This is a genomic window from Nocardia sp. NBC_00416 (genome assembly GCF_036032445.1).
GTDB lineage: Bacteria > Actinomycetota > Actinomycetes > Mycobacteriales > Mycobacteriaceae > Nocardia.
This window is the reverse complement of record NZ_CP107932.1, coordinates 2,305,660-3,228,405: the sequence shown is the minus strand read 5'-3', so window position 1 is coordinate 3,228,405 and position 922,746 is coordinate 2,305,660. Positions and strand designations below refer to the sequence as shown.

Annotated in this window: 832 protein-coding genes, 6 tRNA genes, 12 pseudogenes and 1 riboswitch (2 of these 851 cut by a window edge); of the genes and pseudogenes, 477 read left to right on the top strand and 373 right to left on the bottom strand. The window is 68.5% G+C overall.

The window, feature by feature from the left end; all coding sequences use genetic code 11:
- The 4 genes from OG804_RS13475 to recX all read left to right on the top strand — a co-directional run.
- Nucleotides 1-897, top strand: partial view of a glycosyltransferase gene (locus OG804_RS13475; RefSeq protein WP_328397417.1) — the 3' portion only. It extends 267 nt beyond the left edge of the window; the window shows 897 of its 1,164 coding nt (coding positions 268-1,164); its start codon lies off the left edge, out of view; it ends in the stop codon at nt 895-897.
- Between the two features lie 43 nt (nt 898-940).
- Nucleotides 941-1,135, top strand: a complete 195-nt coding sequence (locus OG804_RS13470; protein WP_328397416.1) for a DUF3046 domain-containing protein — start codon at nt 941-943, stop codon at nt 1,133-1,135.
- A gap of 344 nt (nt 1,136-1,479) precedes the next feature.
- Entirely contained in the window at nt 1,480-2,523 is a 1,044-nt protein-coding gene (gene recA, locus OG804_RS13465; RefSeq protein WP_328397414.1) for a recombinase RecA, read from the top strand.
- A 4-nt stretch (nt 2,524-2,527) separates the two neighbouring features.
- Nucleotides 2,528-3,271 carry a recombination regulator RecX gene (recX, locus tag OG804_RS13460; protein WP_328397412.1) on the top strand — a complete coding sequence of 248 codons (744 nt, stop codon included), beginning with the start codon at nt 2,528-2,530 and terminating at the stop codon, nt 3,269-3,271.
- A gap of 147 nt (nt 3,272-3,418) precedes the next feature.
- Here recX and OG804_RS13455 read toward each other — a convergent pair whose 3' ends face one another.
- The 4 genes from OG804_RS13455 to OG804_RS13440 form a co-directional block, all read right to left on the bottom strand.
- Entirely contained in the window at nt 3,419-4,312 is an 894-nt protein-coding gene (locus OG804_RS13455) for an amino acid ABC transporter permease (protein WP_328397411.1), read from the bottom strand.
- On the bottom strand, nt 4,309-4,989 hold the full coding sequence (locus tag OG804_RS13450; RefSeq protein WP_328397409.1) for an amino acid ABC transporter permease: 681 nt from the start codon (nt 4,987-4,989) through the stop codon (nt 4,309-4,311). Before OG804_RS13450 ends, OG804_RS13455 begins: the two co-directional genes overlap by 4 nt.
- Nucleotides 4,990-5,073: 84 nt before the next feature.
- Nucleotides 5,074-5,913, bottom strand: a complete 840-nt coding sequence (locus OG804_RS13445) for a glutamate ABC transporter substrate-binding protein (protein WP_328397407.1) — start codon at nt 5,911-5,913, stop codon at nt 5,074-5,076.
- A 71-nt stretch (nt 5,914-5,984) separates the two neighbouring features.
- A complete protein-coding gene (locus OG804_RS13440; RefSeq protein WP_328398374.1) occupies nt 5,985-6,713 on the bottom strand; it encodes an amino acid ABC transporter ATP-binding protein in 729 nt (242 codons plus the stop codon).
- Between the two features lie 458 nt (nt 6,714-7,171).
- Between OG804_RS13440 and miaB the strand changes: the two genes are divergently transcribed.
- Together miaB and OG804_RS13430 are read left to right on the top strand one after the other, a co-directional pair.
- Nucleotides 7,172-8,725 (top strand): tRNA (N6-isopentenyl adenosine(37)-C2)-methylthiotransferase MiaB, encoded by a 1,554-nt coding sequence (miaB, locus tag OG804_RS13435; protein ID WP_328397405.1) that lies wholly within the window; start codon nt 7,172-7,174, stop codon nt 8,723-8,725.
- Entirely contained in the window at nt 8,713-9,474 is a 762-nt protein-coding gene (locus OG804_RS13430; RefSeq protein ID WP_442941819.1) for an Rv2732c family membrane protein, read from the top strand. The genes miaB and OG804_RS13430 overlap by 13 nt, the downstream gene beginning before the upstream one ends.
- Nucleotides 9,475-9,534: 60 nt before the next feature.
- Here OG804_RS13430 and OG804_RS13425 read toward each other — a convergent pair whose 3' ends face one another.
- The gene (locus tag OG804_RS13425; RefSeq protein ID WP_328397401.1) at nt 9,535-10,923 is read right to left on the bottom strand and encodes a DUF349 domain-containing protein; all 1,389 of its coding nucleotides are present in this window, start codon (nt 10,921-10,923) and stop codon (nt 9,535-9,537) included.
- 454 nt (nt 10,924-11,377) lie between these two features.
- Here OG804_RS13425 and OG804_RS13420 point away from each other — a divergent pair, with 454 nt between their 5' ends.
- From OG804_RS13420 to OG804_RS13380, 9 genes are all read left to right on the top strand, one after another.
- The gene (locus OG804_RS13420) at nt 11,378-12,106 is read left to right on the top strand and encodes a hypothetical protein (protein ID WP_442941818.1); all 729 of its coding nucleotides are present in this window, start codon (nt 11,378-11,380) and stop codon (nt 12,104-12,106) included.
- Nucleotides 12,103-13,086 (top strand): tRNA (adenosine(37)-N6)-dimethylallyltransferase MiaA, encoded by a 984-nt coding sequence (gene miaA, locus OG804_RS13415; protein WP_328397397.1) that lies wholly within the window; start codon nt 12,103-12,105, stop codon nt 13,084-13,086. The genes OG804_RS13420 and miaA overlap by 4 nt, the downstream gene beginning before the upstream one ends.
- Complete coding sequence (locus OG804_RS13410) at nt 13,083-13,916, top strand: TrmH family RNA methyltransferase (RefSeq protein WP_328397395.1); 834 nt, start codon at nt 13,083-13,085, stop codon at nt 13,914-13,916. The genes miaA and OG804_RS13410 overlap by 4 nt, the downstream gene beginning before the upstream one ends.
- A 74-nt stretch (nt 13,917-13,990) precedes the next feature.
- Nucleotides 13,991-14,872 carry a diaminopimelate epimerase gene (gene dapF, locus OG804_RS13405; protein ID WP_328398372.1) on the top strand — a complete coding sequence of 294 codons (882 nt, stop codon included), beginning with the start codon at nt 13,991-13,993 and terminating at the stop codon, nt 14,870-14,872.
- A 60-nt stretch (nt 14,873-14,932) separates the two neighbouring features.
- The gene (gene hflX / locus OG804_RS13400) at nt 14,933-16,513 is read left to right on the top strand and encodes a GTPase HflX (protein WP_328397393.1); all 1,581 of its coding nucleotides are present in this window, start codon (nt 14,933-14,935) and stop codon (nt 16,511-16,513) included.
- A gap of 123 nt (nt 16,514-16,636) precedes the next feature.
- Nucleotides 16,637-17,539: a lysophospholipid acyltransferase family protein gene (locus OG804_RS13395; protein ID WP_328397391.1), complete on the top strand. Its 903-nt coding sequence runs from the start codon at nt 16,637-16,639 to the stop codon at nt 17,537-17,539.
- A 190-nt stretch (nt 17,540-17,729) separates the two neighbouring features.
- Nucleotides 17,730-18,875, top strand: a complete 1,146-nt coding sequence (locus tag OG804_RS13390; protein ID WP_328397389.1) for an acyl-CoA dehydrogenase family protein — start codon at nt 17,730-17,732, stop codon at nt 18,873-18,875.
- Between the two features lie 530 nt (nt 18,876-19,405).
- Nucleotides 19,406-20,401 carry a lipase family alpha/beta hydrolase gene (locus tag OG804_RS13385; RefSeq protein ID WP_328397387.1) on the top strand — a complete coding sequence of 332 codons (996 nt, stop codon included), beginning with the start codon at nt 19,406-19,408 and terminating at the stop codon, nt 20,399-20,401.
- A 62-nt stretch (nt 20,402-20,463) separates the two neighbouring features.
- The gene (locus OG804_RS13380; RefSeq protein ID WP_328397385.1) at nt 20,464-21,099 is read left to right on the top strand and encodes a hypothetical protein; all 636 of its coding nucleotides are present in this window, start codon (nt 20,464-20,466) and stop codon (nt 21,097-21,099) included.
- 50 nt (nt 21,100-21,149) lie between these two features.
- Here OG804_RS13380 and OG804_RS13375 read toward each other — a convergent pair whose 3' ends face one another.
- The gene (locus OG804_RS13375) at nt 21,150-22,229 is read right to left on the bottom strand and encodes an NAD(P)H-dependent amine dehydrogenase family protein (RefSeq protein WP_328397383.1); all 1,080 of its coding nucleotides are present in this window, start codon (nt 22,227-22,229) and stop codon (nt 21,150-21,152) included.
- Between the two features lie 10 nt (nt 22,230-22,239).
- On the bottom strand, nt 22,240-23,031 hold the full coding sequence (locus OG804_RS13370; RefSeq protein ID WP_328397381.1) for an SDR family oxidoreductase: 792 nt from the start codon (nt 23,029-23,031) through the stop codon (nt 22,240-22,242).
- A 104-nt stretch (nt 23,032-23,135) separates the two neighbouring features.
- Between OG804_RS13370 and OG804_RS13365 the strand changes: the two genes are divergently transcribed.
- Nucleotides 23,136-24,002, top strand: coding sequence for a helix-turn-helix domain-containing protein (locus OG804_RS13365; RefSeq protein ID WP_328397379.1), 867 nt, complete (start codon nt 23,136-23,138; stop codon nt 24,000-24,002).
- On the opposite strand, the gene OG804_RS13360 is transcribed toward OG804_RS13365, so the two are convergent.
- Together OG804_RS13360 and lexA are read right to left on the bottom strand one after the other, a co-directional pair.
- Nucleotides 23,950-24,699, bottom strand: coding sequence for a histone deacetylase (locus tag OG804_RS13360; RefSeq protein ID WP_328397377.1), 750 nt, complete (start codon nt 24,697-24,699; stop codon nt 23,950-23,952). The two genes, OG804_RS13365 and OG804_RS13360, sit on opposite strands and share 53 nt — an antisense overlap.
- A gap of 83 nt (nt 24,700-24,782) precedes the next feature.
- On the bottom strand, nt 24,783-25,514 hold the full coding sequence (gene lexA / locus OG804_RS13355; RefSeq protein ID WP_442941817.1) for a transcriptional repressor LexA: 732 nt from the start codon (nt 25,512-25,514) through the stop codon (nt 24,783-24,785).
- A 213-nt stretch (nt 25,515-25,727) separates the two neighbouring features.
- On the opposite strand from lexA, the gene OG804_RS13350 reads away from it, so the two are divergent.
- Both OG804_RS13350 and nrdR read left to right on the top strand, forming a co-directional pair.
- Nucleotides 25,728-26,246, top strand: a complete 519-nt coding sequence (locus OG804_RS13350; protein ID WP_328397375.1) for a hypothetical protein — start codon at nt 25,728-25,730, stop codon at nt 26,244-26,246.
- A gap of 203 nt (nt 26,247-26,449) precedes the next feature.
- A complete protein-coding gene (gene nrdR, locus OG804_RS13345; RefSeq protein ID WP_328398368.1) occupies nt 26,450-26,917 on the top strand; it encodes a transcriptional regulator NrdR in 468 nt (155 codons plus the stop codon).
- A gap of 76 nt (nt 26,918-26,993) precedes the next feature.
- Here nrdR and hrpA read toward each other — a convergent pair whose 3' ends face one another.
- Nucleotides 26,994-31,220: an ATP-dependent RNA helicase HrpA gene (gene hrpA, locus OG804_RS13340; protein ID WP_328397373.1), complete on the bottom strand. Its 4,227-nt coding sequence runs from the start codon at nt 31,218-31,220 to the stop codon at nt 26,994-26,996.
- A 189-nt stretch (nt 31,221-31,409) separates the two neighbouring features.
- On the opposite strand from hrpA, the gene OG804_RS13335 reads away from it, so the two are divergent.
- Nucleotides 31,410-32,051 (top strand): DUF5134 domain-containing protein, encoded by a 642-nt coding sequence (locus OG804_RS13335; RefSeq protein WP_328397371.1) that lies wholly within the window; start codon nt 31,410-31,412, stop codon nt 32,049-32,051.
- Between the two features lie 28 nt (nt 32,052-32,079).
- Here the strand turns inward: OG804_RS13335 and speD are convergent, their stop codons facing one another.
- The 3 genes from speD to OG804_RS13320 all read right to left on the bottom strand — a co-directional run bounded on the left by speD (nt 32,080) and on the right by OG804_RS13320 (nt 35,998).
- Nucleotides 32,080-32,469, bottom strand: a complete 390-nt coding sequence (gene speD, locus OG804_RS13330; RefSeq protein WP_328397369.1) for an adenosylmethionine decarboxylase — start codon at nt 32,467-32,469, stop codon at nt 32,080-32,082.
- Nucleotides 32,470-32,481: 12 nt separating this feature from the next.
- Nucleotides 32,482-34,980 carry a DEAD/DEAH box helicase gene (locus tag OG804_RS13325; protein WP_328397367.1) on the bottom strand — a complete coding sequence of 833 codons (2,499 nt, stop codon included), beginning with the start codon at nt 34,978-34,980 and terminating at the stop codon, nt 32,482-32,484.
- 76 nt (nt 34,981-35,056) lie between these two features.
- Nucleotides 35,057-35,998, bottom strand: coding sequence for a PAC2 family protein (locus OG804_RS13320; RefSeq protein ID WP_328397365.1), 942 nt, complete (start codon nt 35,996-35,998; stop codon nt 35,057-35,059).
- 421 nt (nt 35,999-36,419) lie between these two features.
- On the opposite strand from OG804_RS13320, the gene OG804_RS13315 reads away from it, so the two are divergent.
- Entirely contained in the window at nt 36,420-37,802 is a 1,383-nt protein-coding gene (locus OG804_RS13315; protein WP_328397363.1) for a DUF4192 domain-containing protein, read from the top strand.
- Between the two features lie 17 nt (nt 37,803-37,819).
- Here the strand turns inward: OG804_RS13315 and galE are convergent, their stop codons facing one another.
- Together galE and OG804_RS13305 are read right to left on the bottom strand one after the other, a co-directional pair.
- Nucleotides 37,820-38,800 carry a UDP-glucose 4-epimerase GalE gene (galE, locus tag OG804_RS13310; RefSeq protein ID WP_328397361.1) on the bottom strand — a complete coding sequence of 327 codons (981 nt, stop codon included), beginning with the start codon at nt 38,798-38,800 and terminating at the stop codon, nt 37,820-37,822.
- Nucleotides 38,801-38,803: 3 nt separating this feature from the next.
- Nucleotides 38,804-39,493 (bottom strand): metal-dependent transcriptional regulator, encoded by a 690-nt coding sequence (locus OG804_RS13305; protein ID WP_328397359.1) that lies wholly within the window; start codon nt 39,491-39,493, stop codon nt 38,804-38,806.
- A 183-nt stretch (nt 39,494-39,676) separates the two neighbouring features.
- On the opposite strand from OG804_RS13305, the gene OG804_RS13300 reads away from it, so the two are divergent.
- Nucleotides 39,677-40,942: an acetoin utilization protein AcuC gene (locus OG804_RS13300; protein ID WP_328397357.1), complete on the top strand. Its 1,266-nt coding sequence runs from the start codon at nt 39,677-39,679 to the stop codon at nt 40,940-40,942.
- Nucleotides 40,935-43,622, top strand: coding sequence for a bifunctional acetate--CoA ligase family protein/GNAT family N-acetyltransferase (locus OG804_RS13295; protein ID WP_328397354.1), 2,688 nt, complete (start codon nt 40,935-40,937; stop codon nt 43,620-43,622). The genes OG804_RS13300 and OG804_RS13295 overlap by 8 nt, the downstream gene beginning before the upstream one ends.
- A gap of 273 nt (nt 43,623-43,895) precedes the next feature.
- On the opposite strand, the gene OG804_RS13290 is transcribed toward OG804_RS13295, so the two are convergent.
- From OG804_RS13290 to OG804_RS13280, 3 genes are all read right to left on the bottom strand, one after another.
- Nucleotides 43,896-44,864: a sigma-70 family RNA polymerase sigma factor gene (locus OG804_RS13290; RefSeq protein WP_328397352.1), complete on the bottom strand. Its 969-nt coding sequence runs from the start codon at nt 44,862-44,864 to the stop codon at nt 43,896-43,898.
- 180 nt (nt 44,865-45,044) lie between these two features.
- Nucleotides 45,045-46,562: a DUF7782 domain-containing protein gene (locus OG804_RS13285; RefSeq protein WP_328397350.1), complete on the bottom strand. Its 1,518-nt coding sequence runs from the start codon at nt 46,560-46,562 to the stop codon at nt 45,045-45,047.
- Nucleotides 46,563-46,635: 73 nt separating this feature from the next.
- Nucleotides 46,636-46,926, bottom strand: a complete 291-nt coding sequence (locus tag OG804_RS13280; protein ID WP_442941877.1) for a DUF3099 domain-containing protein — start codon at nt 46,924-46,926, stop codon at nt 46,636-46,638.
- Between the two features lie 350 nt (nt 46,927-47,276).
- Here OG804_RS13280 and OG804_RS13275 point away from each other — a divergent pair, with 350 nt between their 5' ends.
- Nucleotides 47,277-47,513: a DUF3039 domain-containing protein gene (locus OG804_RS13275; RefSeq protein WP_328397346.1), complete on the top strand. Its 237-nt coding sequence runs from the start codon at nt 47,277-47,279 to the stop codon at nt 47,511-47,513.
- A gap of 35 nt (nt 47,514-47,548) precedes the next feature.
- Here the strand turns inward: OG804_RS13275 and OG804_RS13270 are convergent, their stop codons facing one another.
- Nucleotides 47,549-48,556: a YihY/virulence factor BrkB family protein gene (locus OG804_RS13270; RefSeq protein WP_442941876.1), complete on the bottom strand. Its 1,008-nt coding sequence runs from the start codon at nt 48,554-48,556 to the stop codon at nt 47,549-47,551.
- 269 nt (nt 48,557-48,825) lie between these two features.
- Between OG804_RS13270 and OG804_RS13265 the strand changes: the two genes are divergently transcribed.
- A complete protein-coding gene (locus OG804_RS13265) occupies nt 48,826-50,571 on the top strand; it encodes a DEAD/DEAH box helicase (RefSeq protein WP_328397342.1) in 1,746 nt (581 codons plus the stop codon).
- 43 nt (nt 50,572-50,614) lie between these two features.
- On the opposite strand, the gene OG804_RS13260 is transcribed toward OG804_RS13265, so the two are convergent.
- The gene (locus OG804_RS13260) at nt 50,615-51,082 is read right to left on the bottom strand and encodes a DUF6194 family protein (RefSeq protein ID WP_328397340.1); all 468 of its coding nucleotides are present in this window, start codon (nt 51,080-51,082) and stop codon (nt 50,615-50,617) included.
- A gap of 63 nt (nt 51,083-51,145) precedes the next feature.
- On the opposite strand from OG804_RS13260, the gene OG804_RS13255 reads away from it, so the two are divergent.
- On the top strand, nt 51,146-51,868 hold the full coding sequence (locus OG804_RS13255) for a MerR family transcriptional regulator (protein WP_328397338.1): 723 nt from the start codon (nt 51,146-51,148) through the stop codon (nt 51,866-51,868).
- 49 nt (nt 51,869-51,917) lie between these two features.
- On the opposite strand, the gene OG804_RS13250 is transcribed toward OG804_RS13255, so the two are convergent.
- Both OG804_RS13250 and OG804_RS13245 read right to left on the bottom strand, forming a co-directional pair.
- The gene (locus tag OG804_RS13250) at nt 51,918-52,463 is read right to left on the bottom strand and encodes a hypothetical protein (protein ID WP_328397336.1); all 546 of its coding nucleotides are present in this window, start codon (nt 52,461-52,463) and stop codon (nt 51,918-51,920) included.
- Nucleotides 52,463-54,214: a DEAD/DEAH box helicase gene (locus OG804_RS13245; RefSeq protein ID WP_328397334.1), complete on the bottom strand. Its 1,752-nt coding sequence runs from the start codon at nt 54,212-54,214 to the stop codon at nt 52,463-52,465. Before OG804_RS13245 ends, OG804_RS13250 begins: the two co-directional genes overlap by 1 nt.
- 294 nt (nt 54,215-54,508) lie before the next feature.
- Here OG804_RS13245 and OG804_RS13240 point away from each other — a divergent pair, with 294 nt between their 5' ends.
- Nucleotides 54,509-55,246, top strand: a complete 738-nt coding sequence (locus tag OG804_RS13240; RefSeq protein WP_328397333.1) for a TetR/AcrR family transcriptional regulator — start codon at nt 54,509-54,511, stop codon at nt 55,244-55,246.
- 87 nt (nt 55,247-55,333) lie between these two features.
- Here OG804_RS13240 and OG804_RS13235 read toward each other — a convergent pair whose 3' ends face one another.
- Nucleotides 55,334-55,528, bottom strand: coding sequence for a DUF7455 domain-containing protein (locus OG804_RS13235; protein ID WP_328397331.1), 195 nt, complete (start codon nt 55,526-55,528; stop codon nt 55,334-55,336).
- A 269-nt stretch (nt 55,529-55,797) separates the two neighbouring features.
- Here OG804_RS13235 and OG804_RS13230 point away from each other — a divergent pair, with 269 nt between their 5' ends.
- Nucleotides 55,798-56,157, top strand: a complete 360-nt coding sequence (locus tag OG804_RS13230) for a DUF952 domain-containing protein (protein WP_328397329.1) — start codon at nt 55,798-55,800, stop codon at nt 56,155-56,157.
- A 17-nt stretch (nt 56,158-56,174) separates the two neighbouring features.
- On the opposite strand, the gene OG804_RS13225 is transcribed toward OG804_RS13230, so the two are convergent.
- Nucleotides 56,175-56,834, bottom strand: coding sequence for a response regulator transcription factor (locus OG804_RS13225; protein ID WP_328397327.1), 660 nt, complete (start codon nt 56,832-56,834; stop codon nt 56,175-56,177).
- Nucleotides 56,831-58,045, bottom strand: coding sequence for a sensor histidine kinase (locus tag OG804_RS13220; protein ID WP_328397325.1), 1,215 nt, complete (start codon nt 58,043-58,045; stop codon nt 56,831-56,833). The genes OG804_RS13225 and OG804_RS13220 overlap by 4 nt, the downstream gene beginning before the upstream one ends.
- 262 nt (nt 58,046-58,307) lie before the next feature.
- Between OG804_RS13220 and OG804_RS13215 the strand changes: the two genes are divergently transcribed.
- Both OG804_RS13215 and OG804_RS13210 read left to right on the top strand, forming a co-directional pair.
- Nucleotides 58,308-59,729: an ethanolamine ammonia-lyase subunit EutB gene (locus OG804_RS13215; RefSeq protein ID WP_328397323.1), complete on the top strand. Its 1,422-nt coding sequence runs from the start codon at nt 58,308-58,310 to the stop codon at nt 59,727-59,729.
- On the top strand, nt 59,726-60,640 hold the full coding sequence (locus OG804_RS13210; protein ID WP_328397321.1) for an ethanolamine ammonia-lyase subunit EutC: 915 nt from the start codon (nt 59,726-59,728) through the stop codon (nt 60,638-60,640). Before OG804_RS13215 ends, OG804_RS13210 begins: the two co-directional genes overlap by 4 nt.
- A gap of 88 nt (nt 60,641-60,728) precedes the next feature.
- Here the strand turns inward: OG804_RS13210 and OG804_RS13205 are convergent, their stop codons facing one another.
- Together OG804_RS13205 and ppgK are read right to left on the bottom strand one after the other, a co-directional pair.
- Entirely contained in the window at nt 60,729-62,114 is a 1,386-nt protein-coding gene (locus tag OG804_RS13205; protein WP_328397319.1) for an RNA polymerase sigma factor, read from the bottom strand.
- A gap of 167 nt (nt 62,115-62,281) precedes the next feature.
- On the bottom strand, nt 62,282-63,040 hold the full coding sequence (gene ppgK, locus OG804_RS13200; RefSeq protein ID WP_328397317.1) for a polyphosphate--glucose phosphotransferase: 759 nt from the start codon (nt 63,038-63,040) through the stop codon (nt 62,282-62,284).
- Nucleotides 63,041-63,251: 211 nt separating this feature from the next.
- Here ppgK and OG804_RS13195 point away from each other — a divergent pair, with 211 nt between their 5' ends.
- The gene (locus OG804_RS13195) at nt 63,252-64,163 is read left to right on the top strand and encodes an inositol monophosphatase family protein (RefSeq protein ID WP_328397315.1); all 912 of its coding nucleotides are present in this window, start codon (nt 63,252-63,254) and stop codon (nt 64,161-64,163) included.
- Nucleotides 64,164-64,187: 24 nt separating this feature from the next.
- Here the strand turns inward: OG804_RS13195 and cei are convergent, their stop codons facing one another.
- Entirely contained in the window at nt 64,188-64,868 is a 681-nt protein-coding gene (gene cei / locus OG804_RS13190) for an envelope integrity protein Cei (protein ID WP_328397313.1), read from the bottom strand.
- Nucleotides 64,869-65,259: 391 nt separating this feature from the next.
- Here cei and OG804_RS13185 point away from each other — a divergent pair, with 391 nt between their 5' ends.
- Nucleotides 65,260-65,562 carry a DUF4193 domain-containing protein gene (locus OG804_RS13185; protein ID WP_328397311.1) on the top strand — a complete coding sequence of 101 codons (303 nt, stop codon included), beginning with the start codon at nt 65,260-65,262 and terminating at the stop codon, nt 65,560-65,562.
- 13 nt (nt 65,563-65,575) lie between these two features.
- Here OG804_RS13185 and OG804_RS13180 read toward each other — a convergent pair whose 3' ends face one another.
- On the bottom strand, nt 65,576-66,091 hold the full coding sequence (locus OG804_RS13180) for a DUF3093 domain-containing protein (RefSeq protein ID WP_328397309.1): 516 nt from the start codon (nt 66,089-66,091) through the stop codon (nt 65,576-65,578).
- Nucleotides 66,092-66,143: 52 nt separating this feature from the next.
- Between OG804_RS13180 and dut the strand changes: the two genes are divergently transcribed.
- Nucleotides 66,144-66,638, top strand: coding sequence for a dUTP diphosphatase (gene dut, locus OG804_RS13175; protein WP_328397307.1), 495 nt, complete (start codon nt 66,144-66,146; stop codon nt 66,636-66,638).
- A 1-nt stretch (nt 66,639) separates the two neighbouring features.
- Nucleotides 66,640-67,581 (top strand): DUF3710 domain-containing protein, encoded by a 942-nt coding sequence (locus OG804_RS13170; protein WP_328397305.1) that lies wholly within the window; start codon nt 66,640-66,642, stop codon nt 67,579-67,581.
- A 51-nt stretch (nt 67,582-67,632) separates the two neighbouring features.
- Here the strand turns inward: OG804_RS13170 and OG804_RS13165 are convergent, their stop codons facing one another.
- Complete coding sequence (locus OG804_RS13165) at nt 67,633-68,295, bottom strand: alpha/beta fold hydrolase (protein ID WP_328398366.1); 663 nt, start codon at nt 68,293-68,295, stop codon at nt 67,633-67,635.
- A gap of 158 nt (nt 68,296-68,453) precedes the next feature.
- On the opposite strand from OG804_RS13165, the gene OG804_RS13160 reads away from it, so the two are divergent.
- From OG804_RS13160 to shbA, 3 genes are all read left to right on the top strand, one after another.
- Nucleotides 68,454-68,858 carry an OB-fold nucleic acid binding domain-containing protein gene (locus tag OG804_RS13160; RefSeq protein WP_328397303.1) on the top strand — a complete coding sequence of 135 codons (405 nt, stop codon included), beginning with the start codon at nt 68,454-68,456 and terminating at the stop codon, nt 68,856-68,858.
- A 3-nt stretch (nt 68,859-68,861) separates the two neighbouring features.
- Nucleotides 68,862-69,587 carry a DUF3159 domain-containing protein gene (locus OG804_RS13155; RefSeq protein ID WP_328397301.1) on the top strand — a complete coding sequence of 242 codons (726 nt, stop codon included), beginning with the start codon at nt 68,862-68,864 and terminating at the stop codon, nt 69,585-69,587.
- Nucleotides 69,588-69,707: 120 nt separating this feature from the next.
- Nucleotides 69,708-70,346, top strand: coding sequence for an RNA polymerase sigma factor ShbA (gene shbA / locus OG804_RS13150; protein WP_328397299.1), 639 nt, complete (start codon nt 69,708-69,710; stop codon nt 70,344-70,346).
- A gap of 39 nt (nt 70,347-70,385) precedes the next feature.
- Here the strand turns inward: shbA and OG804_RS13145 are convergent, their stop codons facing one another.
- Nucleotides 70,386-71,105 (bottom strand): potassium channel family protein, encoded by a 720-nt coding sequence (locus tag OG804_RS13145; protein WP_328397297.1) that lies wholly within the window; start codon nt 71,103-71,105, stop codon nt 70,386-70,388.
- A 2-nt stretch (nt 71,106-71,107) separates the two neighbouring features.
- A complete protein-coding gene (locus tag OG804_RS13140; RefSeq protein ID WP_328397295.1) occupies nt 71,108-71,773 on the bottom strand; it encodes a potassium channel family protein in 666 nt (221 codons plus the stop codon).
- 186 nt (nt 71,774-71,959) lie between these two features.
- Between OG804_RS13140 and OG804_RS13135 the strand changes: the two genes are divergently transcribed.
- Nucleotides 71,960-73,951, top strand: coding sequence for an APC family permease (locus OG804_RS13135; RefSeq protein ID WP_328397293.1), 1,992 nt, complete (start codon nt 71,960-71,962; stop codon nt 73,949-73,951).
- A gap of 7 nt (nt 73,952-73,958) precedes the next feature.
- Nucleotides 73,959-75,353, top strand: a complete 1,395-nt coding sequence (locus OG804_RS13130) for a class I SAM-dependent RNA methyltransferase (protein WP_328397291.1) — start codon at nt 73,959-73,961, stop codon at nt 75,351-75,353.
- A gap of 25 nt (nt 75,354-75,378) precedes the next feature.
- Here the strand turns inward: OG804_RS13130 and OG804_RS13125 are convergent, their stop codons facing one another.
- A complete protein-coding gene (locus OG804_RS13125) occupies nt 75,379-76,056 on the bottom strand; it encodes an SIMPL domain-containing protein (protein WP_328397289.1) in 678 nt (225 codons plus the stop codon).
- A 231-nt stretch (nt 76,057-76,287) separates the two neighbouring features.
- On the opposite strand from OG804_RS13125, the gene dxs reads away from it, so the two are divergent.
- The gene (gene dxs, locus OG804_RS13120; protein WP_328397287.1) at nt 76,288-78,186 is read left to right on the top strand and encodes a 1-deoxy-D-xylulose-5-phosphate synthase; all 1,899 of its coding nucleotides are present in this window, start codon (nt 76,288-76,290) and stop codon (nt 78,184-78,186) included.
- 109 nt (nt 78,187-78,295) lie between these two features.
- Here dxs and OG804_RS13115 read toward each other — a convergent pair whose 3' ends face one another.
- Together OG804_RS13115 and OG804_RS13110 are read right to left on the bottom strand one after the other, a co-directional pair.
- Nucleotides 78,296-79,657 (bottom strand): ribonuclease D, encoded by a 1,362-nt coding sequence (locus OG804_RS13115; protein WP_328397285.1) that lies wholly within the window; start codon nt 79,655-79,657, stop codon nt 78,296-78,298.
- Between the two features lie 38 nt (nt 79,658-79,695).
- A complete protein-coding gene (locus tag OG804_RS13110) occupies nt 79,696-80,247 on the bottom strand; it encodes a DUF3000 domain-containing protein (protein WP_442941875.1) in 552 nt (183 codons plus the stop codon).
- Between the two features lie 294 nt (nt 80,248-80,541).
- On the opposite strand from OG804_RS13110, the gene hemE reads away from it, so the two are divergent.
- The 3 genes from hemE (at nt 80,542) to hemQ (ending at nt 83,880) form a co-directional block, all read left to right on the top strand.
- A complete protein-coding gene (gene hemE, locus OG804_RS13105) occupies nt 80,542-81,597 on the top strand; it encodes a uroporphyrinogen decarboxylase (protein ID WP_328397281.1) in 1,056 nt (351 codons plus the stop codon).
- Between the two features lie 127 nt (nt 81,598-81,724).
- Nucleotides 81,725-83,083 (top strand): protoporphyrinogen oxidase, encoded by a 1,359-nt coding sequence (locus OG804_RS13100; RefSeq protein ID WP_328397279.1) that lies wholly within the window; start codon nt 81,725-81,727, stop codon nt 83,081-83,083.
- Between the two features lie 101 nt (nt 83,084-83,184).
- A complete protein-coding gene (hemQ, locus tag OG804_RS13095; RefSeq protein WP_328397277.1) occupies nt 83,185-83,880 on the top strand; it encodes a hydrogen peroxide-dependent heme synthase in 696 nt (231 codons plus the stop codon).
- Between the two features lie 95 nt (nt 83,881-83,975).
- On the opposite strand, the gene msrB is transcribed toward hemQ, so the two are convergent.
- From msrB to OG804_RS13075, 4 genes are all read right to left on the bottom strand, one after another.
- Entirely contained in the window at nt 83,976-84,428 is a 453-nt protein-coding gene (gene msrB, locus OG804_RS13090) for a peptide-methionine (R)-S-oxide reductase MsrB (protein WP_328397275.1), read from the bottom strand.
- A 38-nt stretch (nt 84,429-84,466) separates the two neighbouring features.
- Nucleotides 84,467-85,813, bottom strand: a complete 1,347-nt coding sequence (locus OG804_RS13085) for a glycosyltransferase family 87 protein (RefSeq protein WP_328397273.1) — start codon at nt 85,811-85,813, stop codon at nt 84,467-84,469.
- Nucleotides 85,814-85,920: 107 nt separating this feature from the next.
- Nucleotides 85,921-87,471 carry an alpha/beta hydrolase gene (locus OG804_RS13080; protein ID WP_328397271.1) on the bottom strand — a complete coding sequence of 517 codons (1,551 nt, stop codon included), beginning with the start codon at nt 87,469-87,471 and terminating at the stop codon, nt 85,921-85,923.
- 108 nt (nt 87,472-87,579) lie between these two features.
- Complete coding sequence (locus tag OG804_RS13075; protein WP_328397269.1) at nt 87,580-88,344, bottom strand: pyrimidine reductase family protein; 765 nt, start codon at nt 88,342-88,344, stop codon at nt 87,580-87,582.
- A gap of 35 nt (nt 88,345-88,379) precedes the next feature.
- Here OG804_RS13075 and zapE point away from each other — a divergent pair, with 35 nt between their 5' ends.
- Entirely contained in the window at nt 88,380-89,396 is a 1,017-nt protein-coding gene (gene zapE, locus OG804_RS13070; protein ID WP_328397267.1) for a cell division protein ZapE, read from the top strand.
- A 159-nt stretch (nt 89,397-89,555) separates the two neighbouring features.
- On the top strand, nt 89,556-90,356 hold the full coding sequence (locus OG804_RS13065) for a tyrosine-protein phosphatase (protein ID WP_328397265.1): 801 nt from the start codon (nt 89,556-89,558) through the stop codon (nt 90,354-90,356).
- 27 nt (nt 90,357-90,383) lie between these two features.
- Here the strand turns inward: OG804_RS13065 and OG804_RS13060 are convergent, their stop codons facing one another.
- Nucleotides 90,384-90,917: a GNAT family N-acetyltransferase gene (locus OG804_RS13060; RefSeq protein ID WP_328397263.1), complete on the bottom strand. Its 534-nt coding sequence runs from the start codon at nt 90,915-90,917 to the stop codon at nt 90,384-90,386.
- A gap of 176 nt (nt 90,918-91,093) precedes the next feature.
- Between OG804_RS13060 and OG804_RS13055 the strand changes: the two genes are divergently transcribed.
- The 3 genes from OG804_RS13055 to OG804_RS13045 all read left to right on the top strand — a co-directional run bounded on the left by OG804_RS13055 (nt 91,094) and on the right by OG804_RS13045 (nt 95,658).
- Nucleotides 91,094-93,634, top strand: coding sequence for a flavin-containing monooxygenase (locus tag OG804_RS13055; protein ID WP_328397261.1), 2,541 nt, complete (start codon nt 91,094-91,096; stop codon nt 93,632-93,634).
- 6 nt (nt 93,635-93,640) lie between these two features.
- On the top strand, nt 93,641-94,594 hold the full coding sequence (locus OG804_RS13050; RefSeq protein ID WP_328397259.1) for a LysR family transcriptional regulator: 954 nt from the start codon (nt 93,641-93,643) through the stop codon (nt 94,592-94,594).
- Between the two features lie 242 nt (nt 94,595-94,836).
- Nucleotides 94,837-95,658, top strand: coding sequence for a hypothetical protein (locus tag OG804_RS13045; protein WP_328397257.1), 822 nt, complete (start codon nt 94,837-94,839; stop codon nt 95,656-95,658).
- A gap of 49 nt (nt 95,659-95,707) precedes the next feature.
- Here OG804_RS13045 and OG804_RS13040 read toward each other — a convergent pair whose 3' ends face one another.
- The 3 genes from OG804_RS13040 to OG804_RS13030 form a co-directional block, all read right to left on the bottom strand.
- A complete protein-coding gene (locus OG804_RS13040; RefSeq protein ID WP_328397255.1) occupies nt 95,708-96,931 on the bottom strand; it encodes a hypothetical protein in 1,224 nt (407 codons plus the stop codon).
- Between the two features lie 184 nt (nt 96,932-97,115).
- Entirely contained in the window at nt 97,116-97,535 is a 420-nt protein-coding gene (locus OG804_RS13035) for a carboxymuconolactone decarboxylase family protein (protein ID WP_328397253.1), read from the bottom strand.
- A gap of 160 nt (nt 97,536-97,695) precedes the next feature.
- Nucleotides 97,696-98,022, bottom strand: coding sequence for a hypothetical protein (locus tag OG804_RS13030; protein ID WP_328397251.1), 327 nt, complete (start codon nt 98,020-98,022; stop codon nt 97,696-97,698).
- A gap of 430 nt (nt 98,023-98,452) precedes the next feature.
- Here OG804_RS13030 and OG804_RS13025 point away from each other — a divergent pair, with 430 nt between their 5' ends.
- A complete protein-coding gene (locus tag OG804_RS13025; RefSeq protein WP_328397249.1) occupies nt 98,453-99,559 on the top strand; it encodes a baeRF11 domain-containing protein in 1,107 nt (368 codons plus the stop codon).
- Nucleotides 99,560-99,640: 81 nt separating this feature from the next.
- Here the strand turns inward: OG804_RS13025 and OG804_RS13020 are convergent.
- The 3 genes from OG804_RS13020 to OG804_RS13010 form a co-directional block, all read right to left on the bottom strand.
- Nucleotides 99,641-99,715 (bottom strand) — tRNA-Val (locus OG804_RS13020).
- Between the two features lies 1 nt (nt 99,716).
- Nucleotides 99,717-99,787 (bottom strand) — tRNA-Cys (locus tag OG804_RS13015).
- Nucleotides 99,788-99,831: 44 nt separating this feature from the next.
- Nucleotides 99,832-99,904, bottom strand: a tRNA-Gly gene (locus OG804_RS13010).
- A gap of 298 nt (nt 99,905-100,202) precedes the next feature.
- Here OG804_RS13010 and OG804_RS13005 point away from each other — a divergent pair.
- Nucleotides 100,203-100,274, top strand: a tRNA-Val gene (locus OG804_RS13005).
- A 279-nt stretch (nt 100,275-100,553) separates the two neighbouring features.
- On the opposite strand, the gene OG804_RS13000 is transcribed toward OG804_RS13005, so the two are convergent.
- Complete coding sequence (locus OG804_RS13000) at nt 100,554-102,884, bottom strand: molybdopterin-dependent oxidoreductase (RefSeq protein ID WP_328397247.1); 2,331 nt, start codon at nt 102,882-102,884, stop codon at nt 100,554-100,556.
- A 216-nt stretch (nt 102,885-103,100) separates the two neighbouring features.
- Between OG804_RS13000 and OG804_RS12995 the strand changes: the two genes are divergently transcribed.
- The 19 genes and pseudogenes from OG804_RS12995 to pdxS all read left to right on the top strand — a co-directional run bounded on the left by OG804_RS12995 (nt 103,101) and on the right by pdxS (nt 125,310).
- Nucleotides 103,101-103,691 (top strand): biotin transporter BioY, encoded by a 591-nt coding sequence (locus OG804_RS12995; RefSeq protein WP_328397245.1) that lies wholly within the window; start codon nt 103,101-103,103, stop codon nt 103,689-103,691.
- On the top strand, nt 103,678-104,787 hold the full coding sequence (locus OG804_RS12990; protein ID WP_328397243.1) for an AMP-binding enzyme: 1,110 nt from the start codon (nt 103,678-103,680) through the stop codon (nt 104,785-104,787). Before OG804_RS12995 ends, OG804_RS12990 begins: the two co-directional genes overlap by 14 nt.
- Complete coding sequence (locus OG804_RS12985) at nt 104,784-105,911, top strand: thiolase family protein (protein ID WP_328397241.1); 1,128 nt, start codon at nt 104,784-104,786, stop codon at nt 105,909-105,911. Before OG804_RS12990 ends, OG804_RS12985 begins: the two co-directional genes overlap by 4 nt.
- Entirely contained in the window at nt 105,908-106,588 is a 681-nt protein-coding gene (locus tag OG804_RS12980) for an energy-coupling factor ABC transporter ATP-binding protein (RefSeq protein WP_328397239.1), read from the top strand. Before OG804_RS12985 ends, OG804_RS12980 begins: the two co-directional genes overlap by 4 nt.
- Nucleotides 106,585-107,187, top strand: coding sequence for an energy-coupling factor transporter transmembrane component T family protein (locus tag OG804_RS12975; protein ID WP_328397237.1), 603 nt, complete (start codon nt 106,585-106,587; stop codon nt 107,185-107,187). The genes OG804_RS12980 and OG804_RS12975 overlap by 4 nt, the downstream gene beginning before the upstream one ends.
- Entirely contained in the window at nt 107,180-108,547 is a 1,368-nt protein-coding gene (locus OG804_RS12970; protein ID WP_328397235.1) for an AMP-binding protein, read from the top strand. Before OG804_RS12975 ends, OG804_RS12970 begins: the two co-directional genes overlap by 8 nt.
- Nucleotides 108,548-108,711: 164 nt before the next feature.
- Nucleotides 108,712-109,029, top strand: a pseudogene (locus OG804_RS12965) (cytochrome P450); the annotation flags it as partial.
- A 218-nt stretch (nt 109,030-109,247) separates the two neighbouring features.
- Entirely contained in the window at nt 109,248-110,438 is a 1,191-nt protein-coding gene (locus tag OG804_RS12960) for an aminoglycoside phosphotransferase family protein (protein ID WP_328397233.1), read from the top strand.
- Nucleotides 110,439-111,175: 737 nt separating this feature from the next.
- Nucleotides 111,176-113,425, top strand: a complete 2,250-nt coding sequence (locus tag OG804_RS12955; protein ID WP_328397231.1) for a SulP family inorganic anion transporter — start codon at nt 111,176-111,178, stop codon at nt 113,423-113,425.
- A gap of 251 nt (nt 113,426-113,676) precedes the next feature.
- A complete protein-coding gene (locus OG804_RS12950; protein ID WP_442941816.1) occupies nt 113,677-115,986 on the top strand; it encodes a SulP family inorganic anion transporter in 2,310 nt (769 codons plus the stop codon).
- Nucleotides 115,987-116,068: 82 nt separating this feature from the next.
- Nucleotides 116,069-116,569 carry a TIGR02611 family protein gene (locus OG804_RS12945; RefSeq protein ID WP_328397229.1) on the top strand — a complete coding sequence of 167 codons (501 nt, stop codon included), beginning with the start codon at nt 116,069-116,071 and terminating at the stop codon, nt 116,567-116,569.
- Nucleotides 116,536-117,237, top strand: a complete 702-nt coding sequence (locus OG804_RS12940) for a (2Fe-2S)-binding protein (RefSeq protein ID WP_328397227.1) — start codon at nt 116,536-116,538, stop codon at nt 117,235-117,237. The genes OG804_RS12945 and OG804_RS12940 overlap by 34 nt, the downstream gene beginning before the upstream one ends.
- A 244-nt stretch (nt 117,238-117,481) precedes the next feature.
- Nucleotides 117,482-119,554: a threonine--tRNA ligase gene (gene thrS / locus OG804_RS12935; protein ID WP_328397225.1), complete on the top strand. Its 2,073-nt coding sequence runs from the start codon at nt 117,482-117,484 to the stop codon at nt 119,552-119,554.
- A gap of 36 nt (nt 119,555-119,590) precedes the next feature.
- Nucleotides 119,591-120,196 carry an HIT family protein gene (locus tag OG804_RS12930; RefSeq protein WP_328397223.1) on the top strand — a complete coding sequence of 202 codons (606 nt, stop codon included), beginning with the start codon at nt 119,591-119,593 and terminating at the stop codon, nt 120,194-120,196.
- On the top strand, nt 120,197-120,865 hold the full coding sequence (pgsA, locus tag OG804_RS12925; RefSeq protein WP_328397221.1) for a phosphatidylinositol phosphate synthase: 669 nt from the start codon (nt 120,197-120,199) through the stop codon (nt 120,863-120,865).
- Nucleotides 120,862-121,833, top strand: a complete 972-nt coding sequence (locus OG804_RS12920) for a phosphatidylinositol mannoside acyltransferase (protein WP_328397219.1) — start codon at nt 120,862-120,864, stop codon at nt 121,831-121,833. The genes pgsA and OG804_RS12920 overlap by 4 nt, the downstream gene beginning before the upstream one ends.
- The gene (locus OG804_RS12915) at nt 121,830-122,954 is read left to right on the top strand and encodes a glycosyltransferase family 4 protein (protein ID WP_328397217.1); all 1,125 of its coding nucleotides are present in this window, start codon (nt 121,830-121,832) and stop codon (nt 122,952-122,954) included. The genes OG804_RS12920 and OG804_RS12915 overlap by 4 nt, the downstream gene beginning before the upstream one ends.
- The gene (locus OG804_RS12910; protein ID WP_328398362.1) at nt 122,954-124,009 is read left to right on the top strand and encodes an NUDIX hydrolase; all 1,056 of its coding nucleotides are present in this window, start codon (nt 122,954-122,956) and stop codon (nt 124,007-124,009) included. Before OG804_RS12915 ends, OG804_RS12910 begins: the two co-directional genes overlap by 1 nt.
- Before the next feature lie 380 nt (nt 124,010-124,389).
- Nucleotides 124,390-125,310 carry a pyridoxal 5'-phosphate synthase lyase subunit PdxS gene (pdxS, locus tag OG804_RS12905; protein ID WP_328397215.1) on the top strand — a complete coding sequence of 307 codons (921 nt, stop codon included), beginning with the start codon at nt 124,390-124,392 and terminating at the stop codon, nt 125,308-125,310.
- Nucleotides 125,311-125,356: 46 nt separating this feature from the next.
- Here the strand turns inward: pdxS and OG804_RS12900 are convergent, their stop codons facing one another.
- On the bottom strand, nt 125,357-125,971 hold the full coding sequence (locus tag OG804_RS12900) for a hypothetical protein (protein WP_328397213.1): 615 nt from the start codon (nt 125,969-125,971) through the stop codon (nt 125,357-125,359).
- A gap of 94 nt (nt 125,972-126,065) precedes the next feature.
- Between OG804_RS12900 and OG804_RS12895 the strand changes: the two genes are divergently transcribed.
- From OG804_RS12895 to OG804_RS12885, 3 genes are all read left to right on the top strand, one after another.
- Nucleotides 126,066-126,884, top strand: coding sequence for an acyl-CoA thioesterase (locus OG804_RS12895; RefSeq protein ID WP_328397211.1), 819 nt, complete (start codon nt 126,066-126,068; stop codon nt 126,882-126,884).
- A 105-nt stretch (nt 126,885-126,989) separates the two neighbouring features.
- Nucleotides 126,990-127,643, top strand: coding sequence for a pyridoxal 5'-phosphate synthase glutaminase subunit PdxT (pdxT, locus tag OG804_RS12890; RefSeq protein WP_328397209.1), 654 nt, complete (start codon nt 126,990-126,992; stop codon nt 127,641-127,643).
- A gap of 103 nt (nt 127,644-127,746) precedes the next feature.
- Entirely contained in the window at nt 127,747-128,502 is a 756-nt protein-coding gene (locus OG804_RS12885; RefSeq protein ID WP_328397207.1) for a YebC/PmpR family DNA-binding transcriptional regulator, read from the top strand.
- Here OG804_RS12885 and OG804_RS12880 read toward each other — a convergent pair.
- Together OG804_RS12880 and OG804_RS12875 are read right to left on the bottom strand one after the other, a co-directional pair.
- The gene (locus OG804_RS12880) at nt 128,499-128,993 is read right to left on the bottom strand and encodes an SRPBCC family protein (RefSeq protein WP_328397205.1); all 495 of its coding nucleotides are present in this window, start codon (nt 128,991-128,993) and stop codon (nt 128,499-128,501) included. The two genes, OG804_RS12885 and OG804_RS12880, sit on opposite strands and share 4 nt — an antisense overlap.
- Nucleotides 128,990-129,379, bottom strand: a complete 390-nt coding sequence (locus OG804_RS12875) for a metalloregulator ArsR/SmtB family transcription factor (RefSeq protein WP_328397203.1) — start codon at nt 129,377-129,379, stop codon at nt 128,990-128,992. The genes OG804_RS12880 and OG804_RS12875 overlap by 4 nt, the downstream gene beginning before the upstream one ends.
- 127 nt (nt 129,380-129,506) lie before the next feature.
- Between OG804_RS12875 and OG804_RS12870 the strand changes: the two genes are divergently transcribed.
- The 4 genes from OG804_RS12870 (at nt 129,507) to ruvB (ending at nt 132,392) form a co-directional block, all read left to right on the top strand.
- The gene (locus OG804_RS12870) at nt 129,507-130,031 is read left to right on the top strand and encodes an O-acetyl-ADP-ribose deacetylase (protein ID WP_328397201.1); all 525 of its coding nucleotides are present in this window, start codon (nt 129,507-129,509) and stop codon (nt 130,029-130,031) included.
- A 94-nt stretch (nt 130,032-130,125) separates the two neighbouring features.
- On the top strand, nt 130,126-130,695 hold the full coding sequence (gene ruvC / locus OG804_RS12865; protein ID WP_328397199.1) for a crossover junction endodeoxyribonuclease RuvC: 570 nt from the start codon (nt 130,126-130,128) through the stop codon (nt 130,693-130,695).
- On the top strand, nt 130,692-131,297 hold the full coding sequence (gene ruvA / locus OG804_RS12860; protein ID WP_328397197.1) for a Holliday junction branch migration protein RuvA: 606 nt from the start codon (nt 130,692-130,694) through the stop codon (nt 131,295-131,297). Before ruvC ends, ruvA begins: the two co-directional genes overlap by 4 nt.
- 6 nt (nt 131,298-131,303) lie before the next feature.
- A complete protein-coding gene (gene ruvB, locus OG804_RS12855) occupies nt 131,304-132,392 on the top strand; it encodes a Holliday junction branch migration DNA helicase RuvB (protein ID WP_328397195.1) in 1,089 nt (362 codons plus the stop codon).
- A 49-nt stretch (nt 132,393-132,441) separates the two neighbouring features.
- Here ruvB and OG804_RS12850 read toward each other — a convergent pair whose 3' ends face one another.
- Complete coding sequence (locus OG804_RS12850) at nt 132,442-132,687, bottom strand: DivIVA domain-containing protein (protein WP_328397193.1); 246 nt, start codon at nt 132,685-132,687, stop codon at nt 132,442-132,444.
- 190 nt (nt 132,688-132,877) lie between these two features.
- Between OG804_RS12850 and yajC the strand changes: the two genes are divergently transcribed.
- The 25 genes from yajC to OG804_RS12725 all read left to right on the top strand — a co-directional run bounded on the left by yajC (nt 132,878) and on the right by OG804_RS12725 (nt 161,808).
- Entirely contained in the window at nt 132,878-133,252 is a 375-nt protein-coding gene (yajC, locus tag OG804_RS12845) for a preprotein translocase subunit YajC (RefSeq protein ID WP_328397191.1), read from the top strand.
- A gap of 103 nt (nt 133,253-133,355) precedes the next feature.
- On the top strand, nt 133,356-135,230 hold the full coding sequence (secD, locus tag OG804_RS12840; protein ID WP_328397190.1) for a protein translocase subunit SecD: 1,875 nt from the start codon (nt 133,356-133,358) through the stop codon (nt 135,228-135,230).
- A gap of 2 nt (nt 135,231-135,232) precedes the next feature.
- On the top strand, nt 135,233-136,429 hold the full coding sequence (secF, locus tag OG804_RS12835) for a protein translocase subunit SecF (RefSeq protein ID WP_328397189.1): 1,197 nt from the start codon (nt 135,233-135,235) through the stop codon (nt 136,427-136,429).
- A gap of 20 nt (nt 136,430-136,449) precedes the next feature.
- Nucleotides 136,450-138,135 carry an ABC transporter substrate-binding protein gene (locus tag OG804_RS12830; protein WP_328397188.1) on the top strand — a complete coding sequence of 562 codons (1,686 nt, stop codon included), beginning with the start codon at nt 136,450-136,452 and terminating at the stop codon, nt 138,133-138,135.
- A 35-nt stretch (nt 138,136-138,170) separates the two neighbouring features.
- Entirely contained in the window at nt 138,171-138,743 is a 573-nt protein-coding gene (locus OG804_RS12825; protein ID WP_328397186.1) for an adenine phosphoribosyltransferase, read from the top strand.
- A gap of 763 nt (nt 138,744-139,506) precedes the next feature.
- Nucleotides 139,507-139,905 (top strand): hypothetical protein, encoded by a 399-nt coding sequence (locus tag OG804_RS12820; protein WP_328397183.1) that lies wholly within the window; start codon nt 139,507-139,509, stop codon nt 139,903-139,905.
- A gap of 88 nt (nt 139,906-139,993) precedes the next feature.
- Nucleotides 139,994-140,335, top strand: a complete 342-nt coding sequence (locus tag OG804_RS12815; RefSeq protein WP_328397181.1) for a hypothetical protein — start codon at nt 139,994-139,996, stop codon at nt 140,333-140,335.
- A gap of 505 nt (nt 140,336-140,840) precedes the next feature.
- Nucleotides 140,841-142,352 (top strand): ATP-binding cassette domain-containing protein, encoded by a 1,512-nt coding sequence (locus OG804_RS12810; RefSeq protein WP_442941874.1) that lies wholly within the window; start codon nt 140,841-140,843, stop codon nt 142,350-142,352.
- Between the two features lie 175 nt (nt 142,353-142,527).
- Nucleotides 142,528-144,924 (top strand): RelA/SpoT family protein, encoded by a 2,397-nt coding sequence (locus OG804_RS12805; protein WP_328397178.1) that lies wholly within the window; start codon nt 142,528-142,530, stop codon nt 144,922-144,924.
- 293 nt (nt 144,925-145,217) lie between these two features.
- Nucleotides 145,218-146,867, top strand: coding sequence for a cutinase family protein (locus OG804_RS12800; RefSeq protein WP_328397176.1), 1,650 nt, complete (start codon nt 145,218-145,220; stop codon nt 146,865-146,867).
- Nucleotides 146,868-146,924: 57 nt separating this feature from the next.
- Nucleotides 146,925-147,842, top strand: a complete 918-nt coding sequence (locus tag OG804_RS12795) for a hypothetical protein (protein ID WP_328397173.1) — start codon at nt 146,925-146,927, stop codon at nt 147,840-147,842.
- A 14-nt stretch (nt 147,843-147,856) separates the two neighbouring features.
- The gene (locus OG804_RS12790) at nt 147,857-148,726 is read left to right on the top strand and encodes a MinD/ParA family ATP-binding protein (protein ID WP_328397171.1); all 870 of its coding nucleotides are present in this window, start codon (nt 147,857-147,859) and stop codon (nt 148,724-148,726) included.
- A gap of 127 nt (nt 148,727-148,853) precedes the next feature.
- Nucleotides 148,854-149,519 (top strand): hypothetical protein, encoded by a 666-nt coding sequence (locus OG804_RS12785; protein WP_328397169.1) that lies wholly within the window; start codon nt 148,854-148,856, stop codon nt 149,517-149,519.
- A gap of 93 nt (nt 149,520-149,612) precedes the next feature.
- On the top strand, nt 149,613-149,912 hold the full coding sequence (locus OG804_RS12780) for a hypothetical protein (RefSeq protein WP_030521532.1): 300 nt from the start codon (nt 149,613-149,615) through the stop codon (nt 149,910-149,912).
- A 7-nt stretch (nt 149,913-149,919) separates the two neighbouring features.
- Entirely contained in the window at nt 149,920-150,189 is a 270-nt protein-coding gene (locus OG804_RS12775; protein ID WP_030521531.1) for a hypothetical protein, read from the top strand.
- A gap of 31 nt (nt 150,190-150,220) precedes the next feature.
- The gene (locus OG804_RS12770) at nt 150,221-150,871 is read left to right on the top strand and encodes a hypothetical protein (protein WP_328397167.1); all 651 of its coding nucleotides are present in this window, start codon (nt 150,221-150,223) and stop codon (nt 150,869-150,871) included.
- Nucleotides 150,868-151,674 carry a hypothetical protein gene (locus tag OG804_RS12765; protein ID WP_328397165.1) on the top strand — a complete coding sequence of 269 codons (807 nt, stop codon included), beginning with the start codon at nt 150,868-150,870 and terminating at the stop codon, nt 151,672-151,674. Before OG804_RS12770 ends, OG804_RS12765 begins: the two co-directional genes overlap by 4 nt.
- Before the next feature lie 5 nt (nt 151,675-151,679).
- The gene (locus OG804_RS12760; RefSeq protein WP_328397163.1) at nt 151,680-153,236 is read left to right on the top strand and encodes a hypothetical protein; all 1,557 of its coding nucleotides are present in this window, start codon (nt 151,680-151,682) and stop codon (nt 153,234-153,236) included.
- Nucleotides 153,233-154,723 carry an SCO6880 family protein gene (locus tag OG804_RS12755; RefSeq protein ID WP_328397161.1) on the top strand — a complete coding sequence of 497 codons (1,491 nt, stop codon included), beginning with the start codon at nt 153,233-153,235 and terminating at the stop codon, nt 154,721-154,723. Before OG804_RS12760 ends, OG804_RS12755 begins: the two co-directional genes overlap by 4 nt.
- Before the next feature lie 7 nt (nt 154,724-154,730).
- Entirely contained in the window at nt 154,731-156,779 is a 2,049-nt protein-coding gene (locus OG804_RS12750) for a hypothetical protein (protein ID WP_328397159.1), read from the top strand.
- Nucleotides 156,776-157,084 (top strand): transposase, encoded by a 309-nt coding sequence (locus OG804_RS12745; RefSeq protein WP_328397157.1) that lies wholly within the window; start codon nt 156,776-156,778, stop codon nt 157,082-157,084. The genes OG804_RS12750 and OG804_RS12745 overlap by 4 nt, the downstream gene beginning before the upstream one ends.
- Nucleotides 157,085-157,100: 16 nt before the next feature.
- The gene (locus OG804_RS12740) at nt 157,101-158,780 is read left to right on the top strand and encodes a peptidoglycan DD-metalloendopeptidase family protein (RefSeq protein WP_328397155.1); all 1,680 of its coding nucleotides are present in this window, start codon (nt 157,101-157,103) and stop codon (nt 158,778-158,780) included.
- Complete coding sequence (locus tag OG804_RS12735) at nt 158,777-159,382, top strand: hypothetical protein (RefSeq protein WP_328397153.1); 606 nt, start codon at nt 158,777-158,779, stop codon at nt 159,380-159,382. Before OG804_RS12740 ends, OG804_RS12735 begins: the two co-directional genes overlap by 4 nt.
- 30 nt (nt 159,383-159,412) lie before the next feature.
- Nucleotides 159,413-161,359 (top strand): type IV secretory system conjugative DNA transfer family protein, encoded by a 1,947-nt coding sequence (locus OG804_RS12730; RefSeq protein ID WP_328397151.1) that lies wholly within the window; start codon nt 159,413-159,415, stop codon nt 161,357-161,359.
- A complete protein-coding gene (locus tag OG804_RS12725) occupies nt 161,356-161,808 on the top strand; it encodes a DUF4913 domain-containing protein (protein ID WP_328397149.1) in 453 nt (150 codons plus the stop codon). The genes OG804_RS12730 and OG804_RS12725 overlap by 4 nt, the downstream gene beginning before the upstream one ends.
- A gap of 87 nt (nt 161,809-161,895) precedes the next feature.
- Here OG804_RS12725 and OG804_RS12720 read toward each other — a convergent pair whose 3' ends face one another.
- Nucleotides 161,896-162,489 (bottom strand): hypothetical protein, encoded by a 594-nt coding sequence (locus OG804_RS12720; RefSeq protein WP_328397147.1) that lies wholly within the window; start codon nt 162,487-162,489, stop codon nt 161,896-161,898.
- Nucleotides 162,490-162,803: 314 nt separating this feature from the next.
- Nucleotides 162,804-163,691 (bottom strand): peptidylprolyl isomerase, encoded by an 888-nt coding sequence (locus tag OG804_RS12715; protein ID WP_328397145.1) that lies wholly within the window; start codon nt 163,689-163,691, stop codon nt 162,804-162,806.
- A 192-nt stretch (nt 163,692-163,883) separates the two neighbouring features.
- Here OG804_RS12715 and hisS point away from each other — a divergent pair, with 192 nt between their 5' ends.
- Both hisS and OG804_RS12705 read left to right on the top strand, forming a co-directional pair.
- Nucleotides 163,884-165,146: a histidine--tRNA ligase gene (gene hisS / locus OG804_RS12710; protein ID WP_328397143.1), complete on the top strand. Its 1,263-nt coding sequence runs from the start codon at nt 163,884-163,886 to the stop codon at nt 165,144-165,146.
- A gap of 154 nt (nt 165,147-165,300) precedes the next feature.
- Nucleotides 165,301-165,945: a hypothetical protein gene (locus OG804_RS12705; RefSeq protein WP_328397141.1), complete on the top strand. Its 645-nt coding sequence runs from the start codon at nt 165,301-165,303 to the stop codon at nt 165,943-165,945.
- 222 nt (nt 165,946-166,167) lie between these two features.
- Here OG804_RS12705 and OG804_RS12700 read toward each other — a convergent pair whose 3' ends face one another.
- The 4 genes from OG804_RS12700 to OG804_RS12685 form a co-directional block, all read right to left on the bottom strand.
- On the bottom strand, nt 166,168-167,256 hold the full coding sequence (locus tag OG804_RS12700; protein WP_328397139.1) for a 2-oxoacid:ferredoxin oxidoreductase subunit beta: 1,089 nt from the start codon (nt 167,254-167,256) through the stop codon (nt 166,168-166,170).
- Nucleotides 167,253-169,217, bottom strand: coding sequence for a 2-oxoacid:acceptor oxidoreductase subunit alpha (locus tag OG804_RS12695; RefSeq protein ID WP_328397137.1), 1,965 nt, complete (start codon nt 169,215-169,217; stop codon nt 167,253-167,255). The genes OG804_RS12700 and OG804_RS12695 overlap by 4 nt, the downstream gene beginning before the upstream one ends.
- Nucleotides 169,218-169,502: 285 nt before the next feature.
- On the bottom strand, nt 169,503-170,519 hold the full coding sequence (locus OG804_RS12690; RefSeq protein ID WP_328397135.1) for an Rv2578c family radical SAM protein: 1,017 nt from the start codon (nt 170,517-170,519) through the stop codon (nt 169,503-169,505).
- A gap of 31 nt (nt 170,520-170,550) precedes the next feature.
- Nucleotides 170,551-171,552, bottom strand: coding sequence for an NAD-dependent epimerase/dehydratase family protein (locus OG804_RS12685; protein ID WP_328397133.1), 1,002 nt, complete (start codon nt 171,550-171,552; stop codon nt 170,551-170,553).
- Nucleotides 171,553-171,753: 201 nt separating this feature from the next.
- Between OG804_RS12685 and OG804_RS12680 the strand changes: the two genes are divergently transcribed.
- Nucleotides 171,754-172,071, top strand: coding sequence for a type VII secretion target (locus tag OG804_RS12680; protein ID WP_328397131.1), 318 nt, complete (start codon nt 171,754-171,756; stop codon nt 172,069-172,071).
- The gene (locus tag OG804_RS12675; RefSeq protein WP_328397129.1) at nt 172,068-173,690 is read left to right on the top strand and encodes a hypothetical protein; all 1,623 of its coding nucleotides are present in this window, start codon (nt 172,068-172,070) and stop codon (nt 173,688-173,690) included. The genes OG804_RS12680 and OG804_RS12675 overlap by 4 nt, the downstream gene beginning before the upstream one ends.
- 35 nt (nt 173,691-173,725) lie before the next feature.
- On the opposite strand, the gene ypfJ is transcribed toward OG804_RS12675, so the two are convergent.
- Complete coding sequence (ypfJ, locus tag OG804_RS12670) at nt 173,726-174,652, bottom strand: KPN_02809 family neutral zinc metallopeptidase (protein WP_328397127.1); 927 nt, start codon at nt 174,650-174,652, stop codon at nt 173,726-173,728.
- A 145-nt stretch (nt 174,653-174,797) separates the two neighbouring features.
- Between ypfJ and aspS the strand changes: the two genes are divergently transcribed.
- A complete protein-coding gene (gene aspS / locus OG804_RS12665) occupies nt 174,798-176,630 on the top strand; it encodes an aspartate--tRNA ligase (protein WP_328397125.1) in 1,833 nt (610 codons plus the stop codon).
- Between the two features lie 6 nt (nt 176,631-176,636).
- Here aspS and OG804_RS12660 read toward each other — a convergent pair whose 3' ends face one another.
- Nucleotides 176,637-177,683 carry a hypothetical protein gene (locus OG804_RS12660; protein ID WP_328397123.1) on the bottom strand — a complete coding sequence of 349 codons (1,047 nt, stop codon included), beginning with the start codon at nt 177,681-177,683 and terminating at the stop codon, nt 176,637-176,639.
- Nucleotides 177,684-177,874: 191 nt separating this feature from the next.
- Between OG804_RS12660 and OG804_RS12655 the strand changes: the two genes are divergently transcribed.
- From OG804_RS12655 to OG804_RS12625, 7 genes are all read left to right on the top strand, one after another.
- Nucleotides 177,875-179,041 carry a phosphotransferase family protein gene (locus OG804_RS12655; RefSeq protein WP_328397121.1) on the top strand — a complete coding sequence of 389 codons (1,167 nt, stop codon included), beginning with the start codon at nt 177,875-177,877 and terminating at the stop codon, nt 179,039-179,041.
- An 89-nt stretch (nt 179,042-179,130) separates the two neighbouring features.
- A complete protein-coding gene (locus tag OG804_RS12650; RefSeq protein WP_328397119.1) occupies nt 179,131-180,495 on the top strand; it encodes a replication-associated recombination protein A in 1,365 nt (454 codons plus the stop codon).
- Nucleotides 180,496-180,544: 49 nt separating this feature from the next.
- Entirely contained in the window at nt 180,545-183,223 is a 2,679-nt protein-coding gene (alaS, locus tag OG804_RS12645; protein ID WP_328397117.1) for an alanine--tRNA ligase, read from the top strand.
- Entirely contained in the window at nt 183,223-183,837 is a 615-nt protein-coding gene (gene ruvX / locus OG804_RS12640) for a Holliday junction resolvase RuvX (protein WP_328397115.1), read from the top strand. Before alaS ends, ruvX begins: the two co-directional genes overlap by 1 nt.
- Nucleotides 183,834-185,315, top strand: a complete 1,482-nt coding sequence (locus OG804_RS12635; RefSeq protein WP_328397113.1) for an endolytic transglycosylase MltG — start codon at nt 183,834-183,836, stop codon at nt 185,313-185,315. Before ruvX ends, OG804_RS12635 begins: the two co-directional genes overlap by 4 nt.
- Nucleotides 185,305-186,132, top strand: a complete 828-nt coding sequence (locus OG804_RS12630) for a shikimate dehydrogenase (RefSeq protein WP_328397111.1) — start codon at nt 185,305-185,307, stop codon at nt 186,130-186,132. Before OG804_RS12635 ends, OG804_RS12630 begins: the two co-directional genes overlap by 11 nt.
- 81 nt (nt 186,133-186,213) lie before the next feature.
- A complete protein-coding gene (locus OG804_RS12625) occupies nt 186,214-186,681 on the top strand; it encodes a B-4DMT family transporter (protein ID WP_328397109.1) in 468 nt (155 codons plus the stop codon).
- Nucleotides 186,682-186,850: 169 nt separating this feature from the next.
- On the opposite strand, the gene aroB is transcribed toward OG804_RS12625, so the two are convergent.
- The 4 genes and pseudogenes from aroB to OG804_RS12605 form a co-directional block, all read right to left on the bottom strand.
- Nucleotides 186,851-187,969 (bottom strand): 3-dehydroquinate synthase, encoded by a 1,119-nt coding sequence (gene aroB / locus OG804_RS12620; RefSeq protein WP_328397107.1) that lies wholly within the window; start codon nt 187,967-187,969, stop codon nt 186,851-186,853.
- Between the two features lie 407 nt (nt 187,970-188,376).
- Nucleotides 188,377-188,895: pseudogene (locus OG804_RS12615) on the bottom strand (shikimate kinase); the annotation flags it as partial.
- Nucleotides 188,895-190,115 (bottom strand): chorismate synthase, encoded by a 1,221-nt coding sequence (gene aroC / locus OG804_RS12610; protein WP_328398360.1) that lies wholly within the window; start codon nt 190,113-190,115, stop codon nt 188,895-188,897. The gene aroC and the pseudogene OG804_RS12615, both read right to left, overlap by 1 nt.
- A gap of 96 nt (nt 190,116-190,211) precedes the next feature.
- Nucleotides 190,212-190,715, bottom strand: coding sequence for an A24 family peptidase (locus tag OG804_RS12605; RefSeq protein WP_328397106.1), 504 nt, complete (start codon nt 190,713-190,715; stop codon nt 190,212-190,214).
- 178 nt (nt 190,716-190,893) lie between these two features.
- On the opposite strand from OG804_RS12605, the gene OG804_RS12600 reads away from it, so the two are divergent.
- The 5 genes from OG804_RS12600 to OG804_RS12580 all read left to right on the top strand — a co-directional run bounded on the left by OG804_RS12600 (nt 190,894) and on the right by OG804_RS12580 (nt 194,039).
- Nucleotides 190,894-192,030: a M24 family metallopeptidase gene (locus OG804_RS12600; protein ID WP_328397104.1), complete on the top strand. Its 1,137-nt coding sequence runs from the start codon at nt 190,894-190,896 to the stop codon at nt 192,028-192,030.
- Between the two features lie 36 nt (nt 192,031-192,066).
- Nucleotides 192,067-192,630 carry an elongation factor P gene (efp, locus tag OG804_RS12595; protein WP_328397102.1) on the top strand — a complete coding sequence of 188 codons (564 nt, stop codon included), beginning with the start codon at nt 192,067-192,069 and terminating at the stop codon, nt 192,628-192,630.
- Between the two features lies 1 nt (nt 192,631).
- On the top strand, nt 192,632-193,144 hold the full coding sequence (gene nusB, locus OG804_RS12590) for a transcription antitermination factor NusB (protein ID WP_328397100.1): 513 nt from the start codon (nt 192,632-192,634) through the stop codon (nt 193,142-193,144).
- Nucleotide 193,145: 1 nt separating this feature from the next.
- Nucleotides 193,146-193,403 carry a YciI family protein gene (locus tag OG804_RS12585; RefSeq protein ID WP_328397098.1) on the top strand — a complete coding sequence of 86 codons (258 nt, stop codon included), beginning with the start codon at nt 193,146-193,148 and terminating at the stop codon, nt 193,401-193,403.
- A 102-nt stretch (nt 193,404-193,505) separates the two neighbouring features.
- Nucleotides 193,506-194,039 carry a DUF4334 domain-containing protein gene (locus OG804_RS12580; RefSeq protein WP_328397096.1) on the top strand — a complete coding sequence of 178 codons (534 nt, stop codon included), beginning with the start codon at nt 193,506-193,508 and terminating at the stop codon, nt 194,037-194,039.
- Between the two features lie 12 nt (nt 194,040-194,051).
- Here the strand turns inward: OG804_RS12580 and OG804_RS12575 are convergent, their stop codons facing one another.
- The gene (locus OG804_RS12575) at nt 194,052-195,026 is read right to left on the bottom strand and encodes a quinone oxidoreductase family protein (RefSeq protein WP_328397094.1); all 975 of its coding nucleotides are present in this window, start codon (nt 195,024-195,026) and stop codon (nt 194,052-194,054) included.
- Between the two features lie 84 nt (nt 195,027-195,110).
- Between OG804_RS12575 and OG804_RS12570 the strand changes: the two genes are divergently transcribed.
- A complete protein-coding gene (locus OG804_RS12570) occupies nt 195,111-195,680 on the top strand; it encodes a TetR/AcrR family transcriptional regulator (protein WP_328397092.1) in 570 nt (189 codons plus the stop codon).
- Nucleotides 195,681-196,014: 334 nt separating this feature from the next.
- On the opposite strand, the gene OG804_RS12565 is transcribed toward OG804_RS12570, so the two are convergent.
- Nucleotides 196,015-196,635, bottom strand: a complete 621-nt coding sequence (locus OG804_RS12565) for an alpha-ketoglutarate-dependent dioxygenase AlkB (RefSeq protein ID WP_328397090.1) — start codon at nt 196,633-196,635, stop codon at nt 196,015-196,017.
- Between the two features lie 170 nt (nt 196,636-196,805).
- Here OG804_RS12565 and OG804_RS12560 point away from each other — a divergent pair, with 170 nt between their 5' ends.
- On the top strand, nt 196,806-197,843 hold the full coding sequence (locus tag OG804_RS12560; RefSeq protein ID WP_328397088.1) for a cupin domain-containing protein: 1,038 nt from the start codon (nt 196,806-196,808) through the stop codon (nt 197,841-197,843).
- Between the two features lie 110 nt (nt 197,844-197,953).
- Here the strand turns inward: OG804_RS12560 and OG804_RS12555 are convergent, their stop codons facing one another.
- Nucleotides 197,954-198,526 (bottom strand): TetR/AcrR family transcriptional regulator, encoded by a 573-nt coding sequence (locus OG804_RS12555; RefSeq protein WP_328397086.1) that lies wholly within the window; start codon nt 198,524-198,526, stop codon nt 197,954-197,956.
- Between the two features lie 98 nt (nt 198,527-198,624).
- Between OG804_RS12555 and OG804_RS12550 the strand changes: the two genes are divergently transcribed.
- Together OG804_RS12550 and OG804_RS12545 are read left to right on the top strand one after the other, a co-directional pair.
- Nucleotides 198,625-199,467: an SAM-dependent methyltransferase gene (locus tag OG804_RS12550; RefSeq protein ID WP_328397084.1), complete on the top strand. Its 843-nt coding sequence runs from the start codon at nt 198,625-198,627 to the stop codon at nt 199,465-199,467.
- Nucleotides 199,468-199,620: 153 nt separating this feature from the next.
- The gene (locus tag OG804_RS12545) at nt 199,621-200,496 is read left to right on the top strand and encodes an enoyl-CoA hydratase/isomerase family protein (protein WP_328397082.1); all 876 of its coding nucleotides are present in this window, start codon (nt 199,621-199,623) and stop codon (nt 200,494-200,496) included.
- A 27-nt stretch (nt 200,497-200,523) separates the two neighbouring features.
- On the opposite strand, the gene OG804_RS12540 is transcribed toward OG804_RS12545, so the two are convergent.
- Nucleotides 200,524-203,349: a helix-turn-helix transcriptional regulator gene (locus OG804_RS12540; RefSeq protein WP_328397080.1), complete on the bottom strand. Its 2,826-nt coding sequence runs from the start codon at nt 203,347-203,349 to the stop codon at nt 200,524-200,526.
- Between the two features lie 204 nt (nt 203,350-203,553).
- Between OG804_RS12540 and OG804_RS12535 the strand changes: the two genes are divergently transcribed.
- From OG804_RS12535 to OG804_RS12430, 22 genes and pseudogenes are all read left to right on the top strand, one after another.
- Entirely contained in the window at nt 203,554-205,128 is a 1,575-nt protein-coding gene (locus OG804_RS12535) for a carboxylesterase/lipase family protein (RefSeq protein ID WP_328397078.1), read from the top strand.
- Entirely contained in the window at nt 205,125-206,594 is a 1,470-nt protein-coding gene (locus tag OG804_RS12530) for an AMP-binding protein (RefSeq protein ID WP_328397076.1), read from the top strand. Before OG804_RS12535 ends, OG804_RS12530 begins: the two co-directional genes overlap by 4 nt.
- 25 nt (nt 206,595-206,619) lie before the next feature.
- Nucleotides 206,620-207,525, top strand: coding sequence for an enoyl-CoA hydratase (locus OG804_RS12525; protein ID WP_328397074.1), 906 nt, complete (start codon nt 206,620-206,622; stop codon nt 207,523-207,525).
- Nucleotides 207,526-207,722: 197 nt separating this feature from the next.
- Nucleotides 207,723-208,361: a bifunctional pyr operon transcriptional regulator/uracil phosphoribosyltransferase PyrR gene (gene pyrR / locus OG804_RS12520; RefSeq protein ID WP_328397072.1), complete on the top strand. Its 639-nt coding sequence runs from the start codon at nt 207,723-207,725 to the stop codon at nt 208,359-208,361.
- Nucleotides 208,358-209,314, top strand: coding sequence for an aspartate carbamoyltransferase catalytic subunit (locus OG804_RS12515; protein ID WP_328397070.1), 957 nt, complete (start codon nt 208,358-208,360; stop codon nt 209,312-209,314). Before pyrR ends, OG804_RS12515 begins: the two co-directional genes overlap by 4 nt.
- Entirely contained in the window at nt 209,311-210,633 is a 1,323-nt protein-coding gene (locus OG804_RS12510; RefSeq protein ID WP_328397068.1) for a dihydroorotase, read from the top strand. The genes OG804_RS12515 and OG804_RS12510 overlap by 4 nt, the downstream gene beginning before the upstream one ends.
- The gene (locus tag OG804_RS12505) at nt 210,633-211,130 is read left to right on the top strand and encodes a PH-like domain-containing protein (RefSeq protein ID WP_328397066.1); all 498 of its coding nucleotides are present in this window, start codon (nt 210,633-210,635) and stop codon (nt 211,128-211,130) included. Before OG804_RS12510 ends, OG804_RS12505 begins: the two co-directional genes overlap by 1 nt.
- Nucleotides 211,127-212,245: a glutamine-hydrolyzing carbamoyl-phosphate synthase small subunit gene (gene carA / locus OG804_RS12500; protein ID WP_328397064.1), complete on the top strand. Its 1,119-nt coding sequence runs from the start codon at nt 211,127-211,129 to the stop codon at nt 212,243-212,245. Before OG804_RS12505 ends, carA begins: the two co-directional genes overlap by 4 nt.
- On the top strand, nt 212,245-215,604 hold the full coding sequence (gene carB, locus OG804_RS12495; protein WP_328397062.1) for a carbamoyl-phosphate synthase large subunit: 3,360 nt from the start codon (nt 212,245-212,247) through the stop codon (nt 215,602-215,604). Before carA ends, carB begins: the two co-directional genes overlap by 1 nt.
- Before the next feature lie 10 nt (nt 215,605-215,614).
- Nucleotides 215,615-216,436 carry an orotidine-5'-phosphate decarboxylase gene (gene pyrF, locus OG804_RS12490; protein ID WP_328397060.1) on the top strand — a complete coding sequence of 274 codons (822 nt, stop codon included), beginning with the start codon at nt 215,615-215,617 and terminating at the stop codon, nt 216,434-216,436.
- Between the two features lie 1,305 nt (nt 216,437-217,741).
- Nucleotides 217,742-218,062 carry an integration host factor, actinobacterial type gene (gene mihF / locus OG804_RS12485; RefSeq protein WP_033241619.1) on the top strand — a complete coding sequence of 107 codons (321 nt, stop codon included), beginning with the start codon at nt 217,742-217,744 and terminating at the stop codon, nt 218,060-218,062.
- Nucleotides 218,063-218,082: 20 nt separating this feature from the next.
- Nucleotides 218,083-218,655 carry a guanylate kinase gene (gene gmk / locus OG804_RS12480; RefSeq protein WP_328397052.1) on the top strand — a complete coding sequence of 191 codons (573 nt, stop codon included), beginning with the start codon at nt 218,083-218,085 and terminating at the stop codon, nt 218,653-218,655.
- 61 nt (nt 218,656-218,716) lie between these two features.
- On the top strand, nt 218,717-218,995 hold the full coding sequence (gene rpoZ, locus OG804_RS12475; protein WP_328397050.1) for a DNA-directed RNA polymerase subunit omega: 279 nt from the start codon (nt 218,717-218,719) through the stop codon (nt 218,993-218,995).
- A gap of 40 nt (nt 218,996-219,035) precedes the next feature.
- On the top strand, nt 219,036-220,256 hold the full coding sequence (coaBC, locus tag OG804_RS12470) for a bifunctional phosphopantothenoylcysteine decarboxylase/phosphopantothenate--cysteine ligase CoaBC (protein WP_328397048.1): 1,221 nt from the start codon (nt 219,036-219,038) through the stop codon (nt 220,254-220,256).
- Nucleotides 220,257-220,562: 306 nt separating this feature from the next.
- Nucleotides 220,563-221,774, top strand: coding sequence for a methionine adenosyltransferase (gene metK / locus OG804_RS12465; RefSeq protein WP_328397046.1), 1,212 nt, complete (start codon nt 220,563-220,565; stop codon nt 221,772-221,774).
- 128 nt (nt 221,775-221,902) lie between these two features.
- Nucleotides 221,903-224,419: a primosomal protein N' gene (locus tag OG804_RS12460; RefSeq protein ID WP_328398358.1), complete on the top strand. Its 2,517-nt coding sequence runs from the start codon at nt 221,903-221,905 to the stop codon at nt 224,417-224,419.
- Between the two features lie 327 nt (nt 224,420-224,746).
- Entirely contained in the window at nt 224,747-225,412 is a 666-nt protein-coding gene (locus tag OG804_RS12455; protein WP_328397044.1) for a PadR family transcriptional regulator, read from the top strand.
- Between the two features lie 134 nt (nt 225,413-225,546).
- Nucleotides 225,547-226,500 (top strand): esterase/lipase family protein, encoded by a 954-nt coding sequence (locus OG804_RS12450; protein ID WP_442941813.1) that lies wholly within the window; start codon nt 225,547-225,549, stop codon nt 226,498-226,500.
- A gap of 958 nt (nt 226,501-227,458) precedes the next feature.
- Nucleotides 227,459-228,001, top strand: coding sequence for a peptide deformylase (gene def / locus OG804_RS12445; RefSeq protein WP_328397042.1), 543 nt, complete (start codon nt 227,459-227,461; stop codon nt 227,999-228,001).
- Entirely contained in the window at nt 228,001-228,921 is a 921-nt protein-coding gene (fmt, locus tag OG804_RS12440; protein WP_328397040.1) for a methionyl-tRNA formyltransferase, read from the top strand. Before def ends, fmt begins: the two co-directional genes overlap by 1 nt.
- Nucleotides 228,922-229,715: 794 nt before the next feature.
- A pseudogene (locus OG804_RS12435) lies at nt 229,716-231,062 on the top strand (RsmB/NOP family class I SAM-dependent RNA methyltransferase); the annotation flags it as partial.
- Between the two features lie 73 nt (nt 231,063-231,135).
- On the top strand, nt 231,136-231,489 hold the full coding sequence (locus tag OG804_RS12430; RefSeq protein WP_328397038.1) for an MmcQ/YjbR family DNA-binding protein: 354 nt from the start codon (nt 231,136-231,138) through the stop codon (nt 231,487-231,489).
- Nucleotides 231,490-231,540: 51 nt separating this feature from the next.
- Here OG804_RS12430 and OG804_RS12425 read toward each other — a convergent pair whose 3' ends face one another.
- From OG804_RS12425 to OG804_RS12415, 3 genes are all read right to left on the bottom strand, one after another.
- Nucleotides 231,541-233,691, bottom strand: a complete 2,151-nt coding sequence (locus OG804_RS12425) for a molybdopterin oxidoreductase family protein (protein ID WP_328397036.1) — start codon at nt 233,689-233,691, stop codon at nt 231,541-231,543.
- Nucleotides 233,692-233,921: 230 nt separating this feature from the next.
- Nucleotides 233,922-234,695 (bottom strand): SigB/SigF/SigG family RNA polymerase sigma factor, encoded by a 774-nt coding sequence (locus OG804_RS12420; RefSeq protein ID WP_328398354.1) that lies wholly within the window; start codon nt 234,693-234,695, stop codon nt 233,922-233,924.
- A gap of 104 nt (nt 234,696-234,799) precedes the next feature.
- Entirely contained in the window at nt 234,800-235,222 is a 423-nt protein-coding gene (locus tag OG804_RS12415) for an ATP-binding protein (protein ID WP_328397034.1), read from the bottom strand.
- Between the two features lie 137 nt (nt 235,223-235,359).
- Between OG804_RS12415 and rpe the strand changes: the two genes are divergently transcribed.
- On the top strand, nt 235,360-236,031 hold the full coding sequence (rpe, locus tag OG804_RS12410; RefSeq protein WP_328398352.1) for a ribulose-phosphate 3-epimerase: 672 nt from the start codon (nt 235,360-235,362) through the stop codon (nt 236,029-236,031).
- A gap of 198 nt (nt 236,032-236,229) precedes the next feature.
- Here the strand turns inward: rpe and OG804_RS12405 are convergent, their stop codons facing one another.
- Nucleotides 236,230-236,691, bottom strand: a complete 462-nt coding sequence (locus OG804_RS12405; RefSeq protein ID WP_328397032.1) for a hypothetical protein — start codon at nt 236,689-236,691, stop codon at nt 236,230-236,232.
- Between the two features lie 663 nt (nt 236,692-237,354).
- Here OG804_RS12405 and OG804_RS12400 point away from each other — a divergent pair.
- The 4 genes from OG804_RS12400 (at nt 237,355) to OG804_RS12385 (ending at nt 240,306) form a co-directional block, all read left to right on the top strand.
- The gene (locus OG804_RS12400; protein WP_328397030.1) at nt 237,355-237,975 is read left to right on the top strand and encodes a riboflavin synthase; all 621 of its coding nucleotides are present in this window, start codon (nt 237,355-237,357) and stop codon (nt 237,973-237,975) included.
- 77 nt (nt 237,976-238,052) lie between these two features.
- The gene (locus tag OG804_RS12395; RefSeq protein ID WP_328397028.1) at nt 238,053-239,297 is read left to right on the top strand and encodes a bifunctional 3,4-dihydroxy-2-butanone-4-phosphate synthase/GTP cyclohydrolase II; all 1,245 of its coding nucleotides are present in this window, start codon (nt 238,053-238,055) and stop codon (nt 239,295-239,297) included.
- A gap of 28 nt (nt 239,298-239,325) precedes the next feature.
- Nucleotides 239,326-239,805 (top strand): 6,7-dimethyl-8-ribityllumazine synthase, encoded by a 480-nt coding sequence (gene ribH / locus OG804_RS12390; RefSeq protein WP_328397026.1) that lies wholly within the window; start codon nt 239,326-239,328, stop codon nt 239,803-239,805.
- A 9-nt stretch (nt 239,806-239,814) separates the two neighbouring features.
- Nucleotides 239,815-240,306 (top strand): PH domain-containing protein, encoded by a 492-nt coding sequence (locus OG804_RS12385; RefSeq protein WP_442941812.1) that lies wholly within the window; start codon nt 239,815-239,817, stop codon nt 240,304-240,306.
- Between the two features lie 93 nt (nt 240,307-240,399).
- Here the strand turns inward: OG804_RS12385 and OG804_RS12380 are convergent, their stop codons facing one another.
- Nucleotides 240,400-240,975: a TetR/AcrR family transcriptional regulator gene (locus tag OG804_RS12380; protein ID WP_328397022.1), complete on the bottom strand. Its 576-nt coding sequence runs from the start codon at nt 240,973-240,975 to the stop codon at nt 240,400-240,402.
- A gap of 96 nt (nt 240,976-241,071) precedes the next feature.
- Between OG804_RS12380 and OG804_RS12375 the strand changes: the two genes are divergently transcribed.
- On the top strand, nt 241,072-241,254 hold the full coding sequence (locus OG804_RS12375) for a hypothetical protein (protein WP_328397020.1): 183 nt from the start codon (nt 241,072-241,074) through the stop codon (nt 241,252-241,254).
- Nucleotides 241,251-242,069 (top strand): SGNH/GDSL hydrolase family protein, encoded by an 819-nt coding sequence (locus OG804_RS12370; protein WP_328397018.1) that lies wholly within the window; start codon nt 241,251-241,253, stop codon nt 242,067-242,069. The genes OG804_RS12375 and OG804_RS12370 overlap by 4 nt, the downstream gene beginning before the upstream one ends.
- A 7-nt stretch (nt 242,070-242,076) precedes the next feature.
- Here OG804_RS12370 and OG804_RS12365 read toward each other — a convergent pair whose 3' ends face one another.
- Nucleotides 242,077-244,029, bottom strand: coding sequence for a gamma-glutamyltransferase family protein (locus OG804_RS12365; protein ID WP_328397016.1), 1,953 nt, complete (start codon nt 244,027-244,029; stop codon nt 242,077-242,079).
- 107 nt (nt 244,030-244,136) lie between these two features.
- Between OG804_RS12365 and uvrC the strand changes: the two genes are divergently transcribed.
- The 7 genes from uvrC (at nt 244,137) to tpiA (ending at nt 253,293) form a co-directional block, all read left to right on the top strand.
- Nucleotides 244,137-246,194, top strand: coding sequence for an excinuclease ABC subunit UvrC (gene uvrC / locus OG804_RS12360; protein ID WP_328397014.1), 2,058 nt, complete (start codon nt 244,137-244,139; stop codon nt 246,192-246,194).
- Between the two features lie 159 nt (nt 246,195-246,353).
- Entirely contained in the window at nt 246,354-247,298 is a 945-nt protein-coding gene (gene rapZ / locus OG804_RS12355; RefSeq protein ID WP_328397012.1) for an RNase adapter RapZ, read from the top strand.
- Nucleotides 247,295-248,371 carry a gluconeogenesis factor YvcK family protein gene (locus OG804_RS12350; protein WP_328397010.1) on the top strand — a complete coding sequence of 359 codons (1,077 nt, stop codon included), beginning with the start codon at nt 247,295-247,297 and terminating at the stop codon, nt 248,369-248,371. Before rapZ ends, OG804_RS12350 begins: the two co-directional genes overlap by 4 nt.
- The gene (whiA, locus tag OG804_RS12345) at nt 248,368-249,345 is read left to right on the top strand and encodes a DNA-binding protein WhiA (protein WP_328398350.1); all 978 of its coding nucleotides are present in this window, start codon (nt 248,368-248,370) and stop codon (nt 249,343-249,345) included. The genes OG804_RS12350 and whiA overlap by 4 nt, the downstream gene beginning before the upstream one ends.
- A 911-nt stretch (nt 249,346-250,256) precedes the next feature.
- Complete coding sequence (gene gap / locus OG804_RS12340) at nt 250,257-251,276, top strand: type I glyceraldehyde-3-phosphate dehydrogenase (protein WP_328397009.1); 1,020 nt, start codon at nt 250,257-250,259, stop codon at nt 251,274-251,276.
- A 7-nt stretch (nt 251,277-251,283) separates the two neighbouring features.
- The gene (locus OG804_RS12335) at nt 251,284-252,507 is read left to right on the top strand and encodes a phosphoglycerate kinase (protein ID WP_328397007.1); all 1,224 of its coding nucleotides are present in this window, start codon (nt 251,284-251,286) and stop codon (nt 252,505-252,507) included.
- Nucleotides 252,508-253,293 carry a triose-phosphate isomerase gene (gene tpiA / locus OG804_RS12330; RefSeq protein ID WP_328397005.1) on the top strand — a complete coding sequence of 262 codons (786 nt, stop codon included), beginning with the start codon at nt 252,508-252,510 and terminating at the stop codon, nt 253,291-253,293.
- Between the two features lie 81 nt (nt 253,294-253,374).
- Here tpiA and OG804_RS12325 read toward each other — a convergent pair whose 3' ends face one another.
- Nucleotides 253,375-254,166 carry an META domain-containing protein gene (locus OG804_RS12325; RefSeq protein WP_328397003.1) on the bottom strand — a complete coding sequence of 264 codons (792 nt, stop codon included), beginning with the start codon at nt 254,164-254,166 and terminating at the stop codon, nt 253,375-253,377.
- A 77-nt stretch (nt 254,167-254,243) separates the two neighbouring features.
- Between OG804_RS12325 and OG804_RS32340 the strand changes: the two are divergent.
- The 3 genes and pseudogenes from OG804_RS32340 (at nt 254,244) to secG (ending at nt 256,619) form a co-directional block, all read left to right on the top strand.
- Nucleotides 254,244-254,697 (top strand): annotated as a pseudogene (locus tag OG804_RS32340) (DUF1214 domain-containing protein).
- 66 nt (nt 254,698-254,763) lie between these two features.
- Complete coding sequence (locus OG804_RS12310) at nt 254,764-256,371, top strand: MFS transporter (protein WP_328396999.1); 1,608 nt, start codon at nt 254,764-254,766, stop codon at nt 256,369-256,371.
- Between the two features lie 14 nt (nt 256,372-256,385).
- Entirely contained in the window at nt 256,386-256,619 is a 234-nt protein-coding gene (gene secG, locus OG804_RS12305) for a preprotein translocase subunit SecG (RefSeq protein WP_062995774.1), read from the top strand.
- 9 nt (nt 256,620-256,628) lie between these two features.
- Here secG and OG804_RS12300 read toward each other — a convergent pair whose 3' ends face one another.
- Complete coding sequence (locus tag OG804_RS12300; protein WP_328396994.1) at nt 256,629-257,477, bottom strand: SDR family NAD(P)-dependent oxidoreductase; 849 nt, start codon at nt 257,475-257,477, stop codon at nt 256,629-256,631.
- 54 nt (nt 257,478-257,531) lie between these two features.
- Here OG804_RS12300 and OG804_RS12295 point away from each other — a divergent pair, with 54 nt between their 5' ends.
- From OG804_RS12295 to OG804_RS12280, 4 genes are all read left to right on the top strand, one after another.
- Entirely contained in the window at nt 257,532-258,497 is a 966-nt protein-coding gene (locus OG804_RS12295; RefSeq protein WP_328396992.1) for an alpha/beta hydrolase, read from the top strand.
- Between the two features lie 90 nt (nt 258,498-258,587).
- Complete coding sequence (locus OG804_RS12290) at nt 258,588-259,076, top strand: MarR family winged helix-turn-helix transcriptional regulator (protein ID WP_328396990.1); 489 nt, start codon at nt 258,588-258,590, stop codon at nt 259,074-259,076.
- 218 nt (nt 259,077-259,294) lie between these two features.
- Nucleotides 259,295-259,576 carry a DUF2511 domain-containing protein gene (locus OG804_RS12285; protein WP_328396988.1) on the top strand — a complete coding sequence of 94 codons (282 nt, stop codon included), beginning with the start codon at nt 259,295-259,297 and terminating at the stop codon, nt 259,574-259,576.
- A gap of 39 nt (nt 259,577-259,615) precedes the next feature.
- Nucleotides 259,616-260,284, top strand: coding sequence for an HAD family hydrolase (locus tag OG804_RS12280; protein ID WP_328396986.1), 669 nt, complete (start codon nt 259,616-259,618; stop codon nt 260,282-260,284).
- 259 nt (nt 260,285-260,543) lie between these two features.
- Here OG804_RS12280 and OG804_RS12275 read toward each other — a convergent pair whose 3' ends face one another.
- Nucleotides 260,544-261,371, bottom strand: a complete 828-nt coding sequence (locus tag OG804_RS12275) for a class I SAM-dependent methyltransferase (RefSeq protein WP_328396984.1) — start codon at nt 261,369-261,371, stop codon at nt 260,544-260,546.
- 72 nt (nt 261,372-261,443) lie between these two features.
- Here OG804_RS12275 and OG804_RS12270 point away from each other — a divergent pair, with 72 nt between their 5' ends.
- Nucleotides 261,444-262,043, top strand: a complete 600-nt coding sequence (locus tag OG804_RS12270; RefSeq protein ID WP_328396982.1) for a TetR/AcrR family transcriptional regulator — start codon at nt 261,444-261,446, stop codon at nt 262,041-262,043.
- An 18-nt stretch (nt 262,044-262,061) separates the two neighbouring features.
- On the opposite strand, the gene OG804_RS12265 is transcribed toward OG804_RS12270, so the two are convergent.
- Nucleotides 262,062-262,784: an SDR family NAD(P)-dependent oxidoreductase gene (locus OG804_RS12265; protein ID WP_328396980.1), complete on the bottom strand. Its 723-nt coding sequence runs from the start codon at nt 262,782-262,784 to the stop codon at nt 262,062-262,064.
- A gap of 71 nt (nt 262,785-262,855) precedes the next feature.
- On the opposite strand from OG804_RS12265, the gene OG804_RS12260 reads away from it, so the two are divergent.
- Nucleotides 262,856-263,413 (top strand): MarR family winged helix-turn-helix transcriptional regulator, encoded by a 558-nt coding sequence (locus tag OG804_RS12260; protein ID WP_328396978.1) that lies wholly within the window; start codon nt 262,856-262,858, stop codon nt 263,411-263,413.
- Nucleotides 263,414-263,640: 227 nt separating this feature from the next.
- Nucleotides 263,641-264,936, top strand: a complete 1,296-nt coding sequence (locus tag OG804_RS12255) for a DUF1214 domain-containing protein (RefSeq protein WP_328396975.1) — start codon at nt 263,641-263,643, stop codon at nt 264,934-264,936.
- Nucleotides 264,937-264,970: 34 nt separating this feature from the next.
- On the opposite strand, the gene OG804_RS12250 is transcribed toward OG804_RS12255, so the two are convergent.
- The 4 genes from OG804_RS12250 to OG804_RS12235 are packed head-to-tail and all read right to left on the bottom strand — an operon-like array spanning nt 264,971 to nt 267,656.
- Complete coding sequence (locus OG804_RS12250; RefSeq protein ID WP_328396973.1) at nt 264,971-265,945, bottom strand: quinone oxidoreductase family protein; 975 nt, start codon at nt 265,943-265,945, stop codon at nt 264,971-264,973.
- A gap of 39 nt (nt 265,946-265,984) precedes the next feature.
- The gene (locus tag OG804_RS12245) at nt 265,985-266,845 is read right to left on the bottom strand and encodes a helix-turn-helix transcriptional regulator (protein WP_328396971.1); all 861 of its coding nucleotides are present in this window, start codon (nt 266,843-266,845) and stop codon (nt 265,985-265,987) included.
- A 15-nt stretch (nt 266,846-266,860) separates the two neighbouring features.
- Nucleotides 266,861-267,304, bottom strand: coding sequence for an SRPBCC family protein (locus OG804_RS12240; protein ID WP_328396969.1), 444 nt, complete (start codon nt 267,302-267,304; stop codon nt 266,861-266,863).
- Nucleotides 267,294-267,656: an ArsR/SmtB family transcription factor gene (locus OG804_RS12235; RefSeq protein WP_328396967.1), complete on the bottom strand. Its 363-nt coding sequence runs from the start codon at nt 267,654-267,656 to the stop codon at nt 267,294-267,296. The genes OG804_RS12240 and OG804_RS12235 overlap by 11 nt, the downstream gene beginning before the upstream one ends.
- Nucleotides 267,657-267,986: 330 nt before the next feature.
- Between OG804_RS12235 and OG804_RS12230 the strand changes: the two genes are divergently transcribed.
- Both OG804_RS12230 and OG804_RS12225 read left to right on the top strand, forming a co-directional pair.
- Nucleotides 267,987-268,823, top strand: coding sequence for an SMP-30/gluconolactonase/LRE family protein (locus OG804_RS12230; RefSeq protein WP_328396965.1), 837 nt, complete (start codon nt 267,987-267,989; stop codon nt 268,821-268,823).
- A gap of 60 nt (nt 268,824-268,883) precedes the next feature.
- Nucleotides 268,884-269,201 carry a hypothetical protein gene (locus OG804_RS12225; protein ID WP_328396963.1) on the top strand — a complete coding sequence of 106 codons (318 nt, stop codon included), beginning with the start codon at nt 268,884-268,886 and terminating at the stop codon, nt 269,199-269,201.
- Between the two features lie 120 nt (nt 269,202-269,321).
- On the opposite strand, the gene OG804_RS12220 is transcribed toward OG804_RS12225, so the two are convergent.
- Entirely contained in the window at nt 269,322-269,519 is a 198-nt protein-coding gene (locus OG804_RS12220; protein WP_328396961.1) for a hypothetical protein, read from the bottom strand.
- A gap of 178 nt (nt 269,520-269,697) precedes the next feature.
- Nucleotides 269,698-269,892 (bottom strand): hypothetical protein, encoded by a 195-nt coding sequence (locus OG804_RS12215; protein WP_442941809.1) that lies wholly within the window; start codon nt 269,890-269,892, stop codon nt 269,698-269,700.
- Nucleotides 269,893-270,163: 271 nt separating this feature from the next.
- Here OG804_RS12215 and OG804_RS12210 point away from each other — a divergent pair, with 271 nt between their 5' ends.
- From OG804_RS12210 to OG804_RS12200, 3 genes are all read left to right on the top strand, one after another.
- Complete coding sequence (locus OG804_RS12210) at nt 270,164-271,045, top strand: helix-turn-helix domain-containing protein (RefSeq protein WP_328396959.1); 882 nt, start codon at nt 270,164-270,166, stop codon at nt 271,043-271,045.
- Entirely contained in the window at nt 271,042-271,251 is a 210-nt protein-coding gene (locus tag OG804_RS12205) for a DUF397 domain-containing protein (RefSeq protein ID WP_328396957.1), read from the top strand. The genes OG804_RS12210 and OG804_RS12205 overlap by 4 nt, the downstream gene beginning before the upstream one ends.
- Nucleotides 271,252-271,391: 140 nt before the next feature.
- Nucleotides 271,392-272,351 carry a dipeptidase gene (locus tag OG804_RS12200; RefSeq protein ID WP_328396955.1) on the top strand — a complete coding sequence of 320 codons (960 nt, stop codon included), beginning with the start codon at nt 271,392-271,394 and terminating at the stop codon, nt 272,349-272,351.
- 188 nt (nt 272,352-272,539) lie between these two features.
- Here the strand turns inward: OG804_RS12200 and OG804_RS12195 are convergent, their stop codons facing one another.
- Nucleotides 272,540-272,935: a hypothetical protein gene (locus tag OG804_RS12195; RefSeq protein ID WP_328396953.1), complete on the bottom strand. Its 396-nt coding sequence runs from the start codon at nt 272,933-272,935 to the stop codon at nt 272,540-272,542.
- A 247-nt stretch (nt 272,936-273,182) separates the two neighbouring features.
- On the opposite strand from OG804_RS12195, the gene OG804_RS12190 reads away from it, so the two are divergent.
- From OG804_RS12190 to OG804_RS12175, 4 genes are all read left to right on the top strand, one after another.
- Complete coding sequence (locus OG804_RS12190; RefSeq protein ID WP_328396951.1) at nt 273,183-273,425, top strand: hypothetical protein; 243 nt, start codon at nt 273,183-273,185, stop codon at nt 273,423-273,425.
- Between the two features lie 240 nt (nt 273,426-273,665).
- Nucleotides 273,666-275,684 (top strand): glycosyltransferase family 39 protein, encoded by a 2,019-nt coding sequence (locus OG804_RS12185; RefSeq protein ID WP_328396949.1) that lies wholly within the window; start codon nt 273,666-273,668, stop codon nt 275,682-275,684.
- 122 nt (nt 275,685-275,806) lie between these two features.
- Nucleotides 275,807-276,538, top strand: coding sequence for a hypothetical protein (locus OG804_RS12180; protein ID WP_328396947.1), 732 nt, complete (start codon nt 275,807-275,809; stop codon nt 276,536-276,538).
- On the top strand, nt 276,519-277,184 hold the full coding sequence (locus tag OG804_RS12175) for a Fic family protein (protein WP_328396945.1): 666 nt from the start codon (nt 276,519-276,521) through the stop codon (nt 277,182-277,184). The genes OG804_RS12180 and OG804_RS12175 overlap by 20 nt, the downstream gene beginning before the upstream one ends.
- Nucleotides 277,185-277,326: 142 nt before the next feature.
- On the opposite strand, the gene OG804_RS12170 is transcribed toward OG804_RS12175, so the two are convergent.
- Both OG804_RS12170 and OG804_RS12165 read right to left on the bottom strand, forming a co-directional pair.
- Nucleotides 277,327-279,576, bottom strand: a complete 2,250-nt coding sequence (locus OG804_RS12170) for a thiamine pyrophosphate-dependent enzyme (protein WP_442941808.1) — start codon at nt 279,574-279,576, stop codon at nt 277,327-277,329.
- Between the two features lie 218 nt (nt 279,577-279,794).
- Nucleotides 279,795-280,109 (bottom strand): DUF1330 domain-containing protein, encoded by a 315-nt coding sequence (locus OG804_RS12165; RefSeq protein WP_328396943.1) that lies wholly within the window; start codon nt 280,107-280,109, stop codon nt 279,795-279,797.
- Nucleotides 280,110-280,181: 72 nt separating this feature from the next.
- On the opposite strand from OG804_RS12165, the gene OG804_RS12160 reads away from it, so the two are divergent.
- The gene (locus OG804_RS12160; RefSeq protein WP_328396941.1) at nt 280,182-280,928 is read left to right on the top strand and encodes a TetR/AcrR family transcriptional regulator; all 747 of its coding nucleotides are present in this window, start codon (nt 280,182-280,184) and stop codon (nt 280,926-280,928) included.
- Nucleotides 280,929-280,977: 49 nt separating this feature from the next.
- Here OG804_RS12160 and pgl read toward each other — a convergent pair whose 3' ends face one another.
- The 5 genes from pgl to tkt are packed head-to-tail and all read right to left on the bottom strand — an operon-like array spanning nt 280,978 to nt 287,477.
- Complete coding sequence (gene pgl, locus OG804_RS12155; RefSeq protein ID WP_328396939.1) at nt 280,978-281,718, bottom strand: 6-phosphogluconolactonase; 741 nt, start codon at nt 281,716-281,718, stop codon at nt 280,978-280,980.
- Nucleotides 281,708-282,619: a glucose-6-phosphate dehydrogenase assembly protein OpcA gene (gene opcA, locus OG804_RS12150; RefSeq protein ID WP_328396938.1), complete on the bottom strand. Its 912-nt coding sequence runs from the start codon at nt 282,617-282,619 to the stop codon at nt 281,708-281,710. Before opcA ends, pgl begins: the two co-directional genes overlap by 11 nt.
- On the bottom strand, nt 282,616-284,190 hold the full coding sequence (zwf, locus tag OG804_RS12145) for a glucose-6-phosphate dehydrogenase (protein ID WP_442941807.1): 1,575 nt from the start codon (nt 284,188-284,190) through the stop codon (nt 282,616-282,618). The genes opcA and zwf overlap by 4 nt, the downstream gene beginning before the upstream one ends.
- Nucleotides 284,191-284,195: 5 nt before the next feature.
- Complete coding sequence (gene tal, locus OG804_RS12140) at nt 284,196-285,329, bottom strand: transaldolase (RefSeq protein ID WP_328396936.1); 1,134 nt, start codon at nt 285,327-285,329, stop codon at nt 284,196-284,198.
- Nucleotides 285,330-285,335: 6 nt separating this feature from the next.
- Nucleotides 285,336-287,477 carry a transketolase gene (gene tkt, locus OG804_RS12135; protein ID WP_328396934.1) on the bottom strand — a complete coding sequence of 714 codons (2,142 nt, stop codon included), beginning with the start codon at nt 287,475-287,477 and terminating at the stop codon, nt 285,336-285,338.
- A gap of 427 nt (nt 287,478-287,904) precedes the next feature.
- On the opposite strand from tkt, the gene OG804_RS12130 reads away from it, so the two are divergent.
- On the top strand, nt 287,905-288,801 hold the full coding sequence (locus OG804_RS12130) for a heme o synthase (RefSeq protein ID WP_328398343.1): 897 nt from the start codon (nt 287,905-287,907) through the stop codon (nt 288,799-288,801).
- Between the two features lie 229 nt (nt 288,802-289,030).
- Here OG804_RS12130 and OG804_RS12125 read toward each other — a convergent pair whose 3' ends face one another.
- Nucleotides 289,031-289,996, bottom strand: a complete 966-nt coding sequence (locus OG804_RS12125; RefSeq protein WP_328396932.1) for a quinone oxidoreductase family protein — start codon at nt 289,994-289,996, stop codon at nt 289,031-289,033.
- Between the two features lie 136 nt (nt 289,997-290,132).
- On the opposite strand from OG804_RS12125, the gene OG804_RS12120 reads away from it, so the two are divergent.
- Entirely contained in the window at nt 290,133-290,483 is a 351-nt protein-coding gene (locus tag OG804_RS12120) for a hypothetical protein (RefSeq protein ID WP_328396930.1), read from the top strand.
- 151 nt (nt 290,484-290,634) lie between these two features.
- Nucleotides 290,635-291,867 carry a PucR family transcriptional regulator gene (locus OG804_RS12115; RefSeq protein WP_328396928.1) on the top strand — a complete coding sequence of 411 codons (1,233 nt, stop codon included), beginning with the start codon at nt 290,635-290,637 and terminating at the stop codon, nt 291,865-291,867.
- A gap of 177 nt (nt 291,868-292,044) precedes the next feature.
- Here the strand turns inward: OG804_RS12115 and OG804_RS12110 are convergent, their stop codons facing one another.
- The 4 genes from OG804_RS12110 to mptB all read right to left on the bottom strand — a co-directional run bounded on the left by OG804_RS12110 (nt 292,045) and on the right by mptB (nt 296,575).
- The gene (locus OG804_RS12110) at nt 292,045-293,019 is read right to left on the bottom strand and encodes a COX15/CtaA family protein (protein ID WP_328396925.1); all 975 of its coding nucleotides are present in this window, start codon (nt 293,017-293,019) and stop codon (nt 292,045-292,047) included.
- A gap of 62 nt (nt 293,020-293,081) precedes the next feature.
- Nucleotides 293,082-293,873, bottom strand: coding sequence for an ABC transporter permease (locus OG804_RS12105; RefSeq protein WP_328396923.1), 792 nt, complete (start codon nt 293,871-293,873; stop codon nt 293,082-293,084).
- A gap of 51 nt (nt 293,874-293,924) precedes the next feature.
- The gene (locus OG804_RS12100) at nt 293,925-294,857 is read right to left on the bottom strand and encodes an ABC transporter ATP-binding protein (protein WP_328396921.1); all 933 of its coding nucleotides are present in this window, start codon (nt 294,855-294,857) and stop codon (nt 293,925-293,927) included.
- Complete coding sequence (gene mptB / locus OG804_RS12095) at nt 294,854-296,575, bottom strand: polyprenol phosphomannose-dependent alpha 1,6 mannosyltransferase MptB (RefSeq protein WP_442941804.1); 1,722 nt, start codon at nt 296,573-296,575, stop codon at nt 294,854-294,856. The genes OG804_RS12100 and mptB overlap by 4 nt, the downstream gene beginning before the upstream one ends.
- A 492-nt stretch (nt 296,576-297,067) precedes the next feature.
- On the opposite strand from mptB, the gene OG804_RS12090 reads away from it, so the two are divergent.
- The 15 genes from OG804_RS12090 (at nt 297,068) to OG804_RS12020 (ending at nt 312,829) form a co-directional block, all read left to right on the top strand.
- Nucleotides 297,068-297,919 carry a helix-turn-helix transcriptional regulator gene (locus OG804_RS12090; protein ID WP_328398339.1) on the top strand — a complete coding sequence of 284 codons (852 nt, stop codon included), beginning with the start codon at nt 297,068-297,070 and terminating at the stop codon, nt 297,917-297,919.
- A complete protein-coding gene (gene sufB, locus OG804_RS12085) occupies nt 297,916-299,352 on the top strand; it encodes a Fe-S cluster assembly protein SufB (protein WP_328396919.1) in 1,437 nt (478 codons plus the stop codon). The genes OG804_RS12090 and sufB overlap by 4 nt, the downstream gene beginning before the upstream one ends.
- Nucleotides 299,352-300,530 carry a Fe-S cluster assembly protein SufD gene (sufD, locus tag OG804_RS12080; RefSeq protein WP_328396917.1) on the top strand — a complete coding sequence of 393 codons (1,179 nt, stop codon included), beginning with the start codon at nt 299,352-299,354 and terminating at the stop codon, nt 300,528-300,530. The genes sufB and sufD overlap by 1 nt, the downstream gene beginning before the upstream one ends.
- Nucleotides 300,531-300,573: 43 nt before the next feature.
- A complete protein-coding gene (gene sufC / locus OG804_RS12075) occupies nt 300,574-301,344 on the top strand; it encodes a Fe-S cluster assembly ATPase SufC (protein WP_328396915.1) in 771 nt (256 codons plus the stop codon).
- A gap of 1 nt (nt 301,345) precedes the next feature.
- Nucleotides 301,346-302,599: a cysteine desulfurase gene (locus OG804_RS12070; protein WP_328396913.1), complete on the top strand. Its 1,254-nt coding sequence runs from the start codon at nt 301,346-301,348 to the stop codon at nt 302,597-302,599.
- 3 nt (nt 302,600-302,602) lie between these two features.
- Entirely contained in the window at nt 302,603-303,106 is a 504-nt protein-coding gene (gene sufU, locus OG804_RS12065; protein WP_328396911.1) for a Fe-S cluster assembly sulfur transfer protein SufU, read from the top strand.
- On the top strand, nt 303,103-303,564 hold the full coding sequence (locus tag OG804_RS12060) for a metal-sulfur cluster assembly factor (RefSeq protein WP_328396909.1): 462 nt from the start codon (nt 303,103-303,105) through the stop codon (nt 303,562-303,564). The genes sufU and OG804_RS12060 overlap by 4 nt, the downstream gene beginning before the upstream one ends.
- 822 nt (nt 303,565-304,386) lie before the next feature.
- Nucleotides 304,387-305,964: an ATP-binding protein gene (locus OG804_RS12055; protein WP_328396907.1), complete on the top strand. Its 1,578-nt coding sequence runs from the start codon at nt 304,387-304,389 to the stop codon at nt 305,962-305,964.
- Nucleotides 305,964-306,398 carry a roadblock/LC7 domain-containing protein gene (locus OG804_RS12050; RefSeq protein WP_058855539.1) on the top strand — a complete coding sequence of 145 codons (435 nt, stop codon included), beginning with the start codon at nt 305,964-305,966 and terminating at the stop codon, nt 306,396-306,398. The genes OG804_RS12055 and OG804_RS12050 overlap by 1 nt, the downstream gene beginning before the upstream one ends.
- Nucleotides 306,395-306,742, top strand: coding sequence for a DUF742 domain-containing protein (locus OG804_RS12045; protein ID WP_327150742.1), 348 nt, complete (start codon nt 306,395-306,397; stop codon nt 306,740-306,742). Before OG804_RS12050 ends, OG804_RS12045 begins: the two co-directional genes overlap by 4 nt.
- The gene (locus tag OG804_RS12040; protein WP_328396905.1) at nt 306,717-307,340 is read left to right on the top strand and encodes a GTP-binding protein; all 624 of its coding nucleotides are present in this window, start codon (nt 306,717-306,719) and stop codon (nt 307,338-307,340) included. Before OG804_RS12045 ends, OG804_RS12040 begins: the two co-directional genes overlap by 26 nt.
- Complete coding sequence (locus OG804_RS12035) at nt 307,337-308,608, top strand: cytochrome P450 (protein WP_328396903.1); 1,272 nt, start codon at nt 307,337-307,339, stop codon at nt 308,606-308,608. Before OG804_RS12040 ends, OG804_RS12035 begins: the two co-directional genes overlap by 4 nt.
- A gap of 11 nt (nt 308,609-308,619) precedes the next feature.
- Complete coding sequence (locus OG804_RS12030) at nt 308,620-309,837, top strand: cytochrome P450 family protein (protein WP_328396901.1); 1,218 nt, start codon at nt 308,620-308,622, stop codon at nt 309,835-309,837.
- Between the two features lie 211 nt (nt 309,838-310,048).
- On the top strand, nt 310,049-311,251 hold the full coding sequence (locus OG804_RS12025; RefSeq protein WP_328396899.1) for a cytochrome P450: 1,203 nt from the start codon (nt 310,049-310,051) through the stop codon (nt 311,249-311,251).
- Between the two features lie 450 nt (nt 311,252-311,701).
- Nucleotides 311,702-312,829 (top strand): cytochrome P450, encoded by a 1,128-nt coding sequence (locus tag OG804_RS12020; RefSeq protein WP_442941803.1) that lies wholly within the window; start codon nt 311,702-311,704, stop codon nt 312,827-312,829.
- Nucleotides 312,830-313,142: 313 nt separating this feature from the next.
- Here the strand turns inward: OG804_RS12020 and OG804_RS12015 are convergent, their stop codons facing one another.
- The 9 genes from OG804_RS12015 to OG804_RS11975 all read right to left on the bottom strand — a co-directional run bounded on the left by OG804_RS12015 (nt 313,143) and on the right by OG804_RS11975 (nt 323,507).
- Nucleotides 313,143-314,753 (bottom strand): ABC transporter permease, encoded by a 1,611-nt coding sequence (locus OG804_RS12015; RefSeq protein WP_328396897.1) that lies wholly within the window; start codon nt 314,751-314,753, stop codon nt 313,143-313,145.
- Nucleotides 314,750-315,661 carry an ABC transporter ATP-binding protein gene (locus OG804_RS12010; RefSeq protein WP_328396895.1) on the bottom strand — a complete coding sequence of 304 codons (912 nt, stop codon included), beginning with the start codon at nt 315,659-315,661 and terminating at the stop codon, nt 314,750-314,752. Before OG804_RS12010 ends, OG804_RS12015 begins: the two co-directional genes overlap by 4 nt.
- A gap of 67 nt (nt 315,662-315,728) precedes the next feature.
- Nucleotides 315,729-316,721 carry an Acg family FMN-binding oxidoreductase gene (locus OG804_RS12005; protein ID WP_328396893.1) on the bottom strand — a complete coding sequence of 331 codons (993 nt, stop codon included), beginning with the start codon at nt 316,719-316,721 and terminating at the stop codon, nt 315,729-315,731.
- A gap of 68 nt (nt 316,722-316,789) precedes the next feature.
- A complete protein-coding gene (locus OG804_RS12000; RefSeq protein WP_328396891.1) occupies nt 316,790-317,815 on the bottom strand; it encodes a hypothetical protein in 1,026 nt (341 codons plus the stop codon).
- 124 nt (nt 317,816-317,939) lie between these two features.
- Nucleotides 317,940-318,692, bottom strand: coding sequence for a L,D-transpeptidase (locus OG804_RS11995; RefSeq protein WP_328396889.1), 753 nt, complete (start codon nt 318,690-318,692; stop codon nt 317,940-317,942).
- Nucleotides 318,693-318,811: 119 nt separating this feature from the next.
- Nucleotides 318,812-320,923, bottom strand: coding sequence for an amylo-alpha-1,6-glucosidase (locus OG804_RS11990; protein WP_328396887.1), 2,112 nt, complete (start codon nt 320,921-320,923; stop codon nt 318,812-318,814).
- A complete protein-coding gene (locus OG804_RS11985) occupies nt 320,920-322,071 on the bottom strand; it encodes a glycosyltransferase family 4 protein (RefSeq protein WP_328398335.1) in 1,152 nt (383 codons plus the stop codon). The genes OG804_RS11990 and OG804_RS11985 overlap by 4 nt, the downstream gene beginning before the upstream one ends.
- Before the next feature lie 270 nt (nt 322,072-322,341).
- The gene (locus tag OG804_RS11980) at nt 322,342-322,626 is read right to left on the bottom strand and encodes a hypothetical protein (RefSeq protein WP_328396885.1); all 285 of its coding nucleotides are present in this window, start codon (nt 322,624-322,626) and stop codon (nt 322,342-322,344) included.
- Between the two features lie 218 nt (nt 322,627-322,844).
- Nucleotides 322,845-323,507, bottom strand: a complete 663-nt coding sequence (locus tag OG804_RS11975; protein WP_328396884.1) for a cyclodeaminase/cyclohydrolase family protein — start codon at nt 323,505-323,507, stop codon at nt 322,845-322,847.
- A gap of 129 nt (nt 323,508-323,636) precedes the next feature.
- On the opposite strand from OG804_RS11975, the gene OG804_RS11970 reads away from it, so the two are divergent.
- On the top strand, nt 323,637-324,677 hold the full coding sequence (locus OG804_RS11970) for an LLM class F420-dependent oxidoreductase (RefSeq protein WP_328396882.1): 1,041 nt from the start codon (nt 323,637-323,639) through the stop codon (nt 324,675-324,677).
- 86 nt (nt 324,678-324,763) lie between these two features.
- Here the strand turns inward: OG804_RS11970 and OG804_RS11965 are convergent, their stop codons facing one another.
- The 7 genes from OG804_RS11965 to mftR form a co-directional block, all read right to left on the bottom strand.
- Entirely contained in the window at nt 324,764-325,102 is a 339-nt protein-coding gene (locus OG804_RS11965) for an STAS domain-containing protein (RefSeq protein WP_328396880.1), read from the bottom strand.
- 46 nt (nt 325,103-325,148) lie between these two features.
- Entirely contained in the window at nt 325,149-327,488 is a 2,340-nt protein-coding gene (locus OG804_RS11960; RefSeq protein ID WP_328396878.1) for a SpoIIE family protein phosphatase, read from the bottom strand.
- Nucleotides 327,489-327,504: 16 nt separating this feature from the next.
- On the bottom strand, nt 327,505-328,149 hold the full coding sequence (locus OG804_RS11955) for a SpoIIE family protein phosphatase (RefSeq protein ID WP_328396876.1): 645 nt from the start codon (nt 328,147-328,149) through the stop codon (nt 327,505-327,507).
- Nucleotides 328,142-328,567, bottom strand: a complete 426-nt coding sequence (locus OG804_RS11950) for an anti-sigma regulatory factor (protein WP_327150759.1) — start codon at nt 328,565-328,567, stop codon at nt 328,142-328,144. The genes OG804_RS11955 and OG804_RS11950 overlap by 8 nt, the downstream gene beginning before the upstream one ends.
- Nucleotides 328,545-328,934, bottom strand: coding sequence for an STAS domain-containing protein (locus OG804_RS11945; protein ID WP_328396873.1), 390 nt, complete (start codon nt 328,932-328,934; stop codon nt 328,545-328,547). The genes OG804_RS11950 and OG804_RS11945 overlap by 23 nt, the downstream gene beginning before the upstream one ends.
- Before the next feature lie 13 nt (nt 328,935-328,947).
- Nucleotides 328,948-329,850, bottom strand: coding sequence for an STAS domain-containing protein (locus tag OG804_RS11940; RefSeq protein ID WP_328396871.1), 903 nt, complete (start codon nt 329,848-329,850; stop codon nt 328,948-328,950).
- Nucleotides 329,851-329,967: 117 nt separating this feature from the next.
- A complete protein-coding gene (mftR, locus tag OG804_RS11935; RefSeq protein ID WP_328396869.1) occupies nt 329,968-330,585 on the bottom strand; it encodes a mycofactocin system transcriptional regulator in 618 nt (205 codons plus the stop codon).
- 286 nt (nt 330,586-330,871) lie between these two features.
- Here mftR and mftE point away from each other — a divergent pair, with 286 nt between their 5' ends.
- Entirely contained in the window at nt 330,872-331,570 is a 699-nt protein-coding gene (gene mftE, locus OG804_RS11930; RefSeq protein ID WP_328398333.1) for a mycofactocin biosynthesis peptidyl-dipeptidase MftE, read from the top strand.
- On the top strand, nt 331,567-332,784 hold the full coding sequence (mftD, locus tag OG804_RS11925) for a pre-mycofactocin synthase MftD (protein WP_328396867.1): 1,218 nt from the start codon (nt 331,567-331,569) through the stop codon (nt 332,782-332,784). The genes mftE and mftD overlap by 4 nt, the downstream gene beginning before the upstream one ends.
- A 60-nt stretch (nt 332,785-332,844) precedes the next feature.
- Here mftD and OG804_RS11920 read toward each other — a convergent pair whose 3' ends face one another.
- The gene (locus OG804_RS11920) at nt 332,845-333,033 is read right to left on the bottom strand and encodes an alpha/beta hydrolase (protein WP_328396865.1); all 189 of its coding nucleotides are present in this window, start codon (nt 333,031-333,033) and stop codon (nt 332,845-332,847) included.
- A gap of 185 nt (nt 333,034-333,218) precedes the next feature.
- On the opposite strand from OG804_RS11920, the gene OG804_RS11915 reads away from it, so the two are divergent.
- The gene (locus tag OG804_RS11915; protein ID WP_328396863.1) at nt 333,219-334,895 is read left to right on the top strand and encodes a fumarate hydratase; all 1,677 of its coding nucleotides are present in this window, start codon (nt 333,219-333,221) and stop codon (nt 334,893-334,895) included.
- 50 nt (nt 334,896-334,945) lie between these two features.
- The gene (locus tag OG804_RS11910) at nt 334,946-335,743 is read left to right on the top strand and encodes a DUF4253 domain-containing protein (RefSeq protein WP_328396861.1); all 798 of its coding nucleotides are present in this window, start codon (nt 334,946-334,948) and stop codon (nt 335,741-335,743) included.
- Between the two features lie 221 nt (nt 335,744-335,964).
- Here the strand turns inward: OG804_RS11910 and rph are convergent, their stop codons facing one another.
- Nucleotides 335,965-338,583, bottom strand: coding sequence for a rifamycin-inactivating phosphotransferase (gene rph, locus OG804_RS11905; RefSeq protein ID WP_328396859.1), 2,619 nt, complete (start codon nt 338,581-338,583; stop codon nt 335,965-335,967).
- A 479-nt stretch (nt 338,584-339,062) separates the two neighbouring features.
- On the opposite strand from rph, the gene OG804_RS11900 reads away from it, so the two are divergent.
- Nucleotides 339,063-339,716, top strand: a complete 654-nt coding sequence (locus OG804_RS11900) for a hypothetical protein (RefSeq protein ID WP_328396857.1) — start codon at nt 339,063-339,065, stop codon at nt 339,714-339,716.
- Complete coding sequence (locus OG804_RS11895; RefSeq protein WP_328396855.1) at nt 339,713-340,786, top strand: nucleotidyl transferase AbiEii/AbiGii toxin family protein; 1,074 nt, start codon at nt 339,713-339,715, stop codon at nt 340,784-340,786. Before OG804_RS11900 ends, OG804_RS11895 begins: the two co-directional genes overlap by 4 nt.
- 43 nt (nt 340,787-340,829) lie before the next feature.
- Here OG804_RS11895 and OG804_RS11890 read toward each other — a convergent pair whose 3' ends face one another.
- Nucleotides 340,830-341,501 (bottom strand): TetR/AcrR family transcriptional regulator, encoded by a 672-nt coding sequence (locus OG804_RS11890; protein ID WP_328396853.1) that lies wholly within the window; start codon nt 341,499-341,501, stop codon nt 340,830-340,832.
- An 83-nt stretch (nt 341,502-341,584) separates the two neighbouring features.
- Between OG804_RS11890 and OG804_RS11885 the strand changes: the two genes are divergently transcribed.
- Complete coding sequence (locus OG804_RS11885; protein ID WP_328396851.1) at nt 341,585-342,715, top strand: FAD-dependent oxidoreductase; 1,131 nt, start codon at nt 341,585-341,587, stop codon at nt 342,713-342,715.
- 448 nt (nt 342,716-343,163) lie between these two features.
- On the opposite strand, the gene OG804_RS11880 is transcribed toward OG804_RS11885, so the two are convergent.
- Nucleotides 343,164-344,093 (bottom strand): aldo/keto reductase, encoded by a 930-nt coding sequence (locus OG804_RS11880; RefSeq protein WP_328396849.1) that lies wholly within the window; start codon nt 344,091-344,093, stop codon nt 343,164-343,166.
- A gap of 83 nt (nt 344,094-344,176) precedes the next feature.
- Here OG804_RS11880 and OG804_RS11875 point away from each other — a divergent pair, with 83 nt between their 5' ends.
- Nucleotides 344,177-344,788 (top strand): TetR/AcrR family transcriptional regulator, encoded by a 612-nt coding sequence (locus OG804_RS11875; RefSeq protein WP_328396847.1) that lies wholly within the window; start codon nt 344,177-344,179, stop codon nt 344,786-344,788.
- A 56-nt stretch (nt 344,789-344,844) separates the two neighbouring features.
- On the opposite strand, the gene OG804_RS11870 is transcribed toward OG804_RS11875, so the two are convergent.
- Nucleotides 344,845-345,246 (bottom strand): aldo/keto reductase, encoded by a 402-nt coding sequence (locus OG804_RS11870; RefSeq protein ID WP_328396845.1) that lies wholly within the window; start codon nt 345,244-345,246, stop codon nt 344,845-344,847.
- A 51-nt stretch (nt 345,247-345,297) separates the two neighbouring features.
- Here OG804_RS11870 and OG804_RS11865 point away from each other — a divergent pair.
- A pseudogene (locus tag OG804_RS11865) lies at nt 345,298-345,567 on the top strand (winged helix-turn-helix transcriptional regulator); the annotation flags it as partial.
- Between the two features lie 121 nt (nt 345,568-345,688).
- On the opposite strand, the gene OG804_RS11860 reads toward OG804_RS11865, so the two are convergent.
- Nucleotides 345,689-346,198: a putative immunity protein gene (locus tag OG804_RS11860; RefSeq protein ID WP_328396843.1), complete on the bottom strand. Its 510-nt coding sequence runs from the start codon at nt 346,196-346,198 to the stop codon at nt 345,689-345,691.
- Nucleotides 346,195-346,806 carry a putative immunity protein gene (locus OG804_RS11855; protein WP_328396841.1) on the bottom strand — a complete coding sequence of 204 codons (612 nt, stop codon included), beginning with the start codon at nt 346,804-346,806 and terminating at the stop codon, nt 346,195-346,197. The genes OG804_RS11860 and OG804_RS11855 overlap by 4 nt, the downstream gene beginning before the upstream one ends.
- A gap of 143 nt (nt 346,807-346,949) precedes the next feature.
- Here OG804_RS11855 and OG804_RS11850 point away from each other — a divergent pair, with 143 nt between their 5' ends.
- A complete protein-coding gene (locus tag OG804_RS11850) occupies nt 346,950-347,426 on the top strand; it encodes a hypothetical protein (protein WP_328396839.1) in 477 nt (158 codons plus the stop codon).
- A gap of 768 nt (nt 347,427-348,194) precedes the next feature.
- Here the strand turns inward: OG804_RS11850 and OG804_RS11845 are convergent.
- On the bottom strand, nt 348,195-348,398 hold the full coding sequence (locus OG804_RS11845; RefSeq protein WP_328396837.1) for a DUF397 domain-containing protein: 204 nt from the start codon (nt 348,396-348,398) through the stop codon (nt 348,195-348,197).
- On the bottom strand, nt 348,395-349,276 hold the full coding sequence (locus OG804_RS11840) for a helix-turn-helix domain-containing protein (protein ID WP_328396835.1): 882 nt from the start codon (nt 349,274-349,276) through the stop codon (nt 348,395-348,397). Before OG804_RS11840 ends, OG804_RS11845 begins: the two co-directional genes overlap by 4 nt.
- A gap of 468 nt (nt 349,277-349,744) precedes the next feature.
- Here OG804_RS11840 and OG804_RS11835 point away from each other — a divergent pair, with 468 nt between their 5' ends.
- The 4 genes from OG804_RS11835 to OG804_RS11820 all read left to right on the top strand — a co-directional run bounded on the left by OG804_RS11835 (nt 349,745) and on the right by OG804_RS11820 (nt 352,145).
- Complete coding sequence (locus OG804_RS11835; protein WP_328396833.1) at nt 349,745-350,080, top strand: hypothetical protein; 336 nt, start codon at nt 349,745-349,747, stop codon at nt 350,078-350,080.
- Between the two features lie 215 nt (nt 350,081-350,295).
- Nucleotides 350,296-350,910 carry a TetR/AcrR family transcriptional regulator gene (locus OG804_RS11830; RefSeq protein WP_328396831.1) on the top strand — a complete coding sequence of 205 codons (615 nt, stop codon included), beginning with the start codon at nt 350,296-350,298 and terminating at the stop codon, nt 350,908-350,910.
- A 61-nt stretch (nt 350,911-350,971) separates the two neighbouring features.
- Entirely contained in the window at nt 350,972-351,361 is a 390-nt protein-coding gene (locus tag OG804_RS11825) for a nitroreductase family deazaflavin-dependent oxidoreductase (protein WP_328396829.1), read from the top strand.
- 250 nt (nt 351,362-351,611) lie between these two features.
- Complete coding sequence (locus OG804_RS11820) at nt 351,612-352,145, top strand: M15 family metallopeptidase (protein ID WP_328396827.1); 534 nt, start codon at nt 351,612-351,614, stop codon at nt 352,143-352,145.
- A gap of 163 nt (nt 352,146-352,308) precedes the next feature.
- Here OG804_RS11820 and OG804_RS11815 read toward each other — a convergent pair whose 3' ends face one another.
- Nucleotides 352,309-353,541 carry an XRE family transcriptional regulator gene (locus tag OG804_RS11815; protein ID WP_328396825.1) on the bottom strand — a complete coding sequence of 411 codons (1,233 nt, stop codon included), beginning with the start codon at nt 353,539-353,541 and terminating at the stop codon, nt 352,309-352,311.
- Nucleotides 353,542-353,753: 212 nt separating this feature from the next.
- Here OG804_RS11815 and OG804_RS11810 point away from each other — a divergent pair, with 212 nt between their 5' ends.
- Nucleotides 353,754-354,059, top strand: a complete 306-nt coding sequence (locus tag OG804_RS11810) for a hypothetical protein (RefSeq protein WP_328396823.1) — start codon at nt 353,754-353,756, stop codon at nt 354,057-354,059.
- Between the two features lie 31 nt (nt 354,060-354,090).
- Here OG804_RS11810 and OG804_RS11805 read toward each other — a convergent pair whose 3' ends face one another.
- A complete protein-coding gene (locus OG804_RS11805) occupies nt 354,091-354,978 on the bottom strand; it encodes a PAC2 family protein (protein ID WP_328396821.1) in 888 nt (295 codons plus the stop codon).
- 354 nt (nt 354,979-355,332) lie between these two features.
- Between OG804_RS11805 and metH the strand changes: the two genes are divergently transcribed.
- From metH to hisG, 8 genes are all read left to right on the top strand, one after another.
- Nucleotides 355,333-358,929 carry a methionine synthase gene (gene metH / locus OG804_RS11800; protein WP_328396819.1) on the top strand — a complete coding sequence of 1,199 codons (3,597 nt, stop codon included), beginning with the start codon at nt 355,333-355,335 and terminating at the stop codon, nt 358,927-358,929.
- Between the two features lie 315 nt (nt 358,930-359,244).
- On the top strand, nt 359,245-360,843 hold the full coding sequence (locus OG804_RS11795; RefSeq protein ID WP_328396817.1) for a serine/threonine-protein kinase: 1,599 nt from the start codon (nt 359,245-359,247) through the stop codon (nt 360,841-360,843).
- A gap of 115 nt (nt 360,844-360,958) precedes the next feature.
- Nucleotides 360,959-361,657: an HAD family hydrolase gene (locus OG804_RS11790; RefSeq protein WP_328396815.1), complete on the top strand. Its 699-nt coding sequence runs from the start codon at nt 360,959-360,961 to the stop codon at nt 361,655-361,657.
- Nucleotides 361,658-361,865: 208 nt separating this feature from the next.
- Nucleotides 361,866-362,726 carry a HalD/BesD family halogenase gene (locus tag OG804_RS11785; RefSeq protein WP_328396813.1) on the top strand — a complete coding sequence of 287 codons (861 nt, stop codon included), beginning with the start codon at nt 361,866-361,868 and terminating at the stop codon, nt 362,724-362,726.
- A 46-nt stretch (nt 362,727-362,772) separates the two neighbouring features.
- The gene (locus tag OG804_RS11780) at nt 362,773-363,594 is read left to right on the top strand and encodes a class I SAM-dependent methyltransferase (RefSeq protein ID WP_328396811.1); all 822 of its coding nucleotides are present in this window, start codon (nt 362,773-362,775) and stop codon (nt 363,592-363,594) included.
- A 56-nt stretch (nt 363,595-363,650) separates the two neighbouring features.
- Nucleotides 363,651-365,465 (top strand): choline/carnitine O-acyltransferase, encoded by a 1,815-nt coding sequence (locus tag OG804_RS11775; protein ID WP_328396809.1) that lies wholly within the window; start codon nt 363,651-363,653, stop codon nt 365,463-365,465.
- A 95-nt stretch (nt 365,466-365,560) separates the two neighbouring features.
- Nucleotides 365,561-365,824 carry a phosphoribosyl-ATP diphosphatase gene (locus tag OG804_RS11770; protein ID WP_030521337.1) on the top strand — a complete coding sequence of 88 codons (264 nt, stop codon included), beginning with the start codon at nt 365,561-365,563 and terminating at the stop codon, nt 365,822-365,824.
- A 41-nt stretch (nt 365,825-365,865) separates the two neighbouring features.
- Nucleotides 365,866-366,717 carry an ATP phosphoribosyltransferase gene (gene hisG / locus OG804_RS11765; RefSeq protein ID WP_328396806.1) on the top strand — a complete coding sequence of 284 codons (852 nt, stop codon included), beginning with the start codon at nt 365,866-365,868 and terminating at the stop codon, nt 366,715-366,717.
- A gap of 58 nt (nt 366,718-366,775) precedes the next feature.
- Here the strand turns inward: hisG and OG804_RS11760 are convergent, their stop codons facing one another.
- A complete protein-coding gene (locus tag OG804_RS11760; protein ID WP_328396804.1) occupies nt 366,776-367,672 on the bottom strand; it encodes a RecB family exonuclease in 897 nt (298 codons plus the stop codon).
- Between the two features lie 85 nt (nt 367,673-367,757).
- Here OG804_RS11760 and OG804_RS11755 point away from each other — a divergent pair, with 85 nt between their 5' ends.
- Entirely contained in the window at nt 367,758-368,591 is an 834-nt protein-coding gene (locus tag OG804_RS11755; protein ID WP_328396802.1) for a tRNA (adenine-N1)-methyltransferase, read from the top strand.
- 81 nt (nt 368,592-368,672) lie between these two features.
- Here OG804_RS11755 and OG804_RS11750 read toward each other — a convergent pair whose 3' ends face one another.
- A complete protein-coding gene (locus tag OG804_RS11750; protein ID WP_328396800.1) occupies nt 368,673-369,218 on the bottom strand; it encodes a hypothetical protein in 546 nt (181 codons plus the stop codon).
- Between the two features lie 179 nt (nt 369,219-369,397).
- Here OG804_RS11750 and arc point away from each other — a divergent pair, with 179 nt between their 5' ends.
- From arc to OG804_RS11730, 4 genes are all read left to right on the top strand, one after another.
- On the top strand, nt 369,398-371,158 hold the full coding sequence (arc, locus tag OG804_RS11745; protein WP_328396798.1) for a proteasome ATPase: 1,761 nt from the start codon (nt 369,398-369,400) through the stop codon (nt 371,156-371,158).
- Nucleotides 371,159-371,371: 213 nt separating this feature from the next.
- A complete protein-coding gene (locus tag OG804_RS11740; protein ID WP_328396796.1) occupies nt 371,372-372,910 on the top strand; it encodes a glycosyltransferase family 39 protein in 1,539 nt (512 codons plus the stop codon).
- Nucleotides 372,911-372,985: 75 nt separating this feature from the next.
- A complete protein-coding gene (locus OG804_RS11735; protein WP_328396794.1) occupies nt 372,986-373,351 on the top strand; it encodes an arsenate reductase family protein in 366 nt (121 codons plus the stop codon).
- Nucleotides 373,352-373,673: 322 nt separating this feature from the next.
- A complete protein-coding gene (locus OG804_RS11730; RefSeq protein ID WP_328396792.1) occupies nt 373,674-374,351 on the top strand; it encodes a TIGR00266 family protein in 678 nt (225 codons plus the stop codon).
- Between the two features lie 173 nt (nt 374,352-374,524).
- On the opposite strand, the gene OG804_RS11725 is transcribed toward OG804_RS11730, so the two are convergent.
- The 3 genes from OG804_RS11725 to OG804_RS11715 all read right to left on the bottom strand — a co-directional run bounded on the left by OG804_RS11725 (nt 374,525) and on the right by OG804_RS11715 (nt 378,264).
- Nucleotides 374,525-375,448: a helix-turn-helix domain-containing protein gene (locus OG804_RS11725; RefSeq protein WP_328396790.1), complete on the bottom strand. Its 924-nt coding sequence runs from the start codon at nt 375,446-375,448 to the stop codon at nt 374,525-374,527.
- A 124-nt stretch (nt 375,449-375,572) separates the two neighbouring features.
- Nucleotides 375,573-376,910 (bottom strand): YhgE/Pip domain-containing protein, encoded by a 1,338-nt coding sequence (locus OG804_RS11720; RefSeq protein ID WP_328396788.1) that lies wholly within the window; start codon nt 376,908-376,910, stop codon nt 375,573-375,575.
- 166 nt (nt 376,911-377,076) lie between these two features.
- Complete coding sequence (locus OG804_RS11715; protein ID WP_328396786.1) at nt 377,077-378,264, bottom strand: DUF418 domain-containing protein; 1,188 nt, start codon at nt 378,262-378,264, stop codon at nt 377,077-377,079.
- A 92-nt stretch (nt 378,265-378,356) separates the two neighbouring features.
- Between OG804_RS11715 and dop the strand changes: the two genes are divergently transcribed.
- The 11 genes from dop to OG804_RS11660 all read left to right on the top strand — a co-directional run bounded on the left by dop (nt 378,357) and on the right by OG804_RS11660 (nt 391,819).
- The gene (dop, locus tag OG804_RS11710; protein WP_328396784.1) at nt 378,357-379,856 is read left to right on the top strand and encodes a depupylase/deamidase Dop; all 1,500 of its coding nucleotides are present in this window, start codon (nt 378,357-378,359) and stop codon (nt 379,854-379,856) included.
- A gap of 165 nt (nt 379,857-380,021) precedes the next feature.
- Nucleotides 380,022-380,216, top strand: a complete 195-nt coding sequence (locus OG804_RS11705; protein WP_030521323.1) for a ubiquitin-like protein Pup — start codon at nt 380,022-380,024, stop codon at nt 380,214-380,216.
- The gene (gene prcB / locus OG804_RS11700) at nt 380,213-381,082 is read left to right on the top strand and encodes a proteasome subunit beta (RefSeq protein ID WP_328396781.1); all 870 of its coding nucleotides are present in this window, start codon (nt 380,213-380,215) and stop codon (nt 381,080-381,082) included. Before OG804_RS11705 ends, prcB begins: the two co-directional genes overlap by 4 nt.
- Nucleotides 381,079-381,849 carry a proteasome subunit alpha gene (gene prcA, locus OG804_RS11695; RefSeq protein ID WP_328396779.1) on the top strand — a complete coding sequence of 257 codons (771 nt, stop codon included), beginning with the start codon at nt 381,079-381,081 and terminating at the stop codon, nt 381,847-381,849. Before prcB ends, prcA begins: the two co-directional genes overlap by 4 nt.
- An 842-nt stretch (nt 381,850-382,691) precedes the next feature.
- Complete coding sequence (gene pafA / locus OG804_RS11690) at nt 382,692-384,050, top strand: Pup--protein ligase (RefSeq protein WP_328396777.1); 1,359 nt, start codon at nt 382,692-382,694, stop codon at nt 384,048-384,050.
- A gap of 601 nt (nt 384,051-384,651) precedes the next feature.
- Complete coding sequence (locus OG804_RS11685) at nt 384,652-385,647, top strand: helix-turn-helix transcriptional regulator (RefSeq protein ID WP_328396774.1); 996 nt, start codon at nt 384,652-384,654, stop codon at nt 385,645-385,647.
- The gene (locus OG804_RS11680; RefSeq protein WP_328396772.1) at nt 385,644-386,618 is read left to right on the top strand and encodes a helix-turn-helix transcriptional regulator; all 975 of its coding nucleotides are present in this window, start codon (nt 385,644-385,646) and stop codon (nt 386,616-386,618) included. Before OG804_RS11685 ends, OG804_RS11680 begins: the two co-directional genes overlap by 4 nt.
- 184 nt (nt 386,619-386,802) lie before the next feature.
- Nucleotides 386,803-387,057: a Sec-independent protein translocase subunit TatA gene (tatA, locus tag OG804_RS11675; protein WP_328396770.1), complete on the top strand. Its 255-nt coding sequence runs from the start codon at nt 386,803-386,805 to the stop codon at nt 387,055-387,057.
- A 167-nt stretch (nt 387,058-387,224) separates the two neighbouring features.
- Nucleotides 387,225-388,187 carry a twin-arginine translocase subunit TatC gene (tatC, locus tag OG804_RS11670; RefSeq protein ID WP_328396768.1) on the top strand — a complete coding sequence of 321 codons (963 nt, stop codon included), beginning with the start codon at nt 387,225-387,227 and terminating at the stop codon, nt 388,185-388,187.
- Between the two features lie 69 nt (nt 388,188-388,256).
- On the top strand, nt 388,257-390,956 hold the full coding sequence (locus OG804_RS11665; protein ID WP_328396766.1) for a DEAD/DEAH box helicase: 2,700 nt from the start codon (nt 388,257-388,259) through the stop codon (nt 390,954-390,956).
- Nucleotides 390,957-391,033: 77 nt separating this feature from the next.
- Nucleotides 391,034-391,819 carry a DUF4333 domain-containing protein gene (locus OG804_RS11660; RefSeq protein WP_328396764.1) on the top strand — a complete coding sequence of 262 codons (786 nt, stop codon included), beginning with the start codon at nt 391,034-391,036 and terminating at the stop codon, nt 391,817-391,819.
- Nucleotides 391,820-391,926: 107 nt separating this feature from the next.
- Here OG804_RS11660 and OG804_RS11655 read toward each other — a convergent pair whose 3' ends face one another.
- Nucleotides 391,927-392,895 (bottom strand): 5'-3' exonuclease, encoded by a 969-nt coding sequence (locus tag OG804_RS11655; RefSeq protein ID WP_328396762.1) that lies wholly within the window; start codon nt 392,893-392,895, stop codon nt 391,927-391,929.
- A 70-nt stretch (nt 392,896-392,965) separates the two neighbouring features.
- On the opposite strand from OG804_RS11655, the gene OG804_RS11650 reads away from it, so the two are divergent.
- On the top strand, nt 392,966-394,105 hold the full coding sequence (locus OG804_RS11650; RefSeq protein ID WP_328396760.1) for a M24 family metallopeptidase: 1,140 nt from the start codon (nt 392,966-392,968) through the stop codon (nt 394,103-394,105).
- Between the two features lie 4 nt (nt 394,106-394,109).
- Here the strand turns inward: OG804_RS11650 and OG804_RS11645 are convergent, their stop codons facing one another.
- Nucleotides 394,110-394,514, bottom strand: coding sequence for a PPOX class F420-dependent oxidoreductase (locus OG804_RS11645; RefSeq protein WP_328396758.1), 405 nt, complete (start codon nt 394,512-394,514; stop codon nt 394,110-394,112).
- An 84-nt stretch (nt 394,515-394,598) separates the two neighbouring features.
- On the opposite strand from OG804_RS11645, the gene OG804_RS11640 reads away from it, so the two are divergent.
- From OG804_RS11640 to OG804_RS11625, 4 genes are all read left to right on the top strand, one after another.
- A complete protein-coding gene (locus OG804_RS11640; protein ID WP_328396756.1) occupies nt 394,599-395,363 on the top strand; it encodes an SDR family NAD(P)-dependent oxidoreductase in 765 nt (254 codons plus the stop codon).
- Entirely contained in the window at nt 395,360-396,622 is a 1,263-nt protein-coding gene (cbiE, locus tag OG804_RS11635; protein ID WP_328396754.1) for a precorrin-6y C5,15-methyltransferase (decarboxylating) subunit CbiE, read from the top strand. The genes OG804_RS11640 and cbiE overlap by 4 nt, the downstream gene beginning before the upstream one ends.
- A 91-nt stretch (nt 396,623-396,713) precedes the next feature.
- Complete coding sequence (locus tag OG804_RS11630) at nt 396,714-397,337, top strand: hypothetical protein (protein WP_328396752.1); 624 nt, start codon at nt 396,714-396,716, stop codon at nt 397,335-397,337.
- A complete protein-coding gene (locus OG804_RS11625; RefSeq protein WP_328398331.1) occupies nt 397,334-398,083 on the top strand; it encodes a cobalt-precorrin-6A reductase in 750 nt (249 codons plus the stop codon). Before OG804_RS11630 ends, OG804_RS11625 begins: the two co-directional genes overlap by 4 nt.
- A gap of 221 nt (nt 398,084-398,304) precedes the next feature.
- Here OG804_RS11625 and OG804_RS11620 read toward each other — a convergent pair whose 3' ends face one another.
- The 11 genes and pseudogenes from OG804_RS11620 to OG804_RS11570 all read right to left on the bottom strand — a co-directional run bounded on the left by OG804_RS11620 (nt 398,305) and on the right by OG804_RS11570 (nt 409,546).
- Complete coding sequence (locus OG804_RS11620) at nt 398,305-398,847, bottom strand: PadR family transcriptional regulator (protein ID WP_328396750.1); 543 nt, start codon at nt 398,845-398,847, stop codon at nt 398,305-398,307.
- A gap of 41 nt (nt 398,848-398,888) precedes the next feature.
- Nucleotides 398,889-400,454 (bottom strand): precorrin-2 C(20)-methyltransferase, encoded by a 1,566-nt coding sequence (locus tag OG804_RS11615; protein WP_328396748.1) that lies wholly within the window; start codon nt 400,452-400,454, stop codon nt 398,889-398,891.
- Nucleotides 400,451-401,086: a precorrin-8X methylmutase gene (locus tag OG804_RS11610; protein ID WP_328396746.1), complete on the bottom strand. Its 636-nt coding sequence runs from the start codon at nt 401,084-401,086 to the stop codon at nt 400,451-400,453. Before OG804_RS11610 ends, OG804_RS11615 begins: the two co-directional genes overlap by 4 nt.
- A 297-nt stretch (nt 401,087-401,383) precedes the next feature.
- Nucleotides 401,384-402,499, bottom strand: a complete 1,116-nt coding sequence (locus OG804_RS11605; protein ID WP_328396744.1) for an epoxyqueuosine reductase — start codon at nt 402,497-402,499, stop codon at nt 401,384-401,386.
- A gap of 209 nt (nt 402,500-402,708) precedes the next feature.
- Nucleotides 402,709-403,637 (bottom strand): annotated as a pseudogene (locus OG804_RS11600) (RNA polymerase sigma-70 factor).
- A gap of 152 nt (nt 403,638-403,789) precedes the next feature.
- Entirely contained in the window at nt 403,790-404,749 is a 960-nt protein-coding gene (locus OG804_RS11595; protein ID WP_328396742.1) for an SDR family NAD(P)-dependent oxidoreductase, read from the bottom strand.
- Nucleotides 404,746-406,029, bottom strand: coding sequence for a cyclopropane-fatty-acyl-phospholipid synthase family protein (locus OG804_RS11590; RefSeq protein WP_328396740.1), 1,284 nt, complete (start codon nt 406,027-406,029; stop codon nt 404,746-404,748). Before OG804_RS11590 ends, OG804_RS11595 begins: the two co-directional genes overlap by 4 nt.
- Nucleotides 406,026-406,748: a DUF1365 domain-containing protein gene (locus tag OG804_RS11585; RefSeq protein WP_328396738.1), complete on the bottom strand. Its 723-nt coding sequence runs from the start codon at nt 406,746-406,748 to the stop codon at nt 406,026-406,028. Before OG804_RS11585 ends, OG804_RS11590 begins: the two co-directional genes overlap by 4 nt.
- Nucleotides 406,745-408,070 carry an NAD(P)/FAD-dependent oxidoreductase gene (locus OG804_RS11580; protein WP_328396736.1) on the bottom strand — a complete coding sequence of 442 codons (1,326 nt, stop codon included), beginning with the start codon at nt 408,068-408,070 and terminating at the stop codon, nt 406,745-406,747. The genes OG804_RS11585 and OG804_RS11580 overlap by 4 nt, the downstream gene beginning before the upstream one ends.
- Nucleotides 408,071-408,250: 180 nt before the next feature.
- Complete coding sequence (locus tag OG804_RS11575; protein ID WP_328396734.1) at nt 408,251-409,093, bottom strand: MerR family transcriptional regulator; 843 nt, start codon at nt 409,091-409,093, stop codon at nt 408,251-408,253.
- 87 nt (nt 409,094-409,180) lie between these two features.
- Nucleotides 409,181-409,546, bottom strand: coding sequence for a hypothetical protein (locus OG804_RS11570; protein WP_328396732.1), 366 nt, complete (start codon nt 409,544-409,546; stop codon nt 409,181-409,183).
- A gap of 137 nt (nt 409,547-409,683) precedes the next feature.
- Here OG804_RS11570 and OG804_RS11565 point away from each other — a divergent pair, with 137 nt between their 5' ends.
- Nucleotides 409,684-410,250, top strand: coding sequence for a lipocalin family protein (locus OG804_RS11565; protein WP_442941873.1), 567 nt, complete (start codon nt 409,684-409,686; stop codon nt 410,248-410,250).
- A 99-nt stretch (nt 410,251-410,349) separates the two neighbouring features.
- Nucleotides 410,350-410,775 carry a nitroreductase family deazaflavin-dependent oxidoreductase gene (locus tag OG804_RS11560; protein WP_328396728.1) on the top strand — a complete coding sequence of 142 codons (426 nt, stop codon included), beginning with the start codon at nt 410,350-410,352 and terminating at the stop codon, nt 410,773-410,775.
- A gap of 45 nt (nt 410,776-410,820) precedes the next feature.
- On the opposite strand, the gene OG804_RS11555 is transcribed toward OG804_RS11560, so the two are convergent.
- The gene (locus tag OG804_RS11555; protein ID WP_328396726.1) at nt 410,821-411,888 is read right to left on the bottom strand and encodes an NAD(P)H-dependent amine dehydrogenase family protein; all 1,068 of its coding nucleotides are present in this window, start codon (nt 411,886-411,888) and stop codon (nt 410,821-410,823) included.
- 36 nt (nt 411,889-411,924) lie between these two features.
- Complete coding sequence (locus OG804_RS11550; RefSeq protein WP_328396724.1) at nt 411,925-413,052, bottom strand: NDMA-dependent alcohol dehydrogenase; 1,128 nt, start codon at nt 413,050-413,052, stop codon at nt 411,925-411,927.
- Between the two features lie 232 nt (nt 413,053-413,284).
- Here OG804_RS11550 and OG804_RS11545 point away from each other — a divergent pair, with 232 nt between their 5' ends.
- Nucleotides 413,285-414,136: an oxygenase MpaB family protein gene (locus tag OG804_RS11545; protein ID WP_328396721.1), complete on the top strand. Its 852-nt coding sequence runs from the start codon at nt 413,285-413,287 to the stop codon at nt 414,134-414,136.
- A gap of 57 nt (nt 414,137-414,193) precedes the next feature.
- Here OG804_RS11545 and cobG read toward each other — a convergent pair whose 3' ends face one another.
- On the bottom strand, nt 414,194-415,375 hold the full coding sequence (gene cobG, locus OG804_RS11540; protein WP_328396720.1) for a precorrin-3B synthase: 1,182 nt from the start codon (nt 415,373-415,375) through the stop codon (nt 414,194-414,196).
- Between the two features lie 316 nt (nt 415,376-415,691).
- Between cobG and OG804_RS11535 the strand changes: the two genes are divergently transcribed.
- The 3 genes from OG804_RS11535 to cobN all read left to right on the top strand — a co-directional run bounded on the left by OG804_RS11535 (nt 415,692) and on the right by cobN (nt 420,662).
- Nucleotides 415,692-415,976: a hypothetical protein gene (locus OG804_RS11535; protein ID WP_328396718.1), complete on the top strand. Its 285-nt coding sequence runs from the start codon at nt 415,692-415,694 to the stop codon at nt 415,974-415,976.
- A 99-nt stretch (nt 415,977-416,075) separates the two neighbouring features.
- Nucleotides 416,076-416,654, top strand: a complete 579-nt coding sequence (locus OG804_RS11530) for a pyridoxamine 5'-phosphate oxidase family protein (protein WP_328396716.1) — start codon at nt 416,076-416,078, stop codon at nt 416,652-416,654.
- Nucleotides 416,655-417,029: 375 nt separating this feature from the next.
- Nucleotides 417,030-420,662: a cobaltochelatase subunit CobN gene (gene cobN, locus OG804_RS11525; RefSeq protein WP_328396714.1), complete on the top strand. Its 3,633-nt coding sequence runs from the start codon at nt 417,030-417,032 to the stop codon at nt 420,660-420,662.
- 63 nt (nt 420,663-420,725) lie between these two features.
- Here the strand turns inward: cobN and OG804_RS11520 are convergent, their stop codons facing one another.
- The 3 genes from OG804_RS11520 to OG804_RS11510 form a co-directional block, all read right to left on the bottom strand.
- Nucleotides 420,726-421,217 (bottom strand): hypothetical protein, encoded by a 492-nt coding sequence (locus OG804_RS11520; RefSeq protein WP_328396712.1) that lies wholly within the window; start codon nt 421,215-421,217, stop codon nt 420,726-420,728.
- Between the two features lie 251 nt (nt 421,218-421,468).
- Nucleotides 421,469-422,245, bottom strand: a complete 777-nt coding sequence (locus OG804_RS11515; RefSeq protein ID WP_328396710.1) for a nucleotidyltransferase domain-containing protein — start codon at nt 422,243-422,245, stop codon at nt 421,469-421,471.
- A gap of 37 nt (nt 422,246-422,282) precedes the next feature.
- On the bottom strand, nt 422,283-423,044 hold the full coding sequence (locus OG804_RS11510) for a TetR/AcrR family transcriptional regulator (RefSeq protein ID WP_328396708.1): 762 nt from the start codon (nt 423,042-423,044) through the stop codon (nt 422,283-422,285).
- A gap of 54 nt (nt 423,045-423,098) precedes the next feature.
- Here OG804_RS11510 and OG804_RS11505 point away from each other — a divergent pair, with 54 nt between their 5' ends.
- Together OG804_RS11505 and OG804_RS11500 are read left to right on the top strand one after the other, a co-directional pair.
- A complete protein-coding gene (locus tag OG804_RS11505) occupies nt 423,099-424,571 on the top strand; it encodes an MFS transporter (protein ID WP_328396705.1) in 1,473 nt (490 codons plus the stop codon).
- 31 nt (nt 424,572-424,602) lie between these two features.
- Entirely contained in the window at nt 424,603-424,995 is a 393-nt protein-coding gene (locus OG804_RS11500) for a PPOX class F420-dependent oxidoreductase (RefSeq protein ID WP_328396703.1), read from the top strand.
- Nucleotides 424,996-425,418: 423 nt separating this feature from the next.
- On the opposite strand, the gene OG804_RS11495 is transcribed toward OG804_RS11500, so the two are convergent.
- Complete coding sequence (locus tag OG804_RS11495; RefSeq protein ID WP_328396701.1) at nt 425,419-426,003, bottom strand: TetR/AcrR family transcriptional regulator; 585 nt, start codon at nt 426,001-426,003, stop codon at nt 425,419-425,421.
- A gap of 382 nt (nt 426,004-426,385) precedes the next feature.
- On the opposite strand from OG804_RS11495, the gene OG804_RS11490 reads away from it, so the two are divergent.
- The gene (locus OG804_RS11490) at nt 426,386-427,264 is read left to right on the top strand and encodes an alpha/beta fold hydrolase (RefSeq protein WP_328396699.1); all 879 of its coding nucleotides are present in this window, start codon (nt 426,386-426,388) and stop codon (nt 427,262-427,264) included.
- 88 nt (nt 427,265-427,352) lie between these two features.
- Entirely contained in the window at nt 427,353-427,754 is a 402-nt protein-coding gene (locus tag OG804_RS11485) for a nuclear transport factor 2 family protein (RefSeq protein ID WP_328396697.1), read from the top strand.
- 48 nt (nt 427,755-427,802) lie between these two features.
- On the opposite strand, the gene OG804_RS11480 is transcribed toward OG804_RS11485, so the two are convergent.
- The gene (locus OG804_RS11480) at nt 427,803-428,156 is read right to left on the bottom strand and encodes a ferredoxin family protein (RefSeq protein ID WP_328396695.1); all 354 of its coding nucleotides are present in this window, start codon (nt 428,154-428,156) and stop codon (nt 427,803-427,805) included.
- The gene (locus tag OG804_RS11475; protein ID WP_328396693.1) at nt 428,153-429,742 is read right to left on the bottom strand and encodes an FAD-binding protein; all 1,590 of its coding nucleotides are present in this window, start codon (nt 429,740-429,742) and stop codon (nt 428,153-428,155) included. The genes OG804_RS11480 and OG804_RS11475 overlap by 4 nt, the downstream gene beginning before the upstream one ends.
- A 160-nt stretch (nt 429,743-429,902) precedes the next feature.
- On the opposite strand from OG804_RS11475, the gene OG804_RS11470 reads away from it, so the two are divergent.
- A complete protein-coding gene (locus OG804_RS11470; RefSeq protein ID WP_328396691.1) occupies nt 429,903-430,961 on the top strand; it encodes an ABC transporter substrate-binding protein in 1,059 nt (352 codons plus the stop codon).
- Between the two features lie 26 nt (nt 430,962-430,987).
- Nucleotides 430,988-432,193: an MFS transporter gene (locus OG804_RS11465; RefSeq protein WP_328396689.1), complete on the top strand. Its 1,206-nt coding sequence runs from the start codon at nt 430,988-430,990 to the stop codon at nt 432,191-432,193.
- 64 nt (nt 432,194-432,257) lie between these two features.
- On the opposite strand, the gene OG804_RS11460 is transcribed toward OG804_RS11465, so the two are convergent.
- Complete coding sequence (locus tag OG804_RS11460; protein ID WP_328396687.1) at nt 432,258-433,496, bottom strand: cytochrome P450; 1,239 nt, start codon at nt 433,494-433,496, stop codon at nt 432,258-432,260.
- 238 nt (nt 433,497-433,734) lie between these two features.
- Between OG804_RS11460 and OG804_RS11455 the strand changes: the two genes are divergently transcribed.
- The 3 genes from OG804_RS11455 (at nt 433,735) to OG804_RS11445 (ending at nt 436,090) form a co-directional block, all read left to right on the top strand.
- A complete protein-coding gene (locus OG804_RS11455) occupies nt 433,735-434,562 on the top strand; it encodes a mycofactocin-coupled SDR family oxidoreductase (protein WP_328396685.1) in 828 nt (275 codons plus the stop codon).
- A 293-nt stretch (nt 434,563-434,855) separates the two neighbouring features.
- Nucleotides 434,856-435,803: an endonuclease/exonuclease/phosphatase family protein gene (locus OG804_RS11450; protein WP_328396683.1), complete on the top strand. Its 948-nt coding sequence runs from the start codon at nt 434,856-434,858 to the stop codon at nt 435,801-435,803.
- A gap of 47 nt (nt 435,804-435,850) precedes the next feature.
- Nucleotides 435,851-436,090 carry a hypothetical protein gene (locus OG804_RS11445; RefSeq protein ID WP_328396681.1) on the top strand — a complete coding sequence of 80 codons (240 nt, stop codon included), beginning with the start codon at nt 435,851-435,853 and terminating at the stop codon, nt 436,088-436,090.
- A 100-nt stretch (nt 436,091-436,190) separates the two neighbouring features.
- Here OG804_RS11445 and OG804_RS11440 read toward each other — a convergent pair whose 3' ends face one another.
- Complete coding sequence (locus OG804_RS11440; protein WP_328396679.1) at nt 436,191-436,892, bottom strand: alpha/beta fold hydrolase; 702 nt, start codon at nt 436,890-436,892, stop codon at nt 436,191-436,193.
- A gap of 378 nt (nt 436,893-437,270) precedes the next feature.
- On the opposite strand from OG804_RS11440, the gene OG804_RS11435 reads away from it, so the two are divergent.
- The gene (locus tag OG804_RS11435) at nt 437,271-437,945 is read left to right on the top strand and encodes a hypothetical protein (RefSeq protein WP_328396677.1); all 675 of its coding nucleotides are present in this window, start codon (nt 437,271-437,273) and stop codon (nt 437,943-437,945) included.
- Between the two features lie 114 nt (nt 437,946-438,059).
- On the opposite strand, the gene OG804_RS11430 is transcribed toward OG804_RS11435, so the two are convergent.
- Entirely contained in the window at nt 438,060-439,241 is a 1,182-nt protein-coding gene (locus OG804_RS11430; protein ID WP_328396675.1) for an MFS transporter, read from the bottom strand.
- Between the two features lie 59 nt (nt 439,242-439,300).
- Between OG804_RS11430 and OG804_RS11425 the strand changes: the two genes are divergently transcribed.
- Nucleotides 439,301-439,738, top strand: coding sequence for a MerR family transcriptional regulator (locus OG804_RS11425; protein ID WP_328396673.1), 438 nt, complete (start codon nt 439,301-439,303; stop codon nt 439,736-439,738).
- Here OG804_RS11425 and OG804_RS11420 read toward each other — a convergent pair.
- Nucleotides 439,717-440,340: a TetR/AcrR family transcriptional regulator gene (locus tag OG804_RS11420; RefSeq protein WP_328396671.1), complete on the bottom strand. Its 624-nt coding sequence runs from the start codon at nt 440,338-440,340 to the stop codon at nt 439,717-439,719. The two genes, OG804_RS11425 and OG804_RS11420, sit on opposite strands and share 22 nt — an antisense overlap.
- A gap of 68 nt (nt 440,341-440,408) precedes the next feature.
- Between OG804_RS11420 and OG804_RS11415 the strand changes: the two genes are divergently transcribed.
- A complete protein-coding gene (locus tag OG804_RS11415) occupies nt 440,409-441,404 on the top strand; it encodes an NADP-dependent oxidoreductase (RefSeq protein ID WP_328396669.1) in 996 nt (331 codons plus the stop codon).
- A gap of 123 nt (nt 441,405-441,527) precedes the next feature.
- Here the strand turns inward: OG804_RS11415 and OG804_RS32335 are convergent, their stop codons facing one another.
- Entirely contained in the window at nt 441,528-442,109 is a 582-nt protein-coding gene (locus OG804_RS32335) for a VWA domain-containing protein (protein WP_442941797.1), read from the bottom strand.
- Between OG804_RS32335 and OG804_RS11405 the strand changes: the two genes are divergently transcribed.
- Together OG804_RS11405 and OG804_RS11400 are read left to right on the top strand one after the other, a co-directional pair.
- A complete protein-coding gene (locus tag OG804_RS11405) occupies nt 442,108-442,467 on the top strand; it encodes an MmcQ/YjbR family DNA-binding protein (protein ID WP_328396667.1) in 360 nt (119 codons plus the stop codon). The two genes, OG804_RS32335 and OG804_RS11405, sit on opposite strands and share 2 nt — an antisense overlap.
- Nucleotides 442,468-442,670: 203 nt before the next feature.
- Nucleotides 442,671-443,468: a polysaccharide deacetylase family protein gene (locus tag OG804_RS11400; protein ID WP_328398329.1), complete on the top strand. Its 798-nt coding sequence runs from the start codon at nt 442,671-442,673 to the stop codon at nt 443,466-443,468.
- 720 nt (nt 443,469-444,188) lie between these two features.
- Here OG804_RS11400 and OG804_RS11395 read toward each other — a convergent pair.
- Nucleotides 444,189-444,452 (bottom strand): helix-turn-helix transcriptional regulator, encoded by a 264-nt coding sequence (locus OG804_RS11395; protein ID WP_328396665.1) that lies wholly within the window; start codon nt 444,450-444,452, stop codon nt 444,189-444,191.
- 74 nt (nt 444,453-444,526) lie between these two features.
- Here OG804_RS11395 and map point away from each other — a divergent pair, with 74 nt between their 5' ends.
- The gene (gene map, locus OG804_RS11390) at nt 444,527-445,291 is read left to right on the top strand and encodes a type I methionyl aminopeptidase (protein WP_328398327.1); all 765 of its coding nucleotides are present in this window, start codon (nt 444,527-444,529) and stop codon (nt 445,289-445,291) included.
- A 67-nt stretch (nt 445,292-445,358) separates the two neighbouring features.
- On the opposite strand, the gene OG804_RS11385 is transcribed toward map, so the two are convergent.
- The 3 genes from OG804_RS11385 to OG804_RS11375 all read right to left on the bottom strand — a co-directional run bounded on the left by OG804_RS11385 (nt 445,359) and on the right by OG804_RS11375 (nt 449,139).
- On the bottom strand, nt 445,359-446,741 hold the full coding sequence (locus OG804_RS11385; protein ID WP_442941872.1) for a metallopeptidase TldD-related protein: 1,383 nt from the start codon (nt 446,739-446,741) through the stop codon (nt 445,359-445,361).
- A gap of 17 nt (nt 446,742-446,758) precedes the next feature.
- The gene (locus OG804_RS11380) at nt 446,759-448,264 is read right to left on the bottom strand and encodes a TldD/PmbA family protein (RefSeq protein WP_442941871.1); all 1,506 of its coding nucleotides are present in this window, start codon (nt 448,262-448,264) and stop codon (nt 446,759-446,761) included.
- A 107-nt stretch (nt 448,265-448,371) separates the two neighbouring features.
- Nucleotides 448,372-449,139, bottom strand: a complete 768-nt coding sequence (locus tag OG804_RS11375; protein WP_328396659.1) for a TSUP family transporter — start codon at nt 449,137-449,139, stop codon at nt 448,372-448,374.
- 81 nt (nt 449,140-449,220) lie between these two features.
- Here OG804_RS11375 and OG804_RS11370 point away from each other — a divergent pair, with 81 nt between their 5' ends.
- From OG804_RS11370 to OG804_RS11360, 3 genes are all read left to right on the top strand, one after another.
- Nucleotides 449,221-450,390, top strand: coding sequence for a sensor histidine kinase (locus tag OG804_RS11370; protein WP_328396657.1), 1,170 nt, complete (start codon nt 449,221-449,223; stop codon nt 450,388-450,390).
- Nucleotides 450,391-450,416: 26 nt separating this feature from the next.
- Entirely contained in the window at nt 450,417-451,076 is a 660-nt protein-coding gene (locus tag OG804_RS11365) for a response regulator transcription factor (RefSeq protein WP_328396655.1), read from the top strand.
- A gap of 65 nt (nt 451,077-451,141) precedes the next feature.
- On the top strand, nt 451,142-451,663 hold the full coding sequence (locus tag OG804_RS11360) for an FxsA family protein (RefSeq protein WP_328396653.1): 522 nt from the start codon (nt 451,142-451,144) through the stop codon (nt 451,661-451,663).
- A 19-nt stretch (nt 451,664-451,682) separates the two neighbouring features.
- On the opposite strand, the gene OG804_RS11355 is transcribed toward OG804_RS11360, so the two are convergent.
- Complete coding sequence (locus tag OG804_RS11355) at nt 451,683-452,261, bottom strand: PadR family transcriptional regulator (RefSeq protein ID WP_328396651.1); 579 nt, start codon at nt 452,259-452,261, stop codon at nt 451,683-451,685.
- An 86-nt stretch (nt 452,262-452,347) separates the two neighbouring features.
- Here OG804_RS11355 and OG804_RS11350 point away from each other — a divergent pair, with 86 nt between their 5' ends.
- Complete coding sequence (locus tag OG804_RS11350; RefSeq protein ID WP_328396649.1) at nt 452,348-453,067, top strand: glyoxalase; 720 nt, start codon at nt 452,348-452,350, stop codon at nt 453,065-453,067.
- A gap of 144 nt (nt 453,068-453,211) precedes the next feature.
- Here the strand turns inward: OG804_RS11350 and OG804_RS11345 are convergent, their stop codons facing one another.
- Complete coding sequence (locus tag OG804_RS11345; RefSeq protein WP_328396647.1) at nt 453,212-453,613, bottom strand: PPOX class F420-dependent oxidoreductase; 402 nt, start codon at nt 453,611-453,613, stop codon at nt 453,212-453,214.
- Nucleotides 453,614-453,736: 123 nt separating this feature from the next.
- Here OG804_RS11345 and OG804_RS11340 point away from each other — a divergent pair, with 123 nt between their 5' ends.
- The 5 genes from OG804_RS11340 to OG804_RS11320 all read left to right on the top strand — a co-directional run bounded on the left by OG804_RS11340 (nt 453,737) and on the right by OG804_RS11320 (nt 472,932).
- Entirely contained in the window at nt 453,737-455,335 is a 1,599-nt protein-coding gene (locus tag OG804_RS11340) for an amidohydrolase (RefSeq protein WP_328396645.1), read from the top strand.
- Between the two features lie 134 nt (nt 455,336-455,469).
- Complete coding sequence (gene lnt / locus OG804_RS11335) at nt 455,470-457,113, top strand: apolipoprotein N-acyltransferase (protein WP_328396643.1); 1,644 nt, start codon at nt 455,470-455,472, stop codon at nt 457,111-457,113.
- 377 nt (nt 457,114-457,490) lie between these two features.
- On the top strand, nt 457,491-471,041 hold the full coding sequence (locus OG804_RS11330; protein WP_328396641.1) for a non-ribosomal peptide synthetase: 13,551 nt from the start codon (nt 457,491-457,493) through the stop codon (nt 471,039-471,041).
- Complete coding sequence (locus tag OG804_RS11325; protein ID WP_328396639.1) at nt 471,038-472,027, top strand: ATP-binding cassette domain-containing protein; 990 nt, start codon at nt 471,038-471,040, stop codon at nt 472,025-472,027. Before OG804_RS11330 ends, OG804_RS11325 begins: the two co-directional genes overlap by 4 nt.
- A gap of 92 nt (nt 472,028-472,119) precedes the next feature.
- Nucleotides 472,120-472,932 carry an ABC transporter permease gene (locus OG804_RS11320; RefSeq protein WP_328398325.1) on the top strand — a complete coding sequence of 271 codons (813 nt, stop codon included), beginning with the start codon at nt 472,120-472,122 and terminating at the stop codon, nt 472,930-472,932.
- An 81-nt stretch (nt 472,933-473,013) separates the two neighbouring features.
- On the opposite strand, the gene OG804_RS11315 is transcribed toward OG804_RS11320, so the two are convergent.
- The gene (locus OG804_RS11315; protein WP_328396637.1) at nt 473,014-473,349 is read right to left on the bottom strand and encodes an RNA polymerase-binding protein RbpA; all 336 of its coding nucleotides are present in this window, start codon (nt 473,347-473,349) and stop codon (nt 473,014-473,016) included.
- Nucleotides 473,350-473,775: 426 nt separating this feature from the next.
- Here OG804_RS11315 and OG804_RS11310 point away from each other — a divergent pair, with 426 nt between their 5' ends.
- The gene (locus OG804_RS11310; RefSeq protein WP_328396635.1) at nt 473,776-474,099 is read left to right on the top strand and encodes a hypothetical protein; all 324 of its coding nucleotides are present in this window, start codon (nt 473,776-473,778) and stop codon (nt 474,097-474,099) included.
- Here the strand turns inward: OG804_RS11310 and OG804_RS11305 are convergent.
- Together OG804_RS11305 and OG804_RS11300 are read right to left on the bottom strand one after the other, a co-directional pair.
- Nucleotides 474,050-475,165, bottom strand: a complete 1,116-nt coding sequence (locus tag OG804_RS11305; RefSeq protein WP_328396633.1) for a hypothetical protein — start codon at nt 475,163-475,165, stop codon at nt 474,050-474,052. The genes OG804_RS11310 and OG804_RS11305 overlap by 50 nt on opposite strands.
- Nucleotides 475,166-475,271: 106 nt before the next feature.
- Entirely contained in the window at nt 475,272-475,988 is a 717-nt protein-coding gene (locus tag OG804_RS11300; protein WP_328396631.1) for a M23 family metallopeptidase, read from the bottom strand.
- 184 nt (nt 475,989-476,172) lie between these two features.
- Here OG804_RS11300 and OG804_RS11295 point away from each other — a divergent pair, with 184 nt between their 5' ends.
- Nucleotides 476,173-476,490, top strand: a complete 318-nt coding sequence (locus tag OG804_RS11295) for an ArsR/SmtB family transcription factor (RefSeq protein ID WP_328396629.1) — start codon at nt 476,173-476,175, stop codon at nt 476,488-476,490.
- Nucleotides 476,491-476,506: 16 nt separating this feature from the next.
- Here the strand turns inward: OG804_RS11295 and OG804_RS11290 are convergent, their stop codons facing one another.
- Complete coding sequence (locus OG804_RS11290; RefSeq protein ID WP_328396627.1) at nt 476,507-477,484, bottom strand: glycosyltransferase family 9 protein; 978 nt, start codon at nt 477,482-477,484, stop codon at nt 476,507-476,509.
- A 237-nt stretch (nt 477,485-477,721) separates the two neighbouring features.
- Nucleotides 477,722-477,834, top strand: a riboswitch (cobalamin riboswitch).
- Nucleotides 477,835-477,937: 103 nt separating this feature from the next.
- Here OG804_RS11290 and OG804_RS11285 point away from each other — a divergent pair.
- Genes OG804_RS11285 through OG804_RS11255 form a run of 7 tightly spaced genes read left to right on the top strand, consistent with a single transcriptional unit; the run spans nt 477,938 to nt 485,047 of the window.
- Nucleotides 477,938-479,464: an ABC transporter substrate-binding protein gene (locus tag OG804_RS11285; RefSeq protein ID WP_328396625.1), complete on the top strand. Its 1,527-nt coding sequence runs from the start codon at nt 477,938-477,940 to the stop codon at nt 479,462-479,464.
- Nucleotides 479,461-480,228, top strand: a complete 768-nt coding sequence (locus OG804_RS11280) for a class I SAM-dependent methyltransferase (protein WP_328396623.1) — start codon at nt 479,461-479,463, stop codon at nt 480,226-480,228. Before OG804_RS11285 ends, OG804_RS11280 begins: the two co-directional genes overlap by 4 nt.
- Nucleotides 480,229-480,235: 7 nt before the next feature.
- Nucleotides 480,236-481,210 (top strand): ABC transporter permease, encoded by a 975-nt coding sequence (locus OG804_RS11275; protein ID WP_328396621.1) that lies wholly within the window; start codon nt 480,236-480,238, stop codon nt 481,208-481,210.
- The gene (locus OG804_RS11270) at nt 481,207-482,031 is read left to right on the top strand and encodes an ABC transporter permease (RefSeq protein ID WP_328396619.1); all 825 of its coding nucleotides are present in this window, start codon (nt 481,207-481,209) and stop codon (nt 482,029-482,031) included. The genes OG804_RS11275 and OG804_RS11270 overlap by 4 nt, the downstream gene beginning before the upstream one ends.
- Complete coding sequence (locus OG804_RS11265) at nt 482,024-483,580, top strand: ABC transporter ATP-binding protein (RefSeq protein WP_328396617.1); 1,557 nt, start codon at nt 482,024-482,026, stop codon at nt 483,578-483,580. Before OG804_RS11270 ends, OG804_RS11265 begins: the two co-directional genes overlap by 8 nt.
- Complete coding sequence (locus OG804_RS11260) at nt 483,577-483,699, top strand: hypothetical protein (protein ID WP_328396615.1); 123 nt, start codon at nt 483,577-483,579, stop codon at nt 483,697-483,699. The genes OG804_RS11265 and OG804_RS11260 overlap by 4 nt, the downstream gene beginning before the upstream one ends.
- Entirely contained in the window at nt 483,689-485,047 is a 1,359-nt protein-coding gene (locus OG804_RS11255; RefSeq protein WP_328396613.1) for an LLM class flavin-dependent oxidoreductase, read from the top strand. Before OG804_RS11260 ends, OG804_RS11255 begins: the two co-directional genes overlap by 11 nt.
- Nucleotides 485,048-485,075: 28 nt before the next feature.
- Here the strand turns inward: OG804_RS11255 and OG804_RS11250 are convergent, their stop codons facing one another.
- From OG804_RS11250 to OG804_RS11240, 3 genes are read right to left on the bottom strand one after another with little or no spacing between them, the layout of a single operon-like run.
- Nucleotides 485,076-485,555, bottom strand: a complete 480-nt coding sequence (locus OG804_RS11250; protein ID WP_328396611.1) for a nuclear transport factor 2 family protein — start codon at nt 485,553-485,555, stop codon at nt 485,076-485,078.
- A 21-nt stretch (nt 485,556-485,576) separates the two neighbouring features.
- Complete coding sequence (locus OG804_RS11245) at nt 485,577-486,404, bottom strand: TIGR03619 family F420-dependent LLM class oxidoreductase (protein WP_328396609.1); 828 nt, start codon at nt 486,402-486,404, stop codon at nt 485,577-485,579.
- Nucleotides 486,401-487,210 (bottom strand): SDR family NAD(P)-dependent oxidoreductase, encoded by an 810-nt coding sequence (locus OG804_RS11240; RefSeq protein ID WP_328396607.1) that lies wholly within the window; start codon nt 487,208-487,210, stop codon nt 486,401-486,403. The genes OG804_RS11245 and OG804_RS11240 overlap by 4 nt, the downstream gene beginning before the upstream one ends.
- A gap of 102 nt (nt 487,211-487,312) precedes the next feature.
- On the opposite strand from OG804_RS11240, the gene OG804_RS11235 reads away from it, so the two are divergent.
- Entirely contained in the window at nt 487,313-487,921 is a 609-nt protein-coding gene (locus OG804_RS11235; RefSeq protein WP_328396605.1) for a TetR family transcriptional regulator, read from the top strand.
- Between the two features lie 57 nt (nt 487,922-487,978).
- On the opposite strand, the gene OG804_RS11230 is transcribed toward OG804_RS11235, so the two are convergent.
- Together OG804_RS11230 and OG804_RS11225 are read right to left on the bottom strand one after the other, a co-directional pair.
- Nucleotides 487,979-488,920 carry a phosphatase PAP2 family protein gene (locus OG804_RS11230; RefSeq protein WP_442941795.1) on the bottom strand — a complete coding sequence of 314 codons (942 nt, stop codon included), beginning with the start codon at nt 488,918-488,920 and terminating at the stop codon, nt 487,979-487,981.
- 86 nt (nt 488,921-489,006) lie between these two features.
- Nucleotides 489,007-490,379, bottom strand: a pseudogene (locus tag OG804_RS11225) (LLM class flavin-dependent oxidoreductase).
- Between the two features lie 270 nt (nt 490,380-490,649).
- Here OG804_RS11225 and OG804_RS11220 point away from each other — a divergent pair.
- Entirely contained in the window at nt 490,650-491,489 is an 840-nt protein-coding gene (locus OG804_RS11220) for a hypothetical protein (RefSeq protein ID WP_328396603.1), read from the top strand.
- Between the two features lie 25 nt (nt 491,490-491,514).
- Here the strand turns inward: OG804_RS11220 and OG804_RS11215 are convergent, their stop codons facing one another.
- Together OG804_RS11215 and OG804_RS11210 are read right to left on the bottom strand one after the other, a co-directional pair.
- Complete coding sequence (locus tag OG804_RS11215) at nt 491,515-491,865, bottom strand: ArsR/SmtB family transcription factor (RefSeq protein ID WP_328396601.1); 351 nt, start codon at nt 491,863-491,865, stop codon at nt 491,515-491,517.
- Entirely contained in the window at nt 491,862-492,314 is a 453-nt protein-coding gene (locus tag OG804_RS11210) for an SRPBCC domain-containing protein (protein ID WP_328396599.1), read from the bottom strand. The genes OG804_RS11215 and OG804_RS11210 overlap by 4 nt, the downstream gene beginning before the upstream one ends.
- Nucleotides 492,315-492,516: 202 nt before the next feature.
- Here OG804_RS11210 and OG804_RS11205 point away from each other — a divergent pair, with 202 nt between their 5' ends.
- Nucleotides 492,517-492,864 (top strand): hypothetical protein, encoded by a 348-nt coding sequence (locus tag OG804_RS11205; protein ID WP_328396597.1) that lies wholly within the window; start codon nt 492,517-492,519, stop codon nt 492,862-492,864.
- 158 nt (nt 492,865-493,022) lie between these two features.
- A complete protein-coding gene (locus OG804_RS11200) occupies nt 493,023-493,901 on the top strand; it encodes a SigB/SigF/SigG family RNA polymerase sigma factor (RefSeq protein WP_442941793.1) in 879 nt (292 codons plus the stop codon).
- Nucleotides 493,902-493,968: 67 nt separating this feature from the next.
- On the opposite strand, the pseudogene OG804_RS11195 reads toward OG804_RS11200, so the two are convergent.
- Nucleotides 493,969-494,256, bottom strand: a pseudogene (locus OG804_RS11195) (heme-dependent oxidative N-demethylase subunit alpha family protein); the annotation flags it as partial.
- Between the two features lie 89 nt (nt 494,257-494,345).
- Between OG804_RS11195 and OG804_RS11190 the strand changes: the two are divergent.
- The 4 genes from OG804_RS11190 to OG804_RS11175 all read left to right on the top strand — a co-directional run bounded on the left by OG804_RS11190 (nt 494,346) and on the right by OG804_RS11175 (nt 497,514).
- Entirely contained in the window at nt 494,346-494,765 is a 420-nt protein-coding gene (locus OG804_RS11190; RefSeq protein ID WP_328396595.1) for a DUF2165 family protein, read from the top strand.
- Between the two features lie 174 nt (nt 494,766-494,939).
- Nucleotides 494,940-495,614 (top strand): helix-turn-helix domain-containing protein, encoded by a 675-nt coding sequence (locus OG804_RS11185; RefSeq protein ID WP_328396593.1) that lies wholly within the window; start codon nt 494,940-494,942, stop codon nt 495,612-495,614.
- A gap of 545 nt (nt 495,615-496,159) precedes the next feature.
- On the top strand, nt 496,160-496,957 hold the full coding sequence (locus tag OG804_RS11180; protein ID WP_328396591.1) for an SDR family NAD(P)-dependent oxidoreductase: 798 nt from the start codon (nt 496,160-496,162) through the stop codon (nt 496,955-496,957).
- 56 nt (nt 496,958-497,013) lie between these two features.
- On the top strand, nt 497,014-497,514 hold the full coding sequence (locus OG804_RS11175) for a flavin reductase family protein (protein WP_328396589.1): 501 nt from the start codon (nt 497,014-497,016) through the stop codon (nt 497,512-497,514).
- 49 nt (nt 497,515-497,563) lie between these two features.
- On the opposite strand, the gene OG804_RS11170 is transcribed toward OG804_RS11175, so the two are convergent.
- Nucleotides 497,564-498,652, bottom strand: coding sequence for an alpha/beta fold hydrolase (locus OG804_RS11170; RefSeq protein WP_328396587.1), 1,089 nt, complete (start codon nt 498,650-498,652; stop codon nt 497,564-497,566).
- Between the two features lie 132 nt (nt 498,653-498,784).
- Here OG804_RS11170 and OG804_RS11165 point away from each other — a divergent pair, with 132 nt between their 5' ends.
- Complete coding sequence (locus OG804_RS11165) at nt 498,785-499,000, top strand: hypothetical protein (protein ID WP_328396585.1); 216 nt, start codon at nt 498,785-498,787, stop codon at nt 498,998-499,000.
- Between the two features lie 52 nt (nt 499,001-499,052).
- Here the strand turns inward: OG804_RS11165 and OG804_RS11160 are convergent, their stop codons facing one another.
- Complete coding sequence (locus tag OG804_RS11160) at nt 499,053-499,337, bottom strand: hypothetical protein (protein WP_328396584.1); 285 nt, start codon at nt 499,335-499,337, stop codon at nt 499,053-499,055.
- Nucleotides 499,338-499,444: 107 nt separating this feature from the next.
- On the opposite strand from OG804_RS11160, the gene OG804_RS11155 reads away from it, so the two are divergent.
- A complete protein-coding gene (locus OG804_RS11155) occupies nt 499,445-501,712 on the top strand; it encodes a haloacid dehalogenase (RefSeq protein ID WP_328396582.1) in 2,268 nt (755 codons plus the stop codon).
- 10 nt (nt 501,713-501,722) lie between these two features.
- On the opposite strand, the gene OG804_RS11150 is transcribed toward OG804_RS11155, so the two are convergent.
- Nucleotides 501,723-502,172 (bottom strand): SRPBCC family protein, encoded by a 450-nt coding sequence (locus OG804_RS11150; RefSeq protein WP_328396579.1) that lies wholly within the window; start codon nt 502,170-502,172, stop codon nt 501,723-501,725.
- 471 nt (nt 502,173-502,643) lie between these two features.
- Here OG804_RS11150 and efeU point away from each other — a divergent pair, with 471 nt between their 5' ends.
- The 7 genes from efeU (at nt 502,644) to OG804_RS11115 (ending at nt 521,584) form a co-directional block, all read left to right on the top strand.
- A complete protein-coding gene (gene efeU, locus OG804_RS11145; protein ID WP_328396577.1) occupies nt 502,644-503,543 on the top strand; it encodes an iron uptake transporter permease EfeU in 900 nt (299 codons plus the stop codon).
- A gap of 33 nt (nt 503,544-503,576) precedes the next feature.
- Complete coding sequence (gene efeO, locus OG804_RS11140; protein WP_442941870.1) at nt 503,577-504,695, top strand: iron uptake system protein EfeO; 1,119 nt, start codon at nt 503,577-503,579, stop codon at nt 504,693-504,695.
- Nucleotides 504,679-505,959 (top strand): iron uptake transporter deferrochelatase/peroxidase subunit, encoded by a 1,281-nt coding sequence (efeB, locus tag OG804_RS11135; RefSeq protein ID WP_328396573.1) that lies wholly within the window; start codon nt 504,679-504,681, stop codon nt 505,957-505,959. The genes efeO and efeB overlap by 17 nt, the downstream gene beginning before the upstream one ends.
- A gap of 298 nt (nt 505,960-506,257) precedes the next feature.
- Nucleotides 506,258-506,608, top strand: a complete 351-nt coding sequence (locus OG804_RS11130) for a hypothetical protein (protein WP_328396571.1) — start codon at nt 506,258-506,260, stop codon at nt 506,606-506,608.
- A gap of 53 nt (nt 506,609-506,661) precedes the next feature.
- A complete protein-coding gene (locus tag OG804_RS11125) occupies nt 506,662-507,171 on the top strand; it encodes a YbaB/EbfC family nucleoid-associated protein (RefSeq protein ID WP_328396569.1) in 510 nt (169 codons plus the stop codon).
- 27 nt (nt 507,172-507,198) lie between these two features.
- Nucleotides 507,199-521,052, top strand: a complete 13,854-nt coding sequence (locus OG804_RS11120; RefSeq protein ID WP_328396567.1) for a helix-turn-helix domain-containing protein — start codon at nt 507,199-507,201, stop codon at nt 521,050-521,052.
- A 226-nt stretch (nt 521,053-521,278) separates the two neighbouring features.
- Entirely contained in the window at nt 521,279-521,584 is a 306-nt protein-coding gene (locus tag OG804_RS11115) for a hypothetical protein (RefSeq protein WP_328398318.1), read from the top strand.
- A 56-nt stretch (nt 521,585-521,640) separates the two neighbouring features.
- Here OG804_RS11115 and OG804_RS11110 read toward each other — a convergent pair whose 3' ends face one another.
- The 16 genes from OG804_RS11110 to OG804_RS11030 form a co-directional block, all read right to left on the bottom strand.
- The gene (locus OG804_RS11110) at nt 521,641-523,278 is read right to left on the bottom strand and encodes an MDR family MFS transporter (protein ID WP_328398316.1); all 1,638 of its coding nucleotides are present in this window, start codon (nt 523,276-523,278) and stop codon (nt 521,641-521,643) included.
- A gap of 34 nt (nt 523,279-523,312) precedes the next feature.
- Entirely contained in the window at nt 523,313-523,807 is a 495-nt protein-coding gene (locus OG804_RS11105) for a MarR family winged helix-turn-helix transcriptional regulator (protein ID WP_328396565.1), read from the bottom strand.
- A gap of 414 nt (nt 523,808-524,221) precedes the next feature.
- Nucleotides 524,222-525,844, bottom strand: a complete 1,623-nt coding sequence (nuoN, locus tag OG804_RS11100) for an NADH-quinone oxidoreductase subunit NuoN (RefSeq protein WP_328396564.1) — start codon at nt 525,842-525,844, stop codon at nt 524,222-524,224.
- On the bottom strand, nt 525,834-527,456 hold the full coding sequence (locus tag OG804_RS11095; protein WP_328396563.1) for an NADH-quinone oxidoreductase subunit M: 1,623 nt from the start codon (nt 527,454-527,456) through the stop codon (nt 525,834-525,836). The genes nuoN and OG804_RS11095 overlap by 11 nt, the downstream gene beginning before the upstream one ends.
- Nucleotides 527,453-529,339 (bottom strand): NADH-quinone oxidoreductase subunit L, encoded by a 1,887-nt coding sequence (nuoL, locus tag OG804_RS11090; RefSeq protein WP_328396562.1) that lies wholly within the window; start codon nt 529,337-529,339, stop codon nt 527,453-527,455. Before nuoL ends, OG804_RS11095 begins: the two co-directional genes overlap by 4 nt.
- A 1-nt stretch (nt 529,340) precedes the next feature.
- Nucleotides 529,341-529,640: an NADH-quinone oxidoreductase subunit NuoK gene (gene nuoK / locus OG804_RS11085; RefSeq protein WP_328396561.1), complete on the bottom strand. Its 300-nt coding sequence runs from the start codon at nt 529,638-529,640 to the stop codon at nt 529,341-529,343.
- A complete protein-coding gene (locus OG804_RS11080; protein WP_328396559.1) occupies nt 529,637-530,485 on the bottom strand; it encodes an NADH-quinone oxidoreductase subunit J in 849 nt (282 codons plus the stop codon). Before OG804_RS11080 ends, nuoK begins: the two co-directional genes overlap by 4 nt.
- On the bottom strand, nt 530,482-532,299 hold the full coding sequence (gene nuoH / locus OG804_RS11070; RefSeq protein WP_442941792.1) for an NADH-quinone oxidoreductase subunit NuoH: 1,818 nt from the start codon (nt 532,297-532,299) through the stop codon (nt 530,482-530,484). Before nuoH ends, OG804_RS11080 begins: the two co-directional genes overlap by 4 nt.
- Nucleotides 532,292-534,751 (bottom strand): NADH-quinone oxidoreductase subunit G, encoded by a 2,460-nt coding sequence (locus OG804_RS11065; protein WP_328396557.1) that lies wholly within the window; start codon nt 534,749-534,751, stop codon nt 532,292-532,294. The genes nuoH and OG804_RS11065 overlap by 8 nt, the downstream gene beginning before the upstream one ends.
- Complete coding sequence (gene nuoF / locus OG804_RS11060; RefSeq protein WP_328396555.1) at nt 534,748-536,076, bottom strand: NADH-quinone oxidoreductase subunit NuoF; 1,329 nt, start codon at nt 536,074-536,076, stop codon at nt 534,748-534,750. Before nuoF ends, OG804_RS11065 begins: the two co-directional genes overlap by 4 nt.
- The gene (gene nuoE / locus OG804_RS11055; protein WP_328396553.1) at nt 536,073-536,792 is read right to left on the bottom strand and encodes an NADH-quinone oxidoreductase subunit NuoE; all 720 of its coding nucleotides are present in this window, start codon (nt 536,790-536,792) and stop codon (nt 536,073-536,075) included. Before nuoE ends, nuoF begins: the two co-directional genes overlap by 4 nt.
- Nucleotides 536,793-536,981: 189 nt before the next feature.
- On the bottom strand, nt 536,982-538,364 hold the full coding sequence (locus tag OG804_RS11050; protein ID WP_328396551.1) for an NADH-quinone oxidoreductase subunit D: 1,383 nt from the start codon (nt 538,362-538,364) through the stop codon (nt 536,982-536,984).
- Nucleotides 538,364-539,089, bottom strand: coding sequence for an NADH-quinone oxidoreductase subunit C (locus OG804_RS11045; RefSeq protein WP_328396549.1), 726 nt, complete (start codon nt 539,087-539,089; stop codon nt 538,364-538,366). The genes OG804_RS11050 and OG804_RS11045 overlap by 1 nt, the downstream gene beginning before the upstream one ends.
- Nucleotides 539,086-539,640 (bottom strand): NuoB/complex I 20 kDa subunit family protein, encoded by a 555-nt coding sequence (locus OG804_RS11040; protein WP_328396547.1) that lies wholly within the window; start codon nt 539,638-539,640, stop codon nt 539,086-539,088. The genes OG804_RS11045 and OG804_RS11040 overlap by 4 nt, the downstream gene beginning before the upstream one ends.
- A gap of 66 nt (nt 539,641-539,706) precedes the next feature.
- Nucleotides 539,707-540,087: an NADH-quinone oxidoreductase subunit A gene (locus tag OG804_RS11035; protein WP_328396545.1), complete on the bottom strand. Its 381-nt coding sequence runs from the start codon at nt 540,085-540,087 to the stop codon at nt 539,707-539,709.
- 282 nt (nt 540,088-540,369) lie between these two features.
- Nucleotides 540,370-540,780 (bottom strand): Rv3143 family two-component system response regulator, encoded by a 411-nt coding sequence (locus OG804_RS11030; RefSeq protein ID WP_442941791.1) that lies wholly within the window; start codon nt 540,778-540,780, stop codon nt 540,370-540,372.
- Between the two features lie 93 nt (nt 540,781-540,873).
- Here OG804_RS11030 and OG804_RS11025 point away from each other — a divergent pair, with 93 nt between their 5' ends.
- Nucleotides 540,874-541,281, top strand: coding sequence for an NUDIX hydrolase (locus OG804_RS11025; protein ID WP_328396543.1), 408 nt, complete (start codon nt 540,874-540,876; stop codon nt 541,279-541,281).
- Between the two features lie 50 nt (nt 541,282-541,331).
- Here the strand turns inward: OG804_RS11025 and OG804_RS11020 are convergent, their stop codons facing one another.
- The 4 genes from OG804_RS11020 to OG804_RS11005 are packed head-to-tail and all read right to left on the bottom strand — an operon-like array spanning nt 541,332 to nt 545,130.
- Complete coding sequence (locus OG804_RS11020; protein ID WP_328396541.1) at nt 541,332-541,916, bottom strand: GTP-binding protein; 585 nt, start codon at nt 541,914-541,916, stop codon at nt 541,332-541,334.
- A 10-nt stretch (nt 541,917-541,926) separates the two neighbouring features.
- Nucleotides 541,927-542,301 carry a DUF742 domain-containing protein gene (locus OG804_RS11015; protein ID WP_328396539.1) on the bottom strand — a complete coding sequence of 125 codons (375 nt, stop codon included), beginning with the start codon at nt 542,299-542,301 and terminating at the stop codon, nt 541,927-541,929.
- A gap of 39 nt (nt 542,302-542,340) precedes the next feature.
- Nucleotides 542,341-542,748 (bottom strand): roadblock/LC7 domain-containing protein, encoded by a 408-nt coding sequence (locus OG804_RS11010; protein WP_328396537.1) that lies wholly within the window; start codon nt 542,746-542,748, stop codon nt 542,341-542,343.
- Nucleotides 542,749-545,130 carry a sensor histidine kinase gene (locus OG804_RS11005; protein ID WP_328396534.1) on the bottom strand — a complete coding sequence of 794 codons (2,382 nt, stop codon included), beginning with the start codon at nt 545,128-545,130 and terminating at the stop codon, nt 542,749-542,751.
- Between the two features lie 166 nt (nt 545,131-545,296).
- On the opposite strand from OG804_RS11005, the gene OG804_RS11000 reads away from it, so the two are divergent.
- Complete coding sequence (locus OG804_RS11000; RefSeq protein WP_328396532.1) at nt 545,297-546,850, top strand: succinic semialdehyde dehydrogenase; 1,554 nt, start codon at nt 545,297-545,299, stop codon at nt 546,848-546,850.
- A gap of 15 nt (nt 546,851-546,865) precedes the next feature.
- Here the strand turns inward: OG804_RS11000 and OG804_RS10995 are convergent, their stop codons facing one another.
- Nucleotides 546,866-547,282 (bottom strand): DUF779 domain-containing protein, encoded by a 417-nt coding sequence (locus OG804_RS10995; RefSeq protein WP_328396530.1) that lies wholly within the window; start codon nt 547,280-547,282, stop codon nt 546,866-546,868.
- 326 nt (nt 547,283-547,608) lie between these two features.
- Complete coding sequence (locus OG804_RS10990) at nt 547,609-547,917, bottom strand: hypothetical protein (protein WP_328396528.1); 309 nt, start codon at nt 547,915-547,917, stop codon at nt 547,609-547,611.
- Nucleotides 547,918-548,048: 131 nt separating this feature from the next.
- On the opposite strand from OG804_RS10990, the gene OG804_RS10985 reads away from it, so the two are divergent.
- Entirely contained in the window at nt 548,049-548,930 is an 882-nt protein-coding gene (locus OG804_RS10985) for a TIGR03621 family F420-dependent LLM class oxidoreductase (RefSeq protein ID WP_328396526.1), read from the top strand.
- A 60-nt stretch (nt 548,931-548,990) separates the two neighbouring features.
- Here the strand turns inward: OG804_RS10985 and OG804_RS10980 are convergent, their stop codons facing one another.
- The gene (locus OG804_RS10980) at nt 548,991-549,632 is read right to left on the bottom strand and encodes a TetR/AcrR family transcriptional regulator (protein WP_328396525.1); all 642 of its coding nucleotides are present in this window, start codon (nt 549,630-549,632) and stop codon (nt 548,991-548,993) included.
- Between the two features lie 122 nt (nt 549,633-549,754).
- Here OG804_RS10980 and OG804_RS10975 point away from each other — a divergent pair, with 122 nt between their 5' ends.
- The 12 genes from OG804_RS10975 to thpD all read left to right on the top strand — a co-directional run bounded on the left by OG804_RS10975 (nt 549,755) and on the right by thpD (nt 561,515).
- Nucleotides 549,755-550,831: an SDR family oxidoreductase gene (locus OG804_RS10975; RefSeq protein WP_328396523.1), complete on the top strand. Its 1,077-nt coding sequence runs from the start codon at nt 549,755-549,757 to the stop codon at nt 550,829-550,831.
- A 9-nt stretch (nt 550,832-550,840) separates the two neighbouring features.
- A complete protein-coding gene (locus OG804_RS10970; protein WP_328396521.1) occupies nt 550,841-551,041 on the top strand; it encodes a hypothetical protein in 201 nt (66 codons plus the stop codon).
- 419 nt (nt 551,042-551,460) lie between these two features.
- A complete protein-coding gene (locus tag OG804_RS10965; RefSeq protein WP_328396519.1) occupies nt 551,461-552,996 on the top strand; it encodes a flavin-containing monooxygenase in 1,536 nt (511 codons plus the stop codon).
- A 165-nt stretch (nt 552,997-553,161) separates the two neighbouring features.
- Nucleotides 553,162-554,535, top strand: coding sequence for an FAD-dependent oxidoreductase (locus OG804_RS10960; RefSeq protein WP_328396517.1), 1,374 nt, complete (start codon nt 553,162-553,164; stop codon nt 554,533-554,535).
- A 187-nt stretch (nt 554,536-554,722) separates the two neighbouring features.
- Nucleotides 554,723-555,778 carry a PP2C family protein-serine/threonine phosphatase gene (locus tag OG804_RS10955; RefSeq protein ID WP_328396515.1) on the top strand — a complete coding sequence of 352 codons (1,056 nt, stop codon included), beginning with the start codon at nt 554,723-554,725 and terminating at the stop codon, nt 555,776-555,778.
- A 215-nt stretch (nt 555,779-555,993) separates the two neighbouring features.
- Nucleotides 555,994-556,299, top strand: coding sequence for a hypothetical protein (locus tag OG804_RS10950; protein WP_328396513.1), 306 nt, complete (start codon nt 555,994-555,996; stop codon nt 556,297-556,299).
- Between the two features lie 160 nt (nt 556,300-556,459).
- A complete protein-coding gene (locus OG804_RS10945) occupies nt 556,460-557,170 on the top strand; it encodes a response regulator transcription factor (protein ID WP_328396511.1) in 711 nt (236 codons plus the stop codon).
- A 15-nt stretch (nt 557,171-557,185) separates the two neighbouring features.
- A complete protein-coding gene (locus OG804_RS10940; protein ID WP_328396509.1) occupies nt 557,186-558,274 on the top strand; it encodes a HAMP domain-containing sensor histidine kinase in 1,089 nt (362 codons plus the stop codon).
- 72 nt (nt 558,275-558,346) lie between these two features.
- The gene (gene ectA, locus OG804_RS10935) at nt 558,347-558,958 is read left to right on the top strand and encodes a diaminobutyrate acetyltransferase (protein WP_328396507.1); all 612 of its coding nucleotides are present in this window, start codon (nt 558,347-558,349) and stop codon (nt 558,956-558,958) included.
- Nucleotides 558,958-560,217, top strand: a complete 1,260-nt coding sequence (gene ectB / locus OG804_RS10930; RefSeq protein ID WP_328396505.1) for a diaminobutyrate--2-oxoglutarate transaminase — start codon at nt 558,958-558,960, stop codon at nt 560,215-560,217. Before ectA ends, ectB begins: the two co-directional genes overlap by 1 nt.
- A gap of 14 nt (nt 560,218-560,231) precedes the next feature.
- Complete coding sequence (locus tag OG804_RS10925) at nt 560,232-560,627, top strand: ectoine synthase (protein ID WP_328396503.1); 396 nt, start codon at nt 560,232-560,234, stop codon at nt 560,625-560,627.
- Between the two features lie 18 nt (nt 560,628-560,645).
- Entirely contained in the window at nt 560,646-561,515 is an 870-nt protein-coding gene (thpD, locus tag OG804_RS10920; RefSeq protein ID WP_442941790.1) for an ectoine hydroxylase, read from the top strand.
- 246 nt (nt 561,516-561,761) lie between these two features.
- Here thpD and OG804_RS10915 read toward each other — a convergent pair whose 3' ends face one another.
- Complete coding sequence (locus tag OG804_RS10915; RefSeq protein ID WP_328396501.1) at nt 561,762-562,370, bottom strand: TetR/AcrR family transcriptional regulator; 609 nt, start codon at nt 562,368-562,370, stop codon at nt 561,762-561,764.
- 187 nt (nt 562,371-562,557) lie between these two features.
- Between OG804_RS10915 and OG804_RS10910 the strand changes: the two genes are divergently transcribed.
- On the top strand, nt 562,558-563,271 hold the full coding sequence (locus OG804_RS10910; protein WP_328396499.1) for an SDR family oxidoreductase: 714 nt from the start codon (nt 562,558-562,560) through the stop codon (nt 563,269-563,271).
- 35 nt (nt 563,272-563,306) lie between these two features.
- Here the strand turns inward: OG804_RS10910 and erm are convergent, their stop codons facing one another.
- The 3 genes from erm to OG804_RS10895 all read right to left on the bottom strand — a co-directional run bounded on the left by erm (nt 563,307) and on the right by OG804_RS10895 (nt 567,625).
- Nucleotides 563,307-564,170 carry a 23S ribosomal RNA methyltransferase Erm gene (gene erm / locus OG804_RS10905; protein ID WP_328396497.1) on the bottom strand — a complete coding sequence of 288 codons (864 nt, stop codon included), beginning with the start codon at nt 564,168-564,170 and terminating at the stop codon, nt 563,307-563,309.
- Between the two features lie 344 nt (nt 564,171-564,514).
- The gene (locus OG804_RS10900; protein ID WP_328396495.1) at nt 564,515-565,939 is read right to left on the bottom strand and encodes an MFS transporter; all 1,425 of its coding nucleotides are present in this window, start codon (nt 565,937-565,939) and stop codon (nt 564,515-564,517) included.
- Between the two features lie 120 nt (nt 565,940-566,059).
- Nucleotides 566,060-567,625 carry a tetratricopeptide repeat protein gene (locus OG804_RS10895; RefSeq protein ID WP_328396493.1) on the bottom strand — a complete coding sequence of 522 codons (1,566 nt, stop codon included), beginning with the start codon at nt 567,623-567,625 and terminating at the stop codon, nt 566,060-566,062.
- A 736-nt stretch (nt 567,626-568,361) separates the two neighbouring features.
- Between OG804_RS10895 and OG804_RS10890 the strand changes: the two are divergent.
- Nucleotides 568,362-568,511: pseudogene (locus OG804_RS10890) on the top strand (PhoD-like phosphatase N-terminal domain-containing protein); the annotation flags it as partial.
- Between the two features lie 113 nt (nt 568,512-568,624).
- On the opposite strand, the gene OG804_RS10885 reads toward OG804_RS10890, so the two are convergent.
- The gene (locus tag OG804_RS10885) at nt 568,625-569,884 is read right to left on the bottom strand and encodes a cytochrome P450 (protein ID WP_328396491.1); all 1,260 of its coding nucleotides are present in this window, start codon (nt 569,882-569,884) and stop codon (nt 568,625-568,627) included.
- Between the two features lie 319 nt (nt 569,885-570,203).
- Complete coding sequence (locus OG804_RS10880) at nt 570,204-571,490, bottom strand: PucR family transcriptional regulator (RefSeq protein ID WP_328396489.1); 1,287 nt, start codon at nt 571,488-571,490, stop codon at nt 570,204-570,206.
- A 233-nt stretch (nt 571,491-571,723) separates the two neighbouring features.
- Between OG804_RS10880 and OG804_RS10875 the strand changes: the two genes are divergently transcribed.
- The 8 genes from OG804_RS10875 (at nt 571,724) to OG804_RS10840 (ending at nt 578,723) form a co-directional block, all read left to right on the top strand.
- The gene (locus OG804_RS10875; protein WP_328396487.1) at nt 571,724-572,506 is read left to right on the top strand and encodes an ABC transporter ATP-binding protein; all 783 of its coding nucleotides are present in this window, start codon (nt 571,724-571,726) and stop codon (nt 572,504-572,506) included.
- 55 nt (nt 572,507-572,561) lie between these two features.
- The gene (locus OG804_RS10870) at nt 572,562-573,287 is read left to right on the top strand and encodes an ABC transporter ATP-binding protein (RefSeq protein WP_328396485.1); all 726 of its coding nucleotides are present in this window, start codon (nt 572,562-572,564) and stop codon (nt 573,285-573,287) included.
- Nucleotides 573,284-574,171: a branched-chain amino acid ABC transporter permease gene (locus tag OG804_RS10865; protein WP_328396483.1), complete on the top strand. Its 888-nt coding sequence runs from the start codon at nt 573,284-573,286 to the stop codon at nt 574,169-574,171. The genes OG804_RS10870 and OG804_RS10865 overlap by 4 nt, the downstream gene beginning before the upstream one ends.
- Nucleotides 574,168-575,235, top strand: coding sequence for a branched-chain amino acid ABC transporter permease (locus OG804_RS10860; RefSeq protein ID WP_328396481.1), 1,068 nt, complete (start codon nt 574,168-574,170; stop codon nt 575,233-575,235). Before OG804_RS10865 ends, OG804_RS10860 begins: the two co-directional genes overlap by 4 nt.
- Complete coding sequence (locus OG804_RS10855; protein WP_328396479.1) at nt 575,225-576,478, top strand: ABC transporter substrate-binding protein; 1,254 nt, start codon at nt 575,225-575,227, stop codon at nt 576,476-576,478. Before OG804_RS10860 ends, OG804_RS10855 begins: the two co-directional genes overlap by 11 nt.
- Before the next feature lie 77 nt (nt 576,479-576,555).
- Nucleotides 576,556-577,290, top strand: a complete 735-nt coding sequence (locus tag OG804_RS10850) for a hypothetical protein (protein WP_328396477.1) — start codon at nt 576,556-576,558, stop codon at nt 577,288-577,290.
- A 207-nt stretch (nt 577,291-577,497) separates the two neighbouring features.
- Nucleotides 577,498-578,217 carry an alpha/beta hydrolase gene (locus OG804_RS10845; RefSeq protein ID WP_328396475.1) on the top strand — a complete coding sequence of 240 codons (720 nt, stop codon included), beginning with the start codon at nt 577,498-577,500 and terminating at the stop codon, nt 578,215-578,217.
- On the top strand, nt 578,133-578,723 hold the full coding sequence (locus OG804_RS10840) for a LysR substrate-binding domain-containing protein (protein ID WP_328396473.1): 591 nt from the start codon (nt 578,133-578,135) through the stop codon (nt 578,721-578,723). The genes OG804_RS10845 and OG804_RS10840 overlap by 85 nt, the downstream gene beginning before the upstream one ends.
- Here the strand turns inward: OG804_RS10840 and OG804_RS10835 are convergent.
- Nucleotides 578,691-578,921 (bottom strand): hypothetical protein, encoded by a 231-nt coding sequence (locus OG804_RS10835; protein WP_328396471.1) that lies wholly within the window; start codon nt 578,919-578,921, stop codon nt 578,691-578,693. The two genes, OG804_RS10840 and OG804_RS10835, sit on opposite strands and share 33 nt — an antisense overlap.
- A gap of 212 nt (nt 578,922-579,133) precedes the next feature.
- Here OG804_RS10835 and OG804_RS10830 point away from each other — a divergent pair, with 212 nt between their 5' ends.
- Together OG804_RS10830 and OG804_RS10825 are read left to right on the top strand one after the other, a co-directional pair.
- Nucleotides 579,134-579,985, top strand: a complete 852-nt coding sequence (locus OG804_RS10830; RefSeq protein WP_328396469.1) for a crotonase/enoyl-CoA hydratase family protein — start codon at nt 579,134-579,136, stop codon at nt 579,983-579,985.
- Between the two features lie 127 nt (nt 579,986-580,112).
- Nucleotides 580,113-581,165 carry a homogentisate 1,2-dioxygenase gene (locus OG804_RS10825; protein WP_328396467.1) on the top strand — a complete coding sequence of 351 codons (1,053 nt, stop codon included), beginning with the start codon at nt 580,113-580,115 and terminating at the stop codon, nt 581,163-581,165.
- A 103-nt stretch (nt 581,166-581,268) separates the two neighbouring features.
- Here OG804_RS10825 and OG804_RS10820 read toward each other — a convergent pair whose 3' ends face one another.
- Both OG804_RS10820 and OG804_RS10815 read right to left on the bottom strand, forming a co-directional pair.
- A complete protein-coding gene (locus OG804_RS10820) occupies nt 581,269-581,964 on the bottom strand; it encodes an NAD(P)-dependent oxidoreductase (protein WP_328396465.1) in 696 nt (231 codons plus the stop codon).
- 40 nt (nt 581,965-582,004) lie between these two features.
- Nucleotides 582,005-582,529 (bottom strand): DUF1772 domain-containing protein, encoded by a 525-nt coding sequence (locus tag OG804_RS10815; protein WP_328396463.1) that lies wholly within the window; start codon nt 582,527-582,529, stop codon nt 582,005-582,007.
- A gap of 158 nt (nt 582,530-582,687) precedes the next feature.
- On the opposite strand from OG804_RS10815, the gene OG804_RS10810 reads away from it, so the two are divergent.
- From OG804_RS10810 to OG804_RS10795, 4 genes are all read left to right on the top strand, one after another.
- Nucleotides 582,688-583,170 (top strand): MarR family transcriptional regulator, encoded by a 483-nt coding sequence (locus tag OG804_RS10810; protein ID WP_328396461.1) that lies wholly within the window; start codon nt 582,688-582,690, stop codon nt 583,168-583,170.
- 102 nt (nt 583,171-583,272) lie between these two features.
- Complete coding sequence (locus OG804_RS10805; protein WP_442941789.1) at nt 583,273-584,496, top strand: MFS transporter; 1,224 nt, start codon at nt 583,273-583,275, stop codon at nt 584,494-584,496.
- Between the two features lie 168 nt (nt 584,497-584,664).
- On the top strand, nt 584,665-586,101 hold the full coding sequence (locus OG804_RS10800; RefSeq protein WP_328396459.1) for a basic amino acid/polyamine antiporter: 1,437 nt from the start codon (nt 584,665-584,667) through the stop codon (nt 586,099-586,101).
- A gap of 65 nt (nt 586,102-586,166) precedes the next feature.
- Nucleotides 586,167-587,420, top strand: a complete 1,254-nt coding sequence (locus OG804_RS10795) for an arginine deiminase (RefSeq protein ID WP_328396457.1) — start codon at nt 586,167-586,169, stop codon at nt 587,418-587,420.
- 15 nt (nt 587,421-587,435) lie between these two features.
- Here OG804_RS10795 and OG804_RS10790 read toward each other — a convergent pair whose 3' ends face one another.
- The 3 genes from OG804_RS10790 to OG804_RS10780 all read right to left on the bottom strand — a co-directional run bounded on the left by OG804_RS10790 (nt 587,436) and on the right by OG804_RS10780 (nt 590,440).
- Complete coding sequence (locus OG804_RS10790) at nt 587,436-588,854, bottom strand: hypothetical protein (protein WP_328396455.1); 1,419 nt, start codon at nt 588,852-588,854, stop codon at nt 587,436-587,438.
- A 107-nt stretch (nt 588,855-588,961) separates the two neighbouring features.
- On the bottom strand, nt 588,962-589,411 hold the full coding sequence (locus OG804_RS10785; protein ID WP_328396453.1) for a hypothetical protein: 450 nt from the start codon (nt 589,409-589,411) through the stop codon (nt 588,962-588,964).
- Nucleotides 589,412-589,462: 51 nt separating this feature from the next.
- Nucleotides 589,463-590,440, bottom strand: coding sequence for an oxidoreductase (locus OG804_RS10780; protein WP_328396451.1), 978 nt, complete (start codon nt 590,438-590,440; stop codon nt 589,463-589,465).
- A 57-nt stretch (nt 590,441-590,497) separates the two neighbouring features.
- On the opposite strand from OG804_RS10780, the gene OG804_RS10775 reads away from it, so the two are divergent.
- A complete protein-coding gene (locus tag OG804_RS10775) occupies nt 590,498-590,905 on the top strand; it encodes a MerR family transcriptional regulator (protein WP_328396449.1) in 408 nt (135 codons plus the stop codon).
- Between the two features lie 8 nt (nt 590,906-590,913).
- Here OG804_RS10775 and OG804_RS10770 read toward each other — a convergent pair whose 3' ends face one another.
- From OG804_RS10770 to OG804_RS10750, 5 genes are all read right to left on the bottom strand, one after another.
- Nucleotides 590,914-591,375 carry a MarR family winged helix-turn-helix transcriptional regulator gene (locus OG804_RS10770; RefSeq protein ID WP_328396447.1) on the bottom strand — a complete coding sequence of 154 codons (462 nt, stop codon included), beginning with the start codon at nt 591,373-591,375 and terminating at the stop codon, nt 590,914-590,916.
- Between the two features lie 96 nt (nt 591,376-591,471).
- Nucleotides 591,472-592,245 (bottom strand): MerR family transcriptional regulator, encoded by a 774-nt coding sequence (locus OG804_RS10765; protein ID WP_328396445.1) that lies wholly within the window; start codon nt 592,243-592,245, stop codon nt 591,472-591,474.
- A gap of 68 nt (nt 592,246-592,313) precedes the next feature.
- A complete protein-coding gene (locus OG804_RS10760; protein WP_328396443.1) occupies nt 592,314-593,822 on the bottom strand; it encodes a flavin-containing monooxygenase in 1,509 nt (502 codons plus the stop codon).
- A gap of 10 nt (nt 593,823-593,832) precedes the next feature.
- The gene (locus OG804_RS10755; RefSeq protein ID WP_328396441.1) at nt 593,833-594,756 is read right to left on the bottom strand and encodes a ferritin-like domain-containing protein; all 924 of its coding nucleotides are present in this window, start codon (nt 594,754-594,756) and stop codon (nt 593,833-593,835) included.
- A gap of 1 nt (nt 594,757) precedes the next feature.
- Nucleotides 594,758-595,681 (bottom strand): SDR family NAD(P)-dependent oxidoreductase, encoded by a 924-nt coding sequence (locus OG804_RS10750; RefSeq protein WP_328396439.1) that lies wholly within the window; start codon nt 595,679-595,681, stop codon nt 594,758-594,760.
- A gap of 246 nt (nt 595,682-595,927) precedes the next feature.
- On the opposite strand from OG804_RS10750, the gene OG804_RS10745 reads away from it, so the two are divergent.
- The gene (locus tag OG804_RS10745) at nt 595,928-596,722 is read left to right on the top strand and encodes an SDR family NAD(P)-dependent oxidoreductase (protein ID WP_328396437.1); all 795 of its coding nucleotides are present in this window, start codon (nt 595,928-595,930) and stop codon (nt 596,720-596,722) included.
- Between the two features lie 80 nt (nt 596,723-596,802).
- Here OG804_RS10745 and OG804_RS10740 read toward each other — a convergent pair whose 3' ends face one another.
- The 6 genes from OG804_RS10740 to OG804_RS10715 form a co-directional block, all read right to left on the bottom strand.
- Nucleotides 596,803-598,908: a neutral/alkaline ceramidase gene (locus OG804_RS10740; protein WP_328396435.1), complete on the bottom strand. Its 2,106-nt coding sequence runs from the start codon at nt 598,906-598,908 to the stop codon at nt 596,803-596,805.
- Nucleotides 598,909-599,061: 153 nt separating this feature from the next.
- Nucleotides 599,062-600,324, bottom strand: a complete 1,263-nt coding sequence (dinB, locus tag OG804_RS10735; RefSeq protein ID WP_328396433.1) for a DNA polymerase IV — start codon at nt 600,322-600,324, stop codon at nt 599,062-599,064.
- 118 nt (nt 600,325-600,442) lie between these two features.
- Nucleotides 600,443-601,246: an LLM class flavin-dependent oxidoreductase gene (locus OG804_RS10730; RefSeq protein ID WP_328396431.1), complete on the bottom strand. Its 804-nt coding sequence runs from the start codon at nt 601,244-601,246 to the stop codon at nt 600,443-600,445.
- A 64-nt stretch (nt 601,247-601,310) separates the two neighbouring features.
- Nucleotides 601,311-601,466 (bottom strand): hypothetical protein, encoded by a 156-nt coding sequence (locus tag OG804_RS10725; protein WP_328396429.1) that lies wholly within the window; start codon nt 601,464-601,466, stop codon nt 601,311-601,313.
- A 70-nt stretch (nt 601,467-601,536) separates the two neighbouring features.
- On the bottom strand, nt 601,537-601,854 hold the full coding sequence (locus tag OG804_RS10720) for a transcriptional regulator (protein ID WP_328396428.1): 318 nt from the start codon (nt 601,852-601,854) through the stop codon (nt 601,537-601,539).
- The gene (locus OG804_RS10715) at nt 601,851-602,315 is read right to left on the bottom strand and encodes a hypothetical protein (RefSeq protein WP_328398307.1); all 465 of its coding nucleotides are present in this window, start codon (nt 602,313-602,315) and stop codon (nt 601,851-601,853) included. Before OG804_RS10715 ends, OG804_RS10720 begins: the two co-directional genes overlap by 4 nt.
- Nucleotides 602,316-602,506: 191 nt before the next feature.
- On the opposite strand from OG804_RS10715, the gene OG804_RS10710 reads away from it, so the two are divergent.
- On the top strand, nt 602,507-602,677 hold the full coding sequence (locus OG804_RS10710; RefSeq protein ID WP_328396426.1) for a hypothetical protein: 171 nt from the start codon (nt 602,507-602,509) through the stop codon (nt 602,675-602,677).
- Between the two features lie 121 nt (nt 602,678-602,798).
- Here OG804_RS10710 and OG804_RS10705 read toward each other — a convergent pair whose 3' ends face one another.
- Complete coding sequence (locus tag OG804_RS10705; RefSeq protein WP_328396425.1) at nt 602,799-603,743, bottom strand: NADP-dependent oxidoreductase; 945 nt, start codon at nt 603,741-603,743, stop codon at nt 602,799-602,801.
- Nucleotides 603,744-603,821: 78 nt separating this feature from the next.
- Here OG804_RS10705 and OG804_RS10700 point away from each other — a divergent pair, with 78 nt between their 5' ends.
- Complete coding sequence (locus OG804_RS10700) at nt 603,822-604,229, top strand: winged helix-turn-helix transcriptional regulator (RefSeq protein WP_328396424.1); 408 nt, start codon at nt 603,822-603,824, stop codon at nt 604,227-604,229.
- 40 nt (nt 604,230-604,269) lie between these two features.
- Here the strand turns inward: OG804_RS10700 and OG804_RS10695 are convergent, their stop codons facing one another.
- Nucleotides 604,270-605,475 (bottom strand): acyl-CoA dehydrogenase family protein, encoded by a 1,206-nt coding sequence (locus OG804_RS10695; RefSeq protein ID WP_328396423.1) that lies wholly within the window; start codon nt 605,473-605,475, stop codon nt 604,270-604,272.
- 155 nt (nt 605,476-605,630) lie between these two features.
- Between OG804_RS10695 and OG804_RS10690 the strand changes: the two genes are divergently transcribed.
- From OG804_RS10690 to OG804_RS10680, 3 genes are all read left to right on the top strand, one after another.
- Nucleotides 605,631-606,488, top strand: a complete 858-nt coding sequence (locus OG804_RS10690) for a TetR family transcriptional regulator (RefSeq protein ID WP_328396422.1) — start codon at nt 605,631-605,633, stop codon at nt 606,486-606,488.
- 85 nt (nt 606,489-606,573) lie between these two features.
- A complete protein-coding gene (locus OG804_RS10685) occupies nt 606,574-606,876 on the top strand; it encodes a hypothetical protein (protein ID WP_328396421.1) in 303 nt (100 codons plus the stop codon).
- Nucleotides 606,877-607,006: 130 nt separating this feature from the next.
- Entirely contained in the window at nt 607,007-607,912 is a 906-nt protein-coding gene (locus tag OG804_RS10680; protein ID WP_328396420.1) for a LysR substrate-binding domain-containing protein, read from the top strand.
- Between the two features lie 26 nt (nt 607,913-607,938).
- Here OG804_RS10680 and OG804_RS10675 read toward each other — a convergent pair whose 3' ends face one another.
- Genes OG804_RS10675 through OG804_RS10660 form a run of 4 tightly spaced genes read right to left on the bottom strand, consistent with a single transcriptional unit; the run spans nt 607,939 to nt 611,918 of the window.
- A complete protein-coding gene (locus tag OG804_RS10675; RefSeq protein WP_328396419.1) occupies nt 607,939-609,240 on the bottom strand; it encodes an NtaA/DmoA family FMN-dependent monooxygenase in 1,302 nt (433 codons plus the stop codon).
- A gap of 11 nt (nt 609,241-609,251) precedes the next feature.
- Nucleotides 609,252-610,220, bottom strand: coding sequence for an LLM class flavin-dependent oxidoreductase (locus OG804_RS10670; RefSeq protein WP_328396418.1), 969 nt, complete (start codon nt 610,218-610,220; stop codon nt 609,252-609,254).
- 1 nt (nt 610,221) lies between these two features.
- The gene (locus tag OG804_RS10665) at nt 610,222-610,941 is read right to left on the bottom strand and encodes an ABC transporter substrate-binding protein (RefSeq protein ID WP_328396417.1); all 720 of its coding nucleotides are present in this window, start codon (nt 610,939-610,941) and stop codon (nt 610,222-610,224) included.
- Nucleotides 610,938-611,918 (bottom strand): ABC transporter permease, encoded by a 981-nt coding sequence (locus tag OG804_RS10660; protein WP_328396416.1) that lies wholly within the window; start codon nt 611,916-611,918, stop codon nt 610,938-610,940. The genes OG804_RS10665 and OG804_RS10660 overlap by 4 nt, the downstream gene beginning before the upstream one ends.
- 430 nt (nt 611,919-612,348) lie before the next feature.
- Between OG804_RS10660 and OG804_RS10655 the strand changes: the two genes are divergently transcribed.
- The 10 genes from OG804_RS10655 to OG804_RS10610 all read left to right on the top strand — a co-directional run bounded on the left by OG804_RS10655 (nt 612,349) and on the right by OG804_RS10610 (nt 623,714).
- Nucleotides 612,349-613,566, top strand: coding sequence for an acyl-CoA dehydrogenase family protein (locus OG804_RS10655; protein ID WP_328396415.1), 1,218 nt, complete (start codon nt 612,349-612,351; stop codon nt 613,564-613,566).
- A 372-nt stretch (nt 613,567-613,938) separates the two neighbouring features.
- Nucleotides 613,939-614,646: a hypothetical protein gene (locus OG804_RS10650; protein ID WP_328396414.1), complete on the top strand. Its 708-nt coding sequence runs from the start codon at nt 613,939-613,941 to the stop codon at nt 614,644-614,646.
- A gap of 239 nt (nt 614,647-614,885) precedes the next feature.
- Complete coding sequence (locus OG804_RS10645; RefSeq protein WP_328396413.1) at nt 614,886-616,493, top strand: ABC transporter substrate-binding protein; 1,608 nt, start codon at nt 614,886-614,888, stop codon at nt 616,491-616,493.
- Between the two features lie 5 nt (nt 616,494-616,498).
- Nucleotides 616,499-617,458, top strand: a complete 960-nt coding sequence (locus OG804_RS10640; protein ID WP_328398305.1) for an ABC transporter permease — start codon at nt 616,499-616,501, stop codon at nt 617,456-617,458.
- Nucleotides 617,459-617,510: 52 nt separating this feature from the next.
- Nucleotides 617,511-618,308 carry an ABC transporter permease gene (locus OG804_RS10635; RefSeq protein ID WP_328398303.1) on the top strand — a complete coding sequence of 266 codons (798 nt, stop codon included), beginning with the start codon at nt 617,511-617,513 and terminating at the stop codon, nt 618,306-618,308.
- On the top strand, nt 618,305-618,496 hold the full coding sequence (locus OG804_RS10630; protein WP_328396412.1) for a hypothetical protein: 192 nt from the start codon (nt 618,305-618,307) through the stop codon (nt 618,494-618,496). Before OG804_RS10635 ends, OG804_RS10630 begins: the two co-directional genes overlap by 4 nt.
- The gene (locus tag OG804_RS10625) at nt 618,484-620,130 is read left to right on the top strand and encodes an ABC transporter ATP-binding protein (protein WP_328396411.1); all 1,647 of its coding nucleotides are present in this window, start codon (nt 618,484-618,486) and stop codon (nt 620,128-620,130) included. Before OG804_RS10630 ends, OG804_RS10625 begins: the two co-directional genes overlap by 13 nt.
- On the top strand, nt 620,130-621,218 hold the full coding sequence (locus tag OG804_RS10620) for an LLM class flavin-dependent oxidoreductase (RefSeq protein WP_328396410.1): 1,089 nt from the start codon (nt 620,130-620,132) through the stop codon (nt 621,216-621,218). The genes OG804_RS10625 and OG804_RS10620 overlap by 1 nt, the downstream gene beginning before the upstream one ends.
- Before the next feature lies 1 nt (nt 621,219).
- Nucleotides 621,220-622,584, top strand: a complete 1,365-nt coding sequence (locus OG804_RS10615; RefSeq protein WP_328396409.1) for an NtaA/DmoA family FMN-dependent monooxygenase — start codon at nt 621,220-621,222, stop codon at nt 622,582-622,584.
- Nucleotides 622,581-623,714, top strand: coding sequence for an LLM class flavin-dependent oxidoreductase (locus OG804_RS10610; RefSeq protein WP_328396408.1), 1,134 nt, complete (start codon nt 622,581-622,583; stop codon nt 623,712-623,714). Before OG804_RS10615 ends, OG804_RS10610 begins: the two co-directional genes overlap by 4 nt.
- Before the next feature lie 31 nt (nt 623,715-623,745).
- On the opposite strand, the gene OG804_RS10605 is transcribed toward OG804_RS10610, so the two are convergent.
- Nucleotides 623,746-624,468, bottom strand: a complete 723-nt coding sequence (locus OG804_RS10605) for an SDR family oxidoreductase (protein WP_328396407.1) — start codon at nt 624,466-624,468, stop codon at nt 623,746-623,748.
- A 90-nt stretch (nt 624,469-624,558) separates the two neighbouring features.
- Between OG804_RS10605 and OG804_RS10600 the strand changes: the two genes are divergently transcribed.
- Nucleotides 624,559-624,987 carry a MarR family winged helix-turn-helix transcriptional regulator gene (locus tag OG804_RS10600; RefSeq protein WP_328396406.1) on the top strand — a complete coding sequence of 143 codons (429 nt, stop codon included), beginning with the start codon at nt 624,559-624,561 and terminating at the stop codon, nt 624,985-624,987.
- Between the two features lie 8 nt (nt 624,988-624,995).
- Here the strand turns inward: OG804_RS10600 and OG804_RS10595 are convergent, their stop codons facing one another.
- From OG804_RS10595 to OG804_RS10580, 4 genes are read right to left on the bottom strand one after another with little or no spacing between them, the layout of a single operon-like run.
- Nucleotides 624,996-626,342: an LLM class flavin-dependent oxidoreductase gene (locus OG804_RS10595; protein ID WP_328396405.1), complete on the bottom strand. Its 1,347-nt coding sequence runs from the start codon at nt 626,340-626,342 to the stop codon at nt 624,996-624,998.
- 2 nt (nt 626,343-626,344) lie between these two features.
- A complete protein-coding gene (locus OG804_RS10590; RefSeq protein ID WP_328396404.1) occupies nt 626,345-627,085 on the bottom strand; it encodes an ABC transporter ATP-binding protein in 741 nt (246 codons plus the stop codon).
- Nucleotides 627,061-627,921: an ABC transporter permease gene (locus OG804_RS10585; RefSeq protein WP_328396403.1), complete on the bottom strand. Its 861-nt coding sequence runs from the start codon at nt 627,919-627,921 to the stop codon at nt 627,061-627,063. The genes OG804_RS10590 and OG804_RS10585 overlap by 25 nt, the downstream gene beginning before the upstream one ends.
- Nucleotides 627,921-629,009: an ABC transporter substrate-binding protein gene (locus OG804_RS10580; RefSeq protein ID WP_442941787.1), complete on the bottom strand. Its 1,089-nt coding sequence runs from the start codon at nt 629,007-629,009 to the stop codon at nt 627,921-627,923. Before OG804_RS10580 ends, OG804_RS10585 begins: the two co-directional genes overlap by 1 nt.
- A gap of 869 nt (nt 629,010-629,878) precedes the next feature.
- On the opposite strand from OG804_RS10580, the gene OG804_RS10575 reads away from it, so the two are divergent.
- Nucleotides 629,879-630,421 (top strand): hypothetical protein, encoded by a 543-nt coding sequence (locus tag OG804_RS10575; protein WP_328396400.1) that lies wholly within the window; start codon nt 629,879-629,881, stop codon nt 630,419-630,421.
- A gap of 15 nt (nt 630,422-630,436) precedes the next feature.
- On the opposite strand, the gene OG804_RS10570 is transcribed toward OG804_RS10575, so the two are convergent.
- Nucleotides 630,437-632,008, bottom strand: a complete 1,572-nt coding sequence (locus OG804_RS10570) for an alkaline phosphatase D family protein (RefSeq protein WP_328398302.1) — start codon at nt 632,006-632,008, stop codon at nt 630,437-630,439.
- Nucleotides 632,009-632,270: 262 nt separating this feature from the next.
- On the opposite strand from OG804_RS10570, the gene OG804_RS10565 reads away from it, so the two are divergent.
- On the top strand, nt 632,271-633,212 hold the full coding sequence (locus tag OG804_RS10565) for an SMP-30/gluconolactonase/LRE family protein (RefSeq protein WP_328396398.1): 942 nt from the start codon (nt 632,271-632,273) through the stop codon (nt 633,210-633,212).
- A gap of 334 nt (nt 633,213-633,546) precedes the next feature.
- On the opposite strand, the gene OG804_RS10560 is transcribed toward OG804_RS10565, so the two are convergent.
- Nucleotides 633,547-633,620, bottom strand: a tRNA-Pro gene (locus tag OG804_RS10560).
- Between the two features lie 455 nt (nt 633,621-634,075).
- Nucleotides 634,076-634,474: a RidA family protein gene (locus OG804_RS10555; RefSeq protein ID WP_328396396.1), complete on the bottom strand. Its 399-nt coding sequence runs from the start codon at nt 634,472-634,474 to the stop codon at nt 634,076-634,078.
- A gap of 101 nt (nt 634,475-634,575) precedes the next feature.
- Here OG804_RS10555 and OG804_RS10550 point away from each other — a divergent pair, with 101 nt between their 5' ends.
- Complete coding sequence (locus tag OG804_RS10550; protein WP_328396394.1) at nt 634,576-634,983, top strand: MarR family winged helix-turn-helix transcriptional regulator; 408 nt, start codon at nt 634,576-634,578, stop codon at nt 634,981-634,983.
- A 127-nt stretch (nt 634,984-635,110) separates the two neighbouring features.
- On the opposite strand, the gene OG804_RS10545 is transcribed toward OG804_RS10550, so the two are convergent.
- Nucleotides 635,111-636,646 (bottom strand): ATP-dependent DNA ligase, encoded by a 1,536-nt coding sequence (locus OG804_RS10545; RefSeq protein ID WP_328396392.1) that lies wholly within the window; start codon nt 636,644-636,646, stop codon nt 635,111-635,113.
- A 1-nt stretch (nt 636,647) separates the two neighbouring features.
- Nucleotides 636,648-637,322: a GNAT family N-acetyltransferase gene (locus tag OG804_RS10540; RefSeq protein ID WP_328396390.1), complete on the bottom strand. Its 675-nt coding sequence runs from the start codon at nt 637,320-637,322 to the stop codon at nt 636,648-636,650.
- Nucleotides 637,323-637,739: 417 nt separating this feature from the next.
- Here OG804_RS10540 and OG804_RS10535 point away from each other — a divergent pair, with 417 nt between their 5' ends.
- From OG804_RS10535 to OG804_RS10505, 7 genes are read left to right on the top strand one after another with little or no spacing between them, the layout of a single operon-like run.
- Nucleotides 637,740-638,465 carry a tyrosine-protein phosphatase gene (locus tag OG804_RS10535; RefSeq protein ID WP_328396388.1) on the top strand — a complete coding sequence of 242 codons (726 nt, stop codon included), beginning with the start codon at nt 637,740-637,742 and terminating at the stop codon, nt 638,463-638,465.
- Between the two features lie 17 nt (nt 638,466-638,482).
- Nucleotides 638,483-639,322, top strand: coding sequence for a metallophosphoesterase family protein (locus tag OG804_RS10530; RefSeq protein WP_328396386.1), 840 nt, complete (start codon nt 638,483-638,485; stop codon nt 639,320-639,322).
- On the top strand, nt 639,322-640,440 hold the full coding sequence (locus OG804_RS10525) for an ABC transporter ATP-binding protein (protein ID WP_328396384.1): 1,119 nt from the start codon (nt 639,322-639,324) through the stop codon (nt 640,438-640,440). The genes OG804_RS10530 and OG804_RS10525 overlap by 1 nt, the downstream gene beginning before the upstream one ends.
- Before the next feature lie 11 nt (nt 640,441-640,451).
- On the top strand, nt 640,452-641,828 hold the full coding sequence (locus OG804_RS10520) for an ABC transporter substrate-binding protein (protein ID WP_328396382.1): 1,377 nt from the start codon (nt 640,452-640,454) through the stop codon (nt 641,826-641,828).
- Complete coding sequence (locus tag OG804_RS10515; RefSeq protein WP_328396380.1) at nt 641,825-642,817, top strand: carbohydrate ABC transporter permease; 993 nt, start codon at nt 641,825-641,827, stop codon at nt 642,815-642,817. The genes OG804_RS10520 and OG804_RS10515 overlap by 4 nt, the downstream gene beginning before the upstream one ends.
- Nucleotides 642,807-643,664, top strand: coding sequence for a carbohydrate ABC transporter permease (locus tag OG804_RS10510; RefSeq protein ID WP_328396378.1), 858 nt, complete (start codon nt 642,807-642,809; stop codon nt 643,662-643,664). The genes OG804_RS10515 and OG804_RS10510 overlap by 11 nt, the downstream gene beginning before the upstream one ends.
- Nucleotides 643,661-644,443 (top strand): GntR family transcriptional regulator, encoded by a 783-nt coding sequence (locus OG804_RS10505; RefSeq protein ID WP_328396376.1) that lies wholly within the window; start codon nt 643,661-643,663, stop codon nt 644,441-644,443. Before OG804_RS10510 ends, OG804_RS10505 begins: the two co-directional genes overlap by 4 nt.
- A 182-nt stretch (nt 644,444-644,625) precedes the next feature.
- On the opposite strand, the gene OG804_RS10500 is transcribed toward OG804_RS10505, so the two are convergent.
- Entirely contained in the window at nt 644,626-645,006 is a 381-nt protein-coding gene (locus OG804_RS10500) for a protein kinase domain-containing protein (protein WP_328398301.1), read from the bottom strand.
- A 750-nt stretch (nt 645,007-645,756) separates the two neighbouring features.
- Between OG804_RS10500 and OG804_RS10495 the strand changes: the two genes are divergently transcribed.
- The 7 genes from OG804_RS10495 (at nt 645,757) to OG804_RS10465 (ending at nt 680,205) form a co-directional block, all read left to right on the top strand.
- Complete coding sequence (locus OG804_RS10495) at nt 645,757-647,286, top strand: hypothetical protein (protein ID WP_328396374.1); 1,530 nt, start codon at nt 645,757-645,759, stop codon at nt 647,284-647,286.
- A 124-nt stretch (nt 647,287-647,410) separates the two neighbouring features.
- Nucleotides 647,411-647,743, top strand: coding sequence for a hypothetical protein (locus OG804_RS10490; RefSeq protein WP_328396372.1), 333 nt, complete (start codon nt 647,411-647,413; stop codon nt 647,741-647,743).
- A 14-nt stretch (nt 647,744-647,757) separates the two neighbouring features.
- Nucleotides 647,758-648,270 (top strand): YbaB/EbfC family nucleoid-associated protein, encoded by a 513-nt coding sequence (locus tag OG804_RS10485; protein WP_328396370.1) that lies wholly within the window; start codon nt 647,758-647,760, stop codon nt 648,268-648,270.
- Between the two features lie 29 nt (nt 648,271-648,299).
- Entirely contained in the window at nt 648,300-677,003 is a 28,704-nt protein-coding gene (locus OG804_RS10480; RefSeq protein WP_328396368.1) for a DUF6782 family putative metallopeptidase, read from the top strand.
- A 49-nt stretch (nt 677,004-677,052) separates the two neighbouring features.
- Nucleotides 677,053-677,337 (top strand): hypothetical protein, encoded by a 285-nt coding sequence (locus OG804_RS10475; protein WP_328396366.1) that lies wholly within the window; start codon nt 677,053-677,055, stop codon nt 677,335-677,337.
- Nucleotides 677,338-677,404: 67 nt separating this feature from the next.
- The gene (locus tag OG804_RS10470) at nt 677,405-678,208 is read left to right on the top strand and encodes an ESX secretion-associated protein EspG (RefSeq protein WP_328396364.1); all 804 of its coding nucleotides are present in this window, start codon (nt 677,405-677,407) and stop codon (nt 678,206-678,208) included.
- 44 nt (nt 678,209-678,252) lie between these two features.
- Nucleotides 678,253-680,205, top strand: a complete 1,953-nt coding sequence (locus OG804_RS10465) for a hypothetical protein (protein WP_328396362.1) — start codon at nt 678,253-678,255, stop codon at nt 680,203-680,205.
- 114 nt (nt 680,206-680,319) lie between these two features.
- Here the strand turns inward: OG804_RS10465 and OG804_RS10460 are convergent, their stop codons facing one another.
- The 7 genes from OG804_RS10460 to OG804_RS10430 form a co-directional block, all read right to left on the bottom strand.
- Complete coding sequence (locus OG804_RS10460) at nt 680,320-680,523, bottom strand: hypothetical protein (RefSeq protein ID WP_328396360.1); 204 nt, start codon at nt 680,521-680,523, stop codon at nt 680,320-680,322.
- A gap of 392 nt (nt 680,524-680,915) precedes the next feature.
- Nucleotides 680,916-682,130 (bottom strand): MFS transporter, encoded by a 1,215-nt coding sequence (locus OG804_RS10455; protein ID WP_328396358.1) that lies wholly within the window; start codon nt 682,128-682,130, stop codon nt 680,916-680,918.
- A gap of 13 nt (nt 682,131-682,143) precedes the next feature.
- Nucleotides 682,144-682,722: a histidine phosphatase family protein gene (locus OG804_RS10450; RefSeq protein ID WP_328396356.1), complete on the bottom strand. Its 579-nt coding sequence runs from the start codon at nt 682,720-682,722 to the stop codon at nt 682,144-682,146.
- Nucleotides 682,709-683,497, bottom strand: coding sequence for an SDR family oxidoreductase (locus OG804_RS10445; protein ID WP_328396354.1), 789 nt, complete (start codon nt 683,495-683,497; stop codon nt 682,709-682,711). The genes OG804_RS10450 and OG804_RS10445 overlap by 14 nt, the downstream gene beginning before the upstream one ends.
- Nucleotides 683,498-683,503: 6 nt before the next feature.
- On the bottom strand, nt 683,504-684,796 hold the full coding sequence (locus OG804_RS10440; RefSeq protein WP_328396352.1) for an ATP-grasp domain-containing protein: 1,293 nt from the start codon (nt 684,794-684,796) through the stop codon (nt 683,504-683,506).
- Nucleotides 684,784-686,022 (bottom strand): ATP-grasp domain-containing protein, encoded by a 1,239-nt coding sequence (locus OG804_RS10435; RefSeq protein WP_328396350.1) that lies wholly within the window; start codon nt 686,020-686,022, stop codon nt 684,784-684,786. The genes OG804_RS10440 and OG804_RS10435 overlap by 13 nt, the downstream gene beginning before the upstream one ends.
- A 4-nt stretch (nt 686,023-686,026) precedes the next feature.
- Nucleotides 686,027-687,127, bottom strand: coding sequence for a radical SAM protein (locus tag OG804_RS10430; protein WP_328396348.1), 1,101 nt, complete (start codon nt 687,125-687,127; stop codon nt 686,027-686,029).
- Nucleotides 687,128-687,878: 751 nt separating this feature from the next.
- Between OG804_RS10430 and OG804_RS10425 the strand changes: the two genes are divergently transcribed.
- The 3 genes from OG804_RS10425 to OG804_RS10415 are packed head-to-tail and all read left to right on the top strand — an operon-like array spanning nt 687,879 to nt 690,311.
- A complete protein-coding gene (locus OG804_RS10425) occupies nt 687,879-688,019 on the top strand; it encodes a hypothetical protein (RefSeq protein ID WP_328396346.1) in 141 nt (46 codons plus the stop codon).
- Between the two features lie 10 nt (nt 688,020-688,029).
- Nucleotides 688,030-689,337, top strand: a complete 1,308-nt coding sequence (locus OG804_RS10420; protein ID WP_328396344.1) for a fatty acid desaturase family protein — start codon at nt 688,030-688,032, stop codon at nt 689,335-689,337.
- Between the two features lie 23 nt (nt 689,338-689,360).
- A complete protein-coding gene (locus OG804_RS10415; protein WP_328396342.1) occupies nt 689,361-690,311 on the top strand; it encodes a patatin-like phospholipase family protein in 951 nt (316 codons plus the stop codon).
- Between the two features lie 198 nt (nt 690,312-690,509).
- Here OG804_RS10415 and OG804_RS10410 read toward each other — a convergent pair whose 3' ends face one another.
- From OG804_RS10410 to OG804_RS10395, 4 genes are all read right to left on the bottom strand, one after another.
- Nucleotides 690,510-691,823 (bottom strand): PucR family transcriptional regulator, encoded by a 1,314-nt coding sequence (locus OG804_RS10410; protein WP_328396340.1) that lies wholly within the window; start codon nt 691,821-691,823, stop codon nt 690,510-690,512.
- Entirely contained in the window at nt 691,820-692,020 is a 201-nt protein-coding gene (locus OG804_RS10405; RefSeq protein WP_328396338.1) for a hypothetical protein, read from the bottom strand. The genes OG804_RS10410 and OG804_RS10405 overlap by 4 nt, the downstream gene beginning before the upstream one ends.
- 69 nt (nt 692,021-692,089) lie before the next feature.
- Nucleotides 692,090-693,583 (bottom strand): PucR family transcriptional regulator, encoded by a 1,494-nt coding sequence (locus OG804_RS10400; protein WP_328396336.1) that lies wholly within the window; start codon nt 693,581-693,583, stop codon nt 692,090-692,092.
- A 95-nt stretch (nt 693,584-693,678) separates the two neighbouring features.
- Complete coding sequence (locus tag OG804_RS10395) at nt 693,679-693,864, bottom strand: hypothetical protein (protein ID WP_328396334.1); 186 nt, start codon at nt 693,862-693,864, stop codon at nt 693,679-693,681.
- 288 nt (nt 693,865-694,152) lie between these two features.
- On the opposite strand from OG804_RS10395, the gene OG804_RS10390 reads away from it, so the two are divergent.
- Entirely contained in the window at nt 694,153-694,497 is a 345-nt protein-coding gene (locus tag OG804_RS10390; RefSeq protein ID WP_328396332.1) for a DUF1801 domain-containing protein, read from the top strand.
- 132 nt (nt 694,498-694,629) lie between these two features.
- Here OG804_RS10390 and OG804_RS10385 read toward each other — a convergent pair whose 3' ends face one another.
- The 7 genes from OG804_RS10385 to OG804_RS10355 are packed head-to-tail and all read right to left on the bottom strand — an operon-like array spanning nt 694,630 to nt 702,519.
- Nucleotides 694,630-695,757 (bottom strand): CapA family protein, encoded by a 1,128-nt coding sequence (locus OG804_RS10385; RefSeq protein ID WP_328396330.1) that lies wholly within the window; start codon nt 695,755-695,757, stop codon nt 694,630-694,632.
- Entirely contained in the window at nt 695,754-697,148 is a 1,395-nt protein-coding gene (locus OG804_RS10380; protein ID WP_328396329.1) for an MmgE/PrpD family protein, read from the bottom strand. Before OG804_RS10380 ends, OG804_RS10385 begins: the two co-directional genes overlap by 4 nt.
- Nucleotides 697,145-698,095 carry an ABC transporter ATP-binding protein gene (locus OG804_RS10375; RefSeq protein WP_328396328.1) on the bottom strand — a complete coding sequence of 317 codons (951 nt, stop codon included), beginning with the start codon at nt 698,093-698,095 and terminating at the stop codon, nt 697,145-697,147. The genes OG804_RS10380 and OG804_RS10375 overlap by 4 nt, the downstream gene beginning before the upstream one ends.
- A complete protein-coding gene (locus OG804_RS10370; protein WP_328396327.1) occupies nt 698,092-699,075 on the bottom strand; it encodes an ABC transporter ATP-binding protein in 984 nt (327 codons plus the stop codon). Before OG804_RS10370 ends, OG804_RS10375 begins: the two co-directional genes overlap by 4 nt.
- A gap of 8 nt (nt 699,076-699,083) precedes the next feature.
- Nucleotides 699,084-699,923 (bottom strand): ABC transporter permease, encoded by an 840-nt coding sequence (locus OG804_RS10365; protein WP_328396325.1) that lies wholly within the window; start codon nt 699,921-699,923, stop codon nt 699,084-699,086.
- Nucleotides 699,920-700,942, bottom strand: coding sequence for an ABC transporter permease (locus tag OG804_RS10360; protein ID WP_328396323.1), 1,023 nt, complete (start codon nt 700,940-700,942; stop codon nt 699,920-699,922). Before OG804_RS10360 ends, OG804_RS10365 begins: the two co-directional genes overlap by 4 nt.
- On the bottom strand, nt 700,939-702,519 hold the full coding sequence (locus OG804_RS10355; RefSeq protein ID WP_328396321.1) for an ABC transporter substrate-binding protein: 1,581 nt from the start codon (nt 702,517-702,519) through the stop codon (nt 700,939-700,941). Before OG804_RS10355 ends, OG804_RS10360 begins: the two co-directional genes overlap by 4 nt.
- Before the next feature lie 167 nt (nt 702,520-702,686).
- Between OG804_RS10355 and OG804_RS10350 the strand changes: the two genes are divergently transcribed.
- The 12 genes from OG804_RS10350 to OG804_RS10295 all read left to right on the top strand — a co-directional run bounded on the left by OG804_RS10350 (nt 702,687) and on the right by OG804_RS10295 (nt 716,047).
- Nucleotides 702,687-703,592, top strand: coding sequence for a PaaX family transcriptional regulator (locus tag OG804_RS10350; protein ID WP_328396319.1), 906 nt, complete (start codon nt 702,687-702,689; stop codon nt 703,590-703,592).
- 101 nt (nt 703,593-703,693) lie between these two features.
- The gene (locus OG804_RS10345) at nt 703,694-704,536 is read left to right on the top strand and encodes a PaaX family transcriptional regulator (RefSeq protein WP_328396317.1); all 843 of its coding nucleotides are present in this window, start codon (nt 703,694-703,696) and stop codon (nt 704,534-704,536) included.
- 129 nt (nt 704,537-704,665) lie between these two features.
- A complete protein-coding gene (locus tag OG804_RS10340) occupies nt 704,666-705,583 on the top strand; it encodes a transporter substrate-binding domain-containing protein (RefSeq protein ID WP_328396315.1) in 918 nt (305 codons plus the stop codon).
- Between the two features lie 43 nt (nt 705,584-705,626).
- Nucleotides 705,627-706,562, top strand: a complete 936-nt coding sequence (locus OG804_RS10335) for an amino acid ABC transporter permease (protein ID WP_328396312.1) — start codon at nt 705,627-705,629, stop codon at nt 706,560-706,562.
- Nucleotides 706,559-707,380: an amino acid ABC transporter ATP-binding protein gene (locus OG804_RS10330; RefSeq protein ID WP_328396310.1), complete on the top strand. Its 822-nt coding sequence runs from the start codon at nt 706,559-706,561 to the stop codon at nt 707,378-707,380. The genes OG804_RS10335 and OG804_RS10330 overlap by 4 nt, the downstream gene beginning before the upstream one ends.
- Nucleotides 707,377-708,531, top strand: a complete 1,155-nt coding sequence (locus tag OG804_RS10325) for a CapA family protein (RefSeq protein WP_328396308.1) — start codon at nt 707,377-707,379, stop codon at nt 708,529-708,531. The genes OG804_RS10330 and OG804_RS10325 overlap by 4 nt, the downstream gene beginning before the upstream one ends.
- Entirely contained in the window at nt 708,528-709,769 is a 1,242-nt protein-coding gene (locus tag OG804_RS10320; RefSeq protein ID WP_328396306.1) for a CaiB/BaiF CoA transferase family protein, read from the top strand. Before OG804_RS10325 ends, OG804_RS10320 begins: the two co-directional genes overlap by 4 nt.
- Nucleotides 709,769-710,908 carry a 2-hydroxyacyl-CoA dehydratase family protein gene (locus tag OG804_RS10315; protein WP_328398300.1) on the top strand — a complete coding sequence of 380 codons (1,140 nt, stop codon included), beginning with the start codon at nt 709,769-709,771 and terminating at the stop codon, nt 710,906-710,908. The genes OG804_RS10320 and OG804_RS10315 overlap by 1 nt, the downstream gene beginning before the upstream one ends.
- Nucleotides 710,905-712,164 carry a 2-hydroxyacyl-CoA dehydratase family protein gene (locus tag OG804_RS10310; protein ID WP_328396304.1) on the top strand — a complete coding sequence of 420 codons (1,260 nt, stop codon included), beginning with the start codon at nt 710,905-710,907 and terminating at the stop codon, nt 712,162-712,164. The genes OG804_RS10315 and OG804_RS10310 overlap by 4 nt, the downstream gene beginning before the upstream one ends.
- Before the next feature lie 6 nt (nt 712,165-712,170).
- On the top strand, nt 712,171-713,406 hold the full coding sequence (locus OG804_RS10305) for an MFS transporter (protein ID WP_328396302.1): 1,236 nt from the start codon (nt 712,171-712,173) through the stop codon (nt 713,404-713,406).
- 55 nt (nt 713,407-713,461) lie between these two features.
- Nucleotides 713,462-714,457, top strand: a complete 996-nt coding sequence (locus OG804_RS10300) for a PaaX family transcriptional regulator (protein ID WP_328396300.1) — start codon at nt 713,462-713,464, stop codon at nt 714,455-714,457.
- Nucleotides 714,458-714,817: 360 nt separating this feature from the next.
- A complete protein-coding gene (locus OG804_RS10295) occupies nt 714,818-716,047 on the top strand; it encodes a cytochrome P450 (RefSeq protein ID WP_328396298.1) in 1,230 nt (409 codons plus the stop codon).
- Between the two features lie 105 nt (nt 716,048-716,152).
- Here the strand turns inward: OG804_RS10295 and OG804_RS10290 are convergent, their stop codons facing one another.
- Together OG804_RS10290 and OG804_RS10285 are read right to left on the bottom strand one after the other, a co-directional pair.
- Entirely contained in the window at nt 716,153-717,394 is a 1,242-nt protein-coding gene (locus OG804_RS10290) for a cytochrome P450 (RefSeq protein WP_328396296.1), read from the bottom strand.
- Nucleotides 717,391-718,746: an MFS transporter gene (locus OG804_RS10285; protein ID WP_328396294.1), complete on the bottom strand. Its 1,356-nt coding sequence runs from the start codon at nt 718,744-718,746 to the stop codon at nt 717,391-717,393. The genes OG804_RS10290 and OG804_RS10285 overlap by 4 nt, the downstream gene beginning before the upstream one ends.
- A 336-nt stretch (nt 718,747-719,082) precedes the next feature.
- On the opposite strand from OG804_RS10285, the gene OG804_RS10280 reads away from it, so the two are divergent.
- Nucleotides 719,083-720,606 (top strand): acyl-CoA synthetase, encoded by a 1,524-nt coding sequence (locus tag OG804_RS10280; protein WP_328396292.1) that lies wholly within the window; start codon nt 719,083-719,085, stop codon nt 720,604-720,606.
- Between the two features lie 50 nt (nt 720,607-720,656).
- Here OG804_RS10280 and couR read toward each other — a convergent pair whose 3' ends face one another.
- On the bottom strand, nt 720,657-721,097 hold the full coding sequence (gene couR / locus OG804_RS10275; RefSeq protein ID WP_328396290.1) for a MarR family transcriptional repressor CouR: 441 nt from the start codon (nt 721,095-721,097) through the stop codon (nt 720,657-720,659).
- Between the two features lie 109 nt (nt 721,098-721,206).
- Here couR and couN point away from each other — a divergent pair, with 109 nt between their 5' ends.
- From couN to OG804_RS10250, 5 genes are all read left to right on the top strand, one after another.
- Complete coding sequence (couN, locus tag OG804_RS10270; protein ID WP_328396288.1) at nt 721,207-722,118, top strand: 4-hydroxyphenyl-beta-hydroxyacyl-CoA dehydrogenase; 912 nt, start codon at nt 721,207-721,209, stop codon at nt 722,116-722,118.
- The gene (gene couO / locus OG804_RS10265) at nt 722,115-723,005 is read left to right on the top strand and encodes a 4-hydroxyphenyl-beta-ketoacyl-CoA hydrolase (RefSeq protein ID WP_328396286.1); all 891 of its coding nucleotides are present in this window, start codon (nt 722,115-722,117) and stop codon (nt 723,003-723,005) included. The genes couN and couO overlap by 4 nt, the downstream gene beginning before the upstream one ends.
- Before the next feature lie 33 nt (nt 723,006-723,038).
- On the top strand, nt 723,039-723,515 hold the full coding sequence (couM, locus tag OG804_RS10260) for a p-hydroxycinnamoyl-CoA hydratase (protein ID WP_328396284.1): 477 nt from the start codon (nt 723,039-723,041) through the stop codon (nt 723,513-723,515).
- A 320-nt stretch (nt 723,516-723,835) separates the two neighbouring features.
- Nucleotides 723,836-724,852, top strand: a complete 1,017-nt coding sequence (locus OG804_RS10255) for an alpha/beta hydrolase (RefSeq protein WP_328396282.1) — start codon at nt 723,836-723,838, stop codon at nt 724,850-724,852.
- A 160-nt stretch (nt 724,853-725,012) separates the two neighbouring features.
- Nucleotides 725,013-725,813: an inositol monophosphatase family protein gene (locus OG804_RS10250; protein WP_328396280.1), complete on the top strand. Its 801-nt coding sequence runs from the start codon at nt 725,013-725,015 to the stop codon at nt 725,811-725,813.
- Between the two features lie 745 nt (nt 725,814-726,558).
- On the opposite strand, the gene OG804_RS10245 is transcribed toward OG804_RS10250, so the two are convergent.
- Nucleotides 726,559-727,434 carry an SAM-dependent methyltransferase gene (locus OG804_RS10245; RefSeq protein WP_328396278.1) on the bottom strand — a complete coding sequence of 292 codons (876 nt, stop codon included), beginning with the start codon at nt 727,432-727,434 and terminating at the stop codon, nt 726,559-726,561.
- 346 nt (nt 727,435-727,780) lie between these two features.
- Between OG804_RS10245 and OG804_RS10240 the strand changes: the two genes are divergently transcribed.
- Together OG804_RS10240 and OG804_RS10235 are read left to right on the top strand one after the other, a co-directional pair.
- Nucleotides 727,781-728,827 (top strand): YdcF family protein, encoded by a 1,047-nt coding sequence (locus OG804_RS10240; RefSeq protein WP_328396276.1) that lies wholly within the window; start codon nt 727,781-727,783, stop codon nt 728,825-728,827.
- A gap of 114 nt (nt 728,828-728,941) precedes the next feature.
- On the top strand, nt 728,942-729,604 hold the full coding sequence (locus tag OG804_RS10235; RefSeq protein ID WP_328396274.1) for a DUF3159 domain-containing protein: 663 nt from the start codon (nt 728,942-728,944) through the stop codon (nt 729,602-729,604).
- A 34-nt stretch (nt 729,605-729,638) separates the two neighbouring features.
- On the opposite strand, the gene crtI is transcribed toward OG804_RS10235, so the two are convergent.
- From crtI to OG804_RS10220, 3 genes are all read right to left on the bottom strand, one after another.
- Nucleotides 729,639-731,165 carry a phytoene desaturase family protein gene (gene crtI / locus OG804_RS10230; protein WP_328398299.1) on the bottom strand — a complete coding sequence of 509 codons (1,527 nt, stop codon included), beginning with the start codon at nt 731,163-731,165 and terminating at the stop codon, nt 729,639-729,641.
- Between the two features lie 269 nt (nt 731,166-731,434).
- Complete coding sequence (locus OG804_RS10225; protein WP_328396272.1) at nt 731,435-732,310, bottom strand: MerR family transcriptional regulator; 876 nt, start codon at nt 732,308-732,310, stop codon at nt 731,435-731,437.
- Nucleotides 732,311-732,403: 93 nt separating this feature from the next.
- Nucleotides 732,404-732,901 (bottom strand): DUF6764 family protein, encoded by a 498-nt coding sequence (locus tag OG804_RS10220; RefSeq protein ID WP_328396270.1) that lies wholly within the window; start codon nt 732,899-732,901, stop codon nt 732,404-732,406.
- Between the two features lie 474 nt (nt 732,902-733,375).
- Between OG804_RS10220 and OG804_RS10215 the strand changes: the two genes are divergently transcribed.
- Nucleotides 733,376-734,620 carry a histidinol-phosphate transaminase gene (locus OG804_RS10215; protein WP_442941869.1) on the top strand — a complete coding sequence of 415 codons (1,245 nt, stop codon included), beginning with the start codon at nt 733,376-733,378 and terminating at the stop codon, nt 734,618-734,620.
- Nucleotides 734,621-734,677: 57 nt separating this feature from the next.
- Here the strand turns inward: OG804_RS10215 and OG804_RS10210 are convergent, their stop codons facing one another.
- Together OG804_RS10210 and OG804_RS10205 are read right to left on the bottom strand one after the other, a co-directional pair.
- A complete protein-coding gene (locus OG804_RS10210; RefSeq protein ID WP_328396266.1) occupies nt 734,678-735,004 on the bottom strand; it encodes an amphi-Trp domain-containing protein in 327 nt (108 codons plus the stop codon).
- A gap of 45 nt (nt 735,005-735,049) precedes the next feature.
- Complete coding sequence (locus tag OG804_RS10205; RefSeq protein ID WP_328396264.1) at nt 735,050-735,430, bottom strand: SHOCT domain-containing protein; 381 nt, start codon at nt 735,428-735,430, stop codon at nt 735,050-735,052.
- 305 nt (nt 735,431-735,735) lie between these two features.
- Here OG804_RS10205 and OG804_RS10200 point away from each other — a divergent pair, with 305 nt between their 5' ends.
- The gene (locus OG804_RS10200; RefSeq protein WP_328396262.1) at nt 735,736-736,242 is read left to right on the top strand and encodes a DUF1269 domain-containing protein; all 507 of its coding nucleotides are present in this window, start codon (nt 735,736-735,738) and stop codon (nt 736,240-736,242) included.
- Nucleotides 736,243-736,320: 78 nt separating this feature from the next.
- On the opposite strand, the gene OG804_RS10195 is transcribed toward OG804_RS10200, so the two are convergent.
- Both OG804_RS10195 and OG804_RS10190 read right to left on the bottom strand, forming a co-directional pair.
- Complete coding sequence (locus tag OG804_RS10195) at nt 736,321-737,688, bottom strand: NtaA/DmoA family FMN-dependent monooxygenase (RefSeq protein ID WP_328396259.1); 1,368 nt, start codon at nt 737,686-737,688, stop codon at nt 736,321-736,323.
- 11 nt (nt 737,689-737,699) lie between these two features.
- Entirely contained in the window at nt 737,700-738,911 is a 1,212-nt protein-coding gene (locus tag OG804_RS10190) for an LLM class flavin-dependent oxidoreductase (protein WP_328396257.1), read from the bottom strand.
- 318 nt (nt 738,912-739,229) lie between these two features.
- Between OG804_RS10190 and OG804_RS10185 the strand changes: the two genes are divergently transcribed.
- A complete protein-coding gene (locus OG804_RS10185; protein ID WP_328396255.1) occupies nt 739,230-740,186 on the top strand; it encodes an NAD(P)H-dependent flavin oxidoreductase in 957 nt (318 codons plus the stop codon).
- Between the two features lie 230 nt (nt 740,187-740,416).
- Nucleotides 740,417-740,950, top strand: coding sequence for a GNAT family N-acetyltransferase (locus OG804_RS10180; RefSeq protein ID WP_328396253.1), 534 nt, complete (start codon nt 740,417-740,419; stop codon nt 740,948-740,950).
- Nucleotides 740,951-741,031: 81 nt separating this feature from the next.
- Here the strand turns inward: OG804_RS10180 and OG804_RS10175 are convergent, their stop codons facing one another.
- Nucleotides 741,032-741,718 carry a TerD family protein gene (locus OG804_RS10175; RefSeq protein ID WP_328396251.1) on the bottom strand — a complete coding sequence of 229 codons (687 nt, stop codon included), beginning with the start codon at nt 741,716-741,718 and terminating at the stop codon, nt 741,032-741,034.
- A 28-nt stretch (nt 741,719-741,746) separates the two neighbouring features.
- On the bottom strand, nt 741,747-742,322 hold the full coding sequence (locus OG804_RS10170; protein ID WP_328396249.1) for a TerD family protein: 576 nt from the start codon (nt 742,320-742,322) through the stop codon (nt 741,747-741,749).
- Between the two features lie 297 nt (nt 742,323-742,619).
- Between OG804_RS10170 and OG804_RS10165 the strand changes: the two genes are divergently transcribed.
- On the top strand, nt 742,620-743,552 hold the full coding sequence (locus OG804_RS10165) for a sterol desaturase family protein (RefSeq protein ID WP_328396247.1): 933 nt from the start codon (nt 742,620-742,622) through the stop codon (nt 743,550-743,552).
- Here the strand turns inward: OG804_RS10165 and OG804_RS10160 are convergent.
- Nucleotides 743,500-744,777 carry an MFS transporter gene (locus OG804_RS10160; protein WP_328396245.1) on the bottom strand — a complete coding sequence of 426 codons (1,278 nt, stop codon included), beginning with the start codon at nt 744,775-744,777 and terminating at the stop codon, nt 743,500-743,502. The two genes, OG804_RS10165 and OG804_RS10160, sit on opposite strands and share 53 nt — an antisense overlap.
- 71 nt (nt 744,778-744,848) lie before the next feature.
- On the opposite strand from OG804_RS10160, the gene OG804_RS10155 reads away from it, so the two are divergent.
- Entirely contained in the window at nt 744,849-745,841 is a 993-nt protein-coding gene (locus OG804_RS10155; RefSeq protein ID WP_328396243.1) for a LysR substrate-binding domain-containing protein, read from the top strand.
- A 45-nt stretch (nt 745,842-745,886) separates the two neighbouring features.
- Here the strand turns inward: OG804_RS10155 and OG804_RS10150 are convergent, their stop codons facing one another.
- Nucleotides 745,887-746,498 (bottom strand): TetR/AcrR family transcriptional regulator, encoded by a 612-nt coding sequence (locus OG804_RS10150; protein WP_328396241.1) that lies wholly within the window; start codon nt 746,496-746,498, stop codon nt 745,887-745,889.
- Nucleotides 746,499-746,599: 101 nt separating this feature from the next.
- Here OG804_RS10150 and OG804_RS10145 point away from each other — a divergent pair, with 101 nt between their 5' ends.
- Entirely contained in the window at nt 746,600-747,976 is a 1,377-nt protein-coding gene (locus OG804_RS10145) for a cytochrome P450 (protein ID WP_328396239.1), read from the top strand.
- 52 nt (nt 747,977-748,028) lie between these two features.
- Here OG804_RS10145 and OG804_RS10140 read toward each other — a convergent pair whose 3' ends face one another.
- Nucleotides 748,029-749,081 (bottom strand): alpha/beta hydrolase, encoded by a 1,053-nt coding sequence (locus OG804_RS10140; protein ID WP_328396237.1) that lies wholly within the window; start codon nt 749,079-749,081, stop codon nt 748,029-748,031.
- 138 nt (nt 749,082-749,219) lie between these two features.
- Here OG804_RS10140 and OG804_RS10135 point away from each other — a divergent pair, with 138 nt between their 5' ends.
- Both OG804_RS10135 and OG804_RS10130 read left to right on the top strand, forming a co-directional pair.
- The gene (locus OG804_RS10135; RefSeq protein ID WP_328396235.1) at nt 749,220-750,272 is read left to right on the top strand and encodes a hypothetical protein; all 1,053 of its coding nucleotides are present in this window, start codon (nt 749,220-749,222) and stop codon (nt 750,270-750,272) included.
- Between the two features lie 58 nt (nt 750,273-750,330).
- A complete protein-coding gene (locus OG804_RS10130) occupies nt 750,331-751,113 on the top strand; it encodes an SAM-dependent methyltransferase (protein ID WP_328396233.1) in 783 nt (260 codons plus the stop codon).
- Between the two features lie 2 nt (nt 751,114-751,115).
- Here the strand turns inward: OG804_RS10130 and OG804_RS10125 are convergent, their stop codons facing one another.
- Entirely contained in the window at nt 751,116-751,673 is a 558-nt protein-coding gene (locus OG804_RS10125) for a hypothetical protein (RefSeq protein WP_442941868.1), read from the bottom strand.
- A 453-nt stretch (nt 751,674-752,126) separates the two neighbouring features.
- On the opposite strand from OG804_RS10125, the gene OG804_RS10120 reads away from it, so the two are divergent.
- From OG804_RS10120 to OG804_RS10110, 3 genes are all read left to right on the top strand, one after another.
- Nucleotides 752,127-753,680, top strand: a complete 1,554-nt coding sequence (locus OG804_RS10120; RefSeq protein WP_328396229.1) for an AMP-binding protein — start codon at nt 752,127-752,129, stop codon at nt 753,678-753,680.
- A gap of 333 nt (nt 753,681-754,013) precedes the next feature.
- The gene (locus OG804_RS10115; RefSeq protein ID WP_328396227.1) at nt 754,014-754,304 is read left to right on the top strand and encodes a hypothetical protein; all 291 of its coding nucleotides are present in this window, start codon (nt 754,014-754,016) and stop codon (nt 754,302-754,304) included.
- Between the two features lie 156 nt (nt 754,305-754,460).
- On the top strand, nt 754,461-754,922 hold the full coding sequence (locus OG804_RS10110; protein WP_328396225.1) for a Dabb family protein: 462 nt from the start codon (nt 754,461-754,463) through the stop codon (nt 754,920-754,922).
- A gap of 297 nt (nt 754,923-755,219) precedes the next feature.
- Here the strand turns inward: OG804_RS10110 and OG804_RS10105 are convergent, their stop codons facing one another.
- From OG804_RS10105 to OG804_RS10090, 4 genes are read right to left on the bottom strand one after another with little or no spacing between them, the layout of a single operon-like run.
- Entirely contained in the window at nt 755,220-756,488 is a 1,269-nt protein-coding gene (locus OG804_RS10105; RefSeq protein ID WP_328396223.1) for an FAD-dependent oxidoreductase, read from the bottom strand.
- 12 nt (nt 756,489-756,500) lie between these two features.
- Nucleotides 756,501-757,127: a maleylpyruvate isomerase family mycothiol-dependent enzyme gene (locus tag OG804_RS10100; protein WP_328396221.1), complete on the bottom strand. Its 627-nt coding sequence runs from the start codon at nt 757,125-757,127 to the stop codon at nt 756,501-756,503.
- The gene (locus tag OG804_RS10095) at nt 757,124-757,954 is read right to left on the bottom strand and encodes a fumarylacetoacetate hydrolase family protein (RefSeq protein ID WP_328396219.1); all 831 of its coding nucleotides are present in this window, start codon (nt 757,952-757,954) and stop codon (nt 757,124-757,126) included. Before OG804_RS10095 ends, OG804_RS10100 begins: the two co-directional genes overlap by 4 nt.
- Nucleotides 757,951-759,108 (bottom strand): cupin domain-containing protein, encoded by a 1,158-nt coding sequence (locus tag OG804_RS10090; RefSeq protein WP_328396217.1) that lies wholly within the window; start codon nt 759,106-759,108, stop codon nt 757,951-757,953. Before OG804_RS10090 ends, OG804_RS10095 begins: the two co-directional genes overlap by 4 nt.
- Nucleotides 759,109-759,128: 20 nt before the next feature.
- On the opposite strand from OG804_RS10090, the gene OG804_RS10085 reads away from it, so the two are divergent.
- Nucleotides 759,129-759,935 carry an IclR family transcriptional regulator gene (locus OG804_RS10085; protein ID WP_328396215.1) on the top strand — a complete coding sequence of 269 codons (807 nt, stop codon included), beginning with the start codon at nt 759,129-759,131 and terminating at the stop codon, nt 759,933-759,935.
- 49 nt (nt 759,936-759,984) lie between these two features.
- Here OG804_RS10085 and OG804_RS10080 read toward each other — a convergent pair whose 3' ends face one another.
- The 5 genes from OG804_RS10080 to OG804_RS10060 form a co-directional block, all read right to left on the bottom strand.
- A complete protein-coding gene (locus OG804_RS10080; RefSeq protein ID WP_328398298.1) occupies nt 759,985-761,331 on the bottom strand; it encodes a DUF2252 domain-containing protein in 1,347 nt (448 codons plus the stop codon).
- 198 nt (nt 761,332-761,529) lie between these two features.
- Entirely contained in the window at nt 761,530-762,954 is a 1,425-nt protein-coding gene (gene eat, locus OG804_RS10075) for an ethanolamine permease (protein WP_328396213.1), read from the bottom strand.
- Between the two features lie 164 nt (nt 762,955-763,118).
- Complete coding sequence (locus OG804_RS10070) at nt 763,119-763,328, bottom strand: hypothetical protein (RefSeq protein WP_328396211.1); 210 nt, start codon at nt 763,326-763,328, stop codon at nt 763,119-763,121.
- Nucleotides 763,325-763,843, bottom strand: coding sequence for a DNA-directed RNA polymerase subunit beta (locus OG804_RS10065; RefSeq protein ID WP_328396209.1), 519 nt, complete (start codon nt 763,841-763,843; stop codon nt 763,325-763,327). Before OG804_RS10065 ends, OG804_RS10070 begins: the two co-directional genes overlap by 4 nt.
- The gene (locus tag OG804_RS10060; protein WP_328396207.1) at nt 763,840-764,112 is read right to left on the bottom strand and encodes a hypothetical protein; all 273 of its coding nucleotides are present in this window, start codon (nt 764,110-764,112) and stop codon (nt 763,840-763,842) included. Before OG804_RS10060 ends, OG804_RS10065 begins: the two co-directional genes overlap by 4 nt.
- 196 nt (nt 764,113-764,308) lie before the next feature.
- Between OG804_RS10060 and OG804_RS10055 the strand changes: the two genes are divergently transcribed.
- The 4 genes from OG804_RS10055 to OG804_RS10040 all read left to right on the top strand — a co-directional run bounded on the left by OG804_RS10055 (nt 764,309) and on the right by OG804_RS10040 (nt 767,204).
- Complete coding sequence (locus OG804_RS10055; RefSeq protein WP_328396205.1) at nt 764,309-765,277, top strand: helix-turn-helix domain-containing protein; 969 nt, start codon at nt 764,309-764,311, stop codon at nt 765,275-765,277.
- Nucleotides 765,274-765,471 (top strand): DUF397 domain-containing protein, encoded by a 198-nt coding sequence (locus OG804_RS10050; RefSeq protein WP_328396203.1) that lies wholly within the window; start codon nt 765,274-765,276, stop codon nt 765,469-765,471. Before OG804_RS10055 ends, OG804_RS10050 begins: the two co-directional genes overlap by 4 nt.
- Nucleotides 765,472-765,762: 291 nt before the next feature.
- Nucleotides 765,763-766,371 carry an ABC transporter ATP-binding protein gene (locus OG804_RS10045; protein ID WP_328396201.1) on the top strand — a complete coding sequence of 203 codons (609 nt, stop codon included), beginning with the start codon at nt 765,763-765,765 and terminating at the stop codon, nt 766,369-766,371.
- Entirely contained in the window at nt 766,368-767,204 is an 837-nt protein-coding gene (locus tag OG804_RS10040; protein WP_328396199.1) for a hypothetical protein, read from the top strand. Before OG804_RS10045 ends, OG804_RS10040 begins: the two co-directional genes overlap by 4 nt.
- Before the next feature lie 70 nt (nt 767,205-767,274).
- Here OG804_RS10040 and OG804_RS10035 read toward each other — a convergent pair whose 3' ends face one another.
- Entirely contained in the window at nt 767,275-769,284 is a 2,010-nt protein-coding gene (locus OG804_RS10035; RefSeq protein ID WP_328396197.1) for a polyprenyl synthetase family protein, read from the bottom strand.
- A gap of 343 nt (nt 769,285-769,627) precedes the next feature.
- On the opposite strand from OG804_RS10035, the gene OG804_RS10030 reads away from it, so the two are divergent.
- A complete protein-coding gene (locus tag OG804_RS10030; protein WP_328396195.1) occupies nt 769,628-769,945 on the top strand; it encodes a DUF222 domain-containing protein in 318 nt (105 codons plus the stop codon).
- Nucleotides 769,946-769,991: 46 nt separating this feature from the next.
- On the opposite strand, the gene OG804_RS10025 is transcribed toward OG804_RS10030, so the two are convergent.
- Both OG804_RS10025 and OG804_RS10020 read right to left on the bottom strand, forming a co-directional pair.
- The gene (locus OG804_RS10025; protein ID WP_328396193.1) at nt 769,992-771,347 is read right to left on the bottom strand and encodes an LLM class flavin-dependent oxidoreductase; all 1,356 of its coding nucleotides are present in this window, start codon (nt 771,345-771,347) and stop codon (nt 769,992-769,994) included.
- A complete protein-coding gene (locus OG804_RS10020) occupies nt 771,347-772,591 on the bottom strand; it encodes an MFS transporter (protein WP_328398297.1) in 1,245 nt (414 codons plus the stop codon). Before OG804_RS10020 ends, OG804_RS10025 begins: the two co-directional genes overlap by 1 nt.
- A gap of 273 nt (nt 772,592-772,864) precedes the next feature.
- Between OG804_RS10020 and OG804_RS10015 the strand changes: the two genes are divergently transcribed.
- Complete coding sequence (locus OG804_RS10015) at nt 772,865-774,031, top strand: damage-control phosphatase ARMT1 family protein (RefSeq protein ID WP_328396191.1); 1,167 nt, start codon at nt 772,865-772,867, stop codon at nt 774,029-774,031.
- A gap of 14 nt (nt 774,032-774,045) precedes the next feature.
- Here OG804_RS10015 and OG804_RS10010 read toward each other — a convergent pair whose 3' ends face one another.
- Nucleotides 774,046-774,639: a TetR/AcrR family transcriptional regulator gene (locus tag OG804_RS10010; RefSeq protein WP_328396189.1), complete on the bottom strand. Its 594-nt coding sequence runs from the start codon at nt 774,637-774,639 to the stop codon at nt 774,046-774,048.
- On the opposite strand from OG804_RS10010, the gene OG804_RS10005 reads away from it, so the two are divergent.
- On the top strand, nt 774,640-775,062 hold the full coding sequence (locus tag OG804_RS10005; RefSeq protein ID WP_328396187.1) for an SDR family oxidoreductase: 423 nt from the start codon (nt 774,640-774,642) through the stop codon (nt 775,060-775,062).
- Between the two features lie 39 nt (nt 775,063-775,101).
- Here the strand turns inward: OG804_RS10005 and OG804_RS10000 are convergent.
- Nucleotides 775,102-775,178 (bottom strand) — tRNA-Leu (locus OG804_RS10000).
- Between the two features lie 635 nt (nt 775,179-775,813).
- On the opposite strand from OG804_RS10000, the gene OG804_RS09995 reads away from it, so the two are divergent.
- A complete protein-coding gene (locus OG804_RS09995; RefSeq protein WP_328396185.1) occupies nt 775,814-776,002 on the top strand; it encodes a hypothetical protein in 189 nt (62 codons plus the stop codon).
- Here the strand turns inward: OG804_RS09995 and OG804_RS09990 are convergent.
- A complete protein-coding gene (locus OG804_RS09990; protein WP_328396183.1) occupies nt 775,964-776,239 on the bottom strand; it encodes a helix-turn-helix domain-containing protein in 276 nt (91 codons plus the stop codon). The two genes, OG804_RS09995 and OG804_RS09990, sit on opposite strands and share 39 nt — an antisense overlap.
- A gap of 263 nt (nt 776,240-776,502) precedes the next feature.
- Between OG804_RS09990 and OG804_RS09985 the strand changes: the two genes are divergently transcribed.
- From OG804_RS09985 to OG804_RS09975, 3 genes are all read left to right on the top strand, one after another.
- Nucleotides 776,503-777,306, top strand: a complete 804-nt coding sequence (locus OG804_RS09985; RefSeq protein ID WP_328396181.1) for a peptidoglycan recognition protein family protein — start codon at nt 776,503-776,505, stop codon at nt 777,304-777,306.
- A gap of 41 nt (nt 777,307-777,347) precedes the next feature.
- On the top strand, nt 777,348-777,683 hold the full coding sequence (locus OG804_RS09980; RefSeq protein ID WP_328396179.1) for a hypothetical protein: 336 nt from the start codon (nt 777,348-777,350) through the stop codon (nt 777,681-777,683).
- A gap of 115 nt (nt 777,684-777,798) precedes the next feature.
- Entirely contained in the window at nt 777,799-778,263 is a 465-nt protein-coding gene (locus OG804_RS09975; RefSeq protein WP_328396178.1) for a hypothetical protein, read from the top strand.
- A gap of 302 nt (nt 778,264-778,565) precedes the next feature.
- Here OG804_RS09975 and OG804_RS09970 read toward each other — a convergent pair whose 3' ends face one another.
- The 4 genes from OG804_RS09970 to OG804_RS09955 all read right to left on the bottom strand — a co-directional run bounded on the left by OG804_RS09970 (nt 778,566) and on the right by OG804_RS09955 (nt 782,556).
- A complete protein-coding gene (locus tag OG804_RS09970; protein WP_328396177.1) occupies nt 778,566-778,976 on the bottom strand; it encodes a (R)-mandelonitrile lyase in 411 nt (136 codons plus the stop codon).
- Between the two features lie 31 nt (nt 778,977-779,007).
- A complete protein-coding gene (locus tag OG804_RS09965) occupies nt 779,008-780,030 on the bottom strand; it encodes a zinc-dependent alcohol dehydrogenase family protein (protein ID WP_328396176.1) in 1,023 nt (340 codons plus the stop codon).
- A 258-nt stretch (nt 780,031-780,288) separates the two neighbouring features.
- Complete coding sequence (locus tag OG804_RS09960) at nt 780,289-780,654, bottom strand: DUF2255 family protein (protein ID WP_328396174.1); 366 nt, start codon at nt 780,652-780,654, stop codon at nt 780,289-780,291.
- 153 nt (nt 780,655-780,807) lie between these two features.
- A complete protein-coding gene (locus OG804_RS09955) occupies nt 780,808-782,556 on the bottom strand; it encodes an MFS transporter (protein ID WP_328396172.1) in 1,749 nt (582 codons plus the stop codon).
- Between the two features lie 102 nt (nt 782,557-782,658).
- Between OG804_RS09955 and OG804_RS09950 the strand changes: the two genes are divergently transcribed.
- Nucleotides 782,659-783,573, top strand: a complete 915-nt coding sequence (locus tag OG804_RS09950) for a helix-turn-helix transcriptional regulator (RefSeq protein ID WP_328396170.1) — start codon at nt 782,659-782,661, stop codon at nt 783,571-783,573.
- Between the two features lie 41 nt (nt 783,574-783,614).
- Here the strand turns inward: OG804_RS09950 and OG804_RS09945 are convergent, their stop codons facing one another.
- Nucleotides 783,615-785,258 carry an AMP-binding protein gene (locus tag OG804_RS09945; RefSeq protein ID WP_328396168.1) on the bottom strand — a complete coding sequence of 548 codons (1,644 nt, stop codon included), beginning with the start codon at nt 785,256-785,258 and terminating at the stop codon, nt 783,615-783,617.
- Between the two features lie 519 nt (nt 785,259-785,777).
- On the opposite strand from OG804_RS09945, the gene OG804_RS09940 reads away from it, so the two are divergent.
- A complete protein-coding gene (locus OG804_RS09940) occupies nt 785,778-787,043 on the top strand; it encodes a hypothetical protein (protein WP_328396166.1) in 1,266 nt (421 codons plus the stop codon).
- Nucleotides 787,044-787,096: 53 nt separating this feature from the next.
- Here OG804_RS09940 and OG804_RS09935 read toward each other — a convergent pair whose 3' ends face one another.
- Nucleotides 787,097-788,281, bottom strand: a complete 1,185-nt coding sequence (locus OG804_RS09935) for an MFS transporter (RefSeq protein WP_328396164.1) — start codon at nt 788,279-788,281, stop codon at nt 787,097-787,099.
- Nucleotides 788,282-788,417: 136 nt separating this feature from the next.
- Here OG804_RS09935 and OG804_RS09930 point away from each other — a divergent pair, with 136 nt between their 5' ends.
- The gene (locus OG804_RS09930) at nt 788,418-788,909 is read left to right on the top strand and encodes a MarR family winged helix-turn-helix transcriptional regulator (protein ID WP_328396162.1); all 492 of its coding nucleotides are present in this window, start codon (nt 788,418-788,420) and stop codon (nt 788,907-788,909) included.
- Between the two features lie 74 nt (nt 788,910-788,983).
- Entirely contained in the window at nt 788,984-789,538 is a 555-nt protein-coding gene (locus OG804_RS09925; RefSeq protein ID WP_328396160.1) for an OsmC family protein, read from the top strand.
- 25 nt (nt 789,539-789,563) lie between these two features.
- On the opposite strand, the gene OG804_RS09920 is transcribed toward OG804_RS09925, so the two are convergent.
- From OG804_RS09920 to OG804_RS09870, 11 genes are all read right to left on the bottom strand, one after another.
- Nucleotides 789,564-790,763 carry an ABC transporter substrate-binding protein gene (locus tag OG804_RS09920; protein WP_328396158.1) on the bottom strand — a complete coding sequence of 400 codons (1,200 nt, stop codon included), beginning with the start codon at nt 790,761-790,763 and terminating at the stop codon, nt 789,564-789,566.
- Nucleotides 790,764-790,802: 39 nt separating this feature from the next.
- Nucleotides 790,803-791,501 carry an ABC transporter ATP-binding protein gene (locus tag OG804_RS09915; protein ID WP_328396156.1) on the bottom strand — a complete coding sequence of 233 codons (699 nt, stop codon included), beginning with the start codon at nt 791,499-791,501 and terminating at the stop codon, nt 790,803-790,805.
- Entirely contained in the window at nt 791,498-792,292 is a 795-nt protein-coding gene (locus OG804_RS09910; protein ID WP_328396154.1) for an ABC transporter ATP-binding protein, read from the bottom strand. The genes OG804_RS09915 and OG804_RS09910 overlap by 4 nt, the downstream gene beginning before the upstream one ends.
- The gene (locus tag OG804_RS09905) at nt 792,270-794,237 is read right to left on the bottom strand and encodes a branched-chain amino acid ABC transporter permease (RefSeq protein WP_328396152.1); all 1,968 of its coding nucleotides are present in this window, start codon (nt 794,235-794,237) and stop codon (nt 792,270-792,272) included. Before OG804_RS09905 ends, OG804_RS09910 begins: the two co-directional genes overlap by 23 nt.
- Nucleotides 794,234-795,454, bottom strand: a complete 1,221-nt coding sequence (locus tag OG804_RS09900) for an acyl-CoA dehydrogenase family protein (RefSeq protein WP_328396150.1) — start codon at nt 795,452-795,454, stop codon at nt 794,234-794,236. The genes OG804_RS09905 and OG804_RS09900 overlap by 4 nt, the downstream gene beginning before the upstream one ends.
- Nucleotides 795,455-795,463: 9 nt before the next feature.
- Nucleotides 795,464-796,855 (bottom strand): NtaA/DmoA family FMN-dependent monooxygenase, encoded by a 1,392-nt coding sequence (locus tag OG804_RS09895; protein ID WP_328396148.1) that lies wholly within the window; start codon nt 796,853-796,855, stop codon nt 795,464-795,466.
- A 225-nt stretch (nt 796,856-797,080) separates the two neighbouring features.
- A complete protein-coding gene (locus tag OG804_RS09890; protein WP_328396146.1) occupies nt 797,081-798,115 on the bottom strand; it encodes a helix-turn-helix domain-containing protein in 1,035 nt (344 codons plus the stop codon).
- Nucleotides 798,116-798,304: 189 nt separating this feature from the next.
- Complete coding sequence (locus tag OG804_RS09885; protein ID WP_328396144.1) at nt 798,305-799,015, bottom strand: GntR family transcriptional regulator; 711 nt, start codon at nt 799,013-799,015, stop codon at nt 798,305-798,307.
- A gap of 85 nt (nt 799,016-799,100) precedes the next feature.
- Nucleotides 799,101-800,837, bottom strand: coding sequence for a dihydroxy-acid dehydratase (locus OG804_RS09880; RefSeq protein ID WP_328396142.1), 1,737 nt, complete (start codon nt 800,835-800,837; stop codon nt 799,101-799,103).
- 77 nt (nt 800,838-800,914) lie between these two features.
- On the bottom strand, nt 800,915-801,889 hold the full coding sequence (locus OG804_RS09875) for a cyclase family protein (protein WP_328396140.1): 975 nt from the start codon (nt 801,887-801,889) through the stop codon (nt 800,915-800,917).
- Nucleotides 801,890-801,900: 11 nt separating this feature from the next.
- Complete coding sequence (locus tag OG804_RS09870; RefSeq protein ID WP_328396138.1) at nt 801,901-802,758, bottom strand: carbon-nitrogen hydrolase family protein; 858 nt, start codon at nt 802,756-802,758, stop codon at nt 801,901-801,903.
- Nucleotides 802,759-802,872: 114 nt separating this feature from the next.
- Here OG804_RS09870 and OG804_RS09865 point away from each other — a divergent pair, with 114 nt between their 5' ends.
- Genes OG804_RS09865 through OG804_RS09850 form a run of 4 tightly spaced genes read left to right on the top strand, consistent with a single transcriptional unit; the run spans nt 802,873 to nt 808,428 of the window.
- Nucleotides 802,873-803,631: an SDR family NAD(P)-dependent oxidoreductase gene (locus tag OG804_RS09865; RefSeq protein WP_328396136.1), complete on the top strand. Its 759-nt coding sequence runs from the start codon at nt 802,873-802,875 to the stop codon at nt 803,629-803,631.
- Nucleotides 803,632-803,662: 31 nt separating this feature from the next.
- Nucleotides 803,663-804,667, top strand: coding sequence for an ABC transporter permease (locus tag OG804_RS09860; RefSeq protein ID WP_328396134.1), 1,005 nt, complete (start codon nt 803,663-803,665; stop codon nt 804,665-804,667).
- Nucleotides 804,668-804,704: 37 nt separating this feature from the next.
- Nucleotides 804,705-805,868, top strand: a complete 1,164-nt coding sequence (locus OG804_RS09855) for a substrate-binding domain-containing protein (RefSeq protein WP_328396132.1) — start codon at nt 804,705-804,707, stop codon at nt 805,866-805,868.
- A gap of 55 nt (nt 805,869-805,923) precedes the next feature.
- Complete coding sequence (locus tag OG804_RS09850; RefSeq protein ID WP_328396130.1) at nt 805,924-808,428, top strand: ATP-binding cassette domain-containing protein; 2,505 nt, start codon at nt 805,924-805,926, stop codon at nt 808,426-808,428.
- A 6-nt stretch (nt 808,429-808,434) separates the two neighbouring features.
- Here OG804_RS09850 and OG804_RS09845 read toward each other — a convergent pair whose 3' ends face one another.
- Complete coding sequence (locus OG804_RS09845) at nt 808,435-809,118, bottom strand: ABC transporter ATP-binding protein (protein WP_328396128.1); 684 nt, start codon at nt 809,116-809,118, stop codon at nt 808,435-808,437.
- Nucleotides 809,115-810,182, bottom strand: coding sequence for an ABC transporter permease (locus OG804_RS09840; protein WP_328396126.1), 1,068 nt, complete (start codon nt 810,180-810,182; stop codon nt 809,115-809,117). Before OG804_RS09840 ends, OG804_RS09845 begins: the two co-directional genes overlap by 4 nt.
- Before the next feature lie 189 nt (nt 810,183-810,371).
- On the opposite strand from OG804_RS09840, the gene OG804_RS09835 reads away from it, so the two are divergent.
- Together OG804_RS09835 and OG804_RS09830 are read left to right on the top strand one after the other, a co-directional pair.
- Nucleotides 810,372-811,586: a sensor histidine kinase gene (locus OG804_RS09835; RefSeq protein ID WP_328396124.1), complete on the top strand. Its 1,215-nt coding sequence runs from the start codon at nt 810,372-810,374 to the stop codon at nt 811,584-811,586.
- Nucleotides 811,583-812,218 (top strand): response regulator transcription factor, encoded by a 636-nt coding sequence (locus OG804_RS09830; RefSeq protein ID WP_328396122.1) that lies wholly within the window; start codon nt 811,583-811,585, stop codon nt 812,216-812,218. Before OG804_RS09835 ends, OG804_RS09830 begins: the two co-directional genes overlap by 4 nt.
- A gap of 42 nt (nt 812,219-812,260) precedes the next feature.
- Here the strand turns inward: OG804_RS09830 and OG804_RS09825 are convergent, their stop codons facing one another.
- Together OG804_RS09825 and OG804_RS09820 are read right to left on the bottom strand one after the other, a co-directional pair.
- Nucleotides 812,261-813,007 (bottom strand): sterol desaturase family protein, encoded by a 747-nt coding sequence (locus tag OG804_RS09825; RefSeq protein ID WP_328396120.1) that lies wholly within the window; start codon nt 813,005-813,007, stop codon nt 812,261-812,263.
- Nucleotides 813,004-813,729 carry a FadR/GntR family transcriptional regulator gene (locus OG804_RS09820; RefSeq protein WP_328396118.1) on the bottom strand — a complete coding sequence of 242 codons (726 nt, stop codon included), beginning with the start codon at nt 813,727-813,729 and terminating at the stop codon, nt 813,004-813,006. The genes OG804_RS09825 and OG804_RS09820 overlap by 4 nt, the downstream gene beginning before the upstream one ends.
- Before the next feature lie 260 nt (nt 813,730-813,989).
- Here OG804_RS09820 and OG804_RS09815 point away from each other — a divergent pair, with 260 nt between their 5' ends.
- Nucleotides 813,990-814,844: a phytanoyl-CoA dioxygenase family protein gene (locus tag OG804_RS09815; protein ID WP_328398296.1), complete on the top strand. Its 855-nt coding sequence runs from the start codon at nt 813,990-813,992 to the stop codon at nt 814,842-814,844.
- 34 nt (nt 814,845-814,878) lie between these two features.
- On the opposite strand, the gene OG804_RS09810 is transcribed toward OG804_RS09815, so the two are convergent.
- The 6 genes from OG804_RS09810 to OG804_RS09785 all read right to left on the bottom strand — a co-directional run bounded on the left by OG804_RS09810 (nt 814,879) and on the right by OG804_RS09785 (nt 820,643).
- Nucleotides 814,879-815,766 (bottom strand): class I SAM-dependent methyltransferase, encoded by an 888-nt coding sequence (locus OG804_RS09810; RefSeq protein ID WP_328396116.1) that lies wholly within the window; start codon nt 815,764-815,766, stop codon nt 814,879-814,881.
- 231 nt (nt 815,767-815,997) lie between these two features.
- Nucleotides 815,998-816,618: a response regulator transcription factor gene (locus OG804_RS09805; RefSeq protein WP_328396114.1), complete on the bottom strand. Its 621-nt coding sequence runs from the start codon at nt 816,616-816,618 to the stop codon at nt 815,998-816,000.
- Nucleotides 816,615-817,757, bottom strand: a complete 1,143-nt coding sequence (locus OG804_RS09800) for a sensor histidine kinase (RefSeq protein ID WP_328396112.1) — start codon at nt 817,755-817,757, stop codon at nt 816,615-816,617. Before OG804_RS09800 ends, OG804_RS09805 begins: the two co-directional genes overlap by 4 nt.
- Entirely contained in the window at nt 817,754-818,569 is an 816-nt protein-coding gene (locus OG804_RS09795; RefSeq protein WP_328396110.1) for an ABC transporter permease, read from the bottom strand. Before OG804_RS09795 ends, OG804_RS09800 begins: the two co-directional genes overlap by 4 nt.
- Nucleotides 818,566-819,516, bottom strand: a complete 951-nt coding sequence (locus tag OG804_RS09790) for an ABC transporter ATP-binding protein (protein ID WP_328396108.1) — start codon at nt 819,514-819,516, stop codon at nt 818,566-818,568. The genes OG804_RS09795 and OG804_RS09790 overlap by 4 nt, the downstream gene beginning before the upstream one ends.
- A gap of 140 nt (nt 819,517-819,656) precedes the next feature.
- Nucleotides 819,657-820,643, bottom strand: coding sequence for a GlxA family transcriptional regulator (locus OG804_RS09785; RefSeq protein WP_328396106.1), 987 nt, complete (start codon nt 820,641-820,643; stop codon nt 819,657-819,659).
- 54 nt (nt 820,644-820,697) lie between these two features.
- On the opposite strand from OG804_RS09785, the gene OG804_RS09780 reads away from it, so the two are divergent.
- Nucleotides 820,698-821,999, top strand: a complete 1,302-nt coding sequence (locus OG804_RS09780) for an MFS transporter (protein ID WP_328396104.1) — start codon at nt 820,698-820,700, stop codon at nt 821,997-821,999.
- A gap of 55 nt (nt 822,000-822,054) precedes the next feature.
- On the opposite strand, the gene OG804_RS09775 is transcribed toward OG804_RS09780, so the two are convergent.
- From OG804_RS09775 to OG804_RS09725, 11 genes are all read right to left on the bottom strand, one after another.
- Nucleotides 822,055-822,354 carry a gas vesicle protein K gene (locus tag OG804_RS09775; protein ID WP_328396102.1) on the bottom strand — a complete coding sequence of 100 codons (300 nt, stop codon included), beginning with the start codon at nt 822,352-822,354 and terminating at the stop codon, nt 822,055-822,057.
- Entirely contained in the window at nt 822,347-822,559 is a 213-nt protein-coding gene (locus OG804_RS09770; protein WP_328396100.1) for a gas vesicle protein, read from the bottom strand. The genes OG804_RS09775 and OG804_RS09770 overlap by 8 nt, the downstream gene beginning before the upstream one ends.
- Nucleotides 822,556-823,344, bottom strand: coding sequence for a GvpL/GvpF family gas vesicle protein (locus tag OG804_RS09765; RefSeq protein ID WP_328396098.1), 789 nt, complete (start codon nt 823,342-823,344; stop codon nt 822,556-822,558). Before OG804_RS09765 ends, OG804_RS09770 begins: the two co-directional genes overlap by 4 nt.
- The gene (gvpJ, locus tag OG804_RS09760) at nt 823,337-823,729 is read right to left on the bottom strand and encodes a gas vesicle protein GvpJ (RefSeq protein ID WP_328396096.1); all 393 of its coding nucleotides are present in this window, start codon (nt 823,727-823,729) and stop codon (nt 823,337-823,339) included. Before gvpJ (OG804_RS09760) ends, OG804_RS09765 begins: the two co-directional genes overlap by 8 nt.
- Complete coding sequence (gene gvpO / locus OG804_RS09755; protein ID WP_328396094.1) at nt 823,726-824,025, bottom strand: gas vesicle protein GvpO; 300 nt, start codon at nt 824,023-824,025, stop codon at nt 823,726-823,728. Before gvpO ends, gvpJ (OG804_RS09760) begins: the two co-directional genes overlap by 4 nt.
- On the bottom strand, nt 824,022-824,288 hold the full coding sequence (locus OG804_RS09750; RefSeq protein ID WP_328396092.1) for a gas vesicle protein GvpG: 267 nt from the start codon (nt 824,286-824,288) through the stop codon (nt 824,022-824,024). Before OG804_RS09750 ends, gvpO begins: the two co-directional genes overlap by 4 nt.
- Before the next feature lie 3 nt (nt 824,289-824,291).
- The gene (locus OG804_RS09745; RefSeq protein ID WP_328396090.1) at nt 824,292-825,083 is read right to left on the bottom strand and encodes a GvpL/GvpF family gas vesicle protein; all 792 of its coding nucleotides are present in this window, start codon (nt 825,081-825,083) and stop codon (nt 824,292-824,294) included.
- On the bottom strand, nt 825,083-825,490 hold the full coding sequence (gene gvpJ / locus OG804_RS09740) for a gas vesicle protein GvpJ (protein ID WP_328396088.1): 408 nt from the start codon (nt 825,488-825,490) through the stop codon (nt 825,083-825,085). Before gvpJ (OG804_RS09740) ends, OG804_RS09745 begins: the two co-directional genes overlap by 1 nt.
- Nucleotides 825,487-826,671 carry an SRPBCC family protein gene (locus OG804_RS09735; protein WP_328396086.1) on the bottom strand — a complete coding sequence of 395 codons (1,185 nt, stop codon included), beginning with the start codon at nt 826,669-826,671 and terminating at the stop codon, nt 825,487-825,489. The genes gvpJ (OG804_RS09740) and OG804_RS09735 overlap by 4 nt, the downstream gene beginning before the upstream one ends.
- A 5-nt stretch (nt 826,672-826,676) precedes the next feature.
- Nucleotides 826,677-827,273, bottom strand: a complete 597-nt coding sequence (locus OG804_RS09730) for a hypothetical protein (RefSeq protein ID WP_328396084.1) — start codon at nt 827,271-827,273, stop codon at nt 826,677-826,679.
- Nucleotides 827,274-827,581: 308 nt separating this feature from the next.
- Nucleotides 827,582-828,361: a TetR/AcrR family transcriptional regulator gene (locus OG804_RS09725; RefSeq protein ID WP_328396082.1), complete on the bottom strand. Its 780-nt coding sequence runs from the start codon at nt 828,359-828,361 to the stop codon at nt 827,582-827,584.
- A gap of 50 nt (nt 828,362-828,411) precedes the next feature.
- On the opposite strand from OG804_RS09725, the gene OG804_RS09720 reads away from it, so the two are divergent.
- On the top strand, nt 828,412-829,371 hold the full coding sequence (locus OG804_RS09720; RefSeq protein WP_328396080.1) for an NmrA family NAD(P)-binding protein: 960 nt from the start codon (nt 828,412-828,414) through the stop codon (nt 829,369-829,371).
- Between the two features lie 67 nt (nt 829,372-829,438).
- Here OG804_RS09720 and OG804_RS09715 read toward each other — a convergent pair whose 3' ends face one another.
- Complete coding sequence (locus OG804_RS09715) at nt 829,439-830,413, bottom strand: LysR family transcriptional regulator (protein WP_328396078.1); 975 nt, start codon at nt 830,411-830,413, stop codon at nt 829,439-829,441.
- A 98-nt stretch (nt 830,414-830,511) separates the two neighbouring features.
- Here OG804_RS09715 and OG804_RS09710 point away from each other — a divergent pair, with 98 nt between their 5' ends.
- Nucleotides 830,512-830,877 carry a YybH family protein gene (locus OG804_RS09710; protein WP_328396076.1) on the top strand — a complete coding sequence of 122 codons (366 nt, stop codon included), beginning with the start codon at nt 830,512-830,514 and terminating at the stop codon, nt 830,875-830,877.
- A gap of 112 nt (nt 830,878-830,989) precedes the next feature.
- Here the strand turns inward: OG804_RS09710 and OG804_RS09705 are convergent, their stop codons facing one another.
- Nucleotides 830,990-831,625, bottom strand: a complete 636-nt coding sequence (locus OG804_RS09705; protein ID WP_328396074.1) for a GntR family transcriptional regulator — start codon at nt 831,623-831,625, stop codon at nt 830,990-830,992.
- A 176-nt stretch (nt 831,626-831,801) separates the two neighbouring features.
- On the opposite strand from OG804_RS09705, the gene OG804_RS09700 reads away from it, so the two are divergent.
- The 6 genes from OG804_RS09700 to OG804_RS09675 all read left to right on the top strand — a co-directional run bounded on the left by OG804_RS09700 (nt 831,802) and on the right by OG804_RS09675 (nt 837,600).
- Nucleotides 831,802-832,638 (top strand): ABC transporter permease subunit, encoded by an 837-nt coding sequence (locus OG804_RS09700; RefSeq protein ID WP_328396072.1) that lies wholly within the window; start codon nt 831,802-831,804, stop codon nt 832,636-832,638.
- Nucleotides 832,635-833,390 (top strand): ABC transporter ATP-binding protein, encoded by a 756-nt coding sequence (locus OG804_RS09695; protein WP_442941783.1) that lies wholly within the window; start codon nt 832,635-832,637, stop codon nt 833,388-833,390. Before OG804_RS09700 ends, OG804_RS09695 begins: the two co-directional genes overlap by 4 nt.
- A complete protein-coding gene (locus OG804_RS09690) occupies nt 833,387-834,457 on the top strand; it encodes an NrtA/SsuA/CpmA family ABC transporter substrate-binding protein (RefSeq protein ID WP_328396070.1) in 1,071 nt (356 codons plus the stop codon). The genes OG804_RS09695 and OG804_RS09690 overlap by 4 nt, the downstream gene beginning before the upstream one ends.
- Nucleotides 834,458-834,481: 24 nt before the next feature.
- Nucleotides 834,482-835,831 (top strand): LLM class flavin-dependent oxidoreductase, encoded by a 1,350-nt coding sequence (locus OG804_RS09685; RefSeq protein WP_328396068.1) that lies wholly within the window; start codon nt 834,482-834,484, stop codon nt 835,829-835,831.
- Complete coding sequence (locus tag OG804_RS09680) at nt 835,828-836,292, top strand: OsmC family protein (RefSeq protein WP_328396066.1); 465 nt, start codon at nt 835,828-835,830, stop codon at nt 836,290-836,292. The genes OG804_RS09685 and OG804_RS09680 overlap by 4 nt, the downstream gene beginning before the upstream one ends.
- Before the next feature lie 231 nt (nt 836,293-836,523).
- On the top strand, nt 836,524-837,600 hold the full coding sequence (locus OG804_RS09675; RefSeq protein WP_328396064.1) for an enoyl-CoA hydratase/isomerase family protein: 1,077 nt from the start codon (nt 836,524-836,526) through the stop codon (nt 837,598-837,600).
- Nucleotides 837,601-837,609: 9 nt separating this feature from the next.
- Here the strand turns inward: OG804_RS09675 and OG804_RS09670 are convergent, their stop codons facing one another.
- From OG804_RS09670 to OG804_RS09655, 4 genes are all read right to left on the bottom strand, one after another.
- Complete coding sequence (locus OG804_RS09670; protein WP_328396062.1) at nt 837,610-839,001, bottom strand: amidohydrolase family protein; 1,392 nt, start codon at nt 838,999-839,001, stop codon at nt 837,610-837,612.
- The gene (locus OG804_RS09665) at nt 838,998-840,197 is read right to left on the bottom strand and encodes a CoA transferase (protein ID WP_328396060.1); all 1,200 of its coding nucleotides are present in this window, start codon (nt 840,195-840,197) and stop codon (nt 838,998-839,000) included. The genes OG804_RS09670 and OG804_RS09665 overlap by 4 nt, the downstream gene beginning before the upstream one ends.
- A gap of 122 nt (nt 840,198-840,319) precedes the next feature.
- The gene (locus tag OG804_RS09660; protein WP_328396058.1) at nt 840,320-840,640 is read right to left on the bottom strand and encodes a hypothetical protein; all 321 of its coding nucleotides are present in this window, start codon (nt 840,638-840,640) and stop codon (nt 840,320-840,322) included.
- A 199-nt stretch (nt 840,641-840,839) separates the two neighbouring features.
- Nucleotides 840,840-841,592: an isocitrate lyase/PEP mutase family protein gene (locus tag OG804_RS09655; RefSeq protein ID WP_328396056.1), complete on the bottom strand. Its 753-nt coding sequence runs from the start codon at nt 841,590-841,592 to the stop codon at nt 840,840-840,842.
- A 157-nt stretch (nt 841,593-841,749) separates the two neighbouring features.
- Between OG804_RS09655 and OG804_RS09650 the strand changes: the two genes are divergently transcribed.
- The 5 genes from OG804_RS09650 (at nt 841,750) to OG804_RS09630 (ending at nt 846,583) form a co-directional block, all read left to right on the top strand.
- Nucleotides 841,750-841,923, top strand: coding sequence for a CsbD family protein (locus OG804_RS09650; protein WP_328396054.1), 174 nt, complete (start codon nt 841,750-841,752; stop codon nt 841,921-841,923).
- Nucleotides 841,924-842,185: 262 nt separating this feature from the next.
- Nucleotides 842,186-843,361, top strand: a complete 1,176-nt coding sequence (locus OG804_RS09645) for a Rieske 2Fe-2S domain-containing protein (RefSeq protein ID WP_328396052.1) — start codon at nt 842,186-842,188, stop codon at nt 843,359-843,361.
- 73 nt (nt 843,362-843,434) lie between these two features.
- Nucleotides 843,435-844,613, top strand: a complete 1,179-nt coding sequence (locus OG804_RS09640; RefSeq protein WP_328396050.1) for an acyl-CoA dehydrogenase family protein — start codon at nt 843,435-843,437, stop codon at nt 844,611-844,613.
- A 47-nt stretch (nt 844,614-844,660) separates the two neighbouring features.
- Entirely contained in the window at nt 844,661-845,566 is a 906-nt protein-coding gene (bphC, locus tag OG804_RS09635; protein WP_328396048.1) for a biphenyl-2,3-diol 1,2-dioxygenase, read from the top strand.
- Between the two features lie 180 nt (nt 845,567-845,746).
- Nucleotides 845,747-846,583, top strand: coding sequence for an IclR family transcriptional regulator (locus tag OG804_RS09630; RefSeq protein WP_328396046.1), 837 nt, complete (start codon nt 845,747-845,749; stop codon nt 846,581-846,583).
- A 206-nt stretch (nt 846,584-846,789) separates the two neighbouring features.
- On the opposite strand, the gene OG804_RS09625 is transcribed toward OG804_RS09630, so the two are convergent.
- Nucleotides 846,790-847,752, bottom strand: coding sequence for an alpha/beta hydrolase (locus OG804_RS09625; RefSeq protein ID WP_328396044.1), 963 nt, complete (start codon nt 847,750-847,752; stop codon nt 846,790-846,792).
- 247 nt (nt 847,753-847,999) lie between these two features.
- Here OG804_RS09625 and OG804_RS32330 point away from each other — a divergent pair, with 247 nt between their 5' ends.
- Nucleotides 848,000-848,215: a hypothetical protein gene (locus OG804_RS32330; protein WP_442941782.1), complete on the top strand. Its 216-nt coding sequence runs from the start codon at nt 848,000-848,002 to the stop codon at nt 848,213-848,215.
- Between the two features lie 126 nt (nt 848,216-848,341).
- Here OG804_RS32330 and OG804_RS09615 read toward each other — a convergent pair whose 3' ends face one another.
- Nucleotides 848,342-848,959: a PadR family transcriptional regulator gene (locus tag OG804_RS09615; RefSeq protein ID WP_328398294.1), complete on the bottom strand. Its 618-nt coding sequence runs from the start codon at nt 848,957-848,959 to the stop codon at nt 848,342-848,344.
- A 158-nt stretch (nt 848,960-849,117) separates the two neighbouring features.
- Complete coding sequence (locus OG804_RS09610; protein ID WP_328396042.1) at nt 849,118-850,749, bottom strand: flavin-containing monooxygenase; 1,632 nt, start codon at nt 850,747-850,749, stop codon at nt 849,118-849,120.
- 198 nt (nt 850,750-850,947) lie between these two features.
- Between OG804_RS09610 and OG804_RS09605 the strand changes: the two genes are divergently transcribed.
- From OG804_RS09605 to OG804_RS09580, 6 genes are all read left to right on the top strand, one after another.
- The gene (locus OG804_RS09605) at nt 850,948-852,483 is read left to right on the top strand and encodes an FAD-binding protein (RefSeq protein WP_328396040.1); all 1,536 of its coding nucleotides are present in this window, start codon (nt 850,948-850,950) and stop codon (nt 852,481-852,483) included.
- Nucleotides 852,484-852,592: 109 nt separating this feature from the next.
- Entirely contained in the window at nt 852,593-852,964 is a 372-nt protein-coding gene (locus OG804_RS09600; RefSeq protein WP_328396038.1) for a nuclear transport factor 2 family protein, read from the top strand.
- Between the two features lie 34 nt (nt 852,965-852,998).
- On the top strand, nt 852,999-854,663 hold the full coding sequence (locus tag OG804_RS09595) for an FAD-binding protein (RefSeq protein WP_328396036.1): 1,665 nt from the start codon (nt 852,999-853,001) through the stop codon (nt 854,661-854,663).
- A gap of 14 nt (nt 854,664-854,677) precedes the next feature.
- Nucleotides 854,678-854,935 (top strand): hypothetical protein, encoded by a 258-nt coding sequence (locus OG804_RS09590; protein ID WP_328396034.1) that lies wholly within the window; start codon nt 854,678-854,680, stop codon nt 854,933-854,935.
- Between the two features lie 21 nt (nt 854,936-854,956).
- Nucleotides 854,957-855,748: an SDR family NAD(P)-dependent oxidoreductase gene (locus tag OG804_RS09585; protein WP_328396032.1), complete on the top strand. Its 792-nt coding sequence runs from the start codon at nt 854,957-854,959 to the stop codon at nt 855,746-855,748.
- A 121-nt stretch (nt 855,749-855,869) separates the two neighbouring features.
- Nucleotides 855,870-856,733, top strand: coding sequence for an alpha/beta fold hydrolase (locus OG804_RS09580; protein WP_328396030.1), 864 nt, complete (start codon nt 855,870-855,872; stop codon nt 856,731-856,733).
- Nucleotides 856,734-857,313: 580 nt separating this feature from the next.
- Here OG804_RS09580 and OG804_RS09575 read toward each other — a convergent pair.
- The 3 genes from OG804_RS09575 to OG804_RS09565 form a co-directional block, all read right to left on the bottom strand.
- Nucleotides 857,314-858,141, bottom strand: a complete 828-nt coding sequence (locus tag OG804_RS09575) for a mycofactocin-coupled SDR family oxidoreductase (protein ID WP_328396028.1) — start codon at nt 858,139-858,141, stop codon at nt 857,314-857,316.
- A gap of 1 nt (nt 858,142) precedes the next feature.
- Nucleotides 858,143-858,934, bottom strand: a complete 792-nt coding sequence (locus OG804_RS09570) for a mycofactocin-coupled SDR family oxidoreductase (RefSeq protein WP_328396026.1) — start codon at nt 858,932-858,934, stop codon at nt 858,143-858,145.
- 258 nt (nt 858,935-859,192) lie between these two features.
- Nucleotides 859,193-860,635 (bottom strand): MFS transporter, encoded by a 1,443-nt coding sequence (locus OG804_RS09565; RefSeq protein ID WP_328396024.1) that lies wholly within the window; start codon nt 860,633-860,635, stop codon nt 859,193-859,195.
- Nucleotides 860,636-860,735: 100 nt separating this feature from the next.
- Here OG804_RS09565 and OG804_RS09560 point away from each other — a divergent pair, with 100 nt between their 5' ends.
- Entirely contained in the window at nt 860,736-861,125 is a 390-nt protein-coding gene (locus OG804_RS09560; protein ID WP_328396022.1) for a MarR family winged helix-turn-helix transcriptional regulator, read from the top strand.
- A 19-nt stretch (nt 861,126-861,144) separates the two neighbouring features.
- On the opposite strand, the gene OG804_RS09555 is transcribed toward OG804_RS09560, so the two are convergent.
- Genes OG804_RS09555 through OG804_RS09540 form a run of 4 tightly spaced genes read right to left on the bottom strand, consistent with a single transcriptional unit; the run spans nt 861,145 to nt 865,129 of the window.
- On the bottom strand, nt 861,145-862,107 hold the full coding sequence (locus OG804_RS09555; RefSeq protein ID WP_328396020.1) for an ABC transporter substrate-binding protein: 963 nt from the start codon (nt 862,105-862,107) through the stop codon (nt 861,145-861,147).
- Entirely contained in the window at nt 862,104-862,895 is a 792-nt protein-coding gene (locus OG804_RS09550) for an ABC transporter ATP-binding protein (RefSeq protein WP_328396018.1), read from the bottom strand. The genes OG804_RS09555 and OG804_RS09550 overlap by 4 nt, the downstream gene beginning before the upstream one ends.
- Before the next feature lies 1 nt (nt 862,896).
- Entirely contained in the window at nt 862,897-863,754 is an 858-nt protein-coding gene (locus OG804_RS09545) for an ABC transporter permease (protein WP_328396016.1), read from the bottom strand.
- 55 nt (nt 863,755-863,809) lie between these two features.
- Nucleotides 863,810-865,129 carry an aryl-sulfate sulfotransferase gene (locus OG804_RS09540; RefSeq protein WP_328396014.1) on the bottom strand — a complete coding sequence of 440 codons (1,320 nt, stop codon included), beginning with the start codon at nt 865,127-865,129 and terminating at the stop codon, nt 863,810-863,812.
- A 158-nt stretch (nt 865,130-865,287) separates the two neighbouring features.
- Between OG804_RS09540 and OG804_RS09535 the strand changes: the two genes are divergently transcribed.
- Nucleotides 865,288-866,358 carry a LacI family DNA-binding transcriptional regulator gene (locus OG804_RS09535; protein ID WP_328396013.1) on the top strand — a complete coding sequence of 357 codons (1,071 nt, stop codon included), beginning with the start codon at nt 865,288-865,290 and terminating at the stop codon, nt 866,356-866,358.
- A gap of 133 nt (nt 866,359-866,491) precedes the next feature.
- A complete protein-coding gene (locus OG804_RS09530) occupies nt 866,492-866,962 on the top strand; it encodes an RDD family protein (RefSeq protein ID WP_328396011.1) in 471 nt (156 codons plus the stop codon).
- A 99-nt stretch (nt 866,963-867,061) separates the two neighbouring features.
- Here the strand turns inward: OG804_RS09530 and OG804_RS09525 are convergent, their stop codons facing one another.
- Nucleotides 867,062-867,535 carry a GbsR/MarR family transcriptional regulator gene (locus OG804_RS09525; protein WP_442941781.1) on the bottom strand — a complete coding sequence of 158 codons (474 nt, stop codon included), beginning with the start codon at nt 867,533-867,535 and terminating at the stop codon, nt 867,062-867,064.
- A gap of 71 nt (nt 867,536-867,606) precedes the next feature.
- On the opposite strand from OG804_RS09525, the gene OG804_RS09520 reads away from it, so the two are divergent.
- Both OG804_RS09520 and OG804_RS09515 read left to right on the top strand, forming a co-directional pair.
- Complete coding sequence (locus OG804_RS09520) at nt 867,607-868,506, top strand: ABC transporter ATP-binding protein (protein ID WP_328396009.1); 900 nt, start codon at nt 867,607-867,609, stop codon at nt 868,504-868,506.
- Nucleotides 868,496-869,287 (top strand): ABC transporter permease subunit, encoded by a 792-nt coding sequence (locus OG804_RS09515; RefSeq protein WP_328396007.1) that lies wholly within the window; start codon nt 868,496-868,498, stop codon nt 869,285-869,287. Before OG804_RS09520 ends, OG804_RS09515 begins: the two co-directional genes overlap by 11 nt.
- 205 nt (nt 869,288-869,492) lie before the next feature.
- Here OG804_RS09515 and OG804_RS09510 read toward each other — a convergent pair whose 3' ends face one another.
- The gene (locus OG804_RS09510; protein WP_328396005.1) at nt 869,493-870,194 is read right to left on the bottom strand and encodes a hypothetical protein; all 702 of its coding nucleotides are present in this window, start codon (nt 870,192-870,194) and stop codon (nt 869,493-869,495) included.
- A gap of 547 nt (nt 870,195-870,741) precedes the next feature.
- Nucleotides 870,742-873,285: a sensor histidine kinase KdpD gene (locus tag OG804_RS09505; RefSeq protein ID WP_328396004.1), complete on the bottom strand. Its 2,544-nt coding sequence runs from the start codon at nt 873,283-873,285 to the stop codon at nt 870,742-870,744.
- 290 nt (nt 873,286-873,575) lie between these two features.
- On the opposite strand from OG804_RS09505, the gene OG804_RS09500 reads away from it, so the two are divergent.
- From OG804_RS09500 to OG804_RS09465, 9 genes are all read left to right on the top strand, one after another.
- Nucleotides 873,576-873,698 carry a hypothetical protein gene (locus tag OG804_RS09500; protein WP_328396002.1) on the top strand — a complete coding sequence of 41 codons (123 nt, stop codon included), beginning with the start codon at nt 873,576-873,578 and terminating at the stop codon, nt 873,696-873,698.
- Entirely contained in the window at nt 873,695-873,781 is an 87-nt protein-coding gene (gene kdpF, locus OG804_RS32325; protein ID WP_442941867.1) for a K(+)-transporting ATPase subunit F, read from the top strand. The genes OG804_RS09500 and kdpF overlap by 4 nt, the downstream gene beginning before the upstream one ends.
- Complete coding sequence (gene kdpA / locus OG804_RS09495) at nt 873,782-875,452, top strand: potassium-transporting ATPase subunit KdpA (RefSeq protein WP_328396000.1); 1,671 nt, start codon at nt 873,782-873,784, stop codon at nt 875,450-875,452.
- A gap of 1 nt (nt 875,453) precedes the next feature.
- Complete coding sequence (gene kdpB / locus OG804_RS09490; RefSeq protein WP_442941779.1) at nt 875,454-877,628, top strand: potassium-transporting ATPase subunit KdpB; 2,175 nt, start codon at nt 875,454-875,456, stop codon at nt 877,626-877,628.
- A 1-nt stretch (nt 877,629) separates the two neighbouring features.
- Nucleotides 877,630-878,499 (top strand): potassium-transporting ATPase subunit C, encoded by an 870-nt coding sequence (locus tag OG804_RS09485; protein WP_328395998.1) that lies wholly within the window; start codon nt 877,630-877,632, stop codon nt 878,497-878,499.
- Nucleotides 878,500-878,646: 147 nt separating this feature from the next.
- The gene (locus tag OG804_RS09480; RefSeq protein WP_328395996.1) at nt 878,647-879,009 is read left to right on the top strand and encodes an ArsR/SmtB family transcription factor; all 363 of its coding nucleotides are present in this window, start codon (nt 878,647-878,649) and stop codon (nt 879,007-879,009) included.
- Nucleotides 878,987-879,493: an SRPBCC family protein gene (locus tag OG804_RS09475; RefSeq protein WP_328395994.1), complete on the top strand. Its 507-nt coding sequence runs from the start codon at nt 878,987-878,989 to the stop codon at nt 879,491-879,493. Before OG804_RS09480 ends, OG804_RS09475 begins: the two co-directional genes overlap by 23 nt.
- An 8-nt stretch (nt 879,494-879,501) precedes the next feature.
- The gene (locus tag OG804_RS32320) at nt 879,502-880,242 is read left to right on the top strand and encodes a hypothetical protein (RefSeq protein WP_442941778.1); all 741 of its coding nucleotides are present in this window, start codon (nt 879,502-879,504) and stop codon (nt 880,240-880,242) included.
- Nucleotides 880,243-880,289: 47 nt separating this feature from the next.
- Nucleotides 880,290-881,588 carry an SGNH/GDSL hydrolase family protein gene (locus OG804_RS09465; RefSeq protein ID WP_328395993.1) on the top strand — a complete coding sequence of 433 codons (1,299 nt, stop codon included), beginning with the start codon at nt 880,290-880,292 and terminating at the stop codon, nt 881,586-881,588.
- A gap of 7 nt (nt 881,589-881,595) precedes the next feature.
- On the opposite strand, the gene OG804_RS09460 is transcribed toward OG804_RS09465, so the two are convergent.
- From OG804_RS09460 to OG804_RS09450, 3 genes are all read right to left on the bottom strand, one after another.
- Nucleotides 881,596-882,249, bottom strand: a complete 654-nt coding sequence (locus OG804_RS09460) for a hypothetical protein (protein ID WP_328395992.1) — start codon at nt 882,247-882,249, stop codon at nt 881,596-881,598.
- A 129-nt stretch (nt 882,250-882,378) separates the two neighbouring features.
- Nucleotides 882,379-883,629 (bottom strand): hypothetical protein, encoded by a 1,251-nt coding sequence (locus tag OG804_RS09455; protein ID WP_328395990.1) that lies wholly within the window; start codon nt 883,627-883,629, stop codon nt 882,379-882,381.
- A complete protein-coding gene (locus OG804_RS09450; protein WP_328395988.1) occupies nt 883,613-884,971 on the bottom strand; it encodes an L-serine ammonia-lyase in 1,359 nt (452 codons plus the stop codon). The genes OG804_RS09455 and OG804_RS09450 overlap by 17 nt, the downstream gene beginning before the upstream one ends.
- Nucleotides 884,972-885,060: 89 nt before the next feature.
- Between OG804_RS09450 and OG804_RS09445 the strand changes: the two genes are divergently transcribed.
- The 4 genes from OG804_RS09445 to OG804_RS09430 are packed head-to-tail and all read left to right on the top strand — an operon-like array spanning nt 885,061 to nt 889,388.
- On the top strand, nt 885,061-886,086 hold the full coding sequence (locus OG804_RS09445; protein WP_328395986.1) for an NAD-dependent epimerase/dehydratase family protein: 1,026 nt from the start codon (nt 885,061-885,063) through the stop codon (nt 886,084-886,086).
- Nucleotides 886,086-887,153, top strand: coding sequence for a dihydrodipicolinate synthase family protein (locus OG804_RS09440; RefSeq protein WP_328395984.1), 1,068 nt, complete (start codon nt 886,086-886,088; stop codon nt 887,151-887,153). Before OG804_RS09445 ends, OG804_RS09440 begins: the two co-directional genes overlap by 1 nt.
- A complete protein-coding gene (locus OG804_RS09435) occupies nt 887,150-888,478 on the top strand; it encodes an MFS transporter (RefSeq protein ID WP_328395982.1) in 1,329 nt (442 codons plus the stop codon). The genes OG804_RS09440 and OG804_RS09435 overlap by 4 nt, the downstream gene beginning before the upstream one ends.
- Nucleotides 888,479-888,488: 10 nt before the next feature.
- Nucleotides 888,489-889,388 (top strand): hypothetical protein, encoded by a 900-nt coding sequence (locus OG804_RS09430; RefSeq protein WP_328395981.1) that lies wholly within the window; start codon nt 888,489-888,491, stop codon nt 889,386-889,388.
- On the opposite strand, the gene OG804_RS09425 is transcribed toward OG804_RS09430, so the two are convergent.
- Nucleotides 889,367-890,275 carry a dihydrodipicolinate synthase family protein gene (locus OG804_RS09425; RefSeq protein WP_328395979.1) on the bottom strand — a complete coding sequence of 303 codons (909 nt, stop codon included), beginning with the start codon at nt 890,273-890,275 and terminating at the stop codon, nt 889,367-889,369. The genes OG804_RS09430 and OG804_RS09425 overlap by 22 nt on opposite strands.
- 49 nt (nt 890,276-890,324) lie before the next feature.
- Between OG804_RS09425 and OG804_RS09420 the strand changes: the two genes are divergently transcribed.
- A complete protein-coding gene (locus OG804_RS09420; RefSeq protein ID WP_328395977.1) occupies nt 890,325-891,542 on the top strand; it encodes a M20 metallopeptidase family protein in 1,218 nt (405 codons plus the stop codon).
- Here the strand turns inward: OG804_RS09420 and OG804_RS09415 are convergent.
- Nucleotides 891,539-891,670 carry a hypothetical protein gene (locus OG804_RS09415; protein WP_328395975.1) on the bottom strand — a complete coding sequence of 44 codons (132 nt, stop codon included), beginning with the start codon at nt 891,668-891,670 and terminating at the stop codon, nt 891,539-891,541. The two genes, OG804_RS09420 and OG804_RS09415, sit on opposite strands and share 4 nt — an antisense overlap.
- A 233-nt stretch (nt 891,671-891,903) precedes the next feature.
- On the opposite strand from OG804_RS09415, the gene OG804_RS09410 reads away from it, so the two are divergent.
- Nucleotides 891,904-893,067 (top strand): hypothetical protein, encoded by a 1,164-nt coding sequence (locus tag OG804_RS09410; RefSeq protein ID WP_328395973.1) that lies wholly within the window; start codon nt 891,904-891,906, stop codon nt 893,065-893,067.
- Nucleotides 893,068-893,207: 140 nt separating this feature from the next.
- Here the strand turns inward: OG804_RS09410 and OG804_RS09405 are convergent, their stop codons facing one another.
- From OG804_RS09405 to OG804_RS09375, 7 genes and pseudogenes are all read right to left on the bottom strand, one after another.
- Nucleotides 893,208-893,672 (bottom strand): DUF3237 domain-containing protein, encoded by a 465-nt coding sequence (locus tag OG804_RS09405; RefSeq protein ID WP_328395971.1) that lies wholly within the window; start codon nt 893,670-893,672, stop codon nt 893,208-893,210.
- A 55-nt stretch (nt 893,673-893,727) separates the two neighbouring features.
- A complete protein-coding gene (locus tag OG804_RS09400) occupies nt 893,728-895,413 on the bottom strand; it encodes a CocE/NonD family hydrolase (protein WP_328395969.1) in 1,686 nt (561 codons plus the stop codon).
- Nucleotides 895,410-895,871, bottom strand: a complete 462-nt coding sequence (locus OG804_RS09395; protein ID WP_328395967.1) for a MarR family transcriptional regulator — start codon at nt 895,869-895,871, stop codon at nt 895,410-895,412. The genes OG804_RS09400 and OG804_RS09395 overlap by 4 nt, the downstream gene beginning before the upstream one ends.
- The gene (locus OG804_RS09390) at nt 895,868-897,124 is read right to left on the bottom strand and encodes a flavin-dependent oxidoreductase (protein WP_328395965.1); all 1,257 of its coding nucleotides are present in this window, start codon (nt 897,122-897,124) and stop codon (nt 895,868-895,870) included. Before OG804_RS09390 ends, OG804_RS09395 begins: the two co-directional genes overlap by 4 nt.
- Nucleotides 897,125-897,185: 61 nt before the next feature.
- On the bottom strand, nt 897,186-897,692 hold the full coding sequence (locus OG804_RS09385) for a nitroreductase family deazaflavin-dependent oxidoreductase (protein WP_328395963.1): 507 nt from the start codon (nt 897,690-897,692) through the stop codon (nt 897,186-897,188).
- Between the two features lie 379 nt (nt 897,693-898,071).
- Nucleotides 898,072-898,275: a cold-shock protein gene (locus OG804_RS09380; RefSeq protein ID WP_328395961.1), complete on the bottom strand. Its 204-nt coding sequence runs from the start codon at nt 898,273-898,275 to the stop codon at nt 898,072-898,074.
- A gap of 211 nt (nt 898,276-898,486) precedes the next feature.
- Nucleotides 898,487-898,708 (bottom strand): annotated as a pseudogene (locus OG804_RS09375) (helix-turn-helix domain-containing protein); the annotation flags it as partial.
- Between OG804_RS09375 and OG804_RS09370 the strand changes: the two are divergent.
- Nucleotides 898,693-898,797 (top strand): annotated as a pseudogene (locus tag OG804_RS09370) (succinyl-CoA--3-ketoacid-CoA transferase); the annotation flags it as partial. The pseudogenes OG804_RS09375 and OG804_RS09370 overlap by 16 nt on opposite strands.
- A gap of 37 nt (nt 898,798-898,834) precedes the next feature.
- Here the strand turns inward: OG804_RS09370 and OG804_RS09365 are convergent.
- From OG804_RS09365 to prpD, 3 genes are read right to left on the bottom strand one after another with little or no spacing between them, the layout of a single operon-like run.
- Nucleotides 898,835-899,959, bottom strand: a complete 1,125-nt coding sequence (locus OG804_RS09365; RefSeq protein WP_328395959.1) for a bifunctional 2-methylcitrate synthase/citrate synthase — start codon at nt 899,957-899,959, stop codon at nt 898,835-898,837.
- Nucleotides 899,959-900,873 carry a methylisocitrate lyase gene (gene prpB, locus OG804_RS09360; RefSeq protein ID WP_328395957.1) on the bottom strand — a complete coding sequence of 305 codons (915 nt, stop codon included), beginning with the start codon at nt 900,871-900,873 and terminating at the stop codon, nt 899,959-899,961. Before prpB ends, OG804_RS09365 begins: the two co-directional genes overlap by 1 nt.
- A complete protein-coding gene (gene prpD, locus OG804_RS09355; RefSeq protein WP_328395955.1) occupies nt 900,873-902,375 on the bottom strand; it encodes a 2-methylcitrate dehydratase PrpD in 1,503 nt (500 codons plus the stop codon). Before prpD ends, prpB begins: the two co-directional genes overlap by 1 nt.
- Nucleotides 902,376-902,528: 153 nt before the next feature.
- Between prpD and OG804_RS09350 the strand changes: the two genes are divergently transcribed.
- Nucleotides 902,529-903,980, top strand: a complete 1,452-nt coding sequence (locus OG804_RS09350; protein WP_328395953.1) for a short-chain fatty acyl-CoA regulator family protein — start codon at nt 902,529-902,531, stop codon at nt 903,978-903,980.
- Between the two features lie 261 nt (nt 903,981-904,241).
- Here OG804_RS09350 and OG804_RS09345 read toward each other — a convergent pair whose 3' ends face one another.
- Nucleotides 904,242-904,535: a hypothetical protein gene (locus OG804_RS09345; RefSeq protein WP_328395951.1), complete on the bottom strand. Its 294-nt coding sequence runs from the start codon at nt 904,533-904,535 to the stop codon at nt 904,242-904,244.
- Between the two features lie 210 nt (nt 904,536-904,745).
- On the opposite strand from OG804_RS09345, the gene OG804_RS09340 reads away from it, so the two are divergent.
- From OG804_RS09340 to OG804_RS09330, 3 genes and pseudogenes are all read left to right on the top strand, one after another.
- The gene (locus OG804_RS09340) at nt 904,746-904,877 is read left to right on the top strand and encodes a hypothetical protein (RefSeq protein WP_328395949.1); all 132 of its coding nucleotides are present in this window, start codon (nt 904,746-904,748) and stop codon (nt 904,875-904,877) included.
- Nucleotides 904,878-904,882: 5 nt separating this feature from the next.
- Nucleotides 904,883-905,005 carry a hypothetical protein gene (locus tag OG804_RS09335; protein ID WP_328395947.1) on the top strand — a complete coding sequence of 41 codons (123 nt, stop codon included), beginning with the start codon at nt 904,883-904,885 and terminating at the stop codon, nt 905,003-905,005.
- A 289-nt stretch (nt 905,006-905,294) separates the two neighbouring features.
- A pseudogene (locus OG804_RS09330) lies at nt 905,295-905,609 on the top strand (MerR family transcriptional regulator); the annotation flags it as partial.
- Between the two features lie 121 nt (nt 905,610-905,730).
- Here the strand turns inward: OG804_RS09330 and OG804_RS09325 are convergent.
- Nucleotides 905,731-906,387 carry a hypothetical protein gene (locus OG804_RS09325; RefSeq protein WP_328395945.1) on the bottom strand — a complete coding sequence of 219 codons (657 nt, stop codon included), beginning with the start codon at nt 906,385-906,387 and terminating at the stop codon, nt 905,731-905,733.
- A 17-nt stretch (nt 906,388-906,404) separates the two neighbouring features.
- On the opposite strand from OG804_RS09325, the gene OG804_RS09320 reads away from it, so the two are divergent.
- Nucleotides 906,405-906,638: a hypothetical protein gene (locus OG804_RS09320; RefSeq protein ID WP_442941776.1), complete on the top strand. Its 234-nt coding sequence runs from the start codon at nt 906,405-906,407 to the stop codon at nt 906,636-906,638.
- Between the two features lie 63 nt (nt 906,639-906,701).
- Here OG804_RS09320 and OG804_RS09315 read toward each other — a convergent pair whose 3' ends face one another.
- Genes OG804_RS09315 through OG804_RS09290 form a run of 6 tightly spaced genes read right to left on the bottom strand, consistent with a single transcriptional unit; the run spans nt 906,702 to nt 912,845 of the window.
- Nucleotides 906,702-908,135 carry an aldehyde dehydrogenase family protein gene (locus OG804_RS09315; protein ID WP_328395941.1) on the bottom strand — a complete coding sequence of 478 codons (1,434 nt, stop codon included), beginning with the start codon at nt 908,133-908,135 and terminating at the stop codon, nt 906,702-906,704.
- A complete protein-coding gene (locus tag OG804_RS09310; RefSeq protein ID WP_328395939.1) occupies nt 908,125-909,279 on the bottom strand; it encodes a mandelate racemase/muconate lactonizing enzyme family protein in 1,155 nt (384 codons plus the stop codon). Before OG804_RS09310 ends, OG804_RS09315 begins: the two co-directional genes overlap by 11 nt.
- Nucleotides 909,276-910,154 (bottom strand): NAD(P)-dependent oxidoreductase, encoded by an 879-nt coding sequence (locus OG804_RS09305; RefSeq protein ID WP_328395938.1) that lies wholly within the window; start codon nt 910,152-910,154, stop codon nt 909,276-909,278. Before OG804_RS09305 ends, OG804_RS09310 begins: the two co-directional genes overlap by 4 nt.
- Entirely contained in the window at nt 910,151-911,200 is a 1,050-nt protein-coding gene (locus tag OG804_RS09300; protein WP_328395936.1) for an ABC transporter substrate-binding protein, read from the bottom strand. Before OG804_RS09300 ends, OG804_RS09305 begins: the two co-directional genes overlap by 4 nt.
- Entirely contained in the window at nt 911,197-912,018 is an 822-nt protein-coding gene (locus OG804_RS09295; protein ID WP_328395934.1) for an ABC transporter ATP-binding protein, read from the bottom strand. Before OG804_RS09295 ends, OG804_RS09300 begins: the two co-directional genes overlap by 4 nt.
- The gene (locus tag OG804_RS09290) at nt 912,015-912,845 is read right to left on the bottom strand and encodes an ABC transporter permease (protein ID WP_328395932.1); all 831 of its coding nucleotides are present in this window, start codon (nt 912,843-912,845) and stop codon (nt 912,015-912,017) included. Before OG804_RS09290 ends, OG804_RS09295 begins: the two co-directional genes overlap by 4 nt.
- A 298-nt stretch (nt 912,846-913,143) precedes the next feature.
- Between OG804_RS09290 and OG804_RS09285 the strand changes: the two genes are divergently transcribed.
- The 6 genes from OG804_RS09285 to OG804_RS09260 all read left to right on the top strand — a co-directional run bounded on the left by OG804_RS09285 (nt 913,144) and on the right by OG804_RS09260 (nt 918,266).
- Entirely contained in the window at nt 913,144-913,836 is a 693-nt protein-coding gene (locus OG804_RS09285; RefSeq protein WP_328395930.1) for a GntR family transcriptional regulator, read from the top strand.
- A complete protein-coding gene (locus OG804_RS09280) occupies nt 913,833-914,222 on the top strand; it encodes a YidH family protein (RefSeq protein WP_328395928.1) in 390 nt (129 codons plus the stop codon). Before OG804_RS09285 ends, OG804_RS09280 begins: the two co-directional genes overlap by 4 nt.
- Complete coding sequence (locus tag OG804_RS09275; RefSeq protein ID WP_328395927.1) at nt 914,219-914,536, top strand: DUF202 domain-containing protein; 318 nt, start codon at nt 914,219-914,221, stop codon at nt 914,534-914,536. Before OG804_RS09280 ends, OG804_RS09275 begins: the two co-directional genes overlap by 4 nt.
- A 65-nt stretch (nt 914,537-914,601) precedes the next feature.
- Nucleotides 914,602-914,805: a cold-shock protein gene (locus OG804_RS09270; RefSeq protein ID WP_328395925.1), complete on the top strand. Its 204-nt coding sequence runs from the start codon at nt 914,602-914,604 to the stop codon at nt 914,803-914,805.
- Nucleotides 914,806-914,933: 128 nt separating this feature from the next.
- Nucleotides 914,934-915,818 (top strand): aldo/keto reductase, encoded by an 885-nt coding sequence (locus tag OG804_RS09265; protein WP_328395923.1) that lies wholly within the window; start codon nt 914,934-914,936, stop codon nt 915,816-915,818.
- Nucleotides 915,819-916,667: 849 nt separating this feature from the next.
- The gene (locus tag OG804_RS09260; RefSeq protein WP_328395921.1) at nt 916,668-918,266 is read left to right on the top strand and encodes a GMC oxidoreductase; all 1,599 of its coding nucleotides are present in this window, start codon (nt 916,668-916,670) and stop codon (nt 918,264-918,266) included.
- 33 nt (nt 918,267-918,299) lie between these two features.
- Here OG804_RS09260 and OG804_RS09255 read toward each other — a convergent pair whose 3' ends face one another.
- Nucleotides 918,300-918,848 (bottom strand): GNAT family N-acetyltransferase, encoded by a 549-nt coding sequence (locus OG804_RS09255; RefSeq protein ID WP_328395919.1) that lies wholly within the window; start codon nt 918,846-918,848, stop codon nt 918,300-918,302.
- A 67-nt stretch (nt 918,849-918,915) separates the two neighbouring features.
- Here OG804_RS09255 and OG804_RS09250 point away from each other — a divergent pair, with 67 nt between their 5' ends.
- Nucleotides 918,916-919,536, top strand: a complete 621-nt coding sequence (locus OG804_RS09250) for a TetR/AcrR family transcriptional regulator (protein ID WP_328395917.1) — start codon at nt 918,916-918,918, stop codon at nt 919,534-919,536.
- 75 nt (nt 919,537-919,611) lie between these two features.
- On the opposite strand, the gene OG804_RS09245 is transcribed toward OG804_RS09250, so the two are convergent.
- A complete protein-coding gene (locus OG804_RS09245) occupies nt 919,612-920,709 on the bottom strand; it encodes a methyltransferase (RefSeq protein ID WP_328395915.1) in 1,098 nt (365 codons plus the stop codon).
- Nucleotides 920,710-920,880: 171 nt separating this feature from the next.
- Nucleotides 920,881-921,438, bottom strand: a complete 558-nt coding sequence (locus OG804_RS09240; protein WP_328395913.1) for a CGNR zinc finger domain-containing protein — start codon at nt 921,436-921,438, stop codon at nt 920,881-920,883.
- 25 nt (nt 921,439-921,463) lie between these two features.
- Here OG804_RS09240 and OG804_RS09235 point away from each other — a divergent pair, with 25 nt between their 5' ends.
- Nucleotides 921,464-921,691 carry a hypothetical protein gene (locus tag OG804_RS09235; RefSeq protein WP_328395911.1) on the top strand — a complete coding sequence of 76 codons (228 nt, stop codon included), beginning with the start codon at nt 921,464-921,466 and terminating at the stop codon, nt 921,689-921,691.
- A 50-nt stretch (nt 921,692-921,741) separates the two neighbouring features.
- On the opposite strand, the gene OG804_RS09230 is transcribed toward OG804_RS09235, so the two are convergent.
- Nucleotides 921,742-922,335, bottom strand: coding sequence for a TetR/AcrR family transcriptional regulator (locus OG804_RS09230; protein WP_328395909.1), 594 nt, complete (start codon nt 922,333-922,335; stop codon nt 921,742-921,744).
- A gap of 87 nt (nt 922,336-922,422) precedes the next feature.
- On the opposite strand from OG804_RS09230, the gene OG804_RS09225 reads away from it, so the two are divergent.
- Nucleotides 922,423-922,746 carry the start of an aromatic ring-hydroxylating oxygenase subunit alpha gene (locus OG804_RS09225; RefSeq protein ID WP_328395907.1) on the top strand. 861 nt of this gene lie beyond the right edge of the window, so only the first 324 of its 1,185 coding nucleotides appear in the window; it begins with the start codon at nt 922,423-922,425; the stop codon falls past the right edge of the window.

Genomic DNA, 922,746 nt, shown 5'->3' with positions numbered 1-922,746 from the left:
CTGCCCGAACTCGTCGTCTCCGACGTACTCACCGCCGGCGGCGGGATGGCCGCCGAACGGTTGCGGGTGCCGTGGGTGGAACTCTCGCCGCATCCGCTGTACCTCCCGTCGAAAGGTCTGCCGCCCATCGGAAGTGGACTCGCGCCGGGGACCGGTATCCGCGGGCGTGCGCGGGACACGGTGCTGCGGGCGTTCACCGACCGTGCCGTGCGGACCGGGACGCGGCAGCGTGAGATGGCCAGGGTCGGTGTGGGATTGCCCGCTGCCGATCCGGGTCCGGCCGCGCGGCTCGTCGCCACCTTGCCCGCGCTGGAGGTGCCGCGCCCGGATTGGCCGGCGGAAGCCGAAGTGGTCGGCCCGCTGCTGTGGGAACCCACCGACCGGCGGCTGGAACGGCCGCCGGGCGACGGCCCGCTGGTGGTGGTGGCGCCGTCCACCGCGCATACCGGGGTGACCGGAATGGCGGAGACGGTGCTGGAGGCGCTGGCGGGAACCGGTGTCCGGGTGGCGATCTCCATGCTCGACGAACCGCCGCATCCGCTGCCGGAGTGGGCGACCGCCGGGCTGGGCCGGCAGGACGAACTACTCGCCGACGCGTCGGTGGTGGTCGGCGGTGGTGGGCACGGACTGCTGGCCAAGTCGCTGTCCGCGGGTGTGCCGGTGGTGACCGTCCCCGGCGGTGGTGACCAATGGGAACTGGCCAATCGCGCGCAACGGCGAGGAGTGTCGCTGTTGGTCCGGCCGCTCACCGCGGAGGCTGTGCGGGACGCCGTGCTCCGCGTGCTGGGGGAGCCGCGGTTCACCGAAGCGGCGCGGGAGGCGGCCGCCGGCGCGGATGCGGTGGCCGATCCGGTCCGGATCTGTCAGCGGGTACTGGATTCGGTGCGGGCGCACTGACCGGGCCGTGCCCACCGCTATCGGTGCGAGTATGTTGTGCCCGGTGCGGTTGACGGAATTCCAGGAACTCATGCACACCGAATTCGGCGAGGCGCGCGGCGACGCTCTGCTCAATGATCACGCCATCCTCGCGCTCGGCAGCCGGACCGGTGCTGCCGCCATCGAAGCCGGTGTCGATCCTCGCGAAGTATGGCGCGCGCTCTGCGCCGAATTCGACGTACCGCGCTCCCGGTGGTGATATCGCCGGGCGATCACGTCCTTCGGGAGTGATGCCGCGCCGCCTTCGCGCGGTTGCCGCAGGTAGCCATGGATGCCGACGGCGGATGCCGTTCCTGGACGTGTCGTAGCAGAACAGCATCATCGACGCGCAGCGCGCATCCACGGCACCCGGCCGGAAGGGGATGAGACCGCGCTCCCGCAGCGGTGACCGCGCGGCGAGCACCTGCCCGACGACGCGCGGAGGCGTAGCTTGACTCGAACACCTGTTCGTCTAGGCTGAGGCGCGAACTTGTCGGTGCCGCCCTCTACTGTGGGCGCCAACCACACCACCTATCGATCCACCCGGTGAAAAGGGGAGACACAATGGCGCCACAGCCCTACGACCGCGACAAGGCCCTCGAACTCGCGCTCGCGCAGGTCGAGAAGAGTTTCGGCAAGGGGGCGGTGATGCGTCTCGGGGAAGAAGCCCGCCAGCCGATCTCGGTGATTCCGACCGGATCCATCGCCCTCGACGTCGCACTGGGGATCGGCGGTCTGCCCCGCGGCCGGGTCGTGGAGATCTACGGTCCGGAAGCCTCCGGTAAAACCACCGTCGCCCTGCACGCGGTCGCCAATGCTCAGGCGGCGGGGGGCGTGGCCGCGTTCATCGACGCGGAACACGCCCTCGATCCCGACTACGCCGCCAAGCTCGGCGTCGATACCGACGCGCTGCTGGTCTCCCAGCCGGATACCGGTGAACAAGCCCTCGAAATCGCCGATATGCTGGTCCGCTCCGGCGCCATCGATATCATCGTCATCGACTCGGTGGCCGCGCTGGTGCCCCGCGCCGAGATCGAAGGTGAAATGGGTGACAGTCACGTCGGCCTGCAGGCCCGCCTGATGAGCCAGGCATTGCGCAAGATGACCAGCGCCCTGAACAATTCCGGCACCACCGCCATCTTCATCAACCAGTTGCGGGAAAAGATCGGCGTCATGTTCGGTTCCCCCGAAACGACAACGGGCGGAAAGGCTTTGAAGTTCTACGCTTCCGTGCGGCTCGATGTACGTCGTATCGAAACGTTGAAGGACGGTAGTGACGCGGTAGGAAACCGTACTCGCGTGAAGGTCGTGAAGAACAAAGTCTCACCGCCTTTCAAACAGGCTGAATTCGATATTCTGTACGGCCACGGAATTTCGAAGGAAGGCTCGCTGATCGATATGGGGGTGGAACACGGGTTCATTCGTAAGTCCGGATCCTGGTACACCTACGAAGGGGATCAGCTCGGGCAGGGCAAGGAAAACGCCCGGAAATTCCTCCTGGAGAACATCGATATCCGGGACGAAGTCGAGAAGAAGATCAAGGAAAAGCTGGGGATCGGCGCGGATGTCACCGCGCTGGAGGCGGAAGAGACCCCGGCCGATTTCTGACCAGATGGACCAGTGGGGCGCGTCGCGCTCCGACGCCGCCGATCCGGTGGCACAGGTGCGGCGGCGACTCGACGAACTCCTGGCGGCCGGTGGGAGCACCACCGGGCCGGCCCGGAGTTCCCGGCCGGGCGAGCCCGATCCGCAGCGGGCTCGCCCGGCCGGCTCCGGACCGGGCGGGGGTGAACGATCCGCTGCTCGAAGTGACGCCGAAGGCGATCCGGGTGGCGATGCGCCCGCAGCGGATGTCGAACAGGCCCGGGAGGCTTGTCTACGGCTGCTGGCCGTCCGCGCTCGCAGCCGGGCCGAACTGGCGCAGCGTCTGTCTGCCAAGGGAATCCCGGTCGAGGTGGCCGACCGGGCGCTGGACCGGCTGGCCGACGTCGGACTGATCGACGACGCCGACTTCGCCCGGCAGTGGGTGCGCGAGCGGCACGGTTTCTCCGGAAAAGGGCGGCGAGTCCTCGCCCAGGAGCTGCGGCGCAAAGGGGTGTCTCCGGAGGATTCCGTGGCAGCGCTGGAAAGCGTCACCGCCGACGACGAGTACGACCGCGCGACCGAACTCGTGCGCCGCAAACTGCGGAGCCTGCCCGCGGGACTGGACCGGGATAAGGCCATCCGGCGGCTGGTGGGGATGCTCGCCCGCCGCGGGTACGGGCATTCCGTGGCGTATTCGGTGGTCAAGGCCGAATGGGAGGCACTCGGCACGGATTCCGGGGAGTTCGGCGACGGGGACGCGCCGTTCGAGTGAGTCGCCCGGAGCAATAGCACAGTGGTGGCCCGGATCCCTCGTCGAGGGATCCGGGCCACGGAACTATCGGCTGTGTTACCCGTGCGCAACCCGGCAGCCGAGCGGGCGCCCATCCGGTAGCGACGCCCAAGGGCCGGCCTGTCCGGCCTACTTGGTGATATCCACCCCGGGTACTGCGTCGCCGATCACCGAATCGGCGGCGACCACCGCGGCACCGCGTTTGCGGCGGCCCGAACGCAACCGCTTCTCCAGCTGGGTGGCGACCGTGGACAAGAGCACGTTCAGCACGATCATGATGATCGCGACGACGATGAGTGCCGGGATCGTATTCGATTCGGCGGCGCCGAGCTGCTGCGCGCTACGAACGACCTCCTCGTAGGTGATCACATAGCCGAGCGCCGAATCCTTCAGGGCGACCACCATCTGTGAGATCAGGGCCGGGAGCATCGCGGTGACCGCCTGCGGGAGCAGGATGAGCCGCATCAGCTGGCCCTTGCGCAGGCCGAGCGCGACACCGGCCTCGGACTGCCCTTTGGGGAGCGACAGAATTCCGGCGCGCACGATCTCCGCGATCACCGAGCCGTTGTAGATGGTCAGCGCGGTCACCACGGCCGACAGCGCCAGGTATTCGGAGGCGAAGAGGTCGTATTCGGAGTACAGCGCGAACAGGAAGATCATCAGGATCAGCACCGGGATGGCGCGAGCGATCTCGACGATCGTGCCCGCCGTCCAGCGCACCCAGCGGTGCTCGGAGAGCCGGGCGACACCGAAGACCATGCCGAGAACCAGCGCGAACACGATCGACAGCACTGCCGCGACGATGGTGCCGCGCAGGCCGGGCAGGATATAGGTCGTCCACACCGCGCCGTCGAGGAACGGCTCCCATTTCTCGGCTGTGAACTGCCCTTTGTCGGCGAAGCCGCGGTAGACGAACCACGCCGCGGCGAGGACCACCACCAGCACCACGATCGAATAGACGATATTGCGGATCCGGGCGGCCGGACCCGGCGCGTCGTAGAGAACGGAGGGCGTGCGGCTCATCGGGCCACCTCGAATCGTTTGGCCAGATACCCGAACAGCAGGCCGGCCGGCAGGGTCAGGATGACGAAACCGACGGTGAAGATGAGGCCGATGGTCAGCAGCGCCGCCTCGGTTTCGATCATGTTCTTCATCAGGAACGAGGCTTCGGCGACACTGATCGCGGAGGCCACTGTCGTGTTCTTGGTGAGTGCGATGAACACGCTGCCCAGCGGGGCGATCACCGAGCGGAACGCCTGCGGCAGCACGATGATCCGCAGGTTCTGCAGAAAACTCAGGCCCAGCGAGCGCCCGGCCTCGGACTGCCCCATCGGCACTGTATTGATGCCGGCGCGCAGCGATTCACAGACGAACGCCGCCGTGTACACACTCAGGCCGATGACCGCCCAGCGGAAGTTGTTGTCGGCCAGCGAGGTGGGCCCCTCGGAGGCCAGATTCATACCGAGCGTGGAGTACAGGCCCAGCGAACAGAACACCAGGATGAGGGTGAGTGGGGTGTTGCGGAACACGGTCACGTAGGCGGTGCCGACCCAGCGGGCCACGGGCACCGGCGATACCCGCATTCCGGCGACGACGGTGCCCAGCACCAGTGAACCGACAACCGAGAACAGGGTCAGTTTGATGGTCATCCAGAATGCTTCGAGCAGCTGGGTGTCGTATTCCGAGATCAAATCGAACACGGTGGTTGCGCGCCTCCGATCGGCGGGATGGGCCGGGATCGGAAGGCCGGGCCGCACACGCGGCCCGGCCCTCCGATGCGGCGGTCAGTACCGGTCCACCTGCGGGGCCTGCGGGGTCTCGTAGCTCGCAGCCTTGCCGACCGACTCCTGGAACGCGGTGTCCCAGGCGCCCGAGCTGATCATTTCCTCGATCGCGTCGTTGATCTTGTCGCGGGTTTCCTGATCGCCCTTCTTCAGGCCGATTCCGTAGTTCTCCGTGGTGAACTTGTCGCCGACGACCTTGTACTTGCCGGGCGACTGGGAGGCGTAACCGGCCAGGATGATGTCATCGGTGGTGACCGCCGCGACGGCGCCACTGTTCAGACCCTCCAGGCACAGCGAGTAGGTGTCGTAGGTCTGCAGCTGGGTGTCGGGGTACTTCTTCTGGATGTTCTGCGCGGGCGTGGAGCCGGTCACCGAGCACACCGTCTTGCCGGCCAGGCTGTCCGGACCGGTGATCTCGTTGTTGTCGGCCCGGACCAGCAGGCTCTGCCCGGCCACGTAATAGGGACCGGCGAAATCGACCTTCTCCTTGCGGGCGTCGGTGATCGAGTAGGTGGCGACGACGAAATCGACCTGCCCGTTCTCGATCAGGGTCTCGCGCTGCGCGGAGGGAGCTTCCTTGAAGGTGATGCCGTCGGGCTGGACGCCGAGTTTGGCGGCCACGTACTTGGCCACCTCGACATCGAAGCCGCTGTACGAACCGTCGGTATTACGCAGTCCCAGACCGGGCTGATCGTATTTGATGCCGATGGTGAGCTGGCCCTCCTGGGCATTCTCCAGCGCGGTCTTATCGCTACCGCCGCCGCAGGCCGCGGTGGTGGCGGCCGTGACGGCCACCGCCACCGCGCCGACCGCGATGCGGAGTGCTCGGTTGATCCTCATCGGTTTCCTTCCCTCATCTTCTCGACGGCGCTATGCCCTCGAGCTGTGCCTTGTCGTACAGCCGGGCCGATTCAGTGGCTGAGAATCTTGCCCAGGAAGTCCTTGGCACGGTCGGACTTCGGCGCGCTGAAGAATGTCTCGGGGTCGGTGTCCTCCACGACCTGGCCGTCGGCCATGAAGAGCACCCGATCGCCGGCACGGCGGGCGAACCCCATCTCGTGGGTGACGACCAGCATCGTCATCCCCTCTTTGGCCAGCGAGACCATCACGTCGAGGACCTCGTTGACCATCTCCGGGTCGAGGGCCGAGGTCGGCTCGTCGAAGAGCATCACCTTGGGATTCATCGCCAGCGCCCGGGCAATGGCGACGCGCTGTTGCTGTCCACCGGAGAGCTGGGCGGGATACTTGTCCGCTTGGTCGGCGATACCGACGCGTTCCAGCAGTTCCATGGCCCGCTTGCGCGCCTCATCCTTCTTGGACTTACGAACCTTCAGCGGCGCGAGCATGACGTTTTCCACGATCGACTTGTGCGCGAAGAGATTGAACGACTGGAAGACCATGCCGACGTCGGCGCGCAGCGCCGCGAGGGCGCGACCCTCGGCAGGCAACGGGACCCCGTCGACGCTGATCTCACCGGAATCGATCGGCTCCAGACGGTTGATGGTGCGGCACAGTGTCGATTTCCCGGAGCCGGAGGGCCCGAGCACGATCACGACTTGCCCGCGGGGCACCTCGAGATCGATATTGCGCAGAACGTGCAGGGCACCGAAGTGCTTGTCGACGGCGCGTAGGGTGATCATCGGCGGCGCGGGGGTGTCGCCGGACGCCCCACGTGCGTCGGCGTCGGTGTCGGTCATGGAAATGACCTTAAGCCGAATCTCGGGATTTGCGCGCCTTTCCGTGACACACCTTTACGCCACGCCGGGCCGAAATTCGGGTTTAACCCGGTGGTAATACGCCGTAATCCATTCGCTCGTCGAGGATTTGCTTGCCATGGGACCGAAGGAAAGATGGGGCGAAATCGGTCCGTCTCCGGTAGCCGTGCGAGACCCTCCAGGGCAACCGTCCGGTCCGGGCACACGGGAACGGAGGCTCGCGAGGTATCCGGACGGCTCGGGGCACGGACCCGATCCGCACCGCGGAGATCGACGCGACCGCGCCCGGTACCCGCCCGGCCGTCCGGGTACCGGCCCGCCGCCGCGGCGCGGGTGGTGGATCTGCTGGAAAACGCCGGGATGGGGGCCCGTACCCTGGACGGGTGGATTCGATCGGACAGGTAGCGCTCCCCGCCCGGCTCGAGTCGGCCGACGCGCGTAGTTACGAGGTCCGCACCTTCGGTTGCCAGATGAACGTGCACGATTCCGAACGCTTGTCCGGCCTGCTCGAGGATGCGGGCTATACGAGGGCCGCGCCCGGCGCGACGGCCGACCTGGTGGTCTTCAACACCTGCGCGGTGCGGGAGAACGCCGATAACAAGCTGTACGGCACCCTCGGCCATCTCGCGCCGATCAAGGCGTCGCGGCCGGGTATGCAGATCGCGGTCGGCGGCTGCCTGGCGCAGAAGGACCGCGACACGGTGGTGCGCAAGGCCCCCTGGGTGGACGTGGTGTTCGGCACCCACAACATCGGCGCGCTGCCGGTGCTGCTGGAACGTGCCCGCCACAATGAGGAAGCCCAGGTGGAGATCCTGGAATCACTCGAGGCGTTCCCCTCGACCCTCCCGGCGCGGCGCGAGTCGGCCTACGCGGGATGGGTGTCGATCTCGGTCGGCTGTAACAACACCTGCACGTTCTGCATCGTGCCCGCGCTGCGCGGCAAAGAAGTGGACCGGCGGCCCGGCGACATCCTCGCCGAGGTCCGGGCATTGGTGGACCAGGGCGTGGTGGAGGTGACGCTGCTCGGGCAGAACGTGAATGCCTACGGCGCCTCGTTCGTCGACCCGGACCAGCCGCGTGACCGGGGCGCTTTCGCGAAACTGCTGCGCGCCTGCGGTCAGATCGAGGGGCTGGAGCGTGTCCGCTTCACCTCACCGCATCCCGCCGAATTCACCGACGATGTCATCGAGGCGATGGCCGAGACCCCCAACGTCTGCCCGCAACTGCACATGCCGCTGCAGTCGGGTTCGGACCGGGTGTTGAAATCCATGCGCCGGTCCTACCGGCAGGCCCGGTACCTGGGGATAATCGAGAAGGTACGGGCGGTGATGCCGCATGCCGCGATCACCACCGATATCATCGTCGGCTTTCCCGGCGAGACCGAGGACGATTTCCAGCAGACCCTCGAGGTGGTACGGCAGGCGCGCTTCACCAGTGCGTATACCTTCCAATACTCACCCCGGCCGGGTACCCCGGCCGCGGAGATGGCCGATCAGGTGCCCAAACAGGTGGTGCAGGAACGCTATGACCGATTGATCGCCCTGCAGGAGCAGATCTGTCTCGAGGCCAATCAGGCCCTGGTGGGCGTCGAGGTCGAATTGCTGGTGGCCGACGGCGCGGGGAAGAAGAACGCCGCCACGGCCCGGATGAGCGGCCGGGCCCGTGACGGCCGGCTCGTGCACTTCCGGCCCGAAGGCGCGACTGAGCGGATCCGGCCGGGCGACCTGGTGACTGTCGAGGTGACCGGCGCCGCACCGCACCATGTGGTCGCGGACTCGGGGATCCGCGACCATCGCCGTACCCGGGCCGGCGACGCCCACGAGGCCGGCGCCACGCCGAAGACCGCGCCCATCGGGGTGGGGCTGGGATTGCCGCGGATCGGCGCGCCCGCACCGGAGCCGGTCACCGCGGGGTGCGCCTCCGGATGCGGGACATGAGCGCGCCCGGCGACGACGATCAGGGCGAGCAGGGTCGCCCACCCGACGACACCTCGCAACCGGCATCCCCGGCGGCGGGCGAATCGCGCGCGGATCCGGCGAGCGGCGGCGCAGCGAGCGACGAATCAGCTGGAGCGGGCGACCGATCAGGCGATGGAAACGAGGACGCAGTGAAACCGGCCGAGACCGAACAGTTCGAGGAGTTCCGCGAAGACCTGGACGCGGTGGAACGCCGGATCGCCGGTGAGATCGATCCCGGGGTGCGTGCCATGGTGGTCGCGTGTTCGGTGTTCGTCCTGCTGCTGTCGCTGGTGCTGCCGCATGCCGGCGGCGCGCGCGGGTTCGATGTGCTGCTCGGATCGGAAGCGGCCACGGCTGAGCACATCGGGTTGCCGTCGCGGATCTTCGTCTGGTTCGTGCTCGTGTTCGGGATCGGTTTCTCGCTGCTGGCTCTGATGACGCGGCGCTGGGTGCTGGCCTGGATCGCGGTCGCCGGGTCGGCGATCGCCAGCGCGTTCGGAGTGTTCTCCATCTGGCACCGGCAGACGCCGGGAATCAACAATTATGTGGGCGCCGGGCCGGGCATCGGTCTGGTGCTCGGTACTCTCGCGATCATGGTGCTGACCTTCCACTGGGTGAAGGTCGTCTGGAGTCGCACCACACTGCAACTCGCGGCCGAGGAGCAGCGGCGCATCGCCGCGGCCCGCGAGGAGGAACGGCAGCGGCGCCGGCGTCTCGGCGAGGACTGACCTCGCACCACCGGGTCACCGCGGCAGCTGAGCGCGGGGACCCGGCTACGCCGGAGCAGTTCAGAGGTTGCTGACCGCGCCCTCTGCCGCGTCGGCCCATTCCCGCCACTGCTGGGCCTGCGCGAGGGCTTTCTCGGCGTCGCGGGTCTTGCCCGCGGCATCGGCCTTGGCGGCCTGTTCCTCGAACTGGGCGACCCGCTCCCGGAATTGCGCCGCCCGGGCCAGCGCCTCCGGATCGGTGCGCCGCCATTGGGCGTCGGCCGCCTGTCGCACCCGCTTCTCGAGCGCGCGCAGTTTGCTCTCCAGATCGTGCATGCGCTCGCGCGGGACCTTGCCGATGGCATCCCAGCGTTCCTGCAGGTCACGCAACGCCGCTCGAGCGCCCTCCAGATCCGCGTCCGGGTCGATACCCGGTTCGTAGCTGCTGAGCAGTTCTTCTTTGGCGACCGCGTTATCGGCGAATTCGGCATCCCGTTCGGAGGCCGCCGAGTTGCGTGCGGCGAAGAACACATCCTGGGCGCTCTTGAATCGCCGCCACAGGGCCTCGTCGGCTTCCCGGGGCGCCCGGCCGGCGTTCTTCCACTCGACCAGCAGCTCCCGGAAGACCGCGGCGGTGGCCGGCCAGTCGGTGGAAGCGGACAGTTCCTCGGCCTGGACGCACAATTCTTCCTTGCGGACCTTGGCGGCCGCCCGTTCCCGGTCGAGTTCGGCGAAATGAGCGCCGCGACGGCGGTTGAACGCCTCGCGCGCCTTCGAGTAACGGCGCCACAGGGCGTCGTCGACCTTGCGATCGACCCCGCGGATGGTTTTCCACTCGTCGAGAATTTCGCGCAATCGGTCGCCGGCGGCCTTCCACTGGGTGGATTCGCCGGCGATCTGCTCGGCCTCGGCGGCGAGCGCTTCCTTGCGTTCGGTGTGCTCGTGCCGGGTGCGTTCCTTCTCCTCTTTGGCGTGCGCGGCCGCCTCGTCGGAGTGTTCGGCGATGGCGTCGAGCCGGGCCGACAAACCCTCGATATCGCCGATCACCGCCGCCGTGGGCAGCGTTTCGGCCAGGGCGAGTGCGGCGGCCTTCGTCTTGCGGGCGTCGGTTCCGGCGGCGAGCCGGGCCTCGAGCAGCGCGACCTCGGTGGCCAGGTCGTCGAACCGGCGGCCGAAATGCTCCAGCCCCTCGGCGGCGTTACCGGCCTGCCAGGAGCCGACGACGCGTTCGCCCTCGGAGGTTTTGACCCAGGCGGTGCCGTCCTCGTCGACGCGGCCCCAGCGGCTGGGGTCGGTGGCGGTCGGCACGACCACCGGGTGCGGATGTTCGGTGGCCGCCCCGGCGGATTTCATCGCGGCCGGAGTGGGGTGGGACTCGCCGGGTTTGGGACGGCTACGGGGCTTGGGAGCGGTGGACGGTCGACCGGGGTTGCCCGGGCCGGGTTTGGCGGTTCCGTTGCTGTGGGTCATTGCTCCTCGTCCCTGCCGCGCGTCACGGCTGCCTGGTTTACGCGCTGCGCATTCTGGCTATGCTCTGCTCATTCTGGCTACGCCCGCTCATTCTGGCTACGTCTGCCCGTGTCGGCTGTACCGAGGTCGACGTATCGTGCGTTTCGTTCGTGTCGCCGAACGCTCTTCCCATTCAACCCGGAAGCACTCCGGGCAACCACACCGGCATCTCGCCGGACCTGCGGATCCGGACCTGTAATACCTGGTCCGGATACTTCGCACCCTAGCAATTGGCACCGGGTTTCCGGGAGAGACACTCGTACCGCGCTCGGTGCGCGCGGGCCCCGGGCGCACCGACCGTGTCCCTGGTCGGTGGGCACGGGCTACGGTTGACTGCGTGTTCTGTCTTGCGGCTCTGATCCCCTCGCCGCCCGTCCTGGTCCCCGATTTGTGCGGCGGGGCGGCGGGTGCCGGTATGGGTCCCGTCCCCGATCCGGCGGAGGTCCCGGGCGCGGTGGCGACACCGGAGGCGGCGCTGAACCGGCTACGGGCGGCCGTGCTCGGTGTGGGGGCGGCGCTGGCGGAGGCGACGCCGCACTGGACCGTGCTGGGTGTGGGGCCCGCCGAGGCGACCTACGACGCCGACACGGTCGGCACTTTCCGCGGCTTCGGCGTCGATGTGCGCGTGGCGCTGGGCGGGCCGAGTGCGGACGTATCGGCCGCGCCCGACGCGGACCTGCCGCTGGCGGTGCTCATCGCGGCCTGGCTGCGCGGGGCGGTGGCGCCGCACGCGGCCGCGACGGCGCGGATGGTCGCGGCCGACGCGTCGATGCCGCGTTGCGCCGAGATCGGCGCGAAACTCCGGGCCGAACTCGACGCCGCGGACGAACCACAGGGTGTACTGGTCGTCGCCGACGGCGCGGCGACCCTGTCGACCGCGTCGCCCGGCTATTTCGACCCGCGAGCGGCCCAGGTGCAGACCGAGCTCGACCGGGCGGCGAGCGCTGGTGATCGGTCCGCGCTGCTGGCCCTGGATCCTGCCCTGTGCGCTGATCTCATGGTGTCGGGCCGGGCGGCGTACCAGGCGTTGGCGGGGCTGTTCGCGGCAGATTCCGAACCACCGGCGGCGTCCGAGCGCTATCGGGACGCGCCGTTCGGTGTCGGCTGTTTCGCCGGGTTGTGGCGGCCCGGCGGGCACCGGTGACGGGGCTCGTGCGGCCGGTCGCGGTGGTCGGGCCGACCGCCACCGGTAAATCGGACCTGGCCCTCGAACTGGCCGGCCGGCTCGATGGTGAGATCGTGAACATCGACGCGATGCAGCTGTATCGGGGTATGGACATAGGCACCGCAAAACTGCCACCGGAGCAGCGGCGCGGGATCCCGCACCATCAGCTCGACGTCCTCGATGTCACCGAAACGGCGACAGTCGCGGCATATCAGTCGGCCGCGTCCACCGATATCGAGGCGATCTCGTCGCGCGGGCGTACTCCGGTCGTGGTCGGGGGATCGATGATGTACGTCCAGGCACTGCTCGACCAGTGGGAATTCCCGGCCACCGACCCGGTCGTCCGGGCGAAATGGGAACTATTGCTGGCCGAGCGGGGGACGTCCGCCGTACACGAGGCCCTGCAGCGAGCCGATTCTGCCGCCGCCGCGACCATCCTGCCCACCGACGGCCGGCGGATGGTGCGCGCGCTCGAGGTCGTCGAACTCACCGGACGGCCGTTCGCCGCGTCCGCGCCGGTTATCGGGGAACCCCGGTGGGGAACGCGGATCCTCGGGGTCGACCGCGATACCGCGGAACTGGACGAGCGGATCGCGCGGCGTACCGCGGCGATGTTCGAGCAGGGTCTCGTCGACGAGGTGCGCGGATTGGCCGACCAGGGACTGCGAGCGGGGCAGACCGCGCGCCGGGCCATCGGCTACGCGCAGGTGCTGGCGTTTCTGGACGGTGAGTACGACCTGGACGAGGCGCGCGAGCGCACCTTCATCGGGACCCGTCGCTATGTCCGGCGGCAGCGCTCGTGGTTCCGGCGCGATCCCCGCGTCCGGTGGGTCGACGGCGCCGACCCGGCCGCTGCCGAGACCGCTCTGTCGCTGCTGGCAGACTGGGCCGGGCGAGAATCGACCGGGCCCGCATCCAGCGGGCCCGATCCACTGACCAAGGAGCGAACCCGGTCGTGACCCGGCAGATCCACCGGCGAAACGCCGCCGTCCAGGTGTGGACGGCCTATCTGGACAACCGTGCCAAGCGCAACCGCGACGCCCGCTTTCTCGTGCACGGAGTCCGGCCGATCACACAGGCCCTCGCGCAGGACTGGCCGTTGGAGACGCTGCTGTACCGGCTGGGTGATCCGGGGCTGTCCGCTTGGGCGCGGGAAGTCCTGGATACTGCTGCGGTTCCGGCTGTCGGGCTGGCGCCCGAGCTGATGGCGGAGCTGGGGGAGAAAACCGGTGCGCCGCCTGAACTGGTGGCCGTCGCGGAATACGCGGGCGGTGAGCTGGCGGACGGTGAACTCGGCGATCCCGGGGAGTCGCCGGTGGTCGTCGTCTTCGACCGGCCCAATTCGCCGGGCAACCTCGGGACGCTGATCCGTTCCGCGGACGCCTTCGGGGCGTCGGCCGTGGTGGTCTCGGGGCACGGTGCCGACCAGTACGACCCGCGCTGCGTCCGTGCCTCCACCGGGTCGCTGTTCTCCGTGCCGGTCTTTCGGGTGTCGGGTCCGGCGGAAGTATTGGAATTCCGGGACCGGCAGGTTCGCCGAGGTGTGCCCACCCGGATCGTCGGCACCGACGAACACGGCGATCGGGCGATCTTCGACGATGATCTGGTCGACGCCACGATCCTGGTGGTCGGTAACGAGACCAGTGGAATGAGCGCGGCCTGGCTCGCGGCCTGCGACCATACGGTCACCATCCCGATGGGCGGCAGTGCCAGCTCGCTCGGGGCGCCCTCGGCCGCGGCGGTGGCGCTGTACGAAATTTCCCGGCAGCGCCGGACGTTTGCCCGATGAGAACTCCGGACGAGGAGAACCGACCCGACGTGGAGAAGAGCCCCGACGTGCCCAGCACCAGGACCGAGACCGCAATCGAGTTCACCAAGGGCCACGGCACCCAGAACGATTTCGTGGTGCTGCCCGACCCCGAGGTGCGGCTCGAGTTGACCGTGGACCGGGTCACGGCGTTGTGCGACCGGCACCGCGGTTTGGGCGCCGACGGCGTGCTGCGGGTGGCGCGGGCCGGGCAGTTGCTCGCGGCCGGTGTGCTCGCCGACTACCCCGAGGGTGTCGGCCCGGACGACTGGTTCATGGACTATCGCAACGCCGACGGGTCGATCGCGGAGATGTGCGGGAACGGTGTGCGGGTTTTCGCCCACTATCTGGTTTCTCGGGGGCTGGTCGGTGAACAGCGGTTCGTAGTGGGCAGCCGGGCGGGCGCCCGCCCGGTCGTCGTACACGCCGCGGGTGCTGTCACCGGGGAGGTGACTGTCGATATGGGCCGGGTGCGGGTGCTCGGTGAGTCGACGGCCACGATCGCCGGCTGGGGATACAAGGGTTTGGGCGTCGATGTCGGCAACCCGCATCTGGCCTGCGTCGACCCAGGTCTCTCGGCTGCCGCGCTGGCCGAACTCGATCTCACGGCGCCGCCCGGATACGACCCGGACATGTTCCCGCGCGGGGTGAACGTCGAGATCCTGACGGGGTTGGACACCGACGGTGCGGTGGATATGCGCGTGTACGAACGCGGTGTCGGCGAGACTCGCTCGTGTGGCACCGGAACCGTCGCCGCGGCGGCCGCGGCGCTGGTCGCGGATGGTTTCGATCTCGCGAACGGGACCGGCGAGGTCGGTGTCCGGGTGCCGGGCGGACAGGTCCGTGTCGGGGTGGACGGCGGCGCGGCCTGGTTGCGCGGGCCCTCCGAACTGGTCGCGACCGGTCGTCTGGCCGCGGACTGGTGGGACGCCCGCTAACGGTCTCGCCGGGAAATTCACATGCGCCGACCAGCGCATCGGTGGCAGCATGGATGGTGTATGAGAAATTCTGACATTTCCGGGACCACGGATCGGTCCCCTGAATCGTTCGACGCAGAATCGATGGACGCGGAGCAGATGGACGCGGAACATGTCGAGACCGTCGACGATATCGACGCGGGTGCCGAGAGCCGGGGTGCGTACGGATTCGCATCGGGCGCCCGCAGGTCCGGTTGGTCGGCCGATCCGACCACCGGCGAACTCCAACTGGACGAACGCACCGCGCTACGCCGTATCGCGGGCCTTTCCACCGAGCTCACCGATATCACCGAGGTCGAATACCGCCAGCTGCGTCTCGAACGGGTCGTACTGGTCGGTGTGTGGACCGAGGGCAGTGTGGCGCGTGCCGAGGCGAGTATGGCCGAACTGGCCCGCCTCGCCGAAACCGCCGGTTCCGAGGTGCTAGAGGCGCTCATCCAACGCCGCGAGCGACCCGATCCGGCGACCTATATCGGTTCGGGCAAAGCCGAGGAACTGCGCGCGGTGGTGCTGTCCACCGGCGCGGATACGGTGATCTGCGACGGTGAGCTCACGCCGGCCCAGCTGACCGCGCTGGAGAAGGTCGTCAAGGTCAAGGTCGTCGACCGGACGGCGCTGATCCTGGATATCTTCGCCCAGCACGCCACCTCGCGTGAGGGCAAGGCGCAGGTCGCGCTCGCCCAGATGGAGTACATGCTGCCGCGGCTGCGTGGCTGGGGTGAGTCGATGTCGCGGCAGGCGGGTGGTCGTGCCGGTAGCAACGGTGGCGTGGGCCTGCGCGGTCCGGGTGAGACCAAGATCGAAACCGACCGGCGCCGGATCCGTGAGCGGATGGCCAAACTGCGTCGCGAGATCCGTGAGATGAAAACCGCCCGCGATACGAAACGCGCGCGCCGCACTTCCAGCGGTGTGCCGTCGGTGGCGATCGTCGGCTACACCAACGCCGGTAAATCGAGTCTGATGAATGCGCTCACCGGCTCCGGAGTCCTCGTTCAGGATGCGTTGTTCGCCACCCTGGATCCGACTACCCGGCGTACGCAGCTCGAGGACGGCCGCGAAGTGGTGTTCACCGATACCGTCGGTTTCGTCCGGCATCTGCCGACCCAGCTCGTCGAGGCATTCCGTTCTACGCTCGAGGAGGTCACCGGCGCCGATCTACTGCTGCACGTGGTGGACGGTTCCGATGCGTTGCCCACCGAGCAGATCAAGGCGGTCCGTGAGGTGATCACCGATGTGGTGCGGGAGTCCGGCCGGGCCGCGCCACCGGAACTGCTGGTGGTCAACAAGATCGACGAGATCGATCCGGTGGGGCTGACCCGGTTGCGCGCACTGCTGCCGGGCGCCGAATTCGTCTCCGCCCACAAGGATCTCGGTATCGAGCGCTTGCGTAGCCGGCTCGACGAGGTGCTGGGCGGGCTGGATGTGGAAGTGAGCGTGCTACTTCCGTACACTCGTGGCGATCTGCTGGCCAGAATCCACGCCGACGGTCGGATTTCGCGTTCCGAGCACACCGAGAACGGGACCCGGGTCCAGGCGCGAGTGCCGAGTTCGCTGGCAGCGGCGCTTTCCGCCTACGCCCATGCGGGGGCGGTCGAGGCGTAGCCGTTACGAGCGGAAGTCGCCCCGGCTAAGACTGGTCGCAAAAGTGTGGGACTTCGCATAAAGGTCTGTGATATCCGCCCGTGTCGATTCACAATCGGAATGAATCGACTTCAGGAGGGTTGTATGTCACAAAATGGCCGCCGCCCTATCGGCGGTGACGAACGACAGCGCAGCGCGCTGCTGGACCGGGCCGGGCTGAGCGACGGGGCGCCGGTATCGGTCGATCTCGGCGCGATCGACCTGCGTGTCCTCGAGGCGGCTCTGGCGCCGCTGCGGGCCTGGAGCAGTCCCCGGTTCCTCGGGCTGGAGAACATTCCCGCCGACGGGCCGGTGCTGCTGGTCGCCAACCACAATTTGCTGGGCTTGATCGACGCGCCGCTGCTGCTGCCCGAGGTGCTGCGCACTCGTGGCCGGCTGATCCGCGGTCTCGCCGAGAACCTGCTGATCGCTGTTCCAGGGGTGCGGCATCTCCTGCACTACTACGGTTCGGTGCGCGGGACCCGGGACAACTGCCGGACTTTGCTCGAACGCGGGGAAGCGGTCCTCGTCTTTCCCGGCGGGGGCCGTGAGGCGATCCGCCGGAAGGGGGAGAAGTACGCGCTGCGCTGGGAGGGTCGCACCGGCTTCGCGCGGATGGCGATCGAATGCGGTGCGCCGATCGTGCCCGTGGCGATGATCGGTATCGACGACGCATACGACATCGTCGCCGACAAGGACGACCTGATGCTGCGCCCGCTGCGCGCACTCGTGGAGGCGCTCGGTATCCACACCGAACTCACCCCGCCGCTGGTGCGCGGCGTGGGGCTCACGCCGTTGCCGCGCCCCGAGCGGTTCTATTTCGCGGCCGGTGCGCCGATCGATCCGGGCCCGTGGCGTGACGCCGCCGATCTCGATGAGGCCGCCGATCAGCTCTCGCGGATGGTGCGCAAGGCCCTGCGCGAAGAGATCCTCTACTTGCTGCATCACCGGACCGGGGATCGTGGCCGGACGCTCGGCGGCCGGCTTCGTGAACTGCTGCCCGTCTGAGCGCTCCGGTTCTCAGCGCTCCGGTTCCCGTGGCCTCCGGTGAATGGCACGGTGGCGCAGATGTGGGACCTCGCACCTGAACACCAGCTGATTTCGACAGCGAAGTGAACAACGATTCGCGCTCCGGGTACGGTGGATCACAGCGACGGGCCGGTGCGGTCCCGTCGGGAGTGTTCACTAGGAGGTTGGTGTGGAGCGCACACTGTTCGAGCCCGAGCACGAGCTGTTCCGGGAGTCGTACCGCAAGTTTCTCGAGATACATGTGGCGCCGTTCCACGACCAGTGGGCGGAACAGGGCGTAGTGGACCGTGCCGTCTGGCTGGAGGCCGGTAAACAGGGCTTCCTGGGGATGGCGATGCCGGAGGAATACGGCGGCGGCGGTGTGCGGGATTTCCGCTACAACGCGATCCTCACCGAGGAATCGGTCCGCGGTCAGTACTCCGGGCTCGGGTTCGGGCTGCACAACGATGTCATCGCGCCGTACCTGCTGGAGCTGGCCAACGATGAGCAGAAGCAGCGGTGGCTGCCCAAGTTCTGTTCCGGCGAGCTCATCACCGCCATCGCGATGACCGAACCGGGTACCGGTTCGGATCTGCAGGGCATCAAGACCCGTGCGGTGCGCGACGGTGACGACTGGGTGCTCAACGGCGCCAAGACCTTCATCACCAACGGCATCAACTCCGATATCGTCATCGTGGTCGCCCAGACCGACCCCGAGGCGGGCGCGCTCGGCTTCAGCCTGCTGGTGGTCGAACGCGGTATGGCGGGCTTCGAACGCGGCCGGAACCTGGACAAGCTGGGCCTGAAGGCGCAGGACACCGCCGAGCTCAGTTTCACCGATGTCCGGGTGCCCGCCGCCAACCTGCTCGGCGAAGAGGGCAAGGGCTTCATCCACCTGATGCAGAACCTGCCGCAGGAGCGCTTGTCGATCGCTGTCATGGCGGCCGCGGCCATGGACACCTGCCTGGATTACACCTGTCAGTACGTCCGGGATCGCAAGGCATTCGGCAAACCGATCGGCGCCCTGCAGAACACCCGGTTCGTCCTCGCCGAACTCGCCACCAAGGCCACTGCGGTGCGGGTGCTGGTAGACCGCTGTATCACCGAGCTCAATGCGGGCACCCTGTCCGCCGAGGACGCGGCGATGGCCAAGTGGTGGAGTACCGAAGAGCAGGTCGAGTTGATCGATCGCTGCCTGCAGTTGCACGGTGGCTACGGCTACATGCGTGAATACCCGATCGCCCAGGCGTATCTGGACGCGCGGGTGCAGACGATCTACGGCGGCACCACCGAGATCATGAAAGAGATCATCGGGCGCAGCCTGAAACTGTCCTGATCGCACGGTCGGGTTCGCGGCACCGACACCATGCATGGGGCGGGTCTCCCGGTTGTCCGGGGGTCCGCCCCTTTTCGCGTCTTCGGGCCGCTCTCCCAATAGGGGGTTCCGGTAGTAACCGCCGAAAATCGGGCGGATATGGCGTAGCTGCCGGCGAGGCATCCCGCGTCCACGACCAGGGGAGCAGGTCCGCGTCGCGTCCGACGTCTATGCCTACGGGTCGCCACTATGATCGGCCCATGCCGCTCGCGTTCTGGGCCTGCGCCGCCACGCACCTGACCTCCGACACATCAACCAATAACGATGGCAGCCAAGCCAACCAGCATCCGGCCATCACCGCAGGCCGAACCCGCGATTGAGCCGCGGCCCGCTATCGCTACGGCATATCCGTTGGTTTTTCGGCGGTTGCTACCGGAATCCCAATAGGTACATGTCAATTATTTTGTACCAAATTTGGGCAAGTCGATCCGACCGGACCCGGCGCCGTGTTACGACAAGGTGGTTCTGTTCGCCCTGTCAGGAGACATCCCGTGATCGTCGGATCTCGCTTCTTTCCTCCGTCCGGCTTCGCACGCATTCGCCGGGCGGCAGCCCTGTTCGCAGCGGTGTGCGGGGTGGTGTGCGGGGTGGCGGCGCCGGGCCTCGCGCAGGCCGCGCCGCAACTGCCGGTGCCGCTCGGCGCCGCAGCCACCCGCTCCGCCCTCGCCTCCTACGGCGATGTGGTCTCGTCGCCGCCCGGCGCCAACGACTGGGAGTGCCGGCCCGCCGCGGCGCATCCCGAACCCGTGGTTCTGCTACACGGTTACACCGCAGGTCAGGCCGGTAATTGGCAGACCCTTGCTCCGCTGCTGGCCAATAACGGGTACTGCGTGTTCTCGCTGACCTACGGTCTGGGCGCGGCGCCCGGCCCGGCGACACCGGGCGGCGCCGAGATCCGGGTCTCGGCGCAGCGTGATGTCGCGCCGTTCGTGGACCGCGTACTCGAGGCCACCGGCGCGCGGCAGGTGAACCTGGTCGGGCATTCGATGGGAACGGTGGTCGCGCGCTACTACACCAAGTTCCTCGGCGGCGCGGGCAAAGTCGCCGAATCGGTCAACATCACACCCCTCAACAACGGCACCGATGTCCTGGGCACAGCGACCATGACCGATCTCGCCGCCGAACTCGGTGTCGCCGAACTGGTGGACCGTGTTTCGCTGGAGCTGGGTTCGACGCCGGGGGGAAATGATCTGGTGCGGGGATCGGACCTCATGAACGAACTCAACTCCGGCGTCGCCTACGAACCGACTGTCGACTACACCTTCATCACGACCCGCTACGACGAACTCGTGGTCCCCTTCACCAGCGGCCTGGGTCCGGTCGCACCGAATGTCACCAATATCGTCGTGCAGGACCGGTGCCCGGACGCGTTGTTCGAGCATTTCACCGCGGCCTCCGATCCGGTGGTCGCGCAATACGTGCTCGCCGCGCTGGATCCGGCAGCGGGTACATCGATCGACTGCGCCGGTCGGCCGCGTAACAGCTGAGCTCCCGCCGATCTCGATTCCTGTCACCCGTGCGCATTACTCTCGGGCGCATGGGATTGGCTGTGGCAACACATATTTACGCGGAAGCACTGCAGGACAACGACCCCGAGGAACTCGACGAGGTTCGCAACGATCTCCGCGCGCTCAACGAACTGCTGGCCGGCGAAGGGCTGCCGATCCATGACGAACCGACAGCCGTCGGGTCGGCGACCTCGCGGTCCCTGCTCGGCAGTGTCCCCTACAGCTTCGTGCACTACCTGCGGCGTGCCTACGCGCGGGCTCACGAATATCCCGATCAACCGTTGGCGCCCGTGGCCGAAGGCGAGGATCCGGCCGACGACTCAGCTGTCGACGCCCTGACCTACATGTTCGAGTCCCATCTGCTCTGCCATTCGGACTGTGAGGGCTACTACGTGCCGGTCGAGTTCGACGAAGTTCTCTATCCGGACGACGAACTCGGTCTTCCCGGAACCATGGTCGGATCGAGCACGGGCTTGCTGCGCGAACTCGTTTATGTGGCAACGTATCTCGGCATCACGCTGGTCGACGGCGAGCTACCCGATTCCGAAATCGAGCGACTGCACCGGGAGCACGCCGCCGCCGAGCATCCGCTGTACCGCGAACGGGAGACGTGGTTGCTCTTCTACGAGGCGGCCCGGGTCTCGGTGGCCAACAGCACCGTCATCACCTTCTGCTGAGGGCCCGTGCTGCGCGGGCCGACCCCGCGGCGATCCGCCGCTGCCCGGAATCAGGATCCGGTCGCCCGGGGCCCGGGGCCGGTGATCAGCGGGAGATCCAGAGTCGTGCGAATACCCGGCGCGGCCGCCACCACCGCGGGAACCGCGTTCACGACCCGCATGGCCGTGGCCACCAACCCCGCATGGTTGTGGTCGCCGTTATCGCTGGACAGGCAGAGATCCATGGCGTAGTTCGGTTCACCGGTGACCTCGACCCGATAGGAGCCGCCCTCCTGCGCAGGTTGCGGCCAGCCGGGAGCCAGATCGGCCCGCAGCCGGGTGATGTGTTCCAGCACCGTCACCACCCGGTCGCCGACCATTCCGCGGACCTCGAAGCGCATGGCCGCCGTGGTCCCGGCCGCGACCGGACCCGCGGCGATCTCGAAATCCTCCGCTGCGGGGAGCCGCTCATGGGTCTCGGTGACCGCGTCCAGTTCGACGCCCAGTCCGGCCGCCAACTGGCGCACCACACTGCCCCAGGCCAGGGACAGCACCCCGGGTTGCAGCAGCATGGGTGTCTCGTCCAGTGACTTGCCGAAGCCCATGATGTCGAACATCACCGCGGCATTGTCGTAGGTCGCGTAGTCGAGTATCTCCATACAGCGGATCTGATCGACGCGCCGGCAGGTACCGGCGAGGGCGAGCGGCAGCAGATCGTTGGCGAATCCGGGATCGATACCGTTGACGAACAGTGAGGCCCCGCCCGCCGCGGCGGCCTCCTCGATCGGAGCGAGCATGGATTCGGGCAGCACCTGCCACGGGTACTGCAGGAAAACGGGGGCGCTGGCGGCGATATTGATTCCGGCGGCCAGTATGGTCCGTAGCTCCTCGAGCGCCTCGACCAGGCGGTTGTCGGTCATCGCGGTGTACACCACGCAGTCCGGTGCCAGGGCGAGCAGGGCAGCCGAATCGGTGGTGGCCACCACGCCGGTGCGCAGCTCGAGTCCGGCCAGTTCACCGGCGTCGCGGCCCTCCTTCGCGCTGCTGGACACCTTCACGCCGACCAGTTCGAGCCGAGGGTCGTCGATGATTCCGGCCAGGGCGTGGGTGCCGACATTTCCGGTGCCCCAGTGCACTACGCGACAGGTCACGGGATTCTCCTCACAGATCGGGGATCGGGATATCGAGATTCGGGGCGATCAGACCACCGTCGGTCTCGATCACCTTCCCGGTCAGGTAGCCGCCGGCCGGGGAGGCCAGGAACAGAGCGGTGGCCGCGATATCGGCCGGATCGCCGATCCGGCGCAGCGGTGTCGCCCGTTCCAGGGCACCGCGCAGGTTCTCGTCGGTCGCGACGATCTCGAGAGCGGAGGTCGCGATGGACCCCGGCGCGATGGCGTTCACCCGGATCCGTGGGCACAGGTCCATGGCGGCCAGTCGGGTGTAGTGCGCGAGCGCCGCCTTGGCGGTGCCGTAAGCGGCGAATGCCCGGCCCGGCAACCGGCCCATGGTCGAGGTGACATTGATGATCGAACCGCCGGCGGCGGTCTCCAGCATGATCGGGACGGCCGCCCTGACCAAGGCGTGGGCGTTGGCGACATTGAAGTCGAACGCCCTGGTCAGCGCATCGGGAGTGGTGTCCAGCAATGGTGTGGGCATCGCCCCGCCGACATTGTTCACGACGATGTCGAGCCGGCCGAATTCCGCCGCCGCGGTCTGCGCGAGTGCGGCGCAGGACTGTGGGTCGGCGAGATCGGCGGTGACGATATGGGCCCGGCGGCCTGCCGCGCGCACCTGTTCGGCGACGGTGGTCAGATCGGATTCGGTGCGGGCGGCGATCACGACGTCGGCCCCCGCCTCGGCGAAACCGAGGGCGATCGCCGCACCGAGCCCGCGTCCCGCGCCGGTCACGATGGCGACCCGGTCGTCGAGACGGAACCGGTCCAGAATCATGGATTCTCCTGACGTACGCTGGTGACGAATAGTCGACGTTCAGTTAACGAATAGTCGATGCAGTGTAGATCCCGGGTCACCGGGCGACAAGGGAGCAGCGGGAGATGGCGACTGCCGGGTCCCCGCCGACACGCCGCGTGGTGTCGGTGGTCGAACTACTCGCGGAATCCGATCGGGCGCTCACCGTTTCGGAGATCGTCGAACACCTGTCGCTGGCCCGGGCGACGGTGACCGCGGTTCTCAACGAATTGTGCGCGGCCCAGTGGGTGATCCGTGACGCGAGCCTGGCCTACCGGCGCGGGCCGGCCCTGGCCCGGTTGTCGGCCGCCGAACCCGCGTCGGCTGTCGCGGTCGGCGCCGAATTGGCGGCCCTGGCCGACGCCGCCGGGTGCGGGGCCACCCTGAGCCGGATCGCCGACGATCGCCTCACGATCGTCGCCAAACAGTACGCGGGCGACCGGATCGTTCCAGGCTTGTCGGTGGGGCAATCGATCCCGGTCGTCTATCCGGCCGGTGCGTCGGTGATGCCGTGGCGGGCACCCGCGGAACGGGAACGCTGGCTGGGTACGGCCGGTGCGCGCTCGGGACCGAGGGAACTGCTCGACTTCGTCACGGCGCACGGTTTCGCGATGTTCCGCCCGGAGGCCGATGACGCGGGACTCGTCGATGTACTCGCCGAACTGCTCGGCGCTCTCGGAGCCGAACTACTGCAACCCGCGCTCCGGGCCAAGGTATTACGCCAGCTGGGGCGGTTGACTGCCCGGGCGTATACCGAGACCGATGTAGGAACCCGGACCCCCTTGCCGCTCAGCTATGTGTCCGCGCCGGTGTTCTGCGGTGACCAGGTGCCCTTCGAGGTCCAATTGGGGCCGCTGCGTGCGGCGGCGGGCCCGGAGGACAGGTGGCGCTATATCGAGGTCATTCGCGCGGGAGCCCAGGCGATCTCGGTGGCGTTGCAGGCGGGGCCGTGAGCAGCGCCGCCACGGTGTCGGCGGTCCACCGGCCGTCGGCGCCCGGACGACTGGCGAGATAGACGGCTGTCTCACCGATCGACCACTGATGGGCCGCGCGCAGACCCGTCGCGATATGGCGGAGATAGGCCGTGGCCGGGGAGTTACCGCCGATATCGCGCCAGCGCCACGCGGCGGTGCAGGTCACGATCGGCAGGCCCGCGTATGTGCCGGGGCAGACAAGGGTTTCGTAGCGGCCCGGACCGAGCCGGGAGCGGCCGGTGCGCACGGCTTCGGTGAGGTCGAGATCGATTCCCGCCGGGCGGTACATCTCCTGGGCGGCGATATCGCTGAACTGCCCCCGGGTGAGCAGATAGGCGTGGACCGGCGTCTCGGCGGGAGCGGCCGGATCATAGAAGGCGCGGCCGCCGGTCCAGATCGCCGATTCCGTGGCGAAGTACAGCAACCCGGGAAGCACGAGACCTATCGAGTACGCCGGTGGTGTGCGATCGCGGCAGCCGCGTCGGCCGGATGCGGCTGCCCGCGGCGAGGTGGGCGCCGCGCGCGCGGCGCCGGACGGGCCGGTCCCGGTGAGATAGCAGGTCAGGCGGGCCGGGTTCGCATTGGATCCGTAGGCCGCGTACCAGACCAGATCCGGCGTCGCCGGCCTGTCGAGCGCGGCCCGCGGACGTGCGGTCGCGAAGTCGTGGAATCCCATCCGATCACCTCGATTCCGCCGCCGGGAAGCCGCGCGGCCGGACCGCACGGCTACTCGCGCATTCCTGTGCGCGGGCGCGCGGTTCAGATCTTGCGGATTACGGTGACGACTTTGCCGAGGATGCGCGCGTCATTGCCCGGGATCGGCTCGAAGTGCGGATTGTGCGGCATCAGCCAGACATCCTTACCGCTGCGTTTGAACGTTTTGACGGTCGCCTCGCCGTCGAGCATGGCCGCGACGATATCGCCGTTGTCGGCGACGTTCTGCTGCCGGACGACCACCCAGTCGCCATCGCAGATGGCCGCGTCGACCATGGATTCACCGACCACCTTCAGCAGGAACAGCGAACCCTCACCGACCAGTTCGCGGGGCAGCGGGAAAACATCCTCCACCGCCTGTTCGGCCAGGATCGGGCCACCGGCCGCGATACGCCCGAGCACCGGCACATAGGTAGGAATCGGCTGATCGGTGCCGTCGGCGGCCACCGCGGGCTGCCGGGCGTCGGCGGGAGTCAGGGTGGTCACCGACCGGACGGCCTCGTCCATGCCGCGCACATCCACGGCGCGTGGGCGATTGGGGTCGCGGCGCAGATACCCCTTGCGTTCCAGGGTGCGCAACTGGTGCGCGACGGAGGAGGTCGAGTTCAGGCCCACCGCGTCCCCGATCTCGCGAATGCTGGGCGGATAGCCGCGCAGGCTCACCGAGGAGCGGATGACCTCGAGCACCTTGCGCTGACGCGCGGTGAGATCCACCCCGGTTGTCGCCGGTACGGTGCCGGGGCCGGGCCCGGCACCCGTGTCATCTGTCTGGCTCACCACAACCGCCCTTTCTCGTCGGTCTCCGGCCCGGTGTCCGCCGTTCCGGCAGACGGCCCGGACCGGCTGTGCCCGAAGTTTGATGTCGCAGTGAATCTAGTCCGCGCTATCCGATCTATCAAACATCTGTTCGAGGTATGTCCGGTGTCGCTACTGACATTATCCCTCTCGCGTGGTAAAAATCGAACATCAGTTCGTCGAACATTTGATCGAATGCCGCACTTGGTTCCGCGAGCGACCAGCATGGAGGTCTATCCGATGAACACCACCATCACCAGCGTGTCCGGCCCCGGCATGTGGGAAGACGCCGCCGCCCGGGCTCTTCCTGTTCCGATCCCGCCGGGGGAGACCGGAACAGAAGTCCCGGCCGACGGCGGGTTGCCGGCGCCGGACACCCGGCGCGATCACCCGCCCCGCCCCTGTTCCGCGCTGCCGCGGCGGGGCAGGGCGGACGGTCACCGCTTGGTCGGCCGGGCGCCCGCTTCCGTTCCGCGGCGCGGTCCCGCCGTCCGTCCATTGCCCCGGCCACCGGTCCCCGGCGATCTGGTCGAGCGAGCTCGCGCCGGTTATGCCGCGACCGCGCTGACCGCCGTGATCACCGCGATGGTGGTGGTCGCCTTCCTCGCGCTGGCACATCTGCGGGCTCCGGACCCGGCGCCCCAGCCGATTCCGTCGCCGCTGCCCGCCGCGGCGGTGCCCGATCCGGCTGCCGATACGCCCGGATCCCGATAGCGTGGCGGCGGCGCGCGCATCCGGATCCGGGGTGAGGGGAACCATCGCACACCCCGTGCCGGTATCCTCGATGTGTTATGCATACGGTCCGGTGCCCGCCACCGGCCCACCCGCTACCGGGAACCCACCCGGTACCCGCGCTCGCCGGATCTGCGACCGGCGCCGGTTCGGCCGCGAGCGTCCGCAGCGACGAAGGACCCCGGATGCACTGCCCGTACTGCCGACACCCCGACTCCCGGGTCGTCGACTCGCGACTGGCCGACGAGGGCGCCGCCATTCGCCGCAGACGGGCGTGCCCGGAATGCAGCCGCCGGTTCACCACGGTGGAGACGGCGATCCTGTCAGTGGTCAAACGCAGCGGTGTCACCGAGCCGTTCAGCCGGGAGAAGGTCATCCGCGGGGTGCGTCGTGCCTGCCAGGGGCGCGAGGTCGACGACGACGCGCTGAACCTGCTCGCGCAGCAGGTGGAGGACGCGGTACGGGCCAAGGGGGCGCCGGAAGTGCCGAGTCATGAGGTCGGGCTGGCGATTCTCGGGCCGCTACGCGAACTGGACGAGGTGGCGTATCTGCGTTTCGCCTCGGTCTATCGATCCTTCACTTCCGCCGAGGATTTCGAACGCGAGATCCGGGATATGCGGGCGGCCCGCGAGGCGGTCGTCGCGGGAGACTGATACCGCACGGATCCGCGCGGCGGCCGCGACCGCGAGATGCGGACGCGCGTTACCGGGGAGACCGGTGCGCCGCGGGTCAGCGGCGGACGGCCGCGATCGCCTTCTGGATCCGTTTCGCCGACACCGGATACGGAGTGCCCAGCTTCTGGGCGAACAGACTCACCCGCAATTCCTGGATCATCCACCAGATCTCGCTGACCTCGGGCGCACGCCGCCGAGCTTCCGGCAGCCGCGCGAGCAGCTGATCGTAGGCGGCCAGTGCGGTATCGACCTCCGCCATGGCCTGCCTGTCCCGGACCGCCGAACCGGGCAATGCGGCGAGCCGGACACCGGCCGCACGTAGATACCGGGGCAGTTCGCGGAGCCGGACCGGTCCCCATTCGGAGACGAAGCCGTCGAACAGCAGATCCGCCAGTTGTTCCCGCACATCCTCGGCGATATCGGTCTCCCGGACCCCGTCCAGCGCCGTCGAGACCTGATGCGCTGTGGTGAGCACCGGGACGACCAACCTGATGATCCGGGTGACCACATCGTTGAGTTTCGGGCGCAGCGCGGAGAGCAGGCGGTCGAACTGCGCCGGGTCGCGTACCGGTCCGCCCGCGGCCCCGATGAGCTGGTCGGCCGCAGCGGCCCGGCAGTCCTCGACCAGCGCGTCCACCGAACCATAGGGATTCTGGCTGAGCACCAGCCGGTCGGCCGGCGACAGGCCGGCGGTCACGCCGCGCACCGAGGTGGGGATCGCGTTCAACACCAGTGCGCGGGTTCCGGCGCGCATCGCTCGTGCCTGCTCGGTGGGTGTCTTGAGCACTCGGACGGCGACCCCCTCGGCCTCCGGGACGAGAGCGGGGTATCCCGTGATGGTCTGGCCGCCGACCTCCCGGCGCACGGTCGAGTCCAGGGTGCCGAGGGATTCCGAGGTCCACACGGTGGCAGGCGCTCGTTCGGCGCCTGCCGTCGCGGCGGCCACCGAGGCCGACACCTGGTCGGCCAGCCGGGTGCGCAACTGTGCCAGGCTCTTGCTGGTGGCCAGCATCCGCCCGTCGGAGTCGGTGGCGGCGAAGGTCATCCGGAGATGTTCGGGAAGGGCGGCCGGATCCAGATCGCCGGGCGTGATCGGCGTGGCGGCGAGCCGGGTGAGTTCGCGGGCCAGCCCGGTGCGCAGCGGTTCGGCGCGCGGGGTGAGGGCGGCCAGCGCGGCGGTGGCGAAATCCGGTGCGGGGACGACGCTGCGGCGCAACTGTTTGGGCAGGGTTTTGATCAGTGCGGCGCCCAGTTCCGCACGCATACCGGGGACCAGCCAGTCGAACCCGACCGCCCGGACATGGGCCAGCTGGGCCACCGGGATGCGCACCGTGACCCCGTCGTCGGCCTGCCCCGGTTCGAACTGGTAGGTCAGCGGAAACGACAGCTCGCCCTGGCGCCAGACGTCCGGGAAGGCCGTGGGGTCCAGTCGATCCGCGCCTTCGTTGACCACGGTATCGGTGGTGAAATCGAGCTGATGGGGATCCTGGCGGGCGGCCGTTTTCCACCAGCTGTCGAAATGCCGGACCGAGACGATATCGGCCGGCACCCGGCGATCGTAGAACTCGAACAGAACCTCGTCGTCGACGAGGATATCGCGGCGCCGGGCCCGGTGCTCGAGGTCGGCGATATCGTCGAGCAGTGCGCGATTACGGTGGAAGAACTCGTGCCGGGTCTGCCATTCGCCCTGGACCAGGGCATGGCGCAAGAACAACTCCCGGGAGACCTCCGGGTCGATCCGGCCGTAGTCGACGGGTCTTCCGGTCACCAGTGGGACGCCGTAGAGGGTGACGCGCTCATAGGCGCGCGCGGCGCCGCGTTTCGACGACCAATGAGGTTCGGAGTAGATACGTTTCGCCAGATCGCCGGCGAGGTGCTCGGCCCATTCCGGTTCCACTCGGGCGGCGATCCGGCCCCACAGGCGTGAAGTCTCCACCAGTTCGGCCGCCATCACCCAGCGCGGCGGCTTCTTGGCCAGCGCCGACCCCGGAAAGACCATGAACTTCGCGTTGCGTGCGCCCAGGAACTCACGGGATTCGGCCTCGCGTACCCCGATATGCGACAGCATGCCCGACAGCAGCGCCTGATGGATGGCATTCGCGTCCCACGGATCGGTGTCCGGCGTCATCTCCTCGACCGGCCGTGGCCCGGGCGCCGCGGCGGCGCTCACGGCCCGTTCGGTGCCGGGCCGGTCCTGTTCCGGTTTCGCGCCGCCGCGCCGCCGACGGGACTCCGCGGGTCTCGCGGGCTGTGCGGCCGGCCCGGATTCGTCCCGCGCCGCCGAACCGGTCGTGACGCCGTGCAGCGACCAGCCCATTCCCTTGGTGATGGTGCGCAGCTGGCCGTAGAGATCCTGCCATTCCCGGATCCGCAGATAGTGCAGGAACTCCTCCCGGCACATCCGGCGGAACCGGTTGGCCGACAGCGTCCGGCGCTGCCCGGTGAGGTACTCCCACAACCGCAGGTAGGCCAGGAAATCGGAGTTCGGCACGAGGAAACGGGCGTGCTGCGCGTCGGCGGCCTGCTGGTGGTCGGCGGGCCGCTCCCGGACATCCTGGATGGACAACGCGGCCACGATCACCAGCACATCGGCCAGGCAGCCGGTGCGATGGGCCTCGACCAGCATTCGACCCATCCGTGGATCCACCGGAAGCCGCGCCATCTCCCGGCCCGTCGGCGTGAGTACAGGGCCGGAGGTGGACGGCCGGCCGGACCCACTGGAACGGACCGCCCCCGAAGCTCCCTGCTCCGCGGAATCCGCGCCGGAGTCGGCGGTTCCCGAATCCTGGTCCGCCGGCGTCGCACTCTCGGAGACGCGCTGCTCCGGCGCGCGGCGGGCCAGTGCGCCCAGTTCTTCGAGCAGGGCGACACCGTCGCGGACCGCGCGGTTGTCGGGGGCCTCGACGAAAGGGAATCGTTCGATCTCGCCGAGCCCGAGCGCGGTCATCTGCAGGATGACCGCGGCGAGATTGGTGCGCAATATCTCCGGATCGGTGAACACCGGCCGGGACTCGAAATCGTCCTCGGAGTACAGGCGGATACAGATACCGTCCGCGACGCGGCCGCAGCGGCCCGCCCGCTGCCGGGCCGAGGCCTGCGAGATCGATTCGATCGGCAGGCGCTGCACCTTCGTGCGCATCGAATAGCGTGAGATCCGAGCGGTCCCGGGGTCGACGACATACCGGATCCCGGGCACCGTCAGCGAGGTCTCGGCGACATTGGTGGCCAGCACGACCCGACGGCCGGTGTGCGCGGCGAACACCCGGTGCTGTTCGGCCGCCGACAGTCGCGCGTACAGCGGCAGGATCTCGGTACGCGACAGCTTCAGATCGTTGAGGGCATCGGCGGTATCGCGGATCTCCCGCTCACCGGACAGGAACACCAGGACATCCCCGTCGCCCTCGGCGAACAGTTCGGTCACCGCCGCGCAGATCGCATCGACCGGATCCCGGTCCACCGGCCGGTGTTCTTCCTCCTCGTCCTCCGCCGCCGGGGCGGGCAGGGCCAGCGGCCGGTACCGGACCTCCACCGGATACGACCGGCCCGAGACTTCCACGATCGGCGCCGGCGTGCCCGACGCGTCGGCGAAATGCCGCGCGAACAGCTCCGGATCGATGGTCGCCGAGGTGATGATGATCTTCAGATCCGGCCGTCGGGGCAGCAGCTGCTTCAGATAGCCGAGCAGGAAGTCGATATTGAGACTGCGCTCGTGGGCCTCGTCGATGATGATCGTGTCGTAGGCGCGCAGCAACCGGTCCCGCTGGATCTCCGCGAGGAGGATGCCATCGGTCATCAGCTTGACCAGGGTGTGTTCGGCGGCATGATCGGTGAACCGGACCGTGTAACCGATCGTGTCGCCCAGTTCGGTGTCCAACTCCGCGGCGATTCGTTCGGCGACGGTGCGCGCCGCGAGCCGCCGCGGCTGGGTGTGGCCGATCGCACCCCGGATGCCCCGGCCCAGCTCCAGACAGATCTTCGGAATCTGGGTGGTCTTGCCGGACCCGGTCTCGCCGGCCACGACCACCACCTGATGGGCGGCGATGGCTGCGGCGATATCGTCGCGGCGAGCGGTCACCGGCAGCTGTTCCGGATAGGTGATCACCGGTAGCGCGGCGTGACGGGCCGCGATCCGTGCTTCGGCGGCCGTGATCTCGGACTCGACTCGGGTGAGGTCGCCGCCGCGTACTCGATCCAGCTGCCGGTGCAGCCGGTGTTCGTCGCGGAGGGTGAGGGATGCCAACCGGTCGCGGAGCTCCCGGTGCGTGACTGCGGTCCTGGTCATTGCGTCGACCAGCCTATCCAAACCCGCCGCACAACCCGGTCGCGGCCCGGACCGGCCAGGCGGGGCGTGCGACGAGTGAGGCCGATTCGCCGCGGTCGGCACGGTATCCCGCCGATCGAACGGGCACGGGGCCCGGGGTGTCGTGCGAATATGGTTGCGTTGCGTGTTATCCGCGAAAGGCGGTGCGGCATGGCCGGATTCGTATTGGACCAGGCGGGCGTCCGGGCCCTGGTGGCGGCGGTGTTCGTGGTCTCGGCCCTGGTGGTGCTGGCACGAGTGACGGCCGCGGAGCCGATCCCGGCGGGCGATCACGGTGGCGCCGGGGGATGCACTCCCGCCGGCGCCGACCACGAATCCGACGCGGCACACCTGCTGATGTGCGGGGTGATGCTGGTGATGGTGCTGTTCCCGGACCAGGTGAGCGCCCACGCACTCCACGGGGTGCTACTCGCGATGACCCTGGTGTTCACGCTCCTGCTGGTCGATCGGCTGGCGCGGCGGTATCGCGGCCCCCAGGGGCGGCCGGGGCACCGGGTGGCGGCGATCGGATATCACCTCGCTGCGGCCGGGGTAATGCTCGTCACCATGTCGGGGCATTCCGGCGCCGGGCACACGGGCGGGCCCGGTGCGGCCGTGGTGCTCGCTTTCGCGGCACTGTTCGTGGTGGACGCGGCCGTGGTCATCGCCACCGCCCGCGGCCACCGGGGGCACTGGTGGTCGGCGCATCCGGCCCCACCGATCTCCGGCCGCGCCGTACCGATCGCGATACTGCCGCACTTGATCATGGACCTCGGGATGGCGTACATGCTGATCGCGGCCGCCCTCGCATGATCCGCACCGCTGTCGTCGGAGTATCGGCTCAGGCGCCCGCCGCGGCCCGGCCGCGCACCACCGTCGAGATCCGGACATGCTCCGGCACGAGCGCGGCGCACAGCAGCTCGGCCACCACCCCGGCGCGGTCGGCCGCGGTTCCGCAGGTGAACACATCGACGAAGATATCCCCGGTCTCCGGGTAGGTGTGCAGGGAGGCGTGCGATTCGGCCAGCAGCGCCAGCACCGTCACCCCGTGCGGAACGAACTGTTTGCCGACCACCTCGCACACCGTGACACCCGCGGTCGTCAGCGCATGGCGCAACGCGGCTTCCAACCGGCCGATATCGTCGCAGAGCGCGCGGTCGACCCCGCCGAACTCGGCCAGCACATGCCGGCCGGTGAATTCCGCCGCCACTATCCCCGCCTCACTCGTCACCGGTGGCGCCGATCAACCCGCCACCACCGAGACTTCGTCGAACACCACTTCACCGGCCGCATCCGATTCGGCCAGATCCACGGTCGCGATCATCGCCCATCCATGGTCGCCGGCCGGATCGTCGAGCACCTGGCGCACCTGCCAGAACCCGGGCCGGGTCTCCACCCTGAACAGCTGTGGTCCGCGAGCATCGGGGCCGGTGCCGATACTCGCGTATTCGGCGAAGTACGGGGCGAGGTCGTTCTCCCAGTCCGGGCCCGGAGACAGTTCGGTCAGCTCGTACCAGCGGTGCCGCGAGGCGAGTTCGACGCGGCGGAACACCGCGTTGCGGACCATTACCCGGAACGCGCGCTCGTTGGCCGAGATGGGCCGCACGCTCTCACCTCCGAACGCGATCTGTTCGGCATCGCTCTCCGCGCCGGCTCCGGTGAGTTGCTCCCATTCGTCGAGCAGACTGGAATCCACCTGCCGGACGAGTTCCCCGAGCCATTCGGTGAGATCGTCGAGCTCCTCGGTGCGGGCCGCGTCGGGGACGGTGCGGCGCAGCGCGCGATAGGCGTCGGCCAGGTAGCGCAACACCACGCCCTCCGAGCGCGCCAGCTCGTAGTAGGCGATCAGTTCGGTGAAGGTCATGGCCCGTTCGACCATGTCGCGGACCACCGATTTCGGTGAGGGCGCGAATTCCGACAGCCACGGATGCCCCGACCGGTACGTCTCGTAGGCGCCCTCGATCAGTTCGGCCAGCGGTTTGGGCCAGGTGATGTCCTCGAGCAGTTCCATCCGCTGGTCGTACTCGATACCTTCGGCCTTCATCTCGGCCACGGCCTCGCCGCGCGCCTTGTGCTGCTGGGCCATCAGCAGCTGCCGGGGATCCTCCAGCGTTGCCTCGATCAGCGACACCATATCGAGCGCGTATCCGGGCGAATCGCTGTCGAGCAACTCGAACGCGGCGAGCGCGAACGGCGACAGCGGCTGATCCAGGGCGAAATCACGCTGTAGATCCACGGTGAGCCGGGCGTACCGGCCCTGCTCATCGGGTTCGGCCAGTTGCTGTACGACACCGGCGTCCCGCAGTGCTCGATAGAGTCGGACGGCGCGCAGAATATGACGACGCTGCGCCGGGCGCGGCTCGTGATTGTCCTCCAGTAGATGCCGCATCGCCTGGAAACAGTTGCCGGGGCGCGCGATCACGTTCAGCAGCATCGCGTTGGTCACCGCGAATCGTGACACCATCGGCTCGGGTGCGGCCGCCACCAGCCGGTCGAAGGTCTCCTCGCTCCACGAGACGAACCCCTCGGGTGGTTTGCGCCGCTGCACCTTCCGCATCTTCTTGGGATCGTTGCCGGCCTTGGCCAGCAGCCGGGTGTTCTCCACCTCGTGTTCGGGCGCCTGCACCACCACTGTGCCCATGGTGTCGTACCCGGCCCGACCGGCGCGTCCGGCGATCTGGTGGAACTCACGGGCCTTCAGCCGGCGGGTGCGGACGCCGTCGAACTTGGTGAGCCCGGTCAACAGCACCGTGCGGATCGGGACATTGATACCGACGCCCAGAGTGTCGGTACCGCACACCACCTTCAGTAGTCCGTCCTGGGCCAGACGTTCCACGAGCCGGCGGTATTTGGGCAGCATCCCCGCGTGGTGCACCCCGATTCCGTGCCGGATCAGCCGGGACAGGGTCTTGCCGAATCCCGACGAGAACCGGAACCCGCCCAATGCCTCGGCAATGGCGTCCTTTTCGGCGCGGCTGGCGAAGTTCGCGCTGGTCAGCGCCTGCGCCCGCTCCAGCGCGGCGGCCTGGGTGAAATGGACGACGTAGACCGGTGCCTGGTGGGTGGTAACCAGCTCCGTCAGGGTTTCGGTGATCGGGGTCCGCGCATAGGAGAAGTTCAGCGGCACCGGGCGTTCGGTGCCCGCCACCACCGCGGCCCCGCGGCCGGTGCGCCGCTCGAGGTCGGCCGCGAAGAAATCGACCTCACCGAGGGTGGCCGACATCAACAAGAACTGCGCGCGCGGCAGCTCGAGCAGCGGAACCTGCCAGGCCCAGCCGCGTTCGGGGTCTGAGTAGAAGTGGAACTCGTCCATCACCACCTGCCCGACCTCGGCGTCCGGGCCCTCGCGGAGCGCGAGGTTGGCGAGGATCTCGGCGGTGGCGCAGATGATCGGCGCGGTCGGGTTCACCGCGGCATCCCCGGTCACCATGCCGACCCGCTCGGCCCCGAAGACATCGCACAGCGCGAAGAACTTCTCGCTCACCAGCGCCTTGATGGGCGCGGTGTAGTAGGTGCGCAGGCCGCGGGTCAGCGCGAACAGGTGCGCGCCGACAGCGACCAGCGATTTTCCCGATCCGGTCGGGGTGGCGAGAATGACGTGCGATCCGGCCGCCAGCTCCAATAACGCCTCGTCCTGGGCGGGATAGAGCGGAGTGCCCTGCTCGGCGGCCCACACCGCGAACGACTCGTACAGTGCGTCGGCGTCGGTCCCCGGTATGTCGAGCAGTTCGGTCAGATCCACTCGGGACACCCTACGGGCCGACGCTCACCGAACGGCGCACGGTGCTGCGTGCCGGTCGGTGATCCGGTGGCGCCGCTCAGCCCCGTTCGTCGTCTTCGCCGGAGTAACCGCCCTGTTCGGCCAGGAACCGCTCGAACTCGGCGCCGAGTTCGTCGCCGCTGGGCAGTTCGCCCTCACCGACCAGCAGGCTGGACTGCCGTTCCTGGGCGGTGACGAAGGTGTCGTATTGGCGCTCCAGCGCGTGCACGACCGTCTCCACCTCGGAATTTCCGGCGATGTGCTCGTTGACCTGCTCTCGCACGCGGGCCGCCGCCTCGCCGAGCGCCGCGAGCGGGAACTTCAGCCCGGAGTTCTCACCGACGTGCTCGAGCAGCGTCTGCGCGGCCTCGGGGTAGGAGGTCTGGGCCAGATAGTGCGGAACGTGGACGGAGAAGCCCAGCGATTCGTGGCCGTGCTGGGCCATCCGGTACTCCAGCAGGGTGGCCGCGCTCGCCGGCACCTGCAGTTCGCCCGGCCAGCGCTGATTGTCCGGGATCAGATCGCGGTTGGAGGAATGGGCGGTCAGGCCCAGCGGCCGAGTGTGCGGGATGGCCATCGGAATGGCGCTCAAGCCGATACTGCGGCGCACTCCGAGCTGTTCGGCCAGCAGCCGGACCGCGGTGGTGAACTTCTCCCAGCGTAGATCGGGTTCCATGCCCGCGAGCAGCAGAAACGGTGTGCCCGCGGTATCACGCAGGGCCCAGAGATTCAGCTCCGGTTCGGCGTAGTCGGAGAAGTGGTCGGATTTGAAGGTCATCAGGGGTCGCCGGGACCGATAGTCCAGCAGTTCGTCGACGTCGAACGAGGCGACGAGTTCGCTTTCCAGGCTCTCCCGCAGATGCGTCGTGGCCAGCCGCACCGCGTGGCCCGCGTCGGAGTAGCCCTCCAGGCCGTGCACCAGGACCGGTCCCGAGCCGTCGTCGGAAGACAACTGCGGAGCGGGGAACTCCAGTTCGTACATTCGCGACTCGTAGTCCATCGCGTACTCCTTCCTGCGCGATCCGTCGGGGGGCGGGTCCAGCGACCTCGCTGGTATCCGCTGCCGCACCGCGAGCCGCGAATCGCCCTCCATTGTCCCCCATGACGATGAACGGTCTCATTCGGCCGGACATCGGGTCTCTGTGCTGACAACAGCGGTAGCCGCCGCTGAATTCCCCGGTCCCGACCGCGATCGGTCCGGGGGCGGCTGTGGTGGTGTAGCCGTGAACGCATCGGGATTTTGGCACAGTCCACGGCCGGATGTGTCGCATTTACCTCACCGAGCCATCGAGACCGGTGCCGCGGTCCGCGGCGGACCGGGGGTTGTGCACAACCCCCGGTTATCCACAGACTTCTTTCGTCCTGCTATTTCCCCAGCTCACCGTCGATTCGCGCGATGTTCGATCCCGCATGATCGGGCCATGACTTCCGCCACGCCGTCCTCCCGCTCCAGCGCTACCACCGCGCAGCCGTCGCGCTGTGATTCCGGTGGATTACGTCGACCCGGTCAATTCCCACCGGGTGGCGAAGGGGCCAGGGGGCGGTGCCCGACGGCACGGGCGCTCGTCTCCGGCGGTCTACCGCGCCCCGTGGGCTCCGGCCACCGTGACACGGCAGCCGGCCCGGGCTCGTGCTACCCCGTCACGAATAGCCGCAGACCCGGCGCTGCGGGGCGAGTCCGTTGCTCGGACCGGGCGGAGGGCGACTACGACCCCGCGCGCCGCGCCGGGCCGGCCCGTCTCGACGATCCGGGCGATCTCCTCGCCGCGATCCCCGCCATGCTCGGATTCCGCCCGGAACGTTCGCTGGTGCTGGCCGTACTCTGCGCGGTGCCGGCGGCGGCCGAGAGCGCGATCATCGATCTCGTGGTCCGGTTCGATCTGCGGCATCCGGAGACCGGGGCTCCCTCCGACACCGCCACCGTCGCAGCGGCGGCCTCCCGGGTCTGCGCACGTCCCGGCGTAGTGGGAGTGCTCGCCGTGCTAGTGGACGACGGTTTGGCGGAACGAGAACCCGCTGTGCGCCAACGGGTGCCGGTCCTCGAAGAACTGGAGCGGCAGCTGGCCGGCCGCGCCGTACCCGTGCGCGGAGCCTGGGGGGCGCGATCGATCGCGGCCGGCCAGCGCTGGTGGAGCCTCAGCGGTCCGGCGCGGCACGGCCGGATCTCCGATCCGGCGGCCTCGACGGTGACTCTCGACCGGGTACTCGACGGTCGCCCGATCCGTCACGACCGTGCCGAACTCACCTCACTGATCGCCTCGGACACGGCGCTACAGGAACAGGTCTCGTCGGAATTGGCGGGCGCCCGGGGGCGGGCCAAGGATCGTTACGCGGCGGCTGCCCGACGCGACGATCCGGCCGGCTATCTGCGCGGTGAACTGGTCACCGTGCTCTGGTTGATCGCGAACGCGGAATCCGGGGCGGCACCGGAAGCCCGGGAACTCGCGGATATCGCGGTCGCCCTGCGTGACCGGGAGATTCGCGACTCGATGTTCGCTCTGGCCGATACCGTGCACGCCGACGCGGCCGAGGGGCTGTGGGGGCGATTGACGCGTGCGCTGAACGGAGCGGATCGGGCCGAAGCAGCCACTCTGCTGGGCTATTTCGCCTACGTCCGGGGTGACGGTCCGTTCGCCGGGATCGCCTTGGACGTCGCCCTCGACGCGGATGCGCACCACCCGATGGCCGCCCTTCTGCACACCGCTCTGGAAGCCGGTATGCGTCCCGAACGCCTACGCGATCTGGCGCAATGCGGGCGGGACGCGGCGGCTGCTCTCGGCGTCGACCTGACCACCGCGTGGTGAGTCCGGTACTGCGCGGATCAGCGGGCGCTGTGTGCGCGGGAACCCAGCCCCTGGAGGTAGGTCCAAGCAGTGGTGACGATCTCGTCGAGATCGTTGTGCTCGGGCTTCCAGCCGAGTTCGTCGATCGCGCGCCGGCTGGAGGCGATCAGCACGGCCGGATCGCCGGCGCGGCGGGGCGCGTCCACCGCGGCGATCGGTCCGCCGGTCACCCGCTCACAGGCCGAGATCACCTCGCGCACCGAGAACCCGGTACCGCTGCCGAGATTGAACACCCGGTGAGTGCCTGCCGCGGCCGTTTCCAGCGCCAGCAGGTGCGCCTGCGCCAGGTCGAGAATATGGATGTAGTCGCGGACCGCTGTTCCATCGGGGGTGGGCCAGTCGGTGCCGAAAACCGCAATGGAATCTCGTTGTCCCGCGGCGACCTGCAGCACCAGTGGAATCAGATGGGTTTCCACCACTCGGTTCTCGCCGAGCCCGCCGTAAGCGCCCGCCACGTTGAAATAGCGCAAGCTGGTCGCCGCCAGGCCGTGGGCGACGGAGTACGAGGTGATGGCGTGATCGATCGCCAGCTTCGAGGCGCCGTACGGGTTGGTGGGACGGGCCGGTGCCTCTTCGGTGATCGGAACCTGTTCGGGCTCGCCGTACACCGCCGCGGTAGAGGAGAAGACGAGCCGCGGGGTGCCGGTCTCCCGGATGGCTTCGAGCAGGGTGAGCGTTTTCACCACATTGCCGTGCCAGTACTTCTCGGGCCGCTGCACCGATTCACCGACGAGGGACTGCGCCGCGAAATGCAGAACACCGTCGAATTGCCGCGCGCGCAGGAGTTCCGGGGCGATCTCGGCGATATCACCCTCGACGAATTCGACGCCCGCGGGAACACCGTCGGCATTGCCCGTCGACAGATCGTCGACGACCACCACCTCGTGTCCCTGCTCCCGCAGGACGAGTGCGCACACCCCACCGACATAACCGGCGCCGCCGGTGACCAGGAGTTTCACGGATCAGACCAGCTTTACCTGGACGGCGTGGGCCAGCTCGTCGGGCAGCTCGAAACCCGAGGAGTGGCCCGGCACCGTGATGACCACGGCGCCCGGTTTGCTCTCGACGGTCACCCGGGCGTCGGGCACCACCCCCGCTTCCCGCAGCCGGCCGATCACCTCCGGGTCGGTCTGGATGTGTTCGGCCAGCCGGCGCACCACCACCGCGTGGGTGCCGCCCTGCGGCAGCTCCGACAAACGCTTCAGCGGTTCTTCCAGCAGCTGAGACGCGGAGATACCCAGCTCGTCCAGTCCCGGGATCGGGTTGCCGTAGGGAGAGGTGGTGGGGTGATTGAGCACCTCGACCAGCCGGCGCTCGACATCCTCGCTCATGACGTGTTCCCAGCGACAGGCTTCGGCATGGACGTTCTGCCAGTCCAGGCCGATGATATCGACCAGCAGCCGCTCGGCCAGCCGATGCTTGCGCATGACCGCGACCGCCATTCCGCGGCCCTTCTCGGTCAGTTCGAGATGCCGGTCACCCGCGACGAGCAACAAGCCGTCGCGCTCCATCCGTGCCACGGTCTGACTCACCGTCGGCCCGCTCTGCTCGAGGCGCTCGGCGATCCGGGCGCGCAGAGGTACTACGCCCTCCTCTTCGAGGTCGTAGATGGTACGGAGATACATCTCCGTGGTGTCGACCAGATCCTTCACTGTTGCCCCTTCGTCGGCACGAATTCTACCTGCGCACCAGCGACCCCGGTCGGATGGAGCGGGTCGCGTGATGCGATGGGAATACTGTCGGCGCGCGGCCCGACGCCGCAGTCGCGCATACATGTATTTCTACTGCATGACAACGTGCAATGGGGTTTCACCCTTCCCGATACGGTTGCGATCATGGCCACTGCACCGCCGGATGCGAATCCTGCCCCCGGGGAGCCGGGTACCGTCGTCTGGACGGACCGCTTCCTGGACTACTCGTGGACCCCCGAGCATCCGATGAAACCGGTGCGGTTGCGCTACACCATGGCACTGGCGCGAGCTCTCGGAGTGCTCGACGGTATCGAACTTCTCGAACCCGGCGCGGCCGATACCGCGGATCTGCTGCGGGTGCACTCCGCGGACTACATCGATGCGGTGCGGCACGCGGTGCCGGGGCAGCCGGAAGGTGAGCCGCTCGTGGATCCGCCGTACGGGCTGGGCTCCGCCGACAACCCGGTCTTTCCCCGGATGCACGAGGCGTCGTCGGTGATCGTCGGCGGAACCCTGGCCGCCGCCCGGGCCATCGCGGCCGGCACCACTCGCCGGGCGGTGAGCATCGGCGGCGGTATGCACCACGCGATGCCGGGCCGGGCCGCCGGTTTCTGTGTGTACAACGACGCGGCGGTGGCCATCTCCTGGCTGCTCGACCACGGATTCGACCGGATCGCCTATCTCGATGTCGATGTCCACCACGGCGACGGTGTGCAGAACGCGTTCTATCGCGATCCGCGCGTACTGACGGTATCGATCCATCAGCATCCCGCAACACTGTGGCCGAACACCGGCTGGCCGGACGAAACCGGTAGCGGCGCCGGCGACGGCACCGCTGTCAACATCCCGGTGCCGCCGGGCACCCGGGACCCGCAATGGCTACGGGCGTTCCACGCGGTGGTTCCCGGCGCGGTGGCGGCGTTCCGGCCCCAGCTGGTGGTCAGCCAGTGCGGGGTGGACACCCATCGCGAGGATCCGCTCGCGGAACTGGAACTCGGTATCGAAGGCCAGCGGGCGGCGTTCGCCGCCATGCGGGAGCTGGCCGACCGCTACGCCGAGGGTAGGTGGCTCGCGGTCGGTGGCGGCGGCTACGGGCTGGTCCGGGTGGTACCCCGGGCCTGGACCCACCTGCTGGGCATTGCGCTCGACCGCCCGGTGGACCCGGCGACCGCGATACCGCAGGATTGGATAGATCTCGTGCACACCGACAGGCCGCGGATATCGCCGCCCCGCACCATGGGCGACGGTGTGGACATCACGTTCCACCGCTGGGACGGACCGGGAGGAACCGCGGAAACCGGGGATGCCCGCGTCGATCGCGCCCAGCGCGCCATCGATACGGCTGTTCTCGCCACCCGCCGAGCATGCTTCGGCCCGCTCGGCCTGGACCCGGAGGATCCGCGTGACTGAACCGGCCGACCTCGTTCCCGACGAGCCGCCGCCGGCGCCGCTGCACTGGCAGGCCGACGTATTGGCCTCCGACGGCGGTGTGGTGCGGTTGCGTCCGATCACGCCGGCGGACGCCGAAGAACTACAGCGGTTCCACGCCGCGCTGTCCGAGCGCAGCCGTTATCTGCGCTACTTCGGGCCCTATCCGCGGATCTCACCGAAGGACCTGTACCGCACCACGCACCTCGACTATCACGACCGCGTCGGACTGGTCATCGTGCTGGGCGAGGCCATCATCGCCGTCGGCCGCTACGAGATCCTCGATCGCACCGGGCCGCGCGCCGCCGAGGTCGCCTTCGTGGTGGCCGACGAGCATCAGGGACGCGGTCTCGGATCCATTCTGCTCGAACATCTCGCCGGGGCGGCCGCGGAGAACCTGATCGACACCTTCGTCGCCGAGGTTCTGGCCGAGAACACCGTGATGGTCACCGTGTTCCGGGAGGCGGGCTATCAGGTGGAGCGCAGCCGGGACGGGTCGGTGCTGCACCTGGAGTTCGCCATCGACCCCACCGAGGCATTGCGGTCGGTACGCGACGCGCGCGAACGCGCCTCCGAGGCGCGGAGCGTGGGCAATCTGCTCGCCCCGCGGTCGGTGGCGGTGATCGGCGCGACCCCCAGCACCGGACGGGTCGGTGGCGTGGTGCTGGCCAATCTCCTGGACGGGACCTTCCAGGGCGCGGTGTACCCGGTGAACCCGCAGCGGCGTTCGGTACGCGGCGTGCACGCCTATCCGACCGTCCGCGATATCCCCGACGAGGTGGATCTGGCCGTGGTCGCGGTACCCGCGGCCTCGATCGGCTCGGTTCTCGACGACTGCATGGCCAAGGGCGTCAAGGGCCTGCTGGTGTTGTCGGCCGGCTTCGGGGAGACCGGGGAGCAGGGGCGTCTGGCCGAGGCGGAGCTCGTCGCGGCGGCCCGCGGGCACGGAATGCGGGTGGTCGGGCCGAGCGCGCTCGGTATCGCGAACACCGATCCGGCGGTCGGCCTCAACGCGACGCTGGCCACGCTGCTGCCGGGTCGCGGGCGAATCGGATTCTTCTGTCAGTCGGGACCGCTCGGCGTTGCGATCCTCGCCGAGGCCGCCACCCGCAACCTCGGACTGTCCACGTTCGTATCCGCCGGAAACCGCGCCGACGTCTCCGGTAACGATCTTCTGCAGTACTGGGACACCGACGCCGATACCGATGTGATCCTGCTGTACCTGGAGAGTTTCGGTAATCCGCGCAAGTTCTCCCGGATCGCCCGGCGGGTGGCCCGCAACAAGCCGATCGTGGCCGTGAGTCCCAGCCGGCTGGCCGCGCGCGGAATGTCCGACGGCGAACTGGATCGATCCATCGTGCGCGATTTGTTCGCGCAATCCGGTGTGGTCCAAGCAGATTCGATATCGGAGATGTTCGATTGCGCGGCGCTGCTGGGCTATCAACCGTTACCACGCGGGCCCCGCCCGGCGGTGGTGGGGAACAGCACGGCGCTCAATTGGCTGACCTCGGATGCCGCGCGCAGCGAAGGCCTCACGGCGGTGGAACCGGTCGACCTCGGCCCGCAGGCCACACCGGAGGACTACTTCACCGCGGTCACCGCCGCGCTCCGGGCCGCGGATACCGATGCGGTGATCGTGATCTTCGCGCCCCCGATCCCGTTGCCGCAGACCGGGTATGCGGAAGCCATCCGGGCCGCCGTCGCGTCGGTGGACGAAACCAAACCGGTCCTCACAACCTTCGCCAGCGGCGACGGAATCCCCAATCTTCTGGCGGTGCGCGGTCCGGGAGCCGCCGCCGTCCGCGGCTCCATCCCGTCCTACCCGGACCCGGCACGCGCGGTGCGCGCGCTGGCCCGGGTGCAGCGCTATGCCCGCTGGCGCGACCAGCCGGCCTTCCAGCCGGGGGCGGTCGGCGAAGGCGGGCGACCGGCAGGTATCGACGGCGAGCGAGCCGTGGCGCTGATGACTCAGTGGCTGACCGATTCCGCCGGGCGATGGTTGACCGACGATGAGACCGTGGCACTGCTCGACTGCTACGGCATCTCCGTGGTGGAGTTCCGCGCCGTGACAGACGCCGAGGCCGCCGTGGCGGCGGCCGCGGAACTGGGTTATCCGGTGGCGGCGAAGGCCACGAACGAGAGCTGGCGGCGCCGCCCGGATCTGAGCTGGGTGCGCTTGGACCTCTGGCGGCCCGACGCGGTGCGCCAGGCATACCGCGATCTGGTCGATCTGTGCGGAGATCCGCTGCTGCACATCCAGCGGATGGCGCCCAAGGGCGTCGGATGTGTGCTGAAGGTGCAGGATGACCCGGCCTTCGGATCGGTGATCGAGTTCGGTCTGTCCGGGCCCATCATCGAACTGCTCGGCGACCGCGCCTACCGGACGCTGCCGTTGTCCGCGTCGGAAGCAGCCGCGCTGATCGATGCGCCCCGCGCCGCCCCGCTACTGAGCGGGACCCCGGCCAGTCCGCGGGTCGACAAAGCGGCGCTGATCGATCTGACCCTGCGCATCTCGGCGATATTCGACGATTTGCCGGAGATGCGGGAGCTTTCGTGCGAGCCCGTGCTGGCCGCCCCGGAGTCCGCCGCGATCCTGTATGCCCGGGTTCGGATCGGTGCGCAGCCCAGCCGTTTCGATACCGGGCCGCGGCGTCTCGGGTGAGATCCTGGTCGGCCGGCGGTAAGTGTGCTCCGCGGTCCGTCCGAAATCTGGCTCGGCCCGGGCGCCGCCGGGCGGCGCCCGGATGGGTACAGGCGCGCAAACCCGGTCGGCGTTGGGGGTGGCCTGGACGGCCACCGGTTTCGGGGGATTTCTGGGGGGCTCTGTGCGGGGCGCCAGGACGGGATCACCGGCGCACGCTGGCCAGCTCTTCGGGCGGACCGGATACGGCGTGACCGGCCGGGTGGCCGGTCACCGCTGTCGCGCGGGCACGGATCAGCTGGCGTATGCGCGCAGCCGGTCGGCCCGCTCGCCCTTGCGGAGTTTGGACATGACCTCGCGCTCGATCTGGCGTACCCGCTCACGGGACAGTCCGAAGAGTTTCCCGATCTGGTCCAGGGTGCGCGGCTGGCCGTCGTCCAGCCCGAAGCGCAACCGGATGACCTGTTGTTCGCGCTCATCCAGCGTGTTCAGCACGCTGCGTACATCGTGGTGCAGCAGACCTGCGATGACCGCGCTCTCGGCCGAGGTCGCCTCGGAATCCTCGATGAAGTCTCCGAGGGGGGCCTCTTCGTCGTTACCCACCGGCATATCGAGACTCACCGGGTCCCGGCTGTGGTCCAGTAGATCGGCGATCTTCTCCACCGCGATACCCGACTCCCTGGCCAGTTCCTCGTCGGTCGCTTCCCGGCCGAGCTGCTGATGCAGTTCACGCTTGATCCGGGCCAGCTTGTTGACCTGCTCGACGAGGTGGACGGGGAGCCGGATGGTGCGGCTCTGGTCGGCCATACCCCGGGTGATCGCCTGGCGGATCCACCACGTGGCGTAAGTGGAGAACTTGAAGCCCTTCGCGTAGTCGAACTTCTCCATCGCGCGGATCAGACCCAGATTTCCTTCCTGGATCAGATCCAGGAGTGGCATTCCCCGGCCCGTATACCGCTTGGCGAGCGAGACGACCAGACGCAGGTTGGCTTCCAGCAGGTGCGATCGTGCGGATTGGCCCTCACGCACGACGATCGCCAGATCACGCTTGCGAGTTGCCGACAGTCGCTTGCCGGTCTCCAGCAGGTTCTGGGCGTAGAGACCCGCCTCGATGCGCTTGGCCAGTTCCACTTCGTCGGCAGCGGTGAGCAGCGCGGTCCGGCCGATCCCGTTCAGGTACACGCGTACCAGGTCGGCGGCGGGGCTCTGGGCGTCGAGGTCCGTATCACTGGGGCGCACACGAGTGGTGGCGGGGCTTGTCATGACTTGCCTCCTGTCGGTGGTGTCTCACTCCGAACAACGGACCCGACATAGGGAAAGTTCCCTCGCCGGGCGCGGATAAACCGCTCTGAACTGCGGTTTTCACAGTGATGTTCTGAGAAGTTCCTGAGAACGAGAACCCATCCACGGACGGGAAACACGGTGTCGCAGCGCGCGCCTTTCCTATACCGGATGAATCAGCCCGTGCCGTACGAGCCCGGTGACCACTCCGAGGGCGGCGTCGGCGAACTCGGGAGAGACCTCCTCCGATCCCTGTGACAGTGCCAGCAGTTCGATCAGTTCGTACAACGGCAGCCCGTCGGGGCGCATTCCCGCCAGCAACGAGACAGTGGTCTCGTCCACCTCGTGCTGCCAGCGTGGCCCGTCGCCGCGGTGGACGCGTGCCACACGCTGCTCCCAGCCCTCGTCTCCCGGCAGGAGAACCCGCTCGAGCGCGGTCGCGCCATCTATCCGGTATCGGGACCGCCAGGCCCGCGACGGTTCGGCGGCGATCTGGCGCAACCAGGCGGACCGTTCGAAATACGCGTGCGCCTCCGCCCCGAGCGGGTCGTCGAAACCGTGGGTGAGGTCCTCGGCCAATATCTCGGTCGCGGCGTCCACGGACCGCAGGTAGACGAATCCGAACCCGACACCTGTCACCCCGGCCTGTTCCAGCGCGGTCAGCCAGTCCTCGGCCCGCTGTTGCGCCGCGGGGCTGCGCGGGTCCAGCCCCGCGTCCCGCAACCAGGTGCCCACGTACAGCGCCGGGTCGGCGACATCACGCTGGACCACCCAGGCGTCGATGCCGTGCGCGGGCAGCCATCGGGAGACCCGTTGCCGCCAGTCCTCGTCGTCGGTATGGATCCAGGCCGCCAGCACCGCCGCGGTGCCGCCCGGCGCCAGCAGTTCGGGAACGCGCGAGATCACCAATTCGCTGGCGCCGTCGAGTGCGAGACCGGAATCACGGTAGGTGTGCTCGATCCGCGCGGGGCCGACCACGAACGGTGGATTGGCCACTACCCGATCGAAACGGCGCCCGGCCACCGGCTCGAACCAGGATCCGGCGATCAGGTCGATATCCAGCTCGTTCAGCGCGGCGGTGGCCTCCGCCAGCCACAGCGCGCGCGGGTTCACGTCCGTGGCGGTGACGGTGCGGGCATAGGACGCGGCGTGCACGGCCTGGATACCGCAACCGGTACCGAGATCGAGCGCCGATCCGACGGGCGTGGTCGGGGTGGCACGCAGTAACGACAGGGAGGCGTGCCCCACACCGAGCACATGATCCTCGGTCAGGGTCCGCCGTTGCATGGAGTCGTCCAGGTCGGACAGGATCCAGCGATTACCCGCTCCGGTGTCCATCGGACGCAGATCCAGCGCCGCGCGCACCGCACCGCCCTCCCGCGTCAGTAGCCCGGCCGCGACCGCGTCGCCGATCCGGACCGGCGCCAGGGCGGCGGCGGCCTCGTGCTCGTCGAGCGCGTCACCGAGAAGCAACAGGCGGACCAGAAGGCCCAGCTCACCGGCTTCGCGCGCGGCCCGGCGCACCGGTACCGGCTCCCCGCGGCCCAGCGCGCTGTGGGCGTCGGCGCCCAGCGCCTCGAGCAGAGTGTCGGCGTCGTACCCCACCCGGGTCAGTGCGGTCCGCAACTGCGGGCACAGCGCGGTCAGGGGCGAGGTGACGGTCGATCCGGAAGTGGGCACAGCGGTACTCTGCCACCCCCGTGCGGGGGTCCCGACGGCCGCGTCGCAGGTTGCGGTAGCGCGCCGCGGACGGCTATCCGTCGATCTCGTCGTGCCGGCGGTCCTCCAGCGCGGTGCGCGGGCGGTCCCAGCGGCTGGGTTCGTTCTTGTCCCGGGGCGGCCGGTCGTTGGCGATGAGCACCGCGATCCACGGGAGGGGCACCGAGGCCGCCATGATCAGAATGGAGATCAGCGCGTTCTCGAAGACGCTGTAGGACACGCCGGCGAGTACCAGCGCGGGGATCCGGAACGCCATGATCATCGTGTACCGGCGGACCCGGGCACGATGCTGGTCTTCGAACGAAGGCGCGGCCTCGGTGATCAACGCCGCGTGTTTGGCGTCGTCACCGGGGAAGAAACCGCGCGAACGAGAGGGACGGGCCGGCCGCGATGTGCCGACTCGGTCATCGAGGCCGCTCGCACCGGCGTCGAGGTGCTCCGAGCCGCGCTCGGAGTCTTCGCCGTGCTGCTGCATACCTTCGAGTCTTGCACTACCGCCCGCACGGCGCACAACGCGTCCGGCCGAAACCCGGCGACCGTGCCAGGACTTCCGGTCGTCGCTGGTCTCATCCCGGGTTCGGACACCGCCGGGCGACCTCATCGGCTACCGCGTATACAGGCCGCGGTGTGCGGGGACGTACGGCCGCCCGGCGGTGATGCGGCATCATGGAGGGCGTGAGTACCGATACTCTGGTCCGCCCCGATACGACCACCGACGAGACCACCAGCGATGACACCCCCAAGTTCTTCCACTATGTGAAGAAGGACCGGATCGCCGAGAGTGCCGTGATGGGCACCATGGTGGTCGCGCTGTGCGGTGAGGTCTTCCCGGTCACGCGTTCGCCGAAGCCCGGTTCGCCGGTCTGCCCCGAATGCAAGAAGGTCTACGAGACCCTGCGCAAGGGCGACTGAGCGCGACCGGCCTGCCCGGGCCGATCGGCGCAGGATCACCGGCGTGGATGTCCCGCCGGTGCTATCGCTGTCCGGCCGGGGTCCTCGTCGTGCCCGGATCCGCGTCGTCGCGGGATCCGGTGGGAGCCGTGTTCCGGTCCGTCCGCGCTCTGCTCCGGGGCCGAGGTGTCGCGGCGTTTGGCCAGCCAGGCCTTGAACTGCTCCATGCGGGTGGCGCGCGCGGGCCAGAACTCCTGGACCGCCGCGTTGAACTCGGCGCCGAGGATCACCGCGAAGCCGAGGAAGAACGTGAACAGCAGGAAAGCGATCGGCGTGGCCAGCGCGCCGTAGCTGACTCCGGTACGGGTGACCAGCGCCAGATAGCGGCGCAGTATCTCGCTCGCCGCCATGAAGAACACCGCCGCGAGCAGGGCCCCCCAGAACAGTCGGTGGTAGGGCAGCGAACTGTGCAGGGCGAGTTTGTACAGCGTGGCCAGGCCCAGCACTACCAGCAGCCCCACTGCGGGGTAGTAGAACATATCGATCAGGCGCAGCCCCGTTTCGCGTACGGAATCCGGCAGCGTCCGTCCGATCAGCACCGGGCCGAGCGCGACCAGCGGTAGGACGAACACCGCCGCGACGAGGAACTGGATGTACAGCAACAGCGCGAAGATGCGCTGCCAGATCGGATTCCGGGCGTCCTGCTGGTCGTGTGCGTCCACGATCGCGTCGACGAAGGTCGACATGGCCGAGGAACCGGCCCACAACGACAGCACGAAACCGACCGAGACGATCGCCGCCCGGCCCTGTCCGAGGACATCCCCGACCGTCGGCTCGATCAGATCGGTGACCACACTCGAGCTGAACAGATTCCGGCTGAAGGTGAGGGTTTTCGACTCGACGATCTCGACGGTATCGGGACCGAACAGGCCGCTGACGTAGCCGAGGCCGCCGAGCAGGCCGAACAGCAGCGGTACCAGCGACATGGTCTGCCAGAATGCCGCGGCCGCGGATTTGGAGAATATCGAGTCGTTCCAGGATTTCACGGCCACCCGCAGGAGCAACCGGCCGATCTGGGCGAGGACGCGGCGTATCCACGCGGTACCCGACGGGCCCGCGCCGGGTTCGCGTCCGTAACTGTGCATGATGTGTCCAGCATCGCGCACCCGGGCGCCCAGCGGTACGGCAGCGGTCGACGTGTCGGCGGGCAGCGGGTGAATCGCGGGTTACCGGAGGCGGCGCGCGTGCCGGCTCCGGTGCGGTGTGTGACACCTATCGCGCACCCCGCGCCGGTTTGGCGCCATCGCCGCCGCGGCCGCTAGTGTTTGTCTCCGTGACCGATGCGAGCGGTGCTATTGCGACGGAGGTTCCGGGCGCATCCCTGCGCGCGTGGCAGCGGCGCGCGCTCACCCGGTACCTGGCGACCAAACCCCGCGATTTCCTCGCGGTCGCCACCCCGGGCGCCGGTAAGACGACCTTCGCGCTGCGGGTCGCCGCGGAATTGCTGGCCGATCGCACGGTCGATCAGGTCACCGTGGTCGCCCCGACCGAGCACCTGAAACATCAGTGGGCCGCCTCGGCGACCCGCGCGGGGATGGCGCTGGATTCGAACTTCTCCAACACCACCGGCGGAACCTCCGATGACTACCACGGAGTGGTCGTCACCTACGCTCAGGTCGCCGCGCACCCGTTCAAGCATCGGGTGCGGACCGAGAACCGGCGCACGCTGGTGATCCTGGACGAGATCCACCACGCGGGCGACGCGAAGACCTGGGGCGACGCGGTGGCCGAGGCGTTCGGGGACGCCACCCGCCGGCTGGCGCTGACCGGAACTCCCTTCCGCAGCGACGACAGCCAGATCCCGTTCATCACCTACGAGCCCGACGAGGCCGGGCTCCCGCGTTCCCGTGCCGACCACAGCTACGGGTACACCGAGGCGCTCGCCGACGGCGTCGTACGCCCGGTGGTCTTCCTCGCCTACTCCGGTGAGGCGCACTGGCGTGACAGTGCGGGCGAGGAGTACACGGCCCGCCTGGGTGAGCCACTGAACGCCGAACAGACCGCCCGCGCCTGGCGTACCGCACTCGATCCGGCGGGGGACTGGATCTACGCCGTGCTGCGTGCCGCGGATATGCGGTTGGCGCAGCTCCGGGAAGCCGGCATGACCGATGCCGGGGGCTTGGTGATCGCCTCGGATCAGGAACGCGCTCGGCTGTACGCCGAACTGCTGGAGCATCTCACCGGGAACCGGCCGGTGCTCGTCCTGTCCGATGATCCGGCTTCTTCGGCGCGCATCAGTGAGTTCAGCACCGGGACCCAGCCGTGGATGGTCGCCGTGCGCATGGTCTCCGAAGGGGTCGACGTCCCACGTCTGGCGGTGGGCGTCTACGCCACCAGCGCCTCCACCCCGCTTTATTTCGCCCAGGCCATCGGCCGTTTCGTCCGCGCGCGGCGGCCCGGGGAGACCGCCAGTGTGTTCCTCCCGTCCGTCCCGGTCCTGCTGGACCTGGCCGCGCAGCTCGAGGTCCAGCGCGACCATGTCATCGGCAAACCGCATCGTGAGAAGGACGGCCTCGACGACGAGCTGCTCACGGAGGCGAACAAGCAGCGCGACGAACCGGGTGAGGACGAGAAAGCGTTCGTCCCGTTGGCCGCGGACGCCGAACTGGATCAAGTGATCTACGACGGCTCCTCGTTCGGCACCGCGACTTTCGCGGGAAGCGCGGAGGAAGCGGACTATCTGGGCATCCCCGGTCTGCTGGACGCCGAGCAGATGCGTGCGCTGCTGCGGGAACGTCAGGCCCGGCAGATCGCCGACCGGTCCAAGCCCGAAGCGGAGCCATCCGTGCCCGCGCCCGCGGGGCAGGCGGGCAATGCCGCCGAGCGGGTCGCCACCGCCGATAAATTGGGTGAGTTGCGGCGCGAGCTGAACAGCCTGGTCGCGATGCACCACCACCGCACCGGTAAACCACACGGGGTGATCCACGGTGAACTCCGGCGCCAGTGTGGCGGTCCGCCGACGGCTCTGGCGACCGTTGACCAGCTGGGCGATCGAATCGCGGCGCTGCGCCGGATGTAGAGCGCCGCGGTCCGTCGTGTGGTGGGTGCCGGGCTCGGGACGGTCAGTGTGATCCGCTGTGCCGCCGCGCGCGTCCCCGGGCACGCTCATGGGCGATACGGAGTAGGTCGCGGATCGGCTGCGCGGTACGCGGGCCGGGATCGATGACTGCCAGCCACCCGAGGGGGGCGTACACCGGATGCGCGATCACCGTATCGGCCGCGCTCGAGGTGAGGTCGACGTTCGCTTCTCTGGGTGTGCGGCCGGTCCATTCGGTGAAGGCTTCCGTGCCGGCACTGATGTTCAGGCGGAACGCTCCCGGCCGGTCGAGGCCCGACGGTTCGTCGCCGGGGTAGTCCTTGGTGACGATGGTGGCGAAGGGCTGGGTCTTGGCCGGGACCTGCCCGTCGGGTGCGTAGTAGAAGAACACGTCGCCCCAGGCGATTTCGGGCGACCCGTCGCCGGGGCCGGGGCGCAGCGCCAGCACGCCGTCGAGGGAGTCGAGGAATCCGATGATCTCGTCGATGGTCATGGTCTCCAGCGTGACATTGAAGTGCTTGTGGAGACTTGGATCGCCATGACGTAGGAATTAGAGGTGGAAAGTCGCAACTCCGCAGTTCTGCGGACCGCGGATGTGGCGCGGCGCACCGGCTACTCGGTCCAGCAGGTGCGCAATCTCGAGCGCGACGGTGTGCTGCCGCCGGCGCCGCGGACCGCTGCCGGGTACCGGCGCTACGACGACACCCACCTCCGGGCCGCACGGGCCTATCGTGCGCTCGCGGCCGGAACCGATCCGGTCTCCGCGAAACAGATGATGCGGGCGGTGCAGGGGCACGACCTGCGCCGCCTGTACGCACTGCTCGACGCCGCGCACGCCGCGCTCGACCGGGAGCGTCGCGATCTCGAGTTCGCGCGGGCGGCCGCGCGCGAGATCGCCGACGAACCGCTGGGCGATGTTCGAGCGGCGGACGCGATGAGCATTTCCGAGTTGTCGCGGGCGCTCGGGGTCCGGCCCTCCACGTTGAGGTACTGGGACTCGGTCGGGCTGGTCGTGCCCCGCCGCACCACCGGCCGGGAGGCGCGCCGCTACACCCCCGATGATGTGCGGGCCGCCCGGCTGGTCCACCAACTGCGCTTGGCCGGTTACGGAATCGAGCCCCTGCGGGCACTGTTGCCGCAGCTCCGCGGGTTACGCCGCTGGGACGAGGTCGCGGCCGCCCTGACCGCGCGGGATATCCGCATCGATACCCGCTCCCGGGCGCTGCTCGCAGGGGCGGCGGCTCTGCACGCTCTGCTCGACCCGTCGGCGGACCGGTGAGCGGCGGACCGCAACCCGTGCCCCGCCGCAGGGCCCGGGGTAGGGAAACTCATACTTCGAAGAACGCCGCGGGATCCAGGGTGTGCAACGGTATCCAGCGTGGCGCTTCGGCGGGGGAATCGTCGAGCGCGATATCGGTGCCGTAGCCCTGCAGGTCCAGACTCAGCCGCGGATTCTCATCGACGCGGCGAGCGAGGTCGTAGAACGTCGCCAGCACATGGACGCACCGCTCGGTGCGCGCCGCGCAGGAACAGTCGATCGCGGCGGGTTCCGGAGCCACCGGGATGTCCGCCGCGCGGGCGGCCGCGTACATCTCATCGGTCAGCACCGTGGGGCCGGCGCCGACTATCGCGCTGAGCGCCGTGAGCGCGGGCCGTGTGAGCGGTGCCAATTCGATATGCGTGATCGAGGCCTGACCGCCGCGGTGGATGTGCGCGCGGACGATCCGGCCCTCCGTTTCGGTCCGGACCCCGTCGTTGCGGGCGATGCTGCGTGCCCGGGGGAGCAGTGGGTCGGGGCGGGTCTGCCGCAGCGGTTCGGCCAGCCTGACCCAATCCATCCCCCAACGGGTGTATCCGAATTCGTTGTCCGCCATCAGTTCCCCCTCTTCCGGCGCAGCACTTCCAGTAGCCGGTCGTCGTCGAGCCGGGCGAGTTCGGCGATACCGCTACCGTCGCCGAGGTCGGTGAGTGCCGATTTGCGTCGCTGCATGCTCGCGATATGTTCCTCCACCGTGGTCGCCGAGGTGAGGGTGGTGACGGTGACCGTGCGCGTCTGCCCGATCCGGTGCACCCGATCGGAGGCCTGCGATTCGACCGCCGGATTCCACCAGCGGTCGAAATGGATCACATCGGCGGCGCGGGTGAGGGTGAGGCCGGTGCCGGCCGCGCGCAGGCTCAGCACCAGGACCGGTGGACCGTCGGGGGACTGGAACTCGGTGACGATCGCTGCTCGCTCGGCCTGCGCGAGTCCGCCGTGGAAGAAAGGCGCGGTGATCGCGAACTGCTCCGCGAGATGCCGTACCAGCAGGTCACCGGTGGCGCGGTATTGGGTGAAGATCAGTGTCGGCGAATCGTTCTCGAGATTGGCGGCCACGATATCGGTGCACAGTTCGAGTTTGCCCGAGCGCCCGGTGAGTTCGCCGGTATCGCCGCTCACCAGTCCGGGGTGGTTGCACACCTGTTTCAGCGCGGTGAGCGCCGCCAGTACCCGGGTCTGGCGTTGTGTTCCGGCGCCGAAACCGTCGGCGGCCGTGCGGTCGAGCACCTGGTCGTAGAGCTTCTCCTGCTCCGGGGTGAGATCGCACAGCAGGTCGTTGTGGATCTTGGCCGGAAGCGAGGCGGCGACGTGGGCTTTGCGGCGTGACAGCAGAACTGGTTCGATCGCGTCCTGGAGTCGCGCGGCGGCTGTGACCGAACCCTGTTCGATGGGTTTGACGAAGCGGCGGCGGAATTGGGCGCGATGCCCGAACAGGTTCGGCGCCACCAGATGCAGGAGCGCCCAGAGCTCTTCCAGATGGTTCTCCACCGGTGTTCCGGTCAGCGCCACGACCGCGGCGGCGTCGAGTGCCCGCGCCGCTTTCGATACCTGCGTGCGGGGGTTCTTCAGCGCCTGCGCCTCGTCGTAGACCACGGTCGCCCAGTCGTGTCCGGTGAGCCGGTGCCCGTGTAACCGCAGCACCGGGTATCCGGTGACGACGACGGTTCCGGAATCGGCGGCCGACTCGCCGCCGCGCCAGGCGACCGGCCGCAGATCCGGTGCGAAGCGGGCGATCTCGTGGACCCAGTTGCCCACCAGCGAGGTCGGGCACACGACGAGTTGCGCGCCGTCCCCGCGCCTGGAGAGGAGCAGTCCGATGGTCTGTACGGTCTTGCCGAGACCCATCTCATCGGCGAGGATCGCCCCGCCGTGGCGGGCGACGGTCTCGCGGAGCCAGCCGATGCCGCGTGCCTGGTAGGGGCGGAGTTCGGCATGGAGCCCGGTGCGCAATTCCGCGGCGACGGCGGTGGTGTCCCGGAGGGCGGACAGCGCGTGGTCCCGGGCCACGATCGCTGTTCCCTGTGCGTTGGGGACCGCGTGACCGGCGAGCGGGACGGATACTTCTGCACCGGCCAGGACGGCCCGCCAGGCCCGGGTGGAAGCGCCGGCCTGGGCGGGATCCAGCCCGGCGAAGGCGGTGGGGTCCACGAGAGCGCAGTCGACGGGGACGACCCGCAGGGGCACGCTTCCGGCGCGGGCCTGAGCGGCGGTGCCGCCGGGCATCGCCAGCGGGAGTGTCGCGGGGTCGCCGATTCCGTGTGGTGCGGGTCCGGGTTCCCGGCCGGTCCAGGTCCAGAGTGCGAACATGTGGCGGTCGGGCAGATAGGTGGTCTCGATGGTCGGCAGCGTGCACCCCTAGGATCAACGTATGGCGTACGGAGTAATAGGCCAACGCGCACGGCACCGGATTTGTTCCGCCCGGCTCCAGCCGGCTTCCGCGGCCCGCCGGCGAACCGGAATGCGTGGTGACCGACGACACTGCCCGCGCAGGCGACCGGCGTACCCGTCGGGCCCGCGGGCGCGAATGCGGGAGACGACTGCCGAATCGCCGGTAACGGCACGCGGAATGCGCCGCGGAGCGGCCCGATACCGTGTCCGGCTATGACCCGCGACACCGGCCCGGCACACACCCTGCTCGAATTGCTGTGGCGGCACGAACTGCCGCCTCGGCGGGGCGGCCGCGGCCCCCGGCAGACCGTGAGCGTCGACGAGGTGGTGACCGCTGCGATCGGCCTCGCCGACCGCACGGGCTACGCGACGGTGTCGGTTCGCGCCGTCGCGGCCGAACTGGGCTTGCGTCCGATGAGCCTGTACACCTACGTGCCCAGCAAAGAAGCCCTCACGATCCTGATGGTCGACGCCGTCGCGTTCGAGGACACCCCGATCTCGCCGGACCTGCCGATACGCGACCGCCTGACCGCCGTGGCCCGGCAGATCCGGGACGAATTCCTGGCCCACCCGTGGCTGTTGGAGGTCCCGGCCTGGCGGATGGTGCTGGGTCCCGGCCGGATGCGCCGCTACGAGCGGCAGCTGGCGGCCGTGGACGGATCGGGTCTCGACGATGTCGCGATGGATCGGGTGATCGCCGTGCTGTCGCAATTCGCGACCGGTAACGCGCGGACCGCGCTCGCCGCGGCACACAGCGCCCGGGAACAGTCCGACGCCGACTGGTGGGACGCGTACGGCCCGGCACTGGCCCAGATGATGCCCGCCGCGGACTTTCCACTGTCGACCCGGGTGGGTGCGGTAGTCGGCGAGCTCTATCGGGCGCCGGGCGATCCGGCCGGGGATTTCGAGTTCGGGCTCCAGCGCCTGATCGACGGCATCCTGCCCGGCTGACACTCCCGTGGCGGGTGACCATTCGGTCACCCGCCACGGGAGCGGTGTTCAGTTGTTCGATGCTGTTGTGTCGGACGCGAGGACGGGTCAGGGAGCGGGAGCGGATTCCGTATCGATCACGGCTTCGAGCTCGCGCAGACGTTCCATATGTTCGTTCGCGTGATGCTGGCAGAAGAGCAACTCTCCACCTGCGGGCAGAACGGCACGCACACGCGCCGCCGCCCCGCAGCGATCGCAACGATCGACCGCGGTCAGTGGGGTGCTTGTCAGGGTTCCTGGCATGACTCCTCCGTCCTGGCTTCCGGCACAATACCGTTCACCTGGTGTGAGGCCCGTGGTCACTCCGCGGGCTCGCTTCCGCTACTTCCCAGCAGTGGTGTAACTACTCTGTCAGACGTTCGGAGCATTGGCTTTGTTCCCACTGGGGAACCACTGTGTTTTCCCTAACACGACCAGCGGTTTCCGCCTGTGGCGAACACCGCGGGGCGGGCGTGGAAAACCAACCGCCACTGCTCCGTACCGACTGTCGAGTTGTGTATCGGAGGTTACCCGTGCCCTGTGACGCTCACACCCTTGTTCACCTCTGTACTCCCGGTGAGTGGGCACATGCCCGCGAAAAAGGTGCGCATCGGCCACCCTCGCTGCGGTCGGAGGGGTTCGTCCATCTGTCCGCACCCGAGCAGGTGCATCTGCCGGCCAACCGTATATTCGCAGGTCGCCGCGATCTGCTGCTGCTCCGGCTGGACCCGGCACTGCTCGGTTCACCCGTGCGCTGGGAACCGGGGGTGCCCACCGACGATCCGGCCATGCGTTTTCCGCATCTCTACGGCCCGCTGCCGGTCGCGGCCGTGACCGGTGTCGACGCGTACCTGCCGGGTCCCGACGGAGTGTTCGCTCAGCTGTCCAGCTGAGCGTCGCTGCCCGCCTACTACGTCCCGGGCGCGTCGGTCCCCAACTCGCGGGCGAGGATCGCGGCCTGTACCCGCGACCGCATGCCCAGTTTGGTGAGCACACGCGAGACATGCGTTTTCACCGTGGTCTCGCTGATGAACAGCCGGGCCGCGATCTGGGCATTGGACAAGCCGCCGCCCAGACAGCCGAACACCTCGCGTTCCCGGCCGGTGAGTTCGGCCATACCGGCGGGCAGGTCGGGCGGTCGCTCCGGCGGTGTCCCGGCGAAGGCGTCGATCACCGCGCGGGTGACCTCCGGCGCGAGCACCCCCTCGCCCGCGGCGACCGCGCGGACCGCGTCGACGAGCGCCGGTCCGGACGCTGATTTCAGGACGAAACCGGCGGCGCCCGCGCGCAGGCTGCCGAACACGTACTCGTCCAGATCGAAGGTGGTCAGGACGAGGACCCGGGCCAGACCGGCCTCGGTCACCCGGGTGGTCGCGGTGATGCCGTCGACGCCGGGCATCCGCACGTCCATCAGCACCACGTCCGGCCGCAGCGCCCGGGCCTGGGCGAGCGCCACGTCACCGTCGGCGGCCTCACCGACGACTTCGATATCGCCGGCTCCCTCGAGGATCATCCGCAATCCGGCGCGGATGGCGGCGTGGTCGTCGGCGAGCAGGACCCGGATCGTCACCGCGGATCACCTGCGGGCTGGGGGACTGCGGTCAGCGGGAGCCGGGCGCGTACCCACCAGGCGCCCGATTCCGGTCCGGCCCGGAACGTGCCGCCCAGCGCGGCCGCGCGCTCGCGCATATTCGTCAGTCCGCGCTGTGCGGGATCGTCACCGGGAAAGGTCGCGGGACGGGCGGGCAGGGTGTTGCGAACGGTCAGCACGAGTGCCGTGGATTCGGCGTGCACGTCGATATCCACCTCCTGTCCGGGTGCGTGTTTCATCACATTCGTCACGGCCTCCTGGATGATCCGGTAGGCCGCCTGGTCGACCGCTCCGGCCGGGGCCGTCTCGCCGAGGTCCACCCGGAACCGGACGCGCATTCCCGCCTGCCGGGCCGCCGTTTCCAGCCTCGGCAGCTGGGCCAGGCGTCCCGGCGCGGCGGTCTGATCGGGATCGTCGTCGCGGCGCAGCAGGCCGATCATGGTGCGCATTTCCTGGAGTGCTCCGACACTGTTGCTCCGGATGGCGCCGAGCACTTCCGCCAGCCGCGGATCGACGCCCGCCCCGTCGAGGGTGCCCAGTGCCGCCTCGGACTGCAGGGCGATCGCCGACAGATGTCCGGCGATCACATCGTGCAGATCGCGGGCCATGGCCTTGCGTTCATCGGCCACCGCCGCCCGCCGGTCCAGTTCCGCCACCAGCGACAGCGCCCGGACCCGGGCCCGTTCGGACTCGGCGGACTCCTTGTGCGCGCGAACGGTCAGGCCCCACCACAGCGAGGTGCCGACGAAGGCGGCCGCCAGCACCAGGGCCAGCGCCATCAGATGCCAGTCGCCGGAGACCGCCAGCACCACACCCGCGGCGATGGCGGACAGCGTCAACCAGGCGACCACGGCGCCCTGCATCTGGCGGCGCGTGCCGTAGACCACCGCCGCGTAGATGAGATCGGTGTAGACGAGCCAGACCGGCAGGGTCGGACCGAGGGACAGGTCCATCGCCAGCGGCGCCAGGCCCACCACCATCGCCGTGATGGGCGCCCGCCGCCGCACCAGCAGCACCGAACACGCCAGCGCGAGTACCGCGAACCGCGGGCCCAGCGAGTCGGCCGGTGTGTCGTTGGAGGTGAACATCATGTGGAAGCCCGCCAGATACAGCAGGGCGCCGAATACGAACCACGCACCCGCGACGATGACGTCACGTGTCGTCGCCGGTAAGGCCGACCACCGTCCCATTGCTTGATCTCAGCACACGGTCGTCCGGCCCGAGTCCTCCGAAGTGATGAGCGGGCCGGCCCGGAATGCGCAGAACACGTGGTTCCGGCTGGTCGAGGAGACCAGCCGCCGGTCGCGTTGTCGTCCTCGCTCCGGGCGCGAGGTGACGGCGGCGGCGGTACGCTGCGGGTTCACGGTGTCTTTCGGCCGCCCCGCGCGACCGTGCCGGGCGGAGAGTTCCCCGGCCACGACCGCAACGACGGCCCGGACGGACGGGATCCGGATGAGCGTCTACACCCAGCGACTCGGTGGTACGAGTTACCGATTCGACGGACTCGTGGAGGTCCTTGCCAAAGCCACGCCCGGTCGCAGCGGTGACGAATTGGCCGGATGCGCCGCGCACACCGATGCCGAGCGGGCGGCCGCGCAGTGGGCGCTGGCCGATATCGCGCTGACCGAGTTCCTCGAACAACCGGTGGTGCCCTACGAAACCGATGAGATCACCCGGCTCGTCCTGGACACCCATGATCGGGCGGCCTTCGCGCCGATCGCCTCGCTCACCGTCGGCGAGCTGCGCGACCGGTTGCTCGCCGTCGCTGCCGGGGACGGCACACCCGATCCGGCCGCCACCCTGAGCGACCTCGCCCCGGGGCTGACACCGGAGATGGTCGCGGCCGTCAGCAAGATCATGCGCAACCAGGATCTGATCGCCGTAGCCCGGGCCGCCCGGGTGCGTTCGGCATTCCGGACGACCATAGGCGAACCCGGCACCCTGGCCACCCGCCTGCAGCCCAACCATCCGACCGACGATCCCGACGGTATCGCCGCCGCCGTGCTCGACGGCTTGCTGCTCGGCTGCGGTGACGCCGTGATCGGCGTCAACCCCGCCACGGATTCCCCGCGGGCCGCGGCGGATCTGCTGACACTGCTCGACGATATCCGCACCCGCTTCGATATCCCGGCGCAATCGTGTGTGCTCGCCCATGTCACCACCACGATCGAGTTGATCTCGGCGGGGGCGCCGGTGGACCTGGTGTTCCAGTCCGTCGGCGGTACCGAGGCCGCCAACAGGGCGTTCGGCGTCGATCTGGCGCTGCTGCGCGAGGCGAACGAGGCCGGGCGGTCGCTGCGCCGCGGCACCGTCGGGGACAACGTCATGTACCTGGAAACGGGCCAGGGGTCGGCGCTGTCGGCCGGCGCGCACCGTGGGACGGGCGGAAAGCCGGTGGACCAGCAGACCCTGGAAGCCCGCGCCTACGCAGTGGCCCGCGAACTCCGCCCGCTGCTGGTGAACACCGTGGTCGGTTTCATCGGCCCGGAGTATCTGTACGACGGGAAACAGATCGTGCGCGCGGGGCTGGAGGACCATTTCTGCGGCAAACTGCTCGGCCTGCCGATGGGCGTGGACGTCTGCTACACCAACCATGCCGAAGCCGACCAGGACGATATGGACACGCTGCTCACGCTGCTCGCGGCGGCCGGGTGCGCCTTCGTCATCGCGGTTCCCGGCGCCGATGATGTGATGCTCGGCTACCAGAGCCTCAGCTTCCACGACGCGCTCTACGCCCGGCGGGTGCTGGGCCTGCGTCCCGCCCCCGAATTCGCGGACTGGCTCGACCGGCTCGGCATGCTCGACGAGACGGGCCGGATCCTGCCGGTGTCCCCGGTCTCCTCACCGCTGCGCGCTCTGAAAGGGGGCCGATGAACGGCGAATCCGCCCAGGCGTTCTGGACCGAACTGCGGTCGCTCACCCAGGCGCGTATCGGTCTGGGCCGCGCGGGCGATGCATTGCCCACCCGCCGCGTCCTCGAGTTCGCCGCCGCCCATGCCGCGGCCCGCGACGCGGTGCACACTCCGCTGGACGTGCCGGCGTTGTGCGCCCGGCTCACCGATCTCGGCCTCGGGGAGCCGGTTCATGTGCGGAGCCGGGCGCGCGACCGCGCCGAGTACCTGCGCCGCCCCGATCTGGGCCGTCTGCCCGCCGACTCCGACGCCGCGTCGGCGGGGCCGGAGCCCACTGCGCCGCCCGCGCCGGAACCTGTCCCGCATGTGGCTTCCGGAACCACACCGCCCGTGGCGTCCGGGATCGCACCGCCTGTGGCGTCCGGGATCGCAGTGCCCGAGCTGTCCCGGCTCGGCGCCGATATCGGTGTGGTCCTCGCCGACGGTCTGTCCGCCCGGGCGCTCGATGCACACGGTCCGCCCACACTCGCGGCCCTGCTGGACCTGCTGCGCCCCCGCTATTCGATCGCGCCGCCGGTGGTCGCGACCCAGGCGCGCGTGGCGCTGGGTGACCATATCGGGGCCGCGCTGGGCGTCTCTACGGTGCTGGTGCTGATCGGCGAGCGCCCCGGGCTCTCGGTGGCCGACAGTCTCGGCGTCTACCTGACCCATCTGCCGCGTCCCGGTCGCACCGACGCGGACCGCAACTGCGTGTCCAATATCCACCCGCCGGAAGGCCTGGGTTACCGCCGGGCCGCGGAAGTGGTCGCGGCACTGGTGGCGGGGGCCCGCGAACTCGGCCGTTCCGGGGTCGCGCTGAAGGACACCTCCCGCGACGCGGTGCTGCCGGGACAGCCACCCGGCACGCACCTCGAGCCCGGTACGGCCGAATAGGCACGGCCGTCGCGCGACGGCCCCTGAACACATCCGGAACCTCGGGTTCCCGCGGTGTTCAGGGGCCGTCGCGCGTGGCGCCGCCGAACTAGTCCAGGTAGTCGCGCAGGACCTGCGAACGGCTCGGATGGCGGAGTTTGCTCATCGTCTTGGACTCGATCTGCCGGATCCGCTCCCGGGTGACCCCGTAGACCTGGCCGATCTCGTCCAAAGTGCGCGGTTGGCCGTCGGTGAGGCCGAATCGCAGCCGCACCACACCCGCCTCGCGTTCGGACAGGGTCTCCAGCACGGACTGCAGTTGATCCTGCAGCAGCGTGAAACTGACCGCGTCCACCGCGACCACGGCCTCGGAATCCTCGATGAAATCACCGAGCTGGCTGTCGCCCTCGTCGCCGATGGTCTGATCCAGCGAAATGGGTTCCCGGGCGTACTGCTGGATCTCCAGCACCTTCTCCGGGGTGATGTCCATTTCCTTGGCCAGTTCCTCCGGGGTGGGCTCGCGGCCCAGATCCTGGAGCAGCTCGCGCTGGATACGGCCGAGCTTGTTGATGACCTCCACCATGTGCACCGGGATACGGATGGTGCGGGCCTGGTCGGCCATGGCCCGGGTGATGGCCTGCCGGATCCACCAGGTGGCATAGGTGGAGAACTTGTAGCCCTTGGTGTAGTCGAACTTCTCCACCGCGCGGATCAGGCCCAGGTTGCCTTCCTGGATGAGATCCAGGAACGCCATCCCGCGGCCGGTGTAGCGCTTGGCCAAGGAGACCACCAGGCGAAGGTTCGCCTCGAGCAGATGATTCTTGGCGCGGTTGCCGTCGCGGATGATCCAGTTGAAATCGCGGCGGGTGGCCACGGGGAGCTTCTCGCCGGCCTCGGTGAACTCGCGCATCTTCTCCGCCGCGTAGAGGCCGGCCTCGATCCGTTTGGCGAGTTCGACCTCCTCCTCGGCATTGAGCAGCGCGACTTTGCCGATCTGCTTGAGGTAGGCGCGCACCGAATCCGCGGAGGCGGTGAGCTCGGCGTCCTTGCGGGCCTGGCGCAGCGCCTCGGACTCTTCCTCGTCCCAGACGAAATCGCCGGAGGCCTTATCCGCGGCGGTGGGTTCGGAGGTGCCGTCCGCGGGCGCTTCACCCTCGGGTTCTTCGGCGACTTCGGCTACCAGATCCTCGCCTTCCTCGGTGAGATCGTCCTCGGAGACTTCCAGGTCTCCGAGATCGGCCACATCCAGCGCATCGTCGTCGAGCTGCTCCTCGCCCGCGCCGGGGGCGCCCGCGCTTCCCGCCTTTTTGGCGGGGGCCTTCTTGGCGGCTCCCTTCTTGGCGGCAGCGGCCTTTTTGGCCGGAGCCTTTTTGGCGGCGGCCTTTTTCGCCGGGGCCTTCTTGGCCACGGCTTTACGCGCCGGGCGTGCCGCGGGAACTTCCGTGGCCTCGGCGTCGGCCGGTTCGGCTGTCTGACGGGTATTCGTGGCTACCACGTACGCCCTTTCGTGACGGTCTCGTGCGGCGTCACGCCAGAGTAGTATTCCGGCGGAGCGGTCTGTCGGGTTTACCGGCTAAAACGCCGGTCGGGGGTCCGGCTCACCGCCGGGTGCTTCCATTGTAACGATCCGACCAGTGTGCCCTGGCCTTGCCGTGCAGAACTTCAGGGGGTGATCCCCGCGTCGACGGCCATGGCCGCGCCGACGATACCCGCTGTGTTCTTCAAGTTCGCGGGGACCACGCGAGTGCGGTTGGTGAGCAGCGGAATCCACTGGTCGGCATCGCGGCTGATACCGCCGCCGGCCACGAACACCGTCGGCCAGAAGAGATCCTCCAGGCCGCTGAGCACCGTGCTGACCCGGGCCGCCCATTCGGGATAGGTGAGATCCTCCCTTTCCTTGACCGACGCGGCCGCCCGGTGCTCGGTCTCCATCCCGCCGATCTCCAGATGACCGAGTTCGGTGTTCGGGACCAGCGTGCCGTTGTTGAGCAGCGCCGACCCGATCCCGGTGCCGAAGGTCAGCAGGAGCACCAGGCCGTGGATATCGCGGGCCGCGCCGAACCGGTCCTCGGCCAGGCCCGCGGCATCGGCGTCGTTCAGCACGGTCACCTCGCGACCGCCGAGCGCCGTGGCGAACAGTCCCCGCGCGTCGGTGCCGATCCATGACTTGTCGACATTGGCGGCGGTATGCGCGACGCCGTCGAGGACCACGCACGGCAGGGTGACCCCGACCGGACCGCTCCAGCCGGCGGTCTCGATCAACTCCGCCGCCGCGGCGGCGACCGCGCCGGGAGTGGACGGCTGCGGGGTCGCGATCTTGATGCGTTCGTGCACGAGCTCTCCGGTGTCCAGATCGACCGCGGCGCCCTTGACGCCGCTACCGCCGATATCGATACCGAACGCGTGCCGTCGACCGGACATGCGGGCTTCCCTCGTTCCCTGTGCTGGCTGATGTCGTCTTGCCCCGCACCGGTTTTCGTGTAGAGCCGGTCCGCGTGCGAAGTATCCGGACGACGCCGTACCGGCCACACGCGTCGCGCCGTCTCCTCCGGGTCGGCGCTCCACCGATGTGGTGTGCACGACAAGAGTAATGCGCGGACCCGGACGCCCGAGCCGCAGGATCTGTGCTGCGATGGAGGACGTGCCGGAATCGATTTGGTCTCTCACCGCTGCCACCGAACCCACCCCCGCCGACGCGACCGTGCTGCGCCGCATCGCGACCCATCTGGCCGGTGTCGCCGCCGCGCATGTGCGGGCCAGGCGTCCGGAGGTATTCGGTCCCGCCGGTCCCGTCGAGGCCGCGGTCCGCACCAAGAGCACCCCGACCGACCCGGTGACCGTCGTCGATACCGAGTCCGAGCAGTTGATCCGCGACGAACTCGCCCGGCTGCGTCCCGGCGACCGCATTCTGGGCGAAGAAGGCGGCGGCGATCTCGCCGGGGCCGGCGCGGACGATGTGGTGTGGGTCGTGGACCCGATCGACGGAACCGTGAACTTCCTCTACGGCATACCGGCCTACGCGGTGTCGGTGGCCGCGGTCCGCGGCGGCCGACCGGTCGCGGGTGCGGTGGCCGATGTCGCCGCGTCGACGGTGTACACGGCAGCCACCGGCCTGGGGGCGTTGCGGATCGGGCCGGACGGCTCGGATACACCGCTGCGCTGCAACCCGGTGCGGTCGGCCCGGCTGGCGCTGGTCGCCACGGGGTTCGCCTACGGCGTGCCGCGCCGGACCCGGCAGGCGGCCTGTGTGGCCGACCTGCTGCCCCACGTCCGCGATATCCGCCGGATAGGCGCGGCGGCGCTGGATCTGTGCATGGTCGCGGAGGGTCGGGTGGACGCGCACTACGAACACGGCCTGAACCCGTGGGACTGGGCGGCCGGGGCACTGATCGCGGCCGAGGCCGGCGCGGTGCTGCGGCTGCCGCCGTTGCCGACCACCGGCGCGGAGGGTGCGCTGGTGGTGGCCGCGGCCCCCGGGATCGGGGACGAGCTCTTGGCGCTACTCGACCGGCTCGGGATCTCGGAGTCCATTCCGGAATCCTGACCGCCCGGCGCCGGGGGCCGGCGGTCAGCAGCGGGCGGTGCGGGCGGCTTCGAGCATATCGGGATCGATCGCCGGGCTCTCGCCGCTCACCGGGTTCTTCAGCGAGCGCAGCACTTCCTCGGCATCGTTGTTCGGCTGCAGGTCGCCGCCGAACAGTGCGCCCAGCACGAGGTCGACCGAGGCATCATCGCGTTTGTCCTCGACGAGCTCGGCGCACGGTACGGCGAGTTGCACCGCCGCCGCGACCGGACGGCCGCTTTCGCCGAACCGGATCTGCCCGGTGCATTCGAGATCACCGTTGGCATATATCGGATCGTTACCGAAAGGATCGCCGGGTGCGCTGCCGAAACCCAGATCGCCGAGCTGGGCCGCCACATGGGCGGCCTGTCCGCGCTGCCCGTTGGCGTTCAGGACTCGGACTTTCGTGCCGGCCATCGGGGCCGGCTCCACATCCTCGAACAGGCTCGCGCCGACCCGCTGACCCGGCAGCGGCTGGGGCCCGGCCTTCGGGTCGGTGGCCGGGCTCGGCGAATTGCACGCCATCGGGGTGTAGTCGTGGTCGTTGGTGGTCAGCGCCTTGATCCACAAGCCTGCGCAGACGACAACGAGCACGACGACAAGGATCAGCCAGGGCCGCATCCGTCGGCGCGGGTAGGGACGGCCTCGGGCATCCGTGGGACTGCCTTCGGTGATCAGTGAAACCACGTCGATACTGTACGTACCCGTACCGGCGCGCCGCGCATTACCCAGGCCGCTCCGAGCGCGTCACCGGGCCGCTCGCGGCACGTCGGGCGGCGCGTATCGATTGGCCAGCGGTTTCGACACGGCTGGGTTTCGATTGCGACATTTTCCGAACCGTCCGCTATTGTCTGGCCGCCCAGACCGAAATATCCATGAGTAAATCGGCGATCGGTCACGGGAACAAGCAGGGCAACTCATGCGTTGTCCGGACGCTATCGGAGTTGGGTCCATCGGATTCGCGCTGATAGAGGACCGGTGCGGGTGTGAAGTGCACCACCGGCGGGGCGGCGGGCGCGGTCGAGCAGACGGCGTGCGCCGATCCGGATATACGGAGTAAGGACGAGGGGAAGACGACATGGCAACCGACTATGACGCACCGAGGCGTACCGAGTCCGACGATGTGTCGGAGGATTCGCTCGAGGAGCTGAAGGCTCGTCGCAACGAGGCCCAGTCCGCCGTCGTGGATGTCGACGAATCCGATACCGCGGAGTCGTTCGAACTCCCCGGCGCGGACCTGTCCGAGGAAGTGCTGACGGTTCGGGTGATCCCGAAACAGGCCGACGAGTTCACCTGCTCGAGCTGTTTCCTGGTACATCACCGCAGCCGGCTCGCGAGCGACAGCGGCGGTCAGCTCATCTGCAGGGATTGCGCGGCCTGAGCGGCCCGTGAGGTCATTCCGCGCTCGGGATCCCGAGCGCGGCCAGGACCTCCGCGGGCCGGCGCGTACTGACCAACCAGTAGGGCGTCGGGTCATCGGGATCGTCGAGCACCAGCAGGACCATGGTGCCGATCCACGGGCGGTGCTGGACATAGGCCGCCGGATCCAGCTGGCGGCCCAGCGCCGCGCTCTTGGCGCTCTTGGGCACCACGGTGGCACGAGCGACGAACGACACCGGCAGATGAGCCCGGCCCACCCGCAGTTCGGGTGTGCCGGTGGTGTCGGCCGTGACCTCGAGCCGGTGCCGGCTCATCCACAGCAGTACCCATACGGGGATCGGGAACAGCAGCACATAGGGCAGCCAGGCGCGCAGGCCGGGGGCTCCCATGTGGATCTCCGCGGCGAGCAGACCGGCGAGCGCGAAGCCCACCGGCCACCACCACAGCGGCACCCAGAGGCGTTCGTGATGGGCACCGGATTCCGGTCGCGCGCGGTGCTCGGTTTCGGTGGGTCGGGGCTGGTCGGACACGACTCAACACTAAGCGACACTCGCGCCGTGCCTGCGCGTAGGCTGGTCGGACGTGAACGCACTCTCACCGATACCTCTGCTCCGGTTGGACCCGGGGATCCCGATGCCGACGCGCGCCCACGACGGCGATGCGGGCGTGGATCTGTGCACTGCCGAGGACATCGTCCTGGAGCCGGGGGAACGGGTACTGGTCGGCACCGGTATCGCCATCGCCCTACCGGTGGGCACCGTGGGCCTGATCCATCCGCGCTCCGGTCTGGCGGCCAAAGCCGGTCTATCCGTGGTGAACACCCCGGGGACGATCGATGCCGGGTATCGGGGCGAGATCAAGGTGTGCCTGATCAACCATGATCCGCGCACGCCCATCGAACTGCGCCGCGGCGACCGGATCGCCCAATTGCTGGTGCAACGTGTGGAACTGGTCGATTTCGTGGCGGTGGACCGGCTCGACGAGTCCGCGCGCGGCGCGGGCGGTCACGGATCCAGCGGGGGACACGCGAGTTTGACGCGGGGCAGCGCGGACACCGCACCCGGCAAGGAGGCCTGACATGTTCGGACGACGGAAATCGGGCGGACGCAGATCCGATGACGGGCAGGACACCGGCGAGTACGGCACGGGTGAGTACGAAACCGGCGAATACGAGGACTACGAGGACGGCGGCTATCACCGCGCCGACTACGAGGAGTCCTATCAGGACGACTACGACGACAGCTACGACGACGGGTACGGCGGCGCCGCCTACAGCGACGCCTATGACGCGGCGATCGATGATCCCGACACAGAACCGCAGCGGCGCGGCCCCTACGACTACGACGATGTCGCCGAGGTGCTGGAGAACTTCACCGACACCCGGCTCGATCTCGGCTCGGTGATCCTGCCGGTGCCGCCGGGCGGCCAACTGCAGGTGGAGATGACCCCACAGGGCGCCCCCCAAGCGGTCCATCTGGCGACCGAACACGGCCGGATCACCGTCGCCGCCTACGCGGCGCCGAAATCCACCGGACAGTGGCGTACGGTCGCCGCCGATCTCGCCGAATCCCTGCGCAAGGACGGGGCCCGGGTCTCGGTGGAGAAGGGACCGTGGGGCCGGGAACTGGTGGCCCTCACCGACAGCGCCGATCTGCGTTTCATCGGTGTGGACGGTTATCGCTGGATGATCCGGCTGGTGGCGGCGGGTCCGTCGGGGTCGGCCGCGGCCGGTGGTCCCCTGGTCGTGGCGGCGCGCACAGTGCTGAGCGAGACGATCATCCGGCGCGGCACCGATGCGCTGCCGGTCCGCGAACCCCTGCCGGTGGTCCTGCCCCAGCAACTCGCCGAACAGCTCACCGCGGCGCATCAGCAGCAGCAACAGCAGACCCAGCAGCAGGTCGCGACCCCGCCGCCCGCCGCCCGGCCGTCGCCGACGCCCGCGGTGCTGCCGCCTCAGCAGCCGCAGCAGCCGCGTCGCGGCGCGGAAGGGTCGGCGATGCAACAGCTCGGTCGGGGCTGACGAGACCCGAGTGGTCCTGTTCCCACCGCGGTGGGAACAGGACCACCGTCGTCAGTCGAGGTATCGCAATGCGAGCCGTCCCACGATGGCCGGGTCGGCGCCCAGTTCGTCCAGCGTGATCTCGGTGAGCGCCGACCGCGGCGCGCGGCGTGCCCATTCACGGCCGACGGCGACCGGATGCACCGGATCGTCGGCGGCCGCGATCACGGCGAGCGGAACGCTCAGATCGTCCAGCAGGGCCGCCTCCGGCCACTTGTACTGCGCGGCTTCCTCCAGCGCGCCCGGCAGCCCGGGCCACTGCCCCCGCCACGAGCGGGTCAGCGCGTCGGCGAGCCAGCCGGGGCTGCCGGCCCGCATCCGGGAGATCACCGGTTCGAGGCCCTCGGCCCGCAGCTGGGCCGCGGTGACCGCAGCGCTGAGGGTGGCCGGGCAGTGCGCGGTATCGGGGCCCGTCCAGGCGGGCAGCGCCGCGACGACCCCGCTGACCTCCGCGGTGTCCCGGGTGGCCGCCCACTCGACCGCGACCGCCGCCCCGAGCGAGATCCCGGCCGCCAGCACCGGCCCGCGATCCGCGGCGCTGTTCAGGGCGGCCCGGTAGCTGTCGATGACCGCGCTCGGATCGGGATCCACGGCGACGAAATCGAGTCCGGCGGCGGCGCATGCGGGGCCGAACGCGCGGCGGGCGAAGTGTGCGTCGGAACCCGTTCCGGGCAGGGCGACGACGACAGCCGGACGTGGGGAGTCGAACACCGGACCGAGCGTAGCGGTGCTGCCCGGACCCATCTACAGTGGCGGGTACGGCCACAGCCGGGCCGTAGCAGGAAATTCGGATGACGTGCGACCCATGTCATTCGCGCACAGGAGAGCAGGCGATGTCTTCCGCGGCAGGAAGAAAAGCGGGCGCCAAGTCCGCTACCGGATATTTTCGCAGGCTCGGCCGCAGATTGACCGAGGATCTCGATCAGGTCGACGCCGAGGAGCTGGCGGAGACGGCGGACGCTTCGGGCGCCTGCCGGGTCTCGGAGTGCCGGCGCGGTGAGGAGGCGACGATGCTGGGCCGTTTGCGCAGCGTCGATTCGTGTCCCCAGTCCTCGGGTGCGAGCATGCAGGCGGAGTTCTTCGACGGCACCGACGCCATTACGCTGGTGTGGATCGGGCGGCGCCGCATTCCCGGTATCGAATCGGGGCGGCGCATCATGGTGCGCGGCCGGATCGGTGAACGCGAAGGCCGCAAGGTGATCTACAACCCCTACTACGAATTGCGCGGAAACAGCTGACGTATGTCATCGAGCGACGAGTACGCCACCACCAAGCTGCCGCGGGCAGTGACCGCGCAGGAACCGGTGCCCACGGAGATCCCCCCGGACGACGCGCCCGACGAACCGGCCCAGCAGACGCTGCTGGAACAGCTGGGCGGCTTCGGCGGCCTGATCTACTCGACCCTGCCGGTGCTGGTCTTCGTGCCGGTGAACACCCTGCTGGGGCTCACCGCGGCGATCTGGTCCGCGCTCGGGGTGGCGGCCGCGATCCTGGTCTGGCGGCTGGTGCGGCGTGAGCCGATCCAGCCCGCGGTCTCCGGTTTCATCGGTGTGGGGATCTGCGCCCTGATCGCCTGGCGGGTGGGCGAGGCCAAAGGGTTCTTCCTGTTCGGGATCTACACCAGCCTGATCTACGGCGCTGCGTTCCTCATTTCGATCCTGGTGCGCCGGCCGTTGGTCGGTGTGGTGTGGGGTGTCCTGAACGGTCACGGCGGCGACTGGCGCGGCGATCCCCGGGTGGTGCGGCTCTACGATGTCGCGACCGTCGCCTGGGTGCTCGTCTTCGGCGCCCGATACCTGGTGCAACACCATCTCTACGCGGCGGACAGCACCGGCTGGCTCGCCACCGCGCGAATCGGGATGGGCTGGCCGCTCACCGCTGTCGCACTGGTGGTGACGGTTTGGGCGGTGCGGCGGGCCGGGCATCTGCCGGCGTCTTCCGCGCGGCATTCCGCCGGCCCCGCCTGAGTCTTCGCGGGCCCGCGTCATCCGAAGGGTGGAGGACAACCCACCCTTTGGTGTCTATCTCACAGCCGCGGTTCATCGGACGATCGTCTACAGAAGACGATCTGCCGAGAGGACTGGCGAATGCTTACCGAGCAACATCCGATCACGCGTCCCGAACGGGGTCGCGACAATCCTGTGCGTTCCCAGAGCCGCCTGGTCTCCGCCGAACTGGACACCCTGGTCGGCCCCGCCGCGGCGGGTGACCGTGCCGCCGTGGCCGATATCCTGCGCCTGGTGCAGCCCCTGGTTCAGCGCTACTGCCGGATCCGGCTCGGGAACGCCGCCCATCTGCATGTCACCGCCGACGATGTGGCGCAGGAAGTGCTGATGGCCACGGTGCACGCGATACCGCGCTACCGGGATCAAGGGAAGTCCTTCCTCGCCTTCGTGTACGGAATCGCGGCCAACAAGGTGTCCGACGCGTTCCGCGGCGCCCAGGTCCATCCCGCCTATCCGATGGCCGAGATGCCCGACCTGGCGTCCACGGCGGCGGGTCCGGAGGAGTGGGCGCTGGCCGCCGAACGCGGCGCACTGGCCCGAGAGCTGATACAGCAGCTCAACCCGGTGCACCGGGACGTCCTGGTGATGCGGATCGTGCTCGGGTGGAGCGCCGCCGAGACGGCCGCGGCGATCGGCACCAGTCCCGGAGTCGTCCGGGTCATGCAGTACCGGGCGTTGAACAAGCTGCGGGCGCGGGCCGCGCAGCCGATCGCCGCCTGAAGGCGCCTGCCGAGGACACAGCCGAATGCTGTCGGTGGGTCAGTATTCGGCGTCCTGCGCGGGCGTCAGGCCGGTGCCGTGGCCGCTGGGCGGGTCGATGCCGTGCGGCGCCAGCACCGACCGGAGTTCCTCCTCGGCATCGGCCGAGACCACGAACAACAGTTCGTCGTCTCCCTCGAACGGGTCGTCGGGCTGCGGCACGATGACCCGTCCACCACGCAGAATGGTGACCAGGGCGGAGTCGCGCGGCAGGGTCAGATTGCGGACCGGTTTTCCGGCCAGCGTCGTATCCGGTGGCAGGGTGAGTTCGACCAGGTTCGCCTGCCCCTGGCGCAGCGTCATCAGCCGGACCAGATCGCCCACCGAGACCGCCTCCTCGACGAGGGAGGCCAGCAGCCGCGGTGTCGAGACCGCGACGTCGACTCCCCACGAATCGTCGAAGAGCCATTCGTTGCGCGGATCGTTGACCCGCGCGACCACCCGGCGCACCCCGAATTCGGTTTTCGCCAGCAGGCTGTGCACCAGATTGGCTTTGTCGTCGCCGGTCGCGGCGATGACCACCTCGTAGCCCTCCAGCCCGGCGTCCTCCAGCAGCTGCAGTTCGCAGGCGTCGGCGTGCACCCAGACGGCCTCGGGCACCGAATCCCGGTCGATATGGTCGAGCTGTCGTTCCAGCAGCATGACGCTGTGTCCCGCGCGTAGCAGTTCCCGGGCGATGGAGCGACCGACGGCCCCGGCTCCGGCAATGGCCACTTTCATGATCAGTCCTTGTTCGCTGGAGGTTTCGCGGCCATCGCGACGGCCTCGCCGGCGGAGCCGGAGGTGGCGGCCACGTACACGATGTCGTCGGCCTGCACGACGGTTTTGGCGTCCGGCAGGATGCCCTGGCCGAACCGGATGATGAAGGCGACCCGTGCGCCGGTGGCGTCCTCCAGTTCGCTGACCGTGCGCCCGTACCAGTCCTCGTGCAGGATCAGCTGGGCGACGGCCACGGTCCCGGTGGGGTCACGCCAGGTCGTGGTGCCCGCGTCGCCGATCAGGGTGTGCAGGAACCGATCCGTCGTCCAGGGCACGGTCGCGATGGTCGGGATGCCGAGCCGCTCGTAGACGGCGGCGCGTTTGGCGTCGTAGATCCGCGCGACCACCCGTTCGATACCGAACATCTCCCGCGCCACCCGGGCGGAGATGATGTTGGAGTTGTCGCCGGAGGAGACCGCCGCGAAAGCTCCGGCCCGTTCGATTCCCGCCCGGCGCAGGACGTCGCGGTCGAATCCGACACCCACCACTTGCTCGCCGGGGAACTCGGCGCCCAACCGCCGGAACGCGTCCCGGTTGCGGTCGATCACGGCGACTTCGTGACCTATCCGGACCAGGGCGCGGGCCAGCGATGCCCCCACCCGGCCGCATCCCATGATCACCACGTACACCGTGAACCTCGCTCCTGACTCGGTTGTGCCTTCCAGCAAGTGGAACGGCCGTGTAGCTGCCGCGAAATCGAACCGTACCCGCTGGTATCCGCCCTCAGCCACGTTCCCCCCGGCAGAGCCGATCAAACCCCGGGTTCCGGTGACGCCTCGCAGCGCCCCGGGCCCCGGGGGCTTATGCTCCGTCCGGTGTCGAAGTTGACGACCGCCACCAAGCGCTTGGTATTGGGGCGGCCATTCCGTAGTGACTCCCTGGGCCACACCTTGCTGCCGAAAAGAATCGCGCTGCCGGTGTTCGCCTCGGACGCGATGTCCTCGGTCGCCTACGCGCCCGAGGAGATCTTCCTTGTGCTGTCGGTATCGGGGCTGGCCGGTTACTCCTATGCCCCATGGCTCGGCCTGGCCGTGGCGGTCGTGCTGATCATCGTGGTCACCAGCTATCGCCAGAATGTGCACGCCTATCCGTCCGGCGGCGGCGACTTCGAGGTGGTCACCACCAACCTCGGCGCCACGGCCGGTTTGACGGTGGGCAGCGCGTTGCTCGTCGACTATGTGCTGACCGTCGCGGTCTCGATCTCCTCGGCCGCCTCCACGATCGGTTCGGCGATTCCGTTCATCGCCACGCACAAAGTGCTGTTCGCGGTGGCCGCGATCGCGCTGATCACCGCGATGAACCTGCGCGGGGTGCGGGAGTCCGGGCGGCTGTTCGCGCTGCTGTCGTATGCCTTCCTGTTCGGGATGTTCGCGATGCTCGCGTGGGGTCTGATCCGGATCTTCGTGCTGGACGACGAGGTGCGCGCCGAATCGGCCTCCTTCGAACTGCGCGCCGAGGAGCAGCATCTGGCGGGGCTGGCACTGATCTTCCTGCTGGCCCGCGCCTTCTCCTCGGGCTGTGCGGCGCTCACCGGTGTCGAGGCGATCAGCAACGGGGTTCCGGCCTTCCGCAAACCCAAATCGCGCAACGCCGCGACCACGCTGCTGATGCTCGGGGCCATCGCCATCACCTTGCTGCTCGGCATGATCGTGCTCGCCCGGCAGGCGCATGTGGTGTTCGCCGAACATCCGGAACAGCTCGTCGGCGCCCCCGAGGGATACCACCAGAAAACGCTGATCGCACAGATCGCCCATGCCGTGTTCAGTGGATTCACCCCCGGCTTCTACTTCGTGGCGGTCGTCACCTCGGTGATCCTGGTGCTCGCCGCCAACACCGCGTTCAACGGGTTCCCGGTGCTCGGCTCGGTCCTTGCGCAGGCCCGGTTTCTGCCGCGACAGTTGCACACCCGCGGTGACCGGCTCGCCTTCAGCAACGGCATCCTGTTCCTGGCCGTGGGCGCGATCGCGTTCGTCGTGGCGTTCGACGCGGAAGTGACGCGACTCATCCAGCTCTACATCATCGGCGTGTTCGTCTCGTTCACGCTCAGCCAGACCGGCATGCTGCGGCACTGGACCCGGCTGTTGCGCCGGGAAACCGATCCCGCCGAACGACGGCGCATGGTGCGCTCGCGGGCGATCAACGCGCTCGGTCTGGTGGCCACCGGCGCGGTGCTGGTGATCGTGCTGGTCACGAAGTTCTTCGCCGGAGCCTGGATCGCCATTGTGACCATGGCGGTGATCTTCGTGATCATGAAGATGATCCACCACCACTACAACTCGGTGGCCAGGGAGCTGGACGAATACGAATGGGACGGCGTCCTGCCGAGCCGCTCCCATTCCATCGTCCTGGTATCGCGCCTGCACCTGCCGACCCGCCGGGCGCTGTCCTACGCGCGGGCCGGGCGGCCCGACACCTTGGAGGCGATCACCGTCAATGTCGACGAGGACGACACCCGCGCGCTGGTGCGGGACTGGGAGAACAGTGATATCCCCGTTCCGCTGAAGGTCGTGGAATCGCCGTACCGGGAGATCACCAAGCCGGTGCTCGACTATGTCAAGCGGGTGCGCAAGGACGCCCCCCGCGACGTGGTGACGGTCTTCATCCCGGAATACGTGGTCGGGCACTGGTGGGAGCAGCTCCTGCACAACCAGAGCGCGCTGCGATTGAAGGGCCGGTTGCTGTTCGAACCCGGTGTGATGGTGACCAGCGTGCCGTGGCAGCTGAGTTCCTCGGCCCGGGCCCGGTCCGAGGGCGAACATACGGCGGCGCCCGGGGCGGTCCGTCGCGGGTACGGCGACAATGGGTGAGGTTTGCATGAGCTCCTGGCGTGATCGGCTGCTGTCCCTCCGGCTGGGACAGCCGGGGCACGGCGGGTTCTGTGTGGCCCGCTACGAGGGCCGGGTGGTGTTCGTCCGGCACGGTCTGCCCGGCGAACTGGTACAGGCGCGGGTCACCGAGGATCGCGGCGGCGCGTTCTGCCGGGCCGACGCGGTGGAGATCGTCGAGGCCTCGCCGGACCGGGTACCGGCGACCTGTCCGGTATCGGGTCCCGGCGGCGCGGGTTGCTGTGATTTCTCCTTCGCCACCCCGGCCGCCCAGCGGCGGTTGAAAGCCGCCGTGGTGGCCGAGCAGCTGCAGCGGATCACCGGCATCGACCGCGCGGTCGAGGTCGAACCCGTGACGGGCTACGGCGATCGGACCGGCGGCTGGCGCACCCGGATCCGGTTGGCCGTCGACAGCGAAGGTCGCGCCGGTGTGCACCGCTATCGCAGTACCGGCGTACTGACCGATCTCCGCTGCCCACAGCCGGTCTCCGGCGCCCTGGAGGGCATCCGAGGACACCGCTGGACTCCCGGCGCGGAACTGGTGGTCGCGGTGGACGACGCCGGGGCCCGGCACATCGTGGAAGTCGCCCCACCGGCCGAGACCGAACAACGCCGGGACACCGGTCGCGGCGGCCGGCGCGGCCCCGGTGGAAAACCGGTCCGGCGGAGCGCCGGTCCGCGCGGCCGCCGGGAACCGGACGAACCCGGCGCGAATTTCGTCGGCGCGGAGCCCGATACGGCGGGAGCGCAGCGCCGCCGTGCACTGGCCCGGCGGGCCGCCGCGCACTCCGATCGCGACGAATGGGTGGTCGAGGGAACCGGGCGGGCCCTGCAAGAGGTCGCGGGGCGTCGCTGGGAGGTTTCCGCGGCCGGATTCTGGCAGGCACACCGCGGTGCCGCACAGTGCTACTCCGATCTGGTGGCCGAATGGGCCGCTGTGGAGACCGGCGCGACGGCATGGGATCTGTACAGCGGCACCGGCGTGTTCGCCGCCCGGCTGGCCGAACAGACCGGGTCCACCGGACGTGTCCTGGCGCTCGAATCCTCGCGCACCGCCGTCGCCGAGGGGCGCGCCGCGCTGAGCGACCTGCCCTGGCTGGATCTGCGCGGTGGCCGGGTCGAGCAGTGGGTGACCGGTCCGCGGGAAACCCGGCCGCAGGTCGTGGTGCTGGATCCGCCGCGCGCGGGAGCCGGTAAACCCGTCGTCGGCGCGGTGACCGCGGCCGCGCCGGACCGCATCGTGCACATCGGCTGCGATCCGGCGTCCTTCGCCCGCGATCTGCGCCTGTACCTCGACGGCGGCTACGGCCTTACCGCGCTGCGCGCCTTCGACGCCTTTCCGGCCACCCATCACGTGGAATGTGTTGCGCTACTGGAGCGCTGAGGAGGAATCGACCCGGCGGGCCGGGTTATCCCAACTGCCAGGTGGCGCGCACTGTCGCGGCGAGTTCGGTCTCGCCCGGTTCCACCGGGATCGGCGCCGGTCCGGCCGCGGCAACCAGCCGGACCCCGCCGGGCGCCGCGGGTCCAGCCGGTGGCGGCGCGGCGGTGTGCTCGGTGATCTCGAGCACCGGACCCAGTTCCCGAGCGGCCCGGCGCGCGTACTGTCGCGCCTTGTCCAGGGCGTTGTCCCACGCGGCGTCCCGGGCACGGGTCAGCAGCCTTTCCCGGTCGGCGAAAGTGTGGTGCAGACCACCCAGCCGCGCATCATCGCCGCCCGCGGCGACGGCGTGCGCGACGATCTCCGACGGTGTCACGCGCGCCTCGCCCGAGCCCCCGGGCCCGCGGTGGACGAGGGTGACACCGAGGGTGCTGGTGGCGATATATCCGGTGACCCGCGAGCTGCCGTCCTGCCAGGTCGTATCCGAGCGCACCGAGAGTATGCCGGTGGTGATGTCGGAATCGGGTACGCCGTCGGCCCGCAGCGCCGCGGTCACCGCGGTCACTCCTCGGCCGGCTCGGTCGTAGGCGAGACCCACCGTGCTCGCGCGGCTCTCGATTCCGATCGACAGCACCAGCAGATCGGGAGTGGCGCGCACCGTGCCGTACCCGAATACGGTCACCGTGCCGGCCTGCGGCTGGCTCATCCGGTCTCCTCTCAATTGGGGTCCGGCGTTGGTCGGTTCGCCGCTTTTCCGGGGCCCGGCACGGAACGCGGTTCGCGCGGCACCCGCCGTTCACCTTAGGCTGGACCGATACGCCGGACCGCGGATCCGGCCCGGTGCGGCGGTGTGCACGGCTCGCCGCCCGGGTGGTGCAGTCGGCCGCGGCTCCTAGACTGGTCGGATCAACTGCGCTATCCGGAGGGAGCGAGTCAGGTGGGAGTGCTTTCCCGGGTCGATACGCCCGAAGACGTGCGACGGCTGTCGGCACCGCAACTGCGCGAGCTGGCGGACGAGATCCGTGAGTTCCTCGTGCACAAGGTCGCCGTGACCGGCGGGCACCTCGGCCCCAATCTCGGGGTGGTGGAACTCACCCTCGCCCTGCACCGGGTATTCGATTCGCCGGCCGACCCCTTGATCTTCGACACCGGGCACCAGGCCTATGTGCACAAGATCGTGACCGGTCGCAAGGACCGCTTCGATACGCTGCGCCGCAAGGACGGGCTCTCGGGTTATCCGAGTCGTGCCGAGAGCGAACACGACTGGGTCGAGTCCTCGCACGCCTCGGCGTCACTGTCCTATGCCGACGGCCTGGCCAAAGCGTTCGCGCTCACCGGCCAGGACCGCCGTGTCGTGGCGGTGGTCGGCGATGGGGCCCTCACCGGCGGCATGTGCTGGGAAGCGCTGAACAATATCGCCGGGGCTCAGGACCGGCCGGTGGTCATCGTGGTCAACGACAACGGCCGCTCCTACGCCCCGACCATCGGCGGCCTGGCGGAGCGGCTCACCGCGCTGCGCACACAGCCGGTGTACGAGCATATGCTCGACACCGGCCGCCGGTTCCTGAAAAGCATTCCGGGAGTGGGTGATTCCGCGTACTCGATGGTGCACGCAGTCAAAGCCGGCATCAAGGACGCGGTGAGCCCGCAGGAACTGTTCAGCGATCTCGGACTCAAATACGTGGGCCCGGTGGACGGGCACGATCTCGTCGCGCTCGAATCGGCGCTGCGCCACGCCAAGGATTTCGGTGGTCCGGTGCTGGTGCACGCGGTCACCCAGAAAGGCCACGGGTACGAACCGGCCGAGAACCATGTGGCCGATCAGATGCACGCGTGCGGTCCCATCGATCCGCGCACCGGCGAATCGGTGAGCACCGGCACCTCGGTCAGTTGGACGTCGGTGTTCTCCCAGGAGCTCATCGCCGCCGCCGAGCGCCGCGACGACATCGTCGCGATCACCGCCGCCATGCCGGGCCCCACCGGGCTGTCCGCGTTCGGTGAGCGTTTCCCGGACCGGCTCTTCGATGTCGGGATCGCCGAACAGCACGCGCTGGCATCGGCATCCGGGCTCGCGCTGGGCGGACTGCATCCGGTGGTGGCGATCTACTCGACCTTTCTCAACCGCGCCTTCGACCAGCTGCTGATGGATATCGCGCTGCTGAAGCAGCCGGTCACTCTCGTGCTGGACCGGGCCGGTATCACCGGTGCGGACGGCGCCAGCCACAACGGTATGTGGGATCTGTCGCTGCTCGGCATCGTGCCCGGGATGCGGGTGGCCGCGCCCCGCGACGCCGCCACTCTCGCCGAGGAACTGGCCGAGGCGCTGGCGGTGAGCGACGGCCCGACGGCGTTGCGGTTCCCGAAGGACAGTGTGGGCGCCGATATCCGGGCGATGGAACGGGTCGACGGGGTGGATGTGCTGTGGCTGCCGGACCGGGAGGGTCCCTCGGCGCAGTCCCAGCACGGCGATGTGCTGTTCGTCGCGGTCGGCGCACTGGTACCGGCCGCGTTGCAGGCCGCGGAACTGCTGGAGGCGGAAGGGGTCACCGCCACGGTCATCGATCCGCGCTGGGTGTTGCCGGTTTCGGATACCGTCGTCAAATTGGCCGAAAGCTATCGGCTGGTCGTGACGCTGGAGGACAGCGGACTGCACGGCGGGATCGGCTCGTCGGTATCGGCCCGGTTGCGCAGCGCCGGTCTGGATGTACCCGCCCGCGATATCGGCATTCCGCAGGAATTCCTGGACCACGGGAGTATCGCTCAGGTGCGTCAGGAACTGGGTCTGACCGCCCCCGATATCGCTCGCCGGGTCACCGGCTGGTTGGCCGCGCCCTGACCGGGCACCCGGTGCGGTGCCGGGCGCAGGCTCGCCCCGCCGTACGCGGAGTCCGGACGCGATATCGCGCCTGCCGGCGAACTAGGCCGGCGGCGGTGACCTACCGCTGTCAGGGCGACGGCTGGTCGATCAGCGCGGCGGCGAGCGGCTCCACGGCGAGCTCGCGCTGCCAGGGCCGGGCGCCGTGGGATTTCAGGAAGCCCTCGACGGCCGCGGCGACCTCTCCGGCGGCTTCCGGGCCGCGCCGGTAGTCGGGCAACCCGTCCCAGCACAACCGGCGCACCAGATCAGGGGCGACGAGATTCTCCACCGGCACGGCCACGCGCTCGGAGATCTGACCCATCACCGCCCGGGCCCGGGTCAGCCGGGCCGCCGCCGCGGGGTCCCGGCGCTCCCAGCGGTTCACCGGCGGCGGGCCGTCATAGGGCTGGCTCATCCGGGGCAGATCCTCCTCGGACAACGCGCGTGCCCGTTCCACCGCGCCCAGCCATTCGCGGGAGTAGCGCCGCTGGCGGGGGCCGCCGAAGACGGGTAGCTCGCGCAGCTGCCCGATCGAGCTGGGGTCGGCTTTCGCGGCCGCGATGATCGCGGAATCCGGAAGGATGCGGGACGGGGCGATATCGCGACCGCGGGCCAGCGCGTCGCGCGTGGTCCACAGCTCGCGCACGATCGCCAGCTGCCGGGTCCGGCGCAGCGTGTGGATGCCGGAGGTGCGCCGCCAGCGGTCCGGTTTCGGCGCGGCCGGCTCGGCGAGCCGGATATGTTCGAACTCCTGGGAAGCCCAATCGGTTTTGCCCTGTTCGGCCAGGGACGCGGCCACGGCTTCGCGGAGTTCGGGCAGTAGTTCCACATCGAGGGCGGCGTAGTTGAGCCAGGCCTCGGGGAGGGGCCGGGTGGACCAGTCCGCCGCGCCGTGCCCTTTGCGCAGCGCCCGGCCGAGCAGTTGTTCCACCATCGCGGCCAGACCGACCCGAGGGAAACCGGCGAGCCGGCCACCCAGTTCGGTGTCGAACAGTTCCGTGGGTCGCAGGCCCAGTTCGGCCAGGCCCGGCAGGTCCTGGTCGGCGGAATGCAGAATCCATTCCAGCGGGTTGATCGCGGCGGCCAGCGGCGCCAGTGCGTCCGCCACCGGAATCGGATCGATCAGCACGGTGCCCGCCCCGGCACGGCGCAACTGGATCAGATACGCCCGTGAGGAGTAGCGGAACCCCGAGGCCCGTTCGGCGTCCACCGCGAGCGGGCCTGTACCGGCGGCAAGGCGTTCGGCGGCCGCCGCCACCGCGTCGGCGGTCCGGCACACCGGGGGGATACCGTCGGCAGGGGCGAGCAGCGGCAGGGCCGCGGGGGAATCTGAATCTGGCGTCGGGGCGGCCACCTCGCCCTGCGGGCCGGATTCGGACGCCGGAGGCAGGGCGGTGCCACCATCCGGGTGGTCACCGGACAGGTGTTCGGGCTCCTCTACTACCGGCATAAAGGGCCACTCTACGTGGCCCGGGCTACGTCCGATATTCAACCACGGTCGGTATCAGTGGACGCGGAAGGGCGTAGATCGGTGATACCGGCAGGTGGCAGGCCCGCCGCATACGCCAGCACTTCACCGAATGCTTCGACATGGGTGCGCATCTGCGTGGTACGAGCCGTCCAGGACGCCCGCAACTCCAGCTGGTGTGCCCGCGGCGGGCCCGCGATATCCCCGTACCGCACCGAACTCGTGGAGGTCACGGTCCCGCCGAGCGCGGTGAACGGTTCGTCCCGGGATTCCAGCGCGTCGACCAGCCAGCTCCACGCGACCTCCGGCAGCAGCGGGTCGGCGGCGAGCGCGCCGTCTATATCGGCCTGGATGTAGGCGACCAACCGGAACACGCCGTGCCAGGCTTCGTCGCCGTTCGGGTCGTGTAGCAGGATCAGCCGCCCGAAGGCGTCCCCCTCGGAATCGATGGGGACGACGGGCGAGTCCTCGTGGATCACCTCGGCGCCGAGTGCGTAGGAGTACGGGGCGAGACGCTGCGGCGGGCGGATCGGGGACAGCTCGATCCGCGGATGTACGGACGCGGCGCCCATCGCCGAGACGGCGGCACGAAACGAGGCGGGTTCGTCGCCGGGCCCGTCGTCCGGCGCGCCGTCGCGGATATCGAGCGGTGTCACGGGGAATGACGGTAGACCCGTAGCACCCGGTGCGTGCGGAGGCGCGCCGGGAGACCGTTGTTGCTGCGTGCGCAGGCCCGGTCGTGGTAAACACCGCGCAACTCGGCGGACGGTCCGCGCACCGGCCGCCCAGGACGGCGGATCCACGGCCCCCGGTGGTGGTCCGGGCTTGCGCGCCGGGCCGGGCGCGGCCGCATACGATGGCGGGTGATGAGCACATATACGCGCCGCCGGTTGTCCGATGCCCCGTTCCTGGCCGCTGCCTCCGGCGCCGCACCGGCCCGGCGGCCGGTGTGGTTCATGCGGCAGGCGGGCCGGTCGCTGCCGGAATATCGCGAGGTCCGAGCCGGTGTCGGGATGCTGCAGTCGTGCTTCGACCCCGAACTGGTCTGTGAGATCACGCTGCAGCCCGTCCGGCGCCACGGTGTCGACGCGGCGATCCTGTTCTCCGATATCGTCGTCCCGCTCAAGGCGGCCGGGATCGATCTCGATATCGTCCCGGGCGTGGGTCCGGTGGTGGCCGCGCCGGTGCGCTCCGCCGCGGATGTGCAGGCACTGCCCCGGTTACGGCCCGAGGAGGTCGGCGCGGTCACCGACGGGGTGCGTTTGCTGGTCGGTGAGCTCGGGCAGACGCCGCTGATCGGTTTCGCGGGCGCGCCGTTCACGCTGGCGTCTTATCTGGTGGAGGGCGGCCCCAGCAAGAACCATGAGCGCACCAAGGCGATGATGCACGGCGATCCGACCGCCTGGCACGCGCTGCTCGGGGTGCTCACCGATATCACCATCGTGTTCCTGCGGGAACAGCTCGAGGCCGGGGTGGACGCCGTGCAGCTGTTCGACTCGTGGGCCGGGGCGCTGTCGCTGGCCGACTACCGCCGCTATGTGCTGCCCCATTCCGAACGAGTGTTCGCCGAGATCGCCGACGCGGGGGTCCCGCGGATCCATTTCGGTGTCGGCACCGGGGAACTGCTCGGCGCGATGGGCGAGGCGGGCGCCGACGTGGTCGGTGTCGATTGGCGGCTGCCACTCACCGAAGCCGTGCGCCGGGTAGGGCCCGGGAAGGCGTTGCAGGGCAACCTCGATCCCGCTGTGCTCTTCGCGGGCTGGCCGGTGGTGGAGGCCGAGGCGCGCCGGATCGCCGGCGAGGCGGATTCGGCCCTGGCGATGGGGGCCGCGGGTCATATCTTCAACCTGGGTCACGGCGTGCTTCCCGAGACCGATCCCGGGGTGCTGACCGCGCTGGTCGAGTTGGTTCACGAATTGTGAGGGCTCGCGCCCGGTAGGTCGGAGGATATGAGGCCCTCGGTGACGAGGTCGCCGATCCGCCACCGGACGCCGGCGAGGCGCGGAGGGCGCGAGTGTCCGGCGCGGGTCCGGCGGATACGGTCGGGGTATGAGAATCGCGGTGATCGGTGGCGGGATAAGCGGGCTCGTCGCGGCCTACCGGTTGGGCCGTTCGCTGGGTGAATCGGCCGATATCACCGTGATCGACTCCCGCGACCGGCTCGGCGGAGTCCTGCGGACCAGCGAGATCGGCGGCGAACCGGTCGATCTGGGGGCAGAGGCGTTTGTCGGCCGCCGGCCGGAGGTACCGGACCTGCTGCGCGAACTGGGTATCGCCGACCAGTTGGTGCATCCGGCCGGTCTGCGGCCGCTGATCTGGTCCGGTGGGCGGACCCATCCACTGCCCGAGCGGACACTCATGGGTATCCCGTCGGATGCGCGCGGGGTCGAGGGACTGGTCGACGCGGAAACCCTGGTGCGGATAGCCACCGAGCCCGACCGCCCGCTGGACTGGCGTCCCGGCGCGGACACCGATGTGTTCTCCCTGGTGGCCGAGCGGTTCGGAGCGCAGACCGTTGCGCGCAGTGTCGATCCGCTGCTCGGCGGTGTGTACGCGGGCAGCGCCCGCTCCATCGGCGTCCGCGCGGCACTGCCCACGCTGGCGGCCGCCCTCGACCGGGGCGCGACCAGCCTCACCGCCGCGGTTTCCGCGGCGCTGCCTCCGCCGTCGGACGCCCCCGTCTTCGGAGCGCTGCGCGACGGCTACGGCACCCTGATCCGCGCGCTGACCGACCGTACGGCGGCGACCACGGTCCGCGATACCGCCGTGACCGGCCTGCGCCGAGTACCCGGCGGGTGGGCGGTCGACCCGATCGGGACGTTCCACGCGGTGGTCCTCGCGACGCCCGCGCCGGTGACCGCACGCTTGCTGATCGATATCGCCCCCGCGGCGGCGGCCGCGGCCGGAGCCGTAGAACTGTCCTCCTCGGCGCTCGTCGCCCTGGAGCTGCCCAAGGACACCGCTTTGCCGCCCAATTCGGGAGTTCTCGTCGCCACGGGAGAACCGTTGCGCGCCAAAGCGTTCACCCTGTCCAGCCGTAAGTGGCCGCATCTGTCCGCCCGTGATACGGCGCTGGTGCGCGTCTCGTTCGGCCGGTTCGGCGACGACTCCGTACTGGGGCTCTCCGACGCGGAGCTGATCGATGCGGCGACCGCGGACCTCGCCACCGTGACGGGTCTCCCCATCGCCCGGCGCTCCGCGATCGTGCAGCGCTGGCCCGGCGGCCTGGCCCAGTACGCGCCCGGCCACACCGAGCGGGTCGCCGAAATCGAGGCCGCGCTGGCCGGTTTCGACGATCTCGCGGTGGCCGGCGCCTATCTCCACGGTGTCGGTGTACCCGCCTGCGTCGCCGCCGCGTCCAGCGCCGCGGCGCACATCGCCACCGCGGAAACCGCCGCGCCGGCCTGAGACCGCCGGTCCGGTATCGGGGCTGTGGAACACGGCGGGGCGGCGGCGCGTGATCGCTGGCCCGGGCCCGTTCCCGAACCGGCGGGTGGCACGATGGGTCCATGGCGCGACTCGATTACCAGTCTCTCAACTCCACCATCCGCTATCTCATGTTCTCGGTGTACCAGGTGCGACCCGGAGTGCTGGGTGAGGACCGCACGGCGGCTATCGAAGAAGCCGGGGTGTTCTTCGATAGCCTCGCCGACCGGGATGTGGTGGTCCGTGGCTTCTACGATGTGGCGGGGATGCGCGCCGACGCCGAATTCATGGTGTGGACCCACGCCGAACGGGTCGAGGATCTGCAGGCCGCCTACGCCGATTTCCGGCGGACCACCGCCCTGGGCCGGGCCAGTACCCCGGTCTGGAGCAATGTGGCGCTGCACCGGCCCGCGGAGTTCAACAAGAGCCATGTCCCGGCCTTCCTGGCCGGTGAGGAAGCCGGGAACTACATCTGCGTCTACCCGTTCGTCCGGTCCTACGAGTGGTATCTGCTGCCCGACGACGAACGCCGCAAAATGCTGGCCGACCACGGCAAAGAAGCTCGCGGGTATCCCGATGTGCGGGCCAACACCGTCGCCTCCTTCGCCCTCGGCGACTACGAGTGGATCCTGGCGTTCGAGGCGCCGGAACTGCACCGGATCGTGGATCTGATGCGTGATCTGCGGGCCACCGAGGCCCGGTTGCACGTCCGGGAGGAGACCCCGTTCTACACCGGGCCGCGCGTCGAAATCGACCGGCTCATCGCCGCCCTGCCCTGAACCGCTCCCGACCGGCCACCCGGTCACGCCCCTGGAAATGGGGGCGTGTGGACCGGGTGGTCGTTACGTGACGTACCGCTCGGCGAACAGCGAGTTCACTCCGCTGAGCTGGTCGAGGGGTGCAGCCGCAGCGAGATCGAGTTGATGCAGTACCGCTGGTCCGTGGGCGTCGGATACCCCTCGCCTTCGAAGACGTGTCCGAGGTGGCTGTGGCAGTTCGCGCACAGCACTTCGACACGGCGCATTCCCAGCGAAACGTCCTCGCGCAGCAGCACTGCGTCCGAAGCCGCCGGATCGAAGAAGGACGGCCACCCGCAATGCGACTCGAACTTCTCCGTACTGCGGAACAGTTCGGCGCCGCACGCGCGGCAGCTGTAGATCCCGTCGGTGGTGGTGTCGGTGTACTCGCCGGTGAACGGTCGCTCGGTGCCGGCCTCACGGAGTACCGCGTATTCCGCCGGGTCCAGTTTCACCCGCCACTCCTGTGGCGTGAGCTGGATCTTCGGGGTGGGCAGCGAGGTATCGGTCGCATCCGTTTCGGAGCTCATACCTCCAAACTAATACGCTGCGCGCGGCGCGTCTCGTATCAGCTGCGCACGGTCTGCGCCTCGGCGACGCGGACGCCGGCGGGTTCGAGGTCGGCGGGTGCCGCCGGAACAGGCGGTTCGCCCGCCCGGCCGAGTGCGGCGATACCTGCCACGCCCGTATCCCGGGAGTCCGGCGCCGTGGCCAGCCAATCCGGGTCCAGCTGCGGCAGCCGGCCTGCCCGGCGCGCGGCCAGATACCGGTCACCGAGCACACAGAACACTACGAGGAGCAACAGGCCCCAGCCGAAGGTGATCCGCAGGTACTCCAGGTTGCGGCCGATATCGGGCCAGCGGTCCGACAGCCATTTGTCGTAGGACATGAATCCGAACACGGCCAGCCAGGCCGGCCAGTTGCGCAGCACCGAATTGCGCAGCACCACCGACATGAGGAACGGGAACAGCATCATCGAGTAGTACATCTGGCCCAGCGAGGCCAGCAGCCACGACGCGGTCAGCAGCACACCGGAGGCGGTGGTGACGAAGAACAGCTCGTCCTCGCGGTAGTAGCGGTACAGGAGCCACAGTGAGACCAGAACCACTGCCGCCATCGTCAGACGGATGGTCCAGGTGAGCCAGGGGGGCAGTCCGTAGTACTCGGCGTTGCCGGGGATCGCACTGTTGAAGTAGTCGCGGGTCTCGAACAGATACGGCGCGGTGAGGGTGAAGAACCGCTCGGGATCCCGGGACAGCGGCCAGGCGACGGCGGTCAGCGCGACGGGCACGGCCACCGCGGTGGCCACCAGCGTCCACTGTTTGCGCACCAGCGCGATAACCAGCAACGGCGCCAAGGTGGGTTTGACCGCCATGCTCAGGCCGAGTACCACGCCCGCCCAGACATCTCGTCGTCGCAACAACAGGATCAGGAACAAGATCTCGGCCAGCAGCAGGCATCCGTTGACATTGGTGAACACCAGCGTGTTGATGACCGTCTCGGACAAGAACATCGCCAGCAGCAGAGCCGGGGCGGCGATGGACCGCAGCGTGTAATTGAACAACCGCAGCAGCAGGTACCAGGCGATGAGGATCGCCACCGCATTGAGCAGGATGAACAGCCAGCGCGACTTCTCGTAATCGATCACCGCGATGGGTGCGATCAGCAGAGTGCCGCTGGGCGGATACAGGTAGTGCGGGTCGACCGAATCGAAATTCGCCGTGTACACCTCGCGCCCGTTGAGGAAATCCAGTGAGGCCTGATAGACCGGCTTGTAGTCGTCGGTGACGAAACCGTTGACAGCCTTGATGAAAACCCGGTTCAGCACGGTCATGACCGCCAGCGGCCAGAGCGCGAACCGGATCACGTCGGCGGTGGTTCGAGCGGTGCGGGGCTCGAGCTGTCGAAGGAACACCACGGCACGGTACACCGGATGGTGCCGTGGTGTTGCCGGGACCCACCCTCGACGCGCCGGTCAGGAGCGCCTCGAGCGCCGGGCGAGTCCGCTCCGCTCGGTCCCGGTCAGGCCGGGCAGGCGGTGCCGTCCCCGGGCAGCCGGCCGTCCTTCAAGTAGTCCACCAGCGCCGTCTGTGCGCACCCGGAGTGACTGCTCACCGGATGGCCCCATCCCTGCCAGGTCATGGTCGAGGTGCGGGCGCCCGCGGCGCCGAGCGCGCCGGTGACCGAAGCCTGGGCCATCCCGGTGACCGGGTCGCCGATACCGGTGAGCACCAGCACCGGGAGTTCGAGTTTCTCCAGCGCGGGCGGCGCCTCGGTCACCGGCCATGCCGAGCAGACCATCATCGACAGGGCGGTCGAGCGTCCGAACGCCGGGTACTTCTGGGCCCAGATACCGGTCAGATCGGTGACCTGGGGCCCGGGCGGGGTCTGTGGCAGATCGGTGCAACCGTTGACGAACTGGCCGTCGCTCGCGGTGGCGGACTTCTGCCGGTCGGCGATGGCCTTCAGCGCGGCTGTATCGCCGCGGCCCGCCGCCGACAGCGCGTCGGACAGCTCGCCGATCCGGCTGGTCTGGTCGGCGCGGGGGCTGCCGAGGAAACCGGTCACCGCCGTGCGCACAGCGTTTGCCGAAATGTCGCCCAGCTGTCCGTCGGCCGCTTTCTGCACGAGCGCGGTCACCGCGGCGCGCGGGTCCGGTCCGAGCGAACACGAGATCCCGGCGCACTGTTGGGCGAACGCCGTGAGCGCGGCCTCCGCGCCCTGCACCGCGGTCTCGGTCCGGGTGACCGTGTCGACCCCCACCGGTGCGGGGGAGTCGAGGACGAGCCGCGCCAGCCGGTCCCCGTACTTGCGCGCGTACTCCATGCCGACCAGCGCACCGTTGCCGGTGGCCAGTACGGCGAGATGGTCGACATTCCATTCCCGGCGCAACTGCTCGATATCGTCGGCGGCGTGCGCGGCGTCGAAGGTGCCGTCATAGGGCTGGAGGAAATCCCGGCAGGCGATGGTTCCGTTCCGGGACAGATCCGACATGGCTGTCACTGGGTCGCCGCCGGCGCCGAATTGCGCGTTGTCCTGCAGTCCGGCCCGGATATCGGTGGGCAGGCAATCGATGGGCTGTGAGCCGCCGATGCCCCGGCGGTCCACCGCCACCACGGGGTGCGCGGTGAGCAGTGCGCTCGCCGGGCCGGTGGCCAGCCCCGCCAGGGTGGCGCTGGAGGAGCGGTCCACCCCGGAGGTGAGGACCACCGGGGCGGCGTCGGGCGGGGTCTGCGGTGTCCGGGCGCGCACGGCGGCCGCACGGAAGTTGCCCAGCACCGAACCCGCGCTGTCGATCGGGGTGGAGAAATCCGCGCATTCCAGCACCAGGCCGGCCGGTCCCGGACCCAGGCCGGCCTGGTCGAACGTCTCCTTGGTGCAATCGCGCCAGCTGAGCTCCTTTTTCGGGACCTCGGCGGCGGGTGGCGGCGGAACCTGCGCCGAGGTCGTGGAATCGCCTGGTACAGGCGGACGTTCGACGGCGATATGCGGGCGGTCCGACGGACCGGCGCCGCATCCGGCGATCATGATCAAGAGTGCCGAGGCCGGCACCACTGCCCGAGTCCAGCGCATGCGCTACACCCTGCCAGGTCTCGATCGGATTCGCCTGAGCGGGACACCCTCGGTCGCCGCGGGCCGCTGCCCGCGCGGCAGCGGCGTCGCTCTTCCGCGGGCCGCGGGTCAGGCGCGCACCCATCGGGTGAGGATCGTCCCCTCCGAATCGAACAGCACATGCGCGGGCGTCATCCGGACGCCGAATTCCTCGTGCGATACCGAAATCCGCCGGGCCGCACCGCCGATGAGCAGCGGTGCGGTGGTCAGGCACAGTTCGTCGACGACACCCGCGCCCGCCAGCGAACCGAACAGTTGCGGCCCGCCCTCGCAGAGCACTCGCCGCAACCCGCGCGCCGCCAGCGCGTCCGGGACCGCCCGCGGGTCGATGACCTCGTCCCCGATCACGATCACCTCCGCGCCCGCGTCGGTGAGGGCGCGTACGCGCTCGGCGGGTGCGGCCGCGGTGGTCAGGATCAGCGTCGGGGTCCGGGCGGTGGCGATCACCCGGTGGTCCGGGTCCAGCGCGGCGGAGGCGGTGACGATCGCGATCGGGGGCGGGGCGCCGTCCGGATGGCCGCCGATGCCCCGGGCGTGGAGGTCGCGGCGCAACCGCGGGTCGGTCTGGGCGCCGCCGTAGTTCTCCGCGCGGACCGTACCCGCGCCGACCAGCACGACTTCGGCGAGTTCCCGGAGCAGATGGAACACCTGTTTGTCCGCCGGCGTGCCCAGCGCGGCCGACACCCCGCCGGACCCGGTGACCGCGCCGTCGATACTGGAGACGAAATTGACCCGCACCCAACCCCGTTCCTGTTCGCCCGGGTAGGCGTACAAGTCGGCGAGCGCGCCGGTGTCGAGGTCTGTGAGCTGGATCGCATCGGGGATACGCTGCATAACAACAGCTCATATCACGTCATTAGGCTACGTCCATGCAAGAACGCCTCGTCGACCGCCGCCCGGAGGTCCCCGCCGACCAGTTGGTCGCCCAGATGGTGCCCCCGCCCATGTTCGACGAGGTCGGTTTCGACACCTACATCCCCGATCCGAACGAACCCAGCCAATCCGCGGCCGTCGCCTCCGCCCGCGTTTTCGCGGAGAAGGTCGCCGCCATCCACAAGGCCGCGCACAAGAAATCATTCTTCGGGAAGAAGAAGCCGACCCAGGGTGCGGGCCTGTACCTGGACGGTGGGTTCGGCGTCGGCAAGACCCACCTGCTGGCTTCGATCTTCCACAGCGCCCCGGCGCCGAAATCCTTCGGAACCTTCGGTGAGCTCACCAACCTGGTCGGCGCCCTGGGATTCACCAACGCGGTCGAGCGGTTGTCGGCCAACAGTGTGCTGTGCATCGACGAGTTCGAATTGGACGACCCGGGCGACACCATGCTGGTCTCCCGGCTGCTGACCGAACTCTCCGCGACCGGCGTGTCGATCGCGGCCACCTCGAACACCCTGCCCGGTCAACTGGGCGAGGGGCGGTTCGCCGCCCAGGATTTCCTGCGCGAGATCAAGAAGCTGGGGTCGATCTTCGATGCGGTGCGGGTGGACGGCCCCGACTACCGGCACCGGGATCTGCCGCCCGCTCCCGAGCCCAGCGGCCTCGCGCAACTGAACGAACGGGCGGCCGCCACCCCCGGCGCCACCCTCGACGATTTCGACGCCCTGCTGAGCCACCTGAGCACCCTGCATCCGTCGAAGTACGGCGCGCTGATCGACGGCGTGCCCGCCGTGTTCGTCTCCGGCGTGCACCCGGTGAACGACCAGGCCGTGGCACTGCGACTGGTGGTGCTGGCCGACCGGCTCTACGACGCCGGCACACCGGTGATGGTTTCGGGAGCCAAACTCGACGAGATCTTCTCCCAGGAGATGCTCGACGGCGGCTACCGCAAGAAGTACCTGCGGGCGATCTCGCGGCTGCTGGCGCTGTCGCGTTTCGAGGTCCCGGCCTGAGGACCGCTCGGTGGTAGCCGGGCCCGCGTCCCGGCGGCCTCGAGCCGTGCGCGGCACGCGGCGACGCGCCGTTTTCGGGTTGACCAGGGGCTCGGGCCTTGGTTTGCTGAGTCGGGCACGCCGCGTGGGGGTGCCGTCGAACACGAGGGGAGTTCCGCCATGATTCATCGTTCGGCGCGCGTACCGGCAGCTGTGCTCACCGGGGCGCTGGTCGCCTTCGGCCCGGCGGTAGCCGTGAGCATCGCCGCACCTCCCGCCGCCTCGGATGTGCTCGCCGATCGGTCACTGCATCTCGCCGGCGCCCCCAACGCCCGTGATCTCGGGGGGTACCGCACGGTGGACGGCCGTACCGTCCGCACCGGGGTCGCCTTCCGTACCGATCAGCTCAACAATCTCACCCCGGCGGATCTGGCCGAATTGACCAGGCTCGGCGTCCGTGACGTCGACGATCTGCGCACGGTCTACGAGCGCGCGCTGGGTCCGGACCGCATTCCCGCCGGCGCGCACGCCAATTGGTACGACGTGATCGGCGCGGCCCCGCTGCCGGAACTGATGTCCACCCTCGCCGGGGGCGACGATCTGTACAGGGCGTTCATCACCGCTCCCGGCGCGAGCCAGGCGGTGGCGGGTGTGCTGCGCGATATCGCCGAATCCGGGCATGACGGCGGGGCCGTGCTGTTCCACTGCACCGCGGGCAAGGACCGGACGGGGTGGGTGGCGGCGGTGCTGCTCACGGTGCTCGGTGTGGACCGCGCTACGGTCACCGAGGATTACCTGCTGTCCAACCAGTACCGCGCCGCCGCCGCCGGCGATCCCCTGAGCGGTGTGAAAAAGGAATGGCTGGACTCCGCGTTCGACCAGGTAGCGGCCACCTACGGTAGTTTCGACCGCTATGTGAGCGAGGGACTGCGGCTGAGCCCCGCCGAGGTCGACGCGCTGAAGCAGCGCATGTTGAGCTGATACCGGGGCGCCGATACGCCACCTCGATCAGAGGGCCAGGCGCAGCACGAAATCGTGGTGCACCTGGCGGCCGACCGTGAAGGTCTTGGTGCCCACCTGCTCGAACCCGTACTTGGCGTAGAAGCGTTGCGCCCGCAGGTTCTGCTGGTTCACACCCAGCCAGATACCGGCATAGCTTCCGCCGCGGGCCTGTTCCAGCGCCGCGTGCATGAGCGCGCTCGACACACCTGTCCCGTGGTGGCCCGGCAGCACGTACATCTTGCTGACCTCGAGGACCGGGTCCAGTGCCACCGCGGCCGCGATCGCGGGATCGGCGGGGGTTCCGCCGTGCAGGATGGTATAGCCGACGATCTCGTCGTCGGCGACCGCTTTGAGGACCGTGCGCGTCGGATCGGACAGGTATTCGCCGAACCGTTCACCGGAGAGCACCTCGGCCAGGAAGACCTCGATATCGTCCATATCGGCATCCGGGGGGCAGGCCAGCGGAAAAGTCGCGGCGGCGACATCGCTCAGCGCCTCGGCGTCCCACAGTCCGGCCCGGTCCACGGTGACAGTGGTCATAGTTCAATGAGACCACAGTGCGTCGGCGGCCCGGCATGTGCGCAGGTCCGGCGGGCGCGAGCAGCCCAGCCGGGCAGGGCTTCCCGGTATCTGCCGACCCTCTCCCCACCTGCGGCGATGGGCGTAAAAGAGTCTCCAGCTTTGCTGCCGGACACATCCGACGTAATCTCTCGCCCATGAGGAGCGGGAACCGCATCGCAATCGTCGGTGCGGGTATCGCGGGTCTGGTCTGCGCGAAGGTCCTGAGTGAGGATGGGTTCGCGGTCGAGGTTTTCGACCGAGCCCCCGATATCGGCGGCGTGTGGAGCGAGACTCGCCGTTACCCGGGCTTACGTGCGCAGAGCAGCAAGAACACCTACCACTTCTCCGACCATCCGATGCCCGCCGACTACCCACGGGTGCTCGACGGAGCACGGATGCAGGAGTATCTGGCGAGCTATGTGCGCGCCTTCGGCCTCACCGATCGGTTGCGGTTGCGCACCGAGGTGGTGGCGGCCGATCCGGTCGACGGCGGCTGGTTGCTGGAGATCCGCGATGCCGACGGAGTGCACCGCACCTCCTGCGATCATCTGGTGATCGCCAACGGCGTCTTCAGCGAGCCCGAGATCCCGGATTTCGCCGGTGCGACCGAATTCGGCCGCGCCGGTGGCCAACTGGGCCACAGCACCCAGTTCCTGGACGTGGACGCGGTGCGCGATCGGGCTGTCGTGGTGGTCGGGTACGGCGCCGCGGCCTGCGACCTGGCCACGGAGATCAGCCGGGTCGCCGCCGACACCACCGTGGTGGCACGCAGGCTGCTGTGGAAGATGCCGCGCCGTCTCGCGCCGGGCCTCGACGTCGAGCGGGTGCTGCTCACCCGCACCGGGGCCGCTCATCTCCGGCATCCCGAACCCGGCCGGTTCGAACGGCTGCTGCACGGCCCGGGCCGCTCGTTCCGGGAGAGCAATCTCGATCTGGTGGAAGCGCTGGCGGCTCAGCGATCCGGGGCCGCGGAACTGGGTCTGGTGCCGCCGGTGCGGTTCGAGCAGGCGCACGAGGCGGCGTTCGGCCTCGCCGCGGATGGTTTCGCCGAACAGGTGGCCGCCGGTCGTATCACCGTGCGAGGGCAGACCAGGGTGGCCGCGCTGGGCGGTGGCCAGGCCGGTCCGTTCGCCGAACTGTCCGACGGACAGCGGGTCCGCGCCGATATCGTCGTCTGCGCCACCGGGTTCCAGCAACGGGTTCCGTTCCTGACCCCCTACGTACAGCGGCAGCTCACCGACGATCACGGCAATTTCCGGCTGTACCGGCAGATCCTGCCGTTGGATGTACCGCATCTGACCTTCGCCGGTTACAACTCGTCGCTGCTCAGCGCGGTGGGCGCGGAAGTCGGCGCGCACTGGACCTCGGCGCTGCTGACCAGGAACCTGACCTTGCCGCCCGGTGAGGCGATGAGCGAGCGGGTCGACGCCCGGCTGCGCTGGATGGAGGAGTACACCGGCGGTCACCACGCGCACGGCGCCGCCGTCACCCCGTACGCCATCCGGGATATCGATGAACTTCTGGCCGATCTCGGTGTCAAGCTGCCGATCGCGGCGCGGGCCGCGCAGTGGGTGCGGCCGGCCAGGCCGGGCGACTACCGCGTGGTCTCGCGCCGCAAGCGCAATCCCATCGGCGCGGGTCTCGGCCCCCTCGGCTACGGCACGACGCCGTCGGCGCGGCCACAGTCGCCGGACGCGCAGCCCGGCGCGACCGAGCCGATCCACACGGGTGCGGCACGACGCGAGCTCTCCGACGAACAGCCGGTGGCGTCCGAATCTCCGACGGTGCAGCTGCCGGAGTCGGCGCTGCCCGGTGCGAACGACCGGACCAAGATCATCGAGATGCCCGGTTCGCGGCCCGCCGGTCCTGGTGACAACTCCGTCGCCCCGCCCACGTCGGCACCGCGGCCGGTGCACACGCAACAGCCCGCGAGTACGCCGCAGCCCGCGAGTACGCCGCAGTCCGGGAGTGCGCCTCAGCCGGTGACTGCCCGGCCGTCCGTGCGCGGGCCGCACCCGGGAGATCCGGTGCCGCCCGCGCAGCCCGTGGACGCGCCCCATGCGGCGGACGCTGCGCAGCCCGCGGATGCGGCGCGACCAGTGGACGCGCCACAGTCGCCGGTGGACGCTGCGCGCGCCGCGGACGAGGCGCGGCGTGCCGCAGCCGAGAGGCGCGCCGCGGGTATCGCCGCACGGTCCAACAGTCCGACGATCCGGCTCGATATGCGTGCGGCCCAGGCCGCCGCGGCGGCGGATCCATCCGCGGTGCCCGAGACATCGGGCGCGAGCCCGGTGGCGCCCAACGGCACGTCGCCCGCCGCTGAGCCGGTGTCGCCCGCCGAACCGAAGAGCGCCGGGTCGGCTCCGGTCGGCGTACCCGAGATCTCCGCACCGGCTTCGGCAGCCGATTCCCAGATCTCGGAATCGGTCCCGCCCACCGAACCGGCGACCACCGAATCGCCGTTCGACGCGGAATCCGACGACACCGAACCGGCGACCGCCGAACCGGCATCGAACGGCACCGCGCCGGAATCTCCCGCCCACCCCACCGAGCCGGGTCCGGCGCCGGACACCGCCGGTGCGTCGGCAGCTACCGCCGATGCGGCGACCACGACCGACCCGTCGGGGACCACGACCGACCCGTCGGCGGCCACCGAGCCCGAAACCCAGGCCACCAGTGCTTCCTCACGAACCTGATCCGGCGTGCCGGACCTGGACCTGAACCTGCTGGTGGCCCTGCACGCCCTGCTCGAGACCAATAGCGTCACGCAGGCCGCCGAACGGCTCAACACCTCGCCGGCGGCGACCAGCCGCACCCTCGCGCGGCTGCGCCGCGTCTACGGTGATCCACTCCTGGTGCGTGCGGGGCGTCAGCTCGTACCGACCCCGCGGGCGCTCGAGTTGCGGTTCGAGGTGAGCGCGCTGGTCGAACAGGGGCGGGCGCTGCTGGCGAAACCGGACACCGTCGATCCGACGGCGCTGGTCCGCGGGTTCGCATTGCGCGTGGACGACGCGGTACTCCCCGAACTCGCCGGTCGGTTGCTCACCGAAGTGCGGGCGCAGGCCCCCGGCGTGACGCTGCGGTTCGTACCGGGCGATCCGGCCGGATCCGCGAGCGCGCTGCGCGACGGCCGCGTCGATGTCGAGGTCGGCGTGATCGCGCAGGCCGACCCGCAGACCCGGGTGGAACGGGTGCGCGGCGACCGGCTGATCGGTGTCGCGGCGCCGGGGCATCCGCTGGCCACCGAGCGGGTCACGGTGGCGGCGTATGCCGCCGCCGCGCACATCAGCATCTCCGCGCGGGGGATCGCCCGCGGCCCTATCGACGATCGGCTCGCCTTGCACGGCCGCACCCGCCGCGTGGTGGCGACTGTCCCCGATCTGACAACGGCGCTACTGGCGGTGCGTGCCGGTGCCGCCGTGTGCCCGGCTCCCGCGGTCGTCGCGGATACGACCCTGCCCGCGCTGGGACTGCGTTCCTTCGAGATTCCGCTGCCGCTTCCCGAAGTGACGATTTCGCTGGCCTGGCATCCGCGGAACACTCCGGACCCCGCGCACGCGTGGCTGCGGACCCTTGTCCGCACCGTGCTCGCGGCGGCCGATCCGGTGACCGGGACAGCGCGCGGCGCGATGGTTCGGCGGGTCCCATCTGGGTAACTGCTGGGCAGAAACCTGGCGGTGACCGGCATCTGTAGAGCACCCTGGAATGTGTCGGCGTGGTGTCGGGCCGACATGGTGGGACGGGTTAGATGGGTGGTCGCATGCAGACGAAGCGGCGAACTGAAATACGGTGTGGGCGCCGGACGATGTTGTCCGATCTGGGAATATCCGACGGTCCGGTCGGTACGGATTCCGCGGAGAAATCCACATCCGGTTACGGTTGCGGCTGTGCTCGCTGTGTGGAGGCGCAGTGGGATGCGCAGCGACTGAAGTTCTGGCTGGCGAGCCGGTTGCTCGCGTTCGGCGCGGACGAGGCGGTGGTGGATCGGCGCTGCGGTTCGGTGACCGTCGACGTGTGGTGGCGGCGCGGTACCGAGCAGTTCGCGATCGAGGTGCGCACCGGTCCACTGACTCAGGAACTCGCGCAGGAGCATACGGACCGGCTGCGGGCCCTCGGGTACGCGGGAGTGCTGTGGTTGTGCGCGCCCGGCTACTGGGTCTCGCAGCTGCCCGCGCTCGGTATCGCCGATCTCGCCCCGGTCTCGTGTGAGTACCGCGCAGTGACCGGCATGATGGAAGTGGGCCGCGCCGGACTGGTCGCGCCGGGTGCGCGACCGTACGAGTTGCGGGAGTTCCTCCGGCAATGGGTGGCGGGTGAGGTCGCGTGGGGTTATCGCGACCATGTGCGGAAAGGATGGGCGGCAGTGACCGACTGGGAGCAGCACACCAGGACACAGGCGCTGCTGCTCGAGCAGCAGCGGCGGGAGCTGATGTCGCAGCGGACCGCGCTGGCGATGGCCCGGCAGGCGGCGCGGGAGAAGAAGCGTCAGCTCGCCAAAACCGTCGCGCGGATGGATCGTACGGCGCAGCGTGCCCGTGATCAGGCCGAGGCGGTGGCCGCCGTGGATCGCCGGATCGCCGATCAGCAGCGGGTACATCATGCGCTGGAGGACACTATCCGGCGCCTGCACAAGACCATCGACAACTGGCAGGTGATCACGGTCTTCGTGATGCTGTTGCTGGCGACCTTCATCGCGGCGACGATGTTCGTCAAACCCTGACCCGCCGTTCCGTATCGGCCACCGGCTGATACGGGACGCGCCCGCCGCGCTAAGGGGCCGCGCTCAATCGGAATGGCGCACGATCCCAACGCCATTCGTTGCGGACCGTCAGCGCGATCAGATCGAGCAGGTCGACTCCGGTGTCGGTTCGCAGCTGTCGCAGTGCGGGCAGCCGGACCGGGCCCGCGCCGAGAAGTTCGGTCAGACGCTCCTCGACCCCGTCGGGAACCCGGTGGGTCGTGAGTTCCGGTTCGCCCAGTGCGCTGCCGGTCCACAGCAGCCAGCCCCATCCGTTCTCGTGGGCCCAGGCGCGGGCGGCCGCCGATTTCGCCCGGTTGACGTGAAAACCGATATGTCCGAGTGGTTGTTCGTCGATCAACACACGGCGTCCGTCGGTGAGTTCGGCGACCACCGAGGGGAAGTGCAGACGTTCCTCGCCGTCGATCCGGTAGCCGAGGGCATCGGGATATTCCTGGAAGGTATGGATCCGGTCGTCGGTGTCGAGCAACCGCAGCAACCGGGCCTCGAGCCCGGAGTCGAATCCGGTGTCGCGCCCGACCTTGTGCAGATAGAACCAGCCGCGACCGTCATCGTCCAGATCGAACGAGCGGGCCGCGGCCGTGGGCAGCGGTGCGGGCGAACCGGCGCCGCCGGGCCAGTCGATCCGATTCGGCCACGGCGCGGGTGGTCCGGCGGGAGCGCCGTCCTCCCGCAGCCGGGACAGCAGGTGGTTGGTCTTCTTGCGCCAGCCCACGATGCGCTGGGTGACGAACCCCGCCACCCGCTTCGCATCCGCCGCGCTGTGCCCGGCCAAGCGCAATTTCAGGTACGACAGATCGTTCACGGCGATATCGGTATCGGTGGCGTAGGTTTCGGCCAGCAGCGCTCGGGTGAGCGCGGAATCCCGGGTGCCCACGGGATAGCGCCGGGCGTACGCCCGGACCGGCAGCTGTCCGGCCTGCGCGGTGTGCCGGAGCAGTTCCCCGACCGCCTTGGTGTGCAGCTGGCGGGCCCGGTCGCGCGCGAAATCGAGCCGCGCGCCGATCCGGGTGAGCGTTTCGGGCCGGTCGCCGGTGATACCGAGTCGCAGCCGCAGGATGGTGCCGGCGCGTTCCCGATCGACCGCGTAATCGTCGATGAGGCCGGCCAATTCGTGGGCGCATTCCTCGAGCTCGAACGACAGATGGTCACGGAGATCGTCGGGGAAGCCGTCCCCGGTATCGGTGGTGACCGGATCGTCGAGCACCACATCGCGGGCTGGTTCCGCCTGCACACACACCCCCTGTCGGCCCCCGGGGACCGGTCGGCACGAGTTCGTGCGGGTCAGCTTAACCGCGCCGACCGACAATTCCGGCGGCCACCACCGCTGCGCGCCCGGCCCGCGCGTGATCGGCCGATGCGCGGTGGGTCGCCGTGCCCGATCGTGGTCGGCGGCGTGGCGACGGTAGCGCCGTCGCCTAGCGATAGCCTCGTTTCAGCAGGTGATCGGCTCCCGCTTCGAAGCCCCCGGGCCCGGGAGATTCGAAACCGAAGGCATCGGCGAGCCGGTTGGTCGTATCGAACGCGGCGCAGACCGCCAGCGCGTCCCCGATCTGGTCGCGGGTGACACCCGCGGACAGCACTTCCCGCATATCGTCCGCGCTCACCGTCCCCGCCCCGGTCAGCGTGCCGAGCATCCGCAGCGTTGCCCGCAGTCCCTCCGCGACCGGAGCGGAGTCCAGATCGGTCAGCACCGCGCGCACCTTCGCGCCGTCCTGGTATGCCCGCTCCGCGGTAGCGCTGTGCGCCCCGATGCAGAACGCGGAGCCGTTGACCTTCGATACGAAGGCCGCCATCAGTTCCCGATCGGCCACCGACCACGCGGACGGCCCGCGCATCGCCTCGTGGGTGAACTTCTTCGCCGCGGCGCCGTAGAAGTCGGACGGTAGAACGTCAGCTTGGCGGCGTCCGGCAGCGGCCGCCCGGAGAACAGCCGGATGATCAGGAACAGCAAGGTGATTGCGGGACGGTAACCGTGGTCGAGGATGTCGAGTCGCACTATTCGGTCTCCTCGCTGCCGGCCGCTTCGGCCAACGCCGCCAGTCCCGCGTCGTACAGCCGGGCCGACCGGCCTACCGCGGCGGATATCACCAGTTCGAAGAGCTGGTCCTCGCTGTATCCCGATGCCTCGGCCGCCGCGAAGTCGGCGTCGGTCACCTGAGTCGGCGCCGTGACGACCTTGTGGATGAGCGCGTGCAACGGCGGCGGAATATCGGTGTTGTGGAAGGCGTGGGCGCGCTGGTCCGGCGTGGACCTGCCCTTGCCGTGCAGGACCCGGTCCACCAGAGCGCGGTGCGCGGCTTGCTTCCCGTCCTGCAATGACACAGCGGCCGCCTCTCCTCTGGTTCGGCTGTTCGCCTGCACGTGCACAACGATAGGCGGCTCGGTCCCTCGACCGGCATGCTCGGCGAACGCGCGTTCCGCAGCGTCCCGGCGCGTCGTGGTCCCGATCGCCCGAATCGGCCGCGGCGCCGGTCCGCTCCCGGATCTCGGCCAGGGATCCCGTTCACGCCCGCGTGGCTTCCCGTGGAAGCGCCCCGATGGTCCGGATGGCGGGCGGCCCGAACGTGGCGACGCGGGCCGCCGGCCCGCGGTTCGGTGATCCATTATCGTTTGCCGACAGTATGCTGGGGCGGTACAAAGCCACGATCCGAGCGTCCCGAAGTACTCGTTCAGGCGAGCCTGCCGCCGAAATCCCGGCCCGGTTCCACCGGATATCGGCGCACCGATCCGACCGACAGATGTGGAGGATTTCGTGCTGCACACCGATATCCCGACCCGCGGCGAGATCGAAGCACTCGCCGCTGCGACCGACGACTGGTGCGTCTCGATCTACACCCCCACCGAGTCGGATTCCGCCAACCCCGACCAGAACCGCATCGCGTTCTGGGACCAGGTCCGGCGCGCACTCGACTCCGTCACCGATCCCGAAGCGCGCGCGGCGCTGGAGGAGGAGTTCGACCTCCACATCGACGACGCCGAGTTCTGGCGATACCAATCTCGCACCCTGGTCACCCTCGCGACCCCGACGCGTATCCGCACCTACCGCGTGCCCAACCAGCTGAACGCCTCCGCTACGGTGGGCGAGCGCTTCTATCTGAAACGCCTCCTCCGTGTGGTGACCTTCCCCCAGTCGGCGTTCGTCCTCGCCCTCGCCGAGGGCGGCGTGCGGTTGGTGGAGGTCACCGCCGACAAACCGGCGTACACGGTGCGAGTACCCGGTCTGCCGGCGAGTGCGGCCGACCACGCGGGCAAGGCGGGCCTCGGCGACCGTGCGCCGAAACGTCGCGTACAAGGCGAGGAGGGCCGCAAGATGCGCGTCCGTCAGTACGCCCGCGCCATCGACACCGAACTACGCGACTTCCTGGCCGGGCGCCACGTCCCCTTGATCCTCGCGGCGACCGAGCCGATCGACGCCCTGTTCCGGTCGGTGAACAGCTACGACAATCTGCTCGAGGAGAGCATCCCCGGCAACCCGGAACGTGCTTCCGATCAGGAGCTCGCCGATCGCTCCCGGGAGATCCTGGACCGCCACTACGCCTTGCACCTGGCCCAGCTCGTCGAACTGCTGAACGAACGTCGCGGCGAGGGCCGGGGCGCCACCGATATCTCCGATCTCGCCAGGGCGGCGTCGGCCGGCGCCGTCGACACACTGCTGGTCGATATGGACGCCTCGGTGCCCGGTTCGATCTCCGCCGACGGCGCGGTCACGTTCGGCGAGCCGACGGCGACGGACGCTCCCGGAATCCTGGACGAGATCAGCCGTCGTGTCCTGCTCACGGGTGGTCGGGTGCTGGCCGTACGCGCCGCCGACCTGCCCGACGGTGCGCAGGCCGCGGGCATCCTCCGCTACGCCCTGTAGGGCCACGGCTGCCGTTCTCGGTCTCGACAGCAGAAGAGGCACTTTCCGATTTCTCGGAAAGTGCCTCTGAACTGTCTACTCTGGTGCGCGATACTGGGATTGAACCAGTGACCTCTTCCGTGTCAGGGAAGCGCTCTCCCGCTGAGCTAATCGCGCGAGGTGGAGACGGGAATCGAACCCGTGTGCACGGCTTTGCAGGCCGTTGCCTCACCACTCGGCCACTCCACCGCGCAAAGGGGGAAGGCATTCTATGCGCCTGGCCCTACCTCTCGAGCGGATGACGGGATTCGAACCCGCGACCCTCACCTTGGCAAGGTGATGCGCTACCAGCTGCGCTACATCCGCATTGCATCCCGGGGGCCATTTGGTCCTCCGTGGTGCGAGACAGAACATTAGCCGACGTTCGGCGAAACCTACAAATCGCCTGGTAGTGGCACCGAAACTACATGCGTGTCATTCGTACCGTGAAGTAGGCGGACGATAGGCGGAGTACGGCGGCGGATGCGGCTCCCGACGCCGAGTTCTGCCGAAGATCGGTCCGGGCGCGAACGACAACCGGGCGATTTGGTGGCGCCCGGGTGGTGCGTGTTAAGGTTCGTACTCGTTCGGAGGGCTTCGAAAATCTCCCCGAACAATTCGCCTCGGTCCCATAGCTCAGCGGGAGAGCGTCCGCCTCACACGCGGAAGGTCGCTGGTTCGAAACCAGCTGGGACCACACCGAGAAATCGCCCCTCACCTGCTGAAAGCGGATGAGGGGCGATTGTCGTTTCTGGCCGATTCCGCGAGTGCGGCCAAAAGTGTGGCCGACGACACCAGGTTCGGACGATCCTGTCGGCCTCAGTGCTGAACACCTTCGGAACCGGTCTGTACGGCACGACTTTCGTGTTGTGGGTGCTGCGCGGCGGTGTCACGGCGCTGATTCTGGGCACGGGCGCGTTCCTTGCGCCCTTTCTCGCGCCGGGCGGTGCCACTCGCCCGGGTTCGGTGCCGCCGTCTACTCGAACGGGCAGGTTGTCATGGGCGGGAGAGTGTGTACACGCAACGGGGGGAGTTCGCCCTCGTAGCGCTCGACCTCGACCAGGCAGCTGTTTGCGGACGGCCCCTGGGTCAGGGAACTCGTACCGATGTCGTTGGTCACCGAATTCGGGTTGCCGTGCACGTCCAGGGTCGTGCCGTCGGGCAGGTCGAGCGGGTCGTACCAGGCGCCGGTGGCCATGTGCAGTACGCCGGGATGCACTGCGTCGGAGAGCCTTACGCCGGCCAGGAGCGCGCCGCGGTCGTTGAACACGCGCGCGATATCCCCGTCCCGCAGGCCCCGCGCCGCGGCGTCGTCGGGGTGTACGCGCAGCGGTTCGCGGTCGCGGATCTTGGATTCCCGGCTGGTGACCCCGTAGTCGAGTTGGCTGTGCAACCGGGTCGCGGGCTGATGCGAGAGCAGGTGCAAGGGGTAGCGGCGGGCGCGCGGGCTGCCCAGCCATTCGGCAGGCGGATACCAGGCGGGGTGGCCCGCGCAGTCGGCGTAACCGAATCCGGCGACGGTGGGGGAGAAGATCTCGATGCGTCCCGACGGAGTGTTCAGCCGATGGCGGTCCGGGTCGGCGCGGAACAGTTCCAGGAAGTGTTCGCCCTCGGGGAGTGATCGACGCAGGTCCAGCGGTGGGCCGGAGCGGAACTCGTCGTAGCCGGGCAGCTGGATTCCGGCGCCGGCCGCGTTGTCGACGGTTCGGCGCCACAGCTGTTCCACCCATTGCCGGGCGGTGCGCCCTTCGGTGAATCGCCCGCCGAAGCCGAGGCGGTCGGCGAGGGCGCTGAAGATCGCGTAGTCGTCGCGAGCCTGCTCGTAGGGCGGCAGGACCTGGTGCATGGGAGTGAACCAGTGGTCGGATCGTCCTCCGGCGAAATCCTCGCGCTCCTGGGCCGCGGTGGTGGGCAGGACGATATCGGCCAGCCGGGCCGTGGCGGTCCAGCTGATCTCGTTGACGATCACGGTCCGCGGGCGGGCCCATGCGCGCCGCAGCCGATTCAGGTCCTGATGATGGTGGAACGGATTGCCCCCGGCCCAATAGATGAGCTCGATCTCCGGATAGGTGAGGGTCCGGCCGTTGTAATCGACTGTCCCGCCGGGGTGTTCGAGCATCTCGGCGAGGCGTGCCACCGGAACGACGTCGGTCACCGGATTGCCCGGCTGCGGGAAGGAACCGACCCCGAAGGGCACATACCGGCGCTGCATATCGTGGTTCATTCCCACCGCGGCGCCCATCAGGACACCGCCGCCGGGCAGTCCGATATGGCCGAGCGCGGCGGCCAGCGCCCATGCGGCCCAATAGGTCTGCTCACCGTGCTCGGCCCGCTGGAGGGAGTAGGTGAGCCCGATCAGGCAGCGCTCGCGTGCCATGAGCCGGGCCAGATCGCGAATCTCGTGCGCCGGTACCAGCGACAGCGCGGCTGCCCACTCCGGTGTCTTCGGTTCGCCGTCCGTGCGGCCGGTGACATAGTCGGCGAACCGGTCGAAACCCGTGCAGTAACGGTCGAGGAACGCGCGATCGTGCAGTTCCTCGGTGAGCAGGGTGTGCACCATGGCGAGCATGACCGGTACATCGCTGTGCGGGCGGCACGGGATCCAGCGGGCGGCGGGAGCCGGATCGGCATCGTCGCGGACGGGTCCGATATGGACGATATCGACGCCGCCCGCGCGTAACGCCGCGAGCCCGTCGAGGGACGGATGCGCCCCTACGCCGCCGGGATTGACCTGGGTGTTGCGCCGCGGCGCCCCGCCGAAGAACACGATGCGGGCGCAGTGTCGCGTGATCTCGCGTGTCGTGGGCGCCTGCCCGGCCGCGAAGTAGGCGTTCGTCCCGAGCACATGCGGGATGAGGACCTCCGCCGCGGCGAACGAATACGAGTCGACCGATGCGGTGTAGCCGCCCGACATCTGCAGGAAGCGATGGATCTGGCCCTGTGCGTGGTGGAACCGCCCGGCACTGGACCATCCGTAGGAGCCGCCGTAGATAGACCGGTCGCCCCCGGCCTCGCGTGCCGAGCGCAGGGCGTCGGCGGCGATATCGAGGGCCTCGTCCCAGCCGACCTCGACGAACGGCTCCTGGCCGCGCCGGGAGGTGTCGCTGCCCGTGCGATCCCGGTAGTAGCCGAGCCGGACAGCCGGCCGGGCGATCCGGTGGTCCGGGTCCTGCACCGAGGTCAGCGACCGGCCGATGGGCGAGGGGTGTGGATCCCCGTCCGCCGGTGTGACGGACAGCGTCCCGTCGGAACCGGGGCCGAGGAGGAAGTTTCCCCAGTGGGTGGCGGTCGAGCGCGCCTGCGTCATCCTGGTCCTTTCCGGCACCTCAGAGGCTGTTCCGCCGGTCGGGTGCCGGCGCGTCGGGCGGGATCGCGCCGCGGTGACCGCCCTCTGCTGTGCTCGTCCCTTCTATGACAGGCACGATAGGCGCTCCGGCGATCGTGGCGACCTGGGTGGCGGGTGCGCCCGGGGGCATTGCTATCTTGAACGACGTTCAAGCTGGGTATCGCGAAGGATGGCGTCATGAACGGTGTCGAGGACGCGCGGGCGCCGCGGAACCGCGTGACGGCGCGGGAGATGGCGCAGATCGCGGTCTTCGCCGCGCTGATCGCGGCGCTCGGACTGCCGGGTGCGATCACCGTGGGTTTCAGCGGTGTACCGATCACCGTGCAGACGCTCGGGGTCATCCTGGCCGGGGCGGTACTGGGCCCGCGCAAGGGCACCGCCGCCGTCGCGGTGTTCATCGCGCTCACACTCATCGGCCTGCCGTTGCTGTCCGGGGGGCGGACCGGGCTGACCGCACTGGCGGGTCCGAGCGCGGGGTACCTGATCGGCTGGATCCCCGCGACGCTGTTCATCGGGTTGCTCACCGCCCGGATCGTGCCGAAATATCCGCTGGTGCCCGCATTGCTGATCAATGCCGTCGGCGGGATCGTCGTGATCTATTTCTTCGGCACCCTCGGACTGCTCCTGCGCACCGATATCGGCCTCTGGCCCGCCCTCACCTCCAACGGGGTGTTCCTGCCCGGTGACCTGCTCAAAGTGGTGGTCGCGACGGTGGTGGCGAAGGGTGTGCACCGCGCCTATCCGGGACTCATCAGTGCCCGGTCGTGAACTCGGGGGCGCCGGTGCGGCGCCCGCGCTCGCGATCGGCGGGCGCGTCCACAGCTACGCCGAGCTCGATCGCTGGATCGACCGCTACGAACCCGGCGCGGGCGGTTACGACGCGTCCGCGCTGCCGCTCGCCGACGCCCTGGTCTGCGTGTGCGCGGCCGCGCGCCGCGGGATGCCCGTCACCGTCGAGGACCCGGCTGCCCGGCCGGCCCGGTCCGAGCCGCCGCACGCGGCGTTCCTGCTGGTCGCCACCTCCGGGTCGACCGGGCGGCCGCGGCCCCTCGCGCGTACGGCCGCGTCCTGGTACGACAGCTTTCCCGCGTTCACCGCGATCACCGGCGTGACACCCGCCGACCGGGTACTGCTCACGGGTCCGTTGCACGCCACCATGCACTTGTTCGGCGCCCTGCACGCGCTGTGGTGCGGTGCGTGCGTCACCGACGATCCGGCGTCGGCGACCGTCGTGCACGCCGTGCCCGCGAAACTGCGGGAGATCGTACGCACCGCGCCATTGCTGCGTACCGCCGTCATCGCGGGGATCGGACCGGACCCGGGCGCGCTGGCGGCCGCCGGGCATCTTCGTGTGGTCGAGTACTACGGATCCTCCGAGGTCTCGCTGGTCGCCGCCCGTGCGGTCCCGGCGCCGTTGCGGTTGCTGGACGACGTGGACGCCGAGATCCGCGGCGGGCTGCTCTACGTGCGCTCGCCGTACACGGTGCTCGGCGCGCCGGACTGGTGCTGCGTGGGTGATCTGGCCGAGCTGGGGGACAACCGCGAGTTGACGGTTCACGGCCGGGGTGAGGCGGTGATCAATGTCGGCGGCACCAGTGTCGTCGCCGAGGACGTGGAGCGCGTGCTGAGCGATATCGACGGTGTCGTGGCTGCCGCCGTGGTCGGGTCCGCTCATGAGGTATTCGGTGAAACTGTCACGGCAGCAGTGCAATTGGATGGTGTCGAGGTCGACGACGTCCGGCGGCGGGCGCGGGGGATCCTGGCGAAGGAAGCGATGCCGCGCCGCTGGGTGACCTTCGCGGAACTGCCCACCACCTCCGCCGGGAAGATCGCTCGCGGCAGGTTGAAAGACTTGCTGGCATGAATCCGGTTCCGGTACTCGTCGCGGCACGGCGCACCCCGATCGGCACCGCGGGGCACGGGTTCGCCGCGCTCACCGTGGCGGATCTGGCCGCGCCCGTACTGGAATCCGCGGTGTCGGCGCTGCGGGAGGCGGGTATCTACGAGGGGATCGACGACGTCGTCCTCGGCAACTGTCTCGGCCCGGGCGGCGATCTGGCGCGGGTGGCGGCGCTCCGGGCCGGCCTGGGGGTGGAGGTTCCCGGCGTCACCGTGGACCGTCAATGCGGTTCCGGCCTGGACGCGGTGATGCAGGCCGCACTGCGCGTCCGCAGCGGCGTCGACGAGCTGATCCTGGCGGGTGGAGCCGAATCGGCCAGTACCGCGCCGTGGCGGTACTGGCCGCCGACCCCCGGCGCCGACCCCGTGCGGTACACCCGCGCGCCGTTCGCGCCCGCCGGATTTCCCGACCCCGATATGGGTGTCGCCGCCGACGACCTCGCACGAGTGCGCGGTATCGGCCGGGAGCGACAGGACGAGTACGCGGCCCGCTCCCACACTCTCGCCGCGGCCGCGGATTTCACGGCGGAGATCGTGCCGGTGGGCGCGGTCGCGCGCGACGCCCGTGTCCGTCCGGGGATGACCGCGGCGCGCCTGGCCCGGTTGCGTCCGAGTTTCGGGGCGGCGGGCACGGCCACAGCAGGCAATTCCTGCGGTATCTCCGACGGTGCGGCGGTGGTGGCGGTGACCACCGAGGACCGCGCCGCCGGACTGCCCGCGCTGCGTATCGTGGGCTCGGCCGTCGCCGGATCGGATCCGGCCCTGCCCGGCCTCGGGCCGGTGCCCGCGATCCGCTCGGTACTGCGCCGGGCCGGGCGCCGCGTCGCCGACCTCGAGGTCGTGGAGATCACCGAGGCGTTCGCGTCCGTGGTGCTCGCCGTCGCGGACGAACTGGAGTTGGACGAATCCCTGATCTGCCCGGAAGGCGGCGCGATAGCGATGGGTCATCCGTGGGGCGCCTCGGGCGCGGTACTGCTCGTCCGGCTGGCGAGCCAGATGCTGCGCCCGGGCGGTCCGTCGCTCGGTCTCGCGGCCTGCGCGATCGGCGGCGGTCAGGGCATCGCGGTACTCGTGGAGCGGGTGGCGTGAGCGAGATCGTCTTCGAGGCAGTGAGCCATTCGTTCGGCGAACGGCGAGTGCTGCGTGAGATCGACCTCCGGATCAGTGAACGCCGGGTCGGCGTCATCGGCGCCAACGGCTCGGGGAAGTCCACGCTGGCCCGCATGATCAACGGTCTGCTCACCCCGACCTCCGGCACCGTCACCGTCGACGGTCTGGACGCCTCCCGCAAGGGCGGCCGGGTCCGGCGCAAGGTCGGTTTCGTGTTCACCGACCCCGATACGCAGATCGTCATGCCGACGGTGGCCGAGGATCTCGCCTTCTCACTGCGTCGGACCGGACTGAGCAAACCGGAGGTCGCCGATCGCGTGCGCGAGACGCTGGAGCGTTTCGGCCTCGCCGGACACGCTGAACATCCGTCGCACTTGTTGTCGGGTGGGCAGAAGCAACTGCTCGCCCTTGGCGCGGTACTGATCCGCCGGCCCGAGGTGATCGTGGCCGACGAGCCGACCACCCTGCTGGACCTGCGCAACGCCCGGATGGTCGCCCGTGCGCTGGACTCCGTCGATCAGCAGGTGATCGTGGTGACCCATCAGCTGTCGCTGCTGGACAGCTTCGAGCGCGTGATCGTCATCGACGGCGGGGCGGTGGCCTTCGACGGCGACCCGGCCGCGGCGGTCCCCGCCTACCGGGAGCTGGTCGGGTGATCGGTCTCTACCGTCCCGGGGACTCGATCGTGCACCGGACTCCGGCCGCCGTGAAGCTGGTGCTGCTGCTGGTGACCATCACGGCGGCGACGGTTTTCGTGCGGACCCCGCCGCAGCTTCTGGTGCTCGCCGTCGTCGCGGCCGGACTGTTCGCGCTGGCCCGGATCCCGTGGCGTACGGCGCTCGCGCAGCTGCGACCGGTGGTGTGGATGCTGGCGATCATCGGTGTCGTACAGGTGTTCACGACCTCGCCCGCCCGCGCGGTGGTGGTGTGCGGGCTGCTCCTGCTCTCCGTCGCGCTCGCCGCGCTGGTCACCTTGACCACCCGGGTCACCGAGATGCTGGACGCCGTCACCCGGGCGCTCGGCCCGCTGCGCCGGGTCGGCGTCGACCCGGACCGTATCGGGCTGCTGCTCGCGCTGGCCATTCGCTGTGTGCCGGTGCTCGCGGAAATCGTGCGGGAGGTCGCCGACGCGCGCCGCGCGCGTGGACTGCAGTGGTCGGTCACCGCGCTGGTCACCCCGGTGCTGGTGCGGTCACTGCGCACCGCGGACGCCATGGGCGACGCGCTCGCCGCGCGCGGGGTCGACGATGACTGAGCTGCTCACGCAGCGAATCGCCCGGCAGGCGGCCGGTTCGCCCGAGGCGCCGGCGATCGTCGTGACCGGTGCGCAGATCGACTACCGGGAGTTCTGGAGGCGGGTCACCCGGACCGCAGCGGGCCTGGCCGGTATGCGCCGGGTCGCGGTGCTGCCCACCTCCGATATCGGCTCACTGGTCACGGTGGTCGCGGCGATGCGAGCGGGAGTGAGTGTCGTACTGCTGCACCGGCATCTGGTACCGGACCAGCTGCGCAGGGTGCTGGCGGTCGCGGATCCCGGCGCGGTGGTGGCGGCCCCGGCTCAGCACCGCCGGTTACGGCGGCTCGGGTTCGACGGGGAGATCCGGACGGCGGCCGTGCTGGAGTCGGCCGGGGCGAGCGGGGCGGCCCGGCCCGAATCCGAACTGCTCGTCGGCATCACCTCCGGGACCACCGGTGAACCGAAACTGTTCGTCCGCGACCAGGCGTCCTGGGCGGCGACCCTGGACCGGTCCGACCGCACCTTCGACATCACCCCCGGAGACCGGGTCGCGATCCCCGGCGTCCTCGACCACACGCATTTCCTCTACGGTGCGCTGCACGCGCTCACCCGCGGCGCGACGGTCGACCTGCGTCCGGTCACGGATGCGCTGCCCGGTGCGACCCACCTGTACTCGGTGCCCACGATCGCCTGGGACGTGGTGCGGTCCGGTATCGCGCCGGTCACAGGCGTCCGGGAGGTGCTCTCGTCCGCCGCGCGATGGCCCCGCAACGCGCGGGCGGCGCTGCGGGAGGTGCTGCCCGCGGCCGCACTCACCCATTTCTACGGGGCATCGGAGCTGAGCTTCGTCTCCTACGACCGCGGTCTCGGCGACGCGGACGAGACCGCGGCGGGGGAGTTGTTCGACGGGGTCGGGGTGGAGATCCGCGACGGCCGGGTCTTCGTGCGCAGCGATATGGTGTTCCGCGGGTACCTCACCGAACACGGGGTGGTGGACGGACCGGTCGGCGGATGGGTGTCGGTCGGTGACCGCGGTGCACTCGACGGCACCCGGCTGCGGCTGTTCGGCCGGGACAGCGAGACTCTGATCCGCGGCGGCCTGAATGTGGAGCCCGCGGCCGTGGAAGCCGTGCTGACCGCCGTCACCGGTATCACCGAGGCCGCGTGTGTCGGGATCGCCGACGAGCGGTGGGGTCAGGTTCCGGTGGCCGTCATCGTGGTGGACGAGCGGGCTCCCGGCCTCGCGGAGATCCGGCGGCGACTGCGGGCGAGCCTGCCGAGCCCGAGTGTGCCGTCCAGAATCCTGGTGGTGGACAGTCTTGCGCGCACTCCCCGGGGCAAAGTGGATCGCGCGGCGCTGACCGCCTTGTTCGCCTGATCCCGCGGCGGGACGGGGCGCACCCGGGTGCGGTCGCGCGGAGCCCGGTCCCAGCGGTGTGAAAATCGTCTATTACCAGGTAATCTCGCCTTTCCGACGCTTCCGGGTCCAGCGGTCGGCGGACATCGGGCGTCGGGTACGAGCTGCCGCGACTGGAGGACCCACTGATCTCACCGAGCCCCACGCCGCCCTCCGCGCCGGTCGCTTTCGGGTCCCCCGAGAAGGCCGATGGGCCGCGTGTTCCGCTGTACTCCGACGAGATCGCCACCACGCCGCATCGGGCCTATCAGGACATGCGCCGCCGGTACGGTGCGCTGGTGCCGGTCGAATTGGCGCCGGGGATTCCGGCGACGCTGGTCATCGGCTACCACACCGCGGTACGGATTCTGAACGATCCCGAGCACTTTCCCGCGGATTCCCGGATGTGGCAGCGCGATATCCCGCGCGACTGCCCGGTCCTTTCGATGCTGGAATGGCGTCCCGGCCCCTTCCACCGTTCGCTCACCGCACTGCCGGTCGGCTTCCCCGAGTCCGCGCCGCTGCGACCGCAGACCGCGTAGCGCGTGCCCGGGCCCGCCGGCGGTCGTGCGCCGTGGTGACGGCTGCCGGTTTCCACGGATGGGAGCGCAGCGTTGGCTGCACCAATTATTGTGCTGATCGCAGAGTTTCGTTTGATGGGTGAAGGGTTCGGGTGGTCGAGGTGTCGATTCGAGAAAAGGGCAGGGCGGTTGCGCTCACCACGCGTATCGCGGGGTTCTACCTGCGGGATGTGATCAGCAGAACGGCTGCCACCGAGATCGGCGAGGTGCCCGCGGCGCCCGAACTGCTGACCGAACAGTGGCTCACCGCCGCGTTGTGCGCGCAGCATCCCGATGCCCGGGTGGAGTCGTTCTCGCTGACCGAGGGCAGCAACGGCACCTCATCACGGCGCGGGCTGACCGTCCGGTACAACGAGGCGGGGACGGCGGCCGAGTTGCCGACCGAGCTGTTCACGAAATCCACGGCGGCGCTGACGATGCGAGTGGTCTGCGGGCTGTGCGCGCTGCTGGGGAACGAGTCCGGGTTCTATCGCCGCATCCGGCCGGAACTGGATATGGAGGCGCCGTGGGCTTATCACGCGGCCTTCGATCCACGGTCCTACCGGTCGCTGTTCGTCCTCGAGGACGTCGTGGCCACCAAGGGTGCGACTTTCGGCAATCCGCTCACCCGCGTGCTGGATCGGGCGATGGCCGAGGACATGGTCGGCCAGCTGGCGATCTACCACGGCGCGTACTGGGACAGTCCGCGGCTGCGGACCGATTTCGACTGGTTGCTCACCGGCGAGCAGTGGCACACCACCATGAACAACATGATCAACACCGGCCGCATGTTCCGTAACGGCCTCGCGCGCGGCGCGGAGGTGATGCCTGCGGAGTTGCGCAGCCGGCAGGACGAATTGTGGCCCGGCCTGTTCCGTGCGATGGCACTGCACGCGGACACGCCGCAGACGCTGCTGCACGCGGATGTCCACGCGGGAAACTGGTATGTCACCGGTGACGGCCGGATGGGTCTCTACGACTGGCAGTGCACCCTGCGCGGGAACTGGGCGCTCGATTTCGCGTACGCGATCATGTCCGCGTTGACGATCGAACAGCGCCGGGAATGGGAGCGCGACCTGCTGGAGTTCTACCTCGACCGGTTGCGGGCCGCCGGTGGCGCGGCACCCGGATTCAACGAGGCGTGGCTGCAATACCGGCAGCAGACCTTCCAGGGCGTTTTCGCCTGGGTCGGCACGCTGGGCCAGGGCCGGATGCAGCCCGATATGCAGCCGCGCGATATCAGCATCGCGAACGTCGAGCGGATCCTGCAGGCCGTGGTGGACCTGGAATCACTGGACAGCCTGGCGCAGTAGCGCGTCCACCGGAAACATCGGTGTCCCTCACCGCCACGAGCCGCGTCTCCGCACGGTAAGCGGTTAACTCTGTGTTTCTACTGGTCAACGTCCCAGTGGAGGCGCGATTCGCCCGATCGGGCGCGAGGGCGTCGCGGGCGGCGCCGACGGCCTGGTCATGCGGGGGCCGTCGCACGCCGACGCTCATCGGCCGCATGCAGTGACACGTTTCGATTATGTAGCGATTGTCATTTTCGACTCACTACCTCTATTGCTAAGTTTGGGTAGTTCTTTACTATATGAGGAGCCGGACTGTGGCATCTCGCATCTGCGGGATGTTTCGGATCCGGTTGCGGCGGTGGGTTGTCCCGGTTCGTCCGGTCACCGTCTCTCAGGCTCGATCAGCTGTCCTGCAAGGGTTTTCAACAGTATTCTGTAGTCGAACTGGCTCGATCCAGATGGTTCCGATGGTGAGATCGTCGCCGTGCCCTCACCGCGGAGGTGGTATCGCCACTTCTGGTGGCTCCTTCTCAGGTTTTGCTTAGGCTTTACCAATACTGTAGCGATGGTTTAAATCTCGGCCCGTTGCCGTGCCGAGGACCTGCTTCACCGCGAGATGCCGGTTCGCGGTCTGTGCCCGATTGGACATGTTGATCGTCAACCGACCTCGGTTCACGCCGAGTCGGCGAAGGAGAGCAATGGCAACCAAGAGCCCGAATTCCGTTGTGTCACCAGCTGGATCGGGTTCGGCTGCGTCGATGGCCGGACCCGGATCCCGCTTTCGGACCTTCGATCTGTCCTCGATCCTGTGCCACGATCTACCGGCCTCGATCGTGGTCTTCCTCGTCGCCCTACCCCTGTCCATCGGCATAGCGATCGCCTCCGGCGCACCGGTGGCCGCCGGGCTCATCGCTGCTGTCATCGGCGGGATCGTCGGCGGCGCACTCGGCGGCTCCGCTCTGCAGGTGAGCGGTCCGGCTGCCGGACTCACCGTGGTGGTTGCCGAATCGATACATCAATTCGGCTGGCGCACAACATGTTTCATCGTCGCTGCGGCCGGCGTGCTGCAGATCCTGTTCGGCTTGAGCCGGATCGCCCGCGCGGCTCTGGCGGTCGCTCCGGTGGTGGTGCACGCGATGCTCGCCGGTATCGGGATCACCATCGCGCTGCAGCAGCTTCATGTGCTGCTCGGCGGTGAATCCAGCAGTGCCGCCTGGGCGAACATCACCGAACTCGCGGGCCGGCTCGGCTCCGTGAACGGTCCTGCGACGTTTCTCGGGGTGACCGTTATCGTCATCATGCTGGGCTGGAATCAGCTGCCCGAACGCGTCAAAGTCGTGCCCGGGGCGTTGGTGGCCATCGTGGTGACGACAGGACTGTCGCTGCTGTTGTCGCTGGATGTGCAGCGCGTCGCTCTGTCCGGATCGCTGTTCGACGCGATCGGGCTGCCCGAACTGCCGCACGGCGACTGGGCCGCCGTCGTCATGATGATCCTCACCGTCGCACTCATCACCAGCGTGCAGACCCTGCTGTCGGCCGTCGCAGTCGACAAGATGCACACCGGGCCGCGGACGGACTTCGATCGCGAGATGATCGGCCTGGGGTCGGCGAACGTGCTGTCGGGTCTGCTCGGCGGCCTGCCGGTAGCCGGCGTCATCGTGCGCAGCTCCACCAATGTCGCGGCGGGCGCCCGCAGCCGGGCCTCGGCGATCCTGCACGGTGTGTGGGTGCTGGTGTTCTCGGTGGCCCTGGTGTCGCTGGTGGAACAGATCCCGCTGGCCGCACTGGCCGGCCTGTTGATCGTCATCGGAATGCAGCTGGTGAAACTGGCGCATATCCGGCTCGCGCACCGCACCGGCAATCTGCTCGTCTACGTCGTCACCCTGGTGACGGTGGTGTTCCTGAACCTGCTCGAAGGCGTCCTGATCGGTTTGGCGCTGGCCTTCGCGCTACTGGTCTGGCGGATCGTGCGGGTCGCGGTGACGGCGGAACAGATCGGCGGAACCGACCGCTGGCTCGTCCGGATCGACGGTTCCTGCACTTTCCTTTCCCTGCCGAAACTGTCCACCACTTTCGCTGAGGTCCCGCAGGGCGCGGCGGCGACGGTGGAGCTCACCGTGGACTTCCTCGACCACGCTGCCTACGATGCCATCACCGACTGGGCGCGACAGCACGAGAGCAACGGTGGCACTGTCGATTTCGTGGAGATCGGTGAGGCGCGGATGGCCCGGGCGGAGGCGGCGCCGCCGTCCCGCAGTCTGGGCCGGGTGGTGCTCGACGATGTCCTCGGACCGTGGCGGGTGGACCGCGACGGTGCGTCGAACAAGCCGGGTCACAAAGGTGGCCCGCTGGTCAGCGGGATCGCCGCCTACCACCGCGGCCACGCCCATCTGATGCGGCCGCATCTGGACGAGCTGCGTGACGGACAGGACCCTGATTCCTTCTTCCTCACCTGCGCCGACTCGCGGATCGTGCCCAATGTGATCACCAACAGCGGGCCGGGCGATCTGTTCACGGTCCGCAATGTGGGCAATCTGGTCCCCGAGCACGGGGACGCATCGGTCGATGCTGCGCTGATCTTCGCGCTCGAGAAACTCAACGTCCGCACGGTGGTGGTCTGCGGTCACTCGTCCTGCGGGGCGATGGGCGCCCTGCACTCGGGTGAGTCGGCGGGACCGGGCATCGACCGGTGGCTCGAATACGGGCAGCCGAGTCTCGCCCGCTACCGGGCCGGACATGTGGTGGGCGCCGCCGCGGAGTCGGCCGGCTTCGGTCCGGTGGAACAGTTGAGCATGGTGAACATCGCGGTCCAGCTGGAGAACCTGCGGCGGCATCCGTCGGTCCGCCGCGCGGTCGAGGAACGTGGGGTGACCGTCTCGGGTCTGTTCTTCGATATCGCCAGCGCTCGGTTCATCGAGGTGGGTGTGGAGGGGATCGCTCCCATCGAGGATTCGGACGGGTTGCTGGCGCAACTCCAGCGCGAACCGGCGTCGGCGGGGACTGTGTGAGGAGGTGGCCGGGTGTGACGTGACGCAGGGGCGGGGCGGCGGTCCGCGAAGGCCGGGTTGTCACCAGCGGTGGGGGTGCCTTCTCAGATTTTGATAAGTCATTACCGTTACTATGGATACGGTTTAAAACTCGGCCCGTTGCTGTGCCGAGTACCTACTTCACCGCGAGATGCCGGTTCGCGGTCTGTGTCCCAGCGGGCACGTTGATCGTCAGCCGACCTCGGCTCCAGCCGAGTTCGCGAAGGAGAACGATGGCAACCCAAAGTACGAATTCCCCCGTGCCGGCTACTGGTTCGGGCCCGGACGGGCGCGAGCCCGCTGGGTCCGGACCCAGAACCACCCCAGCCTGGCTTACCTCGATCCTGCGCCACGACGTACCGGCTTCCATCGTGGTTTTCCTTGTCGCGCTACCGCTTTCACTGGGTATCGCAATCGCGTCCGGTGCGCCGGTCGCCGCCGGACTCATCGCCGCCGTCATCGGCGGTGTGGTCGCCGGCGCGCTCGGCGGCTCCGCTCTTCAAGTGAGCGGACCGGCCGCGGGTCTCACCGTGATCGTCGCCGAGTCGATCCATCAATTCGGTTGGCGAGTAACCGGATTCATTGTCGTAGCGGCCGGAATCCTGCAGATTCTGTTCGGCTTGAGCCGGATCGCCCGGGCGGCACTGGCGGTGGCACCGGTGGTGGTGCACGCCATGCTCGCCGGAATCGGCATCACCATCGCACTCCAGCAGTTGCACGTACTGCTGGGTGGCGAATCCAACAGCACCGCTTGGATCAACATCACCGAACTGCCCGCCCAGCTGGCCTCGTTGCACGGGCCGGCCGCCTTCCTCGGCGTGGTCGTCATCGCGATCATGCTCGGCTGGAAGTACCTCCCCGAGCGGGTCAAGATCGTCCCCGGCGCCCTGGCCGCGATCGTGGTGGCCACCGGGCTGTCGCTGGGGTTCTCCCTCGATGTCAAGCGGGTCGCCCTGGACGGTTCGCTGTTCGATGCGATCGGTCTGCCCGAACTGCCCCGCAGCGACTGGGCCGGGGTCGCGCTGATGATCCTGACCTTCGCCCTCATCGCCAGTGTGGAGAGCCTGCTGTCGGCCGTCGCGATCGACAAGATGCACACCGGTCCGCGCGCCGACTTCGACCGCGAAATGATCGGTCAGGGGTCGGCGAACGTGCTGTCGGGTCTGCTCGGCGGCCTGCCCGTCACCGGCGTCATCGTGCGCAGCTCCACCAACGTCGCGGCCGGTGCGCGCAGCCGCGCCTCGGCCGTACTGCACGGTGTCTGGCTGCTGGTCTTCTCGGTGGCCCTGGTCTCGTTGGTGGAACAGATCCCGCTGGCCGCACTGGCCGGCCTGCTGATCTTCATCGGCGTGCAACTGGTCAAAATGGCGCATATCCGGCTCGCGCACCGGACCGGCGACCTGCTCGTCTACGCCGTCACCCTGGCCGCCGTGGTGTTCCTGAACCTGCTGGAGGGTGTGCTGATCGGTTTGGCGCTGGCCTTCGCGCTGCTGATCTGGCGGGTCGTGCGGGTCGCGGTCACCGCCGAACCGCTCGGCGGTACCGATCGCTGGCTGGTCCGGATCGACGGCTCCTGCACCTTCCTGTCGCTGCCGAAACTGTCGTCGACATTCGCCACAGTGCCGCAGGGTGTGCCGGTGACCGTGCAACTGACCGTCGATTTCCTCGATCACGCCTCCTACGACGCGATCACCGACTGGGCGCGTCAGCACGAGAGCAACGGCGGCAGTGTCGACTTCGTGGAGATCGGGGCCGCCCGGATGGCGAACGCGGAAGCCTCGCCCCCGTCGCGCAGCATGGGCCGGGTCGAACTCGACGACGTCCTCGGACCGTGGCAGGTCGAGCGCGGCGGTGCGTCGAACGGATCGGGCGGCAGCCACGACCCGCTGGTCACCGGTATCGCCGCCTACCACCGCAGCCACGCGCATCTGGTCCGTCCGCATCTCGACGAACTGCGTCATCGGCAGGACCCCGATTCGTTCTTCCTGACCTGCTCGGATTCGCGGATCGTGCCCAATGTCATCACCAACAGCGGCCCGGGCGACCTGTTCACCGTCCGCAATGTGGGCAATCTGGTGCCCGAACACGGCGATGCCTCGGTGGAGGCCGCGCTGGTCTTCGCGCTGGAGAAGCTCAACGTCCGGTCGGTGGTGGTCTGCGGCCACTCCTCCTGCGGGGCGATGGGCGCGCTGCACTCCGGCGAATCCGCGGGACCGGGCATCGACCGGTGGCTCGAATACGGGAAACCCAGCCTGGAGCGGTTCCGGGCCGGTCATCCGGTCGGTCGGGCGGCTGCCGCGGCCGGTTTCGGTCCGGTGGAGCAGTTGAGCATGGTGAATATCGCGGTGCAGCTCGAGAATCTGCGTAGCCATCCCGCGGTCCGGCGGGCCGTCGAGGACCGCGGGCTCACCACCTCCGGGCTGTTCTTCGATATCGCCAGCGCCCGGGTGATCGAGGTGCGGACCGACGGGGTCGCGCCCATCGAGGAGAACGAGCGTCTCACGGCCCGGTTGCAGCGGGAAACGGCATCGACGAGCGGATGACCGGGCGCCGTGCGACCCGCCCGGCCGTGGCCGGCGGGTCACGGTACGCCGGCGCGGGTGCGGCACTCGTAGGCTGGTCGTTGTGAAAAAGCGTTCCGATACCGTCGACGACCGGCCCGGCCCGGAGGGCGCCGGCGCCGAGACCGGCGCGGCGGATATCGAATCCGACCCGCCGCGGCGGCCGGGTCCCGCCGCCTGGCGCGCCTACCGGGACCGGATCGCGCGGCGTCCTACTCTCGAGCTCGGCTACCGGGTCGGGGTGGCGGTGGTCGGCACCGCGGTGTTCGTCGTCGGAGTGGTCACCATTCCGTTCCCCGGCCCCGGCTGGGCGCTCGTGTTCGCCGGTATCGGCATTCTCGCCACGGAATTCGCGGTGGCGCGGCGCGCACTGGTGTGGTTGCGGGACAAATACCGCCGTGGGATGGCCTGGTACATCTCGCGCGGTCCGCTCATACAGGTGCTGGCCTTCCTGGCGACCTGCGCGGTGGTCGTGGCCACCCTGTGGGTGCTCGGGACGTTCGGATTGGTCGGCGACTGGATCGGAGTCGAATGGCAGTGGTTGCGCAGCCCGTTGATGTCGTGAACCCGGTGCACGGGCCGATGCTCGCCGACGACGCGTGGCTGGCCGCCCGGATCGCGGATCTCAATACCTCCTGGGGGACCGATTCGCCGCGAGTGGGCGGCACCCTGTGGTGGTGTACGACGGCCTCGGCGCTGGTGGAGCAGGTCGTGCGCGCGGTTGCACAGGACCTGCCGCTACCGGCGCCCACGCTGGACCGGCTCGTACTGACGCTGCGCGCCGACGGGACGGTCGAGCGGGTCGGTATTCACGACGGCGTGCCGGACGTGGCACGGCCCGCCGCTGTCGGCGCGCACCCGGCCGCGGCCGAGACGACAGCTACGGTCACCGATATCGGCGTCGCACTGCGGGAGACTCTCACCACGGTGATCGACCGCCTCACCGCGGTCTCCGGAGTCCGGGAACCGGCACTGTGGGCGGTGGTCACCGATGCGCTGGCCAGTTGGGCGGTCGACGCCGGGCAGCCGCCGGTCGGCCGGCGGCTGGCCGAGGCCATCGGTGCGGCACTGCCCGCGCCCCGCTTCGTGGAGGTCGCCGGGCGCACGTTCGTCCGGCGGGTGTCCTGCTGTCTGGTGTACGAGGCGCCCGGGTGTGAAAAATGCGTGAGCTGCCCCAAACGCCGCCCCGAGGAGCGGGAAGCACTGCTCGCGGACTACGCGCGGCGGGGCTGACTCGCCTGTCCGGCTCCCGCGGCGACGACCCGCCGGGCGGTCGTACACCTGTCTCGGCCGACCTCGCCCGGTCCATCGACACGCGTTACCGGCTGTGCCGATAGCATGGTCGCGGCCGGGCTGCGCCCGGCCACCGTAGACGGATCGAGCCGTCACTGGGCCGGAGTGAGCCGCAGTGACGACGCGATCCGAAGCCGAGCGAGCCGGAGCATCCGGCCGCGGAGACCCAGAGGAGAGCGCCACCGTGACCACCACAGCCCCCCGTAGCCCAGCCACCCCGGTCCGGGTGCCTGCCGGGACGACGGCCGGTGCCGCGGTGCGCGAGGCGGGCCTGCCGACCAAGGGCCCGGACAGCGTTGTCGTCGTCCGGGACGCCGCCGGCGACCTCAAGGACCTCTCCTGGACCCCCGATCTCGATACCGAGGTCGTGCCGGTTGCCGCGAACACCGAGGACGGGCGCAGCGTGATCCGTCATTCGGCCGCGCATGTGCTCGCCCAGGCAGTGCAGCAGGAGTTCCCCGAGGCGGTCCTCGGCATCGGCCCGCCCATCAAGGACGGCTTCTACTACGACTTCCGGGTCGACCGCCCGTTCACCCCCGAGGATCTGGCCAAGCTGGAAACCCGGATGAAGAAGATCGTCAAGGGCGCGCAGCGGTTCTCGCGCCGAGTGGTCGAGGTGGACCAGGCGCGCGTAGAACTGGCGAAGGAACCGTTCAAGCTCGAGCTGATCGGCGACAAATCCGGGATCGACGATCCGGAGGTCATGGAGGTCGGCGGCAACGAGCTGACCATCTACGACAACCTCGATCCGCGTACCGGCGAAAAGGTGTGGGGCGACCTGTGCCGGGGTCCGCACATTCCCACCACCAAGTTCATCCCCGCCTTCACACTGACCCGCAGCTCGGCCGCCTACTGGCGCGGCGACCAGAATCGCGAGGGTCTGCAGCGGATCTACGGCACCGCCTGGGAATCGGCCGAGGCGCAGGAGGAATACCTGCACATGCTCGCGGAGGCGGAGAAGCGCGACCACCGCAAACTGGGCCTGGAACTCGATCTGTTCTCCTTCCCGGACGAACTGGGCTCGGGCCTGCCGGTGTTCCACCCCAAGGGCGGCATCATCCGCAAGGAGATGGAGGACTATTCGCGCCAGCAGCATGTGGAGGCGGGCTACGAGTTCGTCAACACCCCGCACATCACCAAGGCGCATCTGTTCGAGACCTCCAAGCACCTGGAGTGGTACGCCGACGGTATGTACCCGCCCATGCATCTGGACGCCGAACTCAACGAGGACGGCACCGTGCGCAAGCCGGGGCAGGACTACTACCTCAAACCGATGAACTGTCCGATGCACAATCTGATCTACCGGTCCCGCGGCCGGTCGTATCGGGAACTGCCGCTGCGGTTGTTCGAATTCGGTTCGGTGTACCGCTACGAGAAGTCCGGCGTGGTGCACGGGCTGACCCGCGCCCGCGGTTTCACCCAGGACGACGCGCATCTCTACTGCTCTCAGGAGCAGGTGGTCGAGGAACTGACCGGCACCTTGCGGTTCGTGCTGGACCTGCTGAAGGCCTACGGTCTCGACGACTTCTATCTGGAACTGTCCACCAAGGACCCGGACAAGTACGTCGGCTCCGACGATCTGTGGGACGAGGCCACCGAGACCCTGCGCCAGGTGGGCGAGGCGTCCGGTCTCGAACTGGTGCCGGACCCGGGGGGCGCCGCCTTCTACGGCCCGAAGATCTCGGTGCAGACCAGGGACGCCCTCGGCCGGAACTGGCAGATGTCGACCATTCAGCTCGACTTCTTCGAACCGGACCTGTTCGAACTGGAATACACCGCCTCGGACGGCACGAAGAAACGGCCGGTGATGATCCACCGCGCCCTGTTCGGGTCGATCGAACGTTTCTTCGGCGTTCTCACCGAGCATTACGCGGGCGCTTTCCCGGCCTGGCTGGCGCCGGTACAGGTGGTCGGCATCCCGGTAGCCGATACCTTCGTCCCGCATCTGGACGAAGTGGTGGGGCAGCTGCGTGCCGCCGGGGTCCGGGCCGAGCTCGATCGCAGCGACGACCGGATGCAGAAGAAGATCTTCAATCACACCGCGCAGAAAGTGCCGTTCATGCTGCTGGCCGGCGCGCGGGACGTGGAGGCCGGCGCGGTGAGCTTCCGGTTCCGCGACGGTACCCAGGTCAACGGAGTGCCGGTGGGCGACGCGGTGCGGGTGGTCGTGGAGTGGGTCCGCCGCCGTGACAATTCCTCGCCCACCGCGGAAACGGTTCGTCCCCTGGTGGACGGCGAAGGCGGTGCGCCCGAGTGATATCGGGTCCGCCCGGGCGGGGAAAGGGTATGGAGCATGAGTGAGCGCACGGTACCGGACGGCCTGACCGGATCGGAGGAGTCCGATGCGGCCGACCGGCCCTCCGGTGAGATCGTGGATCGCGGTGCGGGCGAACCGGATCGGCTGCAGCGATTGTGGACCCCGTACCGGATGTCCTATATCGCGGAAGCCGCCACCGCCCCGCCCAAAGGCGCGACCGGTCACCCGTTCACCGATATCCCCACCATGTCCGACGAGGACGGTCTGGTCGTCGCCCGTGGCGAACAGGTGTACGCGGTGCTGAACCTGTACCCCTACAACCCGGGTCACATGATGGTGGTGCCCTATCGCCGGGTCGCGAACCTGGAGGATCTCACCGCCGCCGAATCCGCCGAACTGATGGAGTTCACGCAGCGCGCCATCCGGACGATGAAGAAGGTGTCGCGGCCGCACGGATTCAATGTGGGGCTCAACCTCGGCGGTGTGGCGGGGGGATCGCTGGCCGACCACCTGCACCAGCACATCGTTCCGCGTTGGGGTGGGGACGCGAATTTCATCACGGTGATCGGCGGGGCGAAGGTGATGCCACAGCTGCTACGCGAAACGCGATCCCTGCTCGCGTCGGCCTGGGAGGAGGGGTAGGTGCTGAGCATCTTCGGCCGGGCGACCTTCGCCAAGGCCACCGCGCCGCTGGGCCGGGCACTGATCGGGACCGGCCTCACCCCCGACGCGGTCACCCTGATCGGCACCGCCGCCTCGATCGCCGCCGCGGTCACCCTGTTCCCCACCGGGCATCTGTTCTGGGGAACCATGCTCATCTGGCTGTTCGTCATGTTCGACATGCTCGACGGCGCGATGGCCCGGGCCCGGGGCGGCGGCACGCGGTACGGGGCGGTTCTCGACGCGACCTGTGACCGGGTCGCCGACGGCGCGATCTTCGGATCGCTGGCCTGGTGGGCGGTCTACCACGACCAGGGCCGGCCCTTGTTCGTGGCGACCCTGGTGGTGCTGGTGACCTCGCAGGTCATCTCGTATGCCAAGGCTCGTGCCGAGGCCAGCGGGTTGTCCGCCGACGGCGGGTTGATCGAGCGACCGGACCGGCTGGTGATCGTGCTGGTCGGCGCGGGCCTGACCGGTATCGGCGGGTACTGGGGAATCGACTGGCTGACCTGGGCCGTGCACGTGGCGATGTGGATCCTGGCCGTGCTGAGCATCGTGACCGTGGTGCAGCGCGTACTGGCGGTCCGCAATTCGCCCGGCGCCCGAGAGGTCCTGCGGACACCGGACACGGGATCGGAGCAGCCGTCGTGACCGGAGTGCGTGCCGTGCTCAGTGATCGCGGCTACGCCGCCGGCTGGCGGCTGGTGCGCGCTCTGCCGGATCGGGCGGCGCGCCGGATCTTCGACCGCGGCGCCGATCTCGCGGCCCGTAGCGGTGGGCCGGTCCAGTTGCGGCGCAATCTGGCCCGAGTGGTCGGGGTGGCCCCGGAGGATGTTCCCGACGAGCTGATCCGGGCGAGTCTGCGTTCCTATGCCCGGTACTGGCGGGAGGCGTTCCGGTTGCCGAGCATGGATCACGCCGGCCTGGTGAAGTCCGGCCGGATCACTTTGCTCGGACTCGAGCATGTCGACGCCGCCCTGGCCCGCGGTCGCGGCGTGGTGTTCGTGCTGCCGCACTCCGGCAACTGGGATATGGCGGGAACGTGGCTCGTGCAGAACTACGGGCCCTTCACGACCGTCGCCGAACGGCTGAAACCGGAGTCCCTGTTCGAACGGTTCGTCGCCTACCGGGAGAGCCTCGGTTTCGAAGTCTTCCCCCTCACCGGAGGCGAGCAGCCGCCGTTCGCCGCGCTGGCGCGGCGGCTCCGGGAGAACAGGATCGTATGCCTGATGGGGGAGCGGGACCTCACCGGTCGCGGCGTACCGGTGACCTTCTTCGGTGAACGCACCTGGATGCCGGCCGGAGCGGCCAAACTCGCCGTGGAGACCGGGGCCGCGCTCATACCGGTGCACGTCTGGTTCACCGTCGACGACGAAGATCGGGAAAACTGGATGGTGCGCGTGCACGGGCCGCTGGACGTCTCGGGCGGCATCGCGACAGCGACTCAGGCGCTGGCCGACCGTTTCGCGGCCGGTATCGCCGAGCATCCGGCCGACTGGCATATGTTGCAGCCATTATGGGAAACGGACCTGTCCGAAGCTCGTTTGGACCGGATCCACGCCGAACAGGCACGGCGCGACGAAGAGTCGATCGACGCCGGTGGAGACCTCGCCCTATGAGAATCGGGATGGTCTGTCCCTACTCGTTCGACGTACCGGGCGGCGTACAGGCCCATGTGGTGGAGCTCGCGCAGGTGTTCCGCGAACGCGGACACAAAGTGAGTGTCCTGGCGCCCGCTTCGGAGAGTACCGAGCTGCCGGATTTCGTGGTCTCGGCCGGGCGGGCCGTGGCGATCCCCTACAACGGGTCGGTGGCCAGACTCTCCTTCGGGCCGACCGCCTACACGCGGATCCGCCGATGGATCGAGAGCAATGAGTTCGATGTCCTGCACATCCACGAACCCAACGCGCCCAGCCTGTCCATGCTGGCCCTGAAGATCGCCGAGGGGCCGATTGTGGCCACCTTCCACACTTCCACCACGAAATCGCTGGTGCTGTCCACATTCCAGGGCGTGTTGCGGCCGTATCACGAGAAGATCAGCGGCCGGATCGCGGTGTCGGAACTGGCGCGGCGCTGGCAGGTGGAGGCTCTGGGCTCCGACGCGGTGGAGATCCCCAACGGCGTCGATGTGCAGGCGTTCAGCCGGGCTCCGCTGTTGCCCGGCTACCCGCGCCGCGGCGGCACCGTGCTGTTCCTCGGTCGATACGACGAGCCCCGCAAGGGCATGCAGGTGCTGCTGAACGCGCTCCCGGCTCTGGTCGCCCGCCACCCCGAGGTGGAGGTCCTGGTGGTCGGTCGCGGCGACGAGGAACGGTTGCGCCGCGAAGCCGGCCCGCTCGCGCGGCACCTGCGCTTCCTCGGCCAGGTCTCGGATATGGAGAAGGCCTCGGCCATGCGCAGCGCCGATGTGTACGTGGCGCCGAATCTGGGCGGGGAGAGCTTCGGGATCATCCTCATCGAAGCCATGGCCGCCGGTACCGCCGTGGTGGCCAGCGAACTCGACGCCTTCCGGCGGGTCCTGCGCGACGGCGCCGCGGGCCTGCTGATCCCGATCGGTGATTCGACGGCGCTGGCCGAAGCTCTGGACAGTGTGCTGACCGACGACGCGCGCCGCACCGGCCTGGTGCGAACCGCGACCCAGGTGGTGGGGAGCTATGACTGGCCGGTCGTGGCCGAGCAGATCCTGCGGGTCTACGAAACCGTCGTGGTGGCCGATCTGCCGGTCCGGGTGGCCGGATGATCACGTTCTCCGCGACCACCGTTCTCGTCCTCGCGCTGGTGGCCGCGCTGGTGGTGGCTCTCGGCGTCTGGGCCTTCTCCACCGCCAATCGGCTGGACCGGTTGCATGTGCGCACCGACCTCGCGTGGCACGCCCTCGAGGCGGCGCTGGCCCGGCGTGCCGTGGTGGCCCGCGGGGTCGCCGTCTCACTGCTCGGCTCGGCGTCGGGTTCGGACACCGACCCGCCCCCGGCCGAACTGGCCCGCCGGCTCACTGTGCTCGCCGATCGCGCCGAGCGGACGGGTCGAGACGACCGGGAACCGGTGGAGAACCAGCTGGCGGCCACCCTGTCGGCGGTCGATATCGCGCGGCTGCCCCCGCAGCAGGTGGCCGAACTCGCCGACGCCGAAGCACGCGTGCTGATCGCGCGCCGCTTCCACAACGACGCGGTCCGCGACACGTTGGGGCTGCGCACCCGCCGGCCGGTGCGCTGGCTGCATCTCGGCGGTACCGCGCCGATGCCCACCTATTTCGAGATCGCCGAGCGCGCCACGCCCGCCGCCGCCACCGGACTGGAGGTGGACACCACGCGCGTCTCGGCCCGGGTCGCGCTCCTGGACGAACAGGATCGGATCCTGCTCATGCGCGGCCACGACCCGCTGGTTCCGGAGGTGTCGTTCTGGTTCACCGTCGGCGGCGGAGTGGAGCCGGGGGAGACACTGCGCGCGGCCGCGGTGCGCGAACTGTACGAGGAAACGGGCCATACCGCCGATCCGTCGGCGTTGCGCGGGCCGATCTGGCGGCGGGTCGCGGTATTCCCGTTCAACGGCGATCTGATCCGCTCCGAGGAACTCTTCTTCGCGCTGCGCGTGCCGCGCTTCGATCCCGAGGCCACGGATCTGACCTTTGTGGAGCAACGCTCCATCACCGGAAACCGCTGGTGCGGCCCCGCCGAAATCCGGGCCCTGGTCGCCGCGGGCGAGACGGTTTATCCCTACCACCTGGACGAACTGCTCGCGGAGGCGGCGCGGGCGGCGGACGCCGAGGGAGATCCGGAAGTCCGTTCCATCCGTTGAGTGTGACCGGGCTCACTGTCGTGATAGTGTCGCGAACGGTTTGATACACCGGAGATATGTCGATTCGGTGTGTGGAGGTGAATACGTGTCCTACATCTTGTTCGATTACCTGCTGCCGATTCTCGGTCCCGGCGCCGCTGAGTACTGGGCGAAGCTGCTGGTGGTGAATCCGATCTGAATCGGTTCGTCAACGCCCCGCCGGGCCGGTGTCCCACCGGTCCGGCGGTGTTGTTTTCCGGTCCAGTATCCGAGTTCCGGCCGATCAGCCCTGGTCGCCAACAGTCCAGTGTCCGCCAACTGGCTATGAAGAAGGTTTTTCGGCCCACCTAGAATCGTGGTGTTCATCGAGGATCCACCTGGCAACAGACACAGGAGCTGCCGTGACCACGCCCGAGACCACCCAGACCAGCGAAGCGACTCGCGAGGCCGGAACCGCCCGCGTGAAGCGCGGTATGGCCGAGATGCTCAAGGGCGGGGTGATCATGGATGTCGTCACCCCGGACCAGGCCAAGATCGCCGAGGACGCCGGGGCGGTCGCGGTGATGGCACTCGAGCGGGTGCCCGCCGATATCCGCGCCCAGGGCGGCGTATCCCGGATGAGCGATCCGGACATGATCGACGGGATCATCGAGGCCGTCTCCATTCCGGTGATGGCCAAGGCCCGGATCGGGCACTTCGTCGAGGCGCAGATCCTGCAGAGCCTCGGTGTCGACTACGTCGACGAGTCGGAGGTGCTCACCCCCGCCGACTACGCCAACCACATCGACAAATGGAACTTCACGGTGCCGTTCGTCTGCGGCGCCACCAATCTCGGTGAGGCGCTACGCCGGATCACCGAGGGCGCGGCCATGATCCGCTCCAAGGGCGAGGCGGGTACCGGCGACGTGTCCAACGCCACCACCCATATGCGCAAGATCCGCCAGGAGATCACCCGGCTGGCCTCGCTGCCCGCCGATGAGCTGTTCGTCGCCGCCAAGGAACTCCAGGCGCCCTACGAACTGGTCCGCGAGATCGCCGAGACCGGGAAACTGCCCGTCGTGCTGTTCACCGCCGGCGGTATCGCGACCCCCGCCGACGCCGCCATGATGATGCAGCTCGGCGCGGAAGGCGTATTCGTCGGTTCGGGCATCTTCAAATCCGGTAACCCGGCCGAGCGCGCCGCCGCGATCGTCAAGGCCACCACCTTCTACGACGACCCCGATGTGCTCGCCAAGGTCTCGCGCGGACTGGGCGAGGCGATGGTCGGTATCAACGTCGACGAGATCCCCCAGCCGCACCGGCTCGCCGAACGCGGCTGGTGAGGATGCGGGGCGGGGGCCCGCTCGCGAGCGGACCCACCCCACCTGATCAGCCGGTTCCGTCGCGCAGCGCGGGGCGGTCCGGATGGTCCCAGCGTACGAAATAGGTGGGTGTCCCGGTGCTGTCCCGTTCGTGTGCGAGCAGCCCCGGGATCGTCCACGCCGCCTCGTCGGGGGTGCGGCGGCCGAGCGCGGCCGCGCCGAGATCGAGCCGGAGGGTGAGGTCGAACGGCAGTCCGCGGCCGAGCAGCATCGGCCCCGCGACGAACAGCACCGTCCCGGGCAGCGCGACCCGGCTGTGCGCTCGCGCCGAGCGGTCGGCGGTTTCGTCCCAGAGCGCGGGTAGCCAGCGGCCGTGTGCCCGGAGGGAATCGAGGATTTCGCGCCGCAGCGCCGCGTAATCGAACCAGCCGGTGCGGTAGGCGGTCTCGTCGCGGCCGAACTCCATGCGCAACGACGCGGGCCGGACGTAGTCGTGCAGCGAGACCGGCTCCGCCGGGCGGCCGTCGGCGCGGACCCGGTCGGCGGCGCGGCGGGCGAACTCCAGCGGGTCTGCCGCGTCGGCTCCGTCGACGGCGACCACCCGGTATCCGCTCAGCTCGCGCAGCCGCCGGGTCAGCAGTTCGGCGAGGGCGTCCTGGGTGATCGGAGTGAATCGCGGCATCCGACCATCACAGCAGTTCCGGCCCGCTGACCGGTGACGGGGATTACCCGTGACCGGATCGTGGGAATCGGACGGCTCGGGATAATGTCAGCGGATGGCGACTATCGAAGAGGCACTGGAGATCGAACGCCTCGAGCGGGATATCTTCCGCGGCGCGTCCACCAAGACCCAGCTGCAGCGCACCTTCGGTGGACAGGTGGCGGGTCAGGCGCTGGTCGCGGCGGTGCGCACGGTGGAGCCACGTTTTCAGGTGCATTCCCTGCACGGCTATTTCCTGCGGCCCGGTAATCCGTCCGCGCCGACCGTCTACATGGTGGACCGTATCCGCGACGGTCGCTCCTTCTGCACGCGCCGGGTCACCGGGGTGCAGGACGGCGACGCGATATTCACCATGTCGGCCTCGTTCCACATCGGTGACGACGGCCCGTCGCATCAGGACGAGATGGCCGATGTGGAGCCGCCGAACGATCTCCCCGACGCCAAGAGCACCATGGACCCGGAGCGGCTGTGGGCCATGCGGGAATGGGAGCACTGGGATATCCGCCCGGTACCGCAGGACCAGGTGACCCAGCGGCCCGGCGTGGTGTCCCCCCAGCAGGTGTGGTTCCGCTACCGGCATCCGCTGCCCGACGATCCGCTGTTCCATGTCTGCACATTGGCGTATATGAGCGATATGACGCTGCTCGGCTCGTCCAAGGTCACCCATCCCGACGAGCACACGCAGAACGCCTCGCTCGACCACGCGATGTGGTTCCTGCGTCCGTTCCGCACCGATGACTGGCTGCTCTACGACCAGTCCTCGCCGTCTGCCGGTTTCGGTCGCGCGCTGACGGGCGGGAAGATCTTCGACAGGGGCGGCCGACTGGTCGCGGCGGTGGTCCAGGAGGGGCTGATCCGCAACCTGCGTGAGTGAGCGCGGGCCGGGTACCGGTCTTCTTGCGCGCGCCGATCGTTCGCCCGGCTCATGGCGGTCCGGGGTGACCTCGCCCACAACGGCCGGGCTCGTAAGCTCGCACGAGTGAACGAATCCGCGGTTTTCCAGGACTCGAGGGTGGCGGCGCCGGACTCCGGCGACCCGCCCACTATCGGTGTGCTCGCCCTACAGGGCGATGTGCGCGAGCATGTCGCGGCGCTGGACCTGTGCGGAGCCGAACCGGTGCTGGTGCGCCGCCCGGCCGAACTCGCCGCCGTCGACGCCTTGGTGCTGCCCGGTGGTGAATCGACCGCCATCAGCAAACTGCTCGAGATCTTCGAACTTCTCGAGCCGCTGCGGGCGCGACTGCGCGATGGTATGCCCGCATTCGGTTCCTGTGCCGGAATGATCCTGCTGGCCGACGAGGTGCTCGATACCCGGCCCGATGCCCGGCATCTGTCCGGGATCGATATGACCGTGCGGCGCAACGCCTTCGGGCGACAGGTCGATTCGTTCGAAACGGATCTGGATTTCGCCGGCCTCGAAGGCGGGCCGATGCGCGCGGTGTTCATCCGCGCTCCGTGGGTGGAGCGGGCCGGCGACGGGGTCGAAGTGCTGGCCAGGGTGCCCGGCGGTCCCGCCGCGGGCCGGATCGTGGCGGTGCGTCAGGGCAGTGTGCTGGCGACCGCGTTCCATCCCGAGGTCACCGGTGATCACCGGGTGCACCGGATGTTCGTCGACCTCGTTCGCGCTCGCTGAGCGCGCCCCGGCGCGTCGCCCCGAGTAGGGTGGCGGAATTGTCCGCTCGACCAGCCGGTAGCGTGGACCAGCACACCTGCCATCGACCTGAAGGAAGTAGGGAATGAGCGGCCACTCCAAATGGGCCACCACCAAGCACAAGAAGGCGGCGATCGATGCTAAGCGTGGCAAGCTGTTCGCCAAGCTGATCAAGAACATCGAGGTGGCGGCCCGGACCGGTGGTGGCGATCCGGAAGGCAATCCGACACTGTTCGACGCCATCCAGAAGGCGAAGAAATCGTCGGTTCCCAACGACAACATCGAGCGGGCCCGCAAACGCGGTGGTGGCGAGGAAGCCGGCGGCGCCGACTGGCAGACCATCATGTACGAGGGCTACGGCCCCAACGGTGTCGCGGTCCTGATCGAATGTCTCACCGACAACCGCAACCGGGCCGCCGGTGAGGTGCGCGTCGCCATGACCCGCAACGGTGGGAACATGGCCGATCCCGGTTCGGTCGCCTACCTGTTCCATCGCAAGGGCATCGTCACCCTGGAGAAGAACGGTCTGTCCGAGGACGATGTGCTGATGGCGGTGCTCGACGCCGGCGCGGAAGAGGTCAGTGACCTCGGTGAATCGTTCGAGGTCATCAGCGAGCCCGGCGATCTGATCGCGGTGCGTTCGGCGCTGCAGTCGGCCGATATCGACTACGACTCCGCCGAATCCGGGTTCCAGCCGTCGGTGAGCGTCGCCGTCGACGTCGAAGGGGCGCGCAAGGTGTTCAAACTGGTCGATGCGCTGGAGGACAGCGACGACGTCCAGAACGTGTACACCAATGTCGACATCTCCGATGAGGTGCTCGCCGAACTGGACGCCGACTAGCCGTCGAGGTTCGTGTAGTACTCCCGCATGGCGGGGTAATAGTCGTCGAAATCGGGGCGTCGCGCATCAGTGCGCGACGCCCCGAGCGCGTCGAGGTAGTACTCCCAGCCGGGGCCGATTTCGGGGACCTGCTCCGCCGACTCCAGGTGGTGGACGAAGACCAGTTCGGTCTGCCCGCCTTGTTCGGTGAGCGTCACTTCCAGGTGCCAGCTGCCGGATTCGTCGGTCGCCCGCAACGCGAGATGGCGCGGTGGGACGCAGGTGTCGATCGTGTACTCGCTCCACGGCTGTCCGTCCTCGTAGGACAGTTGCACCCGAACGGTCCGGCCGGGTCCCGCCGCACCCTGCCAGGGGCCGAACCAGCGGGCGGTGCGTTCGGATTCGGTGATGCTGGCCCAGACGTCCTCGATGGGGGCGCGGTAGGTCCGGGTGAGGATCAGATCGCGCCCGTGCGGGGTGGGCTCCAGACTGCCGGTGGGTCGGAGGGTCATGCCGAGTTCTCCTCGTCGTCGGATGGTGCCGATCGGATGTGGCGCCGGGGGTCGGATCCGGTGTCTGCGCGGTGTTCCCGGCGGGTCCGGTAGATCTCGGTGCCCAGCGCGTCGAGCCGGTGCGACCAGTCCGGACCGTTCAACGTGGCGATCCACGAGCTCAGCTCCCGTAGCGGTCCGGTGTCCAGTGCGTAGTACCGCTGCCGCCCCACGAGTTCGTCGTGGACCAGTCCGCCGTCCCGGAGTACCCGCAGATGCCGGCTGACGGCGGGCCGGCTGATCGGGAAGCGGGCGGCGATCGCGCCCGCGGTGAGCCGGGTGCCGCGCAGCATCTCCAGGATCTCGCGCCGTACCGGGTCGGCGATCGCCGCGGCCACCTCGTCCACCGATGAAGCGTAACTGATTGGTTACGCGTCTGTCCGGGTTGATGCCCGGCGATGTGGGCAGGTCTCGATTGGATGAGCGTGCGTGTGCCGCGCGGGACGGTCCGGCCGGTCGCGTGACAATGGCGGCATGGTCGCCGTGACGCTGGTTCGTGGGGATATCACCGAGGAGCAGGTCGACGCGGTGGTGAACGCCGCGAACTCGGAGCTGCTCGGCGGCGGGGGCGTGGACGGCGCCATCCACCGGCGCGGCGGACCCGAGATTCTCGCCGAATGCCGGCGCCTCCGGGAGACCGAATACCCCCGGGGCCTGCCCACCGGCCGGGCCGTGGCGACCACGGCCGGCGAACTGCCGGCGCGCTGGGTCATCCACACCGTCGGCCCGGTGTGGTCGGCGCGCGGCGAACGCGCCGCGCAGCTCGCGCCGCTACTGGCCGCGTGCTACAGCGAATCGCTGCGGATCGCCGACGAACTGGGCGCGCGCACGGTGGCCTTCCCGGCGATCTCCACCGGCGCCTACGGTTGGCCAATGGACGACGGAGCGCGGATCGCGGTAGCGGCCGTTCGCGAATCGCGTACCGGGGTCGAGGAAGTGCGGTTCGTCCTGCGCGACGCGGCTGCTTACGACATCTTCGCAGCCCAGCTGGCCCGTTGAGTGCCCCCGAGCGCGGGGCCGTGTCACTGACGCCGAGACATCAGGGCCTGCACTAGACTTCGAACAACTGTTCGTTCTGGGAAAGGTGTTCGGCGTGCGGGTGATGGGCGTCGACCCGGGGCTCACCCGGTGTGGAGTGAGCATGGTCGAAGGGGGTGCGGGGCGCACGGTGAAGGCGATCGCGGTGGATGTGATCCGCACTCCGCCCGAACTGGATCTGGCGCAGCGCCTGCTGCGGATCTCCGATGCCGCCGAAGAGTGGATACGCACCTATCGTCCCGAGGTGGTGGCGATCGAGCGGGTGTTCGCCCAGCACAATGTGCGCACGGCCATGGGTACCGCCCAGGCCGGCGGAGTCATCGCACTGGCGGCCGCGCGCCGCGAGATCCCGGTGATGTTCCATACTCCCAGTGAGGTGAAGGCCGCGGTGACCGGAAACGGCGGCGCGGACAAGAAACAGGTGACCGCCATGGTCACTCGGATCCTCGGGCTCGCGACGCCGCCCAAACCGGCGGATGCCGCCGACGCGCTGGCCCTGGCCATCTGCCACTGTTGGCGGGCACCGCTGCTGGAGCGGATGGCGCGCGCCGAGAAGCTGGCCGAACGGGCCCGGCAGCAGTACACGCAACGACTGGAACAGCAGCGGAAGGCGGTGCGCGGGTGATCGCGTCCATACGCGGCGAAGTTGTCGAACTCGCACTCGACCACGTGGTGCTGGAGGCGTCCGGAGTCGGCTACCAGCTCAATGCCACTCCCGCGACTCTGGCCGGGCTCACTCGTGGTGAACAGGCCCGGCTGTACACCGCGCTGATCGTGCGCGAAGACTCGATGACCCTCTACGGGTTCGCCGACACCGAGGCCCGCGACCTGTTCGGGCTGCTGCAGACGGTATCGGGAGTGGGGCCGCGGCTGGCGATGGCGGTGCTGGCGGTCCTGGAGCCCGAAGCGCTGCGCAAAGCGCTGGCCGCCGGGGATATCGCGGCGCTCACCCGGGTCCCGGGAATCGGAAAGCGCGGGGCCGAACGGATGGTCGTGGAATTACGGGACAAGGTGAACCTCGTCCCGGTGCCGCCGGACCGGGCCGCCGCCGTCGCCGCAGCGGTGCAGACCCCGGTCCGCGACCAGGTCGTGGAAGCGCTCACCAGTCTGGGGTTCCCGCTCAAGCAGGCCGAACCTGCCGTGGATGCCGTCCTGGCCGAACACCCCGACGCCGGTAACTCCGCGGCACTGCGCGCCGCGCTCGGGATCCTCGGCAAGAACCGTTAGGCGGTCATGGAATACGACGACCCCCCGAATTCCGCGGAATCCCCGGTCAGCGCCGACTACCTGCCGTCGGACGGTGAGGTCGATTCCGGGCTGCGCCCCACCTCGCTCGACGGTTTCATCGGGCAGCCGCGGGTGCGCGAACAGCTCGCCCTGGTTTTGCGCGGCGCCCGAGCGCGCGGCGGCACCCCCGATCACGTCCTGCTGTCCGGGCCGCCCGGTCTGGGTAAGACGAGCCTGGCGATGATCATCGCCACTGAACTCGGCACCGCATTGCGCATCACCTCCGGACCGGCCCTGGAGCGCGCCGGTGATCTGGCCGCCATGCTGAGCAATCTGGTCGCCGGTGATGTGCTGTTCATCGACGAGATCCACCGGATGGCCCGGCCCGCCGAGGAAATGCTGTACCTGGCGATGGAAGATTTCCGCGTCGACGTGGTAGTCGGCAAGGGGCCGGGCGCGACGTCGATTCCCCTCGATATCGCTCCGTTCACCCTGGTCGGCGCCACCACCCGGTCCGGTGCGCTCACCGGACCGCTGCGCGACCGGTTCGGTTTCACCGGGCATATGGACTTCTACGAACCCGCCGAATTACTGCTCATCCTGCAACGCTCCGCACAGATCCTCGGGGTGGGCGTCGAGACCGACGCCGCCGCCGAGATCGCGGATCGCTCCCGCGGGACGCCCCGGATCGCCAACCGGCTGCTGCGGCGGGTGCGCGACTACGCCGAGGTCCGCGCGGACGGTCTGATCACGCTGCCGGTCGCCCGGGCCGCGCTGGAGGTCTACGACGTCGACCCGATGGGCCTGGACCGGCTGGACCGGGCGGTGCTGGGAGCGCTGGTCCGCGGATTCGGCGGTGGACCGGTCGGTGTGTCGACGCTCGCCGTCGCGGTCGGTGAGGAGCCCGCCACCGTGGAAGAGGTGTGCGAACCTTTCCTGGTCCGGGCCGGGATGGTCGCCCGCACGCCGCGCGGCCGGGTCGCCACCGCCGCCGCCTGGCTGCATTTGGGGCTGACACCGCCGCCGGACCTGGCCTTCGGCGCCCTCGAGGTACGCGGTCGCGAACCCCATCCCACCCTCGACCTGTTCGAATGAGGATCCGGGTCGCCGGTCGTATCCGTACCGGGGCGGCGGCCGGGCACGGTCAGAGGCCGAACTCGTGGCGCACCCCGTCCACGAATGCGTCCACCTCGTCCGGGTGATAGCCGCGCTGGAACACACTCGCCGGCACGCGGGAACCGCGATGCAGATGCTCGGAAGTCAGTGTGGCGCGCCCGGCGAGCGCCGCGGCGATCAGGTCGAGCAATTCATCGATCTCCTGCACCCGATAGCCGCGGCTCCCGAACGGGGCTCGCGCGAAAGTGATCTCGTGGACTTCCTCGGGAGTCATGAGGCGATTATCGCGAGGGTGGGCGCGTTGCGCGGCGGGTCCGGCGGAGAGTGACAGGTGCCACCGGTCCGGGTCCGTCGGCACCGAACATGGCGTGTTCGGGCGTGCGGGTGTGGCGCGGATCCGAAGAACTGGCAGACTGTGTGCGTACCTGTCCCTCTCCTCACCCAGATCAGGACTGACTTCGACCATGGACTTGCTGTTTCCGCTCATACTGGTCGCGCTGCTGGTGCCGATGTTCCTCGGTATGCGCCGCCAGAAGAAAGAGGGCGAAAAAGTCGCCCAGATGCAGGACAGTCTGAAGGTCGGTGACCGGGTCGTCACCACCTCGGGTCTGTACGGCACCGTGATCGAGGCCGATGACACCTCCGTCGATCTGGAAATCGCCGAGGACGTCGTGACCACTTGGCTGCGTCAGGCGATCCGGGAGGTGCGCGCCGACGACAGCGTCGACGACGAAACCCCTGGCGACGACACTGCGAGCGCCGAGTCCACCGACTCTCCGGCCGCCCCCGTCGCCGAGGAGAGCCCCGAGCAGACCGAAACCCGGCTGACCAAGGACTGATCACCGCGGCCCGGCCACCGGACCGGATATCCCGGGCGACCGGTGGCATCGGCATGTGCCGTGGCCGTTTCACCCAGAACTTCCGCCTAGGAGATGACGACCTGTGCCACCGTCCCAGGGATCGGCGCACCAACTCCGCTGGCTCGCCTTGTTCGGCGTGCTGGTGGCCGCGATCTACGCGCTGGTGTTCTTCACCGGTGACAAATCACCGACGCCCAAACTCGGCATCGACCTGCAGGGTGGTACCCGGGTCACCTTGACCGCGCGAACGCCCGACGGGAACCGGCCCAGCAAGGACAGTCTCACCAAGGCCCAGGAGATCATCGAGAACCGGGTGAACGGTCTCGGCGTCTCCGGTTCCGAGGTCGTGATCGACGGGGACAACCTGGTCATCACCGTGCCCGGTGAGGACAGTCAGCAGGCCCGCACCCTCGCCACTACGGCCAAGCTGTACATTCGGCCGGTCCTGAAGTACAACCCGGCACCGGGTGCGCAACAGGCCCCGGCACCGGGACAGCCCGCGCCGGGCGGCACGGCCCCGGTCCCGGGTGACACGGCCCCCGCGCCTGGTGGCACGGCCCCCGCGCCCGGTGAGACCGCCCCCGCGCCGGCCGCCGAGGAAGCCCCGGCTCCCGACCAGGGTGTGGGCGAAGCCCCGGCTCCCGAGGTGGAGGAGGGCACCGCGCCGGCCGAGCAGACTCCCGCCGCCGCACCGCTGTCGGAGAGCGAAACCGAGGTCCACCCGGCGCAGGCGCCCGGGACGCCGCTGCCCACCGAACCTTCGGCTCCCGCCGAGCCGGCCCCCGCCCCGGCGCCGGCCGATCCAGGTGCCGCGCCGGCGCCCCCCGAGGGATCGCTGACCCCGCAGGAGCAGGCGCAGCGGGAGATCGAGATGGCCAAGGCCATCCGGCAGAGCGAAGATCCGACCACGCAGCAGCTCGCCATGGCCGCCATGGACTGCTCGGCGGCCGATCCGCTCGCCGGTAACGACGATCCGAACCTGCCCCTGGTCACCTGCTCCACCGACGGGACCGAGGTCTTCCTGCTCGACAAGAGCCGGATCGACGGGCAGGAGATCGCGGACGCGACCTCCGGCTTCAACCAGCAGCAGTCGCGGCACGAGGTCTCGCTCAACTTCAAATCCGGTGGTAGCGACGCTTGGGCTACGCTGACCGGCGAGTACGTCCAGCAGCGGGTGGCCTTCGTCCTCGACTCCGAGGTCGTGAGCGCCCCGAATGTCGACGAGGGCCCGCAGTTGGGCGGCAGTACCCGGATCTCCGGCAATTTCACCGCGAGCAGCGCGAAAGAGCTCGCCAACACCCTCAAGTACGGTTCATTGCCGCTGTCCTTCCAGACGTCGGAAGCGGAGACGGTCTCGGCCACGCTCGGCCTGTCCTCGCTGCAGGCGGGACTGCTCGCCGGAGCAGTCGGTCTCGTGGTGGTGCTGCTGTACTGCTTGGTCTACTACCGCATGCTCGGTCTCCTGACGGCGCTGTCGCTGATCGGCTCCGGTATCGCGGTGTACGGGATCATGGTGCTGCTCGGGCGCTGGATCGGCTTCACGCTGGACCTGGCGGGGATCGCCGGTCTGATCATCGGTATCGGGATGACCGCCGACTCGTTCGTCGTGTTCTTCGAACGCATCAAGGACGAGATGAGAGAGGGGCGCACGTTCCGCTCGGCGGTTCCTCGGGGTTGGCAGCGAGCCCGTAAGACGATCCTGTCCGGTAACGCAGTCAGTTTCATCGCGGCCGCGGTGCTGTACTGGCTGGCGGTGGGGCAGGTGCGCGGATTCGCGTTCACGCTGGGCCTGACCACGATCCTCGACGTCGTGGTCGTATTCCTGGTGACGGCGCCGCTGGTGCAACTGTGCGCCCGCTCCGCCTTCTGGGCCAAACCGTCGGTGAACGGGCTCGGCGCTATCCAAGAGGTCGCCCGTGAACGCAAGGCGGCCGAAGCCGCGACCGGGAAGGCGTGACGATGAACAGTCCCGTAACCATGGACAAGCCTTCGGGATCGCGCCCTCCAGCGGTCCGGCACAGCTGGCTGAATCGCCTGTACACCGGTACCGGGGCGATCGACGTGATCGGCAACCGCCGCCGGTGGTACCTGGTGACCGCCGCAATCGTGCTGATCTGCCTGGTCAGTATGGCGGTGCGCGGTTTCACCTTCGGCATCGATTTCGTCGGCGGATCACGGATCCAGCTGCCGGCCGGTGACGCGACCACCGAGCAGGTGGAGCAGGTGTACAACGAGGCGATCGGTTCGGATCCGGAATCGGTGCAGACGGTGGGCACCGGCGACGGCAAAACCATTCTGATCCGCTCGGAGACATTGGACGCTCAGCAGGTGGGCGCCCTGCAGAACGCATTGTTCCAGCAGTTCCAGCCGCGTGACGACAGCGGCAACCCGAGCCGTAACGCCATCAGCGCGTCCGATGTCAGTGAAACGTGGGGCGGCCAGATCACGCGGCAGGCGCTGATCGCGCTCGCGGTGTTCCTGGTACTGGTCAGCATCTACATCGGGTTCCGCTACGAACGCGATATGGCGTTGGCGGCGCTGGCCGCTCTCGTCTTCGACCTCTTGGTCACCGCGGGTGTGTACTCGCTGGTCGGATTCGAGGTGACCCCCGCGATGGTGATCGGCATGCTCACCATCCTCGGGTTCTCCCTCTACGATTCGGTCGTCGTCTTCGACAAAGTCGAGGAGAACACCCGTGGTGTGCTGCACACCAGCCGGCGCACCTACGGGGAGCAGGCGAACCTGGCGATCAATCAGACACTGATGCGGTCGATCAACACCACTGTGATCGGTGCGCTGCCCATCATCGGGCTCATGGTGATCGCGGTGTGGATGCTCGGTGTCGGCACACTCCAGGATCTGGCGCTGGTGCAGTTGGTCGGTACGCTGGTCGGCGCTTACTCGTCGATCTTCTTCGCGACCCCGCTGCTGGTCTCCATCAAGGAGCGCTGGGGTCCGGTGGCTGCGCACACCAAGAAGGTGCACGCGCGGCGTGCGGCGCAGGCGGACGGACGTCCGGTCCGCCCGGAGCGCGTCGCGCCCGGCCGACGGCCAGCGAGCCCGGAAGATATCGATCAGCGGAGTGCAGGTAGGAACGGGGTAGCCGGGCCTCCACCCGGCGCTCGCCCCACCGGTAAACGACAGAGGCGGCACTGACAGACGAGGGGTACGGATCGATGCGACAGTCATCTCTGCGCCGGACGATCGCGCTGCTCGCGGCCACTGCCGCGGCCGCCGGACTAGCGGCTGGATGTTCCGGTAAGGACCAGGTCCCGTCGATCGGATACGCCGTCGACACCACCGTCTCCAGTTACAACGGCGGTACGACCGCGGGCGCGGCCGCCGGCCAGACGGTGTTCGGCCGCGTGCTCACCGGGTTCTTCTACACCGGACCCGACGGCCAGCCGGTCGCCGATTCCGATACGGGAACCGCCAAGGAAGTCCCCGGTGAGGCGCAGACGGTCCAGTACCGGCTGAACCCCGCCGGGGTCTATTCCGACGGTGTGCCCACCTCGTGCGACGACCTGGTGTTCACGTGGGCGGCGCGTAGCGGGCGGTTCCCCGGATTCGATTCGGCGAGTACCGCGGGATACGAAGATATCGAACGGGTGGAATGCCAGCCCGGGTCCAAGGACGGCACGGTGGTGTTCCGCCCGGGCCGCCGATACCTGCCGTGGCGCACGCTGTTCGCCGCCGGTGAGCTGATGCCCGCCCATGTGGCCGGGCAGACCGCGAACGTGCCCGATATCGTCGCCGCCGTCCAGAACGACGACCGTGCCGCGCTGGGCCGGCTCGCCGAATTCTGGAACAGCGGCTGGAATCTGGCGCCCGGTGATCTCGACGTCACCAAGTTCCCGTCGTCGGGCCCGTACCGGCTCGAATCGTTCGATCTCGACGACGGCCTGGTCCTGGTGGCCAACGAACGCTGGTGGGGCGACCCACCGGCCACCGGGCGGATCGTGGTGTATCCGAAACCGGCCGATCTCGCCGCCCGCATCGGTGACGGATCGGTGGCCGTGGTCGATATCGGCTCCGGCTCGCTACCCGATCTGAACCTGGACTCCTTCGCAGTCGACCAGCGGCCCAGCCGCGGTATCGAACAACTGGTGCTCAGCACCGGCGGAGTCTTCGGGTCCGACGCCGCGCGGCGCGCATTCGCGCTGTGCGTGCCCCGCCAGGCGCTGTTCGACGAGCTCGGCCGGACCACCGACGCGCCGCAGGTCGGGCTGGGTTCAGGGGTATCGGATTCGCGGACACTGCAGCAGGATTCGCTGTTCTATCCGGTCGTGACGAACGCGGCGGACCCGTTCGCGGGCGGCGATATAGCCGGGGCCGAGGCGGCGCTCGCCGACGCCGGAAAGAAACAGCTGACCGTCCGGGTCGGCTATCTCGCCCCGGATGCCCGCCGGGCACGCACCGTATCGATGATCGCCGACGCCTGTGCGCCGGCGGGTATCACCGTGCAGGACAGCAGCACACCGGATTTCGGCCCGGGGCAACTGGCCGGCGGCGCGGTGGACGCGGTGCTCGGCGGCCCCGGGGGCCTGCCCGGTCCGGCCGGGTCGCTCGACGGGATCGCCGCCGTCAGCGGCCTGCGCAGCGGCAGCGGACTCAATGTCGGGCAGTTCCGCAACGGCCGCTACGATGCGATCGCGGATCAGCTTGCGGCCGACGACAACTCGACGAATCAGCTGAATCTGCTCACCGAGGCCGAGAACCTGTTGTGGGCGCAGTTGCCGAGCGTCCCGTTGTTCGCGACTCCGCGCACCATCGGCTTCGCCGGTGGTCTGCAGAACGCCATCGCGGGGCCCACCCGGGCCGGGTCCGGCTGGAATATGGATCAGTGGGTCCTGCAGCGCTGATCGCTGTGCGGGTTGCGGATGATGGAGGTGTGTCGATGAGCAAACATGCGGCGGTCGAACCCGCTGACGAGGTCGCCGGACGCGGCGGCCGAGCCGCCACACTGGTCCGCAAACACACCCGCTGGGCCGACGATTTCCCGGAGCCAGGAGTCCGGTTCGCCGACCTCACTCCGGTTTTCGCCGACCCCGAAGGGTTCCGCGCCGTGGTCGATTGTCTGGCCGCTCTCGTTCCTGATGCCGACCTGGTGGCCGGCGTCGATGCCCGGGGATTCCTGCTGGGCGCCGGTGTCGCCGCCACTCTCGGTACCGGCGTGATCGCCGTCCGCAAACGCGGCAAACTTCCGCCGCCGGTGGTGACCCGGGAATACGAACTCGAATATGGGGCGGCGGCGCTGGAAGTGCCCGCGACCGGGGTGGCGTTGCGGGGTCGGCGCGTGCTCCTGCTCGACGATGTGCTGGCGACCGGCGGCACCCTGGCCGCGGCGGCGGACCTGTTCGCGAGCGTCGGCGCCGAGGTGGTGGCCGCGGCCGTGGTCGTGGAGATCGAGGCGCTGGGCGGTCGCGGCCGGCAGGGCGACTATCCGGTGACCTCGATCATCACTGTGTAGGCGGGTCCTGTATTCGACGATTCGGGGCGCGGCACGTCCCGAGGATCTCCCTCTTCATAGGTCGTGCCGGGGCGCGGACCTGCTGGTGCGCTACGGACCGGTGGGCAATCCACCTGGGGCGGTGGACCGGTGCCGGTGCGGCGAGGTCAGAGGCGCGGGCCGGACACGGTCGGGCCCCGAGCGTGCTCGGCGATATCTGTATTCCGTGAGTCCGGTGATTGCCGATGGCCCGGCGCCGGGCGGATCGCCCGACGACACTCTCGGCCACAGAGCGGCTGTCGGACAGCACGCGTGTTCGAATCCTCGTACTCCCGAGGGAATCCGCGGTCCCGGCCTCGGCGCGGCCGTGCAGTGACGCCGGGTTCTCCGCGCGTGAAAAAAAGTTCTGATTCCATGGAACCGCGCTGCGGGTGTCTCCGTCCAATCTCAGTGACAGACAAATTTCGGATCCTCAGCTCTCATGGTGACCGTGCGATGTCCGGCGGCGGTGATGCGGGATCCGCTACTGCGGTAGGGGAGGGCCATGGTGGCGGGATATTCCGGCGGCCGGGTGAACGGCGCGGCGCCCAGGGGTATCGGGGACGGACTGTGCGGATCGGAAAATCAGCCCGAATAGTTCTGTTGCCGTCGAAAAATCGGATTTCGATTTCGACGATCGGTCGATGACAGCGGCATAGCCGACGGCCGGTATTTCCAGTGGTATCCCGTGGTTCACGCATGTCCACGGACGATTGTTTAAGGAATGGCAATGAAAAATATCGCGATGAATATTGTCCGAGTCCTGGGGGCGGTGGGATTCGCCTCGATGCTCGTATCGGCTCCGCTGATGCTGGACAACGACGTGGTCTCCCCGGCGGCGGCCCAGGCGGCCGGATGCGGCGGGCGGGCGTGGGCCGCGCCCTTGAACCAGTTCGGTCCGGTGGCCGACTCCAGCTGCAGCGTCGCCGGTCATCCCGGGTACGAGATGTGCTACAACATCAAGATCGAGGGAAATGGGCTGGCCGTGGTCCATGCCCGGGGATACGACATCAACGGTAACGAGCAGTGGTATTCCATCCCCACCTCCTACGGGTGCGTTCCGTGGGGTAATTCGCTCGCAATGCCCGCGATCAAGGCGACCAGCCCCAATGTCACCGGCGTCTTCGTCTCGTTTTCGCACTGATATTTCGAGTAGAGGCGCCGTGCCGATTTCTGCGGTGTGGTCCGCGGGCGCGGCGCACTGTGCGCGGTAATTCTAGGAATGGATCGACATGAACAATCTTCTGTACAGAATCGTCGGTGTCGCCGCGGTGGCGATCGGAATGGGAACACTGGCGGTGGCCGGTGCGGGAGCGGCTCAGGCCGAGCCCTACCTGATCTATCACAAGGTCACGCCGAAACAGGGATCCGTCACCAATGAGGTGTGGGGGTACTCGACCTTGGACGCGTGCAAGATTCGGGAGCAGCAGATCTCGCAGGAGATCATCAACAGTATCGGCTCCGGTTGGGGAGGCAGTGCGGGAGCGTGCCTGGAGGTCGGTGAGAACAAGACAGGTGATCCTGCGGGCAATTTGCCCGGCTACTACGTGACCAAGATCGTCTGGCCGGTCTGAGGCCGGCGAACTAGGCGGCGGCCGCGTATTCGGCGAATTCGCGCCGAGTGGGCGGCCGCTCCGGCCGAGAACGGACCAGCGCGACCCTGGTCCGCGGCGGCATCCGCACTCCGGTGGCATGGGACTGCGAAGCGTCGAGCACCGCCCCCCGCTGCGCCCAGGTCCGTACCCGGGCAGTAGCGGAGGGCGTTCTCTTGTGTTGCGGGGGGAACGGAGGTCGGCGGGTTCGCGAGCGGGTGGAGTGTGATCGGTGGTCGGCCGGTCGCGAGCGGGTGGGGTGATAGGTAGGGAAAAGTTCCTGGCCTCAGCCCCGGCTCCGATGTATTCTCTTTCGCGTCTTGTTTCCGAGGATCGGAGTTGCCGTTGCTCTCATGAGGTAGTCGCTCGTGCGTCCCGCATTCTGCGCGTCGCTTCCGTACCGATACCTCCAGGGGCAACCGTGGCCACTATTTCTCTTTCCGATCTCTCGTTCATCTGGCCGGACGGCACTCCGGTGTTCGACGCCATGCACACGCTGCTCGGACCCGGCCATATCGGTCTCGTCGGCGCCAACGGCGCCGGGAAGTCCACCCTGCTACGGCTGATCGCAGGGGATCTGACACCCGCACGGGGTTCGATCACGGTGACCGGGGAGCTGGGATACCTGCGACAGGACCTCGGGCTCGCGGTCGGTCGGCGAGTGGACGATGTGCTGGGTATCGCCGAGGTGCGCGCGGCCGTGCACCGCATCGAAACCGGTACCGCCGCCGCGAGCGATTTCGAGGTCGTCGGCGTCCAGTGGGACGTCGAGGAACGCGCGGTGGCTCTGCTCGGCCGGCTAGGTCTCGGTTATCTCACCCGTTCCGTCGAGCAGTTGGACCGCCGGCTGGACACCCTGTCCGGTGGCGAGACCGTACTGCTCGGCTTGATCGCGCAACTGCTGGCCGAACCCGATGTTCTGCTGCTCGACGAGCCCACCAACAACCTCGACCGGGCGGCCCGCACCCGGCTCTACGAAGTGGTCGCGCAGTTCGCCGGGACGGTCGTGGTGGTCAGCCACGACCGGGAACTGCTGGACCGGGTCGGGGGCGTCGCGGAACTCCGGGGCGGGGCGGTGCGGATGTTCGGCGGCAACTACGGCGATTACCAGCAGATCATCGAACAGGAACAGGAAGCGGCGCGCGCGGCGATCCGCGATGCCCGCAGTGATGTGCGCAAGCAGTCGCGGGAGCTGGTGCAGGCGCGGATCAAACTCGACCGGCGGCAGCGCTACGGGCAGAAGATGTTCGAGAACAAGCGCGAACCGAAGATCATCATGGGGCAGCGCAAACGGGCGGCCGAAGTCTCGGCCGGAAAACTGCGCAACAATCACCTCGACAAGGTGGACGATGCGAAAGAGCGCCTCGAACAGGCCGAGGAGATGTTGCGCGACGACCGTGAGATCCGTGTAGACCTGCCGGGCACCCGGATCTACGCGGGCCAAGGCGTGATCGCGCTGCACGATGCGGAGCTGGCGAACGGGCCGGTGGTCTCCCTCGCGATACACGGTCCGGAGCGGCTGGCGATCACCGGTTGCAACGGTGCGGGTAAGACGACGCTGCTCCGGCGGATCATCAGCGAACCGCCGCGGGTGCCGTGGCGGCTGCTCCCGCAGCGTCTCGACATCTTCGACGAGAGCCGGACCGTCTACGAGAATGTCGCGGCCGGCGCCCCGCACGCGGCCCCGGAGCGGATCCGGGCCCAGCTCGCCCGGTTCCTGTTCCGCGGCGCGGCCGCCGATATTCCCGCCGCGGCGCTCTCGGGCGGGGAGCGGCTGCGGGCGGCGCTGGCGATGCTGCTGCTGGCCGAACCCGCGCCCGGACTGCTGATCTTGGACGAGCCCACCAACAACCTCGATCTGGTGAGCCTCGGTCATCTCACGCAGGCGCTGGCCGCGTTCCGGGGGGCGCTGGTGGTGGTCAGTCACGATCAGCGGTTCCTCGGCGATATCGGGGTGACCCGGCAGCTCGAACTGACGCCGGCGGGACTTATGGAATGAGCCCGGACCGGTGCCCGCGGGAACGTCGGGGTGTGATCGGGCGTTACACCGGGTAACCGGGTGTATCCGTACCTGTCGATGGGGTTGCGGCGGGGGTTTCACCTGTTGCTGCGGGGGTTAAAGTTGGTGGTCTGGAACGTTGCGGTGACCGGCCGCGGCACGGAGAGGTGGTGGCATGACTCAGCATCTGGGCGAGGCGAATGTCGAGCAGACATCCGGCTCGCGGTCGAACGGTGCCGCTGCCCCTGCCCCCGCCGCCGGTCCGCGCCCGGAGAACGCCGCGGAGTCCGAGCCGGCCCGGCCCTCCGGTGCCGTCCCGAGTTCGGCCTCGCGTCGGGTGCGTGCCCGGCTGGCCCGGCGGATGACCGGTCAGCGCGGTATCCCGGCGGTGAAACCGGTGCTCGAGCCGTTGGCCGCGGTACACCGGGAGCTGTATCCGAAGGCGAACCTCGCCCAGTTGCAGCGTGCCTTCGACGTCGCCGACGAGCGGCACGCGACCCAGTTCCGCAAATCCGGTGATCCCTACATCACTCATCCGCTGGCGGTAGCGAACATCCTGGCCGAACTGGGGATGGATACCACCACCCTGGTCGCGGCCCTGCTGCACGACACCGTCGAGGACACCGGCTACTCCCTGGAGCAGTTGACCGCCGATTTCGGTCCGGAGGTCGCCCACCTCGTCGACGGCGTCACCAAGCTCGACAAGGTGAATCTGGGCGCGGCCGCGGAGGCCGAGACCATCCGTAAGATGATCATCGCGATGGCCCGCGATCCGCGTGTCCTGGTGATCAAGGTGGCCGACCGGCTGCACAATATGCGGACGATGCGGTTCCTGCCGCCGGAGAAGCAGGCCAAGAAGGCGCGCGAAACCCTCGAGGTGATCGCGCCACTGGCGCACCGGCTGGGTATGGCCACCGTGAAATGGGAGTTGGAGGACCTCGCGTTCGCGATCCTGCATCCCAAGAAATACGACGAGATCGTCCGTCTGGTGGCCGACCGGGCCCCGTCACGTGACACCTACCTGGCCAAGGTGCGCGCGGAAATCGTCAACACCCTGGCAGCGTCCCGGATCCCCGCCACCGTCGAGGGCCGACCCAAGCATTACTGGTCGATCTATCAAAAGATGATCGTGAAGGGGAAGGATTTCGACGATATCCACGATCTGGTGGGTATCCGGATCCTCTGCGACGAGGTCCGCGACTGCTATGCCGCCGTCGGCGTCGTGCATTCGCTGTGGCAGCCGATGGCCGGCCGGTTCAAGGACTACATCGCCCAGCCCAGGTACGGCGTGTACCAGTCGCTGCACACCACCGTGGTGGGTCCGGACGGCAAACCCCTCGAGGTGCAGATCCGCACCCACGATATGCACCGGACCGCCGAGTTCGGCATTGCCGCGCACTGGCGCTACAAGGAGACCAAGGGCCGCCACTCCGGTGACACCGGCGAGGTCGACGATATGGCCTGGATGCGGCAACTGCTCGATTGGCAGCGAGAGGCCGCGGACCCCGCCGAGTTCCTGGAATCGCTGCGGTTCGACCTCAAAGCACCGGAGATCTTCGTCTTCACCCCCAAGGGTGACGTGATCACCCTGCCGCAGAAGTCCACTCCCGTGGATTTCGCCTACGCGGTGCACACCGAGGTCGGGCACAAATGCATCGGCGCCCGGGTGAACGGGCGGCTGGTCGCGCTGGAACGGCAGTTGGAAAACGGCGAGGTCGTCGAGGTCTTCACCTCCAAGGCGCCCAACGCCGGGCCCAGCCGGGACTGGCAGACCTTCGTCGTCTCCCCGCGCGCCAAGGCCAAGATCCGGCAGTGGTTCGCCAAGGAACGCCGCGAAGAGGCGCTGGAAAGCGGCAAAGAACAGATCAACAAGGAAGTCCGGCGGGTCGGGTTGCCGCTGCAGCGGTTGATGAGCGTCGACGCGATGACGGCCGTCGCGCACGAACTCCACTACAGCGATATCTCCATGCTGTACACCGCGGTCGGCGAGCATCAGGTTTCCGCGCACCATGTGGTGCAGCGGCTCATGGCGCAGCTGGGCGGGATCGGCGATGTCGAGAACGAACTCGCCGAACGGTCCACACCGTCGACCACGCCGTCCCGGCAGCGGCTCACCGGTGATGCCGGCGTCCTGATCCCCGGGGCCGAGGGCACCGTCGCGAAGCTCGCCAAATGCTGCACCCCGGTACCCGGGGACGAGATCCTGGGTTTCGTGACACGCGGCGGTTCGGTGAGCGTGCACCGGGTGGACTGCACCAACGCCGATTCGCTGCAGTCGCAGTCGGAGCGCATCATCGAGGTGCAATGGGCGCCGTCGCCGCATTCGGTATTCCTGGTGGCCATCCAGATCGAGGCGCTGGACCGCACCCGCCTGCTCTCCGACGTCACCAAGGTTCTCGCTGACGAGAAGGTCAACATATTGTCCGCATCGGTGGCGACGCACGGTGACCGGGTGGCGATCAGCAAGTTCACCTTCGAGATGGGTGATCCGAAGCATCTGGGGCATTTGCTGAATGTTGTCCGCAACGTCGAGGGCGTCTATGACGTCTACCGGGTGACCTCCGCCGCCTGAGCGTAGGGCGGCCTTCGCTCCGGACGTGCGCGCACTGCGGATGGGTGACGCACGACTGCGCCCATCGAGTGTTTCGGGGCCTTGGCGCCCGATTCCGGGCTGCCGGAAAATGTAACGTTCGGGCTTCGGCGCGCCGCGGTGCGTACGGGTCCACCAGGCGGGTCACGTAAACTCTTCGCCGCTTCAGCGGTCATAGCCGGAATCTGTTACCGTTTACTGCGTTTCGTCGCGCTCGGTAACTGCGGTTGGACTGATGGCGGGTCGCTATGGCTGGATGCACAAGAATCTCGGGGATGCTGTTCGCACTCACCGTCGCTGTGGCGACCGCGACAGCGGGCACGCTCGCCACCCCGGCGTACGCTCAACCGCCGAATCCGGCGGGACCGTCGACCGAACTCGCGGTCTCCTCCTGTCCGGCGCTGTACGCGTTGGGGATTCAGGGCACCGGCGAATCGTCGCCGGACGCGGCCCCGACCACCGATACCGGGATGCTGTCCACCGTGTTCCGGCCGCTGCTGGCCGCCGCTCCCGAACAAGGACTGGTAGACCGCGCGTATGTGCCCTACGAGTCCAGTTTCGGCGGGGTCGACGGCGGTAGCGCCACACCGTATTCGGAATCGGTGACCGGCGGCCTGACCCGGTTGCGCACCATGGCCAACTCGGTGGCGAAACGCTGCCCCGAAACCCGTTTCGCCATCGTCGGGTATTCCCAGGGTGCGCACGTGGCGTCGGTGTTCGCCCAGGAGATCGGACAGGGACAGGGCCCGCTGCCCGCCGAGAAGATCGCGGCCGTCGCGCTGATCGGCGACCCCACCCGGACCCCGGGTGCGCCACTGTTCCCCGGTGCGCCGGGGAAGGCCAACCCCGACCCGGCTCCCGGTACCGAGGGGGCGCAGATCGCCCAGATCGCCGCGCTGCCGCAGGCGCCGGCCGCCGGCGGCGGTATCGCGCCGAACCGCGATACCGCGAAGAATTTCGGGGCGCTCACCGGTCGGGTGGCCAGCTTCTGCGCCGCGGGGGATCTCGCCTGTGACGCGCCTGAGGGCGCGCCGATCCTCAAGGCGGTCGCCGGGGTGGTCGGACAGATGAAACTCAGCGGCGGCGACCCGATCGCCTCGCTCACCTCGATCGCTCAGGCGCTGGCGTTCACCTCGATCAAAACGGCCACCAAGGTGGTCAACGAGGATATTCAGGGCACCTCGCTGGCGACGCTGAACATCTCGCCCAAGAAATCGATTTCCGAACGGCTGGCCGACGCCGCCGATCCACGGACACCGCTGGATATTCCGGGTGCCATGCGGGCGCTGCTGAAGGTCGGCATGATCGGGCTCAATGCCGTGGTCACGGTGGTCCGGACGGTGCTGAGCCCGACGGCGATCGCCGAACTCGCGACCGCCGGCCTGGCCAATCCACCGGCGGCGCTGCTGCTCCTGGGAACCAAACTGCTCGGGGCGATTCCGCAGCTGATCCCGCCCACCACCGGTATCCGGCTGGTGAGTCAGTCTTTCGACGCCGTGATCGAGAACATCACCGACAACAGCGAACTGCTCAACACGACCACGTGGGTACGCTACTGGGACACCATCCAGCGGCATCAGGCCTATGGCAACGCGGCTATTTCGGCCACCGGTGAGGCGCCCACCAGCTTTATCGCCGACTGGTTCGCCGCCGCCGCGCGGGATCTCGCCGCCGTGCACGGCAGCGGGACCGAACCTGTCGCCGAGCAGGTGACGCCGCCGGTCGGAAGTGCTCCCGACGTCGGGGTTCCCGCGCCTAACGGATTCTCAGGAACCGAACCCGGCGCGTCGCCCGCGCCCGTTCCCTCCGGTACGGGACAATTCCCATTTGGGACAGGAGCCGCCGGTGCCTCCCAGGACGGGCCGACGGCCGCCACGCCTGCTGCACCCCCGACAACCGAAACCGACTCGTTCTCCGTGAACTGATCGCCGAGAGGGATCGATGATGCCAGATCACGTGCCCGGCGCCACGGGAATGGGGGAATGTTGAAGTCCTACAAAAAGCTCGATCGATGGTACGGTCCGCTGGAGCCGGAGGGTACGGCGGACACGCCGGGCCGCGCACCCGAATCCGGTGGTGAGGCCGTGCCGGGCGTCGACGACGACGGCCCCGCCAGGTACCCCGACTACATCGCGAAGGCCGGCAGTGCCTCCGCGAGACCTCACCCGGCGCCCGCCGAGCTCTCCGGTCGCCGCACCGAATTCACCGGTGGCTGGTCGGATTGGGTGGACGAACCCGGTCGTGATCAGGACGGCGATCTGGTGCGTTTCCCGTGGCCGGATTCCGAGGAAGAACTCGCCGAGCCCGCCCGTATCGGCCGGACCCCGTCCCGCCTGCGTGACGTGGGCGACGACGGTGGTGGTGCTCGTCGGCGTCGAACCGCCGGTGTCCTGCTCGCCGCCGTGGTGCTGCTCGGAATCGCCGCGGCCGTGGTCCTGTATCTGCTGGCACCCGGGACGCCCGGGGCGGCGCCCGACCAGACCGCCGGCCTACGTTTCACCGCGGGCAGCGCGAGCGCCGATACGGGCGCGGCGCCGTGCCCGGCGGAACGGACCGCTCAGCTGGTGCGCGGAGCGGGCGCGGGCGGAACGAATTCGGGACCCGAGGCAATTTTGCGTTTCCAATACGCCTACTACGTGCAGCGATCCGGCGCCGCGGCGCGGGAAGTTGTCGCGCCGCAGGCCCCGGTGTCCTCCGCGGAGCTGATCCAGTCGGGTATCGACAGCGTCGCGCCCGGAACCGGGCACTGCGTACGGATCGTGACCGTGGCCGACGGCCGGTACACGGTCGAGGTCACCGAGTACCGGCCCGGTGGCGAGCCCGCCACCTACAGCAGGCAAACGGTCACCACCGCGGTGATCGACGGCCGCACCCTCATCACGGGTATTTCGGCCGGATAGAGGAGAGTGCAGCGATGGGAGAGGATTGGAGCCGCTGGCTCGATACCGCACCGGATTCCGAGGCCGCGGGCGAGACCGACGGGACCCGGAAGGCGCGGGTGGTGCGGTTGCCGGGCGGCGCCCGCGACCGCGGCGCTGGAACCGCCCGGCCGATCCTGGTGGTGGGTGGCTGCGGTGGCGCCGGAACCACGACCACCGCGCTCGGTCTGGCCGGTGAACTCGGTCTCTCGGGCATCGATACCATCGCGGTGGACGCCACCCCGGCCGGCGGTGACCTCGCCCTGCGCGGCGCCGACGAACATCTGCATCCGATAAGCCTGCAGCAGTGGTTGTACGGTCGCGGGGACGACGAACCGGCCCCGCTGAAGGAATGCATGTCCCGAGCGACCTCCGGAATCGGTCTGCTGTGGCGGGATGCGGCCCCGCTGCGTCGCCGGGCGAGTTATCTCACCGTGGCGCGCGCGGTGGACCAGGACGGTTATATCGCCGTCTACGACGGTGGGAACCCCATCGCGAGCCGGCAGTTGCGCCCGTTGCTCGATGACGCGGATGTGGCGCTCGTGCTGACCATCCCGGCGCGGGTCGACGCCGCCAACAGGCTGCGAGTGACCCTCGAGTGGCTGGACGACGAGTACGGTGACTCGTCGGAGCCCATGGGCGGCGGGATCGTCGGCGACACCACGATCGTCGTCTCGCATCAGCAGCGAGGCGCCGATTCGCGGGTAGCCGATCATTTGCGCGAGCATCTGGCGGGCTGGGTCCGCGATATCGTCGAGGTGCCCTATGATCCGCATCTGGCGCGCGGCGAACTGGTCCGCCATATCGCACTCGCCGACGAGACCCGGCAGACCTACGAGCGACTACTCGCCGGGATGGCATCATGATGCGATACTGCGATCCTCCGCCTTCGCTCCGGCCTCCGCGGACCGCATGCACTCCTGCCGACGGAGGCATCATGATGCGATCCCTCCGGGTTCGGGGAGTACATGTAAGCCTTCCGAGGGAGGCATCATGTCTCTTGCTATGAATCTTCCTCGCCGACCCGACCGTAACGCCGTCGCCGGAGTGGTGCCGCCACCCGAATCGCGCCGCGCCGACGTCTGGGACCGTCCTGTTCCCGGCGCGGGACGTGCGCCGCTGGTATGGCTGCTGGGTGTGCACGGCGGCGCCGGCGCCAGCAGTCTCGCGCATGTGCTGGCGCCCGCGGCGGATTCGGGCCGCCGCTGGCCCGGGGTGTTCGACCGGGAATCGCCGTTCGTCGTCCTGGTCGCGCGGGAAACCATCGCGGGGCTGACCCATGCGCACGATCTGCTGCGTCAGCACCATTCGGGATTCGCCGGGCCCAGCCAGGTGCTCGGCCTGATCACGGTGGCGGCGCGGCCGGGCCGGATGGCGCCGGAGATCCGGCGCTATCGCGAGGTGGTCGCCTCCTTGGCCGGTCAGGTGTGGCAGGTGCCGTGGTACGAGGAATGGACTCTGGTCGAACCGGAAAAGTTGCCGGTCTGGACGCCGGGGGTCGCGACCTCCGCGCAGCGACGCCGCCGGATCGACCCGCTGGACGAGGTTCCGCTGGATATCAGGGAACTCGGTTCGGAGATCGTCGCGGCCGCCCGGGCCGCGCTGGAAGAATCGGAGGCCGCCCCCCACCGGGGCCGATCGAGATTCGTAGAGGAGTGATGCCGTGATCGCCGTCGAGCACACAAACCGTTCAGTGCTCCCCGCGCTCGCGCGGACCGAATGTTGCACCTCAGCTATCGAGAAAGGCACCCGATGAGCACCGTACTTCTCGCGGTTCACCAGGTCTACGACACCGTTGTTGTGGCGCAGGTGGGCAACCCCACTCCCGAGGCCCCGCCCGGGTCGGAGAAGATCCTGCAGCTGGTCAGGTATCTCACCTGGTTCGTGCTGCTGTCCGGTATCTGCGGCATCATCTACGCGGGCGGTAAGTTCGCGTGGGAGAAGTGGACCGGCGGTGGCCTGGAATCCCCGAAGATGGTGGCCGGGGCGATGATCGGCGGCGTGGTCGCGACCAGCGCGGGCACCATCATGAACGCCGTCATCGGAACGTGAGGTCGTAATGGATCTGGTCGGGGCGGCCGGCGTACTGGCTTATAAGCAGATGCCGGCCGAGGTTCTGGAACCGTTGATGCAGTTGCTGAACTGGCTGCTGTGGTTCGTCCTCATGGGCTGTCTGGCGTGGATGATCGTTTCGGCCGGGAAGCTGTGGCTGACCTTCAAGGGCGATCTGGCGATGAACGACGCCTCGCACGGAGTGCTCATGAGTCTGCTCGGCGCGATCGTGGCCAGCGGTGCCTCCGGCATCGCCCTGGCGTTCCTGCCCGGATGAGCCGCGGCGAAACGAGGAGAACGACCTGCGCATGAATTCGACCGTGTTTCCGGCTGTGCGCCGGACCGGCCGGCTGTATGCCCGCTGGGCTGCCTCACTGGTGTCCGCGGCGCTGCTGACCGGCGTCGTGGGCTGTGGCGGCGGTGACGCCGCGGCGCCGCCCGATCTGTCCGCGCCACCGACGAATGTGCGCTGGGTGCCTTTCCAAGGCGTATCGTTGCCGCAGACAGATCAAGGGCCTTCCTCGCAAACCGACGGTGCGGCAACGGGTTTCGATCATTCGCCGACCGGTGCGGGGGTCGCCGCCGTGGTGCACGCCGTGCGCCTGGCGATCGCCGACGACGGTCAGTGGTCGAATATCGTTGCCCGGGAAGTGGTTCCGGGTGCGGCGAAGGACGAATGGGCGGTGAACCGGGTGCAACTGTCCATCAGCGGTCCTGCGGATCCGGTGTACGCGCCGCGACTGCTCGGGTACCGGATCACCGAGTACGGCGACCAGCGTGCCGCGGTGGATGTGTACACCGAGTATTCGGACAACTCGAGGGCGGTGAACCACACGACAGTGGAGTGGTTCGCACAGGATTGGAGGTTACGGCTGCCGGATCCGCAATCGACCACGCGACCCATCGACCCCGTGAACGAATTACCGAGTGGCACAGTGAAAGTGGAGGCGCCGAAGTGAGCGGGAAGGAGACCTACCAGCGTGACCGCGTCTCCTTCGGCGTCGTGGCATCCGCGGCGGTACTGGCGCTGATCGTGGTGATCGGCGTGGTCATGTGGACCGGACGCGACGAGGAGCCCGAATCCGGTCCGGCGCCCGCGGCGGCAGTCGGCGAGGGATTCGCCGATCCGGAGGTGGATGTGTTCAACCGGCGTATCGATATCCCGAACAATCCGGCGGGGCAGGTCCTTGTGCAGGACCCGTCACCGCAGCGCAAATCGACCGACCCGGACTGGCTGACCGCCGCTCCGATGGGGACTACCGAACCCCGCGGCTGGCAGCGGGTGTTCGGCGCGTCGGTGCCGTTCTCGAGCTCCGACGGTCCGCACCGGATCGAGGACGGTTTGGCGGTGGGGTATTCGCATACCCCACAGGGCGCGGCGCTGGCCGCGGCTCAGATCACCTACCGGCTCAATGCCCGGCCGGCGGACCGGGATCTCTATGTACGGCAGGTGCGGGTTTCGGCGCAGCAGATCGCGGCCTACGACCAGGCGCTGGAAGCCGATCGGCTGCCCGAACAGCAGCCCGAATCGGTGACCAAGTACCTGGTCGCGTCCGATGCGTTCAAGATCGACGATTACGCCGACGACATGGCGATCGTGCGGTTCGCGCTGCGTGCTCCGGCGCTCGACGGGAAGCCGGTGTGGGTGACATTGCGGCTGATCATGGTGTGGGACGCGGGTGATTGGCGGCTCAAGCCGACCACCTCGCCGAACTCACAGACCGAGTATGTCGAATCGCTCGAGGGGTGGACTCGATGGTGATTCCGATGTTGGGACGAAATGTGGAAGCTCAGGTAGTGCGCGAAGACAGCCGGCCCGAGAGCGGGGACCGAGTGCCCGCGATATCGCACCGGGTATCGCTGGCCAGACGTCTCGTCACCATCCTCGCGGTGATCTTCACCGTGATGATGGCGACGCCCACGGTGGCCTACGGCCAGACCTACGGCTGGGACGAGACCTGCAACGAAATACACGACAACCTGGACGATCTGGGCATCCCCGGGATTTCGCTCGGTGATGCCGCCTCCGCGGTGTGCAAGGCGGGCAACGCGGGCGCGCATCCGGGCGAGGCGGCCGACGCGGTCAAGGACAAGGCCTGGGATTCGACCTTCGGCAAGGTTGTCGATTCGCTGATGAACGGTCTGGGCGAAGCCATCATCTTGGCGCTGACGTTCTGGATGAAGGTGCCCAACGAGGTGGCCAGTGATTCCGGCGCCCTGTTCACCAAGATCAACGACTACACCTATCAGGTGCAGATACTGCTGCTCATGGCCTCGATCATCATCACCGGGCTCCGGCTGGCCGAGGCCAGACGCGGGGGCGCGATGAACGAAGCGGCGGAATCGTTCCGCATGTTCTCGCGGGTGGTGTTCAGTTCGTGGATGCTGGGTGCGGTCATCGTCGCCGGGACCGTCGCGTCCGACCGGTTCGCCGAATGGATAATCCAGGACTCCACCGACGGCAACGCGCGGAACATGGCCGAGCTGATGGTGAAGACCAGTAAGTTGCAAGCGTTCTCGCCGGGCCTGGTGCTCATCATCGCGATCGTCGGATTGCTCGGCGCGCTCGCCCAGATCGTGCTCGCCATCGTCCGGCAGGGATTGCTGGTGATCGCGGCCGGTGTGCTGCCGCTGGCGGCCGCGGCGTCCGGGATGAACACCGGCAAGCAGTCGTATCAGAAACTGGTCGGCTGGATCATTGCGTTCATGCTGTGGAAACCGGTGGCGGCCATCGTGTACATGATCGCGTTCACCACCGCCGGGCACGTCGACGAGATGACCCCGGCCGGTGGGCTGCCCGAGGCCGAGGAAGCCCAGCGCATGCTGGTCGCGATCGTGCTGCTGTGCAGCGTCGCCTTCGTACTGCCGGCGTTGATGCGCCTGGTCACCCCGGCGGTCGCCATCGTCGGCAGCGGCGGGTCGGGTCTGACCGCGGCCGGTGGAACGCTCATCGCGGCAGCGGGTCTGGGCGCGATGGGAACCAAGGCGGTAGGCGCGAAGGGCGCGGCAGCTCCCGGCCGGGCCGGTTATGTCGGCGGGGCCGCGGGCCCGCCGCCGCCCGGTGGCGGCCGCGGTGGCGGCGCCCCACGTCCGATGCCCCCGCCGCGCGGTGGTGGCGGGGGGTCCCCGGCAGGACAGGGACCGCGCTCGAGTGGATCCGCGGGCGGTGTACCGTCCGGTGCGTCCCGTGTGGCCAACAGGATCGGCGCCGCCCGCTCCGCGTCCAGCGGGATGACCCGCGCGGACCAGGCCATGGGTGATGTCGCGGGCGACCGCTGGACCAACCGTTCCCCCGACCTCGGTAGGAGCACCATCCCGCGATGACGAGCACCGAAACCTACGAACGCCGTTCCTACGGGCTGTGGCAGAAACCGCGCAGTGCCGGTCTGTTCGGTTTGCGCTGGGAAGAAACAGTGCTCGGGTTCGTCGTGGTGATCACCGCGCTGTTCACCGCCATGGTCGGCGGTTTCCAGTGGGGCGCGATCGTGGGCGGGTTCGGTGTGGTGATCATGGCGCCCCTCGTCATGCGGCGTGGGGGACGCTCCGGCTACGAGACGGGATTGATGATGTTCCACTGGATGCGTTCACGGAACCGCGGTGAGCACGTGTACCGCGGTGGCCGGTTCTCCCGGGTACCGGGTGGCTTCACCCGGCTGCCGGGATTGCTGGCGCCCTCCAAGTTGTACGAGGGCATCGACGCCGGCGGTTACAGCTTCGGGATGATCCACCTGCCGCAATTCGCGCAGTACACGGTTGTGCTGCGGGCCTGGCCGCAGGGTCACGAGGCGGTGGACCAGCCGGTGATCGATCGCTGGGTGTCGGCATGGGGCACCTTCCTGGCCTCGGTCGGTCAGACCAGCGATATCGTCGCCGTGGTCCCCGTGATCGACACCGTCCCGGAAACCGGGAACCGGTTGCTCACCGAGGTGTCCACGATCACCCGGCCCGAGGCGCCGGATCTGGCGCAACAGGTGATGTACGAGCTGGCCACCGAATTGCCGCAGGAGCGGGTGCAATTGCTGCCCCGTGTCTCGATCACCTTCAAGGCCACCACCGCCGAACGTCGGAAGAACCCGGCCGAGGAGGCGGTCGAGATCGGCCGCCGGCTGCCCGGGATCTGCGCCGCCCTCGCCGAAGCCGGGGTGCGGGCCCAGCCGATGTCGGCGGAGGAGGTGATCTCGTTCATCCGCCGCAGCTACGATCCGGCGTCGCAGGCCGATCTCGAGGTCGCCGCGGGCGAACCGGAAGGGCACGGACTGGATTGGGCCGACGCCGGCCCGGTCTCGCACGACGAGAAATGGGACCATCTGATCCACGACGGCGGCCGGTCGGTCACCTGGGAGATGGACACCGCCCCCGAGGGCGCGGTGGACGAGCGGGTGCTGCAGCGACTGCTGGCGCCGAATCCCGAAGTTCCGCGTAAACGGATCGCCATCGTGTACCGGCCGCATTCGGCGGCCGACGCGGCCGAGATCGTCGACGACGATTTCAAGAACGCGCTGGTCGCGCAGCAGAGCGAGCGAGGTGTGGTGTCGGCGTCGGCGACACTGCGGGTCGGCGCGACCCAGCAGGCCCGCGAAGAGCAGGCGCGCGGTCACGGTGTCACCCGGTTCGGCGCGCTGGTCACCATCACCGAACCGAGCCGCGGCGACCTGCCGCGTATCGAGGCCATTACCCGCGACCTGTCCACACAGGCCCGGCTCAAGATCCGCCGCTGCTATCGCTACCAGGCGGCGGCCTTCGCGGCATCGCTCGGCTGCGGGGTGATCCTGCCCGAGCACGCGACCATTCCTAAAGCATTGGCGGGGTGAACGACTGATGGCACGCGAGCACGAGCCACCCGTACGGGAACGCGACCGATCCAGAGCCGTCACCGGCGATCGGGTGCGTTCCCCCAGGGACGACGATCGGCGCGCCCGGAGCGACCGGGACGGGCACCGCGCATCCGGTGCCGCCGACCGGCGCGATCCCGACCGCTCGCGGGCCGACCGCCGGACCCGTACCGCGCGCGACGGTGATCCCGGGAACCGGGAGCGGGCCCGCCGGGCCCGGGTCGATACGACCGCCGACCGGGCCATGGGGACACCCGAATTCGATAAAGCGGCCCGCCGGGCGCGGGTGCGGGCCGAAAAGCGCCGCCAGCAGGGTCCGGCGCTGCTGGACGCGGCCACCCGCTCCCGCCTGGAGGAGACCAGCCGCGAGGGCGCCGGGCTGCGGGCCGCGTGGGCGACCTTCCGGATCCGCACCGACGATATCCGCCGCCGAAACTACGCCGCGCGCGCCGAACTGGACTATCAGGACGGATTCGACCGGCAGACCGCCCAGCTGACCGACCGCGGCTTCGCCGGCGCGGGCGGCGGCCGGATGAACGTGGTCGGCCGGCCGGTCGAGTACCGGGCCACCACCGCCCAGGTCGCGGGCCTGTGGCCGTGGTCGGTGGGTGCGGGCGCCCCGCTGATCGGGACCCCGCTGGGCTCGCATCTGCACACCGGAGCTCCGGTGTGCTTCGACCCGATGAACTGGTTCATGCGCGGTAGTTTCATCACCGCGCCCAGCTTGTTCGTACTGGGCCTCAACGGTTTCGGTAAATCGTCGCTGGTGCGGCGGATCGTGCTCGGCGGGGTCGCGCAGAACATCACCCCGCTGATCCTTGCCGATGTGAAACCCGATTACCGCCGCCTGGTGGAACTCGTCGGCGGCCAGGTGATCGATCTCGGCTACGGCCACGGCAAACTCAACCCGTTGGCCGGTGGTGTCCTCGGCGATATCGTGCCGCGCCTGGACGATCAGCCCGACCTGCAGCGACAGGTGCTGCAGGATCTGCGGGCCCGGCAGGTCACGCTGATCGCGGGTCTGGTGGAGCTGGTGCGCGGGGCTCGGGTACGCGATTACGAGGAGACGCTGATCTCCACGGCCCTGCGGATCCTGTACCGGCCGGGTAGCGGCTACACACCGGACCGGCCGCCGATCATGGAGAACCTGCTGGAGGTCATCGTCGCCGGGGGCGAGGAGATGGCACTCGACGCCGGCGCCGACAACCAGATCGAATACCAGGAGGCGATCCGCGGTCTGCGGCGTTCGCTGCGGGCCCTCACCCAAGGTCCGTTCGGCGCGGTGTTCAACGGTCATACCTCGGTGCCGATCGATACCGACGCGGTCGCCGTATGCATCGATGTCTCCCATATTCCCCAGGGCGACAAGAAGCTCAAGGCCGCCGTCATGCTGGCCTGCTGGGCCGACGGTTTCGCGGCTGTGGAGGCGGCGCACACCCTGACCGACGCGGGAATGGCTCCGCAGCGGTACTTCCAGGTCGTGATGGACGAGTTGTGGCAGGTGCTCGGGCTCGGCGATTTCATGGTCGACCGGGTCGACGAGCTGACCCGGTTGCAGCGCGGTATCGCCACTGCGTTGATCATGATCAGCCATACGATCAAGGACCTGCAATCGCTGGGTTCGGAAGCGGCGATCGCCAAGGCGCTCGGTTTCCTGGAGCGGGCCCGCGCCAAGATCTTCGGCGCGTTGCCCGCGGAGGAGATCAAGAGACTGGACAGCACCATACCGTTCACCGCGGCCGAAGAAGAGATGGTGACCAGCTGGTCCGCTCCGCAGGCATTGACGGGCGAGGCGCTCAAGCCGGGGCAGGTGCGGCCTTCCCCGCCGGGCACCGGCAAGTTCCTGCTGAAGATCGGTGAGGACCGGCGGCCCGGTATCCCGTTCCATATGGAGTTCACGCCCGCCGAGAAGATCAGCGGTATCCACGACACCAATCAGCGTTTCGAGGATTTCACCTCCTATCCGGGCCGGTTCGGCGGTGAATCGGCCGCGGCGCCGGACAGCTCACACCCGGCGGGCGGGAGCAATTCATGATGCCGCATCGGTCCTATCGCCGGGTCTCACCGGAGGTCCGGGCCGCCGCGGTGCAGCAGGTCATCGCGCTCACCGGCAAACTGCGCAGCGAATCGGAGGCATGCCGGCTGGTCGCCGAACAAATCGGTGTGCACACCAATTCGGTGCGCAACTGGGTGCGGGCCGCCGAGGGACCGAGCCTGGAGCGAATGGACGCGATCGCGCTGCGGCGCAAGGTCGCACTGCTGCAGCAGCAACTGGCGGCCGCCGCGGAGGTGAACCGCGCCCTGGCCGACACCCTCAACGAAACGCGGCGCGACACGTGAACCCCGCAGGAGCGCGGTGAACGCGAAATCTGTGCTGTGGACGGCCCTCGGCCTGGTACTCGGCCTGATGACGGTGGTGCTGGTCATCGTGATGCCGGCGGTGGACGACCCCTGTGAGGGTGGTTCGGTACTCGATCCGGGTCAGTCGACGCTACCGCCGTTGGGCGGCTATCCGCCGGGCGATCCGCGTGCCGCCGACGATCCGGCCGGTCTCTCCGAAACCGCCACCGCCAACCCCACCGCGACCGCGACACCCTCCCTCGCCGCCGGAGCCGGACCGCTGGGCCGGATCTGGCCGATGGCCGCCGGAACCTATTCGGTCTCCGATGTCTTCGGTTCGCGCGACGGCGGCCACAAGGGTGTCGACCTGGCCGCTCCCGACGGCACCCCGATCTTCGCGGTGGCCGACGGCGTGGTGGTGGCCGCCGGTCCGGCATCCGGGTTCGGCAACTGGATCGTCGTCGATTCGGTCGACCCGGGCAACGGCCGGGCGTTCTCCGCGGTGTACGGGCATATGTGGGATCGGGGCGTGCTGGTGCGAGTCGGTGAGAACGTGCGGGCCGGACAGCACATCGGCGCGGTCGGTTCGGCCGGGGAATCCAGCGGGCCGCACCTGCATTTCGAGATCGTGCCGGGCGGCCGGTTCACCGGCGGCCGCCAGATCGACCCGATGCCGTGGCTCGACGGTGCGCCCACACCCGACCTGGGCGGTGCCCGCGCCTATTCGACCGACCCGCAGTGCGTACGCGGTTTCGGTACCGCCGGCGGGGCGCTGGCGAACGGGAAAGTGCCGCCGGAACTGGAGATCTGGTACCGCCGCGCGGGGTCGCTGTGCCCGGAGGTCACGCCGTCGCTGTTGGCCGCCCAGGGCCGCCAGGAGTCCGGTTTCCGGCGCGGGCTCACCTCGCCCGCGGGCGCGCAGGGTCTCGCGCAGTTCCTGCCCGGGACAGCCGCGAGTACCAACCCCGATGACGGTCAGCCCTACGTCATCGATGCCGACGGCAACGGGACGGCCAGCGTCTGGGACGACGGTGACGCCATCGTGGGGCAGGGCCGGTACATGTGCGCGATCGCGCACAAGATCAATGGGTGGATCGCCGAGGGCCGGGTGAGCGGCGATGTGGCGGCACTGACCCTGGCGGCCTACAACGCGGGTGAAGGCGCGGTGCTGGCGTCCGGCGGGATGCCCAACCAGGTTGCCGCGCACTACTCCGAAACCCAGCCCTACGTCACGAACATCCTGGCCATGGAAGCTGAATACCGTGACCCCGGCGCGGCCGGGCGGTTCACCCCGGGCGAGGACGGTTCGGCAGGTGACCAGGTCGTACAGGCCGCGCACGAATGGCTCGGCACCCCGTATGTCTGGGGCGGCGGCGGTCCGCAGGGGCCCAGCGGCGGTGGGCTCGACGGTCCGGGCCTGACCTCCGCGGCGATCTTCGCCGCCTCCTCCGGCACGGTCTCGCTGCCGCGCACGGCCGAACAGCAGTGGGAGGCCGGCACCGAAGTGCCGATCGCCCGAATACGGCCCGGGGACCTGGTGTTCAGCGATTTCGGGCCGCGGGGTCCGGCGCAGGTCGGTGTCTATGCCGGGAACGGGCAGATGATCCACGCGGCGCCGGCATCGACCGCCGACGCCCCGGGCGGGGTCGCCGAAACTGCCGTACCCGGTGACGCCCGGGCGAGGAGGGTGCTGTGAACACGCGCGGATCGGCGGCGTTTACGAGGTCCGGGCGGTTAGCCTGGAACGAGAAGACGAGTGCTGGTGCGGGACTGGTGGTGATGCTGATGCTGGGCATCACGATGCTGAGCGGATGCGGCAGCAGTGGCGAGGATCTGGGATCGGGTGGCGGCGCGGCCACCTCGACCACCCGGCGGCTGGAGGCCGTGCCCGCCCCGGACCCGGTGACCCCCGACGGGGTCGCGGTGGCGGCGCTGCGCGAGATCTATCAGTGGCAGCCGGCTACCGAGGTCCCGGGCGCGTCGCTGGAAAGGGCGCGGAGGTGGCTGGGCCCCAGCCTGGTCCGGGTGCTCGACGCGCCGTCGGACAGCGCCGGCGCCCCGGCCGTATCGCTGCAGTGGGGTGACTGGGCGTCCGCCGGCGCGCGGGTGGAGGCCTTCACTTTCGCCTCCGGGGACCGTCCGCCCGCCGGTCCGGACCCCGCGGTGCAACAGTTCAAGATCGGAATCGAGCAGACCGTCGTCTATCCGGACGGCCGCGAGGAGCCCCTGGCGCCGTCCACCGTCATCGCGACCGTGGTGCGCACGCCCGAGGGCTGGCGGCTCGACGGATACCGGTGACCACCGGAAGGGACCCCTCAGGAGGCAGGTATGGCGAAGAATAAACCGTTGAAGGATCCGGCCGCAGTCGGGCCCGACCTGAGCCTCATCGCGATCTATGTAGGCGGTGCCGTCCTGGGAACAGTCTGGCTGGCACTGCACATCGGCAATATGCTCTCGCTGCAGAAGCAGGACATCCCGGTCAACCCGATCGCCATCGTGGCCGGATTGGCCAAAGGCGAGTTGCACTGGCCCACCGGCGCGACCGTGATAATCCTGCTGGTCCTCCTGGCGCTGGCGAGTTTCGTGCTGTTCCGGCGGCGGGCCGCGGCCAAACGGATGATCGGTCGGCTGGCCGTGGACGACAAGGCCGGCGTGATGGGCAACGGTGGCGCGATCGCCGCGCTCACCGAGGCCGGTGTCCGGGAAAAGGCCCAGAACATGGGTGTGAAGCTGGGCTACAGCGACGCGCCCGGGGTGCCGATCGGGGTCGCCGTCGCGGACGGCACGATGCTGTACGGCTCCTATGAGGATCTGCATCTGGACATCTGGGGGCCGCGACAGGGTAAATCCAGCTCCCGGGTGATCCCGGCGATCCTGTCCGCCATCGGCCCGGTGCTGGCCACGTCGAACAAGCGTGATGTGGTCGACGCGACCCGCGACGTGCGCGAGGCCAAGGGCAGTCGCACCTTCGTATTCGACCCGCAGGGCGTAGCGGCCGAGGATCCCACCTGGTATTGGAACCCGCTTGCCTGGGTGGACGCGAACAGCGACGGCTGCGAGATGCGGGCTGCGCGCCTCGCCGGGCATTTCGCGGACAGCGACAGTGGTTCCGATTCCCGCAACGACGCCTTCTTCGATCCGGAGGCCGAAGATCTCCTGGCGGGCCTGTTCCTCGCCGCCGCGATCGGGTACAAGCCGATCACGCAGATCTGGGAGTGGGTGACCGATCCGCAGAACACCGAACCCATCCAGTTCCTGCGCGACGCCGGCCACGATTTCTCCGCCTCCGGCTTGGCTGCGCAGTACAACGCCGACCCGCGCACCCGCAGCGGTATCTTCGGCACCGCCAAGAAGATGGTGCGCTGCCTGAAACTGCGCAATGTGCACAAGTGGGTCACCCCGCACAAGGAAGGTGTGGAGCTGCCGCGGATCCAGTTCGACGAACTGGAGTTCATCGAGAAGAACGGCACTCTCTACAGCCTGTCGCTGGAAGGGCGCGGCTCGGCGGCGCCGCTGGTGAGCGCACTCACCGAGGCCGTGATCGATGTGGCCATGAGCAAGGCGTCGCGTTCGGCCTTCGGGCGGTTGCCGATTCCGCTGCTGGCAGTGCTGGACGAGGCCGCCAATGTGGTCCGCTGGAAGGATCTGCCCAAGCAGTACAGCCACTTCGGGTCGCGCGGCATCGTGGTGATGACCGTTCTGCAGTCGTGGGCCCAGGGCTCCCGGTGCTGGGGCGAGGACGGTATGAACGCGCTGTGGTCGGCGGCCAACATCAAAGTGCTCGGCAGCGGTGTCGACGATGCGAACTTCCTGCGGGAGCGTTCCGAGGCGATCGGTGAGCATTCCGCCATCTCGGCCTCGGTCTCCGAATCCAAGGGCGGTAAGAGCTATTCGCGGTCGCTCGGGTCCTCCAAGACCTTCACCGTGCAGGCGCTGGCGACGCTGCCGCGGGGACGGGCCATCGTGTTCTCCTCCGGTGCCCCACCGGTTCTGGTGCGCACGGTGCCCTGGTGGGAAGGCGAATACGCGTCCGCGGTGAAGAAGTCCATCGAAGACCACGACCCGCAGAGCAAAAAGCTGATCACCTATCCCCTCGGGTCGCCGTCGATGATCAAAGGGACACCTACGGAGCCGGATCACGGTCCGGCGGGCGCACCCACGGAACCGGCCGACAGTCCGGCGGGCGCACCTACGGAACCGGACAACGGTCCGGGAGGCACACCCCCGAGCTCGGAGAGCGGGCCGGGCGAGAGGCAGGAGGTTGGACCGCGGTGACCGAGACTCCCGAACAGCAGGACCCGACGGTTTACAAGGATGTGGTGGAGTTCGTCGAGAAATACCTCAGCGTCGTCTACCGCAGGCAGGTCAGCGATCTCAGCGATACCGTCTGGTGCCGCGAATGGTGGAAGCACACCGAGGCGATCGTGCGGCTGGACGCGGTATGGCGGGCTTGGGAACATCTGCGGCAGGACGGCGCCACCGGGATGAGCGTGTGGTTTCTCGACCACGCCGACAAACATATGGCCGTCCTGCTCGACCCGAAAGGTCCGTTCAAATATTGCAGCGTCCGCAACGGGCACAAGGATATGCTCGCCGACCTGCCCTTCACGCCGGTGCCGGACGGGATGTTCAGCAACCCGTCCGACAGTGCTCCTTCCGCGGACGGCGCCGACCCCGCCGAAGAACTCGATCGGGGCGCCCGGGCCGATTCGGTCAGGCAGTGACCGGCGTCCCGCGGTGCTGACGCGCAGAACGGAGATACGCCCGTCGCGTGGACGGGCGTATCTCCGTTCTGCGGCCGGATCCGATGTCTACCGGCTCCGTTCGAGACCCCGGGCGAGCTGTTCCTGTTCCCGGGCCCGCTGTACCGATGGCGCCAGTTCGGGCTTGGTGCGCACCGCCTCGCTCGGCGGCGTCGCCTGGCCCACCTCGACCAGCATCCTGGCCGCGGCGAGTTCCGGTGCGACACCGATCTTGGCCAGATGCGCGGCCAGCGCCGCACGCCGTTCCACCGAGTCGTAACGCACCGCGTCGGCCGCGCCGCCCACCTGATCGGACTTCTCCGCGAACTGGCTGATGGAGAAACGGTCCTTCTCCAGCTGGACTCCGCGATAACCGGAGTTCTCCCGCTGCGGTACCGCGGTACCCGGTCTCACCTCTCCCATCGACCGCGAAATGGTCTGGGACAGGGCGAGGTTGCGCGGATCCTTGGCCTTGGCGTCGCGCGCCTCGCGGATCTGCAGCTCCCGAGCCTCTTTCGCCCGGGCCTCGGTGAGTTTGACCCGCATCTCGGCCTCACGCTGCCCACGTTCCCGGGCTTTGAGGGCGACAAGTGTCGCGATCTGCAACATCGTCTTCATCATGGCCGCGGTTTCCCGGCTGATGTCGTCCAGTTCCTCGGACATGGCTGCTCCCCGATACTGCGGTGTGCACTATTGGATGTTGTGGTGCCCGGCGTAGCGGGCCGAACGGGCGGATCGGGATCCGCCGAACGACCCGCGCACCGCCCGGCGAGGATTCGCCCGGCGCGACGCGAACACCGGGAGAACCCGCGAGCAGCGCCGCCGACCCGGAATCACGGTCGGCGAGCACGACTTGGTCACGCGCACTCCCTTTTTCGAGATTACCCGGAAATAGGGGCACAGTCTTCGCAACGTATCGCCGACCAGCATATATCGCTGGAAACCGGTCCGGGCCCGAACTCGCCGGGCGGCCGGGCTCAGTCGATCCGGACCGAGTTCAGCGTCACCGGCTGGGTGGGTTTGCCGTCGCCGGGGCCGTTGGATTCGTCCTGGCCCTGTCCGGCGATCGTGTCCAGGGTCGCCAGCCCGGCCTCGTCCACCGTGCCGAAGATCGTGTAATTGGGCGGCAGCATCGAATCCCCGTACACGATGAAGAACTGACTGCCGTTGGTGCCGGGCCCGGCATTGGCCATGGCCAGCACCCCGCGTTTGTAACTGATCGGCTGCTGCAGCGCCGGGTCCTGAGGCGCGTACTGATCGGTGGGGTACTCGTTGTCGAACTCGTAGCCCGGCCCGCCGGTGCCGCTGGCCGTCGGATCACCGCACTGCAGCACTTTGAGGCCCTCACCCTGAGTGAGGCGATGGCAGGTGGTGCCGTCGAAGTAACCCTGACCCGCCAGGCTGGCGAAGCTGTTCACGGTGCAGGGCGACTCGGCGTTGTTCAACGTCAGACCGAGTGGGCCCTGGCTGGTGTCCACGCTGAGGCTGAGCGCCGAGTTGGCGTCGCCGGTCTGGATGCCTTCGGCGCGCGGCTTCTGCACGGGCTTGGCGGCGGGTTCGGCGCTGTCGCGATAGGTGCAGTTCACGCTGGCCGGTTTGGCCGCCGCGGGCGGGGGCGGCGCCGCGCCCGGCGTGCTGGACAGCGAAGCGTCCGGCGTCTGCGAGGCGCTGGCGGTCGAATCGGCGTTGTCGTCGCCGCGGGTCAGGAAATAGACGCCGGTGACGGCGGCGATCACCACCACCACGCCGAGCGCCGATCCGGCGATGGTGAGTTGCTTACGTTTGCGTGCGCGTTCGGCCCGGTTGGCGAGCTGTCGTTCCAGCTTGCGTTTCGCCGCCGTCCGGCGTTGTTCGTTGCTGGGCACTACCACGTTCCTCCCGTGCGGCGGCCGGGCGGCAGGCCCGGCCGGTCGCTGCTGGTCTGTTACTTCCGGTTCTAGAGTCTGCCATCTCCGGCGCGGTACGCCCGGATATCGCCCGGACCGGCCGCCCCGGGCAGGTGGCCGGGGCGGAACCGGTTGGACTCGACCGGGCCGGGTGGGGGAAACTGGTTCACCGTGACCAAGACCAGCAGCTTCTCCGCCCCGAAGGGGGTGCCGGATTACGTCCCGCCCGGTTCGGCCGAGTTCGTCGCGGTACGCGACGGCCTGCTCCGTGCCGCCCGACTCGCTGGGTACGGACATATCGAGCTGCCGGTCTTCGAGGACACGGAACTGTTCGCCCGGGGGGTGGGTGAATCCACCGATGTGGTGAGCAAGGAGATGTTCACCTTCTCCGACCGCAGCGACCGCAGCGTCACGCTCCGCCCAGAGGGCACCGCCGGCGTGATGCGCGCGGTGATCGAGCACGGATTGGATCGCGGTCAGCTCCCGGTGAAGCTGAGCTATTCGGGTCCGTTCTTCCGGTACGAGCGGCCGCAGAAGGGCCGCTACCGGCAGTTGCAGCAGGTCGGAGTGGAAGCCATCGGCATCGACGACCCCGCGCTGGACGCCGAGGTCATCGCGATCGCCGACGCCGGTTTCCGGAGCCTGGGCCTGACCGGCTTCCGATTGGAGATCACCTCCCTCGGGGACGAGACCTGCCGCCCGCAGTACCGCGAGCGGCTACAGGAATTCCTGTTCGGACTCGACCTGGACGCCGAGACGCGGCGCCGTGCCGAGATCAATCCGCTGCGGGTGCTCGACGACAAGCGGCCCGAGGTGCGGGAGATGACGGCGGGGGCGCCGCTGATGGTCGATCACCTGTCGGAGAGCGCGAAGACCCACTTCGAGCAGGTGCTCGCGTACCTGGACGGGCTCGGCGTGCCGTACGTCCTGAACCCCCGCATGGTGCGCGGCCTGGACTACTACACGAAGACGACGTTCGAATTCGTGCACGACGGGCTCGGGGCGCAATCCGGGATCGGCGGCGGCGGCCGCTACGACGGCCTCATGGCCGAGCTGGGCGGGCAGGCGCTGTCCGGTATCGGGTTCGGGCTCGGCGTCGACCGCACCGTCCTGGCACTGGCCGCCGAGGGCGTCACCGCGGGCGATCCGGCCCGTTGCGAGGTGTTCGGGGTGCCGCTCGGCGAGGCCGCCAAGCAGCGCATGGTGGTGCTGGCCGGGGCGTTGCGCGCGGCCGGGGTCCGGGTGGATCTGGCCTACGGCGATCGCGGTGTCAAGGGCGCCATGAAGGCCGCGGACCGGTCGGGCGCGCGATACACGCTGATCCTCGGGGATCGCGATCTGGGCGAGGGCACTGTCGGAGTGAAGGATATGCGGACCGGCGACCAGCGGCAGATCCCGCTGGACGAGGTGGTCACCGCCCTGACCGCGGAATAGGCTTGCCGGGCCCCGCCGCGTACGGCCCGTCGCGCTGGACAGGGGGTCGGCGCCTCCGGCACGAGCGCGCGGCGCTGATCATGGAGCGCGCGTTGTCCGACGGCGCGTAGTACTCTCCGGTGCGACCCCTGTCCCCGGACCGAAATGCGCTGCCGTGACCGATGCACACCTGCCCGACGCCGACCAGCGGATCGGGCTGGACCTGGTTGCTCCCGAGGCGTTCGCGCCGGTGCTGCGGCGGCTGGCGTTCGTGGCGATCGGCCTCGCTCTGGTGGTCGGGCTGATCACCGGCATCCTGTTCGGTCCGATCGCCGGGCTGGTGGCGGCGCTCGTAGTGGCCGTACCCGCAGTCGGGTACGCGGGGGCGGTTCGGCGGCGCCGGCTGTGGTTGCGGGGCTCCGCTGTCCAGGCCCGGACGCTGCTGCGGACCCGGACACTCGAGGTTCCGGCCGTGACCGGGGTCGAACTGCTGGTGTACCCCGGGCGGCTGAGCCGTCTCGCCCTGCGGCTCACCGCCGGCCCGGATCGGCAGGTCGTACCCCTGGCCATGTACACCGATGCCGGGAGTGGCCGGGAACTGCATCTGCTCGGCCTGCGGCGGCTCGCGGACGCCCTGGCAGGCAGCGAACTGCCCGCGGCGCTCGCGGTGGCGGATCTGCTGGTGCGCCAGTTGCGTGCCGAAGCCCGCGACGCGGCCCTGCCGGAGCGGCCGCTGTACCGGGCGGTGGGCCTGGCCCGGTCCAAGGATTATGTCGCCCCGATCGTCCTCACCGATCAGGAGATCGCGACTCTGCTCTGAACCGGTGGACCGGAGATTCCCGATCCGGCCGCCCCGCACACCGCTGCCGGGCCGCCGCTGCCGAAGTGCGCGGAGCTCGGGCGAGATGCGGGATCTCGGACCGGGCGGTGCGTTCTTCGGGGCATGAACGAGACGGGCTTCGCCGGTTCACGCTCGAGCTCGGCGCGAACGCCGTCGCGGACCGGCGGCAGATCGCGGCGTCCGCTGCCGCGGCCGGACGGATCAGCCGACGGTCCAGGTCTCCGGGCCGGTGAGCAGTTTCTGCAGTGATTCGGCCGCCACCGGGAACCGCTCCCGTGCCGCGGCGGTCTGGGCACGGACGCCGTCGTCGTAGGTCGGGCGGTCCACCGCCCGGAAGACACCCGTCACCACGTGATCGAGATCCTGGTCCGACAGCCGCGACAGCGCATAGGCGTACTCGGGGTCGTCGGTATGGGCGTCGTGGACCACGATCTCGTCCTCGGGCACATTCGCCGACGGCACCACGGCCATCCCGAACCCTCGCCGGACCACCGCGTATTCGTTATCGGCCCCGAAACGCAGCGGTTGGTCGTGGCGCAGGCGGATGAGCCGGGATTCGCTGTCGCCGCGGCGCAGCACGTCGAACGATCCGTCGTTGAAGATCGGGCAGTCCTGCAGGATCTCCACGAACGAGGTGCCACGGTGTTCGGCGGCCGCGCGCAGCACCTCGTTCAGGCCGGCGCGGTCGGAGTCCAGCGCCCGCCCGGCGAACGTCGCCTCGGCGCCCAGCGCCACCGACAGGGTGTTGAACGGGTGGTCCACCGAACCCATAGGCGTCGATTTGGTCACCTTGCCCGGTTCGGACGTGGGGGAGTACTGCCCCTTGGTGAGGCCGTAGATCCGATTGTTGAACAGCAGGATCGTCATGTTCACATTGCGGCGCAGCGCATGGATCAGGTGATTTCCGCCGATCGAGAGTGCGTCACCGTCGCCGGTGACCACCCATACCGAAAGATCCGGCCGGGTCACCGCCAGCCCGGTGGCGATCGCCGGGGCGCGGCCGTGGATGGAATGGATGCCGTAGGCGTCGAGATAGTACGGGAAACGACTCGAGCAGCCGATTCCGGAGACGAACATGAGGTTTTCCCGGCGCAGGCCGAGATCGGCCAGGAAGCCGCGCACCGTGGCCAGGATGACGTAGTCGCCGCACCCGGGGCACCAGCGCACCTCCTGATCAGAGGTGTAGTCCTTGGCCTTCTGCGGGCCGTCCGCAGTCGGCACGCCGGAGAGGCCCGAGACGGGTGTGATCCCGAGTTCGGTTCCGGCCAGCGAGGTTTCGACGATCGTCATGATGCGCCCCCGTTCGTGCGATACGTGGCCCGCGCCCGCGCGGCGAAGACCTTGTCGTGCTCCAGTTCGGCCAGCGATCCGTCCAGCGCCGCGTCGACCACGCCGACCAGCTCCTGCGCGGAGAAGGCCGTACCGGCGACCTTGGTCCAGGGTTGGACATCCACCAGGTACTTCGCGCGCAACAGCAGCGCCAGCTGACCACTGTTCATCTCCGGCGCGACGATTTTGGGATACCGGCGCAGCACCTCGCCCAGGCCGGGCGGCAACGGGTTCAGATGCCGCAGATGCAGTTGGGCCACGGCCCGGCCCTGCCGCCGCACTCGCCGGCATGCCTCGCCGATCGGTCCGTAGGAGCTACCCCAGCCGATCAGCAGGACCTCGGCCGTGCCGTCCGGATCGTCGACCTCGGCGGCCGGCACCGGGATTCCGTCGATCTTGGCCTGCCGCAGCCGCACCATGAGGTCGTGGTTCGCGGGATCGTAGGAGATGTCACCGCTGCCGTCGGCCTTCTCCAGGCCGCCGATGCGGTGCGCCCGCCCCGCCGTGCCCGGAACCGCGAGCGGCCGCGCCAGGGTCTCCGGATCGCGCGCATAGGGCTGGAAATCGCCGTCACCGCCGGGTTCGAAACCCGGATCGATCGGTGCGAGGTCGCGCACCGCGGGGATCGCCCACGGTTCGGACCCGTTGGCGATCGAGCCGTCGGAGAGCAGCAGCACCGGTGTCCGGTAGGTGAGGGCGATCCGGGCCGCTTCCACCGCGGTTGCGAAACAGTCGGCGGGCGACCGCGGCGCCAGCACCGGTACCGGTGATTCGCCGTTGCGCCCGAACAGGGCCTGCAGTAGATCGGCCTGTTCGGTTTTCGTCGGCAGCCCGGTGGACGGGCCGCCGCGCTGTACATCGACTATCACCAGTGGTAGTTCGGTCATCACCGCCAGCCCGATGGTTTCGCTCTTCAGCGCCAGACCCGGCCCCGAGGTACTGGTGACCCCCAGCGCCCCGCCGAGCGCCGCTCCGAGCGCCGCCCCGATCCCGGCGATCTCGTCCTCGGCCTGGAAGGTGGTGACACCGAAGTTCTTGTGTTTGCTCAGCTCGTGCAGGATGTCGGAGGCCGGGGTGATCGGATAGCTGCCCAGGAACAGCGGCAGCCCCGCGAGGGAGCCGGCGGTGACCAGGCCGTAGGCCAGCGCGGTGTTGCCGGTGATCTGCCGGTAGGTGCCGGCGGGCAGGGCGGCGGGGGCGACACGGTAGGTGGTGGCGAAGGCCTCCGTGGTCTCGCCGTAGTTCCAGCCCGCCCGGAATGCGAGGAGATTGGCCTCGGCGATATCCGGTTTCGCGGCGAACTTCTCCCGCAGGAACTTCTCGGTCCCGCCGAGGGGCCGCCCGTACATCCAGGACAGCAGCCCCAGCGCGAACATGTTCTTGGCGCGCTGCCCGTCCTTCTTGCCGACCCCGGTCGATTCGGTGGCGGCGAGGGTCAACGAGGTCATCGGGACCTGGTGGACCACGAAATCGGCGAGGCTGGTGTCGGCGAGCGGGTCGGCGGCGTAGCCGACCTTGGCGAGATTGCGTTTGCTGAACTCGTCGGTGTTGACGATGACAGTGCCACCGCGCGGCAATTCGCCCAGGTTGGCCTTCAAGGCCGCCGGGTTCATCGCGACGAGGACGTCCGGCTGGTCGCCGGCGGTGAGGATATCGTGGTCGGCGATCTGGATCTGGAACGACGACACACCCGGCAGCGTGCCCTGCGGCGCTCGGATCTCGGCGGGGAAATTGGGCTGGGTCGCCAGATCGTTCCCGAACGCCGCCGCCTCATGGGTGAACCGGTCTCCGGTGAGCTGCATACCGTCACCGGAATCGCCCGCGAAGCGGATGACGACGCGGTCCAATACCGCTGCGCCGGAGCCATTTCCGGCGGCGGCTTCGGTCTCGGGGCGGCCGATGCTGTCGTGGTGCGAAACCATACGCGTGCTTCACTTCCTCGTCGAAATGAGCTGCCGGTCGCCAAACTACCCCGGTGCGGGGGTGCCTCGCCGGGAAAAGCACGTGCCGGATGGGCGGCCGTTCGGGCGCGAGCGACCGAGGATGGGTACCTCAGGCCTACTACCAGCGTAGATGGTGTGGCCGACCGGGTCGAGTGGGCCGGCGGCGCGCCGTCCGCGTCCGTGATGTTCACCGATCGCCGATCAGTCTCGTCCACGCGAGGAGCGTGATCGGGTCATGGCGGCGAAGGCCGGCCGGCTCGGCGGTCAGGCGAAGAGTTCGAGCTGGGGCGCCGGCCGTGGTCGGGGGGCGGGGTCGGCCCGGGGGAGTTCGCGTCCCGCCGGGAGCAGACCGTGCTGATCGAGTAGTGGATCGATCCGTTCACGCAGCCAGGACGCGTATTCGGGAGCGACCACCGCACCGCGCCGGTACAGCTGGCGGTAGCGGCGCAGCAGCGCCGGATGGTTCTCGGCCAGCCAGCCCAGGAACCAGCCGCGGGTGCTGCCGCGTAGGTGCAACGGCAGCACCACCGCCGATACCGCGCCGGCCGCCGCGAGTTCGCCGAACAGTTCGTCGAGTTGGGCCCGGCCGTCGGTGAGGTACGGGATCACCGGCGCCACCATGACGTTCACCGCGAAACCGGCGTCGCTGCAGGCGCGCACCAGGTCCAGCCGTGCGCGCGGCGACGGGGTGCCGGGTTCGAGTCCGCGGTGGAGTTCGGGTTCCAGCAGCGCCAGCGATATTCCGATGTGCACCTCGACCTCGCGCGCGGCCAGCGTGAGCAGCGGTAGATCCCGGTGTAGCAGGCTGCCCTTGGTGAGAATCGAGAACGGTGTCCCGGAGTCGGTGAGTGCGCGGATTATTCCGGGCATCAGCCGATATCTGCCCTCCGCCCGCTGGTAGGGGTCGGTATTGGTCCCCAGCGCCACCTTCTCCCGGTGCCACGACCGCCGGGTGAGTTCGCGCCGCAGGATCGCGGCGATATTGGTCTTCACCACTATCTGGGTGTCGAAATCGGTTCCGGCGTCGAGTTCCAGATACTCGTGCGAACCACGCGCGAAGCAGTAGCGACAGGCGTGCGAACATCCCCGCATCGGGTTGACCGTCCATTGGAACGGTAGCTTCGACTCGTCGGGAACCTTGTTCAGCGCACTCTTACACAGCACTTCGTGGAAGGTGATGCCGTCGAATTCGGGAGTTCGTACGGTGCGGGCGAACCCGGCCCGGTCGAGGCCGGGCAGCGCGCCGTCGTCGGCATCCAGGGATTGGTTCTGCCACCGCACCGGACCAGTCGAACACGCGTTCTAAGTGCTGTCAAGCAGTCGGCGTGAAGTCGGGCAGCGGCGCGTGTGGATCGGCGAAGAACGCCACCAGATCGCGCACCGTGTCGTCGGTGGGCCGTGGCTGGTAGCCGAGTTCCCGGGTGGCCTTGTCGTGGTCGACCAGCGGCGCCGAAACCAGCGCGCCGAGTGCGGCTTTGGACACGATATCGGTGCCGAGCCGTTTGCCGATCGGCTCCAGCACCGGGATCAGTCCCGAGACCAGCTTCGGGGAGATGGAGAATCGGGGACCTTTCTTGCCGCCGTGCCGGGCGGCCATTCGGCACAGCTCGAGCATGGAGATCATCTCGCCGCCGATCAGGTAGTTCTCCCCGGTACGGCCGTGTTCACCGGCCAGGACGAGGCCGCGCGCGACATCGCGCACGTCGACCAGGTCGAAACCGCCGTCGATCATGGCGGGGATCCGGCCGCGGGCCGCGTCGCGCAGCGAGCGGTTGATCCGGGACAGCGGTGTGCCGTGGTCGGCGGGTCCGAAAACGCCGGTGGGATTGCAGATCACCGCGTCCAGGCCGGCTTCGACGACCTTGCGCAGCTCGAGTTCACCGGCCCATTTGGAGCGGTCGTAGACGGGCAGGCCTGGCTCGGTGGAACGCAGGGTGGTCTCGTCGATATTGCCGCCGCAGCTGTACTGGTCGAAGGCGTGGATCGAACTCGCGTGGACGAAACGGCGCGCCCCGACGGCGTGGGCGGCCGCGGCGACCACCCGCACGCCTTCGGTGTTCACCCGCCAGGCCAGATCGTGTTTATCGGCGAGGGTGATCACGGCGACCAGGTGATACACCAGTTCGGCGCCGTCCAGGGCGGTTCGCATGGATTCGGGATCCAGGACGTCGGCGCTCACCCAGGTGATGTTCGCGGCGCCGGGCTGCCGGGGCGGGACCCGATCGATGGCGACGATATCGTCGCCGCGCTCGGCGAGCAGCGGGAGCAGATTCGTACCCAGGTAGCCGGCTGCGCCGGTCACTGCGACCTTCATGGTGAAGAGAATATAGAACTTGTTCTAATTTGCAACAGGTTCTAGTTTTGTGGCCCGGGATCGTCTCGTGTGGGAATGGTTCGGTGGGCTATATTCGGGCGGCAACCATTTGGTGCCGCAGGGGTGTGTGTCGTTGCGGCGTACGGAGATGTCCCGAACGGTGGCCACGATGATGTTCAGCACGAATCAGGGGGGAGTTCGATGAGTAACGTCTCGGTAGTAACCGAAGCGCTGCGAGCGTTCGGAATCACGAATGCCGGGATCGGCACCGAGATCGCGGCGGCCGGCGATATCGACGCCGTGGCCAATGTCGCCGCGCTGACGCCGGTTTTCGGTTTGATCGGGGCCGACTATCTGGCCATGTTCGCCGCCGCCCAGGTATTGCAGGCGCGCGATGTCAATGATCTGTCGGCGAAATACCAGAAACTGTCGGCGGCCGCCTTCACCTCCGCCTTCAACTACGACGGCACCGACGATGCCACCGCCGGGGTGCTCGGCGCGGCCGGAGGTGGGTTGTGAGGCCGCTCGACACCACCGCCGCCACCGGCGTCATCGCACCCGAACTCCAGCAGGCGGTGCCGTCGGCGTCCACGAGCGCCCCCGCCGTCGCGCCGGCCGTCCAGCCGGATCCGGGCGCGGCCGTCCAGGATGTACCGCTGGCCCAGCTCCCGGACGGTGAGATGCCGCTCGAAGCGCCGGAATTCGTGCTGTCCCAGCGGATCTCGGAAGAGACCCACGCGGCGACGGGTATGCCCACGGCGGGTTTCCCCGGTGCGCCGGGTCTCACCGGGGACGCGCCCGCCGCGCAGGACATCTTGTCGGGCGCGGTCGACGATGCCTCCGGTCAGGCGAATCAGCTGCTCGGCGCGGTGAACCAGGCTGCCGCGCCCGTGGTCGAGGCAGCCGACGGCGTGCTCGGCCAGGCGCTGTCCGCCGTCGGCGCCGGAGCATCTTCCGGACCCGGGACGCCGTCCGGTGCGGCGGCTACGCCCGCGGCGGCCGCCCCCGCGCTGCCCGCCGATCCGGTCGGCGATCTGCTCGGCGGCGCCGCACTGCCCGCGCTGCCGGGTATCGACGTGCTCTTCCAGCCGATCCACGACCTGCTGAGCAGTTTCGGCACCGGCGTCATCGGCGCGCTGGATCCGACCGCGATCCTGAGCCAGTCGTCGAAGATCATCGAAACAGCCATGGGAGTGGGGAAGAGCAGTCTGACCGCGATGGGTCAGGTCTGGGAGAGCGACGCCGCCCAGACCGCGCAGACCGCCGGGCAGGAGGCCAACAACTCCGGTCTGGAGACCAGCCAGCGCGGTATCGACATCTCCGCCCTGACGCAGCTCGCGGCCGGTGTGGTGCAGCAGGGCAACGCCCAACTCAGCACCATCGCCACCTCGTTTCTCGGCCAGGCGGTCGCCTTGGCCCCCGTGGTGATGACCCCGCCCGCGCAGACCGCGCTGATCGCCTCGGCCACCGAACACCTGGGCCAGGCCGTGATCGTGGCCAACGCCACCCGCGGTGATCTCGCGGGCAAGACCGCGGAGCTCGGCGGCATGGTGCAGAACCTGGTCGGCGTCGACGGACAGCAGGCCGCCGCGGCCGCGCAGGACGTGGCGCAGAGCGTCGGTGAACCGATCATGCAGCAGGCGCAGAGTCTGGCCTCCGATCCTTCGGGTCTGGAATCGGTGCTGGGTTCTTCCGCCGACGACCCCGCTGCCACGACTCTCGCCGGTCTGCACTCCGGCAGCCCGAGCACCACTCCCGGTAGCCCGGGGCTCTCGACGGGCAGCCCGGGACTCTCGACCGGATCGCCCAGCGGCAGCCCGAGCCTGCCCGGTTCCCCGCTGGCGGGAGTACCGGGCTCGACCCAGAATCCGCTGACGAACGTGATGCGTCCGGGCGGCTTCGCCGGGATGCCCAACCCGGCGGCCACCTCGCCCGCCTCGAGTTCGTTCATGGGTTCGCCGGGCGGGGCCGGGGCCGGCGGGCAGCGCAACAGCGACGAGGAACACTCCCGCACGGTCGAGTCGTACCGCAGCACCACCGGCAACGACGATCTCACCGGACCGTTGGGTGAATCGGCGCCCGAGGTGATCGGGGCGGTCGACGCCGACGAGGACGCCGGTTACGACAACCAGTTCTGAAGTTACGTGCGCGGGAAATCAGCTACGCGCGGGAATCAGCGCAGGGCGGGCGGGCTGCTGAGATCCGCGGCCGAGTAGGTGTCGCAGGCCCGGACTTCGCCGGTGCGGTATCCGGTGAGGAACCACTTCTGCCGCTGTTCGGAGGCGCCGTGCGTCCATGCCTCCGGGTTCACCCGGCCGTGGGCGGTCTCCTGGATCCGGTCGTCACCGACCGCCGACGCGGCCGACAGGGCGTCCTGGATATCGGTATCGGTCAGCGGCTGTAGAAACGGTGTATCCGCACCCGGTGCCGGCGTCTTGTCCGCGTAATGCGCCCAGATACCCGCATAACAATCGGCTTGTAGCTCGGTGCGCACCGCGCCGGATTCCGGCCCGCGCGGGTCCTGCTGCGCACGGCCGATATCGCCGAGCAGGGTCTGTATGTGATGGCCGACCTCGTGTGCCACCACATATTCCTGGGCGAGAGGGCCGCCGGTGGCGCCGTACCGGTCCACCAGCTCCTGGAAGAAGGCGACATCGAAATAAGCCGTCCGGTCGGCCGGGCAGTAGAACGGTCCGACATCGCTGGTGGCATACCCGCAGCCGGTCGAGATACCGCCGGTGAACAACCGGATGCCGGGCGGCTCGTAGGCGGTGCCGGTCTGCTCCGGCAGTTCCTGGGACCACACCGCGTCCAGGCTCTGCGCGGTGAACACAACCCTGCAGTCCACATAGTTGTTGGCGTCCGCACCGGTCCGGCAGTGGTCGGGGGTGCCCGCCGCGACCTCGGCGCTCTGCCCCGGATCCTGGGCGCCGGTGAACTCACCGAGGACCGAACCCGGATCGCCGCCCACGAGCAATGCGAACACCAGGACGATCAGGCTGCCGGCCCCGCCGCCGAGGGCGAGTTTGCTGCCCCGGCCCGGGCCGCCGCCCGAGGAAGCGCGTCCGGGGTCGATCGGCAAACTCTCGTTGAAAGTCATGGCTGATCCCGTCTGTGAACGTGGACGTCGCAGCGTGCTCGGGTGTGGGCAATATATCCGTTTACGTCCGCTCGGCGGGGCCCACTACGATGGCAACCGCATCCGGAGGCCGTCCCGGTGTGCTCCGACCGTCGAAAGGAATACCGTGCTGCGCACCCACTTGGCCGGTTCATTGCGAAGTGAACAGGCCGGTCAGACCGTCACCCTCTCCGGTTGGGTGGCACGGCGGCGTGACCACGGTGGCGTGATCTTCATCGATCTGCGCGACGCCTCCGGCGTGGCGCAGGCAGTGTTCCGGGAGGGGCCGGCGGCCGAGCAGTCGCACCGGCTGCGGGCGGAATACTGTGTGCGGATCGTCGGCGTGGTCGAACCCCGCCCGGAGGGCAACGAGAACCCGGAGCTGCCGACCGGCGCCATCGAAGTCGACGTCAAAGAGCTCGAAGTGCTCAACGAGAGCGCGCCGCTGCCGTTCCAGCTCGACGACCAGCCCGGCGAGGAAGCCCGCCTCAAATACCGCTATCTGGACCTGCGTCGTGAGGCTCCCTCCCATGCCATCCGGCTGCGGTCCAAGGTCAACGCCGCCGCGCGCTCGGTACTCGCCGGGCACGAATTCATCGAGGTCGAAACCCCGACGCTGACCCGCTCCACCCCCGAGGGCGCGCGCGACTTCCTGGTGCCCGCCCGGCTGCAGCCCGGCAGCTTCTACGCGCTGCCGCAGAGCCCGCAGCTGTTCAAGCAGCTGCTGATGGTGGGCGGTATCGAACGGTACTTCCAGATCGCCCGCTGCTACCGCGACGAGGATTTCCGCGCCGACCGCCAGCCCGAGTTCACCCAGCTCGATCTGGAGATGAGTTTCGTGCGGCAGGAAGACGTCATCCTGCTGGCCGAGGACATCCTGGTGGCGCTGTGGGAGCTCATCGGTTTCCGGATTCCCACACCGATCCCGCATATGACCTACGCCGAGGCGATGCGGCGGTTCGGCAGCGATAAGCCCGACCTGCGTTTCGGGGTGGAGATCACCGAATGCACGGAGTACTTCGCGAACACCCCGTTCCGGGTGTTCCAGGCGCCCTACGTCGGTGCGGTCGTCATGCCGGGCGGAGCGGGGCAGCCGCGGCGCCAGCTCGACGCCTGGCAGGACTGGGCCAAACAGCGGGGTGCCAAGGGGCTGGCCTATGTGCTGGTCGGCGAGGACGGCGCGCTCACCGGTCCGGTGGCCAAGAACCTCAGTGAGGACGAGCGGGCGGGGCTGGCCGCGCATGTGGGCGCCGAGGCGGGCGACTGTGTGTTCTTCGCGGCCGGACCGGCCAAGGCGCAGCGCGCGTTGCTCGGCGCGGCACGCGCGGAGATCGCGCACCGGGTCGGCCTGATCGACGAGAACGCGTGGTCGTTCGTGTGGATCGTGGACGCCCCGCTGTTCGAACCGGCAGCCGACGCCACTGCCAGCGGCGATGTGGCGCTGGGCTATTCCGCGTGGACGGCGGTGCACCACGCTTTCACCTCGCCCAAACCGGAATCGATCGACACCTTCGACACCGACCCCGGTTCCGCGCTCGCCTACGCCTACGACATCGTGTGCAACGGTAACGAGATCGGCGGCGGCAGTATCCGTATCCACCGGAAAGACGTGCAGGAACGCGTATTCGCGGTGATGGGGATCAGCGAGGCGGAGGCACAGGAGAAGTTCGGGTTCCTGCTGGACGCGTTCGCCTTCGGCGCGCCGCCGCACGGCGGTATCGCCTTCGGCTGGGACCGGATCGTGGCCCTGCTCGCCGGGCTCGACTCGATCCGCGAGGTGATCGCCTTCCCGAAAACCGGCGGCGGCGTCGACCCGCTCACCGACGCACCGGCGCCGATCACCGCGCAACAGCGCAAGGAAGCCGGTCTGGACGCCAACCCCCAGTCCAAGGAGAAAGGGGCCGACGGTAACGGCAACGGTGCGGTGCGGACCGCGTCGAGCGGGGGCGGCGTCGCGTAACGGGCGCTAGACAGGTGCCAGCGGGCCGCCGGTGAGTGTGCGATACGCGTAGGTGACCGCGATCGTCGCCACCGGCCCCGCCACCAGCAGGCCGAACCCGCATGCCAGCAGCCCCAGCGCCGTCACCACGACCACGGTCAGCACCAGCAGCAGTACCCGCCACGGGTCGCGCAGGACGAGCAGGAAACTCGATTTGATCGCCTCCATCGGGGTCTGACCCTGCTCGATCGCGAAGTGCAGCGAGAACATACAGCCGATCCCCACCACGATCCCGGGAATCAGGCACAGTGCGGAGGCGAGAGTGGTCGCGAGGAAGGCCAGCAGCGCCGTCAGGAACGCGTTCCCGATGCTGCCCAGATAGAAATAGGAGCCGAAACCGGGGCGGTAGCCGTCGGTCTCATAGAGCGCTCCGCGGACCATGGTGGCCTGGAGTAACCACAATCCGGCCATGACGGCGGCGAATATCACCAGCAGGGTCAGTGCCGATCCCGGTTCCACGACCCTGGCGACCAGATAGAACAGCAGATAGATGATCAGGCCGAGGGAGGTCACCGCGACCCACGGGCCGGGGTTGAGCCGGAATTTCTCCAGGCCGTAACTGAGCGCGTGCCCGACATCGAGCCGACCGGGGATGCCCGTGCCCAGCGCCTGATACCCGTAGACCTGCTGGTTCGGGTCCGGGCCGGTGCCGGGCGGGCCGTAGACCGGCTGTCCGGACGCCGCATCGGTTTCCGTGCTGCCATGGGGGGTGGTCGGCCCGGGGACGCCCGGCCCCGCGGGATCCACCGGTGGGGCGTAGCGCGGTGCCGCGGGCAATTCCGCCGCGCCCGGCGGGTGCGCTGCGACCGATTTCCCGGCCGGTGTGACGCCACCCGGCCGATCGGCGGCCGGTGGCGTGTCCGGACTCACCGAGGTGTGGCCCGATTCGGGTGTGGCGGCAGGGCGCGGGCCCGCGGCGTCGTCGGGCCGGGTACGCGCCACGGCCTCCGGCCGGGTGCCTGCGGTGGCCGGATCGCCGGGAGAACCCGGGGCGGAACGCGGTGTGTCGGTCACGCTGGCATACCTTTCGACGCAACTGGTTTCCGGTGTGGCGCACAGCAGTTCAGATCGAGAAAACCCGACCCGCACAGCGGTGTCAAGCAGGCCGTGCGCACGGCCCGGAATACACCGGACACGCCGGACGACACGGAAAGGTTGTCGAACCGCTCGCTAGAAGTGACCGAATGCGAGTAACTTGAGATGCGATGACTGCACTACTGGCCGAACGAGCCACCGAAGTCGTATCCGCAGCGCAGCAGTTGCTCACAAAGCGAATGGGTGCTCCGGTGAAGCTGAGCGATCCCACCGAACTCAGCGGTAGCGGACGAACCACTGTCCTACGCGTCCGGGTCGCCGAGAACGCTTTCTCGCTACCTCGCACCCTGATAATCAAGCAGGTGCGCGGTTCCGTGCCCGACCCCAAGAACGTGACGATCACGCCGGGCGTCGCGAGCGTGGATTCGGCATTTCTCCGGGAAGCGGTGTCCTATCAGTTCACCACCGCGCTGAGCCGCGGCGAGCGTCCCGGCGCCTATCTGATCGCGCACAGCCTGCCCGATCGTCTGCTGGTTCTCAGCGATCTGGGTGAGAACACCAAACTCACCGACGTACTGAGTTCGGGAGCCGAACCGGCCACCCGCAACGCGATGATGGCGTTCGCCCAAGCACTCGGCCGGATGCACGCCGCGACCGTCGGGCGCGAACCCGATTTCGTCGCGCTGCTGCGCCGCGTCGATGTGGTGCACCGGGTGGACGGGATCGTGCAGCAGGCCGAAGCCGCGGTCGCCGAGATGCCGGCGCTGTTGCGGCACGAACTCGGCATCGAGGTGCCCGACGAGGTGACCGAGCAGATCACCCACGGCGCCCGGCTCTTCTCGGGTGGCCGGTTCCGTGCGTTCAGTCCGTCGGATCTGTGCCCGGACAATGTGATCCTCAACGAGGAGGGCGCCCGAATCCTCGACTACGAATGGGGCGGATTCCGCGACGCCACCCTCGATATCGCCTACGCGCTCGTGTCGTTCCCCGGATGCCTCTGCGATATCGAACTCTCCCGTGAACGAGCCACTCAGATGGTGGAGGCCTGGCGCAGCGAGGTCGTCGGCGTCTGGCCGGCGCTGGCCGACGACACTCTGCTGGCGGACAAGATCCTCGAGGCCAGACTGATCTGGGTCTGGCTGAGCACCTATTGGTTCCTGCCCGCCGATCACGCACGAATCGCCGTCGCACGGGAACACGGTCTCTCGGTGCCGCGGTCCGACGCGCTGCTCAACCGGTGGGCGGGCCTCGCCGAGGACGCACGGTGCATCGGCAACGACGCGGTCGGCGATTTCGCCGAAGCGGTGTGCGCGGTCCTCGATGAACACCTGAGCTGAACCATCTGCCCCGCCTCCGGCGGGAAGCGGCCGCTGACCCGGAGTCCGTGCCGGACGCGGTGTCGGCGGCGGACGGTACGGTCGCAGGCATGAGTGACGGTCTGTTCGATATGCCCGGTGTGGGGGCGGTCGCACCGGATATCGCCTCGCCGGACGCGGCCGCGCGGGCGAGTGGAGCGCGGGCGCCGCTGGCGGTGCGGATGCGGCCCGACACATTGGACGAGGTCGTCGGACAACAACACCTGCTCGGGCCCGGATCGCCGCTGCGCCGGCTCGTCGAAGGCTCGGGTGCGGCGTCGGTACTGCTCTACGGCCCGCCCGGCACGGGGAAGACCACGCTCGCGTCGCTGATCTCGCATGCCACCGGCCGGCGGTTCGAGGCGTTGTCCGCGCTCTCGGCCGGGGTCAAGGAAGTCCGGGCGGTGATCGACATCGCGCGGCGGCGGTTGACTGCGGGGGAGCAGACCGTGCTGTTCATCGACGAGGTGCACCGCTTCTCCAAGACCCAGCAGGACGCGCTGCTGGCCGCGGTCGAGAACCGGATCGTGCTGCTGGTGGGCGCGACCACGGAGAATCCGTCGTTCTCGGTGGTGGCGCCGCTGCTGTCCCGGTCGCTGGTGCTGCAGTTGCACGGGCTCGGCCCGGACGAGATCCGGGCCGTGCTCACTCGCGCGATGGCCGATCGGCGGGGTCTCGACGGGCAGTACACGGTTACGGCTGAAGCGTTGGACCATATCGTGCGCATCGCGGGTGGTGACGCGCGGCGCGCGCTCACCGCGCTGGAGGCGTCGGCGGAATCGTCGCTGGACGGGACGGTCGGCCTCGACCTGGTGGCCGCCAGTATCGATAAGGCCGCCGTACGCTACGACCGGGCCGGCGATCAGCACTACGACGTGATCAGTGCGTTCATCAAGTCCATCCGCGGCTCCGATGTCGACGCGGCGCTGCACTACCTCGCCCGGATGTTGACCGCCGGCGAGGATCCGCGATTCATCGCCCGCCGGCTGATGATCCATGCCAGCGAGGACATCGGCATGGCCGATCCGACCGCGTTGCAGACCACCACCGCGGCCGCGCAGGTCGTGCAGCTGGTCGGTCTGCCGGAGGCCCGGCTCGCGCTGGCCCAGGCGACCATCCATCTGGCGACCGCGCCGAAATCGGGCGCGGTGGTGGCCGCCCTCGGCGCGGCCATGGCCGATGTGGCGGCGGGGAAAGCGGGCACGGTGCCGCCGCATCTGCGCGACGGGCACTATTCGGGCGCGGAGCGGCTCGGGAATGCCCAGGGTTACCGCTATCCCCATGACGACCCGGGCGGGGTGCTCGCCCAGCAGTACCCGCCGGACGAATTGGTCGGCGTCGACTATTACCAGCCCACCGATCACGGTCATGAACGGACCGTCGGACCTCGGGTGAGCACGCTGCGCAGGATCGTCCGGGGTCGCGGCCCCGGTTAACCCGGCTCGGTGATAAATGGGGTGCACCGCACCGGTAGGCTGGATATCCGTGCAGACCCACGAGATCAGACGGCGGTTCCTGGACCATTTCGTAAGTGCCGGGCATACAGAGGTGCCCAGTGCATCGCTGATTCTCGACGACCCGAACCTGCTGTTCGTGAACGCGGGCATGGTGCAGTTCAAACCGTATTTCCTCGGTCAGCAGACCCCGTCGTTCCCGCGTGCGACCAGCGTGCAGAAGTGCGTGCGTACCGGTGATATCGAGGAAGTCGGCGTCACCACGCGGCACAATACGTTCTTCCAGATGGCGGGTAATTTCTCGTTCGGCGACTACTTCAAGGAAGGCGCCATCCGCTTCGCCTGGGAACTGATCACCAAGTCCCAGGAGGAGGGCGGTTACGGGTTCGATCCGGGACGGATCTGGGTCACCGCCTATGAGGACGATCCCGAAGCCGCGGAGATCTGGCGCCGGGTCGCCGGGATCCCGGACGAGCGGATCCAATTCCGGGACGGCAAGGACAACTACTGGGATATGGGTGTGCCCGGTCCCGGCGGACCCTGCTCGGAGATCTATTACGATCGGGGACCCGAATACGGCCGCGACGGTGGTCCCGTCGTCGACGAGGACCGCTACCTGGAGATCTGGAATCTGGTCTTCATGCAGGACATCCGCGGCGAGGACAGCCCGAAGCAGGGGTTCCCGCCGGTCGGGGTGCTGCCGAAGAAGAACATCGACACCGGCATGGGTGTCGAGCGCATCGCGCTGCTGCTGCAGGGCGTCGACAACGTGTACGAAACCGACCTGCTGCGCCCCATCATCGACAAGGCCGAGGAACTCACCGGCCGCTCCTACGGTGTCGAGCACGCCGACGATGTGCGGTTCCGGGTCATCGCCGACCATGCGCGTACCGCCGCGATGCTGATCGCCGACGGGGTCAACCCCGGTAACGACGGCCGGGGATATGTGCTGCGCCGGCTGCTGCGCCGCATCGTGCGCTCGGCCCGGCTGCTCGGCGCCGAGCAGCCGGTGATGAGTGATTTCATGCGGGTTGTGAGCGATCTGATGGCGCCCTCCTATCCGGAGCTGGCCACCGATTACACGCGTATCGAGACCGTCGCGGTCGGCGAGGAGACGGCGTTCCGCAAGACCTTGAGCACCGGGTCGAAACTGTTCGACGAAACCGCCGACCAGGTGCGGAGCGCCACACCCAAGGGCGCGACCGGCACCATTTCCGGGGCCGACGCCTTCACCTTGCACGACACCTACGGTTTCCCGATCGACCTCACCCTGGAGATGGCCGCGGAGGCGGGGCTGTCGGTGGACGAGCAGGGCTTCCGGACGCTCATGGCCGAGCAGCGGCGGCGCGCCAAGGAAGACGCGCACGCGCGCAAACACGCGCACGCGGATCTGTCGGTGTACAAGGAACTGGTCGACCGCGGCGATACGGAGTTCACCGGGTTCGACGAGCTGACCTCCGAGGCCCGGGTGCTCGCGCTGATCGGCGACGGTGTCCGGGTGCCGACCGCGCTCGCCGGCACCGATATCGAGGTGATCCTGGATCGCAGCCCGCTCTATGCCGAATCGGGTGGCCAGATCGCCGATCGCGGCACGATCACCGCAGCGGGCACGAAACTGACCGTCAACGACGTACAGAAGATCGCGAAGAAGCTCTGGGTGCACCGGTGCACGGTGGAGCAGGGGCAGATCACCGAGGGCGATGTGGTGCTGGCCCAGGTGGATCCCGACTGGCGACGCGGCGCCACCCAGGGTCATTCGGGCACCCATATGGTGCACGCCGCCCTGCGGCAGATCCTGGGACCCAATGCGGTACAGGCCGGGTCGCTGAACAAACCGGGGTATCTGCGGTTCGACTTCAACTGGCAGGGGCAGCTCTCCGAGCAGCAGAAGGCCGATATCGAGGCGGTGTCCAACGACGGTGTGGGCGCCGACTACCCCGTGAACACCTTCGTCACCGATCTGGCGAAAGCCAAGGATATGGGTGCGCTGGCGCTGTTCGGGGAGAACTACGGCGACCGGGTGCGCGTGGTGGAGATGGGTGGGCCCTTCTCCATGGAACTGTGCGGCGGTACGCATGTGGGTCATTCCTCGCAGATCGGCCCGATCACGCTGCTGGGCGAATCCTCGGTGGGCTCGGGCGTGCGCCGAGTGGAGGCGTTCGTGGGACTGGATTCCTATCGCCACCTGGCGAAGGAACGGGCGCTGCTCGCCGGTGTCGCGTCGATGTTGAAGGTCCCCTCCGACGAGGTGCCGGGCCGAGTCGAGCAGCTGGTCGATCGGCTCAAGATCGCTGAGAAGGAACTGGAGCGGACCAAGGTGGCGGCGGTGCTGTCCTCCGCGGGCGCCTACGCGGACGCCGCGGAACGCTTCGGCGAGGTGCTGCTGGTCGCCGCGGCCGCGCCCGCGGGCGTCTCGGCGGGCGATCTGCGCACGCTGGCCACCGATATTCGTGGGCGGCTGGGCAGCACACCCGCCGTCGTGGTGTTGCTCGGAAATAACGAGGGCAAGGTGCCGTTCGTGGTGACCGTGAACAAGCCGGCCCAGGGGCTGGGCTTCGCCGCGGGTGATCTCGTGGCGGTGTTCGGCCCGAGTATCGCGGGCCGCGGTGGCGGGAAGCCCGAGATGGCGCAGGGCGCCGGTTCGGATCCGTCGGGTATCGACGCGGGACTGGCTGCCGTCCGCAGCCATATCGGCGCGCACGCCGGCTGATGGCGGCAGGCTCGGAGGCGCGGCCTCCGGTCGACCGGCCCGACCCGGCTACCGATCCGGGCCGGGGCCGTCGGCTCGGCATCGACGTGGGCAGTGTGCGGGTCGGTGTGGCCGCCAGCGACCCCGACGGGATCCTCGCGACCCCGGTGGAGACCGTGCCGCGGGACAACCGCGCGCGCCGGTCCGGTCGGGCCGCGCGCGGGTCCGCGGACCCGGCGCACGGCTCCACCGCCGGCGCGGACAGGTCCGCCGCGACCGATATCACGCGGATAGTCGCACTCGCGCACGAGTACGAGGCAGTGGAGGTCGTCGTCGGTCTTCCGCGCACGCTGCGCGGGGAGAACGGGACCGCGGCGCGGCTGGCGACCGAGTTCGCCGAAAGGTTGCGCGACTCGCTGCCCGAAGTGCCGATCCGGCTTTCCGACGAACGTTTGACTACGGTGTCTGCTGCACGCGCTCTGCGGGACAGCGGTGTTCGAGCGCGCGGTCAGCGGCAGGTGATCGACCAAGCGGCTGCTGTGTCGATCCTGCAGAGCTGGTTGGACGAACGGAGTTCAGTGATGAGGTCGGCCGAGGACGCGGCACGGGCCGCGTTGTCCGGAGACGATGAATGACAGATCGATGGGCGCAGGCGGAGGCGCGATTCCGGCAGCGTGAGGCCGAGCGGCGATACCGCCGCGACGATCAGGCCTGGGAACGTTCCCGCCGGGGGCGGGCCGCGCCGGTGGCCGAAGAGCCGGACTGGGACGACGATCCCGAGGGCGGCTGGGATCCCTTGGAAGACGACGACACCGCCGTCATTCCCCGGTATGTCGATGACGAAGACGATTTCGACGACGATTTCGACGATGAACCCGAACCCGAACCCAGACCCCGTACCCGCCGTCGCGCCGGCGCGCGCACCGCGCCGCCGCGCGGTGGCCGGGCCGCCGCCCGGAAGGCCGCCCGCAAACAGGAGGGCGGCCGCCGCAAACTGATCTGGGTGGCCGCCGGGGTCCTGCTCGTGCTGGTTCTGGGCGCCGGTGTGTACAAGCTGGTCAACCGCTACACCCCGGCCGAGGATTTCGCCGGTCCCGCCGGCGCTCCGGTCGTGGTTCAGGTGAAGAACGGGGACACCGCCACCGAGATCGCCTCGACCATGGCCGATGCCGGGATCGTCGCCAGTTCCGCCGCCTTCTACGAAGCCGCCGTGCAGGACGAGGGTATGAACGCGGTACAGCCCGGCTACTACGCGATCCCGGTGCACAGCCCGGCCGCGGACGCGGTCGCGGCGCTGGTGGCACCCGGGTCGAGGGTCGGGAATGTGGTCGTCTCCGAGGGGCGGCAGCTGCACGATCAGCACGATGTGAACACCGGTGCGCGCAAGGAGGGGATCTACACCAAGATCGCCGCCGCCAGTTGCGTGGGCGCCGAGCCCGAACACCGGTGCGTCACCTACGAACAACTGGAGCAGGCCGGCGCCGGAACCGATCTGGCCGCGCTCGGGGTTCCGGAATGGGCGGTCGACGCCGTCCGGCAGGTGCCCGATCGCGCGCGTCAGCTCGAGGGGCTGATCGCGGCCGGCAGCCTGGATTTCGATCCGAGTGGATCGGCGCAGGATATTCTGCGGCAACTCGTCGGTGAGAGCGCCCGCAGCTACGAATCCACCGGGCTGCTGGAATCCGGCCGCATCAACGGTCTGAGTCCGTACGAGACGCTGATCGGCGCCTCACTCGTGGAACGTGAAGCGCTGCCCCAGGATATGAGCAAAGTCGCCCGCGTGATCGTGAACCGGCTGGACATCGACCAGCCGCTGCAGTTCGACTCGACCGTCAACTACGCGCTCGACAAAACCGAGGTCGCGACCACCGACGCCGACCGCGGCCAGACCACGCCGTGGAACACCTACGCCATGCCCGGGCTGCCTGCCACCCCGATCTCCTCGCCGTCGATCGCGGCGCTGGAAGCGATGGAGGAGCCGGAACCCGGTACCTGGCTGTATTTCGTCACGGTGGACAAGCAGGGCACCACGCTGTTCACCGAGAGCTACTCCGAACACCTGGCGAATATCGAACTCGCGATGGAAAGCGGGATTCTCGACAGTGGGCGCTGATTCGGCGGGGTCGCGCCGCGCCGCGGTGCTCGGCAGCCCCATCACCCATTCGAAATCCCCGCAGCTGCATCTGGCCGCCTATCGCGCGCTCGGTCTCGACTGGACCTACGAGCGGATCGAGTGCACCGCCGACGAGCTGCCCCGTCTGGTCGACGGGCTGGGCCCGGAGTGGGCCGGGTTGTCGGTGACCATGCCGGGCAAGGAAGCGGCCCTGGCCTACGCCCAGGAACGCACCGAACGAGCGGTTCTGGTGGGGTCCGCCAACACGCTGGTCCGGACCGCGACCGGCTGGCGTGCCGACTGCACGGACGTGGACGGGGTGCTGGGCGCGCTGCGCGGCGGCGGTGTGACCGAGTTGTCCGAAGCGGTGGTGCTCGGCGCGGGAGGCACCGCGCGGCCCGCCCTGCTGGCGCTCGCCGAACTCGGGGCCGCCGGCGTCACCATTGTGGCTCGCGATGCCGGCCGGGCGGCGGGTGCGCGTGACCTCGCCGATCGACTCGGTATGGCCACCGAGTCGATCGGGTTCGACGCCCCGGAGCTGGCGGCGGTATGCGCCCGAGCCGGAGCCGTGGTGAGCACCGTCCCGTACCCGGCTGCCGCGGCGGTCGCCGCAATGGTGGCGGCCGCCCCCGTCGTGCTCGACGCCCTGTACAATCCGTGGCCCACTCCGCTCGCGGAGGCGGTCACCGCGGCCGGGCACACGGTGATCGGCGGTCTGCAGATGCTGCTCGAACAGGCCTACGGGCAGGTCGAGCAGTTCACCGGGCAGCCCGCGCCCCGGGCGGCGATGGCGGCGGCACTCGCCGACCTCGGCTGATCCGGGCGATATCCGTACCGGATCGGGACGAATTTCTGTAACGGGTTCTAGCTTGGTCCGCGGGGCGTTATGGTGATCGGCATGACTGCGTGGTTGTTGCGGGCACTGGCGCTCGGTGGACTGGCCGTCGTGCTGCGGGTGCTCCTCGGGTTCGCGATGGGGTACATCCCGACCTACGGACTGTGGTTGCGGCTGCTGTGCCTGGTGGTCCTGATCGGAGTCGCGGTGGCGTGGGGCGTACGCGACGGCCGGGCCGATCGCCGCGAGCACCCGAACCCCGAACAGGGTGTCGATCTGACGATCCGGTGGTTGCAGACCGCGGTGGTCGCGGGAATCGGCAGCGGACTGGTGTCCTGGCTGCTGGATTTCCTGCCGAAGGTCGATCTCGGCGACGGCGGTCTGCTCTTCGAGGCCACCGCCGGTTCGGCGTTCATCCTGCTGCTCGTCTTCGTTCCCGGGCTCATCGGCGTGGCCGTCGGGCGGCGGCTGGGGAGCCGCGACAACAATCGTTCCACCGCGGGCGCGCCCGCGCTCGGCTCACCTGCCTGAGGCCGATCGCGCGCCCGGCCTGCTGAGCCCATTTCTGCGGGCCACAGCTCCCGATCCGGCCTCCGCGAGTCGGCTCATTCGGAATCGTGCTGTGGGCGCCGCGGTGGTCCGGCGGAGCACGGCGGCCGGGATTTACGGTGGTGCGACGATCCGCCGCACCACCGGACTCTCACAGCAGGATCGCGCCACCCCCGGCTGTACCGGCGCCGGCGACCGCCGAATACGCCGCGGCGAGCAGCGCGGGGTCGGGGCCCTCCAACCGGCCCGGTTTGGCCAGCCCGTCCAGCACCACGAACCGCAGGACACCGGAACGGGTCTTCTTGTCCGTCTGCATCGACTCCAGCAGTTGCGGCAGGGCATCGGGATCGTAGGTGGTGGGCAGGCCGACACTCTCCAGGATGCTGCGATGCCGGTCGGCGGTGGCGTCGTCGAGACGACCGGCCAGGCGGCCCAGCTCCGCCGCGAAGACCAGACCCACCGATACCGCTGCGCCGTGGCGCCAGCGGTAGCGTTCCCGGCGTTCGATGGCGTGCCCGAGGGTATGGCCGTAGTTGAGGATCTCGCGCAGCGCGGACTCCTTGAGGTCGACCGCGACCACCTCGGCCTTGACCGCCACCGCGCGGCGGACGAGTTCCGGGAGTACCTCACCGGTCGGGTCGAGCGCGGCCTGCGGATCGCGTTCGATCAGGTCCAGGATCACCGGGTCGGCGATGAAACCGGCCTTGATGATCTCCGCCATCCCGGCGACGATTTCGTTGCGCGGCACGGTTTCCAAGGTCACCAGATCCACCAGCACCGCCGACGGCTCGTGGAAGCATCCGACGAGGTTCTTGCCGGCCTCGGTGTTGATCCCGGTTTTTCCGCCCACTGCCGCGTCCACCATGGCCAGCAGTGTGGTGGGCACGTGCACGATTTTCACGCCGCGCATCCAGGTCGCGGCGACGAAACCGGCGAGGTCGGTGGCGGCGCCGCCACCGAGGCCGACCACCACATCGCTGCGGGTGAGGCCGATCCGGCCCAGCACCTCCCAGCAGAACCCGGCGACCGCGAGTTCCTTACCGGCTTCCGCGTCCGGGATCTCGATGCGATGCGCGTCGACCCCGGCCTCGGCCAGTGCGCTGCGCACCACCTCGGCGGTTTCCACCAGCGAGGGCTGATGGAAGAGGGCGACGGTGCGTACCCCGCCCATACCGGTGACCACTTCGACGAGATCACCGAGCAAACCGCGGCCGATGATCACCGGATAGGCCTCGGCGGTGCGGACCTCGATACGCGTCGGTTCTGTCACGTGTGCTGCTCCGATCCTGTCTGTTTCTGGTCGTCCTGGTCGCGTTGCTGCCGTCTGGCCCGGGCTCGTCTGGCCCGCGCCCGGCGGGAACGTCCCGGGGTGCGCAGGCCGCCCTCGGTGGCGGATCCGGTCGGAGACGCCCCGGCCGGGGTTGCCTCCTCGACCGAGTCCCTCGCCGATCCCGCGTCCCGGGTCGTCTGCTCGGCGGTGGTCCGCCGGTGCACGATCGCCGGTTCCGTACCCGCGGCCCCCTCCGCACCTGATTCCGTGCGCTGCTGCGCGGCCGCCCGGCGCGCGCGGGCCCGCGCGCGCCGCCGTGCTCGGGATCTGCTGGTGCGCTGGGCGGTCGATTCCGAACCGGGTTCGCCGTCCAGCGCCCCGGCGGTGTCCCGGACCGAATCCAGCGACAGTTTCCCCAGAATCGAACGGACCACGCGGCCGGGACTGCGTCCGTCGGTGCGCACCCGGACCGAGGTCACCTCGCGGTAGAGCGGTCGCCGGGTGCGCATGAGTTCCCGGTATTTCGCGCCCGGATCGGTACCACCCAGCAGTGGCCGGGTATTGCCGGCGCCCGTGCGGCGCAGACCCTCGGCGATACTGATCTCCAGGTACACCACGGTCCGGTCGCGGAGCAGGGCACGGGTGCGTTCGGACAGCACCGCGCCGCCACCGAGCGATACGACCCCGCTCCGGGTGGTCAGGGCGCGCCCCACCACCTCCTCCTCGATCCGGCGGAATTCCGCTTCTCCGCCGGACGCGAAGATCTCCGGGATGGTGCGGCCGGTGACCTCCTCGATCCCGGTATCGGTGTCGTAGAGCTCTACCCCGAGTTCGCGGGCCAATTTCCGGCCGATCGTGGTCTTTCCCGCGCCCGGCGGGCCGATCAGCACCACCAGCGGGGTGTGCGGATCGGGCTGCGCGGTCATTACGCCGGATCGGCGGCGACGGGATCGCCCGGGTTCAGATGGGGACGCCCGCTGATCCGCTTCAGGTAGCCGTCGAGGTTGCTCACCGTCTCGGCGATCGAATCGCCGCCGAACTTCTCCAGTGCGGCCTGCGCCACCACGAGCGCCACCATCGATTCCGCGACCACCCCGGCGGCCGGTACCGCACACACATCGGAGCGCTGATGGATCGCCACGGCTTCTTCGCCGGAGGACATATCGACAGTGGCCAGCGCGCGCGGGACGGTGGAGATGGGTTTCATGGCCGCCCGGACTCGCAGCGCCTCCCCGTTGGTCATCCCGCCCTCGAGACCGCCCGCGCGGTTGGTGGACCGCAGTACGCCGTCGCTGCCGGGTCGCATCTCGTCGTGCGCCAGGCTGCCGCGCCGCCGCGCCGTCTCGAAACCGTCGCCGACCTCGACGCCCTTGATGGCCTGGATTCCCATCAGCGCCGCCGCGAGCCGCGAGTCCAGCCGCTGCTCGCCGCTGGTGAACGAACCCAGCCCGACCGGGAGTCCGGTGACGACCACCTCGACCACACCGCCCAGGGTGTCGCCGTCTTTCTTCGCCGCCTCGATCTCGGTGATCATGGCCTGCTCGGCTTCGGCGTCGAAGGCCCGGACCGGGCTCTGATCGATCGCGGCCAGATCGGCGCCGGTGGGCACGACTCCGGAGGTGTTCGCGGCCGTCCCGATGGAGACCACATGGGAGACGACCTCCACCCCGAGTGCCTGGCGGAGGAACGCCCGTGCCACGGTGCCGGCCGCGACCCGGGCTGCGGTCTCGCGCGCGCTGGCCCGCTCCAGCACCGGACGGGCGTCGTCGAAACCGTATTTGAGCATGCCCGAATAGTCGGCGTGACCGGGTCGGGGCCGGGTGAGCGGGGCATTGCGGGCCAGTTCGGCGAGTTCGGCTTCGTCGACGGGGTCGGCGGACATCACGGTGGTCCATTTGGGCCATTCGGAGTTGGCGATCTCGAGGGCGACGGGCCCGCCCATGGTGCGGCCGTGCCGGACACCGCCGATCACGGTGACCTTGTCGGCCTCGAACTTCATCCGGGCGCCGCGACCGTAACCGAGCCGTCGGCGCGCCAGCTGTGCGGAGATCTCCTCCGAGGTCACCTCGACACCGGCGACCATCCCTTCCAGGAGGGCGACGAGAGCGGGTCCGTGAGATTCTCCAGCAGTTATCCAGCGCAGCACGCCGACCATCTTCCCATGTCGGCGCGGCGAGCGGGGCAGGCGGTCGGCGGTGTTCACCGGCCCGTGAATCGTGCGGTTCGCGCGATTGCCGGGTGGTCACCACAACGTGAGCCCCAGAAGTGTCGCGGCGCACATCGACGGTCCGTGCGGGACGGCTGCGGCCCGGTCGTCCGGTGCTCGCGCCGGGCGTGGGCCGGCTCGCCGTCCGAGTAGCGGTTCGCCGCCGTAGCGCCGGGATCCGGCGCGGTGCCCGATCAACACGCCGAGACCGGCGGCGGCGGTGCACAGTGGCGCCGCGAAGGCCGACCACACCCACACCTGTCCGCCGCCCAGCCCGGCCGCGGCGCCCAACCCCACCGCCAGTTTCACGTCACCGGCGCCCAGCGCGGCGGGGCGCAGCAGATGCACCAGTAGATACGGCGCCGCCAGCAACACGGCGCCGCGTCCGGCGGCGGCGCATTGACCGGTCAGCGCCGCGTAGCCGAGGACGGTCGCCGCCCCCGGGACGGTGAGCGAGTTCGGCAGCCGCCGGGTGCGCAGATCGCTGATGCTCAACACACCGCACCATGCGGCGAAGGCGAGGAAAACGGTAGTCGTCACGCCGTCCACCCTCGTGGCGGTGCGGCGTTCGTGACGCCGCCCAGCGCGAAATGTGGACAACTCCGCCCGCGACATCGTGATGTGAACACCGTGTCGTCCGGATCCCGGCGTCCCGCCGCGGCCGGGGTCGCACGGACGGCACTGTGTCGTGCGGGCGGGTCGGCGGTACTTTTGTGCCATGTCTGCTGATGCCGGCCGTGGCCCGGAGGTCCGGCCCGATTACGCTGCCCGTCGCGGGTTGCTGCGCAACCTGCTGGTGGAGAACGAGATCGACGGCCTGCTCGTCACCGATCTGGTGAATATCCGCTACCTCACCGGATTCACCGGTTCCAACGCCGCGCTGCTGGTGCACTCCTGGGATACCGCCGAGGACGAGGAACGCACGGTGATCGCGACCGACGGTCGCTACGACACCCAGGTCGCCGCGCAGGTCCCCGATCTCCGCGCCGAGATCGCGCGCGCCGTATCCCGGCGGGTGGTGGAACTGGCCGGGGAATGGAAGTTCGGCCGACTCGGGTACGAGAGCCATATCGTCACCGTCGACCAGCATCGCACGCTGTCCGGCCTCGGGACCGGCCTGGAATTCGTGGCCGCCCCGGGCCTGGTCGAACAATTGCGCATGGTCAAGGACGAATACGAGATAGATCTGCTGCGCGCGGCGTGCGCCGTCGGCGACGGGGCGCTGGGCGCGCTGCTCGAGACCGGTGCGCTGCGGCCGGGACGCACCGAACGCCAGGTCGCCCGGGATCTCGAATGGGCGATGTTCGAGCGCGGGGCCGCCGCGGTGGCCTTCGAGACGATCGTTGCGGCCGGGGCGAATTCCGCGGTACCGCATCACCGGCCCACCGACGCGGTGCTGGCCGCCGGGGATTTCGTGAAGATCGACTTCGGCGCCGTCGTGGGCGGCTACCACTCGGATATGACCCGGACCTTCGTGCTCGGGCAGCCCGAGCCGTGGCAGCGCGAGGTGTACGACCTGGTGCACGCCGCGCAGCGCGCGGGGCGTGAGGCGCTGCGGCCCGGGGTCTCGTGCGCCGATGTGGACGCGGCCGCCCGGGAGGTCATCGCCGCCGCCGGGCACGGGCCGCTGTTCGTCCACGGCCTGGGCCACGGAGTGGGGCTGCGCATCCACGAAGCGCCCGGAATCGCCAAAACCGGCACGGGTACACTCCTCACTGGCGTGGCGGTGACCGTCGAACCAGGTGTGTACTTTCCCGGCCGCGGCGGGGTCCGGATCGAGGACACGCTCGTGGTGCGCGAAGGGGCCCCGGAATTGCTCACCAACACCAGCAAAGACCTGATCGTCGTCGAATGACGACGGTCGCCCGAGAACCGAGGAGACCCGAACACAGTGGCGGACACCAGCGACTTCAAGAACGGCCTCGTGCTGAAGATCGACGGTAATCTCCAGCAGATCGTCGAGTTCCAGCACGTGAAGCCGGGTAAGGGTCCCGCGTTCGTGCGGACGAAGCTGAAGAACGTGCTGTCCGGCAAGACCGTCGACAAGACGTTCAACGCGGGTGTGAAGGTCGAGACCGCCACGGTCGACCGCCGGGATATGACCTACCTGTACCACGACGGCTCGGACTACGTCTTCATGGACGGTCAGACCTTCGACCAGATCGGCGTCCAGGAGGCCACCATCGGTGAGCAGGCCCGGTTCCTGCTGGAGAACATGACCGTGCAGGTCGCGACCCACGAGGGTGCGCCGCTGTACGTGGAGCTCCCGGTTTCGGTCGAGCTCGAGGTGACCCATACCGATATCGGGCTGCAGGGCGACCGCTCGACCGGCGGCACCAAGCCGGCCACCGTGGAGACCGGTGCCGAGGTCCAGGTTCCGTTGTTCATCAACACCGGGGACAAGCTGCGCATCGACACCCGCGACGGCAGCTACCTGGGCCGCGTCAACTCCTGACGTGGCGGACCAGCCCGCGGACAAGAAATCCGCCTACAAGAAACTCGGCGCCCGCCACAAGGCGCGCCGCCGGGCCGTGGACCTGCTGTTCGAGGCCGAGGCCCGTGATATCGATCCCGCCGATCTGGCCGACGAGCGCATCGAGCTGGCCGCCCTCGATCAGGCGGTGGCCCCGGTGCACGCCTACACCCGCATTCTGGTGGACGGTATCGCCGAGGAGCTCGATCGCGTGGACGGCACCATCGAGTCCTATCTGCAGGATTGGGCGTTGTCCCGGTTGCCCGCGGTCGATCGCGCGATCCTGCGGGTAGCGGTATGGGAACTGTTGTACGCCCCCGATGTGCCGCCGATCGTCGCGGTGGACGAGGCGGTGGAACTGGCCAAGGAGCTGTCCACCGACGATTCCCCCGGGTTCGTCAACGGGGTGCTCGGACAGGTCGTGTTGGTGGCTCCGCAGATCCGCGCGGCCGCGGCGGCCGCGTCCCGGCCCGCGGATCCGGACCAGGAAACCTGAGATGCGCAAGTATCTGGTGGTGGCGCTGCGCACTCCGGCCTACGATCCGGCGGTTGCCGCACCACACCGCGGTTTTCTCGACGACCTCCGGTCTCGGGACATGCTGCAGGAGTCCGGTCCGTTCACCGACAGCACCGGTGGCGCCTATATCGTGCTCGCCGATTCCCGGCCCGCCGCCGAGGCGGTGGTGTACAGCGATCCGCTGCACACCACCGGTTCCGCGGAGTTGACCGTGTACGAGTGGGAGATCACCGGCTGATCCGCCGCAGTCGGCTCCCCGGCCGCGGCCGGTATTCCTCGACTCGATGAGAGGACGATAGGGTATCTCTCGCAACGTCGGTGAGATCGAGGAGTGCGGACAATGACCGAGAACACGGACGTCACCCTGCCCGAGGACGGGTGCACCGCCGCGCAGGCCTGGGAGATCTTCGATCGGCTCCCGGCAGCCCGGGTGGACGAGGTGGTCACCGGGCGCTGGCGTGGTTCCGAACTGCCCACCGGTCATCCGATGGACGGCGCACTCTCCGAATCCGGCTGGTACGGAAAACAATTCGACGCTCCGGACCAGGTGCATCCGTTGCTGTTCACCGATGATCGCGGCACGGTGTTCGCTGTGGACCCGCGCCGGGTACCGCTCTCTCTGGCCGGTAAGTTCCCCGCGCGCTGGCTGCGGCCGGTACGCGACAAGCTACGAGTGCTGGCCCCCGTGCTGCGCACCCGCAAACCGACGGCCCGGTTGCGTGATATCGAGTACCGCGGCGTGGTGAGTGCTGCCATGGTCTACGACCATCTGCCGATCATCGACCATTTCCGCCGGTTCGACGCGGACACCCTGCTCGGCGTCATGGATATGCGCGGCATGTCCGATCCGTACTTCTTCGTCCTGAAGCGCTGACCGGACCGCGCGTCAACGCGGTGCCGGGCCCGGTCGCAGGATGATCTTGCCGAGGGGGACGCGCGACTCGACCAGTTCGTGCGCCGCCGCGGCCCGCTCGAGTGGCAGCGTCGTCTCGACCGGAGGCGCCAGCGACGGCACCCGGTCGAGGATCGCGGTACGCGACCGGGCCACCCGCTCGTGCCAGGCCGGTCCGGAACAACCGGTCAGTGTGAGGCCGCCCGGTATGAGATCCGCCGCCGTGACTCGTGCGGGTTCCCCGGAGAGCCAGCCGTAACTGAGCATCCGTCCCGTTCCGGGGGTCATGGTGGCGAGCAATGCTGTCGCGGAGGGGCCGCCGAGCGAATCGAAGACGATATCGATCGTGGGGTCGGAGTCCGTGCGGACGTCGTCGGTCCACTGTGCCGGGCGGTGGTCGATCACCCGATCGGCGCCCAGTTCGCGGGCGCGCCGGGACTTTTCGGGTCCGCCCGCGGTGGCGAGCACCCGTGCTGCGCCGAACTCCCGGGCCAGCTGGATCAGATAGCTGCCCACACCTGTCGCGCCGGCCTCGACCAGGACCGTCTCGGTGCCCGTGAGAGCGGCGGCGTCGAGGAGGGCGAGGGCTACCGAACCGCTCATCACCGCTGCCGCCGCGTCCGCCGCCGATACCCCGTCCGGTATCGGCGTGACCGATTGGGCGTTCACGCAGACCAGTTCGGCGTAGGAGCCGAACCCGGCGGTATCGGCGACCACGCGCCTGCCGAGGTGGTCGGATGCGACGCCGTCGCCGATCTCGATCACCTTCCCGGCCGCCTGGAAGCCGAAGACGACCGGTGGGGGTGCGGCCATGGGGAAGGCGCCGGAGCGCAACTGGGTCTCGGGGTAGAGGACGGGGACAGCCTCGACGCGGATCAGCACTTCGCCGGTGGCGGGGCGCGGGGCCGGCACCTCGCGGGGTACCAGCACCTCGGGCCCGCCGGTGCCCGTCATTACGATTGCCTGCATTGGAAACTCCCATAAGTTGACTGTCGGTCCAGATATCTTGCCCAGTATGTGGACCGCCGGTCAAGTTTTACCGAAGGTGGTGTGATGGACCGTCCGAAGGAACGCGCGGACGCCGCGCGCAATCGGCGCGCCATCCTGGACGCGACTGCCGCGCTACTCGCCGAGCACGGTGCCGAAGCCGTCACGATGGACCGGGTCGCCGCGGCCGCCGGAGTCGGGAAGGGCACCATCTTCCACCGCTTCGGGAACCGGGCCGGATTGCTGCACGAACTGGTGGCGGAGAGCGCGATCACGCTGATGTCGGCGGTCACCGACGGTCCGCCGCCGCTCGGACCGGGCGCCCCCGCCGCCGACCGGCTGATCGTCTTCTTCGACGCCATGACCCGGCTGGTGATCGACAACCTGGAACTGATGGCGGTCTACCGCAGCGTGCCACCGCATCCCCGCACCGAGGAATTCCACCTGTTCTGGCGCGACCACATCACCACCCTGCTGCGCGAAGCGAGACCGGACCTGGACGCAGAGGCGGTGGGCCGGCTGCTCCTGGACGGCCTGTCCGGCCAGACCGTGCCCGATATGGTCCGTTCGGGGGCGACCGACGAACTCCTCGCGGCGGTGGGAGAGCTGGTGCGAGCGGTGCTGCGCGTCTCGTAGCTCGAGTCCGTCGCCCGGGTGCACGACACCGGTGCGGACCTGTCCGGTCCGGCGCCCGCGCCGACGGTCGAGTCGGGTACATCGGGCCGCGTGCCAGATCCAGCACGGCCTGCAATCCATGCACTATGCCGGCCCGAACTGGTCGACCGGTGGGCACCCGATCGCATCATGATCAACCGGGGCCGGTGCCCGGCGGTGAGATCGTCGCTGGACCTACCTGAACGCCGGATTGGCCATGGACGTGGATGTGCTGGATCGGCTGTCGCTGTCGCTGTCGCTGTCGCTGTCGGTTCGGGCCGGGTGGTAGGTAGGCGGGCGGGAGGGGTGTCCCGGTTCAGCGCACGTCGCGCGGCCGGAACTGGACGCTGATGCGCGGGCCGGTGACCCTGCGGGTTTTCGGTACCGCGTGTTCCCAGGTGCGCTGGCAGGAGCCGCCCATGACGAACAGGTCGCCGTGGCCGGGGTGGAAGCGCAGGCTGGGGCCGCCGGTGCGGGGCCGCAGCAGTAGGGGGCGCGGCGCGCCCAGGGTGAGGATGGCGACCACGGTGTCGTGCGTGGCGCCGCGGCCGATGGTGTCGCCGTGCCAGGCCACGCTGTCGCGTCCGTCGCGGTAGTAGCACAGGCCCGCGGTACGGAACGGCTCGCCCAGTTCCGGCTGGTAGTGCGCGGTGAGGGCGGTGCGCGCGTCGGTCAGGACGGGATCGGGCAGCGGATCGGCTTCGCCGTAGAAGGCCAGGAGTCGCGGCACGTCGACGACCCGGTCGTACATGGGTCGGCGTTCGGCGTGCCAGGGGACCTCGGCCGCCAGTCGTTCGAAGAGGTCGTCGGCGCCGCGCAGCCATCCCGGACGTAGTTCGACCCAGGCTCCGTGGGTGAGGTGGGTGCGCCGCAGGCCTGTCAGCGGGGCGAGTTCGATGTCGCCGAAGCCGTCGAGAAGCGATCCCTGCAGTGCCATGGCGACAGTCTACGGGTGATTCGAACATATGTTCCCATTGGGCCGTCGCGAGCCGGATCGAGGTCGTACCTGTTCCCGGCCGCGAGTTCGTGATCCTCCCGGGCTGGTTTCTCGACGGGACGCGCGGGACCATGATCGAACAGGAGGTCACCTGCGATCAGGGAGGATCCATGCCCGAACGATCGGTCCACACCGCCTCGTTGTGGCAGGGCGAGGAGATCTACCGCAGCGAACTGGGTGCACTGACCAGGCTCACCGCCGACAATTTCCCGATCTTGTCCGGCCTCTCGATCAAACGGCTCACGCTGGCGCCCGGGGCGATCCGCGAACCGCACTGGCATGCGAACGCCACCGAGCTCACCTACTGCACGGCCGGTGCGGCGCTGGTGTCGGTGCTGGACAGCGGCGGCCACTTCTCCTCGTTCCTCGTCTCGGCCGGCGAGATGTTCCACATCGACTCCGGCGCTCTGCACCATGTCGAGAATGTCGGCGCCGATGACGCCGAGTTCATCCTGGCCTTCCGCCACGAACGGCCCGAGGACTTCGGGCTCGGCGCCGCCCTCGGCGCCATGACCGATTCGGTACTGGGCAATACCTACGACCTGCCCGCCGCGGACTTCGCCGATATCCGCCGCAGCACCACCGCGCGGTTGGTCGTGCGGCGCGAGGGTGAACCCGAGTTTCCCTCCGGCGCGCACTTCGGCGACCCGCACCACTTCGCCCTCGAGGCGATGGCGGCGCCGGTGGACTCACCGGTCGGCTCCGCGCGCACCGCCCGCGAACAGTTCTGGCCGGCCCTGCGCGATATCTCGATGTACTCACTGCGGGTGCGCGAAGACGGTATGCGCGAACCGCACTGGCATCCCGTCACCGCCGAGATGGGCTACGTCCACGAGGGTTCGGCGCGGATGACGATCATGGATCCGGACGGGACGCTGGACACCTACACCGTGCACGCGGGCGAGGTGTACTTCGTCCCCCGCGCCTACCCGCATCACATCGAGGTCGTCGACTCGCCGCGGATCCACCTGCTGATCTTCTTCGACCAGCCGACCCCGGCCGATATCGGCTACCGCGCGTCGGTGAGCGCCTATTCGCGCCGGGTACTCGCGGCCACCTTCGGCGTCGCCCTCGACGAGTTGCCCGAGTTGCCGTTCACGGCGTCGGACCCGCTGATCGTCAGCCGGAACAATCCACTCGAACCTTGACCGGTGCGCGGTGCGCCTGCGGTACCTGCGCGCCGGCCGGTATCGCCGACCAGATTTCGCCGGTGCGGCGCTCGGTGGGCGCCGGACACGGGTGGACACCGGCGCGAACGTCAATCCCGCCGGCCGCCGCGCAGTATGCCGTGGGCGATCTCGATCGCGGCGCGGTGGCATTCGTCGTCGGAGAGGTCGAGGTCGCCCATCATGGCCGTACTCCAGCTGATCGCCAGTAGCGCCTGGCGGGCGTGGAAGACGTCGAGCGGGGCGTGGCCGGGGTCGGTCATCAGATCCGCGAGTACGCGGAACTGGTAGCGGAGGCTGACGCCGAAACCGAGCTCGCGGAATGCCGGTTGGTTCTCGTGCATGAAACGCACCATCTGCCGACCGGTGCTGTGCAGCAGGGCGCCGTAGCGGTCGAGGATCTCCGCGGCGCGGTCCGGGCCCGCGGGAGTGCTCGCGGCCCAGGTGATGAGCTCGTCCACCCCGCGCCGCACATCGTCGGAGAGGCTGGCGACGATGTCTTCCTTGGTGCGGAAGTGGTAGTAGAGCGCCGCCTTGGTGACCTCGAGCCGCTCGGCGATCTGCCGCAATGAGGTCTTCTCGTAGCCCTGTTCGGCGAACAGTTCCATCGCGACTTCGCGAATGCGGTCACGGGTATCACTGCGCCGAGCGCCCACGGCTGTCACTCCTCCTGGTTGACGGTCCGTCGCAGGGAGCCTAGCGTCTCGGGAGGAACCGGTAACTAGCCGGTCGGCAAGTAAGTTTTGACCATGGGGAGTTGTCGATGACCGAATCATCTGCGCCGGTACCGACCGCGGGCGTGGCGATGACCGCGATCGGAGTGGCGCTCATCCGCGTTCGCGAAACCCACCGGCCGGACCGGCTGTACGAGGACCCGCTCGCCGAGGCGTTCGTCGCGGCCGCGCGCGCAGGTTTCGACGACGACCGCTGGGCGCGCTTCGAGGCCCTGGCCGATCAGTTCTACGAAGGCCGTTCTCTCGCGGTCAAACTCGTCGACGACCACATCCAGGAGGCCACCGCCGCGGGCAGCCGTCAGATCGTGCTGCTCGGCGCGGGTCTGGACACCCGGGCCTTCCGGCTCGGGCTACCTGCCGGCACCGCGTTCTTCGAGGTCGATCTGCCCGAACTCTTCGCATTCAAGGAGCCGGTCCTGTCCGCGCAACAGGCGCGGCCGGTGTGTGCGCGCCGGGTGGTCGCGGCGGACCTGTGCGGCGACTGGGCGCAGGCCCTCCTGGACCAGGGCTTCCGCCCCGATCTACCCACCCGGTGGGTCGACGAAGGCGTTCTCGGGTACCTCTCGCGCGACGACGCGTACAAGGTGGCCGCCACGGTGACCGACGTGTCGGCGCCGGGGAGCGGGTTCGGCATCGGGCGGTTTCACACCGAGAACGCGGAGCCCCGATATCGCGCGCTACGGGACCTGGTGTCCGACGGCGGGCCCGGTGCGCGGCCGGTCAACGGGCTCGGCCCGGACGCGGAATCCTGGTTCGCCGGGCACGGTTGGCGCACCACGTTCCGCGCCTGGGACGACCTGGTCGCGCCCTACGGCCGGGTCGGCCCGGGAAGCGATCCCGGTGTGGGCGAGGTTCTCGCCATTCGCGAGTGAACACGGTGATCCCGTGGCGGTACGAGTGACCGCCCGGCTATCTCTGGGGTTGTTCCCCACTGTGCGAAACAGGCGGCCGAACCCACGCTGATGCGAGCCGGTGTACGCCGCGGATCGCCGCGTCGCCGGGTTTCGGAGGACAGGAGCACCGCCATGACCACATTCGACACGCTCTTCCGCACCCACCTGGACGATTACGGCCCGCTGTTCGAGCAGTTCTTCAAGCTGCGGCTCGAGCACGGGATCCTGGAGGTGCGCATGCATACCGACGACGGGCCGCTCCGATGGGGAGGCGGCCCGCATCGCATGCTCATCCCGCTGTTCCAGGCGATCGATCACGACGAGGACGTCGAGGTGGTCATCCTCACCGGGACCGGGGACTCGTTCAACGCGGCACTCGATACCGAGGAATACGTCGGCCGGGGCATGCTCGAGCGCTGGGACGACGAGAGCACCGGCTACGACCTGACCTACCGTGACCAGACCCGCGAACCGCTGGCCCTGCTCGGTCTGCACGTCCCGGTCATCAGCGCGGTCAACGGGCCCGTTGCGACGCACGCCGAACTCGCGCTGCTCAACGATATCGTCCTGTGTTCGGACACTACGGTGTTCTCCGACGGCCACTGGAATCTGATGGGCATCGTGCCGGGCGACGGCGTGCACACCGTGTTCCGGGAGCTGCTCGGTCACAACCGCGGTCGCTACTTCCTCTACACCGGCCAGCAGATCGGGGCGGAGGAAGCGTTGCGTCTGGGTCTGGTCGGTGAGGTGCTGCCGCCCGACCAGGTTCTGGAACGGGCCTGGACGCTCGCGGAGTCCGTGTTCATGACCAAGAGCCGAGTGCAACGGCGACTCGCCCGCGCGACGCTCGTCCAGCCGTGGCGTGAGCTGTTCGTCAAGGAGATCGCCTTCGGCATGGCACACGAATGTCTCGGTGCGGCAATCGGTCCCGCGCTTCCGTTGACCGGCGCGCTGGACGAGGTGTTCGGACCGAGTGCGCGCGCCACGGATCCCGTCCGGCGCCCGTAGCGCGAGCGACGAACCGGGCCCGGCGAGTTACCCGGGCCGGCCGGGGTTCGTGAGTCCCAGCAGCCCGGAGTCGACGGCGCGCGCGAGTTCGATCCGGTTCGCGCACCCGGTCTTGACATAGATGCGGCTGAGATAGGCCTCCACCGTTTTCACGCTGAGGAAGACGGCGGAGGCGATCTCGCGGTTCGTGAACCGCTGGTGGACCAGGCGCACCACCTGTTCCTCGGTCTCGGACAGTCCGCTGGGCCGGGCGCGCTGTCTCGGTAGCCGAAGCCCACGGTGGCGCAGCTCGGCGACGGCGCGCTGTCGCCAGGGCGCCGCGCCGAGGGTCTGGAAGATTCGCGCCGCTTCGGTCAGGTTGGCCGCCGGGTCCGTATCGAGGGTGCCCAACGCGAGCCGCACCTGCCCACGCTGCAAGGCGAGCGCGTGCTGGTCCGCGACGTCCAATGCCTCGGTCAGCGCGGCGATATCTCCGGTCGCTCGTCCGTAGGCCAGTCGGATGGCGACGTAGGTCGGATGGTCGACGAGATCGTGACCGTGCCGGAGCGGATCGGCCATGAGATCCGCCGCGAGGCCGAGACGCCCTGCCTCGATCTCGGTGTCGGCGAGCCGGCTGAGCAGCAGTGCGCGCACCCAGTTCGGCAGGGTCGGCCGGTCGAGGCGATGTTCGAGTTCGGTGCGCGCGGTCTGCAGGTCATTGCTCAGGAGATGGAATCCCGCGCGCGCCCAGACCTGGATCGCGTCACAGTGCGGATCGCCGGACAGCGGCTGCTCGGCGGCCCGCCGCGCCGCGGCCCAATCGCCGCGTTGCGCGAGCACCTCGATCTCGACGGTCCGCAGTACTCCCAGGTGCATCCGGGACGCCGACGACTCGAGGTCGTGGGTCGTCGATTCGACGATCGACAGGGCCGAGGACCAGTCGCCGAGATTCATCGCGTTCTGCACCTGCGCCGCGGCCAGATCGTTTTTGTACAGGGTCCAGCCGACGCCGGCGAGAACCTGCTGCGCACGTCCGATGGCAGCCGAGGCGAGGCGGGTCTCGCCCGTCCCGGCATACGCGTAGGCGACGACGGCGTAGGCCGCGAGCCGGTGCGAGGGCGCGGCCTCCAGCGCGACGGACTCCATCATGGCGCACAGGTGTCCCAGCTCGTCGACTCGGCGCTGGACGAAACGCATCCGCATGAGGTCGCCCAGCGCGACGATCTGCTCGTGCGCCGGGAGCGAGGACAGCTGCTGCTGGACGAATCGGGCGCGATCCAGTGCTTCCTCGGTGCGGCCGACACCCATGTGGATATGGGCCACCTTGGCCAGGAAACCGACACTCCCCGAGGCTAGGGGAAGTTCGGCGTCCACGATATCGGCGGCCCTGTTCATATCGCCCGTGAGGATCATGCCGTCGACCACCTGCGTCACCAGCCGGGCGCGGGCGGGCCCCGCCGGCATGGTCGCCAACGTGCGCCGGCCCGCCGCGACCGCCTCGTCCGGCCGCCCGGCGAGAAGTAGTGCGCGGGCCAGCCGGGCGAGCAGGCGTGGATGGCGTGGGTCCTGCACCGGCACCAGATCGAGCGCGGTGCGATACCACGAGATCGACGACTGCGGGGCCGAGTCGCAGGCCCGCTCCGCCGCGCGGGTCAGCATCTCGACGGCCGCCGCGTCGCCCACCTCCGCGACGTGACGAATATGGTCGGCCACTTCCAGATCGACCGCGGGCGAAGAGGGCAGCGTCGCCAGCCGTTCGGCGACCGTGCGATGCCAGCGCCACCGGGTGGCGGGGCCGATCTCCTGATAGAGAGCCTCGCGCACGAGCTCGTGACCGACGCGGTAGCCGTTGCCGTCTCGCAGCCGCAGTATGCCCCGGTCCACCAGGGTGTCGAAGGCGACATCGGTCTGCTCGGGCGAGAGACCGGCCAGTTCGGCGGCGAGTTCCACCCGCCCGGGCCCGACCACGCCGAGTAGCGCCACGGCCCGCGCCAGCGCCCGCGGTTGCGCGCCGACCCGCAGCACCCGGTGCAGGAAGACGCGACGCCGAGCTTCCGGGAACGCGATATCGGCCGCGCCGTCTGTCGGCTCGTCGAGCGCGTCGGCGTCGGAGAAGTTGAGCACGGTCTGCAGGGCGAACAGGGGATTGCCCGCGCTGAGACGATGAACGGAGTCGAGTAGGCCGGTGAGCCGTGGGCTGTCGCCGACGACGGTGTCGACGAGTTCGGCGACCGCCTCCTCCGACAGGGGGCCGAGTTCGAGCTCGCTGACGCGTTTTTCGCGCGCCGCGCGCTCCAGCAGTGCGGTGACGGCGGCCGGGGTGTCGTCGTCGCGGCGGCGGAGATTGCCCACCAGCACCACGGCATGCGCCTCGCCTCGGCGCAGCAGCGCCGCCACCAGCACGACGGTGTCGACGTCCGCCCGGGCGAGTTCGTCGAAGGCCAGCACGACGGGCTGCCGCTCGGTCAGCGCGGAGAAGAAACGGGCCGCCGTGGATCGCACCGATTCCGTCGGATGCGCGGTGGCGACGTCGAGCACCCGCAGCAGCTCCGCGGCGAGCTCGGCGGATTCCCCCGCCAGCCGGGCCTGCTGCCCGGCGATCGCGTGACGCAGTCCGGCATAGGGGACCAGGTGGTCGAGTTCGTCGGTGCGCACATCGAAAACGATCCAGCCCGCGGCCGCCAATGTCGCGAGCCCCTGCGTGAGCAGGCGAGACTTTCCGATGCCCGCCTCGCCGCTGAGGACGATCGCGCGACCGGCGGGGTCCTGGGGGTCGCCGACGAGCCGGTCGAATATCGCGAGTTCGTCCGCGCGGCCGATCAGCGGTACCGCGTCGACATCGAGCGCGACGGTTCCGCGCTGGTGAATCGTCAACGAACTTCTCCTCACTCTGTGCGACGAAGCTACGCCTGCTCCGGTCTGTCCGGGAGGGATCCGGGCGGCGGTCGCCGTCGCCGCGGCGCGCGTCGGTACGGCGTCACGGCCAGGGGCGTGCCGACGTTAGGTGCCGGGGGGCTCCCTCTATGTTGCCCGTTCGTCGCGGGCGGATGATTCCACCGGGAACTTCTGGAGGTTGCAATGGCGAAGAAGACAGTGGCGTCGACGACGTACGGGCAGGTCCGCGGGACGATCGAAGAGGGTGTGGCCGTTTTCCGCGGCATCCCCTACGCCAAGGCCCCGGTCGGTGCGCTGCGGTTTGCCGGTCCGGTGCCGCCCGATCCGTGGGAGGGTGAGCGGACGGCCGTGGCGTACGGGCCGGCCGCACCGCAACCTCGTCCGGACGGCCTCGCCGGGGAACTCTTCGGCGCGAACCATCCCACCGGCGAGGACTGCCTGTCCCTCAATGTGTGGACCCCGGACCCGGCGGCCGAAGGCCTGCCCGTGCTCGTATGGATCCACGGGGGCGCCTTCCTCTTCGGCGGCAGCGGGGACCAGTTGATCGACCGGGCCGCTTTCGCGCGTTCCGGCATCGTCGTGGTGACCGTCAACTATCGGCTGGGCCTGGACGGCTACCTCTATCTCGACGGGGATCCCGCCGGCGGCAATTACGGCACCCTCGATCAGATCGCGGCGCTGCACTGGGTGCGGGAGAACATCGCCGCGTTCGGCGGCGATCCCGCGGCGGTCACGATCGCCGGCCAGTCGGCCGGCGCGACCGCGGTCTGCGCGCTGCTCGCCGCCCCGCCCGCTCGGGGCCTGTTCGCCCGCGCCATCGCGCAGAGCGCATACCCCGAACCGCTGTTGTCGCCGGAATCCGGCCGGATCATCAGGCGGGAGTTGCAGACGCGGCTCGGTGTGGACGAGGGCGATATCGAGGCCCTGCGCGCGGTGCGCGAACAGGACCCGGAACGGGTGTCGGCGGTCCTGGCCGAACTCTTCGCCGATGTCGCCGGCCGGGACGCCGAACGGTTCGGGCCCGAGATCGCGGCGCTGATGAACCCGTTGATGCCCATCGTCGGCGGCCCGGTAGTTCCCCAGCGACCGGTGGCGGCGGGGCGAGACGGCCGGCTGGCGGAAGTGGATCTGCTGATCGGCACGAACCACGACGAGTTCCGCATCGTCTTCGCGCTGGGAATGATGACGGTCGACGACGCCACCGTGGACGCCGTGTTCGAGGCGACCTTCCCGGGGCGCGGCGGCGAGGCGCTCGCCGTCTACGCCGAGGACCGGCCGGACGCTTCGAAGGTCGACCTGCTCGCGGCGCTGGAAACCGACCGCTCCTACCGGGTGGGTTCGACACTGCTGGCCGATGCCCATGCCGACCACAATCCGGGCCGCACTTTCGGCTACCGGTTCTCGTGGCCCTCCGCCGCGTTCGGCGGGGCGGTCGGGGCCGCGCACGGGGTCGAGCTCCCGTTCGTTTTCGACGCGTTGCGCACCCCGATGGGTGAGGCGCTGACCGGCGCCGAGGCGCCGCAGCGCCTGGCCGATGACATACATCGGGCGTGGGTGTCGTTCATCGCCACCGGGAATCCCGGCCATGACGATCTCCCGGAGTGGCCCGCCTACGACAGCCGAACCCGCCCGGTCCTCGAATTCGCGGCCGCGCACCGCGTCGTCCGCGACCCGAGTGGTCACGAACTCGCACAGTGGCGCGATCCGGCGTCCGGTGGGCAGCCGGCGCTTCCCGATCGAGAGGCGGAATCGGTATGAGCGACCCACGGCCGATCGGTGATCTGCTCACCCATTTCGCCGCGACCCGGCCCACTGCTCCCGCGGTGACCTGCGGGGACCGGACCGTCACCTTCGCCGACCTGGAATACCGGGCCAACCAGCTGGCCCGCGCCTACGCCGATCTCGGTGTGGGCCCAGGAGATTTCGTCAGTGTCGGTCTGCCGAACGGCATCGAGATCTACGAGTCCTGCTATGCGATCTGGAAGCTCGGCGCGATTCCGCAACCGCTCTCGTACCGGCTGCCGGCCGTCGAACTCGAACGGGTGCTGGCGGTGGCGCAACCCGCGCTGGTCGTCGGGTTCGGCGCGGCGGCCGCCGGTGGCCGGACCGCCGTCCCCGCCGATTTCGACCCCGGCGCGGCGACGAGCGGCCGCGCGCTCCCGTCCCGGATATCACCGGCCTGGAAGGCGCCGACCTCCGGTGGCAGTACCGGCACACCGAAGCTGATCGTGTCGGGAACCTCGGGCGCTTTCGATATCGCCGCCGCCGCGTCGGTGTTCGAGATGCGTCCGGATCAGGTGCAACTCGTACCGGGGCCGCTGTACCACAACGCTCCGTTCTCGTGGTCGATGCTGGGCTCGCATCTGGGGCAGCACATCGTGGTCATGCCCCGATTCGACGCCGAGGCGGCACTCACCGCCATCGAGAAGTACCGGGTGAACTGGCTGAGTGTGGTGCCGACCATGATGCACCGGATCATCCGGGTCATCGATGCCACGTCCCGCGAGTTCGATCTCAGTTCGCTCGACCGGGTGTTCCATACCGGCGCGCCCTGCCCTTCCTGGTTGAAACGGCGCTGGATCGACCTGCTCGGCGGCGAACGGCTCCACGAGGGGTACGGCGGGACCGAGGGGGTGGCGTTCACCTCGATCAGCGGAACCGAGTGGCTGGAACATCCCGGCTCGGTCGGTCGGGTGATCGGTGGTGAGATGCGCGTCGTGGGCGAGGACAACCAGCCGCTGCCCACCGGCGAGATCGGCGAGATCCTGCTGCGCAGGCCGCACGGAACGCCGCCCTCCTACCGCTACGTCGGGTCCGCGACCCGGGAGCTGCCGGACGGCTGGGACTCGATCGGCGATATGGGCTACTTCGACGAGGACGGCTATCTGTATCTCAGTGACCGCCGGGTCGACATGATCAACTCCGGCGGCGCGAACGTCTACCCCGCCGAAGTCGAGGCCGCGGTCCTGGAACATCCCCGGGTGCTGACGACCGTGGTCGTCGGGCTACCGGACGACGACCTGGGGCAACGTGTCCACGCCGTAGTGCAGGCCGACGGTGAGCTGGCGGCCGACGAACTGCTCGAGTTCGTGACGGCCCGCCTGGTCCGCTACAAGATTCCGCGTTCCGTCCGGTTCGTCGACCAGCCGTTGCGGGACGCGGCCGGCAAGGTCCGGCGCGCCGAGATCCAGCGGCAAGAGCTGGCCCGGCTCACCGGTCGATGACACCGAAACGACGAGAAGGAAACTCATGACCGACTACAGGTATCTGAAGTACGAGGAGTTCGACGACGGCAAGGTCGTGCGCATCTCGCTCGATCGACCCGAACGCCGCAACGCCCAGCACCGCGGTCTGCTGGTCGAACTCGACGAGGCGTTCCTGCGCGCCGAGCGTGACGATGTCGTGCGGGTGGTGATCCTGGCCGGGGAGGGCCCGACCTTCTCCGCGGGCCACGATCTCGGCTCGCCGGAACACCTCGCCGAGACCAGCCCCGGGCCCGGCGAACATCCCACCTATCGGATCAACGGTGGGACGCGACTGGCCGCCGAACGGCGAATGCTGCAGGAGCACCATTATTTTCAGGAGAACACCAAGCGGTGGCGCAATCTGCGCAAGATCACCATCGCCCAGGTCCAGGGCGAAGTCTTCGCCGCGGGCCTGATGCTGGCCTGGGCCTGCGACCTCATCGTGGCCGCCACCAACGCGCGGTTCGCCGACCCGGTCGGCCCCCGGCTCGGCGGCGCGGGGGTGGAGTACTTCGCCCACCCGTGGGAATTCGGTCCGCGAAAAGCCAAGGAACTGCTGCTCACCGGGGACGCGATAGACGCCGAGGAGGCCTACCGGCTCGGAATGGTCAGCAAGGTTTTCCCGGTGGCCGATCTCGCGCAGCGCACCCTCGAGTTCGCGAAACGCATCGCCCTGGTCCCGACCGCGGCGGCACTGGGCACGAAGGAAGCCGTCAACCAGAGCGTCGACGCCCAGGGTTTCCAGACCGCGTTGTCCGCGGCCTTCTCGCTACACCATGTCCTGCACGCGCACTGGGCCGAATTGCACGGCAGCGACTGGCCATTGGCGACAGAGGCGGACGGCGTCCCGGACTGGCGCACGGCTCCGCCGGTCGCACTCGCTGTCAAGGATTCGGTGGGAGGCGCCTGAGGAGTGGAGGCGCGGCGCTGCCGAGCGGCCCCGGGTAACGGGGCTCACCCGGCGCGCCGCTCCGCTGTTCCCGTGGTCCGGGTCACAGGCCCGACCACGTCCTCACCTGGTGAAAAGCCCCTGTGACCGACTGATAGGCTGCTCGGCGTAAGACATCCTTTAACGGACCGTCCTGTGAGGCGGGGAAGGAGGTCGGTATGGCTGTGCCCGAAGAACGGGCCGCCACGTCCGGCGAGGCGACGCCACCCCCCGAGCGGCATACACCGGAATGGGTGGCGACGGGACGCGAACTGCTGTCGGCCTCCGATGTCGGCCGCACCGTCGCGCGAATCGCGCACCAGATCATCGAACGCACCGCCCTCGATTCGGGCGAGCCCGGCGCGCCCCGGGTCGTGCTGATCGGCATCCCGACCCGGGGGACCACCCTCGCGGCGCGGCTCACCGACAAGATCGAGGAGTTCTCCGGGGTCCGGCCCGCGCTCGGATCACTCGACATCACGCTCTACCGCGACGATCTGCGCAGCAAACCGCATCGCCCGCTGGAACGCACCTCGGTGCCCGAGGGCGGTATCGAGGACGCGCTCGTCGTCCTGGTCGACGATGTGCTCTTCTCCGGGCGCACCGTCCGCTCCGCCCTCGACGCACTGCGTGACCTGGGCCGCCCGCGCACGGTTCAGCTCGCGGTCCTGGTCGACCGCGGTCACCGGGAACTGCCGATCCGCGCCGATTTCGTCGGCAAGAACGTGCCCACCTCGCGCGCCGAGGATGTGTCGGTGCTGCTGACCGAACAGGACGGCCGCGACGGCGTATTCCTGCACCAGGGGGAGGGACAGTGAGACATCTGCTGACGGTGACCGATCTGGATCGGGACACCGCCACCGGTCTGCTCGACGAGGCCGAACGTTTCGAACAGGCGCTGCTGGGCCGCGAGGTGCACAAACTGCCCACCCTGCGCGGCCGCACGGTCATGACGGTGTTCTTCGAGAACTCCACGCGTACCCGGGTCTCGTTCGAGGTCGCCGGGAAATGGATGAGCGCCGACGTGATCAACGTGAGCGCGAGCAGTTCGTCGGTGGCCAAAGGCGAATCACTGCGCGACACCGCGCTCACCCTGCATGCCGCCGGCGCGGACGCGCTCATCGTGCGGCATCCCGCTTCCGGCGCGGCGCATCAGATCACCCGTTGGTTCGAGGAGTGGTCGCGGCGTTCGGGAAGCGCGGTACCCGCGGTGATCAACGCCGGTGACGGAACACATCAGCATCCGACTCAAGCGCTGCTGGACGCGCTGACCCTGCGGCAGCGCCTCGGCGATATCGCCGGCCGGCGGGTGGTGATCGTCGGGGACATCCTGCACAGCCGAGTGGCCCGGTCGAACGCTTTCCTGCTGTCGACCCTGGGCGCGGAGGTGGTGCTCGTCGCGCCGCGCACCCTGCTGCCGGTGGGGGTCGAAGGCTGGCCGGTGCGCGTCTCGACGGACCTGGACTCCGAGCTGCCCGGTGCGGATGCCGTACTCATGCTGCGGGTTCAGGCGGAGCGCATGAACGGCGGTTTCTTCCCGTCGGCGCGCGAATACTCGATCCGGTACGGGCTGTCCGAACGCCGGACGGCGCTGCTCGACGAACACGCCGTGGTGCTGCATCCCGGCCCGATGCTGCGCGGTATGGAAATCGCGTCGTCGGTGGCCGATTCGCCACGCGCCGCGGTGCTGCAACAGGTGACGAATGGAGTCCATATGCGGATGGCGGTGCTGTTCCGCCTGCTCATCGGAGTGCAGGAGGCCGTGGCGTGAGTGAGTCGGTGCTGATCACAGGTGCTCGCCTCTACGGCGAGGGCGACCCGGTCGACGTGCTCGTCTCCGGTGGTGTGATCCAGCGGATCGGGACCGACCTGGCCGCGGACGGCGCGCAGGTCGTGCCCGCCGACGGCCGGGTGCTGCTGCCCGGATTCGTCGACCTGCACACCCACCTGCGTGAACCGGGGCGCGAGGACACCGAGACCATCGAATCCGGATCCGCGGCCGCGGCACTGGGCGGGTACACGGCCGTCTTCGCCATGGCCAATACCTCGCCGGTCGCCGACACCCAGGTGGTCACCGACCACGTGTGGCGGCGCGGTCAGGAGGTCGGGCTGGTCGATGTGTTCCCGGTGGGCGCGGTGACCGTGGGCCTGGCCGGTGCGCAGCTCGCCGAGATGGGCACCATGGCCACCGGCGTCGGCGCGGTGCGGATGTTCTCCGACGACGGGCACTGCGTCCACGATCCGCTGATCATGCGGCGGGCGCTGGAGTACGCGCGTTCGCTCGGTGTGCTCATCGCCCAGCACGCGGAGGAGCCGCGACTGACCTCGGGCGCGGTCGCGCACGAAGGCCCGACCGCGGCCCGGCTGGGCCTGGCGGGCTGGCCGCGGGCCGCCGAGGAGTCGATCGTGGCGCGGGACGCGCTGCTGGCCCGGGACGCGGGCGCACGGGTCCACATCTGCCACGCTTCCACAGCCGGCACCGTGGAATTGGTGAAATGGGCGAAAGCGCAGGGTATTTCGATCACCGCGGAGGTCACTCCGCATCATCTGCTGCTGACCGACGCCCGGCTGGAGACCTACGACGCGGTGAACAAGGTGAACCCGCCGCTGCGCGAAGGTTCCGATACCGAGGCGCTGCGGCGGGCGCTGGCCGAGGGGATCGTGGACTGCGTCGCCACCGATCACGCGCCGCACGCCGAACAGGACAAATGCTGTGAATTCGCGGCGGCCCGGCCCGGCATGCTGGGACTGGAGACCGCCTTGTCGATCGTGGTGGAGACCATGGTGCGGCCCGGGCTGCTGGATTGGCGCGGGGTGGCGCGGGTGATGAGCGAACGGCCCGCCGAGATCGTCGGACTCGACGACCACGGCCGTCCGATCGCCGAAGGCGAACCGGCCAACCTGGTCCTGGTCGATCCGGAGGCCGACTGGACAGTGTCCGGTGCCGATCTCGCCAGTATCTCGAGCAATACGCCGTACCAGGAGATGACGCTGCCCGGACGGGTCGTCGCCACGCTGCTGCGCGGGCGGATCACCGCTCGCGACGGCGTGGCCGCCGCGCCTGCCCGTGCCGGGGCAGGAGCGCGCTGATGGAACGCACACTCTGGGTTATCGGCTGCGTCGTCCTGTGGGCGCTGTTCATCTATCTGATGTACCGGGGCTGGCGGAGCCGGGCGGCCCGGCAGGCGGACCGGATCGGCGAACTGCCCCCGGTTCCCGGCGAGACCGGTGCGCAAGTGCTGGAACCGACCACCGGCCTGTACACCGGCAGCACCATCGCGCCGAGCTGGCAGGACCGGATCACGGTCGGTGACCTCGGGTTCCGCGCCACCGCGGAACTGACCCGCTTCGAACACGGGATCCTGCTCGACCGCGAAGGCGCGTCGGCGATCTGGATTCCCGAGGAGTCCATCACCGCGATCCGCACCGAACGCGGGCACGCGGGCAAGGTCATGAGCGAAGGCGGGGTGCTGGTGATCCGCTGGACCCTGCCGACCGGAACCGAGATCGACACCGGGTTCCGCGGCGACGACAAATCGGTATATCCGGCCTGGGCGCGGGCAACGACGGGAGACGACGAACAATGACGAACACAACGGCCGCAGCCCTGGTACTCGAAGACGGACGGGTGTTCCGCGGGTCCGCCTACGGCGCGGTGGGACAGACCCTCGGCGAGGCGGTTTTCTGCACCGCCATGACCGGCTATCAGGAAACCCTCACCGACCCGAGCTATCACCGGCAGATCGTGGTGGCCACCGCCCCGCAGATCGGCAACACCGGCTGGAACGACGAGGACGACGAATCGCAGCGGATCTGGGTCGCGGGCTACGCGGTCCGCGACCCCGCGCGCCGGGCCTCGAACTGGCGGGCCACCGGCACCCTGCCCGGTCAGCTGGAACAGCAGGAGATCGTCGGCATCGCCGGTATCGACACCCGCGCGGTGGTGCGGCATCTGCGCAGCCGCGGCTCGATGAAGGCGGGAATCTTCTCGGGTCCCGCACTCGCCGGCGCCGACGAACTGCTCGGTCGCGTGACCGGCCAGGAATCCATGCTGGGCGCCGACCTCGCCGGTGAGGTGAGCACCGACCGGATCTACACGATCGAACCCGAGGGCACACCCCTGTTCACGGTCGTGGCCGTCGATCTGGGCATCAAATCCAACACCCCGCGGATGTTCGCCGCCCGCGGGATGCGGGTGCACGTGGTCCCCTCGTCGGCGACCCTGGACCAGATCCTGGAACTGAAACCCGACGGCGCGTTCCTGTCGAACGGGCCGGGTGACCCGGCCACGGCCGATACCGCTGTCGCCCTGACCCAGGGCATCCTCGACAAGGGATTGCCGCTGTTCGGCATCTGCTTCGGCAACCAGATCCTGGGCCGCGCTCTCGGCCGCGGCACCTACAAGATGAAGTTCGGGCACCGGGGCATCAATATCCCCGTCATCGAAACCGAGACCGGCCGGATCTCCATCACCGCGCAGAACCACGGGTTCGCGCTGGAGGGGGAGAAGGGCGAGCAGTTCGACACCCCGTTCGGCAAAGCCGAGGTCAGCCATGTCTGTGCCAACGACGGCACCGTGGAGGGGGTCCGGCTGGTCGACGGCCGCGCCTTCTCCGTCCAATACCACCCGGAAGCGGCCGCCGGTCCCCATGACGCCGCGTACTTGTTCGACCGGTTCTCCGGTCTGATGAAGGGAGCCTGATGCCACGCCGCACCGACCTCGAACACATTCTGGTCATCGGTTCGGGCCCGATCGTCATCGGTCAGGCGTGCGAGTTCGATTATTCGGGCACGCAGGCCTGCCGGGTGCTGCGGTCGGAGGGGCTGCGGGTTTCGCTGGTCAACTCCAATCCGGCGACCATCATGACCGACCCGGAATACGCCGATTCCACCTATGTCGAGCCGATCACCCCGGAATTCGTCGAAAAGGTCATCGAAAGGGAACGGCCCGACGCGCTGCTGGCCACGCTGGGCGGGCAGACCGCGCTGAACACTGCCGTGGCGCTGCACGAACGCGGCGTGCTGGCGAAATACAACGTCGAACTGATCGGCGCCGATTTCGACGCCATCCAGCGCGGTGAAGACCGCCAGAAGTTCAAGGACATCGTCGCGCGCGTCGGCGGCGAGAGCGCCCGCTCACGGGTCTGTTACACCATGGACGAAGTCCGGGACACCGTCGAGGAACTGGGCTTCCCGGTCGTCGTGCGCCCGTCGTTCACCATGGGCGGGCTCGGGTCCGGAATGGCCTACGACGATACGGATCTGGACCGGATCGCCGGCGGTGGCCTGGCCGCCTCACCGACCGCGAACGTGCTGATCGAGGAATCCATCCTCGGCTGGAAGGAATACGAGCTCGAGCTGATGCGCGACGGGCGCGACAATGTCGTGATCGTCTGCTCGATCGAGAACGTGGACCCGATGGGTGTGCACACCGGCGATTCGATGACCGTCGCGCCCGCGCTCACGCTCACCGACCGCGAATACCAGAAGATGCGTGATCTCGGTATCGCGATCCTGCGCGAAGTCGGCGTCGATACCGGTGGCTGCAATATCCAGTTCGCGGTCGATCCCGCCGACGGCCGGCTCATCGTCATCGAAATGAACCCGCGGGTCTCCCGGTCGTCGGCGCTGGCATCCAAGGCGACCGGATTCCCGATCGCCAAGATCGCGGCCAAATTGGCGATCGGCTACACACTCGACGAAATCGTCAACGACATCACCAAGGAAACCCCGGCCTGTTTCGAACCCACCCTCGACTATGTGGTGGTGAAAGCGCCGCGGTTCGCGTTCGAGAAATTCCCGGGTGCCGACCCCACCCTCACCACCACCATGAAATCGGTGGGTGAGGCGATGTCGCTGGGTCGCAATTTCACCGAGGCGCTGGGCAAGGTGCTGCGCTCGCTGGAAACCAAGGCCACCGGATTCTGGACCGCCGACGACGCGAAATGGGCGCCGGCGTCCGCGGACGAATCCGATGTCGACGCCGCGATCGCGGAGATCCTCGCGGATCTGCGCGTCCCGACCGAGGGTCGTATCTACCAGGTCGAGCGGGCGCTGCGGTTCGGCGCGAGTATCGAAGACGTCGCTGCGGCCTCCGGGATCGACCCCTGGTTCGTCGCCGAGATCGCCGGACTGGTGGAGCTGCGTGGCGAACTCCTCGACACCCCGGTGCTGGACGAAGCGCTGCTGCGCCGCGCGAAGTACTCCGGGTTGTCCGACCGGCAGATCGCCGCGCTGCGGCCGGAACTGGCCGGGGAGAGCGGCGTACGGGCCCTGCGGCACCGTCTCGGGGTGCGCCCGGTGTTCAAAACCGTCGATACCTGCGCCGCCGAATTCGAAGCCCGGACTCCGTACCACTATTCGGCCTACGAACTCGACCCCGAAGCCGAATCCGAGGTCGCCCCGCAGCCCGATCGCGCCAAGGTGATCATCCTGGGTTCCGGTCCCAACCGGATCGGGCAGGGCATCGAATTCGACTACTCGTGTGTGCACGCCGCGCAGACCCTGTCGGCCGCCGGGTACGAGACGGTCATGGTCAACTGCAACCCGGAGACCGTCTCCACCGACTACGACACCGCCGACCGCCTCTACTTCGAACCCCTCACCTTCGAGGACGTCCTCGAGGTGTACCACGCGGAATCGGAATCCGGCACGGTCGCCGGGGTGATCGTGCAGCTCGGCGGGCAGACCCCGCTCGGGCTGGCACAGCGACTCACCGAGGCCGGGGTCCCGGTCGTCGGCACCAGCGCCGCCGCCATCGACCTCGCCGAGGATCGCGGCGAATTCGGTGACGTCCTGGTCGCCGCCGGCCTGCCCGCACCCAAGTACGGCACCGCCACCACCTTCGAGCAGGCCCGCAAGATCGCCGCCGAGATCGGTTACCCGGTGCTGGTGCGGCCGTCCTACGTGCTCGGCGGGCGCGGTATGGAAATCGTCTATGACGAGCAGTCCCTCGAAGGCTATATCTCCCGCGCCACCGAACTCAGCCCCGAACACCCGGTGCTGGTGGACCGGTTCCTGGAAGACGCCATCGAAATCGATGTGGACGCGCTCTGCGACGGCGAAGAGGTGTTCCTCGGCGGGGTCATGGAACATATCGAGGAAGCGGGCATCCACTCCGGCGACTCGGCGTGCGCGCTGCCGCCGATCACTCTGGGCCGCAGCGATATCGAGGCGGTGCGGCGCTCCACCATCGCGCTCGCCAAAGGCATCGGCGTCCGGGGTCTGCTGAACGTGCAGTACGCGCTCAAGGACGACATCCTCTACGTCCTCGAGGCCAACCCGCGTGCGAGCCGGACTGTGCCGTTCGTCTCCAAGGCCACCGCCGTCCCGCTGGCCAAGGCGGCCGCCCGGATCATGCTCGGCACCACCATCGCCGAACTCCGTGCCGAGGGCATGCTGCCCGACGACGACGGCGGCCATGTGCCCCTGGACGCCCCCGTGGCGGTGAAGGAGGCGGTGCTGCCCTTCCATCGGTTCCGTCGCGCGGACGGCAGCGGCGTCGACTCGCTGCTTTCTCCCGAGATGAAATCGACCGGCGAGGTCATGGGCATCGACGCCGACTTCGGCACCGCGTTCGCCAAGAGTCAGGCCGCGGCCTACGGATCGCTGCCCACCGAAGGCACCGTGTTCGTCTCCATCGCCAACCGCGACAAACGGGCCATGGTGTTCCCGGTCAAACGCCTGCACGACCTCGGCTTCCGTATCCTGGCCACCGCCGGGACCGCGGAGATGCTGCGCCGCAACGGGATTCCCTGCGAAGAAGTGCGCAAGCACTCCGATCCGGTCTCCCCGGCGGGCGGCAGCAGCGCACCCCCCGCAGCGTCCATCGTGGAACAGATCCGCGACGGCGAGGTCGATATGGTGTTCAACACCCCCTACGGCAACTCGGGCCCCCGTATCGACGGCTACGAGATCCGCAGTGCCGCGGTGAGTGTGAACATCCCCTGCATCACCACGGTGCAGGGTGCCGCGGCGGCCGTCCAGGGGATCGAAGCCGGCATCAACGGCGGCCTCGGTGTGCGGTCCCTGCAGGAACTGCATTCGGCGCTGCGCGGCTGAGGGCGATCCGATGAACACCACCTTCGGTGAGCGGCTGGCCGCCGCCATGAGCGAACACGGGCCGATCTGCGTCGGGATCGATCCGCATCCGGCGCTACTGGAAGCCTGGGATCTGCCCGGCGACGCCAACGGTCTCGAAACCTTCGCCGAACTGTGCGTCGAAGCCTTCGACGGAACAGTGGCGGTGGTCAAACCACAGGTCGCCTTCTTCGAGGCGTACGGGTCGGCGGGGATCGCGGTGCTCGAACGCACCATCGAGGTGCTGCGCGCCTCCGGCACCCTCGTACTCGCCGACGCCAAACGCGGCGATATCGGGTCCACCATGGACGCCTACGCCCGCGCCTGGCTGGCCGACGGCCCGCTGGGGGCGGACGCGGTCACCGTGTCCCCGTATCTCGGCTTCGGCGCCCTGCGACCCGCCCTCGACCTGGCCGTCGCCAACCATCGCGGTGTCTTCGTCCTGGCCGCCACCTCCAACCCCGAAGCGGCCCCGGTCCAGCAGGCCGTCACCGGCGGGCGCACCCTCGCGCAGACGGTGGTAGACGCGGCGGCCGACCTCAACCCCGCCGGCGCACCGGGGTCGGTGGGCGTAGTCGTCGGCGCCACCCTCACCGAGATCCCCGACCTGACGGCGCTCAACGGTCCGATCCTGCTGCCGGGAGTCGGCGCGCAGGGCGGCACCGCCGACGCCGTCCGAGCCCTCTTACCGGAGCCTGTGTGGCCGGCAGCGGTCCCGAACGTATCGAGGGACGTGCTCCGGGCCGGGCCCTCGGTCACGGCGCTGCGCGCCCGCCTGGCGGCCTTCCAGGAGGAATTCTCCTTCCTTCGGTGAAGGCAGGGTCGGCAACAAGGTCTGCCTGTACGGACGGGTCCGCGATGGTCCGGAAGGTCCGTCTGCGACGCAACCGGTTGGCGCCGAGTCCAGCGAGGCACTTAATGGGTTGAGGCCCGTCCCGGCGTTCAGCCGTCGAAGCGCATGCGCCGCAGGCGCGAGTCTCGAGGGCTGAACGCCGGGACCAAGGGGGCCTCAACCCCGCGACGCCGCAGGCGGCGCCAATAAACACAGACCTTCACGAGCGGGCTCACCCCTCGCTTTGACGTGTGCGCCCGCTCCTCGTCTTCGTGAGCGGGTTCATCTCTTCGCCTCGGGGGTGAGCCCACTTCTCGCGTTGACGTGTGAGCCCGCTCCTCGTCTTCGTGAGCGGGTTCATCTCTTCGCCTCGGGGGTGAGCCCACTTCTCGCGTTGACGTGTGAGCCCGCTCCTCGTCTTCGTGAGCGGGTTCATCTCTTCGCCTCGGGGGTGAGCCCACTTCTCGCGTTGACGTGTGAGCCCGCTCCTCGTCTTCGCGAGCGGGCTCACCCCCTCGCCTCGGGGGTGGGTTCGCTTCTTGCGTTGGCGTGTCAGGCCTCACTTCTCGCCTTCGCGAGTGAGTTCATCTCTCACCTTCACCGGTCGTCGATTATCACCTTCGGTGTCGGCCCACCTCTCCGCTCGGGCCGGGCCCGGCTCTCAGTGTTCGTGTGTCGCGTCTCTGCGAGTGGGCCTTGTTCTCCCGTTCACAAGCAGCCCACTCTCGTACGTTCGAGCGCCCGTCTCACGCCATCGCGGCGCTGTGTCTCCGGGGTTCTTGTTGTGCGGGTCGTGTCCCCGGGGCGCTCCCGGGGCCGCCCCCGGAGCTGTTCTGGCGGGCTTCCACGCCCCGGCCGACGCTCACCGAAACCGGACGATACGGGCGTGTATGTGACGTTTTCGAGGTTCGCGGCGATGATGAAACAGACGCGCTGACCCTGCCTCTGGCCTCCCGAGGTGTGCCCGGCCGAAAATTTCCCAGAAAATTCCTGGTAGGGCGGCTGGGAGGTAGCCAGCTGGTAGATCAAGGGTGTGGTTATCGCACCGCTACCCCGATTTGAGCTCGAAAAGTCCCTGCTGAAGGGCTATTTCGTGATTCGGGTGGCGGGATCGGCAGTTACGGCAAGCAGGGATGCGGACCCTGGGGTAAGGGGTCGATACCGGGTCCGATTCATGCCCTGACCTGGGGGGTGGGTTCGCAATCCGGGGGCGTCGTGGGTACGGTCGCTGAGACTGCCGGGTAGTTCGGCAGTTGTTGATGCAATGAACGATGAGACGGAGGAACCGTGGCCCTTCCCCAGCTGACTGATGAGCAGCGCGCCGCTGCTCTGGAGAAGGCGGCTGCCGCACGCCGTGCTCGGGCGGAGCTCAAGGATCGCCTGAAGCGCGGCGGCACCGACTTGAAAGAGGTCCTCGGCCAGGCCGAGACCGATGAGATCATCGGAAAGATGAAGGTGCGCGCACTGCTGGAAGCCCTGCCCAAGGTCGGCAAGGTCAAGGCCGAGGAGATCATGAACGAGCTCGAGATCGCGCCGACCCGACGGCTGCGTGGTCTCGGTGATCGGCAGCGCAAGGCGCTGCTCGCCAAATTCGATCTCGGCGCCTGACACCCTCTGTGGTCGAGAATATGACGAAGGGTCGGCTGGTTGTACTGGTCGGCCCCTCGGCCGTCGGTAAGTCCACCGTGGTGCGCTGTGTCCGCGAGCGGCTGCCGGAGCTGGTTTTCAGCGTCTCGGCGACCACCCGGGACCCGCGTCCCGGTGAAGTCGACGGCCGCGATTACCGGTTCGTGAGCCGGGCGGAGTTCGACGCGATGATCGAGGCCGGTGATCTGCTCGAATGGGCGGATATCCACGGCGGGCTCCAGCGCTCCGGTACTCCGGCCGGGCCGGTGCGGGCCGCGCTGTCGGAGGGGCTTTCGGTGCTGATCGAGGTCGATCTCGAGGGCGCGCGTTCGATCCGGCGGGTTGTGCCCGAGGCCGTCCTGGTGTTCCTGGCGCCGCCCAGCTGGGAGATTCTGGTGGAGCGGCTGCGTAGCCGGGGCACCGAATCGGCGGAGGTCATCGAACGTCGGCTGGAGACCGCACGGGTGGAACTGGCCGCACGTGACGAGTTCGACACCGTGATCGTCAACGACACCGTGACCAGCGCCTGTGCGCAGTTGGTATCGTTGTTCGTCAGCACGAATTCCAGTTCGTAGCCAGATGCGCGGGCGTATTCGCCGCGTATCCGCGCCCACCGACCCCGCAGGAGCTTCCTCAGTGAGCAGTTCGGACATCGTTACGCCCGCCTATGACACCCCGATCGGCCTCACCAATCCGCCGATCGACGAGCTGCTCGACCGCACCTCGTCCAAATACAGCCTCGTGATCTACGCGGCCAAGCGCGCCCGGCAGATCAACGACTACTACAACCAGCTGGGCGACGGCATCTTGGAGTATGTCGGCCCCCTGGTGGAGCCGCTCCCGCAGGAGAAGCCGCTGTCGGTGGCGATGCGCGAGATCCACAGCGATCTGCTCGAGCACACCGAAGGCGAATGACCCGGTAACCGGGCGAGGAGCCGATAGGGCAGGAGGCGCGATGGCGCGGGTAGTTGTCGGGGTGGGCGGTGGAATCGCCGCATACAAGGCGTGCGCCCTGGTACGGCGGTTCACCGAGACCGGTCATACCGTCCGGGTGATCCCTACCGAAGCGGCACTGCAGTTCGTGGGTAGAGCGACCTTCGAGGCGCTGTCCGGCCACCCGGTGCACACCGGGGTGTTCGCCGACGTGCCGGAGGTCCCGCATGTGCGGCTGGGGCAGGAGGCGGAACTCGTCGTCATCGCCCCCGCCACCGCGGACCTGATGGCGCGGGCCGCGCAGGGCCGCGCCGACGATCTACTCACCGCGACTCTGCTCACGGCTCGATGTCCGGTTCTGTTCGCGCCCGCCATGCACACCGAGATGTGGGAGCATGCGGCGACCGTCGCGAACGTGGCGGCGCTGCGCGCCCACGGCGCGACCGTCATGGAGCCCGCTTCCGGTCGGCTCACCGGGACCGATACCGGGCCCGGGCGGCTGCCCGAACCCGAGGAGATCTTCGGTCTCGCGTCGCTGCTGCTCGAACGCACGGACGCGGTACCCCGTGATCTGGCGGGCCGGCGGGTGGTGATCACCGCGGGTGGGACCCGGGAGCCGCTGGATCCGGTCCGTTTCCTCGGCAATCGCAGCTCCGGTAAGCAGGGGTACGCGCTGGCCAGGGTCGCCGCCCAGCGGGGTGCTCAGGTCACCCTCATCGCCGGCAACACCATCGAGATGGCGCCCCCGGCCGCAGTCGACCTGGTCCACATCACCACCGCCGAACAGCTGAAAACCGCCGTCGACAAGCACGCGGTCGGCGCGGACGCGGTGATCATGGCCGCCGCCGTGGCAGATTTCCGGCCCACGTCGGTGGCCGCGGCCAAGATCAAGAAGGGCAAGGACGAACCGGCCACCATCGCGCTGTCCCGGACCGAGGACATCCTCGCGGGTCTGGTCCAGGCGCGCCGGGACGGTCGCCTGCCCGGAACGGCCATCGTCGGTTTCGCGGCCGAGACCGGTGACGCGGACGGTGACGTGATCACCCATGCCCGGGCCAAGCTGGCCCGTAAGGGTTGCGATCTGCTGGTGGTGAACGCGGTCGGCGACGGTAAGGCGTTCGAGGTGGACACCAACGACGGTTGGCTGCTCCGCGCGGACGGTAGCGAACAGGCGCTCGATCACGGGTCCAAGGCACTGCTGGCCAGTCGCGTCCTGGACGCGCTGGGCCCGCTGCTGAGCTGAGGGTCACGGTCGTTCACTGCCTGAACTGCCGGGCACGCCGCGCCACCCGCCTTCGGCCGTATCGAGGCGGTCCGCTCCGTCTTGCCGGTACCGATCGGCGATATGACCTGTGCCCGCTTCGGCGCCGCATATGCCACCGGTGGGCCACGACCAGGACACGACTCGGCCGGGAAACCCGTCCAGGATGGTGTCCGAAACCCCAATTGGGCCGCCCTTTCTAATAGTCTGAGAGTCCAGGGTCGCGACCGGAGCCGTGCGCTGCGGTCCCATCCCGGACACGAGTAACCGTTGAGGAATGAGGAAACTGTGCGCACGTCCGGTAGCCGGCTTTTCACCAGTGAGTCCGTGACCGAGGGTCATCCGGACAAGATCTGTGATGCCATCAGCGATTCCATTCTCGACGCTCTGCTGGCCCAGGACCCGCGTAGCCGCGTGGCCGTGGAGACCCTGGTGACCACCGGCCAGGTGCATGTCGCGGGTGAGGTCACCACCGAGGCCTATGCGGATATCCCGCATATCGTCCGGGAGAAGATCCTCGAGATCGGATACGACTCGTCGGCAAAGGGATTCGACGGCAACTCCTGCGGCGTCAACATCGCGATCGGCTCCCAGTCGCCCGATATCGCCCAGGGCGTCGACACCTCGCACGAAGCGCGCGTCGGCGGCTCCGACGACGAGATCGAGCAGCAGGGCGCCGGGGATCAGGGCCTGATGTTCGGTTACGCCAACACCGATACGCCCGAGCTCATGCCGCTACCGATCGCGCTCGCGCACCGCCTGTCCCGCAAGCTCACCGAGGTACGCAAGACCGGTGTGCTGCCGTATCTGCGGCCGGACGGCAAAACCCAGGTCACCATCGAATACGACGGAGACCGCGCGGTGCGGCTGGACACTGTGGTCCTGTCCACCCAGCACGCCGCCGATATCGACCTGGACAATCTGCTGGCTCCCGATATCCGGGAGAAGGTCGTCGACGCGGTGCTGGCCGAACTGGCGATCCCCGATCTGGACACCTCCGATATCCGCCTGCTCGTCAACCCGACCGGCAAGTTCGTGCTCGGCGGGCCGATGGGCGACGCCGGCCTGACCGGCCGCAAGATCATCGTCGACACCTACGGCGGTATGGCCCGCCACGGTGGCGGCGCCTTCTCCGGTAAAGACCCCTCCAAGGTCGATCGCTCGGCCGCGTACGCGATGCGCTGGGTCGCCAAGAACGTGGTCGCCGCCGGTCTGGCCGACCGGGTGGAGGTGCAGGTGGCGTACGCGATCGGCAAATCGGCGCCGGTCGGGCTGTTCGTGGAGACCTTCGGCACCGAGAAGACCGATCCGGCCGGGATCTCCTCGGCGATCACCGAGGTATTCGATCTGCGTCCGGGCGCCATCATTCGCGACCTGGACCTGCTGCGCCCGATCTACGCCCCGACCGCCGCCTACGGACATTTCGGTCGCACCGATATCGACCTGCCCTGGGAGCGCACCGACCGCGCGGAGAAGTTGCGCGCCGCCGCCGGACTGTAAGCCCCACGTCCCGCGTGGAACGACCGGCGACCGACACCCCCGGAGACCCCGAGTCTCCGGGGGTGTCGGCCGAGTCGGGTCCGCCGCGCCGTCGGGGTACCCGCGCGAAGAAATCCGCGAAACCCGCGCTGGACCCGATATCGCACCCGATCGCCCGGGTGCTGCCGCTGCTCACCCCGGCGCATCTGGACCGCGATTTCGACTACCTGGTGCCGCCGGAACTCGATGAGATCGCCCGGCCGGGTGTCCGGGTCCGGGTGCGGTTCGCCGGCCGCTTGGTGGACGGTTATCTGCTGTCCCGGCACACCGATACCGAGCACACCGGAAAACTGGTGCGACTGGAGCGGGTGGTGTCGGCCGAGCGGGTGCTCACGCCGGAGATCCTGCGGCTCGCGACAACTGTGGCGGCCCGATGCGCCGGAACCCGAGCCGATGTCCTGCGGCTGGCGATCCCGCCGCGCCACGCCCGGGTGGAGAACGGTGGTGCGGCGAAAAGCGTTGCGGGGAAAAATAGTCCGTCACCTTCGACGGACGATTCCGTGCCGGAAATCTCCGACCTCGAGGACGGGGACGCGCCCGCCGGGGCCTCGGTGGCCGATAACAGAACCGCGCGGTCAGACGGGGCGCCAGTCCCCTCGCTCCGCGCTCTTCCCGGCTCGCTCGCAGACCACAGTGATGCCCCGACGGCGGGGACCGGCGAATCACGCGCGGACCTGCCGACCGGCACCCGACCGCACCCGGCATCGGATGCCGACGTCGCGGACACGGCGGGCGCGTCCACGAAGGCGGTGGGTATCGAAGGAGTCTCCAGAGCGGGTGCGGACTCCGCCCGGGGGGTGCCGGGTGTCGGGGGCGCCGCCGGGGCGGAGGATGCCGGTGCCGGGTGCGCGGCAATGCGGTCGGATGCTGTCGCCGAGGGGGTCCCGAGGCCGGACGCCGCTGTAGCCGGAGGCGCCCGGAGCGGTGAACCGGACGGTCCGGGCCGGACGGAATCCGCGTCCGGGGAGTTTCCCGCCGGGGTGGATGCCGCGGCATGGGGAAGATACCGGCACGGGGAGGCGTTTCTCACCGCGCTGATGCGGGGGCGTGGCGCGCGTGCGGCCTGGCAGGCATTGCCGGGGGAGGACTGGGCGCGCCGGGTGGCCGAACTCGCCGCGGTGGTCGTCGCGGAGGGGCGCAGCGCGATCCTGATGGTTCCCGATCAGCGCGACCTCGATCGAGTGCTACGGGAATGCGAACGGCTGGTGGGTGATTCGGCGGTGGGGCTGTCGGCCGGTTTGGGTCCTGCGGCCCGATACCGGCGTTGGCTGGCGGTGCTGCGCGGGACCGCGCGGGTGGTGGTGGGCACCCGCAGCGCGGTATTCGCGCCCGCGGCCGATCTCGGGCTCGTGGCGATCTGGGACGACGGCGACGATACCTACGCCGAACCGCGCGCGCCGTATCCGCATGCTCGTGAGGTCGCCATGCTCCGCGCGCACGACACCGGCGCCGCGTTCGTGGCGGCCGGGTTCGCCCGGACCGCGGAGGTGGCGGCGATCGTGGAATCCGGGTGGGCCCACGATCTGCTCGCCGACCGGGCGACCGTGCGTTCGGCCGCCCCCCGCATCAGTGCCCCGGGTGATACCGATATTGCGCTCGAGCGTGATCCCAATGCTCGCGCGGTCCGTATCCCCGGCGCCGCGTTCGCCGCGGCCCGGCAGGCGCTCGCCGCCGGGACCGGGGTGCTGGTGCAGGTGCCGCGCCGCGGTTATGTACCGGCTCTGTCCTGTACGAAATGCCGGACCCCCGCCCGTTGCCGGCAGTGCGCGGGTCCCCTGTCTTTACCGGGCTCGGACGTCGGCCCCGGAGCCGGTGCCCAGGCGGCGCACAGTCCGCTCTGTCGCTGGTGCGGGCGCACCGAGGCGGCTTTCCGCTGTCCGGTGTGCGGTGGCCGGGCCCTGCGCGCCGTGGTCGTGGGGGCGGCGCGGACCGCCGAGGAGCTGGGCCGAGCCTTTCCCGGGGTGCCAGTTCGCGGATCCAGCGGCGCCGCCTTGCTGGACACCGTCCCGCCGGGACCACAGGTGGTGGTGGCGACCGTCGGCGCCGAACCGTTGCTCGCCGGTGGATACGGGGTGGGTCTGCTGCTGGACGGCTGGGCCCTGCTCGGTCGCGCCGATCTGCGCGCCGCCGAGGACACATTGCGCCGGTGGCTCAGCGCCGCGGCCCTGGTGCGGTCCGACGGCCAGGTGCTCGTGATGGCCGATCCGGGTGTGCCGACTGTGCAGGCCCTGCTGCGCTGGGATCCGGCCGGGCACGCCGCCGCCGAACTGGCCCAGCGGGCCGAGGTGGGGTTCCCGCCGGCCGTGCGGATGGCCGCGGTCGACGGCACGGCGGAGGGAATCGCCGAATTGCTCGCGGTCACCGAGCTGCCGGCCGCCGCGCAGGTGCTGGGCCCGGTGCCGCTGCCGGCCGCCGCGCGGTTGCCGTCCGGCGCCCGCGGTAGCGGCGGCGAACATGGGGCGGAGGTCGAGCGGGTGCTGCTGCGCACGCCTCGCGCGGGTGGCGCGGCACTGGCGCGTGCGCTCACCGCTGCCCAGGCGATCCGTAGTAGTCAGCGTGCGGATTCGCCGCTGCGAGTGCAGATAGATCCCCTCGATATCGGCTGATCTCGCCGTTATCGCCGGCGCGCAGGAATGGCGGGCCGGATGCTGTCGCCGGGCGGGCTGTCCTCGCCGCCGGTTTCCGCGCCGTACGAGCTCGGTGTGAAACACCGCCTGCGCGGCGGGTCCGGACGACCGGCGGGCCGCTCGCGCCGGCTTCCGGCTGCGGTCGTATCGCTGTTCACGCTGGTCCGTGCCGCGCTATCGAATCCCGAGGTGCGTGCGCGCCAGCCGCCGGTGAATCCGGGAATTTCCACCCGAGCCTTGCGTTGGATAGATTGACGATATATCGTCGATGCTATGAAAACCGATCGAGTAGCTCAGGAGGCTGCAATGGAAAACATCGAGAACGCAGAATTTCGTCAAGGCCGCGGACGTCGCGGGCATCGCGGACGGCCGGACGCCGACTGGGCTCCGGGCGGCGCATGGTTCCGGCACGGTGGTCCGCCCGGATTCGGGCCCGGATTCGGGCCGGGCTTCGGATCAGGATTCGGGCCCGGTTTCGGCCCGGGGTTCGGGCGGGGCCGCGGGCGCGGCGGCCGCGGGCGGCGCGGTGACGTGCGGGCGGCGATCCTGCTGCTGCTCACCGAGCGCCCGATGCACGGATACGAGCTGATCCAGCAGATTCGCGAGCGCAGCGATGATCTCTGGCGGCCCAGCCCGGGATCCATCTATCCCGCACTGTCCCAGCTGGAGGACGAAGGACTCATCACCATCGAGAAGGTGGCCGGCCGCAAGACCGCGGAACTGACCGAGACAGGTACCGCCCATGTCACCGAGAACCGGGCGGAGCTCGGTGATCCGTGGGCCGAAGTGAAAGAGGGAGTCGGTGCCCAGACCAGTGATCTGCGCGCCCTGATCGCCCCGCTCCTGGGTGCCGTCGCGCAGGTGGCGGCCGCAGGCACCCCCGAACAGGCGGCCAAGGCGGCCGACGTCCTCACCGAGGCGCGGAAAGCCTTGTACCGCATCCTCGCCGGAGATGAAGAACCCGGAAAGTAACGGGGTGATCAAGACCTCGCACACGGGTTCTCCGAGGAGCCGGCACGGGAGAAGATTGTGTGGTGAAGCGACATCGATGGCCGACAGGGCGGGAAGGCGCACAACACGGCAGGGGCGTCCTGCGAGTTGTGGCGGTGGCCGTCGCACTGGCTGGGTCGGCGGTCCTCGGAATCACCGAGGCCACCGCCCAGCCCCCGGGTTACCTCCCCCCGACGATCCCCACCGACCCGGCTCCACCACAAACAGACCACCTGGGCGCGGTGCTCTACACGAAAACCCACCCGGACGCGGTGCCTCGGGGAGTCAACGACTTCGGCTGTGTCCCGGACGCGGCGCATCCGCGCCCGGTGATCCTGGCGCACGGGACCGACGCGAGCGCGTACACAGACTGGGCGGCCATCGGCACGGAACTCGTGGACCAGGGATTCTGTGTATTCGCCCTCAACTACGGCGGTAAACCGGGCGCCGTCACCTACGGCACCGAAGACATGGTGCTCAGCGCGTACCAGTTCGCCGCGTTCACCGACGAAGTGCGCACCGCGACCGGTGCCGAGCAGGTCGACCTCGTCGGATTCTCCCAAGGCGCCAATGTGACCCGGTACTACATCAACAAACTCGGCGGAGCGCCGAAAGTCGACACCTGGGTCGGGCTGGCCTCACCCACCTACGGCGGCGTCATGTACGGACTGGCGCCGCTGGCCCAGCAGATCCCCGGCGCGATGGAGCTGGCCGAGCGGGCGACTTCGGTCGCGGCGGTCCAGCAGGTGCAGAACTCACCGTTCATGCGAGAGCTGAACGCGGGCGGCGACACGGTGCCGGGCGTGCGGTACGTGACCATAGGCAGCCGGTTCGACGAGGTGATCCAGCCGTTCGAGAACATCGCGCTGCGCGGGCCCGGCGCGCGCAACATCGTGCTGCAGGACGGCTGTCCGGTCGATCTCACCGGCCATTTCCACATGGTCTACGACCCCTACGTGTTCGACTTGCTGTTCGAGGTTCTCGAGCCGGAACTCGCGCCGGAGCCGGTCTGCGTGCCGGTTCCCCTCGGTACCGGAATCCCCGAGGTCATCATCGGTGGCAATATCTGACTGTGTTTATTTGCCCCGCCTGCGGCGGGGCGGGTCGGGGCCCTCGTTAACCCCGGTTCTTCACTCCCGCCGGTCGGTCGCTGCGCTCCCTTCCTCTGGTCGCTCCAGAACCGGGGCGGGCCCCGACTGTGTGGGATTGCCCCGCCTCCGGCGGGGCGGGTCGGGGCCCTTGTCAACCCCGGTTCTTCACTCCCGGCGGTCGGTCGCTGCGCTCCCTTCCTCTGGTCGCTCCAGAACCGGGGCGGGCCCCGACCTCGGGGTGATCATCCGTGGAGGTGGTTCCAGGGGTCGTCATTTTTGGCGGTGGCTGCGCTTCTTCGCTCTGTTGCTCCGGGAACGGGGTGGGCCCGAGCACGGTTGCTCACCGTCCGGGCGAACGGGTCGACGTGTGCGCTCGGAAAGCTCGAACAACCTGGGGAAGATCACGGCAGTGCGCGTGCTCCACGCGGCGCCCCCGGGCTGCTGGGCCCTGAACAATCCACCGCGCTCGGCCGCTACCTCACCACCTCCCGATCCCTCCGCGTGCGCTCGGTCGCTGCGTTCCGTCGACCCGGAACCGGGGTCGATCACGGAGACCGGGCAGACGGGCGAGCGTGACATCCGTGCGGTCGGGGCCGCGCGGCTGTGTCGGCCAGAGCTTTGTGAGAGCTCGAGGGCCTGCCAGCGGGGGTCCACGCGCTCGCTGCGCTCCGGCGGACCGGCGGACCGGGCTGAGGGCCGAGCGCGGTCACGGAGGCCGACCATCTGGGCGAAGCGCAACGATGCTTGTGGTCGCGCCGCCCGGACTCGGTGAGTGCCGGACTCCGTGGGCCGCCCCTTCGGCAGCGCACCATCGGATGCGGCCGGGGCGGTGCGCGGTACCGGCGCGGCTCGGCGAAGGTACAGGCCCTGAACGCCGCTGCGCCGAGGTACCTAGAATGAAACCTTCCTGCCCTGCCTCATGTCTTCGGGAGCTACCGTGACCGTCCAGTCCGTCCGCCTCTTCGGCGATCCCATTCTGCGAGCCCGCGCGGCAGAGGTCACCGAATTCGGCCCCGAACTGCGGCAGTTGGTGACCGATCTGACCGACACCATGTACGACGACGGTGGCGTCGGGATGGCGGCCCCGCAGATCGGGGTCGGGCTGCGGGTCTTCGTCTACGACACCCACGACGCCCGTGGCCATCTGATCAACCCGGTCTGGACCGCGCTCGACGAGGAGGAGCAGATCGGCCCGGAGGGTTGCCTGTCGATTCCCGGAGTGAACCACGATACGAGGCGTGCGCTGCGGGTGCGGGCCACCGGTGTGGATGTGGAAGGCAACCCGGTCGAATTCGAGGCCGAGGGTCTGCTTGCGCGGTGTGTCCAGCACGAAACCGATCACCTGGACGGCACCCTTTTCATCGACCGGCTCGATCCGCCCGACCGGAAGCAGGCCATGCGCACCATCCGCGAATCCGATTGGTTCATCGCCGGCCTCACGGTCCGGCCCAGTCGCGCGCTCGCCGAGCGGGACCGCTGATGCGGATAGTTTTCGCCGGCACTCCCGAGCCCGCGGTTCCCTCGCTGCTCCGCCTGCTCGACTCCCGGCACGAGGTGGTCGCCGTGGTGACCCGGCCCGACGCCACCGCGGGGCGCGGCCGGAAACTGAAACGTTCGCCGGTCGCGGAGATCGCCGACGAACACGGGATTGCGGTGTTCACTCCCCACAAGCCCGCCGAACCCGACTTCGTCGCGGCGCTCACGGATCTGGCGCCGGAGTGCTGCCCGGTGGTCGCGTACGGCGCGCTGCTCCCGGCCGAACTCCTCGATATCCCGGTCCACGGCTGGATCAACCTGCACTTCTCGCTGCTCCCCGCCTGGCGCGGCGCGGCCCCGGTGCAGGCGGCGATCGCGGCCGGCGACGAGATCACCGGGGCGTCCACGTTCCGGATCGAGACCGGTTTGGACACCGGCCCGGTCTACGGGGTGGTGACCGAGCGAATCGGGGTCACCGATACCGCCGGTGACCTGCTGACCCGACTGTCCCACAGCGGTGCGGCGCTGCTGGAACAGACTCTCGACGGAGTCGAGGACGCGACCCTGCAGGCGATCCCGCAGGCGGCCGACGGTGTGTCCTACGCACCCAAGATCACGGTCGAGGCGGCGCAGGTGCGCTGGGATCAGCCGGCGCTGGCGGTCGGCCGGGCGGTCCGGGCGGTGACGCCGTTCCCGGGGGCTTGGACCACAGTGGCCGGTACCCGGCTGAAACTGGGCCCGGTGGAACTGGTCGAAGAGGTCATTCCGGAGCGGCAGATCGAGATCCGCAAGACCGGCGTCTACATCGGCACGGCGACTACGGCGGTCCGGTTGGACCAGGTGCAGCCCCAAGGTAAACGCATGATGGCCGCGCTGGACTGGGCGCGCGGCGCCCGCCTGGACGCCGGCGCGGTGGTCGAATGACCGGCTCGGGCGCCGACCGGCCACGAGGATTCCGCCGACGTGGCGAGGAATCCGGCGGTCCCCGCGCCGGCACGGGACCTCGGGACCGTCCGGCCGATCCGGGCCGGGGTGAGTCTCCGCCCGGTACACGCGGTAGCGAGCATTCGGCTGGTTCGCGTGGTGGGGAGAATCCCGCTGGTTCGGGTGGTGGGGAGAGCCGCGCTGGTTCGCGTCACGGTGAGCGCCCCACCGGTTCGCGCCGAGAAGGCGGACCTGCCGGTGCACGCCGTGGTGACGACTCCGCTGGTTCGCGTCAGGGCAGCCGTCCGACCGAGGCTGGACAGGGCAGGCCACCGGCCGCCGGATCGCGGGGAGGTCCGGACGACAACGGCGGGACGCGGCAACGTAAGGGTCGCGCCGACACCCGCCGGTCCGGCGAATCCGGACGTCGCGACCCCGGCCGTGGCGGCGAGCCCGACGTCGGCCGGGACCGCGGTGCCGAGAACGGGCGCGGCACGGGTTCGGCACGCCGTCCAGGGCGCGGTGCCGACGAAGGTCGTGGCTCGGCCGAATCGGGCGACCGGAACGGCCGCGGTAAAGCGGCATCCGGTGATCGTGCGGCCCGGCCCCGGGGCCGGGCCGAGGAGAGCCGCGACGAGCGCCGGGGCGATGCGGCCGACAGCCGCGGTCGGCGCCGGAGTTCGGCGCCGGATGGGAAGGGCCGCGCCGGCGGGAATCGGGCCGGCGGGAATCGGGCCGGAGCCCCTGGATCGGGCCCGGCTCGGTCCGAGCGCGGCGGTTCTCCGCGGCCGGCCCGCCCGCAGCGGACTCCGGCGGACCCGGCCCGCACGGTCGCCCTGGAGACACTGCGCGCTGTGCGGGACCGCGACGCCTACGCCAACCTGGTCCTGCCCGGCCTGCTGCGGGAATATCGGGTGTCCGGCCGCGACGCCGCGCTGGCCACCGAGCTCGGGTACGGAGCCTGCCGGACCCTCGGCGTGCTCGACGCGGTGATCGCCGACTGTGCCGGTCGCGCAGTCGACGAGATCGATGGTTCGCTGCTGGACATCTTGCGGCTCGGTACCTACCAACTGTTGCGCACCCGGGTGGAACCGCATGCGGCGGTGCATACGTCGGTGGAATTCGCCCGGGCCGAATCCGGTTCGAGCCGAGCCGGGTTCGTCAACGCCGTCTTGCGCCGGGTCACCGAGCGCAGCCCACAGGAGTGGATCGACCGGCTCGCACCCGACGACCTGATCGGGCGACTCGCCTTCGAATACGCCCATCCGGTGTGGATCGCGCAGGCGTTCGCCGATGCGCTGGGTGCCGACGCGGGCGAACTGCGCGATCTGCTCGCCGCCGACGACGCCCGCCCGGTCGTGCATCTGGTGGCACGTCCCGGTGAGATCACCGCCGAGGAACTGGCACTGGTCACCGGCGGCGACGAGGGCTGGTGGTCGCCCTACGCGGTGTATCTGGACGGCGGCGATCCGGGTGCGCTCGAACCGGTGCGGGAAGGGATGGCCGCGGTCCAGGACGAGGGCAGTCAGCTCGTGGCGCTGGCGCTCACCCGAGCGCCTCTGCACGGCGCCGACGGCGGTCGTTGGCTGGACCTGTGCGCCGGGCCGGGGGGCAAGACCGCGCTGCTCGGCGCGCTGGCCGGTATCGACGGCTACCAGGTGGATGCGGTCGAACCGGCCCCCCATCGGGCCGAACTGGTCCGTACCGCCACCCGTGACATGCCGGTCCGGGTGCATATCGCCGACGGTCGCGACAGCGGCCTGACCACCGGTTACGACCGTATCCTGGTCGACGCGCCGTGCACCGGTCTCGGGGCGCTGCGGCGTCGGCCGGAGGCCCGCTGGCGCCGTACACCCGGCGATACCGCCGATCTGGTCGTCCTGCAACGCGAGCTGCTCACCGCGGCCTGGGAACTCCTGCGCCCGGGCGGCGTCGTGGTGTATTCGACCTGCTCGCCGCATCTGCCGGAAACCGTCGCCGTGGTCGCGGATGCGGTGCGGCGTACCGGCGCGGAGCAGTTGGAGGCCGGACCGCTGCTGCCCGGAGTCACCGGCCTGGGTGCGGGTCCCACGGCTCAGCTGTGGCCCCATCGACACGGGACCGACGCCATGTTCGTGGCCGTACTGCGCAAACCGGTGTAGGAGGCCGGGCGGTCGCGGCAGGCAGGCGACGAATATCCGAGCCTGCGGCGGCCGGGACCGGCAGACTGGCTGTATGGGTATCACCTGGGCGAACGTGGTACGACTGGCCACCGATCTGCCGGAGGTCGCCGAATCGACCTCCTACCGGACCCCCGCGCTCAAAGTGTCGGGCAAGGGTTTCGCACGGCTGCGCAGCGAGGCCGAAGGCGGCCTCGCGCTGCGTTGCGAGATGGTGGAGAAAGAGGCGCTGCTGGCCTCGGGCGACCCCGCCTTCTACACCACCCCGCACTACGACGGTTATCCCTACATCCTCATCGACCTCGACCGGGTGGACCTCGAACAGTTGCGTGAACTGCTCGATGCGGCCTGGTGGCTGGTCGCTCCCGCGAAACTGCGCCGCTCCCGGGAGGGCGGCGGCGCCGAGTGACCGCGAGCCGAGTTCAGCGGGTCACTCCGTGCGAACGAGCCGGTGCGCCGGCTACACGGCCGCCACCTTCACCCAGGTGCTGTTGACCGCCGCGTTGCCGGAGATGCGGTCCACCTGTTCGGGATCGTGGAGCAGATTCACGTTCGCCCCTGGCGTCGATGCGGCGACGGTCCAGCCCACACCCGGTTCCCCGTGACCCCAGCCGTGTGGGATCGCCACCGTACCCGGCCGGATATCGTCGCTGATCTCCACCGGAACCACGATGGATCCGATGGGCGAGCTCACCGTGACCCGGCCGCCTTCGGAAAGTCCCCGCGCGGTGGCGTCCTGCGGGTGCATGAGCGCGGTGCAGCGGTCGCGGCCTTTCACCATCGCCGGCACATTGTGCAGCCAGGAGTTGTTGCTGCGCAGGTGGCGTCGTCCGATGAGTCGGAGATCGAAGCCGTTGTCGCGGACCGCGCCGGCCTCGTGTGCTTCGCGCAGCAGGCGGCGTGCCTCGGTCACGAACTGCCGGGGCGCCAGGTGGACCGAGCGATCCGCGGTGGCGATGAGCGAGCGCAGCCGGGGCTGCAGCGGGCCCAGGTCGATACCCCCGCGTGCGGCGCGCACCTTCGCCAGGGTGATGCCCTTGCGGCCCCGGCGCAGCATCCCGTGCGGGCCGACCGCCACCCCGAGCGCCGCCGCGCGCAACGGGCTGAACCGGGCGAATGCCGCGTTGAGGGCACGGCCGGTGATCGATCGCAGCGGGAGCGGCAGGATCTCGGTCGTCAACCGGGCCATGATCTCCCAGTCCTCGAGGCCGTCGGCCTCCGGTGCGATCGCGCGCGCGTTGTAGCGAATGTTGTTGTGCACACTGAACATGGTCAGCAGGATGTCGAGGTCTTCGCGTTCGAGCGGGGACAGTGGCGGCAGGATGATATCGGCGTGCCGGGTGGTCTCGGTGATGTACATATCCACTGCCACATAGAAATCCAGCGAACTCAGCGCTTTGTCGAGGCGTCCGCGCTGCGGGGTGGACAGCACCGGGTTGCCGGCATAGGTGATCATGGCGCGGATCTGTCCGGGGCCTTCGTCGAGGATCTCGTCGGCCAGCGCCGCCACCGGCAGTTCGAACCGGAACGATTTGTACTTCCCGGATCGATCGGTCCAGGCGCCGTAGAACGGCGGCATCCGCCGTGCCAGCGGCAGCAGGTCGACCGCGGGCGTGGCGTACATCTGGCCACCCGGCCGGTCGAGGTTGCCGGTGACCGCGTTGATGGTGTTGACCAGCCAGTGGGTGATCGTTCCGGTGACCGTCTGGCAGACCCCGATCCGCGCGTACATCACCGCCGATTCCGCCGCGGCGTGCTCCCGGGCCAGGCGCCGGATCGTATCGGCGTCCACCCCGGCGTGCGGGGCGGCGTTCTCCGGGGTGAAATCGGCGACCAGGTCGCGCAGGTCGTCGAGTCCGCTGCACTGGGCGCGAACGGCGGTCCGGTCGCACAGGTCCTCGGTGATGAGCACGTGCAGGACGGCCAGCAGCAGGTAGGGGTCACCGCCCGGCAGCACCGATACGTGTTCGTCGGCCAGGCGTGCGGTTTCGGTGCGCCGCGGGTCGATCACCACGACCTTGCCGCCGCGGGTGCGCACCTCCTTGATCCGGTCGCGGGCGCCCGGCATGGTGGTGACCGAGCCGTTGGACACGGCGGGGTTGGCGCCGATGATCACCAGCCGGTCGGTGCGGTCGATATCGGCGATGGGCATCAGGAAGTTCGACCCGTACATCTGCCAGGCCACGAATTCCTGCGGGAACTGGTCGATCGACGACGCGGTGTAGAAGTTGCGGGTCATCAGCCCGGCACGCAGTGCGAAGGCGTACATGATCGCCGAATTGTGCGCGGCGGGGTTGCCGAGGTACATGCCCACCGCATGCGGTCCGTGGTCGTGGCGCACCCGCCGGAGCCGGGTGCCGATCTCGCGGAACGCCTCGTCCCAGCCGATGGGCTCGAATCGGTCGCCCACGCGGCGCACCGGGGTGCGCAGGCGGTCGGGATCATCGTGCAGGCCCGCCATGGCGGTGGCCTTGGGGCAGATGTAGCCCTTGGAGAGCACGTCGTCGGGATTGCCTTCGACCCGAGTGACTTTCGTATCCTCGACGGTCACCAGGATGCCGCAGTGGGCCTCGCACAGGGTGCACTGCCGGGCGATGGTATCGGTGGTCATCTCACATCACCTTCCGCCGCGTCGTCGTCGACGCGCGACCCGCAGGAGCGCCGGATTACGGGCTGATCCGGCTGATCGGTTGCTCTGGTCTGCTGAGAGAAGCGGGCACTCGGACAGTGGTCGACTGAGATGGATTCCCACTCATGTTCTCAGGACTGAGGGTAGACCGATCGGCGAAGCGGGCACAACAGCCGCGCTCCGCGAACCCGTAACCGCCCGGGATCCGGCGGTTACTCCCGCGACGACTGGTCCCGCAGCCGCGCCAGCGTTTTGGCGAGAATCCGGGAGACGTGCATCTGCGAAATACCCATCTGCTGGGCGATCTGGGTCTGCGTCATCGATTCGAAGAATCGCATCGTCAGGATGCGGCGCTCACGCTCGGGCAACCCCGCCAGCAGCGGCCGGATCGCCACGTACTCCTCGACCCGGTCGAACTGCGCTTCTTCCTCACCGAGCGTATCCAGCAGCGAGGCATCCGTATCGCGCCCGATCGACGCGGCGTCGATCGAGGTCGGCTGGTAGGCGTTCCCGGCGATCACGGCCTGGGTGACCTCGTCCGGATCGACATCGAGCTCGGCGGCGATCTCCTTGGCCGTCGGGGACCGGCCCAGCGACTGCGACAGCGAATCCACCGCCGCCCCGATTCGCAGATGGGTTTCCTTCACCCGGCGTGGCACCCGCATCGCCCAGGTGTTGTCCCGGAAATACCGGCGTACCTCGCCCATGATCGTGGGCACCGCGAACGACAGAAAGTTCGAACCGCGCGAAATATCGAACCGATCCACCGCATGCACCAGACCCACCCGCGCGACCTGGGTCAGATCATCGAACGGCTCCCCGCGACCGCTGAACTTGCGGGCGATATGGTCGGCCAGCGGAATGCAGCGCGCGATCAACTCGTTGCGCAGTGCGGCCTGCTCCGCCGAATCCGGCGCGGTACCGGCCAGCCGGGTGAACAGATCTGCGACATCGTCGTACCCGCCCACCGATGACGAGCTCGCCAACTCGGTGTCGGAATCTTCCGCTTCTGCTTCCGCGTCGGTATCGGCTTCCGGGTCGGGCGCGCGCTCTTCCTCCGGAGCCTCGAGCGGCTTCTCCTGCTCGGTCACTACGCTTTCCCCCGGACCCGACGGAACTCGACCGCTGTCGGATATCCGGAAACCTGCTGATCGAAGGGCTCCTGCCGGGCGTCGACCGCATCGGTGAGCGTCCGCAGCACATGCCAGCCGAAGCTGCGCGCGTCGGGCAGCCCCTCGCGGGCGGCCACGCCGCCGACCTGCACATGAAGTTCGGTCTCACCGATGGTGAACACACACTGCAAGCTGGTATCGGGCGCGGCCACACCGATCAGCGTGGAACACGCCTCGTCCACCGCCAGCCGGATATCGGCGACCTCGTCCAGCGTGAAATCGCTGAGCAGGACCAGAGCCTCGGCGAGACCGCGCACGATCGGCAGCTGTGTCACCGAAGCCGCCACCCGAATCTCCACCGGGGCACCGTGGAACCCTTGTTCCGCCGAAGTATTGATCACGTGCCGAGTGTATGGCTCGTCGCCGCGCGGACGGTGGCGGGGGCACTTCGGGGCTCGGCCCCACACGCGTCGGCCCGCCATTTACACTGCGCGCTGTGACTGCGTCCGAGCCCACGTTCATCCGTCCCGCGACCCCGATGATCGCCCCCTCCATCCTGTCGGCGGATTTCGCCCGGCTGGCCGATGAAGCCGGGGCGGTGTCGACCGCCGACTGGTTGCACGTCGACGTCATGGACGCGCATTTCGTACCGAACCTGACCCTGGGGCTTCCGGTGGTGGAGAGCCTGCTGAAGGCCACCGACATCCCACTGGACTGCCACCTGATGATCGACGACCCGGGCCGGTGGGCGCCCCCCTACGCCGAGGCCGGCGCTTACAACGTGACCTTCCACGCCGAGGCGACCGAGGATCCGGTGGCGGTGGCCCGCGATATCCGGGCCGCGGGGGCCAAAGCGGGGTTGTCGGTGAAGCCGAACACCCCGATCGAGCCGTACCTGGAGATCCTGCGCCATTTCGACACCCTGCTGGTGATGAGCGTCGAGCCCGGATTCGGCGGCCAGTCGTTCATTCCCGAGGTGCTGGACAAGGCGCGGACCGTGCGGCGCCTGGTCGACGCGGGGGAGCTGCGGCTGGTGGTGGAGATCGACGGCGGGATCAACGCCGACACCATCGAACAGGCCGCGGCCGCGGGTATCGACTGTTTCGTCGCGGGTTCGGCGGTCTACAACGCCGCCGACCCCGGCCTCGCGGTGGAGAAATTGCGCGGCCAGGTCGAACGGACCCGCTCGGCGCACCACGCCGCCCACTGATCCCCCGGACCACGGGCACGACCGGACAGACTGCGGTAACTGCCGATCAGCTGGAAGTCGCCGTTGTGCGCGGGATGCGCTGTGTCCATGGTTGCCGACACGGGGCGGGCTGTGCCCGGTTCGGTCGATGCGGGCGCACACCCGGCACGGCGTCCACCGCCGCGGCGCGGTCGCGGTCGGCGGTGACCGGCCGTGCGCCTATCGGAGGTCGGGCGCGCTTTCGCGTGCGGCGTCGATCACCGCGTGCTGCGGCGGCCGGGTCCCGAGCGCGTCCGGTCCCGCGACCCACAGGCGGTATCCGCTGAGTTCGTCCTCGGCCGAGGGCAGCACGATCTGGCTGCCGGTGCCGGCGACGGTGGTGTAGAGCCGGAAGAGTTCTGCGGCCGCGGCCGCGGGGAACTCGTCGTGCCTGGTGGGGCCGGTGAGGAAGGTCCAGCGCCGGGCACGCGGGTGGGCGAAGACCGGTCCGGCGATGCCGGCCGCCCGTAGCCGCTGCAGCACCGGCTCGCCGAGTTCGGTCGGCATGGTCACCGCGCCGTAGGCGGCGCCCACGTGCAGCAGTATTCGCCCCGAATTCGGATCGACCACCGCGGGCAGTAGATCCTTTTCCCGATACCGCCGGCAGTGTCGCTCCAGGGCGGATTCGGTGAAAGTGGTCATAGCGGGTTCGGCTTCCTCGAGTGGTGGCGTACCTGAACAGGGCGGTGACAGCCGCGACGGCGGATATCCCACGGATCCGGCCGGCGCGTTGTCACCGGAGGGATCCGATGCCCGGACAACACTGTCGCTGGGCCGAGAGGCACTGGATTTCCGGCACGGCGCGGGGCCCTCGGCCCGGCAGGATGTGGGCGGATCCAGTTGTTCGGGTGAAGGCTTGTGGCGCACGGTATTCCGCGGCGGTGGCCGTCCTCGTACGAACGTCGTGCCCGGCCGCACCACGGGGTATCCGAGGTCGATGAACCGGTCACCTCACAATATTGCGTCAGTCGGTGTGAGGGCGCAAATCGAGAAACATTTCGGGTTTCGATGCGATCTCGGTCGGGCAAAGGGTGGGGTCGCCACGACCGGTCCGGACCGGATCGCGGCCTGTCGGAACCGGTGTCGGGGTCGTACCAGGAATTGTGACGACTATCGCCCGACCGGAAAATTTCCGGATCCGGCCTGTCCGGTCGACGGCCGGAAAATGGGTGTTCCGGAGGGTGGGCGACGTCATGGCCGATCGTTCGCCGAGCGCACTAGTCTGGTTGTGGACGGCGAACTGGGAATACTCGGTACCACTCCCGCCGTTCCGTATGCGGAACACCGACGCGAACGGGAGAAGACATGTTCACGGGCATCGTCGAGGAACTGGGCGAAATCGTCGCCTGCGAGCAATTGACCGACGCGGCACGGTTGACGATCCGCGGGAAGCTGGTCACCTCCGATGCCGGGCACGGTGATTCGATCGCCGTCAACGGCGTATGCCTGACGGTCGTCGACGTGAGCGACGACGCGTTCACCGTCGACGTCATGGGCGAAACACTGCGCCGGTCGAGCATCGGCGGTCTGGAGCCCGGCGCGCGGGTCAACCTGGAGCGGGCCGCCGCGGTGAACAGCCGCCTCGGCGGTCATATCGTGCAGGGCCATGTCGACGGCACCGGCACCATCCTGTCCCGGACCCCGGGGGAGAACTGGGAAGTGGTCCGGGTCTCGCTTCCGGACGCGATCGCCAAGTACGTGGTGGAGAAGGGATCCATCACCGTGAACGGCATCTCGCTCACCGTCTCCGGGCTGGGCCTGACCGAGGCCCCGGCCGCCGACGGCACCCGGGACTGGTTCGAGGTCTCCCTGATCCCGACCACGCTCAGCCTCACCGACCTGGGCGGATCCACACCCGGGACGGTCGTGAATCTCGAGGTCGACGTAATCGCGAAATACGTCGAACGCCTCCATCGGCGCGGCTGATACCTCCGGCCGCACCCGGACCGGCCGACCGGACGAAGTAGTGTGATCGGGACCTATCGAGATGGAGCATTGCAGACGTGACCAGGTTCGACAGCATCGAGCGCGCCGTCGCCGATATCGCGGCCGGTAAACCGGTCGTCGTGGTCGACGACGAGGATCGGGAGAACGAGGGCGACCTGATCTTCGCCGCGGAGAAGGCCACCCCCGAACTCGTGGCGTTCATGATCCGCTACACCTCGGGCTACATCTGCGCCCCGCTCACCGGTGACGACTGCGATCGGCTGGGGCTGCCCCCGATGTACGCGGTGAACCAGGACAAGCACGGTACGGCCTATACGGTGTCGGTGGACGCCAAAGAGGGTGTGACCACCGGTATCTCCGGGGCCGATCGGGCCACCACCATCCGGCTGCTGGCCGACGGCGACGCCAAGCCGAACGATTTCACCCGCCCCGGCCATGTGGTGCCGTTGCGCGCCAAGGACGGCGGCGTACTGCGCCGGCCCGGTCATACCGAGGCCGCCGTGGATCTGGCGCGGATGGCCGGGCTGCGGCCGGCCGGTGTGATCTGCGAGATCGTCAGTCAGAAGGAAGACGGGCATATGGCCCGCACCGACGAACTGCGGGTCTTCGCCGACGAGCACGAGCTGGCGTTGATCTCGATCGCGGAGATGATCGCGTGGCGGCGCAAACACGAGAAGCATGTCGTGCGGGTCGCGCAGGCGCGTATCCCGACCGTGCACGGGGAGTTCACCGCGGTCGGCTATCAGAGCATCTACGACGATGTGGAGCATGTCGCGCTGGTCCGCGGGGATGTGGGCGACGGCGAGGATGTGCTGGTCCGCGTGCATTCGGAGTGCCTGACCGGTGATGTCTTCGGTTCGCTGCGCTGCGATTGCGGCCCGCAGCTGGACGCCGCCCTGGAGATGGTGGCCGCCGAAGGGCGCGGTGTAGTGCTGTACATGCGGGGGCACGAGGGCCGCGGTATCGGCCTCATGCACAAACTGCAGGCCTATCAGCTGCAGGATTCCGGGCACGACACGGTCGACGCCAATATCGAACTCGGCCTGCCCGCCGACGCCCGTGATTACGGGACCGGCGCGCAGATCCTCGTCGACCTCGGTCTGCGGTCCATGCGGCTGCTCACCAACAACCCGGCCAAACGGGTCGGGCTCGACGGATACGGGCTGCGGATCACCGAGCGGGTGCCGATGCCGGTCCGCGCCAATGCCGAGAACCTGCGCTATCTGCGCACCAAACGCGACCGGATGGGTCACGACCTGGTGGGTCTGGACGATCTGGACCTGGGGGAGACGGCACAGTGACGATATCCGGATCGAAAGGCGGAAACCGATGAGCGGCACCGGGATCCCCACCTTCGCGCTCGCCGACGCGAAGGAATTGCGGCTGGCCATCGTCGCCTCGCGCTGGCACACCGAGATCTGCGACACCCTGGTCGCCAACGCCGAACGCGTCGCCGCCGAGGCCGGGGTGCGGCACACCACGGTGGCCCGCTGCGCCGGAGCGATGGAGTTGCCGGTTCTGGCGCAGGCGCTGGCCCGCACCCACGACGCGGTGGTCGCGCTCGGCGTGGTGATCCGCGGGGATACGCCGCACTTCGACTATGTGTGTGATTCGGTGACCGCGGGACTGACCCGGGTGTCCCTGGACGAGAGCACTCCGGTCGCCAACGGCGTGCTCACCACGAACAACGAACAGCAGGCCCTCGATCGGGCCGGGCTGCCGGATTCGGCGGAGAACAAGGGCGAACAGGCGGCCGCCGCCGCGCTGGACGCCGCGCTCACGCTCCGCGGGCTCCGTGTGGCGGGCTGAGGCGTGCCGGTGGCGCGTATCCGGCGGCGGGGCAATGCTCCCGGCGACTCGGCGGCCCCGGCCGAATGGGAACTCGAGGTGCGACCGCGTAGATCGCGCCGCACCTCGATGATCGTCGCAGCGGTCCTGCTGGTGGCCTTCGTCCTGTTCGGGCTGTTCCTGCGGGTCGACTACACCGGGGTGAACTTCCGGGCGGTGGATCAGTTCGCGATGGCCGCCATCGGCTTTTTCGGCGCCGCGGGGGTTCTGCTGCTCACCAGGCCCCGGGTGCGGGCCGGGCAACGGGGGGTCGTGGTGCGGAATGTGCTCGGCGACAACGAGTTCGATTGGCGGCATATTCGCGGGGTGTCGTTCCCGGACCACAAGGCCTGGGCTCGGCTGGAACTGGTGAACGACGATTACGTGCCGATGCTGGCCATCCGGTCCAACGACGGTGAGCACGCGGCGGCCGCGCTGGACCGGTTGCGCGAACTGGGCGCGAAGTACACCGCGGGGGACTGAACCCGGCGCGTAACGGGTGGCGGTGCGCATCGAGTACACGCCGCGGGCGCGCGATGGCAGTGCACGGATACGGCCCACTCGGGAAGGTGCGACTCACAGCAGTGGTGCGGCGAGCGTGCGGGTGAGATCCCGGGCGGTGGTGTGGTCGGCGGCGCTCGCACCGGGGCCGTGCGCGTAGTAACGCAGGAACGCTTCGTGGAAGCAGGCCCCGATCAGCAGGGACGCGACCGCGTGCGGGTTCGCCCCGGCGGCGATTCGGCCGAGCGCTTGTTCTGCCCGGAGGTAGGCCGCGACCACCGTGACCGCCTTGTCCGGGCCCCCGCCGAGCCGGTCCATCGCGACGCGATGTGCCGCCATCCGTTGCGGATCGGCCAGCAGCGCACCCAGCATGGGGATCGACTGCTGGTAGAAGTCGAGCGCCGCGTGGGCGAGTCCGGTCAGGTTGTCCTCGACGCTGCCCCGCCCCGGCTCGAGGTCGACCCGCGACAAACCGGGCAGCCGTTCCCGTAGCACGGCGAGCAGTAGCTGTTCCTTGTCGCCGAAGTGCTTGTACAGGGTCGGCTCCGAAACGCCCGTGGCCCGCGCGATCTCTTTGGTGGTGGCGTGGACGACGCCGCGCGTTCGCAGGATCTCGGCTGCCGCGTCGAGTATTCGCTCCCGTGTGTTCAAGCCCGTCCTCCTCGCCGGTGTGCTTGACACGTTAGTGAACACTAGCGCATTCTGTGGTTAGTGTTTACTAACCATTTTTGACCTGGAGGTTCGGCAATGCGTCTCAGCGTGTCAGGTGCGACCGGCGGTACCGGAGGGGGTGCGGCCCGCCGAGTAGCGGCCGCCGGCCGTCACGTCACCGCGGTGGTGTACGACCCGGCCGGGCTCACGACCCGGGAGCACCCTCGCCTGGAGGTCGTGACCGCCGTCGGTCACTCGGTCTCGGTGGTGTGCTCGTGAGGAAGCCGCGAAACATCAAGAAACAGGCCGCAATCGGGGTATCCCTGACCCTCGCCGGCCTCCTCGGTGCAGCCGGTCTGGTCGGCTATCTCACGTTCGTGCGGTCACCCGCCGATTCACCCGCACGGGCCTGCGGCGGCGATCGCCCCGCCGGGCCGGTGGTCGTCGCGGCCGGTGCCAGCATGACCGCCGGGACGCTCGGCGCGGACTGGGTGGGAGCGCTGCGGGCGCGGCAGGAGTTCGACCGATTCCGGTTCGTCAACGCGGGCGTCAACGGAAACACCAGTGCCGACCTGCTGGACCGGGTCGACACCGATGTAGTGGCCTGCCGTCCCGACGCGGTATTCGTCCTGATCGGCACCAACGACGTCCGCAACGGCGTCGCGGTCGACACCTATCGCGAAAACCTCGGCGCGATTGTGGACCGCGTCACCTCCGAGACCACCGCGCACGTCGCGCTGCTGTCGCTGCCGCCGCTCGGCGAGAACCTCGACGCCGAGGTCAATCACCGGCTGGCCGATTACAACCGGGTCATCGCCGATACCGCCGCCCGGGAAGGGGTCGACTACCTGCCGTTGCACGAACGCATCGCCGACCTCCTGGTGGCGCGCGGGAACCCCGGGGCGCGCTTCGGCTTCAACTTCCCACTGGCCTTCCGGGCGGCCGCCCAGCACTATCTGCTCCGGCGCAGCTGGGACGAAGTGGCCCACAGTCACGGCATGGATTTCTTCGTCGACCACATCCACCTGAGCGACCGCGGCGGCGGCGTCGTCACCGATCTGACCAGCCGGTGGCTGGGGACCATGCCGAGCTGACCGAATCTCACCGGGTATCGCCGAGTACCTCGCCCTCGCGGCGCGGATCGGCGCCGCCGATCCAGCCGTTGTCCCCGTCGCGGCCCAGTACGCTCAGCCCGCTGGTCTGCGGGGCGACCGAGACCTGGTGGCCCCGTTCCCGCAGCCCGGTGACCAGCGGGTCGTGGGCCCCGTCGTCACTCGCGTCGATGGCCGGATGTTCCCCGCCCACGCCCGTCACCGGTGTGTTCGCGGCGCCGAAGGTCGGCGCGGAGACCGCCTGCTGGGGGTCGAGCCCCCAATCCAGCATCCCGACAAGGGTTTTCACCACGAACTGGATGATCACCGACCCGCCGGGGGAGCCGACCACATGGGTGAGCGGGCCGCGTCCGGAATCGTCACCGCGCTCGAACACCAGGGTCGGGCTCATGGAACTGCGCGGCCGCTTACCCGGCTCGATCCGGTTGGCGACGGGCTTCCCGTCGGCGCCCACCGGATCGGCGGCGAAATCGGTGAGCTGATTGTTCAACAGGAATCCGTCGACCATATGGAAGGAGCCGAACGCCGATTCCACCGTGGTCGTCATCGCGGCGGCGTTTCCGTACGAGTCGACCACGGAGATATGGCTGGTGCCGTGCTCCGGGGTCTGCGGTCCGATGCCCACCGGGGCCTGCCCGAAATCGCCGGGCTGCGCAGTGCCCATGCTGCGGTGCGGATCGATCAGCTCTGCCCGCTTGTCCAGGTACTCCGGATTCACCAGGGTATCCGGTGAGTTACCCGGCAGCGGAACATAATCCGGGTCGGCGACGTACTTGTCCCGGTCGGCGTAGGCGAGCCGTTCGGCCTCGGCGATCAGATGCGCCGCCGCGGCCTGCGGGACACCGCCGTTGCGGTCCACGCGCGCGGGCGGCAGGGCGGGGAGATCGAAATTCTCGAGGATGCCGAGAGTGGCCGCCACCGCGATGCCGCCCGAAGAAGGCCCCGGCATCCCGCAGATCTCATGGGCCCGGTACCCCGTGCACAGCGGCGCCCGTTTCACCGCCCGATAGGAGTCCAGATCCGCGGCCTCCATCAGGCTCGGGGTGCGGCCGCCGCTGCGCGTGCCGGCCGCGGCCACGATGTCCTCGGCGATCGGGCCGGTATAGAACCCTTCGGCCCCCTCGGTGGCCACGGTGTTGAGGGTTTTCGACAGGGCAGGGTTGGTCAGCACCGTGCCCGCCGCCTTGGGCGAGCCGTCCGGATTCAGAAAATACTCGGCCGCGGCCGGATCCCGGGCCAGTTCGGCGGCGGAGTCCGCGATCTGCCCGGCCAGCCGGGGACTGATCTCGAAACCCCGGTCGGCCAGTGACACCGCGGAATCGAACAGCTCCCGCCACTGCACGTGGCCGTGTTCGGAATGGAGGAGATCCAGCATCCGGACCACGCCCGGCACACCGATGGAGCGTCCGCTGGCGCGGGTGTCGGGCAGCGGTTCGGTGCGGTCGGCATCGCTGACCCAGCGCAGATAGTTCTCCGTCGCCCGGGCCGGTGCGGTCTCCCGGCCGTCGTAGGCGTCCAGCGTCTCGTGTTCCGCGTCGTAATAGAGCAGGAACGCGCCGCCGCCCAGGCCCGACGCCTGCGGTTCGGTCAGCCCTAGCACGGTCTGGGCCGTGACCAGCGCGTCCGCCGCGGTCCCTCCGGCGCGCAGCACCTCGCAGGCGGCGCGGGTCGCGTGGGAGTTGGCGGTGGACACGGCATAGCCGCTGGTGTGCACGGCCGTCATCTCGCTGCGGTAGCCCGACGCGATCTCCGGGTTCGTCGCCAGATCCCGCGAGGTGGGGGCGGCCGAGCCGGCGCCCGGCGCGGCCGTGACGGGTGTGCCGTTCGGCACCGGGGTACACGGGCCCGCGGACCCGGTATCGTCCGAACATCCGCTGAGCGAGCCTGCCAGAAGCAGCGCCGTCACCGCCAGCACGTACCGAATCCGTTGTATCGGGCGCATATTCGAACTCTAGCGGGAGACGGCGACAGCGGCTGCCGAACTCGCCGGGGGAAGGGCCCGCCCGACCGGCGGCGGAGTCTGTCCGAGGGCGCTACTACGCTGGATATGTGGCAGATCCCGCGACGTACCGGCCGCAGCCCGGCACAATTCCGCTCGAACCCGGTGTCTACAAGTTCCGGGACTCGTACGGCCGGGTCATCTACGTCGGTAAGGCGAAAAGCCTGCGCAATCGCCTCAACTCGTATTTCGCCGATATCGCCGCACTGCATCCGCGGACCCGTCAGATGGTCACCACCGCCGCGAGCGTCGAATGGACCGTGGTGTCCACCGAGGTGGAAGCTCTGCAACTGGAGTACAACTGGATCAAGGAATTCGACCCTCGCTTCAACGTCCGCTATCGGGACGACAAGTCCTATCCCGTGCTGGCGGTCACTCTGAACGAGGAGTATCCGCGGCTGTTCGTCTATCGGGGAGCCCGGAAGAAGGGGGTCCGCTATTTCGGCCCCTACGCCCACGCCTGGGCCATCCGAGAGACCCTCGATCTGCTGCTCCGGGTCTTTCCCGCCCGCACCTGCTCGGCCGGGGTCTTCAAACGGCACAACCAGATGGGCCGGCCCTGCCTGCTCGGCTATATCGACAAATGCTCGGCCCCGTGCGTGGGCCGGGTCTCCGCGGCCGAGCACCGGCAGATCGTCGACGATTTCTGTGACTTCCTCGCCGGGCGCACCGATCGAATGGTGAAGGATCTGGAGCGCCGGATGCAGGCCGCCGCCGCGGACCTCGACTTCGAAACCGCCGCCCGGCTCCGCGACGATGCCCAGGCGCTGCGCCGGGCGCTGGAGAAGCAGGCTGTCGTACTGGGCGACGGCACCGACGCCGATGTCATCGCCTTCGCCGGGGACGACCTCGAGGTGGCGGTGCAGATCTTCCATGTGCGCGACGGCCGGGTGCGCGGCCAGCGCGGCTGGGTGGTGGACAAATCCGGCGACGCCGCCGATATCCCGGAAGCAGGCGGTGAGCTGGCCGCGCTGGTGGAACAGTTCCTCACGCAGTTCTACGGGGAGCAGGCCGCGATGGCCGCGCAGACCGCCGGGGAACAACCCACGGCCGTGGTGCCGCGGGAGGTGCTGGTGCCGGAGCTGCCCGCCGATGTCGATGAGCTCCAGCGCTGGCTGTCGACGATGCGCGGCGGCACCGTGCGACTGCGGGTGCCGCAGCGCGGCGACAAGAAGGCGCTCGCCGAAACCGTCGAACGCAACGCCAAGGAGGCGCTCGCGCAGCACAAACTCCGCCGCGCCGGTGACCTGACCTCACGTTCGGTGGCACTGCAGGACATCCAGGACGCCCTGGACCTGGACACCGCCCCGCTGCGGATCGAATGTGTGGACATCAGCCATGTACAGGGCACCGACGTGGTGGCATCGCTGGTGGTGTTCGAGGACGGGTTGCCCAAGAAATCCGACTACCGGCACTACGCGATCCGGGAAGCCGCCGGGGACGGGCGCTCCGACGATGTCGCGAGTATCGCAGAGGTGACCAGACGCCGGTTCGCGCGGTTGCGCCGGGAACGCGACGCCGTCGAAGCGGCCGATCTCGCGGGAACCGAGCCGGAGTTCACCGCACCAGCGGTGGACAGCGGCGCCGGCCCGGTGGTCGAGGACGAATCGGAGGTGGAGATCGTCACCCGACCCGGAATCGACCCGAAGACCGGCCGGCCGCGCAAGTTCGCCTACCCGCCGAATCTGTACGTGGTCGACGGCGGGGCCCCGCAGGTGGCGGCCGCGGCGGAGGTGCTCGAGGAGTACGGGATCACCGATATCGCCGTCGTGGGCCTGGCGAAACGCCTGGAAGAGGTGTGGGTCCCCGGCGAACCCGACCCGGTGGTGCTGCCCCGCACCAGTGAGGCCCTCTACCTGTTGCAGCGGGTACGTGACGAGGCGCACCGGTTCGCCATCACCTTCCACCGCAGCAAACGGTCGCGCCGCATGACGGCCTCCGCACTGGATTCGGTCCGCGGTCTCGGCGAGACGCGACGCACCGCGCTGGTCACCCATTTCGGTTCGGTGGCACGGTTGAAGGAGGCCACCGTCGAGGAGATCACCGAGGTCCCCGGTATCGGCCGCGCGACCGCGGAGGCCGTGCTGGCCGCATTGCAGCAGCGATAGCCTCCGGCGCGGCGCTCGGCGCAACTGCACGGTGACCGGCGCCGGTCACGTACGTTTGTTTCTGCACCCTGTGTGTTTCTGCACCCGCGCGGCAGGAACCGGGGTGCGGAATTGGACCTGTGTGACCGAAACGCATTCCCGAACAGATCCGGGTGGTAGATGACTCGCGTCGAATCGAACAAGAGTACGAAAGTGGAACCGGGCTCGGGCACCCCGGTCGAGGTCGTGATGGTGACCGGCCTGTCCGGCGCGGGTCGCGGGACGGCCGCGCGGGTCCTGGAGGATCTGGGTTGGTACGTCACCGATAATCTGCCGCCCGAGCTGATCGCCCGCATGGTGGAACTCGGGTCGTCGGCGGATCCGCCCATCCGGCGGCTCGCGATCGTCATGGATGTCCGGAGCCGGTTCTTCACCGGCGACCTGCCCGCGGTCACCGAAACGCTGCGGGCCCGCGGGGTCCCCACCCGGATCCTGTTCCTGGAGGCCTCCGACGATGTGCTGATCCGCCGTTTCGGTTTCGCCCGGCGGCGCCACCCGCTGCAGAACGACAGCGCCGACGGGACCCTGTCCGCGGGCATCGCCGCCGAACGGCTCCGGCTCGCGGGGGTGAAAGCCGCGGCGGATGTGGTCATCGACACCACCGAGCTCTCGATCCACCAGTTGCACCGGAAACTGGAGGAGGTCTACGGCGGCGGCACGCCAGCGGCACTGCAGTTGACCGTTCAATCCTTCGGATTCAAGTACGGTGTCCCGCTGGACGCGGACATGGTGCTGGATGTGCGTTTCCTGCCCAATCCGCATTGGGTACCTGAACTTCGGCAGCACACCGGTCAGGAAGAAGTGGTCAGCGACTATGTGCTGTCGCGTCCGGGCGCCGAGGACTATCTGCGGACCTGCGACCACCTGATCGAACTGACCACCCAGGGTTACCGCCAAGAGGGGAAGCGCTACATGACGGTCGCAGTCGGCTGCACCGGAGGCAGACATCGCAGCGTCGCGATCGCCGAGGCACTCGGCCAACTCACCGGCGGCCGGATCGATACCGGCGCCGACGGTCCGGTGGACGCGGTGCGGGTACTGCACCGGGATCTGGGGCGTGAATGAGGAACACCGATACCGGCCACCCCGACGACTCCACCGGCCCCCGCGGTCCCGCGGTGGTCGCACTCGGCGGAGGGCACGGCTTGTACGCCACTCTCACCGCGGTACGCCGGATCACGCGCCGGATCAGCGCGGTGGTGACGGTCGCCGACGACGGCGGATCCTCCGGCCGGTTACGCGCCGAACTGGGCGTGCCGCCGCCCGGCGATCTGCGGATGGCGCTCGCGGCGCTGGCCGCCGACGCCGACGGGGTGCTCACCCGGACCGTGCAACACCGGTTCGGCGGCACCGGCGCGCTGGCCGGGCACTCCGTGGGCAACCTGCTGCTGGCCGGGCTCACCGAAGTGCTCGGCGACCCGGTGGCCGCACTCGACCAGGTGGGCGCGATGCTCGGGGTCGGCGGCCGAGTTCTGCCCATGTCGACGATCCCGTTGGATATCGAAGCCGACGTCTCCGGGCTGGAGGCCGATCCCCGGGTGAGCCGCTGCATCCGCGGCCAGGTGGCGGTGGCCACGACTCCCGGTCAGGTACGCCGGGTCCGGTTGCTGCCGGCCGATCCGCCGTCCTGCCCCGAGTCGACCGCGGCGATCGACGACGCGGACGCGGTGATCCTCGGCCCGGGTTCGTGGTTCACCAGCGTCATCCCGCATCTGCTGGTGCCCGGCCTCCACGACGCGCTGGTCCGGACGCGGGCGCGTAAGGTGCTGATCCTGAACCTCGCCGCGCAGCCCGGTGAGACGGCGGGTTTCTCCGCCGAACGGCATCTGCATGTATTGTCCCAGCACGCACCGGATTTCGCGGTCGACGAGGTTCTGGTCGATTCCGGGAGCGTGCCCGAGGGGCGAGAGCGTGAACACGTTGCCAGGGCTGCCGGGCAATTGCGGGCGCGAGTAGTGTTTTCCGATGTCGCCGACGCGGGAACGGACCGGCACGACCCCGGAAAGCTCGCCGCCGCACTGGATCAACTGATCCACGAGCCTCGGCCGCAGTTGCCGGGGCTTCGAGTCGAGGGACGGCACATGGGTCAGGATGTGCGGTCCGGGTTGGGTGGAAAGGAGCACGTCTCGTGGCGATGACAGCCGAAGTGAAAGACGAGCTGAGCCGGCTCGCCGTAACACAGGTGAGTGCGCGCAAAGCCGAACTGTCCGCCCTGCTGCGTTTCGCCGGCGGCCTCCATATCGTCGGTGGGCGGGTGATCGTCGAAGCCGAGGTCGATATGGGTTCCATCGCCCGGCGGCTACGGCGGGAGATCTTCGAACTCTATGGATACGGGTCCGATGTGCACGTACTGAGTGCCGGCGGCCTGCGTAAATCCTCGCGGTACGTGGTCCGGGTGGCGAAAGAGGGCGAGGCCCTCGCCCGCCAGACCGGGCTGCTGGACGTGCGCGGGCGCCCGGTGCGCGGACTGCCCGCCCAGGTCGTCGGCGGCACCGTCGCCGACGCGGAAGCCGCCTGGCGCGGCGCCTTCCTGGCACACGGGTCGCTCACCGAACCCGGCCGTTCCTCGGCGCTCGAGGTGAGTTGCCCCGGCCCGGAAGCCGCGCTGGCGCTGGTGGGCGCGGCGCGGCGGCTGGGAATATCGGCGAAGGCCCGGGAAGTGCGCGGCACCGATCGAGTGGTGGTGCGCGACGGCGAGGCCATCGGCGCCCTGCTCACCCGGATGGGCGCCCAGGACACCCGGCTCACCTGGGAAGAACGGCGGATGCGCCGCGAAGTGCGCGCCACCGCCAACCGGCTCGCCAACTTCGACGACGCCAACCTGCGCCGATCCGCTCGCGCCGCCGTCGCGGCCGCGGCCCGGGTGGAACGGGCGCTGGAACTGCTCGGCGAGGACGTGCCCGACCATTTGGCGGCGGCGGGCAAACTCCGGGTCGAACACCGGCAGGCGTCGCTGGAAGAGCTCGGCCAGCTGGCCGACCCACCGATGACCAAGGACGCGGTGGCCGGGCGGATCCGCCGGTTGCTCTCGATGGCCGATCGGCGGGCGAAAGAACTGGGCGTACCGGATACGGAGTCGGCCGTCACGGCGGAACTGCTGGACGACGCGTGAGCTGACCGGCGCCTGCCGGGTCGCGGTGGTCGTCCGGTCGGATAAAGCCTGGTGTCAGGTCGGCGCCGGTGCGTTATCCGGCAGGGTCGGCAGTCGCGTTGCGGTCCGGCTTGTGCTGGTCAACGGCTGGCTTGTGAAGGTGAGTGGTGGGCTGGCTTGTGAAGGTGAGTGGTGGGCTCACACGTCAAGGCGAGAAGTGGGCTCACCCCCGAGGCGAGGAGATGAACCCGCTCGCGAAGACGAGGAGCGGGCTCACACGTCAACGCGAGGGGTGAGCCCGCTCGTGAAGGTCTGTGTTTATTGGCGCCGCCTGCGGCGTCGCGGGGTTGAGGCCCCCTTGGTCCCGGCGTTCAGCCCTCGAGACTCGAGGCTTCGCCTCATGCGCTTTCGAGGGCTGAACGCCGGGACGGGCCTCAACCCATTAAGTGCCTCGCTGGACTCGGCGCCACCCGGTTGCGTCGCAGACGGACCTTCCGGACCATCGCGGACCCGTCCGTACAGGCAGACCTTGTTGCCGAGCCTGCTGCCCGAGGGGCCACACGGCCCGCCAGGCTCCCAGCACTCTGGTCCGTACAGGGCAGACCTTGCCGCCGGTCCTGTGCCCGAGGGGCTACACAGCGCGGGGGCTCAGCACGCTTGCCCGCACGGGCACACCCTCGAATGGTCTCCCCATCGCGAACGGTCGCACCCTCGCTGTGCCGAGTTCAGCGCGGGCGCTGAACAGCAGGCCCTCGGGGGCCGCGACCCGCGCGCCGGAGGCGCGCCGATGGACACAGCAAACCCGCGCCGCCGCGGGCGGCGCCAAAACACGGTTCTCACCAAGACAAGGTGCCTGTCGGAGAGGTGATGGGAAGGCATTAGTGTGAGTGGGGCATCGGAATGATCCGCTTGACAGCTGAGGAGCGATAAACGTGACTGTCCGGGTAGGTATCAACGGCTTCGGTCGTATCGGACGTAACTTCTTCCGGGCGGTGGAGGCGCAGAAGGCGCTCGGCACCACCGATATCGAGATCGTGGCGGTCAACGACCTCACCGACAACGCGACCCTCGCCACACTGCTGAAGTACGACTCGATCCTGGGCCGGCTGCCCCAGGATGTGTCGCTCGACGGTGAGGACACCATCGTGGTCGGCGATCAGCGCATCAAGGCGCTGGCCATCAAGGAGGGCCCGGCGGCGCTGCCGTGGGGCGATCTTGGTGTGGACGTCGTGGTCGAGTCCACCGGTATCTTCACCGACGCGACCAAGGCGAAGGGGCATCTGGCCGCCGGCGCCAAGAAGGTCATCATCTCCGCGCCCGCCAAGGGCGAGGACATCACCATTGTGATGGGTGTCAACGACGACAAGTACGACGGCAGTCAGAACATCATCTCCAACGCGTCGTGCACCACGAACTGCCTCGGTCCGCTGGCGAAGGTGCTGCACGACGAGTTCGGCATCGTCAAAGGCCTGATGACCACCATTCACGCCTACACGCAGGATCAGAACCTGCAGGACGGTCCGCACAAGGATCTGCGCCGTGCGCGCGCCGCCGCGGTGAACATCGTGCCGACCAGCACCGGCGCGGCCAAGGCCATCGGCCTGGTGCTGCCGGAGCTCAACGGCAAACTGGACGGCTATTCCCTGCGGGTGCCGATTCCCACCGGCTCGATCACCGACCTGACCGCCGATCTCGCGAAGAAGGCGACTGTCGAGGAGATCAACGCGGCGTTCAAGGCGGCCGCCGAAGGCCCGCTGAAGGGCATTCTGAAGTACAGCGTGGACCCGATCGTGTCCAGCGATATCGTGACCGACCCGCACTCGTCGATTTTCGACGCGCCGCTGACCAAGGTCATCGACGACCAGGTGAAGGTCTACTCCTGGTACGACAACGAGTGGGGCTACTCCAACCGCCTCGCCGACCTCATCGGCCTCGTCGGCAAGTCGCTGTAGGACCGGCGTGACTGTCAAAACTCTGGAAGATCTCCTCGCCGAGGGCGTCGAGGGCCGCGGCGTATTGGTGCGTTCGGACCTCAACGTCCCTCTCGACAACGGGCAGATCACCGATCCGGGCCGCATCATCGCGTCGGTCCCGACCATCCGCGCGCTGGTCGAGGCCGGCGCCAAGGTGGTCGTCACCGCGCATCTGGGCCGCCCGAAGGGCGCACCCGATCCGGCGCTGTCGCTGGCCCCGGTGGCCACCCGGCTGGCCGCCGAGCTGGGGCGCAATGTGCAGCTCGCCGGTGATGTGGTGGGTCAGGACGCGCTGGCGCGGTCCGAGGGCCTCACCGACGGCGATGTGCTGCTGTTGGAGAACATCCGCTTCGATCCGCGCGAGACCAGCAAAGACGACGGCGATCGCGCGAAATTGGCTGCCGCGCTGGTGGAGCTGGTCGGCGATGACGGCGCATTCGTCTCCGACGGGTTCGGTGTGGTGCATCGCAAGCAGGCGTCGGTATACGACGTGGCGAAGGTGCTGCCGCACTACGCGGGTCGGCTGGTGGCCGCCGAGGCCGACGTACTGGCCAAGCTCACCGAATCCACCGATCGCCCGTATGCGGTGGTGCTCGGCGGATCGAAGGTGTCGGACAAACTGGCCGTGATCGAGGCGCTGGCCCCCAAGGTCGACACCCTGGTCATCGGCGGCGGTATGTGTTTCACCTTCCTCGCCGCGCAGGGGCTGTCGGTCGGGTCCTCGCTGTTGCAGGAGGAGATGATCGATACCTGTAAGGGCCTGCTGGATCGCTACGCCGATGTCATCCATCTGCCGCGCGATATCGTCGTCGCCGACTCCTTCTCCGCCGACGCGGAGTCGAAGACCGTGCCGTGCCACGAGATTCCGGACGGCTGGATGGGTCTGGACATCGGTCCCGATTCGGTGCAGCGTTTCGCGGCGCTGCTCACCGAGGCGCGCACCGTGTTCTGGAACGGCCCGATGGGTGTGTTCGAGTTCGAGCAGTTCGCGGCCGGTACCCGCGGCGTGGCCGAGGCCATCGCCACGGCCACCGGTAAGGGCGCGTTCACCGTGGTCGGTGGCGGCGATTCCGCCGCCGCCGTGCGTGCGCTGGGTATTCCGGACGGCGATTTCTCGCATATCTCCACCGGCGGCGGCGCTTCGCTGGAATACCTGGAGGGCAAGACGCTGCCCGGTATCAGCGTGCTCGAAGACGCGGAGGATGCGTAGATGGCCCGGAAACCGCTGATCGCGGGCAACTGGAAGATGAACCTCAACTATCTCGAGGCCATCGCCCTGGTGCAGAAGATCGCGTTCGCGTTGCCCGACAAATACTTCGACAAGGTCGATGTCACGGTGGTTCCGCCGTTCGTGGACCTGCGCAGCGTGCAGACGCTGGTCGAAGGCGACAAACTGCGGATCACCTACGGTGCGCAGGATGTCTCGGTGCACGAATCGGGCGCCTACACCGGTGAGGTCAGCGCGGCGATGCTGGCGAAGCTGCGTTGCGCGTTCGCGGTGGTCGGCCATTCCGAGCGCCGCCAGTACCACAACGAGGACGACGCGACGGTGCTCGCCAAGGCGAAGCAGGCGCTGAAGCACGAGATCACGCCGATCGTCTGCATCGGTGAGGGTCTCAATGTGCGTGAGGCGGGCACCCATGTCGAGTACAACCTGGAGCAGTTGCGGGGTTCGCTGAAGGGGCTGTCGGCCGAACAGATCTCGAAGGTCGTCATCGCCTACGAACCCGTGTGGGCGATCGGTACCGGGAAGGTCGCGACCCCGGCCGACGCTCAGGAAGTCTGCGGCGCCATCCGGGCCGAGCTGGCGCGGCTGGCGAGCCCGGAGGTCGCCGAGACCGTTCGAGTGCTCTACGGCGGGTCGGTGAACGCCAAGAACATCGGTGAGCTGATCAAGCAGACCGATATCGACGGCGCGCTCGTGGGCGGCGCTTCGCTCAAGGGCGACGAGTTCGCCATACTGTCCGCTATCGCGGCGGGTGGGCCACTGCCCTGATCGGATGACACACCTGACGCGGCCCGCCGGTTTCCGACCGGCGGGCCGCGTTGTTCCGGTGGGACTGCTGTGCTCGTGGGACTACTGGGCGCGCAGGATCAGGCCGTGACCGTTGGGGTTGCGCAGGGTGAGGGTGTCGGCGTCGACCGTCGCCTGGGCGGTGCCGTCGAGCGCGGCCAGGACCGCCTGCTCGACCTCCATGACCTCCGGTCCGCACATCATGCGGGTGGTGGCCACCGAGAACGCGATATCGGCCCCGGCCGGGGTCTCGGTGACGTCCGCGTGCCCGGTCATCCGGTTGCAGCCGGCGAAACCGGTGAGGCCGCCGTCTTCGGCGATAGTGAGGGTGGGTCGCACCTGTTCGATGGTCTGCGACCGGACCTCGGCGTCCGGTGTCAGCAGGGTGGTGACGACCCATTCGGTGCCGCGGATCGGGCGGTCGGGTTGGACGACCTTCTTATCGGCCAGCGTCACCGTCGTCTCCTTCCCCGTCAGCGTCAGCTGGTCCTGGTCCAGTTGCCACGCCGGCGCCGCGCGCAACAGTGCGCCGATCCAGGCGTCCGAACCCGACCGATCACCGGGGCAGCCCATGAGGGTGCTCGCCAGACCGGAGACCCGCAGGACGTGATCGCCGAGCTCGACCGTGCCGCTGTGGGTATTGCAGCCCGCGTCGGCCGAGATCCGGTTGTCGTTGAAGGTGAGGGTGAGGGGGCCGCCGCCCGGTATCGGCGCTCCCGCCACCCCGGTCGAGATGTAGGTGTGCCCCATGGGGGTCGCTCCGGATGCGTCGGGAGCGGAGTCGGTCGAGCAGGCCGTGGCGGCGAGCAGGATCAGCGACAGCGCCACCCCGGATCGGATCGGTAGTCCCGGCATAGCCGCGATCGTACCTTTCGGATCATCGGTTTCCGGGTCGCCGGCAGGCCGGACGGCGGCGGTAACCGCTGGTCTCGTTGTCAGGGTGCGTAGCGGGATGTGGTGGGAGCGCCTGCTGGTATCCGGGTGGCGGCGATTGGTTCGGATCGGCGTTTCGGGACCGTCCGGACATCCGCGGCTCCAGTAGTCGGCGCCTGAACGGCGACCACGACTACACGATCACCTTCCTCGCCGGACAGACACCGCCGGTGAACGGCTTCTGGTCGCTGACGCTGTACAACCCCCAGCACTTCTTCGCCCCCAATGACCTCGGCCGCTTACTCATTGGGCACCAAGAACAGAACCATGAACTTCGCCGCCGACGGCTCCCTGACCCTCCATATCCGACACACCTCCCCGGGAGTCGGACACGAACCCAACTGGCTACCGGCGCCACCTGGCGAATTCGAACTGACCATCCGCACCTACTGGCCCCAACTCGAAGTCAACACCGGAGACTGGACACCCCCACCCGTCCACACACGCATGTAGGACCGGCGAGGCGGCGGAATCGGTTCGGCGACCCTTCGGCCGACGGTGGGGTGAGAGCTCGGGGCTATGCTGGCCCGAGTGACCACCGCCGTATCGAAACCTGTTTCCACTTGGGCGCCGTTGCGGTTGCGGGTCTATCGAGCGTTGTGGATCGCGCAGCTGGTGTCCAATCTGGGGACCTGGATGCAGATGGTCGGCGCGCAGTGGGTGCTGGTCGACCAGCCGAATGCCGCGGCCCTCGTCTCGTTCGTGCAGACCGCGACGACGTTGCCGGTGATGATCCTGGCCATCCCGTCCGGTGTCCTGGCCGATCTGCTGGACCGTCGGCGCCTGCTCTTGGGTGCGCAGTCCACGATGGCGGTTCTCGCGATCACCTTGGCGGTGTCCACCGCGACCGGGCACACCACGCCGGCGGTATTGCTGACCCTGCTGTTCCTGCTCGGTTGCGGTCAGGCGCTCGTCGGCCCGGCCTGGCAGGCGATCCAGCCCGAGCTGGTCCCGCGGGACCAGATCCCCTCGGCCGCCGTGCTCGGCAGTATGAACATGAACATCGGCCGCGCGGTCGGGCCGGCCATCGCCGGTGTGCTGGTGGCCGTGTCGGGTCCGGCGCTGGTGTTCACGCTGAATGCCTTCTCGTTCGCCGCCATCGTGGCCGCGCTGCTGTTCTGGCGGCGGGAGCCGGTCGAGAAGAAGCTGCCGAGCGAACGACCGTTGGCGGCGTTGCAGGCGGGCACTCGATTCATCAAGGCCGCGCCCGCCATCAGGCGGGTGCTGTTGCGCACGATTCTGTTCGTCGCCCCCGCCAGCGCGCTGTGGGCGCTGCTGCCGGTGATCGCCCGTAATCAGCTGGGGCTCGGTTCGTCCGGCTACGGGATCATGCTCGGTGCGTTGGGGGTGGGCGCGGTACTCGGTGCGCTGAGCCTGGCCCGGGTGCGTGCGCTGCTGACTCCGACCCAGCAGGTGGCGGCGGCCGCGTTGGTTTTCGGGCTGGCCTGCTGTGGTACCGCCCTCCTGCGGGTCGAGGCGCTGGTGCTGATCCTGCTGGTGTTCGCCGGCGCGGCCTGGCTGCTGACCCTGTCCACCATGAACGCGACCATGCAGCTGCTGCTGCCCGGCTGGGTGCGGGCTCGGGGGCTGTCGGTGTACCTGCTGGTGTTCATGGCCGGGCAGGCCATCGGGTCGGTGGTGTGGGGGCTCATCGCGGGTGCCTACGGCGCGGTCACCGCCCTGCTGGTGGCGGGGGCGCTGCTCGGCGGCTGCGCGCTGAGCGCCGTCTGGCTGCCGATGCGGCAGTTCGCCCCCGGTTTCGATCTGACGCCGCACGCGTACTGGCCGGAACCACAGCTGGTGGTCGAGCCGGACCCCGACGATGGTCCGGTGCTGGTGCTGAAGGACTACGACGTCCCGGCGGACAAGGTGCCGGAGTTCCTGGCGGGAATGAGCTTCGTGGGCCGCTCCCGGCAGCGCACCGGCGCCATGGAGTGGCGGCTGTACCGGGATGTGGGCGCCGAGGACCGTTATGTGGAGGCGTTCGTGGTGCGCTCCTGGTCCGAGCATATGCAGCAGCACAAGGTGCGGCTGACCGCACAGGATCTGATGCGCGAACGCGCGGTCGCCGAGTTCGCGCACGACGAGACGCTCACCCACCTGGTGTCAGTGGCCCCCGAGACGTAGTTAGACTGTCCCGCATGCGGATGTTCCTGGATATCCTCCTTATCGTCACCAGCCTGCTGCTGGTGCTGCTGGTGCTGCTGCACCGCGCCAAGGGCGGAGGTCTGTCCAGCCTGTTCGGCGGTGGGATGCAGTCGAGTCTGTCCGGGTCGACCGTCGCGGAGAAGAACCTCAACCGCATCACCATCTTCACCGGTCTGGTCTGGTTCATCGCCATTCTCGGGATCGGGCTGGAGATCAAGTTCGCCTGACCCGAGGGGTCAGTCGTGGTGGGGGATCCTCCCGTCCACATCGGTGAATCCGTAGTCGTCGGCCAGGTCGGCGACCTTCCAGGTCTTTCCGGACCGGGTTCCGCGGTCGGCATCGGCGGCCAGTGCCACCACGGCACGGCCGGCGAAGCGCGGGGTCTCTGCCTCGTTCAGGTCGAAGCTGCCTTCACCGGGCAGGGTGACCACCCGTTTCCCTCGGTCGTCGGCGGGGACGAGCTGTAGCAGTTCGGTATCGACGATGCCCGGCCAGATCGAGACCACGGTGACTTCGGTCCCGGTCAGGTCGTGGGCGAGGTCCGCGGTCATCCGGTCCAGCGCCGTCTTCGCGACTCCGTACACCGCATTGTGCATATAGCGCTGTGATCCGGGCGAGGAGACGTTCACGATCAGGCCGCCGCCGCGCAGCAACAGCGGTGCGGCGTAGACGCTCGCCGCGTAGTGCGAGCGCACGCCGACGTCGAACGTTTCGTCCCAGGCCTTCGGCGGCACCTCCCAGAACTTGCGGCCGAGCCAGCGGGCGGCGGCGGGGGAGTTGTAGACGTTGTTCACCAGGACGTCGAGGCGGCCGTGGTCGGCGGTGACCTGTTCGAAGAGTCGCGCGGTGGCGCCGTCGTCGCGGTGATCGCAGACGACCGGGATGCCGGTGCCGCCGAGTTCGGCGATCTGCGCCGCCGTTTCGCTGAGGGTGCCCGGGAGTTTGCCGGGCCGGTCGGATCGTCCGGTGAGGTAGACGGTCGCGCCGGCGGCGCCCAGTTCCACCGCGATTCCTTTGCCGATCCCGCGGCTTGCGCCGGTGACCACCGCTATCCGGTCTTTCAAGGGGTGTGGTGTTCCGCTCACAGTTCCGGGACGTTACCGTGAAACTGTAACGCGTTCTAGTACTCGGGAGGTGCGGTGGAACCGACACACCGGTTCGTCGAGACCGGCGGCGTGCGGATGCACATCGCCGAACAGGGCCGGGGCTACCCGGTGATCTTCTGCCACGGATTCCCGCACACCGGCTATGTCTGGCACCGCCAGCTGGCCGCGGTCGCGGCGGCCGGGTATCGGGGGATAGCGCCGGATCTGCGCGGCGCCGGCCGGACCGGGGCCCCCGCGGCGCTCGACGACTACACCAATCGAGCCGTGATCGGCGACCTGCTCGCGCTGCTCGACGATATCGGCGCCGACCAAGCAGTTTTCGTCGGCGTCGATTTCGGCGCGGCCCTGATCTGGGAACTCGGCCTGCGTGCGCCCGAGCGGGTGCGTGGTCTGGTGGTGCTGAACAATCCGTTCGCGCCGCGCTCCCCGAAACCGCCGGGTTACTACTGGGCGAAGATGGCCGAACGGCATTTCCTGCACATGCAGTACTTCCAGGAACCGGGCGTGGCCGACGCGCACCTGGCGGAGCGTCCGCGCGAGTTCCTGTCCCGGGTCTACTACGCGCTCAGCGGCGACTATCACTATCTCGATGTCTGGCAGCACCCCCCGGGGACCCGATACATCGATGCCCTGCCCGAAGCGCCCGAACTGCCGTGGCCCTGGCTGTCGTCCGAGGAATTCGACACGCTGGCGGGTGAATTCGAACGCACCGGGTTCACCGGAGGGCTGAACTGGTACCGCGCGCTCGACCGCAATTGGGAGCTGACCGAGGAGTACGCGCAGGCGGTTCCGGCGGTGCCCGTGTACTTCGTGTACGGCGAGAACGATCCCGATATGGAAGGGTTCAGCGGCCGTGACCCGCTCGGCACCATGCGGGCCGAGCTCCCCGATCTGCGAGCCGTGGAACGGGTTGCCGGTGCGGGACATCTGGTTCAGTTGGAGGGCACCGCGGCGGTGAACGCGTTCCTGCTGCGCGGGCTGGGCGAACTCGTCGACTGAGGTGCGTTCGACGGTCGCTCGACGGTCGCGGCTGCGAATGTATCGATCTCGATGTATTCGAATTGATGCTTTTCGGGTAGCGTGCGAGCGGTGAACGGAGTCGAACTCTTCCTGCTGGGACGCACCCTGATGAAGATCGGTGAGGAGGCGATGCCCACCGAGGGGCTGCGGGGGCAGTCGACGAGTGTGCGTTCGGTGCTGATCGTGGCCAGCGATATCGTCGAGAACCCCGGCAGCGCGGTGGGGGAGATCGCCGGACGCACCGGTCTGCCGCAGAGCCAGGTCTCCGGATGTGTCGCGCGCCTGCGCGAGGCGGGCGCCGTCGTGACCGAACCCGATCCCGCCGACCGGCGGCGCGTGCTCATCCACCAGGCCCCCGAGGCATCCGGCCGGGTCGAGGTCGTGCGTTCCACCACGATCGATACAGCACTCGGCACGGCGCTCGGCACCGGCGACCCGGACGCTGTCGCCGAAGTCGTCGCCGCTCTGGAAACGCTCGCGCAGCAGCTCACCCCCGCGACCCTGTCCCGGCTCCGTCCCCCTTCGTCACGGTCCCGCTCATCGGCGGTAGACGGGTGATGGGCGCACCCACCGCCGGGCGACGTTGTGCCGCAGGTGCGTCGAGTATGGTGAGTGGCCGGGGTGCTGACTTCAGATGAACGAGTCCAGGGGGATGAGTCGACCTGATGGTCTCGAGAAATTCATTGGGTCCTTTGGTGGGAATCGCCTGTTTCGCGGTCTTTTCGGTCACCGCGTGCGGTGGCGGTTCGGGGCCGGAGCGGGCTCACCCCGCTGCGGTGCCGCTGCCGGCCCCGAACTCGGCGACGCAGCCTGTTGCCGACGTGAACTTCGGGTCGCTGTGGCCGCTCACCGTCGAACGCGGTGTGCTGGAGTGCCGCCCCGGTGTGCAGGTGGTGTTCGTCGCGCCGGACGGGAAGAGTTACGCGCTCAACGACAATGCCGAGGCGGCCGGAGTTCCTGTTATCGAGCCGCTGCGTGCCGCTGGTGCGGGGGCAGACCCGATCAGTCTCGGCGCCCTGCGCAGCACCGGGGTCGGATTGTGTGAGTTCGCCGGCTGAGCCGAGGCTGTGCCGGGTATCGCTCCGTAACCTGGCCCCATGGCCATTCGCGGTGTTCTGTTCGATTTCTCCGGCACCCTCTTCCGCTTCGAGCCGGTGCTGGACGGTGTGGTGGATCGGTCCGGCGAGCGGTTGACCGGGAAACAGCATGCCGAAGTGATGCGGCGGATGACGGCTCCGGTCGGGCGGCCCGGTGGTCTGCCGGAGGAGCTGAGCGAGGACTGGGACAACCGGGATCTCGATCCCGCACTGCATCGCGCACTGTATTCGGCGGTGCTCCGCGGATCCGGGGTGGGCAACCCCGATTATCTCTACGACCAGCTCGTGTCCCCCGAATCCTGGGCGCCCTACCCGGATACGGGCGCCGCCCTGGGAGTGCTGGCGGCAGCGGCGATTCCGGTGGCCGTGGTCAGCAATATCGCGTGGGATATCCGGGCGGTGTTCGAGTATCGGGGCGTGGCCGACCAGGTGGCGGCGTATGTGTTGTCGTACGTCGAGGGAATGGTGAAACCCGATCCACGACTCTTCGCGATCGCTTGTGAACGAGTCGGTGTGGTGCCCAGCGATGTACTGATGATCGGCGACAGTGCCGAGGCCGACGGCGGTGCGGCCGAAATCGGCTGTGCCTTCGCGTTGGTCGATCCGGTAGCGGGCGACCGGCGACCGCGAGCGCTCATCGATGTGCTGACCGAATACGGGATCGGCTGACGAGCAGGCTCCGCGCGGTTTGGCGGAGAGATCGTGACCGGCTCGCCCGGCATGACGTCGTATCGGCTGGCCGGGGTTTCGCGCCGGGCCTGGCGGAGGGGTCGTGGCCGGCTCGCCCGGCGTGACGTCGTATCGGCTGACCGGGGGTTCCGCGCTGGACCTCGCGCAGGGATCGTGACCGCCCGCCCGGCCTGAATCGCTGGTGCGGGACGCGGGTCCGCTGGTCCGGTGTCTCCCGGACTCGACCGGGCGTGGTGGATCAGTGGTCGGTAGCGACTGCGGCCGTCGCCGCGAGGGTGACGTACGGCATGGTGAAGCCGTCGCCGATCCCGTCGATGGCGGTGCCGACGCTGTCCAGTATCGTCGCGCGCTGGTCCGGGGTGAGTGTGGTGAACGCTCCGGTCGTGGCCAGGTGATCCAGCCACTGGTCGCGGGTATAGGACTGTTCCCAGTCGAATCGCCACTGCTCCGGTTCGCCGAATCCACCGCTGCGGCGTATTCCGTCGGCGGCCGCGGCGAACATCGCCGCATAGGTCTCCAGTGCGGACCGCGCGGCGGCCCGCGCGAATGGGGAATCGGGTGCGATACGCCGGTAGGCCGCGGCCAGTGCGTCGGTGACCTCGGCGGGGGCGTCGAAGGCGTGCCCGAAGACCGCCAACCGTCCGCCGGGGCGCAGGACCCGCGCCGCCTTGGCCGCTCCGGCGACCGGATCGACCCAGTGCCAGGCCTGTCCGGCGACGACCGCGTCGAACGTCCGGTCGCGGGGGTCCCAGTCCTCGAAGGCGGCGACTTCCACCATCACACCTGTCTGCCGCGCGAATTCGGCCATCCTCGCGTCGGGGTCGACTCCCAGCACAATGCCGCCGGCCGCACGGAACTGCCGGGCCTCGATACCGGTTCCGCAGCCGACGTCGAGGATCTCCCGGCCGGGGCTGCCGGCGAGAATCCGCGCGATGAGCGCGTCGGGGTAGCGGGGGCGGGCCTGGTCGTAGCGTTGGGGGTCCACTCCGAACGATTCGGCGACCTCGCGGTGCCGATGCGGCTCCTGGCCGGGAGGGGGTGATTGCTCGCGCGATACAGTGGGCATGCGCCCACCCTAGTGGGCAGGTGCCCACTAGGCAATCGGTGGGTTCGTCGTCGATCTGTGGAGGAATGCTCGGTGCCGACTGGGGTGCATATCCGTGACGCGCGTCAGCAGCTGTTCGACGCGGCCGAGCGTGTCCTGGTTCGCGACGGTGCCGGCGCGCTGACCAGCCGGGCGGTCACCGCGGAAGCGGGCGTCGCCAAGGGGGTCCTGCACAGGTACTTCGCCGACTTCGACGCGTTCCTGGTCGAACTCGTGCACGACCGCGTCGCCCGGCTCGACGCGCAGGCCGCGGCCCTGCGCGGCCGCGCCGGAACCGATACCGTCACCGGAAATCTCACCGGTGCGCTGATCGAGCTGTTCGATCCGATGGCGGTGGCGATCGTCGGGCTGGTCATCTTCCGGGACGAACTGCGCACCCGGCTGCGGGCCGCGACGCCGGCTTCCGGCATCCCGGTGCTGACCGAGGCCGGCGCCATGATCGCCGCCTACCTGGCCGACGAACGCGAGATGGGTCGTATCGCGGTCGACGCCGATATCGAATCGCTCGCGCTGTCGTTGATCGGGGCCGGGCATCTGCTCTTCGCCGGCGATTCCGCGGCGCCGGCGTTCGCGGCCGTCGAACAGGTCGTCCGCACGGTCATGGCCGATGTGGTGCAGCGGCGGCCGCTGTGAATCGCCGCGAGTTGGTGGTCATCTGGTCGTATGCGCGCCGCCGTTGACGTGGAGCGTCTGGCCGGTGATGTGCCGGGCGTGCGGTGACGCCAGGAATTCGATGAGCCCGGCGACGTCGTCGGGGTTGCCCGCGCGCTTGTTGTGTGTGGAATCGATCAGTGTGGCGCGCCGCTCCTCGGTCAGTTGCCCCCGGAAGAATTCGGTGTCCTCGATATATCCGGGTGCGACCGTGTTGACGGTGATCCCCGCCGGTGCGAGCTGCGCCGAGATCCCGGCCGACCAGGCCGCGAGTGCGGCCTTCGCGGCCCCGTAGGACGACGCCGCGTATTCGGCGCCGATCGATCCGACGTTGATCACCGCCCCGCCCGGCTGTAACCGGCCCCGCAGCGCCGAGGTGGTCAGTACCGCGCTCATCAGATTCGCGGTGAGGTTGGCCTGCCACCGCGCGGACAGTTCCTCCAGGGACGCGGTCTCCGATCCGCGGGTGAGGTCGGTGTTCCCGCCGGCCATGTTCACCAGCACATCCACGCAAGGTCCGGCCTGTTCGGCGAGCCGGGCCACCTCTGCCGGGATTCCGGCGTCGCACGCGATACCGCGTACGCCGAGCTCACCGGCGGTCCGCTCGACCCGATCCGGGGTGCGTCCGGTGATCACCACGTCCGCCCCCGACTCGGCGAACCGCTGCGCGACCCGCCGTCCGATGCCGGCGCTGCCGCCGGTGATGACGATCGTCCGGCCCATAGCGCCCCCTTTCTGATATGTTCAGCGCTAAATTTAGCACTGAATGTACCAGGGCAGGTGAGGGCACGACCATGGCGCACGAAAACCCGGACGAGGTACCGTCCTCGGCGCAGATAGCCGGTGCGTGGCAGCGAGAGCTGCCCGGCGTGCGCACCGAATCCATCGAGATCCTCACCCCGCTGTGGCGGGTGGCCAGGCTGTTCGCCGCCGAACGGCAACGCACGCTCGGACGGCTGGGCGTCGACGATTCCACCCTCGACCTGCTCAGCACCCTGCGCCGCTCCGGCCCGCCCTACCAGTTGACGACGCGTCAGATCGCGGCGCGCAGCCTCGTCACCGCCGGTGCGATCTCGCAGCGGCTGACCCGCGCCGAAGCGGCCGGGCTGATCACCAGGGCACCCACGTCGGCCACTCGCCGCGGGGTGCTGGTGACCCTGACGGCGGCGGGGCATCGTCTCACCGACCAGGTCGTGCGGACTCTGCTGGAACACGAGACCGCCCTCACCGACCGCCTCCCCGCCGATCAGCGCACCGCGCTCGCCGCCGCTCTGCGCGCGTTGGGGGCGGTGATCGGATCCGCCGACCCCGGAGCGGGGGCACGTTCGCCGCACTCGGGGCCGGTGCTCTGAAAGTGGTTACCCGGGCGAAAACTCCGCCGCCGATGTCGCGCGCGTGAGCGGCGGCCGCGTCGCGTCGGGTTCGCGCCCTGCGCTGTCCGATCCGGCACGGTCAGCCGCTGGTTCATCCGTTCTTCGCGGCCGAGCGAATTCCCCTCCCGGAGATCCGGGGAGGGCGTCGGTCGGTGCCGTAGCGTCGGTGGCGAAAGGTCGGCATCGCGGAGCGAAGGGCGGTTCTCATGACAGACTCCCTGGCCGGGGCACCGTTCACCACGCAGGACGTGACCGATGCCTACATCTACATCCTCGGGCGCTTCCTGGTCGTCCGCCAAGAGACGATCGATCTGTCCGAGGACGGCGTCGACTACAACGTCCTGAAACACAACCGGGCCGTCGGCGCCGCCATGCGCGAGGGGATGGCCCCGACATTCGTCAACCCGAACCTCGACACGGTCTACTCCGAGGCGTGGATCGCCGTCGACGAGGACACCCCGGCGCTGCTCACGATCCCGTCCATCCCGGCGGAGCTCTACTACACGGCGCAGATCGTGGACGAATGGGCCGAGATCACCCATAACGTCAACGAACGCAATTTCCCGGCACATCCGAGCGGACGATTCGCCGTGTGCCTGGCCGGATCGACACCCGACATCCCGGCCGGGGCGCTGCGGATCGACATTCCCTCGCGCAAGGCCAAACTGCTCACCCGGGTGCAGATCGGCGATGATCTCGAACGCGCGGTCGCCCTGCAGCACGGATTCGGCGTGGCCTCGGCAGGGTCGGCGCGCATCGAGCCGACGGTGCCGATCGAACAGTTCACCAACAGGGCCCTGCCCGGTGCGGAGATATTCGATCAACCGGTCCTCGACGAGGCGCTCGCCGCGACGGATGTCTGCCCGAAGGCCGCAGAGATGCATCCGCTCTTGCGCCGGATCAGCGAGTACATCGCCGCCGGCGCCGCCCAGCACTCCGCCGTGGAACAGATCGTCCTGACGCGTTCGCTGCCGGCGCTGAACCATTTCATGACCAGCTTCGGTTACCACGTCAACGGTTGGAGTTCGACCGCGCAATACGAGAAGTTCGGCGCCGACTACTACTTCCGCGCGGCCGCCAACTTCGGTGGTATCTGGTGGAACTCGGCGCTCGAGGCCGTGTACCTCATGGCTCATACGGGTACCGACGGCGCGCCGCTGACCGGCGACAAGTCCTACACGGTGACCTTCGCCGCGAACGAACTGCCGAGCAGTGCGCAGAACTGTTTCTGGTCGCTGACGGTATTGAGCAAACCGGATTACATGCTCGTGGCCAACCCCGCACACAGGTACGCGGTGAACGGCTACACCGACCTGCGCTACAACTCCGACGGCTCGCTCACCCTGTACCTGGCGGTCGACCGGCCCGCCGGCGCTCCGGCGGAGAACTGGCTGCCCGTTCCGGCGGACCGGGACTTCACCGCCACCTTGCGGTTGTACCTGCCCACCGAGGCCGTGCGCCGCGGGCAGTGGAGCCCGGGTCCGCTCACCGTGGCCGGCTGATCCGAGCCGGTCGTCCCGAAGCTCAGTGCGGGATTCAGACGGCCAGCACGATTTTTCCCGTGGTGGCGCCGGTTTCGATGCGGCGGTGTACTTCCGCGACCCCGTCCCACGGCACTGTCTCGACCTGTACGCGCAGGTCACCGCGTGCGGCGGCCCCTACCGCCCGCCGCAGGGCCCGCCCGGCGGCCTCGGGATACGCGCCCGCGAACGCGGCGAGGTTGAACCCGGACACGGTTTTGTTGGCGAACCACAATGCGTTGGCCGATAACCCGACATCCTCGGCGCCGGACGCGTTGCCCATCACCACGAGGCGCCCCATCGGGGCCAGCCGATCCAGGCTGTCCTGTCGGTTGCCGCCGCCGACCATATCCACCACGATGTCGAATTCGCCGGTGCCGTCCAGTTGATCGCGGACGACGACCTCGTCGTAGCCGAAATGCCGGGCCGCTTCGACCTTCGCCGCGCTGCCGACGGTGCCCACCACCCGGCCCGCGCCGAGCAGCCGCGCCGCCTGCCCGAGCTGACTTCCGACCCCGCCCGCGGCGGCGTGGATCAGCACGCGCTCGCCGGGTTCGATACGGGCCACCCGGTCCAGCACCAGGAACGCGGTGGTGCTGTTGGACGGCAGGGCCGCGGCCGTGCTCGGCGCGAGGTCGTAGTCGTCGAGCGGGGCGACCAACTCCGCGGAGGTCACCACCACCTCGGCGTAGCCGCCACTGTCGACGATGGTCAGGGCCGCGACAGGCTGCCCGACCCGCAGCCCCGCGACCTCGGGGCCGAGTGCCCGGATCCGGCCGGAGACCTCGATGCCGGGCACGAACGGCAGCGGCACGTCCACCACGCCCTGCCGGTACAGGATCTCGGCGAAATTCGCGCCCGCATACTGCACATCGATGGCGACCTGGCCGGGGCCCGGGACGGGGATATCGATCGCGGCGAAGCGCAGCACCTCGGCGCCCCCGAAGTCGGGAATGGTGATCGCCTGCATCTGCTCGGTGTCGTTGGTCATGACAATGATCCTGGGCGGCCGGCGCGCGGGCAGGCAGTGTCAGTTCATGGTGGGTGTGGCACCACCAGGCTGCGCGTCCAGCAGTGTCGCCAGCCGTTGCGCGGTATCGGTGCCCGGGCGCGGATTGTGCAGGATCAGGTGGTGTCCGGGATGTTCCGGCAGCGGGAACAGCGTCGCCTCGAACTGCAGCAGCCCGGCTTCGGGATGGTCGACGGCCTTGACCGCGCTGGTGTGCTCGGCGGCGTCGTGGCGCGCCCACAGTTCGGCGAATTCGGGGCTGACCGTCGCCAGGTCCGTCGCGATCCGGTCGAACTCCGGATCGTCGGGATAGCGCGCGGAGTCGGCCCGGAAACCGGCCACCACATCGGGTGCGGTCTCGGCCCAGTGTTCGTGCACCACCCGGTACCGGGCGTTGGTGAAGTACGAGACCAGGCAGTTGTGGTCGGTATCGCCGTAACCGAACACCGCCCGGGCCGCGTCGTTGACGGCGGTGAAGTTCCAGTGCCGATCCCGGATATAGCCCGGCCGCGGCGCCCAGGCGTCCAGCAGCCGGCGCATCTCCGGGGACGCCGCAACCGACGGCCGGGATCGCGGCAGCGGCGGGTTCAGCCCGGCCAGCCGGTACAGATGTGCGCGCTCCACCTCCGCGAGCCGCAGCGCCCGCCCGACCGCGTCGAGCACATCGTCGGAAACCTTGATATCGCGCCCCTGCTCGAGCCACGTGTACCAGGAGACGCCCACCCCCGCCAGTACCGCGACCTCTTCCCGCCGCAACCCGGGGGTCCGGCGCCTACCGGCGTCCGGCAGTCCCACGTCGGCCGGTGTCAACCGTTCCCGGCGGCTGCGCAGGAACTCGCGCAGCTCGGCCAGCCGGCGGTCGCGATGCAGGTCAGGGCTCACCTGACCACCATAGGTTCAGGCGGTGCCTGCCACCTCGCCCAGCCGTGCCGCGATACCGGCCCAGCCGCCGCCCATGATCGACCGGGACCGCTGCGACCCGGGGTCGTCGGGGTCGAACCCGCTGTGTGTCAGCAGGATCCGGGTACCCCGGCCTTCCGGACGCAGGTCCCAGCTCACCGTCCACCCGGTGTCCTGCGCCGAGTTCGCGTCGTTCCAGCTGATGCTCAGCCGCTCGGGCGCCACCGCCTCCAGCACTTCGCACCGGATCTCGCCGGAGAAATCCACCGCCGGCATCGGCTGTGCTTTCATCCGGAACCGGTTGCCGACGACCGGTTCGAAACCGATGGGCGCCAGCAGCCATTTCTCCATGTGGGTCGGCGTCGTGAGCGCCCGCCAGACCTTCGCCGGGGGATGCGGATAGAACTGGTCGACCACGATCGAGGTCGGATCATCGGTCATCGGAGTTTTCCTTCGGTTCGTCGGGTAGTGCGTCGAGTACCGCGCCCAGGTCGTGCAGGCGGGCCCGCCAGAAGCGTTCGAACGGGTCGAGCCAGGACTGCAGGTCGTGCAGGGGCTGCGGTTCCACCCGGTAATAGCGATATCGGCCGCGTTTCTCCTCGCAGACCAGGCCGCAGTCGCGCAGCACCTTCAAGTGCTCGGAGACGCTCGGCCGCGCCATCTCGAATCGCTCGGCGATGGCCTGGACCGGCTGCTCGCCCGCGAGGAGTAGTTCGAGAATGTCGCGGCGGGTCGGATTGGCCAGCGCGGTGAACAGCAGATCGGTGGTCGTGGACTTCATACGGTGCGGCATGGGGGCTCTCGTCGGGGTCTCTGGCGCCGGGTGCAGCGGGCCGCCGCCGCGCTGTGCGCGGGAGCGCGATCACGGAGTGGTGCCGCGCGTCGCGCCGGCGGTGATCTGTCCGTGCTGCTCACGGCCCCTAGAATAGGTAGGAATATCCCTACTCGTCAACCGTAGGTTTTTACCTACGTAAAGGGTTGCTCGGGCCGGGAGCTGCGGCTGTCTTCTGCTCGACCGGAATGTCGGCGCGTCGCCGCCGGATCCGTCGCCGGTCTCCCCGACGATGAGTTCCGAGCCTTCGCCCCGTCGGCACTACCATCGCCGAACGAAAGGAATCGCGACGTGGACAAGCCCGAGGTGTTGCTCGAGGGGATCGTCTTCGGTGAATCACCGCGCTGGCACGGCGGGAAGCTGTGGTTCTCGGACTGGGGTGCGGGTCAGGTGATCGCGGTCGACGGCCCGGGGCGCAGTGAGGTGATCGCCTCGGTTCCGTCGTTCCCGATGTGCATCGACTTCCTGCCCGACGGCCGGCTGCTGATCGTCGACTCCGCTCACGGCCGCCTGCTCCGCCGCGAACCCGATGGCGACCTGGTGACGCACGCCGACCTGTCCGCGATCACCGGCAAACCGTGGAACGACATCGCGATCGACGCGCGCGGCAACGCCTATGTCAACAGCATCGGCTTCGACTTTCCCGGTGGCGAATTCGCGCCGGGATTCGTCGTCCGCGTCACGCCCGGCGGTGCGGTGCGCCGGGTCGCCGACGAGCTGGCTTTCCCCAACGGTATGGCGATCACCGCGGACGGCGCCGCCTTGATCGTCGCCGAGTCCTACGGTGAGCGGCTCACCGCGTACACGATCGGCGCGTCCGGGGAACTCGGCGACCGCCGAGTGTGGGCGCCGACGCCGGGTGATCATCCCGACGGCATCTGCGTCGACGCGGAGGGTGCGGTGTGGTACGCCGACGTGGGCAACCGGCACTGCGTGCGGGTGGCCGAAGGCGGCACGGTGCTGGGCACCGTCGAGCTCGACCGCGGCGCGTTCGCCTGTGCGCTGAGTCGCGGCGACAATCCCCGGCTGTTCGTGGTCGGCCAGGAATTCGGCGCCGCCGAAACGCCGGAGCCCACCGGCCGGGTGGTGGCCTTTCCCGCGCCCGCGCCGGGTGCGGGCCGCCCCTGAGGCGGCGGGTGTTCGCGGTGGTGGTCCGGGGACCGGTGCGCGCCCGACTAGCATCGACACGTGAAAATTCGAATGCTCTCTGTCCTAGGCGTTCTCGCCGCCGCCGCGCTCTCCGCGGTGGCTCCCGCCGCCTCGGCGTTCCCCACCGGCTCGGCGGGAGACGGCCGCGAAGTGGTGATCATCGACGGCACTCTGGAACTGAGCGATCTGGACTCGTGCTGGGCCAGCGGCTTCCCGCGCGATATTCGTTTCGAGAACCGCAGCAATCGCGGGTTCCTGGTGTACGCGTCCGCGGACTGCGCCGGTGAACCCACCGCGACCGTTGCCCCGCACAGCTCCGCGACGCATTACGGCTGGTCGGCCAGGGCGGCTCGGTAGTCGTCGTCCGGTAGCGCCGGCTGTGGCTCGAACGGCCGGAGCTACCGCCGAGTGCGAACGGAGGCGAAGCCACGTCTCCGTTCGCGGGGGAACCCGGCGGCGTACGGGCCCGCCGGGCGATCATTCATCGAGAAACCGCGCGATCTCGGCGAGGGACGACGCGGAGTGCAAGGGTTCGCCGTCCTGGGCGTCCAAGAGCGTCCATCGGCACGGCTCGCCCGGTTCGCGCGTCAGATGGTAGCCGCGGTCACCTGCGCGTAGGCCGAGCAGGCGCAGGGTCGCGGCTGTATCCGGATGCGCCTTTTCCCGGTCCGTCATCGGGTTCCGCTCCCGTCCCGCGGTTCCCAGTGACGTAGCCCCTCGGCGATCCGGGTCAACGTCGCGATACTCACGCGGGGTGGGCGCCATATCGCCGCGGCCGGGATCTCGGCACTGCCGGGTATCCGGCGTGGCAGAGCTTTGCGCATCCTGCGGTCCTCCTCTGCGTGCGGCACGGTCAGTAACCCATGAACTGCCGGTCGCCCGGGATCACCCGGCGTTCGCCGACCAAGTACGCCTTGGCCTGCCGCTTGACCGGGCACGCGGACAGCGGACAGTCGATATGCGCTTGCATGACGAGGTGTGCGTACTCGACGGTCATGACCGGTACGCGCCGGTGGTCGATCACGGGCAGGCCGAACATCATGGGCACCTCTCACTGCTTCGGGGATACGGATTCGTCTCGTGCGCCGCCTGGGCGGGCGTGCGCGGGGCGCGCCGGAGCGGCTCGGATTCCACGGATCTCCGGTCGCCCCGAGCGCCGGGCACGCTGTTATTCAACATCGATTTCCCCGATGCCGGAGTACTCCGTAAGCTATTGGCGCACAATCTATTTGATCCATACGGATCGGTTTCTCCGAGCTGCTCGACTGTTCCATTCGATCTGACATGACCGTGCGCGAAGCCAACGAGAGGTGGAGACCTTGCCGAGCGAATCGAACCCTTCGACCCTGCCGCGCCGCATCCTCGGCCGCCGGCTGCGGGAGTTGCGCGAGGCGGCGAAAATGAGCCGGGCCTACGCGGCCCAGGAATGCGAAATGGGTTCGCAGACCCTGTGGCGGCTGGAGTCCGGGCGCAACAGCGAAGCGAAACGGATGGTGATCAACGCACTCTGCGACCTGTACGAGGCGAGCGGCGAGGAACGCCGTGAACTGATCTGGCTGGCCCAGGAATCCCGCAAGGACGGGTGGTGGCAGTCGTTTGCCGACACCATGGTTCCGGAAGTCGAGATGTACGTCGGTCTCGAACAGTCCGCGTCGAGTTCGACCACCTGGCAGTCGACGCTGGTACCGGGCCTGCTCCAGACATCGGATTACCGGCACGCGGTGTGGGAGATCGGCAAGTCGCAAAGGCAGCGCATCGATCTGATCCGAGAGGTCGAACTGCTGACGCAACGCCAGAAACGGCTCTACACAGATGACTTCACATTCCGGGCGTTCATGTGTGAATCGGTACTGCGGCGGCACGTCGGAGGTCGGAAAGTGATGGTCGACCAGATGCGTCGGCTGATCGAAGTCGGCACACGGCCGAATGTCTCCATTCGAGTGGTGGGATTCGATGCGCCGAACCATTCGGGAATCATCAACAAGGACTTTGTGTACCTGGATTTTCCCGAACATCTGAACCCGGCCCTGAGTGAACCCCCGGTGGTGTACATCGAGGGCTTCACCGGGGACATGTACCTCGATAAGCCGTTGGAGACAGAGGCGTATCGCGCGGCGTATTCGGACATCGACCGAGTAGCTTTGGACGAGCGGGACACTCGAGGTCTCATCGAGCAGATAGCGAAGGAGTTCGACGTATGAGGGCGGAACTGGTCGGTGCTGTGTGGTTCAAGAGCAGCCGCAGTACCGGCAGCAAAGAGTGTGTCGAGGTCGCGCACCTCCGAGAAGACATGGTCGGGGTGCGGGATTCGAAGAACACCGAGGGACCCGCGCTGGTCTTCGCCCCGGGGGAGTGGGACGCCTTCACCGCGGGTGTGAGCGCGGGCGCATTCGACCGGAACGCCTGACCAGTCGGCTGGGCGACGGGCGGGAGGGCTCCGGACCCGCGGCTCACCGCGGCTTAACCGCGTAGCCTCGCGGGGCGAAGTGGTGCGGCGCGGCACCGGGATCCCCGCGCCGGTCCGCCGGGCGGGCAGGATGGGTAACCATGACACTGCTCTGGGATCAGCATGCCTGCCTGCCCTTGCAGCTCGGTACCGATGTCGGGGAGCTGGCGCGCTTCCGCCGGCGCGGGCCGACCTTCGTATCGGTGAACGTGGGCTACTCCCCGCAGACCTTCGCGGATTCGGTGGCGCTGCTGCACGATTACCGGTCCGCTATCGGCCGGCATCCGGAGCTGGCGCTGGTGTCGACGGTGGACGATATCGATAGCGCCGGTGCGGCGGGGCGGATCGGCATCGCGTTCGATCTGGAGGATTCCGGGCCCCTCGACGGGGATCTGGACAACCTGCGGGCCTTCGTGGAGCTGGGAGTGCGGACACTGCTGCCCACCTACAACCACGCCAATCGGGCCGGTTGCGGCTGCTTGGACACCGACGATCAGGGGCTGACGGCCTGGGGGCGCGAGCTGGTGCGGGAGATGAACGTCGCCGGGATGGTGCCGGACGGTTCGCACTGCAGTGCGCGCACCGGCCTGGACATCAGCGAGGTCTCGGCGCTGCCGATGGTGTACAGCCATTCGTGTATGCGGTCGGTCTGGGACCATCCGCGCAATATCACCGACGATCAGGCGAAGGCCTGTGCGGAGACCGGCGGGGTCGTCGGGATCACCGGGGTCGGGATCTTCCTCGGGCCCAACACTCCGACGCTGGAGGCGATGACCCGGCATCTCGAGTACGCGATCGAGCTGGTCGGCATCGACCACGTGGGTGTGAGCACCGACCATTCCTTCGACGCCGAGGATTTCCTGGCCGAGGTGCGCGCCCGCCCCCAGTTCTTCGACGAGTCCTACACCCGCTGGGGGCCGATTCGCTGGATGCCCCCGGAAATATTCGTCACCCTGGGCGATCATCTGTCCCGCCGGGGCTGGTCGGACGACGATATCGGCGCGGTGCTCGGGGCGAATTTCGCGCGCGTGGCGCGCCGGACCTGGTCGGTGTCGCGCTGAACGACGAGATCGCGTGCTCGTCGAGCCCTGCTGTATCGAGCGGACGAGCGCGGGCGCTGGGGAGTCGGTGCCCGGACTCGCCGCCCGGGCGCCCGCCGGTTCGGACGACTCGCTGAGCTCCGACCTCACGCCGCCCGGGAGGAGCCCGAGCGGCGCGTCACATCCCAGCGGGGCCGCCGGCGCGGGCGCTAGGGGACGGCGACCGTCACCGTTTCGCCCAACTCGTAGCCCCCGGCGGGGCTGGTGTCCGCACAACCTCCCCGCGCGGTGATCGTGGACCCCGAGTCGAGCCCCGTCAACGAGGTCACGACCGTCTGACCGGGGTTGGCCAGCGATTCCGGTTTGGACTCACCGAAGAAGAAGTGATTGTTCTCCGGGCCGACGCCGGCCTCCGCCCAGCACTGGCCCCGGTCGTTCGGGTTGTGCAGCGTCGCCGTCACCGTGCCCGGTGCGGTGCCCTCGAAGGTGACCACGGGTGGGGTGAACGGTGCTTCGGCGACAGCGGGCGCCGCGGTGAGGGGGGCGAACGTCATTGCCGCGGCGGACACGGCGAGCAGGGTGGCTTCACGAACTCGTCTGATCATCACACGACCAGATCGTGCCCGATAACAGTCACGGCCACACCGGAATTCGCCCAAAACGGTCCGTTCGGCGGCGAACCGGCCGCGTTCTCCGCTGCCGATCTCCGATCCGGACGAGAACGGCCCTGCGGAAGGTCCGTGACGACGGATCTCCTCCACAGGGCCGGGTCGCGCGATCGGTCCGATCGCGCATCGCACTGCTAGCGGGTCACCACGGCAGCGGGATCCACCGGTCGAAGGACCAGAAGCCGTGCCCGCCGGGGTGGTTCGGTGCGTGATCGTCCCGGTGGTGCTGGTCCTGCTGATGCTGGTCCTGATGGGGTTGGTTCTGTTGCGGCTGGTTCTGATGCTGATCCGGGCCCGGCTGTGCGCTCGCCGCGCCTGCCCCGAGGCCTACCGTTCCCAGTCCGACACCGCCGATCACGGCCGCCTTCGCGAGCTTCGACTTCATCATCTTGCGCATTGCGGGATATTCCTCCTCTGTGTGGTCTGACCCTCAGACCACCGGCCGGGGCGAACCCCGTCCGACATGCCCATCGTGTGCGGCCCGCCTCGAGGCGCCCTGCCAACAGCCTGCGAATCCGCTGTGTCCCGGCGCGCGGACCGGCCGACTCCCAGCGTGTTCCCAGCCTGCGCCCAGGAGAGAGGGAGCATCACGGTCGATCGTGGTTTCCATGACCGAGAAATCGAGCAGCTTCCACGGCAGCGGCCGTCCCGAGCCGGAGGTGGTGCGATGACCACGCTGATGACGCGCCGTCCGCCCGCGGTGCTGCCGGAGACGCCCGTCCGCCGGCGGACCCCTTGGGAGAAGATCGCGCTCGCCGTCCTGCTGGTGGGGACGGCGGTGGCCTATTTCTGGAATCTCACCGCCAACGGGTTCGCCAACTCGTTCTACGCGGCGGCCGTGCAGTCGGGCACGAAATCGTGGGAGGCGTTCTTCTTCGGCTCCTCGGACTGGTCCAACGCCATCACCGTGGACAAGACCCCCGCCGCCTTGTGGCCGATGGAGCTGGCGGGACGGCTGTTCGGCTTCGGCAGTGCGAGCATGCTGGCGCCGCAGGTGCTCATGGGGGTCGCGTCGGTGGCGCTGTTGTGGGCGACCGTGCGGCGCTCGTTCGGCGCCACCGCCGGCCTGCTGTCCGGGCTGCTGCTGGCGGTGACCCCGGTCGCGGCGCTGATGTTCCGGTTCAACAACCCCGACGCATTGCTCGTACTGCTGATGATCGCGGCGGTGTGGGCGCTGACCCGGGCCGTCGAGGACGGGCGCTGGCGCTGGCTCGTACTGTGCGGCGCCTTCGTCGGATTCGGATTCCTGGCCAAACAGTTGCAGGTGCTGCTGGTACTGCCCGCGCTCGTACTGGTCTATCTGTTCGCCGGGCCGCCGAAACTCGGGAAACGGATCGCGCAGTTGCTCGCCGCGGGCGCGGCGATGGTGGTCGCGGCGGGCTGGTGGATTCTGATCGCGCAATGGTGGCCCGCGACCGCGCGGCCGTATTTCGGTGGTTCGGAGCACAATTCGATCATCGAACTGACGCTCGGGTACAACGGGCTCGACCGGCTCAGCTCCGGCGGCGGCGGGCCGGGCGGCAGGGGTGGTGGGTTCGGCAGCGACGCGGGCATCACCCGGCTGTTCGGTGCGTCGGTCGGCGGTCAGATCGCCTGGTTGATCCCGGCCGCGCTGATCCTGTCGCTGACGGCGATCGCGCTGCGCGGCAGGGCCGCGCGTACCGATCGCCGACGCGCGACGCTGCTGCTGTTCGCCGGGTGGGGGCTGGTCACCGGACTGGTGTTCAGTCTGATGGAAGGAACCTTCCATCAGTACTACACCGTCGCATTGGCCCCGGCGGTGGCCGCGGCCGCCGGAGTCGGCGGGGTCGCGGTCTGGCGCGAGCGGGACCGGTGGGGAGTGCGTCTCGTCCTGGCGGGGACAGTGGCGCTGACCGCTCTGACAGCCTGGATACTGCTGGGCCGGACCGACGGCTTCGTGCCGTGGCTGCGCTGGCTGGTGCTGGCCGTCGGCCTAGCGGCCACTGTGGCGGTGGCATTTCCGGCGCCCCGGAAAGTCGCCGTGGTCTCGGCGCTGGCGGCGCTGTTCGTCGGGCTGGCCGGACCGGTCGCCTACACCGTCGACACCCTTGCCACCGCGCATACCGGATCGATCGTGCTCGCCGGTCCGAGCACGGGGTCGGGCGGCCCCGGTGGAATGGGTGGACCGCCGGGAGGTCCGGGAGCCGCCCCGGGTGACATGAGTGCCGAACCCGGCGGGGCGCCCGCCGGTGCGGGACCGGCCGAGGGGGCAGGCGGCGCGAACGGGCGAACAGCCGGACAATCCGACGGGCGGCCCGGTGCGGGGGCGGGTGCGTCCGGCCGGGGCGGCGGCGGGGGCACCGGTGGCCGCGCCGGAAGCAGCGAAGCCGTCACGGCCCTGCTCCAGCGGGACGCGAACTCCTACACCTGGGCGGCAGCCGCGGTGAGTTCGATGAACGCGGCGGACTATCAGCTGGCCGGCGACGTTGCGGTGATGGCGATCGGCGGCTTCGGCGGCGGCGATCCGTCCCCCACGCTGGCACAGTTCCAGCAGTACGTGGCCGACGGGGAGATCCACTACTTCGTCGCAGGCGGACAGGGTGGTGGACCGGGTGCACGCTCGGAATCGGAAGCCTCGCGGATCAACCAGTGGGTTCAGGACACCTTCACGGCCACCGAGGTCGACGGGGTGACGGTCTACGACCTCACCGCAGCCGGGCGCTGACCTCCGGTGAGCGAACCGATCCGATGTCGGCTCGCTCACCGGATTCGTCCCACGTCGCACCTGTCGAACCATCCGGCCGGAATCGGAGGGAGCGTGCGCGTGCGCCATGGCATGCTCGCCCGGTGGACTACCGCTCGGCACCGTGGGTGCTTACCTGGGACGAGGTCGATCCGAGTCGCCATCCGTTCGACGCCGCCGCAGCGCGCGACACCATCCGGGGGCTGGGCCCGGCTTCGGCTGTGCCGAAACGTCCTTCGGGAGGCGCCGCCGACCGCCGGGTCCGCGACTGGGCGCACGACGCGGGCGAGGCGTGGGCGGATTCCATGACGCGGGCACTGATCGAGCAGTACGGGCGCTGGGCCACCGGATGGCGTTGGGCGCTGGACGAAGGCGACTTCGGTGGAGGTCCGGTAAGCAGTTGGTGCTGCCCGGCAGACTCCATCACCGGCGCCGCGGAGACCGTCGCCCGGGTGACCGCGGCGCTGCTCGAATGGCGCGGCTGGCTGGAAGATCTGGCCACGCGCTTCGACCGATATCCGCTGGCCGGGCTTTCGGATCCGGACCGGTTCCAGGCTTGGGAGCGCGGCACGGTGCAGCTTGTGCACCATGTGGTGGATCGCACGGGTGCGGGCGACGCCTGGTACCGGCACTGCGCGCAGGTGCTGACCTGGTTCTCGGCGCGCTGGGGCGTCGCCGGCGACAGCGCACAGCGATTGGTCGACGAAGCGATCGGCGGCCGATTCGGCAGTTGGGTCGGACCCGCCGAGACCGTGGTGGATGATATCGCCGAGCGCATCGCCCGCGCCGCCACGGCGTACCCGGTGGACCAGGCCCGTGACCGACCACTTGCGTAACTGGTACGAGATCCGCGAGCAGGTGCGCTGGCACGATATCCGGCACGGCCGCGGCTGGCCGCGGGGCCCGGTCCGGGCACGGCGCGATGGGATCGCCCATCGGATCACGACGGTCGAGTGCGCCCGTGAGCCCCGCCGGGCACAGCGGCTGCTGGCCGCATACGAGCAGGTGCGCGCGGATGCCGCCGCCGGCAGGACCCTCGACTTCGGACTGGTCGCGGGATGGCAACGGACCGTTCTGGGCATGTCCTGCATGCCGTTTCGTGACGGTCCCGCATTCGCCAAGGGCGGCCGAGAGCGCTACGGGCTCGACGCGGACACCCCCGCGCGGTTCGACGCCTGTCTGGCCGGCAGCCGGGACTCCGCTTTGCCGGTCGCGTCGCGTGCGGCCCGCGCCTACCTGGACGTGTGCTTCTTCCATCCCTTCCCGGACGGCAACGCCCGCTCGGCCCTGCTGACCCTGGCCTTCGTGCTCGCCGCGGCGGACATCGTGCTCGACCAGGTCGGTCCGCTCGCCCAACTCCAGCGGCCGGCCGATGATCCGGAGGGCGCCAGGGGGTTGGCCGACCTGGTCGTCACCTTGATCGAAGGCGCCCAGCGCCGGTCCGGAAATGCCAACGGGCCAATCCGGGTCCATAACCGCTGAGACCAGCAGTGGCCGACCAGGCGCCGGGTAGACCGCCTCGCGCAGTGCAGGAAGGCCGCTTGCGGGCGAGTGACCGGCCGGGCGGGTGAAGGTCGTCTTCGATATCCGACGGTCCGCGGCGTCGTCGACCGGCCAACCGACTTCAGGCTCCTTCGACAGCGGCGAGGGCGGCCGCCTCCAGATCGGCTTCGCCCAGCAGTACCGTCGCGGCGGCCGGGCCGAGCGGGATGAAACTGTCCGCACTGGTGACCCGGCGGACGTGCCCGGTGAATCCGGCGTCGATGAGCGCCGCGCAAATCGATTCGGATACCCCACCGCTGCGCCGGGTTTCGTCGGCGATGAGGACCCGGCCGGTGGATTCCGCGTGCCGCAGCAGATCCGCGACGGGCAGCGGCGACAACCAGCGCAGGTCGAGAACGCGGGCGCGGACGCCCCGCGCGGCCAGCCGCCGGGCGACCCGCAGGCTCATCGGGACCGAATTGGCGAAGGCGACGATCGTCAGGTCCGTTCCGTCGCCGTAGACGCGGGCCCGGCCGATCGGCACATGCGTCGGGTCGGCAGTGGGTGTCGCCCAGTCTCCGTCGTCCTGTTCGTACAGGTCGCGGGTGTGATAGAGGGCGATCGGCTCGAGGAAGACGCAGACCCGCCCGTCTACTCTGGCGGCGGAGACACAGGTGCGCAGCACGGCCGCGGCGTCGTCGGGGCGCGACGGCGACGCCACCACCACGCCCGGGATATCCCGCAGCGCGGCAACGGAATTGTCATTGTGGAAATGCCCGCCGAAACCACGCTGGTAGCCGTACGCGGCGATCCGGACGACCATCGGGTTGCGGTAGCGGCCCGCCGAGAAGAACGACAGCGTCGCGGCCTCGCCGCGCAGCTGGTCCAGGGCATTGTGCACATAGGCCAGGTACTGGATCTCCGGAATCGGGACGAAACCCGCGAGTCCGGCGCCCAGCGCGGTGCCGAGAATGCTCTGCTCGTCGAGCAGCGTATCGAACACCCGGCGCGGGCCGAACCGTGTGCGCAAACCTTTGGTCACCCCGTAGACCCCGCCTTTGCGGCCGACGTCCTCACCGAAGACCAGGAGATCGGAGTCCCGCGCGAGGAGTTCGGCGAGCGTGCGGTTGATCGCCTGCGCCAGCGTCTCCGAGCCCGGCGACCGCGTACCGGCGGCCGGTCCGGCGTCGCCGGCCGTCGGCAGCCGAACCGGCTGCGATGCGGTGGGGGATCCGGCGGCCGGTGACCCCGGTGGACCCTGGCGTAGTGCGTCGGCGCGCACCAGGTCCGGGCGGGCCGGGGCGAGTGGTGCGAGCACCGCGGCGGCGGCGGCGAGTCGCGGTTCCCGGCATACGTCTTCCGCGGTGGCCGCCACCTGTTCGGCGAGGTGGTCGTAGTGGCCGAGGAGTTCGCGCGGCGTGCGGATACCCGCGGTGACCAGCAGCCGTGCGGTCGCGGTGAGCGGATCGCGCGCGAGGTCGGCGTCGACCCCGGCGGTGTCGCGGTAGGCGGATTCCACATCGGAACCGGCGTGGCCGAACAGTCGCACCGTGCGTAGACGCAGGAAGGCCGGGCGACGGTGTGCGCGTACCCAGTCCACCGCCGCCGTGGCGGTCGTGACGGCGTCGAGGAGGTCGCAGCCGTCCGCGCTGAAGTAACGCAGGCCCGGCCGGTGCCCGTAGGCGTGCTCGATCCAGTCGGGCGGGGTGGGCACGCTGATCCCGATCCCGTTGTCCTCGCACACGAACAGCACCGGCGCCGCGACTCCCAGATGCGCGGTGTGGATCGCGGTGTTGATCGCGCCCGCCGCGGTCGAATGATTGGCCGAGGCATCCCCGAAACCGCAGAGCACCACCGCATCCGCCGGCCACGGGCACGCGACACCGAGCCGATCGGCGCGCTCGATCGCGAAGGCCAGACCCACCGCGCGCGGCAGTTGCGAGGCGATGGTGGAGGTCTGCGGGATGATATTCGCCGCCGCGCTGCCGAATACCTTGTGCCGGCCACCGGAGATGGGGTCGGCCGCGGCGGCCACCACGCCCAGCAGGATGTCGCGCACCGGGTCGCGGCCGCCCGCCTGCCGCATCCGGTGGACGAAGAAGGCGCCGGAACGATAGTGCGGCAGCGCGGGATCGGTGACCCGGGTGGCTGCCGCGAGCGCCACGTTCCCCTCGTGGCCGGACGACCCGATGCTGTAGAAGCCGCGCCCGCTCGCGCCCAACCGGCGGGCCGCCAGATCGACCTGTCTGCTCAGTACCTGCGATTCGAAGAGGTTCAGGCAGTCCGGCCCGGTGATCCCTTGTGTCAGGACGCTATCGGGCGATATCGACGAGGGCGGCCGCAGCGCCGCGATCTGCGCGCGGAACCGCTGCTCGGCCTCCTGCGCGTTCACCTGATCCTCACCGCCACCAGCCTAAACGTGTATCCGGGGATTCAGCGGCGTCCCCGCCCCAGGTGTCGCGGGTCGGGCTCCGAGCGGAAGGGGGAACCGCCGATATCCGATCCGGGCCGGCAGTGCCCTGGTCGCCTCCGCTCTGGTGATCGCCGTCGTGGTCGGGCGGGCATCAGAGCGTTGACGGGTAGCCCGGGTGCTCGGATCCGACGGTGCGATCAGGCCGGGAGCGAGAAGCCCTCGGGGGGCGAGCCTTCGGTGAACAGCATCTGCACCCGGACCTTGCCGTCCCGGATCTGCCGGGCCCGCCGGTAGTCGGGGGAGTCGTACCACTGCCGGATTCGATCCATATCGGGGAACTCGATGATCAGGATCCGCGGGGCGTCCCAGGCGCCTTCCACCGGTTCGTCGGTGGGACCCGCCACCAGATAGCGCCCACCGTGTTCGAGTATCGATTTCTGGGCGACCGGGGCGTAGGCCCAACCGGCTTCTTCGTCGAGGACCTCGGCATTGACGATGACATAAGCGGACATGCGATCTCCCATTTGGACACGGCGTGTAGTAATGACACGGATAAGAGTATCGACACTCTGTATCCTGTCAAGATGAGCAAGGTCGACAACCGCTCCGCGGCGAGCGTGCCGAGTCGCCGGGAGCGACTGCGAGCGGAAACCATTCGGGAGATCGAGGCCATTGCGCTGCGGCAGCTCGCCGACGATGGCCCGGGCGCGATCTCGCTGCGCGGAATCGCGCGTGAGATGGGCATGACCGCACGCGCGATCTACAGTTACTTCCCGACGAGAGACGATCTGATCACAGCCCTGATCAGCGGAATCGGCGGATCCCTGGCGGAAGCGCTGCAGACCGCGGTCGATGCTGTCCCCGGGAACGACCCGGGTGGCCGGTTGGTGGCCTGGGGTGGGGCGCTGCGGGAATGGGCGCTGGCGCATCCGGAGAGCTTCCGGCTCTTCTACGGACAACCGATCCCCGGCTACCATCCGCCCGAGGAGGGGCCCGTGGATCGGACCGCGCGCCGCGTCTGCCGCGAACTCACCCGTCTGGTGGCCGCCGCACAGCGCGACGATCGGCCGCCCGGAAACACCGAGAACTCATGGTCGGACCTGCAACCCGACTACGTCGCGAAGATCCGGGAAGACCTTCCGGACGTGTCTCCCGCCGCCGCGGCGCTCGCATTGCGGGTGTGGGGCCGGATGCACGGTCTGGTGGCGCTGGAAATCGACGGGCACATCCACCCGGTGGCCCGAAACCCGGCCGCGCTGCACCACGCCGAAATGCTCGACCTGGTGGGATCGCTGGGTCTGGCAGCGGCCCGGCCCGGGACGGCCACCTGAGCGGCCGCGCTCCTGTCCGGGGTGGGGTATCGATCGAACCGTGAGTCGGCTAGTGCAGGCCGGCGGCCGCGTCGGCGTCCAGGAGCCAGGTGGTGGATTCCGTGCCGTGCGCACCCGCCGCGGGGATCTCGGTGCGCGCCGCACCCTTGAAGGCGGAGGCCACGGCCTCGGCCTTGCCGCCGCCGGAGACCACCAGGACCACGTGCCGGGACCGGTGGATCGCCGGGAAGGTCAGGGTGACCCGCACCGGGGGCGGTTTGGGGGAGTCGGTGACCGCGACGGCGAGTTCGTGCTCCTCGTCCACGGCCGCGGCGTGCGGGAACAGCGAATTGATATGGCCGTCCGGTCCCATACCGAGCAGATGCAGATCGAAGCTGCCGTGCGCGCTCAGATGGGCGCGGACCGCGGTCGCGTACTCGGCGGCGGCCTCGACCGGGTCGGGGTATTCACCGTCGGAGGTCGCGACCGTGTGGATCCGGGCCGGGTCCACGGCGACGTGGTCCAGTAGCGCCCGATGCGCCTGCAGTTCGTTGCGTTCGGGATCACCGGCCGGGACGAAACGTTCGTCGCCCCAGAACACATCGACCTTCGACCAGTCGAGGTCGCCCGGGTTGTCGCGCACCTTCTCCAACAGGGTGATGCCGGTGCCGCCGCCGGTCACCACCACCGACGCGGAACCGCGCGCGGCCTGGGCGGCGGTCAGGACGTCGACGAACAGGCGGGCCGCCGCCGAGGTCAGGGCGTCACCGTCGGGATGGACATCGACGGTGGCCTCGGAGCTAGTGGTCATAGGTCACCCTTTCGATTCCGGCCAGGGCCTCGGCATAGATCTCATCCGCGTCCAGCCGCCGCAGTTCCTCGGCCAGACAGTCACGGGTTTCCCGGCGCGCCAGGGCTATTCGCTGGTCGGGATCGCCGGTCCGGGTCAGCGTGGCGGTGACACCCGTCTGCGGGCGCTCGATGGCGATGGACATCGACGGACGGCGCAGTTCGACCCGCAGGTTCCCCGTCTTGCGGAGCACCGGGCAACCGAGTCGCCCGGCCAGCCAACCCGCGAGGATATCGAGGGCGGGTTCCTCGCGCAGACCCGAAACGGTCACCGATTCGATCGGCTCGAACGGCGGTTCGTCCAACGCCGCGGCCAGCAGGGCCCGCCAGTAGGTGATCCGGCTCCACGCCAGATCGGAATCGCCGGGCGCATACGAGCCGTGGCGCTTCTTGATGGTCGTCTGCGGATCGGGGGCGAACGTGGCGTCGGTGATACGCCGGGTCGCCAGCCGGCCCACCGAATCCTTCGACGGGAACTCCGGGGCGCCCCGCGGCCACCACGCCACCACCGGGGTATCGGGCAGCAGGAACGGGATGACCACGCTGCTCTCGTGGCTCACCAGCTCCCCCTGTAACCGCAGCACGATCACCTCCGCCGCGCCGGCGTCGCCGCCGACCCGGATCTGCGCGTCCAGCCGGGTCTCGGCGAACCGGTCACCGCGTGCCAGCACCACCACTCGGCAGGGGTGTTCGCGACTGGCGTCGTTGGCGGCGTCGATGGCGTCCTCGGCCTCGGAGCTGTCCAGGGTGCACACCACCAGGGTCAGCACCCGGCCCATGGTGATCACGCCGTTGCTCTCGCGCAGCTGCACCAGGCGTTTGGTGACCTCGCCGGTGGTGGTGCCGGGGATATCGATGATCACGGCCGCCGCCATTCCCGGCCGGTGCGGGCCAGCATCGCGTCGGCCGAATCCGGGCCCCAGGTACCGGCCTCGTACTGTTCGGGTTTACCGTCGGCGGCCCAGTGCGCGAGCACCGGATCCAGGATGCGCCAGGACAATTCGACCTCCGCATTGACCGGGAACAGCGAGGGTTCGCCGAGCAGGACGTCCAGGATCAGCCGCTCGTAGGCCTCCGGGGACGATTCGGTGAACGCCTCGCCGTAACTGAAGTCCATGTTCACATCGCGCACTTCCATCGACGATCCGGGCACCTTCGAGCCGAACCGCATGGTGATGCCCTCATCCGGCTGCACCCGGATGACCAGCGCGTTCTCGCCGAGATCTTCGGTCATGGTCTGATCGAAGGGCAGATGCGGGGCGCGTTTGAACACCACCGCGATCTCGGTGACCCGGCGGCCCAGGCGTTTACCGGTGCGCAGATAGAACGGCACCCCCGCCCAGCGGCGGGTATCGACCTCCAGGGTGAGCGCGGCGTAGGTCTCGGTGCGCGACTGCGGATCGAAACCCTCCTCGTCCAGCAGACCCACCACTTCCTGGCCGCCCTGCCACCCCGCCGCGTACTGGCCGCGGGCGGTGGTCTCGTCGAGCGGTTCCACGAGTTTGGTGGCGGAGAGGACCTTGATCTTCTCCATCTGCAACTGCCGGGGTTCGAAGCTGATCGGCTCCTCCATGGCGGTGAGCGCGAGCAGCTGCAGCAGATGGTTCTGGATGACGTCGCGGGCGGCGCCGATTCCGTCGTAGTAGCCGGCCCGGCCGCCGAGACCGATGTCCTCGGCCATGGTGATCTGCACGTGGTCGACGTAGTTGGCGTTCCAGATCGGGTCGAACAACTGGTTGGCGAAACGCAGCGCCAGGATGTTCTGCACCGTCTCCTTGCCGAGATAGTGATCGATCCGGAACACCGTCTCCTCCGGGAACACCCGGTTCACCAGCGCGTTCAACTCCCGCGCGCTGGACAGGTCGTGTCCGAACGGCTTCTCGATCACCACCCGCCGCCACGGCGCCGGTCCCGACGCGTCAGCGGTGTTGGTGAGCCGGTGCCGGTGCAACTGGTCCAATACGACCGGGAAGGTGTTCGGCGGGATCGACAGGTAGAAGGCGTGATTACCGCCGGTGCCCCGCTCGGTGTCGAGCTTGGACAGAGTGCCGGCGAGCCGGTCGAAGGCCGCATCGTCCTCGAAGGTGCCCTGGACGAATCGGAACCCTTCCGCCAGATGGTCCCAGACCTCCTGGCGGAACGGGGTCCGGGCGTGGGCGCGCACGGCGTCGTGCACGATCTCGCCGAAATCCTGGTCCGACATCTCCCGGCGGGCGAAGCCGACCAGCGCGAAACCCGGGGGCAGCAGCCCCCGGTTCGCCAGATCGTAGATGGCCGGCATGAGCTTGCGCCGGGACAGATCTCCGGTGACCCCGAAGATCACCATGCTGCACGGGCCCGCGATGCGCGGAATCCGTTTGTCGCGGCCGTCCCGCAGCGGATTACGCCACGGGGTGCCGGATGCCGTCTCTGTGCTCTCCGGAGCGCCGACCATCTCGGTCAGTTACCTCCCGCTGACTGCAGCTCAGCCGTGGTGGCCTCCAGCAGTTCCTCCCAGGACTTCTCGAACTTGTCCACGCCCTCGCGTTCGAGCACGACGAAGACATCGTCGAGATCGATTCCGGCCGCGCGCAACTGCTCGAACACCTCGGCCGCTTCCGCACCGGTGCCGGTGACGGTGTCCCCGCGGACCTCCCCGTGATCGGCGACGGCCTCGAGGGTCTTCTCCGGCAGGGTGTTCACCGTGTTCGCCGCGACCAGCTCGGTGACGTAGAGGGTGTCGGAGTAGTCGGGGTTCTTCACCCCGGTCGACGCCCACAGCGGCCGCTGCCGGTTGGCGCCGGCCGAGGCCAGATGAGCGTAGGTGGAGGCGTGCTTGCCGCTCGACGCGAAGACGTCCTCGTACTCGGCGTAGGCCAGACGAGCGTTGGCCACACCGGCTCTACCGCGCAGTGCCAGCGCTTCGGGCGTGCCGATGGCCTCGAGGCGTTTATCGATCTCGGTGTCCACCCGGGAGACGAAGAACGACGCCACCGAATGGATCTTGGCCAGATCGTGTCCGCCGACCCGGGCATTGCGCAAACCGTCGAGGTAGGCGCCCATCACCGCGCGATACCGCCGCACGGAGAAGATCAGCGTGACGTTCACGCTGATGCCCTCCGCGATCACCGCGGTGATCGCGGGCAGGCCCTCTTCGGTGGCCGGGATCTTGATGAAGAGATTCGGCCGATCCACGATCTTCCACAGTTCCACGGCCTGGGCCACGGTCTTGTCGGCGTCGAAGGCCAGCCGCGGGTCGACCTCGATGGAGACCCGGCCGTCGACACCGCCGGTCCGTTCGAACACCGGGGCCAGCACATCGCAGGCCGCGCGGACGTCATCGGTGGTGATGGTGCGGATCGCGGCGTCGACATCGGCGCCGCGGGCGGCCAGCTCGCGGACCTGTTCGTCGTAGGCGTGGCCCTTGCTGAGGGCGCCCTGGAAGATGGTCGGGTTGGTGGTGACTCCGACGATTCCGCGCGTCGCGATCAACTCGGCCAGGTTGCCGGAGTTGATCCGATCGCGTGACAGATCGTCGAGCCAGACCGACACTCCGGCCGCGGCCAGGGCGGCGATGTTCTCGTTCTGTGCCATGAACCCTTATCCCTTCACGTTGTCGAGCGTGCGCTGCGCAGCGGCCACGACAGCCTCTGGCGTGAAGCCGAACTCGCGGAACAAGGTCTTGTGATCGGCCGAGGCGCCGAAATGCTCGATCGAGACGATCTCGCCCGCGTCACCGGTGAACCGGTACCACGGCATCGCGATACCGGCCTCGACGACGACTCGAGCGGCGACCGCCGGGGGCAGCACTTCGTCCCGATACGCCTTGTCCTGCGCGTCGAACCACTCCACGCACGGCATCGAGACCACCCGGGTGCCGATGCCCTGCTCTTCCAGCGTAGTGCGGGCGGCCACGGCGAGCTGCAGCTCGGAGCCCGTGCCGATGAGAATCACCTGGGGAACTCCGGTGGAGGCCTCGGCCAGGATGTAACCGCCCTTGGCGACGCCCTCCAGGCTGGTGCCCTCCTGTACGGGCAGGTCCTGGCGGGTCAGTGCGAGAGCGGCCGGACCGCCGGTGCCGACCGCGTCGCTCGAGACGAACGGCGAATTGTGCTTGCCGCTGTGCTTCTCGATCACGGTGCGCCAGGCGTACGCGGTCTCGTTGGCGTCGCCGGGACGCACCACGGACAGGCCCGGGATCGCGCGCAGCGCGGCCAGATGCTCGATCGGCTGGTGGGTCGGGCCGTCCTCGCCGAGTCCGATCGAATCGTGGGTCCAGACGTAGGTCACCGGGACCCGCATCAGCGCGGCCAGCCGGACCGCCGGGCGCATGTAGTCGCTGAACACCAGGAAGGTGCCGCCGTAGGGGCGGGTGGGCCCGTGCAGGGCGATGCCGTTGAGGATCGACCCCATCGCGTGCTCGCGCACACCGAAGTGCAGGGTGCGGCCGTAGGGGCTGGCCTTCCACATCCCGGTCGAGATGGATTCCGGTCCGAAGCTCAGCGAATCCGGGATGGTGGTGTTGTTCGATTCGGCGAGGTCGGCCGAGCCGCCCCACAACTCGGGCAGTACCGGGCCGAGTGTCGCGAGCACCTTGGCCGAGGCCTTACGGGTGGCCAGGCCCTTCGCGTCCGGCGCCCAGGTGGGCAGGTCGTCGGCCCAGCCGTCGGGCAGCTGACCGTTGAACAGCCGGTCGAACAGTGCCTTGCCCTCGGGCACGCGCTGGGCCCAGGCGTCGAATTCGACGGTCCACTCGGCGTGCGCCCGCGCGCCCCGCTCCGCGGCCTTACGGGTGTGTGCGATGACCTCGTCGTCCACCTGGAAGCTCTGCTCGGGATCGAATCCCAGGGCGCGCTTGGTGCCGGCGACCTCGTCGGCGCCGAGCGCGGCGCCGTGCGCGGCGCCGGTGTTCATCTTGTTCGGGGCCGGATAGCCGATGATGGTGCGCAGCAGGATCAGCGAGGGCCTGCCGGTCTCGGCTTTGGCCGCGGCGAGCGCCGCCTCGATCGCGACGACGTCCTCGCCGCCCTCGACGATCTCGACGTGCCAGCCGTAGGCGGCGTAGCGGGCCGCCACGTCCTCGGTGAAGGCGATGGTGGTGTCGTCCTCGATGGAGATCTTGTTGTCGTCGTAGATCACCACGAGATCGCCCAGCTGCTGGGTGCCGGCGAGCGAGGAGGCCTCGGAGGTGACGCCCTCTTCCATATCGCCGTCGGAGGCGATCACGTAGATGTGGTGGTCGAAGGGGCTGGCGCCGGTCCGGGTCTCGGGATCGAACAGGCCGCGTTCGCGCCGGGCGGCCATCGCCATACCCACCGCGGAGGCCAGACCCTGACCCAGCGGGCCGGTGGTGATCTCCACACCCTTGGTGTGCCGGTACTCCGGGTGGCCCGGGGTGAGCGAACCCCACTTGCGGAGGTTGCGCAGATCGTCGAGCTCGAGCCCGAAGCCCGCCAGATACAACTGGATGTAGAGGGTCAGGCTGGAATGACCGCAGGACAGGACGAACCGGTCGCGGCCGACCCATTCCGGATCGGCGGGGTCGTGGCGCATGGTGCGCTGGAACAGTGTGTAGGCCAGCGGCGCGAGACTCATCGCGGTGCCCGGATGGCCGTTGCCCGCGGCCTGGACCGCGTCGGCGGCGAGGACCCGGATGGTGTCGACAGCCTTGGTGTCCAGATCCGTCCAGTCGTCCGGAAGGTTCGGCTGGGTGAGGGCGCGGATGTCGTCTGTCACTGACACGACCGTGTTTCTCCTGACATTTCGAGGCGTCGAAAAGGGGCGGGCAGGGTAGCGAAACGGTACGGCGCGGTGACTGTGGCGCCGCATACACCCCCTACCCTAATTGCGCCGGGCCGCCCCCGCGCACGGCCCCCGGCAAGATCCGTGAGCCGCTGTTTCCCGCTACCGCCCCGGGCGCGGCGTGACCGAGCCCACGCCGGTGTGCCCCGCGCGCGGGGGCGAGCGGCGGCGCACCCCCGGCGTGGGTCTACCATCGTGCGTAGTAGTAGCCGCGTCGCAGCCGCGCGCTGCTCGTTCCCAACCGGATGCGAAGCACAGCGTGCGAGGAGAGATAGTGCGGATCGGTCATGACACGGGGGTCGGCGGCGCCCACGATTCCGCCCCGGCACCCGCGGACCGCGTCCTCGGCAGCGAGAAGCTCGCCCAGATCGCCCGCCGCCCGCTGGCCTATATCGCGCTCACCAAACCCCGGGTGATCGAACTGCTGCTCGTGGCGACCATTCCCACCATGCTGCTGGCCGATCGCGGGGAGATCGACATCCGGCTGATCCTGGCCACCCTGTTCGGCGGCTGGATGGGTGCGGCCAGCGCCAACACTCTCAACTGTGTCGCCGACGCCGATATCGACAAGGTGATGAAGCGGACCGCCAAACGGCCGCTGGCCCGGGACGCGGTACCGACGTCGCATGCTTTCGTCTTCGGTGTCGTGCTGGGGATCGGTTCGTTCGCCTGGTTGTGGTGGCAGGCCAACCTGCTCAGTGGCGTACTGGTGGTCGCGACCATCCTGTTCTACGTTTTCGTCTACACGCTCGGCCTGAAGCGACGTACCTCGCAGAACGTGGTGTGGGGCGGTGCGGCCGGTTGTATGCCGGCCCTCGTCGGCTGGTCGGCGGTGACCGGCACCATCGGCTGGCCCGCGCTCGCGCTGTTCGGCGTGATCTTCTTCTGGACGCCGCCGCACACCTGGGCGCTGGCCATGCGGTACAAGGAGGACTACCGGGCGGCCGGCGTGCCGATGCTGCCGGTGGTGGCCACCGAACAGACCGTCACCAAGCAGATCGTCATCTACACCTGGCTGACCGTGCTGACCACCCTGGCGCTCGTCCCGGCCACCGGGGTGATCTACACGGCGGTGGCGCTGGTCGCGGGTGCCTGGTTCCTGCTGATGGCGCATCAGCTCTACGCGGGGGTGCGGCGGGGTGAATCGGTGAAGCCGCTGCGCCTGTTCCTGCAGTCCAACAACTATCTCGCGGTGGTGTTCTGTGGCCTGGCCGTCGATTCGGTGCTCGGCTGGACCACTCTCGGCGACGTCTTCTTCGGCTGATCCCGCCTCGGTGCCGGCGACCGGATCGCCGCTCCGCCGACCGCCGTACCCGGCCGGGCCACGGCGTACGAGTGGATGCCGGGCGGGGTCGGCAGATCCTCGATGGCGCCGAAACCGTGGGCTCGCCGGCCGCGACTACTGATCCACGCCCGGCGTCCGCTGTGTCCGAGCGTGGCGGCCGGCACGCCGTGTTCCGCCGGAATGCCCCCGCGGAACAACAGGCGTCCGATCAGGGGAGCAGGACGATCGAACCGGTGGTTCGGCGGCTCTCCAGATCGCGATGCGCGCGCTCGGCCTCGGCCAGCGGATAGGTCGCCCCGATCCGGACTGTGAGCGAGCCGTCGGCGACGGCCTCCAAGATATCGCCTGCTCGCCAGTCCAGTTCGGCGCGATCGCGCGTGTAGTGGGCGATATTGGGGCGTGTCACGAATACGGAACCGGCCGCGTTGAGCCGCTGCAGGTCCACCGGTGGGACCGGCCCGCTGGCCGCACCGAACAGGGCCAGCATGCCGCGCACGCGCAGCGAAGCCAGACTGGCGTCGAACGTCGCAGCGCCCACCCCGTCGTACACCGCCGCGACGCCGGCGCCGCCGGTCAGCTCGCGCACGCGGTCGGCGAGATCATCGCCGTAGCGCAGCACTTCCCAGGCGCCGGCGCCGCGCGAGAGGGCCTCCTTGTCGTCGGTGGACACCGTGGTGATCACGCGGATATCGCGCGCGGCCGCCAACTGGGTGAGCAACAACCCCACCCCGCCCGCGCCGGCGTGCACCAGGATCGTCTCGCCCGATTCCGGGCGATAGACAGATTCGATCAGATAGTGCGCGGTCATTCCCTGCAGCAGTGCCGAGGCGGCCACCGGCGGGTCGACGCCGTCGGGCACGGCCACCGCGACAGCCTCGTCCACCACCGCGCGCGCGGCGTAACTACTCGGTCCGGCCGCCCAGGCCACCCGGTCGCCCACCGCGAATTCGGTGACCTCGGAACCGATTTCGGCGACCACGCCGGTGCCCTCGGAACCTGGGATGTAGGGCGCCGGGCGCGGGTAGGCGCCGGTGCGGAAATAGGTGTCGATGAAATTGACGCCGACGGCCTCCATATCGACCAGTAGCTGATTCGGACCGGGCTCCGGGTCGGGAACCTCGGCGAGGGTCAGCACTTCCGGACCGCCGTGCCGGTCTACCTGGATGGCGCGCATGGATCCAGTTCTACACGGGTGCCCGCGGGCGGTGCGCGGGGGTCCGGCGCATCCGTGCGAATGCTGTCCGAGTGCTGGAGCAGGCGGTTCGGACGGGGCCGCCGACGGTCTCCTACTCGTCGGTAAACTGCTCGCCATGAGTGCAGATTCCGCCACCGTCACCGTCGACGCCCCGAAGGAGATCGTCGAATCGGTGCGCAAGTTCGTCGCCGCGCACGGAGGTTCGGCCGAGGCCGTCCTGCAGCCGGTGGGCCGCCGCGGCGTGCGGGTCACCCTGGTCGGTTCCGACGATGTACTGGGGGACCGGATGGTCGCCGATACGGCCACCGCGCAGGCTCTCGTCGACGCGGTGGACGGACTGACCGCCGCCGCCGGCTGGGAGCGGGAGCTGGTGTCGCGGACCACCCCGCGGACCGGGCACTGGGCCAAGATGGCGGGCTGGGTGGCAGGTCAGGTGCGTTTCCCGAAGGCGCGCAACGAGAAGTGACCGCCGCCGCGGATGCCTGTGAGCACCCACAGGCATCTCCCGCGGGCGTCAGGTAGCTCGAACAGTTTCCTCAACAAAAACTACTGACGAGTAACCGGTTCGCGCTACCGTTAGGGCCTCGAGCGTCAGCCCCGGGGTAGAAGGAGCCGATATGACGGTCAGTAGTCCGACCCGTTCCAGACTCACGGTGTCCGGCCGTCCGATTTCCAACCACCTGAGGGATGTGGCGACCCTCTCGCGTCAGATGGTCGGTCACTTCGTCGAGAACGTCGCGCCGTGCGGCACCCTGCCGGGCGACGCGCTCCACGGTGATGTGACGGCGGTGACGCGGCTGTGCCTGGAACTCACGGTGTCCCGGCTCGACGGCCGGGAGCTGCCGGAGAAGATCGAACAGGTGCGGGAGGCCGCCGCCGAATGGGCGCGCGAAGGCATCCCGATCGACACCATCAACCACGCCATTCACGAAGGCTTCAAACTCGGCTTCGATCGCATCATGGCCACGGCGGGGCCGGCGGATTCGCCGACCCTGGTCGCCACCGCCCGCCGGATGCTGGAGATCCTGGACACGATCACCTCCGAGGTGGCCCTGGCGTATGTGGGGGAGTACCGGGGCGTGGTCTCCGAACACCACACCGCGGTGCACACACTGACCTCGGCGCTGCTCGGCGGGCACAGCACCGCCACCATGGCTCGCGAATGCGGGATCGAGATCGCGGCGTCGTACCAGGTGCTGGCGCTGGCCGTGGCGCCGCATCCGGACGAAACCGCCCCGCAGGTCGACGGCCGTATCGTCGCGCGGCGCAAACTGCGCCGGCTCCAGGCCGAACTGGCCGGATGCTGCGGCGAGCGGGCCCTGTCACTGCTCAGCATCGACGGTGGCACGGTGCTGCTGCCCGCGGACGGTTTCCCGGACGAGGCGCTGGACGAGCTGATCGCGCGGCTGGAGCAGGCCGCGCAGGTACCGGTCGTCGCCACGGTGGTCACCGCGGCGACCGCCGATATCCCCGACGCCACCGATCGCGCCCACGAACTCCTCGACACCGTGCAGCGCATCACCGACAACGGTGGACTGCACCGGTTCTCCGATCTGGCCCTGGAGTTCCAGATCACCCGGCCGGGACCGGCCCGCGAGCACCTCAGCGCCATCCTGGATCCCCTGGACGAGCATCCCGAACTGCTGGAGACCCTGCGCCAGCACATCGCGAACAATTTCAACCGCCAGCGCACCGCCCGGCTGATGCATATGCACACCAATACGCTCGACTACCGGCTCAAACGAGTCCGGATGCTCACCGGTTTCGACCCGGCGGTCCCCACCGGGCTGTGGTATCTGACCTCCGCCCTGGTCGCGCGCAGTTACCAGAACGGGCCGAGCGGGGCCTGAACCGGTGCGGGCGCCGCGGTTCGGGGCGTCGGGATCGCTGGGCAGGATGCGGGCATCGGATGCATCGATCCCGGGCGACGCACGGTGTACGGCGGGCGGTTCGTCTGCTGTCCGACCGCTTCGGACCGAGCGCCGTCGAGCCGGCTGCGGACAGCCCCGCACGGCTTTCCGGTGCGGTCAGACCGGTTGAGCGCTCGTCTCCGAGACCGCGGCGGGCAGCGGTTCCCGAGTACGCAGGGACGCCCACAGGGCCGCGGTCGCGGCAGTGCACAGCGCCGCGCCGCCGACATGGAACGCGACCAGCGCGGCCGGGACATCGGTGAAGTACTGGACGATGCCCACCAGCGATTGCGCGAGAACCAAGCCGAGCAGGACGAACAGGCGGTCGCGCACCGGCTTGGTGATGCCGGTGGCGAAGAGGCCGAAACCGAGACCGATCAGCAGGGCCAGGTAGCCGACGAGCAGCTGGGAGTGCAGATGGACCAGCGTGACGATCTCCACCTCGAGCCGGGCGACCGGTCGCTCGATGCTCTTGTCACCGGCGTGCGGCCCGGCGCCGGTCACCAGGGTGCCTGCGACGAGCACGCCGGCCAGTGCGACCCCGCTCAGCGCGGTGAGCCAGCGCAGCGGCGCCGGCGCGCGAACGGTGTCGACACCGTCGTCGGGCGAGGCGACCTTGGCATACATCACGGCCGCCACCCACACCATCAGCATCGACGCCAGCAGGTGTAGCGCGACCGTCCACCACAGCAGCCCGGACAGCACCGTGATTCCGCCGACGATCGCCTGCAGCACTGTGCCGGCGGGCATGAGCCAGGCATAGACCAGTACCTCGCGCCGCCGCCGGGCACGGGTGACCGCGAGGACGATCAGCGCCGCGCAGACCACTACGGCGAAGGAGAGCATCCGGTTCCCGAACTCCACCGCCTGGTGGATTCCCGGGACTTCGGAGACCCCGGTCGGAGTGAAACTGCCGGGGAAGCACTCCGGCCAGGTGGGGCAGCCCAGGCCGGAGGCGGTGACCCGCACGATCGCGCCGGTCACCGCGATCCCCGCCTGGGAGGCGATGACCGCGAGGGCGATCAGGAGCTGGGTGCGCCGCGACGGCAACGGCAGCCGGTCGACGAGTCGCAGGAATGCGCGATACAGCACGTCACGATGGTAGCGGGCGGTCGGGAACGCTCGGCAACCGGACTACTACAACGTGTCGTGGCTCATTCGAAGCGGAACCAGCGGGCGGCGAGGATGCCCGCGGCGGTACCCCAGACGATCAGCGCGCCCACGCCCAGCCAGTCGACCCCGCCGGCCATCGCGTGTTCCAGCGCGACCGCCAGCGCTCCGGAGGGCACCAACCGCACCACTGTGTGCACTGCCGCGGGCAGTTCGTCGGAGGCGAACACCACGCTGGCGATCCCGAGCATGACGAACCAGAGGATGTTCGCCAGCGCCAGTACCACTTCGGCCTTGAGCGTGCCGCCGAGCAACAGGCCCATCGCCGCGAACGTGGCCGTGCCCAGCGCGATCAGGACCGCGCCGAGCAGCAGTCCCAGCGGTGTAGGTCGCCAGCCCAGCGCCACCCCGATCAACCCGAGCAGCACCGCCTGCAGGATCACCACCAGCAGGACCGCACCGCTCTTGCCCGCGACGATTCCCCAGCGCGGCAGCGGCGTCGCGCCCAGCCGTTTGAGCGCACCGTAGCGGCGATCGAACCCGATCGCGATCGCCTGCCCGGTGAACGCGGTCGACATCACCGCCACCATCATCACCGCCGGAACGATCTTGTCGATCTTGTCCGGACCCATGTCGCCGAACGGCAGCACGGCCAGACCGATCAGCAAGGTGATCGGAATGAACATGGTGAGCAGCAGCTGCTCGCCGTTGCGCAGCAGCAGCACCAGATCGAGCCTGGTCTGCGCGAGCAACATGGCGAGTCGCGGCGCGGGCCGCGGCGCCGGAGCGAAGATACCCGGCTCGAACCGATTGGCCGTCAGATCAGACTTGGTCACGGCACTCCTTCGGGGCTGTCGGACGCGGTCCGCGGAGGCGGGGATATCGCATCATGTGCGCAGATCCCGTCCGGTGAGTTCCAGGAAGACATCCTCCAGCCGGCGTTGATCTATCCGGATATCGGTCGCGAGCACGTTCACCCGGGCACACCACGCTGTCACCGTGGCCAGGACCTGCGGGTTGATCTCGCCCTCCACCAGATATGAGCCGGGGCTGGTCTCCTTGGGAGCGAACCCCTCGGGCAGCGCCGACTGCAGTAGTTCGAGGTCCAGATGCGGGGGCGCCGCGAACCGCAGCTGACCGGCCGCGCCGTGCGCGGTGACCTCCGCGGGGGTTCCGGAGGCGACGATGCGCCCGTGGTCCACGATCACCAGATGATCGGCCAGCTCCTCGGCCTCGTCCATCAGGTGAGTGGTGAGCAGGACGCTGACCCCGTCCCGGCGCAGCGCATCGATCAGCTCCCATACCAGGATCCGGGCCTGTGCGTCCATCCCCGCGGTCGGTTCGTCCAGGAACACGATCTCGGGCCGGCCGACCAGTGCGCAGGCGAGGGACAGTCGTTGCTGCTGGCCGCCGGACAGCCGGCGATAGGGGGTCCGGCGGGAGTCGGCCAGGCCCAGCACGCCCAGGAGCCAGTCCGGGTCGAGCGGGTTCGCCGAATAGGAGGCCACCAGATCCAGCATCTCCCCGGCCCGCGCACCGGGGTAGGCGCCGCCGCCCTGCAGCATCACGCCGATCCGGGGCCGTAATTGTTCGGAGTCCGCGATCGGGTCCAGCCCCAGCACCCGGACCCGGCCGGAATCCGGGCGGACGAAGCCCTCGCACATCTCCACCGTGGTGGTCTTGCCGGCGCCGTTCGGTCCGAGCAGGGCGAACACCTGCGCCGGTTCGATCACGAAACCGATACCGTCCACCGCGATCGTCTCGCCGTAGCGTTTGGCGACGTGGTCCACCTGCACGGCGGGCACCCGGGAAGCGGTCACGAGGTCCCACCGTAAGCCCCCGCCGCCTGTGACGGGGCCGACACCCCCCGTGGCGCCCGCCAGGGCAGCGCGTTCCGGGTGACCACGATGAACAGCAGTGAGACGATCACCGTGGCCACCGCCGACCCCACGATCTGGAACACCTCGAGGTCCGCGCCGCGCGGCATCAGGATCACGCTGACCACCGCGGAGATGCCGACCGCCGGCGCCCGGAACACCGGCCGCGTCGCCCACGCCGCCATCGGCACGATCGCCCACAGCAGGTACCACGGCTGGACTACGGGGAAGAGCAGCACGATGGCGCCGAGCGAAACCCCCAGCGCTCCCACCGGGTGCAGCCGGCCCGTCCAGGTCGCGACGAGCATCCGCACCGTGATGAAGCCCGCCACCACTGCCGCGATCGGTCGGGTGATGCTCAGCAGCGCGGTGGTGTGGTCGCCGAGCCCCAGTAGTACGCCTCCGAATCCGGTGATGATGCCCAGCGCTGTGGGCAGCGACATCCAGCTGCGTACCGCGCTCGCGGTGTTCAGGGTGTTCAGCCAGCCGAATCCGAGTCCGCTCACCGTGCTGATCACCACGGTGACCAGGACCGCGATCAGTCCGAGCAGCCCGGCGGCGGCGAGTATCTGTCGCAGGCCCGGACCCCAGCGGCGGGCCAGCGCCATCCCCGCGAAGCCCAGCGCGATGATCGAGGTCACCTTGACGGAGGCGGACAGGCTGATCACGACCGCCCCGCCGACGAGCAGTGTCCAGCCCCGCCCGTCGAGTGGTGGCGGTCCGCCGTCGCCGGGTACGCCGTGGATCGCCCGCAGCATGAACTCCAGCCCCGCCAGCATCAGCCCGAGCATGAGCGCGTCGTTGTGGACCCCGCCGATGAGGTGGAACAGCACCAGCGGGTTCGCCACCCCCAGCCACAGTGCGCTGACCGGCGCCACCCCGCAGCGGATGGACAGGCGCGGCAGCGCCCAGACGATCAACGCCACTCCGGCCAGGGCCAGCAGCCGGTGCACCCAGACTCCGGCCAGGATGTTCTCGCCGGTGATCTCGGCGATCCCGTGCCCGATCCAGAGGAACAACGGCCCGTACGGGGCCGGAGTCTCGCGCCAGATGTTGGGCACGTTGTTGGTGAGCACATTGTCGATGCCCAGGCCCGCCACCGGGCCCTCCAGGTACGGGTCGATCCCGCGGGCGGCGATCTCGCTCTGCGCCAGGTAGGAGTAGACGTCGTTGCTGAACATCGGCGGCGCCACGCACAGCGGAATGATCCACAGCAGCAGCGTGCGGTCCAGCTGACGCCGGGTGAGCCGGTGCAGCGGAGCGCCGCCGAGGCCGCCGACGGCGAACCGGCCCAGCAGCAGCCAGGCCAGCACCACGGTCACCGTGCCGACCATGCACATGGCGAGTGACCCGGTGTGCGCCCGGGCGAAGATGCCCAGTACCCGCATACCCGAGGTCGGATTCTGGTGCACCGGTTGCGCCCCGATGCCGAGCGCGCTGATCGCCATCAGCACCGTGCCGGTGGCGCCCATCAGCCGGATACGGTCGAGCTGCGCCCGTTCCCGGCGATCGAGCCCCGGCACCTCGGATTCGTCGCTGTGCAGAATCGCGATGGTGTGGTCCGAGGGCGGGACATCCAGCCCGAGGGCGCGCCGCACCAGTTTCAGTGCGCGCTGCCCGAGCGACGCCGATGCGCCCGGGGCGCCTGCCTGTCCTGCCACGGTCACCGAGACTAGTTCGCCGCGGGCGCAGTTCGCCCCCGGGCCGGAGCATCCGGAGGCGGGGCGGGCGGATCTGCGCCGCGTCCCCGGAGGGTGGCCCGGGTGCGGTTCACCGGATCCCGGGTCGGGACACCTTCCAGCTACCGTGGTCGGCTCGGCATCGCCGCGGTGGCGATGCCGGAGCTTGCGGGACCGAGGCGGGGGACGGGTCTCCGGTCGTCCGGTGTCGGTTCGGGCTGCCGCCCGCCGGCGCGGCAGCGCAGCCGGACAGCTAATTTCTCCGGTGGGAGAACGGTGGCCGGACCTGCCCCGGGCGCAGTGAAGCAGATCACTTCGCCGATCCGGTCCGGCCCAGGCGAGCGGGACTTTCTCGCCGGAGCAGGCGATTTCCGGGGTTTCCGCCGAGTACGGCGCCCGCCGGTGACCCGCCTGGTCAGGGCACCCTTATTAGATTTCAGGAACGAATTCCGCCACACTGATGTTGTGAAAACTATGGGTTTGCCGGATGTGGACGAAAGGGCTGGTCACCGGACCGGTCCCGGGTCTGTCGGCCTGCCCGCGACCGGCGGTGAAGGACATACCCGAGCCGCCATCGTCAAACTTCTGCTCGAGGAAGGGCCGATCACCGCGACCGCGATCGGCAGCGCGCTGGGCTTGGCCCCGGCGGGTGTGCGCCGGCACCTGGACGCCCTCATCGAATCGGGTCAGGCGCGGGCCGGGCGTTCGGCGCCCTGGCAGCAGAAGGGCCGCGGGCGACCGGCGAAGCAATACCAGCTCACTGCGGCCGGGCGGGGCATGCTCGGTCACGCCTACGACGATCTGGCCGGTGCCGCCATTCGGCAACTGCGGGAGATCGGCGGGGCGGAAGCCGTCACCGCGTTCGCCCGCAAACGGGCCCGCACTCTGGTCGACGGGATCGAACCGCTGCCCGCGCCGGGATCCGACCCCGAGTCGGACGGGACCGGCGCGGAGGGGGCGCGGTCCGGCACCGTGGCCAAGGCGGAGGAGATCGCCACCGCGCTCTCGGACGCGGGATTCGCCGCCAGCACGCGGCGGGTGGGCGCGGGTGTGCAGATCTGTCAGCACCACTGCCCCGTTTCGCACGTCGCCGAGGAATTCCCCGAGCTGTGCGAAGCCGAACTCGAGGCCTTCCGGGAGGTCCTCGGTACGCATGTGCAGCGCCTGGCGACGATCGCCAACGGCGACTGCGCCTGCACCACCCATGTACCCCTGACAGTGCTGCCGACCGCGGCGGGCGGCACCGACTCGCACAACGCTTCACCCACAACCGTTGCACAGCCCGCAACGGACGCAACGAACGACTCCGGAAGGAGCGCCGAATGACGACCACCACCGACCAGGTGCCTTCGCTCACCCAGGAGGAGGCCATCGCCTCACTGGGCAACTACGGCTACGGCTGGGCGGACTCGGATGTGGCGGGCGCCAGCGCGCAGCGGGGTCTGTCCGAAGAGGTCGTTCGCGATATCTCGAACAAGAAGAGCGAACCGACCTGGATGCTGGAGAACCGTCTCAAGGCGCTGCGGATCTTCGATCGCAAACCGATGCCGCACTGGGGATCGAACCTCGACGGCATCGACTTCGACAACATCAAGTACTTCGTGCGCTCGACCGAGAAGCAGGCCGAGAGCTGGGAGGACCTGCCCGAGGACATCCGCAACACCTACGACAAGCTGGGCATCCCGGAAGCGGAGAAGCAGCGGCTGGTCTCGGGTGTCGCCGCACAGTACGAGAGTGAAGTCGTCTATCACCAGATCCGCGAGGATCTGGAACAGCAGGGCGTCATCTTCCTCGACACCGATACGGCGTTGAAGGAGCATCCGGAGATCTTCCGCCAGTACTTCGGCTCGGTCATCCCCGCCGGGGACAACAAGTTCTCCGCGCTGAACACCTCGGTCTGGTCGGGCGGCTCCTTCATCTATGTGCCGCCGGGCGTGCACGTGGACATCCCGCTGCAGGCCTACTTCCGGATCAACACCGAGAACATGGGCCAGTTCGAGCGCACCCTGATCATCGTCGACGAGGACGCCTACGTGCACTACGTCGAGGGCTGCACCGCGCCGATCTACAAATCCGATTCGCTGCACTCGGCCGTGGTCGAGATCATCGTGAAGAAGGGCGGCCGCTGCCGCTACACGACCATCCAGAACTGGTCGAACAACGTCTACAACCTGGTCACCAAGCGGGCCAAGGCCGAGGCCGGCGCGACCATGGAATGGATCGACGGCAATATCGGCTCCAAGGTCACCATGAAGTACCCGGCCGTGTGGATGACCGGTGAGCACGCCAAGGGCGAGGTGCTCTCGGTCGCTTTCGCCGGTGAGGGCCAGCATCAGGACACCGGCGCCAAGATGGTGCACCTGGCGCCGCACACCTCCTCGACCATCGTGTCCAAATCGGTGGCGCGTGGCGGCGGCCGGGCCTCCTACCGTGGCCTGGTCCAGGTGAACAAGGGCGCCTACGGGTCCAAGTCGACGGTGAAATGCGATGCGCTGCTGGTCGACACCATCAGCCGCTCCGACACCTACCCCTACGTCGATATCCGCGAGGACGACGTGACCATGGGGCACGAAGCGACCGTGTCGAAGGTGTCCGAGGATCAACTGTTCTACCTCATGAGCCGCGGTATGACCGAGGACGAGGCGATGGCGATGGTCGTGCGCGGCTTCGTCGAGCCCATCGCCAAGGAACTCCCGATGGAGTACGCCCTCGAGCTCAACCGCCTGATCGAACTGCAGATGGAAGGAGCCGTCGGCTGATGGCATTGGACAACGTTGCCGAGGCCGCCGAGGCTCGTACTCCGGCGATCAACAAGGGCGAGGTGTTCACCTCGTTCGATGTGAACGCCTTCGAGATCCCCTCCGGTAAGGACGAGGCGTGGCGGTTCACCCCGCTGCGCCGGCTGCGCGGCCTGCACAACGGCACCGCCATCCGGGACGGGCAGGCCGGCGTCGAGGTCGACTCGGTTGCCGGGGTCACGGTGGAGACCGTGGATCGCGACGACGCCCGGCTGGGCGCCGGCGGTACCCCGTCGGATCGGGTGGCCGCCCAGGCGTACTCCGGGTTCGAGCGGGCTACGGTCGTCTCGGTGGGCAAGGAGACCGAGGTCGCCGAACCCGTCGTCGTGCGTATCACCGGTCCGGGTGAGGGCAAGACCGCCTACGGTCACCTGCAGGTGCGACTGGCCGAATTCGCCGTCGCCACCGTGGTGATCGACCAGCGGGGCAGCGGAACCTATGCCGAGAACATCGAATTCGTCCTCGGTGACAGCGCCCGGCTCACCGTCGTCGCAGTCCAGGACTGGGCCGATGACGCCGTGCACGCCACCGCGCATCACGCCCTGCTGGGCCGCGACGCGGTACTGCGGCACACCGCGGTCACCCTCGGCGGTGATCTCGTGCGGCTCACCGGCAATGTCCGTTACGCCGGTCCGGGCGGCGACGCCGAACTGCTCGGCCTCTACTTCGCCGACGCCGGACAGCATTTCGAACAGCGCCTGCTCGTCGATCACGCTGTCCCGCACTGCAAATCGAACGTGCTGTACAAGGGCGCCCTGCAGGGCGACCCGCATTCGCCCAAGGGTGATGCTCGCACGGTGTGGGTCGGTGACGTGCTGATCCGTGCCGCCGCCGAGGGCACCGACACCTTCGAGATCAACCGCAACCTGGTTCTCACCGACGGCGCCCGCGCCGACTCCGTGCCGAACCTGGAGATCGAGACCGGTGAGATCGTCGGCGCCGGTCACGCGTCGGCGACCGGGCGGTTCGACGACGAACAGCTGTTCTATCTGCGTGCCCGCGGTATTCCGGAAGAGGTCGCCCGCCGTCTGGTGGTCCGCGGTTTCTTCCACGAGATCATCCAGAAGATCGCGGTCCGCGAGGTCGCCGAGCGGCTCGAGGCGGCCATCGAGGCCGAACTCGCCGCCATCGGCGTCTGACCGAGATCCGCGTTCCCAGCCCACCGAAGGAATTCAGCAACCTATGACCACCCTGGAAATCAAGGACCTGCACGCCGAGGTCGCCACCCCGGACGGGGAGACCGTCAAGATCCTCAACGGTGTGAACCTCACCGTGAAATCCGGCGAGACGCACGCCATCATGGGTCCCAACGGCTCCGGCAAGTCGACCCTGTCCTACGCCATCGCCGGACATCCCAAGTACACCGTCACCTCGGGCACGATCACCCTCGACGGTGAGGACGTGCTGGCGATGTCGGTGGACGAGCGGGCGCGGGCCGGACTGTTCCTGGCCATGCAGTACCCGGTAGAGGTGCCCGGCGTCTCCACCTCGAACTTCCTGCGCACCGCCGTGACCGCGGTGCGCGGCGAAGCGCCGAAGCTGCGGCACTGGGTCAAGGAGGTGAAGGAGTCGATGAACGAACTCGATATCGACGCCGCCTTCGCCGAGCGCAGCGTGAACGAGGGCTTCTCCGGTGGCGAGAAGAAGCGGCACGAGATCCTGCAGCTGGGCCTGCTGAAGCCGAAGATCGCCATCCTCGACGAGACCGATTCCGGCCTCGATGTGGACGCGCTGCGTATCGTCTCCGAGGGTGTCAACCGCTACCGGGAGCGGGAGAACGGCGGCGTCCTGCTGATCACCCACTACACCCGTATCCTGCGCTATATCCAGCCGCAGTTCGTGCACGTGTTCGTCGGCGGGCGCATCGTGGCCGAGGGCGGTCCCGAGCTGGCCGAGGAACTCGACGCCAACGGCTATGTGAAGTTCACCCAGACCGCAGGAGCCGGAGCCTGAGATGACAGCGACCCTCCCCACCTTCGACGTCGCCCGGATCCGGGCCGACTTCCCGATCCTGAACCGTACGGTCCGGGAGGGGAAGCCGCTGGTGTACCTGGATTCCGGGGCGACTTCGCAGCGGCCGCTGGCGGTGCTGGACGCCGAGCGCGAATTCCTCGTCGAACGGAACTCGGCGGTACACCGCGGCGCGCATCAGCTGGCGGAGGAAGCCACCGACGCCTATGAGGGCGCCCGGGCCGAGATCGCCGGCTTCGTGGGCGCGGCGGCCGACGAGATCGTGTTCACCAAGAACGCGACCGAATCGCTGAACGTGGTGACCTACTCGTTCGCCGACGATCGGTTCCCGTACCACGTGGGCCCGGGCGACGAGATCGTGATCACCGAACTCGAACATCACGCCAACCTGGTGCCCTGGCAGGAACTCGCTCGTCGCACCGGTGCCACCTTGCGCTGGTACGGGGTCACGGACGAGGGGCGTATCGATCTGGATTCGCTCGAACTGTCCCCGGCCACCAAGGTCGTGGCCTTCACCCATCAGTCGAATGTCACCGGTGCCGTGGCGCCGGTCGCGGAACTGGTGCGCCGGGCCCGCGCCGTCGGCGCGCTGGTGGTGCTGGACGCCTGCCAGTCGGTACCGCACGCGCCGGTCGATCTGGGCGCGCTGGACGTGGATTACGCCGCGTTCTCCGGGCACAAGATGCTGGGGCCCTCCGGTGTGGGTGTGCTGTACGGAAAACGGGCGATCCTCGCGCAGACCCCGCCCTTCATCAGCGGCGGGTCGATGATCGAGACCGTCACCATGGAGAAGACCACCTTCGCCCCGCCGCCGCAGCGGTTCGAGGCCGGGGTGCCGATGACCTCGCAGGTGGTCGGGCTCGGCGCGGCGGTGCGATACCTGCAGGAGATCGGCATGGACGCGGTGGCCGCGCACGAGCACCTGCTCGTCGACGCCGCACTCGCCGGGCTGGGCGAGGTTGCGGGCGTGCGGATCGTCGGGCCGACCGAGAACGTCGAGCGCGGTGGCGCGGTGGCGTTCGTCGTGGACGGGATCCATGCGCACGATCTGGGGCAGATCCTCGATGACGAGGGTGTCGCGATCCGGGTCGGACACCATTGCGCCGCGCCGCTGCACCAGCGGTTCGGTGTAGTCGCTACCGCCCGTGCGTCGTTCGCGCTGTACAACACCGTGGACGAGGTGGAGAAAATGGTCGCCGCAGTGCGGAAGGCGCAGAGCTTCTTCGGGGTTGGCTAGAGCATGCGTATAGAAGACATGTATCAGGAAGTGATCCTGGATCACTACAAGCATCCGCACAATCATGGGCTGCGCGAGCCGTACGGCGCCGAAGTGCACCACGTGAACCCCACGTGCGGTGACGCGGTGACGCTGCGGGTGCGGCTCGGCGACCACGGTGACATCGCGGATGTGTCCTATGACGGGCAGGGCTGCTCGATCAGCCAGGCCGCCATCTCGGTGTTGACCGATCAGGTGATCGGGCTGCCGGTTGCGGAGGCGCTGGGGGTCGTCGATTCGTTCATCGAGATGATCGGCAGCCGAGGCACCGTCGACGGCGACGAGGACATCATCGGCGACGGGATCGCCTTCGCCGGCGTCGCCAAATATCCGGCCCGCGTGAAATGCGCGCTGCTGGGCTGGCTGGCGTTCAAGGACGCGACGCTGCGGGTCGCCGCCGCGGCCGATGTCGGCGCGGCTCCCGGCGCATCCGGTACCGACCCATCACGGAACGGGGAAACAGCATGACCGATATTTCCGCCACCGAGACCACCGCGCCCGACCAGGCCGATCCGGCTGCTTCGGACGGGGCCGTTCCGGCTGCTTCGGACGGGGCCGTTCCGGCGGTGTCCGGCGAGGCCGTTCCGGCCGCCGCGGAGTTGTCGCCCGAGGAACTGGCGCAGCTAGCCGATCTCGAAGAGGCCATGCGCGATGTGGTCGATCCCGAACTCGGTATCAATGTCGTCGACCTGGGTCTGGTCTATGGACTGCGGGTCGAGGAGACCACCGCAGTTCTCGATATGACGCTGACGTCGGCCGCCTGCCCGCTCACCGATGTGATCGAGGACCAGTCCCGCAACGCCCTGGTGCGCAGCGGCCTGGTCGACGATCTGAAGATCAATTGGGTCTGGATGCCGCCGTGGGGTCCGGACAAGATCACCGAGGACGGCCGGGAGCAATTGCGGGCACTCGGTTTCACGGTCTGAGGGCCGGCCACACCCACTTGTACAGGTAATTCGCGACGGCGACCGTGAGGTCGCCGTCGCATTCTGGTCTATACCCGAATTGAACCGATCCCACGGCCGGGAAGCCGTCCCCGGGTGCGGGCCTCTCGGCCCTCCGGCGCCGCGGTCGTATTCCGCCCGGTAATGCCGGTCTTTCACTGGATTGCGGGCATTTCAGTATCCGCGGAGTGAACACCGCACGCCGAGTTCAGGTGCCCGCATTGTGGATTTCGCCCGGCGGATCGGCCGAATCGATCGGTGCCGCCGCAGTATTCGATCTGTCTTAATATCAATTTTGCGGGCCGCTCGCCAATCGCCGACCGGTCGGTCCGTTTCGATGGCTCCGCCGCTGGTGATAGGGGATGCCGTCGCGGTGTGCGCTCGAGCACGCCGCGGTGCACGTGCGCCGGCGGCGGTGTCCCGCCTCCGTGATCTTCACCGTCGCAATGCCTTTCCACGTTCCGCGAGGTCGCGGCCCTATCACGGAAAGGTGACAATCGATTATCGGCCGTTATTGAGAGAGTTCACGACAATGCTGCTACTGTGAGCGAGTCGTCGGGTTCCGGGCCATCGGGGGATGTGTTCCGATGGTCAGCGAGCGGCCGAATGACTTGTCCCTTAGTTACTTTCGGGTATCTGAAAGTAACTAAGGGATATGTCACCGACCGCCACCGCGAGCCCGGCGCGGACCTCATCCGGCCAGGGGCGAACATGGTCGGCGTCGCGAGGAAGGCGAGACGAAGTGCCGTGGTATCCGCGGCTCCGCGTGGCGCACCTCGAGCCCCGTCAACGACGAGAAAGCTGATGAATCTGAATACCGCCGTGCTGCTTCCCTGGATCCTCGCCCCCATATTGGTACTCGGCGTGGCGTGGTACGCCGTTCGGGCCGTGCGTGACCAACAGAAACGACTGGACGTACTCGAGCGGGAGCTAGCTGTGCGCGAGGACGCGCTAGAGCATCTCGCCGCCAGCACCTTGCCCGCCGTTTCGGAATCCACCCGCCGGTTCGAGCAGACCACTGTCGCACCCGAAGTGCCACCGGGCCTGGAGAACTCGCGCTTCGCGCAATGCCTGCGCTGGATCATCGATCGGGTCTCCGAAGACCTGCGAACCGTCCAGAGCGAAACCCGCGAGAGTGTGACGCGGGAGATGGAAGAACAAGTCCGGACCGCGGTCTCCACCGCGGAGCGGTCCGTACGCACCGAGGCCGACGCCGGTCGGGAACGCGCGGAATCTCTTTCGCGTGAAGCGACCAGTGCGGCGGTTCGTTCGTTCGGCACCTCCGTGGTCAGTCTGGGCGCCGACGTCTCCCAGGTGGTGAGCTCCGCGCTCCGCGAACACCGCGACGATCGCGTGTACGAGACCCTGATCCGCATCGACCACACCGTGCAGCAGATGATCCGCCAGGCGCAGTCCTATGTGATCGTCTGTGGTGGTCTGCCCGGCCGCCGCTGGCCCGCCCAGTCCCTCACCGACGTCGTCGGCGGTGCGACCGGTCGTGTCCGTGACTACCTGCGGGTGCGGCCCTCTCAGCTGGACCGCATCGTCATCAGCCGTGCGGTGGAACCCCTGGTGCATACGCTGGCCTCGCTCGTCGACAATGCGCTGCGCTATTCGCCACCGACCTCCTTCGTGGACGTCACCTTCCAGGAAGGCCATCACGGGGTGACCGTGATCGTCGACGATGCCGGCGTGCGGATGAACGCCGAGCAGATGGAAGAAGCCCGGCAGGTTCTGGCCAACGAACGTTCGGTCGATATCCACCAGCTCGGCCCGGCCCCCAAGGTCGGTTTCCCCGGTATCGCCGCGCTCGCCCGCCGCTACGGGTTCACCGTCTACATCGACGGCCCGAACGCCTACGGCGGTATGCGGGCCATGGTCTACATCCCGGAGGCACTGCTGGTCGCACCCAAGACCAACCAGGAGAACGACGCTTTGTCGAACGGAGTTCCGGCTCCGCGGGAACTCGCCGCGGTGCCCGCGGGTCAGGTCCCATCGGTTTCCAGCGGGGCGGGTAACGCCCTGGTCGGCAACACCGTATCGTCCAATGGGGGAGCACATTCGGCCACGAGCACCGGCGCGCACGCCGCGGTCTCGGTCGAGAGTTCCCGTCCCGTCGAGCGGATCCCGGCGGCCGGTGCGGTCGCCGAGGACGATACCGAGAGCGAGCAGCGTACGACAGTCCACGACATCACCAGCGGCGGACTGCCTCGGCGTCGGCGCCGGGCAGCGTCCGTACCCGCCGACATCAACGATCGCGTGTCCGAAGAATCCAGGACCGAAGTAGGGCAGCCCCGCCCCGATATCGCCGCCGCCTGGCAGAGCGGCTCCAAGAGCGGCCGTGCCGCCGCAACCGAACACACCGAAGGGATGACATCCTGATGGGTTCACCGAGGACAGTGGTATCCGACAGCACCAACAAACTGGGCTGGTTACTGGACGATCTCGAGGTTCCCGGCGTCCGATTCGCCGTCCTGTTGTCCGAGGACGGTCTGCGCATCGCCCATTCGGCGGGTATCGCGAAAGATGATGCCGAACGTTTCGCGGCCGCGGCCTCCGGCCTGCGGTCACTCGGGAAAGCGCTCGGAGAGTTCTGTGGCAGCAACGGAAACGATGTGCGGCAGAACATGACCGAGTACGACCAGGGCATGATCATGATCACGGCCGCGGGCGAGGGCGCGCTCCTGGGCGTGGCGACCATGACCGATATCGACGTGGGCCTGATCGCGCACCGGATGAACGAGCTGGCCAGCCGGGTCGGTCACGAGCTCGGCAGCGAACCTCGCAGAGGCGCACACGGCGGCGATCTGCAATGAGCCGGTCGCGGCGTGACCCAGACCTGGTCCGCGCGTATGTGCGGACCGGCGGACGCTCCCGTCCTACGCGCGAACTGGGCCTGGTGACACTGGTCCTCGCCGTCGGGGATCCGGCGCCGGGCTCCACGCCGGACGCCCGCCGGGTGGTCGATGTCTGCGCGCGCGGTGCTCTGTCGATCGCGGAGGTCGCCGCCTATCTCGACCTCCCACCGTCGGTGGTGACGATCGTCGTGTCCGATCTGCTGGACAGCGGACATCTGAATATCCCGACCCCGGCGGAAATAATGCCGGAGATCGCCCTGCTCGAGGAGGTACTCAATGGGCTCCGTGCTCTCCCGGCCTGATCGGCCCGCGGACTACGGCCGCGCGGTCGACTATGTGCCGGAGACGGTGACCCGATCGGTGAAATTGCTGGTCGCCGGTAATTTCGGCGTCGGCAAGACCACCTTCGTGAGCAGTGTTTCCGAGATCAAACCGCTGCGCACCGAGGAGACCATCACCGAGGCCAGCGTCGGGATCGACGATCTGGGCGGGCTGGGATCGAAAACGACGACCACGGTCGCGATGGACTTCGGTCGTATCACGCTCAACCCCGAACTGGCTCTGTACCTCTTCGGTACGCCGGGCCAGCAGCGGTTCATTCCGCTGTGGGAGGAACTGGCCAAGGGCGCGCTCGGCGCCCTGGTCCTGGTGGACACCCGGCGTATCGAGAAGGCCGACGAGGTGCTGGCCGTACTCGAGGAGCGCGGTGTGCCGTACGCGGTCGGGGTGAACGAGTTCGAAGGCTCGAATCGCTTCCCGCTGTCGGAAGTACGTGAGGCGCTCGACCTGACCGAAGACACTCCGCTCATCGCGCTCGACGCCCGTGATCGGCGAACCTGCCTGCAGTCGCTGATCACGCTCGTCGAATACTTGTTCCACCGATTGGAGTCTCGTCTTTGACCACGCAGTTCTCTCCGGTTCCGCAGCAGCAACCTCCGTTCGCCGGGTGCCCGGTGATCCACGGGGAACCCACCGGAGGCGTCGGCCCTCGCTTCAGCCTCTTCTCCGAGGAATTCGCCGGTGATCCGCATCGTGCCTACGCTGCGATGCGGAGCCGGTACGGATCGCTGGTTCCCATTGATCTGGCCCCGAATGTGCCGGCGACGCTGGTGATCGGGTACGACGCGGCGGTTCGGATCCTCAACGACTCCGACCGCTTTCCGGCCGATCCGCGCACCTGGCAGACGAGCATCCCGCCCGACTCACCGGTCAAGCCGATGATGGAGTGGTATCCGAACGCGTTGCGCAACAGCGGTGATCTGCATCAGCGATACCGCCAGGCCTACGTGTACGCGATCGACGGAATCGACCTGCACGAACTGCACCAGACCGTGGAGCGGATCGCGGTTCCGCTCATCAACTCGTTCTGTGAGACGGGCAAAGCCGATCTCGTCACCCAGTACGCGTTCCCGCTGGTCTTCGAGGTGCTGAACCAAATGGTCGGCTGCTCGTTGGAACTGGGGGAGCGGGTGGCCAACGGTATGGCCGCGCTGTTCGACACCGTCAACGCCGAATGGGGTATGAACCACCTCAGCGAGGCGCTGATGGAGCTCATCTTCCAGAAGCGATCCGACCCCGGTAACGATGTGACCTCGCGGCTGGTCCACCACTCCGCAAAGCTCGACGACGAGGAGTTGCTCTCCAATCTGATCAGCTTCTACGGCGCCGGGGTGGAACCGCAGCAGAATCTCATCAACAACACCCTGCTGCTGATGATGACCGACGACCGGTTCGGCGGAAATATGCTCGGCGGCAGCCTGTCGACTCGGGACGCGCTGGACGAGGTGCTGTTCAACGACCCGCCGATGGCGAACTTCTGCACCACCTATCCACGGCAGCCGATTCTCGTCGAACACACCTGGCTGCCCGCCCATCAGCCGGTGGTGATCAGTTTGTCCGCGTGTAACAACGACCCGGCCATCCGGGGCGCCGACCACACCGGCAACCGCTCCCATCTGGCCTGGAGCATCGGACCGCACGCCTGCCCCGCGCAGTCTCCGGCGTTCGTCGTGGTCCAGGAGGCGATCGATCTGCTGCTCGACGCGCTTCCCGAACTGGAGTTGGCGATACCGGTCGAAGAAATCGTCTGGCGCCCCGGACCCTTCCACCGGGCGCTGGCCGCGCTGCCGGTCGCTTTTCCGCCCTCTCCGCCGCTCAATCTCGTCTAAGGAGACAGTCGTTGGAACGCGAATCCATCGTCCTGGATATGGCCGGAGCCGATATCCATGGGGAGTCGGCACGGCTGCGTGCCCAGGGACCTGCCGCGCTGGTGGAACTGCCCGGTGGCGTTCCCGCCTGGTCGGTCACCGATGCCGCGGTGCTGAAGAGCCTGCTGGCCGATCCGCGTGTGTCCAAGGATCCGCGGCAACACTGGACGGCGTTCGTGAACGGCGAGATCACCGCGGACTGGCCGCTGCTGCCCTGGATCGCGGTGGAGAACATGTTCACCGCCTACGGCGCGGACCATCGCCGGCTGCGCAAACTGGTGTCGCCGGCATTCACCCACCGGCGGACCACGGCGCTGCGTCCCCGGGTCGAAGCGCTGATCGCCGACCTGCTCGACCGGCTGGCCGCTGCGCCCGCCGGGCAGGTGGTCGACCTGCGCGAGGGTTACGCCTACCCGGTCCCGATCCAGGTGATCACCGAACTGCTCGGCGTACCGGAGTCGCTGGGGCCGGGTCTGCGGGTATGTGTCGACCGATACTTCGACACCACCATCGATCAGGAGCAGGCGCAGGCGAATTTCGTCGAAATGTACGGGTTGGTGACCGAACTCGTCACCTACCGGAGCGAGAATCCGGGCGACGACATCACCAGCGTGATGATCGCCAGCCGCGATGAGGACGGTTCACAGCTCACCGAGAAGCAGATCGTCGAGACGCTGATGCTGGTCATCAACGCCGGTCACGAGACGACGGTCAATCTGCTGGATCAGGCGATAGTCGCCCTGCTCACTCATCCGCAGCAGCGGTCCGCCGCGTTGGCGGGGCAGGTGAACTGGTCGGATGTGGTGGAGGAGACGCTGCGCTACGAGGCGCCCGTCGCGCATCTGCCGCTGCGCTACGCCGTCGAGGACATCGAGATCGCCGGCCTGCGGATCAGCAAAGGTGAGGCCATCCTGGCGTCCTACGCCGCGGCCAGCCGTGACCCGAAGATCCACGGCGCGACCACCGATACCTTCGACGCGACGCGGACCGTCAAGGACCACATCGCGTTCGGGCACGGGGCCCACCATTGCATCGGCGCCCCGCTGGCGCGGATGGAAGGCGAACTGGCGCTGCCCGCACTGTTCAAGCGGTTCCCGAATATGCGCCTGGCGGTGGATGTGAGCGAACTGAAGCCGGTGGTCAGCTTCGTTTCCAACGGTCATCAGGAATTGCCTGTGTACCTGAACTGAGACCGGTAGCGTAAAGGTTTCCGGTACTACAACTTCATTGCTGATGGCTCGTCGCGGACGTCGCTGAGCGGGATGTATGGGTCGGCGGATAGGTCTGCGAGAACGCACTATTCACCGATTCATACGAACCTCGGAGTGTGATGTCTTGACCACAGCGCAACCTGCTCAGTACCACGTTTCCGACTCTCGTTTCGTGATCCACGGATCCCCGATGGACCCTACCGGGCCCTATATCCCCATGTATTCGGAGGAATTCGCCGCCGATCCGCACAAGGTGTACCGGGAGATGCGGCGGCGCTTCGGTTCGCTGGCCCCGGTGGAGTTGGCGCCGGGAGTACCGGCCACCCTGGTTATCGGCTACCACACCGCGGTGCGAATCCTCAATGATCCGGAGCGTTTTCCGGCCGATCCTCGGGTATGGCAGCGCGGGGTCCCCGAGAACTGCCCGGTGCTGCCGATGATGGAGTACCGGCCGAATCCGCTGCGGACCGTGGGCAACGATCGCACTCGGTACCGGGCGGCGGCGGTCGCGGCGATCGGTGAAGTCGATATGCACGCGCTGCATTCGACCATCGAGGAGATCGCGGTAACGCTGATCAACTCGTTCTGCGGGGACGGCTACTGCGATGTGGTCGGCCAGTACGCGTCACCGCTGATCTTCGCCACACTCAATGCCATGCTCGGTTGCCCACCCGAACTCGGGCATCGCGCGGCCCGTGGATTGGCGGCCATGTTCGATACGGTGGGTGCGGCCGAGGGCAATGCCACGCAGGCCGACGCGCTGCTCGAACTGGCCCGGCTCAAGCGGGTACAGCCCGGCGACGACATCACCAGCCGCCTGGTGCGGCATTCGGTGCAGCTCAGCGATGAGGAGACCAGACAGCAGTTGGCGCTGATCTACGGCGCGGGTACCGAACCGCCGCAGAATCTCGTCGCCAATACGCTGCTGCTGATGCTGACCGACGAGCGGTTCGCGGCGAACGTGCTGGACGGGAGTTTGTCGACCCGGGATGCGCTGGACGAGGTGCTGTTCAACGATCCGCCGATGGCGAACTACTGCATCAGCTATCCGCGTCAGCCGATTCTGATCGACGGCATCTGGTTGCCGGCGCATCAGCCGGTGGTGATCAGCATGACCGCCTGCAACAACGACCCGGCCATCAATACCGGTGGGCTGACCGATAATCGGTCGCACCTGGCCTTCAGCGTGGGAACGCACAGTTGTCCGGCCCGGTCGGTGGCTCTGCTGATCGTGCAGGATGCCATCGATCAGTTGCTGGACGCGGTCCCGGAGATGGAACTCGCGGTGCCCCGTAGTGAGCTGCGATGGCGCCCGGGCCCGTTCCACCGGGCGCTGGTCTCGCTGCCGGTGACCTTTCCCGAGAGTCCACCGATCCGAATCGGCGGTCGCTGAGCCGTGGACACAGTTCGGCCGGGTGGTGTTCCCGTCCGGTCGCTGGTGTGTGCCGCTGGTGCTCACGTGTCGCTCCGGCTGCAGTGATGTTGCTCACTGTATTCGGGTGTGATCTCGGCGGATACGCTGCCGGGCGCGGGCGATTCCGGAGGTAGCTCACGGATGGCTCGCATGGGGGCCGCGAGTCGGGCGGAGTGGGTGGCCGGGGCGGGAGTATCAGAAAACCTGTGACGCTGCGAAACTCGATTCGGCCCGCTAGGTTCCAGTGAGAGTCGCCACTCAGCCCTCCGGTGGGAGTTCCCGCCGTAGACATCACCGTGCAGGAACCAGCAGACGTTGAATATCGACAGCGCACCCTTTTCGCCCGCGGCACCCCGGGACTTCGACGGTCCACGTGTTTCCTTGTATTCGGAGGAATTCGCCGCCGACCCGCACACAGTGTATCGAGAGATGCGACGGCGCTTCGGTTCGCTGGCCCCGGTGGAACTGTCGCCGGGGGTACCGGCCACCCTGGTGATCGGCTACCACGCGGCATTGCAGATCCTGCACGATCCGGATCATTTCCCGGCCGACCCACGGGCCTGGGAGAAGAACATACCCGCTGATTGCCCGATCCGGCCGATGATGGAGTGGCGCCCCAACCCGATTCGCAGCGCGGGCCGGGACCACCTCCGTTACCGCTCGGCAGCCGCCACGGCGCTCGGGAAGGTCGATCTGCATCGGCTGCACACAACCGTCGAGCAGGTCGCGATACCGCTGATCAACTCGTTCTGCGAGGTCGGCCACTGCGATGTGGTCAGCCAGTTCGCATTGCCCCTCGCCTTCTCCATACACAATGCCACCCTCGGCTGCTCGCCCGATATCGGCCAGCGCGCGGCCACCGGGATGGCCGCCCTGTTCGATACCGTCGATGCCGAGCGCGGCAACCAGATGCTGTCCGAGGCATTGCTGGAACTGATCCGGGTCAAACGCGCCGATCCCGGCGCCGATATCACCAGCTGGCTGGTCGAGCATCCGGTGGCGTTGGACGACGAGGAGATGTTGCACCAGCTGGTGACGCTGTACGGGGCGGGTATCGAACCGGTGCAGAACTTGATCTCGAACACCCTGTTGCTGATGCTGACCGACGAGCGGTTCGCCGCGAACGTGCTGGACGGGAGTTTGTCGACCCGGGATGCGCTGGACGAGGTGCTGTTCAACGATCCGCCGATGGCGAACTACTGCATCAGCTATCCGCGCCAGCCGATCCTGATCGACAATGTCTGGTTACCGGCGCACCAGCCGGTGATGATCAGCATGGCCGCCTGCAACAACGATCCCGCCATCCGCACCGGCGAGGTGACCGACAATCGTTCGCATCTGGCATTCGGGACGGGCCCGCACGCCTGCCCGGCTCGTCCGGCGGCGGTACTGATCGTGCAGGACGCGATCGATCAGCTGCTGGACGCCCTCCCCGAGATGGAGCTGGCGATCCCGGCGAACGAGTTGCAGTGGCGACCGGGTCCGTTCCACCGGGCTCTTTCCGCTCTCCCGGTCACTTTCCCCGAGAGCCCGCCGATCAGCGCCGGGATCCAATAGTCCGGTAGCTCGGTCGGGAGTGCCATGCAGAACCGCACTGCCTCATCAGTTCTCGATCCAGGGGCTCGGATACTCCGGGCACAACGCACGCATTCGTGAGCAGGCGGCCGGTCGCATCCGTGGACCTCCCGGGCGGCGTGCACGCCTGGTCACCGCCCTGTTCTCCGGACCGCAGGTCTGCAAAGATCCCCGGCAGCACCGGTTGGTGTTCCGGCACGGTGAGGTCTCGGCGTTCCACCTGAACGGGACATGACCCGCGTGTCGGCCGAACCTGGGCCACCGCTCGCCCCGGACCGCGGTCCAGGGCAACCGATCAGTTGGTCTGCAGATCGCGGCGACGGAACCCGAATATCCCCGCCGCGCACAACAGCAGTGCCACCGCCGAGGTGAGCAGTACCGGCACCGGATCGAATGCCGTCGCCGGAACCAGCGGGATATTGTCGAACGGGGACAGGCTCATCAGCCATCCGGGGAATTTCAGGGTCGCGCCGAACATCAAGACGACCACGCAGAAAGCCATGACCAGCCAGGCCGCCGAGTTGATCAGGGGCGCGAAGCCGAACAGGAGCAGCGTGACACCGCCCAACACCCACACGGCCGGAAGATAGGTCAGCGCGGCTCCGGTCAGTGTGACCATCTGTGCCGGATCGCCGGTGATCAGGCCATAGGTGACGCCCATTCCGAAACCGCTGAGTGCTACTACGACGGCCGAACCGCCCAGCACGAGTACGAGATGACCGACCGTCCAGCGCACCCGGCCCAGTCCGGTGGACAGCAGCGGTTCGGCATGTCCGGACATTTCCTCGGACCGCAGGCGCAGCCCGGCCGAGATGGTGTACGCGGAGGCGATAATGGCCAGGATCGCGACGGCCATGGCGTAGAACGCGTCGACCATACTGCCCATGTTCTGGCCGAGGATCTGGTCGAGATCGATATCGCCCAGCAGATCGTCGACATCGTCACCGATCGTGCCGAACGACATCCCGCCGAGGAACATCCCGACCGCCCAGCCGAACAGCAGACCCCGCTGCAACCGCCAGGCCAGACCTACCGTTCCGTGCAGGGATTCGGCGGCGCGCGCCGGCCCCGGCCGCGGCGCAATCAGTCCGGCGCCGAAATCTCGCCGGTCCAGGACCCGGGCCGCCGCCACCCCGATGCCGATCGCGACCAGCACCGAAAGCCCGGCGGGCCACCAGATCTCGCCGTCGTAGGGCCGCATCGCCTGCCCCCAGCCCAGCGGCGAGAACCAGGACAGCACCCCGTTGCCGACATCACCGACCGCGCGCAGCAGATAGGAGACCGCCAGCGCCGTTCCGGTGATCGCGTAGCAGGCGCGCGTACTCGCGCTGACCTGCGCCGCGAGCAGCGCGATCGCCCCGAACACCCAGCCGGCGCAGGTGGCGCCCACACCCAGCGCGAGCGAACCCGCGACCGGAAGACCGTAGCTGATGAGGCTGAGGGTGATCGCCGCCCCGAGTAGAAGATTCGCGCCGACCGTGACCAAGGCCGCCGCCGTCGGCGGCGCGTAGCGGCCGACCACCCCGGAGCGGATGAGTTCGTCGCGTCCGGTTTCCTCGTTGGCGCGGGTGTGGCGTCCGATGAGGAACATGCTCATCAGCCCGGCCACCGCCATACCGAACGCACTGGACTGGAACGCGACCTGGCCCGCCACGGTATCCAGCACCCGGGGCGGTCCGGCCATGGCGATCATGGCGGCGTTACCGGACATGCTCCGGGCGAGTGCGTCCAGATCGGACTGGTTCGGGTACGCGGCGTCCAGCGCGACCGCCTGTGACCAGTACACCAGGGTATCGCCCACGATCCAGGCCACCAGCGGAAAGCGTTCGCGGCGGAGCGCGAACCGGGTCAGGACACCGGTGCCGGTGAAAGCGCCCGCGGTCCGGGTTCTGCTCGGCGCCGTCATGATTCCGGCACCCCCGCCGCCGCGAGTTCGTCGCCGTAATGGCGTAGGAACAGTTCCTCCAGCGTCGGCGGCTGGCTGGTGAGGGTCCGGATACCGAAAGTGGTGAGATGTTCCATCGCCGCGCCCAATTCGACAGTGTCGACCTGGAAGCGGACCCGGGTGCCGTCGGCGATGAGATCGTGCACACCTCGTAGGTCGCCGAGTCCGGTGACCGGACGCTGAGTTTCGGCCTCGATCGAGGTCCGGGTGAGGTGCCGCAGATCGGCGAGGGTACCGGACTCCACCGCCCGGCCCTGCCGGATGATGGTCACCCGATCGCACAGCGCCTCGACCTGGGCCAGGATATGGCTCGACAGCAGGACGGTGCGTCCGTCCCGGCGCATCTCCTCGACGCATTCCTGGAACACCGCCTCCATCAGCGGATCCAGTCCGGAGGTGGGTTCGTCGAACAGCAGCAGTTCGACATCGGAGGCCAGGGCGGCGACCAGCGCCACCTTCTGCCTGTTGCCCTTGGAGTAGGTGCGGCCCTTCTTCGTCGGATCGAGATCGAAGCGTTCCAGCAGGTCGCGCCGTCTGCTCTCGTCGATTCCGCCGCGCAGCCGGCCGAGCAGATCGATCACCTCGCCGCCGGTGAGGTTGGGCCACAGGTTCACATCACCGGGAACATAGGCCAGTCGGCGGTGCAACTCCGCGGCCCGGGACCAAGGGTCGCTGTCCAGCAGCCGGACGGTGCCGCCGTCGGCGCGCAAGAGCCCCAGCAGGACCCGGATGGTGGTGGATTTCCCGGCGCCGTTGGGTCCCAGGAACCCGTGTACCTCGCCCGAGCTCACCTGCAGGTCGAGTCCGTCCAGTGCGCGGGTGCGGCCGAATGTCTTCTGCAGACCGGAGATATCGATCGCGGCAGTCATGGGAGCACAGTATTCCGATTCCGACGGGCTCGGGGATGTTCCCACGCGGCCACCGGGCGGTCCCGGGTCAGCCGGCGCGGTGGAGTTCCAGGAAATCGCCGACGGTGCGGCGCGGTGTCGGGGGCAGCGCCGAAGAACCGGGCGCGGTGCCCACTCGCACCACCACCTGCGGAGAGGCGGGTTCGGGCAGCAGATTCGCGATGGTGCGCCGGCTGACCGGGACCTCGGTGATGTGGGTCAGCGGGCAGGTCGCCAGCCCGGCCGCGGTGCACTCCAGCAGTACCGCGGACAGGGCTTCGCCGGTGCGGAGCCAGTCGAGGGGGCTATCCGCGGCCGAACCGATCACCAGGAGCCGGGAGGCATCGATCAGTTCGCCGCGCCGCAACGACGGCGGTGCGACCGGAAAGGCGCGGCCCACTCCCACCTGTGCCAGCTCCGCCGCCGAGACCAGCGCGGAGATCGGCACCCCGTCGGCGGGCGAGTCGTTGCCGGCCCACCAGTGCAGCTCGTTCAGGTACTGCGGATCGTATTCGCGCAGGGCCGCCGACTGGGCCGACGCGGCCGCCAGCCGCAGCCGGGCCGAGTCGTCCAGAACACCCAGTGTGACGTCGTGCGCGGCGGCGGCGGTGTGCAGCCCGGGCGCCACCCGGTCCCAGTCGCGGGGCGGCAGCATCGGCAACCGGTCGGTGTGGCGCCGTTCGATGGCCGTTGCGTGGGCGCGGACCGCATCCGACACCGTCCGGGCCGGTGCGAAGTCGAGGGTGGCCAGATGGTCGGCCGCGGTATCGGGCAGCCGTGTGACTGTGGTATCCCACCCCGCCGCCGCGAACGCGGTCCGCGCGTGGTCGAGCATGGCGCCGCAGCTGATCACGAGCTGGCGGCCCTGCGGGTCGGCCGAGAACAACTGCCGGGCGGTATCGCGGTAGAGCTGGAGCCGATGGCCGTCAAACACCCAGCGCCATGGTTGCGTGTTGTGCACCGACGGGGCCCGCCGGGCGAGAGAAAGAGCTGCCTGCACTGTCGGATGGTCGGGCACCCGAGCCGTACCGATGGCGTCCATCTTCCGAGTCTGCTCCTCGGAGTCGCGGCGGACCACCTCGTCGGCCGATCCGGGCCGAATCGTGGCACTCAGGGCATGGGGCCGATACCGGTGATCAAGGTTCGGTCACCGATTCGCATCGCCGTGACCAGTTGCGGGTTGTAACTCAGGGGCGCGCTCCCCGGCTGGTACTCGGTGATCGACACGGTGTACTGGCCGACGAAGGCCCCGGGGGCTATTCGGACGCAGTGCGTGGTCCCGATGGGAATGGTGTCGATACCCCGCTGGATATCGGCGGCCGACGGCACCGCGGCATCGGGTGCGACCAGGGCGCGGGCCTGCTCCCCGGATCGGGTGACGTAATAAGCGTGCTGAAACCCGAAAATCGCCGCCGGACCCGAATCTGCGCCGCCCGGATCGTTGCCCTGCACGGTATTGCCGACCCGTTCGGCCGGACAGTTCTGGTCGGGTACGGCCGTAGCGGGCGCGGTGGCGCTGGGCGCGGCCGCGGCGGGCGGGTGTGCCTCGTCGCCGCCGACGACCGCGAACTGGACGTAGGCGGCCGCGCCGAGCGCCCCGGCCCCGGCGATGCCCAGCAGTGCCGGCACCCAGCGGTTTCGGCCGGGGGCGGACTCGGTGGACCGGTCGGGTGCGGGCGCGGCCGGGTCGGGTGGTGTCAGGCGCCGGCGCAGCCGCTCCCGGGCTCCCGCCGGCGTGCTGTCCGCGGAGTCGGGCGCTGGGGAGTCCGTGTGGGGAATGTCGGCTTCGGGCGGGTCGGCGTAGGCCGTGGCGCCCGGGTGCGGCTCGCGGTCCCGGACCGGCGCGGCCGAGTCCTCGTTCGCCCGCGCCACCCAGTCCGACCAGCTGCCCTCGTAGGTGGCGTTGCCGCTGTCCCAGCCCGGGAGCCGGAGCACCGGGATCGGTTCGGTGGGCATCGCCTCGTCCGGTGCCACGGACAGGTCTGCCGGGTCGTACTGCGGGGTGTAGAGGTCCGGCCGGCGCGAGTGCGGGTCCGGGTCGGTGTATCCGGGATCCGGTGGGTGCGGCGAGCCGCCGGAGTCCTCGTCCCCGCGGTACCACTCCCCGCCGGGCGGACCCGAGGGCGGTCGATCCATGGCGCGGCCCCCTTCATCGGTTCACGACGCGCGGTCGCTCTCCACTGTTCTAGTGGATCGGCGCCCGCCGCGCAGCGCGGGGGCGTTCCCGGGCGTGAACGAGACGCTCCCGCCCGGGAACCGGTCACCAGTGGATGTTCACCGGGTCGCCGATGCCGACGTTCTCGTAGTACCAGGAGGCGTCGGCCGGAGCCAGATTGATGCAGCCGTGACTCACATTGGAGTTGCCTTGCTGGTCGACCGACCAGGGTGCGGAGTGGACGAATACGCCACCCCAGGTGAGCCGCTCGGCCCATTCACCGTCGATCAGATAACCCTCGGGCGAATCCAGCGGGATACCGATCGTCCGGGAGTCGAAGATGATGTTCTGGAACTTCTCGAGCACCGGATAGGTACCGGTGGGCGTCTCGTAGCCGGGCTTGCCCATCGACGCGGGCATGGTCCGCACCGGCACGCCACCCATGCTGACGGTGAAGGTGTGCGTGGACATGTTCGCGTCCGCGATCACCCCGACATTGGTGTCGAACTGGGTGCGGCGGTCACCGAAATTCACGGTGAGAGTGCTGTTCGCGGGCAGGTACCCGCTGGGTGTCCAGGTCAGTTCCCGGTCTCCGCGCCAGGCATAGGCGCCGGGCAGCGGATCGCCGGCGGTCACCGACAGCGACTGCTCGGCGCGGGTCCGATCGGCGACCCCGGACGAGAACCGGACGGTAACCGGATGGGCGATGCCTACGACGGCGCCGTCGGGCGGGCTCACCGAGGCCACGGATGCGGTATCGGGTCGATCGATCGTCATGGCGTTCGCCCCGGCGGGGACGACGGCCAGTCCGAGTGCGATCGCGATCGCTAGAAAAAGGTGCCGGGCAACGATATTCATGGTTCCACCCCTTACGGACGACTGGTGGACAGACGTCCATCCTAAGGGGCCATGATCAACTAAACCACCTAAGATACCCTCCCGGCACCGGTTCGCGACGTAGGCACACCGGGTGATTGCTATTCGGTGACAAGTTTCCAGTCGTCCGGCAAACCGTGGACGTGCATCGTGGAGCCCTCGGCGTGGATGCTCACCGTGGCAGATCCCAGGCGCAGGTCCGTCAGGCCCACTTTGCCCCATTCCCGCGGCAACTGCGGGGTCACCCGCAGGACACGGTGCGGTACACACGGGGACAGCCCGAGGAACGAGCGCACCAGCAGCAGCGGCGCCGCACTCGCCCACGCCTGCGGCGAACAGGAGGTGGGGTAGGGGACCGGTGAGCGGAACTCCGTGCGGGCGAAACCGCAGAACAGCTCGGGCAGCCGGCCCCCGAACTCACCGGCCGCGTCCAGCAGACCGGTGGTGAGGCGTTCGGCCAATTCTCCGGCGCCCGCGATATGCCGGTAGCGCAGCAGACCGGCGACCGCGATCGCGGTGTCGTGCGGCCAGATCGAGCCGTTGTGGTAGCTCATCGGATTGAACGCGCCCATGCTGGCGGCCAGGGTACGCAGACCGAAACCGCTGTCCATGCTCACATCGGCCAGCCGCTCGATCAGTTCGGCGGCACGTTCGTCGGAAACGATCCCGGTCCACAGGCACTGCGCGGCATTGCTGGTCAGTGAGTCGACCTGGTTCTTCTGCCCGTCCAGGGCGACGGCGTACCAGCCGTTCTTGGCGACCCAGAACGCCTCGTCGAACCGGTCCTTGAGGTTCTCGGCCTGATCGCGCAGCCGTGCGGCGGTGCCGTTGTCGCCGAAGTGCTCGGCGAGCTGGGCCCGTGCCAGCCGGGCCGCGTACACGTACCCCTGGACCTCGCACAGGGCGATGGACGGTTCGGCCAGATGACCCGACGCGTCGTTGATGGAGTCGAAACTGTCCTTCCACCCCTGGTTGCTCAACCCGCGATCGGTTTTGCGGCGGTATTCGACGAACCCGTCGCCGTCGGCGTCCCCGTACTCGTCGATCCAGGCAAGCGCCGCGTCGGCGGCCGGGAGCAGTTCCTGGATCACCGAGTCGCCGGCGCCCCACCGCCAGCATTCGGCCAGCAGCATGACGAACAGCGGTGTCGCGTCGACCGAACCGTAGTAGACGGTGCCGCCGAGCACCTGGCCGCTGGCCGGGCCGTGCCGCATCTCGTGCATGATGCGACCCGGTTCCTCCTCGGTGATCGGATTGAGCTTCGTCCCCTGTAGATCCGCCAGTCGCCGCAGGGTGCCGACCGCGAGCGCGGAATCCAGCGGCAGCGCCATCCACGAGGTGAGCAGGCTGTCGCGGCCGAACAGGGCCATGAACCAGGGCGCTCCGGCGGCGACATAGGCCGGTGCGCCGTCGGAGCTGCCGTCGATGCGCAGCGCGCCGAGATCGCTCTCGGTGCGCTGCAACACCTCCGACAATGCCGGATCGGTGGCGGTGAGATCGGTGGCGGTGGCCCGCCACGCCTTCAGCCGGCTGATCGGGCTGTCCTCGTCATCGCCGAACGCCATCTGCACGCGACGGTGCGAGACCACGGGCTGCGCCAGGATCTCGGTATCCCAGCGGCCGCGGGCCGGCACCACCACCTGCCAGGTGATGGTGCCGGGCAGCATGACCGCCCCGGCCGTGGCGCTGATGGTCAGCCCACGACCGGCTTCGGAATGGTCGGTCAGATGCAGATCGCCGTCCGCGGCGTTGTGTTCGGCGCCGCCGCCGTGGTTGCGACCCTCCTTGACCGCGAACAGATCCGCGAAATCGGAATCGACGAACAAGGTGATGGTCATCGCCGTGTCCTCGTGACCGAGGTTGTGCACGGTGATGGATTCCTTGAGGCCGTTGCCGATGAGGCGGCGGCGCACCACGAGCACGGTGCTGTCCGCCACCCCGGCACGCGGGGGCTTACGCAGGATGAACCGGCCTTTGAAGGCTTCCGGGGTGAGCACCGTGAGGTGCTCGGCCGGTTGCCCGTCCAGCCGCAGCTCCCAGCGTGAGATCACTCGGGAGTCCCGGTAGAACAGGCCCTGCGAGGTGCCGGAATGGATATCGCCGAGTGGGTCGGACAAGCAGAAGGTGCTCGCCTCGACCAGGGTGACCGTCCCGCCGCCGCCGTTCACGGCGGCGGGCTGGCCGGAGTTGAGAATTCTCGGCGGTGCGTTCATGCCCTACTCCATACCGGTGTCGTGCCGGCGTCGGCGCGTATCGCGGGTACCTGGTTGCGGCGCATACCGACGGCGGTCAATGCCTGGCCCCTACTGTGGGCTTCGTCCCACGCATCGAGTATGCGGTAATAGGCGGCCTCGTACCCGGCACCCAGCTGATCCACGCCGAAATAATCTTCGACCCGGCGGCGGCAGGCGTGCGGATCGAGTTCGCTCGCCCTGGCGATCGCCGCCGGCAGTTCGTCCGGATGATCGCAGATGATCCCGGTGACCCCGTCCTCGATCACTTCCTCGACGGCGCCGCCGCGCAGCGCCACCACGGGTGTGCCGCAGGCCATGGCCTCGATCATCACGATGCCGAACGGTTCTTCCCATTGGATCGGGAACAGCAGGCAGCGCGCACCCGCGAGTAGCTCCCGTTTCGCGACCGCGTCCGCTTCCCCGAAGACGTGGTCGGTATCGGTGAGCAGCGGTTCGATCTCCGCGGCGAAGAAGGCTTTTTCGGGCGGCTCGTTGCATTTGCCGGCGAGGACGAGCTTCAGCCCGGCTTCGTGTGCGGCGTGCAGGGCCAGATGAGGGCCCTTGTAGGAGGCGTAGCGCCCGAGGAACAGCGCGTAGTCCTCCTTCTCCGTGCGGAACGGCCACTCACTGGGTCGCAATGCGTTGTGCACGCGGCCGATCCAGTTGAAGCTCGGCGCCAGTTCCCGCTGCCGGTCGCTGATGGCGACGAGCCGCGTGTGTTCGTCGAGCGAGCCGTAGTACTCCCACATATCGTTGTCGACCGGCCCGTGCACGGTGACCGCGGTCGGAATGCCCAGTGCCTCGTAGGCGGGGGCGTTCAGCGGACCGGCGAAAGTGTGGTCGTGAATGATGTCGATATGCCGGGAGCGGGCCAGCTTCTCCACCATGCGACGCACTTTGAGCGCGTTGACGACTTCGGGAAAGGGGTCGCCCAGCCGATCGGCCTGGGTGGTTTCCCAGATCGGCACGAATTCCGCCTCGGTACCGGGCTTTCCGGCGCCCAGCAGCGTCACCCGGTGACCGCGGGCGACCAGGGTGTCGGCGAGTTCGGCTACCACGGCCTCCACGCCGCCGTAACCGGCCGGGGGGACATCGAAATACGGGGGCGCGACCAGGACGATGTTCAACGGGTGGTTCCGTCCGGCTCCGCCGAAGCGGGCGCGCTGCGATTTTCGCGCCGGGGTATCCGATTCGGATTCCGAATTCGTGAATATGGTACTCAACTCTTCCTCCTCGACTAGTGGTCGCGCGACATGCGAGAATCGCCGCCCGGCCAATGGGTGGAGCTGATCAAGAACCATTCGGTACGAGAGCGGTCGAGCTATCGGAAGCACGCCGGAATACCCGGCGTGGGAAAGAGGCGCGACGGGTCGAAGTTTGTGCCCGCCGCGCGGGAATCAATCGCCGTAGTACGCCGACCGGCCGGGCGAAATGCCGAACGCGGGCCGGTCGGGGGTGGCCGACGCAATGGCCAAGGTGAGTCCGGCCCGTCTACGGACCTGACATTCGGGAGAACAGAGCCGATGGATATCGTGCGCGCGCCGGGCTTGTCCCAGCGTCAACACTCCTGGATCCGCCGAACAGTCGGCGATATTGGATACGACTCCGTGTTCGGTGATGACATCGATACCCGGCTCAGTGACTTCCGCCGCGGCCGGCGCCGATGTGTACCCGATCCTCACCGTTACCTCCTGCACTCGTCGAGCTGGGGCAAACAGTTCCCCGGCCGCCGGTGCCCCGCCGGCCGGTCTAGCTGGTGCTGCCTGGGTCGAGCGGTGGAGCAGTGTGAATATCAGGAACGAGGCCTATTCTACGCGTGCTCCGTTGTTCATCTGATCTCGAATAATCCCAGTTCGGCATAAACCTGGTTAATTCGCGCGTGCTGATATGTGCACCTGAATCATCCGCCGCGGACCGCATGTAGCACCTCCTGGTGGAGGGAATCCGCCCGTGCGGTGATTTCCTGGATCCGTGCCAGGACCTCGGTGAATGCGGCGGCTTGTTCGTCCGGAAGCGAGACCACATTGATCTCGATATTCAGCTGCGAGGTCACCGCGGCGGCCCGGGCGGCCGCGGCCGCGGCGCCGATATCGGTGACCACATTCGGGTTACCGATCGGCAGCAATTCGGCTGCCAGGGTCAGTATTCCGTCGGCCTCGTCGATCACGGCCGCGGGGACGCGGGCCGCTTCCAGCAGGGCGTCGTGGATCGCCGCCGACCGTGCGGCGGCCTCGCTGTCGGTGCCCTTGGGCAATTTGTAGGCGGCGCCGACCGCGGTGAAAGCGTCGGCATCGGCGTCGGCCAGGGCGAGGGCCCGGTGACGTGCGGTATCGGCGGATTCGATGATCCGGTCGATCACCGGCCGGTGCTCGGCGTCCTTGGCCCGGGTGGTGTAGCGCGCGACCATGGCGACCAGCGCGGCGCCCTGGGCGGCGTGCAGCGCGGCGACCGCGCCGCCGCCCGGGGCCGGCACCTTCGCCGCGAGTTCGCCCAGGTAGTCACCGATCGGCGAACCGCCGAGCCCGGTGGCGGTGTGCTGTGGCGATTGGGTGGGCTGCGACACGATTCGGCCTTTCTCGATCCAATTGCTCTAAGTTTGCTACACGGCTCTCGGGGTTACGAGGTTCAACCTACCTCCTCGCTCGGCGTGGCCGGTGCCGGGCCACCCCGTAACCGGGATTATGTTGAGGACATGCGGATCGGATTGAGCATCAACTATTCGGGCGGCTTCACCGAGGCGGCGGCCGAAGTGGCCGATTTGGAGCGCGCGGGCCTGGACATAGTGTTCGTGCCCGAGGCGTACTCGTTCGACGCGGTGAGCGCGCTGGGCTACCTCGCCGCCAAGACCTCCCGATTGCAGTTGGCGTCGGGAATCCTGCAGCTCTACACCCGGACTCCCACACTGACCGCGATGACCGCCGCGGGCTTGGACTTCGTCTCCGACGGCCGGTTCGTCCTCGGTCTCGGGGCCTCCGGGCCGCAGGTCATCGAGGGATTTCACGGCGTCCCCTACGACGCGCCCATCGGGCGGACCCGTGAGCTCGTGGAGATCTGCCGGAAAGTCTGGCGCCGGGAGAAGCTGAACTATCAGGGCAAGTACTACCAGATCCCGCTGCCCGAGGGTACGGGCACCGGTCTCGGTAAACCGTTGAAGCTGATCAATCATCCGGTGCGCGAACGCATTCCGGTGCTGCTCGCCGCGCTGGGCCCCAAGAACGTACAGCTGGCAGCCGAGGTCGCCGAGGGCTGGCAGCCGATCTTCTTCCTGCCCGAACGCGCCGACGCGGTCTTCGGCGACGCGTTGCGCGCCGGCAAGGAGAAGCGGGATCCCGAACTCGGCCCGCTCGACGTCTATGCCGGGCCGGCGCTGGCCATCGGCGAAGACGTCGAACCGCTGCTGGGATTCGTCAAGCCGATGCTGGCCCTGTATATCGGCGGGATGGGCGCCAAGGGCAAGAACTTCTACCACGCCCTCGCCACCAAGTACGGCTACGGCGCCGAGGCCGACCGGATCCAGGAGCTGTACCTGGCCGGGAAGAAAGACGAGGCGACCCAGGTGGTTCCGGACGAACTCGTCCGCGCTATCTCGTTGATCGGCCCGGCGGGGTACGTGAAGGAACGGGTCGCCGCGTTCGCCGAGGCCGGTGTCACCGTGCTCAATGTCGCGCCGCTGGCCGCGACACCGGCCGACCGGGTCAAGCTCATCGAACAGTTCCGGGCGATCTGCGACTGACCCCGCGCCGGCCCGGACCCGAAACACTCGGGCCGGGCCCGGCGGAGCATCCTCCGCCGGGCCCGGCCCGAGTCGTCTGCGTTCGTTCAGGCGTCCCGGAAGCTCGACAGGGCGGCATCCAGCGTGGTGTGCAGGGCGAAGACCTGGTCCAGTGCCGTCATCTTGAGCTGCCGGCTGGTAGCCGGGCCCTCGGCCACCAGGGCGATCGTGGTCTTGTCCGCGGCCCGCTGATGGGCGGCGACCAGCGCCGCCATTCCGGCCGACGCCAGGAAACTCACCGCGGCCAGGTCGACGACCAGGGCGGCCGGTCCGGCATCGAGCGCCGTGTCGATCGCGGTCTCCAGGGCGGGGGCCGTGGCGAGGTCGACCTCCCCGGTAACCGTGAGCACGGTGACGCCGTCGTGGTCGGCGACCGCGGTCGTCATCGTATCCGTGAGCGGATTCGCGTCTGGAGGAGTATTGGTCACATCTTCACAATCTGCCATGAGTCTCTCGATCTCGCTGCATCGTGTCCCCGCCGGACCGATTCGCCGTCCCGCGCAGGGCGCTGGCCACCGGGAACGTGATCGCCGGAAGAGTGACCGACATCCGTACCCGGGTGCCGGATCCCGGGTGGTCAATTTCGAGTTCTTCGGTGAGTGCCCGCATCATATCGATTCCGCGGCCGCGCGGGCCCGGATCGACCGGCCGCGGCCGCCAGACCCCGGTATCGGTGGTCTCGATGACCACCCGATCACCCACGCATTCGGCGGTGAGTACAACCCGTTCGTCGTCACCGCCGCCGTTCTGATAGGCATGCTCGATACTGTTGCTGCACGCCTCGTTGGTGGCCGCGACCAGGTCGGAGGTCAGGTTGTGCGGGACCCCCGCGGACGACAGCCACGATGTCAGGGTACGACGCAGCATCGCCAGCCGGTCGGGCCGGGCCGGTACGTCGAGCCGGAGCGGGGCGGGCGGCTGGCGGTAGACCACCATGGCGATATCGTCGTCGTATCCGCCCTCCGGCCGCAGCGCCGACAGCACCGAATCCGCGACCTCACGCGGTAGTCGCTCGGCCGTGTCGGCCAGGATCGTGGCGATTTTCGCGAAACCCTCGTCGATATCCTCGCCGCGGCGCTCCACCAGGCCGTCGGTGAACAACACCAGCGTCGACCCCGGCGGCAGCGGGGTGGTGGCCTCGGGCCGCCGCGGGGTCTCGAACGTCGCCAGCGGGACCGACCGGCCGCCCTCCAGCATCCGTCCGACCTTGTCCACATCGGCCAGGATGGGGGGCATATGGCCGGCGTTGCTGTAGCGCACCAGCCCGCGCACCGGGTCCAGCACCGCCGCGCACACGGTGGTGCACAGGGCGCCCGGAATCCGGGCGGCCACCGGGTCGAGTTCGGAGAGCAGCTGGGCCGGCCCGGCACCGCGCAACAGCAGCGCGCGGGCGGCCGTGCGCAACTGCCCCATCACGACCGCCGCGGACAGTCCGCGGCCCACGCAGTCGCCGACCACCACACCGATGGTTCCGTCCGGCAGCGGCACCACGTCGTACCAGTCGCCGCCGATCTCCAACGGCGGCAGGGCGGGTTCGTAGTGCACCGAGAAGCGAGGCGGCAGTTCGATCGGCCCGAGCATGGCACGCTGCAGGGTCAGCGAGGTGGAGCGGGCCTGGTCGAAGTTGCGGGCCCGCTGCACCGCCAGGCTCAGATGGCCGATGAGCAGCGAGAACAACGTCCAGTCGGCGGCATCGACGACACGGGGCACCGCGAACCGCAGCCACAGCGCGGCATCCCGCTTCTCGCCGAGCGGGGCGACGATTCCCTGGGCGCTGCCCGCGCCCTCCGGCACGGCGATGAGAGTGCGCCCGGGCCGCAACCGGGCCCGTTTGAGAATGGCCTCCGTCGCGGGTTCGAGGCCGGCTCCGGGCGCGGTGCCCGGGGGAGTACCGGAGATGTAGACCTCCGGTGCGGTGAGGCCCGTCCAGACCGCCACCACCGCGGTCTCCGCGCCGACGGTGCGCCGCAATTCGTCCAGGCCGACCTCGAGCACTTCGGCCACCGTGGTCGCCGCGGCCAGTGCGGTGGCCAGCCGGTTCGCTGCCTGGTCGCGAGCCTGGGCGTCGTGTTCGGCGGTGACATCGCGGACGGTGCCGACGAAAATATGCTCCTCGCCGTCGGGTTGCACCAGCGCACTGGTGCTCACCGCGATCCAGCGGCGCCGGCCGTCGCGATGCTGTACCGGCACCACGAAGCGGGACGCCTCGGTGCCGAGATCGGGATAGCGGGGCCCCTCCGGAATCGCCCACGGATGCGGCAGGGGATAGGGCACCCCGGCGGCGCCGTATCCGGTGAGCTCGCCGAACGCCTTGTTGACCTCGATCAGGGTGCCGCGCGCGTCGGCGACGAAGAAACCGTCCTGTAGCGATTCGACCAGGGCGGTGCGGAATTCGTCGCGGCTGGAGAGATCATCGGCGCGGGACCGCTGCTGCTCGTACCGACGGGTGCCGTCCAGGTAGCCCCGGGTCGCGACATCCAGGGTGATCAATGTCTGCAGCAGGAACTCGAGCGCGTTCTCCGCCAGCGGGCTCTCCGGGCGCGCCGCCGTGTCCGGCCCGTCGTCGCCGGGCGCGGTAGCGAGGGCTTCGGCCTGCACCTGTTTCACCACCCGGAAGTGGTGTTCGGTGAGGTCGAGCAGACTGATGCCTTCGACCAGGGCCCGGCGACCCAGTTCGTGCCCCTCGGCCAGACCGTCGCGTTCGGGGGCGGCGAGATGGCGGCGCAGTGCGTCGGCGTAGGCGTCCAGGAATGCCGCCAGCACCGTGCTCATCGCCGGCCTCGCCGCATCACGACGCTTCTCGCTGGACTGTTCCGTTCGAGGCGCCCCGGACCCGCGCCGCGAGAACCAGCGCGTCATCGGTGTCCTTGGCGTGCCGCTCCAGCAGTTCCTGCGCGATATCCGCCGTCGATTTCGCGAGATCGACGCCCTGGCCCGGTTCCACCTCCACCCCGTCGGTGGACATGAGCAGCAGATCACCCGGTCGGACCGGAACGCTCTGCGGCTGCAGGGTGGACGGCAGCCGATACCCGACGATGCCGCCGCTCTGCAATGCGGTGGCGCTGATCTGGGGCCCGGTGGGCCCGGCGGTGAGCACATGGGATTCGACATTGCCGACGCTGAGCCACTGCGCTTCTTCCGCACCGAACAGCGTCAGGGTGACCGCCGCGCCGCGGGTGTCGGACATGGCCCGATGGCACAGCACCATCAGCACATCCAGCGGTTCGGCGCGGTTCTCGGCGAGCACCCGGGTGGCCCGGTCCACCGCGGCGGCCGCCGCCGTACCGTGGCCGAGGCCGTCGAGAACCGCGAACAGCACGGTGCCGGTGCCGGTGTCCAGGACGACACAGCGATCCCCGGACACATCCTGTCCAGGGAGGGCGCGGCCGGCCATGGCCCATTCGATCCGGCCGATGAACCCGTCCTCATGCACCGTGGGGTACCCACTTCCACATCTCCACCAACGTGCCTGCACCGGGCGCGGATTCGATGGCCATACCGTCCATCAGCCGTTTGGCGCCGGGAAGTCCCAGTCCCAGGCCCAGGCCGGTCGAGTAACCGTCCTCCATGGCCCGGGCGATATCGATGATCCCGGGCCCCTGATCTTTTGCCTGGACCACGAGGGCGCGGCGACCGTCGCGTTCGTCGACCTGCAGTCGGATCTCACCGCTGCCGGCGTAACTGGTGATATTCCGCGCGACCTCGGAGATCGCTGTGGAGATCATCGTCCGATCGGTGAGCGTGAAGCCGAGTTCTTCGGCCAGCTCACGTCCGGCCTGACGTGCGGTCACGATGTCGTTCGACATCTTCACCGCGATAACCACCTGTTCAGCGGGCACTGTCACGACCATCTCGGTGCTGGCGCCGCGAAGCCTTGCGGTTCAGCCAGGCCAAGCCCTCCTCGAGGTCCAGTGCGGTGTGCATGTCCTCGAAGGTGAGGCCTAGTTGCACCATCGCGAACGCGACCTCGGGTTGCAAGCCCACGATGACGGTTTCGGCACCGCGTAACTGGGTCATGTGCGCGATGGTTCGCAGCGACCTCGCCGCGAAGGAGTCCATCACGTCGATGGCGGTGACATCGACGATGATGCCCTGGGCGCGGTACTTGCTGACCTGTTTCATCAGGTCGTCCTGCAGCCGCTCGGTATCGGCATCGGTCAGTGCGGACTGCACCGACGCGATGAGATAGGTGCCCTGTTTGAGGATCGGTACTGGCATTATCGAATTCCGGTCAGCGCGAATCGCGTTCGCTGCGCTCGGTCACTCTCGACACTTCGTAGCCCAGTAACCGCTCCGCCTCCTCGATACCGCCCTGCAGGTCGCCGACCGCGTTCATCTTCGACAGGTCCAGCCCGATGGTGACCAGGGTCAGCGCGATCTCCGACGACAGGCCGGTCATGATCACGCTGGCGCCCATCAGTCCGGACGCGTCCACCGTCTGCACCAGGTGGTTGGCGACGGTGGAGTCGATATCGGGTACACCGGTGATATCGATGACGACCACCTTGGCACGGTTGTTCCGAATGGCCCGCAGCAGTTGCTCGGTGAGCTGGCGGGCGCGCTGACTGTCCAGAACGCCGATTATCGGCAGGATGAGCAGCTGTTCGCGCACCTGGAGCACCGGGGTGGACAGCTCGCGGATGGCTTCCTGCTGCTGGCGGATGACGCGTTCGCGTTCCTGGACGAAGGAGATGGCCACGGTGTTGGCGATCCGGTTGGCCGCCGGTTCGTAGGCGTCGAGCACCGAGTTGAGCAGCTCGAAATTGGACTGGTACTTCTCGAACAGCGAACGGGCCAGCACATCGCGCAGCAGCAACACCATGCCGAGGACCTCGTCGGTCTCCACGCCTCGGGGAATGATGCGCTCGGAGAGATCGCGGGCGTAGGCCTGCAGCGCCTCGACGCTACCGGTTTCCAGCACCTCGACGTAGTTGTCGTACACCGAGGTGGCCTCGGAGAAGACTTCCTCCGGCGTCATCGCGGTGAGCAGCCGCGCCTCGGTGATGCGCCGGGCCCATTCCTCCCGGAGCGCGGTGCGGTTCTGGCGCAGGTGTTCGACGAGCTGCGGTAGCAGATTGTCGACGGGTCCCGCAGCCAATGAGTCCGCCGAAAGGCCCATGGACACCTCGGACATGTAACTTGTGCCCCTTTCGACGGCGGTCGCGTACATCATAGATTTTCCGGCGGTCGTGCCGTTACCGAGCCTAGTCATACCCCTGCGCCCATACTGGTGAAACCTGCTGGTCCGGTTTTATCGCGTCGGCGTGACGGAGTTCGCATCGGGTACCGCGAATCCTCGTTCGAGCGCCGCGAGCGCGTGGTCGAGGTAGACGGTGAGGTCCGCGTCCGCCCGCGCCAGCCAGGCGTCGAAGGCGGCGCGGGCGGCGGCCAGGGTGGTCCGGCCCACGGCCATCGGGACGAGCGCGTCCGCGGGCTCGCCCAGTCGCGTCGCCGCGAACTCACCCACCGCCCGCTCCCAGGCGTCGTAATGGGTGCCGGCGGTCGCCGTCAGCGCCGGGACATCGGCGACCAGTTTCATCCGGACCCGCAGTTCGGCCACGTCCTCGGCGCGGTAGCGGTTGGCATTCACCACCACCCTGCGCACTGCCGACATCATCGGCTCGGCCTCGGGCACGGTGGCGAAGGCGGCGCGCAGCGCGGTCACCTCGTCGTCGAACGAATACCAGAGCACCTCCGCCTTTCCGGAGAAGTAACGGAAGAAGGTGCGGCCGCTGATCCCGGCCGCGGCAGCGATCTGTTCCACGGTGGTCTCGTCGAATCCCTGCTCGCTGAACAACCGCATCGCGATGAGTTCGAGTTCGCGTTTGGTGGTGCCCCGCGGGCGGCCCCGGGGATGTTGTGCCGTCACAGGTTAAATAGTGCTCTGCTTTCGGCGCGTCGGCGCGCGCGGGGGCGAGGCCCCCTGAGTGTCGTCGTTCAACCCTGACGACCTGCGCCTGCGGCGCATGCGCTCGGCGGGCTGAACGACGACGCGGGCCTCGGCCTCGAAGTGCCTTGCTGAACTCGGCTCCAGTGGTGCGCCGGCTTTCGATGTCCGGATCCGATGTCGACGTGAGGCGCAGCAGTCCACGGAACGAAGTCCCCAGCGTGAACCCCTTGATTATGTCAGTCACTGACGATAATCTCGCCGCATGATGGTGGTGGACCTCACATGGCCCGAGGTGGGCGCGCTGCGCGCGGCCGCGCCGGTACTCGCGGTCCCGGTCGGGGCGACCGAACAGCACGGCCCGCACCTGCCGCTGTCCACCGACAGCGATCTGGCCCGCGCCCTGTGCACCGGCCTGGCCGCGCGCCGGCCGGACGTGCTCATCGCGCCCACCGTCTCCTACGGCGCCAGCGGCGAGCACGCCGGCTTCCCCGGGACCCTCTCGATCGGGCAGGCCGCCCTGGAACTGCTCATCGTCGAACTGTGCCGCTCCGCCACCGAAACCTTCGACCGGATCGTCCTGGTCAACGGCCACGGCGGAAATATCGAGGCCCTGCGCCGCGCGGTGACCCTGTTACGCGCGGAATCGCGCGACGTCCGCCTGTATCTCCCGCGCTACGCCGGTGACGCCCACGCCGGGCGCGCCGAGACCTCCCTGCAGTTGAGTCTCGATCCGGGCAGAGTGCGTACCGAGCGCGCCGAACCCGGCGAAACACGTCCGCTGGCCGAGATCCTGCCGCGGTTGCGAGAGGGCGGAGTGGGGGCGGTGAGCGCCAACGGGGTGCTCGGCGACCCCACCGGCGCCACCGCGGCCGAGGGCGCGGAGTTGCTCGACCGGCTCGTCTCCCAATTGTCCGAACAGATCCGGCAGTGGTGGCCGGAACCAGTGGAAAGGATCCGACCATGAATCCGTGGTTCGAAACCGTCGCCGAAGCCCATCGGCGGGCGAAGAAACGACTGCCGAAATCGGTATACGGCGCGCTGGTCGCCGGCTCGGAACGCGGTCAGACGATCGACGACAACCAGGCGGCGTTCGGCGAACTCGGTTTCGCGCCGCACGTCGCCGGCCCGATCGGCGAACGCGACCAGTCCACCACCGTGCTGGGCCAGCAGATCTCGATGCCGGTGATCATCTCGCCGACCGGGGTCCAGGCCGTGCACCCCGACGGCGAGGTGGCCGTCGCTCGCGCGTCCGCGGCGCGCGGTACCGCGATGGGGCTGTCGTCGTTCGCGAGCAAACCGGTCGAAGAGGTCGTCGCCGCGAACCCGTCCACCTTCTTCCAGCTCTACTGGTGCGGCTCGAAGGACGACATCGCCGGGCGGATGGCCCGGGCGAAGGCGGCGGGCGCCGTCGGACTCATCCTCACTCTCGACTGGTCCTTTTCGCACGGTCGCGATTGGGGCAGTCCGGTGATCCCGGAGAAACTGGATCTGCGCACCATGGCGGGTTTCGCGCCGCAGGTGGTTGCCAAACCCCGCTGGCTCACCCGCTACCTGCGATCCGGTTCGCTGCCCGACCTCACCGCCCCCAATATGGCACTCGGTGACGCCCCGGCCCCCGGATTCTTCGGGGCATACGGCGAATGGATGGGTACCACGGCGCCGGACTGGGACGATGTCGCCTGGGTGGTCGAGCAGTGGGGCGGGCCGGTGATGCTCAAGGGTGTGATGCGGGTGGACGACGCGCGCCGTGCCGTGGACGCCGGGGTGGCCGCCATCTCGGTGTCCAACCACGGCGGCAACAACCTCGACGGAACCCCGGCGTCCATCCGTGCGCTGCCGGTGGTGGCGGACGCGGTGGGACACGAGATCGAGATCCTGCTGGACGGCGGCATCCGGCGCGGCAGCGATGTGGTCAAAGCGGTGGCGCTCGGCGCCCGCGCGGTGATGATCGGCCGCGCCTACCTGTGGGGTCTGGCGGCGAACGGGCAGGCCGGGGTGGAGAACGTGCTCGACATCCTGCGTGGCGGTATCGATTCCGCGCTGCTCGGACTGCGCAAGACCAGCATCACCGATCTGGAGCGCTCCGACATCGTGATTCCCGAAGGCTTCGAACGTCGGCTGGGCGTCGACGTGGCGGCGCAGATCCGGTTGCCGGAATCGGCCACCGGCTCGGTGTGACGCTGTCGCGGTAGTGGACTCGCCGGCCGCGCCGGACCTCCGGTGGCGGCGCGGCGGGCCTCATTCGCTGCCCAGATGCCTGCCGAAGAACTCCGTGAGCGCGGTGACGGCCGGGGTGACGTATTCGTCCTTGTCGTAGAGATCGACGTGGGTGGCGCCGTCGATGACGACGAGCTCCTCGGGCTCGGCTGCGCGGTCGATCGCCTCCCGGCTGAAATAGGCGCTCTCCGCTTCCGAACCGGCGATCATCAGGAGCGGCCTATGCCGAGTCTGCCCGTACTCGCGTTCGAGAGGTTACGATTTAGGTTTGCCTAACTAGCAGGGCTTCGCGCGCCGGTCGCTAGGCTCGTTGTGCTTGACCCCCGGCACAATGGCGTTCACCCCGCGGCTGTGCCGTGTTCGAACCGCAGCCCACCTCCAAAGGAGTGCGATCGGTGACCGCTCCCGAATTCCGCTATTCAGACCTGCTCCCGATCGGCGCCGACGACACCACGTACCGGTTGCTCACCACGGAGGGCGTCAGCACCTTCGAATCCGGCGGCCGGACCTTCCTGCAGGTCGACCCCGAGGTCCTGCGGATGCTGACCGCGGAGGCGATGCACGACATCAGCCACTATCTGCGGCCCGCGCATCTGGCCCAGCTGCGCCGGATCATCGACGATCCCGAGGCCAGCGGTAACGACCGCTTCGTCGCGCTGGACCTGCTCAAGAACGTGAACATCTCGGCCGGCGGCATCCTGCCGATGTGCCAGGACACCGGCACCGCGATCGTGATGGGCAAGAAATCCGAAGGTGTGCTCACCGGCGTCGACGACGCCGAATGGATCAGCCGCGGAGTGTTCGACGCCTACACGAAGCTGAACCTGCGCTATTCGCAGCTGGCGCCCGTCACCATGTGGGACGAGAAGAACACCGGCTCCAATCTGCCTGCCCAGGTCGAGCTGTATTCGACGCCCGGCGATACCGCGCAGCCTTCCTACAAGTTCCTGTACATGGCCAAGGGCGGCGGGTCGGCGAACAAATCGTTCCTGTACCAGGAGACCAAGGCCATCCTGAACCCCGCGCGGATGATCGAGTTCCTGGACGAGAAGATCCGCTCGCTGGGCACCGCGGCCTGCCCGCCGTACCACCTCGCCGTGGTGATCGGCGGGACCAGTGCCGAGTTCGCGCTGAAGACCGCGAAATACGCCTCGGCGCACTATCTGGACACCCTGCCCACCGAGGGGTCGATGGCCGGCCACGCCTTCCGCGACCTCGAACTCGAGCAGGAAGTGTTCACACTGACCCAGTCGTTCGGGATCGGCGCCCAGTTCGGCGGCAAGTACTTCTGTCACGACGTCCGGGTGGTGCGGTTGCCGCGCCACGGCGCGAGCTGCCCGGTCGCGCTGGCGGTGTCGTGCTCGGCGGACCGGCAGGCGCTGGCCAAGATCACGCCCGAAGGCGTCTTCCTGGAACAGCTCGAACGCGAACCCGCGCAGTACCTTCCCGAGCAGACCGACGAGATCCTCGGCGGCGATGTCGTGCAGGTCGACCTGAACCGGCCGATGGACGAGATCCGGGCGGAACTGTCGAAATACCCGGTGAAGACACGGCTCTCGCTGTCGGGTCCGCTGGTGGTGGCCCGCGACATCGCGCACGCCAAAATCAAGGAACGGCTCGACGCGGGCGAGGAGATGCCGCAGTACCTGCGGGATATGGCCGTCTACTACGCCGGACCGGCCAAGACACCCGACGGTTACGCCTCCGGATCCTTCGGGCCCACCACGGCGGGCCGGATGGATTCGTACGTGGATCAGTTCCAGGCGGCCGGTGGTTCGTTCGTCATGCTCGCCAAGGGCAACCGTTCGGCTCAGGTCACCCGGGCCTGTAAGGAACACGGCGGCTTCTATCTCGGCTCGATCGGCGGCCCCGCCGCCCGGCTCGCGCTGGACTGCATCAAATCGGTGGAGGTCCTCGAATACCCGGAACTGGGTATGGAAGCGGTCTGGAAGATCGAGGTCGAGGATTTCCCGGCGTTCATCGTGGTGGACGACAAGGGCAACGATTTCTTCGCCGAAACCCAGAAGCCGATCGCGCTGCGGGTACGGACCCGGTCCAAGGAACGGGTCTGAGCGGACAGCCGCCGCACACGGCCCGGATCGGTTCGGCCTAGAATTCGACCATGACGGAGTCGTTTGTCTTTCCCGCGTTGCCCGGTGATCTGCCACCCGGACGGTTGATCCGGGCGACAGTCCGCGACTCCCTCGACGACGAGCGGGAGGTGCTGTGGGTGTCCGATCACCCGCAGTCCCGGGCCGATCAGCTCTGGGGGCGGCTCTACGGCCGCCGGGCCGCGACCGGGTTGTATCCACTGTTGCTCGATACCTTGGAGTCCGTCGCGGAGACCGACCCGGAGATCGGCCCGCGGCCCTGGCACAGCGCCGAACTCGACTTCGTGCCGGTGGACGCGATCAATGCCCTCGATCCGGCCGAGGTGCTGCGCGAAATGTGGCCGGCCGCCGTCGGCGACGACGAATTTCCCTATCCCGGGGTCCCGCACGAGTGGCCGGGTCCGGCCGCTCGGGGAGTCTCGGATGTCGACCCCGACTCGGCGGCCGCGGAACTGGCATACCGGCTCGCCGCCGACTCGGCGCGGCTGATCGGACTGGTCCCGGCCGAGTCGGGCGCGGACGCACTGGCCCTGTGCGGATGGGAAGGGCCGTTGAATCACACCAACTTCACCGAGGAGATCGCTGTCGTCGTCCGTTCGTGGGAACGACGATTCGGCGTGCGTGTGGTCATGGTCGGCTTCGACACCCTCCACCTTTCGGTTGCCGCCCCGCCCGAAACCCCTGAGCACGCCCAGCAGGTAGCGGCCGAACACCTGTCCTTCTGCCCGGACAATGTCGATCACGACTCGTTCGACGCTTACGCGAAGAGTTTGATAGGCAGTGACACCTGGTATTTCTGGTGGGACTAGCCGTCCGGAGGCGTCGACGGCGTTCGGCGGGTCCGCTTTCCACTAGCACGCCTGATCGGTGCGGCTGGGATCGCCCGCGATGTTGTCGAGAGGGGATCGACGTCGCCTGGACCACCACTGTCTACGCGTCACTGGTCCGCCACCGCGCCCCGGTGACGCGTGGCCGACCCGGGTGCGCCGCCCGCGTCATCCGGCGGCCCGGAAGCCGTTCTATCCGAGTCTCATTCGGCGTGCTCGGACAGGATCTCGACGTACCCGTCCGTGCCGTTCACGCGGATCCGCTGCCCGTCGTGGATCAGCCGGGTGGCATTCTCCACGCCCACAACAGCCGGTAAGCCGTACTCCCGGGCGATCACCGCGCCGTGGGTCATCGTTCCGCCCACCTCCGTCACCAGGCCCTTGATCGCGACGAAGAGGGGCGTCCAGCTCGGATCGGTGTAGGCGGTGACGAGGATGTCGCCGGGCTCGAGGTCGGCCTGTGCGATGTCGGTGACGACGCGGGCTCGCCCTTCGATCGTCCCCGCGGACACCGGCATTCCGGTCAATGCCGCGGCCGGTACATCCGTGCGCCGATAGGAGCCGGCGACGGCCTCGCCGTCCGAGGTGAGCACCCGGGGCGGCGTGAGCGCACGATACGAGCGGAACGCATCCTTTCTGTCACGAATGAGCTGGTCGGACGCTCGGTGCGTGAGTACGACCGCCCGGAGTTCGTCGAACGTCAGGTAGAAGATGTCTTCCCGGTGGTCGAGCACCTGGTCTCGCACGAGACGCTCGGCCTCGCTCAACAGGGCTTTCTTGTATACGAAGTAGCGGCTGACCATGCCGTACTTCGGATACTCCCGGTAGCCCGAGAAGGTGCGGACGCGGTCGATCATCCGCTTGGTCTCGTCGGCCTTCCGTTCCCCGTCCGGCAAGGTACGGAGGCGTTCCAGCACCTCCTCTTCTTTCTTCTGCGCCTCGCACCGACCGTCCTCGAAATGGCGTTCGGCGGCGCCCGGTTCGAAGTTCTTGATATTGCCGACGATCACCGGCACGAGCGTGGTGGGGTGTTCGCTCCAGCGCGGTCTCGTGATGTCGATCTCGCCGGCACAGCGCATGCCGTACTTGTCGAGGTAGGCCTCGACGGCCGCTCGTGCTGCGCGGCCGCCCCGCCGCTTCGCCAGCTCGTCGAGAAAGGTCTCGTCGTCGGCACCCCCGTCCGCGACATGCTGTAGAAAGTCCACCACATCCGGGTGCGGCCGCATCACGTCGGCGACGTCCAGCAGCGCCAAGCCCATCTCCGAGGTGACGTTGTCCGGGACCGACTGCGTGAGAGTGTCGGCTACGTTCTTCTCGCCCAGCCATTCCTGGAGCCGGTCGTTGAGCCACCAGGTCGCCTCCATGCCCGCGTTGATCACCTGGAGACCCCGCGCAGCGAACAGGACGCGCCGCAGCTCCTGCTGGATATCGGCGAGGATGAAGTCGAGCAGCGCCGATCCGGATCGGGTCCCGATATCGCGCTGCAACGCGCCGAGTGAGGCCTCGGCGTCCGCGATCAGCTCGGCGACGACGGCCGGGTCGGTTTCGAGCGGGGCGGGCGCGCCACCGGCCGAGGGGCTGCCGGGGTCCTCGTCCGGAGACAAGGGGACGAAGTCGTCGCGTTCGACGACGGTCCGCAGCGCGTCCCCGATGAGCGGATCGGATTTGCCGAGGGCGTCGACCACGGCCGCGCGGCCCGCCGGTGTGGACAAACGCTCGGTGACATCGATGTACAGCCGGCCGCCCGCGTGCCGCATGGGCGCCCGGCTCGTCAACTGCCATACCGAGATTCCCAGCGGCTTCATGGGGTCGGTCATCATCTGCTGATGGCCGACCGAGACGTACACCCGGTTCGTGTCGTCGGCCGCCTCCGGGATGGGGAACAGGGTGGTGATCGGCCGGCTCTGCACGATGCGGAACTCGTCGTCGACCAGGCACCATTCGATGTCCTGCGGGTTGCCGAAATGCGCCTCCACGCTCCGGCCCAGTTCCGCGAGGCGCAGGATCTGGGCGTCGGTCAGCACGGGCTGATCCTGCCGCCCGGGCTCGATCTCCTGGACATGCGTGCCGCCCGCCGGTGCGGCCAGCACGGCGACCCGTTTGGTGGCGACCGACTTGTCGGTGACTTCGCCGTCGCGCACCTTGTAGACGTCGGCGTTCACCAGGCCGGAGACCAGCGCCTCGCCGAGACCGAAGCCGGCGTCCACCGAGACGATCTTCCGGTTGGACGTGATCGGGTCGGCGGTGAACAGGATCCCGGCCGCCTCCGGAAACACCATCCGCTGCACGACCACCGCCATCTGCACCTTCCGGTGGTCGAAGCCGTTACGCAGCCGGTAGGTGACTGCACGCTCGGTGAACAGCGAGCCCCAGCACCGGCTCACGTGCTGGAGGACCGCCGGACCCGCGACGTTCAAGTACGTGTCCTGTTGACCGGCGAACGATGCCGTCGGCAGATCCTCGGCCGTGGCACTGGATCGGACGGCATAGGCGTCGGAGGCCCCGAGACCGGTGAGCGAGTCGTCGATCGCTGCGGCCACCTCGTCGGGAACGACGCATTCCTCGATCGCCCGGCGGATCTGCGCGCTCAGCATGCGGATCGACTCCCGGTCCTCGGGCTGGAGGCGCGACAACTGCTCGAGCCGCTCGTCGATCGACGGCACCGCGGCCACGATCCGCTGGAAGGCGGCCGTCGTCACACAGAAGCCGTCCGGCACCCGAACGTTCTCGATTCGCGACAGCTCCCCGAGGTTCGCGCCCTTGCCGCCGACGACCGCGAGCTGCGTCCGGTCGATCTCTCGGAAGCTCAGCACGTAACCCATTCCCTGCTCCTCACCTGTGGTTTCCTGCGTCCGTGGGCGATTATGGACCACAAATCGGAGTCTCATGAGGGCTCCGAATCGTGTATAACCTAGAAGGGGGACGGGGGAGCGGCACGACAAGCCCGGAATCCCTCACTGCGCAGCCGTGATGCGTCGGCCGGCCTGCCTACGAGATCGGCAAGAGCCTCCTCCAGCAGTACATGCACATGGCCGCCGCGATCGACCGCTGTCGCGCGGGCGCGGCCGGACGGCAATGCCGTCGCTCGGGCAGGAGGTAGTGACCAACCGCCTCGCTGAGTTGTCGGTGCGCTTCGGAACCCCGGCCACACCCGGCGATGTCCCGACTCCCGCCGGACCGCATCGAATCGTCGTCGGTCGACGCATCCGAACTGGTCGAATCAGTGGCCGGTAGCGCCGCGCACGTTCACCGCGTGTCAGCGGAATCGGCGGGTGTCGGTCCTCTCTGCTTCGATCAAGGTGTGACCGATGAGGATTTGGCAGCCGTACGAGGCGATTTCGAGGCGCATATCACCATTCGAGTGAGTGATGCCGGGACAGTCGATGCGTTGGAGCGGTACGCGGCGCAGCGCGACCTGAAGTTCACTCACATCGTCTTGATGCGGGGACGGATGCCTGATCAGCCGATGGTGACGGTGCGGCGATCCGGAACGGCGGTGGCGGTCCGTGACCGGGTCGACACGGTGGTTGCGGAGCTGTCGGACGCCGGGTTCGAGGTGACGCGGGTCAAGCTCGAGGCCACGCCCTGGTCCGAGGGCGTGCCGGGCACCGACGAGGCGGCCCTGGCCATGGGGTCGCGGTATTACTTCGAACACCACATCAAGCTGCTGCTGCCCAGTGGAGAAGGGCCACGGGAGGTGGCCGCGGCGGTCACCGAGCACCGGGCGCACGTATCCGCCAACGCGCGGCGGGTCCGGGCGGACGGCCGGACGGAGCGGTTCGTGACCCAGCGATGCCGGGCCGTCGGCGACCGGACCGCCGAGGCCCGGCTGGCGGATCTGCTGGCGGCGCTGGCGGACTATCGGATTCTTTCCGTCGAGCGGGAATTCGTGGTGTACGACACGAACGAATCGGCCGACGCGGGCTGGATCGTCGAGTCGTCGGTGGCGTCGTGACCGCTCCTGTGCCCGGTTGGTTCGCTGAGCCCGAAGACGGCGGACGCTGGCGGGCCGCGCGGCGGGAGGCGATCGATCATGTGCTCGCCGCAATCGCGCAGTCGCCGTGGTCGTCGCGTCTGGTCCTGCGCGGCAGTGTGCCGGTCAAGGCGTGGTTCGGGGTGTGGGCGCGCGAGCCCGGCGACCTGGACTTCGTAGTACTTCACCAGATGTGGCGGCTCAACGAGCCGTCGGTGGACGAGATGTTCGACGATCTCGTGGCCGATGCCGTGGCATTGTCACGCCGACCGGGCAGCACCGTCTCGATCGATCGGAAACCGTGCTGGCGCGACGAGATCGGCGACGACTACCGGTACCACGGTATGCCCGGCCAGCGGCTGGTGTTGTCCTGGTACGGGCGTGGACAAGTGGGCACCGTACAAATCGATTTCGCCTTCGACGAGCCACTGGACGACCCGCCCGAGCCGACGACGATCCCGTGCTCGGGTCCGCCGGGCCGGTCGATAGTGCTACAGACCGCGAGTAAACGACTCTCGCTCGCGTGGAAGATCGCCTGGCTCGCCGCCGACGCCGGTCTCGCCGCCGAATCGAACGAGGGCAGCGCTCATGGGCCCGGCCCGTCGGGCAAAGACCTCTACGACGCCGTGCTGCTGGCAGAACATTGCCGGCTGCCCGGCGACCTGCTCGACACGGTCCTGCGGTCCTGCGGTGTACCGGTACTCGCTGCCTACGACACGCCTCTGGAATTGCTGGTGAACATCGCCAACGACGTCGACTGGCGAGCATTCGCCGGAGACCACCCGCTGCTCGCCGGTGCGCACGAGGAGTTCGTGTGGCGATTCGTCGCCGCGCTGGCCCCGATCTTCCCTTCCGGCTCGAGCAGGTTGCTGTCGCTGCTGACCGAGCATTGCCGCCACGAAGTGCCCGCCCTGCGCGCAGTGCTGGGGTCCGACGGTATGCCGGGACTCGCGGAATGGCTCTCCGCCGGGCAGTATTCGATGGTCGAACGGATCGTGCTGGTCCGCGAGATATTCGGTGCGAGTTGTTCGCGCGGCACACGCACCGGCTGACACGGAGTGCGGCGAGAAAAACCGGCGCGCGGCGCGGGAAGGGCTAGCGGACGGTGGCGATGCCGGCGAGGATGAGGTCGATGCCGGCGCGGAACTGCTCGCGGTCGTCGTGGTCGCGCAGCTGCGTCGCCACCTGGCGCACGAACGGATATTTCGCCGGGTCGTGCTGCATCCACCGTGCGGTGATGGTCGCGAGGAAGGCCGATCGATCGGTCTCCGGAGTGAGCAGCCGAGCGCCCGCGGCGTACTGGGCAGCGAGTCCGAGGATATAGCTCACCAGCGCGGACGCGGAGTCGAACTGCGCTCGTTCGGGAACGCCGAGCGCCCGGAGTTGTCCGCCGATGCTTTCGAAGATCCGCGCGATCGCGGACTGCCAGGGTTCACGGGAGAGCTGGGTGCCCACCCAGGGATGAGCGTCGATCGCATCGAATACGCCGGAGGCGAGGGCGCGGATCGCCTCCCGCGGCTGCGCCCCCGCGATCATCTCGGTGGTGGCCCGGGCGATGACGTCGTCGGCCGCCGCCGCGAGCAGCTCGTCTTTATTGGCGACGTGGTGGTAGATCGCCCCGCTCCCGGTCGCCAGGCGGGTGGCGAGTGCGCGAAAGGTCAGTGCGGTCTCGCCGTCGGCGTCGAGGATATCGATCGCGGCTTCGACGATCCGCTCCTTGGAGAGCGCGTCGGTGCGCCGCTCGCTGCGCTGTCTCTTGGTCGCCATGCGCACTATCTTGACAGATTTGGAACAACGTTCCAAGATGGTGTTGGAACAGCGTTCCAAATTCGACTCGAAAGGAGAGCACGATGACGACACCGGTAACGATCGTCGGCGCGGGCCTCGGCGGCCTCACTCTCGCGCGCGTCCTCCACGTCCACGGCATTCCCGCAACGATCTACGAGGCGGAGTCCTCGGCGGCGGCCCGCGGACAGGGCGGACAGCTCGATATCCACGAACACAACGGACAGCTCGCGCTGCGGGCGGCCGGACTGTTCGACGAATTCCTCGGTCTGATCCACGAAGGCGGGGCAGCGACAAGAGCGCTCGACCGGAACGGAAAGGTGCTGCTCGACGAGCCCGACGACGGCACCGGCGCCCGCCCGGAGGTGCTTCGCGGCGAGCTGCGGCGGATCCTCCTCGAATCCCTGCCGGCCGAGACTGTCCAGTGGGGGAAGAAGCTCACCGGCGTCGCGTCCCTCGGCGGCGGCCGGCACGAGCTGGCGTTCGCGGACGGATCGACCGTGCGCACCGAACTGCTCGTGGGCGCGGACGGCGCCTGGTCGAAGGTCCGCCCGCTGCTGTCGGACGCGACACCCGAATACGTCGGCACGACGTTCGTCGAAACCTACCTGTACGACGTCGGTGAGCGGCACCGTGCGGCGGCCGACGCGGTCGGCGGCGGCACGATGTTCGCCCTCGCCCCGGGAAAGGGAATCGTCGCGCACCGCGAAGCGGGGGACGTCCTGCACACCTACGTCGAGCTCAACCGCTCGGCAGAGTGGGTCGGCCGTATCGATTTCACCGACGCGGCCGCCGCGGCCGCTCGGGTCGCGGCCGAATTCGACGGGTGGGCACCGGAACTCACCGCGCTGATCACCGACGGCGAAACCGCCCCGGTGCCGCGCCTGATCCACGCACTACCCGACAGTCACCGCTGGGACCGGGTACCCGGCGTGACGCTCCTCGGTGACGCCGCGCATCTGATGGCGCCATCCGGCGAAGGCGCGAACCTGGCGATGTTCGACGGCGCCGAGCTCGGGAAGGCGATCGCCGCGCACCCCGGCGCCATCGAAGCGGCGCTCACCGCCTACGAAGCGGCGCTGTTCCCGCGCAGTGAATCGGAAGCGGCGGATGCGCATTCGATCCTCGAACTGTGCCTCGGCGACCGCGCACCGTTCTCGCTCGTCGATTTTCTCGCGGGCGCCTCGGTGGGGTAGCGAATCGCAATAGCGACAGCTGAAGGCGCGCTGCCGGTTTCCGCCGGCGCCAGTAGAGGCCGGCCCGGTATTTGCGGTCAGCTCTGCGGGTTCAGTCCCGCCACGGTCAACTGAAACAGCTCGTCGGCCCGTGCGCCGGGGTCGGGGCAGTGTTCCGGGGCCAGGGCGATGCCCACGATCAGCGTATTCCGCCGGCTATGGGCGCCAGGCTCGAATGGCTGAACGCGGCTGGTCGGCCCCGCCGCCCGGAGTGTCCGCGCGACTTCGGCATTCCGCTCACCAGCTTCGAGGAATGGGCGCTGAAGTACCTGCGCTCGCCGGCTCGGGTCGCGGTACCGCTCGCACCCTCGGTCCACGCTTTCGGGACCCGAGTGTCGCATCCGAATTACGCGGCGCTGAAACGTGATCGGAGGAGGTTGTCCCTGGCGGCCGAGTCCCCGGTTCCCGTTCAGCCGATGATGTCTCCCGAGCGCGACGGGACGGCGTCCAGCGCGGCAAGCGTCGCCGTATCGAGGGCGACCGCACCCGCGGCGACGTTCGCCGCGAGGTGTCCGGCATCGGCGGTGCCCGGGATGAGCATTGTGTTCGGGGCGTGGTGCAGCAGCCACGCCAGCCCGATCTGTGCGGGCGTGTGACCCAGCGCTCGGGCGGCGGCCCGGACGGCCGGTTCCTCGGTCACCTTCGGCATCCCCGGGAAGGAGCTGCCGAGCGGGAAGTACGGCACCCAGGCGATGTTCTCGGCCAGGCAGAGCTCGAGCAGGTCCTCGTCGGTGCGGGATACGAGGCTGTAGGCGTTCTGCACGCACGCCGGGCTCGCCGGCAGTGCCCGGTTCAGTTCCTCGATTCCGACGTTGCTGATCCCGATCGCGCCGATCTTGCCCTCGTCGCGCAGGGCGGTCATGACGGCGAGCTGGTCGTCGATATCGACCGCTTGCTCACCCACAGCGCGCAGCCCGGGGCCGGTGGCGGCCCGGCGCAGATTGACCAGGGGGATCTGGTCGAGGCCGAGGCTTGCGAGGTTGTCGTCGACGGCGGCCCGCAGCTCCTCGGGCCGTTGCGCGAGCCGCATCGGGTAGGGGCCGCCGGGGTCGGGAGTGGCGCCGACCTTGCTGACGACGAGGACGCCGTCCGCGGGCCGGACGGCCTCGCGGATCACCTCGTTGGCGAATCCGTTCCCGTAGAACTGGGCGGTGTCGATGTGGTCGATGCCGAGCGCGATCGCGCGGCGCACAATGCCGACGGCGGTATCGCGGTCGTCCCGGAGACGTTCGAGCTGCATGGCCCCGAAGCCGACGCGGGATACGGTGCGCCCGGCGAGCGGTCCGGGTCCGCCGGCGCGGCGAGCGCCGGTGGCGGTGGTGGACTCGGTGGTTGTCATGAGATCCCGTTCTCGTGCGAAGATAGAGGAAACGGAGGATCCTCCGTTAATCCGACCATAGCACTAACGGAGGTGCCTCCGCTTTGGGAAAGTCCGAGTCGCTGTCCGCGGGCGCGCCCGGCCACGGCCGTCCGGCCCGCGCCGACGCGCGCCGTAATCGCGAGAAACTGCTGGATGTCGCGCGCGCGGAGTTCGCCGCCGCCGACGGCACCGTCGCGCTCGAGGCCGTCGCCCGCGCGGCGGGCGTCGGCATCGGCACCCTCTATCGGCACTTCCCCACCCGCGAAGCGCTCGTGGAGGCCGTCTACGCCGCCGAACTCGACGATGTCGCCACCAGCGCCGTCGACCTGCTCGCCGCACAGCCGCCCGACGCCGCGTTACGCGCCTGGATGGACCGCTACGCGGAATTCGTCGCCACCAAACGCGGCATGCTCGACACCCTCCGTGCCGGCTGGGCCTCGGGAACCATCGCCACGCCGACCACGCGGGAGCGCCTCACCGCCACGGTCGCGACCCTCCTCGCGGCCGGAGCGCGATCGGGTTCGCTGCGCGATGACGTCGCCGCCGGCGATGTCATCGCCATGCTTTTCGGAGTATTCTTGTCGACGGCCGTCGGCGGTGGCCCGGACCAGACCGGTCGGCTGCTGGACCTCATCATGGACGCACTTCGCCCGGGTAAGGCCCGATCCCGGTGAATGACCTTGTGCCCGAGCGCTACTGAATTCCGCCGCCCGGCCATCGGGTAGCTACCTCACCGTTGGTCGATCTTGTCGAGTTCGGCGATGTCTTCGGGGGAGAGCCGGAGTCCGGCGCCGGCGACATTCTCGCGCAGATGGGCAGCCGACGAGGTTCCGGGAATGAGCAGGATATTCGGCGACCGCTGTAGCAACCAGGCCAGGGCGACCGACATCGACGTCGCGTCGAGCCGGGCGGCCACGGCGGAAAGCGCTGCGGACTGGAGCGGGCTGAAGCCGCCGAGTGGGAAGAAGGGCACGTAGGCGATGCCCTGTTCGGCGAGCTCGTCGATCAGCTCGTCGTCCTGGCGGTAGCCGAGGTTGTACATGTTCTGCACGCAGACGATCGGCGCGATCGCGCGCGCCTCGGCGTCGCGATCAGCTGGCGGACCCATGACCCCGGGACCGGCGAGTTGCATGGCGCCGTAACCGAACCGGGACACGGACAGGTCGCCCAATGTCCAGGTGCCGGCGAGCCGCGGCCGATGCGCTACTCGGAACTGTCCCGGATGCTGGCGGGTGTCAGCCAGAAGATGCTCACCCAGACGCTGCGATCGCTGGAACGAGACGGACTGGTCAGCCGCGCCGTGGTGCCCACCGTGCCCGTCACAGTGACGTACGAGCTGACCGACCTGGGCATCTCGCTGCATCGCATGATGCGCGGGCTGAAAACCTGGGCCGAGACCCATATGGACGACGTGATCGCCAACCGCGCGACCTACGACACCGGCACCGACTGAACGACGCCTCGACGCCACATAGTGAGGGCGTCGACGGTGGAAGGGACGGCCGGGTGTGGATCGGTGACGGAAATCCTGCGGTCGCGATCGCCGGGCTACAGCGAGCTCTCGTCGGTAGGGGTCAGTCGGAGAAGACCGACCAGCAGATGCCGTCGCGCCGGAGCTGGTCTTCGAGGACAAGAGCGCGGATCGGGTCGGGGAGCTGCGCGCGCTGCCAGTCGCGCTCGATCCGCCCCGCCCGAGAATCATCGGGGTGCGCGCTGCGGGCGGCCTTGATCGCGTAGGCGGCGGCGCCGAGATCGTGTTCGGCGACATGACCGACGCAGGCGGCCTGTCCGGCGGCGTAGGCGGCGAACCGGGCCGCGCCGACGAGCGGCCTGGCCGCGCCCATCGCGTGACCACCGGCCGCGCGGGCCCGCATCATCGGCATATCGCCCCGCGCCCACGCTCGCGCCGCCGCGACGGCGTTGCGAGGCCGTGGATCCTCGGGCAGCTCCCGCTCGAAGAAGTCCAGAACATGCTCGGCGCACGCGGCGGCCCACAGCGCGAGCAACTGATGATCGGCGTCGGTCAGCGAGCCACCCCGACGGATCGTCACCATCCGGGGGTCTCGGATTTTCGGCAGAATCATCGCTGCTCCGCCGCTCGGTCGTGTGATGCGCGCGGAGCCCGCGACTGGTCCCGCAGACGGTCGTCGAGCTCGTGCACCAGCCGGCCGACCCGGTTCGTTCCGGCGTCGATCCTCGGGTAGCGGCGGAGGACGTCGATCAACAGCGGTGTCGCGAGGTCGATGATGCGCTCGACAGGGTCGCCCGCGTCCTGTTCCTCGCCGGCGGGGCACAATTCGAACACCCGGATCGTGTGTGCGGCCGCGCGCAGAATGTGGTTGACCTGGACGGCATCCGCCAGCGGATGCAGGTACGCCGACGCCGCGGCATCGCCCGCGGCCATCGCGGCATGGAACGCGACCGGCGACGCCGCTTCTTTCGCGGCACGGTGGGCCGCCGGCGCTGCTACCCGTTGGGCTCGGGAGCGGCGGCCTCCCCGCGCGAACGCGAGGGCGGCGGCGAGTGCTTCGCTGGGCCTGTCGTCGTCGGGGTGCTGCGCCTGGAAGACCGGGAGCACCTGTTCGGCCGCGGCGACGGCGAAAGCGGTCACTGCCCTGAGCTCGTTCGAGGTCAAGGCGAAGTCCGGTGTGCGCGGTTCGCGCGGGGTGGCGGGCTTTCGCTGAATGTTCACGCTCTCTGATCGTAACTTTGAACACTCGGTTGAAGGTATGGCCGGGTTTTCCTCGTTATACGAGTGAAAACCTTCAAAAGCGGATGGGAAAGGCCGCATCCTCCGTGGTCGACATTGTCATACTTTTAAAGTACTTTTAAAGTATGACTGTTCATGAGGTGTCGTTCTCTGACCTGCAGTTGCACGGGAAGGCAACTGTGGAACGGTTGCGCAAGTCTCCTGGCCAGTCTCTGTTGGTGCGGCGACGTGATGCCGAGGATCTTCTGCTGACCACCGCGGCCAGGGCCGAGCTCGAGCACAAAGCCGCGTCGGTGACGACCCGCATGTTCATCGCCTTGATGCAGCGTGATCCGAAGGTGCGAGAGCTGGTCACCGATGTACTACCCGACGTATTTCCCTGGGTTGCTTTCTTATCGCGCGAAGAAGTCCAAGAGTTCGTTCTCGAGTTGGTGTCGACCATGCGCGCGGCAGAATCGCTGGACAACCCCGCGCCGGTGGTCCAGGTGATCGATAGCTGGCGGCATACCGCCGAGGTATTGGCCGATCCGGTCTTGGCGGAGATCCTTAGCACCGAAACCGACGCTGACCTGGGGACGGTTCCTCACCCGGATGCCTCATGAGCCCCAAACGCGGAGAACGGGTGGCGCCTCCTGCGGTTGCCGGTCGATGGGAGCTGAGGTATGCGACCGGTCAGGCGTGCACCGGCTGGGAGGACCTGTGTCAACAGGCGCCCGCGAACACACTCGACGCCTGGGAACTGCTCCGGTCCCGGCCCGACACTCCTGCGCCGACAGCTCGGAATCATCGTTTGAAGGGTCGTCTGGCCGCCGGGGCGCATAAAGGCGTCGAGATGGAGCAGTGGCAGCTCGAGGTGACCGCGGGCGGGCGGATCTTCTATCTCGTCGACCGTGAGCGGCAGACCCTCTGGATCAAGTGGGCGGGGACAGGGCACCCCAAAATCACCGACTAGCGCCGTCGGCTGGCCCGGCGCAGGCATTCGCTCCGGACGATAGTCGGGGACCTGAGAGCTCGAGCGGCGCAATGTGGTCGAACAGCGCCACAACCGGATCGAAAAGTCCTGTGGCCCGGCACATCCCGGTGAGCCGATCATGCCGCCAGGGTCATCGGCCCAGCTTCGGATGTTTGGGTGGCTGAAGATTCCGATGGCTGCACGCAGCCGGTAGCCGCATCGGCCATATCGCCCAATTCGACCCGGCACCGAGCCGTGGTCACCTCCGGCCGCTCGGGGTAACTGGACGCGCATGCAAGTCGGTGGACCTTCGAACGGGAACTGCCATGAGCGGCAAGGTCGCCGCGACTTCTCGGTGGAGAGGTCGCGGCGGCCGAGTCGGCCCGGCTGCGGGCACGATCGTTCCGGTTCGTGGAGGCTAGGGCCGATCGAAACCGCCGCCCTTCGCGCTCATAAGAAAGGCGTCCCACTCCTTCGAGGCGAAAATCAGAGCGGGGCCGCCCGGATTCTTGCTGTCGCGCACGCCGACCCGGCCACCGTCCAGATGCGCGGCCTCTACGCAGTCTTTGCCGCCATGACTGCGGCTGCTCTTGAACCACTTCGCGGCCGTCTGGTCGATCACGCTTGCCACTCCTTCATTGCCTTCAGTATCAGGTCCCTGGATGCCGACCTGGGCAACGCTACCTGCCGAATCATGTTCGCTTCGTGTGAGAATCTGCTAACTTCTGTCTCTCGCTCGAGGTAGAGGTCTCCGGCCAACCCTTCGACGTATGCGACGGGAGGCTCCTGGAGCTTGGATGTCAGCAACGGCGGGAATGAGAACAGCACGAACGGCGAGGCGATGAGACCGGCGGGGTTCTTGGCCCGAAAAGGGACGATTCGAATTTCGGCCTGTTCGGACCGATCCACAAGGTTCTGTACCTGAGCGGCCATGATCGCCGCGCTGCCGACTTGATAGTGGAGGGTTCCCTCGGCGATCAGCGCTTCGAACCGAAAACCTGCTTCATCGAGCATTCCTTGACGCTTCGCCGCCATGTCCAACATTCGATCGACATCTGCGGGAGCGGTTTCGGGAGATGTTGCCCACGTGATGGCGCGGCGGTATTCGCGGGTCTGTAGCAGGCCGGGAACCAGAGTCGTCTGCCAGCTTGTTACCCAGTTGGCCGCGCCTTCGAGCGATAGGTAGTAGTCGAAATTGGTGGCCATCGAGTCCGCGTAGGCCCGCCACCAGCCGCCCCCGGTTGCTGCAGAGGTCCGAATCTCTTGCGCGAGCGTAAGCAGTAATCGACGTTCGGCATCGGTCGTTTGGTAGGCGTTCGCCAACGTATTCAGCAGCATATCGGTCACTTTGGTGATTCGGCCGTCTTCCAGCCGACCGTATGTCTGGGAGCTCGTCTCGGCGATACGCGCAGCTGCCGCCTGGCTGATGTCGTTGCGTTCGCGGAGGTTGCGCAGCTGACGGCCCAGAGCTCTTCTCGGAAGGGTAGATCCAGCGGGCATATTCGTTGCCTTTGCTAACCGGATGGATGGAATATGGAGTACCCCCGTGGCGAAATATCGAGGATTCCACCGTGCACCTGCCACGATAGTGCTTCCGAATTGGTTGTCGCGCAGCTCTACTGAGTAAGTGCCCGGTGCAGGCCACCTCCAGAAACTCTGGGGGACACCAGATCAACGCCAGGAGTGCCGAGAGCTGGTGGTCCATCATTCACGGTTTGGTCGCTGATGCCCTGTTGGACCCTGCGCCGGGTGCTCTCCGAGACTAGGCCAGGAGCAGGGGATTCCTCGTGTATGCCAACGGATTGCGGACCGAGATTCCGGACATCGCTTGCCCGGATCGGCTACCTGTTCGCGTGCCGGGTGACACCGGGGTGCCGGACGGACCTGTGGCGGTGCCGCTGCCGATCGAACGACTGGAACACATCGCGCGGGCCGTGCGCCGCTGGTGTGCGGACACGGGAGGGGCGCGTGGCCGTTGCTGAGCGTCTGGCCGCGATCGGGCTGGTCAGGCGCGTGGTTCCGACGCCCGCTGTCGACCTGCACGAGTTGGCGGGGCGGCACGGGTTCCGGCTCGTGTTCACCGTCTACACGGATGCGGGACCGCTGGTCACCGCGCTGGCGTTGGTCCGGCACGTGGGTGAGCACGACGCCCGGGCGGTCGTGGTTCCCGGGTTCGAGCAGGCCGACGCGGTCCGGCATCTGGTCACCGATCTCGCGGCGCTCATCACCCCGATACGGCTGTATCCGCGTGGGCACCGCTGGGCGGGGGACGGCCCGGACCGGGAGCGGCCGGTGGATGGCTGATCTGGCGCTGGTGCAATTGGCGCTGGGTCTGCTCGGGCTCACCCTCGCCCTGTGGTGGCCCGAACGGCGGCACTGAGGCAGACGTACCCCACCTCGGAAGGTGGGGTGCGTCTGTGCCCGGACCGTGTGGTCGGGTCCCGAATTAGGATACTTTCGGTTTCTTATTCCACGGATTTGGTGTAGAAATAAGATACGGAAAGTATCTAGGAGGAGTTGTGGTCGAGACTCGCCGCAGAGGTGAAGAGCTCGAAGAGGCGATCTACACCGCTGTCCTCGACGAAGTCGCCGCGCGTGGATACGCCGAGGCGACCTATAGCGGGATCGCGGCGCGGGTGGGCACCAGCAAGCCTGTCCTCTACCGCCGTTGGGCGAGCAAAGCGGAGATGGTGCTGGCTGCCGTCGCGGCCAGGTCGCATCGGCTCGGCGGGGAGTTTCCCGATACCGGCACGCTGGCCGGCGATCTGGTCGCGGTGCTGATCGCGGTGCGGGCCTGGCTGCCCGGGGTCGGGCGGGCGACCGTACTGGGTTTGCTCGCCGAACTGGACGACCGGCTGATCGAGCAGCTGCGGTCGCTGCTGTTCCAGCGTGGCAGCGTGCTGCTGCACTCGGCGGTGCGGCGGGCTCGGTCACGCGGCGAGCTCGGCGCATCCGAGGTCCCCGATCAGGTGCTGGCGCTTCCATTCGACCTCGCCCGCCACGATCTGCTGATCCGCGGTGTCCTGACCGACGAGCGCATCAATGAGATCGTTCACGACCTGGTGGTACCGGTGTTGCGGCACCACAGCTTCGACCTACCGCCGAGCCGGGACCGCCCGGGCTCCAACGAGTAGACAGGCCGCGCCGCCCAGCATCGGCGATCCACCCGCCCCCACTCACACGACAGGAACCCCAATGTCCAGCCTCAGTCGCCTCACCGGACTCTCCCGCCGCCTCAACCCCTTGCTCGCGCCGCTCGCCCGCACCCTGCCGCCCCTGGCGGTGCTGCACCATCAGGGGCGCCGCAGCGGCCGCCGCTACGACACCCCGGTGCAGGCCTACCGCACCGACACCGGGTTCGTCGTCGCGCTCGCCTACACCACCGAGGCCGATTGGGCGCACAACCTGCTCGCCGCCGGGAGCGGCGAGATCACCCGTGCCCGACAGCGTTACACCATCACCGACCCGCATCGTCGCGGCCGTGAAGCGGATCGCCACCTGCCCGCATTCATAGCGTGGATGTTCCGCGCGCTCGGCATCGACGAGTTCGTCGAATTCGACGCGAGACCGGCGGGTCGCCACTGAGCGGCCGGCCCGGGTCGCCGCGGGTCGGCTCAGGAGGCGGGTTCCAATGGGAATCCGGTACCGGGCGGTGGCCGGGGGCGGTCTCGACCGGAGCGCGGATCTACTTGCGCCAGGGCGTTGTCGCTAGTCGGCCGCGCGCCCGCACGCAACCTCTCCGGCGGTCCCGATGTGGACCCATGTGGATCACATTTGTGCTGCTCAGGGAGTTGTCGGTGCGGTGCGGGGCCGCCGCGTAGATAGGATCGTCCGCATGATCAACCGGGTGCGCTCCCTTCCTCGCCGTACCGGTGTCGCGGCCGGAATCCTGGCGTGCGCGGCCGCCGGTCTGGTGCTCAGCACCCCGCACGCCGCCGCCGCGCCCGCGGCGGGGTTCCCGGTACCGCCGCTCACCGAAGTCGCGGCGGCCGGCACCGAGGGGCTGGACCCGCTGCTGGCGCTGGCCTACACCATGGCCGAGCAGGAAGCACACGCGCAGGGTGTGCCGATGTCGATCAATTCCGGCTACCGCAGCCCCGGAGAGCAGCGGGCGATGTGGGAGGACGGGCTGGCCACCTACGGAACCCCCGAGGAGACCCGGCGCTGGGTGCTGCCGCCGGAGGAGTCCACGCACGTCACCGGCCGGGCCGTCGATATCGCGCCCCGGGAGGGCGCGGCGTGGCTCGAGGCCAACGGCAACCGCTGGGGACTCTGCCGGACGTTCGACAACGAGTGGTGGCATTTCGAGCTGGTCACGCTGCCGGGGACCGGGTGCCCGGCTCGAGTGCCCGACGCCGCGCACCGCTGAACCACGGACGGGTACGGGGGCTCTGCGCCCGCCCGCGCGACCACGCGCGGTGGCGTATCGAGCAGATGCGCTCCGGCGACGGGATGCCCGTTGCCGCATGCCGTCGGTTCGGCGGGCCGACGTCGTCCGGCGGTCCGGCGTCTTCTGGAACGGCCCGGTGCGGTCAGACACCCGATAGCGACCTGAGTTCGTCCAGGAAGCTCCGGGTGCGCGGGTCGCCCGGGAAGTTCGCGACCAGTTCGTGCGCCACCTCGCTGCCGATGCACAGCAGCGACGGCAGCGAGCGTCGCTGCGCCTCGAACGCGCGTAACCCCTGCGCGACGGCCAATTCGAGATCGCGGGCGCGCGCGGCCACCACGGCCAGCGTCAGCCGGGCTTCGGCGACCCGCATCGGATTGCGGACCGTGCCGTCGAGGGCGATCGAATCGGCGAGCACCGCGCGGGCATAGGTTTCGGCGTGCGCGTCGTCGCCGACCACGCGGCAGCAGTCCATGGCGTAGAAATCGAACTTCTGCGGGTCCACGACGAAGTGATTGTCGAGATCGTCGGGATGGCCGAGCCGGTTCAACAGGGTGCGGCCCTCGGTCAGCGCCGCGTCCACCGCGGTGCGGTCGCCGAGCCGGGCCCAGGCCTTCGCGCGCTGCGCGGCGAGCTGCACGCCGACACCGGTGGCCGCGCATTCCGCCGGAACCGCCTCGGCCGCCTGGATGACGCCGCGATGATTGCCCTGGGTGAGCGCGAACCAGGCCGCCAGTTCCGAACTCCAGCCGATGATCTCGGGGTGCCCGGCCTCCTGGCCCAGCGACCGCGCCGCACGGCGGGTGGCCTCGGCGCTGCTGCGCCGGCCCAGATCGTAATCCAGGCAGCCGAGCAGCAGGGCGACCCAGCCCGCCAGCTCCAGCACCTCTTTGTGCTGCGCCAGAGTGAGGCGGCTGTCGAGCAGCGCGGCGATCCGGCGCAACCAGCCCGACGCCTCGCGATGCAGTTCGTGCGGATCGGTATCGGCGTAGTCGCAGCACAATCGCTGGGCGGTGATCCGCACGGCGTCCAGGGTGGCGGTCGAGATATCGGACATCCGTAGGCGGCCCATGAATTCGAGCGTGTCCATCCCGGTGGCGGTGAGCAATTCGTCGTCGCGGCTCGGGCGGGCCTTGGGAAAGAACGCCGCCGCCACCGAATCGAAGGCGGCCGCGATGAGCGGCGCGTAGAAATCGTCGGGACGCGATTCGCCGGATTCCCAACGCCGCCAATTACGTAGCAGGGTGCTGTCGGTCGGGAGATTATGGGACGACTTGGCGCGCAGGGCGCGTACGGCGTCCGCCTGTGACCACCCACGCGCATCACGTTCCGAGCGCATCCGGATGGCCCACAGCGGACGATCTTCAGCAGCAGTCACGTCGCCAGTATTGCACCAGCAAACTTTCCGTGGACCCCAGAGGGCATCCAGATGTCCCCCGCATGACCTCTTCTGCCCTAGTCGGCGTTCGGTCATGCTCGAATCGGGCCGGTTCCGTGCCGGTTCAAGCAACACCCCCGCGAATGCGGGAGGAGATCTCCGGAGCAGTAATGGTTCCCCGCCCGGTGCGGGGGAGGATTCAGGAGGTTCGGGTGGAAGCGTTGGTGTACGGGTATTTACGCGACGATCTGGCCGCGGGCGAAGGCGACGATATGGAGGCCGCGCTACGCGAGCTGGCCGATGCCCAGGGACTGTGCTTCGCCGCGACATTCCACGAATCACACCCCGGTGACGGGACGGCGTTCGCCGAACTGACCCGGGAACTCCAACGAGCCGACGCGCACCATGTGGTGGTGCCGTCGCTCGATCACCTCACCGGCCAGGTGATTCCACGCGAACTGCTGATCGCGAAACTGGCCAGTGACGCCGCCGCCCGAATCTGGTCGGTGGCCGGCTGAACCGGCGACCCGGCGGCTCGGGCGCACCCCCTCAGCGACCGAAGCCGCCGGGTCCCCGTCGCCGCAGATACTTCTCGAATTCGGCTGCCAGGGCATCGCCGTCGATCTTGGCCATCGCCTCGTTCACATCGATCGCGGCGTCGCCGCGCTCCTCCAGCGAACGCACATACTCGGCGATCTCGTCGTCGGCGTCGGTCATCTCGTTGACCGTCGACTCCCATTCCTCGGCCTGCTGCGGTAGTTCCCGCAACGGCACCTCGATATCGAGGACATCCTCGACCCGGTGCAGCAACGCGATCGTCGCCTTCGGATTCGGCGGCTGCGAGACGTAGTGCGGAACCGCGGCCCAGAACGACACCGCCGGGACACCCGCTTTCACACATTCGTCCTGCAGGACCCCGGTGATCCCGGTGGGCCCCTCGTAGCGGGTCTGCTCCAGATTGAACTGCTCGGCCGCCTCCTTGCTGTACGCGGAACCGGTCACCGGTACGGGTCGGGTGTGCGGGGTGTCGGCCAGCAGCGCACCCAGGATCACCACGGTCTGCACATTCAGTTGATCGATGAACTCGAGCAGATCGGCGCAGAAGCGCCGCCACCGCATATTCGGTTCGATACCGCGTAGCAACACCACATCGCGGTCGCTCCCGGGCGGGGAGCACACCGACAGGACGGTCGCCGGCCAGACGATCTCCCGGGTGACGCCTTCCACCTGCCGCACCATCGGCCGGTTCACCTGGTAGTCGTAGTAGTCCTCGGAATCGAGTTCGGCCAGCGGCCGCGCATCCCAGATCAACTCCAGGTGTTCCACCGCCCCACTGGCCGCGTCACCAGCATCGTTCCACCCCTCGAAGGCGGCGACGAGCACCGGGTCGCGCAACGCGGGCAGTTCCCGATCCACCGGAGATTCACTCGAGCTCACCCCTGCCAGCCTACGGTGCGGCCCGGCACCGGCGCGCAGTATCGGTTCGGCCGCGCCTGTCGCACCCCGGCGGCGGCTGCACCCCTTGTTCGCAACCGTGTGCGGGTAGCCCTCCTGTTCCCAACTATTTGCGGACCGCACCGCTGTTCCCAACTGTTTGCGGGCCGCGCCTGCTGTGCCCGACTGTGTGGGCGCGCTTGTTGTGCCCGACTGTGTGGGCGCGCTTGTTGTGCCCGACTGTGCGGGCCGCGCCTGCTGTGTGCCCGACCATGTGCGGGCGCGCCCGCTGTGGCCGCCCGCACAGCCCGCGAGCTAGGGGCAGAGCGTGACGGAGGCTCCCACTAGTCTGGATCCATGTCTGCCTCCCGCTCCGCCGAGTTCGACACCACTTTGCTCGACACCCTCGCCCGGCGTGTTGTGATCGGCGACGGCGCGATGGGCACGATGCTGCAGGCCGTGGATCTCACACTCGACGACTTCCGCGGCCTGGAGGGCTGCAACGAGATCCTCAACGACACCCGGCCCGAGGTGCTGCGGCATATCCACCGGTCCTATTTCGAGGCCGGCGCCGACGCCGTGGAGACCAATACCTTCGGCTGCAACCTGCCCAACCTCGCCGACTACGGGATCGCCGACCGGATCCGGGACCTTTCGGAGAAGGGCACCCGGCTGGCCCGCGAGGTCGCCGACGAGATGGGCCCCGGACCCGACGGCGTGCCGCGCTACGTTCTCGGTTCGATGGGGCCCGGCACCAAGCTCCCCACTCTCGGGCATGCTCCGTACGCGGCCCTGCGCGACGCCTATACCGAAGCCGCGCTCGGCATGCTCGACGGCGGCGCCGACGCGGTCCTCGTGGAGACCTGCCAGGACCTGCTGCAGGTCAAGGCCGCCATCACCGGTACCCACCGGGCCATGGAGCAGGTCGGCCGCCGTATCCCGATCATCACCCACGTCACGGTGGAGACCACGGGCACCATGCTGGTGGGCAGTGAGATCGGCGCGGCGCTCACCGCGCTCGAACCCCTGGGCATCGACCTGATCGGCCTCAACTGCGCCACCGGACCGGACGAGATGAGCGAGCATCTGCGCTACCTCTCCCAGCACGCCCGTATCCCGGTATCGGTGATGCCCAACGCCGGGCTGCCGGTGCTCGGCTCGCACGGCGCCGAGTACCCGCTGACCCCCGAGGAGCTGGCCGCGGCACTGCGCGGTTTCGTCGCCGACTACGGTCTGGCCCTGGTCGGCGGCTGCTGCGGCACCACCCCGGAACACATCCGCCAGGTCGCCGCGGCGGTCCGCGAGGTCGAAACCGGGCTGGCGCCGGTCGGGCAGCGCCGCTCGCCCGAACCCGAGCCGAGTATCTCGAGCATGTACACCGCGGTGCCGTTCCAGCAGGACGCGAGTGTGCTGATGATCGGCGAACGCACCAACGCCAACGGGTCCAAGGCGTTCCGCGAGGCCATGCTCGCCCAGGATTGGACGAAATGCCTCGATATCGCCAAGGATCAGACCCGCGACGGCGCCCATATGCTCGATCTGTGCGTCGACTACGTCGGCCGTGACGGCGCCGTCGATATGTCGGAACTGGCTTCCCGGCTGGCCACCGCGTCCACGCTGCCGATCATGCTCGACTCCACCGAGACCCCCGTCCTGCGCGCGGGACTGGAACATCTGGGTGGGCGCTGCGCGGTGAACTCGGTGAACTTCGAGGACGGCGACGGCCCCGAATCGCGCTATCAGCAGACCATGCGCCTGGTGTCCGAACACGGCGCCGCGGTGGTCGCGCTGACGATCGACGAGGAGGGCCAGGCCCGCACCGCCGAGCACAAGGTCGCCATCGCCGAGCGGCTCATCGCCGATATCACCGGCAACTGGGGCCTGCGCGACAGCGATATCATCATCGACACCCTCACCTTCACCCTCGGCACCGGGCAGGAGGAGTCGCGGCGCGACGGCCTGGAGACCATCGAGGCCATCCGTGAGCTCAAACGCCGCCATCCCGAGGTGCAGACAACGCTGGGTCTGTCGAATATCTCGTTCGGCCTGAACCCCGCCGCGCGGCAGGTGCTGAACTCGGTGTTCATGAACGAATGCGTCGAGGCCGGGCTGGACAGCGCCATCGTGCACGCGTCGAAGATCCTGCCGATGAGCCGGATCCCGGACGAACAGCGCGAGACGGCGCTGGACCTCGTCTACGACCGCCGCCGGGAGGGCTACGACCCGCTGCAGACGCTCATGGGGCTCTTCGAGGGTGTGACGACCGCCGATTCCCGCGCCTCCCGCGCCGACGAACTGGCCGCGCTGCCGCTGTTCGAACGCTTGGAGCGGCGCATCGTCGACGGCGAGCGGGGCGGTATGGAAGCCGACCTCGACGAGGCGATGGGGGAGGTCCCGCCGCTGCGGATCATCAACGAGACCCTGCTGTCCGGGATGAAAACCGTCGGCGAACTGTTCGGGTCCGGGCAGATGCAGCTGCCGTTCGTGCTGCAGTCGGCCGAGGTCATGAAGCTCGCTGTGGCCCATCTGGAACCGCATATGGAGGCCACCGACGACAGCGGCAAAGGCCGCGTGGTGCTCGCCACGGTCAAGGGCGATGTGCACGATATCGGCAAGAACCTGGTGGACATCATCCTGTCCAACAACGGCTACGAGGTGGTGAACCTCGGGATCAAACAACCCATCGCGACCATCCTCGACGCCGCGCTGGACAAGAAGGCCGATGTCATCGGTATGTCCGGACTGCTGGTGAAATCCACCGTGGTGATGAAGGAGAACCTGGAGGAGCTCAACTCCCGGGGAGTCGCCGACCAGTTCCCGGTGTTGCTCGGCGGCGCCGCGCTCACCCGGTCGTATGTGGAGAACGATCTCACCGACGTCTACCACGGCGATGTGCACTACGCCCGCGACGCGTTCGAGGGCCTGCGGCTGATGGACGAGATCATGTCGCGCAAACGCGGCGACGGTCCCGACCCGGACAGCCCGGAGGCCGTCGCGGAACGGAAGAAGGTGGCCGAACGCAAGGCACGGCACGAACGTTCGCGCCGGATCGCCGAACAGCGGCGCGCCACCGAGACGCCGATCGAGGTACCCGACCGGTCGGATGTGGCCGCCGATGTGCCGGTGCCGGTGCCGCCGTTCTGGGGCACCCGGGTGATCAAGGGCCTGCCGGTGCACGAGTACTCCGGACTGCTGGACGAACGGGCGCTGTTCCTCGGCCAGTGGGGTCTGCGGGGTCAGCGCGGTGGCGAGGGGCCCGGCTATGAGGAACTGGTGGAGTCCGACGGCCGGCCGCGACTGCGGGCCTGGCTCGACGAGCTCAGCACCCAGGGCGTGCTACAGCACGCCGCCGTGGTGTACGGCTATTTCCCGGCCGTCTCCGAGGGCGACGACGTCGTCGTGCTCACCGAACCGGAACCCGATGCTCCGCAGCGTCACCGCTTCACCTTCCCGCGCCAGCAGCGGGACCGGTTCCTGTGCGTCGCCGACTTCATCCGCTCGCGCGAAGACGCGCGGCGGACCGGGCAGGTGGATGTGCTGCCGTTCCAGCTGGTCACCATGGGTCAGCCGATCGCCGATTTCGCCAATCAGCTCTTCGCCGCCGACAACTACCGGGACTACCTGGAAGTGCACGGAATCGGCGTCCAGCTGACCGAGGCGCTCGCCGAGTACTGGCATCGCCGGATCCGCGAGGAGCTCACCCTGGAGGGACACGCGATCGCCGAAACCGATCCGGCCGATGTCGCCGACTATTTCAAACTCGGTTACCGGGGTGCGCGCTACTCGTTCGGGTACGGCGCCTGCCCGGACCTGGAGGATCGCGCCAAACTGGTGGACCTGCTCGATGCCGCGCGGCTCGGGGTGACGCTGTCGGAGGAACTGCAGTTGCACCCGGAGCAGTCGACGGATGCGTTCGTCCTGCTGCATCCGGAGGCCAAATACTTCAGTGTCTGAGGCGCGATAAACCTTTCGCGAGTGTGATTGTCATCACCGCGCGGTTCGTTCGGCTCGGCCGGCGCGGCGTAGGATCCGGAAAACGCAGGTGAACGGCATTCGGCGGGGTCGGCGATCCCGTACTGCCCGCGCGGGTTCCGGGTGCCGGAGCGTACGATTTCCGGGAATTTCCGCTGAGGTTCCCGCCGAATGAGAGTGCCGACAACGTTGTCGGGTAATTCGGTCGCGCGGGTCCGGAGCGGAGCCGTAGGCAGCCGCCTGTGACGCGCGGAGTGCTGGAAGACTCGGCGGCGAACAGAAGGGGCCACGACAGAGATGACCAAGGATCGGCTGATCGCCGGACGGTATCGGCTCACGGATCCCATCGGCACCGGCGCCATGGGTGTGGTGTGGCGGGCCCTCGATATCCGGCTCCAGCGCACCGTCGCGGTCAAACAGGTGCTGCTCGGACCCAACCTGACCGACCAGCAGACCGCGGAAGCGCGCAAACGCGCACTGCGCGAAGGCCGTATTGCCGCGCGCCTGCACCACCCCAACGCGATATCGGTGTTCGACGTCGCGGACGAGGACGGTCAGCCGTGGCTGGTGATGGAGTACATGAACGCGCCGAGCCTGGCCAGCCGGTTGAATCTCGACGGCACCATGGGGCCGCTCGAGGTCGCCCGGCTCGGTGCCCAGGCGGCCGCGGCGCTGGCCGCGGCCCACGACGCGGGGATCGTGCATCGCGATGTGAAACCGGCGAATCTGCTGGTGGGCGATGACGGTACGGTGAAGATCACCGATTTCGGCATCTCTCGTGCCACCGGCGATGTCACCGTCACGGCCACCGGTTTCCTGGCCGGTACCCCCGCCTACCTCGCGCCCGAGGTGGCGCGTGGCGAGCAGCCGATTCCGGCGTCGGACGTGTTCGCGCTCGGATCGACGCTCTACCACTCGATCACCGGTCGCCCGCCGTTCGGCGACGGCGACAACCCGCTGGCCGTCCTGCACGCGGTCGCGGGCGGCCAGGTCGAGCAGCCGCCCGGTACGGGCGCGCTCGGGCCGGTGCTGATGCGGCTGCTGGCAACCGAAGTCGCGACCCGGCCCACCATGGACGAGGCGCGCGTCATGCTCGAAGAGGTGGCCGCCGGCCGGGCGCCGATACCGGTGGACGCGGCGCCGTCCACCGCTACCAAGGTCCTGCCCGTCGACCACGCCGCCACCACCGCACTGCCCACCGATCCGGCCCCTGCCCCCGGGGCGGCGGCCGCCGCCCCGGGCGGACCCGCGTTCCGCGATTCGGGCCGGTCGGCCGCACCCCACGGTCCGGGACCGGTGCCGCCTGCCGCCTCGTCGCCGGCGTCCCGTCCGGACGCGGGCGGCGGGGCCCGGACCAGGACGGCGGTGCTGGCCGGTGCCGCGGCACTCGTTCTCGTGGTCGTGATCGGCTTGCTGCTGGCCAACGGTGGCGGGGACGGTGATTCGGCCGCGCAGGCTCCGGGGACCTCTCAGGCGGTGGCCCCGGACGAACCGGATACCACCGAGGCCGATACCTCGACCACCGATCGGCCGTCGGACACGACCACCACCGCGGCGCCGTCGACCACCACGGCCGAGAACGGTCCGCCGTCGCCCGCGCGCGTGGAGCAGTTCGTTCGCGGCTACTACGGCCTGCTGCCCGGCAACCCGTCCGCGGCCTGGGCGCAGTTGTCGCCCGGATACCAGGCCACCACCGGCGGCTACGCCGAGTACACCCGGTGGTGGTCGACCATCTCCGCGGTCAGCATCGGTGCGGTGACCCCGTCGGGCACCGGCGCGGCCGTTGCCACCCTCACCTACACGATGAGCAACGGTGCGGTGCAGTCGGAGAGCCGCTCGTTCCAGGTGGCGCCCGCGGGTGGTCAATTGCAGATCACCGCGTCCCAGCTGCAATGAGTTCGTCGGCGGCCGATGCCGGCTCGGATTTCCGGTGCCGATACGGTCGGCCGAGGGTTCGCGGCCGTGCGCCGGGAACCGGCGATGTGATCCACCGCGACGAAAGGCCGTACGGATGACCCAGCTCGCCGGGGTGTTGTGGGATATGGACGGGACCCTGCTCGATTCGGAGAAGCTCTGGGATATCGGCGTCCGGGAACTGGCACGCGAACTGGGGCGGGAGATGACCCAGGAGATCCGCCACGCGCTGATCGGGGCGTCCGGGGCCGACGCCCTGCGGATCATGTTCACCGAACTCGGTGTGGACCCGGATCCCGACGCGGTGGCGGAGGCCGGCCGCTTTCTGGACCGCCGCGTCACCGAACTGATGACGGGGCCGATCCCGTGGCGTCCGGGCGCGCAGGAGGCACTGGATGCGGTGCGCGCCGCGGGCCTGCCCTGCGCGCTGGTGACCAATACCAAGCGGTCGCTGACCGAGCTGGCGCTGGAGACCCTGGGTCGTGACCGGTTCGATGTCTCGGTCTGCGGTGACGAGGTGCCCCACGGCAAACCGGATCCGGCCGTATACCTCCGGGCGGCGGATCTGCTGGGTCTGAACCCTCGGGACTGTGTGGCGGTCGAGGATTCGGTGGCCGGGGTCGCCGCGGCCGCGGCCGCGGGGTGCGGGGTCCTGGTGGTGCCGTGTGAGATCCCGGTGCCGGTGCATCCGTCCCGGGTGCACCGCGACAGCCTGACCGCGCTGTCGCGGGCCGACCTCGAGCAGGTGCTGAATCTTCGCCGCACGGTCGCTCCGGGGCCGGCCGCCGCGTCCTGACCGGTCGGCCCGGATACCGCTACCGAGTCGAATCATCCGATCACCGGGTGTTTTTCGCGTTCCCCGGTGTTTCCGTTGGTGGCGTATGACAACGCGGGATCGTGAATAGTGTTGCGGATCAACAAGACCGAACGGTCCGTGACCGGACTCACCAGCTATCTCAAGCATTCACCGGGCGTGTCGCAGACAGTCCGATAACAATATCGTTATGGCCGCCACGGTGACCTTGGATGAAATCGTCGACACTTCCCGTTACCCGCTCGCCGAACCCGATACGCCCGGGTGGCGTGCCGCGGTCGCGGCGGCGCGGGCCGATCTGGCCGAGGACGGCTGTACCGTTCTGCGCGAGTTCATCCGGCCCGAGCTGCACGCGCTGCTCGCGGAACAGGGCGAGCGGATGGCGCCGCACGCCTACTACCGCACCGAACGGGTCAACGCCTACAACATTCCCCTCGACACCGAGCTGCCCGAGGATCATCCCGGCCGGATCGTGTTCGAACGCGGGAACGCCTTCGTCCCGCGTGACCGCATTCCCGTCGGCGCGCTGATCCACCAGCTCTACACCGACGACCTGTTCCAGCGCTTCCTCGCCGACTGCTTCGGCCGCACCCACCTGCACGAATTCGCCGACCCGCTGGCCGGGCTCGTGCTCAACGTGGTGGCGCCGGGCCAGTCGCATCCCTGGCATTTCGACACCAACGAGTTCACCGTCAGCATGCTCACCGCGCCGCCCGAGTCCGGCGGCGAGTTCCAATACTGCCCCGGTATCCGTTCCCCACAGGTCGAGAACCTCGCCGAGGTGCGCGCGGTGATCACCGGATCCGGCGATCGGCTGGTCCGGCGCCTGGTCCTGCGGCCCGGCGACCTCCAACTGTTCCAGGGCCGATACTCCCTGCACCGGGTGTCACCGGTGGCGGGCGGGACCGCCCGGCATACGGCGATCTTCGCCTACAGCGACCGTCCCGGTGTCATCGGCACCGTGGAGCGCACCCGTCAGCTTTTCGGGCGGGTGCTCCCCGATCATCTCGCCGCGGCCGACGCCGTCCGGGGTGACCGGCTGCTCGATTGATCGAGGACACGATCGAGTAGATACAGCCCCAGGAGAGGAACACAACGTGCCAGTGCCGTTGCACACCACCGGGAAAGCATCCTTCGACGACATCTACTCGAGGCCCGACCCCCGCGACTACTACGCACGGATGTCGGAATTGGACTACCGCATCCCGGAACTGGCGAAACCGCATCTGCGCCGGCAGATCGACGAATGGCGCGCCGCCACGGGCACGGCCCCGAGCGTGCTCGACATCGGCTGTTCCTACGGGGTGAACGCGGCCCTGCTGCGGCTGGACACCACCCTCGCCGAACTCGCCGATTCGTACGCCGATCCGGCGACGGCGACGGACGAGTTCGTCGCTCGCGACCGGGCCCGTCTCGCCGGCCGGGACGCCCTGCCGGGGGTGCGCTTCCTCGGTATGGACGCCTCCGCGCCCGCGTTGGACTATGCGCGGGCCGCCGGATTGCTCGACGCGGTGGTGCACGCCGACCTCGAGGCCGGCGATCCCACCGACGAACAGCGCGAGATCCTGGCCTCGGCGGATCTGGTGGTCTCGACCGGCTGTATCGGATACGTCACCGAGAAGACGATCGCCCGGATCGCCACCGCGCACCCCGACCGCCGCCCCTGGATGGCCCATTTCGTGCTGCGCATGTACGGTTTCGGACCTATCGAGGCGGAACTGGCAGCATTGGGTTACCACACCCGGCGGATGCCCGGCGAGTTCGCCCAGCGCCGGTTCGCCTCGGCGGCCGAACGAGAACAGGTACTCGGTACGCTGACCGCGAACGGGACCGATCCGGCGGGCCTGGAGGACGAGGGTCGGCTGTATGCCAATCTCTATGTGTCCCGGCCACTTTCGTCGAAGTTACCTGCCGAGTGAACCCGCCGGGCACAGTCCGACGACCGAGTGAGAACGACCGAACCGGAGAGACCGACTTGACCGAACGCACCTTCGCCGCCGAAGACCAGCTCCCACGCGTCCCGCTGCCGGCCCTCGAGGACAGCTGCGCGCGCTTCGTCCAGTGGTGCACCCCGCTGCTGACCGCCGAGGAGCTGGCCGCCACCGAGGAGGCCGTTGCCGATCTGCTGCGTCCCGGCGGTGCGGGCCAGACTCTGCACGCCGCCCTGCGCGACTACGACGAGACGCCCGGAGTGGGCAGCTGGCTGGATCTGTTCTGGCCGTCGCGTTATCTGGGCCGGCGTGACCGGATCGCGTTGAACGCCAATTTCTTCTTCCTGTTCCGCGACGACACCGCATTGGCGAGCTCCACCGCGGCGGACCAGACCGAACGCGCCGCCGCGCTGGTCGCGGCCGCGGTCGGCTACAAAACGGCGTTGGACCAGGAGGAGATCCCCCCGGTCACCCAGCGCGGGCAGCAACTGTCCATGTGGCAGAACAAATACCTGTTCTCCGAGACGCGGATCCCCGGTGCCGAGCAGGACTCCGTGCGGGTGCCCTACACCGACGAATGGCCGGGGCCGTCCACGGCCCGGCACATCCTCGTCCTGCACCGCGGCGTCATGTTCCGGCTGGACGTCATCGGCCCCGAGGGCGACCCCTACGCCTTCGAAGACGTGACCGCCGGTCTGCGCGCGATCTTGAAATCCGCGACCGAGCCGGCGCCCGCCGGTACGTCGGTGGGACATCTCACCACCGCGGCCCGGGCCGAGTGGGCGCGGGCCCGGGCCGAGCTGCTGACCGATCCGCACAACGCCGCCGCGCTGGACACGATCGAAACGGCACTGTTCTGCGTCTGCCTGGAGGATTCCGCGCCGCGCGACGACCTGCAGGCTGCCGACACTCTCCTGCACGGTGACAGCGCCAACCGGTGGTTCGACAAATCGGTGTCGTTCATCGTGTTCGCCGACGGCCGGGCCGGTATCAATGTCGAGCACTGCGGGTTGGACGGCACCACGATCCTGTCCTTCGTCGACACTCTGCTGCAGACGCCGGTCGATGTGCACACACAGCGGTCGGGGGCGCGCGGCCAGGGCCTGCCGCCGGTCGAGCAGATCGAATTCCGGCTCGACGCCGATCAGCGTGCCGAGGTGGTCGCGGCCGGGGCGGCCTTCGCGCAGTACGCCGCCGATAACGCCACCACCACGGTGTCCTTCGAGAACTTCGGTACCGCCCGCGCGAAACAGCTCGGTATCTCGCCGGACGCGTTCGCCCAGCTGAGCTACCAGCTCGCGCACCGCCGCAGCAAAGGGATCACCGGCGCCACCTACGAATCCATCGCCACCCGGCAGTATCGCAACGGTCGCACCGAGGCGATGCGCGTGGTGACCCCGGAGATCGTCGCGTTCGCCGACACCATGCAGGACCCGGCGGCCGATACCACGGCGAAGCTCGCCGCGGCCCGCGCCGCCGCGGCGGCCCACGTGGAACGGGCCAAACAGTGCCAGTCGGGTGCGGCGCCCGAACAGCACCTGTGGGAACTCGAATGGATCCAGCGGCGGCGCGGCGCCGAACTCGGCGTCACCGAGCCGATACCGCTGTACCGCAGCCCGGGCTGGACGATCATGCGGGACGACTATCTGAGCACCAGCTCCGCGCCGTCGGTGAACATCAGCTACTTCGGGTTCGGTTCCACCAGCCCGACCTGCATCGGTATTGCTTACGTACTGCTGCCCGATCGGTGGAACCTGTATCTGGCCACCCCGGCGGCGGTCGCCGGCGAGATGCACGCCTTCGCCGGTCACCTGCGCACCGCGGTCGCCGAACTGGAGGACCTGCTCGCCGGAGCGTGATCCGGGCCCGCGCGCTCCGCCCGAACGGGCGCCACGACACAGCGGTGCCCACTCGGGCGGAGGCATGGCGCGGTGGTCTGAAACAATGACCTGCCGTGAAGACTTTCGAGGCCCTGTTCGCCGAACTCCAGGATCGCGCAGCCACCCGTCCCGCCGGGTCGGGCACCGTCGCCGCACTGGACGCGGGCGTCCATACCCAGGGCAAGAAGGTGCTGGAGGAGGCCGGTGAGGTGTGGTTGGCCGCCGAACACGAAGGCGACGAAGCCCTCGCCGAGGAGATCTCGCAGCTGCTGTACTGGGTGCAGGTGCTGATGGTGGGTCGGGGTTTGCGGCTGGAGGACGTCTACCGACATCTGTAGACGCCCCGACCATTCCTCCGAAGCCGAAAGGACCAGGCACCATGCTGCGTGTCGCCGTACCCAACAAGGGCGCACTCTCCGAAACCGCGACCGCCATCCTCACCGAGGCCGGCTATCGCAAACGCACCGATTCCCGCGATCTCACCGTGCTCGATCCGGCCAACCAGGTGGAATTCTTCTTCCTGCGGCCCAAGGACATCGCCATCTACGTCGGCTCCGGTGAGCTCGACCTGGGCATCACCGGCCGGGACCTGTCCCTGGATTCCGGCGCCCCCGTCCAGGAACGTCTCTCGCTCGGCTTCGGCGGCTCCACCTTCCGCTATGCCGCGCCGCAGGGACAGGACTGGAAGGTCGACGATCTGCAGGACAAGCGGATCGCCACCTCCTACCCGAACCTGGTGCTCGCGGATCTGGCTCGGCGCGGTATCGAAGCCGAGGTGATCCGGCTCGACGGCGCGGTGGAGATCTCCATCCAGCTCGGGGTCGCCGACGCGATCGCCGATGTGGTCGGCTCCGGCCGGACGCTGCGCCAGCACAATCTGGTCGCCTTCGGGGAATCGCTGTGCGATTCGGAGGCCGTGCTGATCGAACAGGCCGACTCCGATCAGCGCGACCGCGCGCGTAACCAGCTGATCGCCAGGGTCAAGGGCGTGGTGTTCGCTCAGCAATACCTGATGCTGGACTACGACTGCCCGAAGAGCCTGCTGGAACGTGCCGCGGAGATCACGCCCGGCCTGGAATCGCCGACGGTGGCGCCGCTGGCCGACCCCGGATGGGTGGCGGTCCGCGCACTGGTCCCGCGTAAGGAAGGCAACGTGCTCATGGACCGGCTCGCCGAGCTCGGTGCTCGGGCGATCCTGGCCACCGATATTCGCTCCTGTCGCGCCTTCTGAGAGCTGTCCGACGGCCGTCCGGGGGTGTGGAACCCCCGGACGGCCCGCGCGGATGATCTCAGTCCGATACCGATTCCGCGAAGGTCTCGGCGGCGGATTCGCCGCCCGCGGGCCAACCGGGATAGGGCGGCGGGGTTCCGTCGAACGCCGGGCACAGGCTTTTGTAAGCGCAGTAATCACACAGCCAACTCGGATTCGGCGGAAAATCTCCGGTTCGCCCGGCTGTGCGCACCGCATCCCACAGGGCGATGAGCGTGCGTTCGAAGCGCAGCAGCTCGTCCTCGTCCGGCGTGTAGGTGAGCAGTTGCGCGTCGGCGAGGTAGATCAGCCGCAGTTGGGTGGGCACGACTCCGCGCGTGCGCAACAGCATCAAGGCGTAGAACTTCAGCTGGAACAGCGCCCGTGTCTCCTGGTTGGGGTTGGGCGCCCGGCCGGTCTTGTAGTCCACCACCCGCAGTTCCCCGGTGGGCGCCACGTCGATCCGGTCCACGAAACCGCGTAACGGGGCGCCGTCGGGCAGTTCGACCTCGAGCCGGGTCTCGCAGGATTGCGGGTCGAACCCACGCGGGTCCTCGAGCCGGTAGTAGGTGCGGACCAGGGCGCGGACTTCGTCGAGGAATCCCTCGAGCTCGACATCTCCGTCGAGCAACTGGGCCGATTCGGGCCGCTCGGCGGCGACCCGCGTCCAGGCCGGGCCGGCCAGCGTCATCGCCCGCTCGGGGCCGCGCTCGGCCGCCGGCAGCGCGTAGAGATCTTCCAGGACCGCGTGCACCACGGTGCCGCGCACCGCCTGGCGCGACGGCGGCTCGGGAATCCGGTCGATCGTACGGAACCGGTACTTCAGCGGGCACTGCTTGAAATCGGCTGCGCGCGAAGGGGACAGCGCCGGCCGCGCGGGCGGTGGTGCCGATTCGAGGCCGGAACCGGCCGGGGGCGTGCTCGGTGGCGCTGACATACCTGGCAGGCTATCCGGCGGCACCGACACGGTGTCCGCGCCCGGTGATTCGGCCGGGCGCATTCCCCATCGCGAACGGAGATCCATGACGGCCAGACGGACCGGGCCATTCGTCGTCGGCGACCGGGTGCAGCTGACCGACGCCAAGGGCAGGCTGTACACGGTGCTGCTGGAACCGGGCAAACAGTTCCACACCCACCGCGGCGCCATCGACCACGACCAGCTGATCGGCGCCGACGAGGGCACCCTGGCCCATTCGAACAACGGCACCCCCTACCTGGCCCTGCGGCCCCTGCTGACCGATTACGTGATGTCCATGCCGCGCGGGGCGGCGGTGATCTACCCCAAGGACGCCGCGCAGATCGTGCACGAGGGCGATATGTTCCCCGGCGCCCGGGTGCTCGAGGCGGGCGCGGGTTCGGGTGCGCTGACCTGCTCGCTGCTGCGCGCGGTGGGGCCGGACGGTGCGGTGGTCTCCTATGAGATCCGCGAGGATCACGCCGAGCACGCGGTCCGCAATGTGGAGCGGTTCTTCGGCGAACCGCCTGCGAACTGGCAGCTGACGATCGGTGATGTCGCCGACTACGACGGGGAGCGGGTGGATCGCGCGATCCTGGACATGCTGGCGCCGTGGGACGCGCTGCCGGCGGTCTCGCGGGCGCTGGTACCGGGCGGGGTGCTGATCGTCTACGTGGCGACGGTGACCCAGCTCTCCAAGCTGGTGGAGGCCCTGCGCGAGCAGCAGTGCTGGACCGAGCCCAGATCCTGGGAATCGATGGTGCGCGGGTGGCACGTGGTGGGGCTGGCGGTGCGGCCCGAACACCGGATGCAGGGCCATACCGCGTTCCTGGTGAGCGCCCGCCGGCTGGCCGAAGGGGTGGTCACCCCGAAACCGCAGCGGCGGCCGTCGAAGGGCTGATCGGACGCTCGCGCAGGACACCGCGGGGCCGCGGTAGCGCCGGATCACCGGCGCTACCGCGGCCCCGCGGGTGCTGTCCGGCTAGGCCGCAGCGCAGGGGATCTGCGCGAAGCCGAGCAGTACGCAGGCGCCGGAATCCGAGAGCTTCCACACATCGTCCTGGTGCTGCCAGGTGAGTTCCATCGGGGGCGCGCTCTGCCCCATGGGGCTGGTGATGGTGGTCTGACCGGTGGTCGTATCGCCGTTCACCTTGATGTCGGCGACCTGGAACGTGATGCCCCGGTAGGTCTGCAAAGCGGCGTTGAGCTGCTCGAAGTTGCTCCGCCGGTGCTCGCCGTCGACGACCAGGCCGACCTTCTCGTCCACCGAGACATCCGGGTTTGCGATGGCCACCAGATTGGCCTGTAGGCTCTCCGCGGTGGGCGCGGCCGCGGAGTCGCCGTGATCGTGGTCGTGCTCGGCGGCGCTGGTGGCGGCCGCGACACTGCTGGTAGCCGCGCTGCCGGCGGCGGTGTCGGAGCTGTCGTCGTCCGATCCGCATGCCGTCAGTCCCACCGCGAGGGCGATGGCCGCGGCCGCCGCTGCCGCGACTCGGGACAGCCGGTGTGTCCGGGCGGGAAGTTGCATAGCTGGCAACCTTTCGGCTAGTCGGTGAGCATGCCCACCGTTATCGGGTTAGGGCAGGCTAACATGGTTTGACCAGCAGATGGCCGCGGACCAGATGTGATCACGACGAAACCGTGTCGGACAGCGCAAACGGGCCGCGCCCGGTAGCGTTAATAGACCGGGACTGGGAGGAGCAGCACATGAGCCCCATCGAGAATTCGGATTCGGCGGCCTGGAGAGAACTCGAGGCAGTACGTGCCGAAGCGGCTGCACTCCGGAGGCAACTCGCCGACTCACCGGATCGCGCACGGGAATTGGAAGCCCGTATCGATTCGCTGACGATTCGCAACACCAAGCTGATGGATACCCTGAAGGAAGCGCGGCAGCAACTCGTCGCGTTGCGCGAGGAGGTCGACCGGCTCGGTCAACCGCCCAGCGGTTACGGGATTCTGATCGGTGTGTACGAGGATCAGACCGTCGACGTGTTCACCTCCGGGCGCAAGATGCGATTGACCTGCTCGCCGAACATCGACACCACGACCCTGGCCTACGGCCAGACCGTACGCCTCAACGAGGCGCTGACGGTGGTCGAGGCCGGGATGTTCGACGCTATCGGGGAGATCGGCACGCTGCGCGAAATCCTCGACGGAGGTCGCCGCGCGCTTGTCGTCGGGCATGCCGACGAGGAGCGAGTGGTCTGGTTGTCCGGACCACTGTCCAGGCTTGCCGAAGCCGACGATCTGGACGATCCGGACTCCCCGATCCGCAAATTGCGGCCGGGTGATTCCCTGCTCGTCGATACGAAGGCCGGGTTCGCGTTCGAGCGTATCCCCAAGGCCGAGGTCGAGGATCTGGTGCTCGAAGAAGTGCCCGATGTCGGCTACGAGGACATCGGTGGTCTCGGCCGCCAGATCGAGCAGATCCGCGATGCCGTGGAACTGCCCTTCCTGCACAAGGACCTCTTCCGCGAGTACGCGCTGCGCCCGCCCAAGGGAGTGCTGCTCTACGGACCTCCCGGCTGCGGCAAGACACTGATCGCCAAGGCGGTGGCGAACTCACTGGCCAAGAAGATCGCCGAGGCGCGGGGTCAGGACGCCAAGGAGGCCAAGTCCTACTTCCTCAACATCAAGGGTCCCGAACTGCTGAACAAGTTCGTGGGTGAGACCGAGCGGCATATCCGGATCATCTTCCAGCGGGCCCGGGAGAAGGCGTCCGAAGGCACACCGGTGATCGTGTTCTTCGACGAGATGGACTCGATCTTCCGCACCCGCGGCTCGGGTGTCTCCTCGGACGTCGAGACCACCGTGGTCCCGCAGCTGCTCAGTGAGATCGACGGTGTGGAAGGGCTGGAGAACGTCATCGTCATCGGCGCCTCCAACCGGGAGGACATGATCGATCCCGCGATCCTGCGGCCCGGCCGGCTGGACGTGAAGATCAAGATCGAGCGGCCGGACGCCGAATCGGCGCAGGACATCTTCTCGAAGTACCTCACCGAGACGCTGCCGCTGCACACCGACGATCTGGAAGAGTTCAAGGGCGACAAGGTGGCCTGCATCCGCGCGATGATCGAGCGGGTGGTGGACCGGATGTACGCCGAGAGCGAGGACAACCGCTTCCTGGAGGTCACCTACGCCAACGGTGACAAGGAAGTCCTGTACTTCAAGGACTTCAACTCCGGCGCCATGATCCAGAACATCGTGGACCGGTCCAAGAAGTACGCCATCAAGGCGGTGCTCGACACCGGCAACCCGGGTCTGCGGATCCAGCATCTCTACGATTCGATCCAGGACGAGTTCTCCGAGAACGAGGACCTGCCCAACACCACGAATCCCGATGACTGGGCCCGTATCTCGGGTAAGAAGGGCGAGCGGATCGTCTACATCCGCACGCTGGTCACCGGCAAGAACGCCAGTGCCAGCCGGGCGATCGACACCGAATCGAATACCGGCCAGTACCTGTAGATCCGCACGACCCGTGGGGCCGCGCTTCCGAATGGAGCGTGGCCCCACGGCTGTCCGGAGCCTGTTCGCTACGCCTGTGGAGGTACGTCCGCTACTCCGCAGTGCTCACTCGGGTCCCGAATCGTCATCCGGGAATCGTCCGGCAGCGGGACGTCGAGGTGGGGGCCGCGCGGATAGGTTCCGAGGGTCCGGTTTCGAGCTCAGGAGTATCCCGTGACCACGATCACCGACGTCGGACCCCGGCATTCGGACGCGCACCCCGCCCACTCGTTCGCCACCGGTCCGGTACTCGGTGTAGCGGCCGCGGCCGCCGTCGTGCTCGTCTGCTCGGCGACCCGCTACGGATATTTCGGGGACGAGCTGTACTTCCTGGCCGCGGGCCGGCGTCTATCGGCCGGATACGCCGATCAGGGGCCGGTGCTCCCGCTGTTGGCCGCGATGATGGACACCGCCGCGCCGGGGTCGCTGGTGGCATTGCGCCTGCCGGCCATCATCGTGACGTTGGTGGCGGTGCTGGTCAGCGCGCAGATCGCGCGGGAACTGGGCGGGGGACGCGGCGCTCAGGTGCTCACCGCCGTCGCGTACGCGACCTCGCCCTTTCTGCTGATGCAGGCCAAGAATCTGTCGACCAATGCGATCGATACCGCGCTGTGGGTGCTGATCACCTGGCTGGTGGTGCGGTGGGTTCGCACCCGCCGCGACGGATTGCTGCTGGCCGCGGCCGCGGCCACGGCGATCGATATGCAGGTCAAATGGCTGATTCCGTTCTTCTGGGTGGCGCTGGCGGTCGCCGCGCTGGTGTTCGGCCCCCGCGACCTGGTCCGGCGGCCGCTGCTGTGGTCGGGCGGGGTCGGTGTTCTGCTGGTATCGATCCCTTCGGTGCTCTGGCAGGCAGCGCACGGGTGGCCGCAAGTGGCCCTCGGGGCGGCCGTGCGCCGGGAACAGCAGTTCACCGGCGGTCCGCTGGCCTTCGTGCCCTTGGCTGTGCTCCTCGCGGGCGTGCTCGGCGCGGTACTGCTCTGTTACGGCGTCTGGGCGCTGCTACGGCACGAGTCCCTGCGTCCGTACCGCTTCCTCGGGGTGACCGCACTGCTCCTGCTGGTGATATTCCTGGTGTCCGGCGGCCGGGTCTACTACCTGGCCGGTATGTACGGGCTCGCGTTCGGGGCCGGGTCGGTGGCACTGACCACGGCCGTGGAACGTACCGAGTCGACGCGCCGCCGCCGGATGCTCGTCGGGTCCGGGGCGGTGCTGGTCACGGTGTCGCTGGTGCAGATCCTGGCCTCCACTCCCTGGCCGGCGGCCGAGGATGTCGAGCAGCCGGCGGACGACACCGCGGCCGCGATGAACATCGGGTTGTACGGCGAATTCGGCTGGCCCGAACTGGCCGCGGCGGTGGTGGCCGCCCACGCGTCGCTCACCCCCGCTGATCAGGCCGGATCGGTCGTGCTCGCGGGCAGTTATTGGCAGGCGGGCGCACTGGACCAGCTGGCCGGTGGCGAGTTGCCCGATGTCTACAGTCCGGCGCGCGGTTTCGGGTATTTCGGCGCACCGCCGGATTCGGCGACGACCATGGTGTGCGTCGGCGGTGACGAGGACCGGCTGCGGGCACAGTTCGCGGTGCTCGAACCGATCGGGCGGGTCGATACCCGGCTCGGATTCCTCGACAACACACGTGACGTCACGCTGTGGAAGTGCGCCCAGCCCAGCCGCCCGTGGGCGCAGGTGTGGCCGGAGTGGAGGCATATGTAGCCGGCAGGCGCGGAACCGGGGCGGGCCGCAGCGCCGGGTCCCGGGCCGGCTGCGGCCCGGGCTACGCTCGGCGCCATGAGCACTCCGGAAGCCGAGATCTGGCACAACCCACGCTGCACCAAGAGCCGGGCCGCCGTGGCACACCTGGATGCCACCGGAATCGCCTATTCGGTCCGCCGGTACCTCGACGAACCACCCACCGCCGCGGAGCTTCGCACGGCTCTGGAAAAGCTCGGCGCCGAACCGTGGGAGATCACGCGCACCGGTGAGGACATCGCCGAAGAACTCGGGATGGCCGATTGGGGCCGGACCGCCGCCGACCGGGACCGCTGGATCTCGGCACTGGCCGAGCATCCGCGGCTGATCCAGCGGCCGATCGTGTTCATCGCCGGGCGCGCGGTCGTCGCCCGTGACGCGGATGCTCTGGATTCGCTGAGCTGATCCGCGTTCCGTTTGCCATGGGGTAACGAGCGCGCGCCTATACGGCCGCGAGCCGCACGGGGCGGGTTCCCGGGCCCGACGGATGGGCGGTCGCCGGGCCGGCCGCGCTACGTGGTGGGAGGCAGACATTTCGGTCCTGTGGGAGACCGACCGATCCCGATACGCACGCCGGGCCATCCGGCATGCTGCGCCCAGCAGTCGTGAACCGGTAGCGATCTGCCGTTCTCCAGGCGAACCCGGGGGTCGTCGTCCGGCTGATACCCGTCGGCGTCGCAAGCCCGGACTCTGCGCCGGTGACCGGCCCTGGCGGTAGTGTCGGCTCATGAAAGTTGAACTGCGGCACAGCCCGTCGTCGACCGTGGCACGCTGTGTCCTGGCGGGCGGCGAGCCGGTGCGGGTGGAATCCGGTGCCATGGTGGCGCATTCGGCAGGCGTGAATCTGGAAGCCAAGGCCGAGGGCGGCATCCTGGCCGGACTGAAACGGTCGATGCTGTCGGGCGAATCGTTCTTCGTCTCCACCTTCACCGCGCCCCCGCAGGGCGGCTGGGTGGATGTGGCTCCGTCGTTGCCCGGCGACATGCTGGCCCTGCCGATCGTGCCCGACCGGCCGTACTTCATCAGTCGCGGCGGCTGGATCGCGAACTCGGCAGGCGCGCAGGTGGAGAGCAAATGGGGTGGTTTCGCCAACCTGTTCGGCGGCGAAGGCGGATTCGGGCTGCGCGCGCACGGGTCGGGCGAGGTCGTGGTCGGAGTGTTCGGGGCGATCGATGTCATCGATCTGGCACCCGGTGAACCGGTCACCATCGATACCGGGCATGTGGTGGCCTACGACCTGTCGATGCAGTTCACCATCCGGCGCGCAGTCTCCGGCCGGTCGCTGCAATCGCTGAAATCGGGGGAGGGCCTGGTCTTCGACTTCACCGGTCCCGGCCGGGTGCTACTGCAGACCCGCAACCCCAGCGCCTTCGCGTCCTGGACGGCGTCGGTTTCCTCCGGGTAGCAGGTGTGGTCGCCGCGGACGGCCACACCCCCACGGATCACCGTTCCCGCGATACCACCGTGTAGCGCGCGCAGGTGAACTCCCGGTGGCGGGCAAACTCGGCGACCGCCGGCTCCAGCGTCCGGACCCTCCGCATCCCCATCCTGGGAGAGCAGCCGGCCGGGGTGGTCCTCTCAGTCTCTCCTTCGTAGCCAGTCGATCGGGTCGCCCCAGCCGACGGTGTCGTCATCCGGTGATGCACCGCGTATCCAATACCGCGCCTGCTGGCGCCGATACGCGGAATAGGTGAGCACATGGGCGATCACGCTGCCGAGTACGAAGCTCTCCGGTGGTTCGCACAGCGCATCGATCAGGGTGTCGCCCCAACCGCCGCGCCGATCGATCTCGCGCACCGTGTCCAGCCAGCGTGGCCCGATATCGTCGAGCCTGGCCATGAGGGAGGGAAGATCGTCACCGCCGCGTACGGGGTGGTCGGCGCCCTCGATCGAGGCCAGCCACACTTCCTTGGTGCGGATCAGATGATCCAGGACCGCGGCGATCGATTCCTCGGGCCCGTCCCACTCCAGCACCGTCGCCCCGGCGAGGCGAGTGCGCCGGTACTGCTCCTCGGTCAACCCGGCCGCCGTCTTCAACAGCAGCCGGGTGTCGTCGAGATCGTGGTGCAGCAGCAGTGCCGTCGGGTCCATATCGGACCGCCCTTTCGGTTCGCCCTCCACCCACAGCGACATCGGCGGATGGAAATGAATCCCGTTGACCGACGGCAGCCACCGCGGCGTCCGCCCCGTCGCGGGCGGTGTGGCGCTCGGTGGATGGCCGAAAGCGCGGGTGTAGGCCCGGCTGAAGCCCTCCACCGAGTCGTATCCGGCGGCGAAGGCCACTTCGGTCACCGCGGCGCCCCCGCCGAGCCGCCAGCACGCGCGTTCGAGCAGCACCCGCCGCCGCAGGCTCACCGGTGATTCGCCGGTGCCGCGGCTGAACTGCCGGGCGAAATGGAACGGGGACGAAAAGGCCCCGGCGGCCATCTGCCCGAGCGTGGTGTTGTCCTCGTCGAGGACTGCGTCCAGCAGTTCTCGGAGGCGGTCACGTCCGTTGCTCACGGATCGAGTCTGTCTGCTCGACCCCCGGGCGCGCTTGACCGATCTTGCGCTGTCGGCCGGATCCCCGCTCCGGTCCGCGCGACACAGGGCATCCGCCGCTCAGCGGCTGCGTCGGATATGCCGCTCAGCGGCTGCGGCGTTCCAGGCCCTTGCGGTCGTAGACGAAGGTCACCACCGCGCCGAGCACCAGCCCCACAGCGAGCCCGAACACGCACATGCCGACACCGCGGGCCAGTCCCGGGTTGCCGTGCGCGTCGAAATACAGGATCGCGCGGATGCCGAGATAGATCTGGTGCATCGGCTCGAAGGTCGCCAGCCAGGCCATATAGCGCGGTGTCGCCTCCAAGGGGATGGTGGCGCCTGCCGAGGGCAGGCCGAGCACGATGAACAGGATCAGGTTCAGCAGCAGGCCCGCCGACCCGAAAACCGCCAGCACCGACAGCGCGGTGACACCGACCGCGATGATCGCCAGAATGCTGAACAGGAACAGGGCCAGTCCGTGCTCCAAGGGCATCCCGAGCAACTGCGCGATCCCCAGGAAGACTCCGGAGACGATCGGCGCCGCGACCGTGATCACCCCCCACTTCAGCAATAGGGTGCGCAGCCGTGAGTGCGGCGCGGTGGGATGGTGCACGAACCAGGGCCCGTATTCGGTCGGCACGAATCCCAGCGCCGAATCCACCATGGTGTTCACGATCATCGCCCCGGTGAACCCGGCCAGCACCACCAGCAGGGTGAAGAAGAACGCCGACAGTCCGCTGCCGGTCCCGTCCGGCAGCGGACGGAACTGCTCGATGAGTACGTCGATCGGTTCGGCCAGGATCAGGCGCGACGCGCCGGAGACCTCGGTGCCGCCGCCGGGGCCGGAGTTCAGCGCGGCATCCACGGTATCGGTCAGCTGCCGGCCCACCTCGGTGTTCACCTGGACCAGTGCCTGTTTGCTCACGATCTGCACGATCTGGGTGGCATAGGTGCCGGTCCGGGGATTGGTCAGCACGGTGATGGCGGGTTGCTCGATATCGCCGGGCACCACCGCGCCGGCGCCGAGGATCGACAACCGTTTGGACAGATCACTGGGCAGCACGATCGCGCCGTAGACCTCACCGTTGGCGAGTAGTCGCTGCGCCTCGCCGATCCCGGTCACCCGCAGGTCGACCTTGTCCGCGGGGACCCTGTCGGTCAGGGCTCCGGTGATCTGGTCGCCGACGTTGATCGGTTCGCCGTCGCGGATATCGCCGTCGTCCTGGTTCACCAGTGCGATCGGGAATTCGTGCAGGTTCTTCTCCGGGTTGATGACATACCCCAGATACATCGTCGACAGAAGCGCCATCAGCAGGGTGATCACCACGAGCGGGGCAGCCCATATTCGGATCGGGCGCGGCGACGGTCCCCCGGCGCCGGCGGTGCGCTCGGTAGTTACGGCGTGCGAGCCCGGCCGGTCGCCGGTGCTGTCGGTCCCCATTCGCTGTCCTCCGTCGAAGCTGCGCTCCCGATACTCCGCGCGGTGCGCGCGGGCCGGTCGCCTGTGCCGTCCGGCCGGACAATCGTGGCAGCTCGCCGGGCGGTCGGCGGTGCAACGCAGGGGTGTGTCTGCTCACTGTGGCGGGGCGTCGGCCTGCTCCCGCCGGCTATGACCGCACCAGGCGGCGGTAACTCGCCTGCCACAGCCACTCCACCGGGCCGCGCTCGAATCGCCGCAGCCAGCAGTGGGCGAAGAGCGCGACCACGCTGATCACCACGAGGTAGATCGCGACGGTGAAAGGAACGCGGGCCTCCGGGGCGAACCGGGCGGCCAGCCCGAATCCCCAGCCGTAGCACAGGATCGATGCCACGAGATTCTGCAGGATGTAGCAGCTCAGCGCGGTCCGGCCGATCTCGGAAAGCCGCCGGCCCGCGAATCCGGTGCTCGGGCGGCGCACAGAGAACTCGGCGACCAGCGCGAGGATCGCCAGGGCGACGACGGGCGCCACCAGGTAGCGGGTCACCAGCACGAGATCGCCGCCGCCGAGTAACCCGAGCAGCAGGTCGGTCGGTGCGGCCACCCCGAATCCGGCGACCATCAACCGACGGCGGATCCGGCCGCCCTCGGGCCCGAACACACCCGCGTGGAACAGCCGGGCGCCCACCAGGAACAGCGCGATCGACAGCGGCAGGATGAGGATCGTCTCGGCGCGGAACACCGCGGCGTGTTCGGCCCGGAACAGCACCAGATCCCAGAACGAGCCGTCGGCGTACGGGTTCGGGGACAGCTCGGTGGACCCTCCCGGCTCCGCGGGAGTCGCAGTGAGCAGCGAGAGGAGGTACAGCGCGATCATCGTGATGTGCACGGTCAGCATCGCGAGGATCCACCGGCCCTGGGCGCGAATGCTCCGGGTGAGCAGGAAAGCGACCACGAGGGCGGTGACGGCGTACCCCATCAGCACGTCGAACTCGGCGATCAACAGGAAATTGAGCAGTCCGTCGAGGAACAGCAGTGCGGCCCGCCACGGGTACCCGCCCGGCCAAGGTCGTCCGGCCCGGCGCGCGGAGGCCTGCTGAATGGCCAGGCCGATCCCGAACATCACGGTGAGCAGACCCAGGAACTTGCCCTGCGCCAATTGTTGTAGCGCTTTCTCGGCCCACATCCACCCATCAGTGGGGGAGGCGGCGAGCCGGTCCAGGTAGCCGACCATGCCCTCGGGGTCTGTCAGGATCCAGATATTCGTGCCCAGGGTGCCCACAATCGCGATTCCGCGCAGCACATCCAGCGCCACGAGGCGGGTGGGCCGGTGCGGGTGCGGTCCGCGAACAGCGGGGTCGGCGACGGTTCGGGTCATGGTCCGAGCATGTGGCCGCACCGTCCGCCACGGCATCGGCCATTGGTACCACTCAACGGATGATTCGCGATCCGTCGCCTACTCTCGAACGCATGCAGCGCATCATCGGTATCGAGGTCGAATACGGGATCTCCACGCCCACCGAGCCGTCGGCCAACCCGATCCTCACCTCTACCCAGGCGGTTCTGGCGTACGCCGCGGCCGAGGGGGTGCCGCGCGCCAAGCGCACGAGGTGGGACTACGAGGTCGAATCGCCGCTGCGCGACGCCCGCGGTTTCGATCTGAGCCGGATGAACGGCCCCGCGCCGGTGATCGACGCCGACGAGGTCGGCGCGGCGAATATGATCCTGACCAACGGAGCCCGGCTCTACGTCGATCATGCGCATCCGGAGTATTCCGCGCCCGAGGTCACCGATCCGCTGGACGCGGTGATCTGGGACAAAGCCGGTGAACGGGTGATGGAGGCGGCCGCCCGCCATGCCTCCAGCGTGCCCGGCGCACCGCGGATGCAGCTGTACAAGAACAATGTCGACGGCAAGGGCGCCTCCTACGGCACGCACGAGAACTATCTGATGAGCCGCGAAACCCCTTTCAACGCGGTGATTCTCGGCCTCACCCCGTTCTTCGTGTCCCGTCAGGTGATCTGCGGGTCCGGTCGGGTCGGGCTCGGGCAGTCCGGGGACAACGCGGGATTCCAGCTCTCGCAGCGCTCGGACTACATCGAGGTCGAGGTCGGGCTGGAGACCACGCTGAAGCGCGGCATCATCAACACCCGCGACGAACCGCACGCCGACGCCGACAAGTACCGCCGGCTCCACGTGATCATCGGTGACGCGAACCTGGCCGAGATGTCGACCTATCTGAAGGTCGGCACCACCGCGTTGGTGCTGGACCTGATCGAATCCGGCGCCGATCTCTCCGATCTGCAGCTGGCCCGGCCGGTCACCGCCGTCCACACGATCAGCCACGATCCCACCCTCCGCGCCACCGTCGCGCTGGCCGACGGCCGGGAACTCACCGGGTTGGCGATCCAGCGGCTCTATCACGAACGCGTCGCCAAACACGTCGAGGTACAGGGCATCGACGATCCGCGGGTGCGCGACGTCCTCGACAACTGGTCGATGGTGCTGGACCTGTTGGAGCGCGATCCGATGGAATGCGCGAACCTGCTCGACTGGCCGGCCAAACTGCGCCTGCTCGAAGGGATGCGCAGTCGCGAAGGGCTGGGCTGGGCGGCGCCCAAGCTGCACCTGGTGGATCTGCAGTACTCGGATGTGCGGCTCGACAAGGGCTTGTACAACCGGCTGGTGGCGCGCGGGTCGATGAAACGCCTCGTCTCCGAACAACAGGTTCTCGACGCCATGACCGCGCCGCCCACCGATACCCGTGCCTATTTCCGCGGCGAATGCCTGCGCCGGTTCGGCGCCGACATCGCGGCCGCCAGCTGGGACTCGGTGATCTTCGACCTGGGCGGTGATTCGCTGGTCCGGATCCCCACCCTCGAGCCCAGGCGCGGGACCAGGGCCCATGTCGGCGAACTCCTGGACGGTGTCGATACCGCCGCCGAGCTGGTACGAAAGCTCACGACCTGATCGGTTCACCGTAGGGTCCGCGGTGGTCGCTACCGCCGGGTGGGACGTAATCCGACTACGTGTCGTCCCGGCTGGGTAGTGTTGAAGAACGAGCACAGAGGTGCTCACGATTCGTCCGGTACGCATCAGCGGCCGGGCGTTGGAAAACAGAGGAGGTCGGCTGCGATGGCACAAGAGCAGACCAAACGCGCCGGGGGCGGCGACGATGACGAAGGCGTCGACGGCGTAGACGCCGCGGGCCAGGAGCGGCGCGAGAAGCTGGCGGAGGACACCGACGACCTGCTCGACGAGATCGACGATGTGCTCGAAGAGAACGCCGAAGACTTCGTCCGTGCCTACGTGCAGAAAGGTGGCCAGTGACCGCAGGTGACCCCTCGCGTCTCCATTTGGGGTACGCCCTGTCATCCTTTTCCGAACATCTGCGTCAGCACGCACCGGACCTACTGCCCAGCAGCAGATTCGACGCGCTGAACCAGCTCACCGCCGCCGGGAAACCCGGCGGCGGTGCCGCGGGGGACATCGCACCGCACGGGACCACCGTGGTCGCGGTGTCCTACCGGGGCGGTGTCCTGATCGCCGGTGACCGGCGTTCCACCCAGGGCAACCTGCTGGCGGGTCGCGATGTGGAAAAAGTCCATATCACCGATACCTACTCGGCGACCGGTATCGCCGGAACCGTGGGCATGGCCATCGAACTGGTGCGCCTGTTCGCGGTGGAGCTCGAGCACTACGAGAAGATCGAAGGCGTCTCGCTGACCTTCGACGGCAAGGCGAACAAGCTTTCGAAAATGGTGCGCGACAACCTGCCGGCCGCCATGCAGGGCTTGGCGGTGGTGCCGCTGCTGGTCGGCTACGACCAGCAGGCCACCGATCCGGACCGGGCCGGGCGCATCGTGTCCTACGACGTGGTGGGCGGGCGCAGCGAGGAGCGGTTCGGTTTCACCGCCGTCGGCTCCGGTTCGATGTTCGCGAGAACGTCGCTGAAGAAGCTGTACACCAAGGGAATCGACGCCGACCGCGCCCTGCGGATCGCGGTCGAGGCGCTGGTGGACGCGTCCGACGACGATACCGCCACCGGTGGGCCGGATCTGCTGCGCGGGATCTACCCGACCGCGATCCTGATCGATGACGACGGTGCCGCCGAAGTGGCCGAATCCCGGCTCGAGGAGATCGCGCGCGGTATCGCCGCGGATCGTGAGGCCGCAGAGGAAGGGAGCCGGGCATGACCCTGCCGCTGTATGCGTCCGCCGAGCAGATCATGCGCGACAAGACCGAGCTCGCGCGCAAGGGGATCGGCCGGGGCCGCAGTGTCGTGGTCCTGGCCTATGACAAAGGCGTCGTCTTCGTGGCGGAGAATCCGTCGTCGACCCTGCACAAGGTGAGCGAACTCTACGATCGGACCGGTTTCGCCGCCGTCGGCAAGTACAACGAGTTCGAGAACCTGCGCCGCGCCGGGATCCTGCAGGCCGACCTGCGGGGCTATCAGTACGACCGGCGCGATGTCACCGGCCGGGCCCTGGCCAACGCCTACGCCCAGGCCCTGGGATCGATCTTCACCGATCAGCTCAAACCGTATGAGGTGGAGATCTGCGTTGCCGAGGTGGGCTATCCGGAACAGGACCAGGTCTCGGTGCTGTACCGGATCACCTTCGACGGGTCGATCGTCGACGAACGCGAATACGTGGTGATGGGCGGTACCACCGAACCGATCGTCGCCGCGCTGAAGGAGTCCTATCGGCCGGGGCTGGACCTCGCCGCCGCGGTCGGAGTCGCGGTAGCGGCCCTGCAGGCAGCCACGCCCGAGGCCGGGGACAAGGACAAGCGGACGCTCGGCGTCGGTTCGCTCGAGGTCGCGACCCTGGAACAGGCCCGTCCCCGCCGGGCGTTCCGCCGGATCGGTCTCGCCGCGCTGGAACAGTTGCTGGCGTCGGCGGCGTCGGGTACCGCCGACGACGGCCCCGGCGACGACGAGCCCGCCGCAAAGAAGAAGTAGGCCGGATGGCGGCGGGTGGTCGAGCCCGCCGCCACCGTTCGACCGGGATGCTCGTTCTCGAGTCGCCGGTCCCGAAGGGCGAGCTGCTGGTTGTCGCGGTTGTGGGGCGAGTTGCCTTGCGAAGGTGAGACGGGAGTTCGCCGATGAGATGAGGGCGCACCGGCTTGCGAAGGTCAGGGAAGCCGACTGCTTTGTTGAAGTCGAAAGGCAGACCTTGCCGCCGACCCTGTTGCCCGAGGGTCCACACAGCACACGGGTCTCAGCACGCTTGCCCGCACGGGCACACTCTCGAATGGTTCCTTCCGCGAACCGTCGCACCCTCCCCGCGCCGAGTCCAGCGAGGCCCTCGAAGGTTGCGGCCCGGCCCGCTGGTCAGCGCCCGAAGCGCATGCGCCGCAGGCGCGAGTCTCGGGCGCTGAACAGCGGGCCCTCTGGGGCCGCAACCCGCGACGCCGCAGGCGGCGCCAATAAACACAGACCTTCACGAGCAGACTCACTTTGCGGGAGTCCCACGCTCCGCGAGCAACCCCACCCCACCTTCACGGGCAACCCCATCCCGCACACCACAAGCACCTCACCTCACCCCTCCCGTCACGAGCAGCCCACCCCCTCCACCTCCCAGATGGCCGCCTCCGTGGTCGGGGCCCGCCCCGGTTCTGGAGCGACAGAGCGAAGGAGCGCAGCGACTGAGCGGCGGAGTGAAGAACCGGGGTTGACAAGGGCCCCGACCACGCGCCGCCGAAGGCGGCGCAAATAAACACAGCCCAATCGTTGCCAAGCCGTATACATCGGGTTTTCCGCACTGACCCGCAGGAAACCTTCAGCGCTGTAACCTCGATAGTGTGCAGCGACGAATTATGGGGATCGAGACCGAATTCGGTGTGACGTGCACCTTTCACGGACACCGCAGGCTCAGCCCCGACGAGGTGGCCCGGTATCTGTTCCGCCGGGTCGTTTCCTGGGGGCGCAGTTCCAACGTGTTCCTGCGAAACGGCGCTCGGCTCTACCTCGACGTCGGTTCGCATCCGGAGTACGCCACCGCCGAATGCGACAGCCTGGTCCAATTGGTCACTCATGACCGGGCCGGGGAGCGAGTACTCGAGGAACTGCTCATCGACGCCGAGCAGCGCCTCGCGGAGGAGGGTATAGGCGGGGACATCTATCTGTTCAAGAACAACACCGATTCGGCGGGCAACTCCTATGGTTGCCACGAGAACTTCCTGGTCGTGCGGGCCGGCGAGTTCTCCCGGATCTCCGATGTACTGCTGCCGTTCCTGGTCACCCGGCAGTTGATCTGCGGGGCGGGCAAGGTGCTGCAGACCCCCAAGGCGGCCACGTTCTGCCTGTCGCAGCGGGCTGAGCACATCTGGGAGGGCGTCTCCTCGGCGACCACCCGGTCGCGGCCGATCATCAACACTCGCGACGAACCGCACGCCGACGCCGAGAAGTACCGGCGCCTGCATGTGATCGTGGGCGATTCGAATATGGCCGAGACGTCGACCATGCTCAAGGTGGGCACCGCCTCTCTGGTGTTGGAGATGATCGAGGCCGGCGTTTCGTTCCGCGATTTCGCCCTGGACAATCCCATCCGGGCCATCCGGGAGGTCAGTCACGATCTCACCGGCCGGCGTCCGGTGCGGCTGGCGGGTGGCCGGCAGGCCAGTGCGCTGGATATCCAGCGCGAGTACTACGCCCGCGCCGTGGAGCATCTGCGCAACCGGGATCGCGATCCGCAGGTCGATCAAGTGGTTGATCTGTGGGGCCGCACCCTGGACGCGGTGGAATCGCAGGATTTCGCCAAGATCGACACCGAGATCGACTGGGTGATCAAGCGCAAGCTGTTCCAGCGCTATCAGGATCGGTACGGGATGGAACTGTCCGATCCGAAGATCGCGCAGCTGGATCTGGCCTATCACGACATCAAGCGCGGTCGCGGTGTGTTCGATCTGCTGCAACGCAAGGGTCTGGCCAAGCGGATCACCGAGGACGATGCGGTCGATGCCGCCGTCGACACCCCGCCGCAGACCACCCGGGCCAAACTGCGCGGTGATTTCATTACCGCGGCCCAGGCGGCCGGCCGGGATTTCACGGTCGACTGGGTCCATCTGAAGTTGAACGATCAAGCTCAGCGCACCGTGCTGTGCAAGGATCCGTTCCGTTCGGTGGACGAGCGAGTCGATCGCCTGATCGCCTCGATGTAGTCACCCGGCACTCACCGGTGGTGTGGCCTCGGCCGCGCCACCGGTGAGTGCGGTCATGGCGCGGTGTGTACGTCGAGGGCGGGGTCTCCCCGAGCAGGGAGGCCGACCGGTGGGGGAGTAGACCGCCTGGGCGATAGCGACAGTCATCGACGTCGGGCGCGCCAGGAGCCGAACCCGGCCGCAACGCCACCGGACGCATCATCACAGCCGCTGCAGAACCGGGGCGGGCCTATCAGTTCCGCACAGCGCCGCGTGTACCTGGAGTCCGCAGTCGGGCGACGACGCGGTTTTCGCAGTTCCGCCTCCCGAAATCGGGCGGCGACCGGTGGGCGTAGACCACCCGGGAGATAGCCGTCCATAGTTCGGCGACCGTGCCGCACCCTCATTCCGCCTCCCACGCATCCAGTCGCTAGGGGTTCCGCCCCGGCCCATCTCCTCCATTTCAAAGGGTTCACCTCGGCGGTCGGGGCCCGCCCCGGTTCTGGAGCGACAGAGCGAAGGAGCGCAGCGACTGAGCGCCGGAGTGAAGAACCGGGGTTGATAGGGCCCCGACCCGCGCCGCCGCAGGCGGCGCAATCAGACACTGCATTACCCTGTTCGGGTGGCGATATCCAAGGTCGAGCGCCTGATGAATCTGGTCATCGCGCTGCTGTCGACCCGGCAGTTCCTGACCGCGGAGCGAATCCGGGAGAGCGTTGCGGGCTACGAGGACTGTGCCAGCGACGAGGCGTTCAGCCGGATGTTCGAGCGGGACAAGAACGAACTCCGGGATCTGGGCATACCTCTCGAGGTGGGGCCTTCGGGCCGGTTCTCCACCGTCGAGGGCTATCGCATCAACCGGGACGCCTATGAACTACCCGATATCGACCTGACCAGTGAGGAGTCCGCGGCGGTCGCGGTCGCCCTGCAGATGTGGGAGTCTCCCGAGCTCGCGGCGGCCGCCGCGGGGGCGCTGCTGAAACTGCGGGCGGGCGGGGTGCATGTCGAGGCCGATACCGCCTTGGCCGCCATGCCCGCGGTGCCCGCGCGCACTCGCGGGTCCGAACCGGTGCTGGGTAAACTGCTCGCCGCGATCGACGCCGGTCAGGCGGTGCGGTTCGAGCATCGCGGCGCCAGCAACGCGCCGTATCTGATGCGCGATGTGGAGCCGTGGGGTGTGGTCACGCTGCGTGGCCGCTGGTATCTCGTCGGGCACGATCGGGATCGTGGCGCCGTGCGGACCTTCCGGCTGTCCCGGATCGGCGAGGAGATCAGCGCCTACGGACCCCGCAACGCGGTGCATCCGCCGGCCGGTACGGATCTGCGGGAGATCGTCTCGCGGGTTACCGGCAGTGTGCCGGTGACAGGTTCGGCGACCATCTGGGTGGCGCAGGGCCGCGGCCGGGATCTGCGCCGGATCGGCGATGTGGTCGCGAGCAGGACCATCGGTGACCGGCCGGGCAGCGTCCTCGAGGTGCCGATTCGTTCGCAGCATTGGCTGGCCCGGCTGATCACCGGACTGGGGCCCGACGCGCTGGTGCTCGAGCCCGCGGAGTTGCGGGCCGATGTAGCGGCGCGGCTGCGCTCGGTCTTCGATCGGACGGAGGTGGCGCTGTGAGCACCCGGCTGTCGGCGCGATTGTCGCGCCTGTTGAACATGGTTCCTTATTTCGTGGCCAACCCTGGGATCAGCGCCGCCGAGGCCGCCGCTGATCTGGGGGTCAGCACGAAGCAGTTGATGGCCGATCTCAACCAGTTGTGGATGTGCGGACTGCCCGGCTACGGCCCGGGTGATCTGATCGATCTGTCGTTCTCCGAGGAGAGCGTGCAGGTGACGTTCACCGCCGGGATCGAACGGCCGCTGCGGCTGACCTCTATCGAGGCGACCGCCGTGCTGGTGGCGTTGCGGTCGATCGTCGATCTGCCCGGCATGGTCGATCCGACTGCCGCGCATTCGGCCATCGCCAAACTGGAATCGGCGATCTCCGGTGCCGCTCCGGCCGAGATCACAGGGTCGGGGGTGGCCGGTGACCTGCCCGCCGAGGCGCCCGCGGTGACCGCGGTACGGTCCGCGGTCGCGGGACGCCGGGCGCTGCACCTGGAGTACTACTCGGCGAGTCGCGATGTGGTGTCCCAACGGGTGGTCGATCCGATTCGTATCGTCGCTGTCGACGACAACAGCTATCTGCAGGCGTGGTGCCGTGAAGCCGAGGGGGTGCGACTGTTCCGGTTCGACCGGATCGAGTCCGCGGCCGAACTCGATGAACCGGCCCGTCCGCCCCGTGAGGCGCACGACACCGAGGCGGGACTGGACTTGTTCCAGGAGGATCCCGCGGTACCGCTGGCGCGGCTGCTCGTCGCGGCCGACCACGGTTGGGTGCTGGACCAGTATCCGATGCATCGGGTGTCGGTCCACCCGGACGGCAGCCTGGAGGCGACCATGCGATTCGCCACCCTGGACTGGATGGCCCGGCTGGCGCTGGGGTTCGGGTCCGGGGTGACCGTGCTGGGCCCGCCCGAATTGGTGTCGGCGGTCCGGGAACGCTCCGATGCCGCGCTGGCGGCCTACCGTGCCGCGGGGCTCGACTAGTCGTCCCGGATCCCGCCGCGGAATGCGCCCCGACGACCTCCGGCGGTGCCCCTACGGAGTTGGTGTGAGCGTCGACGGGGGTTCACCGGCGGTGTGACGTGCGGGCACTTGCCCCAGGTTGGGTTCGGTGACGCCGTAACGGCAGGTAGCATCGGAAAGACCATAGTCTTGGGAGGTAACCACAATGGGCAGTCTGAGCATCTGGCACTGGCTGATCATCGCGGCGCTGTTCGTGGTGTTCTTCGGCGCGAAGCGGATGCCCGACGCGGCCCGCAGTCTCGGCCGGTCGCTGCGCATCTTCAAGAGCGAGGTGAGCGAGATGCACAACGACGGCAAGCCCGCGAGTCCCGCGACCGCGCCGCCCGCTCCGGAACTGCCGTCCGGCCGCGAGACGGGGGCGTCCACCACGGAGACCCGGAGCGAGTCGAAAACGCTCTGAGCCCGTATCCGCGGGTCCGGGTATGCCCGGACCCCGATACGACGGCTGTCGACCCGGCGCTGCCGACCGGGCCCTGACCGTACCCCGGGCGGTGTATCGCCGGTGTACAGCGCAGAGCCGCAGGCCGAGCGGAGCGAGGCACGCTGATACGAGGGCATCCACACACCATGCGAATTCCGTTCGACCCCCGGCACAGCAAGCGCCGGACCAACCCCGATGGCACCATGTCACTGGTCGACCATCTCCGGGAGTTGCGAACCCGGCTGCTGATCTCGCTGGCGGCGATACTGGTCACCACGATCGTCGGGTTCCTGTGGTATGCGCATTCGTTCCTCGGGATGGAGAGCCTCGGCGAGATATTGCGCGGCCCGTACTGTTCGCTACCCGAATCGGCGCGGGCATCGCTGTCCCCGGACGGTGCGTGTCGGCTGCTGGCGACGGCGCCGTTCGAGCAGTTCATGCTGCGAATGAAGGTCGGGCTCACGGCGGGGGTGGTGCTGGCCTGCCCGGTCTGGCTGTATCAGGCGTGGGCGTTCATCACGCCGGGTCTGTACGCGAAGGAACGCAAATACGCGGTCGGCTTCGTGGTGACGGGTTCGGTCCTGTTCGTGGCCGGCGCGCTGCTGGCCTACTGGGTGATCGCGCACGCCCTGAGTTTCCTGCTCAGCATCGGCGACAATGTGCAGATCACCGCGCTGAGCGGCTCCCAGTATTTCAGCTTCATCATTCAGCTGCTGATCATCTTCGGGGTCAGTTTCGAGACACCGCTGTTGATCGTCGGCCTCAATCTGATCGGCGTGCTCCCGTACGAGCGGCTGAAGGCGTGGCGGCGCGGCATCACCTTCGGTCTGTTCGTCTTCGCGGCGATCGTCACCCCGCAGGATCCGTTCTCGATGTTGGCGTTGGCGCTGGCGCTGACCGTGCTGTTCGAGTTCGCGGTGCAGTTCGCGCGGTTCAACGACCGGCGCCGGGCCCGGATCGCGGAGCAGGAACTCGACGACGAGGACGCCTCGACCATCGGGGCCCCGACCGCGGTGGATCCGGCGGCACCGATCCCGGCAGCCGACGCGGTCCCCGGATCCGGGGCCGGCACCACCCAGAAGGCCTCGGACTATTCGGACACGCTCTGACCGTTCCCGGCCGGCCCCGCGAATTTATCGGCGCGACTGCTGTCGGAATCCTCGATTAGTCTCGGAGCCGTGACACCGAACGCGTCGCTGACCGCCGAACTGTCCCGGTTCGCCGCTCAGCTGACATTCGAGCTGGACCCGTTTCAGCGCCAGGCCTGTACCGCCCTCGAAGAGGGGCACGGGGTACTCGTCTGCGCCCCCACCGGCGCCGGGAAGACCGTCGTCGGTGAGTTCGCGGTACATCTGGCACTGGCCTCCGGCGGCAAATGCTTCTACACGACGCCGATCAAGGCGTTGTCCAACCAGAAATTCGCCGATCTCACCGAGCGGTACGGCCGGGAGCGGGTGGGCCTGCTCACCGGCGACCAGTCGATCAACTCCGACGCCCAGGTCGTGGTGATGACCACCGAGGTGCTGCGGAACATGATCTACGCCTCGTCCGACGCCCTGCGTGCGCTCTCGCATGTGGTGATGGACGAGGTGCACTACCTGGCCGACCGGTTCCGCGGCGCGGTGTGGGAGGAGGTGATCCTGCACCTGCCGCCGGAGGTGCGGCTGGTGAGCCTGTCCGCGACGGTGTCCAATGCCGAGGAGTTCGGCGCCTGGATGGAGACGGTGCGCGGGAACACCGCCGTGATCGTGGACGAGATCCGGCCGGTGCCGCTGTGGCAGCACGTGATGGTGGGTCGCCGGATGTTCGATCTGTTCGACAGCGAATCGTCGGATCAGCGGATTCTGGTGGACTCCGATCTGGTCCGGTACATCAAACAGCGGGAGAGCGCCGACCGGATGGACGGCTGGGGCGGTCCGCGCGGGCGCGGTGGGCCGCGACGATTCTTCCGCCCGCTGCCGCGGCCCGAGGTGCTGGCCAAGCTCGACGACGAAGGGCTGCTCCCCGCCATCACCTTCATCTTCAGCCGGGCGGGCTGCGACGGAGCGCTGGCCCAGTGCTTGCGCGCGGGGCTGGACCTCGGTGGCGCCGCCGAGCCCGAGGTGGTCGACGCGATCATCGAGAAGCACACCGGTGAGCTGCCCAAGGCCGATCTCGAAGTGCTCGGCTACTGGGAGTGGCGGGAGGCGCTGCACCGCGGGCTGGCCGCGCATCATGCCGGCATGCTGCCCGCGTTCCGGCACACCGTCGAGGAGCTGTTCGTCAAAGGTCTGGTCCGGGCGGTGTTCGCCACCGAGACCCTCGCGCTGGGGATCAATATGCCGGCCCGCACAGTGGTGCTGGAGCGGCTCGTCAAATTCAACGGTGAGACGCACGCGGAGCTGACACCCGGGGAGTACACGCAGCTCACCGGCCGGGCCGGGCGCCGCGGTATCGACGTCGAAGGCCACGCGGTGGTGCTGTGGCAGCCTGAGGTCGACACCAGCGCCGTCGCCGGCCTCGCGTCGACCCGTACCTATCCGCTGCGCAGTTCCTTCAAGCCCGGGTACAACATGTCGATCAACCTGATCGACCGGCTCGGCTCCGACGAGGCCCGGCTGCTGCTGGAGCGTTCCTTCGCACAATTCCAAGCCGACCGATCGGTGGTCGGGCTGGTGCGCGGGATCGAGCGCAACGAGAGCCAGCTGCATAAACTCGCCGCGCAGCTCGGCGGGCAGGACGGCGATTTCCTCGAGTACTTCGCGCTGCGCGAACGCATCAAACAGCGGGAACGGCAGCTCAACCAGCAGACCCGCAGCGACCGGCGCACCGCCGGAGTCGCCGCGCTCATCGAATTGCGCCGCGGTGACGTGGTCGCCATCGGAGCCGGGCGGCATGCGGGTCTGGCGGTGATCCTGGAACCCGACGCCACGCCCGGGGATCCGCGCCCGCTGGTACTCACCGAGGACAAATGGGCGGGCCGGGTCTCGGTCGCCGATTTCCCGGTGCCGGCCCAGCCACTGGGGCGGATGCGCCTGCCGCGTCGCGTCGACCACCGCACCGCCCGTACCCGCCGCGATCTCGCGTCTGCACTGCGCAGTACCGGGATCGCCGCGCCGCACCGTCCACGCCGCGATCAACGGGCCCGTGGCGCCGACGATGCCGAACTGGGGGCTCTGCGTCGCGCGCTGCGTTCCCATCCGGCGCATTCCCGTCCGGACCGTGAGCAGTTGGCCCGGGTCGGGGAGCGGTACAACCGGGTGAGCAGGGAGACCGAGGCCATGCGGCAGAAGGTCGCGACCACCACGAATTCGCTGGCCCGTACCTTCGACCGGATCGTCGGCCTGCTGGAAGAACGCGAGTTCGTGCGCGAGGGCGAGGTGACCGCGGACGGGCGGCGCCTGGCCCGGATCTACGCGGAGAGTGATCTGCTGGTCGCCGAATGCCTGCGGCACGGGGTGTGGCGCGGCCTGGGTCCGGCCGAACTGGCCGCCGTGGTGTCGATTCTGGTCTTCGAATCCCGCTCGGAGGGCGGCTATCTCGGCGCGGCCGGCCCTACCGCGCCGATCCGGCGGGCGGTGGCCGACACCATCGCGCAGTGGTCACGGTTGCGCAACGACGAGTCCGAACACCGGCTGGCGCCCAGCCGCGAACCCGATCTCGGTTTCGTCGGCGGTATCCACAAATGGGCGCGCGGTGACGCCCTGGCGGATTCGCTGCTGGCCAGCGGCGATCAGGGCACGCCGCTGTCGGCCGGCGATTTCGTGCGCTGGTGCCGCCAGGTGATCGATCTGCTCGACCAGATCCACTCCACCGCAGACGATGCCGAGGTCGCGGCCACCGCGGCCAAGGCGGTGCGCGCGATCCGGCGCGGAGTCGTTGCGGTGGACGCAGCGTGAGACCATCGATTGTGATTTGATTTCAACCGCACGCGGGGGGCTACCGTGTGTTTGACGATGCGAGTGGAGGCAACCAGATGAGCGGGCCGTACGGACCGAACGACGCCCCGGGTACCGGGGAGGGACGTAACGATCCCACCCAGGTCTGGGGTGGGCAGCAGCCGCCCGGCGCGGCGCCGCAGTGGGGGAACCAGCCGCCCGCGCAGCCCCCGGTGAATCCGCCCGATCCGCAGCAGGCGCAGCCGACCCAGCAGTGGGGCAGCGATCCGGGCAACCAGCAGTGGCAGCCTGCCCCGCCCCAGCCGCAGCAGTGGAGCCAGCCGCAACCGCAACCGCAGCAGCCCCAGCCGCAGCAGTGGGAGGGCCAGCAGCAGTGGGGCCAGCAGCAGCCCCAGCAGCCGCCGCAGCAGTGGGGCGATCCGAATCAGCAGCAGCCGCAGTGGAGCGACCCCGGCCAGCAGCAGTGGGGTCAGCAGCCGCAGGCACAGTCGGGGCAGTGGGGCCAGCCGGGCCAGCAGCAGTGGGCAGGTCAGCAGCAGCCTTCCGGCGGTGGCAAGAAGACCGGCCTGATCGTCGGGCTGTCGCTGCTCGCGGTGGTGCTGATCGCGGGCGCGGTCGTGCTGATCCTGACCCTCACCGCGAAGGACGAGCTCGATCAGGCCGCGGTGCAGACCGGGGTGGCGAAGGTCCTGGGGGAGTCCTACGGGATCGAGGATGTCAAAGACGTCCAGTGCCCCGCGGGCCAGGAGGTCGCCGTGGATGCGACGTTCACCTGTGACCTGAAGGTCGGCGGCGAGGCCAAGAAGGTCAATGTCAAGATCACGAAGGACGACGGCACGTATGAGGTCGGCCGCCCCAGCTGAATCGGTGACAGCACGGACCCGCCGGAAGCTGCCCTCCGGCGGGTTTCTGCTGTGTGCGGGCGGACGTCGGCGCGTCGATCGGGTGCACCGGCGCGTTGTCCTCGGGCTCAGGAGCAGTTCGCCAGCGCGGTGACCAAGCGGGTTACCGGACTCTCCGCGTTGTAGGCGCGGGCCAGATCCTGGAGGGCATCGGCGTCGGCCGGTATGTGGTGCAGGATATCGGGCCGGGACAGGATCACGTCTGCGTCGCGTACCACCCGCACCACCGGCGCCGAGGCGTCCAGATATTCGGCCGCCGCGCGCAGTTTGGCGCGCACGCCCTGCGCGAGGTCCGCGCCGGGGTCGTCGACGGCGGCCCGCAATGCCTCGAGCGAGCCGAACCGGCTGATCAGGGTGGCGGCGGTTTTCTCGCCGATCCCGGCCGCACCCGGCAGACCGTCGGAGGAATCTCCGCGCAGGGTCGCCATATCCGCGTATGCCGGACCCGCGTTCTCCTGCGGCACACCGTATTTCGCCGAAAGCTCGGCGGGTCCGAACAGTTCCGCTCTGGCCAGTCCGCGACCCGCGTACAGCACCCGCACGGGGGGCTCGGGTGTATCGCGGACCAGTTGCAACAGGTCCCGGTCGCCGCTGACCACGATCACCGGGGCGGTGCGCTCGGTCGAGGCCAGGGTACCCAGCACATCGTCGGCTTCCAGACCGGCGGCGCCGCCCGTGGCGATACCGGCGGCGGCCAGCACCTCGAGGATCATCTCGACCTGCGGGGTGAGCCGGTCCGGTACCTCCTCGGCGCCGGGCGCGGCGTCGGCGGAGGTGTCGAGGCGATGGGCCTTGTAGGTCGGCACCAGGTCCACCCGGAACTGCGGTCGCCAGTCCAGGTCCAGGCACACCACGAGCCGGGCGGGCCGGTGCCGGGTGACGAGGGAGGCGACCATATCGATGAAACCCCGCAGGGCGTTCACCGACCGGCCGTCGGGCGCGGTGATCTTGTCCGGGATGGCGTAGAAGGCTCGGAACCACAGACTCGCGCCGTCCAGCAGCAGCAGCGGACGCGGCGTGGATTCGGTCGTAGTCACCCGGTGAATCTACAAGGCGCTACCGACGGATCGGATGTGCCGCCCCTGTCCGCCGGGTACCTTCGAGATCATGAGCGCGCACACGGAGTCACGGTTCGCGGCGGATGTCTACGGGCAGCGATTGGAGCGGGCGGTTCAACTGATCCGCGAGGCACACCTGGACGCCCTGCTCATCACCCCCGGCCCGGACCTGAGGTACCTGATCGGATCCGCCGCCCAATCGTTCGAACGGCTGACCTGCCTGGTGATCACCTCCGACAAGGCCACCCCGTCGGTGGTGATCCCGAAACTCGAGGTGTCCGGTTTGCAGGATTCCGCGGTGGACGAACTCGGGCTGCGGGTGCTGGACTGGGTGGACGGGGTCGATCCCTACCAATTGGTCCAGTCGGCGCTGCACATCGGATCCCGGGTCGCCGTGGCCGATGCCATGCCCGCCCTGCATCTGCTGCCGTTGGCGCGCAGCTTCAGCGGGCTGCCCGTCTCGGCGACCCCCGTGCTGCGTGAACTGCGCATGATCAAGGACGCCGCCGAGATCGAGGCGCTGCACCGGGCGGGTGCGGCCATCGACCGGGTCCATGCCCGGATGGCGGAATTCCTGCGGGTCGGGCGCACCGAGGCCGAGGTCGGCAAGGACATCACGGACGCGATCGTGGCGGAGGGGCATACCGAGGCCGCCTTCGTCATCGTCGGCAGCGGACCCAACGGCGCCAATCCGCACCACGATGTCTCCGACCGCCGGATCGAGGCGGGGGACGTGGTGGTGATCGATATCGGCGGCCCGGTGGAGCCGGGTTACTACTCCGATTCCACGCGGACCTACGTCCTGGGCGAGCCCGATCCCGAGATCGCCGCGCGCGTTGCCGAACTGGAACACGCCCAGGCCGCCGCCGTCGCCGCGGTACGCCCCGGGATCCGCGCCGAAGCGGTGGACGCGGCCGCCCGCGAACCGCTCGAAGCCGCGGGTTTCGGTCCCGCGTTCGTCCACCGGACCGGCCACGGAATCGGCCTGTCGGTGCACGAGGAGCCCTATATCGTCGCGGGCAACGACCTGGAACTACGGCCCGGGATGGCGTTCAGCATCGAACCCGGAATCTACTTCCCGGGCGAGTGGGGTGCCCGGATCGAGGATATCGTCGTCGTCACCGAGGACGGCTGCGTGGCGATGAACGAACGTCCGCACGGACTCACCGTGCTCCCGGCCGGGAGCTAGACGCTCAGGCGGAGCGCAGCCGCACCCCGCACAGGACACGCTCCACCTCGATGGCCAGTACCACCCGGGTCGGGTTCTCCCGCGGCACCCGGTACCGCTGCGCGTAGCGGTGCTCGGCTTCGCGGACCGAGTCCGGATCGTCGAGGACGACCGCCCGGCCCTCCAGGGTCAGCCACCGCGCACCGTCCACCTGCCCGACCGCGGCATAACCCGAGCGCCGCACATTGCGCGCCTTCACCGAGGTGCCGTTGGTGATCACCCGGGCCAGACCGGCGTCGGCGTCCCAGGTGAACCCCACCGGCACCACGTGCGGGGTGCCGTCGGCCCGCAGGGTCGTGAGGGTGGCCAGGTGGCGTTCGGTGAGGAACTCGACCGCGGCCGGGGACAATTCGACAGTGCGCAGCGTCATGACCCGACCGTAGCGGGCGCCCCGGACCCCGGCCAATGTCTCCCGGTTCGGGTCGCCGTTCCGCGCGGATGACAGACTGAGCGCATGGTTGTGCGTCGAACACGAGGGATCGACCCCGGAGCGGTGCTGGTGCTGGGTGGGCGCAGCGAGATCGGGTTGCAGGTGGCCCTGCGCCTGGCTCCCGGCCGGGCGGTGGTGCTGGCCGCGCGGCGCTGTGAGGATCTGGACTCCGAGGTCGCGGCGCTCACCGCCGCGGGCGCGACCGCGGTGCACCCGGTGGAATTCGACGCCGACGATACGGCGAGCCATCCCGCGCTGCTCGGCAAGGTCGCCGCCGACTACGGGCCCATCGGGGTCGCGGTGCTGGCCTTCGGGGTGCTGGGGGAGCAGCCTCGGGCCGAGGCCGATCCCGCGCACGCGCTGGCGGTGGTGCACACCGATTACACCGCCCAGATCAGCGTGCTCACTGTCCTGGCCAACGAGATGCGCGCGCACGGCAGCGGCCAGCTGGTCGTCTTCAGTTCGGTGGCCGGGATCCGGGTGCGGCGCGCCAACTACGTCTACGGCTCCGCCAAAGCCGGGCTGGACGGTTTCGCCTCGGGTCTGGCCGACGCCCTGCACGGCAGCGGAGTGCAGCTGCTGCTGGCCCGGCCGGGATTCGTCACCGGCCGGATGACCGAGGGGATGAGCCCGGCCCCGTTCTCCAGTACCCCGGACCAGGTCGCCGCCGCGGTGGTCACCGCGCTCGGTCGTCGTTCGGCGCGGGTGTGGATCCCGGGGATCCTGCGCCCGGTGTTCTTCGGGATGCGCCTGCTGCCCCAGGCCGTCTGGCGGCGGCTGCCGCGGTGAGTGCCGATCCCGCGCTCGCCTGGGCGGGGCCGCCGATTCCGGTGGTGGGTATCGGCGCCGACGGCTGGGCGGGACTGCCCGACCGGTCGCGATCGGTGTTGCGGGAGTGTGCGGTGCTGCTCGGGTCGGCACGTCAGCTGGCATTGCTGCCGGACGAGGTGGCCGCGCGCCGGGAATCGTGGCCGTCGCCGCTGCTGCCCGCGTTGCCCGGTCTGCTGGCCGGGCACCAGGGGACCCGCCTCGGGGTACTCGCCAGCGGCGACCCCATGTTCTACGGGGTCGGCGTCACGCTCGCCCGGGTGCTCGGCGCCGGCTCGCTGCGGGTGTTCCCGCAGCCGTCTTCGGCGTCGCTGGCCTGCGCCCGGCTGGGCTGGCCGCTCACCGAGGTGAGCATCGTGAGCGCGGTCGGTCGACCGCTCGATCGCCTGTTGCCCGAATTGGCCGAAGGCCGCCGGATACTCGTGCTGAGCGCTGATGCCGGAACACCGGGGCGGCTCGCGGAGTTGTTGCGCGGCAACGGGTTCGCTGCATCGTCGCTGACCGTGCTGGAACAATTGGGGGGTCCGGCCGAGCGGGTGGTATCGGGGACCGCCGCGCAGTGGCGTGAACCTCCGGGCGACCCTCTCAATATCGTCGCCGTCATCGCGGCCGGGGAGCCGGGGCGGATCCGCCTCACCCGGCTGCCCGGGCTGCCCGACACCGCCTACGGTGGGGATGGGCAGCTGACCAAAGCCGAGGTCCGGGCGCTGACCCTGGCGGCGCTCGCGCCGAGCCCCGGTGAGACGCTGTGGGATATCGGCGGTGGGTCGGGGAGCGTCGCCATCGAGTGGTCCCGGACTCATCCCGCGTGCCGGGCGGTCGCCTTCGAGATGCTGGCGCGTCGCAGGAGCCAGATATCGGCCAACGCCGCCACACTCGGCGTCCCCGATATCGAGGTACGCGGCGAGGCGATCGCCGAACTCACCGCGGACGCGCACCTGCCCGCCCCCGACGCGATCTTCCTCGGCGGCGGACTCACGACACCGGGTCTGTTCGGCCACTGCTGGTCCCGGTTGCCGGTCGGGGGCCGGCTGGTGGCCAACGCGGTCACCGCGGAATCGGAAGCATCGTTGCTCGCCTGGTGTGCGGCGCACGGCGGCGGCCTGCGCCGATTCCAGATCTACCGCGGCGAACCGCTGGGCCGGTACACCACCTGGCGTCCGCAACTGCCGGTGACGCAGTGGTCGGTCGTGAAGGGCCCCGACGCTGCGCGAATGTGACAACCCGAATGGACGAATCGGGCATCGGGAGTAAGGTCACGAGGGTTCCGAGCGTGGGTCAACGGGCTCGCGCGCAACGGGGAGATCGATTGTGAGATACAAGAAGTTCGCCGCGACCGCGATCATGGCGGCCGCGGCTACCGGTATCGCCGCCGGCACCGGTTATGCCGCTCCCGCGCCCGCGGCGCCCGCCGTCGCGCAGCAGGAGAACGCCGTACCGGAGGTCACCGGTCACGATCGGGGTGTCGACTACACCCTGGCGCTGGCCGAGGCCGGTAAGTCGCTGGTCACCACGGTGACCGGCGGTGCGTTCAGCCTGGACACCGCGAACAACGCAGTGGTGTTGACCAATGCCGCCGGCGATCGCCTCACCAGCATTCCGCTGGCCCAGTCCACCGGCGGCCAGGTCGTCCAGGTCGCCGCCACCCTCGACGAGGGCAACAGTCGGCTGACTCTCACCCCGCGGGCCACCCCGGTCGCGGGCGCACCGGCGCAGGCGCAGTTCATCGGCGCCCAGCAGTGGTTCATGAGCGAACTGCAGGCGGCGTCGCTGGGTGCGGCCGTGGGTGCGGCCATCGGCGCGGGTATCGGGTTCTTGTTCCTGGGTGTGGGTCTCATCCCGGGTGCCATCATCGGCGCCGGTATCGGGCTCGCGGTGGCCGGCGGTCCGCCGCTGCTGGATTCGGCCATCGCCTACTTCAGCGGCCAGCCCTGAGAATTCTGCTGCTGGGCGGGACCGGGGAAGCCCGGGAACTCGCCCGCGCACTCGCCGGCGAGCGAGGATACGAGATCGTGTCCTCGCTCGCCGGTCGCATATCCGACCCGGTGCGGCCCGGCGGCGCGGTGCGGATCGGTGGATTCGGTGGCGTCGGCGGATTACGACAATGGCTGGGGGACAACCGGATAGATCTGGTGGTCGACGCCACCCATCCGTTCGCCGCCACCATGACGGCGCATGCGGCGGAAGCCACCGGGCGGCTCGGGCTCCCCATGATCCGGTTGAGCCGCCCCGGCTGGATCGCCGCCGCCGGGGACCACTGGCACCGCGTACCCGATATCGGCGCTGCCGCAAGCGCTTCCGCCGAGCTGGGTGACCGGATCCTGCTCACCATCGGACGCCAGGGAGTCGGCGCCTTCGCCGGTTACACCCGGCCCTGGTATCTGATCCGGGCCATCGACCCGCCCGAAGCCGAATTGCCGCCGCGACACGAGATCCTGCTCGCGCGCGGGCCGTTCACCGTCGCCGCGGAGTCCGAACTGCTGGCCCGGCACCGGATCGACGTCCTGGTCACCAAGGACAGTGGCGGCGCGGCCACCGCCGCGAAACTCACGGCCGCGCGCGCGGCGGGGATACCGGCGGTGGTCGTGGACCGGCCGCCCGTACCGCCCGGCCTCACCGTGGTCCCCACGGTCGACGCTGCACGGACAGCGATATCCGAGTTTGCGGGCGAGCTGCCCTGATTAGGTGAAAAGCGCCCCGACGCACTCGAACCGAATGTGCACCACTGATCGCCTGCGGCGCGGTACGCGTACGACTGCTGACGGTCACAACGAGTCGTGCCTCGTCTTGCACGATATCGAGGGCAACGGGTTCTGTCTCGATCGAGCACGCCGACTCGGCGTCCGGCACGCAGTGCGGTGTGGGCAGGCGGAACTCGCTCGAGCGGCTCCGCGGTCGGAGTTCACGAGCCGAGCAACTCGGGCAGCCGGTCGAACCAGTCGAGAACCGCGCGTTCGTAACCGATACCGAATTCGAGGGTGGCGCGGGCATGCGCGGACATCCCCGCGATGGCCTCCTCCGCGCGGTAGCGATCCAGCCGCTCCTGGTGGATCTTGCGGGCGTTATCGATGATCGAGGCCAGATGCGCGGCTTCCAGGTGGCCGCCGAAGTGCAGTGTGAGCAAGAGTGGGAACCGGATGGTCTCCGGGCCGGGGTCCCGGGCGATCCATTCGGCGAACTCGCTACGACCCGACTCGGTGATTCGATACGGGGTACGTTCCCGCGCGCCGGTTTCCCCCTTGACGACCAGGCCTGCCGCGTTCATGGCGGCCAGTTCCCGGTAGACCTGGCTCTGTGTGACGGTCCAGAAATCGCCGATCCGGTCCTGGGCGAGCGTCACCAGGTCCCAGCCCGACATCGGTCCTTCGTGCAGAAATCCCAGCAGAGAGGCGGCCGTGGAGTTCAGCGGCCGCTGCTGTTTGCCGTTCACCAGGTGTCCTTCCACCGAGGCTATTCCATAGTGGAATGCTATCGGATGGCGCGCACTCAGGTCTCGTAGCGGCGCGTTGTGTAGACGCGGGGTGGCTCGGCGGCGTCGACGACCGCCGTGGTGGAGGCCCCGATGATCAGCAGGGTCCGCATATCGACCTCGGCGGGGTCCAATGCTCCGAGCGACACCACTCGGACGGTTTCGGCTGGGCCGCCCACATCCCGGCCCAGCACCACCGGGGTGTCCGGTGCGCGGTGTTCGAGCAGGATGTCCTTCATCGCGCCCACCTGCCAGGTGCGCCGGCTCGACGCGGGGTTGTAGACGGCGATCGCCATATCGGCGGCCGCTACGGCAGCCAGCCGCCGCGCCACCACCTCCCACGGTTTGAGCCGGTCGGAGAGGGAGATCGTGGCGTAGTCGTGCCCGAGCGGGGCGCCGACCCGGCTCGCCACCGCGTTGGCCGCCGTCACACCGGGCAGTACTCGTACCGGCACACCTGCCCACTGTGGATTCGCCGACTCCTCCAGAACTGCCGCCGCCATCGCGAACACGCCGGGATCGCCGGAGGACACGACGGCGACCCGGGCGCCGCGGCGCGCGAGGTCCAGTGCCATGGCGGCACGTTCGGATTCGACCCGGTTGTCGCTGGCGTGCCGGTGCTGTCCGGCGCGGACCGGTACCCGGTCGATATAGGTCGTATAGCCGACCAGATCGGTGGCGGCGGCCAGCGCCGCGGTGACCTCCGGGGTGGTCCACCTCGTATCACCGGGGCCGAGTCCGACCACCACCACTTCGCCGCCCGCGCCGGCGGGCTCCGGCTCGCCGCGCACCGCGGCGGCCGTCCGGTGGGGCCGGTCGTCCGTCTGCGCGGTGCGACGGGCCGGAACGGGCGTGGTCGGCTCGGGGCCCGGGACGACAGTGATCGCGAAATAGGGAACATGGGCATCGTCTACTTCGCCCGCTGTCAGCACGCGTTCGCGCCCGGTGCTGGCCCGCTCCACGTAGTAGGCGCGGTCCAGGCGGCCCGAATCGGCGAGAGCCTTGCGCACGGCCGGAAAGGTGCGGCCCAGTTTCATGATCGCCGCCGCGTCGCTGTCGGCGAGCCGCCGGGTCAGCTCCGCGGCGGGCAGGGTCGCGGGCAGTACCGTCAGTACCTGCTCGCCCTCGACCAAGGGGGTGCCCAGCGCCGCCGACGCGGCGCTCACCGAGGTGATCCCGGGGACGATCTCCGCGTCGAACCGGTCGGCCAGCCGCCGGTGCATGTGCATATAGGAGCTGTAGAACAGCGGGTCGCCCGCCGCCAGCAGCGCCACCGAGCGGCCCGCCGCCAGATGGCCGGCCAGTCGTTCGGCGGCCGCGGCGTAGAACTCGTCGATCGCCCCCTGATACCCGCCCGGGTGATCGGTGGTCTCGGTGGTGACCGGGTAGATCAGATGCTCCTCGAGCTGCCCCGGCCGCATGTACGGTTCGGCGATACCGCGCGAGATGCTGCGTCCGTGCCGCGCACTGTGGAATGCGATCACATCGGCTTCGGCGATGATCCGCGCCGCCTTCACGGTCACCAGTTCCGGATCACCCGGTCCCAGTCCGACCCCGAACAACTTGCCCGCACGCACTGTCATTCCGCTTCGCTCGCAATCGCATTCAGCGCGGACGCCGTGATAGCACTCCCGCCGCGCCGCCCCCGCACCGTCAGATAGTCGATCCCCGTACTCGCGGCCAGCGCCGCCTTCGATTCGGCCGCCCCGACGAAGCCCACCGGGATCCCGAGCACCGCGGCCGGCTTCGGCGCGCCCGCCGCGATCATGTCCAACAGGTGGAACAGTGCCGTCGGCGCGTTGCCGATCGCCACCACCGCCCCGCCGAGCCGCTCCCGCCACAGTTCCAGTGCCGCCGCCGACCGCGTGGTGCCGAGTTCGGCGGCCAACTCCGGAACCCGCGGATCGCGCAGGAGGCACAGCACCTCGTTGTCCGCGGGCAGTCGTAGCCGGGTGACGCCCGAGGCCACCATGTTCGCGTCGCACAGAATCGGCGCGCCGCCGCGCAGCGCGGCCCGGGCCGCGGCCACAACCCCGGGGGTGAACAGCACATCACCGGCCAGATCGACCTGCCCGCAGCCGTGGATCATGCGGACCACCACCTGCTCGACATCGGCCGGGAACCGAGCGAGCTCGGCCTCGGATCGGATGATCGAGAACGACTGCCGATAGATCTCGGCCCCGTCGGTGAGGTAGCTGGTACGCGCGTCGGGCATGCGGACACCCTATGCCGGGCCGGACGGGCCGGACCGGTGCGGGTCGGCCGCCTCGGTCCGTCTGCCGCCCGGTCGCCGGGGCGGTATCCGAGCGGAGCCCGGCCCATCACTGGCCGCCGATGTGCTGTCTCGTGCGGTGCGCCCAGACGGGATATCGACGACCACCCGGGCGCGTGCCGGGTCGTCCGCGGCGCGCGGACGGTCCCGCCGGAGTGAAACCGTCCCGCGTCCGACGACACGCCTAGCTCTCCTACGGACAATGTGATCCGAGCGGGGGCGGGTCACCGGCCCAGCGGATCAGGTTTGCCCGGTATCGGGGGCGCCGCCGCGCGGGCGGGGACCGATCTGATCGAGCAGTGCGTTCACCTCGTCCGGGAAACCATTGGTGACCTGCTTCGGGGTCTTGTTCGGGAAGCGTCGCGCGACATGCTCCTCGGCCGCGGAACCGGGCAGGACGTAGACGGGTTCGGTTTTGCGCTGCAGCGGGCGGACGACCTCGTCGAGGTGGCTCTTGCGGTCGTCGAGGAACGCGCCGATCACATCCTCACCCGCCGGGCAGACGGCCATGCAGTAGCCCGCCTTGTAGTTCGGTTTGAACGACAGGCTCTGCCACATCGAGAACGATTCGCCGGTGGTGACGCGCCGCCGGTATTCGTCGCGGTCGGCGCTGTCGGCCACCGTTTCCGCCCAATCGGTGAAGCCGCCCATGAATTCGCGGTAGTTGTGCGTGTAGCACGCCTGGAAGTCGAATCCGCCGTCCTGGGTGATCGCGCCGACCGGGCAGGCGGAGACGCACAGCTTGCATTCCAGGCACGGATTGAAATCCAGTGGCGCGCTGGGTTCGTCGACTACCGCGTCGGTGACCACGGTGCCGAGCAGGATGAAATTCCCGAACTTCGGATGGATCACATTGCGATGGATCCCCATGACGCCGAGCCCGGCGGCCTCGGCCACCACCTTGTGCGCGATCACCCAGATACGGCCGGGGAACTGGTCCACCTCCATCGGATAGCCCGGCGCGGGATAGACGGCGCGATATCCGGCGTCCTGCAGCTCCCGGGTGATCCTGCGGGCTACGACATTGGTCTCGTCGTCGGCGTGGTTGAACTCGGTATTGGCGAGACTGCGCTGCGGACTGCGCAGATTGTCCCGGTTCATCCGAACGCAGAAAGCGAGGAAGGTCCGGGCCGAGGGCAGGATCTGCCGGGCGTGCTCGATCTCGTCGGCCACGCGTGGATCGTCGACGGCGACGAATCCCACATCGTCGGCGCCCGCCGCGCGGCAGATCTCCCGGAGCCGGTCGGCGGCCAGGACCGGGGCGGGTGTCGCGCGTTCACGTTCGGCCATCCGCCGCACTGTCGGGTGCTGGGCCAGCCGCCGTGGGGCGGCGCCTTCGTGGTCGGTATCCGGCATCGGGACTCCTTCTCGCCGCGAGATGGTTCGAAAGGAATGACGTTGCGGATGAGCGGAACTCATCGGTCGCCACGGGGCGGGACCGTCTTCTCCGGACCCGGATACCCCGGTTTCTGTCAGCGGGTGGGTGCGCGACTCCGGTGGCACGGCTGTCGATCGGTCGTGCCGACATTCCGAGGTGACTGCGCCGATCGCCGAATTCCGCGGTCTCAGCGGCGCAGGGCGGTCTCGCGCCGGATATGCGACAGCTTCTCGGGGTTGCGCACCGCGTAGAGGCCGGTGATCAGGCCCTCGTCGATCCGCACCGCCAGGACGGTGTCGACCTCGTCCCCGATCCGCAGGATCAGGGCCGGGTAGCCGTTGATCTGCACCGGCTCCAGCCCTGCCCCGGCCACCTTGCGGAGGCCGGTGGCCAGCGCCCGGCCCACCCGTCCGGCGCCGACGACGGGTTTCTGCAGTGCGCGCACGACGCCGCCGCCGTCGCCCAGCAGGACGACATCCGGTGCGAGCAGGTCGAGCAGATCCTGCAGGTCGCCGGTGTCGACGGCGCGCTGGAACGCGGTCAGCGCGGTGCGGGTCTCGGCTTGGGACACGATCGTGCGGGCCGGCGCGCGGCGACATGCGCCCGCGCCCGGTGCGCGATCTGGCGCACCGCCGCCGGAGTCTTGTCGACGGCCTCGGCGATCTCGTCGTAGGACAGCTCGAACACTTCCCGCAGGACGAATACGGCCCGCTCGGTCGGCGCGAGCGTTTCCATGACGAGCAGCATCGCCATCGAGACGCTGTCGGCCAGTTCGACGTCCTCGGCCACATCCGGCGTGGTCAGCAGCGGCTCGGGCAGCCAGGGGCCCACGTAGGACTCCCGGCGGCGGCCCAGCGTCCGCAGCCGGGTGAGCGCTTGGCGGGTGGTGATCCGGACCAGGTAGGCGCGGTGGTCCCGGACGGTGTCCAGGTCTACACCCACCCACCGCAGCCAGGTCTCCTGGAGGACGTCCTCGGCGTCGGCGGCCGAGCCGAGCATCTCGTAGGCGACGGTGAACAGCAGATTGCGGTGGGTCACGAAGGCGTCGGTGGCCGGATTCGTCCGGCCGGCGCCCGCGTCACGATCCCCGGGCGTGGTCTGCGGCGTCGCGGCCATATCGTCTCCTGTCCCGCTCTCGACTGTGGTCACCCACCAGACGCCGGGCGCCCCCGCCGTGTGACACCGGCGCACTGTGCCGTACGACACGGTATCCCCGGCGCTGTCCGGATCGGGTGACCGGCCGCCGCCGGTGCGCGCGGAACCCGAGGTCAATGCAAACCGGCGCCCGCTTCATCGAGGCAGTACGACCACAGCGACAGCAGATGGTCCTCCGGATAACGGGTGTGCCGCAGATAGTGCTCGTGGCGGATCCGCCGGTCGTGCCAGAAGTGTCCCGACATCGGCGACGGCGTGGTGGTGGCGAGCCAGACCGCGGTGTCGGCGCCCTCGTCGGCGGTGCGCATGGCGGGACGCAATGCGGAACTGAAGCGGGGGAGCGCGGCGGAGATCCCGGGTGTGTCGACCCAGCCCGGGTGCATGCTGTGCACGCTCACCCCCTGGTCGGCGAGGCGCCCGTCGAGCAGCGGCGCGAACGCGACCTGCATCCGTTTGGTGCGCGCGTAAGCGGTGGCGCCGCGGTATTCGCCGCGGCGGTACTCCGGGTCCCGGACCGGGAGCGGTTGGGCGTACATCCCGCCGGAGGCGACGAAGATGATCCGGGCGTCGCCGGCGGAGGCGAGCAGCGGGGTCAGCCGGTCGGTGAGGCGCAGCGGGCCGAGCACATGGGTGGCCAGCGTCAGTTCGTGGCCGGCCGAGTTCTCGGTGCGATCGATGGGCAGGACACCGGCATTGTGGACGAGCACGTCCAGCGTGCCGTGGTCGCGGGCCAGCGCGTCGGCGCAGGCGTCGACGCTAGCGGGCTCGGCCACATCGCACTGCGCCAGTTCCACGTCGGCGCCGGGGACGGCATCGAGGATTTCGCGGCGGGCCCGGCCACCGCGGTCGAGGTCGCGCACCGCCAGCACGGTAGCGGCCCCGAGCGCCGCGAACCGGGTCGCGATGGATTTGCCGATGCCCGAATTCGCGCCGGTCACCATCGCGGTCCGCCCGCGCAACGCACCGGCCGCCGGGTCGTCCCGGGTCCAGCAGGTTCGGCGCAGATGGAAGCCGAGGCGGGTGTAGCCCGGCACTATCGTCCGGTCGAGCAGAGTGTCGACTGCGCGGATCATCGGATCTCCTCGTCTCTTCTGGTCAGCACGAACTGCTCGACATCCAGGTAACCACTGCGGAACCCGGCTTCGGCGTAGGCCAGGTAGAACTGCCACATCCGCCGGAACACCGGGTCGAAGCCCAGACCGTCTACCTGGTCGGTGTACTCGTCGAACCGCTCCCGCCACAGGCGGAGGGTGTGCGCGTAGTGCGCGCCCATCGGAAACCGCTCGGTCACGCGTAGTTCGGTGCCGCGCGCGACCGTCTCGGCGATCAGCCGGGTGGAGGGCAGGAAACCACCGGGAAAGATGTATTTCTGGATCCACGTGTAGGTATCGCGCGTGGCGAGCATCCGGCGGTGCGGCATGGTGATCGCCTGCAGCGCCGCCCGGCCGCGCGGAGCGAGCAGGCCCTCGATGGATCGAAAGTAGGTATCGAGATATTCGCATCCGACGGCTTCGATCATCTCCACCGAGACGACGGCATCGTATTCGCCGTCCACCTCGCGATAGTCGAGAAGATCCACCCGGACCCGGTCGGTCGCACCCGCCGCATCGATTCGGGCGCGGGCCAGCTCGCGCTGCTCGGTGGACAAGGTCACCGACCGTACCCGCGCGCCGCGCTCGGCCGCGCGTATCGCGAGGGCGCCCCAGCCGGTGCCGATCTCCAGGACCCGGGTTCCGGGGCCCACCCGCGCCGCGTCGAGAACACGGTCGATCTTGCGGTGCTGGGCCGCGGCGAGGTCGGGCCAGCGCGGTGGCGGTGCGGTCGCCGGGAAGAGCGCGCTCGAGTAGGTCATCGTCTCGTCGAGGAACAGCGCGAAGAAGTCGTTGGAGAGGTCGTAGTGGCGGGCGATGTTGTCGCGGGTGTTGTCGCGGGTGTTGCGTTGGGCGCCAGGATGTTTCGCTACATAGAGTCCGCGCAGGGTCTGCAGCGCGGCCGGGATCAGGCTCTCGATGTGCGCGGCGAGCACGGTGAGCGCGGCGGCCGGATCGGGCGCCGACCAGTCGCCGGCCATATAGGCCTCGCCGAAGCCGATCAGTCCGGAGACGCCGAGCCGGGCCGCGAAATCGTCGGGACGGTGCAGCACGAGCCGCGGTGCGCCGAGGTCGCCGCGGGAGCATCCGAGGGCCGTGCCGTCCGGATATTCGACGCGCAACGGCAGCCGGCCGAGGGCTCGGCGGAACAGCCGGTGCGCCACCGCGGCGGCGACCGAGGCGCGGACGCCGGTGGGGACCCGGTCGACATCGGGCCAGGACAGACCGGGTGGTGCGGTCGGGATGGTCAATTCGGTGGTCACCGGGACGGCTCCTCGGTCGGCGATACGGGACGGGGTACGACAGGAAGGCCGCGCAGCCAGAGCCGGATGCCCTGGATCCGGATCCGGGCCGCGATGGCCAACGGTGCCAGCGGCATGGTCAGTGCGGCGGCCAGGATCGTGCCGGTGGACGCGGGGCGGCACGTGCCGCGTACCGACGCGGTGAGAACGGGGCGGTCGCGCCGCAGTGTGATGGACAGATCCAGGTGGTCGCCGGGCTCGGGCAGCAGCATCCGGTATTCGCCGGATACATCGTTGAACGGCGACACATAGAACTGCTTGGCGGTGTCGGCGCGGCCGCGGTCGTCGGTGCGCAGCAAGTAGCGGTGACGCTCGCCGTAGGTGTTGTGCACTTCGGCGACCACGCATACCGGCCTTCCGGTCCGGTCGCGGCACCAGTAGAGGGTGAGGGGGTTGAACACGAAGCCGAGAACCCGCGCGTTGGTCAGCATCAGGATGCGGCCGTCGGTCAGGCCGATTCCGTGTTCGGCCAGAAAGTCGTCGACGTTCGCACGTAGGCCGCGCTCCGGGTCGCCGAGGTGGTCGCGGGCACGCAGCTCGGCCAGCGGTCGCAGCGCGCGGGGCAGCCGTGGTAGATCGTCGAGGTCGACCAGCCAGCTGTAGCTGCGGTACCGGAACCGGTGGTGCACCGGAGTGTGGCGCACGTGGTCGATGGTGGTGTACACGAGCCGGCCGGTCATGACGTGGGTATGGGCCGTAGGGAACGGTCGGGCCAGCGCGCGCCGAGTCGTTCGGCGGCGCGCAGCCCGGACAATGCACCGTCCTCGTGGAACCCCCAGCCGTGGTATGCGCCGGCGAAAGCGACCCGTGCGCAGCCTATTTCGCCGAGCCGCCGCTGGGCCGCCACGGATTCCGGCGTGTACTGCGGATGCTCGTAGACCATCCGGTCCAGGACGGTGCCGGGGTCGACGGCGTCCTCGTCGCCGAGGGTGACCACGAACCGGCGCTCGGCGGCCCCGGCGAGGCGGTGCAGCCGGGTCAGGTCATAGCTCACCAGTACGCGGTCCGGTGTCGCGTCGCATCCGGGGAGCCGGTAGTTCCACGAAGCTCGGGCCCGCGGGGCCGTCGGCAGTACGGCGGCGTCGGTGTGCAGCACGGTCCGGTTCACCGAATAGGGCATGGCGGCCAGGACGGCTTCTTCGACGGCGGTGGGCTCGGCGAGGATCCGCAGCGCCTGGTCGGGGTGGGTGGCGATCACCGCGGCGTCGAAGACCCGGACCTCGTCGGCGGCGTCACGGACGGCCACCCCGTCGGGCAGCCGGTTCACCGTGCGTACGGGTGTGCCGGGCAGGACCGCGTCGAGCCGTTCGGCCACCGCCCGCACGTAGGTCGCCGAACCGCCGCGGACCGTCCGCCACGTGGGTGAGCCGAAAACGGTCAGCATGCCGTGGTGCTCCAGGAAGGTGAACAGGTAGCGGGCCGGATAGCGCAACGCGGTCATCGGATCGCACGACCACACGGCCGAGACCAGCGGCGTCAGGAAATGGCTGATGAAGTAGGGGGAGAAGCCGGCTCGGCGGCTGAACTCACCGAGGGTAGGCGCCGCCGCCGGTCCGGCCGTCAGTTCGGCACGGGCCAGGCGCTGGAAGCGCGGCACCTCGGCGAGCAGCCGCAGGTACCGCCCGCGCGTGAGGGAAGCTGCCCGGGGGAACAATCCGCCGAGACCGCGGGCGCCCGCGTATTCGAGCCCGCAACCGTCGCAGCGCACCGACATGCTCATATCGGTTTCCTGGGTAGCGACGCCGAGATCGGCGAACAGGCGCAGCAGTGTCGGGTAGGTCCGTGCGTTGTGCACGATGAATCCGGTGTCCACGCCGAGCGCGCGGCCGTCCGCGGCGCAGACCGAATGGGTGTCGGCATGACCGCCCAGCCGGGTATCGGCCTCGTAGAGGGTGACCCGGGCCGTGCCCGCGAGCACCCAGGCCGCGGTGAGTCCCGCGACTCCGCTGCCCACTACCGCCACCTGCCGCACGGACCGGTCCGCTGTGCCCTGCTCGACCATCACACTCCTCCGCTCGGCGACCGCAGGCCGCGTACTTATGCATCGAGTATGCATCGTTTCGTCTCGGCTGGCGAGTCGGGGCGAAAATCTGCCGTCGAGCGGGCATGCCGCCGGGACAGTGGTTCGCCATGCCCGGGTCGCCGGACGGGTGGGTTCGGTGCGGTGGGAGGCGCCGTGGGATCAGGCGAGTCGATCGACTGCTTCGGTGAGGGTCATCAGCCGCTCGACCGGCGGCGGGAGGATCACCGCGTCCCATCCCGGGCCGCCGACGAAGACCCGCGCACCGGCCTCGGCGCTCGCGCGCACGCTGGAGGTCAGCGCGGTCGATTCGTGCTGCGACCACAGCATCAGATCGGCGGGCCGACGCAACCGGTGCAGAGTGTCGGTGAGGGCGTCGGTGGGCACATCCGCCCCGAGCATCTGTGCGCCGACCCCGCGTTCGGCCAGGGCGGCGCGCAATACCTCGAGGGGCAGCGCATGGGTCTCCCCGCTCGTGCAGGCCAGCACGATGGGCCGGCGACCCAGCGGGGCCGGCGGGTTGTTGCGATGCAGCGCCGAGGTGATGCACCACGACAGGAGGTGTTCGACATCGATGCAGCCTTCGCCGCCCAGCTGTCGTGCCACGATATCGGCGAACGCGGGCCGGCACAGTCGTTCCCAGGTCGCTACCACGCCGTGGACGCGCAGGTGGGCAGCCAATTGCGTGGTCACCGAACGATAGTCGAGCTCGAATGCGGCGGTGAGCAGCGAGGTCCGGTCGCCGGGGGCCGAGACGGGCGCCCGCGCCGCCGCCGCAGCGCCGGCGGGTGTGGCGCCCGCGCGGATGAGTTCGAGCATCTGATTCAGTTGCGCGATATCGGCTTCGGTGTACAGGCGATGGGTTCCCGGACGGTGCCCGGTGGGCCCGATTTCGTAGCGCCGGTTCCAGCTGCGCAGGGTGGCCGTGGGGATGCCGAGGCGATCGGCGACCGCGCGGACGGTGTACCCGGCCGCGTCGGTGGCGGGGGCGGAACCGTCGGACATCGTCTCATTCTGCCTTTCCCGGTTCGCGCTCCTGGCCGGACCCGGGACTTCGGCGCCCGTGTGGCGCTCGGATCCGCGTGGCCGGATTCATTCCGTCCTCGTCGCGGCCAGTCCGGCCGCGCCGCACAGCACGCCCCAGCCGGCGGCGACCGCGACTGCCCGGGCGCGCTGCGGCTGCCCGCGCAACGCCACGGCCAGGACGCCGGCGTCGGAGAAATCCGAGATCACCCGGCCCCCGGTCGCGATGCGCAGGGCGGCCGGAGTCGGCGCGAGCGCCATGCCGAGTCCCGAGGCGAGATCGCGGAAGGCGGTCGTGCGGGCCAGGGCGCGCCGGGCCGGGTCGTCGTCGGACCAGCCGCACGGTCGCAGCAGCAGGGCCGGGCGCACCGCGACTGCCAGCCCGTAGCACGCGGTGGCAGCGCCCATGAAGCGAGCGATCCGCATTGCTGTCATAGCTCCTCCTAGCCAGGTCTGTACGCATCGATTATGCATCTCTATGGGTTAGAATGGTCACATACCGCCGACCGCGAGGAGTTTCTGTGACAGCGCATCGAACAGTTCGCCGCACCCTCGGCCTGGTGGCCGCCCTCATGGCCTTCGGCGCCGTGGCCGCCGCCGGCGGTGCCGTCGCGCAGCCGCCGGGTCCCACCGGCCCCGCGCCGGTGCCTGCCCTGGATCTCGACCGGTATCTCGGCACCTGGAATCAACTGGCCGCCGTACCCCAGCCGTTCAACCTCGACTGCGCTCGCGACACCCGGGCGGAGTACACACTCGACCCGCAGGGCGATGTCGCCGTCCACAATTCGTGTACGACCTGGTCGGGTGGGCGCAACGAGATCCGCGGTACCGCCAGAGTCAACGATGCGGTGACCGGGGCGCAACTGCACGTGAGTTTCCCGGGAGTCCCGGGACAGGAGGCACTCGACGGGCCGACGAACTACATCGTCACCGCCCTCGCCCCCGACTATTCGTGGGCGCTGGTCACCGACCCGACTCGGCTGTCGGGCTTCGTCCTGGCCCGTGACACCGCGCTCGACGCCCCCACCTGGGACCAGGTGCGCGCCGCCATCGCCGGGGCCGGCCAGACACCGTGCATGTACCTCACCTCGCCCACCCCCGGCGGATGGCCCGATATCGCGCCCTTGTGCCTGCGCTGACGAATTCGATTCAGCGGCGTGTGCCGGCCGTGCGGGCCGGGACCCGCCGGGCGACCAGGTGCACCGGCTCACTCGTTGTCCACCTGCATAATGCCGGGTATGGCAGAGGACTGGAACACCCAGATCATCACCGAATTCCGGGCGAACGGCGGCCGGGTCGGAGGACCTTTCGAGGGCGCGCCGATGGTGTTGCTGCACCACCGGGGCCGCCGGTCCGGTCGTGATGCGGTGACCCCGCTGATGTACATGGCGGACGAGCAGGATCCCGACGGTCTGGTCTACCTGTTCGCCAGCAAGGCCGGAGCGCCGGCCCACCCCGACTGGTATCACAACCTCACCGCCGCCGGGCAGGCCACGGTGGAGCGGGGTTCGGAAACCTATCCGGTGACAGTGGCGGAGGTGACGGGCGAACAGCGCGACCGCGTCTACGCCGAACAGGCGCGCCGGTACCCCGGGTTCGCCGAGTACGAACAGAAGGCGAGTGGGTTCCGCACGATTCCGGTGCTCGCGCTGCGCCGCGCCTGAATCACTCGGGCGCGGAACGGTTTCCGTGCTCCGGACAGCAGCCGGTCACTGTCCGGTGTTCAGGAATCTCGGGTGGGCCCGGCCCGTCACCATCGGAAGGTCCACCGAGGTCCGGATTCCCAGTTCGGCCGCACAGACATACGGGATCGAGTTGACGCAATGCGCGGCGGTCGCGGCGATGCCGGGATTCTTGGCATCCGCGGGGTCGCCGGGTTCGGGTTGCCAGCCGCGGATGGTGACGAAGGTGCCGGGATCGCCGTCGATCTCGATCTCGAAGCGTTCCCCGGCCTCGCCCAGGGTCCACGGCGGGTCCAGGTCCTGTTGGCCCATCAGCCAGTTGACGCCGATTCGCACCACGGTCTCACCCGCGGCGACCGCCTCCCAGTGGAATCGCTGCCCGGCTACCCGCCCGGGTTCGATGGTTCCGATCGGTGAGTCGATCGGCGCGGTGGCGACCGCGATCTCGTGCACGGTCCGGATCTCCGGTGTCGTGGTGAATCCGAGCGTATCCAGAATCATCCGGACCGATTGCCGGAATCCGCCGTCGAGCAGTTTCGTCATCGGGCCTTCCGCGGCTTCGGCCGGGGTGGCGCCGAATCGCATGATGTGCCGGACGACATCGGGTGCGCTGTAGGTCCTGATATCGGAGAATTCCTCGCCGCGGACGTAGGTGACCGCCGCGGTCATGGCCGACAGCATCAGCGGGAACACCTCGGTGACGCCACCGGGATCGATCCCGGTGCCGTGCAAGGTGGTTCCGCCTTCCAGGCAGGCCTGCCGCATCGGCTCGGCCTGCGTATCGGCCGGGTAGAACCAGCCGACCGGCGTCACGACGTTCTTCCCGGACCGCAGCAGTGCCGCCACCTCGTCCGGGCGCGGCAGCAACGGTGCATAGACCACCGCGTCGGCGGCCAGCGCGAGGATCTCGTCGATGCTGTCGGTCGCCGTGACGCCGAGGGGTTCGCGGCCGATGAGCTCGCCCACATCACGCCCCTTCTTGCCCGGCGAGTGCACCCAGCAGCCCACCAGTTCGAGGTCGGGGTGGTCGATGACGCATTCGAGCGCCGCGCGGCCGACCGATCCGGTGGCCCACTGAACGACCCGGTAACTCACACAATCCTCCTCGTAGTGGTCGGGTGCGCGCGCGGATCAGCGGTCCGCGTCGGTGTAGCGGATGATGCCGCGGATATTGCGCCCGGCGAGCATGTCCTGATAGCCGTCGTTGATGTCCTCGAGCCGGTACTGGCGGGTGACCATATCGTCGAGGTTCAGCTTGCCCACCTGGTACATCGACAGCAGGTGCGGGATGTCGTAGTGCGGGTTGCCGCCGCCGAAGATGGTGCCCTGCAGGTTCTTCTGCAGCAGCGACAGCATGGACAGGTTCAACGTGGTCTTGTTGTCGGTCAGATTGCCCATGGCGGTGAGTACGCAGGTTCCGGCCTTGGCGGTGATGCCCATCCAGCTGTCGACGTCCTCGCCGTGGACCTCGCCCACGGTCACGATCACCTTCTTGGCCATACCGCCCCAGGTGATCTCCGCGCAGGCGGCGGTGGCTTCCTCGATGGTGGCGTAGGCATGGGTCGCCCCGAACTTCAGTGCCTGTTCGCGTTTCCACGGCACCGGGTCGACCGCGAAGATGAACCGGGCGCCCGCGTGGTCGGCGCCCTGCAGGGCGGAGATCCCGACCCCGCCGAGACCGATGATGGCGACATCGTCGCCGGGCCGGATATCGGCGGTGCGCACGGCCGATCCGTATCCGGTGGTCACACCGCAGCCGACCAGGCAGGCCACCTCGAACGGGATGGACGGGTCGATCTTCACCACCGAACTCTGGTGCACCACCAGGTACGGCGAGAAGGTGCCCAGCAGGGCCATCGGGTAGACATCCTGGCCGCGGGCCTGGATGCGGAACGACCCGTCGGTCACCGAGGTGCCCGCGAGCAGGAGTGCGCCCAGATCGCACAGATTGCGCAAACCGGCCTGACAGGACCGGCATTTCCCGCACGACGGGATGAACGAGAGCACGACGTGGTCGCCCACCGCGAGATCGTCCACGCCTTCACCGACTTCGACGACCACGCCGGCGCCTTCGTGGCCGCCGAGTACCGGGAATCCCATCATCGGGATGCCGCCGGTCACCAGGTGATGGTCGGAATGGCACATCCCGGCCGCTTCGAGTTGGACCTTCACCTCGTGTGTGCGGGGATCGCCGATTTCGATCTCCTCGATCTGCCACGGCTGATTGAATTCCCAGATGAGAGCACCTTTGGTCTTCATCGGTGAACCTACTTTCTCCTACCGGCCGGGGCCCGTGACGGCGGCGGGTCCGCATGTATGCACAAGTGTATGGACATCAGTCCAGACGACGATACGACAGTGTGGCGGCGCGCGTACGGGAATCCCGGTGCAATATCCGGCCGACCCTGCCTGTGCGAGATAATGAGACGATGACCTACTATCCGTCTCAGAGTTTCGCTCGCTGTGCTCGTGCCGACAAGGAGGTCAGATCATGGGTGCCCCGGATACCGCCGCCACATCCCCACTGGTAGGCGCACCACTCGGACCAGGGTCGCTGACCTGGGAATACGCCGGAGACCTGCGGAACATGCTGTTCTTGGGCCGCACCGGAATCCTGCAGAACATGCATCCGGCGGTCGGCGCGGCACTGCAGGATCATTCGAACTTCTTCCAGGACCCGTGGGATCGCCTGATCCGTTCGCTGCCGCAGATCCAGGGCATGATCTACGACGCCGATTCCGCCGCGCAGGCGGGGCGGGTCCGCGACTACCACCGGCCACTGAAGGGAACCGACTCCCGCGGTGCGCGCTATCACGCGCTGAATCCCGAGGTGTACTGGTGGACCCACGCCACTTTCGTCGAACTGACGATCGCGCTCAACGAGCATTTCGGTACCCCGCTCACCGCCGCCGAGAAGGACCAGCTGATCGCCGAGGGCATCACCTGGTGGCGTATGTACGGACTGTCCGACCGAGTGCTGGTGGCGAACTACGCGGACTTCGAGGAGTACTGGAACCGCACCATCGACGAAGTGCTCGAAGCGAACGCGACCACCGAGTTCGCGCTCCGGCTGGGCAGCGTGCGGATCCCGGCGATGCCCGGAATACCCGAACCGGTGTGGTCGGTGATCTGGCGGCCGGTGATGGCGTTCAATGTATGGCTGGCCAACGGGCTCATGCCCGAGCGGGCCCGGGAGATCCTCGACCTGCGCTGGACGAGGGCAGATCAGAAGCTGTTCGGGGTGTTCGCGGCGGCGGTCCGCACCGTGTGGCCCGTGCTCCCGGACCGGTTGCGGTATGCGCCGCGCGCCTATGCGGGCGTAAAGCGGGTGCGCTCGGCCTGATCTCCGGCCCCCGCCGGGCGGGCCGAATCGCACTTCGTCACGGGTACTGCGCTGAATTCAGCTGCCGGGCAGCACTACCCGGTACCCGTCCGCTGCAGCGACGACGTCGGTGACCGGACCGGTGGGCCGTCCGCAGCGTCGATCGCAACCCGACCAGTGCTGGCGGCCGGCAGTGGCGACCTCCACACCGGGGATCGAGGTCCCGGGCGCCGTGCCCTCCGCCGCGGTGCGCCCCGATTCGACCGCGGCGGCGGCGTCGGCGCGGACGTCGGTATGGGATTTCGCACATCCCGGCAGACCGGCGCAGGCGGTGATCCGCAACCACGGCGAGGCGGCGTCGAAGACGAGGCCCATCGGCGCCAGCACCCGGACCACTTGTTCGGCGGCCCCCTCCGCCAGGTCGGTGACGATCAGGCCGCGCCACGGTGTGAGCAGGAGGGGCCGCTCGACGGCGGCGAGGAACTCGGCGGTCCGGGCCGGCAGTGAGCCCAGGCGCACCCCTGCTCCCAGCGCGACCAGTCCGTCGTTCTGCGGTAGCCATCCGATCGGCGGGTCGGGCGCCTCGGGAAGCTCTACGCGGCCGGGTCCGGGCGTGAGTCCCAGGTGCGCGGACAGGCGCACCACGCCGTCGTCGACCTCGTGCAGACGCCACTGGCCGCCGCCGAGGCCCAGGAACCCGTCTGCGGCCGCCAGCAGGACTTCGACTGCTTCGGCGAGGGACACCCGGATCCCGCTGTCCCCGCCCGCGAGCAGTAGCGCGAATCGGTCGTCGTCGAGTGCGTACAGCCCGATATCCGGACGCAGGGCGCTCACATCGCCGCGACCGTCGTCCAGTGTGAACAGCACCCGGCCCGGGAGCTCGGCCAGTCGCGGCGCGGCCAGCAGCCCCGCGTCGAGCTCCGCGACCAAGGGGCGGATATCGGGATGCGAGCCGACCCGCCCCGACAGGGGAGAAGCGATGATGTTGCGCACGCGTTCATGGGTCCGGCTCGGCAGGAGTCCGGCGCCGTCCAGCCGGTCGGCGAGGGCGTCGGCGTCCCGGATGCGGCGCAGCTGCACATTGCCGCGTGAGGTCAGCTCGATATTCCCGTCCCCGAGTTCCCCGGCCGCCTCGGCCAGTACCTGGAGTTGACCGGGCGAGAGCATTCCCCCTGGTACCCGAACCCGTGCCAGCGGACCGTCGGCGGCCTGGTGCAACCGCAGGACGCCGGGGCAGGAATCGGGATTTGTGCGCGCCATGATCTACCAGCATAAGGCGGTACGGATGGACGTACTCGATCGGTCGTCCAGCGGACTCGGGTCACTGGCGGGCGCCGATTCGCGTCCACCGCGGCGTCGCGTGGGAATGCCATTCCCAAGACTCTGTAAGTAGTTCGGTTCAGAGGCGCTGCCCGATTGACAGTCCGGAATCTGCTGAGTGAACTTGATTCGCCACCGTAGCAACGGTTCGGCGAGGTCGGGGAGGGATTCGCGGACTATCGCGACCGCAGAGAAGGAATCGATCAGTGCGGTCCGGATTCGCATCGGAATTCTCCGCGAGGAGAAGGAATATCGAATGTGGAAGAACAGAACCGACAGAGATCCGAACCCGGACTCCGCGCTGCACGGCTTGTACGAAGAAATACGCCGGATCGCCGGGATCGAGCGGCCGCCGCAGGAACCCACCGTGACCGTGGCGACCGCCGATATGTGCGTCGCCGCGACCGTCGATGGGCGCGGTCATCTGGTCGGATTGCAATTCTCCCCCGGTATAGAGAAGCTGACGTACGACGAGATCGCCGAGCGGGTCCTCACCACCGCCCGCCAGGCGGTCGTGCAGGTTGCGCGACTCGATGCGTAGCGGGTCGAGACCACCGGCGCGGCTCGACACCCCGCGCCGCGGGGCGCAGGATGGTTTCGAACCCGAGCCCCGCATCGGGACGAGAGAAGGTGGAACCCGGTGGCCGAAGTGTTCGCGCATATCGACGAGCCGTTGCGCGAGTTCATCCGGAAGCAGGCGATGTTCTTCGTCGCGACCGCACCGTCCGACGGTGGCCGGGTGAACTTGTCTCCCAAGGGGTACCGCGACACCTTCGCCGTGCTGGACGACCACACCGTGGCCTATCTCGACCTGTTCGGCAGCGGTGTGGAGACCATCGCGCACCTGCGCGACAACGGCCGGATCACCATCATGTTCTGCTCGTTCACCCGGAACTCCCGCATCCTGCGCCTGTTCGGCACCGGCCGGGCCGTCCGGCCCGACGACCCGGAGTTCGACAGGATCCGGGAGCATTTCGGGAACGATCATCCCGGTGTCCGGATGGCGATCGTGATCGCCGTGGATCGCATTGCCGATTCGTGCGGGTACTCGGTGCCCTACTACGACCTCGTCGGCGAACGCCCGGTGCTCGATGCCCATCACGCCAGGCAGTCCGATGAGAAGTTCGCCGGGCGGATCGCCGGCGACAACGGGCACAGCATCGATGGTCTGCCCGCGCTGGACCCCGAGCATCCCCTGCCCTCCGTGATCGAGCGCTGACCACCCGCGCCGACGCCGCCGGAGCAGGGCCGGTCATCCAGCCGACGGGTGACGGAAACACCTATAGAAAGTCGCTACTGTCGGGGTCGGTCACGTGCGCACGGTGCTGCGGTCCGATCGGCCACTGTTCGGTCGGCGCATCGTCGGCACCGTGGAACCCGCGCCGGCCCGGTCGCGCCTTCGGCCTCGAACGGTGTGCGGGCCGTGGTCCGGCGTCTGGGCGGCCGCCGCGCACGCGGTAGCATCCGAGGGCTCGAACGGGTGACGAGGAAACCGGTGGAATTCCGGTGCGGTCGCGCCACTGACACAGCCAGACCCTCTCCGGCGAGCACATGAACTCCCCGACGGGCGCGTCACCCCAGGAAGGTCACCGTTGTGATTCTGCTGCTGTCCACCTCCGATACCGATCTGCTGAGCGCGCGCGCCAGCGGCGCCGACTACCGGTGGGGCAATCCGGCGCGGCTGCTGGTGGAGGATCTGCCCGGGTTGCTCACGGATGCCGATCTGGTGATCGTGCGGATCCTCGGCGGCAAGCGGGTGTGGGAGGACGGTCTGGCCGCCCTCCGCGCGAGCGGTGTGCCGGTGGTGGCGCTCGGCGGCGAGATGGCTCCCGACGCCGAACTGATGGAGTGTTCGACGGTGCCGGTCGGGGTGGCCGCCGACGCGCACAACTATCTGGCGGCCGGAGGCCCGCAGAATCTGCGGCAGCTGCACAACTTCCTGTCCGATACGGTGCTGCTCACCGGATACGGGTTCGAACCAGCGGTGCAACTGCCCAGCTGGGGCCGGCTGGAGCGGACCGCCCGCCACACCGAACCGGGCTCCGGGCGGCCGACGGTCGGCGTCGTCTACTACCGAGCCCAGCATCTGGCCGGGAACACCGGATACATCGATGCCCTGTGCGGCGCGATCGAAGACGCCGGCGCGGTGGCGCTGCCCGTCTACTGCGCCTCGCTGCGCACCGCCGAACCCGAACTCGTCGATACACTCCGGCGGGCCGACGCCCTGGTGGTGACCGTGCTGGCCGCCGGCGGCAGCAAACCCGCGACCGCGTCGGCGGGCGGCGACGACGAGGCCTGGGATATCGGCGCGCTCGCCGACCTGGATGTGCCGATTCTGCAGGGTCTGTGCCTGACCAGCGGTCGCGCCCAATGGGAGGCCAATGACGACGGCATGTCTCCGCTGGACGTGGCGACCCAGGTCGCGGTCCCCGAGTTCGACGGCCGGCTCATCACCGTGCCGTTCTCCTTCAAGGAGTTCGACGAAGACGGTCTGTCCACCTATGTTCCCGACGCCGAACGCGCCGCGCGGGTCGCGGGGATCGCGGTGCGGCACGCGCGGCTGCGGCATATTCCGGCGGACCGGAAACGGCTGGCGCTCATGCTGTCCGCCTATCCGACCAAACACGCCCGGATCGGCAACGCCGTCGGGCTGGACACCCCCGCCAGCGCTATCGCGCTGCTCACCGAACTGCGTTCCGCCGGTTACGACCTCGGTGCGGCCGGTGCCATCCCCGGTCTCGAGGAAGCCGACGGCGACGCACTGATCCACGCCCTGATCGCGGCCGGCGGCCAGGATCCCGACTGGCTCACCGCCGAACAGCTCGAAGGCAACCCCATCCGGATCGGCGCGGCCGTCTACACCGCCTGGTTCGACACCCTGCCCGAGCAACTGCGCACCGCGGTGGTCGAGGCGTGGGGTCCGCCGCCCGGTGCGCTCTATGTCGACCGGTCGGCCGATCCGCGGGGTGAGATCGTCATCGCCGCACTGCGTTTCGGCAATGTGGTGCTCATGGTGCAGCCGCCCCGCGGGTTCGGCGAGAACCCGGTCGCGATCTACCACGACCCCGACCTTCCGCCCAGTCACCACTATCTCGCCGCGTACCGGTGGCTGGCCGCCGATCCGGAATCGGGCGGCTTCGGCGCCGATGCGATGGTGCACCTGGGCAAGCACGGCAACCTGGAATGGCTGCCCGGAAAAACTCTCGGCATGTCCGCGGCCTGCGGTACCGATGCCGCGCTGGGAGACCTGCCGCTGATCTACCCGTTCCTGGTCAACGATCCGGGGGAGGGCACGCAGGCCAAACGTCGTGCGCACGCCACCCTGGTGGATCATCTGATCCCGCCGATGGCGCGGGCCGAGAGCTACGGCGACATCTCCCGGCTCGAACAGCTGCTGGACGAACACGCCAATATCTCCGCGTTGGATCCCGCCAAACTGCCCGCTATCCGGCAGCAGATCTGGACACTGATGCGCGCCGCGAAGATGGACCACGATCTCGGGCTGGCCGAACGCCCGGACGAGGAGTCCTTCGACGATATGCTCCTGCACGTCGACGGCTGGCTGTGCGAGATCAAGGATGTCCAGATCCGCGACGGCCTGCACATTCTCGGCCGTGCCCCGGCCGGTGACGGCGAGGTCGATCTGGTGCTCGCCATGCTGCGCGCCCGCCAGCTGTGGGGCGGCGAGATGTCGGTGCCCGGTCTGCGAGAAGCATTGGGGCTCAGTGAATCCGGCGGGGAAGCTCGGGAACGGGTCGATGCGGTGGAGGCACGGGCCCGGGAACTGATCGCCGCGCTGCAGGCCGCCCGATGGGCGCCGGAGGCAGTGCCGGATCTGGTCGATCGGCACGCCGCCGACCTGTTCGGAGACGCCGGTGGGGATCGCGCGGCGGTGGTGTCGGTATTGCGTTTCGCCGCGACCGAAGTGGTGCCGCGGTTGCGCGGTACGGCAGTCGAGATCGACCGGGTCCTGCACGCCCTGAACGGCGGCTTCGTACCCGCCGGTCCCAGCGGTTCACCGCTGCGCGGCCTGATCAATGTGCTGCCCACCGGCCGCAACTTCTACTCCGTCGACCCGAAGGCGGTTCCGTCACGGCTGGCCTGGGAAACCGGTCAGGCCATGGCGGAATCGCTGCTGGCACGCTACCTGGCCGACCACGGCGAATACCCGCGTTCGGTGGGGCTGTCGGTGTGGGGCACCTCGGCGATGCGCACCTCCGGCGACGATATCGCCGAGGTACTGGCGCTGCTCGGGGTGCGCCCGGTCTGGGACGAGGCCAGCCGCCGCGTCACCACCCTCGAGGTGGTCGAGCTCGCCGAACTGGGTCGCCCGCGAGTCGATGTGACCGTCCGCATCAGCGGTTTCTTCCGCGACGCCTTCCCCCATGTGCTGGGTCTGCTCGACGACGCGGTGCGCCTGGTCGCCGCGCTCGACGAACCCGCCGAGTCGAACTATGTGCGCGCCCATACCCGGGCCGACCTCGCCGACCACGGCGACGAACGACGGGCCACCACCCGTATCTTCGGGTCGAAACCGGGAACCTACGGCGCGGGTCTGCTCCAGCTGATCGACTCCAGGAGCTGGCGTACCGACGACGATCTCGCGCAGGTCTACACCACCTGGGGTGGCTACGCCTACGGCCGTGATCTGGACGGCGCCCCCGCCGCCGACGATATGCGTACCGCGTATCGCCGGATCGCCGTGGCCGCCAAGAACACCGACACCCGCGAGCACGATATCGCCGACTCCGACGACTACTTCCAATACCACGGCGGCATGGTCGCCACGGTGCGCGCGCTGACCGGTAAGAACCCGGAGGCCTATATCGGCGACAGCACCCGGCCCGACGCGGTGCGTACCCGCACACTCTCGGAGGAGACCACCCGGGTCTTCCGGGCGCGGGTGGTGAATCCGCGCTGGCTCGAGGCCATGCGCCGGCACGGCTACAAGGGCGCCTTCGAGATGGCGGCCACGGTCGACTATCTGTTCGGCTACGACGCGACCACCGATGTGGTCGCCGACTGGATGTACGAGAAGCTCGCCGAGAGCTATGTGTTCGACGAGACCAACCGCAAGTTCATGGAGCAGTCCAATCCGTGGGCGCTGCACGGGATCGCCGAACGCCTGCTCGAGGCCGCCGAACGCAAGTTGTGGGCAGCGCCGGAGCAGGAGACGCTGGATCGGTTGCGGCAGGTCTACCTGGAGACCGAAGGCGAGCTGGAGTAGGCCGCTGGGCTCACCGTCCGACCGGATCGTGCGGCCGCACGGTGGCGCCCATCAGGTCCGGCGTCAGAGAGTCCAGCTGCTCTGGACGAACTGGTCGCTGGTGGAGAAGATGATCTCCCGGGGCGCCTGTTGATCGCTGATCCCGAACGCGACCAGTCCGTTGCGCGGCTGTCCCGGCTCGAGGAATCCGGAAGGATACTCGCCGGGTACGTCGGTCAGCGGGTACACCGTCGCGCCGTCCGCCGTCACCATCTGCAGGTCGAGCGTCGGCAGGAAATAGGGCATTCCCGCCGTCTGTTCGGCCGCGACCTCGTAGACCAGCACCGACTGGCCGTCGGCCCGGGGCGGTACCGCGGCGTCGGTGGTCCGGACGGTGACGGCCATATCCCCGCCCGTCCGGATCTGGAATGTGGTGCCCAGCGGGCCCGAGGGGATCGATTCGTCGGCGACCACGGCCGGTGGCGCCGGTATCACGGGCGTGGGCTCGGCGACGGCGGAGGAGGCGAAGAGCAACGGGACCGCAACGGCGGCAGCGGTCAGGGCGAGCTTTTTCATCGTGGATCCTTCGGAGTCGTCGCCCTCGTGGGGTGCGATATCGGTGCTGGTCGGGCCGTGCGAGGCGGCCGGCGGCACTGGCACGCCGCAATCGGGGCGGATCGCGCCGTGGTCGCTGGGTTGCTCCAGCGGCGCGAGCCCTCCGCGAGCCTAGAGTGGACCGGACCGGGTCCGCACCCCGCGCGGATCTTCTTGCCGAACATGTGATCTTCGATCTTGTCGAGACAACATCGTGATCTGCCGTCGACGGCTCATCGCCCACCGTCGGCCGCGGTCCCCGGATCCGCGGTCGCGAACAGCTCCCGCGCCGCATCGAGCGCCGCCGCCAATTTCGGGGGATCGGGCGTCAGCCCGGCCACGATCGCGTCGATCCCACGCAGTCCGGCACGTTCGAGCAGGCGCTTCTCATTGGTGACCCATTCACCGCGTGCGGCCATGATCGCGTGGGCTGTCTGCATCGACGCGGTGGCCAGCGCGCCGGCGGTCTCGGTGACCCGGCCGCGCGCAGCGTAGGCCGTGCGGGCGTAGCGAAGGGTCAGCGCGGCCTGGTTGCGCCAGACCGGCGGCGCGGCGCCCCGCATCGCCTCGGGAAAATCCGGTCGCGGCAGCGTGCCCGACAGCACCCGCGCGCCGGCGAGCTCGCCCACGACGAGATAGGTCGGTATCCCCGCCAGATGGAACGCCAGCGGCTCCCAGCGGAACCGGCCCAGCTCCGCCTCGGCGAGTTCGTGTTCGACCACCGCCAGATCGCGGTAGTGCACATCGACCGGCCGTCCCTCGACCGTCAGCCACGCACCGCCGTTGAACACCCCGCCCCACGCGCCGAGCTCGGAGACCTCCCCGGGCCAGCCGAGTGCGCGTAGGTCGGCGGGGTCGAATCGGTCGCGGTAATAGAGCGCGAAATCCCAGTCGCTGTCCGGTCGGTGCGTCCCCTGCGCCCGGGATCCACCCAGTGCGACGGCGCCGACCCCGGGCAGAGCCGCCAGCCGGTCGCCGAGGTAGGTCACGAAGTCGTGGTCGGTGCGCACATCTTCCTTTCTGGTATGCCGGGTCGCCCGGCGACGGTCATCGGCCGGTTCCGGGTGGTGTCGCCGATTCGCCGGTCGCGGGCTGCGGCGGCGCGGTCTGCTGCGCGCGCCGCCGCGCCTCCAGGCCGTCCAGTACGCACAGCAGCCCGAAATCGAATCCCATCGCGTGGCCGGACCCGGGGTCCTCGGGCATCAGCGAGCGATAGTCGGCGCGCATCTCCGGGTAATCCGCGGCCGCTTTGTCCAGGGTCCGCAGCACGCTGTCCCGGTCGACCCGGCCGCCGTGGGAATTCTCCATCGCGATCACCGGAATGACTTGGCCGAGTACGAAACTGGTGATGGTTCCGCTGGCGAGATAGATATCGAGCCCTTGGAAACCGGCGTCGGCGAAGGCGCGCCGGAGCCGTTCGCTGAGCCGGAACGCCTGCGGTCCGATGGCCGGGACCCGGCCGATGAGCGTCGCCGACCACGGATGGTCGAGCAGGGCGGCGCGCAGGTTGTAGGCGAAGGTGGTGAGCAACTGCCGCAGCGAGTCGGTCCGATCGAGCGCGAGGTCGTCGACCAGCCCCCAGATCTCGTCGAGCGCGAGTTCCAGCAGTTCGGTCTTGTTCGCGACGTGCCAGTACAGGCTGGTGGCGCCCGCGTCCAGTTCGGCGCCGAGTCTGCGCATGCTCAGCGCGTCTAGCCCTTCCTTGTCCAGGATCGCGACGGCGGCGCGGACGATCTGGTCCCGGCGCAGGCCCGAAGTCCGGGGCCGGCGGGGTTCACGGGTCCATACGGAGCTGAACTGGTTGGCCACAGCTCGATCCTAGCCGCACTCGCACACTGTTCGATTTGGTCGTACAGTGTGCGAGTGGAATCGAACACTGTACGAGACCCGCGCCGATGGCTGATCCTCGCGGCGCTGTGCCTCTCGCTGCTGGTGCTGATGATCGACGGCACTGTGCTGAATATCGCCATCCCTTCGCTGATCACCGAACTCGGCGCGACCCCCGCCGATATCCAGTGGATCCTCGACTCGTACGTGCTGGTCTTCGCCGGGCTGTTACTCACCGCGGGCAGCCTTTCCGACCGGTTCGGTCGCCGGCGGATGCTGATACTCGGGCTGGTCGTTCTGGCAGTGGGCTCGCTGGCCGCGGTGATGTCCGCCGAACCGTGGCAACTCGTCGCCGCCCGCGCCGTCATGGGAGTCGGCGGCGCACTGCTGATGCCCTCGACGTTGTCGATTCTGATGACCACCTTCGACGAAAGTGAACGCCGACTGGCCCTGGCTGCCTGGTCGACCGTCTCCATCCTCGGCATCGTCGCGGGACCCACCCTGGGTGGACTGCTGCTCCAGCGCTACTGGTGGGGTTCGGTCTTCCTGCTGAACATCCCGGTGGCGGTGCTGGCGATCGTCGCCGCACTCGCGCTGATGCCGGAGACCACCGGTGCGCAGCGCCCGATCGACCTCGTGGGCGTGGCGTTGTCGGTCCTGGCTCTCGGCTCGACCGTATTTCTGATCATCGAACGGGAATGGAACATCCCGGTCCTGATTCTGGTGGTCGCCGCGGCTGCGGCGTTCGTGCTGTGGGAACGGCGGCAGGACAACCCGATGCTGCCGCTGGGCCTGTTCGCGAACCGGGATTTCACCGGCACCTGCGCCACGGTGCTGTTGATGGTGTTCGGGATGGGCGCGGTGATGCTGATGCTCACCCAGTATCTGCAGTTCGTGCTGGGATACGGTCCGATGAAAGCCGGACTCGCATTGCTGCCGTACGCCCTGGCGGGTGCGGTGTGCAACGGACTGGGGGCGACGCTGGGCAAGAACCTCGCGAACAAAACACTCATCGTCACCGGGCTCGCGGTGATGTCGGCGGCGTTCGTGGTGCTGGCCGTCGGATCCGGGTATGTGCCGGTGCTGGTCAGCATGCTGATCATGGGCGTCGGCGGCGGCCTGGCGGGTCCCGCCGCCTACACCGCGATCATGAACGCGATCCCGCTCCGGCACGCGGGCGTGGGCTCGGCATTGAACGACACGCTCCAGCAGGTCGGGATGGCGCTGAGTATCGCGATTCTGGGCAGTGTGCTGGCCGGGGTGTTCACCGCGCGGATGCCCGGCGCCGCGCCGTCGGCGGCGCGAGATTCCATCGGCGCGGCATTCGAACTCGGATATGTCGAGGACGCGAAGACGGCCTTCACCGCCGCGGTATCGGTGGGCGCCTGGGTGAGCGCGGGATTCAGTCTGGCGGCGGCGGTGCTCGGCGCGGTCGTACTCCGGGCACGTCCGGCACCGGCCGAGTCGGGACAACCGGTCGCCGCGCAGATCCCGGCGCGCAATCCGTGACGCGAGCCCGGTCCCGGCCTAACGTGGAGCAATGAGCTGGGACCAGCTGGCGCAGGCCAAATATGTTCTGTTGACCACCTACAAGAAGGACGGCTCACCCGTCGGCACCCCGGTGTGGGTGGCGCCCGACGGAGACCGCCTACTGGTGTGGACCAATTCGAAAGCCTGGAAGGTCAAACGTATCCGCCGCAACCCCGAGGTCACAGTGCAGATCTCGGACAACCGGGGGCGGCCCAAGGGTTCGGAAGTCCGCACCGGTAACGCCGAGATCCTGGACGCCACGGCCACCGAGCGGGTCCGGAAGGTGGTGGGCGGCAAATATGGGTTCATCGGGACCGCCCTCATTCGCGGACACAAACTGTTGCGTGGGGCGGACGGATCGATCGGGATCGCCATCAGGCAGCATGCGGGCACTCCCGACTGAGGGGGTGGTCCACGCTCGGTGGGGGTGACGCCGGTTTGCGCCGGGTTTCGCCGGTGTGGCCGGTGCCGCGCTGAACGCCGGATCCGCAGCGCGGGACCGGGCGCGGGCTAGCCGCTGGTCACCAAGGCCGCGATGTCCTCGATGCGGTGCGGAGTTCACGCCGCAGGTCTGCTGCTCGGCGTGCGGGAAACCGGTGTCCACCGCCGATGTGGCGGCGTTACCGGGTCCGGGTGCTGCCGCCGGGCCGGGGACCAGGGTGCTGGCCCGGCGCAGCGGCATCGCGCCCGAGATGTGATCGGCGAGGCCGCGGGGCCCGCCCCGGTCCGCCTCGGTCGTCATGGGCTTGTGTCCGGCCCTTCCGGTGGCGGTCGAGCCGAGTCCGGAGTCTGCGGTTACGGGTTACCGGCGGCGCGGGGGCTGGAGTCACGGGTTGTCGGCGGCGGGAATCGCGCGTGCCACGGCCGTTCGCACCAGTTCGTTCGCCTGTTCTTCGGTGAAGACGCCGGGCAGGGTGAGTCGTTCGAGGATGAGCCAGTTCAGGGCGAGGAACAGCAGTACGACGGTGTTCTCGTCGCCCGGCATGCCGTAGTCCAGATGGTTGCGAATATTGAAGTCCAGATCGGCGCGGACTCGCTCGGTGAGCAGGGTCTGTAGTTCGGGTCGCCGGGTGGCTTCCAACCGGAGCTCGAGCAGGGCGAGATAGCCGGTGCGGAAGCGGGTGACGCGCCCGACGACCTCGGTCATGAGTTCGGTGACGGTCTCGCGGGAGCGTGGTCCCCGCAATGTCGCCATGGCCGATTCATCGGGGATCAATCGCTCGTAATACCGGTGCCCCACCTGGACGAGTAGTGCGTCGCGGTTGGCGAAGTAATTGGAGGCGGTCCCGGCGGGTACCTCGGCTTCCTTGTCCACTGCGCGGAACGTCAGTCCGCGGGCCCCGTCCCGGGCCAGGACTTCGATCGATGCGTCCAGCAACGCCTGGCGGCGTTCGGGATTCGTGCGGACCACTTGACACCACTCCATCTGTAGTACTACGGTTCAAACCACTTCGAGCATAGTACTACAACTGACGCGGTAAGGATGTGGAGGGCTCTCCGACCGTCCCGCTGATGGCCGGCCCCCGCCGGTTTCACGAAAGGCCCACCGATATGCGCAAGCAGCACAGCACCTACCCGATTCGAAACAGCCGGCAGCGCTTCGTGGCGCATCCCGTACCGCCGCGGGCGGCCGTCGGCGCCGAGCGAGGTTCGCCCCGGAACAGCCGGCGCGGCAACCGGTAGCGACCCGGCTGGAGTACCCGAGGTTTCGGGGCCGATGGCACGAACCGGATCACGTCGGGAAGCCGCGACCGGAGCCACCGGCAGTTCTACCGAGAGGAACAGCTTTGAGCATGCAGGAACTGCAAATCTGGAGTGAAGAGATCGGCGCCGTGACGGACCCGCCCATCCTGTTGATCGTGGGGTCGATGTCGCAGGGCATCCTGTGGCCGGACGAGTTCGTCGGCGGCCTCGTCGCCGGAGGCCGCCGGGTGATCCGGTACGACCACCGCGATACCGGACGGTCGGGCACCGTCGACTTCGCGGCCGAGCCGTATACGTGGCACGACATCAAGGACGACGTCTACCGCGTACTGGACGCCCACGGCCTGGACAGCGCGCACCTGGTCGGCCAGTCGGCGGGTGGGTTGCTCGGTCAGTTCGTCGCGGTGGAACGGCCGGAGCGGGTGCGCTCGCTGACCGTGATCGGTTCCTCACCGCTCGGCGGCGGGGAAGGTCAGGTGCTCATGCGGGCCTTGACGGGGCAACCGCAACCCGCAGGGAGCCTGCCCGAGCCGGCACCGGAGTTCGTGGCCTTCTACCGCGCGCTCCTTGCCGCCGCGCCGCCGGAGAATCGGCGCGACCGGATCGACGGCATGATCGCCGAGCAGCGTCTGCTGCACGGAACCGGGCTGCCGTTCGACGAAGACGCCGCGCGTCGGCTGCAGGAGCGGGTCCACGACCGGGCCCGCGACCTGTCAGCGGTGGCCAATCACCGGCTGGCCGCGGCGGCAGGGCCGGACTTCGAGCCGGTGGGCGTGTTGCACCGGGTGCAGGCGCCCACCCTGGTCATCGAGGGCAGCCACGAGCCGGTCAAGCCGGGACACGGTGCAATCATCGCGGAGCAGATCCCGGGGGCGCGGCTGAGGATCGTGGCGGGCATGGGCCACACCCTGCCGCCGGAGGTGCACGCGGAACTGGCCGACGCCGTCCTCGCGCATACGGCCGGCTGAGGAGTTCGCGGCGGCCGTGGACAGCACCCGGGCGAGCTGGTTAGCGTTCGGGGGACCTGAACGACGAATCGACTATGCGAGGTTCTGGATGCATCCGTTCCGCAAGGCCGTAGAGAACCGTGACATCGCCGCCGTGGAGGCACTGCTGGCCGATGACGTGGTGTTCACCAGTCCGGTCGCTTTCCGGCCCTACCCGGGTAAACCGCTCACCGCGGCGATCCTGCGCGGGGTGCTGCGGGTGTTCGAGGACTTCCGCTACATCCGGGAGATCGCCGACCCCAACGGTCGCGATCACGCCCTGGTGTTCGAGGCGACGGTCGCCGGCAAACGTCTCACCGGCTGCGATTTCCTGCATTTCGACGAGGACGGCAAGATCGACGACTTGATGGTGATGGTGCGCCCGCTGTCGGCCGCCACCGCACTGGCCGAGGCGATGGGCGCGCAATTCGAGCGCATCCAGAGCGAGGCGATCGCCGCGAGCGCGGAGTAGAGGACGGCCACGGGGTTCGCCGCCGCACCGGGTCCGGGTGGCGTGGGGTCAGCTGGTGAGCGGTGTCCCGTTCGGCTGGAGTGCGGGTCCGACTGCCTCCAGGGTGCCGGGTTTGCGCCCCTTACCCCAGCCGATCTGCGCCCGATAGCTGCCGAGCAGGCCGCGACGGACCAGTTCGTCCTGATCCCCGGCGGCCGAGGACTCGGGCTCGGGGGTCGTCCGCGGCGACACGAAGAGGGCGTCGGCCGGGCAGTTCGCCTCGCACTGGAAACAGGTCTGGCAGTCGCTGTGCCGGCTGATCACGGGTATACCGTCGGCGCCCCGGTCGAAAACATTGGTCGGGCAGACGGCGATGCATTTGTCGCAGGCGATGCAGCGCTGCGCCGAGACGAGTTCGATCACGACGCCGCTCCCGCCGGGACGGCCGCGTGGTCCGGGCGGACCCGGACCTGGTCCACGCCGCCGGTGATCAGGCGATACTGCTGATCGGGGTCCTGATCGGGGAAATCGAGCCGCTTCGCCATTCCGCGGGTTTCGGTGCGGGCCAGGGCCGCGTGGTACATCCAGCGGGCGTGCGCGGTCATCGCCGCGGCCTGCCGGGTGCGCACCCGTTCGGCGCCGTCGCCGCCGAGCGAATCACGTACATCCGACCAGATCTCGTCCAATGTCGACAGCGAATCGGCGAGCACACTGCCGCGTCGCAGATAATTCTTGTCGTAGGGGAGGACCTCACGCTGGACAGCGGACACCACCGCGCGCGCGTCGCCGGTGATCCGCGGACCTTCCGGCCGGGCGCCCGCCTCCCCGATTCCGCTGACCCGTCGCCTGGCAGCACCCGCGCCCAGGGACAGCGCATACCCCGCCGCGCCGCCGCCCGCCCAGGTCCCCGACGAGATCGCCCACGCGGCATTGTGACTGCCGCCGCCGGTGAACCCGCCGCAGATCAGCTCGCGGGTGGCGGCGTCACCAGCGGCGTAGAGGCCCGCGACACCGGTCGCGCAATCGTCGGCGACAAGGCGGATGCCGCCGGTACCGCGCACTGTGCCCTCGGCGATCAGCGTGACCGAGAATTTATCGGTGAACGGATCGATGCCCAGGCGGTCGAAGGTCAGGAAGAAATTCGGCTGAGCCCGGCGCATCGCCGCGCGGGCAGGCTCATCGGCTCGGTCGAGGCGGCAGAACACCTTGCCGCACAGCAGTTCCGCGGCGATCGGGGAGCGGTTGCGGCCGCCGGCCCCCTCCAGTACGGTGCCGTCCGCGCGATAGAAGGTGGCGAAATGGTAGAACGCTGTTTTCGTCACCGACGTCCCCTCGGGTGCGATGCCGTAGGCGTTCGAGAATTCCATCCCGGACAACTCCGCGCCGGCCTCCACGGCGAAAAGCGCGCCGTCGCCGGTGTTCACATCGCAGCCCAGTGCCTTCGACTGGAATGCGCAACCCCCGGTGGCCAATACCACCGCCCCGGCCCGGACCCGGTAGTCCTCCCCGGCCTGACGCCGATACCCGGCAGCCCCCGCGACAGCGCCCGCCGTATCGACCAGCAATTCGGTGACCGGGCTGTGGTCCAGGATCCGCACACCGGCACGGCGCGCGCGGATCCGCATCCGCCGCATGTATTCCGGGCCCTGCAAGCCGTTGCGCAGCTGCCGGCCGTCCGGTCCCACCGGAAACGGGTAGCGGGCTTCTTCGGCGAGTTCGTTCAGCCGCGCGAAGGTTTCGTCCAGGACGCGCGTCGACCAGCGTCGATCCGCCAGATAGCCGCCCAGGCTCGCGCGGCTCGCGATCGCGGCCTCGCGCTCGATCGGGTCCGGCGGGACGTACCAGACCCCGGTCCCGGCCGAGGCGGTGGCGCCGCTGGTTCCGCAGTAACCCTTGTCGGCCAGCACCACATCCGCGCCGTCCCGTGCGGCCCGCAGGGCGGCCCAGGTCGCGGCGGGACCGCCGCCGATCACGAGAACATCGGTGCTCAGCTCGTACACATCGGTCATTCGAACCCTCGTTCCGTCGGCGACGGCGCGGCTGTCTCGGCTCATCGCGGGTCACAGTGACGAATGCCAGGCTGCACCCGCCCGCCCGGGCCGGACAACGATTGGAATCGCGGGTAGTGCAATCCTCGTCCCCGGCGGGGGTGATCGTCATGATCACGCAATGCGTAAACGTGTGCCGGCTCTACTCTTCGCGCTGCTCGCGGCGGTCTCCCTGATGTCGGCATGCGGCACCTCGTCGGAACCCCGGACCACCGAGGACGGCAGGACGGTCATTCGGTATCAGGGCTGGGCCAGCCAGGTGACCTACCCCGAACTCGCGGCCGATCTGGGCTATTTCGACAAGGTCGCGCTGGAATGGGTCGGCAACACGACCAGCGGCCCGCAGGACATCCAGTCCGCGGCCACCGGCGCCACCGATATCGGTGGGGCGTTCAACGGGGCGGTGGTCAAACTCGCCGCCGCCGGCTCCCCGGTCACCTCCCTGATCAGCTACTACGGCTCGGATCAGGAGAATTTCACCGGGTACTACGTGAAAGAGGACAGTCCGATCCGCAGTGCGCGGGATCTGATCGGCAAGAAATTCGGGGTGAACACGCTGGGCGCACACCACGAATTCGTGGCGCGGGAATGGCTCGCGCGGCAGGGGCTGTCCAACGACGAGATCGCCCAGGTGGAATTGACCGTGGTACCGCCGGTGAACGCGGAAACGGCGTTGCGGCAGGGCCAGATCGACGCTGTCGCCCTCTTCGACGTCTGGCGCGACGAGGCGGTGGCCCGCGGCGGGATCCGGCCGCTGTTCACCGACGGCGCGCTCTTCGGCGCCTTCAGCTACGGCACCTACATCGTCCGGGACGATTTCCTCGCCCGTAACCGCGACGCCGTCGCCGATCTGACCCAGGGCACCGCGCGGGCCATCCGCTGGGCGCAGACCACTCCACGTGACCAGGTGATCGCGAAGTTCAAGGACATCATCGCCCGGCGCGGACGCGAGGGGGAGAGCCCGGCCAAGGCCGACTACTGGAAGAGCACCGGTGTCGCCGGGCCCGGCGGGGTGGTGCGCGAGCAGGAGATCCAGCTGTGGGTCGACTGGCTGGTCCGCAACGGTGACGTGGAGGGCGGGAAGCTGTCCGCGCAGGACATCTACACCAACGAGTTCAACCCGTACGCCAACGGCACCTACCCGGAGAACGCGGGACCGGACGGAAAGGTGGCGGGGTAGGGCCGGGGATCGACCGAGTCGATCGCATGACCTCCACCTGGACAACGCTACGACCCCTGCTACCCACCGTCTTCTTTCCGTCCGCGGTGTTCGGGATCGGGCAGGGCGCCGGTTCGCCGGTGATCGCCCTGACCGCCCGCGACCTCGGCGCCTCCGTGGGTGTGGCCGGGGTGATCGTCGCTCTCGTCGGACTCGGCGCGGTACTGGGCGACCTCCCGGCAGGCCGGGTGGTCGCCCGGTTCGGTGAGCGCCGGTCGATCATCGCCGGATCGGTGATCGGGACCTGCGGCGTGCTGCTCTCGCTGCTGGCCTGGACACCGGCGGTACTGGCGGTGGGGGCGCTGCTGACGGGAGTGTCGAATGCGGTGTGGGGACTGGCCCGGCAGAGCTATCTCGCCGAGGTGGTGCCGCCCGAGATGCGGGCCCGCGCCATGGCGACCTTCGCGCTGATGTGGCGGCTGGGCTTCCTGATCGGGCCGTTCGCGGGCGCGCTGATGATTCTCGGCCTGGGGACCCGCGGCGGGTTCGCCGTGCAGCTCGCCGGTGTCGTCGTCTCCGGGTATCTGATGTCGCGGGTGGCCGATCCGCCCCGGGCGCACGACGCGCCGGTGGGCGGAGTTTCGCTGGGTACGATACTGCGCCGCCATCACCGGCTGCTGACGACGCTGGGGGTCGGCTCGCTGTTGATGGGCGCGGCCCGTGCCTCGCGCGAGGCGGCGCTGCCGCTGTGGGCCGACCACATCGGGCTCGATGCCGCGTCGGCTTCCCTGGTGTTCGGCATCGGCGCCGCATTCGATCTGCTGTGTTCATATCCGGCCGGGCAGCTGATGGACCGTTACGGTCGCCGGTTCATCGCGGTCCCGTCGCTGATCATCATCGCGGTGTCGTACTTCCTGCTCCCGCTGTCCCACGATATGTGGTCGATCGGCGCGGTGGCGGTGGTCATGGGTATCGGCAACGGTTTCGGCAACGGCGTGATCATGACTCTGGGGGCCGATATCGCGCCGGCGGCGACGCGCGCGGAGTTCCTGGCCGCCTGGCGGCTGACCCACGATTTCGGCATGTTCCTCGGGCCGTTGGCCGCCGGGGCCGCCGCCACCGTCGTCGCGCTCGGTGTCGCGGTCGCGACGCTGGGCGTGGTTTCCGCGGCCGGGGCGGGGGTCATGTTCCGCTACATTCCGAGATTCGTTCCGGCACCGCGTGCGAAGGCGTCCGATCTGGTCTCCCGCTAGCCCGCGCGGCGGTCCGGATCCCACGGCGGCGCGGCCGATCTCGGACTGCGGCCCGACGGCTGCGTCAGAGTATCGGCAGCGGTGGCGTCGGCGGAAACGCGACCGGTAGCTCGGCGAGCGTCCGGTGCAAGGGCCCGGGCCGCCACGTCAGATCCTGCACGGGAACCGCCAGGCGGAGATCGGGTAGCGCGTCGAGCAGTTGGTCGATCGCCTCCTGGGCGATCAGATAGGCCGTGTCCTGGGCCGGGCAGGCGTGTGGTCCAGCGCCCCACGCCAGATGCGAGCGGTTACCGCTGTGGTCGCCGGCGCGGATCTCCGGGTCGTTGTTGCATCCGGCGAGGCTGATCACCACGGGCTGATGGGCGGGCAGCCAGACATCGTCGATCAGGACCGGCTGCCTGGGGTAGGTGACACTGGCATTGGGCAGCGGCGGGTCGTCGAACAGCACATCGTCGAGTGCGTCCCGGGTCGGCAGGACCCCGCCGAGCATCTCGTCGGCGAATCTGTCGTCGGTCAGGATGAGGCACAGGGTATTGATGATCAGGCTTTGCATCGGCCCCATACCGACGCCGTACAGCGCGACCACCTGGTGCGTCATCTCGGTTTCGTCGAGCCCCGCCGCGTGCCGCAGGAGCCGGGTGGTGACATCGTCGCCCGGCTCGGTGCTCTTGGACGCCACCAGTTCCTGTACCGCCTCCCCGAACATCTGGTTGCCCTTTTCGGAGTCGACACCGTCGAAGATCGCGGCTGTCGCCGCGGCTGCCCGTTCGCTGATCTCCGGGGGGCAGCCGAGCACGGCGTTGATGACCTCGAAGGTGAGCGGAAACGCGTATTGGCCGACGAGATCGGCCGAACCGGACGAGCAGAACGAGTTGATCAGCGGCACCGCGAAGCGTTCCACGGTGCCGCGCAGCGCGTGCAGGTCGACCCCGGCGAGGGCCGCGGTGGTGGCGCCCCGGTAGCGGGCGTGCGCGGCGCCGCTGCTGCGCGGCGCGTTCGGACGCCACTGCAGCACCGGCAGCACCGGGCAATCCGCCGGCACGGTCTTCTCCCAGGTCCGCGGATCGGCTGGAAAGCGGTCGGGGTCATTGAGAATTCGCAGCGCGGCGCGGTACCCGAGTACCAGTGTCGCGGGGACGCCGGGCGCCAGTTCCACCGGGACCAGTGCGCCGTAGCGCTCGCGCATCTCCTGGTAGGCGCGGTGCGGATCGGCGGCGAATTCGGGGGAATGCAGTGCGACACGCTGTTCATCGCCTCGTCCGGGTGACACGGGAGGCGGCACGGGGTCGGGCGGCGTGGTCATGGATTGCTCCAAGCAAGTCGGCAGAAAACGATGTGGGTGAACGGGAAACGTTGACCCGGGAAGTGGTTCGGCCGGTTCCGCTGCATTGCGGGCACCAAGATCATATGCCATCGCCCTGCGTGGCGGGTTGCGCCGGGGTTGCCACCAGTGGGCACCGGGTGGTGACTTTCGGCAGTCACTGTCATATTGTCGGCTGGACGGACGGCGGCGATCACTCATCGCGGATACGGAGCAGCTCATGGGCAAACTGGACGGCAAAGTCGCATTCATCACCGGTGCCGCACGGGGGCAGGGGCGCTCACACGCGGTGCGGTTCGCCCAGGAAGGCGCCGATATCATCGCCGTCGACACGACGGCGGAGGTCGCCAGCGTGCCCTACCCTCTCGCCGGCGCCGGCGACCTCGCGGAGACGGTGCAGCTGGTCGAGGCCACGGGTCGCCGCATCATCGCCCGCGACGCCGATGTCCGTGACTATCCGGCCCTGGCCGCCGCGGTCGCCGAAGGCGCCGAAGCCTTCGGGCGGCTCGATATCGTCATCGCCAACGCCGGAATATCCAGCCCGGCCCCGACCCTGGAGATGAGCGAAGACGTCTGGCAGGACATGATCGATATCAACCTGACCGGAGTGTGGAAATCGCTCAAAGCCGCGGTGCCGCGAGTGATCGACGGGGGCTGCGGCGGCGCCGTCGTGATCACGAGTTCGCTGGCCGCCATCTATGCCAACGAGAACACCGCGCACTACTCGGCGTCCAAGGCCGGGCTGGTCATGCTCATGAAGGTGCTGGCCAAAGAGCTCGCCCCGCACAATATCCGGGTGAACACCGTACACCCGACGACCGTGGCCACGGAGATGATCCTCAACGACGCCACCTATCGGCTCTTCCGCCCGGACCTGGCGAGCCCGGACCGCGCCGACTTCGAAGAGGCGGCCCGCACCCTCAACCGGCTGCCCGTCGCGGCCCTGGAGCCGGAGGACATCACCGCCACGGTCCTGCACCTGGTGTCCGACGACGCCCGCTACATCACCGGGACCACCCAGCTGATCGACGCGGGCGGGGCGTTGTGAGCGATCCGGTGTGGGGAACTGGCGTCCTGCGCCGGTGCCGACCGCGAGTGGTAGGAGGACGGTAAGAGACCGGATGCGGGCTCGAAAGCCGGGCCGGAACCTGCCGGTACCGCGGGCGCGGCGAGGATCGGCCCGGTGACGTGACCCCGGGCCCGGTCGTCCTCGACAACGGCGGTTTCCGGCGAGGCCGAGCGCCGTGAACAGAACGACAGGCGGTCCGCATCAGGTCCGCTCCGACGCGGTGCCAAGGTTCTCGAAAGGTTTCCGCGAGCGCGCCGGATAGATTTGCGGGTATGACGCACACAGTGATTCGCCGGATCCTGCTCGGCGCGGGGTGGTGTGCGCTGCTCGCCGGTGTGCTCGGCATCGCGCTCTACTTCGGTGGCTGGCAGCGGCGTGAACTCGTGCTGCTGGCGTCGGGCGCCACATATCTGATGCTCGGCGCCCTGGCCGCGCTGCTCCTTTTCCTGATGGCCCGCGGCTGGCGCAGCGTTCTCGCGGCCGGGATCGTGCTCGCCGGTGTGCTGTGGACCCAGCTGCCGTTGTTCGTTCCGGACGGCCGCGCGGCGGCGGGCACGGACCTGGTGATCCTGCAATCGAACCTGCTCTTCGGCGGTGCCGATACCACCGCGATCGTGACAGCGGTGCGGGAACGGCAGGTCGATGTGCTCACCGTCGACGAACTCACCCCGCCGGCGGTAGAACGGCTCACGGCCGACGGTATCGATGCGTTACTGCCGTACCGGTATCTGGATCCGGGGTTCGGTGGCGGCGGTACCGGCATCTACAGCCGATACCCGTTGTCCGACACCGTGCGACATCAGGAATTCGTGCTCGCGAATCTCTCCGCCACGCTCACCCATCCCGCGCTGGGACCGGTTTCGGTCTACGCCTTCCACCCGCTCCCGCCGACCGTCGACGCCGGGCAATGGGCGAAGGAGATGGCTGCTGTCGATTCGATCCTGCGCGCCGCCGAGGGGCCCGCGGTGGTCGGCGCCGATTTCAACGCGACGAGCGACCACGCCGCCTTCCGCAGACTGGTGAGCGGAGGTTTCGCCGCGGCCGCGGAACAAGCCGGTGCGGGCCGGTTGCTGACCTATCCGGCCGACAAGAGCTGGGGTCCGCTGATCGGAATCGATCATATTCTGGTATCCGGCGGCAGCACCGACCACATCAGTACTCTCACCGTCGCCGGCACCGACCATCGCGCCGTCCTCGCGCGACTCCGCCTCACTGCCTGACCCGTCGTCGCGCGGGTGATCCTCCCATCGAAAACCCAGGAGAGAACATGTATTCCGGCTCCCGTCTGCGCATTGTCACCGGCACCGTAGTGATCGCCCTCGCGGCCGGCCTCGGCTCGGCCGCCTGCGGCAAGGACCGCTGGTGCGAATTCGACGCCACCGATACGAAAGTGGCCAACTCCTACTGCGAGAACGCGACCCCGGGTTACGAATGGGAACCGGACAGCGACGGAAAGCACAACAACAGCAAGAAGAAGCCCACTACTCCCAAACGCCCCACACACTGAGCGTTACCGACCGTTGCCGCGCATCCGGCCCGGATCCATGCCGGGTGTGCGACCGGTGTAGCTCATCGTCACATTTCGGCACGACAGGATCACCCCTTGTTCAGCGAAAGAATCCGCGCAGCGCGCCGGCCACCGCGCCGATGTCGTCGGGGTGGTGCCGTTGTGAGGGCAAGGTCACGGTGCGGGCATTGGGCAGCGTTGCCTGGAGTAGTTCGACGCTGTCGGTGCCGTAGGGGTCGGTGATCTCGCCCGCGAGCAGCAGGGTGGGCAATTCGATCGCCGACCACGAGGTGATGTCGGGGTCCATGGCCGTCAGGCATTCGAGGTCGGTGACCAACCCGGACGCGCGGAAAGCGAGAGCGTCCGCGAGCGGTTGCAGTGCCGCGCGGGGAGGGACGGGAACGGTGATGGCGGTGAAGAATTCGATGATCGCGTCGGCGGGCCGCCCGTCGGCCATATGCTGCCGGATCTGCTCGAGCGTCGGCGTCAACGGGGGGCCGGCGAGCGCGGCCGGGGGCTCGTACAGCGCGAGACGCCGCACCATCGACGGATCCCGATGCGTCGCATCCAAAGTGACCAGGCCACCCGCTGAATGCCCGAAGACGAAAGCGGGTTCACCGACTGCGGCAAGGACCGCCGCCAGATCGGCGGCCTGCGCGGCGAACTCGGCTGGGCGCGGGCCGTTTCCGCTCGGACTGTATCCACGTCGCTCGACCACGATGACCCGGTAATCCGGAGCCAGCAGCTCGGCCAGCTCCAGATACGTGTCCACGGTGACCAGCGCGCCGGGGACGATCACCACTGCCGGCCCGGCCCCTTGCGCGTGAAAAACGATGCGTGTGCCGTCAGCCGACACGACACCCTCGGTGCAAACCGTCATGTCACGATCTTCCCACTCGGATCGTGTTCGCCGACGCGATACGGCGAGCCCGCTTCGCAGATACAGCGTGGTGCGTCTCGGCGACCGCTGGGCGCAGTGATGGGGCTCTGCCAGTTCGAATCCTGCGAGGAAATACCGGTTTCGGTGTCGCGGCTTCCAACGGAAACCCTGGCCTTCCTCCGGCCGAGCGACCGCCACCGGAACCGGTTCTCGGTAAACTGGCCGTTTCGAACTGGGTTATGCGCCGACGCCGGTCGAGGGTCGGTCGATGGCCGCGTAAATTTCAGGGGGACAGAGAGAATGCCGACCGATAGCACGCCGGAGCCCCCGCCGCCCGCGGGAGGCGAGGCCGCCGAGCGCCGCATCCTCGGGCATACCCGAACGGAATTCTGGACAGCGGTGAGTGCGATCGCCGCCGTGGTTGCGGCCGGCGTCTCCCTCGTCGCCGTCCTCTTCGGGGCCGTACAGTGCGGCTCCACCACCTCGTCCGAGATCTCCGCGGCCCCGGGCCCGAGTTCTGTTCCGCAGTCGACCACCTCGAGCGCTGCCGCGACGACGACTGCTCCGGTCGCGGATCCCGTCCGATATTCCGGCCCGGTCAACCTGACGTACCTCGATCTGGACGCGGACCCGCCCCGGGTGCTGTCCAGTAACACCGGAGCCAGCATGTGGGTGGACTACGACAGCGCATCGTCTGCCGAGGATTTCCCACCGGCCGAGGTCTACGGACTCGGCGGCGGATTCCTCACCACCAAACCTACTGTCGCTCAGTGGAACAACCCGGGGCGACCGACCCGCGAGCAATGCTCGGAACTCATCTCCACCCAGAGCGTCGAAACACTGCCGATCACCGAGGAGAGCCGCTTCTGCGTCAAGACGGCCGCGAACAGGTTCGCGTTCGTCAGCGGTCTCGCGGCCGACCGTGTCGCCGGAACCTATCGCGCGCAGATAATCGTCTGGGGCGCAGAAGAATAGGAACTCGGCTGCGGTTTCGGTCGGTCCCAGGACCGGGGTCGGTCCCGGGACCGGGGTCGTCGCCGGCAGGACGGCGCGCTCGGTGTCGGTCGTGGGTGGGCCGTTGCCGCGCGCTCAGGCGGTGACAGGTTCCGTCGCCGCGGTCTGCGCGGGCCGGGGGGTATTCGGGATGGCCGGATAGGACAGCCCGAGCCCGGCCACGCTCAGTGCGGCCGCGGCGAAACCGATCCAGCGCAGTCCGCCCGCGGCGACTATCGCACCGCCCAGCACCGATCCCGCCGCGGCGCCGAGATTGAACGCCCCCACGTTCACCGTGACCGCGAACGTGGGGGCGGTGCCCGCGTATTGCAGAATCAGGCCCTGCAACGGCGCGATCGTCGCCGTCGCCAGTAAGCCCAGGAGCAGCACGATCAGTACGGCCGAAGGCTGCCACACGATGGCGATCGGGAACATGGCAAGAACCCCGGCCAGCCCGCCGAAGACGCCGCGTACGGTCGCGCTCAACGACCGGTCGGTCAGTCGTCCCGCCGCCAGGTTTCCGGCGAAACTGCCGACCCCGTAAACGAACAGCAGCGCCGACACCACGGGCGCGGAGAATCCGGAGAGCGCGGTCAGGGCCGGCGCGATATAGGTGAATACCGTGGCTACGCCGGCGAATCCGACCGCAGTCGTCGCGATCGACAGCAGGACCGGGCGTCGCGTCACCACCCGCAGTTCTTCCCGGATACTGGTGCTCGGCGCGGGCTGCTTCGGCAGCATGACGACCAGGAGAGCAGCGGTCGCCAGTGCCGACACCGTCAACACCACGAACGGGGCTCGCCACCCGGCCCACTCGCCCAGCAGGGATCCCAGCGGGACCCCCAACAGTGTGGCGACGGTGAATCCGGACGCCACCGCCGCGATCGCCCGTCCCACCCGGTCGGCGGGCACCACCTGAGCGGCCATCACCAACGCGACCGCCAGGAAGGCCGCATGACTCAGCGACGAGACCACCCGCCCCGCCAGCAGAAGAGCGAATGTCGGCGCCCAGGCGCTGATCGCGCTTCCGACCGCGAACAGCACCATCAGCCCCGCTGCCAGGCCCTTGCGCGGCAGCCGGGCGGTGGCGATCGCGACCAGCGGCCCGCCGATCACCACGCCCAGCGCGTACGCGGTCACCGCCTGACCGGCTGTGCCGACCGAAACCCCCAGCGAAGCGCCGAGCTGCGGTAGCAAGCCGGCGACCGAATACTCCGATGTGCCGACGACGAAAACGCCGGCGCACAGCGACCCCAAGATCGCGTAACCGTTCCTCATGAACAGGACGCTAAACTCTGACATGGATGTCAGAGTCAAGCGTGGATGGGCGAGGTCACATGCGAATCGGAGAACTGTCCCACCGCACGGGCGTACCGGAACGGCTGCTGCGTTACTACGAGCAGCGGGGACTGCTCGACCCGGTGCGCAGGCCGGGCGGCTTCCGCGATTACCGTGACAGCGATATCGATACCGTGCGCCGGATCCGCAAGCTGCTGGCGGCCGGGCTCAATACGGCGACCATCGCCGCGGTGTTGCCCTGTCTGCGCGCCGACGAACAACGGCTGGTCCCCACCTGCCCGGACCTGCTCGCAGACCTACGGCGGGAGCGCGCCCGCATCACCGCCGCCATCGCCGATCTGGAAGGGTCGCGCACAATTCTGGACGCGGTGATCGATGCCGCTCCGGGAGATATCGCTGACGGCGCCGACCGCGCCACGGCCGTCGGCGGTCGCCCCCGCCGATTCGCACCAACTTATGGCGAACCGACCCCGTGAATGTTCGACGCGAGGGTGAAATCCTCGCTCGTCGGCGCAGCGACAGGCAGGGGCCGGGCGGTTTCCGGGCGCAATGCATCGAGGATCAGGTGCAGGTAGCGACGCCAGAGGTCCGGTCGCGCGCCGGCGAGCGGGCTGGCGACAACGGCGGGAGCTCCGAGTAGCAGGACGATATCGCGGCCGGTGATATCCGGTCGGATCGCGCCGGTCTGCCGAGCCTGTGCGGTGAGGCGCTCGGCGATATCGGCCAGTCGGTCGGCCGCCGCCCGCACGGCCGGGTGGTCGCGCGCGGTGGCCGCGCAGAGCGAGCGATCGCCGGCCTGTAATTCGGCGCCGGCGATGATGAATTCGAGTAGAGCCCGCTCTGGGTCGGGTTGGGTCAGCAGAGCCTCCCCGGTGGCCGACAATGCGGCCAACTGATCGGCGAAGATGGCCGCGATCAGGTCTTCCTTGGTGGGGAAATGATTGAAGACGGTGCCCTTGGCGACTCCGGCCCGTGCCGCGATCCGTGCGATCGAGACCTCTATCCCGCGCTCGGCCAGTTCCACGGCAGCCGCATCGATGACGAGGCTGCGATTGCGGGCGGCGTCGGCGCGGGGCATATCCCGATCCTAGAGCAGCTTGACCGCATGGTCACCTTATGTGGCAATATGACCACATGGTCAACTTGATGCGCGCTGTGATTGCCGGGGAGTACGGATCACCGGCGGTGCTGTCCGTCGAGGATGTCCCGGTACCGCGACCGGGACCCGGACAGCTGCTGGTCGCGGTGCGTGCGGCGGCGCTCAACCCCGCCGATCTGCGCACGCTGAGCGGTGTGATGAAAGACGTGGCGCCGTTGTCATTTCCCCATATACCGGGCAGTGATTTCGCGGGCACGGTGGCCGAGCTCGGCGCCGGTGTCACCCGCTTCGCGGTCGACGACGAAGTGTTCGGTGTGGGACTGGCCCGCGCGACAGCGGCGATGGCGGCGATGTTGTCCACTCCGCCGTCGCTGACCACGGGCACGATGGCCGAGTACGCCGTATTCGAGGCGGACACCCCCGCGCTCACGCACCGGCCGCGCGGACTGGCCGCGGACCACGCGGCCACTCTGCCGATCCCTGGGCTGACCGCCGCGGCGCTGGTGCGCGCGGGCCGTTTCGCGCCCGGCGAACGGGTGCTGGTGATCGGCGCCGCAGGCGGCGTGGGCGGCGCGGCGGTTCCGCTGCTGACGGCGGCGCGACTCCACGTGATCGCGACCGCGCTGCCCGAAGACCAGGGCTATCTGCGAGCTCTGGGTGCTGCCGAGACGATCGACTACCGAGCCGTCGACACCGTCGCCGAAACCTTGCGGCGGTATCCGCGCGGAGTGGACGTGGTCGTGAACCTGGCGCTACCCGGCCCCGCGCTCGTCGCGGTCGCCGATGTACTCGGGCCGGGTGGGCGGCTTCTCAACGCCGCGTTCCCCAGCCCCGACCCGGCTGATTTCGAACGCGCGGATATCGCCGTGGAGACGGTGCTGAGCCGCGCACGCGCAGGGGACTTGGATCAGTTGGCGGCGCAGGCGATAGCCGGAACTCTGCCGTCCACCATCGGTCGGCGGTTCTCCCTGGAGGAAGCGCCGCTGGCCTATGCCGAGCTCTTGTCTGCCCACGTCCGAGGCAAGATCATCGTCGCCGAGTAGGGCGCGTCCACCGGCCTTCCCGGCGCTGTGCGTGTCAGGAAGAGTACGCGGTCACCATGTCTCCTCCGGCGGGACGAGAGGCACGGGTCGCCGCCGGAGCTTTTGTTCGCCGGTCTATCGGGTTCACGTCACGATTCCCGCGCTCCGCGCGGCGCGGAGCCAGTCGGGGAATTCGCCGAGTAGCCGACGGTAGAGGTCGGCGTCGGTCATGGCGTCGATATCGTCGGCGGTGAAGAATCCGGCGTTGTCGATTCGGCGTCCGGTCATGGTGTCCAGATTGCAGAGAATTCCGCAATCGGCGTCGCCGAGACCGACGAACTGCCAGAAGGCGGGCAGTGCCGAGGCCTCGCGCACGAGTGCGCTGATCTTGGCTTTCTCGCGAAATCCGCCGTCGGTGAAGAAGAGCACCAGCGTCGGATCCCGGCCGCCGCGTCGACCGAGATGACGAGATCGGTGGTCATCAGCCGAGCATTCTGGCCTTTGATCAGGTGCGTGGTCGACGTCGGCTACCTTCCGGCGAAAATCGGGGCTGAGGGGCACTCGTCGAGATGACTCGATTCGTTGCGTAGCCGGCAGAAATCGGCTCGTCGCCGATCGCGCCCCGCGCCCCGTTTCCACCGGGTGGCGGGCGTACGCTGTCGGAACAGCGTCGGGGCGGCGGACGACGGAATCGGCGCCGCGGCGAAAGGATCGGGGTGCGAGCATGACTCGGGACGAGGTGCTCGAGCTGTGCACCGGATTTCCCGCGGCGATCGAGGACTATCCGTTCGGCGACGGTGTCGCCGTATTCAAAGTCGGCGGGCGGATGTTCGCGCTCGTCGGTCTCGACGGTGCGCGGGGCACCGTGAATCTGAAATGCGACCCCGCGCTGGCGCTGGAGTTGCGGGCCCGTCATCGGTCGGTCCGGCCCGGCTACCACCAGAACAAACGTCACTGGAATACGGTCGAGCTCGACGGCTCCCTCGATGACGACGAGCTCCGCGAGATGATCGACCATTCCTATGATCTGGTCCTGCGGGGGCTGTCGAAAGCAGTGCGTTCACGTCTCGCGGACAACTCGTAGCACGGGGGCCTGCCGGATCCCGGCACGGCCGCCCCCGACCTCCCTCGGTGGACATGGATCGCGGTATCCGAGATGTGTGCGACCCCTGGATCGCCCGCGTGGCGGTCTGCCTCGCGCTCGGATGCGGCCGGTAGAGTCCCGAACGCGAAACGGCACGTCAGTGGGTCTATCCGGTAGCGCGATGCGAGGGGATCGGGGTGACGATGGACAGGCGTTCGATGTTGTCGATGATGGCCGCGGGCACCGTCGTGGCGTTGACCGGCTGTACCTCGGCTCAGGGCGAGTCGGCGGTCACGGAGGTTTCGGACGCTCCGGTAGCGGCGGCCCCGCCCCCGGTGCGGCAGCCGCTGCTCCCGCCGCCTCCGGGCGGCCCGCGTACCCCGATTCCGCCGTCCACCCTCACCGCGCTCCCGGGTCCGGGTAGCAGTATGGCGCTGACGGTGGACGACGGCGTGAGCCCGGAGGTCGTCGGCGGCTACCTACGGTTCGCGAAGGACACCGGCGCGCGATTCACCTTCTTCGTCACCGCCTGCTACGACTCCTGGCATATCCACCGGGACGAACTGCGCCCCTTGGTGGACGCGGGTCAGATCCAGCTCGCCAATCACACCTGGGCGCACGCCGACCTCACCACTCTCGCGGAATCGGCGGTGGCCGACGAACTGTCGCGCTGTAAGTTGTTCTTGCACAATACTTTCGGTGTCACCGGTGCGCCCTATTATCGTCCGCCGTTCGGACGGCACAACGACACGGTGGATCGGATCGCCGCCGACCTGGGCTACACCGTGCCGGCCATGTGGTACGGCTCGCTGTCGGACTCCGGCCTGATCACCGAGCAGTACCTGCTGGAATGTGCGCACAAGTACTTCAACCCGCAGACGATCGTGATCGGGCACGCGAATTTTCCGCCCGTCACTCATTGCTACGGACAGTTGGTCGACATCATCCGCGCCCGGAACTTGTCGCTGGTGACACTCGACGATGTACTCACCGTCATCTGAGCTTCGGCCGAATCGGGTCGGGAGCGGTCGCGGCGTCGTCCGGGGCGAGGGCGTGTAGTTCGCGATCCAGCGGTGCGGTGAATCCGCGGATCCCGGCCTCAGCGGGCGCGGACGATAATGCCCGAACGTCTCGGGAGCGGGTTTCAGCAGGGCGCCCAGACGCTCGATGCGGCTGCCGAAACTGATGTTCCCGCTGATAGCGGCCCTGTATAAGCGCGTTCTAAAGTTGATCATGCTCGTTTTAGTAGACTGACCGGTGTGTTTTTGTCGGACGGTTCGAAGGGTCGCTGGTGTCACGGGTCGCAGACGAGTACCTCGCGTTCGCGGGCCGCTTGTCGGACTACATCCAGACCTATGTCCGGAAGGTTCGTGCCGACGCGGGCGACCTGATCGACACCGGAACGAAGGCGGGGCCGCGGCAACTGACCGAGGCGGATGCGGCGGGAGCCCGGCAGGTCCAGGACGCTGTGCGGGCCGGAGAAGGGGGCGTCCGGCGCGGTTCGGCAGAGCCCGGACCGGCGGCCGGCGCCGACGCTCCGGCGCGGGTGGCCGAGGAGAAGAGGGTTCCGGCTCGCCCGGAGAGCGTGGGGTCGAGCGTCGGTGATGCGGGTCGCCGCGGGAGCGGCGGCGTCGGCGTGACGGATCGTGCCGATCGGGATCTCCGGGCGCCCGGCCGCGGCTGGTCGTCCGTGCCGGGCGCTCGGCGGCGAATCGGTCGGGTCAGGCGGATTCGGCGAGGTTGTCGGCTGTCCAGATCCCGGCGAGTTCCTCCAGGGGGAGTTCGAGTACGCGGCTGAGGGAGACCACCGTGCCGAACCCCGGGGAGGGCAGTCGGCCGGTCTCGATCTTGCGCAGCGTCTCGGGGGAGATACCCGCCGCGCGGGCCACGTCGGCGAGGTCTCGTTCGGCACGGGCTGTTCGCAGCCGGACTCCGAGGCGGCGGCCGGAATCGATCTGAGTAGGGGTCAGGGGGAGGCGGACCATGGTGTCCAGAATAGGAGTGGTATTAAAGTACCGCAATGACGGTATAGAAATACCAATAGATGGTGGAGGTTGTGATGGTGGAGCTGAAGACGCCCGAAGAGATCGAACGAATGCGCGTCGCGGGGGCGTTCGTGGCCGAGATCCTGGCGGAGGTGGGCGCGACGGCCGCGGTGGGGGTGAACCTGCTCGAGCTGGAGATGATCGTGCGGGAGAAGATCCGGCGGCGTGGCGCGCAGTCGTGCTACTGGGACTACGCGCCCTCGTTCGGTCGCGGTCCTTTCCGGAACACGATCTGCCTCTCGGTGAACGACGCGGTACTGCACGGGCTCCCGTTCGATTACACGCTGCGCGACGGCGATGTGCTGAGTATGGATCTGGCGCTGAGTATCGACGGCTGGGTGGCCGATGCCGCGCGCACCGTGATCGTCGGCACGCCGGACGCCGAGGATCAGCGGCTGGTACGGGCCACCGAGGAAGCCCTCGACGCGGCGATCGCGGCCGCGACACCCGGGAACCGGATCGGCGATATCTCCGCGGCGATCAGCGCGGTCGCCCACGCCCACGGGTACCCGGTCAACACCGAATTCGGCGGGCACGGACTCGGCCGCACCATGCACGAGGACCCGCATGTGTCCAACGCCGGACGGGCGGGCCGCGGCTTCCGGCTGCAGCCGGGCCTGACCCTCGCTCTCGAACCCTGGTTCGCCCGGACGACCGACCGGATCGTGACCGACCCCGACGGCTGGACGATCCGTTCCGCGGACGGTTCCCGCACCGCGCACTCCGAGCACACCGTCGCCGTCACCGCCGACGGTGCGCGGGTCCTCACCGTGGTCTGAACCGGACAACGATCGGCGCGGACGCCGGCATCGCCGGATGGCGACGGATACCCGTGTCCAGTGGGGGTCAGGTCGCCTGGCTGACCGAGGACATGTGGAAATCGGGGACCCGCAGCGGCGGCATCGCCGTCCGGGTGAACCAGTCCTTCCACTCCCGGGGCAAGGTGTGCTGCGTCGCGCCGGCTTCACTGACGCGGCGCAGCAGGTCCAGCGGGCTCTCGTTGAAACGGAAATTGTTCACCGCCGCGGTGACCTCACCGTTCTCGACCAGATAGACCCCGTCGCGGGTGAGCCCGGTGAGCAGCAGCGTGGCCGGGTCGACCTCGCGGATGTACCAGAGCGTGGTGAGCAGCAGTCCGCGCTCGGTGCGGGCGATCATCTCGTCCAACGTCGCCGACGAACCACCGGTGAGCAGGAGATTCTGCACCGGGACGGTGGGGGAGGCGTCGTAGTCGGCGGCGGTGGCGCGGGAATACACCAGATCGGTGATCGCGCCGTCGCGCAGCCAGTCCACTCGCTGGGCCGACATGCCGTTGTCGAAGACCGACACCGTCTCCGACGAAGCCTGCACGGCCACGAACGGCAGACACTGCAGCCCCGGGGCGTCGGGGTCCGAGGACAGGGTCAGCGGTATATCGCTGAGTTTCTCGCCGATCCGGGTCCCGCCCGCGGCGGCGAACGCGGTATGCCCCTCCTGTGCGCCCCGGCCCTCCATCGACCAGTACATGTAGATGAGCAGATCGGCGACGGTGGACGGGGGCAGCAGGGTTTCGTAGCGTCCGGCGGGCAGTTCGACCCGGCGTGCGGACCAGTCCAGCCGCCGGGACAGCTCCGCGAGCAGACCGGGCGTGTCCACATCGGCGAAGTCGGTGGTGCCGACGCCCACCCAGGCGCTGGCCAGGTCGGCGCCCGCGCCGCGCTTCCCGTTGATCTCCACCGACCCCGTCGGCTGGGTGTAACGCCGCCGCACACCTGTGGACGTGCCGAGCCAGGTGGTGGGCACCTGATGGTGCGCGAAACCGTAGAGGCGGTCGGCGCCGTCGAATCCGGTGGCCAGATCCGCGGCCAGATCGGTGAACACCTCGATCCCGGTGGCGTCCGGACCCTGCTCCCACTCCGTTGCCGCCGGAACGGACTGCGCGTCCAGCAACGGCATCGCGTCGCGGGCGGGTTCGGCGGATCGGGCGGCCTCCTCACTGGCACGCACGACCGCCTCGATATCGGCGGAATCCACGCTCGTCGAGGCCACGCTGCCGACCCGCGCCGAGCGCGGCCCGTCCCGGAACACCGAGATCACCGACCACCGGCGTGCTACCGAAGCGCCATTGGTGGTCATCGAATTACCGGCCCAGCGCAGCGACGCCTCATATTCGTCGGTGACGATCACGATCGCCTCGTCGGCCCGGGACAGGCCGAGCGCCCGCTCGACCACCGCGCCCGCGGGCAGCACACCCGCACCGGTCCCTGTCATCGCCCCGCCTCCGTCCGGGTGTTGAGCACGTTGACGCCGCGCACCAGCACCGACGGACAGCCGTGACTGACCGCCGCGACCTGGCCGGGTTGCGCTTTCCCGCAGTTGAACGCACCGCCCAGCTGCCAGGTCGACCGACCGCCGACCGCCTCCATCGACCCCCAGAAGTCCGTCGTGGTCGCCTGGTAGGCGACATCGCGCAGCTGGCCGTCCAGGCGGCCGTCGCGGATCCGGAAGAAACGTTGACCGGTGAACTGGAAGTTGTAGCGCTGCATATCGATCGACCAGCTCTTGTCCCCGACGATGTAGATCCCGTTGTCCACGCGCGAGATCAGTTCCTCGGTACTGGTGTCGGTATCGGGATCGGGTTGCAGCGAGACATTGGCCATCCGCTGGATCGGCACATGATGCGGGGAGTCGGCGTACGCGCAGCCGTTGGACCGATCCAGGCCCAGCCGGGGCGCGAACACCCGGTCCAGCTGATAGCCCACCAGCACCCCGTCGCGCACCAGATCCCAGCGTTGCCCGGCCACCCCGTCGTCGTCGAAACCTACGGTGGCCAGTCCGTGCCGCTGTACCCGGTCCGCGGTGACATGCATGATCGGTGTTCCGTACCGCAGCGTGCCGAGCAGGTCGGGTGTCGCGAACGAGGTTCCGGCATAGGCGGATTCGTATCCGATGGCACGGTCGTACTCGGTGGCGTGGCCGATGGACTCGTGGATGGTGAGCCACAGGTTCGTGGGGTCGATCACCAGATCGGTCGGGCCCGCCTGCACGCTCGGGGCCTTCACCTTCTCGGCGAGCCACTCCGGGATCCGGTTCAATTCGGTATCCCAGTCCCAGATCCCGTCCGCGCCGGTGACGTATTCCCAGCCTCGCCCGACCGGCGGCGCCAGGGTCCGCATGGTCTCGAAGGCGCCCGACGCGGTATCGACGGTGATCGCCTCCAGTTGCGGCTGCAGGCGCACCCGTTGCTGGATGATCGAGGATCCGGCGGTGTCGGCGTAGTAAGTCTGCTCCTTGACCTGCAGCAATGTCGCGGTCACGTGATCGACGCCGTCGGCGGCCGTCAGCCGCCCCGAATAGTCCCGCAGCAGCGCCACTTTGTCCGCCGAGTCGACGGTGAACGGGTCGATCCGGTAGTCCGACACCCAGCGGGCGTCGGGGTAGCGGGGTTCGGCCGCGAGTTCGACGCGTTCCCGGTTCAGTGCACGCAGGCTGGTCGCCACGGTCACCGCCGACCGCGCCACCTCGGCCGCGGTATCCCGGTTCAGGGCCGCGTGCGAGGCGAAACCCCAGGTGCCGTCGACGACGACCCGCACCGCGAAACCGAGTTCGACGGTATCGGTCAACGCCTCCACGCGGCCGTCGCGCAATCGGATCACCTGCGTACACAATCGATGCACCCGCAGGTCCGCGTGTTCGGCGCCGGCCGCGCGGGCCGCGGACAGCGCCGCCTCCGCCAGCGCCGCCAGCGGGAGGTCCGTGAATTCCGGATCTATCTCGTGTCCGGACGGTTGCCCGGCCGAGTCGAGTGAAGGTGTCGCCGTGTTCACCCTGCACAACTTAGTCCGCCGCGGCGGATTCCGGGCAGTGCGCCCACGTCGGCTCAGCCGAATTGCTGCCAGCCCAGCCGGATCACCATCGCCGCCACCACGACGAGCAGCACCACGCGCACGAACTCCGAACCCCGCTCCAGCGCCATCCGCGAACCCACCACCGCGCCCGCGATATTGGCCAGTGCCATCGCCGCGCCCAACGCCCACAACACATGGCCGGTGGCGCCGAAATAGATCAGCGCGCCGATATTCGAGCCGCAGTTGATCACCTTGGCCATCGCGGCCGCCCGGACGAACTCGGTGCCGAGCAGGGTCGCGAACGTGATGATGAGAAAGGTTCCGGTGCCCGGGCCCAGGAGACCGTCGTAGGCGCCGATGAGTCCGGCGGCGAGCGCGACCACCAGCACGACCTTGCGCCGCGACGGCCGATGGGTGGCCAGGGTGATCCCGATGGACGGCCGGGCCGTCACGAAGATCGCCACCCCGATCAGCACCACCAGCACGATCGGGATGAACAGGTCGCGGTCGATGAGCGATACCGCGGCCGCGCCCGCCGCCGCGGTGACGGCCGCCAGTGCCGCGGCGGGCAGCAGCAGCCGCCACTGGATCGGAACCTTGCGGGCGAAGGTGGCCGCCGCCGCGGCGGTACCCGCGACCGCCGACAGCTTGTTGGTGCCCAGCGCCGTCTGCGGGGCGAGGCCGGGCGCCACCAGCAGCAGGGTCGGCAGCACTATCAGACCGCCCCCGCCCACCACGGCGTCCACCCAGCCGGCGGTCGCCGCCGCGGGCAGTAGTACGAGCCAGTCGGTCACATCCACGCGACCACCCAATCAGACGGTCCGGGGGCCGCCGTCACCCGCTCATGCGTCGTCATCGGGCTGCTCTCCTAGGCTGGGCGGGTGCGCCGGTTCAGCTTGTGGCTCCGAGACAACCCCATCGTGGCGGATTCCGCGCTCGCGATCCTGCTGCTGATCCTCGACCTCACGGTGGCCCGTGACAGCGCGAGTCCCGCCGCGTTCCTGGTGTTCTCGGTGCTCATTCCGCTGCCGATCGCGCTGCGCCGTGTGTATCCGCGGGCCATGGCGGTGACCTTCATGCTGCTGTCGTTCTGCGCCAGCACCATCGGATACATCGTCGGCGACCCCACCGTGCACGGCGCGCTGCTCGGGCACGGGATCATGCTGTACACGCTGGTGGCCTATCTCGGCCGGCGCGACGGGTTCTGGTATGTCCTCGCACTCGTCGCCGATACCGCCTACGGGATGGCGCTGGTGAGTGGGTTCAAGGCCGGTGATCTGGCATTCGTCTCCGTGTTCTTCGCGCTGTGCTGGGCCCTGGCCGAGTTCACCGGCGCCCGCCGCGCCTACGACGCGGAGGTCGCGGCCCGGCTCGCCGTGGCCGACTCCGATCGGGAACGTCGCGCGCACGACGCGGTGTCGGCCGAGCGCACCCGGATCGCGCGGGAACTGCACGATGTAGTCGCGCACGCGGTGAGCGTCATGATCGTGCAGGCCGACGGCGCCCGCTTCGCGTTGCGCGCCGATCCCGACACCACCGAACAGGCACTGGTCACCATTGCCGGAACCGGGCGTGAGGCGCTGCGCGAACTGCGGCGCACCGTCGCCCTGCTGCGTACCGAACACGCCCCCGACGAGGTCCCTCAGCACGGTACGGCGGGGCTGGCCGGGGTGGTGCAGTTGATGCGGGACGCGGGACTGGCGGTCGAGTTGGAGCTCGCCGGTGAACTGGACGAGGTCGCTCCCGAGGTGAGCCTCGGTATGCACCGGATCGTGCAGGAGGCGCTCACCAATACCCTCCGGCATGCCGGAGCCCATCCGAAGGCATGGGTGCGGGTGCGGCGGCACGCCGACGATATCGAGGTGGAGGTCACCGATTCCGGTGGTGTCCCGGTGCGGCCGGAGGACCGGATCGAGGGCAGCGGGCTGGGGCTGGCCGGTATGCGGGAGCGGATGGCGATACTCGGCGGGAGTCTCGAGGCCGGGCGGCGGCCCGACGGCGCCTGGCGGGTGCACGCGCGGATTCCGCTGTCCACACCGGATCAGGAATAGTCCGGGGCCGCCACTACATTGGAATCGTGCCGATCACCGTGCTCGTTGTGGACGACCAAGAACTCATGCGCGTGGGACTGAAGATGGTGCTCGGCGCGCACCCCGATATCGAGGTGGTCGGCGAGGCCGACAACGGCGCCACCGCGATCAGCCGGGCCGCGGACCTGACCCCCGACGTGGTGCTGATGGATGTCCGGATGCCGGTCGTGGACGGTGTCACCGCCACCGGCCGGATACTCGAAGCCGATCACGGCACCCGGGTGCTGGTGATGACGACCTTCGATCTCGACGAACACGCCCTGGGCGCGCTGCGCGCCGGAGCGAGTGGATTCCTGCTCAAGGACACCCCGCCCGAGGACCTGATCTCGGCCATCCGCAGTGTCGCGGCCGGGGACGCCGTGGTGTCGCCGAAGGTCACCAAACGCCTGCTCGACCGCCTGATCGCCGAGGAGCCCACACCGTCGCGCGATCCCGCGATCCTGGAGGTGCTCACCGCCCGGGAGCGAGAGGTGCTGGAGCAGATCGCCGCCGGCCGGTCGAACGCCGAGATCGCCGGACAGCTGTTCCTGTCCGAAGCCACGGTGAAGACCCATGTCGGCCGCGTGCTCACCAAACTGGGGCTCCGTGACCGGGTGCAGGCGGTAGTGCTGGCCTACGAAACCGGGCTGGTCCGGCCGGGCGGCTGAGGCGGCCGGGAGCAAAACCGGGGTCTCGTTCGTTGTCCGGTCAGTCCGACCCGAAAGGTTCGCTCATGCCCGTCCTCGGTTTCCTCCTCTATCTCGTCGTCGAGATCGCCGCTTTCGCCGGCGTCGTCTCCTGGCTCGGCGCGGTTCCCGCGATTCTGCTGCTCATCGCCAGTTCCGCCGCGGGCATGCTGCTGCTCGGCTCGCAATGGCGGCGGGTGGGCGACCAGTTCCGCCGTGCCTCGCGAGGTGAGATCACTCCGGGCGCCGCGGTCGCCGACGGAGCGCTGGTGGGTGTGGGGAGTGTGCTGATGTTCGTGCCGGGGCTGGTCACCTCGGTGGTGGGTTTGCTCATGCTGCTGCCGCCGACCCGCGCGCTGTTCCGTCCGGTCCTCGCCGCATTGGCCGCCCGCCGGGTGGGCAAGATCGCCGCTACCGCGCCGTACCGGAGGGGCACGGTGATCGACGCCGATATCGTCGACGGCGTCGTGGTGGACGAGTGGTACGCCGACGAGCGGCCGAAATCCGCCACCGCTCTGGAACTGCGGCCGCCCACGGTGGAGCCTCGGAACTACGGCGGCCCGGCGTAAGCGCCCGTAGCGGGCGTCCTCAGGCGGGATCGTCGGTCATGCGGTACTCGCCCCGGTCCAGCCGCGCGAGTACACCGTCGGTCCAGCCGGTCAGATTGTCGAAGACCCCGCTCCACAATTCGAGCAGATCGGTGGCATGCGGGGGTTCGGACCGCCCCGGATAGTCGCCCACCATGGCGAGCAGGTCGTCGCGGACCGCGCGACTGTTATCGCGCTGCTCGCGCAGTTTCGCGATCACATGGGCGCGCGGCAATGCGTCCATGAACGCGATTCCCGCACCGAGTTCCTCCATATCCACGCTGGTCAGCGCCGCGTCCATCCGCTCCCGGAACTCCGTCTCGCCGTCGTCGGTCAGCTCGAACAGGGTCCGGCCGGGACCGCGGCCGCCGTCCTCGGTGCCCAGGGTGCGCAGTTTGCCTTCCTGGGTGAGTTGTTTGACGGCGTGATAGATGGAGCCGGGCTGCACATTGGTCCAGGTGTCGGCTCGCCAGGAGAGCAGTTCGCGACGCACCGCGTAGCCGTGGGTCGGCTGTTGCCGACGTGTCACCCCGAGAACCAGCAGCCGTACCGCCGACATCGTCGAGCTCCCTTCCGTCACCGGAACCCTACGGTACTCAAATTTGACTTCCGGCTTCGGCGTCGCCTAATCTTCAGTAGTCAAACTTGACTATCGGGAGGATCTTCATGGGAGATACCGCGGTACCGGTGCTGCCCACTCACGACTTGGCCCGCACACTCGACTTCTACGGCGCACTCGGATACACGGTCACGCACGAACAGACCAGGCCCTATGTGTACGGCGCGCTCACGGCCAACGACTGCGATCTACACTTCGCCGATCCGCCGGCCGGACGCGAACAGCGCGACAACACGGGCTGCCTGGTCCTGGTGGACGATGTCGCGGGACGGCACGAGGCGTTCACCACGGCCCTGCGGGAACGGTTCGGCCGAATCCCGGCGAAGGGTTTCGGGCGCGTCACCCGGTTCCGTCCCGGGCAGTCCCGCTTCAGCCTCATCGACCCGGACGGCAACTGGGTCACCTTTATACAAAGGGACGAACCGGAGGGTCTCGAGTACGGCGGTTCGGCGGAACTGTCGGGCCTGGCCCGGGTGCTCGACAACGCCCGGATCCTGCGCGACTTCAAGACCGACGACAAAGCCGCCGAACGAGCGCTCGAGTCCGGATTGCGCCGGCACGGCGCCGAAGCAGGCCGGCTCGACCGGGCGCGTGCCTACGCGGCGCTCGCCGAGCTGGCCGTCGCGCTGGGTAAACCCGACAAGGCGGCCGACCGGCGCGCCGATCTGGCGGCACTCGGGCTCACCGAGGCGGAGCGTGCCGAACTCGCCGCCGACCTCCGCGCCGCCGACGAACTCGACCGCTGGCTGGGGCCGCAGAGCGGGTGACCGTTGGGCGGTGTCCGGTGCCGAGCATCCGCTCACCTCACAGCTTCGGCGACGCCGCCTCGGCGGCGAGCGCGGTCTGGGCCGCGCCTTCAGCTCGGGGGAATCGGAGGCTCCCGGTTCCCCGCAAGAGCCACCTGTGCGGTGTTACCCGGCGTCCGCGGGTTCGGGACGCGGGGTGACTTCGATACCGATGGTGCCCGTTTTCCCCCGACGCAGGGTGCTGCCCAGTACCACCAGGGGTCCGGTCAACCAGTATTTGCGCCGGATCAGGCCGCGGACGCGCGCGCTGCCCGCGGCATCGAGAATCCGGCCGGTGCCGTGCACCATCTCACCGCGGGGTGTGCCCTTGTAATCACACGGCTGCAGCGTCACCTCCGGGTTGCGCCGCAGCCGTTTCACCTTCCAGCTGTCGGTGACGGTCCAGACGTACAACTTGTCCTGCTCCGCCACCGCCCACAGTGGCGTCGGCACCGGTGTGCCGTCCTTGCGGAACGTGGTGAGCAGGACGTAATCGGCGGCGCCGACCGCACCGAGCGTGTTGTTCATGCAGGCAGCGTAATTCGCCGCGCGACGCCGGGCGATCCGGCGGCGCACCGGCGTCGGGCGCCCGGTCCGGCTGGGTGGACCGGCCCGCGCGACGCCCGGGGCGGTGCGGCAGACTGGATCCCCGTGAGTACGCAGCTGCTGGTCGGAGGCCGGTTCTACAGTCCCAGCGCGCCCGACGCCACCGCCATGGCGGTGAGCGACGGCGTGGTCGTCTGGCTCGGCGCCGATCATGTCGGACGCGCGCTGCATCCGGACGCCGAGGTCGTCGAGCTGGACGGGGCCTTCGTGACCCCGGCGTTCGTGGAACCCCATCTGCACACCACCGCGTTCGGGCTGCAGCTGTCGGGTCTCGATCTGTCCGCCGCGCGGTCCCTGGCGCACTGCCTGGAACTGGTCGCGGACTACGCGGCCCGCTACCCCGACGGCGCGATCCTGGCCGACGGCTGGGACGAGAGCCGGTGGCCGGAAGGGCGGCCGCCGACGGTCGCGGAAGTAGACGCCGCCGCGCGGCCCGGGCAGATCGTGTATCTGGCGCGGGTGGATTCGCATTCGGCCGTGGCCTCCACGGCACTGCTCGACGAGGTGCCGGCACTGCGCGCGGCACCGGGATACGTTCCCGGGGAGCCGGTGCGGGCGCGGGCGCACCATCTGGTGCGGGCCGCCGCCCGGGCCCGGCTGACCCGATCGCAGCGGGACGCGGCGCGGCGGACCGCGCTGGACCACGCGGCCGCGCACGGAGTGGCGGCCGTGCACGAATGCGCGGGTCCCGATATCGAAGGCGAGACCGACCTGCGCGAACTGCTCGTCTTCGAACACGGTGTGCAGGTGCGGGCCTACTGGGGGCAGCCGGTGCGCACCGCGGACGAAGCCCGGGCCGTGCTGGCCGAGCTCGGCGCGCACGGACTGGCCGGCGATCTCTTCGTGGACGGGTCCCTCGGTTCGCATACCGCCTGGTTGCGGGAGCCCTACGCCGACGAATCCGGCACCGGTGTCTCCTACCTGGACGCCGCCCAGATCGCCGCGCATGTGCGGGCCTGCACCGAGGCCGGAGTCCAGGCGGGTTTCCACGCGATCGGTGACGGGGCGCTCGCGGCGATCGTCGCCGGTTTCGGGGAGGTCGCCACCGAACTGGGCGGTCCGGCGGTCGCGGCGTGCGGTCACCGGGTGGAGCACGCCGAACTGCTGGACGCCGCGCAGATCGAGGCCCTCGCCTCCTGGGGGGTCATCGCCAGCGTTCAGCCCGGGTTCGATCTGGCCTGGGGCGGCCCCGACGGTATGTACGCCGAACGGTTGGGCGCCACCCGCGCCGCCGCGCTGAATCCGTTCGCCGCCATGGCCTCGGCCGGGGTCTCGCTGGCCATCGGCTCGGACGCGCCGGTCACGGCGCTCGATCCGTGGGCGGCGGTGCGGGCGGCCGTCCAGCACCGAACGCCCGGGCACGGCCTCTCGCCGCGCGCCGCCTTCGCCGCCGCCACCCGCGGCGCGTGGCGGGCGGGCGGGGTCCGGGACGGAGTGGCCGGAACTCTGGTCCCGGGTGCGCCCGCGTCCTACGCGGTCTGGGCGGCCGACGATCTCGTTGTCGCCGCCCCCACGGATTCGGTGCAGCGCTGGTCCACCGACCCGCGGTCCCGCGTGCCGGGTCTGCCACCGCTGACGCCGGATGCCGCGCTGCCCAGGTGCCTGCGCACCGTGCACCGGGGCAGCACCATCTACCACGCGTGAGCGTGTGCCGTGGCGCATGCACGGACACGATGCGGTCCGCACGATTCGCCCGGGGCCGGGCCGGCGGCCGCGGCGCGGCGGATCAGCGGGACCAGTACCCGGCCGGATCTCGTACGGAACGACAGGATGTGGCAGTGAATCGAGGCGACAGGTCGACGGCCCGGTGGACCGACGGGCTCACCCGCTATCCGGTGGCGGCGCGATCGGTGGCCGCGGTGGTCGCGGGTGTGCTGCTGTTCGGCAGTTTCCCGCCGCGGCCGTGGTGGTTCCTCGCACCCGTGGGGATCGTGCTGCTGACCCTGGTGGTGCGCGGCGGGACCCGGTGGCGCTCCGGGTTCGGTTACGGATTCCTCGCCGGGCTCGGTTTCTTTCTGCCGTTGCTGCCGTGGACCGGGATCTATGTCGGGCCGGTGCCCTGGCTCGCGCTGTCGCTCGCGTGCTCGGTGTATCTGGGCCTGTTCGGAATGCTGGGCCGGATACTGGGCAGGCTCCCGGGTTGGCCGCTGTGGCTCGCGCTGGCCTGGACGGCCGCCGAATGGGGCAGGTCGAGCTTTCCGTTCGGCGGGTTTCCCTGGGGACGGCTGGCGTTCGGTCAGGCGGACGGCTGGTTCCTGCCGCTGGCCGCTTTCGGTGGCGCGCCACTGGTGAGTTTCGCCGTCGCGCTCAGTGGCACCTGCGGCGCCGCGGTCGTCCTCGGCCTGGTCCGGGCCTCGGGTTCTCGCTTCGCCGCCCCGGGGTATGTGGTGGACGCCGCCGGCCGCGGCGGCCGGGTGGCGACGGCGGTGGCCGCGCTGACCTGTGTGCTGCTCCCGGTGGCCGGCCTGGCGCTGCAGGCGACCTTGCCCGGCCCGTTGGACGGGGACCGCACCATCACAGTGGCCGCGATCCAGGGCAGCGTGCCGCGATTGGGCCTGGATTTCAATGCGCAGCGCCGGGCCGTGCTCGACAATCATGTCCGGCGGACCGAACAACTGGCCGATGAGGTGGCCGACGGTTTGTTTCCGGCCCCGGATGTAGTCGTCTGGCCCGAGAATTCCTCCGATATAGACCCGTTGCGCAATCCTGACGCGGCGGCGCTCATCTCGGAGGCGGCACGACGGATCTCGGCACCGATTCTGGTGGGTGCGGTGCTGGTGAACGGGGACGGCACCACCACCAATTCGGTAATGGTCTGGACCGCGGAAGGCGGCCCGGGGGACCGTCACGACAAAAAAATAGTACAGCCCTTCGGTGAATACCTTCCCATGCGCGGATTCTTCCGACTCTTTTCCGACTATGCCGATCGAGCAGGATACTTCGTACCGGGTCACGGGGACGGAACAATTCGGGCCGCAGGTACGGAAATCGGGGTGGCAACCTGTTATGAAGTAGCTTTCGACCGCGCTTTCCGGGATTCACTGCACTCGGGTGCGCAATTGCTCGCCGTTCCGACGAATAACGCGACTTTCGGCGATAGTGAAATGACTTACCAACAACTCGCGATGTCCAGGGTGCGGGCGGTCGAACACGGGCGCTCGCTGGTCGTGGCCGCCACTTCGGGGGTCAGCGCGATCATCGCCGCGGACGGAAGTGTGCGGCAGGAGAGCGCGCTGTTCGAACCCGAAGCCCTGGTCGCCGAGGTGCCGCTGCGCAATTCGCACACCCCGGCGACAGTGCTGGGGCCCTGGCCGGAACTGGTCGCCGTGCTCGTGACGGCGGCCGGAGTGGTGATCGCGATCGTTCGGCTGCGCGACCGTCGCCGCCGGGGCGAGGACCACGCCGCGCCCGTGTCCGGCTGACCGCCGGATCGGTTCGCCGACCGCCGCCGGCGGGTCGGTGTTGTTCTGCTGGATGTCGATCGATCCGTCGTGCAGCGCAGTGTTTATTTTTTGGTAGCGAAGGGTAAACATGCTGGCCCTTTGTGCGTAGTATCTAGGCAGCGCCCGGGCCGCCGCGCATGAAGTGAGGCGAAATTCTGCCTCCCGGTGCCAGGCAGCGCGCCGGAATTCGGACACTGTTGTTCGAGGGCTTTTCCGGCTTCAGGTAACCGTTCGGTTTCGACTGCAATCCATCCAAGGCGATGCTCCGAATAACCAGTCGTGAATCACACCCCACGACCGGTACAGGTCGGTTGTGGGCTGTTCGGGGAGTATCCAGTGGTAGAACGGAGTGATTGATGAGATCGTCGGCCACCGGGGTCGATAGCAGTTCGTCGGCAGAAATTTCGGTCGAGCCCTTTCCGCTCACACCCGCGCAGACGGCGATGTGGTACGCCCAGCGGATACAGCCGGATATCCCTCTCATCATCGCCGAGTACGTGGAGTTCCACGGTGATCTGGATCCGGGACTGCTGCTGTACTCGATCGAACGCTTCGGCGTCGAGACCGAGGTCGGCCTGCAACGCATCGTGCAGATCGACGGGGTGCCGCACCAGGTACTCGATCCGGCCTTGCGACCGGGTTGGGCACGTGTCGATCTGCGGTCCGAACCGGACCCGCACGCCGCCGCGCTGCGCTGGATGAAAGACGACGCCCGCACGCCGATCGACTTCGATCACGACCCGCTCGTGTTCAATGCCGTGCTGCGCACCGGCGATCAGGACTACATCTGGTATTCCCGTGCCCATCACATCGTCATCGACGGCTACGCGGCGATGAACGCGCTGGTCCGTACAGCCGAGATCTACACCGCCTACGCCGAATCCAGGGAACCGTCGGTATCGCGGGCGACTCCGCTGCCCGAGCTGTACGCGGGGGAGAACGAATACCGGAACTCGCAGCGTTTCGCGACCGATCGTGCGTACTGGGGCGAGATTCTCGACGACGTCGGCCCGGTGGTCAGTCTGTCGACCGTCGCGAATCCGCCGGCGACGGCGGACGCGGGACGCCGGCTCGCGACGATGACGCTCAGTGAGACCACCGAGGCGACCGTGGCGACGGCCGCGGCGGAGCGCGGAGCCTCCAATCCGGTGCTGTTCGCTGCGGCCATGGCCTGTTACGTCCGGGCCATGACGGGTGAGAACGACGTGGTGTTGAGCCTGCCGGTGTCGGCGCGCACCACGGTGTCGCTGCGCCGGTCCGCGGGAGTGGTGTCGAACGTGGTGCCGCTGCGCATCCGGTTCGAATCGGGCACCACGCTCGAGGATGTCGTGCGCACGGTGGAACGCCAGATCACCGGCGCGTTGCGGCATCAGCGCTACCGGCACGACGATATCCGGCGCGACTGCGGGTACGACCGCGACACTCGTGGCTTCTTCGGCCCGATGATCAACATCATGCTGTTCGCGCGCCCGCTGCGATTCGCCGACCTCGATGTCACGGTGCACGTGCTGGCCACCGGGCCGGTCGAGGACCTGTCGGTCAATCTCTACAACGGCGACGGCGGCCGGGTCCATCTCGATTTCGAGGCCAATCCGCTGCTCTACAGCGAGGACGAGGTCGACACCCACCACCGCAGGTTCCTGGGGTTCCTGGAGCGGTTCCTCACCACCGACGTCGATACTCCCGTACGGCTCCTGCCCGTTCTCACCGATACCGAACAGCAGCAGGTGCTGCATACCTGGAACGATACGGCTGCGGCGGTCGAATCCGGCACGCTGGCAGGCATTTTCGCCAACCGGGCGGCCGACCGCCCGGATGCCGTGGCGTTGCAGTTCGAGGGTGCGGCACTAACCTACGGCGAACTCGACGCCCGCGCCAACCGGTTGGCGCGCCTGCTGATCGCCGCCGGAGCCGGGCCCGAACGAGTGGTCGGGCTGTGTCTGCGGCGCAGTCTCGAGCTCGTGGTCGGGATGTACGCCGTGGTCAAAACGGGGGCAGCCTATCTACCGCTGGATCCGGAACATCCGGTCCAGCGGCTCGAGCAGATCCTGGCCGAGGCGAACCCGGTCGCACTGCTGGTCGCCGACCGGGACGGACTCGCGGTACCCGGGAACACCGACGTCCTCGCGGTCGACACCGCCGATCTGTCCGGGTTCGATCCCGCGCCCGTCACCGACGCCGACCGGATCATCCCGCTGCGCGGGGACCATCTCGCCTATCTCCTGTTCACCTCCGGTTCCACCGGCGCCCCGAAGGGTGTCGGCGTCACCCATCACGCCATCGTGAACCGGTTGCGCTGGATGCAGCACGAGTATCCGCTCGACCACACCGACGCGGTGCTGCAGAAAACTCCCGCGACCTTCGACGTCTCGGTGTGGGAGTTCTTCTGGCCGTTGCAGACCGGAGCCCGCCTGGTGGTCGCCCGGCCCGACGGCCATCGCGACCCTGCGTATCTGGCTCGCGTCATCCGGGAGAACAGCGTCACCACTGCGCATTTCGTCCCGTCGATGCTCTCGGTGTTCGTCACCGATACCGAAGTCCGCGACTGCGAATCGCTGCGCCGGGTCTTCTGCAGCGGGGAAGCGCTACCGCCGGCGACCGTGCGCGATTTCTACGCCGCCCTGCCCGGGCCGCGCCTGCACAACCTCTACGGGCCCACCGAGGCCGCGGTCGATGTGACCTACTGGCCCTGCCCGCCGGATCCCGATGCCGTCCCGATCGGCTCGCCGGTGTGGAACACCCGCACCTATGTGCTCGATGCCGCGTTGCGCCCGGTGGCGCCGGGCGCGGTGGGGGAGTTGTACCTGTCCGGTGTGCAGCTGGCCCGGGGTTACTCCGGGCAGGCCGCGCTGACGGCCGAACGGTTCGTCGCCGATCCCTTCACACCGGGCGCGCGCATGTATCGCACGGGTGATCTGGCCCGGTGGCGGCTCGGCGTCGCGGACACCGAGCAGGGCGTGCTGGAATACCTGGGGCGCACCGATTTCCAGGTCAAGATCCGCGGCCTGCGGATCGAACTCGGCGAGATCGAATCGGCGCTGCTGGCCGACGAAACGATCGCTCGGGCGGTCTGCGTCGCCCACACCACACCGGCCGGCGACCAATTGGCCGCCTATGTGGTCGCCCGCGGCGCCGCCGTCGTCGACACCGACGCGGTGCGGGCGCGCCTGGCCCGGTCGTTGCCCGGCTACATGGTGCCCACTACGGTGACCGCGCTCGGCGAAATGCCGCTGAGCAGCAACGGCAAGATCAATCGCGCCGCGCTGCCGGCGCCGGCGCCCAGCGGGGAACGGGCCCGGACAGCGCCGCGTACCGACGTCGAAGAGGTGCTGGCCACCATTTTCGCCGAACTGCTCGGGGTTCCCGAGATCGGTATCGACGACGGCTTCTTCGAAATGGGCGGGAATTCGCTGGTCGCCGCCCGTGCGGTGGCGCGGATCAACTCCGCCCTCGGTACCGCGCTGACCATTCGCGACCTGTTCGAGGCCGGCACCATCGCCGAACTCGCCCAGCGGTTCAGCGCGCACGATCCGGATCTCGCTTCCCCGCAACTGGTTCCGATGACCCGCCCGGACCGGATCCCGCTCTCCCCGGCCCAGCAGCGCCTGTGGATCCTGAACCGGTTCGCCGAGCACGCCGCCGCCTACAACATGCCGCTCGCGGTGCAGTTGGACGGCATTCTCGATATCGATGCGCTGCGCGCCGGCCTGCTGGATGTGCTGGAGCGGCACGAGAGCCTGCGCACCACCTTCCCCGATACCGGGGACGGTCCCTATCAGCAGGTGCATCCGGTATCGGATGTTCCGGTGCGGATCGACGTGATCGACGTGCACGACGCCGAGATCACGGATACGGCCGCCGAATTCGTCTCGCGCCCGTTCGATCTGCGCACGGAGTTCCCGTTCCGCGTCGCCCTGTACGCCACCGACGACGACTGTCATGTCCTGGTTCTGGTGCTCCATCACATCTGCGGTGACGGATGGTCCATCGCGCCGCTCGTCCGGGACCTGACCGCCGCCGTCGAGGAGCGGGCTGCCGGCCGGGCGCCCGACTGGACTCCATTGCCGGTGCAGTACGCGGATTTCGCGCTGTGGCAGCGGGAACTGCTCGGTGAGGAATCCGATCCGGCGAGCGCGCTGAGCCGGCAGGTGACCCACTGGCGAGCCGAACTGGCCGGTTTGCCCGACCAGCTCGACCTCCCGCTGGACCGGCCACGTCCGGCCCGCCGCTCCACCGAGGGCGGGCGGGTCGCCTTCACTATTCCGGCCGGAACCCGCCGCGCGGCGGCCGATCTCGCGGCTTCGCGCGGCGCCAGCATGTTCATGGTGGTGCACGCCGCGCTGGCGACACTGCTGTCGCGGATCTGCGGGAGCACCGATATCGTCATCGGCACTCCCATCGCGGGCCGTACCGATCCCGCGCTGGACGAATTGGTCGGGATGTTCGTGAACACCCTGGTGCTGCGGACCGAGGTCGATCCGGGCGCCGATTTCGACCGGATGCTCGATATCGTCCGGGAAACCGATCTGAACGCCTTCGCCAACGCCGACGTGCCGTTCGAACGGCTGGTCGAGGTGGTGAATCCGGAACGTTCCGGGGCACGTCATCCGCTGTTCCAGGTGATGCTGTCCTACGACAATGCCGGCGAGCTGGAGCTCGTCCTGCCCGGGGTGCGCACCGAGATCCTGCCGCTGGACGGAGAGATCGCCAAGTTCGACCTCCAGCTCGAAGTGCACGACGACAACTCCGGTGGCGAGCTGCACGCCGAAATCGGTTACGCCACCGATGTGTTCGACGAGCGGACGGTGGCCGCCATCGCGCGGAGGTTCGTCGCCGTGCTGGACGCGGCGGTCGGCGCACCGCGGCGCCCGGTCGGCGATATCAATGTCCTGGAGCGGCGCGAGTACGGCAATCTCGTTCCGCTGGCGGGTGGGCCCGCCGAACCGCCGGTCGCGCTGGCCGAACTGCTCGGCCGGTCCGCGGTGCGCGATCCCGACGGTGTCGCGGTCCGCTACCGCGGTCGTGACACGACCTATCGGGAACTGGACGAACGCGCCAACCGGGTGGCGCGACTGCTGATCGAGCAGGGCGCCGGTCCCGAGACCGTGGTGGTGCTCGCCCTGCCGCGCGGCCTGGACGCGATCACCGCGGTATGGGCGGTCGCCAAGACCGGCGCCGCCTATGTGCCGGTCGATCCGGGCTACCCCCCGGAGCGGATCGCCCACATGCTCACCGATTCCGGCGCCCGGCTCGGTGTCACGGGGCAGGAACAGCTGTCGTCCCTGCCCGAGCGGGCCGGTGTCGTGGAATCGTGGCTGGTTCTCGGATCGCTGGAGTTCGAAACAGATTGTGCCGCCGTATCGTCCGCGCCGATCACCGACGCGGACCGGATCGCGCCGTTGCGCACCACGCACCCGGCATATCTGATCTACACCTCCGGATCCACCGGTACCCCGAAGGCCGTAGTCGTCACCCACGGCGGTCTGGCTTCGTTCGCCGCCGAACAGTGCTACCTGTTCGGCGTCACCCCGGTTTCGCGCACCCTGCACTTCTCGTCCCCCAGTTTCGACGCGTCCGTGCTGGAGCTGCTGCTCGGTTTCGCCTGCGGCGCCACCGTGGTCATCGCCGGGCCGGAGATCTACGGCGGCAGCGAGCTCGCCACGCTGCTGCGCAACGAACGAGTCACGCACGCGTTCATCACGCCCGCGGCGCTGGCCACCGTCGACCCCGCCGGGCTGGACCAGTTGCAGACCGTCATGGTCGGCGGCGAGGCCTGCGGCCCCGAACTGGTGGCGGCCTGGGCCGACCGGTACCGCATGCACAACATGTACGGCCCGTCCGAGGCGACGGTGGCCGCGACCATGTCCGGACCCATGCGCCCCGGTCGCCCGGTGCCGCTCGGGCATCCCGTGCGCGGGATGCGGCTGTTCGTCCTGGACTCCCGGTTGCGTCCGGTACCGCCCGGCACTCCCGGCGAGCTGTACGTGTCGGGACCCGGTGTGGCCCGCGGCTACCTCGGCCGGCACGGGCTGACCGCCGCCCGTTTCGTCCCGAATCCCTACGGCCGGCGCGGCGAACGCATGTACCGCACCGGAGACCTCGTGGTCACCGACCGGTCGGGCCGGTTGCGCTTCCTCGGCCGCGCCGACGACCAGGTCAAACTCCGCGGCTTCCGGATCGAACTGTCGGAGATCGACCATGTGCTGCACGGCTGTTCCGGGGTTCGCTCGGCGCTGACCGTGGTGCACACCGACGCGCACGGCCGGCAGCGACTGGCCGCCTATATCGTCGCCGATGCCGACATGGACCCGGCCGAGGTGCGCGCGACCGCCCGGGCGCACCTGCCCGGCTACATGGTTCCCGACGCGGTCACCGTTCTCGACGAATTCCCGAAAGCCCCGTCGGGCAAGCTCGATCGCAAGGCGCTGCCCGAACCCGTGTTCCTCGGCACGGCCGTCACCTCCCGGGCCCCCGCGACCGAGGCGGAGCGCCGGGTCACGGAGGTGTTCTCCGAGGTGCTCGGCGTCGAGGTCACCGGCGCCGAGGACGGGTTCTTCGATCTGGGCGGCAACTCACTGCTGGCGACCCGGCTGGTGGGGGCACTGTACGACCGGTTCGGGGTGGATCTTCCGGTCCGCACCGTGTTCGACGCGCCGACCGTCGCCGCCCTCACCGAACAACTCATCCGCACGCCGGTCACCGCCCGGATCCCGCTGGCCCCCTACGATCCGCGTCCCGAACGGCTGCCGCTGTCGTTGCCGCAGCAGCGCTTGTGGTTCCTGAACCGGTTCGCCCCCGAGTCCAGCGCCTACAACATCGCGTTCGTTCTCGATATCGAGGGCGCGCTGGATGTTCCCGCGCTGCGGGCGGCGCTCGGCGATATCGTCGAACGGCACGAGGTCCTGCGCACCGTGTTCCCCGACGACGGACACGGTGCCCAGCAACGCATCCTGCCGACCGCCTGGGCGCTGCCGAGCCTGGAAGTTCGCGATACCGATCCGGCCGGCGCCGACGCGCTCCTGCGTGAATCGGCCACCGCCGGTTTCGATCTCACCGCGGGCACACCGCTGCGGGCGACCCTGCTGCGCGCGGGGAAAGACCGTTACCAGCTCGGCGTGGTGGTGCACCATATCGCCGCCGACGGCTGGTCGCTGGGGCCGCTGACCCGGGATCTGGCGGTCGCCTATCAGGCCCGCCGGACCGGTAGCGGGCCGACCTGGACACCGCTGACCGTCCAGTACGCGGATTTCGGTCTGTGGCAGCGCGAGCACCTCGGCGCCGAAACCGATCCGGACAGCCTCGCCGCCCGCCAACTCGGCTACTGGCGCGACCAGCTCACCGGATTGCCCGAGGAACTGCCGCTGCCCTACGACCGGCCCCGCCCGGCCGAACCGGAAGCGACGGCCGCGTCCGTGCGCCGCAGTATCCCGGAGCCGGTCCGGCGCGCACTGGCGGACCTGGCTCGCGCCGAGGGCGTGAGCCCGTTCATGCTGCTGCGCTCGGCACTCGCGGTGCTGTTGCGCGCGGTGACCGGTGGCCGCGATATCGCGATCGGCACACCGGTCGCCGGACGTACCGATCGCCGGCTCGACGATCTGGTCGGGATGTTCGTCAACACCCTGGTCCTGCGCTCCGAGGTGGACCCGGTTCGCGCGTTCACCGATCTGCTGCGTGCCGACCGGGACACCGAACTCGGCGCTCTCGCACACGCCGATATCCCATTCGAGCAGGTCGTGGCCGCGCTCGGGCACGACCCCCGGGCCACCGGACGTCACCCGCTGTTCCAGGTCGCGCTCACCGTCCAGGACACCCCGGTGCCGACGCTGGAACTGCCGGGCCTGTCCGTCGACGCGGCCGCGCTCGATATCGCGCGCGCCAAGTTCGATCTGGAGTTGCGCGCCGGTGATCTCGCCGCGGGGGACATCGAATTCGTCTACGCCGATGAGCTGTTCGACGCGTCCACCGTCGAGATCCTGGCCGACCGGTTCCTGCGGGTGCTGGACGCGATCGCTACGCGGCCCGGCGTCGCGGTGGGCGATATCGACGCCCGCACCGACACCGAACGTGCGGCGCACAGCCCGGCACGAGGTCCCGCACCCGGGATCCCGCGCACCCTGGCCGCCCTGTTCGGCTCCACCGTGCTCGCCCACGGTCCCCGCCGGGCGCTCTACGAGGACGACACCGTACTCACCTACGCCGAACTCGATCGCCGTGCCAACCGGCTGGCGCGCGCGCTGATCCGGCGCGGGCTGGGGACCGGCGACAAGGTGGCGCTCGGGCTCACCCGCTCCGCGGATTCGGTGACGGCCATGCTCGCCATCGCCAAATCCGGGGCCGCGTTCGTCCCGGTGGATCCGAATTATCCGGCCGAGCGGATCGCCCATATGCTCGGCGACTCCGGATGCTCGGTCGGCGTCACCCGGGTCGGGCACGCCGACGGACTGCGCGCCGCCGGCGGTGCGGACATCGACTGGCTGCTGCTCGACTCGCCCGCGGGCCGGACCGAGATCGGCGGGTCTGCGGCCGACCCGGTCAACGACTCCGATCGGGTGCGGCCCTTGCGGATCACCGACCCGGCTTATCTGATCTACACCTCCGGCTCGACCGGCACACCGAAGGGTGTCACCGCCACCCACGGCGCGCTCGCCGATCTCGCCGACGAGTTCCGCGACCGGATGGCGGTGAACCCGGCCGCGCGCACGCTGCATTTCTCGTCGCCGAGCTTCGACGCGGCGGTATTGGACCTGCTGCTCGCGATCGGCGCCGGCGCCGCGATGGTGATCGTGCCGCCGGAGGTGTACGGCGGTGACGAACTGGCCGAACTCATGACCCGCGCCGAGGTCACGCACACCTTCATCACCCCGGCCGCGCTCGCCACCATCGACCGCGAGCGCTGGCCGCTGCCCGCCCTGCGGGGTCTCATGGTCGGCGGTGAGCATCTCGGCCCCGAACTGGTGGCACGCTGGGCGCCGGGCCGGCGGATGTTCAACGCCTACGGTCCCACCGAAACCACCGTCGTCGTCTCGGTGACGCCGGTGGCAGTGGACGGTCCCGCCGAACTGGGCGCCCTGATCCGCGGCACCCGCGCCCTCGTGCTCGACGAACGCCTGCGGCCCGTACCCACGGGCGTCCCCGGCGAGCTCTATCTGGCCGGTCCCGGACTGGCCCGCGGCTACCACGAAAGGTTCGGACTCACCGCGTCCCGGTTCGTCGCCGATCCCTACGGACCGGCCGGCTCCCGGATCTACCGCACCGGCGATGTCGTGCGCTGGACCCGCGACGGTGGTCTGCGCTACCTGGGCCGCAGCGACAATCAGGTGAAGGTGCGCGGTTTCCGGATCGAGCTCGGCGAGATCACCAGTGCGCTCACCGCGCATCCGGCGGTCCATTTCGCGCATACCGAGGTACGGCATCTCGGTGGTTCGGACCGGCTGGTGGCCTATGTCCATCCGGCCGATCCGGCCCGCCGGCCCGAACCCGAGGAATTGCGCGAACATCTGGCGCGGCGCCTGCCCCGGCACATGGTTCCGGCCGCGTTCACCCTGCTCGACGAGATCCCGCTGACCCCGGTCGGCAAATTGGATATCGCCGCGCTTCCCGAACCCCGAGCGCTGCCCGCGGCGGCCGGCGGGCGCGCGCCGGGATCGGAGAGCGAACGCCTCGTCGCCCGGATCATGGGCGAACTCGTGGACGCCGTGGTCACCGAGGCGGATGAGAGTTTCTTCGATATCGGCGGCAACTCGTTGCTGGCCACGCAGCTGGTGGGTCGCCTGGACGCGGCCACCGGAGTGCGGCTGCCGGTCCGCGCGGTGTTCGCCGCGCCGACGGTCGCCGAACTCGCTGCGCGTCTCGACGGCGAGACCGCCGGTTCCGGGGCCGCGCTGGTACGCCGGGAACGGCCCGCACGGATTCCGCTCTCGCCCGCCCAGCAGCGGTTGTGGTTCCTCAACCGCTTCGGCGGATCCGAGGAGTCCGGCGGTGCTTACAACATCCCCGTCGTGCTGCGGCTGCGCGGTCCGCTCGACCGCGCCGCCCTGCTCGCCGCGCTGCACAACCTGCAGGAACAGCACGAAACCCTGCGGACGGTGTTCCCGGAGATCGATGGTGAGCCCAGCCAGCTGGTGCTCGACGCGGCGCAGGCCCGGATCATCCTGCAGTCGCCGGTGGCCGACGACGCGGGCCACGGGGCCGCGATCGAACGGTTCATCACGCCGGGCTTCGATCTCGCCACCGAGATACCGGTGCGGGCGGCGCTGTTCGTCGTCGCACCGGACGAGCACATCCTGGTGCTGGTGGTGCACCACATCGCGATGGACGGCTGGTCGCTGGAACCGCTCGCCGCCGATGTGGCGGCCGCCTACCGCGCGATCCGGCTCGGCGCCGAGCCGCAATCCGATCCCGAACAGCTCCAGTACATCGACTACACGCTGTGGCAGCGCGACCTGCTCGGCGACGAGGACGATCCCGCCGCGCCGATCCGCCGCCAGCTCGACTACTGGCGCACTCGCCTGGACGGTCTGCCGGAGCTGCTCGCGGTCCCCGCCGACCGGCCCCGCCCGCCCGTGCCGTCCTATCGCGGCGGCACCGTGGAACAGCGGATCGACGCCCGGGTCCACCGCGAGCTGCGCGATCTCGCGGCGCGCCACAATGTGAGCCTGTTCATGGTGCTGCACGCCGCCCTGGCGGTGCTGCTGCACCGGCTGACCGGAGTCGACGACATCGCCGTCGGCACCCCGGTCGCGGGCCGTGGCCGGCCGGAACTGGACCGGATGATCGGCATGTTCGTCAACACGCTGGTCCTGCGCACCCCGGTGGCGCACAACGATCGCTTCACCGAACTGCTCGACGCCGTGCGCGATACCGATCTCGACGCGTTCGGCCACGCGGATCTGCCGTTCGAGCGCCTGGTGGAGGTGCTCAACCCGGTGCGGTCGCAATCGCATCACCCGCTGTTCCAGGTGATGCTGTCGGTACGCGACGAACCCGTGCGGGCGCTGGAGCTTCCGGGGCTGAGCATCGAGGCGATGGATATCGACGCCGGTATCGCGAAATTCGACCTCCAGTTCACCCTGACCGAATGCCATACCGGTGATCGGTCGCCGGACGGGATCAGCGTGGCCGTGAACTACAGTGCGGATCTCTTCGACGAGCCGACGGCGGCGCGCCTCAACCGGCGCCTGGTCCGGCTGCTCGGCGCGATCGCGGCCGACCCCGCGGTCGTCATCGGCGATCTGGAACTGCTGGAGCCCACCGAATGGTCCGCCCTGGCGCCGCTGCGCCGCGCGGACCCTGACCAGCCGTGCACTCTCGCCGAGGTTTTCGCCGCCGCGGTGAACGTCGACCGGCGCGCCGTCGCATTGGCGACCACCGGCGTCGAGGTCACCTACGATGCGCTCGACCGCTGGAGCAACCGGCTGGCCCGAGTGCTGATCGAGCACGGCGTGGGCCCGGAAACTCTGGTGGCACTGGGTATTCCGCGGACGGTGGAATCGGTGGCCACGGTGCTGGCCGTCACCAAGACCGGCGCGGCTTTCGTGCCGGTGGACCCCGGCTACCCCGCCGCGCGGATCACCCATATGCTCGCCGACTCCGGTGCGGCCGTGGGCCTCACCCTGGCCGAGCATCGGGAGCAGCTGCCCGAAGAGGTGCGCTGGCTGGCGCTGGACGATCGCGACGTCCGGGAACAGGTGCTGCGGGCGTCCAGCGCCCCGATCACCGACGCGGACCGGCTCGCGCCGCTGCGGATGGACAATCCGGCCTACGTCATCTACACCTCCGGTTCCACCGGAACCCCCAAGGGTGTGGTGGTCACTCATCGTGGACTGTCCAATTTCGCCGCGGAGACAGCGCATCGGTTCGACGTCCGGTCCGGGAGTCGCATCCTGCACTTCGCGACCCCGAGCTTCGACGCGGCCATGCTGGACCTGCTGTTCGCGCTCGGCGGCGCGGGCACCCTGGTGCTCACGCCGCCGGGAGTGGTGGGCGGCGCGGAACTGGCCCGGGTGCTGATCGCGGAACGGATCACCCACGCGTTCATCACCACGGCCGCGCTGGCGACGGTGGATCCCGAGGGCATCACCGATTTCCAGCATGTCCTGGTCGGCGGCGAGGCACTGCCCGCGGAGGTCGTCGCCCGCTGGGCGCCCGGCCGCAATCTGCACAACGTCTACGGCCCCACCGAGACCACCATCGTCACGGTCATGTCGCCGCCGCTGGCGCCGGGTGGGCCGATTCCGATCGGCGAACCGATCCGCGGCGTCGCGGCGATGGTGCTCGACGGCCGGCTGCGCCCCGCCCCGCTCGGGGTCACCGGTGAGCTGTACCTGGCCGGTGGCGCGCTCGCCCGCGGCTATCACGACCGGCCCGGCCTCACCGCCCAGCGGTTCGTGGCCAACCCCTTCGGGAAGCCGGGCGAACGGATGTACCGCACCGGTGATCTGGTGCGGATCCGGACCGGCGCCGACGGTGGCCCCGGCGATATCGAATACGTCGGCCGGACCGATCATCAGGTGAAGATCCGCGGTTTCCGGATCGAACTGGGCGAGATCGACGCGGCGCTGAGCCGGCATCCGGCCGTGGAGTTCTCATATACCACCGGCCATCGCACCGCCGCCGGCGCGACCGCTCTGGTGGCGTATGTGAAGGCCGGTTCGGCCACCACCGCGGCCGCATTGACCGCGCACCTGTCGGAACTGGTGCCCAACTACATGGTTCCGCAGTCGATCATGCTCATCGACCGGCTGCCGCTCACCCCCGTCGGCAAATTGGACCGGGCCGCCCTGCCGGAGCCGGTGTTCACCGCGGCCGAGGGATACCGGGCACCGGTCGGTCCGGTCGAAGCCGCGCTGTGCGAGATCTTCGCCGAGGTGCTCGGGGTCGAGCGGGTCGGCGCCGGGGACGGGTTCTTCGAGCTGGGCGGTAACTCGTTGCTGGCCACCAAGGTCGTCGCCCACGCTCGCGAGGCCGGTTTCGAGCTGCCCATGCAGCTGCTGTTCGGCGAATCCACTCCGGCCGCCCTGGCCGCGCGACTCGGCGACGGCAGCGCGGCCGACGCGATGAAACTCGCACTCGCGCCGCTGCTGCCCCTGCGCCCGGATACCGGTACCGGTCGTCCGCCGCTGTTCTGCGTGCATCCGGCGATCGGTCTGGCCTGGTGCTATGCGGGGCTGCTCGCCGAACTGCCCGCTGATCAGCCGGTCTACGGGCTGCAGGCGCCGCAGGCCGGCGGTGCGCCCGGATTCGGGTCGATCGCCGAGGCGGCCGAACACTACATCGCGCATATCCGGACCGTTCAGCCACACGGGCCCTACCACCTGCTCGGCTGGTCGCTCGGCGGATTGATCGCCCAGGAGGTCGCGGTGCGGTTGCAGGCGGCCGGGGACGAGGTCGCGCTGCTCGGCATGCTGGACAGCTACCGGCTCTCCGACGATCTGGCCGCCGACGCGATGCCCAGCATCCGCGAGATCCTCGGTGAATTCGGCGGCGAACTCGGCGTGGACGACGCCGAACCGACCCTCGCGGAGGCCGCTGAACTGCTACGGTCCCGGCCCGGGCCGTTCGCGGCGCTCACCCTGGATCATCTGGAACGGCTCTACGCCGGCTATGCCGACGGCACCGTCCAGGCCAACGGCTTCCGTCCGGGGGTGTTCCGCGGCGACCTGCTGTTCTTCGCGGCGGCCGCCGATCCGGTGAACCTCGCGGCGCCCGATCGCCACCCCGGGGCCTGGCAGGGCTTCGTCACCGGCGCGGTGCACGCGCACGATATCGCCTGCACCCACGCGGAGATGACCACCGCGGAATCGCTGGCCGTGATCGGTCCCGTGCTCCGCAGACATCTCGGTGATCGCGTGCCCGCAATGGAAACACGATCACAGCTCGCTATCGAAACGAAGGAGAAAGCTCAGTGAAGCCCGCGGTGCAGATCACCGGTCTGGTGAAGAACTACGGTCGGGTCTGCGTTTTGGACGACTTCGATCTCGAAATCCCCGAAGGCACGGTGATGGGGCTACTCGGCCCCAACGGCGCGGGTAAGACCACCGCGGTCCGGATCGTGACCACCCTGTTGCGGCCCAACGCCGGATCCGTCCACGTCGCCGATGTCGACGTGCTGCACGACCCGGCGGCGGCGCGCAAGCTCATCGGGCTGTCCGGTCAGTACGCGGCGGTGGACGCCAACCTCACCGGCTACGAGAACCTGCGTATGGTCGCGCGGCTCTACGGAATGTCGCGCGAACGCGCCATCTCCCGAGCCCGGGAACTGCTCGGGGAATTCGGGCTCGAGGACGCCGCCGATCGCCGAGCCGGAACCTACTCCGGCGGGATGACCCGGCGTCTCGACCTCGCCGGCGCCCTGGTCGCGCGCCCACCCGTGGTGGTTCTCGACGAACCGACCACCGGACTGGATCCACGGGCCCGCAACGATATGTGGCGGGTCATCGGCGAACTCGTCAGCGACGGCACCACGGTCCTGCTGACCACCCAGTATCTCGAGGAAGCCGACCGGCTGGCCGACCAGATCACGGTGCTCGACAAGGGCAAGGTCATCGCCCGCGGTTCGGCGGACGAACTCAAATCCTCGATCGGTGGGGACCGTCTCACCGTCACCCTCAGCTCCGGACAGGATCCGGCGCCCGCACTGAAGGTCCTGGCCGATGTCGGTCTCGGCGAACCCGCGCACGAGGCGGGTATGGACGAGGTGTCGGTGGTGGTCGGTGACGGTTCCCGCACCATGGTCGAAGCGCTGCGCCGGCTCGATGACGCAGAGGTGAATGTCGTCGACGCCCGGGTACACCGGCCCAGCCTCGACGACGTCTTCTTGTCCATCACCGGCTCACCGGCTGCGCCGGACACCGAGCCGGAAACCAGTGACGTACCCGAGGAGATCATGTCGTGAGCACCGCAGAAGTCGCGGTCGAAGAAGCCGAAACCACCAGCCCGACCGATGAGACGGAGGCGGAACTGGCACACTCACCCGGCTCCCACCGGATTCCGAAATCCACCGAGCCCCGCTTGCGGTTCTTCCGTGACAGCGCGATCGTGGCGCATCGCAACCTGCTCACCATCATGCGGGTGCCGACACTGCTGGTCACGGCCACGGTTCAGCCGCTGATGTTCGTCTTCCTCTTCGCCTATGTTTTCGGCGCCTCGCTCGGCGGCGGCCAGTACCGCGAGTTCCTGATCGCCGGGATCATGGCCCAGACCGTCGCCTTCAGCGCGGCGTTCACCACCGTGGGGCTGGCCGGCGACCTGGAGAAGGGCATCATCGACCGGATGCGTTCGCTGCCCATGTCACGGCTGGCGGTGCTGATGGGCCGGACGCTCTCGGATCTGGTGGTGAGCATGGTCAGCCTGCTGGTGATGACCGTGTGCGGGTACATCGTCGGCTGGAGTATCGAGGGCGGTGTGGCCGATGCCGTACTGGCCTACGCGGTGATCCTGCTGTTCGCCTTCGCCATGTCGTGGGTCGGCGCGCTCACCGGCTTGCTCGCGCCGAATGTCGAGGTCGCCCAGAGTGCCGGGCTGATCTGGCTGTTCCCGCTGTCGTTCATCTCCTCGGCGTTCATCTCCGCCCAGACGCTGCCCGGCCCGCTGGCCACTATCGCCGAATGGAATCCGATCACCGCGGTCGCGGCGACCGGCCGGAAACTGTTCGACAACAGCGCGCCGCCGGGATTCCTCCCGGCGACCGGCTGGCCCGCCGACCATTGCGTCGAATACGCGATCGGCTGTTCGCTGGCCATTCTGGCGATCGCCATACCGTTGGCGTTGCTGCAGTATCGCCGGGTCGCCAGTCACTGAACCCGGACCACGACAAAAGCCGTGCCCGCCGGATCATCCGGCGGGCACGGCCTGTTACAGGACCTCGAGGTTTGTTCGGGCTCAGCCCCGGCGACGGGTTTTGAGCAGTTCCAGTCGTTCCTTGAGCAGTTCCTCGAGTTCTTCCTTACTGCGCCGTTCGAGCAGCATGTCCCAGTGCGTGCGCGGCGGCTTCACCTTCTTCGCCTCCTGACTCGTGCCCTCGATCAGCACACCTTCCTGGCCGTTGCGGCACAACCAGGTGGGCGGGATCTCGGCGTCGTCGGCGAACGGAACATCGAACTCTTCACCATTGTCGGTCCGGTACCGGGCGATCCGGCGCGGTGCCAGATCATGGTCGCGGTCGGTTTCGTAGCTCACCGCTCCGAGCCGGCTGCCCCGGAGTACGCGATCTGCCATCTGTACAGGTCCTCTCTGTGTTGTCGGCGCGTTGCCGCGCGCGGGTCCGCAGTTTCCCGGCCACTCGGCTCCGGAACACCGGAGCGAAGACACCTACGGTGTATCCGCTGCGGGGCACCGCAACCCGTGCCGGGGTGCGAACCGATGGGTCGACCCCTGTTGTACTGCTACCGCGGCCTCGTGGATCGCGGTTCGCCGGCCGTTGTCGCCCGCCGACCGTTCGGGTCACGTGCGCGGGCCGTTCGCTGTGCCACGAATCGCCGATTCGTGCCGGTCCAGGCCGTGCGCCCTGTTCATGTCAACGTTCGTAAGGGTCTTTCCGTTCCCAGCTCGGGAGAGCTTTCTAATTGTACGGGGTTCGGTAAAGGCCGCCCGCACGGTGTGCGGTGTGTGCCGCTGCGAGAGTGCCTATTAGGGTGTCGGGTCATGTCGCGCCGGTTGGAGTCGTGCCTGTGGTGTGGTCGGGAAATAGTGGATTCGGAAGCGGGGCGCCGGCGTCGGTACTGTCGGCAGTCCTGCCGTCAGCGTGCCTATGAACATCGCAACAATGTGAAGGGCACTGGGATCCCCACCGATTCGGTCGTGCTCAGTGCCGCCGAGGCCACCGCGCTGGCCGACCGCTGGTTCGCCGCGCGCTGTGCCGCCGAAGACGTGGCCACCGCCATCGACGAGGGCGCCGACCGGTCGGAACTCGCGCGCCTCAGCGAGGTTCTGGTCGAACTCGCCCGGGATGCGGAACGGTTGCGCTGAGCCGGTCCGGATCACGCCGGCCGGACTCGAGCCGGGGCGGCTCGGCCCGAGTTGCCGGCGTGGGCCGGGCGACGGCCGCGGTGAGACCTGTGACCAGCACACCCAGGACGGTGCAGGCGAATACAGTGGCGGTATCGGGATGTATCAGGGACTGACCGCGCATCGCCTGCCAGAACGTGATCGCCTGCAGACCTCCCCAGCCGAGGATCACCACCCCGATCAGCCGGTTACGGGTACGGGTCGGGCGCAACCGCGGGTATCGTGCCGCGCCCCAGGCCAGCAGCAGCACGGCTGCCAACAGCACCTGGATTCCGTGCAATCCGACGAAATGCGGGATCCGCAGGTCACCGCCCAGAGTGCTCCAGTGCGTGATCGGCATACCTGCTACCGCATCCGGCGCGCCGACAGTCTGCCGGGTCGCGGCGTCGACGACCGTATGCCCGGCGGCCAGTTCGACCAGCCGGCCGTCCGCGGTCCGCGTGAGCTGGGTGCCGGTGAACCCCATGAGGTAGCCCAGCGCCATCGAGACCACCGCCATCGCCAGTCCGCCCCGAATCGCCAGGACTGTCGGACGATCCGCGCCCGGACGTATCGAAACGATCACGGCGATCAGCAGATTCGCCAGGAAAAGGGCCGGTACGCCCGAGGCGAATACGATTTGCCCGATCTCGTTGACCGGGTCGTCCTCGGTGTTGAAATGACTGAAGGTTCCGCGCGCGGCCTGCAGCGCGATGAATCCCACGTCCACGAATGCGGTGACGGAGAACACGACACCCAGCCACCAGGTGACCCGCCGCCCGCGGTGCGGAAGCGAGAGCAACCAGGCCAGTGTGAGCGAGTACAGCAGGAAGGCCAGGCCGAACTTGCACGGTTTGAGCCAGACCGATTCACCGAGCAGAAGCCGGTCGTCGACGGCCATCCCGACCAGGCTGACAAACACCAGACCGGCCATTGCCGCGGAACTGAGCAGCAAAGGCCGGTGCAGGCGCCCGATCACCCGACGAAGATCGGAGGCTGGGTGGCGACCGGAGGGGTCCGGTCCGCCGTGGAACAGGATTGCGGACATGAACCGACGGTAGGAACGGGGACCCGGCCGGCACGTCCCGCTGTGGGACTGTGCGCCACCGGTACCCCGGTATGCCGGGGGCCGTCGGAAGGAGCGAGGGTAAGGGTCAGCCGGGGTAGTTGTTGACGTCCATACCGCGCGCGGCGAGCCACGGCTGCGGATCGACCGGGCCGACACCGGGCTGGTGCACCTCGTAGTGCAGGTGCGGTCCGGTGGACTGGCCGCGGCTGCCGACGGTGGCGATCACGTCACCGGCGCGGACCTGCTGGCCGACGCCCACCAGGATGTCCTGCATATGGCCGTACACGCCGACGCTGCCGTCGTCCTGCTGGACGCGCACCCACAGGCCGAAACCGGTGGCGGGTCCCGCTTCGATCACGACGCCGTCGGTGACCGACCGGATCGGTGAACCCATATCGGCGGCGAAGTCGATGCCGTTGTGGGACGTGCCCCAGCGCGCCCCGAAGCCGGAGGACAGTGCGCCGTCGGCCGGGCGTACCGTGGCGGGCCGCGGCGGCTCGGGGAAGGGCCAGGCGACAGGAGCGGGCTGATGGTCGCCGGCGGTCGCGTGCGGATCCCAGGCGGCGGGGTCGTGGGAGGTGGCGGGCTGCTCGCCGGGCGCGGCCGGGGCGGCAGGCGCCGCGGCATCCGAGGTAGCGGCCACGGTGGTGATCTGTTCGTTATCGGAGTCGGCTCCGGCCGCGAAGAGGGCGAAACCGGCGCAGAGGGCGGTCGAGGTGGCGACGACCTGCGTCGTGAGGTGGCGACGGCCGATCGGCGGCACCGTGAGCTTGCGGAAAGGTAACGGAAGGGTCACGGGCATGATTACAAGCTAGGGGACCGTTCCGCGCATCCAGCAAGCTTGTGGCAACTGTCACCCGCGCGCATAAGCCCAGGTCGCGTATTACCGAACGGTAACGGAAACGGCGATATCGCCCGACGAGCTGCACAAATGAGACATTTGATCATGTTTGACCGGAGTGTGCCGGGCGGTCGACACTGTTTCAGTGGTCGCTAACAGAGTTGCGCCGCTGATAGCCCTGGCAGACCCGACTCGGCGCGCGATCTTCGAAGCGCTGCCCCCGGGGCCGCGGTCGGTGGGAGAGCTCGCCGCGCAGATCGGTATCAGCAGCTCGGCGGTATCGCAGCATCTGCGGGTGCTGCGCGATGCGCGACTGGTCATGGTGCGCCCGGTGGGCAACCGCCGCCTCTATTCGCTGGATCCGCGCGGGCTCAGCGATGCGCGCGACTACCTGGAACAGTTCTGGCAGAGCGCCCTGGCCGCCTACGCGGCCGCACTGAGTGAGGCCCGCGAGCAGGGCTGAAACCCGATCGGGTCGGTCAACCCACCCGGCGATACGCAGCGCCGGTCACGCCGACCTCGCCGCGACGCTTGCGCAGTTGCCGATCGAGTGCCGCGATCACCTCCGCCGAGCCGATCTGCAACAGACCCGCGTCGGGGGTGGCGGCGTCGCGGTCCCCGGTCCGGCCCGCCCAGAGCACCTCGTGCCGGTTGAGCAGATGCCGCGGCGGTCCGCTCTGCTCGGGCGCCGTGGGGCCGAACAGCTGCACGGTGCGGGTGCCGAACGCCGTCGCCAGGTGGGCCACGCCGGTATCGCCGCACAGCACCACCGAGGCCTCGGCCATCGTGGCCGACAGCTCGATGAGGTTCTGCGTGCCGGCCAGCACCCGGTGCCCGGACAGTCCGGCCCGCGCCGCGATGCCGAGCGCGTTCTCCCGATCGCATTCGTCGCCGGTCAGCACCACCTCGTGGCCGAGGACCAGGAGATGGCGGATCACCGCCGCGAAGCGGTCGGCCGGCCAGCGCCGGGCCGCCGCACCCGCGCCGACATGGACGACCACGTTGTCGCGATGGCTGGTGGTGGCCACCGGTGGTACCAGGCCCAGGTTGCGCCGATCCGCGCCGATCCCGTCGAATTCGAGTAGATGACACCAGCGATCGATCGGATGGTGGCCGGACTGCCAGTCGGGCGCGGGGATCTCCGGAAACGCCGGATCGCGGTAGGTGAGGATGCGTTCGGCGCTGGTCTTCACGAGTTGCACGATCGGTGCGGCCCCGTCGCTGTGCAGATTGACGGCCAGCTTCGGCGGCGGTCCGTCCCAGCGCAGCCCCTGAAAATCGGCGATGGGCACGATCTCGTCCACGCAGGCGATCACGTCGACGATGGGGCGCAGGCGATGCGGGGCGGCGAGGACGAGATGGTCGTTGCGGCGGGCCCGCCGCAACGCCCGCAATGCCGGAACTGCGGTGAGCAGATCACCGAGACCACGTGCCTGAAGCACGAGAACTACCGACACCCGACTCTCCTAGCCACCTGTTGCCCGTCACACCGCCCCCCTCCCGTACGTCCGACGAGGGACCGGCCACGACGAGAGCATTTCCTTGGATGACTACCCGCGGTACCCGGTGGCAAACGTTGGCCGGTGGCGGCCTGGATCACATGCCGCGGGTTCGCCGCACGACTCCGCACAGCCCGCCACCTGCCGGTAGCCGGGTCGCGCACGGCCACGGGATGGTTCGGGCGGCGGCGCTTCGGTAATGTGTGCGCTGTCCGTAGGGAAGTCCGGTGCGAATCCGGCGCTGTCCCGCAACTGTGAGGTTCGTTCGCGAGCCGGAGCCAGATACCTGCGGATGAAATTGGAACGGTCATGATCACGTGGGTATTGATCGATGCGCCGAACGAGCCGCCACCGCGGCCCGTTTCGCATGTCTTCGTCGCGTGAACACACCTGACGCGACGGGAGTCGGATATGCGTGGTGCGCCACCGGAGTTGAATCGCCGCTCGTTCCTGGTCGGCAGTGCGCTGGCCGCGGGGGCGCTGGCCGCCGGCTGCGGCACCGGATCGGACGCGGGCGCCGGCACCTTCACCGCCGCGTTCCAGGGATCCGGTGCGGGCGAGGGAATCGACCCGGGCGTGAACACCCTGTTCATCGACGAAGCGCGGATGAAGTCGATCTACGACGGACTGTTCGAGGTGGACGGGTCGATGACGCCCATCCCGCGGCTCGCGGAATCCGCGGAACCCAATGCCGACGGCACCCGCTGGCGGATCGCGCTGCGCGACGCGGCCTGGCACGACGGGAAGAAGTTCACCGCCCGCGATGTGCTGTACACCTTCTCGCGGGTGCTCGGGCCCGCGGACAAGCGTCCTTTCATCGCCGCGTCGTCACTGGACCAGGTGGACCTCTCCGGGAGTCGTGTGATCGATGACCGCACCGTCGAGATCGCACTGAAACGACCGTCCTTCGAGTTCCTCATCGCCCTGTCGGTGTACGGGACCAAGATCGTGCAGGACGGCGCGGCCGATTTCACCCGGCCCGTGGGCACCGGCCCGTTCGTCTTCGAATCGTTCGAGGCCGGCCGGCAGTTCACGGCCACCGCCAACGCGCGCTATTGGGACGGCGCACCGAGTATCCGGGAGCTGCGGATCCTCAGCTCCGAAGCCGACGCCCGGGTGAACGCGGTCCGCGGCGGCGAGGTCGACTACGCCGACAACCTCACGCCCTCGGCTGCCCGGACACTCGAGGGCCGCTCGGATCTCACCCTCACCTCGACTCCCGGAAGCGGTCTCTACTTCTTCGCCATGAAGACCGACCGTCCGCCGTTCGACGATCCCGATGTGCGGCGCGCGCTGATGCGTATGGTCGATCGGCGCGAACTCGTGAAGGTGGCGCTCGAGGGGCAGGGCGAGGTCTCCAATGATGTCTTCGGCAAAGGGAGCCAGTATTACAGCGAGCTGCCGCAGCACGAATACGATCCCGACGAAGTGGGGCGGCTGCTGCGGCGAGCGGGAGTACGCGATCTGGCCTTCGATCTGTTCACCGCGCCGGTCGCGTACGGATTCGTGGAGGCCGCAAGGCTTTTCGCCGATCAGGCGGCCGAATGCGGCGTGCGGGTGAACGTCGTCCTGGGTTCCAAGGACAGCTACTACACCGACGCGCTGGAAACCGGGCATCTCACGATGGGGCAGTCCGGTCCGCTGCCCATCCCCAATCACTTCGCGTCGCGGCTGCTGACCGGGTCGCCACAGAACCGGACAAAATGGTCTGATCCGGAGTTCGATGCGCTCTACGCCACCGCGCAGTCCACCCCGACAGTGGAAGGTCGCGCGGCGAAATACCGCAGAATGCACGAAATCCTCCACGATCGGGGCGGGTTCGTGTTCTTCGGCAGTACCGCGTGGAACACGGTGGGGAGCAGTCGGTTCCAGCAACTCCCGGCCGCCGTCCCGAATTCACACACCTGGGCGCGATTCGACGGGGTGACCGGCCGATGAGCGGTGCGGAGCCGGCCCCGGCACGCGCGCGGTACTGGATCGAGCGCTGGGATCGTCAGCAGGAGCACTACATGCCCGACCGCGAAGCCCGGTTCGAGCTGATCGCGGATGTGCTGACCACCCTGCTGGAGCGCCCCGATCCGCTGATCATCGATCTCGGCGCCGGGCCGGGCACGCTCTCGGATCGGCTGCTGACACGGCTGCCCGGGGCCAGGGTCGTGGGTGTGGACGCCGATCCGCTGCTGTTGGGGCTGGCCGAGGCGGCCCACGGTTCGCCGCGCTTCCGGACGGTTTTCGCGGATCTGCGGGTCGACGGCTGGTTCGACGCCCTCGGGCTCGACCATGCCCCCGACGCCTTCGTCAGCACCACCGCCCTGCACTGGATGAACCGGACGCCGCTGCGCGCGCTGCTCGAGGTGTGCGCGAAGGCGCTGCCGCCCGGTGGGCTGTTCGTCAACGGCGACCACCTGTACGAGGGCCCGGCCGGTCCACGACTCGACGCCCTGGGCCGGTCGCTGACCGCCCGGCGAGCCCAGCGCACCGGCACCGCGAAAGCCGAGAACTGGTCGGCGTGGTGGGCGGCGGTCGAGCAGGCGCCCGAACTCGCCGACCTGGTTCGCCGCCGCGCCGGCGGGTTCGAGCATGTGGTGCACGACCGGCCCACCGCCCACGACTATGTCGACTTCGCCCGCGCGGCGGGATTCGCCGAAGCCGGTACGGTCTGGCAGTACGGCGACGACCGCGTCGTCGTCGGCATCCGGTAACCGGTTCGTGCACCGGGACCCGCGGTCCTTCGGGCGGCTGGTGGCGCGGCGGGCCGTAATCGGTGTGGGACAGCTGTTCGTGCTGCTCGTACTCGTTTTCGTCCTGTCACTGCTGCTGCCGGGTGACGCCGCAGATATCCAGAACAACACCTTCCTCGGCGCCGCCGAGCGGGTGCGGGCCCGGGAGCTCCTCGGTCTCGACGTCTCGCCGGTGACCCGTTTCCTCGACTGGGCCGGCGGTGCCGTGACCGGCGATTTCGGCACGTCCTACGCCAGCGGTGCGGACGTCGGCACGGTGATCGCGGGGCCGTTCCTGATCACCGGACTGCTCGCGGTAGTGGCTTCGGCGATCCTGCTACCGGTCGCGGTGGCCGCCGGGTTCGCGGCGGGGTTGCGGCCGGGCTCCGCGCGGGACCGGCTGATCACCTCGATCAGTATCGGTGTCGATTCGGTGCCCGATTTCGTCCTGGCCGTCCTGCTGGTGGCCTTCCTGTCCGTGCACTGGGATCTACTGCCCGCGACCTTCCTCGGCGCCGACCTGAACACACTGCTCGACCGGCCGGAATATCTGGTGCTGCCGGTGACCGTGACGGTCGTCCGAGTGGCCGCACCGCTGATCCGGCTGGTCCGCGCCGGGGTGATCGATGTGATGGACCAGCCCTATATCGCGCAGGCGCGGCGACTCGGCGTGGCACGGGGCTCGCTGCTGGCGCGGCATATCGCCCCCAACGCGCTGGCCCCCGCAATGCAGGAACTCGGCCGGACCACCGACGGCCTGCTGTCGGGCGTCCTCATCGTCGAGGCCGTATTCGCCGTCCCGGGGATCGCTTCGGAACTCATCGGCGCCATCGGGAACCGGGACGATCCGGTGATCCTCGCGATCGTTGCCGTCACCGGGGTGATCGCCGTGGTCATCAATACGGGGATCGATATCGCGGGCTACTGGATGAACCCGCGGAGCGCGGCGGCGATCCGAGGATGAACCGGCGTCGCGCCCTGTACCTGTCCCTGATGGCGGTGCCGTTGCTGTTCGCGGCGGCCGGGCCGCTGCTGGCCCGTGCCGCGCCCGCGGAGCGGCTCACACCGTTCGGTCCGTCACCGTGGTCGCCGTTCGGGGCCGACCGGCTCGGACGGGATGTGCTGGCGGCCGCGCTGACCGGTGGGCACACCTTTCTGCTGGTCGGATCGGTCACCGCGCTGGGGGCCTATCTGGTCGGATTCGGCATCGGGGTGGCCGCGGCCGCCGCACCGCGCGCCTGGCTGGCCGATCTGCTGATGCGCCCGGTCGACGTCCTGCTGTGTGTACCGTCGCTGCTGATCATCATGGTGGCCGCGCTGCGCACGAAGGGGTCGGCGGTGGTGATCGCGGGGGCGATCGGCCTGGCGCTGGTGGCGCCGATCGCGCGCTTCGTGCGCACGGCCGCCGCCGGCGTCGTGCACGGACCTGTGATGGAAGCCCTGCGTATGCAGGGGGAGACCCGTGCCTACCGTTACGGTCGTTTCGCCGTGCGGGAGATGGCCCGGCCGATCGCGGCGGATTTCGGGATCCGATTCACCGCCGCCGTCTATTTCCTCGCCTCCGCCAATTTCCTCGGCCTCGGTTTCGACACCACCTCCACCGATTGGGCGGTATCGGTCGCCGCGAACAAGGACGCACTCCTGATCGCGCCCTGGGCGGTGGCGCTGCCGGGTCTGTTGATCGTCCTGCTGGTGGTGGGCACCAATCTGCTGGTCGACGATCTGCTGTCGGATCCGCGCCGGGTCGCGGCGGGCGATATTCGGCGGGCGGGCCGAGATGGCTGACGCGCCGCTGATCTGTGTGCGCAACCTCTCGGCCCGGGCGGCGGGGACGACGATCCTGCGCGATATCCGTCTCGATATCCGAGCCGGGGAGATCCTTGCCCTGTTCGGGCCGTCGGGTGCCGGGAAGACGACGATCGCCGCCGCACTCGCCGACGACCTGCCGCCGGGCATCGAGATATCGGGCGAGATCCGCCGGACCCCGGGCATCCGGGTCGGCTATCTGCCACAGCACGCGGCGTCGACCTTGAATCCGGCGCGTCGCGTCGGTGCCGCACTGGGAGAACTGGTGAGTCGCCGCCACCGCCGGGACGGCGGCGGCCGGCTGCGGCCCGGCGATCGGCGCACGCAGATCGCCCGGGTACTCGCCGCCGCGGCGTTCGATGTCGACGATCGCGACCTCGACCGGATTTCGCGCAAGTTCCCGTTCGAGTTCTCCGGTGGCGAACGGGCCCGGCTGGCCCTGGCGCAGGTGCTGGCCTGCCGGCCCGACGTCCTGGTGGTCGACGAACCGACGGTCGGGTTGGATTCGCTGTCGCGCGCCGCACTGCTCACCGGTTTGAGCGGGCTGCGGGACGCGGGCACGGCCGTGGTGCTGGTCACGCACGACGCGTTCGCGGTCGACCGCGTCGGCGACCGCACGCTGTTCGTCCACGGCGGGCGGCTCAGCGCGAGCGGATCGGTCTGTCCCGGTTCGGCCCGCGCCCGGCCGGTGGACGAGCGCCCGCGCACCGATCCGGTCGTGCGGATCCGCGATCTGTCGGTGGGGCGCCGCGGGTCGCCGGTCCTGCGTCGCGTCGACCTGGACCTGCATCCCGGTGAGCAGTTCGGGCTCGTCGGTGTGTCGGGCGCGGGGAAGACGACACTGGCGCGGTGTATCGCCGGGCTCACCCGTCCGGCCACCGGCGAGATCGTGGCCTGGGACGAGCGGTTGCCGGTGCTGCGCCGCCGGTCGCGCCGTCAGATCGCCGGTATCCAGTACGTCTGGCAGGAGTCGGCCGGATCGTTCGACGCGCGCCGCAGTGTGCTCGACCAGGTGGCCGCGACCGCTGTCCGGCTGTGCGGGCTGAGCCGGGCGGACGCGCGCGCCGCCGCGGTGGCGGTGCTCGCCGATCTGGAGATCGACGCCGTGCAGGCGGCGCGTCCTCCGGCCGGGCTGTCCGGCGGGCAATTGCAGCGCGCGGCGCTGGCCCGGGCCCTGCTGGCCCGGCCGCGGCTGCTGCTGTGCGACGAAGTGACGACGGCGCTCGACAAGCCCACTGCCCAGCGGATCCTCGACCACCTCGACGTCTATCGCCGGAACACCGGCGCGACCGTGGTGTCGATCAGCCACGATCTGCGCGGCCAGCTGGACCGGTGCGATCGGATAGCGGTGCTCGATCGGGGGACGATCGTGGAGGTCGGGACGCCGGCGGAGCTGACCGAACGCCCCCGGACCGAGCTCTTGTCCCGCCTCGTCCACGCCGACGCGGTCGAGGTCGCGGAACGGTTGCCCGCCGGTGAACCGCTGGGCTGCCGGTGTCCTCAACATCAGCTCGAGCGCAATCGGTGACTGCGGGCGACGAGCCGTCGAAGCTGATCGCCGTGGCAGCACGGCACGGCCACTTCTGCTCGGCCCGGCCCCTGCTCGAACCCCCGCTGATCGAACAAGGAAGCAACCATGTCTCGTGAACTGCATCTGGCAGGTTTCCTGATCGCCTCGCACGTCACGCATTCGCACGCGGCGTGGCGGCATCCCGCCTCGGAGACCGATTATCTGGGTCCCGATTACTACAACCGCGTCGCCCGGACCCTCGAACGGGGCAAATTCGATTTCGTGTTCTTCGCGGATCTGCTGGCGACGCCCGTCCGGTACGGCAACGATATCCGGGTGCCGTTGCGCAGCGGTACCCAGGCGTCGGCGACGCTCGATCCGTCGCTCGTCGCCGCGGGCCTGGCGAACGTGACCGAACGGCTCGGCCTCGCGATCACCAAGTCCACCACCTATTTCCATCCGTACGAAGTGGCCCGAATCTTCGCCACGCTCGACCATCTGTCGCGGGGCCGCGCCGGCTGGAACGTGGTGACCTCGCTCAATCAGGCCGAGGCGCAGAACTTCGGCGCCGCACAGCATCTCGGGCACGACGAACGGTACGAGCGGGCGCAGGAATTCCTCGAGGTCGCCTACGAACTCTGGGGCAGCTGGGACCCCGACGCTCTGGTCCAGGACAAAACTTCCGGCGTCTTCGCCGATCCGGACAAGGTGCGGACCGTGGACCACGAGGGCACCTGGTTCAAGACCCGGGGTCCGCTGACGGTTCCGCGTTCCCCGCAGCACCGGCCGGTGCTCATCCAGGCCGGATCGTCGCCGGTGGGCAAGGATTTCGCGGCGCGCTGGGCCGAGGCGATCTTCGAGATCGATCCGACGCCCGAGGGCCGGCGCGCCTACTACGACGATGTGAAATCGCGGGCGGTGAACTTCGGCCGTAACCCGGACGACATCAAGATCTTCCCGTCCTTCGTGCCTTTCGTCGGCGAGACAGAAGCGATCGCGCGGGAGAAGCAGGCGTTCCACAACGAACTCGCCGATCCGATCTCCGGTTTGATCACCCTGTCCGTGCACACCGACCACGATTTCTCCCACTACGATTTGGACGCGCCGATCGAGGATCTCGTGGTCCCGGGCACCCAGGGACTCTTCGATGTCGCGCGGCGGCTCAGTGCCACCCAGAACCTGACATTGCGCGATATCGGCAAGCTCTACGCCCAGGGCGTGCTGCTGCCGCAGTTCGTCGGAACTGCCGCGCAGATCGCTGATCAGATCGAGGCCGGGTTCACCGGCGGGGAGGCCGACGGCTATATCCTCTCGGCCGCCCAGGCGCCGGGAACATTCGACGACTTCGTCGACTTCGTGGTGCCGGAACTGCAGCGTCGCGGGCTGTTCCGCACCGACTACACGGGCAGAACCCTGCGCGACCATCTGGGTCTGGGCCCGGCGTCGCTGACGCCGGCGCCGCGCCGGGCGACCGTGGTCGCCTGAGCCGGAGCGGGGCGCGACCCGGGAACGTTCAGGCGCCTGCGACGGTCGCGCGCAGCAGGTCGCGGGCCGCCGCGGCGCCGTCGAGGGCGCGGGTGACGCGGTGGGTGATCCGCCAGCCGCGTGGCGTGCGGGTGAGCTGGAATCGGTTCGCGCCCGCGCGCCATACTCGGAAGCCGGCGTCGGCGCGGCGCACGAGCAGCGATTCGCATACCGCGAGCGCCGCGTCGCCGTCGACCACGATCTGCGCCGGCCCGAGGAAATGCGAACAGCCGGCCTCGATCAGGGACCGGTGGGCCGCGGACTCGACCATCGCGTGCACATCGGCACGGCTGCGCATATGCCAGCCTTCGACGTCGTATTCCCCGTCCTCGGTCCACAGTTGGGCGACCGCGCCGGCGGCGCCGGCGTCCACGAGCGGTCCGTAGGAGGCGATCAGGCGGGTGATCTCCAGTTCGTCCTCGAGCCGGCGCACCCGTTGCTCGAGGCGTGCGAATCGGTCCTCGTCCACAGCTTTCCTTCCATTGCGGGATCAGAGTGGGGCGGCTATCTCGTGCAGAGCCGTGAGTTGATCGCAGTAGTGGTCGATACCGGAGGCCCGCAGCGCGCAGCAGACGACGGTCGCGCCGATATCGCGCAACCGGATCAGCCGCCGCCGCGCGGACTCGGGGTCGGCGAGCGGATCCAGCGGGCGACCCGGGTTCAGGACGACCTCGAATTCGGGCGGCAGGCGCACGGCCCGCAGGTGGGTGGTCAGCACGTCGGCCGACAGCCCGAACGGGACCCAGCCCGTACCCAGCGCTACAGCGCGGCGCAGCGAACGGAGACTGCGGCCGCCGACCCAGAGCGGTGCGGTGGTCGAGGTGGCGGCCGGGTCGATGACGAAATCGCCGACCTCGCGTCGTCCCCACGCGGCGCGCAAGGCGGTGAGAGCGCGGTCGGCGGCGGCGCCGCGGTCCGGCCACCGGGCGCCGAGGAGGTCGAATTCGGCTTCCAGCGAACCCACGCCCACCCCCAGCACCACCCGGCCGCCGCTGAGCCGATCCAGGGTGCCGTAGCTCTTGGCCAGCGCCAGCGGGTGGTGGTAGCCGAGGACGACGACCGAGGTCGCCAACCGGATGCGCGCGGTGCGGGCCGCCAGGAAGGACAGGGTGGCCAGCGGATCCCAGTAGGTCGAGCCCCGGGTCGCGGTGTCGCGCTCGGGAACAGCGATGTGCTCGGAGCAGGTGAGGTGGTCGAAACCGAGATCGTCGGCGACCTCGGCGATCCGGATGAGTTCTGCGGGGCCGCCGTCGGCTTCCCACGATGCGGCGACCCCGGGGACCCGGACCACGATCGGACTCGACAGCCCGATCCTCATCGCCGGTCCGTGGCCGTGCCGATGAGGCGGCGCATCATCGCGTCGGCGCCCAGGACCGCGGCGGCGCGATCCGGATCGCCGCGCCGCGCGGCCAGGTGTTCGTGCGCGGTGACGATGTGCACCGGACTGTTCCCCAGCGCGGCCAGCCCCTCCGCCGCTACGTCGTCGGGGTCCGATACCGGCATTCGCGGGATGTCGAAATCGAGGCCGATGCGTTCCATCGCCGGTGTCCGGGTCACGCCGAGCACCAGTTCGAGGACATCCACCTCGTGCTCGCGCAGTTCCAGCCACAGACTCTCGGCGAAGATCCGTCCGAATGCTTTCACCCCGCCGTACACGGTGTGCTGCCGTGCTCCCAGATATCCGGCCAGCGAGCCCACCAGCAGGATTCCGCCGCGCCGCCGACGGCGCATGGGTGCGCCGAGACTCGTGATGAGGGCGAGCGGCGTGGTGATGTTGAGATCGATGACGCGCTGGAACTCGGCGGGGTCTCCGTCGAGGAAGGGGGCGCTGTGGGTATTGGCGCCGGCATTGTGGATCAACAGCCCGACCTCGACATCGGATACCGCCGCCGATACCGCGTCCGCCGCGTCCGGCCGGGTGAGGTCGGTGGCCAGCGTGCGGACCCGCACGCCCAGAGCCCGGCACTCTTCGGCGGCCTCTTCCAGCGGGCCCGGCCGTCGCGCGACCAGCAGGAGGTGCAGGCCCGAACCCGCGAGCCGTCGCGCGAACGCGCGCCCGACTCCCTCCGAACCGCCGGTGATCACCGCCCACGGCCCGTAGCGCCCGAGATCTGTTTCGGTCATGGCTGCCTCCCTTCGGAATCCGCGGCGCGGACCCACCCAGTTGTACAGCCCGTCCCGCACAATTACTAGAGTGAATTCTAGTTTTACGATCGGAGGTGGACAGTGCCGCGGATAGCGGAGCCGCGCGAGCCGGGGCGACCGAGTACGACGAGTCAGCACGCCCGGCGGCGAGCGATTCAGCGCGCGGCGGCGCGGCTCGGGGCCGAGCACGGCCTCGAACGGGTGCAGATGTCGGATATCGCCGCGGCGGCCGGGGTGGCGCTGGGCACGCTGTACCGCTACTACCCGTCCAAACACCACCTCTATTCCGGCGTGCTGGGGGCCGCGGTCACCGATCTCCCGGACCGGCCGGGTGCTGCGGCCGACCCGGTTCTCGCGGTCGCGGATTTCCTGGAAGACGCGGTCGGGCGGCTACTCCGGTATCCGCTGCTGGGCCGGGCCATGCTGGTATCGGCCAACGCGGTGCGTTCGGCCGGAACAGTCGCCGTCGACACCACCCTGCGCGATCGCATCCTCGCCGTCGCCGGTATCGCCGAGCCGGACGCCGCGGACCTACAGCTCGCCCGGCTGGCCGAGCAATGCGCCTACGGCATCCTGACCTGGGCCACGGCCGGTCAACTGGGTGCGTCCGAGGCGGCGGCCGATATGCGCCGCGCGTGCTTGCTGCTGCTCGCGCCCTGGGCCGCGGGACGACGCCCGGAACCGGAGTGAGCGCGCGCCCGTGGTCGCCGCCGGACGCCGGGCCGGGCGTCCATTCGGCGACTCCGGCTACGGAACCGGATCGGGTTGGGGTTTCGCGGGTTGTCGCCGGCGTTCCCACGCCCGGGCGAGCAGGATGGTCAGTCCGACATAGGCCCAGCCCGACAGCACATCGATCACATAGTGCTCGCCGCCGTAGACCAGGGTGAAGGCCATCGCCAACGGGAAGAGGGCCAGCAGTGCCTTCCACCACCAATGCCGGGCCAGCGGCCACAGCGAGATGGTGACCAGCAGCGCGAATGCCGCGTGCAGCGACGGCAGCGCGGCGACCGGATTGCCCTGCGCGGCCAGCCAGTCCCCGCCGATATCGACCGGCATCAGGCCGAATCCGAATCCGGTGCCCCGGTGGATGTCGGCGTGGATGACCTCGGCGCGGGCGGCGTACCACGGGGGCGCCGCGGGCAGCAGGACGTAGGTCACCAGGCCGAGATAGGAGAGCAGCACGATGCGCCGCATATATTTCGCCCAGCGCTCACGCGACTGCACGTAGAAGATCCCCGCGATCAGCCAGGGCACGATGAAATGACTGGTGTAGACGAGGCCGGTGAGCACGGTCCACCAAGGTTGTTCGCCGTCGTGTATCAGGTGCTCCTGTAACCACACGGTCGGCACGGTCCCACCGAACAACCAGCTCTCCACCGAGACGAGCTCCTGTACCCGGACCGGCATCCCCACCGTGTTGGCGATGCCGCGGGTGTGGTCGTAGACGACCAGCGCGGCGATGAGCGGAACCCAATCGACCAGGATGCGCAACTGATCGCGCCACGGCCGGTCGGGCGTGAAGGCGGCGATCCCGGCGACGATCCATATCGCCTGGTAGATCCGGTCGGTCGGGAGTCCGAACAGGACAGTGACCACCGCCAGCGCCAGCAGGTAGACCGACCACACGCCGCTGCGCAGCAACCAGCGAGGCTGTTGCCTGATCGGCGCCTCGGTAGTGGGGGCACCCATCCCACCAGTTTTCCATCAGATGAGCGCTCGATGAACGGAACACCACGCGAATATGACGTGATCGAGACAGCCGGGTCCGCCGTGACTCACCGATGGGTGAAGGCGCCCCGGTAGGCGGCGGCCGGGTGGGTGTCGGGCAGCCGGTCACGGCCGGTGGCTTTACGCCGGGAGGTGCCCGCGGCGTATTCGGTCGCGGCGAGGCCGCGGGCGCGCAGCACCGGCAGCACGTGGTCGATGAATTCGACGTAGCTTCCGGGGATGGTCGCGTTGGTGACATTGACCCCGTCGATACCGGCCGCCCGCCAGACCTCCAGCCGGTCGGCGATCTGTTCGGGGGTGCCGACGACGCGGCCGTAGCGGCTGCGCATCCGGGCGAGATCGCGCACCGTCGGCTCCCGGTCCGGGACGGCCTCGTGCAGCCAGGCGAGCGTGCTGCGGGTGCCTTCGGTCTCGATATCGCCGATCGGTGTGTCCAGGTCGTAGAAGCCGAGATCGTGCCCGAGCCCGCCCGCGGCGTGCGCGATGATGGTGGTCGGGTCGATCACCTCGTCGAGTTCGGCGGCCTTGCGCCGGGCCTCGTCCTCGGTGCTCCCGATGACGAACGACAGCCCTTGGAAGAACTTCAGATCGTGGGGGTCGCGGCCTGCCTCGGCGACGAGCCGCCGAGTGTCGGTGATCAGTGATCTCGCGGCCTCCGGCGTGGGCGAGACGATGAACTGGCCCTCGGCGTTACGGGCGGCGAAGCGGCGCCCGGTGGCCGACGACCCCGCCTGGAACAGCAACGGGGTGCGCTGCGGGGAGGGCGCCACCAGATGCGGCCCCTCCACCCGGTAGCGCTTACCGTCGTGGCGGATCTTGTGCACCTTGTCGAAATCGGCGTGTACTCCGGATTCCTTGTCCTGGATGAGCGCGTCCTCGTCCCAGGATCCCTCCCAGAGCTTGTAGACGACCTCGACGTACTCCTCGGCCCACCGGTACCGGTCGTCGTGCGCGGTGATCTCGTCGAATCCGAAATTACGCCAGGCGTTGTGGGACAGGCTGGTGACGATATTCCACCCGATCCTGCCTTTGGTGGCGTGATCGAGGGTGGAGATCTTGCGGGCGAAATCGAAAGGATGCGACTGCAGGATGGAGCTGGTCACCACGATGCCGATATGTTCGGTGGCGTAGGCGAGCGCCGACGCCAGCACGGTGGGGTCGTTGCTGGGGATCTGCAGCCCGCTGTCCACGAATTTGCCACGAATTTGCGCCATGAGCCGCGATAGTCGTCATAGAGCCCGACCACATCGGCGAAGAAGATGTAGTCGAATCCGCCGCGCTCCAATGTCTGCGCCAAGGCGACCCAGTGGTCGAGTGAGTTGAACTCGGTCTGCCGCGCCTCGGGCAGTCGCCACGCGCCGTGCAGGATATGTGACGTGGTGTTCATGACGAACGCGGAGAACTGCAGGGGTGCGGTCATCGTGATACCTCCGTCGAGCACAGCAGCGAGCCACACCGAAACCATCGATGTCGCGGTATTTCTCGGCGAACATACGGCTGCCGCCGCTCGGGGAGTACCCATCGAACCACGCTGATCACAACGGTCGTACCACCGGTACTGCCGTCCTGGATCGGGCGCGTCAGCGGGGTGGCCGGTGCCGGAATACGGCCGTGCGCCGGCCTTGTGCCCGCACCGGTCATCGGGCTCGCCTGCGCGGTGACGACGGGCGGCGTCGCTAGGCTCGGGCGTATGAGCCTGGGCGAGGTGGCCGCGGACCTGTACGCGCTGGCACCCGCGGATTTCGTCGCCGCCCGCGCCGCGCGGGCGCACGACGCCGAGGAGTCCGGTGATCGTGCGCTGGCGGCCGCGATCACGGCCCTGCGCAAACCCACGAGGGCCGCCTGGGCGGTGAACATGCTCGCGCGCGCGGCGCCGGGCGAGGTGGACGCGCTGCTGCGACTCGGCACCGACCTGCGGACGGCGCAGCGGGAACTGTCGGGCCAACGATTGCGCGCGCTCACCCGGCAGCGCCGGCACGTGGTCGACGCGCTGGCCGCTCGAGCGGGCGAAGTGGCCGCCGAGCAGGGGCAGCCTGTCTCGGAGGCGGTAGTGCGCCAGGTGAGCGAGACGCTGAGCGCCGCGCTGGCCGACCCCGGGATCGCCGAGCAGGTCCGGACCGGGACGCTGACGACCGCGCAGAACTATGCGGGATTCGGCCCGGTGGAGCCGGATCTCATGGTGGTGCGGGAGGCCTCGGGCGCCGCGGCGCGCGAGGTGAAACGTGCGCGCAAGTCCGCGGAACCGGAGGCCGATCGCCGAGCGTCCGGCGAGGCGGCGGCGCGGCGCGCGCGGGAGGAAGCGCAGGCGGTCGTGACGGCCGCACGCGCCGCGCTCGATATCGCCGAAGCGCAGGCTCGGGAGGCCGCCGAACAGGTGCGGGCCACCGAAGCGCGGATCGAGGAACTCCGTAGCGAGATCGCCGCGGTCGAAGCCCGGCACCGGTTCGCGCGCAATGCCGATCGTGCCGCCCGGGACGCGGTCCGCACCGCCGCGCTCGAATGGGAGCGAGCGCGGCGGCGGATGCCCTGAGCTGCGGGGCCGCGGATGCGCTGCGTTATCGAATGCCGTGTCGGTCCTGCGTCCGCTGGATCGCCTCGGCGATCCGCTTGATCCGCCGCAGCCGGGCATCCCAGGCCGCCCCCACCGACGACAACTGAGCGACGGCACGCGCGAGTTGGGCCTCGTCCACCCGGTATCGCCGTTCGCGTCCGGCGGGTGTCGCGTGCACCAGGCCGACCCGGTCGAGTACGCCCAGATGTTTCGCGACAGCCTGCCGGGTCACGGGCAGCTGTTCGCTGAGGGTGGTGGCCGTGCCGTCGCCGGCGGCGAGCAGCAGGTCCAGCATCCGGCGGCGGGTCGGATCGCCGACCGCGGACCACAGCTCGTCGTCGACAGCGGTGGTCACGGCGCGGCGACCAGCCGCGTGACGTATTCGGCGAGCCGTGGGATGCAGTGGTCCCAGCCGCCGGTGTGCTCCCGGTACTCCAGTTCCAGTTTCGCCGCCTCCCAGCCCATCTCCCGGAACCCGGTCTCGGTGAGCCGGATCGTGGTCCCGGTTCCGGTCGGTACGAGTTCCAAGGTGACCAGGAGTGAACCGGCGGTGTGGTCGACGGTGGCGCCGGGGTAGCACCAGCGGAACGAGAAGAGACGGGGTGGGTCGGCGGTCACGACGGTCATCGGCGTCACCTGTTCCCTTTCACCCCAGACGAATTCGCCCACGGCCCCGGCGCTCGGTTCGAAAGAGGCGTCGTCGGTCCACCACTGTGAAATGTGCTCCGGGCTGCTGACCACCTCGAAGACCACCTCGGGTGAGGCGTCCACGTGGATTTCGCGTTCGATGCTGCCGTACTCCATCGGAGTCCTCCTTGTGCAATGTTCGGTTGCTTGTCACGGTAGTCCCGGCGGTCGATTCACGCAACCATTAGTTGCGTGTTCGGGTGGATGGGCCGGTGTGTCTGCGCGCGAGCGTGGCGCGCGGGCGGGACAACCCGCGCCGGGCGCGTGAATGCCTTCGATTTCCGGGTATCCGGTCGGCGAGACCCAGTGGAGGTGGCGTGTGAAGGGCGAGGACGACAGTGCCCCAGTGGAAGCGGTGAGTCCGTTCAACCCGGCGGACCCGCTGGACCCGGCGAGCCCGGTCAACCCGGCGAATCCGGTGGACCCGACGGAATTGATGAACCCGGCCGATACGGCGATGCCGGTGGTGCCACTGGTGGAGGAGAATCCCATGCGAACCTGGCTGTGGCCCACTCTGCTGATCTTCGGGCTGGTCGTCGGGGGTGCGCTGGTGGTGATGGTGCTGGTGAGCACAGCGGATTTCGGTGACGAGCCGGCGCAGGTGACCCCGACCCCGGGCCCGTGTCAGCCCTTCTGCACGAACACCGTCGCGCCACCGGCGCCCTAGGTCCACCGGGACGCGCTGCGTCGCAGCGTGTCCCGGCGGCTCCTTCGCCGCCGCTGGGCCAGATGTACACACCGCTTTTTCAGATTACGTTTCGATCACCGCCGACGGTGGGTATGTCTTGTACATCGACCCGTCCGGGAAGACGCTAGGAGCATCCGGTGAACGAAACGACCACAGTCCCAACCGATCACCGCACCGAGGAAATCGGTTCGCGGCGTTCCGGCCAGGCGCACGGTGCCGGTGACAGCTACGACAATATCGAACCGCTGTTCACCGAACTCGCGGCTCTGGAACCGGACGATCTACGGCGGCGGGAGGTGCGCGAGCAGATCGTGCACCGGTGCCTGCCGCTGGCCGAACATATCGCGCGCCGCTTCGCGGGTCGCGGCGAAACCTTCGACGACCTGCTCCAGATCGCCCGGCTGGGGCTGGTGCAGGCCGTGGACCGTTTCGACCAGTCGCGCGGCAGCTCGTTCCTGTCCTTCGCCATTCCCACCATCATGGGTGAGGTCCGCCGCCACTTCCGCGATCACACCTGGGCCGTGCGGGTGCCGCGCAGCACGAAGGAACTGCATCTGCGGATCGGCCCGGCCACCGAAGCGCTGTACCAGCGCATCGGGCGGATGCCCACCGCGCGGGAGATCGCCGCCGAACTCGACGTCGAATTGACCGATGTCACCAGGGCGCTCATCGCCGGCAACGGGCATACGAGCAATTCCCTCGACGCCACCGCCAACGACCAGGACGACGACACCTCGCCGCCGGCGGTACTGGCCCGGCTGGGCAGCGTGGAACCCTGTTATCAGCTGCTCGAGGACGCTATGACCCTGCGCCCGCTGATCGAGAAACTGCCGCAGCGGGAGCGGCAGGTGCTGGTCTGGCGGTTTTTCGGGAACATGACCCAGGTCCAGATCGCCGAGCGGCTCGACATCTCGCAGATGCAGGTGTCCAGAATTCTGGCGAAAACGTTGCGGACCCTGCGGGAGCAGGCTCTCGGCGATCCCGAGCACGCCGAGTCGGTCACCTCGGCGGCCTGAGTCCGGCGGTCGGCGATGCGGCCGGAGCCTGTGGCCGGGGTCGTTTCGCTCACCCGGTCGCACCGGGTGAGCGCAGCCAGGCGGCGGCGCGCGCACGGTATTTGCCGATTCCCTTGTACTCGGCCACATCGTCGGGAAGTTCGGCGAGGACCGCCGCAGTCCGCGCGCGCCAGAGGTCGACGGTGGCCAGCTCCGCCAGCGGCAGCAGATAGCTGCGGATCAGGAGCATCACCGCGCCCGAGTCCGGCAGCCGGATCAGATGTTGCACTTCGACACGGAGATGGACCAGGCGGCCGAATGTCTCGTCGTCCACCTGCCCGATCATGTCCCGGTCGGGTGCTCCCTCCATCACGCGACCCTGGATCTCGTGTCTGTCGCGCGGTGCCTCCGTCCGTGTCTGCCGCGCTTCCGGTGGCGCGGCGACAGTGGGTATGAGACGAATGCGTGTGTGAAAACGCCAGGGAAAGAGATATTTTCGGGTCGATCCGGCTTGTTCGCGGTGTTCGGAAGCCGACAGCTGGCAGTGGCCGTGCTCGCCGCCGCGATCACCGATTTCTACTACCTGTTCGTCGCGGTCACCAACTGCCGCGGCGGGCTGCTGGTCGCGCGCTGGCCACGCGGTCCGGCGCGGCGGGTCCGGGCGCCGATCGCGCGGCGACGCTGTCGAGTCTGGGCTGGACCATGGCGGTACTGCTGTTCGCCGGCGGGTTCCTGACCGTCGGCGGCGAATGGTTCCGGATGTGGGCCAACGAGGACGTGAACGCGTCGTCGGCCGCGCTGCAGAACTTCCTGATCGCGGCGGTGGGGCTGATCCTCGTGCACCTGCCCGATTCGGGGCGGCCGGGCGCGTCGCCGTCGGTGTGAGAGTTCGCCCGTGCGACCGGACGCCACGGGATTTCGGGACGCCGCGCGGGCCCGGTGCGCGCAACGGCCGGGTGTTCGGTTCGTCACCCGGCCACACCGCACGCTGCGGCAGTGCGGGAAAAGTCTCGCAGGCCGGTCTGTCTACTGGTAGGAAACATTGACTAAAGTGAGTCGATGACCGATCCCGACCCCGGCGCCCCGCAGATCCACCGTGACACCGGCGATCCCGCCCCCGTGCAACGCGAGGTGATCGGTGAGCCGCCCACCGGCGGCGATCTGGAAGCCGCCATCGCGCGCCAGGTCCGGATGTTGCGGAAGGCGAGCGGTCTGTCCGTCGGTGAGATGGCCGTCAAGGTCGGCATCTCGAAGGCCATGCTGTCGAAGATCGAGAACGCGCAGACCTCCTGCAGTCTGTCCACGCTGGCCCGGCTGGCGGCGGGCCTCGATGTTCCGGTCACCTCGCTGTTCCGCGACGCGGACACCGTGCGTGAGGCCGTGTACGTGGCAGCCGGCCAGGGCGCGGTGATCGTGGGACGCGGAACCCGGATCGGGCACCACTACGAGCTGCTCGGCGCGCTGCGCGGCCAGCACAAGCGGCTGGAGCCGGTCCTGGTGACGCTGACCAGTGCCAGCGAGGTGTTCCCGCGTTTCCAGCACGCGGGCACCGAACTGATCTACATGCTGGAAGGGGTGATGGTCTACGGGCACGGTTCCGCCCAGTACACACTGCGGCCGGGGGATTCGCTGCTGCTCGACGGCGAGGGCATCCACGGGCCGAACGATCTGGTCCGGCTGCCGATCCGGTTCCTCGCGGTGACCGCCTACCCGGACAACCACGAGGAGGCGTGAACGGCCCGGCTCCCGGATGGGAGCCGGGCCGTCCAGGCGGTATCCGCCGCGGCGATCGCTTCTGTCATGTCTTCCTCGCCTTCGTGTACTTCCGGACCGGTGCTGTATCGACCAGTGAACCGGCTCGGCCATCAGTAGACGATGCGTCGCGTTGCCCGGGGTGATCCGCCGGTGACTTCATTGTTAACTCCGGTCCGCCTTTCCGGGGGATCGCACGCAGGTATCTATGCCTTCACGCCGTGGCTCGGCCGATCCCGGAGCGTGTCCCGCACGGGTCCCGGGGTGCCTCTCGGCAATGTTTCTCTACAAGAGATGAGGGATAGCAATGGGAAACCTCGTGTGCCCCGGCGAGTTCAGGAGAACCGCTCCTACGCCGATTGACGGCGCATTCCGAGCGCCTCGCCGATGATCCCAGGACATACGGCGACGCCGGGCCGCACCGACCCGGGAGCGCCGCCGGCGCCGGCCACCGGACAACGGTGGAGTTCCGTTCAGCCCGATCGGGATCCGTGATCGGCGCCGGGCCGCTCGTTAGCGTGGTGGGTGTGGATCTGAATCTGGGCGGAAAACGGGCCATCGTGACGGGCGGCAGCAAAGGCATCGGGCTGGCGGTAGCGCGCGGCCTCGCGGCCGAAGGCGTGGACGTGGTGCTGGCGGCGCGGTCCGTCGAACCGCTCGACGCCGCGGCGCGTGCGCTGGCCGCGGAGACGGGTCGCCGGGTGATCGGGGTGCCGACCGATACGGGCGACGACGATCAGGTGCGGGAGCTGGTCCGGCGCACGGTCGCCGAATTGGGCGGCGTCGATATCCTCGTCAACTCCGCCGCCACCCCGTGGAGCGCGGGATCGGCCGCGGATCTGGCCGATACCACCGACGATGTGGTCCGGCGCGAGATCGAGATCAAGGTTCTCGGGTATCTGCGCACCGCGCGGGCCGTCGCCCCGCATTTCGTCGCGCAGGGCTGGGGCCGGATCATCAACATCAGCGGGCTCGGCGCCCGGCAGGCCAACTCGATCGCGCAGACGGTGCGCAATATCAGCGTTTCCGCGCTGACCAAGAATCTGGCCGACGAACTCGGCCCCAAGGGCGTGAACGTGACCGTCGTCCACCCGGGTGTGACCAGGACCGAACGCCTCACGCAGCGCTTGACCGCGCAGGCAGGCGAGTCCGGGGCGACGGTCGCCGATCTGGAGGCCGGCCTCGCCCGCAACTCCGTGGGCCGGATCATCGACGCCCGGGAGGTCGCCGATGTGGTGACCTTCCTCGCCTCACCGCGCAGCATCGCGATCACCGGCGACGCCGTCGCGGTGGGCGGCGGTGTCCCCGGGCCTGTCTTCTACTGACGCACCGGTCGGGCCGCCGGCGCCCGTGCACCGCACCGGCCTGCTATACACGGCGCATGCCGGCCGATTCCGAGCACTACGCGTTCGACAACCTGGTCGCCGCCGCCGACGCGGCGGCTTTCCTGGTCACCCTGGCCGCCGGCGACGAGCGCGCCGGATGTCTGGTGGGGTTCGCGTCCCAGGTCGGGATCGAGCCACCGCGGTTCCTGGTCTGCCTGTCCGAGACCAACCACACCTACCGTGTCGCGCCCGGCGCGGATTTCGTCGGCGTGCACCTGATCGGTGCGGACGATACGGCCCTCGCCGAATTGTTCGGTGGTGAAACCGGCGACGAGATCGACAAGTTCGCCCGGTGCCGTTGGCGCCCGGGCCCGCACGGCGTGCCGGTTCTGCTCGACGCCGTCGCCTGGTTCTGCGGTCGTATCCTCGCCCGCCACGAATTCGGCGATCACATCGGTCTCGTGCTGGCCCCCGAAGGCGGTGACGCCCCCGGGTCCGCGCCTGCCGTCCTGCGCTATCGGCACGTCGCCACCCTCGAACCCGGCCACCCGGCTTGACTTTCCGAGAGGTCGCGGGTTTCGGATGCGCCGGAAACCGGGCCGCCGGTCAGACGTTGCCGGTGTTCATCCAGTGATCGATGGCCCGGAAGGTCTGCGGTGCGCTCGGGTGCAGCGTGAGGTTGTGGGCGACCCCGGGCGCGACCAGTGTGTCGAAATCAGCGGCGCCGCTGTAGTAGGGAGCCTCGTTGGCGGCGATGGCGCCGACGTCGCGGCAGCTGATCATGAAGTTGCAGAAGATATCGTCCTCGGCGCCCATCACCACCAGGACCCGGGAGGTGATGGATCGGCTGGGGTTCACCGGCGCCGGACCGAGCAGCGTGCTCATCGACTCGCCGACCTCGCCGACCGTGGTGACATCTTTCGTGCGCTCGTCGTGGTCGATGACCGCGGGATCGGCCGTCTCGAGGTTGTAGAAGGCGGCCCCGCGGCGACCCGGCTGGGTGGTGAGGTAGCCGGAGTCGGTGTCGCGTCCCTCGGCGATCGGGTCGAGGTTCGCCGGATACAGGCCGGCGAAGAAACTGCTGGCGTCCAATCCGACTGCGGGCAGGTGGATGGCGCCGGTGAGGATCACCCGATCCAGGTCGTGCCAGCGCGATGCCTCGTTGGTCAGGGTCACCGAGCCGAGCGAATGACCGACGGCGTTCACGTGGTCCAAGTCCTGCCGGTGCACCCAATCGATGAGTTGGTGCAGGACGAAGGCATCGCTCGAGACCGTCAGGCTCTGGCTGGGCGGCCGGGTGCTGGCACCGGTGCCGAGGCGGTCGAAATTGAAGGTCGCGCGGCCGGCGGCCAGGGTGTCGTCGACATAGGAGTACGTTTCCGGATCGAACGAGGAGTCCCAGTACTCGCGGTTGTATGTCGCGCCCGCGACCAGCACGTCGGCCTGATGAGCGCCGTCGGCCCACTGCTGTGGTGTGCAGAAGGTCGCGGCCACCGTGTTGTCGGCGGGTCCGCCCTCGACGACGGACACCGGAAGCGAAACCTCCCGGCACGATCCGGGTTTGTCGTAGTCCGCGGCCGCCGGTGCGCCACCGAAGGCGACGGCCGTCAGCAGCGCGGCCGCCAGGAGTGATGTTCTCCGCACGGTGGCCGGCCGCTGTGCGGAGACCAGAGCGGGATGGGACAGATCGTGCATTGTTCACCTCGGGGCGCGCCGTCCGGCCTGCATCCAACCGGCCGGTTTGTACGGAAGGCAGCCTAACCATTACTTCGGCTAATGGCATGTCGTGCGCGCGATTCGGCGAAAATGCGGGTTCACCCGCCAGGGGTGAAGCGGTGGCCGGTGGTCGTGCCGCAGGCTGCGCGGGTGATCGAGGTCGGTGACACGGTGCGAATCGGTGCGTCCGGCCGTTCGGTCTTCCTCGTGCGCGAGGTCGACCCGGACGAGGGCCGGGCGGTGATCGAGGCCGTCGGCGACGCGCCCGGTAGCTATCCGTTCTCGTTACCGCTGACCGCGCTGGTGCGGGTGGACCCCGGGGACTGACGGGGCGCGACCGCAGTGTCTCCGGCGGCGGACCCGGTGCGGTACCGCGCGGTCAGGAGCCCAGCAGCCGGATCTCGGTGTTCAGCTCGGCGGCTTGCAGGGTGAGCGCGCCGTCCTCGGGTTCGGCCCCGATCCGGTCGGTCAGGGCGGTGCGGGTGATGACCGGCAACCCCTCAGCCGCGTCCTCGGGGCCGGTATTGATCTCTATCCGGCCGGCCGTGAGCACCAGTGTGGCCTCCGGGCCGTTCATTTCGAGCAGCCGGCGCAGATCGCCGGGCGTGACCTGTGTGTGCGGCTCCGGCAGCGGGCTCCCGGTACTCCGGTTCTCGGCATTCATGGTGACCGGTTGCCCCGCCCGGCCGGCGGGAAACATGATCTGTCACGGCGCGCCGACAACCGTTCGAGCTCGCCGGAAATGGTCGATGATCAGGCTATCTTGCACGAATGCGTGTCACGATCCTGCTCCTCGCGAGTGTGGCGCTGGCGGCACTGCTGGCCCCCGCGCAGACGATCGCCGATCCATCCGTCGCCGCCGACGACGGATGGATCGCGGTGTCCCCGGAGTTCGTACCCGACGATCATCGGCGGGCGCCGTATCTGGGCAACGGCGCCTTCGGGACCGTAGTTCCGCCGACCGGGGCGGGCTACCAGGATTACGGGTCCGGCGACCGGACCTCGTGGCCGCTCCTGGAGCCCCGCTACACCGGTACGTTCGCCGCGGGATTCTATGCGCGCACCGGTGACGGACTCACCTTCGACCAGGTGATCGCGGCACTTCCGGCCTGGACGGGCCTGACCGTATCCGTGGGCGAGCACAGCTATGCCCCTGGTGTCGATCCCGCCACGCTCTCCGGGTATCGGCAGACCTTGGACTACCGCGCCGCGACCGTCACCACCGCCGTCACCTGGACTCCGGACTCCGGTCGGCGGATCGACCTGCTGTTCCAGACGTTCCTGTCCCGCGCCCGGCCGAACCTCGGCGTCCAACGCCTCACCTTGACACCGCATTTCACCGGTACCGTCGGTGTCACCGACCTGCTCGACGGGGCGGCGGCCCGGCGGACGACACCGCTGGCCGCCGAATCCGACCCGGCCGGTTATCGGACGACGGTCGGCGTGCGGGCCCGCAACGACGTCGGCACCGCCTACGAGGTGTCGGCCTTCCGGACACCGGGCGGCGCGCCGGCCGAGCCGGTGCCGAGCTCGGGCAGCACCGCGGGTCTGCGGGTGACCGAGCCTGTCATCGCCGGCCGGGCGTCCACATTCACCAAGTACGTCGGGCTGGCGTCCACTGCCGATAGCCGGGATCCGACCGCCGCGGCCCGTGCGGCGTCGGAAGCGGGACTGGCCGCCGGTTTCGACACCCTGTACGCCGAGCATGCCGCCGACTGGCAGCGGCTCTGGCAGCCGTCGATCGAGATCCCGGGTCGCCCGGACTACCGGACCTGGATCAGGGCCGCCCTGTACTCGGTGCTCGCCAGCGTGCGCCCGGGACAGCGGTGGTCGATTCCGCCGGCGGGACTGTCCTCCGACGACTACGCCGGCATGATCTTCTGGGACGCCGACACCTGGATATTCCCGGCCTTGCTCGCGCTGCATCCCGAGCTGGCCCGGACCGTGGTCGACATGCGTGTCGCCGCGCTACCCCGGGCATTGGCCAACGCCCGGGCTTTCGGGATGCCCGGTGCACTCTATCCCTGGAACAACGGCCCGGACCAGAACTGCCTCACGCCGCTCAAATGCGGTCTGGATCAGACTCATCTGGAGAACGAGATAGCGCTCGCCCAGTGGTTCTACTATCGGGCCACCGGGGACGACGAGTGGCTGCGCACCTCCGGCGCGCCGGTCATCACCGCGATCGCCGATTACCTCGTCGCCCGTACCGGGCCGCGATTCCCGGACGGGAAATATCATTTCGCCCCCGCCACCGGCGCCGACGAATACGCCATCGCGACCGTCGACCACACCCTCACCAATGTGGGCATCGTCAACACCATGCGCCTCGCGCGTGCCGCCGCGGAACTCACCGGCCGTCCCGTCGATCCGCGCTGGGCCGATATCGCCGACCATATGTCCCTGCCCGGTGATATCGCCCCCGGCGTGCCCACCGAATACCTGGGATACGGCGGCCAGCAGATCAAACAGGCCGACGTCGTACTGCTCAGCTATCCGTACACCCATTCCGCGCCGGACTATTCGCCCGCGGCGACCATGCACTACTACTTCCCGCGCACCGATCCCGATGGTCCGAATATGAGTAGCAGCGTGGGCGCGATCCTCGCCGCTCGATACGACCGCTGCGCCACCCAGCGGTATCTCGACCGCGCCGTGGCCCCCTACAGCAGAGGCCCGTTCCACTTCCAGGCGGAGGCCCCGGGGGATATCGCCGGGCGGAACGCGGGTCAGCCCGCATGGGTCTTCCTCACCGGCGCCGCCGGTTTCCTGCATGCGTTGCTGTACGGGCCCACCGGGCTGCGATGGACCGCCGGCGCTCCGCGACTCGACCCGATGCTGCCGGACGGTTTCGCCGAGGGAATGACCGTTCGCGGGTTGCGCGTCGGCGCCGCCACCGTGACCGTGGATATCCGGTCCGAGGGCACCACCGTTGCCCTTCTCGCCGGTCCCGCCGTCACCTTCGATACGCCGGACGGTCCCCGAACCGTCACCCCTGGTGAGCCGTTGCGGCTGCCCACCCACCCCGCTTGCCCTTGATCGGCGTGCTTCACGGCTCCGCGCGGTCGAGCATCTCGCGTAACCGGGTGAGCGACGCCTTCCAACCGCGCTCCATGGCGTTGCGGGCCATCTTCTGGCGGCGGTTGTCGATATCGAACCCGGTCTGCGTCAGTAGGAGCCGGGTACCGCGACCCTGCGCGCTGACCGTCCAGTCGACCACCCACCGTGCGGGGTGCGTCGCGCGCAGGTCGACCCAGGTGAAGGTGATCTGCTCGGCCGGCCGCAGCGCCAGGACTTCGCAGGCGATCTCACCGCCCGGCCGGGTGGGTACCGCGAAAATGAAGTGCGTGCCGATCGCGGGAGCGAATCCGGTCGACCGCATCAGCCATTGTTCGAGCCGATCCGGGTCGGTCAGTGCCCGCCAGACGGCATTCGGGGGTTGTGGGAAGAAGCTGCCGATCTCGACCGCGGCGGGGTCGAGTTCCGCATCAGAGGTCACCGGTGCACCGCCTCGACGAATTCGACCATCCGACAAGCATTTCACGATGCGGCGCCGGTCGCCCGGGCTCGCGGCAACCCGGGCCGCCCCGATCGCGACTCGCCCGCGAAGCGAGCGAGCGGACCCCGATCGGCATCGATCGGCTCGAGTTCCCGCCGTGGGCCGAGGCGTTGCGCGGACCTCGCCGGGCGGGGCCGTCGAGAGGTCGGCAGGGAACCGGACCGAGGCGGTCGGGAGGTCGGCTCACGCGGCCGGCCGCACTTTCGATGTGTCCGGCCGGGTGGCGGCACAGCCGGGGAAAGCCTTCCTTTTGTCCGGTTTGCGCAGTAGTGGATTCGCAGGTCAGCGCGCTGACGGTGGCTTCGTGGTGGTTTCTCGGGTACGGGCTCCCGGTGTCGCCGCTCGTGTGTAAGACTGAGTTCGATTCACCAGATTTGGTAAGGCTTGGTTTAGTTAGTTGTGGGAGTGGATGTGGTCGAGCGTGCGTTCGCTTCCGACGCGCCATCGGTGGCGGCCCAGCTGTTCGGGAGCGGCCTGATCGGTGTCCGTGAGGGACTCGAAACCGGGATCGTGGTCATGATCCTGGTCGCTTTCCTGGTGAAGTCGCAGCGCCGCGAGTCGCTGAAGTGGGTGGCGGTGGGAGTCGGCGCCGCCGTCGCGATGGTCGTGGCGATCTTCGCCGGCATCCACTACGGCACCTCCACCGTGACCGGCGTGGCCGCGGAGTTGATCTCCGGGCTCGCGTCGCTGGCCGCTGTCGTGATCGTCACCTGGATGGTGCTGTGGATGCGTTCGGCGGCCCGGTCGATATCGGGGGAATTGCGGGCCGGGCTGTCGCGTGCGCTGAGCGTCGGACCGACCGCGGTGGTGACGCTGGCGTTCCTCGCGGTGGGGCGCGAAGGTGTCGAAACCGCGCTGTTGATGGTCGGTTACGCGGAGAACACGAGCGGCGGTCAATGGCCGTTGATCGGGTTGCTGGCGGGGATCGCGACCGCCGCGGTGGTGACGGTGGCGATGTATCGGGGCGCGGTTCGGATCGACTTCGCGACCTTTTTCACGTTCACCGGCGCACTGTTGATCATCGTGGCCGCGGGAATCCTCGCCTACGGTGTCCGCGCCCTGCAGACAGCGGACTGGTTGCCCGGGCTGTCGCGGCACGCGTTCGACATCTCGTCGTGGTTCTCGATGTCGAGCTGGTACGGCACCGTCGCGCAGGGCATCTTCAACTTCCGTGCGGACCCGACGATCCTGCAGGTCACCGCGTGGATCCTGTACGTGATCGTGGTTCTGGCGCTGTTCTTGCGACCGGCGCGGGCTACCGATCCGACCGGGGGGAATCCATCCTCGACATCTGCCGCGGCGTCGCCGTAGTGAGCGAAAGGTCCATTCTCCGTGCGTAATTCCATGATCTCGGTCGGCCTCGCGTTGACCCTGCCGGTGCTGCTGGCGTCGTGCACGAGTAAATCCGATTCGGCGGCGGGTGATATCGCGGTCACCGCCGACGATTCCTCGTGCGTGGTCGCTCGCGAGTCCGCCGAAACGGGGACGGTGACGTTCCGGATCGCGAACAACGGCAGCAAGGTCAGCGAGTTCTATGTCTACGGAACCGGGGACCGTGTCATCGGCGAGGTCGAGAACATCGGTCCCGGCCTGACCCGGCAGTTGATCGTCGCGGTGCCCGACCCGGGCACGTATCAGACGGCCTGTAAACCCGGCATGGTCGGCGACGGGATCCGCCACGATTTCACCGTGACCGGTCCCGCGCAGCAGCGCGACGAATCGGGGAAACTGGCCGAAGCGGCGGACGGCTACAAGCGTTACCTGGTCAGCCAGGTGACCGCGTTGCAGGAAACGGCGAAGACGTTCGTCGCGGCGATCGAGGCCGGTGATATCGCGTCCGCGAAGAAGCAGTACCCGCTGACCCGCACCTACTACGAACGTATCGAACCGGTCGCGGAGAGCTTCCCGAACGATCTGGATCCGCGGCTGGACCTGCGCGAAGCCGATCTGGCCGCGGGCGACGCATGGACGGGATTCCATCGGCTGGAGAAGGACCTGTGGGCGCGGGGGCCGCAGCCGGATACGAACCGGATCGCCGACCAGCTGCTCGCCGATATCGAGGAATTGGTGGCCGGGGTGAGCGCCGCGGACTATTCGATCGATCCGGTGCAGGTGGCCGGGGGTGCGCAGACACTGCTCGACGAGATCGCGCGCACCAAGATCACTGGAGAAGAGGACACCTTCTCCCATACCGATCTCTGGGATTTCCAGGCCAATGTCGACGGCTCCCAGGCGGCGATCGCGAGTCTGCGCCCCGTACTCGATGAGCGCAACGCCGACCTCGGCGCCCAGATCGACCGCCGTTTCGCCGAACTCGACAGCGAACTGGCGCAGTACCGCAACGGGGACGCGTACGTCGGCTACGAGACTGTCGGCGACGCGCAGCGCGGGGTGCTCTCGCGTCGCATCGACGCCCTGTCCGCGGTGGTGAGTCAGGTACAAGGCGTTGTCGCCGGATCGTGAATCACGCGCCCCACGCGGCCGCGGCGGCATCACCCGCCGCGGTTTGATCGGGTCGGCGGGAGTCGGTGTCGTCGCGGCCGGCGCCGGTATGGTGGCCGGCCGTGTCTCGGCTGCGGAACCGGCACCGCCGGACACCGTGCCGTTCCGCGGCGATCACCAGGCCGGAATCGTCACAGCCGCGCAGGATCGGCTGCACTTCGCGGTATTCGACGTGCACACCGATTCCCGCGCCGAACTGGTCGAGCTGCTGCAGACCTGGACGGGGATGGCCGAGCGGATGACCGAGGGCGGGGAGGCGTTCATCGACGGCGCGGTCGGCGCGGGATCCTACAACCCGCCGACCGATACCGGCGAAGCGCTCGACCTGTCCCCGGCGCGGTTGACATTGACGATCGGATTCGGACCGTCGCTGTTCGCCGACGCCCAGGGCCGCGACCGGTTCGGAATCGGCGCCCGCAGACCCGCCGCGCTGACCGATCTGCCGAGGTTCACCGGCGACGCCCTCGACCCCGGTCGCAGTGGTGGCGATATCGCTGTTCAGGCGTGCGCCGACGATCCGCAGGTAGCGGTCCACGCGATTCGGAATCTGGCCCGCGCGGGGTTCGGCACGGTGTCGGTGCGCTGGTCGCAGCTGGGTTTCGGGCGCACCTCCTCGACCACTACCGGTCAGGTGACCCCGCGCAACCTGCTCGGATTCAAGGACGGCACCCGCAATATCCGAGCCGAGGATCGCGAGGCCGTCGACAAGTTCGTCTGGGTCGATCGCGGCGACGATCAGGCGTGGATGTCGGGCGGCTCGTATCTGGTGGCACGTCGTATCCGGATGCTCATCGAACCCTGGGATCGCACCAGCCTGCGCGAGCAGGAGCGGGTGATCGGTCGCACGAAGGGCAGCGGCGCGCCCCTCGGCGGGCGCGACGAGTTCGACGAGCTGGATCTGCAGTCGTCGGGCCCGTCCGGTCCGCTGGTCGACACCGACGCCCATGTGCGGCTGGCCTCGGCCGAGGAACTCGGTGGTATCGAGATCCTGCGCCGCGGCTACAACTTCACCGACGGCTCGGACGGATTCGGCCACCTCGACGCCGGTTTGTTCTTCATCGCCTACTGTCGCAACCCGCTCACCCAGTTCGTACCCATGCAGAACAACCTGGCCCGCAACGACGCGCTCAACGAGTACATCCAACACGTCGGGTCGGCGGTTTTCGCGTGTCCCGGCGGGCTGGGATCTCAGGACTATTGGGGCTCGGCCCTGTTCGGCGGGTAGAGCTCGCGCCGCGGGTCGCCACAGTCGTGGTTGCCGGTGTGCGCGGCGACCGCCCACCACTTCAGCTCCGACAGTGACGAGTTCAGCGCAAGATCTTCCCACCGTTGGGCGCGCGCTGTGGCGAGCTCGTGGAAAAATCGCGTGGTACATCGAACTCGCCCGATGATGTTGTGGAAGAAAAAGATCCGGCCGAACCAGTGCACGGTCCGAGCAACGAAGAGCCCGCCGGGGCCGCGGGCGACCGGCGCTCCGAGCGGAATCGGCGTGATGGGATCGCGGGGAAAGTCGAGGTGACGCCATGGCGGAGGAACTGGATTTCCACGGCGACCAGGCGGCGCGTGTCGCGGACAAAGTGGACGAAATAGGGGACCGGATCAAGGCGGTGCTGTCGACGATGTCGGCAGCGGAGTCGTCCCTGTGGGGGTGCTGGGGCAGCGGCGACACCGGACACGGGTTCGCCCGGGGTGAGGACAACGATGGGTACATCCCGGGGTCGGAGAATATGCACACCGTTCTCGATTCCGCGTGTGGATTCCTCAGCGGTGAAGACGGATACGCCCCCGCGTTCAGAGCGGCCGCGAAGTCGCTGCGCGCGATGGAGGAACGCAACAGGGTCGCGCTCGAGCAGAGGGCCAAGGGCAGGAAGTGAACCCCGGGTCCGCCGGGCTCGGGGCCTGATCGCGCGGTACCAGGAGAGTTGACATGGCCGAGCCGGAGATATCGGTGGCACAGCTGTCGGATCTGTTCGAGTCCGTACAGGCCGGTATGAAGTCCATCGAGGACATGCAGCGCGAGTGGGCGTTGCTGACGGCGGCCGGGACGGCCGCGCGTGGGCTGGTCACCGTGTCGATCAACGCCGAGGGCGCCGTGATCGAGACCCGCTTCGCCGATGATATCGATGAACTGAGTTATTCCGAGATCGCTGAAGCCGTGACTGCCGCCGCCCGGGCCGCTATGACGGAAATGCGTCGGAAGACAGCGGAATTGATGGCACCGCTGCACGAGCACGACGCACGGATCGGGAGCCTTTCCGAACTCGCTCCCGGCGTTCCGGACATCGTCGACCTGATTCCCGCACCACCCCAGGTCTCGACTGCGCCGCCCGGTTCGCCGGAACGGCTGTCGAAAGAGGCCGACGCCGTGGAATTCTCCGATACCGAGCAGGTCGATCGCGATCCCCGGACGTCCAGGGTGACCGAATCGGGTTGGTGAAGTGCGCAATACGGCTCGGGGTGGGTAGTGGCGCATAATGTCGAGATTCCGGGGTGGTTGCGAGGGATAGCCGAAATACTGAACTTCGGCGTCGAATTCCCGGATGCGCGGGCCGGGGATATGGCCGCTCTCGCCCAGCAGGCCCTGACGCGCCCTGCCCAAGATTTGCGGTCGATCACTCCGTTCGTGCGGGAGTCCATGGGCGATATCCGGAATATCTATCAGGGCGAGGCGACCGACCCGCTGCTGAAGCAGCTGGGGAAATTGGCGACGGGGAAGTATTCGCTGGATGTCATCGCGGATGCGATGGAGGAGTTCGGGGGTGCGGTCGACCGGAGTGCGGACGGCATCACCAAGACCCAGTTGATGCTGCTGGGTTTCGCCGCCTACACGCTGTACGCCCTGTGGAAGGCGCGCGCGGTGTTGGCGATGACACCGTCGGGGATGCTCGCATTGCCGGCGGTCGAGGCGGGAATCGTGAGTGTGGGCAGAGAGGTGGTGGCCGTCACGGCCGCGCGGGGGGCGCAGCGGGTGGGTATGGAGATGGCCCTGGCGAAGACGGTCGCCGAAGTGTTTCCGCTGCTCACCAGGTTCGGGGCGCGGGTGCCGCTGGAGAAGGTGGTCGGCAATCAGCTGGTGCGCTCGGGCGTGAAAGCCGGTGTGACCGGGGCGGGGATAGATATGGCGGCGGGGGCGCTCGCGGGCGCGCAGTTCGATCCCGCCTCGGCGGCCGTGGCCGGGACATCGTGGGCGTTCGCGCCGCTGGCGAGTGGTCCCGCCGCCTACGCGATGTCGCGATTCCTATCGGGATGGGCGGCCGCGGAATTGACGAAGCGGTTGGTGACGGGGTCGGTGGCCGGTGCGGTGGGGATGGTGGGGATGTGGTCGGGGGGTGTGGTCGGCCAGGCCGGAGTGCAGCTGGCGCAGACGGGGAGCCTGGCCTGGAAGGCCGTGGACACCTCGTTCGATCCGCACTATTTGCTCGGGGCCGCGGGGCTCGGGATATTGGCGGCGGCTCGTTCGGGGCCGAGCCGGAATGTGGCGGAATCTTTTTCGGAGTCGGCGTCACCGGGCCGGAACTGGGGGGAGTTGACTGCGCAGTCACGGAGCGAGGGTCGCGCTCTGGTCCGCGAATTGGTGAAACACACGCACCCGGACAGGTTTCCCGAGGGCCCCGCGCGAGCGACGGCGAGCGGATTCCACCAACGGGTGACCGAGATGCAGAATTCGGCGAATTCGAACGGTCGCAATAATCACTACCACGAGGGTCACGTCGCCGAACTGAAAAAGATTCGGCACGAGTGGAATGCGTACCGGGAACAGCAGGGGGGACGGACCGGACCGGACGGCACCGGCGCGTATACGCAGTCCGGCGGCAAGACCGTCGGCGACGGTGTGAGCGCGCGGGCTGGTGCGGCCGAAGCCGGGAGTCCGCGGGCCGGGGCAGCCGACGGCGCCGGGAAAGCGCCCGCGGTGCGGGGTGCTTCGGCGAACGGGGCGGTGGCGCAGCCGGGCAACAACGCGGGCGGAATGCCACCGGCACGTCAGTCGTCCGCCGCGGCGCGCGGCGGCGAAGTGGTGGCGGGCATCCCACCCGGGCCCGCCGTACCAGGCGATTCGGGTCCCGCAGTACCGGCTTCGCCCGATTCGCCGTCCGCCGCGGATCAGCTGCTCGCACAGGCGGAGCAGTGGAAAGACGGTGTGCGCCGCGGTGTGGAAGCGGGGGTGCCCGCGGGAGAAGATCCCGCGCCGACGGCGTTGGACTCCACGAAGGTGGACATACCGGGGACATTCGAGGGGTGGGCAGAGAGTGCGGGAGGCGGCCCGCGATGGCTGGGTGAGCGTGCGGTGGTGGTGTATTTCCCGGAGGTCGGTCCGGGCGGATTCGAATCGGGGATCGCTCCGCGTGAATCGGGGATGGTGTTCGGATTCACCTCGCTGAGTCAGGCGCTGGCCACTGGTGCGGAGCACGTGACTGTGGTGAAAACACTCGGCGGGGGGTTCGTACAGGAGCTGGCGGCGGGGGACGGGGAGGTGGTGATCTATCTGGGCGGGGTCCGGGACAACTTCGTGATGGGTCGCCACGATGTGGTGCGCGGGTCGGGGGAACCGGAGACCGTGTTCGTGGAGAATCCGGGATTCGATCCAGAACGGACCGCGCCCGCGGCCCCGGAAACAACGGTGCCGCCGGAGCCACCGGCGGAGGGCGCGCCTGCCGCCGAACCGGCACCGGCGCCGGAACCGCCGGCGCCGGTGTCGCCGGAGAAGGCGGCCCGAGACGAAGCGGCTGTCGGCGGCGCAGACCCGGTTTCGCCGGACAATGCTGGGGCGCCCGGTCTGCCGGGCCAGGTGGTCCCGAGTAGTAACCCGGGATCGCCACCCCCGGGCCGGCCGGCGGCGCGCGGTGCGGACACCGTTGCGCCGGTAATGATTTCGGAGCCCGACCCCCGAGAACCCACCGGCCTCTCGTCGCCGGGACCGGCCGCGCCGCTGGCGGTCGCGGACCAGTCCCCGGCTCGGGGCGGCGTTACGGGCGGCGAGCCCGCGGCCGACGGAGGCGCGGGCTACGCCGAACCGGCGGATTCACGCGGTTCCCGGGAGGCGCGGCGCGTCGCCAACCAGTGCGGGCGCCTGGTGTTGCAGTTGATGCCCTGGGTGGACGAGTCCTCGGTGCCCACAGCCGAAGAAATCGGCGCGGCGGGTGTGCTGGCGACTCGGGTGCTGGGGCTCGCCGGCGTCGCCCTGGACAAGGTGCGTCGGTTCGCGGTGGATGCGCAGGCGCCGCACCAGGGTGTGATGGATGCGGTGAACGCTCTGCTCGTGGACCAGTGGGAGGGTATGTCGGTCCTGGTGATCGAGGGGACGATCGACGACGACGGGCGCGGGACGGCCGAAATCGAGGGCCTGCGGGTTGCCGGTCATGTCCTGCGCTGGGTGCACCGGGACGGCGGCTGGCGGATCGAAGATCCGGGGAAGCAGGTGTCGGGCCCGTACCGGGAGACCGCACAGGCCTCGGAACTGCGCGGGATCTGGGCGGTAGCGCTCGATCGGGACGGGACGACGATCGAACTGCCGGATGGTATACCCGTGGAGCCCGGCGAACTCGATTTCACGGTCGGATTGTCCTTGGACTCGCCCGAGGATCAGGTGCACGCGCTGCTCGAGGTGGCCGGTCCCGAATGGGTGGCGCAGCTGGTGGGTTCGGTGCAGACCCGATTCGTGCCGAAGGTACGACCGGGGGACAGCGGTGGTTTCGACCCACAGCGGCTGTTGAGCGAGATCGCTACCGAACTGGTGGGCCTGATCAATCGCGCGTTGACCATGGTCCACGAGAACCAGCATGCCGCCGACTTCATCGGTGCTGTGCTGGCCGGGTCTAACGACGCCTTCCCGCTGCCCGATCCCGCAACCATGTCGCTCGATGAGTTCGTCGAGGCCAGCTTGTATTTCGAGGCGAGAGGGTTCGCCCGGGAATGCGTGCTGGCCGCGGCGCTGGAGGCGCGCGGGTACCCGATCCCGAGCACGGATCTGTTCACGACATTTCTCGATGCCTATGACGCCGGTCGCGATGAATCGCGGCGGACCGACCCGGACCTGGACGAATCGGCGGCGGGAGCCGCCGGGTTCGACGCTGCCGTAGCGGCACTGGTCGAGTTTCTGCGGGTAGACGAGGAAAGTGCCAATTGGCAGTACGTCCAGGACGCCGAACAGCTGTGGCGGCGGACGCACGCGGCGGGCGGCGAGCAGAACGTCCAGCCGCCGACCACGCCCGCGCAGGCGAGCGAGATCCGTCGCCGGGCGCTGGCCCGCACCGCGGCCGACCGGGATCTCGCCCTGTTGGATCGGGAATTGGGGCGAGAACTCCGCCGCCTGCGGCAGGCGCCGGCGCCGGTATCCGCGGCCGACCGCCGCCGTCGGGACCATGCCGCGCTGCTGCTCCGTGATCTGGTGGCGTGGCGCGCGGCCGCCGAACGCGAGGCCCTGGCACGGCGTGCCGACGCGGAAACGGTAGTGGCCCGCGATGTTCTGCGCGATATCTTGCGGCAGGAAACGGGCCGGATGCTGACCGATCATGTCGCGCTGATCGAGGGCGAACGGCCGGTGCTGTGTGTGGTGGCCGACCGGACCGGGCATCCCGAGTTCCGTGCCCAGGCGATCGCCGCGCACCCCGAATCGACCGAGTTGGCCGATCTGGACTGTGTGTATCTGTCGGCGTCGAGCGATTGGGACGGCACTGTCGAACTGGATCATGTGGCGCGGCCGGTGTCCAGGCCCGAATCGCGACCCATCGAACTCCAGTGGCTCGACCTCGCCGGACAGGCGTCCGATCGGCGCCTCCGCCGGGTGCGGCGGATGCTGGAGGCTACCGAGATCGGGCGGTGGGCGAATCGGATACTGCGCGACAACGGTGTGCACGTGCGACTGGAAGCGGATACCGACGATCGGTTCTACCCGATGCGGAAAGTCCTCGTGCTCGATATCGGCGCCGCCGATATGGAGTTGGGCGGCGCGCTGGTAGCCGGCGCCGTGCATCTGGACCAGGAATTGCGTCGCGGCAGCGGCACCGGGCTCGGCGAACTGATGGGATCGCGCCGTGCGGAGTATGTAGCGCTGCAGCTACAGCGCGAAGCGGACGCGCAGGCCGGGTTCGCGGAGGCGATGCGGCAGCTCCGGGAGTCGGGCTGTGACACCGAGCCTGCGGGACCGGCGGAACGCGCGTACACGGAGGCGTATCAGCGGGTTGCCGGGGCGGCCCAGCGGAGCGGTGCGACCTCGGTTTCCGGACTCGGCCGGCGCGCGGGCGTCACCGCGCTGCGTCGGCTGCTGGACCGGTCCGGGCCCCGGTCGGCGGGGAACACCTACGCCGATTTCTACGGCTGGGCCTGGGACGACGCGCACGGCCGGGAACGCGCCCCGACTACGTCGAGCGGCACACCGGGAGAAGGCCCGGGTGCCGGACCGCCGGTCGAGTTGGACCTACGCGAACGGCTGACCTCGCTGATCGAGGAACGTGCCGAAGCGCGTGCCCAGCGCCTGCGGGCGCGCCGGAAACTGGCGGCCTACGGCCCGCCGGATCTGGCGCGGCTGGGCCCGGCTGCTGCGGAACTGGAGGTGCTGCGGCGAGCCGGCGACGCGGCGACGCGCGCGCAGGCAGCGGACCTCGACGCCTACCACTGGTGGGATGCGCGAGTAGAACAGCTGACCGCCACGATCGAAGCCGGCGCACGTGATGCGCGGCAGCTCGGCCCTTTCGCGGAGGCGGGTGGCCACACCACGCAGCAGCTGCCGCCACGTCCTGTGCCGTCGCCCTCGGCGGGTGACGGCACGGCCCAGTGGGCGGGTATCGACGGGGCTACCGGCGCGGTGACGAATCCGGCGACCGCCGACGATCCGGCCGTCGCGCAGTCCGGCAGGGACGAGGTGGAGCCGGTCGAGGAATCGGAAGGCTGGGCCGAGAAGCCGATCGGTACGCCGGACGCCACCGTCGCGCCGAGGGAGCCGAGCCGGGACGGCGTTGCGGCACCGGGGTTGGTGGGCGCGTGTGCGACGTACTCGGTGTACCGGACGCGGCTGGAATTATGGATCGCCGGTGGTCGGGTGGGTGCTGCGCCGGTGCGGCCGCCGGCCGGGGATCCGCTGCGCGGAGACACCCTGGCCGCTGTCGTGACGACGCTGCGCGCCGATCTCCATCCGGAGAGTCTGGACTCGGTGCCGGCGCTGGTGGACCGGATCTCGGCGATCGACGGGCGCGTGGTCGTACACGCGGCGGTCCTGCACGCGGACGGTTCGACCGGTCACGCGTTCACGCTGGCCCGGACCGGTGGTGTGCTGGTGCTGCACGAGATGGTGGACGGTCGGGTGCGGGAGATCCGGGGTGAGCAGTCCGTACGCGAGTGGGCGCGCGAGCACTCGGATACCCGCCGGGTGCTCTGGTCGGAGTTCCGGGACGGTCGCGCGGTGCATCCGCTGGCGCCGGGGGAGGCGCCCCGCGATATCGGCGCCGACCTCATCGGGGTCCGCTTGTTCGGGAGTCCGCCGCCGGGCCCCGAGCCGGCCCCGAACCGAGGCGGATCGAGTGACCCGATTGCCACCGCGCGTCCGCCCGCCGATGCGACGGACCGGGGAACTGTCGAGACGAAAGACACGGCGGCAGAGATAGATCCGACGACGGATGCGCGGGCTGCTCCCCGAACGGCACGGCTCGTGCCCACCCCCAAGGATCTGAAAGGAGTCTTCGAGCATCGCGCGGGTCCGCTCCTGCCGGGTCCGGCCGGACAGCAGGTCACGCGCGTCGGCGCTACGCGACCGGAGACGGTGCCGCCGGACGACGGGGTCGCGCGGGAGCAGGCGCGGATATCGCGGAACACCCGATTCCGCCGGGCGCTGGTGCGCGCCGCGACCGGTCCCGAGCGGAAGGTGCTGGCGCGGGCGAACGAGGCGGACTTCCGCGCCGCGGCGGCCGATCTGCTCGGCGGGTTGCCCACCGTCCTGCTCCGCGCCACCGCGCAGGCGACGACGACGAATTCCCCCGGCGCGGCGCCCCTGGACGCAGTGTCCGCGCGGGAGATCGCGGTTCACACCGTGATACGGCGGATGGCGATCGTCCTCGGCGGTGTCGGCGCCGACCAGTTCGTCGAGGCAGCCCTCGTCCGGGATTATCCGGCGGTGGTGCGGCGCGTACCCCACGTGCTGTCGAATGCCGAACGAGTGCTGTTCGAGCAGCATTTCCTGCTGCAGTACACCGCCGCGGAGATCGCCGGCGAGACCGGTCTGAATCTCGCCGAGATCGACCGATCGCTGCGTTGGGTACATGGACGCCTGGCCCGGTCACTGGCGCCGGAACTCCGTACGGCATACCTGAACGCGGGAATCCTCGACCAGCCCGCGCGCCGCGCGCCCGCGCCGGAACCGGCGCCCGCCGCCCCCGCACCGCGGCGCGTCGCAGGCGGGCGCGGCATGAACTTCGACCTGATGATGCTCGAGGCCGTCCAGCGGCATGAACCGGCTCTCCTGGGAAACGTGTCCGCTGATCTCTCCGATTCCGAACGGAATCTGTTCGAGCAGTACATCGTCGCCGGAGCGAAACTGGAACAGATTGTCGGGGATGGCGTGAAGACCAACACGGTGCAGCAACGGCTGTACCGGCTGGCCGCCAGGGCAGTGCGGAAGTTGCCGCCGGATCTGATGGACCGCTACGCGGACGGCGGCGTGATGCGGCATGCCACGAGCCGGGACGTCGCCGCGGTCGCGGATGTGGATCTGCGGGTCGTCCGGAAAGTGAATCGCGGCGATCCCGGAGTGGATCCCGGTCAGCTGTTGCGCATCTCGGTGGCAATGGACCGCATCGGCTATCGGCCGGATCGTCCGGGGGTGGTCCTGGAGGTCGCCGCACCGTTGGCAGCTGCGTCGGGTTCGCCGCTCCCGGTGATCGTGGCCGCGGACGCCCGCGGCGATCGACGCGCCGGCACGGCTCTGCAGACGGTGCGCGGCGCTGATCGAACGCAACTGTCCCGCCACATCGGTCGACTGCCCGAGGCGGACCGGGAACTCGCGACACGGTTGTTCCTCTCCGACGCGGACCCGCAGCCGACCGAACCCGCGGGTCGGGCGGATCGGCCCGACGGAGCAGACGGGGGCGATGACCGGTATCGGCTGGCCAACTCGCTGGCCGCTGCGCTGGCCTGCGGCGCGGTGCTGACCGACGAACAGGTCGTCGCCACGGCGCGTGCCGCGTGGGTACGGCATCCCTCGGCGCTGCGGGGATCCCTGCCGGTGCTCACCCGAGCGCAGCGCCGTCGCTTCGTGGCGCTTGTCGTGCTGGGTCGTGACGTCGCCGAGGTGGCCGCGGAAGACGATACGGCGAAGTGGGTGGTCGAAACCGGGCTGCGCCGGCTTTCGCATCGAGTGGTCGCCGCGCTTCCGGCGGCTGTCGCACGCGACTGCGCGCGCCGGGTCCTCGAGGGCGAAATCGTCGACATCGGGGCCGGTCGGATCGAGAGTCTCCCCGTGACACCGGCCCCTTCCGGTGCCGACCGACCCGCCACGCCCTACCTGACCGATCTGATCACCGCCGCGATGTACTACCTGATCGATACCGCCGACCCCGCCTCGGGGCTCGAGCTTCTCGGCCGGGCCGCCGACATGTGTGCCGCGGCGTCCGCCCGCCGGCCCGCCCAGCGGGTACTGCGGGAAGCGGCTGCCGGCACGCACCGGTTGCGCGGTCGACTCACCGAAGCCCACGCCGGCCGCCCGCAGCCGGTGGACGATGTGATCGCGGCGCACGAGCTCGTCCTCGGCCGGCTCTCGGAAGGCCCGGACACCGGAACACTCGAGACACTGCCGGGACCCGATGAGCAGGCTGTGGCGGACGAGCGGTCATCTGCCGCGGATTTCGACGAGTTCCTGCTGGTGAAGGCGATGCTGGTCGGTGACCCGAAGCCACCGGAGGCCGCGGTCACCGACGGACGGGTGCCGGAGAACAGAAGTTCCGGTCACCGTGACGAATCCGCGCTGCTGCTGGTCGAGGCCGTGGCCGCGCGTGAACCTCAGCTGCTGGCCGCCTGCCGGGCATCGCTGGCCGAGAAAACCCCCCGGCTGCTCGACGTATTCGACCGATATTTCGGCGGCGATCCGAGCGTCGGCCAACTGGCCGCCGAGCTGGGACTGAGCCGGTCGACGGTCGACGAACGGCTGCGCCGGGTCGCCGCGAGCGTGGTCGCGTTGCTGCCCGCGGATCTTGCGGACCGATATTCCGGGGGTGGTGTGCTACGCCGGGCCACCCGTGACGACCTCGCTCGGGAATGCGGAGTAGCGCTGAGGACCGTCAAAAGGGTACTCGCCGAGGATCAGGAGGTAGCCGCCGAAACCCGAGACCGAGTGTGGGCCGCCGTGGAAAGGCTCGGCTACCGGCCCGCACGCTCCGGCGTCATCGTCGACCGGGAATCAGCGGCGGGGCCGAACCTGTCGCCGGTGCCGTCGGTGAACGAGCCGGCGGCCGGCGTTCCCTATCAGCTGCGCAGTGCCGAGCTGCGAATGGTGCTCGGAGCGTCGCAAACTCAGCTGCGGCGTTGTATTCCGCGCCTCCCCGAGAAGGACCGCGCCCTGGCCGGGATGCTGTTCTTGGAGCGGCGGACCATTCCGGAGCTGGCCGAATCCTCGCGCCGCCCCGTGGAATCCCTGACCGTGCAGCGGCATGAGATCGCGGGCTCGCTGGCAGCCCTGCTCCTGCGCGGAGTTCTGCTTCCTGGCGCCGCGGCGGCAGCGGTGATCCGGCAGATCCATCAGCACGCGCCCGACGCGCTGCGCCCCTATCGGTCGGAGATCTCCGAAACGATGCGGGATAGGTTCGAACGGTTCTTCATCGGGGGACAGTCCACGGCGGTCACGGCCGCGGCGGAGGGCGGCAGCCAGAACACGGTCGACAAATGGGTGCACACCCTGGCGAGGGAATGGGTGGCGAAGCTTCCGCGGGACCTGGTGCGGGACCCGGCGGGGGTCGGTGAGAAATGGCGTGAGATCCCGTGGGACCGGCTCCGCGCCGGAGCGTATCGGCACATCGCGGGCGAGGTGCGCTCGAAGCAATTGGCGCGGCAGCTGACCGATGAGGTGGTGCGGCGCGCGCAACGCGATGTCGTCGCCGCGGCGGCGAACTCCGATACCGAGCAGTGGATTTCGACGGCGGCGGCCGAGGTCTTGCGGGATCAGCGGCGGTACGAGGAACATGTGCGGTTCCGGGAGGCCTTGCCGCTCGCGGGGGGTGAGTGGGAACAACACGTACTGTCGCAATCGAGCGACCTGGAGTTCCGGCGGGTCTTCGCCACCCTGCCCGCCGATTGGCAGATCACGTTGGTCGCCGAGTTCGGTGACGAAGCGATATCGCGGCAGGACCCCGGATCCCCGTGCGGCACCGCGGCCGGCGATGTGGCGCGTAAGGCCGTACGCCGCATGGCGGTGACACTCGCCCCCCGTGGGTTGCGTCTGCAATACCAGCGGCAGGTCGCCGAATGGGTGACCGCGACGGGGTATCGGAAGGTCGCCGGGGAACTGGTGGCCGAAGTCTTCCGTCGTGCGGAGAGACACATCGATGAGCTGTACGAGCACGCGGACGCAGAACGATGGCTGAGGTCGGTGACCGACGGCGTGCTGTCGGATCAGGCCGCGTTCGTGCGGCAGGTCCGGTTCCGCCGGGCGGTGCAGGACGCGGCCGGGGGCGAGGTGCGGGAGGTCCTGATCGCGGCCGGCGACCAGGATTTCCGGAACGCGGTGGACGCGCTGCCCGATGGTCAGCGGCGGCTGTTGCATCGGCTGTATCTGGGGAAGGGTCAGCCGGTCGAGGCCGTCGCCCGGACGACGGGTCTCCCCGCACCGTTGGTCGCGGAGAAGGTGTCGGACGTCTTGCGTGCGCTGGCCGTGGAACTGGGTGCGGAATTCCGGCCGGACGACGATCCGGACGACGATGCGGAGGCCTTGCCGGCAGCCGGCGCGGCGCTGGCGGAGTTGCTCGGCGGCGGTGGTGTGGATCTCGCCGCCGCGGACGGTCCGCTCGCACCGGCGGTCGCGGTGCTGCGAACCGCCCGCGTCGAACGCCTCGACGAATTGCGCGTTCTCGTCGAACAGTTGTTTCCCTTGAACCGGGAGATCTTCATCCGGTGGTTCATCGGTTATACGGTGCGCGAGATCGCCGATCTACACCATCTGGACTACGCGCAGACGGTCAGTCGCATGCAGCGGTCCGTTGGCCGCCTGGCTGAGGAGCTGTCCGGTATTCACCGGCGTCGGCAACGGACCCCCACGACGGCCGCGAGCCGTCCGCGGCCGGGACCGCCGGACGGTACCTCACCTCATCCGGCGTCGGCACCGGCCGGTCCCGCCTCGGCGCCGGGGCCGGATGTCGTGGCCGAGCCGGTGCCGGAGCGGGAGCCGGGGTCGGTGCCGGAGCGGAAGTCGGCGCCGGGGCCGGTGGGTGCGTGTGCGTCGTATTCGGCGTACCGGACGCGGCTGGAGTTGTGGATCGTCAACGGCCAGGTGGGTGATCCGCCGACGCGTCCTACGGTGACCGACCCGATACGGGGTGACACCCTGGCCGCGCTGGTGACAGAGGTGGGAGCCGATCTCGAGCCGGAGGGTCTCGGGTCGGTGCCGGAGCTGGTGGATCGGCTGTCCGCGACCCTGGGGCATGTGGTCGCGCAGGCGGTGGTTCTGCACGGGGACGGCGCGACCGGTCATGCGTTCACACTGATCCGGGCGGGTGGGGTCCTGGTGGTGCACGAGCTGGTGGACGGTGCCACGCGGGAGATCCGGGGTGCGCGGGCCGTGTGGGAATGGGCGCGGCAGCATCCGCAATCCTGTCGGGTCGTGTGGTCGGAGTTCCGGGACGGGCGGGCCGTGCGGGCGCTGGCGCCCAGTGAAGCTCCCCGCAATATCGCCGTCGAACTCACCCGAGTCCGGCTGTTCGGGAGCCCACCGCCACGCTCCGGGCCGGATGGGAACTCGAATCCAGGGGGGACGCCGACCGTGGGACAGATCGTGACGGGCGACCCGTGGCGGGGTTTCGCCGACGTTCCCGGAGCCGGTGACGACGTCGCGGCGATCGGCGCCGGTCGGCGTGACGGCGCGGCTGCCGGAAGGCTGCCCGGCACAGCCCCGGAATCGTTCGGCGATCCGGACCCGGATGATCCCGAACTCCGGTCGATGGGTGCGTGGCTGGCCGCGGTCCGGACGCACCACGGCATGAACCAGAAAGAGCTCGCCGCGCGGATCGGCTGGGCCGCGTCGGTGATATCGACGGCGGAGAGCGACGTCCGCGTATCCGTCGACTATCTGCGGGCCTTCGCTGCGGCGCTGGGCGTATCTCGAACCGTGTTGTACGCGGCCGCGTCGCGTTTCGCGCCTCATCTCGCCGACTACTTCCGTGCCTCGCTTCCGGAACTCGACGACCCGCGGTATCAGTCGATGGGCGCGTGGCTGACCGTGCACCGAATGTATCGGGGCCTGAGTCAGCAAGCTCTGGCCACCCGCTTGAATCTGGGCACGACGGTGGTCTCGGTCACGGAGAACGGCATTCGGGCCGCCAGCCCGCGCTACCTGAAGAAGTTCGCCGCGGTACTGGGAATTTCCCGGGCCGAGATGCGTGCCGCGACACTACGTTTCGCGCCGGAACTGGCCGACCATTTCGGTGATTCGCCGCCACATCCGGATGAGCCCGGCCAGCGGTCGATGGGCGCCTGGCTGATCGCCGTCCGAGAACACCACGGACTGAGCCAGAAGGAATTGGCTGCCAGGACAGGCCGGGATCCGGGGACCGTGCGTGCCGCCGAGAAGGACCGTCACGTCACCGCCGATCACCTGGAGGCTGTCGGTGCGGCGCTGGATATCGGGGCGGATATGCTGCTGGCGGCGACATTACGCTTCGCGCCCGAACTCGCGGACCGATTCCGGACTGCGCCGCCGGATCCGGTCGACCCCGCCCTCACCTCGATCGCCGCGTGGGTCAGGGCCGTTCGGCAGACCCACCATCTGACCCAGCCGGAACTCGGCACACGCATGGGTCGCCAGGGTGCGACGGTGTCGAAGGTCGAGAACGGCGGCACCGTGACCGTCGATTTCCTGCGGCGATTGCGCGTTGCTCTGGATCTGTCCCCGAGTTCGGTCCGTTCGGCTGTCGAGCGGTTCCTCGTGCCGAAGTACGGCCGGGCGGAGGGGCCTGTCGACCCCGCGGAAACGGACGCCTTCTGGGCGTTGTTCGACACCGCGCCGGGGTCGGACGAAGAGCGGGTGATCCTGAATCGTATCTGGAACGACAACATCCGGATCGCGTCGATCGCCGCGTCGATGTGGCGCAACGTCTCCGGCGACGATGATCCGTTCGGACGTTTCGGCCTGGCGATCCGGGGCGCGATCCTCACCCATGTGCCGGGCGCGGTTCCCTTCGCGTCGCACGCGTGGGCCGCCGTGCGCGGAGCGCGGTTGCGCGAGTATTTCGAAGCCAGGTTCCCCGGTCTGGACAGTACGACACGGGCGCGGGTGATCATGGTCGACGCGTACCTGCGCGAGCGGGCCGGGGAGAACCGGCAAGCTCCGAGTGACGACGTGATCGCCGGAGCGCTCAATTTCGGACCGGCGCAGGTAGCGGAGGCGCGCGAGATCATCGCCAGGAGTATCCGGTTCGACGATGAGTTCGTCGGACACCGCGCCGCCTCATCGGATCCAGCGGACCCGGCGCCGCCGTTCGACGTGCGCACCGGCGAGCCCGCCTGGCCCTACCGGGAGATAGCCGTCCGGGCAGGGGTATCCCCGGAGGCCGTCGAGGCCGTGCGTCGCGGACAGTGGGTGGGACCGCGACAGCGGGCCGGGGTACTCGAGGCGATCGACGCCCTCGCCCCCGGACTCCGGTCCGATATCGATCTGGCCGCGCTGGTGCGCACCGTGCGGGAGCGGTTCCGGCGCGAGGCGGCGGATCGGGTCGAGAGGGTGGTGCGCAACCCGATGGTCGTCGACAACCTCGTCGGGGAGGTTTTCCGACGGGCCGACACCCGCGCCGGTGAGTTGCGCGAGGCGGTGGATATCGGCGATTGGGTCACTGCGCTGATCGACGGTGTGCTGGCGGACCACGCCGAGTTCGTCCGGCATATCCGGTTCCGGCGTGCGGTGGTGGCGGCGGCGCCGGGCCGGGTGCGTGACGTGCTGGTCGGGGCGAGTGACGCGGACTTCCGGGATGCGGTGCGCGGCCTCGCGGAGGACCGGCGTCGAATGCTGTTGCTGTTGTTCATGGGAGAGGGCAGGACCCCTGAGGAAGTGGCCGAGGTGATGGCGGTCGGCGCGGATGTGGTGACCGCGATGGTGCCGGACATCTTGCATCAGGTTGCCGCCGAACTCCGCTGACAGGCGGTGGACCGGCGATGCGTGTTGAGCCGGTAGGCGCCACCCGGACCGGCGTGGATATCGACGATCTCAGCCACGAGCGCCACCACCGTCGACGCCGTGGTCGCGGAACCCATCACCCCGTCTGGGTCGAAACAGTGTACAAACACGCCTACTGGCAGGATCTTTCACCGTGAACGTGTCAGATTTCGTCTACAACGTCGTGGTCGTCACCCACCTGCTCGGTATGGCAGCGTTGGTGGGTGGGTATGCCGCCGGACGGCCTACGGTGAATGCGGTCATGGTCTGGGGCGCCCGCGCACAGATCATCACCGGCCTGGTTTTGGTCGGTATGGCCGAATCGCTGACCTCCCTGGACAAAGACCTGAATATGGCCAAGATCGGGATCAAGCTGGTGATCTCGGTGCTGGTCGCCGGGTTCGCCGAGATAAGCCGGGCCGATGCCAAGCGCGGTAAGGACCCGGCGTGGATGCCCGATGCCGCGGGTGGGCTGGCGATCGTCAATGTGGTGATCGCCGCGCTCTGGACCTGAGATGAAACACACCGGCCGCCGGAAAATCCGGCGGCCGGTGTGCGTGGGGGCGGAGGTCAGGTCCGGGCGGGCCCGGCTTCCAGTTTCGCGTCATCGTCGAGCTCGGCGATGTCATCCGGAATCCGCGTTCCGGCAACGGTATCCGTGACGGATTCCGGCTGCCCGGTCTCGTCGCCCGATCGTGGGCTGTCCGGTTCGATATCGATCGTGCGGCGCAGCGGCCGGTTGGGCAGCAGCGCGGCGGCGATCAGCGCGACCACGGTCGCGGCGGCCGCGATGAGGAAGATCCGTCCGGTGGCGTCTCCGTAGGAGAAGCGGACGACCTCGGCGATCGGCGCCGGCAGTGCCTTCAGATCGAGACTGCCGCCGCCGGAGGACGAACCCGCCGGAACTCCCAGTTCGGTCAGCCTGGTGGTGGACAGTTCGCCCACCCGGGTCGCGAGGACCGAGCCCAGCACCGAGACTCCGATGGCGCCGCCGAAGGTGCGGAAGAAGGCGACGCTGCTGGAGGCGGCGCCGATGTTCTGCACGCTCACGGTGTTCTGGACCGCCAGCACCAGGTTCTGCATCATCATGCCGACACCGAGCCCGGTGAGCGTGATGAATGCGCCGATCAGCCACATATTGGTGGCGTGGTCGATGGTGGACAGCAGGCCGAAACCGACTACCAGCAGGGCAGCGCCGGTGACCACGAACCTCTTCCATTTGCCGAACCGGGTGATCAGCGCACCCGATACCACCGAGGCGGTGAGCATCCCGGCGACCATCGGCGCGGACAGCAGGCCCGCCGCGGTCGGCGAATAGCCGCGCGCGGTCTGGAAATACTGGCCGAGGAAGGTGGTGGCGCCGAACATGCCCACGCCGACGGCGATCGAGGCGATGATGGCCAGGGCGGTGGTGCGTTCGGTGACGATCTTCAGCGGGATGATCGGCGACTTGGCCCGCGATTCGACGAACACGGTGGCGGCGAGCAGGAGTACGCCCAGACCCACGTACAGCGCCGATTCCCGGGAGATCCAGCCGTAGTAGTCGGCCTTGCCGGCGAAGGAGACCCAGATCAGCAGCACGGACACACCGGCGGTGAGCAGCCCCGCGCCGAGCCAGTCGATCGACACGTCGTTCTTGCGGACGGTGGGCAGCCGCAGGGTGCGCTGCAGCAGGAACAGGGCGATCACGGCGAGCGGTACGCAGATGAAGAAGCACCAGCGCCAGCCGAGTGTGCTGTCGACGATGACGCCGCCGAGGATGGGTCCGCCGGTCATCGATACCGCCATGACCGCACCCATATAGCCGGAGTAGCGGCCGCGTTCACGCGGGGCGACGATACTGCCGATGATCGCGACGACCAGCGCGGTCAGACCACCCATCCCGACACCCTGCAGTGCGCGCGCGGCGAGCAGCACCGGAACATTGTGCGCGAAACCGGCGATGACCGAACCCGCCACGAAGATCACGATGCTCAACTGCACGAGTGTCTTCTTGTTGAACAGGTCGGCGAGTTTGCCCCAGATGGGGGTGGACGCCGCGTTGGTGAGCAGGGCGGTGGTGATCACCCAGGCGTAGGCGGTCTGCGATCCCTGCAGATCCGCGATGATGGTCGGTAGTGCGTTGGCGACGATCGTGGTGCTGAGCAGCGCGGTGAACAGTGCGGCCAGCAGACCGGTCATCGCTTCGAGTATTTCGCGATGGGTCATTGCGCCCGGCTCGCGCGGGGTCACCGCCGCGGTATTACTGGACATCAATTCTCTCTTCCGAATGCTTCTGATGGTCGGCCGCGGCGTTGCGACTGTCCCGGGCGATGAGCTGGCTCCGGAGCGTGTGCAGGATGTGACGGGCGCGTTCGGCATCGTCCTGGGTCCAGTCGGCCATGACCTCCTGGAGACCCTGGATCCGCGATTCGCGGATCCGTCCCAGAAGTTCGTGGCCGGTGGAGGACACTTCGACGCGGATGGCACGGCCGTCATCGGGATCGGTGTTGCGCAGGACGTAGCCGTCGGCAACCAGTTCGGTGATGTGCCGGCTCATGGCCGAGGCGCTGATTCCGATTTGAGCCGCGAGGTCGACCTGGCGGCACGGACCGGCCGACTCCAGGTTGACCAGGACGCTGATTCCACCCGGCAGCAGCCGGCCCTCTTCGGGCTGGGCGAGGTTCCGGCGCAGGGCTCGACTGATGAGGAAAAGTTCGTCGAGCAGGCCCTGCGCGGTGTCGGGTGAAACTCCCATGCGTGCTCCAGAGGTTGTTTAGTTGCTTGCGGTAATCAACTATAAGTTTGTTGCTTTACCTAATCAACTAATTTGGAGTGTGCGGGTCCCCACAGTCGACCTGGGAAGATGCCGGGAACTGGAGCGGGTTACCGGCGTCACGATCGTTGCTCGCCCGACTGAGGGTGCGTCGACCCGGGGTCGCGAGACTATCGGTCCGGATATCAGCCGCCGGCCGCTGGGCCTCGCGGTGTTACTCGGGCGATCCGGCCGGGTCGGTCGGGTAGCAGGTCGGTCGGCGCCCTGTCGGCGCGCCGCCGTGGCCGACCTCATGGCGCGCGTGAGGGCAGTGCTCGAGGTGCTGGCATCAGACCAGCTCATGGGCAGAATTCGAGGCCGGCCCTCGCGGCATCGTCTGCACCGTGCCGGTTCGGCTCAGCGCACGAATTCACCGGCGCGTTCGGCCAGATCCAGCAGCGGCTGCGGAACGATGCCGAGAACCAGGGTGGCCAGTGCCGCGATCCCGGCGACCGCCGTGGCGGCGGGCGGACCGACGATGACCGGAGGGTCGGCCGGTGGATCGGTGAAGAACATCAGCACGATCACTCGGATATAGAAGAACGCGGCTACCGCACTGGCCAGCACACCGACGATCACCAGCAGTCCGGCGTCGCCGGCGGCCGCGGCCTGGAAGACCGCGAACTTGGCGACGAACCCCGCGGTGATGGGGATTCCGGCGAACGACAGCAGCAGGAGCGAGAATACCGTCGCGAGCCAGGGGGAGCGTCGGCCCAGGCCGGCCCAGCGGGCCAGGGAGGTGGCCTCGGTCCCGTCGGACTCCCGCACGGTACTGACGATCGCGAACGCGCCGAGTGTGCCCAGGCCGTAGACGAACAGATAGAACAGGGTCGCGGCGATTCCGCGCTCGTTGGCGGCGACCAGAGCGGTGAGCAGGAACCCGGTATGCGCGATGGACGAATACGCCAGCATTCGTTTCATATCGGTCTGAGTGATCGCCAGAACCGCGCCGACCAGCATGGTGGCCACCGCTACGGCGGCGAGCACCGGCCGCCAGTCCGCGGCGATTCCCGGGACGGCCACCTGCAGGACGCGCAGCAACGCGCCGAGAGCGGCGATCTTGGTGGCGGCGGCCATGAACGCGGTGATCGGCGTGGGGGCGCCCTGGTACACATCGGGCACCCAGGCCTGGAACGGCACCGCACCGATCTTGAACAACAGGCCCACCGCCAGCATGGCCACACCCAGCAGCGCGAGGGTGGGCGCACCGGAATCGGCGGCCAGCGCGTCGGCGATACCGGCGAGCCGGACGGTGCCGGCCTGGCCGTACAGCAGCGCGACCCCGTACAGGAAGAAGGCGGAGGAGAACGCGCCCAGCAGGAAGTACTTCAGGGCCGCCTCCTGCGACAGCAGCCGGCGCCGCCGGGCGAGACCGCACAGCAGATACAGAGGCAGGGACAGCACTTCCAGTGCGACGAACATGGTGAGCAGGTCGTTGGCGGCGGGGAACAACAGCAATCCGCCCAGCGCCAGCAGCAGCAGCGGGAACACTTCGGTGGGCGTGATACCCGCGGTGGCGGCGGACCGCTCGGCCGCACTGCCGGGGACGGCGGACGCCTGCGGAGTGAATGCGTCCATCCCGTAGTCGGGGGTCGCGGCGGCGCGGCTCCAGGTCCCCGGACCGGAGCGCGGCCGGGGAAGCGGGCCGCGTTCGGCGACGAAAAGGACGGACAGGATCCCGACGATCAACAGTGTGCCCTGCAAGAACAGCGTCACCCCGTCCACGGCGACGGCGCCGATCGCGGCGGTCGTCGCGGTGCCCGACAGCAGCAACACCGCTACCAGGGCGGCGACCAGCGCGGTCAGGGTCAGTGCTAATTGGGCGGTGTACCGTCGTGAACGCGGCACGAAAGCGTCCACCAGCACGCCCAGGACTGCGGCGCCGAAAACGATCAACATCGGTGCCAGCAGGTGATATTCGATGCTCGGTGCGGGCACGGACGCGGCCAGGACCGCGCCGGCGGGCAGCTCAGCGCTCATGACGCACACCTCCAGGGTTCGCCGCCTCCGGCTGCGCCGGGACCGACGGTGGTGGATCGACAGTTCCGATCGTGGTGAGGGTCTGGGTCACGGCGGGATCGATGAAATCGAGTACCGGTTTCGGATACACCCCGAAGAAGATCAGGGCGCCGATGAGCGGTACCACCACCACGAGTTCGCGTGGGACCAGATCCCGGATGCCCTCACTGCCTTCGGCCACCGGGCCTGTCATCATTCGCTGGTACAGCCACAGCACATAGATCGCGGCCAGGACCAGCGCGCCGGCCGCGAACACCGCGGCTACCTGGTATCTGCTGAAAGTACCGATCAGAACCAGGAATTCACTGACGAACGGAGCCAGTCCGGGTAGTGACAGCGTCGCCAGACCCGCGATGAAGAAGGTTCCGGCCAGGACGGGCGCCACTTTCTGGACCCCGCCGTAATCGGCGATGAGGCGACTCCCGCGCCGCGAGACCAGGAACCCGGCCACCAGGAACAACGCCGCGGTGGACAGGCCGTGATTGACCATATAGAGGGTCGCGCCCGTCTGGCCCTGACTGGTCATGGCGAAGATGCCGAGCACGATGAAGCCGAAATGGGAGATGGAGGTGTATGCGATGAGCCGCATGACGTCGGTCTGCCCGATGGCCAGCAACGCGCCGTACAGGATGCCGATCACGGCGAGGGTGATCACCAGCGGCGCATAGGTGTCCACCGCCGCGGGGAACAGCAGCAGACAGTAGCGAAGCATGCCGAAGGTGCCGACCTTGTCCACCACCGCCATCATCAGTACCGCGGTCGACGGGGTCGCGGCTACGGCCGCGTCCGGTAGCCAGGTGTGCAGCGGCCACAACGGGGCTTTCACCGCGAAGGCGAACATGAAACCGAGGAACAGGGCGTTGATCACCGCCGGCCCGGCGCCGAGCTCCCCGGAATTGGCGGCCGCCACCACCGCGCGCAGATCGAAGGTTCCGGCCCCGCTAGCGCCGAGATCCTCCCGGACGGTGAGCACGTAGAGCCCGACCACCGCCGCCAGCATGATCAGCCCGCCGAAGAGGTTGTACAGCAGGAATTTGACAGCCGCGCGGGAACGTTGCCGCCGGAGCTGCGCGTCGTCGGTGCGCGGCCCGAATCCGCCGATGAGGAAGTACATCGGAATGAGCATGGCCTCGAAGAACACGTAGAACAGCAGGATGTCGAGGGCCAGGAAGGACACCAGCACCATTCCCTCGACCAGCAGGGTGAGCGCGATATAGGTGTGCGCAACTCGCCTTCCGGTGCCGACTTCGCGGTCGTCGTGCCAGCCGGCGACGATGAGCAGTGGCACCAGCCCCGCCGTGAGCAGTACCAGTACCAGTGCTATCCCGTCGACCCCGAGGGTGTACCCGGCGCCGAAGGCCGGTATCCAGGTGCGGGATTCGACCAATTGGAACTGCTCGCCCCCGGGCTCGAATGCCGCGGCCACACCGAGCGCCACCGCGAAAGTGGCCACGGCGAATATCAGCCCGACCCATCGGGCTGCCGACCGCCGCGCGGCCGGTAACAGGAGTACGACCGCCGCGCCCACGACGGGCAACAGCCAGAGCACGGTCAACCAGGGCACGGCGCTCACCAGATCCTCACGGCCAGCAGGGCTGCGGCCACCAGGGCCGCGCCGGTGAACATGGACAGGGCATACGAACGAACGAAACCGGTCTGCACCTTGCGGACCCGGGCGGACAGTCCGCCGATGAGGGCGGCGGTGCCGTTGACGAGACCGTCGATACCGCGGTTGTCGAGAAAGACGAGCGCGCGGGTCAGATGGCGGCCGGGCCGCATGAACGCGGCCTCGTTGACCGCGTCGCCGTAGAGATCGCGGCGGGCGGCGACGGTCAGGGCGGTCACCTGCTGCGGCGCGGTCTCGGGAACCCCGGCGCGGCCGTACTGCCGGTAGGCGACCGCGACGCCCGCCGCGACCACCGCCAAGGCGAGTCCGGTGATCACCGGGACCGGCAGGATCGGCTCGCCGTGGTGTTCGCCGACCACCGGGGCGAGCCAGTTCTGCAACGAAGAGCCCCAGACGAATACCGCTCCGGCGCCGACCGAACCGAGTGCCAGCAGGATCATCGGACCGGTCATCACCGCCGGCGATTCGTGCGGATGGGTATCGGGCTTCCAACGGCGTTCGCCGAAGAAGGTCAGCAGCATCACCCGTGTCATGTAGAACGCGGTGAGTCCCGCGCCGAGCAAAGTGACAGTGCCCAGAATCGGACCGGCGACGCCCTCGGCGGCGAAGGCCGCCTCGATGATCCGGTCCTTGGAGAAGAAGCCGGCGAACGGCGGTACGCCGATGATCGCGAGATAGCCGAGGCCGAAGGTGACATAGGTGATCGGCAGCAGGGTGCGCAGGCCCCCGTAGCGCCGCATATCGGTCTCGTCGTCCATGGCGTGCATCACCGACCCGGCGCCGAGGAACAGGCCCGCCTTGAAGAACCCGTGGGTCAGCAGATGCATGATGGCCACCGCGTATCCGGCGGGCCCCAGACCGACGGCCAGCACCATGTAGCCGATCTGGCTCATGGTCGAAGCGGCGAGGGCCTTCTTGATGTCGTCCTTCGCGCAGCCGACGATCGCACCGAACAGCAGCGTCACCGCGCCGACCACCACCACCGCGGTCCGGGCCGCGGGGGCGAGATCGAAGATCGGATTCGAGCGGGCGATCAGGTATACACCGGCGGTGACCATGGTGGCGGCGTGGATGAGCGCCGAAACCGGGGTGGGGCCCTCCATGGCGTCCCCGAGCCACGACTGCAGCGGCACCTGGGCGGATTTACCGCAGGCGGCCAGCAGCAGGAACAGCCCCACGGCGGTGAGCGTGCCGTCGGTCGCCGCGGGCGACGCCGCGAACACCGTCGTGAAATCGAGGGATCCGAAGGTGGCGAACATGATCATCATGGCCACCGCCAGGCCGATATCGCCGACTCGGTTGACCACGAACGCCTTCTTGGCCGCCGTGGCCGCCGAGGGTTTGTGATACCAGAACCCGATCAGCAGATACGAGGCCAGGCCGACGCCTTCCCAGCCCAGATACAGCACCAGGTAGTTGTTCGCCAGCACCAGCAGCAGCATGGCCGCGAGGAACAGGTTCAGGTAGGCGAAGAACCGGCGGCGGCCGGGATCGTCGCTCATGTACCCGACGGAGTAGATGTGGATGAGCGACCCCACACCGGTGATGAGCAGCGCGAAACAGATCGACAGCTGGTCCAGCGCCAGCCCGAAGTCGACCTGCAGCCCGGCCACCGGAACCCAGCTGAACAGGTCCAGCGCCACCGCACGGTCGCCGTCGGCACGGCCCAGCATCCCGAGAAAGGCGATCACGGCCACGACGAAGGAGGCCAGCGCGGTCACGGTGGCGAGCAGATGACCCCATGCGTCGGAGCGACGCCCGGTGAGCAGCAGTACGGCGGCGCCGGCCAGGGGCAGGGCGGGCAGCAGCCACAGCGTTGCGGTATCCACGTCAGAACTTCAGCAGGCTGGCGTCGTCGACCGAGGTCGAGCGGCGGGCACGGAAGATGGTGATGATGATGGCCAGACCGACCACGACCTCGGCCGCGGCGACCACCATCGTGAAGAACGCGAACACCTGACCGTCCAGGTTCGCGTGCATCCGGGCGAACGTCACGAACGCGAGATTCACCGCGTTGAGCATGAGTTCGATGCACATGAACACGATGATCGCGTTGCGCCGTAGCAGCACTCCCGCAGCGCCGATCGTGAACAGCAGCGCGGACAGGAACAGATAGTTCTCGGGATTCACCGGGTACCTTCCTCATCGGCCGGGCGGGCGGTGGTGTCGGCTGCCCCGGGTGCCGCCGGGGAGCCGACCGAGAGGACGGCGGCGTCGGTGAGCGCCAGGGTGCGGCGGTGCCGCAGGATGGTCGAGACCGACAGCTCCTCGAACGATCCGTCCGGGAGCCGGGCCGGGATGTCGACTGCGTTGTGCCGGGCGTAGACGCCGGGAGTGGGCAGCGGCGTGGGCCGGTGTCCCGCGTCGCGGAACCGGCGGCGGGACAGTTCCCGCTGGCCCAGTTTCGGCCCGAACTGCTCGCGATGGGCCAGCAGCATGGCCCCGATGGTGGCCGCGATCAGCAGCGCGCCGGTGAGTTCGAAGGCCCAGACATAGCGGACGAAGATCAGCTCGGCGAGTGCGCCGATCACGTCCCGGCCGGGAAAACCGTTCGCGGGGAACTCGATTTCTGATTCGCGGACGCCGTGCGCGATCCCCGTACACAGCAGCACTCCGAACCCGACACCGACCACGCCTGCGGCGACGCGCTGCCCGCGCAACGTCTCCTTCAGTGATTCCGCGGAATCGACGCCGACCAGCATGAGGACGAACAGGAACAACATCATGACCGCGCCGGTGTACACCACGATCTGCACGACCCCCAGGAACAGGGCGTCCTGGGCTATGTAGAACACAGCCAGGCTGATCATGGTGGCGGCCAGGCAGATCGCCGAATGGACGGCCTTGGCGGCGAACACCATCCCCAGCGCACCGAGTACGGCAAGCGGTGCCAGGATCCAGAACTGCACGGTCTCGCCGGTTCCAGCGCCGGTCAGCGGCGGTGCGGTGAGGAGTGTCGCGGCTGTGTGCGTCATCGGGGGCCTCCCTGTGCCGTACCGGCGGTGGGCCGTTCCGGAGCGCCCTCGACCCGGCCCAGGTAGTAGTCGGCCTCGGTGCTGCCCGGCTGCATCGCGTGCGGCGGGGCCTGCATCTGCGGGTCCAGCGGGGCCAGCAGCCGGTCCTTCTCGTAGATGAGGTCGGCGCGGTTGTCGTCGGTGAGTTCGTAGTCGTTGGTCATCGTCAGGGCCCGGGTCGGGCAGGCTTCGATGCACAGTCCACAGCCGATACAGCGCAGATAGTTGATCTGGTAGACGCGGCCGTAGCGTTCACCGGGGGAGAAACGCTCTTCGTCGGTATTGTCGGCGCCCTCGACGAAGATGGCGTCGGCGGGGCAGGCCCAAGCGCAGAGTTCGCAGCCGATGCACTTCTCCAGTCCGTCGGGATGCCGGTTGAGCTGGTGGCGGCCGTGGTAGCGGGGCGCGGTCGGGACCTTCTCCTCGGGATAGAACTCGGTATTGGGCTTCTTGAACATGGTCAGCGCGGTGACCGCGAAACCGGCGAGCGGTTCCAGGAGCCCGGGGGAGGAGGTGATGGTGGAGGTCTGCTCCGGAAGCGGCGGGGTCGGGAAGCCGAGGAAGACCTCGGTGCCGCCGGGCGATCGCGGCGCGGCGCGCCCGGTCGGCAGATCGTCCTCGGGGCCGAATTCGGGTGCGGTGGCGGGCGCGTTGCCGGCTCGCAGGAACAGCCCGACCAGCAACCCGGTCAGCAGCACGCCGCCGATCACCAGGATCGGTGTGCGCACCGGATAGCCCTCGAGGTCGAGGACCCGTGCGGTGGCCACCACCATGACCCAGGCCAGTGAGGTCGGGATCAGCAGTTTCCAGCCCAGGCTCATGAACTGGTCGTAGCGCAGCCGCGGGAGGGTGCCGCGCAACCAGATGAACACGAACAGGAACATCCACACCTTGGCGGTGAACCACAGCAGCGGCCACCAGCCCGAATTCGCGCCCTCCCAGAGATTGATCGGGAACGGCGCCCGCCAGCCGCCCAGGAACATGGTGGTCGCCAGCGCGGAGACCGTCGCCATGTTCACGTATTCCGCGAGCATGAACATCGCGAACTTCAGCGACGAGTATTCCGTGTGGAATCCACCGACGAGTTCACCTTCGGCCTCGGGGAGATCGAACGGCGCCCGGTTCGTCTCGCCGACCATGGAGATGCAGTAGATGAGGAACGACGGAAGCAGCAGGAACACATACCAGGTGGGCTGCTGAGCGGCGATGATGCCGGAGGTGGCCATGGTGCCGCCGAGCAGGAACACCGCCGCGAAACACAGGGCCATGGCGATTTCGTACGAGATCACCTGCGCGGTGGAACGCAGCCCGCCGAGCAGCGGATAGGTGGAGCCCGACGCCCAGCCCGCCAGGACGATCCCGTACACGCCGATCGAGGTGACGGCCAGGATATAGAGGACCCCGACGTGCAGATCGGTGAGCTGCAGGGCGGTGTGCTGACCGAATACGGAGACCTCCGGCCCGAACGGGATCACGGCGAAGGCGAGCACGGCCGAGATCACCGAGATGATCGGGGCGAGAACGAAGATGGGCTTGTCCACGATCGCCGGGACGATATCTTCCTTGAACGCCATCTTCACACCGTCGGCGGCGCTCTGCAGCAAACCCTTGGGGCCGACACGGTTCGGGCCGACGCGCATCTGCATCCACGCCACGACCTTGCGTTCCGCCAGGACCCCGAACAGCACGGTCAGGAGCAGGAAGACGAAGATGGCCACGGCTTTAGCGGCGACCAGCCAGAACGGGTCGAGACCGAAGAGGGACAGATCAGTCATGGTCGGATGCCTCCGTCCGCTGGTCGGCGCGCCGTAGAGTGACGACGTCGCCCGGTCGGGCGCCCAGATCGGTGTAGATCGAGCAGCCCGGTGAGTTCATCGGAAGCCATACCACCCGGTCCGGCATCTCGGTCACGGCCAGCGCCAGGGTGATCGAGCCCGCTCCGGCGCCGATTGTGACCGGATCCCCTTCTGCGGCACCCACTTCCGCGGCGGTGGCCGCCGAAAGGCGGGCCACCGGGGGCCGCGCGATTCCGGCCAGGTTCTCCTCCCCGTCCTGCATGCGGCCCCGGTCCAGTAGCATCCGCCACCCGGCCAGCACGGCGGTGCCGGGTCCGGTGCGGGCGTCCGGTGCGGCCGGATGAGTGGGCGGTGCCGCGGTGGCGCCGGTCCAGGCGCCGAGGCGGTCGAGTTCGGCGCGGGCCGCCGCGATATCCGGTAGGCCGAGCGGCACACCCACCTCGGCGGCGAGAGTGTGCAGCACCCGTTGATCGGACAGCGCTGCGGCGGTGCGGCGCACCGTGCTGTCGGTGAGGGCCGCCGCGAACGGGCGCGGCCGGCCTTCCCAGGTGCGGAAGGTGCCGGATTTCTCCATGGCGGTGGCCACCGGGAACACCACATCGGCGTACCCGGTGACCTCGCTGTGCCGCTGCTCCAAGGAGATGACGAAATCGGCCCCGCGCAGTGACGTTCGCGCCGCGTCGGGGTCGGGGAGGTCGGCGATTTCGACGCCGCCGATGAGGTAGGTCCGCACGGCTCCGGTGCCGTCTAGAGCCGAGCCGGTGTCGCGGCCCGGTGTGGCGGGCAGATCGGTGACACCCCAGATCTCGGATACCTGTCGCCGGGCTTCCGGATCGGTGACCGGGCGTCCGCCCGGCAGCAGCCCCGGCAGTGCCCCGGCCTCCACCGCGCCGCGTTCGCCGGCGCGGCGGGGTACCCAGGCGAGCAAGGCACCGGTTTCGGCAGCCAGGCGGATGGTCGCGGACAGGGCTCCCGGGGCCGCTGCCAGCCGTTCGCCGGCGAGGATCACCGCTCCTGGTTCGCGAAGCAGCTGCGCGAGGTCGTCCGGGCCGGCGCCGGGCCTGCTCAGCTCCGTGAGGATCCGCGCTTCCGTGCCGGGGATCGTCGGAATCAGCGCGCCCGATATCCGTTCCAGCCCGCGCGACGCGTAGGCGGCCAGCGAGAAGATCGGCAGCCCCCGGGTGCGGGCGGCCTTGCGTAGCCGTAGGTAGACGATGGGGGATTCTTCTTCCGGTTCGAACCCGGCCAGCAGCACAACCGGTGCGGTGGCGAGGCTGTCGTAGGTGACGGCATCGGTTTGGCCCGCCACCCAGGCGCCGAGGAACTCGGCTTCCTCGGCCGAGTGGGCACGGGCCCGGAAGTCGATATCGTTGGTGCCCAGTACGATCCGAGCGAATTTGGCGTACGCGTACGCCTCCTCCTCGGTGAGCCGGCCGCCGGTGAGCACCGCTGTGTTCCCCACACCGGCGCGCAGGCCGCCGACGGCGGCGGTGAGCGCCTCGGACCATGAACACGGTGCCAGTGTCCCGTCGGGGCCGCGTAGCAAGGGGCTCGTGATCCGGTCCCGCTCGCTCGCGTAGGCGAACGCCCACCGGCCTTTGTCGCAGTTCCACTCCTCGTTGACCTGAGGATCGTCGCCGGCCAGGCGGCGCAGTACCTTTCCGCGGCGGTGGTCGGTGCGCTGCGCACAGCCCGACGCGCAGTGTTCGCACACACTGGGGCTGGACACCAGATCGAACGGGCGCGCCCGGAACCGGTAGCTGGTGCCGGTGAGCGCGCCGACCGGGCATATCTGCACGGTGTTCCCGGAGAAATACGAATCCAGCGGTTCGTGCTCGGCGGTGCCGACCTGCTGCAGTGCGCCCCGATCGAGCAGTTCGATGAACGGGTCCCCGGCGATCTCCTGGGAGAATCGGGTGCAGCGCGCGCACAGGACACACCGTTCCCGATCCAGCAGGACCGCGCTGGACAGCGGAATCGGTTTCGGGTAAGTGCGTTTGACGCCTTCGAAGCGGGTTTCCGCCCGGCCGGTCGACATGGCCTGGTTCTGCAGGGGGCATTCCCCGCCCTTGTCGCAGACCGGGCAGTCCAGCGGGTGGTTGATCAGCAGCAGTTCCATCACGCCCTGCTGCGCCTTCGCCGCCGTGGCGGAATCGAGCTGGGTGTGCGCCACCATGCCCTCGGTGACCGCCATGGTGCACGAGGCCACCGGCTTACGCTGACCCTCCACCTCCACCAGGCATTGCCGGCAGGCACCGACCGGGGCGAGCAGTGGATGATCGCAGAAGCGCGGGATCTGGATGCCGATCAGTTCGGCGGCGCGGATCAGCAGGGTACCGGCCGGGACGCTGACCGCGGTGCCGTCGATCGTCAGGGTGACCAGGTCGGCGGGTTGCAGATCGGCGGAATCGGTACGGACTGTCGCTGTCATCGGATTCCCTCTCCGGCCGCGGAACCGGCCCAGGCGGTGGCGCGGGCCGGGTCGAACGGGCAGCCGCCCTGTGTCATGTGCGCGAGGTACTCGTCGCGGAAGTACTTCAGTGAGGACTCGATGGGACTGGCCGCGCCGTCACCGAGCGCGCAGAAGGACTTGCCGTTGATGTTGTCGGCGATATCCAGGAGTTTGTCGAGGTCGGCGGGTGTGCCCCGGCCCGATTCCAGTCGGGTGAGCAGTTGCACGAGCCAGTAGGTGCCCTCCCGGCACGGGGTGCACTTACCGCAGGATTCGTGCGCGTAGAACTCGGTCCAGCGCAGTACGGCGCGCACCACGCAGGTCGTGTCGTCGAAGATCTGCAGGGCCTTGGTACCCAGCATCGACCCCTGCGCCATCACGTTCTCGTAGTCCAGTGGGACGTCGAGGTGTTCGGCGGTGAACAGCGGGGTGGAGGAGCCGCCGGGGGTCCAGAACTTCAGCGTATGCCCTGCGCGGACCCCACCCGCGTAGCCGAGCAGCTCCCGCAGCGTGATGCCCAACGGCGCCTCGTACTGGCCGGGTCGCGCGATATGCCCGGACAGCGAATACAGCGTGAACCCGGGCGATTTCTCGCTGCCCATGGTCCGGAACCAGGCGGGGCCGTTGCGGATGATCGGCGGCACACTGGCGATGGATTCGACATTGTTCACCACGGTCGGACTGGCGTAGAGCCCCGCGACCGCGGGGAACGGCGGCCGCAGCCGCGGCTGCCCGCGCCGGCCCTCCAGGGAATCCAGCAGCGCGGTCTCCTCGCCACAAATGTAGGCGCCGGCGCCCGCGTGCACGGTGAGTTCCAGATCGAAGCCGGACCCGAGAACATCGCGGCCGAGTAGGCCGGCGGCGTAGGCCTCGGCTACCGCGGCCTGCATGCGGCGCAGCACCGGGACCACCTCACCGCGCAGGTAGATGAAGGCGTGCGCGGCGCGAATGGCATAGGCGGCGATGATCACTCCCTCGATCAGGGAGTGCGGCTCGGCGAGCATGAGCGGTATGTCCTTACAGGTGCCCGGCTCGGACTCGTCGGCGTTGACCACCAGATAGTGCGGCTTCACCGTGCCGTCGGGTTCGGGGCCCTGCGGGATGAAACCCCATTTCATTCCGGTCGGGAAGCCCGCGCCGCCACGGCCGCGCAGACCGGCGTCCTTGACGGTGGTGATCACCTGTTCGGGCGTCATGGCCAGCGCGAGGGGCAGAGCCGTGTAGCCCTCGTGGGCGCGATAGGTGTCCAGGGTCCAGGAATTCGGCAGGTCCCAGTGTCTGCTGAGGACCGGTGTCAAGGTCATCGGGCACCGTCCACTTCCCCGGCGGGCGCCTCAGGGGCGCGCATACCGCGTTCGCGGGCGGTATCGAGACCGGCGAGGGTCGCGGCGCCCGGGTCGCCGTCGAGGACACCGGGCCGAGTGTCGGGGAATCCCGCCAGCACCCGCGCGGTATCGCGGAACGTGCACAGCGGTGCGCCTCGCGTCGGTGTGACGGTCTGCCCGGTGCGCAGCGCGTCCACCAGTTCACAGGCCGACCGAGGGGTCTGGTTGTCGAAGAACTCCCAGTTCACCATGATGACCGGTGCGAAGTCGCAGGCCGCGTTGCATTCGATGTGCTCGAGGGTGACCGCGCCGTCGTCGGTGGTCTCACCGTGCGCGATGCCCAGATGCTCCCGTAGCGCCGCGAGGATCTCGTCGCCGCCGAGTACCGCGCACAGGGTGTTGGTGCACACTCCCACGTGGTAATCGCCGGTGGGCGTGCGCCGGTACATGGAGTAGAACGTGGCCACCGCGGTCACCTCGGCGGCGGTGAGCCCGAGCATGTCGGCGCAGAAATCGATTCCGGTGCTGCTGACGTAGGTCTCTTCCGACTGAACCAGATGCAGTAGCGGCAGCAGCGCCGAGCGGGGCTGCGGATACCGGGCGATGATCTCCTTCGCGTCCGGTTCCAGCCGCGCCCGCACCTCGTCCGGATAGGGCTCCGGTCGGCTGCTCAGCCGCAACAGAATCTCGGTCATGGGTTCTCCTTCGAAGGCTGTATGTGCGGTCCGCGGAGGCTGTGGCGGAGGCATCGCCGCATCAGGCCTCCTTCGAAGGGGACGCCTGCGGTCCGCGGAGGCCGGAGCCGGAGGTATCGCCGCATCAGACCTCCTTCGAACGGGCTACATGCGGTCCGCGGAGGCCGCAGCGAAGGCGGAGGTATCGCATCAGCGGTCCACCCCGCCCATCACGGGATCGATACTGGCCACGGCCGCGATCACGTCGGCGACCATGCCGCCCTCGCACATCGCCGCCACCGCTTGCAGATTGGTGAACGAGGGGTCCCGATAGTGCACGCGGTAGGGTCGGGTGCCGCCGTCGCTGACGATATGGACGCCGAGTTCCCCGCGGGGTGATTCCACCGCCTCGTAGACCTGCCCGGGCGGTACCCGGATACCCTCGGTGACCAGCTTGAAGTGGTGGATGAGCCCTTCCATCGAGGTGCCCATGATCTTGCCGATATGCCGCGGGGAGTTGCCGAGTCCGTCGTCGCCCAGCGTCAGATCCGCGGGCCAGGCGATCTTCTTGTCCGACACCATGACCGGGCCCGGACGCAGCCGGTCCAGACATTGCTCCACGATGGCGAGGGACTGTTTCATCTCCTCGATCCGGATGAGATAGCGGCCGTAGCAATCGCAGGCGTCGGTGGTCGGGACCGTGAACTCGTAGGTCTCGTACCCGCAATAGGGCATGGCCTTGCGCAGATCGTGCGGCAGGCCCGTGGAGCGCAGCACCGGCCCGGTCACGCCGAGCGCGATGCAGCCGGTGAGATCGAGATAGCCGATGTTCTGGGTCCGGGCCCGGAAGATCGGGTTATGGGTGAGCAGATGCTCCATATCGCGGAGTCGTTTGGGCATCAGCGCCAGGAGTTCGCGCACCTTGGTGACCCCGTCGTCCGGGAGGTCCTGCGCGATACCGCCCGGCCGGACGAAGGCATGGTTCATCCGCAGCCCGGTGATGGTTTCGAAAACGTCGAGAATCAGCTCGCGCTCCCGGAAACCGAACAGCATCGGCGTGAGCGCGCCCAGTTCCATACCGCCGGTGGCCAGGGCCACCAGATGTGAGGAGATGCGGTTGAGTTCCATCAGCAGCACCCGGATCACGGTGGCGCGCTCGGGAATATCGTCGGTGATACCGAGCAGGCGCTCCACGCCCAGGCAGAAGGCGGTCTCGTTGAAGAACGGGGACAGATAGTCCATCCGGGTGACGAAGGTGACGCCCTGGGCCCAGGTCCGGAACTCGAGGTTCTTCTCGATGCCGGTGTGCAGGTAGCCGATACCGCAGCGTGCCTCCACCACGGTTTCGCCTTCGATCTCCAGGATCAGTCGCAGGACACCGTGGGTGGAGGGATGCTGCGGGCCCATATTGACGACGATGCGTTCCTCGCCGGCGCCGCGCAGCGCGTCGGCGACCTCGTCCCAGTCCTGTCCGGCGACGGTCAGCACCTGTTCCGCGCTGCCCCGGCCGCCGCGGGATCCGCCGGGCGCCTGCTCGGATTCGTCGTTGTCCGGCGCGCCGGAGACTCCGGGCCGGTAGTCGATCTCGCTCATCAGCTGTACGCCCTCCGCTCATCGGGCGGCGGAATGCGCGCGCCCTTGTATTCGACCGGTATCCCGCCGAGCGGGTAGTCCTTGCGTTGCGGATGGCCGCGCCAGTCGTCGGGCATGGTGATGCGGGTCAGCGAGGGATGCCCGTCGAATCGGATACCGAAGAAGTCGTAGGTCTCCCGCTCATGCCAGTCGCAGGTCGGGTACACGCGATACAGCGACGGGATATGCGGGTCGTCGTCGGGGGCGGACACCTCGAGCCGCAGCCGCCGTCCGTGGGTGATCGAGTTCAGGTGATAGACGGCGCGCAGTTCGCGGCCGGACTCGTCCGGGTAGTGCACGCCGCTCACCCCGAGACACAGTTCGAACCGCAGGGCCGGATCGTCGCGTAGTGCCCGTGCCACCGCGACCAGATGGTCGCGGGATACGTGCAGGGTGAGTTCGCCCCGGTCCACCACGACCTTCTCGATCGCGGCGTCGAATCCGGCGCCGGTGGCCAGCGCGGCGCGCAGCGGCTCGACCACGGTGTCGAAGTAGCCCCCGTAGGGCGGTGCGGTGCCGCCGGGGAGCGCGACCCGGTGGACGAGGCGGCCGTATCCGGAGGTGTCGCCGCTGCCGGAGATGCCGAACATACCCCGTCGCTCGCCGATGACCTCGTCGTCGGGACCGATCGGCTGCTCCGGTTCGACAGCGCGGCTGTCGGTGGATTCGGAACCTTCGGCACTCATCGCAGCAGCCCTTCCATCCGGATGGTCGGGGTCGCCGCCAGCGCCGCCTGCTCCGCGGCGCGGATCGCTTCGACGCGGTTCACCCCCATCGGGGTTTCCTGGATCTTCTCGTGCAGCGCGAGGATCGCGTTGAGCAGCATCTCCGGCCGGGGTGGGCAGCCCGGTAGATAGATGTCGACGGGAACCACGTGGTCCACGCCCTGCACGATCGCGTAGTTGTTGAACATGCCGCCGGAGGACGCGCACACCCCCATGGCCAGAACCCATTTCGGTTCGGTCATCTGGTCGTAGACCTGGCGTAGCACGGGCGCCATCTTCTGACTCACCCGCCCGGCCACGATCATCAGATCCGCCTGCCGCGGTGAGGCGCGGAAGACCTCCATGCCGAAGCGCGCCGAATCGAATCGCCCGCCGCCGGTGGCCATCATCTCGATGGCGCAGCAGGCCAAGCCGAAGGTGGCCGGCCAGACCGAGCCCTTGCGCATGTATCCCGCCATGGCTTCGACCGTGCTGAGCACGAAGCCACTGGGCAGTTTCTCTTCCAAACCCATGTGCCACTACTCCCTGGGTATCTGCCCGCGCCGGAGCGCGGGTGCGGCTGATCGGAGGTTCGCGGCTCAGTCCCAGCTGAGGCCGCCGCGCCGCCATTCGTAGGCGTAGGCGACCGAGACGTTGACGATGAACAGTGCCATCGCGGCCAGGCCGAACACCCCGAGCGCGTCGATATGGACCGCCCACGGGTAGAGGAACACGATCTCGATGTCGAAAATGATGAACAGCATCGCGGTGAGGTAGTACTTCACCGGAAAACGTTGTCCGGTAGTGCCTCCCACGCCACCGGCGACCGCGTGCGGTGTCGGTTCGATACCGCATTCGTAGGGTTCCAGTTTGGCGCGGTTGTAGCGTTTGGGGCCGATGAGGCCGGCGATCAGAATCGAGATCACCGCGAACGCGGCGGCGACCGCGCCGAGGACCAGTATCGGCAGTTCGGTGTTCACGACTGCGCTTCCCCTCCTTGCGAACTGGAAACCCGCGGTGGTGCCGGCGGGTTCCGCGAACGGGGTCGGGCGGTCGATGGGTATGCCCCGTGCTGCCGGATCGTCCCCGGAATGGAGCGGGCTGGGGGAGGGATTACGGCGTCACGGGTAATATGTCATCTCCCGCGCTCATGTGAGCTACAGCACAGCCTACAACCGTTGCGGCAGGACGAACGGCGATTCGTGAACCACTTTGATCGAATTCGCGACTGAGATTTATGAGCGAATGAACGCAATCGCCGATCAGGCCGCGGGGAGTCGACGGAGCAGACCGACCACGATCTCGGTGAGCCGCAGTGGGTCGATCGGATGGGAGGCCACTGCCTCGGCCCGGGACCAGTTCGCCAGCCACGCGTCGTCGGCGCGGCCGGTGAGCACGACCAGCGGCGGGCACCCGTCGATTTCGTCCTTGAGCTGTTTGGCCAGGCCCATCCCGCCGACCGGGGCCGACTCGCCGTCGAGTACGGCCAGATCCGCCGCACCGGCGTCCATGCGCTCCAATACCACCGGGGCCGTAGCGACCTCGAGATATTCCAGCGGCGGTAGGTCCGGATGCGGACGGCGCCCGAGTGCCAGCATCACCTGGCTCCGGGTGTCGGCGTCGTTGCTGTAGACCAGGACCCGCAGCGCGGCGGGAGGATTCGCATCGGCCACGTCCGCATGGTACGTCCGCGGCGGTGCGGTTCGTGGCAGCTTGGCCGAGATCGGCGCGTGAGCGGGCCGCGGAGGCCGGGATAGGCTGGCCGCGTGACGGAGGAAACGGTCGGTGAGCTGATCGATACGGTCGCCTGGGTGCTGATAGTCGACGGACGGATCCTGTGCGCTCGACCCCACGGCAAGGATGTGTTCTACATCCCGGGCGGGAAGCGTGAGCTCGGTGAATCCGACGAGCAGACCCTGCTGCGCGAGATCCACGAGGAGCTCACGGTGGCGCTGGTCCCGGAAACGGTGGTGCCGGTGGGAGTGTACGAAGCGTTCGACGGTGGCGCCCGGGTCCGGATGAGCTGCTATCGCGCCGACTACCGCGGAGTGCCGGCCGCGAGCAGTGAAATAGCCGAACTCGCATGGTTCGACTACGGTGATCGGCCGCGGGTGCCGCCGGTGGACCAGCTGCTCTTCGACGAGCTGCACGCGGCGGGACAACTGACCCGTTGACCCGTGCGCGGGCGGAGCCGGGTGATCCGGCTCCGCCCGCGCACCGCGGTCTACTTGGTCGTGAGATTCGTGCGGGTGGCCCGCTCGATCAGGTGCTCGATCAGGCTGAGCAGCACGTTCTTCGCTGATACACGGTCCCGTGCGTCGCACAGCATCACCGGGATCGACGGATCGAGATCGAGAGCGTCGCGCACCTCGTCGATCGTGTACCGCGGCGCGTCGTCGAAACAGTTCACGGCGATCAGGAACGGCAGTCCGCGCCGTTCGAAATAATCGATGGCGGCGAAGGAGTTGCCGAGTCGCCGGGTATCGGCGAGCACCACCGCGCCGAGTGCGCCCCGGGCCAGTTCGTCCCAGAGGAACCAGAAGCGGTCCTGGCCGGGCGTGCCGAACAGATACAGCACCAGGTCCCGGTCGATGGTGATCCGGCCGAAGTCCAATGCCACCGTCGTGGTGGTCTTGGATTCCACACCGGACAGATCGTCGATACCCGTACTGAGTTCGGTGATCATCTCCTCGGTGCGTAGCGGCGGGATCTCACTGATCGAGGCCACCATGGTGGTCTTGCCGACGCCGAAACCACCGGCGATGAGGACCTTCACCGACGCAGCAAGAGCCGGAGCCCCGGGGTCCATCCGGGCAGGGTCAAATTTTTCGGATTCCATCCAGTACCGCTCGCAATATGTTGAAGTCGCCGGGACCGGACTCCATCTGCACTGGAGCCCGGAAGATCAGATGGCCGTCACCGATCAGATCTCCGACGAGAATCTTGGTCACCGCCAGCGGCAGTTTCAAGGCGGCTGCCACCTCCGCCACGGTTTGTGCTTTTGTGCACAGGTGCACGATATCGGTGTACTCGGGTTCGGTCCGGCGCAACGGCGGGGCACCACGAGCTCTGACCACGACCGTGAGCATATCCAGTTCGTGTCCGGCGCCCACAGTCCGGCCCCGGGTGATGGCGTACGGCCGCACCAGAGGTCCGGCGTCGTCGTCGAACCATGGCTCCCGTTTGCCGGTCATGCCCGCATACCCGTCATAGCGCCGTTGCTGTTCTCGCGGCTACTGCGATTCGGCCCCGCCGCGGGAACTGGTCGACAGATGACTGCCGACCCGCTGGACGGTCAGGTTCATCTCATAGGCCACCATGCCGAGATTGGCGTCGGCGGCGGCCTGCACCGCGATGCAGGCGTTGTCGCCGGCGGAGGTCACGAACAGTACCGCGCGGTCGAGTTCGATCACCGCCTGCCGCACGCTGCCGCCCTCGAAGCGCGCGCCGGCGCTACGAGCCAGTCCGTGCAGGGTGGACGACATCGCCGCGAAGTGCTCGGCCTCGGTGCGATCCATTTTCGAGGAGTGACCCAGCAGCATTCCGTCGGTGGACAGTACGACCGCCAGGCGGACCCCCGCGAGTCGCTCGACGAGATCGTCGAGCAGCCAGTTCAGATCACCTTGAGTGGAAGTGGACACTTAGCCTTCCTGTTCATCCGGGGATGCGCCGTCCGACGCCGGGTTCCCGGCGCCGGATTCTTCGGCGGGCAATGGCTTTCGGCCCTGCCGGGTGCCGTTCACGATCGCCGCCATCAGATCCCGGGCCTGTTCGGCCGAGCGGGGCCGCGCCGTTGCGGCCCGCGGGGCGTCCGAAACTTCCGGTCGCGGTGCGACTTTAGCCTGCCTGCTACGGCGGGGTAAAGCCGGACGACCGTCGGGCAGCAGTGCCGGTTCTCCGGCCGCCTCCTCGGCTTCTGGGCGGGCGACCGGTACGGTGTCGGGCGCGGTATCCGCCGGAGCCGCGGTCGCGGCGGGTTCGGGCGTCCCGGGGCGGTCCGCGAGCAGGGTCGCGAGAGTCGACCCCGCCGGGTCCGGGTCCGTGCTCGCCTCGGGAGGCACCTCCGGGCCGGGCTGCGCGGGCCGCGGCAAACCGGTCAGCGGAGTGGTCTCCTCCGCGGGATCGGTCAGCAGGGCGGCCGGCACGATGACCACGGCCCGGACGCCGCCGTACTCCGACTCCCACAACCGCACCGAGACACCGTGCCGGCCGGCCAGCTGCGCGACGACGAAGATGCCCAGCCGCGAATCCTTCTGCAGCGATGCGACCTCGAAATTCGGCGGGTTGTCCAGGAGGTCGTTGAGCCGGTCGCGGGTGTCCTCGGGGATGCCCATGCCCTGGTCGGTGATCTCCACCGCCACGCCCTTGCCGATAACCGAACCGGTGACCTGGACTCGGGACTGGGGCGGTGAGAAGGAGGTGGCGTTGTCCACGAGTTCGGCGAGCAGGTGGATGACGTCGCCGACCGCGTTTCCGGCGATCCGCAGTTCGGGCAGCCGGGCCAGGCGTACCCGGGTGTAGTCCTGGGTCTCTCCGACCGCGCTGCGCACCAGATCGACCAGCGGCACCGGCGCTCGCCACTGCCGTCCGGGTTTGCCGCCGCCGAGGATGGTGAGGTTCTCGGCGTTGCGGCGTTCGCGAGTGGCCAGGTGGTCGAGCTTGAACAGGAGGTCCAGCATGGCCGGATCCTCTTCGCGTCGTTCGGCGTCGTCGAGGATCTCCAGCTGTTTGTGGACGACGACCTGGCTGCGATGGGCGATGTTCAGGAAGATCGCCTTGACGCCCTCCTGGGTCCGGGCTTCGGTGATGGCCGCGGTCACCGCCACTGCGTGTGCGTGCTCGAACGCCGTGGCCACGGCGCCGAGTTCGTCGTTGCCGAAGTCGAGTTTCGCCGCCGCCTCGGATTCATCGATATCTTCGCCGGCGCGGAGGCGGTCGAGCATATCCGGCAGCCGCTCGTCGGCCAGGGCCAGCGTATGGTCGCGCAACCGGACCAGACGATGGATGAACCGGTTGGCCAGCACCAGCGAGATGCCGAAGGCCGCGGCGGAGAACACCAGGACGGCCAAGCCGAGCAGCAGTGACCGGTAGGTGGTCCGGGCCGCCGCGTCGAGCGATAGGTCCTGCATGAGCTGATTCTGGTCGTCCCAGATGTTCAGCATCTCCTGATTGACGTGGTCGGCCGCCGCCTGCCATGCCGCCAGTTGTGCGGGTGGCAGCCCCGCGGCGGCTTCCGCGCCCGGGATGCTGCGGGCGATGAGCGTGCTCTCGGTGCGGCTCAGCAGCCGCCACTCCGGGCTCTCGACCAGGGCACGCATCCGATCGCCGATCTCCGGCGTCAGCTGCGTGGTGAGCAGCGCGGTTTCGGTGTGGTAGAAGCCCGTCTGCTGGATGTACTCGTCGGGCAGCGCGACCGGATTGCCGGTGCGCAGGGCCGCACCGGCCAGAGCGTGGCTGCGCGAGGCCGACTCCAGCGCGTGCATGATCCGGGAGACCAGATTGAGCTGGGCGACCGCCGCGGGGTTCTGCTCGAAGGTGTAGGAGAGCTGTGCGCCGGTGTTGAAGGCGTCGAGGACCCGCACATAGAACGTGTAGGCATCGGCTGTCGGTACCGCGCGTTTGTCGACGGCGGCGCGAATATTGCCGAGTTGCTGGGTGAGTGTGGTGAAGGAGCCGACGTCGTCGGTGATCTCGGCCGGCTGCAGTTCGCGGATCCGCTGTGCGCCGGTGACCAGATCACGCAACGCCTGTTCGGTGTTGGGCCGGACGGCGGCGAGGGCGTCGGCGGCGCCGGGATCACCGGCCAGATGAGCCAGCGTCAGCCTGCGTTCGTTCTGAACCACCTCGTACACGTCGCGAGTGGGACCCGAGACGTCGCGTAATGCCTCGGTCACCTGCCGGTTGTGCTGTCCCTGGTCGATCAGATAGCCCGTCGCACCCACACCGGCCACCAACAGGGTCAGACTCGGGATGAGCGCGATGGCCAGGATTCGGGCGCGGACACCGAGCCTCGCTCTGAACATCGCCACAAGGTAACCGTTCTGTTGACCTACTGCACATCGAATCCCATTGAACAGGACTCACTTTGACACCCGATCCAGTGTATGCGGCGTGGCGGACACGCCGCCGGCCGGGGCCTGCTGGGTACATTGTGCCTACCTCGCGATCACCGACAGGTAGGAGGCGCCGATGCCCGCCCCGGATACCGATGTTTTCGACCGATTGCGCGCCCTGGTCGCGATCGACGACGCGGCCGCTCGTCCGTACCGCGCGATCGCCGAGGTCTTCACCGGTGCGCCCTTGGGTTCGGTGCCGGTGGGCACCGCCGAGGATGTCTCCGCGGCCGTCACGCGTGCCCGCGGGGCCCAGGCGCATTGGGCGGCGCGATCCGTGAGTGAGCGCGCCCGGGTGTTCCACCGCTTCCGGTCGTTGATCGTGGCGCACCGTGCGGCGCTGATGGACGTGATCCAGGCCGAAACCGGTAAGGCGCGCTGGGCGGCCCAGGAAGAAGTGATGGGGCTGATGTTCGCCGCGCGTTATTTCGCGCGCGTCGCGCCCGCGCTCTTGAGCGATCAGCGGGTCGCGGGTGCCTTCCCGGTGCTCAACCGGGCGTTCGTCGCGGTTCGGCCCAAGGGCGTCGCGGCGGTGATCGCACCGTGGAATTACCCGCTGGTGCTATCGCTGGGCGACGCGATTCCGGCGCTGCTGGCAGGCAACGCGGTGATCCTCAAACCGGACAGTGCGACCCCGTTCTCCGCGCTGGCCGGCGCCGAACTGCTCTATCGGGCCGGGCTGCCGCGCGATCTGCTGGCCGTCGTGACCGGGCCCGGGCCGGTCGTGGGCGAAGCGATGGTGGACCGCTGCGACTATCTGATGTTCACCGGTTCGTCGGCCACCGGGCGCACCTTGGCCCAGCGGTGCGGCGCTCGCCTGATCGGTTTCTCCGCCGAACTGGGCGGCAAGAATGCGATGATCGTCACCGCGGGCGCGGATATCGGCCGCGCGGCGCAGGCGGCTGTGCGGGCTTGTTTCTCCAACGCCGGCCAGTTGTGCATCTCCATCGAACGGATCTATGTGCAGCGCGCGGTGGCCGACGAGTTCACCGAGAAGTTCGTCGCGGCGGTGGCAGGGGCGAAACTCGTTGCCGCTTATGACAACTCGATGGATATCGGCTCGCTCATCTCGGAATCGCAGCTGCGTATCGTCACCGAGCACGTGGCCGACGCCGTCGCCAAGGGGGCTCGCGTGCTCACCGGCGGCTCGCCGCGGCCCGAGCTCGGGCCCCTGTTCTTCGAACCGACGGTGCTCACCGGAGTCACCGACGGGATGGTCTGTGCTCGCGGCGAGACTTTCGGTCCGCTGGTCTCGATCTATCCCGTCGAGACCGTGTCCGACGCCGTGGCGGCCGCCAACGACACGGAATACGGATTGAACGCGAGCGTGTGGGCGGGCGGTATCGGTGCAGGCGAACGGATCGCGCGCCTCCTGAACACCGGCACTGTGTGTGTGAACGAGGGTTACGCCCCGGCCTGGGGCAGTACCGCCGCGCCGATGGGCGGGACAGGTATCTCCGGAGTGGGACGGCGGCACGGCCCGGACGGACTACTGAAGTTCACCGAACCCCAGTCCGTGGTGTCGACCCGGTTCCTGAATCTGGACCCGCCGCCACTGGTCCCCCGGGAGCTGTGGCAGCGGGCGCTGATGACGATCGCCCGGGGAATTCGATTCCTGCCCGGGCGTTGAGCGGCGGCGGGCCGATCAGGCGCCGGTGCCGCGGGTCCCCCGTTTGCGTCCGTCGAGCGCCGCTGCCTCGGCGGCGCTGAGCCGGCGGGTGCGGAGCAGGAAGGTGGCGGCTTCCTCGGGCTGCGGACTGCCGTTCGGTTCCCCGGTCGGCGCCGGACCGGCGTCGGCGGGGACATCTACGGTGAGATGCTCGCGTTCGAACCGGGTGTAGATCTGCTCGCTCATCCACAGTTCGGTGTGCCAGGCGAGGCGGCCGAACAGGATATCGCCCTCGGCGGCGCGGAAATCGCGGATCGGCAGCCAGTCCGGCTGCGGATCGCCGGCCTCGCGGTGCGGTAGGTACAGCAGGATCGGACCGTGCTGTTCGATCAACTCGCGGAGCGCGTTGCGGGCCCGGTCGGTCACCGCGACCCGGTCACTGCGATACGCCATCAACAACTCCGCGTTGCGCCGAGGTACCGCGGCGGCGCTACCGAATCGATTCGATGAAACATATCGCTCCCTTGCACATCGTCTCCGACCCCGGACCGGACGGAACCGGCGAATCCGGTCGCCACTGCCCGATCTCCGGCTCGCTTTCCAGCCAGCACTTTTGCGAACACATTCTTGCGTATTGTGTTCGCCGGGGCGAGGGGGTGTCCATGGTTCGCCGAATCCGACTGTGCTATACGGCTGTGCCGTAGACGGTTTCGTGCGAACCCCCACCGGGTGTGTTCCGGGCGATCGTCGCCGTACCTCCGAATCGACGGAGTGCCAAGCTATTTCCGGATGACGATACCGGCGAGATCCGCCCGCTCGATCGGGGTATCCGCGTTGGCCTGTACGCCGCACAGTCCGTTGACGGCGGCGATCGACAGGTCCACGTTGGTGCCGGTCGGTTCGCGGCCGAGCTGCTCCTCCAGGAACTTTGTGATGGTCACGCGTTTGGTCTTCTGGTCCTGCTGCACGTACTCATGGCACGGTGTATCGCCGCCCTGGTTGAGGGTGCGCTCGATTTCGGTGCAGCCGGCCAGTACGAGCGCGGCGGCCGCGATCATCAGGCCGGTCCGGGCTTTCGTGGCGTTCATCGACAATCCTCCTGGTCGGCTCGGTCGGCGAGATATCCGCCCGAGTCCGGTCCACCCTATGTCCGGCGTGACGTCCACGGGCAGTCGGTGCCGGGGCGGCAAGGAGGCGCCGCGATTGGTATGCAGGAAGGATGAGTTCACCAAAGGATTTCCGGTTCGGCGTGAACATGGTGGTACCTCAGTCGCGCGACGAGTGGGTGCGAAAATGCCGGCGGGCCGAGGACCTCGGGTACGACGTCATCGGCGTCGCCGATCATCTCGGCCTGGCGCCGCCGTTCCCGGCCCTGGTCCTGGCGGCCGAGAACACCGAGCGAGTCCGGCTGAACACGTTCGTGCTCAACGCGGCGTTCTACAACCCGGTGCTGCTGGCGCGTGAGGTGGCGGGCACGGACCGATTCGTGGAAGGACGGCTCGATCTGGGTCTGGGCGCCGGCTATGTGAAGGCGGAGTTCGAGACGGCGGGTATCGACTTCGGTACGGGCGGCCGGCGGGTCGATCGCCTGGAAGAGGCGGTGCGCACCCTGCGTACTCTGCTGGCCGATCCGGACTACCAACCGCGGCCCGCCCGCCCCGGCGGGCCGCCGTTGCTCATCGGCGGCTGGGGCGACCGGATGCTGACCCTGGCCGCGCGCTATGCGTCCACGGTGGCCTTCACCGGCGCCGCGTCCACCGCCGCCGGCGCTCTGCGGCTGGCCGGTCCGGCCGAGATCGACGAGCGGGTCGCCTTCGTGCGCGCCGCGCTCGGCGACCGGGCGCCGGAGGTGGAACTGAATGTCCTGGTGCAGGCGGTGGTCCCGGCATCGAAACGGGCGGAGTTCCTGGACAGATACGCTGCCGCGGTCGAGCCGGCGGTGCTGGACGCGGTCGATGATCTGCCCACTGTGCTGCTGGGCGGCGCGCGCGATATCGCCGAGCACCTGCGGGCCAATCGTGCCCGCTTCGGGTTCGGCTATATCACTGTGCTGGAAGCGGATCTGGAGGCATTCGCGCCGGTCATCGCCGAACTGCGGTGATGTCGGCGGCGGGGTGAACGGGCGAGAGTTCACGACCCGGTCGCTGCCGTCGAATCGGTATCACCCGGGACCCGGCCGGCCGGGTGCTCCGCTATCGGCGCGCAGGAGACCGCCTATGCCGTCCAGGACCGAATCGACCAGTTCGGTCGCGGTCGTGCCGAATATCGTGCCGCGCTTGTCGAGCTGGCCGTCCAGCCACAGCGAGGCCAGGCCGTGCCCGAGCGCCCAGAGAGTGACGGTGGTCGGTTCGGCGCGCTCGGGTGACAATTCGCCCGCGGCGACACAGTCGGCCACCGCGTCGGCCAGCACGCCGAACGCGGCTTCGCCGGCGATCCGGGTGTTCGGATGCTTCTCGGGCTGGGACAACTCGGGCCGGAACATCAACCGGAAGTAGCCGGGTTGTTCCCTGGCGAACCGGACATAGCTCTGTTCCAATGCCACGAGCGCCGCGGTAGGGGACGAAGCCGCGGCCCGTGCGGTGGTGAGCTGGTCGGTGAGCAGCCGGAAGCCCTGCGTGGCGAGATCGGCCAGCAGTGCGGCGCGATCGGCGAAATGGTGGTACGGCGCGCCCGAGCTCACCCCGGCCTCGCGGGCGACCCGGCGCAGGCTCACCGCGCCGATGCCCTCGGTTTCGATGAGCCGCAGACAGGCGGCCAGCAGGGCGTCGCGGAGGGCGCCGTGGTGGTAGGTGGTCCGGGTCACCTGCTGAGCCTAGGCGAATGCGGAGCCCGGTCGATATAGGGACTGGACAGCAAATCTATGCAGTGCTTAGATTATCTGAGCAGCGTTCAGATAAGGCGCGGCCCGAATCGGGACAGGTGGATATGAGCACACGAGTACTCGTTACCGGCGCGACGGGATTCATTGCCGGACATGTCATCGTCGAACTGCTCGATCACGGCTATGCCGTACGCGGTACGGTGCGCGACCTCGCCGATTCCGGGAAACGGGCGCATCTGGTCGAGTACGCGGCCCGCGTGGGCGGCGACCTCGATTTCGTGGCGGCCGACCTGAACCGCGACGCCGGCTGGGCGGCCGCGGTCGCCGGGTGCACGCAGGTGTTGCACGTCGCGTCCCCTTTCCCCGCGACGCCCCCGGACGACGAGAGCGAATTGATCCGGACCGCGGTGGACGGGACCCTGCGCGTGCTGACGGCATGTGCTGATTCACCCGCTGTGCGGCGGGTGGTGCTGACCTCTTCCACCGCGGCGATAGCGCACGGGCACCACGACGACGCGGTGCGCACCGAGGCGGACTGGACGGTGATCGAGCGCAGTCCCGCCTATCAGCGCAGTAAAACGCTGGCCGAACGAGCCGCGTGGGAATTCGCCGACGCCCTGCCCGTGGCACGGGAACTGGATCTGGTCGTGGTGAATCCGGGCATGGTGCTGGGTCCGCTGCTGTCGCCGGAGACGAGCACATCGCATGAACCGGTGCGACGTCTACTGGCCGGCGCCGTCCCCGGGCTGCCGCGGGTGGGCTGGTCGGTCGTGGATGTGCGGGATCTCGCGGTGGCGCACCGGTTGGCGATGGAGAATCCGCGCGCGGCCGGAAACCGCTACATCTGTGCCGGTGAACACGTCTGGATGCGGGATATGGCCGAGCTGCTGGCCGCGGAGTTCGGGCCGCGCGGGTTCCGTATCGCCACCCGGGGACTGCCCGATCGGCTGGTCCGGCTCGTAGCGGTCTTCGACCGTGGGCTGCGGCTGACGGTGCCGGCGCTGGGCCGAGTCGAACGCGTCAGTGCCGACCGGGCGCGCCGGGAGTTGGGGTGGACGATGCGGCCGGTTCGGGAGACTGTTCGCGATACGGCGGACAGTCTCCTCCGGCAGCGGATCGTTGCCCCGCCGCGCCGGGCGTCCGCGCCGGGCGGCCGCGCGGTGTCGGCCGCCGAAGCGTGAGGGGGCGGCATGCTGGTCGCCACCCTGTTGATCGCCCTCGGTGCGCTGGTGCGCCGGTTTCGGGCCGGTCGTCGGCAGTCCGCTGGTGAACCATCCGGCGCGGCTCGGGGGCCGGTGATTCCGGCGCGATGGCGGGTCGCCGCCGCGTCGATGCTGGCCGGGCTCGTCTCGTTGGGGGTCGCCGCGTCGGCCGCGCTGCTGGTCTGCTGAACCGGCGGGCGTGATCGCCGAGTTCCGGTGCCGCGCGTATCCGGATGTGCGCGCTCGGTGTGCTCCCGGTTCGATCGCGGGGGCCTCGCTGCTCCAGGGGTACACCGGCTTCACCTACGGCTCGCTGATCGCGCCCGACCGGTCGCTCGGCCCGGGGTGCGAGTCCGGATCGGCGCCGGGCGGTCGTGACCGCAGAATATGTTCTAGATCACAGATGTCTGGGTATAGAAACTGCCCGCCGTCGGCCGTCGCGTCGGCGTCGCTGCCGGGTTCGCTCACTCCGGCGGGGGCCTTCGCTCCGCGAGGGTGGCGGGTGTGCGTTCGGCCAAGTGCTATGTACTCTCGGTTACATGTAAAAGGTGTGGCGGTCATGATGACGATCACGACCGCCGACCCGAGCACGAGCAGCGAGGAACGCAATGACGCGGCATGTCGACGTACTGATCATCGGAGCCGGTCTGTCCGGTATCGATGTGGCCTGTCACCTGGAGAAGGAGAACACCGGGCGCAGTTACGCCGTCCTGGAGCGCCGCACCGCCCTCGGCGGCACCTGGGATCTGTTCCGCTACCCGGGTGTCCGGTCCGATTCGGATATGTATTCCTTCGGCTACGGCTTCCGGCCGTGGCGGGGGACCCGGATGCTCGCCGACGGCGCCAGTATCCGCCGCTACCTCGGGGAAACCGCCGACGAATACGGAGTGACCCCGAATATCCGGTTCGGCCGCAAGGTCGTGTCGGCGAGCTGGTCCAGCCCGGACAATCAGTGGACCGTGCGGGTGGTCGAGGAAGCGACCGGCGCCGAGGAGTTCTGGACCAGCAGTTTCCTGGTCGGGTGCACGGGCTATTACGACTACGACAACGGCTACCGGCCCACGTTCCCCGGTGAGGACTCGTTCACCGGGCAGATCGTGCACCCCCAGCACTGGCCCGAGGATCTGGACTACCACGGCAAGAAGGTCGTCGTCGTCGGTAGCGGCGCCACTGCGATCACGCTCGTGCCGTCCATGGTCGGCGACGCGGCGCACGTGACCATGCTGCAGCGGTCGCCCACCTATATCGCCTCCATCCCGGGTGAGGATCCGGTCGCGCTCGGGATGACCAAGGTCAAATCGCCGGCCGGGCTCACCTATCAGGTGGGTCGCGCCCGCAATATCGCGGTGCAGCAGGCCAGCTATCAGTTGTCCCGTAAGCAGCCGAAGCTGGCCCGGCAGATGTTCTTGAAGTGGGTGCGGATGGCCGTAGGCCCAGGTGTGGACATGCGCCATTTCACCCCGTCCTATGCGCCCTGGGATCAGCGCCTCTGCGTCGTGCCCGACGGCGACCTGTTCAAGGCGATTCGCCGCGGGCGCGCCTCGATCGTCACCGACACCATCGACACGTTCACCGAAACGGGCATCCGTACCGCCTCGGGTGCGGAGATCGAGGCCGATATCGTCGTCACCGCTACCGGGCTGACCATTCAGATCCTGGGCGGCGCCACCCTGGACGTGGACGGTGAACCCGTGGTGACCCGCGATCGCGTCATGTACAAGGGGGCGCTCCTCGACGGAATTCCGAATGCCCTGATGGTCCTCGGATACACCAACGCGTCCTGGACTCTCAAGGCCGATCTGGCGGCCGAATACTTCTGCCGGGTGCTCAACCGGATGCGTGACAAGGGATACACGCGGTTCGTGGTCGATGCCGAGGAGTCCGATCGGTCCGAAGCCTCGGTGATGGGTGGCGCGCTCAGTTCGGGCTATATCCAGCGCGGTGACGCGGTGATGCCGCGGCAGGGCGCCGGTGGTCCGTGGAAGGTGGTCAACAGCTACTTCCGCGACCGCGCCTATCTTCGTAAGAGCCCGATCGAGGACGGCATCCTGACCTTCACCGACCGTGCCGGGACGCAGACCACCGGCCGCCGGTCGCGCGGCGCGGTGAGTCGCCTCTCGCCGATCGGCACTCGTTCCGCCTGAGCCGGCCGCGAGGTCGCCGGAATCCGCCGTCGTAAGCGACGGAGGGGACGCTCGGATCGGCGGCGCCGTAGACAGTTCACGGAATGCCCGGCGGGCGGCCGATACGCATTGTGCGGGCGCGATTCGCATGCGGCGCGGGGCGCGCGATCTGGGTAGGTTGATCCCATGACCGAGCGGTTGGTGATCGTTGGAGGTGACGCGGCCGGAATGTCCACGGCCGCCCAGGCGCGTCGGTTCCGGGACGCGGCGGACCTCGAGATCGTGGTTTTCGAGCGCGGGCATTTCACCTCGTACTCCGCCTGCGGGATCCCGTACTGGGTCGGTGGTCAGGTCCGGGAGCGCGATCATCTGATCGCGCGCACACCGGAGGAGCACCGCGCCCGGGGGATCGATGTGCGCCTGCGCAGCGAGGTCGTGGAACTCGATATTTCCGGTGGGCGGGTGCGGAGCCGGGATCTGGCCTCGGGCGTCGAGACCTGGACCGGTTACGACCAACTCGTCGTCGCGACCGGCGCCCGCCCGATCCGGCCCCGACTGCCCGGCATCGACGCGGCGGGAGTCCACGGGGTGCAGACCCTCGACGACGGCGAATCGCTCATCGCGACGCTGACCGCTACCACCGGCCGGCGAGCAGTGGTGGTGGGCGCCGGTTACATCGGGGTCGAGATGGCCGAGGCCCTGATCCGCCGAGGTTTCGAGGTCACCATCGTGCACAGCGGCCCGGAGCCGATGGCGACGCTCGATCCGGATATGGGTGCGCTGGTGCGCGACGCGCTGTGCGGTATGGGTGTGACCGTGATCGGGAACAGCGAGGTCACCGAGATCGGGACCGGGGCGGACGGACGGGCGTGCACGGTGGTGGCCGCCGGAACGGAGTATCCGGCGGATGTGGTGGTGCTCGGGATCGGTGTCCGGCCGGAAACGTCGCTCGCGCGCGCCGCGGGACTGCCGATCGGCGATCACGGCGGGTTGCTCACCGACGCGGCCATGCGGGTGACCGGCCACGAGAACGTCTGGGCGGGCGGCGACTGCGTGGAGGTACTGGACCTGGTGTCGGGGATGCACAGACATATCGCCCTCGGCACCCACGCCAATAAACACGGTCAGATCATCGGCGCCAATATCGGCGGCGGCTACGGGATCTTTCCCGGTGTCGTCGGCACCGCCGTCAGCTCGGTCTGCGACCTCGAGGTGGCGCGAACGGGATTGCGGGAGAAGGAGGCCCGTGCCGCGGGTCTGCAGTACGTCACGGCCACGATCGAATCCACCAGCCGCGCCGGATATCTGCCCGACGCACCCGTTATGACGGTCAAGATGCTGGCGGAAAGGATCACGGGGCGGCTGCTCGGCGTCCAGATCGTGGGCCGCGAAGGCGCGGGTAAACGTGTCGACATCGCGGCGGTGGCGCTGACCGCGAGAATGACCGTGGCGCAGATGACCACACTCGATCTGGGCTACGCTCCGCCCTTCTCGCCGGTATGGGATCCGGTGCTGGTGGCGGCCCGCAAAGCGGTGCGCGCAGTCGAGGAGCGCGGGTGAACTCGCTCGCCTGCGCACCGCGTACTATCTTCGATCGTCAGTACGGAACGGGTCGAACGAAGGGGGACGGTGTGCAGACCCGAAATATCCGGATCGGGCAGCACCGGAAACTACTCATGAATGTGGCGGCCGGATGAACCCCGACGCGAGCCCGGGAGGCGCGGAACCGGCGGATACTCTCGACGCGGTGACCGAACCCGTACCGCGCGTGCGCGATACCGTCGATACTCGGCGCCGGGCCGCGGCGGCGGAAGTGACCGTTGCGCGGCAGATACCGGCGTCCGGAATCCACCGCGTCGCACTGCCCGACGATGAACTCGCCGAAGTGGTGTGCGTGAACTGCGGAACCCAGAGCCGGGGTCCCAGATGCCGGTCCTGTGAGCGTCCGCATCGCATCCAGGACCGGTTCGAGGCCGACCTGGGCGTCGCGAGTCTGGTCACCGATCGTGGCATCCTGCACGCGCGTAACGAGGACGCCGTGGCCGCGGCGGTGGTTCCGGACGACAGCGGACAACCGGATGTCATCGTGCTGGTGGTGTGCGACGGCGTCTCGTCGTCACCGGATCCGCAGGCCGCGTCGGGAACCGCCGTGCGGACCGGCGCGGACGCCTGTCTGGCGGCTCTGGCGGAAGACCGAACCCCCGAGGAGGCCACTGCCGCGGGGATGGCGGCCGCGTCGGAGGCGGTCCGCAATCTGATCGGCCCGGACGGGGACGCCCCGTCGTGCACCTATGTGTCGGCGATCGTCCGCACCGAACCCGGGGGACAGATCTCGGTCACCGTGTCGAACATCGGTGACAGTCGTGCCTACTGGCTGGCGTCCGGTGATCCCGCGACCGAGCAACCGGCCCGGCCGGGATACCCGGGCATGCTCGCCGGCGCGCAGAAACTCACCGTCGACGATTCGTGGGCGCAGACGCTGATCGAAGCGGGCGCCATGGACGAGCGGGCCGCGATGGCCGATCCCCGAGCGCATACCCTGATGCGCTGGCTGGGTGCCGACGCCGGCCAGCAGCCGTGGTCGGGCGACAGCATCCGGACCTACCACGTGGATACCCCGGGGGTGCTGCTGCTGTGCACCGACGGGCTGTGGAACTACCTGCCGGGCCCGGCCGATCTCGCGCAGCGCGCTCTCGGCGTGCCGACCACCGAGGCGGCGCGGGCACTCGTGGATTACGCCGTCGTCTGCGGCGGAAGCGATAACATCACGGTCGCGCTGGCCCCGATCTCGGGTGTCGGCTGAGCCGCCGCGCGGAGTAGGCAAACTTCGGGCAACGTGTCCGCCGGGTGAATGAACGCCGGTGGATCGCGCCGTCGCCGCCGGCGGACTCGGCGGACATTTGTGTGTCCGCTGTGTTTGCAGAACCGAGCGGGCGGGTACAAATCCGGAAAGCCGGTGCGGACACCGATGGTCGCACCGGGGCGAGCACGTACGCACCTACCGCAAGGAGGTTCGTCATGAAGGGTGGCCTGTCCGCCGCTCCCGGAACAACGATGGTCACCACGAATCACGAGGTCATCCGTCAGTGGGCCCAGCGGCGCGGTGCGAATCCGGCGACCACACCCGGCAGTCAGTACGACGGAGAAGTGGGGGTCCTCCGGCTGGGCTTCCCCCATTACGGCGGCGCGGTGCTGCAACCGGTCAGTTGGGCGGACTGGTTCGCGACGTTCGACGCGCGTAAACTCAGCTTCCGCTATCAGGAGTTGCGAGCAGACGGTACTCCCAGCAATTTCTTCCGTCTGGAACGCGTCGGCGATATCTGAACGTGAGGCATTTCACTCCGGAGGTTTACCCGGCAGGCCTTCCGGCTACTCACATAACCGAAAGGTTGCTCGAGTAAGCTGAGTAGCGGGCTGTCGCGTCGGTATGGGGATGCGAGACCCGCGCCGCGGCACGCCACGTGCGTCTGCAAGGGATTGAATATTGAGCGCGAACCTGATGATCGTGGAAGACGACGACCGGGTCAGGGGTGCTCTGCGCCTGGCCATGGAGGACGAGGGCTACGACGTCGCGGAGGCCGAGGAAGCCGAGGCCGCGCTCACCCATCTGCGCACGATCGGCGTGCCCGATGTGATGATCGTCGATCTGATGCTCGGCGGTATGGACGGGTTCACCTGTATCCGGGAGATACGCCGGGATCACGACGTCCCGATCATCGTGGTCAGCGCTCGCGACGATACGCACGACGTGGTGGCGGCCCTGGAGGCCGGCGCCGACGATTTCGTGACCAAACCCTTCGAGATCAAGGAGATCACCGCTCGGATGCGGGCGCTGCGCCGGAGAGCGCGGCTGTCGGTGGAGCGGGATATGCCGATCGAAGTGGTACTGGACGCCGATCCCGATCGCCCCTTGATCCTGTCCCCCGACGGGGGCGCGGTCCGGCGGGGCGACGAAGAAATCAACCTCACCATCACCGAATTCCGGCTGCTGTGCGAACTCGCCGACGCGCCGGGCCGGGTGCTGAGCCGCGATGTGCTGCTCGAACGGGTCTGGGACCGCGGTTTCTTCGGTGACGAACGCATCGTCGACGTGCACATGCGCCGGTTGCGCACCAAAATCGAGCGGGATCCGTCCGACCCGCAGATCGTGGTCACCGTCCGTGGCCTCGGTTATCGGCTGGACGTACAGCGCTAAGTCATGGGCAGCGCGATGAGCGCAACCCGGGTCGGGGTCGATCCGGGTCGCTGGGGCCTGCGCAGCCGGGTGACGACCGCTTTCGCGGCGTCCTCCGGCCTGATGGCGCTGGCCCTTGTCCTGGGGGTCTTCGCCGTGCTCAGTGACGAGAGCCGCACCTTCAGCGAGCGGATCCAGCACCGGCCCGTACTTCTGGTGGGTTGTGCTCTGGTGGCGGCGCTGGTGGGCGCGGGGGTCGGGGTCCAGGTGAGCCGGCGCATGCTGAAACCGCTGCACGATGTCGCCGCGGCCGCGGCTCTGATCGCCTCGGGCGAGCTGGGCACCCGGTTGCCGCACAGCAACGACCAGGACCTGGCCAGCACGGTGGACTCGTTCAACCGGATGGTCGAATCGCTGCAACGGCGCATCGATCGGGAGCACCGGCTGTTCGGTGACGTGAGTCACGAACTCCGGACCCCGTTGACCACCCTGACCACCGCGGTGGGTGTACTGAACCGGTACCGCGACGAGCTGCCGTCTCGATCCCGCCAGGCCTTGGACTTGGTGAGCGCGGAGGTGGATCACCTGCGCCGGCTGCTCGACGATCTGTTGGCTTTGGCCCGGGTCGAAGCGGGTATGCATCACGGGGACGCCGATCAGGTGTCGGTGGGCGAACTGGTCGCGCACACGCTGCACGACAGTCATCGTCCGGCGGAACTGCTCGATGTCCGGGAGGACGTCACCGTTCTCGGACGCAAACTCGAACTCGAACGCGCCGTGGTGAATCTGCTGAAGAACGCGGACCGCCACGGTGGGGGCGTGGTCGCGGTGACGGTGCTGCGCGACGGCGGTGACGCCGTGGTGGAGGTGGACGACGCCGGCCCGGGCGTCGCGCCGTCGGACCGGGAACGCATATTCGATCGTTTCGCGACCTCGCGCACGGGCCGTCGTTCCGCCACGGGCGGAACGGGTATCGGCCTGGCGTTGGTCGCCGAAACAGTAGCCACGCACCGGGGCCGGGTGGAGTGCGCGGACCGTCCCGGTGGGGGCGCCCGTTTCATAATCCGGCTACCGGGTATCGAAGAAGGAGAGGGTCGCTTTAACAAGCCTGTAACACGATCGTAAAGAACTCGACCAGGTCACCTCAACGTTCGTTCGTAAGCCTGGGAAAGTACTGCACGCAGACATCGGAGTTGTATGCCTTTACACACTGAGTCCACGCAGACCGCCGGCACGGCCGGCACCGGTTCGACCAGTTCATCCGCCGCGACCGATGCGGAGCCCGCCAGTAGCGGCGTGGTCCTGCGGGCACCGCGGATCACCGACGCCGCACGGCTGTGGCAGATCGCCGACGAGTCGAAGGTTCTGGACGTCAATTCGAGCTATGCGTACCTGCTGTGGTGTCGCGATTTCGCCGCCACATCGGTAGTCGTCGAGAGCGAAGGCCGCGTCGTCGGCTTCGTCACCGGCTATTCGAGACCCGAAACGCCCGGCACCCTGTTCGTATGGCAGGTCGCCGTCGACGCCGACCAGCGTGGCCGTGGCCTGGGGGTCGCCATGCTGGACTGGCTGGTCGCCACCGTCACCGCCCCCGGCCATCCGGCCGGCGGCGCCGTGGAGGCGCTGGAGACCACCGTTTCCCCCGATAATCCCGCCTCGATCGCCATGTTCGCCTCGCTGGCCCGCCGCCGCGGCGCCGACATGGTGCGCAGCGACCTGTTCGGACCGGATCTGTTCCCGGACAGCCACGCCGCCGAGGACCTTTACCACATTTCCCCGATCGCCCGTAAAAACGAAAGGGATCACTGATGATTACCGCCGAAACGACGATTTTCGACGACATCGAATCCAATGTGCGGGGTTACTGCCGCTCCTGGCCGACGGTCTTCGAGACCGCGCAGGGCGCCTGGCTCCGTGACGAGGCCGGCAAGGACTTCCTCGATTTCTTCGCCGGTGCGGGCGCGTTGAACTACGGCCACAACAATCCGCTGCTCAAGTCGGCGCTGGTCGACTACATCGCCGGTGACGGCATCACGCACGGCCTGGACATGTCCACGGTGGCCAAGCGCAAACTGCTCGAGACCGTCCGCGACACCCTGCTGGCGCCGCGCGGCCTCGACTACAAGGTGCAGTTCCCCGGCCCGACCGGGGCCAACGCGGTCGAGGCGGCACTCAAGCTGGCCCGCAAGGTGACCGGGCGCCAGACGATCCTCAGCTTCACCAATGCCTTCCACGGCATGACGCTGGGCGCTTTATCGGTGACCGGTAACTCCATGAAGCGCGCGGGCGCGGGTGTGCCGCTGAACCACGCCACTCCGATGCCCTACGACGGGTACTTCGACGGCACCACCGCCGACTTCCAGTGGATGGAGCGGGTGCTCGACGACTCGTCGTCCGGCCTGGACCGTCCGGCGGCGGTCATCGTGGAAACGGTGCAGGGCGAGGGCGGCGTGAACCTGGCGCGGGCCGAATGGCTGCGCCATCTGGCTTCGCTGTGCTCCGCCCGCGGCATCCTGCTGATCGTGGACGATGTTCAGATGGGTTGCGGCCGTACCGGCCCGTTCTTCTCCTTCGAGACGGCCGGTATCACTCCCGATATCGTGACCCTCTCCAAGTCGATCGGCGGATACGGCTTACCCATGGCGTTGGTGCTGTTCAAGCCCGAACACGATGTGTGGTCACCGGGCGAGCACAACGGCACCTTCCGCGGTAACAATCCGTCCTTCGTGACCGCGCAGGTGGCGCTCGAGCACTATTGGTCCGATGATGTATTGGAGAAGTCCACCGTCGCCAAGGGCAAGCGGGTGGCCACGGCACTCAACGAGATCGCCGTGGCCGTTCCGGGGGTGTCCACTCGGGGCCGCGGCCTGGTGCACGGCCTGGTCTTCGAAGACGCCTCGCAGGCCGGGAAGGTTTGCCAGGTCACGTTCGAACGTGGACTGCTGACCGAGACCTCGGGTGCGTCGGACGAAGTAGTCAAACTGCTGCCGCCGCTGACCATCGCCGATGACGAACTCGACCAGGGTCTGCACATCCTGGGCGATGCCGTCGAAACCGTCTGCAGCTGAAAGGGAACATCCGAATGATCGTGCGCACCACCGAAGAGATCACCGGCACCCATCGTGATGTCGGCGCCGAAAGCTGGCGGAGCAAACGGATTGTGCTGGGCGGTGACGGGGTCGGATTCTCGTTCCACGAGACCACCATCGAGCCCGGTACCACCCACGTCTTCCACTATCAGAACCATGTGGAAGCGGTCTGGCTGGTGGAGGGTGAAGGCACCCTCACCGATCTGACCAACGATCGCACCTACGATCTCGCCCCGGGCACGATGTACCTGCTCAACGGGCACGAGAAGCACGAGGTGCGGACACGGACACGGATGCGGATGCTGTGCGTGTTCAATCCCCCTGTCACGGGGCAGGAGGTGCACGACGAGAACGGCGTCTATCCGTTGATCGCCGTTCCGGCCGACTGAGAGGAAGGACGAACGACGTTGGTTGACAATCGGATCGATCGCTATCCGACCAGAACCGCCGAGCGCTTGCCGCGGCAGGAGCGGCACGACGCTACTGTGTGGGGCCGGATGGGCAACGCGGAACTGGCTGCGTTCGATACCGACGGATACGCGATTCTGGATCGTTTGCTGGCACCCGAGGAGGTGGCCGAATACGCCGCCGAGATCGATCGGCTGGCGAGCGATCCGGAATTGCGGGGTGACGACCGGCTCATCGTGGAGAAATCGTCGCGGCAGGTGCGCTCGGTATTCCAGGTGCACACACTGAGTCCGGCGGTGGCGGAGCTGGTGCGAGAATCCCGGGTGGTCGACCTGGCCCGGCAGGTACTGGGATCGGATGTGTACATCCACCAGAGCCGGGTCAACTACCTACCCGGATTCGGCACCGGCTTCTACTGGCATTCCGATTTCGAGACCTGGCACGCCGAAGACGGTATGCCCTCGCCTCGCGCGGTCAGCCTGTCCATCGCGTTGACCGACAACTACCCGTACAACGGCAGCCTCATGGTGATGCCGGGATCGCACCGGACGTTCGTACCCTGTCAGGGCGCGACACCGGACGACCACTATCGGGAGTCACTGCGTGAGCAGGAGATCGGTGTGCCGAGCCGGGCCGATATCACCGAACTGGCCCACAAGTACGGGATAACCCAGTTCACCGGTCCGGCCGGTTCGGCGCTGCTGTTCGACTCGAACATCATGCACGCGTCCGGCAACAACATCACGCCGTTCCCGCGGTCGAATATCTTCCTGGTGTTCAACAGTGTCGAGAACACCCTGGAGAAACCGTTCGCCGCCCCGGCCCGGCGGCCGGCGTATATCGCCGACCGCGAGTTCGCGCCGGTGTAGACGGGACAGTCGCCCACGACGGGGACGAACCCAGTACGGGTTCGTCCCCGTTGTCGTGTCCGTGTCAGCGCTTCCATCGGGGGCGCCGTAGTGTTCGCCGGAAATCGGTTTCGCCATCGACTCGAGCAGACCGGCACCAACTTCGCCGAGGTGAGTCCAGCCGCCGCGGCGGAGTTCGTACAGGTCCCGTCGACGGTGGTGGCGGCGATGGGCTGGTGCTGCGGCCGCTGACGATCACCGGGTGGTTCAGCCGCGCACCGCAGCCAGGCACTCGTCGTACAGGTCCATGATGTCGCCCTTGCCGTCGTTGTCGACCCAGGCCATCGATGCGGCATCCAGGCATGCGAACGCTGTCGCGATCACTGCGCGGGCCCTCGCGTCCGCGCTGCCGGCCGCAGTGTCCATGCGCGCCTTGATCAGTGGCAGCAGGTCTTCCTGGAAGCGCAGTCGCTTTTCGAGCCAACCGGCGCGCAGGGCGGCGGTGTTGTGCAGGAGCCGGAACCGCTCCAGGGCCTGCTCGCGGGTCTCGTGCAGGGCCTGTGCGGCGGCGACGCCTGCGCGCAGGGCCTCCCAGGCACTGGCTTCGGTGGGTTGTTCGCTGATCGCGGCTGTCAGGACCAGTCCGAACCGGTCCTGGTTGCCGCCGAGAAGGTCTTCCTTGGCGGGGAAGTAGCGAAAGAGGGTGCGCTGGGAGACGCCGGCCTCGCGGGCGATCTGGGCGGTGGTCGTCTCGACGTAACCCTGCTCGGTGAACAGGCGCAGGGCCGTTTCGAGGATTTCTCGGGTGGCCAGCTGCCGTGTCCGGTCCCACAGCGTGGTCGGTGCGCCCGTTGCTGTCTCGGCTTCCTGCTTCATCCCATCAGATTAGACCAGCACTGCCAGTCTGGCATAGGCGCGAGGGCTGGCAGTTACTGTCAGATTGTCCTACGCTGCCAGTAGGTGACCGTCGCTGCACGGCCCGCTGCCCCAGGGAAGTGCTCACCGATCACCCCGATTTCTCACGAGCACGCAGACCTGTCACCGGCACGCAAAGGAACACATCATGTCCGCACCTGCAGCTTTGATCACCGGTGGAACCAGCGGCATCGGCAAGGCAACCGCTGAACTACTCCACTCCCGCGGCTACCGCGTCATGGTCACCGGCGTCGACACGTTCGCCGACGCCGGACTTCCCGAAGATGTCGTGGTGGTCCGGGCCGACGCACGGTCCCTGCCGGACATCGACCAGGCGATCGACCAGGCCCGCCTACGATTCGGTTCCCTCGACCTGCTCTTCCTCAACGCGGGCATCTCCCGCCCCGGCCCCATCGAGGCAACCGACGAAGGCACCTTCGATGCCCTGTTCGACATCAACGTCAAGGGAAACTTCTTCACCCTGCAAAAGGCGCTCCCGCTCCTCAACGAGGGCGCCTCGGTCGTGTTCACCGTGGGTGCCGGCGAAGGGGTCGGACCCGCCATGACAGCGGCCAAGGGTGCGCTGCTGCCCCTCATGCGGTCTCTCGCGATCGAACTCGCCCCCCGCCGCATCCGCGTCAACGCCGTCAGCCCGGGACTGATCAACACCCCCGCCTACAGCAAGATGGGTGTCTCCCGGGAAATGATCGAGTCCTGGGCTGCGGACGTCCCGCTCGGCCGCGTCGGTACTCCCGCCGACATCGCCGAAAGCGTGGCCTTCCTCGCCTCGGACGCCGCGAGTTACATCACCGGCGACAACCTCATCATCTCCGGAGGCATGGGTGTTCACACCCACCCCTGACGAGCAGTTCGACACCTGGCTCCGACCGAGAGCGTTCACCGACCCCGGTGAACGGGCCGCGGCCTTCGTACCGGTCTGTTCGTCGCCGGCATGCGGCGGCTCGTATCGCGTAAACGCTGAAAGAGCGTGAGCCAGGCGTCCGGAGACACCAGGCCCACCGGGGCATCGTCCGATATTCCGGCAGCTCGGCAGGCTGCGGCCACCTGCTGGGCAGGGTGGGCCCGGCGCAGCGACGCCGCGAGCGAGCCGCCCACTCCGGAGAACCCGAGTTCGACCAGTCGCCGGTAATCCGCGCCGGATGCGAGCGGGAGCAGTGGGACCGGGCGTCGCGCGATGTGCAGCACCGCGCCATCGACCCGGGGGACCGGGAAGAATTCGCGTCGGTCGATCCGCTCGCCCAGCACGAATGTCGAATCCGGCCAGTGTGTGATCGTAAGTTTGCTCCACCGTCCGTAATCGCCGCTGTGTTTGCGAGCGAATTCGTACTGGGTGAGCAGGGTGGCCGAGGTCAGCCGGTGGGCGGCCAGACACCAGCGCACGATATCGGTGCTGACCGCGAAGGGAATGTTGGCGACGACGGCGAACGGTTGCGGTGGCGGGGCCACGCCGCGGAAGTCGGCCAGCAGTACCTGGATCCGGTGGTCGCCGCAATAGCGTGCGGCGAGCCGCCGCGCGTAGCGCGGGTCCTTCTCGTAGGCCAGCACCCGGCCGGCGTGCACTACGAGATGGCGGGTGAGGATACCGTCACCGGGGCCGATCTCGAGGACGAGATCGCGACTGCCGATACCCGAGGAGCGCACGATACGGCGGGCTGTGCGGGTATCGGTGAGGAAATTCTGTGACAGCGTCTTGCGAGTCGCGGACACGCGGGGACGCGGACCCGGGGCAGTGCGGGACATGGGAGGTCCTCCGAAGGGAGTGGGCCGAATCGAGTTGCGTGATTCGCCCGGACCCATGCCGGGGCGGCAGGCGGCGCCGAAGGCGCCGAGGAGTTCGCGGTGGTGCCGGTTCGACGAACCGGCACCGGTTCACGGCCGACCGATCCCTCGGTGGGGACGGTGCGGCCGGATCAGCGGAGTGTGGGGTGCACCGGCAGAGTCCGAGCTGCGGTGCGCAAGCGGATGTAATACGCGCCGATCGCGCACACTCCGTCGCTGCCCAAAGTTCCCATGGCGGCCAACCCTAGGGTCGTCGGGCGGGGTCCGTCCACCGGTTTTCCCGGGTCGCCGTCGCCGGAATCGAGTCAGGCGCCGACCGTGTCCGCCGAAAGCTCGGCGGTGGCGGTGACCGCACGCGAATCATCCTCGCCCGCAAGGTAACTCCGACTCAGGCGGCGATAGTGCCTGCTGCTCAGCGCGTACCCGGTGAAGAGCAGCCCGAGAACTCCGAGCAGTACGAACACCAGGGCCATGCCCCGGGCCTCGCCGGTGCCGAACCAGCCGCCGATCCATCGCGCGCCCGACCCGTCGGTCATGAAGGGGATGAAGAAGAACTGGGTCAGTGGACTGAGCAGGAACGCAGTGAGCGGTGACGCGGCCTGTTCCACGCTCTGCGCGAAACCGAAGACCCGGCCCTGCCGCTCATAGGGGACAACCTTCTGCAGCACTGTCTGTTCGGCGGCTTCGGCGAACGGCATGAGGATCATGAACACGGCCAAACCGCCGATCAGCAGGGTCGCGGAATCCCGGATCGGGAACCCCAGCATCACCGCCCACAGGGCCAGGTTGATCAGCAGGATCAGCCGCACCGGGTTCGCGGAGGTGCCGGTGCGGGCCACCAGCAGGCCGCCGAGGATCATCACGCCGCTCAGCGCGCCCCAGATGGCGCCCCACGCCTGTACCGACATCATCGACAGCGCATACGGATCCATGAGGGCCATCAGGCCGCCGAACAGCAGGTTGTTCAGCGCCGCGAACGCGATGAGCGGGATCATTCCGGGAATTCCGCGGATGACGCCGATCGTCCCGCGCAGGTCGACGCGGCGGGGCTCGCCCGCCGCGGCGGCGTGGGCGAGCGCTTCGGGCAGGGGGAGACGTCGCAGGTGGACCAGGGCGGCGGCCAGCACGGTGACGGCCAGGATCAAGACGCCCAGCATGCCGTTCCAGCCCACCAGGAGCGCGCTGGCCACCGAGGTGACCAGGTGGGAGACGCCGGTCGTCGTGCCGACCAGGCCGTTGGCGCGATCCCGGACCTGTGCGTCGAACAGGGCGGTGACCATGGTGGGCAGCGCGATCGTCCGCAGCCCTCCGGCGATCACCCCGGCCATCAGGAGCACGATGAACACCCATAGTCGCGCATTCGCCGGATCGCGCCATATCTCACCCGGTGTGATCGAGTAGAACACCAGCGCGACCGCGTAGATGCCGAATGAGACGAGCGCGGAGGCCTGCATCACGGACTTCTTGCGATGGTGGTCGACGATACTGCCGAACCACACGCCCGTGGCGGCCGTGGCCACCAGGAAGATCCCGGCGATCATCCCGGTGGCGAATACGGAGCGGGTCTGCAGGTACACGAAGAACGTAATGCCGAACCACACGGTGAAGTTGATGAACGACACCAGCAGAACGTTCACGAGCAGTTGCGCGAAGGTCCGGACGGTGGGGTCGGTGAGGTCGAGGCGGGTCGCGGCCTCACCGGTGCTGCGTTGCGGGGCTTCCATACTCATGAACTCAACAACCTCGACAATGGTTCAGGTCAAGCGATGACCCGGCGGATATCACCACCTCTGACTGTCGTGGCCGCCGAAACTGATCGCTGAACACGAAAAACGTTGCACGAGAACCGGCTACAGATCAACGGTCGTCACGGGCCACGGCGCGGCGGGCCGGGCGACCGTGGCGATCACTTCCTCGGCGACGGCCTGGGTCCGCCACATCCGTGCCTCGGTCACCGCGCCGCGATGCTCGAGCAGATCCGACAGAGCCGCCATCGCGCGGATGAGCCGACGCCCGGCCGCGACCCGCCACCACCGCTCCGCGGCATCGAATTCGTCGTGGCGGAAATAGAGCATGCCCAGGTCGTACGCGGCGGCCAGATGGCCCGCTCGGGCGGCCTGCGCCCACAACCGGCAGGCCTGTTCGTCGTCGCCCTGGGCGCAGCAGACCGCACCCAGACCGTAGTGGCGGTCCGCTACCGTATCGGCGCTGGTCGCGGTCTCCGAGGCGGGCAGCGGCGCGAACGAATCGTCGGCGATCGTATCGATCATCGAATGACCGTCCGTAGTCGCCGCTTCGTCGTCAGGGGCGGGGTGGAAGGTCAGCGGTACCGCGAAATACGACGCGGACAGCGGGAATACAGCCGGATCGGCGGACGACACCGGTGACCGGAGAGGTTCCGGGCCGTAGTCCGGGAGATCCGGGTCGCTGATCACCGGGACGAGGCCCGTCTCATCCGGGGCTTCGGCCCACCCGTGTCGCCCGGTCGGACTCTGGACGTCGGGGAAGTCGTGCTCGGCGGTGCGCGTGTACCACTCGTCGGGCCCGGTGAGCAGGATGGCGGTGCCGGGGTCTCGGGTCGCCGGAGCGGCGTTCGGCGCAGTGGCCCAGCGGTCGGCGATGCCTCCGATGTCATCGGCGTCTCGCGTTCGCAGGAACAGATCGGACAGGCTGCAGGGATAACCCTCCACCTCGGCGTCGTCCGGAACTGCCGGGCCCGCCGCATCTGCTCCGGTTCGGTGATGCTCGGCCGTCACGCGGACGGCCACGGATTCGCCGGAGGTATCCGAACGTGGGGGACCGCTACCGGTTTCGGGTCGGGGGGCCGGCACCGAGACCACCGGGACCGCGCCGGTGCTGGGGGTGAACAGCCGTGGATGCGGGTCCAGGGCGGTGCTGCGGACCTCGACCACCAGGTCGGCGAAATGCGGTGGCCCCTCGCCCATACTGCACCACAGCACGGTGCGACCCGTCTCGGTGCGCTCGACGACGATTCCGTAGTTGCCCGACCATGATCGCGGTTCGCCCGCGGCGTCCGCCCAGACCGGAGTGAGCGCGAACAGGGCGCCGGGGGCATTCGCGGACAGATCGAAGGTGACACCGCGTTCGAGGGCGTCCCGCCAGATGTCCACCCCGGTCAGGTGGCGTTGATCGATATCGATGTACCCGTCGACCATGGTGAGCCCGATCCCGACTCCGGCCAGCCCCGTCGGTGGTGTGGCCGACAGCAGTGTGACGGTGAGCGACGCGGCGGCGGTGGGCAACTGCTCGCTGTAGAGCGGATACACCGTCGCGCCCTCCCAGTCGATGGGTTCGGCGCTGCGGTACCGGGTCGCCAGGGTCGGCGGCTGATCGACGGAATCGGGCGCGGATTGCTCGAACGACGCAGCCGTATCGAGAGGGTCGCCCGTCAGCAACGGTATGGCATCTGGACGGCGCCGCCGTAGGTACCTCGGTAGCTGTCCGGCACGCGGTGTCGTCGCGGGCTTATCAGCCTGCGATGGAACTACTCCGGTCAACGACGATACCGGATCGAACATATCCTGCCCCGCCTTTCCCACCGCTCCCATTCACCCCGCAGCAATGCGGTGGCTATACCGTACTAGCCGAATCCTCCGCGCGGGGCCCGATTCCGTGGGTGACAACACGTTCGGTGCGGCGATATCGTGCCCGGGCATCCTGTGATGCCGATGAACTCGCGAAAGTCGTTGTGCCGCAAAGTGTCGACGCGCGGCGGAGAGGGCCCCCGGGAATTCGGACGTCAGTGGGGAGGGTCTACGGCCGGTGAACGGCCGATGGTGCGAATGGAAGGCGGGTGCGTCGAGTGAACCATTTATGTGTAACCGCCGGTTACACATAAATCTATTTCCACATGATGACGTGGTGGAAGGTGCCGAGAATGCGGCTACCGAGACAATACACGAGGCGGGCGCGGGCCGCCGCCCCGGGGTATCGGGGGCGCCCGGCGGGGGCGGTGACCGCAGATCGCGGATCTCCGAGATCCGTGCGCCCCGGCCGAGGTTCGGGTGGCAGAGGGCGCCCGCGAGGGTGTCGGCCGAGCGATGATCCCGGGTCGCCGATAGGAACGGGCGGCGGATTCGGCAACACTCGTCCGATGGTCATCGGCGCGTCATCCGGTGGCCACGGGGCGGTCGGGTGGTGCGGCGCGGCACCGTGGTCGCCGACCACGCGCTGGGGCATTCGGTGCACCCGGAGGTACGCGGACTGGAACCGGCCCGCTGGTATTTCTACCGCTTCCGGGCAGGTTCGGCGATTTCCCCGGTAGGGCGGACCCGCACGGCCGGCCCGGTCGTCGCGGCGGAATTCACCGGCACATCGATCAGCAGCGGTGGCGACGGGATGGACCAGGGAGCGCGCGGCGCCGACGTACTCGCCGCCAACGCGGAGAGCCGCGGTCAGGGGAGGTTCATGCGCTGGGTCGGTGGGAATTCGACCGGTAGGGCGGTGAGGGCGCGGTGGAACGGTCCCGGTCGCCAGGACGGCTCGTCCCGGACCGGATCCGGACCCAGGTCGGGAAGCGCGTCCAGCAACTGGTCGACGGCTTCCTCGGCGAGCAGATAGGTGATCGACCGGGCCTGGGCCGGACAGGCGTGTGGACCACCGCCCCAGGCGAGTTCGCCGCCGGCGCCCGGATAATGCGCGCCGGACCGGTCGGGATCGCCCGCGCAGGCCGCCGGGCTGACGAGGACCGGTTGATCGGCCGGCAGCCACACATCCTCGATCAACACCGGAAGCGGCGGGTAGACGATGCTGTGGTTCGCCAGTGGTGGGTCGGCGGACAGCACCTCCTCGAGCGCGTCCCGGGTCGGCGGCGCGAAACCGACGTGGTTGGTCGTGAACCGCGGATCGGTGAGGATCAGCAGCACCGTGTTGGCGATGAGGTTGCGCGGCGATTCCGTGCCCGCCTGGTAGATGGCGAGAAGCTGGTGTACGAGCTCCTCGTCGGTCAGTCGCGCCGGATGCTCGATGAGGCGGGTGGTGAGGTCCCCGCCGGGCTCGGCGCGTTTGGCGGCCACGAGTTCGGCCAGCACCGTGGTGGCCGTAGCCTCCGCGTCCTCGTCGCCGTGCATATCGAATATCGCGGTGAGAACCGGCGTCAGCCGGTCGGCGAGAGCGGGCGGGCAGCCGACCAGTTCATCGAGCACGTGGAATACCAGCGGTCGCGCGTACTGGTCGATCAGGTCGGCGGCGCCGTCTGCGCAGAACTGGTTGATCAGGTGGACCGCCGTGCGCGCGATCACGGTCCGTAGCGAGTTCAGGTCCACCCCGGCGAGGGCGTCGACGGTCACCGCGCGATAGCGCTCGTGCTCGGAGCCGTCGGTGCGCAATGCGTTCGGCCGACGGCGCATCACCGGCACGACCGGTAGGCCGGCGGGTACCTTCTGCTGCCAGGCTCGTGGATCGGCCGGGAAGTGGACGGGGTCGCCGAGAATGCGGACGGCGGTGCGATGGCTGACGACGAGCGTCGCCGGGACTCCGGGGGCGAGATCCACGGGGGCCAGCGCGCCGTGCCGGGCGCGCATCCGCTGATAGAAGCCGTGCGGATCGGCGGCGAATTCCTTGGTGTATATCGGTGTCCGGGATCCGCTGGAATCGACGGACGAGGAACTTCTGCCGCGTCTGTTCGCCGGCTGCAGCCGGGACGGCCCTGTCACTCGAGTACCCCCTGTGGTCGTGCGCCCGCTTCCGGGCGGGACTGTGGGCGGCCGAAAGGAAATTCCTGCTCGAAAATATTCGGCCAACGCACGTTTCGCATCTGGCGAGAGATGATACCCAGGCCGCCGCGAGGGGCGCATACGAACCAGGGGTGAGTCGCCGGGGGCGGGCGTCGGCAGGACGGCGGTTCGCCGGATCAGCCCTCCGCCCTCACCACCACCGGTTCCACGACCCGGCCGATATCGAGTTCGACGATCCGGTACGCACCGGAAACGCGGCCCGATTCCGCTGTCCGGCGGTGGTTCTCGCGGTCCGCGGTCAGGATGAGGGTTGGCGCGCGGCCGGCCGGGGTGTGGCCCGCAGTTCGATAGCGACCAGTAGCTCCACCAGATCGGTGACACTGCGAATATTGCGGCCGGTGAGCTGCTGGATGCGTCGCAGGCGGTATTTGGCGGTGTTGTGATGGATGCGGAGTGCGTCGGCGGCTTCGCGCAGGTTCATATCGGCAGCGACGAAGGCGCGGATGGTGTCGGCCAGCACCGCGCCCTTCGCCTGATCCTCGGTGAGCGTTCTGGTGATCCGGGAATCGACGAGAGTGCGCGCGGTCTCGTCCGAACTCAGCACCAGATAGCGGAACGGGGTCAGTTCCGGCAGCGCCATGACCCCGCCACCGTCCGGCAGCAGCTCCAGCGCCGCCCGGGCCTCCTGCCTGCCGCGGGGGAGGTGGTCGACGCCCGTGAGTACGGTGCTGATGCCGAGCGCGGTCACGATCCCCTCCCCGGCGAGAGCCTCGCGGGTGCGCCGCAGCCGCGCGCACAGATCCTCGACGGTCCCGGTGCGGCCGAGGCCGGCGACGGCGACGATATCGGTGTCGCCGACCACCGTCAGCGTGCGGTGCCCGTTCACCGCGGTGCGGGTCAGGGCGGCGGCGGCGATATGCGGAGCCTCGGTGTCGGCGGGTTCGCTTCCGCGACGGTCCCGGGTGCTCAGCGCGGTCGCCGTGACCACCACGAGGCGTTCGGGATTCGTCACCCCGATACCGTGCGTGGCCGCCAGCGCCAGTAGCGGACCACGCTCCGGCAGCGACCCGCCGAGCAGGCATTCCATCAGGTCGCGGCCGTCGCGGCCGGCCTCGGCCGACTGGTTCTGCTGGAACTCCAGGTACGCGTGGGTGGCGTGGGCGCTGACCAGATCGCAGTACCGGGTCAGCGGCAACACCATGGACAGGGTCGCCTCCCGTGCGGCCGGGGAGTCGCCGGCGTGCGCGACCAGCGATTTCCAGAAGGCCTGCTGGCCGAGCCGGAACGCGGTGATGTAGTCGACCAGTGGGAGACCGGATCGGGCCCGGCGCACCGCCGCGCGGCGCGTAGAGGCGAGATCGGCCGGGGTGACCCGGCGCTGATCCAGCAGCGCGCCGAGGCCGGTCCGGCACAACCGGGCGACCTGATCGTGCACATCGGCGCGGAATTCGCGGTCGCGGCCGGCGTATCCGGGGATCTGCGCCAGTATCGCGGAGCTGCTCCGATCGGCGATCTCGTCCACGTGGTCGTAGATGCTGCCGACGATCCGGGTGCGCTCGACCTGCACCGGCTCGGGGATCGACACGAGGGCAGTCTGTGATCCAGCTGACATATTCGGATGGTCCACGGCGCGGCCGGGAAAGTCAACACAAGGCGGCATTTGTATCAAATTATCCGCCGGTCACTTGTCCGCTGCGGACAAATCGCCCACCGATAATTGGGACGCGGCGGCTGATGTGTTTCATTCTGGCCGCTCTTACGCTGACCTGACCCATAGCCGGTCCAGCGGACTGTGCGCTGCCCCACAGGATTTCGACCGTGACCACACGACCCGGAGGACCCATGCTCGAGATATCCGGCCTGACCGTTCGATTCGGCGGCATCACAGCGCTCGACGATGTCGGGTTCACCGTGGCCACCGGCGAAATGGTCGGCCTCATCGGGCCCAACGGCGCAGGTAAGACCACTCTGTTCAACTGCCTGACCAGGCGTTGCTCCCCCACCTCGGGTGCTGTGAGCTATCTGGGCACCGACCTGTTGAAGGTGCGCCCCGACCTGATGGCCCGGCTCGGCATCGCGCGCACCTTCCAGAACCTGGGCCTGTTCTCCCGTATGTCCGTCCGGGACAACGTGCTCGTCGGAGCGCACCACCGGGCGCGGTCCGGGTTCCTGGCGGCGGGACTGTTCCTGCCGGCGGTTCGTTCGGAGGAACGGCGGCTGCGAGCCCAGGTGGACGGTCTGCTCGAACGGCTGGATCTGCGCGAGATCGCCGAACGTCCGGCCGCCGGGCTGCCGTTCGGGACGCTCAAGCGCATCGAACTGGCCCGGGCGCTGGCCGCCGGGCCACGACTGCTGCTACTGGACGAACCGGTCAACGGGCTCAGTCACGGCGAGGTGGACTCCTTCGCCGACCTCCTGGCGGGGCTGCGCCTCGACTTCGATCTGACCGTGCTGGTGGTCGAACACCATATGGGCTTCGTGATGGGTATCTGCGATCGCGTCGTCTGTCTCGAATTCGGCCGGGTCATCGCCGACGGTGCGCCGGAGGCGGTGCAGCGTGACCCCGCCGTCATCGAGGCCTATCTGGGAACGGCCGCATGAGCCACCGGTTTCCGGACCGCGAGCGGACCGCGGCACTCCCGCCGAGAGGACACAGATGAACAGCGACCCGTTCCTGGCCGTCACCGGTCTCACCGCCGGGTACGGCGCGGCAGAAGTGCTGCACGGTATCGGCTTCTCGGTGGCCGCGGGTGAGGTGTGTGCCGTGCTGGGTCCCAACGGCGCGGGCAAGACCACGCTGCTGCGCGCGCTGTGCGGCATGGTCGCGGTCCGCGGATCGGTGACCCTGGCCGGTGCCGAAGTCGCCGGCCGGGCGCCGGAGAAACTGGCCCGGCTGGGGGTCGCCCACGTGCCGGAGGGGCGCGGCACCTTCGCGCCGCTCACCGTGGAGGAGAACTTGCGCCTGGGCGGCTACTCCCGGCGTGATCGCGGCAGTGTCGAGGGCGATCTGCGTCGTGTCTTCGATTACTTCCCGGTGCTGCGGGACAAGCTGCACGAACCCGCCGGCCGGCTCTCGGGCGGACAGCAGCAGATGCTCGCCCTCGGCCGCGCCCTCATGTCCAGGCCTCGGCTGCTGCTCCTCGACGAACCGTCGCTGGGACTCGCGCCGCTCGTGACCCGGGAACTCTTCCGCATCGTGCAGGCCATCAACGCAGAGGAACGCACCACCGTGATCGTCGTCGAGCAGAACGCTCATCTGGCCCTGCGCGCCGCGCATCGGGCCCATGTCCTGGAAAGCGGGCGAATCGTCCTGTCCGGTACGGCCGCCGAGATCTCGGCGAACGAACAGGTCGCGCAGTCCTACCTGGGATACCGGGTGTGACCGTGACCGGATTCGCGCAACAAGTCATCGAAGGGCTCAGCGCCGGTGCGCTCTACGCCGGAATGGCCCTCGCCCTGGTCCTCATCTATCGGTTCACCGGGATCGTCAACTTCGCCCAGGGTGAGCTGGCCATGTTCTCGGCATTCCTGGCCTGGCAGCTGGTCGAGAGCGGGACTCCGTTCTGGCTGGCGCTGCCCGCCACCGTCGCCCTCTCCTTCGTCGGCGGCATGCTGATCGAACGGATCGTCATCCGGCCGGTCGAAGGCGCCCCGGAACTCACCCTGGTGATCGTCACCGTCGGACTGTTCTTCTTCGTGAACGCGGCCGCGGGATGGATCTGGTCGTACCAGCTGAAATCGTTTCCCGATCCCTTTCCGGACGGTTCGCTGCGCCTGGGCGGCGTCACCGCCGGATACAACAGCCTCGGCGTTCTCGCCGTCGTCGCCGTGGTGATGACGCTGCTGTATCTGCTGTTCCGCTACACCAGGATCGGCCTGGCCATGCGCGCAGTGGCCGCGAACCCGCAGTCGGCGCGACTGGTCGGGATCAGTGTCGGGACCGTGCTGGCGCTCGGCTGGGGTCTGGCCGCGGCGGTCGGGGCGGTGTCCGGTGTGCTGTCGGCGCCGCTGCTGTTCCTGGAACCCAACATGATGGGCGGCGTTCTGATCTACGCCTTCGCGGCGGCCACACTCGGCGGTTTCGACAGCCCGGGCGGCGCCGTGGCCGGCGGGCTCATCGTCGGCGTCGCGGAAACGCTGGCCGGGGCTTATCTCGACGTGATCGGCACCGAACTCAAGATCGGCGTGCCGCTGGTGATCATCCTCGGCGTGCTGTTGCTGCGGCCCCAGGGGCTGTTCGGCACGCGGGTGGTGGAAAGGGTATGAGCGATATGGGAATCCGGAATTCCACCGTGGCGCCGGACCACGTACCGCCCGCCGCCGACCGGGTGAGCCGGCGTGCGCACCGAGCCGGGCCGAGGCGGATCACCGCATCCGGGATAGCGGTGGCCGTTCTGCTGGTGGCGGCCTGCTGGGCGCCGTTCGAACTGGCTCCGTTCCATACCTTCCAGCTGTCGCTGGCCATGGTCTACGCGGTCGCGCTGCTCGGCCTGAACCTGCTGGTCGGCCATACCGGGCAGATATCGCTCGGCCACGGGGCGTTCTTCGCGATCGGCGCGTACACCGCGGCGGTCATGATGGACCGCTGGGACACACCGTATCCGGTGACGTTGCCGGCCGCGGCGGCCGTGGCTTTCGTGCTCGGGCTCGGATTGGGGATACCGGCGCTGCGGCTGCGTGGACTGTATCTGGCCCTGGTCACCCTGGCGATCGCGATCTTCCTGGTTCCGCTGCTCAAACGGTTCGAATCGGTGACCGGCGGATCGATGGGGCTGACCCTGGACAAACCCCGGCCGCCGGGCTGGAGTGGGCTGGCCGAGGACCAGTGGCTGTACTTCCTGGCGCTCGCACTCACCGCGGTGAGCTATCTGCTGGTCGGTGGACTGCTGCGGTCCCGGGTCGGACGTGCGCTGCACGCCGTGCGGGACAACGAGGTCGCGGCCGAGGTGATGGGTGTGCGGCCGGCCTTCTACAAGACCCTGGCCTTCGCGTGGGGCGCGATGCTCGCCGGCGCCGCCGGCTGCGTCTACATCTGGGTGATCGGCTACGTCTCGCCGGATTCGTTCACGCTGACCCTGTCCATCACGTTGCTCGCCGGCCTGGTGGTCGGCGGACTCGGCGGACAGTGGGGGCCGCTGCTGGGCGGACTGTTCGTCATGTACGTCCCGAGTTTCGCTCAGGACGTCAATCAGGCCGCGCCGGGAGTGATCTTCGGGCTCCTCATCATCGCGGTCATGTACCTCGCGCCGAATGGATTGGCCGGACTCGTCGGCCGGGCGGCGCACTGGCTCGGATACCGAGTTAGGAAAGGAAAAACCCATGCGCACTAGAGCGATACAGGCGGTGGCCGCTACGGCCGCGGTTCTGCTCGCGGTCGCCGGATGCGGTAACCGCGACGGGGCCGAAGGCGCCGTCGCCTCCGGCGACTGCCAAGGGCAGCAGACGACGGGGCTCACCGACACCAGCATGAAGCTGGGCGGGGTGTTCCCGCTGTCGGGTCCGGCCTCCGCCTACGCCGAGCTCCCGAAGGGTATGCAGGCGTACTTCGCCTACGTCAACGCCGAGCAAGGCGGTATCGACGGACGCAAAGTCGACTACCTGCTGCGCGACGACGGCTACCAGCCGCCGAAAACCGTGGAGGAGACCCGGCGGCTGGTCGAACAGGATCAGGTGTTCGCGGTCCTGTCCACCCTCGGGACGCCCACCTCGGCCGCCGTCTGGGACTACCTGAACCAGCGCGAGGTGCCGCAGATCTTCGTCGCCGGCGGCGCCACGCAGTGGGGTGTGGGCGACGCGCACCCGTGGACCATCGGATGGCAGCCCAGCTACCAGGCCGAGGGGCAGGTGTTCGCGCGCTATGTGAAGGAACAGAAGCCCGACGCCACCGTCGCCGTGCTCTACCAGAACGACGATTTCGGCAAAGATCTGCTGGCCAGCTTTACCGAGGCCACGGCCGGCAGCGGTGTGCGGGTGGTCGCCGAACAGAGCTACCAGGTCACCGATCCCACGGTGGATCCGCAGTTGCGGAATCTGGCCGGTTCGAAAGCCGATGTGCTGCTGAACTTCGCCACACCGAAGTTCGCCGCCCAGACCCTGGCGGCCGATGCCCGCAATCCGGAATGGAATCCGCTGCACATCCTGAGCCAGGTTTCCAGCACTATGAGCGTGCTCGCGCCGGTCGGGTTCCCGAATGTGCAGAACGTCGTCACCTCGGTGTTCGTCAAAGACCCCGCCGATCCGCAGTGGGCCGCCGATCCCGGGATGCAGCTCTACCGCGACAAGCTGGCCCGATACGCGCCGGACGCCGATCCCAGCGATGGATACACACTCGTCGGCTGGGCCATGGCACAGAGTTTCCACAAGACCTTCGACGCCGCCTCCTGCAAGACCCGGGAGGGATTGCGGGACGCGATGCGCGCGCTCGACGACGTCGAGATCGATCTGCTGCTCCCCGGGGTCACCCTGCGGACCGGCGACGGCGACGGCTTCCCGATGGAAGCCCTGCAGATCCAGCGGTTCCAGGGCGACCGCTGGGTGCTCGCCGGTGATCTGGTCGACACCGCCGGTCGATGACCGGCCCTACCCGATACGTCCGCGGCGCGATCCGGCGCCGGCGGCCCGCCTCGATATCAAGTGATGAGGACACAACCATGAAACTCCGAACGAGCGTAGCGACGGCCGCGATTGCGGTGGCGTCCCTGGGCGTCGCGGCGGCCCCGGCCCATGCGCAGCCCGCCCCGGCCCCGCGGGAGCTCACCTACGAGATCACGCAGGAGGGTGATTCCGCGGTGGTGGCGACCAACGGCAGATGGCAGGCGGTCGGCGATCAGCTGATCCTGAAGGCCGTCGACGACACCCCGCTCACCACGGTGCCGCTCACCTATCGCAAGGACGATGTCGCCTTCCCGATCGCGGCGCAGATCGACGGCGGTACCGCGGTGCTGACCCCGCAGCGGGACGGCGGCGTCGCGGTGGCGCCCGTGTCGGCCCCGGTGATCACTCCGGAACAGGCCGGCAAAGAGATCGCGGAGCAGTTCACCCCGCGGGATATGCAGGCGCTGGGTGTGTTCACCCAGCGTGCGACCATGAGCGCCGCGATCGCCGGTGCGATCGGCGCGGTGCTCGGCGGCAGTATCGGCTGTGTGCTCGGCGCCGCGACCGGCGCCCTGGTGTCCAGTCCGGTCGCGCTGCTGCTGGTGCCGTTCGTCGGCGCGACGATCGGCGGTTGTGTGGCGGGCGCGGCGACGCTGGGCGCCGCGGGCGGGATCATCGGGGCCTTCCTGATCGGTGGCCCGGTCGCTGTTTTCGCTGCCTTCCAGTACTTCTCGACGATTCTGTCGCCGTGCCCGCCGGAGCATCCCGCGTGTAGACCCACCACTCCGTAGTTCCATCGTGGTGGGCGCTGCCCGCCTGCGCCGGCCCGTTCCGTGATCTGGAACGGGCCGGCTCTCGTTCACAGGCCCGGTGGTTCCAGGGTCTCGGCTCGTCGAGGAAGATCTCCGGACTCCGGCCCCCGTCGGTTCGTTCGCGGCCGCGAACACGGTGTGAATGCTATTCTCCCAGATCGAGAAGTCTGTTTCGGAGCGTGATGTATGGCGACGTTCGTCCTGGTGCACGGCGGTGGGCACGGCGGGTGGTGCTATCAGCGGGTGGCGCGATTGCTGCGGGCAGGTGGGCACGAGGTCTATACGCCGACGCTGTCCGGGCTGGCGGATCGCGCACATCTGGTCGGTCCCGAGATCGGGCTCGGTACCCATATCCGAGACGTCACCTCCCTGCTGCATCACGAAGATCTGGCCGAGGTGATCCTGGTCGGGCACAGTTACGGCGGCATGGTGGTGACCGGCGCCGCCGACCGCGCCGCGGATCGGGTCGGCAAACTCGTCTACCTGGATGCCGCCACTCCGGCCAACGGGCAGTCGCTGCGTGACGTGGCCGGTCCGATCATCGAGGCTGTCCGGCCACTGGGCAGGGTCGTCGACGGTGTGGAACTGGTACTCGCGCCCGACGAGAACTCCGGGATGCTCTACGGTGTCACCGAACCGGCCGATATCGCGTGGATGGCCACGCGGCTGAGCGCCCACCCGTGGCGCTGCTTCGAAGACGAGCTCGAGCTGCGGGACGAGCAAACCCTGTGGGCCCTACCGCAATTCCACATCGTCTGTACTTCCACCCTGGCGACCCGCGATCCGGCACTCATCGCGCGGGCGCGCGCGGCGGGGCGGCTGTGGGATATCGACACCGGCCACGATCTGATGATCACCGAACCGGCGGCGACCGCCGCGGCGCTCGAGCAGGTCGCGGCCGCCTGAGAACCGCACCGGGCAAGCCGCACCATCCAGTCACGCTGCGCGAACTCGCGGCGACCCCACTGCTGTGGCGCGACGCCGGGTCCGGGACCCGCGATACGGTCCGCGAGATCCTCGACGTCCACGGGGCTTCCGCCCCACCCGCCGTCGAATTCGGCTCGGCGATGGCCCTGGTCGCCGCCGCGCGCAGGGGTGGCCCCGGCGGTACTCAGCACCCTGGTCGCCGCACCGGAACTCGCGACCGGTGCGCTGTATCGGGCGCGGCTCGCCGATTCGGTGGTCTCGAGCAGGTGGTTCCGTGTGATCTGGCGTCGCGGAACACCGCCGGCGGGCGCCGCGGAACTTCTTGTCCGGTGCGCTGTCGGCGGGTGGCGCCTGCCATCGGACCATCGTGGGGCGCTGGGCGGGCCGGATCGCCGAAACCTCTGACTCGACTGCGGCCACCCTTCATCGGGTGGCCGCAGTTGTATCACCGGTCAGACGAACAGGGCGTCGGACGTCTCCTCTGATGCCTGCCGCTCGACCGCAATGGGGATGGACTTCGACACGGCAACACGAAGTGACCCGCCACCGGCCAGCGCGACTCGCACGAACTTGGTCGCATCGCCGGCCTTCAAGGCGTTGGCGACGTCCACCATGAACACCTCCGCCCCGTCCGGATCGATCCGATATTCGTGCCTGCCGTAATGCAGTTTCGCGACTGCCAATTGGTTCCCCTCTCGTCGTGACCCGACGCGCCCCGAAGCATATGCCCGAGGACGGAAAGATTCGTGGCGGTTGCGCGATGTTCGCGGGGGCTCGCTCGTGTCGCGTGAGTCGCGAAATCGGGCCTACTCAGGCGGTATCCGGCCGTGAACAGCGGTAAGTTCCTCGAGTCCGCATAAACATCCTAGTTATCGAGTAGAAGGTTCGAACCGAAATGGCCGATATCCGCCTCGCTGTCTCCGATTCCGTCGCCACCATCACACTGGACCGCCCGGACAAGCTGAACGCGTTCACCACCGCGATGGGTGAGGAGTTGATCGAGGCGTTCGACGCCTGCGACCGCGACGACGCGGTACGGGCGGTGGTCGTCACCGGTGCCGGGCGCGCGTTCTGCGCAGGCGCGGATCTGTCCGCGGGCGCGCAGACCTTCGTCGCGTCCGACGATACGGCCGCCGAGGAATTCCGCGACGGTGGCGGCGAAGTGGTGCTGCGGATGTTCGAATCCCGCAAGCCCGTCATCGCCGCGATCAACGGCCCCGCTGTCGGGGTGGGGATCACCATGACGCTGGCGGCGGACTTCCGGCTGGCCGTCGACACCGCCCGGATCGGGTTCGTGTTCAACCGCCGCGGCATCGTCCCGGAATCCTGTTCCAGCTGGTTCCTGCCGCGACTGGTCTCGATGCAGAAGGCGCTGGACTGGGTGTACTCGGGACGGCTCGTCGATGCCGCCGAAGCGCACGAAGCCGGGCTCTTCTACGGGCTGCACTCGGCGGAAACCCTCCTGGACGAGACGTATGCGCTGGCCCGCCGGATCACCGAGCATTCCGCACCGGTCTCGGTGGCGCTGTCGCGGCAGCTGCTGTGGCGCGGGCTCGGCGCCGATCATCCGATGGTCGCGCACCGGGTGGAATCCCGGGGCATCCGCAGCCGCGGTGCCAGCGCCGATGCCGCGGAGGGGGTTTCGTCGTTTCTGGAGAAGCGCCCCGCGAGTTACCCCGACAGTGTGGTGCGGGATCTGCCGGAAATCTTCGGCGACGATCTCCCGGTGCCGCCGTTTCGGCGTTGACCCGTATTCGCCGGTGGCAGTGTACTTTCGGTGACATATATCGTCGGCAAAGGTGAGTTCGCAAAAGTGCGCGGGAGCCATGAGGCGGGTCTAGGATCTGTGGCACAACGAGTTTCGGAGGTGCTGCATGCCAGACGAAGTCCTGGCGCCCAATATCGAGCTTTTCTCCCGCAACGGTTTCGCCGGCCCGAACACGACCATCGTGCGCGCCCAGTACCGTCCTCGTTTCCTGCGTGCCCGAGGTGAGTACGTACCGCGTCGTTTCCACACCTGGGACCTACCGGCCGGAGTGTTCGCCGAGCCGAAGGCGCTACCGGTGCCGATCCTCGCGGGTGAGGGCATCAGTTTCGAGCTGAACCGCCGTTCGGCCGCGACGACCTTCGGTTACGTCAACGTGTGGGCGGACGAACTGCACTACATCGTCTCCGGGCGCGGCGAACTCGATACCGAGGTGGGCACTCTCGAGGTGCGGGCCGGTGACTTCGTCCTGGTTCCGCGCGCGGTGACCTATCGGTGGGGTGAGATCGCGCAGGAGATCAACGAATTCGTCGTGGTCACCGCCAGTGAACTCCACCTCGATCCCGAAGGCGCGCCGGGAACGTTCAACCCCGACCTGCACCTGGACCGGCCCGTCCCGCACGGCCGTCCCGGACTGCCGCTGGACGAGGAGTACGAGGTGGTCGTCCGCACCGGCGATACCTTCACCTCCTATTTCTACGACGTCGACCCCATTCCCTGCCTCGACGTGCTCGGTGCTCCACTCGTGCTGCGCTTCAATATCGAACATGTGCACGGCCTCGGTGTCGAGGAGGGGGGACTCGCCCCGGCTCGGTTGATGAGCAGCACCTCGGGTCACGACTTCGTCTTCGGCACCGGCAGTCGCCGCAGTACCCGGCCGCCGGTCCATCACAACGCCGATTTCGACGAGGTCATCTGCTACGGCATGGGTCCTTCGCCGTGGGGGTCGGTCGATACACCCGGCACGGTCACCTGGACGCCCAAGGGACTCCTGCATCAGGGGCCGGAAGAGGACGTGCGCCCCGGATACCGGGCTTGGCTGGTGGAAACCCGGTCCACTCTGACCATGACCCCGGCCGGGCGCGATATCGCGCACTTGATGGAGACCGATCAATACGGCGTCCATCCGGCCGAAGGTCAGACGGCCGCGGCCGCTCGCTGATACGTTCCGGCCGGTCGGATGAGGGCCGGCCGGAACGCCATCTCCGCTGCGCCGGGCGGTGCGTGCGGGCGGCGCGGCCGCCCGCACGCTCGGCCGCCGGGCGTCATTCCTTCCCGAACGCCTCCGCGCGGAGGAGTTCGAGCATGGTGGGGTTGTCGGTGGTCGTGACCACACCCACCGCGGACCGCAGGTACTCGCCGTTCTCGGCGAGCCGCAACAGGCAGGCCGCCAGGTCGGCGCGCGAGGTGAACCGCCCCTCGGCTCGTTCCGCGGCGACCGTGTAATCGGTGACTCCTGGCAGGTCGAACAGCCCGCTGGGCCGGACGATCGTCCAGTCGAGATCGGCCGCGGTGAGCAGCGCCTCCATCGCGCGCATATCGTCGTAGAGGGTCTTGCCGAGGAACCGGGTGATGAACGGCTGGAGTACCCGGTTGAAGAGGAATCCGGCGTCGGGGTAGGGCTGGGGATCGACCGCGCTCGACGAGACGACCGCGATCCGGCGCACCTCGTGCCGCTGCATGGCGGCGACGATATTGGCCACCCCGGCGGAATACGTGGTGATCGGAGCCCGGCCGTACGGGACGCCGAGCGCGGACAGGACGGCGTCGCCGCCGGCCACGGCCCGCGCTACCGATTCCTGGTCGTACACGTCGCCGCCCACCGTGGTGAGCCGATCGTGCCGGACCGGGAACTCGTCGGGCCGGCGCGTGAAGGCGACGACATCGTGGCCGGCTGTGAGCGCCTGTGTGGTGAGCAGCCGCCCGGTGGGGCCGTTCGCGCCGAAGATGATGATTCGCATGAGAATTCCCTTCGCGAGTGTGGGCCGGATTCGGCCCGGGTCAGTGCCCCCGGGTGTGCGGGCGCCGGGGGAGGAGCAGGACGCCGAACGCGGCCACCGCGGTCACGGTGCGGACCAGGTGGGCGGCCTGCCAGCGATCGCGGATTTCGGACCAGTCGGCAGGTAGCCGCCCCGCGGCCCAGTCCGCCTGGTCGGCGTTGATGGGGAGGTTGACGCTGAAGCTGATGAGCGCGGTGGCGGCAAGGAGGGTCGCGGCGACGGCGGCCGGCAGCCAGCTCCGGCCCGAGCGGTACCCGGCTACCGCGAGCCCGGCGCAGAGGAAGAGCGCGGGCAGCAGAGTGACGCTCGCGAGCACGTCGAGGCGGTCCAGTTCGACCGCCCGGACCTGGGCGTATGTCGGGGCGTCCACCGACCGCAGCGAGGATTCGAGTACGAGGACCCCGAGTAGGAATCCGGCGAACAGTCCGGCGAACAGGCGGGCGGCGAGCCGCAGGGCGGCCGTGAACCACGTCGGGCCGGGGTTGCCGTCGGCGTCGGGTCGGGGTGCGTCGAGGAGAGGGGTCATCCGATACTCCTGATTTCATAGAATATGAGTTCCATATAATATGAATTGATAGCTATCCGCAAGGGGCGGCCGGGACCGATCGATGACCCGGTCCGGCCGGATCGCCCGGTGCGCAGGCCCCGTACGATCGGTGGATTCGGAGATCATGTGAGGGGAGTATGGCCACGGCGGAATCCGGATCGGCCCGGCAACGCAGGCGGCTGATCGTCGGCGTCAAGGATTCGCTGCGCGCGCTGCGCGTCCAGCTGTCCCTGCTGAATCACCGGGTCGGCTCCCGGGTGGCGCTCAAGGACGTCGACCTCGACTGCCTGGATATCGTCGGCGCCCAGGGGCCGCTCAGTCCGAGCGCCCTGGCCCGCCTCGCCGGGCTGCATCCGGCGACCATGACCGGAATTCTGGACCGCCTCGAACGAGGTGGATGGATCGTGCGCGAACGCGATCCCGGCGACCGGCGCGCGGTGAACGTCCGCGTCGTGCCCGGTCGCAATGCCGAACTCTTCCGGCAGTACGCCGGTATGAACACCCTCATGGACGAGATCTGCGACGGTTACAGCGACGCCGAACTCGAGGTGATCGCCGACTTCCTGCGCCGGACCGGTGCCGCCGGCCAGGTCGCGACCGACCGGCTCGAGGCCGAATAGGCGCAGGACAAAAGGCATACAACCGCGAACGGGCAGGTGCGGGTGCCTCAACTCACAGCTGTATGTGGAAACCTCCCCGGCGGCCGTCTGTTACACCACAGCGTGACTTCCACCGCTACCAGGACGGTCGGTGCGGCGCCCGCCCCCGCCGCCCCCGCCGCCCCCGTGCGCACGAGCTGGCATGTACCGGCGCTGCTTGCCCTCGCGCTCGGCGGGTTCGGTATCGGTACCACCGAATTCGTCACCATGGGGTTGCTGCCCGATATCGCGGACGCGTTCTCGGTATCCGAGCCCACCGCCGGGCACGCGGTATCGGCCTATGCGCTCGGCGTGGTGGTCGGCGCCCCGGTGATCGCCGCGGCCTGCGCATCGATGGCTCGTAAACGGCTACTGGTGATCCTGATGGTCGCGTTCGCAATCGGCAACCTGGCCTCGGCTTTCGCGCCGAACTTCGAGACGCTCATCGCCGCTCGTTTCCTCTCCGGGCTCCCGCACGGCGCCTACTTCGGTGTCGCCTCGCTGGCGGCCGCCTCCCTGGCGCCTGCCGGGCAGCGTGCGAAAGCGGTGGCGGCGGTGATGCTCGGGCTGAGCACCGCGAATGTCGTCGGTGTACCGGCGGCCACCTGGCTGGGCCAGCATCTGGGCTGGCGCAGCGCCTTCGTCGTGGTCGCCGCGATCGGGGCGGCCACGGTGTTCGCCCTGCTGCGGTTCGTCCCGCCGCTCACGGCCATGGTGACCACCAACCCGCTCACCGAACTGGGCGCGTTGCGCCGACCGCAGGTCCTGCTCACGCTCGCGGTGGGCGCGATCGGATTCGGTGGCATGTTCGCCGTCTACACCTACGTGAGCACCACGCTGACCGACGTCGCTGGCCTGAGCGCGGGCCTGGTCCCGCTGGTGCTCATGCTCTTCGGCGTCGGCATGGTGCTGGGCAATATCGGCGGCGGTGTCCTGGCCGATCGAGGCGTGGACCGGTCGATCTTCGCGGCCATGGGCGCCATGATGGTGGTCCTGCTCGTCTTCGTGGTCGCTTCCCACAACCCGGTGACGGCCGGAATCGGCGCCCTGCTGGTCGGCGCGACGGGTGCCGCGTTGGCGCCCGGCCTGCAAACCCGGCTGATGGACGTGGCCGCCGATGCGCAGACTCTGGCCGCCGCCTTGAATCACGCGGCGCTCAATATCGCGAACGCCGCCGGCGCCTGGCTGGGCGGTCTGGTGATCGCCGCCGGCTACGGCTACACGGCGCCGGCGCTGGTCGGCGCGGGACTCGCGTTCGCCGGTGTACTGCTGTTCACCGTGACAGTGTGGGCGGCCCGCCGCGCCTGACCTCTCCGGTTTCCGTTGATCCGCACGCGGATCGCCCGCCGCCGACACCCCGCCCACAATCCGTCCGGTTCAGCCGGGGGCCCGGCGCGATGATGCATCATCAGTGGTGAACATCGACGAATGATCTGCAGTGGTACGCGGTAGCGGGCGAGCAGAGAGGTCGGACGGATGACCCAGCAGGCGCCGGAGCGGACGGCGAAGGTCACGGTATTCACGCTCACGGCGATGGTCGTCGGGTCCATGGTCGGTGCCGGAGTCTTCTCGCTGCCGCGGCGCTTCGCGCAGGAGACCGGGGTGGGCGGTGCGCTGATCGCCTGGACCATCGCCGGCCTCGGCATGCTGATGCTCGCGCTGGTCTTCCAGCGGCTGGCGGTCCGCAAACCGGAGCTGGACGCCGGTGTGTACGCCTATGCCAAGGCCGGATTCGGCGAATTCACCGGCTTCTTCTCCGCGGCGGGATACTGGGCGAGCGCCTGCGTCGGGAACGTGACCTACTGGGTGCTGATCATGTCCACGCTCGGTGAATGGATTCCGGCTCTCGGTTCCGGTGACACCCTGCTCGCCGTCGCGTTGTCCTCGGTGGGGTTGTGGTCGTTCTTTCTGCTGATCCGCCGCGGTACCGAGGAGGCGGCGGCCATCAACCGTATCGTCACCGTGGCGAAAGTGGTGCCGATCATCGTCTTCGTCCTGCTCGCCGCTTTCCTGCTGGATCCGCGGGTGTTCGCGAACAATTTCCGCGGCGCGGATTACGCGGGTTCGCTGTTCGATCAGGTCAGCGGAACCATGCTGGTCACGGTTTTCGTGTTCCTCGGGGTCGAAGGCGCCAGCGTGTACTCCCGGCACGCCCGGCGGCGCGAGGACGTCGGCCGGGCGACACTGCTCGGTTTCGTGAGTGTGCTGGCGATCTTCGCTTCGGTGACGGTGGTGTCCTACGGGATCATGCCGATGAGCGAGATCGCCGAGCTGCGCCAGCCTTCGATGGCGGGGGTGCTGGAGGTGGCGGTCGGTTCCTGGGGCACCGCGTTCGTGAGTGCCGGACTGATCATCTCGGTACTGGGGGCCTATCTGGCGTGGACGCTCATGGCTGCCGAGGTGCTGTTCGTCGCGGCCAAAGACGCTGATATGCCAGGCTTCCTGGCGCGTGCCACCGGCCGCGACGTGCCCATCAACGCGCTGCTGCTCAGTACGGCCCTGTCGCAGATCGTGCTGGTCGTCACGATGTTCTCCGAGGACGCCTTCGATTTCGCACTCGATCTCACCGCGGCGCTCACCCTGATCCCGTTCCTGCTCGCCGCCGGGTACGCGTTGAAACTGTGCCTCACCCGGGAGACCTACGGCACCGACCGTGCGGCCACCTGGCGCGGTGATCTGATCGTCGCCGCGCTGGCGACGATCTACACCGCGTTCCTGCTGTACGCGGCGGGCCTGAAATTCGTCCTCGTCTCACTGATCTTCTACACACCGGCCACGGTCCTGTTCGTCCTCGCCCGCCGCGAGCAGGGCCGCCGGGTTTTCACACCCGCCGAGGCAGTGTTGTTCGCGCTGGTCGCGGCGGGCGGAGCCCTCGGTGTCGTGGCGTTGGCGGCGGGATGGATCAGCCTGTGACCTGATGCCGGGATCCGGCACCCCGAGTTCCAGTAGCGAATTCCAGCAGACGGAAGGGAAGCGCAATGACCGAGAACTCCGGTCCATCCGGGTACGGCGTCTATTCCGAGGTCGGACGGCTGCGCAGAGTTCTCGTCTGCGCACCCGGTCTGGCACATGAGCGATTGACCCCGACCAATTCCGATGACCTGCTGTTCGACGATGTGATGTGGGTCGAGGCCGCGCAGCGCGATCATCTCGACTTCGTGAACAAGCTGACCAATCGCGGGGTGGAGGTCGTCGAGCTGCACGATGTGCTGGCCGAGACCGTGGGCGATCCGCGGGCCCGCACCTGGCTGCTCGACCGCAAGATCGTCGCGAACCGGGTCGGCCTCGGGATGCTCGATGCGACGCGCGCCTACCTCGATACGCTGGCGCCGCGTGAGCTGGCGCGGTTCCTCATCGGTGGATTGTCCACCGCGGATCTGCCGGCCGACTATCGCACCGGGTACGTCGCCCTGGCCCGCGAATCGGTGGGCAGTCCCGAATATTTGCTCCCGCCGCTGCCGAACACCCTCTACACCCGCGACACCACCTGCTGGATCTACGGGGGGCTCACGCTCAATCCGCTGTACTGGCCCGCCCGGCACGACGAAACATTGTTGATGAAGGCGATCTACCGATTCCATCCGGACTTCGCGGAATCGACCGTGTGGTGGGGTGACCCCGAAAGCGACTGGGGTCAGGCGACTCTCGAAGGCGGGGACGTGATGCCGGTGGGCAACCGCGCGGTGTTGATCGGGATGAGCGAGCGGACCTCACGGCAGGCGATCACCCAGTTGGCGAAGGCGCTGTTCGACGCCGAAGTGGCGGACCGGGTGATCGTGGCCGGAATGCCGAAGCTGCGGGCCGCGATGCACCTGGACACCGTCTTCACCTTCGCCGACCGCGATCTGGTCACCGTCCACCCCGGCATCGTCGACGGTATCCATCCGTTCACCCTGCGTCCGTCGGACAAGGCGCCAGGTGTGGAGATCACCGACGAAGCGGGCACTCCGTTCGTGGACGTGGTCGCCCGCGCACTCGGTTTCCCGGCGCTGCGGGTCGTGGAGACCGCGGGCGATGTCTACGCGTCCGAACGCCAGCAGTGGGATTCCGGCAACAACGCCGTAGCGCTGGAACCGGGCGTGGTGTTCACCTATGACCGCAACACCCAGACCAACGCGGCGCTGCGCCGGGCCGGAGTGGAGGTCATCACGATCGTCGGCGCCGAACTCGGGCGCGGCCGCGGCGGTGGCCACTGTATGACCTGCCCCCTCGTCCGCGACCCCATCGACTGAGCCGGGCGCCGGCTTTCAGGGCGTGACGCGCAACATCCGCCCGACCGTGGCCTGCCAGTACGACCGGTCGGGTCCGATCGTCCCGGTCAGCTGGAGTGGTTCGTCGAGCGGTGCGACACCCACCTGCCGGTGGGCTCGCCGCTCGCCGGTCCCGAAATCCACGGCGGCGAAGTAGACCGGGCCCACCTGCTGGATTCCGCCGCCGACCGGAAGCGGTCCGTAGGAGAGTCCGTAGATCAGGCCGTCGGCTCGGGACAGCCGAGGGAGCGAGGCCATTCGGTCGTCGGTCTCCCACACCCGATGGCAGCCGTCCGCGCCGACGTCGATCCGGGTCATGCCGCCGGTGAACGCCGCCTGCGGCGGGTCGCTGGGGCCCGAGGTGGCGGCCGGAGGGTAGCCGAATCCGTAGGTGCTGGGCACGATCAGGGAATTCCCCCAGGCCATCGGGGAGTTCTCGGTGCCCGGTCCGGATGTTCCGAAAGCCGGTGTCCGGCACACCACCGAGCCGTCGGCGGACCGGTAGACGATCAGCTGCGGCCGTGGCGCGTCGTCCACGATCGCCACCCAGGCGTCCCCGCCGGGCCCGAAATAGGTCGGCGTGGTGCCCGAACCCGGCCCCAGCTGGCCGGGTTTGCGGACCGTTCCCGCGTCGTAGGCCTGCCGCCAGACCACCGACGGCACACCGTCGTGCCCGGCCCGCATCTCGTACAGCGCGCGTGTCGTCAGCACGGAGGCGCCCTCGCGACGGAGGCTCAGTCCGTTCGTGAGTTCCTCGTCGGCCGGGAGCCGGGTCGCCCCGATCCGCCCGGCGGCGTCGACGGTGCCGATCACGCCGCCGGTGGTGGCGAACCAGATGCGGCCCTGATAGTCGGGCGCCACGCCGGTGACGGCGTCACCCGGCGGAATACGGTCGCCGATCTCGATCCGCTCGTCGACGAACAACTCCCAGCGGCCGGTGCTGTCCCGGCGATGCGCCACCTTGTCGATGGCGCCCGTCCCGTCGGCGACGACCACCCGGTCGCTGCCGTCGAGATAGCCGTACACGCCGCCCAGCAGTCCGCCCTTCGGCAATTGCAGCGACGCGAGCGGGGCCGCCGATACCGGGTCGAAGAGTTTCACCGTGGGCACGGCGACCTCCGGCGGGGTCGGGCCGACGAACCCGGTGCACAGGGCGAGCGGCAGACCGTCGGCGGCGATGAAGGTCGCACTGCACGCACCGCCCGGGACCGAGGACGCGGCGAGGTGACCGTGGGGACCCGGGCCGGGATGAGGTGTGCTGTCGGTGGACGCGAGATCACCGTGTATCAGTGCGGTGCCCGCGGGGCCGATATCGGGCCCCTCCGGGCTCGCGGACGCGGGGCCGGCGGCCACCAGCAGCGCGGCGGCGACCGCCGGGAACACCCGGCGGACGATTCCGCTGTACGAAGACCGCATCGGCCACATCCCTCCCTGGAGCGGGGCGGCCGGGACCTGCGCTCGCCGCCGCGCCGTTCACCTCCGGTGACAGAACCGCCGTCCGGGTACGCCGATTCCGGTGGCCGTCACTGCGCCGTCCGCGCGATTTCCTCTGGTGTGACCGCGGTTTCGTGCACGGTCAGCCAGCGGTACCGGTGCTCTTCCGGGTCGAGGAGCAGCACGGCGGTCGTGCGACGGTATTCCGGATCGTTCCCGTCGTGCTGGTTCTCCACGAATCGAACCACCGCGGTATCGGCTGTGGTGAACAGCGTTTCGATATCGGATGTCTCGATCACCAGACCGGGGCGGCTGTTCCGGGCCCGGTGCAGTCCGGAAACCAGTTCCGATTTCCGCGCCACCGTGCCCGCGACGGTCACCATCGAGAAGTCGTCATGGTGGGCGGCGGCGAACGCGTCCAGGACCTGCGGGGAAGCGGCCGAACCCAGCCAGATGGCCAGCAGAGAGTGGACTCGTTCGACCTCGGTCCGTGGATCGATCGGTCGGGCGTTGCCCGGTGGTCCACTCGGCGCTGTCATTCTTTGCACCCTACTGGTCGGATGGGGCGCGCAGCGGCACCCCGTCCGCGGCTATCCGGTCTCGGCGGTAGCGAAGCTGTCGAGCCCGGTGAGCTCGGCGGACAGGGCCCACAGCCGGGCCGCGGCGGCCGGATCGACCGCCCATGGTTTGACACCGCCGACGAGCATATCGTCGGTCTCGGCCGGTTCGGCGATATCGCAATCCTGGCAGTACGCGCCCCCGTGATCATTCAACAGCGGGGAGGTGGCGGCCCAGACGGCTGTGGCCGCCCCCTGTGCCGGGGTCTTGAAACCGTCCGCGTGGCGACCGTCCGGGGTGATCCAGCCCTGGGCGATCTTTTCCGGGTGCGGGATATGCCGCTGGAGCGGAGTGAGGATGCTGCCCGGGTGCACGGCGAACGCGTGCAGCCCGGATGCGGCGCCCAGTGCATCGAGGTGTACGGCGAACAGTGCGTTGGCGGTCTTGGACTGCCCGTACGCCGCCCAGTGGTCGTGGTCGTCGTCATGCCGGAAATGCGGATCATCCCAGCGGATATCGGAGAGGAAATGACCGGACGAGGATACCGACACCACTCGCGTCCCAGGTGTCGTCAAGGCGGGTCGCAACCGGTTGATCAGCGCGAAATGCCCGAGATGATTGATGGCGAAATGCGCTTCCCAGCCGGGTCCGATGTGTTCGGCCGGGTAGGCCATGACCCCCGCGTTATCGATGACGATATCGAGGGTGCGGCCGGTTTCGAGGAACTCGTCGGCGAAGGTCCGGACACTGGCGAGGTCGGCGAGGTCGAGGGGGAGTACCTGGATCCGGGGCATGCCGCCGAGCGCCGCGGTCGCCACCGACGGCCTGCGCGCGGGCACGACGACATCCGCCCCTGCCCGGGCGAGCGCGGCGGTGGCCTCGAGCCCGAGACCCGAGTAGCCGCCGGTGATCAGAACAGTCTTCCCGGTGAGGTCGACACCGGCGAGCACATCGTTCGCGGTGGTCCGTGCCCCGAATCCGGAGCCGATCTTGTGTTGCTTCGCAGTCATGAAGGGAACGTTAGAATCTAGAGTGCAATCTAGGTCAAGCTGTGTGGGAGAGCGGTTGTGAACGATCTGTCCATCGGGGACGTGGCGAAGGCGACCGGCCTCGGCGTGCACGCGCTGCGCTTCTTCGAACGCGAACAGCTTTTCCTCCGTGCGATCCCGCGTACGGCGGGCGGCCGCCGGATCTACGACACGGCCGATGTCGAGTGGCTGCTCCTGTGCAAACGGCTCCGTGATTCCGGGATGCCGATCGCCACCGTGCAGAGGTTCGCCGAACTGGTGCGGTCGGGACCCGGCAACGAAGCACAGCGCTTGGCGCTGCTCGAGGAGCACGAGCGGTCGGTCCGGGAAAGGATCGACGACCTCACGGCGAGCCTCGACATCATCCGGGGCAAGGTCGGCACCTACCGCCGGCATCTGGAGGAAGGGACCGCGCGCGGACTCTGGTCGCCTGCCCCGCCTCATTGAGGCGGCGGTCAGGTGGCGGCGAGAAGTTTTCCCAGCAGCGCGGTGAGCTGATCGCGTTCGGTGGGGGTGAGAGCGGCGAAGGTGCGGTCGAGGAATCCGGGTACGGATTTCTCCGCTTTCGTGAGTGCCCGGCGACCGGCTGCGGTGAGGGTGACCGCATAGGCGCGCCGATCCTCGGGATCGCGTTCGCGGCGCACATATCCGGACCGCTCCAGTTCGTCGGCGATCCCGACCATGACGCTGCGGTCGATCCGCAATTCCGCACCGAGGGCCTGCTGTGAACGCGGACCGACGGCGTCGAGCATCTTCAGGACAAGGTGTTGCCCGACGCCGAGGCCCTGCTCGTGTGCCGCCGCCTCCGCGGCGCGGGCGACGGCGGTCGACGCGCGGCACAGCGCGATATCCGGACGTTCCGCGGCCAGTTGCGGGAAGTAGGTGGTCTGGGTATCGGTCCCTGTTCTGGCGGGCATAGGGATCGTCACTGCCGCACCGGGATCCGGAGCGCCGGGTGCGGGCAGGGGCGAGCCGGAGCGCCGCGCATCGGAAGACGCCCGGCGCACCGGCGCTCAGTGACCGCGGTCGGCGCGGCCCAGTTTCCGTTCGCGCTCCCGTTCGGCCGCGGTGGCGAGATAGTCGCCGAGTTCGCGGCGCAGGGTGGTGTCGAGGGAACGGGCCAAACTGGTGTGGACGGCGGCGACGCCGAGTTCGCGCATCGTGTTCAGCATGCGGGTCGTCGCGGCGATCTCGTCATTGGAGTCCGGGAGCCAGCCGGGGCCGTGCTGGTCGACGATATGTTTCTTGGCCGCGTTGATGAGCAGGCCGCTGATATCGTCGATCCGCGTCGCCACCTCGGCGTAGACCGAGATCAGGGTGCCCAGATCCACACCGTACTCGTGGAGTTCGGTGAACGAGGTGAGCAACTGGGTGTCGGTGATGATCACCGTTTCGCCGTCCACCCGGACCAGGTCCATCCGGCGCAGCTGCTCCACCAGCTCGTCGGCCTGTTCGCCGAGGATGGTGGCCAGCAGCTCTCGGGGGACCTCGAAGGTCTCCTCCTCCGACCAGTTGGCGGTCACGGCGTGCTGCAGCCCCAGTACCTCGGTGAGGTCTTTGCCGGTTTCCCAGCTGGTGATGAAATCCGCGATATGCGCGGTGGTGAAACCGCGCTGGAGCAGGGCGTCGATGAGGCGGAGCCGCTCCAGATGGGAATCGTCGTAGATGCTGGCCCGGCCGTCGCGGTCCGCGGGGGGCGGCAGCAGGCCGCGCTCCTGGTAGGCGCGGACATTGCGTGATGTGGTGCCCGCGGCGCGGGCGAGGTCATCGATTCGATACCTCGGCATCTGTGTCCGCACCTCCCTCGCCCGCCTCGCCGGGTCCGCCGGCTCGAGAAATCGAGTCTAGCCGCCGGTCAGGCGACAGGTGCTACGCGTCGGGCGATCGCCGGTTCGCGTGCCACGACCGTGTAGTCGTCCAGGTCCACTCTCCGCAACTGGTTGCGGTACTGCGTGGCGAAACCCGGGTACATCGTCGCGTTGAACCCGTCTTCGGTGAGGTACCAGCTGCGGCACCCCGAGTTCCAGGTCGTCGCGCCGAGCCTGCGCTGGATGGCCGCGTTGTAGCGGTCCTGGCGCTCCCGCCGCACCTCCAGGATCCGCAGATCGCGGTCCAGGATGATGCCGATCGCCTGCACCAGGTAGTCGATCCGCGATTCCATGTACACCAGTGCCGAATTGTGTCCCGGACCGGAATTGGGACCGAAGGTGAGGAACAGGTTCGGGTAACCCGAGACCGTGACACTCCGGTACGCGAACGCGCCGCGCCGCCATTCGTCGCCGAGCACGCGCCCGTCGCGGCCGGTGACCGGGAGGGGCGTTCCCGTCTTGGAGACGTCGAACCCGGTGGCGAACACGATGCAGTCCGCCCGGTGCTCGATACCTTCGGCGGTACGGATGCCCTCCGGCGCGATCCGGGCGATCGGCCAGGTGATCAGTGTGCAGTTGTCGCGCTGCAGGGCCGGGTAGTAGTCGTCGGTCATGAGCAGCCGCTTGCAGCCCGCCCGGAAATCGGGGGTGAGCTGGCGGCGCAACCACGGGTCGGCGACCTGGCGGCGCAATTGCGCCCGCCCGACCATTTCCACCAACCGGGTGAACGGGGTGTTCCAGACGACGCCGAGCGCCACCGACTCGTGACCGTAGAACCAGGCCTGGCGCGCCAGCGTTTCCGCACCGGGCATATGCCGGTAGAGCTCTTTGGCGAGTGCGCCGGTACGCCGGTTGACCCGGGGCAGCACCCAGCCGGGTGTGCGCTGGAAGACCTTCACCGCCGCGGCCTTCTCCACCAGTTCCGGAATGATCTGCACCGCGCTGGCGCCGGTTCCGATCACCGCGACCCGCTTGCCGGCGAAATCGTAGTCGTGATCCCAGCGGGCGCTGTGGATCGTGTGGCCGGTGAAGGTGTCGAGACCAGGGATGTCGGGATAGCCGGGTTCGGTCAGCGGGCCGGAGGCGAGTACCACCGCGCGGGCGTGGACCGCGTCGGCGCCCGCGATCGAGATATCCCACAGGCCGGTGTCCTCGTCGAACGTCATGCCGGTGATGTTGTGCCGCAACCGTATATGCGAGCCGATCCCGGATTTCGCGACCATCGACTCGATATATCCGAGGATTTCGCCGCTGCCGGAATACGTGTGCGACCAATTCGGGTTGGGCGCGAAGCTGTAGGAGTACAGCCGGGACGGAATATCGCAGGCGGCGCCGGGATAGGTGTTGTCGCGCCAGGTGCCGCCGATCGCGGCACCGCGTTCGAAGACGGCGAAATTCGTGATGCCCTGTTGCCGTAACCGGATGGCCGCGCCGATACCGGCGAATCCCGCACCGATCACGGCGACATCGAGTGGGGCTGTGCTGGTGGTGGTCATCGTTTCCTCGTCACGCGGCGGGGGTGTAGGTGATTTCCTTCGACCACGTCGGGTCCTTGCGCAGCAGCCGCCGCGGGATGCGCCCGGTGACCTTCACCAGGGTGTCCGCGAGCAGGTGGTAGGGGTGTCCCCGGTCGACGACCCAGGTGCCGTGCAGCTTGACGATCTGGTACATCGGGAGCCGGCGGGCGAATTCGCTGCGCTCGCCGACCTTGCGGTAGCGCTCGAGCGCCGAATACAGCTTCTGCTCGTCCACTCCCATCGCGACGATGTTGTCGCGCATCTTGTTCAGCAGCGGCATATAGCTCAGCACCCCGATGAGGAATGTCGGTTTCACCCAGCCGCCGACCAATTCGATGAGAAGTTTGCGCATCTCCGCGTGGCCGAGCACATCCATCACCGCGAAATCGACTGCCAGATGCCGGGATTCGTCGGCATTGATATGCCGGAACGCCTGCTGGCACACCGGGTCCTCGATCTCGTCCATGATGAACTTGACCAGGGCGCCGTCCAGCGCGACCTCCAGCATCGGGATGACCGTGCCCAGGAACGACAGCGACATATCGTCGGCGTACTTGTCCAGGAAGTCGATCACCAGTTTGACGTTGATGTTCGGCTGCGGGATCTCGTCGCCGTCGAGCATCCCCCAGCGCCGCATCAGCGCGAGTTCGGCATTGGCGTGCTTCTGCTCCTCGGCGTGGAAATAGCGGTAGATCTCCCGCAGTGTCTCGTCCGGGGCTTTTTTGGCCATCGCGGCGAATCCGCGCGCGCCCACGTTCTCGATCCACATGAGATCCGACATGAACGGCTTCAGGCGCGCGTGCTGTTCGGGAGTGAGGGTTTCCGCACCGGGTGCGTCCCAATCGATATCGGCCAGCGCCCACTGGCGGTCCTTGATCTTGCCGAGCATGTCCTGGAAGTCCATGGTCGCCATATCAGACTCCTGTTCTCTCTCCGGTGGTTCGCGGTGCCGGTTCGTGCTGCGGCAGCAGCCGCTCGAGCAGGCCCGCGACGGCGGTGTACTGCGCGGGAAACGCGCGTTTGAGCAGCCAGATCAGCTGTGCGTCGGGCTGTGGGAGGACGTGCAACCGGCCGCGGTCGTGCGCGTCGAGCGCGATGCGGGCGACGCGTTCGGGGGAGAAACCGGTCCAGCGCATGAGGGTGTCGGCGAGGTCGCGCGACCCCGTGGTGATCCGTCCGTCGCGGGCGACGTTGGTCCGCACGAAGGTGGGGCACAGGACGGTGACCGCGATATCGGTGCCGCTGAACTCCGCGGCCATTGTCTCCGAGAGCGCGAGCACCCCGGCCTTGGAGGTGTTGTAGACCGCCATCGACGGCGCGGCCGCGAAACTCGCGGCCGACGCCACATTGATGATGCCGCCGCGACCCGCGGCCCGCAGCCGCGGCGCGAATATCTCGCATCCGTGCACCACACCCCACAGGTTGATGCCCAGTGCCCATTCCCAATCGGCGAATCCGATATCGCCTACGGCTTTTCCGCCGATGCCGACGCCGGCGTTATTGATCACCAGGCTGATCGGTCCGTCCAGAACCGATTCGGCGAAATGGGCGAGAACCTCCATATCCGCGCGGCGCGCCACATCGCAGCGGAACGCGTGCGCGGCGCCCGGATGCTCGCGCTCGATGGCGGCCACTGTCTCCGCGGCGCGGACCTCGTCGATATCGGCGCAGACGACCTGTCCGCCGCGTGCCGCGAGTTCGCGGGCGAAGGCGCGGCCGATTCCGCTGCCCGCGCCGGTGACCACCGCCCGGGCGCCGCGAGTGCGCGGGGTCCCGCCGCAGGGTGGGAACAGCCGGTCCGGTACGCCGGGGGCGGAGGTCTTCGTCGACCTGGTCATTCGCTCAGAATCATTCATCAATGTGCCATTTGTCAATGGCAAGTTGTGTGCATTGAGATAGTCGCAGATGAGAGGGTGGAAATCGGCGGACGATCGCGGTCGGCTGGGTGTTCGCAGCTGAGGTTCAGGGTTTCCGAGAGTCTGTGGACCCGTGGTCCGCGGCGGGCGGCGCTCATGGGCGGACAAGGACCAGGTGAGTCCGCGTGGCACGGCCGGTCGTCTCCGCTGGTGCGGCACGATGGGCCCATGCATATCGACCTCTCCGGACGAACCGCGCTGGTCTCGGGCTCCAGTCAGGGCATCGGGCTGGCCATCGCCGCCGCCCTGGCCCGGGCCGGCGCGATGGTGATCGTGAACGGACGTGGGCAGGAGCGCACCGAACAGGCCTGCGATTCGATTCTCGCCGAGGTTCCGGGCGCCTCGGTGCGACCGGTGGCCACCGACCTGGCTTCCGCGGTGGGAGCCGGGATCCTGCAGGAGAAGGTCGGCGAACTCGATATCCTCGTCAACAATCTGGGCATCTTCGAAGCCAAGCCGGTCTTCGAGATCGATGACGACGAATGGCGGCGGTACTTCGAGGTCAACGTCCTGTCCGCGGTGCGGCTCATCCGCATGTACCTGCCGGGCATGATGGGGCGCGGTTTCGGCCGGGTCATGAACATCGCCAGCGACTCGGCGGTGGTCACCCCGCTCGAGATGGTGCACTACGGAATGACGAAGACCGCGCTGCTCGCCGTGACCCGCGGTTACGCCAAAGCCGCCGCGGGGTCGGGGGTCACTGTCAACTCCGTCGTGGCGGGTCCGACCCATACGCCCGGGATCGAGGAATTCGTGCACGACCTGGTGGGCGAGGAGCTGCCGTGGGACCAGGCCCAGCACCGGTTCATGCTGGAACATCGCCCCCACTCGCTCGTGCAGCGCCTCATCGAACCCGCGGAGATCGGGAACATGGTCGTCTACCTCAGCTCGGACCTCGCCTCGGCGACCACCGGCGGGGCAGTTCGAGTCGACGGCGGCTACATCGATTCGATTCTGCCGTGACCTACCGGCAGCTCACCTGAGCGACCACCTGCGGCGCCGGGCCGGTCGGCCCGTCCGGGAGCCCGGCGAGGCGGAGCGGCTCAGGTGATATCGAACTCGTTACTGATTCCGGTCACCGGATACAGGTTTCCGTCCGGGCCCAGGCGGTCGGCGTAGTGGACGAATCGGTGGCGGCCCGGCCGGGCATCGCCGGGGATATCCCAGGTGAACGTCGCGACCGAGGTGGCGGGTACGCGTGTGCTCCAGTGGAAGCGCACACTCCACTCGCCCTCATTGGCGACGCGGGCCCACCTTCCCTCGCTGAGTCGCTGGACTTCCAGGAAGGTGTCGTTGCGGCGTGGGTTGTGCTTGGGATGGGCCGAGACGAATTCGACGAAGGCCTGCGCGCCCGGGGTGTACGAGCCGGCCGGTTGGGTCAGGGTCGCTCCGAAATCCTGTCCCGGCGGCGCGGTGTCCGGGCCGGGCGCCGGCACGAAGTTCGGCTGTAGCTGGGACAGATCGCGCGGCGCCGGCCCCCGGGCGACGGTCGTGTTCGCGGCCAGCGCGGTCGCCAGCCGGGTGAACTCCTGCTGGTAGGCGGGCAACGTATTGCGACCGAACAGCGTGGACGCACCTTCGTACTGTTGCGCGTCGTATTCCTCGGGCGTGGTGACATATTCGTGATAGGCGTTGGCGTAACCCTGCATGAGAACCCGGTCCTGGTCCACGTTCAGCGCCGCCGCCACCGCGCGCCGGATCCGCAGGCCTGCCACGATGGTGAACTCACCGCCGGCGGCGGCCAGATACAGCTCACCGATGCGCACGATCTGGATCGGGACCACGCTGGGCACCCACGGCGCCGGCGGCAGCAGCGTGAACGGCACCGCGACCGCCTTGGGCGCCTGGGCGTCGGCGAGCCACGCGGGAACCGGCTGGTGCGGGTCGCCGAGCGCGTCGAGGAACGGATTGCGGACGCCCTCCTGGATCGGTCCGCCGGGCAACCCCGGACCGTCTTCGACACTGCCCGCGAACAGTGAGACGCCCGCGGCGGGCGGTGCGGTGTGGCGGGCGAGTCCGTCGGGTGTGAAGCGTGCGTCCACGGCGATATCGGAGAGGTCGATATAGCAGAACACCGAACCGACCGGCCCGGCTATCGGGCGGGCATCGGCCAGAGCCGTCCGCGACGCGTTGTACTGGCGTTCGCCGATGATCCGGGTGTTGTCGAACTCGTTGTGGGTGGGTCCCGAGCCGGGCTGGAGATCGAGGTTGGGGGACATATCGCCGGCATTGGTCTGGGCGAAGGCGGCGACGAAATCCGGTGCGCCGTCGAGATAGCGGACACCGTGGTCGGTGTGTTCGTGGGTGAACGACGCATAGCCCTTGTTGTCCGCGCTGATCATCCGGTTCTTGTTGGTCATCGAGGTGTTGTGGGTCGCGAACCAGGTGATCGCGCCGACTTCGCGTCCGCCCTTGCTGATCGACAGGGCGGTGACGGCCGGATCGATGGCTCCTGGGAAGTGCGCGCGGTCCGCTGCGGGGTTGCGGTCGAAGGCGACCCGGGAACGATTGACACTGGCGTCGTGCAGTGCGGAGCGCCCCAGCGATACGGTGCCCGGCCCGAGGTCGGCGTGCGCGGCGCTGATGGCTTCGACCAGGCCGCCGACCTCGGCGTCGTAGACCTGCTGCTGGAAACCGAGGATCGACAGGTTGTAGGCGTAGTCGTGGGCGGCTCCGCCACAGACGGCGTGCGAATGGGTAGAGGTGAGCAGGACATTGTCCTCGGTGTAGAGGTCGCCGAATCTGCGGGCCAGCTCGGTCAATACGCCGTGGTGCACCGACTGGAAGATCATCGCGTTCTCCGCGACGGCGAAGACGACCCGCCGGCCGCCGCCGGCGAATACGAAGGCCCGGGCCCGGGGCCGGAGATGGATACCGGCGGTGGTCTGGTCCTGCTGCGAGTAGCCCATCATTCCGCATTCCGCGGCCGGGCCGGTGATATCGGAGATTCCGAGGCCGATCTCGTATTCGCCGGAATCCGGGGCGGCCTGGGCGCGGGCGCCCGCATGTTCGCCGAGGCCCGGCGCCGTCGCGGCGACCGCCCCGAGCGTGACCGTCCCCAGCGCCGCGGCCGCCAGGACGGATCGGCGCGGCAGCGCGGCAGCGTCCGGGCCGGGTTCGCGGACACGGGGATCGGGAGTTGCTGCCATCGGCGTTCCTTCCTGTTCGAGAGGCAGCGAACCACACTGTTGAACAAACGTCCAGATTTCGTGCGGTCGTGTTCGCTCCGCCGGGTCCGCGCGAGATCTCCGGTGGGCGCGGCGAACAGCGCGCCGCGAGAACATTCGCCGGTGGCCGGGCGGTCAGTCCGGGAGCAGCGGTACAGACAGGCCTTCGCCGCGCCCCAGCAGGGCGGCGCGGGTGACCGCGGCGGAGCCGAATCGAGTGCGCAGGTCGTCGAGAGTCGTGTCCAGGGCAGGCGTGGGACCGTGCTCGAAAGGCAAGGTGAGCTGCTGGGTGCCGGCGTTCTCGAGGTTCGTCAGGGCCGAACCGATGAGGGTCAGACCCTGCGCGGTGATCAGTGGCATCGCGCCGGCCAAGAGTCCGCGGGCGGCGCGCAGGATCGTCTCGGTGTGGTCGGTGGCCGCGGGCAAGGTATGCGAGCGGCTGGCCCGGGTGAAATCGCCGAAACGCATACGCAGCACCACGGTGCGGCAGACCCGGTCCGCGGTGCGGAGGCGGCGGGTGAGCCGATCGATGAGGCCGTGCAGATACGCCTCGATCTCCGCGGGCGTGTGCGGGCGCCGGCCCAGCGCCCGCTGCGCCCCGATGGACCGGCGCCGCCGCCCGGTCTCGACCCGGCGCGGATCGCGGGCCCATGCCAGCGCGTGCAGATGCCGGGCGGCCGCTGGCCCGATGATCGAGCGCAATGCGGGCTCGCCGTATTCGGCCAGCTGGCCGATGCGTTCGATCCCGTGCGCGTGCAGCGTGCTCGCGGTCACCGGCCCCACGCCCCACAGCCGGTGCACCGGGAGCGGATGCAGGAATTCGAGTTCGTGGCCGGGTTCCACCACCAGCAGCCCGTCGGGTTTCGCGACGGCGCTGGCGACCTTGGCGAGGAACTTCGTCCCCGCGATTCCGACGGAGATCGGCAAGCCGACATCGCGGCGCACCCGGTCGCGCAAACCGGCCGCGATCGCGCGCGGCTCCCCGGCGATCCGGCGCAGCCCGGCGACATCGAGGAACGCCTCATCGATGGAGAGGCCCTCCACGATCGGGGTGGTGTCGGCGAAGATCTCGAACACCTCCCGGCTGGCCCGGGCGTAGGCCGACATCCGCGGCGGTACGACGACGGATTCCGGGCACAGTCGCAGGGCCTGCCCGATGTTCATCGGGGTGCGGACCCCGCGGGCCTTGGCCTCGTAACTCGCCGCGAGAACGACACCGCCGCCCACCAGCACCGGTTTCCCGCGCAGCCCGGGCTGGTCCCGTTGCTCGACCGAGGCGTAGAACGAATCCAGATCCGCGTGCAGGATCGAGGCCCGGGTACGCGCGGTGATCCGTGGCCGCCGGTGCACACCCGCGGAATTCTGCCCAGGGCTGCCTGATACCCCATGAGCTGGCATTTCGCGACCTGATTCGAACATATGTTCACATTAGCAGTGTGGGCTGCCGCCCAACCCCGCCCGGCCGCTTCGATAATGCCGGCTGTGTCAGCGGGTGCGCGCTCATGGCCGCCCCGGGCTAGCGTCCGGCGAGTTCGGCGACGACCGGAGCGAACCTGTCGACGAAGTCGGCGCCGAAGACGAAGTAGGAGAAGCCGATCTCCTCCCGTCGCCGCTGGATTTCCTCGGCGGCGGCCGCCGGGTCGTCCGGAAGTACGGTCAGTGCGTCCACCGCGCGAAGCGCGGCAGGGTCGGTGTCGGGCGGCGCCATGTACGGTGCGACAGTTTCGCCGATCACGGGCACGGCGAGCGCGAGCTCGACGTCTCCGCTGGTGCGGAAGTCGCGTGCCAGCCGCTCGACTTCGTCCCGAGGCTGATCCCCCAGCGCGAAGGTGACCGTGTCCGCGACCTCGGCAGCCAGCGCCCGGGCCCGCGGACCGAGTACGGCCATCGCCACCGGTGTGCGACGGTCGGGACCGTCGAGATCTCTCAATGCCCGGACGGTCTCACGTACCCGGGCCAGCCGCTCGTTCGGCGGTACGACGGGCAGTCCCTTGTCGCGGAGTTCGTCCTCGATTCCCGGTCGGCCGGTGCCGATGCCCATCTCGAAGCGGCCGTCGGTCAGCAGCGACAGCGAGTGGGCTTCCCACGCCGTCATCCAGGGCGGGCGTAGTGGGGAGGCGTACACCCAGGTGCCCACGCGCAGGTCGGTGCGGGCCGCGACGGTGGCCAGCATGGGGCCGGGCGCCGGTTGCCCGAGCGGGAAGTCGGGCACCAGCAGCGTCGAGTAGCCGCTGTCGGCGATGCGGCCCGCGCGATCTCGCCACGTCGGCAGGTCGGTGTCGAGCGGGGCGACGACCCCGAAACGAAACGGTCTCGTCATGCCCGGACTCCTTCGTGGCCGCGTTCGGCGGCTCGGGCCGGGCCGCCGAACGCGGCCGGTGTGGTCAGCTTCCGTTCCCGCCGCCGGTATACGCACCGCCCAGGAGACGCCGCCGTCGTCGTCGGCGCTCGGATTCCTTGCCGGGCCGCGGCTGCGTGGCTGCGGGCTGCTGCTCGGCCGGCTGTTCGGGGTCACGCTCGGTCTTGCGGAAGAATCCCATGTCGAGCTCCTTTTCGTGGGGCGATTCGAAGCGATCGGCGGCAGCTCCCGGCTGTCGCTGTGGGTTCGTATCAGGTCGGTGTGGCCGGGTCCGCGGGTGTGGCGGCGGCGACGATTTCCTGTAGGGCGGCGATATGGCCGGTGAAGGCGTCGCGTCCGCGCTCGGTCAGCTGGGCGCGGACCTTGCGCCGGCTGCCGTCCAGCCGGCGTTCGGTGGTGACATAGTCGGCCTCCTCCAGGGTCGCGAGCTGCTTGGACAGCGCCGAATCGGACAGCCCCAGACGGTCTTTGAGGAAGGCGAACTCCGCCCAGTCGGCGGCTGCGAGCGTCGCGACCAGCGAGAGCCGGGTGCTGGGGTGGATGAGTTCGTCGAAGCGGGCCTGCGTCACGCGTGGAACCAGTGCCGTAGGACGCGGAGGATTTCCGGGCCGCCGAAGCCGATGATCGCCGCCACCAGCACTCCCGCCCAGATTCCGGGGCTGCGGTCGCCGTCCGCGTCCAGGGCCATCGCCACGCCGAGGGTGAGGGCGACGAGCGCGCACAGCATGCCCACCACCACGATCGGGGTGCGGCGTCCGGCTACGGCCGCGCTGACCTGCACCTGATCGGTGCGGCGACGTCCGTTGAGCAGCCGCGAGGCGGCGAACGAGTGCCCGACGCCGAAGATCAGCGTCGCGGTGATGATCAGCCATTGCGGCCCGAGGTCCCCGATCAGGCCGAGTACGACCCAGCCGGCGGCCATCGCCCACCAGTATCCGCGTGGCAGCCCCACCTCCCGGGCCACTCGGCCGCGCGCGCGCTCGACCGCATCCAATGCGGCGCGTGCCTGATCCGGAGCGACGTTTTCCATGGTCACCTCACTTTCCTACTTGGAAAGTAAGAATCCACTTTCCCGTCAGGAAAGTCAAGAGGTCTCCGCGACTCGATACTCGCCTCCGAACGACGCTGATACCCGACCGCGGTACGGCCCCTACCGGCCGGCTGCTCACCGGGCAGCCCTCGCCGCCGGGCATCACGTCACCGCGATCACCCGGCTTACCGTTGCGGCATGATCAGTTCGAGATCGTCGGCGCCGACGTGCTCGACCCGGATGCCGTCGACGACGTTGTCGCGGACCGGGGCGCGGTGCTGTCCGTGCTGGACGACGAGCGCTACCCGCGGGCCACGGTCGGCGTCATCACCACCGTCGACAATCTCACCCTGCTCCAGTGAATCCGCCGCGAGGCGCTCGCCGCGAGTTGAGCGAAGGTGGGCATCGACGGCCACGGCCGGTGCCGACGGAAATCCTCGGACACCGTCCACGCAACTTCGCCGAACACACTCCGACCGGTGTTCAGGGTGTCAGGACGAGCCGACCTCGCAGGCCGCCTTTCGCGAGTCGGCGGTGTGCCTCGGCGGCTTGTTCGAGCGGCAGGGTTCCGGCTACCCGCAGGGTCAGGTCATCGGCCGCGAGACCCGCCAGGGCGATTCCGTCGGCGCTGATCCATTCCTGATGGATTCTGATACCGCGCAACGGGATCGGTGGCGTGCCGCCCGTCACGGTGGCGAATGCCCCGCGGTTGCGCACCGCGGCCAGCGCTCGTACACCGAGACCCGCGGTATCCATCGCCGCGTCGACGCCGCCGGGAACGAGCCGCCGGATATCGGCCGCCAGATCGGCGGTGTGACGGTCGACGATCCACTCGGCGCCGAGTCGTTCGAGGAACGGGCCGTCAGCGGGGTCGGCGTGCGCCGCGACGTGCAGACCGCGGCGCACCGCGAGCTCCACGGCGAATCCGCCGACCGCGCCCGCGGCCCCGGTGACCAGTACGGTGCCGCCGGGATCGAGATCGAGCAGGTCGAGGGATTGCGCGGCCGTCAGTGCGTTCAGCGGGAGGGTGGCGGCCGCGCTCGGCGCCACATCGGCCGGTGCCGGCGCCACCGCGGTCGCGTCGAGGGCGATGTAGTCGGCGTAGGCGCCGAGCGAGGCGTCCAGCAGATCGCGCAGCCCGATCACCCGCTGCCCCACGGCGAACGCGGTCACCGCCGGTCCGATCCGTTCGACGACTCCGGCGACGTCCCAGCCGATGCCGGTCGTTTCGCGGGGGGCCATCAGTCCGGCCTCGGCCAGCGCGCCCGCCCGGGTGGCGAGGTCCACCGGGTTGACCGTCGCCGCCTCGACGCGGACCAGTACCTGTGCAGGGCCGGGGGTGGGTATCGGGACCTCGACGGTCTCGAGTGCTTCGGGTCCGCCGTAGCCGCGCGCGATCACCGCACGCATCGTCTTTGCTGTCGCCATACAGCCAACGTATGGAAAGCTGCTCTCCATTAGGAAGTAGGCACTTTCGAGTGCCCAGGGCACCAGGAGGTGTGTTCGATGTCTACCCGCACTGCCGCTCGGCGCCGGAGCGAGGCGAGTGCCGCATACGACGCGTATCTCGCCGAATGCCCGGCCCGGCAGCTGCTCGACCGGATCGCCGACAAATGGGTGAGCCTGACTGTCAACGCCCTGGCGCAGGGCCCGCGGCGCTACAGCGAGCTACGCCGCCGAATGGCCGGTGTCAGTCAGAAGATGCTCACCCAAACGCTGCGCAACCTCGAACGCGACGGTTTGGTGACGCGCACGGTGACGGCGTCGGTGCCGGTGCGGGTCGACTACGAGCTGACCGAACTCGGCTACTCCCTGCTTCCGGTGATGCACGCGATCAAAGGGTGGGCCGAGCATCATATGGACGAGGTCCGCAGCGCTCGTGCTTCCTACGACGCCGACGGCCCTCGATCCTGATCCGGCACACCGGTCGTCCGACGCCGGCGGCCGGGGCGGGTCAGCGGGCGGCGGCTGCCCGCCGGGCCGCCCCGACGGCGCGCTTGGCGATGGCCCAGCGGTGCACCTCGGAGGGGCCGTCGTAGATACGGAACGGCCGGACCTCGCGCGAGAGCCGGGCCAGCGGCAGATCCTCGGAGACGCCGAGGCCGCCGCAGAGCTGGACGCTGCGGTCGACGACGCGGAAGATGGCCTCGGCGGCGAAGGTCTTGGCGATCGAGGTCGCGTTGCCCGCCTGCTGACCGTTGTCGAGTTCCCAGCAGGCCCGCACCAGTAGCGCGCGGGTGGCGGCGATATCGATCTCGTTGTCCGCCACCATCTGCTGTGCCATACCGAGGTTCCCGATGGCCGAGCCGAAACCCTCCCGCTCGGCGATGTAGGCGACGGCGACATCGTGGGCGCGGCGGCAGGCGCCGAGCCAGCGCATCACATGTGTCATCCGGGCCGGTCCCAGCCGGACCTGCGCGTATTCGAAACCGCGGTCTACGGCGCCGAGGACCGCCTCGTCGGCGACGAACAGATCCTCGAAGAAGACCTCGCAGTGTCCGCCGATCATGGAGCGGTCGAGGGTGTCGATATGGCGGCCGACGCGCAGGCCCGGGGTGTCGGCGGGTGCGAGGAACATCGTGGCGCCGCCGCGCTGTCCGGGCTCACCGGAGGTGCGGGCCATGATGATGAAGAAACCGGCGCCGTCCGCGCCCGTGATGAAATGCTTGTGCCCGTTGATGCGCCAGCCGCCGTCTACTTTCGACGCCCGGGTGGCCAGGGCCGACGGGTCCGAGCCGGCGCCGGGGGCGGGCTCGGTCATCGCGAAGGCCGAGCGTAGATCGCCGCGGGCCAGCGGTTCGAGGTAGCGCGCCTGCTGTTCCGGATCGGCGATATGGGCGAGCATGTGCACATTGCCCTCGTCGGGCGCGGCGATATTGAGCGCGGTCGGGCCGAACAGCGAATACCCCGCTTCTTCGAAGACCGGCGCGCGGTCCGACATCGACAGCCCGTGCCCGCCGTACTCGACCGGGGCGTGCGGGGCGAAGACACCGGCCGTCCGCGCCTGCTCCTGCAGGGTGGCCCGGATCCGGTCCCCGCCGGCGGCGGCGATATCGCCGCGGCTCTCGTCCTCGACGGGCAGTACGGATTCCCGCACGAATACGCGGGTGCGCTCCACCAGCGCCTCTACCTCGGCGGAATAGGTCAGATCGATCGGCATCGCAGTCCTCCTGGCGTCCGGCGGATCGCTGAGCCAACCGAGCGATCGCTCCGAGTGAACACTCTCATCAGCGCGGCGAGATGTCAAAAGTATGATGTGAGCTGCGTATATAATTTCGATACGCGAAACGTCGTCGTTCGGATATTCTGAACACCATGCCGGATGAAACTGCCGACTCGCCCCTACCGCCGCACGAGGCGATCCGGGCGGCGCGCCGCGTCGGGGGGCTGTCGCTGCGTGAGGTGGCGCGGCGGATCGGGGTGAGCCCCGCGACGCTCAGCGCGCTGGAGAACGGTCGCACCGGTCTCTCGGTCACCCGCCTCACCGAAGTGGCCGCGGCGCTCGGCGTGCCCGCGCATCAGCTGCTCGCGGGCCACGGGGCTGCGCCGGTATCGGCGCCGAACGTGGACGCCGCACCGGAGCCCGGGGCCTGGCGGGAGTTCGGGCCGCTGGGATACGACCCGGTGCTCACCGCCGCCATCGCCTCGTTCGTCGAGATCGGATATCACGGCACCACCGTGCGTGCGCTGGCCCGCCGTGCGGGGACCAGCGTGCCCGGCCTCTACCACCACTACCGGGACAAGCAGGAAGTGCTGGTGCGCATCCTCGACCTCACCATGGACGAACTGCACTGGCGGGTCGCCGCCGCCCGGGCCGAGGGCTCCGACGGGCCCGAGCGGGTGCGGCTGATCGTGGAAGCCCTGGCGCTGTTCCACACCCATCGCCGGGAACTGGGCTTCATCGGCGCCAGCGAGATGCGCAGCCTGCTGCCCGCCGACCGCGCCCGGATCGCTCGGTCGCGCAGCCGGATCCAGCAGATCTTGGACGCCGAGATCGCCGCGGCCCGGGACGCCGGCGCATTCACCGCACCGCATCCGCGAGCCGCGGGGCGCGCGATCGCCACCATGTGCACCGGAATATCGCAGTGGTACCGCGAGGGCGGTGACGCGACTCCGGAGGAGATCGCGGCGGAGTACGGCCGGTTCGCGCTGGACATGTCGGGTGCGGTGTAGCCGCCCTCCGGTCGCCGGGGCTGGATGAAAACAACTGTTGTGCCTCAGTTTTCGCGGCTATGGTGGTCGTGGACGGGAGCGTGCGATGGCTTTGGCACTGTGGGTGGGTTACCTCGTGCTCGCGGTGATCGCCCTGGCGGTGTGTGCCGGTCTCTTCGAGCCGGAATCCGTGGAGTTCGGGCTCGTGATGATCGGGGTCTTTGCGGTCCTCGGCCTGGTTCTGGTGCTGCTGCTCGACCGCGCGGAGCGCTGGGACGACCGTCGAGACAGGCGCAAAGCCGCACGCGGGCGGAACGCGGCCCGAACTCACCCGCCGGGAACTCGCCCGGACTCCGCCTCGGATTCGTGGGACGGCTACGACGGCGGGGGTGGCGGCGGGGGCGACTGACCCGGCCCCGCCTGTGTGTCCAGACCTCGGCCCCCTGCGATCGCGGCTTCGGCGCAGCCGGATCGAAACGATTTCCTCGGCTAGGGCCGCTGCGGACAATGACTTTCGTCGTCTGCGAAACGAGGATTCCATGTACGATATCCGGCGCCTGATCCTGCTACGTGACCTCTCCGAGCGCTCGACCATGACGGCCGTCTCCGAATTGCACGGGATCACCACCTCGGCCGTTTCGCAGCAACTGCGCATTCTGGAGGAGGAAGTGGGCACCGTTCTCACCCGCCGCGAAGGCAGGGTGCTGCGCCTGACCTACGCGGGTCGCGTACTCGTCGACCACACCTCCCGGATCGTGGCGGCGCTGGAGGAAGCAGAATCCGCGGTGGCCGCCACCGCGGAAAAGGTCACCGGAGTGTTGACCCTGGCGACCTTCCGCACGGCCCAGACGCGGTTCGCGTTACCCGCGGCCGCCGGTCTGATGCGTGAATATCCGGAGTTGCGGGTGCGCGTGGTGGAGTTGATGCCGGTGGAATCGGTGCCCGCCGTGCGCCGGCAGGAGGTGGATCTGGCGATCACCTACGCGTATTCCTTCGGTACCCGCGATCTTCCGCTGGGACTGGCCTCGGAGTTCCTGGGCAACGACCCGCTGGTGCTGATCGCGCCGGCCGGTCTGCGGGAGGAGGTCCGGCGGCGCGGTCTCGTGGCGGCCCGCGACGCCGACTGGATCGCCGCGCGTGACGGCGCACCCTCGATCGCCTCGGTGATGTTCGCCTGCCGGGAAGCCGGTTTCGCGCCGCGGATCCAGCACCGCAGCGGAAGTTTCACCGGGATGGCCGAAATGGTCGCGCACGGTCTCGGCGTATCCATCGTGCCGGAGATGTCGCTGTCCGGGGAACATCGCACGCTGGTGGCCGGCCCGGTGGCCGACAGCATCCGCCGCGTCGGCGTCACCTATCGCCAGACTTCGGCGGGCCGGCCCGCGGTCGCCGCCGCCATCCGCACCCTGCGCACGATCGACGCCCCACAGGAACTGGTGTCGTAGCGGGCGGCGCTGCCGCCCGGCGGATATCAGGCCGCCGCGTGCGCTGTGACGGGGCTGATCCCGAACCTCTCGCGCAATGTCGTCTCGGTGTACTCGTACCGGAACAGCTTGCGGCGACGCAGGATCGGCACCACCTCGTCGACGAAGATCTCCAGGCCCTGGGGGAAGGCGTCGGGCATGAGGTTGAAACCGTCGGCGGCGCCCGCACGGAACCATTCCTCGATAGTGTCGGCGACATCCTCGGGGGTGCCGATGATCCGGCGGTGTCCGCCGGCCCCGAACTCGAAAAGGGCCTCACGCAGTGTATAGGCCCGGCCGCGGGCGGCGATCCGGTCCCGGATACCGCGTACCAGGGATTCGCGGAACCCGAGCGATCCCTCGAACGCGTTCGGGTCGTCCAGGTCGGCCAGAAGATGTCGCGGGAAGGGATCATCGAGGGGCAGGTCCGTGAGATCGTGGCCCAGGGGCGCGCCCAGACGAGTGAATTCGGCGGCGGGGTCCTGGAGTTCGCGGGCCGTCTCGTAGCGACGTCGCGCCTCGGCGTGGGTGCTGCCGATGATGGTGATCAGACCGGGCAGTATCGCGATATCGCGCCGTGGCCGGCCGTGCCGGGTCGCCCCCTGTTTGACCTGTTCGTAGTGCTCGAGACCGGCGGCGAGGGTCATCTCCGCGGTGAACACGGCGTTCGCGGTGCGGCCGGCGAGGTCACGGCCCTGCGGCGAACCGCCGGCCTGCACGAGCAACGGATGCCCCTGGGGTGAGGCGCCCAGCGGCAGCCGGCCGGCGAGATCGAAGAACTCCCCCCGATGGGTGATCTCGTGGCCCGTGGCCGCACCGCGCCACAGCGCCAGGACGGCGTCCACGAATTCACCGGCCCGCCGATATCGGGTCGCGCGATCGGGATTCGCGGTGAGTCCGAAATTCCCGCCCGCCGCCGGGTTATAGGTGGTGACCGCGTTCCACGCGGCCCGTCCACCGCTGAGATGGTCCAGGGTGAGGATGCGTTCGGCCAGTTCCACCGGGTCGTTGAACGTGGTGGACAGGGTGCCGATGAGGCCGAGGTGGCGGGTGGCCGCGGCGACGGTGGCCAGGATGGTGGTCGGTTCCAGGGCGCGATCACCGGGTTTGCGCAGCGGATCCTCGCGCAGGGCGGGATTATCGGCGAGGAAGAGCGCGTCCAGGGTTCCGCGTTCGGCGAGGCGACCGATCCGGGCGAAATAGTCGCCGGTGGTGGTCGCGTCGCGGGGCAGGCCGGACAGTTGCCAGGCAACCGGGCTGATACCCAGATCCAGGACATTGATGTTGAGAACGATATGGTCGCGTGCCACGGGGGACTCCTTCACGCTGGGGCGTAGACCGCACGAAATCGGAGCGGATCCGGGTCGGGTCGCCGCGGGATGCCGAGGTGGTCGCGCAGCGTCGGCGCGTCGCCCGCCGCACCGGTGGCCGCGCGCAACCGGATCAGCCCCGCGTCGGCCAGCGCGGGCACGGTCGTGTCCAGGAAGCCGGGAAGTTCGGCCAGTCCGATCCGGACCAGCACCCCGGTGACCCCCCACGCGTCGTCGGCCAGTTCCGCTATCCGGGAACGCAATCGCGCGCTCTCACCGTGCAGGCGGACATGCGTGGTCACCGCGGGATCGGCCGGTACCGCGACCGCGCGATCACGCGGTGTCACGAAGGCGATATCGGTGACCCCGAGATGGCCGCTGTCGCCGGGCTCGTACTCCCAGCAGACGATCGGCTCGCCCTGCGGTGTAGTGGGCACGTTCAGCGGTCCGGTCGTGGCGAAGGCGCCGGTGTGATCGGCGTAGCGGACCTCGACGTCCGGGGTGCGGTCGATCGCGGCGGACGCACGCGTGAGCGATTCCAGCGGCCAGGTCCGCCACAGTGCGCGGGCGGCGGTCACCGCGTCGGCGAGCAGCTCGGCGCCGACCGGGCCGCCGGCCGGCGCCCAGCTACCGTGCCGGGTCGCGCCGAGCGCGAGATGCGCGTCGGAGCGCAGGGCCAGCCAGCCGGCCCGGCCGCGCGTGAGGTGATCGAGCGAGGCGAGGCGCCGGGCGATATTGAACGGATGATCCCGCTGCGGTGCGGCGGCGGCGACTATCCCCAGGCCCCGCGTGCGGCGCGCGAACACGGTGCCCAGCAGAGCGGGATTCAGGGACGCGCCGCCCGCGGCTCTCCGATCGGCGCCGAGGACGATATAGCCGACCCCCGAAGCGTCCAGGAGTTCGGGCACCTCACCGAATCCGGTGCGCGTTAGCCGGGCGAGCTGGTCGTCCGGGATCTGCAGGCCGAGTACGAGCGGCATCTCAGTCTCGCTTTCCGGATCGGTCGTCGATCCAGGCGTTGTAGAACCAGGGCACCGAGTTCGCGGCGTGGGTCAGGCCCTGGACGCGGGGCGCGACCCCGAATATCTGCGTGTACTCCAGCAGCGGGACCGAATACGCGTTGTCGATGACGTAATCGGTGTACTCGCGCAGGATCCGGGCTCGGCGGTGCGGATCGGTCTCGACGAGCTGGGCGCGCAGCAGCCGGTCGATATTCGGATCACTGCCGTCCAGGGCGTACAGGTCGCCGCCCGCGCTGTCGTAGTTCTGCCACAGGCGCACCGGGTCGGGGGTGGGCCAGCCGTTGCGGCGCAGCCCGACCTCGTCGGCGACGCTCGCGGTGGGGTAGTTCGCGAAATCGGTCTGGCGTACCTCGAGGTCGATGCCGACGCGGCGCAGCTGCCGTTGGATCAGCTCGTACATCGGCCGCGCGGTGTGGTCGTAGACGTCGACGTAGCTGAGCACCGACAGGCGTTCGCCGTCCTTGGTCCGGAAGCCCTCGGAATCCCGGGCGCCCCAGCCCGCCTCGTCGAGCAGTCGTCCGGATTCCGCCGGGTCGTAGCGGACGACGTCGGCGGCGGGCGCGACGATCATCGCCACGATGAGCAGCAGGACCAGCACGGCCGGAATGTCCCACGCGCCGAGGGGGAACCGGCGCGGGCCGTACCCGCCGGCGGCCGGCATCGCTGTCGTCGCGGTCATGCGAGGGCCTCCTGCGCCGGCCGTGACGCCGGAACGCACTGTGCGGTACCGGCTTTCCGGATCCGCGGGTCGATGATCGGGTAGACGAGGTCGACCAGGAGATTCACCACCACGAAGGTGATCGAGACCGAGATGACGACGGCCTGGATGATCGGGGTGTCCTGGTTGCGCACCGCGGTTTCGGTGAGGTAGCCGATACCTGTCCGGTTGAACACGGTTTCGGTGATCACCGAACCGGCGAGCAGCTCGCCCACCGTGATGGCGACGATCGTCACGGTCGGAATCGACCCGTTGCGCACGATATGACCGAAGATGATCCGGTGCGAGGGCAACCCTTTGGCCCGCAGTACCTCTACATACAGCTGCCCGTACGCGTTCGCCATACCCTGGGCCAGGATCTGCGCGATCGGCGCCGCCACCGGGACGGCCAGCGGCAACGCCGCGAACACCACCGACCGCAGCCCCTGATCGCGTACCGCCGATATCCAGCCCAGCTGGAACGAGACGAGTTGCAGGACGAGCAGACCCGATACGAACGCGGGAACGGACAGGAAGATCGCCGGAATCGTGCGGGCCGATTCCCGTAGCGGCGCCCACGGCGCGAACACCGCGACGGTGGCCAGGACGAAACCGATCAGCGCCGCCAGCGCGAAGGCGACCGAGGCGAGCGCGAGCGTCGAGGGGATCGCCGCACCGAGCAGCCGGGAGACCGACTGTCCACTGTTGAGCGAGTACCCCAGGTCTCCGGAGAAGAGCCGGGTGATCGAGACCGCGAATTGCACGTAGGCCGGTTCATCGAGTCGGTAGTAGGCGCGGAGCGCGTCGGCGTCCTCGTCGGTGATCGGGTTCTCGGGGTTGGAGATCTGTTGCTCGATCGGGTCGCCCGGCAGGACGTTGAGTATGAAGAACACGGCCGAATACGACAGGGCCACCACGAGGAGGGCCTGACCGATTCGTCGCCACAAATAGCCGGACACGAATGGGAACCTATCCGCAGTTCGGGCCGTGAGCCACAATTTCTCTCGAAAGGAGGATTAATCAGAGTGTGAAATTCAACTTAACTCTGCGGTAACGGTATTCGGTCCCGGATCGGGATATTCATATGATCCCGCTGATTTCAAAGGTTTTCCTTCGTAGCGGCCCCGGGGCACTGTCACAAGGGAATCGGCGGAAGGTCGAGAAATTCTGAACGAAATCGGTAGGCGAACTGCCTTGTTCGCCGGTCGGGGGCTTTCGATACTGGGAGCACCGGGCCGTCCTTCTCGTTTCGAATGGTTCGGATGGAAGCGTGACAGCACGCGTTCACCCCGCGGACCCCGCGCTGCGCCGGAGCGCACCTCGAGCACTGACGAGACCACAGCCGCCGGCCGCGGCCGACCGCGCCGGCCCCGATTCGGAGGAGATCCCATGTCCAGTACCGAAACCGTTGCCGCACCCATCCCGCGGCCCGGGTCCGCCGAGCTCGCCGAGCTCGTCGCCGAGATCGCCGCGGACGCGGCGCGCCGCCGGGCGGCGGGCGGTACCGAAACGCCCGCCGCGGCGATCGAGGCGATCAAACGGTTGCGGCTCGGGGCGGTCCGGGTACCGGTCGCCGACGGCGGCCCCGGCTGGACGGTGACCGAACTGTTCGCCTTCCTCATCGAACTCGCCGAGGCCGATCCCGACGTCCCGCACATCCTGCGGGTGCACTTCGGTTTCGTGGAGGATCTGTACCGGCTGCCGCGCACCGATCGCAAACAGGAATGGCTACCGGAGGTGCTGGCGGGCAAGCTGTTCGGCGGCGCGCTGACCGAACTCGGCACCAATCCGGTCGGCGACTACACCTACGACAGCACCCTCACCCCGGCGCCCGGGGGCTACCGGCTCAACGGCCGCAAGTTCTACAGCACCGGCGCGCGCTACGGCGACTATGTGCGGGTCACCGCGAACGCACCGGATGCCGGGGTGCTCAGCGCGATCGTGCCGGTGGACCGCGCGGGGGTGGAGCACGTGGACGATTGGGACGGTATCGGCCAGCGCCACACCAGCAGCGGTACCACCGTGTTCACGGATGTGGCGGTGGCGGTGGCCGAAACGCTGCCCTTCCGGGACCCGCGCGACAAGGACCGGCCCCGCCAGTCCTTCCCGCAGCTCTACTTGCACGCCGTCGCCGCCGGGATCCTGCGGTCGGTGGCCGCCGACGCCGCCGAACTGGTGCGTTCGCGGGTGCGCAACTTCGTCTTCGCCAATACCGAGGAACCGCGAAACGATCCGCAACTGCTGGCGGTGATCGGCGAACTGGACGCGGCGGCCTTCGCGGCGGAGTCCATTGTCCTGGCCGCCGCCGCGGCGCAGGACCTCTCCTTCGCCGCCGCCCGTTCGACCGGCGTGGATCCCGTCCTGGAGAACGACTCGTCGCTGCGCGCCGCGCAGGCCAAGATCGTCATCGAGGAATTCGCGTTGCGGGCCGCCGGCCGGATCTTCGATGTCGGCGGCGCCTCCGCCACCCGTGGCGGGGCCGGGCTGGATCGGCACTGGCGGAATCTGCGCACCCTCTTCTCGCACAACCCGGCGGCGTACAAGGCGCGGGCACTCGGGAACCTGCGGGTCAACGGCGAACCGTTGCCGCTTGCCGGTCACTTCTGAGCCGGGTCCCCGGCCGGCGGCAGAATCAGCCCGCTCGCCAGTGGGCGGCGGTGGACCCCCTGATTCTTCTCCGGCCGGACCCCTGGTTCCCACGGTGTCGTGCGACAGGGGTAGCGATCGTGCTCCCGAGTGACAATAATTACGCATCCTTCGGAAATCGTTCGATAACGCATATTGCAATGTGCGATCGAATGGCATAGGTCCGTTTCGGGCGTTTCTTCGTGGGCGGCGGCATGGTCCTGCTCAGGGCTTTTGCGGTCACCGTTTCGAATCTCGATGATTTTCTGAATCGCGGTGAGTATTGCCCTGTCCGTGCACAGGCCGCAGCGGCATATTGATTCGCACTGCAATAAGAAATGAGGGATGCAGTCGATGAGAATCAAGAAACTCGCTGTAGCCACGGCGCTGGCATCAGCGGCAATGACGGTAGCTGCCGGCACCGTGCACGCCGCGCCGACGCCGGCGCCCGGGGCAGTGAACTACACCGCCTCGGCGAACGAGAAGTCCACGATCATCGAGATCGCCGGCGGGTCGCTGTCCGCCGATAACGGGGTCTTCACGATCGCGGCCACCGACGGAACGGTGCTCGCGGGCACCGAACTGTCCTTCCGCGTGGATGATTTCGTGTTCCCCATCGCCGCCGAGATCGCCGGTGACCGGGCCACTCTGACTCCCCAGTTCGATCTCGGGCACGCGGTGTACCAGCCCGTCGCCCTGCCGTTCGAGGAGCAGGCGCCGTGGAAGAACTCCTACGACCGTGAGAAGGACGCCTGGAGCCGGCTGACCACGACCCTCGGCGCCGGTGCCACCGTCGGCACCCTGGTCGGGGGTATCGGCGGCGGCGCGCTGGGTTGCGTGCTGGGCGGCATCGCCGGGGCGACGGTGGCGTCCGCCACCATCGTCGGCCTGTTCGGGCCGTTCATACCGGCCGCGGTCGTCGGCTGCGTCGGCGGCATTCTCGCGATCGGGGCCCTGGGCACGCTGGCCGGACAGCTGCTGGTCACCGCGCCGGTGGCGATCCTCAGTGCGGTCCAGTACTTCACCACGATCAACCAGCCGCCCCCCGGGCCGGCGAAGTAGGCGATCTCGGCGACGGCCGGCGCCGCCCCATCCGACCCCGGAAACACTCCGGCCGGTCGGCCCGGCGGCACCGGCTCTCGCCGTCGCGCCCAAGGTTTGGATTCAGAGTGATCGAGACCGGCGACGTCGGCCCGGCCGCTCCTTAATGTCGTCCCTACCATCCGGGGCCGCCGCGCCGGCGGACCCGGCTCGATGATGCCGCGGCCGGCTACCGGCGCGGGTGCGATCCGGAGAACTCGATGAAACGACCCGTTGCCCTGTTCGGGGTGTTCGCCGCGACGCTCGCCCTCACGGCGTGCGGAGGCGGAGTGGCCCAGAACAGTGTCTCCGGCCCGCCGCAGCCCGGGGGAACCCTGCGTTACGGACTGTCCCAGGCGCCGACCTGCTCCGATCCGGCGCAGGGGGGCACCAACCAGACCATCTACCTCACCCGCCAGATCGCCGACTCGCTGACCGATCAGGACCCGGCCACCGGTGAGATCGAACCGTGGCTGGCCGAGCGCTGGGAGGTGAGCCCGGACGCCAGGACTTTCACCTTCCACCTCCGCGACGGCGTGACCTTCAGCGACGGCAGCCCGCTGACCGCGGAATCGGTACGCAGCACGCTGGATTCGATCGTGCACGTCCTGGGTGGTGCGAAGGCTCCGCTGGCGTTCGCCTATCTCGCCGGCTACACCGGTACCGACGTGGTGGACGCGCGGACCGCGCGAGTTCGGTTCGCCACACCCAACGTGCAGTTCCTCCAGGCCACGTCCACACCGCAGCTCGCCGTCCTCGCTGCGGCCACCACGGCGAAGCCGGCCGAACAGCGGTGCCTCGGCGATACGATCGGTAGCGGGCCGTTCACCTATACCGATTACCGCCAGGGTGATTCGGCGACGCTGTCCAAGCGCGCCGGATACAACTGGGGGTCGGCGGTATTCGCGCATCAGGGTGAGGCGTATCTGGATCGGATCGAGTTCACCGTGGTTCCGGAGTCCGGGGTGCGGACCGGCAGCCTGATCTCCGGCCAGCTCGACGCCACCAGCGACGCCCTACCCCAGGACGCGCCGCAGATCGAAGCCGCGGGCGGTCGTGTCGCCACCGCCTCGAACCCCGGTATCACCTTCGGTCTGCAACCGAACGTCACCCGGGGGCCACTGCGTGATCGCGCGGTCCGCACTGCGCTGCTGCCCGCGATCAACCGCCAGGAGCTCGTCGACACGGTGCTGGGCCCGCAGTTCAAGTCCGCGACCAGCCCGCTCGCGCACACCACGCCCGGATATGTCGACCTGAGCGGTGAACTCGGGTTCGACCTCGACGCGGCGAAGCGGACTCTCGACGCGGCGGGCTGGGCCCCGGGCGGAGACGGTATCCGCGTGAAGAACGGTGCACGCCTGTCGTTCGGGGTCCTGTTCAGCGCCGCCTTCGCCGGTAACCAGGCCATCCTCGAACTGCTCCAGCAGCAGTTGCGGTCCGCCGGTGTCGAACTGCGGCTCGAACCGGCCGCCAACGCCGACTACACCGTGCGGCAGAACACCAAGGATTTCGACACCATCTACTACAACGTCACTCGGGCCGACGGCGACATCCTGCGCGCGAATTTCGGGCTGGACGCCCGCAATCTGAACGATCGCGGCGCGATTCCCGCGCTGGACACCGTGCTGTCCGGCCAGCTGGCCGCCGTCGACACCGCCGCGCGTGCGGGGCTGATCGGAGAGGCACAGCGGTTGCTGCTCGACGAAGGACTGTGGGTCCCCACCATCGAACTCTCCCAGGCCATCGGCGTCGGGAACACGGTGCAGGCCCTGACCTTCGAGGCGTCGGCGCGGCTGCAGTTCTACGACACCTGGCTGAGCGGCCGGTGACTGCGATGGCCCGGTATGTGGTGCTGCGGGTGCTGCAGGCGGCCGGCGTGTTGTGGGCGGCGTTCACCATCTCGTTCGCGGTGCTGTATCTGCTGCCCGCGGATCCGGTGGCGCTGGCCGTGGACGCGAGTCCCGGAACGCCGGTCGACGCGGCCGCGGTGGCCGAACTGCAGGCCAGGTACGGTCTGGACAAGCCTGTCTGGGAACAGTATTGGACGGCGTCGACCCACGCGGTGCGCGGTGACCTGGGCTCGTCGCTCACCACCGGGCAGACGGTCGTCGCGGCGATCGGGGAGGCCCTGCCCTCGACGCTGGCGTTGGCCGCGACCACGCTGGTGCTGGCTGTGGTGTTCGGGTCCGCGCTGGCCCTCGCCGCCGCCTACACCGAACGCAACTGGCTGCGCGATCTGCTGACCGCGCTGCCTCCGGTCGGGGCGGCCATGCCGACGTTCTGGGTGGGCCTGATCCTGTTGCACCTGTTCTCGTTCCAGCTGCGCCTGGTCCCCGCGTTCGGGGGCACCGGGTTCACCGGGACGATCCTGCCGGCGGTCACCCTGGCCATCCCGGTGGGCGCGGTGATCGCGCAGGTGCTCTACAGCAACCTGGTCAGCACCTGGCGGCAGCCGTTCGTGGAGGTCGCGTTCGCCAAGGGCGCGTCGCGCGCCTGGGTGCAGTGGCGGCATGTGCTGCGCGCGGCGGTGGGGCCGGCCCTCACCATCGCCGGTGTGTGGGTCGGGACGGTGCTCGCCGGATCGGTGATCGTGGAAACGGTGTTCGCGCGCGCCGGAATCGGCCGACTCACCCAGACCGCGGTACTGAACCAGGATATTCCGGTCGTGCAGGGCATCGTGGTGTTCAGCGCGGCGGTGTACGTCCTGGTGAACCTGATCGTGGACCTGGTGTATCCGCTGGTGGACGCGCGCGTGGTGGACGGCTTCCGAGGGAAGGAGGCGGCCCGTGCCTGAAGTTCGCGAACTCGTCGCGCCGACCCAGGAGAAGACGCGGTCGCCGCGCCGGGTGCGTACGGCATACAGTGTCCTGCTCGCCGGCATCGTGCTGATCCTGGTCCTGGGCTGGGCGGCCGTGCCCTCCCTGTTCACCCGGGGCGATCCCCTGGCCGGTGTGCCGAGCGAGAAATTCCGTGGGCCGAGCCCGCAACACTGGTTCGGCACCGACAATCTGGGTCGCGACCTCTACACCCGGGTGGTGCACGCGGCGGCGCTGTCGCTCACCGCGACCGTGCTCGCCGTGGCGATCGGGCTGGTGGCCGGATCGCTGCTCGGTGTAGTGTCGGGCGCGGTCGGCGGCACACTCGACAGCGTCGTGATGCGGTGTGTGGACGTGCTGCTGTCCATTCCGGAACTACTGGTCTCGCTGGCCCTGGTGACGGTGCTCGGATTCGGTACCGGCAATGTGGCGCTCGCGGTCGGGGTGGCGCTCATCGCGCGGTTCGCCCGGGTGATGCGCGCGGAAGTGCTGCGGGTGCGGCAGGCTCCCTATGTGGAGGCCGCGCGGGCCTGCGGGGTGCGCTGGTACGGCGTGCTGTTCCGGCACGTGCTGCGCAATTCCTATGCCCCGGTCGCCGCCCTGGCCGCCGTGGAGTTCGGTCTCGCCGTGCTCGCCGTCTCCTCGCTGAGCTTCCTGGGCTACGGCGCCGCGCCGCCGACTCCCGAATGGGGGTCGCTGATCTCCGAGGGACGCAACTATCTGGCCACCGCGTGGTGGCTCACCACCCTGCCCGGCCTGGTCATCATCGCGGTGGTGCTGGCCACCCAGCGGCTCGGCCGGGCCCTCGCTCAGGAAGGACTGCGGTGACAGGAGACGAGGCCGGCCGTTCCCGGCTCGGGTACGCACCGGGCGGTATCGCCCTGCCGGGATCCGGCGACGATCCGCTCGTGGCGACCATCCGCCGGGCCCGCGACTTCCTGCGCGCCGGCTGGCGGTTCGAGGCCCGGCTGGCCGAACGGATGCCGCAACTGTTCCTCGCCGGGTGGTCGCTGTGAGCGGGGCGGCGCCGGGCACCGGGGAACCGCTGCTGCGGGTCGACGGACTGACCGTCGAGTACGCGACCGGCTCCCGGACGACCACCGCGGTGAACGGGGTTTCGCTGGCGATCCACGCCGGGGAAACAGTCGCCGTGGTGGGGGAGTCCGGATCGGGGAAATCCAGTCTGGCCCATGCGGTGATCGGCCTGTTGAGCAGCGGGGGAACGGTCACCGCGGGCACGGTGACCTTCGGCGGAGACCGGATCGACCGGCTACCGGCGCGTGCGTGGCGGCGTATCCGCGGCGCCCAGATCGGACTCGTCCCCCAGGACCCCGCGGTATCGCTGAATCCGGTGCTTCGCATCGGCGACCAGGTCGCCGAGACCTTGCGGATCCACGGGCGCGCCGACCGGCGGACCGCGCGGTCCGAGGCGGTCCGGATCCTCGCCGAGGCGGGCCTGGATCGACCGGCGCTGCGGGCGCGGCAGTTCCCGCAGGACCTTTCGGGCGGCCAGCGCCAGCGGGTGCTGATCGGGATCGCGCTGGCGTGCGGACCGCGCCTGGTCATCGCCGACGAACCGACCAGCGCCCTCGATGTCACGGTGCAGCGCCGGATCCTCGACCATCTCGCGGGCCGCACCGCCGAATCGGGAACCGCGGTCCTGCTGATCACCCACGACCTGGGTGTCGCGGCCGACCGTGCTGACCGGATCGTGGTGATGCGGCAGGGCCGGATCGTGGAATCCGGCGCCGCCGACGAAGTGTTCACCGATCCGCGTCACGAGTACACGCGGCGCCTGCTGGCCGCCGCGTCGGGGACGAGTCGTCCGCGCCGTGCCGTCCGCCCGCGCGCCGCCGCGCCGCTGCTGTCGGCCAGTGGTCTGCACAAGACCTTCCGGTTGGAGCGCGGCGCCACGCTCGCGGCCGTCGCCGATGTCTCGCTGACGATAGACCGCGGTGAAACCCTGGCCGTCGTAGGCGAATCGGGCTCGGGCAAATCCACGACGGCGCGGATCGTCGCCCGGTTGGAGACGCCGGACCGCGGCACCGTCGAATTCGACGGCATCGATATCAGCGGACTGCGCGGCGCCCGGCTGCGGGAGTGGCGGCGGCGCGTCCAGATCGTGTATCAGAACCCGTATGCCTCGCTGAACCCCAAACTGACGGTCGGCAGCATCGTGGCGGAGCCGCTGCGGGCCTTCGACATCGGCGATCGGGAGACCCGCCGCACCCGTATCGCCGAGCTGCTCGACCAGGTCGCGTTGCCGGTCTCCAGCGCGCAGCGGCGTCCCGCGGAATTGTCGGGCGGCCAGCGTCAGCGGGTGGCCATCGCCCGTGCGCTGGCGTTGCGCCCGGACCTGGTCGTCCTCGACGAACCGGTTTCCGCACTGGATGTCTCGGTCCAGGCGCAGATCCTGACGCTGCTCGACGATCTGCAATCGGAACTGTCGCTGAGCTACCTGTTCGTCTCCCACGACCTCGCCGTGGTCCGCGGAATGAGCGACCGGGTCGCGGTCATGCGCGACGGCCGCATTGTGGAAACCGGCCCGACCGCGGAGATCTTCGAAGCTCCCCGGCACGACTTCACCCGGGAGCTGCTGCTCGCCGTGCCGGGCGCCGTCCGCCGTCCGCAGAGAGAAAGGACCGCGTGATGCCGCATGCTCATCCACTGCTGCTCGCCGTCGAATTGACCGGAACCGGTGCGCATCCCGCGTCGTGGCGGCGCGCCGACTCGCGGGCGGAGGAGCTGTTCACCGCCGGGTACTGGGTGGACGCGGCGGTCGCCGCGGAACGCGCCGGCCTGGATCTCGCCTTCCTGCCGGACTCCTTCGCCCTGCAATCCGGTGGCGCCCGCGGGCGGCTCGAGGCGGCCGGAATCGCCGCGCGGGTCGCGCCGGCCACCAGTCGTCTCGGCCTGATCCCGCAGGTTCCGGTCACCCATACCGAACCGTTCCACGTATCCAAGGCGATCGCGAGCCTCGATTACGCCACTCTCGGCCGCGCGGGCTGGGAGGTGACCGTCTCGCCGGGCGAAGGTCAGGCGCGCCTGTTCGGCCGGAAACCCGAACAGGCGGCGGACTCGCTGTGGCACGAGGCGGACGAGGCGATCCAGGTCGTCAGCCGGCTCTGGGACAGCTGGGAGGACGACGCCGAGATCCGCGATACCGAGTCCGGCCGGTTCATCGATCGCGACAAACTGCATTACATCGATTTCGCCGGTGACAATTTCTCGGTCAAGGGGCCCGCTATCACTCCCCGCCCGCCGCAGGGGCAGCCGCTGGTCGCGGTGCGGGCGGACGGGCCGCACGCCACCCGGGTCGCCGTCCGGCACGGTGATCTCATCCGGATCTCGGCCCCGGATCTCGCGGCCGCCGCCGCGGCGCGCACGGTGTTGCGGTCCGCCGCGGCCGCCGCCGGCCGCGACCCCCGCCATATTCGCGTCCTGCTCGATATCGACGTCCATATCGCGGATTCGGCGGCCGACGCGGCGGCCGAGCTGGCGCAGCTGGAGGGCTGGACGGCCACCGAGGCGACCGGCAGTCTGCGGCATGTGGGCACCGCGGGGTCGCTGCGGGATCTGGTGGGCGAGGCGCAACAGGAATGCGCCGCCGACGGACTCGTCCTGCGACCGCTGGCCCTCGCGGCGTTCCTGGCCCGGATACCGGACCCACTCCTGGGGCTACGCGGTCGCCTGGGGCTGCCGCAACCGCTCAACCGTTACGCGATCGATCGGGGATGACATGCCGAAGCGCAAGGTAGGCAAGCAGATCCATCTCGCCGCTCACTTCCCGGGCGTCAACAACACCACGGTCTGGAACGACCCCGGATCCGGTAGCCAGATCAGTGTCGACTCGTTCACCCATCTGGCGCGCACCGCCGAGCGCGGGCTCTTCGATTTCTTCTTCCTCGCCGAGGGTTTGCGGCTGCGTGAACACCGCGGCCGTATCCATGATCTGGACGTGGTGGGCCGGCCCGATACGTTCACCGTGCTCAACGCGCTCGCCGGGGTGACCACCCGGCTGGGTCTGGCGGGCACCATCAACACCACGTTCAACGAACCTTTCGAACTGGCCAGACAGTTCGCCACACTGGATCACCTGTCCGGCGGCCGGGCCGCCTGGAATGCCGTCACCTCCTCCGACGCGTTCACCGGCGAGAACTTCCGGCGCGGTGGCTATCTCGAACACGCGCAGCGGTACACGCGCGCCGCCGAGGTGATCGCCGCGACACGTGCGCTCTGGGACAGCTGGCCGTCCGACGCGCTCGTCGTCGACCGTGAGCGGGGTGTTTTCACCGAACCGCCGCCCGATTTCCGGTATCGGGGCGAGCAATTCGATATCGAGGGCACGTTCGTCCTACCGCGCAGCCCACAGGGCTACCCGGTGCAACTCCAGGCCGGTGACTCCGAGGAGGGCCGCGAATTCGGCGCCGCCACCGCGGACGCGATCTTCAGCCGCCACGGTGAGCTCACCGCGGGCCAGCAGTTCTACACCGATATGAAGAACCGCCTCGCCAAGTACGGCCGCGACCGCGACGAGCTGTTGATCCTCCCCGCGGCCACCTTCGTGCTCGGCGACAACCGCGCGGACGCCGAAGAACGGGCCCACCACATCCGCCGGCAGCAGGTGGGCCCACAGACCGCGATCTCGTTCCTCGAACAGGTGTGGGGTCGCGACCTGTCCGCCTACGACCCCGACGGGCCCCTCCCGGATGTCGACCCGGTCGACGATGTGACCATCACCCGGGGCCGGGTGCGCCATGCCAGAGATCCGCTGGCCGTGGCGAAGGAGTGGCGGGCCCGGGCCGAGGCGGACGGTCTCAGCATCCGTGAGCTCATCATCGAGGTCACCGCGCGACAGCAGTTCGTCGGCTCGGCGGCGGAGGTCGCGGCCGAGATCGAACGGTATGTGCGGGAGGACGCCGCCGACGGTTTCATCCTCGTTCCCCACCTCACGCCCGCCGGACTGGACGAATTCGTGGACACAGTGGTACCGGAACTCCAGGAGCGCGGAAGTTTCCGTACCGAATACACCGGCGCGACCCTGCGCGAACATCTGGGTCTGCGCCATCCCCATCACATCGGAGAAAAGGCGCGAGCGTCATGACGGTACCCCTATCGGTTCTGGACCTGTCGCCGATCAGCACCGGATCGGACGCACGGCAGGCGATCCGCAACACCATCGACCTCGCCCGCCACGCCGAGGCGTGGGGCTACCGCCGGTTCTGGGTGGCGGAGCATCATTTCGTCGCGGTCGCCTCCTCGGCGCCGACCGAACTGATCGCACTCATCGCCGCCGCCACCGAGACCATCCGGGTCGGGTCGGCCGCCGTGCAGGCCGGCTACCGGACCTCGGCGTCGGTGGTGGAGTCCTTCGGCACGATCGATGCCCTGTACCCCGGGCGGCTGGATCTGGGTCTGGGCCGTTCGGCGCATCTGATATCCCAGCTGCGATCGCCGGGTGCGTCACCGCCGGCCGCACCGGAACGTCCCACTCTGGTGCGTGACGGGGTCGTGGTCCCGCCGCCGTTCTCGCCGGCGCAGATCCGTGACACCACCCGGCTCGCGGCCTCCCTGGAGGCGCTGCGGCTGCCGGGCGCGGAACCGCTGGACTACACACAGCAGGTCGAGGAGATCCGCGCGCTGCTGGCCGGGACCTACACGAGCGCCGACGGTATCGGCCTGCACGCCGTTCCGGGAGAGGGCGCCCGGATCGAGCTGTGGCTGTTCGGCAGCAGCGGCGGGGAGAGCGCCCAGCTGGCGGGTCGGCTGGGGCTGCCGTTCGTGGCGAACTACCACGTCTCGCCGGGGACGGTGCTGGAAACCGTCGAGGCATACCGGAAAGCCTTCCGCCCCTCGGCACATCATCCGGAGCCCTATCTGGTGGTGTCGGCCGATGTCGTCGTCGCTCCCGACGACTCCACCGCCCGTCACCTCGCCTCCACCTATGGGCACTGGGTGTCCAGTATCCGCAGTGGCGCCGGCGCCGCCGAATATCTGGACCCGGATATCGCCCCGCCCCTCACCGATTACCAGCGGCGCCTGGTCGACGATCGGGTGAACACCCAGTTCGTCGGCACACCGGCCGCGGTCGCCGCGCGACTGACCGCGCTGCGCGATCTCACCGGCGCCGACGAGCTGGTGGTCACCAGCGTCACCCATCGGCACGCGGACCGTCTCACCTCCCACCGCCTCCTCGCGCAGGAGTGGGGGCTGCGCGGTGCCCGCGCGGCGTGAGGCCGGCCGGGCCCCGCGGAAGGACTCCGGGTCAGAACACACCGCCCCCGGCGGGCACCGACGCGCCGGTGATCCACCGTGCCTCCTCGGACACGAGAAAGGCGGTGATATCGGCGATATCGTCCGGTTCGCCGATCCGGCCGAGCGGTACCGTCGCGGCGATTCGATCGATCTCGGCGCCCCGGGCGGCGGTGAGGCCGTCGGTGCGCACGGCGCCGGGCAGCACGCTGTTGACCGTGATGGCACGTGGTGCGAGTTCCCGGGCGAGCACCCGGACCAGTTGCTCGGACGCCGCCTTACTGGCCGCGTAGACGCCGGAGCCGGGCCGGTGGGTGGCGGTGGCGCCGGAGGACACCAGCACTATCCGGCCGCTGTCACGCAGCCGGTTGGCCGCCTCGCGCAGCGTGCGGAAGGTGGCCTTCGTGTTGACCGCGAACATCAGGTCGAAATCGTCGTCGGTGGCCTCGGCGATCGGGGCGAAGCGCGCGATTCCGGCGTTGCTCACCACGATGTCGAGTCCGCCGTAGGTGTGCTCGGCCGTGTCGAACAGGTGGCGCAGCTGGGCGGCGTCGGCGATGTCCGCCCGTACCGCGATCGCGCGGCCGCCACCGGATTCGATCGCGGCGACGACCTGTTCACCGGCCGCGCGGTCCGAGTGGTAGTTGACGACGACCGAGGCCCCCGCCCGGCCGAGCCGCTCGGCGACGGCACGGCCGATACCGCGGGAACTACCGGTGACTATCGCGACGGGCACGGCTACCTCCAAAAGTCGACTAACTCGATAGTCGAGATCATCAACTAATTGTTCCGGTATGTCAACTGTCGATCATCTAAACTGCCTGGTGTGGCCGCGAACGATGACAACCTGGTTGCCGCCCTGGGCGGGCTCTATCGCGAGGTGAACGCGTTCTACGGCGCGATCGCCCGGGATTTCGGCCTCACCGCGCAGCAGATCGCACTGCTCTGTCAGGTGAAGGACGAGCGGCCGACCTTCGGTGAGCTGGCGAGTTCGCTCGGCTGCGACAAGACGAACATCACCGGCATGGTGGACCGGCTGGAACGTCGCGGATATGTGGCGCGGCAGCCGGATCCGGAGGACCGCAGAATCAGCCGGGTCGCGCTGACCGCGCAGGGCGTGACGGCGGGCAACGATATCCGTGCCGCGATCGCGGAAAAGCTCGCCGCCCAGCTGCCGCAGTTCGCCCGGATCGAACTCGCCGCCGCCGCGGCCGATCTGGTAGCCGCACTATCGGACCGCGGCGGTTCGAACTAGCCGCGGCGTTACCCGGCCACGGGCTGCGGCGCGAAACGGCTCACCGGTGTGGGCAGCCCGAAATGGTCGCGCAGCGTGGTGCCGGTGTACTCGGTGCGGAACAGCCCGCGCTGCCGCAGGATCGGCACCACCGTCTCGGCGAAGACCTCCAGACCACCGGGGTAGTACGGCGGCATCACGTTGAAACCGTCGGCGGCGCCGGAGCGGAACCATTCCTCGATGGTGTCGGCCACCTGTTCCGGCGTGCCGGCGAACACCCGATGCCCGCGCGCGCCCGCCAAGCGGTGCAGCAATCCGCGCAGAGTCGGGCGTTCCCGCTGCACGATTCCGGCGACGACCTGGCGCCGGCTCGCGGCATTGTCGGTGACATCGCCGGCGTCGGCGAACAACTCGACCGGCACCGGTTCGTCGAGTTCCAGATGCCGCAGCGATTCATGGGCCAGAGATTCGAGCTGCTTGATGCCGTACTCGGGCACGGTGAGCTCGTTGAACTCCCGTTCCAGCTGCTTCGCCTCGGACTCGGTCCCGGCGATGAACGGACTGATCCCGGGCAGGATCTTCACATGATCGGCCGCGCGGCCGAATCCCTGTGCCCGGCGCTTGATATCGGTGTAGAAGGCCTGCGCGTCGCTGAGCCGCTGATGTGCGGTGAAGATGGCCTCGGCATACCGGCCGGCGAACGCACGGCCGTCGTTGGAGGCTCCCGCCTGGACGAGCACCGGATAGCCCTGAGGTGTGCGCGCCGCATTGAACGGACCGCGCACCCGCAGATGCTCGCCCGCGAAATCGATGGTGTGGATCTTGTCCGGGTCCGCGTACCGGCCCGCCGCGCGGTCCAGCAGGATCGCGTCGTCCTCCCAGCTGTCCCACAGCGCCGTCACCGCGTCGACGAATTCACGGGCCCGGGCGTAACGCTCGGCATGATCGGGATGCCGGTCGAGCCCGAAATTGGCCGCCGCCAGATCGGTGCCGGTGGTGACGATGTTCCACCCGGCCCGCCCGCCGGAGATATGGTCCAGCGACGAGAACAGCCGGGCCAGGTTGTACGGCTCGTAGTAGGTGGTCGAGGCCGTGGCGATGAGACCCAGATGCGTGGTCGCCGCGGCGATCGCGGTCAGCAAGGTGATCGGTTCCAGACCGGGCGCCGCATTGTAGGCGACATTGGTGCGCAGCGCGGGCCCGTCGGCGAAGAACACCGCGTCGAAGGTCGCGGCCTCGGCGGTGCGGGCGATCTCCTGGTAGTAGCGGACGTCGTAGATCCGGTCCGGGCTGCTGGACGGGTGCCGCCAGGCCGCCTCGTGATGACCGGCGGGGTAGATGAATGCGTTGAGACTGAGCCGTCGTGGTTCGGTCATCGTCAGTCGTCCTCGTATCGGTTCGGCTCACCGGCCACGCCGAGCGCGGCCAGGAGTTGTTCGCGGTAGTGGGCCACGGCGGGATCGCCGTGCCGGCGCGGCCGGGCCTGCTCGACGGCGAGATCGAGCGCTATCCGGCCTTCGTCGAGGACGAGAACACGGTCGGCGAGCAACACCGCTTCGTCGACATCGTGAGTTACCAACAGCACCGCCGGGCGGTGGCGTGCGCACAGATCCTGGAGCAGCCGATGCATCCGGATCCGGGTCAGCGCGTCGAGTGCGCCGAACGGTTCGTCGGCCAGCAGCAGCGCCGGCTCCCGCACCAGCGAGCGGGCGAGGGCCACCCGTTGCTGCTCGCCACCGGAAAGCTCACGCGGCCACGCTTTCTCGCGTCCGGCGAGACCGACCTCCGCGAGCGCGTCCCGGCCGCGTTGACCTGCCCCGGAACCTGTCAGCCCGAGGGTGACATTATCGAGCACTTTGATCCAGGGCAGCAGCCGGGAGTCCTGGAAGACCACCGACCGTTCCGCGGGGACGGTCAGTTCGCCGTCACCGGCGACCTCATGATCCAGTTCGCCCAGGGCCCGCAGCAGTGTGCTCTTCCCGGAACCGCTGCGCCCGAGCAACGCTACGAACTCGCCCCGGGCGATATCGAGATCCACGCCGCGCAGCACGATCCGGTCCCCGAACCCGCGGCGCAGATCCCGGACCCGCACCGTCAGTCCGCCAGTGTCTGCCGCCATGCCAGCGCCTTCCTCTCCAGCGCGCGAACCGCGAGGTCACCGAACAGGCCCAGCAGGCCGTAGATCACGAGGCCGACCACGATCACATCGATCTGCCCGTAGGTGCGCGCCTGCGTCATCAGATAGCCGATGCCGCTGGTGGCGTTCACCTGCTCCACCACCACGAGAGCGAGCCAGGAGATGGTGACCGCCAGCCGCAGACCCGTGAAGAAACCCGGAAGCGACCCGGGGAGCGCGACCCGGCGGATGAACCCCCACCGGGACAGCCCCACCGTCTGCGCCAGCTCCACATACCGGGCATCGACCCCGCGCAAGTGGGCGTGGGTATTGATATAGACCGGCACCAGCACGCTCGCGGTGATGACGATCAGCTTCATCTCCTCACCGATGCCGAACCACACGATGAACAGCGGGATCAGCGCCAGCGTCGGAATAGACCGTTTGATCTGCACCGGCCCGTCTACGACGGCCTCACCGATCCGGCTCAATCCCGAGACGAGGGCGAGCACCAGCCCGATCGACACGCCGAGCGCGAGGCCGGTCACGGCCCGCTGCAGAGAAGTGAGCAGATTGGACTGGAGGGTGCCCTCGGCGGCCAGGTCGGCCGCCGTGCGCGCCACCTCCCACGGAGCCGGCAGCGTTTCGGGATCGAGTGCGCCGGACAGCGATCCGATGATCCACCCGGCCAGCAGCAGGACCGGTCCCAGCGCGAACGCGAACGGAATCGGACGGCCGGGGCCGAGTCGGACCCGGCCGGCGGCCCGGGCGGAACGGGCCCGTGTCGCGAGGGGAGCGGCGCCGGTCCGCGCGCCCGCGGAAATGTCGATGGTGGCCATTACCGTTTCTCCTGCTCGAATCGTGCGCCCGCCGCGGTGACGGTCTGGCCGATCACCTCGTCGAAGCGCTGATCGAATCCATCGGCGGCATCCACCGCACGCGGCAGCTGACCCGCCGCGTCGATCACATCGATGGTCGCCTGCTGCTGATCGATCAGGTGCTGATCCAGCCGCGGGAAGGTGAACTCCCCGAGAGAATCGACGATCCGGCCGGCGTCCTCGGCACTGAGTTTCTGATTCTCGATGTAGTAGATCCGCGCCCACTCGTCGCGGTGGATGTTGGTCCACTGGAAGGAACGCACGAACGCCGCGACCAGTGCGCGCAACGCGGCGGACTTGGCCGGATCCTGAGTCGCCTCGCGGCGGGCATACAGGTACCCCAGACCGAAGTAGGTGCCCTCGGTCTCCGAATCCGGGATGACGGTGGCGCCCGGCGTGCGCAGGAAACGCGTGAGCCGCGGTTCGTTGAGCGGTGCGATATCGACCTGACCGGTGCGGACCGCGTCGTTGAAATCGGCCAGCTGCAGTCGCACCAACTCGACATCGGAAGTGGACAGCCCGGCCTTGTCCAGCGCCCGCAGCACCGCCGCCTGCTGGGCGGTACCCTCGGCGTACGCGATCTTCTTACCCTTCAGATCGGTCAACCGGGTCGCGGTGACCCCCGGTGCGACAGCGAGTTTGATGCCCTTCGGGTCGGTCTGATACGCGGCGATGATGGGCACATCCTGCCCGGCGGCCAGCGCGTGGATCGGCGGCACATCGCCCACCGGCGCCACATCGGCGGCACCGGCGCGGAACGCCTCGAGGATTTCGGGTCCGCCGATGAAATTGGCGAATTCCACCTTGAACGGAAGCTTCTCCAGCTCGCCGGACGCGCGCAGGGCGGTCTGGAACCGCTCCTGCTGATCGGCGATCACGAGGGTGGTGCCGGGAGGAACCTCGGTGGGCAGCGGTGTATCGAGGGCCGCGCCGCCGGGTTCGTCGCTATTGGTGCACCCGGTCAACGCCATTCCGACGGTGGCGACAGCCAACAACACTGCGACCGACCGGTGACGGAGACGCGCGGCGAGAGAACGGGGTTGGTGCATAGGCGAATTGAAACAATGCTCACGGCGCGGGGGAATGATTAATTCGGGGGTGATCCGAACTATGGCTCGCGAATCACGGTCGGTGTTCTCGGCGCCGCCTGCGGCGTCGCGGGTCGGGGCCCTTGTCAACCCCGGCTGTGTTTGTTTGCCCCGCCTTCGGCGGGGCGGGGTCGGGGCCCTTGTCAACCCCGGTTCTTCACTCCTCCGCTCAGTCGCTGCGCTCCTTCGCTCTGTCGCTCCAGAACCGGGGCGGGCCCCGACTGTGTTTGTTTGCCCCGCCTTCGGCGGGGCAGGGTCGGGGCCCTCGTTAACCCCGGTTCTTCACTCCGGCACTCAGTCGCTGCGCTCCTTCGCTCTGTCGCTCCAGAACCGGGGCGGGCCCCGACTGTGTTTGTTTGCCCCGCCTGCGGCGGGGCAGGGTCGGGGCCCTTGTCAACTCCGGTTCTTCACTCCGCCGGTCAGTCGCTGCGCTCCTTCGCTCTGTCGCTCCAGAACCGGGGCGGGCCCCGACCACGGAATGCTGACCTTGTGAGGTGGGTGGGTGAATTGTGGAGGTGAGGAAGGCGGTTCACCTGTGGAGGTGTGGGGTGGATGTTGGCCGGCCGGTGTGTCGGCGGGTGGGGGATTGTCGGTCTGGGTGTGGGGCTCGCGCCTTCGGCGCATGAGCTTTGGGTGTTGAGCGGACGGGGATGGGCGTGAGCTCTGAGGGTTTCGCTGGACTGGGTGCGGGGAGGTGGGTCGTTCTGGGAGGGGTACCGCTCTTGGTTTGTGATTCAGCTCTCGACAGGGCGCGAGCCGTCGAATATCGTACCGTTAAATAACGGGACGATTTTTAAGTATCTGTTCCGGGAGTCGAAAGGGAGACGCTGATGACCGCACTCCACAGAGCACTTACTCCTTCCGCGCCGGCCGGCGCTCGGCACGCTCTCGCGCTGGTGCTGCTCACCGCCGCGGTGGCCGCCGCGAGCCTGGTCTCGGGCGTGGGCACCGCCCGTGCCGCCGGCCCGGCCTGCTTGTGGGCGGGCGGTGCGCACGGGCAGGGCACCACGGTCGCCGCGGGCGGCTGGCGCTATTCCTGTGGCACCGATCCGGTCGGCGGCCCCTACTGGTATCGCGGTGAGCGGGTGGAACAGGCCAGTACGGTCGCCAACCCCGGCGCAATCGCCCACCCCGCCGGACAGTTCAGCCCGGGCGCCCGCCAGTTCGGCACCGACTACAACGACTACTGCGTGGGCGCACAACGCATCTCGGGCACCGACGACGTCTATCAGGTCGTGGCGGATCACACCGGCTACCTGTTCTGGAAGGCCGCGGCGCCGATCCACGAATGGCGGTTCGACGCCGGTTCCGGGCCGCAGCCGTCCCGGCGCGGTATCAGCGGATGTTCCGACGACAGTTGGCCGTTCTTCTGACCGGACCGCCCGGGATCACTGCCCGCCGGGGTGGATCCGTCCGCCGTGCGGGAGCGCCCATGTGGCACCGAGATGTATGCCGGTACCCGGGTCGGTCACCTCGGTGACGTAGTACCACTCCATCCGCACCCGGTCGGTGTCGATATCGACCACGCCGTAGCCGTGGGAATCGAGTTCGGCGTAGCGGATGTGCGGATTGAGGGCTCGTGTCGCCTCCGCGAGTGCCACGGACGCGGTGCGGGGAGGTCCCGGTAACAGGTCGCCGATCCCGGCCGACGTCACCGACGGCACCACGAATTCGGCCCCGGTGGTCGGCCCGGCCGGGTAGCGCGCCGCCTCCAGCGGGATATCCGCAGCCCAAGAACTGTGGATATCGCCGGTCAAGAAGACGACGTCGCCGACCCCGCGGTCGGCGAGGGCGCGCAGCAGCCGGTGCCGGTCGGCGGTGTATCCGTCCCACTGGTCGGTGTTCGGCGCGAAACCCTCACGTGGGATGCCGAATACGTCGGTGACCGCCGCGCTGGTCGCGGGATCCAGCGGCGGGAACGCCAGCGGTGCGATCATCACCGAATTGCCGACCAGCTGCCAGCGCGCGGTACCCGACACCAGACCCGCGGTGAGCCACTCCATCTGGCGCTCGCCGGTCATCGTACGGGCCGGATCGTCCCCCTCCCGCGAACCGTCCCGGGGTTGCCGGTCCCGGTAACTGCGCAGATCCAGCATGGACAGTTCGGCCAGGGTGCCGAATTTCAGACGCCGGTAGAGCCTGACTTCCCCGTCGGCGAACGAGGCCCGCACCGGCATCCATTCCACATAGGCGCGCGCCGCCGCGGCACGCCGATACCGCCAGCTCCCCTCGGATCCGGGGTCGTGGTTCTCCGCGCCGCCGGACCAGGCGTTGTTGGCGAATTCGTGATCGTCCCAAGTGCAGATGAACGGCACGCGCGCGTGCAGGGCCGTCAAGTCCGGATCGGTCTTGTACTGGCCGTGCCGGATCCGGTAGTCGGCGAGCGAAACGATCTCGTGCGCCGGCTCGTGCCTGCGCACCGCGCCGCCGCGACCACCGAACGAGCCCGCCGCGTACTCGTAGAGATAGTCGCCGAGATGGACGACGGCGTCGAGGTCATCGCGCCCGGCGAGATGCCGGTAGGCGGCGAAGTAGCCCGCTTCCCAGTTCGAACACGAGACGACGCCGAATCGCAGTCGTCCCGGCGCCGCGGACTCCGCCGGCGCGGTACGCGTACGACCGACCGGAGAGGTCACCCCGAGCGCGCGGAAACGGAAGAAATAGTCACGCGCCGCCGCCAGCCCCCGCACATCGACCTTCACGGTGTGGTCGGATTCCGCGCTCGCCGTGACAGTTCCGGCGGCGACCACGGCGCCGAATCCGTCGTCGGTGGCGAGCTCCCAGTCCACCGTCGCCGCGCCGCCGACGCCCGATCCGGGGACCGCTCCCGGCCCGACCGTCACCCGGGTCCACAGGATCACACCGTCCGGTAACGGGTCACCCGAGGCGACACCGTGCCCGAACACCGGGACCGCCGCGTGCGCGGCCGGGACCGGTAACCCGCTCGCCCCGGCGACCATCGCCCCGGCCCGCAACACCGCGCGGCGTCCCAGGGCGCCCGGGCCGCCGACGCTCGAGACGATGCTTCCTGTGCTCACGCTCTCCGATCCCAGCCGACGCGGACCGAATAGGCAACTCGCGGCGTGTCGGGCGGATTCCCGGGTGATCCGCTACCGGCCGCCCGCGACCGGCCGCGTCGCCTCACGGTGAATCCTGGACGAATCTCGGGTGTTCGGCCGTGCCGGCTCGCGTATCGCGGACAACTCCCGCACTATTGCTCCTGTGACGACATGGGGGACCTTCCGAACATTCGCGGCGTGCTTGCTGCTGGTCACCGTTGCCGCCGGCCCGGCCGTGGCACAGGACCGCGCGGATATCGCGGAAGTCGCGCCGATCTGCCCGGCGTCCGGCCCGCCCCGGACGCTGGTCGCCCAACCCCGGTCGTTCGAGGCGGCCGCCTTCGATCAGCGCGGCAGGTTGTTGATCAGCGACTGGCTGGGCAATGCCGTCGACATGCTCGAGGCGCCGGAAACCACCCCGCGCACCGTCGCGTCCGTGCCCTCCCCGGGCGGAATCGCACCGCTGCCGGACGGACAGGTACTGGTCGGTGCCGGAGCTTCGGTGTCCTCCGCCCTGCAGGCGCCCGCTTCCGGTGCGGCGAGCCTGCTGCGCCTGGATCCGGACACCGGCGCCCTCACCCCCTACGCCGACGGGCTCTCGATGAGCAACGGAGTGGTACGGGCCGCCGACGGCACCGTCTACGCCTCCAACGACATCGTCCCCGCGCTCGACCGGGTCGACCCCGACGGGACGGTGCACCGCGGCTGGTTCCGTGAGACGCCGACGAACGGACTGGCTCTGTCACCCGACGACCGGACCCTGTACGCGAACGTCTCATTCGGCGACACCCGCATCCTGGCCATCGATACCGCCACCGGCGCCGCCCGCACCTATTTCCGCCCACCGCCGGGATTCGGCAACGCCTTCTTCGATGATCTCGACATCGACGCGCAGGGCCGGCTCTACGCGCCCATGTACCTCGCCGGTCAGGTCTGGCGGATCGACACCGACGGTGCTTTCTGTGCCCTCGCCACCGGCCTTGCGCTGCCCGCCGGAATAACGGTCGGCACCGCCGAATCCGCCTTCGCGGCCGATAGCGTATTCGTCACCACCCATACCGGGCAGATCATCGAGCTACCGCACGCGATACCGCACTCCGAGTGAGCATTCCGGGCCGACGTCGCCCGGCGGCAGCGGCCCGGAGTTACCGCGGGCCGGAGACTTCGTGATGTCGATCGACAGATTTACCGTTGGCTCAACAGGAAATGATGCCCTCCGGCGAAAATCGCTGCGTCGGCGCTGACATCCGGTCCGCCTCTTCGCGTCGGTCGCGGAAATCGGCACCGGGGTGGTCGGAGCAGGGTTCCCTCAACGCCGGGCGCCGGCGACTCAGCCTTTCCGGGGCGGTTCCGGAGCGCGTCCGGGGGTGATCGAATTCGCGGTCATGTCACAGAACGAGAAAACCCCTCCGGCCACTGGCCAGGAAGGGTTTCAGGTGTCGGGCTGACAGGATTTGAACCTGCGACCACTTGACCCCCAGTCAAGTGCGCTACCAAACTGCGCCACAGCCCGTTGCGCCTCGCGTTCAGGCGCCCGATGAGATTACCTCAGAGGTGTTCAGGAGGGGAAATCGGCTGGTCGAAGTGGGTGTTGTGACGGTAACCCGGACCCGATCCGGGAACGCCCACCCGGCAGGAGGATGATCGCGCACTGCGCGGAACGCAACGGGATGACGGTCGCGCAACCTGTGCTGAAACGGAGGTGCTTGCGGCCGTCCTGTTCAGTATCCCGTTGCCGCGAATGGCACACCGGCTACCGCTACCGCCGAAAGTCGATATGGCCGGACATCCTGGGCGCGTGTGTAAGCAGTCCTTGGCGAGCGGGTTCGGCATGCTGGTGGCGTCGTCTGCCCGCGCTCTGGTCATGGGGCGTCGCGATGCGGTTCGGCAGGTCGAGCGTGCCGCGCCGGAGAGCGCAGCAAAGGGCTGTCGGACATGGTCTTTCCTTTCAGGGTGCGGATCGGGGCGTCAGTCGCGGGCGAGGGCGGTGACTTCGACCTCGATCTGCCAGTCGGGCTGGGCGAGGGAGGACACCTCGAGCAGGGTGTCGGCGGGGTAGGGCTCGCTGAGGAACTCCCCGCGGAGCGCAATGACCTTGTCGAGGTCGGCGGCCATATCGGTGACGAAGATGCCGACCTTCACCACGTCGTTCAGGCCGGCGCCTGCCTGTGCCAATACCTGCCTGATGTTGGCGAACGCCTGACGTCCCTGGGTCAGGAAGTCGTCCGAGACCGTGCGCCCCTGCTCGTCGATGCCTGCCTGTCCGGATACGTGGATGAGACCGTTCGCCTTGATGGCCTGCGAGATCTTGTACGGCTCGTACCAGTCGGGTGTGGTGGCGATTTTCTCGGCGCGCTGCGCGGTCATGGCGAATTCCTCTCAGAGGCTGCATGTACATGCAATTAATGTATGTGCATGCAGATAATGGCACTGCATGTAATCTGATGTCAACACGGGAAGGCGGGAGCATGGACGCGACGATGTGGGATCAGGTCGTGACGTTGCACGGCATGGTGACCCAGCGACTGGCCAAGGAGATGCAGCGGCGTCACGGCATCGGCTTGTCGGAGTATCAGGCCCTGTGCCGGCTCGCGCGCGCCGACGACGGCGAGTTGCGTATGCAGGAGTTGGCCGAGTTGATCGGCCTCAATCAGAGTTCGGTCAGCCGCCTGGCCGCCCGCCTGGAATCGGCGGGCCTCAGCCATCGCGACCTGTGTCCCAAGGATCGCAGGGGCGTGTACACCGTGATAACCGAGGAGGGGCGTGCCCTGCAGCAAAGGGCTGAACCTACCTACCGGGAAGTGCTGACCAATGCGCTGGACGTGGCGTCCGCGGATGCCCGGGTGAGCGAATTCGTCGCCAAGCTCCGCACCTGATCGGAGATCGGGGGGTGAATCCCTCGTGTGCGGCATCCCGCCTCGCCCACCGACGGCTTACAGCCACCCTGCCTGCCGCGGTCGGGCCCGTCGTGTGGCAGGTCGGCTCCGACGAGTCCGCGGCCCTTCACCCGCCCCGTTCGTACAGTTCGCGAACGGTGTCGACCGTATCGGCCTCGGCGGGGGATTTGTCGTCGCGGTAGCGCACCACGCGGGCGAACCGGAGCGCCAGGCCGCCTGGATAGCGGGTCGAACCCTGCACCCCGTCGAACGCGATCTCGACGACCTGTTCGGGACGCAGTCTCACCACGTATCCGTCGGCCGGGCCGTCGGCGAGTTCGGTGAAGCGTCTGGTCTGCCACTCCAGCATGGCGTCGGTCATCCCTTTGAACGTCTTACCCAGCATCACGAACCCGCCGGTCGCCGGATCACGAGCGCCCAGGTGGATGTTGGACAGGGTGCCGGTGCGCCGGCCGGAACCCCGTTCGACGGCGAGGACGACCAGGTCCAAGGTGTGCACGGGTTTGACCTTGAGCCAGCCGGCGCCGCGGCGACCGGCCTCGTACGGTGCCGACGGCGACTTCGCCATCACGCCTTCGTGTCCGGCGGCCAGCGTGCGGTCCAGGAACTGTTGTGCCGCAGCGGTGTCAGCGGTCACCAGGCGGTCGACACGCTGGGCGCCGGGGACGAGCGCGTCGAGTGCGGCGAGCCGGTCCCGGGTGGGCAGATCGAGGAGGTCTCTGCCGTCGAGATGAAGCAGGTCGAAGAAGAACACCGACAGCGGTTCCAGATCGCCGGGATGCTTGCGGCCGAACCGGGCGGCCGTGACCTGGAAGCGATGTGGCCGTCCATCGGGTCGCAATGCGATGGCTTCGGCATCCGCTATCAGATCGGTAGCGGGAAGAGCGAGTGTGGCCGCTACGACCTCAGGGAGCCGGCCGGTGACATCGTCGAGACTGCGGGTATAGACCGAGACGGTCGATCCGGCGCGGTGGATCTGCACCCGCGCCCCGTCCAACTTGGTTTCGAGCACGGCTGTGCCGCCGAGTCGATCCAGTGCCTGGGCCACCCCGGTCGCGGTGTGCGCGAGCATCGGCCCGACCGGCCGCCCCGCGCGCAACCGGAACTCCGCCAGCGCCGGCCGTCCCGCGGTGAGCGCCGCGGCCGCGACGGTGGGCAGGGCGCCGGCCAGCATCGCCGCGCGCCGAACCTCGGTGGCGGGTATGCCCGAGGCTTGTGCAACCGCGTCGGACAGCACTCCCGCCAGCGCGCCCTGGCGCAACTCACCGCTGAGCAACCGGCGCAGAAACGTCTGCTCGATATCGGATGCGCTGCCGAACAGCTCGAGCACCAGCTCGGCGCGCACGGCGCGGGATCCTTTCCCGGACACCTCGCCGATCCGAGTGAACCGCGCGTCGACATCGGCGACCGTGAGCGTCTGCGTCGCCGCGGGCGGCGGCAGCGACCGCAGCGCCGCCCAGCCCACGCCGATCTGACGTTGCGGCAATTCACCGGAAAGCCAGGACGCGGTGACCGCGACCAGTCGCGCGTCGCCGTGTGCTGCGACGCGGCTCAGCAATGCGGCGAGACGATCGGTCTTGGCCAGCCGGGCCGACGCCGACGCGACATCTGCGGACGCGGCGGCCACCTCGGCGAACAGCACATCAACAGCCTGGCATGTCCACGGAGCTCGGGCAATCAGCGCGTGAACTGTGTCCAGCCGTTTCGCCCGCCGCGAGGTCCGGGTGCCCGCGGTCTTCGGACCATTCGTGCGCGAGGATCGACATCACGGTGGCGTCGATCCACGCGTCTCGATAGCGCAGTGATTCACGGAGGACCCCTTCGGCGCGGAAGCCCACCTTCTCGTAGACACGGCGGGCGCGGGGATTGAAGGCATACACCTCCAGCGAGATCCGGTGCAGGCCGAGCCGTTCGAAGCCGTAACCGACGATCAGGCGCGTGGTCTCGGTACCCAGCCCGCGACCCAGTCCGGCGGGGCCGAGCAGAATACGGAAATTGCAGCTGTGGTTGTGGCGGTCCCACTGATTCAGTACTGCCTCCCCCACACACCGGCCGTCGGCGTTGTCGGTTACCGCGAGGTCGAGCCGATCCCTTCGAGAATTGCGGCTCCGGTACCACTCGCGCAATCCCTCGATCTCGGCCGGGTCTTCGGGCGCGAGTTCGGCCGTCTCGTCGTGGACGCTGCCGGTGAGTCTGCGGACCTCCGGATCGCGCAGCGCCGCACGTACGGCGTCGAGATCCTCGTCGATGAAGGGTCGCAACGTCACCTGTGGGCCCGAGAGGACGGGTTTGACAGAAAAATCCGCGAGCGGGGACATCCTGGGAGTATGCGGCTCGGTCCGCCGACCGGCCGCTCCCGCCGAGGTGTATTGCGCTGCCCGGGGCACTCCCACGTGAGTTGCCCGTAAGTCGTCGAAATCCGTCATGATGCCCGGTGCCGGTTGCTGGCCGCACGTCCTGAAATGGAGGTGTTCCGGATCCGGATGAGATTTGCCGTGAGTTGACCGACCCGCGCGGTCGCGGGTCGAAGTGGGTCGGCTTCTCCTTGCCGCGTATCCCCGCGCAGGGGCCGCGACGTCGTCGATGTTGGTATGCGCGGCTTTTCTCGCGGACGTGACCGGCCAGGTAATGCGCGTATTTCCGGACATCGTCGGCGTCTTTTCGACATCTCGCCTTTGGTGGCTGTTCAATCGTTCGAGCGGTATTTCGACACTTTCGTCTAGATGAATAGGGGGGTGACCACATCAGCCCCGCTCCGGCGGCTACCCATCGGCAACACCTACAACCTGCGCGACATCGGTGATTACGAGGTGGCGGACGGTGTACGAACCAGATGGGGCCGTCTCTTCCGTTCGGACGCAACACGGTTCACCGACGGCGCCGACCTCGCCGGTCTGGGCCTGCGGACCGTGATCGACCTGCGCGACGACGCGGAGGTGACGGCCCTGCCCACCGGTCTCGACGCGCTCGTTCCGAATGTGCTGCGCCGGCCGCTGGACCCCCGCCCGCTGCTGTCCGAGGCGCTCGAAGGTTCACCGGACCCGCTCGGTGCCCTTTACGTGGCGTTGTTGCGCGAGCGCGGCCCCCGGATCGCGGCGATCGTCGGCGAGCTGACGCGGCCGGATGCGCTGCCGGCTCTTGTCCATTGCGCCGCGGGTAAAGACCGCACAGGCGTGGTGATCGCTCTCGTGCTCTCCGCGATCGGAGTGTCCGACGAGGATGTCGCCGCGGACTACGCGCTCACCGCCGACTATCTCACCGCCGACTTCTTCGCCGCGATCCCGGCGGAGTCCGGCGCCGCGGACCCCGCCGACGAGGCGTTGCGCGGCGCCCGCCCCGAGTCCATTACCGCGTTGCTGCGTGTTCTCGACGCGGAACACGGTGGCGCCCGCGCCTACCTCACCGGCCACGGCGTGCCGGACGAGGCCATCGACCATCTCCGTACGGCCCTGACCCACTGAAATCCCTGGAGGAACACATGAAGATCGTGCAGATTTCCGACACCCACCTCACCGCGTCCGGTGGTCCCACCGCGGACGCGTTCCGGCTCCTCGCCCGGCATCTCGACGAGGAGGTCCGCCCCGATCTGGTCGTGCACTCCGGTGACATCCAGGTCCTCGACCCGGACGACGCCGCCGACCGCGCCCACTCCCGTGAGCTGCTCGACCTGATCAGCGCGCCGCTGCTGGTGGTCCCGGGCAACCACGACGTCGGCATGCCCGGTCTCGATGCCTGGGCAGGCATTTCGGTGACCGGCGAGCGGGTGGCCGCGCACGAGTCCGCGTTCGGTCCCGGCCAGTGGCGCCATGATGCCGACGAGGCGATCCTGCTCGGGATCAACAGCGAGCTGCTGGGGTCCGGGCTGCAGCGCGAGGCGGACCAGTGGCGCTGGCTCGAGCAGACCCTCGGGGATCTGCCCGCGGGCCGCCCGGTGCTGCTGTTCCTGCACAAGCCGCTGTGGGCGGTCACCGACGAACCGGTGGACCACCAGGTCGACGTCGGGCCCGTCGCGCGCGATCGGCTGCTCGGCCTGCTGGAGCGGATCGATCTGCGCGCCGTCGGCTGCGGACACCTGCACCGCTACCGCCAGGTGCGGCGGGACCGGGCGATCGAGGTGTGGGCACCGGCCACCGCCTTCCTCGCCCCCGGCGGGGACGACCTTCCCGAAGGAAGGCAGGAGCTGGGCTACGTCGAGTACACCGTCGCCGACGGTGCGGTCACCGCCGAGTTCCGGCTGGTGCCGGGGATGCCGCAGCTCACCACCGACGACGTTCCCGAGATCGCCCAGGCGATCGAGGCCATGACGGCCGCGGTCTGATGGCCACCCTCGAACTCGACGGGATCGTACGTCGTTTCGGCGACACCACCGCGGTCGCCGATGTCACGCTGGCCACCGAACGCAACGAGTTCCTCGTGCTGCTCGGTCCCAGCGGCTGCGGCAAGACGACCCTGCTGCGCATGATCGCCGGGCTGCTCCCGCCCAGTGCGGGCCGCATCCTGGTCGACGGGCGGGATGTCACCACCCTGCCGCCGCGGGAGCGCGACCTGGCGATGGTATTCCAGAACTACGCCCTCTACCCGCACCTGACCGTCGAGCGGAATCTCGGCTTCGGGCTGAGCGTGCGCAAAACCGGCAAACAGGAGATCCGCCGGCGCGTCGACGAGGTGGCGGAATTGCTCGACCTCGGCCACCTGCTGCGCCGGCGGCCGAAGGAACTCTCCGGCGGGCAGCGCCAGCGGGTGGCGTTGGGGCGTGCGATGGTGCGTGAGCCGATGGCCTTCCTCATGGACGAGCCGCTGTCCAACCTCGACGCGAAGCTGCGGGCGAGCACCCGGACCCGGCTCATCTCACTGCACCGCAGGCTGGACACCACCTTCGTCTACGTCACCCACGACCAGGTCGACGCGATGACGATGGCGACCAAGGTCGCGGTGCTGAACGAGGGCCGGATCGAACAGTTCGGCACCCCGGTTGAGATCTACGACGAACCCGCTTCGGCGTTCGTCGCCGGGTTCATGGGCGCGCCACCCATGAACCTGCTGCCGGTCGAACTCGGCGTGGGGTTCGACGACCGGCTCGTGTTGCGGGCGCCCGGCCTCGAGGTCGAGCTGCCGTATCGCGCCGGCGCCGATCCCGGTGTCCGCGAGGTGCTTCTGGGTGTGCGCCCCGAGCACCTCGTCCCGGTGTCCGCCGACCATGCCGGGCCCGTCCTGCGGGGGCGGGTCGACATCGTCGAGAACCTCGGCAACGAGGAGATCGCGCAAATCGAGATCGGGGACCTGCGGGTGAGTGTCCGCGGCGCCAGGCCGATCCACCTCGCACCCGGAGACGTCACCACCCTGGCGGTGCGTCCCGAGTACGTCCACCTCTTCGCGCGGCAGAGCGGCCGGCGTCTCACCTGGGAGCCCGAACGGGCCCCCGCTCTCGTTTCCTGAAAGAGATACCCATGAAGTACTTTCGCGTCCTGCCCCTGCTGGCGGTGGCGCTCGCCGCGGCTCTTCCCGGCTGCGCCACCATCCCCACAACCACCGGCGCGGGAACCGACGCAGCCACCGCGATAATCCCCGAGCTGGCCCCCGACCAGCAGGTATCGATCCGCTGGGAGAGCTACAACCTCGCCAGCGCCGGCATCTTCGGCGACACCACGCGGGGTCTGGTCGCCGAATTCGAGCGCCTGCACCCGAATATTCACGTCGACGCGGTGCCGCCCCAGGGCTCGGCGAACGAGATCGCGCAGAGTGTGCAGCGCCAGGTCATCGCCGGCAATCCGCCGGACGTCGGTCAGTTGACCTTCGCCGACCTCCGCTACACCGCCAGTGATCTCGGCGCTCAGCCGCTCGACACCCTCGTCGGCCGCGACGAGGTGCAGAAACTGCTCACCGACGGGCCGCACCCCTACGCTCCCCGGGCCGCGGTGCTCGGCGACGTCGACGGCACGACCTACGGCATCCCCTATGTCTTCTCCACTCCGATGTTGTTCATCAACGCCGACCTGTTCCGCAAAGCGGGACTCGATCCGGCCGACCCGCCGCAGACCTGGGACGAGGTCGCCGCAGCCGCCGCGGCCATCGCCAAGGTGCCCGGCACGAGCGGTGGGGCCTACCTCGGCTGTCTCGACGCGGCATCGGGCGGCGACTGGTGCCTGACCGGTATCGTCCGTTCCGCCGGCGGCCGACTGCTGTCCGAGGACGGGAAGAAGATCTCCTGGGCCGATCCCGCCTCGGTCGCGGCTTTCGACGGTATGCGACGCATCGCCCAGGCCGGTCCCAACGCGCTGCCGAATCTCAGCGGCTCCGACGCCCAGGACGCCTTCCTGCGCGGCAACCTCGGCATGTTGCTGACTTCGGCCGCGCTGCAAAACGCGATTCTCCAGTCCGCCGCGGGCAAATGGCAGGCGGCCGCCGCGCCCATGCCGGGCTTCGGCAGCACGCCGGCCGTACCCACCAACTCCGGGTCGGCGTTGTTCGTCCTGACGCGCGACCCGGCGAAGCAGCGTGCCGCGTGGGAACTGATCAAGTTTCTGACCAGCGCCGAGAGCGAGACCACGATCACTTCGAACATCGGATACGTACCCTTGCGCGCCTCGCTGATCGACGACCCCGCCTACCTCCAGTCCTTCGCCGACGAACACCCGGGCTTCGTCCGGCCCAATGTCGCACAACTCGACCGGCTCGAACCCTGGGTTTCCTACCCAGGACCGAACTACCAGCAGATCCGCACCCTGCTGAGCAAGGCCACCGAGGAGATCGTTTTCCGCGGCGCCGACCCGCAGACGACCTTGTCCGCCGCGCAGACCAGCGCCCAAGCCCTCATGCCGAAATGACCGCCCTGCTCGACCGGCCGGCCCCGATACCCGGCCGCTTCGTGGAACCGGCCGCACCGGTGTCCCGCAGCAGCCCGCGGCCGGTGGCCCGCCGGCCGCTGTCGCGCCGGCTCGCGGCCGCCGCGGCGCCCTACCTGTATCTGGTGCCGGCCCTGGCCGGGCTGATGGTCTGGGTGTACTCGCCGCTCGTCCAGACCATCCAGCTGTCGTTCTATGACTGGAACCTGGTGCCCACCTCACCGGCCCGCCCGGCGGGCTGGTCGAACTACGCCGAGGCGTTCGACCTCCCGCAGTTGGGCCGGGCCACCTTGAACACACTGTTGTACCTACTGGCGTTGCTGCCCTTCACCATCGTGATCCCGGTGGTGGTCGTGCTCCTGTCGCACCGTGTGCACGGCCGGGCCCGGGCCTTCTACCGGACCGCGATCTTCGCGCCGTACCTCATCGCCCCGATCGTCACGGCAATAGTGTGGCGCTGGCTGCTCGACCCGAACGGCGGGCTGGTCAACCAGGTACTCGGGATGTTCGGTGTCGCACCGATCTCGTTCCTGCGCGACCCGAAATGGGCCATGTGGTCGATCGTGGTGATCGTCGGCTGGCAACTGCTCGGCTTCGCCGTACTCGTGGTCTCGGCGGGCTTGTCCGGTATCTCCGACGACTATGCCGCCGCGGCCCGTACCGACGGAGCCACCGAACGTCAGATCACCCGTCGGATCACCTTGCCCCTGCTGTCGCCGACGCTGCTGTTCATGGCCACCCTGACCATCCTCTCCGCCGCGCAGCTGATGTTCCCGATGATCCAGACCCTCACCCAGGGTGGGCCCGGCGACTCCACCACCAACCTCTACTACCTCCTCTACGACACCGCATTCGGCTCGTTCGACGTCGGGCTCGCCTCCGCCGCCAGCGTGCTGTTCTTCCTCGGCTTCGGGCTACTGGCCTGGGGCGCGGTGTGGCTGATGGACCGCTGGAGCTTCCATGACGACTGATACGACCACCCGGACCGCCACCACTACGGCCTCGACCCGCACCCGGCGACTCGACGCGGTCGGCGGTCACCTCGTCCTGGGCGCGATCACCGTGTTCAGCCTCGTGCCGATCGTCTGGATGTACGTCACCGCACTGCGTCCGCGCGACGACGTGCTGGGACAGTCCGTGCTGCCCACCGGGATCAGCCTGGACAATCTGCGGGCAGCCGCCGACCTGCTGCCGCTCGGCGGCTTGATCGGCAATACCGCGTTCATGGCGGTCGGGGTCGCGGCCTGCCAGTTGTTCACCGCCCTGCTCGCCGCGTATGCCTTCGGGCGCTGGCACTTTCGCGGCGAGCGGGTGCTGTTCCTGATCTTCGTGGCGACTTGGCTGGTCCCCTTCCAGGTCACGATGCTGCCGAATTACATACTGCTGTCGAACCTGGGCTGGCTGAACACCCTCACCGGTGTGATCGTTCCGCAGATCACCGCGCCGTTCGCGGTGTTGTTGCTGCGCCAGCACATGCGCTCGTTCCCGCGCGAATTGCTCGATGCCGCCCGCATGGACGGTCGCTCCCACTGGAACACGCTGTGGACCGTCGTCGTGCCCTCGCTGCGCGGCCCGCTCGCGGCACTGGCCATTCTGCTGTTCGTCACGGCGTGGAACGAGTACTTCTGGCCGTTGCTCGTCCTGTCCGATCCAGCGTCGGTCGTGCAGATAGGCCTGCGCAGCCTGATCACCGAGGCCGGCACCGACTATGGTGCGATGATGGCCGCCGCCGGGGCACTGTGCCTGCCCATCCTCGCCGTCTACCTGCTGCTGCAACGACAGGTCGTGAATGCTTTCGTCCGTTCCGGGCTGAAATGACCGGTACCCGCCACGGTAGGCAGGGCAGAGTCCCTGTCTACCGCCGGGTGGAAGGCGAACTGCTGCGCCGGATCCGCGCCGGCGACCTCGTCCCTGGTCAGCGACTTCCGACCGAACCCGCACTCGCCGCGGAATGGGGAGTCAACCGCCTCACCATCAGGCAGGCAATCGGCGAACTCGCCCGCGCGGGGCTCGTCGTCGTCCGGCAAGGATCGGGGACCTACGTCGCCGAACCCCCACGAGTCGTCGAGCTCGGCCTGCCACCGATGCCGTCCACGGACGCCGACGCGGGCAGCACCGCGGCGATCGCCGAGTACGTTCAGCAGGATCAGACCGAGACTCTGGTCGACCTCACCGAGCGGGATACCGATCGTGACGCCGCCGAAGCCCTCGGCGCCGCAGGGCCTTTCGTCCGGATCGATACCCTGGTCCGGACAGGCGACCAGCCGTTCCTGGTGTCCAGCTACTGGCTCGAGGCCCGCCGCTTCCCGGGCCTCACCGCACTGGTCACCGAGCGGGTCGCGTTGTTCCAGATCCTGCGGGAACACCACGATCTCCGGCTCCGGCATCATTGGCGGTCCCTCACCGCGACCGTCGCGAACGGGGCGGACGCCGCGCTGCTCGAGGTGCCCCCGGGAAGCCCGGTGATGCTGCGCGACGGCGTCAACGTGGACGACGATCTCATCCCCACCATGTACCTGCGCCGCCGCCTACGCGGTGACCGGATCCGGTTCACGATGCGATACGACAGCGCCAACCCACTGGATGCCCACGACTGATGGTTCACATCCGCCGCCGACGCGATACTCGGGTGCCGCGTCCAGGCTTTATCGAGTGATCGCGATGACCGACACGGTGTCGTCACCGAGTTGTGCGAGGTAGGCAGTGGCGGTGGTTTCGCACCAGGAGAAGCTGGTGGGTTGGTCACCGACCGGCAGGGTATCGGTTCCACTGATGGCGCTTACGGTCTCGGCGTGATGCAGGTCGGTGGTTTCGTGACGCGGGCCGATGAGGGTACAGCGGCGACCGAACCGGAGCTCGGAAATCGCCCAGGAACCGTTCCGGCGCGAGGTAGAGAAAGCCACAGCCAGGGCTCGCCAGGCGCACTTCGATCGTAGATGGGCACGATGTTGGGATGATCCAGGCGTGCCGCCAGTTCCGCTTCGCGATCGAACTTGGCGGAGGCCTTCGGATTCGCGGCTAGGGATTCGTTGAGAACCTTCAGCGCGACCCGGCTCTCCAGGCGCGGATGCTGGGCCAGATACACCACACCCATCCCCCCGGCGCCGAGAACTCGCTCGATGACGAACCCCGCGAACTCGTCTCCCGCTCGTAAAACCACTTCTTCTGGCCCCGGTCTCCGTTGCTCAGGAGCCGCCGCCGGGCCCGGATCGGCCGGCAGCCTGGCTCTTCCGAAATGTGTGTCGGCACAGGTAATCCAGGCGTCCGGCCCCCGCGTCGGCACCGCAGTCCGTGGCGACTCGAGGCCGATCGGCAACGCGGGCCCGTCATCCGAATCACCGTGTCTGCGAAATCACTTCGATCGAAAGTGTGATTGCTAGTGCAAGAACATGCATGTGCAAAGTCCATCGGGCTCCTGGCCGGTACGGTTGCCGGCCGGCGATAGCCCAGATGAGACCGTCTCGAGGGCGATGAGCGGCATCGATCACCACTGCAGGTCGGCCGCTGGTCGGTCGGGGTCGGCGTAGCTGCGGGCAAGCGCGGCTGCCCACGCCAGCAGGCCGTCAGGGCCCAGCCCCCGGAAAACGCGGTGGTAGTTCTCCATGAACCCGACCGGCCGCAAGATGGTGTCGGGTGCCCCTATACTGCGCGGATCCTCCTCCAGCTGAGTCTTGGGACGCGGCAACGGGCTCGCGGCCGGTCGATTCCCGCATTGATCCGAGCCGACAGGCGGATTTTCAGCTTGTGCAGGTTGCACTACCGGCGGGCCGAGTTGTGGCTCGCCGGGCCATTACTTTTTCGATGGGCTCTCAATATTCTTGGGGTACTTCGACGTGCGGGACGTACTGCGCACCACACGCGAATCGACTTCTGGCGAACACCATGACAACGGCGAGGGACTCTGCGTGATATGAACTCAGCAGAAAACGCCGCGCCCGGTCACGAGTCGCCGCCGATGCCCGAGTGGGGGCCGGAGCATTCCGAAAACGTAGCTTCCGACGTAGAATTCACGCTCGGCGCAGACCATTTCGAAAATTTATCCGCACTTTCCGGTCGTTCCGCCGCTCGCATCCGTGAGCTCATCCGGCAGGCGGCCGGGGAATTGGCCGCCCTCGCCCCCGCGGGCTGGATCCGGGTGGACGCGGTGTTCGCCTTGACTGTTGTCGCTGAAACCGGTGTGGCCTACTACTTCGACGGAGAACGTCCGGTCCCGGCGCCGGCACCGTCGTCGGTCATGGAGTTGATCCGGCAGCATCGGCGGATATCCGCCGAATCCACCGGCGGACCATGGTGGCGGCTGCTGCTCTCGTCGACCAGCGAAGGGCGGATCCAGGCCGACTACGATTACGGGGACGAACCGTTTCCCGCAGATCAGCTCTTTCCTCCCGATGCCTATCGAGCCGATCTGGAATTCTTCCCGCGTGCGAAACTTCCGGTATGGCTGGCCGCATACCTCAACCACGATGACCGCCAGCTGCACTCCCCACTCCGCGCGATGGCACAGGCGCAGACCGTCCGGAGTTCCGGGGTCCACAATGATCCGGCCGTAGTCGATCTGCCGCCATTGCCCCTGTTGACGGCCCGCTGGGCGGTACTGGCCGCGGCATTCGTCGCCGTCGGATCCGAGTGGGGCCCTCGGCTGCTACCCGCGCTGCGCTGGTTCGAGGGAGCGCGGCGCAGCGGTAGTTCACTGTATGCGCTGCCCGGTGGCCGGGCGGTGCTGTCCGGTGGGGTGTGGGATGCGCCGGTGCTCGACCGGGCCTACAACCAGGACTTTCCCCTGCCGCAGCTCTACCGGGGCGCGCCGGAGTGGGTCGCCGATCCTGTGCTGAACAAACGGGTGGTGCACGGAATGCTCACCTTTTGCTATTGGTGGGACGGCTCCCGCTGGTATCGCGGTGAGTCGCCGACGGCGGACGAGATCGCCGAAGCCGTTCCCGGGGTCTGGGATTCGGTGACCGTCGAGCGGGTCATCGGTGGACTGCTGGGCGAGGAGGCCGCCGACGAGTGCGCTGCTGCCGTGCCGGGTCTCGTCGCCGCCGCCGAATCCGCCGCGGTCACCCGATCGGCGCTGGCCGCGGTCTTCCCCGACGCCGGGGCGTCCGATATCGCGGCCGCCTACTACCAGCTGCAAATGGGCGGAATCGCCGCCGCGGAACCGCTGCCGGAGGGAGAAGCAATCAGCCGAGTTGCCCGGGAACTGACCGATAGCGGTATGGATCTATCCGATTACCCGGTGGCTGGATTGCGTGCCGACCGGCTGAATGCGGGCTGGATGGTATACGTTCCGCCGCCACCGGACGAAATTTCGGTCGGCCGGACAATTTTCTATATCGCAGACGACGGTGTGCTGGAATGGTCGTCCTCCGCGGTGGCGCCCTCTCGCTGTACGGCCGATTTCGAAGAACGTTTCCAGGTGCGGAATCGTGCTCTGCTGTAACAAAGATCGGCGGCCCCGGAGGCGCGCCGGATTCGCCGTGTAGCTCATCGAATGTCCGGTGGTGATCCGACTCATTTTTGGATGGTGGTCTGTGGGCCCCGCATGTAGTGGAGGAGTAAATACTATGCCCGAAAAGGCCTTCGAGTTCTCCGACCTGGAGTTTCGGGCAGCAGCGGGTTCGGTCGGCGCTGTCGGTGACTTGATCGATGAGGTGCTCAACACCTTGACGAGTGCGATGGAAAGCCTTGGTACACCGTGGGGAAGTGATCAGCTGGGCACCACTTTCTACGACGGAGTGGGCGGCCAGGGTGGTGGTTACGGGGACAGCTCCGTCGGTTTGCCCGAGGGAGTCCGGTGCGCCGCCGAATCGGTGCTCGGGCTTTCGCGCGGCATGCGGGACTACGCCGATCGGGTTCGTGCCATGGAGGACGACAATCGCGCCGGATTCGGCAGCTGAACGGGAAGTGAGCCATGCCGAACGAACGAACGAAATCCGAGTTCGCCGAGCTGCTCGAGAGTGCGCAGGAGCAGGTTCGCGTCATTTCCCGGATCCAGCAGCAGCGAGCGGAACTCACCGCCAGTGCCCAGGCCCGCGGTAAGAAGGTCACCGTCACGGTCAATGCCGACAACACGGTGATCGACGTCGAATTCACCGACAGTATCGCGGAACTGAGCTACGCCGAGATCGCGCGGGCGGTGATCGAGGCGGCCCAGAAGGCATCCGCGGAGATCACCCGAAAGACTTCGGAGCTCATGACACCGATCGAGACGCAGCGGGCGCGGATGCCCAAGCTGACCGATCTGCTGGAGCAGTTGTCGATCGACGCAACCGGGCTGCATATTCCACAGCCGGTCGACGCTGCGGCCGCCGCATCGAAATCCGTTCGAGGACACCGGGTCTTCGACGGCAGTGCCGTGCCGGAGTCATCGTATGACGAGGCTCCGCGGGGTCGCCGCGGCTCGATTATTGATACCAACCGGTGAAAGTCGGTTAGCCGGATATGGTCTGGGAGTTGCCTGCTGAGCTGGAATGGCTCAAATGGCTGGTCGGCATGGAATGGCCGCAGGGCGACCAAGACCAGATGTGGGCGCTGGCCCAGGCGTGGTACGCCGCCGCGGATCGGCTGGCCGAGATCGCCGGAGACGAACTCGTCGCGGCCAAGGACGAGGCTCTCGCCGCCGCTCCGCAGGGTGAGGTCCGGGACGGACTCCGGAAGGCGTTCGACAGTTTGCTCGATCCGGCGGGTTCGCCGGGCAACGATTCATCGCTGGGCGCTCTGGCCGACTTTCTGCGGATGACCGCCGACGCGACCTGGGACACCGGCACCGAAATCGAGTACGCCAAGCTGATGTTCTGGTCGTCGCTGGTGCTGCTGGCGCTGGAAATCGCGCTGGCGTGGATCTTCCCACCGACCGCGCCGGCGGTGGAAGTGGCGGCGATCGCGGTGACCCGAGTCGTGGTGAGATCTCTGCTGCAGCGGGTGCTGCTGGCCATCGGCCGGGCCGCCGGCCGGATGGCCGGACATGGGCTCCTGAATTTCAGTGTCCGGAAGCTGCCGAGTTTCGTCGTGCGCCACGCCGCCCTCGATACCGCCCTCGGAGTCGGCCAGGATCTGGGGACACAAGCCTGGCAGGGGGATCGCCGCCGCCTGGGTATCAATATGACCCAGCTCGGCATCACCGCGGTCAGTTCGGCGGCCGGCGGTCTGGCGGCCGGTCCCGCGGCCGGGCTCATCCACCAGCAGTTGAGTCGGCGCCTCGGGGACGGCGCGCGCATGCAGCTGGTGAACGGCGCAGTCACCGGTGCCATTGCGGGCGCGGTCGGGGGTGCCGGGGGACTGGGGGCCGCGATCGGCACCCAGGTCGGGATCGACCTGCACAACGGTAAGAACTGGGAAGAAATCCGGGCGGGCACCTTATCGCTGGATTCCCTGGCGCCGCAGTTCAGTCCGCTCCAGATCAGTGGCGGTGCTTTGAGCGGCGGTGCCAGCGGGTTCAGCGACACAGCGGCCCATCTGCTGCCCTGGGGTCGCAACAGCGAAAGCTATCAGCAGAAATGGGGGAACTTCAGCTTCCGCGACCGGATGGCCGAGGCTGCTTTCGGTGGCTCCGATAGCGGCCCCGGCATCGGGTTCCTCGACAAGGCGGTGCAGGACCACCTCGGGGCGGCTCATGATGTGGGCGATGAGCTGGTCGTCGGGGAGGGTGATCCGCACGCCGCCGGGGTGGACGCGGGTGCCGGATCGGTCGGTGCTGCCGGAGCGCCGGATTCCGGCGCCGTGGAGGGCTCGCCGAGAGAAGGCGGCGTTGTCGCGACGGCCGATACCGCGGCTGATCGGGTGTACGTCGGGAACGCGTCGTCCGCTGGTTCCGATGGCGAGGATTCCGGCTCGGTGGCGGCCCGGGATTCGGAGGGGGCGATCGGTGAACCCCGGACCGTAACCGGCCGTCGGGAAGCCGAGCTCGCCGAGTCGGGTACCGATATCCGGACAGCGGAGGGAGATCCGGGCGATTCGGGTACTGCGATCAGGGCACGGGAAGAACTATCGGCCGGCGAGCCGGCGAATCGGAATTCGGGCGTCGCCACGGGGGCTTCCGGCGGTATCTCCGGTGTGCCGGAGGTAGTCGCCGAGGCTGCGGATCCGGAGTCCGGTGCGGGCGCGGTCGCCACCCCCGTCACCGACGCACCCACGGCCGGAACGACAGGCGCATCCTCGGCATTCCAGGGAGGGGGTACCGGTGGTGGTGCGGTAGCCGCCGCGCCGGCCGGTGGCGTGGCAGGGGAGCAATCGGCAGGTGGAGTCTCGGCCGCGTCCCCGGCGAGCAGGTCGGGACCGGTGGCGACCGGTGGTCCCGGTCCTGTTGTGGGACTGCGGGATAGCGGTGTATCCGCGGTCCGTCCGGGCGTTTCGGATGGAAGTGCGCCCCACCGGCCGGGACCGTCGTGGGAATCCGGAAAGGGTGTGCCGGACGGATCGAAACAAGCTCCGGCTGCGGGAGCGGCGCCGAGTCCGGTCGCCGACAGCGGGATACGGGCTGATCGATCCGACTCCGTGGCCGCGGAGTCGGTCACCGCTCAGCCGAACAACGGGCCGGAAGCGAAATCCGGCGCTGCCGGGGCCGGTGACTCCGCGAGCGCCGGGGCAGCGCTCGCGGTGGCCGCAGAATCTGCTGATAGTTCGCCACCGCACGGGGTTATTGCGGCAACAGCGGCATCCGAAGTCGGCGGTCTTCGGAACGACTGCGCCGCGCTCGCGCTGGCCCAACTCGCGTTGGAGACGGGCAGCCCGGTTATCCGAGTGCCCGGTGGGCCCGTTGGTCCCGGTGGTATGACACTGCACGAGATCGAGGAGGCGGTTCGCAGCCCGCTGTTCGAATTCCCGCCCGGTGCAGCGGAGCGATCACGGCATCAGCCGGTCGCCGATGAGCTGCTCAGGATGGTGGCCGGGCTGGATCCCCGGGACATCGTGCAGGGCCGGGGCCCACGGGCGTTGATCGTGGACCTGTACGCCGGGGCAGCGGGCGGACCGGCGGTGGGCGGCCACGCGTACACGATGACTGTGCGGATGAAGGCGGACACCGGCGAGTATTTCGTCGAGGTCCGCGATCCCTCGGCCGGGGCCCGGCACCGGTTTCCGCCCGAGCCGCCGCGCGAGATCGACACGGTATCGGCGGTGCTGCTGGACGGCGCCGGTCGGCCGGTTCGCCCGAGCGGACTGGATTCGAGGGTCCGGCCGCTGACCGAGTATTACCGCAGCATCGACGAAAGGGCTGTATTCGTCGATGACGAGTATCGGACCGGCGGAAAGCGCGGGGAGTCCCTCGAGCGGTTCGCGGCCCGGGGTGAAGCTGTCCGGCTCGATATCCAGGGGCAGCTCGCGGCGCGACGCGCGGCCTATCTCCGATCGCTGCAGAACGAGGCGTTCGCCCGGGACGGCACCTCGGCGCTGCGGCGGTACGACGATCTGGTGAACACCGCACAGGACGAGGCGTACCAGCTCAAAGAACATGCTGACGAGAAGTGGGCCGAGTCCGGGCGACGGGGCCGGGGTAAGCGCCCGCGGGACGCCGAGTGGAACGCTGTCGTCGACCTCGAACCACTGCCCGGGCGGCGCCTGCCCCTGCTGCCGCAGGCATCGCCGCCGTCCGCTGTACCGGAGGAAGCGGATTTCGCCGAACACCGCAATTCGCCGCGAGCGGACGAGGAAACCGAGGCGGTCGAAGCGGTCGCGGATCAGCAGGTGGTTCCCGAGTCCGGCGATCCGGAAGCTCCCGGCGCGGTGTACTCCTGGGCGGGGCCACGGGATTCGTCCGACGGCGAGACATTGGGCGACCGCTACGGTGGCTCGATCACCGACAAGTGGTCGGAGCTGATCGAGCCGGAGATCTCCCGGTGGGATACCAACCGTGCCATCGGCGCCGAGCTGCAGTCCCACCTGCGGAAACTGACCGGCGACGAAGACCTGTATGTGGATTTCAATAGCCCGAACCCCGCGCCCGAGGTGCTCGCTGAATTCGCTCGCGCGATGGTAGCGGTATTCGAGAAGAATCCGGATGTCACCCGGAATATCGAACTGCGCCAGCTATTGGGCGAGCTGCCATTTCTCGCGCTTCCCTCCGATCATCCGAGTCTGCAGTACGCGACGGCGGTCAGGGGCGATCAAGAGCGGCTGCATGTTCGTAGTATTTCTTTTGATACCACCTATTTTCATAAATTTTCACACGGCACTCCCGACGATCCCCACGGCGACTATTTCTGGACGAATGTGCGGCGGGACGTAGAGGTGGCTCGCCTCCCGAAGGCGGTCCTGGACCGGCCCGCGTTCGCGGTGGCGGTGCTCGCGTTCGGTGCGGCGCTCGATATTTCGAAGGGCCGGATGGCGCATCCGGCAGTGGACGAGGTACTGCGGCAGTCCTTCGTCGCCGGTGGACACCGGCCGCAGCACGGTCCGGAGTTCCGGCGGTGGCTGCGGCGGATCATGCCGTCCGCTTTCACCGACCAGGTCGGCGGTCAGCTCGATCCAGCGAAGGCGTTGGCGTCGGCCTTTCTGGAACAGACCCTGCGGGGCGACGCGGGCGAGGCGCTGACCGGGCTGGTAGAGCTACTGGACGCGCAGGACGGGATCGAACCGCGGACCACAGTCTCTGCCGGGTCCGATCCGGTGCGGCTGCCCGAACGCGGTAGTGCCGCATTGATGCCGGAGACGGTGTTCGACGACGAATGGGTCGCGCTGCCCACCGCGGCGGAGATCGCGACGCGTCTGGAGGAAGTGCTCACCGGCATCACCGATCGCACTATTCGGGTCACCGGATTCGACAGCGATCTCGATATCGACGTGGTGCGGGAGACCGCGCGGACCCTCGCGGAAGTGTATCCCGATTTCCGGTCTATCGATATCCGTGAGATCGCCTTCGTCGATCTCGTCGAGACGGTCGAAAGGCGTTCGAACAAGAGAATTCTCGGTTCCGCCGAGCAGGGATACGGTGATACGCCGCTGGGGCTGTACCAAGACCCGGACTCCGAGGGGCCTCCGCGGCGCCTCACGCATACCAAGCGACTGATGTTGAATCGGGCGTACGCGAAGAATGCGGAGTACTTCTGGCGAGAAGCGGAAAATTCCGCGGAGTCGGGCTTCCATCCGGACAGCGACCGGGCCCGCCCGGTGCGTGCGGCGGTTCTGCACGAATTCGGACACGCGGTGGACTTCGCCGGGAGCGGGGTGGCGCGCAGATTGGTCGGTAATGCACTGCTGCACCACTACATGGCGAACCGTCGCGGCCCGGAAACAGTTGCGGACTACGAGAATTGGATGAAGGCTCAGCTGAGCCGCTACAGCTTTCACGGCGATGGGCGCCTGAATGCCATCGAAGCCATCGGAGAGGCATTCGCCGAGGTCCACGCGCGGGGGTACGACAAAGCCGACGAGGCGGTGCGGATCATCTACGATGTGGCGGTCCGGGCGGCGGACGAGTCGGCGCGGGGGCGGATGCGCCGGTTCGCCGATCGGCAGCGGTTCGGTGCTTCCGGCTACCAGGTCCGCGCCGTCGACGGGATCACCCGGCGCAATGTATTCGTTCCGGCCCGGCGTATCGACGGTGCCGACCCGAGAGGGACCGGGGGCGTGAGCACCGAACCGGACGGTGGCGTCGCCGCCATGGCCGCGCCCCGAGGGGATCGGTTCGACCCCGGACGGAGTAGCCCCGACACGGATCCGGCCGCGGGGAGAGAAGCCCCGACGGAGGCCGTCCGGGCCGCTGGACCGGGCGCCGAGGGGGTCGAACGCGAAGGGTCGGCTCGGCCGAACCCGGCCGAGGAGGCGATCTGGCAGGCGTATCGGCGGCGTGCCGAAGCATTGCTGTTCGCGCACTATACGAGACTTCACCACCGGCCCCACTCGCCGGCTGAGTATCGCCGGCTGCAGCTGGCGGTGAACAGGCGGAATCGTCTGCTGGATCGGGAGACATACGATCGCGCCGCCGCACAGTTGGAGCGGATCCGGCGCGGCTACCGGCGCTGGCTGCACCGCGAACTCCCCGGCTACCCCTTCCATGCCGAGGACGATCCGAGCAGGGGAATCGCCGCCGGCGATCTGGATACGCCGAAGGCGCTGGCCGCGGCCTACCGTGCCCGGCAGGCCAAGGGCATCAAGGCTCTCGGCACCGCCGAGTGGCTGCTCGTCCAAGCCATCGCCGAGGCCCCGCCGCGCAACGGTCCCGCGGTGGACGACGGGTTGCCGCCCGATGGCTCGGACGCAGTCGCGGGGCTCCCCGGCTCGGAGACCGATCCCGCTCCGGGCGACGAATCCCGGCGCGACCTCATGGCAGTGGCTCTGGAGGATCCGGAGCGGGAGGTCCGGGAAATTCTGGCCGGCACCCCGACCGGCCGGGAAGTCCTGGCGATGATCGACGATGCCCGCACACGTGCGGTATTCGAGCCCGGTGGCCACGGACAACCCCGGGGTCTGTATCTGCCCGCCAAGCTGCGAGCACATGTCTTCACCGTCGAATCCGACCTGGCCGACCAGGCGATGACGCTGGCCCACGAGGCGGTGCACGCGTACTACCATCTCCTCCGCCGTACCGCGGATCCGGCGGCCGTGTCGTTGCGGGAGGACTACATCGCCGCCGGGGTCGACGAGGAGACCCGGGCCGAGGTGCTGGCCATCCGCCTCGCCACCGAGCTGCGCGAGAGCGGCTATGTCTTCCCGGCCGGCGAGACCGAAAAGGCCTACCGTGCGGCCGCGGCGCAGCCGGGCGACGATGTCCGGTTGTCGGTCGAGGAAGTCCACCAGCGGGGCGTGGAGGCGGTACGCGTAATACAGCACTCTCAATACTCGGATAGGTACGGAACCTATTGGGATGCGGCGCATTCCGGTGAATCTTCGCCCGATGACCCTTGGCAGGAACCGGTCGGCGCGAACGCCGCGGAGTTGTCTCGCGGGTTGCTGCGTCACAAGGATGCTGTGCTCCGGATGGTCGCGGCCGAGAGTGCGGTCCGGACGCTGGTCAGAGAGCTCAGGGGTGCGCTGGCGGCCACGAGCCCCGGATTCCGGGGTGCGGCCGGCCCGGCATTGCAGCACGTGGAGGCCGCACTCGACGGCACGGTATCCGCCGAAGGCGCAGCGGAACTGCGGCGACTTCGGCACGAACTGCATCGGCTCGTCGATCTGCAGTACGACGCCGCGTGGTGGGCAGCCGAATCAGCTGACGTGGAACGGGAACTGTACCCGCCGGCGGCCCGGCAGGTGCTCGAAGCCCACCCGGGCGCTCGGGTCCTGACGGACACTATCGCCTACGTGCCGGGCGATGGGACGCCGGATCGACTCGTCGTCGTCGCGCGCCGCGGTGCCCACGATGGGGTGGTCGCGGCGGCATCCGGCGACCTCACCGAACTCGTGCACCGCACCGATGTCGTCCGGGAAGACCGCACTCTCGATTTCGCCGGTGAACGTTTCCGGGTGCGGAAGGCGGACCATTCGGCACCCGGCGTGGAGCCGGCGCCACACCCGGGCAACCCGCCGAACGCGGCACAGCGTGCGACCGATATCGAAACCGGCCGGGTCCGGAAGCTTCTGTCCCGGACCGCTATCGGCGGCTGGGCCGAGGAAATCTTGCGGAAGCACAGTGTCCGCATCGAGTACCGGTCCGGCGCCATGGACCGATACCACCCCGCCCAGCGGCTGCTGGTGCTCGACCCCGCGGGATCCGAGGGCGCGCAGCTGGTCTCCATGCTGCACACCGCCGTGCACATCGACACCGCCGGGAATCGCGGCGCCCGCGATACGGTGCGGTTCCGGCTGGCGGCCTCCCGGCCCGGCTATCTCGAGCAGATGATCTCGGATCAGGCGCGGGCGCAGGCCCTGGAAATCCTCGCGGTTCGGGAGTTGCGGGCGCTACCCGGCATCGATGTGTCCACTGATTCCGCGTTGGAGCGCGTCTACCTCGAGGCGTCGGCGGCCGCACCGGATTCGGAGGCGGAGATTCCGAACGCCGTGGCTCGGCCGCCGACCGCTCTGCTCGATGAGGCCGGACTGGCGGCCCTCCGCCGTGCCCTGCCGGGCCGCGAGGTGTCTCCGGGCCGGACGTATCACCAATTCTTCGGTTCTGCGTGGGATTACACGCATGGTTCGGATCCGGTGGCCGACGCGGTCGGCATGAGGGAGAACTCCGCGAGTGATCCGGCCGATCCCGGATCGCCTCTCGCCCGGTGGATCGGCCTGCCGGCTCCGGCGCGGGCCGACGAGGCGCGTCCGGCGCAGAACGGCATCGCACCGCCCCTCGTGCCCGCGGCTGATTCCCGGCCACTGCCGGAGGCAGAAAGCAGTGCGGGACTGCTCGGGGTGCCGGGCAGTGACCAGTGGACACCGTGGGATCCGGAGCGTGTTGCCGTAGAGCTGCGCACGCAGTTGCTCGGCGCCCTCGGATCGGATATTCCGGTGATCGGCTTCGATTCGGATTCGGTGGATCCGGAGATCGCGCGAGAATACGCCCGCGCCGTGCTGGACAGGTTCGCCGAAACGCCGGACGTTGCGCTGGATTCCATCGAGATCGGGTCGATCGACCACGACAACCCCGAGCTGGTGTTGGCCGAAGTGCAGTATCGTCCGGTGACTGCGGCCGACGGCACGGTGCGGTTCACCCGGCATCTGGTCCTCAACCAGCTGTTCGCCGCGGATCCCGGGAAGATCCGGCGTCTGGTTCACGGGAACGCCGAACTGCGCCATTTCGCGGCCAGTGCTCGTGCCCGCCCCCTCTACACCGCTATTTCTCATGATTTCGGGCATCTGCTGGACCGCACCGGGACGCTCGCCGCCCGGAGGCTGGCCGGAAATGCGCTGCTGCAGCACTATATGGCCGAGCAGCTGGGGCCCGATACGGTCGACGGGTTCAAAGCCTGGTTGCGGGAGAACCTCAGCGGATACAGTCTCGACCCCGAAACCGGGTGGCTGAATCCCGGCGAAGCGCTGGCCGAAGCGTATGCCGAGGTGATCGCGGTGGGCCGGGAGAACGCCGGTGCCCCTGTCCGGATCCTGTACGACCTGCTGGTCCGGTCCGCCGACCGGGCAACACTGGGCGGCCGGTTCGGCCGGTTCATCGATCAGACGCGCTACCGTTCGTCGCCTTACCGGGTGGTCGGCGAGAACTTCGTTCGGAAGTGGCCGCCGTTCGGGAAACCGGCCGAGGGCGACAGCCCGCTGCGCGTGCGGTCCGATGCCTCATCGGCGCAGCATGTCGACAGCGGGGTTCGATCGGAACGTCTCGAGGGCCTCGATCCGGCCGGTCAGGTCCGGGATCTGCTCGCGCAGATCGAGACCGGCCGGAAAGTCCTGGAATTCCTCGACGAGAACCCGACGATCCGGGCCAATTTCCCACTCCGGGCCGAGGATGCGCCGCGAGGAGAGCTGGGTCCTTATGGGCAATTCAGCCCCCATGAATTGTCGATGGATACCTTCACCGACGGTAGGAGCGCGATCGAGCAGGCCCTCACCGCGGTGCACGAGATGGTGCATGCGCAGTACCACGTGCGCGGTATCACGGGGCATACGATCGCACGGCGGCAGACGATGTCTCGCGGCGAGTTCGTGGCCGCCAATGTCGATGAGGAAGCCCATGCCGAAGCGCTGTCCATCTGGGCCGGGCTGGAGTTGCGGGCGCTGGGGTATCTGGTACCGGCAACCCATGCCGAAGAGGTGTACGTCTCGGCGACAGCGCAATACCTGCGCACCAGTCGGCGGACCGGCTCGGAGCCGGATTTCGACCAGGTACACGAGCAGGGCATCGCCGCGGTGCGTGAGCTGATCGGCCTCGAGCCGGCGCAGAAGGGGATGGGGTACAGCAGGTATTACGGCGAGATTTGGGATCAGCAGAGTCCGGCGGCCGGCAGCGCAGTGCCCGGTGACGAGGGTTCCGGCGGTGACTACTGGTATCTGCCTGCTGATCCGGCTGTCGCCGCCGAGCTGCACCGAGGTGTGCTGAAAGGTCGCGATCTGGAACTGCAGCGAAGCGAGGTCGCGGACCGGATCCGGGAATCGGCCGCCGAACTCGGTCTCGACAGCGGTCTTAGCTCGACGCGGTTGCACAAGGCAATCGAGACCGAACTACGGCGGCCGCCCGGGACAACGGATGAGCCGGCCGAATCCCGGCGGCGTCGGCACGACCTGCGCGTGCTCGACGATCTGCTCGCCCGGTCGGCTCGGCTGCGGTCCCTCGCGGCACGTGCCACACTCCGCTTCGAGGCGCTGCTGGCGCGGGAGGTGCTCACCGCGACCATCCGGGACAGCGTGCCGCCGGGCTCCGGCGCCCGGCTGCTCACCGATCAGATCGCACACCTGCCGGGTACGCCGGACCGTGTCGTGGTGGCGGCGTTGTTGGGCGGGCACGCCGGGGCGCTGGAGGCGGCCGGCCGGGATCCGGAGACGGCGGCGATTCTGGAACGCGCCGATATCGAAACGGAGTATCGGCGCCTCCGGTACCTCCCGGACGGGTCCTTCCGAGTGGAACTCACCGCGGACCCTGATCCGCACCGTACGTGGTATGCCGCGGAGGTCGCCGAGCCCGAGTCCCACGCCGACCGGGCCGCAGCGGAGCGGATCGCCGGTATCCGCCGGGTACTCGCCGATACCGCCAAGACCCGGGTGGGCCCCTGGGCCGACAGCATTCTGCGGGACTGGGAAGTACGGATCGAATACGACACGGGCGCCGACAACCAGTACGACCCGGTCCGCAATACCCTGGTCCTGGATCCGGGCCTGTCCGACGGTCGGCAAATGGCCGCCGTGGTGCATGCCGCTATCCACATCGAAGCCGCCGGCAGCCGGGAGACCCCGGTGGGGACCCGGTTTCGGCTGCAGAGCCGGCGGTGGGATTACGTCCGCGCCATGCTCGCCGAAGAGGCCCGGGCCCATGCCCTGGAAATCATCGCGATCCGGGAGTTGCGCGCCGCCGGATTCGAGATCCCGGAAACCGCGCTGGAAAACGTCTACACCACCGCGTTCGACACCGAACGCGCCCGGCTCGCGGGGCGCGATCCCGGCCGCGCGCCCGCCGATCTGGACGCCCTGGCCAATATCGCCGGCCTGCGGGCCATGCGCCCGGAACTGGCGAAACATCGCGTGTCCTCCGGCCGGACCTATGCCGAGTACTACAGCACAGCATGGGATCACGGTCGCGGTGTGCGCTCGATGGATCGAATCGTCGCCGATACCCGGGCGGCCGGCCGGGCGAAAACGGAGGACGGCGAAATACTTCCGTCACGGGTCCTGGAGGATTCCGCGACCAGAACCGTCGAGCGGGTCGAGTACGCCAATGGCAATGAGCTGATCGAGACGGTCTTCGCCGACGACGACCGGGCGATAGCCGCCCTGCTCGTCTCGGTCACCGGCCGGGCATTCGGTGCGGCGGTATCTCGGGCGGCGATATCCGAACTGCACCGGCTCTACCAGCGTGTTCCGTCGGGAATACCGGCCGACCGCATTCCGGTCGGCGCATCCGAGTCGGTGGCGCGGTACGCCGACACCGACCGGGGCATACTGCTGGGGTTGCTGGATATCGTGACCGGTAACCCGGGCCGGTCCGCGGCGGAGATCTATCTGAACCCGCAACGGGGAACCGTCGCCGCCCTCGGGCACTACCGGGCCTTCGAGGACAGTGGCCCGGTGCCCGCGGAGATCGGTCCGTTCGCCGGCTATCTACTGCGCCGCACCGACGACGGTACGGTCGAATACCGGGACCGGCGGCTGCTGGTTTCCATGGTCGACGATTTCATCGAACGATTCGCCACCACCCGCCCGGCGTTCGAACAATACGACAAGCTCGACTGGTACGAGCAGAGCCTGGTGCGGTTGCGCCGGATCCGCGCCCACGCTCGGGAGGACTTCGAAAGCGGCGCGGACCTGGATCGGCTCGGGGTCGTGGACAGTTATGTCAGCAGTTACGGGGCCGGAGACGGATTCGGGGTCCGGGCCGCGGTCGATTCGGCCGGAGTGGTGCGCGCCGAGATCCGGACCGGGGAGAACACCCCGCAGAGCGCGGATATGTTCAGCGATGTATTGCGCAATCTCGGTCATCTGGCCACCGAATTCCGGGTCGAGTGGATCGCGGGCGGTGGTCTGCCGGGCTCACACGGGGACGGCGTATCGACACCGAGGGGCGCCTCCGAAGAGACGATCGATACCGCTGTCTCCCGACTCGCGGCTCAGCACGGGTTCACGCGGATCGAGATCGGTTCGGGTGAAGCATCCGGGCAGCCTGCGGGACAGCGTTCTACCACAGTGTATTTCCGGCGTCCGGCCGATCCTGCACAGGTGGAGGCCGAGCCGGTCGCCGGGCCAGAGCAACCGGTGGCGGTTGCGGATGATCCGAATGCCCGGCCGCCGGGTGACGATCCGGCCGACCCGGTCGACCGGCTGACGCCACCCGCAGCCGGACCCGATAGCTCGAGAGAGGCGGGCGAAATCGGAGACCGCACACCGGACACTCCGGAGGGGACCGCGCCCCGCCTGACTCCCGAACCACCCACCGAATCCCGGGCGGACCGGATAACGGGCCCACCGGTCGATTCCATAGGGGCTCGGCGCGCCCCCGTGCTGGTGGCCTTGGACGACCCGGAGCAGCAGATCCGGAGCCTGCTGGCGCTGACCCCGACCGGCCGGGAAATCCTGGCCGCGCTCGGTGATGAGCGCATCCGGACCGACTTCGTGCCCTACGGACTGTTCGAAGTGGGCAACCACGACAGGGTTCTGGGCCAGTACCGGACGCGGTCGCTGACGGCGCAGGTCTACACCGCGGAATCGGATCTGCTCACCCAGGGCCTGACACTGGCGCACGAAGTGGTACACGCGCTGTACGACCTCGAGGGGCAGGTCGCCGATCCGGGTGATATGGGGCGGGCGGACTATATCGAGGCCCGGATCCAGGAGGAGCTCGACGCCGAGGTCCTGGCGATCCGGCTGGCGGCCGAATGGCGTGATCTGGGCTGTCCGGTACCGCCCTTCGCGAGCGAAACCGGGTACTACACGGCAGCAGCCGGAAACGCCGACGGTGCAGAGGATCTGTCCGAGGCGAGGACCGGTGCTACGGCGATGCAGGCTCATGAGCGCGGCGTCGAGGCTGTACGCGCACTGTATCGAGACCGTCACGCGACGAGGTACGGGCGGGTGTGGGACCGACACCTCGAAGAGAGGGACGAAACCATCCGTGCCGATGAGCGGCATCGGTCCACCGGCCCGGAGTTCGATGCGCAACTGCGGCGTGGTCTGTCGGACTGGAAGGATGCCGAGCTGCGGTGGCAGGCCGCCGGAGGAGAGCTGACACAGCTGTCGTCCCTGCTCGGGGTCGATCCGCTGCCCGCGGACCCGGCGACGCGCGGGGACACCGAGACCCCGCTACAGCGGGTGGAGCGCGAGCTTGCCACCACCGATTCCGCCGACGGCACAGCGGAACTACGGCGGCGCCGCCATGAGCTGCATCGTCTGACCGATCTGCAGAACGACTCGCTGCAGCAGGCGGCGCGATACCGTGCCGAGCAACAACGCGTGCACACCCTCGCGGTCCGCGATGTGCTGGCGGCGGCGACACGGGACATCCCGGATGCCCGGACTCTGACCGATAACGTCGCCTATCTGCCGGGGGAACCGGACCGGCTGGTGATCGTTGCGCGCAAGGGTGACCACGATCGGGCGGTCGCGGAGGCGATCCGGTCGTCCGGCGATTTCGTGCACCGTGCCGATATCGCCCGTGAATACCGCGAAGTGAAGGTTCAGCTGGACGGGCAGATCGCGGTAACGCGGGTCGTCGAGCCGTCCCCGCCCCGGCCGGACGAGCAGCCGGCCCGGGATCTGCCCGCCCCGGGTGCGGCGCAGCGCACCGCGGACGCGGAGACCGGCCGGATCCGCCGGGTGCTGGCCCGGACGGAGGTCGGCGCCTGGGCGGATGAGGTGTTGCGGGAACACGCTGTCCGGATCGAGTACCGGTCGCATGCCATCGACCGGTACTTCCCTGCTCAGCGGCTGCTGGTGCTGGATCCGGGCGGGTCCGACGGTGCTCAGATGGCCGCCATGGTGCACACCGCGGTGCACGCCGATATCGCGGCGCAGCAGGAGGCCGGCGGGGCGGTGCGGTTCACGCTGCAGGCTTCCCGCGCGGACTATATCGATCGGATGATCGAACACCAGGCGCGGGCGCAGGCAATGGAGATCATCGCGGTCCGGCAGTTGCGGGCACTGAGCGATGATGTGCTGTCGGGTGCCGAGATCCCCCGGACTGCCCTGGAACACATCTACGGCGCGGCTTTCGATCTCCGGGTGGCCGTGGGAGAAGGCTCGGTGGCCGCCCGGGAAGCGGCACATGATGCCGGGGTGGCGGCGCTGCGGCGCGAACTGCCCGAAATCGAAGTATCACCGGACCGCACCTACGCCGAATTCTTCGGCGCCGCCTGGGATTACACGCATGGATCGGGACCGGTGGCCGACGAGTCCGCCGGCGCGGAGAACGTCGCGAACGAGGCGGTCGATTCCGAATCCGATCCGCCCCTCGTACCTCGGATCGGCCCGCCGGACCCGGGGCGATCCGACGGGGTGCCGCCGTCGCGAGACGGGACCGAATCGCACACCGCGACCCCGGCGGGGGAACGCCCCGGGCAGGTTCCCGACACTGCCCGGGACGGCGTCCCGGAGCAGCTCGTCGATTTCTCGGGCAAGTCCCCGGTCGAGGTCGGCGCGCAATGGCAAGCGCTACTGGCCGACCTGGATCATCCCGTCGAGGTGTTCGGGTTCGACAAACTGCCCGATGAGGCCGCCTCCCAGGTACAGGATATTGCCCGTGCCATCACGCTGCTGCTCGCCGGAAATCCGCGGCTGGATGTGCGGCAGGTCGGTTTCGGCCGGATGCGGAAACGCTACGATGTGCGGGTAGCGGAAACCGAAACCGGGCACCGGTTCGTCGAACAGATCGTTTTCGGAGTCGGCCAGTTCACCAGGCCGGAATGGGACGACGGTACCGGGGACTACTTCAGCGAGAATATTCAGCGAGATATCGATAACGGAATTCTTCCGGAGCTCTTTTCCTTGATGCCCGGCTCCGCGCTCGCCGCCGCGGCGGTCGCCCACGCCTTGGATCACCACGGCGGATATCTGGCTCGTGAAATGGTGCATGCCGAGCTGACTCATCACTTCCGGGACAATCGGCCCCGCCTGCACATCAGCCGTGAGCTCTGGGAACTCGATGGACCACGTTATCGGAGATGGTTGAATAATATATTGCCACAGACAAGCTTTGTGGACAGATGGCACGATATTGCTCCCCGTAGGGCGCTGATAGACGGGTTCGTCTCGAACTGGGTCGCATCGAATTACGAAGGCTACGTACAGACGCGACGGCAATCGGCGGTGAACCGGTTACTGGCCGACCTGCTGGCCGCGCAGGACGGTGTGGAACCGCGGCCGCTCGACCCGGACCACGCGGTGCCGGTGCTCTTTCCCGAGCCGGCCGCCGCGGAGCTGCTCGGCGCGGTGGATGAATCCGGTGCACCGATACAGGACGATTTCACCGGAAAATCCCTGCGGGAAATATCGGTGATTCTGACGAGAAAACTATCGGATCTCGCGGGCGAGTCGGTGGTGGTCTACGGGCTCGACAGGAATATCGATCCGGAGATCGCTCGTGAGTGGGCTCGATTCTTTGTGCACAGCTTCGAAACCGACAGGTTCCTGGTTGTTCCCGCGGTGGGTATCGGAGCGCTCGAGAGTGACCCCGATGCGAACCGTGACCGCTATGTCGCGGCCAGGACATATTCGGATTCCACGTCGCCCGCCGCCGACGGCGACCCCATCGAGCTCGATATGAATCGACCGATCCGCGTGGATCGGATACAGCTGAACTCAGAATTCGCCGAAAAGTCGGAATTCTTGTGCAGGGCGGTCTACAGCGCGATCGAGTCGGGGCAGATCAAGCCGGATGCCAGGAAACGTCCGGTGTGGTGGATAGGTGGGCACGAGTGGGGGCATGCCCTCGACGCCGCCGGGGCCCGCCTGTTCCGGAGTTATATCGGCGATGTGCTGCTGGGAACCTATCTGAGCAATCCTCTCGGGGAGCCGACGACCTCTGGTTATTGGGTTTGGTTGAGTGAGAGCCTGAGTGGATACAGCTTCAAGGGGATCGGCTACGCCTTCTCGAGCGACCACGACATGCTGCAGGTCGATCCGCGTGAAGTCGGCGCCGAAGCCGTACCCGAGGTGCGGTGGCGGGGCCGCGAGAACATCGATGATCGGGAGCCGGTCGCGGTTGTCTACGATCTGCTGGTCGAGCTGGCGCGGGCGCAGCACAACGAGGGGGTGCCGAGCCGGCGGCTCACCGAACTCCTGGAGCTGCGCGGGACCTACCATCTCGAGTCCACCGGCGAGATCGTCGACGGCCTGAGCCCCTTCGCCGCGATTCGCAACGGCGAGGGATGGGGCATCATCGTCGGACCTGATGCCCCGGCAGCGGCGGGTGCCGCCGACAGTCATCCGTCGGCCGGCCTGGATACCCGCACCTCCCGCCCGGCTCCGGAACCCCGGGCCGGTTCTCCTGTCCCCTCGGCGGAGGTAGCGGGAACCAGCGATCGGGCACCGGACGGCCCGGACGCGCGGCCCGCACAGGGTGAAGTAAGTGTCGATCGGGATCGGGCCGACCGCCCCGAGTATTCGCCGGCGATCTCGCATGATTCGAATGCGCGGGGGGTGGGCGATGATCCGGCCGGAGCGACCCCGGTTGGGGAACACGACGGGCCGAACGCTGTTCGAGCCGGCGTACCGGAGCAGACGCCGAATCTCTCGGGTAGGTCCCCGGCCGAGGTCGGCCGGGAATTGCAGGCTCTCCTGGCCAGTCGGGATCGGCCCGTCGAGGTGTTCGGGTTCGACAAGCTACCCGATGAGGCCGTGTCGTCGGCACAGAAAATCGCCCGGGCCGTCCTGCGACTACTCGATCGATACCCGCGGCTGGATATCCGGCGCATCGGTTTCGGCCGGATACCGAACAGCCATGATGTGCGGGTGGCGGAAACCGCCGGAGGGCAACGGTACACCGACGCGATCATCTTCGGAATCGACCAGTTCACCAGACCCTACTTCGACAAAGGCGCCGGCGACTACTTTCTCGACGGGATCCGGAAGAAAATCCACGACGGCGTCCTTCCGGAAACCTTTGCCGAGCGGCCCGAAGCCGCGCTCACTGCCCAGGCATTCGCCCGCGCATTGGATCACCACGGACGATATCTGGCTCGTGATCTCGTCCATGCCGAACTGACCCACCACTACCGCGACAACAGGCGTCCGGTGACCACAACCGGTGAGCGGTGGAAGTTGAGTGGGCCGGGCTATCGGACCTGGTTGCGAGAGGTGCTACCGCACTCCAGCTTTCCGGACGAGTGGGGCGATGTCCTTCCCGATAGAGCACTGATAGATGGATTCGTGTCGACCTGGGTCGAATTTCAGGACACGAAATCGGGTTTCGACCCGCAACACGAGGCGGTGAGCCGAAAACTATCGGATCTGCTGGCTTTACAGGACGGAGCGGAGCCGCGGCCGCTCGACCCGGAGCGCACGGTGCCCGTGTCGTTGCGCGAGCCGACCAGCGCGGAGCTGGTCGGTGCGGTGGATGATTCCGGCGCGCCGATTCAGGACGATTTCACCGGAAAGTCTCAGCGGGAGGTCGCGGAGATATTGGTGGAGAAGCTGCGGCAGCTCACGGGAAAAAATGTCGTGGACTACGGACCGGGTCTGTACGACATTTCCACCGGCAGAGCTGAGCGGTCGGTCGCGGATGGGCCGGACGAGGACCTACGGAGAGTCCAGGGTAACAGCATCGTGGTCTACGGGTTCGGGACGTCCGTCGACCACGAGATCGCCCGTGACTGGGCGCGCTTCTTAGCGGATGGATTCGAATCCGAGCCGTCCATGGATGTTCGCGCGGTGGGCATCGGATTTCCCGGAAACACCCGCCCCTCTGGGGTTTTGGCGCGAACTTTCTATGGTGTTACGCCGTTCGTCGTCAGGGCCGATCCGACCACGCCCGATTACAATCGCCCGGTCTTCGTGGATCGCATCGCACTCAACCCTTACTACGCCGAGAATGCGGAGATCTTCCGCAGGGTGGTCGACCGTGCTGTCGAATCGAAGCATTTCAGACCGCAAGCCGGCATCCGCCCGGTGTGGTGGTCGGGTGGGCACGAATGGGGGCACGCCCGCGAGGTCAGCGGGACCGGACTGTTCCGGATGTTGGTCGGTGATCTGCTGTTGGGCCACTACATGACCAACCCTCTGGGGGAACCGACGATCTCGGGTTACTGGATCTGGTTACAGCAGAACCTGAGTGGATACAGCTTCGACGGCAGTCGGGTCGATCCGGTCGAAGCCGGAGCCGAAGCCGCCACCGAGGTGCGGTGGCGCGGCCGTGCGAACGTCGATGATCGGGAAGCGGTCGGCGTTCTCCACGATTTGCTGGTCGAGCTGGGACAGTGGCAGCAGAACAACCGGGTGCCGAGCCGTCGACTCGTCGAACTTCTGGAATTGGGCCGGGTCTACCGCGAGGAGTCCAGCGGGGAGATCGTCGACGGGCTGAATCCGTTCGCCGCGATTGGCAACGGCGAGGGATCGGGCATCATCGTCACCAGCGATCGGACACCGGACAGTACGGATGCGCGCGGGTCCCGGCAGATTCCGGAACACTCGGATGATTTTCTCGAGCACCGGTTCACGGAGCCGGACGGACGATCTTCGGCCGCAAATTCAGCAGTGGATGCCTCCCACGAGGCGGACATCGGCGGAACCGGCGATACGGGACGAGGTTCGCACTCGCGCAGCCGGGCCCACTATGCGACCACGGAGCCCGAACTGCCGCCCGATCCGCGGCCACGCGGGGAATCCATCGAACTCGTGCTGGACGACGAAGGACTGCTACGGGACGCGGACGGTGAGCTCTACACCGGTTCGAAGGCGGACGCGTTCGTGATGAATACGGTGGGTCGATTCCGGACGATGGGTGCGGCTTTCGGTCACGGTGAGCTGGTCGCCGAGTACGCGCAGTCCGGCGATCCGGTCGACGCGGTGGCGGGTTTCGGTATGTGGGCGGTGGAGGCGGGCCGGGTGACTTTCCTGTGGCCGGACGGGACGGGGAGGTTCCACGACGCCGGTTTCGACCCGCTGTATACCGCGCAGGTACTCGATCAGCTCCGGCGCCATGGTGTCGATCTGACGCAGGCCCGCTTGTGGAGCAACGCGCGCGGAGCCCTGTGGCATCAGGACATCGGAATGCCCACTGTGGGCAGGGTCGTCTCGGAGAGCGGAGCCGCTCTGCTGGCCGAGACCGGTTCCGGGACCGCGGAGCGGGCGGGGCTGCTGGACGGGTTCGGTGACGGGTTCGCGATCCGGGGCGAGGGGGTCGAGTTCGAAGACGGGCTGGTCAGGGTGGCCCTGGCCGTCGAACCCGTACGCGGGGAGCGCGGCCGGGTCGTGGTGGAGCTGAGCGCCGAAAAAGGCGTGCGGTATGTCGAGGTGGAGCCGGGCTCGGAACCGGAGCGGGTGAACGCGGCGCTGGACGCGCTGGACGAGAAGCTCACCGAGTGGCTGGGATATACCCCGCAGGGGAGGGGATCTCCGGAGCCCTCCGGCGGGATCGGTGCTCTCGGCGGGCCGGACGCGGACGGCGCGCCGTCGCGCGATCTCCTGGCGGTGGCGTTGGACGAATCGTCGCGCCGCGTCCGGCTCCGCGCTGTCACTGATGACGATGTGCTGGGTGTGCCCGCGGCGTTCCGCGACGACAAATGGGCTGGAAAGTCCGTCGCGGAGGTGGCTGCCCAACTGCGGAAGTCTTTCCCGGGTGCGCGGTTGTGGGGCTTCGGGCCGGAGGACAGCGATGACCCCGTTCCGCCGCTGAGCCGCGACTCCAGTGACCCGTCGGAGCTGAATGCGGCCGTGGTGCGGGATTGGGCTCGGTTGCTGGAACTGCGGCTGGCGCAGTCGCCGGAAGCGGATGTGCGGGGTTTCGGTATCCGGGATCTGGGTCCCGGGGGGCTGGGTGAGGCGAGGGCTGCCCTCGACCGCGAAACCGGGAAGAAGTACACGGCCGAAATCGTGCTGGGCCGGGATGCGGCGACCGACCCACGGCGGTTCCGGCAGCTGGTGCAGACCGGGGTGGATACGCGCCGATTCGCGCCGGAAGTGGCCGAGCGACCGATGGACGCGGTGGTCGGCCACGAACTCGGTCATGCACTCGATCACGCCGGTGCGGGGAAGGCACGCGCGCGGGCCGAGGGGTATCTGCGCTGGACGGCCGAGCAGGAGGGTGCCGATCTCGGGGACTGGCTGGATGAGCTCTCGGGATACAGCCGCAACCCGGACGGCTCGATGCGGGCCGCGGAAGCTCTGGGAGAGGCACATTTCCGGTTCTTGCGTGACGGGCCGGAAGGGCTACCGCGGACTTTCGCGATACTGCACGAGCTGCTGCTCACGCTGGCCCGGGATCCCTCCTCGCCGCTGGGTGATCCGCGATCCTTCGGTATCGGATGGCGCGAACCCGGAGCCGGTGCGCCGGTGGAATCCACCGACGTTTCGCGTGATCTGATGACGGTCGCCCTCGACGATCCAGTGCGGGAAGTGGTCGGTCTGCTGGAGCAGACCGCCACCGGCCGGGAGGTTCTGGGTCTATGTGACGACCCGCGGATCCGGACGGTATTCGAGTCCGGAGACGGCGGAAGACGACTGGGTGAATTCAAGCCGGACAATTTGACGGCGCATATCTACACCGCACGGTCGGGGCTGGTCGATCAGGCGATGACGCTGGTGCACGAATTGGTGCACGCGAAATATCACGTCGAGGGACGGGCCGCGACCCCGAACGAGATGTCCGAGCAGGAATACATCGCGGCCAGGGTTGATGAGGAAACGGAGGCCGAAGTGCTGGCGATCCGGCTGGCCACGGAGCTACGTGCGCTGGGTTACGATTTCCCGGCCTCGGCCATGGAGGAGAAACACCGCGCCGCAGTGCGACGGAATTCAATTACCGATGTCGCGCACGACGACGCCGCCGCGCGGGCGGGTGCGGCTGCCGTGCGTGAGGCACAGCACGATATTTACTCGGAGAGATTCGCGGCGCACTATGAGAATGAACGGAGCGTGGCACATCCGGGTGCCGACGGAAGGCATCAGCCCACGGGACCCGAGTTCGAACGGGCATTTCGTCGCGCACTACTGCACAGGCAGGATGTCCACATTCGGAAGAACGCCGCCGAGACCGAGGCCCGTGCGCTTGCCCTTCGACTCGGGATTCCGCCGCTGCTGGATGCCGAACTCCGGAGCCGCGTCGACACCGCGATGCGGCGGGTCGAACAGAATCCCGCCACGACCGAAGTCTCCGGGGCGGGCTCGATGCTACGGCGGCGCCGCCACGAACTGCACCGGCTCACCGACCTGGTGGACGACTGCCTACGGCACACGGCCGCATTCGATGCCGCCGAGCGGGACCTCCACACCCTGGTGGCACGGGATGTGCTCGAGGTGGCGGCCCGGAATGCTCCCGGTCTTCGAATCCTCACCGATAACATCGCTTATCTGCCGGGACGCCCGGATCGGCTGATAATCGCCGTACAGCACCGCGATCTCGCCCGGGCCGCCGCGGCAGCGGAGGATCTGCTCGACGGACTCGTGGTTCGTGACGATGGTGCAATCGACCGCACCTACCTCACGCTCGAAGTGGAATCGGGCGGAACGATCCGGGTGCGCCAGGCCGGTATTCCGCGCTCCGCGGAGGAGACGCCGGCCGGGCAGCTGTGGCGGTCGGAGGCCCATGTGCCCGCGCCGCCGGAACCGGCGGTGCGGCGGGCCACCGACGCGGAAATCCGGCGAATCCGCCGGGTGCTCGTCCGGACGCCCGTCGGGGAGTGGTCGAACACAGTACTGCGGGACAACGATATTCGGATCGAATACCAGTCGAATGCCACGGACCGCTACTACCCCTCCGCGGGGGTGCTGGTACTGGATCCGGGTGGCTCCGACGGCGACCAGATGGTCGCCATGGTGCACACCGCGGTCCACGCCGAGATCGCGGCGCAACAGAATACCGGCGACGCCGTGCGGTTCCGGCTGTCGGCCGAGCGCTCGGCATACGTCGACCAGATGATCGATCAGCAGGCGCGGGCGCAGGCGATGGAGATCGTCGCGGTTCGGCAATTGCGTGCATTGAGCGAGAGTGAACTGTCCGGTGTCGTAATACCGAAGGCGAGGCTGGAAGAGATCTATGCCGAGGCATTCGACCGTATTGCCGAGGTGGTCGGCGACTCACCCGCGCACCTGGAAGCGGCGCACGACGCCGGGGTGGCAGCGCTGCGTCACGCATTGCCCGACCTGAAAGCATCGCCGGACCGGACATATGGCGAATTCTTCGGTGCTGCCTGGGATTACTCGAACAATCCCCGGATCGCGGCGAGCGAGACCGCGCCGGCGGCGGCCGGTCCGGCGGATTTCCGGGCGGACCCGGCCGCTCCGGGGAGGAATCCGGTTCCTGCTGTCGACCAGCGAATCGACCCGCCTGATCCGCAGGTCGATGGGCCGAGCCGCGCTGTACACGAAATATCGGCGTCCCGGGTGAAACCGGATCTCGACCGGCCCGAGGCGGACGGCTCGATGTCCCGCGAAATCCCGGCGAAGGCCGGCGAGCCCGGTTGGCGGCAGCGGCGTGTGGGTGATGAGTCCGAGTTGGCGCGAGCGCTCTATCACCTGCCGGAGAGCAGACGAGCCGCTATCGCCGTGCTGGATCGGCTGCGCGCGATTCTGACCGTGCTACATCCGCACGCGACTCGCGAGCAGGTCGACAATGCCTTCTACGCGCCCGAGAACACGCGGTCGAGCGGAATGGTTCTGCGGTCTGTGCCATTGGACGAGTTGCGGCGGGACGGAAACCTGCGTGAGTTGATGTCCGCGGTGCAGAATGCGATGTGGCGAAGTAGGGAACTTTCCCATCCTTCGGGCACGACCCTGGACGACGGTCTGGCAAGGTTGCTGAACCAGCCGGATTGGGCGGAGCAAGCACGTCGGCTGGGGTTGAACGTCGACGCGCTGGACCGGGTGCGTGCCACGATCACCGGTGGTGACCCGCGTGTGGTGATCGGCGCGAAAGATATCCGCGACGAGCGCAATGCCGTAAGCGACGTCGGCCATATCGCCACCGCTGAAGAACTCGCCCGTAGCTACGCGATCAGGAAGCAGCGGGAAGCGCCTGATCAGCTGCGCCGTAGCCTCACCGTGCAGGATTGGAATCTGCTGGGCATGCCCTTGTCACTCCGGGAACTGCAAGCGATTCCCGGCGACCTGGTCGTGCTTCGCAAGACCAGGCTCGATCCCGGCCGGCCGTTACCGCGGGATGATCGGGGTCGAGTCGATCTGAAAGCGCTGGCAATCACGCTCGCCGCCGAGGATCGGGCATTTCGCCGCGTCCTCCCGCTCTACCGGTACGACGAGAGCGGTCGCCGGGCGCGAGATGAAACGGGGCACGCCGTCGTGGACGGTGTGCTGGTGTACCACGAGGAAGGAACGGTCGACGCGGCCACCGCACTGCGACTCGACCCGCACCGGTTCGCTGTTCCGCTTCCATGGGTTCCGGGTGTGGCGCGGTTCGAATTCGAAAAGGGCGGTGAGTGGTTCCGCCGGACCGCGGTCGAGCGCGGGTTTCCTGTTGGGGCCGGGGTTTCGGGAACTGCGGCGAGAATGGCCGCTCGGTTCACCTGGATCATGCCACGGGGTGTTTCGGATATCGATTTCGCAGGAGCGATTCTGTCGCTTCTGCTGCCCCAACATCATTCTCTGTACGAGACGGTGCGGGGAATTCAGATGGTCGGAACGCAGGTGGTGGACGAAGTGGTCTTCGAAGCCTCGGACGGTGCGGTCGCAGGTTTGTACCGAGCCGTGTTCGACCGGTTCGGGATCTCGGCGCCGGATGGCTCGTCGCGGGCAGGCACCGCTGGTGCAAAGGATATCGCTGGCCGGCCGTTGCCCGGTCTCGAGGCGGGGATTGTCGACCCGCCTGCCGATTCGGGCCGCGCCGCTGCGGCAAGCGACGATGCTGTCGCCGGCGAGGTGCATTCGGAAGCTGATCCGCTGGGTATCCGGTCCGCGGACGAGTGGTCGGGAGTGTCGCTGACCGGAATCCGGCACGAATTGCGGGCCGTGCTGGGGCCGTTGCTTCCCGGCCGGGATATCGAACTGTTCGGATTCCCCGGGCAGCCCGACCCTGGAACAGACACTGGGGGCAGTACCGATGCCGTGCGGTTCGATACCGGCGCGGCGGCGGAGCGGCTCGACGTGGTGGTGCTCCGCGAGTACGCCCGGGGACTCGCGGACAGTCTCGGCGGGTCCCCGGGGCTGGATGTGCGGCGAATCGGGTTCGCCGATCTGGGTCCGACCCGGATAGCGCAGACCACGACCGCGCGTGATCCGCGGACCGGCCGGTTGTTCGTAGAATCGATCACCTTCAATACCCGGCACGCGGCGGACGCGCAGCGGTTACAGCACTACGTGGCCGGGGAGGTCGCGGAAGGGCATTTTCCGGAGAGCCTGCTCGCCCGGCCGATCTACGCGGTGGCCGTGCACGAAATCGGTCATGCGCTGGATGCGGCGGGAGACCATTCGGCGCGGAAGCTGGTCGGCCCGATGATGCTGCGGCGCTACCGCGAAGTGCTGCGCAATGAGCTGCGGTGGTGGGAGGCGCTGCCCACCGACCGGAAAGCGCCGGGGGGACAGCGGTGGTGGTCGCGGTTGCTCCCCGAGCTGGCGGCGGAGCCGTCGGAGGTGGGCGCCTACCTGGCCTGGTTGGCGAACAGGTTCGCGGGGCACAGTATCTCCCCGGCGGGGGTGCTGCTGCCGGGAGAGGCGCTGGCCGGTGCGTACTCGGTGGTCAAGGTGGCCGAGCGGGTCGACATCGATGGTGCGGTGCGAGTGGCCGTCGGCACCGAGACGCGCCAGGTCCATGATCTGCTGGTGCGCCGGGCGCGGCGGGGCGGCGCGGCGGGACTGCTGGGTGGGGCCGCGGACTGGTTGCGGTACGGGAACCCCTACGGGGACGCCCAGCCGGTGCCGTACAACGGTGCGACCGCGTACATCAGGAATGTGGAGAATGTCGGGGCGGGCGATGACGATATGGCCGGGCGGGCGAACCCGGACGGTCCGGCGGATCACGGAGCCGGCGAACAGCCGGACGTCCCGGGTCCCGCGGCGGCGCCGGGGTCGCGGTGGAGTGACTGGCCGAATCGGGAAGCCATCCGAGATCCGCGACGGGATTGGGAGCCGGGCAGTGAGCATTCGGATGCGGAATGGCTCGGAGCTCCGGTCCCGGATGAGTGGTCGGCCCGCAGGTCGATGGAAGAACTCGGGGCCGCACTGTGGAAGCGATTGGGCGAACGGTGTCCGATCTCTGGTTTCTATGGCTACGTAACGAACCTTGAAGCCGCGCGGGAAGTCTCGCGGGCGCTGACGGACATGTCCGGGCGGTACCCGGTGGCCGTCCTCGGCAAGGTCACCGCCTCGTGGTCCAGCTGGGCCGAGGACGCCCAGATGAGCGCTCCGGTCGACGGGGCGACCGGACTTCCGCGGGCGGCGACGATCGCGATCAACCGGGGCGTGTACAACAGTCCGGCCCGAGCGCTGGTCGAACCCGCCCGGTTCGCGGTCGATACCGGGCTCCACTACCCGAGCACCGCGCTCCGGCCGGTGTACACCATGGTGGTGCGAGAATTCGCGCGGGCGATGCTGGCCAAGGGGAACTGGGATGCGCCGCAGGTGGCCGAGCGGGCACTGTTCACGCTGTATCAGCGCAGTGAACGGCTGCAGCTGCGTAGGCCCACCGAGGAAGGGTTCATGCCGTGGGCCCGGAAACACTTGAGCGAGGACAGCTTCGAGCTCGATACGGGTGGCGCCCGGTGGCGGCTGCAGCCGGAGAAGGCGCTGACCGCGGCGTTCACGGAGGTGGCGGTGCTGGGCCGGGAGAATGTTCCGCCGGTGCTGCGATTGCTGCACGATCTGGTGGTGCGGGCCGCCGAGCGTCGGGCCGACGGGCCCGGACCGGTCCGGGACCACCTCGGCCGGTTCGCCGATCGAGTCCTGTTCGGCGAACCGATGCCCGTCGAACGCCTGGATGCCCTGCGGATACTCGGCGTGCGGCGCGGCTCTGGGGTGCGGGAGGTACCGAACGAGTCGGCTACGGCATCGGGTGCCGGGTTGCTGGGGGTGTCGGCCGGTGACTGGTCGACGATGCGGACCCCCTCGGAAGTCGCGGCCGAACTCGGTGCCAGGCTCGCGGTTCCGGTGTACGGATTCACCGACGGCTCGGTAGATGTCGAGGTGGCGCGCGACCTCGCGCTGTCGATGGCGGGAACGCTGGGTCGATTCCGGCCGGAGGGTTTCGACTACATCGCCATCGGCGACGTACCGGACGGTGCGTCCGTACAGGTAGCGGCACAGGTGAATCCACTCACCGGGGTGGTGCGGGGCATATCCATCACCTTCAATGCCGCCTACGCCGTCGACCACCGGAAATTCCGGGCCGCGGTGCTGGCCGAAGCGGGCCCCAAGCGGGGTGGTGCGGATTCTTGGGCGCTGGAATACGGGCCGGTGTGCTCGGTGGGCGTACGGGCGTACGGGCGGGTACTCGATCTCGCGGGTGGCGGTTATGCCCACCGGGAACTGCTGGAACTCCTGTGGGCGGGGGAGCCCCTGGCCGACGGGATGTACTGGGACATCGTCGGGGATTCCGCCGACCGGGCCGGCGATTTCACCGGATACGTCGACATCACCGCGACCGAGCGGTTCAGCGAGCCCACGGTGGATCCGGCCGCCGCCCTGGCGGACGGCTTCGTCGAGGTGGTCATGAATCCGCACACGGCGAGCGGATTGCACCGGAAGGCATTCGAGAGCCTGATCGGCGCGGTGGAACGGGCCGGGCGGCGCGGTCCGCTGGGTCGGCTGGCCGACTGGGTCCAGTTCGGCGCCCACGCATTGGGCGACCTTCCCCGCCAGGTCGTGGTGAGAGAGACCGCTCCGCCGGTGCACCGGAACGAGTTCGCCGACATGATCGACGAGATCCTGGCCGGTGCGGCCGGTGCGGCCGGTGCGGATCCGTTCTTCGGGGCGGAGCCGCGCGCGATCCAGGTGACGCTGCAGGGGATGCTGCGCCGGGGCACCGGAAACGCCGAGTTGGCGGTGTCCGGGCTCGAGCGCGACGATCTGAACCCGGAGCGAGTGCAGGAATTCGCGCGGGCGATGGTCGATATATCCGAGCTGCTGTCAGCCATGGGGGTGGCGCAGGTCGGGCTGGCGGAATCCGGCCGGTTCGACGACTACACCGAAGACGGCTTCAGCGCCTGGCTGCCGGGTACCGGTACCGGGGAAGGCAGCTCCGAGCTGATGTTCAATGCCCTGCATTTCCGGGCGACGCGGCCGGACGGCACTCCTGTCGATCCGGGGGAACTGCTGAACTATCTGCAGGAGAAGGTCGACGACGCCCAGTATCCCGGTGCGGTCCTGGAGCGGCCGGTGTATGCGGCGGTGATCCGCGGGGTCGGCCACGCCGTCGACTACCGGGACTACCGGGTGGCCGAAGCCGAGCTCAATGCGGCACTGCAGGCCTACTACGACACCCATCCGGACCTGTGGGAGATCGAGTACGAGGATTGGCTCCAGCTGACCTTCCCCGGATACCGCACCCGCGAGCACGGAGTGAGCCCGGCGGAGGGGATGCGGAATGCGCTCGTCGACGTGGTGCTCCGCGGAGCGGACCGGTGGTCCGGTCCGATGCGGATGGTGTACGAACTGCTGAAGTCTCATCAGCGGGCCCAGCCCGGATTCACTCGCGGTCGAGTCGACGGACCGGATGACAACGGTCCGGAGCGGTCCGGAACGGTCGAGTCGGCCTCCCGCCGGATGCCGCCGGGGTCGTCGCTGCGATCCCGGGTGCCGGAACCGCGGATATGGCCGGAGGACAAGGAGTGGCCCGGTCCGGTAGAGATCGAACCGATCGAATGGACGGGCGTGGAAACCTTGGATGAACCCGAACCGCCGGAGTCCGGCGTCGCGTCCGATCTGCCGAACCTTCGGAACGAATTCTCCGAACTCCGGGAACCAGCGGACGGACACCGTGACGCGGACATCCCGGCGTCGTCGGGAATACCTCAGCTTCAGCCCCCGGTGAGCACGGATGTGCCGTGGTGGCTGGACCCTCGGAGTGTGGCGGTATCGCCCAGTGCTGGCGACGATCCGGTGCTGCCGGGTGCGACGGCGCCATCGGATCGGTCGGACGAAGTCCGTGACCCGAGCTTCTCGGGTGATCCCTCGGCTGCCCTGCCCGATGCCGCACCGAGCTGGTCACCACCACCGGGCCGGAATTCGCCGCCGGAATCGCCGAACTCACCCTGGTCACCGAATGCGTCGGAGACACCCCGACCGGTGCCGCCCGGTATCCCGGGGCAGTCGATTCCGCCTGGTGATCCGGACCGGCCGCGGCAACCCGGTGCGTACGGTCCGGGTCGACAGCCCCTCCGGCCGACACCCTCTCCGCAGGGCTCCGGGTACTCGCAGACCCACCCGCACCTGCGCCCGGTGTCGGGCCCCGGCCGACTGATCACGGGGGTGAGCGGACCTCCGGACCTCCCGGGAGCGCAACCCGGACCGCCGGTCGCAGGATCGGGATATCCACCGGCCGTGCCGCCGGCGAACCCGGCGGCGCAGGGGAGCGGGCAGATGCCGTACCGGAATCGTTCCGGTTCCCGTTCCGGGGTGCGCGGTTCCCGGCCGCCGCATCCGTCGCCCGGCGAGGTACCGGTCATTCTGGTTCGGCCGTTCGCCGGTGCCGGGGTGCCGGCGGTGTTCGATCCACGCACCGGTGCCCTGCAGGTCGGGCATGGTGCGGTGGGGGAGCAGCGCGGTGTCTACGGTGACCTCGGCACTGTTGCGGTGGTGTTCTTCCGCGGGCCCGGTGGGGAGCTTGCGCTGCGGGTCGGGGAGCGATACGTCGAGTGCAGCGACGCGGTGACCGCGCGGTGGGGGCCGGCCGGGCCGCGGCTGAGCCGGTTCGTCGTCTCCGTCGCCGGAACCGTGCTGGCGGACCTGACCTATCGAGCGCTACCGCGTGAGCTGGACCTGGGCGCCTATATCAGTGCGGTCCTGGCCGACGGTGATCGCCGCAGGACCGTATTCGGCTGAATCCAGGGGTGGAGTCAAGTGTGGGAAGTAATTGATACGAGGAGGAATCATGCGGCTCGGTCACCCGACCCGGGAAGAATTGATCCAGAATTTCGAGGCCGAACTAGCCTCGGTGTGCAGCGGCGGTGGGCTTCGTTCGGAGACCGGTCTGGATATGGAGACCGACGAGGCGTTGTGGACGATTGCCCGGGCGTACCCGAATGTCTCCGATGAACTGGTGGCGGCGGCGAAGGAGGCCTTCGCCGGTCAGCTCGACGGTAGCAATACCGAGCGTCACCGGGAGGATTTGGCGCGCCAGATCGAGGAGATGCGCCGTATCCGGGACGGCGCATGACCGGGGCGCCCGAGCGAACCGATCCGCGGGCCGTCGAGTTGCCGGAACGGGCCCGGCGGTGACGGCCGTGTCGGCAGTGCCCGATCCCGTGAATCGTGTCTGGGAGTTCACCGACCTCGAATACTATGTGTTGTGGTCCGGGCTGGACCGCGGTGGACTTCCTTTTCCGTTCTACTACACAGCGCGGACCCGGGATTCCGAGACATTCCGTGCCGATCGGGTTCGGACGCGGGATGAGCTCCGGCAGCGGCTGGGCGCATCGTTCGACACCGTGCTCGACACGCTGGCGCAGCCGGATATCCGAATCGTGGTGGATGGGGCCGACGGCCGGAATCCGGAAGATCCCGCACACCTGGTGCGGTTGTTCGGAACCCGCCGGGGTGATCGCGGGTATGTGGTCACCCAGCTTCCCGGGGAAACATGCTGGCACAGTGGTGGATTCGTGGTCACCGAATGCGACGGCCTCCTGCTCGCCGATGCGATGGTGGCACAGATGCCCGATATCGCGGCCGGTGCGCAGTCCGATATCGTTCTGCCCGACAAACGTGCGGATACCGAACTCGATCGTAATTACGGTGTTTCCAGAACCCGGGACTTGTCGGCCGATTCGGCCGGTAAGCGTGCCGGAACGTTTCTTTCCGCGCCTGCCCTGTGGACCGGGACCATCGATATAGAGCAGGGCTACTCGATTTTCGGTCCGCGCGGAATCGTCCGGTATCGAATCGGCTGGCGCGATCTCGAAGGTGACGGCAGATACGTTCTCGATGATCTGACTCCGCCGGTCGCCCGTCCCGCTGATCGGAAGCGGATGGTCGAGGCGATCAATTCGAAGGTCGTCGGTGTGATCCGGTCTATCAAGGACGAGCGATAGCGGTTGAACCGATGATGATTCAGATCGATGAAGGGAGCCGACCGATGTCTGGGGAGAATCCGTGGGGAGCGCTCCGTGAGCGAGCGGCCGGAGGCGGCTTCGCCTTCGATACGACCGCTGGTGGCGATGCGGCCGAGTACTGTGCGGACCTGATCAATGTCTGCCGGGTCGTCGAGGCCGGTATCCCCGAAGTGGAGGCAGTCGACGGTATGGGGCGGCTACCCGGCGCCGTGCGATTGCAGAACAAGTTCAACGAGCTCGCCGGGGACTTCCGGGATGTGCTGGGCGAGCACAAGCGCATCGTGACCGATCTCGGCGTCGCCTTCGTGCTGGCCGGAAAAGGTTACCAGGGGACGGATTCGGACGCCCTGGGCCATTTCGGTGACCTGGCCGGCGACAGTGTCTCGCATCGTTCGATCGAACACATCAAGATGACGGAGATGGCGCCCGGTCGCTGGTACCCCGAATCCAGCATTCCGCGGTTCGGTGATTACGCGGACGCGGGCAATGTATACGAGGTTCCGGAAGGTATGGATGACTTCGCGGGGGGCGGGGGCACCCAGAGTCTGAATATCACCGTTCCGCCCGCCGAAGGTATGGGATTCGACGATCTGTGGCTCCTGCGCGAGGATATTTCCGGTCATCCGGCCTTCACCGCACAGAAGGGGGTCGGCTGGATTCGGATGGGTCTGCAGTTGCAGACCGGTTTCTCCGATTTCGACCAGAATATGATGCGGTTGCTGGAGGATTCGGACCGCTGGAGAGGCGACGGAGCCCGGGGAGCGGCAACGGCGGTCCGGTTGTACGTCGGCCGGGGGCAGGGCCTGCTGTCCGCCCTGCAATTACTCGGCAACAATCTTGTTCAGGCGGCCGGCTGGACGGCCAACACTGTGTACGGGATGCCCGACAAGGCGTGGGCCGACACTCCGAGCGACGAACGAAAAGCGCGGGAGGATCTGGCCAAAATGGTGTACCGGAACTGGTACGAACCCGGAATTCGATTCTCGGCCAACGCCATTCCGGTGATTCCCGGGCCGACAGGTGGTCTCGGGTCGCCGAACCGTCACGGTGCGGGGAGTGAAAACGGTGGAAATCCGGGTGGCTCGTCCCATGCGGTGACGGAAGGTCTCGACGTGCCGACCAGTTCAGCCGTTGTTCCGGCGGCTGGGTCGACAGCTGCCGGGCAGTCGGAGACGGTCCGTCCGGCGCGGCAGCCGGAGACGGCGCAAGTGTTGCCGGATCGGCGCGAACAAGGGTCGGCTCGGCGTGAAATAGCTGCGGCCCGACGCGAACTGGCGTCGGAGCGGCGTGAACTGAGATCGGCGCAGCGCGAACTGACTTCGGCTCGTCGCGAAGTGGCATCGGAGCGGCGTGAACTGGCATCGGCGCAGCGCGAACTGAATTCTGCGCAGCGTGAACTGGAGCTGCAGGCCGCGCGGATTTCGCAGGAACAGTCGAATTCGGCGCAGGACGCAGCGCGGCAACAACAGATCATGCAGGCCGCGCAACAGGCACTGTCGACCGCCGGTCAAACCCTGCCGCAGCTGTCCTCCGCGGCGCAGCAGGTCCTGCAACGGCTCGGCGCGAACGGGCCGGACGGGCTGCCGCCCGGATTGCGGGAAGCGGCGCAACGGTATCAGTCTGCGCTGCAGAACCTGGAGAAGGCTCCGGGCGGTAGTTCGGGCGCCGGCGGTGGCCCCGGTTCGGGGGTCAAAACGCCGCAACAACAGAATGTGGAGAAGGCGGCGCGACTCTTCCCGCGAGCCTCCCTCGTGGATACCGCCCGGGGAACGAACGTTTCTCCGGTTGCGGCGGGCCCGGGACAGGGGATGCCCATGGGCGGCTCCCCGATGGGTGGCGGTGGCGCCGGCGGTGCGGGAGCCGGTCAGCAACCGCAGAACGAACACAAGCGCCCTGATTATCTGTTGTCGCAGGAGTGGCTCGAGGACACGCTCGACGACGAGCCGGTCATGGTGAAGCCTGTTGTCGATAGCTGACTTCGGGCGCTGGTAACCCCGGCTGTCGACCGGTCGGGGTGTCCTCCGCCCTGACAGAGAACGCCTGAACACCGGGTAGGCGTTCAGGCGTTCTCGGCCGGTCGTCCGGGTCGGCTAGGGGGTGAGGGCCGCCGCGACGCAGGCCTGGAACTGGCCGTAACCGATCGAATTGATCGAGCAATGGGTGACGACGACATCGACATCGAGCTTCGGGGCGACGTCGCTCAGTTGTGCGGAGGCCGATGTCGCCGAGAGCGCGACGGCGGCCGCGGCTACGGCGAACGGAAGGCCGACGAACCTGGCGATTGTGCGAGTCATGTGTGTATCCCTTCGGGAATGATACTCATTGGATATTAGGTTTCCGGATTCAATGAATGCGGTACACACCGCTGAATTCGGAGTCTGGAGAGAACATCGTCGGTCTCGTGAGTCGACATCCCATGGAATACCGCGGGGCGGAATTATTGTCGGGCCGGTTCGGGTATATGCCGAATCCGACTGTCGCGGCTATCGGAATCTGGATTCGGATCTGGATTCGATTACTACGATCAACTCTGATGGACAATGTTAAACAGCAGGCGCCCGCGGGGAAACGGTCTGCGTGGCCATAATTTCGGCCGCGCTTTGTGAGGAGCTCACAATCGGCATGGTCCGATCGGAGAATCTCCAGCGGTGGCAGTGCGGGTGTACGTAACCCGGAGCGGGATGGCTCAGGCGTTCACCGAGTGCGCGGCAGTGCGCTGCGCCCGGCGCGCTGCCGGCCCGACAGCCAGCCCGGCGGCCAGGAGGATGCCGCCGAGCAGGATCCACCCGGGCTGTCCCCACTCGATACAGAGCACGCCGAGCAGCGCCGGGGCCGCCGCAACGCAGACACCGGTTCCCATCCCGAATATCCCCTGGTACCGGCCCTGTGCGTGGTCAGGCGCCAGTGCGAAGCTCAACTCGAATTCGCCTGCGGCCTGACCGATTTCGCCCAGGGTGTGCACGACCACCGCGACGGCCAGCAGCAGACATGCGACGATCGTCGGCCCCGCGCCGCTCGCGCCGAACAGCACGCAGCCGCCTGCCAGCAGAGCGGCGGCCCGGCGGGTGATCGTGACGCCATCGGCAATCGAGTCGACGTGGCGGCCTGCTCGCACCTGTAGGCAGACGACCAGCAGTGTGTTCGTCAGCAGCAGCGGTGAGACCAGCCAGGCGGGAGCCGTGGTGTGGGCGACGATCCACAGCGGTAGCGCCACCGTGAGCACCGGATACTGCAGCGACAGTAGTCCGTACACACCGGTGACGCCCAGATAGGGAAGATCCAATCGGCCGCGGTGGCTGCCGTGGTCGCCAGGGGCTCTCGGCATCGGACACCCTGCGGGAATACGAGTGATGACCAGTGCGGCAAGCAGGAAACTGGCGGCGTCGGCGAGGATCAACGCCGAATAGGCTGCGTCCGTGTCGTGTTGGATCGCGAATCCGGCGCCGGCGGCGCCCACCGCCACCCCGATATTGGTGACCGATCGCAGGTAGCCACGCAGACGCGCGCGGCCGCGGCCGCCGACTCGAGCTATCAGCGCGCCGCGTACCGCCCTGCTTCCCTGCTCGGCAATGCCGACCAGCGTCGCCACCACGACGAATACTGCGAAATCGCGCACCAGAACAAGAGCGCCGGTGGCCAGCGCTTCGGCGGTGAGTGTGACCAGGTAGATCGTCCGTGGGCCGATGCGATCCGCTAGGTGTCCCACCGCGGGGCCCGCGCCGAGTCCGAGCAGGCCGGCGATGGACAGCCCGATTCCCACGCTGGTCCCGCTGAGTCCCACCGAACGCGTCAGAAAGAGCACGACTCCGGCAAGGTAGAGCCCGTTGCCGACGGCGGTGACCAGAACCGCCCACATCAGCGTTCGGGCCGGGCCTTGCGGCCGGTCCGTCGTGATACTCACCCCGGCGCCCGCCTCATCCGAGCACCATGGCGTGCGCCGGGGCGGGACAGGGCAGATCCGCCCACTGCTCGTGCCGGATGCCGGCGAGCGATCCGGCGAGCGCCATGATCGTGTTGGCGTGGGTGACCACCACCAACCGCCCGCTGGACCGGGGCGACCTCGCGGTGTGCGCGCGCAGGACGGCGACGGCCCGTTGCGCTACCGGGACCAGTCCCTCACGGCCGTCGAACGGGCCGATCTCGCCGGATCGCCAGCGGGCGAAGCCATCGGGGCTGGCAGTGGCCACCTCGGCCCGGGTGCGGCCTTCCCATGACCCGAGGAACTCCTCCCGCAGACCCCTGCTGAGGATCACCTGCCCGGGATCGATCCCGGCGGCGTCGGCGACGGCCTCGGCGGTCTGGCGGGCACGGCGGAGGTCGCTGCTGAGGATGATCTCCGGCTGCGGGTAGCGCAACGCCCGGCCGAGCTCGGCGGCCTGGGTGCGTCCCGCCGCCGACAGCGGGACGTCCCGGTGACCGCAGAATCGCCCGGCGTGCGACCATTCGGTGGCGCCGTGCCGAGCGAGGACGACCTCCCAGTCAGGTACGGCCACCGGCGCCGCCCGACACATCGATGGAACTCCCGGTCACATAGGAGCAGAGCGGTGACAGCAGCAGCGCCGCGACGGGCGCCACCTCGTGCGGTGCGCCGAGACGACCGAGGAGCACGCCCCGGCGGTTCGCCTCGGACGCACACCAGTCCGCAAAGGGCTCGGTGGCTCCGGCGGCCTCGTAGCGGGCGTACTGGCGATCGGTCACGATCGCACCGAGACTGATCGCATTGACGAGTACCCCCGACGGCGCCAGCTCGACGGCGAGCGATCGGGTCAGATTGGCCACCGCCGCGCGCGCCGCGCTGACGGCGGCCATATCCGCCTCGGGAGCGTGTGCCGTGACGCCGTTGACCACGACCACCCGCCCGGCATCCGAACGCCGCAGCGCGGGCACTGCGGGCGTGACCAGGTTCAGCACCGAGTTCACCTTCACCCGGAACTGGTTCTGCCACTCCGGATCCGGGGTGGTGAGCACCCCACCCGAGCTGCCGGCGCCGGCATTGGCCACCACGCCGTCGAGCCGCCCGAACCCCTCGGCGGTCAGGTCGACGGCCCGGCCCAGCGCCGCCGTATCCAGTACGTCGACGGTCTGCGTCTGCAGCCGACTCCGGTGCTCCGGTGGCAGTGCGGCGCTCATCTCACGGAGCCCGGCGGCGTCCCTGGCACACGTGGCGACCCGGGCGCCCTCGCCGAGCAGCAGCTGGACGATCGCCCGCCCGATACCGCGGCTGCCGCCTGTTACGAAGTAGGCCCGTCCGGCCAGGCGAAGGTCCACTGTGCGTCAGGATCCCTTTCCGGAATTGGGCGGCAGGTGCTCGTCCAGCCACGCGATGACGGAGTCGTAGACGCGGCGCACCCCGGCATGGTCGTCCGCCGTGAGCAGTGCGTCGGCCACATAGTCTGACACTTTCGCGGCCCGCTGCGGCCGATCGAGTGCCCGGTCGTCGTGGCGTGCCGTGAAGCGCACGACCCCGGGGAGATCGCATTCCAGTCCGTCGGGGAGCTGCCGGGGAGACCGGGGGAGCACCAGGTCGCCGTAGCGGCGGCGGGGATCCGGCAGCGCGCGCGCCACCGGCACGGCGCAACCCGCCTGGCCGAGACAGGAAGCCTGCTCCAGGTCGATGCCGAGGGATGCCCGGGCCATCGAGTTCACATTGCCACCGCCGGTGCGGCAGGCGATTTCGCAGAGCATCGGGCCGTATCGGGGGTGATCGAAGAGTTCGCAGTGGAAGCTCATCGTCTCCGCGGCGGCAGGCAGCGCGCGCAACAGCCGGGTGAGATATGCGCGCGCCGCCGCGACCCGCGGGTCGTCGGGGTCGAGCAGCAGGATGCCGTGCGGTTCCAGGTCCACCAAGGAACGCAGACAGGTCGTGGTGTAGGAGCCGACCATCACGGCCGCGACTTTCCCGGACCGCATCAGCCCGTCGACCGAGAGCATCGGCGCCTCCACCCACTCTTCGACGAGGTAGTCGGTGGGGTCGTCAGAGGTCAACGCCCGGGTGTGCATCCAGGTTTCGATCTCGGACCGGCTGTGCAGCACGGTGATATCCACCGCTCCCGATCCGTCCACCGGTTTGACCACCACGCCGCCGGGATGGCTGTCGGCGAAGTCCATCAGGTCGGAAACCGACTCGACCGGCCGGTGGTCCGGAACGCGCAGTCCTGCCCGGCGTGCCAGCGATTTCATGACGGACTTGTCCCGGAACGCCGTGGCCGACTCCAGGCTCTGACCGGGAACGCCCAGGTGCGCGCGCAACTCGGCGGCCCGGACCACATCACACTCGCTCAGCGCGACGATCCGATCGAAGGGCCGCCTGTCGTGCTCTGCGCACAATGCCTCGTCGACGGCGCGGTTGCGTTTCCACTCCGCGAAGAGCCGGGGCACGGTCGGGTAGCTGTGCTGTGCGCTCTTTACAAACGCGCGAGCGGCGGGGGTGTCCTCAGCGAAGAGCACCACCTCTGCGTCCGCATGCGATAGCCAACGGTCGTATCGGTAGGTGGCCAGTGGTTTCTTCGAGAGCACGGCCACCCGCCGCCCGCTCTGTCGCGGGAGGGCGGGCGTCAACTCGACCATCGGCACTCCTCGGCCCACCATCGGGTGGTCTCGGCGATCCGGTCCCGCACCTGCTCGGCTGTGTCGGCATGGACCGAGACGGCTGCCGCCGAGTGCGCGGCGTACTCGGGTCCGCGCGCGAGAGTACCCGGGGCCATGTGTAATTCGATCCGCGCTCCCTCGATCGGACACGTACTCGAAGGCGGATGGAATCGGCCCCGGCCGGGCGGGAAGACTATCCAGCCGCCGGCGCGGCGGGGCGCGGCGGGTTGCTGCACCAGCGCCGGGTCGAGTCCGCATTGCCCACGCAGGTTCTCGCGGGACAGATGCACACCGAAAGCGTCCTGATAGGTGCTGGCGACGAGGGCGCCGCCGGTCCGTGTGGCGACTTCGCACAGCACGGGTCGCCCGCCCTCGGGTATCCACGCCTCCAGGTGAAAGCTCGTCGGGAACGGCGGTGCGGGCAAGGCGCGGTGGACGTCGGCGGCGAAGCGTTGCAGCAGCGCCGTCCGCGGGTCCTCGGGCGAGAGCAACACGCTGGACAGCTCGGATTCCGCCAGGGCCGCCTCCGCATTTCCGCTGTTGTACCGGCTCGGCCAGCAGTGTGCGATCTTCCCGTCGACGATCAGTCCGTCCACGTGAAAGAACGGAGCATCGATGTACTCCTCGGCGATCCACCGGCCCGCACGCTGTGGCGCGGCCGGCAGTTCTCCCGACGCCAAGAAGGCTGTGACATCCGGGCCGCTGCGCAGGATGCGCACCCCGATGGAGGCGGAACCGCGTCGCGGCTTGACGACTACCGGCAGGCCGACCTCCTGGATCAGCTCGACCAGATCGGTGGGCCGGTCGACCGCCCGTAACCGGGGCACGCCGAGCCCGGCGGCTTTCGCCGCGGACTTCATGATCAGCTTGTCGCGATAGGCGCGTGCGGACCCGAGCGATTGGCCGGGCACACCTAGCCTGTCGCGCAGCCGGGCGCAGCGGAGCACATCGTCCTCGCTCGAACTGGCGACGAGACCGACTCGATGTTCGCGCGCGGCGCACTCGGCTGTCCATTCGGTGGACCACGACTGGTAATTCGACACCGTCCGGCAGTCGAGGAACCGGGCCCGCACGTCCGCCCGGACCTGCGCCACCGCCGCGGGCACAGTGACCAGAACCGTATCGGCTACGACCTCCTCGAGCCACTCGTGCAGCGGGCGCTCGGCGAGCGGCTTACGTGAGAGCAGCAGGATCTTCTCCGGCACCGTCTTAATCGGTGCCGACGACATCGAGCGGCAACAAGTTCGCCGGCTTCCAGTCGGGCGCGGGATTCACGACACCGGTCGGCGACGACCAGTTCAGTCGCGCCGGGCACGACGCGACGCCGTGCTCGTCCATGATCTGCGGGTAGAGCTCCCGACGGCGTGCGACGCAGGCGAGCAGGCCGCCGTCCTCGGGGAACCAGCTGCCCAGGTATTCATCCGAGAAGTTGCACACCAGTGCGTGACCGCAGGGCTCGCAGTAGATCTTCGCGACGTTGGCGCAGTCCTTGACGGTGAATCCCAGATTCCGCGCGGGCGGATAACAGGAGACGGTCACCTCGGGTCCGCCGGGCTCCTGGATCTCCTCGTACAGCTCCTCCATGATTCCGGTGAAGCGGTCGAACAGCGGTGCCGGGCTCAGGCTCAGCTCGGTCTGATTGGCCGCCGCCAGCCCGGACGGAATCCACGGCTTGATCTGTACGACGTCGACGCCGATTTCGCGCATGATGCGGTAGATCTTCGGCGCCTCATCGAAGTTGTGCTTTCCCAGTCCGATTCGGATGAAGACCCACAGGCCCGCTTCCTTCGCCAGCCGGATATTCCGCAGGATCAGCTCCGCGTCGTCCGATTTCGAGCCCTTCATCAGCGCCGCCAGTCGCGTCGCGTCGGCAGTGTTGTAAGTGACTTTCACCCCGGCGAGTTTCATATCCACCAGCCGGGCGATCCGCTTCGCGTTCAGTAGCGTGCCGTTGGTCACCAGCCTGGTGGTGACCCCCCGCTCGCCCAGTGGTCGGAACACGTCCTCGACCAGATCGAGTGCCATGAGCGGTTCGCCGCCGGTTCCGTAGACCGCTTCGGGCTTCTCCGGTTCAGTAGGTGAATCGATCCAATCGAACAACGACTGCGCGAAGCGGCCGGTATCCAACGGATTGAGCCGCTTTCCGATGTAGTCCTCGTTGACGCAGAAGATGCAGGACCGATTGCATCCGTCGAGAAACTTGACTTCGACGCCGTCGGTGGGGATGTACTCTGCCAAACCGGTCTGCGGGAAGTTCTCGACTCGGAATTTGCGGTACCTGTCCATTTGTGCGCTCGAATCGTCTGGCATGCTGAAAGACCTTCTCCCGGAATAGATTTCAGCTTTCGCAACGTTGTCGAGCAAGGCTACAGATCGGTCCGCTCCGTCCTCTCCCATTGATGGGAATAATCCAGCGGCATCGCGCGGGCATCCCGTAGAAGAAGGTCCCGGCGCGGCTTCGCCGGGGTTGGTCCGGCGGGATTCTGAAACACAGATGTTCTCCTCGCGAGCCCGCTGCGGAATATCGAATATTCTGCGGAGGGTGATCTGATTCGGCGTCACCGAAACGCAGCTCTGGAGCCTGATGCTACGAGCGCGGCCCACTGGTGGAAATAGGCCGCGAGACCATACTTCCGGATCGGGGTTGTGAATTATGCACACCCCGAACGGTTCCCGCTTGCTTCCCCGTGCGCGACGCATATCACCACTGAGTCGCGGAACCTCGAATCTCCGGCCACTGTGCACTTCTCACAACGAGCCGCCGAAATTATGGACGCAGGGGCCGTTTCCCACGCGGAATCCGCGGGCTACATTGTCCACCAGAGTTGATCGAAGTGATCCAGTCCGGACCGTTGCGACAATGTCGTGGCCGCGGCCGGCGAGATCGGCGTATTTCCGTCTCGGCACCCGACTCGGTCCGTTCTCCTGATCGAATCACTTCCCCGAACTCTTTGTCGTTCTGTGTCATCAAGAGGAGAGCAGTGCTTGCTTCACCGCGGGTGAACTTCCAACGGTCCGATCCACCGAATCTCCCCGGGGCTCCGCGGAAAAGCAGTACTCGATGACGAGAACCCCGCCGCAATGGGCTGCGCATTTCCATCCGTCCGCTGGCGTGCCGTATCCGGCCGTCGGTGCGGTGACCTCCGGTATCCCGGAATTCGGCGACCGCGGGGTCGTCGGCGGCGACAGCGACTGGATGTGAAAGGTTTTCTATGGCCATCACGGACATCAAGGCGTTCGCCCATCTCTCCGAGGCAGATGTCGAGTCGTTCGGGCGTGAGCTCGACCAGATCCGCAGTGATATCGAGCAATCGCTCGGCCAGCGGGACGCCGACTATATTCGCCGCGTCATCAGGCTCCATCGCGGCCTCGAGGCGACCGCGCGCTTGTTGCTGTGCGCCGGGCGATCCCGGGTGCCGCGACTTGCCGGAACCGGGGCCTTGGCGGCCGCGAAGATCATCGAGATGATGGAGCTCGGCCACAACATCAGTCACGGTCAATGGGATTGGATGAATGATCCCGAAATTCATTCCAGCGGCTGGGAGTGGGATTTCAGCGGCCCGACCGCCCACTGGAAGCGTTCACACAACTATGTCCACCACACCTACACCAATGTGCTGGGCCTGGACGACGACCTCGGATTCGCGGTACTGCGGATGACCCGCGACGAGCCGTGGCGTCCGATCCACCTGTTCCAACCCGTATCGAGTCTGGCCATCGCGGCCCTGTTCGAATGGGCCATAGCAGTCCACGACTGGGCAGTCGAGCGCCGCCAGACCGGTGTGCCGCGCAGCAGACTGCTGTCGAAGCCGAACCGCGAGCTCGCGCACAAGATCGCCCGCCAGGCCGGGAAGGACTTCCTGCTGTTCCCCGCGCTGAGCGGGCGGGGGTTCAAGTACACGCTCGCGGCCGGTGCGGCAGCATTGCTGCTGCGCAACCTGTGGTCCTACACGGTGATCATGTGTGGACATTTCCCCGACGGCGCCGAGAAATTCACCACCGGACAGTTGGCGAAGGAGACTCGTGGTGAGTGGTATCTGCGGCAGCTGCTGGGAACCGCGAACTTCGACGCCGGCCCGGTGCTGGCGTTCATGAGCGGCCATCTCTGCTACCAGATCGAGCATCACCTGTTTCCGGATCTGCCCAGCAACCGCTACCCCGAGATCGCGGTGTGTGTTCGCGCGTTGTGCGACAAGTACGACTTGCCGTACACGACCGCTTCGCTGCTCGACCAGTTCTGGCTGACTCACCGCACCGTCTGCACACTCGCGCTGCCCGATCGGTTTCTGCGCCGCACCTCCGACGACGCCGCCGAAACCAGATCCGAACGGAAGTTTCTCGGGATCTCCCGGGCCTCGAACGGCCGGTCCATATGGCAGTCGGCCGATCCGATCACCGGCGCACGGCGTGGGCTCCGCACCGCGTTGGCCGCGGCCGACGCATCGAGGCGGCCGGCGGATCGCCTGTGGGACCGGCTGTTCCCGCGGCGTGGGTCCACGCCGGTTGCCGGTGAGCGCTGATCGACAGAGTGGAAGGACAGTCAGTGACAGAGGAACGGCCCGTGGTCCGGATTCTCGCCGGCGTGGCCGGCCGGAGCCTCACCGTGATGGTGGGGATGGCCACCGGTGCGATGGATGCTCTCGCCGCCCGCCGCGACCAGATCGGCCGACCACCCGCCCCCGCGTTCCAGCCCGTCGTGGTGGGGGTCAGCGGTGGCGCCATCGCGGCCGCGACGATAGCGATGGGGATGACTCGCGACGAGGTGCGCCGGCTCGCGCTCGCTCATCCCGAGCGAAATGTGATGGGCGAGAGGAGTATGCGTGCGCTGGTGACCCGACGTGCGTTATACCCGCGGGCCCGGATTCGCGAGCTCGCCCACGCCATCGTCGGTGACCGCACGTTCGCCGATTTCGTCCTGGACCCGAGTTCGTCCGGGCAGCCACCGCACCGAGTGGCGTCGTCACTGTTGATACCCGTCTATTCGGCGAAGCACGGCACACTGCTGCTGCCCCGTGACCTGCCGAAGCTGGGGCTGTCAGATCTGCCGGTCGTGGATGCGCTCATAGCGGCCACCCGTATTCCGGGGGCGCTGCCGGCGGCGCCGGGACTGGAGGACGTCTTCGACGGTGGCTGCCAATACCGGGTGCCCCTCGACATTTTCGCGCCGCATCCCGCGTTGGTTCTGGACCTCTACGGACCGCAGCCGTACGACAGCCGCGGCGGACTGCTCTTCCCTCTCCTGCATCCCTCGTTGCCGGTGATTCCCCATCGCCCGCGACCGTTTCACGACATGGCGCTGCGCGAGTCGACCATTTTCGCCCACCAGCCCTACGGCGCCGCGCTCAAGGCCCCGGTGCGATCGGCCGAAGAACTGTTCGATACCGGTTGCGACGTCGCCGCGACCTGGATCCTTTCCCGCACCACCGAGCAACTGCTCGATATCGTCGGTCCGGATGTTCTCGGATTGCCGGAGGACAGCGTCGCGGCCGGCTGAGCCCGTTCGAATCCGGCTGCAGCGGGCGTGACGGATGTGCCACCGAGAGCCGCGCGCGATCGTCTCGCTCGGCCGCGGTCACCGGTGAGCGCCCCGGCGGTTCCGGGGGCGGCGCGACGATGTCACTGCCACCTGGGGCGGCGGCCGGTCCTCCTTCGAGTCGCACCGCCTCCTGCCCTGGCGGACCCGGACCCCCGCTCAGGACGGTGGCCGGAGCACATTCCTCCCGAGAAAGCGGCAGATACGCAAGGCCAGCGCGATATCCAGCTTCTCGTGCCCGGTCGCGCCGCCGCGGGTGGCTTCGACGGCTTTGGTGATGCGGTATTTGACAGTGTTGCGGTGCAGGATCATCTGCTGCGCGGTGTGCAGATGGCTTTCACCGCTCTCGTAGAAGGTGCTCAGCGTATCTCGTAATGTCGCCGCCTGATCGGTGTCGTCGGCGAGTCCGCCGAGCACCTCGCGCACCCATTCGCGGGTCGAGTCCAGGTTTTTGGCCAACAGCGATACCACCGCCACGCCGGGATCGCCGAACCCGATCGTGACGGGAGCCGACGGTGTCCCCGGGATCGTGGCTACGAAGTAGGCGGCCGCGGCCTGCTGCTGGGAGCGGCGGAATCCGTCGAGTCCCGGGCTCGGCAGTCCGATGGCCAGCCGCACCCCTTCCGGCAGGCCGGTCACCGATCCCAGTTCGGTGGCCTCGACAGCCGGCTGTCGGCCGAACGGGATCCATACCCATAGCGTGCGCCGGTCGATGGCGGTCACCAGCGGCGCGCCGTCGGCGCGTAATACGTGTGCCAGTGTCCGTGTCCCGGAATCCAGTAGGGACAGTGCGCCGGCCTCGTCGTTGCCCGTGTACCACAGGATCACCGCCAGATGAGTCTGGTCGAGCCGGTAGCCGGTCTCGGACTCGAATACGGCCGGATCCGGGGCCGTCGCGGACAGCAGGGAATGCACCGTGGAAGAGTGCACATTGCCGCGGGCGTTCGTTCGCCGCATACGTTCGGTCTCGTAGGTTTCGAAGACGTACACGGTGATCCAGTCGGTATACGCGTAGACGAGTTCGGTGAGCCGTGTGAGCACGGCCAGTCCCAGTGGTGTCGGCAGACCCCGTCGCCCCACCTCGTCATGGCAGATTCGCATCATGACGTTCTGGCCCATGTGATAGGCGCGCACCAAGAAGTTGGACGGTATCTCCCGCTGTGCCATCCGCCGCGCGTATTCGACCGACGCAGTCGGGGGTTGCAGGTGATCGACCGGGATATCGCTGGCCAATAACTCGATCATGGTCGCCACATTGGCGTGGATACTGGCGGCCCGCAGGTCCGCCAGTGGCGGATCGTCGCGGGTGTAATCGATCTCGTTGGTGATCCGCCGGGTCATCACTTCGGCGATCTCCGACTCCCGCGCGCGTAACCCCGCCCCGATCTCCATGACCAGCGCGGAAGCCCGCGTCGGTGTCGGCTCCGGCGGCGGTTCGGGCCCTCGCTGTGGTGGCAGTGCGGAGAGGGTCATCGCGCCGGGCCTTTCACAGTAAGGGAGAACGACTCGGCCGCGGACCGACGAACCCGGAAGGCGGTCTTCCACCCCGCCGGCGCCCGCCGGGCCGGGACCTCGGTCCAGGGCTGCCCGTTCATCCGCCGCGGACCGAGCCGCGGCAGGTCCGGCGCCGAGAGCGCACCCGCCGCGAAGATCTGTTTTTCGACCTGCACCTTTACCAATTTTTCCGAATCCGGGACAGCCACCGCACCGAGGGACAGCGACCCTTATCGCTCGCGTAGTCAGCGTAAACCGAGGCTAACCACCGATTCGAGGCCTGGGAATGGGTCGAAGGGCCACAATCGGACGAGGGCGTGGTGCAGATTGCACAAATCGGGGTGTGGCGTTGTGGCGAATACGCCGCGGTCTACTCCTGGCTGGACCGTGCCGAGCTGCCCCGGCGGGGAGCCAGGGCCGACCGGGAACGCGAAACTCGACCCGGTCGGTAGTGCGGTGCGGGCCCGGACCGGCCGTACACCGGTTCGGCAGATCCGCATCGTCACCGAGGCCGCGGGGAGGTATCCGTGGCTCGGCGCAGGACACTGGCGCCGAGGAGGCGGCACGCCTGCAACGCCAGTGCCACGTCGATTCTGTCGTGCGGGACCGCTGGTGCGGGTCACCTCGACGGCCTTGGCGATGCGGTACTTGACCGTATTGCGATGCAGCGTGAGCGTCTGGGCGGTTTGCACATGGTTATCGCCGGTGGCGTAGTAGGTGCTCAGCGTATGGCGCAACGTCGCCGCCTGTGCGGTGTCCTCGGCGAGATCGCCGAGGACCTCCTGTACCCATGATCGAGTGGCGTCCAGGTCGGTCGCGAGCAGGGAGATCACGCCCACCCCGGGGTCGGCGAAGCCGACCGCGGAAGACAGGTCCGGTGCTCCGGGTACGGTCGCGACGAAATAGGCGGCCCGGGCCTGTAGATGCGAGCGCCGGAACCCGGCCGGACCGTGGCCCGGCAATCCGACGGCCAGCCGAACCCCCTCGGAGAGATCGCACGTCGAACGAATTTCGGTGACGTCGGCTGTCGGCCGTCGGCCGAACGGCAGCCACGCCCACACTGTCCGGCGGTCGATGGCTGTCACGATCGCCGGGCCGTCGGTGTGCAGCAACGGGCCGATAGCGCGTACCCGGGTTTCCAGCAGGTCCAATGCGCTCGCCTGTTCGGGTCCCTCCCGCCACAGGATGAGCGCCAGATGCTCCCGGCCCAGCGGGTACCCCGTCTCGTGTTCGAAAGCGGAGATGTCGGGATTGTCGGCGGAGAGCACGGAGTGCACAGTGGAGGACCGCACACTGCCGCGCGTGTCCACCCACCGTGTGCGCTCGGCTTCGTAGGCGTCGAAGACGTACCCCGTGATCCAGTCGATATAACCGTAAATGATCTCGGTCAGCCGTTCGACGACCGCCAGGGCCAGGGGCGCGGGCAGCTCGCCGCGGTCGAGTTCGCCGTAGCAGATGCGGAGCATCTCCTGCTGTCCCATGTGGTAGGCCCGGACCAGAGAGTTCACGGGAACCTCGCGCTGGGCCAGCCGGAGGGCGTATTCGACGGCGGCCGGGTCGGGTTCGAGGCGTTCGATCGGAATATCGTTGATCAAGACGTCGATCACCGTGGCCACGTTGCCGGCCACACTGGCCTCGAGCATGTCCAGCAGCCGCGGATCGTCGTCGAGATGGTCGATGTCACGCGCCATCAGCGCGCTCATACCCGAGCTGATCTCGTCTTCGCGAGATTTCAGCAAGCGCGCGATCTTCGCTATGACGGCCACGACGTCGCGATCGGTCGTGCCCGGCGTTCGATCCGGTCGGCGCGGTGCCGCCGGCATGTGTGAAGACGTCATCCGTGATGTTCTTCCTGTTCGACCCGCGGGGTGCGGTTCGCGGGCAGTTCGACACCGCTGCCGACCACGAACGCGGCAATCACGCGGATGCTTCGATGACCGCCGGAAGAGGTGCGGGCAGGGGCGGATCCCGCGATCCGGCCTGCTCGGCGGCGGGTTCGGGGCAGTGCCCAGCTATTCATGGCTGCGAGTGTAAGGGCCCGACCCGGGTGTTCTCACCCGCTGGATGAGTGGTCGTCCACCACGCGAGTAGTGGATCCAGGGGCGTGGGGGTGGGCGTTCAGCGGGCCTGTCGATCGCTGCGCGCCCTGCTGCATTGCCTCTTCGGCGAATTCGACGCGCTGGAGGCCGTGTGCGTTGAATACTCGTGCCGGGCAGGCCGAGGAGAACGGGCGCCCTGCCGGTGAACGACCATCGACGGCCGTCCGTGCGGCAACGACCATCACGATCACAATTCTGCGGAGGACACCATGAACGACGACGTCACCTCGTACATCGATAAGGCGCTGCCGTGGCAGATCGAGGTGTGTCGGCAGTTGCGCGGCATGATCCACGACACGATCCCGACGATCGACGAGCAGATCCAGTACGGCAAGCCGCACTTCTCGAAGAACGGTCGGCACGCCGCGGTGATCAACGTGGCGAAGAGCAAAGTGTCGTTCATGGTGTTCAATGCCTCCGAGGTCGAGGCGGTCAAGGGAGTGCTCAGGTCCATGGGCAACGGCGAGCGGAAGACCGCCGATATCGTGGAGGGGCAAGATGTCGATTACAACCTGCTCGCCGAGGTCCTGGCGAAGGCGAGCAGCGGCCTCTGAGCGGACCCCGCGTAGTGCGCCGTCCCCGTCCGCGGGCCACTACCGCCGGTGTGTTCTAGCAGCGGTTCACAGGCGCACCCGCGACTTCGTGTCCGATACTGCCAGGGGCAGGCGGGGAATCAGAGAGCAGCTCTACCCCTGTTGGATTTCCACCAGCACGACCTCGTTGCCCTGGATCGAATAGTCGAACCCGATGCCCTGGGATTCGCAGATCTCGGCGAGGTATCCGATGACTTCACCGAATCGGGGGTCCTCGGGTTCGAGGAATTCCGGAACCGAGTTCGTGCCGATGTAGGCGGGCCTGAATCCGCATCGGAGGACCCCCTTCTCGGAGATCCGTGCTGTCACGGCGACGGTTTTGCGCGAGTCGAACGGAAAGTTGTACGTACTGTCGAGATCGACCTCCCACCCCGGATGCAGCGCTTTGAGCTCGAGGAAGCTCGGTCGTGTCGCGTGCTCTTCGGTCATGGGCAGATCCATGGCGAAGTTGCCGATGCTATAGAAAATGGCTTTGCCCCGGTAGATCTCGATGGGTTTGAGAATGTGGGCGTGATGGCCGAGGATCAGGTCCGCACCGGCGTCTATCGCGTGGTGGGCGGCGGTGCGCTGGTATCGGGCGAGTGTCGCGGGAACGAAGTGCAGGCCCCAGTGCATCGATACGACGACGGCGTCCGCGTCCGCCCGCGCCGCGGCGATATCGGCACTCATCTGCTCGAGATCTTCGGGGAACGGAAACGTGTGGATGGTGCATCCGGTGCCCGGCTGGTCACGTTCGATCTGCTCGTAGACGGTGTGGGCGCGCAGCGGCGCACAGCCGGGCCGGCGGTCGGTCGCCCAGTAGCCCTCGGGGAGAATGCTGCAGTACGCGAGGAATGCCGTGCGGACTCCGTCGACCTCGACCGTTCGCACGCGCCGGGCGCTCGCCAGGTCGGGACCGACCCCGACGACCGTGGCGCCGCTCGCCTCCAGTGCGTCGATGGTGTCGTAGAAACCGTCGGGCCCCCAGTCCATGCAGTGGTTGCTCGCCCAGGACACCACACCGAAACCGGCGTCGCGCAGCACCTCCGCCGTCGCGGGGCTGCTGCGCGCGGTATGGCGTACGTGTGGCACCCGGGTGCCCCGGTCGGTCAGCGCGATCTCCAATTGGCAGAAAGCGATATCGGCTGCCCGGAGCACCGGATGAACCGATTCGAACAGTTCGGCGGGATGGTCGCGTTCGGCCCCGACGTCGCCGACCGCGATGAATTCGATTCCGGTCATCTGTGCGTCGCCTCCTTCTGAATATGTCGTAGCGCGGCGCCGAGGGTCACCGTTGCCTCGTCGCCGGCCGTTCGATCGATCGCGTCGAGCAGGTCGGCGCCGGCTTCGCCGCCGAGAATCGGTGAGGTCAACCGGTGGAATTTCGCGGCGATCTGGGCGACCGACATGGCGGCGGCGGGGGTTCCCGGCGCCGCCACCGTGACCGATGTGCTCGGTGCGGCGACGAAATCCACGCGTACCTGTGCGAGCAGGCGGTCCGGGAAGTTGCGTTCGGCCACTTCGTCGGCGTACACGCTGACCCGTTCGGCGAGTGCCGAGACCTGGTGCCGGCGTCGCGGTGAACCGGACAGCTCTGCGTAATCGTGTGGATCGTTACCACCCATCACGATCATGGTGGCCACGGCGTGATGCACGCTCAACTGCGCGGAGGTCAGGGTGTCCGGTCGCGGGCCGATCGATCCGACGTGCGCGAGTGTCGCTCGGTCGAGACCGATGTGGATGCGGTCGATATCCTCGATCGGGGCACCGGACTCGAGGATCTGGGCGATGCCCGCCAGCGGCGCCTGCAGCCCGCCGCATACACAATAGGCTTTGACGGCGAGTTGATCCGTGTGCCAGATCTGCCCGATTCCGGCGCTGACTCGCGCCGGGTCCGCGTCGACGGAGAAGGCCCGCAGATATCCGCGTTCGCCTTCGATCGACCGGGCCGGCGCCGTGCACCCGTGCGCGGCGAGTCCGGCGGCCCGGATTCCGCCTGCCGCGGCCATGCCGGCATGAACGCGTTTGATGTCACTGCCGCTGCGCGTGAATTCAGCGGTGCCGCCCGCGGACGAGGCGGCGATGCCGAGGGCATGCGCCATTCGATCGGGGTCGAGTCCGCGCAGGCGACCGGCCACGGCCGCCGCGCCGACGACACCGAGCACACCGGTGACGTGAAAACTGCGCGCGCTGGTCAGCGACGGCGTGGTGACTGCGGCGAGGCGCAGCACTATTTCGTACCCGATCGCGACCGCCGTGCGGAACTCACGGTTGGAGGCACCGACCTCCTCGGCGACGGCGAGCGCGGTGGGAACCACCACGCAGCCGGGATGGGACAGCGCGGGTATCGCGTAGTCGTCGATCTCGAACCCGTGTGCCGCGGTGGCGTTGATCGACGCGGCGAACTCGGGTCGCAGGCCCGTCCGTACCCCGACCGCGCTGCTCGCACCCGGCGCAGATTCCGCTACCGCATAGGACCGGACCGCGTCGGTCCACGGTTGGCCCGCGCCTACTACGACTGCGCCGATGGTGTCGAGCGTGTGGGCGTGCACGCGCTGGGAGACCGCGGCCGGTATGTCGGCCGCGGTCGAGCGCACGGCGAAACTCGCCAGATCACGGGTGACTTCACTCATGCGGCGACCTGCGGCGCGAAATGGCACGCTGCCGTGTGTTCCCGATCAACCGACCTGAGCTGCGGCACCTCGCGCGCGCAGATGTCCTCGGCCATAGGACATCTGGTACGGAATCGGCAACCACTGGGCGGGTCCAGCGGTGAGGGTACTTCTCCCGCCAGAGCAGGACCAGGCGGTGGGGCCTCGGGATCGGGCACCGGACTCGAATCGAGTAGCGCCCTGGTGTACGGATGCGCGGGCCGACTGTAGACCTCGGCTACCGGGCCGCACTCCACAATGCGTCCCAGGTACATGACCGCTACTCGATCGCTGATCGCGCGAACCACGGAAAGGTCGTGCGAGATGAACAGCAACGCGAGTGCGCGCCGGGATCTGAGGTCGTCGAGAAGATTGACGACCTGCGCTTGCATCGAGACATCCAGCGATGCGACGGGTTCGTCACAGACGATGAGCTCCGGCTCGAGTGCGATGGCGCGGGCGATGGCGATGCGCTGACACTGGCCGCCCGAGAACTGGTACGGCCGACGGTCGCTCACCTGCACCGGGTCGAGTCCGACCGCCGTGAGCGCCGCGTCGATCCGGGTGTCCAGATCCCCTTTCCGGCCCGCGATGAGCAGCCCTTCCGCGACCAGATCGCGCACGCGCCGGCGCGGATTGAGGGCCGCTTTCGGATCCTGCAGGACCATCTGTAATTTCGGTCGGTAGCGGCGCATCTCACGTTCGCCGAGCTGCGCGAGGTCGGTCCCGCCGAACAGTACGCTGCCCGAGTCCGGTCCGGGCAATTGCAGTATCGAGCGTCCGACGGTGGACTTTCCGCATCCGGATTCACCGACCAAGGCCAGTGTCTCTCCGGGATCGATCGACAGGCTGACATCGGAGACCGCCTGGAGCACGCGCCCCTTGACGTTGTGGTTCTTGACGAGATTGCGGACCTCGAGCAGTGTCATCGCGATTCCTTCGCGGCAGCGGATGCGGGATGAACGCATCGATGGCGTCTGGTGATCGGGTGTGCCATCGGTGGAACGGCCTGCCCGCAATCGGGGCGGGCGGCCGGGCAGCGGGGGGCGAACGCGCAACCGGGTGGGAGCCGGGCCGGGTCGGGCGGGGCCCCCTCGATCACGTGCAATCGTCCGGTCGAACCACGGTCGACCCGCGGAATGCTCTCCAGCAGTGCCTCGGTGTACCGGTGCCGGGGCCGGGCGAACAATTGCGTGGTCGGTGCCTGCTCGATGATCTCACCGGCATACATGACGGCGGTGTCGTGGGTATGCCGGGCGACCACACCGAGATCGTGGCTCACCAGGATCATCGCCATCCCGCGGGCGCGCACCAGTTCGGTGAGCAGTTCGAGGATCTGTCGCTGCACCGTGACATCGAGTGCGGTGGTCGCCTCGTCGGCGATGAGGAGTTCGGGGTCGCAGGCCAGGGCCGCGGCGATGGTGATGCGCTGGCGGAGACCGCCGGAGAACTGATGCGGATAGAGCTTCAGCCGGGTTCGCGCGTCCGCGACGCCGACCTGCGTCAGTAGCTCGATCGCGCGCTCGGTGGCGGCGTTGCGGCTCAACGGCAGGTGGTGACGGATCACTTCGACGATCTGCCGGCCGATCGGCACCACGGGATTGAGTGCCATCATCGGATCCTGGAACACCACTCCGATGTGTCTGCCGCGCAGTTGTCGTCGTCGGCGCGGGGTCAGCGAGTCCAGGTCTGTTCCGCGGAACCGTATCCGGCCCTCGCAGTGCACTTCGCGCGGCAGCGAGCCCGAGATCGCCTTGGCGAAGGTGGATTTACCGCAGCCGGATTCACCGACGAGGCCCAGGATCTGGCCGGGTTCCAGGACGAGCGAGACATCGCGTACTGTGCGCAACTCGCCACGAGCCGACGGAATCGTGCAGGACAGCCCGTCCACTTGCAGGGTCGGAGTCATCGGTGCGTTCACCTTCCCGCCGTGAGGCGTGTGCGGACTCGGTCGCCGAGGCTGTTCAGCGAGTAAACGGTGGCGAAGATCGCGAGACAGGGCAGCGCGATGAGGAACGGAGTTTCGGTGAGGTTGTCCTTGCCCGCGGCGATCATCGAGCCCCAACTCGGGGCGGGCGGCGGAATCCCGACACCGAGGAAACTCAGCGATCCCTCGATGACGATCATGTTCGCCATGACCACCACCGCATAGGAGGCGAGTGCGGGCAGGCAGTTCGGCAGCAGGTCCCGGGTCATGACCCGGAAGTGAGTCGCGCCGAGAATCCGCGCGGCGAGGATGTATTCCTTGCCCATCTCGGCCAGGGCGGCCGCTTTGGCGATCCGCAGAAACGGTGGAACGAACAGAATGCCCAGCGCGGTGACGAGCGTGGCGATCCCCGGGGTGACTACGACGGCGAGCGCGAGCAGGACCAAGAGCGGAGGAAACGCCATGAGCGTGTCGGTGAGCAGCGCTATGCCCCGCTCGACGCGCCCGCGCCGGTACGCCGCCCACAGCCCGAGGGCGGTCCCGACGACGCACGCGATAGCGGTCGCGCCGACGCTGACCAGCAGGGAGATCTGCGCGCCGTGCACCAATCGGGCGGCGACCGAGCGCCCCACGGAATCGGTGCCGAGTAGCGGGCCGTCCGGTCCGAAAGGCGGCAGGCTGGGCGGGCCGACTGGCGCGGTCGGATCGGGTAGCGGTAGCAGGGAAACGAATACCGCGCCGAATATCAGGACGGAAAGCCATACCAGCGCCGGATACACGGACAGAGACCGCTTCGATACGGGCCTCGCGGCGGCGTTCATCACCTTCATCGGGTCCTCACTCTCGGATCCAGGACCGCATAGAGGCCGTCGACGGCCATATTGATCACGATGTAGACGACCGCGATGAAGACGACGACGCCTTGAACGAGGGTGACATCGCGAGCTGGAATAGCTTGCAGCACCAGGCTGCCCAAGCCGGGTAGGGCGAACAGGCTCTCCACGACGACCGAACCGGCCAGCAGCCGCCCGAATGTCACGGCGGCGACTGTCAACAAGGAGAACGACGAGGGCCGGATGACGTGCCGGGTGAGTATGTACCAGCGTGGGAGGCCCCGCGCGGTGGCTGTGGTCACGAAATCCTCGTTCAGCGTGGCGATCACATCGGCCCGGAGCAGTCGGAAGAAGGCCGGCGCTTCGCCCAGCGCCAGGGCGAGGGCGGGGAGGAACGCGAACATCACGTTTGTGCCCAGCCCCTTGGAAATCGGCGACCATCCGGCGATCGGAAACCAACCGGTGACGACGGCGAGCAGGTAGATCGACAACACTCCGGCGACGAAAACTGGTATCGACATGAGGATCGACGCGATACCGCTGCTCGTGCGGTCCACCACCGCGCCTTCCTTGGACGCCGAGTAGATCGCGGCGGGAACCGCGATGAGCAGTGCTATCGCCAGCGCCAGCACGGTCAGTTCCAGCGTGACCGGAACGCGCGCGAGGATTTCGCTCAGCACCGGTTCGCCCGATTGAGTCGAGTTGCCGAAATCGCCCTGCACGGCATGGAGCAGCCAGCGGAGATAGCGAACCGGAAGAGGTTGATCCCAGCCGTTTTCGGCCTCGAGCGCAGCGATATCCGCGGCGGTGGCGGTCGGGCCGAGGATCGCCGCGGCCGGCGACCCCGGGAGCAGGCTGGTCAGCAGGGTCGCGCCGAAGGTGACCAGAAGCAGTACGGCGCCGAAATGTGCGAGGCGCCCGAGGGGGCCGGCGAATCGTATTCGTCCGGGGCGCGGCCGTAGTGCGGAATTCACGGTGTCCGGACTTTTCGCCGGCTCGGTGATCAGTGGTGTCATGACGAGGCGTTCCCGATCCTGTCGTAGAGGAGCGTGCCGTCTCCGCTGAGTTCGAGCCCGATCAGGTCGGGCCGGTGCACGGTATAGGCGGCCTGTTCGCGGAAGGGGAGTACCGGCAGTTGGGCGCGGACGATGTCTTCCACTGTTCGGTAGGCAGCGGTCCGCGCCTGTTGATCGGTGGTCGAGCGGGCGGTGTCGAGCGCGGTGTCGAGTGCGGGATCGCTGATACCGGAGTAGTTGGTCTGGCCGTTGGTGTACAGCAGGTTGTAGAGGTTCGGGTCCGGATCGGCGACGGGCACGATCTGCGCCGTCAGGTCGTAGTCGCGGTTCCGGAATACCCGCTGGTCCATCGTCGTGTTGTCGACTATGTCGATACGTACTGTGACGTTTCGAAAGGTGCCCAGCCTGCTCTGCAGGTATTCGGCTGTGCGCCGGAACAGTCCACTCTGCGCGGTGGTGATTGTGAACGAGAGCGGTTTTCCCTCGCTCGCCAATTCGTCGAACAGCGCTTGTGCGAGGGTTTTGTCGTGAGCCACCAGCGCGGTATCGCCTCGGGTGTTGAACGGTGAACGGGCTCCGAAGAGGCCTGTCGGCGCGGCCGAGCCCGGATCGATCACGGCGGCGAGATCGCCGAGGTCCAGTGCGGCGGCGACGGCGCGCCGGGCGCGCAGGTCGGCGAACGGGCCCTGCCGCGTATTGAACACGAACATGGGGCCGCCGCCGGCGGGCGCCTCGGTGACCGAGAGCCGGCTCTGCGCGGCCCGGCGGCGGTAGCTGAGATCGGAACCGGGTACGGCGGCCTGGGCCTGTCCGCTCGCCACCAGGTTCACCCGCTGAATCGGGTCGGCGACCACCAGAAATGTGACGCGGTCCAGGTAGGGCCGGTCCGGGTCGTAGTAGGCCGTATTCCGGGTGAGCGTCATATGGTCGTCACGGACCCATTCGTCCAGCACGAACGGACCGGCGCCGACCGGCCTGTTCGCGAATCCTTTCGGGTCCGATTCGATCGCGGCGGGGGAGCCGAGGTAGGCCAGATTGGTGGCCAGGACGCGGTCGAAGCTGTTGTTCGGTCGGGCGAGGCTGAACACCACCTTGCGCGAATCGACCTTCCGGAAGTCGATGCCGTCGAGCAGTTTCGCCAACGGTGATCTGGTCCCCGGGGCGAGGATGCGCCGGTAGTTGTAGACGACGGCATCGGCGTCCAGGGCTGTGCCGTCGGAGAAGCGCAGATCCGGGCGCAGGGTCAACGTCCATGTCGATCCCTGGTCGGCGGTCGACATGGATTCCGCCAGGCCGGGTGAAACCTCACCGCTGGCGGCACTGGTCGACAGCAATTGGCCGAAGATCGCGGCCATGCGGTTCGCGTCCCCGGACGGGGTGAGGTTGAACAGTTGCGCCGGGTCCAGACCTCGGACGGCTTCGACTCCCAGCACGATGGTTGTCTCACCGCCGTGCTCGGGTGGGCCCTCCCGCGGTGGTGCCGGGTGGACCGCGGCGCTGGAGGCGCAGCTGACCACCCCTCCGGTAATGACGACCGCCAAGGCGGCGACCAGCATCTTTCGAATGGTCGACGACAAACGCCGCTCCTGACCTGTGATGTGGATCTCGATTGCGGCGAACTGTGGCGTAGACAACAGTGCGGCCGCTCGCCGACTATTACACAAAGATGTACGGGCGTCAATTAATCTGTATCCAATTGGTGCCGTCCATTGCGACCTGATCGAAGATCGGGAGGAGTCCCAGAGTGGTCGAGTCCGTGCGTGTTCTGCCTCGTGCGCAACAGGGTGCGCAACCGCAGCGCCTGTTGACGACCCTGCTCGGCGACTACTGGTTCCACCGCGCCGAACACCTGCCCTCCGGTGCGCTGGTGCGGCTGCTGGAGGAGTTCGGGATCACCGCGCCGTCCGCGCGAGCCGCGGTACGCCGTGTCGCGGAGCGGGGTCTGCTCGCGACGTCGCGGCACGGGCGCGCCACGGCCTATGGACTCCCGCCGCACGGCCAGGAGGTGATCGTCGGGCATATGCGCCGGTTGTTCGCCTTCGGTGCGCGGGCGCCGGAATGGGACGGCAAGTGGACTGTGGTCGCGTTCTCGGTGCCGGAGGGGGATCGAGATGCGCGCCGCGCACTGCGGGACGGGTTGCGCCGACTCCAATTCGGGACGCTTTTCGACGCGGTGTGGTTCTCGCCGCACAACAGGAGCGACGCTGTGCTCGCCCTGGCGGACTCGCTGGGGCTCGCGAGTGTGACGGTGCTGCGCGGTGAAGAGTTGTCACGCGGGCTCATCGAAGACGTCGTTCCCGGCTCCTTCGAGCTGGATGTGCTCGACGCCGGATACCGCGGATTTCTCACCGCCTATCTCCCGTGCTGGCAGGCGATGGCGGTGTCGACGGTGTCGCCGGCGCAGGCGCTGCGGCTGCGGACCGAGATCGTGACCGACTGGCGGGTGTTTCCGACGTTGGACCCGAACCTCCCAGCCGAACTGCTGCCGTCGGACTGGCCGCGAGCCGCGGCGCGGGCTTTGGTCGTCGATGTGTACAACAGTCTGGGAGCCCGTGCCGAGCTCCGCTTCCGCGAGATCGTCGCGCAATTCGATCCCGGGCTGGCCGCCTTGGCCGACCATCACCTGTTCGCCGAATCGGCGATCGGGTGATCGCTCGCTCGATGCGCCGGTGCATGAACTCGGTGCGTGACAGCCACCGGTGAGCAGTGTGTCCGCTACTCCTCCGACTCGGGTCCAGTATCGTCACCTTTGTGACGAACGCAATGGAAGTGCATGAGGATTCCGGTACCGCGGTGAAGCCGCAGGGTCTGTTGCTCACGGTCCTCGGGCGGTATGTGCTCGGTCGCGACGTGGTCCTGGGCACGTCGGGAGTGCTCGACGTCTTCGCCTCGCTCGGCGTCGGTGAGCACGCGACCCGCTCGGCTCTGAACCGGATGGTGAAACGCAACCTGTTGACCAGGCATCGGTTCGGTCGGAACGCCTACGTCGGTCTGACACCGCGGGCGCAGGCGATCCTGCAGGACGGGCACGCCCGGATCTGGCGCACCGGCGCGACGGAGGACAACTGGGACGGCAGCTGGACGCTGCTGAGTTTCAGTTTCCCCGATTCGTGGCAGAAGCAGCGCCACGACTTGCGAGTTCGCCTGCAATGGGCGGGATTCGGGTTGTTGCAGGGCGGGCTGTGGATCTCGTGCACCACCCGGGACGTCGGGGAAATCCTCGAGGGGGTGGCGGGCGCCGACCGGGTACGTGTGTTCCACGGCCGCGCCGATTCCGGGATGGACGTATCGGCCATGCTGCGCGACGCATGGGATATCGCCGGCATCGCCGACCGGTATGCGCAGTTCCTCGATCGCTGGTCCGGTGCCGATGAGAAGCGGTCGGTCGGTCCGTTGGCGACCCAGCTGCTGCTGGTCACCGACTGGCTGGAGGTCATCCGGCAGGATCCGCGGCTGCCGTTGGAACATCTGCCCGCGGACTGGCCCGCCGTGCCCGCGCAGCGACTGTTCCGCGATCTGCACGACCGGCTGGATCCCCCGGCTCGGCGGGAGGCGGCCGAGCGTCTCGAGCTGCGTCCGCTCGGCGAGGAATGAACTCAACTTTAGTCACTTTCTTGACGGCCACAATCAATTAGACTAACTTCGGCCCTGTTGCACGCATCACTTTCGGGCTTCAGGGACCGCGGGTCTCGAGGCTCTCCGACGCACAAGCGAGGGACCACAATGAGGCTCGAACGTTCCAGAGCCCTGTTTGCCGCTGTCGCGCTCACCGCTCTGGCGCTGACCGGATGTACATCGATCGACCAGAAAGGCGTCGACAGCCAACAGCTCTCGGGGCCGGGCGACAACGCCGGTGTGCTCTACGACCGGCTTCCGCAGGCGATCAAGGACAAGGGGGAGATCGTCTTCGCCGGTGACTCACATCCGCCGTACCGCACCGTGGGCCCGGACGGCAAGACGGTCACCGGTATGGATCCCGACCTCCAGCAGGCGCTTTCGGGCGTACTCGGCATCCCGATCCGCACCGAGATCACCAGTGGGCTGCCCGCCATGCTCTCGGGAATGCTGTCGGGACGGTACGACGCGTTCAACGGTCCGGTGAAGGCGACGCCGGAGCGGCTCACCCAGTTCGACGGTGTGCAATGGCTGACCAGTCGCACCTCCTACCTGATCCCGCTGACCGGCGGGATATCGGCGCAGAACACCGACCAGCTCTGCGGCACTCGATCCGCCGGGGTGGTCGGGTCCATTACCGAGGAGCAGGTCCGCAAACTGGCGGCCTGGTGTGTGGATCGGGGCGAGCGGCCCGTCGAGTTCGTCGGTCTCGCCGATACCAATTCCACCCTGCTGGCGGTGCAGTCGGGTCGCGCGGATTCGGCCGCCCTCACTCAAAGTGGGGCGATCGATACCGCTGCCACGCAACCGAATACGTGGCGGGCCGTCGCCCAGACCGAAGAGCAGGGCGCCCTCGCCGATCAACTGGTGCTGCTGTCGCCCAAGGCAAATCAGCTCGCGCCGGTTTTCTACGAGGCGTTCACACTGCTGTTCGACGGCGGCCAGTACGCCGAATTGGTGAAGAAGTGGCAACTCGAGGATATCGCCGTTCCCGCTCCCGTTCTCAACCCCACCCCGGCTGACTGACCGCGCCGCGGTATTCACCTGCGACCGAGGAGCGAAGAAACCGATGACCACCGTTCTGCCCGCCCGGACCCTCCGGCACGCACCCCATGACACCGATGTCTCCCGCGCTCGCCCCCGCCTGCGGCCGCTGCGCTGGATGGTATCGGTCGTCCTCCTGGTATTCGCTGCGCAGCTGGTCTCCTTCGTGCTCACCAACGACCGTTTCCAGTGGGACATCGTGTGGGGGTATCTGTTCTATCCGTCGGTCCTGAAGGGCCTGGCCATGTCGGTGTTCATCACCGTCGTCGGGATGGCGGTCGGCTCACTGCTCGGAGTCGGGCTGGCTGCCGGGCAATCCAGCGATTTTCTGCCGGTCCGGATGGTGTGTCGGCTCTATGTCGGCCTCTTCCGCGGTATTCCGCCGCTGGTGCAGCTGATCTTCTGGTTCAATCTCGCCTATCTGCTGCCGGAGATCTCCCTCGGCATCCCCTTCGGCGCGACCTTCGTATCGTGGTCCTCGACCGAGCTCATCAGCCCGCTCACCGCGGCATTGATCGGTCTCAGCCTGCACGAGGCCGCCTATATGTCGGAGATCATCCGCTCGGGATTGGGCGCCGTGGACACCGGACAGCGCGATGCGGCTCTCGCGATGGGTTTCACGAAATGGCGGACGTTCTCCCGCGTCATCCTGCCGCAGGCCATGCGGGTCATCGTGCCGCCCACCGGAAACCAGTTCATCTCGCTGCTCAAGGGGACATCTCTGGTCTCGGTGATCGCGATGACCGATCTGCTGTTCTCGGTCCAACTGATCTACAACCGCACCTACCAGGTGGTGCCACTGCTCATCGTCGCCTGTGTCTGGTACCTGGTCGTCGTCTCCCTGCTGACGGCCGTGCAACGCCGGCTCGAGCGCCGGTACGGCACGGGCCTGCGGCGCGCGGAGAGCCCGAAACGATCCACCTGGCGCACCGCACTCACCCGAGGAGTGATCTCACGATGAACGACCGGCCGAAGACCGTGGTGCGGGTATCGAAGCTGCGGAAGACCTTTCATGGAACCACCGCCCTCGACGGAGTGGACCTGGATGTCGCCGAGGGCCAGGTGGTGGTGATCCTGGGGCCGTCCGGCTCCGGGAAGTCGACACTCGTCCGCTGCATCCACCAGTTGGAGGAGATCGACGGCGGTGCCGTTCATCTCGACGACGAACTGCTGGGATTCGCCCACCGGCACGGCGCTCTGCGCCCGCTGACCGATGAACAAGTGGCCCGCCAGCGGCGGCGGATGGGGATGGTCTTCCAGCAGTTCAACCTCTTTCCGCATTGGACCGTGTTGCGCAATATCACCGAGGCCGCGGTCGCCGTTCACGGAATGTCACGTGACGCTGCTCGGGCGCATGCTGAATCGCTGCTGGAAAAGGTAGGACTGCCCGATAAGGCGCAGGCATACCCACGACAGCTCTCCGGTGGGCAACAACAGCGGGTGGCCATCGCACGCGCCGTCGCCACCCGGCCCCGCGTGCTGCTGTTCGACGAACCGACCAGCGCGCTCGACCCCGAACTGGTCGACGAGGTGCTGGCGGTGATCAAGGATCTCGCCCGGACCGGTCTGACGATGATCGTGGTCACCCACGAGATGGAATTCGCCCGGCAGGTCGCCGACTGGTGCGTCTTCATGGACCGGGGCAGGATCGTCGAGCAGAACACCGCCGCCGAATTCTTCGAACGGCCGCAGACCGAGCGGCTGCAGAAGTTCCTCACCCGATTCACCCAGTCGCAGCAGGCGCTGCGCGACCGTGAACTCGTGGAGGAGACATCGTGAAACAGATCTGCACGATCGCCGCCGTCGGCGACCTGGTCCTCGACGAACCGCGGCCCGAGTTCTACTTCGCGCCGAGCGCGCATCTCTTCCACGCGGCCGATGTCGCGGTAGGGCATATCGAGGTTCCGCATTCGACCAGCACCGTCCAGGCGAGCACCGATGTGCCCGCACCGCCCGCCGACCCGGCGGCACTGGCGGAAGTCGCGGCCGCCGGCTTCGACATTGTCACCCTGGCCGGCAATCATTTCTACGACGTCGGGACCGAGGGCGTCCGCGATACCATCGCGCATTCGCGGGCGGCGGGGCTGGCGACCGCAGGCGGCGGGGCGAATCTCGCCGACGCCCGCGAGCCCGCCGTACTCGACGCGGCCGGCCTTCGCGTCGGCGTACTCAGCTACAACTGTGTCGGACCGCGCGAGTCCTGGGCGGCATCGCAGAAGGCCGGAGCCGCATATGTGAAGGTGCTGACCCACTACGAACTCGACAGTGCCACGCCCGGCGGCCCACCCACCGTCTACACCTTCGCCGCGCCGGACAGCCTCGCCCGCATGACAGAAGACATCCGCGCGCTGCGTGATCGGGTCGATGTCGTAGCGGTCGCCCTGCACAAGGGAATCGGGCACACTCCAGCCCTGCTGGCCGACTACGAATCGCCGGTCTCCCGGGCCGCGATCGACGCGGGCGCCGATATGGTGATCGGGCATCACGCGCACATCATGCGTGGCATCGAGATCTACCACGGCAAGCCGATCTTCCACGGGCTGGGCAATTTCGTCACCGTCACCCACGCGCTGAGCCCGACCGGCGGCGATTCCGCCGAGCGCCGCGCATGGGCCGATCGCCGGCAGCGGATGTTCGGTTTCGTCCCGGATCCGGCCATGCCGTCCTACCCGTTCCACCCCGAAAGCCGCAACACCGCGGTCGCGATATGCACATTCGATGAGGATGGCCTGAACACGGCCGGTTTCGTCCCCTGCTGGATCGACGACGACGCGCGCCCGATACCGCTCACCGCCGATGACCCGCGGGCCGCGGGGGTGGTGGCCTATATCGAGAAGATCTCGCGGGCCGCCGGTTTCGACACCGAGTTCCGGTGGCAGGGCGACATCGTCGCCGTCACGGCTCCCGCAGCACAGCAAAGGATTCGATGATGTCCCAGCGACCACTCGACGGAAAGGTCGTGCTCGACCTGACCACCGCTCTCGCCGGTCCCTATGCGACGCTGCTGCTCGCCGGGCTCGGTGCGCGGGTGATCAAGATCGAGAATCCGGAGCGCGGCGGCGACGCCGCCCGGAACAATTCGCCCTATGTCACCCGCGACGGTCTGTCCGTGCACCGCACCAGCGCCGAAGATATGTCGGTATCGATGCTCTCGCGGGGCAGGAACAAGGAATCGATCACGCTCGATTTGAAAGACCCGCGCGGCAAGCAGGTCTTCCTGGACCTCGCCGCCGCGGCCGATATCGTGGTCGAGAACTACAGCGCGGGAGTCACCCAGCGGCTCGGCATCGATCACGCCGCGGTCGCCGCGGTCAATCCACGGCTCGTCTACACCTCGATCAGTGGCTTCGGCGCCCAGGGCGGCCCCGGTACGGGCAAGGCCATGGACACCATCATCCAGGCGCTGAGCGGTGTCATGATGACGGCCGGTAGCCCGGGAGATCCTCCTGTCCGGTTCGGGTTGCCGGTCGGCGACCTGGTCGCTCCGCTGTTCGCCGTTATCGGCACCCTCTCGGCGGTCCTGCAAGCCGAGAGCACCGGCCGTGGTCAGCACGTCGATGTGTCCATGCTCGGCGCGCTGACCTCGATGGTCGCCGCCGAGCCGTTCGACGCCTTCGAGATGATCGGACTGCCCACCCGCACCGGCGCACTGGTGCCCCGGTTGGCCCCCTTCGGCACCTTCGAGGCCGAAGACGGGTATTTCGCGATCTGCGCGCCGACCGACGGATTCGCCCACGGCGTCCTGACCGCGATCGGCCGGCCCGATCTCGTCGCCGACCCCAGGTTCGCCCAGCGGGACGGGCGTGTCCACAACGCCGCCGAACTGCACGCGATGATCGGCCGGTGGGCCGCGGACAAACCGCTCGCGAAGGTGATCGCCGACCTCGAAGGCCACGGCGCGCCCTGCGCCGAAGTCCGCGCGCCCCGCGACGCCGTGCGTGACCCGCTGGTGGTGGGCCGCGGCGATGTCGTTCCGCTCGCGCACCCCACGTACGGCACGGTGGTCGAGTTGTTCGGTAGCGGTCTGCCCATCACCATGTCCGACAGCGATACGAGTCTCGACCGCCCGGCCCCCGCTCTCGGTGAGCACACCGCACGGGTGCTCACCGACCTGCTCGGTTACGACGAGGACCGCATCGCCGGGTTGGTCGAGAGCCACGTGCTGTGATGGAACAGGCTGTCTCCGAACGGGTGCGGCAGCGCTACGCGAGCCGACTCGAATCGCAACGCACGACCTCCGACGGTCCGGTGATCGGCGTTGTCGGTGGGGACGTTCCGCTCGAGATCATCGAATCCTGCGGAGCGCGCGCCTATCGGCTCTCGGCCGTCGACCGGCCCGCCGACGCTACGGCGGTGGGTCTGCTCGGCGGTGCGGTCGACGCCGCGGCGCATTCGATCCTCGAGCAGATTCTCGCCGGAGACTTCGATTTCCTCCGCGGACTGGTGATATCCCGCGACAGCCAGGCTTCGCTGCGACTGTTCTATGTCCTGCGTGCGCTGGCGGCGCAGGGCCGCGATCTACCGCCGATCCATCTGGTGGATATCCAGCACCTCCGGCGGGACTCGACCGAGCGATACAACAGGAGCCGGCTGGCGAAATTCGGCGCGACTGTCGCGCAGTGGACCGGCCGCCCCTACACAATCGAGAGTCTGCGCACCGCGGGTGCGGCGCGGACACTGCTCGCGCATTCGCTACGGCAGCTTCGTGAGCGGCGGTGCGCGGCGGATCCGACGGTCTCGGGCGCGACAGCCCTGCGACTGTACGCGTTGAGTCAGACCGCGCCGCCCGAAGAGGCGGTGGCGCTGATCGATTCGGTGCTGGCCGATCCCGAGCCGATGACGAACCGGCTGCGAGTGTTCCTGACCGGAAGCACCCACGACCACGACGGGGACTACGTCGCCCTCGAGTCGATGGGTTGCCAGGTGGTGGGGGAGGACCACAGCTGGGGAGATCCGTTCGTGGACTTCTGGACCGAGCTCGAGGACATCCCCGACCTCGATGCCGCGCACGCCGCGATCGCGTCACATCGCCTGTACGCCGGGGCGATGGCCCAGACTTCGGGACTGAGCGAGCGTGCGCGCTACACCGCGGCGTGCGCGCGGCGTGCCCGCGCCGATGTGGTGCTGTCGCTCGTCCGCCGCAACGACCCCGCCCCGGGTTGGGACTATCCGGCGCTGGTCCGGGAACTGGACGGCCGGGTGCGGACCGAGAAACTGACCGGGGCGACCTACACCTGGCCGCGCGCGGAACTGGCCGCCGTCCTCGCGCGGCCGGCCGCCGAAGAGAATGAGACAGCGACACGATGAGCGCAGCGCAGGCACCGACGGGCCGGCTCGCCGCGGCGACAGCGGCGACCGCATACCAGAAGACGTGGTTCGCCCGGATGCGCGCCGAGGTGGCCGCCGGCGCCCCGCTGGCGTTGGTCAACGCGGACGCGCCGCAGGAAATATTGCGGGCGATGGGCATTCCCTATGTGGTCAACCAATGGTGGGCGTCCGTCGTGGCCGCCAAGCGCCTGGGCCCGCAGAGTCTGGAAAGTATTTCCGCACAGGGTTATCCGGACGACTCGTATCAGTACGACGCGATCGGACTGGGGTCGATGGATCTGCCCGAGGATCGGGCGCCCTGGGGCGGATTGCCGCGTCCGGATTTCGTGATCGCCGAATGCAGCGGGGACGCGACCCGGAAGGTATTCGACCTGTGGGCGCGACATCCCGATACCGAATTCTTCGCCTTCGAGCGCTCCTCGGCGACCACCGCGCCCGACAACTGGTGGGACATCGTTCCGCACCACTGGGAGCAGGCCTACGCAACCGATCGCCTCGACTTGATGACGAGTGAGAACTGGCAACTGGTCGAGTTCCTCACCGAACGGACGGGCCGGTCGTTCGATATCGGCCGGCTGGCGGCAGTGATGGATCTGGTCAACGAGCAGGCCGAATGGAACCGGCGCACCCGGGACCTGATCGCCGCGTCACGACCCACACCGGTATCGATCAACGACAGTATTCCCGCCGTGATGATCCCGCAGTGGCATCGCGGCAGCGAGTGGGCCCGGGACGCGGCCCGCGCGCTGTACCGGGAAGTGGAGCAGGCAGTGCGCGCGGGACGAACGATCTGCCCCGGCGAGCGGGTGCGGTTGATGTGGATCGGGCGCGGATTGTGGTTCGACCTCGACCTGTACAAACGGTTCCAGGACGACTACGGGGCGGTGTTCGTGTGGTCGATGTACCTGGCGATCGCCGCCGACGGATACCTGCGATACGGCGCGGATCCGATGCGCACCCTCGCGGCCCGATTCACGGGTTTCACCGATCAGCTCTACACGCCGCCCTGGTCGTCCCAGTGGTACGTCAAAGAGGCCCTCGCCCACGGTATCGACGGCGTCGTGCACCTGGTCGCCGACGATGTCCCCGGCGGGACCTTCACCACGGCGGCGCTGGAGCAGGCGGGTATTCCGGTACTCGAGATCAATGCCAGCAACGCCGACTCGCGCGGAGACACCGCGGCCGTGGTGGAGCGTTCGATCAGGGACTTCCTGGAACGGCGGGTCACGGCCTGACAGCTCATGCCCTCCCTTTTCCCGCGGCCGCTGCGCAGACGTAATTTCGTCCTCTACTTCACCGGTCAGATCACCTCCAACACCGGCGTGTGGTTCCAGAACCTGGCGCTGAGCCTGTGGATCGTCGAGACGACCGAAAGCGCTCGGGCACTGTCGCTGGTGACCGTCTGTCAGTTCGCGCCGATCCTGCTGTTGTCCGGGCCGGCCGGTGCGGTCGCCGACCGGTTCCGGGCGCGCCCGGTCCTGCTCGCAACGGCCGCACTGTCCGCCCTGTGCGCGTCGGCGCTGGCTTTCGCGGCCGGTACCGACGGCGGACGGTTGCCTGTACTGCTCGGGATCGTCGCGGTCGGCGGGGTCGTCCAGGCCTTCGAACGTACAGTCGGCCAGGCGTTCCTGTTCGAGCTCGTCGGCGCGCAGGAACTCGGCGCGGCGGTATCCCTGAACACCGTGGCGATGTCGGCGGCCCGCTCGATCGGCCCCGGTCTGGCGGGGATCGCCTATGCGACAGTCGGTCCGGCGGCATGCTTCGCGATCAATGCCGGCAGCTACAGCTTCGCGATCGTCGCCCTGTGCCTGATGAGCTCGAAATCTTTCGAACACCGGCGCGTTCGCCGTAGCAGGGGCGTGGAGGGTTCCGTGCGATCGCTTCTCGCCGAGAAGAATCTGCGTCGACTGTTCGCGGCCAATATCGCGGTGACGGTGCTGGCGATGAACTTCATGGTGGTCGTGACGGCCATGGTGACGTTGACCCTCGGCGGCGGCCCCGCGCAGCTCGGCGCCGCGCACGCCCTCAACGCCGTCGGGGCTGTGATAGGGGGCCTGGTGATCTCGATGGCGCCCAGCACGCGCCTGCGGACCACCGCGATCGCCACCGCGGTGCTCGGCATTGCCCTGGGGTGCGCCGCGGCGTCCCCGAATATTATTTTCTACCTGGCTGTTTCCCCGCTGATCGGGGTGGGGCTGGGCGCGTTCCAGAGTTCGCTGAACAGCACGGTCCAGACGATCGGTCCGCCGCACTTGCTCGGCCGGTCCGCGGCTCTGCTGACGATGACCAGCGTCGGCGTCGCGCCGATCGGCGCGGTCGTCGCGGGGACGATCGTCGACGGCGCGTCCGCTCGTCTCGCCATGGTCCTGGGGACGCTGACCTGCCTGGTGTGCGGCGCGGTGCTCGACCGTGGTGCGCGCCCGCCTCGTTCGCGCACCCCCACGGCGGCGGAACCGCATGCAGCCCGGGCCGACTGATGGGATCTACGTCGGTCGGCGGTGCGCCCGTGCCATTTGTTCCTAGACTGGCCAGATGACCGCGCTCGCGAACGAGGACGTGCCCGCCGGCGGGCAGCAACACAGCCAGCGCCTGCTGGCCACCTTGCTGGGCGACTACTGGTTCTGGCGTACCGAGCACATCCCGTCGGCGGCTCTGGTCGAGTTGCTGGGCGAGTTCGGGCTCGCCGAACCGGCGGCCCGGGCAGCGATCCGGCGATCGGCCGCGCGCGGGCTGGTGGTGGCGGCGAAGAACGGACGGACGACCTCCTACGGTGTGCCCCGGATGGGCCATGAGCTGATCGTCCGCCATCTCACCCGCCTGATGCGGTTCGGCGCCGGGGACCGAGTGTGGGACGGCCGTTGGACCCTGGTGATGTTCTCGCTGCCGGAAGAACACCGGGAGGACCGTCGCACCCTCCGGACCAAGCTGCGGTGGCTGGGGCTCGCTCCGCTCTACGACGGCGTGTGGGTCACGCCCTGGGATCTCGGAGCGCAGGTGCTGGAGGTTCTGGCGGAGCTGGATGTCGGGGCCGCCACCGTCGGTCGTGCGGAACTCGCGCCGGAACTCCCCGTGGGCGGGCACCCGCTGCAGGCGTGGGACCTGAGCGAATTGCGGATGCTGTACGACGGGTTCCTCGAACGTTATGAGCCACTACGGGAACGGGTCCTGGCGGGCGCGGTGGATCCGGCCGAAGCGCTGGTCACCCGCACCAAGATCATGACCGAATGGCGTCAGTTCCCCGGTGCCGACCCGGAGCTGCCCGCGGCGATACTGCCGCGGGACTGGCCGATGCCGGCGGCCCGGGCCTGTTTCGTGCAGGTCTACGACGGTCTGGGCGCCCCGGCCGAGCGGCGATTCAGCGAACTCCTCGGACAGCACGCTCCCGAGCTGGCCGGGTTCGCGGCACATCGGACGAGCGACGATATCCGGCGGGGCGAGCCGGTTACCGATGAGCGGTGGCGCCGGCAGGACCGCAACGGCTGGGCCGGCCCGTTGGGGCAGGGCGATCCGGACAACCGCTGGAGATAGGGGGCGCGCGAGGTCGGCGGGCCACGCCTGCCTGTCGACGCGATGGGGCGCGGGAAGCTGCCCGGATCGAAATAATAGGCAACATTGCATTGTCTCAGCGGGCATTGAACTGTAACCTATTGAGCGAGTGGCCGAAGGCCTCGGCTCGGTCCGCATCGCTCGGCGGCGCACGCATCGCGATGCCGTGGACGCGGGAAAACCAGCAGCCCGTCCGGTGTATCGCCCAGGCGGGCCGGAAAGCAGCGGATCGCCGGTGATTCGGGGTCGCTGATCCTCGCTTACGCGAGCGACGCGACCCGCTCCCGCGTGGCCTGATCCGGCAACGCCGCCGATCGCCCCTCGCAGCACGGTAGGAGAGATATGAAGCATCCTCGGTTCGATGTCGACCTCGCGGCGGTCGACGCCCGCCGGGCCGAGCACGATTTCGATCCGGTGCGCCCGGGCGAGACCTTCACCAGCGCGCACGAGGAGTTCCACGAGTTACGGCAGAAATGCCCGATCGCGCGCAGTCAGGAGTACGGCGGGTTCTGGGCGCTGCTCGGCTACGACGAGGTCCTGGCAGCCATCACCGATATCGAGCACTTCACGACCTCCCGCCAGAACGCGATTCCCAAATTCGCGTTCACCGGCGTCCGGCCGCCGCTGCATCTCGATCCACCCGACCATATGGCGTATCGCCGGGTCATCAACAGCTTCTTCACCCCGCCGAAGATGCGCGCGATCGCGCCGAAGGTCCGCGCCGCATCGGTCGAACTCCTCGACCCGCTCATCGACCGCGGCTGGGCCGATGTGTGCCGGGAATACGCCCACAAGTTCCCGGCGCACGTGTTCGCTCACTTCTTCAACCTCTCGGTCGAGACCTCCCAACTGATCAAGGAGGTCAGCGGGGCCTACGTCGACGCCATTCAGGTTCTCGACCACGAGGTGGTCATCAGGTTGAGCAAACGGTTGTACGAGATCGCGCAGTCGGTGATCGACGACCGCAGGGCTCATCCGCGCGACCCCGCCGACGACCTCACCGCGGCCCTGCTCGACGCCGTGTACGAGGGTGAACCGCTGCCGGAGGCCATGGTCCTGGGCTGCGTCCGGCAACTCATCGTCACCGGTATGGTCGCGCCGAGTGTGTTCATCGGCAATATGTTCGTCCACCTCAGCAAGGACCCGGATCTGCAGTCCCGGCTGCGGGCCGAGCCGGTGCTCATCCCGGCTGCCGTCGAAGAGTTCTTGCGGCTCTACTCGCCGTACCGTGGGATGGCACGCACCGCACGCGAAGACGTCGTGCTCGGCGGTCAGCTCATTCGCAAGGACGACCCCGTCGCTCTGCTCTACACCTCGGCCAACCGTGACGAACGTATTTTCCCGGACGGTGAGACCTTCATCCTCGATCGGCCCAATATCGGCCGCCACATCTCGTTCGGACGGGGGACGCACAGTTGTCCGGGCGCCCCGCTGGCCCGTTTCATGATGCGAGTGACGCTCGAGGAGGCGCTGGCCCGCAGCAAGTCCTTCACGCTGGCGGGCTCGCCCGAGATGGCGATCTGGGCAGAGTGGGGAACTCGCTCGGTGCCGCTGGATTTCGTTCGCGCCTGACGAGCACCCGGTGGGTTCCGTTGTCCCGGCGCGCGGCCGATCGACGTCGCCTGCCGGTGCCGGGGCGAGCGGGGTGCGGAGCCCGCCCCGGCGTCGACGGTCGGCTCACCCGGAGCGGGCTACCAACCGCGCGGGAACCGAGGTGGGGCCGAGCTCCGGCATGGCGGCCCCGCCCGGTACGCGCTGGGTCACGATGTCCGCGGTGGCGGCGAGCAGCTCCTGCAGCCCCACCCGCAGGATCATCCGCGCCAGGGGCATCCCGGCGCACTGGTGGCGGCCGCGCCCGAATCCGAGGTGCTGGTGGATGTTCGGCCGGTTCAGGCGGAATTCGTCCGGGTCGGGGAACACCTCCGGATCGCGGTTCGCCGAGGCGTACACCAGTGTGACCGGTTCCTCCGGGCGGATCGTGCGGTCGTGTATCACCAGCTCCTCGCGCACGGTCCGCGCGAAACCGCGATAGGGGGTGTAGAGACGGACGAATTCCTCTACGGCGGCGGGTATGTCCTCGGGATGCGCGCGCAACGCGTCCTGCAGGTTCCGGTGATCCGAGAGATGATGGCAGACCGCGCCCAGGATGATCGGCGGCGCGACCATGCCGACGACCAGGCTCTGGCGCAGCGCCGCGACGATCTGCTCGGGATCCAGCGGCTCGCCGTCGAGGCGTTCCGCGAGCAGGGAACTGGCGGGATCCTGCTCGGGTTCGAGTGGCCGCCGGCCGCGATCGGCGACCAGTTCGCGTGCGATGTCGTACATTCGCTCGCTCATGGTGTTCACGGTCCGGCGGTCGGCGGTCCGCCATGCGGCCACCCACGCCGCCGATGTCTCGGCCAGTACGGGTGCGATATCGGGCGCGAGATTCAACCACTCGCTCGTCGCCCACGCCGGCAGCAAGGTGCCGAATTCGGCGGCGAGGTCACCGCCCCCGGCGCCGAGCATGCGGCCTATTTCGCGACGGGCGTGTTCGCGGACTGCCGGCTCGAGTCGTTCGAGCCGGCGCCGTTGCAGGGTGCGGTCCAGGGCGCGGCGATAGGGCGTGTGATCCGGCGCATCGAAATTCAGGGGCGGTCTGCGCAGGCCGCGCGGATCGCTGGGCACGACGGCCCGGACCGAGGAGATGAACCGGCGCGAGTCCGCGGCCGCGGCCGCGACGTCGGCATACCGGGTCAGTGCCCAGAATCCGCCGTGTGCGCTGGTGTGCGCGACGGGGCAGCGGGACCGGAGATTCTTGTAGAGGGCGTGTATCTCATCGGGGTCGTCGGTGCGGCCCGGGTCGAAATCGTCCGGTCGCTCCGCGGCGGTCGCGGGGTGACTCGTCGTCGCGTCGTCGAGTGAATCGGAGGTTGTCATGCTTGCACCTCTTCAGGAGTGGCGGCCGCAGTATCGGGTTCGGGTGTCGTGGCGTCGCGCAGCAGCCGTCTGCCGAACGCGCAGGCGGTGAGTGCGGCGAGGACCAGCAGCGTGACGTAGGCGGCGACGACCCAGGACGCCCCGCCTGCCGACTTCACCAGCAGACCCGCGATGAGCGGTGTGGTGCCGCCGAGGACGGCGTCGCTGGTCTTGAAACTGAATCCGGCGCCGGTGACCCGGTCGGCGGGCCGGAAGAGCAATACATACATCGGCACCGTGGTGACCACCATGCCGTTCACCGCGATCTGGCCCAGTGACAGGGCGATGACCACGACGACCGAGTTGCCACTGTCCAGTGCGGCGAACAGCACCCACGCCATCACCGCCAGCGCCACCGCGCTGATCTGGTAGAGCCTGGCCAGTCCGATCCGGTCGATCCGGGTCAGCAGACCCAGCCCGGCGAATACGGCGACGATCTGCGCGGTCGTCATGAAGCCGAGCATGGTGGAGCGGTTCAGGCCGACATTGTTCACCGCGTAGGACAGCGTATAGGTGTTGAGCAGGTAGATCCCGGTGACCGTGGCGCCGGCCAGGAAGAATACGAGCGCCATCGACTTGCCGTTGGTGGTGAGTACGCGCAGCAGATCGTGTTCGGACCGGGCGCGGCCGGCGACCTCGTCGCGGAAGACGGGTGATTCGTCGACGCCGAGTCTGATCCACAGGCCCGCGGCGACCAGCAACGCACTCAGCAGGAACGGGATCCGCCAGCCCCAGGACAGGAAATCCGATTCGGAAAGGGCCGCGGTCAGTGGCAGCACAGTGAGCGCGCCCAGGATCGATCCGATCGGGCCGCCGATGCCGACCAGGCCACCCCAGAATCCGCGGCGGTCCCGCGGTGCGTGCTCGACGGCCAGGGACGCGGCCCCGCCCCATTCGCCGCCGACGGCGAGACCCTGGGTCAGGCGTAGCACGGTGAGCAGGATCGGCGCGGCTACGCCGATGGTCGCGTAGGTGGGCAGGATGCCGATTCCGATCGTCGCCGCGCCCATCAGCAGCAGCGCGGAGACCACGACTGTGCGGCGGCCGAAGCGGTCACCGATTCGGCCGAACAACAATCCGCCCAGCGGCTTCGAGAGAAACCCGACGGCGAATGCGGTGAATGCGGCGAGGGTCCCGGCCGTCGGGCTGAGCGAGGGAAAGAACAATTTGTTGATCACCAGCGCCGACATGGTTCCGAAGATTCCGAAATCGTAGTTGGCCAGGCAGGCTCCCATCGGTCCGGCGAGCATGGTTCGCACGCCGGGGGAGCGCTGTTCGTGGCGATCGGTAGTACGCGGGAGCGGAATGGACACCACTGCCTCCACATCGAGACACGTTGAGAAAGCCGATGGCCGTCGGTGCGTCGACGGATCGGGATGAGAAAAAGCTACATGTACAAGTCCTAGAGGACAAGAGCGTATTGTCTATTTGCGCCCCGGGCCCTGCGTGCGGCGGATTCCGGAATGCCGGACCTCGGAATGGCGTCACGGGCGTATCGAGGGCGGGTAGATAGATTTCAACGTCAACCGTTGACATCTTCAATAAATGATGCTTTGCTGTGACCTGGGCAACAGGGGGGTGCAGCCACAGCCCGGGCCCTTCGGTGGACCGGTGAACGCACTCGGATCGGATAGAGGAGATCCCCGCACATGCTCAATCAAGGCACGGGTTCGTGGGTCCTCCGGCGCGGACGTCAGGCGCCGGAGGCGGTGGCGCTGAAGTTTCGCGGTGCGAGCCTGACTTATCGGCAGCTCGACGATCGGGTGACCCGGCTGGCGAACGCACTGCGCGAACGGGGTGTCGGGCGGGGGGATCGCGTCGCGTTGTTGAGCGCGAACCACCCGGCGTACCTGGAGGCGCTGTTCGCGTCGGGCCTGTTGGGCGCGATATTCGTACCTCTCAACGCGCGGTTGACCGCCGCCGAACTGTCCTACGCTCTGGACGACTCCGGTGCCGCGGTGCTGATTCATTCCGCGGCCCTGGGGAGCGTCGCCGTCGACGCGACCGCGCGAGGCCGGTCGACGCAGCGCATCGTCCTCGACGGCACGCCCGACCCCGGTGCCGCCGGCTACGAGGAGCTCATCGCGGGTGCCGCCGCCGACCGACTCGATATCCGGGTCACCCATGAGGACCCGTGCTTCATCATGTACACCTCCGGTACCACCGGCCGGCCGAAGGGGGTCGTGCTCACGCACGGCAACCTGGTTTTCGCGGTCATGAATCCCGTTGTCGATCTCGATCTGCTCAGCGACGAGGTCGCGCTGGTGGCGGCCCCGCTGTTCCACACCGCCGCGCTGGATTTCATCGCCCTGCCGACACTGCTGAAGGGCGGCACGGTCCTGATCGAGGAGGGTTTCGACGCCGGCCGCGTCCTGCGACTGATCGCCCAGGAGCGCGTCACCTTCTCCTTCGGGGTGCCGACCATGCTCGATGCGATGAGCGGCCACCCCGAGTGGGCGCAGACGGACCTCGGATCGATCCGGCGGTGGGTTGTCGCGGCCGCGCCCGTGCCGCCCCGGACGTTGCACGCCTACACCGCGCGCGGAGTCAAGTTGTGCCAGGGCTACGGTCTCACCGAGACCGGCCCCGGTGCGCTGATCCTCAACCCGAACGACGCCGAGCGCAAGCTCGGCACGGCGGGGGTGCCGCACTTCTTCACCGATGTGCGCATCGTGCTGCCCGACGGCGGCGAGGCGTGTCCCGGCGAGCGCGGGGAGATCCAGATCGCGGGTCCGAATGTCATGAAACAGTATTGGAATCGCCCCGGTGAAACCGAAGCCGCATTCACCGAGGACGAATGGTTCCGCTCCGGTGATGTCGGAATTCGCGACGAGGACGGATTCATCACCATTGTCGACCGGCTCAAGGACATGATCATCTCGGGCGGGGAGAATATTTCGCCCGCGGAGGTGGAAGCCGCGATTCTCGATTTCCCCGGAATTGTCGGATGTGCCGTTTTCGGAGTGCCCGACGAGAAATGGGGTGAGGTGGGCCGGGCTGCGGTGACGCTCGCCGACGACGCGGCGGTGACCGAAAACGAGTTGTTCGAATTCCTGGTGGCGCGGCTCGCGAAGTACAAGATTCCGAAGTCGCTTCTCGTTCTGGACGAGATTCCGCGGAACGCGACCGGCAAGATCAGAAAAGATCGCCTGCGCGAGTTGTACGTGCGGTGAAGTCCGGCGCAGTCCCGCCGGGACTGCGCCGGATCCCACCGGGGGTGCCGTCAGTCCGTGGCCGCGGGGAACGTGATCTTCTGCAGGGTCTTGCGCATATCGTTCATCACCGACTCCGGAATGCCCTCGAAATAGCGGCCGTGAGCTGCTTCGACCCGCACCACGGCCTCGTCGCGGAGCCGACGCCCCTTCTCGGTGGCGGCGATCAATTTGTTGCGGCGATCCGAGGGATCCTGGGTGCGTAGAACGAGTTCGCGTTCCTCGAGTTCGTCGACCAAGCCCACGATCTGGCTCGGGTCCAAACCGAGGGTCGCGGCCACTCGGCGCTGGTTGACGCCCTCGGCCTGCTCGCAGGCCAGGACCAGAACCGAATAAGAGCGCACGCGGAGACCGGTGGGAACGAGTGCCTTGTTGACCGCGCTCAGCACCATTCCGCCGACGCGTGAGAGCAGGAACCCGATGTCGTCCGACAATGCCTGCGACTGTGCCATGCGAACCCTTTCGATGAGTATCGCTAGGATAGCAGGTATCAACCGTTGACAATATCAATGATTAATGATTACGTGTGATCAGCGAGAACGATCTTAGGAGCACCACGACATGGACCTCAGTAACAAAGCCGCCGTCGTCACCGGCAGTGGTCAGGGCCTCGGACTGGCCTACGCCAAGGACCTCGCGCGCCGCGGGGCCGCAGTCGTGATCAACGACATCGACGAGGCGACCGCGGCGGCCGCGGTCGCCGAGATCGGTGCCGCGGGCGGTCGTGCCGTCGCCGTCGTGGCGCCGGTCGGCAGCACCGAAACCGCGCGGACTCTGGTCGAGGCCGCCGTCGAATCGTTCGGGCGCCTCGACATCATGGTGACCAATGCGGGCATCCTGCGCGACAAGGTGCTGTGGAAGATGACCGACGACGACTTCGACGCGGTGGTGAACGTCCATCTGCGCGGCACTTTCACCTGTGTCCGCGAGGCCGTCCTGAAATTCCGTGAGCAGGGCGAGGGCGGACGCGTCATCTGCATCGGCTCGCCGGCCGGACAGCGCGGAAATTTCGGGCAGACCAACTACTCCGGCGCGAAGTCCGGCATCGTCGGCATGGTGCGCACCTGGGCGCTCGAATTGCGGCGGGCCGGTATCACCGTCAACGCCGTATGCCCGGTCGCCGTCACCGCGATGACCGAGACCGTCCCGATCTTCGCCCCGCATATCGAGACGATGAAGCGGACCGGTGCGCTACCGGCGCTACTCCGCCGCGAAGTGGGCTTGGGCACTCCCGAGGATGCCGCCGGAATCGTTTCGTTCCTCGCGTCCGACGCCGCAGTCGAGATCACCGGCCAGGCGTTCGCCGTCGGTGGAGACCGGCTGGCCCTGTGGTCGCACCCGAACCTGACGGCGGTGGAATACCACGACGGCGGCTGGTCCGCAGAGGACGTCGACGCGGCCTGGGCGCGGGAATTCGCCGGCGAGATCGAGTCCATCGGTGAGGAATTCCCCGCGGAGTTGACAGCGAAATGAGCAGGTACGAATTCGGGATCGACTTCGACGCCGTCGAGGCTATCGATATCCACACCCACGTCGAGATCGACGGCTGCGGCCACCGCTCACTCGACGACGAGTTGATGGCGGCGTCGGAGAAGTACTTCAAATCCGGCGCCGAACGCACCCCTTCGATCGATGCGATCGCCGAACACTACAGATCGCGCAATATGGCCGCGGTGGTCTTCACGGTCGACGCGGGTTCGGCGACCGGGCACGCGGCGAACTCGGTAGAGGAGATCGCCGAGGGTGCCGCCCGGCACAACGATGTGCTCATCCCGTTCGGTTCCGTCGATCCGTGGCAGGGCAGGGCCGCCGTCAAAAGGGTGCGTAATCTGGTCGAGCAGTACGGTGTACGGGGTTTCAAGTTCCACCCCAGCCTCCAGGGATTCGCGCCCGACGACCGGCAGTTCTATCCGCTCTACGAGGCGATCGCCGAGGCCGGTGTCCCCGCCCTGTTCCACACCGGGCAGACAGGCATCGGCTCCGGACTGCCCGGCGGTCACGGTATCAAGCTCCGATACTCCGACCCCATGCTGCTCGACGACGTCGCCGCCGATTTCCCCGAGCTCACGGTGATCATGGCCCACCCCGCGGTGCCGTGGGTCGACGCGCAGATCGCCGTCGCCACCCATAAGGCGAACGTATTCATCGACCTGTCCGGCTGGTCGCCCAAGTATTTCCCGCCGCAGCTGGTGAAGGCCGCCAACACCATGCTGCGCGGCAAAGTGTTGTTCGGCTCGGACTTCCCCGTCATCCAGGTCGACCGCTGGATGAACGACTTCCGCGATCTCGATATCAAACCCGAGGTCGCCCCGCTGATCTTCAAACAGAACGCGCTGCGCGTTCTCGGCATCGGGCACTGATCCGCCAATCACCGAAAGCTCAGGAGAATTCCTATGACCGCCGCCGCAACGACCACTCGCGTGGCCACCCTGGCCGATCTCGCCGCACTCGAAGGTGAATCGCTGGGCACGAGTTCGTGGATCGAGATCCCCCAGCAGCGGATCCACACCTTCGCCGACGCCACCGACGATCACCAGTGGATCCACGTCGACCCGGAACGCGCCAGGGTCGAGAGCCCGTTCGGCGGGCCGATCGCCCACGGATACCTGACGTTGTCGCTCATCATCCCCATGTGGGAGGAAGTCCTCACCGTCGACAGCGTGACCATGGCCGTCAACTACGGCCTGAACAAGGTTCGCTTCACCAACCCGGTGCCGGCCGGGGGCCGGGTCCGGCTCAACGCGACTCTGCAATCCGTCCAGGAACTGCCCAAGGGCGGGGTGCAGGTGACGGTCGCCGGACAGATCGAACTCGAGGACAGTGAGCGTCCCGCGGTGGTACTCGAAGCGGTGTACCGCTTCTTCGAGTGACAGCGATGCGGGTCGGTGGCGGAACGGGCGCAGGCCCACGATCGGGTCAGGTCTTCGATGAGGGAAACCTGACCCGATCGTGACACGGGCCCGGCTCGGACGGTCCGATGCACCGTATTCGGTTGACCCGGAGGTTGATTCGATCACCCCTCATCCGGAAGCGGCTCAGGTAACCACCGGCTCGGATCGGTGGGATGACGGCCGGGTCGGGTAGATTTCCATTCCCGACCGACGCACTGTCTGTCGTGAGTCGAGACCTGGGGTTTGACGTGAGACGCCAACGATTGAGGCGCGCTGTACGAGTCGCTGTCGCCGCTACGATGTTCGCCGCATCTGTCACGGCGTTCGGAGCCGGGAACGGTACTGCCGATACCGGAGATCCGATCATCGCCACCAAGAAGCTACTCGCCGATCCCGTCTCCCCGAACGGGTCGCGAATTGTCGCCAGTCGGGTCGACGGCCGCAGCCTGACCATCCTGGTCCACTCGGTGGCAATGGACGAGAACATCACGGTCAGGGTGCAGCGTCCCAACGACGCCTCACAACCCCGGCCGGTGCTCTACCTGGTCAACGGGGCGGGCGGGGGCACCGACCGGGCGACTTGGTGGGCGAACACCGATATCGGCGATTTCCTGGCCACCAAGGACGTCAATGTCGTGATGCCGGTCGGTGGCGCGTTCGCCTACTACACCGACTGGAAGCAGGATGACCCTGTACTCGGCCGCAACAAATGGCGCACCTTCTTCCTCGACGAGCTGCCCCCGCTGGTAGACGAAGCCCTGGGCGCCAACGGGATCAATGCCATCGCCGCGAACTCGATGACCGCGACCGCCGTCCTGCAGATGGCCGAGGCCGCGCCCGGCTTCTACCGGAGCGTCGCCGGGTACAGCGGGTGCGCGCAGATAGCGGACCCGGTGGGGAAACAATTCACCAAACTGGTCGTCGAACTCTACGGTGGCGGTGATGTCCGCAATATGTACGGCGAGGACGACGATCCGGCCTGGGTCGCCAACGATCCAGTTGTGAACGCCGAGGCCCTGCGCGGCACGAGGTTGTTCGTTTCGTCCGGCAACGGACTGCCGGGGCGGTGGGACACCGTCGACGGCGACTACGCCCAGCCCGGCCCCTACGGCCTGGCCAATCAGCTCGTGGTCGGCGGTGTCATCGAGGCCGCCACCGGTTGGTGCACCCGCAACCTCCAGGACCGGCTCGCCGACCTTCGGATCCCGGCCACCTTCGACTACGCACCGTCGGGGACGCACTCCTGGGGCTACTGGCGCGAGGCGTTCTACAAGTCCTGGCCGCTGCTCGCCGAGGGGCTGGAGATACCCGAGTAGGTGTGGTTCCGGCTGTGCAGGGACGGCACCCGCGCGCACGAGCGGCGACGATCTCGGCGAAAGTCGTTGTGCCCCGGCCCCGGTACTCGGGGGTGGTACGCAGCCCCGGGAACGCGAGGCCCACTGGCACTGTCCGTTTGCTGCGGATAGCTTTCATGGCATGCAGGACCACCTCGACGACCTACGCTTCGCCCATGTCCTCGTGGACACCGCCGCCGCGGCGAGCGCGGACCGTTTCAGAGCCCTCGATCTCGAGGTCGAGACGAAGCCGGACATGGACCTGGTGAGCGAAGTCGAGACGGAGGTGGAAAGACTCATCCGGGGCCAGCTGCAGCGTGCCCGCCCCCGCGACGCGGTTCTCGGTGAGGGGGCGGGCCTGGAGGGCACCGGGCCGCGCTGCTGGGTGGTCGACGCCATCGACGGTCTCGAGAACTTTGCGCGCGGCGTGCCCGTGTGGGCCACGCAGATATCTCTGCTGGAGGCGTCGGAGGGCAGTTACCGACCTGTCGTCGGCGTCGTCTCCGCCCCCGCGCTCGGTCGCCGCTGGTGGGCCGCGAAGGACCACGGCGCCTTCACCGGCCGCAATCTTTCCTCGGCCTCCCGGCTGCGTGTCTCCCGCGTCGCGAAACTGCCGGACGCATCGCTCGCGTACTCCTCCCTTACCGGCTGGGAAGAGCAGGGCCGCCTGAACGGCTTCCTGGATCTCGCACGCACGGTGTGGCGCACGCGCGCGTACGGCGACTTCTGGCCCTACATGATGGTCGCCGAAGGCGTGGTCGATATGTGCGCCGACCCGGAACTCTCTCCGATGGAGATGGCCGCGAACGCCGTCATCGTCACCGAGGCCGGTGGCGCCTTCACCGGTCTGGACGGCAGTCCGGGCCCGCTCAGCGGTAGCGCGGCCGCGTCCAACGGGCTGCTACACGACGAGCTGCTCGGGTATCTGAACGAGCGCTGTTGATCGGTACGGTGTAATCCCGCCTTCCGATGGCCGAGACGGTCGGTGCCGCCGGAGAACGGCCCCGGATCTTCCCCGACGCCGCGCCATCAGGAGTATTCACCCGGCAACCATAGTGAATACCCTCCTGACCAGCATGGACCTGCTGTTCGGGACCGAACCGGCTATGCATTGGCGTCCGTGAGAGCCGGTGCGCGGATAGCGGAAAATGGGAGAAGGCCCCACACAGAACAGTCCCCGGTAGTCTCCATCGATACCCTGAACCTCAGTCGTCGCTGAGACTCTGGTATTCGACTGGCTTGCCGGGGGCCTCGCCGGATCTCCGAGAAGTATCGCCGCCGTCAGCGGACGTCTCCAACCAACGCGCCATACTCTTCGTCGTTCCGGTATACCTCCAGTGTCCTCCGGTTCGGGCATCAGTCAAGGCCTGAACCGCAGGTTGTGGCACTACACGGCCGCGCGCTTGCGCTTCGGGGCCGGTCACCACCAGCAGGTTCGCGATGACGACGTGCCGGTCGGTGCGGCCCGCCGCTGCCCGGCTCTGGATGAGATCAAGACCCACTCCCGTACCGCGATACCGGATGTGCGGCAAGCCGTCCGCGTCGTGCGAGCTCGGGCCGTGGCCGAGCACCTCGACCCGGACCGAGTCGGCATTCTCGGCCGGCGGGCTGCTGGCCCTGGCGGCCGCCACCGACGACGAGGGCGAGCAGGTGGTCGACAAGAACCTTGTTCGACCCCGGTGGTTGTCTCACCGCCGCAACGGCAGGATCTCCACGAGACCGCGTCCCGGCTTCCGGCCGAGGCCCCCGACAATGAGCTGCTCTTCGGGGGCTTTGGCGCGGGTGGACGGCCCTTGCGGCCACCACTCGTCCAGCGGGGTCAGTCCGGGCTCCACCAGATCGAGTGAGCCGAAGAGCGTCCGGATCTGGTCCGGATTTCGGTACCAGCCCGAGCCCAACCCTGTTTCGACGTGCGCGCATTGGAGCCGCCGGGCAAGATCGTGCAGCTCCGGGTGTGCGGGGCCGGGATCGCAATAGTGGGTGATCGCCACATACGACCCCGCGGGCAGTAGGTCGACGTACCGGGACACGACACCGCCCGGGTCGTCGTTCTCGTCGAGGTGATGCAGGACCGCGCCGAACAGTACTGCGATCGGCTGCCGGGTGTCGAGGTAGCGGCCGGCTCGATCCAGGGTGGCCTGTGCGTCGATGAGATCACCCGGAAGATAACGGGTGTGCTCGTTGCGTTCCAGCATCACCCGGCCATGAGCAACACACAGCGGGTCATTGTCCACATAAACGACTTTCACCGCGCGGCGCCCGCACTCTTGCGCGACGATATGTAGTGGGTCGCGAGTGGGCATCCCGGCGCCCAGATCCAGGAACTGCCCGATCCCCGCGCTCTCGGCCAGCAATCGGACAGCGCGGGCGAGCCAGCGGCGGTTCATCAGATGGACATCGCCTTGCCGGGGCGCTATCCGCCGGATCTGTTCGAACGCACGACGATCGACCTCGTAATTGTCCTTACCGCCCAGGCTGTGATCGTAGACGCGCGGAACACTGGGTCTACGGGTATCCACCCCGACCGGTCGAACACCGATCGATACAGCGGTTTCGGTCATCATCGCGCCTCCGTCACAAACCGGGCGGTCACCCTCTGTCAGAGGACGTTTTCGACGGTAACACGGCAACATAATGTATGGCTATGTTGCGTAACGTGTTCGGTGTCGAGTCCCCGGCCGGCTGCTCGCGGGCAAGGCGTTGGCGGACGTCATGACCGGCGTGCATCCGGACGAGCCGCATGGGTATCTGGCGACTGCGAACGGTTCGGCTTCGAGGTCACCACCAAGATCGGCCTTCCCGGTGGGCCGGATCTGTGGCCGATGTGGCGTGCGCCCAGGTGAATTCCGGGTATTCGGCCTGAGAAGCGGCACGGATGATCCGGCCGCGGCGGTGGCGGAGGAGGCGCGAATGGATCCCGTGGTGTTGTTTGCGGCAGGCTGGGCGGCGGCGATGTTCGGCGCATACCGGATGGGCCGGGAACCGCGCCGTTTGTCCAGCGGGTTCTTTGTGCTCGCTGCCGTCGCGCTGACCATCGCCGGTGCGGGCGCTGCGATCGCACGGCTGGCCGAGCCGTCCGCACTGGTCTCGGCCGCAGTGCTGCTCGGGGCGTTGTTCTTGGTCGCGGTGATCGCCGCCGGCCTCGGATTGCTCACGAACGGGATCACCGTCATCCGCCGCGAAGGGATGCGACCGACCACCGTGACTCCGGTGCTGGTGGGGTTCGGGCTGCTGGTGCTGCCCGTCGCCGCGACGCTCGCGTTACGGCGTGGCCCCGCGGTGCCGCACTGGCTGATGCTGGTCGCCGCCACGGCGACTCTGGTCGGTCTGTACCTGGTGGCGCATCTACTCGCCTTCGCCGGACACGCCACCGTTTACGGCAAGCTCCCGGACGAAACGGGTGCGGACGCCATCGTCGTGCTGGGCTGTGGCCTCCACCGCAACCGGGTCACCCCACTGCTCGCGGCCCGCCTGAACCGGGCGCTGCAGGTATATCGGGCCGAAACAGCGATCGGCCTGATGCCGCTCGTCATCACCTCCGGTGGCAAGGGCAGCGACGAAGCCGTCAGTGAGGCCGACGCAATGGCCGCCTACCTCGTCAGAGCGGGTGTCGCCGACACATCGATCGTTCGCGAACGGTTCTCACGCAACACCGACGAGAACCTGCGCAACAGCCTGGACGCACTACGCCGGCGTCACCCCGATAGCACCGGTCCGCGCATCACAGTCGTCACCAGTAATTTTCATGTACTCCGTGCCGCCGCGGCGACCCGCCGAATCGGTGTCGACGCCCATGTCGTCGGAGCCCGCACCGCGCTCTACTTCCTCCCCGCGGCCTTCCTGCGCGAGTTCGCCGCCGTCCTGACCACCCATTACCGCCGCACTCACGTCGCGGTGGCCGCCGCCACCGTCGTCGCGCTCACCGCGGCCGCGGCCGATGCGTATTTCGCTGTGTGAGCGCCGGTTCCGAACGGGCATGAAACGGGACACATCGGGCTCGGCTTGAGTGTGCCGCAGCGGCACAGGTTTTCATAGGAGTGCAACCAACTACCGTCGGAAGGGCCCGAAACCATGACCGACCGGACAGAAACCACTGAGACGGACTTGCGCGAGCCGGTGCCCGGCGCCGAGCAGCCCGCAACCTCGCCGACGTTGCTGGACCAGATGGGCGGCCCGATGGGTTTCGTCTACTCGACTGTTCCGGTGATCGCATTCGTGGCCGCCGACGCGGTCCTGCCGCTACCCGCGACGATCGGAGTGTCGATCGCGGTCGGGCTGGCGCTGACCGTGTTCCGGCTGCTGCGGGGCGAGCGGTTCTCCGCGGCGATCGGCGGACTACTGGGTCTCGGCGTCGCCGTGGGCATCGTCCTGTGGACCGGGTCGGCGAAGGACTTCTTCGTGATCGGGATCTGGGCGGCGCTGGCGGGATTCGTCCTCACCTTCGGCTCGGTACTGGTCCGCCGGCCGCTGACCGGCGCGATCTGGAACCTGACGCACGGCGGGCAACACGCCTGGCGCGACGATACGGCCGTGCTGCGCGCCCACGATGTCGCCACCCTCGCCGCGGCGGCCGTGTTCGGCGCCCGGTTCGTCGTCAACGAGTGGCTGTACCTCGCCGATTCCACGAACGGTCTGGCCGTCGCGAAGATCGTGATGGGGACGCCGATGACAGTGCTGGCCGCGCTGGTCGTCGTCTGGGCGTTCCGCCGCACCACCAAGCGTCTCGGCGGCTAGGTCCGGGGGATCTCGCGGGATTCGTCCGGAAGTGTCAGCGGATCGGCCCCCACTGCGCGCGCGGTACGGCCGCGGGGGTGGGCCGGGAGGACACGGCGCCGGTGACCCGGTCGGCCGCGAGGCGTCCGGAGACGAGGACCGGCGGTATGCCCACGCCGGGCACGGTCGAGCCGCCCGCGAGGACGACATTGTCCAGACCGCGGATCATATTCGCCGGGCGCAGCGGGCCGGTCTGGGAAAAGGTGTGCGCGAGAGCGAACGGGCTGCCGGCGAGCATGCCGGCGCGAGCCCAGTCGGCCGGCGTGGTCACGCGCAGGAAGTCCACACCGGTCAGCGGGGTGGGTAGGCGCTCGTTCACCGTGGCGACGAGGTCGGCGGCGTAAGCAGGCGCGCGACTGTCCCAATCGATCGGGGCCCGGGCGAGATTGGGTGCGGGCGCGAGCACGGAGACCAGGTCCCGTCCGGGCGGGGCCAGCGATGCGTCGGTGGCGGTGGGGCGGTTGACGAGTAGGGACGGGTCGCGCATCGGTTGCCCGCGAGCGAGGATATCGTCGAATGTCCGGTTCCAGGCCCGGCCGAAGAGCAGCGAATGGTGTGCGAGTTGCGGAGCGGCGTCGCAGCTCAGGTGCACGACGACCGCGGAAGGAGCCGCGGTCGGTGGCAACGGGCGGTGTGATCGGTGGGCGAGCAGTTCGTAGGCGTGGTGTAGCTCGGTGGTGAGGACGAGTGCGTCGCAGGCGATCTCCCGGCCGTCGGCGGTGGTGACGGCTCGGACACGGGATCCCGATCGCCGGGTCGAGGTCGCTGTGGTCCCGTAATGGAATCGCACACCGGCCGCGGTCGCGGCGGCGGCCAGCGCGTCGGGCAGGGCGCGCATTCCGCCTAGGGGGAAGAAGACGCCGCGGATGGTGTCCATATAGGCGATGACGGCATAGGCGGCCAGCGCACGTCGGGGAGCGACCCCGGCGTACAGGGACTGGAAGGTGAACAGCCTGCGGACCTCCGGATCGTGCAGGTGGTCGGCGACCGCCCGGTCCCAGCGGCGCAACCCGCCCGCCATGATCAACTGCAGCGTGTCGAAGGACAGCAGTGCGGCGGGCGAGTCGGTATTGGCAGCGATGAACCGGTCGAATTCCGTGTCGTAGAGATGGGTCAGCCAGCGCCGCAGTTTCAGATAGCCGGCGGCCTCACGCGTGCCGGCGAATTCGGCTATCGCCTCGCTCATGCGTTCGGCTCCGGTGTGGACGTCGAGCACACGGCCGTCGGCGAAGCGTGCCCGGTACACCGGATCGACCGGAACGAGCCGTAGGCGATCGTCGGTGTCCTCGCCGACGGCGGCGAACACCTCGTCGATCAGATCGGGCATGGTCAGCACCGTGGGTCCGAGATCGAGCCGGTGGCCGGCGATATCGGCACGGCCGGCTCGGCCGCCGGGGACGGGTTCGCGCTCCAGGACGGTGACCGCTCTGCCGCGACCCGCGAGGTGGATCGCGGCGGACAATCCGGCCAGGCCCGCTCCGATCACCACGACATGATCGGTGCAACCCGTGACGCGGCGCATGGTGCTCATCTTCTCGTGGGCACGGATGCCGATCGGTTCCGCGCGACCCCCGGCTCGGCCCGCGCGCGGAACTGTCGGTGCCGGTCCGGTGCCCCGTTGTTCGGGGCGGGCAGGTCGAGCGCACTGGCGGTGCTCGCCGACTGCGAGCAATCCCGCCGTACGCTCTCCGTGTTCATGGTCTCCTCGGCTCCGATTCGGTTGCGATGAGTACTGTTGTCCACCCTACGCCTCTTCGATGCACCAACGATGCAAGCGGAAAGTGCCGCATATCAGAGGGTGTGCACTGCCCGGACGACCTCGCCGAGCGCATCGCCGAGTGAGTCGACCCGATACGCACCGGGGAACACGACGAATTCGGGCCAGCCGGGCCCGGCCAGCAGTAATCGCGCCGGAACCCGGCTGCCGGCCGGTATCGGCGCCGACGTCGCGGTCCGTCGCGTCTGCGACCACAGCACCACCACGGGCCTGCTCGGTTGTCTGGCGACGGCTGCGGCCAGGGCCCCGGCGGGCACCGCGGCGCCGAGCAGCAACGCCGGGACGCCGGCCTCGGCGAGCGCTGCCCGCAACGCCTCCAGGGGGAGTACGTGGTCTTCGCCCGCGGTGCAGGCCAGCAACACCGGCGCGAGCCCCGGCACGGTCCGGATCGGCGGCACCACCCGGTGCAATCCAGTGGTGATCGCCCAGGACAGAACGTGTTCCACATCGATCAAGCCCAGTTCGTGTGCTTGCCGATCCACGATATCGGCGAAAACGGGACGGCACAGCCGATTCCATGTGCACACCACGCCGAAACGTGCGAAATGGGCGGTGAACACTGCCAAGAGTTCCGCGGCGTCGAGCCGGTCGGCCGCGGCCAGCACCGGTACCGCATCCTCGGGCGCCGGTTCCGGATCTGTGGCGGCGTGCGCTGCCTTCGCCGCGTTGACCGGTGCGACACCGGCGTGGACCAGATCGACCATCCGGCGCAGCATCGCCACATCGCTGGGCGTGTAGTACCTGCGCTCGCCCGGGCTGTGGCGAGAGGGCCCCAGCCCGTAGCGCTGGTTCCAGCTGCGCAGCGTCGCGACCGGGATGTTCAGTGTGCGGGCCACCACGCTGACGGTGCGGCCGATCGCCGGATCGAATCCCACGTCACCCTCGGTCACGCTCCACGCCTTTCCTGGTCTCCATCACGGGTGCCGCGCCGGGCCGGTACGAGTCCTGCCTCGGTGCACGCACGCGGCACCGGGAGGCGGGCCTCAACGCATCGATACGCACCCTTGCAAGGTCTGGAAATCTCCGGCGAACGCGAGGCCGCCGGTACACGTGGGCGCCGATGTCCCGGTGACGACCACCGATGCTCCGGGTCCGGCCGCGCCGATCGACAAACCGGGTCGCGCGCCCAGTACGGTCGCCTGCGCGCCGGGACCCACCGCGATCGCGGCCGGGCCGGACAGGAACTGCGAATCCGATATCGCAACGCCGCCGTTCTGCGCGACGGCCAGCGACAGGCTCGTGGCTGCGGCGTCCGCCGCGGCGGTGCCGTCGAGCCCGTACGCTGCGGCCGCGCCGCCCGCGCTGCTCGTCGCGGAGCAGGCGGCGCCACCGTCGCCGGCTTGCACGGCCGCGGCGCCCGGAGCCGGGCAGGAAGCCGGTGGCGCGGCAGTTGCTGTCGGCCCCCCGACCAGGGCCCACAGTGACGCCGCGCTCACGCCCGCCAGCAATCCGAGCGAGCGTGCGGTAGGGATACGAAACATGACGGTCTCCTCGTTCTCGATCGTGTCGAGGTCGCTCCCCGGGGAGGGGTCGGCGGCCGAGCTGAATATTCCGTCTGCGGAGCTTCACGCTACTCCCTAAATGATGCAAAAGCGATGCATCTGTGAAAACTGGAGCCTCGGGGCTTCCGTCCGGAACGCGACTCCCGTCCCGGGCGGCGAACCCGGCCCCCGGGAGTCACTCGATGCCGCGCGATAGCAGGCAGCCGGCTTCTCGGAGGATCGGCCCGTCCTCGCCCCTCGACCGCGCGTGAGTTCGACCGCCGTGGCAGTGGACCGCTCCTCCTGCAGCCCAACCTGTTTCGGGCATCGCGGGGGCTGTCCGGGATGTACTCCCCAGCAGCTAGGACACTCGAAACCCCTGGGAGGGAAGGCGACATGTGATGATCGGCGTCGGCATCCGTTCAGGGTGTTGCCGCGACCGTGGACTCGGTCGGGTGATCGAAAGGCATGAACATGTGGTTGACCGTGGCCGATGGCGGAGATGTTGCCGGAGGCGACGCGGCGGCTCCGCTCGGGTCGTGGGCGGATCCGGCGGACCTACCGGTGCGCGCGAACCTGCGTGCCGGCACCCCGTACGGGGCTCCCCAACTCAGCGAGCCGGTGCGGCTGAACACCAATGAGAGCCCCTATCCGCCGTCCGCGGAACTGGTGAACGATATCGCCGAACGGGTCCGAACCGCGGCGGCGGAACTGCACCGCTATCCGGATCGCGAGGCCACCGCCCTGCGTGCCGACCTGTCCGGGTACCTCGGCCTGATCAGCGGTGTCGCGGTGAACCCGGCCAATGTCTGGCCGGCCAACGGCTCCAGCGAGATTCTGCAGCAGTTGCTGCTGGTATTCGGCGGGCACGGGCGTCGCGCCCTGGGTTTCGGCCCGTCCTACTCGATGTATCGGATCATCGCCGAATATCTGGGGACCGAATGGATCGAGGTGCCACGCGCGGCGGACTTCTCCCTGGACGCCGTGGACGCCGTGGCCGCGATCGCCGAACACCGGCCCGATATCGTCTTCGTGACGAATCCGGACAGCCCGAGTGGCCGGAGCACCGATCGCGACGAGCTCGAGCAGATCGTCCGGGCCGCCCCCGGAATCGTCGTCGTGGACGAAGCCTACGGCGAGTTCTCCACCACGCCCACCGCGATCGGGCTGATCGATCGGTTCCCGACGAAGCTGGTGGTGACCAGGACATTGAGCAAGGCATTCGGCTTCGCGGGCGTCCGAGTGGGCTACCTCGTCGCGGCACCGGTGATCGTCGACGCCGTGCAGTTGGTCCGGTTGCCCTACCACGTATCGACCATCAGCCAAGTCGCCGCCCGCGCCGCGCTCGCGCACACCGGGGAAATCCTCGACAATGTAGCCGCCGTCGTCCGGGAGCGCGAACGCGTCCGAACAGGTCTGCGGGAACTCGGTTTCGAAGTATTCGGCAGTGCGGGAAATTTCTTGCTGTTCGGCAGATTCACCGATGCGTCCCGGGCCTGGCTGCGCTTCCTCGACCACGACGTGCTGATCCGGGACGTGGGGACACCACAGCATCTGCGCGTCACCATCGGAACGCGCGCCGAGAACGAACGTTTCCTCGAGGTCTGCGCAGAAATAGGCGACCAGCGGTACGGACTTCTCGGGTCGGGCGGTGCGATACCGGCGAGTTCGAGCACTCGAGTACTGGGAGGGCCGTCGCTGCGGACTTCGAGGCTGTAGGTAGTCGGGATGGGTTTCCGTGTACCGGCCCCCTGAACGGGACCACTGAACGCGGAGTTACTTCGCGGTGCTCTTCCGTGGGCGGGCGCGGCGTGGCGCTCTGGTTCGAGGCGCCGGCTTTGTTGTGGTGGGGGTGTCGTCTGCCGATTCGGACGACGGATCATCGCGCCAGCTGATCTCGATCTCCAGCTCGACCTCATCGCCGTCGACTTCTATCTCGAGCTCCCAGCGAACCCGGTCGGCGACGGTGATCGAGAGCGAGTCGCCGTCGGAGCCGAGTTCGGTCTCCGAGCCGCCCGCGAGGGCGTGCCCGAGCGCGATGAGCCGCTCGGCCACTTCACCGCGGGAGAGTTCGGACTTTCTCTTCATCTCCAATTTGGGCACGAAGGCTCCTGACCTCGAGGGCAGTGTGCTCGCAACCGGTAGCCGTCAGCTCAGTGCCTTGGATTTCAGGATGTCGTATTCGGCCTGGCTGATGGTGCCCGCGTCGAGCAGAGATTTGGCGTCGGCGATCTGGTCGGCGGCGGACTTTCCGGCCACTTGCTGTATGTACTGGTCTGTCGCCTGTTTGGCGGCGTTGTTCGCCTCGGTCTGCCGTTCCGCCATACCGCGGCCTCGAACGATGAGGTAGACGAACGCCGTGATGTAGGGCAGGACGATCAAGAAGATGACCCACACGGCTTTGACTATTCCGGACATCTGGCGATCGCGGAACAGGTCGACGATCACATGGAACAGGATGATCAGATATGCGACGAAAGCGAAAATGAGCAGCGTGTACCAGAGGAAATCCCAGAAAGAATCCAACATGCTTGGCCATCCTTCGGATGCGGCAATCCATTATCTGGACTGCGTAAGTATCGAGCAGATCGAATGCGCATGTTCACGGCCGACTTCAGCTTTTAGAGTTTAGGTTTTTCCGCGCCGACCCGATATCACCCACGGCGGGTGAGTCCACATCGTTGTTCTCGGCTGGGCGACGACGCGGCGTGATACGGCCGGGACGGAAGCGGGCTTCCCGATCTCATCCCGCACGGGTGAGGACCGGCCGGCGCGGGCTGACAAGTCTTGCCCTGTGGTCGACCGACCGCGTGAACGCCGTAAGGGAGCACACCATGGGCAAGAGCGACGACACATTCGTCTACCTCGCGACCTACCCGAACGAGGCCGCGGCCCGTGACGACTACCGGGTCGTCAAGGACCTGCACGCCGGCGGCCTCGTCGGTTCCTACGACGCCGCCGTCGTCACGAAGGACGCCTCCGGCAAGGTCCACGAGAACAAGGACGAGACAGCCACCCGCCACGGCGCCTGGGGAGGTATCGCGGCCGGCGCGGTGCTCGGCCTGATCTTCCCGCCCGCGATTCTGGCCTCGGCGGCTGTCGGCGGGGTCGTCGGCAGCGTGAGCGGTCACCTCGCCAAGGGCATCTCCCGCTCGAAGGTGAAAGAGCTCGGTGAATTCATCGATCCGGGCCAGGCAGGCCTGGTCGTCGTCGGGGAACTCCGGGTCAAGGAAGCGATCGAGAAAGCGGTGACCAGGGCGGAGAAGGAGACCGCGGCGGAACTCGGCGTCGAACCCGCGGACATCGATCGGGCTCTGCAGGAGGCCGCGAAGCAGATGTAGGGCACCGATACGGTGTCCGCGAGGTTCGCGCCGAGGCCCCCGGGGAGGGGCCGGTAACGGCGTGCGCGGGCCGACGCGTCAGGTGCCGGCCGAAACGGTCGTCGCGGTGCGCGCAGCGCGGAGACCGAGGTTGTCGCGGAGCGTGGTACCGGTGTACTCGGTGCGCAGCGCACCGCGATCCTGTAGCAGCGGAACCACCTTGTCGACGAACTCGTCCAGACCCCACGGCACCAGATGGGAGCCGAGGATGAAACCGTCCGAGCCGTTGTCCTGGACGAAGGTGTCGATCTGCTCGGCGACCTGCGCCGGTGTGCCGACCAGCGGGCCGCGCTCGAACTGGTCGATCACCACTTCACGCAGCGTGAGCTTCTTCGCCTCGGCGACCTCGCGCAGGCGGCGCACCGTGGCGAAGCGATCCTGATGGACGAAAGCCCGCCCCTGGATGATCGGCGCGGCGTCGGGATCGGGATCGATATCGGGTACCGGGCCCTCCGGGTCGTAGCCGGACAGGTCGCGGTTCCAGATCTGCTCGAGCAGGATCAACGCGGTCTGCCCGGTCACCTGCTCGTTGCGTACGGCGTGGTATTTCTCCACCGCTTCGGCCTCGGTATCGCCGAGTACGAAACTCGCCGACGGCAGGATCTTGATATCGTCGGCAGCCCGTCCCGACGCCACCGCGCGGGCCTTGATATCGCGATAGAACTTCGCGGCTTCCCGCAGTTCGGCGTACGGGGAGAAGATCGCGTCGGCGTTGGCGGCGGCGAAATCACGGCCCTGCGGCGAGACTCCGGCCTGCAGGATCACCGGCCTGCCCTGCGGGCTGCGCGGCACCGTGAACCGCCCGGCGATATCGAACTGGCTGCCGTGGAAGGCGAACGCGCCGGCGTCGGGGCGGCCCAGGTAGCGGCCGGTCGCCTTGTCCGCGACCAGGTCCGCGGCCGACCACGAATCCCACAGGACGCGTACCGCGCTCAGTGTCTCTTCGGCGCGTACGTAGCGGTCGGCCGGATCGAGAAAGCCGCCGCGCCGGAAGTTCTGGCCGGTGAACGCGTCGAAGGAGGTCACCACATTCCAGGCGGCGCGGCCGCCGGAGAGGTGGTCCAGGCTCGCGAACTGGCGGGCCAGCTCGTAGGGCTCGTTGAAGGTCGTGTTGATGGTGCCCGCCAGACCCAGGTGCTCGGTGACCGCCGCGAGCGAAGCCAGCACCGTCAGGGTGTCGGGCCGTCCGATGATGTCCTGGTCGAAGATCTCACCCGCGCGTTCGCGCAGGGCGAGTCCCTCGGCAAGGAAGAAGAAGTCGAACTTGCCGCGCTCGGCGGTGCGCGCGGTGTGTTCGAAACTGCTGAAATCTATCTGACTGCCCGCCTCGGGATGCCACCACGCGGTGTGATGGTTGACGCCGCCGAGGTAGGCGCCCAGAATGACCTGTTTACGGGGAGTGCTCATGGGGGCCTCGCTCAGGCGGTCGCGTAGCGGTTGGGGACAGTGGTGGGCAGGTCGAGCAGTGCGCGCAGAGACCCGTCCGGATAGCCGGTGCGGAAGACACCGCGCTGTTGTAGCGCGGGAACCAGCCGGTCGGCGATGGCGGCGAGATCGTCGACCGCCACACCCGGTCGCAATCGGAAACCGTCGACTCCCTGCGCACTCCACTCGATGAGCAGCTCGGCGAGTTCGTCGGCGCTGCCCGCGAAGATCGGTGCGTCGGAACCGAATTCGGCTCCCGACGCCTCGTTCAGGCGGGCCAGGCGGTGCGGTCCGGTCTCTTGGTCGCTGTCGAGGAAGACGACGAGGTCGGCGTAGACCCGCAGGGCTTCACCCGCGCGGCCGACCTGGGCCGCGGCGGCGGCGACCTGCTCGAGTATCGGGGCCGGGCCGGCTTCCCGAGTGGGCGTGACGAAGACCAGATCAGCGCCGCGAGCGGCGAATTCGTAGATCAGCGGGGCGTGTGCGAGCGCCGTCACCACCGGCTGCCCCTGCGGTGGCCGCGGCGTGATCGACGGACCGCGCACGCCGAAATGGCGACCCTGGAAATCGATGTAGTGCAGTTTGTCGCGATCGATGAAACGCCGGGTGGCGACATCGCGGATCTCGGCGCCGTCTTCCCAGCTGTCCCACAGCCGCCGAACCACTTCCACCGCGTCGGCGGCCTCCGCGAACCGGTCGTGGACGAAGTCGGGGAAGGTGCCCGCGGCCGCGACCTCCGCGAGTTCCGCGGCCGTCAGTTCGCGCAGGGGCCGCCGTCCGAAGTGCGCGGCCTCGGCCGCGGTGCCCGATACCCTGGCCTGCCAGCCGGCCCGCCCGCGCGAGGTGTAATCGAGGGTCGCGATCGCCTTGGAGACGTGGAACGGCTCGGTATGGGTGGTGGTGATCGTCGGAATGAGGCCGAGGTGCCGGGTGACCGGCGCGATCCGCGCGGCGATCAGCTGGGCGTCGATCCTGGCCCGGACGCGGTCGAGCGCACCGTCGGTCGGTGCGCGGCGGTCACCGGGAACCGACAGGCTGTCGTCGATGGTCACGAAGTCGAGCAGGCCGCGCTGCGCTGTCGTGGCCAGGTCTGTCCAATAGGCGGGGGTGAAGAGTTCGGCCGGCCTGGAGTTCGGCTCCCGCCACGCCGCCGGATGCCAGCCCGCTCCGTCGAGCGCGGCGCCGAGATGTAATTTCGATCCCATCGTCTCCCGTTTTCCTGTGCGTACGCGAGTTTGTACGGCTCAACGCGGAACTCGGGCGCGGGCGGGCGTCGGTGCGGGGATCGGCGGGCGGGGCCGATATTCGACAGGCGCGCCGGAGCGTCGTCCCGCTCGCCGAAAATGGGTGGCCGGGCGCTGTTCACGACCTGTCCGTCGTTCCCGAGTCCGGTCGGGGAGAGTGGTGTCAACGATTGAGATCAGTTCGAGCCCGGTGAAATACGGCCGGTGTGCCGGGTACGGTCTCGGCGACAACCCGACCCGGCGCACCCGTGCCGGCACAGATGAGCGAGGTGGATCGTGGTGCTGTCGACTCCCTGGTCGCGAGAAACGGGGTTGCGCGTCCCGATCGTCAATGCCCCGATGGGCGGCGTGGCGGGCGGCCGTCTCGCGGCGGCCGTCACCGCGGCCGGTGGTCTCGGCATGATCGGGATGGGCAGCACGGGTACGGTCTCCCGGTTGACCGGCGAACTGGAATCGCTCGGCGATATCTCCGGTCCGTTCGGCATCGGATTGGTCGACTGGGTTCGGGCCCGGGAGCCCGGACTGCTCGACGCGGCTCTCGCCGCGCGACCGGCGCTGATCGCGATCGGTTTCACCGAGGATTTCTCCTGGGTGGACAGGGTGCACCGGCACGGCGTCGCGACGGCGACCCAGGTCTACGACGCGGAACACGCGTGGCGCGCCGCCGCCGGTGTGGATGTGATCGTCGCCAGGGGAGCCGAGGGCGGTGGCCACGGAGCTCCTACGCTGGCCACGCTGCCGCTGCTGGATGCCGTCCTGGACGCGGTCGACGTGCCGGTGCTGGCCGCGGGCGGAATCTCGTCCGGCCGGACCCTGGCCGCGGTGCTCGCGGCGGGCGCCGCGGGCGCCTGGCTGGGGACACGACTGTCGATATCCACCGAGGCGCTCACGCCGGACCGCACGCGCGAGGCGCTGCTGCGCGCGCACGGCACCGACACCCTGACCACGCGTGTCTTCGATATCGGTCAGAACCTGCCGTGGCCGCCGCGCTACCCCTCCCGGGTGCTGCGCAACGATTTCACCCGGCGCTGGGCCGGTCGCGAGAACGATGTGGCCGACGCGACCGCGGCCCGGGACGCGTTGGCCGCGGCGATGGCCGCCGACGACCCGGCCGTGGCCCCGGTCGACGCGGGCCAGGGCGTGGGAATGCTGACCGAGAGCCGTCCGGCGGGCCGGATCATCGACGAGCTGTGCTCGGTGGCCGAACGTGCGTTGCGTAGCTGGGCAGCGGGCTGAAACCTGCGGGACAGCGTGCGTATTCGATCGGCCGCCGGCCGGTGTCGAAACAATGATCGTGGGGCGGCGGCGGACCCGTGTGCCTAGTTTGAACTCACGTTGAACGTGAACGGCGACAACGATCTGCGGCGTCCCTAAATTTGTCCCCACCATCCCAAGCAACCAGGGTTGCGGAGCGAGGTCGTGCCGCAATCCCGGATCGATCCGCCCGGACTTCCGAAGCCGGAGGCATGATGCGCCAGGTCCGCTACGTCGAACAGCGCGATCCGCTGGCCGTACCACTGTTGGCCGAGCTGGCGGTCGAATACAGCAGTCGTTACGGCGGAACCGCCGCCGAGGTCCGCCGCGATCTCACGGCCTATCCCGCTGCGGAGTTCACGCCGCCGGACGGCGCGTTGCTGGTGGTGGTCGAGGACGGGGAACCGGTGGCGGGTGGGGCGTTCCGGCGCTACGACGCCGGAACCGCGGAACTGAAACGTATCTGGACCGCGCGTGATCATCGGCGTCGCGGACTCGGCCGGTTCGTGCTCGCCGAACTGGAAGCCGAGATCGCCCGCCGCGGCTACGTTCGCGTCTATCTCACCACCGGGCCGCGCCAGCCCGAGGCGGTCGCGCTGTACAACGCCGCCGGATACACGGCGCTGGAACGCAATATCCAGCACGAGATCGGCCCGTTGCACCGCTTCGAGAAACACCTGCCCGATAGCGGACCCGCGCGACCGAGAGGTGCCGGGGATACCGGGGTGCACGCGGGCAACTCCTGACGCCGATCTCACCACCCGGCAGCCGTACCCGATGACCGGGGGCGGTTCCGCCGGGTGGCCGGGCCGGGGCAGCGGGTCGTGCTATTTGCGCCCGACCGCCCAGTGCATACCCCATTGGTAGGCGCGGTCCAGATCTGCTTGGGTGCCGCTGACGTATTCGACCTCGCGCCGCACGGTGAGCCCGTCGCCGGTGTTGGTCAACAGCGCGACCGCACAGATCCGCGCACCGTCGACCGGGGAATCCAGCCGGACTTCGATCTGCGGCCCGGAGGTCGGGAACATCGTGACCACTCCGTCGACTGCCGCCCAGTTCGCCGCGCCGTCGTAGATCATCGCGAAGATCAGGATCCGCCGGAACACCGCGGGGTCACCGAGTTGGACGCGCAGATTCTCCCCGCTCGTCGCGGCCCCGGTGCGATCGTCGCTGTCCAGTGCGATGAACGGCGGTTCCAGCAGATCGCCGTAGCTGCGCCCCAATGCCTGGATGACGCCTGTGGAGCCGTCGGCGAGTTCGTAGAGGCACCCCAGGTCCAGGTCGATCGCGCGACGCGTGCCGAGGAGTTTCGCGAGGAATCCGGATCTGCCCCGTGCGGGGTCGGTCCAGTTCAGGTTCACCCGCATCACGCCCTGGCGTCCGCCGGATCTGGTGAGATCGACGCTGCGTTCGGTTTCGGTGAGGGTCACTGTGGGCGGACCGGTGCCGGAATTCCGGCGGCCGTCCGCTGATATATCCGGCGGCGCCGGTATTTCGGTGTGGTCGATCCCCATCGACTGTCTTCCCGATCGCCCGCTCGGTTCAGACGTTCACGCCGTAGTCACGAGCGATACCGGCCAGACCGGAGGCGTATCCCTGCCCGATGGCGCGGAACTTCCATTCCGCGCCGTTGCGGTAGAGCTCGCCGAACACCATCGCGGTCTCGGTCGAAGCATCCTCGGTCAGGTCGTAGCGCGTCAGTTCGGTACCCGTGTTGCGGTCCACGACCCGGATGAAGGCGTTGCGAACCTGACCGAACGACTGCTGGCGAGCGTCGGCGTCGTGAATGGACACGGGGAAGAAGATATTGGTGATCGTCGGCGGGGTGGCCGCCAGATCGACATTGATCACTTCATCGTCGCCCTCGCCCGCGCCGGTGAGGTTGTCGCCGGTGTGCTCGACACTTCCCTCGGGTGAGCGCAGGTTGTTGTAGAACACGAAATGCTGATCCGACAGCACCTTGTGGTCGGCGCCGGTGGCGATCGCGCTGGCGTCGAGGTCGAATTCCGCGCCGGTGGTGGACCGCACGTCCCATCCCAGGCCGACCGCTACCGCGGTCAGATTCGGAGCCTGCTTCGACAACGACACATTGCCGCCCTTGGCGAGACTGACGCTCATTTCACGAACTCCTGACTTCTCGTTTGTTCGACCGGCTACCGGGGACGTGCCGCCCGTTGTCCATGGCGAACAGTAGTGGGTTGCCGGACCTCGCGGACAGCTGCGTGGCCCCGGGGCTTCCTCGGCAGTTCTCCCAGGATGCCAGAGCCCGCGCCGCTTCGTCGCCTGGTGCGGGTGCGGTATGCGCCCGACGCGATCGGCTTTCTCAGAGACTCCTCAATACGGTCATACCGCCACCCGACGATCGTGCGGGATCGTTCTCGGTACCAGAGAATCCCTCGGCGAAAGGTCCGGCAAGTGCACGATCTACTTTTCGCGGTGCCCACCCTGATCGCCTTCGCGGGCCTCATGCTCGCCGAATGGGTCGCGAGCCGTCTCGATCCCGATACCCGTCCCGGTAAGCACGGCTACGACGGCAGGGAAGTGGCGACCAATATCGCGGTGTTCGCTCTCGGCCGGGTCACCACACCGATCATGACCACGATCAGCGTGGTCGGCCCGCTGGCGGCGGCCGCCGCCGTCGCCCCGTTCGCTCTCGATACCCGGTCGTGGTGGGTGTGGCCGCTGGCATTCGTGGTGGTGGACTTCTGCTATTACTGGGCGCACCGCGCCGATCACCGGGTGCGGCTGATGTGGACCGCGCATTCGGTGCACCACTCGTCGGAGTACTTCAACTTCACCACCGCCATCCGGCTGCCGTGGCTGAATCCGGCGATGCTGTTGCGCGGCGTGTTCTTCGTACCCGCCGTACTCCTGGGCATCCCGGTGTGGATGGTGTTGCTGATGCAGTCGTTGAATCTGGTGTTCCAGTTCCCCCTCCACACCGAGCGGGTGGGCACGCTGTGGGGGCCGATCGAATATCTCTTCAACACTCCGTCGCATCATCGCGTGCACCACGGGTCGAACAACCCGTATCTCGACAAGAACTATGCCGGTGTGTTCGTCGTCTGGGACCGCATGTTCGGCAGCTACGCCGAGGAACTCGAGCCGGTGCGGTACGGCCTGGTGCACAATATCGACTCCCACAACCCGATCAAGGTCAACTATGGGGAGTTCACGTCGATGCTGCGAGATGTGAAGAACGCGGCGACCTGGTCGGGCCGGTGCGGCTACCTTCTCTCCCCGCCCGGATACCGGGAGCGGCTCGCGCCCGATGCCGTGGCCCCCGGCGCAACCGTCACTGTTCGCGCCGAGCCGCCGACCGCGGTCGCAGCATCAGCCATGCGATAACGCCTGCCGCCAGGCAGACCCCGGTCAGGATCAGGACGAAGGCCGACCAGCCGAAATGTTCGTAGGGGAAGCCGAACAGCCAGCCGAGAATCGCCGAGCCCGCGTAGTAGAAGAGCGAGTACAGGGCAGAAGCCGTACCGCTGCGTTCCGGTCCCGCGATCTGCCCGACCCATCCGGACGCCACCGCGTGGGCGGCGAAGAAGGCGGTGGTGAAGAGCAGGAGCCCGACCGCGAGAGCACCCAGGTCCGGCAGCAGGGTTGTGCACGCTCCCACGACCATCATCGCGACGGCGACGGCCAGAGTTCGCCCGCGGCCGAACCGGACGGCGGCGGACCCGGCGGCCCGGGCGCTCACCGTACCGCCGAGGTACGCGAGATAGAACAGGCCCACGGCGGTGGTGGACAGCCCGTACGGATGATCGGTCAGGTGGAAGGCGAAGTAGTTGTACATCGCCACGAGGCTGCCCATGAGGACGAAGACCAGGGCATACAGCCCGACCGTCGAACGGTGGGTGAGGCACCGGACGAGGTCCGACCGATCGGTGGTGCTCGCGGTGGCGCCGGCCGCCGCGGGCCGGTCCACCCGTGGCGCCGGTCGGGGGCGCGATTTCCAGCCGGCGACGACGAACAGACCGGCGAAGAGCAGCGAGATCAGGGCCACCCCGAGCAGCGAACCCCGCCAGCCTCCGATATCGGCCAGCGCGGCGCCGACCACTCGGCCGGAGAGGCCGCCGAGGGTGGTGCCGGATACATAGATGCCGGCCACGACGGGGACGTCGCGGGGGTTCACTCGTTCCACGATGTAGGCGACCGCCAAGGCGGCCATGCCCGCGGCGCCCACCCCCTGCAGGACCCGGATCGTGAGCAGTGCGCCGAAACCGGGTGCCGCGGCGCCGAGGAATCCCATGGCGGTCGTGATCACCAGTGACGAGCAGATTATCGGGAATGTACCGAAACGCTTGGCCAGTGCCGCCCAGACCAGGACGGACGCCGCGAGCCCGAAGGTCGCGGCCGAAACTGTCAGCGAAGCCTGTGACATGGACAGGTCCCAGCCGCGTTCGGCCCGGATGAGCGGCAGGACGCTCTGTGGCGCGTACAGCTGGGCGAACGTCACGACACCGGCGGCGAACAGCGCCAACAGCAACAGCCGATAGCCCGCCTCGCCGCGACCGAGCGTATTCCGGACGGTCGCGTCTCGCTCGAATGTCCCGGTGGGAGCGCTCACGGCCGCCAACATAGAACGACGGACAACCAGTGCACAATTGCATGGACAGCAGGATGGATATGCTGTTTCGCATGGAAGGTGAGGACCGTGCGAAAGATATCGACGAGATCCTCGAACACGGGGTGCATTCGCTGCTGCCCGAACTCGCGGTCTTCGTCGGGCTCGCGGACTGGTCGACATTGACGGATGCGGCCGACGAGGTGGGAATCGGGCAGCCGACCGCCAGCCGTATGCTCGCCCGGCTCCAGCGCGAGCTGGGCTTGGAACTGGTTCGACGTGTCGGCCGGAATATCGTGCTGACGCCGATCGGTGCGATATTCCTTCCGTTCGCCAGGCGTTGCCTGGAGGAGCTGCAGCACGGAATTCTGGAAGCGCACGAAGAACACGCGCGATCACGCGGGACGGTCACCCTTTCATTTCTGCACACCCTCGGCGCCCGATTCGTTCCCGAACTCATCGAAGAGTTCCGCACTGAATTCCCCGGTGTGGATTTCGTGCTCATGCAGGACAACCGGGAGAACTGCCTGCGCTCGCTGAGCCGGCGGGAGGTCGATCTGGCCTTCGTGTCGCCCGCCCCGACCGAAGCGATGTACATATCCAAAATCATTCAGCGACAAGAACTTCTGCTGACCGTTCCCACGGATCACTGGGCCGCGACGAGGTCGTCGATAGATCTGTCGGAGGTGCGGCGAGAGGATTTCGTCGTGTTCACCGCCGGCGTGGGCCTTCGCTCCCTGGCGGACGCACTGTGCAGGCAGGCCGGTTTCACTCCGCGAGCCCGGTTCCACGTCCAGGACACTATGACGGCCCGGGGCATCGTGGCCGCCGGGCTCGGTGTCGCCGTACTTCCGCATTCCGATCAGCCGGTCGCGGTGGGTCGGGGTTGCCGGGAGATCGCGATATCGGGTGCTCGCGCGGAGCGGCAGTTGGCCGTCACCTGGCTCACGGAGTCGCGAATCACGAAGGCGTCGGATGCTTTCCGCAGATTCGCGCTCGGCAAATTCGGGGTCGTGATCGATCGCGACGACACGGTGACCGAGAAGGAGTGGGAGAACCCGCTGTAGGTTTCGCGCCCGGTGAGTATCGAGGGGCTGTCGCGGTGGTGCGCGTCAGCGGTAGAGGCCGAGTAGTGCGCGCGCCGCCGAATCGACGATCTCGTCCGGGGATACCGCCAAGGTGTCGTCCAGCCATGCCGTGACGAGTTCGGCCAAACCGCCGACGAAGAGCAGGCCGGCGGTCTCGTCGGCGATCTCGCTGCGGTCGGGCGAGCCCAGGAACTCGCGCGCCTCGAGCGCCGATTGATGTGCCAGGTAGCGGAGGAGTTCCGTGCGGCGCTGCCGCAGTTTCGGCACGGCGACCGATTCCACGATGGCGACCCGGCCTTTCCGGGGGTCGTCGAGCAACAGCTGGACGAATGCGCGCAGTGACGCGCGGATACGCGCCTCCGGGTCCGGGCCTGCCCGGTCGGCGGCGCGGCGGCCGGTCTCCTCGATCTCGGCCGCGATCCCGTCCATTACCGCCTCGAGTACCGCGTCCAGACCGGCGAAGCTCTCGTAGAAATAACGCTCACTGAGGCCCGCCTCGGCGCAGACGGCGGTCATCGTCGTCCGGGTGTGCGGGTCCGCCCAGACCGTGAGGGCGGCCTCGAGCAGGCGGGACCGGCGCTCGGCGGCGCGTTCGGCGGCGCTGACGCCCCGATACACCCCTGATTGCACGGCCATGTCCCCGAGCATGCCACAGGGCTGCGCGACGCAAGGTTGACAGGAGACACTTCCTGAATCAGGCTGAACGTGATCAGCGACACATGAACACGAGGTGAGCCATGCCGGCCAAAGCCGTGGGACCACGCGAGGAAGCGACCGAGGAGGTCGCCGGCCCGCGCCCGATCCCGGTCCAGCACCGCGACGATCGCGGCTTGCCCGTGATCGGGCAAGTCCTGGAGTACGCGAAGGACCCGGTCGGTCTCTGTCAGGGCCGCTGGGACCGCTACGGCCCGGTCGCTCCGTTCCGCGCGCTCGGCAAGACCACGGTGATGCTGCTCGGCGCCGACGCCTGCGGCGAGGCGCTGCAGAACAAGGACAAGGCCTTCGCCAACGAACCGGCCTGGTCGCAGCTCGTCGGGCCGTTCTTCGATCGCGGCCTCATGCTCATCGACTTCGAGGAGCATCTCGGGCACCGGCGGATCATGCAGGAAGCGTTCACCCAGTCGCGGCTCGAGACATACACCCGCCGTCTCCATCCCGCCATCGAACAGGGCGTGGCGAACTGGGAGGAGGGCAGGGAGTTCCCGTCGTACTGGAAGCTCAAGCAACTCACCCTCGATATCGCCGCGGACCTGTTCATGGGCGGGGCGCAGGACACCGGTCAGGCCGAAATGGACCGGATCAACAAGGCGTTCATCGCCTGCGTCCAGGCTGCCGCCGGCATCGTCCGGATCAACGCGCCGTTCACCCGGTGGGGCCGGGCCTATCGCGGCCGCAAGGTGCTCGAGGACTTCCTGCGCCACTATCTGCCCGCCAAGCGCGCCGAGCAGACCGACGATATTTTCTCGGTGCTGTGCCATGTCGAGAACGAGGACGGCGAGCGGTTCTCCGACGACGACGTGGTGAACCACATGATCTTCCTGATGATGGCGGCCCACGACACCTCGACCATCACCACCTCGGCGATCCTGCAGTACCTCGGGCAGCACCCGCAGTGGCAGCAGCGCTGCCGCGACGAGGCGCGCGCGCTCGGTCCCGCGCCGTCGAAGGCCGAGCTGGAAGGGCTGGTCTCGATCGACCTGGTCATGCGCGAGGCGCTGCGGCTGCGTGCCCCGGTCCCCGTGCTGGTCCGGTACGCGGTCAAGGACACCGTGGTCCAAGGGGTCCGGATCCCCGCCGGCACCGACGTCGTGCTGGGCATCCAGTTCACCCATTTGATGAAGGACTACTGGACCGACCCGACGGCCTTCGATCCCGACCGCTTCGGCCCCGAGCGCCGGGAGGACAAATCGCACCGGTTCGCCTGGGAACCGTTCGGCGGCGGCGTGCACAAATGCATCGGACTGTATTTCGGCGGTCTGGAGGTCAAGGCGATCATGCACCGGCTGTTGCGCGAGTACCACTGGACCGTCGACCCCGACTACGTGCCGCCGATGGACCACCACTCCCTCCCGTTCCCCAAGGACGGCCTGCCGATCACGCTGATCAGGAACTGAGCAACGCCGCTCATCCGGATACCCACCCCGCCGCTCCGCGGCCGGACGGCGTTCAGGCGATCGAGTCCATCCACTCCCGTACGACAGCGTGGTAGTCGGCCGTATTGCGGGCCAGGTTCACCGAATGTCCGCTGCCGGGCAGGACATAGGCCCGCAACCGTGCGGCGGGCGAGAAGTGCGGCGCCTCGGCGGCCTGCAGGGTCGCCGTATCAGCGCAGACCTCGGAGCACAGCACATCGGCGCTCCCGTTGACCACGAGCGCGGGTGCGGTGATATCGCCGGACATCGGCGGCAGCGTGGAGGTCAGCCCGTCCGGGTACTCGGTCGCGGCGAAGACATCCTTGGTCGCTTCGTCCACGGCGACGACCTGCGGATCGGCCTTTCCCGGCGCGTGGAACGACCGGCCGCGCGTACCGGGGAGGGTGGTGAGGTATCCGCTGTCGTACCCGTGCCCGGCGAACGCGGTATCGCTGTCGGCCGGCCGATACGTGCCGATGACGCCGAGCGCGCCGGGAACGTTCAGGCCGTGTGAATACCCGGTGAGCAGGACGCCGTCGACATCGTGATGGGCGGTCGCCTCCAGCACCGCCACACCGGAACTGAGTGAATGCCCGCCGGTGACGATCTTGTCGAAGGGCTGCGCACCGGCCAGGCCCCCGCGCAGGGCGCCGATGATCTCGTGCAGCGCCTGCGCGTCCCGAGTAGCGGTGACATCGGTACTGACCGGACGGGAACTCGCGCCGGTCCCGAGTCGGTCGATCACCAGAGTGGCGAATCCCGCCGCGTTCATCGCGCGGCGGAAATTGTAGGTCTCGGGTGCGTACGGGAAGTCCCAGTAGGTGCTGTTGTAGTTCGACCCCGGCATCAAGACCATGACCGCGCCGGCCCGGCTATCGGTCGGCGTGCAGAGCGTCGTCGCCAGGGTGCCTCCGGCGCTCGTGGAGAAAGGAATCGACGCGCAGCGCCCGGGCTCCGGGTCGTCGGCGCCCGCGACTCCCGGTGCCAGTCCTGCCATGACGGCCACGACGGTGACCAGCGCGCGCACGGCGAGGGGTGAACGCCGGATTCCCCATGGGCGGCCGAGCGGAAAACTCACTGCTGTCATGTGCTCGGGACCCTAATAGGGGATATGTTGGCGTGCAACGTATGCCGTATCTCCAAGATCGTAATAAGGTGCGGCGCTATATATGTGGACCAGCACTTTCGCAGGCCGCCCGGGCCGCCCCCGGGCTAGGATGCGACAGTGAGTAGTCGGGCCGTCCATTTCGTCGGGAGTTTTCCGGCCGAGAGCACCGATGCGGCCATGCGGGCCATGCTGGATGCCGCGGGCCCGCGGCTGCGCACCGTGCCGACCGGGGAGACACGTCGGTACGAGTTCTATATCAGGCCGATCATCGAGGATCTGGTGTCCCAGGGCGCCCTGGAAGTGAAGCGGCCCAGCGACTGGCGCACGAGCCGGGACCGCGCCCGCCATCGCGTGCCGAAGGGCCGCACGTTGACCGCCGAGTCCCTCGATCTCGGATACCGGAGGGAAACCGACGAGGCGCTGCCGGTCTTCGCGGAACTGCGCCGGACCTATCAGCTGTCCGAGCCCGCCCTGCAGATCGGAATGCCCACCGATTTCACCCTCGCCTTCATCGCGCTGGGCGTATCCGGACTGCTGCGGCATCGCCGCGCCTTCGCCGACGCCACCGTTCGTGAGATCACGGCCGTGCGTGAACTGGCCGGATCCGACGTCGTCATCCAGCTCGAGGCCACCGCTGAACTCGTGTTGACGGCGACGGCGCAACCGGTGCACCGATCGGTCGACCGGGCCATCGGGTTGGCGCGGGGGATCACCGATCTGGCCGCCGCCGCGCCGGCGGGCACCCGGTTCGGTGTGCACCTGTGTCTCGGAAGTCTGCACAACAAGGCCCGTGCCACCCTCCGCGACACCCGGCCGGTGGTGGATCTGGCCAACGCGATCGCCCGGCAGTGGCCCGCGGGCCGGCCCTTGGAGTTCGTGCACGCACCCCTCGCGGCGGGTGACACTCCGCCACCGGCGCGGCCGGAATTCTATGCGCCCCTGGCCGGTTTGGCGCTGGACCAGTCCACTGCCTTCTACGCGGGTCTGGTGCACGATGTGCCCACGGAACAGGAACAACTGGACGTGCTGTCGCTCGTCGAAGACGTGCTCGGCCGTCCGGTCGACGGCGTCGCCAGCGCCTGTGGTCTGGGGCGACGCCCCCGCCCGGTCGCCGACGCACTGCTCATTCGCGCGCAACAGGTCGCGGCGGCGGGGGAATCGAATACATGAGTCCTGACGGTGTATCCGCCACCATCAGCGGCAGACAATCGGAGGTTCCGGGGTGGAGATGAATCGCACGCCGCAGGGGGTGGACCCGCACGAGCCGCGCTCGGCTCGGGTGTTCGACTACCTGCTGGGCGGGAAGGACAATTACGAGGTCGACCGGGTGTTCGCCCACCGCATCCTGGCGGTGGCGCCGGAAACCAGATCCTTGGCCTGGTTCAGCCGCAAATTCCTGCTGCACGCGGTCCGCGTGGCCGCCGCCGCGGGGGTGCGGCAGTTCGTCGACCTCGGCTCGGGTATTCCGACCTCACCGAATGTGCACGAGATAGCGCACGAGACGGACCCGTCGGCGCGGGTCGCCTACGTCGACCACGACCCCGTGGTGTTCGTGCATTCCAACGCGATCATGACGAAGCATCCCGGAGTGACGGCGCTGCAGGCCGATGTCCGCCACCCCGACGAACTGCTCGGCCGCCTCGAATCCGAATCGGGCATCGATTTCGCGGAGCCGGTGGCGATCACGATCGTCGGCGTTCTGCACTATGTGATGGACGACGAATATCCAGGCGAACTCGTCCGCCGGTATCGCGACGCCATGGCGCCCGGCAGCTACCTGGCGCTCTCCCATGCCGCCGCCACCAGCGATCCCGAGATCATCACGCGCACCTCGCAGGACGCCATGAACACCTCGGCGCAGGTCCGGTATCGATCACTCGAGCGGGTGACGTCGTTCCTGGACGGCTTCGAGAACCTGGAACCCGGCGTGGTGCCGCTGCAACGGTGGCTCGGCGACGACCTGCCCGACACCAAGCTGGTGCTCTACGGGGCGGTCGGCCGTAAGCCCTGAACTCAGCAGGTCACATCCCCGGCGGCGGTCGAGTCGAACGATACGTGCACGTGGTCGTAGTGATTGGCGGTCGGGCTGCCGCGATCTTCCATGTACGACCAGCCGCTGCCGTCGTTGTACCGCTGCTGCCAGATCACATAGGTCACGCCGAAACGTTCCTTGTTGGCCAGTACGAAGTCGGCGATGGCGTCGCCGCGCGCGGAATCGTCGGTCATGAAATCGAGGGCCAGCCCGGCGCCGTGATCGTCGTTGCCCCGGCCGATCGCGCCGCCGATCTCGGCGATCCCGAATGTCTTGTCGATCAGGTTGCCCACCTGCGCGACGTGCGGCCGCGCGCCGGCGAGTTCCGTCGAACACCGGACCGGGGGAGGCGGTGGCGGTGCGTGTCGTTTCGCGTAGTTCGCCGGCCGTTGCGGCCGATCGACCGCGGCGACCGGTATCGGCGGCCGCGGCGCCGACGGTTCGGTCGCCGAGGCCTTGTCCATGCCGGCGGCGGTCATCGGCTCGACCACCGCGGCCTGCTCAGCTGTCGGGCCGGGACGGGCCGTCGCTCCCAGAATGACCACAGCGGTCGCCGCTATCCCACATCCGGCCAGGGGTGCGAGCTTCCGGGCTCGGGCCGGTTTTCGATGTTGACCAGGCATGATGGAGACCACTCGTAACGCTCGACGAAAAGATCACCGTTAGATTACGAAACGGCCTCGGGAAAGTCACGCCATCGCGCTGGCGTACATGGGTCAGATCCATCGCAGACGAGACGCGTCGTGGGCAACGTTGCTGGTACCGCGGCTATATGTGCGGCCGGGGCCCGCGGAACGGGTGCGTGTCGCGAGGACGGGAGCCGTACCCCGTGCGTCCGCGCCCACTCATCGGGTCGCCGCCGCCCGCGCCGCCGTCGCGGGCCCGCCGCAAGAATTCCGGCCCGCGGTGCCGTTTCAGGGGAGACAATCGTCGGGCCGTCGGAAGGTCCGCACAATCGTCGCTCAGGCGCAGGCAAGATCTGTAGGAGAACCATGTTTGTCCCGTTCAGCGTCTCCGATTTCCTCGACCGCGCCGAAACTGTGTACGGCGACCGGATCGGTGTGGTCGACGAACCCGGCCAACCGGCGCCGAGTCAGGGCACACTGACCTACTCCCAGGTCGCCGACCTCGCCCGCAGGCAGGCAGCCCGGCTCGACGAACTCGGTATCGAGGCCGGCGAACGCGTCGCGATCGTCAGCCACAACGCGAGCCGTTTGCTGACCTCGTTCTTCGGTGTGAGCGGATGGGGCCGGGTGCTGGTTCCGATCAATTTCCGCCTGCGTCCCGACGAGGTGCGCTACATCGTCGAGGATTCCGGCGCCCGCGTCCTGTACGTGGATCCCGAACTCGCGGACTCGCTCGGTGAGATCGACTGCGAGCACACGTTCGTCCTGGGCTCCGACGCCGATCTCTACGCCGCCCCGGGGTCGGTGCCGCGACCGTGGGAACCGGACGAATCCGCCACCGCCACCATCAACTACACCTCCGGCACCACCGCCCGCCCGAAGGGCGTCCAGATCACCCATCGCAGTATCTGGGTCAACGCGGTCACCTTCGGACTGCACGCCACGATCAGCGATCGTGACGTCTACCTGCACACCCTGCCCATGTTCCACGCGAACGGCTGGGGTCAGCCGTTCGCGATGACCGGCGTCGGCGCCCGGCACATCGTCCTGCGCAAGATCGACGGCGCCGAGATCCTGCGCCGGGTCCGCGATCACGGTGTCACGGTGATGTGCGCGGCGCCCGCGGTCGCCGCGGCGGTCCTGGAAGCCGCGCAGACTTGGGACGGGGAGATCCCCGGGCGCGACCGGGTGCGGATCATCATGGCCGGCGCGCCGCCGCCGACGCGGACCGTCGCCCGCGTCGAACAGGAGCTGGGCTGGGAATTCATCCAGATCTACGGTCTCACCGAAACCTCTCCACTGCTGACCATAAACCGCACCCGAGCGGAATGGGACGATCTCGATCCCGAGACCAGGGCAGCGAAACTGACCCGGGCCGGCGCCCCGGCCCTGGGCGTCCGATTGCGGGTCGAGGAGTCCGCGGAAAGCGCGGGGGAGGTGCTGGCCCGGTCCAACGTCGTCATGGAGGGTTACTGGGGCCGACCCGAGGAAAGTGCGGAATCGCTGGCCGGCGGCTGGTTCCGCACCGGCGACGGCGGCGCCGTCGGCGACGACGGCTACCTCACCATCGCCGACCGCAAGAAGGACGTGATCATCACCGGCGGCGAGAACGTCTCCTCCATCGAAGTCGAGGACTGCCTGTTCTCCCATCCCGCCGTGGCCGAGGTGGCGGTGATCGCGGTGCCGAGTGAGAAGTGGGGCGAGACGATCAAGGCGCTGGTCGTGCTGAACCCGGACACCGAACCGGGCGACGCGACCGAATCAGAGCTGATCGCCTGGTGCAAACAGCGGCTAGCGGGCTACAAGGCGCCGACCTCGGTCGAGTTCCGGAACGAACTGGCCCGGACGGCGACCGGCAAGCTGCAGAAGTTCACACTGCGCGAACAGTACTGGAGCGGTCGCGGACGCCAGGTCAACTGATATCCGCCGGATCGCAGTCCTCGGAGCTCAGCGCGGAATGAGCTTGCGTAGACAGATGATCGAGCAGGCGAGGCCGGGCTCGATGACGGTCGGTGCGTCGGTCGTAGGGAATCCACACGAGTTCGAAGGCGTGCCGCGAAATGACTGCACGCTCGACCGGCCGACGGCGCCGAGCCCGCCGTCATTCGGTGTGCGCGTGTCGACAGAAGAATAATTTGATCACCTCCGCTGTCCCGGTCGGAATGGTCGCGCGGAAGAATTGCGCTCGGGTCTTTCTTGGATCACACTGTGAACGTGGTTCTACCAGCGGATACGAAAGTATGTATCGTAGATATGATCGTTTTACCAGTCGACGAAGTCGAGGGGTGGGTTGCGGAATGGCGCCGGATGTATCGGCCCAACGCATTGCGGCGCGGAATGCAGCTCAAGGAAATAACGCAATCGTTTCGGAGTGCTGATGCCGTGGCGTTGAACATGACGTGGGAGATATCCGGCATCTACGAGTTCTACGCGATGCGCGCAGCGGCGGCAGCTGATACCGAGGTGGCGCGATTCTGGACCATGACCGACGCCAAAGCCCTCCACCGGAAACGCGTCGTGGCCCAGCAGATCGAGAAGGGCTGAGGAATGCGCCGATGGATCATTCGCACTCCGGCCACCGATGTTGCGGTACCGATTGCGGAAGTATGCGAGCAACTACTCTGTAAACCTGAAGTCGGAGGCTGCTCCGCCGGGCCCGACCTGCCCGGGAGTACCGAGAGTATCGGTATCACATGGGATTTGACGACAGATATCGCGCCCGGTGAGGTATCGAATACGTGGTTCGGCGGCGCCGAGGTCACGGCCTTACGCGAGATTGCGGCCGGTGTTACGCCGTTGCGGGGCCGGCGAATCAAACGAACGCTGCTGCTCAGCGTCGACCACGACGCGTCACAACCACAGATCGAGCGGTTCGAATCCGAATTGATTGCCATGACCGAGCACATCAGCGCCATACGCTCATGGGCACTGAGCAGGGCCGATACATCGCGGTCGAACAGTGGATGGACTCATATCTGGGAACAGGAGTTCGACGACACCGTGGGACTCGAGGTCGACTATCTTCTCCATCCGTATCACTGGACCCGAGTAGACCGTTGGTTCGATCCCGAGATACCGGATTCGATCGTCGAACCGGGCTTCGCGCATCTCTACCGTTGGGCGGAAGGTCCGGTCCTCGGCGCGCATGACGGATCGTCGTAGCGGCCATCCGCATCGAGCCCTGGCTCACGCTCGGCGCGATGCCTCGGCATGTGCCTCTTACTTTTAGGCGCTCACCTGCGCTGGTCGGCCCCTCGCATTGCCGTGCACGGCAATGCGAGGGGTATCCGGCCGGATCGGACGGGCGGGAGGCGGCGCTGTGGTGTCGTTCCGGGTTTTCTTCGGGTACGACCGTCACGCCATAGGCTGGGTTCGGATTCCCCCTGGATGGGGCGGAAGTGGTGAAATCGGCTCGTGCCTCTCGCACGACCGCGGCCCGAACCGCGAACGGCTGGGGTCCTACGGCGCGAACGAGTCCGCCGGACCGACACCCACCCGGTCGGCCGTGGTCAGCGGGATCGGCGCGAACATCGCGGGTTCGTCTTCCGGAAGGAGCGCCGTGGGCCCGTAAACCCAATCAGTGAACGAGTAGTCGTCGACCTCGCGCTCCCGCAGGAGCACATTGCGCTGCTCGCGCCGGACACCGTCGAGGTGCCACAGCTCGCCCCACGCCCGCGCCGTCAGCACCACCCGGCGGCAGTGTTGCGGGCGGACCCTCTCGTAGGCCGCGAGCGCACCCGCCCAGTCGACGACCCCGTCGTCGCCGCGCCGTCGTTTCGCGTGCTCCGCGAGCACCCAGCCGTCCTCGATCGCCATGATCGCGCCCTGGGCCATGTACTGCAGCGGCGGGTGGGCCGCGTCGCCGAGCAGGGCGATCCGGCCGTCGACCCACGTGTCGATCGGGTCGCGGTCGTACATCCGCCACCACTTGTCCCGCCACATATGCGGCAGTCGCTGCTGGACGAAGTCGCAGGTCGCGGTGAACGCGGTGTCGAGTTCGTCCGGTGTGCCCCAGTCATCGAGTCCGGCAATGGCTTTCGGTGACTCGAACACGGCGACCTGGTTGAGGAGGTCTCCGCCGCGCAGTCCGTAATGGACGAAATGGCACCGCGGCCCGACATAGACGACCACCTCGGAGAGGTCGACCGGACCGTTCACCTCCGTCATCGGCACCGTGCCCCGGTAGGCGACGTAGGCCGACGAGACCGGCTCGTCGTCGACGAAGAGTCTCCGCGCCACGGAGTGCAGCCCGTCGGCCGCGATCACGACGCCCGCCTGGTGAACTCGCCCGGTATCCGTCGTCGCGGTCGCCGTTCCGGCATCCTGCGCATACGACACGATCCGCTGCTCGGTCAGCAGCTCGACGCCGGCGTCGCGGCACGCGGACAGGAACAGGGAATGCATATCGCTGCGGTGGATGACCAGGTACGGGAAGCCGTATTCGCGTTCGAGGTCGCGCAGGTCGAGCGAGGTCAGCTCGCTCCCGTCGACCGCGTCGCGCATCACCATCCGGTCGGGCACGACACCGCGCGCCTTCGCTTCCGTCAGCAGACCGTAGTCGTCGAGTATGCGCGTGCAGTTCGGCGCGAGCTGGATCCCCGCCCCCACCTCACCGAATTCCTTGGACCGCTCCAGAACCCGGACCCGCAGTCCGAGTCGCGACAATGCGAAAGCGGTACTCAGCCCGCCGATTCCGCCGCCGACGATGACGACGTCAGGGGTGCTCACGGTGCAGCTCCTCTACAGCCAGGCGCCGAGGTCGGGGACATCGGCGAGCGAATGGGGACGACCGGCGAGGTAGGCGGCGACCTCCGGCAACGGCCCGCCGGGAACCTCGTCGATCCCGCGCTTACCCCGGATATCGGTGATGAGCGCGGCGAGGAATTCGTCGGGAAGATCCGCGAAGGTGGTGCCCGTGCCGAGGTCGACGGCATGGACACACACCTCGCGCGCCCGCAGCCACGGGATCTCCGTGGCCGGGACGTTCCGGCCCTGTGCGGTGACGACTTCGGTGCGCCACTGTTCGCCGGTCAGGGCGTCCACAGCGACGCCCAGCTTGTGCACCGACACGTTCAGCCACGCCACCAGTTCGGTGACAGAGAGCCGCGCGCCGGATTCGATATCGGCACCGCGCTGGTCCGCCGAGGAGTACATCGGCGTGCGCTCACCCGTCCGCGCCCAGTGCACGAGGTTGCCGAGCGCGTCCGCGTTGGCGGCGACGTGCGCCACCAGATGTTTGCGGGTCCAGCCCGGCAGCATGCTCGGTCGCGCTATCGACTCCTCGTCGAGCAGCGCCACCTGCGTGACCAGCAGCCCCGTCCCGTGCTCGACCCACTTCAGCGAGTCCGCGTGCGTCCGCACGGTCACGACGCTTTCACGACCTGGTTGGTGCACGCCCCCAGTCCCGAGATCCGGGTCACCAGGGTCTCGCCACCGACGAGGTAGATCTTCGGGTTCCGGGCGTGACCGACCCCGGCGGGCGTTCCGGTCGCGATCATGTCACCCGGGTTCAGCCGGATGACCGTCGAGATGTACCGCACGAGGTGCACCGGGTCGAACAGCAGCGTCCCGGTGTTGTCGTGCTGCATCACCTTCCCGTCGACCACCGTCTCGACCTCGAGCGCCGGCCGGACCCCACCGACCTCGTCGGGAGTCACGACATACGGGCCGACCGGCGTGCAGGAATCCCAGATCTTGCCCTGCGTCCACTCGATTGTCCGGTTCTGCCAGTCCCGCACCGACACATCGTTCATCACCGTGAAGCCCGCGATGGCATCCGCCGCCTCGTCCTCGCTCGCCCGGCGGACCTGCTTGCCGATGACCACCACCAGCTCGACCTCCCAGTCGAGCGCCTCGGTTTCGCCGGGCTTCACGATCGGGTCGTTCGGTCCGATGAGGCTGTCCGCGAACTTCGGGAAAAGCGTCGGATAGCTGGGGAGTTCGCGCCCCATCTCCTTGATGTGGTTCGTGTAGTTGTGGCCGACGCAGATGACCTTCGACGGGTTCGGCACGACAGGAGCGAGGTCGGCGTCCGCGGCGGGCCAGGTCGCGCCGGCGGCGTTCGCGGCGATGGCGGCCCAGTCGTCCCGGGCGAACAGCGCGCCGAGGTCGGCGTAGCCGAGATCGACCAGGGTGTCACCGTCGAGACGGACCGCGCGGGTGCCGCCGTCGACGCGCAGGGTGGCGAGTTTCATCGGATGGTCTCCTGACGGTTGAGCTGCAGAGCCTCGAACACCGGGGCGTCCGAGAAACGGAAGAGGTCGAGCGCGCCGGAATCGGAGTCGGTCGCACCGGCTTCCGATCTGGCGGAGAAGGGCTCCCACGACGGGACGACGAACAGATCGCCGCGGGTGACCGACCAGGACTTGTCACCCACGGTCACCGTGCCGGAACCGTCGAACACCTGATAGACCGACGACCCCGTCTCCCGGGCCGGCGTCGTCTCCGCGCCGCGGGCGATCCGGTGGAACTCCGCGCGGATCGTCGGCAGCACATCGGTGCCGTTGTGCGGGTTCGAGAACCGCACCGCCGCGTGCCCGGGTTCGACCGTGCCGCCGTACCCCTCCTGCTCCAGCAGCAGTTGATCCTGCAGCGCGGCATCGGTGTGCTCCCACTTGTAGGCCAGCAGCGGCGACCCCGGCGCGACCTCGCCCACCGACAGCGGTCGCAGACCCGGATGTCCCCACAGTCGCTCGGACCGCGACCGCTCCGGCGTGATCCGCTCGGCCGCGCCGATCTCCGCCCGGCCGAACTGGAAGAACTGCGATTCCATGACGTACTGGAACGGGATGTCCAGCCCGTCGATCCAGGCCATCGGCTCCGAGGTCGCGTTGTGGTGCGCGTGCCAGTTCCAGCCGGCCTGCGGCAGGAAATCGCCGCGGCGCATCGGGACGGCGTCGCCGTCCGCGACGTCGCCGGTGCCGCCGACCACGGTCCACACGCCCGAGCCCTCGACCACGAAACGGAAGGCGTGCTGGGTGTGGCGGTGCTCGGGGGCGTCCTCACCGGGCATCAGGTACTGGATCGCCGCCCACAGGGTCGGGGTCGCGAACGGGCGGCCGCCCAGGGCGGGGTTGGCGAGGGCGATGGCACGGCGTTCGCCGCCGCGGCCGACCGGGACGATATCGCCGGCCTTCGCGGCCAGGCGGAGCAGGTTCTCCCAGCGCCAGACATGCGGGATCGCGCGGGAGCGGGGGTGCGCCGGCATGAGGTCGCCGATCTCGGTCCACAGGGGGACGAGCAGCTCCTGTTCGAAGCCCCGGTAGAGCTCTTCGAGGGCAGGGGTCACGTCCGGTTGGCCGGGCGCGGCGACTGCCTGCAGGCGGACGGGAGTGTCGGTCGTGCTCATATCACCTACAGTGGCCCTCGGTGCAGCAGCAGAACACGAAATTCTGCAGAGCAGAACGGATGGATATGGGCCCGGAACCGAAGACTCCGCCGGCGTATGTGGTGACCAGCGCCGACCATGCGCTGCGGGCGGCGGTCATGCTGCAGCTCGAAGGTGGGCTTTCGGTCAGCCAGGTCGCCGAGCGGCTCGGGGTGGCGCGTTCGACGGCCCATCGGTTGTTGCAGACACTCGTCTACCGCGATTTCGCGGTGCAGGATGAGCAGCGAATCTACTATCCGGGGCCGGTTCTCGAACTCGCCACTCATTCGCAGTCGCGCACCTCGCGACTGCGCTCCGCCGCCCTGCCACATCTACAGCGTCTGGTAGACCTGATGGGCGAGTCGGCGAACCTGACGATTCGGACGGGGGATACGACGCGGTTCATCGCCAGCGTCGAATGCCGGCAGGCGCTGCGGGTGGGGTCGCGGGAGGGGATGGTGTTCCCGGCCCATCGCACGACCGCCGGTCTCGTGCTGCTCGCCGATCTCGACTCGGCCGAGGTGGCGGAACTCTACGACGAGGCACGGTATACCGAGCGCCCCGACGAACGGCCGGACCTGCCGAGTTTGCGCGCCCAGCTCACCCGCGTCCGCCGGGCGGGGTTCGCGCTCAACAACGGGCTGTCCGAGCGCGGGGTGGTGGCGATCGGTGTCCCGGTGCGGGATTCGGACGGTACCGCGCTGGCGGGTCTGTCGATCTCGATGCCGTCGATTCGCTACGACCGGAACCAGTTGCCGACTGTCGTCGCCGCCCTCCACCGCGCCGCCGGCGCGATCGAAGCAGGCTGATGTCCAGGTAGCAGGGCATGCCGGCCGATCGGATGCCCTACAGCGAGTGTCAGTGGATCGGTGACGATCGCTCGAGGCCGGGGATCTCACCGTTGCGGAATGCGTCGACGAAGAGCTCGTGATCGGCGCGTGTGCGGTGGGCGTAGGACTGACCGAAATCCACCATATCGCGCACGAATTCGTCCTCGTCGGAGCCGATGGCCGCGATGATCGCCTCCTCGCTCTGGAAATCGACCAGTGTCTGGTCGGAATCGGCGTCGGAGACACAGTGCATACCCGCGGTGGCCTGGCCGAGGTATTCGATCACCGGTCGCATTTCCGCCGGCTCGGTGAGATCGGACCAGTCGAGGTCGTTCACATAAGGGGAGAGTTCCGAGACGATGTAACCGTCCCCGCCGAGCTCGGTGTAGCCGAGCCAGGGGTCGGCGTGGGCCTGGAGGGCGCGCTGGGACACGGCGGTGCGGTGCCCGTGGTGCTGGAAATAGTCCCGGATCCGATCGTCGCGCACGATCCGGCTGGGCGCGGCGATGTTTCCCTGTTTCATGGACAGGATCACGTCGTTCTCCAGCGCCTCGGTCTGCCCCTCCACGAGGATGTTGTACGCGGGCAGCCCCGCCGACCCGATCCCGAATCCTTTGCGGCCGACGATATCTTTCACCTGGTAGGTGATGCTCCGGAATCGCTTGTGCTCAGGGATCGTCTCGAGGTATCGGGTGAAGGCCTCCAGCACCGACGCGCGCTCCTCTTCGCCCACACTCCGGACATCCTTGCCCGGCCGGAACCGGCGTTCGTAGTTCTCGACCATCGTGGTGCTCGCCAGCAGGGCGGTGCGGGTGTTCATCCGGGCATCCAGCAACACATCGTGCACGGGACCGGTGGTGTTCCGCAGATGCAATTTGAAGTCCTGCTCGTTCTGACTGCCGTCGTGAAAGGCGCGCACCATCCGCACATACGAGCGGACATAGGTCGCTGTCAATACCTCGATATCGGCATCGGAGACGGCCTTGCGGCGGGCCAGCAGCGCCACACTGGCGCAGAAGCGCTTGATATCCCAGGTGAACGCACCGAGATACGCCTCGTCGAAATCGTTGACGTCGAAAACGAATTGGCCGGCGGAATCCATGTAGGTGCCGAAATTCTCGGCATGCAGGTCGGCCTGGATCCAGATCCTGCTGGTGCGCTCATCGGCCCACCGATCCTCGGTGGCGGCCATATCGTTGTAGAACAGGCAGGCGGACCCGCGGTAGAAGGCGAACGGGTTATCCGCCATTTTGCGGAACTTCTTGCGGAAGGCGTCCGGGTCGGCGGCGATCATCTCGCCGAAGGCGTCGGCGAAGACCTCGACTATCTCGGCCCTGCGGTCGTGTGCACTGTCTTCGCTGATCCCGTTGTCCATTTCCACGATCTCGGCCCGGTCCTCTCGTCGTGACGCAGTTGCCGTCCTGGCGCCGGGCAACTGAGGCGATGGACTCGATCGTGCCAGACCTCCTTCCGCGCTGCCCTGGACACGATCGGCAGGAGAGCGGTGCGGGAAAACGGCGACCACCGCGAGGTATCCGGCGCCGATGCGACTCGTATCGGAGAAACCGGCGGGTCAGCGGAGTTCGTCCTCCGCGGCAGCGAGCGCGGCGAACTCTTCGTCGGGAGAACTGGAGACCAGCCGCGTCCTGCTGTAGAGGGCGAAATACAGCATGAACAGCAGAAACACGACCAGACAGCCGAACGCCGCGAGTGAGTCCACCAAGAAGGTCGCGATCACCGACAGGACGGCGATCACCAGCGCGAAGAGGGCTGTGACGAGACCACCGGGCGTCCGGTACGGCCGCTCCATACCCGGTTCCCGGATCCGCAGCACGATATGACTGACCATCATGAGCACGTAACTCAGCGCCGCACCGAACACAGCCATATTGAGCAGTGTCGCGCCGTTGCCGAAGATCGACAGCACGAACCCGATGACACCGGGCACGATCAACGCGAGCGTGGGAACCTTGCGCGCGTGGGTGATCGAGAGTCCGCGCGGCAGGTAGCCCGCGCGCGACAACGCGAACAGCTGGCGTGAGTAGGCGAAGATGATGGAGAAGAAGCTGGCGACCAGACCCGCCAAGCCGATGTAGTTCACCACCGTCGCCGCCGTGCCCGAGCCCAGTGCTTCGACGAGCGGATTGCCGGACTCCTGCATCGCCGCCGCACCGCCGGCCCCCGGAACCAGCACCAGCACAACCGCGCCCGTTACCACGAGGACAGTCATGGCCGCGATGATGCCTCGCGGCACATTGCGCGCGGGATCCCGCGCCTCCTCCGCGGCGAGCGGTACCCCCTCCACGGCGAGGAAGAACCAGATCGCGAAGGGGACCGCCGACCAGATCCCGAGGTAGCCGAACGGCAGGAACTCGCTCGCACCCAGGGCATCCGGGTCGGGGGCGATATCGGTCAGGTTCGACCAGGAGAAGCTGCCGATGCTCGCGACCGCGAAGATCACCAGACCGACGAGGGCGATCGCCGTGATGACGAACATCGCCTTCAGCGCTTCACCCACGCCGGCGAGATGGACGCCCACGAAGAGTGCGTAGACGGCGAGATAGACCCACCATCCGTCCACGATGCCGAACAATCCCAGGGATTCGACGTATGCGCCGATGAATGTGGCGATCGCGGCGGGTGCGATCGAGTATTCGATCAGCACCGCTGTGCCGGTCGCGAACCCGCCCCACGGGCCCAGAGCCCGGCGAGCGAACGTGTAACCGCCACCCGCTGTCGGCAGGGCGGCGGACATCTCGGCCATGCTCAGCACCATCGCGCCGTACATGGCCGCGATCACGACGGTGGCGACGGCCAGGCCGCCGAAGCCGCCCTCTGCCAGGCCGAAGTTCCATCCGGAGTAGTCACCGCTGATCACGTAGCTGACGCCCAGCCCGGCCAGTAGGACCCAGCCCGCTGTTCCGGCACGCAGCGTCCGCTTGCCGAGGTATTCGTGGTCGATCCCGGGCTCGAGCTCGTCGGGTTCGGTGATACTCATTTTATTACTCCCCGCAACGATGCTGCCCGTCCGGATTTCATCTCCGTTGGGTAGATACGCGACATCTGGACAGCGTGAGAGTAATGATCCGATATTTCACAACCCTTGCGGGCGTGTTTCGGTGTCGAGTATCCGGATTCGCACCCCGCTCCCGGTGCGGTCGCTCAGTGGTGGAGGTAGAGGCGCTCGTTGGGGAGACGGGGGAGTCCGATGGGGTGGCCCGGGAGGATGGTGGCGGCGTCGGGATGGTGGCGGGTGCGCCATTCGTGGAGGAAGTGATGGGCGGCGGTGTGGCAGGCCGCGTAGTCGAGGCGGAGGTCGTGGAGGTGGATGCTGAGGTGGAGGTCGGGTTCGTGGGGGCGTGGTGAGGTCATGGGCGGGGTCCGGTGGCGGGGGTGCGCAACCAGCCGGTGCGGGCGGTGCAGGCGCGGAGGGAGTCGAGGACGGTGAGCCCGGAGGGTCGGAACGGGTTGTGCGGTAGGTGGAGCCAACGGCGGAAGTGTTCACCGCGGTCGGTGGGGGACGGGAGGGCGAGGGTGGCTCCGGGGCGAGCGATGGAGATGTCGAGGCGGAACATCTCGGTGAACAGGGCTGTGTCGTCGGGGAGGTCGGGGCGGATGAGGAAGGTCCAGCGGCCGGAACGGGGATGGGCGAGGACGGGTCCGATGGCAGGGACTGCGTCGTGGCGGTGGCAGCGCCGGAGGTCGGCGTGGACGGCATGGCCGAGTGCGGACGGCATGACGAGTGCGGCGATATGTTCGGCGCGGACGACGATGCGGCCGAGTTCGGGAGGGTCGATATGCGCGGGGAGGTCGCAGACGCGGCGGTAGAAGGCGCAGCGGGTGGGCGGGGTGTCGCCGAACGGAATGCGGGTTGCCGGTTCGTTCATGGGCGGGTTCCCGTCGTGTACTCGGCTGCTGTGCTGTAGCGGGGGCAGCCGTGGTCGGCATGGGCTGCCATCAACTGGCGGGCGTGGGCGTATCCGCGGACCGGATCCCGGGAACGGCAGTCGTCGGCGGGGCACGCATCGGAAAGTGTGCGCAGTCCGTCGGCGAGTTGGCGCAGGGTCGCCGGATCATCGGTGACCCAAGATATTTCCGCGTGCCAGAGGCGCAATGCGGCGGCCATGGCACGGTTGGACGGTTCACGGGTGGGCAAGGGAGGAAGCTCGGGACGCATGGCGTGGTACCTCGATGCTTTTGAATGGGGACAGAGGCTGGTAACCGAAACGGGGTAGTGCGCAGTGCTCGATCCAGTTCGTCAGTAACGCCGATTCATTGCCTGGCGCGGATTCAGTTGACCACCGAGACCGCCCATTGGGGAACGTTCCTAGACGATTTTTCGTCAAAAGAGGGTGAAAGTTCCTGGACGAAGGCAGAATTGGTTCCAGTACGAACCGCCTCGTCAGTCAATCCACCTGGAGCAGCCGATGACCGAGAGTTCGACCGCACCCAACTCGACCCTCCCGCGCCGCATCCTTGCTCGCATACTCCGAGAGAAGCGCGAGGAAGCCGGTATCTCGGCGGAGGCCGCGCGCCGAGCGATCGGCGTATCGAAACAGACGTTCTGGCGAATGGAGACCGGGCAGCCGACCCGGATCAACCCGTTGTTCATCAGTCACCTGGCCGAGATGTATCGACTGAACGACGAGGACGCGGCGGTCCTGTTGGGACTGACGGAAGAGTCGCAGGCCAAGGGGTGGTGGCATGCCTTCGGTGCCGCCATTCCCAAACACTTCGACCTCTACATGGGTCTGGAGGACGCGGCGCGGAGTTTCAACTCCTACCACACGATGCTGTTGCCCGGACTGCTCCAAACCGTCGACTACCGGCGTGAGGTGATCTGGGCCGAGTTTCCCGGGATGGCGACGAGTGAGGTGGAACTGCGCCTCGAGTTGCACACGCGCAGACTCGATCGGTTGCACAGCAGGAAGCATCCGCTGGCGCTGAACGTGATGGTGGACGAGTCCGTGCTGCGGCGCAGAATTGGATCGCCCGACATCATGGCCACGCAGTTGGAGCATCTCCTCGTCGTGGACAGGATGCCGAACGTAGAAGTTCGGGTGGTCCCGTTGGCCGCGCGCAGGCACAAGGGAGTCGTGACAGGGAATTTCGTGATTCTCGAGTTTCCACGCCACCCGACGGCGAAGCTTACGGACCCACCGGTCGTCTATATACAGGGCTTCACCGGTGCTCTGTATCTGGACAAGAAGGCCGAGTACGACGAATACCGCGATGCGTATGCTGACATCCGGCGTGTCGCGCTGGATGAGAACGGTAGTCATGAACTCATCCAGGAGATTGCAGAGGAGTGGGTTCGGTGACGGTCGATTTATCGGGGGCACAGTGGTTCAAGAGCAGCTATAGCTCGGGGAGCCAGGAGTGCGTCGAAGTGGCGCACGTGGAGCGAGACATGGTCGGCGTCCGTGATTCCAAGAACCCCACCGGCCCGGCTCTGGCCTTCGCTCCGGAGGACTGGGACGCCTTCACTGACGCGGTGTGCCGAGGAGAACTCTGAGGTCGGGTCCGACGGCGGCCCGTATTCCGGTGCGGAGTGCGGGCCGTCCTCGTCGGCACCCAGGCGCGCCTTGTCGTGGTTCCGGCAACCGCTTTCCTCTGCTTCCCGGAAGCCCCGCTCGAGCCTACTAGTGTCGCCACCGTGACCGACCGGAGACGGCTGCTGCGCGGATGTGCCGTCCGCGAGCGTATTCGGCCTGCGAATCAGACTTGGTGGCACAGGGTTTCGTCGCTGGTTGGTAGCATTCGAACCGATCTCGGTCCACTGCATCGGCGGCAGACATAGGGAGCGATGATGGAAGTGGAGAACATCCACCACTCGTACGGCAGGCGGTCGGTGCTGCGTGGCGTCGACATCACGCTGCCCGTGGGGACGCTGGTGGGCATCGTCGGGGAGAACGGGGTGGGGAAGTCGACGCTGTTGAAGGTCCTTTCCGGAGCGCTGCGACCGAACCGGGGCACCATCCGGCACCGTGGGCGGTTCGGTTACTGCCCGCAACAGGTGATCCTGAACGACGCCTTCACGGTCCGCCAGCACCTGGACTTCTTCGCCGCGGCCTATTCCGTTCCGGATCTGCGCCGGGCCGAGGAGACCATGGAGATCCTCCGGTTCACCGAGTATGCCGGTGAGCGGGTCGCGACCTTGAGCGGCGGCACCCGGCAGAAGCTCAACCTGACGTTGGCGGTGATGCACGACCCGCAGGTTCTGCTGCTCGACGAGCCCTATCAGGGTTTCGACTGGGAGACGTATCTGCGTTTCTGGGATCTGGTCACCGAGTTCCGTGACACCGGCCGATCGGTGCTGATCGTCTCGCATCTGGCCCACGACACCGACCGGCTGGATCAGGTCTGGCGGTTGCACGAGGGGGTCCTCCGAGACAGACAAGAGAAGGCTGGATGAGAAACGGTGTTCGACTGTTCCTGATCGCCACCCGCTTCGGCCTCGTCGAGCACGCACGTAACCGGTTCGCCATGCTGTTGGTGGCCGTCTTCGTTCCCGTACTGATCACGCTGGCGCGGGTGGCCGTCACCGATATCGAGGTACCGTTCCGGCTCCGGGACAGCGGTCTCGTGTTGCGCGCCAACGGCAATGAGCTCGCGCAGCTCAGTGCCGCCCTGATGGTGGTCTCGCTGATCATCGGGTTCATGATGTTCGCGGCGACTTTCAGCAGTGGAGCATTCGACCGGCGACTGTCGATGGCGGGGTATCCCCGGGTCGCGCTGGGTATGGCGAAGATCGCCTGTCTGGTGGCGGCCTCGGTGGTGGTCTGTGCGTACGCCACCGCGATCATCTGCTGCCACTGGTCGCCCCGGCAGCCGGTTCTGCTCGCCGCGGCGCTGTTCGGCGCGGCGATGACCTATGGCGCGCTGGGCGTCGCCCTCGGCGCGCTGCTGCGCCGCGAGGTGGAGGGCATGTTCGCCATCGCGATGATCAGCTGCCTCGATATGGCCGTGCAGAACCCGATCGCCAGCGCCGGGGCGGACAGCGATCTCGTGCGCTGGCTGCCCTCCTACGGGGCGATGCAGGCTTCGGCCGCGGCCGGTTTCTCCGATGTCACGCCGTTGGCGGGCTTCGCTGTGCAACTGGCCTGGTTCGGTGCGAGCGCCCTCGTCGGACTGGTCGCTTTCCATCTGCGCACCCGCTCCTCGCTGCGGCCGAAGCCCTGGATCGGTATCGCCGGACCGCGCACCCTCGGGTCCCGTCTCCGGGGAACGACGAAGCCCGGGCAGTAGAGGAAACACTGCGGGGTGCGTCCCGCCCGGCCACCACGGTGGATCGGGCGGGACTATCGGCCGGTGGGGCTTACAGCGCGCTCGGAACCGGTTCGTCGGCCCGGTAGTAGACCTCACGGCGCAAGCGTTCCAGGTCCGGCGCGGTGGCCGCGGCGGTCGGCTCGTACCGATCGCTCTCCCGTCCCCACAGCGCCACATTCGTGATGTTCGCGTACATCTGCGTGTAGTGCTTCCGCTTGCCCGGCAGGCCGGGAAGCACGCGGATGAGCCCGGGGATGTAGCGGATCACCGCCTCGAGCTGGGCACGATGCTCCGCCACCTGACGCTGCACCTGCTCGACGGCTTCCTGGCGGGTGACGCCGGTTTCGTGCCGTACCGCCCGCACCAAGTTGTAGGGGACCTGATCTGCATCGTCCTGATCCAGCCCCACCAGGTCGTTCTCCACGAACGTCACCCAGAAGGCGAGTTCCTCGAAGCGCCGGATCACCGGGTGGTTGCGCAGTTTCGACGGCAGTTCCCCGTCCTCGTACACCTCCATGCAGGCGAGGGCGATCTCGATTCCACTGGTCGCGATCCGCAACGGCAGGTAGTCGGCCGTGCCCGGGATGTAGCCGTCGATGCGATGGTGCGCTTCGCGTTCGGCCGCTTCGAACCAGTCCTCGAGGCCGCCGAGGAATCGCTCCTGCCAACGGGCGGTCCGGCCCTCGCGCAGCCGCGGCCACAGACTCGCCCAGGCCGTGGGGATCGCGCCGGGCAGTGCGGGGTCCGCGGGGTCCCGGCGGACCATCGCCACCATGCCGCGGCGCAGCGCCGTGACGGCCGCCGGGTCCGTCAGCTGCGGGTCTTCGAAGAGGTCGTCCAAAATGAGGGTCAGTACGGCCATGCTGTAGGTCGTCTGTTCGCGTGCCGGGCTCGCGGCCGGGGTCAAGGTCTGCGCCGGGAGCTGGATCGCGCCGGTCCACCGGTGGTAGTCGGCCTCGGCGGAGGTAAGGGCGAGTCCGGTGTCCACCAGCCAGTTCCGCAACCATTGCGCGATGTGCGGCGGGAGTCCCGCACCGCGGGCCCGGGGTGGCTGCGGTGCATGCGATGCCGCCGCCGGCCCCGGTGTTCGCCGGTCGAGGATGGACCGGGCGTAGGCCATCATTGCGTCGCGCACGCGTGGGTCCACCGGCACAGCGGCAAGCCGGCCGGCAGCCCGGTCCATGAATTCGGCGGCTGTCGTTCTGGCTTCGTCCACGGCGCCGGAGGCGAGAACGAGCTCGTGGGCTTGCGCGGCCTGCGCCCGCGTCATCGCCCGGCGGAGCAGTCGCACGAGGTTCCCGTCGCGGGCGGCCGCGCGGATCACCGGAAGTGTGTAGATGCCCTCGGGCAGATCCGCGTTGACGGGTTTGCCCATTTCCGCGGCGGTCGAGGTCAGATCGAGGATGTCGTCGTACAGCTGGTAGGCCATTCCGAAATGCCGGCCGAACAGGGCCAACGCCTCTTCCGCTGCCTCGGCGCGGCCGGCCTGCATCGCGCCCACCCGGCAGGCCAGCGACAACACCGCCGCTGTCTTACCGTCGATCGCGTCCAGGTAGGACTGCTCGCTGCGGGAGGTCACGTACAGGTCGGCGGCCTCGATCACCATGCCCGCACACATCTGCTCACCCGCGATCGCCCCCGCGAGAACTTCCCGCCGGCCGAGTTCGGCCAGCATGCGCACACTCGTGAGCATCATGGAATCCCCACCCAGCACCGCCATATGCGAACCCCACACCACGTTGGCACTGGGGCGGCCGCGACGCTCGTACGCGTGATCGACGACGTCGTCATGGTAGAGCGAGCCCAGATGCAGCAACTCGACGGCAGCGGCGGCGCGCACCACCCGGTCGTCGGCCGGGGTCGCGGGATCGGTGAGCAGGTAGTACGACAACAGGGCCAATGTGGGACGGACCAAACGGCGGGAGGTGCCCGGCCCCTCGTCGGTGAGCGCGGTCAGCTCGGGCCTGCCCTCCAGGCGAACAGGTCCTAGAACGTCACGGACACGGTCCAGGTCCGCCTCCAGATGTGGGAAGACAGCCGAATCGATTCCACGTGGCATGAGCGCACTCCTGACTGGTTACGTTGGTCATCGGCAACACCATCGATCAGTAGAATTCGACACCAAATCGGCGCGGAAGATGTTGGTATCGGGCAACTTCTGTGCCTGCCGGAATCACTGTGCCGCGTGTCGCACGCCGACGCGCCTGCGCGCCTCCCGGCTCGGCGTCGTCGCGGAGCCGCCGGTCGTCGCTCGGGCCGGTCGTCGCCGTGACGGTCGCCTCGGCCCAGTGCGCCGCGATGGCAGGCCTGCGACAACGCGCCGACAGGGTCTCGCCGACACGGGCACGCCCAGCACGGCGAAGGTTCGAACATATGTTCTAGAGTGCAGTAGGCTGGCTCGGGTGAAGACACATTCGACCGCGCTCGCGCCGGATACCCGAACACCAGGATGGCCGGATCTGGCCGATGTCGACCTGCTGCGCGCCCTCGTCGAAACCGAACGCCGGCGGAGGCGACTGGACGCTGCCATGCGCGCGGCCGTCGCTGAAGCCGAGCGTCGTGGCCTCGCCGCGGACACCGGCTATCGGGACACCGCGGACCTATTGACCGATCTGCTGCGGATCAGTGCGCCCGAAGCGCGCCGACGAATCGAATGCGCGGCTCCGCAGGCACCCTCGCGTTCCAGAAAGATGTGGAGGGCGCTGGCGGTCGCGAGCTGACGTCGAGCCCCGGTGCGTCGAGCGCTGTTCGAAGTGACCACGCGGGCTACCGTCGGTACGCGGCGCCCGGGTGATCAGCGGCGAGCAGCGGGCCGTCACCTCCCAGCTTCTCCCGCAAGGTGGCGTGTTCGGTCTGCTCCGGGACCCGCCCACGTCGTCGCAGCTCGGGCACTACGAGACGGGAGAAGTCGGCAAAGGTCCCCGGTGTCGTCACGTAGGCGATATTGAAACCGTCGATATCGGCCTCGTCGACCCAGCGTTCCAACTCGTCGGCGACCTCCCCTGCCGACCCGACGACAACTGGCCCTCGCCCACCTATCCCGAGCGAGGTAGCAAGGTCTCGCGGTGTCCAAGTCCGGGTCGGGTCCGAGGTGAAGGAGGTCAGTGCCGACCGGTTCGCCTCGGTTTCCACGTGCCGCAAAGGCTCGTCCGGGTCGGCCTGGGACAGATCCACCCCCGTCCACCCGCCGAACAGCGCGAGCGCGCCCTCGACGCTCACGAGCTGCTCGTAGGACCTCAGTTCGGCCAGCGCCTGTTCACGGGTTTCGGCCACGATCGGCGTCAGCATGGTGAACACCTTGATCGAGCGGGGATCGCGCCCGAGTTCGGCCGCCGCCTCGCGCAGCGCCCGCACCGGGCGCCGCACCACCTCCGGATTCGGTCCGGACACGAACACCGCTTCCGCGTGCGCGGCCGCGAACCGGACCCCACGTGGGGAGGCACCGGCCTGGAACAGGGTCGGGGTGCGCTGCGGTGACGGCTCGCACAGGAACGGACCCGGCACCGTGAAGTAATGGCCTTTGTGCTCGATATCGTGGACCTTCGCGGGGTCGGTGTAAACGCCGCGTTGTGGATCTCGTTGCACCGCATCGTGTTCCCACGACGATTCCCACAGCTTGTAGCAGACCTCGAGATACTCCTCGGCGATCTCGTACCGTTCGTCGTGCGGAATCTGATCGTCCAGTCCCATATTTCGTGCGGCACTGGCCAGGTAGGACGTGACGATATTCCACGCGACCCGCCCGCCGGTGAGGTGATCGAGCGTGGTGAGTCGCCGGGCCAGCGCGTACGGCTGCTCGTAGGTCAGCGAGATCGTCACCCCGAATCCCAGCCGTTCGGTGACCGCGGCCATGGCCGAGACCGCCAGGGTCGGATCGTTCACCGGGAACTGCGCGGCATCGGCGACCGCCGCGTCGCGGGAGCCGCCGTACACGTCGTAGGCGCCGAGTACGTCGGCCAGGAACAGCGCGTCGAAGCCGCCGTCCTCGAGCCGGCGGGCCAGGTCGGTCCAGTAGCCGAGTTCGTTGTAGCGGTGGCCCTGGTCGGCGGGATGTTTCCACAGTCCCGGTGACTGATGGCCGACACAGGCCATATCGAAGGCGTTGAGGTATATGCGTTTCATCAGGCCTCGCTGAGATCGTCGCGATAGGTTTCGCGGGCCGCCGCGGCGGCCAGCGCGGTGAGAGCAGACAGCACGATGAAGTAGCCGACGATGAGCCACGGTCGTCCACCACCGGCGACCAGCAGCGCGGCGGCGATGAGCGGGGCGAATCCGCCGGAGAGCACCGCGCCGATGTGATAGCCGAGCGAGGTGCCGCTGTAGCGGACCCGGGTATCGAACAGTTCGGCGAACCAGGCGGCCTGCGGACCGTACATCGCGTCGTGCAGCACGTTGACCCCGAAGACGATCGCCAGGACTATGCCGATTTCCGACCCGCTGTCTACTGCCAGGAAGAACAGGGCGAGGGCGAGCGGCCCGCCGACGGCGCCGAACAGATACAGCGGCCGGCGTCCGACCCGGTCCGAGAGCCACGACCACAGCGGGGTGCTGAGGAGTCCGAGCGCCGAGGCGATCAGCACGCCCACCAGTCCCACCTGGCTGTCCTTGCCGAATCGGTCCTGGAGGTAGGTCAGCGAATAGGTGGTCAGCAGGACGAACAGACCGATCTGGGAGAGTCGTAATCCGGTGGTCAGCAGCACGTTCCGGGGCTGGGTGCGCAGCACCTCGACAACCGGGAGGCGCGCCACCTCGTCCCGTTCCTTGAGCCGGTCGAAGATCTGCGCGTCGGTCAACCGCAGCCGGATCACCAAGCCGATCAGCACCAGCACGGCGCTCAGCAGGAACGGGATCCGCCAGGCTCCGTCCAAGAAGGCTTGTTCACCGGAAACAGCGCGCACGATATAGAACACCGCGGTCGCCAGCAGCATCCCGGCCGGCGATCCGAGCTGGGTGAAACTGCCGTACCAGCCGCGCTTTCCGGGTGGCGCGTGCTCGACCGACAGCAGTGCCGCGCCACCCCATTCCGCGCCGACCGCCAGACCCTGCAGCACCCGCAGCGTGGCCAGCAGCGCCGGGGCCACCAGCCCGACCTGCGCATAGGTCGGCAGCACGCCGATCGCGGCGGTGGCGGCGCCCATCAGCAGTAGCGCGCCCACCAGCACGGTTTTACGACCGATACGGTCACCGAGATGTCCCGAGACGATCGCGCCCACCGGGCGGGCGCCGAAACCCGCCGCGTAGGTGGCGAAGGTGGCCAGGGTGCCCGCGGTGGAGGAAACATTCGGGAAGAAAAGCGGTTTGAACACCAGCGCGGCGGCGGTCGCGTACAGGTAGAAGTCGTACCACTCGATGGTGGTGCCGATCATGCTCCCGAATGCCACGGTCCGCGGGGAGGGTCGAGCGCCGGGCGAGGCCTCGGAACTACTGATCGCGATACTCACCGCCGCGAACATAGCGATCGAACGCGGCGCTGCCGAGGCTTCTTCTCGCCGTGATCGCAATTCGGTCGGGCCGGTGGTTCCAGGAGGTGATGCCGAGCCGCTGGTTCGAGTCCGCGCGGTGGTATGCCACGATTGCCGGCGCCGCCGCAGTGGCGACTGTGACCGTCCCCGCCGATTCGCGAACGGAGCGTAGTGGATATGAGCGCAACCGAGGCTCGGACCATCGTGTCCACCGAACCCGAATCGTTCGCGTGGACCGTGCTGACCCGCCGGAACCCCGCCATCGTCGACCAGGTCCGCGACGCGCATCCCTACCCGCCCGAGATCCGGCGCCGTCTCGAGCAGTTGCGCGAACAGATCACCGGAACCGTGCGGCCGCTGCCCGACGGCAGCGCCGGGAAATCGCGCTGGGACCGGTGGGGGAAGGAAATGTACGGGCAGCGGTGGCTCGACGTCCCGTTCCTCTGGGCCGAAAGCTACTTCTATCACCTGCTGCTCGACGCGGTCGGCTATTTCGGCCCCGGCGCCTGGCGCGGAATCGATCCGTTCACCCGCAAACAAGCCGAACTCGAGGATCCCGCGCTGGAGACCGAGCTTTCGGCGGCGCCCGAGCAATCCGACCGGTCTTCGCCGCAGCGCACGACCGCGCTCATCCACGCCGCATTATGGGGCAACCGGGCGGACCTGGGCTTCCGTCTGTCCGGCTCACCCCTGGCGGGGCAGGACGCGCCCGGCAGGATTCTCGACGATCAGACCACAGCTGTAGTCGACCACCTCCACACGCATTCGGCCGGAACCCTCACCCTGATAGCCGATAACGCCGGCCGGGAACTGATCCCCGACCTTTTCCTCATCGATCACCTGCTGGGGCTGCACCCGGCGCTCATCACCGAGCTTCATCTCAAACCGCGGCCCTACTACGTTTCGGATGCCACCACGGCCGACCTGCTGGCCACTCTCGAACGCCTCGCGCGTATCCCCGGGACCGCGCGCGCGACGGCCACGCGACTCGGCACCGCGCTGACGACCGGCCGCCTGCGGGTCCGGACACATGAGTTCTACTGCGCACCGTTGTCCTACCACCACCTGCCCGGCGACCTGCGTGACGAGCTCGCGCGAGCCGACACAGTGATCCTCAAGGGCGACCTCAACTACCGGCGGCTCGTCGGGGATTGTCACTGGCCGGCCACGACGTCGTTCAGCGCACTCACGCAGTACTCTCCGGCCCGAGTGATCGCACTGCGCACGCTCAAATCCGATGTCGCGGTGGGCATCGACGCACACCTGCTCGCCAAGCTGGAAGACACCGAACCGGATTGGCGGACCAGCGGCTCCCACGGCGTCGTGCAGATGACGACGTCATGAGCGGCGCGCCCGCGTCAGCCGCGGAGGCCGTCGACGAGGATCGACAGCAGTCGCGGGCCGCGGGCGTCGAGTTCGGCATCGTCGAGCCGGGACAGCCAGCTGATGAGCACGATGACGTCGCGCGCTTCGGCGTCGGCGCGGATGCTGCCGGCCGAGCGACCGGCGGCGAGCAGTAGTTCCACCGCCTGGCCGATCGGACCCAGACTGTGGGCGGCGAGATCGCGCCACGTCGCCGCCTCGACGGCGGCGAACACATCGCGTTTGACCCGGGCGTAGGCAGCCACCCGGTCGAACCACGCCGCCAGCGCATCGACGGGCGGGTGCGTCTCCAGCAGGCGTGGAGCCGCGGCGACCAGCTCTTCCACCTCACGGTGGTACACCTCGGCGAGGAGGTCCTCCCGGGTCGGGAAGTGCCGGTACAGGGTGCCCTGTCCGATGCCGCTGGCCTTCGCGACCGCGTTGAGCTTGAGTTCGCCCGGTTCGCGTACGAGATCGCGGGCGGTTCGGAGGATCAGTTCGCGGTTGCGCTGTGCGTCCGCACGCCGCGCACCGCCGCTCTTGACAGAAGCGGACATTTGTCCGCTGAGTTCCTCGGGGTAACCGGACATTTGTCCATTCTAGGCGGGGAGATCATCAGGACCATCCACGGCAATGTCATCGCCAGCACCGGCGCCAGCGGCGGAATCGGCGAAGCGACGGCACACCGCCTCGCCGGACTGGGCGCGGCCGTCGTCCTCGGCGCCCGCCGCACCGACCGGCTGGACCGGCTGGTCGCCGAGATCGACGCCGCCGGTTGCCGGGCAGTCGCCGCCCGCGTGGACGTCACCGTTCCCGCCGACCTCGAGTCGCTGGTAGATCTCGCCGTCGGGCGCGAGGGCGCTGTGATGGATTGCCGCCGAATCGCTGGTTTCGCGTCGGATCTGCTGCGGGGCTCGAATACTGGTCGAGGGGCGAGACCCTCCCTCGCAGGCCCGGTGCTCGGCGAATTCGAGCTGCTGGAACCGGACGTGGGAGCCGCCGAGATCCGGTAACCGGGGGCGGCCGGGTGGTGCCCGCCCTCCCGTGGATCGTGGTGCCCCCCGAGAGATTCGAACTCCCAACTCCCTGACCCTGAACCAGGTGCCTCTGCCGATTGGGCCAGAGGGGCGTGCGGGGAACGTGTCCCGGTGCTGTCTCTATCGTCCCAGGCCGGTCAACGGATTTTCGGTACCGCGAGACGAGTGTCCGGGCTTCGACGGCTGCTGTGGTCGACGGGGCCGGTCCGGCGAGGATGATGAACGATCCTGTGCCGGAGCGGCCGTCGATTGCGGCCGCGCGTCCGCCCGTGCTGTCCCATGGCAGCGAGCGGCGCAACGGTGGACTCGATCGAGCCCTGGGTGGCGAACGACGATCGGATGTGTCCTGCACCCCAGCGCATTTACCAGGATGTCGCGCCCGCGGATACGAAACGCCCTGGCTTTTCATTCCTTCCGGACCTAGGCGGCGAGCTCGAGAATAATTACACTCGGCGTCAGGCTCCGGCGACGAGCCTGTAGCAGGGGTCGGGTAGCTGGAAGGTGTCGATATGGGTATCGAGCTTGTTCCGGAGGAAAGCGGTCCGCGCGCCCGGGCCGGCCTCGGCCGCGACCGGAAACCGAATCGCCGCGGCTCGTCTCCGCGCTCCCGAAGACGGCGCCGCTGATCCGAACGGCGAATTCGCCCAGCTCACCACGTCGACCCTCGATGGGGGTGTCGAGTAGGAACTGTCGGGCTCCGCGGGGAATGCGGGAACACCTCGCGAGCGTGGATCGGCAAGAACTGGAAACGCTCATGGGCAAGGAAGCTCTGGATCCCGCCGTGGCGATGGCGGACTACCTGGACGGCGATCCCACCACGACGACCGTATCGTCGTTCGTCGTCGAAGCGCGCCGGCGCGGAATCGACCCTTCGCAATTACTGGATGCCGACTTCTTTCTCCGCGGCGCCGACTAGTTCGCTGGGCCGGATACCGAACGCCCGGCAGATCTTGTACATCTGCGACATCGTCATGGCCCGCTCGCCGCGCTCGAGCCGGGTGATGGTCTTCTTGTTGTAGCCGGTCTTATCGGCCAGCACTTCCTGGCTCCAGCCCCGCCGCGCCCGCAGCGCGCGCACCTCCGCACCCAAGGCCGCGTCCAGCCTCGCCTCCTCGGTGGTCGCTTCCTCCGACTCCGCGGGCGTCGCATTCATGTCGACCATTCTCGGATCGGGCAGGGTCTTAATCAAGTGCCCGATAGTTTCGGCCAGGCGTCCGGCAACTGGCAGTCGAAGGGACCGTTGACGGATTGATAGGGACCAATTTAGGTTGAAAAGAGACCAAATGGGGGATAAGCTGACAGAGCGGTTGGCTATCGCCGCAGTTCACACCCCGAACTGACGGCGGCCGCGCCGCTGACAGCGAGCGCGGCCGGGCCCTCCGGAGCACCGCGACCGGTACGGAACAGGAGGGTCCGATGAGCTGGAACGGGGACCCGGTATGGCTGGCCGATGTGCTCCGCGACGCGGGTTTGGCCGTACTCGAACACGACGGCTGGCGAGAACGCGGTCACGGTGACTTTCTCGATATTCGCGGCGTGCTCTGCCATCACACCGCCGGAGGCGGCCCGAACGACTGGCGCATCGTGCAGGACGGGCGCCCCGGGCTGCCCGGTCCACTCGCGCAGCTGGTTCTCGAGAAGGACGGCACCTACCGCGTGATCGCGGTCGGCGTCGCCTGGCACGCCGGGCGCGGCAGCTGGCCCGGCTGGCCCACCGATAACGCGAACTACCACACCATCGGCATCGAGGCCGTGTCACGCGGCACGCCGCCGTGGGATTGGACCCCGGCCCAGCTGGACGCCTATGTCCGCGGCTGCGCCGCCATCCTGCGCCGGATCGGCCGCGGCTCGGGCGACTGTGTCGCGCACCGCGAATACTCCAGCGAAGGAAAGATCGACCCGGCGGGCATCGATATGAACGCCTTCCGCCGGGATGTACAGGCACTACTCGACGGAAGAGGCGATGACATGGCCTTCCTGCAAGAGAAGATCACCAACTACCACGGCGAACAGGTCACCGTCGCAACCCTGTTGCACTATCTCGACAAACATGTCGGGCTCGCCCTGGACCAGCTCGCCGGATCGGGGACCTCCCGTGGGGCGGACTTTCCCGGCTGGGACTTCCTCGGCGACCGCACGACCGCCGAAGCGCTCGGTGTCATCGGCGCGGCCCTGAAGATCCCCGGTTTCCGTGACCCGACCACCGACCGGCGCGTTTGAGACAGTGCGCGCCGTCCCTGCCGCACAGATGGGAGGACAGCATGATCACCGAACTGACATCTGTCCTCGGCGGCATGGTCACCGGCGTCGGCGGGGCGTTCGCGGCGGGGTTGTTCAGCAGGCGCAAACATCGTGCCGATGCCGTCCAGGTCCTGACCCGGGCGGCCGCTCAGATGGTCGAACCGCTCTCGCGGCAGATCGCGGCGATGACCGCCGAACTCGAGGCGCACCGCCGCATCGTCGCCGATTGCGAACAACGCTGCCGGCTCGCCGCCACCCAGCACACGAGCTGGGACATCGTGGTCCGGTCGTCGCTGCTCACACTGGGCGTCGATGTCCCGCCACCGCCTCCCCTGACCAGGGAAATATCCGAGTAGCCGCGGGCGCGGCATCCCCCGCGGCCGCGGCCGGCCGAGCGGTCTGCGGAGTTCTCGACCAGCGGCGCCCGGCGATCAGTAGCATGATGGAGCCCCGATCGCGAGAATTGGGAGCATGGTGTCAGGGGTTCTTTCCACGGTGGTCACCGGCCTGATGCCGTTGCTGGGGGCGGGATTCGGCGCCTCCGCGACATTGATGGTGCAACGGAGTTCGGCGCGCGCGGCCAAGCTCAAGTTCCTGGCGGAGAGCCGCCTCGCGCACCGGGAAGAAGTGAAGTCGGCGATCATCGACTATCTGGAGTCCACGCAGCGATTACAGGGACAACTGGACGTCCGCGAGCGTGGCGGCACTCCGGACGATCTGAAGCGGCTCATCGAAAGCGTCTGGCTGGCCGAGAAGCGCGTCGAGATCATCTGCTCGGACGCGCTGCGAGACCGCGTCATCGCCCATGCGCGCGGACTGCACGACGCGGTCCGGGACCCGGTTGCCCACCCGGACTGGTGGGCCCATTGCTCGGCACTTCAACGTGACCTGCTGGCGGAAGCGAAGACAGAGCTGGTACCGAAGCACGATTGGTGACGGATTCGACACCGGCCTGCCCCGCGACAACCACCGAAGTCCGAGATCTGCGCTGCCCGGTGCCGCTGGTCGTCCGAGGGATGCCGGAGTCCGTGCCGAGTCGAGCGCCGGCCGGAGAACCGGTCGCCGAGCGCCGCGCACCGCAGGAACGATGCGCGGCAGCCTTCGCTCACTCGGGACGGGTGCCGTCGGAGGCGACATCGACCTCCCACCCGGCCTTACCGATCCACCCCAGATGGGTTTTCAGGATCTGACCGATATTCATACGACGCGGCACGCCATGGGTGTGCTGGGGCCCGGCGTCACGCGCGTGTACGCGGTCCTTTGTACTGCTCGGCGCCGACCGGTTCGAGCCAGGTGGTCTCCGGGTCGTCGCCGTCGGCGCCTTCCCACATGGCGAGGTGCTCCATGAACCGATCGGGAACCGCTCCGTGCCAATGCTCTTCACCGGGCGGGCAGGTGACGGTCCGGCCGGGGTGTACTTCGAGGATCGTGCCGTCGCGGGTGCCGACCAGCGCGATGCCGGAGACGACGTGCAGGGTCTGGCCGAGGATATGGGAGTGCCAGTTGGTGTACGAGCCGGGCGCGAAACGCACCAGGTTGACGCGCATGCGCGAGGGCGGGCGGCCGGCGCAGATCACGTCCCACCACACATCGCCGGTGAACCATTCGGCGGGCGCCTTGCTGGTCGGGGATTGCTGGACGAGTTCCATTGTTGCCTCCTCGGAATGGACCTGGACCCGATTACGGGGCGATGAGTACTTTGAGCGCTTCGCGGTCGTCCATCGCGCGGTAGCCGTCGGGTACGCCGGCGAGGTCGATGGTGCGGTCGAAGACGCGGCCCGGTCGGACGGTTCCGTCGAGGACGGCGGGAAGCAGTTCATCGATGTAGGCGCGGACGGGGGCGGGGCCGCCGGTGAGGGTGAGGTTCCGGCCGAACAGCGCCCCGAATCCGAGGGGGCCCTGTGCGTACTGTGGTACGCCGACGCGGCTGATGACGCCGCCCGGCCGGACGGTCGCCAGCGCTGTCTCGTAGGCGTCGAGGTGCCCGACGGCTTCGAGTGCGGCGTGGGTTCCGTGTCCGCCGGTGAGTTCGCGGATGCGTTCGATGCCTTCGGCGCCGCGTTCGGCGACGACATCGGTGGCGCCGAAGTCACGGCCCAGGTCGGTGCGGTCGCGGTGGCGGCCCATCAGGATGATCTGTTCGGCGCCGAGCCGCTGCGCCGAGAGCACCGCCAGCAGTCCGACGGCGCCGTCGCCGATCACGGTCACGGAGTCGCCCGGTTTCACACCCGCGCGGACCGCGGCGTGGTGGCCGGTGCCGTAGACGTCGGCGAGCGTGAGCAGGGACGGCAGCAGTGCGTCGTCCACATCGCCCGGGAGTCCGACCAGCGTGCCGTCGGCGAGGGGCACGCGGATCGCCTCGGCCTGGGCGTCGCTGAAGAATCCGCCGTGCGGGCAGGAGGTCTGCAGGTTCGCCCGGCACAGGTCACAGGTGTTGTCCTGGAAAGCGAAGGAGGCGACGACCAGGTCGCCCTTGCGCACGCCGCGCACCTCGCGTCCCGTGTCCTCGACGACGCCGAGGAATTCGTGCCCCATCCGGGTGCCGTCGACGGAAGCGCTCATCGATCGATACGGGTGTAGATCGCTGCCGCAGATACAGGACCGCACGATCCGCACGATCGCGTCGGTCGGTTGTTCGAGGGCCGGTTCGGCGACATCTTCGACACGGATGTCGCCGGGTCCGTACATCAACGTGGCTCGCATGGGCTGTCTCTGCCTTTCGTGGCTGGTCGGGCACCGCGGAGCGGGCGCCCGTGGGCCGGTCGCTGTCGGCCGACACCCACAAAACCCCTGTTCGTGCGCCGCTGGGAGTGTCTGCTGAACCGGGTAATGCCAGAACCTCCCACGCCGCGGCGAAGGCGTAGCGACGCTGCTGCCGCGCCGGCACTCACATCTGCGGTGCGCTGGCCGCCGCGGGTGTGATCGAGACGATGCGGCCGCCATCCGGACGAGGCGCCGGTGTCAGCGGGGTTCGACCCGCAGGGTGGTCGCGCGCGCCGCGGGACTGGTGATGGAGTCGACGGCCGAACCGCTGCCGTACTTGTCGTGGTAGCCGCGGTCGATCGCCTCGTCGTGCGAATCGTCGCGGATGAACGTCACGTCGGCGCGGAGGGCGCCCGTGTCGATGACGCCGATACCGGTGTGCCGCGCACCGCGATACCAACCGCCCGCGTCGCCGCGTACCGACCGGACGTACAGACTGCCGTGCACGACGACGTGCCACACGATCCGTGGCGTCTGCAGCGTGCCGTCGGGGCGTTGCGCGGCTACCCGGAGCTCGCCGTCGCGATCGATCGTGGCGAGGTCGTCGGGGTTCCAGTCGGGCATGGTCTGCTCCTGGTGGTCTCGGAGGGGGAGTGGATCCGGGTCATCGGCCGGTCGGGCAGTCGGTCGAGGCCGCGCGGTCGCGTTGTGCTGCGAACCCCGCCAGCCGGGCCTGACGCCGGTGACGAGCCAGGTTCGCTGTGCCATGGTCGTCCTTCACGAGGGCCGGGACGCGGTCGGCGCCGCATCGGCGACCGTATCGTCGTCGCAGGTCGGAGCCGTCGATTCAATGCTCGACCGGGCGGAGGAGAGGCTCGACCGGGCGGGGGAGAGGATGGGGCGCGAGAGGTCTCTTTCCCACCTTCCCGGTAGGTGGGCGGGCGCACAAGCACCGCGCGTGTTTCCCGCGAGTCTGTGCGATGACCGGTCTCCGCTGCGGGCGGCGCCCGGAGCTGCCGCGACCCGGGGCGGGACCCCGGCGTTGTCGCCGCGGACCTGGTCGCGGCCCCGCGGTGCGGAGACCGTCCGCGCGCGGAAGAGACCTGGCCGGTACTCCGGGTCGGGCGCTGCCGGCGGCTTCGGCGTCGTGCGCGACGCCGGCAACACCAGCACGGCGGCTGCCACGAGCGCTCCCAGCAGGAGGACCGCACCGGCCTGCATCGCCGCGGCGTAGGTATCGGACACCGCGAGGACGAAGCTCATACCCAGCGCACCGCCCAGTTGGTGGACGGAGTTCACCACACCGGACGCGGCACCGGCGCGCGCGGCGTCGACACCCGCGATCCCGGATGCCGTCAGCGGCCCGAACGCGAGCCCTTGACCTGCCCCGATGAGCATCATCGGGAATGCGATGCCGAGCGCGTAGGAGGCGCCTGCCGCGATCGTCCCGAGCCATCCCATGCCCACCACGGTCAGGACGAGACCGGTGACCAGCAGTGCCGCGCCGCTCGTGCGCCGCCGCAGTCGTGGGACGGCGAGGGCGACGGCGAAGTTCACCACTGTCATCGGGAAGAACGCCACGCCCGTGGCGAGTGCGGACAACCCGCGCACTTCCTGGAGGTATTGGCCGGTGAACAGGAAGAACCCCATCATCGCGCCGATGAACAGCAGCCGGGCGAGATAGGCGCCGGTTCGTTCCCGGCTCGCGAAGAGCCCGAGGGACAGGACGGGCTGGGCCGCGGTGCGTTCGACGGCGACGAGAGCCGCGAGCAGCACGAGACCGAGACCGAGCGCGGCGAGTGCACCGCCGCCCGTCCAGCCCGCCGTGCCCGCGCGGACGAATCCGTAGACCAGCGCCGCCGGACCGAGAGTCGCGAGTACGGCGCCGGTGAGGTCGAACCTGCCCGGCGTCCGCCGTGTCTCGGGCAGTACCTTCAACCCGGCGACCAGCATCACCACCCCGATCGGCAGGTTGATGAGAAAGCCTGCCCGCCACGAGACCAGGTCGGCGAACAGTCCGCCCGCCACCAGACCGACGCTCGCACCGATACCCGCGACCGCGCCGTAGGCGGCCGTCGCGCGGGTCCGCTCGGGTCCTTCGGGGAAGCCGGCGGTCAGCAGCGCCAGCGTCGAGGGCGCCAGAATCGCGGCGCCCACGCCCTGCGCGGTACGTGCGGCGATGAGCCAGGCACTGGTCGGGGCGAAGCCGACCGCGACCGATGCCAGGGTGAACACGGCGAGCCCGAGGACGAACATGCGGCGCCGGCCGAGGATATCGCCGGCGCGGGCGCCGAGCAGCAGCAGCCCGCCGAAGGTGAGCAGGTAGGCGTCCTGCACCCAGGCCGCGGCGGTAGCGGACAGCGCCAGCTCCGCCCGGATGTGCGGAAGGCCGGTGATGACGATCGAGTTGTCGAGGATCACCATGAAGTAGCCGCAGAGGATGATCGCGAGGAGTGCGATCGACCCGGAGCGGGGTGGGGTGGACGGCGACGGCGGCCGGTTCGGCGCCGAGGGTGCGCTGGTCATGTTCTCCAGCAGACGCCGGACCGCGCTGCCGAGGGAGTGTCGGCCGTTCCGGGTAACGCTAGTACCTCCCGAAGCGGTGCGGCCGGACGTACCGTCGAGTTCATGGACGTGAAGGCCGAGACCCGTGAGTTCCTCGCCACCCGCCGCGCGCGGATCACGCCGGAGATGGCCGGTCTGCCCGCCTACGGGAGCCACCGGCGCGTGCCGGGGCTGCGTCGCGAAGAGGTGGCGATGCTCGCCGGGGTGAGCGTCGACTACTACACGCGGCTGGAGCGCGGGAACCTCGGCGGGGTGTCGGAGGAGGTGCTGGAGTCGCTGGCGGAGGCGCTGCAACTCGACGAGGCCGAACGCGGCCATCTGTTCGACCTCGCTCGCACCGCCAACGCCTCCGGTGCGGCCCGGTCGCGTGCCCGCCGCGCCCCGGCGCCCACCCTGCGACCGGTCGTGCAACGGATACTCGACTCGATGGACAGCGCGCCGGCCTTCGTCCGGAACGGACGCCTGGACGTGCTCGGCGCCAACGCGCTGGGCCGCGCGCTGTACGCGCCGATGTACGACTCGCCCGAACGGGTGCCGAATCAGCCGATCAACACCGCGCGGTTCCACTTTCTCGATACGCCCGCCGCACAGCAGTTCTGGGGCGACCGGTGGGAGAAGACCGCGCGCGACGCCGTCGCCATTCTGCGCGGCGCGGCCGGCCGCAACCCCTACGACCGGGCTCTCACCGAACTGGTCGGCGAATTGTCGACGCGCAGTGAGGAGTTCGGGCGTATGTGGGCAGCGCACGATGTGCGGCTGCACCGGACGGGGACGAAGGTCTTCCATCATCCGGCGGTCGGCAGGCTGGAACTCGATTACGAGGCGCTGGCACTCACCGCCGATACCGGCCTACAGCTGAACGTGTACACGGCGGCTCCGGGGTCCCCGTCCGACGACGGTCTCAAACTGCTCGCCTCGTGGGCGGCGACGTCGGCCACCGTGTCGTCGGGCGGGGAGGACCAGGGCCGGGAAAGCTGACCGGCCCGGCGGTTCGCGTCCGGGTGCGATCGTCCGGCTCGTCATGCGACGGTGTCGGGCGCCGCTTCGAGTAGCGCCAGGGCTCGCTCGCGCATCTCCACCTTGCGTACTTTTCCGGTGACAGTCATCGGGAACTCGTCGACCACATGGACATAGCGGGGGATCTTGTAATGCGCGAGTTCTCCTTCGCAGAACCGGCGCAGTACCGCGGCGTCGAGCGCGGAGGCGCCCTCGCGCAGCCGGATCCAGGCCATCAGCTCCTCGCCGAATCTGGCGTCGGGGACGCCGATCACCTGGGCGTCGAGGATATCGGGGTGGGTGTAGAGGAACTCCTCGATCTCGCGTGGGTAGATGTTCTCGCCACCGCGGATCACCATATCCTTGATCCGGCCGGTGATGGCGACGTAGCCGTCCTCGTCCATGACCCCGAGGTCGCCGGTGTGCATCCAGCGGGCCGCGTCGACGGCCTCCGCGGTTTTCTCCGGATCTGCCCAGTAGCCGAGCATGACCGAATAGCCCCGGGTGCACACCTCACCCGGCTCGCCGCGTGGCAGCGTGCGGCCGGAATCCGGGTCGATGATCTTGATCTCCAGATGCGGGCCGACCCGCCCGACCGTCGCCGTGCGCTGGGCGATGCTGTCATCGGACCTGGTCTGCACGGAGACCGGCGAAGTCTCGGTCATGCCGTAGCAGATGGTCACCTCGCTCATCCCCATGCGCTCGATGACCTGCTTCATCACCTCCACCGGGCACGGTGACCCCGCCATGATCCCGGTTCGCAGCGTGGACAACCGGTAGTCGTCGAACCCGGGCTCGGCGAGTTCGGCGATGAACATGGTCGGCACCCCGTACAGCGAGGTGCATCCTTCGGCCTGCACCGCGGCGAGAGTGGCCGCGGGGTCGAACGCCGGGGCCGGGATCACCATGGTCGCCCCGTGACTCGTACAGGCCAGATTGCCCATCACCATGCCGAAGCAATGATAGAACGGCACCGGGATGCAGACGCGATCCCGATCGGTGTATCCGCAGATCTCGCCGACGAAGAAGCCGTTGTTGAGGATGTTGTGGTGGCTCAGCGTCGCACCCTTGGGGAATCCGGTGGTACCCGAGGTGTACTGGATATTGATCGGGTCGTCCGCGGACAACCGCCGCTGCGCGAGTTCCAGGCCCGCCGGGTCGGCGGCGCGGCCCGCGGACAGCAGCGCCGACCAGTCCGCACCGCCCAGCAGCACGACGCGCTCCAGGTCGGGGCACTCCGGCCGCGCCTCCTCCAGCATGGCCGCATAGTCCGAGGTCTTGAACGCGGGGGCCGCGATCACCATTCGGCAACCGGATTGCCGGAGCACGTATTTCACTTCGTGCGCGCGGTAGGCCGGGTTGATGGTGACCAGGACGGCCCCGACCTTCGCGGTCGCGTACTGCACGACAACCCATTCGGGACAGTTGGGCGCCCAGATCCCGACCCGGTCCCCGGCGCCGATCCCCGCGGCCAGCAGCCCCGCGGCGAGGGCGTCGACCTCGTCGGCGAGGGCTCGGTAGGTCCACCGCCGTCCGCCGGCCACATCCACCAGTGCGTCGTTACCGGGAAAGGCGGCGACCGTGCGATCGAAATTGTCGCCGATCGTGTCTCCGAGCAACGGGACTTCCCATGCGCCGGATGCGTAGCTGGTCTGGTGTGTGCTCATCGGCCGTCCTCTCCCGGCGCCCGAACGGGCGCGTATGCCCGGGCCGCGGGGCGACCCGGGCAATTCGAATCTACTCACATTCCGATCAGATGGTGATGTAGGTCACCGTGCCGGGGCCACCCCCGAACGGGGGTGATCCGGAGTAGCCGGATCCGGGCGGGCCGGGACGACCGGCCGATCCGGGGAGTCCGTATCTCCGGAAGTTCGGTCTACGAACCGGAACTGGAATTCAGAGGTTTCACAACGATCAGCAATCCATGGGCCACCGGTCGACGCCGCGCGTTCGGCGCGCCCGATGCCTTCGAGTCCAGCGCTGAATCATGTGATGCGTGATTATCCGAATTCTCCGGCGGCTCTTCTGCCAACATCGCGCAACAATTCGAACCGGTCGATTATTTGTCAACAACGGTTAAGTTCTGGTTGATTATCACCTCTCGAAGCCGGGTAAGTGATCGAATGTTCTGCATCGCAGAACCAAACGAATACAGTGCGGGCCCTGGGCCCCGGGAGGTTGTCGCCGTGACCGAGACCAGCGGTCCTACGCTGCGTCCGTCCCTGCTGGACCGATTGATTCAGCTCGACAAGGACAAGGAACTGTCCGTCGAACACGTGCGATCCGCCTCGCGGAAACTGGGCCTGACCGAACGAGACCTACAGCAGTGGCTGACAGATCACCGCACGCCGAGTCCTCCGGTCGCGCCGGCCGCCGCGGCCGCCGAACCCGGGACCCGCAGGATGGGATACCGCGAAGCCGGTCGGCGGCCGCGGTCCGCGAGGGTGTCGATGACCGCCGGAGACGATGTGCTGTCCCGGATCCCCGACAGCGATGTCGCGACCTTCCGCGCCGACGCCTGCCGGGGTCTGCCCCGGAAGGAGTTCGCCCGGCTCGACGCGGTGTACGCCAAGGGCATGGCCGCGACCTGCCGGTGGCTCACCGGCCACAGCGGCCGTCCCTGCCGACATGATCTCGACGGTGGCGTCCCCCCGAACCCGCACGGACTCGACGAGGCGATCCAGGCCGAGAACATACGGGAAATACTGCGGCTGCAGCCCACCGTGCCGAGACGCGTACCGGCGGGTCCCGAGACGGGCCCTATCGACGACAGGCAGGAAGTTCTCGGCCTCTACCGATTTCTCGGCGGACTCGTCTCCGACAGTCCGGGGCGTGGGCACACCATCGTGCGCCTGCGCGGCGCGCAGGCGGCTTTCCTGTTGCACGGCATGCGGCTGGATCTGCCCTCGGACCTCAATTACTCGGTGGGACCGGGGTTGACCACCGTACGGCTCGATGAGCGGACGGTCGAGCTGATCCGGTCGCGAACCACGACCCCGGTGGATGCCGCTGCCCTGGCCACGGTGCTGTTCACCGGTGCCACCACGGTCGAACTCGGTACCGTCCCCTGTGCCGCGCTCACCTCCGATTCGCTCGTCTTCACCGGGCCGATAGGCCACGGCCGGGCCGCCGATATGTACGTATGGGTGATACCCCGATCGGTGCGGCCGCTGCTGCACGACGCCTGCAGATACCAGCAGGCCCGGGCGTCGCACGCACCGAAACTGTTCGCCGGCGCCATCGGTGGCGGCGGCCGCCACCTGCAGAACACCGCCGCGCGGTGCGCGGTGAAAATCCCCGAACTGCACCACTGGTACCACAGCTGGATTCGCCGGACCGGATTGCTGCGCAACGTCGAACAAGCGGAGCACGCGCGCAACACCGATATGTTGTTCGGACTGCGCCTGGTCCCGCGTCCCAGCTCGTCGCGCGGTCGAACCGGCTCGGCCTGACCGGGCGGAGACACCCGATTGCGGGTGTCTCCGCCGGGGTGGGTGTCCGCCTGCTAGACCCCTGCCGGTACCCGGGTGGGCACGTCGGCTCGATTCGCCCGGCGCTCCAGCCGGTCCGACGTCACCGCCAGCCCGACCGCCACGACCACCAGCGCCACTCCCACCCAGTTGGGCGAGGTGTAGCCGAATCCCGCCGCGATCACCACGCCGCCGAGCCAGGCCGAGATCGCGTTGCCCAGGTTGAAAGCGCCGATATTGACGGCCGAGGCCAAGGTGGGCGCGGCGGCGGCGTGGTCGAGCACGCGCTTCTGCAAGGGGGGCACGGTGGCGAAGCCGAGGGCGCCGATCAGTACGACCGTGATCGCGGCGGCGATCTTGTTGTGCGCGGTGACGGTGAACAGCGCCAGGACGACCGCGAGCCCGCCGAGCGAGATGTACAGCATCGGCATCAGATGCCGGTCGGCGAATTTGCCGCCGATCAGGTTGCCGGCGAAGAAGCCGAGACCGAAGAGCACCAGCAACCAGGTGACCGAGCTCTCGGCGTACCCGGTGACTTCGGTCATCATCGGCGCGAGATAGGTGATCGCGGCGAACACGCCGCCGAAGCCGAGCACCGTCATGGCCATCGCGAGCAGTACCTGGGGGTTGCGGAACACGGCGACCTCGTCGCGGAGCCGGGCATTGCGCGGCGCCGGCTGCTCGGGCACCAGTGCCGCGATACCGATCAGGCCGATCAGGCCGATCAGCGCGACGAACAGGAACGTGAGCCGCCAGCCGAAGTGCTGGCCGAGCAGGGTGCCCAGCGGTACGCCCAGCATGGTGGCGACGGTCAGTCCGGTGAACATGATCGCGATGGCGCCGGCCCGCCGCTCGGGAGCGACCAGTGTGCCCGCGACCACCGCGCCGATGCCGAAGAATGCTCCGTGCGCCAGCGAGGCGATGATCCGGCCGGTCACCATGACCGCGAAAGTCGGTGCGAGAGCGGATAGTACGTTGCCCGCGACGAGCAGCAGCAACATGGTGAGCAGCATCCGCTTACGGGCGACCCGGGTGCCGAGGCCGGTCATGAGCGGCGCCCCGGCCACTACGCCGAGGGCGTATCCGGTGACCAGGAAACCGGCGGTGGGAATCGAGACAGCGTAGGTGTCGGCGATATCGGGGAGCAGTCCCACGACGACGAATTCGGTGGTGCCTATCCCGAATGCCCCGAGAGTCAGGGCGAGCAGGGCGAGCGGCATGAGCTGAGCCTTCCACGATAGATTGCGCCTAGGCGTTACAGGCGTCGACAATAATTGCAGACGCAGTTAGTTGCAAGCGCGGGCTATCGTGGTCGTCATCTATCCTGGGGGAACGATCCCCGACAGAAGGAACGCTATGACCGCGGATCCCGCGCTGACCGGCCTCGCCGACGGCTGGTACGCCCTGTCCCTGCTGCACGATCGGATCGAGGCACATATCGAACGGGCCCTGCAAACCGGGCATCAGCTGAGCGTGCGGGAGTATTCACTGCTGGTAGTGCTGAGCCGCCAGCACGACGGGCCGGGCGGGCATCTGCGGATGAACCAGGTCGCCGACGCGGTGGTGCTGAGCCAGAGCGCGACGACCCGGCTGGTCACGCGGCTCGAGGATCGCGGCTTGTTGCAGCGATATCTGTGCCCGGACGACCGCCGGGGAATCTACACCGATGTCACGCCTACCGGTATGGAGCTGTTGGAAGGGGCCCGGCCCACCCACGACACGGCCTTGTCGGGCGCATTGGGTCAGGCGGCCGCCGATCCGGAACTCGCGCCGCTGGTCGCGGCGGTCGAGGCCTTGAACACCGCGTCGGCGCGCAGTGCGGGGAGCCGGGCGTACCGTTTGGTGTGAGGGCGCGCTGCCCGGTCACCGGCCGCCCCGAGTCGATGAAACGGGCCGCTGAAGGTCGCACTAAGCTTGCCGGTGTGACCGATCCCGTCCCGTCGGGCGAGGAATCTCTCAACGGGATCCCCGCCGAACACCGCGCCGCACTGACGGAACGGATCCGCGACAGCGATCGGGTCGCCGGGTTCAGCGGACCGTGGACGGCGACGACTCGGTGGCGCGGGGGTTTTCGCGTCGACGCCGAGGTCCGCACACATACTGTGGCCTTCGACGAACCAGCCGATCTGACCGCGCGGGATTCCGCGCCGACACCACACGAGTACCTGCTCGCCGCGGTGGGCGCCTGCATCACCGACGGCCTCGTACTGCATGCCACCCTGGCCGGTATCGGCATCCGGCGGTTGAGCGTCGAGGTGACCGGGACCTTCGAGAACATTCTGCGATGGGCGGAGCTCTCCCCGGAGGGCAATCCGGGGTTCGGCGGTCTCGAGATCACCGGCACCCTGGACGCGGACGCCGATCCGGAAAGGCTCACCGCATTGTGGAACCGGGCGCTGTCCGGGTCGCCGGTCGCGCAGACCGTCGGCAGGCCGACTTCGATCGTCTCCCGGCTGACGATCGAGCGAGCCGACTGATCACGCGACCGGTGTCCTGGCCGGATCAGCCGATCGGCGTCTTCTGGAAGGCACTGAACGGTGTGGGAGCGTCCACGATGATCCGGCCGTCGGCGATATGCCCGGGGAACGCCCAGAGATTCGCCTGCCGCGGCGCCGTCGGCACCGGGCCGTCGGCGATCGTGAAATCGATATCGTGCAGGACGTCGGTTCGGAAGTCCCGCAGATTCCGGGTGTGCTCCCGGAATGTGTCGGCGGTGACATCGGTCAATTTTCGGGCTTCTTGCGCGAAAGTCCACACCGCGAGCCAGTCGGTGGTCACGCTGCCGTCGTGCGGCGTTTTGATCCGGCCCTCGGGATCGTACTTCGCCAGTTGATCCTCATATTCTTTCCAGGTCGGGAACCGGTTCGGATCCTCACCCTTCTCGAGTGCCACCGAATTGGGGATTCCCGAATCGGAGACCAGCTGGATCGTGGCGTCTTCCATCACATTGTTGCTGAGTACCAGGGGAATCCGGAGGTTCTGGTCGACGGCGGCCCGCAGCAGTGCGGTCAGTTTCTCCGGTGTGAAGATCATGCCGCCCCACACATCGGGTTTCGCGGCTTTCACCTGAGCGATGATGGGTGCGTAATCGGTTGTCTCCGGCGGTACTTCGACGATCTGCACGTCCTCCACCCCGGCGTTGCGGTACCCGAGTTTCGCATTCTCGATATAGGGCGTGTTCCCCGCGAACGCGACGTAGACCGCCTTCTTCGGTCTGAATCGCAGACCACCCAGGTACGTGCCCTGGGCGGCGCCGGCGCAGTTGAGTGCGGCGATCATCGACAGCTCGTTGTCCACGTCGGCGGCGGCGCAACCCATCGGGAACCAGTTCACCACACCGGCCTTCGCGCCGATCTCGGCCAGGCCGTCGTTGCTGTTGCCGCCGATGAATGCGACGACCTTGTCCTGCTCGACCAATTTCCGTGCCCCGGCGATCACATTCGCCGGCTGCCCCTTGGTGTCGTAGACGACGACATCGAGTTTCTTCCCGTTGATACCGCCCTGATCGTTCACGGCCTTCTCGGCGACCTCGGCGGCCAGTGCCGGATCCTGGAATGCGCGCGGCCCGGACGACAGCGGTGCGATGAAACCCACCTTGATGGTGTCGGACGAATCGGCGTCCCCGGCGGCGCAGGCCGACACCGAACCGGCGGCGACCGCGGCGAGGGCGGCGAGAATGATCGTCCATCTACTTCTGAACATATTCTTCGAACTCCGGCTTTCTTTGTGATGCGACGCTGATCAGGGATGGAGATAGGTCTGTTCGACCAGTTCGGTGCGGGTGGCCAGTTCCTCGGTCGGCAGGTCGAGAACGGTCCGCCCTTCGGCGAGCACCACCGTGCGGTCGGCGATCGCGAGTGCGGTCTCGACATGTTGTTCGACGACGACCACGGCGAGTTCGCGACGGGTTGCCTCGTCCCGCACCACCTGGGCGATCAGTGACCGGACCGCCGGACTGAGTCCGAAGGTCAGCTCGTCGAGCAGCACCACCCGGACATCGCGGAGTAGGGCGCGGCCGACGGCGGCGAGTTGTTGCTGGCCGCCGCTGAGACTCCCGGCCGCCACGTGTCGCCGCCCGGCCAGTTGCGGGAACAAACCGAAGAATTCGTCGTGGTCGATCCCGGCCAACGACAGATTCTCGGCGAGAGTCAGACTCGCGAACAACGACCGTCCCTTGACCACGAGTGAGATGTGGCGGCGGCAGCGCCGATAGGGCGGACCCGTCACCGGTGTCCCGTCGATCACCACCGAACCGGCGGCAGGCGCTACGAAGCCGGCTATCCCGAGCAGCGCACTGGATTTGCCCGCGCCGTTGCGTCCGATGACACAGGTGACCTGGCCCGGCCGCACGGACAGATCGAAATCGCGTAGTCCCGAGCCGTTTCCGTAGTCGACCGTGAGTCCGCTGACCCGGAGTCCAGCGTCGTCCGATGTGCTCACCGGCCGGCTCCCGCCGCGTGTTCGAGCTCGTGTTCCTCGGGCTGCTCACCGAAGTAGATGGTGCGGACCTCGGGCCGTCGGAGTATCTCGGCCGTGGGCCCGTGCGCGATGATCCGGCCTTCCTCGAGGATGCAGATCTCGTCGCAGACGGCGGTGACGACATCCAGATTGTGTTCGACCAGAAGTATTCCGAGCCCGTGGACATCTCGGAGCGTGCGGATGGTGTCGACGACGGCGCCGCGGGCGTCCGGGCTCAGGGCCGCGGCGGGCTCGTCGAGCAGGAGCACTCGCGGATTCTGCGCCGCTGCTCGAGCCAGGTTGACCCGGGCATGCCAACCGAGGGAAAGCTGCTCCACTCGGGTTGTCCGGTACCGTTCCAGGCCGTGGGTTCGAATGATCTCGTCGGTGTGGCGCCGCACCGACGGCAGTGAGCTGCCGAAACGGCAGACATCACGCAGCAGTGATTTCCGTACCCCGATCTCCGCGGCCGTGCGGATGTTCTCTTCGACGGTGAGATCCTCGAACAGCAGATAGTCCTGAAAAGTGCGGGTCACCCCGAGTCTCGCGCGGGCCGCGGCGGTGCGCCGGGTGAGGTCACGTCCACCCAGTCGCACCGCACCCGACCGGATCGGCTGATATCCGGCGACGGCATCCACGATCGTGCTCTTCCCGGCGCCATTGGCGCCGAGCAGCCCGACGATCACTCCCGGGGCGACCGTGAGCGATACGTTCGAGACGATCGTGCTCGCGCCGATGGCGACGGTGAGGTCACGTATCTCCAGCTGTGACACCGGCTTCCCCTTTCTCTGCGATAGCGGTGTCCGCGGTGCGCCCGGTGCTCGTCGGGCGCGCTCCCAGTACCCCCGCGAGCGCGGGCAGGCGTTGTAGGAGACCGCCGCGGACCCGGAAGAACTGACCGATGACGCCGTCGGGTTCGGCGGCGAGGACCCAGATCATGTTGGCGGCGAAGAACAACGACAACCAGTCGTTGACATCAGGGGCGAAGGACAGCAGATGGGACAGCAATCCGCCGGGTGCGAAAGCCCCCGCGAGGACGGCGCCGACCAGATATCCCGATCCGGCGAGGATGACGAAGGCGATGAGCGCCAGCGAGTCCGAATAGCTGAAGCCCTCCAGCTGGATATCGCCTTTGGCGATGAAGCCGCGCTGCACGGCGAACAGCGCGCCCGCCAGTCCCCACAGCGCCGAGGAGATCAGGAGGCCGGTGAACTTGGCACGGGCGGCGACGATACCGAGTGCGGCAGGCAGCCTTTCGTCCTGTCGTACCGACAAGATGTAGCGGCCGACCGCGGAGCGGCGGATATTGGCGACCACGACCAGTGCGATGAGGAACACGGCCCAGGCCGCGACCGCGAATCCGCGGGGGTTGGTGATATTGCTGATATCGATCCCCAGCACAGTGGTGTCACCGACCGCCCAACCGCTGCGACCGTTGAAGAAGAAGTCGACCGAGAACACCACGGTCTGCAGGATGGACGCGACCGCGAGCGCGCCGATGGTGACCTCGTAGATCCGGGCGTTGACGAACAGTGCGCTCAGCAGCCCGGCGGCGGCGACGCCGGTGGCGACAGCGGCGGCGGCGGATACGTACAGTGAGCCGCCACTGTCACTGACCGCGCCGAATACGATCATCGCGGCACCCGCGACACCGAGCGGAAGTGCGTTGACCTGGCCGGTGTATCCGATCGATACGACGATTCCCAGGGCGACGAGGCCGAAGATCGCGGTCAGGCTCAGGGCGTCGACGACAGTTCCCAGCGTGGTGTAGATCAGGACCAGGACGACCGCGCCGCCGATACCGGCCCATGCCCAGCTGATGCGGCCGGTCCCGACATGGAAGACGGCCTGTACCTCGCGGGTACCCCGGCGCATATCGGTCCGCGCCGTCACCAGCAGTACGAGAAGCGCCATCACCTGCGGTATCGCTCGCGCCACCTGGGCGTCGACGAGCCCGGTGAACAGGCCTTCGAGAACTCCGGCGCCGAGCCCGACGGCCAGTGCGATCGGAAAGCTGGTGAACCGGGCCGCGAGGGCGGCGCCCAAGGCGGGCACCAGCAGGGTGGTCAGCGCGGTCGGGGAGAGCTGGGTGATCGGGGACACCAGGATCGCGCTGACCGCGGCGAGTGCGCCGGACAGGCCCCAGGCCACCGAACCCCACAGCCGGGGATTGATACCGATGGATTGCGCGCCCAGATCGGTATCCCGCAGTGCGGTCGTGATATGACCGAAGCTCGTCCGGGTGAACAGCACGTGCAGGGCCGCGGTCGCCACCACGGCGACGCCGGCGAGCAGGACGCTGATGGACTGGACCCGGATACCGCCGACCTCGAAACCGCCGGAGACCAGAAAAGGAGTCACCGTTTCCTGGTGGTTGGTCCACGTGATGCGGACCACCGCTTCCAGCACCAGCATCAGCCCGATGGTGATGAGGATCTTCGTGACGGCGGGCGCCTGGGCGAGCCGCCGCCCGATCAGCGCGAAGAAGCCCACACCGATCGCGGCGCTCACCAGGACGCCGAACACGATCGCGACCCCGACCGGGATACCGGCCTGTGTGAACGACTTCCAGAACGCGTAGGCGCCGAACATGCCCAGCGCACCCTGCGCGAAATTGATGACACCGGTGCCCCGATAGGCGGCCACCAAGCCCAGTGCGACCAACGCGTACGCACCGCCGGTGGACAGTCCCATCGATGCGTATCCGAGCAGGTTCACGGGCGGTTCCTCAGGTCGATGCCACTGAGCCAGCCGCGGAACGGGGAGGTGGTGTTGAGGTCGTAGTCACCGATGCTGACCAGCCGATGCGGGGTGGGATTGTGGCTCGCCAGCGTGCGCGCATTGCGCCAGTGCCGATCCCAGCCCTTGTCGGCGCCGAGGGCCGAGGCCCCACCGACGTCGAAGGCCCGGCCGGTCGCGGCCAGGACGGTATCGATCACGCTGACCTGTGCCCGGTAGACGTCGATCTCCACGGCGTCGTATTCGGCCTCGGTGACCGTGCCGGTCGTCACCGACGCATCGAGATCGGCGAGAGCAGCGCCGATCCGGCGTGCGACGGTCTCGGCGACGAATTTCGCCGCACCGATCTCACCGACGACCGATTGCACCACCGGATCCGCACGCGGCAGCAGTGCCGCGCCCTGGCTGAAGTATCGCTTGCGCTCGCGGACGTAGTCGACGACGTCGGCGTGCAGCCGTCGCGCGATTCCCGCGAGTGCGACGATATGCCAGAACTGGGCCAGCGACGTTCCGTAGCTGCCCGGTGCGAGCCCGTCGGGCAGCTGCGGGGTATCGGTGATGTCGACGTCGGTGAAGCGGGTCGTACCGCTGGCGGTCAGCCGCTGGCCGAAACCGTTCCAGTCGTCCACGAGTTCCACGCCGGGGGCGTGCGCGGCGACGACCACATGGGTCACCCCGTTCTCGGCTTCGCCCGCAGTGATGATCCAGTCCGCGTAGAGCGAGCCGGTGCTGTAGTACTTCGCGCCGTCGACGATCCTCCTGTCGTCGCGGGTCGCGATGCTCGTGCCGAAATGTGTTCGATTGCTCGCGGTCCGCTCGGTGTAGGCGCCGCCGAACAGGTCACCGGAACCGATCCGTCGCAACCATCGGGTCCGGTCGTCGGATTCGGGGGCGTGCAGCAGCGCCTCGGTGTACAGGAAGTGGGCGCGCAGGATCTGCGGGAAATTGCTGTCCGCGGTCGCCAGCTCCAGTAACAGTTCGGTCAGTTCGGTCAGCGAGACGCCGCCGCCCCCGTACTGCTCCGGCACCCGCAGCGCGCCGAAGCCGGCGCGTCCCAGTGCGCGTACGAGGTCGTGCGGGTTCTCCCGGTGGGCGTCGCGGTGCACTGCGGTCGCCGAGATGCGTGCGAAAAGGTCGGCGAATTGTGCGCGTCGTATCGCCGGGTCGGCTGGAACAGAGTGGGTTTCGATGGTCACGGCGCCGCCTCAGATCGCGGCCGGCGCGGACAGCCCGACCTGGTGGGCGCGATGTCCCGAGTCGATCCGGTCGCCGTCACCGAAGATCTTGTGGCGCAGGGTGCCCTCGGTGTACTCGCGTTGGGCCAGCCCGCGCTCCTGCAGTACGGGGACGACGTGGTCGACCCATTCACTCCACCAGCCGAGGGTAGTGATCGGCACCACGTTGAAGCCGTCGACTCCGGCCTCGACCCACTCGGCCACGTGGTCGGCGATCTGTTCGGGTGTCCCGGCGAACTTTCCGGGGAGCAGTCCGTTGTCCAGCAGATAGTCGCGCCAGGACACGGTGGCCGGATCGGTCTGGGATTCCGCCGCGGCCCGAAAGATCGACCGCACATGATCGCCGAGTTTCACCCGTTCGGCGAGTTCGGCCAGCGGGGTATCCGGGTCGACCGAGGACAGGTCGATACCGCTGCCTCCGCTCCAGAAGGCCTGGAGCGCGTCGAAGTCGACGTTGCTCCGGAAGTAATCCTGTTTGCGTCGCGCTTCCTCTTCCGTGGAACCGACGACGGTGGACAGTGCGACGATCTTCTTGAGGGCGGCGGGCGATCTGCCCACGGTGCGGAGCAGGTCGTCGAGCACCGCGATATCCGCGCGCGCGGTTCGCGGCGTGAGCGAGGGCAGGAAGGTGACCTCGCCGTTGCGTACCGCGAATTCGCGTCCCGCAGAAGAGTTCCCGGCCTGGAACAATACGGGCGTACGCTGCGGTGACGGCTCCACCAGGTGCGGACCCTGAACCTTGTAGCGCGGGCCTTCGTGGTCGATGGTGTGGATCTTGGCCGGATCGAAGAACTCCCCGGTCTCCGGGCGGTGCAGCACCGCCCCGTCTTCCCAGGAGTGCTCCCACAGCTTGTAGGTGACATCGACGTATTCCTGAGCCCATTGGTAACGCTCGTCGTGGCCGACGATCGAGTCGTAGCCGTAGTTGCGGAAACCGTTGCTCAGGTAGGACGTGACGATATTCCAGGCGACGCGTCCGTTCGTGTAATGGTCCAGCGACGACAGGCGCCGGGCGAAGGAGAACGGGTGGTCCTGGATGATATTGCTGGTGATCGCGATACCGAGATGCTCGGTGACGTGGCCGAGCGCGGACACGATGGTGACCGGGTCGTTCTCGGGGAACTGCGAACCCGCGCGGATGGTGGTGGTGCCGTCCCCGAAGTCCAGGTCGTAGACGCCGACCACATCGGCGATGAACAGCGTATCGATGCGGCCCCGCTCCAGGATCCGCACGACATCGATATAGGGATCGAGGTCCTTGTACCCGTACTGGACCTGTCCTTCCGGTGTCCGCCAGAACCCGTGACTGTGATGGTTGGGCGTCAGATGCAGGAATGCGTTGTAGAGCGGCGGCCGCGGCATGGATGAACCTTCCTAGCAAGCACTGGCGGGAGTCCGGAGCGGATCACGAAGCCTGCAGCTGGATGGGCACAGCACTGGTGCAGCCGGGACCTCACGGCAGCCGACCTCGAATCACTGAAGTAATAATTACAGTCCGTGGCGAAGATGCGCGCTGTTATTAATCATCACTTGTTTAAGTCCGGTGTGCTGCCGTCCCGGGTGCTAGCCTTCTGCGCGCGCTGGCTCCTAGAGGCAGAAGATGACGGCGTTCTCGGCTCCCAGATTCGAGATCGAGAAACCCTGCGCGCGGTTCACCCCGACGATGTCACCCGCCCGCGCCATCGTGCGCTGCGGTGATCGCTCGACGGCGACCCGGCCGGAGCCGATCAGCACGGTGACCCGACCGCTCGGACCGACCGGCGGAGTGAGTGTCCCGCCGCCGCCCAGCACATAGGTGTGCAAGGATTCGCGCGCCACCGACTCGCCGCGGGCGACCGGGCGGGCAGCGGAATGGTCGGGTCCGATACCCGGCCGGTTCTCCACGACGACGAAATCGGCGGCGCCGCCGCGGAGCAGTTGGTCGATGGCGATGCCGAACTGGTCGGCGACCTCGATCACGGTCTCCAGCGACAACCCCAGCCGTCCGCGTTCCATCTGGGAGATCGCGCTGGCGCTCACGCCCACCCGGCGCCCGAGTTCGGCCTGGCTCCAGCCTTTTTCGGTCCGCGCGGCTCGCAGTCCCCGGCCCAGGTTCCAGGCGCTCACCGGTGAGCGCCGGAAACCGCTGCCCGGTGCGGAATCCAATGGCACTCGCAGGGGCGTCCCAGCGCGCCCGTCCGCGCGATACACCGCGACCTCGGCAGCGTCGGCGATGAGGACGCACTGCATGGCCCAGGTCCATGCCGCATGCTCGAGCACGGTGCGCGGCACCAGCCAGTGGCAGGTGGACGACGAACCGAACACCGCCAGCGCACAGTCACGCAGCCGCCCGGTCCCAGGAGCGGCCGCCGCATCGGTCAGGTCCACGATTATCGTGGCGCCCCGTCGCTCGGCGGCCTCGGCCGCCGCACGGGTGAGACCGTCGAGGGAACAGTGCACGGCCCGGCCGCCCGCGCCCTCTTCGATCCGACGACGGATACCGGGTACGACATCGTCTTCCAGTCCCCACACGATGTTCTCCCCGGCCACCGGAGGACCGAGGACCGTGTCCAACGCGGGCACGCCGAAACTGCGGTCAGCAGCCGGAGCGGGCCCGGAACCCAAGTGCATCGCCTGTCCCATACCCCACGCTCATATCGTCACCGGCACCGAACGCTCGGGTGTCGCCTCGGTCGGAATCGAACGTAGTCGATCCTCGCACAGGCGCCGCGGCTCACCCGGGCGGCGATATCGCGCGGCGCTTGTCGCGTGTTGGGGCCCGCATCGGCGGGCGATGTGGGCCGACTCTCTGGGCGGGAGGACGCGGCGAGGTCAGAACGCGCCGGCGATGGGCAGGGGTGGCGGCGCGTAGGCGTCGGCGAGCGCCTGGTCGCCGGTCGACTGGGCGATCAGCAACTGGGTGGTCTCGAGTAGATGATCACGCATCGTGGTCGCGCCGGCGGCCGGGTCGCGGTTGCGCAGTGCGGTCAGAATGCGCTCGTGCACGATGAGAATATCGTCGAGGGTGCGGGTTTGGGTGGTGGACAATCCCCGGTCGAGCATCTGCATCCGGGTATTCGCCGCGACGTCGACGACCCGGGCGTTACCGGCGGCGTGCAGGATCGCGGCGTGGAAGGCGATATCGGCCTGTTGGAAATCCGGTTCGCTGCCCGCCGCGGTGGCCCGCTTCATCGCCGCGAACGCCTCTTCGACGGGTTGCAGGAGCGCGGGTGTCATCCGGCCGGCCGCCCGATGTGCGGAGGGCACCTCCAGCAGCATCCGCAGTGAATAGATCTCTTCGATATCGCGCGTCGAGATCTCCAGAATGCGCACACCGCGGCTGCGTTCGAATTTGACCAGTCCGCTGCTGGCCATCCGCTGGAACGCCTCGCGGACCGGGGTGCGCGAGACGCCGAGCTTGGCGGACAACTCGACCACCGAGTGCAGGGTGCCCGCCGGTAGTTCGCCCGCCTGGATGGCGCGCAGCAGTTCGCCGTAGACCTGGTCGGTCAACGACGTCTGCTCCGGCACGAAGGCGCTCATCGAAGACGTCCCCTACTCTCCTCGGTCAGCAGTACAGTCTCAGAGTAACCGATATGTTGCATGCATCATGTTCCTTGCTCGGCCTTCAGAGGAAGGAGAGATCCGCGCCCTGGCTGGCGGGTAGGACGGTATCCTGGTACAGCTTCTGCCAACCGCGTGTCGCCCGCGCCGGCGGGACGAAAGTTTCCAGTCGCCTTGCGATCTCATCCGGTTCGACGAGCAATTCGAGCGAGCGGGCCGCGACGTCGAGACTGATCATATCGCCGTCGCGCACAATGGACAGCGGGCCGCCCGCCGCGGCCTCGGGGTCGCAGTGCAGTACCACTGTGCCGTAAGACGTTCCACTCATCCTGGCGTCGGAGACGCGAACCATGTCGCGGATTCCCTGAGCGGCCAGTTTCGCGGGTATGGGCAGCGCGCCGGCTTCGGGCATTCCGGCGGCGATCGGCCCCGAATACCGCAGGACCAGAACATGATCCGGCGTGACATCCAGGTCGGGGTCGTCGAGGATCCGGGTCGCGTCGGCGGGATTGTCGACGACGAGCGCGGGCCCGGTGTGCTTCATCAGATGCGGGCTGGCGGCCGACACCTTGATCACCGCACCGTTGGGGGCCAGCGAGCCCTTCACGACCGCCAAGGCCCCGGCCGCGCCCAGCGGTTCATCGAGGGGCCGGATGGTGCTCTGCCATTCCTCGCGGTCGCTCGTCTCCCGCACCAATTCGCCCATCGATCGGCCGCTGACGCCCACATGGTCCAGATCGAGCAGCGGGGCGAGTTCCTTGAGCAGCGCCGGCACTCCGCCGGAGCGGTGGAAATCCTCCATGTATCCCGCGCCGGAGGGCTTGCAGTCGACGAGCAGGGGAGTGTCGGCCCCGATCGTATCGAAGTCACTGAGCGTCAATTCGATTCCGGCGCGCCGGGCCACCGCGATGAGATGGATCAGCACATTCGTGGAACCGCCGATAGCCGCGAGCACCCGGATGGCATTGTCGAACGCCGCGCGGGTCATCACCTCACGGGGAAGCGGACCACCGGTGCGCGCCAGTTCGACCGCGCGCCGCCCGGTCTCGGTGGCATGCCGCAGCCGTGCGCCGCTGACCGCGGGCGGGGTCGCGCCGCCGGGCAGCATCATGCCCAGGGTCTCGGTGATCGACGCCATCGTCGACGCGGTGCCCATCACGGTGCAGGTACCCGCGGTGGTGACCAGTTCGTTGCGCACCGAGGTGATCTCCGCGGCGTCGAGTTCGCCGCCGCGATGTTTGCCCCAGAACCGCCGGCAATCGGTGCACGCGCCGAGCCGTTCGCCGCGCCAGCTGCCGGTCATCATCGGTCCGACGACTTCCAGCACCACGGGGATATCGGAGGATGCCGCGGCCATCAACTGCGCCGGGACGGTCTTATCGCAACCGCCGAGCAGAACGGCGGCGTCCATCGGCAGGGCGCGGATCATCTCCTCGGTGTCCATCGCCATCAGATTCCGGAACAGCATCGTGGTCGGGGAGGTCAGGATCTCCCCCAGCGAGATGGTGGGAAAGTCCATCGGCAGACCGCCGGCCTGTTCGACGCCGCGCCGCACCGCCGCGAGCAGCGCGGGCATATCGCGGTGGCAGGTGTTGTAATCCGAGGAGGTCACCGCGATGCCGACGATGGGCCGCTCCAGCGATTCGTCGTCGTAGCCCGCGGACGCGAGGAACGCTCGCCGGAGGTAGCGGCTGAATCCGATATCGCCATAGGAGGTCCGGCTGCTGTCGACGGCCGACCGGCCGCTGAACGGCGTTGCTGCCGAGGCCGAGTCATCGGTCGAATCGGTGTGTTCGGGCATGAGAGCCCCTTTCGTGGGCGGCGGCGGGAACCGGAGGTCCCGTTCGCGGGTGGAGTGAGGTGAGCCGGGGCGCGGGGTCAGCCCAGTAACGGCATGGCCAGTGGGCGCATGGGGGCGCCGGTGGCGCCGCGGATCTTCATGCTCGCGGCGATGAACGCGAATTCGTAGAGCTGCTCGCGCGCCAACTCTTCGCAGTCGACGACCTCCATGATCGGCACACCGGCCTCGGCGAGCAGGTAGGTGTGCACGACCTGCCAGTTCTCGGCGTCGGCGGCCGGAGTTTGTTCCAGCGCGAGGGTGTCGCCGCCGATCACACTGGCGCCGGCCTCGGCGAGGAACTGCGCGCCGTCCCGGTTGAGACCGGGCGCGTTGTCGATATAGGCATCGACGTCCGGCCAGGCCCGCATGCGGCCGGTACGGACGAGGGCGATATCGCCGACCCGGAATTCGGTCCGCTGCCGTTGCAGCGCCGCCGCCAGATCCTGCGCGCCGATACCGTAGTTGTCGGGTACGACGTCCACGCCCAGGAGCGCGGCGATATCGAACAGCACGCCCCGGGCGATGATCGGCGGAAACTTATCGGCGCCCGCCTTGGTCCAGTGCCGGGAACTGATGCACTGCGCCGCTTCGAATCCGTTGAAGATCTTGCCGTGGTACCCGAAATGGTTGAGCGTGTCGATATGGGTGCCGCAGTGGGTGTACATCGACATCGCGTCGCCCGAATACGAGACGAGCTCGTTCTGTTCGGTGCCGACCCCGGTGATGTCGTCGAGCACGGTTCCCGCCGGGGTGTGCGTCATCCACTGCTGGAACCCTGGATCGCCGGCTTCGGTCCAGGACGGCATCCCCGTGAAATAGTCGACCGACAGGTCGAGCACCCGGCCGCCGTCCGCGGCGCGCAGCACCTCCCGCGAGGTCTCGGCGTCGATGAGATTGAGCATCCCTATTTCGTCGTCGGGCCCGAACGGGCTCATGGTGACCTGCCGGAACTTTGCCGCATGGGCCGCGATCGTGGCCCGCGCGCGTTCGTCGACGAATCCTGGTCCGCACATGGTCGGCCTCCTCAGTTCTGGTGTTCGGGCGCGACCGCATCGGTGAGCGCGCGATAGTGTTCCGGCCGCCGCGCCGCGAAAACCGGTAGCGCGAAGGCTGGTTCGGCGAATTCGAGTCGTTTGATCCGGGCGCGCCGCGGATCGATCGTCGCGGTCACCACGCCGGGGCGGTCGCCCGCGTCGACGAGCACGTCCCCGCCGGGATCGATGATCTGGCTGCGGCCCAGGAACCGGGTTCCGGCCTCGGTGTCGGCCCGATCCGCGACGGCGAGGTAGAGCAGATTCTCCACGGCGCGGACCCGGGTCATGTGGTCGGCGAGGAAGTGCGACGCGAGCGGCCAGTTGGTGGGCATCGCGATGACGTCCGCGCCGGCCAGGGCCAGTGCCCGCGCCGATTCCGGAAATCGCAGATCGAAACAGATCATCAAACCCACCCGGATCGGGCCGATATCGATGACTCGCGGTTCGTCACCGTCGCCCGCGTCGACGAAGTTGTCGGCCCCGAGCTCGGGCAGGTGCTGTTTGCGGTAGCGGCCGACGATACCGCTCGGTCCGACGAGGAGCGCGGTGTTGTACACCCGCTGGTCGTCCGCTTCGAGCAGTCCCATCACGGCATGGACCCCGGCCCGGGCCGCCGCGTCGAAGATCGGCTGGAGGCGAGGGTCCGATACGGGCAGCGAGGCGGCGAGCACCTCGGCGCGTTCGGTGAACATATAACCGCTGAGCCCGCATTCGGGAAAGACGATCAAGGTGTCCCCGGAGCTGCCTGCCTCGAGGATCGCCTGGGCGACGGCCGCCACGTTGGCCTCTATATCCCCGCGTCGTGAGGGGATCTGGGCAACGGACACACGCACGGGGAAGTCGGACATGGAGATCCCTTCTGGGTCGAATCTTGATTGAGGTTGACATGCTGCATGCAGCATGTCAACCTACTCGACACGTCACGTGTTGCATGCAACATGCTTACTCAGAATGGAATACCCATGACCTGCCAAGTCGTACTGGTCACCGGGGCAGCCGGTGGTATCGGAGCAGCCACGGCGCGGCTCCTCGCGGGGCGCGGAAGCGATATCGTGCTCGTCGATCGCGACGCGTCCGCGCTGGAATCGGTTTCCGCGGCCGTCGCAGCGGCCGGCGCACGTGCCCTGGTCCGGGCCGCCGACGTGACGGACGAAGAGCAGGTCGCGTCCGCTTTCGTCGCCGCGTACGAAGAGTTCGGCCACGTCGACGGACTGGTCAACAGCGCCGCGACGATGATCTCGACTCCGCTGATCGATACGACCCTGGCGGAATGGAACTCGGTGCAATCGGTAAATGTCACCGGGACATTCCTCACCTGCCGGGAGTTCGTCCGGCACCTGCGCCGGACGGACCGGCCGGGGGCGATCGTGAACCTGTCCTCTATCTCCGGGTCGGTGGCTCTCCCGAATCAGGCCGCCTACTGCGCGTCGAAAGGCGCGGTGGCCCAGCTGAGCCGGCAGATCGCGGTGGAACAGGCTCCGCACGGAATCCGGTGCAATGTCGTCAGCCCGGGTTCGGTGGCGACCGATCAGCTCGCGACCTACCTCGCCGCCCAGCCCGACCCCGAGGCGGCACGCGCCGACCTCTACGCCGCGCACCCGATCGGGCGGATCGGCGCCGCCGACGAGATCGCGGCCGGTATCGCGTTCCTGCTCGGCGCCGACGCCGGCTTCGTCACCGGCGCGGACCTCGCCATGGACGGCGGTTACACCAGTGTCTGAATCGATGAGCTCGAACACGAGGAAAACACCGATGACAGAGCAGCTCCCGCCGGCCACGCCCGTCGCGCCGGCATCGTGGCTGTCCCGGCTGCGTGGTGACCGTTTTCTCCCGGTCGTGGTCATCACCGTCGTCTTGTTCGCACTCAGTCCGCTGCTGGCGCCGGGGAGTCTGTCGTCCTCCGCGCTGAGTGCGATGCTGCCCTTCGCGGCGATCATGGCGATCGCGGCGCTCGGCCAGACGCTGGTGATCGCGCACGGTGGGATCGACCTCTCGGTACCCGGAGTCATGGCGGTGGCCGCGGTCTTCGCCACCAAGGTCGCCCAGAACGGTTCCCTGCCGCTGGGCGCGTGCGTCCTGGTGGGAATAGTGTGCGGCGCGGTATCCGGCCTGATCGTCGGTCTCGCCGTCGTACGGTTCTCGGTGGCTGCCTTCGTGGCGACGCTGGCGGTCAACTCGCTGCTGCTCGGCTTCGTCCTGATCCTGTCGGACGGGTTCCCCGGCACCGCGGACCCCGCGCTGAGCGCATTCGCGGTCAGCTCCGTGCTCGGAGTACCGAGCCTGTTCCTGGTCGCCGTCGTCGTGGTCGCGATCGGCCATCTCCTGCTCCGGCATTCGGTCCCGGGGCGCAGGTTCATCGCGGTAGGCGCCGGGGTGCCCGCCGCGCGGATCCTCGGTGCGCGCACATCGGTGACCGAGATTTCGGCCTACGTGCTCGCGGGCGTCGCCTACGCCGTAGCCGGAACGCTGCTCGCCGCCTACCTGCGCACACCCGATCTGCGCCTGGGCGACAGCTACCAGCTCACCACGATCGCCGCCGTCGTACTCGGCGGCAGCCTGCTGCGCGGCGGGATCTCCTCCATCGCCGCCACCGCGGTCGCCGCGCTCTTCCTCACCCAACTCGGCCAGGTCGTGCTCGCGGCCGGCGCGTCGACGGCCGTGCAACTGCTGGTCCAGGCCGGGGTGCTCGCCGTGGCCGTCGTCGTGCGCGGCATACCGTGGCGCACCTATCTCCGCCGCCCCGCCACGCGCGGCTGACCCGGCATCGCCGACTCCAGGCAAGGACTGTCCTCACGTGAAATCACCCCACTTCTCCCGTCACCGAGCCATGGCGTTACTGGGTCTCACCGTGCTCGCACTGAGCGGGTGCGCCGGCGGCCCCTTCTCCGACGCCACCGGAGACTTCGAGGTCGACCCGGTATACCTGGATCGATCGCAGATCGGTTCGGTCGACGAGTTCGTGCCCATGAGCCGGCTCTGCGGTACCGAGACGGTGCGCGTCGCCCTCGCCGACGGCGTCGGTGACAACGCCTTCCGCAAGACCGCGCGCGCCGAGTTCGAAGACGAGGCGGGTAAATGCCCGAATATCGAACTGCTTCCCTATGCCGACGGGCAGGGGAATCCGCAGAAGGCGATCGGCGATATCAAAGCCCTGGTGGCTCAGGGCGTCGACGCGCTCGTCGTCTTCCCCGACGCCGGCCCGGCGCTGATCCCGACCCTGCGCGAGGCGTACGAAGCCGGTGTCTCGGTGGTGCCTTACACCGCGAGCCCCGGTGGTGAAGCGGGCACGGACTACACCGCGTTCGTCGGCCACAACACCGTCAACGACGGCCGGGCCTGGGCGAAATGGACCTGCGAGACCTTGGGACCGGACGGCGGCAACGCGGTATTCCTCGGCGGCACCCCGGGCAACGCGCAGAGCCTGACCGAAATCGCCGGGATCGAAGCCGAATTGGGCGAGAACCCCGACTGTGCCGCGGTCACCCTGCTCAATACGCCCGGCGCGCCGATCGATACCGGCTGGAATCCCGCCCAGACGCAGAAGGTCGTGGCGGGTCTCCTCACCAAATACCCGAAGATCGACGCGGTGATCACCGATTCCGGGGACGCCTCGCTCGGCGGCATCCGGGCGTTCCTGCAGGCCGGTCGCCCACTGCCGATCTGGACCGCCAACGATGTCAACGGATTCGCCTGCGCTTTCGCGGACAACCACTCGAAACAGCCCGGTTTCCAGGTCGTCACGGTCTCGTCCCGGACCTGGATGGTGCGGCTCGCGCTGCGCAAGGCCGTCGCCGACGCGCAGGGTATCGACGACCCCGAGCCGAATATCGTCGATATCCCTATCGTCGAGAACTCCCTGGATCCGGGACTGCAACCCCGATGCGACCGTGGCCTGCCGAGCAGTGCGGTGCTGTCCTCCGAGCTCTCCGCCGCGACGCTGTCGCGGATCTACCGGTGAACGCACCCGCGCACGCGCGGAATCGGTTCCACTCCCATCTCGAAAGGCCCCGCATATGACAACCGCGCCCACCGGTGGTCTGGCACTCACCGGCGTCACCAAGCGCTTTCCCGGCGTTACCGCGCTCGACGCCGTCTCGTTCACCGCGAAAGCAGGTGAGATCCACGCCCTGGTCGGCGGGAACGGCGCCGGGAAGTCGACCCTGATGGCCATCGCGTCCGGTGCGCTCGTCGCCGACGAGGGCACGCTCACGATCGACGGTTCCCCGATCGTGAGCGGTTCGCCCATGGCGGTGCGCGAACAGGGTCTCGCCATCGCCTACCAGCATCCGGCGATCCTGCCCGACCTCACCGTCGCGGAGAATCTGGTGCTCGCGGTCCCGCCCGCGCTGCGACCGGATCTGGCGGGTGCGCACGCGTGGGCCGAACGGGCGCTGGCGCCGATGGGGATGACCATCGACCCGGCGGCGCCGGCCGGCAGTCTGGGGCTCGCGGAGAAACAGGCGATCGAGATCTGTGGCGCCCTCGCGTCCAACCCGCGGGTGCTGATCCTGGACGAACCCACCGAGCCGTTCGCCGCCACCGAGACCAGCACACTGTTCCGGCTGATCCGCTCGCTCGCGGATTCCGGAGTCGCCGTCGTCTACATCAGTCACCGGCTACCGGACGTCTTCGCGCTCGCCGACCGGCTGACCGTGCTCCGCGACGGGCACACGCGCGGGGAGTTCGCCGCGGGCGAGATCACCGAGCGTGAGATCGTCACCCTGATCGCCGGGCGGACCATCGACGCGCTGTTCCCGCCTCCCGCAGCCGATATCGGCGAGATAGCCGTCGACATCGACAGTTTGAGCGCCGGGCTGCTGAACGGAGCGACCACCCGCGTACATCGCCGCGAAGTCCTCGGGCTGGCCGGGGTGGAGGGCAACGGTCAACGCGAATTCATCAGGGCGCTGGGCGGTGCGATCCCCTCCAGCGGTCGCGTGCGGGTCGGCGATGTCGTCGCCGATCTGTCCGGCCCGCGGACCGCCCGCGCCGCCGGAATAGTCCTGATGCCGCAGGAGCGGCACATCGAGGGCATCGCGCCCGCATTGTCGGTCCGCGAGAACCTCTCCGTCGCGGCGCTCGGCACGGTGTCGCGCGCGGGAATGGTCTCGGCCCCCGCCGAACGCGCATTCGCCGCCGCGCAGGTCGGGGCGCTCGGTGTCAAGACCGCGACCATAGAGACGCCGCTCGAGCACCTGTCCGGAGGTAACCAGCAGAAGGTGGTGCTCGGCCGGTCGCTGCTGTCCGAACCCCGGGTACTGCTGTGTGACGAACCGACCCAGGGCATCGACGTCGGCAACCGCTCCGACATCTATCACCGGCTGCGCGCGACCGCCGAAAGCGGTATCCCCGTGGTGGTCTCGAGTTCGGACAATGTCGAACTGGCCGGGCTCTGCGATCGCGTGCTGGTCTTCTCGCACGGACGGATCGTCGAGGAACTGACCGGTGACGCGCTGACCGAGCACACCATCACCGAAGCGTCGCTCACCGCGGGTCGCGGTGAGGCCCCGGCCTCCACCGACGCGGGCATCGCGGGCGGGCGGGGCAGCGGGTTCCGGCGGTTCATCGCGAGCCAGCAGGCGCCGAGCCTGGTTCTCGTGCTGGCCGCGCTCGTGCTGGCCACGGTCAGCGCCACCCAGAGCGAACGGTTCCTCTCCGCATTCAATATCGGCAGCATGCTCGCGTTGCTGGCGCCGATCCTGTTCATCGCCGCCGGGCAACTGGTGGTGATGCTGACCGGGGGCATCGATCTGTCGGTCGGGCCGCTCGCCGGGACGCTCGTCGTCGTCGCGTCCTTCTTCGTCGTCGACGGCTACGGGTGGGGGTGGTGGGTACTGGGCTTCGTGGCGATGGCGGTGCTGGCACTCGCCGTCGGCCTGCTCAACGGCGCCATGATCCGGTTCGCGCGAGTGAGCCCGGTGGTCGCCACATTGATCACCTACACCGCGCTGCAAGGTCTTTCGCTGGTATTGCGCGACGCGCCCGGGGGCATCATCGCCCTCGACGTCGTCGATGTCCTGAACACCCGGATCGGCCCGATTCCGGTCGCGGTACTGGTGGGCGCCGCCGTACTGCTGGCCTTCGAGTACCTGTCGCGGCGCAGCTCCGTGGGACTCCGGTTGCGCGGCGCGGGATCGAACGAGTCGGCGGCGCACTACCGGGGGATCCCGGTAGGACGTGTCCAACTGCTGGCCTACATCGCGAGTTCGGGCCTCACCGCAGTCGGTGCACTGCTGCTGATGTCGCAGATCGGAGTCGGAGATCCCACGGCCGGCCTCACCTACACGCTGACCTCCATCACCGCGGTGGTGCTCGGCGGCGCTTCGATCTTCGGTGGCCGCGGCAGTTTCGTCGGTGTGCTACTGGGTGTGCTGTTCCTGCAACTGATCGAGAACTCGACGATCTTCCTCGGGCTCTCCCAGGCGTGGCAGTACCTGTTCGTCGGCATCATCGCGCTGGCGGCGACGGCGCTCTACGCGCAGATCCAGCAGCGGACCGCACGGTCGGCGCAGCACTAGCCGGTCTCATCGCGCGGAGTCCGGGACGGCTGACCGGCCGTCCCGGACCTCGACGATCCGGTCGGCCGCGGCGAGGTGCGCGCGATCGTGGGTGACCAGCACGGTGGCGGTGCCCGAGCGGTGGGTGAGGTCGGTGATCATATCGACTACCGCGGCACCGCGTTCGTGGTCGAGAGCGCTGGTGGGCTCGTCGACCAGCAGCACCGCGGGATCGTTGACCAGCGCCCGCGCGATATTGACACGCTGGCGCTGCCCGCCCGACAGCTGGTGTGGACGACGGTCCGCCTGCTCCGCCAAGCCGACCGCGTCCAGCAGATCCAGCGCGCGGGCCCGGGCCTTCACTCTGCCGCGGTGGTCGAGACGGGCCACCACCTCGAGCTGTTCGGCGGCGGTCAGCGCGGCGAGCAGATTCGGTTGCTGGAACACGATGCCGACGGTGCGACGCCGTAGTTCGGTCAGCTCGCGACGACTCAGGCCGCTGGTGGAGACGCCGTCGAGGACGACACTGCCGGAGTCCGGCGTGATGAGGGTGGCGGCGACGGCGAGCAGGCTGGACTTGCCCGATCCGGAGGGCCCGACCACAGCGGTCACGGTGCCGGCGGGAACCTCGAGCGTGACGTCGTCGAGCGCGGTGAGACGGCTCCGGCCGTCGGGGTAGGTGAGGGTGATGTCGGTCAGCGTGAGACTCATCGGGCGGTCCCCAGCGCGGTCAGCGGGTCGACGGAGGTGATTCGGCGCACGGCGAGGGCGGCGCCGAGCGTCCCCAGCAGAATCGTCACCGCGGCGGGGCCGAGGACGGTGATGGGAGTGAGCAGGAACGGGATTCCGCGATCCGTCGCCGCCGCGCCGGCGGCCGCGGCGACAGCCGTCCCGAGCGCGGTGCCGCCGACGAGCAGCAGGACGGCCTGGGCCATGGCGTCGCGGAGCAGGTCGGCGGTGGAGGCTCCGAGAGCCTTCAGGACGGCGAGGTCCCCGCCGCGCTGGATCGTCCACACCGTGAAGAACGCGCCGATGACCAGTGCGGAGATGGTGAACAGGAAGACCCGCATCAATTGCAGCGAGCCGTTCTCGGAGGAATAGGAACCGATCGCGGACAGTGAATCGTCCACCGCGACCGTCGTGGTGCCGGCCTGCCGGTCGACCGCGGCGGTGTCCGCGTCGGAAGTGGTCTCCAGTGCGATGACGGTCGCGGCGGGGGTGTCGCTCGTGACGCTGGGCCCGGTGACCGAACGCCAGGTGTTGAGGCTGGTCCAGATCACCGGGGTATGGCTGAAATACGCATCGCCCTGTACCGCGTTCACCGTGAGCGGCCGACCGGCCAACGTCACGGTATCGCCCGGGGCCAGCCCGAGATCGGCGGCGGCGGACGTGGACAACACCGCCGACCGGTCATCGATCCCGCCGCTGCCCGGTTCGAGCGTGGAGCCGGGTTCGACGCCGAACACCGAGACACCGGCCCGACTGTGGCCGGCCGTGGCCTCGGTGAGGGTGATGCCCAGCGGTTCGGCCCGTCGCACACCGGGCGCTGCGGCCCATTGCCGCCACTGCCGCTCGGTGACGGTGGAGGCGGTGTAGGACAGGTCTCGATCGCCTTCGGTGGACCGGAATGCGATCCGATCCACGGGCAGATCCGTCACGGCCGAGACGTTCTGCCGTCCCAGACCGGCGGTGAGCCCCGACAGCAGCCCCACCAGTGCGGTGATCAGCACGATCACCGCACCGATCAGGACGAACCGTCCCATGGCGAACTTCATTTCTCTCCAGGCGACGAACATGCCCGTCTCGGCCTCCTGCTCGGCGGAATGAGTACGCCTCCACTCTTGATCGCATCGCCGATGACGGCATCTGGCCGGATATGGGATTGTCCGGGCCCGACGGCGCTATGCGATCTACAACTTTCGACAGAGGCCGCGGGTGGCCGCGCTCCGTAGTCTGGACTCACTGTGACGACCAGTGCGCGCACCCTGGACCCGACCGGCAGAACTCTCGCCGGATGCCTCCATCTGCTGATGGCGGCGCTGCTCGGGCTGGCCGCGGGCCGGGCCGTGGCCACCGCAGCGCCCGGTGCGGGGCCGATCGTCGCGGCGGCCGTGATCTGCGGCCTGGTGTATCTGTGCGGGTTGCTCACACCGGCGGTGCGCACCTCGCGCCGTGCCGCCGTGATGTGGCTGGCGGGTGTGGGCGCGGCCTGGCTGGTCCTGCTGGTGGTGACTCCCGACGGTGTGTGGGTCGCGTTCCCGCTGTATTTCCTGGAGTTGCATCTGCTCGCGCGCCGGTCGGGTCTCTTCGCGGTCGTGGCGACGGCGGTAGCCGCGATCATCGGCTATGCCGCCCACCAGAACGCCTTCCATCTTGCGATGGCGATCGGCCCGGCGCTCGGCGCCGCGGTGGCGGTCGCAGTCGTCCGCGGATACGAAGCGCTCTATCGCGAGAGCGAGCGCCGGCGCCGATTGATCGAGGAACTCACCGCCGTGCGCGCCGATCTGGCGCGGGCGCAGCATTCGGCCGGCGTACACGCCGAACGAGAACGACTGGCGCGCGAGATCCACGACACTCTCGCGCAGGGACTGTCCAGCATCCAGTTGCTGCTGCGCGCCGCCGAGCGCGCTCTGCCGGGCAGTCCCGGTACCGCTGAACACTATGTCGAACAGGCTCGCCACACGGCCGTGGACAACCTCGCCGAGGCCCGCCGGTTCGTCGCCGATCTGACGCCGCCCGCTCTGGACGGGACCACCGTGGCCGACGCGCTGGAGCGGCTGTGCAGCACCACGTCTGCCCGACATTCGTGCACGGTCCGTTTCCGGCTCACCGGCGTTCCCGTGCCGTTGCCCACCGCCTACGAGGTGGTGTTGCTGCGGATCGCGCAATCCGCGCTGGCCAATACGATTCGTCACGCCGGGGCGGATACCGCGGAGATCTCGCTCGACTACACGGCGGATCAGGTCACCGTGGAGGTCGTCGACGACGGTACCGGGTTCGACGCCGATCGGCTGCCGGCGGCCACCGGCGACAGCGGATTCGGGCTGGCCGCCATGCGCTCTCGTGTCCTGGCCCTCGGCGGCGATTTCCACATCGAATCCGGCGCGGACCGCGGCACCCGGTTGACCGCACGACTGGACGTGCCGCCCGGCCACCCCGAAGCCGGGGCCCGATCGTGAACGGCGGCGCTGTTCGCCTGCTCCTGGCCGACGACCACCCGGTGGTGCGCGCGGGGTTACGCGCCGTCCTCGCGACGGAACCCGGGTTGACGGTGGTGGCCGAGTCCGCCACCGCCGAGAACGCGGTCGACCGGGCCGCCGCGGGCGATATCGATGTGGTGCTGATGGATCTGCGGTTCGGCGCGGGCATGGGCGGCGCCGAGGCCACCGCCCGGATCACGGCGCGGCCGGACGCGCCCCGCGTCCTCATCGTCACCACCTACGACTCCGACGCCGATATTCTGCCGGCGATCGAGGCGGGCGCCACCGGATACCTGCTCAAGGACTCGCCGCCCGAGGAGTTGGCGGCGGCGGTCCGCGCTGCCGCCGCCGGGCACACCGCGCTGGCGCCGGCCGTCGCCGACCGCCTCATGAGCAGGCTCCGTTCGCCCGCTGTCACATTGACCCGCCGCGAGACCGAAGTGCTCGCGCTCGTCGCCGAGGGACTGTCCAATCTGGCGATCGGCCGGCGTCTGCATCTCACCGAGGGCACCGTCAAATCCCATCTGGCGCGCGTCTACACGAAGCTCGGTGTCGACTCCCGCACCGCGGCCGTGGCGAACGCCGCCGCTCTCGGGCTCATCCGCCGCTGACCGCGTTCGCGCCGGTCCGGTGGACGGGTGTGGCTGCCGGAGTTACGCCGCGGTCGGCTTGTGCAGGGCTTTCGCGGTGGGAGAGTTGGGGATCGCCGCCGGGTCGGGATAGGTCCCGAGGATCCGGTCCGCCGTACCGGCGGTGGTGACGGCGAACCAGTAGTGCTCGTTCTTGAAATGATGCAGCCGGTGGTTGCGGCGCACCGTGCGCACGATCGCGCTGCGCGGCTGGTAGTCGGTATGGACCAGGTGATGGGTCCATTCGTAGACGAGACCGAGCACCCCGACCGTGGTCAGGAAGGTCAGGCCCAGCCCTGTCCGGCCGAAGGCCAGCAGCGCGACGACCACCAGGGCGGGCAGCAGCCACAGGAACGTCTGCCACGGGATGAAGACCAGTTCCCGGATGCGCGGATCGGCGTGGTGTTCACGGTGTTTACGGGCCAGCAGCGAGTCGATCCGCCACCGTCCGACGCGGCGCGGCCGCCAGTGCAGGACACAGACGTGGATGACCCATTCGATGAACGGGAACGCGGCCACCAGCACTACGGGTACCAGCGCGTCGGTGAGCTGCCAGTCGCCCGCCAGGATGCGCGCGGTGGCGGCGGCCACCAGCAGTGCCGCGATCACCCACGGTGAAGGGGCGCGGACGAAAGAACCGAACACATCCGGCAGCGATTCTTGTGTGCGCCGGGCGGTTTTCGCCTCGTCGGCGGCCAATCGTTGTCGAGCGAGACTATCGATCGCGGAGCTACGGGTGCGCCGGGTGCGCAGCGATTGCGAGAGGTTCATGGCGGGCTCTGTTCCAGACGGTGGAGGAGATTGTCGAATTCCCCGGTGGCCAGGGAAAGCAGTGAGTCGGCGCGGGTCCGGGCCGACTCGGCGTCGCTCGCGATCACGGCCCCGGCGAGGGCGCGGTAGCGCTCGGATCGCCCGACCTCGGCGTCCATGACGCCGGTGAGTGCGGCCATCGCCGGTTCGTAGACGGTGCGCAGCTGATTGAACAGCAGGCGGTAGACGATGGAATCGGCCGCGTCGACGACAAGGTCCCAGAACACGAGGGCTTCCCGCTGGCGTGCCAGCGGATCCTGCTGGGCGGCCAGCGCGTCCACCGCGGCGGTGAGTGCGGCTCCGGCGGCGGCGCCGCAGCGCCCGGCGGCCAGTGCGGCCACCTCGCGGCCCAGCGCGGCCCGGGTTTCCAGGATGCTGCGCACCACGGCGTGGTCGAGGCGACCGCCACGCAGGATCAGGCGCGGCAGCAGTTCCAGACCGCCGGAACGGCGCGGATCGCGCACGGTGGTGCTGCCGCCCTGGCGTATTTCCACCAGTCCGGCGCGGGCGAGCCGCTGTACCGCCTCGCGGACGGTCGGGCGGGAGACGCCGAGCGCTTCGGCCAGCTGCCGTTCGGCGGGCAGTGTCGAGCCGGGCGCGAGTTCGCCGGTGAGGACGTCGTCGACGAGCTGGTCGTAGATCTCGTCCGGGACCGACCGCCGGGCGATCCGTTTCAGGGCCATGTCAGGACAGTAGACCGGCAATTGGTAAGAGGTCAAGTGGTCGGACCAGTTGGCTTCGGGGTCGGATGCCGGGGGCGAGCCGCCCCGCGTCGCGGTCGGGCCTCCGGATTCGCCGGCACACGGTGCTTCGACTCGACGGTCTTGCGTAATCCGCTGAGCGGAAACACAATTGGATGCGGCCCGCCAGGCCGTGTCGAACCGCTCGAGGAGTAGCCGTGAACTCTGCGCGATCACCGCGTGCGGTGGAGGTCATCACCGCGATGGACGATTTGCGGGCCGATCTGGCCCGGACCCATCGGTCGACCGCCAGTGCCATGGGCGCTGTCGACCCGGCGGTGGTCGATACCGATCTGGCGGCGCTCGACCGCGACGGGTACATCATCTGGGAGAGCCTGCTCTCCGGCGAGGAATGCGAACGGATACGCGCGGCGGTCGCGCCGCTGCTGGGGCGGACCGGCCGCAACACCTTCGAAGGTGAGCGCACCGAGCGCGCGTACTGCCTGCTGGAGAAGACCCGGGCGTGCGACGAGCTCATCGAGCATCCTCGGGTGCTGGCCCTGCTCGATCGGTTGTTCCTGCCCAACTATCTGCTGTCGCAGTTGCAGGCGATCGATATCCTGCCCGGGGAACGAGCCCAGCTACTGCACCACGACGACGGCTTCTATCCGATCCCCAGGCCGCGCCCGCCGCTGAGCGCCGCGACGATGTGGGCGATCGACGCCTACACCGAGGACAACGGCGGCACCGTCGTATTGCCCGGCAGTCATCGATGGGATTCCGAACGCCTACCGGCCGAATCCGATACCAGAGTGGCCGTGCGGATGCCGCCCGGGTCGTGTGCGTTCTATCTCGGCACGCTGTGGCACGGGGGCGGCGCGAATCGGACCGCCGAATCGCGCCTCGGCCTGACCGTGCAGTACTGCGAGCCCTGGCTGCGGCCCCAGGAGGCGTACACGTTGGCCACCAGCCGGCGTACCGCGCGCAGCGTCTCGGAGAACATCCGCCGGATGCTGGGCTACAGCATCCATCCGCCGTTCATGGGCGCTGTCGACGGCATGCATCCCAAACGGTTGCTCGACACCGCCGAACCGGCCGACTCCGCGACCGCCGGGTGAGGCCCGGGAGACGCGAAGCGGCCGGTGCGACCCGTTATTCGGGTATCGGATCCGCCACTTTCCGGAACACGATCCGATACAGCACGAGGTGTTCGTTGTCGAACTGCCGGATGGACGCCTCCAGATAGCGCTCGTACGCGTCGGTGACACGGGCGCCGGCAAGGCTTTCCGCCTCGGACCGACGCGATTGCAATCGGCGCAGCCACTCCGCGCAGGTCGTCGAATAGTCGGCGCGGTCGTTGACCAGCGAACGGACTTCGAAGAGCTTTTCCGCGGCGTGGGCGAGTTCGGCGAGGCGCGGCGGATCCGATTCCGGGAAGATCTCGTTCGCCAGGTATCGCACGTCTTTTATCGAGTCCTGATCGAGCGGCCGGTTGCCCTTGCCGATCGTCTGGACCACGAGCCTGCCGCCGGGTGCGAGCAGGCGGTGGCAGTGGGCGAAGAACGCCCGATACGCCGCGGTGCGTTCCTGCCGCGGCCGCCCGAACTGGACGAAATGTTCGAGTGCGCCGATACAGAAGACGGCGTCGTAGCGTTCGTCCGGACGATGTTCGTTCCAGTGTTCCAGGCGTACGTCGATACGGTCGGTGGGGTGGGTGCGGGCGTAGTGGAATTGGTCCCGGCTGAGGGTGAGCCCGGTGATCCGGACCCGCTCGTACCGGTCGGCGGTAGCCCGCATCAGGCTTCCCCAGCCGCACCCGATATCGAGAACCCTTTCGGCCTGGTCGATCCGAGCGCCGTCGATGAGATAGTCGAGTTTGCGCCGCTGCGCACGATCGAGGTCGTCGCCGGGGGCCCACCGGGCGCACGAGTAGGTCAGGTCGGTGTCCAGCCACAGCCGGTAGAAGTCGGTGCCGATGTCGTAGTGGTGTTCGACCGCGTCCGCTGACGCGCCCTGGTATTCCCCGATATCCGATGTCATCACGAATCTCCGAACGAAATACCCGCCGAAGCAATTGATCTCATATCGCTACCTCGCAGTCTGTCCGCGCCGACGGGGCGGAGAGTGAGAGAAACCAGCTTGGCGCCGCACTCAGTCTACGGTGGCGGGCCGACCTCGTCCATATGTGCGTCTACTCCAATTAGACTGTGCCAGTTGATATATGGCGAGTGGCACGAATGGCCGGCGTCATCGGCCGACGGCAGCCGGGCGCTAGATCCAGCCCTTCTCGCGGGCTTTGAGGGCGGCCTCGTAGCGGTTGGACACGCCGAGTTTGGCCATCGCCGAGGACAGATAGTTGCGGGTGGTGCCCTGGGTCAGGTGGGCGCGTCGGGCGATATCCTCGACCGAGGAGCCGTCGGCGGCGAATTCGAGGACGTCGGCCTCGCGCGCGGTGAGTACGGTGTCGCCGGCGCTGATCGCCTCCGCGGCCAGTTCCGGGTCGACGTAGCGGCCGCCTCGATGGACGGTGCGGATCACCTCGGCCAGCGTCGCCGCCGAGGTCGTCTTGGGGAGAAAGCCGCGTACTCCCGCGGCAAGGGCCCGTTTGAGATAGCCGGGCCTGCCGTGGCTGGTGACGATCAGCGTGCCCGCGCCCGGTGTGAGGCGCTGCAACTGCGCGGAGGTCTCGATCCCGTCGATGCCGGGCAGCTGCAGATCGATGACGGCCACCGCGGCGGGATCCCCGGCGTCGCCGCGTCGCCGCCACGCCGCGACGAGTTCCTCGCCGGAGCCGACATGGTCGGCCACCTCGATATCGGCCTCGAGACCGAGCATCGTCGCCAGCGCCACGCGGATCAGCGTTTCGTCATCAGCGAGGAATACCGGGATCATTCGTGCTCCCAAAGGATTTCGAGTGAGAATTCATCGGCGGTCGCGTGGACGTCCAGGGTCGCGCCGACGGCCGCGAGCCGCTCCGCGAGGCCGCGCAGTCCTGATCGCTCGCCCGCCGGGGCGCGGGGGCGGTCGTTGCGCAACGACATCCCCCCGTCCCCGAACGTCAGAGCGGCCGCCGTCGCCGACGAGTGCTCGACGATATTGGTGGTGCCCTCGCGAACCACCCAGGCGGCGACCTCGTGAAACCGCGCCGGAACCTCGGCCGGATCGCCCTCGACGACGAGGCGGCAGCCCGCCGCCGACAACAGCGAACGGGCGCCGGCGACTTCGCTGATCAGATCTATGCCACGGTAGCCGCGCACCAGCGTACGCATCTGCCCCATCGATTCGACGGCGAGCGTTCTGACCTCGTCCATCTCGGCGGCCGCGCGGCCGGTATCCCCGGACCGCGACAGTGCCACCGCGAGTTCGCTTTTCACCGCGATCGCCGAGAAACCGCGGCCCACGACATCGTGCAGGTCCCGGGAGAAGCGCAATCGCTCCTCGGCCACCTGCAGTTCGGCCTCGACCTCTTTCGCGTGTTCCAACTCGTCGACGACCCGCAGTCCCCACACGGTGAGCAGCGTCGTGCCGATGAGGAAGCCGCCGGCGATCAAGGTCAGCGCCGCCGCCCCGAGGCCCGTCGCCGGCGACGAAGCGAAGGCCAGTCCGGTGGCGAGGCTCAGACCGAGGAGAACCCACCATCGGTGCGGCAGGAACGACACGATCGCGAAGGCGGCGAGCACCGCCGCGTAGCCGCCGGTCAGGCGTGCCTGGGTGGCGACCGACTCGTCGCCGGCCAGCCGGGTGACCACGACACAGGTGAGCCATACGGCCGCCGATACGGTCGCGGCGACCGGTACCGCCAACCGCGGCGACACCGATTCCGCGGACAGTGCGAAATCGGTCCGCGCTTCCACCGCCAGCACCGCCGCGAGACCGGCGACCACGATGCCGAGCACCGACCACGGTGAGCGTGCGGTGACCGCCATCGCCACGATCACGGCGGCCAGGGCGCCCTGGAAGGTGAACCGCGTGTAGGCCCGGAACTTCGCCGGGCCCGACAGCGCATGCCACCAGGAGGTCCAGCGGGTCACCCGCGGTCGTCCCAGCGGAAGCTCCTTCGGGTGAGCACGAGCGCCAGGCCGGTCCATATCGCCAGTGTGGCAAATGGGCGGCCGAGTTCGGCGAACGTACCCGCGAAGTCGAGCTCGGCGCCCGCCGCGGAGCCGATGGTCGGTTGCCCGGACGTGCCGAGGGCGATGAGGTCGGAGACCGCCGCGAAAGGCGTCCAATCGGCCACCTCGGCCAACCGGTCGGGAAGTATCCGCCGGATGGACGCCATGCCGATCATCGCGACCGTCATCACCGGAAGCGAGGTGATCTGCGCGGCCTCGGCGTTCTTCGTGACCGCGCTCGTCGCGAGAGCGAGCAGCGAGAACAGCACGATTCCGCCGACGAGACCGACAGCCGTCGCAATGGGGTTGACCGGGGCGGGTGCGCCGGTGGCGTAGACGACCGCGGCGACGACGACCGCGCAGCCCAGCGTCACGATCGCGCCGGGTACGGCCGGGGCGGTCTGGATCTGCCAGTCGGCGGCCTCGCCCGTGCGCAACCGTTTCAGCACGCCCTCGCCGCGGCGTGTGGTGACCATCGACAGCACCGAGTAGTACTGCACGAACAACAGGGCGACCAGCGCCAGCAGTTCGAACGCCAGCGCCGCCGTGTCGGCCGTCGGGGCCGCGCCCCGGCGGGCGATGAAGTACATGACCAGCGGGATTCCGATCGGGAACACCGTCGCCATATACATCAGCGTCTTGTTCCGCCGGAACTGCAGGTATTCGGCCTTCGCCAGCGCCGCGAGCGGGCGGCGGCGGAAGGCCGTGACAGGTGTCGCGGTGCTGGTCATCGACGTGCTCCGATCAGGTCCGGGGTGGCCGCCGACGGGTCGCCGGCCGCAGTGGCGATATCGAGGAAAACCGATTCGAGGGAGGCGGCGCGGGCCTCGAGCCCGCCCAATCGCAGACCGTGCGCCCGCGCCCACTCGAGCAGTTCGTGCAGATGGCCCTGCAGGTCATGGGTGGTGACGGTGACGCGGGTGCGCGCGTCGATCCGGGCGTCGGCCAATATCGGCAACGGCAGCCCGGGATGATCGAAGGCGATCCGGGACGGATGGCCGTCCACGATCTCGCGCAGCGTGCCCGCCCGCGCGACCTCGCCCCGGTGCATGATCGCGATCCGGTCGGCCAGCGCCTCCGCTTCGTCGAGATAGTGGGTCGTGAGCACCATGGTGACCCCGGCCGACTTGAGGTCGGCGAGCAACTGCCAGGTCCTGCGCCGGCTCTCCGGATCGAGGCCCGTGGTCGGTTCGTCGAGGAACAGCAACCGGGGCTGTCCCAGCAGGGCGCACGCCATATCGACGCGGCGCTGTTCCCCGCCCGACAGGGAACCGACCCGCACACCGGCGCGTTCGGTGAGGCCGACCTGCGCGAGAACGGTATCGGCGGTGGTCGGCTCGGTGCACGTCCCGCGCCACATCTCGAGCGTTTCGCGGACGGTCAGTTCGGCGGGCAATCCGCCGGACTGCAACATGACGCCGATCTGCGGGCGGACCTGATCGCGGTGGCGGAGCGGGTCCAGGCCGAATACCTCGACGGCCCCCGCCGAGGGCGCTGTCAGCCCCTCCAGTATGTCGAGCGTGGAGGTCTTGCCGGCGCCGTTGGTGCCCAGCAAGGCGAAGACCTCACCCTCGCCGACCTCGAGGTCCACACCCCGGACCGCTTCGAACGCGTCCTTGCCCTGGCCATAGGTCCGGCGCAGTCCCCGAGCGGCGATGACTCCGTGCTTGCTGTTCATGACTTCCACCCTCACCGATGTGGGGTGAGACCAGTAGTAAGCGCAGTCAGCGGATCTCGATGAATTGTGCACGGGTAGGTCATGACAAAAGTCATCACCGCTGACCGGCCGGGGGCGCCTCGTGCGCGCCGGACTCCGGATCAAGCCCCGGCGAACGTCTTCCGATACGCCGACGGCGACATCCCGAGACCGCGCCGCATGTGGTGGCGGAGGTTGTCCGGAGAACCCAGCCCGGATATCGCGGCCACCTCGTCCACCGACAGATCGGCCGATTCGAGTAGTTCCCGGGCCCGGTCGATCCTGCGGTCGCGGATCCAGGCTCCCGGCGATATGCCCGTCTCGGCGAGGAACCGGCGGCTGAACGTGCGCGGGCTCATCCGGGCCCGGGCGGCGAGCACCGCCACGCTCAGCGGCTCGGCCAGATGACCGAGCGCCCAGGCCCGGGTGGCCGCGGTGCTGCGCTCGTCGTGGTCGGGCACGTGGTGCTCGATGAACTGTGCCTGACCGCCTTCGCGCCAGGGCGGCACGACGCAGTACCGGGCGACGCGATTGGCCACGGCGGCTCCGTGATCACGCCGGACGATGTGCAGGCAGAGGTCGATTCCGGCGGCCAGGCCCGCCGAACTGAGCAGATTTCCCGCATCGACGAACAGCACGGATTCGTCGAGTTCGACGGCCGGGAACAGGCGACGGAAATCGTCGGCGTAACGCCAGTGGGTGGTCGCGCGGTGCCCGTCGAATACGCCCGCGGCAGCGAGGACGAACGCTCCGGTGCAGATGGACACCATGCGGGCCGTGGCCGGGACCTTTTTCAGCGCGGCGGCGATGTCGGCGGTGAGCTCACCTCCGACGCGCGCCGGTGGCAGTGCGGTGCCCGGCACGATCACGGTATCGGCGGCAGCGAGTGCCTCCGCTCCGGCCGCGGCGACGATCGAGTAACCGGAGGTCGTCTGTACCGCACCGGCTTCGAGCGAGCAGGTCACGACCTCGTAGAGCGGATTCCCGTCGTCATCGGCGGCCTGGCCGAATACCAGCGGAGGGATGGCCGCGTCGAACCCGACCGCGGGTTCCAGCAGCAGCACGACGACGTTGTGCCGCTTCCCGCTCCTGGCACGATTTTCACGCATATTGTCGATTCTGCCACTGGCAGTCCGGCCCGTGCCACCGGATGCTGGATCATCGTGACGACAGATATCGATCCCGGCGCGGCCGTCGGGCAAACCGGCCGAGGTCCACGGCCGCACTTCGCGTGGATCGTTGCCGCCGTGAGTTTCGTGGTGATCCTGGGGGCAGCGGGATTCCGGGCGGTGCCCAGCGTCATGATGACCCCGCTGCACACCGAATTCGGCTGGTCGCATGCGACGATCGGCGCCGCGATGTCGGTGAACATGGTGCTGTTCGGTATCACCGCACCGTTCGCCGCCGCACTGATGGACCGGTTCGGTGTGCGGCCGATCCTCACCGGTGCGATCGTGTTGATAGCGACCGGAACCGGTGTCGGCGTCTTCATGACCGCCGAATGGCAGCTGGTCCTGCTGTGGGGCGTGCTGGTCGGCCTCGGCACCGGCTCGATCTCGATGGGGTTCGTCGCCACCATCTCGACTCGATGGTTCGTCGCCCGGCGCGGACTGGTCACCGGCGTGCTCACCGCGGCGAGTGCGACGGGTCAGCTCATCTTCCTGCCGGTGGTCGCGGGCGTGACCGATCGCTTCGGGTGGCGCTGGGCCTCGATGATCGTGACCGTCGCCGCCCTGGCGGTGATCCCGCTGGTGCTGCTGTTCATTCGCGACCGACCGCGTGACGTCGGCACCACCGCCTACGGCGGCGACCCGGATTCCGGGGTCGAGTCGTTGCCCAACGGCAGCTTCGGCGCGGCGGCGAGCGGACTGGTGACCGGCCTTCGAGTCCCCGCCTTCTGGTTGCTCGCGGGTAGTTTCGCCATCTGCGGTATGACGACGAACGGCCTGATCGGTACCCACTTCATCCCCGCCGCCCATGATCACGGCATGCCCACGACGCTGGCCGCCTCGCTACTGGCCACCGTGGGCGTCTTCGATGTCGTCGGAACGGTCTTCTCCGGCTGGCTCACCGACCGCGTGGACGCCCGCGTACTGCTGGTGGTCTATTACCTGGGCCGTGGGGTGTCATTGCTCGTGCTGCCGGTGTTGTTGTCGCCGCACGCCGAACCGAGTACCTGGGTCTTCATCGTGTTCTACGGTCTGGACTGGGTGGCGACCGTGCCACCGACGATCGCGATCTGCCGGAGCTGGTTCGGCGCCGCGACGCCGGTGGTGTTCGGATGGGTGTTCGCCGCGCATCAGCTCGGCGCCGCGGTGGCCGCGTTCGGCGCGGGCTACGTCCGGGACGCCGACGGTTCCTACGATCTCGCCTTCTACGCCGCCGCCGGTCTGTGCGTGGTGGCCGCGCTGATGTGCGGCGGGATACGGCTGGCTAAGCCCGCCGCGGTCCCCGAGCCCGCCTAGCCGATATGGCCCCGAGCCGGTGGATCCCGCAACGGCAACGCTCCGCGAGGATGGTTCACCGCTCGTTCCGGGGCAGCAGGGTACCCAGTGGTCCGAGGTCGATATTGAGATCCTCCGGGGTGAGATCGAAGTGGTCCCGCAACTCGTCCATTCGCTCTTCGAGCAGCATCAACGTGGTGCCGATCCGCTCGATCTCCGCTTCGCTCAGGTCGCCTTTGTCCACACGGCGCAGTGCCTGCCGTTCCATGAGCTGGCGCAGCAGTTCCACCAGTGTGAGCACGAGTGTCACGAGACCACGTTCGACGGATTCCGGATCGGCGTCGATACGTGGTGGGATACCACCGAATTCAGTCATACAACCGAGGTTCCAGCGCGCCCTCCGACCCGAACTCCGGGCCGAGGGCGCTGATGGAGGAAATGAGGGCCCGCAGCGAAATCTGGACCAGGTCGACATCAGCGATCGAGAGTTTGATGTCACCGGAGATGACCACCCCGCCGGCCAGTACTCGGTCCAGTAGATCGATGAGCGCGACACGGCGCTCGCTGTCGGGTCGCGTCATGAGCTCTCCCGGTCCACACCCGCGAACGAATACGGCGGCCACGGACCGGTGAGCTCGAGCCGCATCCCGGGGAGGTCCTTCTCGAGTTCTTCGACCGTGGCAGCGAAATCGTCGGTCCGGACATCGTCGACGAGGTAGGTGCCGTTGAGCACCATCCAGTCTCGGCGGCCGTTCAACGCAGGCTCTGTCACCGGCTGGCACCGGCCCGCGGCGGCCCGCCCGACCAGACGCTGGTGGATTTCCCCGGCCCGTGCCGCGGCGTCGCGTTCGACGCTCTCCTGGGCGGACAGCTGCGCGCGGCGCCGGCGCAGGTACGCGGTGCCCTTACCGCCGCCGGTGTTCGCGATATTGGCCTCCGTCACCGCGTCCGTGAGGGTCGCTCGGTCGCAGTAGACCTTCACTCCCCATTCGGTCCGGCCGGTCACCAGTACCAACGCCGACCGGAAGTCCTCGCGCCGGTCGTCGAGCATGCCCACCAGCCGATCGTCGTCGAGGAAGACGGTGGCCAGGCGCAGGGGGACCACCGGACCGCGTGGGACGAGTGCGGAGACGACAGCGTCGTGTGCGCGGGCGGTCGCCGCCAACCAGTCCAGATCTTCGAGGTTGCGGTGCAGCGGCAGGTCCCCGAAAACCTCGAGCGGCACCGATCCGACGACAGCCGTCAGCGCGTCGGCGGCCACCGTGCGCGGCGCCTCGCCCGCCACTCCGGTGATATCGCCCAGCACCACGGGACCGTCCTCGGTGCTCGTCACCGCGTACAGCCAGATCCCGAGACCGTCAGTCACGGTCCCGCTGCTCCTCGGGTTCGCGGCTACGTTCGATGGATCGCCGCCTGTCCTCGCCGGCCTCGAGCGCGGCGATCCGGTCGCGCAGGGTGCGATTCTCGAGTTCGAGGTCTCGATCCTGCCGTTCGAGGGCGCGTGCGTTGCTGTTGAGCCAGGGATCGGTCTCCCACCAGTCGATGCCCACGGACTTCGCCGTCTCCAGTGATGCCACGACCAAACGCAGTTTGATGGTGAGAAGTTCGATATCGAGGAGGTTCACCTGGATATCGCCCGCGATCACCAAACCCTTGTCGAGAACCCGCTCGAGAATATCGCCGAGGTTCGTCGATTGGTGTCCGCCCCCGTAGGGTTGCGGCACCGAGGACCCGCCTCCCACGACCGTCATCGCATTCCCCGCCCGGCGATATCCGCGCTGCCCCGCGCATAGCGCCGGGTTCGCCTATAGGCCAGCAGGTTTCCGTCCTGGTCGATCTCCACCTCGTAGAGCGCCAGCATATCGGCCGACGAGGGGATGCGATGATCCTCGAGCACCTCGATCTCCACCAGCCAGCCGTCCTCCGTAGGCTCGGTGGAGGTGGCTCCCAGTATCTGCTTCGGGGTCAGCTCGACGAGTTGAGCCATGGCGCTCGCCCCGGCATCCGCCGCGCCGATCGGCGCCGGGTCCGATTCCGAGTCGTTCACGTGCGTTCACCCCTTCGGGATGGGCGGGTCGGGGTTTCCGGTTGCCGGATCATCCGGTTCAGCACCTCCTGCTGTGCGCGCTCGCGCTCCTCGTCCGACAGCTGCCCCGCCGCCGCGGCCTCATCGATCTCCCCGAGCTCACGCCGGATGGCCGCCGGGTCGCGCAGTTGCTGCTCGACCTGGTCCTGGATCACTTCGCTCAGCCAGATCACGCCGCGCACCGGGGCCAGCGGCAGTGTGAATATGGACGACAACAAGCCCATGTGTCAGCCCTCCGGTTCTCGCTTCATCACGAAGTCGTAGGCCGCCATCGGGCCCAGTAGGTGCAGGTCGACGCGGCCGTCCCATTCGTCGGCGAGCGCGGACACCGCCTCCTCGAGTTCGCCCTGCCGGGACACCTCGACGAGGACCGCGATGTGGACTGCGTCCTGGTCGTGGGTCGGCTGCCGTTCGTTGACGACGGGCCGGAGCGGTTCGAGCGCGTCGATGGTCCGGCGGGTGTCCGCGGCGCGCTTGTTCTCCACCGCCCGATAGATGATCTCTCCCAACTCCATTCGGGCGTCACGGGCGGCGTCCTGCGGTGTGTCGCGGATCCGCTCCCGCAGCCGGGCCGCCTCGCCGTTCTCGGCGAGCACTTCCCCCAGGATCTCCTTTTCCGCGTAGCGTCCTTTGACGACGTATTGGGCACGACCCTCCAGCTCCTCGAGCGCCGCCCGGAACTCGTCGTGATGGGTCTGCAACAGCTCTGTTTCCACCGACCCCGGGTCGGTCATGACCGCACCGAACCGCAGCGGCAGCACGGGGACGACGGCCGCCGAGCCGTCGAGTAGCTTCGCGTGGGCCGTCAGGTCCGCGGGTGTGCCGAGCGGACGATCCGGGATCTCGCTGACCAGCGCACCGATCTCGTCGTACCGCACCACGTCGACTTTGCCCGGTGGGTCGCCGATACCGGTGGCCTCCTGCTCGGGCTCCACATCCGCGGGAACGATGCCGTAGACGTAGGTCGCGACGTGCCGGTCGCTGTCGGCGGCGGCCTCGTCCGCCCGGTCGCGCGACATCAGCCTTCCTCGCTTCCGGACTGCCGGCGCGCGGGCCGACGCTTCTCCTCGAACTCGTCGAGGAAGTCGGCGACCTTTTCGCCCGCGGCTTCGAGGGCGCCCTTGGTTTTGTGCTGGGCGCCGCCCTCGGTGATGTCACCGACCAGGTCCGGTAGCCCGGCGGGCTCGCTGCTGGAGATCTCGAGCCGATCGACGGCCTCGGCGAAACGGAGATAGGTGTCGACACTGGCCACCACGATCCGGGCATCGATGGTCAACAGTTCGATGCCGACCAACGACACCCGCACGTACGCGTCGATGACCAAACCCTTGTCGAGGATCGTGTCGACGACATCGGCCAGGCTCGACGAGTTGGGGCCGGCGGCTGTGCCCGCGCCACCCGCGCCGCCGACCGGTTCGACGGTCATGTCCGCGGTCCTCGACCGGCAGCCGATCGGGATCCGGCCGCGCCGCGGCGCCGCGTCGCGGGACGCCGGCGCGGCGCGGACTCCTCGTCCGCTTCGCGCTCATCGTCGGGAACCTCGTCGTCGTCGTCGGCTTCTTCGCTGTCCTCTTCGGCGCCGCCGTCCTCCTCTTCGTCCTCGCTGCTCTCCTCTTCGTCCTGGCTGTCCTCGTCTTCGGATTCGCCCTCGTCCGCTTCGGTCTCGTCCTGCTCCTCGCGGCGGGCCGTCTCGTCGTCGACGACGACCTCCTTATCGCGGATCTCGCCGTGCCAGCCCACGATGTCGTCCGGGTGCAGCACGCCCTCGGTCATGAGGTGACGCTGGAACAGCTTGAGTTCCAGCCGGACTCGGCGGCCCGCCGCCCGCCACAGGTTGGCGGTCTTCTCGAAGAACCCGCCGGGGTGGTATTCGAGGATCACAATGATGCGGGTCAGGTCGGGGGTGATCTCGTGAAAGGTGACCGCGCCGTCGATGAAGCCCTTATCGCCTTTCGACCGCCAGACGATCCGTTCGAAGGGTATCTGCTCGAATATCGTCGACTGCCAGCTCCGCTTGGACCAGAACACCTTGCCCGACCACTCGAGCTTCTCATCCGAGACCTGGTCGACCGTTTCGACCTTCTTCATGATCTTCGGGAAGTCCGCGAACTGCGTCCATTGGTCGTAGGCGAGATCGACCGGAACGCCGACGTCGATCTGCTCGACGATATTGGTCACCTTGAGCTTCTTACCGCCGGAGCTCTTTCCTTTGCCGCCGGTCAAGGCCTGCTTCGCGTCCTGGAACTTTTCCTTCACGCTGTGTCCGATCTTGTCCACCCCCGCGCTCATCGCGGCCGAGAGCGGCGATTTACCTTCGGCCAACTTCTCGGCGCCGGTCAATGCCGACAACAAGTTCCCGTCACCGCTGCCCTCGGCGACATGGTTCAGGCGCTCGGCCGTACCGGACACCCTGTCCGAGATCCCCGAGACGGCACGGCCGGCGATGGTCGCCGCCAGCCCCTGCAACGAGTGCTGCAGCTGTCCAGTGGGGGTGCTTTCCTCGACCTTCTTCCCGGTCTTCGCGGCCGCACCGCGTGCCCCGCTCGCCGCGCCGGAAGCGGACTTGCCGACCTTGCGGGTGATATCTCCGGCAGCTTTCGTCGCCATGCGGGTCACCTCCTCGTACGACGGACCGGCGCGCTGTCGGCGGTCTGTCCGGCGGCGGTACGCCGCCGCCGGGTCGAGGTGGGCTTGCGGTCCGCGGCCGGAGTACGCGAACGTGCTTCGCCGGTTCTCCGGCGAGTGGCCGATGCGGCCGGTCGTGCGCGCCGGGAGGGTCGGTCCTCGCGCGGCGCGGGTTCAGCGTCTTCGTCGGCCGCCTCGTCTTCGTCGACCGCCTCGTCTTCGTCGACCGCCGCGTACTCGTCGTCCGTATCGTCGTCGGCCGTTTCGCCGGGTTCCTCGTCGAGCTCTTCGGCAGGCTCGTCGTGGTGCTGTAAGCGGGCGTTCAGCGAATCGATGCGATTGCTCGCGGCGGTGACCGCAGCGGAACGGGCGGCGTCGAGCAGCTCACCGCGGACCGTCTCGGCGATCTTCGTCAGTTCCGGTGACGAGCCGAGCAGCGATTGTCCGCGATCCAGCAGTCCCTGGGGGCCGCTCTGCCTGCTCAATCCGATCCCGGCGAGCGCCAAGGCGAACTTCATCTTGCGCGTCCGACCCAAGACGTAGCCGACCCCGACCGCCCCCGCCATCCTCATTCCGCACTTCATAGTCACTCCTTGATCGGCATCACACGCGCATACGACGAGGCGGGGCGCTCGGCTATAGCCGGCGTCTTGATTTTGTGGCCCACGACACATCAAGAGCCCTCAAGCCGACCGTACGCCGACTATCGAGCGGGCGTAACCCGCAGTGTGCTTCGAAGTCGGGGGTGATCGGCCGCGTGTATCCGCACCGGCCCAATGGGGCGGACCTCGGAGTCCGGGAAGGCCTGCCGAGGCAGGGAAGCCGAAACGCTCGAATTGAGGCACCTGCTGATGAACGCGGTCGGCGGATGGGCGCCGGGCGGAACGGCTGGTCAGCTGGATGCGGGGGTGGCCGCCCCGGCGACGCGGCGGCGGCGTGCGCGCTGGCGGCAGGTCGGACCGCAGTGGCGGGGTGGGCGACCGGTGGCCCGGACCTGAAGGCGGGCACCGCATTCCACGCATCGCACGATGGCGTGGTCGCCGGTTTCGTGACGCCGATGTGCGGAACTGTCACGGAACGCGGCCGCTTCCGTGACGGCTGGTATGCGCAACCCGTCCAGCAGCACGCGCACCAGCCGGGTGCCGCGGGCCCGGTTCCGGTGTGCCGACCGCAGCGCGGTGCCGCCGACGATCAGAGCCGTCAAATCGTCGACCTGTACCTCGGCATGGATCGCACGAGCCTGTTTCGCGGAGTTCAGCAGGCGGTCGAGTGCCTCGCCGAATCGCTGCGCGGCGGCGGTGAGCACGGCGTGCGGCCAACTCCGGTCGGCGGTGAGCGCATCGCAGACGGGTTTGTTGCCGGCCGATCTCTCGATCACTTCGAGCAGGAATCCGAACAGTGCGTCCCCGGGCGCCGCCCGGGCGGCCCATCGGTCCGCGGCGGCTGCCAGACTCTCGACCTGTTCGGCGAGAACGGCCTCGATCAGGATTTCCTTGCTCGGGAAGTGACGGTAGACGGTGCCCGCGCCGACTCCGGCACGCTGCGCGATCCGGCCCAGCGAGACCTCGGGCCCGTCTTCGGCGAACATCCGCACGGCGGTGCGCAATACGATCTCCCGATTGCGCCGGGCATCGGTGCGCCCGGCGATGGCTGCGGGAACCACTGCTGTCATGTCACGAAATCCTTGTCCGGGCGGAGGAAGCGGGTGGATTATTCCGTTTCGTGCCAGTATCCACGCTCACCGGAACGGACGCCATGAACTCCCCGACATCCACCGATCCCGACTCCCCAGTTCTCGTCACCGGCGCGACCGGCCGACAGGGCGGCGCCACGGCGCGGCGCCTGCTGGCGGCCGGGCGGCCCGTAAGAGCCCTGGTCCGCGATACGACTACCGCCGCCTCCTCGGCGCTGGCTGTCGCGGGCGCACAGCTCGTACTCGGCGATCTGGACGATCCGGCAAGCCTGCCCGCCGCGCTCGACGGGGCGTCCGCCGTCTTCGGCATTCCTCCCGTGGCCTACGGACCGTCCGGCGCCGATACCGATCTCGAATTCGCGCGTGGCCGGTCGCTCATCGACGCGGCCGTCGCGGCGGGAATCGAGCAGGTGGTGTTCAGCACCGTCGCCTCCACCTCCGCGGTAACACCGGGTGGGGCGGGAAAGGTATCGATCGAGCGGTATCTGCACGATCATGTCGCACTGCCGACCGTGCTCCGCCCGGTGCGGTTCATGACCAACTATCTCGGCGTCGCGGTGGCCGCCATCGACGGCATCTCCCACGGTGTGCACCGGCACCTGTTCCCGCCGCACGAACCCATGCAGATCATCGCGGTGGAAGATATCGCCGAATTCGCCGCACTCGCGTTCGCGGACCCGGCCCGGTTCGCGGGCCGGACGCTGGAACTGGCCGGCGACGAGCCCACCCCGGTCGAGGCCGCCGCCGCGATCGCCGCGGCGGTCGGGCTGCCGGTCCGGTACGAGCAGCTCACCGACAGCGAAGCCGCCGACCTCGGCCAGGAGATCGCCGAGGTCAAGAAACGCTGGCGCGACGGAGATCGCTGGCACGCCGATATCGAAGCACTCCGGGTGATCCATCCGGGACTGCGGACCTTGGCCGACTGGCTCGCCGAATCCGGTGCCGCCCTGGTGCGCGATCACCTCGCCGCCTCCGGTTCGCACGCCTGATGGCGACCGCCCACCGTGTTGCGCGGGGCGTGTGCGCGACACGGTGGGCCGTCGGCGCTCGCCGATCTCAGATTCGCGGTCGCGTATTTCTCGTCGTCGTTTTTACTCGGTTCGCCCGGTGCGGAGCTTCCCGGCGCCGCTCGTCGTCAGCGGCGGGTGACTCGGTCGGGTCGAAAGCGCGCCGACTGTGCACGAGAAACTTGTCCACCACAGGACTGCGTGTGCTCCGCCAGACCAGCGCGAGCAGGGCCGGCTTCTCGGCGCCGTCGATGGCGAGGGCGGTGAGCCGGTCGCGGTAGCGCGCGGCCATCGAATCACTGAGGACGGCGACGGCCAGCCCGCGCGCGGCGAGGTCGGCGATGGCGTCGGCGGCGCCGGCCTGTAGCGCGATCACCGGGCGGAGGTCCTGCGCCGCGCAGGCCCGGTCGAACACCGTGCGCAGGCCGGTGCCGGGCGGCATGCAGACGATCGGATGGGTGACCAGATCGCGCAGCGTGACGCGCCGCCGCGCCGCGAGCGGGTGTCCCGGCGGAACCGCCGCGACCAGCTTCTCCCGGATGATGGTGTGCGACTGCAGTCCGTCCGGGGTGGGGTCGGCGGTGCCGATGAGCGCTAGGTCGAGTGAGCCGTCGCGGACCGCCTCGACGAGCCGGTCGGAATTGTCCTCCGACAGTGAGATCTCCACACTCGGATGCGACCGATGGAAGGTGGCGAGGGCGTCGAACAGGGGGGTGACGGTGCAACCGTTGACCATTCCGACGGTGAGCGTGCCCCGGATCAGGTCGATCACTTCGCCGACTGCCTGGCCGACGGCTCCGGCGGCGTCGAGTGCGGCACGGGCGTGCTCGAGTGCGGCCTTTCCCGCGACCGTGAGCGTTACGGCGCGTGCCGAGCGGTCGAACAATTCGGTGCCGAGCTCCTTTTCCAGCGCGCGGATCTGGGCGCTCACCCCGGACTGGCTGATGTGCACCCGCTCGGATGCCCGGGTGAAGTTCTGTTCCTCGGCCACCGCGACGAAGTACTCCAGCTGCCTCAGTTCCATAACTGCAGATTCTAATATAAAGAAGAACCATCTGTTGGACTTCTGGTTTTCGGTCTACCAGGCTGGATCGAGTCGGAACCAACACCAGGAGGACATCGATGCCCGGATATGAGAAGGCCATGCGCCCCGAAGACATCACCCGCTTCTTCGTGGAACGATCCAACGCCGGTGACGCGGAAGGAGTGGCCGCACTCTACGAAGAGGACGCCGTGCTGGCCTACCCGCCCGGCAGCCGGACCGTCGGCCGGGCGGCGATCCGCGCCCTGTGGGAGAAGGTGCTGGCCAACGGCCCCACCTTCGAGCCGGAACAGCCGTTGCCGACGCTGATCAACGGCGATATCGCCCTCACCTCGACTCCGCCGAAGGACGGTACCGGCGCCCGCGCCCAGGTGGTCCGGCGGCAGCCGGACGGAAGCTGGTTGCGCGCGCTCGACCAGCCCGAGTTCGTCCCACCGGAACACTGAGCCGACAGTGGAGTCCGCGCCGGAGCCGTTGTGGCAGAAGGGGTTCGTGCTGAACCCGACCTGCTGCCTGGCTCCGGCCGCCCGTACCGGCCCGGTGCGGGCGGCGGTCCACCTACCGGAGGTGTGTCATCTGCGCGATGCGCAGGTCGCGGGTGCGGGATTGGTGGGCCTCCATGGCTTTCGCGGCGCGTTCGGCATCGCGATCACGGATCGCCTCGAAGATCTGGGTGTGTTCTTCCTCGATGAGATCCAGGTTGTCCCGGCCGCGTGAGACCGCGCCGTCGTAGACCCGCAGGCGCGCGTCGAGCAGGTACATCAACTCCAGTGTCGTGGTGTTGTGTGCGGCGTGCCGCAGCGCGACATGCCATTGCGCGTGCCGGTCGAGTCGTTGCTGCCCGCTGAGTCCCGTGGTGGCCGCCAGGAGATGTTCCAGCTTCGCGAGGTCGAAGTCCGTGCGCCTGGCGGCCGCGCTGCGGGCGACCGTGGCCTCCAGGGCGATTCGCGCCTCGCAGATGTCGAGGATCTCCTCCGGGGTGCGCACCCGTACGACGAAGCCGCGGGATTCCTTGGTCATCAATCCCTCGGCCTCGAGCCGCATCAGCGCTTCGCGCGCGGGTGTGCGGGAGACACCCAGTTCCTCGCCGACGTTCGCCGGGACCAGCAGCGAACCCGGCGGATAGGTACCGCCGACGATCCGGTCACGCAATTGCCGATACGGCGAATCCGGCCGGTCGCGGGAATCGAGCATCTGGGTTCTCCTCGGAGCGGGGGCACGACCGTTCACCGATATCACAGTTTCCGCGCGAACAACAGACTTCTGAACGCAGCTGTATACAAATGGCGACAGCTGTGTTCGTTGGCCCTAAAGTGCCCGGTGAAGCACGACAGGAGGGTCATGGATCCGCAAGTGAACGAAGACCACCGGTGACCGGATCGGCGGTTGCCGCAGCGACGACCGCACCGTCCCTGCCCACCGGGCGGCGACGGCTCACCTGGCACCCGCGGGCGCTGCTGCCCTGGGTGGTGCCGGTGTTGATCGTCGCGGGCTGGCAGTGGACGTCGAGTACCGGAATGATCTCCGCGGCGATCCTGCCCGCTCCGTCGGTGGTGCTCGACACCGCGGGCACGCTGTGGCGCAGTGGTGAACTGCCGGACCACATCCTCGTCAGCCTGCGCCGGGTGGCGATCGGATTCGGGATCGGCGCGGCGATCGGACTGGCGTTCGGATTCGCGGTCGGGCTCTCTCGCCTCGCCGAGGGGGTATTCGACCGGAGCCTGCAAATGGTGCGGGCGCTGCCGCATCTGGCGCTGGTCCCGCTGCTCATCGCCGCCTTCGGCATCGGCGAGACACCGCGCATCGTGCTGGTCACCCTCGGTGTCGTCTTCCCGGTGTACCTGAACACCGTCAGCGGGATACGCACCGTGGACGAGAAGCTGATCCAGCTGGGGAGGTCCTACGGGCTCACGCGCTGGGGGCTGATCCGCCATGTCGTCGTGCCCGGCGCCATGCCGATGATCCTCACCGGTATCCGGTATTCGCTCGGTGTCGCCTGGCTGACGCTCGTCGTCGCCGAGACCATCGCGACCCGAGAGGGAATCGGATACCTGGCCCAGAACGGCCGGGAGATGCTGCGCACCGACCGGATCGTGCTGGCGATTGTGCTCTACGCCATCGCCGGCCTGCTCGCCGACCAGATCACCCGGCTCATCGAGCGCCGGGCGCTGCGCTGGAACCCCACGATGCGGAAGGTGCGGTCGTGAGCGATCAGTCGAAGGACCGGATCGGTCTCACACTGCGTGACGTGGGCATCCGCTACCGGGACAACTGGGTGCTGCGGCACCTGGACCTGACCGTCGAGCCGGGGCAGTTCGTCGCCGTCATCGGCCCGAGCGGGGTCGGCAAATCGAGTCTGCTGCGGTTGCTGGCCAAGCTCGAGGAGCCCACCGAGGGAACTGTCACCCCCGTCGGCGCGGGGACGTACTCGGCTCGGATGATGTTCCAAGAGGACCGATTGCTGCCCTGGAAGTCGGTGCTCGACAATGTGACGCTGGCGACCCGGAACTCCGGTCGCGCGGCGCGCGAGCTGCTCGAGCGGGTCGGCCTCGCGGGCCGGGAGAAGGACTGGCCGGCGGAACTGTCCGGCGGGCAGCGGCAACGGGTCGCGCTGGCCCGGGCGATGCTGCACCACCCCGACATCCTGCTGCTGGACGAGCCGTTCGGCGCCCTCGACGCGATCACCCGGGTGAATATGCACGAACTGGTCGAATCGCTGCTGGCCCGGGAACCGCGCACGGTGGTGCTGGTCACCCACGATGTCGAAGAAGCGCTGATGCTGGCCGACCGGGTCCTGCTGCTGACCCCCGCCGGTATCACCACCGACCTCACCGTAGGGCGAGCGAGACCGCGCAGCCGCGGCGACGCCCAGCTCGCGGACCTGAAACAACGATTACTGGACGATCTTCTCGCCGCCGACCGGATGGCGCGGCACTCTCGGAAAGGCATGGCAGGATGACCAGGACACCGATATCGCTGAACCGGCGCGGGTTTCTGCGGGCCACCGGCCTCGGCGCGCTGGGGATCGCGGGCGCGGCGGCATTGTCGGGCTGCGGCCCGGGAACCTCCGCGGCCGAGCTGAGCGAGATCCGGTACGCGCTGATCGGCGACGGCAAGGCCGAACCGGGCACGATCCTGTCGCACGGGCTCGGCGGGTTCGACGTGAATGCCGCCGTCGGACTGCCGGTCTCGTTCTCCACCGGCTTCGCCGCCTCACTTCCCGTGATGGAGGCGATCAAGGCGGGCAGTATCGATTTCTCCTTCGCCACCGCGACGGCGATCATCTATGCCATCGGCGGCGGGGTGCCCGTGGTACCGCTGGTCGCGTATCCGCTGCCGGTCGACGAGGTGGACATCCTGGTTCCGAAGGGTTCGGACATCAAATCCGCCGCCGATCTCAGAGGTCGCTCGGTGGCCGACCATCAGGGCACCACGGGGACCTACAGTCTCGTCAAATATCTCGAGACCGCGGGCCTGACGATCGACGACATCGAGTACGTCAACCTCACCGCGGCCGACGCGGAGGCCGCGTTCGCGCAGCGCCATGTGGACGCCTGGATCAACTGGCAGCCCACCATAGAACTGGCCCGGCGCAAACACGACGCCGATGTGCTGCCCGGGGTGCGGACCTACGATTACGCGTTCTTCGTCGCGTCGGAGAAATTCGCGTTCGACCGTCCGCGCGAGGTCGCCACCCTGGTCCGCAGTGTCCGCGACGCGCAGCGCTGGATCGAGGCGAATCCCGAAACCGCCGTGGGGGAGTTCGCGGCGCTCGGCGGGTTCGGCGACTCCACTCTCGAACGCGACGTCTACTACGACCTGGTTCAGCAGAAGCGTCTGTCGTATTCGGGCGCCGGTGATTTCGGTGTCATCGCACCAGCAGCGGTCGACAGTACGCAAGATCTGGCGGACAACTTCCACCAGCTGGGCGTGTACCCGGAGTCGGTGGACGTGCGCGGCTGGTTCGCCGATACCCGATTCGCGCCGGTCGCCGACGCGGTGCGCGCCGAACTCGCCAAGTCGTGATCGATAGTCATGGGAGATCATTCGATGAACAAGAAAATGCGCCTGGCCGCTTTCGTCACTGCGGGGCCGGGTCGGCCGGGCGGCTGGCGCTATCCGGGATCGGTCCCGGGATGGCTCGACGCGTCGTACTACCACAACATCGCGCGGACTCTGGAGGACGGGCGATTCGACCTCGCGTTCTTCCCCGATATCCTCTCTGTTCCCGACCGTTTCGCCGGTAGCACCGATTCGCAGCTGCGGTACGGGGCGCTCGGTTCGCTGCGCGTCGACCCGCTCCCGGTGATGGCGTCGATGGCCGCGGTGACGCGACACCTGGGCATCGCGGCGACAGTCTCCACCAGCTACGCCCAGCCGTTCACCGTCGCGCGTTCGTTCGCCAGTCTCGACCACCTCACCGCGGGCCGGGCCGCGTGGAATATCGTGACCTCGTTCCAGGAATCCGAGGCCCGCAACTTCAACCTCGACGCCCAGTTCGATCGTTCGACCCGGTACGAACGCGCGGACGAGTTCCTACAGGTGGCGGCCAAACTCTGGGACAGCTGGGAAGACGGCGCCCTGGTGCTGGACGAGGAGACGCCGCTGTTCGCCGACCCCGACCGCGTGCACCGCATCGATCACGAGGGCCGGTACTTCACTGTGCGCGGGCCGCTCAATGTGCCGCGGCCACCGCAGGGTTACCCGGTGCTCATTCAGGCGGGCGCCTCGTCGAAGGGCAAGGATTTCGCCGCGCACTGGTCCGATGTCATCTTCTGCAGTCACGCGTCCAAGGAGTCGGCGCAGGCGTTCTACACCGAGATCAAAGAGCGCGCGGCGCTGTTCGGGCGCGATCCCGACCACATCAAGATCCTGCCGTCCATCACCCCGATCGTGGCGCCTACCTCGGCCCGGGCCAAGGAACTGGCCGAGGAGATCTTCGAGCTGGTTCCGCCGCTCGGCGGCCTGTCCACGCTCGCCTACCACCTCGACGTCGACCTCTCCACCTTCCCGCTGGACGAACGCCTGCCCGACGTGGAGGTCCCGGGCGTCGAAGGCCATTACCACGAGGTCCGGGAGATCACCGAGCGTGACGGTCTGACGCTGCGCCAGCTCGGAAAGCAGTACGGCGGCCGGACCGAGGGCGGTTTCATCGGCACCGCGGCCGACGTCGCGGACGGTTTGCAGGAGTGGTTCGAAGACGGGGCGGCCGACGGGTTCACCCTGCAGGTGCCCCATCAGCCGGGTGGTTTCGAGACCTTCACCCGCGAAGTCGTCCCACAGCTGCAGCGCCGCGGCCTGTTCCGGACCGAATACGAGGGCACGACCCTGCGGGAGAACCTCGGCCTCGATCGCCCGGACCGCGGTGAATGGGCCATTCGCGCCGGCGGTCCGGCGTGACGAACAGCGATCCCGAACGCGGCGAGGTCGCGGTAACGGCCGCGGCCACGACCGCCCCGGGCAGGTTCATCGTTTCGGCGCGGGCGAATCATCTGGTCAGCGATTCCCGGCTGACCGGCGGCGAGGCGATCCACGCCGGCGAACTGCTGCTGGCCGCGCTGGCGTCGTGCGCGCTCGCGAATATCGAGAACCGTGCGGCCGAGAGCGGATTCGGGGTGGTAGGTGTCACGGCGACGGCTTCGCACACCCGCGGCGTCGAGGACCCGACCCGTTACGCTCGCACGCTGCTCGAGATCGGCATCGGCGCACTCGACGATTCGCGGGGCTGGGCGCTGGTGGACAACTTCGTCGCGACCTGCCCCATCTACAACACGGTCCGCCGGGGCAGCGGGATCGAGATCACGCTCAACGGCCGCCGGCGTCCCGCGAGCCCCGGGGCGGGGGACCAGGGTACGCGGTGATCGGCATCGGACCGCGCCCGCCGGCGTGCTGGATCCTGGGACCGGCGGTGCTCCGGCGGCATCCCGGGCCGGGAAGAAACGTTCGACGAAGAAGCGGCCGGCGCCGCGCAGCACCGGGCATCGGACAGCGGCCGGTCGAGGGTCACGCCGGCCATTGAGTGGGCGAACCCGGCCGGTATCGGGCTCCCGGGGCCCTGCTACCTTTCGCCACACGAGGGCAGGAGGGCCGGTATGGACATCGACGTGCGCACCTTTACTGCCGCGGAGCTGGCCGAGGGTGTCGTCCCGGTGTCCGCGCTGGACGCGTCCTCTCTGCTCGAACCGCTGGTCTTGGTCGATCTCGACGGCGCCGACGCGGCGACCGCGGTGGCCGCCGCCGCCCGGATACCGGCGCTGGGGGGTTCGGCGGTGGGTTTCTGCTCGGGCGCGGTGACGCCGCGGCTCGCGCCGCTGACCGCTGCGCTGGATCTGACCTATGCCGCGGTGCCGGATCCGGTGGATCGCGCCGTCGTCGGCACCGCGGATGTCGATCGTGCGCTCGCCGAGTTCACGGCCTGCGTCCGGCGCTGTCCGCAGGCCTCGTTCGTCGCCGCTCAGGTGGTGCGGGCTTGCGAACATCTGCCGGTGCCCGCGGCGATCGATGTGGAATCGTTCGCCTATTCCACGTTGCAGGGCGGTGCGGAGTTCGGGGCTTGGCTCGATCGGCGCCGAGGTCTCGGGCGACCGCTGCCGCCCCCGCCGGAATCGGACCCGGTTCTTCTCGCCGCGGACGGAGACACCCTGCGGATAACCCTCAACCGCCCGGAACGACGCAACGCCTACGGTACGGCGCTGCGTGACGCCCTGGTCGAGGCGCTGCGCACAGCGATACTCGCCGACACCTTCGCCGAGATCGTGCTCGACGGCGCCGGTCCCTCGTTCTGCGCCGGCGGCGACCTCGACGAATTCGGCCACACCCCCGATACCGCCACCGCTCATCTCATCCGCACCCGTGGCGGCGCCGCACGGCTGATGGCGCGCCTCGCGGAGCGCACCGAGGTCCGGCTGCACGGCCACTGTGTGGGGGCCGGGATCGAGATCTCCGCATTCGCCGGCCGTGTCGTCGCGGCGCCGGACACGGTGATCCGGTTGCCCGAAGTGGAGATGGGGCTGATACCCGGCGCCGGGGGAACGGTCAGCGTGCCGCGCCGTATCGGCCGGTGGCGTGCGCTGCATCTGTTCGTCACCGGCGTGGCCCTCGACGCGCGACGCGCCCAGGGATGGGGGCTGATCGACGAGATCATCGATTCGCCCGGGCACGTGGGGTAGCTGCGCCGCCTACCCTTCGAATACGACCCGTCCGCCGATGAGCGTGGCGCGCACCGCGGCCGCGGCCGGTCGATCGCAGAGCCGCTCGACAGTCCGATCCAGGAGCACCAGATCCGCGGGTGTGCCCGGCGCGACGACGCGGGCCGGGCCGCCCGGATCGTCCAGTGGCGCCAGATATCGCGCGAGAGCCGCCGGCGCGCAGAGTGTTTCGGCGGCACCCACGACGGCGCCGTCCGGTGCGCGGCGTACGACCGCCGCGCTGATCACCTGCCAGGGGTCGAGGGGCCCGTACGGCGCGTCGCTGGACAGAGCCAGTCCCACACCGCCGTCGCACAGGCTCCGGCAGCGGTACAGATCGGGGAGGTCGGCCGCGTCGACACGGCGTAGATAGTCGTCGCCGCGATCGGCGAGGAAGCCCGGCTGGGTGACCACGGCGACCCCGAGACGCCGCAGGGCGCCGATGGACTCGGCCGGAACTATCGCGCCGTGCTCGATCCGATCACCCGGTACCGTCCCGGTCTCGTCGAACACGGCGAGCAGGATGAGCAGCGCCGCGCGGCTGACGCAGTGCACGGCGACCGGCCGCCCGAGATCGTGCGCGCGAGTGACGGTGGCAGCCAGATCGTCGATATCGGGCAGTCCGGAATCCGCGAGGACGATCTTGTACGCACCGGTGGTGACGCGGGGGCCGCAGGTGCGGCCCAGCGGCACGCCCAAGAGATTCAACCGTTGCGGAAGCGCTCCGCACGCCGTCGCGTCGATCAGGTGCGCCAGCGAATCATCGGTCAGATCGGGTGTGGCATCGCTGATTCCGGTGATCCCGTAGCCGGCGAGAAGTGCGCCGACCTCGCCGAGATCGGGCGGGCCGGAGTTCGGCAGTCGCGACCGCAGCCAGGTGTCCGCACGCCAGACCCGGCCGGTAACGCGTCCGTCGGCGTCGCGTTCGACGCCGGGCTCGGTCGCCGTGTCCAAGCCGGTGAGACCGGCCGCGGTGGAGTTGAGCACCCACAGGGCTCCGCTGCGGTGCTGGATACGGACCGGACGTTCGCGATGCAGCAGGTCGAGCGCGGCCGAATCGAGCATCCCGGCGACGGTTTCGACGTAGCCGACCCCGCGTATCCACCCGTCACCCGGCGCGCGGGCGAGCGCGCGGGCGAGATCGTCGGCTGTGCGCACCTGCGGCGGACCGCAGCGAACCGAGTTCCGGTCGGCGGCGAGTGCGTGCAGGTGCAGGTGGTGGTCGTGCAGGCCGGGCAGCACTGCGCCGCCCTCGGCGTCCAGTATCGGGAGGCCGGCCCCGGGCAGTTCGGTCCCGACCGCGGCGACGACGCCGTCACGGATCAGGACGTCGGTACGGGATCCAGCGGATACCTCGGCGTCGCGGATCAGCAGGCCGGTCATCCCGGCCCCACACCCAATTCGGCGAGCACCGCGGCGGTATCGCGGCCGCTGTCCGGCGCCGCACCGGCGGCTTCGCGCCGGCTCGGCGGCGCGACCGATGATTCGCCGACGGCCGTGCCGGCCGAGCGCGGGTCGAGCGTGGCGGCCACGACCGCGGACATCGAGATATCCCAGAGGCGGCCGGAACCGTCGCCGGGTGCCGACATCGCCAGGACCGTCGCGGTCAGCCCCGTCAGCGGGTCGGCGATCGCGTCGCCCACGAACACCGGTGGGTGCTCGCCGGCGCAGGCGACCAGCCCGGCGGATGCGGCGATATCGTCCCCGAATCCGATCCGGTTCGCGGCCCGGCCGTGTGCGGTGATCGAGATCCAGGTACCGCCGGATTCGGCGAACGCCCCCGCGTCCAGCCCGAACCCGGTCAGTGCGCGCGGGCGGGACGCCTCGATCACGATATCGGCGGACGCGACGAGTGCGCGCAGCGCGCGACGTTGCCCACCGTCGCCGGGGTCGAGGACGACGGATTCGTGACCGCCGTGCAGCAACCGATAGAAGCCGGGATCCCCGCGGCGGGCCCCGTCCGGACGGGTGGGGGTCTCGACCTTGATGACGCGGGCGCCGGCCAGACCGAGCAGATGGGCACAGAGCGGGCCCGCCCACAGCGCGCTGAAATCGACTACGCGCAGTCCGGCCACCGGGCGCGGAGCCAGCGGTTCCGGGACCGCTGCCGGCCGCGGCTGTGGGGCGATCGGGCCGGCGGCGAGCCCCAGCAGTTCCGCACGTTCGGCCAGTTCGGCGCCGGGGTGAGTGCGCAACCAGGCGGCCACGGCGGGCCACGGGTCAGCGCCGACCTCCCGGCCCACCAGCGCACCGAGCAGCGCCGGATCGTCGGGACGCGCACAGCTGACGGCCGCCCAGCCGTCGGCGGTGGGCAGCAGGCGGCAGTGCCGGCCCACAGAGATCGTGCCGCCGCGCACCGACCCGGTGAACGCCGCCCGTTCGGAGAGCAGCCGGGCACCGTCGAGCCGGACCCGGCCGTCGGTGATCGCCGCGATCCGGTCGGTGTGCTGCCGTGCGATTGTCGCGGCCGACCCGGGTGGGATCAGCGGGGGCCCGCCGGGGAATCCGGTGAGTGCGGGTACGCCGCTCTCGACCCAGTCGCGCACCCGGTGAGATATTCCTGCCGAGGCGTCGGACACGCGCCGATGCTACACCGCACCTACCGCACAGCCCGCGTCGCTGCGGTGCTCGCATCAGCCGACCGACGAGATCCAGTGCACCGTGGTCGCGGCGCTACTCGGGGTCCGCGGCGGTCGGTGGATCAGGTGGGGTCGGCGCGGCCGCGCGGCGGCGCCGGTGCCGTGGTCGTCGCGGCCAGCTCGTCGATGCCGACACCGACGAGCCTCGTCCAGCGGTTCGCGAAATTGGAGATGCCCCAGCTGCGCAGCCTCGTATAGGCCTCCACGAGATCGGGGCGATGCAGCACACCCGCTGCCCGGCCCGCGGCGATCGCCTCGATGTAGGCGTCCTCGGCCGATATCAGTTCGTCGGTGACACGGGCCTGCTCATCGAGCAGGTGTTCCACTCTGTACGCGAGGTCTTGCGGTGTGGAACACGTGCCCTCGCCGGAAAATCGGTGCATGCGCCATCCTCGGAGATAGGTCGGTCGAACCTGCGAAAGACAAACGCCGTCACGGTGTCCCGTGGAGCCCGGAACCGATCGAACGCCAAGAAACTACGGGATCACTACTACCCGATGTGGCCGGCGGCCGTGCCATCGGCCGTACCGCGCCGCGGTCTCGTGAACGGCCGGGTGTTCATGCGCAGGACGGTGCCGAGGTCTACCGCCACGCGCGCAGCAGTCGTGTCGCCTCCGCGCCGAGGGCGAACTGCAGGAACGGGCCGAAACTCACGCGCGCCACCCCTGCTTCGGCGAGAGCCGGTCGATTCGCCTCCTCCGGCAGGCCGATCGCGTTGACCGGCAGTGGCAGCTCGGCGCACAACCGGCGCAGGATCTCCGGCGCGTAGCGGCCCACCGGATACAGCACGTCGGCGCCCGCCGCGGCGGCCAGCCGCAGCCGCTCGATCGCCTCCCCGGCCAGATCCGCCGGTTCACCGAACGGGCCGCGCAGCAGATCGGTGCGCGCGTTCACCACCACGTGCACACCCGACTCGTCCGCCGCCTGCCGTAGGCGCCCGACCAGGTCGGCATGCTCTTGCGGTGCGCGCATCCGCCCGCCCTCCGCGTGCACGACGTCCTCGATGTTGAACCCGACGCCCCCGGCCTCCAGCAGGCCTTCGACCAGGGCTTTCGGCTCTACGCCGTACCCGGATTCGAGATCGACCGAGACCGGCACATCCACCGCGGCGGTGATCTCCCGGACCCGGGCGAGTACCTCGGTGAACGCCATACCCTCCTGGTCGGGCTTGCCGACGGAGGAGGCCAGCGGATGGCTGCCGACGGTCAGCGCCGGAAAACCGGCCTGCTGCACGAGATCCGCCGACCAGGCATCCCAGACCGTCGGCAGGATCACCGGGTCGCCGGGGCGGTGTAGTTCGAGGAACGCGGTTGCCTGCTCGCTCAGTGCGGTCACACGCCGATCCTGCCCCAACGTCGCGGGGATGCGCCAGTGACCGGCCGGTGGGTCGTGACCTGGTTGAGCCCTTGTTTGCATCGCCGCACAGTGGTTACCCGGCCCGGGACCGGCCGGATACGGCGGGTCGATCGCACCCGACGAGAGGAGTTGGGCAATGAGCGCTACCGATAAGTTCGACAACAAGGCCGAGGAACTCGCCGGTCGGGCCAAGGAAAAGCTCGGTGAGGCCACCGACGATGAGGACAAGAAGAACGAAGGCAAGGCCGATCAGGTGAAGGCGAATCTCAAGGACGCCGGCGAGAAGGTGAAGGACGCCTTCCGCGATTGATCGAGCACCGAGCGGGAGGACGCGCCGGGCGGGGCATCGCGCCTGATCCGGGTCGTTCGTTCTCGCCGGTGCGGGACGCCGCCACGGCGGTGGAGTGGGCACCGACCGCGTGGCGGTCGGTGCCCACTCCTGGATGGGGCCGTTTCGATGATCGGAACGAACCGAAACGTGTCCACTGACCGGGAAGCCCGCCCGCCGGCCGCCGTGGGCGGCGTCACTATCGGCGCAGTCACACACATTCGTTGGACCATGGAGGTTGGCGATGCCGGCGCATTCATCGAACGGCCGAACACCGCACGGCGCAGAGGAATTCAGGCAGATCGAGGCCGCCGCGGCGCCGACTCGATTCGCCCGGGGATGGCACTGCCTCGGCTTGGCGAGAACATTCCGGGACGGCAGGCCGCACGAGGTCGCGGCGTTCGGCACGACGCTGGTCGTGTTCCGATCCGAGACCGATCACACGCTGCACGTCCTGGACGGTTTCTGCCGCCATCTGGGCGGCAATCTGGCGCACGGCACGGTCAAAGGCGATTCCATCGCCTGTCCGTTCCACGACTGGCGGTGGGGCGGGAACGGCAGATGCACCGGCATCCCCTATGCGCGCCGGGTCCCGCCGCTGGCCAGGACCCGGGCGTGGCCCACGCTCGAGCGCAACGGTCAGCTCTATGTCTGGCACGACCCGCAGGGCAGTAAACCCACCGATGACGTGACGATCCCGGAGATCGCCGGCTACGGCAGCGCGGACTGGACCGACTGGACCTGGAACTCGATGCTGATCGAGGGGTCGCACTGCCGGGAGATCGTCGACAACGTCGTCGATATGGCGCATTTCTTCTACGTCCACTATTCCTTCCCCCGATACTTCAAGAATGTCTTCGAAGGTCATACCGCGACCCAGTACATGCGTTCCACGCCGCGCGGGGATATTTCGGTGGGCACCAGTTATGACGATCCGAACTCGTCATTGCGTTCGGACGCTTCCTATTTCGGTCCGTCCTACATGATCGACTGGCTGTTCAGCGAGGCGCAGGGGGCGACCATCGAGACGGTGCTCATCAATTGCCACTATCCCGTCACCGACAATTCGTTCGTGCTGCAGTACGGCGCGATGGTGAAGAAACCCCAGGGCATGTCGGACGCCGACGCGGACGCGATGGCCGCGCAGTTCGCTCGCGGCGTCGAGGTGGGGTTCGAACAGGATGTGCAGATCTGGAAGAACAAGGCGCCGATCGACAATCCGCTGCTGTCGGAGGAAGACGGGCCGGTGTATCAGCTGCGACGCTGGTATCAGCAGTTCTACGTCGACGTCGAGGACATCACCGAGGACATGACCAGGCGATTCGAGTTCGAGATCGACACCGAGCGCGCCGTCACCAGCTGGGAAGCGGAGGTCGCGGACAACATCGCCCGCGGCGCCGTCCTGGATACCACCGCCTGAGATAGGCCCGACCCCGTCCCACCGCGGGCGGCACCGTCGCCGCCCGCGCCTCACGAAGGAACACACCCTCACCATGACCACAGTTCTCGACAACATCACGGCGATCGCCGACCGCCTTCGTGAGCAGGCGCCCGAAGCCGAACGCCTGGGACAGCTGCCCGAGGCGACTGCGAAACTGCTGAAATCGGCAGGTCCGATCCGGCTGCTGCAGCCGAAGAAGTACGGCGGATTCGAGGCGCATCCGCGGGAGTTCGCCGAGGCGGTGATGGCGGCGGCCGCGCTGGACCCGGCGACCGGTTGGATCTGCGGCATCGTCGGAGTGCATCCCTGGCAGCTCGCCTTCGCCGACCCCAAGGTGCAGGAGGAGGTCTGGGGCGCCGACAACGACACCTGGATAGCCTCGCCGTACGCGCCGACCGGTATCGCCCGGCCGGTGGAGGGCGGCTACGTGTTCAACGGTCGCTGGCAGTTCAGCTCCGGCACCGACCACTGCGAGTGGATCTTCCTCGGCGCGCTGCTCGGCGACGCGGACGGTGCGGTGGCGAACCCGCCGACGATGCTGCACATGATCCTGCCGCGCGCGGACTACACGATCGTCGAGGACTCGTGGAATGTGGTGGGGCTGAAGGGGACCGGTTCCAAGGACATCATCGTGCAGGACGCGTTCGTCCCCGCGTACCGGGTGATGAACGGCGACCATGTCATCGACGGCACCGCCCAGCGCGAATACGGCGCCACCGAGACGCTGTACAAGATGCCCTGGTCGACGATGTTCCCGCTGGGTATCACCGCCGCGGTGATCGGTATCGCCGAGGGCGCCCTGGCCGCGCATCTGGACTATCAGCGCGACCGGGTGGGCGCCCAGGGGACCGCGGTCAAGGACGACCCGTACGTGCTGTTCGCGATCAGCGAGGCGGCCGCCGATATCAATGCCGCGCGGCAGGAGCTGCTGGCCAACGTCGACCGGATCTGGCACCTCGTCGATTCCGGCGGCGAGGTGACCTTCGCCGACCGGGCCGCGGGCCGGCGCACCCAGGTGCGCGCGGCGTGGCGCGCGGTGATGGCGGTGGATCAGATCTTCGCGCGGTCGGGCGGTAACGCCTTGCGGATGGACAAGCCGTTGCAGCGGTACTGGCGCGATGTCCATGCCGGTCTCAATCACGCCATCCACGTGCCGAGCACCGTCTATCACGCCTCCGCGCTGAGTTCGCTGGGCATCGATCCGGCCGAGCAGCTGCGGTCGATGATCTGAGCGCTCGGGTCGTGCACACACAAGGAATCGATGAGGACACGGGAACAGTGACTGATATCAAGAGCCTCGGCTATGTCGAGATCCGGACCACCGATATCGATCGGTGGCGGCAGTTCGCCTTCGAGGTTCTCGGCTTCGCCGAGGGTTCCGGGCCGGACGAGAATGCCCTGTACCTGCGAATGGACGAGCGGGCCGCGCGGATGGTCGTGATCGGCGGCGATACCGACGAGGTGGTGACCATCGGGTGGGAGGTCCGCGACCACGCCGCGTTGGCGCGGGTGCGGGCGGCGGTCTCGGCGGCGGGCGTCGCCGTGAAACCGCTGTCGGCGGAGGAGGCCGATGCCCGCCGGGTCGAGGAGGCGATCACCTTCACCGATCCCACCGGCGCCACCCTGGAGGTGTTCCACGGCCCGGTGCTCGACCACAGCCCGCTGGTGACCCCGTTCGGCGCGCGCTTCGTCACCGGTGCGCAGGGGTTGGGCCACGTGGTGCTGCCCACTATGGATCCGGGTGGCTCCTTCGAGTTCTATACCGAGGTGCTCGGGTTCCTGCCGCGGGGCGCGTTCCGGATTCCGGCGCCGCCGGAGTTCGGGCCGATGCGGATCCGGTTCCTGGGTGTGAACGAGCGGCACCACAGCCTGGCGCTGTGTCCCGCGCCGCACGGCGGCGCGCCCGGACTCGTGCACATCATGGTGGAGGTCGATTCGCTGGACGCGGTCGGCCGGGCGCTGGACCGGGTGGCGAAGGACGGGTTCGCGGTGTCGTCGACGTTGGGCCGGCACACCAACGACAAGATGGTGTCGTTCTATGTGCGCGCGCCCGGCGGGTGGGATATCGAATTCGGCACCGACGGGATGCGAGTCGACGAAAGGCACTACACCGCGGAGGAGATCACCGCGGACAGCTACTGGGGTCACGATTGGTCCGGTAGCGAACCACTCGCCGCCATGTGATCCGCGGCGATCGGCGCACGGCCCCCGATCCGAGCACACGAGCTCGGGTCGGGGGCCGTGCGCGGTTTTCGGACGTTCTTCGCTGATCATGTGACAGCGGACACAGGGAGATGGTACTAATAGGCATATGCCTAATAGGCATATGCACGTGCTTCAGCTTGTTGACCCAACGGAGGGCTCATGACAATCCAGGCCGCCGCTACCCCGAGTGCCGTACTCGACCGCGTCTCACTCGTCCTCGACGCCTTCGACGGGCCCGGACGGCTCACCCTCGCGCAGATCGTGCGGCGCACCGGATTGCCCCGCTCGTCGGCCCATCGCATATTGGAACGGCTCGTGCACCTGCGCTGGCTGCGCCGCGACGGCCGCGACTACGAACTCGGTCTGCGTCTCATGGAACTGGGATCACTCGCCGTCCATCAGGACCGGTTGCACCGCGCGGCCGTGCCGTTCCTGCACGAGCTGCATCGCGCGACCGGGTACGTGGTGCATCTGGCGGTGCTGGACGGCTCGGATGTGGTGTATCTGGACAAGATCGGCGGACGGCTGGCCGGAGCCGTCCCGACGCGGGTCGGCGGACGGCAACCGGCGCACTGTACGGCCGTGGGCAAGGCGATCCTCGCCTACGCGGACGACCGGCACGGCGAGGTGGCGGGCAAGGACCCGCTCGGGTCGAAGACCCGGTACTCCATCGCCACCGCGGCGCAGCTGCGTGCCGAACTGGCCAGAGTTCGCGCGCACGGCGTCGCCTTCGAGCGGGAGGAGTCGCTGTCCGGTTTCGGGTGTGTGGCGGCCCCGATCGGCGAAATAGGTGAGGCGGTGGCCGCGGTATCGATCTGCGGACCGGTGGACCGGATGAGCTTCGACCATCGTCTGGGCGCGCCGGTGCGGATGACGGCACTGGGCATCTGGCGCAATATCGAGGACGGCCGGGCGCGCGTCCATCCGACGCTCCAGCAGTCCCGGCCGCTCGTCGCCCAGGCGGCACCCGGGCGGGCGGGTCTGCAGTACGCGTGAACAGGATCCGCGTAGCTCCCACTCGGTGGTCGACCCGCCCGACGGGGCCGGCGGCGGGCCGGCGACACAGTGCCGTCGCGGGCGGGGCCGGCTGATTCCCGGCCGAGGCTCGCATATACCCGGATACCGTCACTGCCCGGCGGTGCACGCCGGCAGGTGCGGTGAGCCGCCGGGCCGCCGGCCCTGGTCAGGGAAGCGGCGAAGGCTCAGTCCGGGCTGAGCACGCTGCGCACCATCTCCCAGATCTGGGTGCGCGCGGTGCCGGTGCACGACAGGCCCGCAATGGTCAGGAACCCGTGGAACAGCCCGTCATAGCGGCGGTGCCGCACCGGCACGCCGTCGGCGGCCAAACGCTGTGCGTACGCGTCACCCGCAGCACAGGGCGGATCCAGCTGGGCGGTGATCACAACCGCCGGCGGGAGCCCGGCAAGGGTTGCCGCGCGGGTGGGGACCAGCCGCACATCGCCGGTCCCGGCGGGCGCGTACTGCTGCCAGTACCAGCGCATCGCCTTCGCCGTGTTGTAGTACCCGTTGCCGAATCTACGGTAGGAATCGGTCTCGAAGTCATCGTCGATCACCGGATAGAGCAGCAGTTGAGCCGCGATGGCCGGGCCGGCGAGATCACGGGCCGCGATGGCCACGGTCGCCGCGAGATTCCCGCCGGCGCTGTCGCCGGCGACGATGATCCGCGCCGGATCACCGCCGTAATCGGCCGCGTGCGCCGCGGCCCACAGCAATGCGTGGTAGACGTCGTCGTGCGCGGCCGGGGCGGGATGTTCGGGGGCGAGCCGGTAGTCCACCGCCATCACCACCGCGCCCAGACCGTCTGCCATCGAACGGCAGAGTTCGTCGTGGCTGTCGAGATCGCAGAACACGAACCCCCCGCCGTGCGCGAAGACGACCACGGGTAGCGAGTGGGCGTCGCTGTGCGGACGGAAGATCCGCAGCGCCAGCTCGCCTCCCGGCCCCTCGATCGTCAGATTGTGCACATCCCGCATCGCAGGGAGCCACTGCAGGGGAGCCCGACGGCCACGGATCAGCGCGCGAAGTTCCGCGGCGGGGACAGCGGTGACATCGGGGAATCCGGCATCCAATTTCGCCAGCATCGAGGCTATCTCGGGGTGCAGTACCGGACGGGTTCCGTCGTCGGCCACAACTCTGATATCCATCTCGACGCCTCCTGCATACGGTGCCGGGCACGCCCGGCGTGGTGTGGTCACCGTAGGACCGCGGATCCGGGCCGGTGGGCGATGTTCCCGTCCAGCGGACGCATCGTCTCCGGGGCCACGGCACCGCGCCGTACTCTCGGCGCGGCAGCTCGCCGCCGTACTGGAACGCCACGGCGTGGAGCGGGTCGACAGCGTCGAGTACGCAGGGGGCCCGGAAAACCCGTTCGGTCACCCTGGGCCCCGGTCGGTGTACCGCACATTGCTGCTGAGTGTCGAACCGGGCACGCCGCAGCGGGTACTGGAGGATTTCGAGGCAGACCTGCTGCGTATGCCCCGCTATATCCCGGCCATCCGGGCCTGGCAGCTGAGCCGGGTGACCCGCGCCGGCGGAACGTCGCGCTGGACGCGCATGTCCGGGAACAGGAGTTCGTCGATCTGGACGGTCTGCAGAGGGCCTATCTGATGCACCCGGTGCACTGGGGCTCGGTGGATCGGTGGTTCGATCCGGAGTGCCCCGAGGTCATCGTGCGAGAGCGGGTGTGCCACAGTTTCTGCGCCTGCGCGGATCCCGTACTGAGGTGAGCCGACCTCAACCGCGGTCCGGATCCTCCTGACGGACACGCTGTTCCACCTCGCGCCAGCGTCCCGGGGTCGGATGCGGGTACTCGGTACGCTCGTCGTGTTCGGCCTCGACCAGGGCCAGCTCGGCGGCATCGATATCGTCGATCAACTGCTGCGCGAGATCGCGCTCGGCCGCGTAATACCGTTCGGCCCAGCGCAGCACTATCTGCGAGTAGGCCCACCCCGGTTCGGATTTCGCGGCTTCGGCATCGACCGCCGCGCTGCGCTCCATCTGGTCGACGTCGGCGATATGGTCGCGCAGGATCTCCTTGAGCCGGTCGGGCGAACTCAGGTGCCCGAACATGACCCGCAACATCACATGATGTTTCAGCATCGGGCGGTCCACCGGCGCCTGATCGGCCCACGCGGTGACCGCGGCCCGGCCCTCGGGGGTGATCCGATAGAGCCGGCGTCCGCGCAACGTGTTGTCGCTGTCGACCCGCGACTGCGCGAACCCGTGCCGCTCGAGCTTCTTCAGCTCCGAATAGATCTGGCTGTAGGACGGACTCCAGTAGAAGTAGCGGATACTCCAGTCGGCCCATTTCTTCAGGTCGTACCCGGAGATCTCCTCCTCATAGGAGAGCATGGCGAGCACAGCCCAGCTGGTCGGCGGCAGGTTGGGCTCGGCCGGGTCGGCGGAGGCGCTCGTGGTCACGGCCGAAGATTACCAACGCCGAATCGGTGGCCCGGCGACCGACCGCCGCTGACCGGGAGCCCCGGCGCCCGCGACAGCGGCTCGTCGCGCTACACCGTGACCAGGTCGAACCCTCTGTATTCCGCGGCCGCCACCTCCGCGATGATCTCGCCGTATGCGCCGAAACCACCGACGAACGGCATGAACACCCGGGGTTTGCCGGGTACGTTCGCGCCCAGATACCACGAGTTCGCCGACGGCATCAGGGTGTCCGCGGCCCGGTTCGTGCATTCGGCGACCCAGGCGGCCACCGCGTCGGGCCGCGCCTCCAGGCCGGTCGCGCCGCGGCTCTCCACGAAGGCGATGGCCTCGGCGACCCAGTCCACGTGCAGCTCCGAGTGCAACACCATATTGGCCAGCACCGACGGGCTGCCCGGGCCGGTGAGGTTGAACAGATTCGGAAAGCCCGTGACGCCGAGCCCCAGATACGTCCGGGGACCCGCGCGCCAGGCCTCGTTCAGGGTCTGCCCGCCCCGGCCGATGATGGACATCTTCGCCACCGAGCCGGTCATGGCGTCGAATCCGGTGGCCAGCACCAGCGCGTCCAGCGGAAAGTGGGCCGCGCTGGTGTGCACGCCCGCGGTATCGATCTCGACGATCGGCGTCGTACGCAGATCGATCAGCTCGACGTCGTCCCGGTTGTAGGTCTGGTAGTAATTCGTATCGGTGCAGATGCGTTTGGTGCCGATGGGGTGGTCGCGGGGGATCAGCAGATCGGCGTCGCGGGGGTTCTCGATCACCGCCCGGACCTTCTCCTCCCAGAACAGCCGCGCCGTATCGTTGGCGGCGTTGTCCACCAGCTGATCCGGGAAGGTCTTGCTGAACAACACGCCGCCGAGCCGCCACCGCTGCTCGTAGGCCGCGCGCCGCTCCTGCTCCGATACGTCGAGGGCGGACTTCGGATGGGCCTGATGCGGTGAACCGCCGCCGCTGGCCATCGACAGTCGCCGCCGGGCCGGGTAGTCCGCTTTCTGCCGCTCACGCGCCGCCGCGTCCAGCGGTGCGTTACCGGCGGGCACGCTGTAGTTGGGCGTCCGCTGGAACACGGTCAGCCGCGCGGCCTGCTCGGCGAGACACGGAATGGCCTGGATCCCGGAGGACCCGGTACCGAGGACGCCGACCCGCCGCCCGGTGAAATCCACGCCGTCGTGCGGCCAGCGCGAGGTGTGCAGGAGCTGCCCCGCGAAGGATTCGAGACCGTCGATGGCCGGGGTGTTCGCATTCGACAGCGGGCCCACCGCGAGGACCAGATACCGCGCCGAGGCCACGGCGCCGGTGTCGGTGCGGACCTGCCAGCGCAGTGTGGTCTCGTCCAGTTCGGCGTCGGTGACCCGGGTGCCGAACCGGATATCGCGGCGCAGGTCGAAACGGTCGGCCACATGTTCGAGATAGGCCAGAATCTCCGGCTGGGCGGCGTACTTCTCGCTCCAGTTCCACTCCTGCTGTAGTGCCGCGTCGAACGAATACGAGTAGTCGACGCTCTCGACATCGCAGCGTGCGCCCGGGTAACGGTTCCAGTACCACACCCCGCCCACGCCGTCGGCGGCCTCGAAAACCCGCACGGTCAGGCCCTGTGCGCGGAACCTGTGCAGTGCGTACAGCCCGGCGATACCCGCACCGACGACCACCACGTCGATATCGGTCCGGTCGGAATCGGGCGGTGCGGGCGTTTCGGCGTTCACAGTGCCAACCTTTCGACGGAATCGGAGTTCTGACCGTGACGCTAGGGACCGAACGCGTACTCGGATCAGGTCCTCTCCCGCTGAACGGCACATGCGCCTCCGGCAGCGTTTCCTTCCCGATCACCGGGAGGGATCAGGCGCCGGAGCCGGTGGTCCGGCATAGCGTCGGGGTCGAGCAACCGCACAGGAGGACACACAGTGGTGGACTGGGACGACGAAGTGGACGTGCTGGTCGCGGGATCGGGCGGCGGCCTGGCCGGCGCCTACACCGCGGCCCGCGAAGGCCTGCGGGTCGCGGTGGTGGAGGCGACCGACAAATTCGGCGGGACGACCGCCTATTCCGGTGGTGGCGGCATGTGGTTCCCGGTCAATCCGGTGCTGCGCCGGGCGGGTACCGACGACACCCTCGACGACGCGCTCACCTATTATCACGCGGTCGTCGGCGACCGGACGCCGCGGGAACTGCAGGACACCTATGTCCGCCGCGGCGGCGACCTCATCGAATATCTGGAATCCGACGACCATTTCGCTTTCGAGATGCTGCCGTGGCCGGACTATTTCGGCCGCGCGCCGAAAGCCCGGCTGGACGGGCAACGCCACATCATGCCCACCCCGCTGCCCGCCGCCGAGCTGGGCGCGCTCCGGGATCAGTTGCGCGGTCCGCTGGATACCGACCGGCTCGGCACGCCGGCGCCGGATCTGCTGATCGGCGGCCGGGCCCTGATCGGCCGCTTCCTGCTGGCGTTGTCCACGTTTCCCGATGTACGTCTCCACCTGAACACCGCCCTGGTGGACCTGGTGGTGGAGGACGGCGCAGTGATCGGCGCGCGCACCGAACGCGACGGGGAACCGTTCGCGATCCGCGCGCGCAAAGGGGTGGTGCTGGCGGCGGGCGGTTTCGAACAGAACGACGCGCTGCGCGCGCAGTACGGCGTGCCCGGCCGGGCACGCGACACCATGGGCCCGTGGGGGAACCGGGGTCGGGCGCACGAGGCCGGAATCGCGGTGGGCGCGGATATCGATCTGATGGATCAGGCCTGGTGGTCGCCGGGGCTCACCCATCCGGACGGGCGTTCGGCGTTCGCACTGTGGTTCACCGGCGGCATATTCGTCAACCAGGACGGTGCACGGTTCGTCAACGAGTCCGCCCCCTACGACCGGCTCGGTCGCGAGGTCATCCGGAAACTGGGCGACGGTTCGGTCACCTTGCCGTACTGGATGATCTACGACGACAGAGAGGGCCCGGTGCCGCCGATCAAGGCCACCAATGTGTCGATGGTCGAGGTGCAGGAGTACGAGGCGGCCGGGCTGTGGCATACCGCCGCCACGTTGGCGGAGCTGGCCGCGAAGATCGGGGTACCGGCGGATCGGCTGACCGCGACCGTGGACCGGTTCAACACCATGGTCGCCGCCGGCGTCGACACCGATTTCGGCCGCGGCGACGAAGCCTACGATCGCGCTTTCTCCGGTGGCGAGCCGCCCCTGGTGTCCATCGACCGGGGTCCGTTCCACGCCGCGGCGTTCGGTATCTCCGATCTCGGCACGAAGGGCGGTTTGCGCACCGACAGCGCGGCGCGGGTCCTCGACCGGGCCGGGGCGCCCATTCCGGGGCTGTACGCGGCGGGCAACACCATGGCGGCGGTGAGCGGCACCGCCTATCCCGGCGGCGGCAACCCGATCGGGGCGTCGATGCTGTTCAGCCATCTCGCGGTCCGGGACATGCTCGGCGAGTGACCGCGCTCGCGCGGTGCGTCCCACCGGCCGGGAACTTCCCGATCGGCCGGGAACCTTTCGTGGTTCCGTTCAGTCGTCCCCACCTCGAACACCTGTCGGAGGAGCCCCCATGGCCGCACCAGACGATATCCGCTCGGCCGTGCGCCGCTACCTCGCCACCGTCGCCGACGGTTCCGCGAAGGAGATAGCGGCCCTCTACGCCGAGGACGCCACGGTGGAGGATCCGGTCGGCACTCCGGCGCACCAGGGCCGCGCAGCCATCGAAAAGTTCTACGGCGCACTCGAATCGGTGCGCACGACCACCGAACTGCTCGATATCCGGGTCGCGGGCGATAACGCGGCGTTCGGATTCCGCGTGGTCACCGATACCGGTGACCGGACCCTCACCATCGAACCCATCGATGTCATGACCTTCGACGACGACGCCCGGATCACGAGCATGCGCGCGTACTGGTCGCCGGACGATATCGCCCTCGGCTGACCCCCGCCGAGTTCTCCAGCAGAAAGAGACGAATGTGTCCGCACGCGAACAATATTGGGACCATGAAGTCGGCTTCCTGGTCGTCGGCAGCGGCGCCGGCGGCCTGACCGGCGCGCTGTCGGCGGCCGATCGCGGGCTGGACACCCTCGTCATCGAGAAGGCCTCGGTGTACGGCGGCAGTACCGCGCTGTCCGGCGGCGGGATCTGGGTGCCCAACAGCCCGGCGCTGCTGCGCGCGGGGCTGGGTGATTCCCGGGCCGAGGTCCGCGCCTATCTCGATGCCGTGGTCGGCGATCGGGTGCCGTCGCGCAATATCGACCGGTACATCGACGCGGGCCCGCGCATGCTGGAATTCCTGGAGTCCACGAGTCCGCATATGCGATTCCAATGGTGCCCGGGCTATTCCGACTACCATCCCGAGAAGCCGGGCGGCCGTCCCCGCGGCCGTTCCATCGAACCGCTGCCGGTGGATCTGAAACAACTCGGCGCCGACGAACACCTGCTGCGCCCCGCCGCGCTGGCCACGCCACCCGGACTGTTCATCACCTCCAAGGACTTCGTCCAGCTGAACATGGTGACCCGTACCTGGAAGGCGAAGCGAGCGGCGTTGCGCACCGGCCTGCGAGCCGTCAAGGCGATCGTGCTGCGCCGTCATATGGATACCCTCGGACGTGCGCTGATCGCCCGGCTCCGGCTGGCGCTGCGCGACGCCGGAGTCCCGCTGTGGCTCGACACACCCTTGCGCTCATTGGTGACCGATGAGTCCGGCGCGGTGCTCGGGGTGGTGGCCGAACGGGACGGGCGTGAATTCCGGATCCGCGCCCGCTCCGGCGTATTGCTGGCCACGGGCGGTTTCGAATACAACCAGGCGATGCGCAAGCGGTACCTGCCCGAAGGCGGCCGCGATAATTTCAGTGCGGCCTCGACCGACAACACCGGCGACGGCATCGTGGCGGGCGAGCAGATCGGTGCGGCGGTGGATCTGATGGACGACGCATGGTGGATGCCGTCGTTCCAGCGCCCGGACGGCGGCAACCAGGTACTGGTGTCGGAACGGTCGATTCCCTGTTCGCTCATCGTCGACCAGCACGGGACCCGGTTCACCAACGAAGCGTCACCGTACGTGACCTTCGTGCACGCGCAGTTGGTCGGTGGGCACGAACCGGCCTGGCTGATCTTCGACGGCAAGGCCAAGCGACGCTACCCCATCGGCGGCATCGTGCCGGGACAGAAGTTTCCCGCCGCGTGGCTGGAGGACGGTCTGATCCGGACCGCCGCGACCCCCGCCGAACTGGCCGCGGAGATCGGTGTTCCCGTCGCCGCCCTGACCGCGACGATCCAGCGGTTCAACGGTTTCGCCCGCGCCGGGTACGACGCGGACTTCGGCCGCGGTCTCAGCGCCTACGACAACTATTACGGTGATCCGTCGTTGCCGCGACCGACACTGGACACCTTGGACAAGGGCCCCTACTACGCGCTGCGGGTACGGATCGGTGATCTCGGCACGAAGGGCGGGCTCGTCTACAACGACAACGCCCAGGTGCTGCGCGACGGCGGGACCGTGATCGACGGACTCTACGCCACCGGCAACACCTCCGCCGCGGTCATGGGCAACGACTACGCGGGCGCCGGCGCGACCATCGGGCCGGCCATGGTCTTCGGATACGTCGCGGCCCGGCATGCCGCGGGCGAGCGCTGACGACGGGAGCGACTATGCAGCCACTAGTGTGCGGTACCTGCGCCAATCAGGTTCTGGTGGAGAAGTTCAGCCCGAGCCACACCAGTGTGCAGTGGCTGGACGACGCCGAATCGTCCTGCCCGGATCTGGCCCGCCGGGCCGCACTCGGCGAGCACAGCAACTGGGTGCCGACCTGCCCCGCGCTGCGCGACTCGATCGAACGGGCCGTGGCCGCCGGCGAACTGGCGACCGACGAGCAACGACACGAACCGGTCCCGGGCCGGCTCGGCTGACGGAACAGGAAGGCGAGGACCATGAGAAGACTGGACGACCATCGGACCCTGGTGACCGGGGCGGCGTCGGGAATCGGCCGGGCCACCGTGCTGCGACTGCTCGACGAGGGCGCCGCGGTCGTCGCGGCCGATATCGCCGCCGACGGTCTGGCGGAACTGCGTGCCGCGGCCGCCGACCGGGGCGCCGCCGACCGGTTGACCCCGCTCGACATGAACGTAGGCGACGAGGATTCGGTGGTGGACGGTGTGCGCGTGGCCGTCGATACCCTGGGCGGACTGGATTCGCTGGTGAACGCGGCGGGCATCCTGCGCGCCTCCCACACCGAGCAGACCAGCACCGAGCTGTGGAACCAGATCATCGGCGTCAACCTCACCGGCACCTTTCTGGTGGTCCGGCAGGCACTGCCGGCCCTGCTGGTGAACCCGCGGGCCACCATCGTGAACTTCAGCTCCACCTCGGCCTCGTTCGCGCACCCGTACATGGCGGCCTACGCGGCCAGCAAAGGCGGCATCCAGTCGTTCACCCACGCGCTGGCGCTCGAGTTCGGCGGCCGCGGCCTGCGCGCGGTATGCGTCGCACCGGGCAGCATCAAGTCCGGAATCACCGACGCCACACCGGGTTACGTGCCGGCCGACTCCGATTGGTCGCTGTTCGCGAAGCTGTCTCCGATCCTGCCCACCGACCTCGAATCCGGTGGCGCCGGGATGGGTGATCCGACCGCGGTCGCGGGTGTGATCGCCATGCTGGTGTCCGAGGACGGCGCGTTCATCACCGGCACCGAGATCCGCATCGACGGCGGCACCCACGCCTGATCCCATTTCGCCCGGGTGGTCCGGCCGCTGGGATTCGTGGTCCGTTCATCGGAAGAACGCCGGGCGATCCGGCGTCGAGATGGCAGCGTGTGAACCGATACGTCGAAAGAGAGGTCAGCAGATGACATCGGACCTGAGTCACGCCAGCACACTGCGGGAAGTCCGCACCGACGGCGGAGTACTGCGCTACCACGAGGCCGGTGCCGGGCCGCCGCTGCTCCTGCTGCACGGTTCCGGTCCCGGCGTCACCGGATGGCGCAATTTCCGCGGCAACCTGGCGGTGTTCGCCGAGCGGTTCCGCTGCCTGATCCTGGAGTTCCCCGGATTCGGCGTCACCGATGATTTCGGCGGGCATCCGATGGTGACCGCGCTGGAAGCAGTGACCCGATTCGTCGACGCGCTCGGCCTCGACCAGGCCGACATCATCGGCAACTCGATGGGCGGCGGCGTCGCGCTCAACTATGCGATCGCGCGCCCGGACAAGGTCGGCAAGATCGTGACCATCGGCGGGATCGGCAAGAACCTCTTCAGCCCCGGACCCGGTGAAGGAATCAAACTGCTGCAAGAGTTCACCGAGAACCCCACGCGAGCACGGTTGATCGAATGGCTGCATTCGATGGTCTACAACCCGGCCCTGGTCACCGAGGAGCTGATCGAGGAACGCTGGACCCAGGCCACCGAACCCGGCACCCTGGCCAGCGCCCGCCGGATGTACAGCAAGGCGGCGTTCACGGCGATGGTGCGTGCCATGGAAGCCGCCGACACTCCGCCGCCCTGGGCGATGCTGCACAAGGTGCAGGCGCCCACACTGGTCACCTGGGGGCGTGACGACCGGGTGAGCCCCCTCGATATGGCACTGATCCCGATGCGGACGATTCCCCGCGCCGAACTGCATGTGTTCCCGAACTGCGGGCACTGGGCGATGATCGAGCAGAAGGATGCGTTCGAGTCCGCGGTCCTGGCCTTCCTCACCCGTAAGAACTGAAGCACGCCGAGGCGGGCCACGGACTCACCTGCGCAGCGGGGGCGAGCGTGCTCGCCTGAGGTGTGGGGGCGTGAGCGTGCTTGCGCGCGGGGTGGGGCGTGGAGGTGCTTGCGCGGGGTGGGGCGTGGAGGTGCTTGCGCGGGGTGGGGCGTGGAGGTGCTTGCGCGGGGTAGGGCGTGAGCGTGCTCGCACAGGGTGGCAATGAACGTGCTCACGAAGGTGAGAGGTGAGCCGGATCGCGAAGGTCTGTGTTTCTTTGCGCCGCCTGCGGCGGCGCGGGGTTGAGGCCCCCTTGGTCCCGACGTTCAGCCCTCGAGACTCGAGGCTTCGCCTCATGCGCTTTCGAGGGCTGAACGTCGGGACGGGCCTCAACCCTTCAAGGGTCTCGCTGAACTCGACTCCGGCGGTGCGTCGCGCACCGAGCTCTTGATTCGCTGGATGTGGTGCACCGGACTCTTGATTCGCTGGATGTGGTGCACCGGACTCTTGATTCGCTGGATGTGGTGCACCGAAGTCCTGGTCCGCTGCACGTCGCGAACCAGGGCTGCGGCAAGGCTTCCGGGCGGCGCGTGGTTCGGTGTCAGCGCTGTGTGCTCCCGGCGTCCACCGGTAGCGCCGCCCCGGTGATGTAGCGCGCCTCGTCCGAGGCCAGGAACAGTGCGGCGTTGGCGATATCGACCGGTTCTACCCACGGGATATCCAGCAGGTTCATCGTCTTCGCCGCTTCGGCGAACTCGGCTCGCGTGGGGTTCTCCCGATCCGGCCGGAACGATCTGCGCACCATATCGTTCTGGATCATCGGGGTGTCGACATTGGTCGGGTGCACTGTATTGACCCGGATGTGTTGGGGTGCCAGTTCTTTGGCCAGCGAACGCATCAGCCCGACCACCCCGTGTTTGGCGGCCGTGTAGTGCGCCACTCCGACCAGCCCGCGCAATCCGGCGATCGAGCTGGTCAGGATCATCGACCCGCCCCCGCGGGCGATCAGCAGCGGGGTCGCGGCCTTGCAGGTCTGCCAGACGCCCGTGAGGTTGACGTCGAGCATGGTCCGCCACTGCTCTTCGGTGAGGTCGACCGCGCGCGCACTGGAGGTGATCCCCGCGGTCGCGCAGACGATATCGAGCCCGCCGAATCGGGCCGCGCCCGCCGCGGTCGCTTCGCGCAGCGCGGCGCCGTCACGGACGTCGGCGGTGACGGCGACGATCCCGGCGCCGGTCCGCTCGACCGCTCGGACGGTCTGCGCGAGATCGTCCGGACCGGCCGGCGGGGTGATCACCGTTTCGACCGGTCCGCAGATGTCCACCGCGATGATGTCGGCGCCTTCTTCGGCGAGCCGGATCGCCTGGGCCCGCCCGATTCCGCGAGCCGCTCCGGTGACCAGGGCGACTTTGCCCGAAACCCTTCCCATATCACACCTTCTGAGTCAGTCCGGCATCCACGACGAGCTCGATCCCGGTGACATACCGGGACTCGTCGGATGCGAGGAACAGCACGGCATTGCTGACGTCGACCGGATCCACCCACGGGACCGGCAGGATATTGCGCGCGGCGAGGACCCGCGCCGCGTCCTCCTGCGTCGGATTCGGCAGGTCGGGCCGAAGTGCGGCGTAGACGGTGTCGTTCAGGATCATCGAGGTCGCGACCGAGCCCGGATGGACGGTGTTCACCCGGATGCGCTGTGCGCCCAGCTCATTGGCCACGGTGCGGGCCAGGCCGACGACGGCGTGTTTGCTCGCCGAATAATGTGCGGCCGAAAGACCGCCTCTGACACCGTTGGTGGAGCCGACGACGACGATCGAGCCGCCCGCCCCGAGATGGGGTATCCCGGCCCGGACGGTGTGCCAGACCCCGGTCAGATTGATATCGAGGGCACGCTGCCACGCGGTGTCCGGTAGCTCCCAGGACAGCGCCAGATCCGCGTAGACACCGGCATTGGCGACCACCGCGTCGAGCCGGCCCAGCCGGTCCACGCCCGCGGTCACGGCAGCATCGAGCGCCTGCTGTTCGGTGACATCGGCGACGCCGGTCACGCACCGGCGACCGGCGGATTCGACCTCGCGCGCGGTACCCGCCAGATCCGCGTCGGGGAGGTCCACCGCGATGATGTCGGCGCCTTCTTCGGCCAGCCGCCGGCAGTGCGCGCGGCCCATACCGCCCGCGGCGCCGGTCACCACGACCACTCTGTCCTGCATGCGGTTCATCGGGTCCCCCCGGCGAATTGTCCGATCATGAGGCCGACGCTAAACGCGGTGCGGCCGGACCGATCGGCGTTCTCCCGGTGAGCGGGTGGTCGCCCGGGGACAGCGCCCGCCGACCGCCCGATCGTTGTCCGGAGGGCGACTGTTCGTGCAGGTCCGCACTCCGCAGCGCACCCTGCGGCCGGAGCGCGGCCGGCGAACGCGAACAGGTGGGGCCGCTGAACAGCGGCCCCACCTGCGCGTGTTCGATTGTCGATGCGGCTACGCCGGTTCGGCCACGGCCTGTCGGCGGGTCAGCACCGCCGAGGCGGAGGCCACCAGGCCGATCACCGCGACCGCGGTGACCAGGTACAGGCCCGGCCGGTAGCCGTCGATCCCGTCGGTCGCGGCGCCGCTGATCAGTCCGGTGGCGATGGCGAGGACGACCGCGCCGCCGATCTGGAACGAGGTCTGCACCAGCCCGGAGGCCAGGCCTTGCTCATGGTCGGCGATACCTTCGGTGGCCTGCACCATCACGGCGGAGAAGCCGAGTGCGAATCCGAGGCCGAGGAGCAGGAACGCGGGCAGGTAGTCGACCGCGTAGACGGCGTCGGGGCTGCCGCCGCGGGTCAGGAACCACAGGTAGCCGGCCACGAACGAGGTCAGCGCGGCGAGGATCAGCGAGGTGGTGCCGAATCGGTCGATGAGCTTGCCCGCGATCGGCGAGAGGACGGCCACGATGATGCCGGTCGGCGCCATGGCGAGCGCCATTCGCAGCGGTTCCCATTCCAGTGTGTTCTGCAGGTACAGCGAGACGATCGTCTGGAAGCTGAGGTAGGAGCCGAAGATCGCCAGCGCGGCCAGATTCGCCCGCACGATGGACTTCACCTTGAAGATGCTCAGCCGCACCAGCGGATGGCGCGTCCGGTTCTCCACGACGAAGAATGTGCCGAGCAGGCCGATCGCCAGAATGGTGGTGGCGATGACGGTGGCGGTGAAGCCGGTCTCCGGTGCGGTGACGATCGTGTAGACCGCCGAGAGCATGCCGCCGGTCAGCAGCGCCGCGCCGAGGAAATCGATACGGCCCTCTTCCTTTTCGATATTGCGCGGCACCACGAAGTAGGCGGTGACGGTCACCGCGGCGACGACGGCGACCGGCACATAGAAGGTCAGCCGCCAGTCGATGCCGGTGAGCAGGCCGGACACGATGAGTCCGGACGCGTAACCGGTCGCGCCGAAGATGGTGAAGATCGACAGTGCCCGGTTGCGGTCCGGGCCCTCCTTGAACGTGGTGGTGATGATCGAGAGCGCGGCCGGTGCGGTGAACGCGGCCGCTACGCCCTTGACGATTCGGGTGGCGATCAGCAGACCGCCGGTGTCGACCAGCCCGCCGATCAGCGAGGCGATGCCGAAGACCACCAGTGCGGCCAGGAAGACCTGTCTGCGGCCGAGCAGGTCGGCGGCTCGGCCACCGAGGAGCAGCAGGCCGCCGTAGCCGAGGATGTAGCCGTTGACGATCCATTGCAGCGCGGAGGTGTCGAGGCCGAGGTCGTGGCCGATGGACGGGAGCGCCACACCGACCATGGACACGTCGAGGGCGTCGAGGAACATCGCCAGGCCGGCGACGAAAAGTATGGCCCACAGTGTGGGCCCCCAGCGGCGGGCGGTGGGTTCGAGCGGAGTGGCGGGGGTCGGGTTCACGGGTGCGAGTGCGGTTCCGGTCACGAGAGGTAACTTAAATGCACGCGCATTGAATGTCAACGCATGTAATGTTTGAGCATGTAATGCCTGTGCATTAAATGACTTGACATGATAACGTCGGGTCATGTACCACGACTCCGACGACGATGTCTGCGCGAAGTGGTCCGAAACCCTGCGTCTCTACCACGGCACCTCCTGTGAACTGGAGAATGCGCTACAGGCGCGGCATGAGCTCGGGCTCAGCGAGTTCGAGCTCTTGCAGGTGCTCGGCGGACGCTGCGGCGTGGACGCGGACCAGAAGGTCAAGATGAAGGATATCGAGGCCGAGATGTACCTGAGTCAGAGTGCGCTGTCGCGTACCGTGACCCGGCTGGAGAAGGCCGGGCTGGTCGAGCGCGCGGCCTGCGATTTCGACCGGCGCGCCAATTTCCTGCAGCTCACGCCGGCGGGCCGGGAGCGCCTGCACGACGCGCGCCCGACCCACCTGGAAGTCCTGCGCAAACATCTGGTCTGACTGCGCGGACCCGCTGTTCCTATCCGGCCGTGGGCAGGAACTTGCCGTCGAGGAAGGTGGCGTAGTCCGGGAGGCCGGTCGCCGCGTCTATCGATCCCTGGGTCTTCGCCCAGTTGCCGAGCTCGGTCAGCTCGGTGGCGATCTCGGGCCGGAGCCGGAGCGTGAAATCGAATTGGGGCAACACGTTGCGCAACAGCTCCGGGTCGAGCTGGGTGGCCTCGGCGACGGCGTCGACCGCTGTCTCGGATCGGGCGGTCAGGTCTTCTCCGGCCTGTGCGAGCGCCGCGAAGAACGACGACAGCGCGGCGCCCTTCTGTTCGACGGCGGCCGGTGTCGCCAGGTACAGGCTGTGCTGGTTGTAGGTTCCGCCGGTGAGTTCCACCGCGTCGGATCCGAGAGCCTTTATCACCTGCGCCTGGTAGGGCTGGAAGATCGATACGGCGTCGACATTGTGCTGCGTCGCGGCGGTGACGGTCGCGGACGGCGAGACCTGGACGAGGTTCGCCGATATCGCCTGCCGCGACAGTGCGTCGGAGGCGAAGTAGGCGGCACTCGTACCGAGGGGGGTACCGATCGACTTGCCGGCGAGGTCGCCGATGTCGTTGATGCCGGCGCTGCGCCGGGCCACGATCCGGGACCCTTCCCAGCGTGATCCGTCGCCCACCACGCGCAGCGCAGGGGATCGGGTCAGTACCGCCGAGGTGGGTACGTCGGCCGCGGTGGCGACGTCGACCTGGCCGGCCGCGACCGCCTGGAGGGCCTCGATCCCGGACGGGAAGTTCACGACCTCGACCTTCACACCGTGTGCGTCGAAGTAGCCTCCCTTCTTCGCGACGGGGATCTGCGCCCAGGACGGGTCGACGACGAAACCGACCGTGAGAGTGTCGGGGTCGCTGTCGGCGCCGCCGCACGCGACGACCGATATCGATACCGCGACAGCCGCGAGCGAGGCGGCCAGCAGCCGCTTGACGGAGTTCTTCACAATGGTGCGACTTTCTGCTCAGGGGTGGGTCGACGAACCGCGTGCTCGATGCCGAGTTCGTGGTGCAGGGATTTGCGGATCTCGCTGTAGCCCGGCTGGTCCGCGAGCGTGTCCGCGGGCCGCGGTCGATCGAGGGGGTTGGTGATGCGATCGACGATCCGGCCGTCCCGCAGCACGCCCACGGTGTCGGCGAGCCGGATCGCCTCGTCGATATCGTGGGTGACGAAAATGATCGTCCGGTGCAGCCGTGTCCACAGGTCGATCAGTAGGTCCTGCATCTTCAGGCGGGTCAGTGCGTCGAGCGCGGCGAACGGCTCGTCCATCAGCATCACGGTGGGTTCCCCGGCCAGCACCCGCGCGATGCTCACCCGCTGGCGCATACCGCCGGAGAGCTCGTCGGGGCGACGGCGCCCCACATCCGCGGCGAGTTCGACGAGTTCGAGCAGTTCGGCGATCCGGCCGCGGCGCTGCCGGACCGGAACGCCCCGGGCGCGCAAGGCGAAATCGATATTGTCGGCCACGCTCATCCACGGGAACAGGACGTCGCGCTGGAATGCCATCCCGCGGCGCGGATCGGGTGCGACGACAGGTTGCCCCTCGTCGGTGACCGTGCCCGCGGTCGGTGTGATCAGCCCGGCCAGGCAGTGCAGCAGGGTCGACTTTCCGCTGCCGGAGGCGCCGACGAGTGCGGTGAAGGAACCGTCCGGGAAGGAAATGGTGATCCGGTCCAGCGTGGGCGCCCGCTGACCGGGGAAGTGGACCACGAGGTCATGCGTGTCGATCGCCATCTCAGTGCTCCTTGCGGGCCCAGCGAGTCGCCGGCGCCGTGATAGATGCGATCGCCAGGTCGCACAGGGCCCCGATGACTCCCAGGAGGATCAGGCAGGCGATGAGCCGATCGGCTTGTGAGAAGAGTTGCGCCTGGTAGATGCGGTAGCCGATACCGGCTGTCGTGCCGGTCATCTCGGCGACCACGATCAGCACGAACGCCATGGCGGCGCCCACCCGCAGACCGGAGGCTATATCGGGGGCGGCCTCCGGCAGGACGATCCGGGTCAGCGTCTGCATCCGGCCGGCCCCCAGGCAGCGTGCGGCCTGGAGATAGTCCCTGGGCGTACTCGCCAGTCCCGCATGGCTGTTGATCCACACCGGTACGAATACACCGAGTGCGATCACCAGTGTCTTGCTGCTCTCGCCCAGCCCGAACCAGAGGATGGCCAGCGGGACCAGGCCGATGGTCGGGATCGGCGACAGCAGTCGCAGGACCGGCTGCAGCAGGTTGCGTCCCAGGGTGGTGCTCGCGGTGACGACCGCTGCCCCGACCCCGGCGAGCGTGCCGAGGGCGAAGCCCGCGACGGCGCGTCGCAGGCTCGCGAGAATATCCGCTGCCAGGAGTCCGTCCGTCCACAGCGTGTGCCCGGCCCGGAAGATCTCGGGCACGCTGGGAAACAGCTCACGTGGGAATTGCCCGGTGGCCACGACCAGCGACCAGGCGAGCGCGGCCAGCGCCAGTCCGCCGATCGTCCATCCGAGCGACCGGAAATGCGCGATCCACGGCAGCGGGCGCTTCCGGAGCCCGGCGCGCCGAGCCGGAGTTTCCGGGAGGCCGGGAGTTCCGGCGGTCGTTGTTCGTACGCTGGTTGTCACGTCGTCGAACCTTCCTGGGTCTTCGGGGTACGGCGTCCCCGGATGGGCAGCGCCCTTACCGGCTCGACTGTGCGTCGACGGCGTGCACCGCCACGCGTGGGATGCCGTCCGGTACCCAGTCGAAGGGGACCGACTGCGCGCGATAGACCAGGGGTGTGCGGGTGAGCCGGTCGACTCCGGGAACCCGGGGTTCGCGCACTTCGGGCTCGCCCGCGACGCCGTAACCCTCGTACGGACTGTGGTACTCCCAGACCACCTCTCCGGCCGCGGTCACCTGGAACAGCCGTCCCTGCATACCCTCGGTGATCAGGGTGTTGCCGTTGGGGAGCCGCTGTGCGTTGCTCACGAAGGAACTGAAGAACGTCCACGACGGCCGGCCGGAGTCCTCGGCGGTGTACTGCCAGACGATCTGCTCGGTCGCCGGGTCGATCTCCAGGATCCGCGAGCCGGCGTAGATCCCCAGCGCGGCCGGTGGATAACCCGCCCCGCCCTGATTGTCGAAAACCAGGATATTGCCCGCGCCGGGCAGGTTCGCGGCGATCATGTGCGGATTGTGCTGGCCGGAGATCTGATCCAGCGCGCGCGGCACCTTGTGGGCATTGATCCGCTGATGCTGGGCGCCGGACAGCGCCTCGAAGTAGGGTCCGAGTTTCCATACGACGGCCCCTGAGGTCTTGTCGATCAAGGCGACGATATTGGCCTTGCGGAAGCTGACCAGGATGTTGTCGGGATGGAATACGCCGCCCGGATCCTGGTCGTGCCACCGGTTCGGGCCCAGCGACTTGGCGCTGTTCATCTCGAGATAGCCCCACGGATCCTCGGGATCCCGGGTCGCCGTCTCGCGCAGGGCCTGCCATCCGCTCGCGGAGAACCCCAGCTCGCCCAGGTGGTCGCCGGCCAGCCATTGCCAAACGATCTCGCCGCGTTCGTCCACCTCGAACAGGCCCTGGTCGCCCACGGTCGCCGCACCCAGGTCGGGGACCACTCGTGGCACGGTGACCAGGAGCAGTCGGTGGCCGTTCGGCAGTAGTTCCCAGTCGTGGTTCTGGCGGGCCGCGCCGCCGGGCGCCTGGCGCCCCCATTCCCAGATGTGCTCGCCCGACCAGCTGAGCTGCCCCACTGTCCCGTTGGCGTAGATCCCGCCGCGGGCATCGCCGCTGTCGGACAACTGGACCCCGATATCGCCGATCCGTCCGCCGTTGAGCGAGGGATCGAGAACACGCGGCGGCACACCCGCGAACGGCCACTCGTGCACCACCGTGCCGTTGAGGTCGATGAGCCGGGTGATTCCGTCGGCGCCGGTGAAGAGAACGTAACTGTCGTAGGCGTTCTCGGGATCGCAGTGGGTGACCCCGGTGAGTCGTGTGTATGCCATGTTCCCTACTTCACCTGTCGCTTGTTACGTCTGTTTGTCGTGCTGGTAACTGTTCTAATCGTTTAGCGTAGCGACGTGTCGCGGACGGCATAGTGTAAGAATCCGGATGAACGAAACCCCCTCGGCCCGCGGATGCCGCCGACCAGACTGGACCGATCGTGAACGTCAAACGCCCCACTCTCACCGATGTCGCCAAGCGCGCCGGGACCTCGACGGCCGTGGTCAGTTATGTGATGAACGACGGGCCGCGCCCGGTTTCGGAACGGCTGCGGGCCAAGGTCGTCGCGGCGGCGGACGAACTCGACTATCGGCCCGATCGCAATGCCCGAGCCCTGCGCAGACCTCGGCGGTGGCGGCAGATCGGCCTCCTCGTTCCGGATATGACCATGCCGTTGTTCGGCGCGTTCGCCGGCCGGGTCGAGATCGAGGCGAGGGCGCGCGATCACCTCACAATGATCGGTAACACCGGATTCGATCCCGAACGGGAACTGGAGTTCGCCACCGCTTTCACCGATGTCGGCATCGACGGGCTGATAGTGGTCGGTGCGGTGGACGCGTCCGGAACCGGCGGAATCTGCGCCAGGGCCCGGATACCCGTCGTCTGGGTGCACAACAGCCGGGGCCTGCTCGATTCGCCGATCGTCGGCGGTGACCACCATGGAGCCGGTCGCCTCGCCGCCGGTCATCTCGTCGAATCCCATGGTTGCGAGAACCTGGTATTCGTAGGGGGTTTCACCGAGAAAGATGTGAAACACGGGGACCGGGAGACCGTCGCGCAGCGATTCGAGGGATTCCGCTCGGTCGCGGGTGGCCGTGGCGACGCTATCCGCACCGATCTGACCGCTCCCGGAGCCTACGCGGCGGTCAGCGCGTATCTGCGGGACCGCGGCGAACCGCCGCACGGGATGGTGATCGGCACCAGCGGTCAAGCCGCGGCCACCCTGCGCGCGATCACCGACGCCGGGCTGAACATACCCGGCGATATCCGCCTCGTCGGTTTCGACGCCGATACCGCCGACAATTTCGGGCAGATCACTCTCGCCTCGGCACGGCAACCGATCGACGCCATCACCCGGACCGCGCTCGGGTGTCTGCTCGACACACCGAAAGGCGGCACCGCGATGGAGGATCTCGCGCGGATGGAGGTCGTCCTCGATACGGGTGAGTCCTGCGGGTGCGTGACCCGGCACCCGGGCGCGGCGGCCCGAACTTCCGTGCGGGTCACCTGAATCGGCTACGGCTACCAGGGGAGAGCGCACCGCGCCGATCGACTCGGTGCGATATGAGATCGTGGAAACCAACCATGCAGCAGATGCCGTGCCCCACCGGGACGGTGGGCCGCGCTGAAATCAGGAGGACACGGTGAGCACAGGTGGTTTCGATCCCCGTTCCGGAGCGGCCACGGGAGTGACCCCGGGCGGATTGGGCAAGCGTGCCGCCGCACGATTCGCCGATTGGATCATCGCCGCGATCGTCGGGGCGATCTTCTTCTGGTTGCTGAACAAGTCGGCCCATACTCCCGGATGGGTGTCGATTCTGCCCGGTGCGGGTTTCGCCTTCCTGTACTTCGTGGTCTTCGAGGTGGTATCCGGATCGACCCCCGGGAAGAAGCTGCTGGGCCTGCACGTCAACGGATCCGGCGGGGCGTCGAAACCGAGTATCAAGGAATCGGCCCTGCGCAACGCGTACATGCTGCTCAACCTCGTGCCCTGTGTCGGCGGGGTCCTCTGGTTCTTCGCGGCTCTCTGGATCGCGGTGACCATCGGTTCGAGTTCGACGAAACAGGGCTGGCACGACCGGTTGGCCGAGGGGACCCAGGTGGTCGAGGACTGACGGCGCTCGCTCCGGCGCACCTACACGTGGTGCGCCGGCGTGTCATCTCCGTGTTCGCACCGTATGGCCGGGGCGGGTGATCGCCCGGGCGCGGTGAGGTCAGGGGTGCTCGGCCGCGTACTGCTCGCGCCACCGGGCGATCAGGGGAGCGAGTTCGCTGAGCATGAAGGTGTAGAAGTCCTGCATCTCGTGCATGCGCCGGGCCGTGATCGTATCCGGGCCGGTGGCGGCGAGGCCCTCCTGCGCGGAGTCGCGCATGGTGACCAGCATCGTGTTCTGCTGGGACATCAGCGCCGCCCATGCCCCGGCGCGGAACCGGTAGTGGTCGCGCCGGCTGCCGGGTGCCGGCACCCGTTCGACGAGTCCCACCGGCATGAGGTGTTTGATCGCCGTGGATACCGCGCCGGAGCTGATCGACAGTTCCGTGCAGAGGTCAGCGGCTGTCATGGTGTTCTGCTCGGTGTAGAGCAGCGCGGTCAGCACCCTGGCGGTCGAGCGCTGCATGCCGCCGCCCGCCGATAACGTCAGGGCCAGTTTCTCCGCGGCGTCTCGCAATCGCTGGTCGGTTCCCATGCCCCGAAGGTATCAGGCCTGCGAATACTCTGAACATTTACAAATCTCTGAAAACTCGATACTTTCACCTCATGGTGAAAGCGATTGAGCTGAACGGGCTCACGAAGACCTACGGTCCGGCGCGGGGCCTGGTCGACCTCTCGTTATCGGTAGAACAGGGCGAGGTCTTCGGGTACCTGGGCCCCAACGGCGCCGGGAAGTCCACGACCATCCGGTTGCTACTGGACCTGATCCGGCCCACCAGCGGCACGGCCCGGGTGCTCGGCCTGGACCCGCGGGCCGATGCGGTCGAGGTGCATGCGCGGATCGGTTATCTCGCCGGTGATTTCGTCGCTCCCGGTCGTCAGCGCGTCGGTGCGGCACTGCGCTTCCTGGCGGCGCTGCGCGGCGGCGCGGGCGCGGATCGGATCGATGCGCTGTGCGAGCGACTGGAGCTGGACCAGGACAAGCGGATCTCGGCATTGTCGAAGGGCAACCGGCAGAAGGTCGGCCTGGTGCAGGCATTCATGCACGAACCCGAGCTGCTGATCCTCGACGAACCCACCTCCGGGCTGGATCCGCTGGCGCAGCAGATCTTTCTGGACCTGGTCTCCGAGGCCACGGCAGGCGGGCAGACGGTCTTCATGTCCAGTCACATCATGAGCGAAGTCGAAGCGGTCGCCGACCGGGTCGCCATCATCCGCGAGGGCCGTCTCGTCGCGCTCGATACCGTCGCGGGCCTGCGGGCCGACGCTGTTCGTGATGTCGAGGTCACCTTTGCCCAGCCGGTCGGCGCGGCTGAATTCACCGCTCTGGCCGGGGTGGCCGAAGTCCGGGTCGAGGGTGCCACGCTGCGCTGCCAGGTGACCGGCAGCCCGGACGCGCTGCTGCGTGCGCTGGCCGCGCGCCACGTCACCGGCCTGCTGATCTCCGAACCCGCACTCGAGGACCTGTTCCACCGCTACTACACCGGAGAAGCCGATGCTGCCTGATATCTACACCCAGACCCTGCTCGACAACCGCCGGGCTCTGCTCGCGTGGTCGATCGGCACCGCGGTGGTGGGAGTGATGTACGCCGCGTTCTATCCACAGGTCTCCGCGGGCGGCCTGGCCGAATCCGTCCAGAACTACCCTGAACCGATCCGTGAGGCTCTGCGGATGCAGGATATGGGCTCGGCTGCGGGATATCTGGGCTCTACGGTGTTCGGGTTGCTGTTGCCGTTGCTGGTGACGGCCTTCGGGATCACCTTCGGCGCCCGCGCCGTCGCGGGAGACGAGGAGTCGGGGTACCTGGATCTGTTGTTGGCACATCCCGTGGGCCGCGTCCGGCTCGTGGTTCAGCGTTTCGCCGGACTGGTCACCGGCGTCGCCGCAATCGTCGTACTGGTTTTCCTCGGGATGGTGCTGGTCCGATCCGTGGCCGATCTCGAGGCCATCGGAATTGCCGAATTCGCCGCGCAATCTGTACATCTGGCGCTGCTCGGCATCGCCTTCGGTGCTGTGGCGATCGGATCGAGCGCCGCGCTCGGCACACGCGGCCCGGTTCTGGGGATCGCGGCCGGCATCGGGGTGCTCACCTACATCGCGGGCAATCTCGCCGGCGTGATCGGCGCCGAATGGCTCGAATACCTTTCACCGTTCCACTACTACATCGGCGGTGAACCACTGCGCCACGGTATGCAATGGGCCGACGCCGGGGTCCTGGTGGTAGCCACCGCGGTCTGCGTGGCGGCCGGGCTCCTGCGTTTCAGCCGGCGCGATCTGCGCTCCTGACCGATACGACGATGCCCCGCGGACTCGGCCGCCGCGGGCTCGTGCGGGCCGGACGCGGCTGGGCGCCGACCGTGCTGGTTTCCCGAACACGCCGAGCGGTTTCGCGCCTCGATTCTGCGCGCGGTGGCCCCGCTGTGGATGACGGGGGCTCGGGTATCTCGGCGAGCCGGAACGGGCCCCGCCGAGATACCCGTGAACGCACGGACTAGGGACCGTTCACCGAATTGTGGAATTGAATCGCGCTGGCGATTCCGACCGGAATACCGATCACGATCATGCCCGCCGCGGCGCCCAGCGTGACACCTGTCGCCGCACCGGCGACGCAGAGCCCGATCGGTCCGGCGAAGAACGTCGGAACCACCAGCGGCGCACCGATGACCGCGCCCGCTACGCAACCGAGGGCGCCGCCCACCAGTGAGCCGATCAGCGTGCCCACGGCGGTCGCCAGACCGAACTGAGTGGCCGCGGTGCTGAGTGCGGCAGCGGGGTCGACGCCGCCGATGTCATCGATATCGACCGGTGACAACATGGCGGCGGGACGTGCGTCGGCCGGATCCACACTCGGGGTGAAGGTGGCGGTGTTCCCCTCCACCCGTGCCGCGATCGGCCATTCCCGGCCGTCCTTGAGATAGGTCAGGGGCAGGCCGGCGACGAGCTTCCCTTGGCCGTCGAGCACCTGGAATTGTGTGCCCTGCGTCGTCAGCGAACCCGCGTCGGTGCGGAGCACCACCGAGTTGTCGACGACATTCGCGGTGTAATGGATTCCCGGAAGAATATCGGTCTGCAGGGTGGTACCGGGGGGCGGCGCGGGCGCGGCAGCCGGAGCCGCGTATGCCGTGCCCGCGGTCAATCCCACCGTGGCCGCAACCAACACCGAAGCAGCTGTGAAGGTTTTCATCATCATCATCTACTACTGACACACTTTCCCTGAGCGCGAGTTCCAGCGCCCCGAAGGGCTGGATCCGGAACATGAATTCGAACCTCCGACGAGGCTCGTAGAATTCGATCACGAACAACTGCCGAAATCCGTATGGGAATCATCAATTATCCGGTATCCCCGTCAATATCGCGTCAATGCGGTCCGGCTGCCCAGCTCCGCTTTCGTGCTGGACCTATTGCCGCCGAGCGCATTTCGTCAGAGCCACGATTCCTCTATTGCGGGCGGCCTGGCCCGCAGTGTGCGACTCATCGCGACGGGGCATAAAAACACCGCGAAGATTCGCCGCGGGCTCTTTTGATCGTCGGCGTTTCCGTCCACTCTGACCAGGTTCGGTTAGAGCCCATCAGGGAAGAGGAAGCCACGTCGTGAATGATCTGTCGCTCACCATCGCGATACTCGCGGCGTTCGTCGCGGCTGTTCTGACCCTTCGCCTCGTGAACGCTCGGCAGGAGCGAAGCGAAGACGAGGATTTCCCCGCGCGCCCTGCCGCGGCGCCCGCGCCACAGGGTCGGCGCTATTTATTCCGGTCCTCGTGATCGTCGTCCGACGCGAGGGCGTCGGCCGGCAGTTCGACGATCATGGTCAGTCCGCCGCCCGGGGTCGGTTCCGCGAGCACTGTTCCGCCCATCGCCTCCACGAATCCCCTGACCACGGACAGGCCGAGGCCGACGCCGGTGGTGTTGTCGCGGTCGCCTCGGCTCTGAAACGGCTCGAACAGCTGTTCTTCGGTTCCCGGTGTGACACCCGGGCCGTGGTCGACGACCGTGATGGACGTGCGGTCCCCGTGCTGCTCGGCGACGACACGGACCGCAGTGTCCCGCGACCCGTGTCGCAGTGCGTTATCGATCAGATTCGCCATGACCCGCTCCAGCAGGCCGCTGTCGGCGAGCACGTGCACTTCACCGACCTCGGTCTTCACTCGATCCGCGGCCGCGCGTCGCGGGCCGCGAGCACCCATTCCCACGCTGACCAGCGCTCGGTGTACGACCTCGTCCACGTATACCCGCCGCAGGTGTGGAGTCACCACGCCGACGGCGATCCGCGAGGAGTCGAGCAGATTGCCGACCAAGGCGGTGAGTTGGTCCACCGATTCCTCGATGGCTTCGAGCAGTTCGGCGGTGTCATCGGCGGAGAATTCCACCTCGTCGCTGCGCAGGCTCGACACCGCCGCTTTCGCGCCCGCCAAGGGCGTGCGCAGGTCGTGACTCACCGCCGAGAGCAGGGCACGACGCAGCCGGTCGGCTTCGACGAGTGCGGCCGCCGCGTTCGCCTCCTCGGCCAGTTCGGCCTGCCGGACCAGTCCGGCCGCCTGGTTGGCGACGGCGTTGAGAACGGGCCGGTCGATCGCGGCGAGCGAGCGTCCGGCCAGCAGCAGCCGGCTCGCGGCATCGCCCGCCTGGATCGAGTTCTCGGCATCCTCGTCCCGGACCGGCGGATCGGCGCCCACCGCCGCCAGGACCTGGCCGTCACGAACCAGGCTGACCGCGCGCAGGCCGTAGGTCTCGCGGATCTGTTCGAGCAGTTTCGACAGATCCGCGCCGTAGAGCACCGCGCCGGAGAACAGGGTCAGCAGGTCCGCCTGCTGGGTCGCCCGGCGCGCCTGTCTCGATCTGCCGGCGGCGGCGTCGACCAGTGCCGCGACGGCGACCGCGACGAAGAGCAGCACCACCACGGTGACGAAACTGTCCGGTTGGGCGATGGTGAGGCTGTAGCGCGGGTTCGCGAAGAACCAGTTCAGCAGTAGGCCGGACAGCATCGCGGAGGCCGCCGCGGGTATCACGCCGCCGAGTAACGCCACTGTGACGACCCCGACGAAGAACACTGCGCTCAGTCCGCCGAGCTCCAACGGGCCGTCCAGCAGCAGTGCACTGATCCCGCAGACCGCGGCCGGCACCAGGATCGCGGCGACCCAGGCGTAGATCCGCCGCTGCGGCAACGTCACCAGCGGTCGTGCGCCGCGATGGGACTCCTCGTGGGTGACCAGGTGTACGTCGATCTTCCCGGATTGCTGTACGACCCCGGCCCCGATCCCCTCGTCGAGGATCCGAGCCCACCGGGAGCGGCGGGACGTGCCCAGGACCAACTGTGTCGCATTCACTTCCCGCGCGAATTCCAGTAGTGCGGACGGCACATCGTTGCCGGTGATCGTGTGCATCGAGGCATTCAGGTTGCCGGCCAGCTCCCGCAGCCGGGCCAGCCGTTCGGCCGAGACACCGGCCAGTCCGTCACCGCGCACGACATGGACGAGCACCAGCTCGGCGCTCGCCTTGATCGCGATGCGGCTGGCCCGCCGGACCACGGTCTCGGACTCGGGACCGCCGGTCACCGCGACCACGACCCGTTCGCGAGCCTCCCACAGCTCGGTGATCTCGTGATCGGCCCGGTATTTGGCGAGCGCCGCGTCGACCTGGTCGGCGACCCACAGCAATGCCAGCTCGCGCAGCGCGGTGAGATTCCCGGGGCGGAAGTAGTGGCGCAACGCCGCATCGACCTTTTCGGCGGCGTAGATCGAGCCATGAGAAAGCCTGCGGCGCAATGCTTCCGGGGTGATATCGACCAGCTCGACCTGGTCCGCGCCGCGCACCACCGAGTCCGGAACGGTTTCCAGTTGCCGGACGCCGGTGATCTGCTCGACGACGTCGTTGAGGCTTTCCAGATGCTGCACGTTCACCGTGGATATCACCTCGATACCGGCCGCGAGCAGGTCCTCGACGTCCTGCCAGCGTTTCTCGTGTCCACTACCGGGCGTGTTCGTATGGGCGAGTTCGTCGACCAGGACAACCGCCGGGGCGCGCCGCAGCACGGCCGCGATATCTATCTCGGAGAATTGTGCGCCCCGGTATTCGACGGTCTTCGGCGGTATCTGTTCGATGCCGTCGAGCAGTGCGGCGGTAGCGGTCCGGCCGTGCGTTTCCACGATCGCGGCCACCACATCGCGACCGCGGCCGATGCGGCGATGAGCCTCGCCGAGCATCGCATACGTTTTGCCGACGCCCGGTGCGGCGCCGAGATAGATGCGCAGTTGCCCGCGTTTGCCCTGCTTGTCGGTCGATGACACCGCGCTACTCCGAACTGCCGTGGCCGATCGTGGCAATTGCCATTGTGGTCCTTCTTCCAGCCGTCGTGGTGTGCCGATCGCCGGCTTGCCGGTCGTAGGCGCACCGTAGCCCGGGCCGGCGATGTCGAATTCGATCTTTACGGTGTGTTGACGTGATGACGACCTGCCCTGACGGCATCCTTGCACTGATACCGGCCGGTCTGTAAGCGAAGCGTCAATCCGCGGCTCGGATCCGCTAGGGACCCGTAAAGACGCTGGGAACGAGCGCCGGTAGCGGCTTGACTCACCGGGTGCCCGCTGAACCGGGGCACGAAATGGAGGTTGGCCAGATGTCTGTCGTGGTGTTCACGGTGCTCACCGTCGCGGTGTTCGCGCTGCTGGGCCTGATCCAGCGGGGGGTGGAGAAGCTGTGATCGCGAACCTGATCGGTCTGCTGCTCGCCGTCGCCGTCGCGATCTACATGTTCGCGGCATTGCTCTTCCCCGAGAGGTTCTAGGTGAACACGACTACAGCGGGGATCGTCTTCATCGCATCCCTGGTGATCGCTCTCGCGCTCGTGCACGTGCCACTCGGCGACTATATGTACCGCGTCTACAGTCGCCGCGAACACTCGCGGGCCGAACGTGTGATCTACCGCGCCATCGGCGTGCAACCGGAAGTGGAACAGACGTGGGCGATCTATGCCCGCAGTGTGCTCGCGTTCTCCGCGGTGAGCATCCTATTCCTCTTCTTCCTGCAGTTGGTGCAGGGCAAACTGCCGCTGCATCTGAACGACCCGGGTACGGAGATGACCCCGGCGCTGGCCTGGAACACCGCCGTCAGTTTCGTCACGAATACCAACTGGCAGAACTACTCCGGTGAATCCACCCAGGGGCACCTGGTGCAGATGGCCGGACTCGCGGTCCAGAATTTCGTCTCGGCCGCCGTCGGCATGGCCGTGGCCATGGCACTGGTGCGCGGCTTCGCCCGCACCCGCACCGGCGACCTGGGCAATTTCTGGGTCGACCTGGTGCGCGGCACGCTGCGCATCCTGTTGCCGATCGCGTTCGTCTTCGCGATCGTGCTCGTGGCCGGCGGTGTCATCCAGAACTTCCACCTGCACGATCAGGTCGCGCAGACGGTGACCGGCGGCGAGCAGACCCTCACCGGGGGTCCGGTGGCGAGCCAGGAGGTCATCAAAGAACTCGGCACCAACGGCGGCGGGTTCTACAACGCCAACTCCGCTCATCCGTTCGAGAACCCCACCGCGTGGACGAACTGGGTGGAGATCTTCCTGCTGATGGTGGTCGCGTTCTCGCTGCCCCGCACCTTCGGCCGCATGGTCGGCGACAAGAAACAGGGGTACGCCGTCGCCGCCGTGATGGGCATCATCGCGGTGGCCAGTGTGGCGTTGACCAATTTCTTCCAGCTGCGTGCGCACGGCACCGCGCCGACCGCGATCGGCGCGGCCATGGAAGGCGTGGAACAGCGCTTCGGCGTCGCGGACTCCGCGACCTTCGCGGCCTCGACCACCCTCACCTCCACCGGCGCCGTGGACTCCTTCCACGACTCCTACACCAGCCTCGGCGGCATGATGACGATGTTCAACATGCAGCTCGGCGAGGTTGCGCCCGGCGGCGTCGGATCCGGCCTGTACGGAATGCTGCTCCTGGCGGTGATCACGGTGTTCGTGGCCGGGTTGATGGTCGGGCGCACCCCCGAGTATCTGGGCAAGAAGATCACCCCGCGCCAGATCAAACTCGCCGCGTCGTACTTCCTGATCAGCCCGCTCATCGTGCTGACCGGTACCGCCGTCGCCATGGCGCTGCCCGGCCAGCGCGACGGAATGCTCAACTCCGGCCCGCACGGATTGTCCGAGGTGCTGTACGCCTTCACCTCGGCGGCGAACAACAACGGTTCCGCGTTCGCGGGGCTGACCGGCAACACCGAGTGGTACAACACCGCACTCGGTCTGGCCATGGTGTTCGGCCGGTTCCTCCCGATCATCTTCGTCCTCGCGTTGGCCGGTTCACTGGCTCGGCAGGGGACGACTCCCGCGTCGATCGGCACCTTGCCGACGCACCGGCCGCAGTTCGTCGGCATGGTCGTCGGTGTGACCGTGATCCTGGTCGCGCTGACCTTCCTGCCCGCGCTGGCGCTCGGGCCGCTCGCTGAAGGAATCCACTGATATGAACGGCCGCACTGATATTCCCGGCCGCGGCGATACTGCCGTGGCGGCCGGGCCGACGAATCAGGGCCGAGCCGCGCGCGGGCAGGTACCGCGCGGAGCGCTCGATCCGACGATGCTGCTGTCCGCCCTGCCGGACGCGGTACGCAAACTCGACCCGCGCGTCATGTGGCGCAATCCGGTGATGTTCGTCGTCGAGGTCGGCGCTGTCTGGTCGACGGTGCTCGCGGTCACCGACCCGAGCTTCTTCGGCTGGGCGATCGTGGTGTGGCTATGGCTCACCGTCGTCTTCGCCAACCTCGCCGAAGCGGTCGCGGAAGGCCGCGGCAAGGCCCAGGCCGATACGCTGCGCAAAGCCAAGACCGATACCGTCGCACGCCGGCTGACCGGCTGGACGCCGGGCGGCTCGGGCGCCGAAGAACAGGTCGCCGCCCCCGAGCTGCGGCGCGGCGATATCGTCGTGGTCGAGGCGGGACAGGTGGTCCCGGGTGACGGTGATGTCGTCGAGGGCATCGCCTCGGTCGACGAATCCGCCATCACCGGCGAATCGGCACCCGTGATCCGCGAATCCGGCGGCGACCGTTCGGCGGTGACCGGCGGGACCACCGTCTTGTCCGACCGGATCGTCGTGCGGATCACGCAGGAGCCCGGCGCCAGCTTCATCGACAAGATGATCGCGCTCGTCGAGGGTGCGAGCAGGCAGAAGACACCCAACGAGATCGCCCTGAATATTCTGCTGGCCTCGCTCACGATCATCTTCGTGTTCGCGGTCGTCACCCTGCAGCCGCTCGCGATCTTCGCCAAGGCCGCAAACCCCGGCGTACCCGATACCTCCGCGCTCGACGCGCACGGTGTCACCGGCATCGTCATGGTGTCGCTGCTGGTGTGCCTGATCCCCACCACCATCGGGGCACTCCTGTCGGCCATCGGGATCGCGGGCATGGACCGGCTCGTCCAGCGCAATGTGCTCGCCATGTCCGGTCGTGCCGTCGAGGCCGCCGGTGATGTGAACACCCTGCTCCTGGACAAGACCGGCACCATCACGCTGGGCAATCGTCAGGCCTCGGAATTCGTTCCGGCGCCCGGTGTTCCCGACGACGAGCTGGCCGATGCCGCGCAGCTGTCCAGTCTCGCCGACGAAACCCCTGAGGGCCGCTCCATCGTCGTGTACGCCAAACAGGCGTTCGGTAAACGGGAACGCACACCCGGCGAGCTGACCGGCGCGACCTGGGTGGAGTTCACCGCGCAGACCCGGATGTCGGGCGTCGACCTCTCCGACGGTCATCAGCTGCGCAAGGGGGCGGCCAGCGCCGTGACCGAGTGGGTGCGCGGGCACGGCGGCGCTATCCCGGACGAGATCGGCGTGACCGTGGACGGTATTTCCGCGGCCGGTGGCACGCCGCTGGTGGTCGGGGAGATCGCGGACGGCCGGGCCCGGCTGCTGGGCGTCATCCACCTCAAGGACGTCGTCAAACAGGGTATGCGGGAACGTTTCGACGAAATGCGCCGAATGGGTATCCGCACCATCATGATCACCGGCGACAATCCGCTGACCGCCAAGGCCATCGCGGACGAGGCCGGGGTGGACGACTTCCTCGCGGAGGCGACCCCCGAGGACAAGCTCGAGTTGATCAAACGGGAACAGGACGGCGGCCGCTTGGTCGCGATGACCGGTGACGGCACCAACGACGCACCCGCACTCGCCCAGGCCGACGTGGGCGTCGCGATGAACACCGGCACCTCGGCCGCCAAAGAGGCCGGCAATATGGTCGATCTCGACTCCGATCCGACCAAGCTCATCGAAATCGTCGAGATCGGCAAACAGCTGCTCATCACGCGCGGCGCGCTGACCACTTTCTCGATCGCCAACGATATCGCGAAGTATTTCGCGATCATCCCGGCGCTGTTCATCGCACTGTTCCCCGGCCTGGACGCGCTCAACATCATGCGCCTGGCGAGCCCGCAATCGGCGATCCTGTCCGCGGTGATCTTCAACGCGCTCGTCATCGTCGTGCTCATCCCGCTCTCGCTGCGCGGTGTCCACTACACACCCACCAACGCGTCGAAACTGTTGAGCCGCAATCTGACGATCTACGGGCTCGGCGGTCTCGTCGCGCCGTTCATCGGGATCAAACTCATCGATCTCGTCGTGCAACTTCTCCCGGGAATGTCCTGATATGCGTACCTCGACCTGGATCCGCCAGCACCTGGCAGCGTTGCGTGCCCTGCTCGTGCTCACCGTGATCACCGGCATCGTCTATCCCGTGGCGGTTCTCGCCGTCGCGCAAGTGCCCGGTCTGCACGACAAGGCCGGCGGCTCGCTGATCGAAAGCGGCGGTACCGTCGTCGGCTCCCGACTCCTCGGGCAGTCGTTCACCGATTCCGGCGGCGCGGCGCTGGTGCAGTATTTCCAGAGCCGGCCCTCGGCGGCGGGCGACGGATACGACCCACTGTCCACCTCCGCCTCCAACCTCGGGCCGGAGAGCATCGTCGACGCGCCCGACGATCCCGGCCTGCTGACCACCGTGTGCACCCGCAGCAAGGAGATCGGCGAGCGGGAAGGCGTGGACGGCCGCAGGCCATTCTGCACGGAAAGCGGTGTAGGAGCGGTACTTTCGGTGATCGGCCCGCGTGACAACCGTGGCGAGGTGACCGTGCCGGTTCAGGTGGTCAGCGTGAACGAGGTCTGCCCGGCCCGGCCGTTCCTGGGCGCCTATCGGAGCGTACGGGTCGTCTGCGCCGAGCCGGGGGCCGATTACTCCCAGGGCCGGATGGTGCCGATCCCCGGTGACGTGCCCGCCGGTCCGCAGGTCCCCGCCGACGCGGTGACCGCGAGCGGAAGCGGTCTGGACCCGCACATCTCCCCGGAGTACGCGGCGATCCAGGTCCGGCGGATCGCCGCGGCCCGCGGTGTCACCGAGGCTCAGGTGCGCGACCTGGTCGCGGTACACACCTCGAGCCGGGCGCTCGGTTTTCTCGGCGAGCCGACCGTCCAGGTGGTGGAGTTGAATCTCGAACTCGACCACCGGTACCCCTACTCGGCGTAACCCCTCGGTTCGGCGCCGCCCCGCTCGCGGGGCGGCGCCCAGCGGTATCCCTGGTCGGCCGGTCGCTCGGCCCCCCGGAGTCGCCGTGGCGAATCCGGGGCGGTGCCACAGCGTTGACATATACCCATATGGGTATATGATCGGGATGTGGCACGAGCAGCAACGACAACAGATGCGTTCAACGCGGTGGCCGAGCCTCGGCGCCGACAGATACTCGACGTTCTCATCGACGGAGAACGGCCGGTGAAAGATCTGGTGCACCTGCTGGAGGTCTCCCAGCCCCAGGTCTCCAAGCATCTGCGGGTGTTGCGGGAAGTGGGTGTGGTGGACGTACGCGATGACGGGCGACAGCGGATGTATCGCGTCAACGGTCATGCCCTCAAGCCGATCCACGACTGGATCCGGCGCTACGAGCAGACCTGGTCGGAGCGGTTCGACCAGCTGGACAGCGTATTGAGAGAACTCCAGGACCAAGAGGGGAACCGAGATGACCGAATCGACGAGGAATAAGAGAACGGCGGCCGTCACACTGCCGTCGGACGAGCAGATCCTGATCACCCGGGATTTCGACGCGCCGAAACACCTGGTGTATCGCGCGTGGACCACGCCGGACTTGGTCCGCCGCTGGTGGAGTGGCCGACGCGGCGTCCTGACCAGTGTGGATATCGATCTACGCGTGGGCGGCCGGTGGCGGTACGTACTGTCCGCGCACGGTGGTCACGAGGTCGCCTTCCATGGCGAGTACCGCGAGATCGTGCCCGACGAGCGGATCGTCACCACCGAGGTCTTCGAGATGCCGGACACCGACGGATCCGACGAAGGCGCGCCGTTGAACATCGTCACGTTCCGCGAGCGCGACCGCGGCACCACCCTGGAACTACTGGTGCAGTGCCCGGACAAAGCGTTGCGGGACACCATTCTCGAATCCGGAATGGAAGTCGGCATGCAGGAGCAGATGGACCTCCTCGAAGAGCTGGCGCTCTCGCTCCGCTGAGCACGGCGGTGGTTCTGCCCGGGGCGCAAGCTCCGCCTCGGTTGAGCCCGGCGGTCTGGCCGCCCGCGGAGATCGAGTTGCTGTCCGCGCTCGCGCACCGGCCGCAACGGGTGCTGCTGCGACTGTCTCCCGGAATCGATGTGCACGGGCATCCGGCGGTGCGGACGGGCGTGATCGACCAGAAATTCGGCCTCCCGCTCGGCAGCGCGATGGCCGTGGACGCGGTGCGGTCGATCGCCGAGATGGCGTGGATCCGCCGGGAACACGGTCACCTGCTCACCGAGCTGGACCTGGGCGGCGGCCATCCGGTCGCCTATCGGCCGGGTGACGCCGAACTGAACACGGTCGAGCTGGCCGGTGTGCTCGACGACGCCCTCGATACGGCCTGCGCTCGCCATCGGTTCCCGCGTCCGGTCATCGCCATGGAACCGGGGCGGGCGATCGTCGCGCGGGCCGGTGTCGGTGAGGGGAGGAATCCGGCCCGATTTCCGTTCGGGTCGGACTGCGGCGTCTTCCGGGCGTGCGCAACCGGCGGGGCCGTGGTAGCGCTGGACGGAATCCGGTACCGGGCACAATGGGGTAGTCGCGGTCCCCCGGGGCGCGGCGGAGGAACAGGCCGGAGGCTGGGCTGCCGGTACGGATCGCGGAGACGGCATCGGAGAGAATGTCCACCGGTCGCCCGTTCGTGGCTTCGACGAGTGTTCGGACATGGATGCGTGTCGGCGGCCCGTGTACCGGCCGCTCGGTGATCCGTGCGTTCACTTCGGCCGGCTCCGACGAAGAATGGAATTCGGATATGAAGGTCGCGGTGTCGGGTGCCGCCGTCCGGCGCGAGATGCGAGCGGTGGCTCCGGCGGCGGCGGTACTGCTGGCCGTGGTGGCGGCGGTGGTGTGCCTGACCGCCTTCGGCCGGACCGCCGAACAGCGGCTGTGGCTCGCCAGCTGGTCGGCCGCGCAGATGGCCGCCGTCGACGTCTGGGAACCCAATTGGTCGACAACCGGTTTCGCCGACCACACGGTGCGGCAGACGGTACGTCCCACCCTCGGCGGCGACCGGGCCCGGATCGCCCTGTCCAACCTGTTCGGGAAACAACCGTTGCGGATCACCGCGGCCACCGTCGCGCAGACCGCGCGCGGTGCGGCCGTGCGGCCGGATACGGTGCGGCCGGTGTTGTTCGACGGAGCGCCCACCACGGTCATACCGCCCGGCGCGGAGTCGAGCGGCGACGCGATCGATTTCACGGTGACAGCCCGCGAACCGATCACCGTGACCCTCTACCTCGCCGACGCGACGGGCCCGGCCACCTTCCACGACCTCAGCAACGCGATCTCCTACCGGGCGCGCGGCGATCATCACGCGGATATCGACGACACGGCCTTCACCGAGTCCGACGAGTCCTGGTACTACCTGTCCGAAATCCGGGTCAGCGGCGCCGCGGCGCGCGACGGGGTGGTGACCTTCGGGGACTCGCTCACCGATGGAGCGGGAGCCACCACGGGTTCGGACAACCGCTATCCCGATGTTCTCGCCGACCGGCTCGCCGCCGGCGGTGACACCCGGGCGGTGCTCAATGCCGGGATCGCCGGCAACCGGATCGTGTCCGAATCCGACTATGTCGGGCAACGCGCCGCCACCCGGTTCCGTCGCGATGTGCTGGACAAGGAAGGCGCCGGCACCGTGATCCTGCTGTCCGGAATCAACGATATCGGTGCGAGCCGCTTGGACAGCCCGTGGTTGCGACCCAACCCCGACGTCACCCCGGAGCAGCTGATCGCCGAATACCGGCAGCTCATCGACCTCGCCCGGGACGACGGGCTGCGAATCATCGCCGGCACACTGCTGCCCTATCAAGGCGCCACCTATTACAGCGAGCACGGCGAGGCGGTGCGCGACCGGGTCAACTTCTGGATACGCGAATCCGGAGAGTTCGACACCGTCATCGACTTCGACCGGCTGCTCGCCGCCGGATCCGATCCCGACGTCCTGTCGCCGCGCTACGACAGCGGCGACCACCTGCATCCCAATCCCGCCGGTTACGCCGCCATGGCCGACGCCGCCGCCGCGGCCCTCGACGCCGCCGATCGAAACGGGTGACGTGGCCTCATGCCGAAAAAGCCCGAGCCCGTGCGTATTCGATGACATCGTTCGCGTAATCCGACGGCGCACGATCCGCGAAACACTGCCGCAGCCGGTGAATCGCGTCGTCGAGTTGGGGTCCCGGCCCGCGTCCGGCCAGCAACACCACGATCGCCTCCCAGGTGCCGATGCGCGGATCGGGTTGCGCCAGCAGTTCGTCGAGATACCTGTCGGGGTCCACCAGTTGGAGTGCGCGCCGCGCGTGGAGATGGACCTGCCGGGGTAGCTCGGCACGGACGGTATCGATATCGCTCTGCAGCGCGTGTCCGCCGGGTTGATCCGGGTCGATCCGCAGGCACCACCCCGCGGCCGGGCCGTGGGCGTCGAGCAGATCGGGTCCCGTGGCGTTCTCCAACGGTACCGGCGGTAGTCCCAGTCGCTCGTTGCGCCAGTTCCCGAATTCCCACCACGCGGTCGGCGTGGCGGCGGGGTGCAGGCCGAATCCGATCACCTGCTGTCCGCCGCTCCAGGTGCGGGAGACCCGGGTGCGGCCGACCGACGCCACACCGCCCGGCTCGATCCGTAACCATCGGGGTTCGGCGCCTTCGAAGCCGTACGGATGGAGCAGCTTTCCTGTCTCACGCATCAAGCGCCGCAGTGCCGGATCGGGTCTGACCATCCCCGCAGACTATCGATTCGGCCCGACAAACCCGCGGCGCAGGTTCGGGCAGAGTTCGCGAGCACCTCGGTGCTGATCTCCACCCCGGAGCCGCCGTCCGCCTCGACCACCATCCGGCGCGGTGGCCCGTCAGGTGTCGATGCGGATCTCGTAGCGTACGGCCGGTCGCCCGGCGCCGCCCGCCACCGTTCCCACGGGCTGTGCGAGGCCCGATCGTTCGAGCTGTTTCAGCGTCCGCCGCGCCGAGCGGGGCTCGATGCCGAGGGCCGCGGCGACATCGCCGGCGGTGACCCGGCCGTCGGGGTGGGCGGCGGCCGCCGCCTCGAGTTTGAGCAGCGTGGCCCGGGACAGCCCGGCCCGGTGTGCCGCGATGTGCAGGCTCAACGGCTCCTCCGCCCGGTCCGGGTCGGGACTGGTCTCGGTGATCACGAAATCACGTCCGGACCCCACCGAGACGATGGCGGTGAAAGGTCCCGCGGTGCGGGAGCGTTCGACGGCCCGGCGGGCCAGCGCCTCCGCGTCGGCCGCGGACCGGCCGACGCCGAACCCGATCCGCACCCAGACGTGGCGTTGCGCCAGCTGCTCGAGCAGCGGCATGGCGGTCCAGTCGCAGGTGTGCTGTGCGAGTACACCCCGGGTGCTGACCAGGACGTAGCTCGACGGGCCGGTGGGGAACAGGCTGCCGGCCAGCGCGCGGATATCGTCGGCGAGCCGGTCGTCGGGTGCGGGCAGTTCGATCATCCCGAGCGCGACCTGCGCGTCGGCGGAGATACGGCCCGCCAGCTCCATCGTCACGGTTTCCAGCGCGGTGCGCACCGACGCGATCGCCGGGGCGAGCCGGATCGCGTAGCCGTCGTCCCGGATCAGGTCGTACACCGACCGGACGCAGGTGATCGCGACCGAACCGGGACGGGTCCGCGCGTGTTCCCGGTGGAATTCCGCGAGGCGCCGGGTATCGATACCACTGCGGTACTCCATGGTCGCTACATCGCCGGTCGGTATCCCGACATGGGACAGGCTTTCGACCACGAGGGGCCGGGCCAGCGTATCGATGGATATACGAGCCGGGTCGTGCCCCGCGGACATCAGTTCCACGAGCGCGCCGTACAGGGTGGCGCCGGTGTAGTCGATATACGCCGCGGGTTTGGTGACCACGCCCGCGGACCGGGCCAGCGTGTACGGGATGACGCCGGTGAACAGCAGCGCGTCGACATCGGGGTGGGCCGAGACCACCTCCGCGGCCTGCGCTTCGTTGCGGTAGGTCAGCGGTACGACGAGATGATCGGTGAAATCCAGCGCGGCAACGCGTTTGACCAGCGACACCAGATCCGACGGCCCGACCACGCCGATCCGGTACGTGTGCTCAGCATTCGACGACATTGACGGCGAGACCCCCCATCGATGTTTCCTTGTACTCGGCCTGCATATCCGCTCCCGTATCGCGCATTGTCTTGATCACAGTGTCCAGGCTGACCCGATGATTCCCGTCACCGGCCAAGGCGATTCGCGCGGCGTTGATCGCTTTCACGGCCGCGACCGCGTTGCGTTCGATGCACGGGATCTGGACGAACCCGCCGACCGGATCGCAGGTGAGTCCGAGATTGTGTTCCATCGCGATCTCCGCGGCGTTCTCGACCTGCGCGGCGGTGCCGCCGCGGATTTCGCACAGCGCGCCCGCCGCCATCGAGCACGCGGAGCCGACTTCGCCCTGGCAGCCGACCTCGGCGCCGGAGATGGAGGCATTGCCCTTGTAGAGCGCGCCGATCGCGGCCGCCGTGAGCAGGAAGCGCCGGATTCCGTCGGCGTCGGCGTCCGGGACGAAGCGGTCGTAGTAGTGCAGTACGGCGGGGATGATGCCCGCCGCCCCGTTGGTCGGGGCGGTGACGACCCGGCCCCCGGCGGCGTTCTCCTCGTTCACGGCCATCGCGAAGGCGTTCACCCAGTCCAGTTGGTGCAGCGGATCGACCGGTGGGTCCACCGCCTCGAGCCTGCGCCGCAGATCCGGGGCGCGGCGCCGGACGGCGAGCGAACCCGGTAGCGAGCCGTCGGTGCGCAGGCCCGCCGCCACGCACTCCCGCATCACCGACCAGATCCGGTCGAGTCCCGCGGCGATATCGGTTCCCGGCCGCAGCGCCTGTTCGTTGGCCAGTGCGAGATCGCTGACGCGCAGCCCGGTCGCGGTGGCGCGGGCGAAGAGTTCACCACCGGTCCGGAACGGGTGCGGAACGGGGATGTCGCCTCGAACCGAGAGCGATTGCCCGGCTTCGGTGACGAACCCGCCGCCGATCGAGTAGTAGGTCCGCTCGAGCTGCGTGCCGTCGCCGAACTCGGCGGTCAGCACCATCGCGTTGGGATGGCCGGGCAGCCGGATGGCGCCGTCGAGTACGAGATCGGCGGCGGTGAACGGGATCGGGTGCCGACCTGCCAGGTCGAGGGTGCCGGAGGCGGTGACTGCGGCGTACCACCGGGCCGGCCGGCGTGGGTCGACCGTTTCCGGGTCCGCGCCGCGCAGGCCGGCGATCACCGCCGGCTCGGAGCCGTGTCCGCGGCCGGTGGCCCCGAGTGAGCCGCACAGCAGAGCACGTACCCGGCGTACCCGCGGCAGCGCGCCGGAGCTCTGCAGTTCGGCGACGAACATCCGGGCCGCCCGCATGGGCCCCACCGTGTGGGAACTCGAGGGGCCGATACCGATCGAGAACAGGTCGAACACGCTGACGGTCACGGTTCGGTGGTTCCTTCCTATTGCGCTTTTCGGGAAGCTCCCCCATTATTACGGTCCTGACCGAAATAGTCCATCGGAAGAAGGGTCCGTTGATGTTCGCGGATGAGAAGGAGCTCGAGCGGGAGCTCAGCCGGCCGAGCGAGGCGCTCGTCGCCGAGGCCGCCGAATGGCAAGAAGACGTGATAGTCCTGGGTGCCGGTGGAAAGATCGGATCCGGCGTGGCGACGATGGCCCGGCGTGCCCTGGACGAAGCGGGCCGCAAAGAGGTACGGGTGCAGGCGGTCTCGCGCTGGACCGACCGAGAGGCGCGAGACCGTCTCGAATCTGTTGGGGTAGATACGGTCGTGACCGATTTATCTGATCCGGCGGCTGTGGACGGTCTGCCGGACGCGGGGAACGTGGTCTTCCTGGTCGGTGCGAAGTTCGGCACCTCCACCAATTCCGACGAAGCCTGGATGACCAATACGGTGCTGCCGGCCTACGTCGCTCGCCGCTACGCCCGGTCCCGGATCTCGGCGTTGTCCACCGGCAATGTCTACCCGCTGACCTCGCCGATGACGGGCGGGCCGGTGGAGACCGACGAAACCGGTCCGGTCGGGGAGTACGCGATCACGTGCCGGGGGCGCGAACAGGTCTTCACCCACGGCGCGCGGACACGAGGCACCCGGGTCGCACTGGTCCGGCTCAACTACGCGTGCGAACCGCGCTACGGGGTCGTCGCCGATATCGCCCGCCGGGTGCAGGCGGGCGAGCCCGTCGATCTGTCGATCGGGGTGGTGAACGTGGTGTGGCAGCGCTACACCAACGAGGTGGTCCTCCGCGCGCTCGGTCACGCCGACACCGCGCCGTTCCTGCTCAATCTCACCGGCCCGGAGACCGCCTCGGTACGCGCCATCGCCACCCAGCTCGGTGAAAAGCTAGGCGTGACACCGAATTTCGTAGGCACCGAGGGTGAGACCAGCCTGCTCAACAATGCCGCCAAATGCCACGCGCTCTTCGGGTACCCCGATCGCACGCTGGGCCAGTTGATCCAGCTGCAGGCCGACTGGATCGGCGCCGGCGGCAATCTGTGGAACAAACCCACCAAGTTCGAGCGCCGCGACGGGAACTTCTGATGCCCCCACTGCTCCCGGACGCCAAACACACGCTGCTGCACCAGGGCACCGTCGTGCCCGCCCACCCCCTCGCCCTCGATCACACCCGGACTCTCGACGAGCGGCGCCAGCGCGCACTCACCCGCTATTACGTCGACGCCGGGGCGGGCGGCCTCGCGGTCGGTGTGCACACCACCCAGTTCGAGATCCGGCGACCCGAAATCGGCCTGCTGCGACCTGTCCTCGAGCTCGCCGCCGAGGAGTTCGACGCGCGCCTCGGCGACCGGCCGTTCCTCCGGATCGCCGGCGTGGCCGGGCCGACGGGACAGGCCGTCGCCGAGGCGGAACTGGCCCGCGGACTGGGCTACGACGCGGTGCTCGTCTCACCCGGCGGTCTCGCCGACCGGGATCTCGACTATCTGCTCGACCGCAGCGCCGCCGTCGGCGAGGTACTGCCCGTGATCGGGTTCTACCTGCAGGAAGCCGTCGGCGGACGCTACCTGCCGCGCGAATTCTGGCGCCGGTTGGCCGACCAGGAATCGACCATCGCGGTGAAGGCGGCGCCGTTCGACCGCTACCGCACGCTGGAGCTGGTACAGGGCATCGTCGACTCCGCCCGCGGCGGTGAGGTCGCGCTCTACACCGGCAACGACGACAGTATCGTCGGTGATCTCCTCACCTCCTACGATCTGTGCGGTCCGTCCGGTCCGGTGACCCGGCGGTTCGTCGGTGGCCTGCTCGGGCACTGGGCGGTGTGGACCAGGGCGGCGGTGCGGCTGCACGAACTCGTCCGCCTGGCCTGGTCGGGCGATGACGATGCGCGCGTGCGCGCGATGTCGATGGCCGCGGGTGTCACCGACGCCAACAGCGCGGTATTCGATGTACGCAACAACTTCGCCGGTGTCATCGCCGGGGTGCACGAGGTGTTGCGCCGCCAGGGACTTCTCGAAGGAATCTGGTGTCTCGATCCGGCCGAAGGTCTGTCGGACGGCCAATCCGCGGAACTGACCAGGATCTGCGACGCGTACGAGTGGCTACGCGCGGAGGACGGTTTCATCACCGCAGGACTCGAAGGATGGATGTCATGAGCTCGACCACTGTCGACGCGCGCACCGCGCCACCGCAGGACGGCAAGGCCGCGCGCGCGAAAAAAGCGGTCTTCGGGGCCTGGCTGGGTTTCTACGTCGACCTGTTCGATATCTATCTGCCGGTCATCGTGCTCGCACCGGCCTCGGTGTACTTCCAGGCCACCGGCGCGTCGGCGAGCACGATCGCCCTCATCAACGGTTCGGTGTTCGCCGCGACACTGGTCGGCAGACCGCTGGGCGCGATGCTGTTCGGGCATCTGGCCGATAAATTCGGCCGCCGCCGGATCACCGTGATCTCGGTGACCGGATTCGGCGTGACGACCATGGCGATCGGACTGTTGCCCGGCTATCAGCAGATCGGCATTCTGGCCGTGATCCTGCTGATCGCCCTGCGGTTCATCGACGGGGTGTTCCTCGGCGGCGAGTACACCTCCGCGACGCCGACCGCGCTCGAGCAGAGCGCCAAACAACGGCGGGGCCTCAACGGCGCGATCATCTCGACAGGATTCCCCCTTGCGTACTGCTCGATAGCGCTGATCACGCTCGGCCTGCTGCAGGTCATGCCGGCCCAGGGCCTCGACTCCGCCTACGTCCAGTGGGGCTGGCGCATCCCGTTCTTCATCGGCGCGGTGCTCTCGGTCGGCTTCGCGATCTGGTACTCGCGCAATGTCGAGGACAGCGAGGAGTGGCAGCAGTCGGAGAAGGTGAAGACCCCGCTGCTCGAGCTGTTCAAGGGCCGGTCCGGCCGGGATTTCCTGCAGGTCTTCGTCCTCACGACCGGTCTGTGGTTCACCAGTTACATGCTCACCACCGTGCTGCCCGGCCTGATGAAGAGCGAAGCGGAACTGAGCCCGAACGCCACCACACTGGCGCTGGTGATCGCGAACGCCATCGTGGTCGGTGTGTACATGGGCAGCGGTCTGCTGTCACAGCGGATCGGCCGCCGGCCGATGCTCATCGCCGGTGGGTTGCTGTGTATGTTCGTCGCGCCCATCCCGTACACGCTCATCGCCTCCGGGAACGTACGGTCCTTCGGTGCGGTGCTCGCGCTGCTGATCTCGGTTACGGTGCTGATCAGCGTGCCGTGGGGGTGCCTGACGACGTATCTGACCGAACGGTTCACCCTCGGTGTGCGCGCCTCGGGGTACGGACTCGGGTACTCGCTGGGCATGGTGATCCCCGCGTTCTACGCCTACATCCAGAGCGGGTTGTCGACGTTCATGCCGTTGCCGTACACGGCCGTGGTGCTGCTGTGCGTCGGCGGGCTGCTCACACTGGTGGGCGCGGTTCTCAGCCCGGAGACGCGTGACGTCGATATGAAGTGAAGGAGCGCGTATGCGTATCGGTTTCGCGGGCGTAGCCCATTCGCACCCGTTCAGCGACGCGCGCAACGCGCGGGCGCTCGGGGTGACCGAACTGGCCGTCTGGGATGCCGACGACCACTCCCGGCGCGCGGACTTCGTCCGGGAGTGGTCCGCGACAGCACACGACACCCTTGCCGGGCTGCTCGACTGGGGCCCGGACGTGGTGATCGTGACACCGCGGCCGGGGCGGATCGCCGCGGTGGTGGCGGCGGTACTCGATCGCGGCACCGCCTGCTTTCTCAACAAGGTCCCGGCGGCGAGCGCCGCGGCCCTGGCCGACCTCGACGCGGCGGTGGGCATCCGGCCGGACCGATTCCTCACCTCCTCGGTGCTGCGGTTCGCACCCCGGGTACGTGCGCTCGCGAACGAACTCGACGGCGAGCAACCGATCGCGGTGCACGTCTCGGTGCGGCACGGCATCGATATCTTCACCACCCCGAAACGCCGTTGGCAGGACGACCCGGACGACGGCGGCGGAACGGCGGTCTCGATGGGGCTGCACGCCTGGGAAATGCTCGATGCCGTCCTCGGGCGCGCGATCACGCCCCGGGGCGGTGTGGCGGCGCGGCTGCCGGGCAGCCGGTCGATATCGGAGAACGTCGTGGCTCTGCACGCCGTCGCCGACGGGGGAGTGCCCGTCAGCGTGGACATCGTCGGGGCCGGAACCGGAGAGGCCTACGAGGTGGTGGTGCACACCGAGTCGGGAGTGCGGCGGACCGCGCTGGACGGTTCGGACGATCTCGGTTACGTCGACTGTCTGCGCGCGGCGCTCGCGATGGCCGAGGGCGCACCGTCGCCGGTGCCGTGGGAGCGCAGCCGCGCGGTGGCGCGGACGACGCTGGTGGCGGCTCAGCTCGCGCGGGCGGGCTGATCGGACGCGAGCCGGCCGAAGGCGGCCAGGACACGGGCTTTCTCGTCGTGCGGAAGCGGGGGAGCGTAGGGGTCGGTCAGCAGGTCCGGCGGCAGCAGGCCCTCGGCCCCCGCGATCCAGGCCATACGCTGGACGTACCCGTCGAAAGGTTCCCGGAAGGTCGTCGCCGCGAACGCGTCGAGCCGCCGAGTGGCCTCGCGGAAAGCAGGGAGATCGGAGCCGGAGAAGGTATCGAGCACGGCGCGGGTGAGACCCACCGCGGCGGCGGCGATGCCGACGAGCGCGGTCTCGGCGCCCCAGGTCAGCGAGGCGCCGAACATGCGGTCTTCACCGGTGACGGCGAGTTTGCCGCGGTCGCGGACCAGGGCGATCCGGTCCTGGCACGCGATGGCCTCCGAGAGCCGGGCGAGTTTTACCGCCGCCACCGCGGGGTGCTCCACGATCGCGGCAAAGGTCGCGTCCGGATAGGGCGCGGTGTACAGGTCGAACGCGATCAGCGGCAGTTCGGCCGCCGCCCAGAGTTCGTCGAGCCGACGCAGCACCGACGAGGTGTCGCCCGGTACCGGGAACACCAGGACCGCTTCGGCGCCCGCGGCCGCCGCCACCGCGACCTCCGCGGCGTTCTCGACACCGGCGACCGTCGCGGCGCCGGCGCGCCGGGCCGTGCGGATCAACTCCGTGCGTACGGGAGCGGACAGATGCGGTCCGCGGCCGGTGTGGGCGGCAATCGCCAGACCATCGGCTCCGGCCGCGACCAGCGCGCGGAAGTACTCGGTCGCGAATTCGGGCCGGGCGGCGCCCGACGCGTCGAACGGTGTGGCGGGGGCCGCGTACAGGCGGCCGCGTGCCTGCCCCGCCCACTCGCGCGCTTGCCCGAACCACTCCATGCCGCCAACCCTATCCATTCCAGAACGCCACCCGAACGAGGAGTGACCCGTGACCGTTTCGATCGCCGATCTGATCCTGTTGCGTCGAGACCTGCACCGCAACCCGGAGGTGGGGATCCGGCTGCCGTGGACCCAGGCCCGGATCCTGCGCGCGCTCGACGGCCTCGACCTCGAGATATCCACGGGTACGGCCACGACCTCGGTCACCGCTGTCCTGCGCGGCGGCGCGGCCCCGGCTGCGCTGCGCCCCACGGTCCTGGTCAGGTCGGATATGGACGCGCTCCCAGTGGTCGAGGCCACCGGGCTGGACTATGCCGCCGCCAACGGCGCCATGCACGCCTGCGGCCACGACCTGCACATGGCGATCCTGGTCGGCGCGGCCCACCGGCTCGCCGTCCGCCGCGACGAGCTGGCCGGGGACGTGGTGTTCGTGTTCCAGCCCGGGGAGGAGAACTGGGGCGGCGCCCTGGCGATGCTGGCGGAAGGGGTCCTCGATGCCGCGGGGCGGCGCGTCGATGCCGCGCTGGGCCTGCACGTGTTCTCCTACGATCTGCCGCACGCGGTGTTCGGAATGCGTCGCGGCGCGATGATGTCGGCGTCGAACGCGTTCACCGTCGACTTCGCGGGCAGCGGCGGACACGGTTCGGCGCCGCAGACCGCGCGCGACCCGATCGTCGCCGCCGCGGAATTCGTCTCGGCCCTGCAGACCGCGATCACCAGGTCCTTCGGCATGCTCACCCCGGTTGTCGCGACGGTCGGGCAGATCGTGGGCGGCCACAGCGGCAATGTCATCCCCGATACGGCCCGGGTCGGTGGTACGGCGCGGGCGTTCACCACCGCAGACTCGGCGCGGCTGCGCGCGCTGATCTCCCGGGTGGCGCACGGTGTCGCCGGCACCCACGATGTGGCGGCGTCGGTGGAATTGACGGAGGTCGCGATCCCGACCGTCAGCGCGGACGACGAGGCGGATTTCGCCATCGCCACCGCCCGGCGCCAGTTCGGGCACGGCGCGGTGGAGGTAATGGACAGGCCCTGCACCGCATCCGAGGACTTCTCCTGGTTCCTGGACCGGGTCCCGGGTGCGTTCGTCCTGCTCGGCGCCTGCCCGCCGGACCGCGACCCGGCGACGGCGCCGTCGAACCACTCGCCGTTCGCGGTGTTCGACGACGCCGTGATCGCCCGCGGGGTGCGCTTCGAGACCGAATGGACCATCGCGCGGTTGCGCACGCTCGCGAATATCGGCCCGGCCGCTGCCGGGGCCGGCTAGCTCTTGGGCTCGAGAGCGGGCTCGCCCGCGGACTTCTTGACGGCCTTGGCCTTCTTGTCCGCTCGCTTTTCCTTCAGGGACTTTCCGGACTTCTTCGACGTGGCACCACGCGGAGATTTATCGGACATCGGCGTCCTTCTGCCGGGGGGACCCGAACGGCCCCGTTGTCCCGACCGTACGCGACGCCGGCGCGTATCCAGCGGAATACGCGCGCCGGTGGCTGTCGTGTCGGCGGCGCGGACGATTTCCTTCGGAGGCGCCGGAGCTGGGAACAGTGACGGCGCCCGGGCGCCGACTTCCGGTAGGGTTCGCGCTTCCTGCCCGGACTCAGAAGACGTGAATTGTGAGGTCGCTCCTTCAGATGACGAATATCGACGACGGCCGGGAACGGCGAGATTTCGCATTACAGGTATTCGGGCATATGCGAGCCGCCGGAGTGGACGACGCCTCCTACGACGCCGACGAATTCGCCGTGCGCTACGACGGCGCCGACGCTGTTCTCCACCTCGCGAATCTCTTCGACGAGACGCGCGAGCGATCGCCGGAGGAAACCGAGGAGTGGTTGTCCCGGATCATCCCCGCACTGGTGACACCCACCGCGGCGCCCGAAAGCTGGGAGGAGGTCCGGCCGCTGCTGCGGCCGGTGCTGCGGTGTTCGACCTACGCGCTCGACGACTCCGGTTCGCGAGTGCGGCGTCCCCTGTTCCCGTTCGTGGACGAGCTGCTGGCCGTCGACTACCCGGATGTCATCAGCTTTCCCGATGATTCGAAGCTCGCCGCATGGGGCGTCACCGCGGAGGAGGCATTGACGGTGGCCAGGGAGAATTTGGCCGCGGTGGTGCCGCCGATGGAGCTGCCGAACGACGGCATCGTGAAAATCGAGGTCGACGAGCCCGACTATCTGTCGTCGTGGATTCTCGTCTCGGATTGGCTGCTCCTGTCCACCGCGAACTTCGAGCACCCGCCGGTCGCTTTCATCCCGGATCAGCGGACGTTGATCGTCGTTCCCGGCGATCCGGAGCTGTTGTCCGAGGCCTTCGAAGCGGTGGAACAGGAGTACCGCGACGCCTCCCGCCCGCTCTCGCCGCAGGGATACACCCTCGACGAATCCGGCCTGGTGATCCCCTTGGACTGGGTGTCGACCCCGAACGACGCGGAGGTGGCGCGGGCTCGCGCCGTGCTGGCCAGTGTCGAGTACGGAGCTCAGCAGCAGTGGCTGGAGGAGCGTTACGAGGCGGACCTCGAGGCGATCTTCGTCGGCAGCTTGATGGTGGCCGAGCGCGAGGACGGCATCCACACCGTCGCGGTCTGGGGTGAGGGGGTCGATGCCGCGCTGCCGGTGGCCGATCTCATCGCGTTCGCGACCGAGGATGAGGACCGCTCGATCCAGGTGCCGTTCGAGACGGCGGTCGACATCACCGGAATCGTCCCGATGCCCGGCGTGCACCCGCCGCGGTATCGCACCGGGGCCTGGCCCGACCCCACGGTCTTCGCACGTCTCACCGAGGTCGCGGTCGCGTTCTGATACCTGTCCCACACGGGCCACCCGGTGCCGTCCCGGGAGGCTCGCGCACCAGTGTGCGGGTGCCGCCGGGACGGTGGACAGATCCGCGCCGGACGGTCATCGACGACGTCCGACTACTTCGGTAGCCGAGTGCGGCGCGGTCAGGTGACGCGATAAGCGTTGTAGCGGACCGTATTCGCTTCCCGGATCGCCGACGCCACGAAGAGGGACCGCTCCAGTTCCGCGAGGCCCGCGTCTGCGGTCTCCAGCTGCACACCGAGCCGGAAGTAGTATTCGGCCGGGTCGACCGGGTCGCCGCGCAGCAACGCCTCCAGCACCTCCGGCGGGCCACTGCGCACCCCGAAGGTACGGATATAGATATGCGCGCCCGCGGCCGTTTGCGCCGAGTAGCGAGTATCGATCTCGATCGCGCCGTCCGGGCGGATCAGCTGCCAGTCCGCGCCGCCGGGCAGCACCCGCGCCTCGACCAGGCCGGTCATCGAACCGCCGACGATCGGTACCACCCGGCGGTGTCCGGCGCGGGTCACGCCGTGGTCCTCCGGCGGCCCGAGCCGCGCTTCCACCTGGAACGCGAACTCCAGTCCGGGCACGGGCGGGGCGGTCATGGTGTGCTCCCTCGACGATGTGTGCTGTTCGTGATGGGCGCCGGCCGTCGGGCGATCACGGCGCCCACACCGGGAGATCGATTCGGGACGGCGCCGCCGGGTCGTGTGAGATCTCTTGGGTGGCGCGGTGCGTGGTGGTCGCGGCGGCGGCCGGCTCGCCGGACCCCGGGTTGCGGGCGTACCGGGGGTGCGCACCGGAGCTGATCTGCACGCTGATGCGGTGACCGGCCGCGAAGCGGTGGAAGGTGGGCCACAGCGCGATATCGATCTCCCGGAACCCGTCCGGGTCCGGCCGCGGGTCGGTGGCGGCCGCGGCGCTGCCGCCGATACGGCGGATACCGTCGCAGACGGTCATCGACCGTCCGTCCGGATGCACATCGCAGATCCGGACGAAGAGGTCCGCGCTGGGCTGCGACGAGCGGAACCGGATCCGGGCCACCGGCTCGCCGGCGACGGTGACCGGGGCGGGTAGCGGGTCACCGCGGAACACCGTCACATCGGCGCGGCGCTCATGGGCCGCGTTGTCGACCGGGCCCGATTTCGGTTGCAGGCTGGGACCGCCGAGGGCCGGGGTGGGATCGGCGGGGTCGTAGACATACCTGGTGACACCGCCGTCGGGCAGGCCGGATCCGAGCCCGCCCCCGCTCTGCAGGGTGAGCGAATCGGTCGTCGTGCCGGGCGGCGGCCAGGACGGGAGGTCGTGCCACTGCCCGGCGCCGGTGCGGTACGCGCGGACGGGCGCCGCCCGCTCGCTCGGCGCTGCGGTGAAGTGCTCGTCGAGGAAACCGACCGTTTCGCGGATCGTCGGCGCGCCCATTCCCCGGGACAGATGACCCCACGGGCCGAGGGTGAGCCGCGGCGGCCGTCCCGCCGCGACGAGCTGGGCGTAATTGCGCAGCTGCGACGGGAGGAAGATGTCGTACCAGCCGGTGATCATGTAGACGGGCGCGGTGACGTCGGGAATCGACGCGGTATACGACTGCTGGGTCCAGTAGTCGTCGGTGAGCCGCTCGTGGCCGACCCAGTCCTGGTACCAGTGCACGCGGCGGCCGTTCGCGGCCACGTCACCGTCGGACAGCGGCAGCACATCGAAAGCCTTGCGCAGCGCGGGGTCCGGGCGCAGTTGGCCCAGGATCATCGAGAACAGTTCGCGATGGATCATCCGGTCCATCATCTGCGTCCAACCCAGTGCGTTGCGCAGCGAGAACGCGGCGTTTTCCCAGGTGATCTCGCCGAAGTCGGGCATGGTGGTGACCAGGCAGAGCGCGTCCGGCGCAGTGGCCGGATCCTCCCGCTGGAGTTTCGCCGCCACCGCCCACTGGGTGAAACCCATATAGCTGGGCCCGAAAGTCACCACCGCGCCGGTGGCCCACGGCTGTTTGCGCACCCAGCGGTGGGTCGCGATACCGTCGCGCTGCTCGTCGATCTGCGGGGTGAAGACACCACCGGACCCCCACGTTCCCCGGCAGCTCTGGAACAGCACCGGGAACCCTTCCCGGGCCAGCGCCCGGGCCTGACCCGCGACCGGCCCGCTTCTGCCGTACGGGCCTCGGATCACGATCGTCGGCCGGCGCGGATCGGTATCGCCGATCGGTGTGATGAGGTCGGCGAGGAGTTCGACACCGTCGTCCATCGGGACGCGCAGGCCTTTCCGGATCGTGATGTCGTACGGGCCGGGGACGAGTCCTTCGATGGTCCGCGCCTGTATCCATCGGGAGACGCGCCGGCGCACTACGTTCATTCGGTGTCCTCTGGGATATGGAGTCGCTGCAGGGCTTCGCGCAGGTGTTCGAGTGCGGGGAGGGCGGCGGCCAGGGCGGCGCGGTCTGCCGGGTCGAGAGTCGCCGCGGCATCGGTGACCAGGGCGCTGCTTGCCAGGTCGAAACGGTCGAAGAGATCACGGGCGCGCGCGGTAGTGCGGATCTCGATACGGCGGCGATCGCCCGGGCGGGGGCGGCGCTCGATGAGCCCGCTCGCCTCCATGGCGGTGAGCAGATTGCTGACGGTGGAGCGGCTCAGGCCGAGCCGCCCGGCGAGTTCACCCGATGTGGTGACGCTGCCCCGGGGCAGTGCCCGGATGATCTCGATCTGCGCGTCCGGGATCTCCGGCAGCCGTTCGACGGCCCGGGCGGCGGTGAGCAGTGTGCGGCGCAACGGTGAGATCACCGCGGCCAGCCGCGCCGGATCGAGCGCGGTCACGGAACCACCCCGGATGGGCCGAGGGTGCGGACCGCGGCCGGCGGGGTCAGCGAGGGCCGGGCATTGAGCGCGTCCGGGTGGAATCCGGCCGCCTTCTTGTATCCGGTGGCGATCTCGGTGAGTTCCTGCGGCGAGACGACATCGTGGATGTGCGCGAACCCGTCGGGGGCCCGTTCGTGAGCGAGCACCATGACCTGCTCGGGTCCCTGCCGGCGATTGCTCAGTACCAGCGCGGTCGTGGCCGGCCGCCGTTCCGCCTCGTACGCCGCGAGACCCTGTTCGGTGGAGGGTGCGGTGGCCAGGTGGAACGCGAGTGTCCGCGCGTCCAGCACGGCCTGGGAGGCCCCGTTGGAACCGTTCGGGTACATCGGATGCGCGGCGTCGCCGAGCAATGCGGTCCGCCCGTCGGTCCACCGGTCGAGCGGGTCCCGGTCCACCATGGGGTATTCGAGGATCTCGTCGGCGGCCGACAGCAGTCCGGGCACATCCAGCCACGGGAACCGCCACTCCCGGAACAGTTCGATGATCGGCGCCGGGTCGACGGCGCGGTTCCAGTCGGCGTGGTGCCCGCCGCGTGCGCCGGTTCGCCGTTCGGCGATGAAGTTGATCGCGTCGCCGATCGGGTAGGCGACGAACTTCTGTTCCGCGTCGCCGGCCATGATCATGGTGCGGCCGTCGAGGAATCCGGGCGCCCGGGCGGTGCCACGCCACAGCGTCAGACCGTTCCATACCGGCGCGCCTTCGTCGGGCCGGTGCCGGCGACGCATAGCCGAATGGATGCCGTCGGCGCCGACTATCAGCTCCGCGGGCACATCCACCGCACCGGAGGCAGTCTCGAACCGGGCGATACCGGACGGATCGGCGGTGACGAGACGATGCCCGGTGCGGACGGCATCCGCGCCCAGCCGCTCCCGGACGGCGGCGAGCAGTTCCAGCTGGAGCCGGCCGCGATGGACCGACAACTGTGGCCAGTGGTAGCCCGCGGCGAGCCCGCGCGGTTCGGACCAGATCTCCTGCCCGTGCCGGTTGTAGTAGGCGAGCGTGCCCGGCGCCACGCCCAGCGCGGCCATTCGTTCCCCGAGGCCCAGTTCGGTGAGTTCGCGGACCGCGTGGGGGAGGAGATTGATCCCGACTCCGAGCGGTCGGAGGGTGTCGACGCTCTCGTACACGCCGATATCCCGGAATCCGGCCTCGTGCAGACTCAGCGCCGCAGTCAGGCCGCCGATGCCTGCACCGGCGATCACGATGCTCATGGCGGGTTAGTTTTGCAACAAAAATGTTGGGCGTCAACGGCAGGCGTGGACGCCGCCGTCCTCAGGCGCGAGTCAGGGCGAAGATGCGCAGATCGCGAGTGGTTCGGTCGCGGTAGGCGGCGTAGGCCCCCGCGACTTCGACGAAGCGCTGGAAGATCTGCTCCGCCGCCTCTCCCCGGACCGGAGTCGCGGCGACCGGTATACGCTCTCCCGCGATGGCCACGGTCGCGCGCGGCGCAGCGAGGAGGTTGGCGGTCCAAGCGGGATGGCGGGCCCCGCCGAAGTTGCTGCCGATGACATAGAGGGTGTCGCCGCCGTACACGTACAGCAGTGGCTGGGTGCGCGGCTGCCCGGATCTGCGACCCGTGGTGGTCAGCAGGAGCACCGGTGCGCCGATCGGGCCCAGCAGGGTGTACTTGGCGCCGGTGCGCTCGAGCAACCGGCGATCCAGCGGCGCGATGGTGCGGATCAGTCGCGACCCGGCCGCGGTCGCGGCGAACCTGTCCGCCGCGCGGGACAGCGGATTGTCCGAGGAACCCCACTGCCACTGCGGGAAAGGCGTCGTCATGGGCCGGAATATACCGCCGGGCGGCGACGTGATGCGGCAGATGACGGTTCCCGTATCGGTCGGTGCGGTTCACGTATGGTCCCGGTGTCGTCCGCCGACGAATGCGTAGGTTTGTCTCACCGGTCGCTCAGGGGCCGCGATTCGCCGGGCGGTTCATCCGGGTGGACGGGATATCCCATGGCCTGTCGAGCGTCGGCGCCGCGGTCGTCGCGCGTCGGACAGGGCGTTCAAGGCCCGGCTCGAACGATCGCCCGCGTGGTCAGCGGGGGATCAGTGACCGGCACGACCTGGCCGGGCAGGCGGTGGAGATCGTGGGGCGGCCGGGAACGAGAAAGGCCCCGCACCGGTCCGGTGCGGAGCCTGCACATCACGCTGACGATCAGATAGCGCGGACGTCCTGAGCCTGCGGACCCTTCTGGCCCTGGCCGATCTCGAACTCCACCCGCTGACCCTCTTCGAGGGATTTGAAACCCGAGCCGCCGATGGCGGAGTAATGCACGAAGACGTCGGGGCCGCCTCCGTCTTGGGCGATGAAGCCGAAGCCCTTCTCGCCGTTGAACCACTTGACAGTGCCTTGAGCCATGCTGTGAATACTTCTTTTCTGTAGGTGAGCCGTGCGGATCTCTGTGACCAGCCCGGTCTCGACAACCACTATGCCACATCTTCGCGGCTCGCATTTCCACGGGTGCCGATGACCGGTGCCGGTGGCCGCGCCCCGGCCCGCCGCGCCGACGTCAGTGCGGCAGTGAACCCAGCCGCCGGGCGGAGTCGACAACGGCGGATCCGAGGGATTTCTCGTCGTCGAGCGGCCGCGCTACGGTCCGCAGGTCATGTTCCACCGGCTCGGCGAGCGTGACCAGCCCTGTGCCCAGCATCACGCGTTCGTTGTCGTCACGGCGGCACAGACGGTGTGCCTCGAGGGTGCGGACGAGCCGGTGCGCGACCGTGCGGTGCACGCCGACGGTGTCCGCGAGTTCGGTGATCGTGAGGCCGTGCGGAGGGCGGGATGCAGGTATCCCGGACCGAGGATCCGGCCAACTGGATGGTGCTCGGAAAGATGGTCGAGGGTATGGGCGGCGCCATGGACCTGGTGCACGGCGCGCGGTGCCGGAACGCCGGGACTCGGGAGCCGATCGCGGACTTCAGGCGACCACGGAACGTTGCGGTACTCCCACGTATTCGCTGAGCGGCCGGATCAGTGCGTTCGATTCGGCCTGTTCGATGATGTGGGCGGTCCAGCCGGTGATGCGGCTCATCACGAAGATCGGCGTGAATATCTCGATATCGAATCCGAGCAGATGGTAGGCGGGCCCGGTGGGGAAATCGAGGTTCGGTTTTATCCCGGTAGCGGAATCCATGGTGCGTTCGAGTGTTTCGTACATCCGCACCCACTTCTGCCCCTCGGTGGCGGCCGCGATATCGAGGAACGCCTGCTTCATCGTCGGCACCCGGGAGTCCCCGTTCTTGTAGACCCGGTGGCCGAAGCCCATCACCTTTTCTTTGTGGGCGAGCTTGTCGCGCAACCATTCCTCGGCCCGCGCCGGATCGCCGATCTCGACCATATCGTGCATGACCGCTTCGTTCGCCCCGCCGTGCAGCGATCCCTTCAGGGCGCCGATGGCGGCGGTGACGGCACTGTAGATATCGGACAGTGTGGAGGTCACCACCCGGGCGGCGAAGGTGGAGGCGTTGAAGCTGTGCTCGGCGTAGAGGATCAGCGACACCTCGAACGCCCTGACCAGCTCCGGCGGGGGCACCGTGCCGAAGCACATAGTGAGGAAGTTCTCCGCGAAGCCCAGGTGCGAGTGGGGTGTGACCGGATCGAGTCCGCGCCGGCGGCGATGATCGGCGGCCACGATCGTGGGCAGCACCGCGAACATCCGCAGCGCCTTCGCGCGGTTGGCCTTCGGCGACGAATCGTCCTCGTCCGGGTCTTCGGCGCCCAGGTAGCTGATCGCGGTGCGCACCACGTCCATCGGGTGGCAGTTCTCCGGGAGTTTGGTCACCAGTGACAGCAGCGACCGGTCCGCACGCCGGGTCGCCCGCTCCTGCTGGCAGAAACGTTCCAGTTCCGCGTCGGTGGGCAGTTCCCCGTTCCACAGCAGGAACGCGACCTGCTCGAAGGAGCAGTGGGCGGCCAGGTCCTGTACCGCGTACCCCCGGTAGGTCAGCGAGTTCGTTTCCGGGACGACCTTCGATATCGCGGTGGTGTCGACGACGACCCCGGCGAGACCTTTGTAGATGGTGGGTATTGCGGCCTCGGTCATCACTGGTTCCTTCCCAGAGTGAAATCGAAGATATCCGAGTCGAATTCGCTGTAGCGCTCGTAGGCGAGCAGTTCGTAGAGCCTGCTGCGGTGCTGCATCCGGTCCAGGAGGCCTTCCTGAGTTCCCCGGTCATAGATTTCGCGCAGCCCGGTCTCGGCGGCCCACATGGCCAGTCGCAGTGTCGAGACCGGATAGATCACCGCGTTGTACCCGATCGATTCCAGCGTGGCCGCCGAGAGTAGTTCCGATTTGCCGAATTCGGTCATATTCGCCAGTAGCGGGGTCGGCACCGCCGCCCGGAACTTCTCGAATTCCGCGGCGCCGGACAGTGCTTCGGTGAAGATCAGATCAGCGCCCGCGTCGGCGTAGGCCTTCGCCCGCTCGATCGCGGCGTCGATACCTTCGATCCCGGCCGCGTCGGTGCGCGCACAGAGCACGAAATTCGGGTCCCGGCGCGCCGATACCGCCGCCCGCAACCGCCGCACCATCTCCGCGGCCGGCACCACCGATTTGCCGTCGAGGTGCCCGCAGCGTTTGGGGTTCACCTGATCCTCGAGGTGACAGCCGGCGATCCCGGCGTCTTCCAGCACGGTCACGGTGCGGGCGGCGTTCATGGGTTCGCCGAATCCGGTGTCCGCGTCGATCAGTACCGGCAGATCGGTGACCCGGGCGATCTGCTGCCCGCGTCCGGAGACCTCGCTCAACGTCGTCAAGCCGATATCGGGCAGGCCGAGCTCCGCGGAGACCACCGCGCCCGAGACATAGACGCCCTCGAAACCGATCTCCTGGATCAACGTGGCGACCAACGGATTGAACGCACCGGGGAAACGCTGGATACGCCCCGAGGTGAGGCCGGCGCGGAAGTTCACCCGCTTATCGGCGGCCGGGGTAGCGGCGGCGAGCAGTCCACTCATCAGAACAGTCCTTTCGGCTGCCGGGGGGCGCGGGCCAGGACGTCCGCGGACACCGTGAAGGTCAATTGGTTCAGCTCCCCGGCGCTGAGTGCCGCGGTGCGCTGCGCGGCCTCGAGGAAACGGTCCTGTTCGGTCGCGGTGACGACCCCGTCGGCGAGGGTGCGGAATTTCGCGATGTACTGGTCGCGGGCGAAGGGCCGCGCGCCCACCGGGTGGGCATCGGCGACGGCGAGTTCGTCGACGATCACCTCACCGCTCTTCAGGGTGACCTCGGCCCGCGCGCCGAAGGCCTGCTCCGCCGGGTCGGTGGAGTGGTACCGGCGGGTCCATTCGGGATCTTCGGCAGTGGAGATCCTGCGCCACAGTTCCACGGTGTCGGGCCGCCGCGCCCGCTCGGGAGCGTAGGAACGCTCGTGATGCCAGGCGCCGTCCTGCAGGGCGACGGCGAAGATATAGGGCACCGAATGGTCGAGCGTCTCACGGGACGCGTGCGGATCGAATTTCTGCGGGTCGCCGGAGCCCGTGCCGATCACGACGTGGGTGTGGTGGCTGGTGTGCAGCACGATCGAGGCGATCTGGTCCAGGTCACCGATCCGGTCGCGCATCCGGCGGGCCAGGTCGATCGGCGCCTGGCTCTGATATTCGGCGGAGTGTTCCTTGGTGTAGGTGTCGAGGATCCCGCGTTTGGGCTCACCCGGCCCGGGCAGCGGCACGGAGTACTCGATCTGCGGGCCGCCCAGCAGCCGGGCGATCACGCCGTCCTCGCCTTCCCAGATCGGGGACGGTGCGCCTTCGCCGCGCAGTGCGCGATCGACGGCTTCGACCGCCATTTTTCCCGCGAACGCGGGCGCGTAGGCCTTCCAGCTCGAGATCTCGCCCTTGCGGGACTGCCGGGTCGCGGTAGTGGTGTGCAGGGCCTGGCCGACGGCCTGATAGACGGTCTCGGTGTCCAGGCCGAGCAGGGTGCCGATACCGGCGGCCGCCGAGGGGCCCAGATGCGCGACGTGATCGATCTTGTGCTCGTGCAGGCAGATCCCGCGCACCAGATCCACCTGGATCTCGTAGCCGGTCGCCACCCCGCGGATCAGGTCCCGGCCGGACCGGCCGGCGTGCTGGGCCACGGCCAGAATCGGCGCGATGTTGTCCCCCGGGTGGGAGTATTCGGCCGCGAGGAAGGTGTCGTGGAAGTCGAGTTCGCGGACCGCGACGCCGTTGGCCCAGGCGGCCCACTCCGGTGAGAAGCCGCCGCCGACGCCGAACACCGTCGCCCCGGGCCGATACGGATGGGCCTCCGCCTGCGCCCGGGCGTTGACGACCGGCGGGCGCACCAGTGCGGCGGCCGCGACCGCCGCGTTGTCGATGATCCGGTTGACGATCATCTCCGCGGTGTCCGGGACCACCTCCACCGGATCCGCGGCGACCTCCGCGATCCGCCATGCCAGATGCTGTTCGCGCGGAAAATTCTCGGCCGAGCGATGGGTGCGGACGAGATGGTTCTTCACGGTCCGAGTCCTCCAGAGGCTGATTGATTTCGCTTGTTATGCACGCTACTCAGCGAGTGATCCACCGCCAATACCTCGCAATTGCCTAATGCTGCGGAGAAAAATCGGCAAATTTGCGAAAGTTGTGTAAAGACGTTCTGTTAGATTTATCGTGTGCAGAAGATGTATGCGGGTGCACGCCTGCGCGCATTACGCGAACAACGCGGCCTGTCCCAAACGGGGCTGGCCAAAAGCCTCGGACTCTCGATCAGCTACGTCAATCAACTGGAGAACGACCAGCGCCCGCTGACCGTGCCGGTCCTGATGCGCCTGAACTCCACATTCGACCTGGATATGGGTTTCTTCGCGCCCGATACCGACGCCCGGCTGCTGGCCGACCTCCAGATGGTGTTCGCCGAGGACCCCGATGCCGCGACCGTGACCAACAGTGAACTGGACGACCTCCTGTCCCGCGTTCCGGCCGCCGCGCGTCTGCTGGTCAGTCAGCACCGGCGCCTCAGCGCGGCGACCGGCCGGCTCGAGCAGTTCTCCGCGGGTGTGGAGAACACCGCGGCGGACCCGGGCCTCGCCATGCCCTACGAAGATGTGCGCGACTTCTTCTACGACCATCGCAATCACATACCGGCACTGGATACCGCGGCCGAACAGCTCTTCGCCGATCACGGACTCACCATCGGCGGCCTCGACCTGCAACTGGCCCGGTTGCTGCGCGAGCGCCACGATATCGCCGTCCGGATCCGCACCGACGACCCCAACCGGCCGGGTCCCAAACGCGTCTACGACCCCGTCGCGCGCCTGATCATCCTCGCCCGCCGGCTCTCGCCCGGACAGCGAGCCTTCCAATTGGCCACGCAACTGGCGTTTCTCACCCAGACCGCCGCCATCGAGGCATTACTCGTCCGGGCGGAGGCGATGCCGGCCGAATCGCAACGGCTGTTGCGGATCGGCCTGGCCAACTACTTCGCCGGCGCGCTGATCCTGCCCTATACCTTGTTCCGCGATTCCGCGGAAAGCCTGCGCTACGACATCGATCTGCTGTCGGCCAAGTTCGAAGTGGGTTTCGAGACCGTCTGCCACCGGTTGTCCACACTGCAGCGGCACCGGCAGCGCGGGGTGCCGTTCTTCTTCGTCCGCACCGACCGCGCGGGCAATATCTCCAAACGGCAATCGGCCACCGCCTTCCACTTCTCCCGGGTGGGCGGCAGCTGCCCACTCTGGGTCGTCCACGAAGCGTTCGCCACACCCGGCCGGATCCGCACCCAGATCGCCGAAATGCCCGACGGTCGCACCTATTTGTGGCTGGCGCGGACGACCGATGAGAGCGCGCCCGGATATCTCGCGCCGAAACGCGATTTCGCCATCGGCCTCGGGTGCGATCTCGCCTACGCCGATAAACTCGTCTATTCCCATGGCCTGCCCGTCCACGACCCCTCCGGGGCGGTTCCCATCGGCGCGGGCTGCAAGATCTGCGAACGGCCCGATTGCGCGCAGCGCGCGTTTCCGCAGCTCGGCCGCGCCCTCGTCGTCGACGAGAACCGCGCGGCGAACATCCCCTATGCCCCGGCGGCCGACTCGCGGCAACACCACCGCTCCGAGCCCGGCTGACCGGCCGGTATCGGTCGAGCCTCGGCGGCGGTGACCCAATCCTGCATGACATCGGCCAGTGCGACCGCGCCGAGATCGCAGTCGCCGGGCTCGGCGAATTCGGCCGGGGAATGAGACGACGCCCAGCGGTCCGTCGTAGGCGCCGCCGTCGGGGACGGAATCGGTCGGCGCACGGAAGTCGAACACCGTGCGCCGAACGACCGGTTCGCCGTCGCACTCACAGGGTCGGTGGGAGCGGCGGCCCGTTGCTGCCGCCGGGGCTCAGGGCTGCGGCGGGAGGATCGGCGAGCTGAACACATCTTCGAGCGGGGTCGGGCCGGTGTAGCGACGGCATTTGCAGCCGACCCACTCGCGCAGGCCGTGCATACCCCTCCTGGATATCTCGGCATGGCAGGTGCCCGTGGCGCGGTCGTGCAGTGCGAGGTCGTGACCGCAACCGCAGCGGGCGGGCAGCTTCCCGCCCGTCCGGCCTCGCCGTCTGTGTCCGAATCTGCCACAGGCCCAGCCGACGCCGACCAGGCCGGCGCCGACGGCGAGGCTGAAGGGATCCACCATGGTTGCAGTATATGTATACGCATAGCGGGAGTCGTGCGAATCGTGTTCTCGGATACCCGTTTTGCCTACGACGTCGTGGGGGAGTGGTCGCTGGATCTTTCCTCCAGTGGGTCGCGCCGTGGCAGATTCACCGCCTCACGGATGTGCCGCGACGTTCGATCTGGGAGCGCGAACCGAACGAGGGCTGCTGACCGTGCCAGGATATCCGGCATGTTCGAAGAGAAACTCGACGCGCTGTCAGCGATGACGGCCGAGCACATGGCCATGCCGTTTCCGCTGCCTACAGCTATGCCGCGGGCGTCCTCGAAGGCCCACTCGACGAGCCATATCAATCAGGTCTGATGCGGATGACGGCAGTGTTCGAGACGGTTCTCCCGGCGATCGAAGATGAGTACGCGACCACGTATTACACGCACGTCCGCGACATGGTCGTGCCGGCCGCCGCAGTCGCGACTTTGCGCGCGAAGTAGCCGTCTGCCCGGAGGTTCGGCCGGCTGAACGTCGAGACGGTTGGATGTGCAGTGACGTCCGATCCGATCGCTGGAGGTGTGGTGGCTGAGCCTGTCCCATCGAACAGTGCGATATGAAGATATTGCGATCTGGCTATGAAAAAGCGGCAGCCGACACCGGGCAAGCTATCGGGAAGTGACGAAAGTGCGTGCATCGGACCGGACTGTGACGGGCTTGACTGTGCCGGTACGGCACAGCCGAGACTGTGGTCCGGGCCGGCGCGTCGGCCGACCCGGTGCCCGAGGAGTGATGGTCATGGCGTGGAGTACTCGTCAGCTCGCCGAGCTCGCCGGCACGAGCCTGCGGGCGGTCCGGCATTATCACGAGGTCGGGTTGCTCGACGAACCCGAACGCGGATCGAACGGGTACAAGCACTACGGCGTGGCCCATCTGGTGCGGCTGCTGCGGATCAAACGCCTGACCGAACTCGGGTTCTCGCTGGCACAGATAGCGGAGATGGGGGAGGGCGGCGGGCACCCGGGGGAGGCGTTGCGGGCACTGGACGCCGAACTGGCGGCCACCATCGAACGCCTGTATCGCGTGCGGGTCGAACTCGCCGTGATCCTGCGCCACGGGGGCCCGCAGGTTCAGCGGACGGTGGACGGCACCCACACCGCGGCCGCAGCACGACGAGAAAGCCGATCCGGTACGAGGACGTCCTTTGCCGGCTAGGGGTGCGGTGCGGTCAGGTCGCCGGCGCGGCCGGGGCGCGGACGGCGATCTCGCCGCTGAGTACCTGCCCCCCGCTGAGGTGCAGGCGGTCACCGCTCCAGAACCGGCCGGGGTCGTACCAGTCGGGGCTGCGGTTCTCGGGCAGCAGTCCCATGGCCTGGTAGGTCGCGGCCACGATTTCCGCGCAGTAGGCGTTCTCGACCTCGCGGGCGGCGGGCGGTCGAGAACTGCGGCGCGGCAGACGGACCCGGCCGCGGAACCACCGTCCCGCCAGCGCCGCGGTGGAGGGGAACGGGGTGCCGTCGAGCCGGGCGACGGTACGCAGGACGGCGTTCTCCATCTCCGGGGTGGCCGGCGGATCAAGCTGGCGCAGCCAGGCCTGCTGGTCGTAACGGTGGGCCCAGGTCAGCACCGCGTCACGCAGATTGTGCAGCTGAGCGCCGCGATGCGCGTTGCCCGCCCACATATCCGGCAGCGACCGGCCGAGTTCCGCGTGCCAGATCAGCGCGGGGAGATCGTCGATCACCACGGACATGCCGACGTGGTTGACCGGACTGTTGGTCGTCATCCGGATCATCCGGTCGGCCGTGGAATGACCACGGAACAACCAGATATCGCCTGTCCTGGTGATCTCGACAGCCCGGTCGAGATCGATATCCGCACCCGCCATAGAAGTAGCCTATGCGTATGAGGTGGTGGAAGGCAGTGGGATTGGCGGGTGCGGCCGGCGTGGTGGCCACCGGTGTCGTGGTGGTGCGTGCCGAGCGCCGCCGCCGCGCGTACACCCCGGATCAGGTCCGGGAGCAACTGCACACCCGGTTCGCGCAGGCGGCAGCCGCCGAGGAGGCTGTCGAGCTGCCAGAAGCCGAATCGCGCCTATGGCGGATTCGGGCGCGGCTGCGACAGCTGTTCCGGCGCTGAGGTTTCGGTGTGGGGTGAGCCACCGGGCGCTATCGGCTCCCGAGCCGATAGCGCCCGGGCCGATCACCGCGCGAACGACACCGTCTTCTCCTCGGTGAATTCCAGCAGACCGGACAGGCCGCCTTCGCGCCCCAGCCCGGCCAGCCCGAATCCGCCGAAAGGGACCTCGGGGGTGTTCGGGGCGCCGTTGTTGACACCGACGATCCCGATATCGAGGCGGTCGGCGAGCTGGGCGGCGCGCTCCGGGTCGGCCGACATCACGTAACCGCCGAGGCCGGTGTTCCAGCCGTTCACCTCGGTGACGACGGCGTCCTCGGAGGTGTAGGGCCGGATTGCGCACACCGGTCCGAAGATCTCCTCGTGCCACAGCGGAGTATCGGCCACCGCCTCCACGAGGGTGGGAGCGACGTAGTACCCGTCCCCAGTGCTGATCTCGCTGCGGTCGACGGGGCAGCCGTCGGCGGCGGCACGCGCCACGAGGTCCTCCAGCCGCTCGGCGTGCGCGGCACGCAACATGGGGCCGATATCGGTTCCCTCGTCCGCCGGGTGTCCGGTGACCAACGCGGTGACGCGGGTACGGAGTTCGGCGACGAAGTCCCGGTACAGCGATTCGTGGACGAATACATTGTTGGCGGCGATGCACGACGCGCCGTTGTTGCGGAATTTGGCGATCAGCAACGCGTCGAGCGCGGCCGCGGGATCGGCCTCGGCGGTGACGATGAACGGGCCCTTGCCACCGAGCTCCATGGTGATCCGAGTCATCGAGCGCATGGCCCGCTGCGCTACCAGAATGCCCACCGGGGTGGAACCGGTGAAGGTGACCGCGGCGATATCGGGGGAGTCGACCAGCGCGGAGGTGAGTTCCTCGCCTGCCCCCACCACCACGTTGACGACACCGGCCGGGAGGTGCCGTTCGCAGATCTCGGTGAACGCGAGACTGGTGAGCGGGGTGAGTTCCGAGGCCTTCTGCACGACCGTACATCCGGCGGCGAGGGCCGGCGCCACCTTGCGCGCGGGAATCGACAGCGGGAAGTTCCACGGACTGACGGCGGCGACGACGCCGACCGGCCGCCGGGTGGTTGTGAAGCGGCGCTGCGCGGTGACGAACCCGCCGTCGCCCGGCATGGTGGCGGCGTCGGCGAACCATTCGAAGTACTGGGCGGAGAAGCCGACCTCACCGACGGCTTCGGCCAGGCGTTTACCGGATTCGGCACTGATCGTGGCGGCCAGCGTCTCGGTGTGCGAGCGCAGATCCGCGGCGATGGCGCGTAGTGCGGCTGCGCGCTGCCGCGGCGGGGTGTCGGCCCATTCGCGGAACGCGGCGGCGGCCACCGACGCGGCCCGGCGGGCGATATCACCGGTCACCCAGCCCACCGTGGCGAGGCGTTGGCCGGTGGCCGGGTCGGGAATATCGTGCGGGGTCCCGTCGACCGTGTCGCCGCCGATGCGGGCTCCCGCGGTTTCGGTGGACGCGGATGTCAGTAGCTCAGTGGGCATTACGAGTTCGTTCCTCTCGGTGGATACGGAAGCGGCGCACGATGTCGAGATCGAGTTCGACCCCGAGTCCCGGGCTCGTCGGCAGCCGGATCGCGCCCTCGGACAGTTCGGGTCCGCGCGCGAGCAGTTCGGTGCGCAGCGGGTTGGGCCGCACATCCATCTCGATCCAGTCGACCCGGTCGTAGGCCGCGCCGAACTGAGCGCTGGCTGCGATCCCGATTCCGCTGGAATAGCAGTGCGGTGCGATCCGCACACCGGACCGGTTCGCGGATTCGGCGACCGCGCGGGCAATGGTGAACCCGCCGGATTTGGCCAGATCGGGTTGGATCAGCGTGACCGCTCCCGACTCGATGCGACCGTCGAAATCTGCTGTTCCGTAGACGTTCTCACCGGTCGCGATGGGCAGTGGCACGGCAGCCGCCAGTTTCTGCAGATCGTCGACCCGGTCGCCGGCGAGGGGCTCTTCGATCCAGCGCACGTCGTATTCGGCGAGTGCGGTGATCTCCTCGGTCGCGGCGGCGACATCCCAGGCCTGGTTGGCGTCGGCGAACAGTTCGACACCCGCCCCCACACAGCCGCGCGCGGTCGTCAGCGTCGCGCGGTCGCGTTCGGCGCCGAAACCGATCTTCGTTTTGATCGCGCGATAGCCGTCGGCGAGCGCGACCTCGCAGAGCGCTTCGATTTCGGAGGGGCCGATCCCGCTGGCATACGCGGGAACCGACGACCGCGACCGGGCCTCGCTCAGCAGCTCGTGGACGGGTTTCCCGGCGAGCTTCCCGGCAATGTCCCAGAGCGCGATGTCGATTCCGCTCAGGGCCTGCCAGATCGGCCCGATCGCCCCGGCCTGCCGGCCGACCGGGAGCAGCCGTCCACACAGCTGTGCGAGCACGCCGGCCGGGTCGCTCGCGTCGAGTCCGAACACCAGCGGCGCGATACCTTCGGTGAACGTCGACAAACGTTCGGCGTGCGACCAGCCCGGATAGTTGAGCCAGCTCTCGCCGATCCCGACGACTCCACCGGCTTCGATCTCGACGAGACACACCCGGCGATCGGTCAGCGTGCCGAACGACATCGGGACGGCGTTGTCGACGGGCGCGGACAGAATCGAGACGGTGAGGCGTTCGATCGGGTAGCCGGACGTCATTGCGAAGCCCGGGTCAACGCCGCGTAGGCCTTGATGATCGCACCGGTATCGCGTGCGCCGAGCCCCTCATCGAGCCCGACGTCGTTGATACCGACGATCGCGGTGGCCAGCGGGCTCGGCGTCCCGGATTCGAGCGCGATATCGAGTGCGAGCCTGTTGTCCTTGGCCAGCAGCGCCAGCGCGAAGTTCGGGTCGTCGTCGGCCGCGACCATGCGCGGACCGAGTTCCTTGAACAGGTTCGACACCGTCGCGGCGCCGGAGCGCGAGACCGCGTCGACGAAGGTGGCGCCGTCGACGTCGTTGCGTTCACAGAGGGTGAGCGCTTCGGCGGTGATCGCGTTGATGGCGCCGAACATCAAGTTGTTGGCGATCTTGACGACCGAACCCGCGCCGACGTCGCCTACGCGCAGCACGGTCGCCGCGATCGACGCGGTGAGCGCGGGGGTGACCTGGTCGATCGCGTCCGCGGAACCGCCGCAGACCAGCATCCACGAACCGCATTTGGCGGGCCGGCCCAGTACGGGCGCATCGATATAGGTGACGCCGTGCTTCTGTAGGTCCGCCGCGACCTGACGGGCGGTGGTGGGATCGATGGTGGACAGATCCACGACGACCGCGCCGTCGGGCGCCGCGGGCAGGACGTCGTCGGCCAGGGCGCGGACGTGCTCGGGCCGCGGAACGGACAGCAGGATCAGATCGGCGTCGGCCACCGCGGCGGCGGCATCGTCGGCGACGTCGAGTCCGGCGGCGGCCGCGGCGTCCCTGGCGTCGGCAACCGGGTCGAAACCCCGGACATCGAAGCCCGCCGCGCGGGCGGCGGCGGCCACCCGCCCGCCCATCGTGCCGAGCCCGAGTACGCGGATTCTGGTGTTCATGAGCCAACCTTCCAGTTGTTGTAGGAATTCGTGTAGATCGAGGTGTCGACGAAATCGGCCGGGTCGACGTATTTGTCGATTCCGCCGATCTCGACGAATATCCGTTCGATATCGCCGATCTGGCGTGCGAGGTCGCCCGACTCGTACATCCGGGCCCATTCGTCGTTGGTGTACAGCCGGGCGAATTCGAATCGGCGCAGGGTGGCGTCGAGTGACTGACTGTCCGCGTAGGCGACATCATGGACCGTGGTCAGCGCCCGCTGCCGGTCGTTGATCAGCAGATCGTTCGCTTCCAGCCAGGCGCCGGTGATCTTCGACAGCAGTTCGGGATTCTCTTCGTGGAAATTATTGTTGGCGACCCACCCCCCGACGATGGACGATTGCGGATAGTAATCCTTCGCCGACGCCACCATCCGGGCGTCGGGCATCTGCTTTTCCACGGTCTCGTCGAACGGAACCCACAGTGCCACCGCGGGCACCTGGCCGGAGACGAAAGCGCTGACCGCCGCGGGCAGATCGGCATTGATGATCTTCAGGCTCGACGGATCGACACCTTCCGCGCGTAAAGCGTTGTGCAGGAATACATGCGCGGTGGTTCCGCTTGCCGTGATCACCTGCTTCCCTTTCAGATCGGACACCGATCGGATCCCGGAGGACGGTGACGCCCAGAGTTGGGCGGTATCGAATTCGATATCGTTGGCGAGAAATACCTTTCCGACGCCCTGTGCCGGGAAGTTCGACAGCACCGCACCCATCACCGCCACGTCGACCGATCCGCCGGACAGTGCCTGACTCAGTGCGGTTCCGGTATCGAACTTCACGGGCTCCAGGGCGATACCGTGCTTTTCGAAGAGGCCGTCCTCGATGCCCAGCCACATATGGGCGTCCACCGCGAGGGTGTGCAGATAGCCGACTCTGATGACGGGGAGTCCCGCGGCGGTGGTGCGCGGTCCGGAGGTCTCCAGCGCGCACGAGGACAGCAGCGTGAGCACACCGAGGAGCGCGAGCAGGCCGGTCACGGCCCGGCGCAGACGCCCGCCGTTCATCGCGAGGTCCCGTCGGTTCGATCCGATTCGTCACGCAGGAGTTTCTCGAGGTGGCGCCGCAATTCGACGAAGGCCGGGGACAGCCGGGTTTCGGCCGACCTCGGGAATTCGATTCCGATCGGGACTATCTCGCGAACCCGGGTGGGGCGGGCGCTGAGCACTACCACTTTGTTCGACAGGAAGATCGCTTCCTCGACACTGTGGGTGATGAACAGGGCCGTGCGCTGTTCGGTCAATTGCGTCTCGTGCAGCAGCTGCTGCATACGCTCACGTGTCTGCGCGTCCAGCGCGGCGAACGGTTCGTCCATCAGCAGTACCTGTGGATCGGTCGCGTAGGCGCGGGCGATCGCCACCCGTTGCCGCATACCGCCGGACAGTTCCTTCGGATAGGAATCGGCGAAGGCTTCCAGACCCATGAGGTGCAGGTAGCGGTCGACGATTTCCGCTCGGACGGCGCGTGGTTTGCGGTTCGCCCGGAGCGTGAGCCCGTATTCGATGTTCTTCGCGACGGTGAGCCACGGGAAGATCGCGTACTGCTGGAAGACCACCCCGCGCGACGGGTGCGGCCCTTTTACGAGGACTCCGCCGGCGCGGACCGCGCCCTCGTCGGGGGAGAGAAATCCCGCGGCCATATTGAGCAGCGTGGTCTTACCGCACCCGGACGGCCCGATCACGGAGATGAATTCGCCGGGTTCGATATCGAACGAACAATCCCGCAGGACGTGCATCCGGTCGCCGGCGCGGTCGTAGTATTTGCCGATGCCGTCGAAGGTGATCCGGTTGTCGGCCACGGTTCCCGGTGTCACGACACTGGTCATTTCGACTTCTCCTGCCACGCGGTCATCCGGGATTGGGCGAGTTTGAGGATCAGATCCATGACGAGGGCGGCGATCCCGATCATCACGATGCCGACGTACATATCCGGGATCCGGTAGAAGGTCGACGCGTCCTGGATCGCGGCGCCGAGCCCGCGCTGTGCCGCGACGAGTTCGGCCGCCACCACCGTCGCCCATGACACCCCGAGGGCCACCCGGACAGCCGTGAACAGATGCGGGACCGACGCGGGGACCACACCGCGCGCGAAGATCTCCCAGCGGTTCGCGCCCAGCACGCGCGCGGCCCGGATCAGCAGCGGGTCGATACTCGATATTCCCTCGAACAGCACGATCACCGCGGCGAAGAACGAGGCGTACACCAGGATCGAGATCCGCGCGGTCTCGCCGATCCCGAAGTACACGATCACCAATGGGACCAGTGCGATCGGGGGAAGCGCGCGGAAGAAGTTGACCAGCGGTTCCATCATCGCCCGCAGCGTCGGATACCAGGCGAGCAGGAATCCGACCGGCAGTGCGGCCACCGAGCCGATGATCACGCCGATCATCACGCGGGTGACGCTGACCCGGATATCGAACAGCAGGTCCTGCTCGGTGAACAGGGTCCAGCCCGCGGTGACCACCTCGTCGGGACGTGGAATGCCGCGCCCGGAGACGATTCCCGATACCGATACGACGTACCAGGCGGCGATGGCGATGAGTCCGCCGCCGAACCCGAGCGCGATACGCCGGGGCGAACCGCCCTCTCCCGCTCTCGGTGGTCGACGTCTCTTCAGAGATGTTCGATCGGTGCTGGGGCTCGTGATCGACATTGCGCACACTCCTCTGACCCCCGGCGGCCGCGATCGCGGGACTCCGCGACGGAGTTCCATCTCGACCGAACGGGGAGATTTCATAAAATCTGACAGCTCCCTCAAGCTGTCCGACAAGATCCTGACCGCATAATGTGCGGCTTACCTGTAGGTTTCGGAACCTTGTGATTCACACCATAGGGTAGATTTTGTGTAATCACAAGGTATAGTCGGCGCAAGCAGTGACAGCGGCGATCGGGCGTGATCAGGTCCGCCGGTGTGGCCCCGCCCGGGGCGACGAGGAGCAAGGGGAGTCCAGGTGTCCGCAGCGCGACCGGAGAGTGGTCTGGCAGAACACGCGTACCTCTGTCTGCGTCAGGCGATACTCGACCGCAGGTTCGAACCGGGGGAGCGCCTGTCGGTGGCCGTCGTCACCGATCGGCTGGGCGTCGGCAGGAGTCCGGCACGCGAAGCGATCGCCCGAATCACCTACGAGGGGCTGGCCCGGTTCGAACCGAACAAGGGCGCGGTGGTCGCGAACCCGGATCGCGGCGAACTGGTGGAGATCTACGAGGTGCGCGAGGTCCTGGAAGGACTCGCGTGCCGGCTCGCGTCACAGCGCGTCCGCGCCGCCGACCTGGGCGACCTGCGCGCAATACTCGCCGATCAGCGCGCCGCCATCGAGAGCGGCGACGTGGAACGCCACTACATCATCGATATGCGTTTCCATGCCCGCATCCGCGAAATCGCCGCGAACTCGAAGCTGGCCACGCAGCTGGATCTGCTCCAGGATCAGATCCGCTTGGCGATGTCGACGACCCATCGGTCACCCGGTGGGATGCCGCTGGCCCTCGCCGAACACCACCGGATCGTCGATGCGCTCGAATCCCAGGACGTGCTCTTGGCCGAATTCGCCGGGCGGGGCCATATCGCCCGGCTCCGGAAGGACCTGGCGATTGTCGAGGCGGCCGCGGCGGCACCCGGCACTCCCGTGGTGGAACCGCCGCGATGACTCGCGGACCGCGAAGCACCGCGCCGGGCGCCGCCCCACCGCAGCGGCGCGACGAGGAGACGGACCGGGAACCGGACTACCGGTTCACCCTCGCCAACGAACGAACCTTCCTGGCCTGGATTCGTACCGCGTTCGCCCTGCTGGCCGGCGGGGTCGCGGTAGGACAGCTGTTCACCGGTGAATTCGATCCGGCGACGCACCGCCTCTTGGGCGGGGGCTGTGTCGTTCTCGCCGTCCTCGTCGCGGTCGGGGCCTTCCTGCGCTGGCGACAGGTACAGGCGGCCATGCGCCGCGACGGCCCGCTGCCCGGACCGGTGATGGTGAAGCTGATGGTGGGCGGGGTACTGGCGGCGGCCGTCGGCTGCGCGCTGCTCATCGGTCGATGAGCAGCGCATACTCCCGTGATCCGGGCCTGCAACCGGAACGCACCGTCCTGGCCTGGCGCAGGACCACACTCACCGCGGTGGCGGTGGGGGTGCTGCTCACCAGGACCGCCGTGCAGCAGAACGGCCGGCTCGGCGTCGTGACGGTGGCCGCGGCCGGCTTCGCCGTCGTCGCGCTGACCGTCGGTCTGCACCGCAGGCGGACCCGGCGGGGTGCGGGTCGAGTGCGCGCGTTACCCACGGCGTTCATGGCGCTGATCGCCGCGTCTGCCGGTGTCCCCGCGCTGTGCGCGCTGGCGGGTTTCCTGCTGTCGTGAGTCGTACCGATCCGATCGACCGGCCGGGACGAATTCCTTCGGAGTCGACGGCAAGGAGGCGGATCATGCCGCAGGGCACCGTGAAGTGGTTCAACGAGGATCGTGAATTCGGGATGATCGCGGCCGCGGACGGCGGGCCCGATCTGCTGGTCGAGGGCATCGATGTCCTCGACCGGCACAGCGCTGAGCTGTACTCGGGACAGCCGGTCGAGTTCGAGGTCGCCGTCTGGCCGAAGGGGCCGCAGGCGCTGCGGGTCCGGCCGAGCTGAATCAGGCCCGCCCCGCCGGCGCGAGAACGAGGTCGGTATCGGAATGTCGTATATCGACTCGGGAACGAGGAGCGGCCCCGGCCGGTCGCCGGCACGGGTGGTGTTCCCGTCCGCCTAACCTGACCTGTATGACTATTCCTTCCCTGGAGCTGAACAACGGTGTGCGGATCCCGGCCCTGGGGTTCGGTGTCTATCAGACCCCGCCCGACGAGACGATCGCCGCGGTCGACACCGCGTTGGCAACCGGCTACCGGCATATCGACACCGCCGCCGTCTACGGCAACGAGCGCGAGGTCGGCGAGGCATTGCGCCGCCGCGGCCTGCCGCGTGACGAAGTGTTCGTGGAGACGAAAGTCTGGATCACCGATTTCGGATTCGACGCCACCGCGCACGCCTTCGCCAAGAGCGCCGCCAAACTCGGCATCGAACAGATCGATCTGCTGATCCTGCATCAAGCGCTGCCCAGCGAGTTCGACTTGACGATCCAGGCGTACAAGGCGCTCGAGGCGTTGCTGGCCGACGGTAGGGTCCGCGCGATCGGCGTTTCCAATTTCATGCCCGAGCACCTCACCCGGCTGCTGGAAGCCACTTCGGTGGTTCCCGCTGTGAACCAGATCGAAGTGCATCCCTACTTCCGCCAGTCCGAACTGCTCGCCCTCGACAGTGAGCACGGAGTTCTCAATCAGGCGTGGTCACCGATCGGCGGTATCACCTTCTATCGTGACGGGTCCCACGGCTCCACCCTCGAGGATCCGGTGATCGGCGGGATCGCCTCCGCCCACGGGAAGTCGCCCGCCCAGGTGATGTTGCGCTGGCACCTGCAGCAGGGTCGACAGGTGATCCCGAAGTCGGTCACCCCGGCGCGTATCGCGGAGAATTTCGCGGTGTTCGACTTCGAATTGACGGCCGGCGAACTGGCGGCGATCGACGCGCTGGATACTGGTGTACGCGGTGGTCCCGAGCCGGAACAGATCACCCGCGAGAACTTCGGAGTCGAGATTCCCGAGGCATGATCCGATCGCCTCTGCGGTCCGCCACCGCAGTGCTCCGGCCGGACCGCGTTCCCGCCCAGTCGCTCCCCAGCCGCGCGGCCCGGGTCTCTTCGTGCTCTGGGCTTTTCTCGTATCGGCTCTGGACCGCCGGTGCGATCGGCGGCGCAGCGCAGCACGCCCCGAGTTCGGCGTCCGGCGGGAACGGCGCGGAGACCGCTCGCTCGACGCGGATTTCGACAGCTGGGACTGGGGCGATTTCGGTGACTGATGGGTGCCGCCCCGATTCCGGGGGCCGGAGAGCGGGGATCTCCCTGATCCGCCCGACCCGGTGCCGAACATCGGCCCAGGGCCTGTCGTTCTCGGACTTCGTGTAGTCCGGGAAACGTAGTCCTCCACACTGATCGGCAACGGTTCGGGCGCACCGGTCGTCGGCGCGCTGGGCGGTTTCCGGCATGACTTCCTCGTGTCGTATCCGTGGGCGGACGGGGTGGACGATTCATCTTGAAAAGCAGTGCGGTCGGTGGGTGTTCGGGCCACGGTACGCAATCTTCGCAATGATGGCAATGATTGATTGGAGTAGTCCGGCGAGCGCCGTTCATGGCCGATTTGTTGCCTATGTCACACGATCGGGCCGGTCGGTCGGCTGAGCAAATCGGCCTGAGCTGGTCTTTTTCGGTCTTCGGAATCTATTGGCCAACCAAACGGTAGTTATTGACACTTGGTGCGTTGTGTATCTAACTTTGGCCGCGCCTCGGGAAACCCCCACGGGCACTCCGCTTGTCGGCCTCCCCGGTCGCTGCATCCGGGTACGAACAGAGGCGGCTTTCCGGACACGCGGAGTCGTTTGCGCAGCAGGTTCGGAGGTCGGTCTTGTCCGGAATTTCACGGCGCACCTTCATGGGTGGATCCGCGGCGGCAGCCGGGATCGCGCTCGCCGGGACGGCAATCGCGCGGGCGGACACCAGCATCCGCGACCCGCGTCGGCGGACGCCGCTCGCTCGGGAGGACCATCGGGTGATCGTCATCGGATCGGGGTTCGGCGGCGGGATCGCCGCACTGCGGCTGGCCCGCGCAGGGGTGCCGGTATTGCTGCTCGAACGCGGCAGGCGTTGGGCCACCGGCCCGAACGCCGATACGTTTCCCGACCCGACCAGCCCCGACAAGCGGATGCTCTGGCACGGCTCGGATCCGCAATTGTTCGGCAACCCGGTGGCGTTCGATCCGTACCTGGGTCTCGTGGATGCCGTGGTCGGGGAGAATATGACGGCCGTCTGCGCGGCCGGCCTGGGCGGTGGCTCGCTGATCTACCAGGGCATGTCGTTGCAGCCCGCGGAAGCGGTGTTCAACACCCATCTCCCGCCGGAACTCGACTGGGGCCTGATGGACCGGGTCCACTATCCGCGGGTCGCGCGGAAACTGGGTCTGGCGGTCGCACCGGATGAGCTGATCGCGCATCCGAGCTACGCCGCGGCACGCGTATTCGCCCGCAACGCACGGGCCGCCGGGCTGCCGGTCTCGAAGATCCCGATGCCGATCGACTGGAACTTCGCCCTCGCCGAAACCCGCGGCGAGATGAAGGCCTCCTACACCGACGGATCGGGTGCGCTCGGCGTGAACAACGGCGGAAAGCACTCGGTCGACGTCACCTATATCGCCGAGGCGGAAGCGACCGGGCTGGTCGACGTCCAGGTCATGCACAACGTCACCGATATCGAGCGCGGCGCCGACGGGCGCTGGATCGTGCACGCCGACCGCACCGACGAATCTGCGCGGGTGCTGGAACAGAAGATTCTCACCACCGAGACCCTCGTCATGGCCGCCGGCAGTCTCAACACCACCGATCTGCTGGTGCGCGCCTCGGCCAAAGGGGCGATACCGGATATGCCCGATGCGCTGGGTGCGGGATGGGGCACCAACGCCGACCGGATCTATACCTGGACGAACCTGGCCGAGGGTTTCGGCGCGCAACAGGGCGGGCCGGTCGTCTACGGCAGCCTCAACTGGGGCGACCCCGCCACGGCGCACACTGTCATCCAGGCGTCGATCCCGCCGCTCGGAATGGACGCGCACACCACGATGCTGGTCGGCTACGGAGTCAGCGACGCCCGTGGGCATTTCGCCTACGATTCGGCGACCGATACCGCCAGGCTGCGATGGCCTGCGGACGGTGACGCCGCGATCCAATTCGGTCAGATCGACAAGTCGGTGCACAAGGTGGCCGGCCCCGCGTCGGTGGTCAATGACACCAATCGTGCCTTCCCGTCCACCTGGCACGGACTGGGTGGCGCCTGTATGGGGTCGGTCTGCGATCTCGACGGGCGGGTGCTGGGTCAGCGCGGCCTGTATGTTCTCGACGGCGCCCTGCTGCCCGGCAATGCCGCGGCCTGCAATCCGTCGATGACCATCGCGGCGGTGACCGAACGGGCCATGGACAACCTGGTGGCCCGGGATGTGGGATCGGTGATCTGAGCGCCGGTCGTGGCTGACGGCCTTCCGTCGGGGTTATGCCGAATCGGCCGTGGGCGTGCGGGTCGGGTCGCCCACTCGTAGATCGAGGCTCCAGTTCTGGCCGACGAGGTCGTGGCCGAAGCTGTGGTGCGGCTCCTCGTCGGTCAGGGTGAAGCCGGCGGCCCGGTAGATCTTGTGCGCGGCGGTCAGCACGTCATTGGTCCAGAGGGTGATCCGCTCGTAGCCGGCGTCCCGGGCGAAAGCGAGGCATTCGGCGACGAGGCGGGTGCCGACGCCCAGGCCGCGTGCGGCCGGGGCGACCAGCAGGATGCGTAATTTCGCGACGGCGGGGTCGTGGTCGGCTGCGCAGAGCACGCATCCGACGCGTCGGCCGTCGGCCTCGGCGATCCATGCCGCCTCCCGGGTTGCGTCGTGGTCTGCGGCGAAGTCGGCGACGATCCGGGCGACCAGGGCCTCGAAATCGGTGTTCCAGCCGAACTGTGCGTCGTAGATCTCGCCGTGTGCCAGCACCATCCAGCCCAGGTCGCCGGGGCGGTCGGCCCGGCGTACGACGACTTGCGGCTGTCGGTGCGGTTGCGACATGGATCAACCTCTCGGTCTCGACCTCATTCTACTGAAACGACTGTTTCAGTAGCGCTATGCTACCTGCGTGACCCAGGAGACGACAATCCCGTCCGCTCGACGGACCGAACTGCTGGAGGCCGCCTACCGGTATGCCCTCGACCACGGGCTGACCGATCTGTCGCTGCGTCCGCTTGCTTCGGCGATCGGTTCCAGCCCGCGCGTCCTGATGTTCTTGTTCGGCAACAAAGACGGTTTGGTGCGGTCGCTGCTGGCGCGGGCCCGCACCGACGAACTGGCTCTGCTGGGCGAGTTGGGAGTCGCCGACGCGGCTTCGCCCATCGGATTGAACGCGGCGACGGAACGGCTCTGGGGTTGGCTCGCGGCCGGTGAGCATCGGCCGCTGCTGCGGCTGTGGGTCGAGGCCTACGCGCGCTCACTGGTCGAACCCGATGGCGCGTGGGCAGGGTTCGCGCAGTCGACTGTCGAGGATTGGCTGTCGGTCCTGGCCGGATGCCAGCGACGATCCGAACGAGACAGCGCCCGCGGCGCCGCGCGCCGGACCCTGGCCCTGGCGGTCCTGCGCGGCGGGCTGCTCGACCTGCTCGCCACCGGCGACGAAGCGAGAGTCACCGCCGCGGTCCACGCCCAGGTCGGCCTGCTCGGGGGAGAGCGTCGGCCGGGCTCCGGAGGGGATCAGAGCCGGTAGCAGCGGATCGCCGGCCCGCCGCGGTCGACGCCGGCACGGGTCCGTTCGTCGACTCCACGGAGCCGGAGCCGGCCTTCATGGCACCGGAACGGCCTCGAGAATGTTCTCCGGGGACAGTGTCGGCGTGCACGTGAGCAGGGCGAAACCACTCTCGGCGAGTAGCGCACGGTATTCGGTTTCGGTGCGTTCGCGACCGCCGGTGTTGACCAGCATCTCGAGGTCGATGTAGTTGCCCGGATGCGGTCGGTGGTGTCCGGGGAGAACGAGTTCGATCAGCAGAAGGCGCGCCGTCGGCGGCATCGTCGCGCGGATGGTCCGCAGTATCTGGCGAGCTTGTTCGGCCGGCCAGTCGTGCACGATGTGTTTGAGCAGGTAGACGTCCCCGCCGTCGGGGACCGTCTCGAAGAAGGAACCCTCGATCACCACGCATCGGTCGGCCACTCCCGCCGCCCTCAGCCGTGGGCCCGCGTCGGCGACCACCTCCGGCAGGTCGAAGAGCACACCGGTGCAATCCGGTGCGCGGCGCAGGATCTCGGCCAGCAGGGCGCCCCGGCCGCCGCCGATATCGACGATGGTGCGGTAGCGGGTGAAGTCGTAGGCGGCGAGCACCGGATCCTGTCCGAGGCTGTCGATGCTGGCCATGGCGCGGTCGAACATCTCGCCGAGTTCGCGATCGGTGCGCATTCGGTCGAAGAACGCCTTGCCGTGCCCGCTGCCGGCGGCGGGGCCGCCTGCTCGCACGGAGTCCACCAGGTGGGTCCAGTGATCGCGATGGGTCGCCGAGCCGAAGAACAGGACCGCGTCCCGCAGCGACACCGGTGCGTCGGACCGCAGGGCCTGCGCCAAGGGTGTGAGTGCGTAGCGGCCATCGGGCCGCCGCGTGAAGATCCCGTGCCCGATCAACAAGCGCAGCAGGCGGTGGAGCGCGTCTTCGTCCGCGCCGACCGCGCGCGCGAGTTCGGTTCCGTCGCGCGGGCCGTCGGCCAGAGCTCCCGCGACATCCAGGGCGGCGGCCGCGTGGATCGCCTGGGTGAGCCAGCCCGCCGCCACCATCTCCAGCAGCGCGAGGTGGCCGGGTACCAGTCGCCGATGAATCCGGGCGAGCGCGTCGCGCAGCCGTTCCACCGCGCGAACGGCGGCCTGCGGCGGTGCTTTCCTTCGATCGGAGATCATCGCGACTCCATATCGTGGGCAGAGGTGTCCGCCGAGACTACGACGCCGAATGGGCCGGGCACGGGATCATTCGCCGGTCGTGTCGGCCGATCCGGTGCACCGGCCACCGCAGCGGTGGCCGGGCGGGGCGGAGCCCGCGGTGTGCGGCCCGCCGCCGGGGTCGCGGTCCGGTCAGTTCGCGCGTTCGTGCCCGGACCGGGCAGCCGCTGGAGCGAGCGCGGGAGTCCGCGGGGGCGCTGATCGGGCCCGGTGCTTCGCGACGTTCACCCGGTTCGCGCATCGGTCGGAGCAGAAGCGCCGCCGACCGTTGCGCGAGGTGTCCACGAACACCTGCGCGCATCCGTCTCGCGCGCACCGCCCCATCCGGTCCGGCGCCGCGCAGAAGAGTTCGGCAAGCCCGGCAGCGGTGTAGGCCTTGACCCGCTCCTCGATCGGAGCGTGCTCCGCGGCGTAGTGCAGATGCGGTGCCCGCCCGTCGTGAGTCGAGATGTAGGGCCGGCTGGTGGTCTCGGCCAGTAGTGCGTTGAGCAGGTCGACGCTCGGAGCGTCGAATATCTCGTCGAGGCGAGCGGTCCACCGCTGTAGTTCGGCCGCCTGCGCCGGTCCCACTGTGCCGACCGGTTTGTAACCGGCCTCGATCAGCAAGGCGGCCAGATCTCGGTCACCGGGTGCGTTGACCAGCCGTACGGCGAGTTCGGCCGCCGCGCCGCCGTAAGGGTTGAAATGCATAGAACCATTACATCAGACTCGGGGCATGACCATCATCTGCTCCGCGTGCTCCTGGCCCGCGCCCGCCCTGATCTCCGAGCACGGTCCGGTGCGCTACTGGCGCTGCGTCTGCGGGCAATGGCTGGTGAGCGAGGAGGCGACGGTGACAGCGGCCCCGGGCGGCAACGATTTCGCGCCCACGCCCGCACCATGCGGGCGCCCGCGATCCGGCGCCGATGACGTTCGGCGAGTGGATATTCCGGGCCACGTGTAACGGGAGCCCGGCGGTCGATCCGGAAAGAGCTTCGGCCGCAACGTTTGTCGTCAGTCCGGGAGCAGTGCGGGCAGGACGAAGGTGCGAATCTTGTCCCGGATGCGGTCGAGGCCGTCGGCGCCTTCGTTCAATCGGCTGATGTACAGCATCTCGACCTCGGAGATCCATTCGCAGAGCAGGCGGATATCCAGGTCGGCTCTGATCGTCCCGGCGCGCTGCGCTTTCGTGAGGACGGGTTCCCAGAGCTCGTAGGTCAGTTCGACGGCACGCCCGGATTCGGTGAGCAGTTGCGCCGAGACGATCATCTCGGCGGGGGACACCAGCCGGTGCATCATCGGATCGAGGCAGCCGCGGCGGATGTCCTCGCAGATACCGTCGACGATGCCTTCTTCGATCGTCGGCCGGCGTAGGACGAACTCGCGTGCCGACGCCATATTGGACCGGGCGCGCCGGACCACCGATTCGGTGACCAGTGAATCGCGGTCGGCGAAGTACCGGTACACCGTGGCTCGTGAGGTCGACGCGGCTTTCGCCACATCCTCCATCGTGGTCTTGGCGATGCCGTAGCGGGCGAAACACGATTCCGCGGCAGCCAGGATCGTCGATCGCACATCGGGCCGGGACTCGGTGCTACTGGCTGTCACGGCAAGTACCGTACCAATCTCTCGGATAATCGAACACCATTAGATAAGACGCTAGACAATATTTGTATCGTGTGTCACTCTCGCAGTATGGAGCGCGACGAGAAGATCAGGCTCACGCAGCGGCTCATCGCCCACGTGGACAACGACACCACCGACTACGCGGAGAATCTGCTGCGTGTGCCCTTCTCCGTGTTCGACGATCCGGAGCTCGCGGCCAAGGAGCGCGATGTGGTGCGGCGATTCCCGCATATCGTGGCGCACGTCGACGAACTGGAGAAGTCCGGCGATTTCCTCACCACCGAGCTGATCGGGACCCCGTTGCTGGTGGTCAGGCAGAACGACGGCAGTGTCAAGGCATTCTCGAACGTCTGCCGGCACCGCGGATCCAAGGTCGAATTCGCCGAGTCCGGC

Coding starts and splice junctions, on each gene's coding strand:
- OG804_RS10040 (WP_328396199.1), top strand. CDS start 766,368: ATGAGAAACGGTGTTCGACTGTTCCTGATCGCCACCCGCTTCGGCCTC.
- OG804_RS10070 (WP_328396211.1), bottom strand. CDS start 763,328: ATGACCTCACCACGCCCCCACGAACCCGACCTCCACCTCAGCATCCAC.
- OG804_RS09255 (WP_328395919.1), bottom strand. CDS start 918,848: ATGTCGCAACCGCACCGACAGCCGCAAGTCGTCGTACGCCGGGCCGAC.
- OG804_RS09715 (WP_328396078.1), bottom strand. CDS start 830,413: ATGGAACTGAGGCAGCTGGAGTACTTCGTCGCGGTGGCCGAGGAACAG.
- OG804_RS09690 (WP_328396070.1), top strand. CDS start 833,387: ATGACCAGGACACCGATATCGCTGAACCGGCGCGGGTTTCTGCGGGCC.
- OG804_RS10180 (WP_328396253.1), top strand. CDS start 740,417: ATGATGCGCCAGGTCCGCTACGTCGAACAGCGCGATCCGCTGGCCGTA.
- OG804_RS09875 (WP_328396140.1), bottom strand. CDS start 801,889: ATGTGCGGACCAGGATTCGTCGACGAACGCGCGCGGGCCACGATCGCG.
- OG804_RS10970 (WP_328396521.1), top strand. CDS start 550,841: ATGCTGGTCGCCACCCTGTTGATCGCCCTCGGTGCGCTGGTGCGCCGG.
- OG804_RS10235 (WP_328396274.1), top strand. CDS start 728,942: ATGACCGACCGGACAGAAACCACTGAGACGGACTTGCGCGAGCCGGTG.
- OG804_RS11110 (WP_328398316.1), bottom strand. CDS start 523,278: ATGACCCATCGCGAAATACTCGAAGCGATGACCGGTCTGCTGGCCGCA.
- prpB (WP_328395957.1), bottom strand. CDS start 900,873: ATGAGTGGACTGCTCGCCGCCGCTACCCCGGCCGCCGATAAGCGGGTG.
- OG804_RS09745 (WP_328396090.1), bottom strand. CDS start 825,083: ATGTCGCGCGACCGGGCGGACGAGGCCGCCGCCGACAGCGACCGGCAC.
- ectA (WP_328396507.1), top strand. CDS start 558,347: ATGCCTTTACACACTGAGTCCACGCAGACCGCCGGCACGGCCGGCACC.
- OG804_RS09630 (WP_328396046.1), top strand. CDS start 845,747: ATGACAATCCAGGCCGCCGCTACCCCGAGTGCCGTACTCGACCGCGTC.
- OG804_RS10765 (WP_328396445.1), bottom strand. CDS start 592,245: ATGCCGAGGTATCGAATCGATGACCTCGCCCGCGCCGCGGGCACCACA.
- OG804_RS13170 (WP_328397305.1), top strand. CDS start 66,640: ATGTTCGGACGACGGAAATCGGGCGGACGCAGATCCGATGACGGGCAG.
- OG804_RS11610 (WP_328396746.1), bottom strand. CDS start 401,086: ATGCCCGACGCGCGTACCAGCTACCTCACCGACGGGGCCGAGATCTAT.
- OG804_RS12565 (WP_328397090.1), bottom strand. CDS start 196,635: ATGGCACTGCAGGGATCGCTTCTCGACGGCTTCGGCGACATCGAACTC.
- OG804_RS10940 (WP_328396509.1), top strand. CDS start 557,186: ATGAGCGCAACCCGGGTCGGGGTCGATCCGGGTCGCTGGGGCCTGCGC.
- OG804_RS10595 (WP_328396405.1), bottom strand. CDS start 626,342: ATGACCGAACCACGACGGCTCAGTCTCAACGCATTCATCTACCCCGCC.
- OG804_RS13430 (WP_442941819.1), top strand. CDS start 8,713: ATGCGGGACATGAGCGCGCCCGGCGACGACGATCAGGGCGAGCAGGGT.
- OG804_RS09960 (WP_328396174.1), bottom strand. CDS start 780,654: ATGCCCGACTGGAACCCCGACGACCTCGCCACGATCGATCGCGACGGC.
- OG804_RS09270 (WP_328395925.1), top strand. CDS start 914,602: ATGCCGCAGGGCACCGTGAAGTGGTTCAACGAGGATCGTGAATTCGGG.
- OG804_RS09295 (WP_328395934.1), bottom strand. CDS start 912,018: ATGACCAGTGTCGTGACACCGGGAACCGTGGCCGACAACCGGATCACC.
- OG804_RS12115 (WP_328396928.1), top strand. CDS start 290,635: ATGACGGTCAGTAGTCCGACCCGTTCCAGACTCACGGTGTCCGGCCGT.
- OG804_RS12240 (WP_328396969.1), bottom strand. CDS start 267,304: ATGACCGATGATCCGACCTCGATCGTGGTCGACCAGTTCTATCCGCAT.
- OG804_RS11760 (WP_328396804.1), bottom strand. CDS start 367,672: ATGTCAGCGCCACCGAGCACGCCCCCGGCCGGTTCCGGCCTCGAATCG.
- OG804_RS13055 (WP_328397261.1), top strand. CDS start 91,094: ATGAGGAGCGGGAACCGCATCGCAATCGTCGGTGCGGGTATCGCGGGT.
- OG804_RS12220 (WP_328396961.1), bottom strand. CDS start 269,519: ATGACGGACCGGGAAAAGGCGCATCCGGATACAGCCGCGACCCTGCGC.
- OG804_RS09400 (WP_328395969.1), bottom strand. CDS start 895,413: ATGAACGTAGTGCGCCGGCGCGTCTCCCGATGGATACAGGCGCGGACC.
- ribH (WP_328397026.1), top strand. CDS start 239,326: ATGAGCGGCACCGGGATCCCCACCTTCGCGCTCGCCGACGCGAAGGAA.
- OG804_RS10305 (WP_328396302.1), top strand. CDS start 712,171: ATGCCCTCCCTTTTCCCGCGGCCGCTGCGCAGACGTAATTTCGTCCTC.
- OG804_RS11265 (WP_328396617.1), top strand. CDS start 482,024: ATGGCTGACGCGCCGCTGATCTGTGTGCGCAACCTCTCGGCCCGGGCG.
- OG804_RS12050 (WP_058855539.1), top strand. CDS start 305,964: ATGGGTTCACCGAGGACAGTGGTATCCGACAGCACCAACAAACTGGGC.
- OG804_RS11170 (WP_328396587.1), bottom strand. CDS start 498,652: ATGCACGATCTGTCCCATCCCGCTCTGGTCTCCGCACAGCGGCCGGCC.
- OG804_RS10045 (WP_328396201.1), top strand. CDS start 765,763: ATGATGGAAGTGGAGAACATCCACCACTCGTACGGCAGGCGGTCGGTG.
- OG804_RS13440 (WP_328398374.1), bottom strand. CDS start 6,713: ATGATCACCCTACGCGCCGTCGACAAGCACTTCGGTGCCCTGCACGTT.
- OG804_RS10175 (WP_328396251.1), bottom strand. CDS start 741,718: ATGGGGATCGACCACACCGAAATACCGGCGCCGCCGGATATATCAGCG.
- ppgK (WP_328397317.1), bottom strand. CDS start 63,040: ATGTCCGGTCGACGGCACGCGTTCGGTATCGATATCGGCGGTAGCGGC.
- OG804_RS10760 (WP_328396443.1), bottom strand. CDS start 593,822: ATGACCACCACCAGCACAGCCCCACTCGATGTCGCCGTGATCGGTGCG.
- OG804_RS13370 (WP_328397381.1), bottom strand. CDS start 23,031: ATGATTCTGGACCGGTTCCGTCTCGACGACCGGGTCGCCATCGTGACC.
- OG804_RS12985 (WP_328397241.1), top strand. CDS start 104,784: ATGAATCCGGTTCCGGTACTCGTCGCGGCACGGCGCACCCCGATCGGC.
- OG804_RS09770 (WP_328396100.1), bottom strand. CDS start 822,559: ATGACGCGACCCGACAGCGAGCGCCGTGTCGCGCTCATCGATCTACTG.
- OG804_RS09280 (WP_328395928.1), top strand. CDS start 913,833: ATGACTCGCGGACCGCGAAGCACCGCGCCGGGCGCCGCCCCACCGCAG.
- OG804_RS11490 (WP_328396699.1), top strand. CDS start 426,386: ATGCAGGAACTGCAAATCTGGAGTGAAGAGATCGGCGCCGTGACGGAC.
- OG804_RS10430 (WP_328396348.1), bottom strand. CDS start 687,127: ATGCCAGACGATTCGAGCGCACAAATGGACAGGTACCGCAAATTCCGA.
- OG804_RS10155 (WP_328396243.1), top strand. CDS start 744,849: ATGGAAGGTGAGGACCGTGCGAAAGATATCGACGAGATCCTCGAACAC.
- eat (WP_328396213.1), bottom strand. CDS start 762,954: ATGAGTATCACCGAACCCGACGAGCTCGAGCCCGGGATCGACCACGAA.
- mftE (WP_328398333.1), top strand. CDS start 330,872: ATGGTGGTGGACCTCACATGGCCCGAGGTGGGCGCGCTGCGCGCGGCC.
- OG804_RS10740 (WP_328396435.1), bottom strand. CDS start 598,908: ATGGCAGCAACTCCCGATCCCCGTGTCCGCGAACCCGGCCCGGACGCT.
- OG804_RS11795 (WP_328396817.1), top strand. CDS start 359,245: ATGACCAAGGATCGGCTGATCGCCGGACGGTATCGGCTCACGGATCCC.
- OG804_RS10465 (WP_328396362.1), top strand. CDS start 678,253: ATGTCTGGGGAGAATCCGTGGGGAGCGCTCCGTGAGCGAGCGGCCGGA.
- hemE (WP_328397281.1), top strand. CDS start 80,542: ATGAGCACATATACGCGCCGCCGGTTGTCCGATGCCCCGTTCCTGGCC.
- nuoH (WP_442941792.1), bottom strand. CDS start 532,299: ATGACTGATCTGTCCCTCTTCGGTCTCGACCCGTTCTGGCTGGTCGCC.
- OG804_RS10015 (WP_328396191.1), top strand. CDS start 772,865: ATGAGCGCAACCGAGGCTCGGACCATCGTGTCCACCGAACCCGAATCG.
- OG804_RS11105 (WP_328396565.1), bottom strand. CDS start 523,807: ATGGGAGTTTCACCCGACACCGCGCAGGGCCTGCTCGACGAACTTTTC.
- OG804_RS09845 (WP_328396128.1), bottom strand. CDS start 809,118: ATGAGTCTCACGCTGACCGACATCACCCTCACCTACCCCGACGGCCGG.
- OG804_RS12730 (WP_328397151.1), top strand. CDS start 159,413: ATGGCGAAGAATAAACCGTTGAAGGATCCGGCCGCAGTCGGGCCCGAC.
- pyrF (WP_328397060.1), top strand. CDS start 215,615: ATGAACACCACCTTCGGTGAGCGGCTGGCCGCCGCCATGAGCGAACAC.
- OG804_RS12750 (WP_328397159.1), top strand. CDS start 154,731: ATGGCACGCGAGCACGAGCCACCCGTACGGGAACGCGACCGATCCAGA.
- OG804_RS09795 (WP_328396110.1), bottom strand. CDS start 818,569: ATGACCAGCACCGCGACACCTGTCACGGCCTTCCGCCGCCGCCCGCTC.
- OG804_RS10850 (WP_328396477.1), top strand. CDS start 576,556: ATGAAACTCCGAACGAGCGTAGCGACGGCCGCGATTGCGGTGGCGTCC.
- OG804_RS13420 (WP_442941818.1), top strand. CDS start 11,378: ATGGGTCCCGTCCCCGATCCGGCGGAGGTCCCGGGCGCGGTGGCGACA.
- nuoE (WP_328396553.1), bottom strand. CDS start 536,792: ATGACCGAGATTCTGTTGCGGCTGAGCAGCCGACCGGAGCCCTATCCG.
- OG804_RS12405 (WP_328397032.1), bottom strand. CDS start 236,691: ATGACCACTTTCACCGAATCCGCCCTGGAGCGACACTGCCGGCGGTAT.
- OG804_RS12775 (WP_030521531.1), top strand. CDS start 149,920: ATGGATCTGGTCGGGGCGGCCGGCGTACTGGCTTATAAGCAGATGCCG.
- OG804_RS10795 (WP_328396457.1), top strand. CDS start 586,167: ATGACCGAGAACTCCGGTCCATCCGGGTACGGCGTCTATTCCGAGGTC.
- OG804_RS10985 (WP_328396526.1), top strand. CDS start 548,049: ATGAGTTCACCAAAGGATTTCCGGTTCGGCGTGAACATGGTGGTACCT.
- OG804_RS11050 (WP_328396551.1), bottom strand. CDS start 538,364: ATGAGCGAGATCGACTACCGGCCCGGAGTCTCCGGCGCGCCGGACAAC.
- OG804_RS09265 (WP_328395923.1), top strand. CDS start 914,934: ATGACTATTCCTTCCCTGGAGCTGAACAACGGTGTGCGGATCCCGGCC.
- OG804_RS10665 (WP_328396417.1), bottom strand. CDS start 610,941: ATGACCGCGACGACAGCGATGCCGGCCGCCGGCGGGTACGGCCCGCGC.
- OG804_RS10590 (WP_328396404.1), bottom strand. CDS start 627,085: ATGGCGGCAGACACTGGCGGACTGACGGTGCGGGTCCGGGATCTGCGC.
- OG804_RS11755 (WP_328396802.1), top strand. CDS start 367,758: ATGACGGCCAGACGGACCGGGCCATTCGTCGTCGGCGACCGGGTGCAG.
- OG804_RS09300 (WP_328395936.1), bottom strand. CDS start 911,200: ATGAACGGCGGGCGTCTGCGCCGGGCCGTGACCGGCCTGCTCGCGCTC.
- OG804_RS10255 (WP_328396282.1), top strand. CDS start 723,836: ATGTTCGCCGCATCTGTCACGGCGTTCGGAGCCGGGAACGGTACTGCC.
- OG804_RS11585 (WP_328396738.1), bottom strand. CDS start 406,748: ATGACCGGCCGGCTCGTGTACACCACCATCGACCACGTGCGCCACACT.
- OG804_RS11640 (WP_328396756.1), top strand. CDS start 394,599: ATGGTTGTGCGTCGAACACGAGGGATCGACCCCGGAGCGGTGCTGGTG.
- OG804_RS10830 (WP_328396469.1), top strand. CDS start 579,134: ATGGCCGATATCCGCCTCGCTGTCTCCGATTCCGTCGCCACCATCACA.
- OG804_RS13000 (WP_328397247.1), bottom strand. CDS start 102,884: ATGACGCAGGCGCGCTCGACCGCCACCCACTGGGGAAACTTCCTCCTC.
- OG804_RS10670 (WP_328396418.1), bottom strand. CDS start 610,220: ATGCCGCTCGTACTCGGCCTGCAGATCCCGGACGACCAGCTCGCCCGG.
- OG804_RS10685 (WP_328396421.1), top strand. CDS start 606,574: ATGGCTTTGGCACTGTGGGTGGGTTACCTCGTGCTCGCGGTGATCGCC.
- OG804_RS09380 (WP_328395961.1), bottom strand. CDS start 898,275: ATGGCTCAAGGCACTGTCAAGTGGTTCAACGGCGAGAAGGGCTTCGGC.
- pgl (WP_328396939.1), bottom strand. CDS start 281,718: ATGACCACTAGCTCCGAGGCCACCGTCGATGTCCATCCCGACGGTGAC.
- hrpA (WP_328397373.1), bottom strand. CDS start 31,220: ATGACCAGGACCGCAGTCACGCACCGGGAGCTCCGCGACCGGTTGGCA.
- OG804_RS10695 (WP_328396423.1), bottom strand. CDS start 605,475: ATGCCGATCGATCTGACCTATTCCGCCGAGGTAGAGGCGCTGGTGGAG.
- OG804_RS09550 (WP_328396018.1), bottom strand. CDS start 862,895: ATGGCGATCGACACGCATGACCTCGTGGTCCACTTCCCCGGTCAGCGG.
- OG804_RS13210 (WP_328397321.1), top strand. CDS start 59,726: ATGAACGGCGAATCCGCCCAGGCGTTCTGGACCGAACTGCGGTCGCTC.
- couM (WP_328396284.1), top strand. CDS start 723,039: ATGACCGCCGCCGCAACGACCACTCGCGTGGCCACCCTGGCCGATCTC.
- OG804_RS10220 (WP_328396270.1), bottom strand. CDS start 732,901: ATGTTTCGTATCCCTACCGCACGCTCGCTCGGATTGCTGGCGGGCGTG.
- OG804_RS09725 (WP_328396082.1), bottom strand. CDS start 828,361: ATGACAGCAGTGGTTCCCGCAGCCATCGCCGGGCGCACCGATGCCCGG.
- OG804_RS10575 (WP_328396400.1), top strand. CDS start 629,879: ATGACCGCACTCCACAGAGCACTTACTCCTTCCGCGCCGGCCGGCGCT.
- OG804_RS10035 (WP_328396197.1), bottom strand. CDS start 769,284: ATGCCACGTGGAATCGATTCGGCTGTCTTCCCACATCTGGAGGCGGAC.
- OG804_RS10680 (WP_328396420.1), top strand. CDS start 607,007: ATGTACGATATCCGGCGCCTGATCCTGCTACGTGACCTCTCCGAGCGC.
- OG804_RS09990 (WP_328396183.1), bottom strand. CDS start 776,239: ATGAATGCGACGCCCGCGGAGTCGGAGGAAGCGACCACCGAGGAGGCG.
- OG804_RS11650 (WP_328396760.1), top strand. CDS start 392,966: ATGAGCGCGCACACGGAGTCACGGTTCGCGGCGGATGTCTACGGGCAG.
- OG804_RS11315 (WP_328396637.1), bottom strand. CDS start 473,349: ATGGCAGATCGCGTACTCCGGGGCAGCCGGCTCGGAGCGGTGAGCTAC.
- zapE (WP_328397267.1), top strand. CDS start 88,380: ATGCAAGAACGCCTCGTCGACCGCCGCCCGGAGGTCCCCGCCGACCAG.
- OG804_RS13425 (WP_328397401.1), bottom strand. CDS start 10,923: ATGACCCACAGCAACGGAACCGCCAAACCCGGCCCGGGCAACCCCGGT.
- OG804_RS09935 (WP_328396164.1), bottom strand. CDS start 788,281: ATGCCGCTCGCCCTGCTCGCCCTGACTCTCGGGGCATTCGGGATAGGC.
- ruvB (WP_328397195.1), top strand. CDS start 131,304: ATGGAATACGACGACCCCCCGAATTCCGCGGAATCCCCGGTCAGCGCC.
- OG804_RS10145 (WP_328396239.1), top strand. CDS start 746,600: ATGCCGGCCAAAGCCGTGGGACCACGCGAGGAAGCGACCGAGGAGGTC.
- OG804_RS12120 (WP_328396930.1), top strand. CDS start 290,133: ATGAGTGCAGATTCCGCCACCGTCACCGTCGACGCCCCGAAGGAGATC.
- OG804_RS10240 (WP_328396276.1), top strand. CDS start 727,781: ATGGATCCCGTGGTGTTGTTTGCGGCAGGCTGGGCGGCGGCGATGTTC.
- OG804_RS09880 (WP_328396142.1), bottom strand. CDS start 800,837: ATGCCCGAACACACCGATTCGACCGATGACTCGGCCTCGGCAGCAACG.
- OG804_RS11940 (WP_328396871.1), bottom strand. CDS start 329,850: ATGTCCGAGGTGTCCATGGGCCTTTCGGCGGACTCATTGGCTGCGGGA.
- OG804_RS10650 (WP_328396414.1), top strand. CDS start 613,939: ATGAGAATCAAGAAACTCGCTGTAGCCACGGCGCTGGCATCAGCGGCA.
- ruvX (WP_328397115.1), top strand. CDS start 183,223: ATGGCGGCAGGCTCGGAGGCGCGGCCTCCGGTCGACCGGCCCGACCCG.
- OG804_RS10010 (WP_328396189.1), bottom strand. CDS start 774,639: ATGTCCGGTTACCCCGAGGAACTCAGCGGACAAATGTCCGCTTCTGTC.
- OG804_RS12160 (WP_328396941.1), top strand. CDS start 280,182: ATGAGCAAGGTCGACAACCGCTCCGCGGCGAGCGTGCCGAGTCGCCGG.
- OG804_RS12535 (WP_328397078.1), top strand. CDS start 203,554: ATGGCGAAGAAGACAGTGGCGTCGACGACGTACGGGCAGGTCCGCGGG.
- OG804_RS09640 (WP_328396050.1), top strand. CDS start 843,435: ATGACCACAGTTCTCGACAACATCACGGCGATCGCCGACCGCCTTCGT.
- OG804_RS10530 (WP_328396386.1), top strand. CDS start 638,483: ATGAAGATCGTGCAGATTTCCGACACCCACCTCACCGCGTCCGGTGGT.
- secF (WP_328397189.1), top strand. CDS start 135,233: ATGAACAGTCCCGTAACCATGGACAAGCCTTCGGGATCGCGCCCTCCA.
- whiA (WP_328398350.1), top strand. CDS start 248,368: ATGACAGCCGAAGTGAAAGACGAGCTGAGCCGGCTCGCCGTAACACAG.
- OG804_RS10815 (WP_328396463.1), bottom strand. CDS start 582,529: ATGACCCCTCTCCTCGACGCACCCCGACCCGACGCCGACGGCAACCCC.
- OG804_RS10520 (WP_328396382.1), top strand. CDS start 640,452: ATGAAGTACTTTCGCGTCCTGCCCCTGCTGGCGGTGGCGCTCGCCGCG.
- OG804_RS09390 (WP_328395965.1), bottom strand. CDS start 897,124: ATGAGCATCGTGATCGCCGGTGCAGGCATCGGCGGCCTGACTGCGGCG.
- OG804_RS09825 (WP_328396120.1), bottom strand. CDS start 813,007: ATGAACCTCTCGCAATCGCTGCGCACCCGGCGCACCCGTAGCTCCGCG.
- OG804_RS13035 (WP_328397253.1), bottom strand. CDS start 97,535: ATGCGCGGGCCGTCCGCGTGGTCGGTGGCCGATCGGGAACTGATGGCG.
- OG804_RS12060 (WP_328396909.1), top strand. CDS start 303,103: ATGACCGATATTTCCGCCACCGAGACCACCGCGCCCGACCAGGCCGAT.
- hisG (WP_328396806.1), top strand. CDS start 365,866: ATGCTGCGTGTCGCCGTACCCAACAAGGGCGCACTCTCCGAAACCGCG.
- OG804_RS10730 (WP_328396431.1), bottom strand. CDS start 601,246: ATGACGAGACCGTTTCGTTTCGGGGTCGTCGCCCCGCTCGACACCGAC.
- OG804_RS12560 (WP_328397088.1), top strand. CDS start 196,806: ATGCCCGAACGATCGGTCCACACCGCCTCGTTGTGGCAGGGCGAGGAG.
- OG804_RS13315 (WP_328397363.1), top strand. CDS start 36,420: ATGACTTCCGCCACGCCGTCCTCCCGCTCCAGCGCTACCACCGCGCAG.
- OG804_RS12700 (WP_328397139.1), bottom strand. CDS start 167,256: ATGACGATCGTCGAAACCTCGCTGGCCGGAACCGAACTCGGGATCACA.
- OG804_RS10705 (WP_328396425.1), bottom strand. CDS start 603,743: ATGGCGACAGCAAAGACGATGCGTGCGGTGATCGCGCGCGGCTACGGC.
- OG804_RS09850 (WP_328396130.1), top strand. CDS start 805,924: ATGACAACCGCGCCCACCGGTGGTCTGGCACTCACCGGCGTCACCAAG.
- OG804_RS09970 (WP_328396177.1), bottom strand. CDS start 778,976: ATGGAACTCGTCCAGCAATCCCCGACCAGCAAGGCGCCCGCCGAATGG.
- OG804_RS11475 (WP_328396693.1), bottom strand. CDS start 429,742: ATGACCGATGTGTACGAGCTGAGCACCGATGTTCTCGTGATCGGCGGC.
- OG804_RS11240 (WP_328396607.1), bottom strand. CDS start 487,210: ATGACCGAAACAGATCTCGGGCGCTACGGGCCGTGGGCGGTGATCACC.
- rapZ (WP_328397012.1), top strand. CDS start 246,354: ATGACTCGCGTCGAATCGAACAAGAGTACGAAAGTGGAACCGGGCTCG.
- OG804_RS12235 (WP_328396967.1), bottom strand. CDS start 267,656: ATGCCGCACCGTATGAAGTCCACGACCACCGATCTGCTGTTCACCGCG.
- OG804_RS10855 (WP_328396479.1), top strand. CDS start 575,225: ATGCGCACTAGAGCGATACAGGCGGTGGCCGCTACGGCCGCGGTTCTG.
- OG804_RS13445 (WP_328397407.1), bottom strand. CDS start 5,913: ATGAGGATCAACCGAGCACTCCGCATCGCGGTCGGCGCGGTGGCGGTG.
- OG804_RS11580 (WP_328396736.1), bottom strand. CDS start 408,070: ATGGTCGAGCAGGGCACAGCGGACCGGTCCGTGCGGCAGGTGGCGGTA.
- OG804_RS11310 (WP_328396635.1), top strand. CDS start 473,776: ATGTCGCGCCGGTTGGAGTCGTGCCTGTGGTGTGGTCGGGAAATAGTG.
- OG804_RS12825 (WP_328397186.1), top strand. CDS start 138,171: ATGAGCAAACATGCGGCGGTCGAACCCGCTGACGAGGTCGCCGGACGC.
- OG804_RS10965 (WP_328396519.1), top strand. CDS start 551,461: ATGACGCGGCATGTCGACGTACTGATCATCGGAGCCGGTCTGTCCGGT.
- OG804_RS13260 (WP_328397340.1), bottom strand. CDS start 51,082: ATGACCATCGACGAGATCATCGGATTCCTCGACTCCCTCGACGGCGTG.
- OG804_RS10385 (WP_328396330.1), bottom strand. CDS start 695,757: ATGACCGGAATCGAATTCATCGCGGTCGGCGACGTCGGGGCCGAACGC.
- OG804_RS09575 (WP_328396028.1), bottom strand. CDS start 858,141: ATGGGAAGGGTTTCGGGCAAAGTCGCCCTGGTCACCGGAGCGGCTCGC.
- OG804_RS12205 (WP_328396957.1), top strand. CDS start 271,042: ATGAGGGCGGAACTGGTCGGTGCTGTGTGGTTCAAGAGCAGCCGCAGT.
- OG804_RS10380 (WP_328396329.1), bottom strand. CDS start 697,148: ATGAGTGAAGTCACCCGTGATCTGGCGAGTTTCGCCGTGCGCTCGACC.
- OG804_RS13335 (WP_328397371.1), top strand. CDS start 31,410: ATGGCCGGATTCGTATTGGACCAGGCGGGCGTCCGGGCCCTGGTGGCG.
- OG804_RS11575 (WP_328396734.1), bottom strand. CDS start 409,093: ATGTCCGACGGTTCCGCCCCCGCCACCGACGCGGCCGGGTACACCGTC.
- OG804_RS09475 (WP_328395994.1), top strand. CDS start 878,987: ATGACCGAATCGACGAGGAATAAGAGAACGGCGGCCGTCACACTGCCG.
- OG804_RS10870 (WP_328396485.1), top strand. CDS start 572,562: ATGAACAGCGACCCGTTCCTGGCCGTCACCGGTCTCACCGCCGGGTAC.
- OG804_RS10750 (WP_328396439.1), bottom strand. CDS start 595,681: ATGACCAGGTCGACGAAGACCTCCGCCCCCGGCGTACCGGACCGGCTG.
- OG804_RS11420 (WP_328396671.1), bottom strand. CDS start 440,340: ATGCCCCGCGCCGACGCCGCCCGCAATCGCAGCCTCGTCATCGATGCG.
- OG804_RS11455 (WP_328396685.1), top strand. CDS start 433,735: ATGGGCAAACTGGACGGCAAAGTCGCATTCATCACCGGTGCCGCACGG.
- OG804_RS10490 (WP_328396372.1), top strand. CDS start 647,411: ATGCCCGAAAAGGCCTTCGAGTTCTCCGACCTGGAGTTTCGGGCAGCA.
- tatC (WP_328396768.1), top strand. CDS start 387,225: ATGCGAATTCCGTTCGACCCCCGGCACAGCAAGCGCCGGACCAACCCC.
- nuoN (WP_328396564.1), bottom strand. CDS start 525,844: ATGAGCGCTGAGCTGCCCGCCGGCGCGGTCCTGGCCGCGTCCGTGCCC.
- OG804_RS09705 (WP_328396074.1), bottom strand. CDS start 831,625: ATGCTCGATTCCCGCGACCGGCCGGATTCGCCGTATCGGCAATTGCGT.
- OG804_RS09785 (WP_328396106.1), bottom strand. CDS start 820,643: ATGCGTGAAAATCGTGCCAGGAGCGGGAAGCGGCACAACGTCGTCGTG.
- OG804_RS09890 (WP_328396146.1), bottom strand. CDS start 798,115: ATGGGACAGGCGATGCACTTGGGTTCCGGGCCCGCTCCGGCTGCTGAC.
- efeO (WP_442941870.1), top strand. CDS start 503,577: ATGATCTCGGTCGGCCTCGCGTTGACCCTGCCGGTGCTGCTGGCGTCG.
- OG804_RS10515 (WP_328396380.1), top strand. CDS start 641,825: ATGACCGCCCTGCTCGACCGGCCGGCCCCGATACCCGGCCGCTTCGTG.
- OG804_RS12820 (WP_328397183.1), top strand. CDS start 139,507: ATGAATATTGTCCGAGTCCTGGGGGCGGTGGGATTCGCCTCGATGCTC.
- sufB (WP_328396919.1), top strand. CDS start 297,916: ATGACGACCACCACCGACCAGGTGCCTTCGCTCACCCAGGAGGAGGCC.
- OG804_RS11720 (WP_328396788.1), bottom strand. CDS start 376,910: ATGGGGACCGACAGCACCGGCGACCGGCCGGGCTCGCACGCCGTAACT.
- OG804_RS12900 (WP_328397213.1), bottom strand. CDS start 125,971: ATGCCGCGATTCACTCCGATCACCCAGGACGCCCTCGCCGAACTGCTG.
- OG804_RS11415 (WP_328396669.1), top strand. CDS start 440,409: ATGCGCGCTGTGATTGCCGGGGAGTACGGATCACCGGCGGTGCTGTCC.
- OG804_RS10610 (WP_328396408.1), top strand. CDS start 622,581: ATGACGGTACCCCTATCGGTTCTGGACCTGTCGCCGATCAGCACCGGA.
- OG804_RS10375 (WP_328396328.1), bottom strand. CDS start 698,095: ATGACACTGCTCGAGGTCCGCAATCTCGTCAAGAACCACAACGTCAAG.
- OG804_RS11945 (WP_328396873.1), bottom strand. CDS start 328,934: ATGCCAGTACCGATCCTCAAACAGGGCACCTATCTCATCGCGTCGGTG.
- OG804_RS11790 (WP_328396815.1), top strand. CDS start 360,959: ATGACCCAGCTCGCCGGGGTGTTGTGGGATATGGACGGGACCCTGCTC.
- OG804_RS09465 (WP_328395993.1), top strand. CDS start 880,290: ATGAAGGTCGCGGTGTCGGGTGCCGCCGTCCGGCGCGAGATGCGAGCG.
- OG804_RS11705 (WP_030521323.1), top strand. CDS start 380,022: ATGGCACAAGAGCAGACCAAACGCGCCGGGGGCGGCGACGATGACGAA.
- OG804_RS09945 (WP_328396168.1), bottom strand. CDS start 785,258: ATGAGCACACACCAGACCAGCTACGCATCCGGCGCATGGGAAGTCCCG.
- OG804_RS12680 (WP_328397131.1), top strand. CDS start 171,754: ATGAGTAACGTCTCGGTAGTAACCGAAGCGCTGCGAGCGTTCGGAATC.
- OG804_RS09985 (WP_328396181.1), top strand. CDS start 776,503: ATGAGCTGGAACGGGGACCCGGTATGGCTGGCCGATGTGCTCCGCGAC.
- OG804_RS12025 (WP_328396899.1), top strand. CDS start 310,049: ATGGACCCTACCGGGCCCTATATCCCCATGTATTCGGAGGAATTCGCC.
- dinB (WP_328396433.1), bottom strand. CDS start 600,324: ATGCCAGCTCATGGGGTATCAGGCAGCCCTGGGCAGAATTCCGCGGGT.
- OG804_RS11445 (WP_328396681.1), top strand. CDS start 435,851: ATGTATTCCGGCTCCCGTCTGCGCATTGTCACCGGCACCGTAGTGATC.
- OG804_RS10495 (WP_328396374.1), top strand. CDS start 645,757: ATGAACTCAGCAGAAAACGCCGCGCCCGGTCACGAGTCGCCGCCGATG.
- OG804_RS12455 (WP_328397044.1), top strand. CDS start 224,747: ATGGAAAACATCGAGAACGCAGAATTTCGTCAAGGCCGCGGACGTCGC.
- OG804_RS10510 (WP_328396378.1), top strand. CDS start 642,807: ATGACGACTGATACGACCACCCGGACCGCCACCACTACGGCCTCGACC.
- OG804_RS12090 (WP_328398339.1), top strand. CDS start 297,068: ATGGGTTTGCCGGATGTGGACGAAAGGGCTGGTCACCGGACCGGTCCC.
- OG804_RS13100 (WP_328397279.1), top strand. CDS start 81,725: ATGAGAATCGCGGTGATCGGTGGCGGGATAAGCGGGCTCGTCGCGGCC.
- OG804_RS12280 (WP_328396986.1), top strand. CDS start 259,616: ATGGCCATTCGCGGTGTTCTGTTCGATTTCTCCGGCACCCTCTTCCGC.
- metH (WP_328396819.1), top strand. CDS start 355,333: ATGTCTGCCTCCCGCTCCGCCGAGTTCGACACCACTTTGCTCGACACC.
- OG804_RS11125 (WP_328396569.1), top strand. CDS start 506,662: ATGGCCGAGCCGGAGATATCGGTGGCACAGCTGTCGGATCTGTTCGAG.
- hflX (WP_328397393.1), top strand. CDS start 14,933: ATGAGAAATTCTGACATTTCCGGGACCACGGATCGGTCCCCTGAATCG.
- OG804_RS10170 (WP_328396249.1), bottom strand. CDS start 742,322: ATGAGCGTCAGTCTCGCCAAGGGCGGCAATGTGTCGTTGTCGAAGCAG.
- OG804_RS10585 (WP_328396403.1), bottom strand. CDS start 627,921: ATGGCCACCATCGACATTTCCGCGGGCGCGCGGACCGGCGCCGCTCCC.
- OG804_RS10755 (WP_328396441.1), bottom strand. CDS start 594,756: ATGGCGACCATGGACTTCCAGGACATGCTCGGCAAGATCAAGGACCGC.
- OG804_RS32335 (WP_442941797.1), bottom strand. CDS start 442,109: ATGCTCGCACCCCGATCCTTTCGCCGCGGCGCCGATTCCGTCGTCCGC.
- OG804_RS10335 (WP_328396312.1), top strand. CDS start 705,627: ATGACCACCGTTCTGCCCGCCCGGACCCTCCGGCACGCACCCCATGAC.
- OG804_RS09560 (WP_328396022.1), top strand. CDS start 860,736: ATGTACCACGACTCCGACGACGATGTCTGCGCGAAGTGGTCCGAAACC.
- OG804_RS12430 (WP_328397038.1), top strand. CDS start 231,136: ATGGGTATCACCTGGGCGAACGTGGTACGACTGGCCACCGATCTGCCG.
- OG804_RS13065 (WP_328397265.1), top strand. CDS start 89,556: ATGATTCATCGTTCGGCGCGCGTACCGGCAGCTGTGCTCACCGGGGCG.
- OG804_RS09810 (WP_328396116.1), bottom strand. CDS start 815,766: ATGACATCGGATATCGGGGAATACCAGGGCGCGTCAGCGGACGCGGTC.
- OG804_RS12995 (WP_328397245.1), top strand. CDS start 103,101: ATGAACGGTGTCGAGGACGCGCGGGCGCCGCGGAACCGCGTGACGGCG.
- coaBC (WP_328397048.1), top strand. CDS start 219,036: ATGGCGCGGGTAGTTGTCGGGGTGGGCGGTGGAATCGCCGCATACAAG.
- OG804_RS12625 (WP_328397109.1), top strand. CDS start 186,214: ATGACTGCGTGGTTGTTGCGGGCACTGGCGCTCGGTGGACTGGCCGTC.
- OG804_RS12045 (WP_327150742.1), top strand. CDS start 306,395: ATGAGCCGGTCGCGGCGTGACCCAGACCTGGTCCGCGCGTATGTGCGG.
- gmk (WP_328397052.1), top strand. CDS start 218,083: ATGACGAAGGGTCGGCTGGTTGTACTGGTCGGCCCCTCGGCCGTCGGT.
- OG804_RS09365 (WP_328395959.1), bottom strand. CDS start 899,959: ATGACCGAGGCCGCAATACCCACCATCTACAAAGGTCTCGCCGGGGTC.
- OG804_RS09685 (WP_328396068.1), top strand. CDS start 834,482: ATGAACAAGAAAATGCGCCTGGCCGCTTTCGTCACTGCGGGGCCGGGT.
- ypfJ (WP_328397127.1), bottom strand. CDS start 174,652: ATGACTTTCAACGAGAGTTTGCCGATCGACCCCGGACGCGCTTCCTCG.
- OG804_RS12780 (WP_030521532.1), top strand. CDS start 149,613: ATGAGCACCGTACTTCTCGCGGTTCACCAGGTCTACGACACCGTTGTT.
- OG804_RS09645 (WP_328396052.1), top strand. CDS start 842,186: ATGCCGGCGCATTCATCGAACGGCCGAACACCGCACGGCGCAGAGGAA.
- ectB (WP_328396505.1), top strand. CDS start 558,958: ATGATTACCGCCGAAACGACGATTTTCGACGACATCGAATCCAATGTG.
- OG804_RS10900 (WP_328396495.1), bottom strand. CDS start 565,939: ATGAGTATGGAAGCCCCGCAACGCAGCACCGGTGAGGCCGCGACCCGC.
- OG804_RS12830 (WP_328397188.1), top strand. CDS start 136,450: ATGCGACAGTCATCTCTGCGCCGGACGATCGCGCTGCTCGCGGCCACT.
- OG804_RS12055 (WP_328396907.1), top strand. CDS start 304,387: ATGAATCTGAATACCGCCGTGCTGCTTCCCTGGATCCTCGCCCCCATA.
- OG804_RS13250 (WP_328397336.1), bottom strand. CDS start 52,463: ATGGCGGACAACGAATTCGGATACACCCGTTGGGGGATGGATTGGGTC.
- OG804_RS13215 (WP_328397323.1), top strand. CDS start 58,308: ATGAGCGTCTACACCCAGCGACTCGGTGGTACGAGTTACCGATTCGAC.
- OG804_RS11255 (WP_328396613.1), top strand. CDS start 483,689: ATGTCTCGTGAACTGCATCTGGCAGGTTTCCTGATCGCCTCGCACGTC.
- OG804_RS11280 (WP_328396623.1), top strand. CDS start 479,461: ATGAGCGGTGCGGAGCCGGCCCCGGCACGCGCGCGGTACTGGATCGAG.
- OG804_RS10580 (WP_442941787.1), bottom strand. CDS start 629,009: ATGCACCAACCCCGTTCTCTCGCCGCGCGTCTCCGTCACCGGTCGGTC.
- OG804_RS12655 (WP_328397121.1), top strand. CDS start 177,875: ATGACTGCACTACTGGCCGAACGAGCCACCGAAGTCGTATCCGCAGCG.
- OG804_RS10780 (WP_328396451.1), bottom strand. CDS start 590,440: ATGACTGCGAAGCAACACAAGATCGGCTCCGGATTCGGGGCACGGACC.
- OG804_RS10810 (WP_328396461.1), top strand. CDS start 582,688: ATGGCCACGGCGGAATCCGGATCGGCCCGGCAACGCAGGCGGCTGATC.
- OG804_RS09775 (WP_328396102.1), bottom strand. CDS start 822,354: ATGACTGAATTCGGTGGTATCCCACCACGTATCGACGCCGATCCGGAA.
- OG804_RS09600 (WP_328396038.1), top strand. CDS start 852,593: ATGGCCGCACCAGACGATATCCGCTCGGCCGTGCGCCGCTACCTCGCC.
- OG804_RS12575 (WP_328397094.1), bottom strand. CDS start 195,026: ATGCAGGCAATCGTAATGACGGGCACCGGCGGGCCCGAGGTGCTGGTA.
- OG804_RS09975 (WP_328396178.1), top strand. CDS start 777,799: ATGGTGTCAGGGGTTCTTTCCACGGTGGTCACCGGCCTGATGCCGTTG.
- OG804_RS09245 (WP_328395915.1), bottom strand. CDS start 920,709: ATGATCTCCGATCGAAGGAAAGCACCGCCGCAGGCCGCCGTTCGCGCG.
- OG804_RS09540 (WP_328396014.1), bottom strand. CDS start 865,129: ATGGCATACACACGACTCACCGGGGTCACCCACTGCGATCCCGAGAAC.
- OG804_RS09730 (WP_328396084.1), bottom strand. CDS start 827,273: ATGAAGTGCGGAATGAGGATGGCGGGGGCGGTCGGGGTCGGCTACGTC.
- OG804_RS13360 (WP_328397377.1), bottom strand. CDS start 24,699: ATGGGATTCCACGACTTCGCGACCGCACGTCCGCGGGCCGCGCTCGAC.
- gvpJ (WP_328396088.1), bottom strand. CDS start 825,490: ATGACCGTCGAACCGGTCGGCGGCGCGGGTGGCGCGGGCACAGCCGCC.
- OG804_RS12505 (WP_328397066.1), top strand. CDS start 210,633: ATGGAACGCACACTCTGGGTTATCGGCTGCGTCGTCCTGTGGGCGCTG.
- OG804_RS10115 (WP_328396227.1), top strand. CDS start 754,014: ATGATCGTTTTACCAGTCGACGAAGTCGAGGGGTGGGTTGCGGAATGG.
- OG804_RS12570 (WP_328397092.1), top strand. CDS start 195,111: ATGGACCGTCCGAAGGAACGCGCGGACGCCGCGCGCAATCGGCGCGCC.
- OG804_RS13185 (WP_328397311.1), top strand. CDS start 65,260: ATGGCAACCGACTATGACGCACCGAGGCGTACCGAGTCCGACGATGTG.
- OG804_RS09920 (WP_328396158.1), bottom strand. CDS start 790,763: ATGTTCAGAAGTAGATGGACGATCATTCTCGCCGCCCTCGCCGCGGTC.
- mftD (WP_328396867.1), top strand. CDS start 331,567: ATGAATCCGTGGTTCGAAACCGTCGCCGAAGCCCATCGGCGGGCGAAG.
- OG804_RS12265 (WP_328396980.1), bottom strand. CDS start 262,784: ATGGGCCGGACGATCGTCATCACCGGCGGCAGCGCCGGCATCGGACGG.
- OG804_RS12805 (WP_328397178.1), top strand. CDS start 142,528: ATGACTCAGCATCTGGGCGAGGCGAATGTCGAGCAGACATCCGGCTCG.
- OG804_RS13320 (WP_328397365.1), bottom strand. CDS start 35,998: ATGGACTACGAGTCGCGAATGTACGAACTGGAGTTCCCCGCTCCGCAG.
- OG804_RS09440 (WP_328395984.1), top strand. CDS start 886,086: ATGCCCCCACTGCTCCCGGACGCCAAACACACGCTGCTGCACCAGGGC.
- OG804_RS10550 (WP_328396394.1), top strand. CDS start 634,576: ATGGACGCGACGATGTGGGATCAGGTCGTGACGTTGCACGGCATGGTG.
- OG804_RS13125 (WP_328397289.1), bottom strand. CDS start 76,056: ATGAGCCAGCCGCAGGCCGGCACGGTGACCGTATTCGGGTACGGCACG.
- OG804_RS10995 (WP_328396530.1), bottom strand. CDS start 547,282: ATGGCGTATCGCAGTGACCGGGTCGCGGTGACCGACCGGGCCCGCAAC.
- OG804_RS10365 (WP_328396325.1), bottom strand. CDS start 699,923: ATGAAGGTGATGAACGCCGCCGCGAGGCCCGTATCGAAGCGGTCTCTG.
- OG804_RS12720 (WP_328397147.1), bottom strand. CDS start 162,489: ATGTCCGAGGAACTGGACGACATCAGCCGGGAAACCGCGGCCATGATG.
- OG804_RS10950 (WP_328396513.1), top strand. CDS start 555,994: ATGAAGGGTGGCCTGTCCGCCGCTCCCGGAACAACGATGGTCACCACG.
- OG804_RS10090 (WP_328396217.1), bottom strand. CDS start 759,108: ATGAGCACGACCGACACTCCCGTCCGCCTGCAGGCAGTCGCCGCGCCC.
- OG804_RS09790 (WP_328396108.1), bottom strand. CDS start 819,516: ATGAACAGCAAGCACGGAGTCATCGCCGCTCGGGGACTGCGCCGGACC.
- OG804_RS13220 (WP_328397325.1), bottom strand. CDS start 58,045: ATGGGACGGTGGTCGGCCTTACCGGCGACGACACGTGACGTCATCGTC.
- OG804_RS13195 (WP_328397315.1), top strand. CDS start 63,252: ATGGAGGACGTGCCGGAATCGATTTGGTCTCTCACCGCTGCCACCGAA.
- tal (WP_328396936.1), bottom strand. CDS start 285,329: ATGGCACAGAACGAGAACATCGCCGCCCTGGCCGCGGCCGGAGTGTCG.
- OG804_RS09405 (WP_328395971.1), bottom strand. CDS start 893,672: ATGACCGCCCCGCCCGTGCCCGGACTGGAGTTCGCGTTCCAGGTGGAA.
- OG804_RS10395 (WP_328396334.1), bottom strand. CDS start 693,864: ATGAATAGCTGGGCACTGCCCCGAACCCGCCGCCGAGCAGGCCGGATC.
- OG804_RS11520 (WP_328396712.1), bottom strand. CDS start 421,217: ATGAAAAAGCTCGCCCTGACCGCTGCCGCCGTTGCGGTCCCGTTGCTC.
- OG804_RS11345 (WP_328396647.1), bottom strand. CDS start 453,613: ATGAACAACACGCTCGGTGCGGTCGGCGCCGCCGATTACGTCCTGCTC.
- OG804_RS11950 (WP_327150759.1), bottom strand. CDS start 328,567: ATGGTCGTGACAGTGCCCGCTGAACAGGTGGTTATCGCGGTGAAGATG.
- sufC (WP_328396915.1), top strand. CDS start 300,574: ATGACCACCCTGGAAATCAAGGACCTGCACGCCGAGGTCGCCACCCCG.
- OG804_RS13245 (WP_328397334.1), bottom strand. CDS start 54,214: ATGTTCGCACTCTGGACCTGGACCGGCCGGGAACCCGGACCCGCACCA.
- OG804_RS11065 (WP_328396557.1), bottom strand. CDS start 534,751: ATGACAGCGACAGTCCGTACCGATTCCGCCGATCTGCAACCCGCCGAC.
- OG804_RS12745 (WP_328397157.1), top strand. CDS start 156,776: ATGATGCCGCATCGGTCCTATCGCCGGGTCTCACCGGAGGTCCGGGCC.
- OG804_RS11785 (WP_328396813.1), top strand. CDS start 361,866: ATGGCCGCCACGGTGACCTTGGATGAAATCGTCGACACTTCCCGTTAC.
- OG804_RS10915 (WP_328396501.1), bottom strand. CDS start 562,370: ATGAAGCAGGAAGCCGAGACAGCAACGGGCGCACCGACCACGCTGTGG.
- OG804_RS11115 (WP_328398318.1), top strand. CDS start 521,279: ATGGCAGCGTTGGTGGGTGGGTATGCCGCCGGACGGCCTACGGTGAAT.
- OG804_RS12915 (WP_328397217.1), top strand. CDS start 121,830: ATGAGAATCGGGATGGTCTGTCCCTACTCGTTCGACGTACCGGGCGGC.
- gvpJ (WP_328396096.1), bottom strand. CDS start 823,729: ATGACGGTCGTGGGAGGCGGGTCCTCGGTGCCGCAACCCTACGGGGGC.
- OG804_RS12195 (WP_328396953.1), bottom strand. CDS start 272,935: ATGATCAGACGAGTTCGTGAAGCCACCCTGCTCGCCGTGTCCGCCGCG.
- OG804_RS11995 (WP_328396889.1), bottom strand. CDS start 318,692: ATGAATATCGTTGCCCGGCACCTTTTTCTAGCGATCGCGATCGCACTC.
- OG804_RS09820 (WP_328396118.1), bottom strand. CDS start 813,729: ATGGCCCTGAAACGGATCGCCCGGCGGTCGGTCCCGGACGAGATCTAC.
- OG804_RS10700 (WP_328396424.1), top strand. CDS start 603,822: ATGTCTACCCGCACTGCCGCTCGGCGCCGGAGCGAGGCGAGTGCCGCA.
- couR (WP_328396290.1), bottom strand. CDS start 721,097: ATGGCACAGTCGCAGGCATTGTCGGACGACATCGGGTTCCTGCTCTCA.
- couO (WP_328396286.1), top strand. CDS start 722,115: ATGAGCAGGTACGAATTCGGGATCGACTTCGACGCCGTCGAGGCTATC.
- OG804_RS09580 (WP_328396030.1), top strand. CDS start 855,870: ATGACATCGGACCTGAGTCACGCCAGCACACTGCGGGAAGTCCGCACC.
- OG804_RS12600 (WP_328397104.1), top strand. CDS start 190,894: ATGTCTGCTGATGCCGGCCGTGGCCCGGAGGTCCGGCCCGATTACGCT.
- OG804_RS09415 (WP_328395975.1), bottom strand. CDS start 891,670: ATGTCCGATAAATCTCCGCGTGGTGCCACGTCGAAGAAGTCCGGAAAG.
- OG804_RS09335 (WP_328395947.1), top strand. CDS start 904,883: ATGACGGCAGTGTTCGAGACGGTTCTCCCGGCGATCGAAGATGAGTAC.
- OG804_RS09520 (WP_328396009.1), top strand. CDS start 867,607: ATGGTGAAAGCGATTGAGCTGAACGGGCTCACGAAGACCTACGGTCCG.
- OG804_RS12970 (WP_328397235.1), top strand. CDS start 107,180: ATGACTGAGCTGCTCACGCAGCGAATCGCCCGGCAGGCGGCCGGTTCG.
- OG804_RS09525 (WP_442941781.1), bottom strand. CDS start 867,535: ATGGGAACCGACCAGCGATTGCGAGACGCCGCGGAGAAACTGGCCCTG.
- OG804_RS10555 (WP_328396396.1), bottom strand. CDS start 634,474: ATGACCGCGCAGCGCGCCGAGAAAATCGCCACCACACCCGACTGGTAC.
- OG804_RS11820 (WP_328396827.1), top strand. CDS start 351,612: ATGATCAACCGGGTGCGCTCCCTTCCTCGCCGTACCGGTGTCGCGGCC.
- OG804_RS11430 (WP_328396675.1), bottom strand. CDS start 439,241: ATGAGGAACGGTTACGCGATCTTGGGGTCGCTGTGCGCCGGCGTTTTC.
- nuoF (WP_328396555.1), bottom strand. CDS start 536,076: ATGACCTTGACACCGGTCCTCAGCAGACACTGGGACCTGCCGAATTCC.
- OG804_RS11360 (WP_328396653.1), top strand. CDS start 451,142: ATGCCCGTCCTCGGTTTCCTCCTCTATCTCGTCGTCGAGATCGCCGCT.
- OG804_RS11500 (WP_328396703.1), top strand. CDS start 424,603: ATGAGCTGGGACCAGCTGGCGCAGGCCAAATATGTTCTGTTGACCACC.
- OG804_RS11880 (WP_328396849.1), bottom strand. CDS start 344,093: ATGACAACCACCGAGTCCACCACCGCCACCGGCGCTCGCCGCGCCGGC.
- OG804_RS11015 (WP_328396539.1), bottom strand. CDS start 542,301: ATGACCGGCAAACGGGAGCCATGGTTCGACGACGACGCCGGACCTCTG.
- OG804_RS12070 (WP_328396913.1), top strand. CDS start 301,346: ATGACAGCGACCCTCCCCACCTTCGACGTCGCCCGGATCCGGGCCGAC.
- OG804_RS09885 (WP_328396144.1), bottom strand. CDS start 799,015: ATGAGCGCCTTCGTGCCGGAGCAGACGTCGTTGACCGACCAGGTCTAC.
- OG804_RS10825 (WP_328396467.1), top strand. CDS start 580,113: ATGCCAGACGAAGTCCTGGCGCCCAATATCGAGCTTTTCTCCCGCAAC.
- OG804_RS13365 (WP_328397379.1), top strand. CDS start 23,136: ATGGCGACTGCCGGGTCCCCGCCGACACGCCGCGTGGTGTCGGTGGTC.
- OG804_RS09435 (WP_328395982.1), top strand. CDS start 887,150: ATGAGCTCGACCACTGTCGACGCGCGCACCGCGCCACCGCAGGACGGC.
- OG804_RS10540 (WP_328396390.1), bottom strand. CDS start 637,322: ATGTCCCCGCTCGCGGATTTTTCTGTCAAACCCGTCCTCTCGGGCCCA.
- msrB (WP_328397275.1), bottom strand. CDS start 84,428: ATGAGCTCCGAAACGGATGCGACCGATACCTCGCTGCCCACCCCGAAG.
- OG804_RS12760 (WP_328397163.1), top strand. CDS start 151,680: ATGTTGGGACGAAATGTGGAAGCTCAGGTAGTGCGCGAAGACAGCCGG.
- OG804_RS10615 (WP_328396409.1), top strand. CDS start 621,220: ATGCCGAAGCGCAAGGTAGGCAAGCAGATCCATCTCGCCGCTCACTTC.
- OG804_RS11750 (WP_328396800.1), bottom strand. CDS start 369,218: ATGCAACTTCCCGCCCGGACACACCGGCTGTCCCGAGTCGCGGCAGCG.
- OG804_RS09950 (WP_328396170.1), top strand. CDS start 782,659: ATGGACGTGAAGGCCGAGACCCGTGAGTTCCTCGCCACCCGCCGCGCG.
- OG804_RS11400 (WP_328398329.1), top strand. CDS start 442,671: ATGGACAGGCGTTCGATGTTGTCGATGATGGCCGCGGGCACCGTCGTG.
- OG804_RS11000 (WP_328396532.1), top strand. CDS start 545,297: ATGCCCGCCCCGGATACCGATGTTTTCGACCGATTGCGCGCCCTGGTC.
- OG804_RS12200 (WP_328396955.1), top strand. CDS start 271,392: ATGACACTGCTCTGGGATCAGCATGCCTGCCTGCCCTTGCAGCTCGGT.
- OG804_RS12940 (WP_328397227.1), top strand. CDS start 116,536: ATGGCAGTGGTTGCGCAGCCCGTTGATGTCGTGAACCCGGTGCACGGG.
- OG804_RS11185 (WP_328396593.1), top strand. CDS start 494,940: ATGACCGATCCCGACCCCGGCGCCCCGCAGATCCACCGTGACACCGGC.
- OG804_RS12795 (WP_328397173.1), top strand. CDS start 146,925: ATGTTGAAGTCCTACAAAAAGCTCGATCGATGGTACGGTCCGCTGGAG.
- OG804_RS11220 (WP_328396603.1), top strand. CDS start 490,650: ATGAGCCTGGGCGAGGTGGCCGCGGACCTGTACGCGCTGGCACCCGCG.
- OG804_RS10925 (WP_328396503.1), top strand. CDS start 560,232: ATGATCGTGCGCACCACCGAAGAGATCACCGGCACCCATCGTGATGTC.
- OG804_RS09865 (WP_328396136.1), top strand. CDS start 802,873: ATGACCTGCCAAGTCGTACTGGTCACCGGGGCAGCCGGTGGTATCGGA.
- OG804_RS11155 (WP_328396582.1), top strand. CDS start 499,445: ATGCGTGTCACGATCCTGCTCCTCGCGAGTGTGGCGCTGGCGGCACTG.
- OG804_RS11550 (WP_328396724.1), bottom strand. CDS start 413,052: ATGAAGACCAAAGGTGCTCTCATCTGGGAATTCAATCAGCCGTGGCAG.
- OG804_RS10845 (WP_328396475.1), top strand. CDS start 577,498: ATGGCGACGTTCGTCCTGGTGCACGGCGGTGGGCACGGCGGGTGGTGC.
- OG804_RS09385 (WP_328395963.1), bottom strand. CDS start 897,692: ATGACGACGCCTTTCCCGCAGTGGCAGTGGGGTTCCTCGGACAATCCG.
- OG804_RS09315 (WP_328395941.1), bottom strand. CDS start 908,135: ATGCCCACTGAGCTACTGACATCCGCGTCCACCGAAACCGCGGGAGCC.
- OG804_RS09860 (WP_328396134.1), top strand. CDS start 803,663: ATGACAGAGCAGCTCCCGCCGGCCACGCCCGTCGCGCCGGCATCGTGG.
- recA (WP_328397414.1), top strand. CDS start 1,480: ATGGCGCCACAGCCCTACGACCGCGACAAGGCCCTCGAACTCGCGCTC.
- OG804_RS13110 (WP_442941875.1), bottom strand. CDS start 80,247: ATGGGCGCCGCGTCCGTACATCCGCGGATCGAGCTGTCCCCGATCCGC.
- OG804_RS11045 (WP_328396549.1), bottom strand. CDS start 539,089: ATGAGTGCCGAAGGTTCCGAATCCACCGACAGCCGCGCTGTCGAACCG.
- OG804_RS09345 (WP_328395951.1), bottom strand. CDS start 904,535: ATGGTGGATCCCTTCAGCCTCGCCGTCGGCGCCGGCCTGGTCGGCGTC.
- OG804_RS09235 (WP_328395911.1), top strand. CDS start 921,464: ATGACCATCATCTGCTCCGCGTGCTCCTGGCCCGCGCCCGCCCTGATC.
- OG804_RS10360 (WP_328396323.1), bottom strand. CDS start 700,942: ATGACACCACTGATCACCGAGCCGGCGAAAAGTCCGGACACCGTGAAT.
- OG804_RS10205 (WP_328396264.1), bottom strand. CDS start 735,430: ATGTTGGATTCTTTCTGGGATTTCCTCTGGTACACGCTGCTCATTTTC.
- OG804_RS09805 (WP_328396114.1), bottom strand. CDS start 816,618: ATGATCCCGGTATTCCTCGCTGATGACGAAACGCTGATCCGCGTGGCG.
- OG804_RS09325 (WP_328395945.1), bottom strand. CDS start 906,387: ATGGCGGGTGCGGATATCGATCTCGACCGGGCTGTCGAGATCACCAGG.
- map (WP_328398327.1), top strand. CDS start 444,527: ATGGTGGAGCTGAAGACGCCCGAAGAGATCGAACGAATGCGCGTCGCG.
- OG804_RS11040 (WP_328396547.1), bottom strand. CDS start 539,640: ATGGGTTTGGAAGAGAAACTGCCCAGTGGCTTCGTGCTCAGCACGGTC.
- OG804_RS11470 (WP_328396691.1), top strand. CDS start 429,903: ATGCGTAAACGTGTGCCGGCTCTACTCTTCGCGCTGCTCGCGGCGGTC.
- OG804_RS09870 (WP_328396138.1), bottom strand. CDS start 802,758: ATGTCCGACTTCCCCGTGCGTGTGTCCGTTGCCCAGATCCCCTCACGA.
- OG804_RS13080 (WP_328397271.1), bottom strand. CDS start 87,471: ATGCGCTGGACTCGGGCAGTGGTGCCGGCCTCGGCACTCTTGATCATG.
- OG804_RS12400 (WP_328397030.1), top strand. CDS start 237,355: ATGTTCACGGGCATCGTCGAGGAACTGGGCGAAATCGTCGCCTGCGAG.
- OG804_RS10820 (WP_328396465.1), bottom strand. CDS start 581,964: ATGCGAATCATCATCTTCGGCGCGAACGGCCCCACCGGGCGGCTGCTC.
- OG804_RS09320 (WP_442941776.1), top strand. CDS start 906,405: ATGAGGTGGTGGAAGGCAGTGGGATTGGCGGGTGCGGCCGGCGTGGTG.
- OG804_RS11005 (WP_328396534.1), bottom strand. CDS start 545,130: ATGTTCAGAGCGAGGCTCGGTGTCCGCGCCCGAATCCTGGCCATCGCG.
- OG804_RS10570 (WP_328398302.1), bottom strand. CDS start 632,008: ATGGTCGCCGGGGCGAGCGGGTTACCGGTCCCGGCCGCGCACGCGGCG.
- OG804_RS10785 (WP_328396453.1), bottom strand. CDS start 589,411: ATGACAGCGCCGAGTGGACCACCGGGCAACGCCCGACCGATCGATCCA.
- crtI (WP_328398299.1), bottom strand. CDS start 731,165: ATGCGCCGCGTCACGGGTTGCACCGATCATGTCGTGGTGATCGGAGCG.
- OG804_RS13155 (WP_328397301.1), top strand. CDS start 68,862: ATGTCATCGAGCGACGAGTACGCCACCACCAAGCTGCCGCGGGCAGTG.
- carA (WP_328397064.1), top strand. CDS start 211,127: ATGACGAACACAACGGCCGCAGCCCTGGTACTCGAAGACGGACGGGTG.
- OG804_RS10715 (WP_328398307.1), bottom strand. CDS start 602,315: ATGGAAAACGTCGCTCCGGATCAGGCACGCGCCGCATTGGATGCGGTC.
- OG804_RS09455 (WP_328395990.1), bottom strand. CDS start 883,629: ATGTCGTCGAATGCTGAGCACACGTACCGGATCGGCGTGGTCGGGCCG.
- OG804_RS12125 (WP_328396932.1), bottom strand. CDS start 289,996: ATGCGCGCCATCCAGGTAGACCGGCACGGCGGTCCGGAAGTGCTGACC.
- OG804_RS11605 (WP_328396744.1), bottom strand. CDS start 402,499: ATGCCGGATACCGACCACGAAGGCGCCGCCCCACGGCGGCTGGCCCAG.
- OG804_RS11595 (WP_328396742.1), bottom strand. CDS start 404,749: ATGATCCGCGCAGTCGACACTCTGCTCGACCGGACGATAGTGCCGGGC.
- erm (WP_328396497.1), bottom strand. CDS start 564,170: ATGTCCCGCACTGCCCCGGGTCCGCGTCCCCGCGTGTCCGCGACTCGC.
- OG804_RS11890 (WP_328396853.1), bottom strand. CDS start 341,501: ATGGCGACCAAGAGACAGCGCAGCGAGCGGCGCACCGACGCGCTCTCC.
- OG804_RS12015 (WP_328396897.1), bottom strand. CDS start 314,753: ATGACGGCGCCGAGCAGAACCCGGACCGCGGGCGCTTTCACCGGCACC.
- OG804_RS10620 (WP_328396410.1), top strand. CDS start 620,130: ATGCCGCATGCTCATCCACTGCTGCTCGCCGTCGAATTGACCGGAACC.
- OG804_RS11910 (WP_328396861.1), top strand. CDS start 334,946: ATGACGGAGTCGTTTGTCTTTCCCGCGTTGCCCGGTGATCTGCCACCC.
- OG804_RS11330 (WP_328396641.1), top strand. CDS start 457,491: ATGAGATCGTCGGCCACCGGGGTCGATAGCAGTTCGTCGGCAGAAATT.
- hemQ (WP_328397277.1), top strand. CDS start 83,185: ATGGCGCGACTCGATTACCAGTCTCTCAACTCCACCATCCGCTATCTC.
- OG804_RS09425 (WP_328395979.1), bottom strand. CDS start 890,275: ATGGAGTGGTTCGGGCAAGCGCGCGAGTGGGCGGGGCAGGCACGCGGC.
- OG804_RS10320 (WP_328396306.1), top strand. CDS start 708,528: ATGATGTCCCAGCGACCACTCGACGGAAAGGTCGTGCTCGACCTGACC.
- OG804_RS10800 (WP_328396459.1), top strand. CDS start 584,665: ATGACCCAGCAGGCGCCGGAGCGGACGGCGAAGGTCACGGTATTCACG.
- OG804_RS12255 (WP_328396975.1), top strand. CDS start 263,641: ATGACAGACTCCCTGGCCGGGGCACCGTTCACCACGCAGGACGTGACC.
- OG804_RS09625 (WP_328396044.1), bottom strand. CDS start 847,752: ATGGATATCAGAGTTGTGGCCGACGACGGAACCCGTCCGGTACTGCAC.
- OG804_RS10475 (WP_328396366.1), top strand. CDS start 677,053: ATGCGGCTCGGTCACCCGACCCGGGAAGAATTGATCCAGAATTTCGAG.
- OG804_RS11130 (WP_328396571.1), top strand. CDS start 506,258: ATGGCGGAGGAACTGGATTTCCACGGCGACCAGGCGGCGCGTGTCGCG.
- fmt (WP_328397040.1), top strand. CDS start 228,001: ATGCGGATAGTTTTCGCCGGCACTCCCGAGCCCGCGGTTCCCTCGCTG.
- OG804_RS13240 (WP_328397333.1), top strand. CDS start 54,509: ATGACCCGCGACACCGGCCCGGCACACACCCTGCTCGAATTGCTGTGG.
- OG804_RS11230 (WP_442941795.1), bottom strand. CDS start 488,920: ATGGGTGCCCCCACTACCGAGGCGCCGATCAGGCAACAGCCTCGCTGG.
- OG804_RS12550 (WP_328397084.1), top strand. CDS start 198,625: ATGACCGAATCATCTGCGCCGGTACCGACCGCGGGCGTGGCGATGACC.
- OG804_RS10095 (WP_328396219.1), bottom strand. CDS start 757,954: ATGAAACTCGCCACCCTGCGCGTCGACGGCGGCACCCGCGCGGTCCGT.
- OG804_RS13160 (WP_328397303.1), top strand. CDS start 68,454: ATGTCTTCCGCGGCAGGAAGAAAAGCGGGCGCCAAGTCCGCTACCGGA.
- OG804_RS12810 (WP_442941874.1), top strand. CDS start 140,841: ATGCACACGCTGCTCGGACCCGGCCATATCGGTCTCGTCGGCGCCAAC.
- OG804_RS10640 (WP_328398305.1), top strand. CDS start 616,499: ATGGCCCGGTATGTGGTGCTGCGGGTGCTGCAGGCGGCCGGCGTGTTG.
- OG804_RS13060 (WP_328397263.1), bottom strand. CDS start 90,917: ATGACCACTGTCACCGTGGACCGGGCCGGACTGTGGGACGCCGAGGCG.
- zwf (WP_442941807.1), bottom strand. CDS start 284,190: ATGGTCGGCGCTCCGGAGAGCACAGAGACGGCATCCGGCACCCCGTGG.
- OG804_RS12010 (WP_328396895.1), bottom strand. CDS start 315,661: ATGACTGCCGCGATCGATATCTCCGGTCTGCAGAAGACATTCGGCCGC.
- OG804_RS09650 (WP_328396054.1), top strand. CDS start 841,750: ATGAGCGCTACCGATAAGTTCGACAACAAGGCCGAGGAACTCGCCGGT.
- OG804_RS10440 (WP_328396352.1), bottom strand. CDS start 684,796: ATGGTCGAGTTGACGCCCGCCCTCCCGCGACAGAGCGGGCGGCGGGTG.
- OG804_RS10410 (WP_328396340.1), bottom strand. CDS start 691,823: ATGACCCTCTCCGCACTGCCACCACAGCGAGGGCCCGAACCGCCGCCG.
- OG804_RS11840 (WP_328396835.1), bottom strand. CDS start 349,276: ATGCCCGCTGGATCTACCCTTCCGAGAAGAGCTCTGGGCCGTCAGCTG.
- OG804_RS11405 (WP_328396667.1), top strand. CDS start 442,108: ATGACTCGGGACGAGGTGCTCGAGCTGTGCACCGGATTTCCCGCGGCG.
- OG804_RS10245 (WP_328396278.1), bottom strand. CDS start 727,434: ATGATGACCGAAACCGCTGTATCGATCGGTGTTCGACCGGTCGGGGTG.
- OG804_RS12930 (WP_328397223.1), top strand. CDS start 119,591: ATGAGTGAGCGCACGGTACCGGACGGCCTGACCGGATCGGAGGAGTCC.
- rpe (WP_328398352.1), top strand. CDS start 235,360: ATGATCGCCCCCTCCATCCTGTCGGCGGATTTCGCCCGGCTGGCCGAT.
- OG804_RS12885 (WP_328397207.1), top strand. CDS start 127,747: ATGAGCGGCCACTCCAAATGGGCCACCACCAAGCACAAGAAGGCGGCG.
- OG804_RS12005 (WP_328396893.1), bottom strand. CDS start 316,721: ATGGACGCCATCGGTACGGCTCGGGTGCCCGACCATCCGACAGTGCAG.
- OG804_RS11395 (WP_328396665.1), bottom strand. CDS start 444,452: ATGGTCCGCCTCCCCCTGACCCCTACTCAGATCGATTCCGGCCGCCGC.
- OG804_RS10910 (WP_328396499.1), top strand. CDS start 562,558: ATGTCCGCACCTGCAGCTTTGATCACCGGTGGAACCAGCGGCATCGGC.
- OG804_RS11305 (WP_328396633.1), bottom strand. CDS start 475,165: ATGTCCGCAATCCTGTTCCACGGCGGACCGGACCCCTCCGGTCGCCAC.
- yajC (WP_328397191.1), top strand. CDS start 132,878: ATGGACTTGCTGTTTCCGCTCATACTGGTCGCGCTGCTGGTGCCGATG.
- OG804_RS13455 (WP_328397411.1), bottom strand. CDS start 4,312: ATGAGCCGCACGCCCTCCGTTCTCTACGACGCGCCGGGTCCGGCCGCC.
- OG804_RS12870 (WP_328397201.1), top strand. CDS start 129,507: ATGGTCGCCGTGACGCTGGTTCGTGGGGATATCACCGAGGAGCAGGTC.
- OG804_RS11920 (WP_328396865.1), bottom strand. CDS start 333,033: ATGATCGCCGGTTCGGAAGCGGAGAGCGCCTATTTCAGCCGGGAGGCG.
- OG804_RS12375 (WP_328397020.1), top strand. CDS start 241,072: ATGCGTCTCAGCGTGTCAGGTGCGACCGGCGGTACCGGAGGGGGTGCG.
- OG804_RS09980 (WP_328396179.1), top strand. CDS start 777,348: ATGATCACCGAACTGACATCTGTCCTCGGCGGCATGGTCACCGGCGTC.
- OG804_RS10200 (WP_328396262.1), top strand. CDS start 735,736: ATGGGCAAGAGCGACGACACATTCGTCTACCTCGCGACCTACCCGAAC.
- OG804_RS12545 (WP_328397082.1), top strand. CDS start 199,621: ATGACCACATTCGACACGCTCTTCCGCACCCACCTGGACGATTACGGC.
- OG804_RS10340 (WP_328396315.1), top strand. CDS start 704,666: ATGAGGCTCGAACGTTCCAGAGCCCTGTTTGCCGCTGTCGCGCTCACC.
- shbA (WP_328397299.1), top strand. CDS start 69,708: ATGCTTACCGAGCAACATCCGATCACGCGTCCCGAACGGGGTCGCGAC.
- OG804_RS10250 (WP_328396280.1), top strand. CDS start 725,013: ATGCAGGACCACCTCGACGACCTACGCTTCGCCCATGTCCTCGTGGAC.
- OG804_RS11565 (WP_442941873.1), top strand. CDS start 409,684: ATGGCCTTCGGCGCCGTGGCCGCCGCCGGCGGTGCCGTCGCGCAGCCG.
- OG804_RS10065 (WP_328396209.1), bottom strand. CDS start 763,843: ATGAACGAACCGGCAACCCGCATTCCGTTCGGCGACACCCCGCCCACC.
- OG804_RS11860 (WP_328396843.1), bottom strand. CDS start 346,198: ATGATTCTGCCGAAAATCCGAGACCCCCGGATGGTGACGATCCGTCGG.
- OG804_RS12650 (WP_328397119.1), top strand. CDS start 179,131: ATGAGTGACGGTCTGTTCGATATGCCCGGTGTGGGGGCGGTCGCACCG.
- OG804_RS10860 (WP_328396481.1), top strand. CDS start 574,168: ATGAGCGATATGGGAATCCGGAATTCCACCGTGGCGCCGGACCACGTA.
- OG804_RS09590 (WP_328396034.1), top strand. CDS start 854,678: ATGCAGCCACTAGTGTGCGGTACCTGCGCCAATCAGGTTCTGGTGGAG.
- OG804_RS11160 (WP_328396584.1), bottom strand. CDS start 499,337: ATGAATGCCGAGAACCGGAGTACCGGGAGCCCGCTGCCGGAGCCGCAC.
- OG804_RS11730 (WP_328396792.1), top strand. CDS start 373,674: ATGAAAGTTGAACTGCGGCACAGCCCGTCGTCGACCGTGGCACGCTGT.
- OG804_RS10425 (WP_328396346.1), top strand. CDS start 687,879: ATGACGAGAACCCCGCCGCAATGGGCTGCGCATTTCCATCCGTCCGCT.
- OG804_RS09815 (WP_328398296.1), top strand. CDS start 813,990: ATGGACGATTTGCGGGCCGATCTGGCCCGGACCCATCGGTCGACCGCC.
- OG804_RS10525 (WP_328396384.1), top strand. CDS start 639,322: ATGGCCACCCTCGAACTCGACGGGATCGTACGTCGTTTCGGCGACACC.
- OG804_RS13130 (WP_328397291.1), top strand. CDS start 73,959: ATGAGCTCCTGGCGTGATCGGCTGCTGTCCCTCCGGCTGGGACAGCCG.
- OG804_RS11300 (WP_328396631.1), bottom strand. CDS start 475,988: ATGCCCGTGACCCTTCCGTTACCTTTCCGCAAGCTCACGGTGCCGCCG.
- OG804_RS11080 (WP_328396559.1), bottom strand. CDS start 530,485: ATGACGCACACAGCCGCGACACTCCTCACCGCACCGCCGCTGACCGGC.
- OG804_RS10485 (WP_328396370.1), top strand. CDS start 647,758: ATGCCGAACGAACGAACGAAATCCGAGTTCGCCGAGCTGCTCGAGAGT.
- OG804_RS11990 (WP_328396887.1), bottom strand. CDS start 320,923: ATGAACGCACCGCCGAGAATTCTCAACTCCGGCCAGCCCGCCGCCGTG.
- OG804_RS11285 (WP_328396625.1), top strand. CDS start 477,938: ATGCGTGGTGCGCCACCGGAGTTGAATCGCCGCTCGTTCCTGGTCGGC.
- OG804_RS11870 (WP_328396845.1), bottom strand. CDS start 345,246: ATGCAACTCGCCGGTCCCGGGGTCATGGGTCCGCCAGCTGATCGCGAC.
- OG804_RS10460 (WP_328396360.1), bottom strand. CDS start 680,523: ATGACTCGCACAATCGCCAGGTTCGTCGGCCTTCCGTTCGCCGTAGCC.
- OG804_RS10080 (WP_328398298.1), bottom strand. CDS start 761,331: ATGGACAACGGGATCAGCGAAGACAGTGCACACGACCGCAGGGCCGAG.
- OG804_RS10130 (WP_328396233.1), top strand. CDS start 750,331: ATGAATCGCACGCCGCAGGGGGTGGACCCGCACGAGCCGCGCTCGGCT.
- OG804_RS12635 (WP_328397113.1), top strand. CDS start 183,834: ATGACAGATCGATGGGCGCAGGCGGAGGCGCGATTCCGGCAGCGTGAG.
- OG804_RS12850 (WP_328397193.1), bottom strand. CDS start 132,687: ATGACTCCCGAGGAAGTCCACGAGATCACTTTCGCGCGAGCCCCGTTC.
- nrdR (WP_328398368.1), top strand. CDS start 26,450: ATGCACTGCCCGTACTGCCGACACCCCGACTCCCGGGTCGTCGACTCG.
- OG804_RS09515 (WP_328396007.1), top strand. CDS start 868,496: ATGCTGCCTGATATCTACACCCAGACCCTGCTCGACAACCGCCGGGCT.
- OG804_RS11715 (WP_328396786.1), bottom strand. CDS start 378,264: ATGACCCGAACCGTCGCCGACCCCGCTGTTCGCGGACCGCACCCGCAC.
- OG804_RS10975 (WP_328396523.1), top strand. CDS start 549,755: ATGAGCACACGAGTACTCGTTACCGGCGCGACGGGATTCATTGCCGGA.
- OG804_RS09955 (WP_328396172.1), bottom strand. CDS start 782,556: ATGACCAGCGCACCCTCGGCGCCGAACCGGCCGCCGTCGCCGTCCACC.
- OG804_RS09840 (WP_328396126.1), bottom strand. CDS start 810,182: ATGAAGTTCGCCATGGGACGGTTCGTCCTGATCGGTGCGGTGATCGTG.
- OG804_RS09460 (WP_328395992.1), bottom strand. CDS start 882,249: ATGGTCAGACCCGATCCGGCACTGCGGCGCTTGATGCGTGAGACAGGA.
- tatA (WP_328396770.1), top strand. CDS start 386,803: ATGGGCAGTCTGAGCATCTGGCACTGGCTGATCATCGCGGCGCTGTTC.
- OG804_RS10280 (WP_328396292.1), top strand. CDS start 719,083: ATGCTCAATCAAGGCACGGGTTCGTGGGTCCTCCGGCGCGGACGTCAG.
- OG804_RS10120 (WP_328396229.1), top strand. CDS start 752,127: ATGTTTGTCCCGTTCAGCGTCTCCGATTTCCTCGACCGCGCCGAAACT.
- OG804_RS10150 (WP_328396241.1), bottom strand. CDS start 746,498: ATGGCCGTGCAATCAGGGGTGTATCGGGGCGTCAGCGCCGCCGAACGC.
- OG804_RS11965 (WP_328396880.1), bottom strand. CDS start 325,102: ATGACGACCGCGGTCGCCGACCACGACGGCGTCACCGTGCTCACGGTT.
- OG804_RS11960 (WP_328396878.1), bottom strand. CDS start 327,488: ATGAGCACGGTGCTGGCGGCATTCCTGGACGCCTACGCCGACGCACTG.
- OG804_RS12685 (WP_328397133.1), bottom strand. CDS start 171,552: ATGAAGGTCGCAGTGACCGGCGCAGCCGGCTACCTGGGTACGAATCTG.
- OG804_RS12950 (WP_442941816.1), top strand. CDS start 113,677: ATGGCAACCCAAAGTACGAATTCCCCCGTGCCGGCTACTGGTTCGGGC.
- OG804_RS11175 (WP_328396589.1), top strand. CDS start 497,014: ATGCCGGCCGATTCCGAGCACTACGCGTTCGACAACCTGGTCGCCGCC.
- OG804_RS12020 (WP_442941803.1), top strand. CDS start 311,702: ATGCGACGGCGCTTCGGTTCGCTGGCCCCGGTGGAACTGTCGCCGGGG.
- OG804_RS12325 (WP_328397003.1), bottom strand. CDS start 254,166: ATGCCGGGACTACCGATCCGATCCGGGGTGGCGCTGTCGCTGATCCTG.
- OG804_RS10655 (WP_328396415.1), top strand. CDS start 612,349: ATGTCCAGTACCGAAACCGTTGCCGCACCCATCCCGCGGCCCGGGTCC.
- OG804_RS11970 (WP_328396882.1), top strand. CDS start 323,637: ATGCGGATCGGATTGAGCATCAACTATTCGGGCGGCTTCACCGAGGCG.
- OG804_RS12800 (WP_328397176.1), top strand. CDS start 145,218: ATGCTGTTCGCACTCACCGTCGCTGTGGCGACCGCGACAGCGGGCACG.
- OG804_RS09585 (WP_328396032.1), top strand. CDS start 854,957: ATGAGAAGACTGGACGACCATCGGACCCTGGTGACCGGGGCGGCGTCG.
- OG804_RS09275 (WP_328395927.1), top strand. CDS start 914,219: ATGAGCAGCGCATACTCCCGTGATCCGGGCCTGCAACCGGAACGCACC.
- OG804_RS12185 (WP_328396949.1), top strand. CDS start 273,666: ATGACCACGCTGATGACGCGCCGTCCGCCCGCGGTGCTGCCGGAGACG.
- OG804_RS12425 (WP_328397036.1), bottom strand. CDS start 233,691: ATGACCACCGATACCATCGCCCGGCAGTGCACCCTGTGCGAGGCCCAC.
- OG804_RS12310 (WP_328396999.1), top strand. CDS start 254,764: ATGCTGGCCCGAGTGACCACCGCCGTATCGAAACCTGTTTCCACTTGG.
- OG804_RS09710 (WP_328396076.1), top strand. CDS start 830,512: ATGCCCGGATATGAGAAGGCCATGCGCCCCGAAGACATCACCCGCTTC.
- OG804_RS10300 (WP_328396300.1), top strand. CDS start 713,462: ATGACCGCGCTCGCGAACGAGGACGTGCCCGCCGGCGGGCAGCAACAC.
- OG804_RS10725 (WP_328396429.1), bottom strand. CDS start 601,466: ATGGGATTCTTCCGCAAGACCGAGCGTGACCCCGAACAGCCGGCCGAG.
- OG804_RS10190 (WP_328396257.1), bottom strand. CDS start 738,911: ATGGGATCGAAATTACATCTCGGCGCCGCGCTCGACGGAGCGGGCTGG.
- OG804_RS11350 (WP_328396649.1), top strand. CDS start 452,348: ATGGGAGATACCGCGGTACCGGTGCTGCCCACTCACGACTTGGCCCGC.
- OG804_RS11020 (WP_328396541.1), bottom strand. CDS start 541,916: ATGGACCCCGGGGCTCCGGCTCTTGCTGCGTCGGTGAAGGTCCTCATC.
- OG804_RS11270 (WP_328396619.1), top strand. CDS start 481,207: ATGAACCGGCGTCGCGCCCTGTACCTGTCCCTGATGGCGGTGCCGTTG.
- OG804_RS11210 (WP_328396599.1), bottom strand. CDS start 492,314: ATGGAGTACGGCAGCATCGAACGCGAAATCCACGTGGACGCCTCACCC.
- carB (WP_328397062.1), top strand. CDS start 212,245: ATGCCACGCCGCACCGACCTCGAACACATTCTGGTCATCGGTTCGGGC.
- OG804_RS11560 (WP_328396728.1), top strand. CDS start 410,350: ATGGCAGAGGACTGGAACACCCAGATCATCACCGAATTCCGGGCGAAC.
- OG804_RS11465 (WP_328396689.1), top strand. CDS start 430,988: ATGACCTCCACCTGGACAACGCTACGACCCCTGCTACCCACCGTCTTC.
- OG804_RS11735 (WP_328396794.1), top strand. CDS start 372,986: ATGAGCACTCCGGAAGCCGAGATCTGGCACAACCCACGCTGCACCAAG.
- dop (WP_328396784.1), top strand. CDS start 378,357: ATGCAGCGCATCATCGGTATCGAGGTCGAATACGGGATCTCCACGCCC.
- OG804_RS12815 (WP_328397181.1), top strand. CDS start 139,994: ATGAACAATCTTCTGTACAGAATCGTCGGTGTCGCCGCGGTGGCGATC.
- cobG (WP_328396720.1), bottom strand. CDS start 415,375: ATGGCGCGCACAAATCCCGATTCCTGCCCCGGCGTCCTGCGGTTGCAC.
- OG804_RS11425 (WP_328396673.1), top strand. CDS start 439,301: ATGCGAATCGGAGAACTGTCCCACCGCACGGGCGTACCGGAACGGCTG.
- OG804_RS09895 (WP_328396148.1), bottom strand. CDS start 796,855: ATGCCGCGGCCGCCGCTCTACAACGCATTCCTGCATCTGACGCCCAAC.
- OG804_RS09965 (WP_328396176.1), bottom strand. CDS start 780,030: ATGCGAGCCACGTTGATGTACGGACCCGGCGACATCCGTGTCGAAGAT.
- OG804_RS13145 (WP_328397297.1), bottom strand. CDS start 71,105: ATGAAAGTGGCCATTGCCGGAGCCGGGGCCGTCGGTCGCTCCATCGCC.
- OG804_RS12250 (WP_328396973.1), bottom strand. CDS start 265,945: ATGACCAACGACACCGAGCAGATGCAGGCGATCACCATTCCCGACTTC.
- OG804_RS12770 (WP_328397167.1), top strand. CDS start 150,221: ATGAATTCGACCGTGTTTCCGGCTGTGCGCCGGACCGGCCGGCTGTAT.
- OG804_RS13350 (WP_328397375.1), top strand. CDS start 25,728: ATGCCGCACTTGGTTCCGCGAGCGACCAGCATGGAGGTCTATCCGATG.
- OG804_RS11660 (WP_328396764.1), top strand. CDS start 391,034: ATGAGCGGGCCGTACGGACCGAACGACGCCCCGGGTACCGGGGAGGGA.
- OG804_RS09570 (WP_328396026.1), bottom strand. CDS start 858,934: ATGAACCGCATGCAGGACAGAGTGGTCGTGGTGACCGGCGCCGCGGGC.
- OG804_RS09240 (WP_328395913.1), bottom strand. CDS start 921,438: ATGCATTTCAACCCTTACGGCGGCGCGGCGGCCGAACTCGCCGTACGG.
- OG804_RS10025 (WP_328396193.1), bottom strand. CDS start 771,347: ATGAAACGCATATACCTCAACGCCTTCGATATGGCCTGTGTCGGCCAT.
- tpiA (WP_328397005.1), top strand. CDS start 252,508: ATGGCCCGGAAACCGCTGATCGCGGGCAACTGGAAGATGAACCTCAAC.
- OG804_RS09675 (WP_328396064.1), top strand. CDS start 836,524: ATGGACATCGACGTGCGCACCTTTACTGCCGCGGAGCTGGCCGAGGGT.
- OG804_RS10960 (WP_328396517.1), top strand. CDS start 553,162: ATGACCGAGCGGTTGGTGATCGTTGGAGGTGACGCGGCCGGAATGTCC.
- OG804_RS09670 (WP_328396062.1), bottom strand. CDS start 839,001: ATGACCGGCCTGCTGATCCGCGACGCCGAGGTATCCGCTGGATCCCGT.
- OG804_RS12525 (WP_328397074.1), top strand. CDS start 206,620: ATGACCGACTACAGGTATCTGAAGTACGAGGAGTTCGACGACGGCAAG.
- OG804_RS12580 (WP_328397096.1), top strand. CDS start 193,506: ATGACCGAGAACACGGACGTCACCCTGCCCGAGGACGGGTGCACCGCC.
- OG804_RS09310 (WP_328395939.1), bottom strand. CDS start 909,279: ATGACGTCCGGCTACCCGATCGAACGCCTCACCGTCTCGATTCTGTCC.
- OG804_RS09305 (WP_328395938.1), bottom strand. CDS start 910,154: ATGAACACCAGAATCCGCGTACTCGGGCTCGGCACGATGGGCGGGCGG.
- OG804_RS11570 (WP_328396732.1), bottom strand. CDS start 409,546: ATGACAGCAATGCGGATCGCTCGCTTCATGGGCGCTGCCACCGCGTGC.
- OG804_RS10390 (WP_328396332.1), top strand. CDS start 694,153: ATGAACGACGACGTCACCTCGTACATCGATAAGGCGCTGCCGTGGCAG.
- OG804_RS11885 (WP_328396851.1), top strand. CDS start 341,585: ATGACGACACCGGTAACGATCGTCGGCGCGGGCCTCGGCGGCCTCACT.
- OG804_RS13290 (WP_328397352.1), bottom strand. CDS start 44,864: ATGACAAGCCCCGCCACCACTCGTGTGCGCCCCAGTGATACGGACCTC.
- OG804_RS10315 (WP_328398300.1), top strand. CDS start 709,769: ATGGAACAGGCTGTCTCCGAACGGGTGCGGCAGCGCTACGCGAGCCGA.
- OG804_RS10330 (WP_328396310.1), top strand. CDS start 706,559: ATGAACGACCGGCCGAAGACCGTGGTGCGGGTATCGAAGCTGCGGAAG.
- recX (WP_328397412.1), top strand. CDS start 2,528: ATGGACCAGTGGGGCGCGTCGCGCTCCGACGCCGCCGATCCGGTGGCA.
- OG804_RS12790 (WP_328397171.1), top strand. CDS start 147,857: ATGGGAGAGGATTGGAGCCGCTGGCTCGATACCGCACCGGATTCCGAG.
- OG804_RS09510 (WP_328396005.1), bottom strand. CDS start 870,194: ATGATGATGATGAAAACCTTCACAGCTGCTTCGGTGTTGGTTGCGGCC.
- OG804_RS13395 (WP_328397391.1), top strand. CDS start 16,637: ATGTCACAAAATGGCCGCCGCCCTATCGGCGGTGACGAACGACAGCGC.
- OG804_RS11850 (WP_328396839.1), top strand. CDS start 346,950: ATGACTGTTCATGAGGTGTCGTTCTCTGACCTGCAGTTGCACGGGAAG.
- OG804_RS10745 (WP_328396437.1), top strand. CDS start 595,928: ATGCATATCGACCTCTCCGGACGAACCGCGCTGGTCTCGGGCTCCAGT.
- OG804_RS10020 (WP_328398297.1), bottom strand. CDS start 772,591: ATGATCGGCACCACCATCGAGTGGTACGACTTCTACCTGTACGCGACC.
- OG804_RS12260 (WP_328396978.1), top strand. CDS start 262,856: ATGGCGCACGAAAACCCGGACGAGGTACCGTCCTCGGCGCAGATAGCC.
- OG804_RS12785 (WP_328397169.1), top strand. CDS start 148,854: ATGTCTCTTGCTATGAATCTTCCTCGCCGACCCGACCGTAACGCCGTC.
- rph (WP_328396859.1), bottom strand. CDS start 338,583: ATGGGTTACGTGCTGAGCTTCCGAGAGATCGACCGGACGCAGCTCGCG.
- OG804_RS12365 (WP_328397016.1), bottom strand. CDS start 244,029: ATGCGCCCGATACAACGGATTCGGTACGTGCTGGCGGTGACGGCGCTG.
- OG804_RS13300 (WP_328397357.1), top strand. CDS start 39,677: ATGGCCACTGCACCGCCGGATGCGAATCCTGCCCCCGGGGAGCCGGGT.
- OG804_RS11460 (WP_328396687.1), bottom strand. CDS start 433,496: ATGACCACGCCGCCCGACCCCGTGCCGCCTCCCGTGTCACCCGGACGA.
- OG804_RS10770 (WP_328396447.1), bottom strand. CDS start 591,375: ATGCCCGCCAGAACAGGGACCGATACCCAGACCACCTACTTCCCGCAA.
- OG804_RS10195 (WP_328396259.1), bottom strand. CDS start 737,688: ATGAGCACTCCCCGTAAACAGGTCATTCTGGGCGCCTACCTCGGCGGC.
- OG804_RS09430 (WP_328395981.1), top strand. CDS start 888,489: ATGCGTATCGGTTTCGCGGGCGTAGCCCATTCGCACCCGTTCAGCGAC.
- OG804_RS12755 (WP_328397161.1), top strand. CDS start 153,233: ATGACGAGCACCGAAACCTACGAACGCCGTTCCTACGGGCTGTGGCAG.
- OG804_RS12000 (WP_328396891.1), bottom strand. CDS start 317,815: ATGGATCGACCGCCCTCGGGTCCGCCCGGCGGGGAGTGGTACCGCGGG.
- OG804_RS09615 (WP_328398294.1), bottom strand. CDS start 848,959: ATGCTCTCCTATGAGGAGGAGATCTCCGGGTACGACCTGAAGAAATGG.
- OG804_RS10690 (WP_328396422.1), top strand. CDS start 605,631: ATGCCGGATGAAACTGCCGACTCGCCCCTACCGCCGCACGAGGCGATC.
- OG804_RS13075 (WP_328397269.1), bottom strand. CDS start 88,344: ATGCAGCGTATCCCCGATGCGATCCAGCTCACAGACCTCGACACCGGC.
- OG804_RS09290 (WP_328395932.1), bottom strand. CDS start 912,845: ATGTCGATCACGAGCCCCAGCACCGATCGAACATCTCTGAAGAGACGT.
- OG804_RS10790 (WP_328396455.1), bottom strand. CDS start 588,854: ATGCGGTCTTCGTACAGCGGAATCGTCCGCCGGGTGTTCCCGGCGGTC.
- OG804_RS13235 (WP_328397331.1), bottom strand. CDS start 55,528: ATGCCAGGAACCCTGACAAGCACCCCACTGACCGCGGTCGATCGTTGC.
- OG804_RS10420 (WP_328396344.1), top strand. CDS start 688,030: ATGGCCATCACGGACATCAAGGCGTTCGCCCATCTCTCCGAGGCAGAT.
- OG804_RS09660 (WP_328396058.1), bottom strand. CDS start 840,640: ATGCACCGATTTTCCGGCGAGGGCACGTGTTCCACACCGCAAGACCTC.
- OG804_RS09340 (WP_328395949.1), top strand. CDS start 904,746: ATGTTCGAAGAGAAACTCGACGCGCTGTCAGCGATGACGGCCGAGCAC.
- OG804_RS09930 (WP_328396162.1), top strand. CDS start 788,418: ATGACCGCGGATCCCGCGCTGACCGGCCTCGCCGACGGCTGGTACGCC.
- OG804_RS12695 (WP_328397137.1), bottom strand. CDS start 169,217: ATGGTTTCGCACCACGACAGCATCGGCCGCCCCGAGACCGAAGCCGCC.
- OG804_RS10990 (WP_328396528.1), bottom strand. CDS start 547,917: ATGAACGCCACGAAAGCCCGGACCGGCCTGATGATCGCGGCCGCCGCG.
- OG804_RS11435 (WP_328396677.1), top strand. CDS start 437,271: ATGCCGACCGATAGCACGCCGGAGCCCCCGCCGCCCGCGGGAGGCGAG.
- OG804_RS11615 (WP_328396748.1), bottom strand. CDS start 400,454: ATGACAGTGCGTGCGGGCAAGTTGTTCGGGGTCGGACTGGGACCGGGT.
- OG804_RS11545 (WP_328396721.1), top strand. CDS start 413,285: ATGGGTGCCCCGGATACCGCCGCCACATCCCCACTGGTAGGCGCACCA.
- OG804_RS09735 (WP_328396086.1), bottom strand. CDS start 826,671: ATGGCGACGAAAGCTGCCGGAGATATCACCCGCAAGGTCGGCAAGTCC.
- OG804_RS12040 (WP_328396905.1), top strand. CDS start 306,717: ATGGGCTCCGTGCTCTCCCGGCCTGATCGGCCCGCGGACTACGGCCGC.
- OG804_RS10505 (WP_328396376.1), top strand. CDS start 643,661: ATGACCGGTACCCGCCACGGTAGGCAGGGCAGAGTCCCTGTCTACCGC.
- arc (WP_328396798.1), top strand. CDS start 369,398: ATGAGCCCCATCGAGAATTCGGATTCGGCGGCCTGGAGAGAACTCGAG.
- kdpB (WP_442941779.1), top strand. CDS start 875,454: ATGAACGGCCGCACTGATATTCCCGGCCGCGGCGATACTGCCGTGGCG.
- OG804_RS11450 (WP_328396683.1), top strand. CDS start 434,856: ATGACGCACACAGTGATTCGCCGGATCCTGCTCGGCGCGGGGTGGTGT.
- OG804_RS12275 (WP_328396984.1), bottom strand. CDS start 261,371: ATGCCCACTGTATCGCGCGAGCAATCACCCCCTCCCGGCCAGGAGCCG.
- OG804_RS11245 (WP_328396609.1), bottom strand. CDS start 486,404: ATGAGGATCGGGCTGTCGAGTCCGATCGTGGTCCGGGTCCCCGGGGTC.
- OG804_RS13115 (WP_328397285.1), bottom strand. CDS start 79,657: ATGCCGGTAGTAGAGGAGCCCGAACACCTGTCCGGTGACCACCCGGAT.
- OG804_RS09750 (WP_328396092.1), bottom strand. CDS start 824,288: ATGGGCTTGTTGTCGTCCATATTCACACTGCCGCTGGCCCCGGTGCGC.
- OG804_RS11485 (WP_328396697.1), top strand. CDS start 427,353: ATGCATCCGTTCCGCAAGGCCGTAGAGAACCGTGACATCGCCGCCGTG.
- secG (WP_062995774.1), top strand. CDS start 256,386: ATGCGGATGTTCCTGGATATCCTCCTTATCGTCACCAGCCTGCTGCTG.
- pyrR (WP_328397072.1), top strand. CDS start 207,723: ATGGCTGTGCCCGAAGAACGGGCCGCCACGTCCGGCGAGGCGACGCCA.
- OG804_RS10290 (WP_328396296.1), bottom strand. CDS start 717,394: ATGACAACCTCCGATTCACTCGACGACGCGACGACGAGTCACCCCGCG.
- OG804_RS10645 (WP_328396413.1), top strand. CDS start 614,886: ATGAAACGACCCGTTGCCCTGTTCGGGGTGTTCGCCGCGACGCTCGCC.
- OG804_RS12955 (WP_328397231.1), top strand. CDS start 111,176: ATGGCCGGACCCGGATCCCGCTTTCGGACCTTCGATCTGTCCTCGATC.
- OG804_RS12880 (WP_328397205.1), bottom strand. CDS start 128,993: ATGACCCTCCGACCCACCGGCAGTCTGGAGCCCACCCCGCACGGGCGC.
- OG804_RS12165 (WP_328396943.1), bottom strand. CDS start 280,109: ATGTCCGCTTATGTCATCGTCAATGCCGAGGTCCTCGACGAAGAAGCC.
- prcA (WP_328396779.1), top strand. CDS start 381,079: ATGACCCTGCCGCTGTATGCGTCCGCCGAGCAGATCATGCGCGACAAG.
- sufU (WP_328396911.1), top strand. CDS start 302,603: ATGCGTATAGAAGACATGTATCAGGAAGTGATCCTGGATCACTACAAG.
- OG804_RS09410 (WP_328395973.1), top strand. CDS start 891,904: ATGACGAATATCGACGACGGCCGGGAACGGCGAGATTTCGCATTACAG.
- OG804_RS10215 (WP_442941869.1), top strand. CDS start 733,376: ATGTGGTTGACCGTGGCCGATGGCGGAGATGTTGCCGGAGGCGACGCG.
- OG804_RS11535 (WP_328396718.1), top strand. CDS start 415,692: ATGTGGAAGAACAGAACCGACAGAGATCCGAACCCGGACTCCGCGCTG.
- OG804_RS11825 (WP_328396829.1), top strand. CDS start 350,972: ATGTCCAGCCTCAGTCGCCTCACCGGACTCTCCCGCCGCCTCAACCCC.
- OG804_RS12530 (WP_328397076.1), top strand. CDS start 205,125: ATGAGCGACCCACGGCCGATCGGTGATCTGCTCACCCATTTCGCCGCG.
- sufD (WP_328396917.1), top strand. CDS start 299,352: ATGGCATTGGACAACGTTGCCGAGGCCGCCGAGGCTCGTACTCCGGCG.
- couN (WP_328396288.1), top strand. CDS start 721,207: ATGGACCTCAGTAACAAAGCCGCCGTCGTCACCGGCAGTGGTCAGGGC.
- OG804_RS12895 (WP_328397211.1), top strand. CDS start 126,066: ATGGCGACTATCGAAGAGGCACTGGAGATCGAACGCCTCGAGCGGGAT.
- OG804_RS10310 (WP_328396304.1), top strand. CDS start 710,905: ATGAGCGCAGCGCAGGCACCGACGGGCCGGCTCGCCGCGGCGACAGCG.
- OG804_RS10140 (WP_328396237.1), bottom strand. CDS start 749,081: ATGACAGCAGTGAGTTTTCCGCTCGGCCGCCCATGGGGAATCCGGCGT.
- OG804_RS11645 (WP_328396758.1), bottom strand. CDS start 394,514: ATGACGCTGCGCACTGTCGAATTGTCCCCGGCCGCGGTCGAGTTCCTC.
- OG804_RS10295 (WP_328396298.1), top strand. CDS start 714,818: ATGAAGCATCCTCGGTTCGATGTCGACCTCGCGGCGGTCGACGCCCGC.
- OG804_RS09485 (WP_328395998.1), top strand. CDS start 877,630: ATGCGTACCTCGACCTGGATCCGCCAGCACCTGGCAGCGTTGCGTGCC.
- OG804_RS12585 (WP_328397098.1), top strand. CDS start 193,146: ATGCGCAAGTATCTGGTGGTGGCGCTGCGCACTCCGGCCTACGATCCG.
- OG804_RS12350 (WP_328397010.1), top strand. CDS start 247,295: ATGAGGAACACCGATACCGGCCACCCCGACGACTCCACCGGCCCCCGC.
- OG804_RS10370 (WP_328396327.1), bottom strand. CDS start 699,075: ATGACTCCGACCCTGCAAGTGGACGGGCTGTCCTGCACGATTCCGTCG.